This is a genomic window from Ruegeria sp. BC6 (genome assembly GCF_056539185.1).
In genome coordinates this window covers 1-895,599 of the sequence record NZ_JBQFUM010000001.1, presented here as the reverse complement: position 1 = coordinate 895,599, position 895,599 = coordinate 1, and the positions used below count along the sequence as shown (strand labels likewise).

The 895,599-nt window shown below is 60.6% G+C and carries 864 protein-coding genes, 16 tRNA genes, 1 other RNA gene and 3 pseudogenes (1 of these 884 only partly in view); 441 read left to right on the top strand and 443 right to left on the bottom strand.

From position 1 onward, the window contains the following. Together ACR0MM_RS04420 and pdhA are read right to left on the bottom strand one after the other, a co-directional pair. Positions 1–529: the beginning of a pyruvate dehydrogenase complex E1 component subunit beta gene (locus tag ACR0MM_RS04420; protein WP_170363244.1), read on the bottom strand. 845 nt of this gene lie to the left of the window's left edge; 529 of the gene's 1,374 nt are visible here — the first part of the coding sequence; it begins with the start codon at positions 527–529; its stop codon lies beyond the left edge, outside the window. A 15-nt stretch (positions 530–544) separates the two neighbouring features. Continuing rightward, positions 545–1,534 carry a pyruvate dehydrogenase (acetyl-transferring) E1 component subunit alpha gene (gene pdhA, locus ACR0MM_RS04415; RefSeq protein WP_480694633.1) on the bottom strand — a complete coding sequence of 330 codons (990 nt, stop codon included), beginning with the start codon at positions 1,532–1,534 and terminating at the stop codon, positions 545–547. A 219-nt stretch (positions 1,535–1,753) separates the two neighbouring features. Between pdhA and ACR0MM_RS04410 the strand changes: the two genes are divergently transcribed. Beyond that, the gene (locus ACR0MM_RS04410; RefSeq protein WP_480694631.1) at positions 1,754–2,236 is read left to right on the top strand and encodes a hypothetical protein; all 483 of its coding nucleotides are present in this window, start codon (positions 1,754–1,756) and stop codon (positions 2,234–2,236) included. Here the strand turns inward: ACR0MM_RS04410 and ACR0MM_RS04405 are convergent. The 3 genes from ACR0MM_RS04405 to ACR0MM_RS04395 form a co-directional block, all read right to left on the bottom strand. Beyond that, the gene (locus tag ACR0MM_RS04405; protein WP_170338112.1) at positions 2,233–2,532 is read right to left on the bottom strand and encodes an FtsB family cell division protein; all 300 of its coding nucleotides are present in this window, start codon (positions 2,530–2,532) and stop codon (positions 2,233–2,235) included. The two genes, ACR0MM_RS04410 and ACR0MM_RS04405, sit on opposite strands and share 4 nt — an antisense overlap. Before the next feature lie 163 nt (positions 2,533–2,695). Next, positions 2,696–3,040, bottom strand: a complete 345-nt coding sequence (locus ACR0MM_RS04400) for a lysozyme inhibitor LprI family protein (RefSeq protein ID WP_480694629.1) — start codon at positions 3,038–3,040, stop codon at positions 2,696–2,698. Between the two features lie 59 nt (positions 3,041–3,099). Next, complete coding sequence (locus tag ACR0MM_RS04395; protein WP_480694627.1) at positions 3,100–4,290, bottom strand: phosphoglycerate kinase; 1,191 nt, start codon at positions 4,288–4,290, stop codon at positions 3,100–3,102. Between the two features lie 134 nt (positions 4,291–4,424). On the opposite strand from ACR0MM_RS04395, the gene ACR0MM_RS04390 reads away from it, so the two are divergent. From ACR0MM_RS04390 to ACR0MM_RS04380, 3 genes are all read left to right on the top strand, one after another. Continuing rightward, complete coding sequence (locus ACR0MM_RS04390) at positions 4,425–4,931, top strand: peptidylprolyl isomerase (protein WP_093962382.1); 507 nt, start codon at positions 4,425–4,427, stop codon at positions 4,929–4,931. After that, positions 4,924–5,469, top strand: a complete 546-nt coding sequence (locus ACR0MM_RS04385; RefSeq protein WP_480694625.1) for a peptidylprolyl isomerase — start codon at positions 4,924–4,926, stop codon at positions 5,467–5,469. The genes ACR0MM_RS04390 and ACR0MM_RS04385 overlap by 8 nt, the downstream gene beginning before the upstream one ends. A 122-nt stretch (positions 5,470–5,591) precedes the next feature. Further along, the gene (locus tag ACR0MM_RS04380; protein WP_480694623.1) at positions 5,592–6,554 is read left to right on the top strand and encodes a DUF3179 domain-containing protein; all 963 of its coding nucleotides are present in this window, start codon (positions 5,592–5,594) and stop codon (positions 6,552–6,554) included. Positions 6,555–6,570: 16 nt separating this feature from the next. Here the strand turns inward: ACR0MM_RS04380 and ACR0MM_RS04375 are convergent, their stop codons facing one another. The 6 genes from ACR0MM_RS04375 to ACR0MM_RS04350 all read right to left on the bottom strand — a co-directional run bounded on the left by ACR0MM_RS04375 (position 6,571) and on the right by ACR0MM_RS04350 (position 12,249). Further along, on the bottom strand, positions 6,571–7,860 hold the full coding sequence (locus tag ACR0MM_RS04375; RefSeq protein WP_480694621.1) for a hypothetical protein: 1,290 nt from the start codon (positions 7,858–7,860) through the stop codon (positions 6,571–6,573). 168 nt (positions 7,861–8,028) lie between these two features. Continuing rightward, positions 8,029–8,718: an aquaporin Z gene (aqpZ, locus tag ACR0MM_RS04370; protein ID WP_170338120.1), complete on the bottom strand. Its 690-nt coding sequence runs from the start codon at positions 8,716–8,718 to the stop codon at positions 8,029–8,031. 179 nt (positions 8,719–8,897) lie between these two features. Then, positions 8,898–9,401, bottom strand: coding sequence for a bactofilin family protein (locus tag ACR0MM_RS04365; protein WP_170338122.1), 504 nt, complete (start codon positions 9,399–9,401; stop codon positions 8,898–8,900). Then, entirely contained in the window at positions 9,391–10,716 is a 1,326-nt protein-coding gene (locus ACR0MM_RS04360) for a DUF5930 domain-containing protein (protein WP_170358803.1), read from the bottom strand. The genes ACR0MM_RS04365 and ACR0MM_RS04360 overlap by 11 nt, the downstream gene beginning before the upstream one ends. A 175-nt stretch (positions 10,717–10,891) precedes the next feature. Beyond that, complete coding sequence (locus tag ACR0MM_RS04355; RefSeq protein WP_480695328.1) at positions 10,892–11,710, bottom strand: ferritin-like domain-containing protein; 819 nt, start codon at positions 11,708–11,710, stop codon at positions 10,892–10,894. 77 nt (positions 11,711–11,787) lie between these two features. After that, positions 11,788–12,249, bottom strand: a complete 462-nt coding sequence (locus ACR0MM_RS04350; RefSeq protein ID WP_480694619.1) for a peroxiredoxin — start codon at positions 12,247–12,249, stop codon at positions 11,788–11,790. A gap of 69 nt (positions 12,250–12,318) precedes the next feature. Between ACR0MM_RS04350 and ACR0MM_RS04345 the strand changes: the two genes are divergently transcribed. From ACR0MM_RS04345 to ACR0MM_RS04330, 4 genes are all read left to right on the top strand, one after another. Beyond that, positions 12,319–15,705, top strand: coding sequence for a YhdP family protein (locus ACR0MM_RS04345; protein ID WP_480694617.1), 3,387 nt, complete (start codon positions 12,319–12,321; stop codon positions 15,703–15,705). A 44-nt stretch (positions 15,706–15,749) separates the two neighbouring features. Next, on the top strand, positions 15,750–16,796 hold the full coding sequence (queA, locus tag ACR0MM_RS04340; RefSeq protein WP_480695326.1) for a tRNA preQ1(34) S-adenosylmethionine ribosyltransferase-isomerase QueA: 1,047 nt from the start codon (positions 15,750–15,752) through the stop codon (positions 16,794–16,796). 108 nt (positions 16,797–16,904) lie between these two features. Beyond that, on the top strand, positions 16,905–18,176 hold the full coding sequence (locus ACR0MM_RS04335; RefSeq protein WP_170538676.1) for an MFS transporter: 1,272 nt from the start codon (positions 16,905–16,907) through the stop codon (positions 18,174–18,176). A 108-nt stretch (positions 18,177–18,284) separates the two neighbouring features. Beyond that, the gene (locus ACR0MM_RS04330; RefSeq protein ID WP_170338132.1) at positions 18,285–18,863 is read left to right on the top strand and encodes a DUF924 family protein; all 579 of its coding nucleotides are present in this window, start codon (positions 18,285–18,287) and stop codon (positions 18,861–18,863) included. Here ACR0MM_RS04330 and ACR0MM_RS04325 read toward each other — a convergent pair. After that, the gene (locus ACR0MM_RS04325) at positions 18,860–19,291 is read right to left on the bottom strand and encodes a hypothetical protein (protein ID WP_480694614.1); all 432 of its coding nucleotides are present in this window, start codon (positions 19,289–19,291) and stop codon (positions 18,860–18,862) included. The genes ACR0MM_RS04330 and ACR0MM_RS04325 overlap by 4 nt on opposite strands. Before the next feature lie 211 nt (positions 19,292–19,502). Between ACR0MM_RS04325 and lpdA the strand changes: the two genes are divergently transcribed. Then, on the top strand, positions 19,503–20,897 hold the full coding sequence (gene lpdA, locus ACR0MM_RS04320) for a dihydrolipoyl dehydrogenase (protein ID WP_170338642.1): 1,395 nt from the start codon (positions 19,503–19,505) through the stop codon (positions 20,895–20,897). A gap of 157 nt (positions 20,898–21,054) precedes the next feature. Here lpdA and ACR0MM_RS04315 read toward each other — a convergent pair whose 3' ends face one another. Beyond that, a complete protein-coding gene (locus ACR0MM_RS04315) occupies positions 21,055–22,440 on the bottom strand; it encodes a dipeptidase (protein WP_480694612.1) in 1,386 nt (461 codons plus the stop codon). Between the two features lie 341 nt (positions 22,441–22,781). Between ACR0MM_RS04315 and hemA the strand changes: the two genes are divergently transcribed. The 4 genes from hemA to ACR0MM_RS04295 all read left to right on the top strand — a co-directional run bounded on the left by hemA (position 22,782) and on the right by ACR0MM_RS04295 (position 27,225). Beyond that, a complete protein-coding gene (gene hemA / locus ACR0MM_RS04310) occupies positions 22,782–24,005 on the top strand; it encodes a 5-aminolevulinate synthase (protein ID WP_480694610.1) in 1,224 nt (407 codons plus the stop codon). Between the two features lie 129 nt (positions 24,006–24,134). Next, positions 24,135–25,355, top strand: coding sequence for a helix-turn-helix domain-containing protein (locus ACR0MM_RS04305; protein WP_480694608.1), 1,221 nt, complete (start codon positions 24,135–24,137; stop codon positions 25,353–25,355). 72 nt (positions 25,356–25,427) lie between these two features. Next, complete coding sequence (ispG, locus tag ACR0MM_RS04300) at positions 25,428–26,549, top strand: flavodoxin-dependent (E)-4-hydroxy-3-methylbut-2-enyl-diphosphate synthase (RefSeq protein WP_149774887.1); 1,122 nt, start codon at positions 25,428–25,430, stop codon at positions 26,547–26,549. A 280-nt stretch (positions 26,550–26,829) separates the two neighbouring features. Next, on the top strand, positions 26,830–27,225 hold the full coding sequence (locus ACR0MM_RS04295; RefSeq protein ID WP_480694606.1) for a hypothetical protein: 396 nt from the start codon (positions 26,830–26,832) through the stop codon (positions 27,223–27,225). Positions 27,226–27,268: 43 nt separating this feature from the next. Here the strand turns inward: ACR0MM_RS04295 and ACR0MM_RS04290 are convergent, their stop codons facing one another. Both ACR0MM_RS04290 and ACR0MM_RS04285 read right to left on the bottom strand, forming a co-directional pair. Further along, positions 27,269–28,027, bottom strand: coding sequence for a DsbA family protein (locus ACR0MM_RS04290; RefSeq protein ID WP_480694604.1), 759 nt, complete (start codon positions 28,025–28,027; stop codon positions 27,269–27,271). Further along, positions 28,024–29,406, bottom strand: a complete 1,383-nt coding sequence (locus ACR0MM_RS04285) for a M48 family metalloprotease (RefSeq protein ID WP_093962364.1) — start codon at positions 29,404–29,406, stop codon at positions 28,024–28,026. Before ACR0MM_RS04285 ends, ACR0MM_RS04290 begins: the two co-directional genes overlap by 4 nt. Between ACR0MM_RS04285 and ACR0MM_RS04280 the strand changes: the two genes are divergently transcribed. The 3 genes from ACR0MM_RS04280 (at position 29,405) to ACR0MM_RS04270 (ending at position 34,439) form a co-directional block, all read left to right on the top strand. Then, a complete protein-coding gene (locus ACR0MM_RS04280) occupies positions 29,405–30,568 on the top strand; it encodes a pyridoxal phosphate-dependent aminotransferase (protein ID WP_480694602.1) in 1,164 nt (387 codons plus the stop codon). The two genes, ACR0MM_RS04285 and ACR0MM_RS04280, sit on opposite strands and share 2 nt — an antisense overlap. Positions 30,569–30,633: 65 nt before the next feature. Beyond that, positions 30,634–31,854 carry an N-acetylmuramoyl-L-alanine amidase gene (locus tag ACR0MM_RS04275; protein WP_480694600.1) on the top strand — a complete coding sequence of 407 codons (1,221 nt, stop codon included), beginning with the start codon at positions 30,634–30,636 and terminating at the stop codon, positions 31,852–31,854. A 95-nt stretch (positions 31,855–31,949) separates the two neighbouring features. Next, the gene (locus ACR0MM_RS04270) at positions 31,950–34,439 is read left to right on the top strand and encodes a penicillin-binding protein 1A (RefSeq protein WP_170363263.1); all 2,490 of its coding nucleotides are present in this window, start codon (positions 31,950–31,952) and stop codon (positions 34,437–34,439) included. Here the strand turns inward: ACR0MM_RS04270 and ACR0MM_RS04265 are convergent. Continuing rightward, positions 34,433–35,266 (bottom strand): aminoglycoside phosphotransferase family protein, encoded by an 834-nt coding sequence (locus tag ACR0MM_RS04265; protein WP_480694598.1) that lies wholly within the window; start codon positions 35,264–35,266, stop codon positions 34,433–34,435. The genes ACR0MM_RS04270 and ACR0MM_RS04265 overlap by 7 nt on opposite strands. Positions 35,267–35,344: 78 nt before the next feature. Between ACR0MM_RS04265 and prfB the strand changes: the two genes are divergently transcribed. From prfB to ACR0MM_RS04250, 3 genes are all read left to right on the top strand, one after another. Continuing rightward, a complete protein-coding gene (prfB, locus tag ACR0MM_RS04260; protein WP_170338666.1) occupies positions 35,345–36,472 on the top strand; it encodes a peptide chain release factor 2 in 1,128 nt (375 codons plus the stop codon). Positions 36,473–36,577: 105 nt separating this feature from the next. Beyond that, on the top strand, positions 36,578–37,978 hold the full coding sequence (locus ACR0MM_RS04255; protein WP_480694596.1) for an amidase: 1,401 nt from the start codon (positions 36,578–36,580) through the stop codon (positions 37,976–37,978). 24 nt (positions 37,979–38,002) lie between these two features. Continuing rightward, entirely contained in the window at positions 38,003–38,806 is an 804-nt protein-coding gene (locus ACR0MM_RS04250; protein ID WP_480694594.1) for a DUF2189 domain-containing protein, read from the top strand. Between the two features lie 10 nt (positions 38,807–38,816). Here ACR0MM_RS04250 and ACR0MM_RS04245 read toward each other — a convergent pair whose 3' ends face one another. The 6 genes from ACR0MM_RS04245 to ACR0MM_RS04220 form a co-directional block, all read right to left on the bottom strand. Then, positions 38,817–39,038 (bottom strand): hypothetical protein, encoded by a 222-nt coding sequence (locus tag ACR0MM_RS04245; protein WP_170338672.1) that lies wholly within the window; start codon positions 39,036–39,038, stop codon positions 38,817–38,819. Further along, positions 39,035–40,192 (bottom strand): aromatic ring-hydroxylating oxygenase subunit alpha, encoded by a 1,158-nt coding sequence (locus ACR0MM_RS04240; RefSeq protein ID WP_170528837.1) that lies wholly within the window; start codon positions 40,190–40,192, stop codon positions 39,035–39,037. The genes ACR0MM_RS04245 and ACR0MM_RS04240 overlap by 4 nt, the downstream gene beginning before the upstream one ends. Positions 40,193–40,303: 111 nt before the next feature. After that, entirely contained in the window at positions 40,304–41,020 is a 717-nt protein-coding gene (locus ACR0MM_RS04235) for a helix-turn-helix domain-containing protein (RefSeq protein ID WP_254429924.1), read from the bottom strand. 278 nt (positions 41,021–41,298) lie between these two features. Beyond that, a complete protein-coding gene (ilvN, locus tag ACR0MM_RS04230) occupies positions 41,299–41,859 on the bottom strand; it encodes an acetolactate synthase small subunit (RefSeq protein WP_093962354.1) in 561 nt (186 codons plus the stop codon). After that, positions 41,856–43,112, bottom strand: coding sequence for a glycosyltransferase family 87 protein (locus tag ACR0MM_RS04225; protein WP_170443027.1), 1,257 nt, complete (start codon positions 43,110–43,112; stop codon positions 41,856–41,858). The genes ilvN and ACR0MM_RS04225 overlap by 4 nt, the downstream gene beginning before the upstream one ends. Positions 43,113–43,176: 64 nt before the next feature. Next, positions 43,177–44,928 carry an acetolactate synthase 3 large subunit gene (locus tag ACR0MM_RS04220; RefSeq protein ID WP_480694591.1) on the bottom strand — a complete coding sequence of 584 codons (1,752 nt, stop codon included), beginning with the start codon at positions 44,926–44,928 and terminating at the stop codon, positions 43,177–43,179. 418 nt (positions 44,929–45,346) lie between these two features. On the opposite strand from ACR0MM_RS04220, the gene ACR0MM_RS04215 reads away from it, so the two are divergent. Together ACR0MM_RS04215 and ACR0MM_RS04210 are read left to right on the top strand one after the other, a co-directional pair. Further along, complete coding sequence (locus tag ACR0MM_RS04215; protein WP_480694589.1) at positions 45,347–46,192, top strand: HalD/BesD family halogenase; 846 nt, start codon at positions 45,347–45,349, stop codon at positions 46,190–46,192. A gap of 44 nt (positions 46,193–46,236) precedes the next feature. Then, complete coding sequence (locus ACR0MM_RS04210) at positions 46,237–46,611, top strand: bleomycin resistance protein (protein WP_480694587.1); 375 nt, start codon at positions 46,237–46,239, stop codon at positions 46,609–46,611. Positions 46,612–46,641: 30 nt separating this feature from the next. Here the strand turns inward: ACR0MM_RS04210 and ACR0MM_RS04205 are convergent, their stop codons facing one another. Beyond that, positions 46,642–47,286: a response regulator transcription factor gene (locus ACR0MM_RS04205; RefSeq protein WP_170338171.1), complete on the bottom strand. Its 645-nt coding sequence runs from the start codon at positions 47,284–47,286 to the stop codon at positions 46,642–46,644. Further along, positions 47,286–48,719: a cache domain-containing protein gene (locus ACR0MM_RS04200; RefSeq protein WP_480694585.1), complete on the bottom strand. Its 1,434-nt coding sequence runs from the start codon at positions 48,717–48,719 to the stop codon at positions 47,286–47,288. Before ACR0MM_RS04200 ends, ACR0MM_RS04205 begins: the two co-directional genes overlap by 1 nt. A gap of 247 nt (positions 48,720–48,966) precedes the next feature. On the opposite strand from ACR0MM_RS04200, the gene ACR0MM_RS04195 reads away from it, so the two are divergent. The 3 genes from ACR0MM_RS04195 (at position 48,967) to ACR0MM_RS04185 (ending at position 53,472) form a co-directional block, all read left to right on the top strand. Next, positions 48,967–50,049 (top strand): TRAP transporter substrate-binding protein, encoded by a 1,083-nt coding sequence (locus tag ACR0MM_RS04195; RefSeq protein ID WP_093962346.1) that lies wholly within the window; start codon positions 48,967–48,969, stop codon positions 50,047–50,049. Positions 50,050–50,173: 124 nt separating this feature from the next. Further along, a complete protein-coding gene (locus ACR0MM_RS04190) occupies positions 50,174–51,100 on the top strand; it encodes a TRAP transporter small permease subunit (RefSeq protein ID WP_170338177.1) in 927 nt (308 codons plus the stop codon). Between the two features lie 17 nt (positions 51,101–51,117). Then, positions 51,118–53,472 carry a TRAP transporter large permease gene (locus ACR0MM_RS04185; RefSeq protein WP_170366234.1) on the top strand — a complete coding sequence of 785 codons (2,355 nt, stop codon included), beginning with the start codon at positions 51,118–51,120 and terminating at the stop codon, positions 53,470–53,472. Positions 53,473–53,546: 74 nt separating this feature from the next. Here the strand turns inward: ACR0MM_RS04185 and ACR0MM_RS04180 are convergent, their stop codons facing one another. From ACR0MM_RS04180 to ACR0MM_RS04165, 4 genes are all read right to left on the bottom strand, one after another. Then, positions 53,547–53,936: a VOC family protein gene (locus ACR0MM_RS04180; protein WP_480694583.1), complete on the bottom strand. Its 390-nt coding sequence runs from the start codon at positions 53,934–53,936 to the stop codon at positions 53,547–53,549. A 6-nt stretch (positions 53,937–53,942) separates the two neighbouring features. After that, positions 53,943–54,767 (bottom strand): arginyltransferase, encoded by an 825-nt coding sequence (locus tag ACR0MM_RS04175; RefSeq protein WP_480694581.1) that lies wholly within the window; start codon positions 54,765–54,767, stop codon positions 53,943–53,945. Positions 54,768–54,841: 74 nt separating this feature from the next. Further along, entirely contained in the window at positions 54,842–55,273 is a 432-nt protein-coding gene (locus ACR0MM_RS04170; RefSeq protein WP_093962341.1) for an RDD family protein, read from the bottom strand. A gap of 67 nt (positions 55,274–55,340) precedes the next feature. Beyond that, positions 55,341–55,760, bottom strand: a complete 420-nt coding sequence (locus tag ACR0MM_RS04165) for a DUF2852 domain-containing protein (protein ID WP_170338185.1) — start codon at positions 55,758–55,760, stop codon at positions 55,341–55,343. Positions 55,761–55,901: 141 nt separating this feature from the next. On the opposite strand from ACR0MM_RS04165, the gene ACR0MM_RS04160 reads away from it, so the two are divergent. The 5 genes from ACR0MM_RS04160 to ACR0MM_RS04140 are packed head-to-tail and all read left to right on the top strand — an operon-like array spanning position 55,902 to position 61,156. Next, positions 55,902–56,291 carry a DUF4440 domain-containing protein gene (locus ACR0MM_RS04160; protein WP_480694579.1) on the top strand — a complete coding sequence of 130 codons (390 nt, stop codon included), beginning with the start codon at positions 55,902–55,904 and terminating at the stop codon, positions 56,289–56,291. A gap of 13 nt (positions 56,292–56,304) precedes the next feature. Continuing rightward, complete coding sequence (locus ACR0MM_RS04155; protein WP_480694577.1) at positions 56,305–59,097, top strand: [protein-PII] uridylyltransferase family protein; 2,793 nt, start codon at positions 56,305–56,307, stop codon at positions 59,095–59,097. Beyond that, positions 59,084–59,356, top strand: coding sequence for a hypothetical protein (locus ACR0MM_RS04150; RefSeq protein ID WP_480694575.1), 273 nt, complete (start codon positions 59,084–59,086; stop codon positions 59,354–59,356). Before ACR0MM_RS04155 ends, ACR0MM_RS04150 begins: the two co-directional genes overlap by 14 nt. Before the next feature lie 52 nt (positions 59,357–59,408). Then, the gene (locus ACR0MM_RS04145) at positions 59,409–60,617 is read left to right on the top strand and encodes an RSP_2647 family RNA methyltransferase (protein ID WP_480694573.1); all 1,209 of its coding nucleotides are present in this window, start codon (positions 59,409–59,411) and stop codon (positions 60,615–60,617) included. Beyond that, positions 60,614–61,156 (top strand): RSP_2648 family PIN domain-containing protein, encoded by a 543-nt coding sequence (locus ACR0MM_RS04140; RefSeq protein WP_480694571.1) that lies wholly within the window; start codon positions 60,614–60,616, stop codon positions 61,154–61,156. Before ACR0MM_RS04145 ends, ACR0MM_RS04140 begins: the two co-directional genes overlap by 4 nt. A 54-nt stretch (positions 61,157–61,210) precedes the next feature. Here ACR0MM_RS04140 and ACR0MM_RS04135 read toward each other — a convergent pair whose 3' ends face one another. Continuing rightward, entirely contained in the window at positions 61,211–61,897 is a 687-nt protein-coding gene (locus tag ACR0MM_RS04135) for a M48 family metallopeptidase (protein ID WP_093962334.1), read from the bottom strand. 203 nt (positions 61,898–62,100) lie between these two features. Here ACR0MM_RS04135 and ACR0MM_RS04130 point away from each other — a divergent pair, with 203 nt between their 5' ends. After that, positions 62,101–63,585: an inorganic phosphate transporter gene (locus ACR0MM_RS04130; RefSeq protein ID WP_170402557.1), complete on the top strand. Its 1,485-nt coding sequence runs from the start codon at positions 62,101–62,103 to the stop codon at positions 63,583–63,585. A gap of 19 nt (positions 63,586–63,604) precedes the next feature. Here ACR0MM_RS04130 and ACR0MM_RS04125 read toward each other — a convergent pair whose 3' ends face one another. The 5 genes from ACR0MM_RS04125 to ACR0MM_RS04105 all read right to left on the bottom strand — a co-directional run bounded on the left by ACR0MM_RS04125 (position 63,605) and on the right by ACR0MM_RS04105 (position 67,756). Beyond that, on the bottom strand, positions 63,605–64,789 hold the full coding sequence (locus ACR0MM_RS04125) for a vWA domain-containing protein (RefSeq protein ID WP_480694569.1): 1,185 nt from the start codon (positions 64,787–64,789) through the stop codon (positions 63,605–63,607). A 4-nt stretch (positions 64,790–64,793) separates the two neighbouring features. Continuing rightward, positions 64,794–64,964: a hypothetical protein gene (locus ACR0MM_RS04120; protein ID WP_170338198.1), complete on the bottom strand. Its 171-nt coding sequence runs from the start codon at positions 64,962–64,964 to the stop codon at positions 64,794–64,796. Between the two features lie 26 nt (positions 64,965–64,990). Continuing rightward, complete coding sequence (locus ACR0MM_RS04115) at positions 64,991–66,340, bottom strand: DUF2927 domain-containing protein (protein ID WP_480694568.1); 1,350 nt, start codon at positions 66,338–66,340, stop codon at positions 64,991–64,993. After that, positions 66,337–66,786, bottom strand: coding sequence for a GNAT family N-acetyltransferase (locus tag ACR0MM_RS04110; RefSeq protein ID WP_170363283.1), 450 nt, complete (start codon positions 66,784–66,786; stop codon positions 66,337–66,339). Before ACR0MM_RS04110 ends, ACR0MM_RS04115 begins: the two co-directional genes overlap by 4 nt. A 124-nt stretch (positions 66,787–66,910) precedes the next feature. Beyond that, the gene (locus tag ACR0MM_RS04105) at positions 66,911–67,756 is read right to left on the bottom strand and encodes an AAA family ATPase (RefSeq protein WP_093962329.1); all 846 of its coding nucleotides are present in this window, start codon (positions 67,754–67,756) and stop codon (positions 66,911–66,913) included. 364 nt (positions 67,757–68,120) lie between these two features. Between ACR0MM_RS04105 and dksA the strand changes: the two genes are divergently transcribed. Together dksA and ACR0MM_RS04095 are read left to right on the top strand one after the other, a co-directional pair. Next, entirely contained in the window at positions 68,121–68,543 is a 423-nt protein-coding gene (gene dksA / locus ACR0MM_RS04100; RefSeq protein ID WP_170358872.1) for an RNA polymerase-binding protein DksA, read from the top strand. Positions 68,544–68,614: 71 nt separating this feature from the next. Further along, positions 68,615–69,766 carry an FAD-dependent oxidoreductase gene (locus ACR0MM_RS04095; RefSeq protein WP_480694567.1) on the top strand — a complete coding sequence of 384 codons (1,152 nt, stop codon included), beginning with the start codon at positions 68,615–68,617 and terminating at the stop codon, positions 69,764–69,766. 4 nt (positions 69,767–69,770) lie between these two features. Here the strand turns inward: ACR0MM_RS04095 and xth are convergent, their stop codons facing one another. Beyond that, positions 69,771–70,550: an exodeoxyribonuclease III gene (xth, locus tag ACR0MM_RS04090; protein ID WP_170438971.1), complete on the bottom strand. Its 780-nt coding sequence runs from the start codon at positions 70,548–70,550 to the stop codon at positions 69,771–69,773. A 243-nt stretch (positions 70,551–70,793) separates the two neighbouring features. Then, positions 70,794–71,117, bottom strand: coding sequence for a HesB/IscA family protein (locus ACR0MM_RS04085; protein ID WP_093962326.1), 324 nt, complete (start codon positions 71,115–71,117; stop codon positions 70,794–70,796). 76 nt (positions 71,118–71,193) lie between these two features. Here ACR0MM_RS04085 and ACR0MM_RS04080 point away from each other — a divergent pair, with 76 nt between their 5' ends. From ACR0MM_RS04080 to ACR0MM_RS04050, 7 genes are all read left to right on the top strand, one after another. Continuing rightward, on the top strand, positions 71,194–72,351 hold the full coding sequence (locus ACR0MM_RS04080; RefSeq protein WP_480694565.1) for a deoxyguanosinetriphosphate triphosphohydrolase: 1,158 nt from the start codon (positions 71,194–71,196) through the stop codon (positions 72,349–72,351). A 95-nt stretch (positions 72,352–72,446) separates the two neighbouring features. Beyond that, the gene (argS, locus tag ACR0MM_RS04075; protein ID WP_170358878.1) at positions 72,447–74,192 is read left to right on the top strand and encodes an arginine--tRNA ligase; all 1,746 of its coding nucleotides are present in this window, start codon (positions 72,447–72,449) and stop codon (positions 74,190–74,192) included. Between the two features lie 88 nt (positions 74,193–74,280). Then, a complete protein-coding gene (locus ACR0MM_RS04070) occupies positions 74,281–75,342 on the top strand; it encodes an SPOR domain-containing protein (RefSeq protein WP_480694563.1) in 1,062 nt (353 codons plus the stop codon). After that, on the top strand, positions 75,339–76,346 hold the full coding sequence (gene nagZ / locus ACR0MM_RS04065; protein WP_480694561.1) for a beta-N-acetylhexosaminidase: 1,008 nt from the start codon (positions 75,339–75,341) through the stop codon (positions 76,344–76,346). Before ACR0MM_RS04070 ends, nagZ begins: the two co-directional genes overlap by 4 nt. Then, positions 76,336–77,130 carry a segregation and condensation protein A gene (locus tag ACR0MM_RS04060; RefSeq protein WP_093962321.1) on the top strand — a complete coding sequence of 265 codons (795 nt, stop codon included), beginning with the start codon at positions 76,336–76,338 and terminating at the stop codon, positions 77,128–77,130. The genes nagZ and ACR0MM_RS04060 overlap by 11 nt, the downstream gene beginning before the upstream one ends. Continuing rightward, a complete protein-coding gene (gene scpB, locus ACR0MM_RS04055; protein ID WP_480694559.1) occupies positions 77,123–77,782 on the top strand; it encodes an SMC-Scp complex subunit ScpB in 660 nt (219 codons plus the stop codon). Before ACR0MM_RS04060 ends, scpB begins: the two co-directional genes overlap by 8 nt. Before the next feature lie 63 nt (positions 77,783–77,845). Then, positions 77,846–78,085, top strand: coding sequence for a hypothetical protein (locus tag ACR0MM_RS04050; protein ID WP_170402583.1), 240 nt, complete (start codon positions 77,846–77,848; stop codon positions 78,083–78,085). 3 nt (positions 78,086–78,088) lie between these two features. On the opposite strand, the gene ACR0MM_RS04045 is transcribed toward ACR0MM_RS04050, so the two are convergent. The 8 genes from ACR0MM_RS04045 to ACR0MM_RS04010 form a co-directional block, all read right to left on the bottom strand. Then, on the bottom strand, positions 78,089–79,168 hold the full coding sequence (locus tag ACR0MM_RS04045) for a 2'-deoxycytidine 5'-triphosphate deaminase (protein ID WP_480694557.1): 1,080 nt from the start codon (positions 79,166–79,168) through the stop codon (positions 78,089–78,091). Between the two features lie 61 nt (positions 79,169–79,229). Beyond that, positions 79,230–79,306 (bottom strand) — tRNA-Pro (locus ACR0MM_RS04040). A gap of 61 nt (positions 79,307–79,367) precedes the next feature. Further along, positions 79,368–79,982: a MerR family transcriptional regulator gene (locus tag ACR0MM_RS04035; RefSeq protein WP_480694555.1), complete on the bottom strand. Its 615-nt coding sequence runs from the start codon at positions 79,980–79,982 to the stop codon at positions 79,368–79,370. An 18-nt stretch (positions 79,983–80,000) separates the two neighbouring features. After that, the gene (gene ihfA, locus ACR0MM_RS04030; RefSeq protein WP_093962316.1) at positions 80,001–80,303 is read right to left on the bottom strand and encodes an integration host factor subunit alpha; all 303 of its coding nucleotides are present in this window, start codon (positions 80,301–80,303) and stop codon (positions 80,001–80,003) included. A gap of 96 nt (positions 80,304–80,399) precedes the next feature. Continuing rightward, positions 80,400–81,371 (bottom strand): beta-ketoacyl-ACP synthase III, encoded by a 972-nt coding sequence (locus ACR0MM_RS04025; RefSeq protein WP_480694553.1) that lies wholly within the window; start codon positions 81,369–81,371, stop codon positions 80,400–80,402. 23 nt (positions 81,372–81,394) lie between these two features. Further along, positions 81,395–82,480, bottom strand: a complete 1,086-nt coding sequence (gene plsX, locus ACR0MM_RS04020; RefSeq protein WP_170358888.1) for a phosphate acyltransferase PlsX — start codon at positions 82,478–82,480, stop codon at positions 81,395–81,397. Between the two features lie 24 nt (positions 82,481–82,504). Continuing rightward, positions 82,505–82,711, bottom strand: coding sequence for a 50S ribosomal protein L32 (gene rpmF, locus ACR0MM_RS04015; RefSeq protein ID WP_093962313.1), 207 nt, complete (start codon positions 82,709–82,711; stop codon positions 82,505–82,507). Between the two features lie 205 nt (positions 82,712–82,916). Next, entirely contained in the window at positions 82,917–83,453 is a 537-nt protein-coding gene (locus ACR0MM_RS04010; RefSeq protein WP_480694551.1) for a YceD family protein, read from the bottom strand. Positions 83,454–83,536: 83 nt separating this feature from the next. Between ACR0MM_RS04010 and ACR0MM_RS04005 the strand changes: the two genes are divergently transcribed. From ACR0MM_RS04005 to ACR0MM_RS03995, 3 genes are all read left to right on the top strand, one after another. Next, positions 83,537–84,010 (top strand): outer membrane protein assembly factor BamE, encoded by a 474-nt coding sequence (locus ACR0MM_RS04005; RefSeq protein WP_170528811.1) that lies wholly within the window; start codon positions 83,537–83,539, stop codon positions 84,008–84,010. Positions 84,011–84,108: 98 nt separating this feature from the next. Next, positions 84,109–84,849 (top strand): GNAT family N-acetyltransferase, encoded by a 741-nt coding sequence (locus tag ACR0MM_RS04000; protein ID WP_480694549.1) that lies wholly within the window; start codon positions 84,109–84,111, stop codon positions 84,847–84,849. Positions 84,850–84,918: 69 nt separating this feature from the next. Then, entirely contained in the window at positions 84,919–86,727 is a 1,809-nt protein-coding gene (locus tag ACR0MM_RS03995; RefSeq protein ID WP_480694547.1) for an ABC-F family ATP-binding cassette domain-containing protein, read from the top strand. Between the two features lie 111 nt (positions 86,728–86,838). Here ACR0MM_RS03995 and ACR0MM_RS03990 read toward each other — a convergent pair whose 3' ends face one another. Both ACR0MM_RS03990 and ACR0MM_RS03985 read right to left on the bottom strand, forming a co-directional pair. Next, positions 86,839–87,594, bottom strand: coding sequence for a 3-hydroxyacyl-CoA dehydrogenase (locus ACR0MM_RS03990; protein ID WP_480694545.1), 756 nt, complete (start codon positions 87,592–87,594; stop codon positions 86,839–86,841). A 76-nt stretch (positions 87,595–87,670) separates the two neighbouring features. Next, positions 87,671–88,621, bottom strand: a complete 951-nt coding sequence (locus ACR0MM_RS03985; protein ID WP_170338740.1) for a GlxA family transcriptional regulator — start codon at positions 88,619–88,621, stop codon at positions 87,671–87,673. 112 nt (positions 88,622–88,733) lie between these two features. Between ACR0MM_RS03985 and ACR0MM_RS03980 the strand changes: the two genes are divergently transcribed. Continuing rightward, on the top strand, positions 88,734–89,435 hold the full coding sequence (locus tag ACR0MM_RS03980) for a GntR family transcriptional regulator (protein WP_480694543.1): 702 nt from the start codon (positions 88,734–88,736) through the stop codon (positions 89,433–89,435). 46 nt (positions 89,436–89,481) lie between these two features. Here the strand turns inward: ACR0MM_RS03980 and tyrS are convergent, their stop codons facing one another. Next, a complete protein-coding gene (gene tyrS, locus ACR0MM_RS03975; RefSeq protein ID WP_170372403.1) occupies positions 89,482–90,732 on the bottom strand; it encodes a tyrosine--tRNA ligase in 1,251 nt (416 codons plus the stop codon). A gap of 63 nt (positions 90,733–90,795) precedes the next feature. Here tyrS and ACR0MM_RS03970 point away from each other — a divergent pair, with 63 nt between their 5' ends. The 3 genes from ACR0MM_RS03970 to ACR0MM_RS03960 all read left to right on the top strand — a co-directional run bounded on the left by ACR0MM_RS03970 (position 90,796) and on the right by ACR0MM_RS03960 (position 92,988). Further along, a complete protein-coding gene (locus tag ACR0MM_RS03970) occupies positions 90,796–91,917 on the top strand; it encodes an anhydro-N-acetylmuramic acid kinase (protein ID WP_170446409.1) in 1,122 nt (373 codons plus the stop codon). A gap of 76 nt (positions 91,918–91,993) precedes the next feature. Next, positions 91,994–92,506, top strand: coding sequence for an aggregation factor core (locus tag ACR0MM_RS03965; RefSeq protein WP_170446407.1), 513 nt, complete (start codon positions 91,994–91,996; stop codon positions 92,504–92,506). Positions 92,507–92,535: 29 nt separating this feature from the next. Further along, the gene (locus ACR0MM_RS03960) at positions 92,536–92,988 is read left to right on the top strand and encodes a TspO/MBR family protein (protein WP_480694541.1); all 453 of its coding nucleotides are present in this window, start codon (positions 92,536–92,538) and stop codon (positions 92,986–92,988) included. Between the two features lie 12 nt (positions 92,989–93,000). Here ACR0MM_RS03960 and ACR0MM_RS03955 read toward each other — a convergent pair whose 3' ends face one another. Both ACR0MM_RS03955 and ACR0MM_RS03950 read right to left on the bottom strand, forming a co-directional pair. Beyond that, entirely contained in the window at positions 93,001–94,542 is a 1,542-nt protein-coding gene (locus ACR0MM_RS03955) for a phospholipase D family protein (RefSeq protein ID WP_480694539.1), read from the bottom strand. A gap of 90 nt (positions 94,543–94,632) precedes the next feature. Continuing rightward, complete coding sequence (locus ACR0MM_RS03950) at positions 94,633–95,052, bottom strand: cupin domain-containing protein (RefSeq protein WP_170358910.1); 420 nt, start codon at positions 95,050–95,052, stop codon at positions 94,633–94,635. A 66-nt stretch (positions 95,053–95,118) separates the two neighbouring features. Here ACR0MM_RS03950 and ACR0MM_RS03945 point away from each other — a divergent pair, with 66 nt between their 5' ends. From ACR0MM_RS03945 to ACR0MM_RS03915, 7 genes are all read left to right on the top strand, one after another. Then, a complete protein-coding gene (locus ACR0MM_RS03945; RefSeq protein WP_480694537.1) occupies positions 95,119–96,537 on the top strand; it encodes a protein adenylyltransferase SelO in 1,419 nt (472 codons plus the stop codon). 86 nt (positions 96,538–96,623) lie between these two features. Continuing rightward, positions 96,624–97,328 (top strand): endonuclease/exonuclease/phosphatase family protein, encoded by a 705-nt coding sequence (locus ACR0MM_RS03940; protein ID WP_170363302.1) that lies wholly within the window; start codon positions 96,624–96,626, stop codon positions 97,326–97,328. A gap of 81 nt (positions 97,329–97,409) precedes the next feature. After that, complete coding sequence (locus tag ACR0MM_RS03935) at positions 97,410–97,823, top strand: Fur family transcriptional regulator (RefSeq protein ID WP_093962302.1); 414 nt, start codon at positions 97,410–97,412, stop codon at positions 97,821–97,823. A 148-nt stretch (positions 97,824–97,971) separates the two neighbouring features. Beyond that, positions 97,972–98,856 (top strand): DMT family transporter, encoded by an 885-nt coding sequence (locus tag ACR0MM_RS03930; protein ID WP_480694535.1) that lies wholly within the window; start codon positions 97,972–97,974, stop codon positions 98,854–98,856. A 135-nt stretch (positions 98,857–98,991) separates the two neighbouring features. Beyond that, positions 98,992–100,269, top strand: coding sequence for a phosphopyruvate hydratase (gene eno / locus ACR0MM_RS03925; protein WP_480694533.1), 1,278 nt, complete (start codon positions 98,992–98,994; stop codon positions 100,267–100,269). A 46-nt stretch (positions 100,270–100,315) separates the two neighbouring features. After that, positions 100,316–100,858, top strand: coding sequence for a GNAT family N-acetyltransferase (locus tag ACR0MM_RS03920; RefSeq protein WP_480694531.1), 543 nt, complete (start codon positions 100,316–100,318; stop codon positions 100,856–100,858). A 134-nt stretch (positions 100,859–100,992) separates the two neighbouring features. Continuing rightward, complete coding sequence (locus tag ACR0MM_RS03915; RefSeq protein WP_170449771.1) at positions 100,993–101,163, top strand: hypothetical protein; 171 nt, start codon at positions 100,993–100,995, stop codon at positions 101,161–101,163. Here ACR0MM_RS03915 and ACR0MM_RS03910 read toward each other — a convergent pair. From ACR0MM_RS03910 to mazG, 3 genes are all read right to left on the bottom strand, one after another. After that, positions 101,160–101,609: a GNAT family N-acetyltransferase gene (locus tag ACR0MM_RS03910; protein WP_480694529.1), complete on the bottom strand. Its 450-nt coding sequence runs from the start codon at positions 101,607–101,609 to the stop codon at positions 101,160–101,162. The two genes, ACR0MM_RS03915 and ACR0MM_RS03910, sit on opposite strands and share 4 nt — an antisense overlap. Continuing rightward, the gene (locus ACR0MM_RS03905) at positions 101,606–102,547 is read right to left on the bottom strand and encodes a nucleoside hydrolase (protein WP_480694527.1); all 942 of its coding nucleotides are present in this window, start codon (positions 102,545–102,547) and stop codon (positions 101,606–101,608) included. Before ACR0MM_RS03905 ends, ACR0MM_RS03910 begins: the two co-directional genes overlap by 4 nt. Positions 102,548–102,608: 61 nt before the next feature. After that, positions 102,609–103,466 carry a nucleoside triphosphate pyrophosphohydrolase gene (gene mazG / locus ACR0MM_RS03900; RefSeq protein WP_480694525.1) on the bottom strand — a complete coding sequence of 286 codons (858 nt, stop codon included), beginning with the start codon at positions 103,464–103,466 and terminating at the stop codon, positions 102,609–102,611. 66 nt (positions 103,467–103,532) lie between these two features. On the opposite strand from mazG, the gene ACR0MM_RS03895 reads away from it, so the two are divergent. The 4 genes from ACR0MM_RS03895 to ACR0MM_RS03880 all read left to right on the top strand — a co-directional run bounded on the left by ACR0MM_RS03895 (position 103,533) and on the right by ACR0MM_RS03880 (position 107,200). After that, complete coding sequence (locus ACR0MM_RS03895) at positions 103,533–104,696, top strand: M20 aminoacylase family protein (protein WP_480694523.1); 1,164 nt, start codon at positions 103,533–103,535, stop codon at positions 104,694–104,696. Between the two features lie 35 nt (positions 104,697–104,731). Further along, positions 104,732–105,709, top strand: coding sequence for an agmatinase (speB, locus tag ACR0MM_RS03890; protein WP_480694521.1), 978 nt, complete (start codon positions 104,732–104,734; stop codon positions 105,707–105,709). Between the two features lie 69 nt (positions 105,710–105,778). Then, positions 105,779–106,726, top strand: a complete 948-nt coding sequence (gene speB / locus ACR0MM_RS03885) for an agmatinase (protein ID WP_170455525.1) — start codon at positions 105,779–105,781, stop codon at positions 106,724–106,726. Positions 106,727–106,792: 66 nt separating this feature from the next. Continuing rightward, on the top strand, positions 106,793–107,200 hold the full coding sequence (locus tag ACR0MM_RS03880) for a DUF1499 domain-containing protein (protein WP_170432269.1): 408 nt from the start codon (positions 106,793–106,795) through the stop codon (positions 107,198–107,200). Here ACR0MM_RS03880 and ACR0MM_RS03875 read toward each other — a convergent pair. Continuing rightward, on the bottom strand, positions 107,126–107,434 hold the full coding sequence (locus ACR0MM_RS03875) for a hypothetical protein (protein ID WP_425328542.1): 309 nt from the start codon (positions 107,432–107,434) through the stop codon (positions 107,126–107,128). The genes ACR0MM_RS03880 and ACR0MM_RS03875 overlap by 75 nt on opposite strands. A 56-nt stretch (positions 107,435–107,490) precedes the next feature. Here ACR0MM_RS03875 and prfA point away from each other — a divergent pair, with 56 nt between their 5' ends. The 3 genes from prfA to ACR0MM_RS03860 all read left to right on the top strand — a co-directional run bounded on the left by prfA (position 107,491) and on the right by ACR0MM_RS03860 (position 110,200). Further along, the gene (gene prfA, locus ACR0MM_RS03870; RefSeq protein WP_480695324.1) at positions 107,491–108,546 is read left to right on the top strand and encodes a peptide chain release factor 1; all 1,056 of its coding nucleotides are present in this window, start codon (positions 107,491–107,493) and stop codon (positions 108,544–108,546) included. Beyond that, entirely contained in the window at positions 108,543–109,388 is an 846-nt protein-coding gene (prmC, locus tag ACR0MM_RS03865; protein ID WP_480694518.1) for a peptide chain release factor N(5)-glutamine methyltransferase, read from the top strand. The genes prfA and prmC overlap by 4 nt, the downstream gene beginning before the upstream one ends. Positions 109,389–109,627: 239 nt before the next feature. Next, positions 109,628–110,200: a DUF4167 domain-containing protein gene (locus ACR0MM_RS03860; RefSeq protein WP_480694516.1), complete on the top strand. Its 573-nt coding sequence runs from the start codon at positions 109,628–109,630 to the stop codon at positions 110,198–110,200. Positions 110,201–110,268: 68 nt separating this feature from the next. Here ACR0MM_RS03860 and rsmA read toward each other — a convergent pair whose 3' ends face one another. The 5 genes from rsmA to lptG form a co-directional block, all read right to left on the bottom strand. Further along, positions 110,269–111,111, bottom strand: a complete 843-nt coding sequence (gene rsmA, locus ACR0MM_RS03855) for a 16S rRNA (adenine(1518)-N(6)/adenine(1519)-N(6))-dimethyltransferase RsmA (RefSeq protein WP_480694514.1) — start codon at positions 111,109–111,111, stop codon at positions 110,269–110,271. Between the two features lie 84 nt (positions 111,112–111,195). Beyond that, entirely contained in the window at positions 111,196–112,161 is a 966-nt protein-coding gene (gene pdxA, locus ACR0MM_RS03850) for a 4-hydroxythreonine-4-phosphate dehydrogenase PdxA (protein WP_480694512.1), read from the bottom strand. Continuing rightward, positions 112,158–113,411 carry a peptidylprolyl isomerase gene (locus ACR0MM_RS03845; protein WP_480694510.1) on the bottom strand — a complete coding sequence of 418 codons (1,254 nt, stop codon included), beginning with the start codon at positions 113,409–113,411 and terminating at the stop codon, positions 112,158–112,160. The genes pdxA and ACR0MM_RS03845 overlap by 4 nt, the downstream gene beginning before the upstream one ends. Then, positions 113,402–115,570, bottom strand: a complete 2,169-nt coding sequence (locus ACR0MM_RS03840) for an LPS-assembly protein LptD (RefSeq protein ID WP_170370596.1) — start codon at positions 115,568–115,570, stop codon at positions 113,402–113,404. Before ACR0MM_RS03840 ends, ACR0MM_RS03845 begins: the two co-directional genes overlap by 10 nt. Then, a complete protein-coding gene (gene lptG / locus ACR0MM_RS03835; RefSeq protein ID WP_170442961.1) occupies positions 115,570–116,670 on the bottom strand; it encodes an LPS export ABC transporter permease LptG in 1,101 nt (366 codons plus the stop codon). The genes ACR0MM_RS03840 and lptG overlap by 1 nt, the downstream gene beginning before the upstream one ends. A 228-nt stretch (positions 116,671–116,898) precedes the next feature. On the opposite strand from lptG, the gene ACR0MM_RS03830 reads away from it, so the two are divergent. From ACR0MM_RS03830 to ACR0MM_RS03820, 3 genes are read left to right on the top strand one after another with little or no spacing between them, the layout of a single operon-like run. Further along, entirely contained in the window at positions 116,899–118,365 is a 1,467-nt protein-coding gene (locus tag ACR0MM_RS03830) for a leucyl aminopeptidase (RefSeq protein WP_480694508.1), read from the top strand. Positions 118,366–118,369: 4 nt separating this feature from the next. Further along, positions 118,370–118,831, top strand: coding sequence for a DNA polymerase III subunit chi (locus tag ACR0MM_RS03825; protein WP_170458854.1), 462 nt, complete (start codon positions 118,370–118,372; stop codon positions 118,829–118,831). Between the two features lie 56 nt (positions 118,832–118,887). Then, positions 118,888–119,934, top strand: coding sequence for an aldo/keto reductase (locus ACR0MM_RS03820; protein ID WP_480694506.1), 1,047 nt, complete (start codon positions 118,888–118,890; stop codon positions 119,932–119,934). Positions 119,935–120,005: 71 nt separating this feature from the next. Here ACR0MM_RS03820 and ACR0MM_RS03815 read toward each other — a convergent pair whose 3' ends face one another. Further along, the gene (locus ACR0MM_RS03815; protein ID WP_480694504.1) at positions 120,006–120,992 is read right to left on the bottom strand and encodes a GlxA family transcriptional regulator; all 987 of its coding nucleotides are present in this window, start codon (positions 120,990–120,992) and stop codon (positions 120,006–120,008) included. A gap of 133 nt (positions 120,993–121,125) precedes the next feature. On the opposite strand from ACR0MM_RS03815, the gene bcoG reads away from it, so the two are divergent. From bcoG to ACR0MM_RS03800, 3 genes are all read left to right on the top strand, one after another. Continuing rightward, positions 121,126–122,040, top strand: coding sequence for a 3-dehydrocarnitine:acetyl-CoA trimethylamine transferase BcoG (bcoG, locus tag ACR0MM_RS03810; protein WP_480694502.1), 915 nt, complete (start codon positions 121,126–121,128; stop codon positions 122,038–122,040). Positions 122,041–122,121: 81 nt separating this feature from the next. Continuing rightward, positions 122,122–123,585, top strand: coding sequence for a carnitine 3-dehydrogenase (locus ACR0MM_RS03805; RefSeq protein ID WP_480694500.1), 1,464 nt, complete (start codon positions 122,122–122,124; stop codon positions 123,583–123,585). Continuing rightward, positions 123,582–124,343: an SDR family oxidoreductase gene (locus ACR0MM_RS03800; RefSeq protein ID WP_480694498.1), complete on the top strand. Its 762-nt coding sequence runs from the start codon at positions 123,582–123,584 to the stop codon at positions 124,341–124,343. Before ACR0MM_RS03805 ends, ACR0MM_RS03800 begins: the two co-directional genes overlap by 4 nt. Here ACR0MM_RS03800 and ACR0MM_RS03795 read toward each other — a convergent pair. Together ACR0MM_RS03795 and ACR0MM_RS03790 are read right to left on the bottom strand one after the other, a co-directional pair. Beyond that, positions 124,340–124,522 carry a hypothetical protein gene (locus tag ACR0MM_RS03795; protein ID WP_093962276.1) on the bottom strand — a complete coding sequence of 61 codons (183 nt, stop codon included), beginning with the start codon at positions 124,520–124,522 and terminating at the stop codon, positions 124,340–124,342. The genes ACR0MM_RS03800 and ACR0MM_RS03795 overlap by 4 nt on opposite strands. Positions 124,523–124,612: 90 nt before the next feature. Next, complete coding sequence (locus ACR0MM_RS03790; protein ID WP_170358962.1) at positions 124,613–125,479, bottom strand: helix-turn-helix domain-containing protein; 867 nt, start codon at positions 125,477–125,479, stop codon at positions 124,613–124,615. A gap of 110 nt (positions 125,480–125,589) precedes the next feature. On the opposite strand from ACR0MM_RS03790, the gene ACR0MM_RS03785 reads away from it, so the two are divergent. Genes ACR0MM_RS03785 through ACR0MM_RS03775 form a run of 3 tightly spaced genes read left to right on the top strand, consistent with a single transcriptional unit; the run spans position 125,590 to position 127,612 of the window. After that, positions 125,590–125,793 (top strand): DUF2061 domain-containing protein, encoded by a 204-nt coding sequence (locus ACR0MM_RS03785; protein WP_170366137.1) that lies wholly within the window; start codon positions 125,590–125,592, stop codon positions 125,791–125,793. Beyond that, positions 125,786–126,688, top strand: coding sequence for a fatty acid desaturase (locus ACR0MM_RS03780; RefSeq protein ID WP_480694496.1), 903 nt, complete (start codon positions 125,786–125,788; stop codon positions 126,686–126,688). The genes ACR0MM_RS03785 and ACR0MM_RS03780 overlap by 8 nt, the downstream gene beginning before the upstream one ends. Before the next feature lie 21 nt (positions 126,689–126,709). After that, the gene (locus ACR0MM_RS03775; RefSeq protein ID WP_170366133.1) at positions 126,710–127,612 is read left to right on the top strand and encodes a DMT family transporter; all 903 of its coding nucleotides are present in this window, start codon (positions 126,710–126,712) and stop codon (positions 127,610–127,612) included. Positions 127,613–127,673: 61 nt separating this feature from the next. Here ACR0MM_RS03775 and ACR0MM_RS03770 read toward each other — a convergent pair whose 3' ends face one another. The 3 genes from ACR0MM_RS03770 to ACR0MM_RS03760 form a co-directional block, all read right to left on the bottom strand. After that, positions 127,674–129,062, bottom strand: a complete 1,389-nt coding sequence (locus ACR0MM_RS03770; protein WP_480695322.1) for a DEAD/DEAH box helicase — start codon at positions 129,060–129,062, stop codon at positions 127,674–127,676. A gap of 185 nt (positions 129,063–129,247) precedes the next feature. Beyond that, entirely contained in the window at positions 129,248–130,189 is a 942-nt protein-coding gene (locus tag ACR0MM_RS03765; RefSeq protein WP_480694494.1) for a glycosyltransferase family 2 protein, read from the bottom strand. A gap of 43 nt (positions 130,190–130,232) precedes the next feature. After that, on the bottom strand, positions 130,233–131,840 hold the full coding sequence (locus ACR0MM_RS03760; protein ID WP_170338819.1) for a peptide chain release factor 3: 1,608 nt from the start codon (positions 131,838–131,840) through the stop codon (positions 130,233–130,235). Between the two features lie 109 nt (positions 131,841–131,949). On the opposite strand from ACR0MM_RS03760, the gene ACR0MM_RS03755 reads away from it, so the two are divergent. The 7 genes from ACR0MM_RS03755 to ACR0MM_RS03725 all read left to right on the top strand — a co-directional run bounded on the left by ACR0MM_RS03755 (position 131,950) and on the right by ACR0MM_RS03725 (position 138,222). Beyond that, the gene (locus tag ACR0MM_RS03755) at positions 131,950–132,312 is read left to right on the top strand and encodes a nuclear transport factor 2 family protein (RefSeq protein WP_093962268.1); all 363 of its coding nucleotides are present in this window, start codon (positions 131,950–131,952) and stop codon (positions 132,310–132,312) included. 75 nt (positions 132,313–132,387) lie between these two features. Continuing rightward, positions 132,388–133,167: an SDR family oxidoreductase gene (locus ACR0MM_RS03750; RefSeq protein WP_170439025.1), complete on the top strand. Its 780-nt coding sequence runs from the start codon at positions 132,388–132,390 to the stop codon at positions 133,165–133,167. 2 nt (positions 133,168–133,169) lie between these two features. Continuing rightward, a complete protein-coding gene (locus ACR0MM_RS03745) occupies positions 133,170–134,282 on the top strand; it encodes a hypothetical protein (protein WP_480694492.1) in 1,113 nt (370 codons plus the stop codon). 86 nt (positions 134,283–134,368) lie between these two features. Further along, complete coding sequence (locus ACR0MM_RS03740; protein ID WP_170338320.1) at positions 134,369–135,454, top strand: ABC transporter ATP-binding protein; 1,086 nt, start codon at positions 134,369–134,371, stop codon at positions 135,452–135,454. A gap of 123 nt (positions 135,455–135,577) precedes the next feature. Continuing rightward, the gene (gene surE, locus ACR0MM_RS03735; protein WP_480694490.1) at positions 135,578–136,360 is read left to right on the top strand and encodes a 5'/3'-nucleotidase SurE; all 783 of its coding nucleotides are present in this window, start codon (positions 135,578–135,580) and stop codon (positions 136,358–136,360) included. After that, a complete protein-coding gene (locus tag ACR0MM_RS03730) occupies positions 136,357–137,007 on the top strand; it encodes a protein-L-isoaspartate(D-aspartate) O-methyltransferase (protein ID WP_170338827.1) in 651 nt (216 codons plus the stop codon). The genes surE and ACR0MM_RS03730 overlap by 4 nt, the downstream gene beginning before the upstream one ends. A gap of 63 nt (positions 137,008–137,070) precedes the next feature. Next, positions 137,071–138,222: a LysM peptidoglycan-binding domain-containing protein gene (locus ACR0MM_RS03725; RefSeq protein ID WP_480694488.1), complete on the top strand. Its 1,152-nt coding sequence runs from the start codon at positions 137,071–137,073 to the stop codon at positions 138,220–138,222. A gap of 43 nt (positions 138,223–138,265) precedes the next feature. Here the strand turns inward: ACR0MM_RS03725 and ACR0MM_RS03720 are convergent, their stop codons facing one another. Continuing rightward, the gene (locus ACR0MM_RS03720) at positions 138,266–138,937 is read right to left on the bottom strand and encodes a helix-turn-helix transcriptional regulator (RefSeq protein ID WP_480694486.1); all 672 of its coding nucleotides are present in this window, start codon (positions 138,935–138,937) and stop codon (positions 138,266–138,268) included. Positions 138,938–138,958: 21 nt separating this feature from the next. After that, positions 138,959–139,264: a hypothetical protein gene (locus tag ACR0MM_RS03715; protein ID WP_480694484.1), complete on the bottom strand. Its 306-nt coding sequence runs from the start codon at positions 139,262–139,264 to the stop codon at positions 138,959–138,961. 219 nt (positions 139,265–139,483) lie between these two features. Here ACR0MM_RS03715 and ACR0MM_RS03710 point away from each other — a divergent pair, with 219 nt between their 5' ends. The 4 genes from ACR0MM_RS03710 to ACR0MM_RS03695 all read left to right on the top strand — a co-directional run bounded on the left by ACR0MM_RS03710 (position 139,484) and on the right by ACR0MM_RS03695 (position 142,000). Continuing rightward, positions 139,484–139,699 (top strand): twin-arginine translocase TatA/TatE family subunit, encoded by a 216-nt coding sequence (locus tag ACR0MM_RS03710; protein ID WP_170338833.1) that lies wholly within the window; start codon positions 139,484–139,486, stop codon positions 139,697–139,699. A gap of 6 nt (positions 139,700–139,705) precedes the next feature. Then, positions 139,706–140,164 (top strand): Sec-independent protein translocase protein TatB, encoded by a 459-nt coding sequence (gene tatB, locus ACR0MM_RS03705; protein WP_170358981.1) that lies wholly within the window; start codon positions 139,706–139,708, stop codon positions 140,162–140,164. After that, positions 140,161–141,042: a twin-arginine translocase subunit TatC gene (gene tatC, locus ACR0MM_RS03700; RefSeq protein WP_170390335.1), complete on the top strand. Its 882-nt coding sequence runs from the start codon at positions 140,161–140,163 to the stop codon at positions 141,040–141,042. The genes tatB and tatC overlap by 4 nt, the downstream gene beginning before the upstream one ends. A gap of 115 nt (positions 141,043–141,157) precedes the next feature. Then, complete coding sequence (locus ACR0MM_RS03695; RefSeq protein WP_170358984.1) at positions 141,158–142,000, top strand: ATP-binding protein; 843 nt, start codon at positions 141,158–141,160, stop codon at positions 141,998–142,000. 57 nt (positions 142,001–142,057) lie between these two features. On the opposite strand, the gene ACR0MM_RS03690 is transcribed toward ACR0MM_RS03695, so the two are convergent. The 16 genes from ACR0MM_RS03690 to ACR0MM_RS03615 all read right to left on the bottom strand — a co-directional run bounded on the left by ACR0MM_RS03690 (position 142,058) and on the right by ACR0MM_RS03615 (position 157,819). Continuing rightward, complete coding sequence (locus ACR0MM_RS03690; RefSeq protein WP_170338841.1) at positions 142,058–142,705, bottom strand: SDR family NAD(P)-dependent oxidoreductase; 648 nt, start codon at positions 142,703–142,705, stop codon at positions 142,058–142,060. 42 nt (positions 142,706–142,747) lie between these two features. Beyond that, positions 142,748–142,996, bottom strand: coding sequence for a hypothetical protein (locus tag ACR0MM_RS03685; protein WP_093962257.1), 249 nt, complete (start codon positions 142,994–142,996; stop codon positions 142,748–142,750). Between the two features lie 184 nt (positions 142,997–143,180). Then, positions 143,181–144,641 carry an amidophosphoribosyltransferase gene (gene purF, locus ACR0MM_RS03680; RefSeq protein ID WP_093962976.1) on the bottom strand — a complete coding sequence of 487 codons (1,461 nt, stop codon included), beginning with the start codon at positions 144,639–144,641 and terminating at the stop codon, positions 143,181–143,183. 497 nt (positions 144,642–145,138) lie between these two features. Then, positions 145,139–145,708 (bottom strand): CvpA family protein, encoded by a 570-nt coding sequence (locus tag ACR0MM_RS03675; RefSeq protein WP_093962256.1) that lies wholly within the window; start codon positions 145,706–145,708, stop codon positions 145,139–145,141. Positions 145,709–145,748: 40 nt separating this feature from the next. Beyond that, a complete protein-coding gene (gene radA / locus ACR0MM_RS03670) occupies positions 145,749–147,113 on the bottom strand; it encodes a DNA repair protein RadA (protein ID WP_480694482.1) in 1,365 nt (454 codons plus the stop codon). 133 nt (positions 147,114–147,246) lie between these two features. Then, on the bottom strand, positions 147,247–148,029 hold the full coding sequence (locus ACR0MM_RS03665; protein ID WP_480694480.1) for a DNA repair protein: 783 nt from the start codon (positions 148,027–148,029) through the stop codon (positions 147,247–147,249). 149 nt (positions 148,030–148,178) lie between these two features. After that, positions 148,179–148,631 (bottom strand): paraquat-inducible protein A, encoded by a 453-nt coding sequence (locus ACR0MM_RS03660; protein ID WP_170338849.1) that lies wholly within the window; start codon positions 148,629–148,631, stop codon positions 148,179–148,181. A 424-nt stretch (positions 148,632–149,055) separates the two neighbouring features. Further along, positions 149,056–149,802 (bottom strand): ABC transporter ATP-binding protein, encoded by a 747-nt coding sequence (locus ACR0MM_RS03655; RefSeq protein ID WP_170370572.1) that lies wholly within the window; start codon positions 149,800–149,802, stop codon positions 149,056–149,058. After that, positions 149,799–150,581 carry an MlaE family ABC transporter permease gene (locus tag ACR0MM_RS03650; RefSeq protein ID WP_170338351.1) on the bottom strand — a complete coding sequence of 261 codons (783 nt, stop codon included), beginning with the start codon at positions 150,579–150,581 and terminating at the stop codon, positions 149,799–149,801. Before ACR0MM_RS03650 ends, ACR0MM_RS03655 begins: the two co-directional genes overlap by 4 nt. Beyond that, positions 150,578–151,612, bottom strand: a complete 1,035-nt coding sequence (alr, locus tag ACR0MM_RS03645; RefSeq protein ID WP_480694478.1) for an alanine racemase — start codon at positions 151,610–151,612, stop codon at positions 150,578–150,580. The genes ACR0MM_RS03650 and alr overlap by 4 nt, the downstream gene beginning before the upstream one ends. Positions 151,613–151,843: 231 nt before the next feature. Beyond that, positions 151,844–153,334 (bottom strand): replicative DNA helicase, encoded by a 1,491-nt coding sequence (locus ACR0MM_RS03640; protein WP_170338856.1) that lies wholly within the window; start codon positions 153,332–153,334, stop codon positions 151,844–151,846. Between the two features lie 201 nt (positions 153,335–153,535). Then, on the bottom strand, positions 153,536–154,213 hold the full coding sequence (locus ACR0MM_RS03635) for an orotate phosphoribosyltransferase (protein WP_170523486.1): 678 nt from the start codon (positions 154,211–154,213) through the stop codon (positions 153,536–153,538). A gap of 146 nt (positions 154,214–154,359) precedes the next feature. Beyond that, on the bottom strand, positions 154,360–155,541 hold the full coding sequence (locus ACR0MM_RS03630; protein ID WP_480694476.1) for an ammonium transporter: 1,182 nt from the start codon (positions 155,539–155,541) through the stop codon (positions 154,360–154,362). A gap of 114 nt (positions 155,542–155,655) precedes the next feature. Further along, positions 155,656–156,198, bottom strand: a complete 543-nt coding sequence (locus ACR0MM_RS03625; RefSeq protein WP_480694474.1) for a CinA family protein — start codon at positions 156,196–156,198, stop codon at positions 155,656–155,658. After that, the gene (locus ACR0MM_RS03620) at positions 156,195–156,692 is read right to left on the bottom strand and encodes a phosphatidylglycerophosphatase A family protein (protein ID WP_480694472.1); all 498 of its coding nucleotides are present in this window, start codon (positions 156,690–156,692) and stop codon (positions 156,195–156,197) included. The genes ACR0MM_RS03625 and ACR0MM_RS03620 overlap by 4 nt, the downstream gene beginning before the upstream one ends. Then, entirely contained in the window at positions 156,689–157,819 is a 1,131-nt protein-coding gene (locus tag ACR0MM_RS03615) for a bifunctional 2-C-methyl-D-erythritol 4-phosphate cytidylyltransferase/2-C-methyl-D-erythritol 2,4-cyclodiphosphate synthase (RefSeq protein ID WP_480694470.1), read from the bottom strand. Before ACR0MM_RS03615 ends, ACR0MM_RS03620 begins: the two co-directional genes overlap by 4 nt. 152 nt (positions 157,820–157,971) lie before the next feature. Between ACR0MM_RS03615 and dusB the strand changes: the two genes are divergently transcribed. The 7 genes from dusB to ACR0MM_RS03580 all read left to right on the top strand — a co-directional run bounded on the left by dusB (position 157,972) and on the right by ACR0MM_RS03580 (position 167,080). Next, on the top strand, positions 157,972–158,988 hold the full coding sequence (gene dusB / locus ACR0MM_RS03610) for a tRNA dihydrouridine synthase DusB (protein WP_480694468.1): 1,017 nt from the start codon (positions 157,972–157,974) through the stop codon (positions 158,986–158,988). Then, positions 158,985–160,064, top strand: coding sequence for a two-component system sensor histidine kinase NtrB (locus tag ACR0MM_RS03605; protein ID WP_480694466.1), 1,080 nt, complete (start codon positions 158,985–158,987; stop codon positions 160,062–160,064). Before dusB ends, ACR0MM_RS03605 begins: the two co-directional genes overlap by 4 nt. 16 nt (positions 160,065–160,080) lie before the next feature. Then, positions 160,081–161,448, top strand: a complete 1,368-nt coding sequence (locus ACR0MM_RS03600) for a response regulator (RefSeq protein ID WP_170338872.1) — start codon at positions 160,081–160,083, stop codon at positions 161,446–161,448. A gap of 99 nt (positions 161,449–161,547) precedes the next feature. Continuing rightward, a complete protein-coding gene (locus ACR0MM_RS03595; protein WP_480694464.1) occupies positions 161,548–163,836 on the top strand; it encodes a sensor histidine kinase NtrY-like in 2,289 nt (762 codons plus the stop codon). Further along, positions 163,833–165,242 (top strand): nitrogen assimilation response regulator NtrX, encoded by a 1,410-nt coding sequence (ntrX, locus tag ACR0MM_RS03590; protein WP_170390315.1) that lies wholly within the window; start codon positions 163,833–163,835, stop codon positions 165,240–165,242. The genes ACR0MM_RS03595 and ntrX overlap by 4 nt, the downstream gene beginning before the upstream one ends. A 40-nt stretch (positions 165,243–165,282) precedes the next feature. Then, the gene (locus ACR0MM_RS03585; RefSeq protein WP_480694462.1) at positions 165,283–165,855 is read left to right on the top strand and encodes a helix-turn-helix domain-containing protein; all 573 of its coding nucleotides are present in this window, start codon (positions 165,283–165,285) and stop codon (positions 165,853–165,855) included. Between the two features lie 43 nt (positions 165,856–165,898). Further along, a complete protein-coding gene (locus tag ACR0MM_RS03580) occupies positions 165,899–167,080 on the top strand; it encodes an MFS transporter (protein ID WP_480694460.1) in 1,182 nt (393 codons plus the stop codon). A gap of 10 nt (positions 167,081–167,090) precedes the next feature. Here the strand turns inward: ACR0MM_RS03580 and ACR0MM_RS03575 are convergent, their stop codons facing one another. Then, on the bottom strand, positions 167,091–167,570 hold the full coding sequence (locus ACR0MM_RS03575) for a hypothetical protein (RefSeq protein ID WP_093962235.1): 480 nt from the start codon (positions 167,568–167,570) through the stop codon (positions 167,091–167,093). A gap of 96 nt (positions 167,571–167,666) precedes the next feature. Between ACR0MM_RS03575 and trkA the strand changes: the two genes are divergently transcribed. The 4 genes from trkA to hflX all read left to right on the top strand — a co-directional run bounded on the left by trkA (position 167,667) and on the right by hflX (position 172,225). Next, the gene (gene trkA, locus ACR0MM_RS03570) at positions 167,667–169,043 is read left to right on the top strand and encodes a Trk system potassium transporter TrkA (RefSeq protein ID WP_093962234.1); all 1,377 of its coding nucleotides are present in this window, start codon (positions 167,667–167,669) and stop codon (positions 169,041–169,043) included. Next, positions 169,043–170,581: a TrkH family potassium uptake protein gene (locus ACR0MM_RS03565; RefSeq protein WP_170455458.1), complete on the top strand. Its 1,539-nt coding sequence runs from the start codon at positions 169,043–169,045 to the stop codon at positions 170,579–170,581. The genes trkA and ACR0MM_RS03565 overlap by 1 nt, the downstream gene beginning before the upstream one ends. Positions 170,582–170,714: 133 nt before the next feature. Continuing rightward, positions 170,715–170,954 (top strand): RNA chaperone Hfq, encoded by a 240-nt coding sequence (gene hfq, locus ACR0MM_RS03560; RefSeq protein WP_005982826.1) that lies wholly within the window; start codon positions 170,715–170,717, stop codon positions 170,952–170,954. Next, positions 170,954–172,225, top strand: a complete 1,272-nt coding sequence (gene hflX, locus ACR0MM_RS03555; protein WP_480694457.1) for a GTPase HflX — start codon at positions 170,954–170,956, stop codon at positions 172,223–172,225. The genes hfq and hflX overlap by 1 nt, the downstream gene beginning before the upstream one ends. A gap of 3 nt (positions 172,226–172,228) precedes the next feature. On the opposite strand, the gene ACR0MM_RS03550 is transcribed toward hflX, so the two are convergent. The 4 genes from ACR0MM_RS03550 to hemB form a co-directional block, all read right to left on the bottom strand. Then, positions 172,229–172,624 carry a nuclear transport factor 2 family protein gene (locus ACR0MM_RS03550; RefSeq protein ID WP_480694455.1) on the bottom strand — a complete coding sequence of 132 codons (396 nt, stop codon included), beginning with the start codon at positions 172,622–172,624 and terminating at the stop codon, positions 172,229–172,231. 109 nt (positions 172,625–172,733) lie between these two features. Then, positions 172,734–175,196 carry a penicillin acylase family protein gene (locus ACR0MM_RS03545; protein WP_480694453.1) on the bottom strand — a complete coding sequence of 821 codons (2,463 nt, stop codon included), beginning with the start codon at positions 175,194–175,196 and terminating at the stop codon, positions 172,734–172,736. 153 nt (positions 175,197–175,349) lie between these two features. Beyond that, positions 175,350–175,922 carry a lipid-binding SYLF domain-containing protein gene (locus ACR0MM_RS03540; protein WP_093962230.1) on the bottom strand — a complete coding sequence of 191 codons (573 nt, stop codon included), beginning with the start codon at positions 175,920–175,922 and terminating at the stop codon, positions 175,350–175,352. Between the two features lie 144 nt (positions 175,923–176,066). After that, a complete protein-coding gene (hemB, locus tag ACR0MM_RS03535) occupies positions 176,067–177,065 on the bottom strand; it encodes a porphobilinogen synthase (RefSeq protein ID WP_480694451.1) in 999 nt (332 codons plus the stop codon). A gap of 120 nt (positions 177,066–177,185) precedes the next feature. Between hemB and ACR0MM_RS03530 the strand changes: the two genes are divergently transcribed. Together ACR0MM_RS03530 and mfd are read left to right on the top strand one after the other, a co-directional pair. Next, on the top strand, positions 177,186–177,710 hold the full coding sequence (locus ACR0MM_RS03530; RefSeq protein WP_170338895.1) for a component of SufBCD complex: 525 nt from the start codon (positions 177,186–177,188) through the stop codon (positions 177,708–177,710). Between the two features lie 21 nt (positions 177,711–177,731). After that, the gene (gene mfd / locus ACR0MM_RS03525; protein ID WP_480694448.1) at positions 177,732–181,190 is read left to right on the top strand and encodes a transcription-repair coupling factor; all 3,459 of its coding nucleotides are present in this window, start codon (positions 177,732–177,734) and stop codon (positions 181,188–181,190) included. 9 nt (positions 181,191–181,199) lie between these two features. Here mfd and ACR0MM_RS03520 read toward each other — a convergent pair whose 3' ends face one another. The 5 genes from ACR0MM_RS03520 to ACR0MM_RS03500 all read right to left on the bottom strand — a co-directional run bounded on the left by ACR0MM_RS03520 (position 181,200) and on the right by ACR0MM_RS03500 (position 187,052). Beyond that, positions 181,200–181,877: an SH3 domain-containing protein gene (locus tag ACR0MM_RS03520; RefSeq protein ID WP_480694446.1), complete on the bottom strand. Its 678-nt coding sequence runs from the start codon at positions 181,875–181,877 to the stop codon at positions 181,200–181,202. Then, entirely contained in the window at positions 181,874–183,538 is a 1,665-nt protein-coding gene (locus tag ACR0MM_RS03515) for a tetratricopeptide repeat protein (RefSeq protein ID WP_480694444.1), read from the bottom strand. The genes ACR0MM_RS03520 and ACR0MM_RS03515 overlap by 4 nt, the downstream gene beginning before the upstream one ends. A 55-nt stretch (positions 183,539–183,593) precedes the next feature. Further along, on the bottom strand, positions 183,594–184,802 hold the full coding sequence (locus ACR0MM_RS03510) for a multidrug effflux MFS transporter (protein WP_480694442.1): 1,209 nt from the start codon (positions 184,800–184,802) through the stop codon (positions 183,594–183,596). A gap of 76 nt (positions 184,803–184,878) precedes the next feature. Continuing rightward, positions 184,879–185,538, bottom strand: coding sequence for a DsbA family oxidoreductase (locus ACR0MM_RS03505; protein WP_480694440.1), 660 nt, complete (start codon positions 185,536–185,538; stop codon positions 184,879–184,881). Continuing rightward, complete coding sequence (locus ACR0MM_RS03500) at positions 185,535–187,052, bottom strand: class I adenylate-forming enzyme family protein (RefSeq protein WP_480694438.1); 1,518 nt, start codon at positions 187,050–187,052, stop codon at positions 185,535–185,537. Before ACR0MM_RS03500 ends, ACR0MM_RS03505 begins: the two co-directional genes overlap by 4 nt. 65 nt (positions 187,053–187,117) lie before the next feature. Here ACR0MM_RS03500 and ACR0MM_RS03495 point away from each other — a divergent pair, with 65 nt between their 5' ends. Continuing rightward, on the top strand, positions 187,118–187,741 hold the full coding sequence (locus tag ACR0MM_RS03495; RefSeq protein WP_093962221.1) for a helix-turn-helix domain-containing protein: 624 nt from the start codon (positions 187,118–187,120) through the stop codon (positions 187,739–187,741). On the opposite strand, the gene ACR0MM_RS03490 is transcribed toward ACR0MM_RS03495, so the two are convergent. Further along, positions 187,738–187,965, bottom strand: a complete 228-nt coding sequence (locus tag ACR0MM_RS03490; protein ID WP_093962974.1) for a hypothetical protein — start codon at positions 187,963–187,965, stop codon at positions 187,738–187,740. The genes ACR0MM_RS03495 and ACR0MM_RS03490 overlap by 4 nt on opposite strands. A gap of 477 nt (positions 187,966–188,442) precedes the next feature. Beyond that, entirely contained in the window at positions 188,443–190,269 is a 1,827-nt protein-coding gene (locus tag ACR0MM_RS03485) for an extracellular solute-binding protein (RefSeq protein ID WP_170455438.1), read from the bottom strand. A gap of 314 nt (positions 190,270–190,583) precedes the next feature. Between ACR0MM_RS03485 and ACR0MM_RS03480 the strand changes: the two genes are divergently transcribed. Together ACR0MM_RS03480 and ACR0MM_RS03475 are read left to right on the top strand one after the other, a co-directional pair. Beyond that, a complete protein-coding gene (locus ACR0MM_RS03480) occupies positions 190,584–191,357 on the top strand; it encodes a 3-hydroxybutyrate dehydrogenase (RefSeq protein ID WP_170363363.1) in 774 nt (257 codons plus the stop codon). Positions 191,358–191,385: 28 nt separating this feature from the next. After that, complete coding sequence (locus tag ACR0MM_RS03475; RefSeq protein WP_480694435.1) at positions 191,386–192,414, top strand: patatin-like phospholipase family protein; 1,029 nt, start codon at positions 191,386–191,388, stop codon at positions 192,412–192,414. Here the strand turns inward: ACR0MM_RS03475 and ACR0MM_RS03470 are convergent, their stop codons facing one another. From ACR0MM_RS03470 to ACR0MM_RS03460, 3 genes are all read right to left on the bottom strand, one after another. Beyond that, positions 192,415–193,092, bottom strand: coding sequence for a DUF502 domain-containing protein (locus ACR0MM_RS03470; protein WP_093962217.1), 678 nt, complete (start codon positions 193,090–193,092; stop codon positions 192,415–192,417). 70 nt (positions 193,093–193,162) lie between these two features. Continuing rightward, positions 193,163–194,077, bottom strand: coding sequence for a pseudouridine-5'-phosphate glycosidase (locus ACR0MM_RS03465; protein ID WP_170439076.1), 915 nt, complete (start codon positions 194,075–194,077; stop codon positions 193,163–193,165). Next, a complete protein-coding gene (locus ACR0MM_RS03460; protein WP_480694433.1) occupies positions 194,074–194,967 on the bottom strand; it encodes a PfkB family carbohydrate kinase in 894 nt (297 codons plus the stop codon). The genes ACR0MM_RS03465 and ACR0MM_RS03460 overlap by 4 nt, the downstream gene beginning before the upstream one ends. 143 nt (positions 194,968–195,110) lie before the next feature. On the opposite strand from ACR0MM_RS03460, the gene ACR0MM_RS03455 reads away from it, so the two are divergent. Then, positions 195,111–196,247, top strand: coding sequence for a HupE/UreJ family protein (locus ACR0MM_RS03455; protein ID WP_480694431.1), 1,137 nt, complete (start codon positions 195,111–195,113; stop codon positions 196,245–196,247). Here ACR0MM_RS03455 and ACR0MM_RS03450 read toward each other — a convergent pair. Next, the gene (locus ACR0MM_RS03450) at positions 196,244–196,873 is read right to left on the bottom strand and encodes a thiamine phosphate synthase (RefSeq protein WP_480694429.1); all 630 of its coding nucleotides are present in this window, start codon (positions 196,871–196,873) and stop codon (positions 196,244–196,246) included. The two genes, ACR0MM_RS03455 and ACR0MM_RS03450, sit on opposite strands and share 4 nt — an antisense overlap. Before the next feature lie 162 nt (positions 196,874–197,035). Here ACR0MM_RS03450 and ACR0MM_RS03445 point away from each other — a divergent pair, with 162 nt between their 5' ends. From ACR0MM_RS03445 to ACR0MM_RS03435, 3 genes are read left to right on the top strand one after another with little or no spacing between them, the layout of a single operon-like run. Beyond that, entirely contained in the window at positions 197,036–197,779 is a 744-nt protein-coding gene (locus tag ACR0MM_RS03445; RefSeq protein WP_480694427.1) for an RNA methyltransferase, read from the top strand. A gap of 60 nt (positions 197,780–197,839) precedes the next feature. Next, entirely contained in the window at positions 197,840–198,985 is a 1,146-nt protein-coding gene (ctaA, locus tag ACR0MM_RS03440; protein ID WP_480694425.1) for a heme A synthase, read from the top strand. A 4-nt stretch (positions 198,986–198,989) separates the two neighbouring features. Next, positions 198,990–200,459 (top strand): carboxypeptidase M32, encoded by a 1,470-nt coding sequence (locus tag ACR0MM_RS03435; RefSeq protein WP_480694423.1) that lies wholly within the window; start codon positions 198,990–198,992, stop codon positions 200,457–200,459. Positions 200,460–200,497: 38 nt separating this feature from the next. Here ACR0MM_RS03435 and ACR0MM_RS03430 read toward each other — a convergent pair whose 3' ends face one another. The 3 genes from ACR0MM_RS03430 to gyrA form a co-directional block, all read right to left on the bottom strand. Next, positions 200,498–200,944, bottom strand: a complete 447-nt coding sequence (locus ACR0MM_RS03430) for a YqfO family protein (RefSeq protein WP_480694421.1) — start codon at positions 200,942–200,944, stop codon at positions 200,498–200,500. A gap of 56 nt (positions 200,945–201,000) precedes the next feature. Beyond that, positions 201,001–201,726, bottom strand: a complete 726-nt coding sequence (locus ACR0MM_RS03425) for an ArsR/SmtB family transcription factor (RefSeq protein ID WP_480694419.1) — start codon at positions 201,724–201,726, stop codon at positions 201,001–201,003. 138 nt (positions 201,727–201,864) lie between these two features. Then, positions 201,865–204,567, bottom strand: coding sequence for a DNA gyrase subunit A (gene gyrA / locus ACR0MM_RS03420; protein ID WP_170339448.1), 2,703 nt, complete (start codon positions 204,565–204,567; stop codon positions 201,865–201,867). Positions 204,568–204,791: 224 nt separating this feature from the next. On the opposite strand from gyrA, the gene ACR0MM_RS03415 reads away from it, so the two are divergent. The 5 genes from ACR0MM_RS03415 to ACR0MM_RS03395 all read left to right on the top strand — a co-directional run bounded on the left by ACR0MM_RS03415 (position 204,792) and on the right by ACR0MM_RS03395 (position 210,887). After that, entirely contained in the window at positions 204,792–205,061 is a 270-nt protein-coding gene (locus ACR0MM_RS03415; protein ID WP_093962206.1) for an usg protein, read from the top strand. 293 nt (positions 205,062–205,354) lie between these two features. After that, complete coding sequence (gene zwf, locus ACR0MM_RS03410; protein WP_480694417.1) at positions 205,355–206,809, top strand: glucose-6-phosphate dehydrogenase; 1,455 nt, start codon at positions 205,355–205,357, stop codon at positions 206,807–206,809. Next, on the top strand, positions 206,806–207,477 hold the full coding sequence (gene pgl, locus ACR0MM_RS03405) for a 6-phosphogluconolactonase (RefSeq protein WP_480694415.1): 672 nt from the start codon (positions 206,806–206,808) through the stop codon (positions 207,475–207,477). The genes zwf and pgl overlap by 4 nt, the downstream gene beginning before the upstream one ends. Positions 207,478–207,481: 4 nt before the next feature. Next, positions 207,482–209,092 carry a glucose-6-phosphate isomerase gene (pgi, locus tag ACR0MM_RS03400; RefSeq protein ID WP_170449873.1) on the top strand — a complete coding sequence of 537 codons (1,611 nt, stop codon included), beginning with the start codon at positions 207,482–207,484 and terminating at the stop codon, positions 209,090–209,092. A 175-nt stretch (positions 209,093–209,267) separates the two neighbouring features. Then, positions 209,268–210,887, top strand: a complete 1,620-nt coding sequence (locus ACR0MM_RS03395; RefSeq protein WP_480694413.1) for a long-chain-fatty-acid--CoA ligase — start codon at positions 209,268–209,270, stop codon at positions 210,885–210,887. Positions 210,888–210,908: 21 nt separating this feature from the next. On the opposite strand, the gene ACR0MM_RS03390 is transcribed toward ACR0MM_RS03395, so the two are convergent. Continuing rightward, a tRNA-Asn gene (locus ACR0MM_RS03390) sits at positions 210,909–210,983 on the bottom strand. Positions 210,984–211,239: 256 nt separating this feature from the next. On the opposite strand from ACR0MM_RS03390, the gene ACR0MM_RS03385 reads away from it, so the two are divergent. Beyond that, on the top strand, positions 211,240–212,562 hold the full coding sequence (locus tag ACR0MM_RS03385; protein WP_480694411.1) for a metal-dependent hydrolase family protein: 1,323 nt from the start codon (positions 211,240–211,242) through the stop codon (positions 212,560–212,562). 258 nt (positions 212,563–212,820) lie between these two features. Here the strand turns inward: ACR0MM_RS03385 and ACR0MM_RS03380 are convergent. Together ACR0MM_RS03380 and ACR0MM_RS03375 are read right to left on the bottom strand one after the other, a co-directional pair. Further along, a tRNA-Asn gene (locus ACR0MM_RS03380) sits at positions 212,821–212,895 on the bottom strand. A gap of 74 nt (positions 212,896–212,969) precedes the next feature. Beyond that, positions 212,970–213,884: an MBL fold metallo-hydrolase gene (locus tag ACR0MM_RS03375; RefSeq protein ID WP_480694409.1), complete on the bottom strand. Its 915-nt coding sequence runs from the start codon at positions 213,882–213,884 to the stop codon at positions 212,970–212,972. A gap of 44 nt (positions 213,885–213,928) precedes the next feature. On the opposite strand from ACR0MM_RS03375, the gene ACR0MM_RS03370 reads away from it, so the two are divergent. After that, on the top strand, positions 213,929–215,248 hold the full coding sequence (locus ACR0MM_RS03370; RefSeq protein WP_480694407.1) for an ATP-binding protein: 1,320 nt from the start codon (positions 213,929–213,931) through the stop codon (positions 215,246–215,248). Positions 215,249–215,261: 13 nt separating this feature from the next. On the opposite strand, the gene ACR0MM_RS03365 is transcribed toward ACR0MM_RS03370, so the two are convergent. Next, positions 215,262–215,338, bottom strand: a tRNA-Ile gene (locus tag ACR0MM_RS03365). A gap of 106 nt (positions 215,339–215,444) precedes the next feature. Here ACR0MM_RS03365 and purM point away from each other — a divergent pair. The 3 genes from purM (at position 215,445) to rnd (ending at position 218,355) form a co-directional block, all read left to right on the top strand. Beyond that, positions 215,445–216,491, top strand: coding sequence for a phosphoribosylformylglycinamidine cyclo-ligase (gene purM, locus ACR0MM_RS03360; protein ID WP_480694405.1), 1,047 nt, complete (start codon positions 215,445–215,447; stop codon positions 216,489–216,491). Then, entirely contained in the window at positions 216,488–217,084 is a 597-nt protein-coding gene (gene purN, locus ACR0MM_RS03355; RefSeq protein WP_093962193.1) for a phosphoribosylglycinamide formyltransferase, read from the top strand. Before purM ends, purN begins: the two co-directional genes overlap by 4 nt. Positions 217,085–217,197: 113 nt before the next feature. Beyond that, positions 217,198–218,355: a ribonuclease D gene (gene rnd / locus ACR0MM_RS03350; RefSeq protein WP_480694403.1), complete on the top strand. Its 1,158-nt coding sequence runs from the start codon at positions 217,198–217,200 to the stop codon at positions 218,353–218,355. An 8-nt stretch (positions 218,356–218,363) separates the two neighbouring features. Here rnd and ACR0MM_RS03345 read toward each other — a convergent pair whose 3' ends face one another. Continuing rightward, positions 218,364–218,888 (bottom strand): hypothetical protein, encoded by a 525-nt coding sequence (locus ACR0MM_RS03345; protein WP_170370534.1) that lies wholly within the window; start codon positions 218,886–218,888, stop codon positions 218,364–218,366. A gap of 138 nt (positions 218,889–219,026) precedes the next feature. Between ACR0MM_RS03345 and ACR0MM_RS03340 the strand changes: the two genes are divergently transcribed. Continuing rightward, entirely contained in the window at positions 219,027–219,437 is a 411-nt protein-coding gene (locus ACR0MM_RS03340; RefSeq protein ID WP_170370533.1) for a SufE family protein, read from the top strand. A 25-nt stretch (positions 219,438–219,462) separates the two neighbouring features. On the opposite strand, the gene ACR0MM_RS03335 is transcribed toward ACR0MM_RS03340, so the two are convergent. Both ACR0MM_RS03335 and ACR0MM_RS03330 read right to left on the bottom strand, forming a co-directional pair. Continuing rightward, a complete protein-coding gene (locus ACR0MM_RS03335) occupies positions 219,463–220,134 on the bottom strand; it encodes a DUF1638 domain-containing protein (RefSeq protein WP_480694400.1) in 672 nt (223 codons plus the stop codon). Positions 220,135–220,309: 175 nt separating this feature from the next. Then, positions 220,310–221,008, bottom strand: coding sequence for a corrinoid protein (locus tag ACR0MM_RS03330; RefSeq protein WP_093962188.1), 699 nt, complete (start codon positions 221,006–221,008; stop codon positions 220,310–220,312). Between the two features lie 277 nt (positions 221,009–221,285). On the opposite strand from ACR0MM_RS03330, the gene ACR0MM_RS03325 reads away from it, so the two are divergent. Then, complete coding sequence (locus ACR0MM_RS03325; RefSeq protein WP_480694398.1) at positions 221,286–222,356, top strand: PA0069 family radical SAM protein; 1,071 nt, start codon at positions 221,286–221,288, stop codon at positions 222,354–222,356. Positions 222,357–222,395: 39 nt separating this feature from the next. Here ACR0MM_RS03325 and gltA read toward each other — a convergent pair whose 3' ends face one another. Both gltA and gltX read right to left on the bottom strand, forming a co-directional pair. Continuing rightward, entirely contained in the window at positions 222,396–223,691 is a 1,296-nt protein-coding gene (gltA, locus tag ACR0MM_RS03320) for a citrate synthase (protein WP_170455404.1), read from the bottom strand. A gap of 114 nt (positions 223,692–223,805) precedes the next feature. Further along, entirely contained in the window at positions 223,806–225,212 is a 1,407-nt protein-coding gene (gene gltX, locus ACR0MM_RS03315) for a glutamate--tRNA ligase (protein ID WP_480694396.1), read from the bottom strand. A 78-nt stretch (positions 225,213–225,290) separates the two neighbouring features. Here gltX and ACR0MM_RS03310 point away from each other — a divergent pair, with 78 nt between their 5' ends. After that, positions 225,291–227,333 carry a ComEC/Rec2 family competence protein gene (locus ACR0MM_RS03310; RefSeq protein WP_480694394.1) on the top strand — a complete coding sequence of 681 codons (2,043 nt, stop codon included), beginning with the start codon at positions 225,291–225,293 and terminating at the stop codon, positions 227,331–227,333. On the opposite strand, the gene lexA is transcribed toward ACR0MM_RS03310, so the two are convergent. The 6 genes from lexA to ACR0MM_RS03280 all read right to left on the bottom strand — a co-directional run bounded on the left by lexA (position 227,317) and on the right by ACR0MM_RS03280 (position 232,144). Further along, positions 227,317–228,015, bottom strand: coding sequence for a transcriptional repressor LexA (lexA, locus tag ACR0MM_RS03305; protein WP_170528672.1), 699 nt, complete (start codon positions 228,013–228,015; stop codon positions 227,317–227,319). The two genes, ACR0MM_RS03310 and lexA, sit on opposite strands and share 17 nt — an antisense overlap. Before the next feature lie 80 nt (positions 228,016–228,095). After that, complete coding sequence (locus tag ACR0MM_RS03300; RefSeq protein WP_480694392.1) at positions 228,096–229,268, bottom strand: molybdopterin molybdotransferase MoeA; 1,173 nt, start codon at positions 229,266–229,268, stop codon at positions 228,096–228,098. Next, positions 229,265–229,738, bottom strand: a complete 474-nt coding sequence (gene moaC, locus ACR0MM_RS03295) for a cyclic pyranopterin monophosphate synthase MoaC (protein ID WP_480694390.1) — start codon at positions 229,736–229,738, stop codon at positions 229,265–229,267. Before moaC ends, ACR0MM_RS03300 begins: the two co-directional genes overlap by 4 nt. Beyond that, entirely contained in the window at positions 229,738–230,550 is an 813-nt protein-coding gene (gene trpC, locus ACR0MM_RS03290; RefSeq protein WP_480694389.1) for an indole-3-glycerol phosphate synthase TrpC, read from the bottom strand. Before trpC ends, moaC begins: the two co-directional genes overlap by 1 nt. Beyond that, positions 230,547–231,566, bottom strand: a complete 1,020-nt coding sequence (gene trpD, locus ACR0MM_RS03285; RefSeq protein ID WP_170402912.1) for an anthranilate phosphoribosyltransferase — start codon at positions 231,564–231,566, stop codon at positions 230,547–230,549. Before trpD ends, trpC begins: the two co-directional genes overlap by 4 nt. Then, positions 231,563–232,144 carry an anthranilate synthase component II gene (locus tag ACR0MM_RS03280; protein ID WP_170359085.1) on the bottom strand — a complete coding sequence of 194 codons (582 nt, stop codon included), beginning with the start codon at positions 232,142–232,144 and terminating at the stop codon, positions 231,563–231,565. The genes trpD and ACR0MM_RS03280 overlap by 4 nt, the downstream gene beginning before the upstream one ends. 196 nt (positions 232,145–232,340) lie before the next feature. Between ACR0MM_RS03280 and ACR0MM_RS03275 the strand changes: the two genes are divergently transcribed. Continuing rightward, entirely contained in the window at positions 232,341–233,804 is a 1,464-nt protein-coding gene (locus ACR0MM_RS03275) for a divergent polysaccharide deacetylase family protein (RefSeq protein ID WP_170359087.1), read from the top strand. Positions 233,805–233,849: 45 nt separating this feature from the next. On the opposite strand, the gene trpE is transcribed toward ACR0MM_RS03275, so the two are convergent. The 5 genes from trpE to fabI all read right to left on the bottom strand — a co-directional run bounded on the left by trpE (position 233,850) and on the right by fabI (position 239,832). After that, the gene (gene trpE / locus ACR0MM_RS03270; RefSeq protein ID WP_170338978.1) at positions 233,850–235,361 is read right to left on the bottom strand and encodes an anthranilate synthase component I; all 1,512 of its coding nucleotides are present in this window, start codon (positions 235,359–235,361) and stop codon (positions 233,850–233,852) included. 11 nt (positions 235,362–235,372) lie between these two features. Beyond that, positions 235,373–237,214 (bottom strand): peptidyl-prolyl cis-trans isomerase, encoded by a 1,842-nt coding sequence (locus ACR0MM_RS03265; RefSeq protein WP_480694386.1) that lies wholly within the window; start codon positions 237,212–237,214, stop codon positions 235,373–235,375. Between the two features lie 81 nt (positions 237,215–237,295). After that, a complete protein-coding gene (locus ACR0MM_RS03260) occupies positions 237,296–238,471 on the bottom strand; it encodes an aminotransferase (RefSeq protein WP_480694384.1) in 1,176 nt (391 codons plus the stop codon). Between the two features lie 40 nt (positions 238,472–238,511). Next, positions 238,512–239,021 (bottom strand): xanthine phosphoribosyltransferase, encoded by a 510-nt coding sequence (gpt, locus tag ACR0MM_RS03255; protein WP_093962173.1) that lies wholly within the window; start codon positions 239,019–239,021, stop codon positions 238,512–238,514. A 4-nt stretch (positions 239,022–239,025) separates the two neighbouring features. Further along, the gene (gene fabI / locus ACR0MM_RS03250) at positions 239,026–239,832 is read right to left on the bottom strand and encodes an enoyl-ACP reductase FabI (protein ID WP_093962972.1); all 807 of its coding nucleotides are present in this window, start codon (positions 239,830–239,832) and stop codon (positions 239,026–239,028) included. Between the two features lie 135 nt (positions 239,833–239,967). On the opposite strand from fabI, the gene pdxH reads away from it, so the two are divergent. From pdxH to ACR0MM_RS03230, 4 genes are all read left to right on the top strand, one after another. After that, entirely contained in the window at positions 239,968–240,573 is a 606-nt protein-coding gene (gene pdxH / locus ACR0MM_RS03245) for a pyridoxamine 5'-phosphate oxidase (protein ID WP_480694382.1), read from the top strand. 121 nt (positions 240,574–240,694) lie between these two features. Continuing rightward, a complete protein-coding gene (locus ACR0MM_RS03240) occupies positions 240,695–241,222 on the top strand; it encodes a cold-shock protein (protein WP_093962172.1) in 528 nt (175 codons plus the stop codon). A 12-nt stretch (positions 241,223–241,234) separates the two neighbouring features. After that, on the top strand, positions 241,235–241,696 hold the full coding sequence (locus ACR0MM_RS03235; protein ID WP_480695320.1) for a DUF192 domain-containing protein: 462 nt from the start codon (positions 241,235–241,237) through the stop codon (positions 241,694–241,696). 43 nt (positions 241,697–241,739) lie between these two features. Beyond that, positions 241,740–241,816 (top strand) — tRNA-Pro (locus ACR0MM_RS03230). Between the two features lie 6 nt (positions 241,817–241,822). Here ACR0MM_RS03230 and ACR0MM_RS03225 read toward each other — a convergent pair. Further along, positions 241,823–242,263, bottom strand: coding sequence for a hypothetical protein (locus tag ACR0MM_RS03225; RefSeq protein ID WP_480694380.1), 441 nt, complete (start codon positions 242,261–242,263; stop codon positions 241,823–241,825). A gap of 522 nt (positions 242,264–242,785) precedes the next feature. Between ACR0MM_RS03225 and ACR0MM_RS03220 the strand changes: the two genes are divergently transcribed. Together ACR0MM_RS03220 and ACR0MM_RS03215 are read left to right on the top strand one after the other, a co-directional pair. After that, positions 242,786–246,412 (top strand): vitamin B12-dependent ribonucleotide reductase, encoded by a 3,627-nt coding sequence (locus ACR0MM_RS03220; RefSeq protein WP_480694378.1) that lies wholly within the window; start codon positions 242,786–242,788, stop codon positions 246,410–246,412. 538 nt (positions 246,413–246,950) lie between these two features. Then, on the top strand, positions 246,951–247,196 hold the full coding sequence (locus ACR0MM_RS03215; RefSeq protein WP_480694376.1) for an EF-hand domain-containing protein: 246 nt from the start codon (positions 246,951–246,953) through the stop codon (positions 247,194–247,196). A gap of 51 nt (positions 247,197–247,247) precedes the next feature. Here ACR0MM_RS03215 and ACR0MM_RS03210 read toward each other — a convergent pair whose 3' ends face one another. Next, positions 247,248–248,792 carry a trimethylamine methyltransferase family protein gene (locus ACR0MM_RS03210; protein ID WP_170338458.1) on the bottom strand — a complete coding sequence of 515 codons (1,545 nt, stop codon included), beginning with the start codon at positions 248,790–248,792 and terminating at the stop codon, positions 247,248–247,250. 415 nt (positions 248,793–249,207) lie between these two features. Between ACR0MM_RS03210 and ACR0MM_RS03205 the strand changes: the two genes are divergently transcribed. Continuing rightward, a complete protein-coding gene (locus tag ACR0MM_RS03205) occupies positions 249,208–249,726 on the top strand; it encodes an outer membrane protein (protein WP_480694374.1) in 519 nt (172 codons plus the stop codon). Between the two features lie 16 nt (positions 249,727–249,742). On the opposite strand, the gene ACR0MM_RS03200 is transcribed toward ACR0MM_RS03205, so the two are convergent. Further along, the gene (locus tag ACR0MM_RS03200) at positions 249,743–250,930 is read right to left on the bottom strand and encodes a pyridoxal phosphate-dependent aminotransferase (protein ID WP_480694372.1); all 1,188 of its coding nucleotides are present in this window, start codon (positions 250,928–250,930) and stop codon (positions 249,743–249,745) included. A gap of 265 nt (positions 250,931–251,195) precedes the next feature. On the opposite strand from ACR0MM_RS03200, the gene cysS reads away from it, so the two are divergent. Genes cysS through ACR0MM_RS03185 form a run of 3 tightly spaced genes read left to right on the top strand, consistent with a single transcriptional unit; the run spans position 251,196 to position 255,006 of the window. Continuing rightward, positions 251,196–252,596 carry a cysteine--tRNA ligase gene (cysS, locus tag ACR0MM_RS03195; protein WP_170367165.1) on the top strand — a complete coding sequence of 467 codons (1,401 nt, stop codon included), beginning with the start codon at positions 251,196–251,198 and terminating at the stop codon, positions 252,594–252,596. After that, on the top strand, positions 252,593–254,227 hold the full coding sequence (gene cimA / locus ACR0MM_RS03190) for a citramalate synthase (RefSeq protein ID WP_480694370.1): 1,635 nt from the start codon (positions 252,593–252,595) through the stop codon (positions 254,225–254,227). Before cysS ends, cimA begins: the two co-directional genes overlap by 4 nt. A 2-nt stretch (positions 254,228–254,229) precedes the next feature. Beyond that, positions 254,230–255,006 (top strand): squalene/phytoene synthase family protein, encoded by a 777-nt coding sequence (locus ACR0MM_RS03185; protein WP_480695318.1) that lies wholly within the window; start codon positions 254,230–254,232, stop codon positions 255,004–255,006. On the opposite strand, the gene ACR0MM_RS03180 is transcribed toward ACR0MM_RS03185, so the two are convergent. Continuing rightward, entirely contained in the window at positions 255,007–256,233 is a 1,227-nt protein-coding gene (locus ACR0MM_RS03180; protein WP_480695316.1) for an MFS transporter, read from the bottom strand. 97 nt (positions 256,234–256,330) lie between these two features. On the opposite strand from ACR0MM_RS03180, the gene ACR0MM_RS03175 reads away from it, so the two are divergent. Next, positions 256,331–256,963: a DNA-3-methyladenine glycosylase family protein gene (locus ACR0MM_RS03175; protein WP_480694368.1), complete on the top strand. Its 633-nt coding sequence runs from the start codon at positions 256,331–256,333 to the stop codon at positions 256,961–256,963. Next, positions 256,960–257,625 (top strand): alpha/beta hydrolase, encoded by a 666-nt coding sequence (locus tag ACR0MM_RS03170; RefSeq protein ID WP_005982981.1) that lies wholly within the window; start codon positions 256,960–256,962, stop codon positions 257,623–257,625. The genes ACR0MM_RS03175 and ACR0MM_RS03170 overlap by 4 nt, the downstream gene beginning before the upstream one ends. A gap of 10 nt (positions 257,626–257,635) precedes the next feature. On the opposite strand, the gene ACR0MM_RS03165 is transcribed toward ACR0MM_RS03170, so the two are convergent. Beyond that, positions 257,636–258,061 carry a VOC family protein gene (locus ACR0MM_RS03165; RefSeq protein ID WP_480694366.1) on the bottom strand — a complete coding sequence of 142 codons (426 nt, stop codon included), beginning with the start codon at positions 258,059–258,061 and terminating at the stop codon, positions 257,636–257,638. Positions 258,062–258,092: 31 nt separating this feature from the next. Further along, positions 258,093–258,698, bottom strand: coding sequence for a pseudouridine synthase (locus tag ACR0MM_RS03160; RefSeq protein WP_480694364.1), 606 nt, complete (start codon positions 258,696–258,698; stop codon positions 258,093–258,095). A gap of 213 nt (positions 258,699–258,911) precedes the next feature. Between ACR0MM_RS03160 and ACR0MM_RS03155 the strand changes: the two genes are divergently transcribed. Beyond that, positions 258,912–259,499, top strand: coding sequence for an HNH endonuclease (locus ACR0MM_RS03155; protein WP_093962158.1), 588 nt, complete (start codon positions 258,912–258,914; stop codon positions 259,497–259,499). Between the two features lie 2 nt (positions 259,500–259,501). Here ACR0MM_RS03155 and ACR0MM_RS03150 read toward each other — a convergent pair whose 3' ends face one another. After that, on the bottom strand, positions 259,502–259,966 hold the full coding sequence (locus ACR0MM_RS03150; protein ID WP_480694362.1) for a disulfide bond formation protein B: 465 nt from the start codon (positions 259,964–259,966) through the stop codon (positions 259,502–259,504). Beyond that, complete coding sequence (locus tag ACR0MM_RS03145; protein WP_093962156.1) at positions 259,963–260,541, bottom strand: YqaA family protein; 579 nt, start codon at positions 260,539–260,541, stop codon at positions 259,963–259,965. Before ACR0MM_RS03145 ends, ACR0MM_RS03150 begins: the two co-directional genes overlap by 4 nt. Positions 260,542–260,684: 143 nt before the next feature. Between ACR0MM_RS03145 and ACR0MM_RS03140 the strand changes: the two genes are divergently transcribed. From ACR0MM_RS03140 to ACR0MM_RS03120, 5 genes are all read left to right on the top strand, one after another. Continuing rightward, positions 260,685–260,770, top strand: a tRNA-Leu gene (locus tag ACR0MM_RS03140). A 574-nt stretch (positions 260,771–261,344) separates the two neighbouring features. Further along, a complete protein-coding gene (locus ACR0MM_RS03135; protein WP_480694360.1) occupies positions 261,345–262,763 on the top strand; it encodes a UbiA family prenyltransferase in 1,419 nt (472 codons plus the stop codon). Further along, a complete protein-coding gene (locus ACR0MM_RS03130) occupies positions 262,760–263,182 on the top strand; it encodes a GtrA family protein (protein ID WP_480694359.1) in 423 nt (140 codons plus the stop codon). The genes ACR0MM_RS03135 and ACR0MM_RS03130 overlap by 4 nt, the downstream gene beginning before the upstream one ends. Next, positions 263,179–264,504 (top strand): FAD-binding oxidoreductase, encoded by a 1,326-nt coding sequence (locus tag ACR0MM_RS03125; RefSeq protein WP_480694357.1) that lies wholly within the window; start codon positions 263,179–263,181, stop codon positions 264,502–264,504. The genes ACR0MM_RS03130 and ACR0MM_RS03125 overlap by 4 nt, the downstream gene beginning before the upstream one ends. Before the next feature lie 2 nt (positions 264,505–264,506). Then, a complete protein-coding gene (locus ACR0MM_RS03120; RefSeq protein ID WP_480694355.1) occupies positions 264,507–265,238 on the top strand; it encodes an SDR family oxidoreductase in 732 nt (243 codons plus the stop codon). 23 nt (positions 265,239–265,261) lie between these two features. Here ACR0MM_RS03120 and ACR0MM_RS03115 read toward each other — a convergent pair whose 3' ends face one another. Then, on the bottom strand, positions 265,262–266,332 hold the full coding sequence (locus ACR0MM_RS03115; protein ID WP_217359926.1) for a hypothetical protein: 1,071 nt from the start codon (positions 266,330–266,332) through the stop codon (positions 265,262–265,264). Between the two features lie 392 nt (positions 266,333–266,724). Here ACR0MM_RS03115 and ACR0MM_RS03110 point away from each other — a divergent pair, with 392 nt between their 5' ends. The 3 genes from ACR0MM_RS03110 to ACR0MM_RS03100 all read left to right on the top strand — a co-directional run bounded on the left by ACR0MM_RS03110 (position 266,725) and on the right by ACR0MM_RS03100 (position 270,842). Next, positions 266,725–267,693 carry a TAXI family TRAP transporter solute-binding subunit gene (locus tag ACR0MM_RS03110; RefSeq protein WP_170338481.1) on the top strand — a complete coding sequence of 323 codons (969 nt, stop codon included), beginning with the start codon at positions 266,725–266,727 and terminating at the stop codon, positions 267,691–267,693. 111 nt (positions 267,694–267,804) lie between these two features. Beyond that, complete coding sequence (locus ACR0MM_RS03105; RefSeq protein WP_480694353.1) at positions 267,805–270,414, top strand: TRAP transporter permease; 2,610 nt, start codon at positions 267,805–267,807, stop codon at positions 270,412–270,414. After that, complete coding sequence (locus ACR0MM_RS03100; protein WP_170339026.1) at positions 270,411–270,842, top strand: universal stress protein; 432 nt, start codon at positions 270,411–270,413, stop codon at positions 270,840–270,842. Before ACR0MM_RS03105 ends, ACR0MM_RS03100 begins: the two co-directional genes overlap by 4 nt. 5 nt (positions 270,843–270,847) lie before the next feature. Here ACR0MM_RS03100 and ACR0MM_RS03095 read toward each other — a convergent pair whose 3' ends face one another. Genes ACR0MM_RS03095 through ACR0MM_RS03085 form a run of 3 tightly spaced genes read right to left on the bottom strand, consistent with a single transcriptional unit; the run spans position 270,848 to position 274,930 of the window. After that, entirely contained in the window at positions 270,848–271,882 is a 1,035-nt protein-coding gene (locus tag ACR0MM_RS03095; protein ID WP_480694350.1) for a lipocalin-like domain-containing protein, read from the bottom strand. Next, positions 271,872–274,286, bottom strand: coding sequence for an ABC transporter permease (locus ACR0MM_RS03090; protein WP_480694348.1), 2,415 nt, complete (start codon positions 274,284–274,286; stop codon positions 271,872–271,874). The genes ACR0MM_RS03095 and ACR0MM_RS03090 overlap by 11 nt, the downstream gene beginning before the upstream one ends. Then, a complete protein-coding gene (locus ACR0MM_RS03085) occupies positions 274,283–274,930 on the bottom strand; it encodes an ABC transporter ATP-binding protein (RefSeq protein ID WP_170442781.1) in 648 nt (215 codons plus the stop codon). The genes ACR0MM_RS03090 and ACR0MM_RS03085 overlap by 4 nt, the downstream gene beginning before the upstream one ends. Positions 274,931–275,101: 171 nt before the next feature. Here ACR0MM_RS03085 and ACR0MM_RS03080 point away from each other — a divergent pair, with 171 nt between their 5' ends. Next, positions 275,102–275,536, top strand: coding sequence for an ion channel (locus ACR0MM_RS03080; protein WP_170338490.1), 435 nt, complete (start codon positions 275,102–275,104; stop codon positions 275,534–275,536). On the opposite strand, the gene cls is transcribed toward ACR0MM_RS03080, so the two are convergent. The 10 genes from cls to ACR0MM_RS03030 all read right to left on the bottom strand — a co-directional run bounded on the left by cls (position 275,533) and on the right by ACR0MM_RS03030 (position 287,224). Further along, entirely contained in the window at positions 275,533–276,945 is a 1,413-nt protein-coding gene (cls, locus tag ACR0MM_RS03075) for a cardiolipin synthase (RefSeq protein ID WP_170449924.1), read from the bottom strand. The genes ACR0MM_RS03080 and cls overlap by 4 nt on opposite strands. Before the next feature lie 23 nt (positions 276,946–276,968). Continuing rightward, on the bottom strand, positions 276,969–277,943 hold the full coding sequence (locus ACR0MM_RS03070) for an HAD family hydrolase (RefSeq protein ID WP_480694346.1): 975 nt from the start codon (positions 277,941–277,943) through the stop codon (positions 276,969–276,971). 75 nt (positions 277,944–278,018) lie between these two features. Continuing rightward, on the bottom strand, positions 278,019–279,629 hold the full coding sequence (locus ACR0MM_RS03065; protein ID WP_480694344.1) for an arylsulfatase: 1,611 nt from the start codon (positions 279,627–279,629) through the stop codon (positions 278,019–278,021). Between the two features lie 257 nt (positions 279,630–279,886). Then, the gene (locus ACR0MM_RS03060; RefSeq protein ID WP_480694342.1) at positions 279,887–281,113 is read right to left on the bottom strand and encodes a hypothetical protein; all 1,227 of its coding nucleotides are present in this window, start codon (positions 281,111–281,113) and stop codon (positions 279,887–279,889) included. Next, a complete protein-coding gene (locus ACR0MM_RS03055; RefSeq protein ID WP_480694340.1) occupies positions 281,110–282,612 on the bottom strand; it encodes a VWA domain-containing protein in 1,503 nt (500 codons plus the stop codon). Before ACR0MM_RS03055 ends, ACR0MM_RS03060 begins: the two co-directional genes overlap by 4 nt. Further along, the gene (locus tag ACR0MM_RS03050) at positions 282,609–283,592 is read right to left on the bottom strand and encodes a vWA domain-containing protein (protein WP_480694338.1); all 984 of its coding nucleotides are present in this window, start codon (positions 283,590–283,592) and stop codon (positions 282,609–282,611) included. Before ACR0MM_RS03050 ends, ACR0MM_RS03055 begins: the two co-directional genes overlap by 4 nt. Beyond that, positions 283,592–284,065: a DUF4381 domain-containing protein gene (locus ACR0MM_RS03045; protein ID WP_480694336.1), complete on the bottom strand. Its 474-nt coding sequence runs from the start codon at positions 284,063–284,065 to the stop codon at positions 283,592–283,594. Before ACR0MM_RS03045 ends, ACR0MM_RS03050 begins: the two co-directional genes overlap by 1 nt. Further along, positions 284,062–285,009, bottom strand: coding sequence for a DUF58 domain-containing protein (locus tag ACR0MM_RS03040; RefSeq protein WP_480694334.1), 948 nt, complete (start codon positions 285,007–285,009; stop codon positions 284,062–284,064). The genes ACR0MM_RS03045 and ACR0MM_RS03040 overlap by 4 nt, the downstream gene beginning before the upstream one ends. 20 nt (positions 285,010–285,029) lie before the next feature. After that, positions 285,030–286,007: an AAA family ATPase gene (locus ACR0MM_RS03035; RefSeq protein ID WP_480694332.1), complete on the bottom strand. Its 978-nt coding sequence runs from the start codon at positions 286,005–286,007 to the stop codon at positions 285,030–285,032. A 131-nt stretch (positions 286,008–286,138) separates the two neighbouring features. Further along, complete coding sequence (locus ACR0MM_RS03030) at positions 286,139–287,224, bottom strand: AI-2E family transporter (RefSeq protein WP_480694330.1); 1,086 nt, start codon at positions 287,222–287,224, stop codon at positions 286,139–286,141. Between the two features lie 171 nt (positions 287,225–287,395). Between ACR0MM_RS03030 and ACR0MM_RS03025 the strand changes: the two genes are divergently transcribed. The 3 genes from ACR0MM_RS03025 (at position 287,396) to ACR0MM_RS03015 (ending at position 290,485) form a co-directional block, all read left to right on the top strand. Next, a complete protein-coding gene (locus ACR0MM_RS03025) occupies positions 287,396–288,262 on the top strand; it encodes a YihY/virulence factor BrkB family protein (RefSeq protein WP_222456688.1) in 867 nt (288 codons plus the stop codon). Further along, complete coding sequence (locus ACR0MM_RS03020) at positions 288,259–290,181, top strand: multiheme c-type cytochrome (protein ID WP_480694327.1); 1,923 nt, start codon at positions 288,259–288,261, stop codon at positions 290,179–290,181. The genes ACR0MM_RS03025 and ACR0MM_RS03020 overlap by 4 nt, the downstream gene beginning before the upstream one ends. Before the next feature lie 97 nt (positions 290,182–290,278). After that, complete coding sequence (locus ACR0MM_RS03015) at positions 290,279–290,485, top strand: hypothetical protein (protein ID WP_170363418.1); 207 nt, start codon at positions 290,279–290,281, stop codon at positions 290,483–290,485. Here ACR0MM_RS03015 and ACR0MM_RS03010 read toward each other — a convergent pair whose 3' ends face one another. From ACR0MM_RS03010 to ACR0MM_RS03000, 3 genes are read right to left on the bottom strand one after another with little or no spacing between them, the layout of a single operon-like run. Continuing rightward, complete coding sequence (locus tag ACR0MM_RS03010; protein WP_170338513.1) at positions 290,486–291,202, bottom strand: RlmE family RNA methyltransferase; 717 nt, start codon at positions 291,200–291,202, stop codon at positions 290,486–290,488. A gap of 52 nt (positions 291,203–291,254) precedes the next feature. Beyond that, a complete protein-coding gene (locus ACR0MM_RS03005; RefSeq protein WP_480694325.1) occupies positions 291,255–291,635 on the bottom strand; it encodes a hypothetical protein in 381 nt (126 codons plus the stop codon). Next, positions 291,607–292,719, bottom strand: a complete 1,113-nt coding sequence (locus tag ACR0MM_RS03000) for a Ppx/GppA phosphatase family protein (protein WP_170363420.1) — start codon at positions 292,717–292,719, stop codon at positions 291,607–291,609. The genes ACR0MM_RS03005 and ACR0MM_RS03000 overlap by 29 nt, the downstream gene beginning before the upstream one ends. 237 nt (positions 292,720–292,956) lie before the next feature. Between ACR0MM_RS03000 and ACR0MM_RS02995 the strand changes: the two genes are divergently transcribed. The 10 genes from ACR0MM_RS02995 to ACR0MM_RS02950 all read left to right on the top strand — a co-directional run bounded on the left by ACR0MM_RS02995 (position 292,957) and on the right by ACR0MM_RS02950 (position 302,191). Then, positions 292,957–293,253, top strand: coding sequence for a virulence factor (locus tag ACR0MM_RS02995; RefSeq protein ID WP_093962131.1), 297 nt, complete (start codon positions 292,957–292,959; stop codon positions 293,251–293,253). 26 nt (positions 293,254–293,279) lie between these two features. After that, positions 293,280–294,206: a methylenetetrahydrofolate reductase gene (locus tag ACR0MM_RS02990; RefSeq protein WP_480694323.1), complete on the top strand. Its 927-nt coding sequence runs from the start codon at positions 293,280–293,282 to the stop codon at positions 294,204–294,206. 9 nt (positions 294,207–294,215) lie between these two features. Then, complete coding sequence (locus ACR0MM_RS02985) at positions 294,216–295,280, top strand: methyltetrahydrofolate cobalamin methyltransferase (RefSeq protein ID WP_480694321.1); 1,065 nt, start codon at positions 294,216–294,218, stop codon at positions 295,278–295,280. A gap of 109 nt (positions 295,281–295,389) precedes the next feature. Beyond that, a tRNA-Gly gene (locus ACR0MM_RS02980) sits at positions 295,390–295,463 on the top strand. Between the two features lie 460 nt (positions 295,464–295,923). Continuing rightward, the gene (locus ACR0MM_RS02975) at positions 295,924–296,979 is read left to right on the top strand and encodes a tyrosine-type recombinase/integrase (protein ID WP_480694319.1); all 1,056 of its coding nucleotides are present in this window, start codon (positions 295,924–295,926) and stop codon (positions 296,977–296,979) included. Between the two features lie 5 nt (positions 296,980–296,984). After that, positions 296,985–297,404, top strand: coding sequence for a hypothetical protein (locus tag ACR0MM_RS02970; RefSeq protein WP_480694317.1), 420 nt, complete (start codon positions 296,985–296,987; stop codon positions 297,402–297,404). 84 nt (positions 297,405–297,488) lie between these two features. After that, positions 297,489–297,794: a hypothetical protein gene (locus tag ACR0MM_RS02965; RefSeq protein ID WP_480694315.1), complete on the top strand. Its 306-nt coding sequence runs from the start codon at positions 297,489–297,491 to the stop codon at positions 297,792–297,794. A 64-nt stretch (positions 297,795–297,858) separates the two neighbouring features. Next, the gene (locus ACR0MM_RS02960) at positions 297,859–298,257 is read left to right on the top strand and encodes a hypothetical protein (RefSeq protein ID WP_480694313.1); all 399 of its coding nucleotides are present in this window, start codon (positions 297,859–297,861) and stop codon (positions 298,255–298,257) included. A gap of 79 nt (positions 298,258–298,336) precedes the next feature. Then, positions 298,337–298,609: a hypothetical protein gene (locus tag ACR0MM_RS02955; RefSeq protein WP_480694311.1), complete on the top strand. Its 273-nt coding sequence runs from the start codon at positions 298,337–298,339 to the stop codon at positions 298,607–298,609. Positions 298,610–298,747: 138 nt separating this feature from the next. Next, positions 298,748–302,191 (top strand): hypothetical protein, encoded by a 3,444-nt coding sequence (locus tag ACR0MM_RS02950; RefSeq protein ID WP_480694309.1) that lies wholly within the window; start codon positions 298,748–298,750, stop codon positions 302,189–302,191. 180 nt (positions 302,192–302,371) lie between these two features. Here ACR0MM_RS02950 and ACR0MM_RS02945 read toward each other — a convergent pair whose 3' ends face one another. Then, positions 302,372–302,524: a hypothetical protein gene (locus ACR0MM_RS02945; protein ID WP_480694307.1), complete on the bottom strand. Its 153-nt coding sequence runs from the start codon at positions 302,522–302,524 to the stop codon at positions 302,372–302,374. Positions 302,525–302,698: 174 nt separating this feature from the next. Here ACR0MM_RS02945 and ACR0MM_RS02940 point away from each other — a divergent pair, with 174 nt between their 5' ends. Both ACR0MM_RS02940 and ACR0MM_RS02935 read left to right on the top strand, forming a co-directional pair. Beyond that, complete coding sequence (locus tag ACR0MM_RS02940) at positions 302,699–303,187, top strand: hypothetical protein (protein ID WP_480694305.1); 489 nt, start codon at positions 302,699–302,701, stop codon at positions 303,185–303,187. A 37-nt stretch (positions 303,188–303,224) separates the two neighbouring features. Then, a complete protein-coding gene (locus tag ACR0MM_RS02935) occupies positions 303,225–303,539 on the top strand; it encodes a hypothetical protein (RefSeq protein WP_480694303.1) in 315 nt (104 codons plus the stop codon). A 304-nt stretch (positions 303,540–303,843) separates the two neighbouring features. Here the strand turns inward: ACR0MM_RS02935 and ACR0MM_RS02930 are convergent, their stop codons facing one another. Together ACR0MM_RS02930 and ACR0MM_RS02925 are read right to left on the bottom strand one after the other, a co-directional pair. Then, entirely contained in the window at positions 303,844–304,380 is a 537-nt protein-coding gene (locus ACR0MM_RS02930; protein WP_480694301.1) for an SH3 domain-containing protein, read from the bottom strand. Positions 304,381–304,553: 173 nt separating this feature from the next. Beyond that, positions 304,554–305,159 carry a thermonuclease family protein gene (locus tag ACR0MM_RS02925; protein WP_480694299.1) on the bottom strand — a complete coding sequence of 202 codons (606 nt, stop codon included), beginning with the start codon at positions 305,157–305,159 and terminating at the stop codon, positions 304,554–304,556. 184 nt (positions 305,160–305,343) lie between these two features. Between ACR0MM_RS02925 and ACR0MM_RS02920 the strand changes: the two genes are divergently transcribed. The 3 genes from ACR0MM_RS02920 (at position 305,344) to ACR0MM_RS02910 (ending at position 307,195) form a co-directional block, all read left to right on the top strand. After that, positions 305,344–305,706 (top strand): hypothetical protein, encoded by a 363-nt coding sequence (locus tag ACR0MM_RS02920; RefSeq protein WP_480694297.1) that lies wholly within the window; start codon positions 305,344–305,346, stop codon positions 305,704–305,706. Positions 305,707–305,818: 112 nt separating this feature from the next. Next, positions 305,819–306,307, top strand: coding sequence for a hypothetical protein (locus tag ACR0MM_RS02915; protein ID WP_480694295.1), 489 nt, complete (start codon positions 305,819–305,821; stop codon positions 306,305–306,307). 366 nt (positions 306,308–306,673) lie between these two features. Then, the gene (locus ACR0MM_RS02910) at positions 306,674–307,195 is read left to right on the top strand and encodes a hypothetical protein (protein WP_480694293.1); all 522 of its coding nucleotides are present in this window, start codon (positions 306,674–306,676) and stop codon (positions 307,193–307,195) included. A 1,182-nt stretch (positions 307,196–308,377) separates the two neighbouring features. Here the strand turns inward: ACR0MM_RS02910 and ACR0MM_RS02905 are convergent. Together ACR0MM_RS02905 and ACR0MM_RS02900 are read right to left on the bottom strand one after the other, a co-directional pair. After that, positions 308,378–308,503 (bottom strand): hypothetical protein, encoded by a 126-nt coding sequence (locus tag ACR0MM_RS02905; protein WP_480694291.1) that lies wholly within the window; start codon positions 308,501–308,503, stop codon positions 308,378–308,380. 55 nt (positions 308,504–308,558) lie between these two features. Beyond that, positions 308,559–308,720 carry a hypothetical protein gene (locus tag ACR0MM_RS02900; RefSeq protein ID WP_480694289.1) on the bottom strand — a complete coding sequence of 54 codons (162 nt, stop codon included), beginning with the start codon at positions 308,718–308,720 and terminating at the stop codon, positions 308,559–308,561. A 698-nt stretch (positions 308,721–309,418) separates the two neighbouring features. Here ACR0MM_RS02900 and ACR0MM_RS02895 point away from each other — a divergent pair. The 9 genes from ACR0MM_RS02895 (at position 309,419) to ACR0MM_RS02855 (ending at position 317,912) form a co-directional block, all read left to right on the top strand. Beyond that, entirely contained in the window at positions 309,419–309,601 is a 183-nt protein-coding gene (locus ACR0MM_RS02895; protein ID WP_093962121.1) for a Flp family type IVb pilin, read from the top strand. 162 nt (positions 309,602–309,763) lie between these two features. Then, entirely contained in the window at positions 309,764–310,588 is an 825-nt protein-coding gene (cpaB, locus tag ACR0MM_RS02890; protein ID WP_170363423.1) for a Flp pilus assembly protein CpaB, read from the top strand. After that, on the top strand, positions 310,569–312,089 hold the full coding sequence (locus tag ACR0MM_RS02885; RefSeq protein WP_367647078.1) for a pilus assembly protein TadG-related protein: 1,521 nt from the start codon (positions 310,569–310,571) through the stop codon (positions 312,087–312,089). The genes cpaB and ACR0MM_RS02885 overlap by 20 nt, the downstream gene beginning before the upstream one ends. Next, positions 312,086–312,577, top strand: a complete 492-nt coding sequence (locus ACR0MM_RS02880; RefSeq protein ID WP_170338526.1) for a TadE/TadG family type IV pilus assembly protein — start codon at positions 312,086–312,088, stop codon at positions 312,575–312,577. Before ACR0MM_RS02885 ends, ACR0MM_RS02880 begins: the two co-directional genes overlap by 4 nt. Beyond that, positions 312,574–313,212, top strand: a complete 639-nt coding sequence (locus ACR0MM_RS02875) for a TadE/TadG family type IV pilus assembly protein (protein WP_170442749.1) — start codon at positions 312,574–312,576, stop codon at positions 313,210–313,212. The genes ACR0MM_RS02880 and ACR0MM_RS02875 overlap by 4 nt, the downstream gene beginning before the upstream one ends. 11 nt (positions 313,213–313,223) lie before the next feature. Continuing rightward, the gene (locus ACR0MM_RS02870; RefSeq protein ID WP_093962116.1) at positions 313,224–314,429 is read left to right on the top strand and encodes a CpaE/TadZ family protein; all 1,206 of its coding nucleotides are present in this window, start codon (positions 313,224–313,226) and stop codon (positions 314,427–314,429) included. Positions 314,430–314,475: 46 nt separating this feature from the next. Further along, positions 314,476–315,870 (top strand): TadA family conjugal transfer-associated ATPase, encoded by a 1,395-nt coding sequence (locus ACR0MM_RS02865; protein WP_170338532.1) that lies wholly within the window; start codon positions 314,476–314,478, stop codon positions 315,868–315,870. 11 nt (positions 315,871–315,881) lie between these two features. Then, on the top strand, positions 315,882–316,910 hold the full coding sequence (locus ACR0MM_RS02860; RefSeq protein WP_480694286.1) for a type II secretion system F family protein: 1,029 nt from the start codon (positions 315,882–315,884) through the stop codon (positions 316,908–316,910). Between the two features lie 15 nt (positions 316,911–316,925). After that, positions 316,926–317,912: a type II secretion system F family protein gene (locus ACR0MM_RS02855; RefSeq protein ID WP_480694284.1), complete on the top strand. Its 987-nt coding sequence runs from the start codon at positions 316,926–316,928 to the stop codon at positions 317,910–317,912. Positions 317,913–317,987: 75 nt separating this feature from the next. On the opposite strand, the gene ACR0MM_RS02850 is transcribed toward ACR0MM_RS02855, so the two are convergent. The 4 genes from ACR0MM_RS02850 to ACR0MM_RS02835 form a co-directional block, all read right to left on the bottom strand. Beyond that, the gene (locus ACR0MM_RS02850) at positions 317,988–318,482 is read right to left on the bottom strand and encodes an A24 family peptidase (protein WP_480694282.1); all 495 of its coding nucleotides are present in this window, start codon (positions 318,480–318,482) and stop codon (positions 317,988–317,990) included. Then, entirely contained in the window at positions 318,479–319,312 is an 834-nt protein-coding gene (locus tag ACR0MM_RS02845; RefSeq protein WP_480694280.1) for a helix-turn-helix transcriptional regulator, read from the bottom strand. The genes ACR0MM_RS02850 and ACR0MM_RS02845 overlap by 4 nt, the downstream gene beginning before the upstream one ends. 273 nt (positions 319,313–319,585) lie before the next feature. Further along, positions 319,586–320,443, bottom strand: coding sequence for a class I SAM-dependent methyltransferase (locus ACR0MM_RS02840; RefSeq protein ID WP_170446067.1), 858 nt, complete (start codon positions 320,441–320,443; stop codon positions 319,586–319,588). Positions 320,444–320,467: 24 nt separating this feature from the next. Further along, positions 320,468–322,510 (bottom strand): ASKHA domain-containing protein, encoded by a 2,043-nt coding sequence (locus ACR0MM_RS02835; protein ID WP_170446064.1) that lies wholly within the window; start codon positions 322,508–322,510, stop codon positions 320,468–320,470. Positions 322,511–322,725: 215 nt separating this feature from the next. On the opposite strand from ACR0MM_RS02835, the gene guaB reads away from it, so the two are divergent. From guaB to ACR0MM_RS02820, 3 genes are all read left to right on the top strand, one after another. Next, on the top strand, positions 322,726–324,174 hold the full coding sequence (gene guaB / locus ACR0MM_RS02830; protein WP_170359199.1) for an IMP dehydrogenase: 1,449 nt from the start codon (positions 322,726–322,728) through the stop codon (positions 324,172–324,174). Between the two features lie 28 nt (positions 324,175–324,202). Further along, positions 324,203–325,363 carry an RsmB/NOP family class I SAM-dependent RNA methyltransferase gene (locus ACR0MM_RS02825; RefSeq protein WP_480694278.1) on the top strand — a complete coding sequence of 387 codons (1,161 nt, stop codon included), beginning with the start codon at positions 324,203–324,205 and terminating at the stop codon, positions 325,361–325,363. 104 nt (positions 325,364–325,467) lie between these two features. Beyond that, positions 325,468–327,759: a two-component system sensor histidine kinase NtrB gene (locus ACR0MM_RS02820; protein WP_480694276.1), complete on the top strand. Its 2,292-nt coding sequence runs from the start codon at positions 325,468–325,470 to the stop codon at positions 327,757–327,759. Here ACR0MM_RS02820 and ACR0MM_RS02815 read toward each other — a convergent pair. Next, a complete protein-coding gene (locus tag ACR0MM_RS02815) occupies positions 327,756–328,349 on the bottom strand; it encodes a gamma-glutamyl kinase (protein ID WP_480694273.1) in 594 nt (197 codons plus the stop codon). The two genes, ACR0MM_RS02820 and ACR0MM_RS02815, sit on opposite strands and share 4 nt — an antisense overlap. Before the next feature lie 306 nt (positions 328,350–328,655). On the opposite strand from ACR0MM_RS02815, the gene recA reads away from it, so the two are divergent. The 4 genes from recA (at position 328,656) to ACR0MM_RS02795 (ending at position 333,825) form a co-directional block, all read left to right on the top strand. Continuing rightward, entirely contained in the window at positions 328,656–329,720 is a 1,065-nt protein-coding gene (gene recA, locus ACR0MM_RS02810; protein WP_170339099.1) for a recombinase RecA, read from the top strand. A gap of 141 nt (positions 329,721–329,861) precedes the next feature. Then, on the top strand, positions 329,862–332,534 hold the full coding sequence (alaS, locus tag ACR0MM_RS02805; RefSeq protein ID WP_480694271.1) for an alanine--tRNA ligase: 2,673 nt from the start codon (positions 329,862–329,864) through the stop codon (positions 332,532–332,534). A gap of 1 nt (position 332,535) precedes the next feature. After that, entirely contained in the window at positions 332,536–332,823 is a 288-nt protein-coding gene (locus ACR0MM_RS02800; protein WP_093962104.1) for a DUF1330 domain-containing protein, read from the top strand. A 408-nt stretch (positions 332,824–333,231) separates the two neighbouring features. After that, positions 333,232–333,825, top strand: a complete 594-nt coding sequence (locus ACR0MM_RS02795; RefSeq protein WP_480694269.1) for a transglutaminase-like cysteine peptidase — start codon at positions 333,232–333,234, stop codon at positions 333,823–333,825. A gap of 102 nt (positions 333,826–333,927) precedes the next feature. On the opposite strand, the gene ACR0MM_RS02790 is transcribed toward ACR0MM_RS02795, so the two are convergent. From ACR0MM_RS02790 to ACR0MM_RS02770, 5 genes are all read right to left on the bottom strand, one after another. Next, positions 333,928–334,278: a hypothetical protein gene (locus ACR0MM_RS02790; protein ID WP_480694267.1), complete on the bottom strand. Its 351-nt coding sequence runs from the start codon at positions 334,276–334,278 to the stop codon at positions 333,928–333,930. A gap of 1,080 nt (positions 334,279–335,358) precedes the next feature. Next, the gene (typA, locus tag ACR0MM_RS02785) at positions 335,359–337,176 is read right to left on the bottom strand and encodes a translational GTPase TypA (RefSeq protein ID WP_475143969.1); all 1,818 of its coding nucleotides are present in this window, start codon (positions 337,174–337,176) and stop codon (positions 335,359–335,361) included. Between the two features lie 74 nt (positions 337,177–337,250). Continuing rightward, positions 337,251–337,586, bottom strand: a complete 336-nt coding sequence (locus ACR0MM_RS02780) for a DMT family transporter (protein ID WP_170339109.1) — start codon at positions 337,584–337,586, stop codon at positions 337,251–337,253. Between the two features lie 366 nt (positions 337,587–337,952). Then, entirely contained in the window at positions 337,953–338,198 is a 246-nt protein-coding gene (locus ACR0MM_RS02775; RefSeq protein ID WP_093962100.1) for a hypothetical protein, read from the bottom strand. Continuing rightward, positions 338,198–338,851, bottom strand: a complete 654-nt coding sequence (locus ACR0MM_RS02770) for an alpha/beta hydrolase (RefSeq protein ID WP_093962099.1) — start codon at positions 338,849–338,851, stop codon at positions 338,198–338,200. Before ACR0MM_RS02770 ends, ACR0MM_RS02775 begins: the two co-directional genes overlap by 1 nt. A gap of 179 nt (positions 338,852–339,030) precedes the next feature. On the opposite strand from ACR0MM_RS02770, the gene iscR reads away from it, so the two are divergent. The 10 genes from iscR to ACR0MM_RS02720 all read left to right on the top strand — a co-directional run bounded on the left by iscR (position 339,031) and on the right by ACR0MM_RS02720 (position 346,844). Continuing rightward, the gene (gene iscR, locus ACR0MM_RS02765) at positions 339,031–339,489 is read left to right on the top strand and encodes a Fe-S cluster assembly transcriptional regulator IscR (RefSeq protein ID WP_093962098.1); all 459 of its coding nucleotides are present in this window, start codon (positions 339,031–339,033) and stop codon (positions 339,487–339,489) included. 56 nt (positions 339,490–339,545) lie between these two features. After that, a complete protein-coding gene (locus ACR0MM_RS02760) occupies positions 339,546–340,589 on the top strand; it encodes a cysteine desulfurase family protein (RefSeq protein WP_480694265.1) in 1,044 nt (347 codons plus the stop codon). 18 nt (positions 340,590–340,607) lie between these two features. Further along, a complete protein-coding gene (sufB, locus tag ACR0MM_RS02755) occupies positions 340,608–342,128 on the top strand; it encodes a Fe-S cluster assembly protein SufB (protein WP_170339113.1) in 1,521 nt (506 codons plus the stop codon). Next, entirely contained in the window at positions 342,128–342,325 is a 198-nt protein-coding gene (locus ACR0MM_RS02750) for a hypothetical protein (RefSeq protein WP_170357889.1), read from the top strand. Before sufB ends, ACR0MM_RS02750 begins: the two co-directional genes overlap by 1 nt. Before the next feature lie 48 nt (positions 342,326–342,373). Beyond that, positions 342,374–343,129, top strand: coding sequence for a Fe-S cluster assembly ATPase SufC (gene sufC / locus ACR0MM_RS02745; protein ID WP_170357887.1), 756 nt, complete (start codon positions 342,374–342,376; stop codon positions 343,127–343,129). Then, a complete protein-coding gene (gene sufD / locus ACR0MM_RS02740) occupies positions 343,129–344,409 on the top strand; it encodes a Fe-S cluster assembly protein SufD (protein ID WP_480694263.1) in 1,281 nt (426 codons plus the stop codon). Before sufC ends, sufD begins: the two co-directional genes overlap by 1 nt. After that, positions 344,409–344,894: a YIP1 family protein gene (locus ACR0MM_RS02735; RefSeq protein ID WP_170339121.1), complete on the top strand. Its 486-nt coding sequence runs from the start codon at positions 344,409–344,411 to the stop codon at positions 344,892–344,894. Before sufD ends, ACR0MM_RS02735 begins: the two co-directional genes overlap by 1 nt. Then, positions 344,891–345,457, top strand: a complete 567-nt coding sequence (locus ACR0MM_RS02730) for a Yip1 family protein (RefSeq protein WP_170339124.1) — start codon at positions 344,891–344,893, stop codon at positions 345,455–345,457. Before ACR0MM_RS02735 ends, ACR0MM_RS02730 begins: the two co-directional genes overlap by 4 nt. Before the next feature lie 11 nt (positions 345,458–345,468). Beyond that, positions 345,469–346,689 carry a cysteine desulfurase gene (locus ACR0MM_RS02725; RefSeq protein WP_480694261.1) on the top strand — a complete coding sequence of 407 codons (1,221 nt, stop codon included), beginning with the start codon at positions 345,469–345,471 and terminating at the stop codon, positions 346,687–346,689. Between the two features lie 78 nt (positions 346,690–346,767). Then, positions 346,768–346,844: transfer RNA gene (locus tag ACR0MM_RS02720), tRNA-Arg, on the top strand. Between the two features lie 132 nt (positions 346,845–346,976). Here the strand turns inward: ACR0MM_RS02720 and mepK are convergent. Beyond that, positions 346,977–347,546, bottom strand: coding sequence for a peptidoglycan L,D-endopeptidase MepK (gene mepK, locus ACR0MM_RS02715; protein WP_170338571.1), 570 nt, complete (start codon positions 347,544–347,546; stop codon positions 346,977–346,979). Positions 347,547–347,900: 354 nt separating this feature from the next. On the opposite strand from mepK, the gene ACR0MM_RS02710 reads away from it, so the two are divergent. From ACR0MM_RS02710 to ACR0MM_RS02695, 4 genes are read left to right on the top strand one after another with little or no spacing between them, the layout of a single operon-like run. Beyond that, positions 347,901–349,511: a L,D-transpeptidase family protein gene (locus ACR0MM_RS02710; protein ID WP_480695314.1), complete on the top strand. Its 1,611-nt coding sequence runs from the start codon at positions 347,901–347,903 to the stop codon at positions 349,509–349,511. Positions 349,512–349,548: 37 nt separating this feature from the next. Beyond that, positions 349,549–350,640 (top strand): UDP-3-O-(3-hydroxymyristoyl)glucosamine N-acyltransferase, encoded by a 1,092-nt coding sequence (gene lpxD / locus ACR0MM_RS02705; RefSeq protein ID WP_170363449.1) that lies wholly within the window; start codon positions 349,549–349,551, stop codon positions 350,638–350,640. 32 nt (positions 350,641–350,672) lie between these two features. Next, a complete protein-coding gene (locus ACR0MM_RS02700; RefSeq protein WP_093962086.1) occupies positions 350,673–350,930 on the top strand; it encodes an acyl carrier protein in 258 nt (85 codons plus the stop codon). Between the two features lie 9 nt (positions 350,931–350,939). After that, positions 350,940–352,148: a beta-ketoacyl-[acyl-carrier-protein] synthase family protein gene (locus tag ACR0MM_RS02695; RefSeq protein WP_093962085.1), complete on the top strand. Its 1,209-nt coding sequence runs from the start codon at positions 350,940–350,942 to the stop codon at positions 352,146–352,148. Between the two features lie 50 nt (positions 352,149–352,198). Here ACR0MM_RS02695 and ACR0MM_RS02690 read toward each other — a convergent pair whose 3' ends face one another. Next, positions 352,199–352,810, bottom strand: coding sequence for an invasion associated locus B family protein (locus tag ACR0MM_RS02690; protein WP_480694259.1), 612 nt, complete (start codon positions 352,808–352,810; stop codon positions 352,199–352,201). A 467-nt stretch (positions 352,811–353,277) separates the two neighbouring features. Between ACR0MM_RS02690 and ACR0MM_RS02685 the strand changes: the two genes are divergently transcribed. Beyond that, positions 353,278–354,825: a helicase HerA-like domain-containing protein gene (locus tag ACR0MM_RS02685; protein WP_480694257.1), complete on the top strand. Its 1,548-nt coding sequence runs from the start codon at positions 353,278–353,280 to the stop codon at positions 354,823–354,825. A 42-nt stretch (positions 354,826–354,867) separates the two neighbouring features. On the opposite strand, the gene ACR0MM_RS02680 is transcribed toward ACR0MM_RS02685, so the two are convergent. The 7 genes from ACR0MM_RS02680 to ACR0MM_RS02650 all read right to left on the bottom strand — a co-directional run bounded on the left by ACR0MM_RS02680 (position 354,868) and on the right by ACR0MM_RS02650 (position 361,429). After that, complete coding sequence (locus ACR0MM_RS02680) at positions 354,868–355,122, bottom strand: hypothetical protein (protein ID WP_093962083.1); 255 nt, start codon at positions 355,120–355,122, stop codon at positions 354,868–354,870. Between the two features lie 188 nt (positions 355,123–355,310). Next, positions 355,311–356,624 (bottom strand): branched-chain amino acid ABC transporter permease, encoded by a 1,314-nt coding sequence (locus ACR0MM_RS02675; RefSeq protein WP_480694255.1) that lies wholly within the window; start codon positions 356,622–356,624, stop codon positions 355,311–355,313. Further along, complete coding sequence (locus ACR0MM_RS02670; RefSeq protein WP_093962081.1) at positions 356,621–357,631, bottom strand: branched-chain amino acid ABC transporter permease; 1,011 nt, start codon at positions 357,629–357,631, stop codon at positions 356,621–356,623. The genes ACR0MM_RS02675 and ACR0MM_RS02670 overlap by 4 nt, the downstream gene beginning before the upstream one ends. A 210-nt stretch (positions 357,632–357,841) precedes the next feature. Next, positions 357,842–358,393, bottom strand: coding sequence for a hypothetical protein (locus ACR0MM_RS02665; protein WP_480694253.1), 552 nt, complete (start codon positions 358,391–358,393; stop codon positions 357,842–357,844). A 107-nt stretch (positions 358,394–358,500) separates the two neighbouring features. Continuing rightward, the gene (locus ACR0MM_RS02660; RefSeq protein ID WP_170338588.1) at positions 358,501–359,331 is read right to left on the bottom strand and encodes an ABC transporter ATP-binding protein; all 831 of its coding nucleotides are present in this window, start codon (positions 359,329–359,331) and stop codon (positions 358,501–358,503) included. Continuing rightward, on the bottom strand, positions 359,328–360,116 hold the full coding sequence (locus ACR0MM_RS02655) for an ABC transporter ATP-binding protein (protein WP_093962961.1): 789 nt from the start codon (positions 360,114–360,116) through the stop codon (positions 359,328–359,330). Before ACR0MM_RS02655 ends, ACR0MM_RS02660 begins: the two co-directional genes overlap by 4 nt. A 131-nt stretch (positions 360,117–360,247) precedes the next feature. Then, the gene (locus ACR0MM_RS02650; RefSeq protein WP_170338589.1) at positions 360,248–361,429 is read right to left on the bottom strand and encodes an ABC transporter substrate-binding protein; all 1,182 of its coding nucleotides are present in this window, start codon (positions 361,427–361,429) and stop codon (positions 360,248–360,250) included. Between the two features lie 167 nt (positions 361,430–361,596). Here ACR0MM_RS02650 and ACR0MM_RS02645 point away from each other — a divergent pair, with 167 nt between their 5' ends. Both ACR0MM_RS02645 and ACR0MM_RS02640 read left to right on the top strand, forming a co-directional pair. After that, positions 361,597–362,694 (top strand): PQQ-dependent sugar dehydrogenase, encoded by a 1,098-nt coding sequence (locus ACR0MM_RS02645; protein WP_480694251.1) that lies wholly within the window; start codon positions 361,597–361,599, stop codon positions 362,692–362,694. A gap of 32 nt (positions 362,695–362,726) precedes the next feature. Beyond that, the gene (locus ACR0MM_RS02640; RefSeq protein ID WP_480694249.1) at positions 362,727–363,137 is read left to right on the top strand and encodes a hypothetical protein; all 411 of its coding nucleotides are present in this window, start codon (positions 362,727–362,729) and stop codon (positions 363,135–363,137) included. A gap of 3 nt (positions 363,138–363,140) precedes the next feature. Here the strand turns inward: ACR0MM_RS02640 and ACR0MM_RS02635 are convergent, their stop codons facing one another. Next, positions 363,141–364,145: a GlxA family transcriptional regulator gene (locus ACR0MM_RS02635; RefSeq protein WP_170338595.1), complete on the bottom strand. Its 1,005-nt coding sequence runs from the start codon at positions 364,143–364,145 to the stop codon at positions 363,141–363,143. A gap of 169 nt (positions 364,146–364,314) precedes the next feature. On the opposite strand from ACR0MM_RS02635, the gene ACR0MM_RS02630 reads away from it, so the two are divergent. Further along, entirely contained in the window at positions 364,315–365,685 is a 1,371-nt protein-coding gene (locus ACR0MM_RS02630) for a class II 3-deoxy-7-phosphoheptulonate synthase (RefSeq protein ID WP_170339151.1), read from the top strand. Positions 365,686–365,739: 54 nt separating this feature from the next. On the opposite strand, the gene ACR0MM_RS02625 is transcribed toward ACR0MM_RS02630, so the two are convergent. Further along, complete coding sequence (locus ACR0MM_RS02625; protein ID WP_170339153.1) at positions 365,740–366,414, bottom strand: PAS domain-containing protein; 675 nt, start codon at positions 366,412–366,414, stop codon at positions 365,740–365,742. Positions 366,415–366,651: 237 nt separating this feature from the next. Between ACR0MM_RS02625 and ACR0MM_RS02620 the strand changes: the two genes are divergently transcribed. From ACR0MM_RS02620 to phoB, 7 genes are all read left to right on the top strand, one after another. After that, positions 366,652–367,542, top strand: coding sequence for a YicC/YloC family endoribonuclease (locus ACR0MM_RS02620; protein WP_480694246.1), 891 nt, complete (start codon positions 366,652–366,654; stop codon positions 367,540–367,542). 15 nt (positions 367,543–367,557) lie between these two features. Further along, positions 367,558–368,199: a guanylate kinase gene (gmk, locus tag ACR0MM_RS02615; RefSeq protein WP_170357855.1), complete on the top strand. Its 642-nt coding sequence runs from the start codon at positions 367,558–367,560 to the stop codon at positions 368,197–368,199. Beyond that, on the top strand, positions 368,196–368,729 hold the full coding sequence (locus ACR0MM_RS02610; protein ID WP_170367115.1) for a gamma carbonic anhydrase family protein: 534 nt from the start codon (positions 368,196–368,198) through the stop codon (positions 368,727–368,729). The genes gmk and ACR0MM_RS02610 overlap by 4 nt, the downstream gene beginning before the upstream one ends. Positions 368,730–368,745: 16 nt before the next feature. Further along, positions 368,746–369,792, top strand: a complete 1,047-nt coding sequence (locus tag ACR0MM_RS02605) for a sensor histidine kinase (RefSeq protein WP_480694244.1) — start codon at positions 368,746–368,748, stop codon at positions 369,790–369,792. A 70-nt stretch (positions 369,793–369,862) separates the two neighbouring features. After that, a complete protein-coding gene (gene pstB / locus ACR0MM_RS02600; protein WP_260066122.1) occupies positions 369,863–370,642 on the top strand; it encodes a phosphate ABC transporter ATP-binding protein PstB in 780 nt (259 codons plus the stop codon). Between the two features lie 16 nt (positions 370,643–370,658). Continuing rightward, positions 370,659–371,360 (top strand): phosphate signaling complex protein PhoU, encoded by a 702-nt coding sequence (gene phoU, locus ACR0MM_RS02595; protein WP_093962068.1) that lies wholly within the window; start codon positions 370,659–370,661, stop codon positions 371,358–371,360. A 12-nt stretch (positions 371,361–371,372) separates the two neighbouring features. Beyond that, a complete protein-coding gene (gene phoB / locus ACR0MM_RS02590) occupies positions 371,373–372,062 on the top strand; it encodes a phosphate regulon transcriptional regulator PhoB (RefSeq protein ID WP_480694242.1) in 690 nt (229 codons plus the stop codon). Position 372,063: 1 nt separating this feature from the next. On the opposite strand, the gene ACR0MM_RS02585 is transcribed toward phoB, so the two are convergent. Then, a complete protein-coding gene (locus ACR0MM_RS02585) occupies positions 372,064–372,975 on the bottom strand; it encodes a LysR family transcriptional regulator (protein WP_480694240.1) in 912 nt (303 codons plus the stop codon). 96 nt (positions 372,976–373,071) lie between these two features. Here ACR0MM_RS02585 and ACR0MM_RS02580 point away from each other — a divergent pair, with 96 nt between their 5' ends. Both ACR0MM_RS02580 and ACR0MM_RS02575 read left to right on the top strand, forming a co-directional pair. Then, positions 373,072–374,301: an acyl-CoA dehydrogenase gene (locus ACR0MM_RS02580; protein ID WP_480694238.1), complete on the top strand. Its 1,230-nt coding sequence runs from the start codon at positions 373,072–373,074 to the stop codon at positions 374,299–374,301. Positions 374,302–374,431: 130 nt separating this feature from the next. Beyond that, positions 374,432–375,199 carry an SDR family oxidoreductase gene (locus tag ACR0MM_RS02575; protein ID WP_480694236.1) on the top strand — a complete coding sequence of 256 codons (768 nt, stop codon included), beginning with the start codon at positions 374,432–374,434 and terminating at the stop codon, positions 375,197–375,199. Here ACR0MM_RS02575 and ACR0MM_RS02570 read toward each other — a convergent pair. Both ACR0MM_RS02570 and ACR0MM_RS02565 read right to left on the bottom strand, forming a co-directional pair. After that, positions 375,196–376,065: an acyl-CoA thioesterase gene (locus tag ACR0MM_RS02570; RefSeq protein ID WP_480694234.1), complete on the bottom strand. Its 870-nt coding sequence runs from the start codon at positions 376,063–376,065 to the stop codon at positions 375,196–375,198. The two genes, ACR0MM_RS02575 and ACR0MM_RS02570, sit on opposite strands and share 4 nt — an antisense overlap. A gap of 49 nt (positions 376,066–376,114) precedes the next feature. Next, positions 376,115–377,332 (bottom strand): serine hydrolase domain-containing protein, encoded by a 1,218-nt coding sequence (locus ACR0MM_RS02565; protein ID WP_480694232.1) that lies wholly within the window; start codon positions 377,330–377,332, stop codon positions 376,115–376,117. Positions 377,333–377,549: 217 nt separating this feature from the next. Here ACR0MM_RS02565 and ACR0MM_RS02560 point away from each other — a divergent pair, with 217 nt between their 5' ends. After that, entirely contained in the window at positions 377,550–378,155 is a 606-nt protein-coding gene (locus ACR0MM_RS02560) for a DsbA family protein (protein WP_480694230.1), read from the top strand. A gap of 4 nt (positions 378,156–378,159) precedes the next feature. Here the strand turns inward: ACR0MM_RS02560 and ACR0MM_RS02555 are convergent, their stop codons facing one another. From ACR0MM_RS02555 to ACR0MM_RS02545, 3 genes are read right to left on the bottom strand one after another with little or no spacing between them, the layout of a single operon-like run. Beyond that, a complete protein-coding gene (locus ACR0MM_RS02555) occupies positions 378,160–378,954 on the bottom strand; it encodes an IclR family transcriptional regulator (protein ID WP_367647568.1) in 795 nt (264 codons plus the stop codon). A 10-nt stretch (positions 378,955–378,964) separates the two neighbouring features. Continuing rightward, complete coding sequence (locus tag ACR0MM_RS02550; RefSeq protein ID WP_480694228.1) at positions 378,965–379,990, bottom strand: phosphotransferase; 1,026 nt, start codon at positions 379,988–379,990, stop codon at positions 378,965–378,967. Between the two features lie 32 nt (positions 379,991–380,022). Next, on the bottom strand, positions 380,023–380,841 hold the full coding sequence (locus ACR0MM_RS02545; protein WP_480694226.1) for an SDR family NAD(P)-dependent oxidoreductase: 819 nt from the start codon (positions 380,839–380,841) through the stop codon (positions 380,023–380,025). Between the two features lie 154 nt (positions 380,842–380,995). On the opposite strand from ACR0MM_RS02545, the gene ACR0MM_RS02540 reads away from it, so the two are divergent. From ACR0MM_RS02540 to ACR0MM_RS02530, 3 genes are all read left to right on the top strand, one after another. After that, positions 380,996–381,991, top strand: coding sequence for an NADPH:quinone oxidoreductase family protein (locus ACR0MM_RS02540; protein ID WP_170459132.1), 996 nt, complete (start codon positions 380,996–380,998; stop codon positions 381,989–381,991). Between the two features lie 130 nt (positions 381,992–382,121). Beyond that, positions 382,122–382,571, top strand: a complete 450-nt coding sequence (aroQ, locus tag ACR0MM_RS02535; protein ID WP_480694224.1) for a type II 3-dehydroquinate dehydratase — start codon at positions 382,122–382,124, stop codon at positions 382,569–382,571. Continuing rightward, positions 382,571–383,323, top strand: coding sequence for a LuxR family transcriptional regulator (locus ACR0MM_RS02530; RefSeq protein WP_093962957.1), 753 nt, complete (start codon positions 382,571–382,573; stop codon positions 383,321–383,323). The genes aroQ and ACR0MM_RS02530 overlap by 1 nt, the downstream gene beginning before the upstream one ends. A 343-nt stretch (positions 383,324–383,666) precedes the next feature. Here the strand turns inward: ACR0MM_RS02530 and tsf are convergent, their stop codons facing one another. The 5 genes from tsf to ACR0MM_RS02505 all read right to left on the bottom strand — a co-directional run bounded on the left by tsf (position 383,667) and on the right by ACR0MM_RS02505 (position 387,454). Next, on the bottom strand, positions 383,667–384,542 hold the full coding sequence (gene tsf, locus ACR0MM_RS02525) for a translation elongation factor Ts (RefSeq protein WP_093962057.1): 876 nt from the start codon (positions 384,540–384,542) through the stop codon (positions 383,667–383,669). 76 nt (positions 384,543–384,618) lie between these two features. Next, a complete protein-coding gene (rpsB, locus tag ACR0MM_RS02520; protein ID WP_170418899.1) occupies positions 384,619–385,398 on the bottom strand; it encodes a 30S ribosomal protein S2 in 780 nt (259 codons plus the stop codon). Positions 385,399–385,566: 168 nt separating this feature from the next. Then, positions 385,567–386,421, bottom strand: a complete 855-nt coding sequence (gene olsA / locus ACR0MM_RS02515) for a lyso-ornithine lipid O-acyltransferase (RefSeq protein WP_480694221.1) — start codon at positions 386,419–386,421, stop codon at positions 385,567–385,569. Next, on the bottom strand, positions 386,408–387,163 hold the full coding sequence (gene olsB / locus ACR0MM_RS02510; protein ID WP_480694219.1) for an L-ornithine N(alpha)-acyltransferase: 756 nt from the start codon (positions 387,161–387,163) through the stop codon (positions 386,408–386,410). Before olsB ends, olsA begins: the two co-directional genes overlap by 14 nt. Positions 387,164–387,271: 108 nt before the next feature. Then, positions 387,272–387,454, bottom strand: coding sequence for a DUF3553 domain-containing protein (locus ACR0MM_RS02505; RefSeq protein ID WP_170339192.1), 183 nt, complete (start codon positions 387,452–387,454; stop codon positions 387,272–387,274). 46 nt (positions 387,455–387,500) lie between these two features. Here ACR0MM_RS02505 and ACR0MM_RS02500 point away from each other — a divergent pair, with 46 nt between their 5' ends. Then, a complete protein-coding gene (locus ACR0MM_RS02500; protein ID WP_480694217.1) occupies positions 387,501–388,097 on the top strand; it encodes a histidine phosphotransferase family protein in 597 nt (198 codons plus the stop codon). A 9-nt stretch (positions 388,098–388,106) separates the two neighbouring features. Here ACR0MM_RS02500 and ACR0MM_RS02495 read toward each other — a convergent pair whose 3' ends face one another. The 9 genes from ACR0MM_RS02495 to ACR0MM_RS02455 all read right to left on the bottom strand — a co-directional run bounded on the left by ACR0MM_RS02495 (position 388,107) and on the right by ACR0MM_RS02455 (position 395,577). Beyond that, positions 388,107–389,369: a glutamate-5-semialdehyde dehydrogenase gene (locus ACR0MM_RS02495; protein WP_480694215.1), complete on the bottom strand. Its 1,263-nt coding sequence runs from the start codon at positions 389,367–389,369 to the stop codon at positions 388,107–388,109. 51 nt (positions 389,370–389,420) lie between these two features. Beyond that, complete coding sequence (gene proB, locus ACR0MM_RS02490; protein ID WP_480694213.1) at positions 389,421–390,527, bottom strand: glutamate 5-kinase; 1,107 nt, start codon at positions 390,525–390,527, stop codon at positions 389,421–389,423. After that, positions 390,515–391,549 carry a GTPase ObgE gene (gene obgE / locus ACR0MM_RS02485; RefSeq protein ID WP_480694211.1) on the bottom strand — a complete coding sequence of 345 codons (1,035 nt, stop codon included), beginning with the start codon at positions 391,547–391,549 and terminating at the stop codon, positions 390,515–390,517. The genes proB and obgE overlap by 13 nt, the downstream gene beginning before the upstream one ends. A gap of 37 nt (positions 391,550–391,586) precedes the next feature. Next, positions 391,587–392,123, bottom strand: coding sequence for a GNAT family N-acetyltransferase (locus tag ACR0MM_RS02480; RefSeq protein ID WP_170538492.1), 537 nt, complete (start codon positions 392,121–392,123; stop codon positions 391,587–391,589). Continuing rightward, the gene (locus tag ACR0MM_RS02475) at positions 392,120–392,728 is read right to left on the bottom strand and encodes a LysE family translocator (RefSeq protein ID WP_480694209.1); all 609 of its coding nucleotides are present in this window, start codon (positions 392,726–392,728) and stop codon (positions 392,120–392,122) included. Before ACR0MM_RS02475 ends, ACR0MM_RS02480 begins: the two co-directional genes overlap by 4 nt. Before the next feature lie 96 nt (positions 392,729–392,824). Beyond that, on the bottom strand, positions 392,825–393,094 hold the full coding sequence (rpmA, locus tag ACR0MM_RS02470) for a 50S ribosomal protein L27 (RefSeq protein ID WP_005983052.1): 270 nt from the start codon (positions 393,092–393,094) through the stop codon (positions 392,825–392,827). 11 nt (positions 393,095–393,105) lie between these two features. Further along, positions 393,106–393,720, bottom strand: a complete 615-nt coding sequence (locus tag ACR0MM_RS02465) for a 50S ribosomal protein L21 (RefSeq protein ID WP_170367097.1) — start codon at positions 393,718–393,720, stop codon at positions 393,106–393,108. Between the two features lie 208 nt (positions 393,721–393,928). Beyond that, positions 393,929–394,735, bottom strand: a complete 807-nt coding sequence (locus tag ACR0MM_RS02460; RefSeq protein WP_480694207.1) for a DUF2059 domain-containing protein — start codon at positions 394,733–394,735, stop codon at positions 393,929–393,931. Next, positions 394,735–395,577 carry a DUF2059 domain-containing protein gene (locus ACR0MM_RS02455; protein WP_170357817.1) on the bottom strand — a complete coding sequence of 281 codons (843 nt, stop codon included), beginning with the start codon at positions 395,575–395,577 and terminating at the stop codon, positions 394,735–394,737. The genes ACR0MM_RS02460 and ACR0MM_RS02455 overlap by 1 nt, the downstream gene beginning before the upstream one ends. Positions 395,578–395,700: 123 nt before the next feature. On the opposite strand from ACR0MM_RS02455, the gene ACR0MM_RS02450 reads away from it, so the two are divergent. The 9 genes from ACR0MM_RS02450 to ACR0MM_RS02410 all read left to right on the top strand — a co-directional run bounded on the left by ACR0MM_RS02450 (position 395,701) and on the right by ACR0MM_RS02410 (position 404,480). Then, positions 395,701–395,790 (top strand) — tRNA-Ser (locus ACR0MM_RS02450). Positions 395,791–395,999: 209 nt separating this feature from the next. Next, complete coding sequence (locus ACR0MM_RS02445; protein ID WP_093962956.1) at positions 396,000–396,551, top strand: hypothetical protein; 552 nt, start codon at positions 396,000–396,002, stop codon at positions 396,549–396,551. Between the two features lie 232 nt (positions 396,552–396,783). Further along, positions 396,784–397,812, top strand: coding sequence for a zinc-binding dehydrogenase (locus tag ACR0MM_RS02440; protein WP_480694205.1), 1,029 nt, complete (start codon positions 396,784–396,786; stop codon positions 397,810–397,812). 75 nt (positions 397,813–397,887) lie between these two features. Further along, entirely contained in the window at positions 397,888–398,763 is an 876-nt protein-coding gene (locus ACR0MM_RS02435; RefSeq protein ID WP_005983028.1) for a branched-chain amino acid ABC transporter permease, read from the top strand. A gap of 4 nt (positions 398,764–398,767) precedes the next feature. After that, positions 398,768–399,865, top strand: a complete 1,098-nt coding sequence (locus tag ACR0MM_RS02430) for a branched-chain amino acid ABC transporter permease (protein WP_480694203.1) — start codon at positions 398,768–398,770, stop codon at positions 399,863–399,865. Further along, positions 399,862–400,626, top strand: a complete 765-nt coding sequence (locus ACR0MM_RS02425; RefSeq protein WP_480694201.1) for an ABC transporter ATP-binding protein — start codon at positions 399,862–399,864, stop codon at positions 400,624–400,626. The genes ACR0MM_RS02430 and ACR0MM_RS02425 overlap by 4 nt, the downstream gene beginning before the upstream one ends. Further along, positions 400,623–401,396, top strand: a complete 774-nt coding sequence (locus tag ACR0MM_RS02420; protein WP_170357796.1) for an ABC transporter ATP-binding protein — start codon at positions 400,623–400,625, stop codon at positions 401,394–401,396. Before ACR0MM_RS02425 ends, ACR0MM_RS02420 begins: the two co-directional genes overlap by 4 nt. Before the next feature lie 5 nt (positions 401,397–401,401). Beyond that, positions 401,402–403,288 carry an AMP-dependent synthetase/ligase gene (locus ACR0MM_RS02415; protein ID WP_170338653.1) on the top strand — a complete coding sequence of 629 codons (1,887 nt, stop codon included), beginning with the start codon at positions 401,402–401,404 and terminating at the stop codon, positions 403,286–403,288. A 31-nt stretch (positions 403,289–403,319) separates the two neighbouring features. Then, positions 403,320–404,480 carry an ABC transporter substrate-binding protein gene (locus tag ACR0MM_RS02410; protein ID WP_170371073.1) on the top strand — a complete coding sequence of 387 codons (1,161 nt, stop codon included), beginning with the start codon at positions 403,320–403,322 and terminating at the stop codon, positions 404,478–404,480. 70 nt (positions 404,481–404,550) lie between these two features. Here ACR0MM_RS02410 and rpsI read toward each other — a convergent pair whose 3' ends face one another. The 3 genes from rpsI to ACR0MM_RS02395 form a co-directional block, all read right to left on the bottom strand. Then, positions 404,551–405,036, bottom strand: coding sequence for a 30S ribosomal protein S9 (gene rpsI / locus ACR0MM_RS02405; protein ID WP_005983014.1), 486 nt, complete (start codon positions 405,034–405,036; stop codon positions 404,551–404,553). Between the two features lie 6 nt (positions 405,037–405,042). Beyond that, complete coding sequence (rplM, locus tag ACR0MM_RS02400; RefSeq protein WP_170339225.1) at positions 405,043–405,501, bottom strand: 50S ribosomal protein L13; 459 nt, start codon at positions 405,499–405,501, stop codon at positions 405,043–405,045. A 164-nt stretch (positions 405,502–405,665) separates the two neighbouring features. Then, positions 405,666–407,069 carry an aminotransferase-like domain-containing protein gene (locus tag ACR0MM_RS02395; protein WP_480694199.1) on the bottom strand — a complete coding sequence of 468 codons (1,404 nt, stop codon included), beginning with the start codon at positions 407,067–407,069 and terminating at the stop codon, positions 405,666–405,668. Between the two features lie 99 nt (positions 407,070–407,168). Between ACR0MM_RS02395 and ACR0MM_RS02390 the strand changes: the two genes are divergently transcribed. Next, the gene (locus tag ACR0MM_RS02390; RefSeq protein WP_093962029.1) at positions 407,169–407,396 is read left to right on the top strand and encodes a DUF1127 domain-containing protein; all 228 of its coding nucleotides are present in this window, start codon (positions 407,169–407,171) and stop codon (positions 407,394–407,396) included. A gap of 61 nt (positions 407,397–407,457) precedes the next feature. Here the strand turns inward: ACR0MM_RS02390 and ACR0MM_RS02385 are convergent, their stop codons facing one another. Next, the gene (locus tag ACR0MM_RS02385) at positions 407,458–407,901 is read right to left on the bottom strand and encodes a PaaI family thioesterase (protein ID WP_480694197.1); all 444 of its coding nucleotides are present in this window, start codon (positions 407,899–407,901) and stop codon (positions 407,458–407,460) included. 58 nt (positions 407,902–407,959) lie between these two features. Between ACR0MM_RS02385 and ACR0MM_RS02380 the strand changes: the two genes are divergently transcribed. The 4 genes from ACR0MM_RS02380 to gluQRS all read left to right on the top strand — a co-directional run bounded on the left by ACR0MM_RS02380 (position 407,960) and on the right by gluQRS (position 411,887). Then, positions 407,960–408,745: an enoyl-CoA hydratase gene (locus tag ACR0MM_RS02380; RefSeq protein ID WP_170363488.1), complete on the top strand. Its 786-nt coding sequence runs from the start codon at positions 407,960–407,962 to the stop codon at positions 408,743–408,745. Between the two features lie 274 nt (positions 408,746–409,019). Further along, entirely contained in the window at positions 409,020–410,360 is a 1,341-nt protein-coding gene (gene trmFO, locus ACR0MM_RS02375; protein WP_170367087.1) for a methylenetetrahydrofolate--tRNA-(uracil(54)-C(5))-methyltransferase (FADH(2)-oxidizing) TrmFO, read from the top strand. Positions 410,361–410,397: 37 nt separating this feature from the next. Next, on the top strand, positions 410,398–411,012 hold the full coding sequence (locus ACR0MM_RS02370; protein ID WP_170338662.1) for a class I SAM-dependent DNA methyltransferase: 615 nt from the start codon (positions 410,398–410,400) through the stop codon (positions 411,010–411,012). Further along, on the top strand, positions 411,009–411,887 hold the full coding sequence (gene gluQRS / locus ACR0MM_RS02365) for a tRNA glutamyl-Q(34) synthetase GluQRS (RefSeq protein ID WP_480694195.1): 879 nt from the start codon (positions 411,009–411,011) through the stop codon (positions 411,885–411,887). Before ACR0MM_RS02370 ends, gluQRS begins: the two co-directional genes overlap by 4 nt. A gap of 15 nt (positions 411,888–411,902) precedes the next feature. Here the strand turns inward: gluQRS and hisI are convergent, their stop codons facing one another. Beyond that, on the bottom strand, positions 411,903–412,292 hold the full coding sequence (gene hisI / locus ACR0MM_RS02360; RefSeq protein WP_480694193.1) for a phosphoribosyl-AMP cyclohydrolase: 390 nt from the start codon (positions 412,290–412,292) through the stop codon (positions 411,903–411,905). A 48-nt stretch (positions 412,293–412,340) separates the two neighbouring features. On the opposite strand from hisI, the gene ACR0MM_RS02355 reads away from it, so the two are divergent. Next, positions 412,341–412,793: an iron-sulfur cluster assembly scaffold protein gene (locus tag ACR0MM_RS02355; protein WP_170418937.1), complete on the top strand. Its 453-nt coding sequence runs from the start codon at positions 412,341–412,343 to the stop codon at positions 412,791–412,793. Between the two features lie 58 nt (positions 412,794–412,851). Continuing rightward, the gene (locus ACR0MM_RS02350; protein WP_480694191.1) at positions 412,852–413,490 is read left to right on the top strand and encodes a MarC family protein; all 639 of its coding nucleotides are present in this window, start codon (positions 412,852–412,854) and stop codon (positions 413,488–413,490) included. A gap of 187 nt (positions 413,491–413,677) precedes the next feature. Here the strand turns inward: ACR0MM_RS02350 and ACR0MM_RS02345 are convergent, their stop codons facing one another. The 5 genes from ACR0MM_RS02345 to sciP all read right to left on the bottom strand — a co-directional run bounded on the left by ACR0MM_RS02345 (position 413,678) and on the right by sciP (position 419,341). Beyond that, entirely contained in the window at positions 413,678–413,800 is a 123-nt protein-coding gene (locus tag ACR0MM_RS02345; RefSeq protein ID WP_480694189.1) for a hypothetical protein, read from the bottom strand. Between the two features lie 110 nt (positions 413,801–413,910). Continuing rightward, the gene (recG, locus tag ACR0MM_RS02340) at positions 413,911–416,001 is read right to left on the bottom strand and encodes an ATP-dependent DNA helicase RecG (RefSeq protein WP_170371084.1); all 2,091 of its coding nucleotides are present in this window, start codon (positions 415,999–416,001) and stop codon (positions 413,911–413,913) included. Further along, the gene (ligA, locus tag ACR0MM_RS02335; RefSeq protein ID WP_480694187.1) at positions 415,998–418,124 is read right to left on the bottom strand and encodes an NAD-dependent DNA ligase LigA; all 2,127 of its coding nucleotides are present in this window, start codon (positions 418,122–418,124) and stop codon (positions 415,998–416,000) included. Before ligA ends, recG begins: the two co-directional genes overlap by 4 nt. Positions 418,125–418,246: 122 nt before the next feature. Further along, positions 418,247–418,963, bottom strand: a complete 717-nt coding sequence (gene ctrA / locus ACR0MM_RS02330; protein ID WP_480694185.1) for a response regulator transcription factor CtrA — start codon at positions 418,961–418,963, stop codon at positions 418,247–418,249. 84 nt (positions 418,964–419,047) lie between these two features. Further along, the gene (sciP, locus tag ACR0MM_RS02325) at positions 419,048–419,341 is read right to left on the bottom strand and encodes a CtrA inhibitor SciP (protein WP_170338674.1); all 294 of its coding nucleotides are present in this window, start codon (positions 419,339–419,341) and stop codon (positions 419,048–419,050) included. A gap of 130 nt (positions 419,342–419,471) precedes the next feature. Here sciP and mnmA point away from each other — a divergent pair, with 130 nt between their 5' ends. Continuing rightward, positions 419,472–420,617, top strand: coding sequence for a tRNA 2-thiouridine(34) synthase MnmA (gene mnmA / locus ACR0MM_RS02320; RefSeq protein WP_170390053.1), 1,146 nt, complete (start codon positions 419,472–419,474; stop codon positions 420,615–420,617). Here mnmA and ACR0MM_RS02315 read toward each other — a convergent pair. From ACR0MM_RS02315 to ACR0MM_RS02230, 18 genes are all read right to left on the bottom strand, one after another. After that, positions 420,611–421,195 (bottom strand): hypothetical protein, encoded by a 585-nt coding sequence (locus ACR0MM_RS02315; RefSeq protein ID WP_480694183.1) that lies wholly within the window; start codon positions 421,193–421,195, stop codon positions 420,611–420,613. The two genes, mnmA and ACR0MM_RS02315, sit on opposite strands and share 7 nt — an antisense overlap. Further along, the gene (gene lpxB, locus ACR0MM_RS02310) at positions 421,195–422,352 is read right to left on the bottom strand and encodes a lipid-A-disaccharide synthase (RefSeq protein ID WP_480694181.1); all 1,158 of its coding nucleotides are present in this window, start codon (positions 422,350–422,352) and stop codon (positions 421,195–421,197) included. Before lpxB ends, ACR0MM_RS02315 begins: the two co-directional genes overlap by 1 nt. Then, positions 422,352–423,146 (bottom strand): LpxI family protein, encoded by a 795-nt coding sequence (locus ACR0MM_RS02305; RefSeq protein ID WP_480694179.1) that lies wholly within the window; start codon positions 423,144–423,146, stop codon positions 422,352–422,354. The genes lpxB and ACR0MM_RS02305 overlap by 1 nt, the downstream gene beginning before the upstream one ends. A 4-nt stretch (positions 423,147–423,150) precedes the next feature. Continuing rightward, entirely contained in the window at positions 423,151–423,936 is a 786-nt protein-coding gene (gene lpxA, locus ACR0MM_RS02300) for an acyl-ACP--UDP-N-acetylglucosamine O-acyltransferase (RefSeq protein WP_170363500.1), read from the bottom strand. Further along, positions 423,933–424,406: a 3-hydroxyacyl-ACP dehydratase FabZ gene (gene fabZ, locus ACR0MM_RS02295; protein WP_170339263.1), complete on the bottom strand. Its 474-nt coding sequence runs from the start codon at positions 424,404–424,406 to the stop codon at positions 423,933–423,935. Before fabZ ends, lpxA begins: the two co-directional genes overlap by 4 nt. 72 nt (positions 424,407–424,478) lie before the next feature. Beyond that, on the bottom strand, positions 424,479–425,063 hold the full coding sequence (locus ACR0MM_RS02290; protein ID WP_480694177.1) for an OmpH/Skp family outer membrane protein: 585 nt from the start codon (positions 425,061–425,063) through the stop codon (positions 424,479–424,481). A 5-nt stretch (positions 425,064–425,068) separates the two neighbouring features. Continuing rightward, on the bottom strand, positions 425,069–427,429 hold the full coding sequence (gene bamA / locus ACR0MM_RS02285) for an outer membrane protein assembly factor BamA (RefSeq protein ID WP_480694175.1): 2,361 nt from the start codon (positions 427,427–427,429) through the stop codon (positions 425,069–425,071). A 127-nt stretch (positions 427,430–427,556) separates the two neighbouring features. Beyond that, positions 427,557–427,685, bottom strand: coding sequence for a hypothetical protein (locus ACR0MM_RS02280; RefSeq protein WP_254920122.1), 129 nt, complete (start codon positions 427,683–427,685; stop codon positions 427,557–427,559). A gap of 103 nt (positions 427,686–427,788) precedes the next feature. After that, positions 427,789–429,141: an RIP metalloprotease RseP gene (gene rseP / locus ACR0MM_RS02275; protein WP_170367205.1), complete on the bottom strand. Its 1,353-nt coding sequence runs from the start codon at positions 429,139–429,141 to the stop codon at positions 427,789–427,791. Between the two features lie 4 nt (positions 429,142–429,145). Beyond that, positions 429,146–430,318, bottom strand: a complete 1,173-nt coding sequence (dxr, locus tag ACR0MM_RS02270) for a 1-deoxy-D-xylulose-5-phosphate reductoisomerase (RefSeq protein ID WP_480694173.1) — start codon at positions 430,316–430,318, stop codon at positions 429,146–429,148. Further along, positions 430,318–431,100, bottom strand: a complete 783-nt coding sequence (locus tag ACR0MM_RS02265; RefSeq protein ID WP_093962007.1) for a phosphatidate cytidylyltransferase — start codon at positions 431,098–431,100, stop codon at positions 430,318–430,320. The genes dxr and ACR0MM_RS02265 overlap by 1 nt, the downstream gene beginning before the upstream one ends. Further along, entirely contained in the window at positions 431,097–431,828 is a 732-nt protein-coding gene (gene uppS / locus ACR0MM_RS02260) for a polyprenyl diphosphate synthase (protein ID WP_170357748.1), read from the bottom strand. The genes ACR0MM_RS02265 and uppS overlap by 4 nt, the downstream gene beginning before the upstream one ends. 9 nt (positions 431,829–431,837) lie before the next feature. Beyond that, positions 431,838–432,401, bottom strand: a complete 564-nt coding sequence (gene frr, locus ACR0MM_RS02255) for a ribosome recycling factor (protein ID WP_170338696.1) — start codon at positions 432,399–432,401, stop codon at positions 431,838–431,840. A 183-nt stretch (positions 432,402–432,584) separates the two neighbouring features. Continuing rightward, the gene (gene acuI / locus ACR0MM_RS02250) at positions 432,585–433,580 is read right to left on the bottom strand and encodes an acryloyl-CoA reductase (RefSeq protein ID WP_170338698.1); all 996 of its coding nucleotides are present in this window, start codon (positions 433,578–433,580) and stop codon (positions 432,585–432,587) included. An 88-nt stretch (positions 433,581–433,668) separates the two neighbouring features. Beyond that, positions 433,669–434,772 carry a dimethylsulfoniopropionate demethylase gene (locus tag ACR0MM_RS02245; RefSeq protein ID WP_170523826.1) on the bottom strand — a complete coding sequence of 368 codons (1,104 nt, stop codon included), beginning with the start codon at positions 434,770–434,772 and terminating at the stop codon, positions 433,669–433,671. Further along, entirely contained in the window at positions 434,773–435,300 is a 528-nt protein-coding gene (locus ACR0MM_RS02240) for a DinB family protein (RefSeq protein ID WP_480694171.1), read from the bottom strand. Next, positions 435,300–436,004, bottom strand: a complete 705-nt coding sequence (locus ACR0MM_RS02235; RefSeq protein WP_093962001.1) for a DUF1326 domain-containing protein — start codon at positions 436,002–436,004, stop codon at positions 435,300–435,302. The genes ACR0MM_RS02240 and ACR0MM_RS02235 overlap by 1 nt, the downstream gene beginning before the upstream one ends. Before the next feature lie 4 nt (positions 436,005–436,008). Continuing rightward, positions 436,009–436,800: a DUF2182 domain-containing protein gene (locus ACR0MM_RS02230; protein ID WP_170367071.1), complete on the bottom strand. Its 792-nt coding sequence runs from the start codon at positions 436,798–436,800 to the stop codon at positions 436,009–436,011. 85 nt (positions 436,801–436,885) lie between these two features. Between ACR0MM_RS02230 and ACR0MM_RS02225 the strand changes: the two genes are divergently transcribed. The 8 genes from ACR0MM_RS02225 to ACR0MM_RS02190 all read left to right on the top strand — a co-directional run bounded on the left by ACR0MM_RS02225 (position 436,886) and on the right by ACR0MM_RS02190 (position 443,183). Further along, entirely contained in the window at positions 436,886–437,617 is a 732-nt protein-coding gene (locus tag ACR0MM_RS02225) for a FadR/GntR family transcriptional regulator (protein WP_005983321.1), read from the top strand. 127 nt (positions 437,618–437,744) lie between these two features. Beyond that, positions 437,745–439,145 (top strand): selenium-binding protein SBP56-related protein, encoded by a 1,401-nt coding sequence (locus ACR0MM_RS02220; protein WP_170363508.1) that lies wholly within the window; start codon positions 437,745–437,747, stop codon positions 439,143–439,145. 13 nt (positions 439,146–439,158) lie between these two features. Beyond that, entirely contained in the window at positions 439,159–439,809 is a 651-nt protein-coding gene (locus tag ACR0MM_RS02215) for a hypothetical protein (protein WP_170339290.1), read from the top strand. Positions 439,810–439,873: 64 nt separating this feature from the next. Further along, positions 439,874–440,236, top strand: coding sequence for a DUF4345 family protein (locus tag ACR0MM_RS02210; protein ID WP_170586594.1), 363 nt, complete (start codon positions 439,874–439,876; stop codon positions 440,234–440,236). A gap of 35 nt (positions 440,237–440,271) precedes the next feature. Beyond that, positions 440,272–440,619: a transfer-messenger RNA gene (ssrA, locus tag ACR0MM_RS02205) on the top strand. A gap of 101 nt (positions 440,620–440,720) precedes the next feature. Continuing rightward, positions 440,721–441,152 (top strand): ester cyclase, encoded by a 432-nt coding sequence (locus tag ACR0MM_RS02200; protein WP_093961996.1) that lies wholly within the window; start codon positions 440,721–440,723, stop codon positions 441,150–441,152. 236 nt (positions 441,153–441,388) lie between these two features. Beyond that, on the top strand, positions 441,389–442,642 hold the full coding sequence (chrA, locus tag ACR0MM_RS02195; RefSeq protein WP_480694168.1) for a chromate efflux transporter: 1,254 nt from the start codon (positions 441,389–441,391) through the stop codon (positions 442,640–442,642). A gap of 76 nt (positions 442,643–442,718) precedes the next feature. Next, positions 442,719–443,183, top strand: coding sequence for an SspB family protein (locus tag ACR0MM_RS02190; protein WP_480694166.1), 465 nt, complete (start codon positions 442,719–442,721; stop codon positions 443,181–443,183). A gap of 40 nt (positions 443,184–443,223) precedes the next feature. Here ACR0MM_RS02190 and ACR0MM_RS02185 read toward each other — a convergent pair whose 3' ends face one another. Then, positions 443,224–443,787 (bottom strand): hypothetical protein, encoded by a 564-nt coding sequence (locus ACR0MM_RS02185; RefSeq protein ID WP_170363513.1) that lies wholly within the window; start codon positions 443,785–443,787, stop codon positions 443,224–443,226. A 208-nt stretch (positions 443,788–443,995) separates the two neighbouring features. Here ACR0MM_RS02185 and fumC point away from each other — a divergent pair, with 208 nt between their 5' ends. Genes fumC through ACR0MM_RS02165 form a run of 4 tightly spaced genes read left to right on the top strand, consistent with a single transcriptional unit; the run spans position 443,996 to position 446,468 of the window. Next, positions 443,996–445,390, top strand: a complete 1,395-nt coding sequence (gene fumC, locus ACR0MM_RS02180) for a class II fumarate hydratase (protein ID WP_480694164.1) — start codon at positions 443,996–443,998, stop codon at positions 445,388–445,390. Further along, a complete protein-coding gene (locus ACR0MM_RS02175; RefSeq protein WP_170357726.1) occupies positions 445,390–445,566 on the top strand; it encodes a DUF4169 family protein in 177 nt (58 codons plus the stop codon). The genes fumC and ACR0MM_RS02175 overlap by 1 nt, the downstream gene beginning before the upstream one ends. Beyond that, on the top strand, positions 445,563–445,793 hold the full coding sequence (locus tag ACR0MM_RS02170; protein WP_170363516.1) for a ribbon-helix-helix domain-containing protein: 231 nt from the start codon (positions 445,563–445,565) through the stop codon (positions 445,791–445,793). Before ACR0MM_RS02175 ends, ACR0MM_RS02170 begins: the two co-directional genes overlap by 4 nt. Positions 445,794–445,844: 51 nt before the next feature. Further along, the gene (locus tag ACR0MM_RS02165) at positions 445,845–446,468 is read left to right on the top strand and encodes a DNA-3-methyladenine glycosylase I (RefSeq protein ID WP_480694162.1); all 624 of its coding nucleotides are present in this window, start codon (positions 445,845–445,847) and stop codon (positions 446,466–446,468) included. On the opposite strand, the gene ACR0MM_RS02160 is transcribed toward ACR0MM_RS02165, so the two are convergent. From ACR0MM_RS02160 to ACR0MM_RS02145, 4 genes are all read right to left on the bottom strand, one after another. Further along, positions 446,450–447,331, bottom strand: a complete 882-nt coding sequence (locus ACR0MM_RS02160) for a fructose bisphosphate aldolase (protein ID WP_480694160.1) — start codon at positions 447,329–447,331, stop codon at positions 446,450–446,452. The genes ACR0MM_RS02165 and ACR0MM_RS02160 overlap by 19 nt on opposite strands. A gap of 72 nt (positions 447,332–447,403) precedes the next feature. Then, positions 447,404–448,753, bottom strand: a complete 1,350-nt coding sequence (locus ACR0MM_RS02155) for a cytochrome P450 (protein ID WP_480694158.1) — start codon at positions 448,751–448,753, stop codon at positions 447,404–447,406. Beyond that, the gene (locus ACR0MM_RS02150; protein WP_170439316.1) at positions 448,750–450,024 is read right to left on the bottom strand and encodes a hypothetical protein; all 1,275 of its coding nucleotides are present in this window, start codon (positions 450,022–450,024) and stop codon (positions 448,750–448,752) included. Before ACR0MM_RS02150 ends, ACR0MM_RS02155 begins: the two co-directional genes overlap by 4 nt. 78 nt (positions 450,025–450,102) lie before the next feature. Beyond that, on the bottom strand, positions 450,103–450,855 hold the full coding sequence (locus ACR0MM_RS02145) for a cytochrome c biogenesis CcdA family protein (protein WP_170338729.1): 753 nt from the start codon (positions 450,853–450,855) through the stop codon (positions 450,103–450,105). A 105-nt stretch (positions 450,856–450,960) separates the two neighbouring features. Here ACR0MM_RS02145 and ACR0MM_RS02140 point away from each other — a divergent pair, with 105 nt between their 5' ends. Then, a complete protein-coding gene (locus ACR0MM_RS02140; protein WP_093961985.1) occupies positions 450,961–451,200 on the top strand; it encodes a sulfurtransferase TusA family protein in 240 nt (79 codons plus the stop codon). A 39-nt stretch (positions 451,201–451,239) separates the two neighbouring features. On the opposite strand, the gene ACR0MM_RS02135 is transcribed toward ACR0MM_RS02140, so the two are convergent. From ACR0MM_RS02135 to purC, 7 genes are all read right to left on the bottom strand, one after another. Then, positions 451,240–453,936: a ribonuclease E/G gene (locus ACR0MM_RS02135; RefSeq protein ID WP_480694155.1), complete on the bottom strand. Its 2,697-nt coding sequence runs from the start codon at positions 453,934–453,936 to the stop codon at positions 451,240–451,242. Positions 453,937–454,439: 503 nt separating this feature from the next. Further along, positions 454,440–455,774 (bottom strand): sigma-54-dependent transcriptional regulator, encoded by a 1,335-nt coding sequence (locus ACR0MM_RS02130; RefSeq protein WP_093961984.1) that lies wholly within the window; start codon positions 455,772–455,774, stop codon positions 454,440–454,442. A 13-nt stretch (positions 455,775–455,787) separates the two neighbouring features. Further along, on the bottom strand, positions 455,788–457,560 hold the full coding sequence (locus ACR0MM_RS02125; RefSeq protein ID WP_093961983.1) for a sensor histidine kinase: 1,773 nt from the start codon (positions 457,558–457,560) through the stop codon (positions 455,788–455,790). A gap of 36 nt (positions 457,561–457,596) precedes the next feature. Next, on the bottom strand, positions 457,597–458,265 hold the full coding sequence (gene purQ / locus ACR0MM_RS02120) for a phosphoribosylformylglycinamidine synthase subunit PurQ (RefSeq protein WP_170357712.1): 669 nt from the start codon (positions 458,263–458,265) through the stop codon (positions 457,597–457,599). 34 nt (positions 458,266–458,299) lie between these two features. Then, positions 458,300–458,530, bottom strand: coding sequence for a phosphoribosylformylglycinamidine synthase subunit PurS (gene purS, locus ACR0MM_RS02115; protein WP_093961981.1), 231 nt, complete (start codon positions 458,528–458,530; stop codon positions 458,300–458,302). Between the two features lie 129 nt (positions 458,531–458,659). Then, entirely contained in the window at positions 458,660–459,328 is a 669-nt protein-coding gene (locus ACR0MM_RS02110) for a MarC family protein (protein ID WP_480694153.1), read from the bottom strand. A 147-nt stretch (positions 459,329–459,475) separates the two neighbouring features. Next, positions 459,476–460,231, bottom strand: a complete 756-nt coding sequence (gene purC, locus ACR0MM_RS02105; protein WP_170357710.1) for a phosphoribosylaminoimidazolesuccinocarboxamide synthase — start codon at positions 460,229–460,231, stop codon at positions 459,476–459,478. Positions 460,232–460,419: 188 nt separating this feature from the next. Here purC and ACR0MM_RS02100 point away from each other — a divergent pair, with 188 nt between their 5' ends. Next, the gene (locus ACR0MM_RS02100; RefSeq protein ID WP_170357709.1) at positions 460,420–460,737 is read left to right on the top strand and encodes a DUF1476 domain-containing protein; all 318 of its coding nucleotides are present in this window, start codon (positions 460,420–460,422) and stop codon (positions 460,735–460,737) included. Between the two features lie 118 nt (positions 460,738–460,855). Continuing rightward, positions 460,856–461,869, top strand: a complete 1,014-nt coding sequence (gene bmt, locus ACR0MM_RS02095) for a betaine--homocysteine S-methyltransferase (RefSeq protein WP_480694151.1) — start codon at positions 460,856–460,858, stop codon at positions 461,867–461,869. Positions 461,870–461,872: 3 nt separating this feature from the next. On the opposite strand, the gene ACR0MM_RS02090 is transcribed toward bmt, so the two are convergent. The 10 genes from ACR0MM_RS02090 to ACR0MM_RS02045 all read right to left on the bottom strand — a co-directional run bounded on the left by ACR0MM_RS02090 (position 461,873) and on the right by ACR0MM_RS02045 (position 473,300). Continuing rightward, the gene (locus tag ACR0MM_RS02090) at positions 461,873–462,649 is read right to left on the bottom strand and encodes an enoyl-CoA hydratase-related protein (protein ID WP_170445772.1); all 777 of its coding nucleotides are present in this window, start codon (positions 462,647–462,649) and stop codon (positions 461,873–461,875) included. A 71-nt stretch (positions 462,650–462,720) separates the two neighbouring features. Further along, entirely contained in the window at positions 462,721–463,176 is a 456-nt protein-coding gene (locus ACR0MM_RS02085; protein WP_170455160.1) for a cytochrome c-type biogenesis protein, read from the bottom strand. Beyond that, positions 463,173–465,137, bottom strand: coding sequence for a heme lyase CcmF/NrfE family subunit (locus ACR0MM_RS02080; RefSeq protein ID WP_170363531.1), 1,965 nt, complete (start codon positions 465,135–465,137; stop codon positions 463,173–463,175). Before ACR0MM_RS02080 ends, ACR0MM_RS02085 begins: the two co-directional genes overlap by 4 nt. Positions 465,138–465,212: 75 nt before the next feature. Next, a complete protein-coding gene (locus ACR0MM_RS02075) occupies positions 465,213–465,791 on the bottom strand; it encodes a holin family protein (RefSeq protein ID WP_480694149.1) in 579 nt (192 codons plus the stop codon). Continuing rightward, on the bottom strand, positions 465,782–466,393 hold the full coding sequence (locus ACR0MM_RS02070; protein ID WP_170437434.1) for a holin-associated N-acetylmuramidase: 612 nt from the start codon (positions 466,391–466,393) through the stop codon (positions 465,782–465,784). Before ACR0MM_RS02070 ends, ACR0MM_RS02075 begins: the two co-directional genes overlap by 10 nt. 138 nt (positions 466,394–466,531) lie before the next feature. Further along, complete coding sequence (ccmE, locus tag ACR0MM_RS02065; RefSeq protein WP_170338751.1) at positions 466,532–466,978, bottom strand: cytochrome c maturation protein CcmE; 447 nt, start codon at positions 466,976–466,978, stop codon at positions 466,532–466,534. A gap of 7 nt (positions 466,979–466,985) precedes the next feature. Further along, on the bottom strand, positions 466,986–468,014 hold the full coding sequence (gene argC, locus ACR0MM_RS02060) for an N-acetyl-gamma-glutamyl-phosphate reductase (protein ID WP_170580315.1): 1,029 nt from the start codon (positions 468,012–468,014) through the stop codon (positions 466,986–466,988). A 93-nt stretch (positions 468,015–468,107) separates the two neighbouring features. Then, positions 468,108–468,917: a glutamate racemase gene (locus ACR0MM_RS02055; protein ID WP_480694147.1), complete on the bottom strand. Its 810-nt coding sequence runs from the start codon at positions 468,915–468,917 to the stop codon at positions 468,108–468,110. An 8-nt stretch (positions 468,918–468,925) separates the two neighbouring features. Then, entirely contained in the window at positions 468,926–469,804 is an 879-nt protein-coding gene (locus tag ACR0MM_RS02050; protein ID WP_170339337.1) for a lysophospholipid acyltransferase family protein, read from the bottom strand. A gap of 76 nt (positions 469,805–469,880) precedes the next feature. After that, positions 469,881–473,300: an indolepyruvate ferredoxin oxidoreductase family protein gene (locus tag ACR0MM_RS02045; protein ID WP_480694145.1), complete on the bottom strand. Its 3,420-nt coding sequence runs from the start codon at positions 473,298–473,300 to the stop codon at positions 469,881–469,883. 169 nt (positions 473,301–473,469) lie between these two features. On the opposite strand from ACR0MM_RS02045, the gene ACR0MM_RS02040 reads away from it, so the two are divergent. The 5 genes from ACR0MM_RS02040 (at position 473,470) to grxD (ending at position 480,378) form a co-directional block, all read left to right on the top strand. Next, a complete protein-coding gene (locus ACR0MM_RS02040; protein WP_170442633.1) occupies positions 473,470–474,378 on the top strand; it encodes a LysR family transcriptional regulator in 909 nt (302 codons plus the stop codon). Positions 474,379–474,648: 270 nt separating this feature from the next. Continuing rightward, positions 474,649–476,901 carry a mechanosensitive ion channel family protein gene (locus ACR0MM_RS02035; RefSeq protein ID WP_170459236.1) on the top strand — a complete coding sequence of 751 codons (2,253 nt, stop codon included), beginning with the start codon at positions 474,649–474,651 and terminating at the stop codon, positions 476,899–476,901. Positions 476,902–477,097: 196 nt separating this feature from the next. After that, the gene (gene purL / locus ACR0MM_RS02030; protein ID WP_480694143.1) at positions 477,098–479,257 is read left to right on the top strand and encodes a phosphoribosylformylglycinamidine synthase subunit PurL; all 2,160 of its coding nucleotides are present in this window, start codon (positions 477,098–477,100) and stop codon (positions 479,255–479,257) included. A gap of 139 nt (positions 479,258–479,396) precedes the next feature. Then, positions 479,397–479,633 (top strand): BolA/IbaG family iron-sulfur metabolism protein, encoded by a 237-nt coding sequence (locus tag ACR0MM_RS02025; RefSeq protein ID WP_093961963.1) that lies wholly within the window; start codon positions 479,397–479,399, stop codon positions 479,631–479,633. A 382-nt stretch (positions 479,634–480,015) separates the two neighbouring features. Continuing rightward, the gene (grxD, locus tag ACR0MM_RS02020; RefSeq protein ID WP_480694141.1) at positions 480,016–480,378 is read left to right on the top strand and encodes a Grx4 family monothiol glutaredoxin; all 363 of its coding nucleotides are present in this window, start codon (positions 480,016–480,018) and stop codon (positions 480,376–480,378) included. 8 nt (positions 480,379–480,386) lie between these two features. Here grxD and ACR0MM_RS02015 read toward each other — a convergent pair whose 3' ends face one another. Genes ACR0MM_RS02015 through ACR0MM_RS02005 form a run of 3 tightly spaced genes read right to left on the bottom strand, consistent with a single transcriptional unit; the run spans position 480,387 to position 481,812 of the window. Further along, positions 480,387–480,734 (bottom strand): MliC family protein, encoded by a 348-nt coding sequence (locus ACR0MM_RS02015; RefSeq protein ID WP_170371133.1) that lies wholly within the window; start codon positions 480,732–480,734, stop codon positions 480,387–480,389. Beyond that, a complete protein-coding gene (locus ACR0MM_RS02010) occupies positions 480,731–481,126 on the bottom strand; it encodes a cell division protein ZapA (RefSeq protein ID WP_480694139.1) in 396 nt (131 codons plus the stop codon). The genes ACR0MM_RS02015 and ACR0MM_RS02010 overlap by 4 nt, the downstream gene beginning before the upstream one ends. After that, positions 481,126–481,812, bottom strand: coding sequence for a hypothetical protein (locus tag ACR0MM_RS02005; protein WP_480694137.1), 687 nt, complete (start codon positions 481,810–481,812; stop codon positions 481,126–481,128). The genes ACR0MM_RS02010 and ACR0MM_RS02005 overlap by 1 nt, the downstream gene beginning before the upstream one ends. 235 nt (positions 481,813–482,047) lie before the next feature. Here ACR0MM_RS02005 and tkt point away from each other — a divergent pair, with 235 nt between their 5' ends. Further along, on the top strand, positions 482,048–484,069 hold the full coding sequence (tkt, locus tag ACR0MM_RS02000; RefSeq protein WP_480694135.1) for a transketolase: 2,022 nt from the start codon (positions 482,048–482,050) through the stop codon (positions 484,067–484,069). A gap of 57 nt (positions 484,070–484,126) precedes the next feature. Here the strand turns inward: tkt and ACR0MM_RS01995 are convergent, their stop codons facing one another. After that, positions 484,127–485,098: a DUF808 domain-containing protein gene (locus ACR0MM_RS01995; protein WP_170357679.1), complete on the bottom strand. Its 972-nt coding sequence runs from the start codon at positions 485,096–485,098 to the stop codon at positions 484,127–484,129. Between the two features lie 182 nt (positions 485,099–485,280). Between ACR0MM_RS01995 and gap (ACR0MM_RS01990) the strand changes: the two genes are divergently transcribed. From gap (ACR0MM_RS01990) to gap (ACR0MM_RS01980), 3 genes are all read left to right on the top strand, one after another. Continuing rightward, the gene (gene gap / locus ACR0MM_RS01990; protein WP_480694133.1) at positions 485,281–486,282 is read left to right on the top strand and encodes a type I glyceraldehyde-3-phosphate dehydrogenase; all 1,002 of its coding nucleotides are present in this window, start codon (positions 485,281–485,283) and stop codon (positions 486,280–486,282) included. Positions 486,283–486,353: 71 nt separating this feature from the next. After that, positions 486,354–486,497, top strand: coding sequence for a hypothetical protein (locus ACR0MM_RS01985; protein ID WP_170338780.1), 144 nt, complete (start codon positions 486,354–486,356; stop codon positions 486,495–486,497). 92 nt (positions 486,498–486,589) lie between these two features. Further along, positions 486,590–487,594, top strand: coding sequence for a type I glyceraldehyde-3-phosphate dehydrogenase (gene gap / locus ACR0MM_RS01980; protein ID WP_480694131.1), 1,005 nt, complete (start codon positions 486,590–486,592; stop codon positions 487,592–487,594). On the opposite strand, the gene coaD is transcribed toward gap (ACR0MM_RS01980), so the two are convergent. From coaD to ACR0MM_RS01965, 3 genes are all read right to left on the bottom strand, one after another. After that, positions 487,586–488,077: a pantetheine-phosphate adenylyltransferase gene (gene coaD / locus ACR0MM_RS01975; RefSeq protein ID WP_480694129.1), complete on the bottom strand. Its 492-nt coding sequence runs from the start codon at positions 488,075–488,077 to the stop codon at positions 487,586–487,588. The genes gap (ACR0MM_RS01980) and coaD overlap by 9 nt on opposite strands. Positions 488,078–488,162: 85 nt before the next feature. Further along, positions 488,163–488,600, bottom strand: a complete 438-nt coding sequence (locus tag ACR0MM_RS01970) for a CBS domain-containing protein (protein WP_093961953.1) — start codon at positions 488,598–488,600, stop codon at positions 488,163–488,165. A gap of 61 nt (positions 488,601–488,661) precedes the next feature. Further along, positions 488,662–489,564 carry a LysR family transcriptional regulator gene (locus ACR0MM_RS01965; RefSeq protein ID WP_170363545.1) on the bottom strand — a complete coding sequence of 301 codons (903 nt, stop codon included), beginning with the start codon at positions 489,562–489,564 and terminating at the stop codon, positions 488,662–488,664. Positions 489,565–489,665: 101 nt separating this feature from the next. On the opposite strand from ACR0MM_RS01965, the gene ACR0MM_RS01960 reads away from it, so the two are divergent. Then, positions 489,666–491,165 carry a CoA-acylating methylmalonate-semialdehyde dehydrogenase gene (locus ACR0MM_RS01960; RefSeq protein WP_170357673.1) on the top strand — a complete coding sequence of 500 codons (1,500 nt, stop codon included), beginning with the start codon at positions 489,666–489,668 and terminating at the stop codon, positions 491,163–491,165. A gap of 28 nt (positions 491,166–491,193) precedes the next feature. Here ACR0MM_RS01960 and ACR0MM_RS01955 read toward each other — a convergent pair whose 3' ends face one another. Then, the gene (locus ACR0MM_RS01955) at positions 491,194–491,385 is read right to left on the bottom strand and encodes a hypothetical protein (protein ID WP_170431936.1); all 192 of its coding nucleotides are present in this window, start codon (positions 491,383–491,385) and stop codon (positions 491,194–491,196) included. A gap of 1 nt (position 491,386) precedes the next feature. Here ACR0MM_RS01955 and ACR0MM_RS01950 point away from each other — a divergent pair, with 1 nt between their 5' ends. Next, positions 491,387–491,983, top strand: coding sequence for a L,D-transpeptidase (locus tag ACR0MM_RS01950; RefSeq protein ID WP_437342527.1), 597 nt, complete (start codon positions 491,387–491,389; stop codon positions 491,981–491,983). 56 nt (positions 491,984–492,039) lie between these two features. Here ACR0MM_RS01950 and ACR0MM_RS01945 read toward each other — a convergent pair whose 3' ends face one another. Together ACR0MM_RS01945 and ACR0MM_RS01940 are read right to left on the bottom strand one after the other, a co-directional pair. Then, entirely contained in the window at positions 492,040–492,516 is a 477-nt protein-coding gene (locus ACR0MM_RS01945) for a fasciclin domain-containing protein (protein WP_170339366.1), read from the bottom strand. A 75-nt stretch (positions 492,517–492,591) separates the two neighbouring features. Further along, entirely contained in the window at positions 492,592–493,437 is an 846-nt protein-coding gene (locus ACR0MM_RS01940; protein WP_480694127.1) for a class I SAM-dependent methyltransferase, read from the bottom strand. Between the two features lie 143 nt (positions 493,438–493,580). Between ACR0MM_RS01940 and ACR0MM_RS01935 the strand changes: the two genes are divergently transcribed. Then, positions 493,581–494,696: a carboxylate-amine ligase gene (locus tag ACR0MM_RS01935; RefSeq protein WP_170339368.1), complete on the top strand. Its 1,116-nt coding sequence runs from the start codon at positions 493,581–493,583 to the stop codon at positions 494,694–494,696. A gap of 3 nt (positions 494,697–494,699) precedes the next feature. Here ACR0MM_RS01935 and ACR0MM_RS01930 read toward each other — a convergent pair whose 3' ends face one another. Next, complete coding sequence (locus ACR0MM_RS01930) at positions 494,700–495,557, bottom strand: hypothetical protein (RefSeq protein ID WP_480694125.1); 858 nt, start codon at positions 495,555–495,557, stop codon at positions 494,700–494,702. Between the two features lie 174 nt (positions 495,558–495,731). Between ACR0MM_RS01930 and ACR0MM_RS01925 the strand changes: the two genes are divergently transcribed. From ACR0MM_RS01925 to ACR0MM_RS01910, 4 genes are all read left to right on the top strand, one after another. Beyond that, on the top strand, positions 495,732–496,874 hold the full coding sequence (locus ACR0MM_RS01925) for an acyl-CoA dehydrogenase family protein (RefSeq protein ID WP_170528437.1): 1,143 nt from the start codon (positions 495,732–495,734) through the stop codon (positions 496,872–496,874). 7 nt (positions 496,875–496,881) lie between these two features. Next, positions 496,882–497,916 (top strand): enoyl-CoA hydratase/isomerase family protein, encoded by a 1,035-nt coding sequence (locus ACR0MM_RS01920; protein WP_480694123.1) that lies wholly within the window; start codon positions 496,882–496,884, stop codon positions 497,914–497,916. Between the two features lie 3 nt (positions 497,917–497,919). Beyond that, entirely contained in the window at positions 497,920–498,792 is an 873-nt protein-coding gene (mmsB, locus tag ACR0MM_RS01915) for a 3-hydroxyisobutyrate dehydrogenase (RefSeq protein ID WP_480694121.1), read from the top strand. Between the two features lie 102 nt (positions 498,793–498,894). Beyond that, positions 498,895–499,284: a hypothetical protein gene (locus ACR0MM_RS01910; protein ID WP_480694119.1), complete on the top strand. Its 390-nt coding sequence runs from the start codon at positions 498,895–498,897 to the stop codon at positions 499,282–499,284. Between the two features lie 12 nt (positions 499,285–499,296). Here the strand turns inward: ACR0MM_RS01910 and uvrA are convergent, their stop codons facing one another. The 4 genes from uvrA to ACR0MM_RS01890 all read right to left on the bottom strand — a co-directional run bounded on the left by uvrA (position 499,297) and on the right by ACR0MM_RS01890 (position 503,125). Then, on the bottom strand, positions 499,297–502,155 hold the full coding sequence (gene uvrA, locus ACR0MM_RS01905) for an excinuclease ABC subunit UvrA (RefSeq protein WP_480694117.1): 2,859 nt from the start codon (positions 502,153–502,155) through the stop codon (positions 499,297–499,299). Between the two features lie 104 nt (positions 502,156–502,259). Further along, a complete protein-coding gene (locus tag ACR0MM_RS01900; RefSeq protein ID WP_170508557.1) occupies positions 502,260–502,829 on the bottom strand; it encodes a methyltransferase domain-containing protein in 570 nt (189 codons plus the stop codon). Positions 502,830–502,921: 92 nt separating this feature from the next. After that, positions 502,922–502,998 (bottom strand) — tRNA-Asp (locus ACR0MM_RS01895). A gap of 50 nt (positions 502,999–503,048) precedes the next feature. Next, a tRNA-Asp gene (locus tag ACR0MM_RS01890) sits at positions 503,049–503,125 on the bottom strand. A 543-nt stretch (positions 503,126–503,668) separates the two neighbouring features. Between ACR0MM_RS01890 and ACR0MM_RS01885 the strand changes: the two genes are divergently transcribed. Continuing rightward, positions 503,669–503,743: transfer RNA gene (locus tag ACR0MM_RS01885), tRNA-Val, on the top strand. 95 nt (positions 503,744–503,838) lie between these two features. Continuing rightward, positions 503,839–505,422, top strand: coding sequence for an APC family permease (locus ACR0MM_RS01880; protein ID WP_480694115.1), 1,584 nt, complete (start codon positions 503,839–503,841; stop codon positions 505,420–505,422). Between the two features lie 47 nt (positions 505,423–505,469). On the opposite strand, the gene lon is transcribed toward ACR0MM_RS01880, so the two are convergent. The 3 genes from lon to ACR0MM_RS01865 form a co-directional block, all read right to left on the bottom strand. After that, positions 505,470–507,878 carry an endopeptidase La gene (gene lon / locus ACR0MM_RS01875; RefSeq protein WP_170338810.1) on the bottom strand — a complete coding sequence of 803 codons (2,409 nt, stop codon included), beginning with the start codon at positions 507,876–507,878 and terminating at the stop codon, positions 505,470–505,472. A gap of 214 nt (positions 507,879–508,092) precedes the next feature. Continuing rightward, positions 508,093–509,223, bottom strand: coding sequence for a tRNA guanosine(34) transglycosylase Tgt (gene tgt / locus ACR0MM_RS01870; RefSeq protein WP_170363557.1), 1,131 nt, complete (start codon positions 509,221–509,223; stop codon positions 508,093–508,095). 63 nt (positions 509,224–509,286) lie between these two features. Beyond that, positions 509,287–510,198 (bottom strand): nucleoside hydrolase, encoded by a 912-nt coding sequence (locus ACR0MM_RS01865; protein ID WP_480694113.1) that lies wholly within the window; start codon positions 510,196–510,198, stop codon positions 509,287–509,289. Positions 510,199–510,373: 175 nt separating this feature from the next. Between ACR0MM_RS01865 and ACR0MM_RS01860 the strand changes: the two genes are divergently transcribed. The 3 genes from ACR0MM_RS01860 to ACR0MM_RS01850 all read left to right on the top strand — a co-directional run bounded on the left by ACR0MM_RS01860 (position 510,374) and on the right by ACR0MM_RS01850 (position 512,000). Further along, a complete protein-coding gene (locus tag ACR0MM_RS01860) occupies positions 510,374–511,264 on the top strand; it encodes an SPFH domain-containing protein (RefSeq protein WP_170338815.1) in 891 nt (296 codons plus the stop codon). Further along, positions 511,264–511,542, top strand: a complete 279-nt coding sequence (locus ACR0MM_RS01855; RefSeq protein ID WP_093962948.1) for an NfeD family protein — start codon at positions 511,264–511,266, stop codon at positions 511,540–511,542. The genes ACR0MM_RS01860 and ACR0MM_RS01855 overlap by 1 nt, the downstream gene beginning before the upstream one ends. Positions 511,543–511,637: 95 nt before the next feature. Next, complete coding sequence (locus tag ACR0MM_RS01850) at positions 511,638–512,000, top strand: SUF system Fe-S cluster assembly protein (protein ID WP_170339389.1); 363 nt, start codon at positions 511,638–511,640, stop codon at positions 511,998–512,000. A gap of 263 nt (positions 512,001–512,263) precedes the next feature. Here ACR0MM_RS01850 and ACR0MM_RS01845 read toward each other — a convergent pair whose 3' ends face one another. After that, positions 512,264–512,548 (bottom strand): hypothetical protein, encoded by a 285-nt coding sequence (locus ACR0MM_RS01845; RefSeq protein WP_480694111.1) that lies wholly within the window; start codon positions 512,546–512,548, stop codon positions 512,264–512,266. 218 nt (positions 512,549–512,766) lie between these two features. On the opposite strand from ACR0MM_RS01845, the gene ACR0MM_RS01840 reads away from it, so the two are divergent. Together ACR0MM_RS01840 and tpiA are read left to right on the top strand one after the other, a co-directional pair. Then, on the top strand, positions 512,767–513,132 hold the full coding sequence (locus ACR0MM_RS01840) for a HesB/IscA family protein (RefSeq protein WP_170338817.1): 366 nt from the start codon (positions 512,767–512,769) through the stop codon (positions 513,130–513,132). 180 nt (positions 513,133–513,312) lie between these two features. Next, positions 513,313–514,062, top strand: coding sequence for a triose-phosphate isomerase (tpiA, locus tag ACR0MM_RS01835; RefSeq protein ID WP_480694109.1), 750 nt, complete (start codon positions 513,313–513,315; stop codon positions 514,060–514,062). Between the two features lie 15 nt (positions 514,063–514,077). Here tpiA and ACR0MM_RS01830 read toward each other — a convergent pair whose 3' ends face one another. The 7 genes from ACR0MM_RS01830 to ACR0MM_RS01800 all read right to left on the bottom strand — a co-directional run bounded on the left by ACR0MM_RS01830 (position 514,078) and on the right by ACR0MM_RS01800 (position 521,505). Next, the gene (locus tag ACR0MM_RS01830; RefSeq protein WP_480694107.1) at positions 514,078–514,611 is read right to left on the bottom strand and encodes a nucleoside deaminase; all 534 of its coding nucleotides are present in this window, start codon (positions 514,609–514,611) and stop codon (positions 514,078–514,080) included. Beyond that, positions 514,604–514,915, bottom strand: coding sequence for a DMT family transporter (locus ACR0MM_RS01825; RefSeq protein WP_170357657.1), 312 nt, complete (start codon positions 514,913–514,915; stop codon positions 514,604–514,606). The genes ACR0MM_RS01830 and ACR0MM_RS01825 overlap by 8 nt, the downstream gene beginning before the upstream one ends. 193 nt (positions 514,916–515,108) lie before the next feature. Further along, the gene (locus ACR0MM_RS01820) at positions 515,109–516,485 is read right to left on the bottom strand and encodes a TRAP transporter large permease (protein ID WP_170338824.1); all 1,377 of its coding nucleotides are present in this window, start codon (positions 516,483–516,485) and stop codon (positions 515,109–515,111) included. After that, entirely contained in the window at positions 516,485–517,162 is a 678-nt protein-coding gene (locus ACR0MM_RS01815; protein ID WP_170338826.1) for a TRAP transporter small permease, read from the bottom strand. Before ACR0MM_RS01815 ends, ACR0MM_RS01820 begins: the two co-directional genes overlap by 1 nt. A 108-nt stretch (positions 517,163–517,270) precedes the next feature. Further along, positions 517,271–518,272 (bottom strand): DctP family TRAP transporter solute-binding subunit, encoded by a 1,002-nt coding sequence (locus ACR0MM_RS01810; protein WP_170357656.1) that lies wholly within the window; start codon positions 518,270–518,272, stop codon positions 517,271–517,273. 273 nt (positions 518,273–518,545) lie between these two features. Next, positions 518,546–519,775, bottom strand: a complete 1,230-nt coding sequence (locus tag ACR0MM_RS01805; RefSeq protein ID WP_480694105.1) for a sigma-54-dependent transcriptional regulator — start codon at positions 519,773–519,775, stop codon at positions 518,546–518,548. Continuing rightward, positions 519,772–521,505, bottom strand: a complete 1,734-nt coding sequence (locus ACR0MM_RS01800; protein ID WP_480694103.1) for a sensor histidine kinase — start codon at positions 521,503–521,505, stop codon at positions 519,772–519,774. Before ACR0MM_RS01800 ends, ACR0MM_RS01805 begins: the two co-directional genes overlap by 4 nt. A 47-nt stretch (positions 521,506–521,552) precedes the next feature. Between ACR0MM_RS01800 and ACR0MM_RS01795 the strand changes: the two genes are divergently transcribed. Continuing rightward, positions 521,553–522,734: a cytochrome P450 gene (locus ACR0MM_RS01795; protein ID WP_480694101.1), complete on the top strand. Its 1,182-nt coding sequence runs from the start codon at positions 521,553–521,555 to the stop codon at positions 522,732–522,734. A gap of 7 nt (positions 522,735–522,741) precedes the next feature. Here the strand turns inward: ACR0MM_RS01795 and ACR0MM_RS01790 are convergent, their stop codons facing one another. Continuing rightward, positions 522,742–523,221, bottom strand: a complete 480-nt coding sequence (locus ACR0MM_RS01790) for an Lrp/AsnC family transcriptional regulator (protein ID WP_093961931.1) — start codon at positions 523,219–523,221, stop codon at positions 522,742–522,744. Between the two features lie 174 nt (positions 523,222–523,395). Between ACR0MM_RS01790 and cobA the strand changes: the two are divergent. The 7 genes and pseudogenes from cobA to infC all read left to right on the top strand — a co-directional run. After that, positions 523,396–524,142: pseudogene (gene cobA, locus ACR0MM_RS01785) on the top strand (uroporphyrinogen-III C-methyltransferase); the annotation flags it as partial. Continuing rightward, positions 524,142–524,456, top strand: coding sequence for a DUF2849 domain-containing protein (locus tag ACR0MM_RS01780; protein WP_093961929.1), 315 nt, complete (start codon positions 524,142–524,144; stop codon positions 524,454–524,456). The pseudogene cobA and the gene ACR0MM_RS01780, both read left to right, overlap by 1 nt. A gap of 65 nt (positions 524,457–524,521) precedes the next feature. Continuing rightward, complete coding sequence (locus ACR0MM_RS01775) at positions 524,522–526,186, top strand: nitrite/sulfite reductase (protein ID WP_480694099.1); 1,665 nt, start codon at positions 524,522–524,524, stop codon at positions 526,184–526,186. After that, positions 526,176–526,937, top strand: a complete 762-nt coding sequence (locus ACR0MM_RS01770) for a phosphoadenylyl-sulfate reductase (RefSeq protein WP_093961927.1) — start codon at positions 526,176–526,178, stop codon at positions 526,935–526,937. The genes ACR0MM_RS01775 and ACR0MM_RS01770 overlap by 11 nt, the downstream gene beginning before the upstream one ends. Then, entirely contained in the window at positions 526,934–527,341 is a 408-nt protein-coding gene (locus ACR0MM_RS01765) for a DUF934 domain-containing protein (RefSeq protein ID WP_170339405.1), read from the top strand. Before ACR0MM_RS01770 ends, ACR0MM_RS01765 begins: the two co-directional genes overlap by 4 nt. 88 nt (positions 527,342–527,429) lie before the next feature. Next, a complete protein-coding gene (locus ACR0MM_RS01760; protein WP_170339407.1) occupies positions 527,430–528,263 on the top strand; it encodes a ferredoxin--NADP reductase in 834 nt (277 codons plus the stop codon). A gap of 131 nt (positions 528,264–528,394) precedes the next feature. After that, the gene (gene infC, locus ACR0MM_RS01755) at positions 528,395–528,970 is read left to right on the top strand and encodes a translation initiation factor IF-3 (protein WP_311201685.1); all 576 of its coding nucleotides are present in this window, start codon (positions 528,395–528,397) and stop codon (positions 528,968–528,970) included. Positions 528,971–529,049: 79 nt separating this feature from the next. Here infC and ACR0MM_RS01750 read toward each other — a convergent pair whose 3' ends face one another. Beyond that, positions 529,050–530,366 carry an aspartate aminotransferase family protein gene (locus ACR0MM_RS01750; RefSeq protein ID WP_480694097.1) on the bottom strand — a complete coding sequence of 439 codons (1,317 nt, stop codon included), beginning with the start codon at positions 530,364–530,366 and terminating at the stop codon, positions 529,050–529,052. 1 nt (position 530,367) lies between these two features. Next, positions 530,368–531,129 (bottom strand): beta-keto acid cleavage family enzyme, encoded by a 762-nt coding sequence (locus ACR0MM_RS01745; RefSeq protein WP_480694095.1) that lies wholly within the window; start codon positions 531,127–531,129, stop codon positions 530,368–530,370. 88 nt (positions 531,130–531,217) lie between these two features. Here ACR0MM_RS01745 and ACR0MM_RS01740 point away from each other — a divergent pair, with 88 nt between their 5' ends. Further along, positions 531,218–532,120 carry a MurR/RpiR family transcriptional regulator gene (locus ACR0MM_RS01740; protein WP_480694093.1) on the top strand — a complete coding sequence of 301 codons (903 nt, stop codon included), beginning with the start codon at positions 531,218–531,220 and terminating at the stop codon, positions 532,118–532,120. Positions 532,121–532,164: 44 nt separating this feature from the next. On the opposite strand, the gene ACR0MM_RS01735 is transcribed toward ACR0MM_RS01740, so the two are convergent. The 5 genes from ACR0MM_RS01735 to ACR0MM_RS01715 all read right to left on the bottom strand — a co-directional run bounded on the left by ACR0MM_RS01735 (position 532,165) and on the right by ACR0MM_RS01715 (position 538,102). Further along, the gene (locus ACR0MM_RS01735; RefSeq protein WP_480694091.1) at positions 532,165–532,956 is read right to left on the bottom strand and encodes an FAD binding domain-containing protein; all 792 of its coding nucleotides are present in this window, start codon (positions 532,954–532,956) and stop codon (positions 532,165–532,167) included. A gap of 100 nt (positions 532,957–533,056) precedes the next feature. Beyond that, a complete protein-coding gene (locus ACR0MM_RS01730; RefSeq protein ID WP_170371154.1) occupies positions 533,057–535,417 on the bottom strand; it encodes a xanthine dehydrogenase family protein molybdopterin-binding subunit in 2,361 nt (786 codons plus the stop codon). Positions 535,418–535,498: 81 nt separating this feature from the next. Next, a complete protein-coding gene (locus tag ACR0MM_RS01725) occupies positions 535,499–535,984 on the bottom strand; it encodes a (2Fe-2S)-binding protein (RefSeq protein WP_149775244.1) in 486 nt (161 codons plus the stop codon). Positions 535,985–536,132: 148 nt separating this feature from the next. After that, complete coding sequence (locus ACR0MM_RS01720) at positions 536,133–537,137, bottom strand: molybdopterin-binding protein (protein ID WP_480694089.1); 1,005 nt, start codon at positions 537,135–537,137, stop codon at positions 536,133–536,135. Then, a complete protein-coding gene (locus tag ACR0MM_RS01715) occupies positions 537,134–538,102 on the bottom strand; it encodes an XdhC family protein (RefSeq protein WP_480694087.1) in 969 nt (322 codons plus the stop codon). The genes ACR0MM_RS01720 and ACR0MM_RS01715 overlap by 4 nt, the downstream gene beginning before the upstream one ends. 256 nt (positions 538,103–538,358) lie before the next feature. Between ACR0MM_RS01715 and ACR0MM_RS01710 the strand changes: the two genes are divergently transcribed. Further along, complete coding sequence (locus ACR0MM_RS01710; RefSeq protein ID WP_170338859.1) at positions 538,359–538,859, top strand: hypothetical protein; 501 nt, start codon at positions 538,359–538,361, stop codon at positions 538,857–538,859. Between the two features lie 2 nt (positions 538,860–538,861). On the opposite strand, the gene ACR0MM_RS01705 is transcribed toward ACR0MM_RS01710, so the two are convergent. Then, complete coding sequence (locus ACR0MM_RS01705) at positions 538,862–540,118, bottom strand: vWA domain-containing protein (RefSeq protein ID WP_480694085.1); 1,257 nt, start codon at positions 540,116–540,118, stop codon at positions 538,862–538,864. Positions 540,119–540,155: 37 nt separating this feature from the next. Next, positions 540,156–541,064 (bottom strand): AAA family ATPase, encoded by a 909-nt coding sequence (locus tag ACR0MM_RS01700; RefSeq protein WP_073279503.1) that lies wholly within the window; start codon positions 541,062–541,064, stop codon positions 540,156–540,158. A 144-nt stretch (positions 541,065–541,208) separates the two neighbouring features. On the opposite strand from ACR0MM_RS01700, the gene pyrC reads away from it, so the two are divergent. After that, entirely contained in the window at positions 541,209–542,246 is a 1,038-nt protein-coding gene (gene pyrC, locus ACR0MM_RS01695) for a dihydroorotase (RefSeq protein ID WP_480694083.1), read from the top strand. Here pyrC and ACR0MM_RS01690 read toward each other — a convergent pair. Both ACR0MM_RS01690 and ACR0MM_RS01685 read right to left on the bottom strand, forming a co-directional pair. Continuing rightward, the gene (locus ACR0MM_RS01690; RefSeq protein ID WP_480694081.1) at positions 542,243–543,538 is read right to left on the bottom strand and encodes an MmgE/PrpD family protein; all 1,296 of its coding nucleotides are present in this window, start codon (positions 543,536–543,538) and stop codon (positions 542,243–542,245) included. The genes pyrC and ACR0MM_RS01690 overlap by 4 nt on opposite strands. Before the next feature lie 38 nt (positions 543,539–543,576). Beyond that, entirely contained in the window at positions 543,577–544,023 is a 447-nt protein-coding gene (locus tag ACR0MM_RS01685) for a type II toxin-antitoxin system RatA family toxin (RefSeq protein WP_480694079.1), read from the bottom strand. A 75-nt stretch (positions 544,024–544,098) separates the two neighbouring features. Here ACR0MM_RS01685 and hpt point away from each other — a divergent pair, with 75 nt between their 5' ends. Beyond that, the gene (hpt, locus tag ACR0MM_RS01680) at positions 544,099–544,641 is read left to right on the top strand and encodes a hypoxanthine phosphoribosyltransferase (protein WP_005983543.1); all 543 of its coding nucleotides are present in this window, start codon (positions 544,099–544,101) and stop codon (positions 544,639–544,641) included. 23 nt (positions 544,642–544,664) lie between these two features. Next, complete coding sequence (locus tag ACR0MM_RS01675) at positions 544,665–544,838, top strand: hypothetical protein (RefSeq protein WP_480694077.1); 174 nt, start codon at positions 544,665–544,667, stop codon at positions 544,836–544,838. Here the strand turns inward: ACR0MM_RS01675 and ACR0MM_RS01670 are convergent. Together ACR0MM_RS01670 and lipA are read right to left on the bottom strand one after the other, a co-directional pair. Further along, on the bottom strand, positions 544,828–545,982 hold the full coding sequence (locus ACR0MM_RS01670; protein ID WP_480694075.1) for an amidohydrolase: 1,155 nt from the start codon (positions 545,980–545,982) through the stop codon (positions 544,828–544,830). The genes ACR0MM_RS01675 and ACR0MM_RS01670 overlap by 11 nt on opposite strands. Continuing rightward, a complete protein-coding gene (gene lipA / locus ACR0MM_RS01665) occupies positions 545,979–546,929 on the bottom strand; it encodes a lipoyl synthase (protein WP_480694073.1) in 951 nt (316 codons plus the stop codon). The genes ACR0MM_RS01670 and lipA overlap by 4 nt, the downstream gene beginning before the upstream one ends. Positions 546,930–547,195: 266 nt before the next feature. Between lipA and ACR0MM_RS01660 the strand changes: the two genes are divergently transcribed. Then, positions 547,196–547,744: a redoxin family protein gene (locus ACR0MM_RS01660; RefSeq protein WP_480694071.1), complete on the top strand. Its 549-nt coding sequence runs from the start codon at positions 547,196–547,198 to the stop codon at positions 547,742–547,744. A 48-nt stretch (positions 547,745–547,792) separates the two neighbouring features. Here ACR0MM_RS01660 and ACR0MM_RS01655 read toward each other — a convergent pair whose 3' ends face one another. Further along, positions 547,793–548,716: a LysR substrate-binding domain-containing protein gene (locus ACR0MM_RS01655; protein WP_480694069.1), complete on the bottom strand. Its 924-nt coding sequence runs from the start codon at positions 548,714–548,716 to the stop codon at positions 547,793–547,795. A 60-nt stretch (positions 548,717–548,776) separates the two neighbouring features. Continuing rightward, positions 548,777–549,880 carry a DUF6456 domain-containing protein gene (locus ACR0MM_RS01650; protein ID WP_480694067.1) on the bottom strand — a complete coding sequence of 368 codons (1,104 nt, stop codon included), beginning with the start codon at positions 549,878–549,880 and terminating at the stop codon, positions 548,777–548,779. A 238-nt stretch (positions 549,881–550,118) separates the two neighbouring features. On the opposite strand from ACR0MM_RS01650, the gene ACR0MM_RS01645 reads away from it, so the two are divergent. Beyond that, the gene (locus ACR0MM_RS01645; RefSeq protein ID WP_093961906.1) at positions 550,119–550,427 is read left to right on the top strand and encodes a DUF6477 family protein; all 309 of its coding nucleotides are present in this window, start codon (positions 550,119–550,121) and stop codon (positions 550,425–550,427) included. Here ACR0MM_RS01645 and ACR0MM_RS01640 read toward each other — a convergent pair. Both ACR0MM_RS01640 and ACR0MM_RS01635 read right to left on the bottom strand, forming a co-directional pair. Further along, on the bottom strand, positions 550,420–551,964 hold the full coding sequence (locus ACR0MM_RS01640) for a trimethylamine methyltransferase family protein (protein ID WP_170455076.1): 1,545 nt from the start codon (positions 551,962–551,964) through the stop codon (positions 550,420–550,422). The genes ACR0MM_RS01645 and ACR0MM_RS01640 overlap by 8 nt on opposite strands. A gap of 140 nt (positions 551,965–552,104) precedes the next feature. After that, the gene (locus ACR0MM_RS01635) at positions 552,105–552,542 is read right to left on the bottom strand and encodes a GNAT family N-acetyltransferase (protein ID WP_480694064.1); all 438 of its coding nucleotides are present in this window, start codon (positions 552,540–552,542) and stop codon (positions 552,105–552,107) included. Between the two features lie 82 nt (positions 552,543–552,624). Here ACR0MM_RS01635 and guaA point away from each other — a divergent pair, with 82 nt between their 5' ends. From guaA to ACR0MM_RS01580, 11 genes are all read left to right on the top strand, one after another. Further along, on the top strand, positions 552,625–554,184 hold the full coding sequence (gene guaA, locus ACR0MM_RS01630; RefSeq protein ID WP_480694062.1) for a glutamine-hydrolyzing GMP synthase: 1,560 nt from the start codon (positions 552,625–552,627) through the stop codon (positions 554,182–554,184). 6 nt (positions 554,185–554,190) lie between these two features. Continuing rightward, positions 554,191–555,234 carry a hypothetical protein gene (locus ACR0MM_RS01625; RefSeq protein ID WP_480694060.1) on the top strand — a complete coding sequence of 348 codons (1,044 nt, stop codon included), beginning with the start codon at positions 554,191–554,193 and terminating at the stop codon, positions 555,232–555,234. A 66-nt stretch (positions 555,235–555,300) separates the two neighbouring features. Then, entirely contained in the window at positions 555,301–555,996 is a 696-nt protein-coding gene (locus tag ACR0MM_RS01620) for an FkbM family methyltransferase (RefSeq protein WP_480694058.1), read from the top strand. 64 nt (positions 555,997–556,060) lie between these two features. Beyond that, on the top strand, positions 556,061–556,966 hold the full coding sequence (locus tag ACR0MM_RS01615) for a DMT family transporter (RefSeq protein WP_480694056.1): 906 nt from the start codon (positions 556,061–556,063) through the stop codon (positions 556,964–556,966). Positions 556,967–557,108: 142 nt separating this feature from the next. Continuing rightward, complete coding sequence (locus tag ACR0MM_RS01610; RefSeq protein ID WP_170403440.1) at positions 557,109–558,206, top strand: OmpP1/FadL family transporter; 1,098 nt, start codon at positions 557,109–557,111, stop codon at positions 558,204–558,206. A 130-nt stretch (positions 558,207–558,336) separates the two neighbouring features. Then, on the top strand, positions 558,337–559,233 hold the full coding sequence (locus ACR0MM_RS01605) for a DMT family transporter (protein ID WP_480694054.1): 897 nt from the start codon (positions 558,337–558,339) through the stop codon (positions 559,231–559,233). A 49-nt stretch (positions 559,234–559,282) separates the two neighbouring features. Beyond that, positions 559,283–560,155, top strand: a complete 873-nt coding sequence (locus tag ACR0MM_RS01600; RefSeq protein WP_170339449.1) for an ATPase — start codon at positions 559,283–559,285, stop codon at positions 560,153–560,155. A 37-nt stretch (positions 560,156–560,192) separates the two neighbouring features. After that, positions 560,193–561,110 carry a homoserine O-acetyltransferase MetA gene (gene metA, locus ACR0MM_RS01595; RefSeq protein WP_093961900.1) on the top strand — a complete coding sequence of 306 codons (918 nt, stop codon included), beginning with the start codon at positions 560,193–560,195 and terminating at the stop codon, positions 561,108–561,110. 13 nt (positions 561,111–561,123) lie between these two features. Continuing rightward, the gene (locus tag ACR0MM_RS01590; RefSeq protein WP_254435636.1) at positions 561,124–562,053 is read left to right on the top strand and encodes an alpha/beta fold hydrolase; all 930 of its coding nucleotides are present in this window, start codon (positions 561,124–561,126) and stop codon (positions 562,051–562,053) included. 49 nt (positions 562,054–562,102) lie between these two features. Continuing rightward, a complete protein-coding gene (gene ppk2, locus ACR0MM_RS01585; protein ID WP_480694051.1) occupies positions 562,103–562,972 on the top strand; it encodes a polyphosphate kinase 2 in 870 nt (289 codons plus the stop codon). 123 nt (positions 562,973–563,095) lie between these two features. After that, positions 563,096–563,710 (top strand): TetR/AcrR family transcriptional regulator, encoded by a 615-nt coding sequence (locus ACR0MM_RS01580; protein WP_480694049.1) that lies wholly within the window; start codon positions 563,096–563,098, stop codon positions 563,708–563,710. 3 nt (positions 563,711–563,713) lie between these two features. On the opposite strand, the gene ACR0MM_RS01575 is transcribed toward ACR0MM_RS01580, so the two are convergent. The 6 genes from ACR0MM_RS01575 to ACR0MM_RS01550 all read right to left on the bottom strand — a co-directional run bounded on the left by ACR0MM_RS01575 (position 563,714) and on the right by ACR0MM_RS01550 (position 569,033). After that, entirely contained in the window at positions 563,714–564,772 is a 1,059-nt protein-coding gene (locus tag ACR0MM_RS01575; protein ID WP_093961896.1) for an adenylate/guanylate cyclase domain-containing protein, read from the bottom strand. Beyond that, entirely contained in the window at positions 564,769–565,137 is a 369-nt protein-coding gene (locus ACR0MM_RS01570; protein ID WP_170338900.1) for a group I truncated hemoglobin, read from the bottom strand. The genes ACR0MM_RS01575 and ACR0MM_RS01570 overlap by 4 nt, the downstream gene beginning before the upstream one ends. Before the next feature lie 133 nt (positions 565,138–565,270). Next, positions 565,271–566,125: a glycosyltransferase family 25 protein gene (locus ACR0MM_RS01565; protein ID WP_480694047.1), complete on the bottom strand. Its 855-nt coding sequence runs from the start codon at positions 566,123–566,125 to the stop codon at positions 565,271–565,273. A 114-nt stretch (positions 566,126–566,239) separates the two neighbouring features. Then, a complete protein-coding gene (locus ACR0MM_RS01560) occupies positions 566,240–566,917 on the bottom strand; it encodes a GntR family transcriptional regulator (protein WP_170338904.1) in 678 nt (225 codons plus the stop codon). After that, the gene (locus ACR0MM_RS01555) at positions 566,914–567,945 is read right to left on the bottom strand and encodes a Gfo/Idh/MocA family protein (RefSeq protein WP_480694045.1); all 1,032 of its coding nucleotides are present in this window, start codon (positions 567,943–567,945) and stop codon (positions 566,914–566,916) included. The genes ACR0MM_RS01560 and ACR0MM_RS01555 overlap by 4 nt, the downstream gene beginning before the upstream one ends. Then, the gene (locus ACR0MM_RS01550; RefSeq protein ID WP_170528379.1) at positions 567,942–569,033 is read right to left on the bottom strand and encodes an isocitrate/isopropylmalate dehydrogenase family protein; all 1,092 of its coding nucleotides are present in this window, start codon (positions 569,031–569,033) and stop codon (positions 567,942–567,944) included. Before ACR0MM_RS01550 ends, ACR0MM_RS01555 begins: the two co-directional genes overlap by 4 nt. Positions 569,034–569,164: 131 nt before the next feature. On the opposite strand from ACR0MM_RS01550, the gene ACR0MM_RS01545 reads away from it, so the two are divergent. From ACR0MM_RS01545 to ACR0MM_RS01485, 13 genes are all read left to right on the top strand, one after another. After that, positions 569,165–570,172, top strand: coding sequence for a Bug family tripartite tricarboxylate transporter substrate binding protein (locus tag ACR0MM_RS01545; protein WP_170357621.1), 1,008 nt, complete (start codon positions 569,165–569,167; stop codon positions 570,170–570,172). Between the two features lie 58 nt (positions 570,173–570,230). Beyond that, positions 570,231–570,980: a hypothetical protein gene (locus ACR0MM_RS01540; RefSeq protein WP_480694043.1), complete on the top strand. Its 750-nt coding sequence runs from the start codon at positions 570,231–570,233 to the stop codon at positions 570,978–570,980. 4 nt (positions 570,981–570,984) lie between these two features. After that, positions 570,985–572,496 carry a tripartite tricarboxylate transporter permease gene (locus ACR0MM_RS01535; protein ID WP_170357619.1) on the top strand — a complete coding sequence of 504 codons (1,512 nt, stop codon included), beginning with the start codon at positions 570,985–570,987 and terminating at the stop codon, positions 572,494–572,496. Continuing rightward, entirely contained in the window at positions 572,496–572,783 is a 288-nt protein-coding gene (locus ACR0MM_RS01530) for a putative quinol monooxygenase (RefSeq protein ID WP_480694041.1), read from the top strand. The genes ACR0MM_RS01535 and ACR0MM_RS01530 overlap by 1 nt, the downstream gene beginning before the upstream one ends. Next, positions 572,780–573,577, top strand: a complete 798-nt coding sequence (locus ACR0MM_RS01525; protein ID WP_480694039.1) for an N-acyl homoserine lactonase family protein — start codon at positions 572,780–572,782, stop codon at positions 573,575–573,577. The genes ACR0MM_RS01530 and ACR0MM_RS01525 overlap by 4 nt, the downstream gene beginning before the upstream one ends. Further along, a complete protein-coding gene (otnK, locus tag ACR0MM_RS01520; protein ID WP_480694037.1) occupies positions 573,574–574,803 on the top strand; it encodes a 3-oxo-tetronate kinase in 1,230 nt (409 codons plus the stop codon). The genes ACR0MM_RS01525 and otnK overlap by 4 nt, the downstream gene beginning before the upstream one ends. Next, a complete protein-coding gene (otnC, locus tag ACR0MM_RS01515; protein WP_170595052.1) occupies positions 574,800–575,444 on the top strand; it encodes a 3-oxo-tetronate 4-phosphate decarboxylase in 645 nt (214 codons plus the stop codon). Before otnK ends, otnC begins: the two co-directional genes overlap by 4 nt. Before the next feature lie 159 nt (positions 575,445–575,603). After that, a complete protein-coding gene (locus ACR0MM_RS01510; protein ID WP_480694034.1) occupies positions 575,604–576,692 on the top strand; it encodes a glycosyltransferase family 4 protein in 1,089 nt (362 codons plus the stop codon). A 152-nt stretch (positions 576,693–576,844) separates the two neighbouring features. Further along, positions 576,845–577,435, top strand: coding sequence for a TetR/AcrR family transcriptional regulator (locus ACR0MM_RS01505; RefSeq protein WP_260065853.1), 591 nt, complete (start codon positions 576,845–576,847; stop codon positions 577,433–577,435). Continuing rightward, positions 577,432–577,692: a hypothetical protein gene (locus tag ACR0MM_RS01500; protein WP_480694032.1), complete on the top strand. Its 261-nt coding sequence runs from the start codon at positions 577,432–577,434 to the stop codon at positions 577,690–577,692. The genes ACR0MM_RS01505 and ACR0MM_RS01500 overlap by 4 nt, the downstream gene beginning before the upstream one ends. Before the next feature lie 18 nt (positions 577,693–577,710). Continuing rightward, positions 577,711–578,874, top strand: coding sequence for an aromatic ring-hydroxylating oxygenase subunit alpha (locus tag ACR0MM_RS01495; protein WP_480694030.1), 1,164 nt, complete (start codon positions 577,711–577,713; stop codon positions 578,872–578,874). A gap of 88 nt (positions 578,875–578,962) precedes the next feature. Further along, positions 578,963–579,439, top strand: coding sequence for a hypothetical protein (locus tag ACR0MM_RS01490; RefSeq protein ID WP_480694028.1), 477 nt, complete (start codon positions 578,963–578,965; stop codon positions 579,437–579,439). Between the two features lie 38 nt (positions 579,440–579,477). After that, on the top strand, positions 579,478–580,539 hold the full coding sequence (locus ACR0MM_RS01485; RefSeq protein ID WP_480694026.1) for a 2Fe-2S iron-sulfur cluster-binding protein: 1,062 nt from the start codon (positions 579,478–579,480) through the stop codon (positions 580,537–580,539). A gap of 131 nt (positions 580,540–580,670) precedes the next feature. On the opposite strand, the gene ACR0MM_RS01480 is transcribed toward ACR0MM_RS01485, so the two are convergent. The 8 genes from ACR0MM_RS01480 to ACR0MM_RS01445 form a co-directional block, all read right to left on the bottom strand. Further along, positions 580,671–580,760, bottom strand: a tRNA-Ser gene (locus ACR0MM_RS01480). A 159-nt stretch (positions 580,761–580,919) separates the two neighbouring features. Further along, positions 580,920–583,364 carry a DUF3772 domain-containing protein gene (locus ACR0MM_RS01475; protein ID WP_480694024.1) on the bottom strand — a complete coding sequence of 815 codons (2,445 nt, stop codon included), beginning with the start codon at positions 583,362–583,364 and terminating at the stop codon, positions 580,920–580,922. Next, on the bottom strand, positions 583,364–584,398 hold the full coding sequence (locus tag ACR0MM_RS01470; RefSeq protein WP_170338935.1) for a cysteine synthase A: 1,035 nt from the start codon (positions 584,396–584,398) through the stop codon (positions 583,364–583,366). The genes ACR0MM_RS01475 and ACR0MM_RS01470 overlap by 1 nt, the downstream gene beginning before the upstream one ends. A 69-nt stretch (positions 584,399–584,467) precedes the next feature. Then, entirely contained in the window at positions 584,468–585,583 is a 1,116-nt protein-coding gene (locus ACR0MM_RS01465; protein WP_480694022.1) for an NUDIX domain-containing protein, read from the bottom strand. Between the two features lie 21 nt (positions 585,584–585,604). Beyond that, complete coding sequence (locus tag ACR0MM_RS01460; RefSeq protein ID WP_093961876.1) at positions 585,605–586,045, bottom strand: TrgA family protein; 441 nt, start codon at positions 586,043–586,045, stop codon at positions 585,605–585,607. 17 nt (positions 586,046–586,062) lie between these two features. Beyond that, a complete protein-coding gene (locus ACR0MM_RS01455; RefSeq protein WP_480694020.1) occupies positions 586,063–587,271 on the bottom strand; it encodes a class I SAM-dependent methyltransferase in 1,209 nt (402 codons plus the stop codon). 69 nt (positions 587,272–587,340) lie between these two features. Beyond that, positions 587,341–588,765: a cryptochrome/photolyase family protein gene (locus ACR0MM_RS01450; RefSeq protein ID WP_480694018.1), complete on the bottom strand. Its 1,425-nt coding sequence runs from the start codon at positions 588,763–588,765 to the stop codon at positions 587,341–587,343. Positions 588,766–588,810: 45 nt separating this feature from the next. Next, entirely contained in the window at positions 588,811–590,037 is a 1,227-nt protein-coding gene (locus ACR0MM_RS01445; protein ID WP_480694016.1) for an aminotransferase class V-fold PLP-dependent enzyme, read from the bottom strand. Between the two features lie 257 nt (positions 590,038–590,294). Between ACR0MM_RS01445 and ACR0MM_RS01440 the strand changes: the two genes are divergently transcribed. Next, positions 590,295–590,678 (top strand): VOC family protein, encoded by a 384-nt coding sequence (locus ACR0MM_RS01440; protein ID WP_170339508.1) that lies wholly within the window; start codon positions 590,295–590,297, stop codon positions 590,676–590,678. A 49-nt stretch (positions 590,679–590,727) separates the two neighbouring features. Here the strand turns inward: ACR0MM_RS01440 and ACR0MM_RS01435 are convergent, their stop codons facing one another. Both ACR0MM_RS01435 and pyrH read right to left on the bottom strand, forming a co-directional pair. Further along, positions 590,728–592,314 carry a BCCT family transporter gene (locus tag ACR0MM_RS01435; protein WP_170419163.1) on the bottom strand — a complete coding sequence of 529 codons (1,587 nt, stop codon included), beginning with the start codon at positions 592,312–592,314 and terminating at the stop codon, positions 590,728–590,730. Between the two features lie 206 nt (positions 592,315–592,520). Continuing rightward, positions 592,521–593,273, bottom strand: a complete 753-nt coding sequence (gene pyrH, locus ACR0MM_RS01430) for a UMP kinase (RefSeq protein WP_170338945.1) — start codon at positions 593,271–593,273, stop codon at positions 592,521–592,523. Positions 593,274–593,371: 98 nt separating this feature from the next. Here pyrH and miaA point away from each other — a divergent pair, with 98 nt between their 5' ends. The 5 genes from miaA to ACR0MM_RS01405 all read left to right on the top strand — a co-directional run bounded on the left by miaA (position 593,372) and on the right by ACR0MM_RS01405 (position 601,122). Continuing rightward, complete coding sequence (gene miaA, locus ACR0MM_RS01425; protein WP_480694014.1) at positions 593,372–594,268, top strand: tRNA (adenosine(37)-N6)-dimethylallyltransferase MiaA; 897 nt, start codon at positions 593,372–593,374, stop codon at positions 594,266–594,268. Positions 594,269–594,608: 340 nt separating this feature from the next. Then, positions 594,609–596,279 (top strand): ABC transporter substrate-binding protein, encoded by a 1,671-nt coding sequence (locus ACR0MM_RS01420; protein WP_170338949.1) that lies wholly within the window; start codon positions 594,609–594,611, stop codon positions 596,277–596,279. Between the two features lie 137 nt (positions 596,280–596,416). Next, positions 596,417–597,463, top strand: a complete 1,047-nt coding sequence (locus ACR0MM_RS01415; RefSeq protein WP_170339518.1) for an ABC transporter permease — start codon at positions 596,417–596,419, stop codon at positions 597,461–597,463. A gap of 13 nt (positions 597,464–597,476) precedes the next feature. Then, positions 597,477–598,940 (top strand): ABC transporter permease, encoded by a 1,464-nt coding sequence (locus tag ACR0MM_RS01410; RefSeq protein ID WP_170366979.1) that lies wholly within the window; start codon positions 597,477–597,479, stop codon positions 598,938–598,940. A gap of 94 nt (positions 598,941–599,034) precedes the next feature. Further along, entirely contained in the window at positions 599,035–601,122 is a 2,088-nt protein-coding gene (locus tag ACR0MM_RS01405) for a dipeptide ABC transporter ATP-binding protein (RefSeq protein WP_480694012.1), read from the top strand. A 51-nt stretch (positions 601,123–601,173) separates the two neighbouring features. On the opposite strand, the gene ACR0MM_RS01400 is transcribed toward ACR0MM_RS01405, so the two are convergent. After that, positions 601,174–601,752 carry a lytic transglycosylase domain-containing protein gene (locus ACR0MM_RS01400; RefSeq protein ID WP_093961864.1) on the bottom strand — a complete coding sequence of 193 codons (579 nt, stop codon included), beginning with the start codon at positions 601,750–601,752 and terminating at the stop codon, positions 601,174–601,176. Between the two features lie 204 nt (positions 601,753–601,956). Between ACR0MM_RS01400 and ssb the strand changes: the two genes are divergently transcribed. After that, entirely contained in the window at positions 601,957–602,430 is a 474-nt protein-coding gene (gene ssb / locus ACR0MM_RS01395) for a single-stranded DNA-binding protein (RefSeq protein WP_170339526.1), read from the top strand. An 18-nt stretch (positions 602,431–602,448) separates the two neighbouring features. After that, complete coding sequence (locus tag ACR0MM_RS01390) at positions 602,449–603,519, top strand: site-2 protease family protein (protein ID WP_170538380.1); 1,071 nt, start codon at positions 602,449–602,451, stop codon at positions 603,517–603,519. 9 nt (positions 603,520–603,528) lie between these two features. On the opposite strand, the gene aroB is transcribed toward ACR0MM_RS01390, so the two are convergent. Continuing rightward, positions 603,529–604,641 (bottom strand): 3-dehydroquinate synthase, encoded by a 1,113-nt coding sequence (gene aroB, locus ACR0MM_RS01385; protein WP_480694010.1) that lies wholly within the window; start codon positions 604,639–604,641, stop codon positions 603,529–603,531. Next, positions 604,642–605,229 (bottom strand): shikimate kinase, encoded by a 588-nt coding sequence (locus ACR0MM_RS01380; protein WP_170461954.1) that lies wholly within the window; start codon positions 605,227–605,229, stop codon positions 604,642–604,644. 79 nt (positions 605,230–605,308) lie between these two features. Here ACR0MM_RS01380 and ACR0MM_RS01375 point away from each other — a divergent pair, with 79 nt between their 5' ends. From ACR0MM_RS01375 to ACR0MM_RS01335, 9 genes are all read left to right on the top strand, one after another. After that, the gene (locus ACR0MM_RS01375; protein ID WP_170338962.1) at positions 605,309–605,458 is read left to right on the top strand and encodes a hypothetical protein; all 150 of its coding nucleotides are present in this window, start codon (positions 605,309–605,311) and stop codon (positions 605,456–605,458) included. Beyond that, a complete protein-coding gene (locus tag ACR0MM_RS01370) occupies positions 605,448–606,974 on the top strand; it encodes a hypothetical protein (protein WP_480694008.1) in 1,527 nt (508 codons plus the stop codon). Before ACR0MM_RS01375 ends, ACR0MM_RS01370 begins: the two co-directional genes overlap by 11 nt. Continuing rightward, on the top strand, positions 606,971–607,927 hold the full coding sequence (locus ACR0MM_RS01365) for a site-specific tyrosine recombinase XerD (RefSeq protein WP_480694006.1): 957 nt from the start codon (positions 606,971–606,973) through the stop codon (positions 607,925–607,927). The genes ACR0MM_RS01370 and ACR0MM_RS01365 overlap by 4 nt, the downstream gene beginning before the upstream one ends. Positions 607,928–607,996: 69 nt before the next feature. Beyond that, the gene (locus tag ACR0MM_RS01360; RefSeq protein ID WP_170371196.1) at positions 607,997–609,304 is read left to right on the top strand and encodes an HlyC/CorC family transporter; all 1,308 of its coding nucleotides are present in this window, start codon (positions 607,997–607,999) and stop codon (positions 609,302–609,304) included. A 94-nt stretch (positions 609,305–609,398) separates the two neighbouring features. Further along, the gene (locus tag ACR0MM_RS01355) at positions 609,399–611,816 is read left to right on the top strand and encodes a GcvT family protein (RefSeq protein WP_480694004.1); all 2,418 of its coding nucleotides are present in this window, start codon (positions 609,399–609,401) and stop codon (positions 611,814–611,816) included. Positions 611,817–611,848: 32 nt separating this feature from the next. Then, positions 611,849–612,454 (top strand): nucleotidyltransferase family protein, encoded by a 606-nt coding sequence (locus tag ACR0MM_RS01350; RefSeq protein ID WP_480694002.1) that lies wholly within the window; start codon positions 611,849–611,851, stop codon positions 612,452–612,454. A gap of 744 nt (positions 612,455–613,198) precedes the next feature. Next, positions 613,199–614,635, top strand: coding sequence for a DegQ family serine endoprotease (locus ACR0MM_RS01345; protein WP_480693999.1), 1,437 nt, complete (start codon positions 613,199–613,201; stop codon positions 614,633–614,635). Between the two features lie 165 nt (positions 614,636–614,800). Then, a complete protein-coding gene (locus ACR0MM_RS01340) occupies positions 614,801–615,481 on the top strand; it encodes a response regulator transcription factor (RefSeq protein ID WP_093961855.1) in 681 nt (226 codons plus the stop codon). Further along, complete coding sequence (locus ACR0MM_RS01335) at positions 615,474–616,844, top strand: sensor histidine kinase (protein ID WP_170338977.1); 1,371 nt, start codon at positions 615,474–615,476, stop codon at positions 616,842–616,844. The genes ACR0MM_RS01340 and ACR0MM_RS01335 overlap by 8 nt, the downstream gene beginning before the upstream one ends. A gap of 24 nt (positions 616,845–616,868) precedes the next feature. On the opposite strand, the gene ACR0MM_RS01330 is transcribed toward ACR0MM_RS01335, so the two are convergent. After that, complete coding sequence (locus tag ACR0MM_RS01330; protein ID WP_480693997.1) at positions 616,869–618,077, bottom strand: cytochrome P450; 1,209 nt, start codon at positions 618,075–618,077, stop codon at positions 616,869–616,871. A 112-nt stretch (positions 618,078–618,189) separates the two neighbouring features. Here ACR0MM_RS01330 and ACR0MM_RS01325 point away from each other — a divergent pair, with 112 nt between their 5' ends. Then, on the top strand, positions 618,190–618,537 hold the full coding sequence (locus ACR0MM_RS01325; RefSeq protein ID WP_093961853.1) for a TfoX/Sxy family protein: 348 nt from the start codon (positions 618,190–618,192) through the stop codon (positions 618,535–618,537). Positions 618,538–618,597: 60 nt separating this feature from the next. On the opposite strand, the gene ndk is transcribed toward ACR0MM_RS01325, so the two are convergent. Together ndk and ACR0MM_RS01315 are read right to left on the bottom strand one after the other, a co-directional pair. Beyond that, positions 618,598–619,020 (bottom strand): nucleoside-diphosphate kinase, encoded by a 423-nt coding sequence (gene ndk, locus ACR0MM_RS01320; protein WP_027237357.1) that lies wholly within the window; start codon positions 619,018–619,020, stop codon positions 618,598–618,600. A 119-nt stretch (positions 619,021–619,139) separates the two neighbouring features. After that, positions 619,140–620,342 (bottom strand): multidrug effflux MFS transporter, encoded by a 1,203-nt coding sequence (locus ACR0MM_RS01315; protein WP_170433045.1) that lies wholly within the window; start codon positions 620,340–620,342, stop codon positions 619,140–619,142. A gap of 106 nt (positions 620,343–620,448) precedes the next feature. Here ACR0MM_RS01315 and ACR0MM_RS01310 point away from each other — a divergent pair, with 106 nt between their 5' ends. From ACR0MM_RS01310 to ACR0MM_RS01265, 10 genes are all read left to right on the top strand, one after another. Continuing rightward, positions 620,449–622,302, top strand: coding sequence for an ABC-F family ATP-binding cassette domain-containing protein (locus ACR0MM_RS01310; protein ID WP_480693995.1), 1,854 nt, complete (start codon positions 620,449–620,451; stop codon positions 622,300–622,302). Continuing rightward, positions 622,299–622,919 carry a MarC family protein gene (locus ACR0MM_RS01305; protein ID WP_093961850.1) on the top strand — a complete coding sequence of 207 codons (621 nt, stop codon included), beginning with the start codon at positions 622,299–622,301 and terminating at the stop codon, positions 622,917–622,919. The genes ACR0MM_RS01310 and ACR0MM_RS01305 overlap by 4 nt, the downstream gene beginning before the upstream one ends. Before the next feature lie 42 nt (positions 622,920–622,961). Next, complete coding sequence (locus ACR0MM_RS01300) at positions 622,962–623,543, top strand: retropepsin-like aspartic protease family protein (RefSeq protein ID WP_170338984.1); 582 nt, start codon at positions 622,962–622,964, stop codon at positions 623,541–623,543. A 51-nt stretch (positions 623,544–623,594) separates the two neighbouring features. Continuing rightward, complete coding sequence (locus ACR0MM_RS01295; protein WP_170524081.1) at positions 623,595–624,215, top strand: ImuA family protein; 621 nt, start codon at positions 623,595–623,597, stop codon at positions 624,213–624,215. A gap of 66 nt (positions 624,216–624,281) precedes the next feature. Next, complete coding sequence (locus ACR0MM_RS01290; RefSeq protein ID WP_170339548.1) at positions 624,282–625,496, top strand: MFS transporter; 1,215 nt, start codon at positions 624,282–624,284, stop codon at positions 625,494–625,496. Next, a complete protein-coding gene (locus ACR0MM_RS01285; RefSeq protein ID WP_480693993.1) occupies positions 625,493–626,092 on the top strand; it encodes a YceI family protein in 600 nt (199 codons plus the stop codon). Before ACR0MM_RS01290 ends, ACR0MM_RS01285 begins: the two co-directional genes overlap by 4 nt. A 76-nt stretch (positions 626,093–626,168) precedes the next feature. Continuing rightward, a complete protein-coding gene (locus tag ACR0MM_RS01280; protein WP_480693991.1) occupies positions 626,169–627,392 on the top strand; it encodes an MFS transporter in 1,224 nt (407 codons plus the stop codon). A gap of 69 nt (positions 627,393–627,461) precedes the next feature. Further along, complete coding sequence (gene metG / locus ACR0MM_RS01275) at positions 627,462–629,180, top strand: methionine--tRNA ligase (RefSeq protein WP_480693989.1); 1,719 nt, start codon at positions 627,462–627,464, stop codon at positions 629,178–629,180. A gap of 239 nt (positions 629,181–629,419) precedes the next feature. Then, complete coding sequence (locus ACR0MM_RS01270) at positions 629,420–630,598, top strand: efflux RND transporter periplasmic adaptor subunit (protein WP_222458147.1); 1,179 nt, start codon at positions 629,420–629,422, stop codon at positions 630,596–630,598. Between the two features lie 3 nt (positions 630,599–630,601). Next, positions 630,602–633,739, top strand: a complete 3,138-nt coding sequence (locus ACR0MM_RS01265) for an efflux RND transporter permease subunit (RefSeq protein WP_170445522.1) — start codon at positions 630,602–630,604, stop codon at positions 633,737–633,739. A gap of 73 nt (positions 633,740–633,812) precedes the next feature. On the opposite strand, the gene glpD is transcribed toward ACR0MM_RS01265, so the two are convergent. Beyond that, positions 633,813–635,390, bottom strand: a complete 1,578-nt coding sequence (gene glpD / locus ACR0MM_RS01260) for a glycerol-3-phosphate dehydrogenase (protein WP_480693987.1) — start codon at positions 635,388–635,390, stop codon at positions 633,813–633,815. Between the two features lie 219 nt (positions 635,391–635,609). Between glpD and ACR0MM_RS01255 the strand changes: the two genes are divergently transcribed. The 6 genes from ACR0MM_RS01255 to ACR0MM_RS01230 all read left to right on the top strand — a co-directional run bounded on the left by ACR0MM_RS01255 (position 635,610) and on the right by ACR0MM_RS01230 (position 640,375). Then, the gene (locus tag ACR0MM_RS01255; protein ID WP_480693985.1) at positions 635,610–636,371 is read left to right on the top strand and encodes a DeoR/GlpR family DNA-binding transcription regulator; all 762 of its coding nucleotides are present in this window, start codon (positions 635,610–635,612) and stop codon (positions 636,369–636,371) included. A gap of 110 nt (positions 636,372–636,481) precedes the next feature. Further along, a complete protein-coding gene (locus tag ACR0MM_RS01250) occupies positions 636,482–636,637 on the top strand; it encodes a DUF5993 family protein (RefSeq protein ID WP_480693983.1) in 156 nt (51 codons plus the stop codon). Positions 636,638–636,649: 12 nt separating this feature from the next. Continuing rightward, positions 636,650–637,219: a disulfide bond formation protein B gene (locus ACR0MM_RS01245; protein WP_170339003.1), complete on the top strand. Its 570-nt coding sequence runs from the start codon at positions 636,650–636,652 to the stop codon at positions 637,217–637,219. Between the two features lie 34 nt (positions 637,220–637,253). Beyond that, positions 637,254–637,613: a DUF3302 domain-containing protein gene (locus ACR0MM_RS01240; protein WP_093961840.1), complete on the top strand. Its 360-nt coding sequence runs from the start codon at positions 637,254–637,256 to the stop codon at positions 637,611–637,613. A 21-nt stretch (positions 637,614–637,634) separates the two neighbouring features. Continuing rightward, complete coding sequence (locus ACR0MM_RS01235) at positions 637,635–638,780, top strand: HlyD family secretion protein (protein ID WP_480693981.1); 1,146 nt, start codon at positions 637,635–637,637, stop codon at positions 638,778–638,780. Positions 638,781–638,782: 2 nt separating this feature from the next. Further along, positions 638,783–640,375: an efflux transporter outer membrane subunit gene (locus ACR0MM_RS01230; RefSeq protein ID WP_170433072.1), complete on the top strand. Its 1,593-nt coding sequence runs from the start codon at positions 638,783–638,785 to the stop codon at positions 640,373–640,375. Between the two features lie 3 nt (positions 640,376–640,378). Here the strand turns inward: ACR0MM_RS01230 and mprF are convergent, their stop codons facing one another. Both mprF and ACR0MM_RS01220 read right to left on the bottom strand, forming a co-directional pair. Next, a complete protein-coding gene (gene mprF, locus ACR0MM_RS01225) occupies positions 640,379–642,988 on the bottom strand; it encodes a bifunctional lysylphosphatidylglycerol flippase/synthetase MprF (RefSeq protein WP_480693979.1) in 2,610 nt (869 codons plus the stop codon). 101 nt (positions 642,989–643,089) lie between these two features. After that, positions 643,090–643,518 (bottom strand): Lrp/AsnC family transcriptional regulator, encoded by a 429-nt coding sequence (locus ACR0MM_RS01220; protein WP_093961837.1) that lies wholly within the window; start codon positions 643,516–643,518, stop codon positions 643,090–643,092. An 86-nt stretch (positions 643,519–643,604) separates the two neighbouring features. Between ACR0MM_RS01220 and rocF the strand changes: the two genes are divergently transcribed. From rocF to ACR0MM_RS01205, 3 genes are read left to right on the top strand one after another with little or no spacing between them, the layout of a single operon-like run. After that, complete coding sequence (gene rocF / locus ACR0MM_RS01215; RefSeq protein WP_480693977.1) at positions 643,605–644,525, top strand: arginase; 921 nt, start codon at positions 643,605–643,607, stop codon at positions 644,523–644,525. Further along, positions 644,525–645,445, top strand: coding sequence for a citrulline utilization hydrolase CtlX (gene ctlX, locus ACR0MM_RS01210; protein WP_480693975.1), 921 nt, complete (start codon positions 644,525–644,527; stop codon positions 645,443–645,445). Before rocF ends, ctlX begins: the two co-directional genes overlap by 1 nt. A gap of 10 nt (positions 645,446–645,455) precedes the next feature. Beyond that, positions 645,456–646,496 carry an ornithine cyclodeaminase gene (locus tag ACR0MM_RS01205; RefSeq protein WP_480693973.1) on the top strand — a complete coding sequence of 347 codons (1,041 nt, stop codon included), beginning with the start codon at positions 645,456–645,458 and terminating at the stop codon, positions 646,494–646,496. Positions 646,497–646,666: 170 nt separating this feature from the next. Here ACR0MM_RS01205 and ACR0MM_RS01200 read toward each other — a convergent pair whose 3' ends face one another. Genes ACR0MM_RS01200 through ACR0MM_RS01190 form a run of 3 tightly spaced genes read right to left on the bottom strand, consistent with a single transcriptional unit; the run spans position 646,667 to position 649,778 of the window. Further along, positions 646,667–648,070, bottom strand: coding sequence for a TRAP transporter large permease (locus ACR0MM_RS01200; protein ID WP_170437255.1), 1,404 nt, complete (start codon positions 648,068–648,070; stop codon positions 646,667–646,669). Positions 648,071–648,073: 3 nt separating this feature from the next. Next, entirely contained in the window at positions 648,074–648,703 is a 630-nt protein-coding gene (locus ACR0MM_RS01195) for a TRAP transporter small permease subunit (protein WP_170371214.1), read from the bottom strand. Between the two features lie 58 nt (positions 648,704–648,761). Beyond that, positions 648,762–649,778 carry a C4-dicarboxylate TRAP transporter substrate-binding protein gene (locus ACR0MM_RS01190; RefSeq protein ID WP_480695312.1) on the bottom strand — a complete coding sequence of 339 codons (1,017 nt, stop codon included), beginning with the start codon at positions 649,776–649,778 and terminating at the stop codon, positions 648,762–648,764. Positions 649,779–650,207: 429 nt separating this feature from the next. Here ACR0MM_RS01190 and acs point away from each other — a divergent pair, with 429 nt between their 5' ends. The 8 genes from acs (at position 650,208) to ACR0MM_RS01150 (ending at position 659,613) form a co-directional block, all read left to right on the top strand. Continuing rightward, entirely contained in the window at positions 650,208–652,172 is a 1,965-nt protein-coding gene (gene acs, locus ACR0MM_RS01185) for an acetate--CoA ligase (RefSeq protein WP_480693971.1), read from the top strand. A 7-nt stretch (positions 652,173–652,179) separates the two neighbouring features. Continuing rightward, complete coding sequence (locus ACR0MM_RS01180) at positions 652,180–652,863, top strand: adenylate kinase (protein ID WP_480693969.1); 684 nt, start codon at positions 652,180–652,182, stop codon at positions 652,861–652,863. A 182-nt stretch (positions 652,864–653,045) separates the two neighbouring features. Beyond that, positions 653,046–653,330 (top strand): DUF4212 domain-containing protein, encoded by a 285-nt coding sequence (locus ACR0MM_RS01175; RefSeq protein WP_093962930.1) that lies wholly within the window; start codon positions 653,046–653,048, stop codon positions 653,328–653,330. A gap of 15 nt (positions 653,331–653,345) precedes the next feature. Next, positions 653,346–655,130: a sodium:solute symporter family protein gene (locus tag ACR0MM_RS01170; RefSeq protein WP_170357571.1), complete on the top strand. Its 1,785-nt coding sequence runs from the start codon at positions 653,346–653,348 to the stop codon at positions 655,128–655,130. 108 nt (positions 655,131–655,238) lie between these two features. Then, the gene (locus ACR0MM_RS01165; protein ID WP_480693967.1) at positions 655,239–657,062 is read left to right on the top strand and encodes a DUF294 nucleotidyltransferase-like domain-containing protein; all 1,824 of its coding nucleotides are present in this window, start codon (positions 655,239–655,241) and stop codon (positions 657,060–657,062) included. A gap of 30 nt (positions 657,063–657,092) precedes the next feature. Next, the gene (locus ACR0MM_RS01160; RefSeq protein ID WP_093961827.1) at positions 657,093–657,611 is read left to right on the top strand and encodes a hypothetical protein; all 519 of its coding nucleotides are present in this window, start codon (positions 657,093–657,095) and stop codon (positions 657,609–657,611) included. A 2-nt stretch (positions 657,612–657,613) separates the two neighbouring features. Further along, positions 657,614–659,026: a 3'-5' exonuclease gene (locus ACR0MM_RS01155; protein WP_480693965.1), complete on the top strand. Its 1,413-nt coding sequence runs from the start codon at positions 657,614–657,616 to the stop codon at positions 659,024–659,026. 86 nt (positions 659,027–659,112) lie between these two features. Next, positions 659,113–659,613 (top strand): flavin reductase family protein, encoded by a 501-nt coding sequence (locus ACR0MM_RS01150; RefSeq protein WP_170371219.1) that lies wholly within the window; start codon positions 659,113–659,115, stop codon positions 659,611–659,613. Here ACR0MM_RS01150 and ACR0MM_RS01145 read toward each other — a convergent pair whose 3' ends face one another. The 4 genes from ACR0MM_RS01145 to ACR0MM_RS01130 are packed head-to-tail and all read right to left on the bottom strand — an operon-like array spanning position 659,614 to position 662,040. After that, a complete protein-coding gene (locus ACR0MM_RS01145; protein WP_170437244.1) occupies positions 659,614–660,093 on the bottom strand; it encodes a DUF6505 family protein in 480 nt (159 codons plus the stop codon). It abuts the gene before it with no gap. Then, on the bottom strand, positions 660,090–660,788 hold the full coding sequence (locus ACR0MM_RS01140) for a biotin/lipoate--protein ligase family protein (protein WP_480693963.1): 699 nt from the start codon (positions 660,786–660,788) through the stop codon (positions 660,090–660,092). The genes ACR0MM_RS01145 and ACR0MM_RS01140 overlap by 4 nt, the downstream gene beginning before the upstream one ends. Beyond that, complete coding sequence (locus ACR0MM_RS01135; protein WP_480693961.1) at positions 660,785–661,846, bottom strand: Mrp/NBP35 family ATP-binding protein; 1,062 nt, start codon at positions 661,844–661,846, stop codon at positions 660,785–660,787. Before ACR0MM_RS01135 ends, ACR0MM_RS01140 begins: the two co-directional genes overlap by 4 nt. Then, positions 661,843–662,040: a DUF6494 family protein gene (locus ACR0MM_RS01130; RefSeq protein WP_170339600.1), complete on the bottom strand. Its 198-nt coding sequence runs from the start codon at positions 662,038–662,040 to the stop codon at positions 661,843–661,845. The genes ACR0MM_RS01135 and ACR0MM_RS01130 overlap by 4 nt, the downstream gene beginning before the upstream one ends. Before the next feature lie 64 nt (positions 662,041–662,104). Here ACR0MM_RS01130 and ACR0MM_RS01125 point away from each other — a divergent pair, with 64 nt between their 5' ends. Continuing rightward, on the top strand, positions 662,105–662,833 hold the full coding sequence (locus tag ACR0MM_RS01125; RefSeq protein WP_480693959.1) for a c-type cytochrome: 729 nt from the start codon (positions 662,105–662,107) through the stop codon (positions 662,831–662,833). Here ACR0MM_RS01125 and ACR0MM_RS01120 read toward each other — a convergent pair. Beyond that, a complete protein-coding gene (locus tag ACR0MM_RS01120; RefSeq protein WP_480693957.1) occupies positions 662,827–664,782 on the bottom strand; it encodes a 4Fe-4S binding protein in 1,956 nt (651 codons plus the stop codon). The genes ACR0MM_RS01125 and ACR0MM_RS01120 overlap by 7 nt on opposite strands. Before the next feature lie 251 nt (positions 664,783–665,033). Here ACR0MM_RS01120 and ACR0MM_RS01115 point away from each other — a divergent pair, with 251 nt between their 5' ends. From ACR0MM_RS01115 to ACR0MM_RS01070, 10 genes are all read left to right on the top strand, one after another. Beyond that, a complete protein-coding gene (locus ACR0MM_RS01115) occupies positions 665,034–665,588 on the top strand; it encodes a DUF3305 domain-containing protein (RefSeq protein ID WP_149775839.1) in 555 nt (184 codons plus the stop codon). Beyond that, complete coding sequence (locus ACR0MM_RS01110) at positions 665,585–666,154, top strand: DUF3306 domain-containing protein (RefSeq protein ID WP_170357560.1); 570 nt, start codon at positions 665,585–665,587, stop codon at positions 666,152–666,154. Before ACR0MM_RS01115 ends, ACR0MM_RS01110 begins: the two co-directional genes overlap by 4 nt. Before the next feature lie 4 nt (positions 666,155–666,158). Beyond that, complete coding sequence (locus ACR0MM_RS01105; protein ID WP_005983758.1) at positions 666,159–666,770, top strand: TorD/DmsD family molecular chaperone; 612 nt, start codon at positions 666,159–666,161, stop codon at positions 666,768–666,770. Positions 666,771–666,831: 61 nt separating this feature from the next. After that, complete coding sequence (locus ACR0MM_RS01100; protein ID WP_005983760.1) at positions 666,832–667,020, top strand: twin-arginine translocation signal domain-containing protein; 189 nt, start codon at positions 666,832–666,834, stop codon at positions 667,018–667,020. A 129-nt stretch (positions 667,021–667,149) separates the two neighbouring features. After that, positions 667,150–670,044: a formate dehydrogenase subunit alpha gene (locus ACR0MM_RS01095; RefSeq protein WP_170366942.1), complete on the top strand. Its 2,895-nt coding sequence runs from the start codon at positions 667,150–667,152 to the stop codon at positions 670,042–670,044. 11 nt (positions 670,045–670,055) lie between these two features. After that, the gene (gene fdh3B / locus ACR0MM_RS01090; RefSeq protein ID WP_005983764.1) at positions 670,056–670,649 is read left to right on the top strand and encodes a formate dehydrogenase FDH3 subunit beta; all 594 of its coding nucleotides are present in this window, start codon (positions 670,056–670,058) and stop codon (positions 670,647–670,649) included. Between the two features lie 71 nt (positions 670,650–670,720). Beyond that, a complete protein-coding gene (locus ACR0MM_RS01085; RefSeq protein ID WP_480693954.1) occupies positions 670,721–671,929 on the top strand; it encodes a formate dehydrogenase subunit gamma in 1,209 nt (402 codons plus the stop codon). Then, positions 671,930–673,192 (top strand): c-type cytochrome, encoded by a 1,263-nt coding sequence (locus ACR0MM_RS01080; RefSeq protein ID WP_480693952.1) that lies wholly within the window; start codon positions 671,930–671,932, stop codon positions 673,190–673,192. It abuts the gene before it with no gap. A 13-nt stretch (positions 673,193–673,205) separates the two neighbouring features. Then, the gene (locus ACR0MM_RS01075; protein WP_480693950.1) at positions 673,206–673,331 is read left to right on the top strand and encodes a hypothetical protein; all 126 of its coding nucleotides are present in this window, start codon (positions 673,206–673,208) and stop codon (positions 673,329–673,331) included. Then, positions 673,332–674,204 (top strand): substrate-binding domain-containing protein, encoded by an 873-nt coding sequence (locus tag ACR0MM_RS01070; RefSeq protein WP_480693948.1) that lies wholly within the window; start codon positions 673,332–673,334, stop codon positions 674,202–674,204. 6 nt (positions 674,205–674,210) lie between these two features. On the opposite strand, the gene ACR0MM_RS01065 is transcribed toward ACR0MM_RS01070, so the two are convergent. The 10 genes from ACR0MM_RS01065 to ACR0MM_RS01020 form a co-directional block, all read right to left on the bottom strand. Then, positions 674,211–675,029: an ABC transporter substrate-binding protein gene (locus ACR0MM_RS01065; protein WP_480693946.1), complete on the bottom strand. Its 819-nt coding sequence runs from the start codon at positions 675,027–675,029 to the stop codon at positions 674,211–674,213. A gap of 19 nt (positions 675,030–675,048) precedes the next feature. After that, positions 675,049–675,783, bottom strand: coding sequence for an ATP-binding cassette domain-containing protein (locus ACR0MM_RS01060; RefSeq protein ID WP_480693944.1), 735 nt, complete (start codon positions 675,781–675,783; stop codon positions 675,049–675,051). Beyond that, complete coding sequence (locus tag ACR0MM_RS01055; RefSeq protein ID WP_170339062.1) at positions 675,776–676,489, bottom strand: ABC transporter permease; 714 nt, start codon at positions 676,487–676,489, stop codon at positions 675,776–675,778. Before ACR0MM_RS01055 ends, ACR0MM_RS01060 begins: the two co-directional genes overlap by 8 nt. A 153-nt stretch (positions 676,490–676,642) precedes the next feature. Then, positions 676,643–677,632, bottom strand: coding sequence for an ABC transporter substrate-binding protein (locus ACR0MM_RS01050; protein ID WP_480693942.1), 990 nt, complete (start codon positions 677,630–677,632; stop codon positions 676,643–676,645). Between the two features lie 53 nt (positions 677,633–677,685). Continuing rightward, positions 677,686–678,531, bottom strand: a complete 846-nt coding sequence (locus tag ACR0MM_RS01045) for an ABC transporter permease (protein WP_170403663.1) — start codon at positions 678,529–678,531, stop codon at positions 677,686–677,688. Beyond that, positions 678,528–679,445 carry an ABC transporter permease gene (locus ACR0MM_RS01040; protein WP_170339626.1) on the bottom strand — a complete coding sequence of 306 codons (918 nt, stop codon included), beginning with the start codon at positions 679,443–679,445 and terminating at the stop codon, positions 678,528–678,530. The genes ACR0MM_RS01045 and ACR0MM_RS01040 overlap by 4 nt, the downstream gene beginning before the upstream one ends. Next, positions 679,442–679,873, bottom strand: a complete 432-nt coding sequence (locus ACR0MM_RS01035) for a GNAT family N-acetyltransferase (RefSeq protein WP_222458168.1) — start codon at positions 679,871–679,873, stop codon at positions 679,442–679,444. Before ACR0MM_RS01035 ends, ACR0MM_RS01040 begins: the two co-directional genes overlap by 4 nt. Next, a complete protein-coding gene (locus ACR0MM_RS01030) occupies positions 679,873–680,670 on the bottom strand; it encodes an ABC transporter ATP-binding protein (RefSeq protein ID WP_480693939.1) in 798 nt (265 codons plus the stop codon). The genes ACR0MM_RS01035 and ACR0MM_RS01030 overlap by 1 nt, the downstream gene beginning before the upstream one ends. A gap of 51 nt (positions 680,671–680,721) precedes the next feature. Continuing rightward, a complete protein-coding gene (gene hydA / locus ACR0MM_RS01025) occupies positions 680,722–682,176 on the bottom strand; it encodes a dihydropyrimidinase (RefSeq protein WP_480693937.1) in 1,455 nt (484 codons plus the stop codon). 70 nt (positions 682,177–682,246) lie between these two features. After that, on the bottom strand, positions 682,247–683,497 hold the full coding sequence (locus tag ACR0MM_RS01020) for a Zn-dependent hydrolase (RefSeq protein WP_480693935.1): 1,251 nt from the start codon (positions 683,495–683,497) through the stop codon (positions 682,247–682,249). 171 nt (positions 683,498–683,668) lie between these two features. Here ACR0MM_RS01020 and ACR0MM_RS01015 point away from each other — a divergent pair, with 171 nt between their 5' ends. Then, positions 683,669–684,277: a TetR family transcriptional regulator C-terminal domain-containing protein gene (locus ACR0MM_RS01015; RefSeq protein ID WP_093961802.1), complete on the top strand. Its 609-nt coding sequence runs from the start codon at positions 683,669–683,671 to the stop codon at positions 684,275–684,277. A gap of 43 nt (positions 684,278–684,320) precedes the next feature. On the opposite strand, the gene preA is transcribed toward ACR0MM_RS01015, so the two are convergent. From preA to ACR0MM_RS01000, 3 genes are all read right to left on the bottom strand, one after another. Continuing rightward, positions 684,321–685,625 (bottom strand): NAD-dependent dihydropyrimidine dehydrogenase subunit PreA, encoded by a 1,305-nt coding sequence (gene preA / locus ACR0MM_RS01010; RefSeq protein WP_093961801.1) that lies wholly within the window; start codon positions 685,623–685,625, stop codon positions 684,321–684,323. Positions 685,626–685,694: 69 nt separating this feature from the next. Beyond that, positions 685,695–687,029, bottom strand: coding sequence for an NAD(P)-dependent oxidoreductase (locus tag ACR0MM_RS01005; protein WP_170357545.1), 1,335 nt, complete (start codon positions 687,027–687,029; stop codon positions 685,695–685,697). A 160-nt stretch (positions 687,030–687,189) separates the two neighbouring features. Next, on the bottom strand, positions 687,190–687,822 hold the full coding sequence (locus ACR0MM_RS01000) for a cupin domain-containing protein (protein WP_480693933.1): 633 nt from the start codon (positions 687,820–687,822) through the stop codon (positions 687,190–687,192). Positions 687,823–687,973: 151 nt separating this feature from the next. Here ACR0MM_RS01000 and ACR0MM_RS00995 point away from each other — a divergent pair, with 151 nt between their 5' ends. The 3 genes from ACR0MM_RS00995 to ACR0MM_RS00985 all read left to right on the top strand — a co-directional run bounded on the left by ACR0MM_RS00995 (position 687,974) and on the right by ACR0MM_RS00985 (position 691,051). After that, positions 687,974–688,969: a hypothetical protein gene (locus tag ACR0MM_RS00995; protein ID WP_480693931.1), complete on the top strand. Its 996-nt coding sequence runs from the start codon at positions 687,974–687,976 to the stop codon at positions 688,967–688,969. Positions 688,970–689,041: 72 nt separating this feature from the next. Continuing rightward, positions 689,042–690,334: an O-acetylhomoserine aminocarboxypropyltransferase/cysteine synthase family protein gene (locus ACR0MM_RS00990; RefSeq protein WP_170371240.1), complete on the top strand. Its 1,293-nt coding sequence runs from the start codon at positions 689,042–689,044 to the stop codon at positions 690,332–690,334. A gap of 6 nt (positions 690,335–690,340) precedes the next feature. Continuing rightward, a complete protein-coding gene (locus ACR0MM_RS00985) occupies positions 690,341–691,051 on the top strand; it encodes a GNAT family N-acetyltransferase (RefSeq protein ID WP_480693929.1) in 711 nt (236 codons plus the stop codon). A gap of 2 nt (positions 691,052–691,053) precedes the next feature. On the opposite strand, the gene ACR0MM_RS00980 is transcribed toward ACR0MM_RS00985, so the two are convergent. After that, positions 691,054–691,749 carry an SIMPL domain-containing protein gene (locus ACR0MM_RS00980; RefSeq protein WP_170454933.1) on the bottom strand — a complete coding sequence of 232 codons (696 nt, stop codon included), beginning with the start codon at positions 691,747–691,749 and terminating at the stop codon, positions 691,054–691,056. A gap of 164 nt (positions 691,750–691,913) precedes the next feature. Here ACR0MM_RS00980 and ACR0MM_RS00975 point away from each other — a divergent pair, with 164 nt between their 5' ends. Next, positions 691,914–693,938, top strand: coding sequence for a hypothetical protein (locus ACR0MM_RS00975; protein WP_480693926.1), 2,025 nt, complete (start codon positions 691,914–691,916; stop codon positions 693,936–693,938). 60 nt (positions 693,939–693,998) lie between these two features. Here the strand turns inward: ACR0MM_RS00975 and hppD are convergent, their stop codons facing one another. Further along, entirely contained in the window at positions 693,999–695,096 is a 1,098-nt protein-coding gene (hppD, locus tag ACR0MM_RS00970; RefSeq protein WP_480693924.1) for a 4-hydroxyphenylpyruvate dioxygenase, read from the bottom strand. Positions 695,097–695,241: 145 nt separating this feature from the next. Between hppD and ACR0MM_RS00965 the strand changes: the two genes are divergently transcribed. Both ACR0MM_RS00965 and ACR0MM_RS00960 read left to right on the top strand, forming a co-directional pair. Continuing rightward, a complete protein-coding gene (locus tag ACR0MM_RS00965; RefSeq protein ID WP_480693922.1) occupies positions 695,242–695,697 on the top strand; it encodes an Lrp/AsnC family transcriptional regulator in 456 nt (151 codons plus the stop codon). Between the two features lie 19 nt (positions 695,698–695,716). Beyond that, positions 695,717–697,594 (top strand): monovalent cation:proton antiporter-2 (CPA2) family protein, encoded by a 1,878-nt coding sequence (locus ACR0MM_RS00960; protein WP_170339088.1) that lies wholly within the window; start codon positions 695,717–695,719, stop codon positions 697,592–697,594. 27 nt (positions 697,595–697,621) lie between these two features. On the opposite strand, the gene cobT is transcribed toward ACR0MM_RS00960, so the two are convergent. After that, positions 697,622–698,635 carry a nicotinate-nucleotide--dimethylbenzimidazole phosphoribosyltransferase gene (gene cobT / locus ACR0MM_RS00955; RefSeq protein WP_480693920.1) on the bottom strand — a complete coding sequence of 338 codons (1,014 nt, stop codon included), beginning with the start codon at positions 698,633–698,635 and terminating at the stop codon, positions 697,622–697,624. A gap of 79 nt (positions 698,636–698,714) precedes the next feature. On the opposite strand from cobT, the gene cobS reads away from it, so the two are divergent. Beyond that, complete coding sequence (gene cobS / locus ACR0MM_RS00950; protein ID WP_480693918.1) at positions 698,715–699,479, top strand: adenosylcobinamide-GDP ribazoletransferase; 765 nt, start codon at positions 698,715–698,717, stop codon at positions 699,477–699,479. Here cobS and ACR0MM_RS00945 read toward each other — a convergent pair. From ACR0MM_RS00945 to ACR0MM_RS00920, 6 genes are all read right to left on the bottom strand, one after another. Then, positions 699,476–700,237 carry an ion channel gene (locus tag ACR0MM_RS00945; protein WP_170357534.1) on the bottom strand — a complete coding sequence of 254 codons (762 nt, stop codon included), beginning with the start codon at positions 700,235–700,237 and terminating at the stop codon, positions 699,476–699,478. The two genes, cobS and ACR0MM_RS00945, sit on opposite strands and share 4 nt — an antisense overlap. A 126-nt stretch (positions 700,238–700,363) precedes the next feature. Continuing rightward, positions 700,364–700,873, bottom strand: coding sequence for a CarD family transcriptional regulator (locus ACR0MM_RS00940; RefSeq protein ID WP_093961789.1), 510 nt, complete (start codon positions 700,871–700,873; stop codon positions 700,364–700,366). Positions 700,874–701,155: 282 nt separating this feature from the next. Beyond that, positions 701,156–701,494: a ferredoxin FdxA gene (gene fdxA / locus ACR0MM_RS00935; protein WP_093961788.1), complete on the bottom strand. Its 339-nt coding sequence runs from the start codon at positions 701,492–701,494 to the stop codon at positions 701,156–701,158. A gap of 66 nt (positions 701,495–701,560) precedes the next feature. Then, positions 701,561–701,932, bottom strand: a complete 372-nt coding sequence (locus ACR0MM_RS00930; protein WP_170389764.1) for an RNA-binding S4 domain-containing protein — start codon at positions 701,930–701,932, stop codon at positions 701,561–701,563. 6 nt (positions 701,933–701,938) lie between these two features. Continuing rightward, entirely contained in the window at positions 701,939–704,740 is a 2,802-nt protein-coding gene (locus tag ACR0MM_RS00925) for a helicase-related protein (protein WP_480693916.1), read from the bottom strand. Between the two features lie 20 nt (positions 704,741–704,760). Then, positions 704,761–705,330, bottom strand: coding sequence for a tetratricopeptide repeat protein (locus tag ACR0MM_RS00920; RefSeq protein WP_254428893.1), 570 nt, complete (start codon positions 705,328–705,330; stop codon positions 704,761–704,763). Between the two features lie 68 nt (positions 705,331–705,398). Between ACR0MM_RS00920 and ACR0MM_RS00915 the strand changes: the two genes are divergently transcribed. The 4 genes from ACR0MM_RS00915 to ACR0MM_RS00900 all read left to right on the top strand — a co-directional run bounded on the left by ACR0MM_RS00915 (position 705,399) and on the right by ACR0MM_RS00900 (position 708,790). Next, positions 705,399–705,689, top strand: a complete 291-nt coding sequence (locus tag ACR0MM_RS00915; protein ID WP_093961784.1) for an SCP2 sterol-binding domain-containing protein — start codon at positions 705,399–705,401, stop codon at positions 705,687–705,689. Continuing rightward, entirely contained in the window at positions 705,689–706,666 is a 978-nt protein-coding gene (locus ACR0MM_RS00910; RefSeq protein ID WP_170580073.1) for an alpha/beta hydrolase, read from the top strand. Before ACR0MM_RS00915 ends, ACR0MM_RS00910 begins: the two co-directional genes overlap by 1 nt. A 70-nt stretch (positions 706,667–706,736) precedes the next feature. Next, positions 706,737–708,557 (top strand): M3 family oligoendopeptidase, encoded by a 1,821-nt coding sequence (locus ACR0MM_RS00905; RefSeq protein ID WP_480693914.1) that lies wholly within the window; start codon positions 706,737–706,739, stop codon positions 708,555–708,557. Beyond that, the gene (locus ACR0MM_RS00900; RefSeq protein ID WP_170339106.1) at positions 708,554–708,790 is read left to right on the top strand and encodes a hypothetical protein; all 237 of its coding nucleotides are present in this window, start codon (positions 708,554–708,556) and stop codon (positions 708,788–708,790) included. Before ACR0MM_RS00905 ends, ACR0MM_RS00900 begins: the two co-directional genes overlap by 4 nt. A gap of 18 nt (positions 708,791–708,808) precedes the next feature. Here ACR0MM_RS00900 and ACR0MM_RS00895 read toward each other — a convergent pair whose 3' ends face one another. The 3 genes from ACR0MM_RS00895 to ACR0MM_RS00885 are packed head-to-tail and all read right to left on the bottom strand — an operon-like array spanning position 708,809 to position 710,994. Continuing rightward, the gene (locus ACR0MM_RS00895) at positions 708,809–709,696 is read right to left on the bottom strand and encodes a DMT family transporter (RefSeq protein WP_480693912.1); all 888 of its coding nucleotides are present in this window, start codon (positions 709,694–709,696) and stop codon (positions 708,809–708,811) included. Continuing rightward, complete coding sequence (locus ACR0MM_RS00890) at positions 709,693–709,962, bottom strand: DksA/TraR family C4-type zinc finger protein (RefSeq protein ID WP_093961778.1); 270 nt, start codon at positions 709,960–709,962, stop codon at positions 709,693–709,695. Before ACR0MM_RS00890 ends, ACR0MM_RS00895 begins: the two co-directional genes overlap by 4 nt. Positions 709,963–710,019: 57 nt before the next feature. Continuing rightward, complete coding sequence (locus ACR0MM_RS00885; protein ID WP_480693910.1) at positions 710,020–710,994, bottom strand: Gfo/Idh/MocA family protein; 975 nt, start codon at positions 710,992–710,994, stop codon at positions 710,020–710,022. A gap of 147 nt (positions 710,995–711,141) precedes the next feature. Here ACR0MM_RS00885 and ACR0MM_RS00880 point away from each other — a divergent pair, with 147 nt between their 5' ends. After that, a complete protein-coding gene (locus ACR0MM_RS00880) occupies positions 711,142–712,320 on the top strand; it encodes a dipeptidase (protein WP_480693908.1) in 1,179 nt (392 codons plus the stop codon). A 60-nt stretch (positions 712,321–712,380) separates the two neighbouring features. On the opposite strand, the gene rpoH is transcribed toward ACR0MM_RS00880, so the two are convergent. Both rpoH and ACR0MM_RS00870 read right to left on the bottom strand, forming a co-directional pair. Next, the gene (rpoH, locus tag ACR0MM_RS00875) at positions 712,381–713,277 is read right to left on the bottom strand and encodes an RNA polymerase sigma factor RpoH (protein ID WP_170339682.1); all 897 of its coding nucleotides are present in this window, start codon (positions 713,275–713,277) and stop codon (positions 712,381–712,383) included. Between the two features lie 124 nt (positions 713,278–713,401). Beyond that, positions 713,402–714,445: an RluA family pseudouridine synthase gene (locus ACR0MM_RS00870; protein WP_480693906.1), complete on the bottom strand. Its 1,044-nt coding sequence runs from the start codon at positions 714,443–714,445 to the stop codon at positions 713,402–713,404. Between ACR0MM_RS00870 and ACR0MM_RS00865 the strand changes: the two genes are divergently transcribed. Continuing rightward, the gene (locus tag ACR0MM_RS00865; protein ID WP_093961773.1) at positions 714,444–714,746 is read left to right on the top strand and encodes a DUF6476 family protein; all 303 of its coding nucleotides are present in this window, start codon (positions 714,444–714,446) and stop codon (positions 714,744–714,746) included. The two genes, ACR0MM_RS00870 and ACR0MM_RS00865, sit on opposite strands and share 2 nt — an antisense overlap. An 18-nt stretch (positions 714,747–714,764) precedes the next feature. On the opposite strand, the gene ACR0MM_RS00860 is transcribed toward ACR0MM_RS00865, so the two are convergent. From ACR0MM_RS00860 to ACR0MM_RS00830, 7 genes are all read right to left on the bottom strand, one after another. Then, positions 714,765–715,748, bottom strand: a complete 984-nt coding sequence (locus tag ACR0MM_RS00860; RefSeq protein ID WP_480693903.1) for a hypothetical protein — start codon at positions 715,746–715,748, stop codon at positions 714,765–714,767. Next, entirely contained in the window at positions 715,748–716,752 is a 1,005-nt protein-coding gene (locus ACR0MM_RS00855) for a glycosyltransferase family 2 protein (RefSeq protein ID WP_480693901.1), read from the bottom strand. The genes ACR0MM_RS00860 and ACR0MM_RS00855 overlap by 1 nt, the downstream gene beginning before the upstream one ends. Before the next feature lie 164 nt (positions 716,753–716,916). After that, a complete protein-coding gene (locus ACR0MM_RS00850) occupies positions 716,917–718,911 on the bottom strand; it encodes a hypothetical protein (protein ID WP_480693899.1) in 1,995 nt (664 codons plus the stop codon). Beyond that, the gene (locus tag ACR0MM_RS00845) at positions 718,908–719,873 is read right to left on the bottom strand and encodes a hypothetical protein (RefSeq protein WP_480693897.1); all 966 of its coding nucleotides are present in this window, start codon (positions 719,871–719,873) and stop codon (positions 718,908–718,910) included. Before ACR0MM_RS00845 ends, ACR0MM_RS00850 begins: the two co-directional genes overlap by 4 nt. Continuing rightward, a complete protein-coding gene (locus ACR0MM_RS00840) occupies positions 719,849–720,832 on the bottom strand; it encodes a glycosyltransferase family 2 protein (protein WP_480693895.1) in 984 nt (327 codons plus the stop codon). Before ACR0MM_RS00840 ends, ACR0MM_RS00845 begins: the two co-directional genes overlap by 25 nt. A 365-nt stretch (positions 720,833–721,197) precedes the next feature. Further along, positions 721,198–721,274 (bottom strand) — tRNA-His (locus ACR0MM_RS00835). A gap of 47 nt (positions 721,275–721,321) precedes the next feature. After that, positions 721,322–721,813 carry a GNAT family N-acetyltransferase gene (locus tag ACR0MM_RS00830; RefSeq protein WP_480693893.1) on the bottom strand — a complete coding sequence of 164 codons (492 nt, stop codon included), beginning with the start codon at positions 721,811–721,813 and terminating at the stop codon, positions 721,322–721,324. A 70-nt stretch (positions 721,814–721,883) separates the two neighbouring features. On the opposite strand from ACR0MM_RS00830, the gene ACR0MM_RS00825 reads away from it, so the two are divergent. Next, positions 721,884–722,072 (top strand): DUF6324 family protein, encoded by a 189-nt coding sequence (locus tag ACR0MM_RS00825; protein WP_093961768.1) that lies wholly within the window; start codon positions 721,884–721,886, stop codon positions 722,070–722,072. Between the two features lie 2 nt (positions 722,073–722,074). Here the strand turns inward: ACR0MM_RS00825 and ACR0MM_RS00820 are convergent, their stop codons facing one another. Both ACR0MM_RS00820 and ACR0MM_RS00815 read right to left on the bottom strand, forming a co-directional pair. Next, on the bottom strand, positions 722,075–722,506 hold the full coding sequence (locus ACR0MM_RS00820) for an MmcB family DNA repair protein (RefSeq protein WP_170419303.1): 432 nt from the start codon (positions 722,504–722,506) through the stop codon (positions 722,075–722,077). Between the two features lie 349 nt (positions 722,507–722,855). Further along, positions 722,856–723,833, bottom strand: a complete 978-nt coding sequence (locus ACR0MM_RS00815) for a PIG-L deacetylase family protein (RefSeq protein ID WP_480693891.1) — start codon at positions 723,831–723,833, stop codon at positions 722,856–722,858. Between the two features lie 123 nt (positions 723,834–723,956). On the opposite strand from ACR0MM_RS00815, the gene ACR0MM_RS00810 reads away from it, so the two are divergent. Continuing rightward, positions 723,957–724,181, top strand: coding sequence for a hypothetical protein (locus ACR0MM_RS00810; protein WP_480693889.1), 225 nt, complete (start codon positions 723,957–723,959; stop codon positions 724,179–724,181). 138 nt (positions 724,182–724,319) lie between these two features. Here ACR0MM_RS00810 and ACR0MM_RS00805 read toward each other — a convergent pair whose 3' ends face one another. The 5 genes from ACR0MM_RS00805 to ACR0MM_RS00785 all read right to left on the bottom strand — a co-directional run bounded on the left by ACR0MM_RS00805 (position 724,320) and on the right by ACR0MM_RS00785 (position 727,545). Further along, positions 724,320–724,619, bottom strand: a complete 300-nt coding sequence (locus ACR0MM_RS00805) for a hypothetical protein (protein ID WP_480693887.1) — start codon at positions 724,617–724,619, stop codon at positions 724,320–724,322. A 67-nt stretch (positions 724,620–724,686) separates the two neighbouring features. Further along, positions 724,687–725,169 (bottom strand): transcription antitermination factor NusB, encoded by a 483-nt coding sequence (gene nusB / locus ACR0MM_RS00800; protein ID WP_093961764.1) that lies wholly within the window; start codon positions 725,167–725,169, stop codon positions 724,687–724,689. Next, positions 725,166–725,717 (bottom strand): 6,7-dimethyl-8-ribityllumazine synthase, encoded by a 552-nt coding sequence (locus tag ACR0MM_RS00795; protein ID WP_480693885.1) that lies wholly within the window; start codon positions 725,715–725,717, stop codon positions 725,166–725,168. The genes nusB and ACR0MM_RS00795 overlap by 4 nt, the downstream gene beginning before the upstream one ends. A 2-nt stretch (positions 725,718–725,719) precedes the next feature. Then, complete coding sequence (gene ribB, locus ACR0MM_RS00790; protein WP_170339136.1) at positions 725,720–726,841, bottom strand: 3,4-dihydroxy-2-butanone-4-phosphate synthase; 1,122 nt, start codon at positions 726,839–726,841, stop codon at positions 725,720–725,722. Between the two features lie 116 nt (positions 726,842–726,957). After that, entirely contained in the window at positions 726,958–727,545 is a 588-nt protein-coding gene (locus ACR0MM_RS00785; protein WP_170339138.1) for a riboflavin synthase, read from the bottom strand. A 152-nt stretch (positions 727,546–727,697) separates the two neighbouring features. On the opposite strand from ACR0MM_RS00785, the gene ACR0MM_RS00780 reads away from it, so the two are divergent. From ACR0MM_RS00780 to ACR0MM_RS00770, 3 genes are all read left to right on the top strand, one after another. Further along, complete coding sequence (locus ACR0MM_RS00780) at positions 727,698–728,996, top strand: capsule biosynthesis protein (RefSeq protein WP_480693883.1); 1,299 nt, start codon at positions 727,698–727,700, stop codon at positions 728,994–728,996. 92 nt (positions 728,997–729,088) lie between these two features. After that, the gene (locus tag ACR0MM_RS00775; protein WP_170363706.1) at positions 729,089–730,222 is read left to right on the top strand and encodes a polysaccharide biosynthesis/export family protein; all 1,134 of its coding nucleotides are present in this window, start codon (positions 729,089–729,091) and stop codon (positions 730,220–730,222) included. 3 nt (positions 730,223–730,225) lie between these two features. Next, positions 730,226–732,226, top strand: coding sequence for a capsular polysaccharide biosynthesis protein (locus ACR0MM_RS00770; protein WP_480693881.1), 2,001 nt, complete (start codon positions 730,226–730,228; stop codon positions 732,224–732,226). A 9-nt stretch (positions 732,227–732,235) separates the two neighbouring features. On the opposite strand, the gene ribD is transcribed toward ACR0MM_RS00770, so the two are convergent. The 4 genes from ribD to ACR0MM_RS00750 all read right to left on the bottom strand — a co-directional run bounded on the left by ribD (position 732,236) and on the right by ACR0MM_RS00750 (position 734,761). Next, positions 732,236–733,336: a bifunctional diaminohydroxyphosphoribosylaminopyrimidine deaminase/5-amino-6-(5-phosphoribosylamino)uracil reductase RibD gene (ribD, locus tag ACR0MM_RS00765; protein WP_480693879.1), complete on the bottom strand. Its 1,101-nt coding sequence runs from the start codon at positions 733,334–733,336 to the stop codon at positions 732,236–732,238. Beyond that, complete coding sequence (gene nrdR, locus ACR0MM_RS00760; protein WP_039534475.1) at positions 733,333–733,803, bottom strand: transcriptional regulator NrdR; 471 nt, start codon at positions 733,801–733,803, stop codon at positions 733,333–733,335. The genes ribD and nrdR overlap by 4 nt, the downstream gene beginning before the upstream one ends. 120 nt (positions 733,804–733,923) lie before the next feature. After that, positions 733,924–734,337, bottom strand: a complete 414-nt coding sequence (locus ACR0MM_RS00755) for a secondary thiamine-phosphate synthase enzyme YjbQ (protein WP_480693877.1) — start codon at positions 734,335–734,337, stop codon at positions 733,924–733,926. Positions 734,338–734,359: 22 nt separating this feature from the next. After that, positions 734,360–734,761, bottom strand: a complete 402-nt coding sequence (locus ACR0MM_RS00750) for a hypothetical protein (protein WP_480693875.1) — start codon at positions 734,759–734,761, stop codon at positions 734,360–734,362. A 412-nt stretch (positions 734,762–735,173) separates the two neighbouring features. Here ACR0MM_RS00750 and ACR0MM_RS00745 point away from each other — a divergent pair, with 412 nt between their 5' ends. Then, positions 735,174–736,193, top strand: a complete 1,020-nt coding sequence (locus ACR0MM_RS00745) for a helix-turn-helix domain-containing protein (protein ID WP_480693873.1) — start codon at positions 735,174–735,176, stop codon at positions 736,191–736,193. 187 nt (positions 736,194–736,380) lie between these two features. On the opposite strand, the gene rpoD is transcribed toward ACR0MM_RS00745, so the two are convergent. The 9 genes from rpoD to ACR0MM_RS00700 all read right to left on the bottom strand — a co-directional run bounded on the left by rpoD (position 736,381) and on the right by ACR0MM_RS00700 (position 748,449). Continuing rightward, entirely contained in the window at positions 736,381–738,369 is a 1,989-nt protein-coding gene (gene rpoD / locus ACR0MM_RS00740) for an RNA polymerase sigma factor RpoD (protein ID WP_170339724.1), read from the bottom strand. Positions 738,370–738,483: 114 nt separating this feature from the next. Beyond that, positions 738,484–740,436, bottom strand: a complete 1,953-nt coding sequence (gene dnaG / locus ACR0MM_RS00735; RefSeq protein WP_480693871.1) for a DNA primase — start codon at positions 740,434–740,436, stop codon at positions 738,484–738,486. 80 nt (positions 740,437–740,516) lie between these two features. After that, complete coding sequence (locus tag ACR0MM_RS00730) at positions 740,517–740,813, bottom strand: hypothetical protein (RefSeq protein WP_480693869.1); 297 nt, start codon at positions 740,811–740,813, stop codon at positions 740,517–740,519. A 33-nt stretch (positions 740,814–740,846) separates the two neighbouring features. Continuing rightward, positions 740,847–741,392, bottom strand: coding sequence for a sarcosine oxidase subunit gamma (locus ACR0MM_RS00725; protein WP_480693867.1), 546 nt, complete (start codon positions 741,390–741,392; stop codon positions 740,847–740,849). After that, positions 741,385–744,318, bottom strand: a complete 2,934-nt coding sequence (locus ACR0MM_RS00720) for a sarcosine oxidase subunit alpha family protein (RefSeq protein WP_480693865.1) — start codon at positions 744,316–744,318, stop codon at positions 741,385–741,387. The genes ACR0MM_RS00725 and ACR0MM_RS00720 overlap by 8 nt, the downstream gene beginning before the upstream one ends. Further along, the gene (locus tag ACR0MM_RS00715; RefSeq protein WP_170403798.1) at positions 744,315–744,578 is read right to left on the bottom strand and encodes a sarcosine oxidase subunit delta; all 264 of its coding nucleotides are present in this window, start codon (positions 744,576–744,578) and stop codon (positions 744,315–744,317) included. The genes ACR0MM_RS00720 and ACR0MM_RS00715 overlap by 4 nt, the downstream gene beginning before the upstream one ends. A gap of 53 nt (positions 744,579–744,631) precedes the next feature. Then, entirely contained in the window at positions 744,632–745,885 is a 1,254-nt protein-coding gene (locus tag ACR0MM_RS00710) for a sarcosine oxidase subunit beta family protein (protein WP_480693863.1), read from the bottom strand. Positions 745,886–746,019: 134 nt separating this feature from the next. Further along, positions 746,020–746,820, bottom strand: coding sequence for a hypothetical protein (locus ACR0MM_RS00705; RefSeq protein ID WP_480693861.1), 801 nt, complete (start codon positions 746,818–746,820; stop codon positions 746,020–746,022). Positions 746,821–747,018: 198 nt separating this feature from the next. Beyond that, the gene (locus ACR0MM_RS00700) at positions 747,019–748,449 is read right to left on the bottom strand and encodes a Glu/Leu/Phe/Val family dehydrogenase (protein WP_093961747.1); all 1,431 of its coding nucleotides are present in this window, start codon (positions 748,447–748,449) and stop codon (positions 747,019–747,021) included. 328 nt (positions 748,450–748,777) lie between these two features. On the opposite strand from ACR0MM_RS00700, the gene ACR0MM_RS00695 reads away from it, so the two are divergent. The 3 genes from ACR0MM_RS00695 to ACR0MM_RS00685 are packed head-to-tail and all read left to right on the top strand — an operon-like array spanning position 748,778 to position 751,675. Further along, positions 748,778–750,547: a Tad domain-containing protein gene (locus ACR0MM_RS00695; protein ID WP_480693859.1), complete on the top strand. Its 1,770-nt coding sequence runs from the start codon at positions 748,778–748,780 to the stop codon at positions 750,545–750,547. A 50-nt stretch (positions 750,548–750,597) separates the two neighbouring features. Then, entirely contained in the window at positions 750,598–751,104 is a 507-nt protein-coding gene (locus ACR0MM_RS00690) for a TadE/TadG family type IV pilus assembly protein (protein ID WP_254435500.1), read from the top strand. Continuing rightward, entirely contained in the window at positions 751,091–751,675 is a 585-nt protein-coding gene (locus tag ACR0MM_RS00685) for a TadE/TadG family type IV pilus assembly protein (protein ID WP_093961744.1), read from the top strand. The genes ACR0MM_RS00690 and ACR0MM_RS00685 overlap by 14 nt, the downstream gene beginning before the upstream one ends. 3 nt (positions 751,676–751,678) lie before the next feature. Here the strand turns inward: ACR0MM_RS00685 and ACR0MM_RS00680 are convergent, their stop codons facing one another. After that, positions 751,679–752,149 carry a hypothetical protein gene (locus ACR0MM_RS00680; protein ID WP_480693857.1) on the bottom strand — a complete coding sequence of 157 codons (471 nt, stop codon included), beginning with the start codon at positions 752,147–752,149 and terminating at the stop codon, positions 751,679–751,681. Between the two features lie 158 nt (positions 752,150–752,307). On the opposite strand from ACR0MM_RS00680, the gene ACR0MM_RS00675 reads away from it, so the two are divergent. After that, a complete protein-coding gene (locus ACR0MM_RS00675) occupies positions 752,308–753,219 on the top strand; it encodes a pirin family protein (protein ID WP_170368282.1) in 912 nt (303 codons plus the stop codon). Positions 753,220–753,250: 31 nt separating this feature from the next. On the opposite strand, the gene ACR0MM_RS00670 is transcribed toward ACR0MM_RS00675, so the two are convergent. Further along, positions 753,251–753,838, bottom strand: coding sequence for a TetR/AcrR family transcriptional regulator (locus tag ACR0MM_RS00670; protein WP_170339745.1), 588 nt, complete (start codon positions 753,836–753,838; stop codon positions 753,251–753,253). A 100-nt stretch (positions 753,839–753,938) separates the two neighbouring features. Here ACR0MM_RS00670 and ACR0MM_RS00665 point away from each other — a divergent pair, with 100 nt between their 5' ends. The 14 genes from ACR0MM_RS00665 (at position 753,939) to ACR0MM_RS00600 (ending at position 766,655) form a co-directional block, all read left to right on the top strand. Then, positions 753,939–754,187, top strand: a complete 249-nt coding sequence (locus tag ACR0MM_RS00665; RefSeq protein WP_170339166.1) for a hypothetical protein — start codon at positions 753,939–753,941, stop codon at positions 754,185–754,187. A 132-nt stretch (positions 754,188–754,319) separates the two neighbouring features. Then, positions 754,320–755,606 carry a homoserine dehydrogenase gene (locus ACR0MM_RS00660; RefSeq protein ID WP_170371483.1) on the top strand — a complete coding sequence of 429 codons (1,287 nt, stop codon included), beginning with the start codon at positions 754,320–754,322 and terminating at the stop codon, positions 755,604–755,606. Positions 755,607–755,678: 72 nt separating this feature from the next. Beyond that, positions 755,679–756,662 carry a class II fructose-bisphosphatase gene (gene glpX, locus ACR0MM_RS00655; RefSeq protein WP_093961740.1) on the top strand — a complete coding sequence of 328 codons (984 nt, stop codon included), beginning with the start codon at positions 755,679–755,681 and terminating at the stop codon, positions 756,660–756,662. A gap of 69 nt (positions 756,663–756,731) precedes the next feature. Next, positions 756,732–758,474 (top strand): single-stranded-DNA-specific exonuclease RecJ, encoded by a 1,743-nt coding sequence (gene recJ, locus ACR0MM_RS00650; protein WP_480693855.1) that lies wholly within the window; start codon positions 756,732–756,734, stop codon positions 758,472–758,474. 109 nt (positions 758,475–758,583) lie between these two features. Further along, positions 758,584–758,658: transfer RNA gene (locus tag ACR0MM_RS00645), tRNA-Glu, on the top strand. Positions 758,659–758,682: 24 nt separating this feature from the next. Further along, positions 758,683–758,757: transfer RNA gene (locus tag ACR0MM_RS00640), tRNA-Glu, on the top strand. 319 nt (positions 758,758–759,076) lie between these two features. Next, positions 759,077–760,816 (top strand): ABC transporter substrate-binding protein, encoded by a 1,740-nt coding sequence (locus ACR0MM_RS00635; RefSeq protein ID WP_170357493.1) that lies wholly within the window; start codon positions 759,077–759,079, stop codon positions 760,814–760,816. A gap of 93 nt (positions 760,817–760,909) precedes the next feature. Further along, positions 760,910–761,959, top strand: coding sequence for an ABC transporter ATP-binding protein (locus ACR0MM_RS00630; RefSeq protein ID WP_480693853.1), 1,050 nt, complete (start codon positions 760,910–760,912; stop codon positions 761,957–761,959). A 1-nt stretch (position 761,960) separates the two neighbouring features. Beyond that, the gene (locus ACR0MM_RS00625) at positions 761,961–763,037 is read left to right on the top strand and encodes an ABC transporter ATP-binding protein (protein WP_170371487.1); all 1,077 of its coding nucleotides are present in this window, start codon (positions 761,961–761,963) and stop codon (positions 763,035–763,037) included. Next, positions 763,034–763,897 carry a carbohydrate ABC transporter permease gene (locus ACR0MM_RS00620; RefSeq protein WP_005983941.1) on the top strand — a complete coding sequence of 288 codons (864 nt, stop codon included), beginning with the start codon at positions 763,034–763,036 and terminating at the stop codon, positions 763,895–763,897. Before ACR0MM_RS00625 ends, ACR0MM_RS00620 begins: the two co-directional genes overlap by 4 nt. Beyond that, on the top strand, positions 763,894–764,691 hold the full coding sequence (locus ACR0MM_RS00615; RefSeq protein ID WP_170339760.1) for a carbohydrate ABC transporter permease: 798 nt from the start codon (positions 763,894–763,896) through the stop codon (positions 764,689–764,691). The genes ACR0MM_RS00620 and ACR0MM_RS00615 overlap by 4 nt, the downstream gene beginning before the upstream one ends. Before the next feature lie 146 nt (positions 764,692–764,837). Next, positions 764,838–765,107, top strand: a complete 270-nt coding sequence (locus tag ACR0MM_RS00610; RefSeq protein ID WP_370797609.1) for a DUF2160 domain-containing protein — start codon at positions 764,838–764,840, stop codon at positions 765,105–765,107. A 68-nt stretch (positions 765,108–765,175) separates the two neighbouring features. Continuing rightward, complete coding sequence (locus ACR0MM_RS00605) at positions 765,176–765,571, top strand: BlaI/MecI/CopY family transcriptional regulator (RefSeq protein WP_170339764.1); 396 nt, start codon at positions 765,176–765,178, stop codon at positions 765,569–765,571. Then, positions 765,558–766,655: a M56 family metallopeptidase gene (locus ACR0MM_RS00600; RefSeq protein ID WP_480693850.1), complete on the top strand. Its 1,098-nt coding sequence runs from the start codon at positions 765,558–765,560 to the stop codon at positions 766,653–766,655. Before ACR0MM_RS00605 ends, ACR0MM_RS00600 begins: the two co-directional genes overlap by 14 nt. Here ACR0MM_RS00600 and ACR0MM_RS00595 read toward each other — a convergent pair. The 6 genes from ACR0MM_RS00595 to ACR0MM_RS00570 are packed head-to-tail and all read right to left on the bottom strand — an operon-like array spanning position 766,643 to position 771,325. Beyond that, complete coding sequence (locus ACR0MM_RS00595) at positions 766,643–767,803, bottom strand: NnrS family protein (protein WP_480693848.1); 1,161 nt, start codon at positions 767,801–767,803, stop codon at positions 766,643–766,645. The two genes, ACR0MM_RS00600 and ACR0MM_RS00595, sit on opposite strands and share 13 nt — an antisense overlap. A 9-nt stretch (positions 767,804–767,812) precedes the next feature. After that, complete coding sequence (gene ubiV / locus ACR0MM_RS00590) at positions 767,813–768,724, bottom strand: ubiquinone anaerobic biosynthesis protein UbiV (protein WP_480693846.1); 912 nt, start codon at positions 768,722–768,724, stop codon at positions 767,813–767,815. Between the two features lie 4 nt (positions 768,725–768,728). Next, on the bottom strand, positions 768,729–769,727 hold the full coding sequence (gene ubiU / locus ACR0MM_RS00585; protein ID WP_170363728.1) for a ubiquinone anaerobic biosynthesis protein UbiU: 999 nt from the start codon (positions 769,725–769,727) through the stop codon (positions 768,729–768,731). Next, positions 769,724–770,260, bottom strand: a complete 537-nt coding sequence (ubiT, locus tag ACR0MM_RS00580) for a ubiquinone anaerobic biosynthesis accessory factor UbiT (RefSeq protein WP_480693843.1) — start codon at positions 770,258–770,260, stop codon at positions 769,724–769,726. Before ubiT ends, ubiU begins: the two co-directional genes overlap by 4 nt. Before the next feature lie 39 nt (positions 770,261–770,299). Then, on the bottom strand, positions 770,300–770,833 hold the full coding sequence (locus tag ACR0MM_RS00575; RefSeq protein WP_480693841.1) for a DUF2478 domain-containing protein: 534 nt from the start codon (positions 770,831–770,833) through the stop codon (positions 770,300–770,302). A gap of 12 nt (positions 770,834–770,845) precedes the next feature. Then, a complete protein-coding gene (locus ACR0MM_RS00570; protein WP_480693839.1) occupies positions 770,846–771,325 on the bottom strand; it encodes a hemerythrin domain-containing protein in 480 nt (159 codons plus the stop codon). A 106-nt stretch (positions 771,326–771,431) separates the two neighbouring features. Between ACR0MM_RS00570 and ACR0MM_RS00565 the strand changes: the two genes are divergently transcribed. The 3 genes from ACR0MM_RS00565 (at position 771,432) to ACR0MM_RS00555 (ending at position 774,113) form a co-directional block, all read left to right on the top strand. After that, positions 771,432–771,860 (top strand): RrF2 family transcriptional regulator, encoded by a 429-nt coding sequence (locus tag ACR0MM_RS00565; protein ID WP_170339775.1) that lies wholly within the window; start codon positions 771,432–771,434, stop codon positions 771,858–771,860. A 254-nt stretch (positions 771,861–772,114) separates the two neighbouring features. Further along, positions 772,115–772,996 (top strand): AraC family transcriptional regulator, encoded by an 882-nt coding sequence (locus tag ACR0MM_RS00560; RefSeq protein ID WP_480693837.1) that lies wholly within the window; start codon positions 772,115–772,117, stop codon positions 772,994–772,996. Positions 772,997–773,135: 139 nt separating this feature from the next. Further along, the gene (locus ACR0MM_RS00555) at positions 773,136–774,113 is read left to right on the top strand and encodes an oxidoreductase (protein ID WP_480693835.1); all 978 of its coding nucleotides are present in this window, start codon (positions 773,136–773,138) and stop codon (positions 774,111–774,113) included. Positions 774,114–774,250: 137 nt separating this feature from the next. Here ACR0MM_RS00555 and ACR0MM_RS00550 read toward each other — a convergent pair whose 3' ends face one another. Continuing rightward, positions 774,251–775,084: a DeoR/GlpR family DNA-binding transcription regulator gene (locus tag ACR0MM_RS00550; protein ID WP_480693833.1), complete on the bottom strand. Its 834-nt coding sequence runs from the start codon at positions 775,082–775,084 to the stop codon at positions 774,251–774,253. 169 nt (positions 775,085–775,253) lie between these two features. On the opposite strand from ACR0MM_RS00550, the gene ACR0MM_RS00545 reads away from it, so the two are divergent. From ACR0MM_RS00545 to ACR0MM_RS00530, 4 genes are all read left to right on the top strand, one after another. Next, positions 775,254–776,915: a Na/Pi cotransporter family protein gene (locus ACR0MM_RS00545; protein ID WP_480693831.1), complete on the top strand. Its 1,662-nt coding sequence runs from the start codon at positions 775,254–775,256 to the stop codon at positions 776,913–776,915. Positions 776,916–777,110: 195 nt separating this feature from the next. Then, the gene (locus tag ACR0MM_RS00540; protein ID WP_244952398.1) at positions 777,111–779,036 is read left to right on the top strand and encodes a DUF3604 domain-containing protein; all 1,926 of its coding nucleotides are present in this window, start codon (positions 777,111–777,113) and stop codon (positions 779,034–779,036) included. Positions 779,037–779,185: 149 nt separating this feature from the next. Next, complete coding sequence (locus ACR0MM_RS00535) at positions 779,186–780,016, top strand: peptidyl-prolyl cis-trans isomerase (RefSeq protein ID WP_170389682.1); 831 nt, start codon at positions 779,186–779,188, stop codon at positions 780,014–780,016. Next, positions 780,013–781,014, top strand: coding sequence for a HupE/UreJ family protein (locus ACR0MM_RS00530; RefSeq protein ID WP_480693829.1), 1,002 nt, complete (start codon positions 780,013–780,015; stop codon positions 781,012–781,014). Before ACR0MM_RS00535 ends, ACR0MM_RS00530 begins: the two co-directional genes overlap by 4 nt. Positions 781,015–781,031: 17 nt before the next feature. Here ACR0MM_RS00530 and ACR0MM_RS00525 read toward each other — a convergent pair whose 3' ends face one another. The 4 genes from ACR0MM_RS00525 to ACR0MM_RS00510 are packed head-to-tail and all read right to left on the bottom strand — an operon-like array spanning position 781,032 to position 785,359. Continuing rightward, a complete protein-coding gene (locus ACR0MM_RS00525; RefSeq protein WP_480693827.1) occupies positions 781,032–781,955 on the bottom strand; it encodes a 2-hydroxyacid dehydrogenase in 924 nt (307 codons plus the stop codon). Next, the gene (locus tag ACR0MM_RS00520) at positions 781,948–782,796 is read right to left on the bottom strand and encodes a fumarylacetoacetate hydrolase family protein (RefSeq protein ID WP_170538284.1); all 849 of its coding nucleotides are present in this window, start codon (positions 782,794–782,796) and stop codon (positions 781,948–781,950) included. The genes ACR0MM_RS00525 and ACR0MM_RS00520 overlap by 8 nt, the downstream gene beginning before the upstream one ends. A gap of 11 nt (positions 782,797–782,807) precedes the next feature. Beyond that, positions 782,808–784,604, bottom strand: coding sequence for an IlvD/Edd family dehydratase (locus ACR0MM_RS00515; RefSeq protein ID WP_480693825.1), 1,797 nt, complete (start codon positions 784,602–784,604; stop codon positions 782,808–782,810). Beyond that, positions 784,601–785,359, bottom strand: coding sequence for an SDR family oxidoreductase (locus ACR0MM_RS00510; RefSeq protein WP_170366877.1), 759 nt, complete (start codon positions 785,357–785,359; stop codon positions 784,601–784,603). Before ACR0MM_RS00510 ends, ACR0MM_RS00515 begins: the two co-directional genes overlap by 4 nt. Before the next feature lie 194 nt (positions 785,360–785,553). Here ACR0MM_RS00510 and ACR0MM_RS00505 point away from each other — a divergent pair, with 194 nt between their 5' ends. Then, entirely contained in the window at positions 785,554–786,438 is an 885-nt protein-coding gene (locus tag ACR0MM_RS00505) for an NAD(P)-dependent oxidoreductase (RefSeq protein ID WP_480693823.1), read from the top strand. Further along, a complete protein-coding gene (denD, locus tag ACR0MM_RS00500) occupies positions 786,435–787,403 on the top strand; it encodes a D-erythronate dehydrogenase (protein WP_480693821.1) in 969 nt (322 codons plus the stop codon). Before ACR0MM_RS00505 ends, denD begins: the two co-directional genes overlap by 4 nt. On the opposite strand, the gene ACR0MM_RS00495 is transcribed toward denD, so the two are convergent. Beyond that, entirely contained in the window at positions 787,400–788,050 is a 651-nt protein-coding gene (locus ACR0MM_RS00495; protein WP_170357473.1) for a GntR family transcriptional regulator, read from the bottom strand. The genes denD and ACR0MM_RS00495 overlap by 4 nt on opposite strands. Before the next feature lie 198 nt (positions 788,051–788,248). Between ACR0MM_RS00495 and ACR0MM_RS00490 the strand changes: the two genes are divergently transcribed. From ACR0MM_RS00490 to ACR0MM_RS00445, 10 genes and pseudogenes are all read left to right on the top strand, one after another. Beyond that, the gene (locus ACR0MM_RS00490; protein ID WP_170357472.1) at positions 788,249–789,262 is read left to right on the top strand and encodes a TRAP transporter substrate-binding protein; all 1,014 of its coding nucleotides are present in this window, start codon (positions 788,249–788,251) and stop codon (positions 789,260–789,262) included. Positions 789,263–789,340: 78 nt separating this feature from the next. After that, a complete protein-coding gene (locus ACR0MM_RS00485; RefSeq protein WP_480693819.1) occupies positions 789,341–790,510 on the top strand; it encodes a mandelate racemase/muconate lactonizing enzyme family protein in 1,170 nt (389 codons plus the stop codon). 16 nt (positions 790,511–790,526) lie between these two features. Then, entirely contained in the window at positions 790,527–791,369 is an 843-nt protein-coding gene (locus ACR0MM_RS00480; RefSeq protein ID WP_174819626.1) for a TRAP transporter small permease subunit, read from the top strand. Continuing rightward, entirely contained in the window at positions 791,369–792,991 is a 1,623-nt protein-coding gene (locus ACR0MM_RS00475; RefSeq protein WP_480693817.1) for a TRAP transporter large permease, read from the top strand. Before ACR0MM_RS00480 ends, ACR0MM_RS00475 begins: the two co-directional genes overlap by 1 nt. A gap of 10 nt (positions 792,992–793,001) precedes the next feature. Further along, positions 793,002–793,952, top strand: a complete 951-nt coding sequence (locus ACR0MM_RS00470; RefSeq protein WP_480693815.1) for a phytanoyl-CoA dioxygenase family protein — start codon at positions 793,002–793,004, stop codon at positions 793,950–793,952. Between the two features lie 24 nt (positions 793,953–793,976). Continuing rightward, positions 793,977–795,479, top strand: coding sequence for a UxaA family hydrolase (locus tag ACR0MM_RS00465; protein WP_480693813.1), 1,503 nt, complete (start codon positions 793,977–793,979; stop codon positions 795,477–795,479). Beyond that, the gene (locus ACR0MM_RS00460; RefSeq protein WP_480693811.1) at positions 795,476–796,480 is read left to right on the top strand and encodes a Gfo/Idh/MocA family protein; all 1,005 of its coding nucleotides are present in this window, start codon (positions 795,476–795,478) and stop codon (positions 796,478–796,480) included. Before ACR0MM_RS00465 ends, ACR0MM_RS00460 begins: the two co-directional genes overlap by 4 nt. Before the next feature lie 118 nt (positions 796,481–796,598). Then, positions 796,599–797,507 (top strand): annotated as a pseudogene (locus ACR0MM_RS00455) (NAD(P)-dependent oxidoreductase); the annotation flags it as partial. A gap of 3 nt (positions 797,508–797,510) precedes the next feature. Next, the gene (locus ACR0MM_RS00450) at positions 797,511–798,392 is read left to right on the top strand and encodes a DMT family transporter (protein ID WP_480693809.1); all 882 of its coding nucleotides are present in this window, start codon (positions 797,511–797,513) and stop codon (positions 798,390–798,392) included. Then, positions 798,389–799,252, top strand: coding sequence for a sugar kinase (locus tag ACR0MM_RS00445; protein WP_480693807.1), 864 nt, complete (start codon positions 798,389–798,391; stop codon positions 799,250–799,252). Before ACR0MM_RS00450 ends, ACR0MM_RS00445 begins: the two co-directional genes overlap by 4 nt. On the opposite strand, the gene ACR0MM_RS00440 is transcribed toward ACR0MM_RS00445, so the two are convergent. Continuing rightward, positions 799,239–800,435, bottom strand: coding sequence for a mannitol dehydrogenase family protein (locus tag ACR0MM_RS00440; protein WP_480693805.1), 1,197 nt, complete (start codon positions 800,433–800,435; stop codon positions 799,239–799,241). The two genes, ACR0MM_RS00445 and ACR0MM_RS00440, sit on opposite strands and share 14 nt — an antisense overlap. Beyond that, the gene (uxaC, locus tag ACR0MM_RS00435; protein WP_480695310.1) at positions 800,436–801,779 is read right to left on the bottom strand and encodes a glucuronate isomerase; all 1,344 of its coding nucleotides are present in this window, start codon (positions 801,777–801,779) and stop codon (positions 800,436–800,438) included. 123 nt (positions 801,780–801,902) lie between these two features. Here uxaC and ACR0MM_RS00430 point away from each other — a divergent pair, with 123 nt between their 5' ends. The 7 genes from ACR0MM_RS00430 to ACR0MM_RS00400 all read left to right on the top strand — a co-directional run bounded on the left by ACR0MM_RS00430 (position 801,903) and on the right by ACR0MM_RS00400 (position 808,664). Then, complete coding sequence (locus ACR0MM_RS00430) at positions 801,903–802,919, top strand: Gfo/Idh/MocA family protein (RefSeq protein ID WP_480693803.1); 1,017 nt, start codon at positions 801,903–801,905, stop codon at positions 802,917–802,919. Beyond that, entirely contained in the window at positions 802,916–803,917 is a 1,002-nt protein-coding gene (locus tag ACR0MM_RS00425; RefSeq protein ID WP_480693801.1) for a Gfo/Idh/MocA family protein, read from the top strand. Before ACR0MM_RS00430 ends, ACR0MM_RS00425 begins: the two co-directional genes overlap by 4 nt. Beyond that, entirely contained in the window at positions 803,914–804,966 is a 1,053-nt protein-coding gene (locus ACR0MM_RS00420; RefSeq protein ID WP_480693799.1) for a Gfo/Idh/MocA family protein, read from the top strand. The genes ACR0MM_RS00425 and ACR0MM_RS00420 overlap by 4 nt, the downstream gene beginning before the upstream one ends. Continuing rightward, a complete protein-coding gene (gene uxuA / locus ACR0MM_RS00415; protein WP_480693797.1) occupies positions 804,963–806,144 on the top strand; it encodes a mannonate dehydratase in 1,182 nt (393 codons plus the stop codon). Before ACR0MM_RS00420 ends, uxuA begins: the two co-directional genes overlap by 4 nt. A gap of 223 nt (positions 806,145–806,367) precedes the next feature. Beyond that, positions 806,368–807,258, top strand: a complete 891-nt coding sequence (locus ACR0MM_RS00410; RefSeq protein WP_480693795.1) for an NAD(P)-dependent oxidoreductase — start codon at positions 806,368–806,370, stop codon at positions 807,256–807,258. An 11-nt stretch (positions 807,259–807,269) separates the two neighbouring features. Then, positions 807,270–808,133: a sugar phosphate isomerase/epimerase family protein gene (locus ACR0MM_RS00405; RefSeq protein WP_480693793.1), complete on the top strand. Its 864-nt coding sequence runs from the start codon at positions 807,270–807,272 to the stop codon at positions 808,131–808,133. A gap of 111 nt (positions 808,134–808,244) precedes the next feature. Then, positions 808,245–808,664, top strand: coding sequence for a secondary thiamine-phosphate synthase enzyme YjbQ (locus tag ACR0MM_RS00400; RefSeq protein ID WP_480693791.1), 420 nt, complete (start codon positions 808,245–808,247; stop codon positions 808,662–808,664). A gap of 30 nt (positions 808,665–808,694) precedes the next feature. On the opposite strand, the gene ACR0MM_RS00395 is transcribed toward ACR0MM_RS00400, so the two are convergent. The 8 genes from ACR0MM_RS00395 to ACR0MM_RS00360 form a co-directional block, all read right to left on the bottom strand. Then, on the bottom strand, positions 808,695–809,465 hold the full coding sequence (locus ACR0MM_RS00395) for an SDR family oxidoreductase (protein WP_480693789.1): 771 nt from the start codon (positions 809,463–809,465) through the stop codon (positions 808,695–808,697). Then, positions 809,462–810,502: a zinc-dependent alcohol dehydrogenase gene (locus ACR0MM_RS00390; protein WP_480693787.1), complete on the bottom strand. Its 1,041-nt coding sequence runs from the start codon at positions 810,500–810,502 to the stop codon at positions 809,462–809,464. The genes ACR0MM_RS00395 and ACR0MM_RS00390 overlap by 4 nt, the downstream gene beginning before the upstream one ends. Further along, entirely contained in the window at positions 810,499–811,599 is a 1,101-nt protein-coding gene (locus ACR0MM_RS00385; RefSeq protein ID WP_480693785.1) for a mandelate racemase/muconate lactonizing enzyme family protein, read from the bottom strand. The genes ACR0MM_RS00390 and ACR0MM_RS00385 overlap by 4 nt, the downstream gene beginning before the upstream one ends. Next, positions 811,596–812,594, bottom strand: a complete 999-nt coding sequence (locus ACR0MM_RS00380; protein ID WP_170357453.1) for an ABC transporter permease — start codon at positions 812,592–812,594, stop codon at positions 811,596–811,598. The genes ACR0MM_RS00385 and ACR0MM_RS00380 overlap by 4 nt, the downstream gene beginning before the upstream one ends. Positions 812,595–812,597: 3 nt before the next feature. Beyond that, positions 812,598–813,575: an ABC transporter permease gene (locus tag ACR0MM_RS00375; RefSeq protein WP_480693783.1), complete on the bottom strand. Its 978-nt coding sequence runs from the start codon at positions 813,573–813,575 to the stop codon at positions 812,598–812,600. Then, a complete protein-coding gene (locus ACR0MM_RS00370; RefSeq protein ID WP_244952397.1) occupies positions 813,560–815,095 on the bottom strand; it encodes a sugar ABC transporter ATP-binding protein in 1,536 nt (511 codons plus the stop codon). The genes ACR0MM_RS00375 and ACR0MM_RS00370 overlap by 16 nt, the downstream gene beginning before the upstream one ends. A 67-nt stretch (positions 815,096–815,162) precedes the next feature. After that, entirely contained in the window at positions 815,163–816,137 is a 975-nt protein-coding gene (locus ACR0MM_RS00365) for an ABC transporter substrate-binding protein (protein WP_093961695.1), read from the bottom strand. A gap of 55 nt (positions 816,138–816,192) precedes the next feature. Further along, entirely contained in the window at positions 816,193–817,659 is a 1,467-nt protein-coding gene (locus tag ACR0MM_RS00360) for an aldehyde dehydrogenase family protein (RefSeq protein WP_480693781.1), read from the bottom strand. A 166-nt stretch (positions 817,660–817,825) separates the two neighbouring features. On the opposite strand from ACR0MM_RS00360, the gene ACR0MM_RS00355 reads away from it, so the two are divergent. Then, positions 817,826–818,926: a LacI family DNA-binding transcriptional regulator gene (locus ACR0MM_RS00355; RefSeq protein ID WP_254436530.1), complete on the top strand. Its 1,101-nt coding sequence runs from the start codon at positions 817,826–817,828 to the stop codon at positions 818,924–818,926. A 10-nt stretch (positions 818,927–818,936) separates the two neighbouring features. Then, positions 818,937–820,574 carry a GMC family oxidoreductase gene (locus ACR0MM_RS00350; protein WP_480693779.1) on the top strand — a complete coding sequence of 546 codons (1,638 nt, stop codon included), beginning with the start codon at positions 818,937–818,939 and terminating at the stop codon, positions 820,572–820,574. 148 nt (positions 820,575–820,722) lie between these two features. Here ACR0MM_RS00350 and ACR0MM_RS00345 read toward each other — a convergent pair whose 3' ends face one another. Beyond that, entirely contained in the window at positions 820,723–821,034 is a 312-nt protein-coding gene (locus ACR0MM_RS00345; protein ID WP_260065552.1) for a cupin domain-containing protein, read from the bottom strand. Between the two features lie 35 nt (positions 821,035–821,069). Continuing rightward, positions 821,070–821,750, bottom strand: coding sequence for a GntR family transcriptional regulator (locus ACR0MM_RS00340; RefSeq protein WP_260065550.1), 681 nt, complete (start codon positions 821,748–821,750; stop codon positions 821,070–821,072). A gap of 259 nt (positions 821,751–822,009) precedes the next feature. Here ACR0MM_RS00340 and ACR0MM_RS00335 point away from each other — a divergent pair, with 259 nt between their 5' ends. The 4 genes from ACR0MM_RS00335 to ACR0MM_RS00320 all read left to right on the top strand — a co-directional run bounded on the left by ACR0MM_RS00335 (position 822,010) and on the right by ACR0MM_RS00320 (position 825,724). Continuing rightward, positions 822,010–822,795: an SDR family NAD(P)-dependent oxidoreductase gene (locus ACR0MM_RS00335; RefSeq protein ID WP_170437072.1), complete on the top strand. Its 786-nt coding sequence runs from the start codon at positions 822,010–822,012 to the stop codon at positions 822,793–822,795. Positions 822,796–822,847: 52 nt separating this feature from the next. Continuing rightward, positions 822,848–823,831 carry a TRAP transporter substrate-binding protein gene (locus ACR0MM_RS00330; RefSeq protein WP_170538261.1) on the top strand — a complete coding sequence of 328 codons (984 nt, stop codon included), beginning with the start codon at positions 822,848–822,850 and terminating at the stop codon, positions 823,829–823,831. Between the two features lie 114 nt (positions 823,832–823,945). Then, positions 823,946–824,434: a TRAP transporter small permease gene (locus ACR0MM_RS00325; RefSeq protein ID WP_254435497.1), complete on the top strand. Its 489-nt coding sequence runs from the start codon at positions 823,946–823,948 to the stop codon at positions 824,432–824,434. Positions 824,435–824,443: 9 nt separating this feature from the next. After that, the gene (locus ACR0MM_RS00320; RefSeq protein WP_170339264.1) at positions 824,444–825,724 is read left to right on the top strand and encodes a TRAP transporter large permease; all 1,281 of its coding nucleotides are present in this window, start codon (positions 824,444–824,446) and stop codon (positions 825,722–825,724) included. Between the two features lie 181 nt (positions 825,725–825,905). Here the strand turns inward: ACR0MM_RS00320 and ACR0MM_RS00315 are convergent, their stop codons facing one another. After that, on the bottom strand, positions 825,906–827,162 hold the full coding sequence (locus ACR0MM_RS00315; protein ID WP_480693776.1) for an NADH:flavin oxidoreductase/NADH oxidase family protein: 1,257 nt from the start codon (positions 827,160–827,162) through the stop codon (positions 825,906–825,908). 66 nt (positions 827,163–827,228) lie between these two features. Between ACR0MM_RS00315 and ACR0MM_RS00310 the strand changes: the two genes are divergently transcribed. Continuing rightward, complete coding sequence (locus ACR0MM_RS00310; RefSeq protein WP_170357446.1) at positions 827,229–827,591, top strand: MerR family transcriptional regulator; 363 nt, start codon at positions 827,229–827,231, stop codon at positions 827,589–827,591. Positions 827,592–827,642: 51 nt separating this feature from the next. On the opposite strand, the gene ACR0MM_RS00305 is transcribed toward ACR0MM_RS00310, so the two are convergent. From ACR0MM_RS00305 to ACR0MM_RS00285, 5 genes are all read right to left on the bottom strand, one after another. Then, positions 827,643–828,374 (bottom strand): proteasome-type protease, encoded by a 732-nt coding sequence (locus tag ACR0MM_RS00305; protein WP_170339269.1) that lies wholly within the window; start codon positions 828,372–828,374, stop codon positions 827,643–827,645. An 11-nt stretch (positions 828,375–828,385) separates the two neighbouring features. Beyond that, positions 828,386–829,183 (bottom strand): transglutaminase family protein, encoded by a 798-nt coding sequence (locus tag ACR0MM_RS00300; protein WP_170528143.1) that lies wholly within the window; start codon positions 829,181–829,183, stop codon positions 828,386–828,388. A 3-nt stretch (positions 829,184–829,186) separates the two neighbouring features. Beyond that, positions 829,187–830,128 (bottom strand): alpha-E domain-containing protein, encoded by a 942-nt coding sequence (locus ACR0MM_RS00295; protein WP_480693774.1) that lies wholly within the window; start codon positions 830,126–830,128, stop codon positions 829,187–829,189. A 2-nt stretch (positions 830,129–830,130) separates the two neighbouring features. After that, complete coding sequence (locus ACR0MM_RS00290; protein ID WP_480693772.1) at positions 830,131–831,549, bottom strand: circularly permuted type 2 ATP-grasp protein; 1,419 nt, start codon at positions 831,547–831,549, stop codon at positions 830,131–830,133. Between the two features lie 237 nt (positions 831,550–831,786). Then, positions 831,787–832,659 carry a LysR family transcriptional regulator gene (locus ACR0MM_RS00285; protein WP_480693770.1) on the bottom strand — a complete coding sequence of 291 codons (873 nt, stop codon included), beginning with the start codon at positions 832,657–832,659 and terminating at the stop codon, positions 831,787–831,789. A gap of 120 nt (positions 832,660–832,779) precedes the next feature. On the opposite strand from ACR0MM_RS00285, the gene ACR0MM_RS00280 reads away from it, so the two are divergent. Next, positions 832,780–833,652, top strand: coding sequence for a TauD/TfdA dioxygenase family protein (locus tag ACR0MM_RS00280; protein ID WP_217354722.1), 873 nt, complete (start codon positions 832,780–832,782; stop codon positions 833,650–833,652). A 51-nt stretch (positions 833,653–833,703) separates the two neighbouring features. Next, the gene (locus ACR0MM_RS00275; protein WP_170419433.1) at positions 833,704–834,738 is read left to right on the top strand and encodes a zinc-binding dehydrogenase; all 1,035 of its coding nucleotides are present in this window, start codon (positions 833,704–833,706) and stop codon (positions 834,736–834,738) included. A gap of 200 nt (positions 834,739–834,938) precedes the next feature. Here ACR0MM_RS00275 and ACR0MM_RS00270 read toward each other — a convergent pair whose 3' ends face one another. Continuing rightward, on the bottom strand, positions 834,939–836,498 hold the full coding sequence (locus ACR0MM_RS00270) for a fasciclin domain-containing protein (RefSeq protein ID WP_170366846.1): 1,560 nt from the start codon (positions 836,496–836,498) through the stop codon (positions 834,939–834,941). A 212-nt stretch (positions 836,499–836,710) separates the two neighbouring features. Between ACR0MM_RS00270 and ACR0MM_RS00265 the strand changes: the two genes are divergently transcribed. Further along, entirely contained in the window at positions 836,711–838,450 is a 1,740-nt protein-coding gene (locus tag ACR0MM_RS00265; RefSeq protein ID WP_480693767.1) for a type I secretion system permease/ATPase, read from the top strand. Beyond that, on the top strand, positions 838,447–839,772 hold the full coding sequence (locus tag ACR0MM_RS00260) for an HlyD family type I secretion periplasmic adaptor subunit (RefSeq protein ID WP_170441919.1): 1,326 nt from the start codon (positions 838,447–838,449) through the stop codon (positions 839,770–839,772). The genes ACR0MM_RS00265 and ACR0MM_RS00260 overlap by 4 nt, the downstream gene beginning before the upstream one ends. 193 nt (positions 839,773–839,965) lie before the next feature. On the opposite strand, the gene ACR0MM_RS00255 is transcribed toward ACR0MM_RS00260, so the two are convergent. From ACR0MM_RS00255 to ACR0MM_RS00195, 13 genes are all read right to left on the bottom strand, one after another. Next, on the bottom strand, positions 839,966–840,214 hold the full coding sequence (locus ACR0MM_RS00255) for an alpha/beta fold hydrolase (protein ID WP_480693765.1): 249 nt from the start codon (positions 840,212–840,214) through the stop codon (positions 839,966–839,968). A gap of 511 nt (positions 840,215–840,725) precedes the next feature. Continuing rightward, entirely contained in the window at positions 840,726–841,802 is a 1,077-nt protein-coding gene (locus tag ACR0MM_RS00250) for a PLP-dependent cysteine synthase family protein (protein WP_480693763.1), read from the bottom strand. 113 nt (positions 841,803–841,915) lie between these two features. After that, positions 841,916–843,448, bottom strand: coding sequence for a phospholipase D family protein (locus ACR0MM_RS00245; RefSeq protein WP_480693761.1), 1,533 nt, complete (start codon positions 843,446–843,448; stop codon positions 841,916–841,918). 641 nt (positions 843,449–844,089) lie between these two features. Then, positions 844,090–845,220 (bottom strand): cytochrome-c peroxidase, encoded by a 1,131-nt coding sequence (locus ACR0MM_RS00240; protein WP_480693759.1) that lies wholly within the window; start codon positions 845,218–845,220, stop codon positions 844,090–844,092. Then, positions 845,217–845,594, bottom strand: coding sequence for a hypothetical protein (locus tag ACR0MM_RS00235; RefSeq protein WP_170366817.1), 378 nt, complete (start codon positions 845,592–845,594; stop codon positions 845,217–845,219). The genes ACR0MM_RS00240 and ACR0MM_RS00235 overlap by 4 nt, the downstream gene beginning before the upstream one ends. Then, positions 845,591–846,397: an amidohydrolase family protein gene (locus ACR0MM_RS00230; protein ID WP_480693756.1), complete on the bottom strand. Its 807-nt coding sequence runs from the start codon at positions 846,395–846,397 to the stop codon at positions 845,591–845,593. Before ACR0MM_RS00230 ends, ACR0MM_RS00235 begins: the two co-directional genes overlap by 4 nt. 21 nt (positions 846,398–846,418) lie before the next feature. Next, positions 846,419–847,285 (bottom strand): dioxygenase family protein, encoded by an 867-nt coding sequence (locus tag ACR0MM_RS00225; protein WP_170366815.1) that lies wholly within the window; start codon positions 847,283–847,285, stop codon positions 846,419–846,421. Positions 847,286–847,295: 10 nt separating this feature from the next. Next, positions 847,296–848,600 (bottom strand): TRAP transporter large permease, encoded by a 1,305-nt coding sequence (locus ACR0MM_RS00220; protein ID WP_170339327.1) that lies wholly within the window; start codon positions 848,598–848,600, stop codon positions 847,296–847,298. After that, positions 848,597–849,148, bottom strand: a complete 552-nt coding sequence (locus ACR0MM_RS00215) for a TRAP transporter small permease subunit (RefSeq protein ID WP_170339943.1) — start codon at positions 849,146–849,148, stop codon at positions 848,597–848,599. The genes ACR0MM_RS00220 and ACR0MM_RS00215 overlap by 4 nt, the downstream gene beginning before the upstream one ends. Positions 849,149–849,178: 30 nt before the next feature. Then, positions 849,179–850,252: a C4-dicarboxylate TRAP transporter substrate-binding protein gene (locus ACR0MM_RS00210; protein WP_480693754.1), complete on the bottom strand. Its 1,074-nt coding sequence runs from the start codon at positions 850,250–850,252 to the stop codon at positions 849,179–849,181. A 34-nt stretch (positions 850,253–850,286) separates the two neighbouring features. Further along, the gene (locus tag ACR0MM_RS00205; protein WP_480695308.1) at positions 850,287–850,742 is read right to left on the bottom strand and encodes an OsmC family protein; all 456 of its coding nucleotides are present in this window, start codon (positions 850,740–850,742) and stop codon (positions 850,287–850,289) included. Positions 850,743–850,760: 18 nt separating this feature from the next. Next, positions 850,761–851,426 (bottom strand): malonic semialdehyde reductase, encoded by a 666-nt coding sequence (locus tag ACR0MM_RS00200; protein WP_170419451.1) that lies wholly within the window; start codon positions 851,424–851,426, stop codon positions 850,761–850,763. After that, on the bottom strand, positions 851,423–852,307 hold the full coding sequence (locus tag ACR0MM_RS00195; protein ID WP_480693751.1) for a fumarylacetoacetate hydrolase family protein: 885 nt from the start codon (positions 852,305–852,307) through the stop codon (positions 851,423–851,425). The genes ACR0MM_RS00200 and ACR0MM_RS00195 overlap by 4 nt, the downstream gene beginning before the upstream one ends. Before the next feature lie 84 nt (positions 852,308–852,391). Here ACR0MM_RS00195 and ACR0MM_RS00190 point away from each other — a divergent pair, with 84 nt between their 5' ends. The 5 genes from ACR0MM_RS00190 to yghX all read left to right on the top strand — a co-directional run bounded on the left by ACR0MM_RS00190 (position 852,392) and on the right by yghX (position 857,286). Further along, positions 852,392–852,778, top strand: coding sequence for a YciI family protein (locus ACR0MM_RS00190; protein ID WP_480693750.1), 387 nt, complete (start codon positions 852,392–852,394; stop codon positions 852,776–852,778). Between the two features lie 42 nt (positions 852,779–852,820). Next, positions 852,821–853,486, top strand: a complete 666-nt coding sequence (locus ACR0MM_RS00185) for a GntR family transcriptional regulator (protein ID WP_480693748.1) — start codon at positions 852,821–852,823, stop codon at positions 853,484–853,486. A 1-nt stretch (position 853,487) separates the two neighbouring features. After that, positions 853,488–854,786: a malonyl-CoA decarboxylase gene (locus tag ACR0MM_RS00180; protein WP_480693746.1), complete on the top strand. Its 1,299-nt coding sequence runs from the start codon at positions 853,488–853,490 to the stop codon at positions 854,784–854,786. Beyond that, complete coding sequence (locus ACR0MM_RS00175) at positions 854,783–856,306, top strand: malonate--CoA ligase (protein ID WP_480693744.1); 1,524 nt, start codon at positions 854,783–854,785, stop codon at positions 856,304–856,306. The genes ACR0MM_RS00180 and ACR0MM_RS00175 overlap by 4 nt, the downstream gene beginning before the upstream one ends. An 89-nt stretch (positions 856,307–856,395) precedes the next feature. Continuing rightward, positions 856,396–857,286, top strand: coding sequence for a YghX family hydrolase (yghX, locus tag ACR0MM_RS00170; protein WP_170339342.1), 891 nt, complete (start codon positions 856,396–856,398; stop codon positions 857,284–857,286). A 597-nt stretch (positions 857,287–857,883) separates the two neighbouring features. On the opposite strand, the gene ACR0MM_RS00165 is transcribed toward yghX, so the two are convergent. Both ACR0MM_RS00165 and ACR0MM_RS00160 read right to left on the bottom strand, forming a co-directional pair. Further along, positions 857,884–858,372 carry a CHAP domain-containing protein gene (locus ACR0MM_RS00165; RefSeq protein WP_170340103.1) on the bottom strand — a complete coding sequence of 163 codons (489 nt, stop codon included), beginning with the start codon at positions 858,370–858,372 and terminating at the stop codon, positions 857,884–857,886. 345 nt (positions 858,373–858,717) lie between these two features. After that, the gene (locus ACR0MM_RS00160) at positions 858,718–859,179 is read right to left on the bottom strand and encodes a hypothetical protein (RefSeq protein WP_170437006.1); all 462 of its coding nucleotides are present in this window, start codon (positions 859,177–859,179) and stop codon (positions 858,718–858,720) included. A 267-nt stretch (positions 859,180–859,446) separates the two neighbouring features. Between ACR0MM_RS00160 and ACR0MM_RS00155 the strand changes: the two genes are divergently transcribed. Then, complete coding sequence (locus ACR0MM_RS00155; RefSeq protein WP_480693742.1) at positions 859,447–860,721, top strand: adenylate/guanylate cyclase domain-containing protein; 1,275 nt, start codon at positions 859,447–859,449, stop codon at positions 860,719–860,721. A 246-nt stretch (positions 860,722–860,967) separates the two neighbouring features. Here the strand turns inward: ACR0MM_RS00155 and ACR0MM_RS00150 are convergent, their stop codons facing one another. The 3 genes from ACR0MM_RS00150 to ACR0MM_RS00140 all read right to left on the bottom strand — a co-directional run bounded on the left by ACR0MM_RS00150 (position 860,968) and on the right by ACR0MM_RS00140 (position 864,252). Then, positions 860,968–862,200, bottom strand: coding sequence for an alpha/beta hydrolase family protein (locus ACR0MM_RS00150; RefSeq protein WP_480693740.1), 1,233 nt, complete (start codon positions 862,198–862,200; stop codon positions 860,968–860,970). A 307-nt stretch (positions 862,201–862,507) separates the two neighbouring features. Continuing rightward, complete coding sequence (locus ACR0MM_RS00145) at positions 862,508–863,935, bottom strand: adenylate/guanylate cyclase domain-containing protein (protein ID WP_480693738.1); 1,428 nt, start codon at positions 863,933–863,935, stop codon at positions 862,508–862,510. A 20-nt stretch (positions 863,936–863,955) separates the two neighbouring features. After that, the gene (locus tag ACR0MM_RS00140; protein WP_480693736.1) at positions 863,956–864,252 is read right to left on the bottom strand and encodes a putative quinol monooxygenase; all 297 of its coding nucleotides are present in this window, start codon (positions 864,250–864,252) and stop codon (positions 863,956–863,958) included. Positions 864,253–864,800: 548 nt separating this feature from the next. Here ACR0MM_RS00140 and rsgA point away from each other — a divergent pair. Beyond that, positions 864,801–865,883: a ribosome small subunit-dependent GTPase A gene (gene rsgA / locus ACR0MM_RS00135; RefSeq protein WP_480693734.1), complete on the top strand. Its 1,083-nt coding sequence runs from the start codon at positions 864,801–864,803 to the stop codon at positions 865,881–865,883. 4 nt (positions 865,884–865,887) lie between these two features. After that, positions 865,888–866,655 carry a VOC family protein gene (locus tag ACR0MM_RS00130; protein WP_480693732.1) on the top strand — a complete coding sequence of 256 codons (768 nt, stop codon included), beginning with the start codon at positions 865,888–865,890 and terminating at the stop codon, positions 866,653–866,655. Positions 866,656–867,185: 530 nt separating this feature from the next. On the opposite strand, the gene ACR0MM_RS00125 is transcribed toward ACR0MM_RS00130, so the two are convergent. The 6 genes from ACR0MM_RS00125 to ACR0MM_RS00100 all read right to left on the bottom strand — a co-directional run bounded on the left by ACR0MM_RS00125 (position 867,186) and on the right by ACR0MM_RS00100 (position 874,890). Then, a complete protein-coding gene (locus ACR0MM_RS00125) occupies positions 867,186–868,874 on the bottom strand; it encodes an ABC transporter ATP-binding protein (protein ID WP_480693730.1) in 1,689 nt (562 codons plus the stop codon). Next, entirely contained in the window at positions 868,871–869,785 is a 915-nt protein-coding gene (locus ACR0MM_RS00120) for an ABC transporter permease (RefSeq protein ID WP_170339892.1), read from the bottom strand. Before ACR0MM_RS00120 ends, ACR0MM_RS00125 begins: the two co-directional genes overlap by 4 nt. Then, entirely contained in the window at positions 869,782–870,750 is a 969-nt protein-coding gene (locus tag ACR0MM_RS00115; protein WP_170357427.1) for an ABC transporter permease, read from the bottom strand. The genes ACR0MM_RS00120 and ACR0MM_RS00115 overlap by 4 nt, the downstream gene beginning before the upstream one ends. Then, positions 870,751–872,304 (bottom strand): ABC transporter substrate-binding protein, encoded by a 1,554-nt coding sequence (locus ACR0MM_RS00110; protein ID WP_480693728.1) that lies wholly within the window; start codon positions 872,302–872,304, stop codon positions 870,751–870,753. It abuts the gene before it with no gap. 55 nt (positions 872,305–872,359) lie between these two features. Beyond that, positions 872,360–873,934, bottom strand: a complete 1,575-nt coding sequence (locus tag ACR0MM_RS00105) for an ABC transporter substrate-binding protein (RefSeq protein WP_480693726.1) — start codon at positions 873,932–873,934, stop codon at positions 872,360–872,362. 539 nt (positions 873,935–874,473) lie between these two features. After that, the gene (locus tag ACR0MM_RS00100; RefSeq protein ID WP_170363786.1) at positions 874,474–874,890 is read right to left on the bottom strand and encodes a MerR family transcriptional regulator; all 417 of its coding nucleotides are present in this window, start codon (positions 874,888–874,890) and stop codon (positions 874,474–874,476) included. 75 nt (positions 874,891–874,965) lie between these two features. Here ACR0MM_RS00100 and ACR0MM_RS00095 point away from each other — a divergent pair, with 75 nt between their 5' ends. Together ACR0MM_RS00095 and ACR0MM_RS00090 are read left to right on the top strand one after the other, a co-directional pair. After that, positions 874,966–875,610, top strand: coding sequence for a cation efflux transmembrane domain-containing protein (locus tag ACR0MM_RS00095; protein WP_170363787.1), 645 nt, complete (start codon positions 874,966–874,968; stop codon positions 875,608–875,610). A 296-nt stretch (positions 875,611–875,906) separates the two neighbouring features. Beyond that, positions 875,907–876,635: an SDR family NAD(P)-dependent oxidoreductase gene (locus tag ACR0MM_RS00090; protein WP_480693724.1), complete on the top strand. Its 729-nt coding sequence runs from the start codon at positions 875,907–875,909 to the stop codon at positions 876,633–876,635. A gap of 49 nt (positions 876,636–876,684) precedes the next feature. Here ACR0MM_RS00090 and ACR0MM_RS00085 read toward each other — a convergent pair whose 3' ends face one another. Continuing rightward, positions 876,685–877,440, bottom strand: a complete 756-nt coding sequence (locus tag ACR0MM_RS00085) for an N-acyl homoserine lactonase family protein (RefSeq protein WP_480693722.1) — start codon at positions 877,438–877,440, stop codon at positions 876,685–876,687. A 512-nt stretch (positions 877,441–877,952) separates the two neighbouring features. On the opposite strand from ACR0MM_RS00085, the gene ACR0MM_RS00080 reads away from it, so the two are divergent. Then, entirely contained in the window at positions 877,953–878,126 is a 174-nt protein-coding gene (locus tag ACR0MM_RS00080) for a hypothetical protein (RefSeq protein ID WP_480693720.1), read from the top strand. A gap of 645 nt (positions 878,127–878,771) precedes the next feature. Here the strand turns inward: ACR0MM_RS00080 and ACR0MM_RS00075 are convergent. Next, complete coding sequence (locus ACR0MM_RS00075) at positions 878,772–879,350, bottom strand: TetR/AcrR family transcriptional regulator (protein WP_480693718.1); 579 nt, start codon at positions 879,348–879,350, stop codon at positions 878,772–878,774. A gap of 189 nt (positions 879,351–879,539) precedes the next feature. Between ACR0MM_RS00075 and ACR0MM_RS00070 the strand changes: the two genes are divergently transcribed. Continuing rightward, complete coding sequence (locus ACR0MM_RS00070; protein ID WP_170371560.1) at positions 879,540–880,934, top strand: aminotransferase; 1,395 nt, start codon at positions 879,540–879,542, stop codon at positions 880,932–880,934. A gap of 63 nt (positions 880,935–880,997) precedes the next feature. Here ACR0MM_RS00070 and ACR0MM_RS00065 read toward each other — a convergent pair whose 3' ends face one another. From ACR0MM_RS00065 to ACR0MM_RS00035, 7 genes are all read right to left on the bottom strand, one after another. Then, a complete protein-coding gene (locus ACR0MM_RS00065; protein ID WP_480693716.1) occupies positions 880,998–882,566 on the bottom strand; it encodes a trimethylamine methyltransferase family protein in 1,569 nt (522 codons plus the stop codon). A 25-nt stretch (positions 882,567–882,591) separates the two neighbouring features. Beyond that, on the bottom strand, positions 882,592–883,791 hold the full coding sequence (locus tag ACR0MM_RS00060; protein ID WP_480693714.1) for an aromatic ring-hydroxylating oxygenase subunit alpha: 1,200 nt from the start codon (positions 883,789–883,791) through the stop codon (positions 882,592–882,594). 8 nt (positions 883,792–883,799) lie between these two features. Continuing rightward, positions 883,800–885,866 (bottom strand): oxidoreductase, encoded by a 2,067-nt coding sequence (locus ACR0MM_RS00055; protein ID WP_480693712.1) that lies wholly within the window; start codon positions 885,864–885,866, stop codon positions 883,800–883,802. A 94-nt stretch (positions 885,867–885,960) separates the two neighbouring features. Then, on the bottom strand, positions 885,961–887,016 hold the full coding sequence (locus ACR0MM_RS00050) for an extracellular solute-binding protein (RefSeq protein ID WP_480693710.1): 1,056 nt from the start codon (positions 887,014–887,016) through the stop codon (positions 885,961–885,963). Continuing rightward, entirely contained in the window at positions 887,013–888,128 is a 1,116-nt protein-coding gene (locus ACR0MM_RS00045) for an ABC transporter ATP-binding protein (RefSeq protein WP_170419476.1), read from the bottom strand. Before ACR0MM_RS00045 ends, ACR0MM_RS00050 begins: the two co-directional genes overlap by 4 nt. Positions 888,129–888,148: 20 nt before the next feature. Continuing rightward, on the bottom strand, positions 888,149–888,943 hold the full coding sequence (locus ACR0MM_RS00040; protein ID WP_480693708.1) for an ABC transporter permease: 795 nt from the start codon (positions 888,941–888,943) through the stop codon (positions 888,149–888,151). Next, entirely contained in the window at positions 888,940–889,803 is an 864-nt protein-coding gene (locus ACR0MM_RS00035) for an ABC transporter permease (RefSeq protein ID WP_170371572.1), read from the bottom strand. Before ACR0MM_RS00035 ends, ACR0MM_RS00040 begins: the two co-directional genes overlap by 4 nt. 191 nt (positions 889,804–889,994) lie before the next feature. Here ACR0MM_RS00035 and ACR0MM_RS00030 point away from each other — a divergent pair, with 191 nt between their 5' ends. Beyond that, on the top strand, positions 889,995–890,636 hold the full coding sequence (locus tag ACR0MM_RS00030) for a TetR family transcriptional regulator C-terminal domain-containing protein (protein WP_480693706.1): 642 nt from the start codon (positions 889,995–889,997) through the stop codon (positions 890,634–890,636). A 295-nt stretch (positions 890,637–890,931) separates the two neighbouring features. On the opposite strand, the pseudogene ACR0MM_RS00025 reads toward ACR0MM_RS00030, so the two are convergent. The 4 genes and pseudogenes from ACR0MM_RS00025 to ACR0MM_RS00010 form a co-directional block, all read right to left on the bottom strand. After that, positions 890,932–891,636 (bottom strand): annotated as a pseudogene (locus tag ACR0MM_RS00025) (IS6 family transposase). A 31-nt stretch (positions 891,637–891,667) separates the two neighbouring features. After that, positions 891,668–891,880 (bottom strand): hypothetical protein, encoded by a 213-nt coding sequence (locus ACR0MM_RS00020; protein WP_170419481.1) that lies wholly within the window; start codon positions 891,878–891,880, stop codon positions 891,668–891,670. Between the two features lie 68 nt (positions 891,881–891,948). Beyond that, positions 891,949–893,577, bottom strand: a complete 1,629-nt coding sequence (locus tag ACR0MM_RS00015) for a sulfatase-like hydrolase/transferase (protein ID WP_480693704.1) — start codon at positions 893,575–893,577, stop codon at positions 891,949–891,951. Between the two features lie 35 nt (positions 893,578–893,612). Then, positions 893,613–893,855 (bottom strand): hypothetical protein, encoded by a 243-nt coding sequence (locus ACR0MM_RS00010; RefSeq protein WP_170436799.1) that lies wholly within the window; start codon positions 893,853–893,855, stop codon positions 893,613–893,615. 251 nt (positions 893,856–894,106) lie between these two features. On the opposite strand from ACR0MM_RS00010, the gene ACR0MM_RS00005 reads away from it, so the two are divergent. Further along, positions 894,107–895,330, top strand: a complete 1,224-nt coding sequence (locus ACR0MM_RS00005; protein WP_480693702.1) for a tetratricopeptide repeat protein — start codon at positions 894,107–894,109, stop codon at positions 895,328–895,330. Positions 895,331–895,599: the final 269 nt, after the last annotated feature.

Below are 895,599 nucleotides of genomic sequence, written 5' to 3'. Positions count from 1 at the left end.
CCAGCAGGCCTTGGCTCACCTTGTAGGCGCCTTGGTATTCACCGACTTCTTCGCCCATCAGGTAGACGTCTTCGTCCGAGCGCATTTCCTCGGCCATAGCGTCGCGCAGAGCCTCACGGACCGTCATCGATTTCATCTCGGCATCTGCTGGCCAGTCCGGCGACAGGTCCACGGTTGGCGCGGCCGGTGCAGCAGGGGCAGGAGCGGGGGCCTCAACCGCCGCCGGGGCGGCTTCGGCCTCCGCTGCGGCTGCGGGGGCAGCCGCGGTCACGGCCGATGCGTCTTCTCCCTCTTCCACCAGGATCGCGATCGGCGTGTTGACCTTCACGCCTTCGGTGCCCTCGGCAATCAGGATTTTGCCGACGATGCCTTCATCGACGGCTTCGAACTCCATCGTGGCCTTGTCGGTTTCGATCTCGGCCAGAATGTCGCCAGAGCTTACGGTGTCGCCTTCCTTGACCAGCCACTTGGCCAGTGTGCCTTCCTCCATGGTCGGCGAAAGGGCGGGCATGAGAATTTCGGTTGCCATGTCTTATTCGTCCTCTCAGGCGTAAATGTCGGTCCAGAGCTCGTCCAGCGACGGCTCGGGGCTTTCCTTGGCGAACTCGGCGGCCTGGTTGACGACCTCCTTGATTTCCTTGTCGATCGCCTTCAGGTCATCCTCGGTGGCGTGCTTGCCGGTCAGCAGCAGCTCGCGCACGTGTTCGATCGGGTCGCTCTGCTCGCGCACCTTCTGCACCTCTTCGCGGGTGCGGTACTTGGCGGGATCCGACATCGAGTGTCCGCGGTAACGGTAGGTCTTGACCTCGAGGATGTAAGGGCCCTTCCCAGACCGGCAGTGCGCCACGGCCTTTTCGCCGGCCTCTTTCACTGCCAGCACGTCCATTCCGTTGACGATTTCGCCCGGGATGCCGAACGCCTCACCGCGGTGATAGATGTCCTTGGTCGAGGTTGAGCGCGATTGCGCCGTGCCCATCGCGTACTGGTTGTTCTCGATCACGAAGACCACCGGCAATTGCCAAATGGCCGCCATGTTGAAGGTTTCATAGACTTGACCCTGGTTCGCTGCACCGTCACCGAAATAGGTAAAGGTCACGCGGCCGTTGTCTTTGTACTTGTCTGCAAAGGCAAGGCCCGCACCCAGCGGAACCTGTGCGCCGACGATTCCATGGCCACCGTAGAAATGCTTTTCTTTTGAGAACATGTGCATCGAGCCGCCCTTGCCCTTGGACAAGCCGCCTTCGCGTCCGGTCAATTCAGCCATGACGCCGCCCGGATCCATGCCGCAGGCCAGCATATGGCCGTGGTCGCGGTAGGAGGTGATGCGCTTGTCGCCATCCTCGGCCGCAGCTTCGAGCCCCACGACGACGGCTTCCTGACCGATGTAAAGGTGGCAAAAACCGCCGATCAGACCCATGCCGTATAGTTGACCTGCCTTTTCCTCGAATCGGCGGATCAACAGCATCTCGCGGTAGTAGGTTTTGAGTTCTTCCGCAGAAACATTTGGTTTCTTTGTGGTTTTTCGCGCAGCCATCGTGGCGACCTCTCCCTTCCGGCAAGATAGTTTAGCGTTAAACTATCTCATAAAGCATTTCGCGCTTTCTGGCGAGCGGAAATGTGACGCAGCGTCCTGGACGGGGTGGGGGTATCTGTTTCTACCCGAAATCCGGCAGGTTTACGCCTTTCAGATAAGCAGATAACAGACCGAGCCAAGGGCGAAGTCCATGCTCGCTACCCTCACAGTGGCATCGGCGTGGCCAATCGGTATCTGTCCGATATTGCGGAGGGCTGCAGCAGCACTTGCGTTGAGAGAAATCCCTGGGACAAGGCTGTCTCAGCGTTCTATTTCTGGATACATCAGCGCGGAACACAGATAAACGACGCAAACGCACTGTTCCTGAGCTTTTGCCGGACTCGCCTGAAGTTCTTCTCTGACTTCCATCTTTATTCTGAGGGCGGGGAGATCGCGGTTGATCGGGTGTTGCGATACGAAAGCCTGGACTGCGATCTGGCGCAGGTGCTCGATGACTTCGGCCTTGGCGATGTCAGTCTCGGCGACAAGCGTTTGAATTCCGGCATTCGGAAATCAAAGCAGTTCGATGTTTTCTACGGTGAAAACTGGGACGGCGAAGCCGTGGACCTGGTGGCTGACCTGTTCCGACGGGAAATCGACGCTTTCGGGTATCAGTTGCCAACTGCAGAGGAACCCGGGGCGGTCGGGCAAACAGCTAGTTAGCGGATGACGATTTCATCAGCCCGGATCATTCCCAAAACGGTTCGGGCCTGCTGATCCAGCAGGTCGAGGTCCAGGTAGGTGTCTGAAAGGCGCCGGGTCAGGTTTTCCATCCGAGCGATGTCGGCGTTCAACGCCGCAAGGTCGCGTGACAGAGCGTCCCGTTCCGCTGAAATCTCGATCCGTCGGAACAGGCCGTAGTCGCCCTGAACGGCAGCAAAGGTGAAATAGACACCCAGCATGAAGGCCACCGAGAAGAATGCGACTGCGCCCAGACCGGGCCGATTGGAACGGGACACTCTGTTGACCGCCGTATGAATACTGCCTCAAAAACGTGCCCTTTGCGGGCATCTGTCGGCACTATGTCACAGGTGATTCGGGTTGTGAATCCCCCGATTCGCACTTTTTGCAATTCGACGAAAAAAGTGATGCTCGAAGAGCCATAACCGCGTAGGTATCCGCTCAACGCAAAGCGGACAGTTCCTGATTTCGATTCAGGGTCTGTTCTTCCATGCAAGACCAATAGAACATTTGCGCGGCACTGCCATCGCTTTTGAGTTCGGGGTCACAAGTTGCATCCCTGCGTTTCAACCAAGCGCGCTGTTCGTTCAACAAAGCCTCGCCGTTTCCGCGCCTGTCCGCCGCTGATTTGATCTCTTTCCAGAGGCGGTTCAGTTCTTTGTCAGCGATTTCCCATTTCTCTTCGGCACAGAAAGTGGCGTCGATCTGAGTTTGCCCGGCACAATGGGACTGCGCGCCAGAAACACTGGGCAAGAGGATAACAGCAAAGGTGGCAACGGCTTTCATGGCCCATCTCCCGGTCTGTAGGAGAATACCACGAATGCCGATCGCCAACTAGAATTGGGTTATTGGGCCAGCGCTGCCACACCGGGCAGGGTTTTGCCTTCCATCCATTCCAGGAACGCACCGCCGGCGGTCGAGATGTAGGTGAAGTCCTGCGCGGCGCCCGACGCGTTGAGGGCTGCAACCGTATCGCCGCCACCGGCGACCGACACAAGTTTGCCCGCCCGCGTCAGTTCTGCGGCTTTCAATGCAGCGGCATTTGTCGCCGCGTCGAAGGGTTCCAGTTCGAATGCCCCCAATGGGCCGTTCCAGATCAGGGTCTTGCTCTGTTCGAAGATGGTGCAGATTGCGGCGACGCTGTCCGGCCCGGCGTCCAGGATCATCGAACCTGCGGGACACTTGTTCGCTGGGACGACCTTGTGTGGGGCGTGTGCTTCGAATTTCTCGGCAACGACAACATCGCTGGGCAGCACGATCCGGCAGCCTGCCTTGTCTGCTTTTGCCATGATTTCGGCTGCGGTATCGGTCATCGCGTGCTCGGCCAACGATTTACCAACGTCCAGCCTTTTGGCCAGCAGAAAGGTGTTGGCCATGCCGCCTCCGATGATCAGGTTGTCGACCTTCTCGATCAGGTTGCCCAGCAGATCCAGCTTGGTTGATACCTTGGCCCCACCGACCACGGCGGTCACCGGACGCTGAGGGTTGCCCAGAGCGGCTTCGAGTGCGCTGAGCTCTGCCTGCATCAGACGCCCGGCGCAGGAGGGCAGAAGGCGCGCCAGTGCCTCGGTCGAACTGTGCGCCCGATGAGCCGCCGAGAAAGCGTCGTTGCAGTAGATGTCTCCCATTTTGGCCATACCTTCGGCCAAGGTTATGCTGTTCTGGGTCTCTTCGGCGTGAAAGCGGGTGTTTTCCAGCAGCAAGACCTCGCCGTCACCCTGGTTTGCGGCAGCGATTTCAGCCTCGTATCCGACGCAATCCTCTCCGAAACGGACCTTGGTTCCAAAGGCGGCTTCCAGCGCGGGCACCAGCTGTTTCAGCGACAGGTTCTGTCGACGCTCACCGCCGGGCCGGCCGAAATGGGCCAGCAGGATGGGTTTGCCGCCAGCGGCCAGAATGTCGCGCACCGTGGGCACGATCCGCTGGATCCGCGTGTCATCGGTCACGGCGCCATCCAGAATCGGGACGTTGATGTCTACGCGCACAAGAACGCGTTTGCCCTGCAAATCCATGTCGTCCAGAGTTTTCCAGCCCATCGTGTCATCCTCGCCGTTGTCACCACGCGTAAGCGGTTCTTTTCCTGCATTTTGCCCTCAGGTCAATGCGTCACTTGGCTTTCGCGCGTCCGGCGCATAGGTATTTGCGCAAATCAATTCCACAGGAGGGCCCCATGGCCGAGATCAAGGATCCCGAAAACACCATCATCATCGAGCTGAAGGACGGTAACGTCGTCATCGAACTGCTGCCGGACGTGGCGCCTCAGCACAGCGAGCGCATGAAGGAACTGGCGCGCGCGGGCGAGTATGACAACGTGGCCTTTCACCGGGTGATCGACGGCTTCATGGCGCAGACCGGCGACGTGCAGCACGGCGACATGGAAGACGGCTTCAACATCCGCATGGCAGGCACTGGCGGGTCGTCCTTGCCGAACCTTCCGGCCGAGTTTTCCAAGTTGCCGCATGACCGGGGCACCCTAGGAGCCGCTCGTTCGGCCAACCCGAACTCGGCCAACTCGCAGTTCTTCATCAACTTCAAGGACAACCATTTCCTGAACGGCCAATACACCGTCTATGGCCGCGTGATCGAGGGGATGGAGCATGTCGACGCCATCACCCGCGGCGAGCCGCCCGCGAACCCCGACCGCATGATCAGCGTCAAGGTGGCCGCCGATGTATAAGCTGGCCGCCGTTTTTACCTTGTTGGCCAGCCCCGCGCTGGCCGCAGGCCTGCAGATCGAAGTCGAGGGCGAGGCCAACGGCACGATCACCATCGACCTGTTCGAAGACGTCGCGCCCAAGCATGTCGAGCAGATCACCGCTCTGGCCGCCGAAGGCAAGTATGACGGGGTGGTGTTCCACCGTGTGATCGAGGGGTTCATGGCACAGACCGGGGACGTGGAATACGGTAAACTGGGCAGCGACATGCGTCGCGCCGGTACGGGCGGTTCAAGCCGTCCGGACCTGCCTGCCGAGTTTTCCGAAGTTCCGTACGAGCGCGGCATCGTCGGAATGGCTCGCGCCAGCAATCCAAACAGCGCAAATTCGCAGTTCTTCATCATGTTCGATCCGGCCCCGACCCTGAATGGCCAGTACACGGTGGTGGGCAAGGTGACCGACGGCATGGACGTGGTTGATGCGATCAAACGCGGCACAGGCCCGAACGGCGCTGTGGTCGGCCAACCGGACGTCATGACCAAGGTGACCGTCACCGAATGATCCCTAGACCCGGCGCGGATTGCGCGCCGGGTTGTCCGCGCACGGCGCTTCACGTCCCTGTGTAAGGGGCTTGGCCCGGCCGCACGGCTTGACGCACGATGGCAGCTAGCCAAAGGTGCCTCATGCGATGCCGTCTGTTTGCCCTTCTGCTGTTCTGCGCAACCGCGGTGTCCGCGGACCCGAACCTGTGGCGCGACGAATGGCCCAAAACCGATTTTTCGGTCACCTCGATCGGTGACTGGTCTGAGGTCCGGTCCGGCGGACCGCCGAAAGACGGCATCCCGGCCATCTACAAACCCGAGTTTGTCCCAGCTTCGGCGGAAACCGGGCTGGGGTTGACCGAGGCCGTGATCACGGTGGAACTGCCCGGTACGCCCCCGCGCGCCTATCCCCTGCGTTACTTAATCTGGCATGAAATCGTGAATGATCGGATCGGCAACCGTCCAGTCGCGGTTACCTATTGTCCACTGTGCAATTCGGGGCTGGTATTTGATCGGCGTATCCCGGGACGGGTTCTCAGTTTTGGCGTGTCCGGCAAGCTGCGAAATTCGGACATGATCATGTATGACCGCGAAACCGAAAGCTGGTGGCAGCAAGCCACCGGCGAAGCGATCGTGGGCAAGTTGACCGGTACTCAGCTGACAGCACTGCCAGCGTGGATGGAAGGGTGGGATCAGTTCCGCAAGCGCAATCCCGACGGTCTGGTGATGGCCGAGCCGAATTTTGCGCGGGACTACGGGCGCAACCCTTACCGAGGGTATGACAGCGCGCGCAGACCGTTCCTGTATGACGGCGCGCTGCCTCCGCATGGTATTCAACCGCTCGAACGGGTGGTGCGTGTCGGTGAGCGGGCCTGGCCTCTGACGCGATTGCGTGCGGCTGGGCGATTGTTAGAAGCAGGCGTTGTCATCGTTTGGTCGGCGGGGCAGGCTTCGGCTCTGGACGCCGGGCGCGTCGACAAGGGACGCGACATAGGATCGATCCGCGTCACGGATGGTGCCGGACGGGATGTCGTGCATGATGTGATGTTCGCGTTTGCCTTCCACGCCTTCTGGCCCGACGGCATCTGGATGACAGGGCGTTGACCCGCACGCCGCGCGATCAATTCACCTGTCTGGCAACGCTCCGGGTCCAGCCGCTCAGGCCGCGCCGGATGCGGACCAGAAGACCGTATTCGTTCACGTGCTTTTTGTAGGCTCGGTAGGACGGCGCGCGTGACAGGCAGCGCTCTTCGTGCCAGGCCCGTGCGAAATAGATCAGGTTCACACCCAGCAGGGCCAGACAGTTGGCCAGGCCTGCCCAGAAGTCGACCGCGATGAACGGGATCGAAATCATCCACCAGGTGATGTTCTTGCTAATGTAGGATGGATGTTTGCTGATGTTGTAAGGAAAGTCGCAGGCCAGCCCGCGATAGGTCAGGTTCGAGAACCGCAGACCCATGCGCGCGGCGGTCAGGCAATAGACCGCCAGGAAGAACAGGATGGTGCCGCCCCACAATCCGTAGAGGACAGGGTAATCCCACAGCCAGACACCCCAGGCGAAGCCATCCTCGACATAGTTGAAATAGCTGCGCGACAGCAGTTGCCAGAACGGGGCATAGCAGATCACGCAGACCAGCCATCCGCTCACCGTCGTCTCGGTCCAGCGAATATGAGAGGTCAGAAGCCGGGTGGCGGTGGCATAGCCGATGGTGACGATTGTCAGGTCCAGAAAGAAGGCAAAACGGTAGAGATATGCATAGACCTGCTGAAAGTCCTGCGCATCCCACAGCGAACGGGTCTGTAGAAAGCTCCAGTCATAGACCAGATAGCAGAACATCAGTGGCAGAAAGAACCCTTTGACGCCAAGCCCAAGAAGAAAGGATTTCAACTCGCGGGCCCCGGTGGATTGGCGACCAAAAGACAAAACCACACGTCCCAGATGCCACATGCCGTCGCGAGGATGCCGCATCGAGAAATGAACCGCCGTGACAACGGAAAGGACAATCGCAAGGATCAGCGGCCAGTAGTCGCCGAACAGCGAAAAGAACGGCTGATACCATTCATCCCGGTAGAGGTCGGCGGTGGAGTAGAACAGCGCAAGCAGCGCAAGACTGGCCGACAGACCAATAAGTTTGATCCAGAAATCAGCCAGATACGCCGGGTCTTTGAAGTTTTCCGGGTTGTAGACCAAGCCGCTGCCCGGCTTGCGATGAATTCGCGCTATGAAAATCTCGGATAGGGCCAGAATGGCAAAGATCGTCAGAGCGAACAGAACAGTCTGATCCCGATCAGAGACCGCGCCGAGGTCTGGCCAGAAATAATGAACCAGCGGAATACTGGCCATCGCAATCCAGGCGGTGGATGCGGGAATTGCGGAAGCGGGGCGCCGGAACTTTGGCCAGGAAATCATGATCAGGTCTTTCACAGAGTTCTGCGAATTCTGGCGGTTCGTTCCGGAAATTCAACCACCCTGATCCGACCGGTCGAATTCTTGCCGCGGGTGTGGCCCACGCAACCGTATAACAGAGTCACCTCCCGGCGTAGGCCGGGAGGGGGTTTGCATTAGTAGGACGGGTTTCTATTCGTCCGAGGCCATCATTTTCCAGATCGCGGCTCCCAAAGCGCCACCGATCAGCGGGGCGACCCAGAACAACCACAGCTGCGCCAAGGCGGGGCCATCGGCAAACAGCGCCACCCCGGTCGAGCGGGCCGGGTTCACCGACGTATTGGTGACCGGGATCGAAATCAGGTGGATCAGCGTCAGCCCAAGACCGATGGCAATGGGCGCGAACCCGGCCGGAGCCTTTTCGGATGTCGCGCCCAGAATGATGATAAGGAAGAAGGCGGTCAAAACGATCTCGATCACCAGCGCCGACATCATCGAATACCCTTCGGGCGAGGCCTCGCCATACCCGTTCGAGGCAAAGCTGCCAACGCCTTCGAAGCCGGGTGCGCCGCTGACGATCACGTACAGAACGGCTGCGGCCAGTATCGCTCCAAGCACCTGCGCAGCCCAGTAGGGCAGCAGATCCTTGGACGGGAAACGCCCACCGATCATCAGCCCGAGGCTGACGGCGGGGTTGAAGTGACCACCCGATATGTGGCCGACCGCAAAGGCCATGGTCAGGACCGTCAGGCCGAAGGCGAACGACACGCCCAGCCATCCGATGCCCACATCGGCGACCCCGGCAGCCAGCACCGCGCTGCCACAACCGCCGAGAACCAGCCAGAACGTGCCGAAAAATTCGGCCATCAGTTTTGCTCGCATGATAAAACCTCCCAATTTCAACGAGGTGAAGTTTAATTCAAAAAACACCTTTTGTGAAAATGTATCGCGCGTGCAGGGCTTTGCGGCCCTGATAGGGGTCCCGATTGTTGCCTGATGGGCATAGAAAAACGCCGCGGACAGTGGCCGCGGCGTTCTTGGAATTCGGTACTCGGAGCGGTTTACTGGCTGACTTCAGCCGCCGGATTGGCTCCGGTTTTGCCGCTGCGTCCCGGGTTCAGCGGATCGTCCTGACGCTGAACCGAGCCTTCGAAATGCGCGCCGCTTTCGATGGCGATGGTCTTGTGGATGATGTCGCCCTCAACCCGGGCGGTCGAGGTCAGACGTACTTTCAAACCCCGTACACGACCCACGATGCGGCCGTTCACAACCACGTCGTCCGCGGTCACTTCGCCTTTGATGGTCGCGGTTTCGCCGATAGTCAGCAGATGCGCGCGGATGTCGCCTTCGACGGTTCCTTCGACCTGGATGTCACCGGTGGTCTTGATGTTGCCGGTGATATGCAGGTCCGACGACAGAACCGATGCCGGCGGCTTGGGCTTGGGCGCGGTGCTTGCGGCCTTCTGTTCGGTCGGGGCAGGGGTCGCCTGAGGCGCCGGGGCTGCCGGCTTGGCCGTTTCGGATGCCTTGGGTGCGGGCTCGTTGATTTTGCTTTTAGAAAACATTGTTCGCAGCCTTGATGAAGTCCATTGGGTTTACAGGTTTTCCGTTCACGCGCACCTCGTAGTGCAGATGCGTTCCGGTCGACCGTCCAGAATTACCCATATCAGCAATGTGATCCCCGCGCGAGACCCTTTGGCCGACCTTCACGCGGATCTTCGAGTTATGGGCATAAAGTGTCTCAACCCCGAAGGCGTGCTTTATCTTGATCAGACGGCCATAACCGGATTGCCAGCCCGCATGGGTCACGACACCGTCGGCGGTGGCGAAGATATCCGTGCCCGTCGGGGCCGCAAAGTCGGTGCCCTTGTGCATCCGGCGCCCGCCGGTTTTGGGGTCGCGGCGATAACCATATCCGCTGGTGAACCGGAACGCCGATTTGACCGGTGTGGCAAACGGGGCCTTTTCGGCCGCTATGCGATACAGATTCAGCTGGTCCATCTGCTGCAGAAGCTGATTTGCGCGCACCTCATCTGCCGAAAGCTCTTCGCCGCGGGTGCTGAAGGAAATCGGCGTCAGCGGCCCGCCCATGCCGCTGTAGCCGCGCCGCACTTCGTCAAGCATCCGGTCGGTGGGCATTCCGGCCTCGCGGAACATCTTGTCCAGCGGTTCAACCGAGATCACCATGGCTTCTTCCAACTGGCGGAAGATCTCGTCATTGCGTTCCTGCATCAGCAGGATTTCCAGCTCAAGCTCATCGCGCTGGTCCAGTGCCGCCTGTGCATCAGTTGCGATCTGGTCCCGCTGCTGTGCTGTCCGGGTCAGGGCGTCGGCCATGAATTCGATCTGTGCCGGAGCGGCAGAGGCGAACATCGCAACCGATGCGCCATCGGATTTCTCCTGAAGCTCGGCGAGTTGCGCCCGGGCTTCCTCACGTTGCTTCATGGTCGACCGCAGGGTGGTCTGAATGACCTCGATGCCGGTTTCCAGCTCGCGTCGACGGTTTTCGGATTCCAGCAGTTCCGACTGCATCGCCGAGATCTGCTGAAGCGCCGAGTTGAACCGGGCGTGCGCGGCCAGTGCTTCCTGAGCGCGCGCGTCGCGTTCCTGCGACAGGATGTTCAGCCGCTCCTGATAGGTCGCCTGATCGCGCTTGGCCTGTTCACGGAAGTTGCCAGACCCGATGCTGTCCATCAGCAGGATCGCCGTGGCGACCGCCGTCCAGCCGACCATGATCGAAACGCCAAGTGCGGCCACGATCTGTGTCTCCGAGCTGAGCCGGATGAAGCGTGTGTCATTGTCGGATTTCAGGAAGACCCGGCGTTCCGGGAAGTGCCGTTCGAGCAGTGAGTGTAGTTTGATTGCCAGACGTGTTCTCACGCGCCTTACCTCTCATCCCCAATGTCGGGACCGGTCGTGAGTGGATCGCCGCCCCTTGGGCCGATTGCTTAAAGGGCCGGTCCCGGTTGGGCAAGTTTGTTAACCGATTGGTCGACAATTACGGTGTTTTCCCGCACGTCATCGGCAGAAAATTGCCGAAAGCGGCGCGATTCCGTCAGCGTTTCGCGTCTCCCGGGGGCGGCAGATCCTCGGTCAAAGGCCAGTAGAAATCGGGCGGCAGGCCGGCTTCGGCCCGCTTTTCCTCGTTGAAGGGCGGCTTGAGCGCGCCATGAAAATAGCGCCGGACCAGTTGATGGAAAACGTCCTTGGGGTCGGCATTCTCGCGGCCGCACAGAAAGTGGAACCATTTCGAGCCATAGGCCACATGCCCGACTTCTTCGGCATAGATCACCTCAAGCGCGGCCACGGCCTGATCGGCCTTTGCCTTGCGGAAGATGTCGATCATGCCCGGTGTCACGTCGAGGCCGCGCGCCTCGAGCACCATGGGCACCACCGCCAGCCGGCCCATCAGGTCCTCCGCGGTGTCCTCGGCCGCACGCCACATCCCGGCATGGGCGGGGAGGGCGCCGTAATAACTGCCCATCGCTTCCAGGCAGTCGCAGACCATTTCGAAATGGCGCGATTCCTCCTCGGCGCATTTCACCCAGTCGTCGTAGAAGCCGACCGGCATCGGCACATGCCCGAACCGGGCGATGATGTCCCAGTGCAGGTCCACGGCATTCAACTCGATATGGGCCACAGCGTGCAGCAGCGCGATGCGGCCAGCCTCCGATCCGGGGCGACGGCGCGGCACGTCGCGCGGCGACAGCAGCTCGGGCTTGTCAGGACGCGACGGATGCAACGGTGGCGTGGCTGTTCCGATTTCGATCGCGGGGGCGTCGCCGTTGCGCGCCGCAAACCAGTCGGCGGCATAGCGTTTGGACAGGGCGGTCTTGGACCGCCCATCCGCAGTGGTCAGAACCTCGGTTGCCATCTGGGTCAGGGTTTTGGCCACGGTAATCCTCTGGTTGGATGAAAACTGCCGCCTCTTAGACCGGATGGCCCGCAGCGTCAAAGCGCGCGTACGGCCTCCAGCACCTCATCCACATGGCCGGGAACTTTGACCTTGCGCCAGACGCGGGCGATCTTTCCGTCGGCGTCGATCAGAAAGGTCGAGCGCTCGATCCCCATCGACTTCTTGCCATACATGTTTTTTTCGACCCAGACGTCGTAATCCTCGCACACGGTCGAACCTTCGTCGGACAGCAGCGGAGTGGTCAGCCCGTGCTTGGCGACGAACTTGTCGTGCTTGGCAACGCTGTCGCGAGAGATGCCGAAAACCTGTGCGCCAGCGTCGGCAAAGGATTGAAGCTGATCCGAGAAACCGATGGATTCCTTGGTGCAGCCCGGCGTATCATCGCGGGGATAAAAGAACAGAACAACGGGACGACCGCGCAGGTCCGACAGGGTGACCGTGCCGCCGCCATCGCGGGGCAAGGTGAAATCGGGGGCGATGTCTGCAACGTCAGGCATTTTGAACTCCGGTCAGGATTTGTTAGGTGATGCCGCGTATCATAGGGCGGCTCGGGCAGGTTGAAAGACGTGGACGGCAAATTGGCGCAAGACGAACAGGACCAGGCTGAGAAGGGCGGGAAACCGCCGCGCCGCCGATCCCGTCGGCGGACAGCCGGGCTGTGGGCCTTGCGCGGGGTGTTCCTGCTGGTGTTTCTGGCCGTCCTGTCCGGGGTCATGGTGTTCGGCCATCGGATCCACGCGCCGGAATGGCTGCGCGACCGGGTCGAAACGCGTCTGGAAAACGCTTTGGGCGGCCTGCAGATCCGGTTCGGCGATGTCAGCTTTATCATCAATCAGGAATGGCGCCCGCGTCTGCGGCTCAGCGATGTTTCGATCAGCGACGCCGAGGGGCGCCAGATCGCACAGGTCTCGAGCATGCAGGCCAGCCTGGCGATGCGTCCGCTGCTGCGCGGCCATGTCCGGCCCAAGCGGATCACCCTCAACGGCGCGCAGATCGCATTGACCCGAGCCGAGGACGGATCGCTCTCGCTGACCGTCGGCTCCGGCAGCGCGCCCGTGCAGAATGCGCCAACCTTGGCCGAATTGATCGAACAGTCCGATCAGGTGTTCCTGTCACCGGTCCTGTCGTCCCTGACCTCGGTCGAGCTTGACGCCATTACGCTGGATTATCGGGACCTGCGCCTTGGGCGGTCCTGGGTTCTGGACGGCGGGCATATTCTGGCGACGAGGAGCGAAGGCGCCCTGCGCCTGGCGACCGGGTTCTCGGTGCTGGCGGGCCGTGACTATGTCAGCATGATCGAAGCGAACTACACCAGCACGCTCGGCTCACCCGAGGCGCAGTTCGGGATTTCGATCACCGATCTTCCAGCGACCGACGTCGCGGCGCAATCGCCTGCGCTGGCCTGGTTGCAGGTGTTGGACACGCCGATCTCGGGCGCATTGCGCGGCAGTATCGACGGGGCGGGGGCGCTCGGGCCTGTATTTGCAACCTTGAACCTTGGGGCAGGGGCTGTTCAGCCCAACCCCGAGACCCGACCGGTTCCGTTCGACTCCGCCCGCACGTATTTCACCTATGATCCGGCGCAGCAGGTTCTGGATTTCAACGAGGTTTCCGTGGTGTCGGGCTGGGGTAGCGTACAGGGCGAGGGCAAAGCTTATCTGAAGGGTGTAGAGGCCGGCACGCTGGAAAGCATGGCGGTGCAGTTCCGTCTGAACGGTATCCGGGTGAACCCGGCCGACCTGTTCGTTGATGCGCTTGAGGTCAAGCAGGCCGATCTGGACTTCCAAGTGCGCCTGAACCCCTTCCGGCTGCAACTGGGGCAGGTCGTGGTCGAAGATGGCGAAGACCTGTTGCGCGCTTCGGGCGAGCTTGTGGGCCTGCCGGAGGGGTGGAGCGTGGATCTGAACGCGCGGCTGGGGCACATGGCATCGGACAAGCTGCTGCATTACTGGCCGCCCCGATTGGCCCCGAAGCCGCGCAAATGGGTGACCGAAAACCTGTACGAAGGCAATCTGTCGGACATGGACTTTGTTCTGAGGTTGCGGCCCGGAGACTCCAAGCCCGAACTGTATCTTGATTTCGATTTCGATGATGCGCTGGTTCGGTTTGCCAAGACCTTGCCGCCGATCCAAGGCGGGCGTGGGCAGGCCACGCTGATTGGCCGTCGGTTCACGGTAACCGCCCGCAAGGGCGTCGTGATCGCCGATGACGGTGGCGCGGTTGATGCCTCTGGGACGTCGTTCATCATCCCAGATACCGACATCAAAAAGAACACACCGGGCATCGTGCGTGTTCAGGCCAGTGGCAGTGTGACCTCGGCCTTGTCGTTGCTTGACCGGGCGCCGCTGCAATTGCTGACCAAGGCAAACCTTCCGGTCGATCTGGCTTCGGGCAGCGTGCGACTGGGCGGCACTCTGTCTCTGCCCTTGATCAAGGGGCTGAAATTCGAGGACACGCAATTTCACGTTCTGGGTGAATTGATTGATCTGGATACGGAAAAACTGGTTCCGGGCTTTCGCATCAGCGCCGCCAAACTGCGCCTGAGCGGGGATCAGACCCAGGTGGCCATAGACGGAGACGGTCTGTTCGGAGAGGTGCCGATACAGGCGACTTGGCGACAGCCGATCGGCGGCAAGACAGCGCAACGCAGCACGCTCAGCGGGCAGATCGAACTGTCCCCGCGGCTGATGGATGAACTGAAGGCCGGATTGCCGTCCGGTATGCTGACCGGGCAAGGCGTGGCGGAGATCAGTCTTGGAATTGGAGGGGGAGAGCCGACAAAGCTGACCGCGACCTCTGATCTGGTCGGCGTCGGAATGGGAATTCCCGAACTGGGTTGGCAAAAATCCGCAGCCACTGCCGGCACGTTGGCCACCGAGGCGACGCTGGGCGATCAACTGCGAGTGGACAGCCTGCGGATTGATGCCGCCGGATTGCGCGCGGTGGCTTCGATCTCGATCGCGAATGGCGCTTTGGATCGGGTTCAGTTCAGTTCTTTTGAACTGGGCGATTGGTTGGCTGTTCCGGCCGAGTTGATCGGCCGTGGCGCCGCGGCGCCGGATATCCGCGTTCTGGGGGGCGTTCTAAACCTGGGCAAAGCGACGTTCGGCAGTAGCAGCGGCGGCGGCGCGTCATCCGGTCGAGGCCCGAACCTTGACGTGGCGCTGGACCGGCTGCAGGTGACCGAGGAAGTAGCCCTGACCGGTTTGAAGGGCAATTTCGAAACGACCGGAGGTTTGAAGGGTGGATTTTCCGCTCAGGTCAACGGAGGCGCCCCGGTCCAGGGTCAGGTCGTGCCCAGCGGATCACGCAGTGCGGTTAGCCTGCAGTCCGTGGACGCCGGTGCGGTGCTGCGGTCTGCCGGTTTGTTGACCCAGGCCAGAGGGGGAAAGCTGCAACTCCGGTTGAATCCGGTGGCTGGCCCGGGCAACTACGATCTGACACTGAAAATCACGGACACGCGGATCCAGGATGCTCCGGCCATGGCGGCGTTGCTGAATGCCATCAGCCTTGTGGGTTTGCTGACCGAGATGGCCGGGCAGGGGATCTACTTCTCATCAATCGACAGCGAGATGCGGATCACGCCGACCGAGGTCAAGATTCTCAGCGGCAGTGCGGTCGGGCCGTCGATGGGGCTGTCCTTCGACGGGACGGTGGATACCGAACGAAAGTTCCTGAACCTGCGCGGCGCGATCTCTCCGATCTATATGGTGAACGCGATTGGCAGCGTCCTGACCAAGAAGGGCGAGGGCGTTTTCGCGTTCAACTATACGCTGGTGGGCCCGATCTCGGCCCCGCAAGTGTCCGTGAACCCGCTGTCCGGTCTTGCGCCACTGTTTCTGCGCAACCTGCTGCGAGAACCTGCCCCAACAGTTTCCGACGGCCCCAACGCAACGCCTGTCGCACCGGACGGACCCAGCCCTTCGGTGGGTAGCCGGGGCGAGGACCGCTGACGCAGAGTGTGGCCGAATCTGTTCGGGCGATGTATGGCGCGGCCATGAAGCTGAGTGATTTCGATTTCGACCTGCCTGATGACCTGATTGCCACGCGGCCCGCCAGTCCGCGGTCTTCGGCGCGCCTGCTGGTGGCACAGGGTGATGCGATCTCGGATGATCGGGTGTTCAACCTGCCCGACTGGCTTCGCCCCGGTGATCGGCTGGTGCTGAACGACACGCGCGTCATCCCGGCCCGACTGAGCGGCCGGCGTCATCGCGACAGCGCCCAGGGTCCGGTCTCGGCCGCGATCGAGGCCACCTTGCTGGAGCCCCGCGCCGACGGGACCTGGGGTGCATTGCTGAAACCGCTCAAGAAGATCCGGGTGGGCGAAGAAATTGTGTTCTCCGACGACCTCAGCGCGGTTCTGGAAGGGGTCGCTGACGGCCAGGCCCATCTGCGCTTCAATCTGAAGGGCGATGATTTCGACCAGGCGCTCGAGCAGGCCGGAGCAATGCCTTTGCCCCCCTACATCGCGGCCAAACGGCCCGCGGACGAGCGTGACAAGACTGATTATCAGACCGTTTGGGCGCGGCAGGCCGGGGCTGTGGCGGCACCGACCGCCTCTCTGCACTTTGACGAGCCATTGTTGCAGGCCCTTGCGGATCGGGGAGTCGAGTTCACCCATGTTACCCTGCACGTCGGGGCCGGAACGTTCCTGCCGGTCAAGGTCGAGGATGTGACGACCCACAAGATGCACGCCGAATGGGGACAGGTCAGCCCGCAGGCCGCAGCCGAGATTCAGGCGACCAAAGCCTCGGGTGGTCGCGTCATCCCGGTCGGCACCACCGCCTTGCGACTGATCGAAAGTGCCGCGCGCGATGGATCGATCCGGCCTTGGGAGGGGGAGACCGACATCTTCATCTACCCCGGCTTCCAGTTTCAGGTCACCGACGCGCTGATGACCAATTTCCATCTGCCGAAATCGACGCTTCTGATGCTGGTTTCGGCGCTGATGGGACGGGACAGGATGCTGCGGGTCTATGATCATGCGATCAAAAGTGGCTATCGCTTCTTTTCCTATGGTGACGCGTCGCTTTTGATCCCTTAGAGGGCGGGATCGCGGGATCGAATCTGGCGAATGTCGTAGACAAGCGCGACCGGGACATCGTTTGATCCTTTAACGAAAGCCATTGTTCAGCGGATTTGGAGTGCAAACATGCTTCAGGTACTTGCCAGCGCGTGGGCGCTTTTACTCGGAATGGGTCTGCTGATGATCGGCAACGGCCTGCAGGGTACCCTGTTGGGTGTCCGGGGCGAGATCGAAGGGTTTTCGACCCTGCAGATGTCATTTGTCATGTCCGCGTATTTCGTGGGCTTTCTGGGCGGATCCCGTCTTGCACCCGAGATGATACGGCGGGTCGGGCACGTGCGGGTCTTCGCGGCGCTGGCGTCCTTCATCTCTGCCGTGATGATCAGCTATCCGATGCTGACCGATCCAATCGCGTGGTCGCTGGGCCGTGTTGTGATCGGGTTCTGCTTTTCCGGCGTGTACGTGACCGCCGAAAGCTGGCTGAACAACGCCGCGAGCAACGAAAACCGTGGCCAGGCTTTGTCGCTTTACATGATCGTCCAGATGATCGGTATTGTCAGCGCGCAGGCACTGATGCTTGTCGGTGACCCGGCCGGGTACGAAACCTTTGTGATTGCCTCGATCCTGGTTTCCGTTTCCTTTGCTCCGATCCTGTTGTCGATTTCACCGACGCCGGCGTTTGATACGACCAAGCCGATGACGCTCAGGCAGTTGATGGACACGTCGCCCTTGGGCTGTGTCGGCATGTTCCTGTTGGGTGGCATCTTCTCGGCTCAGTTCGGCATGGCCGCGGTTTACGGCGCGCGGGCCGGGCTGACACTGGTCGAGATTTCGACCTTCGTGGCGTCATTCTACATTGGCGCATTGGTACTGCAGTACCCGTTGGGCTGGTTTTCGGACCGTATGGACCGGCGCCTGTTGATCCTGCTGGTGTCGGTCGTGGGCGGCATCAGTGCGGCGGTGGGCATGGTTTTCGGGGTCGACTTCCCGGTTTTGCTGGCTGCGGCCTTTGTCATCGGCGGCATGTCCAATCCGCTGTATTCCCTGCTGATCGCCTACACCAACGACTACCTCGAACACGAAGATATGGCGGCCGCGTCCGGCGGGCTGATTTTCATCAACGGGCTTGGCGCAATTGCCGGTCCGCTGATCACCGGCTGGTTGATGGGGGATGCCGTGTTCGGGCCGTCCGGCTTCTTCCTGTTCATTGCCGCACTACTGTTTGTAATGGCAGGCTATGCGGTCTACCGGATGACCCAGCGGGCCTCGGTGCCCGTGGACGAGACCGGCACCATGTCGCCGCTGTACCCGACGGCATCGCCGGTCGCACTGGAAGTTGCGCAAGAAGTCGCGATCGAAGCGGCGCAGGACGAAGAGGAAGAGCACCAACCTGCCTGACCGCCGGATTTGTGTCGTCAATGTTGCAATATGTTACTGTAACAGGTCTGTAAAACCGACTTATATGACGTTACGTCCCTCGGGGGGGAACAGACGGAGTCAAGGGCAATGGTTGGTCCTGAAGAAGTACTGAGTTTCTGGTTGGATGAAGTAGGCCCCGAGGGGTGGTACCGCGAAGATGAAGCGCTGGATGCGCAGATACGGGACCGCTTCCTTGAGACATGGCAAGCCGCGTGCGAGGGTAAGTTCTCTCTTTGGTTGACATATCCCAGCGGATCGCTGGCCTATATCATCCTCATGGATCAGTTTCCGCGCAACATGTTCCGAGGCAGCGGCAAAGCCTTCTCATCCGACAAGGCGGCACTGGCAGCAGCGAAATGTGCCGTCGACAAGGAATGGGATCTTAAGATCGACGAGCCAGCCCGACAGTTCTTCTACCTGCCGATGATGCACTCAGAGAACCTGTGCGATCAGGAGCGTTGTGTGCGCCTGATGTGCCAGCGCATGCCGGAACATGGTGCAAGCAATCTGCTGCATGCCCGCGCCCATCGTGAGGTGATCCGCAAGTTCGGGCGTTTCCCGTACCGCAACGCGGCGCTTGCCCGTGAGACCACGGCACCCGAGGCCGCATATGTCAGCGGCGGTGGATACGGCACAACGGTGCGTGAGTTGCAGGCGGCGGGCTAGGCCGCCTCTCCACATCCGCGCAATTCGATCAGCCTGGCCGTTGTGGCATCGACGGCCGTGGTGATTGCGTAATCAATCAGTAGCTGAGGATTTTCGACCAGTTCGTTGAGGCGAGCCTGCGTGGTTTCCAGCTTAGCCTGAACCTCGTCCAATCGCACCAGCGCCTGCTGAAGCTTCTGCTTCAACTCCGGCTCATCATCTCCCAGGATGCGAATACCGGACAGATCAGCGCGCAGACTTGCAAGATCCTCTCGGACGCCCTGCGCCTGTTCACGCAGCGGCTGAACGATTTGCAGGCTTTCTCTGAAGTTGTCCTGAATATTCTCGACGCTTCGCGCCAGCTTCCAACCAAGGAACAGACACAGAGCCACAAGGATCAGTGTGGCGTTCAAAAGGCCAAGCAACAAATCTTTGAGAGTCTTGGCCATGATTGGTTTCCCTAAAATCTGCAGATCCGAAATTCGAACATGGTTGCAGGTCTTTTCTAGCCTTCAAAGGACGCGGGGTATAGGCTGAATACCGCGCGCTCTTGTTTTGATGACCCTGCGTCACATATGTCGCGGGGCAGCATATTGATGCGTTCGAAAAAATAGTTTAACGGTAAACTAGTTTTCAATCGACCTGCGCCGAGAGGTAAACATGGCTGCACAATCCTTTGATCTGATCGTAATCGGTGCGGGCCCCGGCGGCTATGTGGCTGCCATTCGTGCGGCCCAACTAGGCCTCAAGACCGCCGTGGTCGAGCGCGAGCATCTGGGCGGCATCTGCCTGAACTGGGGCTGCATCCCGACCAAGGCCTTGCTGCGGTCGGCCGAAGTGTTCCACCTGATGGAGCGCGCAAAGGATTTCGGTCTGAGTGCCGACAAGATCGGTTACGATCTGGACGCGGTCGTCAAACGCTCGCGCGGGGTTGCCAAGCAACTGACCAGCGGCGTCGGTCATCTGCTGAAGAAGAACAAAGTCACCGTCGTGATGGGCGAGGCGACAATCCCGTCGAAAGGCAAAGTGACGGTCAAGACCGACAAGGGCACCGAGGAGCTGACGGCGAAGAACATCATCTTGGCAACCGGTGCCCGTGCGCGCGAGTTGCCGGGCCTGGAAGCAGATGGCGATCTGGTCTGGACCTACAAACATGCGCTGCAACCGGCCCGGATGCCGAAAAAGCTGCTTGTTATCGGGTCCGGAGCGATCGGGATCGAGTTTGCCAGCTTCTACAATACGTTGGGCGCAGACACGACCGTGGTCGAAGTGATGGATCGGGTCTTGCCGGTCGAAGATGCCGAGATCAGCGCGTTTGCCAAGAAGTCCTTTGTCAAACAGGGCATGAAGATCATGGAGAAGTCCATGGTCAAGCAGCTGGATCGCGGCAAAGGCAAGGTGACGGCTCATATCGAAACCGGTGGCAAGGTCGAAAAGCACGACTTCGATACTGTCATCTCTGCCGTTGGGATCGTCGGAAATGTCGAGAACCTCGGGCTCGAGGCGCTGGGCGTCAAAATTGACCGCACCCATGTTGTGACGGATGCATATTGCCGGACCGGGGTAGATGGCCTCTATGCAATCGGCGACATCGCCGGAGCGCCTTGGCTTGCGCACAAGGCCAGCCACGAAGGTGTGATGGTCGCAGAACTCATCGCTGGCAAACATGCCCATCCCGTGAAACCGGAGAGCATCGCCGGATGCACCTATTGTCATCCCCAGGTCGCGTCGGTTGGCTATACCGAGGCCAAGGCCAAGGAGCTTGGCTTTGATGTGAAAGTTGGCCGCTTCCCGTTCATCGGCAATGGCAAGGCAATTGCATTGGGCGAACCGGAAGGCATGATAAAAACCGTATTCGACGCGAAAACCGGCGAGTTGCTGGGCGCCCATATGGTTGGTGCGGAAGTGACCGAACTGATTCAGGGCTATGTCGTCGGTCGCCAATTGGAGACCACCGAAGAAGACCTGATGAATACAGTCTTCCCGCACCCGACCTTGTCGGAAATGATGCATGAATCGGTTTTGGACGCCTACGGGCGCGTGATCCACATGTAAGACGGTCTGTCCGCGGGCCGCGGCTTATGGGGGCGGTGCCCCCGGCCGCGTTGTCCGCGACACGCAGGGATACTGCCGGCCGGATGAAGTTCGCATCCGCGCTTCACCCGGCTCGGAGTATCCCGGAGCGCAAGGCAGCGCCTTGCGATATTCGCGGCTATCGGCTCAGAGCGTCCAGAATTCGGGCCCACGAGCGGATCCCTTTGTGAAAGCTCTTCACGTCGTATTTTTCATTGGGCGAATGGATTGCGTCATCGTCGTTGGCATAGCCGACCAACATTGAATCCAGACCCAGGACCGTATTGAAATATCCCACCACCGGGATCGACCCTCCCATGCCGGTGAAAACGGCTTCGCGCCCCCATTCGTCGGACAGTGCGGCGCGTGCCGCTTCGAATTCCGGGCGATCCAGGTTCATCACCGATGCGGGGGAGCCTTCGAGATCATTGTCCCAAACGACTTTGGCGTCAGCAGAGAGCCGGTCTTCAACATGCTTCCGGATCTTGTCGCGCAGTTTGTCCGGGTCCATTTCACCGACCAGGCGACAGGTGATCTTGCAGTGCGCCTGGCTGGGGATCACCGTTTTCGAACCGGCGCCGTTGTAGCCGCCCCACAATCCGTTGATCTCCAGCGTCGGGCGCGCCCACTGCTGTTCCAGGGTCGAGTACCCTTTCTCACCATGAGGTTGCGTGTAACCCACCGAGTTGAGGTATTCGGCCTCGTCGAAACCACAGTTCTCCCACTGGCGCAGCTGCTCGGCGGGGACTTCGTGGACCCCTTCGTAGAAACCTTCCACAGCGACCCGTCCGGTTTCCTCATCGTAGAACGAGGCAACGATCCGCGAGATTTCCCGCAGCGGATTCAAGCCGGGACCGCCGTAATGGCCGGAATGCAGGTCGATGCGCGGACCGATGATGGTGAATTCGTCCTTGAGCATGCCGCGCAGTTGTGATGCGATCGAGGGCACACCGCGCGAAACCATGGACGTGTCGCAGACCAGCGCCAGATCGGCCTTCAACTCTTCCCTGTTGGCCTCAAGAAATGGGACCAGCGAAGGTGAACCGGATTCCTCTTCGCCTTCGAAGAAAAATGTGATGCGGCAAGGCAGCTCGCCGTTGACCGCCTTCCAGGCGCGGCAGGCTTCGACAAATGTCATCAACTGGCCCTTGTCATCCGAAGAGCCCCGTCCGCGGATGACCTGACCGTGTTGTGTCTCTTCCAGCGCCGGGTCGAACGGGTCACGGTTCCACAGATCCAAGGGATCAACGGGCTGCACATCGTAGTGGCCGTAGAACAGCACGTGCGGGGCGTCCGCATCGTCACCGACATGGCCCACGACCATCGGGTGGCCCGGGGTGGGGTGCTTTCTCGCATCAATCCCTATGCTTTTGAGATCGTCGACCAGCCAGTCGGCCGCCTTGTCCACGTCTTTCTTGAAGGCCGGATCGGTGGAAATCGACGGGATTCGCAGAAACTCCATCAGCCGCTCGATGGAGGCTGAGAGGTCAGAGTCGATTTTGCTCAGAGTGGCGTCAAGCGACATGGGTGTACTCCTGAATGGATGAGATATTGCGGCGGACCCTAACAGCGCTGGCAGCGCCGTCCAGCCCGTAGCGGCGGGAAAACGCGCGTCTGATCGGAAACATTCTGCGCGAAACGGGACGTAACCTGCGTCGTTTCCTCGCGCCTTATGGTCTCAACTTTACTTGTCGCTGCGGGTTCAAGGCGATAATTGATGCAAATCAAAGTTGCGACCCCTGTCTGGGCGTTAGGCAGGAAACCTGAAAATAGGCGCGGATGCGGCCGAAAAATCGGTTATGATACGCATCGGAACACAGCCTTGCCGTGCAATCACCCTGCGGCGGGGTCACGAAGGAGGGTCCTTTGGACTACACTGCTCAGCTCGACTCAGCGATTGCCAGGCTGCACGACGAAGGCCGTTACCGGACCTTCATCGACATCGAACGCCGCAACGGACATTTTCCCCATGCCGTGCGTACGCGTCCGGACGGGTCACAGCAGAACATCACCGTCTGGTGCGGCAACGACTACCTTGGCATGGGGCAGCACCCCGTCGTGCTGGCGGCGATGCACGAGGCGATCGACGCAGCCGGAGCGGGCTCTGGCGGGACGCGCAACATCTCGGGGACGACCGTCTACCACAAGCGACTGGAGGCCGAACTGGCCGACCTGCACGGCAAGGAAGCGGCCCTGCTGTTCACCAGCGCCTACATCGCCAATGACGCCACGCTCAGCACGCTGCCCAAGTTGTTTCCCGGGCTGATCATCTATTCCGACGAACTGAACCACGCGTCGATGATCGAAGGCGTGCGCCGCAATGGCGGGGCCAAGCGGATCTTCCGTCACAATGACGTTGAGCACCTGCGCGAGTTGCTGCAAGCCGACGACCCGGCGGCGCCGAAGCTGATCGCGTTCGAGTCGGTCTACTCGATGGATGGCGACTTCGGTCCGATCGAACAGATCTGTGATCTGGCAGACGAATTTGGCGCGCTGACCTATATCGACGAAGTGCACGCAGTTGGCATGTATGGCCCGCGCGGCGGCGGTGTGACCGAGAGGGACCGCCTGGCGCATCGGATCGACATCATCAATGGCACTTTGGCCAAAGCCTACGGCGTGATGGGTGGGTATATCGCAGCAAGCGCGAAGATGTGCGATGCGGTCCGTTCTTATGCGCCGGGATTCATCTTCACCACCTCGCTGCCACCATCGGTCGCGGCCGGTGCTGCGGCCTCGGTGGCGTATCTCAAGACAGCGTCCGAACTGCGTGAGCAGCATCAGACCCAAGCCAAGATCCTCAAGCTGCGATTGAAGGGTCTGGGCTTGCCGCTGATCGATCACGGCAGCCACATCGTTCCGGTGATCGTGGGCAACCCGGTGCACACCAAAAAGCTCAGCGACATGCTGCTGGACGACTACGGGATCTACGTGCAGCCGATCAATTTCCCGACCGTTCCGCGGGGGACGGAGCGTCTGCGCTTTACGCCTTCGCCGGTTCATGGACCCAACGAAATGAATCGTCTGGTCCAGGCCATGGACGAACTTTGGTCACATTGTGCGCTAAATCGCGCCGAACTTGCTGGTTAACCTAACGCCGACATGTGCAACTTGTTTGCCGCGTGTTAAGCTTACGCTAACAAAAGTATCGGACGAATCGTTATGGGGATGATTCGCCGTTAGCGTGAAACACGCGATGGGCAGAATGGGGCAGCAGGAATGATTGGGCGCAGGACACAGCGCAATTCCGAAGAAGACGTGGACGTCGGGCCCAAGGGGTTCGACGACTACGAAGTACGGCTTGGCGACGTGATGCGCGGTGAGCGCGCGACGATGGGCAAGTCTCTTCTCGACGTACAGCGCGAACTGCGGATCAAGGCCAACTACATCGCTGCCATCGAAAATGCCGATCCCGACGCATTCGACACACCCGGCTTTATCGCCGGGTATGTGCGTTCTTACGCCCGTTATCTGGGGATGAACCCTGACGACACTTTTGCTGCGTTCTGCAAGGAAAGCGGGTTCGAAGTGGCCCATGGAATGTCCGCACAGGCATCGGTCGTCAAAAAATCGGTCGGGGACCTTCCGAACCGTGGCCCGATGGGGCGCGATCCGTTCATTTCGCCGAACACGCCCTACATTCCCGGCCGCGAGTCCGTGTTCAGCCAGATCGAGCCGCGCGCGGTAGGCTCGTCGCTTGTTCTCCTCGCGCTGATTGCCGGGATCGGATATGGCGGCTGGTCGGTTCTGAACAAGATCCAGCAGGTTCAGGTCTCGCCCGTCGAACAGGCCCCGGTCGTGCTGTCCGATCTTGATCCGCTGTCGGCCATCCGGACCGAGTCCGGAACGACCGAGGTTGCGGCCGCTGAAATTCCCAGCCCCGAAGCGCTGGACCGTCTCTACCGCCCCCAAGCATTGGATGTACCGGTGATGGTTGCGCGGGATGCCCCGATTTCCACACTCGATCCGCGGACCGTCGGAACGTTCCGTCCGCCGGAAGTCCCTGAAATCGCGCTGGCTGAAATTCATACCGTCGAAAGAACTGCCGCGACCCTTCCGCAGGTGGTCGAAAAAGTCGACACTTCGCTGAAAATCGTTGCGGTCGAACCGGCCTGGATGCGGGTAACCGCAGCGGATGGCAGCGTGATCTTCGAGGGCACGTTAGGAACCGTCGAAAACGGCAAGAGCTTTGAGGTTCCCCTGACGGAAGAGCCACCCCAACTGCGGGCCGGTGCGTCGGGCAACGTGTATTTCTCGGTGAACGGCGAGCTCTATGGGCCGGCTGGTGCACCGGGAACCGTCGCCAAGGGTGTGGTTCTGTCCAAGGACGCTGTGGCCGAGACTTATGCCGTGGCGGATCTTGAGGCTGAGCAAAACATTGCGCTCAAACAGCTGGTGGCCGAGCTTCAGGCACAATCCGTCGAGGCGCCGGCAGAGTGATCTTGCCATTGCGGCGGGCTTGCCCCCGGACTATCTAAAGGCCAGACCCCAGGCTGACGCGGATCCGTTTTCATGTCTCTGAACCATGTGCGCCCTTGGCGCGACATCTATCGCCGCAAATCCCGCCAGATCATGGTTGGCAATGTCCCGGTAGGTGGCGACGCGCCGATTGCCGTTCAGACCATGACCAACACGCTGACGACTGACGTCGCCGCGACCGTGGCGCAGGTACAAGCTGCGGCAGAGGCGGGGGCTGATATCGTGCGGGTCTCGGTGCCGGACGAGGCGTCGTCGAAGGCGTTGAAGGAGATCGTGCGCGAAAGCCCGGTGCCGATCGTGGCGGATATCCATTTCCACTATCGCCGCGGGATCGAGGCCGCCGAGGCCGGTGCCGCCTGCCTGCGCATCAACCCCGGCAACATCGGCGACGAAAAACGCGTGAAAGAGGTCATCAAGGCCGCGCGCGACCACAATTGCTCGATCCGCATCGGCGTGAACGCGGGCAGCCTGGAAAAGCACCTGCTGGAGAAATACGGCGAGCCGTGCCCTGAAGCGATGGTGGAAAGCGGGTTGGAGCATATCCGTATCCTGCAGGACAACGATTTCCACGAATTCAAGATCAGCGTGAAGGCCAGCGATGTGTTCCTGTCGGCCGCGGCCTATCAGGGCATCGCCGAGGCCACCGACGCCCCGATCCATCTGGGCATCACCGAGGCCGGTGGGCTGGTCAGCGGCACGATCAAGTCGGCCATCGGACTGGGCAACCTGCTGTGGATGGGCATCGGCGACACGATCCGAGTCAGCCTGTCCGCCGATCCGGTCGAAGAGGTGAAGGTCGGGTTCGAGATCCTCAAATCCCTTGGCCTGCGTCATCGGGGCGTGAACATCATCTCGTGCCCGTCCTGCGCGCGGCAGGGGTTCGACGTGATCAAGACGGTTGAGACGCTGGAAAAGCGGCTGGAACACATCAAAACACCCATGAGCCTGTCGATCATCGGTTGCGTCGTGAACGGCCCCGGCGAGGCGCTGATGACCGATGTCGGTTTTACCGGCGGCGGCGCGGGTTCGGGCATGGTGTATCTGGCGGGCAAGGCCAGCCACAAGATGTCGAACGAACAGATGATCGACCACATCGTCGAGCAGGTGGAAAAGAAGGCGGCCGAGCTGGACGCTGCTGCAGAAGCGGCGGAGTAGTACTTTAACTTCGATCCAGAACTAATTATTCATAAGCCATTTTTAGGCCCAAGTTCGCGGTATCAAGCGCGATATCAACTGACATGGACCGGAGTTCGATTCTTTGAAACCAATGCCTTTCGCAACGGCGCTTGCCGTCGTCGTTCTTTCTGCGTGCAGCAGCCCCTCTACCGGGGCGGACAAACGCCCCGGTTTCTTTAGTGTTCCAGTTCCGCAGTCTGCACCGGGGACGCAACTTGGGTATATGTCGGTGCATGTGTCCGGTTTCGGCAATGACGGAGTGACGACGCGCGCAGACGTCCGGCTCAGCCCGGGCGGGACCGGCAAACCGCGGGGCCGCTTGACCCCGATCATGAATGTCGACCCGCAGCTGGCGTCTCGGGTCGCGGTATCGTTCAAAACCGGTCAGGATGCCCAGGCGGCCTATGATTTGGCAAAACAGATCGCGAGGGCGACCTACTGCCCAACCGGCCCAATTTCTGAAAACACCGGTATTCGCAAGTACGACAATCCCCAGGACCTGCAGGCAATTCTGGCTGAAAGCAAACGGCAGGGGCGTGACGTCATTCCATCGGGAATTCATGGCAAATCCGTGCCGGCGACCCAATTCAGAAAAACTGGAACTCCGACATGGGTCGTGTCGATGAAATGCGACGCCCCGTATCCATACGACTAGGGCGTCGTTTCAACGGGGCGGTGATCAGGCCGCCCCAGCTGCTTCAGCCGCGTTCAGCCCGCACACCGTCAGCGATCTGTTTCATCTGATCTGCAGGCAGGAAGCCCCGCAGCATCTCGGTGCCCAATACAAAGGATGGGGTGCCCGAAATCCGCATGCGCTGTGCCAATGCCCGCGTCTTGGCAATTTCTTCGGTTACTTCGTCGCTGTCCATCGCCGCAAGGATGGCGTCACTGTCCAGTCCCAGCCCGTCCGAGATGCGGCGCAGCGTCACTTCCGAAGGCTCGCCCGTGAATTCCAGCAGGGCGTCATGGACTTGCTTGTACGCGTCATCCCCGGCGACCTGCTTGGTGGCGATGGCAAAGCGCGACGAAAGAACCGACGCATCGCCCAGAATTGGGAACTCCTTGATGATCAGGCGGATGTTGCCATCCTCGGCCAGCAGCGCGTCCACTTCGGGGACCGCGCGGCGGCAGTATCCGCAACGGTAATCCATGAACTCGACCAGGGTGATGTCGCCGTCCGGGTTGCCACCGACCCAGCTATAGCCGTCATTGAACAACTCGTCGGCGTTTTCTGCGATCAATTGCTGGTCGGCCTGTGCTTCGGCCGCAGCGTTGCGTTGCTCAAGGATGTTGATCGCCTCGAGAATGACTTCGGGATTTTCAAGGAGGTATTCCCGCACTTGCGCGCCGAACTCTGCTCTTTCGGATTCGGTCATCGAAGACAGATCCAGCGCATTGGCCGGACCGGCAACCAGGGAAAGCCCCAGAAGGGCAGGTGCTGCGTGTCTGAGGATCATTTCCGGTTCCTTTTCGATTTCTCAGCTTGTTCTGCGGCAATCAGCACATCCTGTGCCCGTTGCCAACCCGTCGAGCCTTCGGGCAACTGACCGATGGCTCTTCTTGCGTGAATGCCGGCATCCAGGAGACGCCCCTCAAGAGCGAAACGTTCGGCAGTGACGGCGGATGCCATACCGTTGTTGCCGACCTTTGAATAGGCCATTCCCAGATCCTGCATCAGGCGGCCGTTCCGGTAGTCCCGGGCGCGTGCGCTTTCCAGCACCTGCAGGGCCTTTGTCGTCTGTCCGTCAGCAAGCAGGGCGCGCCCGTAGCCTGCCATGATCAATGCGTCGGTCGGAGCCAGCTCGGACGCCTTGGCATAGGCCGTGACCGCCTCCGAGACCCGAAGGTTCTCCAAAAGGATCTGCCCCTTCAGTTCGTGATAGAACGGATCGTCAGGGCGGATGGCCAGCGCACCATCGATGGCTGCCCGGGCAGCCGAAAGGTTGCGGTTCTGATGATGCGCGGCGGCCTCGCGCATCAGGCGAATATCCTGCGCCGTTTCTTCCTTGGCCCTTCGCAGGGTCCAGCCGGGAGAGCGCAGAAACGCGGACAGCTTGCCCTTGACCCGCGCAAACCAGTAGTCGGCATTGGGGTTAGATTTCGCCCGATCCCCGAACTGGTAGAGAAATTCCTCGGCAGCGCGCAGGCGTTCACGGCTGGTCGGGTGCGAGCGCATATAGGGATCCTGATTGATCTCGCTCAGCAATTCCTGGCCTGCGAATTTGCGGTGCAGTTCGACCATGCCAATGGGCGAAATCTCGGCCCAACGCAGGTAGCTGGCGGCGCTGCGATCCGCCGAGGATTCTTCGGCCCGCGTATGGCCCAGAAAACTGCGGATTGCGGCCCCTTGGGTGCCAGCGGCAATGCCCGCGGCGGCCTCTCCGCCGCCCGCAGCGGCGGCAATCAGAGCCAGCGCGGTACCGAAACCGGCCGCGCGTTGAGCGGCCCGAAGGTTCTCGGCCCGGCGGGCGAGGTGCCCGTTGGCGATATGCGCCGCCTCATGCGCGATCACGGCCTGCAGCATCTCGGGGCTGTCGACCGTCAGGATCAGTCCGTGGTTCAGGTAAATCGTGTTGTAGTCGATGACGAACGCGTTGAACGTGCCGTCCTTGACGACCATCACCCGCACGCGGTTGGTGTTCAGGCCGGCGGCGCGCAAGATCGGAAAGGCCAGTTCGCGCAGCCCGTGTTCGATATCGGGGTCGCGGATCAGGCTTTGCGCGTGGCTTTGCGCGGTCGACGCCATCCACAGCGTCACCGCCAGCAGAATTGCCGGGATTGACGCCAGCCGGGATCCGCGTTCAAAAGCCATGGTCGCAACATGGGAGATGGGCATGCGAAACTCAACCCGGTCGGGCGTTGATCCCTTCATCGTGATGGACGTGATGGAGGCCGCGCGCCGCGCTGAAGAGGCCGGGCGCCACATCATCCACATGGAGGTCGGCCAACCCGGAACCGGCGCCCCGCAAGGCGCGCTGGAGGCGCTGGCCGACGCGATGCGGCAAGGCCCGCTGGGCTATACCGTCGCGCTGGGTCTGCCGGCGCTGCGGCAACGCATCGCACGGATGTACGGCGAATGGTACGACGTCGACCTGAACCCCGAGCGGGTGGTGATCACTCCCGGATCCTCGGGCGGATTCCTGCTGGCCTTCACTGCGCTGTTCGACAGCGGCGACCGGGTGGGGATCGGCGCGCCGGGCTATCCCTCCTATCGGCAGATTCTGCGGGCGCTGGGTCTGGTGCCGGTCGATCTGCCGACCGCGCCGGAAAACCGCCTGCAACCCGTGCCACAGGACTTTGCCGGGCTCGACCTGCAGGGGCTGATGGTGGCCTCGCCCGCGAACCCGACCGGAACCATGCTGGACCACGCCGCCATGGGTGCGCTGATCGAGGCCGCGCGGGGGCAGGGGGCCTCGTTCATCAGCGACGAAATCTATCACGGGTTGGAATACGAGGCCAAGGCGGTCACTGCGCTGGAACTGACCGACGAGTGCTATGTCATCAACTCGTTTTCCAAGTATTTCTCGATGACCGGCTGGCGCGTCGGCTGGATGGTGGTGCCGGAAGATCAGGTGCGCGTTGTCGAGCGCATCGCCCAGAACATGTTCATCTGCGCGCCCCATGCCAGCCAGGTCGCCGCGCTGGCCGCGATGGATTGCGAAGACGAACTGCAGGGCAACCTGGCCGTCTATCGCCGCAACCGCAACCTGATGCTGCAGGGCCTGCCCGAGGCCGGGTTCACCAACATCGCGCCACCCGACGGGGCGTTCTATGTCTATGCCGATGTCTCGGACCTGACCCAGGACAGCCGCGCCTTTGCCGCCGAGATCCTGGACAAAGCCGGCGTCGCCGTGACGCCGGGGCTTGATTTCGACCCGGTGCGCGGCCACACGACCCTGCGCTTTTCCTACGCCCGGTCGACCAAGGACATTGAACAGGGCCTTGAACGGTTGCGCAGCTTCATGGCGGATCGCCGGACGGCGCAGAAGTCGGCCTGAGGCGTTCACAAACCGGCCACGCTGCGATAGGCTCCTGCCAAACGATCTCGGGAAAACTTGAGGCCATGAGCAGGATCTTCTTCGTATGTGCGCTGATTTGGGCGCTGGCCGGAGCCGTTTGGGCGCAGGAATTCAACGCCTTGGCGCGGGTCCTGCCCGAGCAGAGCCGGATCACTGACGGCAAGGGTGCGGGGGTGACGCTTGAGCTGGGGCTCAGTCAGGGCGTCCCGTATCGCGTTTTCACGCTTCGAGACCCGTACCGTATGGTCATCGATTTCCAGGAAGTCGACTGGAGTGGCCTTGACCGGGCCAAGCTGTTGCAGACCCGTCGGATCAGCGGGGTCCAGTTCGGCGCCTATGTGCCCGGATGGTCCCGGATGGTGCTGGATCTGGGGGCGCCCTTGGCCGTCGATACGGCGGCCATGCGCGTGGACCCCGACAGCGGGGCCGCGGTTCTGACGCTTAATCTGAAAGGTACGGATTTCGACAGTTTTGCCGCCAGCGCGGGTGCGCCGCGCAATCCGGGCTGGGATTTGCCTGCACCTGCTGTCATGCCCCCGGTTGTGCCGCGAGATGGCGAACGACCACTGCGCGTGATGCTGGACCCGGGACATGGTGGCATCGACCCCGGCGCGGAATCGGGTGGTGTTAACGAAAAAAACCTGATGCTCACGTTTGCGCGCGAACTGCGGGAACACTTGCTGCGCGCCGGCGGATACGAGGTCGTGATGACCCGGGTGGACGATCACTTCGTGTCGCTCGAACGCCGAATATCCCTAGCCCATCGGGCCAGCGCCGATGTGTTCATTTCGTTGCACGCGGATGCATTGTCCGAGGGGCAGGCTCATGGGGCCACTGTCTATTTCCTCTCCGATGAGGCCTCGGACGTGGCCAGCCAGAAACTGGCCGAGCGGCACGACCGCAGCGACCTGATCGCGGGTATCGACCTGAGCGGCTCGGACGACCAGATCGCCGACGTTTTGCTGGACATGGCACGGCAGGAGACCCAGCCGCGCTCGGAAGCTTTGGCCCATGCGCTGGCGCACGGCATGGGGCAGCAGGGCGGCCCCATGAATCGGCGCCCGATCCGCAGTGCGTCGTTTTCCGTCCTCAAGGCAGCCGACATTCCCTCGGTTCTGGTCGAGATCGGATTCATCTCCAGCCCCAGAGACCTGAAAAACCTTGTAAATCCCGAGTGGCGCATCGGAATGGCGCAGGGAATTCACCAAGGCCTTGAAGCCTGGCGCCAGCAGGATCTGATCCGCCGCGGCTTGATTGGGCAGTGACCCTGCGGCGCAAAGTGGCTAGAATGCGCCCGTGTGTTTTGACCCTTGGGTGCAGCGACACTATATAGGCGTCACCGCGAACAAAAGGCAGCAACGTGATCCGGTTCATTCTTTCGATTTTCGGGGCGGTTTTCAGCCTCGTCACCTTGGGTATTTTCATGGTCGCGCTGGTGATTGGCGCGGTCTTCTGGATGTATGGCCGCGACCTGCCCAGCCACGAGTCGCTGGCCCAGTACAAACCGCCCACCATCAGCCGTATCTATTCGGGCAAGGGTCAACTGATCGACGAATTCGCGCAGGAGCGCCGTCTGTTCACCCCGTCCGAGGAAATCCCGGACCTCGTGAAGCACGCGTTTATCTCGGCGGAAGACAAGAACTTCTATTCACATCAGGGGTACGACCCGCGCGGGATCATCGCAGCCGGGATCGAAGCGGTCCAGTCCAAGGGCGAGACCCTGCGCGGCGCGTCGACCATCACCCAGCAGGTGATGAAGAACTTCCTGCTGTCCGGCGACCGGCGGGTTGAACGCAAGATTCAGGAAATCATTCTCGCGACCAGGTTGGAAAAAACGCTGAACAAGGAACAGATCCTTGAGCTGTATCTCAACGAGATCTTCCTTGGCCAAAACTCCTACGGCGTGACCGCCGCTGCGCAGACGTATTTCAACAAGACTTTGCAGGAACTGGCCCCGCATGAGGCCGCGACGCTGGCTGCGATGCCCAAGGCGCCTTCGGACTATCACCCGGTGCGCCAGAAACAGCGTCTGTTGGATCGCCGCAACTACGTGCTGCGCGAGATGTATCAGAACGGATATATCGATCAGGCAACCTATGAGACTGAAGTGGCGCAACCGCTGCGTTCGGTTCAGAACGGTGATTTCGAAAGCTTCCGCACCGCACTGCCACCGCGCGACTATTTCACCGACGAAATCCGCCGCCAGCTGAGCGAGGACTTCGGCGAGGGTGAGTTCTTTACCGGTGGTTTCACCGTCCGGGCCTCGGTTGACGAGGAGATGCAGGTTGAAGCCGCACGCGCCCTGCGCGAGGCGCTTCAGAAATATGACCAGTCGCGCGGCAAGTGGCGCGGCACGGGTGAAACCATCCCCGAGGAAAAACTGGCAGACGAAGCGCAGTGGCGCGAAGCTCTGGCGATCATGGAAATTCCGCGCGACGTGGTGCTGCCCACGCAATGGTACCCCGCGGTGGTGCTGGATGTGGCCGATCAGCAGTTGACGGTGGGGATCGAGAACGGTCCGGCTGACGGCATCATCCCGCGCAGCGACATCAAATGGATGCAGGGTGACTTCAAGGCAAACTTCAAACGCGGCGACGTGATCCTGGTCGTCGCCGGGGAAGAGGGCCAGTGGTCCGCCCGTCAAGTTCCCGAGGTCCAAGGCGGCTTCGTGGCGATGGATGTGAACTCGGGCCGCGTTCTGGCGATGCAGGGCGGGTTCTCGTACCAGGACTCGGTGTTCAACCGGGCAACCCAGGCGCAGCGCCAACCGGGATCGGCCTTCAAGCCTTTCGTCTATGCGGCAGCACTGGACAGTGGCTACAGCCCAGCGACCATCGTCGTAGACGCCCCGATCGAGGTGAACACACCGCAGGGCTTGTGGACCCCGAAGAACTCGACCAACAAATTCTACGGGCCGACGCCCCTGCGCACCGGGATCGAGCAGTCGCGAAACCTGATGACCATCCGACTGGCGCAAGAGGTTTCGATGCCGGTGGTTGCGGGATACGCGGAGCGGTTCGGTGTGTATGACAACATGGGTCCCTACCTGGCCAATGCGCTGGGGGCCGAGGAGACGACGCTCTACAAGATGGTGGCGGCCTATGCGATGTTCGCCAACGGCGGCGAGCGGGTCGAACCGACTCTGGTCGACCGGATCCAGGACCGGTTCGGCAAAACGATCTATCGGCATGATGACCGGCAGTGCCTGGATTGCAATTCCAGCTGGCTGGAGCCCGATGCCTCACCCACGATCGTGACCGACCGAGAGCAGGTGATGGATGCAATCACGGCTTATCAGCTGACGTCGATGATGAAGGGCGTGGTTGATCGCGGCACCGCGTCTCGTGTGGTCAATCTGCCGGTTCCGACGGCTGGCAAGACCGGTACGACCAACGAATCCAAGGACGCCTGGTTCATCGGCTTCACCTCGAACATCGTTGCCGGGTGCTACATCGGGTATGATCGCCCGCGCCCGATGGGGCGGGGTGCTTACGGCGGTACGCTGTGCGGCCCGGTCTTCCAGAGCTTTATGGAAAAGGCCGTCGAGAAATACGGTGGCGGTCCGTTCGAAGTCCCGCCGGGTGGGCAGTTCATCAAGATCGACCGTTTCAGCGGTGCCCGTCTGCCGGATGACGCATCGGGTGACTATGTGGTGGCCGAGTATTTCCGTGATGGCGTCGACGGGTTCATCGACCGTGTCTATGACGGTGGTTTTGCGATGGGGTCCGATCTGCCGTTGTTCGAAGAAGTGACCAATGGCGGGCGCCAGGTCCAGACCTCGACCGGGCAGACCATCATCGTGGGGCCCAAGGCCAGCCAGGGCGATCTTCAGGGCGGCGGACTTTACTGATCTGCAGCGCTTAGAAACAGGCGCAGCAGATCGGCCTCCGGGTCACTCTCGACCGATCCGCCGGACCGCCAGCATATGGACAGGGCGCATTTGGCCGCCGCCCATCGGGCCAGACGCGCCCGCGAAACATTCATCGCCGCGGCGTACAGATTCAGGCACGCGGAAATCTGCCCGACTTCGCGCACAAGGTCCGGCATGCCTTTCGGGTGCCGCAGCGCATTTGCCAGTTCGAACGCCGGATCTCCGACATAACCCTTGGCATCGACCACGCGCGGGCCGGACGCAGTCAGGATGACATTGTCGGGGTGCAGGTCTCCATGCAGGGGGAGATGCACGGGCTGCGTCTGCAGCAAATCCTGAGCCAAAGCTATGGCGCGCCGCATATCGGTTTGCAGGGGCCGCGTACATTGATCGGCAAATCCGACGTCGAAAAGCGGTGCAAACACTTGCTCCAAAGGCCTCAGCCCGCTCACTTCGACAATCGGATCAGCATGCAGGTTCCGCGCCGTTTCAGCCAGTAGTGTCAGGGCGTCGGCCACGTTGCCTGCCCGTGCAAGATCGCCGAGGGTCGGACCCTCGAGCCACTCCATCATGACCGCCCGGCGGCCCTCGGCCAGGATCGCGACGGCGCCCCGGTTGCGCCAGGCAGCCAGCAGGCGGCATCCCGGCGCCTCGTTGCCCCGATCGGCACGGCGATAGAGTTTGAGCGCGACTTCAGACCCGTCCTCACGTTTGGCCCGCCAGACACGCGCCGCGCCGGTATCCACCACCAGCCGCGGGTCGGCCAGATGCCATTTCTTCAGGAACTGCTCCGGTCCGTGCTGCATTTGCCTTTCGGGTCATCTTGTGGTGGCCTGAACCTCTTGCTATCACGCAGGCCTGATTGAGCAAGTTGGGACCTGACCATGCGCGCCGAAATCCAGAACATCGTGGCCGAGATCCAAAAATCGCTGGAGCTGCTGGCCCAGCGTATGGACTATGAAACCGCGCCGCACCGGCTGGAGGAGTTCAACGCCCGCGTCGAGGATCCCAACCTGTGGGACAACCCCGAAAACGCGCAGAAGCTGATGCGCGAACGGCAGGTTCTGGTCGATGCGATCGAGACCTACGAGTCGATCAAGACTGATCTGAACGACAACATCGAACTGATCGAACTGGGCGAGATGGAGGGCGACGAAGAGGTCGTCAAGGATGCCGAAGAGGCCCTGAAGAAACTGCGCGACAAGGCGGCCGAAAAAGAGCTCGAGGCGCTTCTGGACGGCGAGGCCGACGCCAACGACACCTTCCTTGAAATCAACGCGGGCGCCGGGGGCACCGAAAGCTGCGACTGGGCCTCGATGCTGGCGCGGATGTATGTCCGCTGGGCCGAGAAAAAGGGCTACAAGGTCGAGCTGCAGTCGGAAACTCCGGGCGAAGAGGCCGGGATCAAGTCGGCGGCCTACAAGATCTCGGGCCATAACGCCTATGGTTGGCTGAAGTCCGAAAGCGGCGTGCACCGGCTGGTCCGCATCTCGCCCTATGACTCGGCGGCCAAGCGGCACACGTCGTTCAGCTCGGTCTGGGTCTATCCGGTGGTGGACGACAATATCGAGATCGAAGTGAACCCGGCCGATATCCGCGTCGATACCTACCGGTCCTCGGGGGCGGGCGGTCAGCACGTCAACACCACCGACTCGGCGGTGCGGATCACCCACATCCCGACCGGCATCGTGGTGACCAGTTCGGAAAAATCGCAGCACCAGAACCGCGACATCGCCATGAAGGCGCTGAAATCGCGCCTGTACCAGATGGAACTGGACCGCCGCAACGCCGAGATCAACGCCGCGCACGAAGCCAAGGGCGATGCCGGCTGGGGCAACCAGATCCGGTCCTATGTCCTGCAGCCCTATCAGATGGTCAAAGACCTGCGCACCAGCTACGAGACGTCGGACACCAAAGGGGTCCTGGACGGTGATCTGGATGCATTCATGGCAGCCACTCTGGCCCTCAAGGTCTCGGGCAAAAGCCGGGCCGAGGCGCAGTCGGACGACTGATGCCGCGCAGTTGAACTGCGTGGAAAAGATATATCCAAAACACCGGGTTTAAATGCACACATGGGGTCGCTAGGCTGAGCGCAAGCAAAGCCCGGACGTAACCCCATGAACCTAAGCGATACTTCAGCCGCTGATCTTCTCGAGAAACTCGCGACAGGGCATTTGTCAGCCGCTGAGTTGATGCGCGCGACGCTCGACCGGATTGCCCAGGTGAACGGGCAGGTCAATGCAATCGTCGCGCTGCAGGACGAGGATGTGCTTATGGCACAAGCCCGGGCCGCCGACGAAAAGTCGGGCCGCGGGCCGCTTCATGGGCTTCCGATTGCCGTCAAAGACCTGGTCAATGTGGCTGGCATCGCGTCGACCCAGGGGTCGCCGGTTTTTCGCAATCACGTCCCAGCCGTCGACGACCTGATCGCAGCACGGTTGCGGGCTGCCGGGGCTATCCTGATCGGAAAGACGAACACACCGGAGTTCGGGTTGGGCTCGCACACCTTCAATCCGGTCTATGGCGCAACCCGGAACCCATACGATCCGGCCCGATCCTGCGGTGGGTCGTCGGGTGGCGCAGCGGTGGCCTTGGCCACTGGGATGGTCGCGCTGGCGGATGGGTCGGACATGATGGGCAGCCTGCGCAATCCGGCCGCGTGGAACAACGTGTACGGTTTCCGGCCCAGCTGGGGCCGGGTTCCCTCGGAACCACAGGGTGATTTGTTCCTGCACCAGCTCTCGACCTTGGGACCGATGGCCCGCAGCCCGCAGGATATCGGACTATTGCTGGATGTGATCTCTGGCCCCGATCCGAGGCAGCCTTTGAGCGTTCTCTGCGAACCCGTCACCCCATTGTCTGTCGAAAGCCTGGAGGGGATGCGGATCGGATGGCTGGGCGATTGGGGCGGCGCATTCCCGACTGAGGAAGGGATTTTGACCCAATGCAGCAACGAGTTGGCGATTTTTGAGGGACTTGGCGCAACCGTCGAGGACGTACCGCCGCCCTTCGATGCCGAACGCCTGTGGAACAGCTGGATCACCCTGCGGTCGTGGAGCGTAGCAGCAAGTCTGCTGCCCTTGGCCGACCGGAAAGACGTCCTGAAGGACACCGCGCAATGGGAGTTGGAGCGGGGTCTGGCCCTGACGGCGATGGAGGTCCACGCAGCCAGCGTCATCCGTTCGGATTGGTACCGTCGGGCGGTTGAACTGTTTGCGGAGTATGATGCGCTGGTGTTGCCGGCAGCTCAGGTGTGGCCGTTCCCTGTGGATCAGCCGTATCCGCGCAGCATTGGTGGGGTCGCGATGGACACCTATCATCGTTGGATGCAGGTGGTCACACCGGTCAGCCTGATTGGTCTGCCCTGCCTTTCGATACCGGCGGGGTTTGGCCCCGGAGGGCTGCCGATGGGAATGCAACTGTTCGGGCCGCGCGGCAGCGACGCGCAACTGTTGGCTTTGGGGGCCGCCTATCATGCCGTGACGCATTGGCCGCAAAAACGCCCGGCCATGGCCTGAGGGCAAGGGGAGGAGAAACGGAACATGGAAAAGCCATTCGGAGTGCCAACGCTGAAACCGGCGGATATCGGCATGTTGCGCACGGCTCTGCATCGCGCCTGGCAGGATTATCGCCGCGCACCGGTCTTTGGCCTGCTGTTCGGCGGCTTCTACGTTCTGATCGGGTGGTTGATGGCCTGGGTAACCGTGCAAACGGGCACCTCGTTCTGGCTGGTGCTGGCTGCCATCGGCTTTCCGCTGATCGGACCGTTCGCCGCCGTGGGTTTGTACGAGGTGTCGCACCGGCTCGAGCGGAATGAGCCTTTGGACTATGGCGCCATCTTCGGTGTCGTGATCCAGCAGAGCCGCCGTCAGTTGCCGTCGATCTGCGCGATCATCGTCGTGATGTTTCTGTTCTGGTTCTTTCTCGGCCACATGATCTTTGCGCTGTTCATGGGGCTGTCGACAATGACAAACGTGTCGTCATCGCTTGAGGTGTTTCTGACACCCAACGGTCTGGCCATGCTGGCTGTCGGCACTGCTGTAGGCGCGATCTTTGCCATCCTGCTTTACATGATCACCGTGTTGTCGATCCCGATGCTGCTGGACCGGGAACTCGACTTCGTCACCGCCATGATCTCGAGCTATGCATATGTCAGCGTGAACAAGCGGGTCATGCTGGGCTGGGGTGCCTTCATTGCGGTCACGACCTTTGTCGCCATGGTGCCCTGGTTTTTGGGATTGCTGATCGTGTTGCCTCTGTTCGGCCATGCCAGCTGGCACCTGTATCGGCAGATCACCGAAGACGACGCAGCGGCAGCGCCGGTTGTCGAAGCGGCCCAAGCCTAGGTTCTCGGGGTCAGGAATCGGGCACTTCGCGGCCCATGTCGACCAGCATCTGACGCAGACGTCCCGCGCCGGGCAGGTTGGCTTCAAGCGCATGGACATAGGCGTGGGTCAGAAAAAAGCTCCGGGCGTCGTCGTCCTGCTGGCTGGCGGCGGCCAATTCGTACAATTCAGCCAAAGCCGTGATGTCACCCGCCGCATGCGCCTGCAGAAGGCGGGTGTGCAGGTCGGTCATTCAGCGGCCAGTTCGTTGCGATGTGCCATCAATCGCTGCGCCACCCAGTCGTGGAACAGATGGGTCGGCCCGTCCATCGCCGGCGAGAAATGACCGCCGTCAAACCCCGGCGCCGCGCGGCCACGCTGCATCCCTTCGACGACGAACACATCCTCTTCAAAGACCACTTTCCACTGCTCGGCATTGCGGGCGCGCAGATCCGCATCGGTATCCGGCGCCGAATAGAACAGGTGGATGTGCTCCGAGGTCCGGTTCTGGGCCTCGGGCCGCAGAATGATGGCGAAGGCGTGGTCCCGGTGCACGCCCAGCAGCACGTTGGGGAAGGCGGCAATGTATTCGGCTGCGGTGTCCCATTTCTCGCTGAGACCTTCGAAATCGGGAAAAACCCGACCGTCCTCAGTTTTCAGTTGCCGATAGACCAAGGTTCCCTGACCTGAATAAAGGCCGGGCTCCTGGATGTGATAGTGATCCTCAAGCCGCGAGTAACTGTTCAACCCGGGATGCACCCACGGCAGGTGATAGCTTTCACAGTAGTTCTCGACCGCCAGCTTCCAGTTGCAATTGACGTCCAACCGAAAGGAACTTTCCGGGCCGCCGTGGTACAGCGGCTTGTCGAACTCGGCCCAACGCTCGATCAGCCTGGCGTTGGCATCCTCGAACGTCGGCGCGTCGCCCGAGACGTTGATCCAAACCACGTCGCGCCAGATATGGCTGCGCACCTCGATCAGGCCGAGTTCCGATTTGCTGACCGCGTCATGTGCGTTCTGGCCCGGGCCGCCCACATGCGGCGTGGCGACCAGCCGGCCTTCGGTGGAATAGCACCAGCTGTGATAGGGGCAGCGAATGGCGCCTTCGATCTTGCGGGGCTCTCCGACCAGGATCATGCCGCGGTGACGGCAGATATTCTGAAACACACGGACCGTACCGGAACGGTCACGCAGCAACAGGAGCGGAATACCCATGAACTCCAGCGGAACCGCGTCACCGGGCTCGGGGACATCGGCGGTGACCGCGAGACCGGCCCAGCCATCCAGCAGCAGGGCGCGAGTTTCTTCGGCGTGCAGGGCAGGGTCCGTATAATGTGCGTTGGGCAGGCCCAGAGCGGTTTCAATGCTCTGACGAACAGCCGACAGTTCGGTTGGGGTGCTGGCCATCTGGTTCTCCTCGCTTCTCCACCAGCCTAGGCATCCGGGGCCAGCCCTCGCTTACACTTCTGCGACTCCGGCTTTTCTCACAACGACATGCACGGGAGTTTGGGCGGTTTCCTATGTCCGGCGCGCAAGTCTTGCTGCCTCCAGCGTTGCCCGGAAATCGTGGCCCAGATGGCGGATTTCCAATCTGTAGATGTGCGGAGTAGCCGCAGAGTGCTCCATGCACGAACCGATCCAGACGCCGTTGCCATCGGTCATGTCCTTGCGGATCACCATCGTCTTGCTGTCACGACCAGCCTCGCGCGACAAGACTGCGTAGATATTGGGTCCGGCGCAGGCGGCGAAGCCACGAAGTTCACGGCCCGTGGCGGAACGCGTACCGGCCATGGCCGGCGGCAGGAAGCCGCGCAGGACAGCACACTGATGCAGGTGCCGGGTTTGAACCAGCCAATGATGGGCGCGTGGATCGGCTTCGCCGCCATGTTGCGTCACAAGATAGACGCCGCTTGGAAACGTGTCCTCGGTCAAGGCTGCCAGTCCGGGCCGAAGGAACTGGACCACGCTTTCGGGCAGGTCACAGCGCCGGGGCGCGGGGATTTCCTCAAGCGGTTTCAGCAGAATGCGGGCGTCCACGTCAAAGAACCGGCAGATCCGGTCCAGAACGTCCGGGCGTGGAAAACTCTCGCCAGAAAGATACCGGTTGAACTGCGTGCGGTTGACACCCAGCTGTCTGCACAGTTCGGCGACCGAAGGATAGCGGTCGGCAAGTTGCCTGAGATTCGCCCCCAGCATGCTGCGCAGCTCGGCGGGCGTGCGAGTGTCTACGGCCATGTCTCACTCTGGTTTGCAACGGTTCGGGAAACACGACCGGAGCGGCCAGAAAGGCCGGTCGCCAGTCAAGAAATCGTAAAATTGACCCCATGGAACACGCAGTTTGCTTGTTCTGGTCCAAGCGTAACGCGCTCAGGCGCGAACGCAATAGGCATTAAGCCCATTTGTATGGTCTTTTTCCTGTCAGTGCTCAGTTGCGCACCTGCAGGAAACGATCCGACAACGCAAAACGCCCCGTCAACGAGGGCGACGGGGCGTTTTGATGGGTTCGCGAAAAATCAGTTGCCGCGCAGCAGGGCCGCGACACCTGTTCGTGCAACCTCGACAGAGCCCAGCGGGCGCATCAGGTCGGCGAATGCATCGATCTTGTCCGGCGCGCCGGTGATTTCGAAGATGAACGAATTCAACGTGCTGTCCACGACATTGGCCCGGAAAATGTCGGCAAGGCGCAACGCTTCGACCCGCTTGTCGCCTTCGCCAACGACCTTGATGATCGCCAGTTCCCGTTCGACCGAAGGGCCTTCGACTGTCAGGTCATGCACGTCATGCACCGGGACGATACGGCCCAGCTGAGCCTTGATCTGTTCGATCACCTGCGGTGTACCGGTGGTGACGATCGTGATGCGGCTGAGGTGTCCGGTATGGTCAACCTCGGCCACGGTCAGGCTTTCGATGTTGTAGCCGCGCCCCGAGAACAGCCCGATGACCCGGGCTAGAACCCCCGGTTCGTTTTCGACCAAAACAGCAATCGTGTGGCGTTCCTGCACGTCCGAGAAGGTCGGGCGCAGGTTGTAAGCCGAGTGGCGGGTGGAACCTTTTCGGATCTTGAGTGCAGTCATTGGAAGACCTCATCGTTGGCAGAGGAATAGTCTGGCGCCCGCAGCCGTTGAACAACGGCACCGATGCAAACCAGACAGGAAAGATACAAAAGCGGTGCAAAAAGCAGGCGGATCGAGATGTCGGCCTCGCCGCGGAACAGAAAGGCGAAGAAAGCGGGGGCGGCACCCAGCCACATCGCTCCGGCCAGCGCCAGGCCCCATGGGCTGTTCGTCAATACACCTGCGCGCAAGAGGAATAGTCCCGCAGCGGAGATCAGAGCAGATTCGTAGAACCACAGGTATGGGGTGGACAGCATAACCGCCAGCGCCAGCACCGCGGCTCGCAGGTCAAAACCGATCCGGGGGCTGCGCCATGTGATCGTGACCATGATGGCCGCGCAGGCTGTGATCGTCCACTGAACGGCCAAGGCGACAGGCTCGGGCAGCCCAAAGCTGGCGAGCGTCGAATAGGGGCTAAGCATCAGATTGTTTTCGACGATGGTTTCACGCACCACCGAAAAGTGGACCGCCATCATGTTGCGCATTTCCAGCCAGTATTCCGGACCGTAGAGCGCGGTCGCCAATCCCGAGATAACCAGGGTCGTGACGCCGGCCGAAATGATGGTCGGCCACGCCCGGCACGCCAGCAAAGCAAAGGGGATCAGGATGCCCAGCTGAGGTTTGAGCGTCAGAAGGCCGATAAAAAAGCCGGCAAGTACCAAACGTTGGTTCTTGAGCGCTGCAAGTGCCGCCAGCAAACCGGCCATCCACAGGGCTGCGGTCTGCCCCATGAACAGGGTCGGCAATATCGCGGGTGGCAGCGCAAATGCGAACCAGACCGGTGTGATGCCTTCCGCGAACGGCCGGGCGGCGAATATCATCGCGACGATCGACGCGATCGAGAAGACCAGCCAGGCAATGGGGAAGGGAAGGGCGCCCAAGGGTTGCAGCGTTGCAAGAAACGCCGGCGGGTAAGACCAGGGCATCCAGTCATCTTCCTTGATGACGTTGTGCATGGCGGTCAGGCTGTCGACACTGAAAGCCGACAGAGGCTCACCCAGATGGGCCAGACGTCCGGCGGCCCAGAAGACCCGAAAGTCGATCGGAAAGCCGGCGCTGCCATTGGCCGCGATCTCGCTCCAGCTGAGGCCGAGCCAGATGACAAAGACCCCAAGCACCAGCGCAGGGACAAGAATGCCCAACTGCCAGCCGCGACGCCCCGCAAAAATCTGCAGGTTCTCGCGTGGAGATGTCTGAGTGGGGATGCCGGGCATGTTCCGTCCTATCCTGTGTGCGTCCATCAGGGCCAACAGCGTGGCCCTGTGTCCGCAAGCAATATCAAACCAGCACCGCGCCGCCAGCCTGAATGACACCCTTCGTTTCGGCCTCGCCCAGCAGCATCTCGTTATGGGCCTTGCCCGACGGGATCATGGGGAAGCAGTTCTCGTGCTTTTCCACCAGACAGTCAAAGATCACCGGACCGTCGTAATTGATCATCTCCATGATCGCGTCATCCAGATCGGCGGGGTCTTTGCAGATGATCCCCTTGGCCCCGAAGGCCTCGGCCAGCTTGACGAAATCGGGCAGGGCCTCGGACCACGAATGCGAGTAGCGTTCGCCGTGCAGCAGTTCCTGCCACTGGCGCACCATGCCCAGGCGTTCGTTGTTCAGGATAAACTGTTTCACCGGCAGGCGGTATTGGACGGCGGTGCCCATCTCCTGCATGTTCATCAGCCAACTGGCCTCGCCCGCGACGTTGATCACCAGCGCGTCCGGGTGTGCCATCTGCACCCCGATCGAAGCCGGGAAGCCATAGCCCATGGTGCCCAGCCCGCCCGAGGTCATCCAACGGTTGGGGTCTTCGAACCCAAGGAATTGCGCGGCCCACATCTGGTGCTGGCCCACCTCGGTACAGACATAGCGATCGTGGTCCTTGGTCAGCGCCTCGAGCCGTTCCAGCGCGTATTGGGGTTTTATCGCCTTTTCGCTGTTGGTGTAGGCAAGGCAGTTGACCTTGCGCCAGTCCGAGATCTGGGCCTGCCACTTGACGATCGCTTCGGTGTTGGTTTTGCGACCACGCGCCTTCCAGACCTTCAGCACGTCTTCCAGAACATGCGCCACGTCCCCCACGATGGGGATGTCCACCCGGATCACCTTGTTGATCGAGGACGGGTCGATGTCGATATGCGCCTTTTTCGACTTGGGCGAGAAGGCGTCGATACGCCCCGTGATCCGATCGTCGAACCTGGCGCCGACATTGATCATCAGATCACAGTCATGCATGGCCATGTTCGCCTCGTACAGACCGTGCATGCCCAGCATCCCGACCCAGTTCTTGCCCGATGCCGGATAGGCGCCCAGGCCCATCAGGGTCGAGGTGATGGGGAACCCGGTCGCGTCGACCAGCTCGCGCAGCAGTTGGCTGGCAGCGGGGCCTGAGTTGATCACGCCGCCGCCGGTGTAGAACACGGGCCGCTTGGCGGTTTCGATGGCGGCGACCAGTTCGGTGATCTCTTCGATGTCGCCCTTGAGCGCCGGTTGATAATGCGAGGTCGATGGTTTCGGCGCGTTGTATTTGCCGGTGGCAAACTGAACGTCTTTGGGGATGTCGATCAACACAGGACCGGGACGGCCCGCGGTGGCGACATGAAACGCCTCGTGCATGGTTTCCGCCAACGAGTTGGTGTCTTTGACCAGCCAATTGTGCTTGGTGCAGGGCCGGGTGATGCCCACCGTGTCTGCCTCTTGGAACGCATCCGAGCCGATCATGAACGTCGGCACCTGACCGGTCAGAACCACGATCGGGATCGAATCCAGAAGCGCGTCGGTCAGGCCGGTCACCGCGTTGGTCGCGCCGGGCCCCGAGGTCACCAGTGCGACACCGGGTTTGCCGGTTGAACGGGCGTAGCCCTCGGCGGCATGTATCGCGCCCTGTTCATGCCGAACCAGGATGTGACGGATGTCATTTTGCAGAAAGATCTCGTCATAGATCGGTAGCACAGCGCCGCCGGGGTATCCGAATACCGTGTCCACGCCCTGATCCTTGAGGGCCTGGACCACCATCTTTGCGCCGGTCATCTCACGTGTCATCTGCTTTGCTCCGTTCGCGACATGTGTCTTGCGTTTGACAAAAAAAAGCCCCCGAAGTTTCGGAGGCGCATGGGTTCGATTATGGCTTACCGTTACCGGCCCATGCGCGTGGTTCCTACGATTACGACTAGCGTTCTCATCGCCAGAGGCTCCTTTTTGCGTGGGGCAGACATTATGGGCGGCGCGAAGGGGCGTCAACAGGCAATCTGGCCAATTTCCTGACTCTGATGTCGAATTTTGCGACATTTTGTTGCGCAGATTGCCGCATGTGGAGAAATTTCCGGAAATACTGGCCGGGTTTTGCCGAGTTCCCAGCGTTGGTCGAGGTCAGAATGCGTCAGAGCGATGTCTGAAACGGGCATGATGCGGGGTCCGGGCTGGGTCAGGCTGGGGCTGCGAACAAGTCAGGGAGGACGGCATGCTGGTGGATCTGGTGGACCTCGGGCGCTATCCGATCGATCGTCCGAATTCGGCGGCCTATGATCGGTTGATCGATGACATTCGTCGTGACCTCGACAAGGATGGTTGCGCAGTTTTGCCCGGATTTGTCCACGAAGACGGGTTGGGTCAGTTGCTGACCGAAGCCGAAGCCGTCGCGCCGAGCGCGCATCGCAGTTTCAACCGGACCAACGCCTATTTCACCAAGGACGATCCCCGCTTTGGTATCGCCCACCCGATCCGTCGGTTCTATGACCGGTCGAACGCCTTTGTTCCGGCCGACAATTTCCCGTCTAACAGTCCCCTGCGCAGAATCTACGAGTTCGAAGGATTTCTGCCCTTCATCCGCGAAGCGCTGAATGAACCCGCGGATCGGTTCTTTCGCTACGATGATCCATTGGCGGATGTGATCATCAACGTGGTCGAAGAGGGGCAGGGCTTTCCGTGGCATTTCGACACGAACAACTACACGGTTACTCTGGCGATCCAGAATGGCGAGCAAGGCGGCGCCTTTGAATACGCGCCGAACCTGCGCACCGCTGAGGAGGAGAACTTTGACAAGGTGGCCTCGGTTCTAGACGGCAATATGGGAATGGTACGCCAGTTGGAGCTCAATCCCGGTGATCTGCAGATCTTTCGGGGGCGCTATTCCTTGCATCGCGTGGCGCCGGTGTCGGGTGCACGGCCGCGCTACGTGGGGATATTCTCCTTTGTCGAGGCCGAAGGCATGTGTGGCGGGGTCGAGCGTACTCGGCAGCTCTATGGCCGTGTACTGCCGTGCCATCGCGACAGGGAGGGGTTGCGAAACGATGAGCTTCTGGACTGACCCGTGCTAGGGTGGAGCAGTCAGATCCTGCCAGGGAGTGCAAGGTGCCACGTATTCTTCAGCTGACCCCTTTCGTCCTGTGTTCCTCGCTGAGCCGGCAAATTGCATTCTACTGCGATCGTCTGGGTTTCGCGTGTGGGTTCACGCAAGACAACTATGCTTTTCTCAGGCTTGCCCCGGTTGCAATTCGCCTGCTGGAATGCCCGCCGCGCGCGGATGGCTTGCCGCTGGGCCACGAGCAATCCTTCTATATCGATGTCGAGGATATTGACGATTTGTTCGAAAGCCTGCGTCCCAAACTCGAAGAACTCCCCGAAGGGCGGGTTCGTGCGCCATTTGATCAGCCATATCAACAGCGAGAGTTTCACGTTCTGGATGAGGACGGCACGCTGATCTTTTTCGGCGAAGGAATCCGTTGAAGCGCGGAAGGTGCGCTGATGGCGCGGCCGTCAGAAGGCCACGCCGGTTCCTTGCAAAACGCCATGTTCCAGCGCGTATCGGGTCAGGCCGGCAGTTGATGAGATGCCCAGCTTGCGCTTGATGTTTTTGCGATGGGTTTCGACCGTGCGAACCGAGATATCCAGCGCCAGCGCGACTTCCTTGTTCGACTTGCCCTGCGCCAATTCCAGAAGGATCGTCTGTTCACGCCCGGTGAGCGCTTCGCGCGCCGCATCCTCTTTCGGTTCCAGCGATCCGATCGCCCCGGTGCACAAATAGCGCTCTCCACGCATGACCGCGTCTATGGCCTGCTTGATTTCGTCAGTCGGCACATCCTTGAGAACATAGCCCTTGGCCCCGTGGCTCAATGCGGTCGAGATGTATTCCGGGCTGTCATGCATCGACAGAATGAGAATGCGGGTGTCGGGCAACCGTTCGAGGATCAGTTCAGTGGCGCTGAGCCCCCCGAGCCCCGGCATGTTCAGATCCATCAGGATGACATCGGGCTGCAGGCGCGCGGCCTGATCCACCGCGTCACGGCCATTGCCCAACGTGCCGACGACCTTGATGTCGTCAAAACTCTCGAGGATCGACTGGATGCCCTCGGCGACCATGGGGTGATCGTCGACGATAAGGACTCGGATCGTTTCGGTCATCAGGAACCGGCCTTTCCTTTGGGTGTCGCGTCTTCCTGCGGCGGCAACAGGTGGCTCAGCGGCAGGCTGACTTCGATCACTGTACCACTTTGTGCGCCGCGTGATGACAGGATACGCAGGGACCCGTCAAGCTGTTCTATGCGCTCTTGCATGTTGCGCAGCCCGATCCCGGTGCTGACCCGGCCCGGTCGTGACCGAAGGCCACGGCCGTTGTCGGTGATGCGCATGGTCGCGCCCTTCTTGTGGCCGCGCAGGTCGATCGTGACGCGGGTTGCGCCAGAATGGCGTTCGATATTCGTCAGCGCCTCTTGCGCGATACGGTAGAGGGCAATCTTGCTGTCCTGGTCCAGACGATTGCGGAACACGACGGTCGAGAACTCGGTCTCGATCCCGGTCCGTTCGCGGAAATCATCGGTCAGCGCCTTCAGGGCCGGGCCAAGGCCCAAGTCATCCAGAACTCCGGGCCGCAGGTCGCGACTGATGCGACGCACTTCGGTAATCGCGGTGCCCAAGTTGTCGATGCCCTTGTCCAGCGGCGCACGTGCGCCGTCATCATCGCCCTTGGACAGGCGCCGCCGGGCATTGTCCAGCGCATAGCGCACCCCGACCAGGATCTGGCTGATCCCGTCATGCAGTTCACGCGCCACGCGGCCGCGCTCTTCCTCCTGCGCGTCGATGACCCGCTTGGTCAGTTCCTTCAGCTTGGCATCCGCAAGCCGGCGTTCGCGGATGTTCAACAGCATCCCCGAGGCGAAGACGATCAGAACCGCCGCCAGAACGATACCGCCGATATACAGGAACGTGCGTTGCACCCGCGCTTCGACCTCGGCGCGGGCATTTGCAACGGTGGCCACGATGTCGTCGATGAATACACCGGTTCCCACGGCCCAACGCCAATCCTGCAGGCCGACGACATAAGCGATCATCATCGCCTCTTCGCCGGTCGAGGGCTTCTGCCACATGAAACTGTGCCATCCGGCACCCTGCCGGGCCAAGCGGATGAACTCGTCGACGACCGGAACACCCTCGCTGTCCGTCAGGCCTTCCCAGTTCTGATTGATGAACTCGGTCTGGCGCGGGCTGACAAGGTTGTTGCCGTCATAATCATATACGAAGAAGAACCCGTCCTTTCCGTAAATCATCGCCGACAGGATCTGGGTCACCAGATTTTGGGCGACCTCGTCATCCGGAGACGCGCGTCCGTAGATGTATGCGAACCCGTTTCGGGCCTGTGTCACGTAATTGCGCAGCTCTTCCTTCTTGGCCTCGATCAGCCGACGCTCCAACGCCTTGATCTCGCGTTCAGCAGTCGCGCGGGATTCGTAGGCCACCATGACCGCGATTGCGGCCACGGCTACGACCAGCGGAATGGCCGCCACCAGCGACAGCTTCTGAGCGTAGGTCAGTGAAAGCAGAGCGCGGAGTTTCCCCATGGTCGAATCGATACGCAAGCGGGGATGAAATTGCAAAGAGATTGGGCATTCCGGCGCTCGGAACGCCCGGAACTCGCGGTTTGCGGGTCGAAATGAGCCCGGGAATTGCGCGTTCCGCAGAAAAAACCATCTGATCTACGTAGTAATAGGTATTCCTTTTCAAACGGCCATCATTAGGGTGACGCTACCGTAAACGACTGGCTCGGGCGCTGCCCGAGTCGTGACTATGAAGGGGAGGAATACTCTTATGGATCGTCGTAAGTTTCTAAAGACATCGGCACTGGGCGGCTCGGCCGCAGCGGCAACCGCACTGGCGGCACCTGCCTATGCGCAGGGTAAGCGCACGCTGACCATGGTTACCTCGTGGGGCCGCGGTCTGGCTGGCGTGTTCGACAGCGCGCAGCGTTGCGCCGACAGCATCACAGCAATGTCCGACGGCAACCTGACCGTCGACATCAAGGCAGCGGGCGAACTGGTGGGCGCGTTCGAAGTGTTCGACGCGGTCTCGTCGGGTCAGGCTGACATGTATCACGCCGCTGACTATTACTTTGTCGGTCAGCACCCGGGCTATGCGTTCTTCACCGCCGTTCCGTTCGGAATGACCGCGCAGGAACTGGTGAACTGGTACTATTTCGATGGCGGCATGGAGCTGCATGACGAACTGGGCCAGATCTTCGGCCTGAAATCGTTCCTGGCAGGCAACACCGGTGCGCAGGCCGGCGGCTGGTACTCGAAAGAGATCAACAGCCCCGAAGACTTCAACGGCCTGAAGTTCCGTATGCCGGGTCTGGGCGGCAAGGCGCTGGGCAAGCTGGGCGCATCGGTTCAGAACATTCCGGGTTCGGAAGTGTATCAGGCGCTGTCCTCGGGTGCCATCGACGGCACCGAGTGGATCGGTCCCTGGGCCGACGAAAAGGCCGGTTTCCAGGAGATCACCAAGATCTACTACACCGCCGGTTTCCACGAGCCGGGCGCAGGCCTGTCGCTGGCCACTAACCGCGACGTGTTCGAAAGCCTCTCGCCGGCGCATCAAAAGATCATCGAGATCGCTGCCGCCGAAGCGCACCAGTGGAACCTGGCACAGTTCCTGGCCAACAACGGCGCGGCGCTGCAGCGTCTGCAGGCCGGTGGCGTGAAGGTCATGGAATTCCCCGACAGTGTCTGGGATGCCTTCGGACAAGCCAGCCAGGAAGTTCTGGCCGAGAACATGAGCGACGAGCTGTTCAAGAAGATCCACGACAGCGCGATGGCATCGATGAAAGCTTCGTCGTCGTGGCTGAACATGTCGTCGGGCGTCTACACCGCGCAGCGCGACCGCGTTCTGGGCTAACTGGCCGTCTGGCAATCAAACGGTTTCCCCGCCACGTGCGGGGAAGCCTTTCCTGTTGCAGATGCGCGGATCGCACGGTTTTCCGCTATAATCAGCGTCGCAACCAACGGGACCTGGGGACATTATGCAGGACGAAAACGGTATCTCGTTCTTCGGCGCCCTGTGGAACGGACTGGTCTGGTTCGTTCAGAGCATCGCCGAAGCCTTCTATAATTTCGGATACGCCATCACGCATCCGCAGCTGTGGCTGAACTGGTCGGACAAAGAAGCAATCATGCGCTTTGTCTACTACGGCGGGTCGGTCGAGTTCTTTTTCGTGGTCTTCACGATCTTCCTCGTGCTGACCGCGATCGGGCTTTACTTCCGTGGCTTCATGTGGGGCATGGTGCGCGTTTTGGAAGGGTTCGCCAACACGACCGGGCGTTTCTTTGCCTGGGCGGGCCTGCTGATGGTGATCCAGCAAATCGTCATCGTATTCATGCAGCGCGTGTTCGCGCGGCCTGACATGGCGTTTGGTCTGGGTATCCCGTTCCAGATGGATATCAGCTGGTACGCCGAAGAGCTGAAGCTGTACAACGCGCTCGTCGTCTGCCTGTGCTGCACCTACACCTTCGTGCAGGGCGGCCACGTCCGCGTGGACCTCGTTTATGCCGGCATTTCACACCGGGCCAAGCGCGTGGTCGACATGCTGGGCTCGATCCTTTTCATGATGCCCATCGCCGTGCTGACCTGGATGTATGGCTGGTACTTCATGTGGCGTCACCTGATCGTGCCGAAGCCCTCGGCCAGCGACACGCTGGACCGGCTGGTGATGAAATCCCGCGCGCTGCGCTGGAACGTAGAAACCATCGGCTTCAGCCCCAACGGCTTCAATGCCTACTTCCTGTTCAAGATCCTGCTTGTGGCCTTTGCCGCGATGGTGTTCCTGCACGCGATCGCGTTCTTCTACCGGTCCTATCTCGAATATGTCGAAGGCCCGGAAAGCGCTGGAAAATACCTCGACAAGGACAGCCTTGGCGAGGGTGAAGAAGCCTACGAAGGCACACATTAAGGACGGAGACCAAGACAATGCTATTCGGACTTGATGGCGTCGAGATAGGCCTCATTATCGTATTCCTCTGCCTGTTTGGCGGGATTCTCAGCGGCTTTCCGGTGGCGTTTGCCATCGGCGGTGCCGGCATCATCTCATTCGGGATCATCGCGGCGCTGGACAGCGCCGGGTTGCTGATCCACCAGGCGATCGACACAAGCTCGCAAGCCTATCGGGACATCGTGAATTCGGGTGTGAAACCCGATGTGATATCCGTGTTCCGATACCCGGACCTGCCAAGGATCGCCGAGCCGGTCTTTGTTCAGGGCTGGGAAACTGCGTTGGACCGCAACGTGTCCTTCATCGTGAACCGCATCAACGAACGGGTTCTGGCCGGTCAGTCGATCGAGACTCTGCTTGCGGTGCTGATGTTCGTGTTGATGGGTATCACGCTGGAACGCTCGAAAATCGCCAACGATCTGCTGACCACGATGGCGCGCGTCTTTGGCCCGCTGCCGGGTGGTCTGGCGGTGTCGATCGTGGTTGTGGGGGCATTCCTTGCGGCCTCGACCGGTATCGTGGGCGCGACCGTGGTGACGATGGGCCTGCTGGCCCTGCCGACCATGCTGCGCAACAACTACTCGCCAGAGCTGGCGACGGGTGTGATCGCGGCCTCGGGCACGCTGGGGCAGATCATTCCGCCCTCTATCGTGATCGTTCTGCTGGGCACGCTGGCGGGTGACCTGTATTCGACGGCGCAGGAGACCCGCGCAGTCGAAGCGGGCTGTACCGACGCGCTGACCTATCTGGGTGAGCCTGCCGTGGTTTCGGTGGGGACGCTGTTCCAGGCGGCGCTGCTGCCGGGGATCATGCTGGCGCTGCTCTATGCGCTTTATGCCTTTGGCTACGCGCTGCTCAACCCGCACAAGGCACCTGCGGTCGAACTGTCAGGCGGCAGCGGCGAGACCATCACCCGCTCGGAAGGCCTGACTTGGCTGCTGGGTGCCCCGGTCGCACTGATCGTGGGCGCGGTTCTGCTGGGCAGCGCCGGTGTCATTGGCAGCCAGAACATCACCGTTTCCGGCTTCTCGGACATCGGTGAGGCGGCCTCGTTGCGCACCAATGTGTCCGAGGAGTGCAAGGCCTCGATGATCGACCTGCATGGTCAGGCGGCCTGGGACAAGGCCGTGGCCGAGCAGGAAGCCATCGATGCTGCCGGCGGCGCAACCGAGGCGCAACGGCTGAGCGAGGAAGAACTGGCCTCGGCCCGTGAAGCCAAGATTGCGGCTGCCGCCCCGATCGGCACCGGTGTTGCGGTCATGGTCGTACTGCTGGGTCTGACGCTGGTTCTGGGCCGCGGCATTGCGCCTTCGCAATCGCCGCAGCCGCTGATCGTGGGTGCTATCGGACTGATCCTGATGCTGCTGGTCGATGTTCTGCTGATTGCGCCGACCACCTCGTCGGGGGCCACCTTCCTGCTGTTGGCGCTGCCTTTCGGGCTTGCCATGTATGGCTGCAAGGAAGCGGCGGCGCGCTGTGCGACCAATGATCTGATCCGCGTGGTATTCCCGCCGCTGGTTCTGATCATCGCGGTTCTGGGATCGATCCTGGGTGGTGTGACCAACCCGACTCCGGCCGCAGCGCTGGGGGCAGGCGGGGCCATCATGCTGGCGGCCTATCGCAAACTGCAGGATCAGGGGCGGTCGGGCAAAGTGATCATCTGGTCCACCTTCGCCGTCATCATTTGCCTTCTGCTGGGTGTCAACTTTGACCTCCGCGTGAACCAAGGCGATGTAAGCGTCGAGACCTGGATTGCGTTCATCCTGGCCTATGCCACTTACCTCTATGCGCTGTTCGGCCTGCTGTTCGCCTGCTGGGTGCTGTATGCCAGCGGTGTTCTGACACCGGTGGTGCGGGAAACCGCTAAGGTGACCTCGATGGTCTTCACCATCCTGATCGGCTCGCAGCTGCTGAACCTGGTGGTGATCTCGTTCGGCGGGGAACACTACATCCAGCAGTTCCTCAAGAGCTTTGACAACGAGTTCACGGTCTTCCTGATCGTGATGCTGGTGCTGTTCATCCTGGGCTTTGTGCTGGATTTCCTCGAGATCATCTACATCGTGATCCCGATCGTGGGTCCGGTGATCTATGGCGGGTCGTTCGATCCGAAATGGGTGACGATCATGGTGGCGGTGAACCTGCAGACCTCGTTCTTGACGCCGCCATTTGGCTTCGCGCTATTCTATCTGCGCGGCGTGGCGCCGAAAGAGGTGACGACGGGCCATATCTATCGCGGAATCATCCCCTTCGTGCTGATCCAGGTGGTGGGCATCGGAATCCTGTGGTTCTTCCCGTCGATCGTCACCATCGTGCCGGACCTGATCCCGAACTGATCGGTGATGGCGTTATCAAATTGAAAAGGGGGCCGCGAGGCCCCCTTTGCTTTGGTCCCGGCTGACGCCGGTTGTCAGGTGAACTGGATCAGGTCCCAACGGTTACCGAACGGATCCTGCCAGACGGCAACGATGCCATACGGTTCGTAGCGCGGCTCTTCCTCGAACCGGACCCCGTTGGCTAGCATGTCTGCGTGATCGCGGGCGAAATCATCGGTTCTGAGGAAAAACCCGACACGACCACCGGTCTGATTACCGATTGCGGCCCGTTGGCTGTCTCCGTCAGCCTTGGCCAACAGCAGAGCAGCCCCATCGCTGCCTGGGGGAGTAACCAACACCCATCGTTTGCCTTCGCCAAGATCGATGTCCTGGGTCAGCCGGAACCGAAGCGTCTTGGTGTAGAACGCGATCGCGTCATCATAGTCCGGCACCACCAGGGTGACGGCGTGCAAACCTTGCTGCATCAGAATTCAACCTTTGGTAGGGTGGCGATCGGGAAGTTGGATATTCGCGACCTGCTCGGCAATCGGAGCAGTCGAAAGTGGGTGATGCGTTGAGTCGGTGAATGCCTCCGGGTCGTCCACACGCTGCCACCCGCCTTTCACATAGACCTCGAGCCCGGCGAATTTCACCTTGTAGCCCATCTTGGGGCTGCCGGGGACCCAATAGCCCAGATATACATATGGCAGCCCCGCCTCGCGCGCGATGTCGATATGATCGAGGATCATATAGGTTCCCAGCGAGCTTTGCGGCTGGTTCGGGTCATAGAACGAATAGACCATGCTCAACCCGTCATCCAGAACATCGGTCAGGCTGACGGCGATCAGGTTTCCGGTTTTGGGGTCGGCGTATTCAACGACGCGGCTGCGGATCGGGGTCTCTTCGATCATCGCGGCGAATTCGAACACGTCCATATCTGCCATGCCGCCATCAGCGTGCCGTGTGTCCAGGTACCGCCGAAACAGCTCGTACTGGTCGTCGGTGGCCCAAGGTGAGGTCGCGCGTCGCTGAAGGTGCGCATTGCGCCGCGCCGCGCGTTTCTGGCTTTTGGTCGGAGAAAAGGCCGAGACGTCGATCCGGGCCGACAGGCAGGCCGCACAATCGGTGCAAGAGGGCCGGTACAGAACGTTTTGAGACCGGCGAAAACCCTGCTGCGACAGAGAGTTGTTCAGCTGATCCGCGCCTTCGCCCTGCAGGGCGGTGAACAGCTTACGCTCGACCCTGCCCTCGAGATAAGGGCAGGGCTGTGGTGCAGTCACATAGAACTGCGGCGCAATCGGCAGCGTGTGTCGCATGAAGGCCCCGTGTTTCCTCGGGGCCGATGATAGCAACCGTTTCTGGGGTCGCCAAGTCCCAGAAACGGGCCGTGTCAGGCGCGCTGGTTCAGCATCACGGTCCCGAGGAAGGCATCGGTCAGGCCCTGGTTGCGGGCGCTGGTCAGCATCATGATGACCGAGATGATCTGCAGGATCGGAAACGCCATGCTGACAAAGTAACCAGCTGTATGCGCTACGGCCTTGCCGGTATCCATGCGTTCGCCAAATGCGTCGCGCAGCTCGATCCCCATAAAGCGCATACCCAGCGTGGCAGACCCGTTTGCGATGGTGACAACGCGGTAGATGAAACTGACGACCGCATAGATCAGCGCGATGACGAACAGGCCCATGCCGAAGGTCAGCAGAATGGCAACCGTGCACAGCAGCGAAATGAAGGCGATATCGAACAGCCACGCGAAGAAGCGTTTGATCGCCACGGATTTGTAGAAGTCCGGCTGACGATCCGGGTCGGGCAGATGAGACATGAAGGAATTTCCGGTCGGTTGTTGAGGTTTGCCCTGTCCCACAGTGAGGGGGCAGGGCGGTAGGGTATCAGGCGGTTTCGTCCTTGTCGTCCGCCGTATTCTCCTGAGCGCGTTCGTTCATGAACTGGTCGAACTCGGCTTTGTCCTTGGCTTCGCGCAGGCGGTGCAGGAAGGCTTCGAAATCCTGTTGTTCCCGTTCCAGGCGAGCCAGCGTGTCGGCCTTGTAGGCGTCGAATGCGCTGTTGCCCGAGGGCTTCATCGCGCTCATGTGGCTGTGCCAGGAATGGCGGCGGCTGCAGGATTTGCTGAACATGCGTTTGCTCCAGATCATATAGGCCAAAAGGGCCAGGCCGACGGGCCAGAAGAAGATGAAACCAAGGACCATGGCAGCGATCCAGGCGCCTTTGCCCTTGTCGTCAAGCCAGGCCTCGGCACGGTGCAACCATCCCGGGTTGCGGGGGACGGCGTGTTCGGACAATGCGGTCATTTGGGCTCTCCAGGTTGATGTAAATTGTGTTCACATTGATCTAGATGGGGTGGCCCGGCCCGGATGCAAGGGGTAATGTGAAAAAGATTTACATTTAGTGCCCCGGTTGACGGCAGTTCTGATCCTGCGCAACGTGCGGGCATGAACACGCACAACGACAAGCCCATCCCGACGCTTGAAGAAATCCTGAACCTCGAGCAGCAGGTCTGGACCGCTTTGGTCGAGGGTGATGCGCAGGCGGACCGGGCGTTGCTGAGCGCCGATTTTCTGGGCGTCTACCCATCCGGTTTCGCCAATCGCGACGATCATGTGGGTCAGTTCGCGGACAGCCCGACCATGGAGTCATACGATTTGAGCGCGGCGCAATTGCGCGTTCTGACCGCGGATATCGTCCTGTTGTCCTACCGGGCGGACTATCAGCGGCCGGGTGCGTCCGCGCGCGAGGCGATGCTGATCTCATCGTTGTGGGAACGCCGGGATGATGGCTGGATCAATACCTTCAGCCAGGACACTCCAGTCGACGTTAACTGACCGGAATTCGCCCATGACCGACAATCTTACCATCCGCCGCGTCCCGCGTCCCTACGACCCCGAACTGGGGCGAGAGGCCTACGCCGCAGTGCCCGATCTGACCGCTGATCAGTCCGAACTGGTGACCGGTGCCGCAGGCAGCAGCCCGTACCTCAAGAGCTTGATCGACCGTGAGCGCAATTGGCTGGCCCCGGCGTTGGATCGGCCGCAGCACGCCCTTGCGCAGATCATGGACGACGCACGCGCGCTGGCTCCTGACCAGTTGAAACCGGGCCTGAGGCAGGCCAAGCATCGGCTTGCCTTGCTGACGGCCCTGGCCGACCTTTCCGGAGCCTGGAACCTCGAGCAGGTCACGACGGCACTGACCGACTTTGCGGCGCTTGCCGTGGACATCGCGGCCAAGGCTGAGATCGCGGCACTGATCCGGCGCAAGAAGCTGCCCGGCATGACCGAAGACGACGTCGAAACCGCCGCCGGGATGGTGATCCTGGCGATGGGCAAGATGGGTGCGCACGAACTGAACTACAGCTCGGATATAGACCTGATCGTGCTGTTCGACGAAACCCGGTACGATCCCGACGATTTCTATGAGGCGCGGCAGGGCATGGTGCGGGCCACGCGCAATTTCTGCGCGACGCTCAGCGACAAGACGGCAGATGGGTACGTGTTCCGCACCGATCTGCGGCTGCGCCCCGATCCCGCGGTCACCCCCGTCTGCATGGCGACCGAGGCGGCCGAGCGCTATTACGAAAGCCTGGGCCGCACATGGGAGCGTGCAGCCTATATCAAGGCCCGCCCTTGCGCCGGCGACATCGCCGCCGGGCAGCGGTTTCTGGAAACCCTGCGGCCCTTTGTCTGGCGCCGCCATCTGGACTTCGCCGCCATTCAGGACGCCCATGACATGCGTCTGCGCATCCGCGAGAACAAGGGCACCGGGGGGGCTCTGACGATCCCCGGCCATGACATGAAGCTGGGGCAGGGCGGCATTCGCGAAATCGAATTCTTTACCCAGACGCGGCAGTTGATTGCCGGGGGCCGCGACCCCGACCTGCGCGTGCGCGGCACGGTGCCGGGACTGGCCGCGCTGGCAGCCAAGGACTGGGTACCGCAGGACGTGGCCGACAAGTTGACCGACCATTACCGCGCACATCGCGAGGTCGAGCACCGCATCCAGATGGTGCATGACGCGCAGACCCACAAGGTGCCGCAGTCGTCCGACGGGATCGAGCGCATCGCCTGCCTGATGGGCACCACCAGCGCCGAGCTGACGGCCGATCTGACACGCCGCCTGACCGAGGTGCACGAGCTGACCGAGGGCTTTTTCGCACCCGGCGCCGGCCCCGCGCCGACCGCAGCGCCCCCGGTCGAGTTCGACGCCGGCGTTCTGGCCCGGTGGACAACCTATCCCGCGCTGCGTTCGCAACGGGGCGCGCGCATTTTCGAGCGGCTCAAACCCGAATTGCTGGCCCGGCTGGCCAAGACCGCCCGTCCCGACGAGGCGCTGCTCGCGCTGGATGGGTTTCTGGCTGGATTGCCCGCCGGGGTGCAGCTGTTTTCGCTGTTCGAAGCCAACCCGCATCTGATCGACCTGCTGGTCGACATCGTCGGCACCTCGCACGCGCTGGCCGCGCATCTGTCGCGCAATGCCCAGGTGTTCGACGCGGTGATCGGTGGCAGCTTCTTTGCCGATTGGCCCGGTCAGTCCGCCTTGCAGGCTGAACTGTCCAACGTGCTGGCGGCTGAGTCGGACTATGAAACGCAGCTGGATCTGGCGCGGCGCTGGTGCAAGGAATGGCATTTCCGTATCGGTGTGCACCACCTGCGCGGTCTGATCGACGGGTTGCAGGCGGGGCGGCAATACGCCGACCTCGCGCAGGTTGTCATCGCCGCGATCTTACCCTGCGTAGAGCGGCAGTTTTCGCAGAAGCACGGCTCCCCCCCAGGGCGTGGCGCTGTGGTGCTGGGCATGGGGTCATTGGGGGCCGCTCGGCTGAACTCGCAATCCGATCTGGACATGATCGTGATCTACGACCCGCAAGCGGTGGACATGTCCGACGGCCCCAAGCCACTGGCTACGCGCACGTACTATGCACGCTTTACACAGGCGCTGATTACCGCCCTGTCGGCACCGATGGCGCAAGGACGGTTGTACGAGGTCGACATGCGACTGCGGCCGTCCGGCAATCAGGGGCCAGTCGCCACAAGCTGGGCCAGCTTCACTCATTACCAACAAGAGGAAGCCTGGGTTTGGGAGCATCTGGCCCTGACCCGCGCGCGTGCAGTCGCAGGCAACACGGATCTGGCAGACGATTTCGAAGCTTTCCGCACGCAATTCCTGTCTCGCCCGCGCGACAAGGATCAGGTCCTGCGCGAAGTGTCCGACATGCGCGCACGCCTCGCGGCCGCGAAATCGCCTGCCGGTGTCTGGGATGTCAAGAACGGCCCCGGCCGTCTGCTGGATATCGAACTGATGGCCGAAACCGGCGCACTGTTGTCCGGCGCGCTACAGCGCGACGTCGACTCAGGCTTGGACGGAGCGGTCGCTGCGGGTCTTTTGGATGTCGCTCAGGCGCAGGTGTTGAAGGACGCATATGACCTATGCTGGTCGGTGCAATGCGCGGCGCGGCTACTGTCTGGCAAGGTGATCGAGGCCGACAAGATCGGGCAGGGGGGCACGGCCTTTCTGTGCCGGGCGACCGGGTTCGAGCAGGTCGAACAGTTACAGTCCGCCTTGCAGGACAGCTATGCTGCCGCAGCCGAAGTGATCGGCGCGGTGATCGAGGAGAGTGCGGATGGCGCGCAGTGACGACCCGAACGACCCCAAGGGCCTGATCCGCGAGGCCTATCGCATCGACGGAATCACGCTGCCCGAGTGTCGCAGCATCTTTTTGGACTGGGCGCTCAGCCTGCCGGACGGGCGCGACCAGAAGCAGGCGCTGACCGAGTTGCATGCTGTCTATACCGCACAGGATGCCGACCATCCCATGACACAGGTTCTGCGCGAAGGGCTGGACGCCGCGCAGGCTCCGCGCCGGCGCGGCGGCTGGCGGGCGCGCCAACGCTGACGGATCGCCAGAGGGGCTTTTCTGCCCGCGCAATCGCGACTATGAGGGCGCCATGACCCATGCCGACATGCCAGACCGCCCCAGAATCCGTTTGAAACCCAAAGCCAACGCGCGCGGTCTGCGCCACGGCTTTCCCTGGGTCTATGCCAATGACATCGTCACCGACCGGCGCACCCGCAAGATCGCGCCCGGCGCGCTGGCCGTGCTCGAGGATGACAAACGCGCCCCGATCGCGCTGGTGGCGGTCAATCCGGATTCCAAGATCATGTGCCGGGTGCTGGATCGCGACCTGTCGGCGCAGCTGGACGCCGGGTGGTTCGAAACCCGCCTGCGGCGCGCGCTCGACCTGCGCGAACGGCTGTTCGATGCGCCCTTCTACCGGCTGGTCCATGCCGAGGCCGACGGTTTTCCCGGTGTCATCATCGACCGCTTTGGCGATGCCTGCGTGATCCAGCCCAACGCCGCCTGGGCCGAGGCGCATCTGGACCTTCTGACCGACGCGCTGGTATCGGTGACGGGGGTGACGACCGTGCTCAAGAACGCCTCGGGCCGCACCCGCGGGCTGGAAGGTCTGGATGACGTGAACCAGACCCTGCGCGGCACCGCGCCCGATGCCCCTCTGCCCGTCCCGATGAATGGCGCGACCTACATGGCCGACCTGACCGGGGGCCAGAAAACCGGGCTGTTCTACGACCAGCGCCCCAACCACGCTTTTGCCGCCCGGCTGGCGGGCCCCGGCGCGCATGTGCTGGACGTGTTCAGCCACGTGGGCGGATTTGGCCTGGCCATGCTGGCCGGTGGGGCAGATCATGCGCTGTCAGTCGATGGCTCGGCTGCTGCGCTAACCCTAGCCGAGCAGGGTGCCGCCGCATCGGGCTTCGGTGACCGCTTTGAAACCCGACAGGGCGATGCCTTCGACGTTCTGACCCAGCTGGGTGAGGACGGTGCGCAGTTCGACGTGGTCATCTGCGATCCGCCGGCCTTTGCGCCGTCGAAACAGGCGCTGGATGCCGGGCTGCGGGCCTATGAGCGGATCGCCCGCCTGGCCGCGCCGCTTGTCAAACCGGGGGGGTATCTGGGCCTGTGTTCCTGCTCGCATGCCGCCGACCTGACCCGCTTTCGCGAGGCCTGTGCCCGCGGTATCGGTCGGGCCGGGCGTCAGGCGCAGATGATCCACACCGGCTTTGCCGGACCCGACCATCCGCAACTGCCGCAGCTGGCCGAGAGCGGCTATCTGAAATCCGTGTTCTACCGGCTGTGAAGGCGGTTCTTGACACCTGCGTCATCTATCCGACGGTGATGCGCGAGATGCTGCTGGGCGTGGCCACGCGGGGCCATTTCACCCCGCTCTGGTCGGCTCGCATCCTCGAGGAATGGGCCCGCGCCGCCCGCAAACTCGGACCCGAGGGCGAGGCGCAGGCCCGGGCCGAAATCGCGCTGGTGCAGGCACATTGGCCGCAGGCCGAACGCCCCGAGGCACCCGGCCTCGAACAGCGACTCTGGCTTCCCGACCCGGCCGACACGCATGTGCTGGCCACCGCAGTCGCCGCTTCGGCCGATACGATCATCACCGTCAATGCCAAGGACTTTCCAAGAAATATCCTGGCGGAAGAGGGCCTTGCGCGTATCGACCCCGACAGTTTCCTTCACGGCATCTGGCAGAATGATCCGACCAGTGTCGAACGGGTGGCTCAAACGGTCCTGACCGAAGCCAACCGCCTGTCGGGCGACAGATGGACTCTGCGCGCATTGATGAAAAAAGCCCGCCTGCCGCGTCTCGGCAAGGCTTTGGCGGCCTGACCTCTTCCCCTGGCTCCAAATATCGCGAGAGTGTGGCCTCTCGCATCCCGACCCTCAGCCACGCTCCCAACGTTGCTCAAGGGCCTCCAGCGCGGCGATCCGCTCGTCCGTCTTGGGATGGCTCATCAGCCAGGCCGGCACCACGCCCGCCCGCTGTTGGGTGAGATCCTCTAGCTTGTGAAACAGGGATTTCTGCGGCCCGATCCCGATTCCGGCCTTGGTCAGCAGGGCGGCTGCGTATTCGTCCGCCTCGTATTCGTCCGCCCGCGACAGGCGCGAGGCCAGCAGCGCGGTCAGCGCATTTGCGATCCACGCGCCGATGAAGGGAATGAACCGGTTGAGCAGCATCATCAGCGCCGCTCGCATTGCGTTCTGACCGGAAAAATCGATCATCCGCCGCCGGGCGTGGCCCAGCGCAACATGTCCCAGCTCGTGCGCGATGACGCTGGCCATCTCCTCGGCTGAGACCTCGCCGTTGCGGAACTTGCGATAGAAGCCTCGGGTGATGAAAATGCGCCCGTCCGGTGCGGCCAGCCCGTTCACCGGGTCGATTTCATAGATATAGACCGGCACGCGCGCCACATCCAAGGCGGCGGCCAGGCGGTCGGTCATACGCTTCAACTCGGGATCAGCCAGTTCGGTCGACTTCGCATCCAGCTCGCGATGGGTGCGCCAGACGGAAATCCGATACATCACAATGGCATAGGCGATCGCCAGCAGAATTGGGGTCAGACGCAACATATCTCAGATATGGGCGGATCGGGATGCGGGGGCAAGTCGTTCCTCATCACTTTCGGGCAACATGGGCGACCTGGGGCAGTTCGTGAGACGGAAATCGCGCGGCGTCAGATCGCAGTTTCCATACTTCAAAGGTTGAAATGAAGGCAAAAGCCTTCTAGGGCACGGCGCACGCTGTGCGAGCGCGCGCTATGCAAGAGGGACAAATGGCCAACAATGATTTAGAAGCCCGGCACCTTGAAACACTGGATCGTGACCTGCGGCGGTTTTCCCGCCTCGAGGTTGCAACGGCGCAGGTCGGGCGGCCGTTCGTCGGATCGGGCATCGCCTTCGTGTTCATCGTGATCGCCGGGATCACGGCTGCTTTGTTGTTCGGACAGGCCAGCAACACGATGATCGTCGTGATTGCGGCCATGTTCGGAGCCTACATGGCGCTCAACATCGGGGCGAACGATGTGGCCAACAACATGGCTCCGGCGGTGGGCGCGAACACCCTGACCATGGGCGGCGCCATCGCGATTGCCGCAGTTTTCGAAAGCGCCGGCGCCCTGATCGCGGGTGGAGACGTGGTCTCGACCATCGCCAAGGGCATCATCAATACCGAAAGCATGGGAACGGCAACCGTCTTCATCTGGGCCATGATGGCCGCGCTGTTGTCTGCTGCGCTTTGGATCAACCTGGCCACCTGGGTTGGCGCTCCGGTCTCGACCACGCATTCGGTCGTGGGGGGCGTCATGGGGGCAGGGATCGCGGCGGCGGGGTTCGGCGCGGTCAGCTGGGTCAAGATGAGCCAGATCGCTGCAAGCTGGGTCATCTCGCCGCTTCTGGGCGGCATCATCGCCGCCGGATTCCTGTGGTTCATCAAGGCGCGGATCATCTACCAGGACGACAAGATCGCCGCTGCGCGCAAATGGGTTCCAGTTCTGGTCGGCATCATGGCCGGGGCGTTTGCCTCGTACCTTGCGCTGAAAGGCCTGAAACACCTGTTCAAGATCAACCTGCAGACGGCCCTGGTGATCGGTCTGGTCAGCGGAGTGCTGATCTGGATGGTGACGATTCCTGTCATTCGCCGTCAGGCCGAAGGGCTGGAGAACCGCAACAAGTCGCTGAAGATCCTGTTCGGCATCCCGCTGATCATTTCGGCGGCGCTGCTCAGCTTTGCGCATGGGGCCAATGACGTGGCAAATGCCGTCGGACCTCTGGCCGCCATCGTTCAGGCTTCGGCGGTGGGTGATTTCACCCATGCGGTGAGCATTCCGCCTTGGGTCATGATCATCGGCGCCTTCGGCATTTCGTTCGGTCTGTTCTTGTTCGGGCCCAAGCTGATCCGGGTGGTCGGCAGCCAGATCACCAAGCTGAACCCGATGCGCGCCTATTGTGTGGCGCTGTCAGCGGCGATCACCGTGATCGTGGCCAGCTGGCTTGGCCTGCCGGTCAGTTCGACCCACATCGCCGTGGGCGCAGTGTTCGGTGTCGGGTTCTTCCGGGAATGGGACGCCGAGCGGCGCCTGATCAAGGCGCGCGGCGCTGTGCCGGAACGCCCGGTGTTGGCCCCCGAAGAGCGCCGCCGCCGCAAGCTGGTGCGCCGGTCGCATTTCCTGACGATCATCGCGGCCTGGGTGATCACCGTGCCCGCGGCGGCCCTGCTGTCAGGTCTGCTGTTCCTGGGAATTCAGGCAATCGCCGGATAAAAGCAAAGCCGGGCTGGCGCTATCGCGTCAGCTCGCGCATGCCGCGTTCCAGCCCGGCCAGCGTCATCGGCACCATCCGGTCTTCGAAGATCTCGCGGATCATGCCGATGGAATGGGTGTATTCCCAGTATTTCTCGGGCACCGGGTTGATCCACAGGTTCGACGTCCACTGTTCGCGCGCGCGCTGCAGCCAGACCTGCCCGGCCTCGGCGTTCCAGTGCTCGTTGGCGCCGCCGGGATAGGCGATCTCGTAAGGCGACATCGACGCATCACCCACGAAGATGCACTTGTAGTCGGGGCCGTAGGTCCGCAGCACCTCATGCGTGGGGGTCTGCGCATCCCACCGGCGGCGATTGTCGCGCCAGACGCCTTCGTACAGGCAGTTGTGGAAATAGAAATATTCCAGGTGCTTGAACTCGGACCGCGCGGCCGAGAACAATTCCTCGACCACCTTGATATGCGGGTCCATCGAGCCGCCCACATCGAGAAACAGCAGCACCTTGACCGCATTGTGCCGTTCGGGCCGGGTCTTGACGTCCAGGTATCCGTGCTCGGCCGTGGCGCGGATGGTGCCGTCGAGGTCCAGTTCTTCGGCGGCGCCCTCACGGGCCCAGCGGCGCAGGCGTTTCAGCGCGACCTTGATGTTGCGGGTGCCAAGTTCGACCGTGTCGTCCAGATTGCGGAACTCGCGCTTATCCCAGACCTTGACCGCGCGCTGGTGGCGGCTTTCCTTCTGGCCGGTGCGCACGCCCTCGGGATTGTAGCCGTAAGCGCCGAAGGGCGAGGTGCCCGCCGTTCCGATCCACTTGTTGCCGCCCTGGTGGCGGCCTTGCTGATCCTTCAGCCGCTCGCGCAGCGTCTCCATCAGCTTGTCGAAACCGCCAAGCGCTTCGATCTCGGCCTTTTCCTCGTCTGACAGGTGCTTCTCGGCCATCTTGGCCAGCCACTCGGCCGGGATGTCCACGGCCTCGAGCACCTGATCGAAGGTGATCTCGGACAGCCCTTCGAAGCTGGCGGCAAAGGCGCGATCGAACTTGTCGATGTTGCGCTCGTCCTTCACCATCGAGACACGGGCGAGGTAGTAGAACGCCTCGATGTCGTAGGTGGCCAGCCCCTTTTTCATCCCCTCCAGAAAAGTCAGGTATTCCCGCAACGAGACGGGGATGCCTGCTTTTCTGAGGTTTTCGAAAAAGGGGATGAACATCGGCTCAGCCTATCACCCGCACTAGAACAAGCGAAATGGCCAGTCCCGCCAATGCAAATGCAATGCCGTAGCCGGCCGCATACTGGGCGATATCCGCGCCGCTGCCTTTGCGTTTTCGTGCCGTCAGCGCGCCCAGAGCCGCCCCCAGGACCGCCATTCCCACAACCACTAGCATGTGTTCGTCATCCGCCTTTTGCGATGTTACGGGGCCCCCAGCGCGACGTCCTGCATCAACGAGCTGACCACCAATTCCGAGCCAAACCCGTAGCGCGCCCACCCCAGACTGTCCAGTCTGACGGAGCGTGCCTGTTCGGGTTTGCCGGCCTGCTTCAGGGCCTCGGCTTTCAGCAGCAGCAGCGTCGCCAACATCGAGGCGTTTTCGGCCCGCGTCATCGTCGCGATGGCCCGGTCGAGGTCCGGCAGGGCTTCGGGGCCGCGCCCCTGGGTCAGGGCATAGGCCGCCGTCTGAACCGTGATATGCGCGCGCTGAAGCTCGGTTCCGGGGGTCGCGCGCAGGTATTGCAGGGCTACGGCGTATTCGCGCTGCGCTTCCTCAGGGGCGTCGAATTCACCCAAACGGGCCTTCAGATAATGGGGGTACGCCCGGCGGTGATCGGTCCAACCTTGCTCTCGGCCGATCCGCATCGCGCGGTCGATGGCCCGCATTTGCCGCGGCGAGGCTCGGCCCTTGCCGACCGCCAGTTGCACGGCGTCGATCCATTCGCGCGGGGTCTCCGAGATTGGCTGGACGGGCAAATTGGCACCGCGCGGGTTCAGGCGGGCGATGACCCCGGGTATGACCTGCGTCACCTGTTCCCGGGTCATTCCGGTCTGTAGTTCCGGCGCATAGGTCGCGCGCAGGATCAGCATGTCGAACCCGGTCAGGACAGTGTGGAAATTATCGTCGTTGAAGACCGAATCCGGCAGGCGGTACATGTCGTTCAGAGGCCCGATCGCCTGTGCAAGTTCTTCGTGAAGGCAATCCCGCATTTCCTGGGGGCTGACATCGTTGGGAATGAAGATCGCCAGCCGCTCGCGGCTGCGCAGTGCGCGCCAACTGCTTTTGGTCTTGCGCTTGTCTCGGTTGTATTCCTCGAGGCTGGACGCGTTGGGTACAACGAAACACGCGGCTTGCGGCAGAAGCCGCTGGATCTGGCGTTGGGTCACTGCTTCGATCGTGATGTTGGCCTGCCCATCGTTGACCTGGCGGATGTCGATCCGGGCTTCGTGCTGCAGTCTGGTCAGCAGACGCGTCAGGTCGGATCGCATCGTGGGGGCAGGGGCGCCCGTCAGCCGAACTGTGATCGGACCCTCGAACCGTGTGAACACCGGCAGGGCAGTGCCGCTTTCCAGCGAGAAATGCAGGTCCACGAAATCCGCCGCGATGTTCGTATTCGACCGGGCCGGCGGGAAAGGACGTGGCGTGCCGAAAGCCTGAGTCACCGGTGCCGCGGCCTCGGTCATCTTGATTTCATCGGGCAACTCAATCCGGTCGACCGAACTGCATCCGGCAAGGACAAAGCCAAGAAATATGCCGGCCAGACGTTTCATGGACGCCGATACTTGAGGAAAGGCGTCAGTTGGCCGACGCGGTCATAAAGCTGGCGCGCCGTATGGTTGAACTCCTGCGTCAGCCAGTAGACATCGGGCGCGCCTTTTCGATCGGCTTCGGCATAGACGGCCTCGATCAACGCCCGACCGACACCGGTGCCGCGTACATGCGGGCTGGCATAGAGATCCTGCAGATAGCAGACGTTTTCGATCTTCCAGGCATGGCGATGAAACAGGAAGTGGGTCAGCCCGATCAATTCGCCGTCCAACTCGGCCACAAGGCATGAAAAGTCCTGCGGATCATCCCCCAGCAGGCGCGCAAACGTGCTGTCGTAGACCTCGTCGGGCAAGGCCGTTTCGTAGAATTCAAGATATGCCCGCCACAACAAGTCCCAGCTCGGCCGGTCTTCGGGCTTGAGGGGGCGAATGCGCGGCGCTTGGGTCAATTGGGGTGGTCCTGCTCTACAGCGTGCTCGGTGTCGTGTTCTTTGATCTTTGTTGCAGCAATGCTGGCATCAGGCTTGCCGCAAGGCAAGCCGTGATCACCAAGTATTCATGAATGGGCGGGCTTCAGCGCTTGGCGCGCGCCATGAAGGCCAGCCGTTCGAACAGATGCACGTCCTGCTCGTTCTTAAGCAATGCCCCGTGCAGCTTGGGCAGGGCATTTACCCCGTCGCGTTTCAGGTCTTCGGCATCCAGATCCTCAGCCAGCAGCAGTTTCAGCCAGTCCAACACCTCGGAGGTCGAGGGTTTTTTCTTCAGCCCCTGCGTCTCGCGGATTTCGTAGAACTGGGTCAGGGCGGTGGTCAGCAGTGCCTCTTTGATGCCGGGGTGATGCACTTCGACGATGCGGCGCATCGTGGCTTCGTCGGGGAAGCGGATGTAGTGGAAGAAACAGCGGCGCAGGAAGGCGTCTGGCAGTTCCTTTTCATTGTTCGAGGTGATGATCACGATGGGGCGGTGTTTGGCCCGGATCGTTTCGCCGGTCTCGTAGACATGGAACTCCATCTTGTCGAGTTCCTGCAGCAGGTCGTTGGGGAACTCGATATCGGCTTTGTCGATCTCGTCGATCAGCAGCACGACCTTTTCATCGGCGTCGAAGGCCTGCCACAGCTTGCCTTTGCGGATATAGTTCGACACGTCGTGCACACGTTCGTCTCCTAGCTGGCTGTCGCGCAGACGGCTGACTGCGTCATATTCGTAAAGACCCTGCTGCGCGCGGGTGGTCGACTTGACGTTCCACTCGATCATTCTGAGACCCAGTGCGCCGGCGACCTGTTTGGCCAGTTCGGTTTTGCCGGTGCCGGGTTCACCCTTGACCAGCAGTGGTCGTTCCAGCGTGACGGCTGCGTTTACGGCAATGGTCAGGTCGTCGGTGGCAACGTATTCGGCTGTGCCTTTGAAACGTGCGGTCATGGGGCCCTCGTATGATGGTCGCAGCAACAGGAGACGGGAACCGGGTTACCTAGGGCGGGGCCGAATGACAAGCCGGGCCGCAGCGTCGCGGGCTGCCAACGACGGGCGCGAGGGACGAATCGCACCGATTCCATCATCCGCTCAAGGGTGTTCTGCCGCAAAATGGTCCTTTCGCTTTCACAGAATGGCGACGATTTGGTGTCCAAAGTCTCATATTTATACCGGTTCTCATAACGGCGCGTCGGGGTTGCGTTTGGATAGTGACATTCCCCGTCCCGTCAGTTAAACGCTGCGCAGAAGGGGGTGCCAAATGTCAGGCGACACGACCGCAAAAGACGTTTCTGGCCATACCGAGGGAGCCAATATGAAGCAGGAAGTTTTTCTGCCGGAGGACTATCGTCCGGCCGAAGATGAACCTTTCATGAATGAACGCCAGCTTGAGTATTTCCGCCGCAAGCTGCTGAACTGGAAACACGAACTTTTGGCAGGCAGCCGGGACACGATCGAGGGGCTGCAGGACAGCACCCGTAACATTCCCGACGTTGCAGACCGCGCCAGCGAGGAAACCGACCGTGCGCTGGAACTGCGCACCCGGGACCGCCAGCGCAAACTGGTTGCCAAGATCGACGCCGCTCTGCGCCGGATCGACGAGGGCGAATACGGTTACTGCGAAAAAACCGGCGACCCGATCTCGCTCAAGCGTCTGGATGCGCGTCCGATCGCGACCATGACGCTGGAAGCGCAAGAGCGTCACGAGCGTCGCGAAAAAGTTCACCGCGACGATTGATCGCTGGGTTCTTTCAAAAAAGACATGCGCCGGGGCCTGTGGCTCCGGCCTTTTTGCGTTAGGTCGGTGCCATGAAGATCGACGGTTTGCAAATCTGTGTCATCGGCGGCGGGATCGGCGGAATGGCCGCTGCGCTGGCCTTGCAGCAACGCGGTGCACGGGTGACCGTGCTCGAGCAGGCCGAGGCCTTGACCGAGGTCGGGGCCGGCCTGCAAATCAGCGCCAACGGCATGGCGGTCCTGCGTGCGCTGGGTGTTGTGGATGATCCCGGTCGGGTCGCACAACTCTCTCACGGCACTGTTCTGCGCGACTATCGGCGGGGCCGCGTCGTTAGTCGCCTTCCGGCACCTTCGGCCGGACCCACGTGGTATTTCCACCGCGCTGACCTTCTGGACGTGTTGCAAAAGGCGGCCGAGCGGGCCGGGGTGTCGATCAGGCTGAATGCCCGCGTCACCAATGTTCGGAAGCATCCAGCCGAAGCCGAGGTTGCGCTGCAGGATGGCACCCGGCTGCGCGCGGAATTCGCCGTTGCAGCGGATGGCGGGCGCAGCGGTATCAGGCCCATCCTGAATGGAACCGAAGCGCCCGCGTTCACGCATCAGGTGGCGTGGCGGGCAACGGTGCCCTGGACCGACCACGAAGCCGAGCCCATGGCATCGCTGACGATTGGCCCCGGGCGTCATGTTGTGACCTATCCGCTGCGAAAGCAGTCCATGTTGAACATCGTGACGGTAGAAGAGCGGTCCGACTGGCGGGAAGAGGGCTGGCGCCTGCGCGGTGACCCCGAGGTCCTGCGGGCCCGTTTTTCCGATTTCGGCGGTCCGGCCGGCACCGCGCTTGCGCAGGTGCAGGATGTTCACCTGTGGGCTTTGTTTCTGCGCCCCGTGGCACAGAAATGGCAGAATGGTCGCGTTGTCCTTCTGGGGGACGCCGCGCATCCCACATTGCCGTTTATGGCTCAAGGGGCGTGCCTCGCGCTTGAGGATGCTTGGATTCTGGCCCGATCTTTTGACGAACAGTCGGGTGTCCGCCGCGCACTCGAAGCCTATGAAAGCACGAGGAAACCCCGCGCGCGCAAGGTGGTCGCAGCTGCCGGTGCCAACGCCAAGAACTTTCATCTGCGCGGTCCCGCACGACTGGCGGCGCAGGCGGCCTTGGCCCTGATTGGTCCTCGCCTGACGCGTCGATACGACTGGATCTACGACTACGATCCGACGGCCTGACGGGTCAGATGTCGAGGTCCACCCAGACAGGGACGTGATCGGACGGTTTTTCATGTCCGCGCACTGCGGCGTCGATCTGGCAATCGCGCATCAGGTCCGCCGCTTGTGGTGTCAGAAGGAAATGGTCAATGCGAATGCCGTCATTCCGGTTCCACGCGCCGGCCTGATAATCCCAGAACGAATAGTGGCCCGGGCCTTGTGTCCGCGCGCGGAACGCTTCGGTGAAGCCAAGGTTCAGCACCTTGCGAAACGCCGCGCGGCTTTCCGGCCGAAACAGGGCGTCTTCGCGCCAGGCCTCCGGGCGTTTCGCGTCCTCGGCTTGCGGAATGATGTTGTAGTCCCCGGCCATGAGGGCCGGCTCTTCCGTGGCCAGAATATCGCGGGCGCGCTCATACAGCCGCTCCATCCACGCAAGCTTGTAGTCGAATTTCGGCCCCGGAGCAGGGTTCCCGTTGGGAAGATAAAGCCCGCAAATCCGCAGTGCCCGCTTGCCGATGACGGTAGCTTCGATCCATCGCGCCTGCTCGTCCTCTTCATCCCCGGGCAGCCCGCGCGAGACATCTTCGAGCGGATACTTCGAAAGTATCGCCACGCCGTTGAAGCTTTTCTGACCATGGGTTTCGACGTTGTAGCCGCGTTCCTCAAAGATCTCGCGGGGAAAGTTCTCGTCGACGGATTTGATTTCCTGCAGCAGGACTACATCGGGCTGGGCTTCGTCCAACCAGCGGGGCAGAGCCTCGGCCCGCGCCTTGATGCCGTTGATGTTGAATGTTGCGATTTTCATCCCGGTCCCTCCGAAGCTCTGCCGAAACCTATCGCCCAGAACGGAGGCCATCACAAGGTGTCAGTCAGGCCTGCCGCGGGCACCGGGGGCGTTTGGGGACGGATGACGCGATGACGAACTGGCCCAGTGGGCGCGGGACCAAAAACGGTCAACCGCGCCCTAAGGCCTGATCGCGGGACAGCGGGCGCTCCTGCAGATCATAGAGATATTCAGAGGACGGGGGCGCAACGCCCCCACGATTGATCACATCGAAAAAGACGTGCCGCACCCACAGGAAGAGGTTGCGTTGGGGTTGTCGATCACGAACCGGGCGCCGATCAGTTCCTGAGTGAAATCAATCGTCGCATTTTCCAGGAACGGCAAAGATATTTCGTCGACGACAACCTTCTGGCCTTTGCCTTCCAGTACCAGATCATCGTCCTTGGGCTCGTCCAATGCGATTTCGTACTGAAAGCCTGAACACCCTCCGCCTTCAACGGCGATGCGCAGGGCCTTGCCGTTGTCGGCGGCGCCGATCTCGGCAAGCCTCTCGAAGGCGCGTTCTGTGACTCTCGGAGGCAGATTCATGCCATGCTCCAAAGGTTTATTTCCTCGTTGGTCTACAATATAGAAACCCCGGAGACAGGCGACAAGGACAAGACCATTGGAGCGAGCAGGATTTGCTGCCGATCCGGGCCGGGCGCGCGGGCGGCTGGTGCCAGAGGAAGAAAGCAGTTTCCGGTCGTGCTTTCAACGGGACCGGGACAGGATCATACACGCCAGCGCGTTCCGACGTCTTAAGCACAAGACACAGGTTTTTGTCGAGCATGAGGGCGACAGCTATCGCACGCGCCTGACCCATTCGATCGAGGTGGCGCAGGTCGCGCGCACGATCTCGGGGGCATTGGGGCTGAACCCCGAACTGACCGAGGCCGTGGCCCTGGCGCATGATCTGGGCCACACGCCGTTTGGCCATACCGGCGAGGACGCTCTGCATGCGCTGATGGCGCCCTACGGGGGCTTCGACCACAACGCCCAGGCGATCCGCATCGTCACCAAGCTGGAACGGCATTACGCGGATTTCGACGGGTGCAACCTGACATGGGAATGCCTTGAAGGCATCGCCAAGCACAACGGCCCGGTTACGGGCGAGCTGCCCTGGGCGCTGGCCGAGTGCAATGCCGATTTTGACCTTGAGCTGCAGACCCATGCCAGCGCAGAGGCGCAGGTTGCGGCACTGTCCGACGACATCGCCTACAACAATCATGACCTGTTCGACGGCCTGCGTGCCGGACTATTTACGGACGACCAAATCGCCCAGTTGCCGATTGTCCGGGAGTGTTATGCCGAGGTGGATCGCAAGTATCCCGGGTTGGATTTCTACCGGCGTCGTCACGAGGCGCTGAGGCGGGTGTTCGGCGTGATGGTTTCGGATGTAATCGACACCTCGCGCGAGGTTTTGGAGAGATCGGGCGCGCAAACAGTCGAAGATGTTCGTCACCTCGGGGCTCCTGTCATCCGCTTCTCGGATGATCTTTGGGCGCAGCTCAACGATATCCGGGCGTTTCTGTTCACCCGCATGTACCGGGCGCCCAGCGTCATGGAGGTGCGCGCCAAGGTCAGTCGCGTACTCGAGGAGCTGTTCCCGATCTATCTGAGCGACCCGCGCCAGATGCCTCGGCATTGGCATTCGGATATCGAAGCGGCGCCGGACGAGACCGCGCTGGCCCGGATCGTATCAGACTATATTGCGGGCATGACCGATCGGTTTGCCTTGCAGGATCATGCCCGCCTGACCGGCACGCAGCCCCCGCAGGTTTAGGGCTGCATGCTGCGAATGCTGGTTTGGACCGCTTGCCCGCATTGACCTTGCCGCCTTGCGTGGTAAACCGCTGCGCAAGCAAAAGGACATCCGAAATGAACCTGTTCTCCGAGATCCGCGGCCTTGTTCTGGACGCGCTGACGCAGATGCAGTCCGAAGGCGCGCTGCCCGAGGGGCTGAGCTTTGACAACGTTGCGGTCGAACCCCCGCGCGACGCCGCCCATGGAGACATGGCGACCAATGCCGCGATGGTGTTGGCCAAGCCGGCCAAGATGAAGCCGCGTGACATTGCCGATGCGCTGGCCGCGAAACTGGCCGCCGATGAGCGGATCACGAGTGCCGAGGTTGCAGGTCCGGGCTTTCTCAACCTGCGGCTCGCTCCGTCGGTCTGGCAGGGCGTTCTGGGTGCGGTGTTGGAACAGGGCACGGACTATGGTCGCTCGACCATGGGGCAGGGGTTGAAGGTGAACGTGGAATACGTCTCGGCCAACCCCACGGGACCGCTGCATGTGGGCCACACGCGTGGCGCGGTGTTCGGCGACGCGCTGGCCAGCCTGTTGGCCTATTCTGGCCATGACGTGACCCGCGAATATTACATCAACGATGGCGGCGCGCAGGTCGATGTTCTGGCCCGGTCCGCGTTCGAGCGGTACCGCGAGGCCAACGGCCTGAGCCCGGAGATCGCCGAAGGCCTGTACCCGGGCGACTACCTGATACCGATCGGCGAGGCGTTGAAGGAAAAATACGGCGACAGCTTGCTGGACAAGCCTGAAAGCGAATGGCTGGCCGAGGTCCGCGTTTTCGCAACCGATGCGATGATGGATCTGATCCGCGCCGATCTGAAGGCGCTGGGCGTCGAGATGGACGTGTTCTTCTCGGAGAAGTCGCTGTACGGAACCGGCAAGATTGAGGCCGCACTGAAGTCGCTCAGCGACAAGGGTCTTATCTATGAAGGCGTTCTTGAGCCGCCCAAGGGCAAAACCCCCGAAGACTGGGAGCCGCGCGAGCAGACCCTGTTCAAGTCCACCGCGCATGGCGACGATGTGGATCGCCCTGTCAAGAAATCCGACGGCAGCTGGACTTATTTTGCCCCGGACATCGCTTATCACTACGACAAGGTGAGCCGCGGATTCGACGCGCTGATCGACGTGTTCGGCGCAGATCACGGTGGTTACGTCAAGCGGATGAAGGCCGCCGTTTCGGCCCTGTCAGACGGCAAGGTGCCGCTGGACATCAAGCTGACCCAGTTGGTGAAACTGTGGAAAAACGGTGAGCCGTTCAAGATGTCCAAGCGGGCCGGCAATTTCGTCACGCTGCGTGATGTGGTCGACCAGGTTGGCCCGGACGTAACCCGGTTCGTGATGCTGACCCGCAAGAACGATGCGCCGCTGGACTTCGATTTCGACAAGGTGCTTGAGCAGAGCCGCGAGAACCCCGTGTTCTACGTGCAATACGCCCATGCCCGGGTCATGAGCGTGCTGCGCCGGGCCGCCGAAGCGGGCATTGCCGCGGACGATGCAACCCTCAAAGCTGCTGATCTGAGCAAGATCGACCACGCGGCCGAGTTGGTTGTTGCCAAAAAGCTGGCCGAATGGCCACGGCTGGTCGAGATCGCTGCGCGTACCAATGAACCACATCGGGTTGCCTTCTATCTGTATGAACTTGCAGGGGATTTCCACGCATTGTGGAACAAGGGCAACGAAGAAATGTCGCTGCGCTTCCTGCAAGATGGTGACGCGGCAACAAGCCAGGCAAAAATCGCGCTGGCCCGGGCCGTTTCTGTTGTGATTTCAGCAGGCTTGGGTATTCTTGGTGTCACGCCGGCGCAGGAGATGCGGTAACCAACACTGCCCGAACCGCCGGCCCGAGGTAGGCAAGAAATGACCCGCGCGCCCCAATTTCAGGCGCGAAACGGGCAGTGAGGCGGATATGACCAGTTACGATTTCTCGGGGCAGACCAGCCCCGAGCACGCGCATTACTCGAATCAGTTCCAGCCCGAAGATGGGTATGAATTTCCAGACGACATGATGGACCAGGCTGAGGGTGTGCCGGCGGGCGCGGCCCTCGGGCGGGTCGTCAACCTGCTGGGTGCTGCCGCGTCTCTGGCGCTTGTCGCTGGCGTCGCGATCTGGGGGTACAAGCTGGTCATGCGCGATGTGAGCGGCGTACCGGTCGTACGCGCGGCCGAGGGGCCGATGCGGGTGCAGCCGGAAACTCCGGGCGGCACACCCGCCGATCACCAGGGTCTTGCGGTCAATGCAGTTGCGGCGGTTGGAACCGCGGCGCCTCCGGCCGACCGGCTGATCCTTGCGCCGCGCCCCGTTTCCCTGACGGATGAAGACGTGGCGATGGGCGAGCTGAAGCCGACCTCCGCCGTGCATGTTGTCGAACAAGAAATCTCGAACCTGGAAGCGGCCGAACTGCGTCAAGGCGCAGTTGACGCCGTGGTTGCCGAACTTTCCGGCGCGCCTGCCGTTGAGACACCGCAGACCGAAGGAGGCGTGCAGCTTGCATCCCTGAACTTGGACGATGACGAGCCAGCCATTGATCCGGCCGATCTTGCCGCTCAGCTGCCTGATCCCGAAATCGCGGCCCTGCCGGGCGTGCGCCGGTCCCTGCGTCCGCTCCGCCGCCCGGCGCGCGCGGCTTCGGCTGTGCGGCCTGCTGTCAACGAAGACGCGATCAACGCCGCGGTCAAGGCTGCTGTAGGGTTGGATGTCGACCCGAACACCTTGACCAAGGGTACCCGGCTGGCGCAGCTGGGTGCGTTTGAAAGCCCCGAGGTCGCGCAGGCCGAATGGGACAGGTTATACCGTCGATTTGGCGAATATATGGATGGAAAGCAGAGGGTTATCCAGAAAACCTCAAGCGGAGGCCGCACGTTTTACCGTCTGCGGGTCCTGGGGTTCGATGACCTGAGCGACTCGCGCCAGTTCTGCGCCGCCTTGGTCGCACTGGACGCTGACTGTATCCCGGTTGCCGTGCGGTGAGGTTTGGCGCCACGATCACGGATGCGGCCGCGCTGCGATTGACACCCGAAGAAAAGGCGTTGTTTCGCCAAATGAACCCGTTCGGGTTCATTCTGTTTGCCCGCAACATCGAAACCGCGGATCAGGTCCGTGCCTTGTGTGACGACTTTCGCGAGGCGGTTGGTCGAAACTGTCCGATCACCATCGACCAAGAGGGCGGACGGGTCCAACGTTTGCGCGCGCCACTTGCGCGGCAATGGATGCCCCCATTGGATCATGCGGAACGTGCCGGCGACCATGCCGAGCGGGCCATGTACCTGCGGTACCGCCTGATCGCGCATGAACTCTATTCCATGGGCATCGACAGCAACTGCGCACCGATGGTGGATCTGGCGCGTCCGGACACCCACGCATTTTTGCGCAACCGGTGCTACGGTGGCGATGCTGCCACGGTCGCGAAAATCGGTCGGGCTGTTGCGCAGGGTCATCTGGACGGTGGCGTGTTGCCGATCGTCAAGCATATTCCCGGCCATGGGCGGGCGACCTTGGACAGCCATTTCGATCTGCCGCACGTCGATGCGCCGTTGGACGATCTGTTGCAGACCGATTTTGCCCCGTTTCGTGCCTTGAACGACCTGCCGATGGGCATGACAGCCCATTTGGTCTTTGAACAGTTCGATGAACGACCGGCAACGATCTCTCCGCAAATGATGGCTGTGATCCGAGATCAGATCGGTTTTGACGGCCTGATCATGACCGACGACATCTCGATGAAGGCGCTCAGCGGGTCTATGGCCGACCTGTCACGTCAGGCGCTGGCCGCAGGATGCGATGTTGTGCTGCACTGCAACGGCTCGCTTGCCGACAGGGCGGCGGTCATGGAAGCTGCGGGCGAGATGTCCGAGGCGGCACAAGCACGCGCAGACAAGGCGCTGGCACAGCGGCAATCGCCCGAGGAACTTGACATCCGTGCCGCCGAGACGGAACTATCCCGTCTGATGGGCGGGCAGGTATATGACGGATAACCTTTTCAGCGAAGACCCGGTTTCGGTCGCCGATCGGCTGGCCGCCGAGGCGCTGATCGTGGACGTCGACGGGTTTGAAGGCCCGCTGGACGTGCTGCTGACCCTGTCGCGGACGCAAAAGGTCGATCTGCGCAAGATCTCGGTTCTGGCGCTGGCGCAACAATATCTGGCCTTTGTCGAACGGGCCCGCGCCCTCCGGATCGAACTGGCGGCCGACTACTTGGTGATGGCCGCGTGGCTGGCCTTTCTGAAATCCCGGCTGTTACTGCCGCCCGACCCCGATGAAGAGGGGCCGACGGGCGAGGAACTGGCCGCTCACCTGGCCTTTCAGCTGGAACGCCTGCAGGCGATGCGCGACGCGGCCGCCCGCCTGATGGCGCGCGACCAGTTGGGGCGCGATTTCTTCAGGCGCGGGCAGGGCGAGGATGTCACCCGCATCCGCACGGTCACCTATTCCGCCACCTTGCTGGACTTGATGCAGGGCTATGCCCGCATCCGCACCCGTGACGAGTTCCGGCCCTTCGTGATGGACCGCGACGCCGTTTTCACGATGGAGCAGGCGCTGGAACGGATGCGCCCGCTGATCGGATTTGCCGGAACCTGGACCGACATGGAAACCTACCTGCCCGACGGATGGGACGTTGACCCTGTGCGGCGGCGCTCGGCCACGGCGGCAACGTTTGCGGCCTCGCTGGAACTGGTCAAGGAAGGACATATGGAGATCAAGCAAAGCGAGACCTTTGCCCCGATCCAACTGCGCAGAAGGACTGACAAACGTGACTGACGCCCCCGAAGACGACGGCACCGGCACCCTGTTCGAAGCGCCTCCGCTGGCTGAGCAGGAGCGTATGGTCGAGGCGGTACTGTTCGCCAGCGCTGAGCCGGTGACAGTGGCCGATCTCGAGGCGCGGATGCCGCATGGCTGCGACGCCGCGCAAGCGCTGGAACTGCTGCAGAAACGTTATGAAGGGCGCGGGGTCCGCGTGGTCAAAGTGGGCGAGGCGTGGGCCATCCGCACGGCCCCCGATCTGGGCTTCCTGATGCAGAAGGAAACGGTCGAGACCCGCAAGCTGAGCCGTGCCGCCATCGAGACCCTGGCGATCGTGGCCTATCATCAGCCCTGCACCCGCGCGGAGATCGAAGAAATCCGCGGCGTGTCCGTGTCGCGGGGAACCATCGACCAGCTGCTGGAGATGGAGTGGATTCGGCTGGGCCGTCGCCGCATGACGCCGGGCCGTCCGGTGACCTTTGTCGTAACGCCTCAATTCCTGGACCATTTCGGTCTGGAAAGCGCGCGTGACTTGCCGGGCCTTAAGGAGCTGCGCGCTTCTGGCTTGCTGGAAAACCGGCCGCCGCCGGGGGCGATGCCGATCGGCGAGGCCAACGAAGATGAAACGGGTGACGAAGATCAGTCCGAACTGTTCGAGGAAGATTGATTGCGTCGCCCTTTTGTCGGCGCATATCGCCATTAGGTTCGGCGCAGAGGAACGGAGACCGAAATGAACGCAAACCGCATCATCGACATGATCGTTCGGCAAGTCATGCGCAGGCTGGTCACGCGCGGTGTCGACAAAGGTTTTGACCTTGCCGATCGTGCGACCCGCAAGTCGGGCCAACAGAGCCAGCCGCGCGATCCTCAGACCGACCGGCGCATGGCGCAAAGTGCGGGCGGACAGAGCCCAAGCATGAAACAGGCCAAGCAGCTGACCCGCCAGATGCGGCGGTTCATGCGGTTCTGAGGTTTACTGTACGGACTTGAAATGCTTCGACAATTTCAGGCCTTGGCCCTGATAGTTCGAAGCAATTCCTGCGCCGTACAGCTGTGTCGGCATCTCGGCCATACGCTCATAGACCAGCCGCCCGACGACCTGTCCATGCTCCAGTACGAAGGGCGCTTCGTGACAGCGAACTTCCAGAACTCCACGTGACCCGGCGCCTCCGGCTTCGGCATGACCGAAGCCCGGATCAAAAAAGCCCGCGTAGTGCACCCGGAATTCGCCCACCATCGCCAGATAGGGCGCCATTTCGGCCGCGTACATCGGTGGGATGTGAACCGCCTCTCGGCTGACCAGGATATAGAATGCGCCCGGATCCAGAATGATCCGCCCGTCCTTGGTACGCACCTCTTCCCAGTATTCCTGTGGGTCGTATTCGCCGATCCGGTCAAGGTCGATCACGCCGGTATGCGGTTTCGCGCGATAGCCAACAAGGTCAGTGTTGGGCAGGCGCAGGTCGACCGAAAACCCCAGACCGTCCTGAATGACGGCCGGACCATCGACCAATGGTGATTCCGCATGCAGAGCGGTCAGGTCCGCATCGGACAAAACTGCCTGGCCTTGCCGGAACCGGATCTGGTTCAGCCGCATCCCCGGACGCACCAAGACAGAAAAGGACCGCGGGCAGATTTCGGCGTAGAGGGGCCCAGAATAGCCTGCGGGCACCCGGTCGAACTCGGTTCCGCCGTCGGTGATTGTGCGGGTCAGAAGGTCCAGACGCCCGGTCGAGCTTTTGGCGTTGGCGACAGCGGTCACGTCATCGGGCAGGGACAACGCTTCCATCAGGGGCACAAGGTAGACACAACCTTTTTCGAGAACGGCGCCGTCGGTGATGTCGATCCGGTGCATCTCGAACTCGGCCAGCCGTTCGGACACCGAACGCCCTTCGCCCGCCAGAAATGACGCACGGACCCGGTAAGCGACTGTTCCCAAACGAAGATCAAGGCTGGCGGGCTGGATCTGGGCGGGCAGAATGGCCGGCTCGGCGGTGATCTCACTGCGCGCGATCATCGCCTCGATTTGCTGGTTCGGGCATACACCTGTCATTCCGATCCCCCCTGGTGCCAGAGCGGGATCTGGCCTGTCTGCCATAAACGTCGGTGTGATTTGGTCGGGCTAGCAGGACTCGAACCTGCGACCTTCCGTCCCCCAGACGGACGCGCTACCAGGCTGCGCCATAGCCCGACGTTGGGCTGTTCATAATGATTTTCCCGGCAGGGGCAAGAGGAAAACATTGCCTTTCTTCTTATCCCGCCTTTTGACCTTCGACCCGGCTGAGCCATGCCCTGAGGTCCCTCGCGATCGGGGCGATCTGGCGCAGCGCCTCAGCATCAAAATCCGTAGTCTGCCAAGCTTTGGAGGCGATACCGCCAAACAGCGGGGCAGGGCTGATGCCGTCGTCCCCGTTGACCGCAGCGGGCGCGGGTGTCGGCTCGGGGGGTGGAGAACTGGGTGTTACCTGAGGCTCGGGCGATCCGGGACCATCAGTGTCGGCCTGTAGATCGAGGTCGATTTGCTGGCCGGTCGATTTGGGCGGAAAAGACACCACCACGTCCTGTGGCGTCTGTGGTGATTCTGCGCTGACATCGATGTTGGGTGACAGCGCCGCCACATGGGCCACGCCCTGTTCCCTCAGGATGCGTTGAACGCCCTTGATCGTGATGCCGTCCTCGTGCAGCAGTTTCTTGATGCCACCCAGAAGGCGCATGTCGTTGGGGCGGTAGTAACGGCGACCGCCTGCACGTTTCACTGGCTTGACCTGTGCAAACCGGCTTTCCCAGAAGCGCAGGACATGGGCCTGAACACCGAGCCAATCCGCAACTTCACTGATGGTGCGAAACGCGTCGGGTGACTTGCTCATATCCTCCTGGCCCCGGGTTTACTTGCGATTCCCGGCGGCGACGCGATCCTTCATCAGATGCGACGGGCGGAAAGTCAGCACGCGGCGCGGCTGGATTGGAACTTCTTCACCGGTTTTAGGGTTGCGTCCAATACGGGCTGATTTGTCACGAACGCTGAAAGTGCCGAAGGACGAAATCTTGACCTGTTCGCCACGCACCAGCGCGTCCGACATGTGGTTCAGAATGCTCTCGACAAGCTGTGCGCTTTCGTTGCGTGACAGCCCAACTTCGCGAAACACGGCTTCGCTCAGATCCATTCGCGTCAGTGTATTATCGCCCATGACATTTCCCCTATTGATTTTCGAGCATAGGGGTAGCGCAAATTCGCTGTCAATATCAATGAATTGCGGGCGGCTGCGTAAGCCGGAATGCGCCGGTTACCACCGCAGGACCACCGAGCCCCACGCCAAACCGCCGCCAATCGCCTCGGTCACGATCAAATCACCTTGCTTGATCTGGCCCCGTTCCTTGCCGACCGACAAGGCCAGGGGAATCGAGGCGGCCGATGTGTTGCCGTGGTCCTGAACTGTCACCACGACGTGATCCATGGGCAGGCCCATCTTCTTTGCGGTGCCCTGAATGATGCGGATATTGGCCTGATGCGGCACGATCCAGTCGACGTCCTGACTGTTCAGTCCGGCGCGTTCCAGGGCGGTTTCCGCAGTGGCGGTGAGCTTTTCGACCGCATGGCGGAACACCTGGTTGCCCTGCATCCGAAGATGGCCTGTCGATTGCGTCGACACCCCGCCGTCCACGTACAAAAGGTCCTTGTAGCGTCCGTCAGAATGCAGATCCGTGGACAAGATACCCCGATCATCGCTTGTTCCGGCACCGTTCTGCGCCTCGAGCACGAGGGCACCGGCCCCATCCCCGAACAACACGCAAGTCGATCTGTCGGTCCAGTCCATGATACGCGAAAAAGTTTCAGCGCCGATCACCAGCACGCGCTTGGCCTGACCCGAAAGGATCAAGGCGTTGGCGTTGCTCAGCGCAAACACGAAACCGGCGCAGACGGCCTGAACATCAAAGGCAAACCCTCGGGTCATGCCCAAATTGGCTTGAACCATGGTGGCGGCCGACGGGAACGTCAGATCCGCGGTCGAGGTCGCCAGAACGATTGCGTCAATGTCATCGGCTGTAAGGCCGGCGTCCTGCAGAGCGGCTTTGGCCGCATAGGTTGCCAGATCGGACGTGGTTTCATCTTCGGCCGCAAAGTGCCGACGCTCGATACCGGAACGGGTGCGAATCCATTCATCGGTCGTATCAAGCGTCTTTTCGAATTCGGAGTTCGGAACCACCCGTTTGGGCAGGTAATGCCCGACACCTACAACGACTGAACGGCCTGCCATCTGGGGTACTGCCTTCTTTGTTCTTATTTGGTCTGCAGCGCAGATTGCGCCGCATCTTGTTCAAGCTCAGCCGTGGATGCAACCCGTGCTGCCAATTTTTCCGCAAAGCCGGACTTGGCCAGGGTGAAAGCCAGCTTGATCGCGGCGGACACGCCGGTGGCGTCGGCGCCTCCGTGGGATTTGATGACAGTGCCGTTCAGGCCAAGAAAGACCCCGCCGTTCACGCGGCGCGGGTCGATGCGTTTTTTCAATCGCTGCAGCGAGGTGATGGCCAGAACCGAGGCCAGGCGCGATAGGGGGGAATACTTGAAGGCCTCGCGCAGCAGGTCGCCGATCAGGCTGGCGGTGCCTTCGCCGGTCTTGATGGCGACGTTTCCGGTAAACCCATCCGTAACAATGACATCCGCCTTGTCGCCTGGAATGTCGCTGCCTTCCACGAAGCCCACGAAATCAAAGTTTGCCTGATCCGCGAATTCGGTGATCAGGGCATGGGCTTCCTTGAGTTCGGCGCGGCCCTTGTGCTCTTCGGTGCCGACGTTCAGCAGCCCGATACGCGGGCGGGTCAGTTCCATGCCGTTGCGCGCATAAGACGCGCCCATCAGCGCAAACTGCAGCAGATCCTTGGCGTCGGCCCGCACATCCGCGCCCACGTCCAGCATGACGTTGAAGCCCTGAGGGTTGCGGGATGGCCACAGAATCGCGATGGCGGGGCGGTTCACCCCGGGCAGTTTGCGCAGCCGCATCATCGACAGCGCCATCAGCGCACCGGTATTGCCGCAGGACACGGCACCATGGGCCTCGCCCTGACGCACCGATTCCAGCGCCGACCACATCGAGGTGTTCTTGCCGCTGCGCACCACCTGGCTGGGCTTGTCCTGCATCGTGACCACGTCGGGGCAATCACGAAAAACGACGCGTCCGTCGAGGACACGCCGTTTCGATACAAGCTTGCTCAGCACATCTTCCGGGCCGTGCAGAAGAAATCCGATCTCGGGGTTCTTCTTTGCTGACTTCGCTATTCCAGCCACGACCACGCCGGGACCTGAATCCCCGCCCATTGCGTCAACCGAGATGATGATCTTTCCGGTCTGCGTGGGCTGCGCTGTCATGCCAGAACCTGCGTTCAATCAGGCTTAGGCCGCGTCTTCGTCCAGGTCGATGTCGTCGGCCTGAGCGACGACTTCACGATCGTCATAGTGGCCGCAGGCTGCGCAAACGTGGTGCGGGCGCTTCAGCTCGCCGCAGTTCGCGCATTCGTTCGGGTTTGCAGCAACCAGAGCGTCGTGTGCGCGGCGATTGTTGCGACGCGACTTGGAAACTTTGTTCTGTTGGACGGCCATGGTCTCAACCTTTGTCTACTAAGGGCCAGCAGATTCGCTGCAGGCCGGGTTTCATTCTTCGTTTTCTCGTGGTGTGACGTGCGTTTAGGGAACAAGCCCCGCGATGTCCAACCCAAATTCCGATGAGCGCGCGAAAATACTGCGATTCTCGACATGTTCAAGCGATTTTTCTGAGCGCCTGCTATGACAGGAAATCGATCCCCTGTCACTCGTCTTTTTTCAGTGCGTCACGCAGGGACGCCAGCCCGGCAAAGGGTTTGGCATCCTCGTCGGTCATCGCCTGTTTGCCCGGTTCGGTATAGTTGGCGTCGCCCAGATGTGCGCCGTCTTTCCGGGGGTATTGGGGCAACGCAAGCGACAATGCTTCGCGCATCACCTGGTCCAGATCGATTTCCGGGCCCAAGGCTTCGGTCTCGTCATCTTCGGGCATTTCGAACTCGGGTTCGTCCGGTTCGGTCCAATTGGCCAGGAAGATGCGCCGCACCGGGGCCTCGATCCGGGTCGTGACCGGGTCCAGCGTCACCACGCAGGGCTGAATGACGGTCGCGCCCAGCTTAGCGGTCAACACCCAATCACGCTTGCCCTGCGCGCGCAGCTCGCCGACAAAACTCAGCTTGCGCAGCCCGAGCAGGCGCAACGCATCGCGAATTTCCTCGAGTTGCCGGGCAGGGGGGCGCAATTCGAATGCGGTCGGGCTGTTTTGCGGCAGATCGGCGACGCGCAATGTTGAGAGGTCGGACATTGTGACCCTTTCCTGTGTTGAACCGGGGCATGGGTTTCTGTAATCGGATAGAAGCCGCAAGGGACCAAGGCAAGAGGGTGAACATGTTGAAAGTACTGAACAGGCTGAAACCGGCGTCCAGGGCGGTTGCCTGCACGGTTGTTCTGGCCACCGCTGTTGCCTGTACCCCGGTCTACAAGAAACACGGCTATATCCCCACCCCGGAAGAGCTGGCCGAGATCAAGGTTGGCGTCGATACCCGCGACACGGTTCTGGAAAAGGCTGGCGCGCCCAGCTCGTCAGGTGTGTTGAAGGATTCGGGTTTCTATTATGTGGCGTCGCGCGTACGCCACTATGGCCCCAAACGCCCCGAGGTCGTCTCGCGTGAATTGGTAGCGATCAGCTTTGACCAGCGTGGCGTCGTCCGCAATATCGAGAAATTCGGTCTCGAAGACGGCTATGTCATCGTGCTGGATCGCCGTGTGACGGACTCCAGTGTTCAGGACAAAGGCTTCCTGCGGCAGCTGCTGGGCAACATCGGCCAATTCAGCCCGTCGAACATCCCGGGGGCCAGCTAATTTCCGGCCGCCGGTTGAAAGCTTCACACGGCGGTCACACTATTGGTGCATGGGATCAGGCAGATCGCAATCGGTGAGAAACCGTGGAGGATGCGACCATGGCCGATGATATTTTGCTAGACAAGGGCCGCTACCGCGCGCGCCTGGCGCGGTGTCCCGAGGACGTGCGGGCGGCCCAGAATCTTCGTACACTTGCATTCCGAACAGCCGAGACGGATCGGGACGACTTCGACGTTACCTGCGCCCATGTTCTGGTCGAGGATTCGCAGGCAGGCGGCCAGTTGGTCTGCTGTTTCCGGATGCTGGTCATGAACAGCGGTAGTGAAATCAGCCGCAGTTATTCGGCCCAGTTCTACGACCTTTCCGCGTTGCAGAGCTTTGATGGGCGCATGGTGGAAATGGGGCGGTTCTGCATCCATCCCGATTGGACGGATCCAGATATCCTGAGGGTGGCCTGGGGCGCGATGACGGCCTTCGTCGACCGCAACGGCGTCCAGTTGCTGTTTGGATGCTCGTCCTTCGCTGGGACTGAGACCGCGGAATACCTGGATGCCTTCGCGATGCTCAAACATCGCCACCTTGCGCCCAAGCGCTGGTTGCCGCGGGTCAAGGCGCCGGACGTGTTCCGCTTTGCCGCGCGGCTGCGGCGACGCCCGGATGCCAGAAAGGCCATGCTGCGGATGCCACCGTTGCTGCGTACCTATCTAATGATGGGCGGTTGGGTCAGCGATCATGCGGTGGTGGACCGCCAGCTGAACACCCTGCATGTCTTCACCGGTGTCGAGATCGGCGCGATTCCCGCGGCGCGGAAACGCCTCTTGCGGATGATCGCGGGCTGAAGCCGCGCTGCTGGCAAAAGGTGAGGTTGGGGCGTTGACGCCCAATGCCTGCCGGTTTAGCTGGCGCTTATGGCACGTATTCCTTTGTTGCAGATGTCCGGTATCTCGCTGACCTTCGGGGGCGAGCCGGTGTTTTCCGACCTTGACCTGGTGGTTCAGCCCGGCGACCGCGTTGCGCTGGTCGGGCGGAACGGCTCGGGCAAATCCACCCTGATGAAGGTCATGGCCGGTCTGGTCGAACCGGACCGGGGCGACATCGTGGTGCCGCCCGGCAAATCCGTGGGTTACATGGAGCAGGACCCGACGATGGAGGGCTTTGCCACGCTGGGCGATTATGCGGCCAGCGGGCTGGAACCCGGCGAGCTGTACAAGGTGGAACGGGCCGGGGAAGGGCTGAAATTCGACCCCTCGCGCGCGGTTCAGACCGCCTCGGGCGGGGAACGGCGCCGCGCGGCGCTGGCCAAGCTGATGGCCGAGGCCCCCGATTTGATGCTGCTGGACGAGCCGACCAACCATCTGGACATCGAGGCCATCGGCTGGCTCGAACGTGAACTGGGCGCGACGCGGGCGGCCTTTGTCCTGATCTCGCATGACCGCGCATTCCTGCGGGCGCTGACCCGGGCGACATTGTGGATCGACCGCGGTGTGGTCCGCCGACAGGAGCAGGGGTTCGAGGCCTTCGAGGCCTGGCGCGACAAGATCTGGGAAGAGGAAGACCAGCAACGCCACAAGCTGGACCGGCTGATCAAGTCCGAGGCGCGTTGGGCGGTCGAGGGGATCAGCGCCCGCCGCAAGCGCAACCAGGGCCGGGTGCGGGCGTTGCAGGCCCTGCGGGCCGAACGCGCGGCGCAGATCAAACGTCAGGGGTCGGCGGCCATGTCCTTGGAGACCGGTCCGAAATCCGGGCGCAAGGTGATCGAGGCGCGCGGCATCAGCAAGGCGTTCGACGGCAAGCCTATCGTGCGTAACCTGGACCTGCTGGTGCAGCGCGGCGATCGGGTGGCCTTTGTCGGGCCGAATGGTGTGGGCAAGACGACGGTTCTGAAGATGCTGCTGGGCGAAGTGGAGCCGGACGAGGGGGCGGTGACGCTGGGCACCAACCTCGAAATCGCCGTTTTCGACCAGACCCGCACGCAGCTGGACCCCGAGATGACCCTGTGGGACAGCCTGACCGGCGACCCCGAGATGCGCGTCTCGGGCAAGGCCGATCAGGTGATGGTGCGCGGCCAGCCCAAGCATGTGGTCGGCTATCTCAAGGAATTCCTGTTCGACGAACGGCAGGCCAGAGCGGCCGTCAAGTCCTTGTCGGGCGGCGAAAAAGCGCGGTTGCTGCTGGCCAAGCTGATGGCGAAACCGTCGAACCTGTTGGTGCTGGACGAACCGACCAACGACCTAGATGTCGAGACGCTGGACCTGTTGCAGGAACTGCTGGACGACTATGACGGCACGGTGCTGCTGGTCAGTCACGACCGGGATTTCCTGGATCGTGTGGCGACCACCACCATAGCGATGGAGGGCAACGGCCGCGCGACCGTTTATGCGGGCGGCTGGTCGGATTATGTCGCGCAGCGCGGCGATCTGGTCGAGAAAAAGTCCGAGAAGTCAAAAGAGAACAAGCCGAAGGTCAAGCAGGAAACCAAGCCGAAAGCCGGCCTGTCCTTTTCCGAAAAGCACCGGCTGGAGAAGCTGCCCGCCGAGATCGCGCGGCTGGAAGCCGAGATCGCCAAGCTGGAGGAACTGATGTCGGACCCCCAGCTGTTCACCCGCGAGCCGGTGAAATTCCAGAAGGCGACCGAAGCCCTTGTCGAGCGGCAGGAGAAGCTGGCCGCCGCTGAGGAGGAATGGCTGGAACTGGAAGAGAAGGCCGAGGCGGGCTGAGCCAATTCGTCTGTTTTGTACCGGCCCCGGGACGGAGGTCTTCCGTTTTGTACGAAACGAAAATGGCCGGCCCGGACGAAGATCGACCGGGCCGGAAATCGTCAGTGACGGTCAGCGCATCCGCAGGGCGCCGTCGATGCGAATGACTTCGCCGTTCAGATAGCCCATCTCGACGATGAATCCGGCCAGCCGGCCATATTCGCGCGGGTCGCCCAGGCGGGCGGGGTTCGGAACGTCGGTGGCCAGCTGCTGCTGCACCTCTTCGGGCAGGCCGGCCAGCATCGGCGTCATGAAGATGCCCGGTGCAATGGTCATCACCCGGATCCCGGTCGAGGCCAGATCGCGCGCCATCGGCAGTGTCATGCCCACGACACCGCCCTTGGACGCCGCATAGGCCGCCTGACCTTTCTGTCCGTCAAACGCGGCAATCGAGGCGGTGTTGATGATCACGCCACGCGCGCCATCCGACTCGGGCGCGTTCTTGGCCATCTCGGCGGCGGCCAGACGCGACACGTTGAAAGTGCCCACAAGGTTGATGTCGATGGTGCGCTGGAAGGCGTCCAGCGGGTGCGGGCCGTCCTTGCCGACGGTCTTGATGCCATAGGCGATGCCGGCACAGTTCACGCAGGCGGTGATCTTGCCCATCTTCTCCATCGCCAACGCAATGGCCGCGGCCACCGAGTTCTCGTCCGTCACGTCGGTCTGGGCGAAATGTCCGCCGATCTCGGTCGCGACCTGCGTGCCACGCTCGGCATCGCGGTCAAGGATGGTGACCTGCGCGCCGTTCTCGGCAAAGTAACGGGCAGTGGCCTCTCCGAGGCCCGATGCGCCGCCGGTGATGACGGCGGCGGTGGTGGACAATTGCATGGCGGGCTCCTCCCCAGTGATCTGAACGTTCGTTCAAATAATCCGAGTTGGCCCGCCCTGTCCAGTCGGCAGTGACTCAGTCCAGCCGGCTGCGCTGCTGCATCGGGGTGACGCCGAAGGCGGCGCGGTACACGCGTGAGAAATGACCCGGGCTTTCAAAGCCGCAGGCAAAGGCCACGTCGGTGACCGAAGATTCGGTCTGCAACAGCAGGTTTCGCGCGCGGTCCAGCCGCAGCTCCATGAAGTATTTCTTGGGCGAAGCGTTGAGGTATTTGCCGAAGAGCCGCTCGAGCTGGCGGGTCGAGATGCCGATCTGTTCGGCGATCACCGCCGGCGAGATCGGGTCGTTGATGCGGTCGGCCATGATCTGGATCGCCTTGGCCAGATGCGCGTTGCGCATGCCGTTGCGCGACTGCAGCGACACGCGCTGATCGGCGGTCGCGTTGCGCACGGCGTTATAGACCATCTGGTCGGCCACCGCGATCGACAGGTCCTGCCCGTGGTCGCGCTCGATCAGGTGCAGCATCAGGTCGGCCGTTGCGGTGCCGCCCGAGGCGGTCATGTGCTTTTCATCGGCCACGAAGACGCTGCGCACCAGGTTCACGTCCGGGAAGGCCTCCATGAAGGCGTCGTGATATTCCCAATGGATCGCCGCCTGCATCCCGTTCAGGAACCCGGCCTCGGCCAGCAGCCACGCGCCCGAGCACAGCGCCCCGATGGCCGTGCCTCGTGCCCGTTCGCGGCGCAGCGCGGCCAGCAGGGGGCGGCTGACATGATCGCGCATGTGAATGCCTGACAGAACGAAGATCTGGTCGCATTTCGGGAGGTCCGCCAGTCCGCCATGCACCAGCGTCACGGACCCGTTCGAACACACCGCCTGCGCGCCGTCCTCGGAGGCGAAGGACCAGCGGTACAGCTCCTCGCCGCTGACCCAGTTGGCGATACGCAGCGGCTCGACCGCGCAGGAGAACGCCAGGTGCGAGAACTCGGGAACGAGGATGAAACAGAAATGTTGCGGGCGGGTCATGCGCTCAGTCTATCACGGGCGGTCAGGCTGATTGTGTACAAGGTGCATTTTATCGGGCAAGAGCAGGGGCGACATCCTGGGTGTCGCGATTCGACCAAAGCGAAGGTTGGGGATGAAAGAGGACACGAAAAGCCGCAAGGCGGCGCTGGCCGCGCATCTGAAGGCGGCGGTGATGACGCTGAAACTGCGCCCCGGCGATGACTTGGACGAGGCGCAGCTGTCCGAGGCGTTCGGCTTGTCGCGCACGCCCCTGCGCGAGGTGTTCCGGCATCTGGCCGGGCAGGGCTATCTTGAACTGCGTGAAAACCGGGGCGCGCGGGTGTCGCAGATGTCCTATGCCACGTTGCGCGATTTCTTCCTGGTGGCGCCGATGATCTATGGCGCGGTGCTGCGGCTGGCGGCGCAGAACACCACAGGTGACCAGATCGACCGGTTGAAGGCGGCGCAGGCGGCTTTTCGGGAAACGCTGCGGAAGGGCTCGGCCGAAGATCGCGCGCTGGCCAACAACCAGTTCCACGAGATCACTGGCGAGATGGCGGCGAATGTGTACCTGCTGCCGTCGTTTCAGCGGCTGCTGATCGACCATGCGCGTATTGGCATGACCTTCTACCGCCCGGGTCAGGCCGGGATGGGCGAAAGCCTGGCTCTGGCCTGCGACCAGCATGACGCCATCATTGCCGCGATCGAGGCGCGCGACGAGGCGGCGGCGGGGCAGCTGGCGGCCGATCACTGGGCGCTGTCGCGCGATCAGATCGAGCTGTTCGTGACGCCGGCCGGTCTGGACCTGCCGCTGGGCTCGGTCGAACGCGGATAGAAAAACGGCCGCCCGAAGGCGGCCGTCGTGTTCGGGGGCAGGCGGTTCAGCCCAGCTGCACCAGCGCGTGCCGCTTCTTGCCCGCGCTCAGCTTGATGGGCGAGGAAAGGGCCGCTGCGTCGATCATGAGCCCCGCATCGGTCAGCGGTGCGTCGTCCAGACGGGCGCCGTTTTCGGAGATCAGGCGCTTGGCCTCTTTGCCCGATTTCGCCAGGCCCGACTTCACGATCAGCTGCACGATCGATATGCCGTCGCCCAGATCTTCGGCGGTCAGAGTCAGGGTAGGCAGGTCGCCGCCCACACCGCCCTTTTCGAACACTTCGCGCGCGGTGGCCTCGGCCTTGGCCGCGGCCTCGGGCCCGTGCAGCAGTGTCGTCACCTCGTTGGCCAGACGGATCTTGGCCTCGTTGATCTCGGACCCTTGCAGCGCGCCCATGCGGTCGCATTCGTCCACCGGAAGTTCGGTGAAGATCTTCAGGAAGCGGCCCACGTCGGCGTCAGTAGTGTTGCGCCAGAACTGCCAGAACTCGTAGGGCGACAGCATGTCGCCGTTCAGCCAGATGGCGCCGCCCTGGCTTTTGCCCATCTTGCGCCCGTCGCTGGTGGTCAGCAGGGGCGTGGTCAGGCCATAGATCTCATGATCCAGCACGCGTCGGGTCAGGTCGATGCCATTGACGATGTTGCCCCACTGGTCCGATCCACCCATCTGCAGGATGCAGCTGTAACGACGGTTCAGCTCCAGAAAGTCATAGGCCTGCAGGATCATGTAGTTGAACTCGAGGAACGACAGGGATTGCTCCCGGTCCAGCCGCGATTTCACCGATTCAAAGGATAGCATCCGGTTGACCGAGAAATGCCGCCCGATGTCCCGCAGGAAATCGAGGTAGTTCAGGTCGTCCAGCCATTCGGCATTGTTCAGCATCAGCGCGCCGGTGCCGCTGTCGTCATAAGACAGGTACTTGTCGAACACCTTCTGCATGCCGGCGATGTTGGCGTCGATTTGCTCGGGGCCCAGCAGGGGGCGTTCGTCCGAGCGGAAAGACGGATCGCCCACCTTGGTGGTGCCGCCCCCCATCAGGGTGATCGGCTTGTGCCCCAGCTTCTGGAACCAGCGCAGAACCATGATGTTCATCAGATGCCCGACATGCAGGGACTGGGCGGTGGCGTCATACCCGATATAGGCTGTCTGCACCCCGCTTGTCAGAGCATCGTCAAGGCCCTGATAATCGGTGCAATCGGCCAGAAAGCCGCGCTCGATCATCGTGGCGATGAAATCCGATTTGGGGTGATACGTCATGTCTTGCCTCGGGGTTGAATTGCGGGGCACGTTATAGGCGGCGAACGAGGGAAGGAAAAGGCCATGAATAAGGCCCGAGGCAAAGTTGGGGCAGTGCGGGCACTGGGGGCCATGTCGGGCACCTCGCTCGATGGGGTCGACGCGGCGGTGGTGGAAACCGACGGGCGGCAGATCCTGCGGTTCGGCGACAGTGCCTACCGGCCCTATACCGAGGACGAGCGCAAGCTGCTGCGCGCCGCGCTGGGAAAATGGAGCGGCCCCGAGGTGCACGCCGCCGAAGACCTGGTGACCCGCGCCCATGCCGAGTTGCTGTCGGAATTCGAGGACGTGGAGCTGATCGGCTTTCACGGCCAGACCCTTGCGCATGAGCCGCGGGGAAAGGGCACGTTGCAGGTGGGCGATGGCGAAGGGCTGGCGGTCGCGCTGGGTGTGCCCGTGGTCTGGGATTTCCGCAGCGATGACGTGGCCATGGGCGGCGAGGGCGCGCCACTGGCGCCGTTCTTCCACTTTGCCTGCGCAAAATACGTCGGGGCCACGGCGCCCGTGTGCTTTCTGAACCTGGGCGGTGTCGGCAACCTGACCTATGTGGACCCGTCCTTTGACGGACCCGAGGCACCGGGTGCGCTGTTGGCCTTTGACACCGGCCCGGCCAATGCGCCGATCGACGACCTGGTGCAGGCGCGTCTGGGTCTGCCGATGGACCGCGACGGTGCGCTGGCCCGGCAGGGCACGGTCGAGACCGGGGCGCTGGAGCTGTTTCTGGCCGAGCCCTATTTCAACCGCCTGCCGCCCAAATCTCTGGACCGCAACGATTTCGCCGAGATGATCGGCCTGGTGAAGGAATTGAGCGACGCCGACGCCGTCGCCACCCTGACGGGCATGAGCGCCGCCGGGGTGGTGCAGGGGATGGAGCATTGCCCCAAACCGCCCGCGCGGGTACTGGTCACCGGCGGCGGGCGCAGGAACCCGGTCTTGATGGAGATGCTGCGCGTGGCGCTGGACTGCCCGGTCGATCCTGTCGAAGCCGTAGGGTTGGATGGCGATATGCTCGAGGCGCAGGCTTTTGCCTATCTGGCGGTGCGTGTGGCGCGGGGAATGCCGACCTCTTGCCCGGGTACCACCGGGGTCAAGGCGTTGGTCGGCGGGGGCACGGTCAGCCGGGTGTCGCAGGGCGCACCGCGCTGAAACGCGGCGAAAAATGATCCTGCCAAGGCGCTCGGGCGTAATTGTAGCAGTAGCCACAACAACGCCGGAGATGAAGATGATCGGTTCCCTTGTCAAAAATGCGGCCGGTTGTGCCGTCGCGTTCATGCTCGCAGTGCCCGCCATGGCTGATGTGCAGGTTGAGTTCGTCGAGGGAGCGCCAAAGGACCGCTTCGTTCTTCGCAACGCCAGCGATTGCAGCCTGTCTGCTGCAACGGTGCGTCTGGATTTGTCCTCGTCGCAGGGCGGGCTGATCTTTGATGTCACTGGCGCGGGGGCAGGGGTCGAAGTGTTTCAGCCGTTTGAGATGGTTTCGGGGTCCGAGTATCTGAACGGGTTGCCTCAGGTTCAGGACGGGCAGTCGATGGTCGATCTGGACATCCGGGCCATGCCGCCCGGTGCGGAAATCGCCTTTACGATCGACGTGGATGACACGGGCGGCGGACGCGAGATCACCGTGTCGGGGGCCGAGATTCAGGGCGCGACGGTCTCTCTGGAAGGCGCGAAGAACCCGCAGCGTGGTGTCTTTTCGTCGGCGGCCCGCGCGGCTATACCGGTCGGGACCTGCTGAGCGGCAGTGCACCTGCGGATGGAACCGGCATGACAAAGACCCTGACACGTATCGCATTTCTGGTTCTGGTACTGGGAGGCGGCATACTGATCGGTACCCTGACGGGGCCGGGTGAGTGGTACGCGAACCTGAACAAACCGGTCTTCAACCCGCCGGGCTGGGTGTTCGGCCCGGTTTGGACGGTTCTGTACGTCCTGATCGCGATGGCGGGATGGCGGCAGTTCGAACGCGACCGGGGATCGCCCGCAATGCGCCTGTGGTGGGCGCAGCTGGGCCTGAACTTCCTGTGGTCGCCCGCATTCTTCGTGCTGCACCAACCTTGGCTGGCATTGGTAGTGATCCTGGCGCTTCTGGTGGTGATTGTTCTGTTCATCACACGTGTCCGCCCGGTGGATCGCGTTTCGGCATGGGCGTTCGTGCCCTATCTGGCATGGGTGGCGTTTGCGACTGTTCTGAACCTGTCGACCGCGGTCCTGAACTGACGCCGGCGGTGGTCAGAGCATCCACTCGACCGGCAGCCACCTGACGACGGCGGCAAGGCCGCGCTGGAACCGAGAGGTGTTCGGGTCGGTCTCAAAGGTCGTGGTCGTCCCGTCCTTGGTCTGCTGAACCCAGACCAGCCCACCGTCATCATCCATCTCGACGCGATAGGCAAATTCCGGCGTGTCCAGTTGCCGGGCCAGATCTGTCGCGATCGTGGGGCTCTCGATCAGCAGCCCCATCTCGGTGTTCAGCCGGGCCGAACGCGGGTCCAGATTGTATGAGCCGATGAAGATCCGTTTGCCATCCGAGCCAAACACTTTTGCATGCAGGCCCGAGGCGGAGCCTGCAAGAATTTCGGGCAGGCTGCGTTCCTTGTGCTCGTCGCGCAACGCGCGCAGCTCCAGCAACTGAACCCCGCTTGCCAGCAGGTCGTCGCGATAGGCCATGTAGGCCGCATGAACCGGCATCACATCGGTCGCATCCAGTGAGTTGGTCAGGACCCGGACTTTGACCCCGGATGACGACAACCGCTCGAGCAGCTCGGCCCCGCGGGGACCGGGAATGAAATAGGCCGAGACCAGATCGAGCGAAGTCTCCGAGCTTTCGGCAAAGGTGATGAGACGCTCGACCATGAGGTTCTCGTCCTCGACCTCTCCAAGCCCCTTGGCCGGGTCATCGACAAAAAGTTCGACCGCGCTCCATTCGAACGGCAGATCGCGGGCGGCGATGCGGTCGGCCAGCTCATTGTCGCGGATCGCCTTTTGGTATCCGGCCCCGGCCGCGGTCTGACGCGCGGCCTCGGCCAGTGCTTTCAGGCTTGGGTCGGTCGCAGCGGGCAGGAACAACGCGGCATCATAGGCCGAGCCGCTGTTCCAGTAGGCATCGAACGATGCTGCAACCTCGTCCACGATCGGACCGATCGCGATGGTATCGACATCCAGATAGTGCGTCCCGGCACCGTAGTCGAAATAGATGTCGCCGATGTTTCGGCCCCCGACAATCGTGGCCACACCGTCCACCGTCATGGACTTGTTATGCATGCGGCGGTTCAACCGGCCGAAATCGAACGCATAGGACAGCAGCTTGGGATTGCGCAGCGTGAACGGGTTGAAGATGCGGACATGGGCCGTTGGCATGGCATCCAGTTCAGCCAGAAGCGGGTCCAGCCCCGAGATGCCGTTGTCATCGACCAGAAGGCGCACGCGTACGCCCCGTTCCGCCGCCGCACGCAATTCGTCCAGCAACATCAGGCCGGTCACGTCATCCTGCCAGATGTAGTATTGGGCATCTATGGACGAGACCGCCTCACGCGCGAGAATGGCGCGGGCAGCAAATGCGGTATGCCCCTGACCAAGGGGGCGGACGCCGTCCAGTCCGGGGTTGCGCTGCATCGCCGGCTCGATGGCTTGGCCCAGCGGACCAGTCCAATCCGCGGGTTGGCGGTATGTCCGCTCCGAGAAATTGGTCTCGGGCAGCGGAAAAGCCAACCGCATCCCAAGCACGCCCAGGCCGAGGATCACAGCCACGGTCACCAAATTCTTGATCAGCCGCATCGCGCCCTCGTCTTTGCCCAATCATACACACGCGAACCTTGCCGCATCGGGCAGGGCAAGTTCAAGCATGGTTCGGCAGGGGCTTGAGGTTTAGTTCCTGGGAATGTCGAACTCCGGCGGCGCCAATTCGAACCCGTCGAACTGAAACCCCGGCGAGACGACGCAGCTGACCAGCGTGTAGTCCCCGGTGCTGCGGGCAGCCTGCCAATGCCCGGCGGGTACGATGACCTGCGGCGCGCCCGCGCTCAGGTCAGGGGACAGCATGTGATCGCTTGCCGGTCCGGTATCGGTTTCGCTGATCGACAGGATCAGCGGCGCGCCGGCGTGAAACAGCCAGATCTCGGTTGCATCGACCCGGTGCCAGTGGCTGGCCTCGTCCCGTTTCAGCAGGAAATAGATGCAAGTCGCGGTGGGGCGGCCTGTGTTGTCTGCGCGCCAGGTCTCGGCATACCAGCCGCCTTCGGGGTGGGGCTGCAGTTGCAGGTGGTCGATGATCTGGTCGGCGGTCATGGCGGGCCTTTCACGGCGATGGGATTTGGTGCTGGCAATACTGCGCACAGATCATATGTTTGCGCCATGACCCTGACGATCCCCTTCGACAATTCCTATGCCCGGCTGCCCGGCGCCTTTTATGCGCGCCAGTCGCCCGAACCCGTGCGCGCGCCGCGGCTGGTGGCCTTCAATGACGATCTGGCGCGGGTGCTGGGCATCTCGCCCGGTGACGCGCAGGACATGGCCGAGGTTTTTGCGGGCAATACGCTGCCGGACGGGGCCGAGCCGCTGGCGCAGCTGTATTCAGGCCACCAGTTCGGCAATTACAACCCGCAGCTGGGCGATGGGCGCGCGGTGCTGCTGGGCGAGGTGGTGGGCACGGACGGGATCCGCCGCGACATTCAGCTCAAGGGCTCGGGGCGCACGCCGTTTTCGCGGCAGGGGGACGGGCGGGCCTGGCTGGGGCCGGTTCTGCGCGAATATGTCGTGTCCGAGGCGATGCATGCGCTGGGCATTCCCACCACGCGGGCGCTGGCGGCGGTGGAAACCGGTGAGGTCGTGCTGCGCGAGGGCCCGATGCCCGGCGCGGTACTGACCCGCGTGGCGCAAAGCCATCTGCGGGTGGGTACGTTCCAGGTGTTCGCCGCACGCGGCCAGATCGCCGACCTGCAGCGGCTGACCGACTATGCCATCGCGCGCCACTACCCGGACGCCGTCGGGCCGATGGGCCTGCTGCGCGCCGTGCGTGACGCGCAGGCCGCGCTGATCGCGCAGTGGATGGCGGTGGGCTTCATCCACGGGGTGATGAACACCGATAACTGCGCCATTTCGGGCGAAACCATCGACTATGGCCCCTGCGCCTTCATGGACAGCTATCATCCGAACACCGTCTACAGTTCGATCGACCGGATGGGGCGCTATGCCTATTCCAACCAGCCCGAGATCTCGGTGTGGAACCTGGCGCAGCTGGCGACGGCGCTGATCCAGCAGATCGAGGACAAGCAGGCTGCCGTGGAAGAGGCGACCGAGATCGTGCACGCCATGCCCGATTTGATGCAGCAGCACTGGCTGCGCCGGTTCCGGACCAAGATCGGCCTGACCACCGAGGAGGATGGCGACCTTGCACTGATCTCGGACCTGCTGACGCGGATGGCGCAGAATCAGGCCGATTTCACCAATACCTTCCGCGCGCTGGGCAGCGATGCGGCGCGGGACCAGTTCACCGATCCGGCGGCTTTTGACGGCTGGGCCGAGGGGTGGCGCGCGCGGCTGACGCGCGAGGCGGACCCGGCCGCGGTGATGCACGCGGCCAACCCGGCCTTCATCCCGCGCAACCACCGGGTCGAGCAGATGATCCAGGCCGCCGTTCAGGGCGACTATGGCCCGTTCCACCGGCTGAACGCAGTGTTGGCCCGGCCCTATGACGACCAGCCCGACGCCGCCGACCTGAGGCGCCCGCCCACGCAGGACGAGGTGGTGCATGCCACCTTTTGCGGCACCTGAGCGGGTTTCGGCAACTGTGCTGAACTATCGGCTTGCGTCCGGGCGCGATCCTGCGAATCCTGACGGGGTACAACCGTAGAAAACCGATGACCACTTTGCCCAAGCTGCGCCTTGCCAGCTACAACATCCAGAAATGCGTCGGACTGGACCTGCGACGCCAGCCGCAGCGCATCCTGCAGGTGCTGGACCGGCTGGGCGCCGATATCGTGGTGCTTCAAGAGGCCGACAAACGCCTGCCGCCGCGCCCGGCGGCGCTGCCGCATTTCATGTTGGACGAGGCCGGGTGGAAGATCGTCGATCTGGGCGGTGCGGGCAGTCTGGGCTGGCATGGCAACGCGGTGATCTGGCGGGGAGACCACATTCAGGTGCGCCGCGCCGCGCATCACGATCTGCCGGGGCTGGAGCCGCGCGGGGCGGTCCGGGTCGAGTTCGACACCCATATCGGACCTTTGCGGGTGATGGGGATGCATCTGGGGCTGTTCTCGGCCTGGCGCCGTCAGCAGATCATCCACCTACGGCAGGACGGCCGCGCGCTGGACCGGATGCCAACCGTCTGGGCAGGGGATTTCAACGAATGGTCGCGTCAGCCGATCCTTGACCGCCTGGCTCCCGACATGCGGTTCCTGCCGCCTGTGCCTAGCTTTCCCGCCGCGCAGCCTCTGGGCGCGCTGGACCGGATCGCGCTGGGCGGCGGGCTCGAGGCGCTGGCCCACGGCGTGCATGGGGAACGGCCCGCGCATATCGCATCGGACCACCTGCCGGTCTGGGCCGATCTGCGGCTTGCGGGCTAGGGCGCAGCGGGCGCAAATCACAGTGGCGAAATCCGCGTGGACGTACTAAGACAGAAACCCGAACGGATTCTGGGGGATGACATGGCGGACACGATCATCGCGCGTTGCGAAGCCAAAGGCCTGCGCATGACCGGCCAGCGTCGAACCATCGCGCAGGTACTGCAGGACAGTGATGATCATCCCGATGTCGAGGAATTGTACGCACGCGCCTCGGCGTTGGATGCGGGCATTTCGATCGCAACCGTCTATCGCACCGTCAAACTTTTCGAGGAGGCCGGCATTCTCGAACGTCTGGAATTCGGCGATGGGCGCGCGCGCTATGAGGACGCCGAACGCGACCACCACGATCACCTGATCGACATGAACTCGGGCGAGGTGATTGAGTTCGTGGACCCCGAGATCGAAGCCCTGCAGGAAAAGATCGCCTCGAAGCTGGGCTATCGCCTGAAAGGTCATCGGCTGGAATTGTACGGAGTTCCGCTGGATAAGGACTGATCCGGTCGGGACACATCACCAAAAGCGATTGGTCATCTAAAATCTATTCATGATTCCAAGCCCTCTTCGCGCTTGCCACGGCGGCGCGATCCGGGTCTTCTGCGTTGCGACGCGGCAATTTGGCCGTCCGAAATCAATAGGCAATGACATGAACAACGCGAACGGCATCCTGCTGGTCATCGGCGCTATGGCCGCCTTCACGCTTGAGGACATGTTCATCAAGCATCTGTCGGTCACCGTGCCGACCGGTCAGGTCATGATCGTGCTGGGGCTGTTCTGCGCACTTGTCTTTGCCGCCATGGCCATCGTGACACGCAAACCGATCTTTGACGCGGCGGCCTGGCAACCGCTGTTCGTGATCCGCGCGTGCACCGAGGCGGTCGGGGCGCTGAGTTTTGTTACCGCCTTGTCTCTGGTCGACCTGTCGACCGTTGCGGCCGTGTTCCAGGCGATGCCGCTGGTGGTCACGATGGGGGCCGCTCTCTTCCTGCGCGAACAGGTCGGCTGGCGCCGTTGGAGCGCAATCGGTGTCGGGTTCATCGGCGTTCTGATGATCATCCGCCCCGGTCTGGACGGGTTTCGGCCCGAGGCTCTGTTCGTGGTGGCCAGCGTCATTGCGATCGCCGCGCGGGATCTGATCACCCGTCGGCTGGATGCGCGAGTGGCCTCGGCCGTGGTGGCGCTGCAGGCCTATGCAGCGGTCGCGATTGCCGGCTGCGTGCTGATGCTGACCTCGGCGCAGCCTCTGGCGCCGCTGCAGATGGCGCAGATCGGACCCTATGTCGGTGCCGTTGGTTTTGGTGTTCTAGGCTATCTGGGGATCGTGACCGCAATGCGCGTGGGCGAGGCCTCGGCCCTGACGCCGTTCCGCTATACGCGGCTGCTGTTTTCGATCCTGGCGGGGATGTGGATGTTCGGCGAACGCCCGGACCTGATGACCATGATCGGCGCGTCGCTGATCATCGGGTCGGGCATGTACACGTTCATCCGCGAACGGCGCATTGCGCGGGCCATGGCCCCGGCGGTCTGCTGACCTGTTGGCGCAAACACGCCGCTGTTGGCGCTAAAGGCCGGAAAATATGCGTGTTAGCGATAACGGACCCGGTTTACTTTTCCCCGCGTGCTGGTATGAGGCATGCAACCGAACGCATTCTCAGGGACCGGTATCATGAGCACCATCATCGACATCCACGCACGCGAAATCCTGGACAGCCGGGGCAACCCCACCGTCGAGGTGGACGTGGTTCTGGAAGACGGCACCATGGGCCGGGCGGCCGTGCCTTCGGGCGCATCGACCGGCGCATATGAGGCGGTGGAAAAGCGCGATGGCGACACGTCCCGTTACATGGGCAAGGGCGTGCTCGAAGCCGTGGCCGCCGTGAACGGCGAGATCGCCGAAGAGCTGGTGGGCTTTGACGCGACCGAGCAGGTGGCGATCGACGCCGCGATGATCGAGCTGGACGGCACACCCAACAAGGGCCGTCTGGGTGCGAACGCAATTCTGGGCGTGTCGCTCGCGGTGGCCAAGGCGGCGGCGGATTTCACCACCCAGCCGCTCTATCGCTATGTGGGCGGAACCTCGGCGCGGGTTCTGCCGGTGCCGATGATGAACATCATCAATGGCGGCGAACATGCCGACAACCCGATCGACATCCAGGAATTCATGATCATGCCCGTGGCCGCCAGCAACATCCGCGAGGCGGTGCGCATGGGTTCGGAAGTGTTCCACACTCTGAAAAAGGAACTATCGGCCGCCGGGCTGGCCACCGGTGTCGGCGACGAGGGCGGGTTTGCCCCCAACATCGCCTCGACCCGCGAGGTGCTGGATTTCATCCTCAAGTCGATCGAGAAGGCAGGCTACAAGCCGGGTGACGAGATCTACCTGGCGCTGGATTGCGCCGCGACCGAATATTTCAAGGACGGAAAGTACGTTCTGGCGGGCGAGGGCAAGACGCTCACCAGCGACGAGAACGTGGCCTATCTGGCGGCGCTGGTGAACGACTATCCGATCATCTCGATCGAGGACGGCATGTCCGAGGATGACTGGGACGGCTGGAAGGCGCTGACCGACGAGTTGGGCGGCAAGGTGCAACTGGTGGGTGACGACCTGTTCGTGACCAACCCGGCGCGACTGGCGGAGGGTATCGAAAAAGGCTGCGCCAACTCGATGCTGGTCAAGGTGAACCAGATCGGTTCGCTGACCGAGACCCTGCGCGCCGTGGATATGGCGCACCGGGCCGGCTATACCAACGTGATGTCGCACCGCTCGGGCGAGACCGAGGACGCCACCATCGCCGATCTGGCCGTGGCGACCAACTGCGGTCAGATCAAGACCGGCTCGCTGGCGCGGTCGGACCGGCTGGCCAAGTACAACCAGCTGATCCGCCTCGAGGAAACGCTGGGCGAGGTCGCGGTATACGCGGGGCGTTCGATCCTTCGCAAGTAAGCCGCAAGCTGTTAGGCTGATCCCCGACATTGACCGGGGGTCCGTCATGCTAAGTATCGTTGAACCTAAAACGCCGGACCAGTTCGATGCTGTCCGGCGTTTGTGTTGGGATTATCACGCCTATTTGCTGACGTTGGATGAACGATCGCGGCAGGTCGTGAACACGTTCTATCCACCCGAGAAATATGCGGCTGTTCTGTCCGCCATCGAAGTCGAGCATATGCCTCCCAAGGGCGGGACCCGGCTGGCGATGCTGGACGGGCTGGCGGTCGGCTGCGGGATGTTTCAGACGATCGGTCCGGGTATCGCCGAGATCAAGCGCGTGTTCGTGACCGATGACGCTCGGGGCACGGGTGCGGGGTGTGCGATCATGCAGGCGCTGATCGCTCAGTGCCGCAAGGACGGGTTTGAGTTGATCCGGATGGACACCGGGAAACCGCTGGAAGCGGCGACTCGGCTGTATCTGTCTCTGGGGTTCAAGCTGCGCGATGCCTATTCGGATATTCCTGAAATCGCCCAGGGTCAGCTGTTATTCTTCGAAATGTCGCTGACGGGCGACGCCGCCGAACCCGATGGAATTGCAGGGTAATCTCCCTTAAACCCAGAGTTCGGGGCAGGCAGGGAGAAAAAATGCAAACATAAATGTGATTATGTGTGAACTTGTTCCTACAAGTGTGACGGTGTCGGGCGTAGCTTGACGGTACAGCAGAAAAGGAGAACGTGATGTCCGCTTCAAGAATCCTTCTCATTATTTCCGTGCTTTCCGTCGGGGTTCTGGCGGCCTGCGCAGGTCCTGACACTTACCCGATCACCGGCGAGCCGGTGTCGCAGAACGATCCGGTGCAAGAAATGTACTACAATCCCGGGCTGATCTTCCGCGGTGAATCACGCTAGAGCTTTTTGCTCATCAACATGTAACGGTCGCGCGGTTTGAAACCGGTCCGAAGGTAGAGTTTCTGCGCGGCCTCGTTGGTTCGATCCACTTCCAGATGCAGGGCCGTCAGGCCGGCACCCGCCAGCGCTTTGGGCAAGTCCAATAAAACCTCGGTGGCGATTCCGCGGCCGCGAATGGCCGGCCGGATGTAGATTTCGTCCACGAACCCGTCCATCCCCCCGAACTCGACCGACCAACCAAAGGTCAGGATGATATAGCCCAGCGGCGCGCGCGACGGGCCGATCAGATAGATACAGCCGTGCGGGATGCCTTCCAGCAGAGGCATCAGCGCATCGCGCCTTTGGTCGGGGTCCTGCTGGATCCCGGCCTCAGCGTGAAAGGCGGCGACCAGGCCCATCAGGCGATCAAGGTCCTCGGGGCGGGCAAGGCGCAGAGCGGCGCTCATAGCCGCGCCAGCCGTTCGGTCAGCAGGGCAAAGAACCCGTCGGCATCCACGTCGCCGATGAACAGCGCATTGGGCGTGCGGTCGGTGACGCCCCACCAATCAGCGACCGTCATCCCAAGGGTCAGGTCCGACCGGGTTTCGATCTCGACATTGACGTGACGGCCCGAGAACAGCTCGGGGCGGATCAGATAGGCGGTCACGCAGGGATCGTGCAGTGGTGCGCCTTCGCTGCCGTATTTTTCCTTGTCGAAACGTTCAAAGAAGTCAGTCATTTCGGCCACGGCGATGCCGACCTTGGTGCCAAGAGCACGGAACGCGTCGTTGCGCGGTTTGGTGACCAGCGCCTTGTGCGTCACGTCCAGCGGCATCACCACGATCGGAACGCCGGATTTGAACACGATATCAGCGGCCTCGGGGTCGACATGGATGTTGAATTCAGCGGTGGGCGTGATGTTTCCGACTTCGAAGTAAGCGCCACCCATCAGCACGATTTCCTGCACGCGTTCAACAATGTCGGGCGCCTTCTGAAAGGCCGTGGCGATGTTGGTCAGCGGCCCCAGCGGGCAGAGTGTTACGGTGCCGGGATCCTGCGCGCGCAGAGTGTCGATGATGAAATCGACGCCATGCCCCTCGGCCAACGGCATCTGCGGGTCAGGCAGGACGGGGCCGTCCAGCCCGGTCTTGCCATGCACGTGCTCGGCGGTGATCAGCGGGCGTTTCAGCGGTCGATCGCAGCCCGCATGGACCGGAATATCGGTGCGACCGGCCAGTTCGCAGACGATGCGCGCATTCTTGGCGGTCAGCTCCAGCGGCACGTTGCCCGCGACGGCGGTGATGCCCAGAACCTCGATCTCGTCGGGGCTGGCCAGGGCCAGCAGGATGGCGACGGCGTCGTCCTGTCCGGGGTCGGTGTCGATGATGATCTTGCGCGCGGTCATGGGGCCTCCGGGGTCTTGAAGGGCGGAGACTGTCAATCCGCGCGCCGCTTGTCCAGCGGTTTCAGGCCCCTGTTCCGGTGACCACCGGCGGGAGTTTGCCATTTGCCCGGTGTTCTTCGGTTTTCACCGTGTCCCATAGGGCGTCCATCTCTTCCAGCGTGCTGTTTGACGGCGTCTTGCCACGAGCGGCCAGCCGGGCTTCGACCTGTTCGAACCGGCGGGTGAACTTGGCGTTGGTGCGGCGCAGCGCGGCCTCGGGCTCGATGCCCATATGGCGGCCGAGATTGACGATCACGAACAGCAGGTCGCCGAACTCGTCCTCGAGCGCGTCGGCGTCCATCTTGTCGCGCGCCTCGGCCAGTTCGGCGGCCTCTTCGGTGATCTTGTCCAGAACATGGCTGACATCGGGCCAGTCAAACCCCACCCGCGCGGCTCGTTTCTGCAGCTTGTAGGCGCGCAGCAGGGCGGGCAAGTTGGCGGCGACACCGTCCAGCGCGCCCTTTTGTTCCTTGCCCGCGCGCTCGGCGGCCTTGATCGCCTCCCAGTCGCGGGTCTGTTGTTCGGCAGACTTGTCGCGGGATTCGTCGCCGAAAACATGCGGGTGGCGGGCCACCATCTTGTCGGACATGGTGCGCACCACGTCCTGAAAGGTGAAATGCCCGGCCTCTTCGGCCATCTGCGCGTGAAAGACCGACTGGAACAGCAGGTCGCCCAGCTCGCCCTTGAGCTCGTCCCAGGCCTGGCGTTCGATGGCGTCGGCGACCTCATAGGCCTCTTCGATCGTGTAGGGGGCGATGGTGGCGAAATCCTGTTCGATGTCCCACGGGCAGCCGGTTACCGGGTCGCGCAGGCGGCGCATGATCTCCAGCAGCCGCTCGATTCCGGCGTCGGTATCGTGGATCAGTGGATTTTCAGCCATTGCGAAGCCCCTTGTTCCGGTGTCAGATGCATCCATCCCGCAGCTTGGATCAGGAGTCCACCCCCGATGCCCGTCGTCAACCGCATTGCCGATTACGCCGCCGACATGGCCGAATGGCGCCAGCACCTGCACACGATCCCGGAACTGGAGTTCGACTGCCACCAGACCGCAGCCTTCGTGGCCGAGCGGTTGCGTGAATTCGGCGTGGACGAATTGCACGAAGGGATCGCGCAGACAGGGATCGTGGCGATCATCACCGGGCAGGGCGATGGCCCCACGATCGGGCTGCGCGCCGACATGGATGCGCTGCCGATCGCTGAAGAAACGGGTGTGGACTATGCCTCGAAGACACCGGGCATGATGCATGCTTGCGGGCATGACGGGCACACCACTATGCTGCTGGGCGCGGCGCGGTACCTGGCCGAGACGCGGAATTTCCGGGGCCGGGTGGCGTTGCTGTTCCAACCCGCCGAGGAAGAGGGCGGCGGCGCCGACATCATGGTCAAAGAGGGTGTGATGGACCGGTTCGACATCGCTCAGGTCTATGCCCTGCACAACGCGCCGGGCTTTGCCGAGGGCGCATTCTATACTACGCCCGGGCCGATCATGGCGGCGGTCGATACGTTCGACATCCACATTCAGGGCGTCGGTGGCCACGGTGCCATGCCGCACGAGACGCGCGACCCGGTCATGGCCGCCTGCGGAATCGCCCAGGCGATCCAGACCATCGTCAGCCGCAACCACTATGCGCTGGACGATCTGGTGATCTCGGTCACCCAGATCCACACCGGGACCGTGAACAATGTGATCCCCGACACCGCCTATCTGAACGGCACCGTCCGCACTTTCGATCCGGCGGTGCAGCAGATGGTGATGACTCGTCTTGAAGAAATCGTGCAGGGGCAGGCGGCATCCTACGGGGTCACGGCGACTCTGGACTATGTCGTGGGCTATCCGGCCACGGTCAACGATGCGGACAAGACCGGTTTCGCCGCCGAGGTTGCGCGCGAGGTCTCGGGCGCCGATCGGGTGATCGCCGAAGCCGGGCGCGAGATGGGGGCCGAAGACTTCTCGTACATGCTGCAGGAACGTCCGGGCGCCTATCTGTTCCTGGGGCAGGGCGACGGGCCGGGGTTGCACCACCCCAAGTACAATTTCAACGACGAGATCGCACCGGTGGGTGCCTCGTTCTTTGCGCGCATCGTCGAAAAGGCGCAGCCGTTGACCTGACGGTCCGGTCGATATCAGGAAGGAAACGGGCCAAAATGGCATTGGAAGACGCGAAAAATCAGGTCGATGAGGCCTTTACCAACCCCGACCTGAAGGGGTTGAGCTTTGAAAACACCTTTGGCGGGGCCACGTCCTTTCTGCGGCGGCTGTACACCAAGGACCTGACCGGCGCCGATATCGCGGTGACCGGCGTGCCGTTCGATCAGGCGGTGACCAACCGCCCCGGCACCCGTCTGGGCCCGCGCGCGATCCGCGAGGCCAGCGCGCTGCAATCGCCCGATGCGCCTTATGGCTGGCCCTTCGATGCGCTCAGCGAGCTGGCGATCATCGACTATGGCGACATGGCCTATGACTATGCCAACATCCCGGCCTTTCCCGACACGCTGACCGATCATATCCGCACCATTCTGGCGGCGGATGTGGCCTCGGTCACGCTGGGGGGCGACCACTATATCAGCTTTCCGATCCTCAAGGCCTATGCCGAGAAATACGGCCCGATGTCGCTGTTGCAGTTCGACGCCCATACCGACACCTGGGCCGATGACGACATGAGCCGGGTGGACCACGGCACCATGTTCTACAAGGCGGTGAAGTCGGGAATCGTGGACCCGAAACGCTCGGTTCAGGTGGGGATCCGCACCACCAACGAGGACACGCTGGGCGTCAACATCATCGACGCGCGCGAGGTCTATGAATCCGGCCCCGCCGCCGTGGCGCAGAAGATCAAAGGCATTTTGGGCGACAGTCCTGTCTATCTGAGCTTTGATATCGACGGGCTGGACCCGGCCTTTGCCCCCGGCACCGGCACGCCGGTCTGGGGTGGGCTCAGCTCGATCCAGGCGCAGATCATCCTGCGCGACATCGCCGGGATCAACATCAAGGGCGGCGACGTGGTCGAGGTGTCTCCGCCGTATGATACGTCCGGTGCAACGGCGATCGCGGGGGCGCATGTGGCGACCCAGATCATCTGCCTGCTGGGATGGACCAAGCTGGCGAAAGATGGGCGGCTTTAACCATTGGTTAGCCATGGTTTTGCTATGGCCGGTATCAGGTGAACCAACGGGACAGGGGGCGCGCACGCCATGAGCCAATACAACCAACCCATCAGCGGCAATGATCTGGCGCGGTTTTCCGGGCCGAACACCTTCATACGGTTGCCCGCGGCCGATACGCTGGCGGGGCTGGACGTGGCGGTGCTGGGCGTGCCGATGGATATCGGAACCTCATGGCGGTCGGGCACCCGGTTCGGCCCCAAGCAGATCCGCGCCGAAAGCGCGATGATCCGGCCCTACAACATGGCTACCTTCGCCGCGCCTTTCGACAGCCTCCAGATCGCCGATATCGGAGATCTGGCGATCAACACCTTCTCGCTGGCCGACAGCCTTCGGATCATCAAGGAAAGCTATGACGCGATCCTGGCGCAGGGCGTGATCCCGGTGGCGATGGGGGGCGATCATTCGATCACCCTGCCGATTCTGCGGGCCGTTGCCGCAAAACATGGGCCTGTTGCCCTGGTGCATGTGGACGCCCATGCCGACGTCAATGACGAGATGTTCGGTGAGCGTGAGACCCACGGAACCGTCTTCCGCCGCGCGTATGAAGAGGGGCTGATCGTGCCCGACAGGACCTTTCAGGTCGGTATCCGCGGCTCGGGCTATGCGGCCAGCGATTTCACCGAGGCAAAGGGCTGGGGGTTCCGGCAGTTTCCTGCGTGGGAGTTGTGGCAACAAAACCTGACTCAAATCGGAGCGTTGATCCGCAAGGAAATCGGCGAACATCCGGTTTATGTCACCTACGACATCGACAGCCTGGACCCAGCCTACGCCCCCGGCACCGGCACGCCCGAGATCGGCGGACTGACCACGCCGCAGGCGCTGCAGCTGATCCACGCGCTGGGGGGCATGAACGTGGTCGGCTGCGACCTGGTCGAGGTCTCACCGCCCTATGATCCGTCGGGCAACACTGCGCTGACGGCGGCCAACCTGCTGTTCGAGCTGCTGTGCATCCTGCCCGGTGTGACGTCACGGTAAGCGGGGCCGGCAGGTCTTGCCAGGTACCGCCGGGCGGCTAGGGTTCTGCCGGAAGGTCTGATTGGAATGAAACGCATGGTTCTTTGGTTGATCGTCGCCGCGGTTGTCGGGCTTGGCCTCTATGTGCGGCTGGCACCGGCCGATCCCGCGCGCTGGCATGTGCCAGTCGTGGCCGAGGCAGATCGTGACCTGCCCGGAGGCGTGATCCGCGTGGTGCAGACCGGGCCGGACGGCCTCGCGCGGCTGGACAAGATGGCGCGGTCGACGCCGCGTACGACGGTGCTGGCCGGATCGGTGGATGAGGGCCTGATCACCTATGTGTCCCGCAGCCGGGTGTTCGGCTTTCCCGACTACACTACCGCCCAGCAGGACGGCGACTCGTTGCGCATCTATGGACGGTTACGATTTGGCCGACGGGATTTCGACGTCAACCGCACCCGGGTCGACGGTTGGCTGGCGGCTCTGCAGTCCTGAAGACAGGCACCCCTCAGACACCTCGCGCCACATCGGCACGTTCAGCGACATCTGGCATTGGGCCATGAACATGCGGCCATCGACCTGCAGGCAGACCATCTCGCCCAGTTCCACCCGCGCGCCGGAGGTGTCGGTGCAATAGCAATCCTGCACCTTGCCACCGGGGCCGATGACATCGGCCAGACCGGGCGTTGCGCAGACGATCAGCAGGGCCATGATCCGTTTCATGGGCATAGCTTAGCACAAGCCGGGGCCTTGACCAACGCCGTCGGATGATAGACACCGCCCCAATGATCCCCGAAGAACGTCTTGAACAGATCACCCAGCGATTCCAGTACCTCGAGGCGGCCATGTCCGATGGCGCCGCGGGTGGGGATATCGCGGCTTTGGCCAAGGAATACTCCGACCTCAAGCCGGTGGTCGAACAGATCGCAGCCTGGCGCCAGCTGCGGGCCGATCTGGCCGAGGCCGAGGCGATGCTGGACGACCCCGACATGAAAGAGCTGGCCGAGGAGGAGATCCCGCAGCTCAAGGCGCGCATCCCCGAGGCCGAGCATGCGCTGCAACTGGCGCTGCTGCCCAAGGACGCGGCCGATGCGCGGCCGGCGATACTGGAGATCCGCCCCGGCACCGGCGGCGACGAGGCGGCGCTGTTCGCGGGCGACCTGCTGCGGATGTATCAGCGCTATGCCGAGGCGCGCGGCTGGCAGTTCGAGATCATCGAAGAACAGCAGACCGAACTGGGCGGCATCAAGGAAGTGGTGGCCCATATCAAGGGCGACAACGTCTTTGCGCGGCTGAAATACGAATCCGGCGTGCACCGCGTACAGCGTGTACCCGAAACCGAGAGCGGCGGGCGCATCCACACCTCGGCGGCGACTGTGGCGGTTCTGCCCGAGGCCGAGGACGTGGATATCCAGATCGACCCGAATGACATTCGCATCGACACGATGCGCAGCTCGGGCGCGGGTGGGCAGCATGTGAACACCACCGACTCGGCGGTGCGGATCACCCACCTGCCGACCGGGATCGTGGTGACGAGTTCCGAAAAATCGCAGCACCGCAACCGCGAGATCGCGATGCAGGTGCTCAAGACGCGTCTCTATGACCTCGAACGTCAACGGATCGACAGTGAACGCTCGGCCGACCGGGCCAGCCAGGTTGGGTCGGGCGACCGCTCCGAGCGCATCCGTACCTACAATTTCCCGCAGGGCCGGATGACTGATCACCGGATCAACCTGACGCTCTACAAGCTCGACCAGATCATGCAGGGCGATCTGGACGAGGTGATCGACGCGCTGACCGCCGATGATCAGGCGCGCCTGTTGGCGGAGATGGCGCAATGATCGCGGCGCTGACAGCGGCACAGGCCATGGTGGCCGCCACCGCGCGCCTGCGGGCCGCAGGTGTGGACGACCCGGCGCGGGACGCCCGGGTTCTGCTGGCTCATGCCGCCCGCATCGAGGCCAGCCGCGTGACGCTGATTGCGCCCGAAGAGCTCTCGCCCGAGATCGCCGAACGGTATGAGCAACTGGTGTCGCTGCGCGCGATCCGGGTGCCTGTTTCCCATCTGCTGGGCGAGCGCGAATTCTACGGCCGGCGCTTCCGCGTCAGCCGCGACGTGCTGGACCCGCGCCCCGAAACCGAAGCGCTGATCGAAGCGGCCCTGAGCCAGCCGTTTGACCGCGTGCTGGATCTGGGCGTCGGCTCGGGCTGCATCCTGATCACCTTGCTGGCGGAGCGCACCAGCGCAACCGGGCTGGGTGTCGATCTGAGCGAGGCCGCCTGCCTGCAGGCCAGCGCCAATGCGTTGGCCCATGGGGTGCAGGACCGGGCGGAAATCCAGCGCTCGGACTGGTTTGAATACATTGGCGGCCATTTCGACCTGATCGTTTCCAATCCGCCCTATATCGCGCTCGACGAAATGGATGACTTGTCGCCCGAAGTGCGCGAGCACGAGCCGCGCCTGGCTTTGACGGATGAAGCGGACGGGCTGGACGCCTATCGCCGGATTGCGGCCGGCGCCCCTGATCACCTTGTGCCCGGCGGACGGCTTTTGGTGGAAATCGGTCCGACACAGGCGCAGGCGGTTAGCGCGTTGTTCGACGCGGCGGGGCTGGCGGATATCCGTGTGGTTCCTGATCTGGACGGGCGGGACCGGGTGGTGGGCGCCAGAATGCCGGGCTAACCGCGGATTCTGAGGCCGATTTACGCCGGTCGGGGTAAAAAACCCGGCATTTGGTGTATTAACCCCTTGTCTGCGCCGTCAGGACATGCTTACTCAGAGTAGTCAGCGCGGTTGACGCCCCTTCGGCGCACCCCTGACGCCAAGCCCAAAAAAGTCGACATCCCGTGACGGCACAGGCCACAGAGCAGCGCAGAATACGGGTGGATCGACAGTGCAAGACAAGGCTGACGTACAGTAAGATGAGATCCTCCAAATCCCGCTCGCGGGCAAAGAACAACCGCAATCGTCCCTCTGGTGGAAACGTCGTTAACCGGGTTTTCGACAGCTCGGGGCCCGAGGGCAAGGTGCGCGGCACGCCGCAGCAGATCATTGACAAGTACAACCAGCTGGCGCGCGATGCACAGCTGGCCAATGACCGCGTCGCTGCCGAAAACTTTCAGCAACATGCCGAGCATTACCTGCGCCTGCTGAGCGAGGCGCAACGCGAAATGGAAGCGCGTCGGGAAGAGCAGGAACGCCAGAACCGCGAGCGTCAGGCCGAGCGCGATCGGGAGCGGGCGGAACGGCAGGAACGTGAAGCCGCACGCCAGGCGGACCCGGCCGAGGCTCCGCAGCCGGACATCGTTGATCTGAACGCCGATTCGGATACTCCTGAATCCGGGCTTGTCGAGACGCCCGAAAGCGCGGGCGCCAAGGCCGAAGCGGCCGAGCGCAAGGACAAACCTGCCCGGAGACCGCGCGCACGCAAGCCCAAGGCCGTAGAAGAGCAGGGCCCCCAAGGCGGCGGTGATGCACCAGAGGCTGCCGAATAAGCCATAGCGGTTGCGCACAGAGTTCAAAGGCCCCGGTCAGAGATGTCCGGGGCCGTTTTCGTTCGGGATCAGGTTTTTTGTATCTCACGCGCCAGCGCGCAGAACGCTTCGAGCGATATCTGCTCGGCACGGTCGGTCGGCTTGATGCCGGCGGCGGTCAGGCGGTCCTCGATATCGGGGGCCATCCCCTTGAGCGAGGCGCGCAGCATCTTGCGGCGCTGATTGAACGCGGCGGCCACGACACGTGACAGAATACCGGCATCGGCCGGAAAGCGCGGTTCGGGCAGGGCGGTCAGGTGGACCACGGCGCTGCTGACCTTGGGCGGCGGCGTGAACGCACCGGGGGGCAGGGACATGGCGATGCGCGCCTCGGCCCGCCACTGGGCCAGGATCGCCAGCCGCCCATAAGCCTTGGTGCCGGGCTGCGCCACGATGCGCTCGGCCACCTCGCGCTGGAACATCAGGGTCAGGCTCTGCCAGAAGGGTGGCCATTCCGGCGGGGTCAGCCAGCGCACCAGCAGTTCCGTGCCCACATTGTAGGGCAGATTGGCCGCCACGCGGATGGGCGGCGTCAGATGTTCGAGCGGATCGATTTCAAGAGCGTCGCCATTGATGACCTCGAGCCGCCCGGGATAGGCAGCGGCGATTTCCTGAAGCGCGGCGATGCAGCGGATATCTTTTTCCACCGCCACCACCTTGCGCGCACCTTCGGCCAGCAAACCGCGGGTCAGGCCTCCGGGGCCGGGGCCGATCTCCAGCACGTCGCATTGGCTCAGGTCGCCGGCCTGCCGGGCGATCTTGGCCGTCAGGTTGAGATCGAGCAGGAAGTTCTGACCCAGCGACTTGCGCGCCGAGAGCTGGTGCTTGGCGATGACCTCGCGCAGCGGGGGGAGGGTGTCGATTGCGCTCATGATCCGGTTACCGTGGCGCGAGGGGCAGGCGGTGCGCCAGAGAATTTTTGCCTCCGGCGGGGATATTTGGCGCCAGATGAAGGATCAAGTGCTTTGTGCCATGCGTTGGGCGAGTTTCAGCGCCTCGATCAGGCTGGTGGGGTTTGCGATGCCCTGTCCGGCGATGTCGAGCGCGGTGCCATGGTCGGGCGAGGTGCGGATGAAGGGCAGGCCCAGGGTCACGTTCACGCCACGGTCGAAGTCGAGGGTCTTGATCGGAATCAGCGCCTGATCGTGATACATGGCGATGGCGGCGTCATAGCGGGCGCGTGCGGCGGCGTGGAACATCGTGTCTGCCGGGTGCGGGCCGGTGACGCTGTAGCCATCGGGGGTGAGATCGGCCAGCAAGGGCGCGATCCAGTCCAGTTCCTCGCGGCCCATCTTGCCACCCTCGCCGGCATGGGGGTTGAGTCCGGCCACCGCGATGCGAGGATGCGGGATGCCGAATTGGCGGCGCAGGCCGTCAGCGGTGATCGCGATCGTGTCGCGCAGCAGGTCAGGCGTGAGCCGCGAGGGCACCTGCGACAGCGGGATGTGGATCGTGGCGGGTACCACGCGGAGTTGCTCGCTGGCCAGCATCATCACCACGCGGGAGCGACCTGCCAGCGCCGCCAGAAACTCGGTATGGCCCGGATAGGCGAAATCGGCGCCGTCGATCAGGGCCTTCTTGTGGATCGGGGCCGTGCAGAGGGCCGAGGCCGCGCCGGATCGCACCAGCGACACGCCGGTTTCGATGGCGTCGATCACCGAGGGCGCATTGGCTGGGTCGGGGTGGCCGGGCAGGTTCGGGGCCGGAAAGGTCAGCGGCAACACCGGCAGCGCCTCTGCGCAGATGTCAGCCACTTGGGCCGGGTCTACGATCTCGGTCGTGGGGATGTCGTCGGGCAGGTGACCGGCGTCGCCGATGTAAAAGAATGGGCAGCTGTCGCGCAATGCGGCCCAGGCCTTGGCGGCGATTTCCGGACCGATGCCCGAGGGTTCGCCGCAGCTGAGCGCGATGGGCGCGGTCATTGCTCGATGATGGTGGCGTCGGCGCGCAGCTGTTCGACGAGGCTGTTGGCGAATGCCTGCAGGCGTTGCTGCGTCAGCGCGTTGGCCACGTCTTCGCGCGACGTGTCCTCACCCAGATCGCGCGTCCTATTGCACAGCATGAGGAACACCAGCGTCTGGCCGTTGTTGCGGGTCAGAGAGGTCGACACCTCGTTGGGGTCCAGCTTGGCGAGTTCCAGCGCGATGTCGCGCGGGATTTCCGACGGACTGGCCGAGACTCGGTCGAGAACCTCGGGCGGTTGCCCTTTGGCGATGCCGTACAGGTCGTCGCAGGTATCCACCGTTTCCTTCAGTTCGGCGGCTCTTTTCAATGTTTCGGGGCTGAGCCCGCCGGGCAGGTAATAGGCGGCATAGTCGATCTTGGAGAACCGCGGCGTGCTGGCGGCCACTTCTCGCAGGCCGCGCATCTGGAACAGGGCTACGGCGTTGGGCAGGCTCAGCGGGGCCGTGACCTCGCCATTCTTCAGGCCGAGGATAACCGGTTGCAGCGCCGGAGGCAGGTTGGTGACGTTCAACCAGTCCAGGCGTCCGCCATTTTCGCGTGTCGGAGCTGCCGAATACTGCGTGGCGGCGGCCGAAAACGCATCGATGGTTTCGACACGGGCGATCTCGTCGGCCAAGGCCTCGGCCTGTGCCAAGGTTTGCGCATTCACGGGGATGATGATTTCGGACAGCAAAACCTGAAGACCGCCACCGCCGGTCTGACCCATTGCTCGGTCAATTTCGTCGTCCGTCGGACGGGCTTGAGAGATAAAGCGGGCGCTGACATAGTCGCGCCATGCCAGCTGACTGGATACGTAATCACGCACGGTTTCGCGGTCGATGCCTGCGTCGGCCAGTGCCTTCAGGAACTGATCCGGGGTCAGCTGACCGCGCGAGGCGAATTCGTCGATCGCAACCTGAATGTCTTCGGGTGTGGGCTGGATACCGGCTTCACGCATGGCCTGTTTGCGCAGGCGTTCGTCGATCAACGCCTTGCGGACTTCGGCCTCAGAGCTGCCGGGGATACCCAGAATCTCGAGAAACCGCTGGCGCTGATCCAGTTCGTACCAGGTGACGATATCCTGATTCACGCGGATAGCCGGTGAAAACAAGCTCTGCGCGGGGGCTTGCTGAGGCGCAACTGACAGCATGGCGACCGCGAGGCCGGGCGCAAATGCCGTCAGCCAACGGGAACGAAAGAACCTGGAAAAACCTGAAATCAGCTGCATTTTCTTTTATACTTCTTGCCCCCGCCTTCAACGGCGTATCCTGTCAGTGCAACGGTAAAGCCGAATTCCGTCGAAGGCTCAATACTTGATGTCGAAGTATATCGCCGGCTGACGGACATGTTAACCTGCACACATTCATTTTCATACGTCACACCCAAGCCCAGCCGCAGCGGTTCGGATTCTGCCAGATCATAGCGGGCCAGAGCGTTGGCTCTCCAGTTTTCATCCAGTCGTTGACGTGCGGTCAAGCGTATCTCGGATGTCTCCATGTCAAGGTTTTCGGCCGGGTCCGGCTGCTGCCAGATATAGCTTCCGCCCAGTTGGGTCCCTTCGTTGGCCCAGGTTCCGCGCAATTCAGCCTTGGTAAAGCTGAAATCGCCATCCATCAATCCACGTGCGGCCAGCGTCAGGCCATTGTTCGTCTTGATCTGCCCTGCCAGCAGCAGGTCGGACGAAGTTCCCTGGAGGCCGGACGTAGCGGTGAAGTTCGGATCGGCGGTCGAGCGGAAGACCTGGCCGACCGTGGCCAATGCCCGCCAACCGCCCGGGGCATACCGAGCCCAGTTCACGCCCACGACCGCCGTCGTGCCGTCTTCGCGTCGGTCCTCGGCCGGAAAGCGGGACAGGGACAACAGGTTGCCCTGGTCAAATTCCTGGAAGGTGCTTTCGTCATCGGGCACATCGGTGTCCGAAACATGAGTCCAGCCAAACTGCGCGATCGGCTCAAGAAACTGGGTCGCGCCAGAGGCTTCGCGCCGGGTCATCGGATAGCGCAGTGTCAAAGCCGCACGCGGGGTCGACCGGGTGATCTGGTCGGGGTAGGCGCTGTCGTTGCGAATGTCGAACGTGTCGACCGAAGCCCCCAGTTCAGCATCCGCGCGCAGCCCGGAGGCAAAGGTCCAGCTGCGCAGCCACTGGGCGTCGAATGTGGCGCGGGCCACATCGCGCCCGATGATATCCTCGTCGCTGGTCCGGGTGTGGGTGTGGGTGACGAAGCCCAGCCGCACCTCGCCGCCGACAGCGGACGCGGGGAAATAGCGTTTCTGGTAGAACAGATCGAAGACCTGCGACGGGATCTCATCCTGTTCCTCGCTGTCGCGCAGGGTCTTGTAGTGAATGAAGCTGGTCCGAAACGCCGTGTCGCGTTTGATGCGCTCGAGTGCGATCTCGCTGCGCAGACGGTCATAGTCAGGCAGCCCATAGTCCGCCAGGTACGAGTCGTCCGATGCGGTCTGGACGTCGAAGGTCAGCCGGAAGTCGTTCGGAAGATTGAACCAGCCATTTGCAAAGAAATAGCCCCGATCCTGCTCCTGCTGGACATCGTCGCGGGTATAGGCCCCTTCAAACTGGATGCGGCCGTTCTTGAAGGCCTGCCGGTAGCGATAGCCAAGCGTCGTGGTCTTGGACGACAGGTAGGGGGTCAGCGTCAGATCCCTGTGATCGCCCAGTTTGAAGAAATACGGCGTCTTGACGCCGGTACCCAACTGCGAGGTCGTGCGGATTGACGGCACCAGAAATCCGGTTGCCCGGTCCAGTGTCGGGTCCGGCAGCCGCAGGGTTGGAAAGTAGAAAACCGGCACATCCAGAATGCGGAACTGGGCGCCCTCGAAGTACAACTGCCGTTCGAGCTGATCATGCGTGACCTTGCGTGCCCGGATCTGCCAGAGGGGCGGCCGACCGTCGGCGCAGACATGGCAGGACGTGGCCGAGACCTTGCTGAACTGCGTGTATCGTCCTGCCGCGCGGGTCGCCTGAACCGACGCGATCTGCACCTGCTGGTCGAACACCAGCCGTGCGCCGGTCAACAACCCGTTCTGGATGCCGTCATCCAGCTGCGCTGAGTCCGCAAGGACGGTCGAGCGTCCGCCCTGATCGATCCGGATCGGACCTTCCAGCGTCAGCTCGCCCGACTCGCGGTCGAAAACCACGCGCTGTGCGGACAGTTTGACGTCGCCCTGAAAGGCTTCGACATTGCCCTCGGCCACCAGTTTGCGATCCGGGGTGATGAAGATCCTGTCAGCCACCAGCAAGGCAGGCTGATCCTGTTGTTGTGCCGTGTCAGGCGCGGGCGTACTGGTCTCCGAGGTCTGGGCCAATGCCAGCCCCGGACCGGAAAAGAACACGGCACTGGATAAAAGAAGGGGCAGAAGGCGCCGCATCAACCGTCCTCCGCGTGCAGCAGAAGGCCGAGCGACAGCAATATGGCCGCAAACGGTGGTGCCCAGGCCGCAATCACAATTGGCAGTTGGCCGTTCTCTCCCAAAATCTGAGCGAAATTGCGCACGAAATATACGCCGAATCCCAGAAGAACAGCCGTCAGCACGGCGACGCCGGTGCCGCCGAACCGCACGTGCCGCATGGTGAAGGCCGCGCCGATCAACACCATCGAAATCAGGAAGAATGGGCGCGCCAGCTGCACCTGCAGCCAAACCTCGTATTGCTTGGTTGAAAAGCCCGCCTCGCGCAGGTCGCGGATCAGTTGGGGCAGGTCATAGACCGAGACGCTGTCCTGTTGGCCCAAGGTTTCAAGAATGCGCTGACGGGTCAGCGAAGTGGGCAGCCGCAGGGTCTCATGCGTGACGGCATGGGTCTCGGGGTTGGTGTCGTTGGACAGGGGCCATTCCTTGGTGTTGCGCAGGATCCAGGCCCCGTCGTCGAGGCGAGCGCCGTCGGCGATGATTTGACGGGTCGGGAGACCTTCGGGCGAAAACGTGATGATGGTCACGTCGATCAATTCAAGCTCGGCGTCGTTAGTCGATGCGCGGGCATGGATCACCGATTGGCCCTGCGGCGAGCCCTGACGCAGCCAAAGCCCATCGCGGCTGATCGAGAGGGCGGAACTGCCACCGTTTTTGTATAGATCCGAGAAATGCCGGTACTGCTCGGACGTTGCCGCCGCAATCGGGTTCAGCAGGGCCACCGCCAGAGTTCCGATTATCAGCGCCAGAAGGACCGGTGCCACCAGCGCGCGGATACCCGAGCGGCCGATCGCCCGGGTCACCACCAACTCCGAGCTGCGGGCGAGGCCGACAAACAGGGCAATGGTCGACAGGATCATCAACAGCGGCAGCATCTCGCTGATCGCAGCGGGTGTGTTCAAAAGCGTCAGCTGCAGAACCTGGCCAAAGGACAGGTCTGCGTCATTGAACCGACGGGCCTGTTCGATCAGGTCGATCAGGATCATCAGTGTCAGGAAGATGGCCCCAATCACCAGAAAGCTCTGCAAAAAGCGGCGGGCGAAGTACCGGTCCAGAATCACGGTCGCATCCCCGGCACGGGGCGTCCAGCAGGCCTGTTGCCAGAATCGCCAAGGCACAAAAACATGCGCGACGGCCTATGCCTGCCGAATGATGCCAAGTTTTCTCCCCCGAGCCTGCCGGTCATTTTGGCGCGACCTTAATGCAATTGGCGGGCGGGGAAAACTGCTATCTGGTCAATGGCGGCGGCGCGGGCTAGGTCTGTGGGCAGAGTTTTTCAGGAGCAAGAAATGAGCAGTCTGGTACCGATCCGTTTTCAAGCCTTCGAACTGGACCTGATGGCACAGGCCCAAGGCCGGGTGGCCATTCTCATACCCGCCGATGGCAAGATGAACCCCGCCGCGCGCCGCGCAAACCGACTGACCCGTGGTGCCGTGGCCCGGCTGGTGGAAAGCGACCGTTTCGCCAAGGTCAAGACTGGCGACGTGATCTCGTTGGCTTGGCCCGGCGGGATGGAGGCAGAGGCATTGGACATTCTCGTCCTGCCACGCCGCCCGGAACCGGACGAAGCCCGCAAGGGCGGAGCCGCGCTGGCCAAGCTGGCAGGTGGCAAGGACCTGCTGGTCATGGCGGGCAACCAGGTCCGGACCGAGGAACTGGCCCTGGGCATTGCTTTGCGCAGCTATGATTTCGACGCACACAAAACCAAGGACGATGACGCAGACGGCACGGTGACCATCTGCCACGCCAAGCCCGAAGACGCCGAGGCCGCCTTCGCACCGCTCTATGCAGGGGCTGATGGTGTGCGCATGACCCGCGACCTGACGAACGAACCCGCCAACATCCTGACGACGACCGAATTTGCCAACCGTTTGAAAGAGATGGAGGAGTTGGGCCTGAAGGTCGAGGTGCTGGAGGAAGACAAACTGGCCGAGTTGGGCATGCGGACTCTGCTGAGCGTCGGGCAAGGCTCGGACAGCCCCTCGAAAGTCGTCGTGATGCAGTGGAATGGCGGCGATGCCGATGACGCGCCGCTGGCTCTGGTCGGCAAGGGGGTCGTTTTCGATACTGGCGGTATCTCGATCAAACCGGCCGCGGGCATGGAAGAGATGACCATGGACATGGGCGGCGCAGGCGTCGTTGCGGGAACCATGCGCGCATTGGCCAAGCGTAAGGCCAAGGCCAATGTCGTGGGCCTGGTCGGGCTCGTCGAGAACATGCCCTCGGGCAGTGCCACGCGGCCGGGCGACGTCGTCAAGTCGATGAAGGGCGATACGGTCGAGATCATCAACACCGATGCCGAGGGACGTTTGGTGCTGTGTGACGTCATGTGGTACGCGCAGGAGCGGTTCAATCCGGTCGGCATGATCGATCTGGCCACCCTGACCGGCGCCATCATCATCGGGCTGGGGCATGAAAACGCAGGCGTGTTTTCCAACAACGACACCTTCTGCGATGCGTTCCTGAAGGCGGCCCGGGCCGAGGATGAAGGCGCGTGGCGTATGCCGCTGGGGCAGGCTTATGACGATCTGCTGAAGTCGCGCATCGCGGACATGAAGAACGTGGGCGGCCGGCCGGCCGGTTCGATCACCGCAGCGCAGTTTCTGCAGCGTTTCGTCAAGGAAGAAACACCCTGGATCCATCTGGACATCGCGGGCGTGGCCTCGGTTGCGGCGGAAACGTCCTATGCGCCCAAGGGCGCCACGGGTTGGGGCGTCCGTGCGCTCAGCCGTTTCGTGCAGGACAATTTCGAGTAGGTCGATGGGCGCCGTCTACTTCTACCATCTGACCCGCCATCCACTTGAGCAGACCTTGCCGGTGTTGCTGGACAAGGCACGGCAGGCCGGGTGGCGGATTGCGGTGCGAGGCACTGACCCTGCGCGGCTGGACTGGCTGGACGAAAGGCTTTGGCTGGGCCCCGAGGACGCATTTCTGCCGCATGGGCAGGCAGGTGGGCCGCATGACGCGGTTCAGCCGATCCTGCTGACTACCGAGCCGGACGCTGCCAACAACCCGTCTTGCCTGATGGCGGTAGACGGGGCCGAGGTGACGCCGGATGAGGTGACCGCCTCGGAGCGGGTTTGCATCCTGTTCGATGGCAACGACCCAACCGCGGTGGATCATGCGCGTGGTCAATGGAAGACGCTCACCGCGGCGGGTTGCGCCGCGCAGTATTGGTCGGAGGAATCCGGCCGTTGGGAGAAAAAGGCCGAATCCGGCTGACTCGGGACCGAAATCAGATTGCAGGCGTGGCGATCCGCGCGACAGGAGATTGATTGATGAAAATGAAACCGTTGGGCCGCACGGGCATCCAGGTCTCGGACCTGTGCCTCGGAACCATGACATTCGGCACTCAGACCCCTGAGGCGGATGCGCATCGTCAGATCGACACTGCGCTGGCGGCCGGGATCAATTTCCTCGATGCCGCCGAGATGTATCCGGTCAACCCGATCACCAAGGAGACCGTGGGCAAGACCGAGCAGATCATCGGCAACTGGAATGCGGCACATCCGGCCCGCCGCGGCAGCTATGTTCTGGCGACCAAGCATTCGGGCGCCGGCTTTACCCATGCGCGGGACGGAGCACCGATCTCGGCCAGCACGATCCCCGGGGCCATCGAGGGATCGTTGCGGCGCCTGCAGACCGACTACATCGACCTGTACCAATTCCACTGGCCCAACCGCGGCAGTTACATGTTCCGGCAGAATTGGGACTACGACCCGTCGGGCGGCGACAGGCAGGCGGTTCTGGACAACATGCGCGAATGCCTCGAGGCGCTGCAGGTGCAGGTGGACAAGGGCAATATTCGCGCCTTCGGCCTGTCGAACGAAAGCGCCTGGGGCACCGCCCAGTGGCTGCGCTTGTCCGACGAGATGGGGGCACCACGGGTGGCGTCGGTCCAGAACGAGTATTCTCTGCTGTGCCGCCTGTATGACACCGACATGGCCGAGCTGAGCGCCTATGAGGATGTGGGTCTTCTGGCTTTCTCGCCGCTGGCCGCCGGATTTCTGACCGGCAAGTATCAGGGCGGGGCGGTGCCCGAGGGATCGCGCATGTCGATCGTGCCGCAAATGGGCGGGCGCAAGGGCGACAGGGTGTTCGGCGCAGTCGAAGCCTATCTGGCGATTGCCGCGAAACACGGGCTGGACCCGGTGCACATGGCGCTCGCCTGGTGCCAGGCGCGGCCGTTCATGACCTCGGTCATCTTCGGCGCGACCACGCAGGCGCAGCTGGAACGGATCCTGGAGGGGCGGGATGTCGTGCTGTCTGATGAGGTTATGGCCGAGATCAACGCGGCCCATCGCGCGCATCCGATGCCGTATTGAGGGATGGGGGCGCTGCCCCCGTCGCCGTAGCCAACTCCCCCCCAAATCTATGACCAGATGAAGTTCGCCCGTCAGTGATGGGTGGGCTGGGTGCGGTCCTGCCTGAGGTCGCGGGCGGATAGTCCATGCGCCGTACGGAAAGCGCGCGCAAAGCTGGATTGGGACGTGAACCCCGTGGCCAGTGCCACATCCATCAGCGGCATGTCGGTGTCGGTAACCAGACGGCGGGCCTCGGCCAGGCGCAGTTGCAGGTAGTGGTCCTGTGGCGTGGTGTTCAGCCGCAGGCGGAATTGCTGCTGCAGGGTGCGCGGGCTGGTTCCCAGGGCCTTTGCGATCTCGGCCAGGGGCAGCGGGTCGTCCAGCGCGGCCTGCATGATCGCGTTGGCGCGGGCGGTCAGGGCGCTGTGGCGGTGTGGCGCCCCGGTACGGCTCTGCGGTCTGCCGGGTTCGGGGGCGCCTTCGTAGAGGAACAGGCCCGAGACACGGGCCGCGAAGCCGGCGCCGTGGCGTGCCGCGATGATGTGCAGCATCATCTCGACCGCGGGGATCGCTCCGCCCGAGGTCAGGCGGTTACCGGACACGGTGAACCGGTCGGGGCGCACGTCGACTTCGGGGAAACGGGTGGCGAAGGTCTCGAGATCTTCCCAGTGGGTGGTGGCGGCGTGACCGTCAAGCAGCCCTGCTTCGGCCAGCAGCCAGGGGCCTCCGTCGATGCCCGCCATCGTGGCGCCGGTATTGGCGATGCGGCGCAGCCCGGCCAGAAGGCTGGGGGTGGCGTGGCGCACCAGGTTGAACCCCGCGATCACGATCATCAGGTCGCAGTGGTCGAGACGCGCCAGCGGGATGCCCGGCACTTGCAACGCGCTGGTCAGCATCGCCGGCTCGGGCGTGGCGGTCACGTAGTCCCAGTCGAAGGCCGGGCGGTCGGCCAGCCGGTTGGCGGCGCGCATCGGGTCCACCGCCGAGGCGAAGCTGAGCGTGTTGCACTCGTCCAGCACCAGAACGGCGGTTTTCAGCGCGCGGTGCTCGGGCTGGAGGATGTTTTTTGCGGATTTCATCAAGTCTGATTCGCATTCTGGCAAGTTGTCTAGTCAAGGCTGCGCCAGAGTCGGGGCCAGACGCAAATCGGAATCCGGGGAGAAGCCTGGGGAAAACCCATGGCGAAGCCGTGTATAACTTGGGGATAACACCATGCCTTTGGAAATGAACCGCGAAGTATTCATCACTTGTGCCGTGACCGGCTCGGGTGGGACGCAGGATCGCAGCCCGCATGTGCCGCGTTCGCCCAAGCAGATCGCCGACAGTGCGATCGCGGCCGCCAAGGCCGGGGCGGCGGTGGTTCATTGCCATGTGCGCGACCCCGAAACCGGCGCGCCCAGCCGCCGTCTTGACCTGTATCGCGAGGTGACGGACCGCATCCGCGACGCCGAGGTGGACGTGGTTCTGAACCTGACCGCCGGCATGGGCGGTGACATCGTGTTCGGCGGAGTCGAAGCCCCTTTTCCCGTGGCCGAGGGGACCGACATGATCGGTGCCTCGGAACGCGTGGCCCATGTGGCCGAATGTCTGCCCGAGATCTGCACGCTGGATTGCGGCACCATGAACTTTGCCGAGGCCGACTACGTGATGACCAACACACCCGGCGCCTTGCGGGCGATGGGGCAGATGATGACCGATCTGGGCGTGAAGCCCGAGATCGAGGCCTTTGACACCGGTCATCTGTGGTTCGCCAAGCAACTGGTGAATGAGGGCGTTCTGGCCCCGAATGCGCTGGTGCAGCTGTGCATGGGCGTGCCGTGGGGCGCGCCGGATGACCTGAACACCTTCATGGCGATGGTGAACAACGTCCCCGACGACTGGACCTTCAGCGCGTTCTCGCTGGGGCGGCATCAGATGGCCTATGTGGCGGCCTCGGTTCTTGCGGGCGGCAACGTGCGCGTGGGGCTCGAGGACAACCTATGGCTGGACAAGGGGGTGCTGGCCGAGAACTGGCAACTGGTCGAACGCGCCGGAACGATCATCGAGAACATGGGCGCGCGGGTGATCGGCCCGGCCGAGGTGCGCGAGAAGCTGGGTTTGGTCAAACGGGCGCCTGTGGCGTCCTGACGGGCAGGGCGACCCTCACAAAATCTGTCGAACAACGATGGCCTCCGGTGCGGCTTGGACGTTCGGGGCGAAGGAGAGAAGATGAAGACGGCAGCGATCATCGGTGGTGGCGTGATCGGCGGCGGATGGGCCGCGCGGTTTCTGCTGAATGGCTGGAACGTGCAGGTGTTCGACCCGGACCCCGAGGCCGAGCGAAAGATCGGCGAGGTTTTGGACAACGCGCGGCGGTCGTTGCCCGGGCTGAGCGATGTGCCGCTGCCGCCCGAAGGCGGGTTGAGCTTTCATGCCGACATGGCCGACGCGGTGCAGGGGGCAACGTGGATACAGGAGAGCGTGCCCGAGCGGCTGGACCTGAAGCTGAAGGTTTACAAGGGGCTGCAGGAGGCCTGTGATCCGGGAGCGATCATCGGGTCCTCGACCAGCGGGTTCAAACCGTCCGAGTTGCAGGAAGGTGCGCTGCGGCCCGAACAGATCGTGGTGACGCACCCGTTCAACCCGGTCTACCTTCTGCCGCTGGTCGAGCTGGTACCCTCGGCCGCCAACCCGCCCGAACTGGTCGCGCAGGCCAAGGACGTGTTGCGCTCGGTCGGATTCTTCCCGCTGCAGGTCCGCAAGGAGATCGATGCGCATATCGCCGACCGGTTCCTCGAGGCAGTCTGGCGCGAGGCGCTGTGGCTGGTCAAGGACGGCGTGGCCACGACCGAAGAGGTGGACGAGGCGATCCGCATGGGTTTCGGCATCCGCTGGGCGCAGATGGGCCTGTTCGAGACCTATCGCGTGGCCGGGGGCGAGGCCGGGATGCGGCATTTCATGGCCCAGTTCGGCCCGGCGTTGAAATGGCCCTGGACCAAGCTGATGGATGTGCCTGACTTCACCGACGATTTGGTCGACATGATCGCCGACCAGTCGGACGCGCAATCGGGGATGCACTCGATCCGCGAGTTGGAGCGCATTCGCGACAACAATCTGGTGGGCATGATGCGGGCGTTGAAGGCGCGCGACTGGGGCGCGGGGGCAGTGCTGAACCAGCATGACGCGCTGCTGAAGCCGGGTGCCCTGCCGACGCTGGATCAGGCGGATCTGAGCCAGCCGATCCTGACGCTGGCCCGCGCGGTGCCGCTGGACTGGACCGACTACAACGGTCACATGAACGAGGCGCGGTACCTCGAGGCCTTTGCCGCAGCGACCGACCGCTTCATGGAGATCATCGGCTGCGATGCCGATTACATCGCCTCGGGCGGCAGCTATTTCACCGCTGAGAATCACATCCGGTATCTGGAAGAGGCCCATGCCGGGGCGAAAATCGAAGTGCGCACGCAGATGCTGTCGGGGCAGGGCAAGAAGCTGCACCTGTTCCACAGCATGTACGAGGGCGACAAACTGCTGGCCACGGGTGAGAGCTTTCTGCTGCATGTCAGCCTTGAAACCCGTCGGCCCTGTGCGCCGTCGCCGCAGATCGAGGCGGCCATGGCCCGCATCGCCGAAGCGCAGGCCGGGTTGCCCTATCCCAAGGGCGCAGGGGCGGCGATCCGCAAACCGTCATGACCGGGCGGGTTCTGATCACCGCCGGTGCCTCGGGCGTGGGGCGCGCGATGGCAGAGGCGTTCGACGCCGCCGGCGCGCAGGTCTGGGTGGCCGATGTGGACGCGGCTGCGCTTCAGGCCTGCCCGGATCACTGGGGGCGGTCGCAGGTCGATGTGTCGGATGAGGGCGCCGTTGCAGCGCTTTTCAACGAGATCGCGGCGCAGTGGGGCGGATTGGACGTTCTGTGCGCGAATGCGGGTATCGCGGGGCCGACCGCATTGGTCGAAGATGTGGCGCTAAGCGATTGGCAAAAATGTATTTCCGTCAATCTGGACGGAGCCTTTCTGTGCGCGAAACACGCGGCGCCGATGCTCAAACGGCAGGGGCGCGGCGTGGTGCTGATCACATCCTCGACCGCCGGGCAATACGGCTATCCCAACCGTGCGCCCTATGCGGCGGCGAAATGGGCGGTGATCGGGCTGGGCAAGACCCTGGCGATGGAGCTGGGGCCGCACGGCGTGCGCTGCAACGTGATCTGCCCCGGCGCGGTGGAAGGCCCGCGGATGGAGGGCGTGCTGCAGCGCGAAGCGGCCGCCAAGGGCATGACCCGCGATCAGGTCTATCAGGGCTATGCGGCGGGTACTTCGATGGGCCGCTTCGTCGAAGCGCATGACATTGCCGCCATGGCGGTGTTCCTGGCCTCGGATGCGGCACGGTTGGTGTCGGGGCAGGTCATCGCCGTCGATGGGCACACCGTGAACCCCGACCCCAAGCTCTAGCCCTGGTTGGGGCCGCGCATCTGGCGGATCGAGGCGCGAACGGCCTGCCAGTTCTGTGCCTCTTCCACGTTTCCGGCGGCTTCGAATTCGCGGGCTTTCTGGGCGGCTTCGGCCTCCGCCTTGTCGCCATGCGCCGAGTAGAGGGCGCGCGCGTATTGAGCGGTTTTGAGAGCGTCCATTCCTGATATCCTCCTTTGGGTCGGATCGTTCGGATTTTCGCGCACCTCAATATAGGCGATCGGTCGGGAAATTGCACCCGTGGACTGGCGTCACCCCGCCGAAATGGCCGCGCGCAGCTGGCGCAGATGGGTCGGGAAGTGCCGGGCGGTGAGATCAGCTTCGCGGACCAAGGTATCGAAATGTCGCGTAAAAACCTCGATCCGGTCCCGGTCGCGGAAGGCCATGTAATGGCTGCCGGCATAGAACACGCAGAGCAGCGGACCAAAGATGGTGACCGGCGCGGAATAGAGCCGCTTGGCATCGAACAGGTAGATGCGCATGCGCGGATACAGCTGCTCGCACAGCTCCAGCATGTGATCGATCTGGTCCAGCCGCACATTCAGAGGCAGCCCGTCATAATAGCCGGTGCCATGCGCAAAGCTGTGAATCTCGTACAGCGGCATGGCGATTTCATAGTCAGACTGGGCGCCGCGCATCCAGGTCAGGCGGTCTTCGGAGGCGCCGATGGCCTGGTCAGCGGTTCGGCCCAGATGCGGCGCGTATTCCCATTCCAGCACGGCGCGGGTTTTCAGCATGTCGGGCAGGGTCGCCGGAACATAGCGGATCTTGTAGCCCGCGGCCTGCTGGTGCCATTCAAAGATGCGTTCGTCGACCAGCGCGCGGGGTGCCTCGGTCATGGTCAGCGAACTGGCCAGCAACTCGGCCGCGCTCTCGGGTCGGTCCGAGAGGCTGAGCAGCCAATCCGCCGACACCCCCAGAGCCGAGGCGCAGCTGCCCACCACATGGGCGTTGGGCAGGCGTGCGCCCGTATCGGTCAGCAACTGGGAAACGGTCGAGCGATCGACCCCGATGGTGCGCGCCAGCGCGCTTTGGCTCATCTTCCGCTGGTCCATCGCGCGGGCCAGGCGCAGGCGGAACTGCGCGGCGCGGTCTCGTTTGTCGAAATTTTCCTGCATATGATGATAAATATCACGGTCGCTGAGATTTGTTAATCATATTCGGAATTCTCGACAGGGCCGGCGGCAGGTAACGCTTATGGGAAAACCAAAAAAGACTGGGGACCGGAATGGAAACGCGGCGAAGATCTGTCGTGAAGGCAATCATTTGGAATGCGATGGGCCTTGCGGTCATGACCGTGGTGGGGCTGGTCGCCACCGGCTCGGCCGCTATCGGCGGCGCATTGGCGGTGGTGAACACGGCCATCGGGCTGACGCTCTACGTGATTTACGAACGCATCTGGGCCGGAATCTCCTGGGGGCGACATGGCTGAGGCGACCACCCCAAAATCCCCCGAATGGCCGACCTTTGCCCTGATCGTAGCCTGCTATGCCCTTTGGCTGATTGCGATTTTCGGCGTCGCGGCGTGGTCGCTGTGGCTGGCGGTGCCGATGATGGGTGTCGTCGCGGCGCTGCATTCTTCGCTGACGCATGAGGCGCTGCACGGCCACCCGTTCCGTGCAAAGTGGTTGAACGAGGCGCTGATGGCGCTGCCGCTGACCCTGTTCATCCCCTACAACCGCTTCCGCGATCTGCATCTGGCGCACCATCAGGATGCCAACCTGACCGACCCCTATGACGATCCGGAATCCAACTATCTGGACCCGGCGGTCTGGGTCAGGCTGCCGCGGTGGCAGCGGTGGGTCTATAAGGCGAACAACACGCTGTTGGGGCGCATGGCGCTGGGTCCGATCATCGGCCAGCTGGCTTTTCTGCGCGACGACTGGCGCGGTGCGGTGCGCGGGGACCGCGACATCTGGCTGGCCTGGGCCTTGCACCTGCCGGGTGTGGCGGTGGTTCTGTGGATCGTGGCGCAATCCGCGATGCCGGTCTGGGCCTTTGTCCTGGCGGCTTATCTGGGGCTGGCGTTGGTCAAGATCCGCACCTTTCTGGAACACCGCGCGCACGAAAAGTCGCGCGCCCGCACGGTGATCGTCGAAGACCGCGGGCCGCTTGCCTTTCTGTTTCTGAACAACAACCTGCACGTCGTTCATCACATGAACCCGGCGGCGCCATGGTATCGGTTGCCCGCGCTCTATCGCCGAGGAAAAGAGCGCTATCTGGCCTGCAACGAGGCCTATGTCTATCGTTCCTACGGGCAGGTTTTCCGGCAGTATATCTGGCGTGCCAAGGATCCTGTGGCGCATCCGCTCTGGCCAAAACTCTGATTTGACGACAGAAGGGGATCCATGAGTTTGTGGATTCCCGTAACCTTGGCCGCCGCCACCTTTCAGACGGTGCGCTTCATGCTGCAGAAGTCGCTGAGCAGCGTGAAGCTGTCGGCGACTGGCGCGACCTTTGCGCGCTTTGCCTACTCGATGCCTCTGGTGCTGCTGGGTCTGGCAGGAGCGATCCGGCTCAGCGGTCTGCCGCTGCCGGCGCTGCCGCCTCTGTTCTGGCTTTATGCCGCCATCGGCGGGCTGTCCCAGATCCTTGCCACGATCTGCGTCGTGGCGCTGTTCAAACAGCGCAACTTTGCCGTCGGCATCACCTTCAAGAAAACCGAGGTGATCCAGACCGCAATCGTCGGTTTCGTCGTGCTGGGTGACCGGGTTTCAACCGGTGCGTTCGCGGCCATCCTGCTGGGGCTGCTGGCGGTTCTCCTGTTGTCGAAGACGCCGGGCGGCAGTGGGGCGTGGTGGCGTCACCTGACCAACCGCGCCTCGCAACTGGGGCTGGGATCGGGCGTCTTGTTCGCCTTTTCCGCGGTCAGCTATCGCGGCGCGTCGCTGCAACTGGGCGATGGCGAGGCCTGGTTTCGGGCGCTGGTGACGCTGGCGGTCGTGGTCTCGATCCAGTTCCTGTCTATGGCGCTGTGGCTGGTTTGGCGCGACCGGGCCGAGCTGCGCGCGGTGTGGGACACGCGGCGCACCGGTATCTTTGTCGGGCTGACCAGCCTGGGCGGGTCGTTCTGCTGGTTCTGGGCCTTCAGCCTGCAGAACGCAGCCTACGTCAAAGCGCTGGGGCAGGTGGAGCTGATTTTCAGCCTCATGGCCTCGGTCCTGGTGTTCCGCGAGACGGTGACCCGGCGCGAGATTGCGGGGATGGTCCTGCTGGGCCTTTCGATCCTGATCCTGGTCGCCGCGATCTGAGATGCAAAAAAAGGCGCGCGGAGGTCCGTGCGCCTTCTGAACTTTTTGCCATGCAGGCGGGTCAGCCCGCGCGGCGTTCGTCAAAGCTGAGTGCGATGAAGCTGGGCAGGTGATCGCCCATGCCGACGACGGCCGGACCGCCATCGTCGCGACGTCCACGGCCTTTGCCACGCTTTTCCTTGGCAGGTTTGTCGTTCGACGCGGCGTCCTTGGCGGGCTTGTCCTTCTTGACCTCGTCCTTGCGGGTCGAGGCGCGCGATTTCTTTTCGGGCTTTTTGTCCTCGGCCTCGGCCGGTTCGGCCTGAACCGGGTTGTCCAGACGCGGGATTTCCTTCTGGATCAGCTTCTCGATCGCATCCAGCGCCTTTTCATCGCGGGCCGAGCAGATGGTGATCGCCTTGCCCTCGCGCCCGGCGCGGCCGGTGCGGCCGATGCGGTGCACATAGTCCTCGGGGTGACTGGGCACGTCGAAGTTGAACACATGGCTGACCGACGGAATGTCGAGCCCGCGCGCGGCCACGTCAGACGCCACCAGCAGACGTACCGAGCCGTCGCGGAACCCGTCCAGTGTCTTCATCCGCTGCGACTGGTCCAGATCACCGTGGATCGGCGCGGCGTTATAGCCGTATTTCTTGAGCGATTTCGCGGTGATGTCCACATCGGTCTTGCGGTTGCAGAAGATGATGGCGTTGGTGCATTTGTCACCTTCGGCATCGATCAGCGCGCGCAGGACCTTGCGCTTGGTGCTGCCCTCGCGGTCGCGGCGGCCGCCTTTGACCATCACGACACCCTGTTCGATGGTCTCGGACGCGGTGGCCTGACGGGCCACTTCGATCCGGGCCGGGGCCGACAGGAACGTGTCGGTGATCCGCTCGATCTCGGGCGCCATGGTGGCCGAGAAAAACAGCGTCTGCCGGGTAAAGGGCGTCAGCGAGAAGATGCGTTCGATATCGGGAATGAACCCCATGTCCAGCATCCGGTCAGCCTCGTCCACGACCATGATCTGTACGCCGGTCAGCAGCAGCTTGCCACGTTCGAAATGGTCCAGCAGACGGCCGGGCGTGGCGATCAGCACGTCCACGCCGCGGTCGATCAGTGCATCCTGTTCCTTGAAGCTGACGCCGCCGATCAGCAGCGCCTTGGTCAGCTTCAGATGCTTTGTATAGGTGTCGAAGTTTTCGGCCACCTGCGCCGCCAGTTCCCGCGTCGGGCACAGCACCAGCGAACGCGGCATCCGCGCCCGCGCACGACCGCGCGCCAACAGGGTGATCATGGGCAAGACGAAACTGGCCGTCTTGCCGGTTCCGGTCTGGGCGATGCCCAGAACGTCACGTCCCTCCAAGGCTGGCGGGATGGCGCCTTCCTGGATCGGGGTCGGGGTTTCGTAGCCGGCTTCCTCAATAGCTTTGAGGACCTTGGGGTTCAGGTTCAGATCGTTGAATTTCGTCATGTATGTCCGGTTCATGCGGACACTGACCTGGCCCGCGCGTATGAAAAATGCCGGGCCCGGATGGCCATGCGCACCATGCGCGTTTCGGCTTGGATGCGGACATAACAAAAAGGTGTGGCAGGGTCAAATGAAGACAGTTTCATCTATACAGCTACATCGCGTCACTGGCGATTTCGTGCAACAATTCAGCAGCTTCCGGGAAAGTGTTTCTGCAGCTTTTCCTCAAGATCAAGCGGTCGGTGCTTGATGAGGCCCCGTTCCTGCAGGCGCGCGCGAACCTGCGGGTCGGTGGCGCTGAGTTCGTCAAAGAACTTGCGCAGACCTTGCTCGCCTTCTTCGGCCTCGATCCAACTGAGCAGTTCGTTCATGTTCAACCCGCCCCGATCGCGATTTACGTTCGGAGCCATGCCGGGCTGGTACGAGCCGCGTTCCAGTCGAAACCGATAGTGTGACCACCAATGCTCCCAATCCGGGGCGTGGCGGTGGCACAGGTCGATCTGCGGCATCTCGGTCTTGCAGGGCAAGATGACCTTGTTCTGAAACAGATTGTGGATGCGATAATTGAGGTTCTCCATCCCCGTGCGCACGAACAGCTTGCCCTGTACGTGGCTAAGAAAGCCGCCCAGAACGAAAGCGCCGTAGTTTGGATAGATCGTCTCGACAAGCGCTTCGCGTTCGGGGCCCTGGGGGATGAACGCTTTGTAGAGATCGTCGCAGCAGGCCAGGGCCTCGATCGGACGAACCCGAACCGCGTGCACCGTTTCGGGCACTTCGCCCAGCAAGTCCGCGATGGGGGCAGTGGGCCACAGGAACTCGTCCACATCGATATGCGCCAGCCAATCGAGATCGGTGTGGCGATAGGTAAAGGTCGCATGAACGGTCTGGCGGACCTGGTGGCGCTCGGGCTTGTCCCGTTTGCGCGCCGCCCAGAACGCATCGTCGCAGATGCGGACGGTCACCTTGGGGTGGCGGCGCAGGGGGCGAAAAGCCCGCCGGTTTGGCTCATCAAGGTAGAGGTAGAGGTGATCCGCGCCCAGATCCAGGTGGTAGGCCGCAAAACTCAGAATGTCGCGGGCCGATCCACGCACCGTCGAGACGATGCCCCAGCTCGGCCCGGCTGCGGTCATGCGATGACGGCCTCTGTTGCTTTGGCGGGGGGCGGGGTCAGCATCAGGTCATCATTTCCTTGGTCGCGGTGAGCGTCAGTTTGGGATAATCGCGCACCACGCGGTCGATGTCCCATTGCAGGCGGGTGAGATAGACGATGTCGCCATCGTGATCGAGGGCAATGTGCTGCTTGTTCGCATTGACGAACTTCTCGACCTCGGCCTTGTCGCCCGACACCCAGCGCGCACTGGTGAATTGCGAGGCCTCGAACCGCACCGGCAGGCCGTATTCCAGCTCGATCCGGCTGGCCAGCACCTCGAACTGCAGCGCGCCCACCACGCCGACGATAAAGCCCGAGCCGATCGAGGGTTTGAACACCTTCGCCGCGCCTTCCTCGGCAAACTGCATCAGCGCCTTTTCCAGGTGCTTGGCCTTCATCGGATCGCCCGCGCGCACGCCCTGCAACAGCTCGGGCGCGAAGGATGGAATTCCGGTTACGCGGATCGCCTCGCCCTCGGTCAGAGTGTCACCGATGCGCAGCTGGCCGTGGTTGGGGATGCCGATGATATCGCCGGCCCATGCCTCGTCGGCCAGTTCCCGGTCAGAGGCCAGAAACAGAACTGGGTTCGTGATCGCCATGGGCTTCTTGCTGCGCACATGGGTCAGCTTCATGCCGCGCTTGAAGTGGCCGCTGGCCATGCGGACAAAGGCCACCCGGTCGCGGTGCTTGGGGTCCATGTTGGCCTGCACCTTGAAGACAAAGCCCGCCACCTTTTTCTCGTCCGGCGAAATCTGGCGCGGTTCGGCCGATTGCACCTGCGGCTGCGGTCCATAGGCACCGATGCCTTCCATCAGTTCCTTGACGCCGAACGAGTTGATGGCCGAGCCGAACCAGATCGGGGTCATGTGGCCTTCAAGCACCGCCTGCGGGTCCAGCGCAGGCAGCAATTCGCGCGCCATCTCGACCTCTTCCAGCAGCTTGTCCAGCAGTTCTGCGGGCACATGCTCGGCCAGTTTGGGGTCGTCCAGCCCGTTGATCTCGATGCTTTCGGCCACCTTGTTGCGGTCGGCGCGGTCCATGAGTTCCAACCGGTCACGCAGCATGTCGTAGCAGCCGATGAAATCGCGCCCCACGCCGATGGGCCAGCTGGCCGGGGTCACGTCGATGGCCAGCATTTCCTGGATCTCGTCGATGATTTCGAACGTATCGCGGCTCTCACGGTCCATCTTGTTGCAGAAGGTCAGGATCGGCAGATCGCGCAGGCGGCAGACCTCGAACAGCTTCTGCGTCTGGCTTTCCACGCCTTTGGCCCCGTCAATCACCATGACCGCGGCGTCAACGGCGGTCAGCGTGCGATAGGTGTCCTCGGAAAAGTCCGAGTGGCCGGGTGTGTCCACCAGGTTGAACCGGTAGGGGCCATAGTCAAACGACATGGCCGAGGCCGAGACCGAAATACCCCGGTCCTTTTCCATTTGCATGAAGTCCGACCGCGTACGCCGTGCCTCGCCCTTGGCGCGCACCTGTCCGGCCATCTGGATAGCACCCCCATACAGAAGGAACTTTTCGGTCAGGGTCGTCTTGCCCGCATCCGGGTGCGAGATGATGGCAAAGGTCCGGCGCCGCGCGATCTCGGGCGGCAGGGTGGGTTGGTTCGAGGCGGTATCAAGCATGAAGGCGCGTATAGGCGGGGAATCCTGCCGAGGCAAGACAAAGGGGGTGGTTCGAATCAGGTGGATATGCCAATAAGAACATATAGTGAACAAATAATGGAGTGGATCAATGAATTTGAAAGAAATCGCCCAGGAACTGGTGGCGGGTTGCCGCGAAAACCGCGCCAAGGAGAATCTGGACAAGTTGTATGCAGCCGATGCCGTCTCGGTCGAGGCGATGGACATGCAGGGCATGGGCCGCGAGACCCACGGCATCGAGGGCATCCGCGGCAAGCATGATTGGTGGGAAAGCGCGCACGAGGTCTCGGGCGCGTCGGTCAGCGACCCGTTCCTGCATGGTGAAAACAGCTTTGCCGTGATTTTTGAAGTGCAGGGCAAGGTGAAGGAAAGCGGCGAAGCTTTCGACATGCGCGAGGTCGGCGTCTATCACGTGGTCAACGGCAAGATCGTGCGGGAAGAGTTCTTCTACTGATTTGCCGACGCCAATCTGGTCTTCCCTGTCTGGCCGGTGCTAGACATGCGGGTAACAAATGACAGGGGGGATCACATGGATCTGGGACTACAAGGAAAACGCGCGCTGGTCTGTGCCAGCAGCAAGGGCTTGGGGCTGGGCTGCGCCGAGGCGCTGGCCGCCGAGGGTGTCGATTTGGTGATGAACGCACGTGGGCCTGACGCGCTGGAGGCGCAGGCCGACCGGTTGCGCGCCGATTACGGTGTCGAGGTGCAGACGGTCGCCTGCGACGTGACCACGCCCGAAGGCCAGGCGCAGGTGATCGAGGCCGCGCAGGGCGTTGATATCCTTGTGACAAACGCCGGTGGTCCGCCGCCGGGCCTGTGGTCCGACTGGGATCGCGAGGATTTCATCAAGGCGCTGGATGCGAACATGCTGACGCCGATCGCCTTCATGAAGGCGCTGTTGCCGTCGATGATGGACAAGGGTTGGGGCCGGGTGGTGAACATCACCTCGCAATCGGTGCGGGCGCCCATCGCGGTGCTGGGCCTGTCGAACGCCGCGCGCACCGGGCTGACCGGCTATGTGGCCGGAACCGCGCGGCAGGTGGCGCCCTACGGCGTGACCATCAACAACCTGTTGCCCGGCATTCACGCCACCGACCGGGCGGACTCGCTGGATGCCGGAGTTTCGGCGCAGAAGGGCATCTCGCTGGACGAGGCACGGGCCGAGCGCGCGGCCACGATCCCGGCGCGGCGCTATGGTACGCGGCAGGAATTCGGCGCGACCTGTGCGTTTCTGTGCTCGCAACATGCCGGGTTCATCGTGGGGCAGAACATCCTGTTGGATGGCGGCGCGACCAACCTGACGATGTGACCGTGGCGCAGGGGTTTTCGCTGAAGGATCAGCTGTTCAACGCGGAAAAGACCCTTTACCTGGCCGGCCTGTTCACGCAGGCCGACCCCGGGTTTGACGGAGAGGCGTTCCAAGCGCGGGTCATGTCGCGCCTGCCGGAGCTAGAGCTGAAGCAGCGGATCGCGTGGATTGCCGATTGTTTGCAGACGGCCTTTCCCGGCGCGCTGCCCGACGTGGCCCCGGTGATCCTTCGGGCCTTGCCACCGCCTCTGGACCCGTCCCTGAGCGATGACGATTTCGGTGATTTCATCTTTGCCCCATTGGGCGAGTGGGTGGCGCAGGTCGGCGCGGACCATCCTGACGTGGCGCTGGATGTGCTTGCAGAGATCACTCAGCGATTTTCGATGGAATGGGCGATCCGGCCCTTTCTGAACAGCCATCCCGATCTGGTGCTGGACCGGATGCAGGACTGGTGCGGGCATTCCAGCTATCACGTCCGGCGGCTGGTCTCCGAAGGCACACGCCCGCGGCTGCCGTGGGGGCAGGCGGTCGGGCTGGACCTGTCTGACCCGCTGCCGCTGCTGGATCGTTTGCGCTCGGATCCGACACGTTATGTCACGCGGTCGGTGGCGAACCATCTCAACGACATCACCAAAAAAGACCCCGACCTGGCATTGAACCGCCTGAGGGAGTGGCACGCCTTGGGCGCGCAAAACAGCGACGAGATGCGGTGGATCACCGCACATGCGCTGCGCGGGCTGGTCAAGTCCGGCCATGGCGGGGCGATGGCGCTGCTGGGTTATGATCCCGACGCACCGCTAGAGGTGAATGTTGAGGTGATTGGCGAGGCCCGCATCGGCGGGGTTCTGGAGTTCGCCGTCTCGGTATCAGGCCCCGGTGATCATCCGGTCTTGATTGACTATATCGTGCATTTTCAGCGACCTGGCGGGAAAATCTCACCTAAGGTTCACAAGCTCAAGCAGGCCAATCTGTCAGATGGCCGCCTGCGGCTGAGCAAGCGTCACAAACTCAAGGGCGACGCCACCACGTTTCGGCTGGTGCCGGGGCCGCATCGGCTTGAGATTCAGATTAACGGCAAGGTCCGCGCGGGCGTGCCGTTCGAGTTGCTGGCCTAGCGCCTCTCTTGCGCCCGATGGGCGGGGTTGTTATCCCGGCGCAAGCCCGATGAATTTGATCGGGAAAAGGCAATTGGGGTCCGTCGGTGGCAATCAACACAGCTCCTCCGCGATTGGAAATCCGCAATCTGGTCTGTCGGTTCGGCGGGCGCACGGTGGTGGATGATGTCTCGCTGACCGTTCAGGCGGGGCAGGTGACCTGTCTGCTGGGCCCGTCGGGGTGCGGCAAATCCACTACGTTGCGGATGATTGCCGGCGTCGAAATGCAGGACTCGGGCGAAATCTACGTCGATGGCAAGTTGGTCTGTGACACGGTGTTCAGGGTGCCGCCGGAACGTCGCGAGATCGGACTGATGTTCCAGGATTTCGCTTTGTTTCCGCACCTCAGCGTGGCCGACAACGTGGCTTTTGGCCTGAAGGGGGCCAAAGAGCAAAAACGGGAACGTGTCGAAGAGTTGCTCAGAAAGGTCGACCTGATCCGCCATATCGACGGGTTTCCGCATCAACTGTCAGGGGGCGAGCAGCAGCGGGTCGCGCTGGCCCGAGCGTTGGCGCCGCGTCCGCGGATCATGCTGATGGACGAGCCGTTTTCTGGCCTCGACAACCGTCTGCGCGACGGCATCCGCGACGAGACCCTCGCCATCCTCAAGGAAGAGGACGCCGCCGTGCTGCTGGTCACGCACGAGCCCGAAGAAGCGATGCGCATGGCCGACGAGATTGCACTGATGCGCCGCGGCAAGATCGTGCAGCAGGGCGCGCCCTACAATGTCTACACCCGACCCGTAGACAAGGCTGCCGTGGCATTTTTTAGTGATGTCAATGTGTTGCAGTCCCAGGTGAATGGAGCATTGGCGCAAACGCCATTTGGTCAATTCCTGGCGCCGGGCGTTCCCGATGGCACGGACGTCGAAATCGTTTTCCGCCCTCAGCATGTGCGGCTGGACTTTGATCGCAATGGCAAGGGACCGCTGCCGACGGCGACCGATGGCGTTGCAGCCCGCGGCGTGGTCGAGCGCGCTCGCTTTCTGGGCAACGAAAGCCTGATCGAGTTTCGGATGGACTATGACGGCTCGATCCTCAAGGCGACCGTCCCGAACGTGTTCGTGCCCAATCCGGGCCGGGTGATGTGGTTGACCATCCGGCGGGATCGCTGCTTCGTTTTTCCAGCCTAGGCGCCGCAACCGGTCGATTTCCCGGCGAGTGGTGCGCGAATGCCGCAGAATGCGCCGGGGCATCGCTTGCCGCATCCTTTGGGGCCGTCTATCAAGGGCGAAACGCGGGGGCACAGGCAGGCAATGCGCATACTTCTGACAAATGACGACGGGATCAACGCCCCGGGCCTGATCGCGCTCGAGGCGATTGCTGCGGATGTGGCCGGCCCGGATGGTGAGGTCTGGATCGTGGCTCCGGCTTTCGAACAGTCAGGGGTCGGGCATTGCATCAGCTATACCCATCCCATGATGGTGGCCAAACTGGGCGAGCGTCGTTTCGCGGCCGAAGGGTCGCCGGCCGACTGCGTGCTGGCCGGGCTGCATGACGTGATGAAGGGCGCGCGACCTGATCTGGTTCTTTCAGGCGTGAACCGGGGCAACAATTCGGCCGAGAACACTTTGTACTCGGGCACGATCGGCGGCGCGATGGAGGCCGCACTTCAGGGCATTCCGGCGATCGCCTTGTCGCAGTATTTTGGTCCGCGCAATCTTGGGCTGGACGACCCGTTCGAGGCCGCCACGCGGTTCGGAGCGGACCTGGTACGACGCATTCTTGAGGCCGATCCGCCCGCGCAGGAAGACTACCGCCTGTTTTACAACGTGAATTTCCCTCCGGTGCCTGCCGAAGAAGTTCTTGGTACCCGCGTCGTGCGTCAGGGATTCCGACGCGACACGCATTTTGGGGTGGAACCGCACAGCTCGCCCTCGGGCCGCCGTTTCCTGTGGATCAAGGGGGGCTATCAGCACAACCCGACGGCTCCGGGAACGGATGCTGCGGCGAACCTGGACGGCTATATCTCGGTCACGCCGATGCGGGCCGACCTGACCGCCGATGATGCGCTGGAGGCGTTGAAGAAGATCGAATGACCGGACTGGACCCCGAAACCAAGATGCAGTTCCTGTTCGCCCTGCGGTCTCGCGGGGTGACGGATGCGCGTGTTCTTGACGCGATGGAGCAGATCGACCGCGGCAAGTTCGTGCGGGGCCTGTTCGCCGAGCGTGCCTACGAGGACACGCCACTGCCGATTGCATGCGGCCAGACGATCAGCCAGCCCTCGGTCGTAGGTCTGATGACGCAGGCGCTGCAGGTCACGCCGCGCGACAAGGTGCTCGAGGTGGGGACGGGTTCGGGGTATCAGGCTGCGGTGCTGTCCAAGCTGGCGCGGCGGGTCTACACCGTGGAACGCCACAAGCGTCTGGTACGCGAAACCGGTGAGCTGTTTCGCGAGTTGGGTCTGACGAATATCACGGCGATGCTGTCGGATGGATCTTTCGGGTTGCCCGAACAGGCTCCTTTTGACCGCATCATCGTCACCGCCGCAGCCGAGGACCCGCCGGGCCCGCTCTTGGCGCAGCTCAAAATCGGCGGTATCATGGTCTTGCCCGTTGGGCAGTCGGATGCGGTTCAGACTCTGATACGGGTCACCAGAACCGAGACCGGGCTGGAATATGACGAACTGTTGCCTGTTCGGTTCGTGCCCTTGCTGGAAGGGCTTGGAAAGGACGAGGCGTAACGTAGGTTTAGGAAATGGGCGCCAGAACCCCGGCAAACAGGGGCAGGTGTTGAGGACAGTGATATGAGAGCAGTTTCCAAGTCAGTCTTGGGTCGTGGAACAACGGCGATGGTGGCCGCGCTGGTGCTTGCCGGTTGCGAAGGCCCGCTGGATTACGACCTGCGCGGTCAGGTCGGCGGTTTTTCGACCACTCCGGCCGCACAATCAGCCACCACGAACCGACCGGCGCCGGACAGCCGTGGCGTGATCACCTATCCGACATATCAGGTTGCCGTCGCGCAACGGGGTGACAACGTCGCCGCCGTGGCTGCGCGTGTCGGTCTGCCCGAGGCAGAGCTGGCACGGTTCAACGGTCTCAAGCCCACCGACCAGCTGCGCGAGGGCGAAGTGCTGGCCTTGCCACGGTCCGTCGGCGCCGGAGCGGGGAATGTCGATATCGCCTCGATTGCCACGACCGCGATTGATCAGGCGCCGGACACGGGCGGCGTGCGGGTCACGAACCTTGAGCCGGCCAAACCGGCGCCCGTCACCTCAACGGACGAGCCGATCCGGCACAAGGTCAAGCGGGGTGAGACGGCTTATACCATTTCGCGCCTGTATCAGGTTCCGGTCGATGCGCTGGCTGAATGGAACGGTTTGGGTTCGGACTTCGCCGTGCGCGAAGGGCAGTTTCTGCTGATCCCCGTCAAGAATCAGGCTGCACCGCGCCAAGCTGCCGCCGCAGCGCCCACGGCGACCACCGAACCGGGGCAGGGATCGCCCACCCCGACGCCGCCCAGTGCAACGCAGCCGCTGCCGGACGAAAAAGTTGCGCCGTTGACGCCCGCTCCGGACGTGACGGCCGAGGCCCCGACGAATTCCAGCTCGTCAGCCTTGGCTCTGCCGGTAACCGGCAAGATCATTCGCCCGTATGCCAAGGGCAAGAACGAAGGGATCGACATCGCCGGTTCGCCCGGAGCATCGGTAAAGGCGGCCGAAGCTGGTACCGTGGCGGCCATTACGGCGGATGCAGATCAGATCCCGATCATCGTCGTCAAGCACACCAACGATTTGCTGACGGTCTACGCGAATGTCGAGAACATCTCGGTCAAGAAAGGCGACCGGGTCAACCGCGGCCAAAGCATTGCCAAGCTGCGCGGTGGTGAGAACGCCTATGTGCATTTCGAAGTGCGCAAAGGGTTCGAGTCCGTCGACCCCGAAACCTATCTGCGCTGAGGCTCAGAGTGCGGTTCCAAGTAGCCTTGGGTGAAAATCGGGATCAGGCGGTCGGGTCGTAGTCGGCTAGCCGCTTTCCGGGCTCGTCGGCAAAGATCTCGGGCAGCGGTGTGACGCTTTCGATCAGGTCGATGCGGAACACGCGGAAGGCGTCGCGCAGCTCGCACCAGGCGGTCAGGGTCCAGACCCGGCCCCAGTATTCCATGTGCAGGGGGCGGATCGTGCGCTCGGTCAGGGTTCCGTCGATTCGCCGGTAGGTCAGCCGCAGCTTCTGGCGCGATTTGATGGCCGCCCGGATCGGAGCCATATGCGCCAGCCCGCGCGCGGCATCGGCAAAGGGGTAGACGGCGAATTTCCATGCATCGGCCTCGGCCACCACCTGGGTGGGCAGTACCGCGTCGATCTTGGCGGCCAGCGACTCGGCGGCGCCTTTCAGGTCGGGGTCGGCGGCCTCGGCCACGATCGCCATCCCGAGGTTCAGGGCCTCAAGCTCGGCCGGGGTGAGGTTCAGCGGGGGCAGGGTGATCTGCTCGCGCACCATGTAACCGACTCCGCGTTCACCCTCGACCGGGACGCCCGACGCCACCAGCGTGTCCATGTCGCGATAGATGGTGCGGACCGAAACCTCGAGCCGGTCCGCGATGTCCTGCGCGCGGTGCAGTTTGCCGTCGCGCAGGATCTGGATGATGTCGAACAGGCGGTCAGTGCGGCGCATGACACGCCGTCCGGACCGCGATCAGGCGGTCATGTTCCATAGCACTTTCTCGTGACGCATCTGGATGCTGGAGGGGTCGATGGCCGCCATCAGACCGGCGGCAAAATCCTGTTGGGGGAACTGCGCGGCGGCGTCCTGCGCGGCTTTCATGTCGGTCCAGATGACATAATCGGTCCAGCGGCCATCCTCGCCCTGGCTCAGCTGTCGGTGGGCAAAGCCCGAGGCCGCGCGCACGAAGGCCTCGGTCGTCTGGCTGAGCCTGACGAACTCTTCCGGCGTGGTGCCATCAGCGAGGGTGAAGGTGACGATTTCAGCAACATGGGTCATGTGAGTCTCCGTTGACCAGGTTTCGATGCCCTGTTCCTAGTCGCCTGCAACTGACATAAACCTGTCAGTAGAGAATTGCCAGCCCGCAAAAAGCGCCCGAGCGGCCCGGATTTGAACGCGGAATTGACTTGCGTCACTTTTTTCGGCTGCCCGGTGGGCGTAGACAGGCTTCCAGATCACATTCCCGGCGCGGCGCGCCGACGTAGAAGGAGAAGAGACATGCTCAACAATATCGGCCTTCCCGGCCTGCTGCTGATCGCCGTCGTGGTGCTGGTGCTGTTCGGCCGCGGCAAGATCAGCTCGTTGATGGGTGAAGTGGGCAAGGGCATCACCGCATTCAAGAAAGGCGTCAAGGACGGTACCGAAGAGATCGAACAGGACGCGTCCGAGCTGGCCAAGGATGTCACGCCCGAGTCCGACAAAGACAAGGTCTAATCGCCCATGTTTGATCTGGGCTGGACCGAGCTTCTGGTCATCGGCATCGTTGCCCTGATCGTCGTGGGGCCCAAGGACCTGCCGGTTCTGTTCCGCAATGTCGGACGGTTCGTCGGCAAGGCCCGCGGCATGGCGCGTGAGTTCTCAAGCGCCATGAACGAGGCGGCCGACCAGGCGGGTGTGAATGACATAAAGAAAGGACTGGACGCGGCCACCAACCCGGTGGGCAGTGCGATGGACGGCGTCAAGCAGGCGGCCCAGGACATGGCCAAGAGCATGGACCCGACCAAGTTCGACCCCGACAGCGAAACCGGCAAACTGGCCGCTGAGCGCGCCGAGCAGGCCAAGAAGATCCAGGCCTCAACCGCCCGTGCGGCTGCCGAGCGCAAAGCGAAAGAAGCCGCCGAGGCCCTGGCCAAGGCTGAAGAGGCCGAAGCCGCGCTGAGAACCGAAGGCAAGACATGAGCAAGACCGACGAGATCGAAGATACCTCGGCCCCCCTGATCGAGCATCTGGCCGAGCTGCGCACGCGGCTGATCCACAGCGTCGTGGCATTTTTGATCGGTATGATCATCTGTTTCACCGTAGCCACGCCGATCTTCAACTTTCTGACCCAGCCCCTGTGCGATGTTCTGTCCGAGCGGGGACAGGACTGCGACCTGATCTTCATTTCGCCGCAGGAGGGCTTCTTCGTGGCGATCAAGGTCTCGCTCTTGGGTGGGTTCATTCTGGCCTTTCCGTATATCGGTATGCAGATGTGGCGGTTCGTGGCGCCGGGGCTCTATCGATCCGAGAAGAACGCCTTCCTGCCGTTCCTGCTGGCCTCGCCCTTCATGTTCCTGCTGGGCGCGAGCTTTGCCTTTTACGTGGTCACGCCGCTGGCCTATGACTTCTTCCTTGGGTTCCAGCAATTCGGGGCCGAGGGTGAGGCCTTAGCGGATGGTGCCACTGCGCCGCTGAGCGTGGTTTTCCAGGGTTCGGCACAGGAATACCTGAACCTGACGATCAAGTTCATCGTGGCCTTTGGCCTGTGTTTCCAGCTGCCGGTTCTGTTGACCCTGATGGGCAAGGCCGGGCTGGTCAGCGCCGAAGGCTTGGGCGCGGTGCGCAAATATGCCGTGGTGGGCATTCTGGTTCTGGCCGCCATCGTGACCCCGCCGGACGTGATCACCCAGATCATCCTGTTCGTTGTGGTCTATGGCCTGTACGAGATCTCGATCTTCCTGGTGGCCCGGGTCGAGAGAAAGCGTGAAGAACAGCTGCGGGCCGAAGGCTACTATGACGATGAAGAAGCCGCCGATGATGCGATGATGGACGAGTTTGACGCAGAAGACGGCAAATAAACCCGAGCAGTAAATGGGGAAGGGCGTGCCTTGGCGGGTGCGCCCTTTCTTCATCCGGGTCTTGTTGGCGGCCCGTGAACGTGGTTGAAATCGGCCGCAAGACTTCGGAGGACCCATGGACGACCAAGCCCTGAACCGCATCGCCGACGCCTTGGAGCGCATGGCCCCGGCGCCGTTGGCCGCGCCCGATTTCTCGGCCGCGCCCGCCTTTGTCTGGCACATCGGGCCCGACCGGCTTGAGCCGGTGCACAATGTCAACCGCGTCGATCTGGATCTGCTGGTGGGCATCAACCGGTCGCGCGATACGCTGCTGGACAACACGCGCCGCTTCGCTGCCGGGTACAAGGCCAACAACGCGCTGTTGTGGGGTGCCCGCGGCATGGGCAAGTCCAGCTTGGTCAAGGCGGTGCATGGGACCCTTCAGCCCGAGTTTCCCGACCTGAAGCTGGTCGAACTTCAGCGCGAGGATATGGGCTCGGTCGCGCGGTTGCTGAACCACCTGCGCGCCGCACCTTACCGGTTCATCCTGTTCTGCGATGACCTGTCGTTCAGCCATGACGATCAGCACTACAAGTCGCTGAAGGCCGTGTTGGATGGCGGGATCGAGGGCCGGCCCGAAAACGTGGTGTTTTATGCAACGTCGAACCGTCGCCACCTGATGCCGCGCGACATGATCGAGAACGAGCGCTCGAGCGCGATCAACCCGTCCGAGGCGGTCGAGGAAAAGGTTTCGCTGTCCGACCGGTTCGGCCTGTGGCTGGGGTTCCACCCCTGCGATCAGGACGAATACCTTGCGATGATCGACCGGTATTGCGCGGCCTATGGCGTCAGCGTCGATGCCGACGTTCTGCGGGCCGAGGCGATCGAATGGCAGGCCACGCGCGGAGCGCGTTCGGGCCGCGTGGCGTGGCAGTTCTTTGTCGATCTGGCGGGCCGGCAGGGCGTTCACATCGAATGAAAACGGCGCCCGCTTGGGGCGCCGCAACATCTTTCCCGTCGATCTGACCGAAAGGTCTCAGCCCAGCATGGACAGCAGGCGCGCTGCCTCGTCCGAGGGACTGGCCAGCTTAGACCGGTCCTCACCGGGGAAGAAACGCGCGCGCAGGGCTGTGGCCATCGGCCTGGGCTGCAACACATGAACCTTCGGCCCGGTGCGCACGGTTTCGGCGGCCCAGCTGCGCGCCATGGCGATCTGCGCGGCCTTGGTTGCGCCGTAGGTGGCGCAGAACTTCTCGCCGGCACGCGGGTCGTCAAAGAATACGGCCTGTCCAGCCTCACCCAGCAAGGGCGCGACATAGGGGATCAGCACCGAAGTTGCCGAGGCGTTCACGTCCACGGACTTTTGCCAATCCTTGGGGTCGATGAAATTTGCGGGCGTCAGCGGTGCGGTGTGGATGGCCGTATGCAGCCACAGATCCAGCTTGCCCCAGCGGTCATGGATGCCCCGGCACAGCGTGGCCATGGCATTGGGGTCGGCGATGTCCATCGGCGCCAGGGTGGCCGCGCCCCCTTTGGCCTTGATGCGGTCATCCAGGTCTTCCAGCCCGCCGGTGGTGCGGGCAACGGCGACGATGTGATACTCGGGCGCCAGCGCCTCGGCCAGAGCGGCACCAAGGCCGCGTGAGGCGCCGGTGACAAGTGCGATTTTGGTCTGATCGGTCATGCGCGGGGTTTGAACCCAAGCGCGCAGCCCGTCAAGCCCGGATCAGCTTCCGGGGATGGCGATGCGCTGGGTCCGGCCGCTTTGTCGCAGCATGATGCCGTCTTTGTCGATGGCCACGATCGTGCCCGAACCAAACCGGCTGCCTGTCTTGACCTCTTTCACCCGTCCAGACGATGAGCGCATCAGGGCGCGCATGTCGTTCTGCGGGCCAAAGACGCCCAGGACGGTCGTACCATTCTTGCTGAGCGCGCCCTTTTGGGTGGCCGCGCTGTCGACTCTGGGATTTGCCATGTAAACTGGCCGGCCCGGTGGCCCGGCCTCCGTGTGATTGCGTGAGTGAGCAGCCGGTTGGCTAGCAGAGCCAAAGGGGAAGGAAAAGCCGGTGCAGCAGGTTTCGGCCATGTTTCGCCACGCCGATCCGGCCCATGAAAAAAGGGGCCCTGCGGCCCCTTTGGGAAGTCTCTGAATTTCGGCCTTATTCGGCCGCCGGTTGCATCTTGAACCCTTGTTCAACCATGTCCGCCGGAGTGACGGGATACTCGCCCGAGAAGCATGCATCGCAGTATTGCGGGCAGTCCTTGCTGCGGCCCTGCGATTCGCCGACCGCCCGGTACAGCCCGTCCAGCGAGATGAACTTGAGGCTGTCGACCGCCAGATGCTTGGTCATTTCTTCCTCGGTCATCGTGGCGGCCAGCAGCTTTTCGCGCTGTGGCGTGTCCACGCCGTAGAAACAAGGCCAGGCCGTGGGCGGCGAGGCGATGCGGAAATGCACCTCTTTCGCGCCGGCATCCAGGATCATTTCCTTGATCTTGCGGCTGGTCGTACCGCGCACCACCGAGTCGTCAACCAATATCACCCGCTTGCCCTCGATCAGGGCGCGGTTCACGTTCAGCTTGAGCCGCACACCCATGTTGCGGATCTGTTCGGTGGGTTCGATGAAGGTGCGGCCCATGTATTGGTTGCGGATGATCCCCATCGCGTAAGGAATGCCCGACTCCAACGAGTACCCAATGGCCGCGGGCGTGCCGCTGTCTGGCACGGGGCAGACCAGATCCGCCTCGACGGGGCTTTCCTTGGCCAGCTCGCGCCCGATGGCTTCGCGTGTCTCATAGACCGAGCGTCCACCCAGAATCGAGTCTGGGCGCGAGAAGTAGACATGCTCGAAGATACAGAACTTGCTGGGTTGCCGGCGGAACGGGAAGTGGCTCTCAACACCGTTCTGGGCATTGATCACAACCATTTCGCCGGGTTCGATCTCGCGCAGGAATTCGGCACCGATGATGTCCAGGGCACAAGTTTCCGAGGCCAGGCACCAGCCATCGCCGATTTTGCCCAATACCAGCGGGCGTACACCCAAAGGATCGCGGACGCCGATCAGCTTGGTGCGGGTCATGGCGACCACCGAGAAGGCACCCTCGACCCGGCGCAGCGCGTCCTCCATCCGTTCGGGGATGTTGCGCTGTAGCGAGCGGGCCATCAGGTGGATGATGCATTCGCTGTCGGACGAACTCTGGAAGATCGAGCCGCGCTCGATCAGCTCGCGCCGCAGGGCATTGGCGTTCGTGATGTTGCCATTGTGCGCAATCGCGGCGCCGCCCATCGAAAACTCGCCGAAGAATGGCTGTACGTCACGGATGGCGGTCTGGCCCTTGGACCCGGCCGTGGAATAGCGCACATGGCCGATCCCGATAGGCCCGGGCAGGCTTTCCATCACGTCGGACGAGGTGAAATTGTCGCGCACATAGCCAAATCGACGGGCCGAGTTGAAGCCGAGTTCAGGATCATGGGTGACGATCCCGCCGGCTTCCTGCCCGCGGTGCTGCAGGGCATGCAGACCAAGAGCAACGAAATTGGCGGCATCTTTGACGCCGACGACCCCGAAAATCCCGCATTCCTCGCGGAGCTTGTCATCATCGAACGGGTGGGCGGGGGGCATCTGCGGGCTATGCAAGACAGGCAGCTCCGATTCCATGGCGAGTTGGCCCTCACATAATGCCTAATGCCCCCCATGTCACCAAAGGATCATAATTCGTTTTGCCGCAGGCCGGGTTTCTGGTTTGATGGGGCCGCGAACATGAGTGTTTCCCGTGTTTTGAACGCGCTGCGTGGCATGACGCCGGCAGCATTTGACCGAGGGCAAAACAACTATGTGGCAGGGACGACCGAGCCAGAAAAAGGACGAGCACGTCAAGCGCCGGTGCCATCGGTGCCGCGGAATGGGACGTGCCCCTTGCCAGATATGCAATGGCAAGGGCGAAGTCCTGAAGAGCCGAGACCACTTGGGCAAGCCCCAGTTCAGCCGGTGTGACGGATGCTTTGGCCTGAAAACCAACCGCTGCTCGGTTTGTGGGGGCGAAGGGTTCGTCTGACCCTCTGACAAAAGAAAAGCCCGGCTGGCAGCCGGGCTGGTTCGTTTTGCTTGGCTGGTAGCTGTTACTGGCCCTGAGAATCCGCTGTGCAGGATGCAACAAGCTCTTCGTACTGGGTGGTCACCCAACCCAGGGCAGCCTCGGGGTTCTGTTCTTCGATCCTGTCGCTGAACTGCTCAAACACCTTGGCCGATCGGCTTTCGTCGACGATCGTGTAGGACTGGCCGGTCATCACGGTGTCGTAGACAAAGAAGGCGATGGCAACCAGCAGAATGCCGCGGGCAATGCCGAAGAAGAAACCCAGCGCCTGATCCAGCCCACCCAGCGCCGAGCGCTGTACCAGGGACGAGAACAACGGAGTGAAGATGCTGACCACGATGAGCGCAATGGCAAACACTGCGGCAAAGCCCGTAATCACTGACAATTCGCAGCTGTCACGCAAGAAGTCTCCGACCACAGGGATTTCCTTGACCAGCGGCACGGCTTGCGGTGCAAAGATGAAGGCCAGAACTGCGGCGGCGACCCAACCTGCAATGGCCATGACCTCGCGCATGAAGCCGCGCGAATAGGCCAGAATCCCCGACAGCACGATGATCAGGGCAACGAGCCCGTCAATTATTGTAAAACCTTCCATGGCCCTCGCCTGTTCTTTTTCTGCCCCTCGAGGCGCGACTTTAACCTGCTCCGAAGGTTTCGCCAACAAACCCGACCAAATCAGAGGGTCGGGTGAGTGTCAGACCTGCCACAGTACCGGTTTTGCCGCCTGCCGGAGCAATTGCTGCTGTGAAACCAAGTTTTTGCGCTTCTTTCAACCTGTTTTCGGTCTGCGGCGCTGGTCTAAGTGCCCCGGATAGCGAGATTTCTCCAAAAACCACGGTGTCGGCGGGCAGGGCGGTGTCCTCGCGCGCGCTCAGCAGAGCGGCGGCCACGGCAAGGTCGGCTGCGGGTTCGCTGATCTTCAGGCCCCCGGCCACGTTCAGATAGACGTCAAGCCCTGCAAAGGGGATGCCGCAGCGCGCTTCGAGCACGGCGAGGATCATCGCCAGCCGCCCGCTGTCCCAGCCGACGACCGTGCGGCGGGGCTGTGAATGGGGCGAGGGGGCGACCAGCGCCTGCAGTTCGACCAGCACGGGCCGCGTGCCCTCGATGCCTGCGAAAACGGCCGAGCCGGGGCTGGGTTTGCCGCGTTCCGACAGGAACAGGGCCGAGGGGTTGGTGACCTGCGCCAGACCTTTACCGGTCATCTCGAACACGCCGATCTCGTCGGCGGGGCCAAAGCGGTTCTTGACCGCGCGCAGGATGCGGAACTGGTGGCCGCGCTCGCCCTCGAAATAGAGGACGGTATCGACCATGTGTTCGACCACGCGGGGGCCGGCGATCTGGCCTTCCTTGGTGACATGGCCGACCATGATGATGGACACGCCGTGGCGCTTGGCAAAGCTGGTCAGCTCGTGCGCGGCGGCGCGGACCTGACTGACTGATCCCGGTGCGCTGTCGACATTGTCCGCCCACATGGTCTGGATCGAGTCGATGATGGCAAGGCCGGGTTTCTCGGCTTCGAGCGTGGTGAGAATGTCGCGCAGGTTGGTCTCGGCCGCCAATTGAACCGGCGCGTCTTCAAGCCCCAGTCGGCGCGCGCGCATGCGAACCTGGGCGCTGGCTTCCTCACCCGAGACATAGATGGTTTTCAGGCCCGACCGGGCAAAGCGCGCGGCGGCCTGCAACAGCAGGGTGGATTTGCCGATGCCCGGATCGCCGCCCACCAGCAGGGCCGAAGCCGGGACCAGCCCGCCGCCCAGGACACGGTCCAGTTCCTCGACGCCGCAGATTGTGCGGGGCGGCGGGGCCTCCTCGGTTGAGAGGTCAGTCAAGGTGACGGCCTGGCCGCGCTTGCCGCCCAGAGATTTCTTGGCTGGGCCCGCCGACAACGGGGCCTCTTGAACTATGGTGTTCCACTCGCCACAGCCGTCGCAGCGGCCGGACCAGCGGGAATGCGAGGCGCCACAGGCCGAGCAGGTGAAAGTCGTCGTCTTTGCCATGGCGCAATTCGTGCCCGAGCTTGCGCGGTTCTTCAAGCCCTTCCGGTGTTCAATCCGGACTGACGGGCCGCGGCGTCAGGCCCGGGCGGGCCATCCTTCGCGGCGGGTGCTGGCGCACCCGGTGAGTGAGTGGCTATTCGGCGGCGCGGGGTGGGGGCATGGCGATGACGCTCGACGCGGTCGGGTCGCTGTCGTCCGGCGGTGTCTGCAACTGGGCGGAAAGCTCGGGCAAAAGCTCGAACAATTCTTCGCGCAGACGGGCCAATTGCGCCTTGGCGATGGATTCCTCGATCTCGATGTCGCGGGTCCACTGGCGCAATTCATGCTGTATGGTCTGGGCGTCTTCGATCCGTTGCTGGAACAGTTCGACCTCTTCCTGCCGCTGTTGCAGGAACGCCCGCGCTCGCGCGACTTTGGCCGCGCCGTAGGTTTCGGCCAGTTCATGACTGACCTGGCTCATCTGCGCGGCCAATTCAAGGATCTCGGGCTCCAGCGATTGCAGGTCGGGGTGATCGCGCAGGAAGGCCATGCGCTCCTTGACCGCGTCAAACTCCGAGGCCAGCGCGAACACACCGTTGCGGTCGGCCGCATGTGCGATCTGGTAGGCATCGACCACGTCCTGCATCTGCAGCGAGAACTTCCGATGTGCGTTTTCCAACGCCATCATGCGCGCGCTGGAGGGCAGGTAGAAGGCGAGCATCAGAACCAGAGCGGTCAGGCCGATCTGGATGTAGATGCCTGCGTTCGGGATGTCCTGCCCGCCCAATCCAGCCTGCATCGTCAGCCAGGGCCAGACATTCACGGCGGCAAGCAGGGTGGCAGACACGGCAAACAGGGCGGCGGCACAGATCAGGAAAAAAGTCAGTCGCAGGAATACGTTCTGGAAATGAATTGAAATCGAATGGAGGGCGGCCATGGCAGTCCTACTCCTTTTGAAACCGGCAAAACCGGGCCCGGGCGGAGTATCCATCAAACGTGCAAGACGGTCCGCGTCGGACCCTGAAACAAAAATGACTTGGCTGCTCGAATACTGGCCATCATAGCCAGAAATGCGTTTTCAATCAATCAGGTCCGGAGGTTTCGTGAACCAAGTTTCACTTCGGTAACGTATCCCAGCGCGATCGACGCAAGGATGCAGCCGGTGAAAAGGTACAGGCCCCACGCTGTTTCGATCGTTGCGTATGAGATGCCCTTGGCCAAAGTGATGTAGAGCGCGATGAGGAAGATATCGGCCATGGCGAGCTTGCCCATGATGTTCAGCGCGGGCTGGACGCGCGGGTCCAGCAGGTCCCATTGGACCAGCGCGGTGCCGATGGTTTTGATGTACGGGGCGAACAGGGCAAAGACGGTGACGACCAGCGCGAGGAAGATGTCGGATTTCCAGAGGGATTGAAGGCCGGTGATTACGCTGATCTCGCTGAGGCCGAAGATTGGCAGCAGGCCCGCGCGCATCAGCGGGGCGAACCACGCGATGGGGTAGAGGATCAGGAGAGAGAGGGTGGCGAGGCGGAGGGTCATGAGTTCCCAAACTATCAGATATCTTCTTTCATTGTAGAAATCGTTGAGCCTTGCAGAAAAAAGCGAAGTCAAAAGCAGCCCAAAAATCAATATCCGAATGCTTGGAGCACCTGATAGAAACCAATTCCAGTTACTAACGCTACCGGAATAAAGGCAAAACCGAGTACGCGCACCCAACCGGGCAATTCACTTTTCACTGTTGGAAAGCTCGCGATGATTACGACAGACACCAACGCCCAAACGTTGCCTAGAATAAAGACTATTGCCGACTGTGCGAGCAGGGAAACAAATATCGTTAAGCCAGCCAGAATTATGCTTACAGAGTGCACGGGCATTTTCTTGAAGCAAACGATAATCAAACACAACGCGTACAACCAAAAAGCCGGCCATCCGTAAAGAATTGTGTAACTTAAGAAAGGTTGGTTCACCGTACCGCCTCAATCGGCCCTTCCGCACTCCCACTGATGAACTGTTCGACATAAGGATCACCCGAGGAATCCATCTGGCTGACCGGTCCGGTCCACTGGATCACCCCGTCATGCAGCATCGCCACGTTGTCAGCAATCGCGCGCACGGAACTCATGTCGTGGGTGATGGTCATAGCGGTGGCGCCCATTTCGGTCACGATCTCGCGGATCAGGTCGTTGATGACGCCCGACATGATCGGGTCCAGCCCCGTAGTGGGTTCGTCGAAGAAAATGATCTCGGGTTCGGCGGCGATCGCGCGGGCCAGACCTACACGTTTCTGCATGCCGCCCGACAGTTCGGACGGGTAGAGATCTGCCACCTTGGCGCGCAGGCCCACGCGGCGCAGTTTTTCTATCGCGATTTCACGTGCCTCGTCCGTCGGTCGTTTCAACGAGCCGCGCAGCAGGCGGAAGGCTACGTTCTGCCAGACGGGCAACGAGTCAAACAGGGCCGCGCCTTGAAACAGCATCCCGAACCTGGCCAGAAAGGCGTCTCGGTCACCGGTCTGGGCGTCCTGCCCATCGACAAAAATCTTGCCGCTGTCGGGTTTGATCAGACCAAGGATGCATTTCAGCGCCACGGATTTTCCGGTGCCCGAGCCACCGATGATCACCATGGACGTGCCTTTGGCAATCTCGAGGTTCATGCCCCTGAGCACTTGGTTGTCGCCGAAGGCCTTGTGTACGTTCTCCATCCGGATCATAGCGAGAAGAACACCCCCGTGAGAACGAAGTTGGCGGCAAGGATCAGCACAGCGGCGGCCTCGACCGAGCCCTTGGTTGCGCGGCCCACGCCTTGCGCGCCGCGCCCCGAATGCATGCCGAAATAGCAGCCCATGATGGCCGCGATCATGCCGAACGCCGCTCCTTTGACCAGCGAGGACAGGATGTCGAGCGGCTCGAGGAAATCGACCGTGTTTTTCAGATAGGCTGCCGGGTTGAAGCCGAGGTTCTGCGTCGCCACCGCATAGCCGCCTGCGATGCCGATGATGTCGCCCACGGCAACCAGAACAGGGACGGTGATCAATGCGGCCAGAACGCGCGGGGCCGCCAGGTATTTCATCGGGTGGGTCGACAGGGTGACCAGCGCGTCGATCTGCTCGGTCACTTTCATGGTGGCGATTTCAGCCGCGATCGACGAGGTGACGCGGGCTGCGATCATCAGGCCAACCATGACGGGACCCAGCTCGCGCACCATGCCGATGGCGACGATCTGGGGCACCACGGCCTCGGCGTTGAAACGCGCGCCGCCGGCGTAGATCTGAAGCGCCAGCGCGCCGCCGGTGAAAATGGTCGTCAGGCCTACGACCGGCAGCGACAGCCAGCCGATGTTCAGCAGGGCCATGCCCAGTTCACGCGGGTAGAACGGCGGTCGAAAGATGTGTGACAGAGCATCCAATGCAAACAGCGCCACGCGGCCGAACGCCGCCAGCAGGTTCAGGACCGCGCGGCCCAGTTCGCCAAGCCATGCGAGTGGATTCATTCGACATAGCCCCGCGAATAGCGGCTGCCGAGTGAGGTCAGGATCTCGTACCCGATGGTGCCTGCGGCCTCGGCCAGGTCGTCCAACGTCTGATGGCCGTTCAGAATGCGCAGACGTTCGGGCGTGTGTGGCAGGTCGGTCACGTCGACGGTGATCAGATCCATCGAGATGCGTCCGACGACGGGGCAGGGCAGGTCGCCGGCAAACGTGTCGATGCCGCCACCGATGGCGCGGTGCAGTCCGTCGGCATAACCCGCGGCCACGGTTGCGATCCGCGAGGGGCGCCGGGCCTTCCACGTGTTGCCGTAGCCGACGGTTTCTCCGACTGCCAGGTCGCGCACCTGTATCACCGGCAGATCGACGGTGACCACAGGTTTGGCGCCCGCAAAGGGCAAGCCGCCATACAGGCCGATGCCGGGCCGACAGAAATCAAAGTGGAATTCCGGCCCCAGCAGAAGGCCACCGGTGGCCGCCAACGAACGCGGAGCCGATACGCCGTCGGTCATCTCGCGGAAGGTTTTCAGCTGTTGCCGGTTCATGGGATGGTCCGGTTCGTCCGAACAGGCCAGGTGCGACATGACCACGACAGGGTTCAGCGCCTCGGCCCGGCTGCGCAGAGCGGCCCAGTCGGAAGGCTCCAGCCCGAGGCGGTTCATGCCACTGTCCAACTGAATCCCGAACGGATGGACCGGCAGCGCCTGCAGGTGGCGTTGGAATTGCTCGGGCGAGTTGATCAGCGGCACAAGGTCGTGATCGCGCAACAGGTCGGCGTCGCCCTCCATATGGCCTGAAAAGACGCAGATCAGCGGGCCGGGGCCAATCGCTTGACGGACGGCGGCACCTTCCTCGGAAACGGCGACAAAGAACTTGCGGACGCCTTCTTCGGCCAGCGTGTTGGCAACTGGTCCGGCGCCCAGACCATAGGCGTCGGCCTTGACCACGGCTCCGGTCTCGACATCGGTTTTTGCGTCCAGCGCCCGCCAGTTACTGGCCAGCGCATGAAGGTTGATCGTCAAACGTGCAGTACTCATGACCCGTTCATGACATTGCGCCGCACGAGGTCAAGGGGGAATGCGCTGCAAACGCGCGTAAAGTCCTTGCCATGGGCGGCTTGTAGCCGGGTTGCGCAGGTCCGTGCGGGCTTGAACGCGGGCAAGACAGCCTGCCAGCATTGTCCGCCTATCCGGGCCAAAACCGTTGGCTGATCCAGATCGTTCATCCGGCGCATTGGGCCGCGGCACATGGATTCGGGCCTGATGGGCTTAGTAGCCTTCGATTTGGCCACCCTGCTGCCAGGGTTTGACAAGGTTGCCAAATCGGGTGAACTGCGCCTCGAAGGACAGCTCGACCGTGCCGATGGGGCCGTGGCGCTGCTTGCCGACGATGACTTCGGCCTTGCCGTGCAGGCGCTCCATCGCCTGCTTCCACTCTTCCATCTTCTCCAGCTCGTGATCGCCGGGCTTTTCGCGCTCTTTGTAGTATTCCTCGCGGAACACGAACATCACCACGTCGGCGTCCTGCTCGATCGAGCCGGATTCGCGCAGGTCGGACAGCTGCGGGCGCTTGTCGTCACGGTTTTCCACCTGACGCGACAACTGCGACAGGGCGATGACGGGAATATTCAGCTCTTTCGCGATGGCCTTCATGCCCATCGAGATCTCGGCGATCTCGTTCACGCGGTTGTCGGACATGCCGCGGCACAGCTGCAGATAGTCGATGACCAGCAGGTCCAGCCCATGCGTCCGCTTGAGCCGCCGCGCCCGGGCCGCCAATTGTGAGATCGGCAGAGCCGGCGTGTCGTCGATGTAAAGCGGACAGGCTTCCAGCGCTTTGGCCGCATCGACGAAACGGCGGAACTCGTCCTCGGTCATGTCGCCTTGACGAATCTTGTGGCTGGAAATTTCGGACGCCTCGGCCAGAACCCGTCCGGCCAGCTGCTCGGCGCTCATTTCCAGCGAGAAGAATCCGACGACGCCGCCGTCCACCGCACCCTCGGTGCCATCGGCGCGCTGACCCCGCTTATAGGCTTTGGCCACGTTGAACGCGATGTTGGTCGCCAGCGAGGTCTTACCCATCGACGGACGCCCGGCAAGGATGATCAGGTCCGACGGGTGCAACCCGCCCAGCTGTTTGTCCAGATCGACCAGCCCGGTCGAAATCCCGGCCATGCCGCCGCCGCGCTGATAGGCCTCGTTGGTGACATTCACCGCCTCGGTCACGGCCTTGAGGAAGGATTTGAACCCCTGTTCGGTCTGGCCCTGTTCGGACAGCTTGTAGAGTTTCTGCTCGGCCTCGACGATCTGTTCCTTGGGCTCACTGGCCACTTCCACCCGCGCGGCCTTGTCCGAGATGTCGCGACCAAGCCGGATCAGTTCGCGCCGGATCGCCAGATCATAGATCATCTGGGCATAGTCATGCACGGCGAAGGCGCTGATCGAGGCCCCGGCCAGCTTGACCAGATAGGCCGGGCCGCCGAGTTCCTTCAAACCCTCGTCCTCGGCCATGAAGGATTTCAGCGTCACCGGCGATGCCAGCGCGTTCTTGGCGATGCGCGCGGCGGCGACCTCATAGATGCGGGCATGGACCGGGTCATAGAAATGCTCGGGCCCGATGATCGAGGCGACCCGGTCATACAGGTCGTTGTTGGTCAGGATCGCGCCCAGAAGCTGCTGTTCGGCCTCGATGGAATGCGGCATGGTCTCGGCGTTCTGAATCTGCGCCGCTGCCTGCTCGATACTGCTGATCTCGTTCATTGCTGCTCTCGCTGTCCCCATGGGACAAAGGTCATATCGCGGCCCCGTGAGTCGGGGCAAATTGTATGTTTTCTGGGGATATGCTGTGCATATCTTCCGCTCCTGCATCTTGCCGCAGGGATCGGTCATTCGTCAACATCTTGTGGATAGGTAGCAAGGCTGACGGCCAGTGTTTCCTGGCCGGCAACAATGGCTCGACAGTCAGCTCTTGTTGGCGTCCTGCCAGCCGCGCGGGTCGTTCAGGAAGGCTTCGACCCCGTCCAGCGTTTCCGCGTCAAACGTTCCCTGCGCCTTGGCCTCGGCCAGAACGTCCCACCAGGTGCACAGGTGGTGCAACTGCACGCCATGATCGCCCAGCGTCTTTTCGGTTTCGGGGAAGATGCCATAGTAGAAGATCACCGCCGTATGCCCGCAGGTGGCGCCTGTTTCACGGATCGCGTCCACGAAGGACAGTTTCGAGCCGCCGTCGGTGGTCAGGTCCTCGACCAGCAGCACGCGCTGGCCTTCGGTCATGGCCCCTTCGATCCGGGCGTTGCGACCATAGCCCTTGGGTTTTTTGCGCACATAGGTCATCGGCAGGGCCATGCGCTCGGCCACCATCGCGGCGAAGGGGATGCCCGCGGTTTCACCGCCGGCGATGTTATCGAATGCTTCGAACCCGGCATTCCGCATGACGGTGACTGTCAGGAAGTCCATCAATGTCGACCGGATGCGCGGGTACGAGATCAGCTTGCGGCAGTCGATATAGGTGGGGCTGGGCAGGCCACTGGCCAGCGTGAACGGCTCGCGCGCGTTGAAATGCACCGCCTTGATCTCCAGCAGCATCCGCGCGGTCAGGCGGGCGATTTCCGAGTTGTCGGGAAAGGAACTGGGGATCATGGCGGGACCTCGGTGCTGAAATGACGTTGCGGGCTGATAGCCTGCCGACCGGCCCGATGTCGAGAGGGGTTGGCCCAAAAGAAAAGCGGACCTCCCAAGAGGTCCGCTTGATGCCCGGATGGGCAGTCGAGTCAGCCAAGGTGGGCTTAGCTGCTCATGTCATAGGCCCGTTCGCCGTGGACCGACAGGTCGAGCCCGTTCGTTTCGGTCTCGGCGTCTACGCGAAGCGGGGTGGCAAGCGCAACCACCTTGATCAGCACAAACGTGACAACTGACGTAAAGACACCCACGATCACCAGCCCGCCCAGCTGCGCGGTCCAGGCGCCCAGGCCGAAGACGGCGATCATGATGGTGCCGAAGATTCCGCCCACGCCATGCACGGCGAACACGTCCAGCGTGTCGTCGATGTTCAGCACGTTGCGGACCACGTTTACCGCCTCCTGGCACAGGATGCCGGCAACCGCGCCGATGATCAGCGCCTGAACCGGATCGACATAGCCCGAGGCCGGAGTGATCGAGGCCAGACCCGCGATGGTCCCGGTGACGAGGCCGACCAGAGAGGCCTTGCCGTACTTGATCCGCTCCCACAGCGCCCAGCTGAGCGATGCGGTGGCGGCCGAGATATGCGTGACCGTCAGCGCCATGGCCGCGCCGCCATCCGCGGCCAGCTGCGAGCCGCCGTTGAAGCCGAACCAGCCGACCCACAGCATCGCGGCGCCGATCATGACGTATCCGGGGTTGTGCGGCGGGGTGGTGCGGTTCTTGCGCGGCCCTAGGACCCACGCGATGATCAGAGCGGCCAGACCGGCGGTTTCATGCACCACGATGCCACCGGCAAAGTCGCGCACGCCGATTTCACCGAGGATGCCGCCATCGGTCAGAATGCCGCCGCCCCAGATCCAATGCACCACCGGCGCGTAGCACAGCAGCATCCAAAGGCCCGAGAAGACCAGCACGAAGCCAAAGCCCACACGTTCCACATAGGCGCCGACGATCAGGGCCGGGGTGATGATGGCAAAGGTCATCTGGAAGGCAAAGAACAGCACCTCGGGCAGGGTGCCCGATAGGCTGTCTGCATCGACGCCGTTCAGAAACGCCTTGCCCAGCCCGCCCCACAGGCCGGAACCGCCGTCGCCGAAGGCAATTGAATACCCCGCGACCAACCACAGGATGCTCATCAGGCAGGCGATCGCGAAACAGTGCATGAAAACGCTCAGCACGTTGCGGGCGCGCACCAGCCCGCCATAGAACAGGGCCAAGCCCGGCAAGGTCATGAACAGGACCAGCGCCGTCGCGACGATGATCCAGGCGGTATCGGCTCCGTTCATTGGGCCGTTCTCCTCTTTCCTGAAGCTGCGCCAAGGGGCGCGGTGTGAGTGACGTGCCGTGGGTTCAACCGAACGGCGGCCGAGGAAAAAAGAGGCAAGGTGCGAAAAAGGAGCCTATTTTGGCGTCCTTTTTCCAAGTGGTGGCAAAAAGTGCGCCGTATCCGGGCAGGTGCCGAAAAATTTGGCGAGTTCGGAAAGGCCGCTTCCCAGCAGTTTCAGCGCATGATCCCGCGCCGCGCGTCGGACATTGGCGCGGCCTGCGGCGCCGAACTCGACGGTTTCGGTCAGGGTTGGGCGGCCTTTAACCGCAAGGCCGAAACAGACCCGGCCCTCGGGTTTGAACTCGGACCCGCCGGGCCCCGCGATGCCGGTGATCGAGACCGCAAGCTGCGCTTGGGAATGCGCCAGCGCACCCTCGGCCATTTCGCGGGCGACCTCTTCAGAGACGGCACCATGGGCCGCCAAGGTCTCGGCGCGCACGCCCAGCATGTCCTGCTTGGCGGCGTTGGTGTAGGTGACGAAGCCTCGGTCAACCACGGCCGAACTGCCGGGAATGTCGGTCAGCGCGGCGGCGACCATGCCGCCCGTGCAACTTTCGGCGGTGGCGATCATGACGTTCAGCGCCTTGGCGCGGTCGAGCAGTTCGGCGACGGTCATAGGCCCAGCACTCCATGTGCGATCCCGGCCAGGATCAGAACTCCCACGCCCGCGAACACGCCCGCGATCACGTCGTCCAGCATCACGCCCAAGGGGTCGCCGCGCCGGTCGGCCCAGCCGATGGGGCCGGGTTTGGTGATGTCGAACAGGCGGAACAGCAAAAACGCGGCGATCCAGCCCGGCCACAGGGCGGTGACCGCGATGTCATGCGCCCAGGCCGGATAGGACACGGCCCAGATGGCGATGAATTGGCCCGCGACCTCGTCGACGACGATCTCCGAAGGGTCGTGATCGTCCTGCCCGGCGGTCATGACGCCCGTGGCCCAGGTGCCGGCCGCAAAGACGGCGACGGTTGCGACGGCCAGCAGCGGGAAGCCGCCCAGCAGATGCAGCGCCAAGGCCAAAGGCAGTGCGGCCAGCGAGCCCCAGGTGCCGGGGGCAGGGCGAAGGTGACCAATCCCGCCGACGGTTCCGATCAGGCGCGCCAGGGTCATGGTTTCACCAGACAGGCGGTCGCGATAGCGGCGATGCCTTCCTTACGGCCGGTAAAGCCCAGCCGCTCGGACGTGGTGGCCTTGATCGACACCCGGTCGGCCTCCAACTCCATGATTTTGCTCATTTTTTGCCGCATCTCCGCAGCGTGCGGGCCGATCTTGGGGTATTCGCAGACCAGCGTGCAGTCGACGTTCGAGATGCGAAAGCCCATGCGCGTGGCCAGATCCACCGCATGGCGCAGAAAGATCTCGCTGGCGGCGCCTTTCCACTGTGGGTCGGATGGGGGAAAGTGCTGACCGATATCGCCCTGCGCCAGCGCGCCATAGATCGCGTCGGTGACGGCGTGCATGCCCACATCCGCGTCGGAATGGCCCTGCAGCCCCCGATCATGCGGGACCTCGACGCCGCACAGGATCACGTGATCGCCCGGCCCGAACCGGTGCACGTCATATCCGTTGCCCAGCCTTACATCCATGTCTGACCTCAATATCCGTTCGGCCCGGGCGAAATCCTCGGGCCGTGTGATTTTCAGATTGTCCGCGTCGCCCGGCACGATGGCCACGTCGATCCCGGCGGCGCGCGCAACCTCGACATCATCGGCGGCCCCACCGGGATGCGCCGCATGCGCGGACACGATTGCGTCATAGCGGAACCCCTGCGGCGTCTGCGCGGCAAACAGGCCCGCGCGATCTCGGGTGCCGGTGACCTGGCCGTTCTCTCCGGTCCACAGCGCATCGGTGACCGGCAGCCCAGGTGCCGCAGCGGCGTGGGTGTCAAGGGCCGCCAGCACGTCACCAATGACCAGCGCGCTGACACAGGGCCGGGCCACGTCATGGATCAGAACCTTGCTGACGCCGCGATCGGCCAGCGCCTGCAGCCCGTTGCGCACGGACTCGGCGCGGTCGGCGCCGCCGGGCGCAAGAATCAGGCCGCCGTCGGCGAATTCCGCCCAGGCCTCGGGGTCATCGGCGGACAGGACCAGCACGACCAGCGGCACCTGCGCCTTGATCCGTTCGATCGTCCAGTCGGCCACACGCCGCCCGGACAAGGGGCGCCACTGTTTGGGCTGGCCCCCTCCGGCGCGCAGGCCGCGCCCGGCGGCGACGATGATGGCGGCGGTAGTCATGTTTGAATTTCCGACCTTCGTTTGGCTTCCGTGTTTAGGCGGCGGTGAAAGCAGAGGCAATCACTCGCGGCAAGCTGATTAAAAATTAGGCATATGATGATTTTGCGGGCTTGCTGGTCGTGGATTTGTTGTTCATATGCCCCGGATTCGATATGAAAACCGCAAATGCTCAAGGATTAGGCACGTTGACGCTGCGCATTGCCGAGAAAATTTTGACCCCGCCAGTTCTGCTGGCGCCGATGGCCGGAATCACCGACCGGCCGTTTCGCGACCTCGTCATGCGGTTCGGCGCCGGCATGGTGGTCAGCGAGATGGTTGCCAGCCAGGAAATGGTGCAGGCCAAGCCCGGCGTGCGCGAACGGGCCGAACTGTCGGCGGATGTGGAAAACACCGCCGTACAGCTGGCCGGGCGTGACGCCTATTGGATGGCCGAGGCCGCGCGGCAGGTCGCCGACCGGGGCGCGCGTGTGATCGACATCAACATGGGCTGCCCGGCCAAGAAGGTGACGAACGGCTATTCCGGTTCGGCCCTGCTGAAGACGCCCGACCATGCCCTCACCCTGATCGAGGCGGTCGTGGACGCGGTGGAGGTGCCGGTGACGCTCAAGACCCGGCTGGGGTGGGACGACACGCTGCTGAACGCGCCGGACGTGGCGCGGCGGGCGCAGGAGGCCGGCATTCAGATGGTGACGATCCACGGGCGCACGCGCTGTCAGTTCTACAAGGGCGAGGCGGACTGGGCCGCGATCCGCGCCGTCAAGGATGCCGTCAGCATTCCGGTCGTGGCCAATGGCGACATCACCAGCCCCGGGCGTGCGCAGACAGCGCTGGAGCAGTCGGGCGCGGAAGGCGTCATGGTGGGCCGCGGCGCGCAGGGCAAACCGTGGCTGCTTGCGCAGATCGCCCACGAGCTGTGGGGGACGCCAGCGCCGGAGGTTCCCGAGGGCGACGATCTGGCCGACATGGTGCGGGCGCATTACGAAGCGATGCTGGGGTTCTATGGCACCGATCTGGGGCTGCGTGTCGCACGCAAGCATCTGGGCTGGTACATGGACGAGGCCGGAACGCCTGCGTCGCTGCGCCGCGCTGTCCTGACCTCGCGCGATCCGGCCGAAGTTCTGCGGCTGATCGGCGACGCTTTGACGGAAAATGCCGAGGTGGCAGCATGATTTCGGATCAGGTCATCTGGGCATCGCTACCGGTTCCCGCCTTCATCATCGACCCCGAGGATCGCATCGCCGACGTCAATTCCTCGGGTGAGGGGTTCCTGAACGCCTCACGCAAATCGGTGGTCGGGCATCCGGTCTGGGACCAGATCGCCGTGGACGCGCCGTTGGAAGAGGCGTTCACGCGCGCCCGCGAGCAGGGAACGCCGCTGTTCGTTAATGACGTGGACGTGGGCTCGGGCAATCGCGCGCCGCTGCAATGCGCGCTGCAGATCGCGCCGCTGCTGGGGCATCCGGGGTCGATGATCATGATCGTCTCGCCGCGCGAACTGGCCAGCCGCATGACCCGCGGCAACACGGTCAAATCGGCGGCGCAATCGGCGATCGGCATGGCCGAGATGCTGGCGCATGAAATCAAGAACCCGCTGGCCGGGATCACCGGTGCCGCGCAGTTGCTGAGCATGAATATCGGCCCGCAAGACCTTGAGTTGACAGATCTTATCGTGGCCGAAAGCCGCCGGATCGTGAAGCTGCTCGAGCAGGTCGAGCAGTTCGGGAACCTCTCGCGGCCCGAGTTCAAGCCGGTCAACATCCACGATGTTCTGGACCGTGCGCGCCGCTCGGCTCTGCTGGGCTTTGGCGCGGACATGACCATCATCGAGGATTACGACCCCTCGCTGCCACTGGCCTATGGTGACCCGGATCAGCTGTTGCAGGTGGTTCTGAACCTGCTCAAGAACGCGTCCGAGGCCGCTGGCCCCGAGGGCGGAACGATCCGCCTGCACACCTATTTTGAACATTCCTTCCGTCTGCGGCGCAGTGACGGTTCGGGCCACTCGTTGCCGCTGCAGATCGAGATCATCGACGATGGCCCGGGCCTGCCCGAGGATATCCGCGGCGATATTTTCGACCCATTCGTTTCCGGCAAGGAAAACGGCACCGGCCTTGGCTTGGCGCTGGTCAGCAAAATCGTGTCCGACCACGACGGTTGGATCACGGCCGAGTCGGTACCGGGGCGGACAGTCTTCCGGCTGTCGCTGCGCCGCGCGCCGCGCGAGGCAGGGCAGGACAAAGAATAATCAAGGAGAACACCAGATGGATGGCACGGTACTGGTTGCAGATGATGACAGAACGATCCGGACGGTTCTGACCCAGGCCCTGACGCGGGCGGGCTGCAAGGTGCATGCGACCTCGTCCCTGACGACGCTGATGCGTTGGGTCGGCGAGGGCAAGGGCGACGTGGTGATTTCGGACGTGGTCATGCCCGATGGCAACGGGTTGGAAATGCTGCCCAAAATCGCGCAGGACCGGCCGGGCCTGCCGGTGATCGTGATCTCGGCCCAGAACACGATCATGACGGCGATCCAGGCGGCCGAGGCGGATGCCTATGACTATCTGCCCAAGCCGTTCGACCTGCCGGATCTGATGAAGCGCACCGCCCGGGCTCTGGACCGCAAGCAACGTGTTCAGATCGAACCCGCGGACACATCCGAAGACCGCCCCGACGAGCTGCCATTGGTCGGCCGGACCCCGGTGATGCAAGCCCTGTACAGATTGGTCGCCCGGGTCATGAACACCGATCTTTCGGTAATGATTTCAGGTGAAAGTGGAACGGGCAAGTCTCTGATTGCGCGGGCAATTCACGATTTCTCAGACCGGCGGACACTGCCCTTTGTGACTGCTACTGCAGCAGACCTGCGCGACCTGGAGGGTCCGGCCCGGGTCATGGCACGGGTGCGCGGCGGTACGTTGCTGATCGACGAAATTGCAGACCTGGACGATGAAATCCAGGCTCGGATCGTGCGGATGATGGACACGCCCGGCGACCACGTTCCGCGCTTCATGGCGACCAGCCAGTCGGACTTGACCGAGGCGATGGAAAGCGGGCGGGTGCGGCAGGACCTTTACTACCGCCTCTGCGGTGCCACCATCCATGTGCCAGCCCTACGCGAGCGGGTCGACGACATCCTGTTGCTGGCCGAGCATTTTCTGGCCCGCGAAGAACGCGAAAACGGCACAAAGCGGCGGTTGGGCCCTGACGCGATCGAACTTGTGCGCCGGTATTCCTGGCCCGGCAACGTGCGGCAACTGGAAAACGCTATCCGGCGGCTGAGCCTGACCAGCCGATCCGACGAAATCACCAAGTCCGAGGTCGAGGCCGTCTTGGGCAGTCAGCCCGAGGCCGAACCACTGCTGAGCGGGAGCGAACGAGAGAAGCTGTCTTCGTCGGTTGCGCGGCATCTACGTCGTTACTTCGACCTTCATGGAAACATGCTGCCGCCACCGGGTCTGTACCAGCGCATTCTGCGCGAGGTCGAGGCTCCGCTGATCGAAATCGCGCTGGATGCGACCGGAGGAAATCAGGCAAAATGTGCCGATTTGCTGGGGATAAATCGGAATACGCTGCGCAAAAAAATCACTGATCTCGATATTCAGGTGACACGTCGGCGCAAACTGATGTAATCTCGCCACACAAACCGTGGCATCCGGGCACAGCCCCGGAAAAGACCACGACATATGGCGGTACGCCGCGAAAGCGGCACATCAGGATGAGGGCAGACGGTGGTATCCCGGGCACAGAAACGGCCGGCATTATCCCTGAATCGGTGGCGTAAGTCCCGGAAACTGCGCAATTTCGGCACCTTGGGGCTGGTTGTGTTGGGGCCGGTCCTGACCCTTGCGACCTACCTTGTTATCGGGCCGTTTGACCTGGGCGCGAATGCCCCCACGCTTCGGCTGATTCTGCTGGCAGACCTTGTCTACATTCTGGTCGTGGCGGCCCTGGTTCTGGGGCAGTTGGGCAATCTTATTGCGGCGCGCCGGGCCAAATCGGCGGGCTCTCGCCTACACCTGAGGCTGATCGGTGCGTTCACGCTGTTGGCGCTGGTGCCCACGGTGACGGTTGCGATTTTTGCCGGTCTGACCGTGAATATCGGGCTTGAGGGATGGTTCTCGGACAGGGTCAGGCAGGTGGTCGGATCTTCGCTGACGGCCGCCGAGGCCTATGAACAAGAGCACGAACAGGGTCTGACGCAGGATGCCACGGTTCTTGCGCGGTTTCTTGACAATGCACGCAAGCTGGACTTCTACATCTCGGATGCCGAGCTGCGCGAGGTGCTGGCCCAGGGGCAGGCACAGATTCAGCGCGGACTGCGCGAAGCCTACGTGATTGACGGCAGTGGTGAAATCCGGGCCCGCGGAGACAGGTCTTATCTGTTCAACTACGAACCGCCGAAACCCGAGCAGTTGGAGCAGGCCCGAGAAGAGGGTCTGTTGATCATCGCGGACTGGCCCAACAACGAATTTCGCGCTCTGGTGCCGCTGCGCGCCTATCTGGACCGATACCTGTATGTCAGTCGCGCCGTAGATGGCCAGTTGTTGACCCTTTTGGATGACACCAAGGAAACCGCGCAGTTCTATCAACAGTTGGAAAACGAACGCGGCAGGGTGCTGTTCGAGTTCGGGCTGCTGTATCTGGGGTTCGCGGTAATCCTTATTTTGGCGGCCGTTTCGCTGGGCATGTGGTTCGCCGAGCGGCTCTCGCGCCCGGTTGGTCGCCTGACCACCGCCGCGCAGCGGGTAGGGGCCGGTGATCTGGACGTGCAGGTCATCGAGGAGGCCAGCGACGACGAAATCGCCATGCTGGGGCGCTATTTCAACCAGATGACCCGGCAATTGAAGGCGCAGCGGGGTACGCTGCTGGAAAACACCCGCCAGATCGAAAGCCGCCGCCGACTGTTCGACTCGGTGCTCAGCTCGGTGACTTCTGGCGTTGTCGGGGTGGATCCGGATGGTCAGGTGACATTCGTCAACCGCTCGGCCGAGCGGTTGCTGGACTGGAAAGGCCATGAGCAACAACTGGCAATCGGCATTGCAGTACCCGAGTTCCTGCCTTTGTTCGAAGCGCTGAAAGAAGGCAACCAGGAAGCAATTCAGGACGAAATCAAGGTCACTCGCAAGGGACAGCTGGAAAACCTGCTGGTCCGGATGGCAACCCGACGCGGCGAGGACGGCAGGCTGGAAGGTTACGTGGTCGCCTTTGACGACGTGACCGATCTGGTCAGCGCCCAGCGTATGGCGGCCTGGGGGGACGTGGCCCGCCGCATCGCGCATGAGATCAAGAACCCGCTGACCCCCATTCAGCTGAGCGCCGAACGCATCCGGCGGAAGTTCGCGCGGAAACTGGATGAAGAGGACAGCGCCAGCCTTGAATCCATGACCGACGTGATCGTTCGCCAGACCAACGATCTGCGCCGGATCGTCGACGAATTCTCGAAGTTTGCCCGCATGCCCGAGCCCGACCGGCACGAGGAAGACATCGCGGGCCTGGTGCGCGAGGCGGTTCTGCTGCAGCAGGCCGGTCAGCCAGACGTTCAGATCGACGCGGAGATCCCGGACCAGCCAGTATTGGCCGATGTGGACGCGACGATGTTGAACCAGGCGCTCACAAATCTGATCAAGAACGCCGGCGAAGCCATCGAAACCCTGAAAAAGAAGGGTGCGCCCGACAACCTCGGCCCGCAGATAAAGGTGCGCCTGTCCACGGATGATGACGGAACACTGATTACCATCGCGGACAACGGCATCGGGCTGCCCGAAGACCGGGCGCGGCTGTTCGAGCCCTATGTGACCACGCGCGACGAAGGGACTGGCCTGGGCCTGCCCATCGTCAAGAAAATCATTGAAGAACACGGCGGTACGCTGACCCTTGAGGATGCGCCCGTGTTCGACGGACAGGACCATTTTGGCGCAATGGCCGTGATCCGGTTGCCGAAGGCCAACACGGCCCCGGTCGCAGCGCCGCAGAAGCAGGCAAATAAATCCAAGACACTGAAAGCAGGCCAAAGATGAGCGACATTCTGATCGTAGATGACGAGCGCGATATTCGCGAACTGGTGTCCGACATTCTGGAGGACGAAGGATATTCCACCCGGCTGGCCGGCAACTCGGACGAGTGCATGGCCGCGATCAACGCAGAACCACCCGGTTTGTTGATCCTGGACATCTGGCTCAAGGACAGCCGCATGGATGGGATCGACATTCTGAAGGCGGTCAAACGCGACAATCCGGATGTTCCGGTGGTGATCATATCGGGGCACGGAAATATCGAAATCGCCGTCGCGGCGATCAAGCAGGGGGCATATGATTTCATCGAAAAGCCCTTCAACATCGACCAGTTGATGGTGGTAATCCGCCGCGCGATGGAAACTTCGCGCCTTCGTCGCGAGAATGCCTCGCTCAAGCGCAAGGAGGTCAGCAATTCCGACATGATCGGCAAGTCGGCTGCGTTCCGCGCGATGCTGGGCCAGTTGGACAAGGTGACCAAATCAAACGGTCGGGTGATGCTGCGTGGTCCTGCTGGATCGGGCAAGGAAATCGCCGCGCGCTACATTCATGCGCACTCGAATCGGGCGAACGCGCCCTTTGTCACGGTCAACTGCGCAGGGGTCGAGCCCGAACGCATGGAAGAAGTGCTGTTCGGCCGTGAATCCGCCGAGCGTGGCGTTGAGTCCGGTCTGCTCGAACAGGCCCATGGCGGTGTGGTCTATTTCGACGAGGTTGCCGACATGCCGTTGGGCACGCAGTCCAAGATCCTGCGCGTCCTCGTCGATCAGCAGTTTCAGCGGGTGGGTGGCTCGGACAACGTCCGTGTCGATCTGCGTGTGATCTCTTCCACCAACCGCGACCTTGAAACCGAGATTGCCGCGGACCGGTTCCGCGAAGAGCTGTATCACCGCCTCAACGTCGTCCCGATCGCGGTGCCGTCTTTGGAAGAACGGCGCGAGGATATTCCTGTTCTCGCCAAGCATTTCATCGAGATGTGCAACGAAACCCAGGGCCTCCCTGTGCGCGAGTTGTCGGAAGAGGCCGTGGCCCTGCTGCAGACGATGAGTTGGCCCGGCAACGTGCGCCAGTTGAAGAACCTGGTCGAGCGGGTCTTGATCCTTGGTGATGGCACCGGACCGATCGAAGCGCGGGAATTGCCGAATGAGGAGGAAAAGGCCGACGATTCCGGCCGGGTCGTGCTGTCGGGCGCTCTGGCAACGCTGCCACTGCGCGAGGCACGAGAGGCGTTCGAGCGTGAGTATCTGCTGACCCAGATCAATCGCTTTGGCGGCAATATCAGCCGCACGGCCAGTTTCGTTGGAATGGAACGCAGCGCCTTGCACCGCAAGCTGAAATCGTTGGGTGTAGTCACGTCGAACAAGTCGGGCGCGCGGGTGGCGCAACTGGACGAGCCTGAACCGGCGGAATAGGGGCCGGCCAAACCGGCAGGACGACGGGAGGCGCCCGGCCATGACGCTATCGATGATCCAGCAGGGATTTCCCGCCTTTGGTCGTCGTCTCAAACGGCTTCGGCGGGCCACCGGGATGAAGCAGTCGGCGCTTGCACATGTGATGCGCGTCGATCAGGCCACGGTGTCGCGCTGGGAAAACGAGGTCCAGACCCCAAGCCCTGAACAACAAGCTGCGGTTTTCTCGGCGCTTTCGGATCACCGCGCCGACGATGCAGCACTGAAGCGGCTTGTCGGCAGTTCGCAAGCCTGTCTGCATCTGGTGGACGAAGCGAGCCATGTTTGTCTGGCCTATTCACCCAGCCGCGCACGGGATTGGTCAGCCAGCCAGCACTCGTTGTTGGGGGTGTCGCTGTGGCAGTTTGCCACCGACGAGATCCGCCAAGCCGAAATGGAGCTGACGGACGAGGGTTGGTGGGACCTGCAGGTGCCAAATCCCAAAGCTTTCATCACTTCTCAGGCCGTGCACGACCAGATCACAATCAGCGCAGGCCAAATCGTATGGGAGCGGCTGTATCTGGCCGATGGAACCCCTGTGCGCCTTGTCAGCGGCACGCGCGTACGCGCCGCATAATATATGCGTTCACCTCGCCGGAGGCCGAGGGTAGAACGCGGGTGTGACTCAATCTTTTCGCATATTTCTGCAGGTGATCCTGTTGTGGGTGGCCGGGCTGGGCGCGGCCACACAGTTCGCCAAGATCGCCGTTGCCTTCGACGCGGTCGGTGCATTGTACCCAGGCTATGGGGATTCGATCGGCTGGTTGCTGTCGATCATCAGTTTGATGGGCGCCGTGCTGGGGGCCATGTCAGGCGCCATTACCGCGCAGTTCGGACCGGTCCGCCTGCTGGTGTTCGGTTTGCTGCTGGGCGGCGTTGTATCGGTGTTCCAGTCCACCATGCCTAGCTTTCAAGTGATGCTGGCCAGCCGGATCATCGAGGGCGTTTCGCATCTGGCGATCGTGGTTGCCGCTCCAACGCTGATCGCACAGATCACACGCGGATCTGCGCGCAACGCTGCCATGGTGTTGTGGAGTTCTTTCTTTGGAGTTGCCTTTGCGCTGAACGCTTGGTTCGGCCTGCCGATGATCCAGCGTTTTGGATTGGCGGATTACTTCATGGGCCACGGTTTCCTGATGGCGCTGATTGCAGGACTGGTCGCCCTGTTTCCGCCAAAGGTTCCGCCCATCGCGACGGAACTTCGGGGGTGGGGGCTGGGGTCCATCCTGCAGACGCATCTGGAAACCTACAGCTCGCCCCGCATGGCAGCACCGGCGATCGGATGGTTCTTCTACACACTGACCTTCGTGTCGTTGCTGGCGATCCTGCCCGGCCGTATGCCCGAAGATCAGTCGGTTCTTGTAGCCAGTCTGATGCCGCTGGCAGGTATCGTGCTGTCGTGGATCGCGGTACCCGTGCTCTTGACGTTCCTGACCGCGGTCACAGTTGTAAATCTTGGTTTTGCGGCCGGGATGGCTGCCCTTGCCCTGCTGTTTTTCGGAGCGCCTCTGCCCATTGTCGGCATTGCGCTGTTTGCGGTGTTGGGCCTGGTGCAGGGCGGCAGTTTCGCGGCGGTTCCTCAACTGAATGGCTCGGCCCGGGATCAGGCGCTGAGCTATGGGGCGATGGCGCAGATGGGAAATGCGGGCAACCTGCTGGGCACACCTGTTCTGCTTGCAATCCTATGGCGTGCCGGAGAAGGCTCGATGTTCGTGGCCGTACTTGTATTCTATGCTGCCGCCATCGCAGCACATCTGTTCCTGTCACTCCGCCGGCGATCGTCGCCCGACGATCCGGGCTGAGGTCAGTCGGTCAGCCCGGCAACCCCGGCGTGATGATCTGGAATGACCCGTCGTCGAATTTGACGAAGCAGGACGCCGTGCCCAACGGCGGCAGGACGGTTGTTCGGGTCGGTGGAACGCCCGATTTGACCGACTGTTTGCAGGGCGGCAGGCTGATGGGGCGGTATCCCTTCTTGGCCATGCACTGCGCCTCGACCGTGTTTCGCAGCCCCTGATTTACATCTACCGTGTAAACGCGGCCCGGCTCCCACCATCCTCCGGTGCGGTAGCATCGCCCGCGCCCGTCGCAATAGGTGCGGCCCGGCCAATAGGTGGGCGGGCTTTGGCGCACCTGGTTTGCAACCGGTGCATCCTTCAGCGCCTGCACTTGGCATTCGGTCGTTTCGGCCTGCATCCGCGAGACGCTTTCGCCTTCGCGATAATACATCGACAACGGCCCGCATCCGGCCAGCAGGGCAAGGGGAACAAGCAATCGAAGCACTGTTTTCATTCGCTTATCTTGCATCACACAGGCCGTCATGACAATTCGATTGACCGCTCTGTGGGCATCTGTCATTCAAAACGCTCAGGCAGAAAGGCCAAAGGCATGAAGGTCATCATTTGTGGCGCCGGCCAGGTGGGCTGGCAGATTGCTCGGCACCTTTCGGGCGAGTTGAATGACGTCACCGTTGTGGACAACAACCCTGACCTGGTACGCCGGGCGACCGAGACGCTGGACGTTCAGGGCATCGCCGGCTTTGCCAGCTATCCCGACGTGCTCGAGCGGGCCGGAGCCCGTGACGCCGACATGATCATCGCCGCGACCCATTCGGACGAGGTGAACATGGTCACCTGCCAGATGGCGCACTCGGTGTTCTCGATCCAGCGCAAGATCGCGCGGTTGCGGTCGAAATCCTACCTCGAAGCGATCCATCGCGACTTGTACCGCCGCGACCATCTTCCGATCGACGTGGTGATCAGCCCCGAACGTGAAGTGGCCGCCGCAGCCATGCGCCGCCTGTCGGCGCCTGCGGCTTTTGACACGGAACTGTTCATGGATGGCAAGGCGCAGCTTCTGGGCATTCGGATCGCCGAGGATTGCCCGATCGTCAACACGCCCTTGCGCCAACTGACAGACCTGTTTTCAACGCTCAGCGCCATCGTGGTGGGTATTCGCCGCGACGGAACGCTGTTCGCGCCGGAATCCGAGGACCAATTGTTCGTCGGTGACGAATGCTATGTCTTTACCAGCGTCCAAGACGTTGACCGCACGATGGAGGTCTTTGGTAAATCACAGAAAAAGCAGGATCGCGTGGTCATCGTGGGTGGCGGGAATGTCGGCCTTGAAGTCGCCCGGACACTGGAAGAGCGCGAGGGCCGCATCCGTGCAAAAGTTATCGAGCGTGACCGGCGCTGTGCGGAACTGGCCGCCGAGTCGCTGGAGCGTACGATCGTTCTGAACGGCGACGGTCTGGATTCAGCGCTGTTGAGCGAAGCGGGGATCGAGCGCGCGGACGCGATGCTGGCCGTCACCGATGACGACCGGACCAACATGCTGGCTGCGGTCCGGGCCAAGGCCGAAGGTTGCCCGCTGGCGATTGCGTTGATCAACGACCCCAGCATGGTGGCCCTGATGGGGCCGTTGGGGATTGACGCCTATATCAACCCGCGGGCCACGACCGTCAGTTCGATCCTGCGCCATATCCGGCATGGCCGGGTGCGACAGGTCTATTCGATCGGCGATGCCGAGGCCGAAGTGATCGAGGCCGAAGTGCTGTCGACCTCGCCAATGGCCGGGCAGAAACTGCGCGACATCGACTTTCCCGAAGGCGTCCTGGTCGGCGCGGTGCGCAAGGGCGACGAGGTCCTGCGGCCCACTGGCAGTCTGCGGATTGACGAAAAGGACGTGGTTGCGATTTTCGCAATGGCCAATGATGTACCCGAGGTCGAACGCCTGATGCAGGTTTCGATCGACTTTTTCTGATGGCTGTCGCCCGCGCACCCAAAATCAGCGTTATTCGGCGGCTGCCGCTGTTTCTGTTGATCACGGCGATTGTGTCCCTGGCAATGTGGATCCCGGCAATATACGCCCTTGCCTTGGATGACCACCCCACGTCGCGGTCGTTCTTCTATTCGGGTTTGGTGGGGCTGTTCCTGGTCACGATCGTTGGCCTGGCGACGGCCAGCCGGCAGCCGCGGCGCGGAACCTTGGGGCAGTTGGCGGTCTTGCTGGGCTCGCTGACGGTATTGCCGCTGTTTCTGGCCGTTCCTGTCCATGACGCGTTGGGGAACACGACCTTTCTGAACGCCTATTTTGACATGGTCAGCGCCATCACCACCACCGGAGCGGACCTGTTTCCCGACCCCGAGCGCCTGTCGGCGCCGGTTCACCTGTGGCGGGCGCTCGTCGGCTGGATGGGTGGGCTGCTGATGTGGATCTCGGCAGCTGCGATCCTGGCGCCACTGTCGTTGGGCGGGTTCGAGATTACCGCGCGCGGACAGCCGGGCCGCCCGGTTTCCGGCGTAGCCCAGAGCGAAAAGGTCGACCCGCGGGGGCGACTGCTCCGTGTGACGGCGACATTGACCCCGGTTTATGCCAGCCTTACAGCGGTAATCTGGGTCTTGCTGTTGATCGCGGGAGAAAAGGGCCTGACGGCCATCTGCCACGCAATGTCGGTGATGGCCACGTCCGGCATATCGCCAGTGGGCGGGTTGGAAGGGTCCACCGCCGGGATCACCGGCGAGGCCATCCTGTTTCTGTTCCTGTTCTTTGCCTTGTCCCGCCTGACCTTCTCAAAGGACACCGCAACAACCGGCTATTCCCGGCTGGACCACGATCCGGAATTCCGGATCGGCCTGATGATCGTTGTCGGCGTGGCGGCATTGTTGGTCTTCCGGGTGCTGGCCGGGGTTGCCGAGATCGGCGGGCAGGTGACGGGCCTGCAAACGCTGAACGTCATCTGGGGCATGTTGTTCACGGTGATGTCGTTCCTGACGACGGCCGGGTTCGAAAGCGCTTATTGGAACGACGCGCAACAGTTGTCCGGTCTGGGAACACCGGGGCTTGTTTTGATGGGGCTTGCGCTTATCGGGGGCGGGGTCGCCACCACCGCAGGCGGGGTCAAGCTGTTGCGGGTCTATGCCTTGTACCTGAATGGCGCGCGTGAACTGGACAGGCTGATCCACCCGTCATCGGTCAGCGGGGCGGGCGGCGGCAACCGCCGCATCCAAAGCCAGGGCGCATTCATCGCGTGGGTCTTTCTGATGATGTTCGCGCTAACGCTCGCGTTGCTTGATGTCGTTCTGGCTGCCGAGGGGGTTGGGTTTGAACGCGCCATGGTGCTGAGCGTCGCGGTGCTGAGCACGACCGGTCCGTTGATCGAACTGGCTACCGATCTGCCGATCCGTCTGATCGATCTGTCGGCCGGAGCCAAGCTGACCATGTGCGCCGGGATGGTGATCGGCCGGCTGGAGACTCTGGCGATCATCGCGTTGATCACTCCGGCCCTGTGGCGGGATTGAACCGCCAATTCGGGCCTTCACGTTACTGCCTGATTTTTCATCTGGAATATCTCTGCGCGTCACTCCATACTCGCGCGGAGGGAGCGCGTTGGTCCGCAGCGCGTAAGCAAGAACAACGGCGAGATAACAAAATATGGCTTCGGACAGACAGAATCTTCAGGATGCCTTCCTGAACAATGTACGGAAAGCAAAGGTTCCCGTTACAATTTTCCTGATCAACGGCGTGAAATTGCAGGGTGTCATCACCTGGTTCGACAATTTCTGCGTATTGTTGCGCCGCGACGGACAGTCGCAGCTTGTCTATAAGCACGCGATCTCGACCATCATGCCGTCGCAGCCGATCAACCTGTATGAGGGCGAAGACGCCTCTTGATGGAACATGACCGGAGGCGCACCCGGGCTTGGGTGCTGCATCCCGATATCAAGTCAGATGACCAGCGCCGCGACCCCGTTCCGGCGCTGGAGGAGGCGGTGGCACTGGCTGCCGCCTTGCCTGATCTGGATGTGATCGGGGCCGAGATCGTGCGCCTGCCGCGGGCGCAGCCCGGCCTGCTGTTCGGCAGCGGCAAGATCGAGGAACTGGGCGCGCGTTTTGCGGAAAACGAGATCGAGCTGGTTCTGATCGACGGACCGGTTACCCCGGTTCAACAGCGCAATCTGGAGAAGGCGTGGAAGGTCAAGATCCTCGACCGGACGGGGCTGATTCTGGAAATCTTCTCGGACCGCGCCCGCACGCGCGAGGGTGTGTTGCAGGTCGAGATGGCCGCGCTCAGCTATCAGCGCACGCGCTTGGTGCGGGCCTGGACCCACCTGGAACGTCAGCGCGGTGGGCTGGGCTTTGTCGGCGGGCCGGGGGAAACCCAGATCGAGGCCGACCGGCGCGCGATCGACGATCAACTGGTGCGCTTGCGCCGTCAGTTGCAGAAGGTCGTGAAGACACGGACGCTGCACCGCGCTGCCCGGGCCAAGGTGCCCTATCCGATCGTGGCGCTGGTGGGCTATACCAATGCGGGCAAGTCCACGCTGTTCAACCGCCTGACCGGGGCCGAAGTCATGGCCAAGGACATGCTGTTTGCCACACTGGACCCGACCATGCGCCGGATCGAACTGCCCGACGGCCCCGAGGTGATCCTGTCGGACACCGTGGGTTTCATCTCGAACCTGCCGACCGAACTGGTCGCGGCCTTCCGCGCCACGCTCGAGGAGGTTCTGGCCGCCGATCTGATCGTGCATGTGCGCGATATCAGCCATGCCGAGACCGAAGAGCAGGCCGAGGATGTGCGCACGATCATGGCCTCGCTGGGTGTGGACGATACCCGCCCTCAGCTTGAAGTCTGGAACAAAATTGATCTGCTGTCCGACGAAGACCGGCAGGCCGTGCAGGCCCGGGCCGAGCGCGATCCGGCGGTGTTCCCGATCTCGGCCGTGACCGGCGAGGGGATCGATCCGCTGCTGACTGAGATCGCCACGATCCTGCAGGGCGTGCGCCGGGAAGAGGTTTTGAAACTGGGGTTTGCTGACGGCAACAAACGCGCCTGGCTGTTCCGACAGGATGTGGTGCGCGGCGAAAAACAGACCGAGGACGGGTTCGAAATCACCGTTCTGTGGACCGACAAGCAGGCCAACCAGTTCGCGGGCCTCTGACGATCAGGCCCCGTCGATCTGGCGCTGATGGTCGTCGGCATCGAACCAGCCCAACGACGACCGGATTTTGTACTCCGCATCCAGCTCCCATTCTTCCCAGCCGCGCGTGATCACCGCATTGCCGGTCCGGGCGTGCTGCCCTTCAAGGGTCCAAACGAAGATGGCGTGGGGACCGGCCCACCGCAGCATGTCGCAGCGCACCTCAAGATCGGGAAAGTCGGTATGAAACCCGCGCGCCATGTCGGCGATGGCTGCCCGCCCGACGATGGGGGCGCCGCGATTGATCGTGATCTGCCCGTCCGACGTAAAGAAATCGGCCACGGCATTGGCGTCACCCGAGCTCCAGGCGATGGCATAGTCGCGGGCTAGATTGTTCAGGGTATCGCGCAAACTGGCCATGATTTTCCCCCCTCGCGCTGCGGTCCGGGCGCACCGGAATGGTAGGCCAAGCCACGGGGCCGCGTCCACGGGGCGATAAAAAAGGGGCGGGGGTCCGCCGAAATCCCGCCTATTGCGGCATCAGACGGGTGGTCCCGACGGCGGCGGCGCGGGCCAGATCCAGATCCAGCGACATTGGAATGTACTCACCCCTGCGCCAAAGTTGCGCCTGATCGTCATAGTAGCGCGACAGGAAGTGGCCCGATTGCCCGGTGGCCGTGATGAAGACCGAGCTGTCGGGGTCGGAAAAGTCATAGACCCCGCGATAGCCCGCGCCGTGCACGTTCTGGAACGGGTCAGGCCCTTCGCCCGAGGTGCGCCCGCGCAGCAGGGTGTTGTCGCCGCCGCTGGTCGATTGGCGGATGTTGACGAAATAGCGCAGCACCGGAACCTCGCCCAGCACCGGGTGATCGTGGGTGGCTTGGTGGGCATCGCCCCAGCGCAGCGATTCCAATTGGCTGCCGTACCGTTCTGAAATCCAGATCAGCGCGTCATCCAGGGCCAGCCGGGCCATGTCGGTGCAGGTTTCCACCGGTGCGCTCTGCCGGACGTCGCACCAGGCCGAGGCCCCGTCGATGTCGCGGAAGACGCGTTCGATGAACAAGGGCTCGACATGCTTGAATTCCTTGGCCAATGGCCCGAGTTCATCGGCGATCAGGCGCTTTTGCAGCGCGCGGACCCAGGCCGCATAGATCAGCGGCTCGGGCAGGTGCTCGTTCATCTCGCCGTTCCATTCGGCCAGCAGGGTCAGGGCTATCTGGCGCTGGCGTTCGGGGGTGCCTTCGGGCGCGGCCTCGCCGGTGAACCACAGGTCGGCCCCGATCAGCGGCAGCAGTGACCGCGCGGTGAAGCTGACCGTGTCCAGCTGCGCCTCGATGAAGCTGTCGCGGGTGTGCACCTCGCGCGATTGCATCAGGAATTCCCAGCGGTGGACGCGCTGCGTATCGCCCCATTCATAGGACACATGCAGGGGGAAGGGGCGGTCGATGATCTTGTTGTTGGTGTTGCCCAAAACGCCGCCGGCCGGAGCCACGAATTCGGGGTTGTCGGAATAGGGCAGACGCCCCTGCCAGCGGTTTGCCGCGATCCAGCCCGGTGTCGGGATGCGGCCGCGGCTTTGGTTGTTGAGGTCGCGGCTGGGCATTGCGCCGATGAGCTTCATGCCGACGGTCGTCTTGTCGACTACCGACAGGTTTTGCGACGGCGCGATGAATCGCTCGGCAGCTTCGATCGCTTCGCGCACGGTATCCGCGCTCATCAGCGCCATTGAGGCGCTGATCGAGGTGTCGCGCGGGCTGAGCGCCGTCCAGGACAGCGAGGCGACATGCCCCGGCGGTGTGATGGTTTCCAGGTTGTAATGGGTGCCGGGCAGGACGGGGCCGTTCTCTGTCCAGCGCAGGGTCAGAGTGATCGGGGGGGCGTCCTTGATCTCGATGATTGAGGGGCGCGACTTGAAGGGTTTGAAGCCTTCGGGCGTCAGGTATTCCTCGGGGTTGTCGGGATTCACTCTTTCGATATGCACGTCCTGATCGTCCAGATAGGACGAGGTCAAGCCCCATCCCAGCCGGTCACTGCGGCCGGACATAACCGCCGGAATGCCGGGGATGGTGGCGCCGATCACGCCGCCCTTGCCCAGTTCAAGACGCGCCAGATACCAGATCCCCGGCGCAGTCAGGCCCAGATGGGGATCGTTGGCCAACAGGGTTCCACCGGTGGCCGAGCGCGAAGGAGCCGCAGACCATGCATTCGAGGCGCCCGCCAACCCGCGCTGCGGGACCGGGTTCAGCCATGCGGCTGCGGGTTCAGAACTGGCGGCATAGCGGGGCAGGTCGGGAAACAACGCCGCGTACTCGGGCAGCGCTGCAATGCCCGCGCCAGGCACGTCGGGCAGAATATCTGACAGCCGCTGCGGATCGTTCAGCATCAACGAGGTGCGCGCCCGCAGCACTTCGTCCTGCAGATGCCCGGACAGCTGAACCGCCATCAGCTTGATCATGGCTATGCTGTCACCCGGTTGCCAAGGAGCAACCGGTGCATTGAACAAAAACATTTCGGGCGCGCCGCGGCCCAAGGCGTTTTCGTTGATTTCGTCCAGCCGCGCATTGACACCCGCGGCATAGGCGCGAAGAGCGGCCTTGGTGTAATCGTCCTGAACCTCGAAGGACTGATGCGCCAGCCCGTAAAGATCCAGTCGACGCATGAGCTTGTCGATATGCACGGTCCGCTGGCCAAAAACCTCGGACAGTCGCCCCTGCACGGTCCGGCGCATGACCGTCATCTGCCACAACCGGTCCTGGGCATGTGCATAACCCAGACCGAAGAACACGTCGGGGTCGGTCTGCCCCAGGATGTGAGGCACGTTGGCTGTGTCGCGCACGATCTCGACCGGGGCATTCAGGCCTTTGACCTGCAGCGTTTGGTCGTAGTCAGGCAGCGACTGGCTGGCCAGGAAATACACCAGACCGATCGCCGCGAGGGTCAGCAGGACCAGACCCGAGGCGATACGCATCAACCAGCGAAAGACGACACCCATCAGCAGCGCACCATTTGAATTTGCAGATCAGGCGAAGGTTAATTCATGGCTCTGGCGACCGAAAGAGGCCGCGCCGCGGAATCTGCGTCTGAAACGAAAAACTCCGCCACGGCATTGGCCAGTGACGGAGTTTTCTTGAGGGGGGTCAGGGGGTCAGGGAATAATGCGCGTGTATTTGATGCCCTCGACCGTTGCGCCCAATTGCAACCCAGCCTGACCGAAGACCGCCGCCAGCACGGGTTTGCGCAGGGTGGTCAGGTCGGTCGACAACTGGTCCGCCTGGTCGCTGACGACATATCCAATGTCCGCGCCGGCGGTCCATCCGCTTGAGCGGCGGAAATCGTTCAGGGCGTCTTCGGTCATGAAGAACAGGACATGGGCGTATTGCTGGGCGCCAATCTGCAGCCCCGCAGTGCCTTTGACAGCCGAGTAGTAGTCGACCGTGGCGCCATTGATGCGCAGTGCGCCTTTTCCGTAGCCGCCTCCAAAGACGAACCCCGCCTCGGTGATCAGCGGCATGACCAGCATCCCGTTGGCCTTGTTGGCGATTTCCTGGGTGTTCGGGTAGCGGGTATACATCTCGGTCAGCGTGGCATCGACGCGGGCATCGATCGTTGCCGCGTTCGAGTTTCCGACGCCGTTGCCGCAGGCGGCGGTCAGGGTCAGTCCGGCCATGCCAAAGGCAAAGCCGCGACGGCTCAGTCGTGGTGTGTTGGAACTGCTCATGTTTGTTTTTCTCTGTCTATGTGCCTGAAAAGCCGGGTGGTCCCGGTCTTGTGTGCAAGAATACGCCGAGCCGCCTCGGGTGTCACGGGAAAACCGGCAGGCCAAGGCCGGCCGATCGGCGAAAAATCGCGGAGTCCTGTAGGATTAACCTTGCAACAGCCGGGCGACCTGCGGCGCAAAATAAGTCAGGATGCCGTCACAGCCTGCACGTTTGAAGGCCAGCAGGCTTTCCAGCATCACCTTTTCACCGTCGATCCATCCGTTCTGCGCGGCGGCCTGGATCATCGCGTATTCACCCGACACCTGATAGGCATAGGTGGGTGCGCCGAACGTGTCCTTGACCCTCCGGCAGATGTCCAGATAGGGCATACCAGGCTTGATCATCACCATGTCGGCCCCCTCGGTCAGGTCACGCTGGATCAGGCGCAACGCCTCGTTCGAGTTGGCCGGGTCCATCTGGTAGGTCTTCTTGTCGCCGGTCAACGCGCCCGAGGCGCCCACCGCATCGCGGAAAGGCCCGTAGAAGGCGCTGGCATATTTCGCCGCGTAGCTGAGGATCATGACGTCGTGATGACCGGCGGCCTCGAGCGCTTGGCGCATCGCGCCGATCCGGCCGTCCATCATGTCGGACGGGCCGATGATGTCGGCTCCGGCCTCGGCCTGGGCCAGCGTCATCTTGACCAGCGCTTCGACCGTTTCGTCATTCACGATCTTGCCGTCCACCACATATCCGTCATGGCCGTTGATGTTGTATGGGTCCAGCGCGACATCGGTCATCACCGCGATTTCAGGTGCGGCCTGCTTGATCGCGCGGATGGCGCGGTTCGAAAGGTTGTCGGGGCTCCACGCCTCGGCGCAATCCTGCGTCTTGAGGCTGGGATCGGTGTAAGGAAACAGGCAGATCGCCGGTATGCCCATGGCCTGCGCCTCGGCTGCGGCTTTGGCGATCAGATCGACCGAGCGGCGCACCACGCCGGGCATCGAGGGCACGGGCTCTTCGATGCCCTCGCCGTCGCGCACGAACACCGGCCAGATCAGGTCATTAACGGTCAGGGTGTTCTCGCGCACCAGGCCCCGGATCGCCTCGGACTGGCGGGCGCGACGAAAGCGGCCGTGGGGGTAGGGGGCGATTGTCGGTTTCATGGCGCGTTCTCCTTGAACATTCGCGCATTGGGTGGCATGAATTTGCACAGGTCTCAAGGGTACCAATAGCCGCGCCGTTGCGATAGAACCGCCTGAGAATTTTGAATTAAAGGACCGAGTTTGGACTGGTACTCCTCGATTTTCGAACTCATCGACATGCGCAGCTTCTCGAATCTGTGGTACTGGATCGCGCTTGCGGTGCTGTGGTCGACAGCCAGCCATTGGGTAATGGGCGTTCCGTATGATCTGGTCGTGCGCGCCCGCCGCGTCGGAGGCCAGGCCGAGACCGACCTGCTGGACATCGTGCGGATCAACACCAATCGCATCCTCTACATTGCCGACGTTTCGGGGGTCGTAATCTTGGCGCTGTGCTGTTTCCTGTTTGCGGGGCTGGCGACGCTGGGGTTTTACTATCAGGTCGAGTTCGCCCAGGCGGTGTTCCTGCTGCTGTTCCCGATGGTTCTTGTCGGCGCAAACAGCCTGCGGGTGGCCCGGAACCTGCGGCGGCAGGAGTTGACGATTGAAGCTGTGTCCAAGGCGCTGCATCGATGCCGGCTGGCGACGCAGGTCATCGGCATGTTTGCGATACTGGTCACTTCGATGTGGGGCATGTATCAGAACCTTTCGATAGGCGTTCTGGGATAGCAAAATCGGAAAGGCGAGGCGATGAAGGCTCCGAACCACGTGACAGTCGGCGGCGCCCCCGAGGGGTTTGACGCGCAGCTGGTGCTGAACGAGGTTGCCCGCTCGGGCGGGCCGGTTCTGCATGTGGCACGCGACGACAAACGTGCCGAGGCAATGCGCGCGGCGCTGCGTTTCTTTGCGCCCGACATGCCGGTGATCCTGTTTCCCGGCTGGGATTGCCTGCCCTATGACCGGGTGTCGCCCAACCCCGACATCGCGGCGGCGCGGGTGGCGACCCTAGCGGCGCTGGTGCACCAGATGCCCGAGCGGTTCGTTCTGCTGACCACGCTGAACGCGGCGACCCAACGCGTGCCGGCGCGCGACGTGCTGCGGCAGGCGGCGTTCACCGCACGGGTCGGCCAGCGCGTGGACGAGGCGGCGCTGCGTGACTTCCTTGTGCGCATGGGGTTCAGCCAAAGCCCCACGGTGATGGAGCCCGGCGACTATGCCGTGCGCGGCGGGATCATCGATATCTTCCCGCCGGGCGAAGCAGGACCGGTGCGGCTGGACCTGTTCGGAGACGTGCTGGACGGCGCGCGCCGGTTCGATCCGGCCACCCAGCGCACCACGGAAAAGCTTGATCTGGTCGAACTGGCCCCGGTCTCCGAGGTGATCCTGGACGAGGCCGCCATAACCCGGTTCCGTCAGAACTATCGCATCGAATTCGGAGCGGCCGGTACGGATGATCCGCTGTACGAGGCGGTCAGCGCCGGGCGCAAGCATCAGGGCATGGAACACTGGCTGCCCCTGTTCCACGAAAAGCTGGAAACGTTGTTCGACTACCTGCCGGACGCGACGATCACGCTGGACGATCAGGTCACGCCCGCCCGTCTGGCCCGGTGGGACAGCATCGCCGATCAATACGAAACCCGGCGTCTGGCGCTCGAGAACCGCTCGCGGATGGATTCGGTCTATAAACCCACGCCGCCGGGTCTGTTGTATCTGGACGATGACGCCTGGACCCAGGCGGTGGCGCAGCGGCGGGTTATGCAGTTCAGCCCCCTGCCGCAGGCCAGCGGGCCGGGGGTGATCGATGCGGGCGGTCGGATCGGGCGCAACTTTGCCCCCGAGCGGCAGCAGGAAAGCATCAGCCTGTTCGGCGCGCTGGCCAGCCACATCAAGAACAAGCTGGAGAAGGGGCCGGTTCTGGTCGCGTCCTATTCCGAGGGCGCGCGCGAACGCCTGACCGGGTTGATCGAGGATGAGGGCCTGGCCGAGGCAATTCCTGTGACCGACGGCTCACGCATCGGCAAACGCGGCCTGCACTTGGCGGTCTGGGCGCTGGAGCACGGCTTCGAGACGCCCGACATGACGGTGATTTCGGAACAGGATGTGCTGGGCGACCGGCTGATCCGCCAACCCAAGAAACGCCGCAAGGCCGAGAATTTCCTGACCGAGACCCAATCGCTTAGCCCCGGCGATCTGGTGGTGCATGTCGATCACGGCATCGGCCGGTACATGGGCATGGAGGTCGTGAGCGCCCTGGGCGCCGCGCATGAATGCCTGCTGCTGGAATATGCCGAAGGCGCCAAGCTGTACCTGCCGGTCGAAAACATCGAACTGCTATCGAAATACGGGCACGAGGAAGGCCTGCTCGACAAGCTGGGCGGTGGTGCGTGGCAGGCCAAGAAGGCCAAGTTGAAAGAGCGGATCCGCGAGATGGCCGACCGGCTGATCCGCATCGCCGCCGAACGCGCCCTGCGCAAGGCCCCGATCATGGACCCGCCGCCCCACTCGTGGGAGGAGTTCAGCGCCCGCTTCCCCTATCAGGAAACCGAGGATCAGCTGCGCGCCATCGCCGACGTAATGGAGGACCTGCACTCGGGCACGCCGATGGATCGCCTGATCTGCGGCGACGTGGGCTTTGGCAAGACCGAGGTCGCCATGCGCGCGGCCTTCGTTGCGGCCATGTCCGGACTGCAGGTGGCGGTGATCGCGCCCACCACGCTGCTGGCGCGTCAGCACGCCGCCAGTTTCAAGGACCGGTTCCGGGGCTTCCCGCTGGAAGTCCGGCAATTGTCACGTTTCGTCTCGGCCAAAGAGGCGCAGCAGACCCGCGAGGGGCTGGCCAGGGGCACGGTCGATATCGTGATCGGCACCCATGCGCTGCTGGCCAAGGGCATCCGGTTCCAGAACCTCGGGCTGTTGATCATCGACGAAGAACAACATTTCGGCGTGGCCCACAAGGAACGGCTGAAGCAGTTGCGCTCGGACGTGCATGTGCTGACGCTGACCGCTACGCCGATCCCGCGCACGCTGCAACTGAGCCTGACCGGCGTGCGCGACCTGTCGATCATCGGCACACCGCCCGTCGATCGCCTGGCGATCCGCACCTATGTCAGCGAGTTCGACGCCGTCACCATCCGCGAGGCGCTGCTGCGCGAGCACTATCGCGGCGGGCAGAGTTTCTATGTGGTGCCGCGCATCTCAGACCTGCCCGAGATCGAGGAATTCCTGAAAGAACAGCTGCCCGAACTGACCTATGTGGTGGCCCACGGCCAGATGGCGGCGGGCCAGTTGGACGACCGGATGAATGCCTTCTACGACGGCAAGTATGACATCCTGCTGGCCACCACGATCGTCGAAAGCGGGCTGGACATTCCCACCGCCAACACGATGGTCGTGCACCGGGCCGATATGTTCGGGCTGGCGCAGCTTTATCAGATCCGGGGCCGGGTGGGGCGGTCCAAGACCCGCGCCTATGCCTATCTGACCACCAAGCCGCGCGCGCGGCTGACGCCGGCCGCCGAAAAGCGGCTGCGGGTTCTGGGTTCGCTCGATACGCTGGGGGCGGGGTTCACGCTGGCCAGCCAGGACCTGGACATTCGCGGCGCGGGCAACCTGCTGGGCGAGGAACAGTCGGGCCAGATGCGCGACGTGGGTTATGAACTGTATCAGTCGATGCTGGAAGAGGCGATCGCCAAGATCAAGGCCGGCGAGATGGAGGGGCTGAGCGAGGCCGACGACCAATGGGCGCCGCAGATCAACCTGGGCGTTCCGGTGCTGATTCCCGAAGACTATGTGCCCGATCTGGACGTGCGGCTGGGCCTCTATCGCCGCCTGTCGTCATTGTCGACCAAGGTCGAGCTCGAGGGCTTTGCCGCCGAACTGATCGACCGGTTCGGCCCTCTGCCGAAAGAGGTGAACACGCTGCTTTTGGTCGTGCGGATCAAGGCCATGTGCAAACGCGCCGGCATTGCCAAGCTGGACGGCGGACCGAAAGGGGCGACGATCCAGTTCCACAATGACAAGTTTGCCTCGCCGCAAGGTCTGGTCGAGTTCATCCAGAACCAGCGCGGGCTGGCCAAGGTCAAGGACAACAAGATCGTGGTGCGGCGCGACTGGAAGAAGGACAGCGACAAGATCAAGGGCGCCTTTGCCATCGCCCGCGATCTGGCCGAGAAGGTCGCCGCCGAGAAAAAGAAGAAGGCCAGCGCCTGAGGGCGCGGCCTAGTCCCCGGCCACGAATGTACACAGCTGCCAGTTGCCGCTGTCCGATTTCACGAAGGCCGCGCGATAGCCGACCATCGACCACAGGAAATCGGAATAGATATAGCCGCGCGTTCCGTCGGTCAGGATGACGCCCTGATATTCGGCCTCTTCCAGATAGTCGGGAACGATCACCACCTCGTGGCTGATCAGGTCCAGATTGGGCGCGCCGCGGTTGGGGGCCTGGCGCAGGGTGACATCCTGACCGGTCACGAAATAGGCGGTGAACGGATCCAGCTTCGCTGGCAGGGTAAGCCGCCACTGGTGCGGCATCCAGAATTCGCCATCCTCGTCGAAATAGCCGGGCTGGGCCAGCGTGGTCTCGAGGTCGCGCCAGTAGTCCTCGCGGATGGTGGCGGCGTGGCGGCGGTCGGCCTCGGGCAGGGTTTCGGGATCGACCGTCAGATTGGCGCGGAACGCCTCGGGGCCGTCCGGGTCACCGTGGCTGGTATAGATCTCGTGGCAGGTGGCGGCCATGACGCCCTCGAGGTCGCGGGCGGCGACCTTGGCGCGCAGGTCCGCACGGAAGGCTTCCAGTGCCGGGTCTTTGCTGGCCTCGTCCACAGGCGGAAAGGTCTGACGGTCGGCCCAGGCGGGACCGCAGCACAGCGCGATCAGCGCAGCGTTCAACAGTTTCATTCAGCGGCTCTCATCGCGGCCTGGGCGCAGAAGCACGAGGCGCCGACGCTGCGGTCGGCCCGCGCCAGGGCCAGGTCAAGTCGTTGTCGGATCAGCTGCAATTCCTCTACCGCGCCACGCGCCTTGAGGCAATCGTGCAAGCCCTTGAGGCTCCAGACATTGTCGGGATGGATCGAGGCGCGGCTGAGGGTGCCGCCTAGACCCAGATCCTCGCGATAGACGGCTTCGGCCTCGGCCACGTGGCCCTGCTCGAACAGCAGCGCCCCCAGCGCGTGGCGGGTGGGCTGCATCCAGCCCCAGGGCTCGTCATAGGGCAGATTGTCGTCCAGCTCGACCGAGCGGCGCAGGTGGGCGAAGGCCGTGTCGAAATTGCCTTTGCGGTACTCGATCTCGCCCCGCAGCATCTCGCGCGCGATCTCCAGCAGGTCAATCACGCGGTTGTTGTGCAGCAGGCGGGTTTCGGGCACGCGGTCCTTGGCGGCGAGGAACAGCAGTTCCTCGGCCTCGGCCTCGGCCACGTCGCCGGTGGCGGCATGGGCGATGGCGCGGGCGTAATGCGTGGTGGCCGTCACCGTCAGATACAGGTCGGGATCGGGGGGCAGGGGCAGGGCCTTGGCTTCCTCCCACCGGCCGAAACGGATCAGAATATGTGGCCCCATGGCCATGTAGCTTTCGAAGTAATCCGCCATCGGCGGGCTTTCGATGCGCAGCATTTCCTCGGGCGTGGTGTCCCACAGGCCCTTGTTGGCGCGCAGGGCGGGCTCCATCTGACCGAGGAACAACGCGCCATAGATGACAAAATGGTAATTGTGCTGGCGATAGCCGGTATAGATGTTGAACGCGCCTTCGCGCTGGTAATATTTCAGATCAGCGATGACGGCCTGTTCGTTCCAGTGGACGACGTTCTGATAGTGGCCGCACAGCACGTCGATATGGGTGGGCATGTGCACCAGATGCCCGGCATCCGGCACCAACGTGCGCAGCACGTCACCAGCCTTCAGCGCCTTTTCCGGCGTGGGCGACATCTCCATCAGGTGCACATAAAGGTGCAGCAGGCCCGGATGCGACATCGCCGCCGGATCGTTGGCCATGGCCCATTCCAACGCCTCCTGCGCCTCAGGCGTGGCGGCGCCCTCGGCGGGCTGGCCTGTCCTGAGGTCCCACATCTGCCAGGGGGTCAGATTCAGCAGCGACTCGACATAGATGGTGCGCAGGTCCAGATGGTCGGGCTGGGCCGCGAAGGCGGCGCGCATGGCGTCGGCGAAGTCGTGGTCCCAGCTGTGCATGTCGGGCGCCGGGTCGCGCTGGGGATAGCGGGCAGGCAGGGCGCGTATCAGTTCGCGTTCGACGGGCGTGCAGCGATCCAGCAGGGCCAGTGCGCACTGGGTTGCGTCATAGGCGCAGTTCAGGGCCTTGACCTTACCGCGGTCGTCCAGCAGATCCCAGGGCAGGTTGTAGTTGGGCCCGGCAGCATAGGCCACGCCCCAATGGGCCATGGCGCAGTCCGGGTCATGCTCCAGCGCGCGCTGGAAGCACACGACCGCCTCTTCGTGGTTGTAGCCGTAGGTCCAGACAAGGCCCCGGTTGAACCAAAGCTGCGCCTGATCCGAGGACGTGGTGACGGGGCAGCCATGCGTGCCCAGATCGTAATAGTCGCTCATGCCGAACCCTCCCTGACTGGGGTGAGCCTAGCGCAGTTCGGGTGCGCTGCACAGGTCAGGCGGGGACGCGGTCTTCGATCCGGCCCATGTGGACCATAAGTCCGAAGGCCAGCACGCACATGGTCAGGATGCCGATGCTCAGCGGCCCCAGCGTGCCGTCGAACAGCAGCCCCACCGGCGCGGCGATCGCGGCGGCCACAACGGTCGAGATCGACCCGATGACCGAGGCTGCCATGCCGGCGATATGGCCCATCGGCTCCATCGCGATGGCATTCAGGTTGCCCATGGTGACCCCGGCCATGAAAAAGACCGTGGTCTGCCAGAACACGAACAGCGCAAACGAGGCCTGCGGCGACAGGTTCGACATGTTCAGCGCGATCACCGACGAGGTGATCAGGATCTGTCCGGCCAGCGCCCAGGTCACCATGCGGCGCATCCCCACGCGTACCACGACGGCCGCGTTCAGCAGGCTTGCCGAGCCGGACATCAGCGCCACGAACCCGAACCAGAAGGGGAAGCTTTCGGCGCGGTGGTGGATCACGTCATAGACCGGCTGCACCATGGTCAGCATGGTGAACAGCATGCCCATGCACAGGGTCTGGACAAAGATCGACAGGCGCACGGTGGGATGGGCGAACATCTCTTTCACCGCGCCGACCATCAGCGGCAGGCGGAATGGGCGGCGGTTTTCCGGCGCGAGCGACTCAGGCAGTCGGAACCCCATCCAGGCAATGATGACCAGCGCAAACAGGATGAACGACATGAACACGCCGCGCCAACCGGCGAAGGCAATCACGGCGGCTCCGGCCATGGGCGCGATGGCGGGCACCAGGGTGAAGATCATCATTGCGATGGACACGATACGCGCCATTTCCCGGCCCGAGAACAGATCGCGGATGATCGCCATCGCTACCACGCGGGGCCCGGCGGCCCCCAGCCCCTGAACCACCCGGGCGGCCAGAACCAGCTCCAGCGACGAACTGGCCCAAGCCACGGCCGATGCCAGAATATAGACTGCTGCTCCGGCAAAGATCACCGGCCTGCGTCCGACCGCATCCGAGATCGGGCCGGTGAAGAACGTGCCGATCCCCATTCCCAGAACAAAGCTGGTCAGGATCAACTGCGCCCGGTTCACGTCATCAGGGCTGAGCTGCGCGCCGATCTCGGGCAGGGCAGGCAGCATTGAATCAATCGAAAATGCGATGGTGGCAAACATCATCGCGATCAGCGCGATGAATTCGGCCTTGGAAATACGGTCAGCCATGCGGGGACTCCTTGCCCCAACGCGCTAACACGACAGGGCAAGGTGGGCTAGGTGCAATCGCGCACAGAACTCTGTGCTATTCTGCAGAGGAGGGCTCAAGTTGAGACATGATTTCGCCGATCACTTGCGCCCACAATTCCGGTGGTTGCGCCCCAGGGACCGCGTGCTGGTTGGCGACGATGAAGGTGGGGACCGAGTTTACGCCCATCTCACGCGAGTGCGTATCCCGCTGACGAATGTCGTCCCGGTCGGCGTCGGATTTCAGCAGCTTCAGAACAACTGCGGCGTCCATGCCCACGCTGTCGGCGATGTCGGCCAAAACCTCGTGGTCGCCGATGTCGCGGCCCTGCACGAAATACGCAGTGAACAGCGCATCCACCACCTGGTTCTGCGTGCCCTCGATCCCTGCCCAATGGATCAGGCGATGGGCGTCCAGCGTGTTCGGGGTGCGTTTCATGGCCTCGAAATCGATGTTCAGGCCGGCCTTTTCGGCATGCTCCACCACCGGCGCATAGGCGCGAACCGCACCCTCCTTGCCACCGAATTTGCGTTCCAGGTATTCGCGCCGGTCCATGCCGCCTTCGGGCATGTCGGGGTTCAGCTGGAACGGATGCCATTCGATCACGAAGGGATGGTCCGGGACCGAGGCCAGCGCCTTGTCCAGGTTGGTCTTGCCGATATAGCACCACGGGCAGATCGGGTCGGACAGGATATCAAGCTTGACGGTCTGGGTCATTCTTCGGGTGCCTTGAAATAGGCCGGCAAAGCACGGCGCAGGAGTTTTCCGTTGCCCCCGGTGGGCAGTTCGGGAAGATGGATGAAGGCGCGGGGTTGCTTGTAGCGCGCCAGGTTGGCCTCGACATAAGCGCGCAGGGCGGTTTCGTCCAGTTTTTCCGGCCCGGAATAGAAGGCGGCGATCACGAAAGTGTCCGGTTTGACCTCGATCGCCGTCGCGCCGACCTGAGAGATTCCGGGAAAGCGCGACAGGACGGATTCGACCTCGACCGGGGACACCCGGTATCCGCCTGCGTTCATCATGTCGTCGTCTCGCCCCAGATAGGTGATCTGCCCATCCACGGCCATCGCGCCCTGATCGCCGGTCAGGAACCAGTCGCCCTGCATGCGCGCGCGGGCCTCGTCCGGGGCGTTGAGATAGGTCAGCATCAGCCCCGGGTCCGAGCGGTGAATGGCGATGGTGCCTTCCTGCCCCTGCGGAACCGGCCCGTCGGGCCCCAGGATCGCCACGCGGCGCCCCGGTTGCGGCCGTCCCAGCGCATCGCCGCGCGCGGGGTGGGACGGGCTGGATGAGATGAAGGTCGAGCATTCCGACATGCCGTAGGCCTCGTACAGCTCGGTCCCGGTGGCCTGTACCCAGCGTTCGTGCAGGGCGCGCGACAGTTTCTCGCCGGCGCTTAGGCCGTGGCGCAGATCGGGCAGGGGCAGCGTGTCCGCCGCGTTCAGCATCTTTCGGTACACGCCGGGGGCGGCCGCAAAGATCGAGGCGCGGTGGCGGCGCAGCAACCCGGGCAGGGCGGCCGGGTCGGTTCCGGGTTCGGGGATCAGCGCGGTGGCGCCGATGGTCCACGGGTCCATCAGGCCGGTGCCCAGCGTGTAGGTCCAGTTGAACGCGCCCGCGTGGCACAGGCGGTCGGCCTCACGCAGGCCGTACCAGCCATCGACCATCATCTGCCGCGCCCAGATCGCGCGATGCGCATGGGCCACGGCGCGTGGCTTGCCCGAGGTGCCCGAGGTATAGACGACATAGGCCATGCGTTCCGGATCGCCCATGTCGAACGACGCGGGCGGCAGGTCGCGCATGGCGGCAAGGTTGGTCAGGCCGATCTGGTTGGGATGCGCGGCACAGGCCACGGTCGGATCGCGCAGAACTGCGGCTGGGTCCAGCTCCCGGATCATCCGCTCCGTTTCCGGCTCGGTCAGTTGCGAGGAGGTCGGTACCGGGATCAGCCCGACGGCGATCGCCCCCAGATAGGCTATGGGAAAATCGACCGTATTGCCCAGACGCATCAGCACGATGTCGCCGGGCACCAGGCCCGCACGCAGCAGCCCGGTTCCGGTGCCCAGAACCGCGGATTTCAACTTCGCAAAGGTCCAGTCGTCCGAACCGTCAGGGCGCAGCACGGACAGGGCCACCTTGTCGGGCGTGGCATCGGCGCGGCGCAACACATGGGCGGCCAGGTTGAACAGCGCGGGGCAGGGCGTCGGCGGCCCCTGATCGAAGATCGACAACATGCGCCTTGGCTATTGCCCTTTGTCACGCGTTGCAAGCGCGCGGCGCTGGCCCTATAGAATGACGCATGACGAGCAAAGACCACAAATCCATCGTACGCATCGCCCGCGACAACGGTTCCCGCACCGAGCTGGAGCCGGTAGATCTGGGTGCCCGCGTGCGTGAACTGCGCAAGGCGCGGAAATGGACCCTCGAGCAGGCGGCGAACCAGGCCGGGTTGGCCCGGTCCACGCTCAGCAAGATCGAAAATGGCCAAATGTCGCCGACCTATGATGCGCTCAAGAAGCTGGCGATCGGGCTCGAAATCTCTGTGCCGCAGTTGTTCACCCCGCCCGAGCGGGATCAAGTGATCGGTCGCATGGCGGTGACCAAGATGGGTGAAGGCACCGCGCACGCCACCACGACCTACGAGCACGAGTTGCTGGCCGAAACGCTGACCAAGAAGCAGATGCTGCCCTATCGGGCCCGCGTGCGCGCCCGGTCAATGGACGAGTTCGACGGCTGGGTGCGTCACGATGGCGAAGAATTCCTGTATGTGCTGACCGGTGTGATCCGCCTGTACACCGAGTTTTATGAACCGGTTGAGATGCGTCGGGGCGACAGCGCCTATTACGACGGCAGCATGGGACACAACGTGATCTCGGTAAGCGATGAGGATGCGACCATCCTGTGGGTCACGTCGCTGGCCTAACGCCGGGCAAGCTCGCGGTTCAGGCCTTCGGTGTAGAGAAAATCCTCGACCTCTTCATGGGCCTCGTTCACCGTCAGGTGGTGCCGCTCGGCCAGATAGGCCTCAAAGCGTTTCCTGTCCGTCCTCACGCGCGCCATATCCTGATCGCGCAGGTTCGGAAAACGGCGCTTGGCACGTGCGTAGGACGCGCTCCAGTCTTGTGTCAAATCAGTCCAGTTCAACATCTGCGAGCCTTCCGTGGTTCGGGTTTCAGGACTGCTCTTCCCCAGACCAGCGTACGGAGCGCGCAGCCCGCGCGAAGACATGACAAAATGTCGCAGGTCGGGGTGCTGGAAAATCAAAGCGGTTTTTCACGCCGTGCTCGGCCCGTTTTCCCACTCACTGTCGGTTTTGGCGATCGCTCAAGTGCTGACACTCTGGACTGCGCCGAATACAGGGCTTTGATCTATCTAAGAAATCTGTTTTCGGTGCAGGTGTCCGTCGCGTCGATCCTCACTTGGATTGCGAGATATCGTGGTGACAACCGCTCCACCCGCAAAAAGTAGCCAAATGCTCTAGAAGTAGCGGCCAGCGGGGTTGTTTGATCGCCTTTTGGTGTTTGGTCACATGTGCCGAAAATTGCCGACGCCCGCGCGGCGTCCGATCCGTGCCAAGCGCATCACTTGAAGTGGGCAGGGGCTCAAGCCCCTGCCGGTTGCCTGCTACTCCTCGTACCACCAGACATCGGGCATGAACTGCGGTCCGTCGCCGTAGATTGGCAAGATCTGAGGATGCTTCATTTCCTTCACGTGGGCGATGCGGCCAACGTCAAAGCTCCAGATCGGAATGACATACCGCCCGGCGGTCAAAACCCTGTCCAGCGCGCGGGTGGCGGCCACGAAATCCTCACGGCTTTCCGAGGCCAGCATCGCATCGATCAGCCCATCCACTGCCGGAGAGGTGACCCCCATCAGGTTGCGTGTCCCCGAGGCATCCGCGCCTTCGCTGCCCCAGTAGAGGCGTTGTTCGTTGCCCGGCGACAGCGACAGCGCGCGGCGGAACGGGGTCATGTCGAAATCCAGCTCGGACACCCGCTGGGTGTATTGTGCGTCATCCACCTTGTCGACGGTCAGCTCGATCCCCAGCCGTTCCAGCGCGCGGGCATACATCTCGGCGATCGCATCCACATTCTGAACCACATTCAAGCTCCCCTGACTGATGACCAGGGTTATCTTGAGGGGCTCTCCAGCTGCGTTCTTCAACACGCCGTCCTGGATTGTCCATCCGGCTTGCTCCAGCAGATCAGCCGCCTTGCGGATGTCCTTTCGGTTGCGAACCGAGTCGTCGCCTTCGGGCAGAACATACCCTTCCAAGGTTCCCGGCGGCAGATCAGCCGCGTAGGGTTGCAACATCTCAGCCACCCGACCGGTTGCCGGGCCGGGCTGCATCGCCAGTTCAGACCCCGAGAAATACGAGGTGATCCGAGGCTGAGCACCGCCAGTGATCGTGCCGTTGATGAATTCAAAATTGAACGCAAGCGTCAGCGCCTCACGCACGCGCCAATCGTCAAAGGGCGCTTTGCGCGTGTTCATGACCAGACCTGTCATGCCCGAGGGCTTTTTATGCGGAATCTCGGTTTTGATGACATCGCCGCGCTGAACGGCCGGGAAATCGTATTGCGTGGCCCATTTGTCGGCGTTGAACTCGCGGACGGCCGACAGCGCGCCGGCCTTGAAGGCCTCGAACAGAACCGTCTGGTCGCCGTAGAACTCCAACCGCATCTCATCGAAATTCATGGTACCCCGGCGGAACGGCACATCGTTGCCCCAATAATCCGGATTGCGTTTGAGGTTCACGAAACGTCCGGCCTCGTAGTCATCGATGACATAGGGGCCGGTGCCGATCGGGACATCTTGCAGCGCTGCCTCGGCGAAATCCTTGCCCTCCCATTGGGCCTTCTTGAGGATCGGCCGCAGCCCTGCGATCAGGGCCAGCTCGCGGTCTGGCTCGTTGAAGATGATCCGGACCGAGCGTGGTCCGGTCTGCTGAATACTGTCGATCTTGGCCCACAGACCGCGATAGCGCAGATGCCCCTGCGTTCCGAGGGTCTCGTAAGACCAGATCACATCGTCAACCGTGACCGGCGATCCGTCAGAGAATCGGGCAGTCTCACGCAGGGTGAATTCGACCCAGGATCGGTCCGGCGCGGTGTCGATTGATTCGGCCAAAAGCCCGTAAAGAGTGAAAGGTTCGTCCCACGAACGGCCCATCAACCCCTCGTGGGTCCAAAATCTCAGCTGCCATGGGGCGGTGCCTTTTTGCACAAACGGGTTGAGACTGTTATAGCCGCCGGTATTGCCGAACACGACCTTACCGCCCTTGGGCGCGTCGGGGTTGGCATAAGGCAGCGACACAAAATCCGGTGGTAGGGCCGGGTCTCCATACATAGCTATGCCATGGGTCGATTCTGCTTGCGCTAACGTGGCGACAACCGAGGCAGCGATTCCCGCGATCAACGGGCGGATGGGACGGAGAATATCGGGGCTCATTTTGGAAACAATCCTGCTCTGGCCTTATTTTGTTGGGATTCACCGTACCGATGATTTTTCTTATTATCAAACTTTTAGCTTGGATGACGGCGCGGAATTGCTTATAAAGGTTCCACTGCTCGATAGGTTTCTTGCCTGTATGAAACCTGCCTCAATAACTTAACGCCCGCTTCGTGCGGGCGTTTTTTTCTGCCTCGAGCTCCGAGATTCCAGCCCGTAAATCGACCGTGTCCGCAACCGGGTCTTTCCCCGTTTATTTTGCAGGTGCAGCATGGCACTGTGTCTCCAAATCATGAGTCTGTGGGAGACCCAAAATGAACCTGTCGGGAAAAACAGCAATCATCACCGGATCGAATTCGGGCATCGGGTTGGGCATCGCGCGCGAATTGGCCAAGGCGGGGGCCGATGTGGTTCTGAACTCGTTCACCGACCGCGATGAAGATCATGCGCTGGCGGCCGAGATCAGCAAGGAGACCGGGACCAACGCGCGCTACATCAAGGCCGACATGTCCAAGGGCGAGGAATGCCGCGCGTTGATCGAACAGGCCGGAGCCTGCGATATCCTGGTCAACAACGCAGGCATTCAGCACGTCGCGCCGATCGACCAGTTCCCGGTCGAGAAATGGGACGCGATCATCGCCATCAACATGAACTCGGCCTTTCACACAATGGCGGCGGCGCTGCCGATGATGCGCAAGGCCGGGTGGGGGCGGATCGTCAATATCGCCTCGGCGCATGGGCTGACTGCATCGCCCTACAAGGCGGCTTATGTGGCGGCCAAGCACGGGGTCGTCGGCATGACCAAGACCGTTGCGCTGGAAACCGCGCAGGAGCCCATCACCTGCAACGCCATCTGTCCGGGCTATGTGCTGACACCGCTGGTGGAGGCGCAGATCCCCGACACGATGAAGGAATACAACATGAGCCGCGAGGACGTGATCAAGAACGTCATGCTCGAACGGCAACCCTCGAAAGAGTTCGCGACCGTCGAACAACTGGGTGGAACCACTGTGTTCCTGTGCTCGGACGCGGCGGCCCAGATCACCGGCACCACGATCTCGGTCGACGGCGGCTGGACCGCGCTGTGATCCGCTGCGCGCGCCGGGGCCGGCGGATATGGTAAAGCGCATCAATCTGGCCTTGCAGGGCGGCGGCGCGCATGGCGCCTTTACCTGGGGCGTGCTGGACCGTCTGCTGGACGACGAAGACATCGAAGTTGCGGCGATCACCGGAACCTCGGCCGGGGCGCTGAACGGGGCTGCGTTCAAGGCCGGCATGGTCCATGCCGGTCGTGATGGCGCGCGCGAGACGCTGAACGCCCTGTGGGAGAGGATGGGCGCGGTGGGCGACATGCGCATCGCCAACTGGCTGGCCGGGATGGAACCCGCCCAGATCGCGCAGGCGATGGAGTATTCCTTGCCGTTCTCGGTAGCCGATACCTGGTCTCGGATGGTGTCGCCCTATGCCTATGGGCCGTTCTATCGCAATCCGCTTGCCCCGGTGGTCGAGGCATTTGACTTTGGCGAGGTCTGCGCCGATCAGGGGCCGCGCCTGTTCGTCTGCGCCACCTGCGTGCGCAGCGGCAAGATCCGGGTGTTCACGGGCGATGAGGTGACGACTGATGCGATCCTCGCCTCGGCCTGCCTGCCGAACCTGTTCCAGGCGGTTGAAATCCACGACCCCGAAACCGACCGGACCGAAGCCTATTGGGATGGCGGCTATACCGGCAACCCGGCGCTTTTTCCGCTTTTCAACGCGGGCCTGCCCGAAGATGTGGTGATCGTGAACATCAACCCGCTGGAGCGCGACGAGGTTCCCAAGACCCCGCAGCAGATTCAGAACCGGATCAACGAGATCAGCTTCAATTCGTCCCTTCTGCGCGAGTTGCGGGCGATCAACTTCGTGCAGCGCCTGCTGGCCGAGGGCAAACTGCAGGCGGGCGAGATGAGCCGGGTATTCGTGCACATGATCGCCGATGACGCCCTGATGAACAGCCTGTCGGTGGCGACCAAGACGGTGCCCAACCCGGTGGTTCTGCACAGCCTGAAACAGGCCGGACGGGCCGCGGCCGGCCGGTTTCTGGCCGATCACAAGCCCGATCTGGGAGTGCGCAGCACCGTTGATCTGCCCGCGATGTTCGGCTGATCACTCGGGCGGCTGGGTTGGGTCTTTCTGGTTCGGATAGACCAGCCCGGCCGAGATCACCAGCTTGGCGGCATCCTCGATCGACATGTCCAGCAGGATCACGTCTTCCTCGGGGAAGAACAGCAGAAAACCCGAGGTTGGGTTCGGCGTGGTTGGGATGAACACGCTCAGCAGACCGCCGCCGGTTTCGGCGCGTTTGTTGATCTCGCCTTTGGCCTCGGTCGAGACGAAGCCGATGGCCCAGATGCCCCGGCGGGGATACTGCACCAGGCAGGCCTTCTCGAACGACCGCTCGGTCTGGGCAAAGACGGTTTCCGAGATCTGCTTGATCCCGGAATAGATCGACCGGACGACGGGCATCCGGTTGACCAGGCTTTCGGCAAAATGGATCAGTGACCGGCCCAGGATACCTTTGGCGATCCAGCCGACCAGAACTGTGAAGATCAGGAAGAACAGCACGCCCACGCCGCGCAGGTTGATGCCAACATATTGCTCGGGGCGGAACTGGTGTGGGATCAGGGGCAGGACCGCGCTGTCGATCCAGCCAACCACCGACAGGATCAGCCACAGCGTCAGCCAGACCGGTGCGATGACGACGATACCCGTCAGAAACGACGCGCGTAGCCGCGACAGCAGGCCGGGGCGGCGGTGGGGTTCTTCATCAAACGGTGTGTTCATCGCGGTTCCGAGCGGTTTGCCGGATTAGTTAATCAGTCCGGCGCCTTGGTACAATAGGTCCGTTTGACGCTTAGTCAGCCTGAGCCTTCAATGCCTTGGCGATACCAGCCGCAAGGCGCGCATTGTTGCGCACCAGGGCGATGTTGGCGATCAGGGATCGGCCCTCGGTCCGCTCGTAGATGCGCTGCAGCAGATAGGGCGTGACGGCCTTGCCGGTAATGCGATGCGCTTCGGCGTCCTGCTGGGCCGAGGCGATGATCGGGTCAAGTTCCTCGGACGGGATCTGATCGGCCAACGGGATCGGATTGGCCACCAGCTGCCCGCCTGGCAGACCCAGAGCGCGGCGCGTCGCATGGGCCTTGGCGATCTGCTCGGCCGTGTCCATCCGCAAGGGCGCGGCGAAGGGCGACTTGGCCGACCAGAAGGCCGGGAATTCATCCTGGGCATGGGCGATGACCGGCACGCCCAGCGTCTCCAGCACTTCGAGCGTTTTGGCCAGATCGAGGATGGCCTTGGCCCCGGCAGCCACGACCGTGACTGGGGTCTGCGCCAGTTCGTGCAGGTCGGCCGAGATGTCAAAGCTGGTTTCCGCGCCGCGATGCACCCCGCCGATGCCACCGGTGGCAAAGACCTCGATCCCCGCGAAATGGGCCGCGATCATCGTGGCGGCAACGGTGGTGGCCCCGGTCCCGCCCGAAGCGATGCAGGCCGCCATGTCCGCGCGCGAGATCTTGGCCACGCCCTGCGCCTGTCCCAGATCCTTCAACTGATCGGGTTCCAGCCCCACATGCAGCCGGCCGTCGATCACCGCGATGGTGGCCGGAACGGCGCCCGCGTCGCGGATGTCCTGCTCGACCTGGGCCGCCACCTCGATGTTCTGCGGGTAGGGCATGCCGTGGGTGATGATGGTGCTTTCCAGGGCAACGATGGGGGTTCCGTTGTCCTTGGCCGCGCGCACTTCGGCGGAATACTGGATGTCGATCACAGGGGGGTCTCTCCGGATACATAGGTTGCGGCGGCATGCAGGGCGCGGGTCAGCGCCTCGTCGATGCTGGCGCCATTGGCTTCGGCGGCGATATGGGCCGCCATGAATGTGTCGCCTGCGCCGGTCACGCGCGTGACCAGAACCGACGGAGGTTTCTGGGTGATCACCGCGTCGGCACTGGCCACGGTGGCCGAGTTGCCACCGTCGGTCACCAGCGCACGCAGCGCGCCTCGCTCCAGCAGCGCCCGGGCAGCGGATTCGGAATCGTCGAACTCGCGCTGGCACAGCAGCCCGGCTTCTTCGAGGTTCACATACAGCGTGGCCCGGCCGTGCTTTAGGAAAGGCAGCAGCCGCTCGGCCTTGCCGGGCGAAGCCGGGGCCACGCGCAGGTCGGCACGGGCGAAGGCCGGGCTGACGGCGATCTCTTCCAGAAGGTCCAGCGTCAGGTTGCCGTCCAGCGCGATCTGCCCCTCGAACGGGGTGTTTTCATAGCCCAGCGGGCCATGGATCAGCGGGCGCAGGATCTTGGCGCCGGCGGCCTCCAGCGAATGGGCGTCGGCAATGGCGGCGATCAGTCCGTTTGCGCCTTCGACCGCCATGTAACGGTCTGTGGGCAGGTCCTGCGAGCGGTAGACATGTGTCGTGTCCATACCCAGCCGCTTGCAGGCATGGACCAGTTCGTCGCCCTCGGGGTCGCTGCCGATGGCGGTCAGCAGGGTCGGGGTCATGCCAAAGCGCACTAGCGTCATGGCGATGTTCATCGCCACGCCACCGGGCAGGCGCGTGATGCGGCCGGGCACGTCCGACCCTTGCCGCATGTGGCTGGCGGATCGTCCGATCACGTCCCACAGGACGGATCCGATGCACAGGATGTCGCTGTTCTGAGTCATTTCCTCGTCATGCCGCAGGCGCAGGGCGCGTGCAAGCCGGAAGCTGCGCGGGCGGGGTCCGCGTCGGCGATTTGGCTTGCCAATTGTTTGGAAGGAAGAAACACTCAGACACAGTGTTTTTTGGTTCTTTTGGATATTTTCGGATGGGTCTCAATATCCGTTTGCTGACCTTCCTGCGGTTTCGCGCCTGGATCATTGCGCCATTGCTGGCATTTATTTTTTTGGCAATGCCTGCATGGGCGCAACAGAGCGGACGGACAATCGTTGACTTTCAGGTCCGGGACGGTCGGCTTCTGGTCGAAATCGCCTTGAACGCCGAGGCCGTTCTGGCCGGGGTTGATCCGCAAGTCGTCGCGCAGGGCGGCGACGGCGGGAGCGCGCGTTACGCACAGCTGCGCCGGCTTGTCTCGTCCGAGCTTGAGGAACACGTCCACGATTTTGTAACGGATTGGAAGCAATCCTTGCAGATCGACGTGAACGGGCCGGTTGCGTTGTCCTATGAAGGCGCAAGTATTCCAGTGGTCGGCAACCCTGACGTGCCGCGGATTTCCCGAGTGCTGTTGGCCGGTCCTCTGCCACCCGATGCAAGCAGCCTGCGCCTGACCTGGCCCGAAGGGATCGGCCCCGTGGTCTTGCGCCAGCAAGGGGTCGAGGCGCCTTATACCGGGTTTCTGAGCGGCGGCGAGGTCAGTCCTCGCATTCCCTTGGCAGGCGGGGCCGGGCTGGGGGCGCAGCAAGCGGTCGAGGCTTTTTTCCGGGCCGGGCTGCTGCATGTCGCGGGCGCGGGGGCACAGCTTCTGGCGCTGGCCTCGGTGTTGGTTTTCTTGTCACTGAAGTTGCGCCCGGTCCTTGTTCAGCTTGCCGCGCTGGGGCTGGGCGTTCTGGTGACGCTGCCGCTTGGGATGTTCGACGTGTTGAATGCGAGGCCGTTCCTGCCATGGCCGGTCGTGCCGGCGGCCATCGCCTTGTTGGCGCTTTGGAACCTCGTCACCGACCGGTTGGGGGTCTGGCGTGTGCTGTTCCTTTTGGCGGCCGGTGCGGTCCTTGGCCTGACACTGTCAGAGGCATCGTCGCGCCTGGGTGTGCCGCCGCACCATGTCGCGCCGGCAGTGCTGGGTTTTGCCGCTGGCATCCTGTTGGCGCTGAGCGGAGTCGCGATTCTGATCCTGGCCACCCTGACCGTGCTCTTGCCGGATTCGCCCAGGCTGCGCGGTCGTATCTCCACAGTCGCCTCGCTGTTGTTGGCGGGCTTGGGGCTGTACTGGGCGGTTATGTCCTAACCGCCGGTTTTCATCGGCGCGATCAGCGTGTTCAGGGTGCTTAGCGGGTCCTCTGCGGCCCAGATCTCGTCTCCGATTCCGAAGAAGTCGGTACATTCAGCCAGTTCGGCAACCAGTTCGGGTGTCAGGCCGCCTTCGGCGACCACCGGAACCTCGATCATCTCGGACCACCATTGGAACAGATCACGCTCGGCGCGGGTCCCTTTGCCCAACGACACGTCCCCCACGGGCCCAAATGCCACATAGTCGGCCCCGGCTTCGCCCGCGGTCATCCCGTCATGGCGCGAGGTTTCGCAGAAGCTGCCGACGATGGCATCCGCCCCCAGCTCTTTGCGCGCGGCCCGGACCGAGCGGGCCGCATCGTCCAGATGCACCCCGTCCAGCCCCAGCCTTTGCGCCAGCAGGACATGGTTCGAGATTACCAGCGCCACGTCGCGCGCATGGGCCACCTCGCGGCAGGCGTCGGCCGCGCGGGCGATGGCGTCCTCGTCGCTGCCGGCCAGCGCCAGCCGGATGCAGGCGATCTCGGTCCCGTCCAGAACGCGGGCCAGCCGGTCGGGAAAGGTGGCCGGGTCGATGGTCGGCGGGGTGATCAGATAGATCTGAGGCTGCTCGGGGGTGTCCATTGGCGGATCCTTCGCGGTTGGTCTTTGGCGCGGTTTAGCCGATTGCGGCGGCGAAGCAAACTTTATTGCCCGCAGACCGCGTGATTTGCAATCGGGCAGGGCGGCCGGGCTTGCCCTGTGCCAGCGGCGGCAGTATGGCAGGCGCAACTTTCGGAGATCAGAATGCTCAGCGACAGACCCCAGCCCTCATTCGTGCTCGTCCGCCCGCAGATGGGCGAAAACATCGGTGCCGCCGCGAGGGCGATGTGGAATTTCGGCCTGGACCGGATGCGTATCGTCGCCCCGCGCGACGGCTGGCCCAACCCCAAGGCCGTGGCCATGTCGAGCGGTGCCGGGCGGCTGCTGGACGAGGCGCAACTGTTCGACGATCTGGCCGGCGCGTTGGGCGACCGCACATACGTTTTCGCCACCACCGCCCGTCAGCGTGGCCTGACCAAACCCGTCTACAGCCCCGAGCGTGCCATGCAGATCGCGGCCCAAAAGGTGGCGGCGGGCGAAAAGGTGGCCGTGCTGTTCGGGCCTGAGCGGGCCGGTTTGGAGAATGAAGACATCGCCAAGGCCAATGCGATCATCTCGGTGCCGGTGAACCCCGAATACGCCTCGCTGAACCTGGGGCAGTGCGTGTTGCTGACCGCCTATGAGTGGATGCGCCAGACCGGCGACGTGGTGCACGAGGCCACCGATCTGGGCAAAGGCGACTGGGCCACCGGCATCGAGGTCGAGAAACTGGTAGAACACTACGAACAGCGGCTGGATGAGGCCGGGTTCTTCTACCCGCCGGAAAAGGCGGAAGGGATGAAGGTGAACCTGCGCAACCTGTGGTCGCGCATGCGCATGACGCGGGCCGATGTGCAGATGCTGCACGGGATCATGCGTCAGATGGTCCGCTGGAAGGACAAGGGCTGAGGCTGGACCTTCCCGGGCACTGGCCCTAGCTTGCGGGAAAATCAAGGACATGAGGACGGCATGAGCGGCAAGCGCAGCATCTTCGAAGAAGTCTCGGGTGAACAAAAGCAGGAAACGGTCCAGCCCGGCATGATCGACCGCGGCCGGGGCGGTGCACGCAAGGCCATCCGTATCTGGCTGATGATCTTGTTCGCGCTTGTCGTCGTGATGATTGCGGTGGGTGGGCTGACCCGCCTGACCGACAGCGGCCTGTCGATAACCGAATGGCGACCGGTCACCGGAGCGATCCCGCCGATGTCCGAGGCCGACTGGCAGGCCGAGTTCGACAAGTACAAACAGATCGACCAGTGGCGCATCATGAACCAGTGGATGGAGCTGGATGACTTCAAGACCATCTACTGGTGGGAATGGGGTCACCGGCAACTGGGCCGCGTGATCGGCCTGGTCTGGGCGCTTGGGTTCTTTGGCTTTCTGGTGCTGCGCAAGATCCCCGCAGGCTGGACCGGGCGCCTTGCGATCCCCGGACTGCTGGGCGGCGTGCAGGGCGCCGTCGGTTGGTGGATGGTGGCCTCGGGTGTGACGCAGGGCGAAGGGATGACCGCCGTTGCCAGTTATCGTCTGGCCACCCATCTTGGCCTCGCGTTCGTGATCCTGGGCTTTCTGGCCTGGTACATCTTCATGCTGGGGCGCGAGGAACGCGACCTGATGCAGGCCCGTCGCGCGAAAGAGGCGCGGCTGTTCTCGCTGTCGACCGGGCTGCTGCACTTTGCCTTTCTGCAGATCCTGATCGGTGCATTGGTGGCGGGTATCGACGCCGGCCGGTCCTATACCGACTGGCCGCTGATCGGCGGGCAACTGCTGCCGCCGGACGCCACCGCGCTTGAACCGATGTGGCGCAACTTTTTCGAAAGTCCGGGACTGGTGCAGTTCATCCACCGCTGCGTGGGCTATGTGCTGTTCGCCTTCGGCATCTTCGTCTGGCGGCGCGGCAGCAGCAGCGCCCACCCGCAGACCCGGTTCGCCTTCAACGCCATGTTCGCGGCGCTGTCGCTGCAGGTGGTCGTTGGCATCCTCACCGTGGTCTACGGCGCGCCCTGGCAGATCGCCATCTTCCACCAGTTTTCGGCCGTGGTCGTCTGGACCCTGATCCTGCGTGCCCGGTTTCTGACCGCTTATCCCATCGCAACCTCGCTACGCGGAGCTTGACCCAATGACTGCATTCAATGACCTGATGGCCTTTCAGCGTGAAACCTCGGCACTGGCACAGATCGCCGGGCGCCTGGGCTGGGACCAAGAGACCGTCATGCCGCGCGGGGCCGCCAACCAGCGCGCCGAGGAGATGGCCGCAATCGAAGCCGTGTTGCATGCGCGCCGTTCGGATCCGCGCGTGGCAGAGTGGCTGGAAAACGCCCATGCCGACACCGAGGTCGGTCAGGCGCAACTGCGCGAAATCCGCCGCACATACGAGCGCACGGTCAAGGTGCCCGCTGATCTGGCCACGGCCATCGCCCGCGTGACATCGGCCGCGCAGGGCAAGTGGGCACAGGCCCGCGCCGACGAGGATGTTGCTGCGTTTCTTCCGGTTCTGGAGGAAGTCGTGGCGCTGCGGCGCGAGGAAGGGGTGGCTCTGGCGCAAGGCGGCGATGTCTATGACGCGCTGGTCGAGGATTACGAGCCCTACACGACCGCTGCCCAGATCGCCGACATCTTCGACGCCCTGCGCCCGCGTCTGGTTGCGCTGCGCGCCGCGGTTCTTGACCGGCCGTCCCCCGCGGGCGTGACCGGAACGTTCGACGAAGCGGCCCAGATGAAGCTGACGCAAAAGCTGGCGGAGACTTTCGGGTACGACTTGAACCGGGGGCGGGTGGACAAGGCCGTACACCCGTTCTGTTCGGGCAGCGGCGACGACGTGCGCGTCACCACTCGGACCAGCGAAACCGACCCGTTCAACTGTTTCTATTCGACCATCCATGAGGTCGGGCACGCCTGCTATGAGCAGGGCATCGACCCGGCCTACGCGCTGACACCGCTGGGCCAGGGCGTGTCAATGGGCGTTCATGAAAGCCAGAGCCGCATCTATGAAAATCAGCTGGGCCGCTCGCGGGCCTTCACGGGCTGGCTGTTCCGGCAGATGACGGACGCCTTCGGAGATTTTGGCATCGCGGATGAAGATACCTTCTATGCCGCCGTCAACCGGGTGCACAACGGATACATCCGTACCGAAGCGGACGAGGTTCAGTACAATCTGCACGTCATGCTGCGGTTCGATCTGGAGCGCGCACTTATGTCGGGCGATCTGCAGGTGCAGGACCTCGAGGCCGCGTGGAACGACCGTTTCCATGCCGATTTCGGCTATGCGGTCGACAAGCCTTCGAACGGGTGTCTGCAGGACGTGCATTGGTCGGTAGGCCTGTTTGGCTACTTCCCGACCTATTCGCTGGGCAATGTCTACGCGGGCTGTCTGTATCAGGCGCTGCGGGCGGCAATTCCAGGTCTGGATGATCAATTGGCGCAGGGCGATACCTCCGCGGCAACCGGATGGCTGCGCGAGCATGTTCAGCAGCATGGCGGTCTGTATGCCCCACGCGATGTCATCCGCCGCGCCAGCGGCATGGAGCCCGGACCCGAGCCGTTGTTGGCTTATCTCGAAGACAAATTCGGCACGCTCTACGGTCTATGACCTGGAAAGATGACCGCTATGGGTATGATAGGGGTCATCTAGCCGCGGTGTGCATCAGGCACCCAGTCTTCCGGAGGCCGGTTCCAGAACCGGTTCGGGTTGTCTTCGTCCTGCCCGCGGATGTGCAGCGTTCGAAAACACGGGTGCAGAAAGATCACCGGTTCTTCATAGGGATGGGCCGCGTAGATTGCGCGCAGCACCTTCGAACGCACGCCGTTCGATACATCCAGAAAGAACGAAACTTCGACGCAGGGAACATCAACCGTGTCGCAGGTGACGGAATTGCGTCCGGTCCCGAGTGACCGAAAGCTCTGAGTTCCGGGCGTTGACCGGAAGGTGACGTGATCATAATCGCCGTAAACCAGGTTGGCTTCGGCCAGAACAGCATCAATCACCGCCTGCGCGCGGTCCTCGGGAACCTGAACGATCACGCGCCAACCTTTGTCTGTCAGATATCGTTCGGTGTCCTGTGGTTTTTGGGTCATTCCAGTCTCCTAACCAAGCAACGTCAGAATGACCGGGTTTGCACCTCAAGTGTGACTTATCGTTTCGCCATCGACCGAACCGACGACCCGAGGCAATCAAACGCGGAGTCCGACAAGCCGAAATGGCGAGTCAGTGCGATCTTGCCGTCCTGCGTGATGGTCAGGGCGCGGCTGGACCTCTGGCGCGCCAACCATTTGTCTTTCAGAGCTTTTTCCAGAATCGAGATTCCCAAGGGACCTGAGATGTGATTTCGGCGCTCCGTCCAATCCAGACAGAATTTGGCGATCGGCCTGTGGGCTCTGACCCGCGGTGGGTCCAGGTCGAGATCGGTCAGAAACGCGTGATATCGCGGACCCGGCGCCAGAGCCCCATGTGCCAGTTGCAGAACGCCCGTATCCAGCAGGTTGTCCGTGATCCACACACCGAGACGCCCGGCAAGATGGTTATAGCAGCAACGGGCCAACAGAACGCCCGAGTCCGGTTTCGCGGCTCGCCGGACATGATCGCTGGGGGTTAGCGTGGACAGCGTTTCCAAAACCGATGCGACCTGTGCGTTTGCGATCCGGTGATAGACATGCCTGCCGCTGCGTATCGAGGTGGTCAGGCCGGCCCGCTCCAACTGCTTGAGATGGGAGGTCGCAGTTGGCGGCGTTATGTTGGCAGCGCAGGACAACTCTTTGTTGGTGAACGCCCGCCCGTCCATCAGTTCGCACAGGATGCGCGCGCGGGTTGGGTCGGCGAGGGCGGCGCCGATGATGTCCAGTCTGGGTTCGGGTCTCATTGGATGAGCCTACCGCAAAACCCGGCTTGCCCCCAGAAAGAACGCTTCGACATCCGCCGAAACGAAAAGGAGCGGCTGCTGTTGCAGAGCCGCTCCGTCGTCGTTGAAATGAGGGCCGCCGATCAGAGGCGGCCATCCTTACGTTTCGCTATCGTCTTCCTCGTCACCCTGGTCTGCGATCCAAGCGACGCTGACGACTTCCTCGCCTTTGCCGGTGTTGAACACCTTGACCCCGCCCGCACTGCGGGACCGGAACGATATACCGTCGACCGGAACCCGGATCGACTGCCCCTTGGACGTGGCCAGCATGATCTGGTCGTCGATTTCGACGGGGAACGAGGCCACCAGCGGGCCGCCCCGCATCGCCTTGTCCATCGCCATCACGCCCATTCCACCGCGGCCGCGCACCGGGTAGTCATGCGACGAGCTGAGCTTGCCCGACCCGCCGGCCGTGATAGTCAGGATAAGGTTTTCCGCCGCAGACATCTCGGCATAGCGCTCCTGAGGCAGGATGCTGTCTGCGTTGCCTTCGTCTTCGTCGGTTTCGGTCTCTTCGGTGACACCTGCCATCAGGCGGCGCATCTTCAGGTAGGCGGCGCGCTCGTCTGCCGTGGCCTCGAAGTGGCGAATGACGGACATCGAGACGACTCGATCGCCATTCGTCAGTTTGATGCCGCGCACACCGGTCGATTTGCGGCCCTTGAACACGCGCACGGCAGTGGTCGGGAAGCGGATTGCCCGGCCGGAGTTGGTGACCAGCATCACGTCGTCATCCTCGGAACAGATGCGCGCGTTGACCAGTTCCACACCCTCGGGCAGATCCATCGCGATCTTGCCGTTGCGCTTGACGTTGGTGAAATCGCTCAGCGCGTTTCGGCGCACGTCACCGGCACTGGTGGCGAAGACGATCTGCAGGTTTTCCCATTCTTCATCCGGCACATCGACCGGCATGATCGCCGCAATCGAAACACCGGTGGGAATCGGCAGGATGTTGACGATGGCCTTGCCCTTGCCGGTGCGCCCCGATTGGGGCAGGCGCCAGGTCTTGAGCTTGTAGACCATCCCGTCGGTGGTGAAGAACAGCAGTTGCGTATGCGTGTTCGCCACGAACAGATTGGTTACGACGTCCTCTTCCTTGGTCTGCATCCCCGACAGACCCTTGCCGCCGCGCTTCTGCGCGCGGAAGTCGGCCAGCGGCGTACGCTTGATGTAGCCGCCCGAGGTCACGGTGACGACCATGTCCTCGCGTTCGATCAGGTCCTCGTCTTCCATATCGCCGGACCAGTCGACGATTTCAGTGCGGCGCGGCACTGCGAACTGCTCTCGAACCTCGCGCAGCTCGTCGGCGATGATGCTCATGATGCGCTCGCGCGAGGACAGAATGTCCAGGTATTCCTTGATCTTGGCGGCCAGGTCTTCCAGCTCGTCCGTGACCTCTTTGACACCAATCTGGGTCAGGCGTTGCAGGCGCAGATCAAGGATCGCGCGGGCCTGAACCTCGGTCAGGTTGTAGGTGCCGTCGTCGTTCATCTTGGACAGCGGGTCGTCGATCAGGCGCAGATAGCTCTCGATCTCGGCTGCGGGCCAGCGGCGGGTCATCAGCTTTTCGCGCGCCTCTGCCGCGTCGGCCGAGGACCGGATCGTGGCAACGACCTCGTCCACGTTCGAGACCGCCACGGCCAGACCGCACAGGATATGGCTGCGTTCCCGCGCCTTGCGCAGGTCGTATGCGGTGCGGCGGGCGACCACATCTTCGCGGAAGTCGATGAAGCTGGTCAGGAACCGGCGCAGGGTCAGCTGCTCGGGGCGGCCGCCGTTCAGCGCCAGCATGTTGCACCCGAACGAGGTCTGCATCGGGGTGAACCGGTACAGTTGGTTCAGCACCACCTCGGGTGTTGCGTCGCGCTTCAGCTCGACCACCACCCGCACGCCGTTGCGGTCGGATTCGTCCTGAACATGGCTGACGCCTTCGATGCGTTTTTCGCGCACGGCTTCGGCGATCTTCTCGATCATCGAGGCCTTGTTCACCTGATAGGGGATCTCGTCCACGATGATGGCATACCGGTCCTTGCGCAATTCCTCGACGCGGGTCTTGGCGCGGATAATGACGCTGCCACGGCCTTCCAGATAGGCCTTGCGCGCGCCGGAACGGCCCAGCATCACGCCGCCCGTGGGGAAATCGGGGCCGGGGACGTATTCGATCAGCTGTTCGCTGGTCAGGTCCGGATCGTCGATCAGCGCCAGCGTCGCGTCGACCACTTCGCCCAGGTTGTGCGGCGGGATGTTGGTGGCCATTCCCACCGCGATACCGCCGGCGCCGTTGACCAGCATGTTCGGGAACCGCGCGGGCAGGACGGTGGGTTCCTTGTCCTTGCCGTCGTAGTTGTCCTGGAAATCGACCGTCTCTTTCTCGATATCCGCCAACAGGGCGGCGGCGGGCTTGTCCATGCGAACCTCGGTGTAGCGCATGGCCGCCGGGTTGTCGCCGTCCATCGAGCCGAAGTTGCCCTGACCATCCAGCAGAGGCAGCGACATCGAGAAATCCTGCGCCATACGCACCAGCGCGTCATAGATCGCGCTGTCACCGTGCGGATGGTATTTACCCATCACATCGCCCACGGGACGGGCCGATTTGCGGTAAGCTTTGTCATGGGTGTTCCCGGTCTCGTGCATCGCATAGAGGATGCGCCGATGCACCGGTTTCAAGCCGTCGCGCAGATCGGGGATCGCACGGGACACGATGACCGACATCGCATAGTCCAGATAGGACGTCCGCATCTCGGATTCGATGGATACCGTCGGGCCGTCGTAAACCGGGCGCTCGGGCGGGGTTTCATCCATGTTTTCGGGGATTTCTGGCGTATCGCTCACGTAAACTGCCCGTTTTTTGTGCTGGGTCTATATCTTGTGGATGCATCTTATCAGACCCGGCACATAGGGTGCAAGCAAGCAACCCGGAAGTGGCCTGAAACCGCGGTGTTTTTCGGGTAACACATTGTTTTAATACGGATTGAAAAGGAATCATGTTACCCTGAAGGGACCTTTGAGGAAATCTGGAGGTCTGAATGGAGAAAAACGAAACCGAATTGATGCTGAAGGGGTATGGCCTGACAACGGCTGAAATCTTCTATCGCATGCCGGATTACATCCATGTTCTGAACACGTTCATCTGGCAGGATTACGACTTGGCGCCGGATCATCCCAAGCTGTTCAATTTCATCGAGTTCTGGCAGCGCGAAATCGAGGGTCCGCTGCATTCGGTGCGCTTTACCCACCGCAAGATGATCGCACCCGGAGAATGGCGGAACGTCGTCGGAGAATACCGGCTGAACTAGCGTTTCGGTCAGGTTGCGGTAAAGGCCAATGCGCCTTGATCCGGCCGATGGATCATCGAATGAAGGCCGACCTGCGTTTCGGCGCAGGTTACTCACTCTCATAATTTCTGAACACAACCAGATCTTGGCAATCCGTTGACGGCGGACGCGTTGAGCGGTTGAATATTCTTGTGCGTTTCGGTGGCGGTCCGGTGCGGCGCACACGATTGGTACAGATCGGAAAACCAGAGAAAGTCCAGGATATGATTGCGCTAACATTGGACATGCCGGCGATGGCGCGTTAAGGACGGCTCATGGTTTCTCGCGTTATACCCGTCGACCCATTTGATCTGGTCATTTTTGGTGGCACCGGGGATCTGGCGCAGCGCAAGATTTTGCCTGCCTTGTTTCGCCGTTATTGCGCGGGACAGTGGAATGACGATGTTCGGATAATTGCCGCAGCAAGATCCGCGCATGACCAGGCGGGCTATCGCGCGATCGTGGCCGAGTCACTGGCCCAGCACGCACCTCCTCAAGCGGCGGATTCGGGCAATCTTGATGGGTTCCTGAACCGCCTGCAGTATCTGCGCTTGGACGCCAGTTCTGATGATGGGTGGGAAAAACTTTCGGGGCAGTTGACGGATTCGCGGATCCGCGCCTTTTATTTCTCGGTCGGACCCGGATTGTTCGCCCCGTTGGCGGAGAAAATCCGCCAGCACGGTCTGGCAAACGAGCAGACGAGGATCGTTGTCGAAAAACCATTCGGTCACGACCTGGACAGCGCGCGGGCGTTGAATGCCACGCTGGCCTCATATTTCAGCGAAAGCCAAGTCTACCGGATCGATCATTACCTGGGCAAGGAAACCGTCCAGAACCTTATGGCCGTCCGGTTCGGCAATATGCTGTTTGAGCCGCTGTGGAACAGCCAGTACGTCGACCATATCCAGATCACCGTCGCCGAGACAGTCGGCGTGGACGGGCGCGAAGAATATTACGAGCGCGCGGGGGCAATGCGCGACATGGTGCAAAACCATCTGATGCAGCTGTTGTGCCTGATCGCGATGGAACCGCCTGCCAAGTTCGATTCGGACGCCGTGCGCGACGAAAAGCTCAAGGTGATCCGCGCGCTGGACCCGGTGCAGCCGCACCACATCGTCCGTGGGCAGTATTCGGGTGGACCCGACGGGCCGGGCTACCGCGAAGCGGTGGGCAATCCACGCTCGACCACTGAAAGCTATGTGGCGCTGCGGGCGCATGTCAGCAATTGGCGGTGGGCGGGCACACCGTTTTACCTGCGCACCGGCAAGCGGCTGGTGGCAAGGTCCTCGGTGATCAACGTCATCTTCAAGGACGCCCCGCATTCGATCTTCGGGGCCGAGGCCGGTCGGCATGCCAACACGCTTTCGATCCGGCTGCAGCCGAACGAAGGCATAACGCTGAAAGTCACGATCAAAGAGCCGGGGCAGGGCGGAATGCGTTTGATCGACGTCCCGTTGGATATGAGCTTTGCCGAAGCGCTCGGGCCCGAAAACCAGGAAGCGCCGGATGCTTATGAGCGTTTGGTGATGGACGTGATCCGGGGCAACCAAACCCTGTTCATGCGCGGAGACGAGGTCGAGGCCGCTTGGGCCTGGACCGACCCGATCATTGCGGGGTGGCAGGCGCGCGGCGACGTGCCAAAACCCTATGACAGCGGCAGTACCGGTCCCGGCGACGCCGAACTGCTGATGAAACGCGACGGTCGCCATTGGCAAGGGATCAAGCCATGAAGATTCAGGAATACGCTGACAGGGACATGCTGGCCATTGATGTTGCCAACGTTCTGGCCGGAGAGTTGGAGGCTGCGCTGCTGCACAACGATGTCGTGGCTTTTGCGGTTCCCGGCGGCACCACGCCCGGGCCGATCTTCGACAGCCTGTGCGCCGCGGACCTTGAATGGGAGCGTGTCCGAGTGCTGCCCACCGACGAGCGCTGCGTCCCGGCAGACAGTGACCGGTCGAACGAACGCCTGATCCGCGACCGACTTCTGACCAATCGAGCGGCGGCGGCGGACTATGTCCCGCTCTATATTCCCGGCAAGACGCCCGAAGAGGTTCTGCCCCAAATCGAAGCTCTGATCGAGCCGCTGCGCCCGTTGGCGGTGCTGGTTCTTGGAATGGGCGACGACATGCATACGGCCTCGTTGTTTCCGGGGATGGAGGGGCTGGCGCAGGCATTGGCCAGCAACGCACCGGCATTGGCCGTCGCTCGCCCGCAGACGCAGCCCGAGACGCGCATCACACTGACGGGTCCGGTTCTGGATGGGGCGCTGTCCAAACACCTGGTCATCTATGGTGAACAAAAGCGCGCAGCGCTTGAGCGTGCCATGAGCCTGCCGCCCGAGGAGGCGCCAATTGCGGCAGTCTTGGATGGAATGACGGTACACTGGGCGGATTGATCTCATGCAACTGGACACTCTCAGAACCCTTGCCGCGCAGGCGGCGGATACCCGCATCCTCGACCTGTTCGCGCAGGATCCCGACCGGGCGCAGAGCTTCTCGGCCTCGACCGGCGATTTGCTGTTCGACTATTCGAAGACCCTGATCGCCGCGGACATCCGCGCGGCGCTGATCGACCTGTGCGATCAAGCCGGTCTGGCCGAGCGGCGCGACGCGATGTTCCGCGGCGACAAGATCAACGAGACCGAGGGCCGCGCGGTGCTGCATACGGCGCTGCGCAATCTGGACGGCGGCCCGGTCGAGGTTGATGGCCAGGACGTGATGCCCGACGTTCTGGACACCCTGCAGCGCATGCGCGTGTTCGCCGAAGAGGTCCGGGGCGGAACGGCCCAGGGGGCAGGGGGCAGCTTTACCGACGTGGTGAATATCGGCATCGGCGGTTCGGACCTTGGGCCGGTGATGGCGACGCTGGCGCTGGCGCCCTATCACGACGGGCCGCGCCTGCACTATGTCTCGAACGTGGATGGCGCGCACATCGCCGACACGCTGCGCGAACTGGACCCGACGCGGACGCTGGTGATCGTGGCGTCCAAGACATTTACCACCATCGAAACCATGACCAACGCGCGGACGGCGCGGGCCTGGATGCTGGACGGCGGCGGCGACCCGGGGCGGCAGTTCGCGGCCGTGTCCAGCGCCGTCGACAAGACGGCGGACTTCGGCATCCCGTCTGACCGCGTGTTCGGCTTCGCCGATTGGGTCGGCGGGCGCTATTCGGTCTGGGGTCCGGTTGGACTGCCGGTGATGATTGCGGTGGGCTCGAACGCCTTCGACGCGTTCCTTCGCGGCGGGCAGGCGATGGACGTGCATTTCCGCGCCGCGGGCTGGGCCGAGAACATGCCGGTGATGCTGGCGCTGGTGGGCTTCTGGCACCGTCAGGTGCTGGGTCATGCCAGCCGCGCGGTTCTGCCCTATGACCAACGGCTGCTGCGGCTGCCGGCCTACTTCCAGCAGCTCGAGATGGAATCGAACGGCAAATCGGTGGCCATGGACGGCTCGGCGCTGAGCGTGCCTTCGGGGCCGGTGGTCTGGGGTGAGCCCGGCACCAACGGGCAGCACGCGTTTTACCAACTGATCCATCAGGGCACCGACGTGATCCCCTGCGAATTCATGGTGGCCGCCGAAGGCCACGAGCCCGAACTGGCCCATCATCACCGTCTGCTGCTGGCCAACTGCCTGGCTCAGTCCGAGGCGTTGATGCGTGGCCGGTCGCTTGAGGAAGCGCGAGCGCGCATGGCCGAGATGGGCCTGCATGGCGACGAGTTGGAGCGTCAGGCCCGGCATCGCGTGTTCCCGGGCAACCGGCCCTCGACCACGCTGATCTATCCGCAGCTGACGCCCTTCGTTCTGGGCCAGATCATTGCGCTGTATGAACACCGGGTGTTCGTCGAAGGCGTGCTGTTGGGCATCAACTCGTTCGACCAGTGGGGGGTGGAGCTGGGCAAGGAGTTGGCCACCTCGCTGGGGCCAATCGTCGATGGCGATGCGGGCACCGAGGGCAAGGACGGCTCGACCGCCGCACTTGTGGCCTATGCGCTGCGGCACCGGGGCTGAAGCCCTGCAAATCTGACGGCCTGCCGCCACGGCAGGCCGCATTCTTTTATTGTCAGACAATTAAATGATTGGCAGGATCGGCCCCGAGGAGAAGCCCTGGGGCCGGCCATGCCGCCGTGCCGCCGGGCCGCAACAGACGCCGCATCAAGCCGGCGCGATGAATGGGAGGATGTCCATGCTGGGACAGATGATGACGCAGCCGCTGTTGATTTCGTCACTGATCGATCATGCTGCGCGCTATCATGGTCAGACCGAGATCGTTTCGGTCGAAACCGACGGAACCGTCACCCAGACGACCTGGGGCGAGATCGCTGCCAATGCCCGGCGCATGGGGTCGGCGCTGACCAAGCTTGGCCTGCATCCGCAGGACCGGATCGGCACACTGGCCTGGAACAACCGCCGGCATCTGGAAATCTACTATGCCGCCTCGGGTGCCGGGTTTGTCTGCCACACGATCAACCCGCGCCTGTTCCCCGAACAGCTAGTTTACATCATCAATCACGCGCAGGACCGGGTGCTGTTCTTCGACGCCACCTTCATCCCGCTGGTCGCCGCGATCCGTGATCAACTGACCGAGGTGAAGCATTTCGTCCTGATGGGGCCGCGCAACGAGGACGCGCTGCAGCAGATCCCCGGCCTGGAATTCTATGACGAGTTGATCGAGACCGGTGCCCCCGATTTCGAATGGCCCGTCTTCGATGAAAACACCGCCTCGAGCCTGTGCTACACCTCGGGCACGACCGGCCACCCCAAGGGCGTGCTGTATTCGCACCGTTCGACCGTTCTGCACAGCTTTGCCTCGAACACCCGCGACGTCATCGGGTATTCGGCGATGGATGTGGTGATGCCAGTGGTGCCCATGTTCCATGTCAACGCCTGGGGGTCGCCCTATGGCTGTGCCATGTCCGGTTCGCAGATGGTGTTGCCCGGGCCGGACCTGCATGGCGAGGCGCTGGTGAACCTGATCGACACCTATGGCGTGACGCTGGCGATGGGGGTTCCCACGATCTGGCAGGGTTTGCTGGCCCATGCCGCCAAATGCGGCACCAAGCTGGAAAGCCTCGAACGTACGGTGATCGGCGGCGCGGCCTGCCCGCCCTCGATGATCGCGACCTTCCGGGAAAAATACGGCGTCGACACCGTGCATGCCTGGGGGATGAGCGAGATGAGCCCGCTGGGCACTGCCAACATTCCGCTGGCCAAGCATCGCAAGCTGCCGATCGAGGAACAGCACAAACTGCGCGAGAATCAGGGTCGTCCGCCCTTTGGGGTCGAGCTGAAGATCGTCGATGACGACGGCAACGACCTGCCGCATGACGGGGTCACGCAGGGCGACTTGATGGTGCGCGGCCATTGGGTGTTGGACAGCTATTTTCAGCTGCAGGATCAAGATCTTCTGCAGGATGGCTGGTTCGCTACCGGCGATGTGGCGACGTTGGACCCCGATGGCTACATGACCATCCGCGACCGTTCCAAGGACATCATCAAATCGGGCGGTGAATGGATCAGCTCGGTCGAGCTGGAAAACATCGCCGTAGCGCACCCGAGATTGTCCACCGCGGCCGTGATCGGCGTGCCGCATCCCAAATGGGACGAACGCCCGCTGCTGGTGGCCGTCAAGGCCGAGGGCGAAGACCCGTCCGAGGCCGAACTGCTGGGGTTTTTCGACGGCAAGATCGCCAAGTGGCAGGTGCCGGACAAAGTGGTCTTCGTCGAAGCGCTGCCACTGAATGCAACGGGCAAGGTGCTGAAACGCAAACTGCGGGATGAATTCAAGGACGCCTTGGCAGGTTAACGCTTGATTTCTATGGATTTTTGGCTCCGGCGGTAGGGATCGAACCTACGACCAATTGATTAACAGTCAACTGCTCTACCGCTGAGCTACGCCGGAACTGAGGGGCGTGTACCAATCTGCAAAGACAAGGTCCAGACGAAAATTGCTTTCTTTGGACGAATTACGCGCCCCAGGTTTCCGTTTCGGATTTCAATCGGGGTGCACAGCTTTGTTGTTTCCTGCGGCAGTGAATCGTTGCGTTGATCTACGCGCCGGCCGCGACGTGATCGTTTTATCCGGATCAGAAAGAGACTAGCCTCTCGATAATGCACCATGCTTCGGTGAGCCTGTTGAAACCGGAAAGGAATCCAAGATGCGGACAGCTTGCAGGATTGCAGCAAAGCTATTCTTTTTTGTTCTCGCCGCGCCGGGGATCGCCCAAGAGGCCGGAACCCTGATCACCGGCGCTCGGATTTTCGACGGTGTCAGTTCCGACCTGATCGAGGGTCAGGACGTTTTGATCCAAGACGGCATGATCACGGCCCTTGGCCCTGATCTGGATGCGCTGGATGGAGTAACGGTGATCGATGCACAGGGTCGGTTCCTGATGCCCGGATTTGCCGACATGCATGCGCATCTGATGTTTCAGATGCCGTTCGGTATCGCATTCAATGCCGATCGCGAATACTGGGCCTATGTTGCCGCAACCGTCGCCGAACAATACCTGATGCAGGGGTTCACGACGGTCCGCGATGTCGGCGGGAACTCGTTTTCACTGAAACGCGCCATAGATGAGGGCATCCTGACGGGGCCTCGGGTCTATCCTTCGGGTCCCATGATCTCGCAAAGCTCGGGCCACTCGGATCATCGGACGGACGCAAACGAGCCCGGTTCGTTGGTGTTCGAGCCCAGCATTCCGATGAAATACTTCCATGTCGCAGTTGCCGATGGGCGTGACGAGGTTCTGAAAACCGTGCGCGAGGTGTTGCGCCGCAGGGCCTCGCAGATCAAGATTTCGGTCGGTGGCGGCACCGGGTCATTTGCTGATCCATTGGACACCACGCAGTACACGGAAGACGAAATCCGTGCAGCCGTCGAGGCGGCCGAAGACTGGAACACCTACGTTACCGCCCATGTCTACAACTCGGATGGCATCATCCGCGCCGTCGAGAATGGGGTGAAGTCCATCGAGCATGGCAATCTGATGAGCGAAGAGGCCATGCGCGTGATGATGGAGCATGATGCCTGGCTGTCGCCGCAGGTCATCGTCTACACATTCCATCCGGCCGGCTACAACGACGAACAAAAAGCCAAGCATGACGAAGCCTATGACGGCATCAACCAGATGTTCACCATGGCCAAGGAGCTTGGATTCGAGAATATCGTCTTCGGCACGGACGTGATCACTTCTCCTGAGATGATCAAGCGCGCAAACGAGGAGTTCGTTCTGAGAACGGAATGGTTCGACAATGCCGAAATACTCCGTCAGGCAACCTCGAAATCAGCCGAGTTGCTTGCCTTGTCGGGGCCGCGCAATCCTTATCCCGGGGCGCTGGGTGTCATTGCGGAAGGTGCTCATGCGGATATCCTTCTGATCGACGGCAACCCCCTTGAGGACATGTCTGTCATGACCGAATACGAAGAGCGCTTCGACCTGATCATGAAGGGCGGGGTGATCTACAAAAACGAACTGTAGCGGACGATCTGCTGTGCAAATGCATGGCGGACCAAACTTGCGTCACAGGCGCTGAAAAATTCTCTGATGTTTCGCGGGTGTGATTGACAGGATTGGGCTGATCGAAAGACCAACTCCAAACTAACGGCGCAGGTCCTTGGGGGCAGGCTGATTGTATGCTTGGAACCAGCTGAAAACCCGGCCTGTCGGATCGGCAACCGACCATACACGGGACGCGAGCGGTTGGGTGCGCCACAAACTTCTGAAATCAGAGGATTTTGGCTCCGGCGGTAGGGATCGAACCTACGACCAATTGATTAACAGTCAACTGCTCTACCGCTGAGCTACGCCGGAACTGAGGCGCATATAGCAATCCGGTTTTTCGGCGTCCAGAGGGGAAAAGCACCGAGGGCGAATTTTTTGCGCGTTCAGGAGATGCGGTGAAAACTGGTCTGCACCGACAGCGCGCCTTGGGGGGCGACGCGGTCTTTTCCGGTCAGATCCACCAGATGGGCAAACACGTTGCGCTCGGCCGCTGGAAGCAGGGCAGGCGGGGTTTCGACATAGATCCGCTGGGCCAGATCCCGGGCTGTGCCCGGGCGCTCGGCCAGCGCGTCGAGGATTTGTGCCTCACGTTCCAGCCGGTGGCGGATCAACCAGTCAAGCCGACCCGAGGGGTCTGTGATCGGCGCGCCGTGCCCGGCATGGAAGACCGACCAGTCGTGCGCGCGTAGCCGGTGGCAGGCTTTCATGAAGTCTGTCAGATCACCATCCGGAGGCGAAACCAGCGAACTGGCCCAGCCCATCACGTGATCGGCGGTGAAACAAACGTCTCCCCAGGCCAGCGCGATGTGATTGCCCAGATGACCCGGCGTGTGAATGACCTCAAGGCCCCATCCGTCCCCCTCGATCCTGTCGCCGTCCGCCAACTCGATGTCCGGGCGGAATTCCGTGTCGATTCCCTCGCCGCCGCCGGCGAGGCCTTGCTCGGCCAGTTGGGACATGATCGCGCTGCGCCCTGCCTGTGGCCCGCCAAAGGCGTAGATCGGGGCACCTGTCCGCTCTGACAGCGGAGCAGCCAGCGGCGAATGGTCCAGGTGGCTGTGGGTGACCACGATATGGCTGATCATTTGCCCGGGCTGCAGCGCATCCAGAATGGCCTGCATGTGACTGTCGCTCAACGGTCCGGGGTCGATTACGGCAAGGTCGCTGGTGCCCAGGAGGTATGTATTTGTCCCCAGATAGGTCATCGGCGACGGGTTTGGGGCCAGCAAGAGCCTGAGGCCCGGCTGCAGGGCGACAGGGATCCCCGGTTTCGGGTTGAAATCGTCTGCTTGCAGCATCTTGGCCTCTTTCTCTTGGCGGGGCAGCCCGCTAGGTTTAGCGCATGTCCTCGCGCTGGCTCAAACCCTATTTGCCCCGCAGCTTGTATGCCCGGGCGGCCCTGATTCTGGTGCTGCCGGTGATCGTGGTTCTGTTGGTGGTGTCGGTGGCATTCGTGCGTGAACACCTCGAGGATGTGACCGGTCAGATGACCCGGGCGGCGTCGCGCGAAGTGCGGCTGGTTCTGGAAGACATTCAGGGTGCCGAAACCCAACAGCAGGCGCTGGCCGCGGTGCGTCCGGATTTGAGGGTGCTGGACATGCAGGCCCGCTTTCTGGGGATCAACGAAACGCCTACGATTGAACCGCGGCGCTGGTATGATTTCATCGCACCGCAGATCGACGCTGATCTTCGAGAGCTGCTGCCGAACCTCGTGGCGGTATCGTTGCCGGACAGTCAGGTCGCGACTTTGTTCTTGAACACCCATCTGGGTGTTTTGGAGCTTGGCTTTGATCGCCGGCGTCTATCGACGGTCGCTCCGCACCAGTTGATCGTCACGATGCTGTTCTTTGCGGTGATCATGACCTCGATTTCGTTCTTGTACATGCGCAATCAGTTGCGGCCGATCACTCGGCTGGCCGATGCGGCGCAGGCTTTTGGTCGCGGTCGGGTCGTGCCGTTCACCCCCGGAGGGGCAGTCGAGGTGCGGGCCGCCGGTAGCGCGTTTCTTGACATGCGCGCCAGGATCGAGCGGCAGATCGAGCAGCGGACCCTGATGCTGTCGGGAGTCAGCCATGACCTGCGAACGCCTCTGACCCGGCTCAAGCTTGGCCTGTCGATGCTGCCCGAGGAAGATGCAAAGCCGCTGCTTCAGGACGTGAACGAAATGCAGTCACTCCTGGATGCCTTCCTTGATTTCTCGCGCGGCGCGTCTGAGGGAGAGCAGGTCGAGGTTCGTCCGGATGAGCTTCTGCGCTCGATCGTGGATGATGCGCAACGGGCCGGACAAAGTGTCGAGTTGCTGCCGCCCGAAGGGCAGGGCGCAGTGATGCTGCGTCCGACTGCGATCCGCCGCGCCGTGGAAAACCTGATCGGCAACGCGGTGCGCTACGGGTCGCACGCGATAGTCAGCATGACCCTGACTGACAAATCGCTGCGCATTCGGGTTGAGGATGATGGCCCCGGCATCCCGCCCGAGCAGCGGACCGAGGCGGTGAAACCGTTCAGCCGGTTGGACCCGTCGCGGAACCAGAATCAGGGCAGCGGGGTGGGCCTCGGGCTGGCGATCGTTGCAGATATCGCCCGTGTCCACGGCGGTGTTTTGCGCCTGGGACAAAGCGAACGCTTGGGCGGTTTGTGCGCGGACATCATCATCGGGCGGTGATTTCGGCCGTATTTGGTAGGCCCGGAGGGACTCGAACCCCCAACCAAAGCGTTATGAGCGCTCTGCTCTAACCAATTGAGCTACAGGCCCGCCTGAGCGCTTGGGTACCACGCAGAACAGCCGCGTCAAGCCTGACCGTTGCAACGCGGCGCACAATCGACTAACCCGCGCTGAAAGCATTCATGAGGGAACGGCCATGACAGCGGGCAAGAACGGCATCACCTATGCAGATGCGGGCGTGGATATCGATGCGGGCAACGCTCTGGTCGACCGGATCAAGCCCGCCGCCAAGCGGACGAACCGCCCCGGCGTCATGAGCGGCCTTGGCGGGTTCGGCGCGCTGTTCGACCTGAAAGGGGCAGGGTATTCCGACCCGATCCTGGTGGGGGCAACCGATGGCGTGGGCACCAAGCTGCGGATTGCGATCGACACGGGCGTGGTCGATGGTGTGGGGATCGACCTGGTGGCCATGTGCGTGAACGACCTGATCTGCCAGGGGGCCGAGCCGTTGTTCTTTCTAGATTACTTCGCCACGGGCAAGCTGGACACCGACACCGCCGCGCGGATCATCGAAGGCATCGCCGAGGGCTGCGTCCGCTCGGGCTGTGCCTTGATCGGGGGTGAAACCGCCGAGATGCCGGGGATGTACCCCGATGGCGATTTCGACCTGGCAGGCTTTGCTGTCGGCGCGATGGAGCGCGGCAGCGATCTGCCCGCCGGTGTGCAGGCCGGGGATGTTCTGCTGGGGCTGGCCTCGGACGGGGTGCATTCCAACGGCTACTCGCTGGTGCGCAAACTGGTCGAGATCTCGGGCCAGGGATGGGATGCGGATTCGCCGTTCTGTGATGGGCCTTTGGGAGAGGCGCTGCTCACGCCCACGCGGCTCTACGTCAAACCCGCCCTCGCCGCGATCCGGGCCGGTGGCGCCCATGCGTTGGCGCATATCACCGGCGGTGGGCTGACCGAGAACCTGCCGCGCGTGCTGCCCGACGATCTGGGTACGGAAATCGACCTGAATGCCTGGGACCTGCCGCCGGTGTTCAGGTGGATGGCGGAAACCGGGGGCATCGCCGAGGCGGAAATGCTCAAGACCTTCAACTGCGGGATCGGCATGATCGTCGTCTGTGCCGCCGACCGCGCAGATGACCTGGCCGCCCTGCTGACGGATGCCGGCGAGAGCGTCGCGCGCATCGGATCGGTCACCGAAGGGGCGGGCGTCAGCTACGCAGGCAAGCTGCTGTGAGCCACAAGCGCGTCGCTATCCTGATTTCCGGGGGCGGGTCGAACATGGTGTCGCTGGTCGACAGCATGACAGGCGACCACCCGGCGCGCCCCTGTCTGGTTCTGTCGAACAATGCAGATGCTGGCGGCTTGGCCAAGGCGGCGGATCGCGGGATTGCCACAGCCGTGGTCGATCACCGGCCGTTCGGCGGTGACCGCGCCGCGTTTGAGGCCGAGCTGTGCAAGCCGCTGCTCGAGGCGCAGCCAGACATCGTCTGCCTGGCGGGGTTCATGCGCGTGCTGACGGGCGATTTCGTGTCCCGCTTTCAGGGACGGATGCTGAATATCCACCCCTCGCTGCTGCCCAAGTACAAAGGGCTCAACACCCACGCCCGCGCCATCGCCGCCGGGGATGCCGAACACGGCTGCACCGTGCACGAGGTCACCGCGGCGCTGGATGACGGTCCGATCCTGGGGCAGGCCCGGGTTCCGGTCGAACCCGGCGACACCCCGGATTCGCTTGCTCGGAAGGTGCTGGCCTGGGAACACAAGCTGTATCCGGCGGTTCTGGAGCGCTTTGCCCGTGGCGATCGCGCACCGGTGTTACTCCCCTGATCTTGCGCCAGAGATTTACATGAGCGGCCAATTCGGCCTATGGTCTGGCCAAGCGCTCGGGGCAGAAGAAACCAACGGGCAATGACCAGAGCAAGAGCAAGAATAGCAAGCGCATGAAGACCCTCAAAACCACGCGAGAGTTGGCTGACTTCTGCAAGGCTGCCGCCCAACACCCCTATGTGACCGTCGACACCGAATTCCTGCGCGAGCGGACCTACTACTCCAAGTTATGTCTGGTCCAGTTGGCCGTGCCCTCTGAAGACGAGGACAGCGCGGTATTGGTCGATCCGCTGGCAGACAGCTTGTCGCTTGAGCCGCTTTACGAATTGTTCCAGAACGAAAACGTCGTCAAAGTGTTCCATGCCGCCCGCCAGGACCTTGAGATTTTCTGGGTGGAGGCCGGTATTTTCCCCAAACCGCTTTTCGATACGCAGGTCGCTGCAATGGTTTGTGGTTTCGGGGAACAGGTTGGCTATGAAACGCTGGTTCGCAAGATCTGCAAACAGGGTCTGGACAAGACCTCGCGGTTTACCGATTGGTCGCGGCGCCCGCTGAGCGAGGCCCAGCAGACCTATGCGCTGGCGGACGTGACGCATCTGCGCAAAATCTATGAACATCTGGCCGCCGAGCTGGAGAAGTCCAAGCGCAGCCATTGGGTAGCGGAGGAGTTGCGCGTTCTGACCGATCCGGCAACCTATGACATCCGCCCCGAAGAGGCATGGCGGCGGGTCAAGACCCGAACCAACTCGGCCAAGTTCCTTGCGGTGGTGCGGGAGCTTGCCCGGTTCCGTGAGGAATATGCCCAGCAGAACAACGTGCCACGCAGCCGTGTATTCAAGGATGATGCGCTGGTCGAACTGGCGTCGACCAAACCACGCACGCATGCTGATCTGGGCAGCTCGCGTTTGCTGCTGCGCGAAGCGCGCAAAGGTGCCATCGCCGACGGTATTCTGGCCGCCGTACAGGCCGGTATGAATTGCCCTCCAGAGGATCTCCCGCGGGTGGACAACAGCCGGGACAAGATCAAGGTGAACCCCGCGCTGGCTGACCTGCTGCGGGTATTGCTGAAGTCAAAGACGGAAACCGCAGGGGTCGCGGCCAAGCTCATCGCGACCAGCTCGGAGCTGGATCAGATCGCGGCTGGGGACCGTGACGTTGCTGCGATGTCCGGCTGGCGGTTCGAGGTTTTTGGCGAGGACGCGCTCAAACTCTGCAGAGGCGAGATTGCCTTGGCAGCGAAGGGACAAACTGTTCAGGTTGTCCCCCTGTAAGATCGAATTCAGCGCCGACGCGATTCCAGGGCGTTCTGCTGACCGACTACGCGGATCAAACGAATGCCTTCAAGGTCCTGACGGCTGACATTGACCGCATCGGTCACTTCACGCGTACGTTCGGGGCCCTGCGCAGTGGCATAGGTCGGGTAGTTCACGCGGAAAACGAACTCCATAACGCCGTTCTTCCGGTTTTCCTCGGATTCGACGAAGGTGAGCTTTGCGTCATAGGCGCCTTGGCGGAAGGCGGTGCCTTGCGCGACAACGATGGCCCCCGAGGCGTTCGGTTCGATCCGCAGCTCGGTGATGGTGGTGATCGGTACGCTGGTATCTTCGGGTTCAGGGCGCGCGAACAGTCCCCGGCCCGAGCTTTGCTTCGGCACCAGCGCATCTGCGTCGCTGGCCGATGTCTCGACCGGGGCAGGCGTGCTGTTCCCGAACCAGTTCGACGGGTTTGCCCGGGAATCGCGCCAGCTGCTGCAGGCGGACAGGGTCAACAGGGCGACAAGAAGGACGGAAATAGTTTTTTGCATGGACCCAAAGCTTTGCAAGGTATTACCCGCACTGGGTTAGCCTACTTTCGGTCGTTTGAAAAGCCGCCCATGGGGGTGGACACCGGACATCGGGCGACTTAGGTCAGAACCAGAACCGCAACCAGAGGACCCACGTTCATGGCCACGCCTGCCTTTGAGGAGATTGTCGAGGATTTCGAGTTCCTTGAGGACTGGGAAGACCGGTATCGCCACGTGATCGAGCAGGGCAAGGCGATGGAGCCGCTGGATGACGCCTTGAAAGTGCCGGCAACCAAAGTCCATGGCTGCGCCAGTCAGGTCTGGCTTCATCCGGTGATCGAAGAAGATGTTTTTCGGTTTGACGGCGACAGCGACGCGCTGATCGTGCGCGGTCTGATCGCTGTATTGCGCTCGCTTTACAACGGTTTGCCCGTTGCCGAAGTAGAGAAGGTCGACGCCGCGGCCGAGCTTGCCCGGTTGGGGTTGAATGAACATCTGTCGGCCCAGCGGTCGAACGGTGTGCGTGCCATGATCGACCGAATCCGAGACGTGGCGCGCGAAAACGCCTGAGCCGGTTTCGCCACGCGGGGGCCAATCATGAGGATTTGGGGCGTGCGCCGGCCCAGTCTTTCAGAGTGGTCTCGAGATCGCCATATCCGGTGAAACGGCGTTCGAACTCCAGCCCCATCCGATCCGCGCATTCCTGTGCCCGACGGGTCAGTTCGGGGTCATCTGTCTGCGCCTGGTAGATCAGCTTGGTGTAATTTCCGAAATACATGTCGCGCAGTTCCGGGTGCCGATCCAGCCCCAACGGCTTCCAGACGAACGCATCAAATTGCCTGGCCAGAAAGTCGGTCAGGTAGAAGGCCGTCGTCTCATCGTCGCCGCGTTCGGCGAATTTGTCGTTTCCCTCGAAGAAAGAGTAACAGTGCGGTCCCCGCACCATTTCGACACCCAGCCGTTTACACGCCTGCTCCAACAGTCCGCCGGTCCCGCAATCGGCATAGACGACAAAAATCCGGTCATACTGGTTGCGATGCTTGGCGACGGCATCCTCGACGGCCTGAGTGATCCGTTCGGGATAGACATGCAGGATGGCGGGCAGGCAGGTCAGTGCAAGGTGGTCCCAGCCGTTGCGTGTCTTCAGGTCCAGAATCTCGCGCGCCAACGCACCGCAGGCGATCAACAGGATGCTTTGTTGTGCGTCCATCTCGTCAAACCCCTGTTCCGTCAGGCGTTTGTCGTCAGGCATGTCGTGCTGCGGCATGTGTCGCCTCCGCAAGGTTCCAATGTCAAATGACTGCGAAAAAGCCCCGGATGCAAGTTCGCGGCCTTTGGGATCACACACTCGGCACCTGAGTTTCGATCTCGTTGTGATGCCACGGCCCGGAAATGAAAAAGCCGCCCGGACAGGCGGCTTTGACAAAACAAGGCGTGCAGGATCAACCCGCCAGTTGGTTGTGCTTGCGCGAGACGAACTCCTTGGCGGTTTCGACCGCAACCGCCGCGTCCCGGCAATAGGCGTCAGCGCCGATCGCCTTGCCGAACTCTTCGTTCAGCGGGGCGCCGCCTACCAGCACGATGTAATCGTCACGCTTGCCCTGTTCGACCAACGTGTCGATGACCACTTTCATGTACGGCATGGTCGTCGTCAGCAGGGCCGACATGCCCAGAATATCAGGCTGCTCGGTTTCAAGCGCTTCCAGGTAGTTTTCGACCGGATTGTTGATGCCGATATCGACAACCTCGAAACCGGCGCCTTCCATCATCATCGAGACGAGGTTCTTGCCGATGTCGTGGATGTCGCCCTTGACGGTGCCGATCACCATCTTGCCAACGCGCGGAGCGCCGGTTTCCGCCAGCAGAGGCTTGAGGATGGCCATGCCGCCCTTCATCGCGTTGGCGGCCAGCAGAACTTCGGGCACGAACAGGATGCCGTCGCGGAAATCCTGGCCGACGATAGTCATGCCGCCGACAAGCGCCTTGGTCAGAATGTCATAAGGTGCCCATCCACGTTCCAGCAGGATGTTCACGCCTTCTTCGATCTCTTCCTTCAGACCATCGTAGAGGTCATCAAACATCTGTTCGACGAGTTCGTCGTCGTTGAGTTCCGACAGGACGATGTCTTCTTCATCGGACATGGGTCATTTCCCTGAGCTGGCGGGCCTTGCGCCCTTGGTGGCTGTTTTTCCCGTTTTGGCCATTTCGCCGCAGTTAGACTGTGACGATTGCGACCTCGGCGGTTCCGAGACCGACCTATAGGTGAAAATCTTGCCGCGCTCGACGCCAAATTTCACATGATCTTTCTGAGCGGTATTCATGGGTTCTGTGCTTGAGACAAGGCCGGCAACTGTGATGGCAGACTTGCCGCGGAAACCCGCAGATGCTAGGAATTACGTGAACAAAGAGGGAACAAATATGCCGTTGCGCCACACTATTTCCGGGCGAGGTGCCGTATCGAACGATGCTGGTCGGTACGAGGCGTATGCGCACGAAGCGGTCGATGACGGCTGGGAGGATCCCGAGCCTCTGCCTCCCTTGCGAACCTCGGTTCGGGACGAGGTCGCGAAGTCTCTGATCACCTACAACAAGTCACCCGATCTGCCATTTGACCGGTCGATCAACCCGTATCGCGGGTGCGAACACGGTTGCGTCTACTGCTTTGCCCGACCAACACATGCATATCTCGGTCTATCTGCCGGGTTGGATTTCGAAACGCGACTGATCGCACGTCCGAACGCGCCTGATGTGCTTGCGCGCGAGCTTTCGTCCGCGCGGTACAAGGTGGCGCCGATTGCGCTGGGTACAAATACGGACCCGTATCAGCCGATCGAAAAAACACTTGCGATCACAAGGGCCTGCCTGGAGGTTCTGAGAGATTTCAACCACCCGGTTGCGATCGTGACAAAGGGTGCTTTGATCGAACGGGATATCGACATTCTCGCGCCGATGGCCGCCCTCGGGCTGGTCCGGGTCGGCATCTCGCTGACCACGTTGGATGATGGCCTGTCGCGGCGGATGGAACCGCGTGCCCCTGCACCAAAACGCCGGCTGCGCACGATCCGAATGTTGACCGAGGCCGGGATTCCCGTGCGCGTCATGACGTCCCCGATCATTCCGGGACTGACCGATCACGAGCTTGAAGCGCTGTTGGAGGCGGGCCGCGACGCAGGCGCGGATGCGGCCAGTTGGATCATGCTACGGTTGCCCCGCGAAGTCTCGCAACTGTGGCAGGAGTGGTTGTCCGAACACGAGCCCGGTCGCGCCGACAAGGTCATGGCGCGGTTGCGCGAAATGCACGGGGGCAGGGACTACGACCCGCGTTGGGGGCATCGGATGCGCGGCGAGGGGGTCTACGCCGAAATGGTCGCCAAGCGGTTCAAGTCTGCGATTGCGCGACTTGGATTGGCGACCACAACTCCCAAACTGCGTTGCGACCTCTTTGCACGGCCTGCGCGGGCCGGGGATCAATTGTCACTGTTCCAATAAGAAAAGACCCCGCTCGATGGCGGGGCCTTTTTGCCTGTCTCAGCGGTTTTCGATGTCGACGTAGTCGCGCAGAGTTTCGCCCAGATACAGCTGGCGCGGGCGGCCAATCTTGTTCTGAGGGTCGGCGATCATTTCTTTCCACTGGCTGACCCAACCAACGGTGCGCGACAGCGCGAAGATCGGGGTGAACATCGAGGTCGGGAAACCCATCGCCTCGAGGATGATGCCCGAGTAGAAATCGACGTTCGGGAATAGCTTCTTGTCGACGAAATACGGATCTTCCAGCGCCTGTTTCTCAAGCGCCTTGGCCACCTGCAGTTTCGGGTTGTTCTCGATGCCCAGCAAGTCGAGGACCTCGTCGGCCGACTGCTTCATCACCTTGGCGCGCGGGTCAAAGTTCTTGTACACGCGGTGACCAAAGCCCATCAGGCGGAACGGATCGTTCTTGTCTTTGGCGCGTTCGATGAATTCGGGGATGCGGTCGACGCTGCCGATTTCTTCCAGCATCTCCAGGCAGGCCTGGTTGGCGCCGCCGTGCGCCGGGCCCCAAAGGCAGGCGATACCGGCCGCGATGCAGGCGAACGGGTTCGCGCCCGAAGACGAGGCCAGACGCACGGTCGAGGTCGAGGCGTTCTGCTCGTGATCGGCGTGCAGGGTGAAAATCCGGTCCATGGCGCGGCTGAGGATCGGGTTGACGACGTAGTCCTCGGCCGGAACCGCGAAGCACATGTACAGGAAGTTCGACGCGTAGTCCAAGTCATTGCGCGGGTAGATGAACGGCTGACCGATCGAGTATTTGTATGCCATCGCCGCAATTGTCGGCATTTTTGCGATCAGTCGGTGCGTCGCGATTTCGCGCTGGCGCTCGTCGCCCACGTCAGTCGAGTCGTGATAGAAGGCCGACATGGCTCCGACCACGCCCACCATCGTAGCCATCGGATGCGCGTCGCGGCGGAAACCACGGAAGAAATAGTGCATCTGCTCGTGGATCATGGTGTGGCGGGTGATGGTCGTTTCGAACTCTTCCAGTTCGGCGGCCTTGGGCAGGTACCCGTACAGCAGCAGGAAGCACACTTCGAGGAAGTGCGATTTCTCGGCCAGTTGGTCGATCGGATAGCCACGGTGCAGCAACTCGCCCTTTTCACCGTCGATATAGGTGATGGTGCTGTCGCAGCTTGCGGTCGAAGTGAAGCCCGGGTCGTAGGTGAACACGCCGGCCTGACCGTAGAGCTTGCGGATGTCGACTACGTCGGGTCCGGCCGTTGGCGAATGAACCGGCAACTCATAGGTTTTTCCGTGGACGGTCAGAGTCGCTGTCTTGTTGCTCTCGGTCATGTTTTCCCTTCCTCAATCATACGAATGCCGGCTCGCTGACCGACAAAACGGGCGGTGATCGCGCAAGGCTGCGCGAGTCAGGTCGTAGCGGAGCAGCGTTACCCGAATGTGAAGTCAGGACTGTGCCGCTGCATCAGAAATCCGTGCAATGGTCTCATCCCGACCCAGCACGAGCATCATGTCAAAAACCGAAGGTGTGACGGCCCGACCCGCCAACGCAGCCCTGAGGGGGCCAGCCAGCTTGCCGAACTTCAACCCGTTTGCCTCGGCAAACGAATTGAGGGTCTCCTCCAGTTCGTTCCGCGTCCAGCTAGCATTTTGCAGCTGCGGCGTCAATTGATCCAGTATACCGTCGGATACAGAACTCAGCGCCTTTTCTGCTTTCTCATCGCGCTCGATCGGTCGCGCAGTCAGTGCAAAATACGCCTTTTCAAGGAGTTCCGGAAATGTACGCGCCCGATCCTTGAGGCAATACATCGCACGTTCCAAATCACCCGATTGTGTTTCTGTCAGCGCAGGCAGTCCAGCGGCGTCCAGGTATTCTTCGATTTCTTGCCGCAATGCAGCATCATCGGATATGGCGATGTGCTGTCCGCACAAGTTCTCGAGCTTTTTCAGATCGAACCGCGCCGGGCTTTTCCCGATTCCGTCCAGGTCGAACCATTCCTTGGCCTGTTCATCGGTAAAGAACTCGTCGTCCCCGTGGCTCCAGCCCAGGCGCGCCAGATAGTTTCGCATACCGGCGGCAGGATAGCCCATGGCCTGATACTCCTGCGCGCCCAAGGCGCCGTGCCGCTTGCTGAGTTTCTTTCCGTCAGGGCCGTGGATCAGCGGAATGTGCGCCCAGACCGGAACTTTCCAGCCCATGGCTTCATAGATCATCATCTGCCGCGCCGCGTTGTTCAGGTGGTCGTCGCCGCGAATGACATGCGTCACACCCATGTCGTGGTCATCAACGACCACCGCCAGCATATAGACCGGTGTACCGTCCGAGCGCAGGAGGACCATGTCGTCCAGCTGATCGTTTCGGATGGTTACGTCACCTTGGACCTTGTCGCGGATGACGGTTGTGCCATCCTGCGGCGCCTTGATCCGCACAACGAAGGGGCGATCGGGGTGGGTGCTGGGGTCGGCGTCGCGCCACGGGCTGCGGAACAGGGTCGACTTGCCCTCGGCCCGGGCCTGTTCACGAAAGGCCGCGATTTCTTCCTGGGTTGCAAAGCACTTGTATGCTTTGCCTTCTGCCAGCAGCTGATGCGCGACTTCGGCGTGACGAGCTGCGCCCTCGAACTGGCTGATGACATCTCCGTCGTGGTCGAGCCCGAGCCAGCTCATGCCCTTGAGGATTGCCTCGGTCGCTTCGGGCGTTGACCGTTCGCGGTCCGTGTCTTCGATCCGCAGCAGGAACTTTCCGCCTCGACCGCGGGCGTAAAGCCAATTGAACAGCGCAGTACGGGCTCCGCCAATGTGCAGATAGCCGGTGGGCGAGGGAGCAAATCGGGTGACGACCTGATCGGACATTGTAGTGATTAACCTTTTGGTAACCGCGTTGAGCGTAGAGTTGAGCCTGTCTAACGAGCCTCAAGGACGGGGGCAACCATGCGTGTTGTGGCGTGGGTCGAAGGTGCGTTGCTAAACCAGCGAGGGCACCTTTTGCCTTGGTCTCCGGTTTGTCTGGCCATCGGCATAGGCCTGTATTTCGCAATCCGGTTCGAGCCGGATGCGCGGATTTATTCGGGCCTGTCCGGGTTGGTCCTGCTTGCCATTTGGGCCAGCCGCCGGATGTCGTCTGCCTGGGCTCCGTTGGCAATAGGGGGGGCGCTGGTCGCCGTCGGGTTCATCCTGGCGGGTGCTCGCGCTCACATAGTTGCAGAGCCGGTTCTGAAATGGCGCTATTACGGCCCGGTTGAGGGGAGGGTCGTGGCGTTGGATCGCTCTGCTTCGGATGCGCTGCGGGTTACGCTGGACCAGGTACGGATCGGGGACGTGCCGCCGGACCAAACCCCGCGGCGCATCCGACTTTCGTTGCATGGCGACCATGTACCGATTGTGCCTGGCCAACGCATTATGACAACAGCCCATCTGTCACCGCCGCAAGGCCCCGTCGAGCCCGGCGGCTTTGATTTTCGCAGACACGCCTGGTTTCAGCGCTTGGGCGCGGTCGGATACACGCGCACGCCAGTGGTCACCGCCGCTCCGTCTCGCTTTGAGGCCGGGGTGCGTGTCGCTGCCGTGCGCATGGCCATTTCCGACAGAGTGAGAGAAGTGCTGCCAGGTGATGTCGGCGGCTTTGCCGCAGCTGTTTCGACCGGGGATCGCAGCGGAATCAGCGCCGCCGCTTTGGACAATTTGCGTGCGTCGAACCTTGCCCATCTGCTTGCAATCTCAGGTTTGCATATGGGGTTGTTGACGGGGTTCGTTTTTGTGACTTGCCGGGTACTGCTTGCGGCCTTGCCCGCGCTGGCGTTGCGATGGCCGGTTCGCAAGGTCGCCGCGGTCTGCGCGCTGATCGCTGCAACGCTCTATCTGTTGCTTTCTGGTGGCAATGTCGCGACCGAGCGCGCCTTTGTGATGGTATCGGTTCTGTTTGGGGCGGTTTTGATCGATCGGCGTGCCATATCTTTGCGGGCTGTCGCGGTTGCAGCGCTGTTGGTGCTGTTTCTTCGCCCCGAGTCATTGCTCAGCCCCGGCTTTCAGATGTCCTTTGCCGCCACAACAGCACTGGTCGCGGTTTTCGGTGCCCTTCGCGACGTCGAGGTTCCAAGAGTGCCCAAGTGGTTGCGCCCGGCGGGTGGGCTTCTGTGCTCCTCGGCGGTCGCTGGTTTGGCGACGGCCCCAATTGGTGCGGCGCATTTCAATATGGTGTCGCACTACGGCTTGCTGGCCAACACCCTGTCAGTGCCGGTTATGGGATCCGTCGTGGTTCCCTCGGCAGTTCTGGCAGCGATCCTCGCGCCTTTCGGGCTCGAGGCCGTGGCGATCCATGTGATGGGTATCGGGCTGGCGTGGATCCTGGCCGTCTCGGACTGGGTGTCCGGCCTGGATGGTGCACGGGGCTTCGTTGCCAGCTCGCCCGGTTTTGTCCTGCCGCTGTTTTCCTTGGGTGCGCTGTGGGTCATCTTGTGGCAGGGCCGCAGCCGCTGGGTCGGAGTTTTTCCGATGGCGTTCGCCGCAGCATTCTGGGGACAAGTTCAGCGGCCCGAGGTGCTGATCGCCGATTCAGGTGGTTTGGTCGGGGTGATGACCGAGCAGGGCCGCGCGTTGAGCAAGGAAAAAGGCGCTGGGTTCGTCGCTTCGGTCTGGCTTGAAAACGATGGAGACGGAGCAACCCAGCCGGAGGCTGCGGGCCGGTGGCCATCGGCCCCAGAACTTGTTCAGCGATATCCTTTAGAGGATTTCCAGCTGGTCCACATCACGGGCAAGCGCGCGGCGCAGCAGGTCACCGTTTGCCGACCGGGCGAACTCGTGGTCTCTGCCGTGCCGATCAAATTGACCGGTGACTGCGCCGTTTTTGATCCTGACCGACTGCGAAAGACCGGCAGCCTTGCGATCCGCCAAGGAAAGCTGTTCAGCAGCTCTGATGCGACGGGGCCGCGCCTTTGGTCACCGGCACTGCCCGACGGCTTCAGTAAGTCCGAATAAGTCCGACCAGACGCCCTTGAACCTTAACCTTGTCCTCGGGCAATACCCGCGTTTCGTAAGCGGGGTTGGCGGCCTCGAGCGCGATCGCTTGGCCGCGCCGGAAGAATCTTTTCAGGGTTGCTTCCTGGTCTTCGACCAAGGCCACAACAATGTCGCCATTGTCTGCCGACGATGTTTCGCGGATCACGACCACGTCCCCGTCATTGATACCGGCGTCGATCATGGAGTCTCCGCGCACCTCAAGGGCATAGTGTTCGCCACGGCCCGATACCATCGTGCCCGGTACCGCAACATGATGGGAAATGTGGCTGATCGCCTCGATCGGAACACCGGCGGCAATTCTGCCCATCACCGGAAGTTCGAGAGCGTCCACCGAGACAGGCTCGACATTGGCGGGGCGGGGCACGCTGGGCTTGTCACCTTCGATCACGCGGGGCGTGAAGCCGGCGGTCGGCTCGCCTCCCAGACTTTCGGGCAGTTTCACGATCTCGATCGCGCGCGCCCTGTGGGCGAGACGCCGGATGAACCCACGCTCCTCCAGTGCGGTAATCAACCGATGGATGCCGGATTTGGATCTCAGGTCCAACGCCGTTTTCATTTCGTCAAAGCTTGGTGGAACACCGTCCGCCTGAACGCGTTTGTGGATGAATTCCAGCAAATCCAATTGCTTCTTGGTCAGCATCGCTCACACCTCGTTGCCCATGCGTTTTCTTTTGTTCTACGCATGTTCACGTTTTGTGTCAATGGATTTGCCGGCTGAACCTAAATCGGCAGGTAGGACACCGTTTCCCCCGCAGCCCGTGCGGGATCGTTTGGAGGGCGCATCAGCAAGGCGTTCGACCGCGCCAGAACGCTGAGCAGCGAACTGTCCTGATCCTCGAACGCGCGTATTCCATCGCTTTCCAATCGAGCGCGCATGTAATGCTCGCGCGGGCCGTTTGGTGGAAGGGCATCCGACAAGATGGCCTTATGGAGAATCGGGTCAACAGTCTGGATGCCCAGCATCTTTTTGACCAAGGGGACCAGGAAGAGATATCCGCAAACCATCGCGCTGACTGGGTTGCCGGGCAACCCGATCATCGCTGCATCACCCAGCCGCCCGGCCATCAGCGGCTTGCCGGGGCGCATCAGGACCTTGTAGAAGGATTGCTCGAGCCCCAGCCGATACGATGCTTCGGCCACAAGGTCGTAGTCACCCACCGACGCTCCACCAATTGTCACGACCAGATCGGAGCCTTCGGCCAAGCCAAATGCGGTTTCCAGCGATGACAGTGTGTCTTGTGCCACTGGCAACATGCGAACATGTGCGCCAGCATTCTCAAGCAATGCTTTGATGCCAAACGAGTTCGAGGCAATGATCTGGTCAGGTCCCGGAGTTTCGCCCGGCGTGACCAGCTCGTTTCCCGTGGCGATCAGCGCGATCTGAGGTTTGGTGGCCACGGAGACGGTTGGAACATTCATCGCCGCCAGCAATGCAAGATCTTCGGGCGAGAGGACTCGCGGCGCACTAACTACATCGCCGATGGTGAAGTCCACGCCTGCCGGTCGGATGTTGGTTTTTTGGCCGGAATCTTCCGTGATCGTCAACAGATCGCCGCGCAGGTCGGTATCTTCCTGGATGACGACGAAATCTGCCCCGTCGGGGACCGGAGCCCCGGTGAAGATTCGAACTGCCTGGCCCGGGCCAACTGTACTGGTGAAACGCTGGCCAGCAGCGGCCTCACCGATTACCTTGAACATTGCGTGACGTTCAACCTCGGCCGACTTCAGCGCATATCCATCCATTGAAGAGGCGGCAAACGGGGGTTGGTCCCGCTCGGCTTTTACATCCCGCATCAGCACTCGACCGGCCGCGTCAGCAAGCGCTATCTGCTCTTCGGGCATGGTGGCTACCAGGCCGAACAGCAGCTGTCGGGCTTCTTCAACCGTTATCATTTCGCCTCGTAACGACCTGATTTACCGCCATCTTTCAGCAGAACGCGGATCCCGCCGATTTCCATTGCCTTGTCGACGGCTTTGGCCATGTCATAGACGGTCAGCGAGGCGGTAGACACGGCTGTCAGGGCCTCCATCTCAACACCAGTCTGTCCGGTGGTCTTGACCGTCGCTTCGATCTGCACGCCGGGCAGGTCCGGGTCCAATGTCAGATCAACCGACACCTTGGTAACAGGCAAGGGATGGCACAGCGGTATCAGGTCCGGTGTCTTCTTTGCCCCCATGATCCCGGCCAACCGGGCAACCCCCAGAACATCGCCCTTCTTCGCGCGGCCTTCGGAAATGATTTCAAAGGTTTGTTGCGCCATTTTCACGTAACCCGCGGCAACGGCGACGCGGTTTGTCGTGTCCTTGTCCGATACATCGACCATATGGGCCTGGCCGTCGCTGTCAAAATGCGTCAGGGGCATCACATGACCCCCGGCACCAGCGGGTTCGACAGAATGTGACGGGTCGCGGCGGCGACGTCCTGCTGCCGCATGAGGCTTTCTCCGATCAGGAAACACCGGGCACCATAGCGGGCGATATCCGCAAGGTCTTCCGGGGTGTTCAGCCCGCTTTCGCACACGATCATGCGGTCAGCGGGAACCAGCTTGGACAAGCGACGAGTGGTATCAAGCGAGGTCTCGAACGTCTTGAGATTGCGGTTGTTTATCCCGATGAGAGGGCTTTTGAGATCGGCCGCGCGCTCAAGCTCGGCCTCGTCATGTACCTCGATCAGGACATCCATGTCCCAGTCAAACGCGGTCTGTTCCAGTTCGGCGGCTTGCTGATCGTCGACCGATGCCATGATGATCAGGATACAGTCGGCACCCAGTGCCCGCGCTTCGACCACTTGATAGGGATCATACATGAAGTCCTTGCGCAGTGCCGGAAGCGAGCATGAAGCCCGGGCGGCGGTCAGGAAGCCCTTGGCGCCCTGAAAGCTGGGTGTGTCGGTCAAAACCGAAAGGCAGGCGGCGCCACCTTCTTCATAGGCTTTTGCCAGCGCGGGCGGATCGAAATCCTCACGGATCAACCCTTTGGACGGGCTTGCCTTCTTGATTTCGGCGATCAGACCATAACTGCGGCGACTGGCCGTGCGCAGAGCCTCCACAAAGCCGCGCGTTTCAGACGCTTCTCGGGCTTGTTGCTCGACCTCGTCCAGGGGAACTTGGGCTTTGTCGGCGGCGACTTCTTCCAGCTTGTAGGCCTTGATCTTATCCAGAACGGTTTCGGTCATGCGGCTTCCTGTGTGAGTTGTGCCAGAGCAGCAATCTTGTCTTTCGCCTTGCCGCTGTCGATGCTTTCGGCGGCCATTTCGACGCCTTGTTTCAGGTCCGGTGCAGCTTCGGCGACCACTAGGGCCGCAGCCGCGTTCAGCAGGACCGCATCCCGGTAGGCCGACGGCGCGCCATCCAGCAATGCGCGGAACGCGACGGCGTTTTCCTCGGGTGTTCCGCCCAGAATATCTTCAAACGGATGAACCGGCAGGCCCGCATCTTCGGGATGCAGTTCAACCTCTTTCACCCGTCCGTCTTCAAGCGACGCGACCCAGCTGATGCCAGTAATCGTCAACTCGTCGGTCCCGTCCGAGCCATGTACCAGCCAGGCGTGCTCGGCCCCGAGCAAGCCAAGAGTCTCGGCCATCGGTCGGATCAGGTCACGGCTGAAGGCTCCGGTCAGCTGCCGCTTGACTCCGGCGGGGTTGGTCAGGGGGCCAAGGATGTTGAAGATGGTTCGGGTACCAAGCTCTTGCCGGGTGGGCATGACATGGGCGATGGCCGGGTGATGCATGGGCGCCATCATGAACCCGATGCCGACGGACTGCAAAGCCTTTTCAACGACTTGCGGACCGACCATCACGTTGATTCCCATCTGTCCCAATGCATCGGCGGCCCCGGATTTCGAGCTGAGATTCCGGTTGCCGTGCTTGGCCACGGTAACACCCGCGCCAGCCACGACAAAGGCCGTCGCGGTCGAGATATTGAGCGTGCCTTTCCCGTCACCGCCGGTTCCCACGATGTCGATCGCGCCCGCTGGCGCTTTGACCGCGTTGCATTTCGCGCGCATCACGGCGGCGGCGGCGGCATATTCCTCGACCGTTTCGCCGCGCGTCCGCATGGCCATCAGCAGACCGCCGATCTGGCTGGGCGTGGCGCGGCCCTCAAACAGGATCTCAAAGGCCTGTTCGGCTTCGGCACGGGTCAGGGCGCGATCGGCCGCAGCTCCGATCAGCGGTTTCAGCGCGTCACTCATGCGGGGACTTTCATTTCGTTCAGGAAATTCTTCAGCAGAGCGTGGCCGTGTTCCGAGGCGATCGACTCCGGGTGGAATTGAACACCGTGGATCGGCAGCTCTTTGTGTTGCAGGCCCATGATGGTGCCGTCTTCCAACTCTGCCGTGATTTCGAGGCAATCGGGCAGGGTCTCCCGATCGACGACCAGTGAGTGGTAGCGGGTCGCCTCAAACGGTGACGGCAGGCCGGCGAACAGGCCTTTGCCAGTGTGATGCATGGTTCCCATTTTGCCGTGCACGATTTCGTGGCACCGCACGACCTTGCCGCCAAAGGCCTGACCGATGGTCTGGTGACCCAGACAAACACCCATCAAAGGCGTGCGCGTTTCCGCAGCTGCCTCGGTCAGGGCGAGGCAGATCCCTGCCTGGTCAGGATCACAAGGGCCGGGACTCAGCAAGATGCCGGCAGGGTTCATGGCCATCGCTTCCTGCACATCCAGCGCATCATTGCGGCGCACGACCATTTCCGCGCCCAATTCGCCCAAATAGTGGACAAGGTTGTAGGTAAACGAGTCGTAGTTGTCGATCAGCAGCAGCATTTGGCACTTGTCTTGTGTTTGGGCAATTCGGACTGGCGATACAGCCCCGCGCCACGGTATAGTGTCGGGACATACATGCTCAGGCTTGTGCGGCAGCGTCAAGGGGACAACCCCAACAAGGCGACCGGACGGGTGAGTGCCGCAGAGACGGTGCACGGGCTGCCGAGGCAGGATGAAAGACGAGAGGCAAGAACAGATGGGCGGATTTATCGGTGGAATGATCGCCGGCGCGGTCGTTGTGTTGGTTCTGGGCGCAGTGCTTTCCCTGAACACGCCACTTGGCAGCAAACCGGATATTCAGACAGCGGCGCCAGCCGCGGTGGAAGCCGATCTGCCCAAGGCGGATACGGAAGTGCAGGGCGCTGGTCCGGATTCCGATCTTGTCGAAATCGCACCACGAGCGTTGGAGGCGCTGGACGATACGGCGGATGGGGCCACTGGACTGGATGGCATTCAGGCCGAGCCGGATGATCGTCCGCAGGTCGGTGACACCGTGGCAGGCCTGAACGACCCGGGTGCGGGAGACGCCGCGTCGGTCGATGTGACGACCGACGCGCCAGCCGCGCCCCCGGCGCCCGGACCGGTTCCGTCGAGCCCGGACGAGGAGGTCCAGCCCGTCACCGTGGACGCGACACCGCCGGCCGCACCACAGCCCCCGGCGCAAGAGGTCACGACCGTCGAGCCAGAGACCGCCGAACCAGAGACTGCGGCAAATGCGGAACCCGAGGCGACCCCGGCGCCGGAAACAGCCGCGCTGCCGTCGACACCTGAGCCGGATCAACCGACCGGAACCGGCGACAGCCCGATCGCGGTCGAGGGGGACGAAGACACGCAGCCCCGCAAACGGGCCCGGATCGCGGCCTTGCCCCAGATCGGCGGCGAACAGGCAACGGCCTCATCTTCGATTGCCGGCAAACGCGTGATCCCGCTGACCGAACGCGATGATGCCCCGGCCGATCAGCCGGCAGAGGGTGAGGGCATGCCCGGTAAGCCGATCGATGCTTATGCCGCCGCCTTTGACAACCCGGATGCCAAACCGCTGATGTCGATCATCCTGATCGATGACGAAGGTGCGTTCGGGGCTGAGGCGCTGAAGGATTTTCCGTATCCCCTAAGCTTTGCGGTCAGCCCTTCGGATCCGCAAGCGGCGGAGAAGATGAAGCGCTATCGCGAGGCTGGGTTCGAGGTTCTGGCCTTGACCGACCTGCCAAAGGCGGCCAGTGCGCAGGATGCCGAAGTCTCGTTGGCGGTCTGGCTTGAAACCTTGCCTGAAACCGTTGGCCTGCTCGAGGGCGTGAACACCGGGATACAGGGCAACCGCAAGTTGGCCGATCAGGTGGCTGCCATCGCGGCAGGAACGGGCCGTGGGCTGGTCGTGCAGGACAACGGGTTGAACACCGTCCAAAAGCTGGCCGCGCGGAATGGCATTCCATCAAGTGTGGTGTTCCGCGACATCGACGGTGCGCGTCAGGATCCAACGGTCATGCGCCGGTTCCTGGACCAGGCAGCTTTTCGTGCCGGGCAGGAAGGCGCAGTTGTGATGCTGGGCCGATTGCGGCCCGAGACAATTTCGGCGTTGTTGCTCTGGGGGCTTGAGGATCGCGGCAACCGAGTTGCCCTGGCCCCGATCTCGGCGGTGATGAAAAGCCAGATCCAGTAATCAATGCAGAAAAAGAAGAAAAGGCGGCCAGATTGGCCGCCTTTTTTATGAATTCCCGGATCCGGTGAACCGCGCCGCATCCGCCGCGGCTCGCCTGATGGCATTCGATTTGTGCACGGTTTCCATGTATTCGGCCTCGGGGTCGCTGTCATAGACGACACCACCACCGGCCTGGATATACAGTTTCTGGTCCTTCACGATGGCCGTACGCAGCGCAATGCACATGTCCATGTCGCCACCGGCGCTGAAATAGCCGACACCGCCGCCGTAGACACCGCGCTTTTCGGGTTCCAACTCGTCGATGATCTGCATCGCCCGGACCTTCGGTGCACCTGAAACCGTGCCCGCCGGCATCCCGGCAAAGAAGGCGTCCAGGGCATCCTTGTCGTCGGCCAACTCGCCCACAACGTTCGACACGATGTGCATCACGTGGCTATAGCGCTCGATGATGAATTCCTCGGTCGGGCGGACGGTGCCGATTTTGGACACGCGGCCTGTGTCGTTGCGGCCCAGGTCCAGCAGCATGAGGTGCTCGGCCAGTTCCTTTTTGTCGGCCAGCAAATCCAGCTCGTTCGCCTTGTCCTCTTCGGGGGTGGCACCGCGAGGACGTGTTCCGGCGATCGGCCGGATGGTCACTTCGTTGCCGAACACGCGCACAAGTATTTCGGGGCTGGCGCCGATCACCTGGAATCCACCGAAGTTGAAATAGAACATGAACGGCGACGGATTTGTGCGGCGCAAGGAACGATACAGCGCAAAGGGCGGCAGCGGGAAATCCTGCGTCCAGCGTTGTGCCGGAACCACTTGGAAGATGTCACCAGCCCGGATGTACTCTTTGGCCTTTTCCACGGCTTCCATGTAGCCCGACTTGGTGAAGTTGGATACCGGCGGCGCGATCTCGTGTGCTTCGCCCAGATCTCGAGACTCCGAGGGCATTGCGCGTTCCAGGTCGCGCACCGCGTCCATCACACGCTCGGCCGCTTGAGCGTAAGCGGCCTTGGCTGACTGCCCGTCGCTGGCCCAGGCCGGAGACACAATAGTGACTTCGCCTTTCACGCCGTCCAAGACCGCAACCACCGACGGGCGCAGCAGTATCGCATCCGGCAGGCCCAAAGGATCGGGGTTCACATCCGGCAGGTGTTCGACAAGGCGCACCATGTCGTATCCCAGATAACCAAACAGGCCGGCCGCAGCCTGGGGCAGGTCATCGGGCAGGTCGATGCGGCTTTCGGCGAGCAGCGCGCGCAGGTTGTCCATCGGGTTGCCATCTTGCGCGTCGAACGCATCCGCATCAAACCGCGCCGAACGGTTCAATTCCGAGGTTTCGCCCCGACAGCGCCAGATCAGATCCGGCTTCATCCCGATGATCGAATACCGCCCGCGAACTTCGCCTCCGGTCACCGATTCAAGGACGAAGGCGTCCTTCTGGGCGCCCGTCAGCTTGAGCATCAGCGAAACCGGTGTGTCCAGATCCGCGGCCAGACGGGTATAAACGACCTGGTTCTGTCCGGCCTCATAGGCGCGGGCAAAGCTGTCGAAATCGGGTGTCAGAGCCATTTTCGTTCCGGTCAGAAGTTGGCCTGAACCGCGTTCAGCGCGCGCTGGTCCAGGGTCGGCTGCGCGCGTGTCTGAGCGTCGCGCACATAGATGTCGAAAATGTTTTGGGCCAGTGCCTGGTTCAGCTGAGCGGCAGCGGCCTCTTGCATCAGGCGCTGTTCGTCGGTTTCCGCAGGCGGAAGAACCTCGTCCAGCCGCACGATGAATGCCGCATCCGGTCCCGCGATCACGCGCAGTTCATTGGGCTCCATCTCAAAGATCTGGGTCATGAAGTCGGCCGGGACGTTATCCAGAAACGCAGTCCGGGTCAGCGCGTTTTCGACACGGAATGGCAGCCCGGTCGCCGTGAAATCACCGTCGACGGCCAATTGAGTCACGATGCCGTTGGCCTGTTCCTCAAGCGCTTTGGCTGTCTGTTCCTGTACCCATGCGGCGGCGACGCGATCGCGTGCGGACTCCAGCGGCTCGGGGCGCGGTGGCAGAACCTCATCCAGCCGCAGGGCAAAGATCGAACCATCCTCCAGGAATCCGATTTCAGGGAAGTCATCTTCGCGGACGGCCTGCGCAGCCTGGCGGAAACCGTCATACGCGGCGATGCCGTCGTCACTTTGGCGGGTCCAGTCAATCTTGCCAAGCTCCATTTCGGTTTCGTTGGCCAACTCTTCCAGCGTGGCGCCGCCGGCCAGCATGTCGTTGATGTCTTCGGCCTGGCTTTCGATCAGGCGCCGGGCGCGTTCGCCGGCCAGCTCTGCGCGCAGTTCCGATTCGGCGTCGTCAAAGCTCACGTTCTGTTCGGCCAGCGATCCGTTGACCCGGAACAGGGCCGGACCAAAGACCGAGGGCAGGGGACCCACGACCTGATCAATCTCTGCGGCAAAAACGGCATCCGCGGCCTCGCCCAAATCTTCGCGGGTCACATCACCCAGATCCACGCTGCTCAGTTCAAGTTCGCGTTCGCGTACCAGCTGCTCAAAATCCGCCCCGCCGACTTCCAGCTGCGCCATCGCCGCAGTCGCCTCTTCTTCCGAGGGGTAGACCAGCCGCTCAACCAGACGACGTTCGGGTTGCTGATACTGGTCCTTGCGCTGCTCATACAGACGCTTGAGCGCGTCTTCGTCGATTTCGACCGTATCCTGCAGCATCTCCGGCGACAGAACGGCGTAGGTGATCTTTTTGGTGCGCGGCAGGGTGAACCGATCGGTATTCGCGTCGTAATACGCTTGGATCTCGGCGTCTGTCGGCTCGGGGATCGGGGTCGTCAGAGCGTCCGGCGACAGAGTTGCGACGGTAAAGCTGCGGCGAGCGAGAACATAGTCGGCCAAGGCTTTGGTCATGATCGCGGGCATTTCAACACCGTCCATCATCGCGCCTTGGACGATTGTCCGCGCTGTTTCCTTTCGCAGATCTTCCTCGAACTCGGTTTCGGTCATGCCGATCTGTTCCAGCTGGAAGCGGTAGGCTTCGCGGTCAAAAGATCCGTCAGGGCCCTGAAAGGCCTGAATGCCGACGATTTCCTTCTGCAGGTTGGCATCACCGATCGAAACACCCAGCTGTGCGACCTCGTTGTTCAGGGCTGCCAGCGAAACCAGACGCGCCAAGGCCCGCTGATCCAGCCCCAGCTCGCGGGCTTGTGACATCTGCATCGGTTGACCGGTCTGCGCCTCGACCGCGCGGATTTCGCGCTGCAGCTCGCGGACATAGGCATCGACCGAAACGTCCTCATCCCCGACCTGGGCGACTGTGCGTACCGTTCCGCTGAGGTTGACGGCGCCAAAACCGGCAAGACCCAGCATCAGCATGCCCATGAGAATCCAGACGAAGGTTTTGGAGAGTTTGTTAATGCCTGCGGCCATAGTGCCCTCTTGGATCTTGCGGCAGGGTTCTGCCGTGACTGTTGCGGCCCTGAATACGACGCGGGATGTCGGGGGGCAAGCTCAGAAGGACAGAGCCTGCAAGCGGTCGAACAATAGCCCGATTCCGGCACGGTCCAGATTGGCGAAAGCAATGCGCACCTGGCGTTTCCCGGCGGGGTCGTGATCGGGCATGAACATCGTGCCCGGCAACAGCAGAATGCCGGCCTCGGCGACCAATCTACGCGCCAGAATGTCCGACGGAATATCGAACGGGTGTTCGAGATAGGCGAAGTAGGCCCCGAGACCCAGCAGCCGCCATCCCTTGTCCGTCAGGCGGGGCATGTTCAGCGTGATTGCGGCGCGGCGATCGAGAATCTCGGCGCGTTCCCCGGCCAGCCATTGAGACAGGTTCTGCATCCCCCACAGCGCCGCGAACTGGCCCATTTGTCCGGGGCATATGGCGACGGTGTCGAGGAACTTCTCGACCTCGGCCAGCAGCGGCGCACCGGTGGCGATCGCGCCCACCCGGTGGCCGGTTAGGCGGTAGGCCTTCGAGAAGGAATAGAGATGCACCAGCGTCCGGTCCCAGTCGGACTGCTGGAACAGCGCGTGCGGCGGGCCACTGCGGCTGTCGAAATCACGATAGGTTTCATCGACCAGCAGGCGCAGGCCATGCTGTTGCGCAAGGTCATAGAAGGCTCGGACCAGATCCGCTGGGTATTCGACCCCACCCGGATTGTTGGGCGTGACCAGCGCGATCGCGCGCGTGCGCTCGGTGATCAGCGCGCGCGCCTGTTCCGGATCGGGCAGCAGGTCCGACCCGGTCGGCAGATCAACCGCCCGAACACCGGCCATATCCAGCCACATTTTGTGGTTGAAATACCAAGGCGTTGGCAGGATGACCTCATCCCCTTGATCGGTGATCGCCGAGATGACCGAGGCAAAGGCCTGGTTGCAGCCTGAGGTGATGGCTGTCTGCTCCGGCCGAACCTCGGCAGCGTAGTGATCGCCGATCTCACGCGCGAGCTCCGTGCGCAGATCGGGGTTGCCCAATACCGGGCCGTAGAGATGTGCGGCGTCCTGATTGATCGCGAAATCGGCCATCGCCTGCCGCAGCGCCAGCGGCGGCGGATCAACCGGCGCCGCCTGGCTGACATTGATCAGCGGGCAGTCTTCCGAGAACGTGACCCCTTCGAGCCAACGCCGCGCCTCCATCACCGGAGGGGCGAAGGTAGCGGCGGTGCGGGTCAGTGTCATCGGGTGTCCGGTCTTGCTGATTTGTGGTGGATAAGTGGGATCAGTCGGTGCCGCGATAGGGCTCGACATATTGCAGGGCCATATCCCAAGGGAAGAAGATCCAGGTGTCCTGGCTGACCTCGGTGATATAGGTGTCAACCATTGGGCGGCCCTTGGGCTTGGCATAGACCGTGGCGAAATGGGCCTTGGGGTACATCTTGCGCACCAGTTCCAGCGTCTTGCCGCTGTCGACCAGGTCGTCGATGATCAGCACGCCCTCACCATCCCCCATCAGATCGGCATCGGGGGCTTTGAGCACCTCGGCCTCGCCACGTTCCTGATGGTGATAGGATTTGACGCTGATGGTATCTACGGTGCGGATGTCCAGCTCTCGGCTGACGATCATCGCCGGTGCCATGCCGCCGCGCGTGATCGCGACGACGGCGCGCCAAGCACCGTCATCGGGGCCCTGACCGTCCAGCCGCCAAGCGAGCGCGCGCGAGTCACGGTGAATCTGGTCCCAGCTGATGTGAAAGCCTTTTTCGTGGGGCAGGCGGTCCTTTGCGCTCATGGTCTTATCCCTTTTCCACATCCGGCGCGTCGACGGCTTTCATGCCGACGATGTGATAACCCGAGTCAACGTGCAGGTTTTCACCGGTCACGCCGCTGCTGAGGTCGGACAGAAGATAAAGGGCCGATTTGCCCACGTCATCGATGGTCACGTTGCGGCGCAGGGGCGAGTTGTATTCGTTCCACTTCATGATGTAGCGGAAGTCGCCGATGCCGCTGGCGGCGAGGGTTTTGATCGGTCCGGCCGAGATCGCGTTGACGCGGATGTTGTCCTTGCCCAGGTCCTCGGCCAGGTATTTCACCGACGCCTCGAGCGCGGCCTTGGCCACACCCATGACATTGTAGTGCGGCATGACCTGCTCGGCGCCGTAATAGGTCAGGGTGATGGCGCTGCCGCCGTCGGTCATCAGCTTTTCGGCGCGTTGCATCACTGCGGTGAAAGAGTAGACCGACACGTCCATCGTCAGCTTGAAATTCGCGCGCGACGTGTCGACATAGCGGCCGCGAAGTTCGTTCTTGTCGGAGAAACCAATGGCGTGGACCACGAAATCCAGCTTGCCCCATTTCTCTTTCAGTGCCGCGAACAGCTCGTCGATCGACTCTTCGTTGCTGACGTCACAGGGCAGGACGATCTCGCTCCCCAGTTGGGCCGCCAACGGGTCGACCCGTTTTTTTAGTGCATCCCCCTGATAAGAGAAAGCCAGTTCGGCTCCGGCTTCGGACAAGGCGCGGGCGATTCCCCATGCGATTGATTTGTCATTGGCCAGTCCCATGATGAGGCCGCGCTTGCCGGCCATCAACTGATTTGACATGTTCGGTTCTCCGCCTGTCGTCGCGATGTGTTGCGTTGGTTTATGCCATTGATTGCGCTGCATCAAGGCCATGCACTCTTGCCCGGGGCGGGTTCTCGCCGTAGGGTCATGTTCAATTCGTTCCAGGGGATGGACATGAGTGAGCGAAACGGCATCTTTGCCGGTGACGATCCGTTCGTGATCGCGGCCCGTTGGTTGGCCGAGGCCGAAAAGACGGAACCGAACGATCCGAACGCGATTGCCCTGGCGACCGTGGACCCCGATGGTATGCCGAACGCACGGATGGTGTTGCTGAAGGGTATCGAGGCGGACTCCTTCGTTTTCTATACCAACTATCACAGTGCCAAGGCCCAAGAGCTGGATGCGGCCGGCAAAGCCGCCTTTGTGATGCACTGGAAATCACTACGGCGTCAGATCCGGGTTCGTGGTACAATCACCAAAGAAGACGGTCCCTTGGCCGACGAATATTATGCGTCACGCTCGCTGAAAAGCCGGCTGGGTGCCTGGGCATCGCGACAGTCGGAACCTCTGAGCAGCCGGGCTGCCCTGATGGCTGAAGTTGCAAAGGTGACGGCAAAGCTGGGATCCAACCCGCCGAGGCCCGAATTCTGGGGTGGCTACAGGCTGACGCCGGTTGAAATCGAGTTTTGGGCGGATGGTGCCTTTCGGCTGCACGACAGGTTCCGCTGGCGGCGCGACCCGTCCGAGCAAAAGTGGAACGTACAGAGGTTGAATCCATGACGTTCGCGTATCGTGAAATGCAACACCCGGAAATGTCTGAATTTTTTCAGCTTGAATTTGCCCGACGTTTCCATACACATCAGACCCCTAACGACCCTTTGAATCTCGTGATGGGAACACCGTGCCAGAAGACCTGAACAGCATGTACCGCGTTCGTGGACACGTAAAATGGTTTGACCCTGCAAAGGGGTATGGCTTTGTCGTGTCCGACGATGGCGGTCCTGATATCCTGCTGCACGTGAACGTTCTGAGGAACTTCGGGCAAAGCTCGGTCGCGGATGGCGCGGGCATTGAGATCATGACTCACCGCACCGATCGTGGGGTTCAGGCGGTTGAGGTCGTGAGCATTGATCCGCCCGAGCGGGCCGACTCGGTGATGCTGGCGGATTTCGCCGAAATGGATCCCAATGAGATCGCGCATGCGCCGCTCGAGGCCGCGCGGGTCAAGTGGTTCGACAAGAGCAAGGGTTTCGGCTTTGCCAATGTCTTTGGTCGCAGCGAGGACGTGTTTCTGCATATCGAAGTTCTGCGCCGGTCCGGGTTGGCGGATCTCCAACCGGGCGAGGCGCTGGCGATGCGGGTCATCGACGGCAAGCGGGGCCGCATGGCCGCACAAGTGCTTGCGTGGGAATCCGCGCTCAATGACTGAGCGCTGCGCGTGATGCGGATTCTGGGCGGTCTTCTTCTGAGTATTTTTCTGTCACAAGGCGCCTTTGCTGAATGCCGGTCTGACCGGGTGGACCTTCGCAATGACAAGGCACAGGTCCGGTTTCTGGTCGAATTGGCAGTTTCCCCGCAGGAGCGGGCAAAGGGTTTGATGTTCCGCGAAAGCATGCCTCAGGGCGAAGGGATGCTGTTCGTGTTCGATCCGCCCCAGCCGGTCGCATTCTGGATGAAGAACACCTTGATCCCGCTGGACATGATCTTTCTGGATCGCACAGGTTTGGTGACCCGTGTTCATTCCGATGCCGTACCGGGGGATCTGACCCCAATCGAGGGCGGCGATTCGGTCTTTGCGGTTCTTGAGGTGAATGCGGGGCTTGCCGCCCGTTACTCGATCGCACCAGGTACGGTCATGCGGCACGAATTTTTTTCGCAAGGCCCTGCAATCTGGCCCTGTTAGGGCTTTTCAAATCCGAATGACGCCGTTAGGAAGGCGCACGGTCCGGGGCGTGGCGCAGTCTGGTAGCGCACCTGTTTTGGGTACAGGGGGTCGTGAGTTCGAATCTCGCCGCCCCGACCACTTTCCTTACAACGGAGTTCCACCGAAATACCGGTAGAGCCGCGTCAACTCATCATCCAGAACCGAGCTTTCGACGGGAACCTTGATCGTCGCTCCGTCCTTCTGGGGGACCAGGAAAAACAACTCGGCATCGACCCGGTAACCGGCCTGATTGCGGGTCGAAGACATGCGGCGCACCCCTTTGGGCAAGTCCTGCGGGTAACCGTCATAGTTGAGGATCAAGAACGCGGTGGTTTCCGGAGGCAGAGAGGAAAGGCACTCGAAACTGCTGCGTTCGGGGCGTGTGAACCGTTCCTCCGGACCTTCGCAGCTGATTTCGAACGTGCTGAACAATTGATCGGGGTATTCGGCGAACTGAGCGCTGCGTGAAGACTGTTCCGGCTCGGGCGTCGCACAAGCGGCCAGCAAGGTAAGGACCGGAAACAAACGGATAATCGAGGTTCTCACGGCGCACTCCGTCATTTGTGTGTCGTGATGCATCGCGTTGCGCTGCCACGAAGATTGGTGATTCTCCTCACAGTATGAGGCACGGGCGGGCAGGTGACCATTTTCTCGTAACCGGGCCGGGAAAAAAGAAAATCCGATTTGACCGATCTGCACGGTTTTGTGGACAGCGTTGTGGAGGAATCGGCGCGTTGTGCCTTGGCCCATCCTGCGGTTTTGCGGTCAACAGAAAAGTTTTGGTTAGAAGCCAAAAAATGCCGTTGACCAACTATGGGTAGATACGCCAGATTGTATAGGCCGAGTGAGTTGCCACTAAATCTGGTAGGAATAGCCGGAGTTGGCATAGGGCGAGGGTCGGAAAGCACTCCAAACTGACGTGCAACCGTGCAAACGGGTTTGCGCTGCCAAAGGCAGCGCCCGGTCCTCTGCGTCCCTGATCGGCGGTCAAGGCGGGCGGCACCCCGCCAGAAAACGGAATTGGTGCCGGACAACCGAATTTGGGCTGATTGATCTAGGGCGGCGGACATGAAGATTGAAAGAACATTTACCAAGGCAGGGCAGGACGCATACGCAGAGTTGGACTTCGTGTCCGTCACGTCCGAGATCCGCAATCCGGATGGAACGATCGTGTTCCGCCTTGATAACATCGAGGTCCCCTCTCGGTGGAGCCAGGTCGCCAGCGACGTGATCGCTCAGAAGTATTTCCGCAAGGCCGGCGTTCCCAGCAAACTGAAAGAAGTCCGTGAGAAGGACGTGCCCGAGTTTCTGTGGCGCTCGGTTCCGGCCGACGATGCCGAATTTGGTGGCGAAACGTCTTCGAAGCAGGTGTTTGACCGCCTCGCGGGTGCCTGGGCCTATTGGGGCTGGAAGGGCGGTTACTTCTCGACCGAGGAGGACGCGCGCGCCTATTTCGACGAGATGCGCTACATGCTGGCGACACAGCGTGCCGCGCCGAACAGCCCGCAATGGTTCAACACCGGTCTGCACTGGGCCTATGGGATCGACGGCCCGGCCCAAGGTCACCACTATGTGGACTACAAGACCGGCAAACTGACCAAGTCGAAATCGGCCTATGAACATCCGCAGCCGCATGCGTGCTTCATCCAGTCGGTCGACGATGACTTGGTGAACGAAGGCGGCATCATGGATCTGTGGGTGCGCGAGGCGCGCCTGTTCAAATACGGCTCGGGTACCGGGACCAACTTCAGCCATCTGCGCGCGGAAGGCGAAGCGCTGTCGGGTGGCGGCAAGTCCTCGGGCCTCATGGGCTTTCTCAAGATCGGCGACCGCGCCGCTGGCGCGATCAAATCAGGCGGGACAACCCGTCGGGCAGCAAAGATGGTGATCGTCGATGCAGATCACCCTGACATCGAGCAATTCATCGAATGGAAGGTGATTGAAGAGCAGAAGGTGGCCTCGATCGTTGCTGGATCGAAGATGCACGAGAAGATGCTGAACGGCATTTTCGAGGCCATCCGCGCTTGGGACGGCGCACAGGACGACGCCTATGACCCCAAGAAAAACGACGCGCTGAAAGCGGCGATCCGCAAAGCGAAAAAGGTCGCGATCCCCGAGACTTATATCAAGCGCGTGCTGGATTATGCCAAGCAGGGCCACGACAGCATCGAGTTCCCGACCTATGACACCGACTGGGACTCTGAGGCCTACAGCTCGGTCTCGGGGCAGAACTCGAACAACTCGATCCGTGTGACCAACGCTTTCCTGAAGGCGGTAGAAAAAGATGCCGATTGGGAGCTGATCAACCGTACCGACGGCAAGGTTGCCCGGACGGTCAAGGCACGCGATCTGTGGGAAAAAGTCGGCCACGCGGCCTGGGCCTGCGCCGATCCGGGCATTCAATTCCACGACACGGTCAATGAATGGCACACTTGCCCTGAAGACGGCGAGATTCGTGGCTCGAACCCGTGCTCAGAGTACATGTTTCTGGATGACACGGCCTGCAACCTTGCTTCGATGAACCTGTTGACCTTCCTGAAGGATGGCGAGTTCCAGGCGGCCGACTACATGCACGCGGCCCGTCTCTGGACGCTGACGCTCGAGATCTCGGTAACAATGGCGCAGTTCCCGTCGAAAGAGATCGCGCAGCTGTCTTATGACTTCCGTACGCTGGGTCTGGGTTATGCCAATATCGGCGGACTGCTGATGAACATGGGCTACGGCTACGACTCGGACGAGGGTCGTGCGATCTGTGGCGCACTGACCGCGATCATGACCGGCGTTGCCTACGCCACTTCGGCCGAGATCGCCGGAGAGCTGGGGCCGTTCGCCGGCTACAAGCGCAACGCCGAGCATATGCTGCGGGTCATCCGCAACCACCGTCGCGCTGCGCAGGGTGTGACCGAGGGCTATGAGAAGCTGTCGGTCAAGCCGGTGCCGCTGGATCACGCCAACTGTCCGGACAAACGCCTGATCGATCTGGCGATGAGCGCCTGGGACGAAGCGTTGAGCCTGGGTGAAAAGAACGGCTATCGCAACGCGCAGGCCACGGTGATTGCGCCGACCGGCACGATCGGTCTGGTTATGGACTGCGACACCACCGGGATCGAGCCCGACTTTGCGCTGGTGAAGTTCAAGAAACTGGCCGGGGGCGGCTACTTCAAGATCATCAACCGCTCGGTGCCGTCGGCGTTGGAAAAGCTGGGCTATTCCTCGGCCCAGATCGAGGAGATCGTGTCCTACGCGGTCGGGCATGGCACCATCGGCAACGCGCCGGGGATCAACCACACTTCGCTGACCGGTCACGGGTTCGGCCCGAACGAACTGGCCAAGATCGACGCCGCGCTGGAAAGCGCGTTCGACATCCGGTTCGTCTTCAACCAGTGGACGCTGGGCGAGGATTTCTGCACCGGTGTTCTGGGCATCCCGGCCAGCAAGCTGAACGATCCGACCTTTGACATGCTGCGCCATCTGGGCTTCAGCAAGTCGGATATCGACGCGGCGAACGACCATGTCTGCGGCACCATGACCCTGGAAGGGGCCCCGCATCTGAAGCCCGAGCACTACTCGATCTTCGACTGCGCCAACCCCTGCGGCAAGAAGGGCAAGCGGTTCCTGGGTGTTGACAGCCACATCACCATGATGGCTGCGGCGCAAAGCTTCATCTCGGGCGCGATCAGCAAGACGATCAACATGCCCAATGACGCCACGATCGAAGATTGCCAGAAGGCCTACGAGCTGTCCTGGAGCCTGGGCGTCAAGGCCAACGCGCTGTATCGCGACGGGTCCAAGCTCAGCCAGCCGCTGGCAGCGGCGCTGGTCGAGGATGACGACGAAGCGGCTGAAATTCTCGAAAGCGGCTCGATCCAGGAAAAGGCCGTGACACTGGCCGAGAAGGTCGTCGAGAAGGTGGTGGTCAAAGAGATCATCCGCAGTCACCGCGAAAAGCTGCCGCATCGTCGCAAGGGGTATACCCAAAAGGCGATCGTGGGCGGGCACAAGGTCTATCTGCGCACCGGCGAATTCGAAGATGGGCAGCTGGGCGAGATCTTCATCGACATGCACAAGGAAGGCGCTGGCTTCCGTGCAATGATGAACAACTTCGCCATCGCCGTCTCGGTCGGTCTGCAATATGGCGTGCCGCTGGAAGAGTTTGTCGACGCCTTCACCTTCACCAAGTTCGAACCGGCCGGGATGGTTCAGGGCAACGACTCGATCAAGAACGCGACGTCGATCCTCGACTACATCTTCCGCGAACTGGCCGTGTCGTACCTCGATCGCACCGACCTGGCGCATGTGAAGCCCGAGGGCGCAACATTCGACGACCTGGGTCGTGGCGAGGAAGAGGGCGTATCGAACGTCTCGGAGATCAGCGACAGCGCGGCTTCGAAATCCTTGGAGGTGCTGAAACAGATCAGTTCGACCGGTTATTTGCGCAAGCGTTTGCCGCAGGACCTGATGATGTTCAACGGTGCCGCCGAAGCGACCGGACTGTCCGAAGCGGCCGTGACCTTTGAAACCAAGAGTGAAACCACCGTCGTCACCGAAACGGCCACCGGGATGGATGCCCGGACCAAAGCCAAAATGCAGGGATACGAGGGTGATCCTTGTGGCGAATGCGGAAACTACACGCTGGTGCGCAACGGCACCTGCATGAAATGCAACACCTGCGGGGCAACCAGCGGGTGTAGCTAAGGCAAACGCCCCGCTAGGCGGGGTGTAGGGACCTGGATTTCCCCCCGGACTTCCGGTCCCGACGAATTCGGAGCAGGGCAAAACCTGAGACTTACCCTAGGTCGCCCTGGTCCACTCGGCCGGCATGCCCGTGCTGGCCGGGAACAGGGTGGGGCGGAATATCGGTCCTTCCCACTCTCTCACGGGGCGGGTGCGCTCGCCCCATGTGCAGTCCAGGCCGCAGGCAAAAAAACACCGGGCGGTCAACGAATTGAGCCTGGACGGCAAAACTGACAGGGGGCTTCGGCCCCCTTTCTTTTTTCGACTCGGTCGGGCTGAGCGGCGGATTGCCGGGAACAGGGGTACGGATGAGGGAAGTTGTGCCGATGCGCCGGCGGGCGGCTTGGCGCAGCGAAAGCTTGCGAATCCAAATGGCCCAAACGGGCAGGGATTGGCGCGAATTGCGGGAAAATCTTTGCGGCCGATGACAGTGCGGCTGAGCAGGTGTTTTGTGTGCCTGTCCGGACAGACTACCAAACCCCCTATCAGGAGACTGACAATGAACTCTCAGAAACTGGCCGTTCTGGCCGCAGTTGCCCTCGTGTTCCCTGCGCTTGCATTCGCGCAGAGTTCGGCTGACGCAAATGGCGACGGCGTTCTGACCATCGAAGAGGTTCAGGCCGTTGTGCCCGACATGGATGCCGATGCGTTCTCGCTTTTGGACGCGAATGGTGACGGCGCTCTGGATGAGGCCGAAATCGCAGCCGCGCAAGAAGCCGGTCTGCTGCCGCCCAGCAACGGTTAACAGCTTGAAAAACGAGGCAGCCCAGAGCGATCTGGGCTGCTTTTCAATTGGTTATGCAGGCAAGTGAATGTTGAACCTGCTTCTGAGTTCCGCATCCAGCGCCGGATCGAAACGCGCCGGAGACGGAGCGCCAAGGATCTCTTCTTTGCGCGCGGTGGCCTTTTCGACCAGGTCCGGCTTGCCCAGCTCGGCCCATTCCTTGGGCGAGGTCCGGTCGCCAAGCGCTGGATAGACATAGTCGGCCTGCATCCGGCTGAGTGTTGCGTCGGTTCCCAGGTAGTGACCCGGGCCACCGAGACAGACCGACGCGATCTGGTCCAGCGCCAGCGTGTCGTCCGTGACCTCGATCCCACGAACGCATCGCAGGGCCTGACCGATCAGATCGTCACCAAGGATCAGGCTTTCAAAGCAGAAACCCAGCAGCGAAGCGTGCATGCCGGCTGCTTCGTAGACCATGTTCAGGCCGGACAGCCCGGCCATGACGTTGGAACACATCTGCTCCCATCCGGCTTGCATGTCGGGTAGTTTGGAGTCCGAAGCACCGGCTGCAGCGCCGCCGGGCAGGTCGTAGAATTTGTGCATCTGGGCGCAGCCTGCCGTCAGCAGGGCCTGCTCGCCAGACCCGACGCTCATCGCACCGGTCCTGAGATCAAGACCAAAGGGCCAAGTGCCAAAAACCGCCGGAGCGCCTGGGCTTACGGCGTTTACATAAACCAGACCTGCCAGGCATTCCGCCGTAGCCTGGACAATCGCACCGGCCACCGTTGACGGGGCCGTGGCACCCGCCATCCCAGCGGATAGCAACAGGACCGGCATCCCCGCCTTGATGCATTCTTCCATCACCTGGCAGCTCTCGGTCGCGAATTTCATCGGAGGCACGACAAAGCAGTTCGAGTTCGAGACGAAGGGCCGTTCACGCCATTTATCCTCGCCGCCAGCGATCATATGCAGCATTTCCATGGCCGGAGCTACATAGCTGGGGTCTGTGAAGGATGTTCCGACATGCTTGTAAGTCCCAGAACAACAAGCATAAATCGTGTTCAGGTCCATCTCGCGGTTGTCGGTGATGTCACGGCAGACCATGGGGCGCTGCACGAAATGGATATTGTCCAGTTGTTCGCAAATCCGCGCGGCATCGTGCAAGTCCTGCACGGTTGAGTCGCGGTAGTTGCGGCCTTGGGCGTCGACCATGCTGACGGCTGCACCGGCGGTTCCATAATGAACGCGTCCGCCGGACAGTTCGAGATCGGTTTTGCCGTCGCGGCTGTATAGCGTCACCGACCGGTTGGCGCGGGCGATCGTGTCCTCGACCAGCGCCCGGGGAAAACGGATGCGTCCGTCATCGCCCAGCGTACAGCCGGCATTGACCAGGTAATCGATCCCGCTGGGTGGCGCGTCGGCCAGACCGATGGTTTCGAGCGCATCGAGCGCGGCGGAGTGTATACGCTCCATGTCCTGTTGGCTGAGCGGTTTGTAGGTGCCGCCCTCAAGCCCCGGGCGGACGGGGCGCAGATGTTCGGGCAGGGCCGCGGCACGGGCGGCCCGACGGGCGGCGCGGCCGCCACTGCGGGACGTTGAGCGGGATTGGTCGTTCATGGTGAGGGTTCCAAATTGAAAGTCAGGTCAACAGGGGGAAGCTTCAACCCGTCACGGCCGTCCTCGTGCCGCACGCCCCCGATCGGCACCGATGGTGCGGCTGATCAGGCAGATCTTCCAGATATCGTTTGGCATGTGGTCCTCAACTCCTGCGACGAATGGTGTCAGGGTCCGCGCAAGCAATCTGTCCTGTTTGCGACCGATGTCGCTTTTGGCCCCCAAAATTTGGTAGGTCGATGAACGCCGCAGGAAATCCTCACGCAAAGGGCGAAATATGTTATGCTTCCATTACTTATTGTTAAGATTTGCGTGACTTAAATTGATCTGACGGCACCAAAGCACATGTTTAATTGAGGTGCACATCACCGCAGCTGTTGCAATCGCAAAGGTTGCCGAACGAAAACCGGAGGTCTGCATGAAACTGATCCGCGCCTTGCTGTCGGTCCTGCTGATTCCAGCGGCGCAGGTGGTGTTGGCCGAGGATTGGACCGGACCTTATGCCGGGTTCACCTTCGGCTATACCGACGCGGACGGCCCCGGCAGTAGTGGAGGCAACTCAGGCAGCATCGGTGCGAATATCGGATACGATCTGGATCTGGGCAGCTTCGTCGTCGGGGGTGAGTTGGAATATGACCGGCTGAACCTCGACCTGGGCGCTTCGGAGGGCAGTTTGGACAGCGTGTCCCGCGTGAAGCTGCGCGGCGGGTACGAGTTCGGGCGCGCTTTGGGCTACGTCGTGGTGGGTGCCGCGCGTGCGAATACTTCGGGCGACAGCGACACGGCCGCCGTGTACGGGATCGGCGTAGCCTATCCTCTGAGCGACCGGCTGATCATCAGTGGCGAAGCCTTGCGGCAGAATTTCAACGATGTCACGCGGTCGCGCGGCGATCTGGACACCAACACCTTCAATCTGCGCACGACCTTCCGGTTTTGAGCGAAACCCGTCTCGGTCACTCGGCCGCCGTCTGGCTCGCCAACCGGGCGGCGAAATCGCATAGGGTCTGAAGGGCAGCGGCGAACCGTTCATCATCAATGGTCATGGCCACGCGCACATGTCCAGCGGCGGCTTGGCCGAAGCTTTCTCCGGGCATGACCGCGATGGCGTGGGTGTCCAGCAGCGCATTTGCGAAGTCTTCGCCGCTTTGCCCGGTCGCGCGGATGTCCAGCATCAGATACATCGCGCCTTGAGCCGGGATCAGGCCAACGGTGTTCTGTCTGGCCAGAACCTGCATCGCCAAGGCGCGGCGGCGGCGGAAGGGGGCCGCAACCTCTTCCTCCAGTTCGTCCCCGGCGGTCAGCGCAAAGCTAGCAGCGTCCTGAATGAATCCCGGAACCCCGTAGGTGGTGTGCGTGGCAAGGTTGATCAGATGTTCGATGGCCTCTTCGGGGCCAACGATCCAGCCACAGCGCGACCCGGTCATGGCGTGGGATTTCGACATCGAGCCCACGACCAGGGTGCGGTCGGCCATACCGGGCAGGGCGCGGGGCGACAGGTGTGCGCCGTCCCAGACCTGCGTGTCATAGACCTCGTCCGAAATCAGCCAGATGTCGCGTTCGCGGCACAGATCGGCGATCTCGGTCAGGGTCTCGCGGGAATAGACGACCCCGGTCGGGTTGTTCGGCGTGTTGATCAGCAGCGAAGCAGCACCCTCGGCCTGTTCCGCGATCTGGGCTGCGTCGGGTTGAAAGGCGTCCTCGGCCCGGGTCTGAACCGCGCGCGCGACAGCGTCCGCCCCGCGGATCGTGCCGGGATAGGTGGCGTAGAACGGATCGAGATAGAGGCCCACATCCCCCGGGTCGCACACGGCCATATGCGCGGCGAACAGTGCGGCTTGTCCGCCCGGGGTGATCAGCACGTTGTGGCGCGTGGTGGGAACTCCCGTCCGGGTCTGCACCCGCGCGGCCACGGTATCGCGCAGCAGATCGGTGCCCGGCACCATGGCGTATCCGGTATGGCCCGCGCGCGCCGACCGATCCATCTCGGCCAGGATCGAGGGGTGGGTTCGGATGTCATGCTCGCCGATGGTCAGCTCGGTCACGGCCTGGCCTTCGGCAATCATGCGGCGCGCACGATAGAACACGTCCCACCCGTCCGAACCGCCTCCGGTCAGATGCGTGATGCGGTGCGAAAGTTTCATGGCGCGCCTCCGTTGCAGCAAGTCCGCCGAATGGGTCAGAGCCGCGATGATTTGTCAATCAGCTTCCCCCGCCGGCAATAGAAGTCTTGGCGCGCGGGACCGGGCGTGTTATGCGATGGGCCATGAACCGGAAGACCTGCATCATTATCTGCTGCATTCCCTGCTGAACTTTCACGCGGGCCGGTTTCTTTCGTTTTCTTCCCTGAGACAAGTTGCTAAGCCCGCGTCAACGCGCACGCTATTGCTGTATCCAGGAGTCAGACGTATGACGACGATCAAACTGCACAACACGCGGACCCGGACGAAGGAAGATTTCGTTCCGATCGATCCCGACAACGTGCGGATGTATGTCTGTGGTCCCACCGTGTATGACCGGGCGCATCTGGGCAATGCACGGCCCGTGGTGGTGTTTGACGTGCTGTACCGTCTGCTGCGTCACGTCTACGGGCCCGCGCATGTGACCTATGTGCGCAACTTCACAGACGTCGATGACAAGATCAACGCGACGGCCCTGGCGCGCAAGCGGGCCGGGGCCGAAGGAACGCTCGAGCAGTTGGTGCAGGAGCGGTCGGACGAGACGATCGGCTGGTACCTGCATGACATGGGCGCGCTGGGGGCGCTGGAGCCCGACCAGATGCCGCGGGCCACGCGGTATATCGACCAGATGATCGCCATGATCGAGGACCTGATCGCCAAGGGGCACGCCTATGAGGCCGAGGGGCATGTTCTGTTCGCGGTGGACAGCTGGCGCGACGAGTATGGCAAGCTGTCAGGCCGTTCGGTCGACGACATGATCGCAGGAGCGCGGGTCGAGGTGGCGCCCTATAAGAAGAACCCGATGGATTTCGTGCTGTGGAAGCCTTCGGACGATGAACTGCCCGGTTGGGAGTCGCCCTGGGGCCGGGGGCGTCCGGGCTGGCACATCGAATGCTCGGCCATGAGCTATGAGTTGCTGGGCGAGAGTTTCGACATCCATGGCGGCGGCAATGACCTGATGTTCCCGCACCACGAAAACGAGATTGCCCAGAGCAAATGCGCCCATCCGCACGGCGAATTTGCGCGCTATTGGCTGCATAACGAGATGCTGCAGGTCGAAGGCAAGAAGATGTCCAAATCACTGGGCAATTTCTTCACCGTGCATGACCTGCTGGATCAGGGCGTGCCGGGCGAGGTGATCCGGTTCGTCTTCCTGCAGACCCACTATCGCAAGCCGATGGACTGGACCGAGAAGAAGGCGCGCGAGGCCGAGGCCACGTTGCGCAAGTGGCGGGCGCTGACTGCGGGCATCGAGCCCGCACCCAGCGCGGCGCCCGAGGTGATCGAGGCGCTTGCCGATGACCTCAACACGGCGGGCGCCCTGGCCGAGCTGCATCGGCTGGCCTCGGACGGCGACGCCGCGACCTTGCTGGCCAGTGCGCGGGTCCTGGGCCTGTTGGAGCCTGACATGGGGGCCTGGGCCGAAACCGACGACGTGGATCTGTCGGCCCATGCCGACCGGCTGGCCCGTGTTCGGGCCGAGGCGATGCAGACCAAGGATTTCTCGGAAGTGGATCGGTTGAAGGCCGCCTATCTGGCGGCTGGTCTGGAAGTCCGGATGAGCAAGGACGGGGTCGAACTGGTGCCCGGCGCGGGCTTTGATGCCAGCAGGCTGGAGGGCGTGGAATGACCAAAGAGCGCCTGTACCTCTATGACACCACGCTGCGCGACGGGCAGCAGACGCAGGGCGTTCAGTTCTCGACCGCCGAAAAGGTCCAGATCGCGCAGGCGCTGGATGCTTTGGGGGTGGACTATATCGAAGGCGGCTGGCCCGGCGCGAACCCCACCGACAGCGCGTTTTTTGACGCCGCGCCCAAGACGCGCGCCCGCCTGACCGCCTTTGGCATGACCAAGCGGGCAGGGCGCTCGGCCGAGAATGACGACGTGCTGGCCGCCGTCATGAACGCCGGCACGCGGGCGGTCTGTCTGGTCGGAAAGTCGCATGACTATCACGTGACCGACGCGCTGGGGATCTCGCTGGAGGAAAATGTCGAGAACGTCCGCGCCTCGGTCGCGCATATCGTGGCGCAGGGGCGCGAGGCGTTGCTCGACGCCGAGCATTTCTTTGACGGCTACAAGGACAACCCCGCCTATGCCATGCGGGTCTGCCAGGCGGCGCTGGAGGCCGGTGCCCGCTGGGTGGTGTTGTGCGACACCAATGGCGGCGCGCTGCCGGCCGAAGTTGGGCGGATCGTGTCCGAGCTGATCGCGGCGGGTTTTCCCGGAGACCGGCTGGGCATCCACACCCACAACGACACCGAAAATGCCGTGGCCTGTTCCCTGGCGGCCGTGGATGCCGGCGCGCGCCAGATCCAAGGCACGTTGAACGGGCTGGGTGAGCGCTGCGGCAACGCCAACCTGACCGCGTTGATCCCGACGCTGCTGTTGAAGGAGTCCTATGCCTCGACCTTCGAGATCGGGGTCAGCCGCGACGCGCTGACCGGTATGACCCGCATCAGCCGCTTGCTGGACGACATCCTGAACCGGGTGCCCAGCAAACAGGCGGCCTATGTCGGGGCCTCGGCCTTTGCGCACAAGGCGGGGCTGCATGCCAGCGCGATCCTCAAGGACCCTTCGACCTATGAACATGTCGATCCGGCCACCGTGGGCAATGCGCGGATCATTCCGATGTCGAACCAGGCGGGCCAGTCGAATTTGCGAAAACGCCTGACCGAGGCCGGGTTGCAGGTCGAGTCGGGCGACCCGGCGCTGGGGCGCATCCTGGAGCGGATCAAGGCACGCGAAGCCGAGGGCTATTCCTATGACACCGCGCAGGCCAGTTTCGAGCTGCTGGCCCGCGATGAACTGGGCCAGCTGCCGCAATTCTTCGAGGTCAAGCGCTACAAGGTCACCGTCGAGCGGCGCAAGAACAAGTACAACCAGATGGTCAGCTTGTCCGAGGCGGTCGTCGTGGTGAAGGTGGATGGCGAGAAGAAGCTGTCGGTCAGCGAGTCGATGGACGAAAACGGTAGCGACCGCGGCCCGGTGAACGCGCTGGCCAAGGCGTTGGCCAAGGATTTGGGGCAGTACTCGCCCATTCTGGACGATATGCACCTGGTGGATTTCAAGGTGCGCATCACCCAAGGCGGGACCGAAGCCGTGACCCGCGTCATCATCGACAGCGAAGACGGGCAGGGGCGGCGCTGGTCCACGGTTGGGGTCAGCGCGAACATCGTCGATGCCTCGTTCGAGGCGCTGCTGGAAGCGATCCAGTGGAAGCTGGTGCGCGATTGCAGCCCGCAATCGGTGGTGGCCGAGTGAGCGTGACCTTCGACGACGACGTCAAGGCCTGCGCGGCGCTGGTCCACCGGGCCGACCCGGACCGGTTCATGGCCGCGATGGCGGCGCCGGTGCAGGCGCGGGCCGTGCTGTTTCCGATCTATGCGATGAATATCGAGGTCGCCCGCGCGCCTTGGGTCACCCAAGAGCCGATGATCGCGGAAATGCGCCTGCAATGGTGGCGCGACGCGCTGCAGGAGATCGCCGAAGGGCCCACGGTGCGGCGGCACGAGGTGGTCACGCCCCTGTCGCGTGTCCTGTCCCCGCATCTGGCGGCGATGCTGGATGAATTCGTGGCCGTAAGGCGTTGGGATATCTACCGGGATCCGTTCGAGGATGAGGAACACTTCGAGGCCTACCTGACGCACAGCGCAGGGTCGCTGATGGTCGCTTCGGCGCAAGCCCTGGGTGCCGCCGACGAAACGGTCCTGCGCGATTTTGGCTACGCGGTCGGTGTGGCGAACTGGTTCCGTGCCATCCCCGAGCTTGAAGCCCGCGGGCGCATTCCCCTTTTGGACGGGACGCCGGACGGCGTGCGCCAGTTGGCCGAGCGCGCGCTGGACCGTATGGCCGCGGCCCGGGCGCGTCGCGCCGATGTTTCGGATCAGGCGCGCCCTGCGCTTTATGCCGGCTGGCAGGCAGACCGCGTCCTGCGCCGCGTGCTGGCTGAGCCCGGTCGGGTCGCTGCTGGAGCGCTGGACGTGGGCGAAATCCGACGGCGCGTGTCACTGATCTGGACCGCGACCACCGGTCGGTGGTGATCAGGAGAGTTTGGCCTCGCGGGGTCTGAGCACCAGCCACAGCAGCGCGCCGCCTGCCAAAGTCAGCAACGGCACCATCGCCAGGTTGACGGCGGTCCATCCCTCGACCGGGGACCCGCCAGAACAGTTCATCAATCCGCCCGAGGCCAGCGACGCAATCGTCACGCCTCCGAACACCAGCAGGTCGTTCAGGCCCTGCACACGGCCGCGTTCATGCACCTCGTGCTGTGCGGCCAGCATGCTGGTGGCCCCGATGAAGCCGAAGTTCCAGCCGATGCCAAGCAGCACGAGGGCCAGAAAGAAGTTCCCGATCTCAACGCCCTGCAGCGCGACGACACCCGCGCCGCCCAAAATCGCGAGGCCGATGGCGACCATCTTCTCGGCCCCGAACCTGGCGATCAGATGGCCGGTGAGGAAACTGGGAACATACATCGCCAGAACGTGGCTGGTGACCACATCCGCCGCATCACCTTCGGAGAAGCCACAGCCGACAACGGCCAGCGGCGTCGAAGTCATCACAAGGTTCATCAGCGCGTATGAGACCATGGCACAGATGATGGCCACGGCGATGCGCGGGGTTTTCAGCAGCTCGAGCCGCGACCGGCCTTTGGGTGCATCCTGTGACGGACGGTCGGGGGTCGGAATATCCAGAAACAGGAACAGGACCGAACCGATGACGTTCACCGCGATCACCGCGAAATAGGTGCCAAGGAACGGAATGACATAGGCCTGCGAGGTCAGCTTGACGATTTGCGGCCCGATGATGGCCGCAGCCAAACCGCCGGCCATGACGTACGAGATCGCCTTGGGCCGGAACGCGTCCGACGCGGTATCGGCGGCGGCAAAGCGATAGAAGCCGTGCGCGCTCATGTAGATGCCGGTTAGCAGGCTGCCCAGCAGGAACACGGGAAACGACCCCAGGTACAGGCCATAGGCTCCTACGGCGCCGCCCACCGCGCCGGCGGTTGCGCCGACGAGGAACCCGACGCGGCGGCCCCAGCGCTGCATGATGGCCGAGACCGGCGTGGCCGCCAGCATCGATCCCAGAACGATCAGCGAAATCGGCAGCGTGGCGAGGCAAGCGTTGCTGGCCAGCGACTGCCCCGCCAATCCACCGACGATGAAGATCATCGGCATCTGTGCGCCCAGAATCGCCTGCGCCGCCACCAGAACGGCAACGTTGCGCTTAGCGCGGGTATCGTCGGGGGCGGTGCTGGTCATCGTCATGCGCAAATGGGTATCGGCGAACTGGCGGACATACAAGCGGGTTGCATATGCGACAAAGCAGCCTAACCTGCGCCCCGAACCGCCACCCGGAGCAGCCATGACCGTTGGTCGAATTATCGAGACACCAGAATGCGTTGCGGAAGGGGCCGAGTGGCTGTCTGACGCCTGTCCGCTCATGGCGCACGCGATCGAACTGACCCGCCCGTTGCCCCTGCGCCGCCGCCCAGACGGCTTCGCGCAACTGCTCAGCGCCATCGTCAGCCAGCAGGTCAGCGTGGCCTCGGCCAACGCGATCTGGGGGCGGATGCAGCAGGCGGGCCTGACCGGGCCGCGCAAGATCAAATGGGCCACCGATGATGAGCTGCGCGCAGTGGGGTTGAGCCGTCAGAAGATCCGTTATGCCCGGGCGTTGGCCGAGGCGCGGATCGACTACAAGGCCCTGCGCGACGCACCCGATGACGTGGTCATTGCGACCCTGACGCAGGTGCCGGGCATCGGGGTCTGGACGGCCGAGATCTATGCCATGTTCTCGCTGGGGCGGGCGGATGTGATCGCGCCGGGCGATCTGGCCCTGCAGGAGGCCGCACGGATGCTGTACGGCTTGCCGGATCGGCCGAACGACAAGGCGCTGCGGCAGATGGCCGAGGCGTGGTCGCCGTGGCGGTCGGTTGCAGCCCGGGTTCTGTGGGCCTATTACCGCGTGGCCAAGGATAGGGAAGGGATCAGATGACAAGGGTTTTGAACGCGCTCCGCAAAGAGCCGGTTTCGGGCGACACGCGCTCGGTCGTGGTGTTCGTGCATGGCTATGGCGCCAACGGGGCCGATCTGCTGGGGCTTGCGGATGTTCTGGGCGAACACCTGCCTGACACGCTGTTCGTGGCCCCTGACGCGCCCGAGCAGATCCCCGGCATGCCCAACGGGTATCAGTGGTTTCCGATCCCGTGGATCGACGGCTCGTCCGAGGAGGAGGCCCGGCGCGGCATGGAAATGGCGGTCGAGGATTTCAACGCCTTTCTCGATGCCCTGATGGTGGACGAGGACGTACTGCCCGAGCAGGTGGTGCTGTTCGGCTTTTCCCAGGGCAGCATGATGAGCCTGCACGTGGCCCCGCGTCGCGAGGACCCGGTGGCCGGCGTCATCGCGTTTTCCGGCCGCCTGCTGGAGCCTGACCTGCTGGCCGACGAGGTGGTCAGCCGGATGCCCGTGCTGCTGGTCCATGGCGATGCCGATGACGTGGTGCCCCCGCAATCGCTGCCCGAGGCCGCCGAGGCCTTGCAGCGCGCAGGCTTCAAAGAGGTCTATGCCCACATCATGAAGGGCACCGGCCACGGTATCGCGCCCGATGGGCTGGGCGTCGCGTTGGCCTTCATGCGGGACAAGCTGAGCCTGTGACGCGGCAGGGTCACCCCCACAGGTGACCCTCGGCAAACTCCACCGAATTTCCGGCCGGGTCGCGCACATAGAGCGAGCGTGCCCCGTTGGGCCAGTCAAACTCGGCCTCGACCGGGACGTTCCAGTCCAGCAAGTGCTTGCGCATCGCCGTGATCTGGTCGCGCGTCAGGATCAGGCACACATGCCCCGGACCGCGTGCGCCATGCGGCGGCACCGGCAGGTCAGGGTTGGTCGGGGGCTGTTCCGTCTGGTCGGGGTTGAACAACAGCAATACCGAGGCGCCGACCCGGAAGAACACGTGCCGGCCCAGTACGCGCTGAATGCGTTTCAGGCCCAGAACCTCGCCATAGAACCGTTCGGCGGCGTCCAGATCATCGACATACAGCGCGGCCTCGAGAATGCCCGAAGGCGACGGGATTCCGGCAGCTACTTTCATGGCGACATGATAGCGGACAGCGCCGAAAAAGTCACCGCCGCGGACGCCGGTCCCGCTTGCGTTGGGGGGCGGTTTCCAGAACGGGCATCGGCAAGCTGTCCCAACTGCCGGGTGCGAGATCGTCCAGTGTCCAGTCTCCGATCTGGGCGCGGATCAGGCGCAGGGTGGGGTGGCCCACGGCGGCCGTCATGCGGCGTACCTGCCGGTTGCGCCCCTCGCGCAGGGTCAGTTCCAGCCAGCAATCCGACACCGTCTTGCGTTCGCGGATTGGGGGCGTGCGTGGCCACAGACCCTCGGGTTCGTCGATCAGCCGCGCCTTGGCTGGGCGGGTCATGCCGTCATTCAACACGACCCCGTCACGCAGGGCCCGAATGGCTGCCGCATCCGGGATGCCCTCGACCTGGACCCAATAGGTTTTGGGCATTTTGTGCTTGGGATCCGAGATCTGGGATTGCAGCCGCCCATTGTCGGTCAACAACATCAGCCCCTCACTGTCACGGTCCAGCCGCCCGGCCGGATAGACCCCCGGCAGGTCGATGAAATCCGACAGGGTGCTGCGGGGCGACTCGGCATTTTGCCGGTCGGTGAACTGCGGCAGCACGTCAAAGGGTTTGTTGAAGCGGATGAACCATGACATGAGCTCCGCCTTACTCTCAGTTCCGGACCTGCGCAAGCTGTGGATAACTGTCACGTGATTGTTACGGATTCGGGGTAGTTCGTTACCGAGATGTTGTGGAAAAACAGGACTTGTCAGAGTTTTGACACGATATATAGTTAAGTTAAGACCGGGGCGGGTGCTCCCCGCTCTGGTGTCCCATACAGGCAGCCGAGAGCGAGGAGCGATTCAGCCATGGACGGAGATTTCAGGACCGAATTTGTCAGGGAGCCAGGTGCCCTCAAGCACCATCCGGCATTGGTTTTGAACGCCGATTATCGCCCGCTTTCCTACTATCCGCTGTCGCTGTGGCCCTGGCAGGAGGCGATAAAGGCCGCCTGGCTGGACCGGGTTGATATCGTCGCCGAGTATGACGAAGTGGTCCGCAGCCCGAGTACGGTGATCCGAATACCGTCGGTGGTTGTCCTGAAAGACTATGTGAAACCCAGAAAGCGCGTGGCCTTCACGCGCTTTAATTTATTTCTGAGGGATGAGTTCCGCTGCCAGTACTGCGGCAGCCGGGGCGAACTGACTTTCGACCACGTCGTGCCGCGTGCGGCAGGGGGTGTCACCAGTTGGCAGAACGTGGTGGCCGCCTGCAGTCCGTGCAATCTGCGCAAGGGGTCGAAATCGCTGCGTCAGGCCGGGATGAGCCTGCGCAAGCCACCTCGGCAGCCTGACGCCAGCATGCTGCAGAATATCGGACGGAAGTTTCCGCCGAACCACCTGCATGAAAGCTGGATCGACTTTCTGTATTGGGACGCAGAACTGGACGCCCAGTAGGTTCAACGCGCGCGCCAGGCGGCCAGCCAGACCAGAACCAGCCCAGCGGATAGCAGAGCATTCCATCCGGCCATGGACAACCCGAACATCTCCCACGGGATATCATCGCACCGCACCAACGGGGCCGCCATGATCTGTTCCATCAGCTCCTCGGCAGACAGGCCGCTGATACTGCCCGATGTGCAACTGGACGGACCTTCCCAAAGACCACGCTCGACCCCGGCGTGATAGACGCCGATACCGGACGTGGCGGCGGCAGCGGCTGCGCCGAGGAGAGGCAGCAGGCGCACGCCCGGAAGTGCAAAGGCCAGCGCGCCGAGCAATACAGCCGCACCATGCGGGTAGCGTTGCCAGATGCACAATTTACACGGGGCCATGCCGCCCACATACTGGAACCCCCAAGCCGCAAGTAGCAAAGCTGCAGACCCACCCGCAGCCAGCAAAATGAGTGTCCGTTTCCGCGTCATATGTATTTCACCACCAGAAATCCGCCGATCAGAAGAATGATGAACAAAGTGAACATCAGCCCAAGCCGCTTTTCGATGAAGTCCCGGATAGGCTCGCCAAAGCCCCAAAGCAACCCGGCGACGATGTAGAACCGCAAAGCGCGGGCGAGAATCGAAGTGGCGATGAACGTCCCCAGTGGCATTCCCGTCCAACCGGACATGATTGTGATGACCTTGTACGGGAAAGGCGTGACACCGGCGGTCAGAACGGCCCAGAACCCGAAATCGTTGAACCGCTGGTTGAATTCCTGCATCGCGTGACCCTTGCCCATCGCTTCGAGGATGGGTTGTCCGATGCTGTCGTAGAAGAACGCGCCGATTGCGTATCCCAAAAGGCCGCCCAGGACCGAGAATACAAGCGCAACGGTGGCAATCAGCCATGCCCGCGATGGGCGCGCCAGAATCATCGGGATCATCAGCACGTCGGGTGGAATCGGAAAGACCGAGCTTTCGATGAATGCCACAAATGCCAACACCCACAGTGCGTGTGGGTGGTCGGCCAGTCGGATCGTCCGATCATAAAGCGATTGCAGCATCAGCGCGTGTTCCCAAGCTTTGTCATGACGAGGCAAACCACGCGTCCGACGGGGCGTCAACCGATCTGTCCCGGGCTGTTCGTCGATTGACCGTTTTTTGCCTCTGGACCTTCGGCCAGATGGGCGGTAATTCAATGCGCGTGGCCCAAGTGGCGGAATGGTAGACGCAGGGGATTCAAAATCCCCCGCCTTCACGGGCGTGAGAGTTCGAGTCTCTCCTTGGGCACCACCACCGCAACCGTTTTGATATAGTGTTCAGGGCATTTGCTCTGTCAAAGCTCGCGTGCTCGGCTGGCTAAACCTCGAGCATCCGGCCTCGAATTGGTGCGACGAAACTGCACGCGGACTAGCGGGATCTGGGCCGTCTTCGATGCAATATCAGGTGCGGCGGTAGAGTTTCCAGATCGTCAACTATAGCTACAACAAGGGTCGTCTGTGTCTCCGTTGCACGGTGTCTCTGGCAGCGTATCCGCGCGTGACTGGGCGCTGAAGTGGGCGCATTCCAGAGTGACGTGATCCTTGAAGCTCGCGCAATATGAATACGGCCGCTTTGGGTGCGGAGCTGTCAAACGATTGAAAGAACGCGATTATGGTACAGCGTCACCGGGACAGGCCGTGACGCCATCATTTGGCCATAGAAATTGGTGAAACAAAGAGCCGTGACAGGCACTGACGTAATATCGAAGCAGGCTATGACGAGAAGGGTTGGCGGGCACGGCTGTGCAGTTGCCATGGCTTTTGAGCTTTGCAATAACGGACCTCATAGTTCCCCGTCCCGGGTAATGATTATAGTTGGTTGATTTATGTGCAAAATCCTTGTGGTAGATCTGGATGGCACTCTTTTGAAGAGTGACATGCTGTACGAAAGCTTTTGGTCGGCTTTCGGACGGAACTGGCGCAGCCCGTTTCACTCCGCCGCGGCTCTGTTGGGTGGGCGCGCTTCTTTGAAACGTTACCTGGCCGAAGAGGCCGAAATTGACGTCACCTCGTTGCCTTATGATCCCAAGGTGGTGGAATACGTCGAGAAATGGCGCGCTGATGGCGGCAAGACCGCCCTTGTGACGGCCTCGGATGAGGGCATCGCCCAAAGCATCGGAGCCCATCTGGGTATTTTTGACGAGGTTTATGGTTCCGACGGGTCGCTGAACCTGAAAGGTGAAAACAAGGCCGAGTTTCTGGACGAACGCTTTGGTCCGGGCGGATACGCCTATATGGGCGATTCTCACGCCGATCTGGCGGTTTGGCGAAGGGCCAAACTGGCGGTTTCCGTGAACGCGGGGCCGGGACTGGCGAAACAAGCGGAAGCGGTCGCACCCAAGGTCGAGCATCTGCACACACACGAAGTGACCGCCAAGTCCTACCTCAAGGCGCTGCGTCCGCATCAATGGATGAAGAACCTTCTGGTCTTTTTGCCGATGCTGGCGGCCCATCAACTGACGGGGCAGGTCTTTTGGTTGTCTCTGCTGGCTTTCATATCGTTCAGCCTGATCGCATCCAGTGTCTATGTCCTGAATGACTTGCTGGACCTTGCAGCAGATCGGGCGCATCCGCGCAAACGCGCGCGGCCGTTTGCTTCGGGCAGCATTCCGATTTCGTCCGGAACGTGGATGGCTGCCGGTCTGCTGATTTCAGGCTCGGTCATTGCAGCCATGGTCCGGCTGGAGTTTTTCCTGGTGATGGTGGCGTATTATGTACTGACGACCGGGTATTCATTGTATCTAAAGCGCCAGTTGGTCATCGACATCTGTGTCTTGGCCGGCCTTTACACGACCCGGATCGTGGCGGGTGGAGCGGCAACAGGGTTGGAGCTTTCAGTCTGGCTCCTGGCATTTTCGATGTTTCTGTTCCTGTCGCTTGCTGCGGTCAAAAGGCAGGCCGAGTTGGTGGACTATGCGGCACGCGGTAAATTGTCGGCAACCGGGCGCGGCTATCACGTAGATGACCTTCCGATTATCTCCATGATCGCCGTCAGCGCGGGTTATGTCGCCGTTCTGGTGATGGCACTCTATGTCAGCTCGCCGGCGGTGGTGCAGCTCTACTCCTACCCGCAGGCCCTGTGGGGCGTGTGTGCTGTGCTGCTGTTCTGGATCACCCGGACCGTCATGATTACGCATCGTGGCAACATGCACGATGATCCCGTGATCTACGCGGCCAAGGACCCGGTCAGCCTGCTTTGCTTTGCCATAATTCTGCTGTTCGTTGTCGCGGGGTCAATGCTGTGACGGTTCAGGGATTGATTCTGCGCTATTCCGCCTTTGCCATCGTGGCGATGGCCTTGAACCTGGCTGCGCAGCGCGCAGTCCTGTCGCTTGGCGAGGGTGGCTGGTACTTCGCGGCTGCAGTGTTTGCGGGTACTCTGGTCGGCCTTGTGGTCAAATATACCCTCGACAAGCACTGGATTTTCTATGACCGGCAGACGGGACTGAAGGCCCACGGCCAGAAATTCTCGTTGTATACGGCGATGGGTGTGGTCACAACCGCAATTTTTTGGGGCACCGAGACGGCCTTTTGGGTGGTTTGGAAAACCGATCTCATGCGCGAGGTTGGCGCGGTTATCGGGCTGACAGTGGGTTACGTGATCAAGTACCATCTGGATAAGCGCTTCGTATTCAACACCGTCTCGGCGGAGGCGCGGGCATGAGGCTTTCCGGCTGGGGCAGGTACCCCGTTCTTGAGACCAGAGTGATCGCGCCGCGCAGCGTCGAAAGCCTTCGTTCGGTCGTGCGGGAGGGACCCGATGTGATCGCGCGCGGCAATGGGCGCGCCTATGGGGACAGCGCAATTGGGCGCACGACAACCGTACATACCCGGCATCTGAACAGGATGGTGTCCTTCGACAACCAGACCGGAGTGTTGGTTGCCGAGGCGGGGGTTCTGTTGGGCGACGTGATTGCAGCGTTTCTGCCCCGGGGTTGGTTTCCGATCGTTACACCGGGCACCAAATTCGTCACGATCGGCGGTGCCATCGCCGCAGATGTTCATGGCAAGAACCACCACCGTGTCGGTAGTTTCCGCCATTGCGTCGAATGGGTTGAGGTCATGGGCGATGACGGGGAGATCACCCGATGCAGCCGCGCGTCGAACAGCGCATTGTTCGATCACACCTTGGGCGGCATGGGCCTTACCGGGATCATCGTGCGGGCAGCGGTTCGGTTGCAGCCGGTCGAGACAGGTTGGATCAAGCAAAAGACCATAGCCGCACCCAGCCTTCAGGATGCGATGAATGCATTCGAGGCCGCACAGGATGCAACATACTCGGTCGCGTGGATCGACTGCTTGTCCACAGGCCGAAACCTGGGGCGGTCTCTGGTGATGCTGGGAGAACACGCTGCGGTCTCGGACCTGCCGGGGCGGTATGCCCGGCAACCCCTGATCTGCCCGACCAAGCGCAAAAAATCCGTTCCGATGGATCTGCCGTCGTTTGCCTTGAATCGCCATACGGTTCGGGCATTCAACGCCGGTTACTACTGGATGGGGGTTCGAAACGGCGATACCAAGCTGGTGAACTGGGATACGTTCTTTTATCCGCTGGACGCCATATTGGGATGGAACCGTATCTACGGTCGCAGCGGCTTTGCCCAGTTTCAATGTGCGTTGCCTATTCATCGTTCACGCGCCGGCCTGACCGAGCTTTTGCAAGCCATCGCTGGCAAGGGCATGGGTTCGTTTTTGTCCGTGCTGAAACGGTTCGGCCCGCAGGACAGTCCGTTTTCCTTCCCCATGGAGGGATACACGCTGGCGCTAGACTTCCCGATTTCCGACAAAACGCTCATTCTCATGGACAAGCTGGATCGGATCACTCTGGAACATGGTGGACGGTTCTACCTGGCCAAAGACAGCAGGATGTCGGCCAATACTTTGAACAGATCAGACGATCGCGTGACCCGATTCCGCGAGGCGCGCAACGTCAATGGTTGGCGGGACCGGTTCCGCTCGGCCCAGTCAGAAAGGCTTGAAATATGACAATGGAACCCGTTCTCGTTCTTGGTGCCCGGTCGGATATCGGCAAGGCCATCGCTCATGAGTTTGCCGAGCGGGGACACCTGGTCCAGCTGGCCGCCCGGAATGCTGAGACGCTCGAGACCGACAAGGCCGATATCGAACTGCGCTATGGTGTAGGGGCATCGTTGCACGAGTTCGACGTTCTGGAAGCCAACAGCTTCGATGGGTTCATCGATGCGTTGCCTGAATTGCCGGGCATCGTCGTATGCGTTGTTGGGTACATGGGCGAGCAGGCCGAGAACGAAAGGGACGCCGCCGCGGCTTCTCTGGTGATGCGCAGCAACTTCGAAGGGCCGGCTCAGATCCTCGGAGCCATTGCCAACCGGTTCGAAGAGCGCGGATCGGGCACGATCGTGGGTGTCAGTTCCGTGGCAGGTGATCGGGGCCGGGCGACCAACTATGTATACGGATCAGCCAAGGCCGGCCTGACCGCATTTCTGTCCGGATTGCGCAACCGGCTCGCCAAGAAAGGCGTGCATGTCGTGACGGTTCTTCCGGGGTTCGTCGACACGCAGATGACCGAAGGAATGGACCTGCCCGAGCGTCTGACCGCGCAGCCGTCCGAGGTTGCAGCCGCAACGGCCCGGGCGGTCGAGCGCGGTCGGAACGTAATCTACGTCAAGCCGATTTGGCAATTGATCATGGCGATCATCCGAAACATCCCCGAGCCGGTGTTCAAGAAGCTCAGCATCTGACCTCGCGTTGCCGGGTGAACCGGTCACCCATTACCGTCTCTGGGCGTAGTCGCGCGCTGGCTGTCGCTGGCTGCGAGGGCCTGAATGCAGCCCACGACAAAAAACGGCATGAAATACGTGACCAGACGACCGATATTGAACTGTACGTTCAACATGGCGATGAGCGAGAAAAACGCCAGCAGCGCCAAAACGTCCGTCCGGCGCAGGACCTGATTTGCAGCCTGACCGGTTACGGCAATCCACCAGCAGGCGGTCAGAACCAACAACGGCCAGACATTCAGATACAGTCCTTTGACACTTGTGCTGCCTTTCAGCGTGGACAGCGCGCTGGTGATGAATTGCCCAACTTGTCTCTGATTGTCGTTCACGCCGGGAAACGGAAATGCGGTAATGACAACCAGAAATCCAACGAACAGGCAGAACAGGGCGGCCGTGACCCTGGCCTCGTCGCTGCGCAAGGACATCATTGCCAATGCGCGCAGACCAAAGATCAGCAGCGTCACGATGATGATCTTTTCATTGATGAACGCGCCAAGAAACACGGTAAGAACAAACCACTTCCATTTCTTCTCGGCAGCCAACAAAAGGGCCACCGTCAACGGAAAGACCGATATGCCGTCATTGCCTTCCAGCGCCAGAAACTGCCCCAGAAACAGAACTGACGCGGCGCCGATGAATGCCCATTGCGCAGTGGTTCCAACACGCCGCAGCAAATAGGCGTAAACCAGAAGCGCCGTCAGGACCAGGTAGAAGACGTTGGCGGCACACATCGCGGCCAGAGCCTTGGCGTCGGCAACGCTGTCAGGAAGAAAGACTTCTCCTGACCCGGTAGACAGTGACACGAACGGCAGATTGTAGAACGGCAGCGCAAGTATGACCGAGCCTATGCGGTAAACATGCGGCGAAGGGGGAACGCGGCCACGCTCTTCATCCAGAAGATACAGCAGGTAGTGGGAATAGTCGTCGAAAGAGACCGCGCCGAAGTAAACGACGCGATATGTGTCGAAAAACATCTCTCCGGCGGCGACCGTAAAGACCAGCGCCAGAAACAAATGCCAGCGGAACTCGCTGATTGATGACGATTTGCTTTGCAAAGAAGAATAACCAATCACGCTGTGAACTCACACGAACAGGAAAAAACAAATAACCGATTGTCAGAAAACAAAAAATCTTCGAACTCAGCGACCTGATAGATCATACTTGACGCGCCGCGGACCGGTCAACACGGTGCGACACCCATAGTTGCGGGGTCAAGCCGGGGAAATTTTCGGGTTCCTCGTCATATGTGCGTCCCGGCGCCGGGGTCGGGCGCTTAACGCTTGACAACAGCGGTACGGGCAACAAACCATCGTGACTGTTGGGAGAATTCGGGAAAATTTGAGCTCATCCGTTGCCTGCTCATGCGGATTGTCATAATGGCTCGTCCCCCGGACAAGGGGCCTTTGGCCTGTCTTCCGTCCACAATAAGAATCTTGGGAGTTCCTAAATGATCAAGAAAAGCAAGCTCAGCCTCGGCGCGGTCGTGACCGCTGCCCTCATGGCTCCGGCGGCTTATGCCGAAGAATTCATCACCATCGGCACCGGCGGTGTGACCGGCGTGTACTATCCCACCGGTGGCGCGATCTGCCGTCTGGTGAACAAGGGCCGCAAAGAACATGGCGTGCGTTGCTCGGTCGAATCGACGGGTGGATCGGTCTACAACATCAACACCATTCGCGAAGGCGAGCTGGAATTCGGTGTGGCCCAGTCCGACTGGCAGTACCATGCCTACAACGGCACCTCGAAATTCGAGGAAAACGGCCCGTTCGAAGAGCTGCGCGCCGTATTCTCTGTTCACCCCGAGCCGTTTACCGTGGTGGCCCGTGCCGATTCCGGCATCAAGAACTTCGAAGACCTGAAGGGCAAGCGCGTCAACATCGGCAACCCCGGTTCGGGTCAGCGCGGCACCATGGAAGTTCTGATGGAAGCCCTGGGTTGGACCACGGATGACTTCGAACTGGCAACCGAGCTGAAGGCCGCCGAACAGTCGGCCGCGCTGTGTGACAACCAGATCGATGCGATGGTCTACACCGTCGGCCACCCGTCCGGTTCGATCCAGGAAGCCACCACTGCGTGCGACTCGGTTCTGGTGAACGTCAGCGGCGAAGCCGTTGACAAGCTGGTTGCCGACAACTCGTTCTACCGTACGGCCACCATCCCCGGCGGCATGTATCGCGGTTCGGACGCTGACACCCAGACCTTCGGTGTGGGCGCGACCTTCGTGACTTCGGCAAACGTGTCTGACGATGCGGTGTACGCGGTTGTCAGCTCGGTCTTCGAGAACTTCGACGACTTCAAAAAGCTGCACCCGGCCTTCGCCAACCTCAAGCCTGAGGAAATGATCAAGGACGGTCTGTCGGCTCCGCTGCATCCGGGCGCCGAGAAGTACTACAAAGAAAAAGGCTGGATCCAGTAATCCACCTTCAAGTCCAGAAACGAGGCGCTGTTCGCGCCTCGTTTTCACCGGTGAGAGGCCGGTAATACCAAAACTGCGCCGGAAACCGGCCGTTGGACGGGGAGACATTTGATGAGCGCTGATCAACAGGGCAATCGTCCGTTATCCGAAGAAGAACTACAGGAACTGGTTGCATCCTCGGATGCGGGGGCGCGGGACCCGGCTGGCAATGTCGGCTTGTTCCTGGCGATCGTGGCCGCGATCTGGTCGATCTTTCAAGTCGTTCTGGCGTCACCGATTGCCAACTATGTGCTGCCCGGCAGCGTTGTGAACAACGCGCGTCAGTTTCATTTGGCCTTCGCGATGTTCCTGGCCTTCGCGGCTTATCCAGCGCTTAAATCCAGTCCGCGAAACTACATTCCGATCCAGGATTGGATCATGGGTGTTCTGGGGGCCGGTGTCGCCCTTTACGGTTATTTCTTCTATGACAAGATCGTCAATGCGGGCGGTCTGGCGGACGATGTCGACAAATGGATCGCCCTCGGTGGCTTGATCCTGCTGTTCGAAGCCGCGCGGCGCGCGCTTGGCCCCGCCATGGCGATCATTGCGACGATCTTCTTGGCCTATGTGTTCTTCGGCTCGTCCGAGTGGGTGCCCGAAGTGATCCGCTGGAAGGGCGCCAGCCTGAAAAAGGCGATGAGCCACATGTGGATCACGTCCGAGGGTGTGTTCGGCATCGCCTTGGGTGTTTCGACGAAATTCGTGTTCCTCTTCGTTCTGTTCGGCGCTTTGCTGGATAAGGCCGGGGCAGGGAATTACTTCATCAAGATGGCCTTCGGCGCGCTGGGTCACTTGCGCGGCGGTCCGGCCAAGGCCGCCGTTGTCGGTTCGGCCGCAACCGGCCTGATTTCGGGCTCGTCCATCGCCAACGTCGTCACCACCGGCACCTTCACCATCCCGCTGATGAAGCGCGTAGGCTTTACCAGCGAGCAGGCCGGCTCGGTCGAGGTTGCAAGTTCGGTCAACGGCCAGATCATGCCGCCCGTGATGGGCGCCGCCGCCTTCCTGATGGTGGAGTACGTGGGCATCTCGTATGTCGAGGTCATCACCCACGCCTTCCTGCCGGCGGCGATTTCCTACATCGCGCTGGTCTATATCGTGCATCTCGAGGCCGTGAAGCGGAACATGCCCACTCTGGGCGACCGCGACGTGCATCTGGCGCGTACGGTCGTGGGGATGCTGATGTTCTTCCTGGTGTTTGCGGGGCTCTGCTATGGTTCGCAGTTCCCGGTGGATGCCGTCACAAGCTGGGCGCCGTCCAGCGCTGGTCTGATACTGAGCGTGGCGGTGTGCGCCGTCTATGTTGCTCTGCTGTACCTGGCGGCTCAGGTTCCCGACCTTGAGCCCGATGACCCGAACGCGACCGAAGTGAAGCTGCCGGTGATCTCCGAGATCTACAAGGCCGGCCTGCATTACCTGCTGCCGATCATCGTTCTGGTCTACTTCCTGATGATCGAACAGAAGTCGCCGGGTCTGTCGGCCTTCTGGGCGACCGCGCTGCTGTTCGTGATCCTGCTGACGCAGAAACCGCTCAAGGCGATCTTCCGGGGGCAGAGCGATCTGGCAAACTCCTTTGTCGATGGGGTTGCCGACCTGTGGCAGGGCCTGATCGACGGCGCGCGCAACATGATCGGCATTGCGCTGGCCACGGCCACGGCCGGCGTGATCGTTGGTACCGTGACCCTGACCGGTGTGGGGCAGGTGATGGCCGATCTGGTCGAGTTCCTGTCCGGCGGCAATCTGATCCTGATGCTGGTGATGGTAGGGCTGCTCAGCCTGATCCTGGGCATGGGGCTGCCGACCACGGCAAACTATATCGTCGTCAGCTCGCTGATGGCGGGCGTTGTGGTCGAACTGGGCGCGCAAAGCGGCCTGATCGTGCCGCTGATCGCGGTCCACCTGTTCGTGTTCTACTTCGGCATCATGGCCGACGTGACGCCTCCTGTGGGGTTGGCCAGCTTTGCTGCGGCCGCCGTATCGGGCGGTGACGCGATTAAGACCGGCTTCACTGCGTTCTTCTACAGCCTGCGTACCGTGGCGTTGCCTTTCGTGTTCATCTTCAACACCGACCTGCTGCTGATCGATGTCACCTGGGTTGAGGGGATCATAGTGGCCATATTCGCCACGATTGCGATCCTCGTGTTCACGGCCGGCACGATGGGCTACTTCCTGACCCACAGCCGCATCTACGAAAGCGTTGCGCTGATTGCGATCGCCTTCGCGCTGTTCCGGCCGGACTATTTCATGGATCGCATCTCGCCCTCGCACCTCGAGGTCGAGCCGGCCGGATTCGTGGAGGCCATTGGTGAGGCTGAACCCGGCACCGATGTCCGGGTCGTGGTCAGCGGTCCGGATTTCGACACCGGCAACATGACCGAGACCACGGTCGTCGTCACCGTGGGGTCCGAACCTGATGGTGCGGCGCGTGTTGATGCCATGGGCTTTTTGTTGATCGAGGAAGATGGCCTGGTGAAGATGGACGAACCTATGTTCGGCTCGCCCATCGCCGATGACCTGGCCAATTTCGACTATTACGCGGACGAGCCTGTGCGTATCGCATCCGCCGATCTTCCGGTCAGCCAGCCGCCCAAACAGTTGATCTATATCCCGGCCATGCTGCTGCTGGGGTTGATCGCCTTCCTGCAACGCGGCCGTGCCGCCAGACAAGAGGTGCCCGCATGACAAAATCCGTCCTGTGCGCCGTTGATATCAGCAACGGCAATATCGATGCTCCTGTCCTGAAAATTGCCGCGAAACTGGCCGATCTCGATGGGGCGCAGCTGGACGTGGTGACCGTACTGCCGGATTTCGGTGAAAGCTGGGTGTCCGGTTTTTTCCGGCCCGACTTCCACGACAAGGCGCAGCACGAAGCGCATGACAAGCTGGTTGAGCTGTGTGTCGATGCAGTCGGGTCGGAGCGCAATGCCAAGATCCGCCATGTCGTTGCAACCGGCACGGCCTATCAGGAGATCCTGAAGACCGCCGAAAGTGCCGGCAGCGATCTGATCGTGATCGGTGCGCACAAGCCGGATTTCAAGGACTACCTGCTGGGACCGAACGCGGCGCGAGTGGTGCGCCACTCGAACGTTTCGGTCTACGTGGTCCGCTAAACCCGCTAGTACCCGGTCATCTCAAGGTAGCCGCGCCCCTTGTGGCTGCCTGAAACGGTGACCGGTCCCTCCCAGTATTGAAAGCGCGTCCCCATCCAGGCTTGGGTGTTCTGAGCCTGGACGCGAATGTCCAAATCCTCGCCCGGGATGGTCACGCGCCAATCCGTCGGAACATCGCGGTCCGCGACCCGGCTGGTTTCCAGTGGCGTGAAGATACCTGACCCGTCCGGCAGGCTGCGGCTGGAACCGTCCGCGTTGATCCAGGTGGCTGAGGTATAGTCCCCACGTCCGCCGCGCAGGCGAAACGCCATCAACTTGTCGCCGTCCTCGAAATTGAGTGAGAACCAGTCCCACCCTGACTGATCGGCGGCCAAAGGCTGCGAAGACCACTCTCGGTCCAGCCATCCGCTCCCGGTGACCGCTACATCGCCGTCGGGCAGATGCAACGTGCCTTGGACGGCGTAGTCCGGCTGCGAATAATAGTAGCTGGCTTGCCCATCAGCGGATTTCACGGAAAAGCCATTCTCACCATGAAAGACCAGCGGCCCCGAAGCAGACAGGTTCAGGTCGTACCCGAAATCGGCTCCGTTTGCAGTCAGGGTCAGGGTCTGGAGCGTTGGTCCTGCCATGCGCCATTCGTCGATCCATGCTTCGAACGGGTCGGCCGTGACACCGGCCTGCCCAATTCCACCACGAGACAGGCGCTCGGCAAAGAAGTGGCGTTCCGGAGTTGTCAGCGCGGCATGGCCCATCCAGATCTGTGGGCTTTGCCAGCCAGCGGTTTCAAATGGCTTCAAGGCAGAGCGAAACAGGGTCCACTGTATGCCGTAGTCCCGACCGTCCTCTCCGGTCAGATTGGCCGTCAGGTACCACCATTCGATCCGATAGGATGGATGCGGGCCGTGGTCGGCGGGGAATTCGAACTGGTACTCTGGTTGTGGTACGTCAAACCCGTCGGCTGAACCGCCCAAACCGGCAAACCCCTGCGCCATTGCCGCAAGGGGCCAGAACAGCGCACACACGAGTAGTTTAGCGTTCATTGGCAAAGACCCTCAGCAGATCGGCCGGCGGCATCCGCGGAAGCCGCCAGGCAGGCAGCGCCGCGGCAAGGGCGGCGGCCACAAGTGTCCACAGCATGAGCTGCACCCATGACGACGGGAAAAGGTGCATGGGTAGCCGCCATCCAAACGCCTCGACATTGATGACGGCCAGCAGAATCCAAGCCAGTGCCAGACCCAGCGGCAAGGCGAGGCAGGCGGTAAGGAAAGCCAGAACCATGCTGCGCGCCAGTTCCAGTTTGGACAAATGCGACAGCGTCAGCCCCATTGCCCAGACCGGAGCGATCTGAGGCAGCCGCTGGGTCCAGAGCGTAAGCAAGCTGGTCAGAATGGCAAAGCCGGCCACGCCAAGCGTCAGGATGTTCAGAGCGGATGTCACGACAAATGTCTTTTCGAAGATCGCCATGGACTGCGCCTTCAGCGCGGCCTGCCGGATGATCGCGCCGGGGTCCAGATCAAACCTGTTCTGCAGGTCCGCCGCCAGCTCATCTACGCGCTCCGGAGCGATGCGAATACCAAACCGTCGGTTTTCGGCATTTGGCGCGACCCTGCCGAACAGGTCCATTGAGACGATCCCTTGCCCGGTCGAATTGCCGTAGTCGGAATAGACGCCAGCGATTGCCAGAGTGTGATCGGCGTTGAGCGCAATCGAATCCCCGGGCCACAGATCAGCACGGCGGGCCAGTTGTTCGTTGATCAGGATGGCGCCGTCGGCCAGAACCTTGGTCCATACGTCCGGGACAGCGGCGACAAGGGGCCAGTTGTCCCGGTAGGTCGCGTGATCGACCACTCCGTACAGAAACAGCGGGCCTGTTGGATGATCCAGCTCCACATTCCGTATCGGTAGGACTGCGTCAACGCGCGGGGTCAGCCATGTCTCGATCTCTAGACCTTGATCCGAGTCCTTTGCCGTGATGTATAGCTCGGCCATCAGGCGCTGGTCCAGCCAACCGACAAAGGTAAGCCGGAAGCTGGACACCATGGTTCCGACACCGATATTGGCGGCCAGGGCCAGCAGCAGAGCCATCAGTGCAAGCGACAGGCCCGGCAGCTGGGCCTGCATGTCGGCCAGCACCCACTGCCGAACCGGGTCACGGGCGCGCCCCGCGCACAGGTGCAATATGCTGGACAGAACCAGAGGCAGCAAAAGGGCGCTGCCGGTCAGAATGCCTGCCATCAGAGCGAAACCAGCGACCAATCCGTCAAAGAGCAGAAAGATCACGACCCCGCCAAGAGCGAGCCCAACACCCGCCAGTCCGGTCACGACGGCTCGTGTGCTGCGGCCACGCCATGCCTGCAAGCCTGGGCCGGACAATACCGGCATTCGGCCCAGACGCCACAGGGCGTATCCGCTGGCTGCCAGGGTTCCTGTGATGGACATACCCAGCCCGGCCAGCACCCAACCGACCCTCAGTTGCAACTGACCATCCACCGGTGCACCATAGAGCCCGCGCAGGGTTGCGGCGACATCGGGTAACAACGCTCCGGCCAGGAAAAAACCCAGCAGCAGGCCCATGGATCCACCGATCAAAGCCAGACCTAAAAGTTCGGCCAGAATGATGCGGGAAAGCGTACCCATCGGGACACCCATCGCGCGCAGACTGCGGACCATTCCACGGCGCTGCGCAAAGGCCAGCCCAACCGTTCCGTGCACGATGAACAGCCCTACGGCGAAGGACAGCAGGCCGAACGCGGAAAGGTTAAGGTGGAAGCTGTCGGTCAGGCGTGTAGTGTCGACGCTGTTGGAAGGGGGCTGACGGTTCAGCTCCGGCGCAACCTGGGACAGGGGCGCAACTCCGCGAGGCTGATCGGGCAGGATGGCAAGTCGCGAAATCTCACCCGGTTTGTTCAACAGTGTCTCAGCCACGCCGATATCGGTCAGAACCACATTGGGGGGAAGCGCAGTGCTGGCGATCGCCGGTGGAAGATCGGGCTGATCCTGCAGCATTGGCACCAAGTCTGGTGGCGCCAGCAGTCGGCCGGGCGCGGTCAGCATGGTCGCCGGGTCGGGTGGGGCTTCTTCCTGTTCCAGTCGCGTTACCGCCGGAAGCGGCGGGTGGGCGACAAGGTCTACTCCGGTCAAAAGAACCGATCGGTCCCCAACCCTGTACCGACCTTCCAGAACGGCCGCGACCTGCCATCCGGCGTGACGCAGATTTACGTATGTGTCCAAAGGAATGTGGCCGGATGGATGCCGCAGCATCTCCATCTGCCCAAGCGCCAATTGTTGGTTGGCACGCGCATAGCTGGCACGGGCTTCGGCGTTGATAGCCTGGACCGCCGACCAAAGGCCTGTCGCAAGCGCGATTCCGATCAGCAGCGTGGCCAGTTGGATACGGTGCCAACGCCAATGCGACCAGAGGGCCTGGATCACGGTGCGCGTCATGCGATCCGCCCGTTTGCCAGGTGTGCCGTTTGATCAAGCCGGGCTGCGATCACGGGCGAATGCGTGACCAACAGCAGGGCTGCCCCGGTATCTGCAACCAAGGACAGCATCAGCTCCAGAACCGCCGCGCTTGCAGTCTCGTCCAGGTTTCCCGTTGGCTCGTCCGCCAGCAGCAGCTTGGGACGGACGGCAAGGGCCCGGCCAATCGCGACCCGCTGTTGCTGGCCGCCCGACAGATGTTCGGGATAGCGTTGGGTCAATTCGGCGAGACCGAGCGTCGCGGTCAGATGCGCGACCCACTCGGGGTCAACGCGATTTGCCAGCCGGGCATGAAATGACAGGTTCTGCGCAACCGTCAGCGACGGGATCAGATTGAATTGCTGGAACACCAGCGACACGTCTTCGCGCCTTAGTAATGCGCGGCCGCGATCGTCCAGTCGCGACAACGCCGTGCCATCCAGAACGATCTCACCGCTGTCAAAACTGTCCAGCGCGCCGGCAAGGTTCAGCAACGTGCTTTTGCCGCTGCCACTTTCGCCGGTGATGGCAAGCGTCTGACCGCGTTCCAGCGACAACGATACGTCGTTCAGGACAGGCCGCCCGCGCGGGTAGGTTTTGTGGATATTCTGTATTTCCAACAACATGATCAGTCTCACCTAGTGCGCTCTACAATGTGCGGCGCGCCGATCCGCTGTCCAGCCTTCAAAAAGTTTCGGTTCTTTTCGTCGCACGACTGCCCGCTGTCCGGCCTTGTGCCTTGAGGGCAGAGCCGCCATTGTGCAGTTTCAGTTTCCGGGCCGATGCAGGGTATTACCATGACATTGTCGCAGCAGATCCTTTGGGGCAGCTTCTATCTGGGGCTGTGTTTCCTGATCGAGATCGGGCTGCTCACATGGTGCACCATCATGGTGCGCAAGGTGATCGACAGATGGGAAGGGCAGGGAACCTTTCTGCCGACGGCAGGCCCGATCGCCTTGGCGCTGGCCGTCATCGTGGCGACGCATACGATTCAGGTGTGGATCTGGGCGATCGTCTGGGTGATGGGAGATGTCCTGCCGGACTGGAACTCGGCCTTGTATTTCTCGCTCGTGACCTTCACGACGCTGGGCTATGGCGACATTGTATTGGGCGAGGGCTTGCGGATTTTCGGGGCCTTCGCCTCGGTCACCGGATTGTTGGCCTTCGGTCTTTCCACGGCATTCATGGTCGCGCTGATGACGCGCGTATTCCAGGAACGGTTCCTGACCTAGAGGATCGGCGAGAACAGCCGCGCCAAAGGCGCGCCATAGCGGATATGCGGCGGTTGCTGGGCGAGGCTTCTGGACATTTCGTAGCTGGCTTCGAAATCGGTCTTCAGCATGTCCTCGGCGGCAGCGGCTGCCCGGTTGTCGAAGAACAGCGCCATCGCTTCGAAATTCAGACGGAACGAGCGGTTGTCCAGGTTGGTGGTGCCAACTGCGGCCAACGTGTCGTCCACCAGAATTACCTTTTGGTGCATGAACCCGTCGGTGTAGCGGAATACACGCACGCCGGAATCCCGGATTTCATCGAAATAGGCAAAGGCGGCCAACCAGGGCAGGCGGTGGTCAATCATGTCCGGCACCAGAATGCGGACGTCAACGCCGCGCAGCGCGGCATGTTCCAGTGCCGTCATCACGTCGATATCCGGCACGAAATAGGGTGATGCGATCCACAGCCGCTCCTGTGCCGCAGCGATCGTGGAAAAGAACATCAACGACCCCGTTTCAGTCGCGTCGCCCGGTCCGGTGGCGACCAGCAGCGCGTTCATGTCCTGATCGGATTCCGATCCGGCCCAGTCCAGCACGTCAATCAGGTCTTCTCCGCGGGCCCAGTGCCAGTCCTCGGTGAAAATCAGCTGCAACTGACGAACGATATGGCCGGTCATCTTGATGTGGGTGTCCCGCCAGCGGCCAAAATACGGATCCTGCCCCAGGTATTCGACGCCCACATTGTGCCCGCCGATGAACCCGGTTTCGCCGTCGATGATCACGGTCTTGCGGTGGTTGCGGTAATTCAGCTGAAACCGGAACTTCGGCCCGCGCTGGTCCCGTGGATCAGCGACATCCACACCGGCCGAGCGCAGCTCCTCCAGGTATGAGGACGGCAGGCCATAGCTGCCTACTGCGTCAGTCATGAACCGGACGCTGACCCCGCGTTTGGCCGCATCGATCAGCCTGTCTTGCAGTTCCAGCCCCAGCGCGTCATCGCGCACGATGTAGAACTGAATGAGGACGTAGTTTTTGGCCGCATCGATCGCGCGGAAGATGGATTGGAACGTCGCCTCTCCGTCGATCAACAGTTCGGCCCCGTTGCCGCGGGACAGGGGCAGGTGAGCCAGCGCTTCAAACGGGCGCGGATTGACGGTCAGCGTCGCTGGATCGGGTTTCGAGTGATCGGCAAAGCTGCGGATCCCTTCGACCACGCGCTCGCTTTCCTTGCGGGCGATCCGATACCCTTTGAACCGGTGATGTCCCAGAAACAGGTATAGCGGCACCGCCAGAAACGGTGCCGAAAGCAGAAACACCACCCATCCCACGGCACCCTGCGGGGTGCGCGCCGTCTGGGCGGCCCGTACTGCGAAAAATACCGCGACACAGTAGATGGCAAAGACGGACAGCGAGGCGATGAATGTCCACATGTGTGTGCCGACCTTTCCGCGCTTTAGTTCGAGCCGGTGAAAACCCGGGACCAGTCCTTGGCCATATCTACGATAACCCAGCCCATTTCAGGGCCTTTGTCCAGCCCGTCGACAAGCCGCCCGATGTGACTGTCGCGATCATAGGCCCATTCCCGTTCGGCATCTGTGTGATGGATCAGAACGCCCATCCGCGGCCCATCGCCGGCGGTGGTCCATTCCAGCATGGCAAAATCACCGTCCGAGTTCCCGACCGCCAGGATCGGTCGTTTCCCGATCGTGCGCTCGATGTTGATCGGTTTGCCCTCCTTGTCGTCGATGAACGCCAGCGCGGGCGCCTTCATGATCGTGGGCGTGCCGTCGACAAATTCGTAGGTGCTGTCCGCATAGGTTCCCAAGATCTGGTTGGGGGGTATCCCATAGGCGTCTTCGGCGAACACGCGCATGAAATGCAGGCCTCCGCCCGAAACTATGTAGGTCGTGAACCCCTCGTCGCGCAGATACCGGAGCAGTTCGACCATGGGCTGATACGTCATCTGGTCATAGGCCAGCCCCGTATCGGGATGGCGTTCCGTCTGGAGCCATTCGGCGACGGAAGCCTGGAAGGCATCGACGCTGAGCCCCGAATGCGTGGCGCTGACGACTTCGATCAAGGCATCTTCACCGCCCTTCAGCACGGTTTCAGCGTCGCCTTGGGCCGCTGCCTCCAAGGTCGGCGTGGTCAGGATCGAGGGGTCGTCCTGCGCCATCTCGGCCAACTCATCCATGGCGTAGATGAACTGGAAATATACCGGCTGCTCGGCCCAGAGCGTCCCGTCATTGTCAAACACCGCCACCCTGTCTGCAGGGGTGACATAGCCGTCCGAGTTCGGCGTCGTCACCGTATCGACAAAGGCGATGATCCGTTCCTTGGCCGGACTGTCGGTCCAACTGGGCAGAGGGTCCGCCGCAAGGCCCGCAGGCAACGCGAAAACGGCGGCTGAGAAGATCAGGCGGAACATGAAATATCCTTTCGCATCAAAGAAATGAGGGTCGCCGATCAAGCCGGCGACCCTCGAGAGTAGAACCGACCTTTATCAGTTGTTGGTCGGCGTCAGCATCTTTTCCATCACCTGATCCAGGCTGAAGCTCGCCGCCTTCTGGCGCGGCGGGAACTCCTGGAAAGTTGCGAGGAAATTCGCCACGTATTGCTGCGCGGGCACCAGGAAATACACGCGGTCGATCATCCAGTCGTAGTAGGTGTTGGACGTGCGATATCCGCGTTCATAGGGATCGCGGCGCAGGTTCACGATGATCGGAACGCGCAGTTCGGTCCACGGCTCCATCCAGGCGCGCAGGGTGGCCCAGGCCTTCTGCTCCAGGAAGATCAGCTTCCAGTCTCCGAAGCGCAGCGCCGTCATGTCGCCGTCATCCGAGAAATAGAAGATCTCCTTGCGCGGGCTTTCTGTGGTTTCACCCGTCAAGAGCGGCAGGATGTTGTAGCCGTCCAGATGCACCTTGTAGTCGCGACCCATCCCCGAGGACGAATAGCCTGCCTTCAGCTTGTCCTTGATCTCGGGGTCTCCGGCCGCCGCCAGATAGGTCGGAAGCCAGTCCATGTGATGCACGATCTCGTTGGTGACCGAACCGGGTTCGATCTTGCCGGGCCAACGCACCATCGAGGGCACGCGCCAGCCGCCTTCCCAGTTGGTGTTCTTTTCGCCCCAGAACGGCGTGGACGCAGCATCAGGCCACGTATTGTAGTGCGGTCCGTTGTCTGTCGAGTAATGAACGATCGTGTTGTCGGCGATGCCCAGCTCGTCCAGCAGATCGAGCAGCTGGCCCACATGCATGTCATGTTCGATCATGCCGGCCGAATATTCGTCCATCACACGACCGGTCATGTCATTGGCCTGCTGGCGCATCTCGTCTTTGACATGAGTGCGGAAGTGCATGCGCGTTCCGTTCCACCAGACATAGAAGGGCTGGCCCTGCTCGTGGGCCCGCTTGATGAAGTCGATCGCCGCAGCCACCGTTTCCTCATCCACGGTTTCCATCCGCTTCTTGGTCAGCGGTCCGGTATCTTCGATGGTTCCGTCGGCCTTGGACTTGATGACGCCACGGGGACCGAAGGCTTCGCGGAAAGTCCGACCATCGGGCAAAACGGTGCCACCCGGATAGTCTTCGTTCTCGGGCTCCTCTTCCGCGTTCAGGTGGTAGAGATTTCCGAAAAACTCGTCAAATCCGTGGTTTGTCGGAAGATGTTCATCTTTGTCTCCCAGGTGGTTCTTGCCGAATTGACCGGTGGCATAGCCGTGGTCCTTCAACAACCCAGCAATGGTCGGATCTTCGACCTGCATACCAAGATCGGCACCTGGCAGGCCAACCTTCGACAGCCCTGTGCGGAACACTGACTGACCCATGATGTAAGACGACCGCCCTGCGGTACAGGACTGCTCACCATAATAGTCGGTGAAGATCATACCTTCATTCGCGACCCGGTCGATATTGGGCGTACGGTATCCCATCATGCCTTTGGTGTAGGCCGAGATGTTCGACTGACCGATGTCGTCGCCCCAGATGACCAGAATGTTGGGCTTCTGATCTTGCGCCCAGGCCGGCGCGGCCAGCGCGACAGAAACCGTAGCAACGGCCAATCGTCGCAACCCTCTGCGCCATAGATGTGTTAAATTTCCCTGTGATGACATCTTTTTCTCCTTATGTGGTCAGGCAAAAACGGCCTTGCAGGAAAGTCAAAAGGGGAAAATGCGTTCCCCGATCCGTCAATCATTCAACACGCCCCTCTCAGGTCAGGCGGTCCGGCAAAAAGGGGGAATCAAGACAAGCCCCTCTAGGCAATTGATAACTATCACAAAGACCAATCTAAAAATACTTATGTTTGAAGATAGCGCCCTGGGATTTGGCTCAGATTGGGTTGACGTAAGGTAAGTAATTGGCAGCCGCGTCAGGGATTGAGCTGAGGCAAAGCGGATTGAGAGTGGCCTAGGGGGCGGGCGATACGGTCAAGGCAATCTCGGACCTTGCTCCAGTTTTCCGCTTGCTGATCGCCGCCGCCATATCTGGACGCGCCGATTTCGGCCAGAGAAGCCTCGAATTCAGCAGTGTCAGGTGGGTCGGCCAGCCGCCGCTTCCAGTCTTCCAACGTTTCATAGACACGGGCCAAGTCTTGTTGGCGCACAGCTTGCTTGAGTTCTGAAAACGCATGCGCCGCCGAGCCCAGTCTTCGTTGTCTGGCCACTTCCAAATGTGCATTGAGAGCCGGATGTATCCTTCGGAAAACAAGCCATAATATTGAGGCTCCGATGATGAAATAACCGACCAGACGTATAACCGTTTCCCGGTCCGGAGGCTGCCAAGGCGGCGGTGCAAGAACGAGGTCGACGGGATCGGCGCGCGCAGTTTCGACCTTGTTGGTCTTGAGGTTGAACCAATCGATCTCGACAGCCGGCAATTGGGTCTGTCCGCCGTCCTGAGCCACATAGGTCACGCGGTCGGTTCGTTGGCCGGACAGAACGCCCCGGTCTTCGGTTTCCGTCAATCGGGGCTCATTGGGATAGGCTCGCAACAACGGGTCCTCAATCCCGGGTAACAAAGGCGGGATCATGATCGGGGTCGTTCCGGTGATCTTTGCCGTCAGGGTGCGGGTCAGTGCGTCTCCGGTTTGAAGGCTGGTATCGCCCTCAATCTCCTGCGACAGTTCGAACCCGTCAGCGATTATCAGGGGATCCAATCCTCGGGCTGCGTCAGGAATCCCGACTGTCAGGCGAACGGCAGGCAGGGGAACCGAGACCTGAACGGGATCGTTGGTTTCGGGATCGGCATAGGTCACCTGCACCTCGGCCGCGGCGAAATCATACGTGCCGGGGGCCAACGGATACAGCCGATAGCTGCGCTGAACCCCGGACCATGTTTGGCCTTCGACGCTCTCGCTGACCGGCCCCGAAGCGCGATCGGGCAGGCGTACCAGAAGGTTTTCCTGTTCAAGCGATGGAAAGACCGGCGGATTTGGCATGTAGGTCGGCACCAGCACCTTCAGGCGAACGATGGCGGGCTGGCCGACGATTGTCGGATCCGGCGGCACTTCGATCGTGACGCGGGGCTGGATGTCTGGTGCTTGCGCCGAAGCCTGGGCGGGCCACAGAAGCAGCATCAAGAGCGCGAAGTACCTCATTGGGAACGCTCCTGATTTTCAAGAACAAACCGGCTGCGCAGGAAGTCCTGCATGTCGGTGTCGATGGCGCTGATCCACTGGTCGGCCGACAAGGGCGCGGCGTCCCCGGTCTCGGCCTGTTGCGTGGTGTCCGCGCCCAAACCGGCTTCGTTGTCGAACACCACGTCATCCGCCCCGATGCCCGCCTCCTCGCCGGTATCGGATTGCTCGCGGGTGGATTCGACCTCGGCCAGAATGGCCTGGGCGACGGCCAGGTTGTACGCGGCCTCCGGCCAATCCGGGCGGCGCTCCAGCGCGGTTTCAAAGGCTGCGATGGCCGGACGATACTCTCGATTTCGGATGCGGGCCATGCCTTCGGCAAACGCTGCTTCGGGCGTGGAAAGCTGGGCAAAGGTCTCGGAGGCTTCGGCATATTGCCCGGCTTTCAACTGGGCGTAGCCTCGGTGATACGGATCTTGAAACAGCGTGCTGGCGGCGGCGTAGTCCTTGCGGTTCATGGCGATCTGGCCCTGCTGGTCCGGGGTCAGCAACCAGTCCTGCCAACCGTCTGCGCGCGCGCCGGTCGGTGGCAGAAACAGCAATGCCACAAACCCCCAGCGAATGACCCAGCCACGTCGGAACCACAGCAGCGCGATCAAGGCGACGGGCCAGGCCAGCATCCAGGCGCGGTCCTGCCAGTCGACGCGGTCATCCTCGCCCAGGGCCGCGGAAAAACTGCGGGTGATCCCGCGGTTCAGCCGGGAGATGTCACGGTCGTCGCCCGAGAAGGGAACGATCGTGGCGCTGCGCAGGGCGTCCAGTTGCGGAATCTGGCGGCCATTCGGAAGCATTGTCAGAAAAAACAAAGGGGTATCAGATTGTCCCAACGCGGAAACCTGTTGCGGATCGATATCGTCAAGTACGAAGAGAACCGCACCTGTGCCCATCTTATCGCCCAGAATATCCTGCGCCAGCGACAGCGCGTCACCGGCGGCATCGCCCGCGACCGGCATGACCGCCGGGGTCAAGCCTTCGAGCAAGGGGCGCAGGATGTTGGCGTCTTCGGTCAACGGCGCGACCCGGTGCGCCGTTCCGGCATAGGCGATCAGGGCAGTGGGCGCACCTGCGCGGGTGTTGATCAGATCGGTGATCTTCAACTTTGCACGGTCCAGCCGTGACGGCGCCAGGTCGGCCTCCTCCATGCTGTCGGTGACCTTGAGCGCGATCACCAGCGGCGCGGTGTCCGCGATCAGAGGGTTCGGCGCCCGTGACCATGTCGGCCCCGCCACGGCAAGGGTCAGAAGACCGGCAGCCAGCGCGGCGAGGTCCAGCGGACCGACCCGCCGTTGATCGTCGGCCCCCAGACGCAGTGCCTGAGCGAGGTGGGGCGCGATGCCCGCAGGCAGGTCCGAGCTGCCCGATCTGCGCGGCCGGGTCAGCCACCAGACAGCGGCAATCGGCAGCAACAGCAGCAACCAGTAGGGGCGCAGGAAATGAAACTGGGCAAGAGCGTCTATCATGCCACGCGCCTCCGACCCTGTGAAAGGCGAAAGCCCAGGGTGCTGGCGAGGATGAGGAGCAGCGCCGCCGCCAGTGGATAATGCGCAAGGCTGACCCTCGGGCGGTAGCTTTGGGTTTCCACCACACGGGGGTTCTGGGCGTCGATCTGTCGGTAGACCTCGGTCAGGGCGGCCCCATCATCGGCAAAGAAATAATGGCCTTGGGTTTTGTTGGCGATGTCCTTCAGCGCGTCCAGATCGACCCGGTCTTCGCCCGTGGCATCCGGGTCGCCGACGCCAATCGTGTAGATCACGACCCCCTTGTCCGCCGCAATCGACGCGGCATTGATCGGCGTCATGCGGCTTGAGGTGTCGGCACCGTCCGACAGCACGATCATCAGGCGTTGGTCGACCTCGCTCGACTCGAAGGTCCGGATGCCCAGCCCGATCGCATCGCCCAGCGCCGTGTTCGGACCTGCCATGCCGACGGCAGTCTGATCCAGAAAGTCGTTGAGGCTTTGCAAATCCTCGGTGAACGGGGCCTGAACGAAAGCGCGGGTGCCGAAGATGATCAGCGCCATCCGGTCACCGTCCCGCGCGGCGATGAAGGCGCGCAGGACGTCCTTGACGGCCTCCAGCCGCTGCTTGGGCGTGCCATCTGCGGCCTTGAAATCGCGCTGGTCCATCGAACCCGAGATGTCCACGGCCAGCACCACGTCGCGGGCAGATTTCTCGATGACGATCGGGTCGCCCAGCCGTTCGGGCCGGGCCATTGCCAGAACCAGCAGCACCCAGATCAGGATCGCCAGACCGGTTTGCATCCGCGTCCGTCTCAGGGTTACCGAGCCGGATTGCGGCTCGGCCCCGGCCGCCTGGGCGACGTGGCGAAAAAACGGGATGCGGATGGCATCGACTCGTTGCCGGTGCGGCGGAGCAAGGAAATGGACCAGTGCTGGCAGTGGCAGCAGAAGAAACACCCAAGGCGCGGCGAAACTGAACATCAGACCGCCCCCTTGGACCGATGCGACTTGATCCAGTGCCGCGCCAGTTTGGCGGCATCCGGATCGGTGACCCCCTTGCGGTAGGGGGCGGCCGCCAGATTGCCGAGGGCCGAGGCGGAAAACCCGGACAGGTCAGCGGTATGACCCAGAAAATTTATCCAGTCGTCGCCGGTCAAACCGGCCACCTGAGACCGGGGAAAGGCGACAAGCGCCGCGCGGCGCACGATCTCGGCGGCTTTGGCCGGGTCATTCTGACACCGGTCCAATTCCTTCAGTGCATACCGCCGATAGGCATTTGACTGCCGGTGCCGCAGGATCGCCACGAGGATCAGACCAAGCACCAGCAACAGTGCCACTGCCAGAACAACCCAGCCCCAGGTCTGCGGTACCATGGAAATCGGAGCCGGCTCGGGCGCCGGTTTCAGCATGTCCAGCAGCTCGACCAGCGATTTGCCTTCGGTGTCCGGGGTCATGACCGCCCCCGTTGGTGGCCGAACAGCCTCAGGATCTGGGCCAAAGCGGGCTCGGCGGTGGTCAGCGGGACAATGGGAAACCCGTATCGGCGCGACCAGGATTGCAGCTGCGCCAGTCTTTGCTCCATCGCTTGAGTCACGCGGTCCGACATTTGACGGTCTGACGCGTCCAGTTCGATCTGCTGGTCGCCGTCCGAGACCGTCAGCCGAAGCTCGGGCGGCATGTGGTGCGAGATCGGGTCGGAAATGTCGAACAGGATCAGGTCGTTGGAATGGGCCAGGCGGCTAAGCAGCCGTTCGGACCCGTCGGTCAGGCCGTCAAAGTCCGAGAACACGCAGACCAAGGCATTGGTATGTGCGATGCGCGCAGCCTGTTGCAGCACCTGGTTCAGCGAGACCGTGGCTTGTGGGCGCAACCCGGCATGCAGGCTGCAATTGAGTGCGCCGAGCGAGGACAGAAACCGCCGCAAAGCCGCCGGGCGGCGCTGTGGCCGATGTTCGGCCAGGTCGGTATCACCGAACACGATCCCGCCGACGCGGTCGCCTTGCGCCAGAACCCGATGGGCGGCGATGGCCGCAGCCTCGGCCGCCACCACCGATTTCATGTAGACTTTTGTGCCGAAGAACATCGAGACCCGCTGATCCACCAGCAGCAGCGCCGGGCGGTCACGCTCTTCGGTATAGACGCGCACATGCGGCTCGCCGGTTCGGGCCGTCACTTTCCAGTCGATTGTGCGGATGTCGTCGCCGGGCAGATAGCTGCGCAGTTCCTCGAAATTCAGGCCGCGCCCGCGCAGGCGCGAGGTATGGCGGCCGTTCAGCACCGAACGGGCTGGCTGTCGGGGCAGAAGGCTGAGCGCGCCGGTGCGCCCGCCGAGGCTCAGCAGGTGGCGGGCATCGACATGGATGCGTGGGTCGCGGGATGTCGCTGCGGTCGGGGACACGCGGCTCTCCTTTGTTGCGATCAGGGCAGGGCGACGAGCTTTAGGACCTCGTCGATCACGTCATCGGCGGTCTTGGCGTCTCCCTGCGCTTCGAAACTCAGCGTGATGCGGTGGCGGAACACGTCATGGGCAATGGCACGGATGTCCGCCGGGTCCACATAGTCGCGCCCGTTCATCCAGGCATGGGCCCGCCCGCATTTGTCCAGCGCCAGCGACGCCCGCGGGCTGGCGCCGATCTCGATCCACGCGGCGAGGTCATCGCTGAGCGCGGACGGCGTCCGGGTGGCTTGGACCAGATCGGCCATGTACCGATCCATAGCATCCGAGACATGGATCTGCCCGATCTGCTGCCGGGCGGCAAAAACGGCATCTTGGGGGATCGGTGAGGGTTTCTCGGCGGTGGTCCCGGAATTGGCGGCGGTGTCCTCGCCGCGGACCAGACGGATCACCAGCACCTCGTCCTCGACCGGGGGGTATGTGATCTGCACATGCATCAGGAACCGGTCCATCTGCGCCTCGGGCAGCGGATAGGTCCCTTCCTGCTCGATCGGGTTCTGGGTGGCCATAACGATGAACAGCGGCTCCATCTTGTGGGTGGTGCCGGATACGGTGACCTGCCGTTCCTCCATCGCCTCAAGCAGAGCAGCCTGAACCTTGGCCGGCGCGCGGTTGATCTCGTCCGCCAGGACGATGTTGGCAAAGATCGGGCCGGGCTCGAACCGAAAGGTGCCGCCCGCTTCGGTCTGGGTATAGACCTCGGTCCCAGTCACGTCGGACGGCAGCAGGTCGGGCGTGAACTGGATGCGGCTGAACTCGGCATCAAGATTGCGCGCCATCGCCTTGACTGCACGGGTTTTTGCCAGGCCGGGCAAACCTTCGATCAGCAGATTCCCGTTGGCCAGCAGCCCGATCAGAAGGCGGTCGATGACCTGTGTCTGTCCAATGATCGATTGGGCCATCCGGGCTTTGAGATCGTTGATTTGGTCAAGCGGTGTCATGGCGGTCCAATCATCAGAAATGGTCAATCATGCGTTTGCGCCGGACCCGCTGGATCTTTTCGGTCAATCCATTGCAATATTTGAAAGTTAGCAGCGCACCCGGGACCGATCCACCCCCGATTTTAGGGCGTTCAGCCCCGATCAGGACTGTGCGACTTGACGTCGTCGGCCAGGCGTCCGTCCAGCGACATCAGCACGGCGATCGGGCGCAGGGCCGGAATGTGGCTGAAGATGATCAGAATGCACACGGTCAACGGAACGCTGAGAAACGCGCCGATCAGGCCCCAGACCGTCGTCCAGAAGGTCAGAGCAAGGATGACAAGAAAGGTCGACATGTTCAGCGAACGGCCCAGCAGGGCCGGATCAAGGAAGTTGCCGATCAGGAACTGGATCGTGCCGCACCCGAAGACGATGATCAGGAACGGGCCGATCGTCTCGAACTGAACAAGGGCGATCATCGCGGGAAAGATCACCGCGATGATCGACCCGATTGATGGGATGAAGTTCAGAGCAAACGTCAGAACAGCCCAGGTTTCCGCGTATTCCAGGTCCAACACGCGAAAAACCGAATAGCTGATTCCAGCGGTAACGAGGCTGATGAAGGTCTTGACCCCGACATAGCGCTGCAAGCTGAAGGTAATCGCATCCAGAACCGAAGAAAGCTCGGCTCCGGTGACGGGGTTGCCGGCCGCAATCCGCAGCTTTTTGCGGAAGGCCAGCCGTTCGGCCATAAGGAAGGCCACATAAAGGCTGATCAGGAAGAACTGGTTCAGCATCGAGGTGGCGCTGCCCAGCAAAATCCGCGCGACCGAGGTCATGTCGATGCTGATCAGGTTGTCCCGGACAAAAGAGGTGACATCATTCCCGACCAGACCGGTGACGCGGTTGATCACGCCGTCGAACTGGCTTTCGTAGGTACCCGCGGTCCGCGCGAACTGCGTGGCCTGACTGCCCAGAATGTAGGTGATCATGAACAGGCCCGCCAGAACCACTGTTACAGCGGCCAGGTTGGCCAGCCAGACTGGGGCACGGGTCAGCGCGATCACCCGATCGCTGAGTGCGATGATCAGCACGTTGATCAGCAAGGCCATGGTCAGCGGAATCAGAAAGCTGGCGCCTGCGTAAAGCCCCAGAACCACAAGCGTCAGCACGATGGTGACGTCGCGGACGACACTCAACCTCAGCGGTGTGCGGGTGGGGGGCTCTGATGGCGTCATGCGGGGCCTCGGCTATACCGGTGCAAGCCGGCAGCGATTGGAGTTTTGTGGGGCAATCCTGCACAGGCAGCGGGCTTTATGCAATCGGGCCAGACAGTTATTCGGTAGAATCTCGTGCAATTGGCACATTGGCCGGTTCTTCCAACGCGGATTGCAGGCTAGAGTTTCCCAATGACACGTCTTTCGATTCCCGTTTTCGGCCGGTTTGACCGGGCGCTGTGGCTGGCGGTCCAACGCTTTGGCGACAAAAACGGTTTCGTCATGAGCAGCCATGTGGCGATGTCGCTGATGCTGGCGCTGTTTCCGTTTGTTCTTTTCACCGTCGCTTTGGCCGGGTCGTTGTCGCAGGGATATGTGACGGACGAACTGATCGAGTTGATATTCGGTGCGTGGCCACAAGACGTGGCCCAACCCATCGTGGCCGAACTGCGCGCGGTTCTGGACGGGTCGGGTTCGGGTGTGATCACGCTGGGCGGTCTGCTGGCCGTCTACTTTGCCTCGAACGGAGTGGCGGCCGTACGTGCCGCCATGAATCAGGCCTATCATGACAATGACAGCTGGCCATTCTGGAAGACGCGCCTGCTTTGCCTCGGGTTAGTCATTTTGGGCGGAGCCGCGATCCTGCTGATCGCGGCGGTTGAACTGGTGCTGCCGGTCTATACACGTCTGGTGTCCGAGAATACGGCCGTGGACGTGGGCGAGTGGCTGTCGGTTGACCGTTTGCGGTGGACCTTCACGGTGGCGGTGCCGGCAGGAACGGTCTTACTGGCCCATCTGATCCTGCCGACCAAGCGTCACCGCATCATGCAAATCCTGCCCGGAGTGGCGCTGACCCTTCTGTTGTGGGCGGCCGGAGGGTGGGGGTTCTCGGTCTATATCGCGCAATTCGCGACCTACAGCGCCACCTATGCTGGCCTGGCGGGGGCCATGGCCGCGTTGATTTTCATGTATCTGTGCGCTGCCATCCTAATTTTCGGCGCAGAGTTCAACGGCGCGCTGATGGACATCGACAATCAGGGCGAGGTCGGAGCTTCATGAGAAATTGGCACCGCATCGCCCGGATCATCGCGTTTTCCGGATGCGCCCTTTTGCAAAACGGCGGTTGGGCTTGGGCGCAGGACTATGTCGGCTCGGACGCTTGTCGCGATTGTCATGACGAACAGGTGCAAGCCTGGGCGGGATCCCACCACGCGTTGGCCTGGATAGAGCCCACGCCTGACACCGTTGTGGCCGACTTCGGTAATACGGCCTTTTCTCATGACGGCATGACCGTCACGTTTCGACGGGAGGGGTCGGACTATCTTGCCGACGTGACCGAGAAAGACGGCCAAAGCCTGCAATACAGGGTTCATTCCGTCGCTGGGATCGAGCCGTTGCAGCAATATCTGTTTGAAACCGAGCCCGGCCGATTGCAGAGCTTTGATGTGGTCTGGGACACGCAGGCCAAGCGCTGGTATCACCTGTATCCGGATCAGGACTTGCCGCCAGACGATGGGTTGCACTGGACCGGCCCATACAAGAATTGGAACGGCCGCTGCGCGGAGTGTCACGCGACAGGGTTCGAAAAGAACTTTCAGCCGCAGACCCAGTCCTTTGCTTCCGAGCAGGTCGAGATCGGCGTGGGTTGTGAGGCCTGCCATGGCCCCGGCTCGGCTCATCTGGATTGGACAAAAGGTCAGCCTGCACCTGCCGGGCTGAACGAGTTTGGCTTTCCTGCCATCTGGGGTACGGGCGACACCGAGGTCGAGATTCAGCAATGCGCCGGCTGTCATTCCCGCCGTGAAGCTCTGGAGGACGGAAACCCGCTGCCGGGCACGCCATTCCACGATGCCTACAATCTGGCGCTTCTGCGTCCGGGTCTGTACCAGCCCGACGGCCAAATACTGGACGAGGTCTATGTCTATGGATCTTTTCTGCAGTCCAAAATGTATGCGCAAGGCGTCGGCTGCCTGAATTGCCATGAGGCGCACAGTGCAACCTTGAAGGCCGAGGGCAATGCGGTCTGTACGCAGTGCCATTCCCCGGCTGGCAACCCCGATTTTCCGTCACTGCGAAAGGCGCAATACGACGATCCCTCACACCACCACCACCCGGAGGGAGGCGAGGGGGCGCAGTGCAAAAGCTGCCACATGATCGAACGTCTCTATATGGGCGTCGATGGTCGGCGCGATCACAGTTTCCGTGTGCCGCGCCCCGATCTGGGCTTGGGAGAGGATGCCTGCACTGATTGCCACACGGATCAGGATCAGCCCTGGGCCGCCGCCGCCATAAATGACTGGTTCCCGGACTCCGATCATCGTACGCCCCATTTCGGGACCGCATTCGCCCCCGCATTTGCCGGAGAGGTCGACGACCCGGCCGCGTTGCTGGCTGTTGCTCAGGACGGTGCGCAACCCGGCATTGTGCGGGCGACGGCCGCCTATCTGCTGCAACCTTTCGCGACCCCCGAAATGGCCGAGCAAACAGCAGCGATGCTGACGGACGAAGACCCATTGGTTCGCGCCAACGCGGCGGTGTTGCAGCGGGCGGCAGGGCTGGACGACAGGGTGGCCCGTTTGTCGCCGCTGTTGTCCGACCCAATGCGAAGTGTACGCCTTGCAGCTGCCAAGGAGTTCCTGCCCATTCCCGCCGCGGCTTTGACACCCCTGCAGCGCAACAACGCGCGTGAGAACATGGCGGATTGGCAGCGCTCCTTGTCCAACCGTCTGGATTTCCCGGAAACCCACCTGGTCCTTGGAGGGATGGCGCTGACGCTGAGAAACCCTGTCGCCGCCGAACAGGCCTTTCGTCAGGTGGTATCCATGGATCCCCAGCGCGAGGATGCTTGGCCAATGCTGATCCAGCTGGCCCAAATCAACCGCGGCACGGATGCAGCCCGTCAGGTATTGGACGAGGGTCTTCGGACTCTGCCCGACAGCCCAACGCTTCAGGATCTTGCGCGGCAACTGGGCCGGTAAACCGGCATCGAAGCGACGCAGTTGCGCCATTTTGCAGTCCCATTTACCGGCCAACATCCATGGACAAGGCATTGACCAGTTCAGGATGTGGTAATCCATGTTGTATTTGAAACGCCCGTCGACAAAGCTCGACCAACCTGTGGCAACGCGCCGGGTCTCGCTGGATCAGCGGATCGACGAGTTGCGCAACAAGCCGGCCACGTATCTCAACCATGGCGAGGCGTTGCTGCTGCAGGGGATCGCGGCGGCATCGTTGCGGCCGCAGCGGATTGTAGCCGACAAGATCGCGCTCGACGACGATTGATCAGCCCCGAAAACCGGTTGCCACCACGAATTTTTCCGAACTGTCCGACCGTGAAGCTGGCGGTTTGACGTTTGCCACTTTGTCGAACTTCTGCTTCAGCAGTTTCTGCAGATCGCCCTCGGCGCCACCAGCCAGAACTTTTGCGACAAAGGTTCCTCCGACCTCCAGCACGTCAAAGGCGAAATAGGCGGCGGTTTCGCACAGCGCCATGATCCTCAGGTGGTCGGTCTGCTTGTGCCCGGAGGACGCTGCGGCCATGTCCGACATGACAACGTCGGCTTTGCCGCCAAGCCACTGTTTTACCTTCTCGTCGGCATCGTCTTCCATGAAGTCCAGAACGTGGGTTTCGGCACCCGCCACGGGCTCGACCTCTTGCAGGTCAACACCCAGAACCGTCCCGATCCGCTTGCCCGATTTCTCGCCCAGCGCATTCACGCGTTTGACCGCGACCTGACACCAGCCACCGGGCGCGCAGCCAAGGTCGACCACGCGTGCGCCGGGAACCAGAAAGCGGAACTTGTCGTCCAACTCCAGAATCTTGTAGGCCGCGCGCCCCCGATACCCCTCGGCCTGCGCTCGCTTAACATACGGATCATTCAGCTGCCGCTCGAGCCAGCGGGTCGAGCTGAGCTTGCGTCCGCGCGCGGTCTTGACCTTGACCTTCAGGTCACGCTGTCCGCGTCCCGAAGTGTTTTTGCCGCTGGGTTTCTTGGCCATCGAAAAGGTCTCCTGAAGACTGCGAGGCCTTTACCCGCTTGTTCATGTGGCATCAAGCCGATGATATCGACCGCTCCCTCAATAGCAGATCGGGCCAAGGCGCAGAAACACCAAATACCGCCCATCCCAGACCGTTCAAGACCTTCCCGCCGAGGCCGCCAGATATCGGCGGTGACGCCGAAAAACTGTGCAGCAGTTCTAGTGCCTCTGCCGAGTCGACCGCTGGCACGGCGATCCCAATGCCGCCAATCGCCAAAGCATGATGCGGAACGGTGTTGGCGATATGAAAACCCGGGCTGAATACCTTGAACCCGGCAGCCTCAAGCGCACAGATCGTGGTTGCGGCCGTCGAAACCCGGTAGGCGATCGCTATGGTCGCAAGCGGCATGCAGCGCAGAGCTTTCTCAAAACGGCCCGTCTTCCAGGACGCCATCGGCGCTCATCTGTGCATAAAGCAAACCCTCGCGCAGCCCACGGTCCGCCACCGATAGGCGGTCGGTCGGCCAGCAGCGCAACAGCGCTTGCAAGATAGCAGATCCGGACATGATCAGGGCCTGCCGGTCCTCGCCGATGCGCGGATCGCGACGGCGGCCTTGAGGGCCAAGCTCCAGATAGCCGCGAATGACCTTGTCAATCTGATCGCTGGTCATGCGCAGGCCGTCCACCTTGGTCCGGTCATAGCGTTTCAGGCCCAGATGAGAGGCAGCGACCGTTGTGACGGTGCCGCTTGTGCCAACGATCTGAAACCCCTCGCGGGCCTGTTCGTCCTTATAGGGCGCAAAATCGGCGAGGTTTTCTTCAAAAAACCAACTCATCAGGGCAAAGCGGGCAGCATCGTCTTCGACATCGTGGAACTGATCGCGCAGTGTGGCGACGCCCAGTGGAACGCTGATCCAGTCCACCACCTTGGCGGCGGGAAAGGGACTGTCGACCGTGTGAAACCCGTTGTGCAGCCGCATGATCGCCGTTGAACGGTCGCGTCGCGGAACCGAGGACAGGTCGATCCAGACCAGCTCGGTCGAGCCGCCGCCGATATCGACGACCAGCAACTGCTCGGTCTTGGTGCTGACCAGCGGAGCACAGGAAATGACCGCCAGACGGGCTTCTTCCTCGGGTTGGATGATTTCAAGGGTCAGGCCGGTCTCACGCTTCACCTGACGTATGAAGTCGCGTGAGTTTCGGGCGCGGCGGCAGGCTTCGGTCGCCACAAGCCGCATACGCTTGACCTTGTTGCGTTTCAGCTTTTGCTGGCAGATCCTAAGGGCTTGGATGGTGCGCGCCATCGAAGACCGCGACAGCCGTCCGGTCCTTTCAAGCCCGGCACCAAGCTGCACGGACTTCGAGAAGCTGTCGACCACATGAAAGCCGCTGCCCTTGGGCTGGGCGATCAGCATGCGACAACTGTTTGTCCCCAAATCCAGCGCGGCATACAGGGCATCTGGATCGGGTCTTGCCGGCGCGGGGCTTTCGACCACCTTCGGGAACGCGCCCGCACCTTTGGGACGCTTGGGCGCCATCGTCACGCCCTCCGATTTTCGAGTTACCCCGACCTTAGGTCGCGGGCGCGCGTCGTGCAAGACGCTCATTAAAGTCATGAGGATTTTGATGGACCCCGAGACTGGAGAAACCGGTACAGGGCCTGTATCCCGAACTGCAAAACGTCGCTGTAAAAGCCCCGGGTGTCGAAATCCGACCGACCCGGCCCCACATAGCCGTTTAGAACCGGACCATCTGGTTAGGAGGAATCAAGAGCAATGCCTGACGTCACCATCGTTTACTGGCGCGACATCCCCGCTCAGGTCATCGTGGGCAAGGGCCGCCGTGGCGCAAAGCGACAGTTGGATGTGCGGTTCGAGCAAGCCATCGACCGCGCCGCCATGAAGGTGAACGCCAAGGACAGTGATGCCTATCTGGCCGAGTGGCGCAAAGCCGAGCCGTTCGAGGTTGAGGGTGACCCGACCGAGATCGCCGAGGCTGAAGCGCTACGCCTGGAAACGGAATACGATCAGGACCGCATCAAGGCCCTGATCGCAAATGACGGTTGGGCATGAGCCCCAGATCTTTATGGGAGGCCGCAATGGCTTTGCTGAACTTCAAGAAACGTGATGCGGCCGATAAGGCCCCGGTGAACCCGACCGTCGAAGCCTTCTTGCAGGGTTATTCGATCGAAGTCATGCCGCGCACCGCCGAGAAGGTCGAGGATTTCCGCGACCTGCTGCCCGAAGGCACGCGCGTGTACATCGCCCATATCGAGGGCACACCCATCGAGGACATGGTCAAGACCGCCAAGCGGATTGCGGCCGAGGGATATCCTGTCATGCCGCATTTCCCGGCGCGGATCATCAAGGACGCGGCGACGCTGGAGAACTGGATCGCCATGTATCAGGGCGAGGCGGGTGTCGAGCAGGCCTTGCTGCTGGCCGGGGGCGTGGACAAGCCGCATGGCCAGTTCGACAGCTCGATGCAGTTGCTGGAAACGGGTCTGTTCGACAAGGCGGGCTTCAAGCGTCTGCACGTCGCAGGCCACCCCGAGGGCAACAAGGATATCGACCCGGACGGTTCGACCAAAAACGTGGACGAGGCATTGCGCTGGAAGCAGAAATTCAGCGAAACCACCGACGCCGAAATGGCGCTGGCCACCCAGTTTGCCTTTGACGCCAAGCCGATCATCGCATGGGCCGACGGCCTGAAGGCGGCGGGGATCGACCTGCCGATCCATATCGGCATCGCCGGTCCGGCCAAGCTGCAGACCCTGATCAAATTCGCGATCGCCTGCGGTGTGGGCCCATCACTGAAGGTGCTGCAGAAGCGCGCCATGGACGTGTCCAAGCTGCTGCTGCCCTACGAGCCGACCGACGTGATTACCGAATTGGCCCAGCACAAGGCGGCCAACCCCGACTTCAACATCACCAACGTGCACTTCTTCCCGCTTGGCGGCATCAAGACCAATGCCAACTGGGCCATCGAAAACGGCGGCGCCTCGGCGAAGCCTGCAAACTCCTAAGGACCGGACATGACCCGTACAGTCGTAGAATCAAAGACCAAAACCGCGATCATCGGCTTCGATCAGCCGTTCTGCGTGATCGGCGAACGGATCAACCCCACCGGCCGCAAAAAGCTGGCCGCCGAGCTGGAAGCGGGTGATTTCTCGACCGTCGAGAAGGACGCGCTGGCACAGGTCGCGGCCGGGGCGACCGTGCTCGATATCAACGCAGGCGTGGTTTACAACTCGAACCCCAACCCGAACGAGACCGAACCGCCGCTGATGCGACAGATCGTCGAGCTGGTGCAGGGTCTGGTCGACGTGCCGCTGTGCATCGACAGCTCGGTTCCGGGCGCGTTGGAGGCCGGGCTCGAGGCTGCCGAAGGCCGCCCGCTGCTGAACTCGGTCACCGGTGAGGAGGACCGCCTGGAACTGGTGCTGCCGCTGGTCAAGAAATACAACGTGCCGGTCGTTGCTATTTCGAACGACGACACGGGCATTTCCGAAGACCCCGACGTGCGTTTTGAGGTGGCCAAGAAGATCGTCCAGCGCGCCGCCGACTATGGCATTCCGGCCCACGACATCGTTGTGGACCCGCTGGTGATGCCGATTGGCGCGATGGCTACCGCCGGCCAGCAGGTCTTTGCCCTTGTGCGCCGCCTGCGCGAGGAGCTGGGTGTGAACACCACCTGCGGTGCGTCGAACATCTCGTTCGGTCTGCCGAACCGTCACGGCATCAACAACGCCTTCCTGCCGATGGCGATGGGCGCGGGCATGACCTCGGCCATCATGAATCCGGTGGCGCTTCCGGTGACGCAGAAGAAGATCGCCGAGAAAAAGGCCGAGGTCGCGGCGGCGGGCATCATCCTGCCCGAGGGCATGGATGATGAAACCTTCGTTCAGATGTTCGGTCTGGGCTCGACCAAGCCGCGCGCCGGCAAGGAAATGGAGGCCATCCGCGCCGCCAACCTGCTGACCAATAACGACCCGCATGGCGGCGAGTGGATCAAGTTCAACAAACCGGCCGATGCTGCAGGCGCCGAAGGCGAGAGCGCACGTGGCCGCCGGGGCGGTGCTCGACGTCGCCGGGCCTGAGCAGGCTGCTTTGTCAACGGGCCGGGCAATCTGCCCGGCCTTTTTGTTTGCCGCGCTGATCGAAGCATCTTGAACTCTGCGAAGGACGGGTGATATTCAGCACCGAGCGGCGGGTATGATGTAATGGTAGCCTGTCAGCTTCCCAAGCTGAACGCGCGGGTTCGATTCCCGCTACCCGCTCCAAAAATTTCCCCATAAAAACAAAGATCTTAGTTCAGTTCGGATCAAAGCGGCTTGCATGACCCCATATTTGCGTTCAAGAACAAATTTGAACAAGTTTTGAACAAGTGGGGCCAAGCCAAATGAACCGTCTACTGACCACAGCGATTGCACAGTTGGTTTTTGTGTCACCTGCTTTTTCTGAACCGTCCGCGAGTGAAGTTCTCAATCTCATTGACGGAAGCCAATCATTAGAGAGCAACACTGCGTCAATCTACTTGCACGGCATTCACACTGGCCTTTTGTGGGCAGAGGTTTTCAGGGCGAGCGGCGGACATGACAGGTCGTTCTGTGAACCCAATAACCCCGATTTGAACCAAGAATACACAATCTCTATCCTACGACCCTTTGTAGAGGCTAATCCAGAAGTCGGCGAGCAACCAGTGGGCGCAGTCTTGCTTGGCGCACTGATTAGCACGTATCCATGCCCCGAGTAGACCTGTCCGACCCGACCAAGCGCGCGGCACTCAAGCCCCGCACCAGCTATTACGCCCATCCGCTCGGCAGCAAACGATATGTCCTTATGCGGGTCGGCAAGCGGGGCTGCACGTGGGGCGCGCGCGTACCGGGACGGCCCGACAAGGCACTCGGGCCGGTCGACGCGATGACGTTCGATCAGGTGGCCGATCTGGTCCGCAAGATGGACAACACCCCGGCCAACGACACGCCCGGCGAACTGGCGACCATTGGTGACGCTCTGGATGCCTATGAGGCGTCAAGCGCGCTGACCAAGGGCACGCGACCCATGGCCACGATCCGAAGCCACCTGAAGCTGATGGGCGATCTGCGTGACAAACGGATCGCGGATGTACGGCTGGCCACGCTGAACACTTGGCGCGACGGACTGGTCGGGCCGGGCAGGGGCATCGCCACCGTCAACAAGGCCGTCGGCACCCTCAAGGCTGCATTGAATGCCCATGGCGTGGATGGCGACTGGCAGCGGCTGAAGAAGCTGAAGGAGCCGAAGGCGGCACCGGCCGCGATCCTCACCCGGAAAGATGTCGATGCAATCCTTGCCCAACTGTCGAACACCGATCCCGACTTTCACGATCTGGTCAAAGCACTCTGGCTGACCGGGGCGCGACCGGGTGAAATGCGCAATGCTCAGGTGTCTGACCTGCGGGGCAACACCCTGACGCTGACCGGCAAGACTGGCACCAGACACATCACGTTGACGCCCGGTGTCGCGGCGTTCTTTGCTGCGCGTGCAGCAGGCGCTTATACGCACCTGCTGGAAGCCGACGGACGACCCTTCACGCCCGACATGATCAAGAACCGCTGGGACGGGCTGGAACTGGACGCCACACCCTATGCGCTGCGCCATGGTTTCATCACCAGTGCGATCTATGCCGGTGTGCCGGTCTTTCCTCTGGCGAAACACTGCGGCACCAGCGTCGAAATGGTCGAGCGGACCTATGGTCACGTGCTGGCCGAAATGCAGGCCGAAGCCTTCGGGGCTTTGGAAGCGGTGCTGATGTGACTGTCGTGCGTGGCAATACCGGCGTTGAGCTAGACCTGCCGGATGAAGTGATCGCCCGGTTCAAAGATCGCCCCAACGAACTGCGGTTGTTGGTCGATACCTTTGCCGATCTTTCCATGTCGGATCGTATGGACCTGACCGGTGCTGAAACGGCTTCGATACTGCAATATGCCGAACGCACACACAGACGCGCACAGAAGGCAGAACTGGCCGCAAAGGGTGGTGCGGCACGTTGGACCGACGAGTCCGAGGCCGTGGCGATGGCGATCCGTCAGGCGGCTGCGGAGAACGGCAAAAAGCTGCGGTCCAAGGCGAACGCATCACGGGTGCTGAAAGACCGTGTGAACGCCATCCTAGAGGGGCATGGGATCGCGTCCCGGTCGGAACGAACACTGGAAAAACACATACCTTCTGAAATTTTGTAAAATTAGTCCCGTGATAGCCTTTGGCATCGCGGGATTTTTTGTGATCAATAGATAGGCACCGCAACTTTTAAGGGGTGCCAAACAATGTTTGATCCTGAAATTCTCACCAAGCAGCTAACCGAAGCTGTGAAGCAGGCAGTGCAGGCAGAGTCGCACAAGCTGCAAGGCACGATTGCCGTCAACGATGCGATTGTGTCGATCCTCAACAAGCCGATGATGACTTATCCCGGCGATATTCAGACCGTTCTGGGTCTGGGTCGCACGACCGTTTTCAATCTGGTGGGTGAAGATAAGACGTTTCCACCGATCTCGACCGTTGGACCTCGTCAGTTTGTTTCCACCGAAAAGTTCATGGCGTGGCTGGCGTCGAAAGAACGGGTGGCCGCCTGATCAATCCCCGCCCGGTGCTGGCCCAGCCGGGGGGACGGGATAACTGTGGCCGGAGAACTGACACATGAAAATTCGTTACGGCGACAGCGTTATGAAAAATAGACGCCCTGTAGACACCACCGCTGAACGCGCCATCGATTTTAACGTAAAGGACCATGACAGCCCCGAAGCTGCCGCCCGCGCCTTTCACGCCGCTTTGGTCAAACTGATCGAAGAAGCCAAGCCCGATGACACGTGGTTTGACCAAGACCCCGACATCGAACTGGCGATCTGGGAACCGGGCGAACGGACCGACATGACCGAAGACCCAACCGCTTGGGGCGTCTGCTGGGAAGCTGGACCCGAATTTTGGGCGTACATGACCGATGCGGTGATGACCAAGGATTACGAAACATGCCCCGGTCCGTGGTCGTTCGTGATGTTGTTTTACCCGCGCCGCGACTGGTCCACCACAGCCGCATAAGCAAACGCCCCGACCTGTGCGGGCCGGGGCGATCTCAACCGGGGTCAACGTGCCAGTTCCCCCAATGTCAGGAATGGATATGAGTAATACCAAAACAATCGAATGGGTCAATGGTCGCGAAGAAGGTTACGCAGGTCGACGTGCGCGGGTGCGGGTCTGGGAGTCTCACCCGCGCGACATAAGCTGGAAGTGTGAAGTTGAAGAACTGGTGCAGTTACCTGGTCAATCGTCCCATCTGGTACCGACCGGCCGAAAGCTGGCCGAGGGTGCCCCGACACGGGACGGTGCGCGCGCTCTGGCGGTGCTGCTGGTTGCTCGACTGCTGGCGGATGTGCCGGGGGTGGCGGCGTAAGAATACCGTTCCCGCATGTAACAACCGGTGTCGTCATGGCCGACGGTGTTGCGGAAACGGAAAACCCCCCGGCCTGTTACGGGCCGGGGGGGACTGAACTGACTTGACCCTGTCGTACCAATAGAAAGGCCATGACACATGCATCCTACCCTTGACCAAACCGCAACGGCAAGTGCCGTGACGGTTTTTACGACCGGGCACGGGCTGCTGTGCAAGCAATTCACCCTCAGTCCGACCGGTCAACTGATCAAGACGCCCGTTGCCAATATGTCTTTTGGCAGAGCCGACCACGTCCCGGCGCAAACACCAGCCGATCTGGCCGGGATACTGGACGGCCTGCGCCCCAATCAGGCGATCAGCATCGGGGTGATGAAAAACGGGTCGTCTGTGTCCGATATCACCACGGTCGGATCGGAACGGGCCGGGATGATCAGTCGAAGCCTGCGGCATTTCCATTTTCCACCGGATGAACCGGCTTGGTTGCTCATCGACTACGACACCGACCAGATGCCCGAGGCGATCCGGCAGCGCATCGCGGCCATGGGCGGACCGTGGCAGGCCATGCGGCTGATCTGGCCGGAACTGGACACGGCGCGCGTCGTCGTGCGGGCCAGCAGCAGCGCCGGCATCGTGATGCCGGATGGTACCCTGACCCGGTCAGACGGCCTGCACGTCTATGTTCAGATGCGGTCCGGTGCGACCATCCGCGAGACGATCAAGACCTTGGGTCGACGCGCTTGGTTGCACGGGCTGGGCTGGATCAAGGCCAGCAAAAGTGGCGGCGCGCTTGTTCGATCCATTATCGATACATCCGTTGCCAGTCCGGAACGACTGATCTTCGAAGCCGCGCCGATGCTGGGTCAAGGTCTGACCAGATGCCCGACCGTGACGCAGCATTCGGACGGGCTGTTTCTGACCGGGCTAAAGATGACGCCGCAGGAACAGGCACAAGCCGATCTGCTGGTGTCACAGGCGACCGAGGCAATGCGGCCCGAACTGGCCCGCATAGAAGCCGAGTATGTCGACACTCGGGCCGACCGCGTGGCAAAGCGTTCGAACATATCCAAGAACCAAGCCCGCAAGATCGTGTTGCAGATGATGCGGGGGGCGGTACTGGATGACAATTTCCAGGTACCAGTGAAAGACGGGTCGTACGTGCGGGTTGGCGACATCTTGGACCATCCCGACGAATGGCATCGCAAGTCCGTGCCCGATCCCGTTGAAGGCGTCGAATATGGTGACGACAAGGCGACGTTCTTTCTGAAGCCGAGACCGATGCACCCGAACGACCGTCCCGTCCTGATCAGCCATGCGCACGGCATCAAGACGGTCTACCGCTTTGCGCGATATGAGACACCACCACCACCCGCCATACTGCCCCACTTCCCTGCGCCGGTGGCACCACGTGATCAGGCGATTGCCGCCCATGGTCAGACGGTCCGGCACTGGATGGAACGCGCGGCCAACGACGTTCGGGCGGCCCGCGCAGTCAGAGAGTCTTACGCGGTCGAAGAAGATGAATACCTGCGTGCATGTCGCCTTGGCGAAATAATGGCACAGTTCGGGCTGACTTATACGCCACGAATGCACATGACCAGCGACCTGCCGTTGGCACGCACGATGCTGACCGGGGCGCAGGGTGTCGGAAAAACTGCCGACCTGCTGGCCGCCCTGGAAGCGAACCCCGATATCACCGCTTTGGTACTCATGCCCGACCACGAAATGGCCACTGAGGCCACAATGCGCTTCAATGGTACCAGCCTTGTCATGCGGGGTCGCGATGCGAATGATCCCGACGCCGGCGACAAGCGCATCAAAATGTGCCGCATGTCCGGTCGGGCAAAGAAGGTCATCAATCACGGTCTGAGCGTCCAAGCGGCCCTGTGCGAAAAGTGCCCGCACTCGGGGTCGTGCGCCTATCTGAGACAGGCCGCCGATCTGGAAAACGTTCAGGTGATCTTCGCCCCGCACGACTGGGCGTGGTTACCGCTGCCAAACAATCACAAGCCCGATGTCGTGGTCTTCGATGAGCGGCCGCGCGACTTTGGGAAACATACGTCTTCGATCCCGGTCGAAGCCCTTCAGTTCGGCCTGCAATACGATGGGAACGCAGAAGGTCGGGACGAAGCACTGGCGGTGCACGCGGACTACATCGCGCCGCTGATGCAAACCCTGCGGTTCATCGCCTACAACTACCCCTTTGCGATCTTGGCGGCACTGCGGGCCTACGGCTGGACTCGGTCCCATATCGAAACCGCGCTGGCCGGTCTGGACCATTTCGAGCCGCACGCGCTGATGCGGTTGTGCCGCGATCTGGTGAGACTGTCGGGGGCGATGTCGGTCCTTGATGACGTTCTGAGCAAACCGCCCCGACCGATCCGGCAGTTGCGGATGCTCTTTCGGGCGTTGGCCGATGAGATTGATCTTGCGCACGACCAGCCGACCACGGTCCGTTTTACGGTCGACGGACAGGGTGTATGGCACTACCAGACGGTTGCCCTGCGGGAACTGGTCAACGGCCGCAACCGACCCTTTCTGCATCTGGACGGTACCGGCGATCCCGAGTTGATGACGGTGCTGTTCGGACAAATGGAAATCAACCACCACCCGGTCGAGCGCAATGCTATCATCACGCAGGTGGTCGATCAGACCTTCAGCAAATCTGCCGTTACGGGCGAACGTCGTGATGGTGAGTGGCTTGAACGGACGCATGTGCTGCAAGGCAAACTGCAAAACGTGATCCACAACCAGTACCCGAACGCTGCCGTGTTCAGCTACATGAACGCCCGCAGCCCCTTGGGTCTGGATGACAGTGAGCGTTTCGGCCACTTCAACGCGATCCGGGGCCTGAACAAATGGGAAGACTACCCTTTGGGTATCGTGATCGGACGCAACCAACCCAAGATCATGGACGTGGAAGAAATCGCGGCGGCCTACGCGGTGCGGGCGGGCGTGCTGTTGACTAGGTCTCAGTTCGTAGATCAGTGGCGGGGCATTCGGATGAGAAACGGCTTACCGTACCCGCTGGCGGTCAAGGTCCATCCGGATGGCTGGGCACAACGCGTGCTGGAACAGATGCGCGAGAAAGAAATCGAACAGACGCTGGATCGCTTGCGTTTGATCCATAATCCTATAGCGAAAGAAGTACATCTTTTGTCGCCAGTGGTGATTGATGCGACCGTCGATCAGATAAAATCATCGCATGATTACTTGGCAGGGATGAGCCGTATAGAAAGAGCGATATACAAACACCGCTTCGTTCCGTTGTCTGGTCGTGAAGCTGTGCGTGTGTTTCCGGACATTTGGGCCAGTGAAGCGACCGCACGTCGCGATCTGGATGAAATTAGCGTCACCAACGCTGTAAACTTGCGTCATCATGTATTTAAAGAATCCTTAATACATCGTGACGCAAGTTTCGTGAAAGTACGTTACAAGCGTGACGAAGCGTACGCGTACGCTGTTGAAGCAATCGTCGCCAGCGATTACACCAAAGCCCGCACAACTGTTGAAGCTGTTGTCGGAAAGACAGTTGAATTCACTGTACTCACCATCAATAACCAACCGTCTATATCTGTTGGTTGACCACACCAACAAACATAACGAACCGTCTATATCTGTTGGGGTAACGGGTTGGTGGGTCGGGCCGAGACTGGTACCAGCAACCGCCCCCCGCCTAGTCTGGGCACCACCAGCAGCAGTAGTACCGACACCGACTTGAGCGCCGCGATCAGTGCCATCACCATCAGCGTCGAGACAGTCACCCTATGACGTCGACACCACCACCACCACCACCACCATCACCACCACCACTTCTTCACGCATGACAACGATGTCGTTGCGATCACGTTCCGATGTCGTTGCTGTTCGTGACGTGTTGGTGCCGTCGCTGACAAAGCGTGGGGAGGGAGTGAGCAAGACCAAACGCCAAAGCCAGCACCGCGCCCCCAACTCAATTTCGCGTCCTAATTTCAGATTTGCCCCCCCTTCACGCAAAAATGTTGCAACAAATGTTCATTTGACGCCACAGTACTACCGTCAGAACACATAGATTCAGGACGATTTACGCGCAATCAGACAGGATGTGCACGAATGCCCCGGAAACAGCACGATACACGCAAAGACAGCCTGACCGGCCTGCGACGGGCCACACAGGCCGATGAACCCGCCAGCGTGGCCGTGCCGGATGTGGCCGGATTGGAAATGTTGAACGATCTGGGTAAGCGCACGTTCGTGAACCTCTATCGATCCGCGCCCGACCGCTGGACCGAAGCCGATTTGAATATGATCCTTGAGCTGGCGTTTGTAACTCAGCAGATGGCCGACAATCGCATCCTGTGCATGATGACACCCGCCACTGTGACGCACGTGAACGGATCGTCAGGCCGCAGCCCGTTCCACACACACCAGCAGGAGTTGTCCCGGCAGATGCAGGCACTGGCCCGCGATCTGGGACTGCGTACCAAGGATGGCATCGCCTTGGCGGCATCGTCGGTAACAACCCGCGACACACCTACAGACGAACCTGACAACGTCACCAGCTTCGAAGACTTCCTGAGCGAAGCGATCAACGGGGGGTAATGTGGTTCAACTGCCATCGGACATCACCGAGACCGAAATGGTTCGCGCCAACGGTGGCAAGCCGCTCGAATGGCCGAACGATCCGCTTCACCGGATCGTCTATGTACTTTGGCTTCGCGATAACCTTCGGGCCTTTGTGGATGAGAAACGAATGGACCTAGCGTTTTTGATGGGCAGTCACGGCAACCAAAGAACTGCTGAAAAGGTTCACGCCGCTTTGCACACGTTGGGTCAGATTAACAGCTACCACGTCCACCACGATTGGCCGACCGGGTTGGCCGGTGTGATCAGGTTGATCAAGACCGATCCACAGAACTGGCCAGCAACGCCCGAAAAGTATGGGGTGGTATGACACAAATGCTGAATGGGACCGACGCGGACTGGCAATGCTGGACAACGCGCAAAAGGATTGTGAGCCGCCAAAAGGAGAAATCGGGAACGGCTCCCCTTTTTCCACTTTGTGAAAACACTTGTTCTAAACTCTTAAGCGGCCGTGCAACTGACTAGTGCTGTCGGCTACCTGAGCTGATCGAACTGGGAGGCTAGATCAATTGCTGTATGGCACTGATGAAGCGTTGGGTAAGGGCGTCCCAGTTTTGTCCGTCCCCTAATTTTTTACCATTATGCAAGATATTTGGCATACGTAAGTCTGCAGCTTACCTCTGCCGTGCAAGGAACGCTTTAAGCCTTTGATCTGTGATGTCGCTGTCATAGCAAATGGGGTTGTATCCACCTGGCTTGGACCATGCGCTTCGCTTCCCGCAACGCCGCCCTGCGCGATCTGTGTTGTAAGGGCAAGGACAAGAGCCGGGGTATGCAGCGATACTCTGACGAATAATAGCTTTCCGAGCAGCTTGGATTTCTCTACTCGTCGGCGGCGCGATTTTTCTACTCTTTGCTTTTGGCTCAAGTTTTTCGATCGGAGGCTTGGTCGAAGCTAAATATTTGGAGGACATCCAACCCCTTCCGAGCGACGACACAATTTCAGTCCAACCGCTTATATTGGAAACGTGGCGAACGCGTGCGCCTCGCAGCAATTGACCCAGTTTTTTGTGCGTCGTACCAGGACCTTCGCGTTGGTTAACCCGATCGCCGGTTACGTACAAATAAACCGCTGTGTCAATTTCTTGAATAACCGCAGGCTTTTGTGGCGGCGGTGTTGGAGGCTCAATTGACCCTACCAGCCAAGCCATAACGCCTATTGCAATAAGTATCAAAGTAAGGTGTTTGATTTTTTCTCCACCAAATCTTCTGTTGAGCCTAGTCTCGCGAACCTAGCAGGTGTGCTAGGCTTAACACTATCTAACGCCATTCTAATATGGCAGGGGCGTAGAGTTGAATAGTCGAGGCCAAGCTAGGCTGAGTATTAACAATACCCAGCTCGAACAATCCTCGCCCTCGCTTCCGGCGTTTCCAAACGGCGGTATCGGCCACCTGAATAACGGCGGCAGTCCAATGCATGTCCGGCAGCGATTGCGTCCGCGCCGATGTCCTCACCGTCCACAAAGCAAACCCCCACCCAGCGGTCGTAGGTTCGTTCGCCGTTCAATTCGCAGGTGACCGTCTGGCCGCGCAAGTGGTCCGCCATCCACTGCTTAGCAGCCAACCCTGCGCTAGTGCTTAACTCAGGCCCATCTATGCCGTTCAACCTCACTGGAACGCCCTGAACGACGATCGTGTCCACGTCTCGGACTTTGGCGATACCTTCCACTGTGCGCCGGTCTGTTTGGTCTGGACCAAAGCTAGTCAGAAAGACCGCGACACCGGTTAGAGCGGCCATCCAGACTACAACCGACCGGCTTGGTGTCAGTGAACGCGGCAACTTAAGGCGCGATCTTCTGCGTAACGGAATGACGTTACCCGTATAACGGCGGGCAGAAAAAAAGTGACGGGCAGAGCCGATCAGCGAAATGACCAGAATGAGACTGATGACAGCCGCAAAAATCAGGGCGGGGTTCTCAAAATCGGGCAAAACGGTTTCTCGGCTTCTTGTTCATCTGAAAAATGCCATCACCTGGTAGTATACATAACGAAATCCGCATGTTTTTTTGGAGCTAAGTCAAATTCCGTTAACTCTCGGTTTTTTTGGCAGAAATTCGCAAGCAAGTTTTGGGTTCTCTTCCTAGCTCTGATTTGAAGGAAAGGAGAACTAAGCGATGAAGATCAAGAAGACAATTCCAGTTTTGGGAGTGTGTGGGACTCTGTTTACATCTGCCTGCGCCCAACAGCCGGGGTCAATAACTCCAGTTTCCATGGGCGACACTTACAGTGAAGTGTCGTGTTCCCGCGCCGCAAACCTGTACAAACAGGAGTCGGCAAAAGTTCCAACATTGGTAGCCGCACAGAAAAATGCCGTAACGGGCGATGCGTTGGGCGTTTTCTTGATTGGCGTGCCGGTCTCAAGCCTTTCTGGTGCCGACTTGGAAGGCGAAATTGCAGCGACAAAAGGAAAGCTAATCGCTTTGGCTGGTCGCCTTGAAGCATGCGGTACGTCTCCCGCAGCTGTGGCGTGGGGTTAAGCAACCCGTTCGTTCGTCCGCTCTTCTGGAAAAACGGACTGAAATTGGTTGGCGTTTGAACTTGATTTCAACCCTTCAACAAATGTCCGCTCAAACAAATTGAGGTGTTAGAATGAGATTACTCTACTTGGTAGTTTCCGGGGCGTTAGTTGCGAGTGCAGCGACTGCGCAATCCCAGTTGGAACCACTTTCTCGGTTGATGCAAAGGCCCCCTGATCAAGTTGAAGTAGGCTATCCATTTGTGCGCTGCGCGGGGCTTTATAGCGGAGCGATTAGGTATGGCGGCGCAAACTTTGGAGAGGAACTTTTGACCGGATTTCAAGACGGGTACTCTCGGAATTTGGTGGTCGCCTCGCTCTTTCGAATGAGCCATGCCAAAGAAAATGGATACCCGGTCGGCGATATTGAAACGCGGGCAAAGCAGGCAATGAAAGAAGCCGATCGCATGGCTGACTTCTATGCCGATCGCATGGAACAGAATTATGCCTCCAGCGGTCAGGCCATGGGAAATGATCCCCTGATCATGGGTGATTTTGAGGCTTGTAAAGAATTGGGCTTAGTTGTCGAAGCCGTTTACGAAAGTGCTGGGGCAAGTCGTTGAGAAATGTACATTTTATAACTTCCTTATTGTCCCTTTTGGTTCTTTCGGCATGTTACGACAGACTTGGATATGCTGATGGACACAGTGATGGCTACGCCCCGGGCTAAAGACAGCCTGCAATATCCGCGTGACAGTGATCTATGGAAAATGGACAATACTGTGTAGAGCCGTGGTTTTGCCGATAACATGCTCGGTGGCTGAGCGAAGCGCAGCGGCCGGATTCATCAATGAATTACGGACGAAACCGTCCGTATTTTTTCCGTGGAAGTCAAAACTGGCTCGATCATTTTCGTCGCATATGACGAGCCGTACCCAACAACTGTTTTAAGCTTGCACAAAACGAAATGCTGCCAAGGAGATTGAGAATTGGAACTTCCTGAGACCAAGTTGACAACAAAAACCAGGTATACATTTCGACATACAGTCGCAGCATTCATGGCACTTAGAAATCTGCCGGAAACTGCTGCTGAGCAAGCAGCCTGGTGGTTTGGACCAGAAGTGGGGGATAAATACTGTGAAAAGTACAAAAACCATACACCACTTGGGCAAACTGAGAACGCCAAAAAGGCTGTCGCGATTTGGGCCGAAGCAGATAAATCCGAGGTTTTCGCCGAGATTTGTGGATGGCACCGGCGGCAGGAACAACAAAAAGGCAGGCAGCAAAAGCTGTTCGTTGCCCAATGGTTCGACGATGAAGGCACTAATATTCAGTACTTTGGCAGCCTAACTGAAGCGATGCACTTCGTAAATTCGATAGATGATTTTTGTGGTCACATCGACATTGAGGATGGCTACACTTGGCAACGCTTGAAATTCCTCGAGGGTGAATTGGCTTCACACAGTGGTCAAATGCTTGTCGAGAAGGACCTTTGGCATCCCACCGTCTAGATGAGAAACCCTTAAAGACGCGGCCGATACACGTCGATAAACAAGGGTCTTTACTTAACCGCGCTGTTTGGCTTTCTTCCGGATCAACACTGCTAACACTTTGACGGCCATCGGCCCAAACATTTGCAATGCCATACAGCGAAAGGCCAAGATCAGATGGACAGTATTTTTGGTTTCTTATTCGTTATCCTTGCAGGGTTCCTTGTAATTTGGCTCTACATACTGCCGATCACAATGGCAGGTGATCGCAACAGATCGGGGTTGATCTGGTTTCTGATAGGTCTTGTTGGATCACCCCTTTTAGCTATCCTTTTATTGTTGGCCTTGGGGGACGCGCCAGACCATCCGGCAGCCTAGCTTGGATCGATCGGACCTTTTAACTCAGGTTCAGTTGGTAGTGCATGGGTGGGTGGTTCTACACCATGTTTCTCCAGCCATTCCAGCACTTCACCCCATTGGGTCTGGATCGATGGCGCACTTCGATACTCGTGCAAAGATTCGAGCCTGCATCGCAAGTCATAGGGAATTGTACGGGGCCATCTCCTCATAGCATGTGTTCTACTTTTGTTCCAGCGCTTGTCAACGGGCGTCGCGCATTAACCTTGATGCGCCAAAAAAATAGTGATTACTGTGAGTCGTGACGGACACTGTTTCCAGTGCCCGTCTGCTAGACTGCTTTCTAGGTTTGGGTCGTTGCACTGTTACTTTTGGTGAAAATTTCTCAGTGCGACGACCAGACCTGCCACCGATGCGACCGTTCCGACTATGGTTAGGACATCGATCAGGTTTAGAGCTGTCATGCTCATGCCCATTAGTCTGAACCGTCCGACGCATGGTTGAAACATAAAAAATTCCGTTTTTCTGAAGTATTTTTTGTTGACATTGGTTCACGTGGGGCACCGCCAAACTAGCCCGTGTCACCCATCTTGCGGCCGATACTGCACCCCGAACGCCCCACTGAGAGGCCCACACCCGACATCAACGGCCCGTATCGGTCAGGTGCTGACCCACAAGCCGCAGGCGGGACCGACCACGGCTGTGGCCTATGCGGCTCGTGAATATGATCATTTTGGGATGAAGTAGCTGCAAGGGGAATTGCCCTTGTTGCCCTTGCCTTCGTGCTGCTTGCTTGTCGCCCATGTCAGACCTTCGTGCGGATGGACAGTGCAAATCCCGCCATGGTCAATACAGACCGTTTTGGCCCGCTTCGTATGCCGCCTTTGCCTCGGTTTCGGTGACGTGACTGTCTGGATTGTCAGCCTGCGCCCGCAAGATCGAGAACGTACGATCCGACAAAGCGTCACGCATTCGTTGAATGTCCGCGTAGGTCTGCGCCGCCGCGATGGGTCACCCAACGCACCGTTCAGAATGCCGTCATGGCGGGGTGCTGGCCTTCAGGCTGCATCCGTTCGCGGTCGTCATCGTCCAACTGCTTTTTCGCCTCGGTCTTGGCGCGCTTTAGGGCCGCTTTGTACCGTAGCTGCAGTTCGGCCCCAGTGACGCCCCATTTTCTCGGCCAGTGCATCCAAATCATTGCCAGCCGGGTGGGCGACAAACGCGTCCAGTCGTTAATTGGCGATCATGCCCCAATCCTTCACGGTGCTGCCCGGATAGGTCAGTCGGGCATCCACTAGTGCCAAGGCCTTCGGGCGATCGTGTATCCAAATCGCGCGCCTCACCACCACGGACGCGGCATTGGTGCCGACATACTCATCACCGTCCCCAACTTGGTTGATGTGAGTTTTAACCTAAATCGACTTATGGCTTAACCTAATCCGACTTGTGTTTTTCAATACATAGCTTTTGTATATACGCGACGTGTACCAGGTATCTGGCAGGTGCTTTTTTCGGTTCAGTTCAGTTCGGTCAATTCTGAACAAGTTTTTGAACAAATGGACCGACGGACCAATAAAGCAAGACGAACCACTGCGTGTGTAGTCAGCTTCCCAAGCTGAACGCGCGGGTTCGATTCCCGCTACCCGCTCCAAGCACTTTGATATTGGCCCGCTTGAAGCTCCAAAGCTGAGCTGGACTCGGACCATTTCGCGCCAAAATCCCGCCACAAAAAAGCCAAAATGAATGAATTCTCGCGTTAAACGGGAAATCCTTTTCGTTTGTGGGGAGGTTTGCGAGATGCGGGCCCGATACGATTTGAACTGACGGGGGAACCCTCGTTCCTGTGCGAAATACGCACATTAATGAGTACAAACTGGAGTTCAAATCATGTCGAAGGCAATTCGTAGTCTTTTCATTCGTCTGCGCCGTGACGAGCGTGGCGCCACTCTTGTCGAATACGGTATCGCACTGTTCATCGCGATCGCTGTTGGCGGGACCCTGCTGACCGGTCTGGGCGGCACAACCAACACCAACTTCAATGACGCCAACACGGCTGCAACACGCCCGTAATCCTGTGGTTTTGACCTGAAAAGCAACTGGTTTTCCGCCGCGACGACGGCGGGAAGCCAGAACCAGCCCAGTCTCGGCATTCGGCGTCCCGCGTGACGCAGTTTCGGCCAAGGACTGGCTCCACGTTTTCAGAATGACCGGCCCGGCTATTTGGAGGGACCTATGCGATTGAAATCCTTGATGATGACTATTCTTGGCGTGGGTCTGGCGGGTGGCGCCGTGATGATCGCGCAGGAGCAGCTGAGACGGAGCCAGGCCGCCGCTGATCCGACGATCGTTCGCGTGGTCGCAGCAGCAGAAGAGATCCCGTTCGGATCGCCGATTGAAGGTCACAAGTTGACCGCCATCGACTGGCCGGCGGATTCCGTGCCGGCAGGTGTATTTACAAGTTTCGAAGATGTTCTGCCCACAGCAGGTGTCGATCCACGACGCGCCAAGCGCGCGTTGGCGCAGGGTGAAATCCTGTTGGCATCAAAGGTTTCTGACTTCGGTGAGAAGGTCACCATCGTTCAGACCTTGGGCGAAAACAATCGTGCAATGGCCATCAATGTGGATGCGCAGACCGGTGTTGGCGGGTTCGTCACACCAGGTGACTTTGTTGATATCGTGCTGACGCAGGGCAAGAACGAGTCGCTGCGGGCGGTGACGATCCTGCAAAACATCCGTGTCATTGGTGTTGATCAGACGGCAGATGAAGATGTCGACCAGCCCGGGATTGCCCGAACGGTGACTGTCGAAGTCACGCCGGACCAGGGACAGCGGTTGGCATTGGCTCAGAAAGCCGGGCAACTCAGCCTGTCGCTGCGGTCCCTGCAAATCCAGGAAGACAAGCCATTGGAGGCCATCCGCCTCAGCGACATTCTGCTTGAAAAGTCGCCGGTTGCAGAGGGCGCGCCCAAGCCGATCGTGAAGGTGCGTCGGGGCACCACGGACGTCCAGGAAGTTCCTGTTGCCGGCAACCCCACGAATGCAACCGTGTCCAACTGATCGCTCGCGAGGTCTGTTCATGCCCACGTTGCGCAACATAAAGGACGACGAACAGGGGACCATTCTGGTTTTCGTCGGAATTTGCATGACCGTGATCGTTGGCATGGCGGCGCTGACCTTCGATCTTGGGCGACTGGCTTCTACGCAGACCGACCTGCAGGCTTATACCGATCACGTGGCTCTGGCCGCCGCCGGAGAACTGGATGGCGGCAGTGACGCGATCACACGCGCCACGGCTGCAGCAGCCGGAATGATCGAAGACTCCCAGTTCTTTGCCGAGGGCAGCCAAGATCTGGGGACGGCCGCAGATTATTCGCTGCGGTTTCTGTCGGGACTGCCCGATCCTGCCGCCGATCCGGATGACAATGATCCAGTCGATGGGTTTGTTACGACCGATCCCGCTCTTGCCGTTCTGGTTGAGGTGACCGCGACCCCTAGAACCGTTTTCCTTCCGTTCGGTCGGGCCCTCGCGGATCTGTTGGGCGTGACTCGCCCGGATGAGGATGTCGAGGCCGTCGCGATTGCGGGTTACACCCAATATGCCTGTGATGTGACGCCGTTGATGTTCTGCATCCCTCCCGGCTGGACAGCGAATGCAAACAAGGGATCGACCATCAAGTTACGTACTGGAGGTAACGGTGCCGCTTGGGGGCCGGGGAATTTTGGTTTCCTCGACCCGACGGACATCGGCATAAACCCCAACGGTCCTTGCGCGGGGCAGACCGGATCCAAACTCTATATCTGCCTGATCGCGGCGCATGGAAACCTGACGCAATGCGTGTCTCAGCGCGGGGTCGATACCGAACCCGGTCAGCGAAATGGCATTGGCAGCGCAATCTACAATTCACGGTTCGATATTTTTCACTCGACGATGAGCAAGCTCAAGAATGATGAAGACTATGCGCCCGGACCGCAGGTCATCGCGGGCTGGGAAAACTCTGGCGGAAGCTGCCTGAAGAACAATCCCGAGGTTTCGACCGACTCGATGCCGTTTCCGCCCGACGATTGCTTCGCCGCCGGCACCTGCGCGCATGGCGGCCGTTTTGGGAACGGTGTCTGGACCTCCGGTAAAGCAGCTTATCTGGACATGAACTATGGCGACGGCCCCGCCAACGATCTGACGCCACACCCGCTGGGCAACCCGACTGGAAACACGCGATACGAAATGTATCTCGACGAGATCGCCAGGGCTGGCACGGGTGATGTGCTGTTCGGGCGCAGCGAGTCCGGCCGCCCGCAATGCGCGAGCACAACGCTGGACGACCCTGACCGCCGCACATTTATCGCAGCCGCCATAAACTGCGGTGCCAATCCGGTCGCGGGACGCGCGGAGAACGTTCCGGTGCAGGAGTTTGTAAAGGTTTTCCTGATCCAGCCGCTCGAAGAATCCTCGGGGACTGATTTTGACATCTATGTCGAGGTGGTCGAGCAGGTCGGCGGTGGAGTCGGTGGCAGCAGCGATGATGGCATCTTTCGCGATGTCGTGAGGTTGTATCGATGACTCGGCTCGTTCGGCATATCCGACGGTTGCGGTCGTGCGAGGCCGGCGCCCCGATGGTCGAGTTCGGGATCGTACTTCCGTTGATCCTGCTGTTCTTTGCCGTGATCATCGAAGGTGGGCGTATCACCTGGATTCATCAGGCAACATCGGCCGGGGTGCGCGATGCCTCGCGTATGATCGCGCGGATCGCACCGTTGGACTTGTGCGCAGCGGGCGGAGTCGGCAGCTATGACGCTCTGGCCACGGACATCGTCCAGAACCAGTTGGGCGGTTCGTCGATCATGCCGCATGGCACAACCGTTATCGACGTCACGCCGCGCTGTATCTCGCGGGCTGGCGTGTACCGGATCAATCCGACTTCGGTGGTCGAGGTCACGGCTCAGATCCGGATTGAGTACCTGTTTGGAAATGTTTTTAGCCTTTTCGGGGCGGCGCTGGGGCCTCTCGACACCGAAATCTCGGATCAGAGCCGGGTGTTTGGGGTATGACCGGAAACCTGCATATGGCGCGCGCTTTCTGGCGACGTGAAAACGGGTCGGCACTGGTCGAGCTGGGCATGGTCGTTCCGTTGTTCCTGGTGCTCGTGTTTGGAATTCTCGAGTACGGACGGCTCTACTGGTCCACGACGATGGCGCAGAAAGCGATGCAAAAAGCCTCTCGGCTTGCCACGGTCGGGCCGCCACTGTGTGGCGCGATGCCAAACACGCACACGCTGGCCGGTGGCGCCCCCGCAACAACCAAGTTCGGCGCGCTGTGCCGCAGCGGCAGCATCTGCGCCACTCCGAACCTGCCGGCGCCGTGTCAGCTTGACGCATCAACCGCCTATGGCAGCCGGATCTGGGACGAGATCGAAATGCTGCTGCCGCCCGGAGCCACCGCGGCAAATGTGCAAATCACCTATTCGCACGATCCTCGTCTTGGTTTTCTTGGTGGACCCTATACGCCGGTAGTTACAGCCGAACTGGTAAACCTGGACTACGATTTCGCGCTGCCAATTGGGCCGCTGGTCGCCCTTGCTGCTGGCAACCCTGCTATATCCGCCAGCAGCCCCAACACCATTTCAATCCCAACGATGAGCACATCCGTCCCGGCCGAGGATCTTGCCATCGGTGCCGTTGAGTAAGGAGAAGAGTCATGAGTGCCAAGCAGATTTCAGTGCTGTTGATTTCACCGGACGAAGAGATTTTCGCGGCAATCGAAACGTCGTTGGAGGGGCTGAGCAATTGCCGCTTTACGGGCCGCAAGGACACTGTCGCGCGGGTCAACGGGACGGCCGTTGCCTTGTCAGCGCGTCATGACGTGGTTCTGTTCGATGTGGATGACAGTTCGCCCGAGCTGTTGCAGACCGCACAGCAGATTTGTGATGCGCGCATGCCCAATGCGATCATTATCGCCCTGGCGTCTGAAGATCTGCCGCTTGAGAAGGCCCGACAGCTCAAAAAGCTTGGAGTTGATGACGTGCTGCCGCGCAATGCAATCCATGAGGAGATCATTCCGCAGGTGGATGCGATCCGTGCCCGGCGGCAGGCGCAGCTTCCCGCCGTTTGGGGTGGACAAGCCACACTTGGCAAGTTGATCGCGGTTGGCAAATCTCGTGGTGGCGTCGGATCGTCCTTGGTTGCGGCCAATATGGCGAACGAGCTTCAATCCAAGGCCGGCTTCCTGAAAAAGACGGCGTCGAACTCGGTTGCACTGGTGGATCTGGACTTTCAGTTCGGCTCGATTGCTGCCTTGATGGATGTCGCCGAAAGCGACGCGATGTGGCGCATGGCCATGGAAGGCAGCATTCCCGACAGTGCCTTTTTGGAACAGGCGATGGTCAAGTCGCCCTGCGGGGTCGATATCCTGGCGGCTCCGTCGCGCTATGGTCCGTTGACTGCAATCAAGGAAGAGCAGATTTCGGCCATTCTGGATTCCCTCAAACGTACCCATGACTACGTCGTGGTAGATTTGCCGCGGGCGCTGGTGGAATGGATTACGCCCGTCCTGACGCAAGCGGACCGTCTATATTTGGTGACGGACGTTGCCGTTCCGTCCGTTCGCTCGGCCCGCAAGCTGATGGATTTCTACCAAGCGGAAAATCCAGCACTGGAAATTCAACTGGTCGCCAACCTTGAAAAGAAACCCATCATTCCGGCGGCGCACCACAGAGCGGCGGCAAAACTCCTTGAAAAGGACTTTGCATTTTGGGTGCCTCGCGACGAGCGCACAGTACGCGAGTCGGTCGATCGGGGCGTGCCGTTGGAAGATGTTTCATCCCGCGCACCGATGACACGCGCAATCCGAAAGCTGGCACACGAGACATGCCTGTCTTTGCCGCCTCGGGTCGGCCAGCACTGAGGCAGAGTGTTTCGGAATAGTTAAATATTTGCAGAAGGTTAAGTAGATGTTTCGAGAATTCGACCGACCAGGCCAGGAAAAACCGGACGCTTCGAAAGTTGTGCCGTTGGACACCAAGCAGTTTGCTCAGATCGGCAAGCCGGTTCATGGCTCCGGCGATGACCTCGTATTGATGCATGACATCCAGAACGATCGGATAGATCTCAAGGCACGACTGCATAACTCGTTGCTGGACAAGCTGAACCTCGCCGTTATCGAAAAGGTCGAGGAAGAAACACTGCGGGGCGAAATTGGGCGACATGTCACCGAACTGCTGCGCGCCGAAGGCCGTGCGATGCGCAGCGAGGAGGTCAAGCAGCTTGTCGAAGAGCTGATGCACGAGGTGCTTGGCTTGGGCCCGCTGGAACCGTTGTTGGCCGACCCCACGATCAACGATATCCTCGTGAACGGCCACACGCAGATTTTTGTCGAGCGCTCGGGCATCCTCGAAAAGACATCGGCACGTTTCCGTGACGAACGTCATCTGCTGCGGATCATCGACAAGATCGTCAGCCGGATCGGTCGCCGTATTGATGAACGGCAACCGTGGGTGGATGCGCGGTTGGAAGATGGCAGCCGCGTCAACGCGATCATTCGGCCCTGCGCACTGGACGGGCCGGCGCTTTCCATTCGAAAATTCTCGCGGGTTCCGCTGACGATGGAACGCCTGATCAAAAACGAGGCCTTGAACGAAAGCGCGGCCAAACTGCTGCGGGGATTGGTTGAAGCCAAGATGAACGTGCTGATCTCGGGCGGAACCGGATCGGGCAAGACCACGATGCTGAATGCATTGTCGTCGTATATCAGCCCTCGGGAGCGGATCGTCACGATTGAAGACGCGGCCGAACTTCAGCTTCAGCAGGAACATGTCTTGCGCATGGAAACGCGGCCTGCTGGCCTCGACGGTACTGGCGCCGTTGCCCAACGAGACCTTGTGCGAAACGCGCTGCGGATGCGTCCGGATCGGATCATCATCGGCGAGGTGCGCGGCTCCGAAGCATTCGATATGTTGCAGGCGATGAATACCGGCCATGACGGGTCGATGACGACGGTACACGCCAACAGCCCACGCGATGCACTTTCCCGGGTCGAGCAGATGGTGCAAATGGGCGGGCTGGAGCTGCCGCATGCAGCAATCCGCGCGACTATCGCTTCGGCAATTCACTTTGTTCTGCAATTGAACCGCCTGTCTGATGGTACCCGCCGTGTCACCTCGATTGCCGAGATCACCGGCATGGAGGGCGATATCGTGACCATGCAGGACATCTTCGTCTTCAAACGTGAAGGCAAGGACGAGGCCGGCAACATCCTCGGGCGCTTCATGCCGACCGGTATCCGACCGAAATCCAGCGATGCGCTGGCGGCGGCGGGTGTCGACCTGTCATCGATCAAGTTCAACTGAGGGACCCAGCCATGTTGGAAGATCTCAGATCCTTCTTTTCGACGCACAGCATAGACTCGTTGATCGGACCAGAGATGGAAGTGGGCGGTTACGATGTCCGCTTTGTTCTGTCACTCTTGATATTTCTCGGCGCCCTGATTGCTTTCGAAGGGGTCCGTCAGCTTTTGAAGCGCGGAGAAAACCGGGAAGAGGCGATAAACCGGCGCATCCAGATGCTGAACCAGGGAAAGACTGGCGAGGACGTTCTGGAATTGCTCAAACCGCGGGAGAGCAAACCACTCATGAAGTCGTTTCCGCTGGTCGGCGACTTGCCGGGTGCCCTTGCGGCATCGGGCCTGCACATGGTGCCGGAAATGTTCCTGTTGGGATGTGGGGGTGCTTTTCTGGTTTCGGCGATCGGAGGCTCACTGGTGGCCAACCCACTGACGGTCATTCCTGTAAGCGCTGTGTGCTTCCTGTTGGCCCCGTTGGTCTACCTTGGCGCCAACCTCAGACGGCGCAAGGCCGCGCTGATCAAGCAATTGCCGGATGCGTTGGACCTGATGTCGCGTGGGTTGAAGGTCGGACATCCGTTGAACACTACCTTGCAGAGCGTGGCAAACGAAATGCCCGATCCGATCGGAACTGAATTCGGTCTGGTCGTGGACCAAGTCGCTTATGGGGAAGAGTTGACGACCGCCATTCGCAACATGGCAGACCGGGTAGATGAAGAGGATATCCAGTACCTCTCGGTCGCGCTGACGATGCAGCACGGCACTGGTGGCGATCTGGCCGGCATTCTGCGAACATTGGCGCGCGTCATCCGTGCCCGCATGTCTCTGCGGCGCAAGATCAAGGCCATTTCTGCCGAGGGTCGGATGACCGCCTATATCCTGTCGTTCATTCCTGTCGGGATTGCCCTCGTGATGACGGTCATGACGCCGGACTATTACGGAAGCGTGGTGCAATACCCGATTTTCTGGCCCGTCATGAGCGTCATTTCAGCGGCCATCGTTCTGAACGCCATCGTTTTGTTAAAGCTTGTCAATTTCCGGATCTGAGGGAGGGTTGTCGAAATGGAAATCGTGAACTCGCTACTCGACACCGGTCTTATTTCCCAACTTATGATCCTGGGCGTTGTTGCCGCCGGCGCGATCGTTGCATTCTTTGGGATATCATCGTCGCTCGGCGATCGGTCTACAGCAGCCGAACGGATGCTGCCCAAACGAACAAGGGGCCAGAGCCTTGCACGTCTTGTGCCGGAAAAGGTGGAGGGCGATACACCGACCGGGCTGAGCGCTGCACTTATCCCAAGTGATGCAAGTGTCAGGTTCGAAGTTGGCCAAGTGCTTGCGCGCTCAGGGTTTCGCGGCCGGAATGCAATCGCCAATTTCTATCTGATCCGTTTGGGCTTGGCGACGTTTCTGCCGCTTGTCTTTCTTGTCCTCATGTCTTGGCAGCCTGCGTCCAGTATCGGTGCTACGATCAACGACTATGTGTCTGGTCTGAATTCGTTTCAGATCTTGCGGAACCTTGGCATCCTCTGCGGCATCGGGTTTTTCATCCCCCAACTTTGGATGAGCGCTCGGATCAAGGAGCGTAAACGTCGCATGGAAAACGCGTTCCCGAACATGCTGGACTTGCTCCAGATTGGGATCGAGGCGGGAATGGGCTTTGACCAGGCGCTTCTCAAAGTTGCAGTGGAAATGCAGACTGTATCGCCCGAAATGTCCGAGGAAATTCTGATTGCCCTGAGCGAGATTCAGGCCGGGCGCGACCGTGAAGTTGCGTTGATGAGAATGGCGCGCCGGACGGGGATCGACGAAATGAGTTCGTTCGTGAGCGTCGTTCTCCAGTCGTCTCGGTTCGGTGTCCCGTTGTCGGCCGCCTTGACTACGTATTCCGAAGAAATGCGCGAACTGAGAGAGCTTCGCGCGCAGGAGAAAGCCAACAAGTTGCCGGTGCAGATGTCCGCCGTCATGGCGAGCCTGATGTTGCCCTCGATCGCGGGGCTGATCCTTGCGCCGATCATCATTCGATACGTCGAAACCTTCGTGAAATGACGCTGTTTTTGTGGGTGCGGCGCTCTCGGGCCCACACGAGGTCAACTGTGCGTCCCCGACTTGGGTCGCGCTCTTTCAGGCGCTGTAAAGCAGCATCGACCAGCCGGCCAGGATCAGGCCTGAAAGGCCTATGGCAATCCCAAGAGGAAACTCGCGTCCGCTGAGCGTTGCTGCAAGCTTTCCTGTCGGTTGTCGGACGAACAGGCGCAGCAGGGTCAAGCTGGTCAGTCCAAACGCCATCGCGGCAGAAAGCAGCAGCATGTATGTCGAAAGGGCTTGGGTCGGTATCGCCAGGAAGACCACCGGTAGCATTTTGGCGTCTCCGCCCCCCAGCCAACCGGCGGCGAAAAGGGCAAAACAGATCCCAAAGCAAAGCCCGGCGGCGATCAATCGCAATCCAACTTCATGCAAACCGAGGGCAGGGGACCCGACCAGAAACAGGGCAAACCCTATAAGGCAGTACAGGTTCGGTATCCGGTATTCGGTTAGGTCCGTCCACGCCACCGCCATGAACAGCGGCACCATCAACCACAGTGGTACCCAGATATGCCAAGGCAGATTAATCATCATGCGCGTGCCTGATTGTGTCTGCCGTGCAAGGCTTCGCGTTCTTCGATCGAAACCAGCCGTCGGGCCAACATGTGGAAGTTCTCCATTCCTGTCTTGCCGTAGATATGCTTGAGATGCGTTCTCACAGTCGCGGGACCAATCTCGAGCTCGGATCCAATGGACTGTTGCGACAGTCCCCGGGAAATCAGAACGCAGACCCGCCATTCGGCCCGTGTCAGGCCCGCTGGGTTTTCGAGGCTCATCAGCGGCGCGTCATTCACCGCCCTTTGGATGGTCGTTACGGATTGGCGAGACAGTGCTTCGGTAATCAGACCGGCGCGTCTGTTGCGGTAGATCTCGGAAATTTCGGGTGCGACTGTCTCTATCGCTTCGCGCCAGCCGGGTTCGAGGCCTTTGGCGAAATGCAGCTCCAGAAAATCGATTTCGCAGCCTTGGTTGTCGAGACAGACAAACAGAATATCGTGCAGCTTGCGGTGCGAGATCCAGTCCAGAACAACGGCAGAAAACTCGTTTATGGGTTTCCCGTGATCCTTGAGGCTGAAGACGACGCCTTTCTTTGGCTTGCTCGCAAACGGACCAATCACGTCATTCGTAAAGGAAAGGAAAAGCGGCCGACTTATTGTCTTGTCACGGGTATCTGCGCGCGCAGCTATTCGGCTGCCACCTTTATTGAGCCAGACACGGCTGAGGGTACCGCAATCGGCTCCAAACGCGTTGACAACTTCGGTCAACGCAGCGTCCAGAACCACTCCGCCCTGGCTCCATTGAATGAAATTGATCAATGCGCGTGTGTGTTGCGTGTTCGGTAGCCACGCACCTGCACGGCCCATCCCCCTGTCCATGTAGCACCAACTGGTAAACGTCTTACTCACTAAAGCGAACCGGTTCAGCGGCTTCTATAGATTTGAATTACTCTGCCCAATACATTCATATTTTACGATTTTTACGCAAAAATCACCAAGAATCTTATTAAGTTTCCGGATGGTGAGAAAAACACTGGCAAAAACGCAGACAATTAGGCTCAAAAGGCTGCAAAGAGTTGACGATCGGAAACAATACCGGTCAGCGGGTATGATTGGCCAAGGGCGACACGATCTGGTGTATCAGGAGGGCTTGCGGGCCTGAAAGACGTTGATGACCGCCGGGATGCCAAACCCATCTGCCGTTTGAAAACTCGAAAACTCCTCAGCTACGGCGCTTTGGATTTTTCGTTCGTCGGCCTCATCGCCTTCAAAATGCGCTATCACGCGCGCGGCCGGCCCGACCCGGGTGCATAGCTCGGCGGTGGCCTCCACCGATCCAAGCCCCGGCAGTCGGAGGCTTACAGGGTTGGCGAAGATGTCATCCAAACCTGCCGTTGCCATCATCCCGGTCACATGATCGATGTCATGAAAGGCCAGTGGCCCGGGTGCGTAGCGTCCATATTTTGGAGGGTGGCCCAGATGCGCTGTGGCGGCCATGTGGGGAATCCTGAACCAGGGATTGTCGGCCAGCGGCCCCCACGCGGCAAAGGTCATCCGTCCGCCGGGGACCAGAGCTTTTGCGATGTTGGCAAACGCCGCAACCGAATCCTGAAAGAACATGACACCGAAGCGCGATATCGCAGCGTCGAACGCACCCTCGGGGAACGGGGCGACCTGAGCGTCGACGCATTGGAAATCGACGTTTTCAACACCCGCGGACAAGGCCCTTTCCCGCGCTCGGTTTAGGAACGGCTCAGAAATGTCGCCGCCAAGAACATGACCCTGCGGTCCGACACGCTGGGCGGCCGCGATGGTGCTGGCGCCGGTCCCGCAGCCGATGTCCAGCACGCGCATTCCGGGTTCCAGTTCGGCCTGTTCCAGAACGAGGTCCAGAACCGGGGCCAGCATGTGGTCCAGTTTGTCCTCAAAAGTCAGCCACTTGGTGCCGGACTCGGAGTTGCCCCAGTATTCAGCCTGATCTTCGTTTGCTGTTTGCATGGGGGTCCTCCGCAGTTTTCCGGACTATGCCTTTCTGCGGCGACGGCGGCCAGTTTTTTCCGCATCGCCTCCGGTGTTGAAGGACGGGGCGGGCAGGGTGACGATCTTGGCCAGTTCCGGGAACTGGTCGGTCTTGTGCGGGATCGCGTTGGCGGCCACGAAATGCTCCTGAAATTTCGGCTCGATCGCGGTTTCGACCTTGGTGATCTCGCGCACCACGCGTTCGATCTCGGCCCGGGCAGCGATGTTGCACAACGCGATGCGCGCGCCGGTACCGGCGGCGTTGCCGGCGCTTTGGACCTTGTTCAGCGGCGCGTCGGGGATCATGCCCAGAACCATCGCGTGTTTGGTCGAGATATGGGCACCGAACGCTCCGGCCAGCACCACGCGATCGACCTTGTCCACGCCCATCTCGTCCATCAGCAGCCGCGCCCCGGCATAGAGCGCGGATTTCGCCAGCTGGATCGCCCGGATGTCGCCTTGGGTCACGGTGATGCGCGGGCCGCCCTCGGCGCTGGCGTCATGGATCAGGTAGGAATGAGTGCGTCCCTCGGGGATGCAGCGGCTGCTGCCGGTCTGTTCGGCCGAGCCGATCAGTCCGCTCTCGTCCAGCAGGCCGGCCATGCGCATTTCGGCCACCGCCTCGATGATGCCCGACCCGCAGATGCCGGTGATGCCGGTGGTGGCGATGTCGGCCTCGAACCCGTCTTCGTCCGACCACTTGTCCGAGCCGATCACCCGGAACCGGGGTTCCTTGGTCACGGGGTCGATTTGAATGCGCTCGATCGCGCCGGGCGCGGCACGCTGGCCCGAGCTGATCTGCGCACCTTCGAAAGCCGGTCCGGTGGGCGAGGAACAAGCCAGCACGCGGGTCGTGTTGCCCAGCAGAATCTCGGCATTGGTGCCGACGTCCACGATCAAAACCAGGTCCTGCGACTTGCCCGGCTCTTCGCTTAGCGCCACGGCGGCGCAGTCGGCCCCCACATGGCCCGCGATGCAGGGCAGGATGTAGACCTGCGCGCGGGGGTTCATCGTGGTCATATCCATCTCGCGCGCGGGCAGCGACACGCTTTCCGACGTGGCCAGCGCAAACGGCGCCTGGCCCAGTTCGACCGGGTCCAGACCCAACAGCAGGTGGTGCATCACCGGGTTGCAGACGAACACGGTTTCCACGATCAGGGCCGGGTCGATCCCGGCCTCCTCAGCGATCGAGGTGACCAGATCGTTGATCGCCTCACGCACGGCCCGGGTCATTTCCTGATCACCGCCGGGGTTCATCATCGCGTACGAGACGCGGCTCATGAGATCCTCGCCGAACCGGATCTGTGGGTTCATCAGGCCGGAGGAGGCCTTGACCTCGCCGGTGTCCAGATCGGTAAGATGCGCGGCGATGGTGGTCGAACCGAGGTCGATGGCCAGCCCGTACAGCCCGTTTTCGTGCAGGCCGGGCCAGATTTCGACGATGCGCGCCACGCTGTCCTTGTGGCCCTTGTGCAGGGCGACCGTGACTTCCCACTTGCCCTTGCGCAGGGTCGGCTGCAGTTTCGACAGAAGCGAATGGTCGGCGGTGACGGCGTCGATCTGCCACTGCTCGCGCAGCGCACGCTCCAGCCGTTCAAGATCGCCGGTGGGCGAGTGCATGTCGGGTTCTTCGACCACCACGAAATACAGGCGCGTGGCCGGGTCCATGGTGATGGCCCGCGCGGCGGCGGCCTTGCGCACCACCTGGCGGTGAACCTGGCTTTCGGGCGGAACGTCGATCACCACGTCGCCTTGAACGGTGGCCTGACAGCCCAGACGCCGGCCCGGTTTCAGACCGCGTTTGTCGTCATAGCGCTGCTCAACCGCGTTCCATTCGCTCAGCGCGTCTTCGCGGACCGTGACGCCGTGTTTGGGAAACTCGCCATAGCTGGGCGTGATCTGGCATTTCGAGCAGATCCCGCGCCCACCGCAGACCGAATCCAGATCGACCCCCAGCTGCCGGGCCGCCGTCAGGATCGGAGTGCCAACGGGGAAATGTCCGCGTTTGCCCGAAGGGGTAAAGACGACAAGGGGATCGGTGGTCATGACGGATGCCTTTTTGGTGTTCGCGCATATGGCGGCAAGATATGGGTTTCGCGGCAAAGGGAAAGGCCAATCCGCGGCAGGTTTTGCGCGGCTTGCGTCGTTTTCCGCGCCATCGCGGCGGTTTGTGGGCGAACAAGTTGGGGCAGGGGCTTTTCCTTTGGTCGAAACCATGCAATAGGGTCACCGCCAAACGGGGTTTTGCATGGGGTTAGCAGATGCAGATTCGTGAGGCACTCACCTTTGATGACGTTCTTTTGGTTCCGGCGGCCTCGTCGGTGCTGCCGGCAACGGCGGACACGTCCACGCGCGTGACGCGCGCGATCACCATGAACATACCGCTGCTCAGCTCGGCCATGGACACGGTGACCGAGGCGCGGATGGCCATCGCAATGGCGCAGGCCGGGGGCATCGGGGTCATCCACAAGAACCTGACCGTCGAGGAGCAGTCGCGTGAGGTGCGCCGGGTCAAACGCTTCGAATCCGGCATCGTCTACAACCCCGTCACCCTGCGCGCCAATCAAACGCTGGCCGATGCCAAGGCCCTGGTTGAACGCTACAACTTCACGGGGTTCCCGGTGGTGGATGACGAAGGCCGCGTCGTGGGCATCGTGACCAACCGCGACATGCGTTTTGCCACGTCGGACGACCAGCCGATCCGCGCGATGATGACCACGGATAATCTGGCGATGCTGCAGGAGCCGGCCGACCTGGAAGAGGCAAAGAGCCTGATGAAGGCTCGCCGGATTGAAAAGCTGCTGGTCGTCGACGGATCGGGCAAACTGACCGGTCTGCTGACCTTGAAGGATACGGAACAAGCGGTGCTGAACCCCACGGCCTGCAAAGACCATCTGGGTCGGCTGCGGGTTGCGGCGGCCACGTCGGTTGGCGATGCCGGCTTTGAACGATCCGAGCAATTGGTCGACTCTGGCGTCGACATCATCGTGGTCGACACGGCGCACGGCCATTCCCAAGGGGTGCTGGACGCGGTGAAGCGGATCAAGGCCCTGTCGAACGAAGTGCAGATCATCGCGGGCAACGTCGCAACGGGCGACGCAACCAAGGCCCTGATCGACGCTGGCGCCGATGCGGTCAAGGTCGGGATCGGGCCGGGCTCGATCTGCACCACGCGCATGGTGGCCGGTGTCGGCGTGCCCCAGTTGACGGCAATCATGGATTGCTCGGCTGCGGCTGGCGACGTGCCGGTCATCGCCGATGGTGGTATCAAGTTCTCGGGCGATTTCGCCAAGGCCATCGCGGCGGGCGCGTCCTGCGCCATGGTTGGCTCGATGATCGCCGGCACCGACGAAAGCCCGGGCGAGGTGATCCTGTACCAGGGCCGCTCTTTCAAATCCTATCGCGGCATGGGCAGCCTGGGCGCGATGGCGCGCGGCTCGGCCGATCGTTATTTCCAGAAAGACGCCGCGAATGACAAGTTGGTGCCCGAGGGGATCGAGGGACAGGTGCCCTACAAGGGCTCGGCCAGCGCCGTCGTTCATCAACTGGTCGGCGGGCTGCGTGCTGCCATGGGCTATACCGGCTGCGCGACCGTTGATGAAATGCGCCGCAATTGTCAGTTCGTGAAGATCACCGGAGCGGGTTTGAAAGAAAGCCACGTGCATGACGTGCAGATCACACGCGAAAGCCCAAACTATCGCGTGATGTGATGGTTTCCGTCGAACTCAGGACCTCGACATGACCCCAGGCGCGCGCGTTCAGGCCGCTATCGAAATCCTAGACGATTTTCTTGGCGGAACTCCCGCCGAGAAAGCGTTGACGGGTTGGGCGCGGCGCAGCCGTTTTGCGGGATCGAAGGACAGGGCGGCGATCCGCGACCATATCTTTGACGCGCTTCGGCATCTTCGGTCTTTCGCTGCGATCGGCGGTGCAAGGACCGGGCGAGGCCTGATGTTGGGCGCTCTGCGGTCCCGGGGCCAGGACCCGGTCGATCTGTTCAACGGAGTTGGTCACGCCCCAGACCCCGTCACGGCGGACGAGGTCGGACGTCCAATCGAAACGGAAGCCGAGCAGTTTGACATACCCGAGTGGCTTTGGCCGGTCTTCGAGCGGTCGCTTGGTGAAAATGCCAGAGAGGCCGCCGCCGCGCTGCAATCACGCGCTCCGGTTCACCTGCGGGTCAATCTGGCCCGCACGAGTTTGCAAGAGGCGGTGGATGCACTGTCGCGGGAAGGGATTTCCACTGCGCCTCACCCGGCCTGCGAGACAGCGCTTGAAGTTGTCGAAGGTGCCCGGAAGATTTCGCAATCCCAAAGCTATCGTGACGGCTTGGTCGAGTTGCAGGATGCGGCGAGCCAGGCTGTCGTTGCTGCATTGAACCTAAGACCCGGCATGAGGGTTCTGGACTATTGTGCCGGGGGTGGCGGCAAAGCGTTGGCCATGGCCGCCTCTGGCGGTGTCGAAGTCTTCGCCCATGACGCCAACCCCGGGCGTATGCGTGACCTTCCTGACCGAGCGCAACGGGCGGGAGCGCACATTTCCATCCTGTCTACGGATGACCTGGAAGAACACGGCCCGTTTGACGTGGTGCTGACTGACGCCCCCTGTTCTGGGAGCGGCTCGTGGCGGCGCGCACCTGCGGGCAAATGGGCATTGACGCCCGAGCAATTGGCCCAGTTGCCTCAGACACAATTGTCCATTCTGGACGCGGCCGCACCCCTCGTCTGTGATGACGGTGTATTGGCCTACGCCACCTGTTCGATGCTGGATGTCGAAAACAGAGGCGTCATAGACACGTTCCTGTCGGCGCATCCGGAATGGCAATGCACGTTCAGCCGATTGTGGCAGGTTGTACACGGCACCGACGGCTTCTATTCCGCTCACTTGACGCGACGCTGATACGCTGAAAACAACTTAAAGGAGAATGTCCGCTGGATTTCTTAAGCGGATATTAACTCTTTGTACCACGAAATGCCCTGGATTGATTTTGAATCGAGTTGTTGATGACCGAAGTCGCTCAATTTACGCCAAGCTTGACCGGGCGACATTTTCCGAGCTGGTCGCGGGCCATTTCTCTGGTCGGTGTCGCGCTTTTGTTGGTCATTCTCGCACAGCTCTTTCCGTTCTCACCCCGGTTGGTTTCTGGCCTGCTGGCGGTTGGAGGGTCTTTTCTGGCCGTTGGCGCGTTTGTTCTGTTGCGCGGATGGTTCTCGTACCGCGTTGACAAACAGGCGCAAACCATTCTCGCGTCGTTTCTGGAAAAAGAGCCCGCTCCGGGTTTCATCACGGATGCCAACGGGCGGGTGCTGATCGTGAACTCCGCAGCGCGGGACAGGTTCAACGCCTCGACAGGCGCAAGGCTGGACATGTGTTTGCGGTCCGTTTTCGCCAATCCTGCGGCAATACTGGTTCGGATGCAGTCATTGGCGCAAGTCGAAGGGCGCGCGGCAGAAGACATCGTGACAAAGGGTACGACAATTCCAGTTCTGGCGATCGACCTTGGCGATGATCTGTACCTGTGGCGGATCAAGGCCTCGGGTCGGCAACCTTGGGCGTATACTTCGCTTCCGATCGTGACGCTCGGGCGAAATGACGTGGTCCTGAACATGAATGCAGCGGCCGAGGCGATGCTCCGAGGCAACGAGGTGGGCGCGGCCGAGGCTCTGACGCCGGAGGTCATATCCGGTGAAACGGTTCTGCGCCTGCCTGCTCAAGAAGGTTCGCGGCGGGTATTCGTGTGCGAAGTTCAAAAAACCAGCGCGGGCCGGGATATAGCGCTGGTCGTGCTTGACGACGCGCCTGCAGATCAGTGGACCACGGCTTTCGCCGACGTCCCGGTACCCATGATGCACCTCGCTCCGGGCGGAGAGATTCTGGATGCCAATCGATTGGCGCGCAAGCTGATCGGTGATGTTGAATTGGGTCAGACCAATATCGACACGATTCTGAGCGGATTGGGGCATCCCTTGCGGGACTGGCTGCTTCAGGTCGCCGCGTGCGATGGGCCACCACGTTCCGAATTCCTGCGGCTGGGTGGAAAGGACCGAGAGGTCTTCGTGCAACTGACCCTGACCCGCATCGTCAAGAACGGTGAGGTGCGCCTTGTTGCCGTGCTGAACGACGCGACCGAACTCAAGACGCTGGAGGCTCAGTTCGTCCAGGGGCAAAAGATGCAGGCGGTCGGGCAGCTGGCGGGCGGTGTGGCGCATGATTTCAACAACCTGCTGACCGCCATTTCCGGACATTGCGACCTGCTGCTGCTGCGCCATGATCAAAGTGATCCGAACTACGGCGATCTCGTCCAGATAAACCAGAATGCCAACCGGGCCGCTGCGTTGGTCAGCCAGTTGCTGGCCTTTTCCCGAAAACAGACTCTGCGACCCGAAGTGCTGGATCTGCGCGATACTATTTCCGACCTGATCCACTTGTTGAACCGCCTGGTGGGCGAGAAGGTCAAGCTGATCCTCAGTCATGATCCGGTTCTCAAGCCCGTTCGCGCAGACAAGAGGCAGTTGGAACAGGTCATCATGAACCTGGTTGTAAACGCGCGCGATGCGATGCCCGACGGAGGAGAAATCCGTATCGAAACCGAGGTGTTTTCTTTGATCGAGCCGCTGATGCGGGACAGGGCGACGGTTCCGGTGGGCGAATATGTTTCGGTCAAGGTCATCGACAGTGGCGTCGGTATTCCGTCAGACAAGCTACAGAAGATTTTCGAACCCTTCTACACGACCAAACGGACAGGCGAGGGGACCGGGCTGGGTTTGTCGACGGTCTATGGCATCGTCAAGCAAACCGGCGGCTTCATCTTCGTGGACAGCACCGAAGGGCGTGGGACCGAGTTCAACGTCATGCTGCCGGTCTGCTTGGCACGAGACACCGAGGTTGCGATCGAACCGCCGGCACAACCGGAACCGAACGCGCATCAAGGCGAAGGTGTCGTTTTGCTGGTCGAGGATGAGGCGCCGGTACGCGCCTTTGCCACCCGTGCCTTGCGCCTCAAGGGCTATACCGTCTTTGAGGCGGGCTCGGCCGAGGACGCGTTGCGCATTCTCGAGGATCAGAACCTGTACGTCGACGTCTTCGTCACGGACGTGGTCATGCCCGGAATGGATGGTCCAACCTGGGTTGCCAAGGCGCTGGAAAGCCGGCCCGATGTGCGGGTGGTCTTCATGTCGGGCTATACCGAAGGCGCGTTTGGGGATGCTGGGCCTGAGATCAGGCACTCGACCTTCCTGCCCAAGCCTTTTTCACTGACACAATTGACCGAGGCGGTGTTTCAGCACCTCAACTAACGCGCCTGCTGATGCAGACGAAACTCGGCAGCATGAGCCTTGCGGAATGCATCCAAGGTCTGGTCAGACAGTATCAGTTCCCGTTTGGGGGATACATTTTCGCGGGTCAGACTGATCCGGGCGTTCAGCCGACCTTGAAGGAAGTCCAGAATCTCGTCCTGGTGTTCGTAGCGAAAGATGTGCGAAGCACCGGCGCCGTTGCTGCGGGTCCGTAAGAATTCTGTTTGGCTGCCGACATCGGCAAACGCGGGACGGGGCGATAGCATATAGGCCTGGACAAACTTGTCGAAAGACATGCCGTCGGTCGAATGCGGGTGGCCCGTCAATTCGGTGCGCGTCCTGTACCGGTACCAGCTGCCCAGCCAATCGACGGGTTCGCGCACGACGGCCATGATTTCCATTTCAGTGTCGTACATCTTGCGGAAAATGTTCTGGAAGAAACGGTCGTAGCGACGCACCGGCGCATGTTTCAGATCCGGTGGACCCGACACCACGATATCCGCCCGGTCCCGCAACGCGACCTGATAGGCGGTGCTTCCGGTTTTGGGCAGGGACAAAAGCGCAAGGCGTTCCTTGAAGAAGATCAGCATTTCATGTCTTTCCTGCGCCGAAGGCTGTCGTGCCACATGATTGTCCGCCCCGGCAGCCAAGGTCAATTGCTTCCGCACAAAATCGCCAGCCTGCGCAAGCAAAGTTTCATTGAAAAGACAGAGCCTTGGGCATGATTGAGCAGTTTCGAGATCAGAGTAAACGACTTTTTAACCTCTTCATCGAATGGTAAGGAATGAAAGTTTTTGTTGAAATGTTCTCTTTTTGATCTCATAAGGAACAAGAGGCGAACAAAGCAGCGATTGCCGCCCGGTGATGGGTGTGACAAAAGGGAAGGCGACAGGACAATGGCGGATCTTCTGACAATGAACGACAAGAAAAACCCCGACAAGCAAAAGGCGCTGGACAGCGCGTTGGCGCAGATCGAGCGGCAGTTCGGCAAGGGCTCGATCATGAAACTGGGCGATGGTGCCCGGCAGGAGATCGAAGCCAGTTCAACCGGGTCGCTTGGGCTGGATATTGCCCTTGGCATTGGCGGACTTCCGATGGGTCGGATTGTCGAAATCTACGGCCCGGAAAGCTCGGGCAAGACGACCCTGACCCTGCATTGTATCGCCGAGCAGCAGAAACGCGGCGGCGTCTGTGCATTCGTCGATGCGGAACACGCGCTGGACCCGCAATACGCGCGCAAGCTGGGGGTGGATCTGGACGAACTGCTGATCTCGCAGCCCGACACGGGTGAGCAGGCGCTGGAAATCACCGATACGCTGGTGCGTTCCGGGGCGGTGAACATGGTCGTGGTGGACTCTGTGGCGGCGCTGACGCCGAAATCCGAGCTGGAAGGCGACATGGGCGACAGCAACGTGGGCGTGCAGGCCCGGCTGATGAGCCAGGCGATGCGCAAACTGACCGGCTCGATCGCCCGCAGCAACTGCATGGTGATTTTCATCAACCAGATCCGCATGAAGATCGGCGTCATGTTCGGCAGCCCGGAAACTACGACCGGAGGCAACGCGCTGAAATTCTACAGCTCGGTCCGCCTGGACATCCGCCGCATCGGCGCGATCAAAGACCGCGATGAGGTGGTCGGCAACCAGACCCGCGTGAAGGTGGTCAAGAACAAGGTGGCCCCGCCGTTCAAGCAGGTGGAATTCGACATCATGTATGGCGAGGGCATCAGCAAGATGGGCGAACTGCTGGATCTAGGCGTCAAAGCTGGAGTGGTCGAAAAGTCCGGCTCGTGGTTCAGCTATGGGGATGAGCGGATCGGGCAGGGGCGTGAAAACGCCAAGCAATACCTGCGGGACAACAGTCGGGTTGCGCTGGAAATCGAGGATAAGATCCGTGCCGCGCACGGACTTGATTTCGACATGCCGCCTGCGGCGGATGAGGATGATATCCTCGAAGCCTGATCGGAAGATCAGAGAGAACACTGGCAAGGTGAGCCCTCGGGTTCACCTTGTTTCGTTTGCACTGCAGCAATCCTGTGGACTATCGGCGGGCAGGGGGCTAAACCGTCGCGATAGATCATGAATGCGCGCTGAGAGAGCCCAATGCCCACGCTGAACGATATCCGCTCAACCTTTCTGAACTACTTTGCCAAACAAGGGCACGAAGTGGTCGCGTCGAGCCCGCTTGTGCCGCGCAACGACCCGACGCTGATGTTCGTCAACTCGGGCATGGTGCAGTTCAAGAACCTGTTCACCGGCCTTGAGACACGCGACTACACACGTGCCACCACGGCGCAGAAATGCGTGCGCGCCGGCGGCAAGCACAACGACCTGGACAATGTCGGTTACACGGCCCGCCACCACACGTTCTTCGAGATGCTGGGCAACTTCTCGTTCGGAGACTATTTCAAATCGGAAGCGATTCCGTTCGCTTGGGAGTTGATCACCAAGGAGTTCGGGATCGACAAGAATCGACTGCTGACGACCGTCTATCATACCGATGACGAGGCGTTCGAGATATGGAAGAAAGTCGGCGTTCCCGAAGACCGGATCATCCGCATCGCCACCAGCGACAATTTCTGGCAGATGGGCCCGACCGGCCCCTGCGGCCCCTGTACCGAGATCTTCTATGATCACGGCGACCACATCTGGGGCGGACCTCCGGGATCGGCCGAGGAAGACGGTGACCGGTTCATCGAGATCTGGAATATCGTTTTCATGCAGAACGAGCAGTTCGAAGACGGCTCGATGCGTGAACTGGACATGCAGTCGATCGATACCGGCATGGGTCTGGAACGGATCGGCGCGTTGCTGCAGGGCAGCCATGACAACTATGACACCGACCTTTTCAAGACACTGATCGAGGCCTCGGCCGAAGTCACGCATGTGGACCCCTATGGCGATCAGAATGTGCACCATCGGGTAATTGCCGACCACTTGCGGTCGACCTCTTTCCTGATTGCTGACGGGGTCATGCCCTCGAATGATGGTCGCGGATATGTCCTGCGCCGGATCATGCGCCGGGCCATGCGCCATGCGCATCTTCTGGGCGCCAAGGATCCGGTCATGCACAAGCTTGTTCCGACACTGGTTCAATTGATGGGCGCGCAGTATTCCGAGCTGGGTCGTGCTCAGGCTCTGATCGAAGAGACGTTGTTGTTGGAGGAAACCCGGTTCAAGCAGACGCTGGACCGCGGCCTCAAACTGCTGGATGACGAAGTGGCGGGCCTGCCGGACGGGGCGCCACTGCCCGGGGATGCCGCCTTCAAGCTGTATGACACCTATGGGTTCCCGCTTGACCTGACCCAGGATGCCCTGCGCGAAAAAGGTCGGACGGTTGATACCGACGGATTCGACACCGCCATGGCCGAGCAGAAGGCGAAGGCGCGCGCCGCCTGGGCTGGTTCGGGTGAGGCTGCAGATCAGGCAGTCTGGTTCGACATACTGGACGCAAGCGGTGCGACCGATTTCCTGGGCTACGAAACAGAAGTGGCTGAGGGTCAGGTTGTGGCCCTGGTGGTCGACGGTGACCTTGTAGACCGTATCGAGCAGGGCGGATCCGGCTGGGTGGTCGTAAATCAGACACCCTTTTACGGCGAGGCGGGTGGCCAAGTTGGCGATTCCGGCAGCATCCGCCGTCTTGAAGATCGCACCCAGAGCGCGACGGTCGAAGACACCCGGAAGTTCGCGGATGGCAAGGTCTATGCACACAAGATCGTCGTGGACAGCGGTGCGATCGCCAAAGGTGATGCCGTCGAGCTCGAAGTCGATCACGCCCGGCGCTCGGCCATCCGAGCGAACCACTCGGCGACCCACCTACTGCACGAAGCGCTGCGAGAAACGCTTGGCGATCATGTTGCACAGCGCGGATCGTTGAATGCTGCCGACCGTCTGCGGTTTGATTTCAGCCACGCCAAAGCGCTGACACAGGCTGAGTTGCAGACCGTGGAACGCGAGGTGAATGAGTTCATTCGTCAGAACTCGACGGTCGAAACCCGTATCATGACCCCGGACGATGCCCGCGCCTTGGGGGCACAGGCGTTGTTCGGTGAGAAATACGGCGACGAAGTCCGGGTCGTCTCGATGGGCAAGGCCCAGACCGGCAAGGGCCACGACGGCCAAACCTGGTCGATCGAACTGTGTGGCGGTACGCATGTGCGCCAGACAGGAGATATCGGGACCTTTGTCATTCTGGGTGACAGTGCAAGCAGCGCGGGCGTGCGGCGGATCGAGGCTCTGACCGGGGACTCTGCATTGCGGTACTTGACCGAGCAGGATCGGCGGCTTGGCCAGATTGCTGCCGAGTTGAAGGCGCAGCCGGATGATGTCGTCGATCGCATCAAAGCTCTGCTGGACGAGCGCAAGTCGTTGCAGAACGAAGTGGCGCAACTGCGCCGCGATCTGGCGATGGCCGGTGGAGCCGGTCAAGGCGGCGGCGCGGAAGCCAAAGAGATCAACGGCGTCAAGTTCCTGGCACAGGCTCTGAATGGTGTGTCGGGCAAGGATCTGCCGGCCCTCATTGATGAGCACAAAGCGCGGCTGGGATCGGGCGCCGTTCTTCTGATCGCCGACACGGGCGGCAAGGCTGCAGTTGCTGCCGGTGTCACAAGCGACCTGACGCAGTCGATATCGGCCGTCGATCTGGTCAAGGCCGCCGTGCAGGAACTGGGCGGCAAGGGCGGCGGCGGGCGTCCCGACATGGCGCAGGGCGGTGGTCGCGATGCCGCCAACGCCGCGGCGGCCATCAAGGCCGCGGAAGAGGTTTTGGGAGGATAAGATGCCAGCACTCTGGATTGCACATGTCACGGTTACTGATGCCGAAGCTTATGGCAAATACGCCGAGCTTGCCGGCCCGGCCATTTCCAAACATGGGGGCACGTTCATTGCCCGTGCAGGACGCTATGTCCAACTGGAAGGCAAAGAGCGGCCCCGCAATGTCGTGGCGAAGTTCCCGTCGGTTGAAGCCGCCGTCGCCTGTTACAACTCGGCTGAATACCAAGAAGCCCTGAGCCACGCCCGGGGCGCAAGCGAGCGCGAATTGCTGGTCGTCGAAACGACCGAGTGAGAATCAACCGGAGCCGGTCTTGGATTGGCTCCGGAACCCGCTTTGGGTGACGCAACGTCAGCCAAAGTTGCGACGCCGATCCTGGAATTGGGCCGATAGTGTTCCGGTGATCACGTCCCGCAACAAAATTTCCCTCAAACTTTCAATGGGTTGAGATTTTTTGCGGCGGCGAAATTATGACGCTCTACCTCTAATTGTGTCAGGCTTCGCCATTTTCTTGCGCAGAAAAGGTCATATTGAGTTACGAATTTCCGCCGTTTTTTGCCGACAACCTGACGAAGGATTGCCAGAGCCAGTCTGTTAACGGATAGTTTCCAAAAGCAGAATATGGTCCTCAGAAGCGGCAGTCAGTCGAACGTATGGGATCGAGGGACAGGCATGAATCGGGTTTTGGACAGGCTCAACACAATGGCAAGTCGCGCGGCCAGCAAGGCCACATTGGCTCTGGGTGTGTTGGGGGTGATCGGCGGTGCCGTTCTTGCGACAGGACAAGCCAGCGCTTCAGAGACAGCTTTCATTTCGGGGTTTTCGGCTTCGCCACCGCCGTCGGGCGCACGGACCTTGTGCCGCCAGTATGCTTGGGCTTGTGCGAACAAGAAGTCGGTTTCGCTGCCCAGCCATCAGGAACTGCGACTGGTCAAGCAAATCAATGCCCAGGTCAATGCGACAACGCGTGAGGTCACGGACCAAGTGCAGTACAAGACGCGGGAGCGTTGGGCCCTGCCAACATCGCGCGGCGGTGATTGCGAGGATTTCGCGCTGCTGAAAAAGCGCGACCTGATCAAGGCTGGAATTGATCCCAACAAGCTTTTGCTGGCGACCGTTCTGGATACCCGCCGCGGCCCCCATGCGGTTCTGGTTTACCGCTCCAATCAGGGTGATCTCGTGCTGGACAACCTGACCAATCGGATCAAACCGTGGTCGGCCACACGCTATTTGTTCCTTCGGATGCAGGATCCGAAACAGCCCCAGCGTTGGGTTGGGATTTACGGGCGAAGCTAAGAAGCCACAGCGAATTGAGTTTCTTAAAGGCTCCAGCAAAAAAGGGCGATGAATTCATCGCCCTTTTTCATTTGTATGCCAGATTGCCACTGAAACGTGGCATCACGACCAAAGGCGGTTAGTCCTCGTCATTGTTGGCGTTGTTGCCCTGACCAGGGCTTGCGCCTTCTGGTCCATTTCCACCGCCATTATTACCGTTAACGCCGCCGCCGTTACCGTTGCCGCCGCCGTTACCGTTGCCGCCGCTTGAGCTGCCACCGTCGCCGCCGCCCGAGCCGCCATCACCCGAGCCGCCACCGTCACCGCCGTCGCCGCCGCCTGATCCACCATCACCCGAGCCGCCGCCGTCACCGCCGTCGCCACCGCCCGAGCCGCCATCACCAGAGCCACCGCTCGAGCTACCGCCACTGGAACTGCCACCATCACCGGAACCGCCACTGGAGCTACCGCCACTGGAACTGCCACCGTCACCGGAACCGCCACTGGAGCTACCGCCGCTGGAGCTGCCGCCACCATCGCCGGACCCTCCACTGGAGCTGCCGCCACTTGAACTGCCACCGTCACCGGAACCGCCACTGGAGCTGCCGCCACTGGAGCTGCCACTGGAGCTACCGCCGCTGGAGCTGCCGCCACCATCGCCGGACCCACCGCTAGAGCTACCGCCGCTGGAACTGCCACCGTCACCGGAACCGCCACTGGAGCTACCGCCGCTGGAGCTGCCACCACCATCGCCGGACCCACCGCTGGAGCTGCCGCCACTGGAACTACCACCGCTGGAGCTACCTCCGCTGGAGCTACCGCCTGAACCTCCCGGAGGTGCCGGCGGTGGAGGATTGCCACCGCTGGAACCGCCTCCACTGGAGCTACCGCCACCGGTTGGAGTAACTCCGCCGCCGCCAGACGAACTGCCGCCACTGGAGCTGCCACCCGAAGAACTACCGCCCGGGTCCGAAGGTCCGTCGCCGGATCTTTGTTCGACTGTACCAATCGACGCGGTCGGGAAATCCGTCAGTACGGCCGCGAAGGCCGGGCAGGTCTGCAAAGTGCGGGCAAGAATGTCTTCAAAATCGGCACGACGCTGGATGTAACGCAGCATCCGTGCATCCACGACCGTACAGGCACACAGAGTTTCTGTGGAAACCGACTGCCGAGCGGTCTGGATGGTACACTTGTCCGCGGCGACAACAGGCCCGCCGGACATCAGCGGCAATGAAGCTGAAGCAAATACTATTGTCAGTAGACGGGATTTGATGCGCATATTGCGCCTCCTTAAACTCGTTAAACTCATCACCGAACAACTTGGCGATGACACACTTTGAACACAAATACACCCCTATCACGTCGCATTTTCAAGGGCAACACCGCGATAGCAATGCGAAATTAATTCATCTTATGGGCGAAATTGCAGGTAAAACAAAAGGGAAGCCATGATCCATTCATGGCTTCCCTGAGAATACACCGCTTCAGATGGACGCAAAAATGTCACATTCGCGCCATTGTTTCCGGCCCGTCCAAAATCGAACGGACCGGGGGTCAGGCTGACTTGGCCATACGCTTGCGTTCGTGCGGGTCAAGGAACCGCTTTCGCAGTCGGATCGCGTTCGGAGTTACTTCGACCAGCTCATCGTCGTCGATGTAAGCAATGGCCTCCTCCAGCGAGAACTGGATATGCGGTGTCAGTCGAACGGCATCGTCCGAACCGCTGGCCCGCACGTTGGTCAGCTTCTTGCCTTTCAGCGGGTTCACCTCAAGGTCATTGTCCCGCGAATGCTCGCCGATGATCATGCCCTGATACACATCGGTCTGAGGGCCGACGAACATCCGCCCACGCTCTTCCAGGTTCCACAGCGCGTAGGCGACGGCTTGGCCGTTCTCCATCGAGATCAGAACGCCGGCGCGCCGTCCGGGGATCGGGCCCTTGTGCGGCGCCCAGCCGTGGAACACGCGGTTCAGAACGCCGGTCCCGCGGGTGTCGGTCAGGAATTCACCGTGATAGCCGATCAGGCCACGCGACGGTACGTGCGCGATGATGCGGGTTTTGCCAACTCCGGCGGGGCGCATCTCAACCAGCTCGCCCTTGCGCGCGCCTGTTACCTTTTCGATGACTGCGCCCGAGAATTCGTCATCCACGTCGATGGTGACTTCCTCGATGGGCTCCAGGCGTTGGCCGTCTTCCTCGCGGAACAGAACCTGCGGGCGCGAGATACTGAGTTCGAACCCTTCGCGACGCATGTTCTCGATCAGAACGCCCATCTGCAATTCACCGCGGCCCGCAACCTCGAAGGCTTCGCCGCCGGGGGTGTCCGTGATCTGGATGGCCACGTTCGATTCGGCCTCTTTCATCAGGCGGTCGCGGATGACGCGCGACTGGACCTTCTTGCCGTCACGCCCCGCCAGCGGCGAGTCGTTGATGCCGAAGGTGACGGTGATGGTCGGCGGGTCGATCGGCTGGGCGGGCAGGGCCTCGTCCACCTGGGGCGCCACCAGCGAATCCGCAACGGTGGCCTTGCTCATGCCTGCGATGGTTACGATGTCGCCCGCTTCGGCGACGTCGATCGGTTGCTGGCTGAGGCCGCGGAAGGCCAGGATCTTGGTAGCCCGGAAATTCTCGATCAGCTTGCCGTCACGGCTGAGCGCTTTGAGGCTGTCACCCGCTTTGAGCGTACCGCTTTCCACACGGCCGGTCAGGATGCGACCGATGAACGGGTCGCTGCCCAGAGTGGTCGCCAACATGCGGAAGGGTTCATCCTTGCGCTCAGCTTGTTTGGGGGCGGGAACGTGGTCGACTACCAAGTCGAACAGGGCGGACAGGTCCTTGCGCGGGCCGTCCAGTTCCATGTCGGCCCAGCCCGACCGCCCCGAGGCGTACATGGCCGGGAAATCCAGCTGGTCATCGTCGGCGCCGAGGTTGGCGAACAGGTCAAAGCATTCGTCCAGGGCGCGGTCGGGCTCGGCATCGGGCTTGTCGACCTTGTTCAGCACCACGATCGGACGCAGACCCAGCGCCAGCGCCTTCGAGGTCACGAACTTGGTCTGAGGCATCGGGCCTTCGGCGGCATCAACCAGCAGCACAACACCGTCGACCATGCTGAGGATACGCTCGACCTCGCCGCCGAAATCGGCGTGGCCGGGGGTGTCAACGATGTTGATGCGCGTGCCTTTCCACTCGACACTGGTGGCCTTGGCCAGGATTGTGATGCCGCGTTCACGTTCCAGGTCGTTGCTGTCCATGGCGCGCTCGGCCACGGCCTGGTTCTCCCGGAATGCACCGGATTGTTTCAGAAGCTCGTCAACCAGGGTCGTTTTACCGTGGTCCACGTGAGCGATGATTGCGATGTTGCGCAGGTCCATGAGGTCAGCCTTTGAACGGGAAGTTGCCGCGCGCATAACGCGGCGCGGCACAAGTTACCAGCCCTAACGCGCGATCAGTGGCCCGCAGTCTGCGAAAAGAGGTGGATGACCAGAATGCCGCCCAGAATCATCGCAAGGCCCAGAACCGCCGGCCAGTCCAGCCGTTGGCCGAAAACCACAAAGCCGATCAGCGCAATCAGAGCGATGCCAAGCCCGGACCAGATCGCGTAAACGATGCCGACGGGCATTACCTTCAACGTCAGCGCCATCAGGTAAAAGGCAAAGCCATAGCCCACCACCACCAGAACCGAGGGCCAGAACCGGGTGAATTGCTGGCTGGCCTGCAATGCGGTCGTTCCGATTGTCTCGGCAATAACGGCGAGAAGGAGGATCAGGTAGGCGTGGGGCATGGTTCTTGAACCCTTGATGCATCTGCTGGGACGTTGAGCACAGAACTCAGAAACGGTGCAAGGAAATTCAGGCAATCGCCCCTTGCGTTGGTTCACCTAGGGTCAGGTAAACCCGACTATGGCAAGGCCGGAAAGCGTGTAAACTACCCCACGTTTTCGATTACTTTTTTAACGAGTGTGTTTCATGACGACATTTGCAAAAACGGTCGTGTTTGCTTCGGCAATAATCGTGGCGATTGGGTGGCTTGCTGACGGGGGGTCCGTCGATACTGACGCAGCCAAATTGGTTGATAGGTCAGGCGCAACAACAGTTTGAACGCTACGAATGAAACGAAAAAGGAGCCCGCGGGCTCCTTTTTTGTGCGCCTATTGCTTTTCGATCGCCTTCACCTTGGATCTGTGATCCGACAGCCTCTTGATCAGGAATTGCCGCGCCTTGCGCTCGGCCAACCGGACACGGATTTCGGTAAGGAAAGCCTCCTCAAGCGATTGGGAGGCTGCGCCCAGCACGTCACCGACTTCGACGTAGAACCGATCCTGGCCGGTTTCGTCCATGACCTTCATCGTATCCTCGGCTAGTTTCGCCGCGAGAATGGTGATGGTGTCGGACATCAGCGTGTGTTCTCGGTCAGGCGGCGTTTGACGTAGTCGGTCACGTTGGTCATCAGCGTATCCATGTGCTCACCCTGGAAGAAGTGGTCGGCTCCTTCAACCTCGGTATGGGTGATGGTGATACCCTTCTGCTCGTGCAGCTTTCCGACCAGTGCGGTGGTATCCGCCGGCGGTGCCACACGGTCGGCCGTTCCGTTGATGATCAGCCCGGACGAGGGGCAGGGGGCAAGGAACGAAAAATCATACATGTTCGCGGGCGGCGAAACGCTGATGAAGCCGGTGATCTCGGGGCGACGCATCAGTAACTGCATGCCGATCCAGGCTCCGAACGAAAAGCCTGCGACCCAGCAGTGTTTCGAGTTGTTGTTCATCGACTGCAGATAGTCCAGCGCCGATGCCGCGTCGCTGAGTTCTCCGACGCCCTGGTCATACTCGCCCTGACTGCGGCCGACCCCCCGGAAATTGAAGCGCAGGACCGTAAAGCCCATGTTGTAGAATGCGTAGTGCAGGTTGTAGACGACCTTGTTGTTCATGGTCCCGCCGAACTGGGGGTGCGGGTGCAGCACGATGGCGATCGGTGCGTCTTTTTCCTTTTGGGGGTGGTAACGGCCTTCCAGGCGGCCTTCAGGTCCGGGAAAAATCACCTCGGGCATGTGTGCGGTTGTCCTGTCTTTTTCTCGCGGGCGCCGGGATATACTTGACGGTTATCGTCAGGCACCTTAGAACGGTTCTAATTGAGTATCGCAGCGTGAACACGCTGTCAGTCGGAGATACGCACTGACCGCGGCGACGTCAATGTTTTCACGCGGTTCACGCCGGAGGGATCGAGGAAATGAAGCTGTCCACCAAAGGTCGTTACGCAATGGTTGCGCTGGCTGACATCGCGCTTCAGCCCGCCGACACTTTGGTGACGCTGGGTGAGATTTCCGAGCGTCAGGACATCTCGCTTCCTTATCTGGAACAGTTGTTCGTCAAACTTCGCCGCGCCGATCTGGTCGCATCGGTGCGCGGGCCGGGGGGCGGCTATCGTCTGGCGCGGCCTGCGTCCGAGATTCGCGTGGTCGAGATTTTGTCGGCGGTGGACGAGACCGTGGACGCCATGCACAAGGGGGCCGGGGCTTCGGGGGGATCCTCCGGCAGCCGGGCGCAGTCGCTGACCAATCGCCTGTGGGAAAGTCTCAGTGCGCATGTCTACGTGTTCCTGCACCAAACACGCTTGTCCGATGTGATCCAGAACGACCTTGCGCCGTGTCCGGCGGTGCCTGGGCTGTTCTCGGTCGTGGATGATTGACCGGTGAGCGGATCGGGAATCTCGAAGGGTGTGGCCGTGGATGAAAAGGTGAGTCCATGAGACGCGTTTACCTGGATCACAACGCCACGACCCCGCTGCGCCCCGAGGCGCGCGACGCGATGATCGCGGCGATGGAGGTCTGCGGCAACCCCTCCTCGGTACATGCCGAGGGGCGTGCGGCCAAAGCCGTCATCGAAAAGGCGCGTGCTCAGGTGGCCGCGGCCTTTGGCGCGGATGGGGCCGATATCGTATTCACATCCGGGTCCACCGAAGGCGCGGCGTTGGTCTTGGAAGGGCGCGACCTGCATGGCGCGGCGATCGAACATGATGCCGTAATGGCCTGGACCGTTGAGGATTTGCCGGTTTCGAACCAAGGCGCTGTTACCGTTGCCGACCCGGCCCGGTCCACGTTGCAACTTGCCAATTCGGAAACCGGAATCATTCAGGCCTTGCCCAAGGGTCTGGCCGTCACCGATGCAACGCAGGCGTTCGGGAAACTGCCGATCGCGTTCAACTGGCTGGATGTGCAGATGGCGTTGGTCTCGGCGCACAAGCTGGGCGGGCCAAAGGGTGTGGGCGCCGTGGTGATGAAACGCGGCACCGATCTGGAGGCCCGGATCAAGGGCGGTGGCCAGGAAATGGGGCGTCGGTCGGGGACGGAAAATGTCATTGGAATCGCGGGGTTAGGCGCTGCGGCTGAAGCGGCGGCGCGGGATCTGGCAAACGGAGTTTGGGAAAAGGTTGCAGAACTTAGAAATATTCTAGAAAAGGCTCTTGAGGCTGGTTCTAAATCTACTATTTTTGTCGGGAAAGATCAGGATCGGTTGCCCAACACCCTGTGCTTTGCGACGCCCGGCTGGAAGGGCGAAACGCAGGTGATGCAGATGGATCTGTCGGGCTTTGCGATCAGCGCCGGTTCGGCCTGCTCCAGCGGCAAGGTGAGGGCAAGCGCGGTACTGACCGCGATGGGATATGACGAGGCCACGGCGGCCAGCGCGATACGCGTTTCGCTGGGCCCCGAGACGAGTGAAGAAGACGTGCTGCGTTTCGCCGAAACGTGGCTGGAAAAAGAGAAAAAGCATCGCGCGCGGGCCGCGTGATCTGACGGAGGGTGGAACATGGCCGCTTTGGACCAGACCCAGGTAAAAGAAGGTGTCGATCAGGAAACCGTTGACGCGGTGCGCGAGGTCGGAACCTACAAATACGGGTGGGATACGGATATCGAGATGGAATACGCGCCCAAGGGCGTGAACCCCGATATCGTCAAACTGATCTCGGAAAAGAACGAAGAGCCCGAGTGGATGACCGAATGGCGTCTGAAGGCCTTCGAGCGCTGGACCCAGATGGAAGAGCCCAAATGGGCCATGGTCCACTATCCTGAAATCGACTTTCAGGACCAGTATTACTACGCCCGGCCCAAGTCGATGGAGACCAAGCCCAAGTCGCTAGACGAAGTCGACCCCAAGCTGCTGGCCACTTACGAAAAGCTGGGTATCCCGCTGAAAGAACAGATGATTTTGGCAGGCGTCGAGGGCGCTGAGGATGCCCCGGCCGAGGGCCGCAAGGTCGCCGTGGATGCGGTGTTCGACTCGGTTTCGGTTGGCACGACCTTCCAGGCCGAGCTGAAGAAGGCCGGCGTCATCTTCTGCTCGATCTCCGAAGCGATCAAGGAACACCCGGAATTGGTCAAGAAGTATTTGGGCTCGGTGGTTCCGGTGTCGGACAATTTCTATGCCACGCTGAACTCGGCCGTGTTCTCGGACGGCTCGTTCGTCTATGTGCCGCCCGGCGTGCGCTGCCCAATGGAGCTGAGCACCTATTTCCGCATCAACGCAGAAAACACGGGCCAATTCGAGCGGACTCTGATCATCGCCGACAAGGGCTCGTACGTGTCCTATCTGGAAGGCTGCACCGCGCCGCAGCGTGATACCGCGCAACTGCACGCCGCAGTGGTCGAGATCATCGTCGAAGAAGACGCCGAGGTGAAATACTCGACCGTCCAGAACTGGTTCCCGGGCGATGAGAACGGCAAGGGCGGCATCTACAACTTCGTGACCAAGCGCGCCGATTGCCGGGGCGACCGGTCCAAGGTGATGTGGACGCAGGTCGAGACCGGCAGTGCCGTGACCTGGAAATACCCGTCCTGCATCCTGCGGGGCGATGACAGCCAGGGCGAGTTCTACTCGATCGCCATCACCAACAACATGCAGCAGGCCGATACCGGCACCAAGATGATCCATTTGGGCAAGAACACCAAGTCGCGCATCGTGTCCAAGGGCATCAGCGCGGGCAAGGCCCAGAACACCTATCGCGGGCTGGTGTCGATGCACCCCAAGGCCAAGAACAGCCGCAACTATACACAATGCGACAGCCTGCTGATCGGCGACAAATGCGGGGCGCATACCGTTCCGTATATCGAGGTCAAGAACAACAGCAGCCGGGTCGAGCACGAGGCTACCACCTCGAAGGTCGATGACGATCAGCTGTTCTATTGCCGCCAGCGCGGCATGGACGAGGAAGAGGCCGTGGCGCTTGTGGTCAACGGGTTCTGCAAGGACGTGCTGCAGGCGCTGCCGATGGAGTTCGCCATGGAAGCCCAGCAGCTGGTCGCGATCTCGCTGGAAGGCTCGGTCGGCTGATGGCCCGCTCGCCGCGCACCCGCAGGGATGATGTCCTGACCGCGGCGTCATATGCGCTGCCGGTTCTGGGCGGCTTGCTGGGCGTGGCCTATGTCAACGTCAACTACACCGATTTCATCAACCCGGTCTGGGCAATCGGCGGCGGGGCGGTCCTGGGATGGATCGCGGCGCGGCTGCTGCGCAGGGTGCTGGGATAGGAACAGACCGGGGCCGGCGCGTCCCGACGATACGCAAAAGGACAAAACATGCTGGAAATCAAGAACCTGCACGTCAAACTTGAGGAAGAGGAAAAGCAGATCCTCAAGGGCGTGGACCTGACGGTCGAGGCCGGCAAGGTACACGCGATCATGGGGCCGAACGGCTCGGGCAAGTCGACGCTCAGCTATGTGCTGTCGGGCCGCGACGGGTACGAGGTCACCGAGGGTTCGGCGACTCTGGATGGCGCCGACCTGCTGGAGATGGAGCCGGAAGAGCGTGCCGCCGCCGGCGTGTTCCTGGCGTTCCAGTACCCGGTCGAGATCCCGGGCGTGGGCAACATGACCTTCCTGCGCACGGCCGTGAACGCCCAGCGCAAGGCGCGCGGCGAGGAAGAACTCTCGGCTGCGGATTTCCTGAAACTGGTGCGTGAAAAGGCCAAGTCGCTGAAGATTGACGCCGACATGCTGAAACGCCCCGTGAACGTGGGCTTCTCGGGCGGTGAGAAGAAGCGCAACGAAATCCTGCAGATGGCGATGCTCGAGCCCAAGATGTGCATCCTGGACGAGACCGACTCGGGCCTCGACGTGGATGCGATGAAGCTGGTGGCCGAGGGCGTGAACGCGCTGCGCGACGAAGGCCGTGGGTTCCTAGTGATAACCCACTATCAGCGTCTGTTGGACCACATCAAACCGGACGTGGTGCACATCATGGCCGATGGCCGGATCGTCAAGACCGGCGGGCCGGAGCTGGCGCTGGAAGTCGAAAACAACGGTTACGCCGACATTCTTGCCGAGGTGAACTGATGGCCTTGCCCGACGTGAAACAATCCGCGACCGAAGCGCGGCTGGCCACGCTGCGCATGCCCGAAGCCGGCTGCACCCGCGACGCACGCGAGGCGGCCCTGGCCCGGCTGCGCGCCATGGGTTTGCCCGGGCGGCGCGACGAGTATTGGAAATACACGCGTCCCGATACGCTTACCTCGCCCGAGGCCCCAACGGCCGAGGTGTTCCACACCGACGAACCGATGGTCTTTGACGGGTTCGACCGCCTGAAGATCGTCTTCGTCGATGGCGTGTTCAGCCCCGAGGACAGCGATGACCTGACACTGGAAGGCGTGAGCATTGACCGGCTTGAGGATATCTGCTGCAAGGACATCCACTGGGCCAAGCAGCTGTATGGCGTGCTCGAGGAGCGCGGTCAGACCCCGGTTCAGCGCCCGCTCGCGGCATTGAACACCGCCTTTGCGCAGGATGGCGTGGCGATCCACGTGACCGGCAACCCGTCCAAGCCGATCAGTCTGGTCTATCGCCACGAATCCGAAAGCTCGGACGCGATCCTGCACCACGTGATCCGCGTGGAAAGCGGCGCCGAGGTGACGATTCTCGAGAATGGTCCGGCGGCCTCGCGGTTCAACAAATGCATCGAGATCGACATCGCCGATGGCGGCACGCTGCACCATGTCCGGGCGCAGGGCAGGGACCATCAGCGCCGTGCTGCGACGCATATGTTCACCCGGCTGGGCAAGGACTCCGTCTACAAATCCTTCACCCTGACCGTGAATGGCGTGCTGACGCGCAATGAACAGGTGGTCGAGCTGACCGGTGACGACGCGGTGGCGCATGTGGCCGGTGCCTGTGTGGGGGATGGCGACTTTCACCATGACGACACGGTGTTCATTACCCATGACGCGGTGAACTGCGAAAGCCGTCAGGTGTTCAAGAAGGTTCTGCGTAACGGCGCGACCGGCGTGTTCCAGGGCAAGATTCTGGTCAAGGAAGGCGCCCAGAAGACCGATGGTTACCAGATCAGCCAGTCTTTGCTGCTGGATGACGACAGTCAGTTCCTGGCCAAGCCCGAGCTTGAGATCTATGCCGACGACGTGGCCTGTTCGCATGGGTCGACCTCGGGTGCGATCGACGAGACCGCGCTGTTCTACCTGCGCTCGCGCGGGGTTCCGGCAAAGGAGGCGACCAACATGCTGACGCTGGCCTTTTTGGCCGAAGCCGTGGAAGAGATCGAAGACGAAGCGCTGGCCGAGGACATCGTCTCGCGGCTGGAAGGCTGGTTGGCGCGGCACAGCTGATGCCGGTGACCACCGATATCGTCGCCTCGTATCGCGGGCCCGGTCGGGTGGTGCGTCGACTGCTGGACATGGGCCCGCGCGAAGACCGCGCGCTGGCCTTTGTCATGGCGTTCTGTGTGATTGGCTTTATCGCGCAGTTGCCGGGGCTATCGCGTCGGGCCCATCTTGAGGGGCTGGACCTGAACATGCTGATGGGTGGGGCCTTGCTGGGGTCGGTCTTCATTCTGCCGTTGCTGCTCTACGTCCTTGCCTGGGGAACTTATCTGATTGCTCGTATGTTCGGCGGTGCAACCACGTCCTATCAGGCGCGGCTTGCGCTGTTCTGGGCTCTCCTCGCCTCATCACCGCTGGTGTTGTTGAACGGGCTGGTGGCGGGTTTCATCGGTCCGGGTCCTGTCCAGACGCTGACCGGGGCCCTGTGGGTTGCGGTATTCGTCTGGTTCTGGTTTTCCGGGTTTTCTCAAACACGAAGGGCGCCGGCATGAACGCCGCATTTCTGGCACATCTGGCCGTTCTGACATTGGCAAATCCGGCCGAGGCGGCAAGGCGTCTGTTGGCCGGAGTACCCGGTCGGGATGTGCTTTGGACAGCGCTGGCACTGGTCGTTGTCCTGAACGCTTTGTCTCAATCACTGTCGACCCTTGTGTTTCCGGCGCTTGATCCATCTCTGGATATGGCGTTTGAACCGGTCGTGCAGTCGTTGGCGACTTCGGCCGGGGCCGTTCTCTTGGGCATCTTCGCGTTTCATTTTGTCGGCAGGATGCTTGGCGGCACCGGTAGCCTGGACGGCATGATGCTGCTGATGGTCTGGCTGCAATTCCTGCAGATTCTGGGCCAATTGATCATCTTCGTCATGGTGATGGTTGCGCCGACGATGTTCCTGATCCTCGTACTGGGGATGAGCCTGTACAGCCTCTACATCAGCCTGCATTTCATCAATCAGGCGCATCACTTCGACTCGCTGGGCAAATCCTTCGTGGTCATCCTCATCTCGGGATTGCTGGCGATACCTTTCGTCCTGTTGATGACTCCAAGTGGACCTGTTTAGGGAATTCGTTCATGTATGACGTCCAGAAAATCCGCGCCGATTTCCCGATCCTCTCGCGTGAGGTGAACGGGAAACCGTTAACGTATCTCGACAATGGGGCCTCGGCGCAGAAACCTCAGGTGGTGATAGATGCAGTCACCAATGCCTATGCGCACGAGTATTCGAACGTGCATCGCGGATTGCACTACCTGTCCAACCTGGCGACCGAAAAGTACGAATCCGTGCGCGGGACCGTCGCCCGGTTTTTGAATGTCGCGAATGAGGATGAGATCGTCCTTAATTCCGGGACGACCGAGGGGATCAACCTTGTCGCCTATGGGTGGGCCATGCCGCGGATGCACGCCGGTGACGAAATTGTTCTGAGCGTCATGGAGCATCATGCCAATATCGTACCCTGGCAATTTCTGCGCGAACGCCAGGGCGTCGTTCTGAAATGGGTGGACGTGGATGCAAGCGGCGCGCTGGATCCGCAGGCCGTGATCGACGCCATCGGGCCCAAGACCAAACTGGTGGCGGTGACCCAGTGTTCCAACGTTCTGGGTACCGTGGTTGACGTAAAGGCGATCACCGAAGGCGCCCATGCCAAAGGCGTGCCTGTGCTGGTCGACGGAAGCCAGGGCGCGGTTCACATGCCGGTGGATCTGCAGGATATCGGGTGCGATTTCTATGCTATTACCGGACACAAGCTGTACGGCCCGTCGGGATCCGGCGCGATCTTTATCAAATCGGAACGCATGGCCGAGATGCGCCCCTTCATCGGGGGAGGCGATATGATCAAGGAAGTGTCGAAAGACAGGGTGATCTACAACGATCCGCCGATGAAATTCGAAGCCGGCACTCCGGGTATCGTCCAGACAATCGGCATGGGCGTTGCGCTGGACTACATGATGGGTTTGGGGATGGACAACATCGCGGCCCATGAGGCGGGCTTGCGCGACTATGCAATGCAGCGCCTGACCGGGCTGAACTGGCTGCAGGTTCAGGGGACGACGCCCGACAAGGCCGCTATCTTCAGCTTTACGCTGGATGGTGCGGGCCACGCGCACGATGTATCCACCATTCTCGACAAGAAGGGCGTCGCCGTTCGGGCGGGGCACCATTGCGCCGGACCGTTGATGGATCATCTCGGGGTTACGGCCACCTGCCGCGCCAGTTTTGGTCTGTACAACACTACCGATGAGGTCGACACGCTGATCGAAGCGCTGGAACTGGCGCACGAATTGTTTGCCTGATTGTTCGTCGCTAAACCGCGTTCCGACATGCAAAATCCAGTTGCACCCGGATCGGAACAAGGTTAGCTAACGGCCAACGCACCTGTAGCTCAGCTGGATAGAGCGCTGCCCTCCGAAGGCAGAGGCCAGAGGTTCGAATCCTCTCAGGTGCGCCACTTTCTTCCAGAGTTTCAAGGCGTAACGCTCCTGCGCCTTTGTATGTCACTGCCAGATGGGCGCTGCCGCAGCAAAAAGCCCCGGGCAGTGATGCGCCGGGGCTTTTTGCGGGGTTGGTGAGTGGTAGTGTATTAGCCGCGCCAGGAGCGAACGTCGCCGCAGTCCATGTGCACGAAATTTGATCCATAGTATTGGCCGACACCGCCGGCACGGCACGAAATGGCTGCCTTGGCCATCTGTGAGACCGAGCGGGAGGCAAGCCGCAGGTCCGCAGCCTGACCTTTAACGTGGAGAGAGTTCTTGGCGACACCGCGCGACCGACGGCGCAGCATGGCGTTGGTCTGCGGAGAGCGGTAGCCCGACAACAGCATGTAGGGCTCGTTCACATCCAGAAGGTTGTGGGCCGCGGCCATGATGTCGATCGTGCGCAGATCCATGTCCTTTGACTGATCGGTGCGCCAATCACGCATGAAGTGGTTGATTTCCTTGACCGCGTCTTTGACGTATTTGCCATCGACCCAGTAGATCATATCCAAACGCTCGCCCGTACGGCCCGAATACATACGGATCCTGCGGATGTCTCCGCCCCCGCGAAGGAAGCCTGCTGCGTTTGAGTAGGTTGGTGCTGCAACAACTGCCGTTGCCGCGAATGCGCCCAATAGGGCACGCCGGGTCATCCCCGAGGTACTGCTCTTGGTCATAGCGTGTTTCGTCCCGTACAGTTCCTGCCTGCACACGATGTTACGTGCGCTTTCTTAATTCTTTCCCATCCCAGATGCGGATTTTATGCCACAGAGGGATTCTTGCGCCAAGTGATCTTTTGGTCTTGTGCTTTCTTACGGGGAATTTTCGGCGAAAATCTGCGCAAGTGACAAAAAATGTGGCGGACAGGCCTGAATCCCTTTCGTTTTTTTCCAGACGATGCAAACGCGCATCAGGGGGCCAGCGGTGTGATGTGCTGTTGGAAATGTGAGTGGACAATCCCCCGAGGCGTGAAACATAATTGTCGGGCGAGAAAACTAGTGTTCCAAGTTATTGAAAACCAAGGCTATCCCATGAATTCTGTCCGTCGGACCTGTACGATTTTTCTGTTTGCCGCAAGCATCGCCGTGTCGGCCACATCCGTTCAGGCGGCTCCGACCCAGGCTGAGAGTTTCGCGTTTCGGATGGCTGTCGCGGAAAGCGCAGAGACAACCCCGGATATCGCGTCCTTTTATCGAGAACAGGAATTCGCGCCGATTTGGGTCGGTCCTACCTCTGATCATGCGGCGCGTCGGTCGGCACTTATCAAAGCATTGTCCCATGCTCAGATGCACGGGCTTCCGGCCGAACGATATGACGTCGACGGCCTGATGGCGAAGATGGAAAGCGCTCGGTCAAACCGCGATCTCGGGGCGCTTGAGGCGGCTCTGAGCGAGGCGTTTGTCCGCTATGCGCAGGATATTCAGTCCGGGCTGCTGCGCCCGGCTCAGATCGATGCCGGCCTCGTGCGTGCGGTCGAACGGAAGCCGGCTTCGGATCATCTTGCGGCGATGATGAGATCCACTGACGGCTCTTATCTCGCGCAGCTTCCGCCGCAGTCCAGTCAGTACCGGGCGCTGCTCAAGCAGAAGATGGCGCTGCAGTCACTTAACGAACACGGTGAATGGGGGCCGACCGTACCAACCGGAAAATACGAACGCGGCGATACGGGGCCGAGCGTCATAAAGCTGCGTAACCGTCTGGTTGCGATGGGGTTCCTCAAGCCCACGGCCAGCCCGGAATATGACGACTCCATGGTGGCCGCGGTGCAAGCCTTCCAACGCGCCCATGGACTTGAACCAGATGGTGTCGCAGGCCAGGGAACGATTGCCGAAATCAACCGTTCACCTTCTGACCGGCTCAAGGCGGTGATGGTTGCGATGGAACGTGAACGCTGGCTCCCTCGCGACAGGGGCGCACGGCATGTTCTGGTTAACCAGGCCGACTTTTCCGCGAAAATCGTCGACGATGGTCGGGTGACATTTGAAACACGTGCGGTGATCGGCAAAAACACCAGCGATCGTCAAAGCCCCGAGTTTTCGGATGTGATGGAGCACATGGTGATCAATCCCAGCTGGCATGTACCGCGCTCGATCATCACCAAGGAATACCTGCCGAAGTTGCGGGCCAACCCCAATGCCGTCCGGCATCTTGAGATCACCGATCGGCGTGGACGGCAGGTGAACCGCAATGCGGTGGACTTCAACCAGTTCACGGCTCGCAGCTTCCCGTTTGCGATGCGCCAGCCTCCGGGGCAGAGCAACGCTCTGGGGCTGGTCAAGTTCATGTTCCCCAACAAGTACAACATCTATCTGCACGACACCCCCCAGAAGAGCCTGTTCGCACGCGAAGTGCGCGCCTTCTCTCACGGGTGCATTCGTTTGGCGCAACCTTTTGATTTCGCCTATGCTTTGCTGGCAAAACAGGAAGAGGATCCCAAGGCCTTTTTCCACAGGGTGCTGGGTACCGGACGTGAAACCAAGGTTGACCTCAAACAGCCGGTTCCGGTTCATCTGATTTATCGCACCGCATTCGTCGGGCCGAAGGGCGACGTGCAGTATCGGCGCGATGTCTATGGTCGGGACCAGAAGATTTGGGATGCCCTGCAAAAAGCAGGGGTGGCCCTGCCGAACGTTCAGGGGTAAGCACAGGGCGCTAAATCCTGCGACAAGGAAGCCCGCGATGCAGTTCACCTTACAGCAAATCGCCGATGCTCTGGGGGCGCCGGCCGAGGGAAACACCAGCCTGACGATTCTGAGGGCGGCCGAGCCCAAGGATGCTGGTCCGACCGATCTGGCTATGGCGATGGCTCCGAAATACGCCGAGGCCCTGGCTGAGGGTCAGGCGCGCTGTGCCGTTCTGTGGGAGGGTGCCGACTGGCGCGCACTGGGTTTGGAGGGCGCCGTGTTCGTCGGCCGCCCCCGTATGGCAATGGCCGGAATTACCACGATGCTGGACCGGGGGCAGGGCGTCGCACCCGGGATCCATCCTTCGGCGGTCGTGGACCCGACGGCCGAGATCGCCGGAGATGTGTCCATCGGGCCTCTGGCCGTTGTCGGCCCCCGGGCCCGCATCGGATCCGGAACGGTGATCGGCGCCCAGTGCCACGTTGGTATGGATGTCGTGTTGGGCCAGAACTGCCTGTTGCGCGAGATGGTCAGCATCGGCGCGCGTGCCATCATCGGCGATCGCTTTATTGCGCAACCCGGAGCGAGGATCGGCGGGGATGGGTTCAGCTTTGTCACGCCCGAGGTGTCGGGTGTGGAAAACGTGCGCAAGACCATGGGCGACGCCGGAGACGCCAAGGCGCAGAGCTGGTTGCGCATCCATTCGCTCGGTGCGGTCCAGATCGGCAATGATGTCGAGGTTGGCGCGAACTGCACCATCGACAACGGTACGATCCGCAACACCGTCATCGGAGACGGTTCCAAGTTGGACAATCTTGTTCATGTCGGGCACAACACCCAGGTCGGCAGAGACTGTCTGCTGTGCGGTCAAACCGGAGTGTCCGGTTCGGTCGAGATCGGCAACAACGTGGTTTTGGGTGGCCAGACCGGAGTCGTCGACAATATCTTCATTGGTGACGGCGTGATCGCGGGCGGCGGAACCAAGATACTTTCGAATGTCCCGGCAGGTCGTGTGATCATGGGCTATCCGGGCGTGAAAATGGAAACGCACACCGAAATCTACAAGGCACAGCGTCGGCTTCCACGCATGGCCCGTGACGTAGAGGCGCTTAAAAAGACGGTTTTCAAACCCTCGTCGAGCGATTAAATCAACCGCAACGCGACAATCAGGGGAACGACATGAGCATCAGCGACCGCGTCATCGCAATCATTGCAGAGCAGGCCGTGCTGGAGCCGTCCGACGTGACGCCCGAAAGCTCTCTGGAAGATCTCGGAATCGATAGCATGGGCCTGGTTGAAAGCATCTTTGCTATCGAGGAAGAATTCGACATCTCGATCCCCTTCAACGCCAACGAACCGACGGCAAGTGATTTCGACATCTCGAATGTTGCAGCGATCATTGCCGGGATCGAAAAACTGGTCGCGGAAAAGGTCTGATCCGCGGTCATGAAACGGGTTGTCATTACCGGCGCTGGCACGATCAATTCGCTGGGCCATTCCGTGCCCGACACCCTGGAAGCGATGCGCGAAGGCCGTTGCGGCATTTCCGAGCTTGAATTTCGTGACGTCGACCGACTGAGCATCAAAATTGGCGGCCAGGTCCGCGGGTTCGAGGCCGAGGGCCGGTTCAATCGTCAGCAGATGGCGCTGTATGACCGTTTCACGCAATTCACTCTGACTGCGGCCAAAGAGGCGATCGACCAGTCGGGGCTGGAGTTTCACGGCGAATTGGCCGTTCGGTCGGGGGTCGTTCTGGGAACGGCCGGTGGTGGTGTTTCGACCTGGGATGACAACTACCGCTCGGTCTACGAAGACGGGAAGAACCGGGTCCATCCGTTCGTCGTGCCGAAGCTGATGAACAACGCGGCCGCAAGCCACATTTCGATGGAGCACAACCTCAAAGGCCCCAGCTTCACCGTTTCGACGGCCTGTGCATCGTCCAACCACGCGATGGCGCTGGCGTTCCAGATGGTGCGCAGTGGCGCCGCCCCGGCGATGATTACCGGTGGGTCGGAGTCCATGTTGTGTTTTGGCGGGGTCAAGGCCTGGGAAGGCCTTCGGGTTATGTCGAAGGACGCGTGCCGGCCGTTCAGCGCAAATCGCAATGGCATGGTTCAGGGCGAGGGCGCCGGTGTGTTCGTATTCGAGGAATACGAACATGCGCGTGCTCGCGGCGCTGAAATCCTGTGTGAGGTTGCGGGCTATGCGATGTCTTCGGACGCGACGGATATCGTGATGCCCAGCAAACAGGGCGCGGCCCGCGCCATGGCCGGGGCCTTGAAGGACGCGGGGCTGAACGCAAGTGACGTGGGCTATATCAACGCCCACGGCACCGGAACCGCCGCCAATGACAAGACCGAATGCGCAGCGGTCGCGGATGTATTTGGACGCCATGCCGACGATCTGATGATCTCGTCGACCAAATCCATGCACGGCCACCTTATCGGCGGAACCGGCGCGGTTGAACTGTTGGCCTGTATCATGGCCGTCCGTGACGGCGTGATTGCTCCGACCATCGGGTATGAAGAACCCGACCCGGAATGCGCTTTGGACGTCGTACCAAACGAGGCGCGCGAGGCCGAAGTAAATGTCGCACTGAGCAACGCCTTTGCGTTTGGCGGTCTGAACGCGGTCTTGGCCCTCAAGAAGGTATGAAAAAAGCCGCCATCGGATGATGGCGGCTTTGGTCATTCATTTTGGCGTGATCAGTTGGTGTTGACCTGCAGGCCGTCAAAGGCAGCGGTAAATCCGCTCAGCGACAGATCCATGTTGATAACCTGATCGGGCGCGCGTGCGGGCACCAGTGAAATGGTAGCCTTCGTTCCTGCTTTCATCGCGTCAATGTCGCCCTGCGTCAGACCCAGCTGTGCAACGCAACCGACCGGAACACAGTGGTGATAGTTGTACAGCTTGCGCGGTGCGCCATCGATCGAGATGGCCAGTTGTGCCTGCAGCAGGGTTTCCAGCGGAACAATGACGTTTGCCCAGGCTGCGGCGGCACCACCGGCGGGCAGCTTACCAACGGTAATCTCGGCCAGAGGTTCATTCTGCGCACCGTTGAGAATCTGAACCATCGCGCAGGGGTCATCTCCGTTCTGCGCCTTGATGCAGGAGATCTCCCAGTCGCCCGACTTCTCGCGGACATATTGCTCGCCGACACGCGGGCCGCTTTGCCCCAGATCCAGGTCGGAGCCGGTATCCGTGGTCTGACCGGTTTGGGTCTGCTCTTGAGTTTCAGTCGTGGCTTCCTGGGCGAACGCGCCTGAGCCCAGCAATGCAGCCGTTACCAGGGTGGCTGGAACAAGTTTGGTGATCATCAGTGCCTCATTGTGCTGATACAGCTTTTTCAAACGTCTCTAGCATTCCTGCTCCGCCATGTCAGTTGCAAAGCGCGCGCCACACGCGGGATTGGACGGATTTTCGCCGACCCATCGTAGGCCACCTGAAGTGACGCCGGGAAGCCTTTGAGTACAAACGACAAAGGGAGCCGTACGTGCGGCTCCCTTCAATCAATGTATCTCCCCGTCGGACTGGCCGACTTAGTTATGCCCGAACGTTACGAGAGGCGAACCCAGTGGTCAACTGCTAACAGCGAAATTTAATGTTTCCACAAGCAGAAACTTGGCAATTTCAAAAAAGGGCTGTGCCCGAAAGCACAGCCAGTCGACAGGGAGGAAGTTTGCCCACCACACGAGGGAATTGCGAGGCGGGCAAAATCACTATCGCAGTCAAAGGTTAAGTTTGTATGGTGGTGCCGGGACGCTAAGTTTTGGGACGTATCAATATGACGGAAAACGTTTTTGTCGGCGGTGGCGGTGTTGATTACAAGCAGCCGCAGGGTTTGACGCTGAAATATGCAAACCGGCACGGCTTGATTGCCGGTGCTACGGGGACGGGCAAGACCGTGACCCTGCAAATCCTGGCCGAAGGGTTCTCGCAGCAGGGCGTTCCTGTTTTCCTGTCTGACGTCAAAGGTGACCTGTCCGGACTGGCGCGTCCCGGCAGCCCCGATCACAAGTTGCATCAGGCCTTCATGGACCGTGCCCAGCGCATCGGGTTTGCCGATTACTCCTATGCCGCGTGCCCGGTCACGTTCTGGGATCTGTTTGGTGAGCAGGGCCACCCTGTCCGGACAACGGTTACCGAGATGGGGCCGCTGCTGTTTTCCCGGCTTCTGGACCTGAGCGAAGCGCAGGAAGGTGTGCTGAACATCGCCTTCCGGGTTGCGGATGAAGAAGGGATGCCGCTGCTGGATCTGAAGGACCTGCAGGCTCTTCTGGTCTGGATTGGTGAAAACCGGTCGCAACTTTCCCTGCGCTACGGAAATGTCTCGACCGCTTCGATCGGTGCCATACAACGACGATTGCTAGTGTTGGAAAACCAAGGCGGCGCGCGGCTGTTTGGTGAGCCCGCGCTCGAACTGTCGGATTTGATGCGGCTGGATAAAAACGGCCACGGGATGGTCAACATCTTGGCTTCTGACAAGCTGATGGGCGCGCCCGGGCTGTATGCCACGTTTCTTTTGTGGCTGCTGAGCGAACTGTTTGAGGAACTTCCCGAAGTCGGCGATCCCGACAAGCCCAAGCTGGTCTTTTTCTTCGACGAAGCCCATCTGTTGTTCGACGATGCGCCAAAGGTTCTGGTGGACAAGGTCGAGCAGGTCGCCCGATTGATCCGATCCAAAGGCGTTGGGGTTTACTTCATTACTCAGAACCCGGCGGACATTCCCGAAGATATCCTCGGGCAGTTGGGCAACCGCGTCCAACATGCCTTGCGCGCCTTCACCGCGCGGGATCGCAAGAATTTGCGGCTGGCCGCGGAAACCTATCGGGAAAACCCGGCCTTCGACACGGAAACCGCGATCCGGGAGGTCGGAGTGGGTGAGGCGTTGACCTCGATGCTCGAACGGAAGGGCGCGCCCGGTATGGTCGAGCGGACACTGATACGTCCGCCGGGTTCGCAGCTGGGCCCGATTACCGACGCCGAGCGCAAGGCTGTGATGGCGGCGTCTCCGATGGCCGGAAAGTACGAAACTCTTCTGGATCGCAAATCGGCATTCGAAATCTTGCAGGCGCGCGCGGCCAAAGCCGCGGCCGAGGCCGAGGAAGCCGAACCCGAGGAGCAAGACGACACCCGGTCGGTGTCCGAGCGGGAGTATTCGGCGGCGCGCAGATACAGCGGCAGCGGAGTAGGGCGCTCGTCTGCACGATCGGTCCGAAAGCAGGACAGCTTTGCCTCTGCCATGAGCGAGGCAGTCATCAAAGAGCTGAAAGGAACCACAGGACGCCGCATCGTTCGCGGCATTCTGGGCGGGCTGTTTCGCAACCGTTGAATTTCATCGCCCTGCCAGCCGGAACTGGCGGGGCGTGCCGCGTCAGCGCTTGAGGCGCCGCTGTCCTTCCTGCTGGCAATAGGCGTCAGCTTCGGGAACCGACATCTTGGTGGCCGGGAAATCAATCGCGCGATCCCAGTCAACCCGATCCTGGCGGTACAGTTGGCAGGTCACGACGCCCTTTGGCGTCTGTACCTGGACGGGTGTGGTTTCCAGTTCACGTGGGCTCGGGATGCATCCGGCCACAACAGCCAGGACCGGAACCATAAGGGCAATTTTCTTTGTGGAAGTCTTCATGGTGCAAAAACTTTTCTTCTGGGTCAGAGTTTACTCGTTACGAACGGCGCATCAGGTGAGTGGTCTTTCGAACAATATGCGCCGGTATGGTTCATAGAGTGTGAATGCGTCTATTGATTTTTCAAGCTGCAATCAAGAAACCGCGCCATTTGCATGGCGCGGCTTGACGCTTTCGTGATGAAAGATGTCTACTTCTCGGGGATCAGGCCCCTTGGGCTGAATCTGAGAACAATCAGCAGGATAAGCCCCATCGTGAACAGGCGCATATGTGCCGTGCTTTCGATCAGGTGGGCCTTAAGCGCGTTGCCATCTGGCATGCTGGAAGTGATCAGGTTCATAAGCCACAGACCGATCGGTTCGACCTCGACCCACAGGAACCAGATCAGAAAGGCCCCCAGGACCGAGCCGAAATTGTTGCCGGAACCGCCGACGATCACCATCACCCAGACAAGGAAGGTGAACCGGAGCGGTTGGTAGGCGCTGGGTGTCAGCTGGCCGTCCAGCGTCGTCATCATCGCCCCGGCAATGCCACAGATGGCCGAGCCCAGAACGAAGATCTGCAGATGACGGCGGGTGACGTCCTTGCCCATGGCTTCGGCGGCGACCTCGTTGTCGCGGATCGCGCGCATCATGCGGCCCCACGGGCTTTTGAGCGCCATCTGAGCCATCCAGAGCAGGATGAGAAGCACGATCAGGAACAGGAATGCATAACCCAGTTTCACCCACAGGGTCGAAGCGGTCACCGGGTCCAGCCCGAATGAGGCTGCACGTTCGACGAAGGACGGGTCGCTCTGCAGGTCAATCTCATAGCCCACGATAGGTGAGGGGCGGGGGATGCCGTAGACGTTCTTGACCCCTCGGGCCAGCCAGTCCTCGTTTTTCATGATCGCAATGATGATCTCGGCGATGCCCAGCGTGGCAATCGCAAGGTAGTCCGAGCGCAGACCCAACGCCGTCTTGCCAATCAGCCAGGCAGCGCCCGCGGCCAATAGCCCACCCGCCGGCCACGCAAGCAGCACCGGAAGATTCAGCCCGCCGATATTTCCCGCAATGGCTGGGTCGATGGCTTCGACGGCAGCGATGCTCGGGTCGAACACCGCGCGATAGACGAAGAACCCGACGACGAGGATTGCGATGATCGCCAGCGTTCGTGCCCGGCCCTTGGGCATTTTTTGCGCGGCCATCACGGCTGCGACAACGGTCGCTGCCCCCAGCAGAAGCGCCAGCACGATCCCGTACCCGCCCGCGGACCAGGCTCCGGGTGTCGGAGGGGTAGAGACCAGCACAACCGCAAGTCCGCCCAGCGCAACAAAACCCATGACGCCGACATTGAAAAGTCCGGCAAAGCCCCATTGCAGGTTCACACCGATCGCCATGATCGCGGAAATCAGACCCATGTTCAGAATCAAGATCGCCGTGTTCCAGCTTTGAACGAAACCGGTCAGCAGGATCAGCCCGCCGACAATCACGAAAAGCAGGGTGTTTTTGACTGCTTCGTTCATACCGCTTTCCCCTTGAACAGACCTGTTGGCTTGAACAGAAGCACGATCAGCAGAATGACGAAGCTGACGGCGAATTTGTAATCGGTGGACAGGAACTGTACCAGGCCCGAAGGTTCGAGGCTTTCCGGGGCAAGGTAGGTCAGCACCTTCTTCCAGGCATAAGTGATCGTGACTTCGGAAAAGGCGATGATGAATCCGCCTGCGATCGCCCCAATCGGGTTACCCAATCCGCCCACGATGGCAGAGGCAAAGATCGGCAGAAGCAGCTGGAAATAGACGAATGGCTTGAAGCTCTTGTCCAGCCCGTAGAGAACTCCGGCCGTCGTGGCCAGTGCTGCAACGATGATCCAGGTGATCATCACCACACGTTCCGGGTTGATGCCGGACAACAAGGCCAGATCCTCGTTGTCGGAATAAGCGCGCATCGACTTGCCGGTGCGGGTCTTGTTGAGGAACCAGAACAGCAAGGCGACGGCAACGACGGCGACGATCACGGTGATACCCTGCGAGGTTTTGATCGCAAGCCCCTCATCCAGCCCGGTCATCTTTTTGAAATCCCGCGCAGAAATCAGGAACCGTGCCCCATCCGAGAACCTTTGGTCATCGGGGCCGATGATGAAGCGCACCAGCCCATTCATGATGAACATCACACCCATGGACACGATCACAAGGATCACAGGTTTGGCCTTTTGCTCGCGGTAGAACCGATAGACCAGCCTGTCGGTGATCAGCACCAGAAGGATGCACCCCAGGATCGCAAACGGAAGCGCCAGAAGCGCCGTCGGCAGGGGCCCGAACCCGATCCCTGCGGCCTGGAGACCCCAAGTGACCAGCACGGCGATCATTGCGCCGAAGGCCATCGTATCCCCGTGGGCAAAGTTGGAAAACCGCAGGATGCCGTAGATCAGGGTGACCCCCAGCGCCCCAAGTGCCAACTGGCTGCCATAGGCAACCGCAGGCACGATCACAAAGTTCGCAAGCGCAACAAGCGCATTCAGTAGGTCCATTATGTTCTTCTCACTGTCCGGGTGCGGCTTTATGGCATGACGCCGACGAAAGACACAACAATTTGGAGCATGATTTTTGCGGCTTTGTGCATGTTTTTATGTGGTTTGGCGGACATTGATCACACGCGCTCCAACCCTCTGCGGATCCCCGAAAGAAAAAGACCGCGCCACCATGTGGGATGCGGCCTGAAATCGCAGATGATTGCGGGACTAGGCTCCGGTTTCCGTGCATTGGCCGCGGTCATTCTGAAGGACCGGACGGCGAATGGACAGGTTGTAGGACAGATCAGGGCTTTTGACGAAGAAGGTCATGACATGCTGTTCGGTCGCCAGGATGAACGTCATGTTGTTCAGTCCAGGAAACACCTGAGCATCCCCGGTCGTGTCACCGAATTTGACCGATCCCTTTTGCTCGCCTTCAAGCCGTGTCAGCCGGTACTCGGTTCCATCAATATCCGATATGCACACAAACTCGCGTTGCTGAGCCACAGCGCCAGTTGCCAAGTGTGCGACCAGTGCGGCGATCATCCATTTCTTCATTTTGACTTCCAATTTTTGTGCCCCCCAATTGGGGCGCGTTTCGGGGATTGGTATAGTGGTTCGGGCGCAGCGATATTTTTGAAATTTGACCTGATTAAAGCAGCAGATTGGCATTCCGAGAAATTCCACAGGCTTTTTGAACCGGTGCGCTGCCAGGAAATAATTTATATTTTTCAGATGCCTAATAAGGGTTTTAAGGAAGAAGGGTGTGGCCGGAAACACCTATTGCCATCTTCTGGCCTTCAATTTTGCGCAAAGCGATCAAGCAAAAGGGCCAGTCGAGAATCCCGACCGGCCCCATGAAAAAACCGAATTCTGAAAACCGTCGGTTAGCCGCCCAAAAACGACTTGCGCACTTCCTCGTCCGCCAGCAGTTCCTTACCGGTTCCCGTGTATGCATTGCGGCCTTGGACCAGCACATAGCCCTTGTCGGCGATCTCAAGTGCCTGGCGGGCATTCTGCTCGACCATCAGGATCGGAAGGCCAGTGCGCGACACTTCGATGATGCGGTCGAACAGTTCGTCCATCACGATCGGCGAAACGCCCGCAGTCGGTTCGTCCAGCATCAGCACTTTGGGCTTGGTCATAAGCGCGCGGCCGACGGCCACTTGTTGGCGCTGACCGCCCGAGAGCTCGCCCGCCGCCTGGTTGCGTTTGTCTCTCAGGATCGGGAACAGCTCAAACACCTGTTCCATCGTGTCCGAGAAATCATCCGTGCGGATGAACGCGCCCATTTCCAGATTTTCCTGAACCGTCATCGAGGTGAAAATGTTCTGCGTTTGGGGCACAAAGCCCATGCCTTTGATCACCCGGTCCTGCGGGCTGAGGTTGGTGATGTCCTCTCCATCCAACCGCACCGATCCGGCGCGCACGTCCAGCATGCCGAAGACGGCCTTCATCGCGGTGGATTTGCCAGCGCCGTTGGGGCCGACGATCACGGCGATTTCGCCCTTGTCCACGGCGATCGTACAATCGTGCAGAATGTCGGGGCCTTTGCCGTACCCGCCGGTCATGGTGTCACCGATCAGGAATGGACCGCCTTCTACCCGGTGGGTCTTGCCGCTGACCCGATGGGCCGGCGTCATTGTGCCGATGCCATGCGTGTTGGTAATCGAGGCGTCCTTGTTGCCCTTGTCGTCCTGATAGGGATTGTCGCTCATGCCCCGGCCTCCAACTGGTCTTTGTTCTTGAGACCAGTGCCCAGATAGGCCTCGATGACGTGCTCGTTGGCCTTGATCTCGTCCAGCGTGCCTTGCGCAAGCACCTTGCCCTCGGCCATGCAGATCACCGGATCGCAGATCTTGCCGATGAAATCCATGTCGTGTTCGATCACGACGAAGGTGTAGCCGCGTTCCTTGTTCAGACGCAGGATCGTATCGGCGATGGTCATCAGCAGGGTACGGTTCACGCCTGCGCCGACCTCATCTAGGAACACGATCTTGGCGTCCACCATCATCGTGCGACCCAGTTCCAGCAGCTTTTTCTGGCCGCCCGAGACCTGACCCGCCTTGTGGTCGGCCAAATGTTCGATGGTCAGGAACTCCAGCACCTCGTCGGCCTTGGCACGCAGGGCGCGTTCCTCATCCGCAATCCGCTTGCGGCCGAACCATGTGTTCCACAGCGATTCACCGGATTGGCCACCGGGGACCATCATCAGGTTTTCGCGGCATGTCATCGACGAGAACTCGTGCGCGATCTGGAAGGTGCGCAACAGCCCCTTGTGAAACAGATCATGGGGCGGCAGGCCGGTGATGTCTTCGCCATCCATCCAGACCTTGCCGCTGGTCGGAGGCAGAACACCCGCGATCACGTTGAAAAGAGTGGTTTTTCCGGCCCCGTTTGGACCGATCAGGCCAGTAATCGAGCCCTTTTCGATCTCCAGCGATGCCCCGTCCACCGCATGGAAACCGCCGAAATGCTTGTGCACGTCCTCGACGACGATCATGTGTTCCCCTGTCCGCGGCTTTCGCGGTTCTTCGTGTTGCCCCATCCCCAAGATAAGGTGGCGCCTTTTGTCATTGAAACAGCCCGGGCACAAGGCCCGGGCTGCTTGGTATCATGCGGTCAGCTGACGGATCAACGGAACTTGACGGTCTCGTTCTTGCCGTCTTTCACTTCGATCTCGCGGTAGGACCCAGCGCTTTCGCCCGGACCGATCAGTTCGACACCCGAAGCGCCGACATAGTCGATGTCCTGACCAGCGGCCAGCAGTTCCAGACCCTTGGCCAGTTCACCCGGATAGATCTTCTCGCCGGGGGCGTTGGCCACATCCAGGATCTTGCCACCGTACTGGGCCGGATCGGCCGACCCTGCTGCCTGCATGGCCAGCATGAACAACGCGGCTGCGTCATAGCTTTCAGGCGAGTAGGGCGACGAGCCGTCAAAGCCCGCGGCTTCGGCCATGGCAAAATACTTCTCGGCGCCTTCGCCGCCGGAACCGGCGATCTGACCAAACGAGCCGTCCAGATCGGGGCCGACATTCGCAGGCAGCGAGTCACCGATCATGCCGCCCGGCAGACCGAACGTGTCGAACGCGCCGCTGTCCAGAGCGGACTGGATGATGCCCAGACCACCCTGATCCAGGTAACCGGCAACCACGAGGATGTCCCCACCCGCCGAGGCCAGTGCGCCGACTTCGGCCGAATAGTCCGCTTTGCCGTCTTCATGTGCTGCAACGATGGTCACTTCACCGCCCACGGCCTCGAACGACGACTGGATCGCGTCGGCCAGACCTTTGCCGTAGTCGTTGTTGGTATAGGTCAGAGCGATCGAATTGATGCCGCGGTCTTTCAGAATGTCAGCCATAACCTGACCTTCGCGCGCATCCGACGGGGCGGTGCGGAAGAACAGCCCGTTGTCTTCCATCGTCGACAGACCGGGTGAGGTCGCTGACGGCGAGATCATGACCATGCCATTCGGAATAGCGACGTTCTGCAGGATTGCGCCAGTTACACCCGAGCAGTCGCCGCCGATGATGCCGGCGACGCCATCGGCGATCATGCGTTCGCCGTTCGAGGTGGCCAGGCCGTTGTCGATGCAGCCGGTATCGGCGCGCGACGGGGTGACGGTGGCGCCGCCCAGCAGCTTGCCGGATTCGGTCACTTCGGCCATCGCCAGTTCAGCGCCCGAACCCATTGCCGGGGCCAGTGATTCAATCGGCCCGGTAAATCCGAACAGAACGCCCAGTTTGACGTCTTCGGCCATTGCGGCACCGGCCAGCAATGCGGTTGCTGCAGTCGCAGTAAGCAGCTTTTTCATTAGGTTACTCCCTTGTTGGAACGTATTCGTTCTGAGCAAGACCCTAGGCAAGCTGTTCAGAAAAGAAAAGTCCAAACAGGAATGTGTCTTTTGGCTGAACAACTCTATTTGTTTTCTAGGGTTTGGTTCCCGGGCGGCTCATTCTGACCGGGATTGGAGCGATAGATATGATCAGGGTTTTCACGATTCTCATTCTGATGATTTGCGGCAGCGTCGCGTCGGGCGAGTCATTGAAGACATCCGCAGGCGAGGTCTCGGTGACGACCATGCTTGCCGGCCTCGATACGCCCTGGGCGATCGGCCTGCTGCCTGATGGCAGTTTTTTGGTTACCGAGCGCGACGGCCAGTTGCTTTTGGCGCGTGACGGCAAGGCCACCAAGGTCCGGGGCGTTCCGAAAGTCGCGGCGCAAGGGCAGGGCGGTCTGCTGGACGTAACCATCGCCCGCGATTTTGACCGCACCAGAGAGGTGTTTCTAACATTCTCGAAACCGCAGAGCGGCGGGGCCGGTACGGCGGTTGCCGTGGCGCGCCTGTCCGAGAACGGCAAGCGGCTGACCAACCTGAAGGTGATATTCGAAGCGGTTCCCGGCGGCTCGGGTGGCCGGCATTTCGGATCGCGCGTGGTCGAGGCGCAGGACGGGACGCTGTTCATCACTGTGGGGGATCGTGGCGACAGGCCAAGCGCGCAGGACCGCTCGAACCACATGGGGACGGTTATTCGGATCAACCGCGATGGCTCGATCCCGGCGGATAATCCGTTTGTCGCGCAAGAAGGCATCCGTCCCGAGATCTGGTCCTTTGGTCATCGCAACCCGCAAGGCGCTGATGTTGATACGAGCGGCCGGTTGTGGGTCTCGGAACATGGCGCCAGGGGCGGGGACGAGGTGAACCTTGTGAAACCCGGCGCCAACTACGGTTGGCCGGTCATTTCCTACGGGACGCATTATTCCGGAGAGAAGATTGGCGAAGGCACCAGCAAAGACGGAATGGAACAGCCGCGCTTGTATTGGGATCCGTCCATCGCGCCCTCGGGCTTGATGGTCTATTCCGGCGGGATGTTTCCCGAGTGGCGGGGTGACATCTTCGTGGGTTCGCTGAAATTCGACTATATCGCACGGCTGTCCGGAAACCCGTTGCGCGAGGTCGAGCAGATCAAAGGCCCCGAGACCGAACGGGTCCGCGACATCGTGCAGGCCCTAGACGGTGCGATCTGGTTCATCTCGGTCGGGCAGGGTGCGGTTTACAGGATTTCCCGTTCGTCCTAGGAGTGCAGCGATACACTTCTAAGAGGATTGATATGTTCCGCATTCTCGCAGCGATATTTTTGTCCCTTTCGACACTTCCCGCCGCGGCCGACGAGGTCTTTGCGACCTATGCCGAATACGAAGCCTTCGTCGACACCAAGATCAAGAACCGCGAGTTCTCGAACGTCATCAACCGGTTGGGCGGCGCCGACGAATACACGCCGCAGCAGATGCAAGTCCTGCAAGGGCAGCTGCGTGACCTTGTCCCGTACTACCTGACCAGTGCCGACGTTGCCAAACGGGTCGAGCTTGAGAACGGGTTCGCGCAGGAAATGCGGATCTACTGGAACGACAAGAACAGCTATCTCTACTATTACGCTCTTTTGCATAAACGCCACGACGGCGTGCTAGTTCTGCAGTTCAGCATCAACACACGCGCCGAGCCCATTCTGGGCATGTTCTAGGCGTCAGACCGACAGCCGCCCGCTCTGGGTGCCACGCTCGCGATAGGGCGTGGTGTTGTAATGCGCGCGGTAGCATTTCGAGAAATGGCTGGGGCTGGCAAAGCCGCAGGCCAAGGCCACGTTGATCACGCTCATGTCGGTCTGCATCAGCAGGTTGCGCGCCTTGTGCAGCCGCAATTCCATGTAATAGCGCTTGGGCGAACGACTCAGATACCGGCGGAACAGCCGCTCGAGCTGGCGAGTCGACATGCCAACATCCTTGGCCAGGATCGAGGGCGAAATCGGCTCCTCGATGTTCTTCTCCATCATCAGGATGACCTGGCTCAGCTTGGGGTGGCGCACGCCGATCCGCGTGGGCGTCGAAAGGCGCTGGGTGTCCTGATCGGTGCGGATAGAGGAATAGATCATCTGGTCGGCAACGGCATTGGCCAACTCCTCACCGTAGTCATCGGCAATCAGCTTCAGCATCAGGTCGATTGACGAGGTGCCACCAGCCGTTGTCATCCGGTTGCCGTCGATCAGAAAGACGGATTTCGTCAGTTCGACGTTTTCGAACTCTTCCGCAAAGCTGTCGGCGTTTTCCCAGTGGATGGTGGCGCGTTTGCCGTCCAGCAGGCCGGCTTTGGCAAGGGTATAGGCCGCCGTGCACAAGCCACCGATCTTCAGACCTTTGCGGGCCTCGCGGCGCAGCCAGTTCAGAACCTTTTTGGTGGTCGCCGCCTGAACATCGACGCCGCCACATACAAGGATCACCTCGTCCCGCTGCAGTTCGTCCAGATCGCGGTCAAGCTCGAACGTCGTCCCGGCCGAGCAGCTGACCACCTCTCCGCCTTCACCGGCCAGCGACCAGGTATAGATCTGCTGATCCGCCATCCGATTGGCAATCCGAAGGCTGTCCAGTGCCGAGGCAAAAGACAGCAACGAAAACTTGTCGAGCAACACGAATACGAAATTGAGCGGCTTGGCCGCGCGCTTGTCCACAGTGACAACTTGGCGTTGCTCTTGCATGGCGAACTGTCCTTGATTCGGCGGGCCGAGGCCCGAGGCCTGCGGCGAATTTGACCGACACCATGCTCAAAGCTTGTTTCCGACGTCAAGAGGCGCAAATCGGATATGGTCTCTGGTCTATGGATTTTGTATAGAGACCACCTGAATTACCTCAGCGGAGATCAAAGCTATGACCGAGTGGCAAAAAACGAACTGGCGCAGCAAGCCGCGGGTTCAGATGCCAGACTATACCGACGCGGCCGCGCTGGCCAAAGTCGAGGCCAAGCTTTCGCAGTATCCCCCGCTGGTTTTTGCGGGCGAGGCCCGGCGTCTGAAACAGCACTTGGGTGCGGCCGGCCGTGGCGAGGCCTTCCTGCTGCAGGGTGGGGACTGCGCCGAAAGCTTCGACCAGTTCAGCGCCGATGCGATCCGCGACACCTTCAAGGTGATGCTGCAGATGGCGATGGTTCTGACCTATGGTGCCAAGGTTCCGGTGGTCAAGGTGGGCCGTATGGCTGGCCAGTTCGCCAAGCCGCGCAGCGCGCCGACCGAAGTGATCGATGGTGTGGAACTGCCCAGCTACCGTGGTGACATCATCAACGAACTGGCCTTCACGCCCGAGGCGCGTATCCCGAACCCGGAAAAGATGCTGCAGGCCTATACCCAGGCTGCGGCCACTCTGAACCTGCTGCGCGCGTTCTCGACCGGCGGTTTCGCGGACATGAGCCGTGTGCATTCCTGGACCTTGGGCTTTACCAACGAACAGGACGTGCAGAAGTATTCCGAGATCGCCGACCGCATTCAGGACACGATCGACTTCATGGAGGCCGCCGGCATCACCGCGGATACCACCCATGAATTCTCGACCGTCGAGTTCTACACCAGCCACGAAGGACTGCTGTTGGAGTACGAAGAAGCGCTGACGCGACTGGATTCGACTTCGGGCAAATGGCTGGCCGGCTCGGGCCATATGATCTGGATCGGCGACCGCACCCGTCAGCCCGACGGCGCGCATGTCGAATTCTGCCGCGGCGTGCTGAACCCGATCGGTTTGAAATGCGGACCGACCACCACGGCCGAGGACCTCAAGGTTCTGATGTCCAAGCTGAACCCGGACAACGAAGAAGGCCGTCTGACCCTGATCGCGCGCTTCGGCGCGGGCAAGGCGGGCGAGCACCTGCCGCGCCTGATCAAGGCCGTCAAGGAAGAGGGTGCCAAGGTGACCTGGGTCTGCGACCCGATGCACGGCAACACGATCAAGTCGGCCACCGGCTACAAGACCCGTCCGTTCGAATCGGTCCTGCGCGAGGTGCGGGATTTCTTCGGCGTGCATCAGGCCGAGGGCACGATCCCCGGCGGCGTGCATTTCGAGATGACCGGTCTGGACGTGACCGAATGCACCGGCGGCGTCCGCGCGGTCAGCGAAGAGGACCTGTCGGACCGCTACCACACCGCCTGCGATCCGCGTTTGAACGCATCGCAGTCGCTGGAGCTGGCGTTCCTGGTGGCTGAAGAGCTGACCAACCTGCGCCGCGACCGAAAGGACCGCGCAGCAAGCTGAGGCATGTCGGATTGAAACGCAAACGGCGGGCCCTCGGGTCCGCCGTTCTGCTTTTTACTCGTCGCGAGAGAAGACCAGCCGCAGGTGTTTCGCCGGTCTCTGGAAATCGGCCTGATCCTCGGCAAAGCCCGCCTCGAAAAGCCGGCTGTTGTGGGCCTGATCCTGAATGTTCACCAGTGTGCGGATCCGAGTGTCCTCGATTCCGAACCGTCGCGGCGTAGCGCCTATCGTGCCATCGCTGACCATCACACCCAGCACCCGGCTGACATCCCCCAGATCGCTTCTGAGGGGCAACAGGATCATGTGGGCCTGCAGCCGCGTCCGGCCGAGCTTGCCTTTTGAAACAAGGCTGAACTCACCGATCGCCGGAGCGGCGAACACCTCTTCCAAGGCCTCTGACACCTGATCACGGGCGCTGGGATCAAAGAAGGCGGTCAGAGGCATTCCGCGCACCTCCATCCCCGCGATCTTGTTCAGATGGCTTCCCGCCAGTCGAAACCGGGCGAGGCCGGGCGCGATGCGTTCCAGAATGAATGTGTATTCCAGAATGTTTTCGAGGCCGCGTGGGTCGATCTGGGAACGCTTGGGAACGCCGTCGCCGCTCAGCAGCGCGGTCCAATACGCCTCGGCCTGACGGATGGGGGACAGACTGCGCCCACTGTCAAAGCGATCCATTGCGATGATCTTTCCAGCTTTCGACCCGGAACCATTCCAGAAGAAGGTTTTCATTACCATGCACCTCGTGTCGATTGGCGGCCATCCGGTCCGTGCGCCATGCAAAGCGATAGCGGCCGACCCATCCTTCGACTGACAGATTGACACGGGTTTATTCAATTTTGGACCAAATCTTTAAGGAATGGTTAACTTCTTGCGATGAATTGCACATCCGGCAAGGTCTTGCCCTATGGGGTACGATAGCTTTAGGTGCAGCAGAACAAGGCTGCGCAGCAGTGGGAAAGGGCAGGCATGATCAAATCCATGACCGGTTTTGCATCCGGAAAGGGCGCATTGGGGCCGCACAGCTGGAGCTGGGAACTGCGCAGTGTCAACGGCAAGGGTCTGGACATGCGGTTGCGGGTGCCGGACTGGCTGACGGGACTTGAGGCTGCGCTGCGCGCGGATATGTCCAAACAGATCAGCCGGGGCAACGTGACGCTGAGCCTGCGCGTCGCCCGCGAAGAAACCGCCGCCGAACTGAAGCTGAACGAAGGCGCAATGAGCGCCGCGCTGGAGGCGTTGGCGCAGGCCGAGGAATTGGCGGTCAACAAAGGTGTCGCGCTTGCTCCGTCAAAGGCCAGCGATCTGCTGATGCTCAAGGGGATGCTGGACGCGGCAGCCGAAGACGACGATCCCGCGCCGCTGGTCGAGGCGTTGAAATCCGAATTTGGCAGTCTGCTGGCTGAGTTTGTGACAATGCGCCGGGATGAGGGGCAAGCCCTGGCTTCCATCCTGTCGGCCCGGTTGGATCAGATCCAGACCCTGACCGAGCAGGCCAGCGAGCTGGCCGAGCGGCGCAAGGAAGCCATGGCCGACACTCTGCGCCAGAACCTTGCGCGGGTAATGGAAAACAGCCAGGGCGCCGATCCCGACCGGGTGGCGCAGGAGTTGGCCCTGATCGCGGTCAAGGCGGACATCACCGAAGAACTGGACCGCCTGGCCGCGCATGTCGTAGCCGCGCGCGCACTGCTGGAGCAGGAGGCCCCGGTCGGCCGCAAGTTGGATTTCCTGATGCAGGAGTTCAACCGCGAGGCCAACACGCTGTGCTCCAAATCCCAGAATTCGGACCTGACAACGATCGGACTGGAGTTGAAGGCGGTGATCGATCAGTTGAGAGAGCAGGTGCAAAATGTCGAATAAGCAAGGAAAAGTGTAATGGCGGATCGCCGCGGTCTACTCATCATCCTTTCGTCGCCCTCGGGTGCCGGAAAATCCACTTTGGCCCGTCGCCTGATGGAGTGGGACACCGATCTCGAGTTTTCGATCTCGGCCACTACCCGCGCCCCGCGCCCGGGTGAGGAACATGGACGCGAATACTATTTTCTCAGCGAAGATGATTTCCGCCAGCAAGTGTCAAATGGGCAGATGCTGGAACATGCCCATGTGTTCGGCAATTTCTACGGCTCACCCGCTGGACCAGTGCGCGAAGCGATCCAGAGCGGGCGGGACGTGCTGTTTGACGTAGACTGGCAGGGTGAAGTGCAGATCCGGAATTCCGAGCTGGGCAAACATGCTTTGTCCATTTTCATTCTACCGCCATCGATCAAAGAGCTGCGCCGCCGGCTTGAAACCCGTGGTCAGGACAGCGCCGACGTCATTTCCAAACGCATGATGAAAAGCTGGGACGAAATCAGCCATTGGGGCTACTACGACTATGTGTTGATCAATGACGATCTGGCCGCAACCGAGGAAAAGCTGAAGACGATCGTCAGCGCCGAGCGGATGCGCCGTATTCAGCAGCCCCGGTTGCAGGATCACGTCCGCGCCTTGCAATACGAATTCGAGAGCATGTCATGACCATTTACGCATTGGGACAGGACGTCCCGCAGATCCACGAAGACAGCTGGGTTGCGCCGGACGCGAACCTGATCGGCAAAGTCGTCCTGGAGCGAGGTGCATCCGTCTGGTTCGGGTGCACGATCCGAGCCGATCACGAAGAAATCCGCGTGGGCGAGGGCAGCAACGTTCAGGAGAACTGCGTGATGCATATCGACGCCGGTTTTCCTCTGACGATCGGAAAGAATTGCACCATCGGCCACAAAGTGATGCTGCATGGCTGCACTATCGGTGACAATAGCCTGATTGGTATGGGAGCCATCGTCCTTAACGGCGCGAAGATCGGCCGGAACTGCCTGATCGGGGCAGGGGCCCTGATCACGGAAGGCAAGGAGATCCCCGACAACTCGCTGGTGATGGGAGCCCCGGGCAAGGTGGTTCGGCAACTGGACGAGGCGGCGGCCCGGCGGATCACGTTCAGCGCGCTCCATTATCAAGAGAACATGCGCAAGTTCCGGGAAACGCTCACGCCCGTTTCGCCCGTCGCATAGGTCCTGTGAACCGGTCATGAGCAACGAACTGCTTGCCGAAGTCGTCTCTGCCTTGCCGATGCCCGCATTGATGGTCGATCAGACCGAGCGGATCATCGCTTCGAACGCGGATGCGCGTGCGCTGTTGGGCCGAAACATCGACGGTCGCCATTTTGCGACGATCCTGCGACAGCCACAGGTCATCGAAGCGATGGAGAAAAGCTTGCGGAGCAAGGGGCCGGCCAACAGCCGGCATCTGGCGAACGACGGTGCACAGGACACTGCGTTTCAGGTTCACTGTCGGTACATGCAGGGCGTCGGCGCGGTTTCCGGTGGCGCGGTTCTGGCAACGTTCATGGATGTGACCCACCTTGAACAGGCCAGCCAGATGCGCCGTGACTTCGTTGCCAATGTCAGCCACGAACTTCGTACCCCACTAACCGCTCTGATGGGCTTCATCGAGACCTTGCAAGGACCGGCGAAGGATGACGCGGTGGCCCGGGACAGATTCTTGAAGATCATGACAGCCGAGGCCAACCGGATGAACCGTCTGGTCGGTGACCTGCTGTCGTTGAATCGGGTCGAGAGCGAAGAGCGCATTCGGCCAAGGCAGCAGATTGAACTGATCGAAGTGCTGCGCGTGACGCTCGAGACGTTGCGCCCCTTGGCGGATGACGCGGGTGTTTCCCTGTCTCTGAACGCCCCGGATAACCCCGTTCGCCTTCCGGGCGACAATGACCAGCTGCGGCAAGTTTTCACCAACCTGATTGAAAACGCCATCAAATATGGCGGCAGCGGTGGCAGTGTCGATGTGCAAGTCTCGGTCTCAGATCAGGATACCGCGATCCGGGGACCGGCCGCCCGGGTGCGGGTCATCGACAAGGGCCCTGGCATCGATCCGGTTCATCTGCCTCGTCTTACCGAACGGTTTTATCGCGCCGACAGCCACCGCTCGCGCGAATTGGGGGGGACGGGGCTGGGCCTGGCTATCGTCAAGCACATCATCAACCGCCACCGCGGTCGGTTGCGGGTGGAAAGTGATTTGGGAAAGGGTGCGGTGTTCACCGTCATTTTGCCCATGTAAGACTGGCGCGTGATAGGCTAGGAACGGTCAAGCCGAGTACTCGGACCAAAAAACGAAGGACCCGCCACCCGTGGATAGCGCATTGGAAACCGAAACCCTCAAGGTCTCAGCCAGGAACGTGAACGTGTTCTATGGTGACACGCACGCCATCAAGGACGTGAATGTAGAAATCCAGGACAAGACCGTTACGGCGTTCATCGGGCCCTCGGGGTGCGGCAAGTCTACCTTTTTGCGGTGTCTGAACCGGATGAACGACACCATCGACATCTGTCGGGTCGAGGGTGAAATCCGCCTGGACGGGGAAGACATCTATGACAAGCGGATCGACCCCGTGCAACTGCGCGCCAAGGTCGGCATGGTGTTCCAGAAACCCAACCCTTTTCCGAAGTCGATCTATGACAACATCGCATACGGCCCGCGGATTCATGGTTTGGCCAAGACCAAGGCCGAACTTGACGAGATCGTCGAGAAATCCCTACGCCGCGGCGCCATCTGGGACGAGGTGAAGGATCGCCTGGATGCCCCTGGCACTGGTTTGTCAGGAGGGCAACAACAGCGCCTGTGTATCGCCCGCGCCATCGCCACGGCACCCGAAGTTCTGTTGATGGACGAGCCCTGTTCGGCGCTGGACCCGATTGCCACCGCCCAGGTCGAAGAGCTGATCGATGAACTGCGGGAGAGGTTCTCGGTCGTGATCGTCACCCATTCGATGCAACAGGCGGCGCGCGTCAGCCAGAAAACGGCGTTTTTTCACTTGGGCAATCTTGTCGAGTTCGGTGATACCGCCCAAATCTTCACCAACCCCGAAGACCCGCGTACCGAAAGCTACATCACCGGCCGCATCGGCTGAGAACAGGTAAAAGACCATGAGCGAACAACATATTGCATCTGCCTTCGACCGCGATCTTGAGGCGGTTCAGGCCCACATCATGAAAATGGGTGGTCTGGTCGAAGCCGCGATTACAGGTGCGGCCCGTTCGCTGGAAACGCGGGACGAGGAGCTTGCGCAGCAGGTGCGGCAGGGCGACAAGGCGATTGATGCGCTTGAGGACCTGATCAATGAGGAAACCGCCCGGGTGATCGCTCTGCGGGCGCCCACCGCCGGCGACCTACGGTTGGTGCTGTCCGTTCTCAAGGTTTCGGCCAACCTGGAACGCATCGGCGATTACGCAAAGAACATCGCCAAGCGCACCACCATTCTGGTCGAGGCCAACCAGATCGGCGGCAGCACCGCCGCACTGCGCCGCATGGCGCGTGAGGTTGAGCGGATGCTGCGTGACGCATTGGACGCCTATATTCAAAGGGATGCTGAGCTGGCCCGTGACGTTATCGATCGGGACCAGGAAGTGGACCAGATGTACAACGGCCTGTTCCGCGAGTTGCTGACCTTCATGGCTGAAGACCCGCGCAACATCACGGCATGCATGCATCTGCATTTCATCGCCAAGAACATCGAGCGGATGGGTGACCACGTCACTGCCATCGCAGAACAGGTGATCTATCTGGTGACCGGCGAACGGCCGACCGAAGCGCGCCCGAAAGCAGACAACACCTCGCAATCTCTGTAGGGAGTGGCCGGCATGCCGACAGGCCAGCCCACTATCCTGATCGTCGATGATGAGCCGGCGCTGCGCGAGGTGCTGGCCTACAACATGCAGTCCGCCGGGTACGAAGTGGTTCAGGCGGCAAGCGGCGAAGAAGCCCTGGTGCTGGTCCAAGAGGTGGCGCCTGATCTGATCGTGCTTGACTGGATGATGCCCAATCTCAGTGGGATTGAGCTGTGTCGTCAGCTAAAGGCACGCCCGCAGACCCGCGCGAGCCCGATCATCATGCTGTCGGCGCGGTCCGATGAGGCGGACAAGGTGAGCGGTTTGGAGACGGGGGCCGATGACTATGTGGCCAAACCGTATTCGATGGCGGAACTGATGGCGCGGATCCGAGCTCAACTGCGTCGGGTACGCCCGGCGGCGGCTGCGGAAACCCTGGAATATCACGACATCGTCGTGGACCTCGAAAGCCACAAGGCCAGTCGGGCGGGCAAGCCGCTCCGGATGGGGCCAACCGAATTCCGGCTGCTGTGCACCTTCATGGAGAAGCCGGGGCGCGTGTTCAGTCGCGATCAGCTATTGGACCGTGCCTGGGGGCGCGACGTCTATGTCGATTCCCGCACCGTGGATGTCCATATTGGTCGATTGCGCAAGGCGTTGACTGCGTTTGGCGGAGCCGACCCCCTTCGAACGGTTCGAGGTGCCGGATACGCGCTGGATTAGCCTATCTGGGCAGTGTTTCGTCGTTTTGGGCCTGAGACGCCAACCAGTGACGGAAGTGCCGAAGTGTCGGATCTTCGGACTTTGAGTTTGGCCAGACCAGGTAATAGGCCCCCATGGTTTCAACCGGATCCTTGCAGGCTGCAACAAGTCTGCCGGTCGCCCGGTCTTGCTCGATCAGATAGTTGGGCAGCAGGGCGACGCCCAGCCCATGCAGGGCGGCTTGATTGATGGTCGTGAATTGATCGTGCACCGTGCCGGGCAGGGCGCCGGAATGCGGAACGCCCATTTGCTTGAACCAGTCTTGCCAGGCGCGCGGGCGGGTCTGGATGTGAAGCAGGGGCAGTTTCAGCAATTCGCGCGGATCGTCCGGCGCGCCTCCTGGCAGCAGCGAGGGGGCACATACCGGCAGAACCCTTTCCACCTTCAGCAGCAGGCGCTCGGTGCCGGGCCAATCCGGTTCCCCGAAATGTAACGCAGCATCAAAGGGTTCTGATGAGAAGTTGAATGGCCTCAGGCGCGTGGACATGTTGATTGTGATGTCAGGATGCAAACGGGCAAAATCCGGCAGTCGTGGCACCAGCCAACGCATTCCGAATGTCGGCAGGATTGCCAGATTCAGCGTTCCACCCACTGGCGCGACGTGCAGTTTCAGGGAGGCCTGCGCAATTTGGTTCAGACCTTGTCGTATTTCCGCGACATAGTCCTGCGCCACCGGCGTCAACGCCAATCGCTTTTTGTCACGCAGAATGAGCTGCACGCCCAGCTGGGTCTCGAGCGTCTGCAGTTGTCGGCTGACGGCGCTCTGGGTCAGCGCAAGCTCTTCCGCGGCGGCCGAGGCGGAACCCAACCGGTCCAACGCTTCGAGCGCGCGAAGCGAAGAAATTGACGGAAAGAGTCGACGAGGCGTATCCATCTATGCGTTTTACTCATGAAAACTTGCAAATGTCTCGCTGTTTTTTGCGTAAATTGCAGGGTAGGGTGCGTATGAACTTCAGTTTGGAGCCAGAAGATGAATGCCCCCGACACCAAACCTGCATTGCGCGCAAAGGATGCGCCCGATCTTGGCCGCTTTACCTGGGACGATCCGTTCCGCCTGTCTGATCAACTGACCGAGGATGAACGCCTGATCGCCGACAGCGCTCGTGCGTATGCACAGGAAAAGCTGCAGCCTCGGGTAACTCAGGCGTTTCAGAACGAGGAAACCGATCCCGAAATCTTCCGTGAGATGGGCGAAATGGGCCTGCTGGGCACCACCATTCCCGAGGAATACGGCGGGATTGGCGCCGGTTACGTAACCTACGGTCTTGTCGCGCGCGAGGTCGAACGTGTGGATTCCGGCTATCGCTCGATGATGTCGGTGCAAAGCTCGCTGGTGATATATCCGATCTATGCCTATGGCAGTGAAGAGCAGCGCCGGAAATACCTTCCGAAACTGGCCAGTGGTGAATGGATCGGTTGCTTTGGCCTGACCGAACCGGATGCGGGGTCTGATCCGGCGGGCATGAAAACCCGGGCGGAAAAGATCGACGGCGGTTACCGTCTGACCGGCAGCAAGATGTGGATTTCCAACGCGCCAATTGCCGATGTGTTTGTTGTCTGGGCCAAGTCCGATGCTCATGACGGAAAGATCCGCGGCTTCGTGCTTGAAAAGGGTGCCAAGGGTCTGAGCGCACCCAAGATCAAAAACAAGCTTAGCCTGCGCGCGTCAATCACCGGCGAAATCGTGATGGATGGCGTGGAGGTTGAAGAAAGTGCCTTGCTGCCGCACGTCCAGGGCCTGAAAGGGCCGTTCGGATGTCTGAACCGAGCGCGCTATGGCATCAGTTGGGGTGTCATGGGGGCCGCAGAATGCTGCTGGCACGCGGCTCGTCAGTATGGATTGGATCGCAAGCAGTTCAATCGTCCTTTGGCGCAGACACAACTGTTCCAAAAGAAACTGGCGGACATGCAGACCGAAATCGCGTTGGGCTTGCAGGCCAGCCTGACAGTCGGACGGTTGATGGACAATGCCGAAGCTGCGCCTGAGATGATCTCGATCATCAAGCGGAACAATTGCGGCAAGGCGTTGGATATCGCGCGGATGGCGCGGGACATGCATGGTGGCAACGGTATCTCGTTGGAGTTCCAAGTCATTCGTCACATGGTCAACCTTGAGACCGTCAATACCTACGAGGGCACGCATGATGTTCATGCGTTGATCCTGGGGCGGGCGCAGACCGGGTTGCAGGCATTCTACTGATCCGCAATCTAAAGTGCGCGTAATCGGTATTATGTAAATAAAGATGTGAAGTCTGGCACCGCCACGTTCGCATTGGCGGTGCTATTTCAACCTGTTACGGTCCTGTGTGAACCCAAGACAGGATGCGCTGATGGACCTTCAAGGAAAAATCGTAGTTGTTACCGGTGCAGCCCAAGGCATCGGCAAAGGTATTGCGACGCGCTTCGCGGCGGATGGCGCGCGTGTGATCTGTGCGGATATCGATGAAGCCGGCGCCGAAGCCGTCGCCCAGGACATTGGCGGGCATTCGTTCAAATGCGATGTGGCCGACGAACACGATATCCAGCAAATGATCGAAAGCGTCGAATCCAGCATCGGCCCCATTGACCTGTTCTGCGCCAACGCCGGCATCCTGGCGCTTGGCGGTTTCGATGTTCCCGATGCGCATTGGGACAGGATTTGGAAGATCAACGTCATGTCTCATGTGTGGACGGCCCGCCATCTGGTGCCGAGGATGATTGCGCGCGGCGGCGGCTACATATTGATCACGGCTTCGGCTGCGGGGCTGCTCAACCAGCCCGGAGCCGCGCCATACGGAGTCACCAAACATGCGGCGGTTGGTTTCGCGGAATGGCTGGCTTTGACCTATGCCGACAAAGGCATCCGGGTTTCGGTCTTGTGTCCTCAGGCTGTCCGATCGGAAATGACCAAAGGATTTGAAGACTCAGTTGCCGCGATTGATGGCATGCTTGAACCCGAGGACGTGGCACAGGCTTGTGTCGAGGCCATTGGCGCCGAGACCTTTCTGGTTCTGCCGCACCCGCAGGTTCTCGACTACATACGCCTGAAAACCGCCGATTACGACCGTTGGATTTCAGGAATGAACAAGTTGAATCAGCAGTTTGCAGGCGATACCTAGTCTTTCTTTCGGGCGCGGCGCAGAAGGCCTTCCTGCGCGACGGAGGCGACCAAGGTACCGTCCTGCGCATAGATTGACCCGCGGTTGAAGCTGCGTCCCTGCCCCGTCCATGGCGACTCCATGGAATAGAGATGCCAATTCTGGAATTGAACCGGCGCATGAAACCAGATCGCGTGATCCAGGCTCGCGCCATTGATTTCGCCCGTGAACCAGCTCAACCCGTGCGGCCGCATGCCGGAACTCAGCAGCGCCATGTCCGAGGCATAGGCCAGCAACAGGTGTTGGTTCACGTGATCAGCCTGTTCCGCTGCTCCCATGCGGAACCACAGATGGTTTCGGTCGTCGCTTTTCTCGGGCTGGAATATGTCCAAGGGATCAATTTCGCGCACTTCGATCGGACGTTCGCGCAGCAATTCGGCGCGCAGCCTTTCGGGAACGCGGTTCAGGTATTTTTGCCGCAATTCATCGCGGGACGGTTGCGTTTCGGGCGATGGGACATCAGGCATCGCGTGCTGATGGTTCCAGCCTTCATCCTGAATGTGGAACGAGGCCGACATGTTGAGGATCTGCTTGCCGTGCTGGATAGCCACCACGCGCCGTGTGGTGAACGACCCACCATCCCGCGCGCGATCTACCTGATAGATAACCGGAATTTCCGGATCTCCCGGACGGATGAAATAGGCATGCAGTGAATGGCAAAGGCGGTTTTCGACCGTTCGGTACGCCGCCGCCAGAGCCTGCGCAATGACCTGACCACCAAATATCCGCGTGGGCGTTTCACCGCCGGACCCGGTGCCTCGGAACAAGTCTACCTCAAGGCGTTCAATGTCCAGCAAATCCAACAGGATGCGTTCGGCTTCGGTCATTCGACTCTCTCTGGTTCTGTTCGTGATCGGCCTAGCAGGCCCGTGCGGGTCATTCAATGAGGGCGGCGTGAACCAGGGCTTTGAGTTCTGAGCGTGACGGGTAGGAGCTGGAGGGCGATAGCTGCGTAAAGAAAACAGCCGACATGTCGTTCTTTTGGTCGACCCAGAAAAAGGTCGACGCCATTCCGCCCCAACTGAAGTCTCCAACCGATCCAGGGGTGCGCGCACGGCCCGGGTCCAGAACCACAGCGCCGCCAAGCCCGAACCCCATGCCGTCCATCGGCTGTTCCGCAAAGCTCTGAGGACCCATGGACGCGATGTCGCCCGGCAAGTGGTTGCGCATCATGAAATCCACCGTGCTCGGGCCCAGCAGTCGTTGATCACCCACCTGCCCTTTGGCGCGCAGCATCTCGGCGAAACGGGCAAAATCGTCGATCGTGCTGACCAGCCCACCACCGCCGGAAAACAGCGTGGCCGCTTCAAATGGCGAGTCTCCGGCCTGATCCACCAATCGCAACGTTTCGCCGCCGGACTTGGCCGCGTTCAGGGCCATCGCGTCTCCCTCGAGCGGTGTATAGAGCGAGGCGAACCGGTTCCCTGCGCCTTTGGGAACCGAAAACCCGGTTTCGTCCATCTCAAGCGGCCCAAAGATCTCGTCGGCAAAGAACTGGTCCAAACTCCTGCCGGACACGACTTCGACCACCCGTCCGATAACGTCGATGCCGACCGAATACTCCCAGCGGCTGCCGGGTTGAAACGCCAACGGCAATGCAGCCACGGCCCGAACCTGATCGGCCAGCAGACCCTGGTCCGGTTTGAACATCAGGTCCTGAGCATCCATTGCGGCAGGCAGAACGCCCGGATTGAACGGATAGCTTAGCCCGCTGGTGTGGGTCAGCAGTTGATGCAGGGTCGGCGGCTTCGAGTTTTCTGTTTGTTCAATGGATTGCGCGTCTTTCCGCAACGCCTTCATTTCGGCGAATTCCGGCAGAAACTCGGATACCGGCGCCTCAAGGTGCATCAGACCTTGTTCTACCAGCATCATCAGCGCTGTCGTGGTTACCGGCTTGGTCATCGAATAGATGCGAACCAAGGTCTCGCGGTTGAACGGCAAATCACTCTCGAGACTGCGCAATCCGCAATCGTGAAAGAAAACTTCGCGCCCGTGCTGCTTCAACAGAAAGGCGCACCCGGGGTATTTTCGTTCGTCCACATACCTTTGCATCCATGTCTGAATGCGGTCCAGCCTCGTCCGATCAAATTGCATTGGCCGAAATTTCCCCGTTTTTTCTTTCATCTACGCGCAATCCTGCCGCCCCGTGGCAAAGAAAAACAGCCCAAAAACACAGCCGGCGAAAATTGCCGGGCGAGCGGTCTGCAAGTCTGCTCTCGGCCACGACCCGCGACGCTGCTAGACTGACGGCGTTCTGGATTCGTGATTTGCAGCCGTTACCCCTGAATTCGCCACCGGCCGGAGGTGCCAGATGACGCAGAACGTGGAATTCGTATACGACTTTTGCAGCCCGAACGCTTACCTCGCTCATAAGGTTTTGCCAGATCTCGCCGAGCGTCATGGGGCTGAGATTCGCTTTGTGCCGGTTCTGCTGAGTACAGTTTTCAAGGCTACCAACAACCAGAACCCATTTCAGGCGTTCTCGGAAAATCGGAAGAAATCGGCGTATCTGACCCATGACCTGCACCGCTTTGCGCGGCGGCGCGGCCTGAACTTTCATATGAGCCCCTATTTTCCGCTGAACACGAAATTCGCCATGCGTGGCGCGGTCGCGGCGATGGGAAAATCATGGGAAGACAGATATGTAGACGCCGTTTTTGATGCAATATGGGTGCACGGGCAGAAGATTGACGACCTGAATGTGTTGACCGACATCATTCAAGAACGTGACCTGCCGGTACGAAAAATCCGTGAGGCGATCACCGGCGATTTGGCCAAGCAGACCCTAAAGGATCAGACAAAATCGGCCGTCCGCCGCGGGGTTTTTGGGGTGCCCAGCCTGTTTGTCGGGTCCGAGATGTTTTTTGGTAAGAACAGCCTGGCCAACGTAGAACTCGAGCTCGAGGCGTCACACTGAGGTTTCAGGGACGCAGTCCCAATTGCCGGGCGGCATCTATCAGCTTGTGCGCGTGGTCTCCTTCAAGCTCTTCCGGGGTCACGTAAAAGCTGGGCCCGCCGATATTCAATCCAAATACCCGCCCGTCGCTGGCGGTGGACACCGGAACGGAAATGGCATGGACGTCGTCCCGCCACAGAGAATATCCGGTACAATAACCTTGTGTATCGTATTCATCCAACGCGGTTTTTATCGAGTCGCGCAGGTGATTTTCGGGCAGGTTCAGATCGCGTCGAGCAGCGTCAATCGCCGTTTCCCTTTGATCCTCGGTCATGCCAACCAGAATGGCCCGCCCCATGGCCGAGGAGAACAACGGCAGCCGGGATCCGACATGCATGGTAAGCGCCACGTTCTGCGTCGACCTGCTGACCGCGACGTATACGACCTCGGCCCGATGCGCTTCGCCCAGGGCGGCCGTCAGGTACGGATTGGCTCCATCGCGCAGTTCCCTCAGTACCTCGACGGCACGCTCGCATATGTCAGCCGCCCCCAGAACTCCAAATCCCAGCCGCAGCACTCCGACACCAAGCCGATAAGAACCGCCTGCGTGATCCTGAACAAGATAACCCAGTTGGCACAGCGTATGGGTCAACCGCGAGATCGTTGGCTTGGGCAGACCCGTGCGTTCCGCAAAATCCGTGTTGGTCAGGGCGGTTTCGCCGTGGCGAAAACACCGCAGCAGTTCAAGCCCCCGCGCCAGTGCAGTGACGAAGTTCCGATCCTTGCCAGTGTCGGCGCTTGATGATGTCTCGGATACCAAGCCTGCCCCTCTATCCCAGCGCTACAAGGCCATGTTTGGCGAACATGGGCACATAGGCTCCGAATGCGCGCGCCCGGGCCGGATCGGATGCATTCCCGTCCAGGGCGCGTTTGTAGACGCCTTGAAGAATTCCGGCCATGCGGAAGAAGTTGAACGCAAGATAGAAGCCGAAATTGTCGATGCCCGGCAATCCGCGCCGCTGACAGTATGAGGCGATGAACTGCTGATCGCTGGGCAGCCCAAGGCTGCTTCGGTCAACACCAGCCAGCCCTCGACCCTCTTTGCCCGGCGGCATCTGCCATTGCATGATTACGGCCGCCAGATCGGCATAGGGATGGCCGATGGTGGACAGCTCCCAATCCAGGACACCGATGCAGCGGGTTCCGTCCCGCTCGAACATCAGATTGTCGATGCGATAGTCGCCATGAACCAGCGTTCGTTGACCATCATCCGCCGGGATCGAGCTTTCCAGCGCGTCGATCAGCGCATCCATGTCGGCAACCGTTTCGGTTTCCGAGGCGCGATACTGTTTGGTCCAGCGCGCGATCTGGCGTTCAAAGTAGTTGCCGGTCGGTCCGTAGTCGGACAGGCCCACAGCGTCGATGTCGACCATGTGCAATTCGGCCAGAACCCGGTTCATCTCATCCAGAACGGCGCTGCGGGTTTCGTTGGTTTCGCCCTTCATGGTCGGTTCCAGAAAATTCCGGCCGTCGAGACGCTCCATGACATAGAAGGCAGAGCCGATGATGCTGTCATCCTCGCACAGCACGTACATGCGCGGCACCGGTACTTTGCTGTGCGCCAACGCGTTCTGAACACGGAATTCGCGGTCGACCGCGTGGGCAGATTTCAGCAGAACTCCGGGCGGTTTACGCCGCAGAACATAGGATTTTCCAGGCGTGCGCAGTTCGTAGGTCGGATTGGACTGACCCACCGTGAACTTCGTCGCCTCAAGCGGACCGGCATAGCCTTGCAGGTTGGCGCGCAGATAGTCATCTACGGCGACAAGGTCGAGAGTGTTCGGGTCATTGCTCATGCGATCGGCCTCGCTTGATGCAGAACCGGGTTTCACAGGGCATCAGCAAAGATGTTTCCTCCGGTCAGAACGTTGATACCACCCGAGACCGGGATCACGGCGCCGGTCACGTAACTGCCGCCGCGTCCGCTGAGGAACAGCATACAACCCGCGATGTCCTCGTCGCGCCCGACACGTCTCAGCGGGACCGACTTGCCCACTTTCTCGCGTTTTTCCTCGTCAGCCGTGGCAAAGGCGGTCATGCGCGAAACGAACGGTCCAGGTGCCAGAGCATTCACAGTCACGCGGTAGGGCGACAGCTCCTTTGCCATGATCTTGGTTAGATGGATGACGGCCGCCTTGGACGCGGAATAGCTGTAGGCGCCATCACCCATCGGAACCTCGCCCATCACCGATGCGACGTTGATTACCCGTGCAGGATCATCGTCCGAGCCCGATTGCATCAGCAGAGGAAGCAGCTTCTGGGTCAGATGAAAGATGCCGGCGACATTCACGGACATGACTTTGTCCCAGGCGTCATAGGGAAACTGTCCCATAGGAGCGCCCCACGAAACGCCGGCATTGTTCATAAGAATATCAAGCCTTTGGGTGCGGTTGCTCACCTCTTCGACCAGTGCGTCAATGCCGGCCTCGCTGCTGACGTCACCGGCAAACCCTTCGGCGGTTCCGGACGCATCCAGCGCGTTCAGTTCGGCGGCCACAGCTTCGCAGGCTTCGCCCTTGCGCGAGGCGATCAGCACCCGCGCACCCGCGCGCAGCAGAGCCTCGGCTGCCATCCGACCAATGCCGGTCGCGCCGCCCGTGACCAAAGCAGTCTTGCCCGCTAGCGAAAATAAGTTCTCCGGTGTCATCAGCCTCTCCCCATAATTCGTTTTTATTGCGTCCTGAGTTCTATTTCAGGTCGGGTCAGTTTCACTGTGCAGAATTGCATTTCACATCTGCCTTGACAACATGGTGTGAGGACCCGACCTTCGGGCCAACAAATGGCGAGGATCGGAAAACGAAATGCAAGCATTACTCAGCGTCGCCCCGGGTGGTCCGGAAACACTTGAACTGACCACCCTGCCCGATCCAACGCCCAAAAAGGGTCAGGTGCTGATCCGGGTACGTGCGGCAGGCGTGAATTTTCCGGACACGCTGATCATCCGCGATTTGTACCAGATGAAACCACCGCGCCCCTTCGCGCCCGGAGGGGAGGTGTCGGGCGATTTGATCGCCGTTGGAGATGGCGTCTCCGATCTGAAGGTCGGTGACCGCGTTCTGGCCCTGACAGGTCACGGAGGTTTCGCCGAACAGCTTTGCATTCCGGCCGCCAGCGCCGTTACCATCCCGGAGTCCATGCCGTACGAGGATGCGGCTTGTTTCATTTTCACCTACGGAACGTCCTACCATGCACTGAAGGATCGCGCCGGGCTCAAAGGCGGTGAAACTCTGTTGGTGCTTGGGGCCGCTGGCGGTGTCGGCTCGGCCGCGGTTGAATTGGGCAAAGCCATGGGCGCGCGTGTGATTGCTGCGGTGTCCACGGAAGACAAAGCTCAGTTCTGCAAGGATTTGGGCGCTGATGAAACGATCGTCTACTCCAAGGAGATGACGCGAGAGGCGCAAAAAGCGTTCTCGGCCGAAGTCAAGAAGCTGGCGGGCGGTGATGGCGTTGACGTGGTCTATGATGCGGTTGGCGGCGACTACGCCGAGCCGGCATTGCGCGCGATGGCCTGGAAGGGGCGGTTTCTGGTCGTTGGCTTTCCGGCCGGTATCCCCAACATCCCGTTGAATCTGCCTTTGCTCAAAGGCTGTGAGATCGTCGGCGTGTTCTGGGGCGCGTCCGTATTCCGCGATCCGGCCGGACATGCCGAAAACTTGCGGGAACTATTTGCCATGTATCATGGCGGCAAGATCAAGCCGCGTATCAGCGCCCGCTTTTCCTTGCCCCGCGCCGCCGAAGCTTTGGAGATGTTGGGCGATCGGTCGGTTCTCGGCAAAGTTGTCGTGTCCATCGACTAGGAACGACTTTCACAGTCGTTTCACAGCCTGTCCCCATGACCTGACCTGCGCCCGCTCGCCTCATGAGAGCAAAGCCGGTAGACGCGTTTTCAATTCGCGGCTATGAAACAGGTATGGGGACAGAAAAGTAATGCGTAGTATTCTTGTATTGAACGGACCGAACCTGAACCTTTTGGGCACACGGCAGCCCGAGGTTTACGGTCATACCACCTTGAAGATGATCGAAGACTTGTGCGTTTCGCATGGCGCATCGATCGGGTTGCGTGTGGAGTGCGCTCAATCAAACCATGAAGGTGTGTTGATCGATGCCATCCACGCCGCGCGCGAGACTCATGACGGGATCGTACTGAATGCCGGCGCGTATACCCACACGTCAATAGCGTTGATGGACGCCATTTCGTCGGCTCAACTGCCGGTGGTCGAGGTTCACCTGTCCAATATCCACGCCCGCGAGGCATTTCGGCACAAGTCCTACATCTCGGCCGTCGCCATCGGGCAGATCTGCGGCTTTGGCGCACAAAGCTATGTTCTGGCGCTGGAAGCGCTGGCCGCGCATCTTCAGGAGGGTGGCGGCGCATGATGACGCTCAAGGAATACCTCAACTTTCTGAGCTATGTGAAAACCCTCGAGGAGCTTTGGGCCGCGCACACCGAACAGATGGCCAAGTATGGTTTTGACCGCCTGTTGTACGGACACACGCAATACCGCACCCAAACGTCTTTGGGCGACCCCGAAGATTTCGTGATCCTGACCAATCACTGCAAGGAATACATGGACGGTTTCCTTCGGGACGGTCTGTATTTCCATGCGCCCATGCTGAAATGGGCGCTGGATCACGAAGGGGCCGCAAGCTGGAGCATGATCCGCGAGATGATGTCCAGCGGCACGATGACCAACGAAGAACGCAAGGTGTACGAGTTCAACCGCTCGAAAGGGATCACCGTCGGCTACACGATCAGTTTCACTTCGGTGTCCATGCGGTCGAAGGGGGCAATTTCGCTGGCCGCTCTGAACCGCAGCCAGGACGAGATGGACGAGATGTGGGCTGAGCATGGCGATGACATCCTTCTGATGAACAACATCGCCCACCTCAAGATCCTGACCCTACCCTACAATCCCCCGAACCGCGCCTTGACCAAGCGGCAGCGTGAGGCTTTGGAATGGGTGGGTGACGGTAAAACGACCCAGGACATTGCCCTGCTGATGGGATTGACCTCGGCGACTGTTGAAAAACACCTCAGGCTGGCGCGCGAGGCTCTCTCCGTCGAAACGACTGCGCAGGCGGTTTTGAAGGCTTCGCTGCAGAATCAGATGTTCGTCATGGAGGTCTGAATCCGCTGTCGCGCGGCAGTTGACCTTAGGTAAGGAATACATGACTTCCTAAAACTGCGCAGAAATTGCACATTGATCCTGTTCCGTGAGTGGTGGCTTTAGCCAAGGAACATTTGGACGGATCTTTGTATTGCCAAGGCTCTCCGTTCGCTCTGACAAAGGGCGCTTATTCGTCCGTGTGCCGATGTCGGAAATTTTGGGGGGCCTCGACCATCCCCATCTTGCGGGGCCCTCCAATTACTCCTCTGATCAATCGGAAATTCGCCAAAAAAAACCGGTCGCGCGTCGCGCAACCGGTTTCGGATGTTTTGGAGCAGCCCGGAAAACCCGGGCTGAACAGGCGTCAGCCCTGAGCCGCTTTGGCGACTTCGGCAGCAAAGTCTTCTTTTTCGACCACGATGCCTTCGCCAACTTCGAGGCGAACAAAACCGGTGATGGTTGCGCCGGCTTCCTTGGCCGCTGCTTCCACGGTCAGGTCGGGGTTCACAACGAACTGCTGGCTCAGCAGGGTCGATTCCGCGACGAATTTCTTCATGCGGCCCTCGATCATCTTTTCGATGACCTGCTCGGGCTTGCCGGACTCGCGCGCGATGTCCATCTGGACCTGCTTTTCTTTTTCGACAACAGCCGGATCCAGGTCGGCTTCGGACAGAGCCGCCGGGTTCACGGCTGCGATGTGCATCGCGACCTGCTTGCCGATGGCTTCATCGCCGCCCGACAGAGCAACCAGAACACCGATCTTGCCCATGCCGTTGGTTGCGGCGTTGTGGACATACGAGACCACGGTGTCGCCCGACAGTTTGGCCATGCGGCGGACCGACATGTTTTCGCCGATGGTGGCGATCTTGTCGGTCAGCGTGTCGGCAACCGACTTGCCGCCCAGATCAGCGGCCAGCAGTTCCTCAACCGAGTCAACGCCTTGGGCTGCGTAGGTGATCTTGCCGACCATTTCCTGGAACTCGGCGTTCTTCGCGACAAAGTCGGTTTCCGAGTTCACTTCGACAGCAACACCGTTGCCACCTTCGACGTGAACGGCAACCAGGCCTTCTGCTGCGGTACGGCCAGATTTCTTTGCGGCCTTCGCCAGACCTTTGGTGCGCAGCCAGTCAACGGCCTCGTCCATGTTGCCGCCGGTTTCGGTCAGCGCTTTTTTCGCGTCCATCATGCCCGCGCCGGTCGAGTCGCGCAGTTCTTTCACCATTGCTGCAGTGATTGCCATCTCTTGGCTCTCCTCAATTCAAACGGAATTGGGGCAGGTCTACCCTGCCCCATATGTCATTTACGTGGCGGGCAGCTTACGCTTCGGCCGACGCTTCGGCTTCGTCTGCAACGGCTTCTTCAACCGGTGCTTCTTCGAACTCGCCCAGGTCGACGCCGGCGGCGCCCAGCTGAGCGGTCATGCCGTCCAGCGCAGCGCGTGCGGCCAGATCGCAATACAGTGCGATTGCACGGGCAGCATCGTCGTTGCCGGGGATGATGTAGTCCACACCATCCGGCGAGCAGTTGGTGTCGACGACGGCCACAACCGGGATACCCAGCTTGTTGGCTTCGGCGATGGCCAGGGCTTCTTTCTTGACGTCGATGACGAACAGCAGGTCAGGAACGCCGCCCATCTCGCGGATGCCGCCCAGCGAAGCCTGCAGCTTGGCCTGGTCACGCTCCATGCCCAGACGCTCTTTCTTGGTCAGGCCTTCAGCGCCCGATTCCATGGCTTCGTCGATCTGGTTCAGACGGTTGATCGACTGGGAAACGGTTTTCCAGTTGGTCAGCGTGCCGCCCAGCCAGCGGTGGTTCATGTAATACTGAGCCGATTTTTCAGCGGCTTCGGCGATCGGCTGTGCTGCCTGACGCTTGGTGCCGACAAACAGAACGCGGCCACCTTTGGCGACGGTGTCACGTACCGCCTGCAGCGCCTGGTCCAGCATCGGAACGGTCTGGGTCAGGTCCATGATGTGGATGCCGTTGCGTGCGCCATAGATGAAAGGCGCCATGCGGGGGTTCCAACGCTGTGTCTGGTGACCAAAGTGAACGCCAGCTTCCAGCAGCTGACGCATGGTGAACTCGGGAAGAGCCATGCTATGTTTTCCTTTTCCGGTTTTCGCCTTGGCGGGGGTGAAAGAAGCGTTTGCTCCAACCGGCGGCCTTGATGAGGATGTCTCCCTCAAAACGACCAAACCCCGCCTGCGGATTTGAATGCCGCGCGTATACGGCAGGTTGGTTGATGGTGCAAGGGGCTTTTGCCCCTATTTTTCTGGCCGCGCCAAGGCATGCCCGTGGCGGACGGCCTGCTCGCAATGCGCGGCCAAAGCCTTGCGGTTGTCGAAATCGCTGACCCGGGCCGGAGAATGATAGATCAATTCGACCCGCCCCTGTTGCCGCGCGCCCAGCGTCTTCAGAAGATGCGGGGCAAAATCCATGTCCCCCCACCAGCCATAGAACCGGTCCGGCTGCCCATCGGGCGCGTGGTAGACAACCGAAACCGGCTGAACATACATGAAATCACGCAGTTCATCTGCAAAGAATGCCGCAAAAAGCGTTGTTTTGAATGGCAAAACCCGCAGTCCGTCCGTCGATGTGCCCTCTGGAAAAAACAACAGCTTGTGCCCGGCCTTCAGACGGTCTTCGAACAATCTGGTCTGCTCGCGCGCTTTCTTGGGATTGCGTTCGATGAACACGGTTCCGGTGGCCCGGGCCAGCCAACCGATGCCGGGCCAGTTCGCCACCTCGGCCTTGGACACGAAGTATACACGCTTGCGGGCGTTGAGCGCGAAGATGTCCAGCCAGGACGTGTGATTGGCCACGACGGCCCCGCGCTGCTGCATCAGCTCACCCGAGCTTGAAAATCCGATCCCCAGAATTCGAAACGCATTGCGACATACGAATTGGGCAATGAACGGCGTTATCGGCCGACGCAGGCCAAAGATGGGTCTTTCGACCAGGCGCACAAGCAACAGAACGATCAGACCACCGAACACCAGCACAGCCAGAGGAAGCCCCCGCAGGATCACCAAAATCCAACCCCACACGCCCAATTCAACCGGGTCGGGGTCGTCCGAGCTGTGCCAGACAGCGCCGTTTGGCACGTCACGCTCCGCCATAGATGCGTCTCTGTCTTTCATTCATCCGAGAGGTGTCGAGGATCAGGCAAACGTCGGTGGTGTTGAAGGCATGATCGATGAATGCCCCCTCGCCCACAAACCCGCCTAATCGAAGATAGGCCTTGATCAAGGCCGGAACCTGCAACATCGCACTCCGTCGATCCAGCGCATCTTTCGGAACCAGGTTCATGTTCTGATAAACATCCGGCTGCGCACGCACCCGCAACTCGGGTGGAGCCAGGTGGTTGTGATGCAGCATCGACAGAGGCTGGGCAAGGTGCTTGACGTCTGTGCCGTGAAAACTGGCAACGCCGAACAGAACCTCGATCTCCCGTTCGGACACATATTTCGCGAGGCCATTCCACAAATGATACATTGCGGTTCCGCCGCGAAAGTCCGGATGCAGGCAGGACCGGCCGAGTTCCAGCAATTTGCGGCCGCTGTTTTTCAGAACGGTAAGGTCGTATTCATCCTCAGAGTAGAACCGTCCGACTTCAGCTACGCGGTCACCCGGCAACAGGCGGTAGACACCGACCACTTCTCCGGTGGCGTCGTCATAGGCCAGCATGTGATCAAAATACGGGTCGAACTGATCGCGTTCCAGACCCTCTGCATGATCGACCATCTCGCCGCCGCCGCCCAGTTCCCGCACGAAGACATCATAACGCAGCCGCTGCGCCGCGCGCAGTTCCTCGTCGGTTTCGGCAAGTTTGACAGTGAATGAAGGGCCCGTATCCGGCATGTGGAATGGTCGTCGTCTTGTTGCGATCCCAGCGCTGATACCGCAGCTGCGCGGCGAATGGCAACACGAACCGGGTGGCGAGCCCCGTTAACCTTTCCTAAACCAGTTTCATGGATCAAGAACCGGCATCAAGGCGATGCGTGTTCCGTCAATCACCACTTTGCCCTGGTCGCGAAAGTTCACGGTGATCTTGCCCCCGATGTTGGACTGGACCTGTCCAACGCCCCAGTCGGGGAAATCTGGGTGGCGGACAAACATGCCCGGTGCAAGAATGGCATTCAGATCTGTCATGCGGCGGCTCCGGGTCGTGCACGGGCGGATACTTCAGGAGGTACGCATGGGCGACACCAACGTCAACCTGGCCGAGTTGATCGGCTCTCGGATCTGCCACGATTTGATCAGCCCGATCGGCGCGATCACGAACGGTCTGGAACTGTTGGAGATGGTTGGTGGCACCCAGGGCCCCGAGATGGAACTGATCACCGGCAGCGTCGGCAGCGCCGGAGCGCGGATCCGGTTCTTCCGCGTGGCCTTCGGCGCGGCCAGCGATCAGCCGTTGGGCCGCAGCGAAGTGGCCGACCTGCTGCGCGATGTCGAGCGTGCGGGCCGAGTCCGGGTTCATTGGAACGTCACCGAGGCGATGCCGCGCAATCAGATCAAACTGGCCTTTCTGGCCATCATGTGCTGCGAAAGCGCCATGCCCATGGGCGGCGAGGTCAAGATTGACAGCGTGGGCGACAAATGGACGGTCACCGGTACGGCCGACCGCATGAATATCGATCCCGACCTGTGGAAAGGTCTCCCGACCGGCACATTCGCCAACAGGGTCACGCCGGCGCAGGTGCAGTTCGCCCTGCTGCCGCAGACGGCGGCCGCTCAGGGCCGCCGGGTTTCGGCCGAGACGGGCGCAACCCGCGTGGTGCTGCGGTTCTGACGCAGCACCTCAGGCGCGCGTCGTGCCGTTGCCGCGCACCAGGTATTTGAAGCTGGTCAGCTGCGCCGCCCCCACCGGGCCACGCGCGTGCATCTTGCCCGTGGCAATCCCGATTTCGGCGCCCATTCCGAACTCACCCCCATCGGCGAACTGGGTCGAGGCGTTGTGCATCAGGATCGCACTGTCGAGCCGTTCAAAGAAGCGGTCGGCGGCGGACTGATCCTCGGTCATGATGCAATCGGTGTGGTTCGATCCGTATTGCCGGATATGCGCGATTGCCTCGTCGATATCGGCCACCGGTTTTGCGGCGATGATGCTGTCCAGAAACTCCTTGCCCCAATCGTCATCGCTGGCCGGCACGGTTCCGTCGATGGCCAGCGCACCCGCGGCATGGACCTCGACGCCCGCGGCCAGCAGCGCCGCGATCACGTCGCGCCCCAGCGTTTCCACGATATCCTGATGCACCAGCAGGCATTCGGCCGCCCCGCAGATGCCTGTGCGGCGGGTCTTTGCGTTCAGCACCACGTCCAGCGTTTTCTGCGGATCCGCCGCCTTGTCGACATAGATGTGCACGATCCCTTCAAGATGGGCAAAGACCGGCACCCGCGCCTCGCGCTGGACCAGCCCGACCAGCCCCTTGCCGCCGCGCGGCACGATGACGTCGACGTAGTCGGTCATGGTCAGCAATTCCTGCACCGCCGCCCGGTCACGGGTCGGGACCAACTGGATCGCATCCTCGGGCAGGTTTGCGGCCTTCAGACCCTCGACCAGGCAGGCGTGGATCGCGGTCGAAGAATGAAAGCTTTCGGATCCGCCGCGCAGAATCACGGCATTGCCCGACTTGAGGCACAGCGCCCCGGCATCCGCGGTCACGTTCGGGCGGCTTTCATAGATCACGCCGATCACGCCCAGCGGGGTGCGTACGCGGCGGATGTTCAGCCCCGAGGGCATATCCCATTCGGCCAGAACCTCACCCACCGGATCGGTCTGTTCGGCCACGGTGCGCAACCCGTCGACCATGCCCTGAATGCGCGTCTCGTCCAGCATCAGCCGGTCCATCATGGCCGGGCTCAGACCCTTGTCGCGGCCATAGTCCAGGTCTTTCTTGTTGGCCTCGATGATCTGTGCGCGGTTATTCCACACGGCTTCGGCGGCGGCGATCAACGCGGCGTGTTTGCGCTCGGCCGAGGCGAAGGCCAGATCCCGAGACGCATCCTTGGCGCGCTTGCCAAGATCGGCCATCAGGGCGGGAATGCTGTCAAAGTCCTTCATGTCATCTGCCTTTCCGGTCGTCGGACCAGCCAAATCTATCAGTTTTCGCGGCTACAAAGCCAGATCGTCACGGTGGATCATCACCGCACGGCCGGGAAAGCCGAGTGCGTCCTCGATCTCGGAGGATTTGCGCCCCTTGATAGCGTCGGCCTCGTGCGCGGTATAGCGGCTGAGGCCCAATCCCAAACGCCGGCCTTCGTAATCCTTGATGGCCACCGGGTCGCCCCGTCCGAAATCGCCCGTCACTTCGACGATGCCGGCCGGCAACAGGCTCTTGCCATTCTCGAGTGCGCGCGCGGCCCCTGCATCGACCGTGATCTCGCCCCGCGGCTTCATCGCCGAAATCCAGCGTTTACGCGCCGCATGCGGGTCCAACTTGGCTTTGAACCAAGTGCTGTTCGCGCCATTGTTCAGCAATTTCAGCGGGTTCAAAGGCGACCCTTCCGTAATCGCCATGTCACAGCCCGCCGCCGTCGCCATCTGCGCGGCCATCAGCTTGGTCTTCATGCCGCCCTTGGACAGCCCCGAACCGGCGTCACCGGCCATCGCCTCGATCTCGCGCGTGATCGCGTCGATCACGTCAAACCGGGTGGCGGACGGGTCCTCGACAGGGTTGCCGGTGTAGAACCCATCGACATCGGACAGCAGAATCAATTGGTCCGCACCGACGGTCACGGCGATCTGCGCGGCCAGGCGATCATTGTCGCCGTAACGGATTTCATCCGTGGCCACCGTGTCATTTTCGTTCACGATGGGCACAACACCCAACCCCAGCAGAGTTTCCAGCGTCGCGCGCGAGTTCAGGTACCGGCGGCGGTTCTCGCTGTCCTCAAGCGTCACCAGAACCTGCGCCGTGGTGATGTTGTGCGGGGCCAACGCCTCTTCATAGGCCCGCGCCAGCCGGATCTGCCCGACGGCGGCCGCGGCCTGGGACTGCTCCAGCGACAGCGCGGTTGCGGGCAGGCCCAGAACACCGCGCCCCAGCGCGATCGAACCGGAGGAGACCAGAACCACATCGGCCCCCTGCCCCTTGAGCCACGCCACGTCCTGCGCCAGCGAATGCAACCACTCCGAACGCAGCTTGCCGGTCGTACGATCGACCAGCAACGCCGAGCCGATCTTGACCACCAGGCGCTTTGCGTCGGTCAGGGCTGCCACGTCTCGCGCTCCTCGGTGGGTTTCTGACGCAGGCGGTTTTCGTCGATCTGGGCGCGCAGGGCCCGCAGAACCTCGGTCACGCCTTGCCGGGCGACGCCCGACATGGTCATGACGGGGCCGCCCACGGCCTCTTCCAGCTCGGACTTGGCCAGTTCGAGCTGTTCTTCGTCCAACGCGTCAATCTTGTTCAGCACGGTGATCCGGGGCTTGTCAGCCAGCGCGCCGCCATAGGCCTCAAGCTCGTGGATGATGGTGTGATAATCCTGCGCGATGGTCTCGGACGTGCCGTCGACCAGATGCAGCAACACCGCGCAGCGTTCGACATGGCCCAGAAAACGGTCGCCGATGCCGCGGCCTTCGTGCGCGCCTTCGATCAGGCCGGGAATGTCGGCCACAACGAATTCCACATTGTCCACGCCGACGACGCCCAGATTGGGATGCAGCGTGGTAAAGGGATAATCGGCGATCTTGGGCCGGGCGTTCGATGTTGCGGCCAAAAAGGTCGATTTGCCCGCGTTCGGCAGACCCAGCAGACCTACATCGGCAATCAGCTTCAGACGCAGCCAGATCGTGCGGTCCACGCCCGGTTGCCCCGGATTGGCCCGGCGTGGCGCCTGGTTTGTGGCCGATTTGAAATGCAGGTTGCCAAAGCCGCCATTGCCACCCCGCGCCAGCAGGACTCGTTGCCCCACTTCGGTCAGGTCGGCGATCACCGTCTCCTGATCTTCGTCCAGGATTTCGGTTCCGACGGGCACGCGCAAAATGATGTCGTCGCCATCCTTGCCGGTGCGCTGCTGGCCCCGGCCGGGCTGTCCGTTCTTGGCAAAGAAATGCTGCTGATAGCGGAAGTCGATCAGGGTGTTCAGCCCGTCCACGACCTCGGCCCAGACGGACCCGCCCTTGCCGCCGTCCCCGCCATCGGGTCCGCCGTATTCGATGTACTTTTCGCGTCGAAAGCTGACGCACCCGCTACCGCCGGCCCCGGACCGGATGTAGACCTTTGCAAGATCGAGAAATTTCATGTCAGTCCCCTACTGCAAAGGCCCCATCGGCCACAAGTCAGAGTTTTTTGCTGTACGTCCAGGTGGGCACATTTGCGTCGCGTGCCACTGAGAAGCTTTCGGCATCGCCAAGGTACTGGAACCCGCAATGGGTCAGAACCCGCGCCGAGGCGGGATTGTCCTGAAACACGCTGGCAAACATCGTGGCGTTTTCCAACGGATTCGCCTGAACCAGCGTTTCCACCGCCAGCGAGGCAATGCCCGTGTTCCAATACAAGGGCGCGACCCAATAGCCCACTTCGGACTGGTTGCGATCCAGCCGCTTGAGCGAGATCACCCCGATCAACTCGGGTCCGCCGTCCTTGGTGGCGTCCATCGCCCAGATGTCCTCGTCCCGGTCCTCGGCCATGGCGCGGGTCACGAAAGCCTCGATCGAACCGGGCGGCAAAGGGTGTGGAATCGACGTGGTCATGCGCGCCACGCGCTCGTCCCCTGCATAGTGCTCGATCAGGCCCATGTCCGACCGGCGCAGCGGGCGCAGGTCGAACCGCTCGGTTTCAATGACCGGCTGATTTATGATTGCCTCAAGTTTCATTGGTGTGTTCCTCCTCCGAACAACACGAAAAGTACGGATGCAACTGTCAGACCCGCGAGAGTCCACATCAGATATTTTTCCGCCGGCCGTCCCGCAACCACGCGGGCAATTCTATCGCCCGCAAAGGTCCAGATCGGGTGCAGGACCAACTGGCAGGTCAACAAAACGAGCGCGATCGTGAGCGTCGCACTCAGCACCGACGTTCCCGCCGCGACGAACCCGGTGAATCCCGCGATGATCATCGCCCAGGCCTTGGGGTTCAGCGGATGCACCACCAGCCCGGCCCAGAAACCCGGAACCGACTCGCCCGCGTCCTGATGGGACAGGCGCAGGTTGGCGATTTTCCACGCAAGCCAGCAAATATAGGCCGCCGAAGCATATTTCAGAACCGCAAACGCGGTGGGGGCCTGTTCCGCCAGTTGCAGAAGGCCAAAGCCCAGCGGCCAGATGATCAGCTGTTTGCCCAGAATCACGCCCGCCACGAAAGGCAGCGCCGCGCGGAACCCATAGCGCGCACCCGTTCCCAACAGGACCATGTTGGCCGGTCCCGGCGTGCCGACCTGGCTGGCGGCGAAAACAAGGAAACTGGTGGTTGCAACGGGCATCGGGGCTTTCGATCAAATCTGCGTCAAAACGAGAAAGGGGACCGGCACTTTGTGCCGGTCCCCCATGAATTTCTCTTAAACCTTCTGGGTTTCGGCTTACTCTGCGGCCTCCGCCACTGGCAGGACCGAAATGAAGGTGCGGTTTTTCAGTCCCTTGTGGAACTTCACGGCGCCATCGACAGTTGCAAAGATGGTGTGATCCTTGCCCATGCCCACGCCTTCGCCCGGCCAGAACTTGGTGCCGCGCTGACGCACGATGATGTTGCCTGCAACGGCGGCTTGGCCACCATACAGTTTCACGCCAAGGCGACGACCCGCTGAGTCGCGGCCGTTACGGGAGGAACCGCCAGCTTTTTTATGTGCCATTCTCTCTCTCCTTAGCCTTTGGCCAGCTCTTTGGCCTGCTCAACCCATTCGGGTTTCACTTTGACCGTCTCGATAGCAGCAATCTGCTCGTCCGACAAGGCGGCCAGAGCGGCAAAGCTTTCGATACCGGCTTCGGCCAGTTTCTTGGCAGCTGCGGGACCAACACCGGTGATCTTGGTCAGATCGTCAGCGGCAGCAGCAGCGGCCGGGGCTTCTGCCTTGGCAGCGGCTTTCTTGGCGGGTTTCGCTGCTTTCGCAACTTCACCTGCCGGAGCCGAACCGGTTGCGGCCTTGACGCCCGACTTGTCCGCGCCCGAGGGCAGGATGTCGGTGATCTTGACCAGGGTCAGCTTCTGACGGTGGCCAACGGTGCGCTTCGAGCTGTGCTTGCGGCGGCGCTTGACGAATTTGATGACCTTGTCACCTTTGATCTGTTCGATCACTTCCGCCTGAACGGCCGCACCATCGATGAACGGCGCGCCGACAACCGGGGCGTCGCCACCCAGCATCAGAACGTCGTTGAATTGGACTTTTTCACCTGCGTCGGCAGCCAGTTTTTCAACGCGGAGCACGTCGCCCGCCTGAACCTTGTACTGCTTGCCGCCAGTCTTCAGGACTGCAAACATGCGTCTTTCCTTTTTCTACCGCGTTCTGTGGTCCCCGTCAGACGGGCGTTTCGGCCAAAGCCACCTCGAACAGCGCGCCCTTTTCGGGCGGATGAACGACCGTCAGGGCGCACCCGTCAGGCCAGCAATAACGATACCCGGCGCGGAGGTTCCGGCCGGGATGCGCGCTTATCCACGGATCAAACGGTAAAGTCAACAGCAAACCGGCCTAAAGATCCGACGCTTGCAGAACCTGCGCCACCGTTACGCCCAGCTGGTATGACAACTCGTTGAACATGGTGTCCAGACCTGCGAACAAGGCGTTGTTCAAGGCCTGCCCTGCCTCGGTACGTGAAAAGGCGATATTCTCGCGCAGCTGGGCCTCGCTGAGCGGTTGGTACGCAAACAGAAGGAACGAGTACAGCCACTCGCGGGTTTGTTGCTCGGACTGCGCTCCCTGCGCCAGCAATTGGGCCAACATTTCGCCGTCGTCGCCCGTGATGCCCTGCCCGTCCGCCAACCCACGGAAGAAATTGTAATCGGCCTGCAACGCCCCGCGCACGTTCCGATCAACAAGGTCGTTGATCTCGACATACTCATCGATCAGACGAAAATAGGCCGCATCACGATCGGCCTCCCGATAGGCGGCCATGGCCATCTCTTCGATGGCTTCGTCGGAAAAAGTTCGACGGGCCGAGTTTTCCAGAGACACGACGGCGCGGCCCAGATCGCTTTCGAAAAACAGCGCAGCCTGCTCCAGTTGCCCTTCGGACATACCGCCAGCCAGCGCTTCATAAATCTTGGCCTGCATCCACGCCTTGTCGTACAAGTCTTCAACCTGGGCCTCGAAAAACGATCCGCCCTCACCGTCCAGCAGGCTTTTGTCCAGTTCGCGCCCCTGCGCGACACCCTCATCACGCAGAATCTGCATCACGTCGGACAAATGCATTGCCTTGGTCAGACGGTCGACCTGGTCCGCCGTGACCGCACTGGCCCAACCGGCCAAAACCAGCCACAGAGCCAGAAACAGCCGCATCAGATGTCCTGAGCCGGACGCAGTTCGGCCATGCGCGCCGCCAGCACTTCAAACCGCATGGCCATGATCTCGTACTGGATTGCGTTCAACAGCTCGTAGACTTCCTGCATCAGCGGCTGTTCCAGCGCTTTGGTATAGGCGTCGACATCCGCGTCAGAGAAATCCTGATAGGTGTAGGCCGCGTTGGCCAAGGCGGACAGTTGCAATGACTGCCGCATCTCGGGTTCGTTCAGCTTCATCATCTGGCGCAGCCCGTCCGCGTCCAACTGCAGGTCGATCACTCCGGCGGCGCTGGCGGCCAGCAGGAACCGCAGCTGGATCTCCTGCAGCGCCCGCAATGAGGTTTCGCTGGCATCGATGGCGCTGTTCATCCGCTTCAGGCTTTCGATGCGGCTCGAACCGGACTTGACCAGATCGGATATGATCTCCTGCCCCTCAAGTTGCTTGGCTTCGTCATCCTCAACAAGGTGCGAGGCATTTTCCGCCTCGACAAGCCGTTGTCCCAGATCCGAGGCATAAAACTCGACCGCGTGGTTCAGGGCCTCGTCGCTCAGCGTCTGTTCGAGAATCGCAACCGCTGTTTCATGCATGTCGTCGGTGTCGAACACCTCTTCCGTCAGACGCGTCCATTGCGAGCCAAAACCCTCGGGGTCGATCCCCAGCATCTGAGGCGCCGAAGCCGAGGCCAATGCGATGCTTTCCAGCGCCACGTCAAAACCCGTCGTCGTCAGAAAAGCCTCAATCCGATCCCGGCTGGCGGACAAGGCGTTTTGAGCCGTCAGAGCGAACGCGAACACGGGCAGGATGAGCAGAAGCGAAATGCGGTGCAGAAGATGTCTCATACATGTCAGCCTAGGAGATTTCGTCGGACTGGCAATGGAAAATCCACGGTTTGGCGAATTCGGGAATTTTCTGCTTGCACCCCTCGGCGATCACAACTAAATCCCCCCCTCACAGACCCCCGCGGAGAGGTGCCGGAGTGGTCGAACGGGGCGGTCTCGAAAACCGTTGTGGGTGCAAGCCCACCCAGGGTTCGAATCCCTGTCTCTCCGCCACTACTTCCCAATGACGCCCCCCCTTTCTTGTTCGCCTGATGGTTGCAACCGTGTATTTTCGCCGGTGGCGTGTTGTTGCCGCCGATCGTCTGACTGATCAGCGCCGAGTGGCCCAAACCCCGAACATGCGCCGAATCTTTGGGATTTCCCCTTTGATCTCAGGTAGTTTCTCCCCACATCAGCGGCACACATCCGAAAAGGAGACCCCAATGTCCCGCATTATCATCCTAATTATCATCGCCGGATTGGGTGCCGGCGCGTATTTCTACCTGAATCAGCCCGAGCCCACCCCGGCCGAGAAACTGCAATCTGCCGCCAAAGAAGCCGGCGAGGCCGTTGGCGAGGCCGCAACCGCAGCCCAGGAAGCCGCCAGCGAGGCTTTATCGACGGCCACGCAGCAAGCGGGTGACGCAGCCTCGGCCGCCGTCGAACAGGCCGGTGAAGCCGCCGAGCAAGCCGGTCAGACAGCCACGGATCTGGCTAACCAGGCCGGCGATGCTGCGACGGATCTGGCCAACCAGGCAGGCGATCAGGTTGCAGCCCTCACTGCCCAAGGGCAGGAGTTGCTGAATACCTGGGTTGACGAAGGCATGCTGTCGGCCGAGCAGTTCGACTATGACGCGATGGTTGAATCCGTGAAAAACAGCCAGCTGAGCCAGGAAATCCAGGACCAGGTGATCAAGATCCTCGATGGCATCAAGGAAGCGCCGGAAACGGCTGCGCTCAAGATCCAGGAACTGCGCAACCTGTTGACGCAATAAGATCATTCGACAAGGCCGGCAATTGTCCGGCCTTGTCACACCTGCACCGGCTTCCCAATTCCCCAACGTTAACCCTGTGGTCGATTGACGTGCCCGGTGCCATTTGTTTGGCTTGGCTCAACCAGTCGCATCAAGTCGGGACGACCTATTGTCGGCATCGGTGCGCCCTGCCCCGGGGCGCGCACTCGGATCGACCCGTTTGCTTGAAAATGTCGGAAACAAAGGAAAAAGAATGACTGACCTCCCCAAATCCATGTTTGCCGTGATCCAGAAATTTGACGGATACTCGGGTACCGCCACGGGCCCGGCGATCGAGGACGCCGCCGACTGGGTTGAGAATGCCGAGATCCCGGTGCCCACGCCTGGCCCTGGCCAGGTGCTGATCAAATTGCGCACCGCATCGGTGAACCCCTCAGACCTCCATTTCATCAAAGGTGAGTACGGTCAGCCGCGGGTCAAGGGTGCCCCGGCCGGTTTCGAAGGGTGCGGGGACGTCGTGGCCACCGGCGCGGGCGCAGAAGCGCTGAAGGGGCAAAGGGTCGCCTTCGTCGCCTCCGGGTCCGGCGCATGGGCCGAGTATGCCCTGACACAGGCCCAGATGTGCATTCCTTTGCGGCCCGAGATCTCGGACGATGACGGTGCTGCACAGATCGTCAATCCGCTGACCGCAATGGCAATGGTTGAGATCGCGCGTTCCGAAGGTGAGGCCTTTGTCGTTTCCGCGGCCACCAGCCAGTTGGGCAAGCTGATGTGCGGGCTGGGCCGAGACCTTGGCCTGAAGCCGATTGCCATGGTGCGGCGCCCTGAAACGGTCGAACTGCTCAAAAGCCACGGAGCGGCCGAGGTCATCGTAACCACCGAAGACGATGCCGTCTCCAAGTTTGCGGCCATCAGCGCACAGCTCAAGCCTCGGGTTTTTCTGGATGCGGTCTCGGATCAGCTGTCCGAGCAAGTATTCTGCGCCATGCCCAACGGCGGGCGCTGGGTGTCTTATGGCAAACTCAGCAGCGAGCCTCCGAAGCTGACCCAAATGGGCCAGCTTATCTTTATGAGCAAGCGGATCGAGGGCTTCTGGCTGACCAAATGGATGATGTCCACGCCGCCCGAAGAGCAGATGCGCGCGGTTGCCGAGGTGCAGGCCCGCTTTGCGGACGGACGGTGGAAAACGGATGTCTCGGCGCATGTCCCGCTGAACAAAATCGTTTCTGATCTGGCAGTTGCACTGAAAAAGAGTGACGGTAAGGTAATAATCACTCCATAGTAGAACAGGCGCCCCGGTGATTGGAGGAGATCCGGGGCGTCAGGACGCCGGGCAAACCGGCATGGGGAGGAGAATTTGGACAACGCACAGCTGCTGATCAGCGGGCTGGCGAACGGCTGTGTCTACGGCCTGATCGCGCTTGGCTTCGTGTTGATCTACAAGGCGACCGAGGCCGTGAACTTCGCCCAGGGCGATTTCATGATGCTGGGCGCCTTCGTCACCATCGGGCTGACCAACACCGAATACATGGGCCTGCCCTTCTGGCTGGCCCTGCCCATCTCGCTGGGGATCATGGGCGCGCTGGGGTATCTGCTGGACCGGCTGATCATCCGCCGCCTGTTCGGGGAAAGCCAGACCGCCGTGGTCATCCTGACCATCGCCCTGGGCTTCGTGATCCGCTTTGTCGCCGGGCTGATCTGGGGCCACGAGCCGCAGACGCTGGAAAACCCGCTTGCCGGCAAGGAGGTCCGCTTTGGCGGCCTAGTTCTGGGGATGGAGGACGTGGCGGTCATCGTCGTGACCGTGTTGCTGACCTGGGGGCTGTATGTGTTTTTCAGCAAGACCAAGCTGGGGCTGGCAATGCAGGGCGCCTCGCAGAACCAGTTGGCGGCCTATTACATGGGGGTGCCGGTCAAGCGTGTTCAGGGTTTCATCTGGGGTCTGGCCGGCGTCGTGGCCGGGATCGCGGGCATCCTGTTCGCCGCCAAGGGTTCGGTCGATCCGACCACCGGGCTGCTGGGAATCAAGGCGTTTGCGGCCGCGGTCATCGGCGGGTTTGGCAGCCTGCCCGGAGCCTTGGCGGGCGGTCTGATCGTCGGCGTGATCGAACCCTTCGCCAGCCGCTACATCGCTGCGGGCTACAGCCAGATCGCGCCCTATGCGCTGTTGCTGGCGGTGCTGATCTTCCGTCCGCACGGCCTGTTCAGCCAGGTCCGGGTCAAGAAGGTCTGAGCGCATGAGGATCGTTTTCAAAACCGACTACATGCAGGACATCCGCCCGTGGAAGGACGGATACCAACTGTCGCTCTACCTGATCCTGCTGGCGGTGGTCTTTGCCGCGCCGTGGTGGCTGGACGCGTTCTATCTGGGAGAGCTGACGAACGTTCTGATCTGGGCCATCGCCGGGCTGGGTCTGATGATCCTGACCGGGCATACCGGCCAGGCCAGCCTAGGCCACGCGGCGTTTCTGGCCTTTGGCTGCTATGCCAACGTGATCCTGATCGAGTCAGGCGTGCCGTTTCTGGTGGCCTTTCCGTTGGCCGGCATCCTGACCGGTATCGCCGGGGTCACGGTTGCCATCCCTGCCCTGCGGCTACACGGAATCTATCTGGCGATCTTCACCCTGGCCCTGTCGATCCTGATGGACGACCTCATCGTTCTGGCCGAACCGATCACCGGCGGCGTGGCGGGCAAATACATGGGCGGGGTCGAGATATTCGGCCATCTGGTCGATCGCTGGGGCACGCCCGAGCAGTTCTACTGGCTGGTTCTGGCCGTCACGGTTCTGGTCACGCTGGGCTATATCAACCTTCTGCGTACGCCGCTGGGGCGCAGCTTCATCGCGGTGCGCGACTCGGAAGTGTCCGCGCAGGCGATGGGCATCGACATCGCGCGCACCAAGACCGTGTCCTTTGCCCTTTCCTGCGCCGTGACCGGATGGGCGGGGGCGCTGATGGGCCTTTATGCCGGGGCCTTCAACAACGAAACCTTCAGCGTGGTGATCTCGATCCAGTTGCTGATGATGATCGTGATCGGCGGGCTGGGCTCGATCCACGGCGCGTTTCTGGGCGCCATCGTCATCGGGTTTCTGCCGCAGTTCCTGTCGATCGCCAAGGAATACGCAGGCGCCCTTTTCGGTGGCGGAACCGTCGCCATTCCGGGGCTGGAATTCGGCATCTTCGGCATGATCCTGATCGGGTTCATCCTATTCGAGCCCATGGGCATCTATGGCCGCTGGCTGAAAATCCGCGCCTGGTTCGAGCTGTTCCCCTTCTACCGCAAGGACATGTTCAAGCGGCAAAAATCCTATCTCAAGACGGAGCGCCTGAGATGAGCCTGCTGGAATTCGAGAACGTCACCCTGAAATTCGGTGGCCTGACAGCGGTGAACGATCTGTCCTTTTCGGTCGAAGAAGGCGAGGTCTTTGCCATCGTAGGCCCGAACGGGGCCGGCAAATCCACGGTGTTCAACCTGATCTCGCGTTTCTACGACCCATACGCGGGCCAGATCCGGTTCGACGGGCACGATCTGCTGCAGGTCAAGCCCTCGGGCGTGGCCGCCTATGGCGTCGCGCGCACCTTCCAGAACATCGAGCTGTTCGAACATGCAACCGTGTTGCAGAACCTGCTGGTCGGGCGGCACCGCCACCGGCGGACCAACCTGCTGTCCGAGGTGTTCTTTACCCCCTCGGCCCGCCGGCAAGAGCTGGAGAACCGCGAGAAGGTCGAAGAGATCATCGATTTCCTCGATCTGCAGGCCTATCGCGACAAGATGATCGCCGGGCTTCCCTACGGCGTGCGCAAGGTGGTCGAGGTCGCGCGCGCGCTGGCCACCGACCCCAAGCTGCTGCTGCTGGATGAACCGGCCTCCGGGCTGTCGGTCGAAGAAACAACCGACATGCGCTGGTGGATCTACGACATCCGGCGGCAAATGGGGATCACGGTGTTGATGGTCGAACATGACATGGGGCTGGTCTCGGGCGTGTCCGACCGGGTGCTGGCCATGGCCGATGGGGCGAAACTGGCCCTTGGGACACCGGCGCAGGTGCAATCGCACCCCGCCGTCGTCGAAGCCTATCTGGGGAAAGCCTCATGAGCGCACCGATCCTGAGCATCCGCAACATCGAAAGCTTCTATGGCCCGATCATGGCGATCCGCGGCGTGTCGCTGGACGTGCGCCCGGGCCAGATCGTCTCGATCCTGGGCGCCAACGGGGCGGGCAAGACGACATTGATGAAGACCGTCTCGGGTGTGATGGACCCGGAAAAGGGAACGATCACCTTCGACGGCGAGGAAATCCAAGGGCTGGAGCCGCACAAGATCGTCCAGAAGGGCATCGTGCATGTGCCCGAGGGGCGCGAGGTGTTCCCGCTGCTGACCGTGAACGAAAACCTCAGCCTCGGGGCCTACACCCTGCATGACAAGGCCCAGATCGAGCGCGATCGCGAGTTGGTGTTTTCCTACTTCCCGGTCCTGAAGGAACGTCGCAACCAAGAGGCCGGCACACTGTCTGGTGGGCAGCAGCAGATGCTGGCCATCGGCCGCGGCCTGATGGCCAACCCGCGCATCATGCTGCTGGACGAACCCTCGCTGGGCCTGTCGCCGCTGCTGGTCCAAGAGATCTTCGGCATCCTCAGACGCCTAAATGACGAGCAGAACATGACCATGATGCTGGTCGAGCAGAACGCCAACGCCGCGCTGGAACTGGCCGATCATGGCTATGTCATGGAGGTCGGGCGCATCGTGATGGACGGCCCCGCCGACGTGTTGATGCGGTCCGAGGACATCCAGAACTTCTATCTGGGCGTGCAGGAGGAAGGCGCGCGGGAAAACCGCCGCTGGAAACGCAAGAAGACGTGGAGGTGAGCCGGATGAACATGACCACCCTGCCCCCGCAGACCACCATCAACGGCGTCCAGTTCAACGCCACCCCCGGCCAGCGCCCCGTGCGGGTCGATGGCTGCGTCACCATCCCCGAGCTGTTCCAGAAACGCTGTGCCGCCCTGGGCGACCGCACCGCGCATCGGGAAAAGGATCTGGGCATCTGGAAATCCTATTCCTGGGCCGTCTACTGGCAGCACGCCAAATGGATCGGGCTGGCGCTGCGCAAGCTGGGACTGCAACGCGGCGAGGTCGTCTCGATCCTGTCCGAGGACCGCAAGGAATGGGCCTGGTTCGATCTGGGCATCCAATGCGTCGGCGGCATCGCCTCGGGCGTCTACACCACCGACTCGGCCAGCCAGTTGAAGTACCTGATCAATGACAGCGATAGCCGCTTTCTGATCGTCGAAGACGAAGAGCAGCTGGACAAATTTCTGGACATAGAAGACGAGGTGCCCGGCCTGTTGAAGGTCATCATACTCGAAGACGAAGGCCTGCACGACTTGGCCCACCCCCGCTGCATGATGATCGAGGATCTCTATGCCCTCGGCCGCGCGGCCGAGCGCGAAGAACCGGGCCGGTTCGAAGCCGAAATCGCACTGGCCACGCCGCAGGACACGGCGCTGCTGATCTATACCTCGGGCACCACCGGCATGCCCAAGGGTGCGATGCTGAGCAACGAAAACATCATGGCCGCGATCGAATGCGGCGCACGCTGCCTGCCCGCGCTGGAAACGGACGAGCAGCTTTGCTTTTTGCCGCTGTGTCATATCCTTGAGCGCGACGTGTCGATCTATTTCCCGCTGGCCTCGAAATGTACGGTAAACTTCGCCGAAAGCCCCGAGACGGTCTTTGCCAACCTGCAGGAAGTGTCGCCCTCGACCTTTACCGCCGTCCCGCGCGTGTGGGAGAAGATCTATTCGCAGGTGCTGATCATGGCGCAAGAGGCCACCCCGGCTGGGCGCGCCGCCTTTGGCATGGCGCTGAAGGCCGGGATGAAACGGGCCGAGTACATCCTGCAGGGCAAACCGGTGCCGCCGGCGGTGGCCGCGAATTTCTGGCTGTGGGACCGGCTGGTGCTGCGCAACCTGCGCCGGATGCTAGGCATGGACCGGCTGCGGCGCGGCGGGTCCGGTGCGGCCCCGATCTCGCCCGAGCTGCTGAAATGGTACTGGGCCATCGGCGTGCCGCTGGTCGAGGGCTTCGGCATGACCGAGACCTCGGGCATCGCCACGCTGAACACGCCCGAGGCCAACCACATCGGTACCATCGGCAAGCCCGCACCGGGGATCGACCTGCGTATCTCGGACGAGGGCGAAATCCAGATCCGCGGCCTGAACGTGTTCCAGGGCTATTGGCGCAACAATGCCAAAACCGCCGAGACCTTCACCGCCGATGGCTGGCTGCGCACCGGCGATATGGGGCACGTGGACGCGGACGGCTATGTCACCATCACCGGCCGCCTCAAAGACATCATCATAACCGCCGGCGGAAAGAACATCACCCCGGCCGAGATCGAAAGCCGGCTGAAGTTCTCGCATTACATCTCGGACGCAGTGATCATCGGCGACCGCCGCAAGTACCTGACGGCGCTGGTGATGATCGATCAGGAAAACGTCGAGAAGTTCGCGCAGGACCGCAAGGTGCCGTTTTCGAACTTCGCCTCGCTCTGCGCTGCAGCCGAGGTGCGCGAACTGATCGGTGCCGAAGTGGCGGCGGTGAACAAGGAATTCGCGCGGGTCGAGCAGATCAAGGATTTCCGCCTGATCGACGTGCTGCTGACCGCCGAAGATGACGAACTGACCGCGACGATGAAACTGAAACGCAGCCTGGTGGAAAAGAAACACGCGCATCTCATTGAAGACATGTACAAATAGAACAGGGATCAATCCTAAGGGAGGAAGACACATGACCAAAGCAATCAGACGGCTGGCGGCAGCAACCGCCCTGTCCGCCCTGGCCTCGATGGGCTGGGCCGAAACGCAAGGCGTGACCGACGATGAAATCGTCATCGGCTCGGTCAACGACCTCAGCGGCATTTTCGCCGCTGTCGGGGTTCCGGCCACCAAGGGCGCGAACGTGGTGTTCGACCGGGTCAATGCAAATGGCGGCGTGCATGGCCGCAAGATCCGCTATGTGGTCGAGGACAACGGATACCAGATGCCGCGCGCGATGCAGGGCTACAACAAGCTGCTGAACCGCGACAAGGTGTTTGCCATGCTGCAATCGCTGGGCACGCCGATGAACCTGGCCGGGTTCAAACTGCTGGATCCCAAAGGCATCCCCAACGTCGCCCCCCTGTCGGCCGCGCGGCAGATGCTGCAGGAGCCGATGAAGAACAAGTTCACCTCGTTTTCCAGCTATTACGACCAGGCGCGCGTGGGCGTGAAATATCTGGCGCAGGAATTCGGTGGCGACAAGGTCTGCACGATGTATCTGCCGACTGATTTCGGCAAGGAAATCCTGGAAGGCAGCCAGGAGGGCGCCAAGGAAGCCGGCATTACCTTTGCCGCGGAAACCACTCATAAACCTGACGAAACCGATTTCGTGGGCTCGCTCAGCAAGCTGAAGGAAGAAGGCTGCGACATCGTCACAATCGCCTTGGGCGTGCGGCAGGCCATCACCGTGGTCGGCACCGCCAAGAAGATGGGCCTGACCGACATGAAATTCCTGGGCACCTCGGCCAGCTTCCTGACCGTGGTGGCACAGGTGCCGGGTGGAGTGACCGACGGCTTCTACGCCGCCGCCTCGTGGCAGGACTTGTGGGCCCGCGCGGATGAACCTGCCCCCAAGGCCTTCATCGAGGAATACAAGGCCGCCACCGGCGAAGACCCGGTGGGCTTTTCGATGCTGGGCTATGCCGCGGCCGAAATGATGGTCAAGGCGCTGGAGGCGGCAGGCCCCGACCTGACCCAGGAAAGCTTTATCGCGGCAATGGAGACGCTGGACTATCAGGATGAACTGGTCGGCAACCACATGACATTTGGCCCCGATGACCATCAGGGCGCCGATACGGTCTACGTCAACGTGGTGGAAAACGGCGCGTGGAAAATGGTCTACGAAGAGTAAGGCCGGAGAAAATCAACGAAAAAAGGGCTCGCGGTTGCGAGCCCTTTGCATTTGAAAAACTCGGTAGCGATTATCGCTTCGAGAACTGGAACGAACGGCGGGCTTTGCGCTTGCCGTATTTCTTGCGTTCCACAACGCGGCTGTCGCGGGTCAGGAAGCCCGCGGCTTTCAGGGCACCGCGCAGGCTGGGATCGTACAGCTGCAGCGCTTTCGAGATGCCGTGCTTGACCGCACCGGCCTGACCGGTCAGGCCACCGCCCTTGACGGTTGCCACAACGTCGAATTCACCTTCGACACCGGCAACCTGGAACGGCTGGCGCAGGATCAGCTGCAGAACGGGGCGTGCGAAATACACGTCCTGGTCCTTGCCGTTCACGGTGACCTTGCCGGAACCCGGCTTGATCCAAACGCGGGCAACAGCGTCTTTACGCTTGCCGGTTGCATAGGAGCGACCCAGTTCGTCACGCACGGGCTCGCGCACAACAACTTCTTCGGCCACGGTTTCAACGCCTGCGACGGCGCTCAGCTCTTCGAGAGTATTGATCTGATCAGCCATCGGTCATTAGCTCCGGGTGTTTTTCTTGTTCATGGATTTGACATCCAGAACTTCGGGGGCCTGAGCTTCGTGCGGGTGCTCGGCACCGGCATAGATGCGCAGGTTGGTCATCTGCTGACGCGACAGACGGTTGCCCGGCAGCATGCGCTTGACGGCCTGAAAGACCACACGCTCGGGATGCGCGCCTTCCAGGATCTGCTGTTTGGTGCGCGATTTGATGCCGCCCGGGTGGCCAGTGTGCCAGTAGAAGTGCTCGTCGCGCTTCTTGCCGGTCATCTGGATCTTGTCGGCGTTGATGACGATGACGTTGTCGCCCATGTCCATGTTCGGGGTGAACGACGGCTTGTGCTTGCCACGCAGGCGCATGGCGACGATCGAGGCAAGACGGCCCAGAACAACGCCCTCGGCGTCGATCAGGATCCACTTCTTGTCGATGTCTGCAGGAGTTGCAGAGAAGGTTTTCATGTCAGGACAATCCTGTTTGATGTGAAAGACCGCCCCAAAGGCGGAGCGGCCCGAATTCGATGAATGGGTATTTAGATGGCTCGAAAGTGCACGTCAAGAACGGTAACGTCCAATTTAAGTTTAAAAAACAGCAGCTTAAAAAATAGGTATCTATTTACCCCAAATCAAACACTGATTTGTTCGGGCGGATTGTCCAGCAAGGCGCGCAGACGCAACATGGCGGATTCGAACTGCTTAAGCGAGACATGCCCGTTCATCGCAATGCGCACGGCATTTGGCGCCCTTCCATCCCTCAGCGCGAATTCATCTGCCGATCGGAGTTGAATGCCCTCACGCTCGGCAGCCCTGCTGAAAGCTGCAGCACGCCAGCCGGACGGCAGGCTCAGCCAGACAAAGGGAATGTCGGGGTCCCAGTTCAGATTGAAGCCACCCAGTGCATTGACGGCAACCCGTACATATTCACCCATCTTCGCGCGAACATCCCGCGCCATTTGCCGGGACTGAGGGTGACTGAGGAGCAAGCGGGTCAATTCGGCCAATGGCTGCGCCAACCCGAAATACCCGTATTCCGCCGATCGGCGCAGGTCTCCGCTGCGTTCGCGCGGAGCGATAGCGAACCCCACGCGCAACGCAGGGGTGAGGGTCTTGGAAATCGACGATACGTGCCAGCCCCGTTCAGGTGCAAGAGCCCTGTAGCTGGGTGCGCGCGCCTCGCCCATACGATAGCAATCGTCTTCGATGATTTGCAGATCGTGGCGGCGGGCGATCTCGATCACCTCGTTGCGGCGCTCAAGAGGCGAATGCCCGCCGGTCGGATTCTGAACTTCGGGCGACACGCAGATCGCCTGGGCCCGAGTTTGACGAAGGATGTAGTCCAGTGCGTCCGGGCTGATACCCCATTTGTCCATTTTCACACCGACAACTTCGGCGCGCATCAACTCACCGGCGCGACGGAATCCCGCATAAGAGAGGTCCTCGACCAGAACAACGGGTTTCGGATCGCGCAGAACGGTCTGGAACACAACGCACAGTCCGCTTTGCCCGCCATGCGTAAGAACGATGTCATCGGCGTTCAAAGCACCCAGCGGCAAGTCGGAGAGCCAATCTACGACCGCCTCGCGCACAGGTAGGTAAGCGTCGCGGGTGGGATAGTTCATGAACATCTTCGGATCCCCCTGGGCCACCTTGGCAAGGCATGACCGTATCAGGGATACCTGTCCGACATCTGGCAGTCGCGGGCTGAACAGGCTGACATTGGCGTCATACTTGTCGTCCCGAAGATGAAGCTGCCGTGACCAGACATCGTCCAGCAATGGCATTTTCGGTGGTGCCACGAATGTACCACGCCCGACCTCGGCTTGCAGCAACCCCTCCTCGGTCAGAATGGAATAAGCCCGGGCGACCGTTCCCGGTGTGATTTGCAGTCTATACGCCAGTTCCCGCACCGGAGGAAGTTTCATCCCGACTTCCAGCTGCTTGTTTTCGATGGCTTTTCGAATTGTATCGGCGACCAGTGTGTACTTTGGTCCCTTGGATTTTGGCAGGTCTGTCGGCCAAATTGTATCCATTACAATTCTTCCTTTGCGTTCAGTACAATCCTGAATGTATCACAACAATGTACCGAACATTTATGCTTTGTGTCAATACAATTTGAAAGGATACTTACCATGACACGCGCAATGCACACCCCCGCCCTCTTGCTGCTGAACGACAGCCCCCGGCTGCCTCTGATCGCTGCGCTGGCCGTGCGTTTTGCGGCGACTGTCACCCAATGGGAACGCCGGCGCCGCAGTCGCGTCAACCTGAGCAGGCTGGACGACCGTCTGCTGAAGGATGTCGGACTGACGCGCTTTGAGGCTGACCGCGAAGCACGCCGCCAATTCTGGCTTGGCTAGAATATCCCCAGTCCCAATTACGGGACCTCTTCCTGCGCCGGGGCTTGTCCCCGGCATTTTTTTATCCGAACGCAGCTGCGGCGGACCCGGCAGGTGGCAGCGAGTAGGTCATGCTGGCGCGCGCCACCGGCGCCTCCTGCCCTTCCGAGTACATCAGGACGTCACCAACAGCCAGCGTACGCCCCAGTTTCAGCAACCTGCACTCGGCAATCATGTCGGCCCCACCGGCAGGTTTGCGCAGAAAATCCATGGAACTGCTGGTGGTCACCGCCAGCGATTGCTGGCCCTTTCGCGCCAGAACCATCGAATAGACGCAGACATCGGCCAGGGCGAACATCGAAGGCCCGGACACGGTTCCGCCCGGACGCAGATGCCGATCTTCGACAACGAGGCGCATGCGGATCGAGTCGTCGGTCAGATCCATGACGACGAAATCCTTGTGCACCTGCGGGAAGACCTGCGCCAGATATTCCGTCAGCTCTTTCTTGTTCATTGCCAATGACATGCTTCCCCTCCTCGATTTGCCGACCTAGAGTTGGCCCCACAGCCGGCAGGAGGGCAAGATGGCAATTTTGGAACGTAACGACACGGGCGCGATCGCTCATCTGAAAATGAATACGCCCGAGCGGCTGAATGCGCTGAGCGACGAAATGCTGGAGGCGCTGCAATCTGAACTGGATACCCTGCGCGATGATCGTACGATCCGCGCCGTGATACTGTCTGGGGCAGGCAAGGCGTTTTGTGCCGGTCACGACCTCAAGCAGATGACCGCAGGCCGGCAGGCCGAAGATGGCGGCAAGGCCTACTTCACCGATCTGTTCAATCGCTGCGCCCGAATGATGATGTCGATCCAATCCCTGCCCCAACCGGTGATCGCGCAGGTCCATGGCATTGCAACGGCCGCCGGCTGCCAACTGGTGGCGACCTGCGATCTGGCCGTGGCAGCCGAAGGAACGCGATTCGGCGTCAATGGCGTGAATATTGGTCTCTTCTGCTCGACGCCGATGGTGGCGCTGAGCCGCAACATTCCGCGCAAACTGGCGTTTGAGATGCTGACCACCGGTGATTTCATACCAGCGGAGCGGGCCGCCGAGCTGGGCCTGGTCAATCGTGTCGTTCCGGAAACGCTGCTGGAACATGAAACCCTGTCGTTGGCCGAGCAGTTGGCCTCCAAACTGGGCGCGGCGGTAAAGATCGGGAAACAGGCGTTTTATCAGCAGCTTCAGATGCCTTTGGATCAGGCATATGCCTATACCGGCGGCGTAATGGCTGAAAATATGCTGCACCGGGATACCGAGGAAGGTATTTCCGCATTTATCGAAAAACGCTCACCAAATTGGACCCAATGACGCAATTGTTATGGCTAAAATTATCGACTGTTCGCATTTTTGCACTTTTCAAAAGGGCATCTGTGTGGCAAAGCTGAGACAGGGCTGAGGCCCTCACTATCTTTTGGGTCGCCGTGGGCGGAAGGTCCCTCCAAGCTGGTTTCTCTCACCGGCGCAGACATTCCCGCAGCGGCGACCCCAAGACTTCCCAATAAAATCATAGCGTTGCTGCCTTGTCGGCGGCAGTTTTCGTTGGCCGTTGCACGCGCGGGCCACCTGCCCTATTTGGACGCACATGACACAGAAATTGCATATCGTTGGCGGCGGAATGGCCGGATCCGAGGCCGCATGGCAGGCTGCCGAAATGGGCGTGGACGTCGTGATTCACGAAATGCGCCCCAAAGTGGGCACTTTTGCGCATCAAACCGGCAACCTTGGCGAGATGGTCTGCTCCAACTCGTTCCGGTCTGATGATGACGAGCAGAACGCCGTTGGTTTGCTGCACTGGGAAATGCGCGCGGCCAATGGGTTGATCATGACCACGGCAGACGCCCACCGACTTCCTGCGGGCGGTGCTCTTGCCGTAGACCGTGAACCCTTTGCCGAAACGGTGACCGCCAAGCTGAAGGCGCACCCACGCGTCACCGTCACCGGTGAGGAGGTCACTACGCTTCCGGACGATGGGCATTGGATATTTGCCACCGGTCCGCTGACCTCGCCAGCGTTGGGCGCAGCGATCCAGCGCGAGACCGGAGCCGAAGCGCTGGCCTTTTTCGACGCGATTGCCCCGATCGTCTACGCTGACACGATCGATATGAGCAAGGCGTGGATGCAGTCGCGCTATGACAAGGGTGAGACCGAGGAAGAGCGTACTGCCTATCTGAACTGCCCGATGGACCGTGACCAGTACGAGGCCTTCATCGACGCGCTGCTGGCCGCTGACAAGACCGAGTTCCACGAAGGTGAAACCGCCGGCTATTTTGATGGCTGCCTGCCGATCGAGGTCATGGCCGAACGGGGCCGCGAGACCCTCCGCCACGGGCCCATGAAACCGGTGGGCCTAACCAATCCGCATCAGCCGGACGTAAAGCCCCATGCCGTGGTTCAACTGCGCCGCGACAACGCTTTGGGCACGCTGTTCAACATCGTTGGGTTCCAGACCAAGATGAAATACGGCGCCCAGACCGAGGTGTTCCGGATGATCCCGGGGCTCGAGAATGCCAGTTTTGCCCGTCTGGGCGGCATCCATCGCAACACCTTCATCAATTCGCCCACCTTGCTGGATGCGCAGATGCGCCTGAAATCCAAGCCAAACATCCGATTTGCCGGGCAAATCACCGGGGTTGAAGGATATGTCGAGAGCGCCGCGATGGGCCTGCTGGCAGGTCGTCTCGCGGCGGCAGAGATCCTTGGCGACTCCCTGCCCCCGGTTCCACAGGACAGCGCCATGGGCGCGCTGATCCACCACATCACCGGCGGCGCAGAGGCCAAGACCTTTCAGCCTATGAACGTGAATTTTGGTTTGTTCCGACCGGTCGACGGATTGAAAGGCGGACGGCGCGGCCGCAAGGATCGCTACAAAGCCTATACCGATCGCGCCAAGGAGGCATGGCAGCAGTGGCTGACGCAAAGCTGACTGGACGCGGACCGGGCCACGCGCCTAAACTGACGGCATGAGCGAGAAGTTCCTCAAAAACACATATGATCTGAACACGCCGCAGGAAACCCAGGCGCATTACCAGAAATGGGCGGCCTCTTACGAAGATGAGGTGGCCGAGCACGGGTATGCCACGCCGGGCCGCGTGGCCGAGGCGTTGTGGTCCAAGTTGCCGCAACCGGACACACCTATCCTTGACTATGGCTGCGGGACCGGGTTGTCCGGTGTCGCCTTGCACAAGGTCGGATACCGGGCAATCGACGGCGTCGATCCGACACCAGAGATGCTGAAAGGTGCTGCTGCCAAGGGCGTCTACCGCAACCTTGCTGCCATCGACATCACCGATCCCAACCCGTTGGAGACGGGGGCATACAAGGCAATCGCCGCGATCGGAGTGATCGGCGCCGGCGCCGCGCCGCCCCAGACATTCGACATGCTGATGAAAGTCTTGCCAAAGAGTGGCCTGCTGGCGTTCTCGTTCAACGACCATACATTGGACGACCCCGGCTATACCGGGCGCCTGAACGAATGGCTGGACATGGGAGCGGCGCGCCTTCTGTTTCGCGAACACGGACCGCACCTGCCAGGGCTAGACTTGAAATCTGACGTATATATCGTTGAAAAAACGTGAAATTCACCACAAGATTTGCCCCATCTCCAACCGGGCCATTGCATCTTGGTCATGCGTATTCTGCATTGCTGGCGTATGGCCTCGCTGCCCGAAACTCCGGCACGTTCCTGCTGCGGATCGAGGATATCGATCAGTCCCGGGCGCGTCGGCGTTGGGAGGATCAGATCTATGACGATCTGACGTGGTTGGGTTTGACGTGGCCTCGCCCTGTGTTGCGGCAATCCGATCGCATGCCGCTCTACCGGCAGGCCTTGAACCGGCTGTGGTCCCAAGGGCTGCTATATCCGTGCACCTGCAATCGCAAGGATATCGCGGCCGCCGCCAATGCGCCGCAGGAAGGGTATCCGCTGCACGGACCTGACGGCGTCATATATCCGGGAACATGCCGTGAAAAATGGACATATCAGGTGCAGTCCGCGATCCCGGAGGATGTGGCCCTGCGCCTCAATATGTCCGAAGCGCTGCGCCGGATCGCGAGGGACGCCACCGGGTTGAGGTTTCACGAGACCGGGTCCGCTCCGGATGGCGCGACTGGCTGGATAGAATTGTCGGACGAACAGATGCTGCACGGTGTCGGCGATGTCGTCCTCGCCCGACGGGGTATGGGCACGTCCTATCACCTGTCAGTCGTACTGGATGATGCCGCCCAGAACATCTCACATGTGGTTCGCGGTCAGGATCTGTTTGACGCAACCGGGATTCACGTGGTGCTGCAGCGCTTGTTGGGGCTGTGGACGCCCACCTATCACCACCACCGACTTATCCGGGACGACACCGGCAAACGGCTGGCCAAACGAGACGACGCCAGGGCGATTGCGAAATACCGGGCCGAAGGAGCGACGCCCGAAGATGTCCGCGCAATGGTCGGTCTTTAGGCCCGCTAGGCGCCCTCAGACCATCGGCGACATCAATTCGACCTCTTCCCCGTCCCGGACGGCTGTGTAGAAGCAGCTTCGGCGGTTTGTGTGGCAAGCGGGGCCGCTTTGTCGCACCAGAACTAACAGGCAATCCCGATCGCAATCGACGCGAAAATCCACCAACTCTTGTACGTGGCCCGAGCTTTCTCCCTTGACCCAGAAGGACTGGCGCGAGCGCGACCAATAGGTGACGCGCCGGGTTTCCAGCGTCTTTCGGATCGCCTCGGCGTTCATCCAGGCCATCATGAGAACCTCGCCGGTGCTCTCCTCTTGCGCGATGGCCGGGACCAACCCGGCCTCATTGAATTTGAGTGTCGACGGGTCGAACGTAGCAGAGCGCGACATCGCAAAAACCTTTTGCATCCCAGAACATGGCCACTATGTATGGGGAACAGCCACCGAGGGAAACCCATGTCCGGCGAAACCGACCTGATCAAGCTCTACTCCGGGCGCATTCTGGCGCTGGCGGCCGACATCCCGCACCTTCAGCGGTTGGACGATCCGGATGCGACCGTCAAGAAACGGTCGCCCTTGTGCGGCTCGACGGTTGCCGTGGACATCAAAGTGCGGGACGGCCGGATTACCGAGTTTGGTCAGGACGTGAAAGCCTGCGCACTGGGTCAGGCCGCAGCGGCAGTGGTCGGTGCATCGGTCATCGGGGCAACCCGCCCCCAAATCGAAACCGCGCGCGACCAGTTGGCGGCCATGCTCAAGAGTGACGGCCCCGCCCCGGATGCGCCGTTTGACGAGTTGGAAGTTCTGCGGCCCGCCCGCGATTACAAGAACCGGCACGCGTCGATCATGCTTGCGCTCGACGCAACCGCCGAGGCTTTCGAGAAGGCCGAACAAGCCAACTGCGCCTGAACATGGTCTTTTGAATCGAAGGCGGCTAACCTCCTGACCAATTTGACGGAGAAGCCAATTGAACAACCTTCTGGAACATTTTGTAACCTTGTGGGTCGTCATCGACCCGATCGGAACCATCCCGGTTTTCATTGCCGTCACTGCGGGTATCGAAGTCGCCGCGCGCCGGCGCACTGCCCTGCTGGCCGCACTGATCAGCGCCGGGATCCTTCTGTTCTTTCTGGTCTTTGGGCAATTGCTGATCGAGGCGCTGGATATCGGCCTCAACTCGTTTCAGGTCGCCGGCGGGATCATCCTGTTCCTGTTCGCGCTGACGATGATTTTTGGCGAAAGTAAACAGGAAATCGAACAGCGCCAGGCCGAAGAAGACATGGAAGACAAGTTGCACAGGCACAACCCGGCGATCTTCCCCTTGGCGGTCCCGTCACTGGCCTCACCCGGTGCGATGCTGGCCATCGTCATTTTGACCGACAACCACCGCTACAGCGTGGCAGACCAGGGCATTACTGCGCTGGTCATGCTGTCCGTACTGGCTTGCGCATTTGTGTTGATGCTGCTGGCCGAGCCGATCATCCGGCTGATCGGTCATTCGGGGGCGGCAATCATCAGCCGGGTCATGGGAATGATTCTGGCCTCGGTGGCCGTCAACTCGGTCCTGTCAGCCCTGCTTGAGATCTTCAAAACCGGTCAACTGTAAAAAAAACCGCCGCTCCTTCCGGGCGGAAAGGGCGGCGGCAGTCAATGCGTTTCTCGCGTGGGGTCCGGATTACCGCGTGGGGCCGAGGCACGGCCCCTTCAAGGGGTTTGGGACAGGCAGGTCACCCTTGACTGAAATGGGGATGACATACGCGGGTTGATCGGCACGAGATCGCAGGCAGAAAGGCTTAGAACCCGACGGGCAAGTGAAGCGCCACCATCAGCATGACTACCAGCGAAGCTGCGCCGGCTGCATCCTGCAAAAGCGTGGCTTGCGAACGGCTGAAAGCGCTTTTGATCTGGGTCAGCATGTTTCACCTCCGGTCGGGAATTAATCCTTTGTTGACCTTTTGTTCTCATATTTCCGGAGATCAGTAAAGAACTTTATGAGAACATTTGTGAACTTTTTGCGCGCAACCCGCTAACCCACTGAAATCAAACGGATGGCCTGATCCTGTTTCATCAACCAAAGAAGAACACGGGCGGCCTGACCTCGTTCGGAGGTTAATTTCGGATCCGAAGCCAGCAGCGCACGCGCGTCAGATTGGGCAACAGCCATAAGTCCAGCCTGCCGTTCCAAATCGGCAATCTGGAACCGGGGAAGACCGGATTGCGCGGTCCCGATCAGGTCACCTGCCCCACGCATCTCGAGGTCCGTTTCGGCAATTCTGAATCCATCTTCGGTTTCCCGCAAAACTTCCAGCCGCCTTCGACCCCCTTCGCTGAGCGGTGCTTGATACATCAATAGGCAGGTTGACGCGTCATGCCCGCGTCCGACCCGGCCGCGTAACTGGTGCAACTGGGCCAGCCCGAAGATTTCCGCCCGCTCAATGACCATTATCGTGGCGTTGGGGACGTTGACCCCCACCTCAATGACCGTCGTTGCAACCAAAACCTTGGTCCGCCCGTCCTGAAAGGCGGCCATTGCCGCATCTTTCTCGGCCGGGGGCATCTGTCCGTGCACAAGGCCGACGATTCCGTCACCCAGCTGGGCCCGCAAGTGTTTGAACCGTTCCTCGGCCGCGGTGAGGTCGGAGACCTCGGATTCGTCGACCAGCGGACAGACCCAATAACACTGCTTTCCGTCTTCGATCGCGCGGCGCAGATGATCGACCACCTCCTCCATGCGCGAAGTGCTGACAATCGCAGTTTTGACCGGTTTGCGTCCCGGCGGTTTCTCATCCAGGACCGAGACGTCCATATCCCCATATTGTGCAAGCGCAAGGCTGCGTGGGATCGGTGTGGCTGTCATGACCAGAACATCGGCCCCCTGTCCCTTCTCAGAGAGCTCCATCCGCTGGCGGACACCGAACCTGTGCTGTTCGTCGACAATCGCCAGACGCAAGTCATGGAATGCCACATCGTTCTGGAAAACCGCGTGAGTGCCTACCAGAATTTGGATGTCACCCGCCTTGAGCGCGGCCAGCTTCGCCTTGCGCTCGGACCCCTTGTCCCGTCCCGTCAGGATTTCGAGAACCACGCCGGCGTCCTCGGCCAGGGGGCGAAGGCCCTCCAGATGCTGGCGCGCGAGGATCTCGGTCGGAGCCATCATGACACCCTGAGCACCGGCCTCTACCGCAACCAGAAGCGCCATGAACGCAACCAGTGTCTTGCCGGATCCGACGTCCCCCTGCAGCAGGCGGTTCATTCGGGTCGGAGCACCCATGTCCTCGGTTATCTCGCGTATGGCACGCAACTGCGCCCCAGTGGGTTTGTACGGAAGCGCATCCAGTACACGGGTCTGCAACGCCCCGGTCGCGACACTTACGGTTCCACGAGTTTTGCGTTCTCGCAGTCGGGCCAGAGCCAGAGTCAGTTGATGGGCGAACAGTTCGTCATAGGCCAGACGTTCGCGCGCGGGAGCAAACGCTGCCACGTCATCGGCACCTTGCGGTGTGTGAGCCGCCCGGACTGCATCGGCCCAGGTCGGCCAGCTCTGGCGGGCAACCTGTGCAGGATCCGCCCATTCCGCCAAATCTGGCAGGCGTGCCAGCGCGCTTTGCGCCGCCTTGTAGGCCGTCTTTTGGGTGACACCTTGGGTAAGGTGATAGACCGGTTCAAACTCGGGGATGCTGTTCGCCTGTTCGACCGGCAGAATGTGGTCCGGGTGAACCATTTGCGCTGTACCGTCAAACAGTTCGAGCTTGCCGGACACCACCCGTCTCGCCCCCTCAGGCAGGACCTTTTTCAGGTAGTCGGCCCGGGCGTGAAAGAAGACCAGCTGGAAATCGGTCTGACTGTCCTGCACGAAAATCCGATAGGCTCCGCCCCTGTTGTGCGGCGGGCGGTGGGCGCCGACGGTGACTTCCACCGTGAGTGTTTTGGGCAGATCGACGCCCCGGATCGTATCACGCCGCCGCCGGTCAACCACTGCATATGGCAATGCAAACAGCAGATCGCGTGGCGTTTCCAGCCCGGTCTGCGCCAGCAGGCGTGCGGTCTTGGGACCGATACCATCCAGCCTCTCGAGCCCTGCAAAAAGCGGGAACAGTTGCTCTGGACGGCCGCTCATGCGTCCCCGATCAACTGCAGCCAGCTGTCTTCATCCAAGGTTTCGATCCCCAGCTCTGCCGCCTTCTTGGCCTTGGAACCTGCGCCGGGGCCGGCCACCAGATAGTCCGTTTTTGCGCTGACTGAGCCAGCCACTTTGGCCCCCAAGGCTTCCGCGCGGGCCTTTGCTTCGGCCCGGGTCATTTTTTCGAGCGTACCCGTAAAGACAACCGTTTTTCCCGCGACTGGGCTGCCCGATGTATCCGGCCGTTTGGCCTCTTGTACGTTCAGTTGGGCGACCAGCGCATCGATGCTTTGGCGCTCTGCGTCCTGAGCAAATGTCGAAACCAGGGTCCGGGCCATGACTTCACCGACGCCGTCGATATTCAGCAGTTCATCCCATTCGGGTCCGCTGAATTGGCTGGCAGCCGTGACAGCCTGCTCGAACGCGTCCCACGTGCCGTAGTGATTGGCGATCAGGTTCGAGGCGGCTTCACCAAGGTGTCGAATACCCAGCGCAAACAGAAGGCGGCCCAGCGGAATTGTCCGCTTTTCCTCGATCGCGGCAAAGAGTTTTGCGGCGCTCTGACTGCCCCAGCCTTTTCGGTTGGCCAGCTTGTTCAGATTTGCAGCGTCCCGCTTTTGCAATGTGAAAATGTCTGCCGGCGTACGGATCGGCAGGTCCGGGTCGTTGTAGAACATTTCGATCTGCTTGGCCCCCAACCCATCGATGTCAAACGCCTTGCGGGAAACGAAGTGCTTCAGTTTCTCGACCGCTTGCGCCGGGCAGATCACCCCTCCGGTACAGCGCCGCACCGAGTCGCCTTCCTCGCGGATCGCGTCACTGCCGCATTCCGGACATTTCGCCGGAAACTCAAACGGGACAGCTTGTTCCGGCCGTTTGCTCAGGTCGACGTCGGCTATTTTTGGGATCACATCGCCTGCGCGGTACACCTGCACCCAATCACCGACCCGAATATCCTTGCCTCCGCGGATCTGCTCGCCTTTCGAATCCCGACCGGCGATGTAGTCTTCGTTGTGCAAGGTTGCATTGGACACGACCACACCGCCAACCGTCACCGGGTGCAGCCGCGCAACCGGGCTAAGCGCGCCGGTGCGGCCAACTTGAATGTCAATCGCCTCAAGCCGGGTCCAGGCGAGTTCGGCAGGAAATTTATGAGCGATCGCCCATCTTGGTGTGGTCGAGCGAAACCCAAGACGGGCCTGCAACGACAAATCGTTCACTTTGTAGACGACGCCGTCGATGTCATAGCCAAGCGTAGAGCGCTGCTCTTCGATTGCGCGGTAGTGCTCCAGCATTTGCGCGGTCGAGCTGCAAACGGCAGTCAGGTCGTTGGTGGAAAAGCCAAAGGACTTCAATCGTTCCAACGCAGACGACTGGGTGGTTCCCAACGGCTCGGACAGTTCGCCCCAGGCATAGGCGAAGAACCGCAGGGGCCTTGCGCGCGTAACTTCTGGGTCAAGCTGGCGTAGCGAACCCGCGGCCGCATTTCTCGGATTCGCAAACAACTTCGCCCCCGCCTCTGCCTGCTTGGCATTCAGCTTCTCGAAATCGTCATGAGACATATAGACTTCGCCGCGAACCTCCAGGATCCCGGGCGCGTCGGCGATCTTTTGAGGGATATCTGAAACGGTCAACGCATTGGGCGTGACGTTTTCGCCAACTTCCCCATCGCCCCGTGTTGCCGCCTGCACCAGTTCGCCGTCCACATAACGCAAGGACAGCGACAAACCGTCGATCTTTGGTTCGGCCGTGAATTCGAGGGGCGCCTCCTCGCTCAGCCCAAGATAGTTTCGAACGGACCGAACGAAGTCTGCTACATTCTCATCGTCGAATGCGTTGCCAAGCGACATCATGCGCACCGCATGGGTCACTTTGCCGAAACCGTCCACCGGCCGCGCACCAACCTGATCGCTGGGGCTGTCGGTGCGCTTTAGCTGCGGAAACCGCGACTCGATTTCGAGATTCCGTAGTTTCAGGGCATCGTATTCGGCATCCGAGATCTCGGGCGCGTCCTGACCGTGATACAGGTCGTTGGCCCGCTGCAGGAGTTCCGCAAGTCGTGCCAACTCCTCTCGAGCCTGGTTCTCGGTCAGATCTTCTACTGCAATCGAATTGCTCATGGCCTCGCCCTGTCACATCGTCTTGGACCCCAGTGATAGGGCGAGGTCATGGTCAGGTCCAGATGTGCCGAGCCGTGAGTGCGAATGCCACCCTGGACCGCGGTGGCAGATGGGTCAGGTTTTCAGGCGCCGACGGCCAAGCGGGTGTTTTCCACCGTGTCCGTCTGGAAATCGCGCAATACATATCCTCGGCCCCACACCGTTTCGATGTAGTTCTCGCCGCCCGTGGCGTTGCTGAGCTTTTTGCGCAGCTTGCAGATGAAAACGTCGATGATCTTGAGTTCCGGCTCGTCCATGCCGCCGTAAAGGTGGTTGAGGAACATCTCCTTGGTCAGGGTCGAGCCCTTGCGCAGGCTCAGAAGCTCCAGCATCTGGTATTCCTTGCCGGTCAGATGCACCGCCTGATTGTCGACCTCGACCGTCTTGGCATCCAGATTGACCGCGATTCTTCCGGTTCGGATAATCGATTGCGAATGGCCTTTGGATCGGCGGATGATCGCATGGATCCGCGCCACCAACTCCTCGCGGTGGAACGGTTTGGTCAGGTAGTCGTCGGCCCCGAAACCGAAGCCCTTGATCTTGCTTTCGGTGTCGTCGGCTCCGGACAGGATCAGGATCGGCGTTTCAACCCTTGCAATACGCAACTGACGCAGGACTTCATGTCCGTTCATATCCGGCAGGTTCAGGTCAAGCAGGATCAGATCGTAGTCATACAGCTTGGCCAGATCTATGCCTTCTTCGCCCAGGTCCGTCGCATACACGTTCAGGTTGGCATGCGTCAGCATCAGCTCGATGCTTTTTGACGTGGTCGGATCATCCTCGACAAGAAGAATTCGCATTGCACTGCTCCAATTCAGCTCAACTATTCCAGTTCGGGTTAACCCTGATCACAAATGGTTAATCTGACGTTACCGTTGAGTCATTTATTCGCTTTCGCCTTTAGGTTGTCTATATTTTTTTAGCGCCGTCACTTTCAAGGCCTCGATTCCGTGTTCGGCAACCGCAGACACCCATGTGTTGAACTCTTCGTCACTCAGGCCGTATCGTTTCTTGGCGTCCGACAAGGAGATCAGTCCATAAAGCACGCCTCGAACGACAATGGCCTTTCTTGATGCGACCCAGCGTTTCGTATCCGCAGGCGGCAAGTCCGCTCGGGACAAAACAGACCCATCCGGCAGGGTAACTGACCTTGGTCCCTCAACTTTGTGCAAATACATCTTTCGACCCTTTTTCTGGTGCCACAAAGCTGACGGCAGTCTACTTAATGCGGGGTGAAACCGCCCCTTGAGAGTGCGTAGAATTTTCCTATATTCTGCCGGTCTTTCTTAACCCGGACTGGAACAGCCCATGGCCCTCGACACCGAGACCCCTCTGAACTCGCTTGGCTTTGCCAAACCCCCGTCGGAAACGCGGGTGGTCGTCGCCATGTCGGGCGGTGTCGACAGCTCAGTCGTGGCGGCGTATCTGGCGGATCAGGGTTATGATGTGGTGGGTGTGACGCTGCAGCTGTATGACCACGGGGCGGCGCTGGCCAAAAAAGGCGCGTGCTGCGCCGGGATCGACATCCACGACGCCCGCCGCGTGGCCGAGGAGCGCGGTTTTCCGCACTACGTTCTGGACTATGAAAACATCTTCAAGGACGCGGTGATCGACGAGTTCGCCGACAGCTATCTGGCCGGCGCGACTCCGGTGCCCTGCATCCGCTGCAACGAGCGCGTCAAGTTCAAGGACCTGCTGGAAACCGCCAAGGATCTCGAGGCCGACTGCATGGCGACCGGCCACTACATCCAACGCAAAATGGGCCCCAATGGCCCCGAATTGCACTGCGCCGAGGATGCCAACCGCGACCAGTCCTATTTCCTGTTCTCAACCACGCCCGAGCAGTTGGAGTTCCTGCGCTTCCCGCTGGGGCATCTGCCGTCCAAGGACGCGACCCGCGAGATGGCCGCGCAATACGGGCTGAGCGTAGCCGATAAGCCCGACAGCCAGGACATCTGCTTCGTGCCCAACGGCAACTATGCCAGCGTGATCGAGAAACTGCGCCCCGGCGCGGCCGAACCGGGCGAGATCGTTCACGCCGACGGTCGCGTTCTGGGCCAGCACGACGGCGTAATCCACTACACGATCGGCCAGCGACGCGGTCTTGGCATCGGCGGGCTCAGTGAGCCGCTCTATGTCGTCAAGCTGGACGTGGATCGCAAACAGGTCGTCGTCGGCCCAAAGGAACTGCTGGCCACCCGCACCATTCCCGTGCGCGAGATCAACTGGCTGGGCGATGAGCCCTTCACCTCGCAGAAAGAATGGCATGTTTCGGTCAAGGTCCGCTCGACCCGCCCCCCGCGCGAGGCAATCATCCGCCCGCTGACCGACACCACCGCCGAGGTCGAATTGCTGACGCCCGAAGAAGGCGTCTCGCCCGGTCAGGCCTGCGTGTTCTATGAAACCGGGGGCAGCCGGATCTTTGGCGGCGGCTGGATCTGGCGCGGTTACTGAACCGCGTCGGTCCACGAATTGCTGAGGATATAAAGCCCGGCGCAGATCATGACGTAAGGCACGAGGTACTCCAGCCGTTGCGCCAGGCGCCCCGTCATGATCTGGGCGCGCCCACCGATCAGCCCCACAACCGCAAGGGAGAGCGCGGCCAGACCTGCCCCGAGCACACCTGCCAGCCGGAAATCGGGGGTGGAGTCGGCCAGCAAGGGGGCGAGGACCGCAAACGTGTCCATCGAAAGGCTTGTGAACAACAACATTGTCACAAGCGCCGAGGCGCTGCCCGGCACTGCAGGCGCGTCCTGCGCATTTGTTCCGCGAAGCTGTCGAGCGGCCCCGAAAAGCCCCAAGGCCAGAGGGATGCCTCCGAGGTAGCCGGCCCAGTGCGGCACAACATCTTCGACCCCCAGCGCCAGCAGGAAAGCCGCGCCGATCACCAGCCCTTGTGCCAGCAGAAACCCGAGAACCGCCCGTTTCGGGCCGGTTACGATCATCAGGGCGACCAGCGCCATGAGGTTGTCGAGATTGGTCAGCACCTGCGCCATGAAGGCCGAGGCCGCAAAGACCACATAGTCCAGCATCACGGCGTCATCCGCTCCAACACCGCGCGCGCGGCCCGAAGACCGGGCGCTTCGCCACCGCGGCCGAGACGCTCCATCGTGACGGCCATGGCCTGTTCCTGCGCGTCCGGCGCGGCCGACACGGAGGCAAGCGCGGCGGAAATGGCTTCAGGCGTGCAGTCATCCAGCAGGCATTCCGGCACTGTCCGGGTTTCGGACACCAGGTTGACCAGCGTGACCGTATCCAGCTTGACCATGCGCTCGGCGATCTTCTGGGTCAGCCAGGTCAGCTTGTAGGCAATCACCATCGGCGTGGACTGGGCCGCCAGCTCCAATGAGACCGTGCCGGACGCGGCCAGGGCGATCTCGGCGGCGGCAAAGGCCGCACGCTTGCTGGCAACCGCGTGATCCGTATCGATGTTGCGCGGGTCCACCACGACCGGCTGACCCGGCCAGGACCGGACATGGGCAGCTACGGTATCGGCCACATGCGCGACCGCCGGAACCACCACCCGCATGTCGGGGCGGTCTTTCAGGTACAGGTCAAGCGCCGCTCCGAATACCGGCGCCAGCCGATCGACCTCGCCCCGGCGCGAGCCGGGCAACGCCAGCAGGATCGGCGCGTCGCCCAGCCCGTGATCGGCGCGGAACTGCGCGATCTGCGCGTCGTTTGCAACCGGCTCGCTGGCCACCGGGTGGCCCACGAAATCGCACTCCATTCCGGCTTTTTCCATATAGGGTGGCTCGAACGGCAGCAGGGCCAGAACATGGTCGATGACTTTGGCCATTTTGTCCGCCCTCTTGGGGCGCCAGGCCCAGACGCTGGGCGCGACGTAGTGCACGGTGCGTATATTGCTGCGCGCCTTGACCTGCTTGGCCACGCGTAGCGAAAAGTCGGGGCTGTCGATAGTAATCAGAACGTCGGGCTGGGTATCAAGAACGGCCTGCGCCGTTTCGGCGATGCGACGTTTGAGGTGAAAGAACTTGGGCAGAACCTCGACCAGGCCCATCACGCTGAGCTCGGACATCGGGAAGCGGCTGACCAGACCCTGAGCCTGCATCAGCGGCCCGCCAACCCCGTCGAATTCGATATCCGGAACAAGGGTCTTCAACCCCTCCATCAGCGCACCGCCCAGACGGTCGCCCGACGGTTCACCGGCGACCAGAAAAACGCGCATCAGACGGCCCGCTCATGTACGTGCAGGAACAGGCCCAGGCGGTCGCATTCCGCGATCACTTGGGGCCGGTCCAACACGATCACCCCACCCTTTTCGATGACGATGCCGGACAAACCGGCCGCAACGGCGCTGGATACGGTGTCGGGGCCGATGGCAGGCAGATCGGCACGTCGGTCTTGGCCCGGCTTGGGGCCCTTGAACAGAATACCACCGCCCGCATCAGGGCGAGCGGCCAGAGATTGCAGCATCCAGGCCGTGCCGAAGGCCCCTTCGACAACCAGAACCTGGCCTTTGTGAACAACGCAAGCCTGTCCGATATCCGCTGCCCCCATCGCACGCAGGACACCCACGGCCCGGTTCGCATCGCCCAGTTCCGCCTCAGTCGGCTGTGCCTGGGTCAGACACCCGAGAGGAGGCAACAGGTCCGGAGCGATCTCGTGTGCGGCCCGCACGCGCAGTCCGGCGCCCTCCAAAATGCCGATCACCGCCCGCAGGGCTCCGTCGTCACCCGACACCAGCGCCTGCTGGATGATCGGAACCAAGGGCATGGTCTGCGCGTCAATCCGGGCGGGGTTTATGTCTGGCCTGCGGACCGCACCTGCGAGGCATACATCTGTGACGCCGCGCGCTTTGAGCTCGGCGACAAAACTGCCCAACTGCTCCAGCGGGAAGGTCACGTCTGGCGTCAGAGTTTCGGGCTGAAATCCCTCCATCGCGCAAACCAAGGGGCGTTCCGGCAGGTGCGCAACCAGTTCGTCCGGCAAAACCCCTGTTCCCGCGATCAGAGCCAGCATGATCCTATTTCCTTGGTGTCAGGAACGAACGATCGCTTTCGCCCGTCACGAATTCCACGATCTGACGCACATAGTCGCTGTCTGTGCTGTCGCCCAGACGCTTGGCGCGGTCCATAAAGGTGCCCTCGCCTTCGGACAGCTCGCGAAAGGCCGCACGCAGCGCCGAAATGTCCGCGCGGGAAACGCCGCGGCGTTTCAGGCCAACAAGGTTCAGCCCCTCCAATTCGCCGCGCGAGGCCTGAACCAGGCCGTAAGGGATGACATCGTTGGGCACCATGGTCAGCGCACCGATGATGGCGCCGCGGCCCACGCGCACCCATTGATGCAAACCGGAAATGCCGCCGATGATCACGTCATCCTCGATGATGCAGTGGCCGGCGGCGCCGGAATGGTTCACCATGATCACCCGGTTGCCGATCTGTACGTCATGGGCCACATGGACCCCGGCCATCAGCAGGCAGTCATCGCCGATGCGAGTGACGCCGCCGCCACCCTCGGTGCCGGTATTGACCGTAACGTGTTCCCGGATGCGGTTTCGCTTGCCAATTTCCAGCCGCGTGTTTTCGCCCCCGAACTTGAGGTCCTGCGGGATTTCACCAATCACCGAAAAGTTGAAGATGACGCAGTCGTCACCGATCGAGGTATCCCCGGTGACAACCACATGCGACTTCAGCTCGACTCGGTCGCCCAAACGCACCTGTGGCCCCACATGGCAGAACGGGCCGATTACGCAGTCCTGGCCGATCTGAGCGCCGTCTTCGATGATCGCGCTGGGATGAATTCGGCTCATGCTGTTTTTTCCATATCCCAATCGACATAGGCCGAGAACTCGGCCTCGGCCGCCACTTCGCCGTCAACGGTCGCGCGGCCGCTGAACTTGAAGATCTTGCCGCCCTTCTTGCCGCGAACGGTTTCGACATGCATTTTCAGCACGTCACCCGGCACCACTTTGCGGCGGAATTTGCACTTGTCGATATTCATGAAATAGATCAGCAGTTCGCTGTCGATGACATCCATGCCGACGCCCAGCATAACACCTGCGGTTTGTGCCATCGCTTCGACGATGGTAACGCCGGGCATGATCGGCGTTCCGGGGAAATGGCCCTGGAAATGCGGCTCGTTCATGGTGACGTTCTTGATACCAACCGCCGACTGATAGCCGTCAATCTCTTCCACCTTGTCAACCAGCAGGAACGGATAGCGATGCGGCAGGATCCGCTGGATCAGCTGAATGTCGGCGCTCTTGGTTTCCGTGGTCATTTTCAGGGTGTCCTGTTCTCGAGGTCTCGTTCACGCGTGGTTAGCAATACCCGTACCCAAGGGCAAGCCACGCTATGGCTTGTCGCCCTCTTCCAGCTGCGATCCGTCGCCGATGGCCGCGTCAATCCTGCGGATGGCGATGGCCGTAACATCCGAGGCGTCCGAGCTGAGAAATACGTTGGATCGTTCGATGATCAGCGACGCGCCTGTTTCACGCAGAAGGTCGATGAGCACGGGCTGCGCCAACTCAAAGAACTGATTGCGCGCCTCGTCACTGCGGCGGGCCAGAGCATCCAGTTTCGCGCGTTGCCCCTCGCGGTGAGACTGGACCTTTCGGTCGAAGGCTTCCGCAAGCGGGCGGAACTCCTCAGGGCTCAGAACTTCACGCTTTTGCGTCAGCTCTTTTTCCTCGCGGCTCAGTTCCGCAACGATGCGTTCATTTTCAGCGGCCAGCGCAGCACTTTCTGCTTCGATCTCATCAAAAATCCGTCGCCCGAATGCGGACTCGGCGAAGATCCGGTCGCTTGAGATGGTCAGCACGCCGGATTGCGGTACACCCAACTGCTGGGCGGCCAGTGGGAGCGACACCACCAGGAAGATCAAAACACACAGGGCCCGTAACGGGCCCTGTACAAACTTCGATATCGTCTTGATCATGGACGTCAGAACCGTGCCTGAATAGTAAAGTCGAAGTTCTGCTCTTTGTCGAAGTCTTCCTTCTTCACGGCCTGCGAGAAGTTGAACCGCAGCGGACCGAACGGCGTATCCCACAGCAGCGAGACGCCGATGACCTGACGGATCGAGCCGTCTGCGCCGACGATATTGGCACCTGTCGTATCAACATTGTTGATGTTGTACAGGTTGCCGATGTCATAGAAGACACCGCCGCGCAGCCCCAGTTCCTCGGGCAGCCCCAAGGGGAAGTCCGACTCGAACCGGGCGACCCAGTAGTAGTTGCCGCCGATCGCATCATCCTGCCCGTTCGACAGGTCACGAGGGCCGATACCGGCCGGCTCGAAGCCACGGAACGTTGACGGCCCCAGAACATAACGGTCAATTGCCCGGCTGAAGTCGTCACCTTGCCAATGGAGCGCGCCGGCCTCAAATGACGCCCGCAGCGTCATCTCTTCGTTCAGAACCTTTGTCTGGGCAATCGCCCGGGTCGAGGTCTTGAAGTACTTGTTGTCTCCACCAAGGCCAGCCGCGTCCACGCCGACCTCGAACAATACACCCGCATTCGGGTTCAGGCCGCCCAGTCGGCTGTCATAGACATAGGCCAACCCCAGCGAGCTTGTCGAACGCTTGCCTTGCGCGATTTCCGATGCGATGACTGCCCCGTTGACCTCGTCGTCCTGCTGCGACATCTCGGACTTGTTCCAGTTGTAACGCAGCCGCAACGAGGACAGTTCGCCAATCGCATAGCTGAGCTGCGGATTGATGAACACGCTCTTGGTGTCATAGCTGGCAAAGCTGGAATTGGTCCTTGAAAGGCCAAAGCCCAGATCGAAACGCAGTTTCCGGCCCAACAGGTACGGTTCGGCAAAGTTGATGACGTACTGCTCAGAGTCCTGCGCAGTCGACAGCGTCAGGCCAAATTCCTGTCCGCGCCCGAGGAAGTTCCGTTCCTCAAGCCGGATGGCGATCCCGAAACCGTCGGAAACCGAGTAGCTGCCGCCCAACGCCAGCGAACCGGTCGGCTGCTCCTGGACATCCACGTCCACGATCACCTGGCTGGGGCTGGACCCTTCGCGAGTTTCCACATCCGCGACCGAGAAGAAACCCAAGGCCCGGATACGTTCGGCACTCTGCCGGATTTCGCGCGGGTTGAAGGGGTCACCCTCGACCGTGTCGAACTGGCGCCGGATGACCCGGTCCAGAGTGGTCGTGTTGCCCTCGATGTCGATCCGTTCGACGAAAATGCGCGGGCCTCTGGTCAGCACGAACTGAACGTCCAGCGTCAGGTCACGGTCGTTGCGGGTCACACGCGGCTCAACGCGCAGAAAGTCGACGCCCTGCTTCAGGCCAAGACGCTCCTGCCGAGCGATCGAATTCTCAATCAGAGTTGGCGAATACGTAACACCAGGTTTGATCTTGAGGGCCTTCTGATACTCGGCCGCATCAACGCCCGGGATTTCGCTGACCGTCGAGATGTTGCCGAACGAGAATTTCTGACCTTCGGTGATGTTCATCACCAGATAGAAGGCGTCGCGCTCACGCGTGAACTCGACATTGGCGCTGTTGATCCGAAAATCGACATAGCCGCGCGACAGGTAGAAATCACGCAGAACCTGTTTGTCGAATTCGATGCGGTCGGCAATGAACGTGTCACCGCGCAGGAAGGTACGCAGGATGTTGGCCTGCTTGGATTCAAGAACACGGCGCAGACGACGGTCGGAATATGCACGGTTTCCAACAAAGCTGACGCGCTCGATCTCAATCGTGGTGCCTTCGGCGACTTCAAAAACCAGATCCACCCGGTTGTCGCTGCGGCGGATGATCCGCGGAATGACAGTGGCCGACACACGCCCTTGCGCCGAGTAGATTTCGGCGATCTTGTCAGCGTCGGACTCCGCGACCTGCGGCGTGAACACCCGGCGCGGCTGCGACGAGATTGCCTGGATCAACACGTCATCCTTTACGCGGCGATTGCCCTCGATGCTGATCTTGTTGATCGTCGGATACTCGGCGACCTCGATCACCAGAGTGTTCCCGCGCGGGGTCAATTCGACTGTCTCAAAAACACCACTGTCAAGCAAACGCTGGTAGGCGTCATTCAACTGGCCCGCAGTGACTGTCTGACCGGGTGTGATTCCTGTCCGGGCGATGATGGTGGACGTCTCAATGCGACGGTTGCCCTGAACATCGAACGACGAAATCGTGTAGGTCTGGGCCTGGGCGGCTTGCGGTACCGCCGTAAAACTCATTGCCGCAAAGAGGAAAAAAATCGTTAGTGCCCGCCACAAAATGTTGCCGTGCGGTTGCGCAGTACCGCAGGATGTGCCCGCGCCTCTCCTGTAAGCCATTTTTGTCTCTACCTAGAATTTCGGACTTTAGAAGTTGAGTAGCCGCTCTGGTGGGCCTTGTCAAAAGCACAAACGAAAAACGCGACCGGATCGGTCGCGCTCGAGTCGTTCAGCTGGGTATGGGGAATCACATACCGGCCAGATATGCGGCGCCTGCCAATGCCAAAGCGGTCAGCCCAAAGCTCAGCAACGCGTCCCAGTTCAATACAAACAGGAAGCTGAAGCCCCGATAGGAATTTCGCAATGCCTTGGTCATTGGTTACAGCCCGCTTGGTTGCATGTCTCGGCAAAATCTCCCCAAATAAACTAGGTTTGAATTGAGGCAATTTTGCGACCGCAACGCGTCAATGCCGCCACAATCAGCAGAACAGGTCGTTGCTTACCGAGAAGATCATGAGGCTGAGAATTAACGTGATCCCCACCGCCATCAACAGTTGCAAAGCTCGGTCGCTGGGCGGTTTCCCTGCGACGGCTTCATAGGCATAGAAAACAAGGTGGCCCCCGTCCAATGCCGGGATTGGGAACAGGTTCAGCAAGCCTACAGCAGTGGACAGAACCGCGATGAAGAAGATGAAGCTCTGTGCCCCTTGGCTCGCCATCGCGCCTGAGGTTTCCGCGATACCAATGGGTCCGGACATGTTGCAGGTGCTGATCGCACCGGTGACCATGTGCCAAATACCGGACAGCGACCCCTCGATGATGCGGCCGGTCTGGATGACACCGCCATGCAGCGAGTCGACTAGACCCGCAGGTTCGGTCGCCGGCACCAGCATCATGCCGCCGACGATTCCAATCCGCCATTCGGTTTTGAAGCCGCCGTCCGCCTGCGGTTCATCCGTGCGACGCGGCGCCAGTGCAAATTCCAACTCGGCGCCGTCGCGCCAGACGTCCAGCAGAAGCACCTTTCCGTCCGAGCTTTCGACCTTTTCCTTGAGCTGTTCGAAGGCAAATATTGGTTCGCCATCAACCGAGGTGATGACGTCGCCCGCCTGCAACTGGATATCCATCGCAGCACTGCGCGGGGCGACCTGCTGGATCAAGGGCGGGAACAGCCACGGGGCCGATACGTCGAGGGTCTGGCCGTCGCGGATGACCGTGTATTCGAGAACCGGCTGCACCGGCAGCGCCTCGGTAAACTCGGTCCAGGCCCCCTCCTGATCGAAATCAGGCGTGGGAATGCCGGCGATCGCAACGATTTCGTCCCCCTCCTGAAGCTCCTGCACAGTGCCCGGCAAAGGTTTCAGCGATCCGACCGTCAGTGGCTCACGGGTCACGCCTTGCGACCAGAAGATCAAACCGAAGACAAGGATCGACAGAACGAAATTGAAGACCGGCCCGGCCGCAACCGTGGCAGTCCGCGCCCAAAGCGGTGCGCCATGCATCGTCCGACGCAATTCTTCGGGGCTTTGCGTGGTGATTTCGGCCATCGTCTCGGTATCCTTGCCCGAGGCCGCATTGGCATCGCCCAGGAATTTCACATAACCGCCAAAAGGCAACAGAGCGATCTGCCATTTGGTGCCGCGTTTGTCCATTCGGCTCCAAAGCACCGGACCAAACCCCAACGAGAACACCTCGGCATGGATCCCCGACCAGCGGCCAACGATGTAGTGCCCGTATTCATGCACCGCCACGATGACGGACAACGCCACGACGAATGCGGCAATCGTATAGACCAGCCCACCAAATTGCGGAATCAGCGAGAGTATGTCCAAAATTCTATCCTGCTCTTCGTAGTACGGCGTCATCCACCCATTGACGTGCGAGATGGTCCGTTTTCAGGACGTTATCAAGGGTCAAAGGGGCATCAATAAGGCCGCCTGCCTCGTCGAAACGGTCCAGAACGGCGGCCACGGCGTCGGTCATGTCCAAAAAGCCGATGCGTTGGCCGATGAAATGATCCAACGCACGCTCCTTGGCGGCGTTGAAGATCGCGCCTGACAGGCCACCGCGTTGCATGACCTCGCGGGCCAGCACCAGGGCCGGGTAACGCGCCGGGTCCGGATCACGAAAACGCAGCTGGCCCAACTTGGCCAGGTCCAGGCGTGGCACCGGCAGGTCGCGCCTTTCGGGCCAATGCAGCGCATAGCCGATCGCGTGCCGCATATCAGGCGCACCCAGATGCGCCATCACTGCGCCATCGCGAAATCCGACCAGAGCATGCACGATGGATTCGGGGTGAACCACAACCTCGATCCTGTCAGGGTTGATCCCGAAAAACTCTTTGGTCTCGATCACTTCCAGCGCCTTGTTGAACATCGAGGCGCTGTCGATCGTTATCCGCTGGCCCATGTCCCAATTTGGGTGGCTCGAAGCTTGCTCGACCGTAGCGCCGGCCAGCTTCTCGACCGGCCAGTCGCGAAAGGCGCCGCCGCTGGCTGTGATGATGATGCGTTCGACCGCTTCCATGTCTTCACCGACAAGCGCCTGAAAGACCGCCGAATGCTCGCTGTCGACAGGCAGCAGACGCGCGCCATGGCGTTCCGCGGTTTCCAGAACAAGCGGGCCGGCACACACCAGCGTTTCCTTGTTTGCCAAGGCCAGGGTCGCGCCCTGCTTCAAAGCCTCAAGCCCCGGCGCCAAACCGGCCGAGCCAACAATGGCGGACATGACCCAGTCTGCCGGGCGAGCGGCCGCTTCGATCAGCGCGGTTGCGCCCGCGGCGGCCTCGATCCCTGTGCCGGACAAAGCATCGCGCAGATCGTCCAGATGTCGGTCAAAGGCGGTTACCGCCACTTCGGCGCCCAACCGGAGGGCGTCCTGCGCCAGTTGCCGGACATTCGTACCGCCGGTGACGGCGACCACCTTGTAATCCTCCGGGGCCCGAGCAATCAGATCGATCGTATTCTGGCCGATCGATCCGGTCGCGCCGAATATCGAAACCTTTCGCATCAGATTTCCCCGGGCGAATAGACCAGCGACGCGATCAGAACCATCAGCGATGCACCCATCATGCCGTCAAATCGATCCAGAAAACCGCCGTGTCCCGGCACCAGGTTCGAGCTATCCTTGACCCCGAACCGCCGCTTGACGGCGCTTTCCACGATATCACCGGCCTGGCTGGCCATCGAGGCCAGGACCGAAACCAAAACAAACCGGTAGCCAAACCCGGCATACGCGGCAACGGCTGCGCCCACCAGCGCGGCTGCCACCCAGCCGCCCGCCGTGCCCGACCAGGTCTTCTTGGGGCTGACGCGCGGCCAGAACTTCGGGCCACCGAACGTCTTTCCTACGAAGTACCCAGCTACGTCCGTGGCAACGACGACCAGGATTAACCAGACCATCCAGCCAAACCCCATCGTCTCGCGGATCTGGATGAACCCGTAACCCGCACAGGCAATCCACATGGCAAACAGCACGTAGATCCCGCGTGAGTGCGAGACCTGCCCTGCCCCGACCAGGGCGGGCGCGATCAGAAAGGGCAGTTTGTAGAGTGGCGGAACATGATAGCTAAGCATGACGGCAACGCCGGTCAGGATTCCCAACTGAACCGCGACGCCCACCCGATCGGAATCGATCATGCGAACCAGTTCCCAGGTCATCAGACCACACGCGGCGGCAACAAATGTCTCGAACCATAGTCCGCCCAGCCAAACCTCGACCGCTCCAATAGCGACCAGTACCAGGGCAGACAACACCCGGGTGGTCAGGTCGGACCATCGGCCGTCCGTCATGCCGGAACTGCTCCGAACCGGCGTTCGCGCGACCCGAAGCTCTTGCACAGCCGTTCCAGCTCGGCTGCGGTGAAGTCGGGCCAGAGCGTGTCGATGAATTCGTATTCCGAGTAAGCGGATTGCCAGAGAAGGAAATTCGATATCCGCGCCTCGCCACTGGTGCGAATGACCAGATCGGGGTCAGGCAGGACGCGCGTGTCCAGATATCTGGGCAGCGTTTCCTCGTCGACATCTTCGGGCCGCAGGTTGCCTGCGGCAACGTCCCGCGCCAGCCGCTTGGTTGCCCGGGCCACTTCGTCCCGACCACCATAGTTGAGAGCGACGGTCAGGTGGACAAGGTCATTGTCGGACGTCTCGCGCTCCAGCGTGTCCATCAACTCGATCAATTTGGCGTCCAGCCGCACCCTGTCGCCGATGAATCGAACACGGATACCGTTTTGGGCCAGGGTTCGGGTTTCCTTGATGATGTAGCGCTTGAACAGGCTCATCAGACCGGCAACCTCGACCTGGGTCCGTTTCCAGTTTTCCGTCGAGAAGGCAAAAATCGTCAGGTATTTGATCCCCAGCCCCGGGCAGGCTTCGACCACTTCGCGCACCCGACGGGCACCGGCGTGATGCCCGTACAGCCGTGGCCGGCCGCGCGCCTGGGCCCACCTACCGTTGCCATCCATGATGATGGCCACGTGACGCGGTCCACAGGGGGGCTCGTTTTGGGGATCAGCGGGCATGGCTTGCGCTCAAACCTGCATGATTTCGGCCTGCTTGGCCTCAAGGGCCGCATCGACGGCCTTGATCATCTGGTCGGTCAGTTCCTGAACCTCGGTTTCCCAGAACTTCTGATCGTCTTCCGACAGGCCGTCGGCCTTGGCTTTCTTGATCTGATCCATGCCATCGCGGCGCACGTTGCGAATGGCAACGCGGGCGTGTTCGGCGTATTGCCCGGCCACTTTGCCCAGCTCGCGGCGGCGCTCTTCGTTCAGCTCGGGGATCGGCAGCATGATGATCGTTCCGTTCAGCTGCGGGTTGATGCCCAGTCCGCTTTCCCGGATCGCCTTTTCCACTTTGCCGACCAAGGACTTGTCCCAAACATTCACGGTGACCATGCGCGGCTCGGGAACGTTTACAGTGCCGACCTGGTTGATCGGTGTCATCGACCCATACGCATCCACCATAACCGGCTCGAGCATCGAAGCCGAGGCACGTCCGGTGCGCAGCGACGCGAATTCGGTTCTGAGGTTGGCCATCGCGCCATCCATGCGGCGTTTCAGATCATCGGTGTCCAGTTCAAAATCGTCAGACATGCTGCTCACTCCCCGTCTTCAGGTGATGTTGGAATGGCTCTTACGCCATCGCACCTGGGATGTATAGCAATCATGATCGGGAAATGTGGCAATGACCAGAGTTGTTTCCGCGAAAAACCCGGTCCCCCGGACAAAAAAGACCGGCCCTGTGGCGGGCCGGTCTGGCACAGAAAAAACCAAGGCTCAGGCGTTCAGGTCAACGACCACGCGCCCCTTGACCTGACCGTTTAGGATGTCGGCACCCAGCTTCGGAAGATCATTCAGAGTGGCCGGCTGAATCATCGCTTCCAGCTTGTCCATCGGCAGATCCGAAGCCACCCGCTGCCAGGCCCGCAGTCGGTTGTCGAACGGCTGCATCACGCTGTCGATTCCCAACAGGTTGACACCACGCAGCAGGAACGGAATGACGGTCGCCGGCAGGCCCGCGCCACCGGCCAGACCGACCGCTGCCACCGAGGCGCCATACTTCATCTGGCCCAGTACGCGCGCCAGCATAGCGCCCCCGACGGCATCAACGCAGCCAGCCCAGGTTTCGCTTTCCAGCGGACGTTTGGTGGTTTCGTTCAACTCGTCACGTGGCACGATCGACGTGGCGCCAAGCGCCTTCAGATAACCTTCGGTTTCAGGCCGCCCGGTCACTGCCGCAACTTCGTATCCCAAATTGGCCAGAATCGCCGTGGCAACCGAGCCGACGCCCCCGGCTGCACCGGTTACCAGAACCGGCCCGCGGTCGGGCGTCAGACCGTGATCTTCCAGCGCCATCACCGCCAGCATCGCGGTAAAACCAGCAGTTCCCACGGCCATGGCCTGGCGCGTGCTCAACCCCTCGGGCAGAGGCACCAGCCAATCGGCCAGCGCGCTGGCCTTTTGGGCGTACCCGCCCCAATGTGCCTCACCCACGCGCCAACCGGTCAGCACGACCTTGTCGCCGGGTTTGTACCGGTCGTCCGAGGATTCTTCGACCGTTCCGGCATAGTCGATCCCGGGCACATGCGGATAATTTCGGACCAGACCGCCGCCCTTGGGCGACATGCACAAACCATCCTTGTAGTTGACGGTCGAGAACTCGACGGCCACACGCACTTCACCATGCGGCAAGTCATCTTCCGAAATCTGCTTGATGACCGGGCTGGCCAGTCCGCTTTCCTCGTCCTTTTCCATCACCAAAGCGTTGAACATATTCCAATTCCTTTCATTGACCGTGGCCCAACCGATCTGTCATCTGGCCCATATGCTTCTCGGGCGCGTCCCGCGCGCCCTTCCCGGCTCAAATCCAGAACTTGTCCTGCACGATTGCAGTCCGCATTCCAGACGGCGTTTCGACTTCAACCTGCGTTCCCGGATCCCAATGGCTCAGCCGCAGCATACCGATCGACACGTTGGTTTGAAAATCCGGCGACCAGGTAGCCGAGGTCACCTGGCCCACACGCTTGCCGCCGCCATAGATCGGCCACGGCCGATCGCAGGGGGGCACCGCGTCGCCCTCGATCGCGATCGGACGGATTTGCTGAACCGGCCCCTCTTTGGCCACCCGCAACAGCGCATCCCGCCCGATGCAGCCAATGGCCGTATGCGTGTTGCAGAACTTGCCCAACCCGCATTCATGGGGCGTGTTGTCATCGGTCATGTCATTGCCGTAAGACAGCAACCCGCCCTCGATCCGCTCGATCAGGTTGGGGCAGCCCGCCCGAACCTGCAGGTCCTCTCCGGCGGCGAAAAGCGCATTCCACAAGGGCATGCCGACGTCGCCGCCTTCGACATAGATCTCGAACCCGCCCTGTTTGGAATAGCCCGACCGCGCAATCGCCAGATCACGCCCCTCGAACTGGAACATGTCGAACTTGAAGAAGCGGATATCACGCACCCGGTCGCCAAAGACCCGCGCCATCAGGTCATCCGACTTGGGTCCCTGCACCGCCAAGGGCGACACGTCCGGCTCATCCACCAGAACATCCAGTCGATATCCGTTGGCCAAGCCTTTGACCCACAACAGCAAATCACTGTCTGCGATCGAAATCCACCATCGGTCATCCGCCAGTTTCACCGCCACGGGATCGTTCAGCATTCCCCCGGTTTCGTCCACGATCGGCACATAGTAGCACTGGCCCGGCAACATGCCGCGCAGGTCGCGCGGGGTCAGCATCTGCATCAGCCGCGCCGCATCGGGACCGCGCAGTTCGACCTGCCGCTCGCATGATACGTCCCAGACCTGCACGTGGGTTTTGAGATGCCGATAGTCGGCCTCGACGCTTTCAAATACCGTGGGCAGCAACATCCGGTTGTACACGGTATAACCTTTGACACCGGCCGCCTCGACCCCGTCGGAGAACGGCGTGCGCCGCAGCCGGCGCGACAAAGAAATCTGTGGCACTTAGACCTCCTCGGGCAAGAAAACGAGATCACTGACCGGGGCCCCAGACCCGGCCTCGGTCAGCATTTTGTGGATTTGTCCCCGGTGATGCGTTTGATGATTGAAAAAATGCATCACACACACAGCGTAAGGTAATGTAATGTCTTCTTCTTTTGCCGCGGAATACCAGGTGAACGGACCCGAGATTGGCTCGTCGCCCAGAGTTTCAACCCAAGCATCGATCCGCGCATCGATGGTCTCGCGCAGTGGAAGCCAGTGCGCTAGATCCGGACTCAGGTGGACGCTCTCGTGTATACCGCCGCCCTTGCGGTGCGGATTGCTTTCAGGCCCCGGACCTTTGTCGAACCGCGACACCCAAATCCAGTCGCCCCACAACAGATGGTTGGCAGTCCCCAGGATCGACCCGAAAAATGCGCCGCGTTCCCGGGTCAATTCCTCGGGCGAAAGCTCTTGAAGAAAGCCCGCCAACTGGCTGTTCTGCCAGCGGTTATAGCGGGCCATCTGCCGAGCATAGGCGCCGGAAATCATCACTTTGGTCCGTGCCAGTCGATCGGGCAGATTTCGGCAGATTTGCCGCCGAAATCCCAGACACGACCATAATCGCGCACCTTAGACTTGGTGCCACGCGCCACGATGATGTCCGGGCCCATCCAATATTTGGAATTCGAAACCATGACCGGATGCTCGGGGTCTTTGCCTGCCAGCATCTCGATCTCACCCTGGATCTTGCGGCCGATGACGATGCGGCGTTTGTTGCCGTCGCGCTCGATCTGCACCGGAGCACGCTCGGCGCCGATGATTTCACTCACCAGCATCGTGAACAACCCAGTGGTGCCACCGGCCTGCCCGCTGAAAATCTGCAGCAGACCGTTGTACGCCTTGCCACTTGCGCGCTCATCCACGTAAGCGGCGACCTTCCACTGGCCTTCGCCCATCCGGCCGGGAATATCGACCAACAGACCGACGTTCAGACCCGACAGGTCCTCACCTTCATAGTGTCCTTCGTCGATGATCACGCCCATCCACGCATGACAATGCCCTTCCGTCGGAGGGTGCGCCCCCAGCGAAACCACGCAGGGGCAGAACACGTCGCAGGAGCAGTTCAGGATAAGCTCACCCTTGATGGCCCAGTCCGTCGGGCTCATCTCGCGCCGCTTGGGATTGGGCATCCGGCTATCAATTCGCTGACTGACCGGCAGCTTGTCGGCATCGGGTTTTCTGTTTTTTGCCATCGGCTTATCCTCCGTATGCAATTGGGTAGATCAGCAGCCCAAGGCCACCTGCAATCAATGCGAAACCCAGCGGCCGTGTCAGAACATGACCGATCTGGGGCAATTTCTCCAACACCATGAACAGGGTCGCCAAGCCCATCCACAGCAGGCTCATCACGCCTCCGACAAAGCCAAGCGCCATGAACCCCCAGCAGCAGCCGACACAAAAGGCGCCCAGCCCAAGGCCCATACGCAGTCCGCCAGAGAAGCCGGTGCGCCAGTGTCCAAGGAAATAGGTCATCGGCGCGTGACACACCCCGTGGCACACCTCCTTGGCGCGCGTGAATTGAAAGGCACCGACGGCAATCAGAAGACCGGCAGCAAAGAGCGGAGACTTGGCAATGCCCAGCATGTCGATCACGCCCCCGAACAGCAACGCCAGCTGAACACCTGTGATCAACGCGGCGAACCCGGCCCAGACCACGAAATAGCCCAACAGAACGCCGACCCACCCAAGCCTTGTTCCATTGGCGCTCTGGATCAAATCCTCATAGCTTTTCAGTGTCGGAACCAACGTCGGAAGCATCATCGCGGCCATCATGATCGCCCACATCACGAACAGCGGGCCGAACTCGGCCATCGGCATGTACATGTCCATGCGGGGATCCATCGCACGCATCGCCTCGGCCATTGGCCCGGGTCGGCCAATCCAATCGACGCCCATGTCGCGGCTCATGGTGTACATCACCCACCAGGCCCACAGGATCAGGACGAAAAAGCCCAGCCACAAACCACTGCGTAGAAGTGCCCGACTCATGTTCCCTCCCGACTCGGTGCTTGCTTTTCAAATGTCAGACTTTTAAATGTCAGACAAATAAATTTTTCACGGCGGCCTGCAGAAGATGAAAATCGATCCTCAGAAAAGCACCGACTTGTCCGCACAGATCGCCCAGGCCATCCGCGATGCCATCGTATCAGGAGAGCTGATCGTGGACGAGCGCCTGCCCTCTGAATCCGAACTGGCGGACCAGTTCCAGGTCTCACGCCCCACCGTGCGCGAGGCCTTGAAACGGCTGGCGGCGCAATCGCTGATCCGCACCCAGCGCGGCGCGACCGGGGGTGCCTTCGTCAACCGGCTGAGTTTCCAGGACGCCTATTCCCAGCAGATCACGACTTCGACGCTGCTGCTGTCGATGAACGAGGTCAGCTTTGATACGGCCTGCGAGGCCCGCTATGCATTGGAACGGGCCTGCGCGCCCCTGTCGGCGCAGCGGCGTACCGCCGATCAATTGGCCACCATGCGCGCGGAAATCTTCCGTCAGGCTCAACCCGGTCTGACGGATGAGGCCTTCTGCGCCTCGGACGTGGCCTTTCACCGCGCGCTGGTGGATGGTGCGGGCAACCCTGTCCTGTCCTATCAGCTGGCCGGCGCGGTCGAGGCGATGCAGCCCCTGATGAACATGATCACCTTCACCGCCCGCTCGCGCGAAGAGATCATCCGCCTGCACAGCAAGATCGCCGACGCGCTGGAGGCGCAGGACGCCGAGACCGTCGACGCCGCGCTGGTCGAACTGGAAACCTACACCCGCCGCCTGGCCCATGATGTGGCCGAACGTCGGCGGAAACCGGCCTGAAGACAATCTGAATACTTCTTGACGCATCACATCGACGGAAAGGACACTCGAGCAGGCAGACCATCATCCGGCGGGAAGACCGGCACTCTCAATAAAATTGATTTTCAATGACTTACGGGAGGACGTTATGAACAAAAGACCGGATCCAACATTCTATCCATCCGCCAAGATGGCCATGGAGGCCCCGCCCGAAACCTTGGCCTTCACGCTGATGCTCAGCCCCGATTTTTCGCAGCCCGATGGCCTGGCGGTTGTGAATGTCGACCCAACTTCGGGCGACTACGGAAAGATCGTTCACAAGGTGATGATGCCCAACAAGGGCGACGAGTTTCACCATTTCGGATGGAACGCCTGTTCTTCGGCCCTGTCTCCGCTGACCGGCCACGCTTTTCTTGAGCGCCGGTACCTGATCATCCCCGGTATCCGTTCCAGCCGGATCTACGTGATTGACGTGAAAGAGCCGCTGAAGGCCAAAATTCACAAGATCATCGAGCCCGAAGAAGTCTTTGCAAAGACGGGGTATTCCCGCCCCCACACGATCCATTGCGGACCCGAAGGTATCTATGTCAGCACCTTGGGCGGCGGCGGACCGGATGGCACCGATGGGCCTCCGGGCATCTTCATCATGGATTGCGAGACCTTCGACATCATCGGGCGTTACGAGATCGAGCGCGGCGTGCAGGACAAGCACTATGATTTCTGGTGGAACCTGCCGCGTGACTACATGGTCAGTTCCGAATGGGGTCTGCCCCCGCAATTCGAAAACGGGATCGTGGCCGAAGATCTTCTGTCGAACAAATATGGCCACCGGATCCATTTCTGGAACCTGCGCGACCGCACCAACATCCAGACCATCGATTTGGGCGAGAACCACCAGATGGCGCTGGAAATCCGGCCGGCGCATGACCCGGTCAAGCAATACGGGTTCTGCGGTGTGGTGGTCGACACCACCAATCTTCAGGGCGCAATCTTTACCTGGTGGCGCAACAAGGATGGCAGTTTCGAGGCCAAGAAGACCATCACGATCGACCCGCAACCCGCTGATCCGGATGATCTTCCCGATCTGCTCAAAGGGTTCTCGGCGGTGCCGCCTCTGGTGACCGACATCGACCTGAGCTTGGACGACAAATACCTGTATGTCGCGTGCTGGGGCACCGGTGAAATGCACCAATACGATGTCTCGGACCCGATGAAGCCCAAGCTGGCCGGCAAGGTCGAGATCGGCGGAATCGTCAAGAAAACCAAGCATCCCAACGGCAAGGACTTTGGTTATGGCCCGCAGATGGTCGAGATCAGCCGTGACGGCAAACGCGTCTATTGGACCAATTCGCTCTATTCCACATGGGATGACCAATTCTATCCCGGCGATCGCGGCGCTGCGATGGTCAAGGCAGATGTAGGCGAAAAAGGCGGCCTGACACTGGACAAGGATTTCTGGGTGGACTTCCCGAAAGGGTATCGCAGCCACCAGATCCGGCTTGAGGGAGGAGACTGCTCCACCGACAGTTTCTGCTACCCTTCGGTCTGAATTGGACGTCTTGATGACATCGACGGCCGGCCTCTGGCTGGCCGTTGTTCTGAGCGGTGCCTATCACGGGTTGAACCCCGGTATGGGCTGGCCGTTGGCCGTGTCGGCGGCATTGATGGAGCAACGCCAATCCGCTCTCTGGCGCGCGTTGGCAGCGCTGGCGGGCGGGCATTTTGTGGCGATGCTGGGTGTTTTGCTGCCCTTTGCGCTGATGACCATCCTTGTAGACTATCAGCGCGAAATCCGGATCGGAGCGGCCCTGATCGTGATCGCTATGGGCCTCTACATCGCGATCACCCGGCGCCACCCACGGTTTCTGGCGCGCGTACCGCCCAGTCGGCTGGCGCTGTGGTCGTTTCTGGTGGCGCTGGCGCATGGAGCGGCGCTGATGCTGGTCCCGATCTATCTGGGCCTGTGCGGGCTGGACGAGCTGGATACCGGCCACAGAGCCGTGTCAGAGATCATGGGCACCAATGGCCTGCTGGTTCTGGCTGTAGCCGCGGTCCATACAGGCGCGATGATGCTGGGCGGCGGTGCGTTGGCCTTCGCGGTCTATCGCTGGCTGGGCCTGCAGTTTCTGTCTCGCAGCTGGTTCAACCTGGAAATGGTCTGGGCGCTCAGCCTGATCCTTGTGGGTGTTCTCGGCCTGTGGGCCGCAATCTGAGGTCTTCCCCCTGCCCCGAAACAGATTAGGTTCGACGGGCAGGCATTTGAAACGCGAGGCCCCAATGACCGGAATACTCAACATCATCGCAGCCCTTCTGACCATCGGCTTTGGCTTGTTCGGCTTTCTGGCTCCGGCTTGGACGGCGGCGTCGCTGGACCTTGCGCCCACCAACAGCACGATGGGCCTCAGCGAAATGCGGGCCTCGGTCGGCGGGCTGTTTGTCGTGACCGGCATCGCCGTATTGTGGCTGAACCACCCGATGGCCTACGCGATGTTGGGCGTGGTCTATGCGGGCGCGGCGCTGGGTCGGTTCGTGTCCGTACTGCTGGACAATCCCCCGTTGGCCAAAGCGTTGACCTTCGGCGGAATCGAGCTGGTGCTGGCGATCTGGCTGATTGCCGCCAACCTCTTCAAGCCCGCGTGAAAGGTTGGAAAAATCGCCATGATCCCGCGCTTTGGGGGTTTGCATCCGCAAATATCCTCACCTATATAAATCCTGTCCTTCGGGACTATGGACATAAACGCGCTCGTAATAAGCGGATCGGACCCGGGGGCGGTACCCGGCGGCTCCACCATACATCCTTCATTTGGGGATCATGGGGCCGAAACAGGATCGACGAACGTCTAAAGGGGTTAGCTTTGTCTCGGCTGTCTGCCACCGTTACCGGCGAAAACAGTACAATTGCAAATGACAATCGTGCTCCGGTTGCAGTTGCTGCGTAAGCAGTAACCAGACCGAAACTTAAGTCCTTGCGCCTAGCCGCGTAAGGCGGGGTTCGCAGGTACCTGGCAACAGAAACCTGCATTTCCCTGGATTTTGTCTGAGTTTTTGCGCCGAATTTGGCCGCTATTCAGAAACTGTTCACTCCTGTCATTCAAAGTAGCGGAAGACAGACAGGAGAGTTGGGATGACTCATTCAGAGATACTCAGAGCCTGGTATTCCGAGGTCTGGGAAAAAGGCAATATTGACGCGATCGACCAGTATTTTGCCCCGGAAACGATGGCCGAAGGGCTGATACCCGAAATGCAGGTCGGGGCGGACGACTTTCGCGACCTGGTCATGGCCTTTCGGCACGTTCTGGGCGAAATCCAGGTGGACTTGCCCAAAATTATCGAAAACGGCGATTGGGCGTCGGCCGTTCTGCATGTGCGGACCTCGCGGGCGGACAACGGCGCGCCCTTGGAGGTCACAGGCCAAGTTATGGCGCGCTTCAAAGGTGACAAGATGGTCGAAGCCTACAACCAGTTCGACTTCGTTTCCCTGTTCGAACAGCTCGGCCAGTTCCCGCAGGATACCTTGCCCGTTTGCATGACAGGGCAACGGCTGGACTGGGCCTGAACCGGTTCTTGACCGCGCGTGCTGACCCCGAGTAGCAAGAGCACACGGGGTCAGCATGTGAACGCCCTGCCCGGCGGCAGCCCGGGTTCGCATGTCTCCAAATCCAAAGGGGCACATGCCATGGCTGCGCAATTTCCAATGATCGCTGGTAGTCGGATCGGCACCTATGCTCCGAATATCGGATGGAGCCGCCCGAGGACCGCCGAAACCGGCGCATGCAGGGCGGATCCCCTGTAGTGAACCCCTCACTGTCAGAACTGGTCCGGGTGTTCGGCCGCATCGGCCTCCTCTCATTTGGTGGCCCAGCGGCACAGATCTCATTGATGCACCAGGAATTGGTCGAACGGCGGCCATGGTTGGATGAGCAGAGCTTTCTGCGCGCGCTGTCGTTGTGCATGTTGCTGCCCGGCCCCGAAGCCATGCAACTGGCCACCTATGCCGGCTGGCGGCTGCGGGGCGTGCCGGGCGGGCTGATTGCCGGCGGCCTGTTTGTTCTGCCCGGAGCGCTGGTGATAGCTGTGCTGGTCGGCCTGTATGCTGCCTACGGAGATCTTCCCCTGGTTCAGGCTGCATTTCTCGGGATCAAGGCCACGGTTATCGTGATCGTTCTGCAGGCGGTGCTCAATCTTTCTCGCAAGACTCTATCTGGGGCAGAGCCCGGGATTCTTGCGATACTGGCGTTCTTGGCGATCTTCGCTCTGAATCTACCTTTCCCCCTGATCATTCTGGCCGCGGCTGTCTGGGGCTTTTCACGTAAGCCTTCAGAGCAGCCTTCAGTTTCGCAGAATGTCGATACCGCGTTGGCTCGGCCCGTGCGGACCGCAGCGCTCTGGCTGTTTCTGTGGTTGGCTCCGCTGGTGTTGTTGACCCTTTCCGGCCAGACGTTGCTAAGCGATCTGGGCTGGTTCTTTGCTCGATTGGCCGTAGTCACTTTCGGCGGGGCCTATGCGGTGCTGGCCTACATGACCCAGACGGTCGTCGAGAACTATCAATGGATCTCTACCGATCAGATGATCGATGCGCTGGGACTGGCAGAAACAACCCCCGGCCCTTTGATACTGGTCACGCAATTCGTCGCCATGCTCGCCGGGCAGTTGGCGGGCGGGATGTCCCTTGCGCTGGCAGCCGGGGTCGTTGCGCTGTGGGCGACCTTCGTTCCGTGCTTCCTGTGGATATTCGTTGCCGCACCTTACCTGGACGTCATAGCGCAAAGACCGAGACTGTCGGGAGCATTGCGCGCAATTACCGCGGCGGTCGTCGGTGTGATTCTCAACCTGTCGGTGTGGTTCGGACTGCACGTCCTGTTTGGAACCATCGGAGAAGTCGAGTTTGGTCCGATCTCACTGCCCATTCCGATTTTTTCGACCTTGGACATCGCAGCCGTTGGATTGACATGCCTTGCCGGAGTCTTGATTTTCATAAGAAAAACCGGTCTGGCAACGACGCTGGGCATCATGATAGGAGCAGGCGCAATCCTGCATCTGGTTTGAACAATCAGACGCAACCCGCTCTTTCGTTTCCGATCAAATCCCTTATGCTTGGGATAACCACTTTCGAGGATGACACATGTCGCAAGGCATTGACTACGGCAACTTGATGCACAACGCTATGCGCGGGCTGATCAAGGCTGTTCTGAAGCGCGTTTCCGAAGCCGGATTGCCCGGCGCGCACCATTTCTTCATCACGTTCGATACCCGTGAGCCCGGCGTCGAAATCGCTGACTGGCTGCGCGAACGCTACCCTGACGAGATGACGATCGTGGTGCAGCACTGGTTCGAAAATCTCGAGGTTGGCGAGGACGGATTTGCCATCACGCTCAATTTCGGTGACGCTCCTGAGCCGCTGTATATCCCCTATTCGGCCATCCAGACCTTTGTCGATCCGTCGGTCGAATTCGGCCTGCGCTTCGAAAGCTCGGACGAAGAAGATGAGGACCCGGTGGAAATCGAGGCCGAGTCGATCGAGGTCGAACCCGAAGACGAGCCGCATCACGATGCGGATATCGTATCGCTGGACAGCTTCCGCAAGTAGTCCGTATCCATTGGACCAGGCTTCGCTTTTTTGGCGGAGCCTATTGTTTTTCCAGGAATGTTTCGACCGAACGTGACTTCTGTCCATCTCTGAACCGGGAAAAGGACAGGTTCAGCCCGCCCTCGGCCAGCGTCCGGTCATACTGCTGCAATTCGTACCCGCCGTCCTCATCTATGAACAGCGAGAAGACGGTCAGCGTTTCCCCTTCGATCCGCCCCCAGACAAAAGGCTCACCCTTCATTGGGTCCAGTGGAACCTCATGACCGAAGACATTCCGCTTCATGGCTGCGGAATAGATGTTGTTCCGATCAGAAGGTCGGAACTCGACCGAGAAGCTTTGTTCTTTCACCCGGCCGTCGGCTTTGTAGGTGGTAGTCTTCCACTTGACCACGAACCCTTCGCCCGTCTCTGCGATGGAAACGCTCATGTCCCGCGGGGTCGACGATCCGTCCGCATCCACCACGTCCGCAGATCCGACATAGTCGCCGACAAAGGGACCGATGTCCTGCGCCCATCCGGGAGACGCCAACAAAAGCCCAAACGCCAGTACCGACAGCCATCGGGCCATTTGCGCGAAAGATGAGGTCCGGTCTGAGCGATTCATGGTTCTTTCTCCGCGGTTGCCTTCTTTATCTTAGCTCAGCCGGGAACGGGCACAATGGTACGGCCCTGTGACCGACCAAGAAAAGTGACGCACACCGCATGGCTATACCTTTTTTGCCCTTCGGACTAAGGTGCGCGCAACTGGCCGATTGAACCATGGCTTAGCTGCGGTTAAACGGCATGCGACTGCATACCAGACGGAGTGACAGATGTCTCAGACCCGCACCGAATCCGACAGTTTTGGCCCGCTCGAGGTTCCTGCCGACAAGTATTGGGGGGCGCAGACGCAGCGCTCGATCATGAACTTCCCCATCGGATGGGAGAAGCAGCCCGTCGCCATCGTGCGCGCGCTGGGCGTGGTCAAGAAGGCCTGCGCCATGCAGAACAAGGCCACCGGCAAACTGGACGCACGTATCGCCGACGCGATCATCCAGGCCGCAGGCGAGGTGATCGAGGGCAAGTTCGACGACAACTTCCCGCTGGTCGTCTGGCAGACCGGATCAGGCACCCAGTCGAACATGAACGCCAACGAGGTCATCGCGAACCGCGCGATCGAGATCCTGGGCGGCGTGATCGGCTCGAAGGATCCGGTGCACCCGAACGATCACTGCAACATGGGACAATCGTCGAACGACACCTTCCCCACCGCCATGCATATCGCCACCGCTATGAGCGTGCGTGACGTGCTGCTGCCGGGGCTGGAAAAGCTGGCCGCCGGGCTCGGGCAGAAGTCGGCGGAATTCAAGGACATCATCAAGATCGGCCGCACTCACACGCAGGACGCGACCCCGCTGACCCTGGGCCAGGAATTTAGCGGCTATGCCCACCAGATCCGTCAGGGCATCGCCCGTGTGAACACCGCCATGCCCGGCATCTACGAGCTGGCGCAGGGCGGCACCGCCGTCGGCACCGGGCTGAACACCCAGAAGGGCTGGGCCGAGGCCGTCGCCGCCAACATGGCCGAAATCACCGGCCTGCCCTTCGTCACCGCGCCCAACAAATTCGAGTCGCTGGCCGCTCATGACGCCATGGTGTTCCTCTCGGGCGCCTTGGCCACCGTCGCGGGCAGCTGCTACAAGATCGCTAACGACATCCGCTTCCTCGGGTCGGGGCCGCGTTCGGGTCTGGGCGAGCTGATCCTGCCGGAGAACGAGCCCGGATCGTCGATCATGCCGGGCAAAGTCAACCCGACCCAGGCCGAGGCGCTGACCCAGGTCGCAGCCCACGTCATGGGCAATGACGCTGCGATCAAGTTCGCCGGCAGCCAGGGCCATTTCGAACTGAACGTCTACAACCCGATGATGGCCTACAATCTGCTGCAGTCGATCCAGCTGCTGGGCGACGCGACGGACAGCTTCACCGAACGCATGCTTCTGGGCACCAAGGCCAACGAGGCGCGCATCGACAAGCTGATGAAGGAATCGCTGATGCTGGTCACCGCCCTGGCCCCCACCATCGGCTATGACAACGCAACCACGGTCGCTAAGACTGCGCACAAGAACGGGACCACGCTGAAGGAAGAGGCCATCAAGCTGGGCTTCGTCGACGAGGCGACCTTTGACGCCGTCGTGCGCCCCGAGCAGATGATCGGGCCCAAGGACTGATGGGCAAGCCGGTCAATCTGAACCGGTATCGCAAGGAAAAGGCGCGGGCCGAGAAAAAGGCCCGCGCCGACCGGAACGCGGCGGCGTTCGGGCGCAGCAAGGCAGACAAACAGCTGGACAAGGCCCGTGCCGACAAGGCCAGCCGCGATCTGGACAATCACGAGCTGGACGAATGAGCGGCCCGCCGGTCAAACGCTCGCTGACGCTCAAGGGGCACCGCACTTCGGTTTCGCTCGAGGATGAGTTCTGGCAGGCGTTCCGAGACATCGCCAAGGCAAAAGGCTTGCCGATCAATGTGCTGGCCTCGGAAATTGATGTCGCGCGCGACCCCGAGACTGGATTGGCGTCGGCCATTCGCGTCTTTGTTCTGAACTGGTACCGGTCACCCGATCGCAACCCTTGATCTGATATCCGTCTGCGCCTAGGGTGATGGCGAACAAAAGGGGTACATTCGATGCGCGAACTCGTGACCGGGCCGGATGGCCAACCGCGATGCGGCTGGTGTCAGGCCGCGCCGGAGTTCTTCGACTATCACGACAATGAATGGGGTTATCCGGTAGGTGACGACCAGCGTCTGTTTGAGAAGCTCTGCCTTGAAAGCTTCCAATCCGGCCTCAGCTGGCGCACCATTCTGGCCAAGCGCGAGAACTTCCGGAAAGCCTTTTCCGATTTTGATTTCAACGTGATGGCCGGTTTTTCTGAAGCGGACGTTGAACGACTGCTGCAAGATGCCGGTATCATCCGCCATCGCGGCAAGATCGAGGCGGTGATCAACAACGCCCGCCGCGCACAGGAACTGGTGGCCGAAACCGGCTCGCTGGCGGCCTATGTCTGGCGGTTCGAGCCCGAGTCCCCTCCTGCGCCGCAGACGGCCTCGACTTCGCCCGAGTCGGTTGCCATGTCCAAGGATCTGAAAAAGCGCGGGTGGAAATTTGTCGGCCCCACCACGGTGTTTGCCTTCATGCAGGCGATGGGGCTGGTGAATGACCACGCCACCAGCTGCGCCATGCGCGAAAAAGCGGCGCAGATGCGCCGCTTTTTCATCAAACCGGTCGAACCTCAGACCGAGGCGCGGTAGATCTTGTCGATATTGCTGCCAAGGGCCGCGTTGAACTCGGCATCCGACTGCTGTTTCGACAGCCCCTCGGTCAGCGCGCGCGAGAAAGAGGCGATCATCTTGCCGTTCTGCGCCAGCAGGTCACAGGCCTCGTCGGTCGAATAGCCGCCCGACAACGCCACAACCCGCAGAACACGCGGATGATCGGCGGCCTCGTCATACAGATTGGCCTTGCTGGGCAGGGTCAGCTTCAGCATGACGTCCTGCCCTTCGCCCAACTCGTCGAGGTTCTTGAGGATTTCGGCTTTCAGGATCTCTTCCGCTTCGGCCTTGGTGTCCGACTTGATGTTCACCTCGGGCTCGATGATCGGAACCATGCCGGCGGCGATCACCTCGCGGGCCACGTCGAATTGCTGTTTCACCACGGCGGCGATGCCCGCGGCATTGGCCTCGTGGATGACCGAGCGTTCCTTGGTGCCGAACACACCTTCGGCCTTGGCCAGCGTCTCGGCCAGGCCCGGGATGGGCTTCATCAGCTGCACACCGTTGGCGGTGTCCTCCAGCCCCTTGTCGATCTTGAGGAACGGCACGATGCCTTTGACTGACCACAGGTAATCGGCCACCTTGCGACCGTCGATTTCCTCGCTCAGCGTGCGTTCGAACAGGATCGCGCCGATCACCTTTTCGCGGGTGAAGTCATCGGCCAGGATGATCCGCGCGCGCATCTTCTGGATCTCGGCAAACATTTCCTCGTCCGAGCCATAGTCGGACGGCTGCACCCCGTACAGCGCCAGCGCCTTGGGCGTCGAGCCGCCGCTCTGATCCAAAGCCGCGATAAAACCCGCACCGTTGATCATCTGTTCGCGCTGTTCAGCCTTGGACATAACACTTTCCCGTTCAGTAATGATTCCGCTTTTCCAACCGCATACAGCATGGCGCGGGGCGATGATAGTTTGTTAGCGCTCAACCACGCGCAGCCAGATTCCGTCGCGCGACCGGACCGTCAGATGCGCCACCGGGACCGGGGTGTGGCCCTCGACAGGTTCGAAGCGGTACCGCCGCAGCAGGGTCGACAGGATCAACGGCCCCTCGACCATCGCAAACCCCGCCCCGGTGCAGACTCGCGGCCCGGCCGAAAACGGTATGAAGGCCGCCCGCTGACAGGCTTTGCCGTTTTCAGTCGCCCAGCGGGCCGGGTCAAAGCTGTCGGGGTCCTCCCACAGCCGTTCATGCCGATGCAGGTGCCATGGGCTGAGCACGATCTGCGCGCCCTTGGGCACGTCGCGGTCGCGGAAGCGTTCGGGGCATGTGGCCTCGCGCACCATCATCGGCACCGGCGGATAGAGGCGCAGCGCCTCGCGGAACACATCGCGGCTGATGCGCAGTTTGGACATGCTGGCAAAACTGATTTCATCCTGCGCGCGGGCTTCCTCGGCCACGCGGTCCTGCCAGTCAGGATAGGCGGCCATCAGGTACAGCGTCCATGCCAGGGCCGAGGCGCTGGTCTCGTGCCCGGCCAGAAAGAAGATGGCCACCTGATCGATCATCTCATCGGTATCGAAACACTGCCCGGTCAGGGGGTCGGACGTGGTCATGATCTTGGTGGCCAGATCGTCGGGCGCGGCGCCGGCGGCGATCTGCGCGGCCCGCTCGCGGGTCATGCGGGCGATCAAGGCGCGGATTTCAGCCGCCGCACGGCGGGTCTTGCGCGGGTGGAACCGAGGCACCCAGCCGGGCAGCGGCACGAAAGCCGCAAGGTTCAGCAGAGGTTGCTGCCGCTGATAGGCGCGGAATTTCTCGAACACCTGTGCGGCGATTTCGTGCTCGATAGGCACCGAGAACAAGGTGCGAAAGATCACGTCGGCGGCGGCATGGCTGGTGACCTCTTCGATCTCGACCGGCACGCCCGTCCTGTCGCGCAGGCGATCGGCGCAAGCCTCGGCCGAGGCCAGCATCGCGGGAAAGGTCTGTTTCAGCCGCCCGCCCTCGAAGGCCGGATCGATGATGCGGCGTTGGCGCTCCCAGGTCGCGCCGTTGGTCAGGAATACCGATTGGCCTAGCAGGGGCCGCAGGCCTTCGCTGATCCGGCCGGATTTCGGGAAATCCTGAGGACGGTGTTTCACAACCCGGTCGATCAGCTCGGGCTGGTTGATCAGGTAGGACCGGAAGAACGGGGTGCGGAACTCGGCCATCCAGGCGCGGTACAGGCGTTGCGGCTGGGCCGACAGGATGTCACGCCGGAACAGGCGCAGGTATTGCCACAGAGATACCTTGTCCGGTCTGGCGGGCGGCTTGGGCGGGGTCATGCGCGCACCGTCCGGTACTTTGACACCGCCCGCTCGATCCGCGATTTCGACGGCGCCCGGCCGGCGAACCGAGCGCCCAGTGTCAGCGGGCCGGCCGTGATGCGGAAATAGTCATAGTCGCTAGGCCGGTCGAACGCGCAAAGATACTGGAAATGCAAACGGAAGAACCGCCAGCGCAACGCGGCCCAACGTTCGGGCGACAGGGTTTGCGTAAAAGCGGCTGACAGAACCAGCGGCCACCGCTTGCCCGGCCCGGCAACCCCGCTGACCGCAACCGGATCACATAGGGCAAAGGCGCAGCCATCCCCGGGTGCCGAGACATCGACCCATGTCAACTGCTCGGTCTGCGACAGCAATTGCAGGTCGGACCGCAACCGGCCGGCCCGCGGCAGGAATGACACCATCGGCACCACCTGCCCCAATGTCAGGAACGACAGGACCGGGCCATCCGGTGGCACCTCGCCCCGCCGCAGCAGGTCGGCCAGAACCGAAACCCCCAGATGGGCGCCGGAACTGTGGCCCACCACCAGAACCTCATCGACGGGCGACCGTAGCGCTGCCGCAATAGTGGCACGGAATTCGTCCAGCCGAGCCTGCAACTCGGGCGGCGTTTCTCCCCGCAGCCGCGCAGAATAGGCATAGTCGTGCATCAGGTAATAGGCGAACAGGCGGTTGTCGATCTTTCGGAACCAGCGCAAGACCCACCAGCCCGCCAACACGCCAATAGCCAGGCTGAGATACATCCGCGCCGCAAAATAGGGACCGAACAGCGCGGGTCCTTCCACAGCTTCAACCAACCAATGCATCGCGGACTCGGACAACATTGCCACACCGTAGAAGACCAATCCCGCCAGCGCCAACTGCCCCAGCAACATCGCCACCGGATAGAGTGCGGCGATCACCGGTCCTTTGCGCAGCCGCATCAGCCGCCACAGCGTGCCAGTCGAGATGTAGATCGAGGCCGTGCACAGCAGTTGCCAGTAGGTCGCCGGGATCGAGCTGTCCATGCTGTCGCGCACGATGTCGGACCAGACTAGAACCTCGACATCCGTATCTACTTCGGCCCCGTCCTGCTCCGACCGGACGTGCCAGCCATAGGGGCCATCGCCCGTCTTGGCCGAGACCTCCAACCGATACCCGGAAATCGCTGACTGCGCGCGCCCCTCTTTTCGATAGAGTTCGCGATAGCGGCGGGGATGGATCGGATCATAGCCGGGGATATAGAACACCCGGCGTCGTTGTACCCCAGATTGCGGAACCTGACTGCTCATGCCTTTGCCCTTGTTGCGGGCAGGTTAGCGCAGCGATGTGGCCAAGGTAAGGCCCGATCATCGCGACCGGGCGCCGCGTCAGCCCAGAGTGGCCAATGCCGGGAACGTCTCAAGCAGCCACCAGCTGAACTCGGTGAACAGACCCGTCACCAGCATGATGCCGACGACCAGCAACAAGCCACCCATGACTTTTTCGATCGTTCCCATATGCGGTTTCAGCTTGTTCATCACCGCCATTGAACGGTTCAGGAACATCGCAGCCAGCAGGAACGGTATGCCCAGACCCGCCGCGTAGACGCCCAGCAACAGCGTGCCCCGCGCCACCGAAGCCTCGGACGCGGCCAGCGACAGAATCGCGCCCAGCTGGGGGCCGATGCACGGGGTCCAGCCGAATGCGAAGGCCAGCCCCAGAATGTAAGCCCCAAAAACCGAGCCGCCTGAGTCCCCGGTTTCGAGCCGCGCTTCGCGGTCCAGGATCGGAATGCGGAACACGTTCAGGAAATGCAGGCCGAACACGATCACCACCAGACCCGAGGCCTTGGCGAACAGCTCCTGGTTCTGCAGTACGAATGCGCCGAAGGCCGAGGCCGTGAAGCCCAGCAGCAGGAATACCGTCGACAGCCCAAGGACGAAGAACAGTGCCGACAGGGTCGCCTTGCGTCGAGCCTGCGCCTGATCCTGCATCTCGTGAATGGTCACGCCGCTCATATAGGCCAGATAAGGCGGCACGATCGGCAACACGCAGGGCGACAGAAAGCTGATCAACCCGCCGACCAGCGCGATGAACATGGCGGGCAGAAGCCCCGCGTCGATGATATCGATTCCGAACATGCCACTGCACATAGGATATCCTATGGGGCGCGTCACGGGGCCATTCGGTCACATCCTCGTGGTTGCCGGCTGGACAGCTGTGCGTCATGCAAATATCTGAGAGCCATGACACAAGAAGCCGAAACACTGGATGCATTGGGCCTGCTGTGCCCCCTGCCCGTCCTGAAAGCCCGCAAACGGCTCAAGGCCATGCCTGCGGGCTCCCTTCTCCGGGTCCTTGCCGACGATCCGGCCGCAATCGTCGATGTACCTCATTTCTGCTCGGAGTCCGGGCACGAGCTGATCGGGATGGAAGAAGCTGCGGATCACCACGTCTATCTCATTCGGAAAAACGGCGGGACCTGAAAGAAAAAAGGCGGACAATACTGTCCGCCTTTTTTTGTCTTATTGGCCCAGTGACCACCAACCGCGCCGTTTGGGCTTGGCCGGAGACGGCTCGGGTTCTTCCGCCACCGTCTCAAGCACCGGCTCTGCGGCGTCCTCGGCTTTTTCTTCTGTTGCCGCTTCCGGCGCTTCCGCCACGGGCTCGGCATCTGGCGTTTCGACTTCTGCCGCTACCTCGGGCTCACTCTCTTCGACCGGCTCCTCGGCTTGCGCTTCGGGGGCATTGTCCTCAGCACCCGCAGCCTCATCAGCAGGCGTTTCTGCGGCCGCCTGAACCGCTTCTTCGGCCACCTCGGGTTCCGGCGCGGGCGCCTCTTCGACTTCGGCCGTCTTCTTGCGGCGCGGTGCCCGACGTTTTTTGGGCTTGGCCGATTTTTCTTCGGCCTGTTCCGCTTCACCCTCGGTCACGTTTTCGGCGCCAGCTTCTGCGGTCTCAGCCGGAGCGGATTCAGACTCTGCGGTCTTTTCCGTCCCGGACTCCTCGGGTTGCGCCTCGGTGGTCGCCTTGTCTTCCGCAGCTTCGTCAAAACTGGTTGCCTCGGCCTGCTCGCCGTTACCGCCGTTCTTCTTGCGGCGACGCCGGCGGCGCTTGCGCTTCGGCTTGGCTTCCTCTTCCGCCTGTTCCGGCTCGACGGCGCTGTCTTCAACCTCGTCCTCGGAATCCACCAGATCCATCAGCGATGCCGTCGCGGACACCACCGGCGCAGAAGCTTCGGGAACGATCCGGCTGGCCGTCTTGAACTTCTCCATCGAGAAATCAGGGCTGACCAGATGAATGTCGCCTTCGATCCGAACAGACAGGCCATAGCGGGCCTCGATCTGCGCGATATGTTCGCGCTTCTGGTTCATCAGGAAGTTCGCAATGCTGACCGGACACCGCACCAGCACCTCGCGTGAGCGGCGGCGCGTCCCTTCCTCTTCGATCTGACGCAGGATCGACAGAGCCATGTTGTCGTCCGAGCGGATCAGACCGGTGCCATGACAGGACGGGCAAGGCTGTGTGGTTGCCTCAAGCATTCCTGGGCGCAGGCGCTGGCGGCTCATCTCCAGCAGGCCAAAGCCCGAGATCCGTCCAACCTGAATACGGGCCCGATCGGTCTTCAGCTTGTCCTTCAGGCGCTTTTCGACCGCCAGGTTGTTCTTGCGCTCGTCCATGTCGATGAAGTCGATGACGATCAGACCGGCCAGGTCGCGCAGGCGCAGCTGGCGTGCAACTTCCTCGGCGGCCTCAAGGTTGGTTTTGAGCGCAGTTTCCTCGATCGAGCCTTCCTTGGTGGCGCGGCCAGAGTTCACGTCGATGGCAACCAACGCCTCGGTCACGCCGATCACGATATACCCGCCCGATTTCAGCTGGACCGTCGGGTTGAACATCCCCGCCAGATAGCTTTCCACCTGATAGCGCGCGAACAGCGGCAACTGATCCTCGTACCGCTTCACGTTCTTGGCGTGCGACGGCATGATCATCTTCATAAAGTCTTTGGCGATGCGGTAGCCACCTTCGCCTTCGACCAGAACCTCGTCGATGTCCCGATTGTAAAGATCACGGATCGACCGTTTGATCAGATCGCCCTCCTCGTAGATCTTCGCAGGAGCGATCGATTTGAGCGTCAGTTCGCGGATCTGCTCCCACAGGCGCTGCAGGTATTCGTAGTCGCGCTTGATCTCGGACTTGGTACGCTTGGCGCCGGCTGTACGGATGATCAGACCGGCGCCCATAGGCACGTCGATCTCGGATGCGATTTCCTTGAGCTTCTTGCGGTCCGCGGCGTTGGTGATCTTGCGGCTGATGCCGCCCCCGCGTGCGGTGTTCGGCATCAACACACAATACCGGCCGGCCAGCGACAGGTAAGTGGTCAGCGCGGCACCCTTGTTGCCACGTTCTTCCTTGACGACCTGCACCAACAGAACCTGGCGCACCTTGATGACTTCCTGAATCTTGTAGCGGCGCGGGCGTGGTTTGCGCGGAGGACGGATATCCTCGCTGTCATCATCATCCGCAACCGACTCGATTGTGTCATCCTTGGCCGCCGCATCCGGCTTGGCCTCATCAGCTTCGACGTCGGTTTCGTCGGCTAGATCCGCTTCGGGCTCGTCTGCTTCGACGGGTTCCGCGGGTGCGGCGTCGGCTTCGGCCGTTTCGTCCGCCGGTTCGTCACTCGCGTCTTCACTCGGCTCTTCGACCGGAGTTTCAGCGACCGTCTCCATCGGAGACGTGCCTTCGGGCACATCCTGATCAGTGGCGTCTTCCTCGACCAGATCGATGGTTTCCATGCCTGTCGGCTCGGCGGATACGTCCAGCGTTTCGACCGGATCGTCCGTCTTGACCTCTGCCGCCTTCGAACGCGAACGCGAGCGGCGCCTCTTGGGCTTGGATTCTTCGGCCTCGTCCCGCGCCTTCATTGCCTCGGCATAGGCGCGCTCTTCCTCCATGAGGGCTTCGCGGTCCGCGACCGGAATCTGGTAGTAGTCCGGATGGATTTCCGAGAACGCAAGGAAGCCATGCCGGTTCCCGCCATAGTCAACAAAGGCCGCCTGCAGCGAAGGTTCGACGCGCGTTACTTTTGCCAGGTAGATGTTGCCAGCAAGCTGGCGTTTGTTTTCGGATTCAAAATCGAACTCCTCGACCTTGTTTCCGTCCACCACCACGACGCGGGTCTCCTCCGCGTGGGTGGCATCGATAAGCATTTTCTTTGCCATGTGTCCTTGGTGCACCGCGCCAAACGCGTTGTCCTGACCTGTCCAGGCGGACAGGCGCATCTGGGGTGGTGTCTTGTCTGGGCGATTACGGACGGCGCACGGCAGGGATCGGCGCTGTGGCCCCCTGCCCGTATACTCAATCGTAGCGCGCGCGTCATCGCGGTTCTTCTCCGACAGGCGCGAACACGCCGCTGCCTGCCCATTATTCCTTTCGCCCGAAGTTCGGGCTCAGGTACTCTACTGCCCCGTAACGGGGCACAATCGGTCTGCTTGGCCGGGCGGGAAAGGTCACCACCTGCAGCAAAGCAGCGAAACTCAATGATTCGGGACATCCAGGCACAAAAATGCGCCCGACCCGTCCCGGTACAATAAAAGCAGTCCTGTGGAAAACACAATGGGCAAACTGCAAAGGAGCCCGATCTACAGACAGGTCGGGCATCCTCCGGCCTCAAATTTCCCGGGTGTACTTTGGCCAGAAGGCCAACAGGGATTGCCCCCCTCGCCTACAGATAGTCCGCCCGTTGCAACCCGTACTTGGCCATTTTTTCATTCAAAGTCCGGCGCGGCAGGCAAAGTTCCTCCATCACCGAGGCGATGGATCCCTTGTGGCGCCGCATTGTGTTGTCGATCAGCATCCGTTCGAACGCCTCAACGTATTCCTTCAGCGGCTTACCCTCGGTGGTCATCACCGGCTGCATCTCTTCGTGATCGGACATCAACAGTGACGCGATGGTGCCCGAGCCGCGCCGCGACTGCAGAACCGCGCGTTCGGCGATGTTGATCAACTGGCGCACGTTGCCCGGCCACGGGGCCTGCAGCAGCTGCGCGGCCTCCTGGGCGCTGACTTGCGGCGCCTCACAACCATATTCCTCGGCAAACTGCTCGCTCAGCCGGGTGAACAGGGTCAGGATATCCTCGCCTCTCTGCCGCAGCGGCGGCATGGTGATCCGCAGCGCCGCCAGCCGGTAAAACAGATCGGGCCGCAGCACGTCCTCGCTGGTCTTGCCAGCTTCCTGCAGGTTCGAGATCGCAACGATCCGGGTTTCAGCCGGCGTCCCCTGCTCGTTCATTACGCTCAGCAACCTCGCCTGCAGCGTGTCGCTCAGCGCCTCGATGTCCTCCAGCACCAGAGTACCGCCCCGGGCTTCCTCGATGGCGGGCAGTTGCGTGTCTTCAGGCATCATGGGACCGAACAGCCGCTTGGCCAGCGCCTCTTCTTCCAGCGCGGCACAGGAGACCAGAACGAATTTCTTGCCCGCCCGGCTGCCCACTGCATGCAGCGCGTGCGCCACCAGGGTCTTGCCGGTGCCGGTCTCACCGTCGATCAGCACATGCCCGTCGGCCTGGCCCAGGTCCAGAATATCCTCGCGCAGGCGCTCCATCACCGGGCTGGCGCCGATCAGCTTGTTCATGATCTGCGTGCCACCCGACAGCTCGCGCCGCAGGGCGCGGTTGTCCAGCGTCAGCCGCCGCGCGTTGCTGGCGCGTTTGGCCAGTTCCGACATCCGATCCGGGTTGAACGGCTTCTCCAGAAAGTCGAACGCCCCCACCCGCATCGCTTCGACCGCCATTGGCACGTCGCCGTGACCGGTAATCATGATCACCGGCAAGGTGCTGTCGGCACCCATCAGCTTTTTCAAAAGTTGAATGCCATCCATACCGGGCATCTTGATGTCCGAGATCACGATCCCCGGGTAATCCGGCCCCAGAACCTTCAGCGCATCCTCGGCGCTGGCAAAGGTTTCGGTGTCATAGCCGGACAGCGCCAACCATTGGCTGATCGACTGGCGCATGTCCTGTTCATCATCCACGATGGCAATCTTCATGGCCTGTGCCATAGGTACGTCCTCGTTATTCTGCGGCCTCAAGGCCGTCATGTCCCAAAATGGGCAGTTGCATCTCGAATACCGCGCCGCCGTTCTGGCCGTTGCGCGCAGTCAGCCGTCCGCCATGGTCGTTCACGATCCCGGACGAGATGGCAAGCCCCAAGCCGACCCCATCTCCGGGCCGCTTGGTGGTGTAGAACGGCTCGAACAGGTTCTCGATATCCTCGATCCCGTGGCCATTGTCGCGCACCGCCAGCACGGCGGTCTCGCCTGCGGCCAGAATGATCTCGACCTCTGGCTCTGCAACAGATTTGGTGGCGTCGAGCGCGTTTCGCAACAGGTTGACCATAACCTGTTCGATCCTCATCCGATCTCCCATCACGATCACCGGCTCTTCGGGAAGAATCTGGGTGATCTTGACCTGCCTCTGACGCAGCTGCGGTTCCATCATCGACAGGGATGAGGCCAACGCCTCCCCAAGATTTACGGGCGAAAACGCGTCCGCGCCCTTACGGGCATAAGACTTGAGCTGTCGCGTGATCGCGCCCATCCGCTCGATCAGACCGTCGATCCGACCAAAGCTGGCCAGTGCCTCTTCGGGACGGTTACGGCGCAGCAGCAGCCGCGCGCCCGCCAGATAGGTCTTCATCGCCGCCAGCGGCTGGTTCAACTCGTGACTTACGGCCGCCGACATCTCGCCCAGGGCTGCCAACTTCGAGCTTTGCGCCAGCGTCTGTTCCGCCACTTCCAGCGTCTTTTCAACCCGTTCGCGTTCGGCGATTTCACGCTGCAGCCTTGCGTTCAATGCGCGAAGCTCCGCCGACTCGCGTTGGAACAGCGCCATGCGGAACGTGGCCCTGCGGCTCAGTGCATAAAAGGTCAGCGCCAGGAGAATCGCAAACCCCATGATCTCGAGTGCCAGCACGCTGTTCACCTTTTCGCGGATCGAGGAATAGGTCGTGAACGAGGTCATCTTCCAACCGCGGAACGGGATGCGGGTCTCCATGCGCATCACGGCCTCGCCCGCAACATAGGCGTCCGGCGGCAAGGCCGTCCAATCGGTAGTCGCCCGAATTGCGCGCTGGATGGCACCCTGGGGATGCTGCCGCAACAACGCCTCGGTCTCGTTCAAGCCGCGCCACTGGGGTTCGGTCGACAGAATGATAGTTCCGGTGCTGTCGGTCACCATGACCGCGTCCGAGATCCCGGCCCAGGCGTTTTCAAACTTGCGCAGATCAACCTCGACCACGATCACGCCCAGAATTTCGGACCCGGCCTCGATCCTGCGGGAATAGAGAAAGCCATAGCTGCCAGTCTCGCGCGCAATCTCGGAAAAGATCGTCGCGTTCGACCTGACGGCATTCACGAAATACGGGTCACTTCGATGGGACTCGCCCAGTCGATTGCGGTCTGTTGCGGCAACGACCCGACCATCCCGATCCAACAGCATCAGCGACGCAGCCCCGATTTCTTCAACAAAGGACAGAAGCCGCTGCGTCGACAGGGAAAAATCGGCTGACTGCAATGCCGAAATCAAGGTCGGGTCCCGGGCCAGCAATTGTGGAACGATGGCGTTCCGACGCAATTCGCTCAGCAGGTTGCCGGAATAGAGCGCCAGACGCAGTTCAGCCCTGTTGCGAGTCGATTCCGTAAACCGATTGGTCAGCAGGCTGTTGGTGACCCAGACCGTCGCCGCAGCAGCAACCAGCAACACGAACACGGCGAGCCGCAGGCGCCACCCCAAAGGGGCACCGCGGCCAAATAGATTTGTCCAGCCTGATTGCGCGTCGGAACTCATGCACTGAAGCTACGCTTCCGCGCCCACGACCTCAAGTCACGCAGGTGTCAGCACACCCGACAATGCGCGGAAGAGCGCCACTCCGTCGGTGCCGCCATGGGCCTCGTCCGCCGCCCGCTCGGGGTGGGGCATCATGCCCAGCACGCGCCGGTTATGCGACAGGATCCCGGCAATATCCCCGCGCGAGCCGTTGGGGTTGTCGGTATAGCTGAAGGCAATCCGATCCTCGTCCCGCAGGCGGGCAATTGTTTCGTCATCAGCGAAGTAGTTGCCATCGTGATGCGCGATCGGAATCTGAATCACGTCTCCGGCGTTGTAGCCCTGAGTAAAGGCGCTGTCGCTGGTCTCCACCTTCAGCCCAACGGTTCGACAGATGTATTTCAGGCCGGCATTGCGCAGCAGTGCGCCCGGCAGGATGCCGGTCTCGGTCAGTATCTGGAACCCGTTGCAGATGCCGATGGCATAGCCGCCCCGTTCTGTGTGTTCGACTACCGCCTTGCAGATCGGAGACTGCGCGGCGATCGCACCGCAGCGCAGGTAATCGCCGTAGGAAAACCCACCCGGCACGCCCACGATGTCCACGCCCTGCGGCAGTTGGGCATCCTTGTGCCAGACCATGTCGACCTGAAAACCAGCCTGCTCAAAGGCGACGGCAAGATCCCGGTCACAGTTGGACCCCGGAAAAACGACAACCGCTGCGCGCATGGGAAACCCTCCTTGGGGATGACGGTCAGAGAACTCAGACCAGTTCGATCTCGTAACGCTCGATGACCGTGTTGGCCAACAGCTTCTCGCACATTTCGGCCACATCAGCCTCGGTTGCGCCATCGGCCAGTTCTAGGTCAATTACCTTGCCCTGCCGCACGCCTTGCACCTTGTCGAACCCCAGTGCGCCCAATGCGTGGCGCACAGCCTCGCCTTGGGGGTCGAGAACCCCGTTCTTGAGCATTACGTGCACCCGTGCCTTCATCGTCGCAACTCCACCTGTGGCCCGCCGCGCCGGGGCCTGTTCCGTTGCGCGGGGGATAGCGCGACTGACCGCGCAGAACAAGCCTTTGTGATGCGGTCGAATGACCGCAGGCGCTTCATCTTGAGGAATTCAATTGCCCGCGCTGCCCGTCAACCCGGGATAATGTGCATCAACCGCGTTGAAGATGCCGGTCAGAACCATCTCGACGGCCACGGCAACCAGCAGGATCGCCATGATCCGGGTCAGCACGTTGATCATCGTCTCACCTACAAGACGCGAGATGCTGTCGGCAAACAACAGGCCGAGCCCGACGATGAAACAAGCGATCAGGATCGCCGAGCCAAGGGTCACAAGTTCGGCCCCATCCGACAGTTGATGCGAGAACACAATCGTCACGGCAATCGTGCCCGGGCCAATCGTCAATGGGATCGCCAGCGGAACAACGGCAAAGTTCAACTTGCGCGCGTGACCATCGACCACGGCCGCCTGGTCGCCCGGCGCACGGTCTTGCGCGTTCAGCATCGACATGCCGATCCCGAAGATAATCAGCCCGCCGGCCGCGCGAAACGAAGGAACGTCGATCCCGAAGACAGCCAACACCTCTTCACCAATAGCGACCGAGATCAGCGCGATCACCGTCACCGAGGCCATCACGATCATAGCTACCCTGCGCCGTTCGGCAGGTGTGCAGTCGCGCGTCATGCTCAGGAAGATCGGGATGTTGTAGAGCGGGTTGAATATGGCCAGCACGGCCGCCAGAAACTTCAGAAAAACCGCTTGATCGAACAACGCGCTCATTCAGTGTGCCACCTTGGTTAGCGGACCGGGTTGGTCGGTCAACCCGAAGATGCGTGACGGGGGCCTGACCTGTCAAACCCGCAATGAAAAATGCGCCGCTCCGAATAGGAGCAGCGCATCCTTGTTAGGCCCTGCCTGTCGGCGCCATCAGTTGATCAGGGTGGGCTTGCTCACATTGCTTTTCGGCAGAACCCCCAGGCGACGGGCGACCTCGGAATAGGCATCGGTCAAGCTGCCCAGATCGCGGCGGAACACGTCCTTGTCCAGCTTTTGCCCTGTCTCGATGTCCCACAGGCGGCAGCTGTCCGGGCTGATCTCATCAGCGACGATCAGGCGTTGGAAGTCACCCTCGTAGACACGACCGATTTCGATCTTGAAGTCGACCAGACGGATACCCACAGCCAGCATCACGCCGCTCATGAAGTCGTTCACCCGCAGCGCCAGGCTGAGGATGTCGTCCATGTCCTGCTGACTGGCCCAGCCGAACGCAGCGATGTGCTCCTCGGTCACAAGCGGATCACCCAGCGAGTCGTCCTTGTAGCAGTATTCCACGATCGGACGCGGCAACTGCGTGCCCTCGGCGATGCCCAGCCGTTTCGACAGCGACCCGGCGGCATAGTTGCGGACGATCACCTCCAACGGGATGATCTCGCAGCTACGAACAAGCTGTTCGCGCATGTTCAGGCGGCGGATGAAATGGGTCGGCACCCCGATCTGGTTCAGACCGGTCATGAAGAATTCGCTCAGGCGGTTGTTCAGAACACCCTTGCCGTCGATCACGTCTTTCTTTTCCGCGTTGAACGCGGTGGCGTCATCTTTGAAATACTGCACGATCGTGCCCGGTTCGGGGCCTTCGTACAGGATCTTGGCCTTGCCTTCGTAAATCTTCTTGCGACGCGCCATGTGCGACCTTTCCAGGCTGGGGCGAGGGAATGAGTCCCATCGCGTTGGCGCTCTCATAGTGCAAGCCCCCCTTTCCCGCAAGTTCATGCATCCGAGAGGCTTTGACGCAGCGCAAATACCTTGCACCCGGCTGCGCGTATGGTCATATCATCAGGAAACACACTTTTACTTGAAGAGGCCCAACACCCATGACCACGTTCGACGAACGCGAAAACGCCTTTGAAGCAAAATTCGCCCATGACGAAGAAATGCAGTTCAAGGCGCAAGCCCGTTGCAACAAGCTGCTGGGCCTGTGGGCTGCGGAAAAAATGGGTAAAAGCGGCGACGAGGCCGCCGAGTATGCAAAATCCGTCGTGATCGCCGATTTCGAAGAGGCCGGCCACGAGGACGTTGTGCGCAAGGTCGCCGCCGATCTGGGCGATCTGTCCAGCCCCGAGGAAATCCGCGCCAAGATGGCGGAACTGCTGCCCGAAGCCAAAGCTCAGGTGATGAGCGAAGCCAACTGAGGCATGCCGCCCACCTCATGATCTTCATGAGTATTATGAATTTGATTTGACGTCCCGGTCATGCGACACGGGGCGTCTAAATTTTTGGCCCGTGGGGCCACAACTCCGGACATCTCCAATGACCAACGCGCTGACCAGACTGCTGGAAACGAAGGACGCCATTCTTGCCGACGGCGCCACCGGAACGAACCTGTTCAACATGGGGCTGCAATCGGGCGACGCGCCCGAGCTGTGGAACACCGACCAGCCCGACAAGATCCGCGCCCTGTATCAGGGGTCGGTGGACGCAGGCAGCGACCTGTTCCTGACCAATACATTCGGCGGAACGGCGGCACGTCTGAAGCTGCACGACGCCCACACTCGCGTGGCCGAGTTGAACCGCATCGGCGCCGAACTGGCGCGTGAGGTGGCAGATGCCGCCGGGCGCCCGGTGGTGGTTGCAGGATCGGTCGGCCCGACCGGGGAAATCCTGGAACCAGTGGGCAGCCTGACCCATGCCGAGGCGGTAGAGATGTTCCACGAACAGGCCGAGGCGCTGAAAGAAGGCGGCGTCGACGTGCTGTGGGTAGAAACGATCAGCGCGCCGGAGGAATTCCGCGCCGCGGCCGAGGCTTTTGCCCTGGCCGACATGCCTTGGTGCGGTACCATGAGTTTTGACACCGCCGGGCGCACCATGATGGGCGTGACCTCGGCAGATCTGGCGCAACTGGTCGAAACCCTGCCCAACCCGCCGATCGCCTTTGGCGCCAACTGCGGCACCGGCGCGTCTGACATCCTGCGCACGGTTCTGGGTTTTGTGGCTCAGGGAACCGAACGCCCCCTGATCTCCAAGGGCAATGCGGGCATTCCGAGATATGTTGATGGCCACATCCACTATGACGGCACGCCCGAACTGATGGGCCGTTACGCAGCCATGGCGCGGGATTCAGGTGCGACCATCATCGGTGGTTGCTGCGGAACGATGCCAGCGCACCTGCGTGAGATGCGCAAGGCACTGGACACTGAACCCCGTGGCGCCCGTCCGTCGCTCGAGCAAATTACTGCAGTCCTTGGGCCTTTCTCGTCGGCCAGCGACGGAACCGGGGACGAGGCGATGCCCGAACGGCGCGCGCGTCGCCGCCGCCGGGCCTGATGGTCAGCGCCCCTCGAACCGGGGGGCGCGTTTTTCCAAAAATGCCACCACGCCTTCGGCGAAGTCGCGGGTGCGCCCACATTCTCCCTGCAGGTGCGCCTCGGTCGCCAGTTGTTGCGGCAAGGTATTTTCGTAGGTGCCTCTCATCGCCTTTTTGATCGCGGCAAAGCCCGCAGTCGGCCCTTTGGCCAGGTACTCGGCGCGCTTGCGCCAATGCGAGGCGAATTCATCGTCCGCAACCGCCTCGTAGATCATGCCCCATTGGTCGGCCTGACGCGCAGAAATCTTGTCGGCGAACAGGGCCGCACCCATGGCTTTGGCCAGACCCATCTGGCGCGGCATGAACCAAGTTCCGCCGGCGTCCGGCAAAAGACCGATCCGGGCAAAGGCCTGCAGGAAATAGGCGCTTTCGGTCGCTATGACCACATCGGCACACAGGGCCAGGTTGGCCCCTGCCCCCGCCGCGGGACCGTTCACCGCCGCGATCGTCGGCACCGGACAATCATGAACGGCTTCCAGCATCGGTTCATATTCATCGCGCAGCGCGCGTTCCAGATCGATCTTGCCGGTGCTGGACGCATCGCCCAGATCCTGGCCGGAGCAAAAGGCCGGACCCGCGCCCGTCAGGACGATTGCGCGCGCGTCATGAGCGGCTTTTTTCATCGCATGGGTAATCTCGGCGCGCATTTTCGTCGTAAGCGCGTTCATCTTGTCCGGCCGGTTCAGCGTGACCACAGCCAGACCGTCCGTGATGTCCAAAAGCACCGTTTCGTATTCCATGAAGTCCTCACATGCGCAGAATTTCCCGAACCCTGACGCAAATGCCGCGCAAGGGAAAGGCAAACCGCACGTCAGTCTTCAAGAATCCGGCGCAGGCGCTCTTTCTCGTCGTCACTCAAACCGTCTACGGCGGAGGTCTCGTCAACCCGCGCACGACCGCGCAGGAAGTTCCACCCCAGACCCGCGGCAATCAACAGCATGGCCGGCCCTGCCAGCCACAAAAGCAGGTTCGCCCCCGTGGTCGTGGGTTTGAGCAGCACGTATTCTCCGTAGCGGTCGACGATATAGGCAACCGCTTCTTCATCGGTGTCGCCCGCGACCAGCCGTTCGCGCAGCAAAATGCGCAGGTCACGGGCCAGTTCCGCGTTGCTTTCGTCGATGCTTTCGTTTCGGCAGACCAGACAACGCAGGCCCGTACTGATGTCTCGCGCTCGGGCTTCAAGTACCGGATCGTCCAGCACCTCATCCGGCTGGACCGCCATCAGCGGCGATGCCAGCAACAACAACAAAACGATCAGACGTTTCATTCTGCTGGCACCCCGCCTGCCGGAGCCTTGCGCGCGCCTGCGGCCACCCGGAAGCGGCGGTCGGACAAGCTGAACAATCCGCCCAGAGCCATCAGTATGCAGCCTCCCCAAATCCAATTCGCAAGAGGTTTGATGTAAGTACGCATGACCCAGCCGCCATCGTCCTGCTGATCCCCGATGACCACGTAGACATCACGCAGAAAGCGGTAGTCAATCGCGGCTTCGGTCGTGGGCATGGCGGCCACCGGATAGGTCCGTTTTTCCGGGTTCAACGTAGCTATCTCTCGACCATCTTTTTGAACCTGCACATCGGCCATGGTGGAGAAATAGTTCGGCCCCTCAACCTCGCGCACACCGTCCAGAGTGAACGAGAAACCGCCCACGTCGAAGGTCTCGCCGATACGTGCAACACGGATGTCCTCGACCTCCCAGGCGGTCAGGCCGGCAATCGCAAAGATCGTGACCCCCAGACCGGTATGGGCGATCGCCTTGCCCCAATCCGCACCCGGCAGACGCATCAGACGCCGGAAGCCGCCGGTGCGGCCTGTACGGCTCCACAGATCGACCGCGGCGCCGAAGGTGATCCATGCGCCAAGGAACAAACCAACCGGGCCAAGCGCGCTGCGGCCCGTCTGCAGCACCCAAACCAGTATGGCCAGCGAAACGGCCAGAACAAACGCATAGCGCAGCTGCCATGCGACGCGGCCCAGCCTGCCGCGCTTCCACGGCAGCATCGAGCCAAGCGGCAATGCGATGCCCAACACCACCATGAACGGCGTAAAGGCCGCATTGAAGAACGGTGCCCCGACCGAGAGCTTTCGGTCGAACATCATCTCGGCCACCATCGGCCACAGGGTCCCGAAGAACACGACAAAACTGCTGACAGCCAACAGGATATTGTTCAGCACCAATGCGCTTTCACGGCTGACCATTCCGAACAGCCCCTTGGCCTCCATCGCCTGCGCCCTGGCGGCGAACAGGATCAGCGCTCCGCCGATGAACGCCACCAGAATGAACAGGATGAACACACCACGCTCAGGGTCGTTTGCGAAGGCGTGAACCGACGTCAAAAGGCCCGAGCGCACGATGAAGGTTCCGATCAGCGAAAAGCCAAAAGCGATGATCGCCAGCAGAATGGTCCAGCTTTTCAGGGCTTCGCGCTTTTCGACCACGATGGCCGAGTGCAACAGGGCGGCGGCCAGAAGCCACGGCATGAAAGACGCGTTTTCCACAGGATCCCAAAACCAGAATCCGCCCCAACCCAGTTCGTAATAGGCCCACCAGGATCCCAACGCGATGCCGATGGTCAGGAATATCCAGGCTGCCAAGGTCCACGGTCGAACCCAACGACCCCACGCCGCGTCCACCCGCCCCTCGATCAAGGCAGCGACGGCAAAGCTGAATGCCATGCTCAGGCCCACATATCCAAGGTACAGAAACGGCGGATGGAAAGCCAAGCCGGGGTCCTGCAGCAAGGGGTTCAGATCGCGGCCGTCAAACGGCGCCACGGGAAGCCTGTCAAACGGGTTCGACGTAAACAGAATGAAGGCGTAGAACGCCACCCCGATTGCGGCCTGCATCGCCAAGACACGGGCCTTGAGCGTGGGTGGCAAACCCTGGCCAAAAAGCGCGGCCGTCGCGCCAAAAAGCGCCACGATCAATACCCACAACAGCATCGAGCCTTCGTGGTTTCCCCAAGTTCCGCTGATCTTATACAGCATCGGCTTCAGAGAGTGGCTGTTTTCCACCACGATCCGCAGCGAGAAATCCGAGGTCGCAAAGGCCCACACCAGCGCAGCGAAGGCAAATCCTGTCAGAAGACATTGCGCAATAGCCGCGGGCTCCGAGAACAGCATCCATGACGGCCAGCGTTTTGCGGCGCCGATCAATGGCACGACTGTCTGAACTATGGCCACCATGAAGGCCAGGATAAGGGCGAAATGTCCAAGCTCGGTAATCATGGGCACGGGTATAATCCCGCGCCCGGGCAAGCGCCAATCACTTTCGCCGCAATCAGGCGCACATAGTGTCGCGGGTCAGGCGCGCTGCAGACGCCGCCAGTCCTCCAGCGCCGGGTTGTGATCGGGGATGATCACCTGGGCCGTCAGTTCCGCATCCGGCCCCGGATCGGCGGCTCCCGGACTGTCCGCTCGCATCTCGTGAAGAGCTTGCAAGTTAGCCATGACCTGTGGCGCACGCATCATCGTAACTGAGATATCACGCTGAAGGTCCTGAACCTTCGCTTGGTGCCGCGCTCCGAAATAGAACGACACGATGACGCCCAGTAGCCACCACAGCGGCTCGGGCACCAGTGCAATTCCCTGCATCCGCGCCGCAAACCACAGTGGATCGACCATCGCGGCCGCGAACAGACCCAATGTCCCCAGCGCCAATGCAGGCCTTGGCAACCGGTTCAAACCATCCATGAAACGGTCAAACCCGCCTTTGCGGGGAACCTCGAATTCCGCGCCGAGCTGACTCATGGCCTGTCCACGCAGCGCAACAGCGCGTTCCGCACCGGCCTCCGCGTTCTCGCGAAACACCTCTGCAGTTTCGCGCACCACGTTGCGCCCACTTCCGAACAGAAGGTCAAAAACACCTGCGATCAGTCCCATACGGCTATCCTTTGCTGAAACTCGGCCATGCTCAGGTGATAGGGTGGAGATAGAAACTCCTCGGCCCGGCGGATCCACCCCCCTTTCCCACCGTTGCGGCTGCGCACGTATTTGCGCAAGGCCGGACGTCGGTCAGCCAGCCGGAAATAGTAGTTCATTCGTGCCACCCCATACGCGTCGCGCAACACCACCGGATCGGGATTTGCGGCCTGATCGCACGCCCCAGCCGTTCGCGGCCCCAAAACGCCATCCACGGCGAGCGAAAATCCCATCTGCACCAAAAGACGCTGCAGGATGCGTACCGCCTGTCCGCCCGCATTCACGTACATATCGAACAGCGTCGGCTGCAGCACGTGGGGCACCCGTGCCAGACCGGGCTTTTGAAAGTAATGCGTGATGAAAATCGCGACGGCCTGATCCCGGCCAAGCGCCATCACGTCGCGGCGATCGACAGTGCCGTCACGCGTCAGGTCAAGGCCCAACCGTCGCATCGTGTGGATTGTGACACCGTATTTCGTGGCCCCTCCGGGGTCGTCCGGATCATCGACGAAGCCGCCCTCGCGGGTTACGATCTCGTTGGCAATCTGTTGAACCGACTGCATGCTGCACCTCTGTGTTCCTATGCGGCCCACGGTCCGGTGAAATCCTTAAGTCCATGAAACGAAGAAGGGCGCTGCACGACCAGATCGCGCAACGCCCTTGAACACTCATTCAGGCAACCTACCGAAGGCTGTCCTGTCTCAACTGTCTGCCGGCTCTTCGTAGACGCCCTGCTCCTTCAAGGCATCGATGACCTCTTTCGGCATATAGGTCTCGTCGTGTTTTGCCAGAATTTCAGTGGCTTGGAACACACCATCAACGTAGCTTCCGGTGCCGACCATCCCCTGACCCTCGGAAAACAGATCAGGCAAGACACCGGTGAAGGCCACCTTCACACTCTCACCCCCGTCGGTGACGGTGAACCGTACGGTTTCACCCTGCCCTCGTACGATCGAGCCTTCTTCGACCAAGCCACCGATGCGGAACACCTCGTTCGGCGCCGGCGGTTCGGCGATTACCTGGCTGGGCGAGCGGAAATAGTTGATCCCGTCTCGCATGGCATAACCGATCAAGCCCGTCGCCAGGGCCAAAGCCACAAAAGCCAACAGAATGATCTGTACACGACGACGTTTCTTCAGCGTCTTCATCTCGCCCTCATGGGAACAGTGGGGCCATCATAAGCCCGGTCGTTTCGGGTTCACCTAACATCAGGTTTGCGTTCTGCAAGGCCTGCCCACTGCTACCTTTTGTCAGGTTGTCCAGCGCCGCAATCACGATGGCTCGCCGTTCGATCCTGTCAGCAACGACGCCGATATGGCAGAAGTTCGACCCGCGCACATGGTGGGTCGAAGGCGTTTCGCCAAAGGGCAGCATCTGAATGAAAGGCTCGTCTGCATAGGCTGCACACAGCGTTTCATAAACGCTCTGCGGATCACCCTTCACATACGAGGTCGCCAGAATGCCCCGGTTCGCGGGGATCAGGTGCGGCGTAAACTGGATGTGAACCGCGCGGCCCGCCAGTTTCGAGAACTCCTGATCGAACTCGCCCAGATGCCGGTGGGTACCGCCGACGGCATAAGCGTTGGTGCCCTCGCTCAGTTCGGCGTGCAGAAGGTTCTCTTTCAGCGCACGCCCCGCCCCGGAGACAGCGCATTTCAGATCAAGAATGATGTCATCCAGGTCGATAACACCGGCCGCGATCAACGGCCGCAGCACGTACTGCCCCGTGGCAGCATTGCACCCGGTGCCAGCCACCAGCCGCGCAGCGCGGATATCCTCACGGTAGAACTCAGTCAGCCCGTAGACAGCCTCATCCTGATGCGTGAGTGCGGCATGCGGATTGCCGTACCATTTCTCGTATTCATCGGGGTCGGCCAGCCGGAAATCCGCCGACAAATCAACGATTTTGAGGTCGGAGGGCAAATCCCGGATGACCTCCTGGCTGGTCTTGTGCGGCAGCGCGCAAAAGCACAGGTCGATCTGGCCAAAGTCAATCTGCTCAATCTTGCACAGACGCGGCAAATCCAGATGGCGCAGATGCGGAAACACCTCGGCCATGGTCTGCCCGGCCTTGCGCTCGGCCGCCAGGGCGGTGATTTCCATGTTCGGGTGCTCGGCGATCAGCCGTACCAGTTCGGCACCGGTATAGCCCGAAGCGCCCAGGATTGCGATTTTGTGGGTCATGTCAGACCTCGTAGATTTATTTGACACGTATGGCACCCGCCGACGTGACAGGTACCGAATAAATTCATGACAGAGGCCGGTCCTTGACCTAAGTCAGGCGGCCTTGAAGGTGATCTGTCGTCGGAGAAATTGCGTTGCTCGGTCACTGACCTTCAGCGGATTGCCTGTGGTCAGGTAACCCGCCTCACCCCCGCCCAGCATATCCGGATGCCGCTGGAGATAATCCGCAAGGCTTTCGGCCACGAGGTCGCCCTGGCTGAACACCTGCACGTCCGGTCCCAACGCTGCCTGAAAGGCTTCGGCCATCAAGGGGTAATGGGTGCAGCCCAAGATCGCAGCCTGCGGTTGCGGCATCTTGCGCTTCAACGCGTCCACATGGCTCCGCACAAGGGCTTCGGCCAGGATCATGTCACCGTCCTCGATGGCATCGACCACGCCACCGCAGGCCTGCGCCTCAACATCGACGCCGATGGCGCGGAACGCCAGTTCACGCTGGAACGCACGGCTGGCCACGGTTGCCGGCGTGGCAAACAGGGCCACATGCTTGACCGCCACTTCGCGCGGGGGGCTGTTGTCGCCCCACTGGCGCTCGGTCAGTGCCTCGATCAGCGGGACGAACACACCCAGCACGCGCTTGCCCTGCGGCACGCCCTCTTCCTGCATCCGTCGCAGCGCCGCAGCGCTGGCCGTGTTGCAGGCCAGAATCACCAGATCGCAGCCGCGCGACCACAGGTCCTGCACCGCGTTTCGGGTCAGGTTGTAGATATCCTCAGCGTCGCGCACGCCATACGGCGCGTGCGCGCTGTCCGCGTAATACAGGAAATCCACCTCCGGCAGACGTGTCTGCGCGGCGTTCAGGACGGTCAGCCCGCCCAATCCGGAATCAAAGATGCCTACTGCCATTTGCCCCTTCAGGCGCGATGCCGTTCCTCGAATTCATAGCCATAGTCATACGACTTCAGCGGCTTCGGAGACAGCTCATACGTGGCTTTGCGCAAGAAATCCATCATCTTGCGCGTATCGCCGGCCAATGGGTCCAGAACGTCGCGGCCGATGGGCTGCCCCACGACCACATCAACCGGGGTATCGACGCGCTTTTTGAACTCTTTGATCAGCAAACCCATGCGCAGCGTCACATGCAGATGGCTGGCAATCTGGAACAGGCGCGAGGTGTGACCATCGAAAAACAAAGGCACCACGGTCGCTTTTGACTTGGCTACCATCCGAGCGGTGAATCCGCGCCAGCCCGGGTCCATCGGGTGCGCGAACGGTCGGGCCGCCGTGCTGACCGTGCCACCGGGAAAAATCCCGATTGCCCCACCCTGACCCAGATAATCCAGGGCGGTTTTTCGGGTCTGCAGGTTCAGCCGCATCGCCTCTTTGGTCTGATCGAAGGAGATCGGCAGGATGATACGGTTCAGATCCTCGGCCTTGTGGAACACATGATTGGCCAGAATCCGGAAATCTCCGCGGGTCTGGGACAGCACATGCCCCATCATCAACCCATCAAGAATCCCGTAGGGGTGGTTGGCGATCAGGATCAGCGGGCCGTCCTTGGGGATGTTTGACAGCGCCCCGCCCACCACGTTCAGGCTCAGCCCGTAGCGTTCGACCATGACCGACCAGAAATCACGGCCATTGGCGACCTCGCGCTCGTAACCATCCGCGCGCCGGATCAGACGCAGCCGACCGGTCGTGTTCTCCATCAGTTTGATGACCATGCGCCCACCCCGCGTTTCAGCAGAATGGGCGTAGGAAATGTCCCGAGCGACTTGGCGACGTGATTTCATCACGGGTCTCCGGCGTGGCCGTCATCGGACGGCGCGGACGGGAACCCTACCGCGCCTCCATGACACCGATATGACGTTACTCGGCCGCGGCCAGCGTCTCGGTCCCTCCTTGCCGGATCACGGCCAGAAGTTCCTCGCGCCGCTTGGCGGCCTTGGCTTCGTTGGCGGCCAATACCGGACCGAAACCGCGGATGTCCAGCGGCAACCGCGCCAGCGCGACAATCGCATCACGGGTGTTGTCATCCAGCTTGGGCAGGACCTCTTTCATGTCCGTCTCATACTGACGGATCAAGGCCCGTTCCATTCGGCGCTCGGCGGTATAGCCGAAGATGTCCAGCGGCGTGCCACGTAGCCCCTTCAGCTTGGCCAGAACCTTCATCGGCCCCAGCAGCCATTCGCCGAATTGCCGTTTGCGCGGACGCCCGTCCGGCCCTTTGCCCCCCAGGATCGGCGGAGCAAGGTGGAAGGTCATCTTGATGTCGCCGTCAAATTCGGCGGCGGCCTTGTCACGGCTGTCCAGCAGTAGGCGGGCCACTTCGTATTCATCCTTGTAGGACAACAGCTTGTGATACCCACGCGCGACGGCATCCCGGACCTTCGGGTCTTCGATCGACTCGACCAGCTTGAGATAGCGCTTGGACAAACGTTTGCCCTGATAGGCCACCAGATGATCGGCCCGGAAGGCGATGGCCTGCTCGGGCGTCTTGGGCAACTCGGTTACCGTGGGGGTCACGATGCGCGCCACTTCCTCGGGATGAAGAACCGCCCAGCGGCCGACCTCGAAGGCGCGCTTGTTGCGCTCGACCGCGGCGCCGTTCAGCTCGATCGCGGTCATGATCGCCTCGTGGCTGACCGGCAGCAGTCCCCGCTGCCATGCCGCCCCGAACACCATCATGTTGGAATAGATCGAATCGCCCATCACCGCGCGTGCCAGCTCGGTCGCGTCGAACAGGGCAAGACCGTCCTTCAGTCGCGCTTCCAGCGCCAATTCCAGCCGGTCGACCGGAATGTGGAATTCGGTGTTGCGGGTGAAATCGCCGGTTATGATCTCGTGGCTGTTGACCACCGCGCCGGTCTGACCAGTGCGCGTCAGGCCCAGCGTCTTGGCCCCGGCCGACACCACGAGGTCACCGCCGATCAGCGCATGCGCTTCGCCGGTGGCCACGCGGATGGCGCTGATGTCCTCGGGCTTGTTGGCCAGGCGACAGTGGATATGCACCGCGCCCCCTTTTTGCGCCAGCCCGGCCATTTCCATCATGCCCGCGCCCTTGCCGTCGATCTGCGCGGCCTGCGCCAGAACCGCCCCGATCGTCACGACCCCGGTGCCGCCGACGCCCGTGATGACCACGTTGTGCGTGCCTTCGATCTGCGGCAGAACCGGCTGCGGCAGATGGGGGATATCGATCTCGGTGGTGGCTTCCTTGCGGATCTTGGCGCCTTCCAGCGTGACGAAGGACGGGCAGAACCCGTTGAGGCACGAGAAATCCTTGTTGCAGCTGGACTGGTCAATCGCCCGCTTGCGGCCCAGCTCGGTTTCCTTGGGCACGATCGAGACACAGTTCGACTGCACCCCGCAATCGCCGCAGCCCTCGCAGATGTCCGAGTTGATGAACACCCGCTTGTCCGGGTCCGGGAAGGTCCCGCGCTTGCGGCGGCGGCGTTTCTCGGCGGCGCAGGTCTGGACGTAGACGATGACCGACACGCCTTCAATCTCTCGGAACTTGTTCTGAACCGCCATCAGCTCGGCCCGTTCGTGGGTTTCCACTTCGCCGGGCAGCGCCTTGAAGTTCACGTCCTCCTTTTCGTCATAGACGACGGCCACATGCTGGACGCCCATGGCCTTGACCTCGCGCACGATGCGCTCGGCGGTCAGATGGCCCTCGTTCTCCTGCCCTCCAGTCATGGCGACCGCGTCGTTGAACAGGATCTTGAAGGTGATGTTGGTTCCGGCCGCCAGCGCCGCCCGGATCGCCTGCACGCCCGAGTGGTTGTAGGTACCGTCGCCCAGGTTCTGGAACACGTGTTTCGTGGTCGAAAACGGTGCCTCACCGATCCAGTTGGCGCCTTCGCCGCCCATCTGGGTAAAGCCGGTTGTCTCGCGATCCATCCACTGCACCATGTAGTGACAGCCGATCCCGGCATAGGCCCGGCTGCCCTCCGGCACTTTGGTCGAGCTATTGTGCGGACAGCCCGAGCAGAAATACGGCAGCCGCGTCGCGATCTCCTGCGCGTTGTCGTTGCGGCGCGCCTCTTGCAGGCTGGCCAGCCCTGCGCGGATCCCGTCGGTTTCGCGCCCTTCCTCGATGAAGATCTCGCCCAGCTTTTCGGCGATCATGATCGGATCAAGCGCACCCCGGGTCGGGAACAGCTCTTCGCGGTGCAGCGTGCCTGCCCCGCCCTTGTACCAGCCGTACACGCGACGTCCGCGACGGTCGTCAAAGATCGCCTCTTTGACCTGCACTTCGATCAGCTTGCGCTTTTCTTCGACGATGATGACCAGGTCCAGCCCCTCGGCCCAATCATGGAACCCCTTCATGTCCAACGGGAAGGTCTGGCCGATCTTGTAGGTGGTGATCCCCAACCGTTCGGCCTCGGCCTCGTCAATGTTCAGCAGCGACATGGCGTGCACCAGGTCCAGCCAGTTCTTGCCCGCCGCGGCGATGCCGATTTTTGCGCCGGGTTTGCCCCAGACCCGCCGGTCCATCCGGTTGGCGTGTGAAAACACTTCGGCCGCGAACCGCTTGTAGTCGATGATCCGCGCCTCCTGCAGGTGCGGCGTGTCGCCCAGCCTGATGTTCAGCCCGCCCTCAGGCATGTCGAATTCCGGCGTCACCAGTTGCATCCGGTCGGGCCGGCCATCCACGACCGAGGTCACCTCGATCGTGTCCTTCATCGTCTTGAGGCCAACCCAAACCCCGGCAAACCGGCTGAGCGCAAAGCCGTAGATTCCATAATCAAGGATTTCCTGCACCCCGGCCGGACTGACGACGGGCATGTACATATCGACCATCGACCATTCCGACTGGTGCAGCACGGTCGAGCTTTCGCCCGTGTGGTCGTCGCCCATCGCCATCAGAACGCCACCATGCTCGGCGGTTCCGGCCATGTTGGCGTGACGCATCACATCGCCGGACCGGTCCACACCCGGCCCCTTGCCGTACCACAGGCCGAACACGCCATCATATTTGCCGTCGCCGCGCAAACCCGCTTGCTGGCTGCCCCACAGGGCTGTGGCGGCCAGGTCCTCGTTCAGACCGTATTGAAAGGTCACATCGCACTCGGCCAATTGCTTTTCGGCGCGCGACATTTGAAGATCGACCGCACCCAGCGGAGACCCCCGGTATCCGGTGACCAGACCGGCACTGTTTAGACCGGCGGCGGTATCGCGTGCCTTCTGCATCATCATCAGACGAACAAGCGCCTGCGTACCATTCAAAAGCACCGGGCTTTTGGACAGATCGAAACGGTCATTGAGCGAAATCTTTGGCTGACTCATCAGACGCCTCCCCACGTCGGAATAGTGTGCTGCATTTGACGTCATTTTAGGTCACAATTTCTGACCTGTATACAAAATTCCCCCTGTTCTGTAACGATTTCCCCGTTTGAATATGGAATTTGTTACCTCTTTCATATAGGGCTGCCAAAGGATAACGAAAGTTGCGACGATGAATTGGGACAAGCTCAGAATATTTCACGCGGTAGCTGACGCCGGCAGCCTGACGCATGCCGGAGACAAGCTGAATCTGTCCCAATCCGCCGTCAGCCGTCAGGTTCGCGCACTTGAGGAATCGCTGGGTGCCACACTGTTCCATCGCCACGCCCGCGGTCTGATTCTAACGGAACAGGGCGAGCTTCTGTTCGATGCAACAACGGCCATGTCCAAGCGTCTGGACGCTGCTGCGGCGCGAATCCGCGACAGCGAGGATGAGGTCTTTGGAGTCCTGCGGGTCACCACGACTTTTGGCTTCGGGACCCTGTGGCTGGCGCCGCGCCTGCCCAAGCTGTATGAGCAGTATCCGGACCTGAATATTGACCTGATGCTCGAAGAACGCGTGCTGGATCTTCCGATGCGCGAAGCGGATGTCGCTATCCGGATGAAGGAACCCAGTCAGGCCGATCTTGTCCGCAAGCGTCTGATGACCGTTCGAATGATGTTGTACGCGACCAAGAACTATCTGGATTCGCACGGAGGCGCGCCCCAGACGCTGGAGGATATTTCGAAACACCGCCTGATCTGTCAGACCCCTTCCGCACCCCAGGTTGGCGTTGGCGCGTCGATGGTCAGTCACCTTATGACCTACGAACCCAGCTCACTGCTGACGGTGAACAATTACTTTGGTGTTCTGCAGGGTGTCCTCAATGACCTCGGAATTGGCGTCCTGCCCGACTACGTGACCGAGGATTTCCCTGACCTGGTCCCGATCCTGTCCGACATCGAGACGGCGAATGTGCCTGTATATTTGGCCTATCCTGAAGAACTGAGGCACTCAAAACGTGTCGCAGCGTTCCGAGATTTCGTTCAGGATGAAATCATTGCGCATCGCAAGCAGCTGAAACATCTGGGAAAACTATAGCTATGCACTTGCAGCATAGCGGACATGCCCTCAATGCGTCCAAAAAACCTTGATCGTTCACAGAGTGATCCCTAAATGAGCACTCGAAGGCGATGATGCTGAAACGCTCATCATCTTCATACCTCCCTGTTGGACTACGGCCGAGCTTAGTGCTCGGCCTTTTTTTTTGGCCTGCACCCCGGCGCGCGGTGCCAAATCGTTTGGAATTATTTTGCCAACGGGCCTATGATCGCGAAAAACCATAATATTTCGTGTTCGAGGACAAAGTTTATGACCATCCTACTCCGCCTGTTTTTGATGGCGTTGGTATCCGTCACGTTCCTGGCCCGGCCAAGCATGGCCCAGAGCACCAGCGAACCCACCGCCAGCCATGTGACCATCCCCGAAGATCTGACCCCCGAACAGGTCGACGATCTGGTGGCGAGAATGTCTGACGATCAGGTCCGGGCCATTCTGCTGGAACGGCTTGATGCGGTCGCGGCGAAACAGGCCGAAACGCAGACATCCCGTAAGGGGCTGCTGCAAACGATTTCATCCTCGGCGGGCGACATGGCTGCGTCTTGGCTGGATGTCATCCGCAAGGTTCCGCTGCTGGTTTCGGCGCAGGTCGAAGCCTTCAGCAATTTCGGAAACAAGTTTGGCGCAAGCGGTCTGGCAACCCTGTTCGGGTTCACCTTCCTGGCGCTTGCAATCGGGTATGCCGCAGAAACCGCAGTTGGCCTTTGGACACGCCGTTGGATCAAAGTCGTCGATGGGGATGCCTCGACCAACCTAAAAGGCGCCGTAGTCTTTCTGTTCAAGCGCTTCTGCGTCGAGTTTCTGGGGCTGCTTGTCTTTTATTACACGCTGGTTTTCGTCGGGCGTCGATTGCTGGACGAACAGCAGATTGCCCAGGCCGCACCGTTCGTGTTCTTCCTGATCTGGTTCCCCCGGCTGGGAGCAGCGATTTCCCGTTTCATTCTGGCCCCGAAGCAGAGCAACCTGCGACTGGTCAACGTGAATGACAAATGGGCAAAATACCTGCATCGGAACCTGATCGGCCTGTTCCTGCTGATCGGGTTCACCCTGTTCATCCTTGATTTCAATGCGATGAATGGCGTGATGCCGGGTGAATCGCGCCTTGGTTTCTGGCTGAACACCGCCATCCACATCTATGTCGGCGTCATCGCCTGGACGGCCCGCAACGGTCTGACCGACATGATGCGTGGTTCCGATCCGGATCGCACCCATTTCGACGAAGAAGTCGCCCGCTACTATCCGTATTTTGCGATCGCCGTGTCGGCGGGTACCTGGCTTTTGGTCGAGTTCCTCGCCGCTCAGCGGAATCCGGCCGTGTTTGCCCTTCTGTCCGAAGGCGCGCATTTCGTCACGATGTTCTGGCTGTTGATCGCACCGGCACTCGACACGCTGATCCGCGGGCTGACCCGGCACCTGCTGCCGCCGATGATGGGCGATGGTCCGATCGCGGAACGTGCCTACAAATCGACCAAACGCAGCTACATCCGCATCGGACGCGTTCTGGCCGGCATTCTGGTCATTCTGATGATTGCAGATGCCTGGAATCTGGACCTGCAGGATATCGCGGGCGGGGACTCGGAAACCGGCAGCAAACTGGTTCAGTTCTTCATCATCATCGCAATCGGCTACATCCTGAACGAGGTGGTCTCGCTCTGGATCAACCGCCGGTTGGCCAAAGAGCAGACCGCTTCGGAGCAGAGCCCCGATGAGGAAGCCGGCGAAGGCGGCGGTGCCGGCGGCTCGCGCCTTGCCACGGTTCTACCGTTGCTGCGCGTGACCGCTCAGGTTGCCATCGCGGTCATCTTTGCCCTACTGGCGCTGGGCGCTCTGGGCTTGGACATTACGCCGCTTCTGGCTGGTGCCGGTATCCTGGGTCTGGCCATCGGCTTTGGTGCGCAGAAACTGGTCTCGGACATCGTGGGCGGGATTTTCTTCCTGATCGACGATGCTTTCCGAGTCGGTGAATATGTCGATGTGGGTGGCACCACAGGCACGGTCGAGAAGATCTCGATCCGCTCCATGCAGCTGCGCCACCATCGCGGTCCGGTGCATACCATCCCTTACGGAGAGATCCAGAAGCTGACCAACTACAGTCGCGACTGGGTCATCATGAAGCTGAAATTCACCGTGCCCTTCGACACTGATCCGAACAAGGTCAAGAAGATCTTCAAGAAGATCGGCGCCGAGATGATGGAGGACCCGCTCCACAAGGATGGCTTCCTGCAGCCCTTCAAATCGCAGGGCGTGTTCGACTTTGACGATGTCGGCATGATCATCCGCGGCAAGTTCATGGCCAAGCCCGGCAAGCAGTTCACCCTGCGCAAGGAGATCTTCAACCGGGTCAAGGCCGCCTTCAAGGAGAACGGGATCGACTTTGCCCGCCGTGAGGTGCGCGTCGCCATCCCCGGTTTGGAAGAGGCCGAAAACCTGACCGAACAGCAGAAAGCGGCGATCGGCGCGGCCGCGGCCGACGCGGTGAACAAGAAGGAAGAGCCGCCTCAATAAGGGCGGCGGGACAGCGGCGCACGCGCTGCTGTCCCCGTCATTCCGGTGGTGCGACCGTCATTTTCCGGTCGCAGGCCGCCGCATTCCGCCAGCAAATAGCGGGTTCCTGTTCGCTGCGCGCTCTTGACCCTTTCCCAAATCGCCCGGTTGCCCTAAAAGGCCCGCAATCCCGGCCACCTTGGAAACAGGACACACGATGCAAGAGCCCGCCATCACACCGGATCTGATTGCCGCACACGGGTTGAAACCCGAAGAATACGACATGATCCTCGAGATTATCGGGCGCGAGCCGACCTTTACCGAGCTGGGGATTTTCTCGGCCATGTGGAACGAGCACTGTTCCTACAAATCCTCGAAGAAATGGCTGCGCACGCTGCCCACCTCGGGCACTCAGGTGATCTGCGGTCCGGGTGAAAACGCCGGTGTGGTCGATATCGGCGACGGGCAGGCCGTGGTCTTCAAGATGGAAAGCCACAACCACCCCTCGTACATCGAACCCTACCAAGGGGCGGCAACCGGCGTGGGCGGCATTCTGCGCGACGTGTTCACCATGGGCGCGCGGCCCATCGCGGCAATGAACGCGCTGTCCTTCGGCGAACCCAACCACCCCAAGACCCGCCAGTTGGTCAACGGCGTGGTCGAAGGCATCGGTGGCTACGGCAACTGTTTCGGCGTGCCGACCGTGGGCGGTGAAGTTCGGTTCCATCCGGCCTACAATGGCAACTGCCTCGTGAACGCCTTTGCCGCCGGGCTGGCCGATGCCGACAAGATCTTCTACTCGGCCGCGTCGGGCGTTGGCGTGCCCGTTGTCTATCTGGGTGCCAAGACCGGTCGCGACGGCGTGGGCGGCGCCACGATGGCCTCGGCGGAATTCGACGACACCATCGAGGAAAAGCGCCCAACCGTGCAGGTCGGTGACCCCTTCACCGAAAAACGCCTGATGGAGGCGACGCTGGAACTGATGCAGACCGGCGCCGTGATTTCGATTCAGGACATGGGCGCGGCGGGCCTGACCTGCTCGGCCGTTGAGATGGGCGACAAGGGCGGGTTGGGTGTCCGGCTGGACCTGGAAAACGTGCCCCAGCGCGAAGAGAACATGACCGCCTACGAGATGATGCTGTCCGAGTCCCAGGAACGCATGCTGATGGTGCTGAAGCCCGAGCTTGAGGCCGAAGCCCGCGCCGTGTTCGAGAAATGGGATCTAGATTTCGCCATCGTCGGTGAAACCATCGCCGAAGACCGGTTCCTGATCATGCACAACGGCGAAATCAAGGCCGACCTGCCGCTGTCGAAACTGGCGTCAACGGCACCGGAATACGACCGCCCCTGGGTCCCCACCCCGGCGGCCGAAGACCTGGGCGAGGTACCGCAGATCGACCCGATCGACGGGCTGCGTGCGCTGATCTCGTCGCCCAACTACGCAAGCAAGCACTGGGTCTATGAGCAATACGACACCATGGTGATGGCTGACACGGCGCGTACGCCCGGTGTTGGAGCAGGCATGGTGCGCGTACATGGCACCGACAAGGTGCTGGCCTTCACTTCGGACGTAACCCCGCGATACGTGCGCGCCAACCCCGAGGAAGGCGGCAAGCAGGCCGTGGCCGAAGCCTATCGCAACCTGACCGCCGTTGGTGCCAAACCGCTGGCCACCACTGACAACCTGAATTTTGGCAACCCCGAAAAGCCCGAGATCATGGGCCAGTTCGTCGGTGCCATCCAAGGCATCGGAGCCGCTGTGGCCGCGCTGGACATGCCGATCGTTTCGGGCAACGTGTCGCTCTACAACGAAACCGACGGTCAGGCGATCCTGCCCACACCGAGCATCGGTGCGGTCGGCCTTTTGGATCACGCCGACGACATCATCGGCACCGAGGTTCGGGAAGGGCATGTGGCGCTGGTGATCGGTGAAACCAAGGGGCATCTGGGCCAATCCGCCCTGCTGGCCGAGGTCTTCAACCGCGAAGACGGCGACGCGCCGCATGTGGATCTGGATGCGGAAAAGCGCAACGGCGACTTCATCCGGGCCAATCGCGAGATGATCAAGGCCTGTACTGACCTGAGCGATGGCGGCATTGCACTGGCAGCCTTCGAACTGGCCGAAGCCGCGGGCGTGGGTGTGCATCTTGATGACGCCCCGACCGAGTTCCTTTTCGGTGAGGATCAGGGCCGTTACCTGGTGGCCTGCAATTTCGATCAGGCCGAAGCTCTGATGATTGCGGCGGGCCAGGCGGGCGTGCCGCTGGTTTCGGTCGGGCGCTTTACCGGAGAAACCGTGCGGATCGGAGCGTCCGAAGCTCCTCTGAGTGAACTCTCAGCGATGTATCGCAGCAGTTTTGCCGAAGCCGTCGCCTGAGCACGACGACGCTGAACCATACTCGGATCCTGCGCTGTTCGATCAGCGCGGGATCTGACTTTTCCAAGGGCGCTGCGCACCCTTGCGCGGGCTTCGGCATCGCTCTACATCTTTGAAAAGACCTTCAGGAGTATCTTAAATGCCAATGAGCGCCCACGAAATCGAACATCTGCTGCGCGAAGCCTTTCCGAATGCGGAAATCCAGGTCGGCGGCACCGATGGCGTACACATGTCCGCTATGGTCGTGGACGAAAGCTTTCGCGGGAAGAACAGGGTACAGCAGCAGCGCGCGGTCTATGCGGCGCTGAAAGGCAAGATGGACGGCCCGGATGGCGAGCTGCACGCGCTGGCTTTGACCACGAAAGTACCCGAGTGATGAGGCTGACGGCGGCCAGTGCCATGCTCACTCTGGTGATGGCACGCGCTGCCTTGTGCATTCCGATGGCATCCGACAATTCGGTCACGTGACATGATCGGTTGGGTTGTTTGGATCGGGATATGTGTCGGCGGGCTGGTAGTTGCCGAGGCTCTGCTCGAAGCCTATCTGAAACGGAACAGAACAAGATGATTGTCGGATATGCGCCCCGACCCAAACGCTTTGAAACGCAGACCGTGGGAAGCCGACGGCGTGACAAAAGTCAATGTAATCGACGAGGTTCATGCGATGAACCAGCGTACTGAACCAAGAAACTGGTGGCGCAGCCGCCGATCGAAATGACCGCCCGACAGACGGACGAACGTAAACAAGGAAACGCGAAATGACCGACGTTAAGACCCAGATCGACGAAACCGTCAAAAGCAAAGATGTGGTGCTGTACATGAAGGGCACCAAAGAAATGCCGCAGTGCGGATTTTCATCTCGGGTGGCCGGTGTTCTGAACTATATGGGTGTCGAATACACCGACGTGAACGTTCTGGCGGACGAGGAAATCCGCCAGGGCATCAAGGACTATTCGGACTGGCCGACTGTGCCCCAACTCTACGTCAAAGGCGAATTTGTGGGTGGTTGTGATATCATCACGGAAATGACCCTGTCAGGAGAGCTGGACACGCTGTTCGATGAAAACGGTGTCGCCTACAACAAGGAAGCCGCCGACAAAATCCGCGAGGCAAACGCCTGATCAGCCGCTCAGCGGCTGACACAGTCTTTCAAAATATCGGTTTCGTCGGTGGCTCCGGCCGCCGCGAAACTGACCATCGCGTTCCAGCCTTTCGACCGCAGGGTATACGTCCCCTGCCCGTTCACCGACTCGTAACGGATACCCGAGCCGCTCTGGACTTGGCGCAACGCAATCAACTGACCATCGACGATCATCGCCGCAGCCCCTTCACCGTCGGAGGGGTTGAAGTATGTCACGGGCAGCTCAACGCCATTTTCGCAGGTGAAGGTCACAGATAGGATGTCAATCTGTGCCAATGCCGGACCCGAGACCGCCCCGACCAACGCCGCCAGGCACAAACTCCGCAAATGTGTCATCTCGCGTTCTTCTCTTCGATCACCGAGGCCAGCGCCTCGGCGCGTGCCGCCATCTCTGCAAGGGTGTCGGTAACCGACGGCGGAACAACGGCCACTTCGATCCGTTCCGGTTCTGGCGCGGGCGCACTGCGCATACGCTCCAATTCGCCTTCAACCTCGGCCAGCTTCACCTCGAGTGTTTTGATGCGATCCTCGGTGGCCGCCGCCTTGTCGGCCAGCATTAGCCCCGCCATCAACAGCATCCGCGACTCGGGCATACGGCCAATCTGGTCGGCCATCACCTGGGCCTCATCATCCAGCATCTTCGCGGCTGCGTGCAGAAACGGTTCCTCGCCGTCCTGGCAGGAAACCTCAAATCCGCGCCCGCCAATATGAATGGTAACCTCGGGCATTACTCTACCTCTCCTTCGGCCAGGTTGGCGTGGGTCAGCAAAGGCTCAAGCCGCGCCAGAACCGCATGAGCTTCGGCCGCGTCGGTGGCGCGGGCGGCCCGGGTGGCCTCCAACTCGGCCACGGTTGCCTTGTTCAAAAGCTCGGCATCGGGAACGCCGCCCTCAGCAGCCTTGCGCAACTCGTCGACCGCTTCGCGCAATTGGTCATTTGCCTTGCGCAAGCGCTGCAGGTCGTCATCAAGCCGCGACATGGCTGCGCCGTGGCTGGCGCGTTCGGCCCGCAGCATTTCCAGTTCGGCATTCAATTCGGGGATACGCTCTGAATCCTCCAGCTGCCGCCGCAATTCGGAGATCTCGGCCTTCAGCGCTGCAACTTCGTCCTGATTTTCCAGCGCGGCCTTGGCTTCGGACAGTTCGGCACGCGCGGCCTCGACGGTGGCCAGTTTGGCATTGGACTCGCCCAACTGGGCGCGCAAAGCGTCGATTTCCTGATCATGCCGCTCTTTCAGAGACTTCAGGCGCTCTTCCAATTGCGCATTGGCCAGCTTTTCCTCATCCAGGGCGGCGCGCAATTGTCCATCTTCGCTGCCCGCGACCGGACCCCCCGATTGCAGCGCTTCGATCCCGGTGCCAATCCGATCCATCGCGGCCATGATGCGTCGCTGTAAGTCTTCGATCTGGCTCATTGCCCCTGTCACCTCTTTACCAAGGTTCGTTCTGTTTTTCCGATGGCCGAATCAATACGGCTCGTACCGGTACTTAGTCTAACGGAATGTTCCCCAAAATACCCACTCTTTGCTTTCAAAGGCTTGAGCAACACTCTTGAAGCGATGGCAATGCGCCGCGCCGGGTTCCGCTTGCACTTTGGGGGGTGGATGGTATTCAGCCCGCAATCTGCCGTAATCCAAAGGAACAACACCCGTGGACCTGACTGCGCTGCGCAATGCCAACCCTGAACACTGGGCGAAGGCTGCGGCCATTCGCACCCTGACCCTTGATGCTGTCGCCGCCGCCAATTCCGGCCATTCCGGAATGCCGATGGGCATGGCCGACGTCGCGACCGTGTTGTTTGAAAAACACCTGAAATTCGACGCCTCGGCCCCAAACTGGCCTGACCGCGACCGGTTCATCCTGTCGGCTGGCCATGGCTCGATGCTGATCTATTCCCTGCTCTACCTGACGGGCTACAGCGCAGTTACTCTGGACGAGATCAAGAACTTCCGCCAACTGGGCGCGAAAACCGCCGGCCACCCGGAAAACTTCCTGATTGACGGTGTCGAAACCACCACTGGCCCTCTTGGGCAAGGAATTGCCAATGCCGTCGGTTTTGCGATGGCCGAAGAAATCCAGCGGGCTCATTACGGCAAAAAGGTTGTCGACCACTACACCTATGTGATCGCCGGTGACGGCTGCCTGATGGAAGGTGTCAGCCAGGAGGCCATCACCCTGGCCGGTCGGCACGAGCTCAGCAAGCTGATCGTGTTCTGGGACAACAACAACATCACCATCGACGGCACCGTCGACATTGCTGACCGCACTGATCAGGTGCGCCGGTTCGCCGCTTCAGGCTGGCATGTGGTCGAGATTGACGGCCACGACCCCAAGGCCATCGATGCGGCGATTGTGCAGGCAAAAGCGTCGAAGAAACCGACCATGATCGCCTGCGAAAGCCATATCGCGTTGGGGCATGCCGCGCAGGATACCTCGAAAGGTCACGGTGCATTGACCGATGCCGAACAGCTGCAGGCCGCCAAGGATGCATATGGCTGGCCGCACGGACCGTTCGAAATTCCGACCGAGGTGAAATCCGCGTGGGAAGCAATCGGCGCGCGTGGCGCAATGGAACGGAAAGCGTGGGAAGAACGTTTTGCCCAACTGTCCGAGCGAAAGCAGGCCGAGTTCAACCGCGCCTACGCGTTCGAGGCGCCGAAGAAGCTGGCTGGCGCCATCCGTGCCTTCAAAAAGCAGGTTTCCGAGGATCAACCCAAGCTGGCCACCCGCGCCTCGTCGGAAAAGGTGCTGAACGTCGTAAACCCGATCATGACCGAGACGGTCGGCGGTTCGGCGGACCTGACCGGGTCGAACAACACCAAATCAGCCGATATGGGCGTATTCCTTCCTGAAAACCGCAAGGGCCGCTATATCCACTACGGCATCCGTGAACACGGCATGGCCGCGGCGATGAACGGCATGGCGCTGCATGGTGGCATCCGCCCCTATGGCGGCACTTTCATGGCCTTCACCGACTATGCGCGCCCGTCGATGCGTCTGGCCGCGCTGATGAAGATCCCCAGCGTTTTCGTGATGACCCATGACTCGATCGGTCTGGGCGAAGACGGCCCGACGCACCAACCGGTCGAGCATTTGGCGATCTCGCGCGCGACGCCGAACACCTATGTGTTCCGCCCTGCCGACACCGTCGAGACCGCCGAGGCCTGGGAACTGGCGCTGACCTTCAAGGACAGCCCCTCGGTGCTGTCGCTGACCCGCCAGGGCGTGCCGACCGTGCGCACCCAGCACAAGGCCAAGAACCTGACCGCCCAGGGCGCCTATGTTCTGGCCGAGGCCGAGGGCAAGCGTCAGGCGATCCTGATCGCCACCGGGTCCGAGGTGTCGCTGGCCATGGAGGCCAAGGCGATGCTCGAGGCCGAAGGGATCGGCACCCGCGTCGTTTCGATGCCCTGCATGGAGCTGTTCGCCGAGCAGGACGAAGCCTATCGCAAGAAGGTCCTGCCCGCCGGCCCCGTCCGCGTCGGTATCGAGGCCGCCGTCCGTGCCGGCGGCTGGGACCGCTGGCTGCTGGGCGAGCGTGGCCGCGAGGCCAAGGCCGGTTTCATCGGCATGTCGAGCTTTGGCGCGTCCGCTCCCGCAGGCGAACTGTACAAGCATTTCGGCATCACCGCCGAGGCGACGGTTGCCAAGGTCAAGGAATTGCTGGGCTGATCCAGCCGATCCGAGCAATCAAAGGGCGGCCATCGTGCCGCCCTTTTCTTTTGGACCTCAATGGTCGGCTGTCTGCTCTGCCTTTTTGGGCCACAGCGGTGCGATGACCTTGGTCGCCAACGGGATCAGAACGAACCCCCAGGCCAGCCCGAACACGCCGTCCATCGCAGCCTTGCTGATCCACTCCACCGCGCCGACCCATTGATCGGACACGGCATGACCGGCCGCATAGGCCCAATCGTGGATGTGGTGCCCCAGCCAGCCAAAGCCCAGCACCTCGAGCCCATGGATCATGATCGAGCCGCCAACCCACAGCATCGCCGCCGTACCCACGACTGACAGGGTCTTCATGACCTTTGGCATCGCCTTGACCAGCCCGCGGCCCAGCCCGCGGCCAATCGGCGTTGGCGCGTTCTTTGCCAGATAAAGACCGACATCATCCATTTTGACGATCAACGCGACCGAGCCATAGACGGCCACCGTGACACCGATCCCCACCACGGCCAGCGTTGCGGCCTGCATCCAGACATTCGGGGCCTCGATTGCAGAAAGAGCGATGGTCATGATCTCGGCCGACAGGATGAAATCGGTCTTGATCGCCCCTTTGATCTTCTGCTCCTCCAGATGACCCGGATCACGGACGTTCATGTCCTCTTCGATCACGTGGCTGCCATGCGGGAACAGCACGTGAAAAATCTTCTCGGCGCCCTCGAAACACAGGTATGAGCCGCCGATCATCAGCAAGGGCGTTATCAGCCACGGCGCGAAGTTCGCCAGCAACAGCGCCACAGGCAGCAGCAGAATGACCTTGTTGAACATCGACCCGCGCGCGATGCGCCAGATGATCGGCAACTCGCGCGCCGGAGCAAACCCTTGGACGTATTTCGGCGTAACGGCCGCGTCATCGATGATCACGCCCGCGGTCTTGGCCCCCGCCTTGCCGGCGGCCGCCGCCACATCGTCGACCGAGGCCGCCGCCACCTTGGCGATTCCCGCCACATCGTCCAACAGGGCCAGCAATCCGCTCATGCCGCATCCTTTCCGTTCATCCGTCGCACTTTGGACACTAACCGATCCGACAGCTAGCGCAAGCGTTAGCGCAACCACGCCAAGTTTGCGCTAACACATTGCAAATATGGTATTTTCTATCTTTTTAGATGGACCGATCATCGCTATATCGCCCGGAACACAAGCGGATTTGGAGACGTCACATGACCATCAAGGTCGGCATCAATGGTTTTGGCCGCATCGGCCGCTGTACCCTGTCGCACATTGCCGCGTCAGGCCGCAACGACATCGAAGTGATCAAGGTCAACGCCACCGGACCGCTTGAAACCTCGGCGCATCTGCTGAAATACGACAGCATCCACGGCCGCTTTCCGCGCGACGTTTCGATCAGCGGCAACACGATGGACCTGGGTCGCGGGCCGATGCAGATGTTCTCGACCTACGATATGAACGAGCTGGACTGGGAAGGCTGCGACGTCGTTCTGGAATGCACCGGCAAGTTCAACGACGGGCTGAAGGCGAAAACACACCTTGAACGTGGCGCGCAAAAGGTTCTGCTGTCGGCCCCGGGCAAGAACGTGGACAAGACGATCGTGTTCGGAGTGAACCACAATACACTGACCGCGAATGACAACATGGTCTCGAACGGGTCCTGCACCACGAATTGCCTTGCCCCGCTTGCCAAGGTGCTGGACGAAGGTATCGGCATTGAAAACGGCATCATGACCACGATCCACGCCTATACCGGCGACCAGCCCACGCTGGACCGCCGCCACAGCGACCTGTACCGCGCCCGCGCCGCCGCCATGTCGATGATCCCCACCAGCACCGGTGCCGCCAAGGCGCTGGGCGAGGTTCTGCCGAACCTCAAAGGGCGTCTGGACGGCTCGGCCATTCGCGTGCCCACGCCGAACGTGTCGGCCGTCGACCTGACCTTCCGCGCCTCGCGCGAGGTGACCGTCGATGAGGTCAACGCCATCGTCGCCGAGGCCGCCAAGGGGCCGATGCAGCGCGTTCTGGGCTATGAACCCGCCCCCCTGGTGTCGACCGATTTCAACCACACCGAGGAAAGCTCGATCTTCGCGCCAGACCAGACCCGCGTCGTAGACGGCCGCATGGTCCGCGTGCTGGCGTGGTACGACAACGAATGGGGCTTCTCGGTACGCATGGCCGATGTGGCCGTCGCCATGGGACGGCTTAACTGATCCCATCAAGACCGCTTGAACCGCGTCGCCCGCTCAGGTTATCTGGGCGGGCTTTTTTGTTCGGAGCAGCAATGACAAACCAAATCGCGATCTGGCTGGGAGTCCTTATTCTTGGCGGTCTGATGCTGGACTTCGCGCTGTTTGGAACCGAGCATCTCCTGTTCCTCGGCAAGAAGTTCTACGACTTTCTCGACTGGGTCGCGTTCTGGCGCTGACAGAGGTTTTGCTTGACATTTTCGCCTGACTGCCTTTGTTAGCGCTAACTGATTTCAATCGCGGCTTAGCGGCCATTCAGACGGAGCGCGACATGACACTCAAACTTGCAATCAACGGATTTGGACGGATCGGGCGCGGTGTCCTGCGCGGCTTGATGGAAAGCGGTCGTACGGATGTGCAGATCGTCGCGATCAACGACCTCGCCAAGCCGGAAATGAATGCGCATCTGTTCGAGTTCGACAGCGTGCATGGCCGCTACACCAAGCCGGTCACCCTGAGCGAGGCCGGGCTGGACGTAGGCGCCGGCCCGATCCGGCTGACCAACGAGCGCGACCCCGAGGCGCTGGATTGGTCGGACGTCGACGTGGTTCTGGAATGCACCGGCGTGTTCCGCACGCGCGAAGCTGCATCTCGCCATTTCAAGAACGGCGCGAAAAAGGTTCTGATCTCGGCGCCGGCGCGCGGGGATGGCGAGGTTAAAACAGTGGTGTTCGGCGTGAACGACCACGAGCTGACCGCCGCCGACACCGTGGTTTCCAACGCATCCTGCACCACCAACTGCCTGTCGCCGGTCGCTGCCGCGCTGGATGCGGGCTTGGGTATCGTGCACGGCAACATGACCACGGTGCACGCCTATACCGCCAGCCAGCCGGTGCATGACACCGCCGGCAAGGACCCGTACCTGTCGCGCGCGGCGGCCCTGTCGATGATCCCGACCACCACCGGCGCCGCCTCGGCCGTGGGGCTGGTTCTGCCGCAACTGCAAGGCAAACTGACCGGTCAGGCGATCCGGGTTCCAACCCCGAACGTCTCGGTTGTCGATCTGGTAGTCGAGGTATCGCGCCCCACTACCGAAGACGAGGTCAACGCCCTGTTCACCGAGGCCGCGGCCAAGATCCCGACCGTTCTGGCCGCGGAAACCCGCCCGTTGATCTCCATCGATTTCAACCATGATTCCCACAGCTCGACCGTGTCGTTGGCCGAAACCAAAGTGACCGACGGCACGCTGGTTCGCGTTCTGGCCTGGTATGACAACGAGTGGGGTTTCTCGAACCGGATGCTGGACACCGCTGCCGCGATGGGCGCCCTAACCTAACCGCTCTTTCAGTGCGATATTGACCTGGGGCGTGACGAATTTCGACACGTCCCCACCCAGCCGGGCGATTTCCTTGACCAGTTTCGAGGCAATCGCCTGGTGTCGGGCTTCGGCCATCAGGAACACGGTCTCGATCGAATCGTCGAGCGCCCGGTTCATCCCAACCATCTGAAATTCATATTCGAAATCGGCAACAGCACGCAGGCCGCGTACGATGATCTGCGCCCCTACGTCCCGGGCGCAGTCTATCAGCAGGTTTTCGAACGGATGCGCAACAATTTCAGTGCCGGTCTGATCGGTCAGGTAGGCGCATTCCGCCTCGATCATGGCCACCCGCTCTTCGAGCGAGAACAGCGGACCCTTGTCGCGGTTGATCGCGACGCCGATCACCAGCTTGTCGACCAGCATGGCTGCCCGGCGGATGATATCGATATGACCCATGGTGATGGGGTCAAAGGTTCCCGGATATAATCCAACCCGCATCGCGCCCTCCTGAGCAAGAAAATTTCTGCGCAAGCAAACACAAGTTTTGCGCAGCTGCAAGAGGCCGCAATGTCGTCAGATGGGGCTAGTGCCCCATGATCATGCCCTGCAGGGCATCTTTTTCCATGGCCAGTTCGGACAATTGCGCTTTTACGACGTCGCCCAGAGTGACGATCCCAATCAGTTTGCCATCTTCGACAATCGGCATGTGGCGGAACCGACCTTCGGTCATACGAGCGAGAACGTCCTGCACCTTGTCCTGTTGGGTGGCGGTCACCAGTTTCTTGGTCATGTAGGCGCTGACCGGCTGTGTCAGGCACCCGCTGCCACTGGCGGCCAATTCCCGCACGATATCGCGTTCCGAGAGGATGCCGGCTGCGGTTTCGCCATCGTCCTCCGATACGATCACCGTACCAATGCGCTTATCGGCCAGAATCTTTGCCGCGTCGGACACGGTCATCGAAGGCGCCACCGTCACAACCCCGTCCGTCGACTTGGACTTCAGAATGGCCTGTACAAGCATGGGCAATACCTCCGAAATAATTTTCCCGTTTTCCAAAGCGTTGCCCGATTAGATCAACCTGTCAAGCTTGGGCTTCGGCTTCCAGCCGCGCAACTTCGTCGCGAATTCCCCGGCTGAGCGCTTCTGCAAATCGGTTCAACCGTTCGTTGCGTTGATCACCCTGATGGCGAACCAGGTGAAAGCTGCGCGTCAGACTGACTTGATCCGTCAGAATTTTTTTCAGCTGAGGATGGAACGGCAACGTGAAGTCATGCGCGATACATACCCCGGTACCCAGCGAGGCTTGCCGCAACTGCACCGAGACCGAGTTCGATGCAAGTGGGACACGATCAATACCCAGATCGTTGAGATAATCGAGCTCGCGGTCGAAGATCATGTCCGGGATATAACCGATCATGCGGTGACCCTTCAGCTCACTGACCGAGCGAATGGGTCCATGCCGCGAAAGGTAGCCGGCTGTTGCCACCATATGCAGCTTGTAGTCGCTGATCTTTTGCACCAGCAGCTTGCCGGCCGTCGGGGCGCTGACGGTGATGGCCATATCCGCCTCGCGGCGCGACAGGTTGATGATCCGCGGCAAGGCCAGGATCTGTATGTCCAGGTCGGGATTCGAGTCGCTGATTTTGGCGCAGACTTGTGGCAGCAGATAGTTGGCGCTTCCGTCCGGAGCACCGATCCGGATTTGACCACTCAGCGACTTGGTCGCGCCTTCCATCGCGCCAGCCGCTGCGCGCATCGCCTCCTCAGCGCCTTGAGCGTGCTCGAACAGTCGCTCTCCGGCCGAGGTCAGTACGTAGCCCTGCGGTGACTTCGTGAAAAGCGGCGCTTTCAGTGCTGCTTCCAACCGGGAAACCCGCCGCCCCACTGTCGCCGGGTCGATCTTTAATAACCGCCCGGCCGAAGACAGGCTTTCCTCGCGCGCAACCGCCAGGAATACGCGCATGTCATCCCAGTTCGGATCCATCCCCACCCCTGCATTTTTGCAAAACTCTTTTGGGATATTGCCTCTGTTCATGAGATTTATGCAAGCCTATGCTGCGCGCAAATTCAGCGGAGGAGTTTGCGATGCAAGACCTGACCCATTTCATCAACGGCGAATACACGCCCGGCACATCCGGTCGATTTGACGACGTCTACAACCCCGCCACGGGCGAGGTTCAGTACAAATGCCCGATGGCCAGCGCTGCCGAGACGACGGCAGCAATCGAACACGCCGCTGCAGCCCAGCCCGCATGGGGCGCGACCAACCCGCAAAAGCGCGCCCGCGTGATGATGCAGATGGTCCACCTGATGCATCGCGACATGGAAAAGCTGGCCGAAGCGCTGAGCCGCGAGCACGGCAAGACCCTGCCCGACGCCAAAGGCGACCTGCAGCGCGGGCTTGAGGTAATCGAATACTGCATCGGCGCCCCGCAGATGCTGAAGGGTGAATTCACCGACAGCGCCGGCCCCGGCATCGACATGTATTCCATGCGCCAGCCGCTGGGCGTTGTCGCCGCCATCATGCCGTTCAACTTCCCGGCCATGATGCCCTTGTGGCATGTCGGCCCTGCACTGGCCTGCGGCAACGCGGTGGTGCTGAAGCCCTCGGAACGTGACCCATCGGTACCGCTGATGCTGGCCGAACTGTTCGTCGAGGCCGGTCTGCCCAAAGGTGTGTTCCAAGTCGTCAACGGCGACAAAGAGGCCGTGGACACCCTGCTGGACAGCGAGATCATTCAGGGTGTGTCCTTCGTCGGCTCGACCCCCATCGCGCAGTACATCTATTCGCGCGCCACGGCGAACGGCAAACGCGCCCAGTGTTTTGGCGGGGCCAAGAACCACATGATCGTCATGCCCGACGCCGACCTGGATCAGGCCGCCGACGCGCTGGTGGGCGCCGGTTTCGGCGCTGCCGGCGAACGCTGCATGGCCGTTTCGGTGGCCGTTCCGGTGGGCGAGGAAACCGCTGACGCGCTGATCGAGAAGTTGGTGCCGCGCATCGAAAAGCTGAAGGTCGGCCCCTATACCGCGGGCGACGACGTCGATATGGGGCCCGTCGTGACCGCCGCCGCCAAGGAACGCATCCTGGGCCTGATCAATTCGGGCGTGGAACAGGGCGCGAAACTGGTCGTCGACAACCGCGACTTCAAGCTGCAGGGCTATGAAGACGGTTTCTTTGTCGGCCCCCACCTGTTCGACCATGTCACCCCTGACATGGACATCTACAAACAGGAGATCTTCGGCCCCGTTCTGTCCACCGTCCGCGCCGGATCGTACGAAGAGGCGCTGAAGCTGGCGATGGACCATGAATACGGCAACGGCACCGCGATCTTCACCCGCGACGGCGACACCGCCCGTGATTTCGCCAGCCGGGTCAATATCGGCATGGTTGGTATCAACGTCCCGATCCCGGTGCCGCTGGCCTATCACACCTTCGGAGGCTGGAAGAAATCCATGTTCGGAGACCTGAACCAGCACGGCCCCGACAGCTTCAAGTTCTACACCCGCACCAAGACCGTGACGTCGCGCTGGCCGTCGGGCATCAAAGAAGGTGGCGAGTTCAACTTCAAAGCGATGGATTAACAAACTGATTTTACGAGCAAAGGCCGCCCTAAATTGGGGCGGCCTTTTTGTCCGCAGGCAAACCCAATTCGCCAACCGTCACCTTGTGCACCTTTTGCTTGGCAAAAAACTGCGCAATCCGGCACGCGTTCACGAGAATTTCAGCACCGACCTCTGGCTTCACCTCACTGCCCGGCATAAATTGGCCGAAAATTCGAGCAGTCAGTCGCCAGGAGGCCATCGTGACAACCAGAATTTCCCGCCGCTCGGCCCTTTTGGGGGTTGCATCCGTATTGGCGTCGCCGACCTTGTTGCGGGCGCAGAGCCAGGACGCCTTCCCTCAAACCGAAGAGGCGATCAGTACTCAGCTTCCCGTTCGCCGCAACGTATCGTCCTTTTCCAAGCAGGACTGGCAGGATCACTTCGATGAACTGGGCGTGGGCTGCTTGCTGGCAGACATCACCAGCCGGGCGGTGCATTACTGGGGTCCTGACGGTACCTACAAGCTGTACCCCAGCTCGGTTCCCATGAGCGAAGAGCTGACCAAACGCGGCTACACCGAAGTCGTGCGCAAAGCGGAAAACCCCAGCTGGACGCCGACCGCATCGATGCGCGAGCGCGATCCCAACCTGCCGGTCCGCATGGAAGGTGGAGATCCAGGCAACCCACTTGGAACCCGCGCAATGTACCTGTCCTGGCCGGCTTACCTGGTGCATGGCACACATGACACCCGAAAGATCGGACGCCAAAGTTCATCCGGGTGTATCGGGTTGTACAACCAGCATGTCGAGGAACTGTATCCTCTGGTCCAAATCGGAACAAAAGTCAGACTGCTTTGAAACGACAAAGCCCCGGCCGATCGACCGGGGCTTTGATTTTGTGGCGAGTGTCTTGATTACTCGGGGATCAGAACAGTGTCGACGACGTGGATGACGCCGTTGCTTGCCTCGATGTCGGCCTGAACGACATTCGCTCCGTCGACCTTGACGCCGTTCTTGGCATTGACGCTCAGACGTTCGCCCTGAACGGTCAGAACCTTGGCCCGCTTACCAGCGATGTCACCCGACATCACTTTAGCCGGCACAACGTGATAGGTCAGGATGGCGACCAACTGATCCTTGTTTTCGGGCATCAGCAGCGTCTCGACAGTGCCCTCGGGCAGAGCGGCGAACGCTTCATCGGTGGGCGCGAACACCGTGAAGGGGCCTTTGCCCTTCAGCGTGTCCACCAGACCGGCGGCCTGAACAGCGGCAACCAGCGTGTTGAACGACCCGGCCGAAACTGCGGTGTCCACGATGTCTGCGGCTTGGGCTTTCATCGGCAGTGCGAGTGCGACGGCGGCTGCGGCACCCATGAATGTACGACGGAACATGTTTAGTCTCCTCTCCAGCGTGATATGGAAAGGGGTACGCGCGCTTTCAAAAAGCGGATCACGAAAAAATCTGCTTTACCGCTTCTGAACCCAGATACTCTGCGCTCGGCCTCCAGTCAGAAAAGGCAACGCTTCGACGGCATCGGGGCGCGCCTGCTGAAGGTAAAAACCGGGCCAAAGCATTGAAAAAGAACCAGATTGCAGCAAAGCGTGCAGCATGTACTGCTCGCCCCAACCCGGGCAGTCATAGAAAAACCGCTTGGGGTATTCATAGGGCAAAAAAACATCGTGGACATGGATCACGACGCCCGGTTTCAGGTTCGGAATGATGCGGCAGAACAGATGCGCTACGTCATTGCTCATGCGCACGACATGGCTCGAGTCGATGAACAGAACGTCTCCGGCCTCGAGCTGATCGAACACGGATGCGTCGACCTCTTCCAGTCGTTTTTGTTCGAATTGATCAACAACATGCGCGATCTCTGCGCGCGGATACGGGTCGATCGCCGTGATCCGGGTTTCCAAGCCGCCGTCTAGAACGGCCTGCCGGGTCACTCGGGTGGAGTTTCCACATCCGACCTCGACGACGCGTTTCGGCTTGAACCGCCGGATCATCAAGTACAGAGCGTCGGCGTCCGGACTGTCGTAGTACCCGTTGCCGATCCGGTAGCCGGTCTGGTTCCGCTCAGGATCCTTCAAAGCAGCCAGTGCTTCGGCATGGACCGTATACTCGACGACCAGTTCGGCAATATCGAACCCTTCCATCCCGGGTGACAGGGCATAGGCCGGTCGGGTCAGGCCGCCTGCCCGCTCGAATGCTTCAAGCCGTGCCCGCTCATCCCGCTCGGGGGCCTTGTCGATCAACCGTGTGCCGAACCTGTCCAAGAATGCATTGAGCTTCGGGAATTTCCTGGGTTTCACGACACACGGCTCCGATTATCTGTCTGGCTTCTGCGGTGCTTACCTTTGGCACACGGGTCAGCGCAAGGTCGATGGCGCCAAAGCCTTGGCAAAAGAGCGGATTCCGTATTCACTGATCCCAAAAGGAAACGGGAGGCCCGCACATGCAGCAGGATTTCACGATCGGCATCGAAGAGGAATACCTGCTTGTCGATCGCGACAGCTTGCAGCTGGCTCAGGCGCCCGAGGCATTGATGCAGGCCTGCCAGGCGGATTTTGAAGGCCAGGTCAGCCCGGAATTCCTGCAATGCCAGATCGAGGTTGGGACCCGCCCGCATACGACGGTCAAGTCCGCACGTGAGGACCTCAGGCGGCTGAGGTCCTGTGTCGCCAAGCGCGCTGCCGAGCACAACCTGTCGCCCATCGCTGTATCCTGCCACCCGTTTGCGGATTGGAAAGACCAGCACCACACGCGAAAAGAGCGGTATGACAACCTGCAACACGCGCTGGGGGGTGTCGCCCGGCGCATGCTAATCTGCGGGATGCATGTGCATGTCGGTGTAGACGACCCCGCTCAGCGCGCCGATATCCTGCCGCAACTGTGTTATTTTCTGCCCCACCTCCTGGCGCTTTCAACCTCATCACCCTTCTGGAACGGACAGGATACCGGGCTGTCCTCGTATCGCCTGACGGTGTTCGACAACCTGCCCCGCACCGGCCTGCCCCCTGTTTTTGGTAGCTGGTCCGAATACGAGCGCACCACCGGTGTCCTGGTCGAATTGGGCGTAATCGAGGATACCTCGAAGATCTGGTGGGACCTTCGACCGTCGCACAGCTATCCGACGCTCGAGACGCGGATCATGGATGTGCAGCCTCGCATGGAACACGCGCTGTCGCTTGCGGCCATGGTGCAGGCACTGACCCGAATGCTCTGCCGCCTGAAAGACCGCAACCTGCGCTGGCGGCAATATGATCGGTTCCTGATCGGCGAAAACCGTTGGCGCGCGCAGCGCTACGGCGTGGGCGAAGGTCTGATCGATTTCGGAGACCGCTCGATCAAACCGATGCCCGACCTGATGGGCGAGTTGATGGGCATGCTGGCCGAAGATGCCGAAGCATTGGGCACCATGGCCGAGTTGGCCCGTTTGCGTCAGATTGCCGAGAGCGGTACCTCAGCCACGCGACAGCGTCGCGTTCACGCCGAAGCGCTGGCCAATGGCGACGATCCGGGCCAGGCCGTGGTCCGGCACCTGATTGACGAATTCCACGCTGATCTGTGACGCTCATACCGCATTCAGGATCTGTCTGATCCGGTCGGCCACGGGCTCGTACAGGCTGCGGGCTTTCCAATACCCATTGTGCGAAAACGGATTCCATCCGGTGAGGACATTCCCGACCCGAATAGCCTGATCGGTGATCTCACCCGTCCCGACAAGCTGCCCATAGCTGGGCGCGATCGGTCCGAGGGGAAAGCCAAGAACGTCGTGCTTGTCATAATAGTTCTGCCACCAGTTATGGAATTGCAGGGTCAGTGGCAATTCCTGGTTGGGGCGTTGGATCGGCGTGATGTCCTGTTCGGGATAGGCGAACAGAAAGATCGGGATGTTGCAGCCAAACGTGACCAGCCCGGCCACTGTCTGCATGTCCTCCACCGGAACGCCGTGCTGCGGCAATCCACCGTGGCGCAGATGGCGCTGAAGGTCATAGATGTAGTTCGACATGATATGCCCACCCAAGGAATGAGCGACGATCAGGATGGGGGCGCGCTCGCCGACCTGAAACCGGACGATGCGTATCACCTGCGCAACTCGTTCATGGATCGCGGTATAGGTCTTGTCGCTGCCGTCGGGGGTCGGGCGATAGGATGCCGCGTCAGACAGGTTGCACACAACGAAACGGCGTGTGCGGTCATAGCCCGTATAGGGGCTTATGCTGTTCAGATAGTCCATCTGCCGGCCCTGCAGGATTTGCGCCCAGATCACCTCGTGCCAGGCAACTTTGCTCATGTCCTGCCCCAACTGCCGCCCCACCCGGTCGTGCAAGTCGCTCGAAAACGTCGGCACCGAGGACGGCTGGTTCGGTCCGACCGACTGGCTGCCCATTCCGTGTATCGCAACCACGGCCATCTTGTAATTCGACATCCACAACTCCGATCAATCAATAAAACGAATGGCTCAGCATAACCGCCTTTTGGCAATCACCCAAATCCGGCGCATGTGCATCACGGGGTTTGCTCCGCGTGAAAAATTTCTGTAAGGATTGCGCAATAAATAAACAGTCGTTCAATTCACGTCGCCACAAGGGGGAGACCGGCCATGGATTTCGCGCTGACCGAAGAACAGACGGCCATTTTCGATATGGCCTACGCGTTCGGGCAAGAACAGATCGCACCTTTCGCCCGCCAGTGGGAGGCCGAGGGCACCATCCCCAAGGACCTGTGGCCCAAGGTCGGCGAACTGGGCTTCGGCGGGCTGTACGTGTCCGAAGAAAGCGGCGGCTCGGGCTTGACCCGTCTGGACGCCACGCTGGTGTTCGAGGCGCTGTCGATGGCCTGCCCCTCGGTCGCGGCCTTTCTGTCGATCCACAACATGTGCGCCAAGATGCTGGACAGCTTTGCCAGCGATGAACTGAAATCGCGCATCATGCCCGACGTTCTCAGCCTGAACACGGTGCTCAGCTATTGCCTGACCGAACCGGGCTCGGGGTCGGACGCGGCGGCGCTCAAGACGCGGGCCGAGCGCACCAACGAGGGCTATACGCTGAACGGCACCAAGGCCTTCATCTCGGGCGGCGGCTATTCCGATGCCTATGTCTGCATGGTCCGCACAGGCGGCGACGGGCCCAAGGGGATCTCGACCGTCTATGTCGAGGACGGCACACCGGGCCTCAGCTTCGGCGCACTGGAACAAAAGATGGGCTGGAAAAGCCAGCCCACCGCGCAGGTCCAGTTCGACGACTGCAAGATCCCGGCCGAAAACCTTGTCGGGACCGAGGGCGACGGGTTCAAATACGCGATGATGGGTCTGGATGGCGGGCGCCTGAACATCGCCTCATGCTCGCTGGGCGCGGCGCAGGCGGGGCTGGACATGACGCTGCAGTACATGTCCGAGCGGAAGGCCTTCGGCCAGACCATCGACCAGTTTCAAGCCCTGCAATTCCGGCTGGCCGACATGGAGATCGAACTGCAGGCCGCCCGCACCTTCCTGCGTCAGGCCGCATGGAAGCTGGATCAGGGCACGCCCGACGCCACCAAATTCTGCGCGATGGCCAAGAAATTCGTGACCGAGACCGGATCGAAAGTGGTCGATCAGTGCCTGCAGCTGCATGGCGGCTACGGCTATCTGGCCGACTACGGCATCGAAAAGCTTGTGCGCGATCTGCGGGTGCACCAAATTCTGGAAGGCACGAACGAGATCATGCGCGTGATCGTTGCCCGCCAACTGCTCGCCCATCGCTGAGGTTTCCATGTCCGATATCGACATCCGCACCACGGGCCGCGCCGGCCGGATCACCCTGACCCGACCCAAGGCCCTGAATGCGCTGAGCTACGAGATGTGCATGGCCATCGACACCGCCCTGCGCAATTGGCGCGAGGATGACGAGGTCGATCTGGTCATCCTGGATGCCGAGGGCGAAAAGGCCTTTTGCGCGGGCGGAGACATCGCCGAGTTGTACACAACGGGCACCAAGGGGGACTATGCCTATGGGCAGAAGTTCTGGCGCGATGAATACCGCCTGAACGCGATGATCTTCGAGTATCCCAAGCCCGTGGTCAGCTTCCTGCAGGGCTTTACGATGGGCGGCGGCGTAGGCATCGGCTGCCACGGCACACACCGGATCGTCGGCGAAAGCTCGAAGATCGCGATGCCCGAATGCTCGATCGGGCTGGTGCCGGATGTGGGTGGATCGCTGCTGCTGGCGCTGGCGCCGGGGCGGTTGGGCGAATATCTGGGCGTCACCGGCGCGCGCATGGGTCCGGGCGACGCGATCTATGCCGGGTTCGCCGACCACTTCATCCCGCAGGACAATTGGCCCGACATGATCGAGATGCTCGAGGCCTCGGGCCAAGCCGAGTTGCTGGCCGAACACGCCGCCCCTGCCCCGGACCGCACCCTACCGCAGGACGACATCGACCGTTTCTTCGGTGGTGAAACTCTGGGCGACGTGCTGACCGACCTGCGCAATGGCGACACCGAATTCACCCGAGGCGCGCTCGAGGCGATGGGCCGCAATTCGCCGCTGTCCATGGCCTGCGCGATCGAGATGCTGCACCGCCTGCGCGGCCCGGCCCTGACCATGCGCAAGGCGCTGGAGCTGGAATACCGCTTTACCTTCCGGTCGATGGAGCATGGCGACTTTCTCGAAGGTATCCGGGCGCAGATCATCGACAAGGACCGCAACCCGAAATGGCAGTTTGCGGACATGAACGTACCGGCCGCGGCGGTATCACGGATGCTGATGCCGCTGGGCGCGGACACGCTGACATTCGAGGAGGAGTGAAACATGAAGATCGGATTCATTGGCCTGGGCAACATGGGCGCGCCGATGGCGGCCAATCTGGCCAAGGCCGGTCACGACGTGACCGGGTTCGACACCGTGGGCGCGTCGGTCGAGGGCGTGACCAAGGCCGAAACGGCCCTTGATGCGGTCCGCGGGGCCGAGGCGGTCATTACCATGCTGCCCAACGGTGACATCCTGCGCGCGGTGGCCGATCAGATCATTCCGCAGATGGAGAAAGGCGCGGTGTTCATCGACTGCTCGACCGTCGATGTGGACAGCGCCCGCGCCGTGGCGGACCAGGCCGAACAGGCCGGGCTTCTGGCCGTGGACGCGCCCGTTTCGGGCGGAATCGGTGGCGCGGCCGCAGGCACGCTGACCTTCATGGCCGGCGGCTCGGACGCGGCCTTTGCCAAGGCGGCCCCGCTGTTCGAGATCATGGGCCAGAAGGCGGTGCATTGCGGCGCGGCGGGCGCCGGTCAGGCCGCCAAGATCTGCAACAACATGATCCTGGGTGTCACCATGATCGCCACTTGCGAGGCCTTTGCCCTGGCCGACAAGCTGGGCCTGGACCGTCAGAAGATGTTCGACGTGGTCAGCACCTCGTCGGGCTACAGCTGGAGCATGAACGCCTATTGCCCCGCCCCCGGTGTCGGGCCGCAGTCACCTGCGGACAACGGCTACAAGCCCGGTTTCGCTGCCGAGCTGATGCTCAAGGACCTGCGGCTCAGCCAGCAGGCCGCCGAAAGCGCCGACGCCGACACGCCGATGGGCCAGATCGCCACTGCGCTTTACGAACAGTTCGTCGAAGCCGAAGACGGCAAGGGAATGGATTTCTCGGCCATGCTGCCCCGGTTCGAAAAGCGCGGCCGCGGCTGAGCTTGGGCGGCATTTCGCCGCCCAGGGCTTGCACTTCGGGCGGTCATTCCAAAATATCGGGAAACGCGGCATGACGGCGCGACAAACCGAGGGGAACCGCCCATGAAGACACTTATGCATATTGCACTGCTTGCCGGCCTGTCACTGACCCCGGTCGCGACACTGGCTGACAACAGCAAAGGCAAAGGAAAGACCAAGGACACGTTCTCGGTCGAACGTGCGGCCCCGCAGAAGGGCGCAAAATCCGTTGCCAAATGCCCGCCCGGGTTGGCCAAGAAGGCCGTGCCCTGCGTCCCGCCCGGTCAGGCCAAGAACTGGTACAAGGTCGGAGACCGGATTGATCGCGACTATGTCTGGATCGACGATCCGTACCGCTATGGCCTGAAACGTGGCGGCAACTACGTTCGCGCGGGCGACTACGTCTACAGAATCGACCCCGATACGCGCAAAGTGCTGAACCTTATCGGCGCGGTGGCGGATATTCTGTACTGACGCGCAGGCGCCCTATTCGGCCGCCACGCGCTCGGGGTTCAGCATCGGCTTGAGGTATCGCCCGGTGTGGCTGCGCTCGCATTCGGCGACCTCTTCCGGGGCGCCCACGGCAACGATCTCGCCGCCGCCATCGCCACCCTCAGGGCCGATGTCGATGATCCAGTCGGCGGTTTTCACCACGTCCAGATTGTGTTCGATCACGACGACAGTATTGCCCTGATCGACCAGTTCATGCAGCACTTCCAACAGCTTGCGCACATCTTCGAAATGCAGGCCGGTTGTGGGCTCGTCCAGAATGTACAGGGTCCGGCCCGTCGAACGTTTTGCCAGCTCTTTCGAAAGCTTGACTCGCTGCGCCTCGCCGCCCGACAGGGTCGTGGCCTGCTGGCCGACCTTGATGTAGCCCAGCCCCACGCGTGCCAGCGCATCCATCTTGTCGCGGATCGAGGGTACGGCCTTGAAGAACTCCTGCGCGTCTTCGACCGTCATATCCAGCACGTCGGCGATGGACTTGCCCTTGAACTTGATCTCGAGCGTCTCGCGGTTGTAACGCGCGCCCTTGCAGGTCTCGCAGGTGACATAGACGTCGGGCAGGAAATGCATCTCGATCTTGATGACTCCGTCGCCCTGACAGGCCTCGCAGCGCCCGCCCTTGACGTTGAAACTGAACCGCCCGGGCTTGTAGCCCCGCGCCTTCGCCTCGGGCAGACCGGCGAACCAGTCGCGGATCGGGGTGAAGGCGCCGGTATATGTGGCCGGGTTCGACCGTGGCGTGCGCCCGATGGGCCGCTGGTCGATGTCGATCACCTTGTCCAGATGTTCCAGCCCCTTGATCGTTTCGCAGGGCGCAGGCGTCTGACGCGCACCATTCAGACGCATCGAGGCGGTCTTGAACAGCGTCTCGATCGTCAGGGTTGACTTGCCGCCGCCCGACACCCCGGTCACGCAGACGAACTTGCCCAGCGGAAACTCGGCCGTCACGTCTTTGAGGTTGTTGCCCGAAGCTTTTACAACCGTTACCTTTTTCTTGTTCCCCTTGCGCCGCTCGGCGGGCACCGGAATTTCTCGAACCCCCGACAGATACTGCCCCGTGATCGAGGCCGCATCTGCCGCGATCTGCTCGGGCGTGCCGTGGCTGACCACCTGCCCGCCATGCACGCCGGCACCGGGGCCGATGTCGAACACATAGTCGGCCTCGCGGATGGCTTCCTCGTCATGCTCGACGACAATCACGGTGTTGCCCTGATCGCGCAGGTTCTTCAGCGTGCCCAAAAGGCGGTCATTGTCGCGCTGATGCAACCCGATCGAGGGTTCGTCCAGCACGTAAAGCACCCCGGTCAGGCCCGAGCCGATCTGGCTGGCCAACCGGATGCGCTGGCTTTCGCCGCCTGACAGGGTACCACTTGAACGAGATAACGTAAGGTACTCCAAACCTACGTTATTCAGAAATCCCAGCCGCTCGCGAATCTCTTTGAGAATCGCGCGGGCAATCTCGTTTTTCTGGGCGCTCAGATGGTTCGGCGCGTCCTCGACCCAGGCCAGAGCTTCCTTGATCGACATCTCGACCACCTGGCCGACATGCAGCCAGGCAATCTTGACGGCCAGCGCCTCGGGGCGCAGGCGATAGCCCTCGCAGGTGTGGCAGGGACGGTTGTTCTGATACCGCTCGAATTCCTCGCGGATCCACGCGCTGTCGGTTTCGCGATAGCGGCGCTCCATGTTCGGGATCACGCCCTCGAAGCTGCGGGTCACCTGATAGACCCGACCGCCCTCGTCATAGCGGAACTGAATTTCATCATCGCCCGAGCCATGCAGAAACACCTGCTGAACATGCGCCGGAAGGTCCTTCCACGGCGTGTTCTTGTCGAACTCATAGTGGCGCGCGATCGCTTCGATCGTCTGCAGGAAATACGGCGACTTACCCTTGCGCCACGGGGCCAACGCACCGTCATACAGTTTCAAGGTCTGATCAGGCACCACAAGCCGTTCATCGAAAAACAGCTCGACCCCCAGCCCGTCGCAATCCGGGCAAGCCCCAAAGGGCGCGTTGAACGAAAACAGGCGCGGCTCGATCTCGGGGATGGTGAACCCACTGACCGGACAGGCAAAATTCTCGGAGAACGTGATGCGCTCGGGCTCGCCCTCGCGCGGGGCGGTCTCCAGTATCGCGATGCCATCGGCCAGGTCCAGCGCGGTGCGCAGGCTGTCGGCCAGGCGGGTCTCCATCCCCTCGCGCACGACGATCCGGTCAACAACCACGTCGATGTCATGGCGGAACTTCTTGTCCAGCGTCGGCGGCTCGTCCAGTTCGTAGAACTGGCCATCGACCTTGACGCGCTGGAACCCCTGCTTGCGCAGTTCCAGAAACTCTTTCTTGTACTCACCCTTGCGGTCGCGAACGATGGGCGCCAGCAGATAGCCTCGGGTGCCCTCCTCCATCGCCATGATCCGATCGACCATGTCCTGAACCTGCTGGGCTTCGATCGGCAAACCGGTGGCAGGGCTGTAGGGCGTGCCTGCGCGCGCGAACAGCAGGCGCAGATAGTCATAGATCTCGGTCACCGTTCCCACGGTCGAGCGTGGGTTTTTCGACGTGGTCTTCTGCTCGATCGAGATCGCCGGGGACAGGCCGCTAATGTGATCAACATCGGGCTTTTCCATCATGTCCAGAAACTGGCGCGCATAGGCCGAAAGGCTTTCGACATAGCGGCGCTGGCCCTCGGCATAGATCGTATCGAAGGCCAAGGACGACTTTCCTGACCCGGACAGACCCGTGATGACAACCAGCTGATCGCGCGGAATGTCCACGTCAATGTTTTTCAGGTTGTGCTCGCGCGCGCCGCGCACCTCGATATTCTTCAGCTCAGCCATTCAGGCCCCCAACACACAAGTGTCCTAGAGATAGGCGAGCGACGCTGAGTCTCCAACCGAAAAGTTAGAACAAAGTGTGAACGAGCAGATTTTCTCCGCTTGGCTCACCCGTCTTCGCTCTTTTGTGCCATGGCCCAGGCACAGATCGGAAAATCCGGGTCGTTTTCCAGACTGTCGGTTTCGGGGTCGTAGACGGGCGGCCAGACCGGTTCGAGGTTCCGCAAAGCCGCCTGACGGTTGCCCCATTGCGCGGCCTGTATACCTTCCGGATCAAAGCCGCATTCGGTCAGCAAGTTGCGCAATCCCCGCGCCGACCAACGCGAACAGTCGTTCGGAGCCGCATGGAACGGGATGAAGAACGGCACGGCCAACCAGAACCACCCTCCCGGCCGCAGCATTTCGAGCACGTTCAGAGTGGCTTCATAGGGCCGGTCCAGATGTTCCCAGACCTGGTTGGCCAGTATCAGATCGAATTGCCGAACCTCCGCGCGCTCATCCATCAGCGGGCCTTTGCAGATATCGTGTTTACGATGCCAGATCTGGGTATGGCTGCGAAATCCGAATTGCGTTCCCCATTTTCCCGAAATTTCGGCGCAGTCCAGCGCCTCGGGCCCCAGACTCCGTATCCATTTCTTGCTTTCCCGAACCATGACGACGCGGTTCAAGCTGACCATCGAAAACCCCGACTGCGTGCTACCTGCCGGGACCGATTGTCCAGAAAAGCAGCCCTGTGTCCACAGGGAACGCAACGACTTTTGAGGAGAAGTGGCGCGGTTGACGGGGCTCGAACCCGCGACCCCCGGCGTGACAGGCCGGTACTCTAACCAACTGAGCTACAACCGCGCATTAGGGTCTATGTCGATCCGTTTGCCCGGATCAAAGGCTGGCAGCGATGGCGCGGTTGACGGGGCTCGAACCCGCGACCCCCGGCGTGACAGGCCGGTACTCTAACCAACTGAGCTACAACCGCCCGCTGCCCGTTCATTGCTGAACGTTGGGGTGTATTATGGCCACGCCCGGGCATCGTCAAGCGGCGTTTTCAAGTTTTTTGCACGAACCGGAAAATTTGTTCCCGAGCGCGTTTGGCTTACTCCTTTGGGATAGCGCCGGCGCTGAGACACCCTAACCCTCGGTTGCCATCGCTGAGCCATCAAAAACGTCGACTTCTCCAACGAAAAGTCAGACGGCGGTTTCTACTGCTACCAGTTACCCTGCAAAATCCCCCTCGACACAATTCGCTTGGCTTTCCTAGCCGTCCACGTTGCAGTCGTTTCCTAGTTCCGAAACGAATTCAGCGATCAGTGTTTGGTTCATACCAAGGCTTCATTTGTTTCGGTTTCAATTTAGCGCAGCTGGCTCGCCGCATTGACCGCATTTGGGCTGCGCTACGTGTTAGACGCTCAGAGTTATCGGACCGGGCAAGAACCCAATCGGTCTTGTCCGGATATGGCGAAAATACCGCGTATCTCCCCTCTTGCAGCCGGATAAAAAGCACTGTAATACGCCGCCCTACGGGTGATTAGCTCAGTGGTAGAGCGCTTCGTTCACATCGAAGATGTCAGGAGTTCAAATCTCTTATCACCCACCATTCCCTCTCTTTTTCGACGCTTGAAACGGATGTGACTCGGCGTCTATCCTTGAGTTCGGGCCGGTGCAGCACCGGCATGGCAATCAGGGACATGCATGGCCGAACTAAAGCGCGACATCGGCCTGGTGGGTCTGACATTCATATCTGTCGGAGGAATCATTGGCTCAGGCTGGCTGTTCGGGCCGCTTCTGGCCGTTCAGCACGCAGGCCCCGCGGCCGTTTTATCCTGGGTCATCGGGGCCGTCGCAATGTTCATTCTGGCCATCACATTCGCCGAAATCTCTGCCATGTTGCCGATCCCCGGAGGGATCGCTCGGGTTCCGCAGTTTTCACACGGCAATATCGTCGCCATGACGATGGGTTGGACTGCCTGGATCGGTTACAATACGACCGCTCCGATCGAGGTCGAGGCGATGCTGTCCTACCTCGCACCCTATGCACGCTGGCTGCATGCGCCATCTGGTGACCTGACCGCGCCCGGACAGGCTGTGGCCTTGGCATTCATGGTGTTCTTCGTCCTGATTAACATGCTTGGCGTAAAGTTCTTTGCGCGGGTCAACACAATGATAACAAGCGCAAAAGTGGCCATTCCAATCCTGTTGTCCGTGGTGCTGATCCTTTCACGTTTCAATGCCGAGAACTTCACGCAGCCCGAGGGGTTCGCACCGTATGGGCTCAAGGGAATAATGGCCGCCGTTTCGACCGGTGGTGTAATCTTCTCGTTCATCGGGTTCAGGCATGTGGTCGACATGGCAGGCGAGGTGCGAAACCCGAAATTCGACATTCCGGCGGCGCTTGTATTGTCGATCATCATGTGTGCGGCGATCTATCTGGGCCTGCAGATCGCTTTCATCGGCTCGCTCGACCCTCAGATGCTGGCGCAGGGCTGGGCCAAGCTGAGTTTTGCCGGAGAAGGCCCTTTGGACGGGGTCATAATGTCCGTCGGGATATTGTGGTTCATCAGCATCCTCAACGTCGGCTCGGTGATCGGGCCGTTCGGAAACGCCCTCGTGGCCACCGGTTCGAACGCCCGGATCGCGATGGCCCTGTCGCAGAACGGGTTTCTGCCCGCGCGCATCCGACACCTGTCGGCGTTTGGTGTGCCCATCTGGGCGCTGGTGCTCAACTTCGTGATTGGCACCCTTTTCCTTTTGACCATTCCCTTTGAGACAGTGATCGCCCTGAACGGGGCAGCGATCGTCCTGTCCTTCGCCGTGGGCCCCATCGCCGTTGTATGCCTGCGCAGCCTACTGCCAGACAGGCCCCGCTCGATCCGCGTTCCAGCGGTTGGTTTTGTCGGAATGCTGGCCTTTGCGATTGCAACTCTGATCGTCTACTGGAGCGGCTGGGATACGGTCTGGCGCCTGGGCATCACCCTTCTGATCGGACTGCTCCTGCTTTTGGTGCGGTTTCGGGGACGCCTGGAACAGATGGATCTCAAACAGGCCTTGTGGCTCGCGCCCTATCTGGCCGGACTTGGGTTGATCTCGTTTCTTGGTCAATTCGGAGACGGCGCGCTGCACCTGATCCCGTTCGGGTGGGACATCTTGTTGTGCACCCTGCTGTCATCGACCATTTTCTGGATCGCAGTCCGGTCCGCCCTGCCCCCTGAGAAATTCCAGCGCTACATAGCCGAGGAAGAAGTTCTGGACCCATCAAAACCTGTAATCGGGCTTTGAATCAGAAAGGGCGGGGATTATTCCCCGCCCTTCTCGTTGTTTTCAGATCAGTGCGCCGTGGCTGAAGGTCCGCTGTTATCCGAAGCCTTGGCCGCTGCGGCTGCGGCTTCTTCGGCGGCCTCATCCCATTCGATCGGCTCAGGTTTGCGCACCAAGGCGCGCTCAAGAACTTCGGACACGTGCTTGACCGGGATGATCTCCAGCCCTTCCTTCACGTTTTCGGGGATGTCGGCCAAATCCTTCTCGTTCTCTTCCGGAATAAGCACCGTCTTGATGCCACCCCGCAGAGCCGCGAGCAGTTTCTCCTTCAACCCGCCGATCGGCATGGCGTTGCCACGCAGCGAAACTTCGCCCGTCATGGCGATGTCCTTGCGGACCGGGATACCGGTCAGAACCGACACGATCGAAGTCACCATCGCCAGGCCGGCGCTGGGTCCATCCTTGGGCGTCGCGCCGTCAGGCACGTGCACGTGGATGTCGATCTTGTCGAACTGCGGCGGTTTGACCCCGATCTGAGGCGAAATCGACCGCACATAAGACGAAGCCGCGTCGATGGATTCCTTCATCACATCGCCCAGCTTGCCTGTGGTCTTCATCCGACCCTTGCCTGGCAGCTTCAACGCCTCGATATGCAGCAGGTCGCCACCGACCGAGGTCCAGGCCAGACCGGTCACAACGCCGACCTGATCATCCTGTTCAGCCAAACCGTAACGGAACTTGGGCACACCCAGGAATTCGTGCAGGTTCTCAGCCGTCACGACAACCCGGTCGGTCTCGTTCTTGATGATCCGGGTCAACGATTTGCGCGCCACCTTGGCAATCTCGCGCTCAAGATTCCGCACACCGGCCTCGCGGGTATAGGTGCGGATGATCGCGGTCAACGCCTCATCGGTCAGTTCGAACTCTTTGGCTTTCAGCCCGTGGTTCTTCACCTGCTTGGAGATCAGATGCTGCTTTGCGATCTCGCGCTTTTCGTCCTCGGTGTAGCCGGCCAGCGGAATGATCTCCATCCGGTCCAGAAGCGGCCCAGGCATGTTGTAGCTGTTGGACGTGGTCAGGAACATCACGTTGGACAGGTCGTATTCGACCTCAAGATAGTGGTCCATGAACGTGCTGTTCTGTTCCGGGTCCAGCACCTCGAGCATGGCCGAAGCCGGATCACCACGGAAATCCTGCCCCATCTTGTCGATTTCATCGAGCAAGATCAGCGGGTTCGTGGTTTTCGCCTTTTTCAGCGCTTGGATGATCTTGCCGGGCATCGAGCCGATATAGGTCCGGCGGTGGCCGCGGATCTCGGATTCATCGCGCACCCCACCCAACGAGATGCGGATGAACTCGCGCCCCGTGGCCTTGGCGACCGACTTCCCAAGCGAGGTCTTGCCCACGCCCGGAGGGCCGACAAGGCACATGATCGGGCCTTTCAACTTCTTCGAGCGCTGCTGAACCGCCAGATACTCGACGATCCGTTCCTTGACCTTTTCGAGGCCATAGTGATCGGCATCGAGGATCTGCTGCGCCCGGCCAAGGTCTTTCTTGACCCGAGACTTGGTGCCCCAAGGCAGCGACAGGATCCAATCCAGATAGTTGCGCACCACTGTCGCTTCGGCCGACATCGGCGACATGTTCTTGAGCTTTTTCAGCTCGCCTTCCGCCTTTTCGCGGGCTTCTTTCGAAAGCTTGGTCTCGGCGATCTTGGCTTCCAGCTCGGCGATCTCGTTCGCGCCGTCCTCACCATCGCCCAGCTCCTTCTGAATGGCCTTCATCTGCTCATTCAGATAGTATTCGCGCTGGGTCTTCTCCATCTGCGACTTGACGCGGGTCTTGATCTTCTTCTCGACCTGAAGAACCGACATCTCGCCCTGCATCAGGCCATAGACCTTTTCCAGACGCTCGCTGATGCTGAGCGTTTCCAGCAGGTCCTGCTTCTGTTCGACCTCGATGCCAAGGTGACCCGAAACCAAATCGGCCAGTTTCGCCGGATCGGTTGTCTCGCTGACAGCGGTCAGGGCTTCTTCCGGAATGTTCTTGCGAACTTTGGCGTACCGCTCGAACTCATCGGCGACGGTACGCAAAAGCGCCTGCGTCGTCGTTACGTCGCCGGGAATTTCGGTCAGGTATTCGGCGCGGGCCTCAAAGAATTCTTCATTCTCAATGAACTCCGAAATCTTGACGCGTGCCTGCCCTTCGACCAGCACTTTGACAGTGCCATCGGGCAATTTGAGCAACTGCAGGACATTTGCCAGAACGCCGCTGCGGTAGATACCGTCCTGGGTCGGGTCGTCGACGGAAGGATCAACTTGACTGGACAGCAGAATTTGCTTGTCATCCTGCATCACCTCTTCCAGCGCGCGCACCGACTTTTCGCGCCCCACGAACAGCGGGACGATCATGTGCGGAAACACGACAATGTCGCGCAGCGGCAGAACGGGGTATGAGGAATTAAGAGGCTCTTGCATGCTCTATCCTTATCATTGGCAAGATGGCACTGACCCCTGTTTCAGGCAGCCGTCGGCCATCTCCTTTCTCGGACGATAAAGGTGGGGCGCGGACCGCCCCATTTCAACCTCGTCGCCTTACCTGTACAAATCAGAATGGCCCGAGGTTTCCCCGACTGCAAGGCATCGCGGCAACATATCCACTGATTTTGACTTGGGTCGCCCAACACGCCCGTTAGAGCGGCTCGATATCACCCAGCGCCCGCTGCGCATGGAACTCGGCCTGCCAGACCTCGAATGCACCGGCGGCGATGGCGTCCCGCATACCCTGCATGATCTCTTGGAAATAATGCAGATTGTGCCAGGTCAGCAGCATGCCCGAAATCATTTCGTTGGCCCGAAATACATGGTGCAGGTAGGCGCGCGAGTAATTCGAGCAGGCTGGGCACGTGCACTGTTCGTCCAGCGGACGCGGATCGTCGGCGTGGCGGGCGTTCTTGATGTTCACGACCCCGCGGCGGGTGAACACCTGCCCCGTCCGTCCCGAGCGCGACGGCAGCACGCAATCCATCATGTCGATCCCGCGCGCCACGGCGCCCACGATGTCGTCGGGCTTGCCCACGCCCATCAGATAGCGCGGCTTATCGGTCGGCAGGAAATCAGGCGCATAGTCCAGACAGTCGAACATGGCCTCCTGCCCCTCGCCCACCGCGAGGCCACCAACGGCATATCCTTCGAACCCGATGGCCTTCAGCGCCTCGGCGCTTTCCTCGCGTAGGTCGCGCTCCAACCCGCCCTGCATGATCCCGAACAGCGCATGGCCGGGCCGATCGCCAAAGGCCTCGCGCGACCGTTCGGCCCATCGCATCGACAGGCGCATCGACTCGGCGATCCGGTCGCGGTCGGCAGGCAATGCGGGGCATTCGTCGAAACACATCACGATGTCCGACCCCAGCAGGCGCTGGATCTCCATCGACCGCTCGGGTGTCAGCTCGTGTTTGGACCCGTCGATATGCGATTTGAAGGTCACGCCCTTCTCGGTCAGCTTGCGCAGACCCGCCAGGGACATCACCTGAAACCCGCCCGAGTCGGTCAGGATCGGGCGCTCCCAGTTCATGAATTTGTGCAGCCCGCCCAGACGGTCGATCCGTTCGGCCGTGGGCCGCAGCATCAGGTGATAGGTGTTGCCCAACAGGATGTCCGCCCCGGTCGCACGCACGCTTTCGGGCATCATCGCCTTGACCGTCGCGGCGGTGCCCACGGGCATGAAGGCAGGCGTGCGCACCTCGCCCCGCGGCGTGTGGATAACGCCGGTGCGAGCCTTGCCGTCGGTGGCCTTCAATTCGAATGAGAAACGCTGGGTCATGTCATCGCCTCGGGTCGCTGAACCGGGCAGGATTTGCCCGATCTGCCCGGCCATTGCAACCCGTCAGGGCAAGCTGGCAACCCTTTGCGTGAACAGGTCCACCACCTGCTGACCAACGACGTCACAACACACCTGCAATGGTGGGCGAGACGGGTCCGGCCGGGTTGCCCCAACCTCGGGCCCTTCGGTTACCACCTTCAAACCTGTTTCTTGAATTTCGAACATCGCACGGTGCGAACAGGCGATGACGGCCGTCGAGTCATGAAGACCGCAACCGTCCAACCCGGCAATATCGCGGTAGAAATCCAGATAGAACTGAGAGATATCGTTCAGAAACCCACCGATTTCAGGCGCACGTCGTGCCAGTTCCTCGAAATCAGCCGCGCGATAAAGCGTTTTCAGGGTCACATCCAGACCCACCAGAACCGTCGGAGCGGGCTGGGCAAACACCTCGTCTGCGGCTTTCGCATCGTGATAAATATTCGCCTCGGCGTGTTCGGTGATGTTGCCGGGACAGAAGACCGCACCGCCCATAATGACCAATTGGCCGATGTTCTGAGCAAAATCCGGATCCAGACGTATCGCATCGGCAATGTTGGTCAGCGGCCCAACCGCACATACCGTCAGGTCCTTCTTGTGACGCCGGGCCATCTCGACCAGAAACTCGGCTGCGCTCAGGTCGTGGTTCGCGCCGATCTCGGGCACATCGACCACATCGCCAAAACCCTCATCCCCATGCACGTGCTTAGAGGGCGTGTGTGCGTCAGCTTCCCATGGAAACGCTGCGCCCTGTGCCACAGGTATGTCCAGCCCAAGCTTGTAAGCCAGAAACCGCGCGTTCCGGCTGGACTGCTGGACATGCGTATTGCCAAAGACCGTAGTCAGGCCGATCAGGTCAATTTCCGGAGCGGCGGCGGCGTAAGCGATCGCCATGGCATCGTCGATGCCGGGGTCGGTGTCGATAATCAGTTTCATTTCGCCCCGATAGCGGAATCAACGGCGGATGCAAAGCAGTCACAACCCGAAATCTCCGTGCTTTGTCCCAATTACCTTGCATGGATATCCTGTTCGGTTCATTTCATAGCTAAGTTGAAATTCAGCCCTTCAATCCCCAAATGTATACCATCGTACACAAAAAATGAGGACAGAAATGACCGAAGACCAGATCATCGGACTGCTATCATCGAACATCATCTACCTGCTTGGGGCGGCTTTGGTCGTCGTCATCATCCTCAAGGGTATCAAGATCGTTCCACAATCCGAGAAATACGTGGTCGAACGGTTCGGACGCCTCCACTCTGTGCTGGGCCCCGGGATCAACTTTATCGTTCCTTTTCTGGACGTTGCGCGCCACAAGATATCCATCCTGGAACGTCAGCTGCCCAATGCGACGCAGGACGCGATCACCAAAGACAACGTGTTGGTGCAGATCGATACTTCGGTCTTCTACCGCATCCTCGAGCCTGAAAAGACCGTCTACCGCATTCGGGACGTCGACGGCGCCATCGCAACGACCGTCGCTGGTATCGTGCGGGCCGAAATCGGCAAAATGGACCTGGACGAGGTTCAGTCAAATCGCGCGCAACTGATTGAACGCATTCAAGAAAGCGTCGAAACCGCGGTTGACGACTGGGGGATCGAGGTAACCCGCGCCGAAATTCTGGACGTAAACCTGGATCAGGCGACCCGCGACGCCATGCTGCAGCAGTTGAATGCCGAACGCGCCCGTCGCGCGCAGGTGACCGAAGCCGAGGGCCAGAAACGCGCGGTCGAACTGCAGGCCGACGCCGAGCTGTATGCGGCGGAACAAGCCGCCAAGGCGCGCCGCGTGCAGGCGGACGCGGAAGCCTACGCAACCGGCGTCGTCGCAAAGGCCATCCAGGACAACGGGATCGAAGCCGCCCAATATCAAGTTGCGCTGAAACAAGTTGAGGCATTGAATGCGATGGGCAAAAGCGGAGGCAGCCAGACGATTGTTGTGCCCGCAAATGCGCTCGAAGCGTTTGGCGACGCCTTCAAAATGCTCAAGGGAGGCAAATGATGGCAGATCCGTTCTGGCTGACGTGGTGGGTATGGCTGGCAGCCGCACTGGCGCTGGGCATTCTGGAAGTGGCCTTGCCAGGTTTCATCTTCCTTGGCTTCGCTATCGGCGCGGCTATCACCGGAATCCTTCTGGTCATCCCCGGCTTGGCCCCGAACCTGCCCGTCCTGCTTTTGATCTTCGCCACCTTGTCGTTGATCGCATGGCTAGTTCTGCGGCGCATGTTCGCGCTGCCACATGGGCAAGTCAGGACGTTTGACCATGATATCAACGACTGACCGGTGCGGCGCCCTGTAGCGGGGCGCCCTACCCCCTCTGGACGCTGCCTTTAGCTTTCCCTATATAATTGCTCAGGTAACAACCCGAGGCATTCATGACCCACCCCAGCGAACAGCTTGAAGGCACGCCCCTGATTGCGCCTTCGACCGTTGAGCACCCTCTGTACGAATCCGTGGTCGAGGCCTGCAGGACTGTCTATGACCCTGAAATTCCGGTCAATATCTATGACCTTGGGCTGATCTACACGATCGACATCAGCAGCGACAACGCAGTCAAAGTCATCATGACCCTGACCGCTCCGGGCTGCCCGGTAGCCGGTGACATGCCCGGCTGGATCGTCGAGGCCATCGAGCCCGTTGCCGGGGTCAAGGAGGTGGATGTCGAACTGACCTGGGAACCACCCTGGGGCATGGAGATGATGTCCGACGAAGCCAGGCTGGAACTTGGCTTTATGTAAGCGCCTGCCGCGCTGAGCGCGCGGGAAACGTCACAAACCTGAAACCCAGTTGTCACGGATCGGTCGTCGAACCGTTACGTTGATGCGCAACAACTACAACGCGGGCTTCGCAGTCGGACCCGTCACAGGAACTCGGCAACTCAAATATCGCTCCAGCAGTCAATGGCGACCACGTTGGAGCGTATACCGCCCCCCTGCCGAGGCTCCGCAATACTGGGCCGTTCTTGCCCGAGAGCGGCCCTATTTTACTCGCTGAGGTGCACTCACTTCACGTTGCACTCTGCTTTGATCTCGGCGGCGCGGTCGTCCAGCTTCTTGACATAGTCACCCGACAGCATCTGCAACCGCTTCTGTTCTGTTCCAGAGATCAATCCAAGCAGCGCCCCGGCCGGCGTGATCGCGACTACACTTTCCGCCTGCTGATCCTCGGCGTGTTTCTTTTCCGCCGCAATTGCGCGCAGGTCGCCTTCGGCGGTCGAGCAATTCACCGGGTGCCGCTTGTGATCGCCCGCGGCATGAACGGCACTGCCGGCCACCAGAAGAGCCAAAAACGCAACCTGCCGGCAAAAGCCAACCTTATTTGAAATCCGCAACATCATCGAAACCCACCTTGTTCTGCTGTCAATTCGATCTCATCGGCAAACCCTGCCTTTACCCGTACGGTACGGTCAAAACCCGCGAGGAGCAAACTTGTGGCACCGCGCTCTCTTGAGCCCGGGCCCTTGCGGCCTTAGATTAGGGATAACGCGCGAAAATGGAGACGACGATGTTCGGCATTCCCGGCAAACAGGCCGTGACGATGACGCCCAAAGCTGCAGAGCAAATCCTCCGCCTGATGACGTCGGGCGGCCATGCCGGTCTGCGGATTGGCGTCAAGAAAGGTGGCTGCGCCGGTATGGAATATACCATGGAGTATGTCGATCAGCCGGACCCGCATGACGAAGTGGTCGAACAGGATGGGGCGCGGGTCATGATCGCTCCGATGGCTCAGATGTTTCTGTTCGGAACAGAGATCGACTACGAGGTCTCGCTGCTGGAATCCGGGTTCAAGTTCAAAAATCCCAATGTCGTCGATGCCTGTGGCTGCGGCGAGTCGATCAAGTTCGACGAAAACCTCGCCGAACAGCGCTGAGGCACGCCAAGCCTGCAGCGTTTGTGGGCAGGTGAACTGCTGCCGGCACCGTCTGGTTGAGTTCACCCAGGTTGGTCCGTCGCGCGACTCGCCCGCGCACGGCGACCCAAGCACAATTGTCAGACCTTGATCCGGGTGCTAACTGGATAGAAACGCACGAAAGATCACGGAGACCCCGCTATGCGACGCAGACTGGCAGCCGGAAACTGGAAAATGAACGGAACCGGGGCTGCTCTGTCCGAGTTGGACACGCTGACTGCAATGCACCCTTCTCCGACGGTCGATATTCTGATCTGCCCTCCGGCAACTCTGATCCACCGGGCCGCACAAGCCGTGCAAGGCTCGGGCGTCGCCATCGGCGGACAGGATTGCCACGCCGAGGTTTCGGGTGCCCATACGGGTGATCTGAGCGCCGAGATGCTGAAAGACGCCGGCGCGACCAGCGTAATCGTCGGGCATTCGGAACGGCGCGAAGACCACGGCGAGAAAGACGACGATATCCGCGCCAAGGCCCGGGCGGCCATGAACGCGGGCCTGACCGCAATCATCTGCGTCGGCGAAAGCCTTGAACAGCGAGAAGCGGCCAATACGCTCGATATCATTGGCGGACAGTTGTCCGGATCGATCCCGGATCTTGCTACCGGAGAGAACCTCGTCGTGGCTTACGAACCGATCTGGGCCATCGGCACCGGGAAGGTTCCCACCTTGGCAGAAATCGGCGAAGTCCACGATTTCATTCGCGCCAGACTTGAACGGCGATTTGGCGAAGGTGTCGGCCGGTCGGTTCGTTTGCTCTACGGCGGTTCGGTCAAGCCGGACAACGCGGCGGAGATTTTCGGAGTGTCAAACGTGGACGGCGCGCTGGTCGGCGGTGCAAGCCTGAAGGCACGCGATTTCTCGGGCATCATTTCCGCGCTGGAACAGACCTGACCGGTTTACGCACGCTCAGTCCGCGATGTCCTCGGCCCAAAGCTCGGGCTGTTCGGTCACGAACCTACGCATCAGGGCGATGCAGTCCGGGTCTTCGGCCAAAACAACCTCGACTCCTCGGTCGCGCAGGAAGTCTTCGTTGCCGCCGAAGTTTTTCGTGTCACCGATGACCACGCGTGGGATACCGAACTGAACGATCGTTCCGGCGCACATCATGCACGGAGACAAAGTGGTATACAGAACGGTATCTCGGTACGTCTTCTGCCGGCCTGCCTTGCGCAGCGCATCCATCTCGCCATGGGCGATCGGATCCCCCTTCTGAACCCTTTGGTTTCGGCCCTGCGAGATGATCATGCCGTTCCGAGCCAGTACAGATCCGATCGGGCAACCGCCCTCATCGAAACCGGCTTTGGCTTCTTGGTAAGCCACGCGCATCAGGCGCTTGTCATGATCGGTCAGCATGTTTCGGCACTCGTTGGTTGCGGTGGTCAGAATGGTCCCAGCCTGCCCACCGCGGGTGCCTGCGTCAACAACGTGCCAGTCACGCAAGTTTCATTGCGACCATGCCTGACACGATCAGCGTCGCTGCGATGACACGCAGCGGGGTCAGTGCCTCGCCCAAAAACATCACACCAACCAAGAACGCACCGACCGCGCCAATACCCGTCCACAGCACGTAGGCGGTTCCCAGTGGCAAGGAGCGCATGGCCAGGGCCAGCAAACCGAACGAACCAACCATTGCTCCACCCATTACAACGGTCGGCCAGAGCCGCGTGAATCCAGCAGACTGCTTCATGGCAACTGCCCAGACGATTTCCAGCAAACCGGCAAAAAGAAGAAAGATCCAGGACATCGGGGACACCTCTATCAAATTCGGGTCGTCCCGAATGATCACCCATGGTGGGGAGGTCGTCCTCGGTCACTATGTGGGAAGAACCGGTGGTGAGTTCAAGCCCGGCCATTCAGCGTGCCGGCTTGTCAGATGTCAGCCGGCTGCGCAAATAGTGACCCGAACCGGTTGCCCGGTTCGGATCGATTGCGATGGTCTAGTTCGTAATGATCTCGGGGCCCATGAAGGTGTTGGGCAACACCGTCGACAGCCATGGGATATACGTGATCATGATCAGGAAGACGAACAGAACGGCCAGGAACGGCAGTGCTGCGCGCACGACGGCCATCATCGGCATTCCCGCGACGCCCGACGTAACGAACAGGTTCAGACCGACCGGAGGCGTGATCATCCCGATTTCCATGTTCACCACCATGATGATGCCCAGATGGATCGGGTCGATGCCCAGTTCGATGGCAATCGGAAACACCAGCGGCGCCACGATAACCAGCAGGCCCGAGGGCTCCATGAACTGACCGCCGATCAGAAGGATCACATTGACCACGATCAGGAAAGTGATCGGCCCCAACCCCGCCGACAGCATCGCGCCGGCAATGTGTTGCGGCACTTGCTCATCGGTCAGAACATGCTTGAGGATCAGCGCGTTGGCGATGACGAAAAGCAGGGTGACCGTCAGCTTGCCGGCCTCAAACAGCGTATGTTTGGTGTCGGGGTGGAAAAAGGCCGTGATCAGCGCCAGCGGCTTTTTCACAAGCGAGAGGTTTTGCTCACCATCCTGGGTGCTGAGTGGCCCCATGTCCTTGTAGACGAAGCTGGCGATGAAGAAGGCGTATACAGCCGCGACCGCCGCCGCTTCGGTCGGTGTGAAGATACCCCCGTAGATGCCGCCCAGGATGATGACGATCAGGAACAGACCCCAACCGGCTTCGCGTGCGGACGCAAATATCTCGCCCCAGCCTTTCCAATCACCTTTCGGCAGGTTCTTGACCTTGGCCATCACATAGATTGTGACCATCAGCATGAACCCGGCCATGAGCCCCGGAATGACACCGGCCAGGAACATCCTGCCGACCGAGACTTCGACCGCGGCCGCGTAGACAACCATGACGATCGACGGCGGGATCAGGATACCCAGCGTACCGGCGTTACAGATGACGCCAGCTGCGAATTCCTTGGAATAGCCGACCTGCCGCATACCGGCGATCACGATCGAACCGATCGCAACAACGGTGGCCGGGGACGATCCTGACAGCGCGGCGAACAGCATACATGCGAACACGCCCGCAATTGCCAGACCGCCAGGCAGGTGACCAACGCAGGCGATCGAGAACCGAATGATCCGACGCGCCACCCCTCCGGTCGTCATGAAGGACGATGCGAGGATGAAGAACGGGATGGCCAGCAGGGTAAAGTGGCCCTCGAACGCCTCGAACAGGGTCCCGGCAACCGAAGCCAGCGAGCTGTCCGAGTAGATCAGAAGAAACAGGGTCGAGCTCAGCCCTAGGGCAACTGCGATCGGAACGCCGATCAGCAGCAGGCCCACGACCATGGCAAAAAGTAGTACTACATCCATCAGTCGTGTTCTCCCTGAAGGGCCCGGACTTCTTCGATCTCGTCCTCAACCTCGTGGCTTGCGACAATACGGTCGGCCTCACCGCGCAGGATCTGCAGCCCGGCCTGGGCAAAGCGGATCACCAGCAGCAGCATCGACAGCGGCAGGACGAAATACGGCACGACCTTGGGCAGCTTCTCGTAGTACTCGCCATAGTTGATGAGGTCTTCGAGGAACCGTAGCGGCGCGACCATGGGGATGTCGTCCACCTCGTAGAAGCTCTGACTACGAGCGTCGAAATCAAAGCCCGTGGGGAACCAGCGTCCAGAGGTCGGAGGCAGGTCGGCAAAAACCGCCCAGTAGTCGTAGGACCCCTTCAGCAGCAGCAGCGAGAATACGAGGCAGCACCCCACCGCGATCAGTGCCAATACCCTGCGCGGTGCCGGAGGCAGCATATTCAGGATGGCATCCACACCCAGATGCGCGTGTTTCTTGACGGCGTAGGACGCCCCCAGCAATACCAGCCATCCGAAAGTGAATACGGTCAGCTCTAGCGCCCAAAGGATGTTGGAGTTGAAGACGAAACGCGCGATCACGTTGGCAAAGGTCACGGCCGTCATCAGGCCAAGAAGCAACGCGATCAGGGTTTCTTCGATTCGGTCGACCAGCCCACCGGGGCCGGTTTTCGCACCAGACATCTTTCTGTCCCCATTTTTGTTGATTTATCGAGGTGGCGGGCGCGATTGGGCCCGCCTGGTATGTGCTCCGGCGGGCTTGCGACCGTCGGAGCACACCAGCGTGTCGGATCAGAACCCGGCGTTGATCGCCTGAGCGGCGTCGATCTTGTCCTGACCAACGTCACCGGAGAACTTGTCCCAAACCGGCTTCATCGCATCAACCCAGGCCTGACGCTGCTCGGGTGTCAGCTCGCGGATCGAGCCGCCCGCGTCGATGATGGCTTGCTTGGCCTTTTCGTTGACCGCAAACGCCTCTTTGTTGCGCTCTTCGGTCACCTCGGCCAGGATCGTCAGGAACTGCTCGCGCACTTCCGGATCGAGGCTGTCCAGCCAGTCGACCGAAGTCACAACCAGATAGTCGATGATGCCGTGGTTGGTTTCGGTGGTGCCATCCTGCACTTCGAAGAACTTCTTGCCGTAGATGTTCGACCACGTGTTCTCCTGACCGTCCACAACGCCCTGCTGCAGAGCACCATAGACCTCCGAGAAGGCCATTTTCTGCGGGCTGCCACCGATGGCTTCCATCTGCGCAACCAGCACGTCCGAAGACTGAACGCGGAATTTCAGGCCGTTGGCGTCCGAAGGATCGATCAGCGGCTTGTTGGCCGACATCTGCTTCATGCCGTTGTGCCAGAACGCCAGACCCTGCAGGCCGCGGCGCTGCATGCTGTCTTTCATTGCCTGGCCATCCGCCGAGGCCTGGAACGCATCAACCGCGTCGATGTTCTTGAACATGAACGGCAGGTCGAACAGACGGAACTGCTTGGTGAACTTCTCGAACTTCGAAAGCGACGGGGCGGCCAGTTGCACGTCGCCCTGCAGCATCGCCTCAAGCACCTTGTCGTCGTTGTACAAGGTCGAGTTTGGATAGACCTCCATGCACATGACGCCGTTCATCTCGTCGTTCACGCGCTGCTCGAGCAGCGATGCGGCGATGCCCTTGGGGTGTTTGTCGGTGTTCGTCACATGCGCGAACTTGACGACGATCTCGCCATCGTCGCAGGCAGCGAAGCCCGCTGTTGCGGTAACCGAAAGCGCAAGCGCGGTGGCGGCTGTTGCCAGGAATTTCATCTGTCTTTTCCTCCCAGACTTCCAAAGAAACTTCCTTTGACATCCATAGGGATGCCGGATGCGCAAGAGTGAAACGAATCGACGGTCACCGTTCAACAATTCGAAAACGACTGGCAGAAGACAGATTTTCTAATTACTTTTCATTGGCTTAAATAGAACATCCGCAATGAGTATTTTGTTATCGCAGACATTTGTGCGGGAAACCGCACACCCAAATTCGCGAGTGTGCGAAAAACCGCACATACATCGAATCATCGGGCGAATCGTTCCGCGTCAGCGCCGATAGTCTTCAGGGCGTATGCCGTAGCGGGCCAATTTGTCGTAGAACGTCTTGCGCGGCAGTTTCAGGGACTTGGCCGCATCCGACGCCCTTCCGTTGTGACGACCCAAGGCCGCAATCAGCAACGAACGCTCAACGCGCGCCATCTGTTCGTTCAGCCCAAGATCGGCCGCGGCGGCAACATCCTCGGGCATCCCCAGAACAAAACGCATCGCAGCTGACATCAGTGAACGCGCGTTGCCGGGCCAGTCCCGTGCCATCAATGACGCCAAGTGTTCGGACGAGACATCAGGTACCGCGATCCCGGCCTGCTCGGCCGCCTGGGCGACGTAGTGGCGAAAGATCACCGGGATGTCCTCGGGGCGTTCGGCCAAAGACGGTACGCGCACCCGCATCACGTCCAACCGATAGAACAAGTCTGCGTTGAACCGACCCTCGGCCGCCATCTCGGCCAGATCCGCGGTTGTTCCGGCGATGATGCGGACCCCGGGCCCGTTTTCGATCATCTCCAGGGCCGCATATTGCGTCGCCTCGGGCATGGCCGAGACTTCATCCAGAAACAACGATCCGGCTGCCGCATCCTTGCATATCGCCTGCAGGGCATCCGCCCCCAGACCTGACGCCGGGCGCTTGACGAACGGCCCCTGCGCGCGTGGCGACATCAAATGGATGACGTCGGCGACTTTCGAAATACCGCTGCCCGGCGGTCCGGTGACCAGAACTTCGGCCTGAGTTGGGGCAACGCTGCGCACCCTGTTCCGCAATGCATCAGCCTGCGGTGACAATCCGAACAACAAACGGGCCGCAGGATCGCCCTTCTCCAATTCGCGCTTGGCTGCCCGGTGGTCCAATACCTGACTGCGCGCGGCAAACGCTCGGCTGAGAACCGCAAGCAGATCGGCGGCGGCGCAGGGCTTCTCAAGGAAGTCGAACGCGCCCTGCCCCATAGCCTGCACCGCCATCGGTATGTCGCCTTCGCCGGTCAGCAGAACGACCGGCAACTCCGAGTCGACCTCGCGGGCATAGGACAGAAGATGAAACCCATCCCGTCCCGGCATCCGAATATCCGAGACAATCACACCCGGGAAATCGTCCCGGATATGGTCTTTGGCAGCCACAAACGATCCAGCGGGAATTACGGAATAGTCCGCAAGTTCCAGAGTCTGGGCCAGCGCCTCGCGCACGGCGGCGTCATCATCGACCAATAGAACCGTTCGGATCATGCCGCGGCTTCCTTCTCAAATGGTTCCAACTCGACGGTGAATTCTGCTCCGTCGGGCATGTTCGCGCCGCTTATCTCTCCTCCGAAACTCTGGACCAGACCGTATGAGATCGAAAGGCCAAGGCCCATTCCCTCGGATGAGCCAACGGTTTTGGTTGTGTAGAACGGCTCAAAAACGCGATCGGGATCCTGAATGCCCGGGCCGGTATCGCGCACCGCGACCATCAACCGCTCGCCACGGGTCAGCGTGATTGTTAGGCTTCGGGTTTCCCGACCGGTCATCGCGTCGGCGGCATTGGTGATCAGATTGACAAAGACCTGCACCAGCCGCACCTCTCCGCCCCAGGCAAAGACAGGTGCATTGGGCGGCTGCCAGATCAACGTGACCCCGTCCGAGCGCAACCGACCGTCAGTCAGTTCGACGGCCGTATTGAGCACCTGAACCAGATCGACCTTGCCCATCGGCTCGCTCTCATTGCGGGCAAAGGATCGCAAGTTCTTGATAATGCGTGCCATACGGGCAGCCATGTCCGAGATACGCCCCAGGTTTTCGCGGGCCTTTTCGGGCTTGCCCTGCGCCAGAAAGGCCGTGCCATTGTCGGCGTATTGCCGGATCGCCATCAGCGGCTGATTCAATTCGTGGCTGATGCCCGCCGACATTTTCCCCAGAGCGCTCAGCTTGCCGGCCTGAACCAGATCGTCCTGCGCGCGTTTCAACGCCGCTTCGGCCTCTTGCCGCTCGGCCACCTCGCGGCGCAGAGCCACGTTGGCGGCCGTCAAAGCGCGGGTCCGCTGGGCCACCCGGCTCTCCAGCACCGCATTGGCTTCGGCCAGAGTACGCCGCCGTTCGGTCGCCAGAAAAAGCAACGCGCCGAAGGCAAGGCAGATCGCTGCGACCGCAGCAGCCTGCAATCCGGCCAGACGTCGTGCCGGCGTCACATCCATCAAGACTTCGCCAGTCATTCCGATCACCGGCAGATCGCGGGTCAGGTGCAGGGCGCGATCCGGCAGGTACGGGCTCCAGCCGATCGACCATAGTTCGTGCGGGCCCATACGTGTAGACGAAAACGCGCCCGGCTTGCCATTAGCCGGCTGCAAGCCGATTTGCCCCGGCGGACGTTGCCAGAACAGCAGTTCGGACCGGTTGGAAATGAAGACCGAGCCAGCACGATCCACGAAGAACACCGCCTCTGTACTGCCGCGCCACGTGCTTTCAACGTCTTCGACATCCGCGATGACCATCAGGGCTCCAGTTACCTGACCATCCTCGGAAAACGCAGGCGCCGCATAGGAATAGATCCGGTTTCCCGTGTCGCGCAAAACCCCGTGCGAGCTGCCAAGAGCGCCGTGCAGCGCGCGTTGAAACGCGGGCTGATCGGCCATGTTGCCATTCACCACGTCCCGCGCAGCGGCCAGAACGCGCCCGGTCTCGTCTGCATAAAGAACATCCACCGCCGAAGTCTTGTCCGCGACCTCCAGCAGAAGCGCCTGCGCCGTCCGCCGCCGGTCGCTGGTGTCCAACGCCCGCAGCGCCGGGTGCTCGGCCATCAGCACCGCAAGTTCCTGATAGACCTGCAACTGCGTGCTCAGACGATCCGACGCCAACTCCAGATCGGCTTCGGCTTTCTCGCTTAGCTGAGAGAGCGCCTGCCGGTACCCATAAGACCAGACGGCTGCCGACAACAGCGCGACCGCGAACAGAAAACCAATCGTGACCCAAACCCTTTGCATGGAACAGGGTCTTGCATTCACAGCGCCGCATGGCAAGTCTGCGCCGCATGAAGACCGTTCACCAATCTCCGACCGAGCCCGAATTTGTTCAAAACCCCTACCCTTTCTACCGGGCTGCGCGCGATCAGGGTGACCTGGTGTACTGGCAGGACTACGACATGCCCGCGGCGATGTCTCACGCGGCGGTCCAGGCGCTTTTGCGCGATCGGCGTTTCGGACGCGAAGTACCGTCAGAGATGGCCACAAAAGGCCCCGATCACCTTGCGCCGTGGCTGACGGTCGAAGCGCATTCGCTGCTCGAAGCCGAACCTCCGCGCCATACCCGCCTTCGCGCTCTGGTTCTGCGCGCTTTTACCTCGCGGGCTATCGGAGCGCTCGCATCGGACATCGAAAGGCTGTGTCACGACCTGATCGACGCGTTCCCCGATGCTCCATTCGACCTTCTGGATGCCTATTGCACGCAAGTTCCGGTGATCACGATCTGCCGGTTGCTAGGTGTACCCGAGAGCATGGCACCGCAGTTGTTGCAGTGGTCCCACGCCATGGTCGCCATGTATCAGGCCAGCCGCACCCGTGAGACCGAAGATCAGGCAGCACAGGCCTCCGCCGAGTTCTCAGCATTTCTGAACGACTACGTCCCTCACCGCCGATCCGAACCGAAAGATGATCTGATCACCCGTTTGATCACGGCAGAGGAAGACGGCGAGAAACTGTCACGCGACGAGTTGATCGCTACCTGCATCCTATTGTTGAACGCCGGCCATGAGGCAACCGTTCATTCGCTGGGCAACGGCGTCAAAACACTTTTGGAGTCCGGAACCACCCCTGATGCCCGGAGCCCGGACACAATCGACATGACGGTCGAGGAGATCCTGCGCTTCGACCCGCCGCTACATATGTTCACGCGCTATGCCTATGAGGACGTCGAGGTTTTTGGCAATCAGTTTGCCCGCGGCGATCAGGTGGCGTTGATGCTTGGGGCCGCCAACCGTGACCCGGACGTCTGGACCGACCCGGACAACTTTGACCCCACCCGCAGCATTCAGGCCAACACGAGCTTTGGCGGTGGTTTGCATTTCTGCGTCGGCGCCCCGCTGGCCCGGCTGGAAATGCGGATTGCTCTGCCGATTCTTTTTGACCGCTGTCCGGGCCTGCGACTGGCCGAATCCCCGGAATATGCCAACACGTACCATTTCCACGGGCTGACACGACTTTTGGTCCAAGCCTGAGCGTCGATCAGGTGTCGGCCAGGGCGTTCAGGGGCAGCATGGTGGTCGACTTGATTTCTTCCATCGACAACAGCGCGGTGACGTTGTGCACGCGCACCTCCGAGATCAGCGCCTGGTAAAAAGCATCGTAGGCCCGTGCGTTCCTGACCCGAACTTTCAGAATGTAGTCGATGTCGCCAGCCAGGCGGTGCGCCTCTTGAACTTCGGGCCGATCACGCAGGGCCTGCAGAAACTTGCGTTGCCAATCCGCCTCATGCTCGGAGGTTCGGATCAGAACAAAGAACGTCGCCTCGAAACCCAGCGCCTCTGCGTCCAGCAGAACGGTCTGCTGACCGATGATTCCGGCCCCTTTCATCTTGCGGATCCGATTCCAAACGGGTGTCTTTGAACTGCCCACCTTGGCCGCGATTTCGTCCAGCGATTGACTGGCGTCTCGCTGCAGCTCGGCCAGAATTTTCCGATCCGTGTCGTCTATTCGAACCGACATTCCAATTTTCCTTCCGAATGAAAACCCATGTTCCGCCTGCCGCGAATTTCAGAACGCGTGTCCTTATTTGATCGGCAATATGGCATCTGGGCGGGAATATTTCCTATATTGAGGGCCAAGTCAAACAACAGCCAGGGCTCCCCAATGAAGGCCACGCAGACAAAAGGACAAACGGGACAGGTCGACTTCGTCGGCGCAGGACCCGGTGATCCTGAATTGCTGACTCTCAAGGCCCTGTCCGCATTCCAGCGGGCCGAGGTTGTTTTGCATGATCGCCTGATCAGCCCAGAAGTTCTGCGACTGGCCGGCCAGAACGCCCGGCTGGTCGACGTGGGCAAGGCCGGCTTTGGTCCGTCCTGGAAGCAGGGTGACATCAACGCATTGCTGGTTGACTACGCACTCAAGGGACAGCGGGTCGTTCGCCTCAAATCCGGTGACGCGACCCTCTTCGGCCGGCTGGACGAAGAGATCGATGCGCTGGACGCCGCCGGTATCCCGTGGACGATCGTTCCTGGCATTACCGCTGCCTCGGCGGCGGTGGCCGGAATTGGCCAAAGCCTGACCCGACGCGGCCGAAACTCCTCGGTCCGGTTTCTGACCGGGCACGACATGCAGGGCTTTGCCGATCACGACTGGGCTGCGCTGGCCCGTCCGGGGTCGGTTGCAGCCATCTACATGGGGAAGAAATCCGCGCGCTTCATTCAAGGACGCCTGATCATGCACGGCGCCGATCGCGCCACGCCGGTCACGCTGGTCGAAAATGCCTCGCGACCTGATCAGCGCGTTGTCGCCACGACGCTGGATCAACTGCCTGCAGACCTCGCCGCTGCCGGCCTCGGCGGTCCTGCACTCACATTCTATGGCCTGGCCCCGCGCGACGCGGCCAAAGCCGTCACCGAATTCAACAAGGAGCTTGCCTGATGGCCCGCGCTTTCACCCCTAAAGTCGTTACCGCAAATGACCTGCTGGAAGGCGACGTAATCTATCTGACCGCCGATGACCGTTGGTCGCGCGATCTGCGCGAGGCCGAACTGATCACCGACGAAGCGCACGCTCAGCTGCGTCTTCTGGATGCCCAGAAGCAAGTCGACAAGATCGTAGGTGCCTATCTTGCCGATGTCGTTGCAGGCGAAAACGGTCCTGAACCCACCCATTTTCGGGAAGACTTCCGCCGGACTGGTCCGTCCAACTATGCCCACGGCAAACAGGAATCTTCCCCGCAGCCCCGGGTCTGACCTCAGGCCCCTCTCTCCCCGTAAAAAGGCCCCGGATCCGGGGCTGCAACAAAGGACAGCCAAAGATGTACCGCTACTCCGAGTTTGACAAAGCATTCCTGGCCGAGCGCAACGCACAGTTCCGCGCCCAGGTCGAACGCCGCATCGACGGCTCGCTGACCGAGGACGAGTTCAAGCCCCTGCGCCTGATGAACGGCCTGTATCTGCAACTGCACGCCTACATGCTGCGGGTGGCCATCCCCTATGGCACGCTTAACAGCGCCCAGATGCGCCAACTGGCCCTGCTGGCCGAGAAGTGGGACAAAGGTTACGGCCACTTCACCACGCGCCAGAACATTCAGTACAACTGGCCGAAACTGCGCGACGTGCCTGACATGCTGGACGCGCTGGCCGAGGTCGGCCTGCATGCGATCCAAACCAGCGGCAACACCATCCGCAACGTGACCGCCGACCATTTTGCCGGTGCCGCCGCGGATGAGGTCGCCGATCCGCGCCCCTATGCCGAACTGCTGCGTCAGTGGTCCACCGACCATCCGGAATTTCAGTTCATGCCGCGCAAGTTCAAGATCGCCATCACCGGGTCCGAGCATGACCGCGCCGTGATCAAGGCCCATGACATCGGCCTGCAACTGGTCGAGCGCGACGGCTTTCTGGGCGCCCGCGTTCTGGTCGGCGGCGGTCTGGGCCGCACGCCGATGATCGGCAAGGAGCTGTCTGATTTCGTCGCCTTTGACGACCTTCTGGCCTATCTGGAGGCCACCGTTTCGGTCTGGAACCAGATCGGCCGGCGGGACAACAAGTACAAGGCGCGCATCAAGATCACCGTGCATGAACACGGCATCGACGCGATCCGCGCCAAGGTCAACGAACGCTTCCTGCAGGTCCGCCCGCAGTTCAAGGGCGCCGACATGGCGCTGCTGGATCAGATCAAGGCGCATTTCGCCCCGCCCGCCTTCCGCGAAGGCTCAGTCGCGGCATTCGAGAGCGCCTATTCGAACGACCCGGTATTCCGCTCGTGGATCGACACCAACATCGCGCCGCACAAGCAGGCGGATCACGCGATCGTCACGATCTCGATCAAGAAGCACGGCCAGACGCCGGGTGATGCAACCGCCGAGCAGATGCGCGTGATGGCCGATCTGGCCGAGCAATACGCCTATGACGAGCTGCGCATCAGCCACGAGCAGAACGTGATCCTGCCGCATGTCCACAAATCGGACCTGCCCGCGATCCACGCAAAGCTGAAAGAGCACGGTCTGGCCACCGCAAATATCGGTCTGATCAGCGACATCATCGCCTGCCCCGGCATGGACTATTGCGCACTGGCAACGGCCCGCTCGATCCCGGTGGCGCAGCAGATCGCGACCCGGTTTGACGAGCTGAAGCTGGAGCATGACATCGGCCATCTGAAGATCAAGATCTCGGGCTGCATCAACGCCTGCGGGCATCACCACGTGGGTCACATCGGCATTTTGGGCCTGGATCGCGCGGGCGTCGAGAACTACCAGATCACGCTGGGCGGAGACGCCACCGAAACGGCCGCCATCGGCGACCGCACCGGTCCGGGCTTTGCCTATGATGAGATCGTGCCCGCGGTCGAACGGATCGTGGAAACCTATCTGGAACAGCGCGCAAGCGCCGAGGAGACCTTTTTGGAAACCTACCGCCGTGTTGGAATGGCCCCGTTCAAGGCGGCCCTCTACCCCGAGGCGCGGGCCAATGCCGCTTGACCTGATCCAGACGGAACTGGGCCGGGAACGACGCGAACTGACCGAAAAGGTCGAGGCGCTGAACGCCCGGTTCCGCCACCACAGCGCACATGACGTCATGCATGGTGCGCTTGAGGAAGCAGGCAACCTAGCGCTTGTCTCAAGCTTCGGCGCCGAGTCGGTGGTGTTGCTGCACATGGCTGCCGTGGTCGACAAGGCCACGCCTGTCCTGTTCATCGACACGATGATGCTGTTTACCGAGACGCTGGAATACCAGCATGAGGTCAGCGAACGTCTGGGTTTGAAGAACGTCCAGATCATCCGCGCGGATGACGAGGATATTCAGCGCGAAGACCCCTATGGCGCACTGCGGCTGCGCGACATGGATGCCTGCTGCAACCTGCGCAAGACCTTCCCCTTGCAGCGGGCCTTGGCGGGCTATGAAGGCTGGATTACCGGGCGCAAGCGGTTCCAATCCGGCACCCGCGCCACGCTCGAGTTCTTCGAGGTCGAGGACGGCACCGGCCGGATCAAGGTGAACCCTCTGGCGCATTGGGCGCCTCAGGACGTGCGCGCCTACATGGAAGAAAACCGCCTGCCCCGGCATCCGTTGGTGGCAAAGGGCTATCCCTCGATCGGCTGTGCGCCCTGCACCTCGCCGGTGAAGGATGGCGAAGATCCCCGCGCCGGACGCTGGCGCGATCAGAACAAGGAAGAATGCGGCATCCATTTCGTCGACGGCAAAATGGTACGCAGCGGAGAGAAAACATGAACGTAATCGTGAATGACGAGGGCTTTGCCCCTGATGACTGGACCGACGGCTTTGTCACCCTTGAGGATGCCGCAAACGATGTGATCGCACTGGACGTCACCTCGGATACGGACCCCGACGAATTGTTCGAACGGCTTGGAAACACGCGCATGGTGCGCGTCGACTTTCCGTCCTTTGCCGATGGCCGAGGCTTTACCATTGCCCGTACGCTGCGCCTGAAGGGCTATGAAGGCCGCCTGCGCGCGAAGGGACACGTGTTGGCCGACCAATACGCGATGGCCCGGCGCAGCGGCTTCGACGAGGTCGAGATTGACGCAGACCTTGCCGCCCGCCAGCCCGAGGACCAATGGCTGGCCCGCGCCAACTGGCAGGACCACGATTATCAGGCCCGCCTGCGCGGCTGACGCAACGATCGGGGCAATCTGCCCCCTTTTCCTGACCTGGATCAAAGCTTAAACGGAGATGCCGGTTTACCAGACCGGTAGTGAAACGATGACAGAGATGAAGCCCGTGACCGAAGCAACCGCCGTGAAGGCCCCCGTCCTGCCGGACGCCCAGACCGTTCTGGAAGTGAAACACTGGACCGACCGCCTGTTTTCGTTCAAGGTCACGCGTCCGCAATCGCTGCGCTTCCGCTCGGGCGAATTCGTTATGATCGGCCTTTTGGGCGACAACGGAAAACCGTTGCTGCGCGCCTATTCGATCGCGTCGCCGTCGTGGGACGAGGAACTGGAATTCTATTCGATCAAGGTGCAGGACGGCCCGCTGACCTCGAAACTGCAGCACATCCAGCCCGGCGATCAGATCATTCTGCGGCCCAAACCCGTGGGTACGCTGGTGCATGATGCACTGCTGCCGGGCAAGCGCCTGTGGTTCTTTGCCACCGGAACAGGGTTTGCCCCCTTTGCCTCGCTGCTGCGCGAGCCGCAGACCTATGAGGACTACGACGAGGTCATCATCACCCACACCTGCCGCGAGGTGGCGGAGCTGGAATATGGCCGCCAGCTAATCGAGAACATCCGCAAGGACGAGTTGCTGGCCGAACTGATCGGCGAAGGTTTCGCCGACAAGATCCGCTATTACCCGACCACCACCCGCGAACAGAGCCCCAAGATGGGCCGGATCACCGACCTGCTGAAGGACGGCACCGTCTTCAAGGACCTGGGTATCGAGGGCGGCATCAAGCCCGAGACCGACCGCGCCATGGTCTGCGGCAGCCTGGCCTTCAACCACGACATCAAGGCCATTCTCGAAGAGTTTGGCTTGCGTGAAGGCGCGAACTCGGACCCCAAGGAATTCGTGATCGAAAAAGCCTTTGTCGGCTGAGCCGAGATCCGGGCCGGCGAACGCCCGTTCCGCCGACCCGAGCACCGCGTCGACACGTGCGAATTTCGTGTCATAGCACCTATATGGCGCTTGAAAGAACCTTCGTCTCAGTTTAAGTTCCCGGCTCGGAAATCGGCAATTATCAAAGGAATGAACCCATAGCCCGCAGACCTCACAACGCGCCGCCTCAACGTGATACCGGCCCGCGCGTCAATGAAAAGATCCGTGCCCCCGAAATTCGCCTGATCGGCGCCGAAGGTGAGAATGTCGGGGTGGTTCATCCCGCCAAGGCCATGCAGATGGCAGCCGATGCCGGTCTTGATCTGGTCGAGATCTCGCCCAACGCGAATCCGCCGGTCTGCAAGATCATGGACTTTGGCAAGTTCAAGTACGAGCAGCAGAAACGCGAAAGCGAAGCCCGCAAGAAACAGAAGATCATCGAGGTGAAAGAGGTCAAGTTCCGGCCCAACACCGATACGCATGATTACGACGTCAAGATGCGGAACGTTTTCAAGTTTCTCGAGAATGGCGACAAGGTCAAAGTGACCCTGCGCTTCCGCGGCCGGGAAATGGCGCACCAGAACCTGGGACGTGAACTGCTTGAGCGCGTGGCGGAAGACGTCAAGGAAATCGGCAAGATCGAAAACATGCCGAAGATGGAAGGCCGCCAGATGATCATGATGATCGGACCGCTTCCCCAGAAGTGACGGCACATGGATCCGAGTGACCAAAGCTCCCTTGTTCGAGGGAGCTTTTTTATTTGTGGGTCAAAGTCAGGGCGGCGTGTCAGATTGCTTTGGAAATCGCAACCGACAACTTGTCCACCAGTTCGTCCAACTGCGGCTCTTCGATGATGAATGGCGGGGCCAGAAGCACATGGTCGCCTCTCCTGCCGTCGCGTGTTCCGGACATCGGATAGCAGATCAAACCCGCTTCGACGGCAGCTTTCTTGATCTTGGCCGCCACTCCCCGGGCCGGGTCAAACGGTTCGCGCGTATCTCTGTCAGCCACCAGTTCGATGCCTCGGAACAGGCCGCGACCACGGATGTCCCCGACATTGGGATGCTGGCCAAAGGCCGCCTCGAGTTTGGTTTGCAGTTTGTCACCCATGTCGCGGGCACGGGCCGGCAAATCGCGCGAGGTAAGTTCTGTCACAACAGCCAGGGCTGCCGCCGTGGCCACCGGGTGTCCGACATAGGTATGGCCGTGCTGGAAGAAACCCGAGCCATTTCGGATGGCGTCATAAATCCGATCGGTGCACAGCGTGGCACCGATGGGTTGATATCCAGCCCCCAAGCCCTTGGCGATGCAAAGAATATCCGGCGCCACCCCATCGTGGTCGCAGGCAAACAGATGGCCGGTCCGGCCCATGCCGCACATGACCTCGTCGAGGATCAACAACACGCCGTATTGATCACAGATTTTGCGGATCCGCTTGTAATACCCCTCGACCGCGGGGACGGCGCCCAACGTGGCCCCGACCACCGGTTCCGCCATAAACGCCATCACGGTCTCGGGGCCCAGCCGCAGGATCTCCACCTCAAGCTCATTCGCCACGCGTTGGCCATAGTCATAGCTGCTCTCGCCTTCGGGCTTTTCGGCGTATTCGTAGCAGGGCGCGATATGGCTCATCTCGATCAGCATTGGTGCGAATTGAGCCCGTCGCCATGCATTTCCGCCCGCTGAAAGCGCGCCCAGCGTATTGCCATGATAGCTCTGCCGCCGTGCAATAACCCGAGACCGCTCGGGCTGCCCGATTTCAAGGAAGTACTGGCGCGCCAGCTTGATCGCGGCCTCGGTCGCCTCGGACCCGCCGGACACGAAATAGACCCGGTCCAACGATCCGGGCGCATGCTGGATCAGCAGATCTGCCAGGGCTTCGGCCGGTTCCGAGGTCATGAAACCAGTATGGGCAAAAGCGATCTTCTGGACCTGCTCCTGCACCGCGTGGATCACTGCCGGGTTTGAATGTCCCAGACACGACACGGCCGCATCCCCGCAGTCGAGATACCGTTTGCCCTGTGCGTCGATCAAATAGCACCCGTCACCGCCGACAGCGATCGGCAATTCCGCCTTGGTGTGGCGCGGAAAAACATGGCTCATGTCAGTGTCCTTTCAGCAAAGCGATCAACGCCGCGACCGAGGCCGCGTTGTCCGTCCATCGGGTTCCATCCGAGTTCGTCAGGCTGTTCTCAAAACCAACCCTGACATCGCCGCCACGAGCGGCGGCAGCCGCCAGACAGGCGTGTTCCAGACGCCCGAACGCACAAACCATCCAAGGCGTACGAGCAGCGGGAAAGGCCTCGAGGTCCGCCGGTTGGGATTCCTGCCCGGTGGCATAGCGTCCCAAGACCAGCAAGCGGTCTTCCTGCTCGCGCCGCACGATCCCTTCCGACTGCCATCGCTCCAGCAGATCCGCATCCGTCGAATCGTACAGGATATGCTGCACCCGAGTTCCCTGTTCCGCGCACAGCCCATAAACCCGCGGGGCCAGATCGGGCGCGCGCGCAATTTCCCGAACCGAGATCGAGGCCCATTTCGGGGCCACCTGCTTCAGGCACTCCAACTGCGCAGAAACGTCGTAGATACCCGCGGCCTCGGTCGTGATCTGAACATCCATCGTTGGCACGGTTCGGGCAAGCTCGGCCATAGCCTCCCGATAGCGGCCTGCATCCAGAGAATGCGCGCCCTGCCCATCCCTGACATGCAGGTGCAACCCGTTTGCCCCGGCCGCATGGCAGGCAATGGCCGTCTCCACAATCTCGCCGGTCAAAACCGGCAAGGCGGGGTGATCCGCATGACTGCGTCGCGCACCGTTCGGTGCGACCAAAACATACGGAAGCGACGAAGCCTGTGTGTCAGACATTGAATCATCCTATCGGTTTCTTGCGTGCTTAGCTCGTGTGAGGGTGTTTTTCTCTTGTATTGTTCAAAACATTTGTTTTTCTCCCATCATGACACCCTCAACTCACCACCTGATGGATCGGCTGCGCCGAGAGATCGACCATTTGCCGGCCCAATTGCAGGCCGCAACAAAATACATCATCGACCATCCGGGCGATTTCGGAATCGACTCCATCCGCGTGTCTGCCGAAAAGATCGGCGTCAGCACAAACGTGATCGTTCGGCTGGCGCAGCATCTTGGTTTTGACGGCTTCGAAGCCTTCCGCCGCCCTTTCCGCAGGGATCTTGTGACAGACAGCGAAGACCGCCTCAGCCGGGATTGGCTGACCCAGTTGAATGCCGGCGATGCCTTTGCGTCGGCACAGGCCAACTATGCGCGAAACGAAATGAACGTAGTGTCACGTTCGTTGCGTCAACTGGACCCGGGCAAGGTCAGATCCGCAGTCACACTAATGTCCGATGCTCCCCAGTGCTTGGTCACTGCAACCCGCGCAAGCTATGCCTTGGCCTATTACTTCCACTACGCCGGACGCATGGCCCACCCGGGAATGCAGTTGATCCCCAGACATATGGGGTCGGCCATCGACGACCTTCTGAGCGCGGGCGAAACCGACTGCCTGTTCGCGATCACCGTTCATCCCTATTCTGCTGACACGATACGTGCCATCCGGTTTGCCCGGGAAAGGGGTATGCGCGTTGTTCTGCTCGCTGACAGCGATGTCATTGCCCCGGGGGTTGAGGCGGACGTGACGCTGACCGTCAGCACCCGATCTCAGCATCAGTTCTCCAGCTTCTCCGGAGCGATGGCCGTTCTCGAAGTTCTTCTGAGCCACCTTTTCGCAATCAAGGGCGACGCGGCTTATCACCGGGTTCAGGACTATCAGAAAGCGCGCGAGGATGCCGGAGCCTACTGGCAGCCCAAAAGGCTTCCGCGTGTGGCAAAAAAGAAATAGGCCCCGGAACACGTCCGGGGCCCAAAGCAGTCACTGCGACCGCGTTACATGCAGGCTTGAACCGCCCGCCGGGTCATGACACCCACCAAGTGTGCGCGGTAGTCTTTGCTGCCGTGCAAATCTCCGATCATGTTCATCGGGTTGACCCGAAGATCCATAAGGGCATCGGGCCGGAATTCCTCGCTCAGCGCCTGCTCGGCTTCGCTCCAACGGAACACGCCGTCTTCGCTGGCTCCGGTCACGGCAACGCGCACCCCGTCCGCGAAGCGGGCAAGGAAAACACCCACCAGCGCAAAGCGCGAGGCAGGCTGCAGAAACTTCTGGTAACTCGCTGCCTGCGGTACCGGGAACCGGACCGTCGTGATCAGCTCGCCCTCGTCCAGCGCTGTCGTGAACATGCCCTGAAAGAAGTCATCCGCGGCGATTTCGCGCGCATTCGTTCGAATGGTCGCGCCTGACCCCAATGCAGCTGCGGGGTAGCAGGCCGCCGGATCGTTGTTGGCCAGTGACCCGCCTATCGTGCCTCTGTTGCGAACGGCAGGATCACCGATATGCCCCGCCAGATCAGCCAGCGCGGGATACTTGCCCGCAACTTCTGCTGCTACCGTGGCATGCGTGGTCGCCGCTCCAATCGAAATCGACCCATCATCTTCGATGCAGACGCCCTTCAACTCGGGAATGGCACCCAGGCTCACCAGCGTCGCGGGTGAGGCCAGTCTTTGCTTCATCGTCGGGATCAGGGTCTGACCGCCCCCCAACGCCTGTGCATCCTCTCCCGCCAACGCGGCAACCGCATCAGCAATGGTCGAGGGGTTCTTGAACTCGAAATTGTACATTTCGCTTTTCCTTTCCGAAAGGCGCGGAACCGCCCTTCATCTGGCATTTGATTGACCAGGGAGCGCGAAGGGCTGACCCCTCGCACACCAACCTCTCCACTCAGCTGTTCATCGCCGCCCAAACACGCGACGGGCTGACCGGCATGTCGATGTGGTCCACCGCCTTGCCACCCGAGTTCAGCGCATCGATCACGGCATTGACCACCGCAGGCGGCGATCCAATCGCCCCGGCCTCGCCGCAGCCCTTCACACCCAGCGGATTGTGCGTGCAGGGCGTCTGGCTCGAATGATCCACGGTATAGAACGGCACGTCATCGGCCCGCGGCATGGCATAGTCCATGAAGGACGCGCTCAACAGCTGGCCGTTTTCGTCATAGACGCAGTTTTCCAGCAGGGCCTGACCGATCCCCTGCCCGATACCGCCATGCACCTGGCCGTCAACGATCATCGGGTTGATGATGTTGCCGAAATCATCCGCTGCGGTGAACCGTTCGATGGTCACCTGCCCGGTCTCAGGGTCAACCTCGACCTCGCAGGCATAGGCGCCGGCCGGGAAGGTGAAGTTGGCCGGATCATAGAACGCGGTCTCCTCCAGCCCCGGCTCGACCTCCAGCGGGAAGTTGTGCGGCACATAGGCCGTCAGGGTCACATCCCCCCAGGCCACCGACTTGTCGGTGCCGGCCACGGTGAACTGGCCATCCTTAAGCTCGATATCGGCCTCGGACGCCTCCAGCAGGTGCGCCGCGATCTTCTTGGCCTTGTCGATCACCTTCTCGGTCGCCTTGACCATGGCCGATCCACAGACCGCGAGAGAGCGCGACCCATAGGTGCCCATGCCAAACGGGATCTTCGAGGTATCGCCGTGCACGATCTCGACCATCGACTCGTCGATGCCGATCATGTCGGCCACGACCTGCGGAAAGGCGGTCTCGTGCCCCTGCCCGTGGCTGTGCGCCCCGACCATGACGCTGATCGAGCCGGTGGCGTTCACCCGAACGGTTGCCGCGTCATAGAGACCCGCACGCGCCCCCAGCATGCCTACGATGTTCGAAGGCGCGATGCCGCAGGCCTCGATATAGCAGTTCACGCCCAGGCCGCGCAGCTTGCCCCGCGCCTCGCTTTCGGCGCGACGTGCCGGGAAGCCCGCGAAATCGGCGGCCTGCTCCAGCTTGTCCATGGTGCCGTTGTAGTCGCCGGTGTCGTAGGTCAGCGCCACAGGCGTGTCATAGGGGAACTGCGTGATGAAGTTCTGCCGGCGCAGCGCCACCGGGTCGACCCCCAGCTCGCGCGCGGCCTTGTCGATCACGCGCTCCAGCTGATAGGTCGCCTCGGGGCGGCCTGCGCCGCGATAGGCATCCACCGGCACGGTGTTGGTGAACATCGCCCGCACGTTCACCTGAATGACCGGCGTCTTGTAGTTGCCTGCCATCAGCGTCCCGTGCAGCCAGGTCGGCACCGAGCTGGAAAACGTCGACAGATACGCGCCCAGATTGGCAAAAGTGTTTGTCCGCAGCCCGACGAAATTGTTGTCGGCATCCAGCGCCAGTTCGATCTTGCTGACATGGTCACGGCCCTGTGCATCCGACATGAACGCCTCGGAGCGGCTGGCCGTCCACTTGACCGGACGGTTGCAGGCCTTGGCGGCGAAGGTACAGAACGCCTCTTCCGCGTAGTGGAAGATCTTGGTGCCAAAACCGCCACCTACGTCCGGCGCCACGACGCGGACCTTGTGCTCGGGCAGGCCCAGCACGAAGGCGCACATCAGCAGCCGGATCACATGCGGGTTCTGCGAGGTGGTATAGAGCGTGTATTCATCCGTGCCCCGGCTGTATTCCGCCACGGCCACGCGCGGCTCCATCGGGTTGGCGACCAGGCGGTTGTTCACCAGTTCCAAGGTGGTGACATGCGCCGCATTGGCGAAAACCTCGTTCACCTTGGCATCGTCGGCCTCGCCCAACTGCCAGTCATAGCAGATGTTGTTTTTCAGATCGTCATGGACCAGCGGCGCGCCCTCTTCGGCGGCGGCTTTCATGTCCAGAACGGCGGGCAGTTCCTCGATATCCACGTCGATCGCTTCGGCCGCGTCGCGGGCCTGTTCCAGGCTGTCGGCCACGACGGCCGCGATCGGGTCGCCCACATGGCGCACCTTGCCTTGCGCCAGGATCGGGTGCGGCGGTTCCTGCATGGGCGCGCCGTGCTTGTCGGTCACCTCCCAGCCACAGGGCATGCCGCCCACGCCTTCGAAATCCTTGCCGGTAAACACCCGGACCACGCCGGGCATGGACTCGGCGGCGGACGTGTCGATGCTTTTGATCCGGCCATGCGCGATGTCGGATCGCAGGAAATACACATAGGCCTGACCACGTACGTTGATGTCGTCGGTGTAATTGCCTGCTCCGGTCAAAAAGCGCACGTCCTCGCGGCGCTTGGAACTGGCTCCGATGCCACTGTCTTTGGGCATAGCTTGTTCTCCTCCCATAAACGGATGCTTGCGTGCATCCCTGTCATCCCACGGGCGTTCTCAGTCACGCCCGCAGCGGCATCACTCGGCGGCGATGTGGCTGACGTCCTGGCCGGACGCGGCCATGATCGCCTTGACGATGTTGTGGTACCCGGTGCACCGGCACAGGTTGCCTTCCAGGTATTTGCGGATTTCGGCCTCGGTCGGGCGCGGGTTCTCCTTCAGCAGAGCCGCCGCCGACATCACCATGCCGGGCGTGCAGAAACCGCATTGCAGGCCGTGATGATCCTGAAACGCCTGCTGGATCACGTTCAGCGATCCGTCCGGGTTCGCCTGCCCTTCGATGGTGCCGACCTCGGCCCCGTCCGCCTCGAGCGCCAGCATGTTGCAGGACTTCACCGCCTCGCCGTTCACATGAACCACGCAGGCGCCGCACTGGGCCGTGTCACAGCCCACATGGGTACCGGTCAGCGACAGGTGATCACGCAGAAAGCTGGACAGCAGTGTCCGGCCTTCGACATCACCGCTCACGGTCTTTCCGTTCACGGTCATTGAGACCTGTGTCATAAGTTCCTCCCATTTTCGTATTTATCCTTGGCCCGAGTTAAACACGGGAAAAGTCGTTTGAGAACAAAAAACTTGGCCGTTTTCAACCCGTCTCTTGGGAGCCAACTGCCAACATGTATTGCAGGTCTCCAACGGGGCGAAACTGCCGTTACGTCACTTTGCGTTTGGCCCGAGGTTGCGGACGGGTCGGGATTTCCTTTAGCAGACCACCGACGCCCATCGCCGCGATATCGGCTCCCGTGGTCGGGATGCCGCAGGCGACCCGAGACAGCACCCAGTCGGCCCCGTTCAACGCGGGCGAACGTGCGCATCCCGGCAAACCGATGACCGGCCGCTTGCCCAAAGCCCCAAGAAACAACAGGTTGCCCGGATCAACCGGCATGCCGAAACGGTCCACCTGCCCTCCCGCGCGCCGAACAGCCTGAGGCGCCACGTCCTCGACATCGGATGTGGCCGAGCCGGTCAGGATCATGACGATATCGGTATTCATCCGGGACACTGCCTGCGCCAGAGCGTCGACCGCATGCGGAACGATCTGCACATCGTCCAGGCTCAGACCCAGGGCCTCGACCCGGCCGCGCATCGCGGCGATGCCCTTGTCGTTGGGCGGCCCGCCGGGGATGTCGGTCACCACCAACCCGGCGCTGCCAAATATTGGCGCTGCCAGGCCAATGGCCCCCTTTGCCAGCTCCGCCGCTTGCTCAACGTCCGCCAGCGGCACCGCGTAGGAAATGATCTTGATCGTGGCAACCATGCCACCCGCACCCATCTGCTGATGCTGAGGGACGGTGGCCACCGTGATCATCGGGTTGACCTGATTGAACGCCAGCAGAGCGTCAACGTCCAGAAGGGCAACACCAGCTTGATCCGCAATCAGGTTGACGCGGCCTGTAAACGGCTCGGTCACGCGCAAGTTGGCTCCCTTCGGATCCGGGGTCAGTGCCGCAGCCAAATGGCGCGCGGCTTCGTCCTCGTGACAGTCGCCGGGTTCCAGCCGAGCGACGACCACCTCGGACACGCCCGCGTCGGTCAACAAGGCAACATGCGCGTCGCCTAGCATCATTCCCTTGCGCAGCTTTTTCTTGCCAGCCATGACCGAATGCGCAAGGATCGCGCCCTTCGCGTCCGCAACCGGTACAGGGCCGAATTTCATGCCTTGCCCCGCAGCACCGCCGTCATCTGCGCGATGATCGCAACGGCAATCTCGGCCGGTCCGGCCGCGCCGATGTCCAGACCGATCGGCCCGTGGATGCGCTGCAACTGCGCTGCCGAAAAACCCGCCTCGGTCATCCGCTGCACCCGTTTGGCATGGGTGCGCGACGACCCCAGCGCGCCGATGTAGAACACTTCCGAATTCAGCGCGGCCTGCAGGGCCGGATCATCCAGCTTGGGGTCGTGGGTCAGTAGCACCACCGCCGTACGCGCATCCAGTCCAATGCTGGCCACGGCCTCGTCCGGCCAGTCGGTCAGCAGCTTTTCACCGGGAAAGCGGGATTGCGACGCAAACGCCTCGCGCGGGTCGATGATGATCGGGTCATAGCCCGCGATCCGCGCCATCGGCACCAGCGCCTGCGCGATATGGACCGCGCCCACCACGATCAGCCGCAAGGGCGGGTTGTGCACGGCCACGAAGGTCTGACCGTCTTCTTCGAACCCTGAACGATCCATGCGCAACCGGTCCGCATAGGCGTTGCGCCGCAGCGCACGGTGGCCGGTCTCGATATTGACCTCATAGGCCACAGGGTCTCGCCGCGCCCGCGCCGCCACCAGTTCGGCCAGCATCGGTTCGGGCAGGACCGAGCCCACCGGCTCGACCAGAACCCGGATCGTGCCGCCGCAGGCCAGCCCGACGGCAAAGGCATCCTCGTCGCTGACCCCGAATTCCAGCAGGCGCGCTTCGCCTTCTTCGATGGCTTCAAGCGCCTCGACGATCACCGCGCCTTCGACACAGCCACCCGAGACCGAGCCTTCGATCCGGCCGTCGCCGCTGATGACCAACTGGGCCCCCACCCTCCGGGGTGCGCTGCCCCAGGTTTCGACGACCGTCGCCAGAACCGCGCCGCGACCCTCGCGAAACCACGCCAATGCCGTTTCCGGACTGTTGTCAAATCTGTCCATCGGACCCTCCCGCGGTGGTTCGCATCAACATAAGCAGGATTGACGCGATGAAAAGCAAGGGGCGCGTTCTCAGGTGGATTATCTCGGACACCGACCCTGCCAACTTGGTTCGTCATGTGACGCAGAAGGCAGGTTTCGGCCGAAGTCCGCGCCAGACAATCAAACATTTGATTGTTTTTCGGACGCCGACTAGCCTGCGGTCAGGCCCGACTTGCGGCCGAATTGACGCAAGAGATTTCGTAAAGGAGACAATGTCTTGAAACAGATATTTACACTAACCATCGGCGCAGCGGCATTGATTGCAGGCAGCGCCTGGGCCGACACTTTCGAACGCTACGGAGAGGTCGAGGGCTGGAAGGTCTTTGTCGACAAGGACAAAAAGTCATGCCTGATCGAAGCGGTCGATGATGCCGAGAACGTGGTGCAGATGGGTCTGACCGAAGACCGCAGCGTTGGATATGTCGGTGTCTTTACCAAGGCGGAAACCGACATCAAGCGCGGAGACAAGGAGGCCGTCGCCATCCTGCTGGGCGACAACCTGTATGTCGGCGAGGCAACCGGAATGAAGGGCAACATCACCAAGGGGTATTCGGGCGGCTATGTCCTGTCGGACGACCCGCAATTCGCCGACGACCTGGCCAAGCAAAAGGTCATGGCGGTGTTCCCCGAGAAATCCTTTGGCTTCACCGTCGATCTGACCGGCACCTACAAGGCCATGGAAATGGCGCGCGAGTGCAACGAAAAGCAACTGCAGTAACGTCAGCCTGAAAGCGCGGCCAACAACCGCGCTTTCTCTCCCTGGTCGTCGGGTCGTGAAATCACGGCGGCCAGATCCTCAAGCGATGCAATCGAATGTCCGGCGCGGAAGCTGTCCACATGCGGCAGCATGGTGGCGACGCCCTGCGCCCTTGGCGCGAACCCGTCCCAGCGCAGCAGCGGGTTCAGCCAGATCAGCCGCCGGGCTGACAAGTGCAGGCGTTCGATCTCTTTTTCAAGCAGATCGGGATCACCCCGCTCCAGCCCGTCGGTAATCAGCAGCACGACGGCCCCCTGTCCCATAACCCGGCGCGACCAGTCGCGGTTGAACTGGTGCAGGCATTCGCCGATGCGCGTGCCGCCCTCCCAATCCTGCGCCTCGGCCCCGGCGGCGGCCAGCGCGGCATCGACGTCGCGCTGATGCAGGTGCCGCGTGATGTTCGTCAGCCGCGTGCCGAAGGTGAACGCATGCACCTTGGCCCAGCCAGCCCCCTTGGCGTTCGAGACCGTGTGCAGGAAGTGCAGGATGATCCGGCTGTACTGGCTCATCGACCCCGAGATGTCACACAGCGCGATCAGATTGGGCCAGCGCGGTTTCGGTTTGACGAGTGCGATCTGTCGCATCTCGCCGCCCTGACGCATGGCCGCGCGCAAGGTGCGCGCCCGGTCGATCCGCTGGCCCAGATGGCTGGCCTGCCCCCGGCGCGAGGCGATCGGGTCCACCGGCAGTTGCAGCCGCGCCAGAATGCGCTTGGCCTGTGCGGTTTCCGCGGTGCTCATCTGTTCGAAATCCAGCGACCTCAGCCGTTCTTCGGACGAGGCGGTCTGCGTGGCGTCAATCTCGATTTCGCTTTCGCCATCTTGCTCGACGCCCTTGGGCTCGTCCCGTTCGACACCATCCAGCAGGGCCTCGGCCGCGCGTTTTTCGCCCGCTTCGGCCATGCGTTCCTCCTGAACTCCGCGAATGGCCGGCAGCATCATCGACATCATATGCTCCAGATACCTTGGATCGCGCCAGTACAGGCGGAAGATCTGGGCAAACACTGTGCGATGCTCGGGCCGATTCACGAAACAGGCGTGCAGGGTCCAATAGAAATCCTGCTTGCGGGTGAAGCCCGCCGCCTGCACCGCGCGGATGGCATCGACCACGCGGCCCGGGCCGATCGGCAGCCCGGCTTTGCGCAAGGCGCGCGCGAAATGGGTGATGTTTTGCGCCAGTTTCGGATCGACCGGGATATCCAGCGGAAGCTGTTCGGCCATCGCTAGGCCCCCGGAGTGTTTTGGCGCCGCGACGACATCAGACCGGTTCGAGCGTGGCTTTGGCCTGATCCAGAATGCGCTTGGCCTCGGAGCCCTGCAGTTTCTGGATGTCGTCCTGGTATTTCAGGATCGCGCCCAGCGTGTCGCCGATCACCTCGGGGCTGAGGTTGATCACGTCCAGCGCCAGCAGGCACTTCGCCCAGTCGATGGTTTCGGCCACGCCGGGTTTCTTGAACAGGTCCTCGGTGCGCAGATGCTGGACAAAGGCCACCACTTCACGGCTCAGCGCCTCGGCGGCCTCGGGCGCGCGGGCGTGCAGGATCTCCAGCTCGCGGTCGAAATCGGGGTAGTCGACCCAGTGGTACAGGCAGCGGCGCTTGAGCGCGTCATGTACCTCGCGCGTGCGGTTCGACGTGACGATGACGATGGGCGGTTCGGGCGCCTTGATCGTGCCGATCTCGGGGATTGTCACCTGGAAATCGCTCAGCGCCTCCAGCAGGAAGGCCTCGAACGGTTCGTCGGTGCGGTCCAGTTCGTCGATCAGTAGCACCGGCGGACCGGCCGGGTCGGGCTCCATCGCCTCGAGCAGCGGGCGGCGGATCAGATAGTCGCCGCTAAACAGTTCCTCCTGCAGACCCTTCCGGTCGGACCCGCCGACCGCCTCGGCGGTGCGGATGGCCACCATCTGGGCGGGAAAGTTCCATTCATAGACGGCCGAGGACGCATCGAGCCCTTCATAGCATTGAAGCCGGATCAGGCGGCGGCCAAGTCCAGAGGCCAGGGCCTTGGCGATCTCGGTCTTGCCGACGCCCGCTTCACCTTCCAGAAACAGCGGCCGGCCCAGTCTCAGCGACAGGAACACCACAGTGGCCAACGCACGGCCACAGACATAGCCCTGTTCGCCCAGCATCTTCTGAACGGCATCGATGGAATCTGGCTGGCTCATGTGTCTCAATCTCCCTTGGCACAACAGGTCATGGCTGCCGCTGCGCGTCAAGACCGTGATCTTTCCGGGACTTGCGGCAATCTGGTCGCCTGGCAAGGTTTGTTGTCACTTTCCCGTGCGGCCGGCCTGTGCTAGCCCGGCGCCATGACCGATACTCTGACGCTCCGCCGCCCCGATGACTGGCACCTGCATCTGCGCGATGGCGCCATGCTGCAGGCCGTCCTGCCCGAAACCGCCCGCCATTTCGCGCGGGCCATCATCATGCCCAACCTCGTGCCCCCGGTGGTAACCGGCGCTCAGGCCGCGTCCTATCGCGACCGTATCCTGGCCGCCCTGCCCGAAGGCATGAGCTTTGAGCCTTTGATGACCCTGTACCTGACCGAGGATACCGACCCCGACGACATGGCCGCGGCCCATGCCAGTGGTCTGGTCAAGGCGGTCAAGCTGTACCCGGCGGGGGCCACAACCAACTCGGCCTCGGGCGTGCGGGATTTCGACAAGGTGCGCCCCGTGCTGGACCGGATGGCCGAGATCGGCCTGCCGCTCTGCGTGCACGGCGAGGTCACCGATGCCGAGATCGACATCTTCGACCGCGAGGCGGTGTTCATCGACCGCGTTCTGGACCCGATCCGCAAGGCCACGCCGGGCCTGCGCGTGGTGATGGAGCATATTACCACCCACGACGGCGTGGAGTATGTGCGCGCGAACGAAACCGACCTGGGCGCAACGATCACCGCACATCACCTGATCATCAACCGCAACCACATTCTGGTTGGCGGGATCAAGCCGCACTACTACTGCCTGCCCGTCGCCAAACGCGAAGAGCACCGCAAGGCGCTGGTCGATGCCGCGACTTCGGGCGACGAACGGTTCTTTCTGGGGACTGACAGCGCCCCGCATACCGACGCCAACAAGGAAATGGCCTGCGGCTGCGCGGGATGTTTCACCGCCACGAACACCATGTCGCTGGTGGCCGAGGTCTTTGACCGCGCGGGTGCGCTGGACAAATTGGAAGGGTTCACCTCAGTCAGCGGGCCCAGGTTCTACCGGCTGCCCGTCAACGATCAGACCATCACCCTGCAGAAGGGCGAACCGGTCACCTACCCCGACAAGATCGAAACACGCGATGGCCCGGTCACCGTGTTCGACCCCGGCTTCCCGCTTCACTGGCGCGTGGTCTAATCAACCAGTCGTTTTGCCAGATCCGCTGCGCGCCCGCCGGTGCGCAGCATCGACCAGATCGCATCGGCCTCGTCCGCGCCGATCAGCTTGGCGGCCTTGCCGCGCACGCGATCCTCGCGGTCGGACAAGGCTATCGGTGCGGCCAAATCGTGGGTCGCCTCGCGCCGTACTCCGTCCCGCCGCAGCAGCGCCACGCGGGCCTCGGTCTCGGACAGCGTTTCGTCCGCTTCGACCGTGATCCGGTCGCGCAGCGATTGCAGGCGCGGATCGGCGCAGACCTTGTCCGTGTAGCTTTCAGGCAGGGCGGTATCGTATCCCAATGCCTGCATGGCGATCACCGTCCGATAGGAAAACTTGGCGCCCAGCCCGGTTGTCGGCGCGGTCTGATTGCAGACGCTCATCCAACGCGGATGGGTGCGGATTTTGATCTCGGCCACCTCGGGTTCGGCGATGTCCAGATCCCGCGCCGCCTCGAGCGCGGCGTGCAGCCCGTGGCAGCAAGCGTGGAACTTGTGGCTGACGCTTTCGAACCGCCACTCATCCCCAAGCCCCGACAGCGCTGTGGCTGTGTCATCGGCACCGTGATGCGTCGCGCCAAACCCGAACGGCCCGGTCAGGGCATCGGGATTGGGAACGAACCCCCGCTGCACCAGCAGCGCGGCCTCGACCCCGACCGAAGCCGCCTGCCCCGCATTGTAGGGCTTGCCCATGGTGCCAAACTGCGCCTTGAGGCCCGCCGCCCGGGTCGCGGTCAGCCCCAGAACCCGGCGCATGGCCGCCGGATCGCATCCCAGCAGGCGGGCGGCCGCCACGGCCGCTCCGAACGCCCCCGCCGTTGCGGTCTGGTGAAACCCGACCTGATAATGCCCCCGCCCCAGCCACAGGCCAATGCGGATGGACAGTTCCATCCCCACCAAGGCCGCCTCGAGCAAATCGACGATGGGCTGATCCTGCCATTCGGCCACGGCCAGCGCGGCGGGAAACACCGCCACCGAGGGGTGGCCGATATGGGCGAAATGCGTGTCGTCATAGTCCAGCGCATGCGACACCGTGCCGTTGACCAAAGCCGCAGCGCGCATCGGCGCAGCCCCGCCGCCGAACAGGGTGGCCTGGCCGGACCCGCCTTCGTCCAGCACCATCTCTCTCAGGATACGCGAGACCGGTTCGTTGACCCCTGCGCGCCCGACCGCCAGCCAGTCGAGCGCGCACAAAGACGTAACGATCCGCGCCTGCGCGGTTGTCGAAACCGGACCTGCGGTAAATTCGGAGAGAGCGCTTGTGAAATCAGTCATGCGGCGCAGTCTAACGTGCGCCCGCGCCGGGTAAACCCTCAGCGGTAGAGGCTGACCGCGCGCTGCTCGAAGGCGCGCACGATCCGGTGCATCGCCTCGTTGAAGACCACGCCGATGATGCCCTGCAAAACGGCGTTCTTGAACTCGAAATCCACGTGGAAGGATACGTTGCAGCCGCCCTCGGGGGCGTCTTCGAAATGCCAGTCGGATTTCATGTATTTGAACGGGCCGTCCAGGTATTCGGTGTCGATCTTCTTCTGCTCGGGGTACAGCGTCACCCGGCTGCCGAACCGTTCGCGGAACACCTTGAACGAGATCACCAGATCGGCCTCCATCACCTGCGCCTCGCCCACCGCATAGGTCCGCCGGATCCGCGCGGCCGCGCACCAGGGCAGAAACTCGGGGTATTTCGCCACATCCGCAACCAGATCATACATCTGCTGCGCGGTGTATGGCAGGTGGCGGGTTTCCGAATGAGTGGGCATGGCAACCTGGGCATTTGAAACGTGACAATGGCGCGTCATGTCGTATGTTGCGCGCCAAAGATCAAGGGGGCAGCCATGAGCCAGCGCGCATATGTGATAGATGAGATGATCTCGGCCAAGGCCATCGCGGCGCGGATCGAGGAACTGTGCCGCGAAATCACCCGCGAATTCGGCGATACCGACAAGCTGGTGGTCGTGGGCCTGCTGCGCGGCAGCTTCGTCTTCATCGCCGATCTGGTGCGCGAACTGGACCTTCCGATCGAGGTCGATTTCCTCGAGGCGTCCTCGTATGGCGATTCAATGGAAAGCAGCCGGGAAGTTCGCATTCTCAAGGACTTGCGCGGCGCAATTGAAGGGCGCGACGTACTGGTGGTCGAAGATATCGTCGACACGGGGCACACGCTGAACCACGTCACCAACCTGCTGCGCAGCCGCCAGCCGAAACGGCTCAAGTCGATTGCCTTGCTGGACAAACCCAGCCGCCGCGAGGTTGATTTCCGCGCCGATTGGATCGGCTTTGAAATCCCGGACGAATTCGTCGTGGGCTATGGCATCGACTATGCCCAACGCAACCGCAACCTGCCCTTCATCGGCAAGGTCCGCTTTACCGAAGACTGATCCCGCCGCGGATTCGAGGCCCCATGATCCTGCGCCACCTTCTGCGAATGTCTCGATGGGCGCGCAATCCGCCCTCGGACCATCGGGTCAAGCTGGTGCTGGGCCTGATCGTGCTGTGCCTGGTGATTGCCGGCGTTGAATACATGGGCTGGTGGCCCGAATGGGCAACCAGCCAGCCGCGCAAGCTCAGGCCGTGACCGGCGCGTCCAGAACCTGACGGATTGCCGCCAGAAAGATACCCGCGCCGACAGGGATCAGCGCATCGGGGAAGTCATAGTCGGGGTTGTGAAGTTGCGGATGGTCGACCCCGGCCCCCAGCCAGAACATGGCCGTTTTCGACCCTTTGGCGAACTGCCCGAAATCCTCCGAGAACCGTTGCGGCACGGTGGTCAGGCGCGGTTGCACCCCGGCCTGGGCGCAGGCATGAGCCAGGATCTGTACGGCCTCGGGGTGGTTGACACAAGCGTCGAACACGTCGTCATAGGTGATCTCGACACCCAGTCCCTCGTCGGCGGCGGCCTTGCGGACCAGCGCCTGGGCCTGATCGACCAGTTGTCCCATACGCGCGTCCGAGACGGTGCGTAGCGTGACCCATATCTCGGCCTCGCCGGGCGCCACCCCGAATGTCGGGGCCCCCAGTTGGGCGTGAGTGACGGTGGTCAGTGCGTAATCCTCGGTCAGCTCTCCGCCCGGCCCCAAGGCGTTCAGGGCCGGCATCAACTGCGCCATGGCCGAGGCCGGCGACAGGCCGTCCTGCGGAGCCGCCGCGTGCGAGGTCTTGCCCGTCAGCCGAACCCGCATCCCGCGCGAGGCGCAATTGGCCGGGCCAGAGCACAGCTCGACCGCTCCCAGGTCCAGCCCCGGCAGGTTATGCAAGGAGAACAGGAAATCCGGCTGCATTTCAGCGTATTGCGGGTCGTTCCGGAAGTCGCGCGCGCCCTGTCCGGTCTCTTCGGCGGGCTGAAAGATCAGCACGACCCGGCCGCGTGACACGGGCGTTTGCGCCAGGTCCTGCGCCACGCCCAGCACCATGGCCATGTGGCCGTCATGCCCGCACAGATGACCCTTGCCCGGAACCTGCGAGCACCAGGGTTTTCCCGGCATCTCAAAAATCGGCAGCGCGTCCAGTTCGCAGCGGATGCCCACGGTGGGCCCCGCCTCGCCCGAGTCGAACACGGCCGCGACCCCGTGCCCACCGATCCCGGTCAGAACCCGGCCGGTCACACCGCGCAATTGCTCGGCTATGAATGCCGCTGTTTCAGCCTCTTCACCCGAAACCTCGGGGCGTTGGTGCAAAGCGTGGCGCAGCGCAGTCAGTTGCGCGAGCCGTTCCGGCGTCACGCCTGCCCCAGCTTTTTCTGTCGTGCCGCCCGCAGACGCGCGAAATCATCGCCCGCATGGTACGACGAACGGGTCAAGGGCGTGGCCGAGACCATCAGGAACCCTTTGCCATAGGCGGCTTTTTCATAGGCCGCAAACTCTTCGGGCGTGACAAAGCGGTCCACGCGGTGATGTTTCGGTGTGGGCTGCAGATACTGGCCGATGGTCAGGAAATCGATATCGGCGGCGCGCATGTCGTCCATGACCTGGCGCACCTGCTGTTCGTTCTCACCCAGTCCGACCATGATGCCCGACTTGGTGAAGATCGACGGGTCCAACTCCTTGACCCGCTGCAGCAGACGCAGCGAATGGAAATAGCGCGCGCCCGGACGCACCTCGGGGTACAGGCCCGGCACGGTTTCAAGGTTGTGATTGAACACGTCCGGCTTGGCCGCGACCACGGTTTCCAGAACCGACGGATCGCATTTCAGGAAATCCGGGGTCAGGATCTCGATCGTGGTCTTGAGCGAGCGGTGACGCACCGCGCGGATGGTCTGAGCGAAATGCTCGGCCCCGCCATCGGCCAGGTCGTCGCGGTCGACCGAGGTGATCACGACGTGGTTCAGGCCCAGCTTTTCGACCGCATGTGCCACACGGCCCGGTTCGAACGCGTCCAGCGCATCGGGGCGACCGGTGGCGATGTTGCAAAAGGTGCAGCCACGGGTGCAGATCTCGCCCATGATCATCATGGTCGCGTGGCCCTGGCTCCAGCATTCACCCACATTCGGGCAGCCGGCCTCTTCGCAGACGGTGACCAGGTTGTTGTCCCGCATGATCCGGCGCGTGTCGGCATAGCCCTTGCCGCCGGGCGCTTTCACCCGGATCCAGTTGGGCTTTTTCGGCTGCGCATTGTCGGGCTTATGCGCCTTTTCCGGGTGACGTTGTTCAGGGATTTTCAGATCGCGCACGGGGCCGGTTTCCTGACTTTGGGTCCATTTGGTTGGTGCATAACATAAACCGGTCGGATGTATTACGCCAGCCGTGCATAGCAGCCATGCGTCAGCGTTTCGCAGATGCAGAATAGGAGCGCGGCCTCTTAGGGGATCAACGCAAATTTCGACATGATTTCCATAGATAAGAGGATATTCGCAAACGCAGCACATCCCGTGTTGAAGCCGGTTTGGAATCGTTTTAACCCACGGGCCGAACAAATGTGAATCACAGGAGATGCCCCATGAAAACCGGCGCCAAGCTGCCCGACGTGACATTCCACACCCGCGTGCGCGACGACTCGATCGAAGGGCCCAACCCGTTCCGCTGGGAAGACAAGACCACGGCCGACTACTTCGCAGGCAAGCGGGTCATCCTGTTCTCGCTGCCCGGTGCGTTCACGCCCACCTGCTCGACCTACCAGCTGCCGGGGTTCGAGAACAACTACGAGGCGTTCAAGGCCAAGGGCATCGACGAGATCTACTGCATGTCGGTCAATGACAGCTTTGTCATGAACAAATGGGCGCAGGATCAGGGGCTGAAGAACGTCAAGGTCATCCCCGACGGGTCGGGTGAGTTCACTCGCAAGATGGGCATGCTGGTCGACAAGTCCAATCTGGGATTTGGTATGCGCTCGTGGCGCTATGCCGCCATCATCAACGACGGTGTGGTCGAGGCGTGGTTCGAAGAGCCCGGCCTGATGGACAACTGCCTCGAGGACCCCTATGGCGTTTCGTCGCCCGAAAATCTGATGAAGCACCTGGAAGAAGCGCAACAGCCCGAAATGGCCTGAGCCGTCAACCCGCCGCCACTCGAAGGGCTCGCCGCGCGCGGGCCCTTTTTAGTTCCGGGTTTCTGACACGATGTTTTCGCCGACCTGCCGGATCACCTGGGCCAGTTGATCGAACCACACCGCCCCATCCGACGAGTCGCGCCGCACAAGGCCGATCTGCCGCGCGGGCTCCGGGGCGCCGAACCGCAGCAGTTTCAGCCCAGGTACGGCCTCGGCCTCGGATCGTGCCGCCAACTCGGGAATCAAGGTCAGGCCGAACCCCTCGGCTACCAATCGCGACAACGTGGCCAAAGACGACGCGCCCATGTTGATATGGGCGCTGGTCCGGTCCTGCCCGCACACCTCAAGTGCCTGATCCGTCAGGCAGTGCCCGTCTTCCAGCAGCATCAGTTGGGCCGCGTTCAGGTCGATCGGGCGCAGAGCGTCGGGGCTGACGGTCAGGCTGTTCAGGCGCGTCTCGCTGCCAGCCAGCAGAAAACGATCCTCAAACAGAGGTACCTCGTCCAGGCCGCGCGCGCCCACCGGCAGGGCCAGCACGGCGGCGTCGATCTCGCCCGCTTTCAGCATCGACAGCAACCGCTCGGTGCGTGCCTCGCGTACCTGTACGCGCAGGGACACATCCGCCGACCGCAGACCAGCCAAGACACCCGGCAGCAGATACGGTGCGACGGTCGGGATCAAACCGACCGACAGACTGCGATGCCCGGTGGAGTTGTCACGCGCGAACCGATCCAACCGCTCGGCCGCGCCCAAAATGCGCCGTGCGTGCTCAAGCGCATCGCGCCCCAATGGTGTCAGCAGAACATCACGGGCGCGCCTTTCAAACAGCGGCCCGCCCATGATGTCTTCCAAAGCCCGGATCTGCACCGATAGTGCCGGTTGAGATACGTGACACACCTGAGCGGCCCGGCCAAAGTTGCGCTGCTCGGCCACGGCGCGGAAGTATTGCAGCTGCCTGAGGGTAAAATTCATAACCCCTGATTATCACCTGCTGCGGTTTCCGCAACTCCGGCCAATCGAAACAAAGGTGTATCAGCCGATCAATCTGTCACACTCTGCTTGCTTCTCGTAATGGCGTTTGAGGCGCTGCAACGCAATGCGCAGCACGATCTTCCCAGAACGTGCTGACCAGCCCATCCGTTTCTCGGCCAGTTCCAGGCCTTCCAGATAGCAACAACACCGCAGCGCAACGTCGCTCAAACCCGGACCCAGATCCGACAAGGCCCGAGCCACGCGATCACGCGCCTCGGACGACCCGCGCGCAACCTGAGCATCGCCTTCGAAACCCGCACGACCGCCAGCGGTAAGGAACCGGTCCCAGTTCTGCGTGACCCGCGGTCCGATCTGGGCCAGCTCGAAATCCTCGCGCAGTCGCTCTCCGGCGCGCACCAAGCTTTCGTCCAGAAACGGCTTTCCATCCCGGTCGCGTCGGCGCGACAATGCAATCAGGGGGCTCTCCGCTGCGCAATAGCGGATGCGCCGTGAACGCTTCTCGTCGGCTTGACTGCGCGTTTTGAACTTCGCCGGTGCCTCGGCCATCCCATATTCTGTCTGTGTCCGCGCGCGGTTTTCGGCATCGGCAATCAACTGGCTTAATGCGGTTCGGCCCATTTGCGTGATCCGGTAACGCGACACACGCCCCGGATTGTCACAAACGATCCAGTCCTTCAGAGCCAGGGCCTGAGCGGTCTTGCAATCAACAACGGCGGTCCGAGTTGTACCGCCCTCGCCGCTGTCGCGGACCACGACCGCCTTTTCCATGTCCTCGGCCACGGCCAGAACCGCACCCGTTTCGCAAAGGCGCCGCAGCACCCGCAAAGCCTCGCGCTCGAACGCCTCGTCTTCGGCATTGGGAGTGCGATGAGGATCATCGCCGACGCCGAACAAGGGACCAGAGGCCGCTTCATTCCCCGCACCGGGAAAGTGTGTTTCGGCAAGTGACTGCAGTGCTTTATCCACCAAGGGATCGTCGCGGCGCATTTCGATCCTTCGGATCTGTCGCAGAATGGTTGACGCGTGACACCCTGCCGACCGCGCCAGATCCCGGATCGACCGTCCCGCCTCGGTATGGGCCAGGTATCGCTGCGCCCCTTCGGGAACCCAAGCTGGAACGGTGAATGCGGTGCTGTTTTCCATCGTTATTCGCCCTCGTCGACAATCAAACTGCCACTGTCCGCCGTCGGATAAAGTGTTAACCAAATCTACCTAGAGTTGCTTTCGTTACTCGTTCGTTAACCTCCAACGGCTCTGACCAGAATTGATTCAAAAAGATAAACAGTCGTGAAACCATCGTTCGGCGCGAGCCCGATCACGGCAACACCCGCTTGGGTTGTGCAAAATTGCTGCAGGCAAAATTGAACAGAGGAACGCCGAAATGCAGGACCTGATGACTATGATCACCGCCCTCCGCCGCCCGCGGCTGCTGTCTCGGGCAGCCAAGGTCGGAGCACAGGAATACGACCGTGACCGCCACTTGCAGCGCCTGTTCGGCTATGGCGCGCTACCGGGAACCGGAGCGGCCTTGATGCGACTGTTGGAGATGGAGCGGAGCGTCGACGACCAACGACGCTCGGGCGACGCCGCGTATTCGCTGGTTCGCCACCTGGACCTACTGATCGCTTTGATTGGTGAGGCGCGACTGCATCAAGCCAGCCGCGCCCCGGAACTTCATGTCGTCAAGTGAAGGCGTCGGGCATGGACGCTTTCTTTTCCTCGACATAGGCGGTTAGTGCCGCCAGTTTTTCCGGGTCGAGTTGCGGTTGCTGGTAGTTGGCCAGCAGATGCTCGACCCGGGCCGAGGCCAGCATGCGCGTGTCCCGCGCACCCTCTTCTTCCCATGTTTCAAAGGGTTTGTAGTCCAGCAGGTCGGTCTTCCAGAAGGCGCTTTGGAAATTGGCCTGGGTGTGCGCACAACCAAGATAGTGACCACCCGGCCCCACCTCACGAATCGCGTCCATGGCCTGCGCGTTTTCATCATAGGCCACCCCTTTGGCCAACGCATGAAGCGCTCCCAACTGATCGGCATCCATGACGAATTTTTCGAAATCCGCAACCAGACCGCCTTCGAGCCAGCCACATGCATGCAACATAAAGTTGACGCCTGACAGCAGACCCATGTTCAGCGAATTCGCAGTCTCGTAAGCCGCCTGCGCGTCCGGAAGCTTGGACCCGCAGAACGACCCCGCCGAGCGGTAGGGAACACCCAAACGACGCGCTAACTGACCCGCCCCATAGGTGATATGCGCGGCTTCGGGCGTCCCGAAGGTCGGTGCGCCAGAGTTCATGTCGATCGACGACACGAATGCGCCGAAAATGGCCGGCGCGCCCGGGCGGATGATCTGGCTGTAGGCGATGCCGGCCAGCACCTCGGCCAGCACCTGCGTCAGAGTACCGGCAACCGAAACCGGGGCCATCGCGCCGCCCACGATGAAGGGCGAGATGATGCAGGCCTGATTGTTGCGCGCATAGACTTCCAGCGACCCCATCATCACGTCGTCGAACGTCATCGGCGAGTTGATGTTGGTGAGCGAGGTCATCACGGTGTTTTCCTGCACGAACTCCTTGCCGAACAGGATCTCGCACATCTCGACCGAATCCTGCGCCCGGCTGGGATCGGTCACCGACCCCATGAAGGGTTTGTCAGACAGCGTCATATGCGCCATCAGCATGTCCAGATGACGTTTGTTAACCGGAACGTCCGTCGGTTCGCAGACCGTGCCGCCCGAGTGGTGCAGCCACTTGGACATGTAGGCCAGTTTCACGAACTTGTTGAAATCGTCCATCGTGGCATAGCGGCGGCCACCCTGTGCGTCCCGCACGAAAGGCGGTCCGTAGACCGGCGCCAGCACCAGGTTGCGCCCGCCGATCACCACCGATTTTTCGGGGTTGCGCGCGTGCTGCGTGAATTCCTTGGGCGCGGTCTTGATCAGTTCGCGGGCCAGACCTCGCGGAATGCGAACGCGTTCACCATCGATGTCGGCCCCGGCATCGCGCCAGCGTTCCAGCGCCACGGGGTTGTCGACGAAATTGACGCCGACTTCCTCCAGCACGGTTTCCGCATTGGCCTCGATGATCTCCAACGCTTCGTCATTGAGGATCTCGAAGTTCGGAATGTTGCGTTCGATATACTTCGCCGTTTCGATCCGAACCGCGGTACGCTCGGCCCGGCGGGCGGCGCCTCCGCCACCACGCGCTCTGCGTCGGGTGCTTGCCTCTGTCATGCGATGATCCCGTGTGAAAGTTTAGATTGGATTGCTTGTTACAAGATGCCGCGACTTCACCAGATGTGGATTCCGGCGCAATAGGGGGAAAAGCGACATATTCCGCGCTATCCAGAACCAGCAACAGGCCTTACGGGGCGTCAGGTTGGCTTGCTGAAATAGACCTTGCTTCCCTCGTGCCCGGTCTCCTGCCACCCAAGATGACGGTACATCGCGCGGGTGTCCGCCATCAGACGGTGGGTTGTCAGGCGCATGTTCCGAACCCCGTTTTCGCGAGCCTCTGTCGCGACGAAATCGACCAGCCGGCGAGCAATACCCTGCCCTTGCGCAACAGGTGAAACGGCCAGATTGAAGATCATCGCGGTTTCTGTTTCGAAACCAAAAACCACGACACCGTGCAGGGATGTTTCATCCACGGCCACAACGACGTTCCGGTCGCGAATGTCCTCCTCGACCCCCTCGGTCACATCCGGCAGGTCGGGAATGGACTGGCGCGCGGCGGCATAGGCCGCTTCGATGCATCGGCGGATGGGCTCCGCATCGGTTGCCACAGCCCTTCTGAGCGAAATTCCGGTCATTCAATGCGCTCCGCGTTACTCTTTCCCGCCAAATGACGTCAAGGCGCTTGCACATGCAAGGCTTCCGACCTAAAGGCCGGGTATGACCGAGACATCCCATGACCGCCTTCTGATCATCGACTTCGGCAGCCAGGTAACGCAGCTGATCGCCCGCCGCCTGCGCGAGTTGAACGTCTATTGCGAAATCCACCCCTACCAGAACGTCACGATGGATTTCGTGCGGGACATGGCCCCGCGCGCCATCATCTTTTCCGGCGGGCCGGACAGCGTGACTCGCGAAGGTTCGCCGCGCGTTCCGCAAGAGATCTTCGGGTATGGCGTTCCCATCCTTGGCATCTGCTATGGCCAGCAGGTCATGATGCACCAGCTGGGCGGCAAGGTCGAAAGCGGCCATGGAACCGCCGAGTTCGGGCGGGCCTTCGTGACGCCGCGCGGCAAGCTCGACCTGCTGGAGGGCTGGTTCACCAATGGCGACGAACAGGTCTGGATGAGCCACGGTGATCATGTGAGCCAAATCGCACCGGGGTTCGAGGTGTTCGGCACCTCGCCCAACGCGCCTTTCGCGATCACCGCCGATACCAGCCGCCATTTCTATGCCGTTCAGTTCCACCCCGAGGTGCACCACACCCCCAAGGGCGCAAAGCTGTACGAGAATTTCGTTAAACTGGCCGGGTTCAAGGGCGACTGGACCATGGGCGCCTATCGCGACGAGATGATCCGCAAGATCCGCGAACAGGTCGGCGACAAGAAGGTCATCTGCGGTCTGTCGGGCGGTGTCGACAGCTCGGTCGCGGCGATCCTGATCCATGAGGCGATCGGCGACCAGCTGACCTGCGTTTTCGTCGATCACGGCCTACTGCGCAAGAACGAGGCGCAGGAAGTCGTCTCGATGTTCCGCGACAACTACAACATCCAACTGATCCACGCGGATGAAAGCGAGCTGTTCCTGGGCGAGCTCGATGGCGTCTCGGACCCCGAGACCAAGCGCAAGATCATCGGCAAGCTGTTCATCGACGTGTTCCAGAAACACGCCGACACGATCGAGGGCGCCGAGTTCCTGGCCCAGGGCACGCTCTACCCCGATGTCATTGAATCAGTGTCGTTTTCCGGCGGCCCGTCAGTCACGATCAAATCGCATCACAACGTCGGTGGCCTCCCCGAGAAGATGGGCCTGAAGCTAGTCGAGCCTCTGCGTGAGTTGTTCAAGGATGAGGTCCGCGCGCTGGGTCGCGAACTGGGCCTGCCCGACAGCTTCATCGGCCGCCACCCCTTCCCTGGACCGGGCCTCGCCATTCGCTGCCCCGGAGAAATCACCCGTGAGAAGCTCGAAATCCTGCGGGAAGCCGATGCAGTCTACATCGACCAGATTCGCAAACACGGCCTCTATGACGATATCTGGCAGGCCTTTGTGGCGATTCTCCCCGTGCGCACCGTCGGCGTCATGGGCGATGGCCGTACTTATGACTACGCCTGCGCACTGCGTGCCGTAACGTCAGTTGATGGCATGACCGCCGACTATTACCCCTTCAGCCACGAGTTCCTGGGCGAAACCGCCACTCGGATCATTAACGAGGTAAAGGGTATCAACCGATGCACCTACGATATCACTTCGAAACCTCCTGGAACGATTGAGTGGGAGTAGTTCAAAATGGGATTCAGGCAATCTGCATCGTATAGACTAAAAAAAGCCTTGCGAAAACTGAATAGCAATTGGAATTCAACCTATAATTCCAACCGGTTAAAGACCGACTATTCGATTGATGAACATCGCGGAACTGATGGGCAGAGTATTGTCGGCCTTTCCGTCGAAGGGTATGGCAGGATGGGGAATAGTTTTCTTCAATCAAGCAATGCTCTATTTTTAGCCCGCTCCCTGAGACTCCCCTTTATTCAGTTGCCAAAGACCGAATTGATCAAGATAGATAGCCCTACTGAGGTATCAGGACTAACGTTTCTTCCCCACGATTATGACACAAGCTCTCTCGGTCTTTTTTTGAAAGGCACATTTTACACTGGCCCGCGAATGGAGCGGCTTGGCATACGAATGCCTTTGCGTAGACAGGTATTGCAAAAATATCTTGTTCCAGCGGCTCACATCCTAATACCAGAACCAGAACCCCGAGGTTGCCTCACAATACACATTCGATCGGGCGATGCATTCGACGCGAGACCACACCCGGACTTTTCGCAGCCACCCTTGGCGTTCTACAAAAAAATGATTGAACAAGCACGCAAAGAGCTTGGTATCAACCGCGTTCGCTTGGTTTTCGAAGATCGTCGAAACCCGTGTGTCGGCGCATTGGAAACGTATATAGAAAACTCAGAACTAACACTGTTATTGCAAAGTGGTTCTCTCAAGGAGGACTTGGATGTATTGCTGGCCGCGCGACATTTGACCTTTGGCTACGGTAGTTTTGGGGTGGGCATCTGTCTTCTCAGCATTGCTGCTGAGACAGTTTATGTATTTGGAGCCAGCGGGCACGCATACAATCAGTTTGATCACCTCAATAAGGTAGACGCGTGGGATGATGTATCCGGACGTTACCCTGACATTGGCGAATGGAAAGCTTCACAAGAACAACTTGCACTGATGCTCAATTTGCCAGGTTGTGCAATAGGAAAGCTAGAACAACGAGGCTTCAATTATAGCAAGATTCCTGATTGGTGGATTCATCCAGATGAAGAGCTCTGAATCTTACTGAAGTTCAGCGAAAACAGACCCTTCCCCTCAAGAAAACAAAATAGGCAATACATAGCCATGAGATTTTCCGACCTGATTGGCCGCAAGCGAAAAAAGAAACCCGAATCCAAGTGTTTTGGCCTCAATAGCCTCGATCAAAAAATCGAACCCTACGTTGATTTTGACAACGGGTTCTATGTCGAACTTGGCGCCAACGACGGAGTGAACCAATCCAATACACTCTACTTCGAGAAGGAGCGGAACTGGCGTGGGGTGCTGATCGAGCCATCTCCACACAATTTCTTGAAATGCCTTAAGAGTCGCGGCGAAAACAACCAAGTTCATTGTAACGCCTGCGTAGAGTTCGGGTTCCCTGACAAGTTTGTCGAAATGGCCTATGCGAATTTGATGACTGTTCCCGTAGGAATGGAATTGGACCTGCCTGATCCAAACGCGCACCTCCTCGCGGCGCAACAACATATGAGAGAAACGGAACGCACCTTTACCTTTGGCGCCGCGGCCAAACCTCTCAATGATATTTTGGTTGATTCGAATGCTCCTTCTCGTATCAATTTTCTTTCACTCGATGTTGAAGGAGCGGAGCTCAGTGTATTGAAAGGTCTGGATCACAACCAGTTTCGGTTTGACTACATGCTGATCGAGTGCAGGGACTACGACCGCATGGCCAGCTACCTTGAATCCGTAGGATATAAATTTGAGGCCTTGCTTTCACAGCATGACTATCTCTTTAAAGATGAACTAAAAAACACCTAATTGTGCCTCGGGAACAAGTTCTGCTACAGCAAAGAGTTACTGTTGAGGGATTTTCCATCGTAAAATGAAACAACGCGCAGGCTCCTCACTTTCTGCCGCCCTGTGGATGACCGGCGCTATTGCCTCGTTCTCCTCAATGGCCGTCGCCGGGCGCGAGCTTAGCCTGACGCACGACACGTTTGAAATCATGATGTACCGCAGCATTGTGGGCGTCATCGTCGTTTCGGCAGTTTTGACGGCAACCGGCAAATGGCACCAGGTGTCGACACAACGTCTGGGCCTGCACGCGGTTCGAAACTCGTTGCATTTTGCGGGCCAAAACCTGTGGTTCTACGCTGTCAGCGTCATCCCGCTGGCGCAGGTTTTTGCGTTGGAGTTTACGCAACCGATATGGGTCGTACTTCTGTCTCCGCTTCTGCTGGGCGAACGCCTGACACCCACGCGGGTCATGTCGGCAATCATAGGTTTCGCAGGCATACTGATCGTCGCACGACCCGGAGCCACGCCGCTCACGCCCGGTGTTCTTGCAGCGGCCTCCTCGGCTGTTTTCTTTGCGCTTACAACTATTTCGACAAAGAAGTTGACAGGGTTTTCCAGCATCGGATGCATCGTTTTTTGGCTGACTACGATGCAGGCCGCAATGGGTCTTGCTGTTGCCGGAGCGGACGGGCAGATCGTCCTGCCAACCGCTCAAAGCGCGCCCCTGTTGTTGCTGGTCGGGCTGGCCGGCCTGCTGGCCCATTTCTGCATTACAAACGCGCTTGCCATCGCTCCGGCCACGGTCGTTATTCCCTTTGATTTCGCGCGCCTGCCGACCATCGCCATCGTTGGGATGCTGCTCTATCACGAACCTTTGGATCAGTGGACCATGCTGGGCGCCGTCGTTATTCTCTCGGGCATCTTCCTGAATGTCTGGTCCGAAGGCCGCGCGGGATCGGGCACTCTGGCAAAAACCACACACAAAAACTGACGTTCGGTCACTGGCAGAAACTAACGTATGGTCAGTGGTTGACGTTTTTTTAAACTCCCCGTGAATAATGGTCACAGAAATCACCGCCACTGACACTCACAAGACAATACTGTGGCGCCGGATAGTGAAAAGGGAGGAATACATGAAGAAAGCGCTGTTACAGGCGTGCGTGCTCTGTGCAGGGGCGACCGCCGCTCATGCCGGCGGGCTTGACCGAAGCGGTCAGGGCATCAACCTGATTTTTGAAGAGGGCTCAGTTGTCCAGTTTCGTCTGGGCTACACCGACCCGGATGTAAGCGGCACGATGCTTGGAGTCGACTCCGGTGATGTTGCCAAAGACTTCTTTTCGCCGCATCTGGGGTTTAAGACGTCTCTAAATGAGAAGTTGGATTTCGCGCTTATTTATGATGAGCCCTATGGCGCCGACATCGCGTACGCTTCGAACTATCCGCTATCGGCCGGAACTCTGACAAATGATGTTCTGCGCGCAAAAGCTGATACTGATGCCGTTACAGCCTTGCTGCGGTACAAGTTTGGAAACGGCTTTAGTGCGCTCGGGGGCTTACGGGTTCAACGTGTAAAAGCAAGTGTTTCGGTACCGGTGGCAGCTGACTACGTTGTTAACACCGACTCCGCAACGGACTTTGGTTACGTGATTGGTGTTGCATGGGAAAAGCCGGAGATTGCTGCCCGCGTTGCCCTGACTTACAACTCGAAGATTTCGCATGACCTCTCACAAACCGAGTCGAGCTTGCTCGTTGGAACGGTTAACTCTTCTAGCGAAATAGAAACTCCACAATCGGTCAACTTGGACTTTCAAACCGGCGTTGCTCCACGAACACTATTGTTTGGATCCATCCGCTGGGTCGACTGGCCGCAAACGGTTTACGATCCGCCGAACTATCCGCCGACCAGCGCGCTGGTGGACTATGACGATCCGACCTGGACCTATTCGCTGGGTCTTGGCTACCAGTTCTCCGAACAATTCTCGGGCGCAGTAACCCTTGGCTATGAATCGTCCACCAATGAGCCCGTTTCCAACCTGGGTCCGACCGACGGGTTCTGGAGCATCGGCCTTGGCGGCACCTACTCGATGGAACGCGCCAAGATTTCGGGCGGCGTTCGCTATACCGATCTGGGCGACGCAACCGCTGACGGTGCTGGCCCCGGGGCGCGGGCGAACTTCTCTGGAAACAGCGCGTGGAGCGTTGGTATTCAGGTGACCTACGCCCTGAACTAAGGGATACGCTCATACAGAATTGGAAAACCCCGCCCTTGTGGCGGGGTTTTTCGCATGATCCGGGTCGCTTACCGAATTGCCGAATGCAAGTATTCCGCGTGAGGCAAACAGAAACATGCAAGAAATAGCCATGACGCAACAAAAATCCCTCTCCGCCCTTGCTTGGTTCGAGCTCATTCTTCTTGGACTGATCTGGGGCGCGTCCTTCCTGGCGATCCGCGTCGCACTGGACACGATACCTGTGATGACGGCCGTGTTTCATCGCGTTTTCTGGGCCGCGCTTGCGCTTTGGGCCGTCGTTCTCCTCCGCCGAGAAACGATACCGAGGGACCTGCGTATTTGGGGCGCTTTTCTGGTCATGGGTCTGTTGAACAACGTATTGCCCTTCTCGCTGATGGCCTGGGGCCAATTGTATGTCGACACCGGTCTGACCTCGATCTTGAACGCTGCCACGGCAATCTTCGGTGTTCTGGTTGCTGCTGCGTTCTTTCCCGACGAGCGACTGACCAAACGTCGAGCCGTGGGTGTTGCGCTTGGCTTTGGCGGAGTTTCCACCGCAATCGGATTGCACAATTTCCTTGGGTTCAGCCTGCAAAGCGCTGCTCAGCTGGCCATTCTGGCGGGGACCGTATCCTATGCGCTGGCGGCTGTCTGGGCCCGTTTGCGCTTGTCAGGCCTGGCGCCGCAGGTTGCGGCGGCGGGAATGCTGAGCGGGTCAACCATCGTCATGCTGCCGGTAATGCTGGTCGTCGACGGTGTGCCGTCGTTCGACCTGCCTATGACAACTTGGCTCGCCGTAGCTTATTACGCACTCGTCGCTACGGCTGGGGCCTACCTGCTGTACTACAGGGTTCTGGCCGCAGCCGGCAGCGGCAACCTGCTGCTGGTCACCCTGATCATCCCTCCGGTCGCCATTCTGCTGGGCGCCTATGTCCGGCACGAAACCCTTGCCCCGAATGCCTTCATCGGCTTTGCGATCCTTGCATTGGGGCTATTGATCCTAAGCCGATCCCGCAGCCGAGATTGACGCCATCGCCGGGCCGATTTAGCTAGGACAAAACAAGGGACGGTTGCACATGATCTACAGCTCGGCAAAGGACTGGCGCGAAGCGGCGCGCAAAAAGGTGCTGTTTTTCGGCATGTCCGGCTTGGGCAAGACTTACGTGTCGAACATCCTTCGCGACTCGGGCGACTGGTTCCACTACTCGATCGATTATCGAATTGGCACGCGTTACATGGGTGAATACATCACCGACAACGCCAAGGCTGAGGCAATGAAGGTTCCCTTTCTGCGGGATCTGCTGCTCTCTGACTCGATCTATATCGGTTCCAACATTTCGTTCGAAAACCTGACGCCGGTCGCCGCCTATCTGGGCAAGCCCGGAAACCCGGCCTTGGGTGGGCTGGCGATGCCGGAATATCGGCGTAGACAAGAGCAGTTCCGGCAGGCCGAAATCCACGCTCTGCTGGACACCGAATTTTTCATTGACCGCGCTCAGCGTCTGTACGGGTACCCGCATTTTATCTGTGACACCGGCGGGTCAATCTGCGAATGGGTGGACCCTGACAACCCTTCCGACCACGTCCTGTCGGAACTGTCGCGCCAGACCCTGATGGTCTGGATCAAGGGTGACGACGATCACACCGCCGAACTGATCCGACGGTTCGACAAGGCTCCCAAACCGATGTCGTATCAGGCCGATTTCCTCACGCGCACCTGGCAGGAATACCTTGATCAGCACGGCTGCGCCGAGGCAGAGGTCAATCCCGACGACTTCATCCGCTGGACCTATGCCCGCGCCCTGGCCCACCGTCAGCCCAGATACCAATCCATGGCTGAGAATTGGGGGGTCACCGTTACCGCCGACGCAATCGGAAAGGTGCGGGATGCGCGTGATTTCGATGAGTTGATCGAGAGCACACTTGAGACCCGCGCCGCGGCGTCCTAACTAGAACGCTTCAGAAGAAACTGGAAAAACCCGCCTCATGCCTATCAAGATTCCGTCCGACCTCCCGGCCTTTGACGTTCTGACGAAAGAGGGCGTCATGGTCATGGCCGAGGATCAGGCCGCACGGCAGGACATCCGGCCCCTGAAGATCGGGTTGCTGAACCTGATGCCGAAAAAAATCCAGACCGAAAACCAGTTTGCCCGATTGATCGGCGCGACGCCTCTGCAAATCGAGTTGTCCCTGATCCGCATGACTGAGCATCAAACCAAAAACACCGCGGCCGAACACATGGAAGAGTTCTACCGCCCTTTTCAGGACGTGAAGGACCAGAAATTTGACGGCCTGATCATCACCGGCGCCCCCATCGAGCATCTGGAGTTTCAAGACGTCACCTATTGGGACGAACTGACCGAGGTGTTCGAATGGACCCGAACCAATGTGCATTCGACCTTCGGCGTATGCTGGGGTGGAATGGCGATGATCTATCACTTTCATGGCGTCAAAAAGTATATGTTGGACGCCAAGGCGTTTGGGTGTTTCCGGCATCGGAACCTGTCACCGGCCTCGCCTTTCCTGCGAGGCTTCTCGGATGACTGCGTGATCCCGGTCAGTCGCTGGACCGAAGTCCGTCAGGATGAAATCGACGCTGCCGAAGGGCTTGTGACCCTTCTGGGCAGCGACGAGGTCGGTCCGTGTCTTGTTGAAGATCGGCAGAACCGGGCGCTGTATATCTTCAATCACTTCGAATACGACAGTGACACGCTGAAACAGGAATACGACCGGGACGTGGCCAATGGCACTCCGATCAACGTGCCCATCAACTATTATCCCGACGATGACCCGTCCCGCACGCCTCAGAACCGGTGGCGTAGCCATGCGCATCTGCTGTATGGGAACTGGATCAACGAGATCTACCAGACCACTCCTTTCGACATGACGAAAATTGGTCATTAAGTCGTTGATATACTTGGGCCTGTTTGCGGCCCTTTTTGCGGCTTTGACGGCTTGGCTTGCCGCACGCCATGAGGCCCGGGCCGAGGCCGCGTTTCCGCCAGAGGGTCAGGTATTGGATGTCGACGGCGTTGCTGTACATGCCGTCGTCATGGGCGAAGGCCCGGATGTCGTCCTGATCCACGGGTCCAGCGGCAATACCCGGGACATGACGTTTGCTCTGGCGCCGTTGCTGGCAAAGTCCTTTCGGGTCATTGTATTCGACCGGCCGGGGCTGGGCTATTCTCAGAGCTTCTCGGCGGATGGCGAAACCATCGTTGAGCAGGCAGAAATCCTGCAGAAAGCTGCCGCGATGCTGGGGGCCGACAAACCCATCGTCGCCGGCCAAAGCTATGGCGGGTCGGTATCACTGGCCTGGGCTGTGACGCGACCTGACAACATCTCGGCTCTGGTCCTGATCGCCCCGGCCGCAGTGCCATGGGAAACTCCGCTCGATTCCTTCAACCGCATTGCCTCGACCTCCTGGGGAAATGCTCTCGTCCTGCCGTTGATCACCGCCTACGTTCCGGACTGGTACGTCAACAAAGCCCTGGATACGGTCTTTGCCCCCCAGACGGCACCAGAAGGCTATGCCGAGCACTTTGGCCCGGCCCTGACGCTCCGCCGGTCGTCGATGCATGCCAACGCAAAGCAACGGGCCAACCTCCTGGACGAAGTTGCCGAACTGCAACCGCGCTACCCTGAGATATCGGTGCCCACCGAAATCGTGCATGGTACGGCAGATACGACAGTTGGTCTGGGCTGGCATTCCGAGCGGCTGATCGAACAAATCCCCGGCGCTGAGCTGATTGAACTTGAAGGCATGGGGCACATGCCGCAGGTGGTGGACGCTCCGGAAGTTGCTGCTGCGGTCGAACGTGCCGCGGAACGAGCGGGTTTGCGTTAACCCCGCCCGTAATCCATAGTAGAAGCTGGATTTTATGGCGAGGCAACTCATGACCCGTGCAGCGGACCGAGCAATCAACAGCTACTTTCGGAACGACGCTCCCGAGAGCGTGCGAAAGGCCATCGAAGACGCTGAAAAAGGCGACATCCTGAACCCCAGCTACCCATATCAGGAGAGGATGAAGCGCAAGGACTATGACAAGCAGATGGAGGCCCTGCAGATCGAACTGGTCAAGATGCAGGCATGGGTCAAGGAAACCGGACAACGCATCGCGATCGTGTTCGAGGGTCGAGATGCAGCGGGCAAAGGCGGTACCATCAAGCGGTTCCGGGAAAACCTGAACCCGCGTGGCGCCCGCAATGTCGCCCTCAGCAAGCCCTCCGACGCCGAGCGCAGCCAATGGTACTTCCAGCGGTACATTCAGCACCTGCCATCGGCTGGCGAGATCGTTTTCTTCGATCGCAGCTGGTACAACCGGGGGGTCGTCGAAAACGTCTTTGGATTTTGCACCGCAGACCAGCGGGAACGCTTCTTCAGGCAGGTCATGCCACTGGAGAACGGGCTTGTTCATGACGGCATTCACCTGTTCAAATTCTGGCTCAACGTCGGGCGCGCAGAACAGCTCAGCCGGTTTCTCGCGCGCGAGAACGACCAGCTGAAACAATGGAAACTGAGCCCTATAGACATCGCCGGTCTGGGCAAATGGGATGAATACACGCAGTCGATTTCTGAAACTCTGACACGCTCCCATTCCGATCTGTGCCCTTGGACGATCATCCGTTCGGACGACAAGAAGCGTGCCCGGCTTGCGGCAATCCGGGCGGTATTGTCGACCTTGGACTATGACGAAAAGGACGCCGAAGCCGTTGGAGAGCCCGACCCGATGATTTGTGGCGGACCGGAAATCTGGGATGCGTAGTCTAGGGCGCCTTTTGTCAAGCGGTGGCCCCTCCGATCATGCCCCGGGGATTGGACCTGCTGCGCCGCGTGCATTATGTCTGGTTGGTAAAAGAGCACGCAACCACAGGCAGGTGCCGTCGGAATGACCAAACGCGGCTATCACCATGGAAATCTGAAACAGGCGCTGATCGACGCCGCCCTCTCGCTGATCGAAGAAAAAGGTCCGACCGGCTTTACCCTGTCTGAGGCCGCGAAACGGGCCGGTGTCACCCCAGCCGCGGTTTACCGGCACTATCAGGGTCGCGAGGATCTGATCGCCGAGGCGGCCCGTCAGGGGTTCGAGATGTTCGCGGACCTCATGCAGTATGCCTACGACAAGGGGCAGCCCTCGGCGCTGGCCGCTTTCGAAGCGACCGGGCGCGCATATCTGGCGTTTGCGCGCAAGCATCCCGGCCACTACATCTCGATGTTCGAAAGCGGAATCTCGGTCAACCGGACGCCCGAGCTGGCGCTGGCCGCCAACCGGGCAAAGGAGGTGCTGGAAATGGCTGCGGCCAATCTTTCAGAACACATCCCGCCGGAAAAGCGACCACCGGCGTCTATGTTCAGCGCGCATATCTGGGCGATGAGCCATGGTGTCGTCGAGCTTTATGCCCGCAATGCGGGGGCCAGTTCGCCCTTCCCGCCCGAAGACCTTCTGGAATCCGGGATCGGCATTTACCTCAGAGGGTTGGGGCTGGTTCCGCCCGACGAATGATCGTCAAAACATCCGGCTGGCATGCGGTGCGTTCAGCCGTGAGGTGACATTGATCAGATCCATCATGCCCATCCCCTTGATGTCGACCGGACCCAGATCCGAGACCTGAAATTCATCGATCAGGGCGTATTTCATCTCTTCCGGGGCAACGATGTTCATGGGGTTCGCAAAGACCTGCAACCGCGATGCTATATTCACGGCCGGTCCGAAAACGTCATAGACGTATTTCTGGATCCCTACCACTGACCCAACGGCGGGCCCCATGCCAAGCCCGATCCTGGCCTGCCATTTGTGCGGATGACTTTCGTTGCGCCGTTCCAGATACCGCAGAAATCGGACCGCACAATGCGCAACCGCCGTGGCATGGTCGGGCGTGGCGTCGGGCATGCCTGAGACCGCAAGATAAGCGTCTCCGATCGTCTTGATCCGTTCACACCCGAACTGTTCGACGATCCGGTCGAAGGCGGTGAAGATGTCATTCAACTCGCTGAGGGTGACCGTAGGGTCGGTTTTTGCCGCAAAATCCGTAAAGCCGACGAAATCCAGCATGACCACGGAAACCTGATCATACAGCTGAGGCGTCACTACGCCGAAGGTTTTGAACTCTTCATAAACCGCACGCGGCATCAGGTTCAGCAAAAGCCGTTCGACCCTTTCTTTTTCTCTTTCCAACTCGCGGGTGTTGCGCTCGACCATGGTCGAATAGCTGTCGATCATGCTTTCCAGCTCACGAATTTTCGTTATGTTCTGACATTCGACAACCAGAACCTGCTCATCCATCCCGTTGGCCAAGGAAATCGTCACCGCGAAGATCAGCGTGCGGCGCTTGGGCTTCATCTGCAGCTCGGCCGAGTATCGCAGGCCCGATTGTTTGACGTCATCCAGTTCGCGCTGGTCGAGATCCGGCAATATATCCAAAAGTGTCTGGCCGGGCTCGGGTTTGCCGAACCATTCGGCAAATGGACCATTGTGGAACACGAAGGTCAGGTCCGAGGCCCGCAATACCGCTACACCGACCCCGATGGCACGCAGCAGATGCTCGTTGATGGCCAGGATGCTCATGCCGCATCCCGGGCAACGATGATCGCCCTTTTGCCTTCGATCGCAGCCAGCGCGACCTGCACGTCATCTTCGGTCATTCCATGAATTGAAAGGGCTTCGCCGAACAGCGTAGCCATCTCGTCGAAATCATCGTGGCTGATGTTGAGGTGCCGATGCACGGCCTCGATCCGATCATCACTGAAAGACGCGGGACCACCCACCAGAGACGAAACGAATTTGGTTTGGTGATCAATCAACCGTGGCATGTCGATATCTTCGAAGTAGCCTCCGATCTCATCCGATTCCAATGCCATTTCGTAAAATGTCATCACGATCCGGCTGATGGTTTTGAACCCGCCGTACTTCTCGTAAATCGTTTGACCCACACCAAAACCCCAACAAATCGCGCAATAACACTGCGAGGTTATATCAAATCGAGAGTTTTGTTAACGTTTATGCACTTTGCGACCGGCGCGGATGGTTGGAACCGCTTGGTTTATCACCGCTGGCACAAAGACTTCAGGACCAAGGGCGCACGATTAGATCGTCGGCACAGGGAATGAAGTCCACCATGCCGCCGCGCTGGACAAGCCGCGCCTGACCGCCCAGCTTCCATTTCAGTTTTCGGCCGGCTGACTGAAGCTCGCGCCGCAGCCGAAACCACGTGGGGCCCTTGTCCAATCCGCTGTTTGTGGCTGCGTTTTGGGTTCGTTCGCTGCTTTTGACCGGTTCGTCGATCTGCTCCTGCCGCCCCGACCAGATCATCTGGACACCAACGGCCGGAAAGCACTGAAACATGTTCCAATCCCTGCGCGGCAAGGACAGAAAGTCATCGAGATGGTCCGAATATCTCTGCGACCAGGCCAACAATTTGCGGCAGCCTGCCTGTGACAGAACATAGGCCGCCGCACTTGGCGCCATTTCCAACATTGGGCGCACGCGGACATTTCCGATCCCGGTCTCCGGCCCAAAGCGCAGTGACCGGGGCGAGTAATCCAATTTGACGCAATCATAGGCTTCCGGGTGGTTCAGAACTTCGGTGATCACCCGGCCAGCGCCAGAGGACATTTCCACATCATCCTCAAAGACGACAGCGGCTGGAAGGTTCCGATCGGCGATCCGTTGCCAAACCGATCTATGGCTTTCGAAACAGGCGATTTCGCTGGTCGTCAGACCCCAGCGCGTTCCCGTTCCCGCGACATATCCGTTTTGCTCCAACGCGCCCGACTGACTGGCATCCGTGGCGCTGATCCTATGTGCACCCACAAGGCCCGCCTTCAGAAACTGCGCTTTCATGAACGCCCGGCGCTCGGGCACCCGGTCCAGATTGATGTAATAGACGCTGTCGCCTGCCATCTGCTGGGTTATCTGCACCGGAAGTCCTTTCGCATCGCGCGCCGCTTTATTGGCCATATCCCCAGTTGGGACCTGAAGTCCAGATTGCACCGCCGGCAGATCTACGGCCAGCGGGCTGAGCGAACTGACTGGCTACAGCTTGTTCAGCCGATGCTTTTCCAAGATGTCGATGATGACGGATTTGGCATGCAGCCGGTGCTGGCGATGCCGGTCGCGCGCGACATCAGGTTTGCCGTCACGGATTGCGGTATAGACCGCACGGTGATCCTCGTTCGATTTGACCGGCAACGGGCGGATGAACAGGGTCGAGGCCCGCGCCCTGCGAACCTGGTCACTCATCATGGAAACGATGCTTTCCACCCGTCGGTTGCCACCCAATCGGACAAGCTCGCGGTGGAACAGGTCATCAGCCTTGGCCCACGCCTCCAGGTCTTCCTCACCGATGGCGCGATCCATTTGGGCGATCGAGTCCGCCAACGGCTGAAGGTCCTGTTCGGAAAATCCGGCCTCGGCCGCGCGTTCGGCTGCAAGGCTCTCCAACTCGGTCAGAATGTCATAGATCTCGCGCATGTCATCCGGAGATACCGGTAGGATCCGCACCCCTTTGCGCGGCCGCATTTCCAGCAGGCCCTTGCTTTCCAGCATCAGCGCTGCTTCGCGAACCGGCGTGCGCGACATCCCCAACTGCTCGGCCAATTCGGTTTCCAGATGGTCGGTGCCGGCGGCCAACTCTCCGGTCAGGATCATCCGCCGCAAGTCCCGCACCGCGCGCTGGGTATTCGAGAGAGCCTTGCCGGTCTCGTTTTTCATTCGGCCTCCAAAACGATTTTCCTGCCCTCCGCATCAGATCTGTAGATCGCCTGTTCAATGCGGATAACGTCCAGATAGTCCGGGCCAGTATTTTCCAAATGCGTTCCATTTAGAAGACCGGATATGACATGCTGCTGCAATGCGTGCACGCAATCGCCGCCAAAGCCCTCCCATTTATCGGGTGCAAGCAACTGCTCTCTGCTCTGGCTGCCGAATTCCCGCAGCCCAACGGCGCCAAAGCCATCCATCGTCAGTGTTCCGCCAGTACCTTCGATCAGGGCCTCCCCCATGGTGCGGCGCAGATTGTCCGAGGCATGATCCAGGTTCCGGTTGCCATCGAATACGGCCCTCAAGCCGTTTTCGAACTCAAAGATGACATAGCCTGCGTCCTCTCCGGCAATGACCGGGTTTATCCGCCGCAGATCCGCGTAAACCGAGACTGGCTTGCCGAACAAGAACCGGAACGTATCGACCCAATGCACCGCCGTTTCGTGGATCAAAAAACGCGGCATTTCCTGAAAATAGGGTTGCCGATCAAGATAGGCGCGCGGCCCCTGCCCGTCGCCCGGGCGCAGCCGGAACGTGGCCTGCAGCGGCGTCCCGATATCCCCCCGTTTCAAAGCGTCCTTCATCACCCGATACCACGGCTGAAAACGAAAATTCTCGTGGACAACGACGGTGGCTCCGGCATCCTGAGCGTCCTGCAGTACAGCCTCCGCTTCTGCCAGAGAACGACAAAACGGTTTTTGGCACAGGATCCAACCCACACCTGCGTCCAGCGCGGCACGAATTGCGTCGGCATGACCGTCAGGCGGCAGGATTATGTCCAACAGCTGGGGAGATTCCCGGGCCAGCATCGACGGCAGATCATCATAGGCAGGCAACCCAGTGGCGGCCGCCTTCTCGAGATCGCGATCACATGCGGCGACCAGTTGAACCTGCGGTATGCGGCGCCAGCTGCCATAGTGGAACTGGCTGAAATAGCCGGCGCCGACACAGGCGACACGAATGAACTGCTGGCTGTTCACGCCAAAAACACCCTGTCCGCCACCGCTCGCGCTGCGGCCAGCGTGTCGGCTTCTCCGCCCAGATCACGGGTCAGAATTCGGCCCTCGGATACGACGCTGTCGACTGCCGCGTGCAGCCGTTGCCCATCGCGCGACAACGCGGGGTTTTGATGCCGCAACCCAAGCCATTCCAGCATCATCGCCGCCGACTGGAACATGGCAAACGGATTGGCGATGCCTTCCCCGGCAATGTCGGGGGCGGATCCGTGACAGGGCTGGAACACCGCATGATCCAGACCAATGTCAGCCGAGGGCGCCAGCCCCAGCCCTCCCATCAGACCGGCCCCAAGGTCAGACAGGATGTCGCCAAACATGTTTTCCGTGACCAGAACATCAAATTCCCAAGGCTTTTGAACCATCCACAAGGCCGTTGCATCCACATAGGCATGATCCGCTACCAAATCCGGGTGACGCTCAGCCTCGGCATCGAACAGATCCCGGAAGAATGCAAAGGCGCGGAAGACGTTGGCCTTGTCCACACAGGTGACACGACCCCGACCCTGCCCGGACGTTTTTCGGTCATGCGCCAACTGGAAGGTAAACCGAAACAGCTTTTCGCAGACCTCTCGGGTGATCAGCAGCGTCTCGCGCGCCTCGTCCTCGGTCACTTCTCCGCACCCCTGGGTGTGAAACAACCCCTCAGTGCTTTCGCGGATCAGAACAAAGTCAATTTCCTTGCCAGGCGGCAGGGCCAACGGTGTTGCTTGCCCAGCTCTCACCCGCACAGGGCGCACGCCGGCAAACAGCCCCAGCGCCTTGCGGAGGTCGATCTGAGGTGAAATCTCGGTCCCATCCGGGTACCGAACGTCCGGCAAACCCATCGCGGACAGTAGAATGGCATCTGCCTGCCGCGCCGCATCCATTGACGTTTTCGGAAATGATTCTCCGGTTTGCGCATAGTGGGCTGCCCCGGCCGGAACCTCCCGAAACTCAAGTGTATAGTCCTCGGTCTGCTCCGACAGCTGCGCAAGGATGCTTAGCGTCGGAGCCATGATTTCCGGGCCGATCCCGTCCCCGTGGAACACTGCAATCTCTAGTTTCTCGGCCATCTGCGCCCTGCGTCCTTTTCCTGTGTTCTTGCGTTCGACCTTAAATCAATTCCGGTCGTTGACAACGCATTGTGTAATGTATACGCAATTAAATGCAACAACAAACACACCACTGAATCTGGGAGGAAAAGATGAAGTCGAAAATCGCAAGGTTGGCAGCGGCCGCCCTAATGTCGGCAGGTGCCGCAGGGCTCGTCAGCGCACAGGAATATCCGTACCGGGACATTACCACCGCCGTCGTCTGGGGCGCCGGAGGCGGTACCGACACCATCAACCGGATGATCATGGCCGAGATGGAGAAACATCTGCCGGTGTCGATCAACGTGATCAACCAGACCGGAGGCGTGGCGGGTTCAAACGGAATGGTCTACGTCATGAACCAGCCTGATGACGGCTATACGTTGGTGGGACTTTCCGAATCGAACGTGACCGCCGCCGTCCAGGGCGGCTGGGACAAAAAGTTCGACTACTGGTATCCGTTCATCGTTGGCGGCTCGCCTGATTTGATCTCGGTTCCCGCCGACAGCCCCTACAACAGCCTTGAAGAGCTGGTGGACGCGGCGAAGGCCGCTCCCGGAACCATCCCCGCGGCAGCCTCGGGTGCGGGATCCATCCACCATCTGAACCTGCTGGCCATCGAAAAGGGTTCGGGCGCCGAGTTCAAATTCGTCCCCTACAAAGGCTCAGCTCCGGGGCAAGAGGCCGCCATCGCCGGTGAAGTTGCGCTGGTCGTGACCTCGCTGGCGGAACAGGCCCCGCTGATCGAAGGCGGACAGTTGCGCCCGCTGGCGATGCTGACACCTGAAAACGCGGAAATCGCGGGAATGACCGTTCCTTCGGCCTTTGGCATCTATGACGGGCTCGACCAATATTTGCCGCTGAAACAGGCAATCGGCTTTGCGGTCCACAATTCGGCAAGCGACGATGTAAAGGCAAAACTGGCCGAAGCATTCCAGAAAGCCATGGCCTCGCAGGCCGTGGCCGATTGGGCCGCGGCAAACAATTATGACATCGGCGGACAGTACGGACCCGAGGCGCAGAAGCTGTTCTCGACGTTGGAATCCACCTTTGCATACACCCTGCAAGATTTGGGTGCGACGACCGTCGATCCGGCCTCTCTGGGCATCGAGAAGCCCTGAGCGACAAACGATCTTGGGGGCGCGGTTCCGCGCCCCTTTTTTGCACGGGAGGGCAAAGTTGGAAAAGGCTGAGGACATTCTGGTCCTGCGCGCACGGGATTTCTGGGCGTCGCTGGTTTTGGGGGCGACATCGGTGTTCTTTCTGTGGAAGACCATGGACATCCCCTTGTGGGGTGAAAACAAGGCGGGGGTCAGCGGTACCCAATGGTACGACTCAGCAGCCATTGTTCCGTTGTTCATCTTTGTGGGCCTGTTGTGCCTCTCGACGGCGCTGTTCGTGATCTCGGTCCGGTCCGGCGGGGCGCGGCACGCCCTTGGTGCGGCTGGCATCGGCTGGAACCCTGACGAAGCATTTCGGTTTTCCACCATTGGCCTGATCCTTCTGGCTTATGTGGGCGGGCTGGTCCCGCGCGTCGATTTCATCCTGTGTTCCGGCCTTCTGATTACCGCTCTCATATTTGGGTATTACGGTGGGCACCCGCGGCGCGCGATGATCGCCTGCGGCGCCGTTTGCCTGGCTGGGTTCACATCCTGGTTGCTCTACCCTGCTCAAGCCGACTGGAACGCCCATGCGGACGACTGGATCACGTTGGGCATTTGGGTTGCCCTGACGATCCCGGTTTTGATCAAAGCCCGGTCCGAGCGGCTTTTGCGGGTCGTTCCCTACATTGCCGTCCTCGCCCCACTTACTCTTGTTTGCGCCATGGCCTTCGGATTTCGCCAGAATGTTCCGGCCCGTGGTGGCTTGCTGTTTCAACAAATCGAGTACCACTACTACGTGACGCTCCGCCCGATCTGGAAAGGCTAAGACCATGGAGTTCGTCTTGTCTCAGCTGGCGGGCTTCGGCCATGCCTTTGCTGCGCTGGTCGCCGATCCGCTGACCTATCTCTATCTGGTTTTTTCGGTCTTTCTGGGCATCACATTCGGTGCCCTGCCCGGCCTGACTGCGACCCTTGCCGTGACCATTCTGACCGGTTTCTTCGGCAACAAGATCCCGCTGGATTACTCTTTGATCGCGCTGCTGGGCGCATATGTGGGGGCGATTTACGGCGGGTCCTATCCCTCGATCCTGCTGAACATCCCAGGCACCGCCGCCAGCGCCGCCACCGCAATGGACGGTCACCCGCTTGCCAAGGCCGGACGCGGAGGTGAGGCGCTTGGATTGACGACGACGGCCAGTTTCATCGGGACCATCATCGGCACACTCACGCTCCTGATCTTCGTCTGGGCACTGCTGCTTGTTTCAAAGAACATCGCAAGCCCGGAAAAGGCGCTACTGGCCCTGTTCGGTATCCTTCTGTCTGGCACGCTCATGAGCGAGGACCTGGTACTCAAAGGGTGGATATCCGGTTTGATCGGGCTTGCCATGGCCATGGTCGGACTTGACCCCTTGCTGTCCGAGCCCCGCTACACCTTCGGCTGGTCCTACATGCTGAGCGGGTTCCAGGTGGTGCCCGTTCTCATGGGGGCCTTCGCGATCCCTCAGATCATCGAAGGCCTGCGCCATGTCGAAGCCGGCAAGGTCATGGCTCTGAAGGGCTCGATCCTGCCAAATCTCTCGACGGTCCGCCGTCACCTGCCCACCATCGGCAGGTCCGGCGTGATCGGCACCGGCGTTGGTGCCCTGCCGGGCGTCGGCGAGGATGTTGCCGGATGGGTCAGCTACGGTGTCGGCAAAACCGTTTCGAAGGATGGGAAGAACTTCGGCAAAGGTTCACTGGACGGGCTTTTGTGTTCGGAGACCGCCAACAACGCCTGCATCGGCGGCGCACTGATCCCGCTGTTGGTACTGGGCATCCCCGGCTCGCCACCCGCGGCCGCGCTGCTGGGGGCGTTCAAAATCAACAACGTCATCCCCGGCCCCACGATCGACCCCGAAATCATCCTGCGGGTCGTGGCCATCCTGGTGCTGGCATCGTTGACGATGTTCCTGATGGGCCTTTTCACCGCGCGGGTCTTCATCAAGATTCTCAAAATCCCGCAAACCGTTTTCTTGCCCGTCGTGATGGTTCTGACCACGATTGGGTCGTTCAGTGTGGGGGGCGGCATCAATGACCTTTACCTTATGCTGGGGGTCGGCTTCGTAGCCTATTTCATGAACCTGATGAAGTATCCGATTGCGCCGCTGGTCATTGGCGTCATCCTTGGCGGGTTGTTCGACGAGACATTCCGCCGGTCACTGTTCCTGTCGGATGGTGATCTGTCGGTATTTGTTTCTCGACCCGGAGCAGCAATTCTGCTGGTGTTGAACCTGGCGCTGATCCTCAGCCAATTGCCTCCGGTCAAACGCCTGTTCGCCCGTCTGAAAGGAGCGCCCGCCTGATGTATGCCGTTACCGTAACCTTCGAGTTGAAGCCCGGGACACGCGAGCGTTTCCTGCCTCTGATGCTGGACAACGCGCGCACGTCGTTGAGCGACGAACCCGGGTGCCTGCAATTCGACGTCTGCGCAGGGGACGATCCGGCCTTCTTTTTTCTGTATGAGATCTACTCGAACGCCGACGCTTTCAGGATCCACTTGGACAGTCCGCATTTCAAGACATTCGATCTGGCGGTTTCGGATATGGTGGTCCGAAAGCAGGTCAACACGTTCTCCGAGGTCATGCGATGAACGACTGGGAAGTCTATGCCATCAAATATGCGGACAGAAATGCCCGCACCCGCGCCGACAGCTTCATAATGGATAACGATCACGCGGCCCCTCATGCCATGGACTACTACCTGTGGCTGCTCAGGCGCGGCACTCAGGTCATTCTGGTGGATACCGGATATGACACCGACGAAGGGCTGAGCCGCGGACGTCCTATTGCCATGGATCCACGTGATGCCTTGCGGCCATTCGGGATCGCGCCAGAGGCCATTCAGCAAGTGATCGTCACGCACCTGCACTATGACCACGCAGGGGGTCTGCACCTGTTTCCAAACGCCACGTTGCATATGCAGGCGGCCGAGATGGCCTTTGCCACGGGTCCCTGCATGTGTCACGACACTCTGCGCGCGCCATTTTCGGCCGGTCATATCTGCGAGGCGGTCAAGCGGCTTTATTCCGGCAAAGTGGTTTTCCATGACGGCGACGCCGAGCTGGCTGACGGAGTCACGGTCCATTGCATCGGCGGCCACTCCCGCGGGCTGCAATGCGTACGTGTCCGGACTGCCAGCGGCTGGATGGTTTTGGCCTCGGACGCATCGCATTACTACGAGAACTTCATGGCCCGAAAACCATTTCCCATTGTGGTCGACCTGCAGGACATGCTGGACGGCTTTGACAACCTGCAAAGACTCGCATCCGCCCCCGGTCTGATCATCCCTGGCCACGATCCGCTGGTCCGGTCCGTTTTTCCCCCGGGACCAGCCGACCACATCAACCGTTTGGACACGGGGCCAATCAGAGAGATCAAACTATGAAGATCGGAGTCATTGCCGATGATTTCACCGGCGCATCCGACATTGGCCTGACCCTCGCTGAGGGCGGCATGCGCGTCAGCCAGTTTGTTGGCATCCCAACGGGCCACACGGACCAGGATCTGGATGCGGCCGTGGTTGCGCTCAAGTCCCGCACGGCCCCGGTTGACAAGGCGGTGCGCGACAGTCTGGCAGCCTGTGACTGGTTGCTATCCCAAGGTGCGCAGCAAATCGTCTTCAAGGTGTGTTCAACCTTTGACAGCACCGCAAAGGGCAATATCGGTCCGGTTCTGGATGCGCTGTCGGAAAGGCTGAACGCTCCGACCACAATCGTCTGCCCGGCTTTTCCTGAAAATGGGCGCAGCGTTTACCAAGGGCACCTGTTCGTGCAGGACAAGTTGCTGAGTGAAAGCGGCATGCAGAACCATCCACTGACTCCGATGACCGACCCTGATCTCCGGCGTCTGCTGGCCGCTCAGTCCGCCCGTCCGGTTCATCATTTGGCCGCCTTGGTGGTCATGCAGGGCGCTGCAGCCATTCGGTCCGCCTTGCCTGCCAAAGGTCATACGATTGTCGACGCGATCCGCGACGCAGACCTGCTGGAAATCGGCAAGGCTGCCCGCGATACCCTGCTCCTTTGCGGCGGGTCCGGGATAGCGCTTGGGTTGCCTGCAAATTTTGGGTTCGAACCGCGACACCCACAGTGGGACGGAGTGTCCGGACCCGGCATCGTGCTGTCAGGATCCTGCAGTCGCGCCACCCGAGAGCAAGTCTCGCGCTACCGGGACATCGCCCCACACCGCGAAGTCACCGCGCGGGACGCGGTCAGCGGCTCGATCTCGGTGGAAGAATTGGTCAACTGGGCGCTCGAGCAGAAACAAGCGCCGCTGATCTACTCTTCGGCCGATCCACAAGTCGTGAGGCAAGCACAGGACTGCTTCGGCAAGGAACAGGCATCTGCCGCGATCGAAAACCTGTTCTCCGATCTCTCCCGCAGCCTGCGGACCGCGGGCTTCCGACGGATGGTCATTGCAGGGGGTGAGACTTCGGGCGCGGTTGTCCAGGGCCTGCGCGCACAGCAGTTGCAGATCGGCCCCCGCTTGGCAGCCGGCGTTCCCATGGTACTCCTGGCCGGCACCCCGTCCGTTGCACTGGCGCTGAAATCGGGCAATTTCGGCGGCCCCGATTTCTTTGCGGACGCCTTGAACAGAATGGAGCAACAACAATGAGCGAAGCGGCGAAGCTGCGGGAAGAAATCTGTCTGCTTGCAAAGTCGATGTTCGACCGGGGACTGACCTGCGGCGCGTCGGGCAACATCTCGGCCCGGCTGTCCGACGGAACGATCCTGGTAACGCCGACCGGCAGTTCGATGGGGTTTCTCGACCCGGCACGGATCAGCCATCTGGATGCCCGGTTTCAGCACATTGATGGCGACTTGCCGACCAAGGAAGTCCCTCTGCACTCGGCCTTCTACGACACAAGGCAGCAGACCGGGGCTGTGGTCCACCTCCACTCGACGCATTCGGTGGCCTGGTCCATGCTTCCCGAAGTTGACCCCGAAGACGTTCTGCCGCCGTTGACCCCGTATTCAATCATGCGGGTCGGTCGGGTGAAATTACTGCCATTCTTCCTGCCCGGCGACCCTGAAATGGGAAATGCGGTCCGGGGACTGGCCGGACAGCGCAGCGCGGTGCTGCTGGCCAATCACGGCCCTGTGGTTGCCGGCAAAGACATCTGGGCGGCCAGTTTCGCAATGGAGGAACTGGAGGAAACCGCAAAACTCGCCCTGTTGACCCGGGGCCTGAACCCTCGCCAGCTGAGCGCCGAACAGATTTCAGCCCTGTACGACATGACAGGCCACAACAAGTAGCCGGTTCGAACACCCGCTGCTCTGACAACACGCCTTGCGGTCCAATCGGCCGGATTTCGGCTATTGTCGCCAGCCTTTGCGTCCATTTGTGGCAATGATCATCTCAAGCTTGCTCAATTACCCTGCGTAAATTACCATTTTCGGCGGGGGACTGTGTCGTTGAATGGTTTAAAGCTGCTTTTTGTGCAGGCAGGGTTCGGTCCGGGTGGTGCGGAAAAAGTCATCGCCATGTTGTCGAACCATTTCGTAGAACGCGGTTGCGAGGTTCACGCAACGGCGTTCAGCATGCCGGAAAACGGTCCCTATTTCTCGATGAACGAAAAAGTGCGGACCAGCGCGCTGTCCGGCAGGCGCGGACAGTTCAATAGGATCACGCACGTCCGTTCGGTCATTCGCGAACTACGACCCGATGTCGTGATTTCGTTTCTGACCAAAGTGAATGTAATTACCCTGATCGCCACACTGGACTCCAAGCTGCCGGTCATCATTTCGGAACGGAACAACCCACGTCTGCAGGACGCACACCCCGGATGGGCGCGACTGCAATCCGTTCTGGGCCGAAGGTCGAAGGCTGTCGTTGCATTGACGCAAAAAGGTCTGGCGGATCTGCCCGGCCCGCTCCGCTGTCGCGGCCGGGTCATACCGAACCCGATCGAGCCTTTCACACGCGCGCAGGTGTCGAACTCCGAAAAAGCGCGTCACCTGGTCTCGGTTGGTCGCCTGGTTCCGCAGAAAGGTTTTCACCTTCTTCTGGAAACCATGGCCAGGATCCATGCCGAGTGCCCATGGACCACCCTGACGATCTTCGGTGAAGGTCCCGAGCGTCCCGCACTCGAGCAATTGCGCAAGTCTCTGGGTCTCGAAGGCTGCGTTCATTTGCCAGGCAACACGGCCCGGGTCGGCGACTGGGCCAACAACGCCGATATCGTGGTTGGGTCTTCGCTGTATGAAGGGTTTCACAATGTTGTCGCCGAAGCCGTCGTCAGCGGGATCCCGGTCGTCTCATTCGATTGTGACTATGGTCCGTCCGAATTCATCCGCCACGGACGAAATGGCTATCTGGTACCGACCGGCGACGTAACCGGATTGGCAGAAGCCGCCATTCGTCTGATCAATGACCCGACGGCCCGCGCAGGAATGGCAAACGAATCCGATGAGTTAAGGGCGCTTCTTTCTCCAGAGAGGGTCTACTCCGCGTGGGAGAACGTCGTCGCGGACGCACTTGCGCGGAACGGTCGTATGATCTGACGAGACCCGACACGGACGACCATCCGATCATACCAAATCCTGAGCAGGGACAGGCTGATTTTGGCCTGCCCTCAACCCTGCTTTTGTTAATTTTCATTATTGACAACTTATCCGCTGTAGGTATTTGTCAAAAATGACAATAAGGAACCCCAATGCCCCGGCCTACGCTCAAAAACCAACGATCCGCTGAAATACTCGATGCCTACCTGACCTGTGTGGCCCGTTTCGGATTGGAAGGCGCAACACAAGAACGCATCGCGGCGGAGGCTGGTGTCAAACGGCCCTTGTTGCGCCACTACTTGGGAAACCGGGATGACATGACGGCGGCATTGGCAGACCACGTGATCAACGCTTTTGCCGAAGTTACAGAGGCGGTCTCGGTTCACTTCGGGTCGCAGGGTGAGCCATCTGAGTTGATTGATGCCCTGTTTGACGACGGGCACGGCCATGATCCCCGGCTGATGCTGGCTTGGCAGGCTTTGGCAACGGCCGCAGAACGCATTCCTGACCTGGGCCCCAAACTGACCCAAAGCTACGCCGACTTTCTGGCCGTCATCGAAGGCAATCTGGCCCGCGCCTATCCATCGGCACCTCCCGAACGCATTCGGGCCGTCGCCCATGGAGTAACCGCTTGCGCTCAGAACATCGACGCGCTTGTCCCGATTTCACCGCCAGCTCAGTGGCGCGACGATCTGAAAGCGGCGGCGCTGGCGTTGCTTGCAAGCTTGGAGAGTGACGCATGATCAATCTCCCCAGACTGATCAACTACGCAGCCCTACCCGTTCTTTTGGTGGCCACATGGCTGGGGCTCCAATGGCCCTGGGGGCTGGTATTCCTCTGGTGGGCCATACCGTCGATCAGCAGCGGCCAAGCTTTCCTGATCAATACCGTCAACCGCGAAACCGATCCACTCCTGTTCTGGACCGTTACTGTTCTTTGGATGGTCTTCGGCGGCCTGATGGTTACCGCCGACATCGCACCGGCCGACTATCCGGCCTGACTGGTCTGAGAGGTTTTCATGACACGAATGTATCACCGGCTTCCCGCCTCTGCCTATACAGCGCAGGACTGGTACGGCCGCGAGCAAGAACTGATCTTCTCTCGCACCTGGCGATATGCCGGGTTTGCCGAGGATGTACCCGAGCCCGGACATTACATCTCGGTCCAGGCAGGTTTGCACAACATCTTCGTCGTAATGGGGCGCGACCGTCGGCTGCGGGCGTTCCACAACATCTGCCGTCACCGCGGAACCCAATTGATCCGTGCAGTGGGCAAAACACAGAAGGCACTGACCTGCCCCTATCACGATTGGACCTACGATCTGGAAGGCAACCTGATCTCGGTCCCGGATGAAAACCGCGAATATCCTGACGGCATCGACAAATCTTGCCTCGGGTTGAAACCCGCAAGCGTCGATCTCTGGCGCGGGATGATCTTCGTGCACCCTAACCCGCAGGCGCCGAGCCTTGCGGAGTGGTTCGGGCCCGTGGATCCGTTGCTGGGCCCGCACAAGCCCGAAGAATTGGTCGAATACGGCGAAGCCCGCCAAAGCTATGAGATCCGCGCCAACTGGAAGATCGTGGTTGAGAACTACATCGACGTCTTCCACCTGAGCCACCTGCATTCGAACACGCTTCACATGTATGACCACGGTCGCGCAGAATATGGCTGGAAAGGTCCACACTATCATTTTTGGGAGCCGCCCGCGTCAGACTATGCCCGCGCGCTCGAGAAAAACCTGCCCACTCCGCGGGTAATCCCGAAACCTCATGTTGGCGCCTGGGTGCCGATGCTGTTTCCGGGCATTGGCCTGGCAGGCAGTGAAGACAGCTGGAACATCTTCATCATCACGCCACTCGCGCCCGACCGAACGCGAGTGGAAAACCGCACCCGATTGGCCAGCGCGTCGGCTTGGGAGTACTCGCGGCAGCAATGGTCATCTTATGCGTTCTGGCGTGACTTCGGTGGCCCGAAATACAAAGGCGACGATGCGTTGGGCAAAGATGACCCGATGGCCTCGGGCGATTTCACGACCGAAGATGTCTATGCCTGCGAACAGCAACAGAAATCCTTGGCAAGCCCGTTGTTTGAAATCGGGCCACCCTCTGTCGGAGAAGGCCCGGTTTTGCAGCATCAGCAAGTTGTTCTTGACTTCATGGCCAAAGCTGAGGCCGAGACATGACCAGGCCCAAAACACTCTCCCCAAACGCCATCCCTGGGCCGGCACCAATCATCCTGCGCCCAATTGCCCAGAACACAAAGGTCATCCCGTGATACTCCGCATTCTTGCCAGCTTGGCTGGGATCGCCCTGGCAGGCGGACTGGCTCTCGCCGCGCCCGGCAGCGATCCGAAGGCGGTTGCCGAACGTCAGCTCTCCGCCCCCAACTCCCAGATCGCCTGGAGCGACTGGGATCCCGAAGCGATCCACACGATCACCGTAAAATGTGGTCAGGGCCAGCCGGATGATCACTTTAGCTATTCGGTGGCCGATTGGGCCCAGCGAAAGGGCGACACAGGCTTTGAAACTGTCCTAGCGCTGCAGGGATATTTGGAAACAGACCGCTCACCCCCGCGGATCGTGATCACGGAAGAGCCGGGCAGCGCCACGGCAACAGCGGTCACCACAGTCAAGTACGACTGGCAGGGTCACGCAGGTACGATGGCGCAAACCGACCGCTTTTCGCTCACGCGCAAAGGCCGAAAATGGGTGATCCGCGCACTGCACACCACCATGGACTATCGCTGACCGAAGATGGCCGTCTTCTGCTCAGGAAAGGACCACTCGTGACGCGAAAATTCTTCCCCTTGTCCGTGGCTGAAATCCGGCCTGAAATCAGTGGCGAAGCAACCACCGTCGTGCTGGACGTACCACCCGCCCTGACCGAGCTGTTTCGCTGGTCCCCCGGCCAACATCTGACATTGCGCTTCGGCCTGAACGGGAAGGAGCAGCGGCGATGCTACACCATCTCGAACCCGCCAAACGAAGCGCTGAGGATCACCGTGAAACGCGTTTCCGGAGGATTGGTGTCGAACCATATCGGCGACACCCTGCGCGCCGGAGATACGGTCGAGGCGATGCCACCCTTTGGCCGCTTCACGCTGGAACCCAACGCAACTGCACGACGTACCCACTACTTTTTCGGCGCGGGCAGCGGACTGACGCCGCTTTATGCGATGATCCGAGCCGTGCTTGATCACGAGCCACATTCCGTCGTCCATCTGATCTACGGCAACCGGTCCGAGAATGAGATTCTGTTTCGGGAAACGCTGGATACCCTCGTCGAGGCCAACCCATACCGGTTCACCCTGCGCCATGTCTTGTCAGCCCGATCACTGTTGAGCTGGTTCAGCCCGTGGCGAACCGGCCGTGTTGACGCGGATGCGATCAAGGCGGCAATCGACGAGACGCCCCCCATCGCGCAGGACGTCCAGTATTGGATCTGCGGCCCAGGCAGCATGAACGCAGACGTCCGGGCAGCGCTGAACGCGCTGGATGTGCCCGATGCACGCATCCACATGGAAAGCTTCGGCGCCGACTCAGTTCATGACACGAACCAATCTGGCATGGCGGCCACAGCGAGGGTGACGCTGGATGGGGAAACCCGCGAGGTACCCATCGAGGCCGGGCAAACGATCCTGGAGGCAGCGATTGCAGCGGGGCTGGCGCCGCCCTTCAGCTGCCAGTCAGGCGTCTGCGGCGCATGCCGCGCAATTCGGACAGAGGGTCAGGTACAAATGCGGGCGCACATGGCCCTCGATCAGAACGACATCGCAAGCGGTGAAGTTCTGACCTGCCAAGCCGTTCCCAAAAGCAAAGAACTGGCCGTGCAGTTCCCCGATACGTAACAATCCCGGTACACCGCCTCACCGCCCGGCAGTACGGATCCCAGTGCACAACACATGTTCGCCCAAGGTGTCCGGGCCAAAACTCTGCCGATCCCGCGCGGTGCGCAAAAACTGTGGGTATTAAAGGTGAATGGCGGAGAGACAGGGATTCGAACCCTGGAGACGGTTTCCCGCCTACACACTTTCCAGGCGTGCGCCTTCGACCACTCGGCCACCTCTCCGTGCCGGCGATATTTGGACCAACGAACAGGGATTTGCAAGGGCCGATTGCGCGGAAATCCAAGGGATACGCAAGTTGCCTGAAGCGCCCCCACCCCAAACGATTGAGCGGGGTCGCTTCGGTCTCGGCCAGCCGGCGAGATGGTGCTGTAGTCCTCTGACTACAGCTCTTCGCCGTTGTCTCCGTCCATGTCGGCCTCGGTCAGGCCCATCGGCGCCGAGCTTGAGTCGTCGGTCTTCACAGGTTCCTGTTGATCCGACTGTTGGGGCTTCGCTGCCTTGTTGGCCGGTTGCACCAGAACCTCGGGGTTGCGCAGCCAGAGATCGCGCTGTGCGAATGGAATCTCGATCCCTTCTTCGGTGAAGCGCCGGTTGATTTCGTGATTCATGTCCGACTTTACGGACAGCACCCAGTTCACGTCGCGCAGGATTGCTCTGATTTCGAAATCCAGCGAGTCCGCACCAAACCCCTGGAACACGACGTTGGGTGCCGGGTTGGCCAAGACCATAGGATGCGCATTCGCGATTTCGCCCAGGATCTTCTCGACCTTGCGAGTGTCAGTCCCATAGGCGACGCCAACCGGAACGATGACCCGTCCGATGGTATTGCCGCGGGTATAGTTGGTCACCACGCCGCTGATCAGGTCCGAGTTTGGAACAATCACATCGGTCCGGTCAAAGGTTTCCACCCGTGTTGAGCGCACTGAGATGTCGCGTACATAACCCATCATCCCGTTGACATCGATCCAGTCCCCCTTGGCAACCGGCCGTTCGACCAACAGGATGATGCCCGATACAAAGTTCGACACGATTGTCTGCAATCCGAAACCGATACCCACAGACAACGCACCCGCGACGATCGCCAGTGACGACAGATCAAAGCCCGCGACAATGATCGCGGCCAGCGCCGCAAGGAAAATTCCCACATAGCCCGTTCCTGCGACGATCGCGTTCTGCCCACCCGGATCGATGCTGGTTTTTGGCAGCAATGAGTTACGCAAACCGCTCTGCAGCAGTCGGGTCAGCATGTAACCGATCGCAAACACAGCCACGAAAGTCAGGAAGTTGCTGGGCGAGACCGTCACGCCGCCGATGTCAAAACCCATCAGAAGCCGGGACCACGCCTCGCGCAGGTCCGAGTCGCGCGCGCCCCAATACAGCGCCAGTATGGGCAACGACAGAATGGCCAGAACGAACCCGACCAGCACCGAGAACAACGAGTCGCTGGCCGCGTCGCCCTGCCCCGTCAGCCAGCCATAGATCGAGCTGATGAACCGCTGGAAGATGACGATGGCCGTTATCAGGACCAGCGTTTTGACCGATGGGAACACGATCGCTTCGGCGGCATTGGTATAGCCAATGGCAGCCAGGACAACGCTTGCGATGCCCAGGAAAAACAGCGCCCGACGGAGCAACTCGACCAGTTGACTGAACCCGGCAGCCCGTGCTGACTGGCCCTGCTCAGTCTCGTCCTCGGAACCTTCGGGGCGGCGGATTTGGCGGATCCGCAGCAGCAACAGGGCTGTCACGAGTATCACCGGGAAGCTGACGACGGCGCGAGTAGCCTCGGACGTGTTTTCGATCCGTTCGAACAATTGGCCCAGTTCATGCAGGATCAGCATCAGCGCGAGCAGATCCAGATAAACCCGCAGTTCCTTGATCGTATTTGCCGACAGGACTTTGAAACCCCGTTCTTCGCCCATCAAATAGACCTGACGGCCGATCCAATCGTAAAACAGGATGATCGCGGCCCAATACGGAATTTCCTGGATCAGCAATGTGCCGCGCAACCCCGGCACTCCGGTCATGACCACGGCCTGAACGATAATGGCAACCCCGAACCATGGCAGGATGATCCGGAACAGCGACACGACGAATGTCCATACGCCACGCCCGGAGCCTCCGAACCGCCGCAGATAGTCCCCAGCTTTCTCTGACCATGATCGCCCGAACAACAGCAGGATCGCGGCCACCGCGAGCAGAATACCGATGGCAAGTCCGCTCTCTTTCAGCTTTTCACGGACAACGGCCGAACGCATGTTGGCCTTCGTCTCGTTCATCAATGCACGGCCAGCTTCGGTTACGTCCACCCAGGCAGGCGCCCAATGCGCCGGGTTGAGCGGCGATGGCCCGCGCTCCAGAAACTCTTTCCGCTGCCGTTCACGGATGATCTTGTCGATTTCGCTGATCAGGCCGTTGGCGCGGCTGTAGGCCTCTTCGGAGATGATCCGCGGTACCTTCAGGCTGTTGAGTTGCTGCTCGAGGTTCTCTCGCAAGCTGGCGATGTCTTCGGGTTCCGAAGATCCGTCATCGGGTTTGGGCCCCAATGCCTTGAGCTGGCTTTCCAGCGTTTGAATGCGATCCGTGTTCGCACTTCGGGCGCGATTGAAGTCGTCCCGATAACCACTTATTTCAGTGCGCAATTTCTCCATCGAGGCATTCGATGCCCGATTGGCTTCGATCACCTTCTCGGCACGCTCGGCGGTGCTGAGCCATCCCTGGTAGTACTCGCTTTGACGGTCGGTCAGCTGCGCCGAGGCTCCGCCTGCGGCGCCAATTGCGACCACAAACGCAAATGCCAGTAAAACCAGGAACTGCCGCAGCATCATACGTCCTCAAATACACCCGGTATGCTTCGCGGGGCCTCGGTCATCCACTCTGGAACCGGCAGTTCCTTTTCACGCAGGAAGTCGGGGTTGAACAGTTTCGACTGGTAGCGCGTGCCATAGTCGCACAACACGGTGACGATGGTGTGACCCGGACCCATTTCCTTGGCCAGCCTCACGGCGCCGGCAATGTTGATTGCGGTGGACCCACCCATGACCAGCCCCTCTTCGCGCAGAAGGTCGAAGATATAGGGCAACGCTTCGTTGTCCGTGATCTGGTAGGCGTGGTCGGGCTTGAACCCTTCGAGGTTTTTGGTGATGCGGACCTGGCCGATCCCCTCGGCGATCGAGCCGCCCTCCATCGCGATTTCACCCGTCGTGTAGTAGGAATAGAGACCGGCACCCATCGGATCGGCGATACCGATCTTGACGCCCTTGGGCTGCAAAGCCTCGGCCACACCGGCCAGCGTTCCGCCGGATCCGACCGCGCAGATGAATCCATCGACCTTGCCGTCAGTCTGCTCCCAGATTTCCGGCCCAGTGGTCTCGACATGCGCCTGACGGTTCGCGACGTTGTCGAACTGGTTTGCCCAAATCGCACCATTGGGTTCGGTCTTGGCCAACTGCTCGGCCAGTCGCCGAGAGTAATGCACAAAATTGTTGGGATTCCGGTAAGGTGCAGCGGGAACCTGAACCAGTTGAGCCCCGGCGAGGCGCAGCATGTCCTTCTTCTCTTCGGATTGGGTTTCCGGGATGACGATCACGGTTTTGAACCCCATCGACGCGCCGACCAGCGCCAGACCGATGCCCGTGTTGCCCGCCGTCCCCTCGACAATCGTCCCGCCGGGCTTGAGATCGCCGCGCGCAATGGCGTCGCGAATGATGAACAGCGCGGCGCGATCCTTGACCGACTGACCGGGGTTCATGAACTCGGCCTTCCCAAGGATTTCGCACCCGGTTTCTTCGCTGACACGGCGCAGCCGGATCAACGGAGTTTTTCCTACGGCGTCAGCAAGGTCTCGTGCAATGCGCATGGCACCCTCTTGTAAATTGGCGTTTTCGCAGATGTACAGGTGCCCTGCGCCGACCACAAGGCGGGATAGTCATCCCCGCAACCGATCGCGGTTGCGTGCCAACCAATGCGCCAGGGACAATAGAGGAAGGTCCTTGAAGACATGCCGGTCAACCATATCCATGAATTCGGCATATGGCAGAATCCTGCTGCGAATGTCCTCCCCCTCGGTCGCCAAGCCACCATTGTTGATCGAGGCGGTGAGGTCTCCAATCCCAACATAGAGGTGGATGAATTCGGTGGAAGATCCGCTCGAAGAATAGGCGCCACCTGCATATTCGAGCCGCGAAAACGACACCTGCGCCTCCTCCATGGCTTCCCTGTGGGCCGCCTGTTCAGGGGTTTCTCCGGGGTCGATCATGCCGGCAACCGGTTCCCAAATCCACGGTTCTGGGTCGTCGATCAAAAATACCGGGGTTCGGAACTGCTCAACCAAAAGGACCGTATCGCGCAGGGGATCATACGGCAGCACCACGACCGCAGCACCCTGCATCAAGCCATTCCGATTCAGAACCGGCCCCATCGACCCATCGTATCGGCGGTGCTGCAGTTCGATTTCTTCCATCCCGAAATAGTCGATGTATGCGCGCGTGTGGCGGTGCACGATCACATCATCGCGGACACTGCGACCATCCCCGGTTCTCCGTTGCTGCGCCGCAAGCTTGGCCCACGCCCGGGTACGAATGGCAGGAAAGCTGCGCGCGATCCGAGAGGCATCGACCTTGCCGAAATACCCCATGACCTCATCCGCGGCCAAAAGGGTCATCGCGCCCCACTCGGACACCCACTGTTCCAACGACCAGGGATCGGCCGGCGTCCATAACCCGGGGGCGGGAAAGAAGACTTGGGCGGAAACGGTAGATCCGCCCTCAAGGACGACCTCTTTGACATGCAGGTCATAGTCGAACCCACCTTCGTAGAAGGCCAACCGTTCAATGTCTTGCGTAGATAGGTTCTGCACCAAGATACCCCGTGCCGCTGCGCCGGGCGCCTCAAGGATCATCGGAAAGGCCTGGTCCTGCACCGCGTGAACCGCATGGTCCGGCAGCATCGCCGGCTCGGCCGCAAGATCCTGTCCCGAGCGACCCAAAACAAGTTCAAGCAGCGGCAAATACCGCAATGTGCCGTAAAAAAACAGATTGGTCATCGCAGTCTCGTGACTAGGGCGTCAGTTCCAGCGCCGCGAGGCGCCTTCGGTAAACAGGCCGGACAGCAGCGCACCAATCGCCAAGGTCGCGATGATCTCGGGCGAGATCAGTTGCTTGCCGAAATCCACACCGATCTGGAAAATGGCCAGCAATGCCTCGAATGGCCCGTCATAGCGGTGACGCATCGCAAGCCGGAACATCTCGTACGTGCCCTGGACGAACAGGCCCCAAAACACCAGAGAAACCACTCCGGTCAGGCCATTGTTCACGGCTGCAGTCCAGCCGCGGCCCGCCCGCTTGCCCATGATGACCCAACCACACAAAAAACCAAGGACCAGGTTGACATAGGTGAAGTAGCCGTAGTCCTTTCCCTCTTCGCCGTTGTCGATGATCATGCCGGACACGAGGAAAGCCACCACCATGAGACTGAGCGCGGCAACAAGACGTGAGGCTGTCGGCATTCCGGTATTTCCGTGTGTTAGTTGGGTTTTGCTACGGTGATCTGTGTCACATCGCAATTGCCCGTGTCAAAGGCTGCGCCGCAGGCGGTCAAATAATAATTCCACATGCGGCGGAAACGCTCATCAAAGCCCATCGCAGCAACCTGGTCCCACTTGTCGTTGAACGTGTCGTACCAGCGCCGCAAGGTCAGGTCATAGCTTGGGCCGAACTCCTTCGACTTGACCACATCCAGACCGGCCTGCTGGATTTCCTGCTTCAGCACCGTCGGGGCTGGCAACATGCCGCCCGGAAAGATGTATTTCTGAATAAAATCAACACCGTTCTTGTAAACGTCCCAGCGGCGGTCCGCCACTGTGATGATCTGAAGCGTGGCCCGTGCGCCAGGCTTCAACCGGTCGCGGACCGTTTGAAAATAGACCGGCCAGTACTTTTGCCCAACGGCCTCGAACATCTCGATCGACGCAATGCCGTCATACTGCCCACGCTCGTCGCGGTAGTCCTGCAGCTTGAAGGTGACCTTGTCGGAAAGCCCAGCTTTTTCTATACGTTGCGTCGCATACTTCAACTGTTCCTCGCTGATGGTCAGGCCTGTGACCCTAAGGTCTCTTTCCTTGGCGGCGTATTCGGCAAAGCCACCCCAACCGCAGCCAATTTCAAGGATGTGGTCGCCCGGCTTTGCTCCCATCTCGTCGACCAGGCTGGCATATTTGGCCGTCTGAGCCTTTTCCAGACTTTCCTGACCGGTTTCGAACAGCGCGCTGGAGTAGGTCATCGTCTCGTCCAGCCACAGGCTGTAGAAATCATTGCCCAGATCGTAGTGGTACGAAATGTTCTTTTTGGCCTGTTTTCGGTTGTTCCGGTGCAGCCAGAACCGCAGGCGCTCGTAGGCCTGAACCAAAAATTTGCCAGTGAAATCATCATAGACCGTCTCGGTGCCCAGATGGACAAGATCCATGAAGGCGCGCAGGTCAGGTGTGCTCCACCCACCCTCAAGGTAGGCGTCGGAAAAGCCGAGCTCGCCTTCACGGATCAGCCGGGCGAAGACATCCGGGTCGTGAATATCAACGCGGGCGACAGGTCCGGGCTTGGCGCCTTCGTTGCGAAAAATGCGCCCGTCCGGCAGCGCGATGTCCAGCCGTCCGGACTCCATTCGCTGCAGCATCTTGAAGACCTGCGAAAAATATCTGGGCAGGCTTTTCTGCCCCTCTGTCGTCGTCAGGATCATCCGCTCTCCCCTGTGCGGTGGTCGGAGCAGGCTAGGACGGGATTCCGTTTCTGGCAAGTTTTCAATTCCTTACTGGTGTTTTCGGCCTTCGTAGGCGGCAAGCGCCCGCTGTCGCCCAACCTTCAGATCAACGACCGGATCAGGATAGGCATCCGTCGGAGACAGTCCCCATGACACCGGCACCGCATCGAAATAGGCAAGCGCCGTCTCGGGTGGGTTCTTTTGTCCTTCGGCCAGCCACCGGCGGACATAGGCGCCCGTGGGGTCAAACTTCTCGGCTTGGGTCTGCGGGTTGAAGATACGAAAGAACGGCGAGGCATCCGGCCCCGACCCCGCAACCCACTGCCACCCCATGGCATTCGCTGCCGGATCCCAATCGACCAGACAGTCCGCAAACCAATCCATGCCGATCTTCCAGTGCGTCATCAGGTGCTTGGTCAGGTAGCTGGCGACGATCATTCGGACGCGGTTGTGCATCCGCCCGGTGACATACATCTGCCGTAGGCCCGCATCTATCACCGGTATCCCCGTTCGCGCCATTGTCCAGGCTCGAACCTCGGGGGTGTCCGTGTCGGTGTTCCACGGAAACGCATCCCATTCCGGCTTCCAGTTCGCGCTCAGTAGATGCGGTGTGTGGTACATCAGGTGATATGCGAACTCGCGCCAGACGAGTTGGCGCAAGAAGCCCTCGGCCCCGGATGAACCGGAAAACCCTGCGCTCTGGACCCGGTGCCAGATGGTTGCCGGGCTGATCTCGCCCAACGAAAGGTACTCGGACAGTCCCGATGTGCCGTCATCGCCCAGATCGTCGCGTTTTGCTGGATACGCGTCGAGCCGTTCGGTGAAGTCGTCCAGCTGCGCAAATGCGGCGGCCTCACCCGGTTCGACATGAGCCCGAACGACCGCTGCGCCACGACGCATATCCGCGCCAAGGTCCCAGATCTCAAGCACATCCGACTGCGGCCATGATCGGGGTGCCGCGATCCGCGACGGTGCCGGCTTGGGAGCGTCGACCTCTCTCCCGCGCACAGCCCGCCACATGGGCGTAAAAACACGAAACGGCTGACCCGCCTGTGTGGCGACCGTCCATGGCTCGAACAAGAGATGCCCGGCAAAAGACTTGGCGGTTACGCCCTGCGCGGACAATGCAGCCTTTATCTGAGTGTCACGCCCGATGGATTCGGGATCATAGGCCCGCGACCAATAGACGTCAGTTGCCCCTGTTTCCCGTATCAGGTCTTCAAGCGCGGCCAGCGACGGGCCGCTTCGCAGGATCAGCTTGCTGCCCTTGCGCTCGAGGCCGTCAGACAATGCGGCAAGGCCGAGGCCCAGCCGCCATTTCGGAGCCGCGCCCAAGTCATCGACCAGCTGATCGCGCAGGAAAACAGGAATCACAGGTCGCCCTGTCTGCGCGGCCACAGCCAAAGCCGGATGGTCACTCAGGCGCAGATCACGCCGGAACCACAAAATGATTGGTGACTGCTCTTTGTCCATTTCCGCCCCGTTTTCATATGTCTACGGGGCGGAACTGTTACCGGATCACAAAACCCGGTCAAATGCTTCGAGCAATTGGTCGATCTCGTTTCGCGAGGTGTAGTGGGTGAAACTGACCCGTAGAACACCTTGCCCCAGATCGACACCCATGGCTGTCAGCGGGCGAACTGCATAAAAATCACCACCGCCGGCCATGATACCGTGTTTGGACAGATCAGCCGCCACGCTTTCGGCGTTGCGGTTGACGGCCAAGGCCACGGTCGGAGCCCGGCGTTCGGCATCGGACGGGCCGATCAGGCGCACCGCGTTGCGATCCTTGAGCGCGTCCAGAACCGGCTGCAGAAGCTCAACTTCGTGCGCACGCATCAGGTCATGGACAAAAGCACCACGCGCAGAAGCCCCCGAAGATGGGCCGCCGTGGTGATCGCAGAGTTGTTCAACATAGTCGGCCATGCCGGCGCTGGCGGCAATCTGAGCGTGGTCAGGTCCGGCCGGCGTGAACCGCTTGTACAGCACGTCTCCGTTGAAGAAATGCCCCTGATTGGGCAGCAGCTCGCCCAGCGTGCGCCGGATCACCATGCAGCCCTGATGCGGTCCGTAGGTCTTGTAGGAGGAGAACAGGTAGATATCCGGCCCAAGGTCCCCCACGTTCGGGAAGCCGTGCGGTGCGTAGGACACACCATCCACGCAGACAAATGCCCCGGCCGCATGCGCGATCGCCGTGATTTCGGTGACCGGATTGATCTCGGCGATCACGTTTGAACAGTGGGGAAAGCAGACCAGCCGCACCTTTTCATCCAGCAGATTTTCCAGATCGGACGGATTCAGCGAACCGGTTTCCGGGTCGATTTCCCATTCGCGAACCTCGATGCCGTCCTCGGCAAGGCGCCGCCAGGGGCCCGAGTTGGCTTCATGGTCCTGGTTGGTCACCACGATCGCTTCACCCGGCTTCATCCACTGCCGAAAGGCCTGCGCCAGTACGTAGGTGTTCTGCGTGGTCGAAGGGCCAAAGCTGAGTTCGTCGGTGTCCACGCCCAGCAGAGCCGCCATCCGGACACGTGCCTCATCCATTTCTTCGCCCGCCAGACGGCTGGCCTCGTAGGGCGCATATGGCTGAACCTTGCGCTGGGTATAGAAGCGGGTCAGCCGATCCAGAACGGGTTTGCAGGTATAGGAGCCGCCCGCGTTCTCAAAGAATGCCTGCCCTTTCAGGCTGGGTTCGGAAAAAGCCGGAAACTGCGCCCGAACGAAATCGATATCCAGAGTGCCCATCGCACAATCCTTCTGTTGTCATGCCCAATGTTCCGGAGTTCCGCCCGCGCATGACACCGGACAACTCCGATACATGGCAGGTCTTCCAGCCAGCCACGGGTATCGCCGCGGCAGTTCGGCAGCCCGCACGAGAATGACGGGACCAAACGCCGTCAGTTAGCCCGGCCAACCCCGCGCGGTCAAGCCGGGCGTCTGATGCCAGCTTCTGTCATCAGCGCATGCCAAACTCACGGCACTCAAGACAAGAGAGGTTACAGATGAGTTATCTTCCGAAGGATTTTCTGGTGTGGGGCGAACTGCCCGTTTTCGACTTGGACAAGGCGGTAGAATTCTATGCCCACGCCACGGGGGCAGAACTTGCGGTCGACACATCCGGCCCGAACCCCATGGCCATGTTCCGCCCCGCTGACCCGGCAACGGGCGTGGCCTTGCATCTGTATCCGGGTAAGCCAGCAAAAGATGGTACCGGCCCAACCCTTCATCTGGCCGCAGAGGGCACGGCTGAAGAGATCATGGCCAGGGTCAAGGTTGCCGGGGGTCAGGTTGTCTCGGATCCGATCCAGATCCCGGCCGGTCGGTTCTTCTATGCGGTCGATCCCGACGGCAATTCCGTCGGCTTCTTCGAAGGCAGTCAGAGATGAAAAAAGGCCCCGGTGATGTAACCGGGGCCCTCTGTCAGTGGCGGTACGTTCAGTTGCGTCGGCGTTCGTTCACCAGACCGATGAAGATGGACACGCACATCAAGACCAGCACGATCGCAAAGGGAAAGCCGGTGGCAATGGCCGCGGCCTGCAATGCGCCGAGCCCACCGCCCAGCAGCAGTACGACCGCGATGGCCCCTTCCAGCACGCACCAAAATACGCGCTGAGCCGTCGGAGCATCGGTCTTGCCGCCTGCCGTGATGGTGTCGATCACCAGCGAACCAGAATCCGAGCTTGTGACGAAGAACACAACCACCAGAACGATACCGACGAACGACAGCAGTCCAGCCATCGGGAAAGCCTCGAACATCTTGAACATCTTCAGTTCCAGCGCCGCATCGGACAGAGCCTGCCCATTGCCGGACATGACCTGATCCAGAGCAGCTCCGCCGAAAACGCTCATCCATAGGGCGCCGACAAGCGTCGGGATAAGGATGACACAGGTCACGAACTCGCGGATCGTTCGGCCGCGCGAGATACGTGCGATGAACATGCCGACGAACGGTGACCAGGAGATCCACCAAGCCCAGTAGAAGGTGGTCCAGCCCTGCATGAAGTTCGTGTCTTCGCGACCGATCCAATTGGACAGGCCCGGCAGCGCAACGACATATTCGATCATGCTGTCGAAGAACCCGGTCAGGATCACCATGGTCGGCCCCACGATCAGGACCAGCAACAAAAGCAGCGCCGCCAGCACCATGTTGGCCTCGGACAGGCGTTTGACCCCCTTGTCCAGTCCGGCGATCACCGAAATCAGGGCGAAGACCGTGATCAAGCCGATCAACAGCACTTTCATCCCGTCCGTCACCGGAACATCAAACAGATAATTCAAACCCGCCAGCGCCTGTGTCGCCCCCAGGCCGAGCGAGGTCGCCAGACCGAAGATGGTCGCAAAGACCGCAAGCACATCGATGACATGCCCCAGCGGACCCCAAGTGGCCTCGCCGAACAGCGGGTAAAAGACCGAGCGCATCGTCAGGGGCAGCCCGCGATTGAAGCTGAAAAATGCCAAGGCCAGCGCAACGACCGCATAGATCGCCCAGGGGTGCATGCCCCAATGAAAGATCGTGGCTGCCATCGCCAGCTTCCGCGATGCGTCGGGATCCTCGAGCCCGGCGCCCAACGGTGCCCAGTCGGTGCGCAGGCCGTCCTCTCCCACGGCGACACCGCCAAGTGATGCGCCATAGTGCGAGATCGGCTCGGCCACGCCCCAGAAAACAAGCCCGATCCCCATGCCAGCGGCGAACAGCATCGAGAACCAACCCGCATAGCTGTAGTCCGGTTTCGCATCGTCGCCGCCCAACCTGATCTTGCCCAGCGGCGTCACGATCAATAGCAACGAAAACACAACGAAGATGTTGGCCGAAAGCATGAATACCCAGTCGAACTGGTTGGTCAGCGCGGGGCGCAACCAGCCGAAGAAGTCGGCAGCCTGCTCGCGGAAAACCAACGAAAAGAAGACGAAGGCGATGATGGTCAGGCCAGACACGGCAAATACCGGGTTATGAATATCCAGCCCCATGATCTGGATATTGTCCTGGCCGACCTCGTAGTCGGCATCTGAATTGTCGGACATTCTCTCTCCTCTCATTTTAATGCGCTTTTGATCGGGGAAAGATCGTTTTTTCGGTCAGCCGCCAGAGACTTTCCGGCGGGCAAAAGCGACACGCATACCGGTCACACCGAGCATTTTCAGCAGACCGGACGGCGTAGCGTTACCTAACGTCCGAACCGAGTCGGGCGCCAGGCAAACTAATGTGGGCTGTTGGGTCGGGTCTTTGGCTAGCCTTGAACCTTGGTATAGGTCCCCTCGCCTGCCAGGATTCCGCGGAACCCGCCGGGCTCGTCCAGTCCGAATACGATCAGCGGCAGATTGTTGTCGCGCGCCAGAGCGATAGCCGAAGCATCCATGACCTTCAAACGCTTGGCGAGAACGTCGTCATAGGTCACCGAGTCATAGCGGACAGCGTCCGAATGTGCCTTGGGGTCCTTGTCGTAGACGCCGTCGACCCCGTTCTTGCCCATGAAGATGGCCTCGCAGGTCATTTCGTTGGCACGCAACGTCGCTGCGGTATCTGTGGTGAAGTACGGGTTGCCGGTTCCAGCCGCAAAGATGCAAACCCGTTTCTTTTCCAAGTGGCGCACAGCGCGGCGGCGAATATAGGGCTCGCACACCTCGTCCATGCGGATGGCCGAAATCACCCGGGTGAAGACGCCCAGGCCCTCAAGCGCGGATTGCATGGCCAGCGCGTTCATCACGGTCGCCAACATGCCCATGTAGTCGGCCGTGGTCCGTTCCATCCCTTGGGCCGAACCGGACAGGCCGCGAAAGATATTCCCTCCGCCGATGACCATGCAGATCTCGACCCCAAGATCATGCACCGACTTCACTTCCTGCGCGATGCGCTGGACAGTCGGCGGATGCAGCCCGAATCCCTGATCCCCCATCAGCGCCTCGCCCGAGATTTTCAACATGACGCGTTTGTACGTTGTCTTTGGGGTTTCGGCGGTTGTGTTGGTGGAAGAAAGGCTCATCTTGCGCTCCGGGCTGGCACGGGTTTGTTTTCCGGCGCAAAATGAAGCAAAACCACCGCGGGTTCAATGCGGATGGTCAAGGAACAGGGCAAACACTCATGGCTGAAAACACAGCGCGCAATTTGCTGAACAGTCTGCCGCCCATCCCCGACGATCTGCCGGTCCTCATCATGGGGCCGACCGCATCGGGCAAATCAGCCCTTGCACTGGAGATTGCCGAACACTCGGGCGGGATCATCGTCAATGCGGATGCCAGCCAGGTTTATAACTGCTGGCGCATCATTTCCGCCCGACCCTCGATCGACGAAGAGGCTCGGGCTCCACATGCTCTCTATGGCCATGTCGCTTTTGATCAAGACTATTCGGCCGGCCACTGGCTGCGCGAGGTGCGGACTTATTTGTCAGGGCCGCTGCGTCCGATCATCGTGGGCGGAACAGGTCTCTACTTTTCGACGCTGACGGAAGGTATGGCAGACATCCCGGCAACGCCGCCCGAGTTGCGCAAGACTGCGGACGCAATTCCCCTGCCCGAGCTTCTGGCCGGGATTGATCCAAGGACACGGGACCGGATCGACACGCGCAACCGCGCCCGTGTGCAACGGGCCTGGGAGGTCGAGCAAGCCACCGGCCGGACCCTGGCGGATTGGCAGGACGACACGCCGCCACCGCTGCTGCCCCTGGATCAAGCGTTTCCGATCGTCGTGACGCCCGAGCGAGACTGGCTGATCACGCGCATCAATTTGCGCTTTGACCAGATGTTGCAGGCAGGTGCCCTGGACGAAGTTGCGGCGATGCGCGACAGGTACGACCCAAACCTGCCCTCGTGCAAGGCCATCGGAGTACCTGAGTTGATGGCCCACATCGAGGGGCGAATGACCTCGGCGGACGCCCGCGAAAGAGCAACGATTGCGACACGCCAGTACGCCAAACGCCAGCGCACGTGGTGCCGTGCCCGGATGAAGCAATGGCATAACGTCGATCCGAGCCAAGGCTGAGTGAATCACTGACATCGCGCCAAAACTTGGTCCGAAGTCTTTTATTTTCAGTCACATAAGGGGTTTTCGGCCGAAACCCTTCGGAAAAGGGAATCACAAGTTCCAGAATCAGACTTGCCGATACCAGCCCCGGCGGCCACGGCTCAGGTTTCTCTGCAAATGTCGTTTTTGTGCACTTGATGACGATTTCGAACATTGACCTAAATTGGAATCTGGTGCCGAATGAACCCATGGGGATGCACAGAATTCAAAAAACCACATCCAAAATGACCTTGCTCGGCGCTGCCTGGCTTCGACGGGGACCAACAAATACCCATAATAATCTCACAGGGAGACATCCATGAAAACCAAGACATTGACCGGAGCACCGATGCACTGGGCTGCCGAAATGCACGCCCAGGAATATCGGGACGGCAAGCTGAGCCGCCGCGAGTTTCTGACGCGCACGACCAGCCTTGGTGTCACTGCCGCGGCCGCCTACGGCATGGTCGGCCTGACCGCACCCGCCAAGGCGGCGGGCGAAGACGCCAAGAAAGAAGGTGGCACCCTGCGCGTTCAGCAGGAAGTTCGCGCGCTGAAGGATCCGCGCACCTATGACTGGTCGCAGATCGCCAACGTCACCCGAGGCACGCTGGAATACCTGGTCGAGTACAACTCGGACGGCACATTCCGCGGCATGCTGCTGGAGGGCTGGGAAGTCAACGACGATGCGACCGTCTACACGCTGAAGGTCCGTCAGGGCGTCAAGTGGAACAACGGTGACGATTTCACCGCCGAAGACGTGGCACGCAACATCGCGCGCTGGTGCGACAAGAGCTCGGAAACGAACTCGATGGCAGGCCGTTTTGCCACGCTGGTCGACGCAGATACCGGCCAGGCAATCGAAGGCGCGATCGAGGTTGTGGACTCGCACACCGTCAAGCTGAACCTGCCGAACTCGGACATCTCGTTGATCCCGGGCATGGCAGACTATCCGGCCGCGATCATCCACAGCTCGTTCAGCGAAACGGACCTGACAAACAACGTGGGCACCGGCCCCTACCTGATCGAAGAGCTGGAAGTGGGTGTGAAAGCCGCGCTTGTTCGCAACGAAAACCACACTTGGTGGGGCGAAGCCGTATTCGGTCGTCCGGCCCTGGATCGCATTGAGTACATCGACTACGGCACCGATCCGTCGGCATGGCTGGCGGCTCTTGAATCGGACGAAGTCGACATGCTGTATGAATCGGTTGGTGAATTCATCGACGTGATGGACAGCCTGGGCTACGTGAAGTCCGAGGTTGTCACGATGAACACCATCGTGGTCCGCCCGAACCAGCTTGCGGAAGTGGACGGCAAGAAGGTCTATGCCGACAAACGCGTGCGTCAGGCGCTGCAGATGGCCGTGGACAACTCGGTCTGCCTCGAGCTTGGCTACGGAGGTCGCGGCTCGCCTGCAGAAAACCACCACGTCGGCCCGATCCACCCGGATTACTACGAACTGCCGCCGCAGAAAGTTGACCCGGAAGGCGCGCGCAAGCTGATGGAAGAGGCCGGTATGGCCGATTTCGAGCACGAGCTGATCTCGATCGACGATGACTGGCGCCGCAACACCACCGATGCCGTGGCAGCCCAGCTGCGCGACGCGGGCATCAAGGTCAAGCGGACGGTTCTGCCGGGCAACACGTTCTGGAACGACTGGGCGAAATACCCCTACAGCTCGACCAACTGGAACCACCGTCCGTTGGGCGTTCAGATCTGGGCACTGGCCTACCGCACCGGCGAGGCCTGGAACGAGTTCGGCTGGTCCAATGCCGAGTTTGATGCCCTGCTGACCGAAGCTCTGGCCATTGCCGATGCCGACAAGCGCCGCGAAATCGTGGCCAAGGGCGAAGCAATGATCCAGGAGGAAGGTGTCACCATCCAGCCCTATTGGCGGTCGCTGTACCGTCACATGAAGGACGGTCTGGTCGGAACCGACATGCATGTGTCGTTCGAACACCATCACTACAAATGGGGTTGGGCGGCCTGATCCCGACCTGAACCTTTCAAGGGGCGCCCGAATGCGGGCGCCCCTTTCCAGCCGCAGACACACCGACGCGGGGTCGGACGTCCGAGGCCAGAAAATGGTCCACTGATCTGCGGAGAACCCGAACAACAGGGGCCAACATGGGACTCTTCATCCTTCGACGATTGGGCGTGATGCTGCTGACGGCGCTGTGCCTGACCTTCGTGGTCTTCTTCCTGACCAACCTCTATCCAAACCTGGAAAAGCTGGCCAAGACGCAGGGCAACCAGCGTATGTCCGATGAGCAGGTCGTCACTTGGCTTGAGAACCGCGGATACATGCAGCCCACGCTGGTCAAATACGGTCAATGGCTGGGGGTGGTGCCCGGTTTCACCAACACGCTACCGGATGGTCAGTTCGTGGGAAGTTGCACTCGTCCCGGCTCTACTCCGGAAACGACACCGCGCTATTGCGGCATTCTTCAGGGCGACTGGGGCTATTCCACCGTCTTCAAGGACGAGGTCGGAACGATCGTCAGCAAGCGGCTGGGCAACACCGGCTACCTGATGTTCTGGGTGCTGGTGCTGATGATCCCGACCGCCCTATTGGTTGGCGTGCTGGCCGGCATGCGCGAGGGGTCTGCGTTGGACCGGTCCCTGTCCACGTTTTCGATCATCACGACGGCCACGCCGGAATACGTGTCGGGCGTGATCTTCATCGCTATCTTCACCTCGTCAACCGTGGGTCTGAAATGGTTCAAGGGCACGGCCACACAGGCCATGGAAAACCCGACTTTCGAGAATTTCTTCCTGCCGGTCCTGACCATTGCCCTGTACGGCATGGGCTACATTGCACGGATGACCCGAGCCTCGATGACCGAGGTGATGACCGCGCAATACATCCGGACCGCGCGCCTGAAGGGTGTGTCCTTCGGGAATATCGTTCTGAAGCACGCCCTGCGCAACGCGCTGATCGCGCCCTTCACCGTCATCATGCTGCAGTTCCCTTGGTTGCTGAACGGCGTCGTGATCGTCGAGACCCTGTTCAACTACAAGGGTTTCGGTTGGGCACTGGTGCAGGCTGCGGGGAACAACGACATCCAGCTTCTGCTGGCGATCTCGGTCGTGTCGGTCTTCGTGGTGCTCGTGACGCAGCTGATCTCGGATATCGGCTATGTCTACCTCAACCCGCGCATCCGCATTTCATAAGGGAGGATAGACCATGGAACCTCTGAGCTGGACTGGCTCTATCGCCTTTCTGAACCCGATCATGATGATCGCCCTTGCTGCGCTGGTCGTATCCGTCGTTGTCTGGATCCTGGCGAGCATTCTGCTGCCCGAGACGCAAGTCAGCGTGAATGCGGATGGCACCGTCAGTTCGGGCGGCGGCCTCAGGAACCTGACGCAATCCGCGCTGTGGTATTCTTTCCTGGCCAGCATCGCGACGGTGGTCGCCTACCTGCTTCTGGGAATTTTCCTGGGCACAGGGGCCGGGATTATCGGCGCGATCTCGCAGCAGTTTCTACCGGTCTGGCTGTCGCTGATCATTCTTTTCGCGATGTCGGTTGCCTTCAAACGGCGCCTTGGCCTGTACGGCAAGCTGTTCGACAGCCCGATCGGCATGATCGGTTTTGGACTGGTCATGTTCTGGGTTTTCACCGGCATCTTCGGGGCTTTGGACCTTATCGTGACACATGATCCGTTGGTCCAGGTTTCCGGCATGAAGAACAAGGTGCCCGGCACCCCCCTGCCCAATGCCGAGGACGGTGAGTTCGCCTGGTACCTGCTGGGCGGCGACAACCTTGCCCGCGACGTATTCAGCCGCATGGTCAAGGGGGCGTGGATCGTCGTACAGATTGCTCCGCTGGCCACGATGTTTGCCTTCATGGTCGGGATCACGCTGGGCTTGCCCGCCGGGTATTATGGCGGGCGGCTGGACACGTTTCTGTCGTTCCTCGCCAATCTGATCCTGGCGTTCCCGGTCATCCTGCTGTTCTACCTGCTGGTCACACCGGAAATCGTCGCGACCGGCGTGCCGAACTATATGGCCGCAGTCCTGTTCGTGTTCCCGATCCTCTTCATCGGTGTCCTTCTGAATTCGCGCTACTACACCCGGCCGAAATTCCGTACGCCGCTGCTGATCGGCGTCTTGGGTATCGCGATCTGGCTGTACCTGTCGCTGATCTCGACCGGGGGATACGTCATCCGCACGGACGACTACAGCATCTGGGGTCTGCCGACCTATCTGGATCTGTTCGACATTCCTGGCGGCATCCTGGTCGTGTTCGTTTCGGTTGTCTTCGTCAACTCGCCCACGGTGTTCCGCATCGTGCGCGGCCTGGCCATGGACATCAAGACACGCGATTACGTGGCCGCGGCGCAGACGCGCGGCGAAGGCCCCTGGTACATCATGCTTTGGGAAATCCTGCCCAACGCCCGCGGGCCGCTGATCGTCGATTTCTGCCTGCGCATCGGCTACACGACCATCCTCTTGGGGACCTTGGGGTTCTTTGGACTGGGCCTGCCGCCGGAAAGCCCGGATTGGGGGTCCACGATCAACGAAGGACGCAAGCTGCTGTCGATCTACCTGCACCCTGCACTGCCGCCGGCACTGGCGCTGTTGTCACTGGTTCTGGGATTGAACCTGCTGGCGGATGGCCTGCGAGAAGAAAGCCTGAAGGACTGATGTGAAAGCGGCCGGGGGACTGCCCCCGGCCCCCACCAGGATATTTTTAGCCAGATGAAGGGGATCCCCCGAGTGCTGGCGAGGAGCAAGCAAGATGAACAAACTGGCGGATTATGACGGGCCGATCCTCGAAATCGACAAGCTCTCGATTTCGTTCTTTACCCGCTTGCGGGAAATACCGGCCGTGATGGATTTTTCGGTCAGTGTGCAGCCCGGCGAGGCTGTCGGGCTGGTCGGTGAATCCGGCTGCGGCAAGTCGACGGTCGCCTTGGGTGTCATGCAGGACCTTGGCAAGAATGGTCGGATCGTTGGCGGCTCGATCAAATTCAAGGGCCGTGACCTTAGCGAGATGAGCAAGGAAGAACTTCGGGATATTCGCGGCAATGAGATCGCGATGATCTATCAAGAGCCGATGGCTTCTTTGAACCCGGCGATGAAGATCGGCAAACAGCTGATGGAAGTGCCGATGATCCACGAAGGGGTCAGCAAAGAAGAGGCCTATGCCCGTGCTCTGGAAGTGGTGACGGATGTGCGCCTGCCGGACCCCGAGCGGATGCTGAACAGCTTTCCGCATCAGCTGTCCGGTGGCCAGCAGCAGCGCATCGTGATCGCGATGGCCCTGATGTCCAAGCCGTCCCTTCTGATCCTGGACGAACCGACAACCGCGCTGGACGTGACGGTCGAGGCCGCCGTGGTGGAACTGGTCAAGGATCTGGGCAAGAAATACGGCACCTCGATGCTGTTCATTTCGCACAATCTGGGCCTGGTGCTAGAAACATGTGACCGCTTGTGCGTGATGTATTCCGGCGAGGCGGTCGAACGGGGCTCGATCCACGATGTCTTTGACGAGATGCAGCACCCCTACACCCAGGCGCTGTTTCGCTCGATCCCCCTGCCCGGCGCGGACAAGAATTCACGCCCGCTGGTTGCAATCCCCGGCAACTTCCCGTTACCGCACGAACGCCCACCCGGCTGCAATTTCGGCCCGCGATGCGACTATTTCGAAGAGGGGCGCTGTGACGCGCAGGACATTCAGATGTTCCCGGTCCCCGGCAATGACCGCCACCATACGCGCTGCTTGAAGTTCCAGGAAATCGACTGGAACGCGCCCATCACGGTTGCAGAGCAAAAAGAAAAAGCGCCGATCGGCAAGACCGTTCTGAAAATGGACAACCTCAAGAAATACTACGAGGTGGCCGCAAACGCTCTGTTCGGTGGGGGCGAAAAGAAAGTGGTCAAGGCCAACGAAACCCTCAGCTTCGACGCACATGAATCGGAAACGCTGGCGATCGTTGGCGAGTCCGGCTGCGGCAAATCCACGTTTGCCAAGGTCCTCATGGGATTGGAGACGGCGACCGACGGACAGATCCTGCTGGACAACCGCAATATCGAGCATCTGCCGATCGAAGAACGGGATGCCAAAACCGTCGGCGAAGTCCAAATGGTGTTCCAGAACCCATTCGATACGCTGAACCCGTCGATGACGGTCGGACGTCAGATCATCCGCGCGCTGGAAATCTTCGGCGTCGGAAACTCGGAAGCCGAACGCAAGCAACGGATGCTCGAGTTGCTGGACCTGGTGAAGCTTCCGCGCGCGTTTGCCGACCGTATGCCGCGCCAACTGTCAGGCGGCCAGAAACAGCGCGTCGGGATAGCCCGTGCCTTTGCCGGGGACGCCCGGATCGTCGTCGCGGACGAGCCGGTCTCGGCATTGGATGTGTCGGTGCAGGCAGCCGTGACCGATCTGTTGATGGAGATCCAGCGCGAACACAAGACCACACTGCTGTTCATCAGCCACGACCTGTCGATCGTGCGCTACCTCAGCGACCGCGTCATGGTGATGTATCTGGGCCACGTGGTCGAACTGGGCACGACCGATCAAGTCTTCTCGCCGCCCTATCACCCCTATACCGAGGCGCTGCTGAGCGCGGTTCCAATCGCCGATACTTCGGTCGAAAAGAAACACATCGTCCTTGAGGGCGATATTCCTTCGGCGATGAACCCGCCGCCCGGATGTCCGTTCCAAACCCGGTGCCGGTGGAAGTCCGTGGTTGCGGGCGGATTGTGCGAAAAAGAGGTTCCGCCGGTCCAGACGCTGGCTGACGGACACCAGGTCAAGTGTCATCTGTCCACCGAAACACTGGCGAAGATGGAGCCGGTTATCAAAATAGCGGCTGAGTGATCGCCCAAAGAAAAACCGGCCTTGGGCCGGTTTTTTTGAGCAGCTATTGTATCAGCCGCCCCAGATGACTTTGACGTAATTCTGCGTCTCGGCATAGGGCGGCACGCCCCCATGCTTTTCCACCGCTTGCGGGCCGGCGTTGTAAGCTGCCAGCGCGAGGCGCCAGGACTTGAATTTGCGGTATTGCCACGAAAGATACCGCGCACCGCCTTCAAGGTTTTGCTTCGGGTCATGCGGGTTCACGTTCAGCAGCCTGGCGGTTTGGGGCATCAGCTGCGCGAGGCCCAAAGCGCCCTTGTGCGACTTGGCGTGAGGGTTCCAACCGCTTTCCTGTTGAACCAGACGCAGGAACAGTTCTTCCGGGACGTTGTGCTTGCGCGCTGCCTGGCGCGCCATGGCAAGGTATTCACCACGGTACTTGCCGGAATAGCGCTTTTTGAAACTGCCGTCCGGCGTCTTCGGTTTCAGCCGTTCAGAGTCGCGATACTGGCTGGCGGCCCGCGTGTCCAATATCTTGGCCTGCTTCAAAAAGATATCTTTGCGATTCTTGGTCGACAGCACATCTGCGCTCAGCGGCGTCGACGCCAGAACGAGGCATGCAATTGAAAAACCACTTAACAGACAACGCATTCAAGCAATCCCGCTCGTTCAGCAATCATTCGGATTATAGGTATTTCAGGCAGAAATGAAAGCTTGGTTAAGGAAACACTGATTTTCCGGGTGGCATTCCGGGCATCAACCGTGTTCCAACCCGGGCGCAGGACGTATAGGGTTTCAGGTGAACTCAGCGTCAGATTCGGGCGCCATCAAACTAGTCAAAAAACGGGGAAATCCATGGCAGGTTCAGTCAACAAAGTCATTCTGGTCGGCAATCTCGGGCGTGATCCCGAAGTGCGGTCGTTTCAGAACGGTGGCAAGGTCTGCAACCTACGGATCGCGACCTCGGAGAACTGGAAGGACCGAAATACCGGTGAACGCCGCGAACGGACCGAGTGGCACACAGTCGCTATTTTTTCCGAACCGCTCGTCCGCATCGCCGAGCAGTATTTGCGCAAAGGGTCAAAGGTCTACATCGAAGGCCAACTGGAAACGCGCAAGTGGCAGGATCAGTCCGGTCAGGATCGCTATTCCACCGAAGTCGTTCTGCGCCCTTACCGCGGTGAACTGACCCTGTTGGACAGTCGCAACGAGGGCGGCGGATACGGTGGCGGCCAGGACAGCGGCGGATACTCCGAGCCCTACGCCGCACAGTCCAGCGCACCGGCACCGGCATCAGGCGGCATCGACGACGACGAAATCCCGTTCTAAGCTCCAGCGAGGCTCGTCATGACATGGTCCTTCGCCGTCGGCCGATTGCTCGGATCGGAACTGAGGGTCCATGTCACCTTCTTCCTGCTGCTGGCCTGGGTCGGCTTTGCCGCCTACTCTGACGGTGGGTGGCCAGCAGCCATCGACAACATCGTGTTTGTTCTGGCGTTGTTTGCCTGCGTGGTTGCCCATGAGTTCGGTCATGCGCTGATGGCCCGCAGGTATGGCATTCGCACTCCTGACATCACTCTGCTGCCCATCGGAGGCTTGGCCCGCCTGGAGAGGATGCCGGAAAAGCCGATGCAAGAAGTTGCCGTTGCATTGGCTGGTCCAGCGGTCAACGTCGTCATCTGGGGCATCCTGGTCCTTCTGGGCGCGGGAATGCAGGTTGAAACGCTGGCGCAAATTGACTCGACCCGCGTCGACCTGCTGAGCCGGCTGGCCTACGTCAATCTGTTCCTCGCGGTATTCAACCTGATCCCAGCATTTCCGATGGACGGCGGCCGCGTGTTCCGAGCCCTGCTCTGCCTGAAGATGGACAGAGTAAAAGCCACACGGGCCGCCGCCTTTGCTGGCCAGGCCGTGGCCGTCGGGTTCGGGTTTCTGGGGCTCAGCACCGGTAATCCGATCCTGGTTCTGATCGCGGTTTTCGTCTTCATCGCGGCAAATGCAGAAAGTCAGGATGTAGCAATGCGCTCGGTGGCGCGCCGCGTGCTGGCTCGCGACGCGATGATTACCGAATTCCACGCACTGACCCCCCAAGACACCTTGGCAACGGCGGCCCAGGCCGTGATCCAGACAACGCAGCATGAGTTTCCGGTTTTGGGCGCAGACGGGCAGCTGTTGGGCTTCGTGACCCGCAATCGGCTGTTTGCCGCGCTAGCCGGCGATCACCCCCGGTCGGAACCCGCGACCTCGGTCATGGAAGAGCAAATCCCCCGGGTGGCCCTGACCAGTGGGCTCGAAGCCGTTCTGGATGGTCTCCATGGTGGCGCACCGGCCGTGGCGGTCTGCACCAAGACCGGTCAGATGGTCGGATACATCACCCGCGAAAACATTGGCGAATTGATGGTGATACGGGGACGCTGACTCCGCTTATCAGCACGTTGCCAAGGCATCCTGCAGCACGGACAGAACGGCATCGCGTGGCACGTCCGACGTGACGAAGGCCTGCCCGATCCCACGCGCCAGGATAAAGCGCAGCTGGCCGTCAACGACCTTCTTGTCCTGAGCCATAAGGTCGACCAGATCTTCGGCGCCCGGCAGATCTCCGGGAATGTCAGACAGCTCGGTCTTCATGCCCATCGCCTTCAGGTGCGCGCGGACGCGGCTCGGGTCTTCCTGGGAACACAGCCCGATGCGGGCCGACAGCTCGAACGCCAGGGCACAGCCGATTGCAACACCCTCGCCATGCAGCAGCCGGTCGGAATAGCCCGTCGCCGCCTCAAGCGCGTGGCAGAACGTATGCCCGAGGTTCAACAGCGCCCGGTCGCCTTGCTCGGTCTCGTCGCGGGCCACGATGTCGGCCTTCATCTGAACCGAACGGGTGACGGCCTGAACCCGGGTCGCCATGTCCCCGGCCGACAGCGCGGGGCCGTTGCGCTCCAACCATTCGAAGAAATCGGCATCCCCCAGAAGGCCGTATTTTACGACTTCACCGTATCCCGCCAGAAAATCACGCGCCGTCAGCGTGCCAAGCACTGAGGTATCAGCCAGAACCAACGACGGTTGATGAAACGCACCGATCAGGTTTTTGCCTTGCGGAGCATTGATACCGGTTTTGCCTCCCACGGAACTGTCGACCTGCGCCAGAAGCGAGGTTGGGATCTGCACAAAGCGCACACCGCGACGCAGCACTGCGGCGGCAAAGCCTCCCAGATCTCCGATTACTCCACCGCCGAAGGCTACGACGATATCGCGCCGTTCGATCTTTTCGGCCAGCAGCCATTCGACGGCGCGCTCGAAATGCGGCCAGCTTTTGGTCGCCTCACCTGCGGGCAGAGCCAATGCGGTCATTTCCACCCCGGCGGACGCCAGGCCGCTGCGCAAAGCATCCAAATGCAAACCGGCCACGGTTTCATCGGTCAGAACCGCTACACGCGGACGGTGCAGCATGGGTTTGATCCGCGCACCGGCCTGAGCCAACAGGTCCGGCCCGATTTCCACGTCATAGGACCGCTCGGCCAGATCAACGTTAACTGTCTGATGCATCTATTTGACTTCCAATACATCCGGGCGCGTCATCAGCTTTTCCAGAACCCGGTCAACCATATCCTCGATCGCGGTGTCGCCGTCCGAATTCACCACCAGATCGGCCTGTGCGTACAACGGCACGCGGGCCTCGTACAGGTCACGCAGCGTTGCATACGGATCAGGCGTACGCAGCAAGGGTCGCGTGTCTTTGTGGCGCACCCGGTTCCACAACACTTCTAGATCGGCGCACAGCCATACGGAAACCCCACGGTCCGAAATCATCGTCCGGTTTTCTTCGCTCAGAAAAGCGCCACCGCCGGTCGACAGGATACCCTTTTTCTCGTCCAGCAGGCGACCGATGACCTGGCTTTCTTTGGCGCGGAAGAACGGCTCGCCGTCCCGTTCAAAGATCTCGGGGATGGTCATGTTGGCAGCCGATTCGATCTCGCTGTCACTGTCGAGGAATGGAACACCAAGGCGCGCGGCCAGAGCGCGCCCCACGGCCGTCTTGCCAGCGCCCATCATGCCGACCAAAACCACCGTTTTGTGCAGGTCAAAGACCTGCCGTTGTCCGGCCGGCGCCACGTTATGCTTAATTTCGCTCATTTCCCTGTGAATGACGTGATCTTGGGAAAAATGCCAGTTATAACTTGGCCAAAATCGAAAATTGAGGCAGCGTTGAGCCATGGGCCGTCTGATCAAATTCCTGTTGTACCTAATTTGCCTGCTTTTCATCGGCTTGGTGGCCTATGCGTATCTTGGCCCATTCTTCGGCGCCGACTTCTCGGCCCCGCAAAGCGAAATCAGCGAACCGGTAATTCTGGATGTCAACTAGGGCCGTCGTGCTGGCGCTTGCACTGACCGGCCAAGCCGCCGCACAAACCGAACAGCCGCTATCCGCGATCGACTGGCTGGAGACGGCCCCTGACCTGTTGCCGGGGACCGTATTGCTCGAGCCGCCGGTTACCGATACCGGCCTGCAGCCCGACATCCAGGTGTCTCCGCTCGAGGCGCTGTCGCCGCCGTTGGGATTGGTGGATGGGTCCGCGACCGGGCTGCCGGTTGATCTGTGGCTGCCCAGCGATCCGGCCCGGCTGGCCGAACTCATGGCGCGCGTGCCGGTCAAATCGAACCCGGCCATGCAGCGGCTGTTGTTCACACTTTTGCTGACCGAGGCCCGAGCGCCGGCGAATTCCAATGAGCCAGACGAGCTCCTTCTGGCGCGACTGGATCGCCTGATGCAGCTGGGTGCCGCCGATCCGACGCAATCCTTGGTGCAACTTGCAGGCCCCACCGATACGCCTGAGCGGTTCAAACGATGGTTTGACGCAACTCTGTTGACCGGCGACGAAGACCGCAGCTGCACTGCGCTGATCGCGCAACCGCATTTGTCGCGGGATTATTCCGCGCAGGTCTTCTGCAAGGCTCGCAGAGGTGACTGGGCTTCGGCCGCACTGACACTCGAAGCGGCGCATGCGCTCGAATTACTGCCGCCCGAGCAACTCGATCTGCTGGATCGCTTCCTAAGCCCAGAGATGTTCGAAGGCGCCGCCTATTTGCCGCAGCCCGAAGACCCTGACCCTCTGACGTTTCGCCTGTTCGAAGCGATCGGCGAGCGACTTCCGACCGCCTCGTTGCCGCGGGCCTTTGCCAATGCCGACCTGCGCGATGTTGCCGGTTGGAAGGCCCAGATCGAAGCGGCCGAGCGCTTGACCCGCATCGGCGCGCTTACGCCGAACCATCTGCTGGGCCTTTATACCGAGCGCGCGCCTGCGGCTTCGGGCGCGGTCTGGGATCGCGTCTCGGCAGTTCAGCGTTTCGAAACGGCGCTGGAGACCGGAAGCCCCGAGGCAATATCCAAGACCCTGCCGAAAGTCTGGGCAGAAATGGGGTCGGTCGGGCTCGAAGTGCCCTTTGCCGAACTGTTCGCCGAGCGCCTGATGCCGATCAAGCTGTCCGACCCGACCACCGAGAATCTGCGCTGGCGCATCCTGCTGTTGTCCGAGTTGTACGAGGATGCCGCACGATCTGTCCCCGACGGACCCGAGGCCAATGCCTTTCTGGCTGCTTTGGCATCGGGCCAACCCGAGCGTTCGAACTCGCTCTCACCGATGGCTGACGCCATCGCCGAAGGGTTTGCATGGTCGGCGCCGATCCCGTCCGATATCCGCGCGATGTTGGAAGCAAACCGTCTGGGTGAGGCAATTCTTGAGGCCATGCAGATGTTCGCGCATGGCGCGCGCGGCAATCTGGTTGACTTGACTGCGGCCATCGCGGTGTTCCGACATGTCGGCCTGGAAGACACGGCGCGCCGCGCGGCCTTGCAGTTGCTTGTTCTGAAGGGGGCATGACAGTGTCCGCTCCGGCGACACAAGACTTGTGGATTTCCGCGTTTCTCGAGGCGCAGGCCGCAGAACTTGGGGCGGCAACCAACACTTTGCTGGCCTATGGGCGGGACCTGAAGGACTTTGCCGCGTGGCTCATTCGGCGAAATGCCGGGTTCGAGGCCGCCGACCAAAGTATAATCGAGGCCTACTTGATTGACTGTGACGCACAAGGCCTTTCGCGCGCGACCCGCGCCCGCCGCCTCTCTGCCATCAAGCAATTGTACCGTTTCGCGTTTGAAGAAGGCTGGCGTTCGACCAATCCGGCCATCCAGATCAAAGGCCCGGGACGCCAGAAAAGACTGCCCAAGACGCTGGACGTGGCAGAAGTCGACCGCCTGCTTGAGGCCGCCAGGCAAACAGGGCGAAGTACGGCAGACAAGGTGCGCAACACCTGCCTGATGGAAATTCTGTATGCGACCGGGATGCGTGTGACCGAGCTTGTTTCCCTGCCGGTATCATCCGCCCGGGGCGACCCACGCATGCTGCTGGTTCTCGGCAAAGGCGGAAAAGAGCGCATGGTGCCCTTGTCACCGCCTGCGCGCGATGCTTTGGCGGCATGGCTGACGATCCGGGACGAAGCCGAAGATGCAGCCGCCGCCAACGGAGGCCAGCGGTCCCGGTTCCTGTTTCCTTCGCGCGGAAAATCAGGGCACCTGACCCGACACCGGTTCTTTGCACTGATAAAGGAACTGGCCGTGCAAGGTGGTGTATCTCCTGACAAAGTCACGCCACACACGCTGCGCCATGCCTTTGCGACGCATCTTTTGGCCAATGGGGCCGATTTGCGTTCGATCCAGACCCTACTTGGTCACGCCGACGTCGCGACGACCGAAATATACACGCATGTCCTGGACGAGCGCCTGTCGGAGCTTGTGTTGCAGCATCACCCGCTTGCCAAAGATGACGGTCGAGACTAGGGCCAAACCCTTGATCGCGCGCATCTGCGCCCCCATAACCATTGCATCAACAATACCTGAAACGGACCGATGGACTCTGACCCTTCTCTTCTCGATGGCGCCTTCTGGCTGACTACGGCCTCAATTCTGCTTCTGCTGGTACTCTCCGGCTTCTTCTCGGGGTCTGAAACAGCGCTGACGGCGTCTTCGCGGGGTAAACTGCGGGCGCAAGCCGACAAAGGATCGCGCGGCGCGCAAAAGGCGCTGGAGATCACTGACGACAACGAACGTCTGATCGGCTCGGTTCTGCTGGGCAACAACCTCGTCAACATCCTTGCAGCCTCGCTGGCCACGGCTTTGTTCACCCGACTTTTCGGAGAAAGCGGCGTGGCACTGGCCACCTTGGTCATGACCCTGCTTGTTCTGGTCTTTGCTGAGGTACTGCCCAAAACCTACGCGATTACCAATGCCGAAAAGGCCGCAGCAGCAGTCGCCCCGGTGATCGGTGTTGTCGTTACTGTGTTTTCGCCGGTGGTGGCTGCCGTACGCCTGCTGGTGCGCGGGGTCCTCCGCCTGTTCGGGGTTCAGATCGACCCCGACAGCAACATCCTTGCCGTGCGCGAAGAGATCGCCGGCGCTCTGCAACTGGGCCATTCCGAGGGGGTCGTCGAAAAAGAGGACCGCGACCGCATCCTGGGCGCGCTTGACCTCGGCGACCGCACGGTCGAGGAAATCATGCTGCATCGCTCGAATATCGAGATGATCGACGCCGATGCCGACCCCGAAGCGATTTTGAAACAATGCCTCGAAAGCCGTCACACGCGCCTGCCGGTGTTCCGTGGCCAGCCCGAAAACATAGTGGGCGTCGTGCACGCCAAGGATCTGTTCCGCGCCATGTACGCAAAGGCGGGCGGTAGCGATGGCGGGGCGGAAAGACTGAAGTCATTTGACATCCTTAAGGTAGCAAATGACCCCTATTTCGTACCGGAGACCACCACGCTGGACGATCAGATGCGGGAGTTCCTGCGAATGCACAGCCATTTTGCGCTGGTGGTAGATGAGTACGGGTCGTTGCGCGGGTTGATCACGCTCGAGGACATTCTCGAAGAAATCGTAGGCGAGATTGCCGACGAATTCGACGTGGACGAAGATGTGACGGTTACGCGAACCGAAGATGGTCAGTATCTGGTTGAAGGCTCGATGACCATCCGCGACCTGAACCGTGCGATGGACTGGTCCCTGCCCGATGACGAGGCCAACACCATTGCCGGGCTGGTCATCCACGAAGCGCAGATGATCCCGACCGTTGGTCAGGTGTTCTCGTTCCACGGATTCCGGTTCGAGGTCGTCGAGCGCGAGGGCAACCGGATCACCTGGTTGAAGGTGCGGCCGCTCTGACGGACGGCCGGCGGAAACGACAAACTCGGTCGTTTTCGTGACAGATACCGGCGCGGCACCCCTGCACCTTCGGGCCAGACGCAAGGAGGTGCGGATGAAAACCACGTGTCAGGTTGCCGTGATCGGCGGTGGAGTTGTCGGGTGTTCGGTGCTGTATCACCTGACCAAGCTGGGCTGGTCGGATGTGATGCTGCTGGAACGGTCGGAACTGACCAGCGGATCGACCTGGCACGCGGCGGGCGGGTTCCACACGCTGAACGGCGACACCAACATGGCCGCGCTGCAGGGCTATACCATCCGGCTTTACAAGGAGTTGGAAGAGATCACCGGCATGTCCTGCGGGCTGCACCATGTGGGCGGCATCACGCTAGCCGACAACCAGGACCGGTTCGACATGCTGCTGGCCGAACGCGCCAAGCATCGCTTCATGGGGCTGGAGACCGAAATCGTCGGCCCCGACGAGATCAAAAAGATCGCCCCCGTCACCAACACCGACGGCATCATCGGCGCGCTCTATGACCCTCTGGACGGGCACCTCGACCCCTCGGGCACGACCCACGCCTATGCCAAGGCCGCGCGGATGGGCGGCGCCACGATCGAGACCCACTGCATGGTGCGTGAAACCAACCAGCGCCCCGACGGCACTTGGGACGTGGTCACCGACAAGGGCACGATCCATGCCGAGCATATCGTCAACGCCGGCGGCCTCTGGGCGCGCGAGGTGGGCGCGATGGCGGGCATCTACTTCCCTCTGCACCCGATGGAACACCAATACCTGGTCACCGATACCATCCCCGAAATCGAGGCGATCATCGACGCGGGCGGCGAGCATCCGCACGTCATGGACCCGGCCGGGGAAAGCTATCTGCGGCAAGAAGGGCGCGGGCTCTGTATCGGCTTCTACGAACAGCCCTGCAAACCCTGGGCCGTGGACGGCACACCGTGGGAGTTCGGGCACGAGCTGCTGCCCGACGATTTCGACAAGATCACCGACTCGATCGAGTTCGCCTATCGCCGCTTCCCGGTACTGGCCGAAGCGGGCGTGAAATCGGTGATCCACGGCCCCTTCACCTTTGCCCCCGACGGCAACCCGCTGGTCGGGCCGGTGCCGGGTGTGCGCAACTACTGGTCGGCCTGCGGCGTGATGGCCGGGTTCAGCCAGGGCGGCGGGGTCGGCCTGACGCTGGCGCAATGGATGATCGAGGGCGAGCCCGAGCGCGACGTCTTCGCCATGGACGTGGCCCGGTTCGGCGACTGGATCACCCCCGGCTACACCCGCCCCAAGGTGGTCGAGAACTATCAGAAGCGCTTCAGCGTCGCCTACCCCAACGAGGAACTGCCCGCCGCGCGGCCCAACCGCACCACGCCGATGTATGACATCTTCAGCGATCTGGGTGCGGTCTGGGGCCAGCAATATGGGCTCGAGGTTCCGAACTATTTTGCGCAGGAGGGCGAGCCGGGCTATGAAACCCCGTCCTTCCGCCGCTCGGACGCCTTCGAGGCAACGGGCCGCGAAGTGCGCGCCGTGCGCGAAGGCGTCGGCATCAACGAGGTCCACAATTTCGGCAAATACCTCGTGAAAGGCCCCCGCGCCCGCGACTGGCTGGATCGGATCATGGCCGGGCGCATTCCCAAGCCGCGCCGCCTGTCGCTGACCCCGATGCTGTCGCCCAAGGGCAAGCTGATCGGGGATTTCACCGTGTCCTGCCTGGGCGAGGAAGAGTTCCAGCTTACCGCCTCCTACGGCGCACAAAACTTCCACATGCGCTGGTTCCGGCAGCATCCGGAAGACGGCGCAACCGTTGAAAACATCTCTGACCGCCGCAACGGCTTCCAGATCGCAGGCCCCAAGGCACGCGAGGTTCTGGCCGCCTGCACACGCGCCGATGTCAGCGACATGCACTTCATGGACGTGCGCCGGATGGTCGTCGGCATGACCGACTGCATCGTGCAGCGGGTCAGCTATACCGGCGATCTGGGGTTCGAGATTTACTGCGATCCGATGGCGCAGCGCCAACTCTGGTGGACCCTGTGGCAGGCTGGGCAACCGCACGGCATCACGCCCTTCGGCATGCGCGCGATGATGAGCCTGCGGCTCGACAAGTTCTTCGGCTCGTGGATGCGCGAGTTCTCGCCCGACTACACAGCCGCTGAAACCGGGCTGGACCGCTTCATCTCGTTCTCCAAGAACGTCGATTTCATCGGGCGCGCTGTCGCCGAGGCCGAGCGGGCTGAAGGAACAGCCCGCAAGCTTGTGGCCTTTGAGGTCGAGGCCGAAGACGCGGATGTGAACGCCTACGAGCCCATCTGGCATGATGGCGCGGTCGTTGGGTTTTGTACATCCGGTGGGTATTCGCATTTCGCAAAGAAATCAGTCGCCATGGGCTTCCTGCCAACGGGACTGGCGGCCGACGGCTTGGCAGTTGAAATCGAAATTCTGGGCCAGATGCGCAAGGCGCGCGTGCTGACCAGTCCACTATTTGACCCCGACGGTGCGCGTATGCGGGGGTGACAGCCGTTGCGGTTGGCGGCAAGGTGGCCGGCATGGAGGATATCCCTGTCATCTTGCTGGCCGCCGGAAGTTCTCGCCGTATGGGCGGAGTGGACAAGTTGATGCAAATTGTCGACGGTCAACCACTGATCCGACGCTCGGCTGAAACCGCACGAGCTGTCGGGCCGGTCATCGTCGCCCTGCCGCCGGCGCCTCACCCGCGATACACCGCCCTGAGCGGGATGGACTTGGAGGTCGTTTCTGTTCCCGATGCGAATGAAGGCATGAATGCCAGTTTGCGCAGGGCCGTCGCGCAGCTGCCGGTATCAGCCCGGGCAGCGATGATCCTGCTGGCCGATCTGCCGGAGCTGACATCAGACGACCTGCGCGCGGTCCTCCGGTCGGTCACCGAACATCCTGACAAGCTGATCTGGCGCGGAGCGTCCTCGGACGGCGTACCAGGGCATCCTGTGATCTTCGACCGAAGTCTCTTTGCTGATCTGGCGCATTTGACCGGAGATGGCGGCGCACAAGCCATCGTACGCGCGCATCTGGACCAGGTGCACCTACAGCCTTTGCCGGGTCAGAACGCTATTCTGGATCTGGATACGCCCCAAGCGTGGGCCGAATGGCGTAAAAAGAAAAGATCCCAAAAGTAACGCGGCCCGGTCGAGAACGACCGGGCCGGTTGCCCAAAACAGGACTACCACTTTCACCAATCCCGAAAACGCGGCCCGGATGTCGTCAAGACATCAGACCAATGTGCTGCCGAACCGAAACAAGACCCCCTCGTTAACATGCCGCTCAGCGCTTCCGGTGACTGAGATCTGCCTTCAAGCACCCCCTTGATGCTGTCAGGCCCCCCTTTCACTTGGGCACGTTCATCGTCACCGATAAGTTCAGTGCAAACAACGTAAAATTGGTTGAATCGGTTAATTTTGCCGGATTCGTGATGGTATTTCCGCAACAACGCGCGTCACGAAAATCTACCCAAGGTTGTTCGTGCGCTTTGCCATTTCTGACCCACGACATGAAATATTTAGCGCTAAACGATCAAAATGACATTCTTGCAAAGACCTATTAGACAAATACCACCTTCTGAAAGGGCGGCGGCGCAACCTGTGAGTGTCCCTAAAAATTCGGTCAAAAACCGCTGCTGGACTGTTAACAAATTTGATTCAATTCAATGCTTTTGCGAATTTGACCCTCATTTCGGCAACAATCCACCGATTCGACCGACAACTCCCACGGCCGATTCCCGGGATTGCGAGCGCTACCAGACGCCTGCAATGTGGCAAAATTAAGATTTATTAATTGATCAGTCAGAAAACGCAAAGACTGACGGCTCATGTTCCCTGCAAAGCGCACATCAACAAGCGCCGAACCAAGGAGACCTAGTCAACATGAGCATCCGCAAATCCCCCCTTATTCTTCCTCGCACCTCAGGGCTGTTTGGCGCCACCGCGCTGAGCGCGGCGTTGCTGGCCGCGACCGCTATTCCGTCGCAGGCCGACGAAGCCCTGGCGGATCTGGTCGAGACCGTTTCACCGTCTGTGGTAACCGTCATTGCCTCGATCGACGCAGCCCCGTCGCCAGCGAGCGGCCAGGAGTTCGATTTCGAAGGCCAGCCTTTTGGTGAGTTCTTCAAACGTTTCGGGATTCCCGAGGGCTTTGACGCCCCGCGCCGTGGCCCCAGTCAGGGCTTGGGGTCCGGGTTCGTACTTGATGAAGATGGCTATATCATCACCAACCACCACGTCGTCGACAAAGCCAGCAAGATCACCGTGCGCCTGAACGATGATCGCTCGTACGAGGCTGAAGTCGTGGGGACCGATCCCCTGACCGATATCGCGCTGCTCAAGATCGACGCGGATGAGGCCCTGCAGCCGGTCCCGCTGGGGGACAGCGACGACATCCGCGTGGGCGAAGACGTGGTCGCCATCGGCAACCCCTTCGGCCTGAGTTCGACCGTCACGACCGGCATCGTGTCCGCCAAGGGACGCAATATCTCGGAAGGCCCCTACGCTGAATTCATTCAGACCGATGCGGCCATCAACAAAGGCAACTCGGGCGGTCCCCTGTTCAACATGGACGGCGAAGTCGTCGGGGTGAACTCGGCCATCTATTCGCCCAGTGGCGGTTCGGTCGGACTGGGCTTTGCCGTGACTTCGAACATCGTCGAACACATCGCTGCGGACCTGCGTGACGATGGCCAGGTCAGCCGTGGCTGGCTGGGTGTCTCGATCCAGAACATCAGCCCCGAGCTGGCAGCAGCGATGGGTGTCGATGGCACTGTCGGCGCACTGGTGTCCGAGGTTCTGCCGGACAGCCCCGCTCAAGGCGTGCTGCAACTGGGCGACGTGATCATCGCCTTCAATGGCGAACAGGTCGACTCGAGCAGTGAACTGCCGGTCCTTGTTGGCACCACAGCCGTCGGAACCGACAGCAAGGTCACCGTCCTGCGCAATGGCAAGGAAGAAACCCTGAACGTCACGCTCGGGCAGCATTCGGCCCAGATGGCGGCAAACGCGGAACCGACCGATGACGCGGTGGCGGGCAAGACGCTGGGTGTCACCGTAGCACCGCTGTCCGAAGCGACTCGTGCGCAGATCGGAGTTCCCGAGAACGTGCACGGCGTGGTCGTCACTTCGCTCAAGCCGGACAGCCCGGCGGCCAAGGCCGGTCTGCGGCAGGGCGACGTGATCGTGAAGCTGGGCAACCAGGATGTGGAAACACCCGAGGCGCTCAAATCCGCGCTCGAAGATCAGAAGACCGATCCGGCGCTGATGCTGATCAACCGCGGCGGCAATCAGATCTTCGTCGCCGTCGAGATCGCCTGACCTGCGTCCCGCGCGCACCGCATGATGGGGATATCCGGTGCGCGCATCTCCTGGCGGACACGATTTGTCCACGTGCTGTCGGGATTGCCGGGTGCGGATTTCGCACCCGGCAGTTTTTTTACCTGTCCATACGTGATTATATCCTGAGTGAAAGGAAATCCGACCATGAGCAGACGTCTGTTGATCGTTGAGGATGATGAAGACACGCGGGACTTCATCGCCAAGGGATTTGGCGAGGAAGGTTATGTCGTCGAATGCGCCGAGGACGGCCGCGAAGGTTTGTACCACGCGACCGACGGCGGATTTGACGCGGTCGTTCTGGACAGGATGCTGCCCGGGCTGGATGGTCTGGCCCTGATCAAGTCGATGCGCGCCGCCGGGGTCAAGACGCCGGTTCTGATGCTGACAGCCATGAGCGCCGTGGACGAGCGGGTGAAAGGGCTGCATGCGGGTGCCGACGACTATCTGGTCAAGCCCTTCTCATTTCAGGAACTTCATGCCCGGATCGAAGCCCTGTTGCGCCGACCTCAGGAATCCGAGGAAACCCCGACCCTCAAATGCCGCGACCTTGAAATGGATCTGCTGACCCGAAAGGTCACACGCAACGGTCGCGAGATCACCCTGACGCCCAGAGAGTTCCAGATTCTGGAATTCTTCCTTCGGCGGAAAAACCGGGTGGTGTCGAGGACGATGCTTCTCGAAGGTGTCTGGGACTACCATTTCGACCCGAACACAAACGTCGTCGACGTTCACATCTCCAAACTGCGTCGGCAATTGGATGAAGGTGGTGAACCACCGCTGATCGAAACCGTGCGCGGGGCCGGTTACATGGTTTCTGATGGTTAAGTCGCCTTTGTCGTTCAAGGACTCACGGACGCGGCTGGTGCTGGCCAGCATGGTGCTCAGCACATTGCTGACTGCGGCCGTATTGTTGCTGGTCTATATCACCGCCAACCGGACGATCGAAGGCGAAACCAGATCTGTCGTGTCCGCCGAACTGACCGGGCTGGCGGACGAGTACGAACGTCTGGGGCTGGTCGGTCTGATGGTGGCCATCGAACGCCGGCTTCCGACCGCGTCCGAGCGTGATGCGCTTTATCTGTTGGCTGACCGCTCGGGAAAAACCTTGGCCGGCAACCTCAAGCGATGGCCCGAAGGCATCGCCGCTGGCAGTGGGTGGGTGGATCTGGAACTGCGCAGAACCGAGACGGATCAGCTGGTCCCGATCTCCGCCGCATCGATCTTGCTGCCCGGCGGCGAAAGGCTGTTGGTGGGCCGCGACGCCCTCGCCCGTCAGCAGTTCGACCGGGTGCTGTTTCATTCGGTGGCGCTGGCCTTGGGCGCGGCCCTTGCGCTGAGCATTCTGACCGGTTGGCTTTTGACCCGTCTGGTGTTTTCGCGGCTGAAGGATATCGCCGACACCGCAGAAACCATCGTGTCCGGCGACCTGTCCCAACGAATGCCACAGCGTGGTACCGGCGACGAGTTCGACCAGATGGCAGGTACGCTGAACAACATGCTGGACCGGATCGAAGAGTTGGTCAGCAACTTGCGCACCACGTCAAATTCGATCGCGCATGATCTGCGGTCACCTCTGTCCCGGTTGAAGCAGCGGGTGGTCGCCTTGGCCGAGCCGGGCAAAAGCGACTTGGATCGTGAGGTCGACATCGCCCGGGCAACGGCCGAAATCGATCACGTGTTGCGGGTTCTCGGACAGCTGACCGAGATCTCACGCGCCGAGGCGGGGTTGGGGCGGGAGCAGTTTGAACCTGTGGACCTTGAGCGCTTGGTCAACGATGCCGTGGAGTTGTACGAACCGGTCGCGGCCGACAAGGATGTGCGCCTCGAGGTCACGGGTCGGGCGGCTCCGATCATGGGGCACCGCCCTTTGCTGTCGCAGGCCCTTTCGAACCTTCTGGAAAACGCCATGCGCTATGCCCCTCAAGGAACTGCAATTTCCATAGAACTGCGCGAAGACGGCCCGTTTGCCCTGCTGAGTGTCCGCGACCGCGGCCCGGGCGTGCCGGCCGAGATGCTGTCGCAGCTTCAACTGCCCTTCGTCACGCTCGATCCCGCGCGATCGGACCGAAACTCAGGCCTCGGACTGGCTTTGGTGGCGGCCATCACCCGCATGCATGGCGGGGGCTTCAGTGCCCAGAATGCGGATCCCGGGCTGAAGGCAGTTCTGAAGCTGGCGCAAAAACCCTAGGTTAACGCCCCACGTTTTTGCCGATCAAAGGTTCGCAGGCAAGAAAGCGTATCCGCGGAACCGCATACGCCCACCTCTGACACGTTCATCGGACAGTTGGAAATCTGGGAACCGTGTCACGAACCGCGACAGGGCGACCCGCCCTTCAAGGCGCGCAAGTGTAAGACCTGCGCAAACGTGCGGCCCACCGGCAAAGGCAAGGTGACGGTTCGGTTTGCGCGAAATGTCGAACCGGCCCGGGTCTGGGAACACAACCGGGTCCCTGTTTGCAGCGGCGATGCACAGATGAAGGTTGGTGCCCTTGGCAATCGAACGCCCGTCAATCACGACGTCAGCCGTCGTTTCCCGGTTGCCGAACTGGTTGGGTGAACGGAACCGCAAAACCTCTTCGACCGCCGTATTGATCAGGCTTGGATCATCCATAAGCCGCTGACGCTGCTCCGGGTGGCCATGCAGCAGGGCCAACCCGTTTCCGATCAGGTTCGTCGTGGTTTCATGACCCGCATTCAGAATGAAGATGCAATTCTGAAGCAACTCGATTTCACTCAACTTTTCGTCGGCCCCTTCACCGCGGATCAACCGCGTCAGGACGTCGGTTTCGGGGTCGCCGGGCGCGGCCCTGCGCCGTGCCACCAGATCGGCCAGATACTCCTTGAAGTCCCGAACGGCCGCATGGCCGTCCTCGAGTTGCTTGGCGCTCAGTGCCGGTTCGAGCGCCCCAAGAATGGCCAGGGACCAGTCGCGCAGCGGTTCGCGCTCGTCCACCGGTACGTCCAGAAGGTTTCCGATGATCTGGATCGGGATGGTGGCGGCATAGTCTTCGATCAGATCCACTTGCCGCTTGTCTTCCAGGCGATCCAGCAAACGATCGACGGTCTGGATCAAACCGGGCTCCATCCGGGCGATGGCGCGCGGGGTCAGGGCCGAAGTCATGATTTTGCGAACCCGCGTGTGCAATGGCGGATCCGAGAACACCAGCGAGGTGGTGTGATGCTCGAACAATGGTGATCCCGGACCGAACTTTGGTCCGAGCACGGCCTTTTTGTCGGACGAATACAGGGTCGTGTCCCGATAGATCCGGTCCAGATCAGCGTGCCGCGACAATAGAACCGAGCCATCGGGCTGCGCCAGAACCGGCGCCGAAGACAGCAGCGCATCATAAAACGGGAAGGGATTGTCGATGAAGCCCTCGGGCGGGTTTATCAGGTCCAGATTGCTGATGTCGCTTGTCAATTCCTTCCCCCTCCTGCACGGACCCGTCGCTCAATGCCTAGCGCAACGGAATTCGTCGCACAACGTTCCGGCGGGCAGTGACAGCACGCCCTGGCAAAGCTAAGAAAGAAACATGCCCGAACCTGTGTCTTCCATCCGCAATCTTGGACCTGCTTTCGAGCAGGCCTGTGCCCGTGCGGGCATCCACTCGGCCGAAGAGTTGCGCGAGCTTGGTGCCGATGCGGCCTATGCCCGGCTAATACAGGCCGGAACCCGGCCCCATTTCATCGGCTATTACGTGTTGGTCATGGGCTTGCAAGGCCGCCCCTGGAACGATTGCAAGGGCGAAGAAAAGAAAGCCCTGCGCGCAAGGTTCGATGCTTTGAAATCGTCAACGAACCGGGCTCCGGCGTCCCGGATCATCGCGGATCTGGATGCCATCGGTGTACGTGTCGGCCCCGACGATCTGAAATCCGTCTGATCAACAAAAAACCGCGCCCGAAATCGGACGCGGCAATCTCGACAGGTATCGTGGTGCGGCTTAGCCGACCAGTTCGATGCCCGAGAAGAAATATGCGATCTCAACCGCTGCGGTTTCCGGCGCGTCCGAGCCGTGAACCGAGTTCTCACCGACCGACTCGGCGAACTCGGCGCGGATGGTGCCCGGTGCTGCATCGGCGGGGTTGGTTGCACCCATGACTTCGCGGTTCTTGGCAATGGCGTTTTCGCCTTCCAGAACCTGAACGACAACCGGTGCCGACGACATGAACTCGCACAGTTCGTCATAGAACGGACGCTCGGCATGAACTTCGTAGAACTTGCCTGCTTGTTCCTTGGTCATGTGGATGCGCTTCTGCGCGACGATGCGCAGGCCGGCTTCCTCGAACTTGGCGTTGATCTTGCCGGTCAGGTTACGGCGGGTTGCATCGGGCTTGATGATCGAAAAAGTGCGTTCCAGTGCCATATCGGGCCTCTCCTTGGTCTGACGGCGCGGGCTGGGCCGCGCGAAATTCATCGCGCGCCGCCTAACACGGTATTTCGCCCGTGAAAAGTGGAATGATGGCGCGATCGCGCCTTTGGGCGTCAGATTGCGTCGGGAAGCGGGTCCCGTGCATCCACCCAACGGACATACAGAACGGCCAAAAGGCCCAGAAAGCTGCTGCCTGCCATCATCGACAGCACCAGATACGGGCCGTTTTCGGGGCTGACCGCAGCTCCGGTGATCGAAGTGATGACCGCACCGAGCGCGACGATCAGAGCGCCCGACAGGCCCGCTGCGCTGCCGGCCAGTTGCGGTCGAACCGACATGACGCCCGCAGACGCGTTGGCGTTCGTCAAACCGTTTCCAAAACCAACAAAGATCGCTGATCCAAAAAACACCCAGACCGACCCCATCCCCCCTAAAAACAGCAACAGCCCGCAGAACGGCCCGACCGAGGCGATGATGCGCCCGGCCAGAATCATCGTCGTCAGCCGAGTACGCGCGGCGATCCGACCCGTTACGAAATTGCCGACCATGAAACCGCCGGTGATGATGCCGATCCCCAGGCCCAGTGTGGCGGGGCTCAGATCGAACCAGGCGGCGGCCACCAAGGGCGCCCCGGTGATGAAACTGTAGAACCCCCCGATCGAGAATGCCGCGCACAACGCGTAGCCCCAGAACCGCCGGGCACGGAACAGGTGCGGGTATTCGCGCATCTGCGCGGCAAAAGTGGCGGACCGGTTGTGGTTGGTCTCGCCCATCTCCGCCCAGAGCAGCGTCAGCAGCGCCGCCCCTGCAACCGTGTAAAAGACGAACCCGGCCCGCCACCCGAACAGCATGTCCAAAGTGCCACCCAGCATCGGGCCCAGCATCGGCGCCAAAGCCATTGCCATGGCGACATATCCCAGCTTGCTTGCGGCCTCGTTGGGCGGAAACTGGTCGCGGATCGACGCGGCAGACAGCACCGAGCCCCCGACCACGGCGGCCTGCATCAGACGGAACCCCAGAAAGGTCCAGATCGACTCCGCCAGAACACAGCCAAGTGACGCCGCCACAAAGACCGCCATGCAGGTCAAAAGAACCGGCCTGCGCCCGAACCGGTCGGACATTGGCCCAAGGATCAGTTGCAGTACGGCGGACACTGCCAGATAGGCTGCGATCGACAGGTTCACCAGCGCATAATCCGCCCGAAAATCGACCGCCATGTTCGCAAGGGACGGAAGGAACATGTTCAACGACAGCACGGACAGACCGGTCGCAAGGACAAGGGTCACCAAAGAGGGTGGAGTTTGTGCGGCCCGCATCTCAACATCCGAATTTCGTTCATCTGCAAAAGCGCTAGCACAGCGCATGTGGTTTGCACATGGCTTGCGTCTGGCGGTGCCAGTATCGCTCTGCTAAGAGCGGCCCATGCTACGGATCGAGAACATCACCTATTCGGTCGAAGGCCGCCCTCTGTTCGAGGGCGCCAGCGCCACCATTCCCGAAGGCCACAAGGTGGGTCTGGTCGGCCGCAACGGTACCGGCAAGACCACTCTGTTCCGCCTGATCCGGGGCGAGCTGGCGCTGGAATCGGGCAGCATCACCCTGCCCCGACGCGCGCGGATCGGCGGTGTGTCACAAGAGGTGCCCTCGTCAAACGTGTCGCTGATCGACACGGTCCTGGCCGCCGACACCGAGCGCAGCGCCCTGATGGCCGAGGCGCAGCAGGCCACAGACCCCGACCGGATTGCCGAGATTCAGACCCGGCTGGCCGATATCGACGCCTGGTCGGCCGAAGCCCGAGCGGCTACGATCCTCAAAGGGTTGGGCTTTGACGATGCAGATCAGCAGCGGCCCTGCTCCGATTTCTCGGGCGGCTGGCGGATGCGGGTCGCTCTGGCGGCGGTTCTTTTCTCGCAGCCCGACCTGCTGCTGCTGGACGAACCGACCAACTATCTGGACCTTGAAGGCGCGCTGTGGCTGGAAAGCTATCTGGCGAAATATCCGCATACGGTCATCGTCATCAGCCACGACCGGGGCCTGCTGAACCGGGCGGTCGGCTCGATCCTGCATCTGGAAGACCGCCAGCTGACCTATTACGCGGTCCCTTATGACAAGTTCGCCGAACGCCGCGCCGAACGTTTGGCCCAGGCCGAGGCCGAAAACGCCAAGGCCAAGGCCCGCATCGCCCATTTGCAGAGCTTCGTTGACCGGTTCCGCTACAAGGCGTCCAAGGCCGTTCAGGCCCAATCGCGGCTGAAGATGATCGAACGGATCCAGTTGATCTCGACCCCGCAGGAGGCCGCCTTGCGCGCCTTCTCGTTCCCCGAGCCCGAGGAGCTGTCGCCGCCGATCATTCAGATCGAGGGCGGCGTCACCGGCTATGGCGACACCGAGGTGCTGCGCCGTCTGAACCTGCGCATCGATCAGGACGACCGGATCGCGCTGTTGGGGAAGAATGGTCAGGGCAAGTCAACGCTGTCCAAACTGCTGTCGGACCGGCTGCCCCTGATAGCGGGCAAGATGACCCGCAGCAGCAAGCTGCGCATCGGGTATTTCGCCCAGCATCAGGTGGATGAGCTGCATGTGGACGAAACACCGCTGGATCACCTGCGGCGCCTGCGCCCGACCGAGACCCCGGCCCAGTTGCGCGCGCGTCTGGCCGGGTTCGGGCTGGGCGCGGACCAGGCCGAAACCGAGGTGGGCCGTCTGTCGGGCGGGCAGAAGGCGCGCCTGTCGCTGCTGATCGCCACGATCGACGCGCCGCACATGCTGATCCTCGACGAGCCGACCAACCATCTGGACATCGAAAGCCGCGAGGCCTTGGTCGAGGCGCTGACCGCCTATTCTGGTGCTGTGGTTCTGGTCAGCCACGACATGCACCTGCTGGGGCTGGTGGCCGATCGGCTGTGGTTGGTCTCGGACGGCACGGTCAAACCCTTTGACGGCGACCTGGAAGCCTATCGCCAGATGCTGCTGGCGCGCGACAAACCACCGGCCCGGGAAAAACCGGCCGCCAAACCCAAACGCGCCTCTCGCGATACCATTCTCGCGCTACGGGCCGACCTGCGGAAATGCGAGGAACGGCTGGAGAAATTGACGGACATGCACGAAAAGCTCTCGGCCAAATTGTCCGACCCGGCCTTGTACGAAGATGACCGGATCGCTGATCTGGAAACCTGGAACCGAAAATTCGCCGAGGTGGTCGAGGCCATGTCCCGCGCCGAGGCGCTGTGGGTCGCCGCCGCCGAGCGGCTGGAAAGCGCAGAGGCCGCCGCATGATCGAAATGGCATTCTTCATAACCGCGTTCACAACCCTGTTCGTTGTGATCGATCCCTTTGGCACCGCACCGATCTTCGTCGCGCTGACACAAGGAATGGACCCGGCCACCCGTCGCCGCGTCGCCTACCGCACGTGCCTGACCGCTTCGGGCATCCTTATCGCCTTCGCCGCTTTCGGAGAGGCGGTTCTCGGCTTTGTCGGCATCTCGATGGAGGCTTTCAAGGTCGCTGGCGGCGCATTGCTGTTTCTGACCGCGCTCGACATGCTGTTCGAGCGGCGCAACAAGCGGCGCGAGGACCGAGCGGAAGAAGAAGAGCACCCTGACCCCTCGGTCTTTCCGCTGGCCATTCCGCTGGTGGCCGGGCCCGGATCGATCGCAACGATCATCCTTCTGGCCGGTGAGCACCCCGGCATTCAGGGCATCGCTGCCGCTGTCGGCGTGATGCTTGCCGTGATGGCGGTTGTATTGCTGTTCTTCTTGTCCAGCGGCCTGATCGCGCGCATTCTGGGCAAGACCGGCCTGACCGTACTGACCCGCCTTCTGGGCATGTTGCTGGCCGCGCTGTCGGTTCAGTTCATTCTTGACGGGCTCAAGGCCTTTGGGTTCGCGTCCTGAAACCCCATATTGACCTTATGAAAGAAGGTTTCGGGTGCCCGCATGGATGGTAACGATTTTGGACGGTTGGCCTATCTGGTTCTGCTGGGAGCCGCACTGCTGATGTGGTTCTTCACTCACAATCGGCAGTCGTTGGGGAAGACCCTGCAGATGGCTATGGCCTGGGTCTTCATCTTCATCGGGATCATTGCCGTTGTCGGCCTTTGGGGCGACATCCGCTCGACCGTTGGCGTATCTCCGCAGATGTCCGTGACCGGAGATGTGATCGAAGTACCCCGCTCGTTCGACGGGCACTACTACTTGCCGATGCTGGTGAATGGCAAACCGGTGACATTCCTGGTGGATACCGGGGCCAGCCAGATCGTGCTGAGTCCGCAGGACGCGGAGCGCGTCGGATTCGATACCGGTCAGCTGACCTTTCACGGGCGTGCCTCGACCGCAAATGGGGTGGTCCAGACTGCGCCTGTGCGCCTCGACAGCCTGGCGTTGGGGCCCATCACGGACCGAAATGTTGCGGCATGGATCAACGGAGGAGATCTGGACCAGTCCCTGCTGGGCATGGATTACCTGCACCGTTTTTCCAACATCCAGTTTTCTGACGGCCGGATGATCCTGTCGCGCTGAATGGCGGCTTTCGGGATTGAGAACAAAGTGCGAACATGCTAGCATTCGGCCATGTCCACGCATCTTCTTGGCCGCAAACCGGCGCGCGCGGCGCCGGGGCTGACCCTGCATGATGAGATTTCGCTGCAACTGGCCCGCGTGCACGAGGCCTGCGGCCCCGCGCGGCGCAGCTTTGCCATGTGGCTGGCCGGTCAGGCGCAGGGGCCGGTTCTGTGGATCTCGCCCGCGTGGGAGGCCGATCAGCTGAACCCCGACGGCATGATGCCCTTTGCCGATCCCGCCCGTTTCCTGTTCGTCCGCCCCACCCGGGCCGAGGACCTGCTGTGGTGCATCGAAGAGGCGCTGCGCAGCGGGGCGGTGCCGCTGGTGGTCGGCGATCTGCCGGGGGCACCGGGTCTGACGCCGGTGCGCCGGATGCATCTGGCCGCCGAACAGGGGGGCACGATGGGTCAGGCCCCGCTGGGGCTGCTGCTGACCCCGGGCGACGGCGGCGCGCAGGGCATCGAGACGCGCTGGCACATGGCCCCGGCGCACACGGGCCAGACCCGCCGCTGGACCCTGACCCGCCGCCGCGCCCGCGCCCTGCCCCCGGTCAGCTGGCACGCCACCCAGACCGCGCCGCGCACCGGGCTGCACCTGCAACGGATCGGCGCCGAGGAAACCTGCGCCTGACCGACCGGCCCCGGATCACGCAAGTTGTGACTGGTCAAACCGCATCCCGCCCCCTAGCGTGCCGAAATGACCCATCCGATCCACGACAGCCGCTATTCCTGGCTTCGCCTTCTGGTCACGCTGGCCATTGCGGCGGTGGCCAATGTGGGCATGTGGGCGGTGATCGTGGTGATGCCCGCGATCGAGACCCAGTTCGGCGCCAGCCGGGCCGAGGCCTCGATGCCCTACACGCTGGCCATGATCGGATTTGCGCTTGGCAACATGTGGCTGGGTCAGGTGGTGGACCGGCTGGGCGTGACCAAGGCGCTGATCGGTGCCGCAGGCCTCAGCGCGCTCAGCTATCTGCTGGCGACATGGGCGCCGACGATCACGATGCTGTCGGTGGCGCATCTGCTGCTGGGCCTGGGCACCGCCGTCGGGTTCGGACCGCTGATCGCCGACATCTCGCACTGGTTCCTGCGCCGACGCGGGATCGCCGTGGCACTGGTGGCCAGCGGAAACTATCTGTCCGGCGCGATCTGGCCCACGCTCCTGTCCGGTATCCTTGCCCGCGACGGGTGGCAGCAGGTCTATCTGACATTGGCGGTCATCACCCTGATCGTGGTTATCCCGCTGTCGCTGCTGCTGCGCCGGCAGGTCCCGGCCGAGGCGCATGGCACCGCCGCAGCCGCCGCGCAGATCAACGCGCGCAGCGTCGGCCTGTCACCGCGGACCCTGCAATATGTGCTGGGCCTCGCCGGAATTGGCTGCTGCGTCGCAATGTCGATGCCGCAGGTCCACATCGTCTCCTACTGCGTGGGGTTGGGCTACGGCCCGGCGGTCGGGGCCGAGATGCTGTCGCTCATGCTGATGGGCGGTGTCGTCAGCCGGATCATCTCGGGGCTGGTCGCAGACAAGTTGGGCGGCGTTCACACGTTGCTGATCGGGTCGATCCTGCAATGCATCGCCCTGTTTCTGTTCCTGCCTTATGACGGGATGGTGTCGCTCTATGTCATCAGCCTGTTGTTCGGACTGGCGCAGGGCGGCATCGTGCCCAGCTATGCGCTGGTCGTCCGCGAATACATGCCCCCGCAAGAAGCCGGGGCACGGGTCGGTTTCGTCATGATGATGACGATCATGGGCATGGCGCTGGGTGGCTGGATGTCCGGCTGGATCTATGACGTGACCGGGCAGTATGAACTGGCCTTCGTGAACGGGATCCTTTGGAACGGGCTGAACATCGCCATTATTGCGACATTGCTGATGCGCTCGCGGCCGCGCCAGGGGCGGGTTCCGGCATGAGCCGCCTGACCCGTCGAACTCTGGTACTGGCGGGGTTGGCATCGCTGCCCTTGGTGCGGCACGCCGTGGCCGCCCCGGTTCCGTATATACTTGAAACACAAGGGACATTGATTGAATTCACATTCGGCCTGGCTGGCTCGGCCCAGACCGGCACCATGCCGATCCAGACCGCTGACGTTCTGGTGGACACAAAAAACCTGCGCAACAGCATGGTCGACGTCGTCCTGAACGTCGCCGAGGCACGCACGAAACTGCCGTTTGCACGCGGCCCGATGCTAAGCCGATCCGTGTTGGATGCCGCGCAGTTTCCATCGATCCACTTCGTCTCGACGGCCGTCAGCCTTGGCCCCGGCGGACGCATTTCCGACGGAGCGACCGTCACCGGCGACTTGACTGTACGCGACGTGATCCGTCCGATCACTCTTGATGCCGCCCTCTATCGCCCGCCGGGTTCCGCAAAGGACGATCTGGACCGGCTGTTCATCCATTTGACCGGCGCGTTGAACCGGAAGGATTTCGGCGCCACCGGCTATGCGGACCTGGTCGACGAGACTGTGGGATTGAACATACGAACCGAAATTCGCAGAAAACCCTGAAACTGGCGGAAAACGACACCACAAAGTCGAATAGCCGCGCGCATCGCTATGCGTCATTCGGACATCTATTGGACCTATGCGTACCATCATCTCATTCGCCGCCCTTTTTCTTTCGGTCATTCTTTTGCAGCTTTCCACGGGCGGCGTGGGTCCGCTGGACGCGATATCCGGCCTGACGCTGGGGTTTTCGACTGAACAGATCGGCCTTTTGGGCTCGGCTCACTTCTTGGGTTTTTTTGCGGGATGCTGGTGGGCGCCAAGGTTGATGGGATCCATCGGGCACTCGCGCGCCTTTGCGGTCTGCACGGCGCTGGGCGCGATGGGTCTGATTGGCCACACGCTGACCGAAAACCCCTATGCCTGGGCCGCGCTGCGCATTGCCTCGGGCACCTGCGTAGCGGGTTGTTATACCGTCATCGAGGCCTGGCTGAACGCCAAAGTCACCAACGAAACTCGCGGCCGTGCCATGGGCACATATCGGTTGGCCGATATGGGAGCCTCCCTCAGCGCGCAGTTGATCATCGCCGTTCTGCCGCCCGCCTCTTATGTCTCGTACAACCTGCTGGCCATCCTGTGCTGTGCCTCGTTGCTGCCGCTGACCCTGACGCGCGCCAGCCAGCCCGAAACCCCGGACGCACCGCGTTTGCGGCCCAAGTTGGCCTGGCATTGCTCGCCCTTGGCGGTGGCTGGAGTGATCGTCTCGGCCATCAGCTCTGCTTCGTTCCGGATGGTTGGTCCCGTCTACGGACAAGAGGTTGGGCTGGGCGTCGATCAGATCGCGTTCTTTCTGGCCGCCTTTGTACTGGGCGGCGCGCTGGCGCAGTATCCGGTCGGGTGGCTGGCCGACAAATACGACCGCCGCTGGGTGCTGATCTGGATGTCGATTGCCGCTGTTATCAGTTGCAGCATCACCATAGCCGCCAGCGGCACGGGCACTGTGGGCGTCATGCTGGCCGCCGGATTATTCGGAATAACGACCTTTCCGATATTCTCGATCTCATCCGCGCATGCCAACGACTTCGCTACCACCGAGCAGCGGGTGGAACTGTCGGCGGCGCTGATGTTCTGGTATGCGCTGGGGGCTATCGCCTCGCCCTATGTTTCCTCGACGCTGATCGAGCAATTCGGCCCCGGCGCGCTGTTTGCCTTCGTGGCATTGGGCCACGCGGTTCTGATCGTGTTTGGACTGGCGCGGATGCGCTCGCGCCCGACACCCGAGGAACGCACCAACTACGTCTACGCGCCGCGCACGTCCTTCACCATCGGCCGCCTGCTGAAACGCTCGCGCGAAGGGCGATAGCATTCTGGGGCTGGGATTTCCCGATCCGGTTTGATAGAGCGCGCGCAGACAGTTAGGCGGAAACCAAACATGGCTCGGATTCTCATTACCTCGGCAATTCCCTACATCAACGGGATCAAGCACCTTGGCAACCTGATCGGCTCGCAGCTGCCGGCAGATCTGTTCGCGCGCTACCAGCGCGGCCGCGGCAACGAGGTCATGTTCCTGTGCGCCACCGACGAACACGGCACCCCGGCCGAACTGGCAGCGGCCAAGGCCGGCAAACCGGTGGCCGAATACTGCGCCGAGATGCACGAGGTGCAGGCCGACATCGCCAAGCGCTTTGGCCTCAGCTTCGATCACTTCGGCCGCTCGTCCAGCCCGCAAAACCACAAGCTGACCCAGCATTTCGCCGGCGAGCTGGCCGAGGCCGGGCTGATCCGAGAAGTGACTGAAAAGCAGGTCTATTCCAACGCCGACGGGCGGTTCCTGCCCGACCGCTATATCGAGGGCACCTGCCCCAACTGCGGCTACGAAAAGGCCCGCGGCGACCAGTGCGAGAACTGCACCAAGCAGCTGGACCCGACCGATCTGATCGACCCGCGCAGCGCGATTTCCGGCTCGACCGACCTTGAGGTGCGCGAGACCAAGCACCTGTATCTGCGCCAGTCGGCGATGAAGGATCAGCTGGACGCCTGGATCGACGGCAAGACTGACTGGCCGGTGCTGACCACCTCGATCGCCAAGAAATGGCTGCATGACGGCGACGGCCTGCAGGACCGCGGTATCACCCGCGACCTCGACTGGGGCATCCCGGTCAAGAAGGGCGATGAAGACTGGCCCGGCATGGAAGGCAAGGTCTTCTACGTCTGGTTCGACGCGCCGATCGAATACATCGCCTGCGCCAAGGAATGGGCCGACGCGCACGGCAAGCCGGATGCGGAATGGGAACGCTGGTGGCGCACCGACAAAGGCGCCGACGACGTGCGTTACGTGCAGTTCATGGGCAAGGACAACGTGCCGTTCCACACCCTCTCCTTCCCGGCCACGATCCTGGGCTCGGGCGAGCCGTGGAAACTTGTCGATCACCTGAAATCGTTCAACTACCTGAACTATGACGGCGGACAGTTCTCTACCAGCCAGGGCCGGGGCGTATTCATGGATCAGGCGCTGGACATCCTGCCCGCCGACTACTGGCGCTGGTGGCTGCTGAGCCACGCGCCCGAAAGCAGCGACAGCGAATTCACCTGGGAGAACTTCCAGCAATCGGTCAACAAGGACCTGGCGGACGTGTTGGGCAATTTCGTCAGCCGGATCACCAAGTTCTGCCGCTCGAAATTCGGCGAAGAGGTTCCGTCCGGTGGTGAATACGGTGAACGCGAACAGGCACTGATCGAAGAGCTGACCAAGCGTATTCGCGCCTACGAGGCGTATATGGAGGCGATGGAGGTCCGCAAATCGGCGCAGGAACTGCGTGCGATCTGGGTTGCGGGCAACGAATACCTGCAGGCCGCGGCCCCATGGTCCACCTTCAAGGAAGACCCGGAACAGGCCGCCGCGCAGGTGCGGCTGGGCCTGAACCTGATCCGGCTTTACGCGGTGCTGAGCGCCCCGTTCATCCCCGAGACCTCCGCCAGGATGCTGAGCGCGATGAACACGCTCGACACCAACTGGCCCGAGGACGTTGAGGCTGCGCTGAGCGCCCTGCCCGCCGGGCATGAGTTTGCGGTACCGGATGTGCTGTTCGCCAAGATCACCGACGAACAGCGCGAAGATTGGCAAACACGCTTTGCCGGGGTGCGAAGCTAAATGCATCAAGGGGGCCGGCGGCCCCCTTGTTTACAGTCAACTGACCCGAACGATCCGATGAAATCGTCGGACGAAATTGGTTCGATGACCGAAACATCCCCGGACAGGGTTCGAGCGTTTAAAATTCAAATACTTGAGAATTTTCAACAATGCCTCCATCCTGACTTGGAGTTTAGTCGACTCGGGCTTCAGGAACGGTCCGGCTCGACCCAAATCCCGGTTTGAATGAGGCACTCGCAATGACCGTTGAAAAGACGCTTACCCACACGACCAGCAATCGAACGCTCTCGCGTCTCGGCCTTTGCGCGACACTGCTGGCAAGTCTTGCGTTTTCACCGGTCGCATTTGCGCAGGATCAGTCCGATGCACCGCCGCCCAAAGTTTCGATTGCGGCCGCATACACTCAGGAAATCACCGAGGAGGCTGTTTTCATCGGGCGGGCCGAAGCCACGGACAACGTGGACATCATCGCACGAGTCAGCGGTTTTCTGGAAAGCCGAAATGTCGAAGAAGGCTCGTTGGTCAACGAGGGTGATCTGCTGTTTACCATTGAGCCCGACCTGTACCAGGCCACGCTGGACGCCCGAAAAGCGGATCTTGATCGGGCCGAAGCCAATCTGGAACTGGCCAAGGTCGACCTGGCCCGCAAGGAAGAACTGTACAGGCGCGACGCAACGCCGGAATCCGAGCGCGACATTGCCCGCGCGAACGAGTTGGTTGCCGAAGCCGAAGTCAAAGCGGCCAACGCAGCCATTCAACAGGCGCAGCTTGATCTGGACTACACGCAGATCCACGCCCCGTTTTCCGGACGGATCGGTCGGATCAGCACCAGCGTCGGCGACGTGGTCGGCCCCAACACGGAACCGCTGGTCAACCTGATCAGCGAAGCGCCGATCTACGTTAATTTCTCGTTGAATGAGAAGCAGTTCACCTCCGTTCTTCAGACCGTTGGTGAGACCGCCTCCACCCTTGCTGAAAGCAACAAGAGCCCGGTTGTCCGGCTTACGCTGCCCAATGGTACCGAGCTAGAAGAAACCGGCAAGATCGTGTTCGTGGACAACCGGATCGACCCGTTGACCGGCGCGATCACCCTGCGTGCCGAGTTTGCAAACGACAAACGTCTGATCGTGGATGGCGCCTTTCTGAACGTTCACATCGAAGCGCTTGAACCCACGCTTGAAGTGCTGATCCCTCAAGCTGCCCTGCAGCGAGATCAACGCGGAGAGTTTGTGCTGGTCGTCAACGACAAGCAGATGGTCGAACAGCGCTACATCACGACCGGCGACACGGTCGGTTCTGCCGTGATCGTCAAGGAAGGTCTGCGCGAGGGCGAAAGCGTCATCGTGGAAGGGCTGCAAAGGGTGCGCCCGGGTGTTGCCGTTGACGCCGTTGTCGCCTCTGAACAGCCGGGAGAATAACTGATGTTTTCCGCCCTGTTCATCAGCCGGCCCAAGCTGGCACTTGTGATCTCGCTTGTGCTGACAATCATGGGGGCGATCGGCTACATGGTCCTGCCGGTTGCCCAATTCCCGGACATTACCCCGCCGGTGGTCAGCGTCACGACGACGTACACTGGCGCTAACGCCGAAACCGTTGAAAACACGGTTGCCGCGCCGATCGAAGCGCAGGTCAACGGCGTGGATGACATGATCTACATGACGTCCACATCCTCGGACAACGGCTCGTATTCGCTGAACATCACGTTCGAGGTGGGCACCGACCCCGACATCGCATCGGTCAATGTGCAGAACCGTGTGGCGCAGGCCATGTCCTCGCTGCCGACCGAAGTCACCTCGTCGGGGGTGGTGACGCAGAAAGCGTCGACCAACATGCTGTTGCTGGTCACCCTGACCTCGCCCAACGGCACCTATGACAGCGTGTTCCTGTCGAACTACGCGTCGATCAACCTCAAGGATGCGCTGGCACGGGTGCAGGGCGTGGGCAAGGCCGACGTTCTGACCAACCTGGAATACGCGATGCGGATCTGGATGGATCCCGACAAGATGGCCGCCCTTTCCATCACGCCGGGTGACGTGATCTCGGCCATTCGCGAACAGAACATCGAGGTTTCCGCTGGTTCGATCGGCGCCCCGCCGGTGCCTGAAGGCCAGACCTTTCAGTACACGATCAAGACCAAAGGCCGCCTGACATCGGCCAAGGAGTTTGGCGATATCGTCATTCGGACCGGCGACGCCGGCTCGATCGTGCGGGTCCGTGACATTGCGCGCGTCGAACTGGGGGCGGAATATTATGCCGCATCAGGCTATTTTCAGGCCGTTCCGGCGACGGTAATCGGCATCTACCAAGCGCCGGGCGCCAACGCGCTTGCCGTGTCCGACCGCGTCGAAGCCGAACTGGAGCGTCTTTCACGGTCCTTCCCGACCGATGTGGAATATGCGGTTCCCTTCAACACTACGGACTTCGTCGAACAGTCGCTGAACGACGTGGTGTCAACGCTGATCCTGACCTTCATTCTGGTGATCTCGGTCGTGTTCATCTTCTTGGGCAGTTGGCGGGCGACAATCATTCCGGCCGTGGCGATTCCGGTCTCATTGATCGGGACATTTGCGTTCCTGCTGCTGTTCGGGATGTCGCTGAACACAATCTCGCTTTTCGCACTCGTGCTGGCCATCGGGATCGTGGTCGACGACGCGATTGTGGTCGTCGAGAACGTGGAACGGATCATTGCCGAGGAAGGTCTGCCGCCGGCCGAAGCGACCCGCAAGGCCATGGGGCAGATCACCGGCCCCGTCATTGCGACAACTCTGGTTCTGTTGGCCGTGTTCGTGCCCGTGACCTTCATGCCCGGTATCTCGGGGCGGCTGTATTCACAGTTCGCGGTTACGATCTCGACCGCAGTCGTCATCTCGTCCATCAATGCGCTGACCTTGTCCCCGGCGCTGTGCGGTTTGGTCCTTCAGGCGCGTTCAGGCCCACCCAAGGGTCTGCTGGCGGTATTCGAGAAATTCATCGGGACGATGCGCGCAGGCTATGTGTCCATCGTACGCAAGCTGCTGATCATCCCCGTGGTCTCGCTTGGCATCATCGCAGGGTTTGCCTTTGGCGGCGTGACGATCATGTCGAACACCTCCAGCGGGTTCCTGCCGCTTGAAGACAACGGTTATCTGTTCGTGGACATCCAATTGCCCGACGCGGCCACACTGGAGAGAACCGAGGCGGTATCCAAACGTGTCGACGACCAGATCCGCGAGATTCCGGGCGTGGCGAATACCGTTCTGATCAACGGATTCTCACTGCTGAACGGAACCATCACCAACGGTGCGGCAGTGTTCGTCAACCTCGACAACTGGGATGAACGGCAAGACGAGGATCTGACGGCGGACGCCATCCTGCAGAAGGTACTGGCCATCGCCAACGGCGAATCCGCCGCTTCGATCGTCGCGTTCAACCCGCCACCGATCCAAGGTCTTGGCATGTCGGCGGGCGTGGAAATGGAGGTTCAGCAAACCGGAGGCGGCTCGCCGCAGGATTTGGCCTCGGCCGTGGGATCCTTTGTCTACGCGGCCAACCAGCGGCCTGAAATCGGCCAAGCCTACACGACCTTCCGGGCCAACGTCCCGCAGCTGTTCGTGGATCTGGATCGGGAAAAGGCAAAAACGCTGAACGTATCGGTCGCCGAAATCTTCCAGACCATGCAGGCTCAGCTTGGCTCGTACTATGTGAACGACTTCAATCTGTTCGGCCGCGTCTATCGCGTGATGATCCAAGCCGAAGGGTCGTATCGTGACAATGTCGAGGACATCTCTAACCTGTACGTCCGCTCGAACACCGGTGAGATGGTCCCGCTGGGAACGCTCATCGACGTCGAAAACGTGCTTGGCCCGGTTCTGTTGAAACGCCACAACCTGTTCCGTTCCGCGACGGTGACGGCGGTTCCGGCCGAAGGTCTGTCGACCGGTGACGCAATCACCGTGATGACAGAAGAGTCGGCGACCGCCCTGCCCCCGGGATATGCCTTTGAATGGACCGGAACCGCCCAACAACAGCTGGCATCCGGCGGGCTGGTCGTGGTGATCCTGGGGCTGGCGATCCTATTCGGGTATTTGTTCCTGGTCGGACAATACGAAAGCTGGACGATGCCGGTCTCGATCCTGCTGTCGGTGATCGTGGCCCTGTTCGGCGCGGTTGCGGCGGTGGCGATCGTGGGCAGTGACATCAACCTGTACACGCAGATCGGGATGATCATGCTGGTGGGGCTTGCGTCAAAGAACGGTATCCTGATCGTGGAATTCGCGATGGAGCAGCGAGCCAAGGGGCTGTCTGTCAAGGACGCTGCCGCCGAGGCCGCGCATCAGCGTTTCCGGGCCGTCATGATGACCGCGCTGTCCTTCCTGCTGGGCGTTGTGCCCCTGCTGGCAGCCAGCGGTGCTGGTGCCGCCAGCCAGAAGGCGATTGGTGTGGCCGTATTTGGCGGGATGCTCGCCGCGACACTGTTCGGGGTGATCCTGGTGCCGGTCCTCTATGCGGTGATGCAGAGCATGCGAGAGTGGATCAAGGGCACGAACAAGGATCCCGATCCTTCTGAAAAGGCGGCCTGACCGACAGAAAAAAGAAACGCCCCGCGACATCCGCGGGGCGTTTTTCTTTGGTGGGTTACTGAGCGGTTTTCAGTTATTGCCGACGACGCTTCTGCATCCAGGCCTCGATCTGCTCAACCTCCTCGGGTTTCAGGCGCAGTCCCAGTTTGTTTCGACGCCAGATCACATCCTGCGCTGTACGGGCATATTCCTTGTCCATCAGCCATTCGAGCTCACGCTCGGTCAGGGTCGCGCCAAAATCGACGCCCAGATCATCGGCCTGGACCGCGTTCCCGAGGATGATGCGTGCTTCGGTGCCGTACGCATGTACCAGACGGTGCGCCCATTTGTCGGTGAGGAATCCGTAGTTGGCCTTCAATCCGGCAACCAGTGCCTCGACCCCGTCGACCGGGAAATCCCCGCCCGGCAGAGCAACTCCCGCAGTCCAAGGGCCAGAGAGGTCTGGGAAGTGCTCGGCCACCTTCTCCATCGCGCTTTCGGCAAGGCGGCGATAGGTTGTGATCTTGCCACCAAACACGTTGAGGACCGGCGCGCCGCCCTCGGCGTCCACTTTCAATGTGTAGTCCCGCGTCGCTGCCGTGGCGCTTTGGGCGCCATCATCATACAGCGGGCGCACGCCGGAGTAGGTCCAGACAATGTCGTCACGCGAGACCGGCTTCTTGAAGTATTTGGACGCGAAGGCGCACAGATAATCCTGCTCGGCCTCGGTGCAGACGGGCGGCTCGGACGGATCGGGGTGGTCCTGATCAGTGGTCCCGATCAGAGTAAAGTCCTGCTCATAGGGAATGGCGAAGATGATGCGCCCGTCCTCACCTTGGAAGAAGTAACATTTGTCATGGTCGCAGAGACGCGGCGTCACGATATGGCTGCCGCGCACCAGCCGTACGCCCTCGCGTGAGTTCGAACGGATCTTGGTCCGAATGATGTCTCCAACCCACGGCCCGCCCGCATTGATCAGCATCCGCGCGCGCAGTTCACGGGTTTCACCGCTTTCGCAGTCCTGCACGGTGATCTGCCAAACATCTTCGCTGCGTTCGGCCGACAGAACCTTGGTGCCCACCAAGATCCGCGCGCCGCGTGCCTCTGCATCGCGCGCGTTCAAGATCACCAGCCTTGAATCCTCGACCCAGCAATCGGAATACTCATACGCGGTTTCGAACTTGTCCTGCAGCGGCGCACCCTCGGGCGCCGTGCGCAGGTTCAATGAACTTGTTCCCGGCAGGATCTTCCGGCCGCCCAGGTTGTCATACATGAACAGCCCCAAACGGATCAGCCAGGCAGGCCGCCGCCCCTTCATCCACGGCATGACCGTCCCCAACAGGCGCGACGTGGGCGTTTCAGAGTCAAACCGCATGTCCGGGTGATACGGCAGAACGAACCGCATCGGCCAACTGATATGCGGCATGGCACGCAAAAGCGTTTCACGTTCGATCAGGGCCTCGCGGACCAGACGGAACTCGAAATACTCCAGATAGCGCAGCCCTCCGTGAAACAGCTTGGTCGAGGCTGACGAGGTGGCCGAGGCCAGATCGTTCATCTCGGCGAGCGTGACGCTCAACCCGCGCCCTGCGGCGTCGCGCGCGATGCCGCAGCCATTGATGCCGCCACCGATGATGAAAAGATCGGTGATCTGCGTGTCCGACTGTTCCATGGTCTGATGATTCCATTTGCAAAAGGGTCGCGCGCATTAACGCGACCGACACTCGTTTAGTCAATTTCGATTTTCGTTTTTGTTCGCTTTGTCGCATCTCGCGCAACTTGATCGTCGTTCACTTCTATCGTATTTGGCGCCCAGTCAAGAAAACATCAGGCTTGCGCTCGATACCCAAAAAGAACAAAAACGAACAGAGCCAAACTCGCGGAGCCGAATATGTCCCTGTCCTTTCGCCAATCCGACATCCTGAGCCTTGCCAAGCAAAACGGACGTGTCGCGGTCGAGGATCTGGCCGAGCGGTTCAATGTCACTGTCCAAACCATTCGTCGGGACCTGTCGGAACTGTCCGATGCCGGGATGCTGGACCGTGTTCACGGCGGCGCGGTTCTGAGGTCGGGCGTTTCGAATATCGGTTACGAAGACCGCCGCGGATTGAACGACGAAGCCAAAACTCGCATTGCTAAACGGTGTGCCGCCGACATACCGGACGGAGCATCGGTGTTCATGAACATCGGCACCTCGACCGAGGCCGTGGCGCGGCAACTTCTGACCCACAAGAACCTGATGGTCGTGACCAACAATATGAACGTGGCCAACATTCTGGTCGAAAACCCTGAATGCGAGATCGTGGTCGCTGGTGGTGTTCTGCGCCGCTCCGATGGAGGCCTGATCGGAAATCTGACCGTCTCGACCATTCGCCAGTTCAAGTTTGACTACGCGGTCATAGGGTGTTCTGCGTTGGATAGCGAAGGCGATCTGCTGGATTTCGATTTTCAGGAAGTGAACGTCAGCCAGACAATCATCGCGCAGGCGCGGCATACCAGCCTTGTTGCCGACCACTCGAAGTTCCAGCGGTCGGCCCCGGCCCGCATCACGTCATTGTCCGAAATCGACACGTTCTACACAGACGCTCCCGTCACATCCGAACTGGCGGCGCGCTGCCGCGAATGGCAGGCCCAATTGGTGGTGTGCAGCTAGGGTTCGCTCGCACTTAAGGCGAACGGACGATCCCAAAACTTGCCAGATGGCAGCGGGCCTGACAGTATCACCACCATTGCAATCGTTGCACGGAAGGGGAGGACCGAGCCATGATCGCGCTTTTATTTGCGTTACTTACAGCCGTTATGGCGCTGAATTACTTTGGACGGACAAAAGCCGGAAACGTGATTTTCTTTCTCACGCTGGCGTTGAGCGTCTATTGGCTCAAGTTTCACGCCACCAGCCAACTGACAATTCAGTTGTAGAAAGGGACGATCATGACACCTGAACTGTCCCGTACTCTGAATGCCCTGGGAATGCTGGCCGTCAGCCTTGTTCTGCTGCTGGCCTATGTCTACCAGCTCAAGCTGTACGAACTGCCCTGCCCGCTCTGCCTGTTGCAGCGAGTTGGCTTCGTTGCGGTTGGTGTTGGTCTGGGCCTGAACCTGCTTTATGGCCCGCGGCCCCAACACTATGCGATCATGCTGATTGCGGCCCTCTACGGCGGCAGCGTGTCGGTGCGGCAGATCCTTCTGCACATCGTGCCGGGAACCGGGCACTATGGCTCTCCGGTGTTGGGCCTGCACTACTATACTTGGGCTGCCATCTGCTTTTTCCTGATCCTGTTGGGCACCGCCATCATGCTGATGTTCGAAAAACAGTATGTCTCGGACACGCGCGCGGAACCACGCTTTGGCGGCAGCACATTGGCAAAGGTCGCGTTCTTCATCATGCTGGGTCTAGCGGTGCTGAACGCCGGTTCGACGCTGTTGGAATGCGGTCCGGGCATCTGCGCCGACCCGCCGACCAGCTACAAATTGATTGACGAACTGGACACCAACAACTGAGGATGGGGCAACCGTCCAGACAGGAGGCGCGACGATGGGACTACTGGGGCAGCCGCTGGGCTATTATGACTACCTGACATTCGTAGCGCTGATCCTACTGCTGGCGGCGGTCATGGCCTTGTTTCTGTTCATCATGGGCCTGCCCGGCCGCATCGCAATCAAACGGAACCACCCCCATGCCGAAGCCGTCAAACTGATGGGATGGATGGGGTTTCTGGCGATCATCCCCTGGGTGCACGCCTTTATTTGGGCTTATCATGATGGCATGACCGTGGACATCCGCCGCTTGCCCGAGGGCGAGCGCGAAGCGATCCGCAAGGAGATCGAGCGCCTTGGCGGGCAGGTCAAGGACGAGTACCGGGCCCCTGCTGCAGACGACCCACAGAAAACCTGACGCCGAAGGAAATCCACCACTATGTTCGTCGCCCTCGGCATCACGCTTTTCTACATCATTTTTGTCTGGTTCATTTTCTTCAAAGCACAATGGCTCAAGTTCAACATTGTCTGGGGGATCGTGTCGTTCTGGGTCGGCGCCCATCTGCTGCTGATCTTCCTGGTCGCGCTGCGGTTCTTCCAACCCTTCTCGATCGACAGCCACGTGGTGCGGTCCACCATCCAGATCGTCCCGAAACTGACCCAACCGACCATCCTGACCGAGGTCTTGGTCGAACCCAACACGCCCATCACCAAGGGTGATCCGCTGTACCGGTTTGATGACACGGTGTTCAAGCTGGCCGTCGAGAACGCGCAGGCCCAACTGGTGGCGGCCGAGCAAAACGCCAAAATCCTTGAACAGGACGTGATCGCCTCGACCGAGGCGGTGGAGCGCGCCAATGCCCAGCTGGCTTATGCGATGACGCAGAAGGCGCGCTATGAAAACCTGGTGCCTGCCGGCGGGGCGCGCCAGGACGAGCTGGATCGCTGGAACGAGCAGGTGACCGAAGATCAGGCTGCGGTCAAACAGGCTGAGGCCAATCTTAGAAAGGCGCAACTTGCGCAGGAATCACAGATCGACGGAGTGAACACCGGTATCCTTCAGGCCAAGGCGCAGCTGGCTGAAGCGCAGTATTTTCTCGACAATACAACGATCTACGCTCCTGAAAACGGCATGATCGTCTCGCAACAGGCCCGTCCCGGGCTTGTGGTCGGTGATATCCGACTTGGGGCCATCGCCAGCTTCGTGACTGAGGATTCGCCCTATATCCTGGCCACATACCGCCAGCAGAACCTGAAATTCGTCGAACCCGGTCAGCCTGTCGAGGTCGCGCTGGATCTTTATCCAGGTGAAATTCTGACCGGCAAGGTCGAGGCCATCTGGTGGGCCACACGGCAAGGACAATACCTGCCTTCTGGCCGCCTGCCGGGGTTCGAGCTGCCCAAAATTCCCGGGCGCATCGCGGTGCAAATTACGGTCGACGTCCCCGAAGGACATACCTTCCCCGCTGGCGGGCACGCGGCCGTGGCCATCTATACCGGGCAAGGGAAAAGCTTTGAGTTTCTGCGGCGCATCAACATTCGCCTCTATTCCTTCGCCAACTTCATCCGACCGCTGGATATCTGAGCATGACACACATGAACCCGGACCATCCGCGCAGGCCACGAAACCGCCGCCACATGTTGGTTGGCACCGCGCTGAGCGCCGCGTTGCTGTTTGCATGCACCCCGGTCGGGCCGGATTTTGTGCGCCCCAACTCGCCGGTCGTGAAACAGTGGATGGAGGCCAACAGCCCCAGCGCCAGCCAGGCCAGCGGTCTGACATCACGCAGCGCCCCCGTGGTCAAATGGTGGCAGAGCTTCAATGATCCGACCCTGAACAAGCTGGTGGCCGAGGCCTATGCCCAGAACCTGACGCTTCAGGTCGCAGGCGCGCGCGTGTTGCAGGCCCGCGCGCAACTGGGCATCGCCTTCGGCGAGCTCTATCCGCAATCTCAGGCCGTGGGCGGATCATTGGAGCGGCGCCGGATCAGCGACAACCTCGGTCCCATTGCCGATATCAACCGGATCATTCCGCTGGATACCGAGTTTTCGACGTCGCAGGTGGGATTTGACGCCCAGTGGGAACTGGACGTCTGGGGCGCGCAGCGGCGCGGCGTGCAGGCGGCGCGATCGAACCTGGCGCTACAGGTCGCCAACTATGACGATGCGCTGGTGACGCTGACGGGCGATGTGGCCGCGCTGTACATCAACATCCGCGCCCTGCAGGAGTCGCTGGCCGTCGCGCGCGAGAACATCAAGCTGCAGCAGGAAGCCAATGATCTGACCCAGTTGCGGTTCAACAATGGTGTGACGACGGAATTGGATGTGCAGGAGTCCACCGCCTTGCTGAACAACACCAAGGCGCTGGTGCCGACGTTGGAAAGCGATTTGCAGCAGGCCAAGAACGCGCTGGCGGTTCTGCTGGGCACGACACCGTCGCGCATGACCGGTTTGCTGGGAACGTCTGGACGGATTCCGTCGGCAAGATCGAACGTCGCCGTCGGCGTTCCGGCCGAATTGCTGCGCCGCCGCCCCGACGTTCGCGCGGCAGAACTGGCCGCAGCCACGCAATCGGCGCAGGTGGGCATCGCCATGGCGGACCTGTATCCGCAGTTCATCCTGTCGGGCTCTATCGGCCTGCAGGCGTCGGGCGGGCGCGACCTGTTCAGCTCGAACAGCACCACGGGTCTGGCCAGCGCCGGCGTGGTCTGGAACGTTCTGAACTATGGGCGGATCAAGAACAACGTGCGCGCACAGGACGCCGCCTATCAGGCGCTGATCGCCAACTATCAGAACACCGTGCTGACTGCCTATTCCGAAGTCGAAAGCGCCATGGTCGCCTATGCCCAGGCGCGCAAGCAGGTGACGTTTTACCAACGCAGCGTCGACGCAGCGCGCAAGGCCGCCGACATCGCCGTCAGCCAGTATCGCGACGGCATCGCCGACTATTCCCGCGTGCTGAACACTCAGACCGCGCTTCTGCGCTCGCAAGCCAACCTGATCGAGGCGCGCCAGCAGGTGTCGTCGAACTTGGTCGCGGTCTACAAAGGTCTGGGCGGGGGCTGGCAGATCCGTCAGAACCAGGAATTCCTGCCGGAAACCGTACTGGCCGAGATGTCCTATCGCACCGATTGGGGTGACCTGCTGCAGCAGGACCCAACACGAGCAAGCCTGAACTAAGCGCTATTTCGTCAGGCCCGTCAGGCCTCCAGATATCAGGATGTTCACCTCGTACAGGATGCGCGGCGCGGCCAGACCGCCTGGGCTGGCCAGATAGTTGGGGCTCCACTCCGGGTCGAATTTCTGTTTGAAGGCGCGCAGCCCCTCGAAGTGGTAGAACTGCTCGCCGTGCTCGTAGACGAAACCGCCGATCCGGTTCCAGAGCGAGGCGAGTTGCCGGTTCTCGATCCCGGAAAACGGCGCGGCCCCCAACGAGAACCAATGGAACCCTTGGCCGGCGCCCCAGTTCATCATCTCGGCGAACAGAGCGTCCATGACAAAGCTGGGGCAGTCGGGCTCGTAGCGCATCAGATCCAGCGACAATTCCGACTTGTTGCCGCCCTGAAACAGGTTGGCAAAAGCCACGATCCTACCCGTCTCGCCGTTCTTCAGAACCGCATGATCGAAATAGGACAAATACTGCTCGTCGAACCCGCCCAGAGCAAAGCCCTTTTCCGCGCCCGCCTTGCCTTCCAGCCAGTGATCCGAGATCTGGCGCAGCTCCGGCAGGACCGGTGCAAGCTGTTCCTTGGGAATGATCTCGAAGACATATCCTTCACGCTCGGCCCGGTTCCGGGCCTGACGGAACCGCTTGCGGGATTTTCCGTCCAGCGTGAAGTCCTTCAGCGGAACGCGGGCGACTTCACCGATCTTGAGGATCGACAGCCCGAGGTCCAGAAACGTAGGCAGATACTTGGTGGACACGCTATAAAATGCGCAGAGCTTGCCTTCGGCATCGGCCATTTCGCGCAACTGCCAAATCAGCTGCTGGCCGGCGGCCTCATCGCCGACAGGCTCGCCCTTGCTGATCAACGCGTTGCCGGAATCGGCATAGGCCAGAAAGGCGCTTTCATCCGGCGCGATCAGGAACTGCTTGTCGCCGGTCAGGCTGATCTGCGCCTCGGTGTCCTCGCTGGCCAGCGCCAAACGTTCGACCGCCGCAGGAATTTCGGTGCGTTGACGTCCGGGGATCGTGCGTCCGAACAACGAGCTCACGGCCACCACCCCGACGATCACCGCCACCACTATGCTGGAGCGCAGGAACCGCGAGGCATCGCCATTCCATGCAAACTCCCACCACAACGCGTTTTCGTATTCGACATGGGAATAGGCGAACAACCCGATCCAGAAGATCACCGCCAGCAACGCGATCAGACTGACCAGCCAGGGAATATTCAGTCGGAAGACGGATGCGCCGCTGACCCGGTAGAAAGCCCCCCGAAACAGGGCCAACAAACCGATGGCTGCAAGCATTCCGATGGCCTCATGCGTATCCAGCCCCTTGGCCAGTGACGCAAAGAACCCGGCCAGCATCAGGATCATGGCAACGATCCATGCCCGGTACAGCTTGCGGTACAGCCCCCGCGCCACAAGCAGCAGCAGAACGCCAATGGCGCTTCCGGCCAGATGCGATGCCTCGACGAAGGACAAGGGCAGAAACTCGCGCAGGATCCCCAGCTTCGTCGAGCTGGCAGGCAAGGTGCCGGACACCAGAAGAACCACACCGGCCACTGCCGCGATACCGGCAGCCACCATCGGCACGATTGGCCGGACGGCCCGATAAAACCAAGTGGCCGCGCCGCTGATGTGATGCCGATGTGCCAGCGCCGAAGCGACGGCGATCGACAGGCTTGCGATGGCAAATGGCAAAAACGTGTAGACAACCCGGTAAAGCAGCAACGCAGCAATCACGTCCGACCGGCCCGAGGCCCCCAGCCCGGCGATCAAAGTGGCCTCGAACACACCGATTCCGCCCGGCGCATGGCTGAGAATCCCAACTGCGATTGCGCAGATATAGATGGTGAAGAAATAGGGATAGCCGACGCCCAGATCGTCGGGCATCAGAACATAAAGAGCCATCGACGCGCCGAACAGATCCCCGATTGCGGCCAGTGTCAAAAGGCTGGCCAACTTGCCTCCGGGCAGGTCAAATCCCACCCCGCCAAAGGACAGCCGACGCCCGCCTTTGGCCAGCCAGACAAACAGAACCAGCAGACCGACCAGCAGGGCAACCCCGATGACCGTTTCAAGCGTTCCATTGATCGGCAGCGCCTGGGCGATACCGTCTGGATGAAGCGTCATCATTCCGCCGAGGATCAGGATGAGACCCATCCAGAAGGCCACCCATGATGTGGCGATCACACCCGCGACCCGTCCCAGATCCAACCCCAGAGACGCGTAGATCCGATAGCGGATCGCCGTGCCCGTAATGTACGAAAACCCAAGGCAATTCGACACCGCATAGCCACTGGCCCCAGCCATGGCCGCGATGCGAAGGGGGACCGTTCCCCCCGCCACGCTCTGCACGGCGAAGACGTCATAGAAGGACAGAGACAGAAAACTGAAGGCCGTCCAGAACACTGCAAGGAACATCACCCGCCAGGACGTTCCGGCAATGTCAGATTGCACGTCCGACCATTTCACATGGCTCGACAGGTCGTGCAGCACCGTCAACGCGATCAGCGTTATCACCACAGGTATCGCAAGCCTGACGATCGGCTGCTCCAACAGACCGGTCACCCGGGCAATCAGGATTTCCGCCCGCGAGTTTTCGCCTGGGTCTGCTGTGCTCATATTGATTTCCCTGCCCATGGGCTTGATCAAGCCTGCCGGGAAACTCTTGCACAAATCGTTTGGTATTCAAAGCTATGCCGCGCCGGTGAATAGGGGGCGGTTCAAAAGCGGCCTTTTCGGGTGGACAGAAGCAGATTGGTCTCGGATCTGGTGACGCCTTCGATGCGGCGGATCTGGAACAGAACCTCGTCCAGTTCGGCCAGCGTCTCGGTCCCGATCTCGGCGATCAGGTCCCATCCGCCATTGGTGGAATGCACCGCCCGCACCTGCCGCATCGCCGCGATCCGGGCCATGATGCGCTCGGTCCCGCGTCCTTCGATTTCCAGCATCATCAGCCCGCGCACCGGGCTTTGCGCGACGTCCCGACGGGTCAGGACAGTAAAGCCCACAATCTCACCCGATTGCTTGAGCCGCTGCAGCCGGCTGCGCACGGTCGTCCGCGTTACACCCAGCACTTCTGCAAGCTCTGACAGGGACGCGCGAGCGTCTCGGTGAAGGGCGCTGAGCAAGCGGCTGTCCAGATCGTCCATTCCATGTTTCCATTTTGGATTTTCAGATTTCATTTTGAGCATTTTGCCTCCTTCACGCAACCCGCATTGCACCGCTAAATGAACGTATGGATACCAAATCAGTCATTCTCGTTGGTGCCGGCATGGACGTCGGCAAGCGGCGACAGGGTTGCCGGATGGGACCCGACGCGTACCGGGTGGCCGGAATCGCCGAGGCGCTGTCCGACCTCGGGCACACGGTCACAGACTTTGGCGACACCCGCCCGGACACTGTCGACATGCCGCAACATGATCACCTCTTTGCCCTACCCGAATGCGTAGGTTGGACGCGGGCTTTGATCCGGGTCGCGCAACAGGCGGCCCAACAAGGTCTGCCGATCTTCATGGGCGGGGACCACGCCCTGTCGATGGGCACGGTCTCTGGCATGGCCGCCCATGCGCAGCAGATCGGGCGCCCACTATTCGTGCTTTGGCTGGACGCGCACAGCGATTTCCATACGCCCAACAGCACCGGCAGCGGCAACCTGCATGGCACGCCGGTCGCCTATTTCACCGGTCAGCCCGGGTTCGACGCTTTCCCCGCTGTGGATGCTCCGATACCCACGGACCGCGTCGGCATGATCGGCCTGCGCTCGGTCGATCCGGCCGAGCGTGCCGCGCTGGAGAAAGACCGCGCCATGCTGGCCGACATGCGCAGCATCGACGAACACGGCATCAAGGCTCCGCTGATGGCCTTTCTGGACCGCGTCCGTGCCGCGAACGGCATTCTGCATGTCTCGCTGGACGTGGATTTCCTTGACCCCGCCATCGCGCCGGCCGTCGGCACCACCGTTCCCGGCGGCGCCACTGAACGCGAGGCGCATCTGGTTATGGAGTTGCTGCACGAAAGCGGGCTGGTCTGCTCGCTGGACCTGGTCGAACTGAACCCCTTTCTGGATGAGCGCGGCCGTACCGCGAAACTGATGGTCGACCTGGCCGCCTCGTTGCTTGGGCGCCGCATCTTCGACCGCATTACCCGGAGCTTCTGATGCATTCCCTTCAGGCCCCCTCGGCCGTTGTCATGATCCGGCCACACGCCTTTGCCTCGAACCCCGAGACCCGCGACGACAATGCGTTCCAGACGCTGGCCAACCGCTCGGCCGAGGCGACCTCGGCCGCCGCCCGCGACGAGCATGACCGCGCGGTCAAGCAACTGCGCAACGCCGGCGTGACCGTGCATGTGTTCGACGATTTCGGTGACAACGACACGCCCGACAGCGTGTTTCCTAACAACTGGTTCTCGACCCATCCGGGCGGGCATGTAGCGATCTATCCGATGTTCGTTCCCTCGCGCCGGCGCGAACGTCGGATGGATGTGATCGAGATGCTGAAACGCGACTGTCGCGTACAGGACGTGATCGACTATTCCGGGCTCGAGCAGGACAACCTCGCGCTGGAGGGCACCGGTGCGATGGTGCTCGATCACGTCGCGCGCATTGCCTATACCGTCAAATCCAACCGTGCCGACCCGGTGCTGCTGGAACGGTTCTGCACCCATTTCAACTATGAGCCCATCGCCTTCGAGGCCCGCGACGCGCAAGGCCGCGACGTCTATCACACCAATGTACTGATGGGGATCGGCACGCATTACGCCCTGATCTGCTTGGACATGATCACCGACCCCGAGCGGCGCGCGACCGTGAAGGCGCGGCTCGAGGAATCCGGCCGCACGGTGATTGATCTGACCCACGACCAGATCGCCGAATTTGCCGGAAACGCCATCGAACTGACGGGCCGTGACGGGCTGGTTCTGGCGTTGTCTAGCCGGGCTTTGGCCGCGCTGCGCCCGGATCAGATCGACATCATCCAGGAAAGCGCGACGCCCCTGCCGTTGTCCGTTCCCACCATCGAAACCGCCGGCGGGTCGGTGCGCTGCATGATCGCAGGCATCCACCTGTCACGCCGCTAGGAGAGACCCCATGCAACCTTCCGACAAGGCGCTTGTTCCCTTCGTATCCGTCGACAACATGATGCGGCTTATCCACCACATCGGTGTCGAAAGAATGATCACCGAGATCGCCGCCCAGATCGAGGACGATTTCAAACGCTGGGAGAGCTTTGACAAGACCCCGCGCATCCCGGCCCATTCCCCGCATGGCGTGATCGAACTGATGCCGACCTCGGATGGCGAAGCCTATGGGTTCAAATATGTGAACGGCCACCCCAAGAACACGTCCGAGGGCTTGCAGACCGTCACCGCGTTCGGTCTGCTTGCGGACGTGTACACCGGGTATCCGACCCTGTTGACCGAGATGACGATGCTGACGGCGCTGCGCACCGCGGCGACCTCTGCTCTGGTCGGAAAGTACCTGGCCCCCAAGAATGCGTCCACGATGGCGATGATCGGCAATGGCGCGCAATCCGAGTTCCAGTGCCTGGCCTTCAAGGCCATTTGCGGGATTGATACCGTTCGCCTTTACGACATCGATCCCGCCGCCACCGCGAAATGCGCGGCCAATCTGCAAGGGACCGGGTTGAAGGTGGTTTCGTGTCGCTCGGCCGAAGAGGCGATCGAGGGCGCGCAGATCATCACCACCTGCACCGCCGACAAGAAATATGCCACCATCCTGACCGACAACATGGTCGGCCCGGGCGTGCACATCAATGCGATCGGAGGCGACTGCCCCGGAAAGACCGAATTGCATCGCGACATTCTTCTGCGGTCCGACATCTTCGTGGAATACCCCGAGCAGACCCGGATCGAAGGTGAAATTCAAGCGCTGGACCCTGACCACCCGGTCACCGAGATGTGGCAGGTCATCACCGGCCAGGCGGAAGGTCGCCGTGACGACCGGCAGATCACTCTGTTCGACAGCGTTGGTTTCGCGATCGAGGACTTCTCGGCCCTGCGCTACGTCAAGCGCGCGATCGAGGGAACCGAGTTTTTCGAGCCCCTGGACATGCTGGCGGACCCGGACGATCCGCGCGACCTGTTTGGCATGCTCATGCGGGCCAAGTGAGCCGTATCGCCCTGTTTTGCGGTTAGGCCGGATGGGGGCGCTGCCCCCGCTCAGTCTTTGCGACACTGAGGTATTGGGTCCACTGAGGCACCGAGATTTCGTGCCGCCCGAATTTTCTATGCGCGCGGCAGAGCCATGCATCAAAGCCCGTGCCTGGATTGCCCAAAACCTCAGCCGGCAAGCGATGGCAGATACAGAACGATCGCCGGAAACGCGACCAGCAGCGCAATCGTCACCGCATCAGCGACGAAGAACGGAGCAACGCCCTTGAACACGTCCTGAACGCTCAGGTCTGGGCGCACGCCGGCGACCACGAAGCAGTTCAGGCCGATTGGCGGCGTGATCAGACAGAACTCGGCCATCTTGACCACCAGAATACCAAACCAGATCGCACACATGGGGCCCGACATGCCAAATGTGCTGTCGGCCGCGCTTACCGCCTCGCCCCCGTTCAGGGCCATGACGGCAGGATAGACCACCGGCAGAGTCAGCAGCAGCATCCCGATTGCATCCATGAACATGCCAAGCACGGCATAGGCCAACAGGATACAGATCAGGATCAGCATGGGTGACATATGGAGGGAGGTGATCCAATCCGAGAACGCTCCGGGCAGGTCGGCGAAACCCAGAAAGCGCACGTAGATCAAGACACCCCAGATGATCGAGAAGATCATCGCCGTCAGCTTGGCGGTTTCCAACAGCGCCGACTTCAGCTCGGTCCAGCGCATGCCGTGAAACAGCGCAAAGCAGAACACGATGAATGCACCGATTGCGCCGCCCTCGGTCGGCGTTCCCCACGCCTTGTCACCGAATGGGTTGTAGACAAAACAGATGATGATCAGGATTACCGCGAAGATCGGCAGCGCACCGGGCAACGCGGCAAAGCGCTGTTTCCAGGTAAAGCCCCGCACCGGCGGACCCACGTTTTTGAAGAAAACCGCTATACCGATGATCAGCAGTCCGTAGATCACCGCCGAAAACGCACCTGGGATGAACCCGGCGAGCAGCAGTTTGCCCACGTCCTGCTCGACGATGATCGCATAGATCACGAGGATCGCGGAAGGTGGGATCAGCGACGCCAAAGTACCGCCTGCGGCCACGACGCCTGCGGCAAACCTTTTGTTGTAGCCGACGTCCAGCATCTCGGGGATGGCAATGCGGGCAAAGACGGCCGACGTAGCCACTGACGCGCCTGACACGGCTGCAAAGCCGGCCGTCGCGAAAACCGTGGACACCGCCAAACCACCCGGCACCCAGGCGACCCAGCGCTTGGCCGCTTCGAACAACGCCCGGGTCAATCCCGCGTAATAGGCCAGGTATCCTATCAGGATGAAAGTTGGGATCAGGCTGAGCGTGTGCGAGGCCACTTTGGAATGCGGCACCTGCCCCGCCGTCTTGACGGCAACGGTCAAAGCCTTACCAAACCGATCCGGGTCGTATCCGAATTTGGCCCAGAATATCCAGACCAGCCCTACCAGCCCTGCAAGGCCTGCGGCAAACGCAACGCGCATGCCCCCGACGACAAGAACCAGCAGGCCGCCCGTGACCCACAGGCCGATTTCAATCGTGTCCATTTGTCAGTCCTGCCTCTCAAACTGCTCGGCTTCGGCCGCGGCCTGCGCGGCGGCGTCCTGGATCAGCGGCACCGCAACCGGAGTTTCCAGCCCCAACAGGAACGCCCGACCATACCCCCAGATCTGGAGACACAACCGCAGACACAAAACGGAGAAGGCAACTGGCGCCAACAGCTTGGCGGGCCAGATCGGAATACCGATGTCGATCGAGCTGTCACGGCTCCACATCGGTGCGCCGAAATCAAACGATCGATCGAAATGGGACCAGCTGCCCCAGACCAAAGCCAACATCAGGACCAGGATCAGTACGACCGAAATCAGCTCGAACAACCACATTGCGCGCCCGTGCAGCCGTGCGATCACGATGTCCATGCGGATGTGCCCGCCGTCTCGCTGCACATAGGAAATGCCAAGAAACGCGATCAGAGGCATGGCCTGCTCGATCCAGTCGACATAGCCCGGCAATGGCGCGTTGATCGCGTTGCGTCCGCTGACGGACACAACAGCCAACACCATCAAACCGAAAACGGCGATGCCGCTGAGAAGGGCCAGAAATCGTTCAAGTTGCAGCAATTGCCGGTCGAGACGGCTCAGGAGGCTGCCGTCCTCCAATACCGTGGCGTGTCCTGCCATCCGGTTGTCCCCTGTTCCAGATGATCCCGGGGGCGTTTCAGCCCCCGGCTGTTTTTTATCAGTTGCCGCCGCGCTGCTGCTTCAGCGTTGCCTGCACCAGGTCGTAAAGATCCTGCGCCGGCAGGCCTTGGGCGGACATGTCAGCAATCCACTGGTCGCGGATCGGGTCGGCCGCCTTGGCACGGAACTCGTCCAGAACGGAGTCATCGATCATCACTTTCTGAACGCCCTTTTCTTCGAGCACGCCATCCCACTTTTTCAGTAGCTCACCGTAGTTGGTCAGGTAGTGGTCAATCGCCTCGTCGATCGAGCTGTCCAGCGCCTCACGGTGCTCGGGCGGCAGTGCTTCATAGGCGTCGATGTTCACGACCACTGGGCAGTTCACCGTGCCGGGGTTCAGGTTCGCGGTCCACCAGTCGGCCTCATTGATGGTGCCGAACGACAGGTGTGCGTGCTGAGCAAATGCGACGGTGTCCACAACACCGGACTGCATCGCATTGTAGGCTTCGGTCGCCGGAACCGATGTCGGAACGGCACCAACGGCCTCGAACGCCTGACCAAGGCCCCCGGTCGCACGAACGCGCATACCTTCGAACTCGGCCAGTTTGTCACGCGGCTCGCCTGTCCCGACCAGATTGTACTGCGGCATCGGCGAGGTCATGAGGATACGAGCGTTCCATTGAGCCATCTCTTCCTTGACCGCAGGGTGATCGTAGATCGCGTGGCTGACGGCCACTTCCTCATCCAGTGTGTTCACGCCCAGAAACGGCAGTTCCAGGACGGTGATCGCGCGGTTCTTGTCGCGATGGTAACCAGCGCAGAACTGGGCCATCTCGAAGGCGCCGATTTCGATGCCGTCCAGGTTTTCCTTGGGCTTGGAAAGGCCGCCATAGCTGACGTTGATGGTGAACGCGCCATCGGTTTTCTCGCTGACCAGTTCGGCCAGTTTCTCAACATGTTCGGTGAAGGCGCGGCGCTTGCCCCAGACCGAGGCATTCCACTCGGTCGCAGCCGCCTCGGTGACAAAAGCAACGCCAAGGGCGGCGATGGCCGCTCCGCTCAACATCTTGTTCATAATGATCTCTCCCATTGGTGCGCCCCCTCCCGGGGCGCTTGCGAGATAAGCTAGCGCCAACATCGACACGTGCCAAGCCCCGCCGCCCGGATGTTGCACCCGTGAAAGCGCTGATTTCTGCATGGCTCAGAAAGCCCCGCCGACACGGTCGACCCACAGGAGAAAAGGTGTCGCTCTGGACCGTTAACAACCATTAGATCTTTAAATAATTGTTTTTTATCATGTTATCGCAAACTCAAGCCTAACGAATTTACAAAACGCCCCCAGAAACGGAAAATTGTTTACAAACAAATCCAAGGATTACGGCAATTTATTTCTTTCTTTTCTCGAAGGCGTATTATCCCGACCGGGGAGGAAACGGATCGACAATGCCATTCAATTGGGCAAACTCGGTCCACCCGAAGTCCAGTCAGAGGGAGGAGCCTCAGAATGACCACCGCTGCCCAGGCAGAAGCCAAGGTATTTCCGCCATCCGCAGAAACCGTCGCTCGCGCTCATGTCGATGCCAAAAAACACACCCAGATGTACGAGGCATCTGTCAACGACCCCGTGAAATTCTGGGGTGAGCATGGCAAGCGGATCGACTGGATCAAGCCCTACACCCAGGTCAAGGACGTCAACTACGATTTCGGCTCGGTCAAGATCAACTGGTATGCCGACGGCACGCTGAACGTCTCGGCCAACTGCCTGGACCGTCACCTGAAGACCCGCGGCGATCAGACCGCGATCATCTGGGAACCGGATGATCCGAACGACGAAGCCCAGCACATCACCTATGCCGAGCTGCACCGCCGCACCTGCCGCATGGCGAACATTCTGGAATCGATGGGCGTGCGCAAAGGCGACCGGGTCGTCATCTATCTGCCGATGATCCCCGAGGCCGCCTATGCCATGCTCGCCTGCGCCCGCATTGGCGCGATCCACTCGATCGTGTTTGCCGGCTTCTCGCCCGACGCGCTGGCCGCTCGGGTCAACGGTTGTGACGCCAAGGTCATCATCACCGCCGACGAGGCCCCGCGCGGCGGCCGCAAGACTCCGCTGAAATCGAACGCCGACGCCGCCCTGCTGCACTGCAAGGACACGGTAAAGTGTCTGGTGGTCAAGCGCACCGGTGGCCAGACGACCTGGATCGACGGGCGCGACTACGACTACAACGAAATGGCGCTGGAGGCCGACGATTATTGTGCGCCGGCCGAGATGAACGCTGAAGATCCGCTGTTCATCCTTTACACCTCGGGCTCGACCGGACAGCCTAAAGGCGTGGTGCACACCACCGGCGGCTACCTGGTTTATGCCGCGATGACCCACGAAATCACCTTCGACTATCATGACGGCGACATATACTGGTGTACGGCGGACGTGGGCTGGGTCACCGGCCACAGCTATATCGTCTATGGCCCGCTGGCCAATGGCGCGACCACACTGATGTTCGAAGGCGTGCCGACCTATCCCGACGCCTCGCGGTTCTGGCAGGTTTGCGAGAAGCACAAGGTCAACCAGTTCTACACCGCCCCCACCGCGATCCGCGCGCTGATGGGTCAGGGCAACGAGTTCGTAGAAAAATGCGACCTGAGTTCCCTGAAAACGCTCGGCACGGTGGGCGAACCCATCAACCCCGAGGCCTGGAACTGGTACAATGAGGTGGTCGGCAAGGGGAAATGCCCGATCGTCGACACCTGGTGGCAGACCGAGACCGGCGGCCACATGATGACCCCCCTGCCCGGCGCGCATGCGACCAAGCCCGGTTCGGCGATGAAACCCTTCTTTGGCGTTCAACCCGTCGTGCTGGATCCGCAGTCGGGCGTCGAGATCACCGGCAACGGGGTCGAAGGCGTGCTGTGCATCAAGGACAGCTGGCCGGGCCAGATGCGCACCGTATGGGGCGACCATGAGCGGTTCGAGAAGACCTATTTCTCAGACTACAAGGGGTATTACTTCACCGGTGACGGCTGCCGCCGCGACGAAGATGGCGATTACTGGATCACCGGCCGCGTCGATGACGTCATCAACGTCTCGGGCCACCGCATGGGCACCGCCGAAGTCGAAAGCGCGCTGGTGGCTCACGCCGCCGTCGCCGAAGCGGCCGTCGTAGGTTATCCCCATGAAATCAAGGGCCAAGGCATCTATTGCTACGTCACCCTGATGAATGACCGAGAGCCCTCGGATGAATTGCTGAAAGAGCTGCGCACATGGGTCCGGACAGAAATCGGACCGATCGCCAGCCCCGACGTGATCCAGTGGGCTCCGGGCCTGCCCAAGACCCGTTCGGGCAAGATCATGCGCCGCATTCTGCGCAAGATCGCCGAGAACGACTTCGGCTCGCTGGGCGATACCTCGACCCTGGCCGACCCGTCCGTCGTCGAAGATCTGATCGCCAACCGGGCCAACAAGTGAGGGCGTGATGCAGGCTGAAACAATCACAAAGCCCGCTGTCCTGATCCTTCTCGGCCCTCCGGGCGCCGGGAAGGGCACACAGGCGCGAATGCTGGAACAGAAATTTGGCCTGGTGCAGCTTAGCACCGGCGACCTGCTGCGCGCCGCGGTTGCTGCCGGAACCGAGGCCGGAAAGGCTGCAAAAGCGGTGATGGAAGCCGGCGACCTGGTCAGCGATGATATCGTCATCGCAATCCTGCGCGATCGCATTGTCGAGCCCGATTGCGCGCGTGGTGTCATCCTAGATGGGTTTCCCCGTACCACTGTTCAGGCCGAAGCGTTGGACAAGCTGCTGGCCGAAAACGGGCAGAAGGTGAATGCGGCCATCAGCCTCGAGGTCGAGGACGCCGAGATGGTCACCCGGATCGCCGGACGCTACACCTGCGCAATGTGCGGTGAAGGCTACCACGATCAGTACAAGCAGCCGAAGGTGGACGGTGTTTGTGACAAGTGCGGCAGCACGGAATTCAGCCGCCGCGCCGATGACAATGCCGAAACCGTGGCGTCCCGGCTGGAGGCCTATCACGAACAAACCGCGCCTTTGATCGACTACTACAAGGATCGCGGCGTACTCAGAAAACTGGATGCCATGGGGCAGATCGATCAGATCGCCCGTGGCCTGGAAAGCATCGTGGGCGACGCGATGCGGTAAGGGGAAGAGGACTCCCCAAAGCGGGCACTGACCCCGACACGAGTTTCTTCAACGGAACCGCTCTGGCGGACCGGAGAAGCTTTGCCTGGCGCCATCGCGGCGCTCGGCGCAATCGAATGGCGGCCCTACGCCGGAGGACAAATGCACCGGGCCGCCCTGGAGGAACCAAGGAGGAAACCGCAATGGCGGATAATTCAACAAACTCCGCGCAGACTGCCGAGTCCGACAAGGGCTATTGGCAGGCAAACCTGCGTCTCATCTACATCAGCCTCATCATCTGGGCGCTGGTGTCTTTCGGGTTCGGCATTCTGCTGCGCCCGTTGCTGTCGGGCATCGCCGTCGGCGGCACCGACCTGGGCTTCTGGTTCGCGCAACAGGGATCGATCCTGGTCTTTCTGGCGCTGATCTTCTTCTACGCCTGGCGCATGAACAAACTGGATGCCGAATACGGCGTCGAAGAAGAATAAGGGAGCCAGGGGACAATGGATCAGTTTACCATCAACCTGCTGTTTGTGGGCGCGTCCTTTGCGCTCTACATCGGCATCGCGATCTGGGCCCGCGCGGGATCCACATCGGAATTCTATGCCGCCGGACGCGGCATTCACCCGGTCACCAACGGCATGGCCACGGCAGCAGACTGGATGTCGGCGGCCTCGTTCATCTCGATGGCGGGCCTGATTGCCTTTACCGGCTATGACAACAGCTCGTTCCTGATGGGCTGGACCGGCGGCTACGTGCTGCTGGCGCTTCTGCTTGCGCCCTATCTGCGCAAGTTCGGCAAGTTCACCGTGTCCGAGTTCATCGGCGATCGCTTCTACAGCCAGACCGCGCGCGTCGTGGCGGTGATCTGTCTGATCGTGGCCTCGGTCACCTACGTGATCGGCCAGATGACCGGCGTGGGCGTGGCCTTTGGCCGCTTTCTGGAAGTGTCGAACACCACCGGTCTGCTGATCGGCGCGGGCGTCGTGTTTGCCTATGCGGTGTTCGGCGGCATGAAGGGCGTGACCTATACCCAGGTCGCTCAGTACTGCGTGCTGATCACCGCCTACACCATTCCGGCGATCTTCATCTCGCTGCAGCTGACCGGCAACCCGATCCCGGCCCTGGGCCTGTTCGGCGACACCGCCGGTGGCGAGCCGCTGCTGACCAAGCTGGACGCCATCGTGGCCGAGCTGGGCTTTGCGGAATACACCGCTCATCATTCGAACACGCTGAACATGGTTCTGTTCACCCTGTCGCTGATGATCGGCACCGCCGGCCTGCCGCACGTCATCATGCGCTTCTTCACCGTTCCCAAAGTGTCGGACGCGCGCTGGTCGGCCGGTTGGGCGCTGGTGTTCATCGCTCTGCTGTACCTGACCGCCCCCGCGGTTGGTGCCATGGCCCGTCTGAACATCACCGACATGATGTGGCCGAACGGCGGCATCGAAGGTGGCGCTGTTTCGCTGGAGCAGATCGACAACGATGCCCGGTATGACTGGATGGCCACCTGGCAGAAAACCGGCCTGCTGGACTGGGAAGACAAGAACGGCGACGGCAAGATCCAGTACTACAACGACAAGAATGCCGACATGCAGGCGCTTGCCGAAGAAAAGGGCTGGGTCGGCAACGAGTTGACCAAGTTCAACCGCGACATCCTGGTTCTGGCCAACCCCGAAATCGCCAACCTGCCGGGTTGGGTGATCGGTCTGGTCGCGGCCGGTGGTCTTGCGGCCGCGCTTTCGACCGCTGCGGGCCTGTTGCTGGCAATTTCGTCGGCGGTGTCGCACGACCTGATCAAGGGCTCGATCAACCCGAGCATCTCGGAAAAGGGCGAGCTTCTGGCGGCGCGGATCGCAATGGCCGTGGCCATCGTGGTTGCCACCTATCTGGGCCTCAACCCTCCGGGCTTTGCGGCGCAAACCGTGGCGTTGGCCTTCGGTCTGGCGGCGGCCTCGATCTTCCCGGCGCTGATGATGGGGATCTTCTCGACCCGCATCAACAACACCGGCGCGGTCGCGGGCATGCTGGCTGGTCTGACCGTCACCCTGGTCTACATCTTCCTGCACAAGGGCTGGCTGTTCATTCCGGGCACCAACTCGTTCACCGATGCAGACCCGCTGCTGGGTCCGATCAAATCGACCTCGTTCGGTGCGATCGGCGCCATGGTCAACTTCGGCGTCGCCTATGTGGTTGCCGGCATGACCAAGGAAACCCCGCAGGAGATCAAGGATCTGGTCGAAAGCGTGCGCATTCCCCGTGGTGCGGGCGCGGCTCAGGACCACTGAGCCGGATGCGGTCCGCGATGATGCATCACGGGCCGTTTCCCTCGACCAACTTCTCCCGCCCGGCTAAACCCCGGGCGGGGCTTTTCATTCAAGCGGACGGGCGAACCCATGGCGCTTTCACCTGAACAGATCACCCGGTTCCTGAAATCCGTGCACCCCTATGACGCGCTGCCTGTCGAGGAACTGGCCGACATCGCCGCCCGGATCGAAGCGCGCGCAATCCCAAAGGGCACCGTCATCTATCACCGCGGCGCGCAGTTGCCCGGCCTTTTCATCATCTACGAAGGCCACGTCGAGATCACCGACGAAAACGGCGCGGTCGTATCCCATCTGGGCCTGCGCAACTCGTTCGGCGAGCGTGGTCTGATGCGCGACGGGCGCGCGGTGACCACGGCAACGGCTGACGCGCCCTCGGTTCTGCTGATCATCCCAACTGACCTGTTTTCAGAGCTGCTCCAGCGTCACGTCGTCGTCGCCAAATTCTTCAACCGGGCCCGCCCTGCACGGCCCGAACAGCAATCGCTGTCCACCACCCGAGTCGAGACCCTGATGGCGCGCAAGCCGGCCACATGCACCCCGGACACGACCGTTCAGGAAGCCGCGCGCCTGATGCGCGACCGGGGCATTTCGTCGGTCTGCATCACCGAGCGCGGCGCGTTGCGCGGCATTGCCACGGTTCGGGACCTGTCGGGCAAGGTCGTGGCGGGCGCCCTGCCCCCGACGACCCCGGTGTCACAGATCATGACCCCGGACCCGCTGACCCTGTCGCCCGGCGACATCGGCTCGGACGTGCTGCACGCGATGCTGGAACGCGGTATCGGCCATATCCCCATCACCGAGGGTGGGCGTCTGGTCGGAATGGTCACCCAAACCGACCTGACCCGGTTCCAGGCCGTCAGCTCGGCCGAACTGGTCGGCCGCATCGCGCAGGCCGGGTCGGCGACCGAGATGGCCGCGGTCACGGCCGACATCCCGAACCTGCTGGTGCAACTGGTGGCGGGCGGCAACCGGCACGAGATCGTCACCCGCCTGATCACCGACATCGCCGACGCCGCGACGCGCCGGCTTCTGGCGCTGGCCGAGCAGAAACTCGGCCCGGCACCCGTGCCCTATCTGTGGCTGGCCTGCGGCTCGCAAGGCCGGCAGGAGCAGACAGGCGTGTCCGACCAGGACAATTGCCTGATGCTGGATGACAGCGTCACCGATCCCGACCTGCCCTATTTCGAGGCGCTGGCCAAATTCGTGTCCGACGGGCTGGATGCCTGCGGGTATTTCTATTGCCCCGGAGACATGATGGCGACCAATCCGCGCTGGCGGCAGCCGGTCCGGGTCTGGCGCGACTATTTCAACGGCTGGATCGCCAAGCCCAACCCCGAGGCGCAGATGCTGGCCTCGGTCATGTTCGACCTGCGCCCCATCGGTGGCCGGTTCGATCTGTTTTCCGACCTGCAGGCCGAAACTCTGCGCGCGGCCCGGGCGAACTCGATCTTCGTGGCGCACATGATTTCGAATTCTCTGAAACACACGCCTCCGCTGGGCCTGCTGCGCGGGATCGCCACGATCCGCTCGGGCGAGCATCGCAACACGCTGGACCTCAAGCACAACGGCGTGGTTCCCGTGGTCGATCTGGGCCGCGTCTACAGCCTGCAGGGTGAATTGACCGAGGTGAACACCCGCGCGCGCCTCAAGTCCGCCGAGGCCGCCGGGGTGCTCAGCCCGTCGGGCGCGCGGGACCTGCTGGATGCCTATGACCTGATCGCGGAAACCCGGTTGAACCATCAGGTCAAACAGATCAGGAATGGCGACAAGCCCGACAACTATCTTGCGCCGTCTGAATTGTCGGACTTTGAGCGAAGTCATCTTCGGGACGCGTTTGTCGTGGTAAAGACGATGCAATCCGCGGTCGGGCACGGCAAGGGGATGCTGGGGTAAAGACCCCGGCAGTAAGAACGGAGGAGGAAGATGTTTCTTGAGCTGATCGGCACGATCTTTGCGGGCTTTGCCATCGCGGGCCTCGTGATGGGTTTGAACCGGCTGACAGGTGGCCATCTGCCGAAATGGTCGGCTCCGGTTGCGGCCGGCTTGGGCATGATCGCGGTCACGATCATCAGCGAGTATTCCTGGTACGACCGCACCCGGGACGCCCTGCCCGACGGCCTGACCGTCGTGCAAGAGGTCGAAAGCCGCGCGCTCTATCGCCCCTGGACCTATGCGGTGCCCTATGTCGACCGGTTCGCGGCCGTCGATACCGCCTCGTTGCGGACCAATGCGCAGGTGCCGGATCAGCGCCTGATCGACCTGTACTTCTTTGGCCGCTGGGCGCCGGTGTCCAAGATGCCAATCGCGGTGAACTGCGCCGAGCACAGCCGGGCAAGTCTGGCAGATGGGGCCGAGTTCTCGGATGACGGGCGTCTGGTCGGTGCCGATTGGGTGCCGGTTGGAGAGGATGATCCGGTGGTCTCAGCCACTTGCGAGGCCTGACCATGCTGACCCGCCTGAGCCTGCGCCTGAGAATTTTTCTGTTCTTCTGCTTGCTTGCGGCGGGTGGCATCGCCATCACCGTGATCGCCCTTTGGCTTGGCCTGCAACGCGCGGATCCGAATGATCTAACCAGCGCCTTCGTGTTCAGCGGCCTGCTGATCTCGTTTGGCTTGCTGGGGCTGGTTGTCGGTGTCTGGCTGCTGTTCGACGACAACGTGGCCAAACCGATCGAACGCCTGTCGGCGCAGCTGCGTGCGCGTGCACATGCGGGGGTGGATACCGATCTCGACTTGCAGGCGGCACGCTATTTGGGTGATCTGGCCCCCGCCGCCGCCAGCCTTGCCGAGCGACTGGCCACCACCGCCCTGTCCACGGCCGAGGCTGTGGCTGCCGAAACCGCGCATCTCGCGTCAGAGAAGGAACGTCTGACCGCGCTTCTGTCCGAGATCCCTGTCGCGATGCTGCTCGCGGGGCCAAACCACCAGATCGTTCTGTACGACGCGCAGGCCGCCGAGGTTCTGGCGCAGATCGCCCATCCCCGCCTGAACGCCTCGCTGTTCGACTATCTCGAACGCAAACCTCTGCTGGACGCTTACGAGAAGCTGGGGAAAACCGGCATGGATGTCTATTGCACCCTGGCCAGCGTGGACGGGCGCCAAACCTACACGGCACGCATGAAACCGCTGGGCGATGCGCCGGGCTATATGCTGATCTTCGAAGACAGCGTCGCCCGCATTCCGCCAGAGGCCGCGCGCCCTCTGGTCTATGATTTCGATCTTCTGGACACCCCAGGCGACGAGGCGTTCGAAAACCGCCCGCTATCGCAACTGTGCTTTGTGGTCTTCGACACCGAAACCACCGGTTTGCTGCCGCACAAGGACGAGATCGTGCAGATCGGCGCCGTCCGTGTCGTCAAGGGGCGCATCGTCGAGGGCGAGCGGCTGGACACGCTGGTCAATCCGGGCATTCCGATCCCACCCGCTTCGACCAAGGTTCACAAGGTCAGTGACCGTATGGTGCAGGACGCGCCCGATATCGCGCAAGCCGGGCGCATGTTCCACCACTTCGCCCGTGATGCCGTGATCGTGGCGCATAACGCACCATTCGACATGGCGTTTCTGCGCCGTCATGCCAAGCGCATGGAAGTGACGTGGGATCACCCCATCCTGGACACGGTTCTGCTGTCGGCGGTCCTTTTCGGAGCCAGCGAAACCCATACGCTCGACGCTTTGTGCGAAAGACTGGGCGTGGAAATCCCCGAGACGCTCCGCCATACGGCTTTGGGGGATGCGGTTGCGACGGCTGAAGCATTGGTGCGGATGCTGCCGATGCTGGCTGCACGCGGTATGCAGACATTCGGCGACGTGATCGCAGAAACCCGCAAGCACGGTCGGCTGCTGGAAGACCTGAACTGAATCAGCCTATTGATCGCGATACAGCTTTTCGTGGACAATTCTGCTGCGGCATGGCACCCCGTGCCCGGCCACCAAACGAGCGCGCGATGACCGAAAGAACATTCAAACCCGGACCCGATCAAAGCATGGCCTTCCGCGAGGCCCTGGGGTGCTTTGGCACTGGTGTGACGGTCGTCACGACCAGCACCCCGGACGGTCCCTCGGCCATCACCGTCAACTCGTTTGCATCAGTGTCGCTGGATCCACCATTGGTCCTGTGGTGTCTGGCAAAAGAGTCGAACCGTTACGGGGCCTTTCAAGCAGCGCAACATTACTCGATCCATGTCGTGGCCGAGGATCAGCAGGATCTGGCCCTTCGTTTTGCCCGCAATGGCCTCGATTTCTCGCATGCAGACTGGTCCCCGGATCACAAAGGTCGGCCGCAGCTGAGCCAGTGTCTGGCCCGATTTGACTGCACTTTGTCTGCCCGCCACGAGGCCGGGGATCATCTGATTCTCGTGGGAGAGGTCGAACAGGTCATGTACCGCACCGGCAAGGGCTTGATCTTCAAGCGCGGACAGTTCGGCGGTTTTGCCGACCTTTTGTAATCACTCGTCCAATGACCCGTGGACGGCAAAGGCCTCCAACTCGGCCTCTTGCGGCGTGATCACGCGAAAAGCCTCGTGAACGCCGGACTCGGTCAGGCTGCGGGCAACGGTCAGCAGGGTGTTGGGGGCATGATCGTCACACATCTCGGACATATGGGCCAGCTCGGCGCGGGCCACGTCCAGCGCCGCCTCGACCGAGGGCGCGCCGTAAAGGCGCACGAAATGCTCGGCCAGGTTGGTGGCCAGCCGCTCCATCTCGGCCGGTTCGATCTGCGTCACCGCCACGAAGGTCACGCGCCCGAAGGTTTCAAGCCCCAACCACCCGTTGGCAAAGGCCTGGCGCGCCTTACCGGCCAGGTCGGCCTCACCCCAGTTCGAAAACTCGAACCCGCCCGAGATGCACCACTCGCCCGTTCGGGCCGGCGAGTGAAAGACGTTCAGGTCGCTTTCGTCGAAATGAATGGCGCGGGCCAGGTTCAATGGACGTCCTCCAACAGACGGATCAAGGGAACAAGCTGCGTGTCCGACCCGTTCCGCAACAGCATGCCGAACCGCTCATCGGCCCCAAGAAACACGCCGCGATCACCATATGGCTCTCCGACGCCCTGCAGCAAGCCCATCCATTCCCCGTGCAACGGCGCGTTGCCATCCTCGGACCAGCGGTTCAGCCAAGTCAGCATGTGACGCGACCAGCTTTCGACCAGCTGCACCGGAGACACATCCGCGCAGCCTTCGTCATACAGGGCCGTCACATCGGGCGACTTGCCGGGCTCGTCCCCGGTTTGCAGCAAGGCCAGTTCCCAGCCGACGACCAGCCAGTCGGGCACAGTTTCCGGATCGGAGGTCGACGCGGCCGCACGAAACCGGCCACAGCGGGCCCCGTTGACGAAAATCGGACCATCCCAGCCCAGATGCACCGCCACCTCGGGCGGAGCCAGCGCGCCCAGCGCGTTCTGGAACCCGACGGCGCACAGCGGCAGCATGGCCATGGCGTCCTGCAAGGGCACCTCGGGTGCAAAGACGATGGCCGCGCGCAGGCGATCCGCCTGAATGTTGTAGACGACGCTGCCCGCGTCGCAGCCCAGCGCCGCCATGGCCTGTGCGTGGTCGAACGGGTCTTCCCCACCCTGTACCGGGTGCCCGGACAGCAACGGGGGAAAGACCGGCTGTGTCATGCCTTGCCCGCGGCGATCAGGTCGCGGGCGATCTTGCGGAAGGCCTCGGCCTGCGGGCTGTCAGGTTTGCTGACCACCATCGGTGCCCCGCCATCAGCGGCCACGCGGATATCCAGATGCAGCGGGATTTCCCCCAGCAACGGCACACCCAGTTCGGCGGCTTCGGCGGCGACGCCTCCATGACCGAACACATGTTCCTCGTGCCCGCAGTTCGAGCAAATATGCGTGGACATGTTCTCGATCATGCCGACGATCGGCGTTTTCAGCTGGCGGAACATGTCGATGCCCTTGCGCGCGTCGATCAGGGCCACGTCCTGCGGGGTCGACACGACGATGGCGCCATCCACCTTGAACTTCTGGCTCAGCGTCAACTGCACGTCACCGGTGCCGGGCGGCAGGTCGACGATCAGCACGTCCAGCGCGCCCCACTGCACCTGGCTCATCATCTGCTGCAACGCGCCCATCAGCATCGGACCGCGCCAGACCACCGCCTGACCTTCGTTGGTCATCAACCCCATCGACATCATGGTGACCCCGTGGTTGCGCAGCGGCAGGATGGTTTTGCCATCGGGGCTGGCCGGCCGTCCGGACACACCCAGCATGCGCGGCTGCGAAGGGCCATAGACATCGGCATCCAGCAGACCGACCCGCCGCCCTTCGGCTGCGAGCGCACAGGCCAGGTTGGCCGAAACGGTGGACTTCCCGACCCCGCCCTTGCCCGAGGCCACGGCGATGATCCGGTCAACCCCCGGCACCGCCTGCGGCCCGGTCTGCGAGGGCTTGGGCTTGGGTTTCAAATCCGGCGGCGCCTTGTCAGAATGCGCGGTCAGCAGGGCCGAGACCTTGGCCACCCCGTCGACCATCTGCGCCGCCTTTTCGGCGGTGGCGCGCACCGGCTCCATCTTTTCGGCGTACTTGGGGTCGATCTCGAGAACGAAGCGCACGGTGTCGCCCTCGACATTCAGCGCGCGGACCACGCCCGCGCTGACGATGTCCTGCCCCGAAACCGGGTCGGTGATCTTTTTCAGGTTCGCCAGAACCGCGTCGCGGATGCTCATGCGTCGCCGTCCTTGATCTGGCCTGTCACCACGTGTTCGACATCCAGCCCGTTGATCGTCAGGACCATCTTGGCCTCAAAGCTTTTGCCCGCCGGATCGCCCGCCTTGCGCAGCGCATCTTCGATGGCCTGCTGGCTGGTCACGCCAACCTGTTTGAGGAATTTGCGCATCGACATGTTGTAATCGCCGCTCATCGCAGTGTGTCTCCGTCTTGTTCGTTCATTTGACGCATTCGCCCTGTCGCCGTTAGGCTGGGCCATGCGCTTTGTTCTTTTGTGCCTGAGCCTGACGCTCTTCGCCAGCCCCTCTTGGTCGCAGGAGGAGATTGGTCTGGCCGCGCCGGACGATGTCGCACGCTCGGGTCTTTTGAAACATATTCTTCCGCGCTTCTCGCTCAAGACCGGAATCCGGGTTGTCGCGGATGAAGGTGGCGCGATGGTTCTGACGGTCGGGCCACCGGGACAGCCGGTGTTTCAGCGCGGCGGCGACATCTATCACCTGCGCGTTCAGGACGACCCGCGGCAGGCCCGCTTTCAGGATTGGCTGTTGTCCGACGTGGGCAAACGCACCGTCGAAAGTTTTGCACCGACCGAGGGCGGCCCGTTCTCGGCCAGTTTCGAAATGGTCGCTGCGCCCGAGTCGGATGCCATCGAAGGCGACGCCTTGCTGGGTGAAAAGCTGTCGCTGACCCATTGCGGGCGCTGTCATGTGATCGGCCCTCAGAACCGGATGAACGGGTTGGGCTCCACGCCGTCCTTCGCGGTGCTGCGCGCGATGCCGGACTGGTCGAACCGGTTCCAGGCGTTCTTTGCCCTGAATCCGCATCCTTCCTTTACCCAGATCGAAGGGATCACTGCGCCCTTCGACCCCGAACGCCCCCCGCCCATTCATCCGGTAACGCTCACGCAGGACGAGGTTGAGGCGATCCTCGCCTATGTCTCGGTCATCCGCGCGGCCGATCTGGGGGCCCCGCTCAAGCTTCAGTGATCCTTGCGCTTGCTGAAGTAGTCATCGGTGGTGACGACCTTGGGCTTGGGCTTTGAGGTAAATGGGTTGTCCTGACTGTGGAACTGCGCCTGCACACGGCAATCGTCACACATCTGGATCATCTTCGCCTGCTCGGACGTGGCAAACATCGGGTGGCTGCCGGCCAGCTTCTCCATGATCCGTTCGACCGTCGATTTCACCCCGAACAGAGCACCGCATTCGATGCAGGCAAAAGGCTCTTCTTCGTTCAGGACACGCGGCGACAGCGCGCGGTCGCTCAGGTCCAGTTCGGGCACCAGGGTGATCGCGCTTTCGGGACAGATGGTCTTGCACAGCCCGCATTGGAGGCAGGCATCCTGTTGAAAGTTCAGCTGAGGCATGTCGGGGTTGTCGATCAATGCGCCTGACGGGCACAGCGACACACAACTCAGGCACAGAGTGCAGGCTTCGGTGTCCACCGCCACCGCGCCATAGGGCGCGTGTTCCGGCAGAGGCAGCGGCTGAGACGCATCTGGGCGCAGCGCCTGCGCCGCCAGCCGCGTGATCTGGCGCCGGTTGCCCAGCGGCAGAACCGGCTGGGCCAGTGGCTGCGGCACGTCCTTCGCATAAAGCAGATCGGTCAGTGCATCCGGATCGGATTCGTCGATCACTCCGATGACGTCCGCTCCGGCGATGGCCAGCGCCAGCGGCAGTTCGCGGTCCAACGCATCCCGCTCGGTCGTCGGGGCCAGCAGGATGTCGACCCGGGCAAAGCCATGAGCCAAGGCAGCCAGCATCTCGGCATGTCCAAAGCCGGACACCACCCCCAGTTCCAGCGGGATCACATCGGCAGGCAGCCCACGTCCGAACCGCGCGGCCAGCCGGATCATCTCGGCCCCGTGGGCATTATGTACCAAAAGGCGCGGGGCACGCCCCCCGGCCCGACGGTAGGTCGCCGCCAGGGTTTTCATCCGCGCCAGCAGGGCCGCCACCGGCGGATCTTCGTAGCTGATCGCGGTCGAGGGGCACAGGGCCGCGCATTCACCGCAGCCCGCGCAGACCATCGGGTCGATGGCCACGTGATCTCCGGCCGGGGTGATGGCCCCGGTGGGGCAGATGTCCAGACAGTTGGAACAGCCCACCTGCCCGGCCCGCGAATGGGCGCACAGGGTTTCTTCGAGCCTGACATACAGCGGCTTTTCGAAGGTCCCGACCAGCTGCGCCGCGTCAAAGGCCAGCCGGGCAACCGTGACCGCATCGCGCGGATCGGCGCGCAGGTAGCCTTCGCGCTTGTCGGGGGCCGTCACGAAAGGCGTACCCCCCGCCAGGTCGATCAGCACATCGCAGGCCGACACCGCACCGTCGCGCGGCGGGGTCCAGACAAACGCACCGCGCCCCGCCGGATCAATCTGCTGCAATGCATCCAGCCGCAGCGTGAACCCGCCCAGCGCCCCCGAGACCGACCGGACCCGCGCGCGCACCACGTCGTTGGCCCGGCTGTCAGGCTGCGTATCATCGGTGACGACCACTGTCACCGCCATCGTGTCCGACAGTCGTTGGGCAAGGTCAAACGCAACCTCACCCGGCCCGATGATGCAGGCGGTGCCTTCGCTGATGACATCTACGCTGGGTGTGATCGGCTGCTGCAACAGAGCCTCGGCCGCCAGCGCCGCCATCTTGGGCATAGACGCGCGCGCCTGCTCGGACCAGCCGGCCCGGTCGCGCAGATCGACAAAGCCGGGGTGATCCACGCCCAGTTCCTCGGCCAGTTCGCGGAACACTTGGGCCTCTTGCCCGCAGGCGATGACGATCTGGTCGTCCGACTGCATCAGCTTGGCCGCAGCGGTCAGTTCGGAGGTGCACAGCGCCGTGTGGACCCTGCTGCATTCAGCACCGCAGGCGTCCGATATCCCCTGCCCGTCCAGGGCCTGACTTCCAGCGCAATCGCACAAGACCAATTTGGTGACCATGTTCCCCCCGCATCTCTTCCTTGCCCCAACCTTAGACCCAAACGCCGCCCATGCAACGTGTGGCGGCCGGTTCTGGTCAGAAACTCTGTGTCGCCCGCCAAAGTCGGCTGATCGTCGCCGCGACCCATTTGCGACGACTTTTTTCCAAATCACGACCATTTCAGGGCGCTGCGGACTTGGCACGTGGCCCATTTGTGTACCATAGTGAACCCAAGGGAAAGCAGGGGAGAGCTTTTCCGGGGAGGATCAAAGTGGCCGAGGCCGCAAAACAGATCGAAATGCCGGTTGGCGTCGTCGTGCGCAAGACACCGGGGGTCACGCGCTGGGCCCGGTGGAATTGGCGCGCGGTTGCTGTGCTGCCCGGCGCCCCGCCCGCCGACTGGGTCGAACTGCGCCGCGAGGGCGATGCGGTCGAATACCACGCTGCCACCCTGCCCTTGAAACTCTGGTCCGATGAAACCGAGGCCTATATGGCCAATCTCTCGGACAGCCAGCCATCGCTGTATCTTGTCCTGCGTGACGATGCCGAAGGTGATCGCCCGCTGAACGCGTTTCTGATCACCGCCTCGCCCTACGAGGGGCAGGACTATGCCGATACCGGCGAAGAGATCGTGGAAAAGATCCCGATGACCGAAGGCCTGATTGCTTGGGTGCGCGATTTCACTCTGGCCCATCACCGCGATGAGGTGTTCATCAAACGCCGCCGCGACAAGAAACGGGTGGATCTTGTAGAAGATGGCAAGGGCGATGCGCGCATTCGGCAGACCTCGGATGTCTACCGCGCCCCGCGGAGGGCCGTGCAATGAGCGCCCGACAGGATTTCTGGTCGCGCCGCAAGGCCGCCGTGCAGGCCGAAGCGCAGGCCGAACGAGAGGCCCTGACCGCGCAGGAGATCGCCGCGCAGCAGGCCGAACTGGAAGAAAAGACCGACGCCGAGATTTTGGCCGAGCTTGACCTGCCCGACCCTGACCTGCTGCAGGCGGGCGACGATGTTTCGGGCTTCATGGACAAGGCCGTGCCGGACCGTCTGCGCCGCCGCGCCTTGCGGCGCTTGTGGCGGTTGAACCCGGTACTGGCGAATGTGGACGGGCTGGTCGATTACGGTGAGGACTACACCGACGCCGCCTGCGTGGTCGAAAACCTGCAGACGGCTTACCAGGTGGGCAAAGGCATGTTGCGCCATATCGAGGCGTTGGCCGAGCAGAAGGAAGCCGAGGAACACCCGGTCGAGGCCGAAGCCGAGCCGACTACCGAAACGCCCGAGCCTGAAGCCGAGCCCGCGCCCCCTGTCGAAGTGGCAGACGCCATCCAACCGGATGAGGACGAACGCCCCCCGGCCCCGCGGCGCATGAAATTTGAATTCGAAGGATGACCCGATGAACATTCGCGACCCGCAGACGTTCGAGATTTCCCCCGAAGACCGTCTGCGCGCGGATTTCTACAACTTTCTGGGCCTGCTTCTGGCCACACCGCCCGACCAGACCCTGCTGAGCCAGATCGCGGCGTTGTCGGGGGACGAGACAGATCTGGGCCAGGCCATTCAGGCCATGGCCCGCGTGGCCAAGGTGACCAAGCCCGAAGCGGCCGAGCGCGAGTTCAACGCATTGTTCATCGGGCTGGGGCGCGGAGAACTGCTGCCCTATGCCAGCTTCTACCTGACCGGGTTCCTGAACGAGAAACCGCTGGCGCAGCTGCGCAACGACATGGCGGCGCGGGGCATCACCCGGGCGGCAAACGTGTTCGAACCCGAAGACAACATCGCCTCGTTGATGGAGATGATGGGCGGCATGATCGTCGGCCGTTTCGGCGGCCCGGCCGCGTTGGAAGATCAAAAGACGTTCTGGAACAAGCATATCGGCCCCTGGGCCGAGCACTTTTTCTCGGACCTGGAAGCAGCCGAGCATTCGGTTCTCTATGCCTCGGTCGGCACCGCCGGCCGGGTTTTCATGGAGATCGAACGCGAGGCCTTCCGCATGACGACGCACTAGGCGGCCGTCATTCGCTGGCGCCCCGGCGGGCGCTGAACCGCAAATGGGAAAGGAGGATCCCATGAGCAAGACCAAGGAGACCGGCGCCAGCCGCCGCGACTTCCTGAAACTGGCGGGCACCGCGGCCCCGGCAGCCGTTGCAGCGGCCAGCCTGGGAACCGAGGCCGAAGCGGCCGAGCAACCCTCGGACGAGACCCGCATTCAGGACACAGCGCATACCCGCGCCTATTTCGACAGCGCGCGCTTCTAGGCCGCCTCGGCGACGCCCGGCGCTGGTCCGGACGTGGTCACACTCGGCTGACGGTTGCGATTGGCCCTGACGTCGATTTCGAAACACCAAGCCAGCCATGATCAACATGGCCAGCAAGGGAGGAAGGAAATGCTTAGGAAAAAGACCAACGGGGTTGCGAGACGCCCCCAGCGGACAAGTATCCTGTCCCAAATCGGCGAAAAGAGCGTCGATCGCCGCGCGTTCCTGCGTGGCTCGGGCCTGACGATCGGCGGCCTGGCCGCGATCAGCGCCACGGGTGGAACCGTGTCGCCCGCCAGCGCCCAGACTGCAGCCAACACGGCTGTGGAGAACATCAAATCCGTCTGCACGCATTGCTCGGTCGGCTGTACCGTGGTTGCCGAAGTGCAGAACGGCGTCTGGATCGGGCAGGAACCCGGTTGGGACAGCCCGTTCAACCTGGGCGCTCACTGTGCCAAGGGGGCCGCTGTCCGTGAACACGCCCATGGCGAACGCCGCCTGAAATACCCGATGAAGAAAGAGGGTGGCGAGTGGAAGCGCATCAGCTGGGAAGAGGCGATCAACGAGATCGGCGACGGCATGATGAGCATCCGCGAGGAAAGCGGGCCTGACAGCGTCTATTGGTTGGGTTCGGCCAAGCACAACAACGAACAGGCCTATCTGTTCCGTAAGTTCGCGGCCTACTGGGGCACCAACAACGTGGACCACCAGGCGCGGATCTGCCACTCGACCACCGTTGCGGGTGTTGCGAATACATGGGGCTACGGCGCCATGACCAACAGCTACAACGACATCCACAATTCCAAGGCGATCTTTATCATCGGCGGCAACCCGGCCGAGGCGCACCCCGTCTCGCTGCTGCATGTTCTGCGCGCGAAAGAGCAGAACAACGCCCCGCTGATCGTGTGCGACCCGCGCTTTACGCGCACCGCGGCCCATGCCGACGAATATGTCCGCTTCCGCCCCGGCACCGACGTGGCGCTGATCTGGGGCATCCTGTGGCACATCTTCGACAACAGCTGGGAAGACAAAGAGTTCATCCGCACCCGTGTCTGGGGCATGGACCAGATCCGCGAGGAGGTCGCCAACTGGACCCCCGAAGAGACCGAGCGCGTCACCGGCGTGCCGGGATCGCAGCTCAAGCGCGTGGCGCGGACGCTGGCCAACAACCGTCCCGGCACCGTGATCTGGTGCATGGGCGGCACCCAGCACACCAACGGCAACAACAATACGCGCGCCTATTGCGTGCTGCAGCTGGCGTTGGGCAACATGGGCACCTCTGGTGGTGGCACCAACATCTTCCGCGGCCATGACAACGTGCAGGGCGCGACCGATCTGGGCGTTCTGTCCCACACCCTGCCCGGCTATTACGGCCTGTCCGCAGGCGCATGGGGTCACTGGGCCCGCGTCTGGGGCGAGGAACCGGAGTGGCTGGCTGGCCAGTTCGCAATGGTCAAGGACAAGGACGGCAAGGACAAGTCGCTGCAGAACGAACGGGGCATCCCGGTTTCGCGCTGGATCGACGGTGTTCTGGAAGATCCCGAGAATATGGATCAGCCCAACAACGTCCGCGCCATGGTTCTGTGGGGCCACGCGCCCAACTCGCAGACCCGGATGGTCGAAATGAAGACGGCGATGGAAAAGTTGGACATGCTGGTCGTAATCGACCCGTATCCCACCGTTTCCGCGGTCCTGCATGACCGGACCGATGGCGTCTATCTGCTGCCGGCCTGTACGCAGTTCGAAACCCGTGGCTCGGTCACGGCCTCGAACCGTTCGCTGCAGTGGCGCGACAAGGTCGTCGATCCGCTGTTCGAAAGCCTGCCGGACGAGGTCATCATGGCCAAGTTCGCCAACAAGTTCGGCTGGGCGGATCGGTTCTTCCGCAATATCGAAATGGAGGACCCCGAAACCCCGAATGTCGAAAGCATCACGCGCGAGTTCAACGCGGGGCTGTGGACGATCGGCTATACCGGTCAGTCGCCAGAGCGGATCAAAAGCCATATGGCCAACCAGCACACGTTCGACAGAACGACGCTGCAGGCCGTGGGCGGTCCGAATGATGGCGAATACTACGGTCTGCCGTGGCCCTGCTGGGGCACCGCCGAGATGGGGCATCCGGGGACGCCAAACCTCTATGACATGTCCAAGCCGGTGGCCGAGGGTGGCCTGACCTTCCGTGCACGTTTCGGCGTCGAGCGTGACGGTCAGAACCTGCTGGCCGAAGGGGTCTACAGCGTGGGTTCGGAAATCCAGGACGGATACCCCGAGTTCACGATGCAGATGCTGATGGATCTGGGCTGGGATGGCGACCTGACAGCCGAGGAACGCGCGGCCATCGACGCCGTGGCAGGACCCAAGACCAACTGGAAGACCGACCTGTCAGGCGGCATCCAGCGGGTGGCCATCAAGCATGGCTGTGCGCCCTTCGGCAATGCTAAGGCCCGCACCGTGGTCTGGACCTTCCCGGATCCGATCCCGCTGCACCGCGAGCCGCTGTACACGCCGCGGCGCGATCTGGTGGCCGACTATCCCACCTACGAGGACCGTCAGGCCTATCGCCTTCCGACCTTGTACGCTTCGATCCAGAAGAACGACTTTTCAAAGGATTACCCGATAATCCTGACGTCAGGTCGTCTGGTCGAATATGAAGGTGGCGGCGACGAGACACGGTCGAACCCGTGGCTGGCCGAGCTGCAGCAGGACATGTTCGTCGAGATCAATCCGCGTGACGCCAACAACCTTGGCATTCGCGACGGATCGCAGGTCTGGGTCGAAGGTCCCGAGGGCGGCAAGGTCAAGGTGATGGCGATGCTGACCGAAAGGGTCGGTGCCGGCGTGGCCTTCATGCCATTCCACTTCGGCGGCCATTTCCAGGGCGCGGACCTGAGGGAGAAATACCCGAAAGGTGCCGACCCGTACGTACTGGGTGAAAGCACCAACACCGCCCAGACCTATGGCTATGATTCAGTGACCCAGATGCAGGAGACCAAAGCGACTCTCTGCAAGATCTGGGCAGCGTAAGGAGGACGACAATGGCTAGAGCAAAGTTTCTCTGCGACGCTGAACGCTGCATCGAGTGCAACGCCTGCGTGACTGCGTGCAAGAACGAACACGAGGTTCCGTGGGGCATCAACCGCCGCCGGGTGGTGACGATCAATGACGGCAAACCGGGTGAACGCTCGATCTCGGTCGCCTGCATGCATTGTTCGGATGCGCCCTGCATGGCGGTGTGCCCGGTCGACTGCTTCTATCAGAACGAAGAAGGCGTCGTCCTGCACTCCAAGGACCTGTGCATCGGCTGCGGCTATTGCTTCTATGCGTGCCCGTTCGGCGCGCCGCAATACCCGCAGGCCGGCAACTTCGGATCGCGCGGCAAGATGGACAAATGTACCTTCTGTGCCGGCGGCCCCGAGGAAACGCACTCGACCGCAGAGTTCGCCAAATACGGCCGCAACCGGATCGCCGAGGGCAAACTGCCCATCTGCGCCGAGATGTGTTCGACCAAGGCCCTGCTTGCCGGTGACGGTGACGTGGTCTCGGCCATCTACCGCGAACGCGTCGTGGCGCGCGGGTTCGGCTCGGGCGCCTGGGGTTGGGGCACGGCCTACGACCAGAAGGACGGCTGAGACCTCAGCCTGACAACACGGGTGACCCGCGCAGGTGGGTCACCCGATTTTGGATTGATACCGAGGTTCCGATGCTGCGCATTTTTCTGGCTTTGACGTTGACACTTGGGATCGCGCAGGGCGCGCTTGCACAAGACACGACCGGCACAGACGAACCAGCCGCTGCCCCGCGCGCGCAGACCGGTGGCGCCACGACGCTCGAGGATATTCTGGCCCGGCAACGCGGTGAGAAGGTCGACAACAGCTATCGCGCACAGAATACCGGGCAAGGCAATGCCGAAGGTCTGCTGGGTCAGTTGGGCACGCGCGGCGTGGCTTCGGACAGCGATGTGTATCGCGCCATCCGCTATGGCTCGGCCGATGTCACCGTGTCGACAAAGGGGCCGGCTGCCGGCGTGCTGATCCAGGACGGTGGCATGTGGTGGTGGACTTTCCGCACCGGTCCGCTACGCGAATACGGAACCTATATTCTGGGCGGGATGCTGGTCGTTCTGCTGCTGTTTTTCCTGATCCGCGGCCGCATCCGCATCGACGGCGAGAAAACGGGCCGCACGGTCACCCGGTTTTCAGGATTTGAAAGGTTCGGGCACTGGCTGTTTGCCGGCTCGTTCCTGATACTTGGATTGACCGGTCTGCTGACGCTCTACGGCCGGGATTTCCTGATCCCCCTGTTCGGCAAGGAAGGGTTCGCCACCATCGCGCAAGGCTGCAAGTGGTTGCACAACAATCTGGCCTGGGCCTTCATGCTGGGATTGGTCATCATCACCGTGAACTGGATCGCCCACAACATCCCCAACCGGACCGACCTGAAATGGTTGGCGGCGGGCGGCGGATTGTTCACCAAAGGCAGCCACCCCCCGGCCAAGAAATTCAACGCCGGTCAAAAGATCATTTTCTGGCTGTGCATCCTGCTTGGCGTCTCGATCAGCCTGTCGGGCCTGTCGCTGCTGTTCCCGTTCGAGCTTCCGATGTTCGCCAAGACGTTTTCGATCGCCAACGCGACCGGTTTGCCCCAACTGATGGGGTTGGACCTGCCCACGCAGATGTCTCCGCAGGAAGAGATGCAATATGCCCAGATCTGGCACGTCATGGTCGCCTATGCCTTCATCGCCATCATTCTGGCCCATATCTACCTCGGCTCGGTCGGCATGGAGGGCGCGTTTGACGCCATGGGCACCGGCGAGGTCGAAGAGCAATGGGCGCGCGAGCACCATTCGCTGTGGCTGGAAGAGGTAAAGGCGCAGGAGGCCAGCGACGGCGCGGCCTCGCCTGCCGAATAGATGCGCGGGCTGGCTTTGGCGCTGGCCCTGCTGCCGCTGCCGCTGGCGGCGGATTTCTACACGCTCAAGGGCCATGGTGGGCCGATCATGGACATCGCCGCAGCCCCGGACGGGCGCATTGCCACCGCCAGTTTCGACAATTCCGTGGGCCTGTGGTCCGGGCAGCAGCCGGACTGGCTGGAAGGTCACGAGGCTGCCGTGAACGCGGTGGTGTTCAACGGCACGGCGATCTATTCGGCCGGCGACGACTTTACCCTGCGCCGTTGGCCCGGTGGACAGGTCGTTGGTCAGCACAAGGGCAAGGTCGTCGGGCTCGCGGCCTCAAAGACGCTTGTGGCGACTGCCAGTTGGGATGGGACGATCGGCCTGTGGCCAACCCAGGGCGGTGCGGCCAAGCTGCTGGGCCCTACAGGCAGCGGCGTCAACGCGGTGGCCTTCGCGCCGGACGGACGGTCGCTGTACTCCGCCGGGGTAGACGGCAGCTTGCGGATATGGGACGTGACGACCGGGGCCGAAACCGCGCGACTGGTCGAACACGGATTCGGCATCAACGAACTGGTCCTGAACGCGCAAGACGGTTGGATCGCCTATGGTGCGGTCGATGGCGTGACCCGCATTCTGGACCTGACCACCGGGGTCGAGCGTGATTTCACGCTGGACCGTCGTCCGATCCTTGCGCTTGCCCTCAGCCCGGATCGGTCACTGCTGGCGGTGGGCGATGGTGAGGGCTACATCATGGTCATCGACACGCAGAACTGGCGGATTGCGCAGGATTTCCGGGCAACGCTGCGCGGCCCGGTCTGGGCACTGGCCTTTTCCCCCGATGGAGAGAACCTGCACGCAGGCGGGCTGGATCAGGCCATGTACAGCTGGCCGGTGGCCGCGCTGGGGTCACAGGAACGGATGGCCAGCCAAGAGCCGAGTTTCCTGAAGGACCCCGAAGAAATGCAAAACGGAGAACGGCAGTTCGCCCGGAAATGCTCGATCTGCCACAGCCTGACGCCGGACGATCAGCGCCGGGCCGGACCGACCCTGCATGGCGTATTCGGGCGTCAGGCCGGGACACTGCCTGGCTACATCTACTCGGAAACGCTGCAAGGGTCTGATATCATTTGGAACGAACAGACGATAAACGCTCTTTTCGATCAGGGACCGGACCACTACATTCCGGGGTCGAAGATGCCGATGCAGCGGATCGCGCAGGCGCAGGACCGCACCGACCTGATTGAATTTCTGCGCAGCGCGACAGCGCCCGCAGACTAAGCCGGAGGATAAGATGAAAGCCTTTCTTGCAGCTGCCGCCGCAATGGTCGTCATTACTGCCGCCGCACCGATGGTATTGCAGCAACTCGGACACGCAGCGGCCGAGACGCAGACCGGCTCCTCGGTGCGACTAGACTGAATGTCCGAATTCCTGACCACACGAGAGTTGGCGGACCTGCTGCGCATTGGCGAACGCAAGGCCTATGATCTGGCGTCTTCGGGCGAAGTGCCCTGCGTGAAAGCGATGGGCAAACTTCTCTTTCCCCGGGCCGAGGTACTGGCCTGGCTCAATGCGTCGCGTACCGGGCCGGACACGGTCAAACCGCCCCTGCCCGACATCGTGGCTGGCAGCCATGACCCCCTTTTGGATTGGGCACTCCGCGAAAGCGGCTCGGGGTTGGCCACCTATTACGACGGCTCATTCGACGGGCTGAACCGCCTTGCGCGACGTGACGCACAAGCCGCGGTACTGCACATCCATGAACCGGGCGGGTTCAACGTCAATTCCGTCCGCGATGCGCTGGGAGAGGCGCCCGTGGTACTGTACGAGGTCGCAAGCCGCCAGCGCGGCCTGTTGCTGGCCCCCGGGGTTCAGGGAATTTCCGATTTTGGTGATCTGAAAGGCCGCCGTGTCGTGCTGCGCCAGGACAGTGCCGCCAGTCAGCACTTGTTCGATGCCCAGTTGGAGAGCTGCGGCCTGAGCCGCGCCGATCTTGACGCCCTGCCGACTTGTGCCCGCACCGAAGAGGAACTGGCAATCGCCCTGCACGACCGGAAGGCCGAGGCAGGGTTCGGCATCGGAGCCTTGGCGCGTCTCTACGGGTTGGGCTTCATTCCGACCCACTCCGAACGTCTCGACCTCGCCATCTGGCGGCGGTCCTGTTTCGATCCCCCGATGCAGAAACTACTGACTTTTCTGGGTACAGACAAATTCAGGCGTCGCGCCGATGAATTGGGCGGATACGATCTGTCCGGCTTGGGACAGATCCATCACAACGGCGCAAGTGACTGACCGACCCTATTGCTGCGCGTTCGGAAAGAAGAGCTGCTCTCCGTTCAATTTGTACGCCGCGATTGCTTCCTGACCGTCCGGGCCAGTGAGCCAGTCGATGAACCTTCTTCCCGCGGCCGCCCGGACCCGCGGATGCTTTTCGGGGTTTACGAGGATCACTCCGTATTGATTGAACAACCGAGGATCGCCTTCGACCAGAACCTCAAGGTTTCCCTTGTTGCCGAACGACAGCCATGTGGCCCTGTCGGTCAGGGCATAGGCATCCATGCCCGCAGCGAGGTTGAGCGTTGCACCCATGCCCGATCCGGTCTCGCGGTACCACTCGCCCGACGACAAGGTCGGGTCGGTTCCGGACAGACTCCAAAGAGCCTTCTCCGCCTTGTGGGTCCCGCTGTCATCTGCGCGCGACGCGAACGGAGCTTTGGCCTGCGCGATCGCTGCCAACGCGGCCACTGCGTCGTCGTCGCCTTTGATCTTGGCCGGGTCCGATTTCGGGCCCACCAAGACAAAATCGTTGTACATCACGTCCCGCCGCTCAACACCCCAGCCGTCGGCCACGAATTGCTCTTCCGCTGGCTTGGCATGCACCAGCAGAACGTCACCGTCGCCGTTGATCGCGTTTCGGATCGCCTGCCCCGTCCCCACGGCCACAACACGGACATCGATCCCGCTTTCCGCCTCGAACCCCGGCAGGATAAAGTCCAGAAGGCCGGAATTCTGCGTCGATGTCGTGGACTGCACGACAATGAATGGTTCTTCGGCCGCTGCCGGACCGGCCAACAGCCCGAACAGGATCATTGCGCTTTTGATTGCTGCGCGAAACATGGATTGCCTCCGGTTGTTGTTATGTGACCAGCCAGCCCGCCAGATACTGGCGCGATGCCTGACATTGTGGCGCTTCCAGCACCTGTTTGGCGGTGCCATGCTCGACCACGCGCCCGCCCTGCATCATCACGATATCCGCCGCCAGCCGACGGGCTTGCCCGACGTCGTGGGTGACCATCACGATCCGCACCCCCCGGGCCGAGGCGCGCAGGATCATCGCCTCGATCATTTGGGTCGCCGCGGGATCGAGGGCGCTGGTGGGTTCGTCCAGGAACAGGGTCTCGGGGCCAAGCGCAAGCGCGCGAAGGATGGCCAGACGCTGTGCCTCGCCACCCGACAGCGAGCGCGCCGACTGCCGGGCCTTTGTCTCAAGCCCTCCTTCGGCCAGAAGTTCCTGGATCCGGTTCTTCCGAGCAGTCCTGCCGAGCCCCAGCCGTTTCAAAACAAAATCCAGATTGGCAGACACCGTGCGGCGCAGCAGAACCGGTTGCTGGAACACCATCGCCTGCCGGGCTTTGTGGGCCGCATTCAGAACACCGCAATCCTGCCGAACCTGCCCCGCATCCGCCTTGATCAAACCATGCAGGCAACGCAGCAGCAGGCTTTTGCCAGCACCGTTCGGCCCAAGGATCAAAGTCGGCCCCGGACCATCCATCATCAGCTGCGGGACATCCAGCAACAGCTTGCCATTTCGTTCCACTCGCAGACCATCGGCCTGCAGACAATTGGGCATTTCCGACATCAGATCACGCATGGCGCAACCCTTCCTGCTCGGCCCGAAGCGTCAGGGCGCTGACTGCCGCATTCACGGCCACGGCAATTCCGATCAGGATCGTCCCCAAGGCCAGCGCCAAGGCCAAGTTGCCTTTCGAGGTCTCCAACGCAATCGTCGTCGTCATGACCCGCGTCACGTGGTTGATGTTGCCGCCGACGATGATCACCGCGCCGACTTCGGCGATGGCTCGTCCGAACCCGGCCAGCAAGGCAGTCACCAACGCCAGACGCGCGTCCCACAAAAGCACCGGTACCGATGCCAGCCGCGACACTCCCAACGAGCGCAACTGTTCCGAATATTCCTCGGCCAGCATCTCGATCACCTGCCGAGTCAGCGCCGCGACGATCGGGGTCACCAGCACAGTTTGGGCTATGATCATGGCGGTCGGCGTATACAAAAGCTCCAGCACGCCCAGCGGACCCGAACGGGACAGCATCAGGTAGACCAGCAGGCCGACGACAACCGGGGGAAAGCCCATCAGAGCGTTCATCAGAATGATCAACGCGCGCCGTCCGGGAAAGCGGGCCACCGCCAAGGCCGCGCCAACCGGCATCCCGATCACGGCTGAAATCAACACAGCCAGCACCGAAACTTGCAGCGACAGCATCACGATCGCCCAAAGGTCCGGATCCCCGGTCAGGATCAGGTGGCCCGCTTGGCTGAATTGTGATGCAAAATCCTGCATTTTATTCCCGCATTCACCGAATTTCGTAGGGATCGCAAAATCTTACAGGAATAATAGAGGAAACCGCCTCTGAAGACAGTTAAATTCCGACATCCGCAAAAACAAACGCGGCCCACAGGGGGCCGCGCTGAATTGTTGTCATGGTACAACCAATCAGTTCAGGGCTGCATCCGTGATCTGGCTGGTCCACGCGCCTTCCGGCTTTTTGGTAATCACCGGGTCCGAGCCACCGGCCAGCAGCGTGTTCACCGTGCGCTCGAAATCAGCCGGATCCAACGCGCCGCTCGAACCTGCGGTCAGCTTGGCGATCTCGCCCATCATGCGCTTCTGGTGTTCCTCGGTCTGGGCACCGGTCGCATCGTTCTCCAACACGATTTCAGCGGCTTCGTCCGGGTTCTCCTCGGCGTATTTCCAGCCTTTCATCGAAGCGCGCACAAAGCGTTCCATCTTGTCGACGAAGGCCGGGTCGCTGAGGTTTTCTTCAAGCACGTACAGGCCATCTTCCAGCGTGGCTACGCCCTGGTCTTCATACTTGAAGGTCACCAGCTCGTCGGGGCTGACGCCGGCGTCGATCACCTGCCAGTATTCATTGTAGGTCATGGTGCTGATGCAATCGGCCTGGCGCTGCAGCAGCGGGTCGACGTTGAAGCCCTGCTTCAAAACCTCGACGCCGTTCTCGCTCTTGCCGCCGGTGTCGATGCCCAGCTGGCTCATCCAGCTCATGAACGGGAACTCATTGCCGAAGAACCAGACGCCCAGCGTGCGGTTCTTGAGGTCCTCGGGCGAGGAAATGCCCGCATCCTTCCAGCAGGTCAGCATCATGCCCGAGCTTTTGAACGGCTGAGCAATGTTGACCAGCGGCAGGCCCTTTTCGCGCGCAGCCAGCGCTGCGGGCATCCATTCGACGGTCACATCGGCGCCTCCGCCCGCGATCACCTGCGTGGGCGCGATGTCGGGGCCGCCGGGCAGGATGGTGACGTCCAGCCCCTCTTCTTCGTAGAATCCCTTGTCCTTGGCGACGTAGTAGCCCGCGAACTGGGCCTGCGTGACCCATTTCAATTGCAGCGTCACCTCGTCTGCGGCAAAGGCCGATCCGGCCGTCAGGGCCAGGGCCGTGATTGCCCCGCTGATAAACTTCTTCATCTTCATTTCTCCTAGTTGTTGTTGCGCCCCGTTTTCGGGGTCTTTTGAATGATTTATCCCCGCTGCGAGGGGTGCCAGAAGGTCACCAGTTTCTCGATCATGGCGACCAGACCGTAGAAGGCAGTCCCGGCCAGCGCCGCGACCACGATTTCCGCCCAGACCATGTCCAGCGACAATTGCCCGACACTGGTCGAAATCCGGAACCCCATGCCCAAAGTGGGCGAGCCGAAGAACTCTGCCACGATAGCGCCGATCAGGGCCAGCGTGGTGGAAATTTTCAACCCGTTGAAAATAAACGGCATGGCCGCGGGCAACCGCAGCTTCAGAAAGCTTTGCCAATAGGTTGCGGCATAGGTCTCCATCAGGTCGCGCTGCATCGCAGTGGCCTCGCGCAGGCCGGCCACCGTGTTGACCAGCATCGGGAAGAAGACCATCACCACCACAACGGCAGCCTTCGAGTGCCAGTCGAACCCGAACCACATCACAAGGATCGGCGCGGTACCCACGATCGGAAGCGCGGCCACGAAATTGCCCACCGGCAGCAGGCCCAGGCGAAGGAAGTCCCACCGGTCCACGGCGATTGCCATCAGGAAGGCGGCGCCGCATCCGATGACATAGCCGCTGAGCGCGCCCTTGATGATGGTCTGCACGAAATCGGCCCACAGGATCGGCAGGCTGTCCCAGAACCGGTCCCAGATCACCGAAGGCGCGGGCAGGATGACCAGAGGCACCTCGAGCCCGCGCACCAGCAGTTCCCACACCCCGATGACGGTCAGGCCGAAGATCAGCGGCGCAAGAATGCGCACCGCCCGCGTATCAGCATAGGGTCCGCTGGCCAGGCGGGTGTTCAGCCACCAACCGGCCAGCCACAAAAGGATTGCCAGACCGACCATCATCATTGCGCCATCCCCATGCGTTTCAACACCGCGCGTTCGATCAGGCCCAGCAGGCCCACCAGGCAAGCCGCCAGAATGGCCGCGGCAAACAACGCCGACCAGATCTGCACCGTCTGGCCGTAATAGCTGCCAGCCAGCAGCCGCGCGCCCAGCCCCGCCACGGCGCCTGTCGGCAGTTCGCCGACGATGGCCCCCACCAGCGACGCGGCGATCCCGATCTTGAGAGAAGCGAACAGATAGGGCATTGAGGCCGGCAGGCGCAGTTTCCAGAACGCCTGCCCGTTGCTTGCATTGTAGGTGCGCAGCAGGTCGAGTTGCATCGCATCAGGGCTGCGCAGGCCCTTGACCATGCCCACGACCACCGGGAAAAAGCTCAGATAGGCCGAGATCACCGCCTTGGGGATGATCCCCTGAATGCCGATCGAATACAGCACCACGATGATCATCGGCGCCAACGCGATGATGGGGATGGTCTGGCTGACGATAGCCCAGGGCATGACCGACAGGTCCATCACCCGGCTGTGCACGATCCCCACCGCCAACAAGATGCCCAGCCCCGTACCGATGGCAAAGCCCAGAATCGTCGCGCTGAGCGTCACCCAGCCGTGATAGACCAGCGAGCGTTTCGAGGTGATCTTCTTCTGAACCGTGGTCTCCCACAGCTCGATGCCTACTTGATGCGGTGCGGGCAGGCGCGGCCGGTCCTGCGCCCAGGTCGCCGGAATGGCAAAGCTGTTGCGCAGCGCCAGGCCGATTTCCCCCATGTCGCGGCGGTCTTTGGCCGAGGGTGGAACCACCTCGGCCCCGGCGCGTTCCTGTTCGGTCAGGACGCCCTTGATGTTCATCGGAATGCAGGCCGCGTACCAGATGACAACGATGGCCAGCAGAACGGTCAGAACGGCAACAAGCTGCTTCATGCGTGCCACTCCATCCGCACCACGGGGACGGTCTCGGGCGGTGTTGCGGCCTCGGTCCCGGTCTCGACAAAGCCCTCGCGGCGATAGAACCGTTGCGCGGCGGCATTCGGTTGATGGGCCGTCAGCCACAGAAAGCTGCGCCCCTGTTTTGCCCGGTCCAGAAGGCGCTTGCCGATGCCCTGCCCGGTCCGCAGGCAATACAGCGCGCCGACCTTCTGCGCCGCGGGATCGACCGACATGTAGCAATCGACGGGTTCGCCGACGACCCACATCTCGCGGTCCGGGAAGGCCTGCGCGATCAGCGCCTCCAATTCCTGCTGGGGCAGTTCATCCGTCATCCACTCGGTCTGGCGGACCCAGGCCGAGACCACCGCCGCGCAGGCTGGCACATCCGCCTCGGTCGCGCGTCTTATGTCATTCCTGCCCATCACACATCGTCCCCGTGCCCGGCGCGCAGCCCTTCGCGCACGCGGTGCGCGACCTCGATGAATTCGGGCGTGTCGCGGATGTCCAGCGGCCGTTCCTTGGGAAGAGGGCTGTCGATCACATCGGTGATCCGCCCGGGGCGCGGGCTCATCACGACGATCTTGGTGCTCAGATACACCGCCTCGGGGATCGAGTGGGTGACGAAGCCGATCGTCTTGCCGGTGCGCGCCCACAGCGCCAGAAGCTGTTCGTTCAGGTGATCGCGCACGATCTCGTCCAGTGCGCCGAAAGGCTCGTCCATCAACAGGATATCGGCGTCGAAGGCCAGCGCCCGGGCGATGCTGGCCCGTTGCTGCATCCCGCCCGACAGCTGCCACGGAAACTTCTCACCAAATCCTGCAAGATCAACAAGTTCCAGAACGTTTCTCGCACGCTCTTCCTGCTCCTGTGCCGAGTACCCCATGATCTCGAGCGGCAGTTTGATGTTCTTGGCGATGGTCCGCCACGGGTACAGGCCCGCCGCCTGAAATACATAGCCGTAGGCCCGGTTCCGGCGGGCCTCGTCCGGGGTCATGCCGTTGACGGTCAGCGTGCCGCCCGTAGGCGTTTCCAGCGCAGCGACACAGCGCAGAAAGGTCGTCTTGCCGCAGCCTGAAGGGCCGATGAAACTGACGAATTCGCCCTTGTCGATCGCCAGGTTCACGTCCTTGAGGGCGTGCACGGGTCCATCATTGGTTTGGAAGGTCAGGTCGAGGTTCTTTGCCTCGATCACGGGCTGGGTATTGCTTTCCGATGTCATCCTACTGCCTTGAAGTTTTGGCTTTTTTGCCCGTTCGGTAACCTTCGTGCATCATACCCCCGTCGCCGGGATGCCCGACCTCTCAACCGGGCGCGGGGCGGTCAGCTCTTTCCAGGTGCTCAGCGCTTTGTTCACGGTGGTGTTGGCCTCGCGCGCGACGAATTTGCCGTGGCCTTCCTGCGTTCGGATCTCGCCATCATGCACCGCCACCTGTCCGCGGGTCAGGGTAAAGCGCGGCAGGCCCTTGACCTCGTGCCCCTCGAACACGTTGTAGTCGATCGCCGACTGCTGCGTCGCCGCGCTGATGGTCTTGGTCTTGTCCGGGTCCCACACCACCAGATCGGCATCTGCGCCGACCAGAACGGCGCCTTTTTTCGGATAGCAATTCAGTATCTTGGCGATGTTTGTTGAGGTCACGGCCACGAATTCGTTCGGCGTCAGCCGCCCGGTCGCCACGCCGTGGGTCCACAGCATCGGCATCCGATCCTCCAGGCCGCCCGTTCCGTTCGGGATTTTGGTGAAATCGCCCACGCCGAACCGTTTCTGCTCGGTCGTGAAGGCGCAGTGATCGGTGGCCACCACGCTCAGCGAGCCTGACTGCAGCCCCGCCCACAGGCTGTCCTGGTGCTGCTTGTTGCGGAACGGCGGGCTCATCACCCGGCGCGCGGCGTGATCCCAATCGGGATGCGCATATTCGCTGTCGTCCAGCGTCAGGTGCTGGATCAGCGGCTCGCCCCAGACGCGTTTGCCCTGCATCCGGGCCCGGCGGATGGCCTCATGCGCCTCTTCGCACGAGGTGTGCACCACATAGAGCGGCACACCGGCCATGTCGGCGATCATGATGGCGCGGTTGGTGGCCTCGCCCTCGACCTGCGGCGGGCGCGAATAGGCATGGGCTTCGGGGCCGGTATTGCCTTCGGCCAGCAGCTTGGCCTGCAACTCGGCCACCACGTCGCCGTTTTCGGCATGGACCATCGCGATCCCGCCCAGCTCGGCCAGCCGCTTGAACGAGGCAAACAGCTCGTCGTCATTGACCATCAGCGCGCCTTTGTAGGCCATGAAATGCTTGAAGGTGTTGATGCCCCGCTGTTCGATCACGGTTTTCAGATCGTCGAACACCTGTTCGCCCCACCACGTCACGGCCATGTGAAAAGAATAGTCGCAATTGGCGCGGGTTGATTTGTTGTCCCAGCGTTTGAGCGCATCCAGCAGGCTTTCGCCCGGGTTCGGCAGCGCGAAGTCCACCACCATAGTGGTGCCGCCGGCCAGCGCCGCGCGGGTGCCGCTTTCGAAATCATCGCTGGAATAGGTTCCCATGAACGGCATTTCCAGATGCGTATGCGGGTCGATCCCGCCGGGCATGACGTAACAGCCGGTCGCGTCCAGTTGCTCGTGCCCCTTCAGATCCGGCCCGATCTCGGCGATCACGCCGCCTTCGATCTTGACGTCGGCCTTGTAGGTCAGATCCGCGGTGACGACGGTTCCGTTCTTGATGACTGTGCTCATGTTCAACTCCCTGCGGGCGCGTCTGTTGCGCCTCTGTTGGTTTTCCTGCGGATTGGGGGCGCGGCCCCGGCTATTCCACGATCTCGGCGGTTTCGACGACCGCGTGGAACAGCACATCCGCCCCGGCGGTTGCCCATTCCTTGCTGATTTCCTCGGCCTCGTTGTGGCTCAGGCCATCCACGCATGGGCACATCACCATCGCGGTCGGCGCCAGGCGGTTGATCCAGCAAGCATCGTGCCCCGCGCCCGAGATGATGTTGGTGTGCGAATAGCCGAGCCGCTCGGCCGCGTTGCGCACGGCTGCGACGCAGGTTTCGTCGAATTTCACCGGGTCGAACCCGCCGACCTTCTCGAACTCGACCTGCAGGCCCATCTCATCCACGATGTCCTCGGCGGCGACGCGCAGGCGGTTCTCCATGTCCTTGATGACGTCCAACTCGGGCGAGCGGAAATCGACCGTGAACACCACCTTGCCCGGGATCACGTTGCGCGAGTTCGGATAGACGTCGATATGCCCGGCAGCCCCCACGGCATGAGGCGCGTGCGACCAGGCGATCTCGTCCACCTTTTCAAGAATGCGCGCCATCGCCAGCCCGGCGTTCTTGCGCATCGGCATCGGGGTCGATCCGGTATGCGCGTCCTTGCCGGTCACGGTCACCTGGGTCCAGCTGAGGCCCTGCCCATGGGTGACGACGCCGATATCCTTGCCCTCGGCCTCGAGGATCGGGCCCTGTTCGATATGCAACTCAAAGAAGGCATGCATCTTGCGGGCCCCGACCTCTTCGTCGCCGCGCCAGCCGATGCGCTGCAATTCGTCGCCGAATTTCTTGCCCTCGGCATCCTCGCGGTCATAGGCCCAGTCCTGCGTGTGCATCCCCGCGAACACGCCCGAAGCCAGCATGGCGGGGGCGAACCGCGTGCCCTCCTCGTTGGTCCAGTTGGTGGCCACGATCGGGTGTTTGGTCTTGATGCCCAGATCGTTCAGGGTGCGGATGATCTCAAGCGCGCCCAGAACCCCCAGCACCCCGTCATACTTGCCGCCCGTCGGCTGCGTATCCAGGTGCGAACCGACATAGACCGGCAGCGCATCGGGGTCGGTGCCGGGGCGTATGGCGAACATGTTGCCCATCTGGTCAAGGCCCATGGTGCACCCGGCCTCTTCGCACCATTTCTGGAACAGCGCGCGGCCCTCGGCATCTTCGTCGGTCAGGGTCTGGCGGTTGTTGCCGCCGGCCACGCCCGGGCCGATCTTGGCCATCTCCATCAGACTGTCCCACAACCTGTCGCCATTGATCCTGAGATTCTGCGCCGGAGCTGCCATGTTCGTCTTCCCTGTTGCTTGCGATTAGGCTCGCTTTTGGTGTCTTGATTTGACCATCTGGTCAAACTCACGCTATCACGGGTTCGACATCAGTCAAGAAATTGCATCGCACCGATGCAAAAATCGGCATATTCAACACCTGCTTGTTCGAAAAAGAGACGCCCTGCATACATGCCCAAAGACCGCGCCCCGACCCGAATTCAGAAAAAGAACCGCGCCGCGATTCTCGAGGCCGCACTGAACGTGTTTTCGGCCCATGGGTTTCGCGGGGCGACCGTCGATCAGATCGCGGCCGAGGCCGGGCTGAGCAAGCCGAACCTTTTGTATTATTTTCCGTCAAAAGAGGCGATCCACACCGCGCTTCTGTCCGGCCTGCTGGACACCTGGCTGGCGCCGCTGCACGACCTTGACGAAAACGGCGAGCCGATGGAGGAGATCCTCTCGTACATCAAGCGCAAGCTGCAGATGAGCCGCGAGTTGCCGCGCGAAAGCCGCCTGTTCGCGAATGAGTTGGTGCAGGGCGCGCCCCGCATCCATGACGCCCTGTCGAACGATCTGAAGGCGCTGGTCGATCAGAAGGCAGCCGTTCTGACGCACTGGATGGATCAGGGTAAAATCGCCCGCCTGCACCCACATCACCTGATCTTTTCGATCTGGGCGCTGACCCAGCACTATGCGGATTTCGATGTTCAGGTGCGCGCGATCCTAGGCGACGAAGACCCGTTCGAAGGGGCCGCGCCCTTCATCGATACCCTGTACCGAAAACTACTGACCCCATGAAAAAAGGGCCGCAGCGCGGCCCCTTTTGGTGATCTGACGCCGGTCACTCGGCGGCCTTGGCCATCGGGTTGTTCGGGTGGGTCGTCCAGTTGGCATAGTCCGGCTGAACCACCTTGCCGGTGCGCGGATCGACCTCGCCCGCCGCCATCGGAACCATCGAGATGCAGCCCTCGACCGGGCAGACATCCACGCATAGGTTGCAGGCCACGCATTCCTCGTCGATCACCTCGAACACGCGGTCGGGCGACATGGAAATGGCCTGGTGGCTGGTGTCCTCGCAGGCCGCGTAGCAGCGGCCGCACTTGATGCACTGATCCTGATCGATCTTGGCCTTGGCGACGTAGTTCAGGTTCAGATACTGCCAGTCGGTCACGTTCGGAACCGCCCGCCCGACGATCTCGGAGACGTTGGAATAGCCCTTCTCGTCCATCCACTGCGACAGGCCCGCCGTCAGTTCGTCGATGATCTTGAACCCATAGGTCATCGCCGCGGTGCATACCTGCACCGTGCCGCAGCCCAGCGCCATGAACTCGGCCGCGTCGCGCCACGTGGTCACCCCGCCGATGCCCGAGATCGGCAGGCCTTGGGTCGCCTCGGCGCGGGCGATCTCGGAGACCATCGACAGGGCGATGGGCTTGACCGCCGGGCCGCAATAGCCGCCGTGGCTGCCCTTGCCGTCGATCGAGGGCTCGGGGCTGAACGTGTCCAGATTGACGCTGGTGATCGAGTTGATCGTGTTGATCAGCGACACCGCATCGGCCCCGCCATTCCGCGCCGCAGCCGCCGGCTTGCGAATGTCGGTGATGTTGGGCGTCAGCTTCACGATCACCGGACGGTCATAGTATTTCTTGCACCAGCGGGTGACCATTTCGATATATTCGGGCACCTGCCCCACGGCTGAGCCCATACCGCGCTCGCTCATCCCGTGCGGGCAGCCGAAGTTCAGCTCGATCCCGTCGGCGCCGGTTTCGGCAACACGCGGCAGGATGGCTTTCCACGCCTCCTCCTCGCACGGCACCATGATCGAGGCGATCAGGGCGCGATCCGGGTAATCCGCCTTGACGCGGGCCATCTCCTCGAGGTTCACCTCGAGCGGCCGGTCGGTGATCAGTTCGATGTTGTTGAGGCCCAGCAGACGCCGGTCGGCCCCGTAGATCGCCCCGTACCGGGGGCCATTCACGTTGACCACCGGCGGCCCTTCGGACCCCAGCGTTTTCCACACGACGCCACCCCATCCGGCCTCGAAGGCACGCCGGACGTTGTATTCCTTGTCGGTCGGCGGCGCCGAGGCCAGCCAATAGGGGTTGGGGCTTTCGATACCCAGAAAGTTCGTTTTCAAATCAGCCATTTATCCGGCCTCCCTGATGCGAAGATGCATCTTCGTCTTGTCACACATATTCACGCGCCGACGCCCTGCTCAGGCACTCAGGCTGGCGTGAATGTCCATCGCGGCATCGCGGCCCTCGGCCACGGCGGTCACGGTCAGATCCTCGCCGCCCGCAGCACAGTCTCCGCCGGCCCAGACCCCCGGAACCGAGGTGCGCCCGGTTGCGTCAACGGCGATCTTGTTGCCGTCGAGTTCCAACCCTTCCGGAGCACCATCCAAGGTCTGACCGATCGCCTTCAGAACCTGATCCGCAGGCAGTCGAATGGTTTCGCCCGTGCCGGTCAACGTGCCATCTACGGTGGCAGTATACTCCAATTCGATCTCGGCCGCCGCTCCGTTTCCGTGAATTGCCACCGGCTGAACGTTACAAAGAATTCGGACGCCGTGGGATGCGGCCAGATCCTGTTCGTAGCGACTGGCGCCCATTGCGTCACGACCGCGGCGATAGGCGATGGTCACATGTTCGGCCCCCAGCAGCTTGGATTTCACCGCGGCATCCACGGCCGTCATTCCACCGCCGATAATCACCACATTTCGGCCTACCGGCAGTTTTGCCAAATCGGATGCTTGCCGAACATCTGCGATGAAGTCGACAGCGTTCCTGACGCCGTCCTTGTCCGACCCTTGCGCGCGCAAGGCGTTGACGCCAGCAAGGCCGATTGACAGGAAGACCGCGTCGTAGGCCTCCAACAATCCGTCCAACGAGATCGTGTCGCCCAGAACCGATCCGGTTTCAATCGCGATGCCGCCGATCTTCAGCAGCCAGTCCACCTCGGCCTGGGCAAAGTCATTGGTCGCCTTGTAGGCGGCGATCCCGTATTCGTTCAGCCCGCCGGGCTTGGGTTTCGCCTCGTGGATCACCACGTCATGGCCCAGCATCGCCAGACGATGCGCACAGGCCAGCCCCGCCGGCCCTGCCCCGATCACTGCCACGGTCTTGCCGGTGGGGGCCGCGCGTGTGAACGGGTGCACACCGGCCTGCATCAGCGTGTCGGTCGCATACCGCTGCAAGCGCCCGATCTCGACCGGCTTGCCCTCGGCCGTTTCGCGCACACAGGCTTCCTCGCACAGCGTTTCGGTCGGACACACACGGGCGCACATGCCGCCCAGAATGTTCTGATCGAGGATCGTCTTCGCCGCCGACTCCGGTTGTCCGGCCTGAATCTGCCGGATGAACAGCGGAATATCGATATCGGTCGGACAGGCCGTCACGCACGGCGCGTCATAGCAGAAATAACACCGATCGGCGGCCACGGCGGCCTCGTGCGGCGCCAGAGGCGGATGCAGATCGGTGAAATTCGAGGTCAGCTCATCGCTGGAAAGCCGCCCGGCGACGATGCCGGGTGCCATCTGGCCCTGTGCCATCACTCTACTCCCTGTAGATATGTTTGTTATTGAGACCAGCTTGCCACAAACAAAAATTTTATCAATTGGTAAAATTTGCCAATTGGTCAAAAAAGCGAAAACCGGGCCGAATGACCCGGTTTTTGGGCGGCATTTGCCCGTTTTTCAGGCGAAACCGGCCTCAGACCATGCCGGACAGGTGGCCTGACTTCATCCAGACGCGGGCGCCATCCGGTCCTGCCCGCAATTCAGTGCGCGTTCCGGGCGGCAGCCGCAGCCAGTCCCATCGCGCGAATTCCTCGCCTTGTTCGGTGAAACCGCCGTCGATCACGAAGACCTCGGCCCCGCCGGACGCGTCAATCGGCACGACCTGACCCGGCGGCCAACTGCGCATTTCGACCGTTTCATGGTCGTCCTTGAACAGCGGCACGTGGTCCGCACCGTTGATCGAGCGGCGCACGGTGGTTCGGTCGTTCGGGTCGAACTGGTGCAGTTTGACCAAGATCGTCGCGCCTTGGCTGGCCGAGGGCGTATGCGACGAGGTCGGCGGGTTGCGGACATAGCTGCCCACCGGGAAATCTCCGGTCTCGTCCTGGAACACGCCGTCCAGAACCAGGTATTCCTCGCCCCCGTCATGGGTGTGTGCGGCAAACGCGCTGCCGGGGGCAAAGCGCACGATGGTGGTGGCGCGCGCCACCTCGTCGCCGATCCGGTCCAGCATCTTGCGCTCGACCCCGGCGGCGGGAGACGCCACCCACTCGGTCTGGTCGAAGTGAACCGCCACCCGCTGGGTGAAATCCGCATTGATCCGCATGTCGCGCTCCTGTCTGGTCTCCTCCATCAACATGGGCGTGCCGGGCCCGATTTAAAACACGCGGTGTCAACGGTTTTGACGCAGGTTCAGCGATGCTGTAGGTCGAAACTAACGGCAAGGGGCGTGCAAAGGCCCCGAACGGAAGGCGCAGATGCAGGCAGACCGGCAGAAATTCAACATCCTGATCATCGGGCAGAACAACCGCCTGCAATACGAAGCCGTCCTGTTCGCCGCCTCGCTGCGCCATTCCGCGCCCGGGTTTTTGGGCCGCCTGTTCGTTGGCGTTCCGCAACCCGGCCCGCGCTGGAGCCAGGACCCGAGCATCCGCAACGACGATGTTCTGAAGGCGCTGAAACAGCTCGATGCCGAGATCCTGCCCTTTTCGTCCGAGGTGTTCGGCCAAAGCTATCCCTACGGCAACAAGATCGAGGCGCTGGCCGCCCTGCCCGAGGGTGAGCCCTTCGTGTTCTTCGACACCGACACGCTGATCACCGGCGACCTGGCCGCCGTGCCGTTCGATTTCGACCGGCCCGGCGCATCTCAGAAGGTCGAGGGCACCTGGCCCAAGCCAACCCTGTACGGGCCTGGCTTCGACGGCATCTGGCGGGCGCTCTATGACCGGTTCGGGCTGGATTTCCAAAGCTCGATCGACCCGACCCAACCGGCGGAATACTGGCGGCGGTACCTGTATTTCAATGCGGGCTATTTCTTTTACAAATGCCCCCGCCAACTCGGCGCGCGGTTTCTGGACTATGCCCGCACCATCCGGGATGGAGAGATCCCCGCCCTGACCGGCCAGAACCTGGACCCTTGGCTGGACCAGGCGGCGCTGCCGCTGGTCATCCACGCGCTTGGCGGCGGGCGCGATGTTCTGCCCGAGGGCCTGCTGGATGGCTCGGTCAGTTGCCACTATCGCCTGTTTCCGCTGCTCTATGCCCGCGAAAGCGACCGGGTGGTCGAGGTGTTGGAAACCGTTGCCGCGCCCAACAAGGTCAAGAAGGTGCTTAAGAACTACGACCCGCTGAAACGGCTGGTCTATCAGGGCAAGGGCGCCAAGATCCGCGCCATGTTCGACCGGGACAACCTGCCCCAGCGCGAGCAGGCCATCCGTAAGGTGATCAAGAACAAGGGGCTGTGGCTGCGCTGACGCGGACATTGTGCCGGGCCCGGCAATCGCCTAGAGATTCTGCAACGCTTATACCCAACAGGAGAGTGACGGATGTCCGACGGCCCCACCTATGGTTTTGATACGCTGCAAATTCACGCGGGCGCCCGCCCCGATCCGGCGACCGGCGCGCGCCAGACCCCGATCTATCAGACCACTGCCTATGTGTTCCGCGATGCCGATCACGCGGCCGCTTTGTTCAACCTGCAAGAGGTCGGCTATATCTACTCGCGCCTGACCAACCCCACGGTGGCAGTTCTGCAAGAGCGGGTGGCGACGCTGGAAGGTGGCGTTGGCGCGGTATGCTGCTCTTCGGGGCACGCGGCGCAGATCATGGCGCTGTTCCCGCTGATGGGGCCGGGCTGCAACGTGGTCGCCTCGACCCGGCTGTATGGCGGGACGGTCACGCAGTTCAGCCAGACCATCAAACGCTTTGGCTGGACAGCCAAGTTCGTCGATACCGATGATCTGGATGCGGTGAAGGCCGCCATCGACGACGATACCCGCGCGGTGTTCTGCGAATCCATCGCCAATCCGGGCGGCTATGTCACCGATATCCGCGCACTGGCCGATGTGGCCGATGCCGCCGGTATTCCGCTGATCGTCGACAACACCTCGGCCACCCCCTATCTGTGCCGCCCGATCGAGCATGGCGCCACTCTGGTCGTGCATTCGACCACCAAGTACCTGACCGGCAATGGCACGGTCACCGGCGGCTGCATCGTGGATTCGGGCAAGTTCGACTGGTCCGCCAATGACAAGTTTCCCTCGCTCAGCGCACCAGAGCCTGCCTATCACGGCCTCAAGTTCCACGAAACCTTCGGCCCGCTGGCCTTCACCTTCCACGGTATCGCCGTAGGCCTGCGCGACCTGGGCATGACGATGAACCCGCAGGCGGCGCATTACACGCTGATGGGGATCGAGACGCTGAGCCTGCGTATGCAGCGCCATGTCGAAAACGCCGAGAAGATCGCCGCCTGGCTCGAGAAAGACGACCGCGTGGACTATGTGACCTATGCGGGCCTGCCCTCGTCGCCATATCACAACCGGGTCAAGAAGCATTACCGCAAAGGCGCCGGGGCCCTGTTCACCTTTGCGGTCAAGGGCGGCTATGACGCCTGCGTCAAGCTGGTGAACGCGCTGGAAATCTTCAGCCACGTCGCCAACCTGGGCGATGCGCGGTCGCTGATCATCCATTCGGCCTCGACCACGCACCGCCAACTGACCCCCGAACAGCAAGAGGCCGCCGGCGCGGGGCCGAACGTAGTACGGGTCTCGATCGGGATCGAGGATGCCGACGATCTGATCGCCGATCTCGATCAGGCGCTGTCCAAGGCCTGCGCCTAGTCCAAAATGCCGGGGCGCAGGATCAACGCATTGGGCCAGCCGGTGGGCCTGCCGGTTGCGGGGGAGTTCCCGCGCCCGGCCCCACCGCGCGCGCCCATGAAGGGGCGGTTTTGCCGCGTGGTGCCCTTGGATGTGAATGCGGATGCGCCCGGCCTGTTCCGGGCGTTTGCCGCCGATACCGACGGGCGCAACTGGACCTACCTGCCCTACGGCCCGTTCGACTCGCAAGCTGGGTTCGCCGCCTGGCTGGCCCAAACCTGCACAGGGGACGATCCGCTGTTCCATACGGTTCTGGACCAGGGCGGGCAGCCCGTCGGGATGGCATCCTATATGCGTATCGACCGCAATGCCGGGGCGATCGAGGTGGGGCACATCCATTTCTCGCCGCTGATGCAGCGTACTCCGGTCGCGACCGAGACGATGTTCCTGATGATGTGCCGCGTGTTCGACGAGTTGGGCTATCGCCGGTACGAATGGAAATGCGATGCGCTGAATGCCCCGTCGCGCCGGGCCGCCGAACGGCTGGGTTTTGTCTTCGAAGGCGAATTTCGGCAGGCCACCCATTACAAGGGGCGCAACCGCGACACGGCGTGGTTTTCGATCATCGATACGGACTGGCCACGCATCCGGCAGGCGTTCGAAACTTGGCTGTCACCTGAGAATTTCGATGCCACGGGCCAACAACGGGAACCGCTGACGGCCCGCAGCGAAAGCTGACGTCACTCGGAAATGTCGAACTCCATCGACACAGTGACCGAAACCGAAACCTCGCCACCGGCGACCGGGACCCCGCCCGAATCGGCCATGGCCATCTCGCGCATCTGGGGCATTGGGCGAATGCCCCCGCCCTGCTCGTTGATCGACACGACTGAACCCAAGGTGACACCGGCGGCCTGAGCCAATTGTTCGGCCTTGGCCGTGGCATCGGCGACGGCTTGGGCGCGCGCCTTCGCTTCAAGCGGCTTGGGATCCTGGATCGTGAAGGTCAAACCACCAAAATCATTCGCACCATCCTGAATGACCGCATCCATGATCTGCCCCAGATCATCCAGATTTCTGACCCGCACGAACACACGGTTCGACGCAACGAAGCCCGTGATCCTCGGTGCTTCGCCATCCGCGTTGCCCCGTCCGGACCAAACCGGGGACAGGGACAGATCGCGAGTCTGCAGGTCGCGCGATTCGATCCCCATCTCACTCAGGCGGCTCAGGACGGTGGCAACCGCGTCCGAGGTGGCCTGCATTGCTGCGGAAGCCTGCGCGTCTTGATTTGTCACCCCCACCGTGATGGTTGCCATATCCGGCGCGGCCTCGGCTGTTCCGGTTCCGTAAACCTGGATGCGACGTTCTTCCGCATGGGCGGCCACGGCAACTGTCGCCGCCAATACCGCCGCCAAAAAAGCAAATGTCTTCAATGTGATCTCTCCTGTTTTCTGAGATCAAAGATGGGTTGGCAAGCCTTCGCCGGACAAGGGGAGATTTTGCCTTTTCCTTTCCCTCGGCGGGTTCCTGCTTTAATCTCGGTGCGCGGACGCAAGGGCGTTTGCTTTGGTTCAGACAATTACGGCACCCTTGAATAATGAAACCCGCTTTTGCGCTGTCTCTTTCGGATAACGGGATCACTCTGCTGCACTATTCGGATGACGAATGGTTTGGCATCGGCACCGTATCACTGGACGCGCCGGATTTTTCCGAACAGCTGAACGAGCTTCGCGGTCGAGGTTTCGCGCTGGCCAATGACCTGAGCTGTACGGTCGTGATTCCTTCGGACCACGTGCGCTACCTCACGGTCGCCAGCCCAGAAGACTCCGACGTGACACAGGTGGTCGAGGCGGAATTGGCTCAGGCCACTGGCTGTGAGATTGCCGAGTTGATGTATGACCTCCGTGCGGATGGGTCGGATCTTCTGGTCGCTGCCGTGGCGAAAGAGACAGTAGAAGAGGCCCGAGCCTTTGCCAGTCGCTACGGGTTCGTGCCTGTTCGGTTTGCTGCAACATTGGCCCCCGATGCGCCTTGGACAGGTACCGGAGAGTTCGAGTTTGCCGAGCGCGCGACATCCGCCACACTGCCAACTGTGCCACCGGCCGAGGAGATAGCTGTTGTCCCGCCGGCCCCGGACGCAGAACCCGTGCCTCAGGCTTCGCAGGCATCGGAACCCGATCCGGCCCCCTCGCCTCAGGCGCATCCGATTGCTGAACCCGCTCAGCCGGACGTATTCGTATCGCCGATAGAAGCGACTGAAACCGCCTCACAGAATTCTGGGGCATCAGATTCCGGCATACCGGTTCGCTACATTGGCGCCGCTGCGGCGGGCGCCGTCGTGCTGGCCGTTGTCGCATTGATCTGGTCGGGGTCAGACGAAACTGGCAGCCCGGTGGCGACTGCGCCGGTCGTCGAAACGGCACCTGCGCCAGTTTCTATCACCGCCCCACCGATGACCGAGACCGAAGGGCTGGCAGGAGTCGCTCCTGAGCCCAAGGACACGCCCGACCCCGAGGCATTGGCCGACGAAGACCTGACGTTTGAAGCCAGCACGCCCCTGGTCGAGCCGGAGACACCCACGCCCCCCGAATTGACGCCAACGGATCAGGCAATTCTGGAAGCATTGAATGTTGCGCCCTCGCCCGTCGAGCAGGTCGAACGCGATCCGGAAAGTGTCGAGGATTTCGAAGAAGCCTCTGGCCTGACGATCACCGCGCCCGATCCGCTGCCGCTGCCAGACCCCGAGGTGCCCGAGGACGTATACCTGTCGTCCGTTGATCACGCGGAGCTGTCGCAGGATGCCGTGGCGCTTCCTGCCGAAGAGAGCTTTGATACCGACGAGCCGGTGGCGACGGTTGGTCTGCCCAATGCCGCGGGCAGCCGTTTCGAGCTGGATGACCGTGGCCTTGTTACTCCGACACCTGAGGGGACATTGAACCCCGACGGCATCCTTGTGTTCCTCGGCCGCCCGTCGTCGGTTCCCCCCCAGGTGCCGGTCAGGTTCGAAACCGACCCAACCGCCACAGACGAGGACACACGGCTGGCCGGCCTGCGTCCGCGCCTGCGCCCGGAAACGCTGGTTGAGAACTTTGAGCGTGGGCAGTTGGGCGGCCGGACGGTGGACGAGTTGGCGGTCATTCGCCCGAAATCCAGGCCGGCGTCTATCCAAGAGCGCGCGGCAGTGGACCGCACGCCCACCGCATTGGCCGTGGTGCGCGTCCCCCGCCCCCGCGTTCGTCCGTCGACCGTGGCCGCTCTGGCGGCCCGAAAAGCAACAACCGGCTCGGCCACTCTGGGGTCGACAGCGGCAGTAGCAAAGGCGGATGACGATGAAGCGGGATCGTTCAAACCCACAACCGTCGCCCCCAAGATACCCAGCCGGGCCTCGGTGGCGCGCCAGGCCACGATTGACAATGCATTGAACCTGCGGCGTCTGAACCTGATCGGCGTTTACGGTACTCCCGCCAATCGGCGCGCCTTGGTCCGACTACCGAGCGGTCGGTACAAGAAGCTGAAGGTAGGAGATCGGATTGACGGCGGCAAAGTCGTCGCGATCGGCGACAGCGAGCTTCGTTATCAGAAAGGCGGCCGCAACGTCACGTTGAAGATGCCGCGCGGATAAAATTCGCCGCGTTTCGGAAAATGGAACCCGGCAGGCCGGGTTCCAAATTCTGGGTCTTCATCAGGCGGCAGAAATCTCTCCGGATTCAATCTGCTCGCGCTCGATCGACTCGAACAGAGCCTTGAAATTGCCCTCGCCAAAGCCGTCATCACCCTTGCGCTGGATGAACTCGAAGAAGATCGGACCAATCACGGTTTTCGAGAAGATCTGCAGCAGGATCTTGGTCTCGCCGCCGTCCACCACGCCTTCACCGTCGATCAGGATGCCGTGCTTTTTCATGCGGTCCACCGGCTCGTCATGGCCCTTCACGCGTTCGAAGGACATATCATAGTAGGCATCGTTGGGACCGGGCATGAACTTCAGACCGCGTTCGGCGATTGCATCGGTCGAGTCATAGATGTTCTCGCTGCCGACGGCGATGTGCTGGATGCCTTCGCCTTTGTACTTCTTCAGGTAGGATACGATCTGACCGGTCTCGCCGCGGTCTTCGTTGATCGGAATCCGGATACGGCCGCAGGGCGAAGTCAATGCACGGCTGAGCAAGCCGGTATATTTGCCCTGGATGTCAAAGAAACGGATTTCGCGGAAGTTGAACAGATCGCCGTAGAACTTGAACCACTTGTCCATGTTGCCCTTGAAGACATTGTGAGTCAGGTGATCGAGGTAGTAGAAGCCGACGCCGCGCGGCTTGGACTGCTTCAGCCACTCGAATTCCTGATTGTAGGGCGAGGTTTCGTAATACTGGTCGATGAAATAGATCAGCGACCCGCCGATACCCTTGATCGCGGGCACATCCATGGTCTTGTCGGCCGCATCATAGGGTTCTGCCCCCTTCGACACCGCATGGTCATAGGCCTTTTGCGCATCCACGACACGCCAGCCCATCGACGGGGCACAGGGGCCGTGCTCTTCCACGAATTTCGCAGCAAAGCTGTCGGGGTCCGCGTTCAGGATGTAGGTCACATCGCCCTGCTGCCACAGCTCGATCAGCGGTTTGGTTTTGTGGTGCGCAACCTTTTCAAAACCCATCTTGGCGAACAGGTCGCGCAGCTCCTGCGGTTCGGGATGCGCGAATTCAACAAATTCAAACCCATCTGTGCCGGCGGGGTTCTCGGCGCTGATCACGGATTTCGGGGCGTTGTGCGGGAAAGGGCCCATGGCTTGTCCTCTTGAAACAGGAAATTCTTTGCTGATTCAAGAATACGCCTTTTTCAGCGCTGTTTTTGCGCATTCTTTTCATATAAACTACGGAAGCCTGCGAAATCTCCGCACCAGAACCCGAAAATTGTGAGAATCTCCGCACATGCTGGACGCAACCGATACTCGCCTGCTGGCCGCGCTGCAAAAAGACGCGCACCTGACCGCGCATCAGTTGGGCGAAATGCTGAACCTGTCCCCCAGTCAGGCCGGGCGCCGCCGTCAGCGGCTGGAAGCCGAGGGCTATATCACTGGCTACGCGGCGCGGCTCGACCCGCGCAAACTTGGCCTGCAGGTCCAAGGCTTCGTACAGGTTCACCTCGGCACCCACGGCCCCGAACAATCATCCAGTTTTGCGCGCATGGTGGAAACCCGCCCGGATATAACCAGCGCCTGGACGATGACTGGCGAGGCAGATTATCTGCTCCATGTCTATTGCGAGGATCTTTCCGCGCTCAATACCTTGCTTCACGAGGTGATACTGCCCCATCCTGCGGTGGCACGGGTGCAAAGCCAGATCGTGATGGACCAGCTGAAACGCGACGCTCCGCTGCCGACCTGACGGCAAGGAAAGGAAGAAGATGAACGAGTTTCTGTACCAGGCTTCGATCTATCTGGCAGCCGCCGTGATCGCCGTCCCCCTGTCGGCGCGGCTTGGGCTGGGGTCTGTCCTCGGATATCTCGCCGCCGGCATCGCCATCGGTCCGATCCTTGGGCTCGTAGGTGCGGAAACCAAGGACTTGCAGCATGTCGCGGAATTTGGCGTCGTCATGATGCTGTTCCTGATCGGGCTCGAGCTGGAACCCCGCGCGCTTTGGGATATGCGGCACCGGTTGTTGGGGCTTGGTGGACTGCAGATCTCGCTCTCTACGGTCGTGATTGCAGCAGTTACCTTCTACACGGGTCAACCATGGTCAGTTGCCTTGGCCGTGGGGCTGACACTGTCCCTGTCTTCAACTGCCATCGTGCTGCAGACGCTGTCGGAAAAAGGTTTGATGCGCACAAACGGCGGGCGATCCACGTTCTCGGTCCTTCTGACTCAGGATATCGCCGTGATTCCGATCCTGGCGTTTCTGCCACTGCTGGCCATGCCGGCCAGCATCTTCATCGAGGATGACGGATCAATCACGCGCGGCGGCGACGGGCACGGCGACGCGCACCATACGTTGTCATTGGTCGATGGCCTGCCCGGATGGGCGGTGACGCTGGTGACATTGGGTGCGATCGCATTCGTGATCGTGGTAGGCGTCTACCTGACCCGTCCCTTGTTCCGATTCATCCATACCACCCGCCTGCGCGAGATGTACACGGCGCTGGCCCTGATGATCGTAGTAGGGATCTCGTTCCTGATGACGCTGGTGGGCCTGTCCCCGGCGTTGGGCGCCTTCCTCGCTGGCGTCGTTCTTGCCAGTTCCGAGTTCCGGCACGAGATGGAAAGCGACCTTGAGCCGTTCAAGGGATTGCTGCTGGGCCTGTTCTTCATCACGGTCGGGGCCGGGATCGACGTCGGGTACTTTTTCAACGATCCGTTCGACCTGATCGGGCTGGCCCTGCTGGTAATCCTGGTCAAGGGACTGATCCTGTATGCCGTTGGTCGTGCATTCAAGTTGCGCGGCCGCGACCATTGGCTGTTCACGCTGGGTTTGGCTCAGGCGGGTGAGTTTGGCTTTGTACTGCTGGCCTTTTCGACCAAGCAGAATGTCATTCCCCCGGCCCTGTCGCAGAAGCTGTTGATGATCATTGCCCTGACCATGCTGATCACACCGCTTCTGTTCATCATCTATGACTACCTTTCGCGCCACATCCGCGACAACTCACCCGAGGTTGAACCCGAGGAAATAGACGAAAAAGGTCCCGTCATCATTGCGGGAATTGGGCGGTTCGGACAGATCGTCAACCGGCTGGTGCGCGCCAGCGGGTTCAAGACGGTGGTGCTGGACCACAATATCGAGACGATCCAGCTGATGCGTCGGTTCGGCGTCAAAGGATTCTTGGGTGATCCGACGCGTCCCGAATTGCTGCGGGCTGCGGGCCTTGAAAAGGCTTCCGTTTTGGTGGCCGCGATGGACAACCGCAAGGAAGTGACCCGATTGGTCGGCTACGCCCGCCGGCAGCGCCCTGACCTTCACATCGTCGCCCGCGCGCATGACCGGACCCATGTGTACGAGCTGTATCAGGCCGGCGCTGATGACATCGTGCGTGAGCTGTTCGACAGCTCTCTGCGGGCCGGGCGCTACGTGCTGGAGAACATTGGTCTGAGCGAGTACGAGGCCGCGCAAGCACAGCAGACCTTCTATCACCACGATCGGCAGGCAATTCGCGAATTGGCCGAACTCTGGGTTCCCGGCATGCCGACGGCCGAGAACAAAAAGTACATCGAACGCGCGCGCGAGTTGGAGAAGGACCTCGAGACCGCCCTGCTGGAACTGGCCGAAAAGAACGAAAAGAAGTCGGCCTGACCCCGGGATCTCCCGGGTCAGCCCAGCTCAACCGTCCGACACACCGGCTTCGGCAAAAGTGGCCATACCCGAATGGCAAGCGACGGCGCTTTTCAGGATGTTGATGGCCAGCGCAGCCCCCGACCCTTCGCCCAGCCGCAGCCCGAGGCTCAGCAACGGCGCTTTGTTCAGCTTGGTCAGCATGGCTGCGTGCGCACCTTCCGCACTCAGATGGCCGGCGACGGCATGGTCCAGCGCTCCCGGCGCCAGACGATCGAGGCAAGCCGCAGCCGCAGTGCAGATGAACCCATCCAGAATGACCGGGATGCGCAAAATTCGGGCGGCTGCAATGGCCCCTGCCATGGCCGCGATCTCGCGCCCTCCCAAACACCGCAGCATCTCAAGCCCGTCGTCCGATGCTCCGTGCAGCGCAACACCTTCGGCCACGACGCGCGTCTTGTTGGCAAGGCCCGCATCGTCCACACCGGTTCCACGCCCGGTCCAATCAGCGGCTTCTCCGCCGAACAACGCGCAGGCGATGGCCGCTGCAGGGGTGGTGTTGCCAATGCCCATTTCGCCCACGACCAGAAGGTCTGCGGTGGGATCAACAGCGTTCCAGCCGGTCTGCAGAGCGGTCAGAAGCTCGTCCTCGGGCATTGCCGGGGCCTTTGTGAAGTCGGCCGTTGGCCGATCCAGGTCCAGCGCGTGTACCGTCATCTTGGCCCCGGCTGCCCTGGCCAGTTGGTTGATGGCTGCGCCTCCGTGCTCGAAGTTCATGACCATCTGAACCGTAACCTCGGACGGAAAGGCCGAGACACCCTGCGCCGTCACGCCGTGATTGCCGGCAAATACGATCACCTGAGGCGCCTCGATCTGCGGCCGGGCATCCCCACGCCAACCGGCATACCAGATCGCCAGATCCTCGAGCCGGCCCAACGCACCCGGCGGCTTGGTCAGCTGTCCGTTGCGGTCGGCAGCCCCTTGCCTTGCAGCCTCATCCGGCCCCGGAGCATTGCGCAGTGCGTCGCGGAAGGTATTCAGATCATTGAGTTCAGGCAGCATTCAAAGCCTCGTTGCATCGGAGTGGTCCTGCGTGTTTAACCGAAGCAGGCAAAGCAACAACCCCTCGAAAGGCGCGCAAGTGCACAAAAACGACACTCGAACCTTTTCGCCATGGGACGTGCCGCTGGTTCTGGTTCTTTTGACGCGGCTGCCATTGCCCGTGCTGCCCAAATCGCTCTTCGAGCGACAGTCCAAAGCCGCTTGGGCCTATCCTGCGGCCGGGCTGGTCGTTGGAGGCTTGGGCTGCATCGTAGGCTGGTCTGCGATGGCCGTGGGCCTTTCCGGGACAGTCGGCGCAGTCCTTGCTGTCGCCGTTCTGATCGCTGCGACCGGCGCCATGCACGAGGACGGGCTGGCCGACACCGCGGACGGGCTGTGGGGCGGATATACACCCGAACGCAGACTCGAGATCATGAAGGACAGCCATATCGGCACCTACGGGGTGCTGGCCTTGTTGGTCATTCAACTGCTCAGAATCTCGGCGGTCGCAACACTATTGGCGGCAGGAAGTCCGGCCGGAATTCTGGCGGCGGCTGTGTTTTCCCGTGCGGTTATGCCACTATTGATGGCGGGCCTGCCGAACGCCCGCGGCAGCGGGCTGAGCCATAGCGTCGGTGCACCTCCGACTTTGTCGGTTGCAGCCGGTCTTGGGCTGGCTTTCGTTTTCTCTCTGGCTCTTCTGGGCTGGACCGCCCTTCTGCCCGTCGCCTGTGCGGTAGCCGCGACCGTGGGTCTGGCAACCATAGCCAAAGCCAAGATTGGCGGTCAGACCGGTGATATCCTGGGGGCATCGCAACAGCTGTCCGAGGTTGCTTTCCTGCTGGCCGTTGCGGCCCTGCTCTAGCCGACACCGCCGGTTTTGATCCGCAGTGTCTCACCGCAATGTTTGCAGTGTACGGCATCCGGGTCGTGCCGAAACAGGCCGCAATTGGGACATTTGTGGCGTACTTTCTGCGGCATGAAAATGGCCTGAGCCAGCCGCACGAACAGCGCCACACCAACCACCATTATGAAGACGGAGAACAGCTTGCCGCCCGGAGAGTTCAGTGTGATGTCGCCGAAACCCGTCGTGGTCAGTGTCGCCATCGTGAAGTACAGCGCATCGATATACGGGGTCTGGCTGTCCTCGGGGATATAGAAAACCAGTACGGCGGTGGATGTTGCGAAAATGAACACCAGCAGGTTCACGGCCGCGATGACCGCATCCTCGTGGGTTCGGAAAAACTCACTGTCGCGGCGCAGATCATGCAACAGGTGATAGGAATGGATCAGCCGCAGCGCGCGCAGAATCCGCAGGAACGCAAGGCTGCCGGTCAGGAAAGGGTCAAGGATCAGCGATGCGATCACGACCAGATCCGCAAGCGTGTAGATTTTGAACAGCAGCTTCTTGCGGTCTTTCGCGATCCACATCCGAGCCGAGAAATCCAGCAGGATGATCAGCCCCACCGCCCAGCTGACTGCAATCAATCCGGGGCCGTGCGGAATGTTCGCCGTCGCCACGAAAAACACGATCGAGGCAAGGTCGAACAGGATCAGACAGTACCGGAACCAGACCGAAACCGCCCCTCTGCCGATATAGAGTGCCTTGACCGTCTGCTTCATGACTGACCCGTACACGGTTCCAATGACTGGGAAATTAGCGGGAAAGGCGGCGCGAACCAAGCGATCGGGCATGAAAAAGGCCGCTCTGAAACCAGAGCGGCCCTTTGGTGTTGCTTCAAAGCCCGATCAGGCCGCGCGCGAGGTCAGGACTTCGTCCACCTGCTTGGCCGCTGCGATTTCGTCCGAACCGGACACGGCCGCAACTTCGCGCGTCAGACGCTCAAGCGCGGCTTCATAGAGCTGACGCTCGGAATAGCTCTGCTCGCGCTGGTCGTCGGTGCGGTGCAGGTCCCGCACCACCTCGGCGATCGAGATCAGGTCACCCGAATTGATCTTCTGTTCGTATTCCTGGGCCCGGCGCGACCACATGGCACGCTTTACCTTGGCTTTGCCCTTCAGCGTCTTCATCGCCTGGCTGATCACATCGGGCGAGCTGAGCGAGCGCAGACCGGATTCAGTGATCTTGTTGGTCGGCACCCGCAGGGTCATCTTGTCTTTCTCGAATGAGATGACGAACAGCTCGAGCGAGTATCCAGCGACTTCCTGTTCTTCAATCGATATGATTTGCCCGACCCCATGTGCAGGGTAGACAACATAGTCGTTCGGACGGAACTCAAGCTTCTTCGACTTTGTCATGCACGTGTTTCCTTGGTTGCAGAGCTGGAAAAAAGCGACAAAAAACCTAACCGGGGTCACCCGCGACCCCTGTCAGGCTAATTACATGTCAAAAACTCAGAACTCCAAAGTGAGCATACTTACGGAGTCGTCCCCATCTCGATCATCATTTGCCTTAAGAGTATATCACAAAATTACGACACCTGAAAGCGGACGGGGCCTTCGGATCGAAATCTGTGACGGTTTTCAGCGCATTAGGGCCAAAACTTACGGCGTCCTTTCGGGTTTTGCGACCCGAATCGCTCAGCCGCCTTCGCCCGGAGCTTCGGAGAAGTATTTCTCCATCTTGCCCTCTTCCCCGTCGCGCTCTTCGGCGCCCGGAAGCGGGTCTTTCTTGGTTACGATAACCGGCCATTGTTCGGCATATTTGCGGTTGAATTCGACCCACTGCTCCATTCCCGGCTCGGTATCGGGGCGAATGGCGTCCGCCGGGCATTCCGGCTCGCACACGCCGCAATCGATGCATTCATCCGGATGGATGACCAGGGTATTTTCACCTTCATAGAAGCAATCCACCGGGCATACCTCGACGCAGTCGGTGTATTTGCAGGCGATACAGTTCTCGGTGACAACGTAGGTCATGGTCCAATTCCCGTCAGAGGTTTGGGCGACTAGCTAATTCAGTCTGCCCCCATCTTCAAGAGAAGATCAGCCCTTGGGGGTGCGAGAAAGATCAAGCGCGCGCCGATCCTTCTTGGTCGGACGACCTTTTCCTTCGAAACCCGGATTTTGTGGCGGATTATCCTTCTCTTCGGACAAATCCGTGTACAGCGTCCGCGCCTCGGTCGCCGGGCCGCGTCGCGCGCCCAGGATTTCGACCTGAACCACGCGAATAACCCGCCCCTGAGCGAAAGTCAGAACGTCACCGGGCCCGACGGTTTGCGCCGGCTTCTGGGCCCGGTCACCGTTGATGCGCACATGCCCGCCGCTGACCTGTTTGGCGGCCAGGCTGCGGGTCTTGAAAAACCGCGCATGCCACAGCCACTTGTCGATCCGCAGCTTGGCCGGTGCGTCGGCCATCAGCGATCAGTTGCCGTCCTTCAGACCCATCAGCGCAGCGGCAAACGGGTTGTCGGGATCAATCGCCTTTTCCTTTTTGGGCGGCCGGGACGAGAAGGTCTTGGCCCCTTGCGGCTTGCCGCCCTTCTTGCCCTGCGGCTTGCCGCGACCATCCCGAGGCTTCCCGCCCGGTTTGCTCCGACCCTGCCGTTGGTCACCACGTGGCCCCCGGTTGGCCTGACGGCCCCAGGTAAAGGTGTAGAACACCTCGACTTCGGGTTCGTCCGATGCAGGGTCTGCGGCCGTGGCCTCGGCTTCAGCCTCGGTGCTGTCGGTAGCCTCGGTTGGCGCCTCGGCGGCGACGGCCACATCCGACTGCGCCTCTGCTTCGGCGGTCTCGGTCGGAGCTTCGGCGGTTGCTGCCGGTGGTTGCTCGGTCGGCTGAGCCGGTTTGATCTTGGTCCGTTCACCGCGCTCGGCCTTGTAGCCCAGCCCTTGCATCAGGTCGGCGAACTGCTCCAGCGTCATGCCGGTGATCGACAACATGTCCGCCTTGGCTTCGAAACCGCCCCGGCTGTCTTCGGCGCGCAGCATGTCGGCCAGACGCTCCAACATGTCGATACGGATCGAACGCTCGCCCGCATTGCGGTAGCCGCACATGGTGTCATAGCCCTCGGGCGCGCCCTTGGCGACGGGCACCGTCACCAAGCCCGGCGGCGGCGCTTCGGGAAACTCCTGAAGTCCATTTGCCAGGGCCCACAACACCAGACGCAGGCGCGTCGGGGCAGGCTTCAGCAGCAGCGGCATGAAGATGGTGAACTGGCCAAACCGGATGCCATGCTTGCGCAGCGCGCCACGCGCGTCCTGGTCCAGATCCTTGACCTCTTGTGCGACTCCGGCACGCGGCAGGATGCCCAACGCCTCGACCATGCGGAAGGCAAATCCCTTGGCCAGCCCGGTCAGTTCTTCGTCGCGCGACAGGTTCAGCAGGGGCTCGAACAGCGCCGCGATCTTGCGGTCGATGAAGTGTTGCAGGCGGCGCTGCACCTTCTGCTCAACTTCCGGCCCTGCGGCCTCGTCCACGAACACTTCGACCATCGGTTTGAGCGGTTCGGCCCCGGCAACCAGTTTGCCCACGGCATATTCGCCCCACATCAGGCCACCCTGATCGGTAAAATCAATTTCGGTATCGGGCGCATTGTAGAAGCGATCGGCACGCAGATGGAATTGCGGCGCGAGTGCTTGCAGTGAGGCCGATTTGAGCGCTTTCGCCTCGGTTCCCTGCGCGCTTTTGTCCGGGATGAACCGGAACCCTTCCAAACGACCGACGAATTCGCCTTCGACGGTCACTTCACCCTTGTCATTCACTTCGGCCAAAAGGGCCTCCTTCTGTTTGAGCCGGCGCAAGAGAACAGATGTACGCCGGTCCACAAATCTTTGCGTCAGACATTCATGCAAAGCGTCTGACACCCTGTCTTCTACAGCGCGGGTTTCCGCGCGCCAATGGGATTCGTCGCGCACCCAGCCGTTTCGTTGCGCAACATATGTCCACGTGCGAATATATGCCAACCTTTTGGACAGTGCATCAATATCGCCGTCGGTTCTGTCGATCCGGCGGATCTGGCGCGCCAGAAAATCCTCGGGGATCGTGCCGCGTTCGTGCAGATGTCCGAAGATCGATTCGAGCAGGCTGGCATGTTCCGCATGGCTGATGCCTCGAAAATCGGGGATTCGGCAAACATCCCACAACAGGCGGATCGACGGACCATCGCTGGCACGGGCCGCAACCTCGGGCACCTGGGCCAGCGACTTGAGCGCGTTCAGGTCGTCGGCGGGCCGGGCCTTGACTAGGTGTTCGTTGTCCGGGCTGGCCTCGAGCGAGTCGATCAGCGCATCGACCGAGCCGAACCGTAAGGCAGCATTCCGCCAGTTCAGCTTTTTCATCGGCGTGAATCGGCTGTCCATGATGGCCTGCGCCACGCCTTCGTCCAGTGGCGATGCCTCGCCCGTCACGCCAAAGGTGCCATCCGACATGCCGCGCCCGGCGCGCCCGGCGATCTGGGCCAGTTCGTTCGGAGCCAGCGGCCGCATACGCCTGCCATCGAATTTGGACAGGGACGAAAACGCCACATGGTTCACATCGAGGTTCAGACCCATACCGATGGCATCGGTGGCGACCAGATAGTCGACCTCGCCATTCTGGTACAGCTCGACCTGCGCATTCCGCGTGCGCGGGCTGAGCGCGCCCATGACCACGGCCGCCCCACCCTTTTGCCGCCGCAGAAGCTCGGCAATGGCATAGACGTTCTCGACCGAGAACCCGACGATCGCGCTGCGCGGCGGCATACGGCTGATCTTCCTGGATCCGGTGTAGACCAGTTGCGACATCCGCTCGCGCCGAGCAAACTGCGCCTGCGGCACCAGCGCCGCGATCGGGCCGCGCATCGTGTCGGCACCCAGAAAAAGTGTCTCGTGCGTCCCACGCATCCGCAGCAGCCGGTCGGTAAACACATGACCGCGCTCGGGGTCGGCGCACAGTTGGATTTCGTCGATGGCCACGAAATCGGTGCCCATCCCCTCGGGCATCGCCTCGACCGTGCAGACCCAGTATTGCGTGCGCGGCGGAACGATGCGTTCCTCGCCCGTCACAAGAGCCACCACCGAGGGGCCGCGGATGGCGACGATCTTGTCATAGACCTCACGCGCAAGCAGCCGCAGCGGCAGGCCGATGACACCGGTCCGGTGCCCCAGCATGCGCTCGATGGCATAGTGGGTTTTGCCTGTGTTGGTCGGGCCAAGTACGGCCACGATTCGGGATTCCCCGTTCACCTTTGCCCCCTGCCCGGACCTTAAAGCGCCTTGCCCGCAATCTGCGGTTTCAGCCGATTCACGGCATTGGTTACTTCTTCGTGATGGGGATGTATAGCCAGCGCGCGGGAATAGGCGTCATAGGCCTGTTCGGGCTGACCCAGCACCTCAAAGATCAGGCCAAGCCCGTAGATGGCTTCGTAATTGTTCGGGTTCAACGCAAGCGCGTGCTCAAGATCGGCGGCCGCCATGCCGAACCGCTCCAGCCCAAAAAACACGGAAGCGCGCACGTGCCAACCTTCTGCAAAATCGGGTGCATGGTCCGTCAGTGCCGTCAGATGGTCCAACGCCGCTTCGACATTGCCCTCGTCCAGTGCTTCACGTCCGCGTTCAAGCAGCAGATCAGCCGAGGCAGACCCTGATTGCGACCACAGCGACTGCAGTTGCCGATCCAGACCGGCTGCCTGCTCGGGAGACGCTTCGGCAAGCTGCCGCAGCAGCTCGGCTTCGTCCCGCAAATCGGCCTGTTGCGCAATCCCAGTGGTGGAATACATGACTAGGAGGGCAAATGCCGCAACGGTACCTTTGAGATTGTTGATTGCAATGCTCATAACAATGATCAGTGTAGCGTTGCGACCGCGGATGTCCATTCACGGCGCACTAACAAATGAGGAAGACCATGAGCGACACTCTTGAAAAAGCGGCAGCCGCGCTGAACGAAAAACTGTCGGGTGGCGATTTCGATTCGTCGGCGAAATTCGCCATCGCCGACCTCGGCTCGATCGTGTTGGATGAAAATGGCGCGCGGGTCAGCGACGAGGACGCCGAAGTCACCCTGAGCGCCGACGCGGAAACGTTCGAGCAGATCCTCAGCGGTGAGCTGAACCCCACGGGTGCGTTCATGGCCGGCAAGCTTAGCGTCGACGGCGACATGGGTGTTGCCATGAAGCTTGCCTCGGTGCTGGCCTGATGGACTTGTCGCCGGCCCCTTTCTTTGAAGATGTGGCCGGCGGTCCCGCCGGCGGCGCCGCGCATTGGTTGACCACAAGCGACGGCACACGCATTCGCGTGGGCCATTGGCGCCCCGAAGGTGAGGCGACCGGGACGGTGATGATCTTTCCCGGCCGCACGGAATATATTGAAAAATATGGCAATGCAGCGGGTGAGTTCGTACAACGCGGCTTTGCTGTACTGGCCGTGGATTGGCGCGGACAGGGTCTGGCCGACAGGTTGCTGGAAGATCCGCGCGTCGGTCACGTTGACAAGTTTACCGACTATCAGCAGGACGTGCGCGAAACGCTGAAACTGGCCGAGCAGCTTGGCCTGCCGAAACCCTGGCACGTGATCGGCCATTCGATGGGCGGCGCGATCGGGATGCGCGCGGTTCTGGAAACCGGCCTGTTTGCCTCTTGTGCCTTCACCGGCCCGATGTGGGGCATCTTCTTCACCCCGCTCATGAAACCGCTCAGCCGTCTGACCGCCTATTGGGGGCCGCGGATCGGGCTGGGCGAAAAGACGCCCCCGACCACGTCACTGGAAAGCTATGTTCTGATCCAGCCTTTCGAGGGCAACGCGCTGACCCGCGACCCCGGGATGTACCGGATGATGCAGGATCAGTTGAAAGCGCATCCTGAACTGGCCCTGGGCGCGCCGTCCACCATCTGGCTACGCGAGGCGCTGGACGAATGCGCCTGGCTGATGGCGCAGACAGCGCCCGACATTCCCTGTCTGACCTATCTTGGCAGCCACGAGCAGATCGTGGACCGCAAGGCGATCCGGGCGCGGATGGCGAATTGGCCCAGCGGAAGGCTGGTCGAGATCCCCGACGGCGAACACGAGGTGATGATGGAACCGCCCGAGGTCCGCGGCCCCGTATTCGAGGAAATGGCCGCGCATTTTTCGGCCGCCGCCAACGGGCAGACACCCGAACTTGCGATGACGCGCTGACACCTCGGCTGCTTGTGATCCGCGCGCCCTGCGCCTAGATGTGATCCAACGCAGACAATCGAGGTGTTTCATGCACGAGCTTCCCTTCCCCGTCCGAGACGCAAATGCCGGTGGCGGCGCCGACAACCTTGGCAACCTGCCGGAATGGAACCTGGACGACCTGTACAAGGGACAGGACGCGCCGGAACTGACCCGCGACCTTGAGTGGCTGGAACAGGAATGCGCGGCTTTTGCCGCCGATTACGAAGGCAAGCTGGCCGATCTTGACGCTCAGGGCCTGCTGAACTGTGTCCAGCGCAACGAAAAGATCAACGCCATCGCCGGGCGCATCATGTCTTTTGCCGGGCTGCGCTATTACCAGCTGACCACGGATGCCGAGCGCGCCAAGTTCCTGTCGGACATGCAGGAAAAGGTCACGCTTTTCACCACGCCGCTGGTGTTCTTCACGCTCGAGATCAACCGCATCGACGATGACGTGCTGGCCGCTCATTTTAAGACCAACGCGGACCTGGCCCGGTACGAGCCCGTCTTCCGCCGCATCCGCGCGATGAAGCCCTATCAACTGTCGGACGAACTGGAGAAATTCCTGCATGATCTGGGGGTGGTCGGCGACGCGTGGGAACGGCTGTTCGACGAAACCATCGCCGGGCTGACCTTTACCGTGAACGGCGAAGAGCTGAACATCGAGGGCACCCTGAACCTGCTGACCGAACAGGACCGGTCCAAGCGCGAGGCCGCGGCCCGCGAACTGGCCCGCGTGTTCCAAGACAACGTCAAAACCTTTGCCCGCGTCCACAACACGCAGGCCAAGGAAAAGGAAATCATCGACCGCTGGCGCAAGATGCCGACCCCGCAGACCGCGCGGCACCTGGCGAACGATGTCGAACCCGAAGTGGTCGAAGCCCTGCGCGAGGCGGTGGTGGCCGCCTATCCCAAGCTCAGCCACCGGTATTACGAGCTCAAGCGCAAATGGTTGGGTCTGGATGTGATGCAGGTCTGGGACCGCAACGCGCCGCTGCCGATGGAAGACACCCGCACCGTGTCGTGGGAGGACGCCGAGAAGACCGTGATGGAGGCTTATGCCGCTTTCGATCCCCGCATGGCCGAGATTGCAGCACCGTTCTTTTCGAAAGGCTGGATCGACGCGGCGGTGAAACCGGGCAAGGCTCCGGGCGCCTTTGCGCACCCCACCGTGACCGATGTGCATCCTTACGTGATGCTCAACTATCTGGGCAAACCGCGCGACGTGATGACGTTGGCGCACGAGTTGGGCCACGGCGTGCATCAGGTGCTGGCCGCCGGTCAGGGCGAGATGCTGTCCTCGACCCCCCTGACGCTGGCTGAAACCGCCAGCGTCTTCGGCGAGATGCTGACCTTCCGCAAGATGCTGGATCAGGCCGAAACGCCCGAGCAACGCAAAGTTCTGCTGGCCGGCAAGGTCGAGGACATGATCAACACGGTGATCCGCCAGATCGCCTTCTACGACTTTGAATGCAAGCTGCACGCCGCCCGCCGCGAGGGCGAACTGACGCCGGACGACATCAACGCCCTGTGGATGAGCGTTCAGGCCGAAAGCCTTGGCCCGGCGTTTGAATTCATGGAAGGGTACGAGACCTTTTGGGCCTATATCCCGCACTTTGTTCATTCGCCCTTCTATGTCTACGCCTATGCATTCGGCGACGGATTGGTGAACGCGCTGTACTCGGTCTATGAAAGCGGCGCGGACGGGTTCGAGGAAAAGTACTTCGAGATGCTCCGCGCGGGCGGCTCCAAGCACCACAAAGAGCTTTTGGCCCCGTTCGGGCTGGATGCCAGCGACCCGAAATTCTGGGATAAGGGTCTGTCGATGATCTCGGGGATGATCGACGAACTGGAGGCCCTGGAGGGGTGACAGACCCAACCGACAAGGGGCGCTGGCGGGCCATCAAGGACCGCCTGCGCCCTGTTCTCGCCCGGATCCGCCGCAATGTCCCGCGGGGGCTGCGGTTTGTCGTGGGACTTTTGTTGATCGTCGCAGGCGTCTTCGGCTTCCTTCCTGTTCTGGGGTTTTGGATGATCCCCTTGGGCATTATGGTTGCCGCCATGGACGTCAACCTGCTGCGGCGCTGGTGGCGCCGCCGATAACCCCGTTCCGGCTGTCGCCTAGTTTTTTCTGGTCGTGAGGAACACCGCGAATACGATCAATCCCGCCCCAATCGCAGCCATTGGGGTGATCGGTGCCCCCAGAAAAATTGCCGAATTGACGAAGGTGAACACCACCGAGGCGGCGAACAAAAGGGTCGCGGTCAACGTCGATACACGCGCGGCGGCCTCGTACCAAAGGTAGTAGGCCAACGCAGTCGGGAAAACGCCCAGCAAAACCAAAAACACCAAATCGCTGCCGGATGGCATCCGCAGTGCAAAAACGGACAGCGGAAGCAGAATTACGGCCGAGCACAGGAACACACCAAACAGGAAATTCAGACGCTCGGCCGTCGATTTCGACGCGCGCATGGCCCGACTGCTGGCGATCAGGAACACCGCCCAGCTGACCCCGGCCCCAATTTCCATCATATCCCCCAGAACCGGGTCCCCGCCGCCTTCGAAATCGCGGAAAACCGTAAGAAAGACCCCCAAGATGGCCAGAAGGGTCGCCAGAACATCGGTTTTTCCAACAGGGGTGTCGGCGAAGAAATACAAGAAAACCAGAACAAAGAACGGCGCGGTATTTTCCAACACCATCGCGCTGCCTGCACCGGTGTGTTCAAGCCCGATATGAAACAGAATATAGTTGATGACGGTCGCCAAAACCGCAAGACGGAAGTTCCAATCCCGGAGCTGGACGGAAACCGGCGCATTCATCGCACGCAACATGCCGTAGATGGCCAAAGCAGCTATGAACAGCCTAGTTGTGGCAATTTGCATGCCACCCAGATCTCCGGCCAGGTAGCGCACGATGACGCTGTGCGTGCCCCAAAGAAATGCGGCCATGAACCCAAGAAACAAGCCATTCTGAAAAAGGGAACCGCCGTCTTTGCCGGGCCCCTTCACTTGAGCTGGCTGTCCTTGGAGCCGCGCCGATTGATACCGCCGCGGGCCTTGAAAGCACCATCACGCTCTTGCTGGCAATCCAGGCACAGCTTGACCCCGGGGATCGCCAGTCGGCGCTTTTCGGGGATCGGTTCTTCGCACTCTGCACAATGGGTCAGGCTTTCACCGACCGGACGCTTTTTTGCCTGCATCCGTGCCAGCTCGTCTGAAATCGAAGCCTCGATCTGTTCACTTACAGCGCCGTCGCGCGCCCAGCCTCCGGCCATTGCCCCCTCCTGTTCAGGTGCTCACCAGTTTAGGCGTGGGGCGGCTGATCACGCAAGTCAGAGCGGCGTTGCGCCGTCTAACACCCGGTCGATCATCGCCTGCGTCCCGCGCGAGAATTCGAGCTGACACGGGTATTCGTCGCCCGCGCGAACGGACCGGCAAAACGCCTCGACCTGCAGCTTGTAGTGATCGTCGGCCGGGAAGCGCCGCACCAGAACCTCAAGCCCCGGGCGATGCAGCTCGACCCGGGCCTCGCCAAACACTCGCGCGTTGAACGGCGCGGTCAGGCGGATCAGGCCGCGCTCGCCGTGAAAGACCATTTCTTGATGCGGATGCATTCGGATCGAGACATAGGCCGAATAGGTAAAGCCGGGAAACTGCGCGCGGATTTCGGTGAACGCGTCGATGCCATCCTCCCAGCGGATGGCCGATTGCACGGTGTCCGGTTCCTGCCCCGTCGCAAAACGGGCCGACCCGATGACGTAGACACCGATGTCGCGCAGCCCGCCGCCGCCGGTTTCGGCGCGGTTGCGGATATTGCCTGTGTCCGCGCGGTTGTCGAAGCTGAATGCGCCCGTGACATGCACCAGATCTCCGATGGCGCCTTCGGCGATCAGGTCGCGCACATGCTGCCACTGCGGGTGGTGCACGATCATATAGGCCTCGGCCGCCAGCAGCCCGGTCTGGTCGCGCTTGTGGATCAGAGCGTCGAACTCCTCGGCGCGCATGGTCATCGGCTTTTCACACAGAACGTGCTTGCCGGCCTCTAGCGCCTTCAGGCTCCATTCCACATGCAGGTGGTTCGGCAGCGGAATGTAAACCGCCTCGATTTCGGGCGAAGCCAGCAGCGCGTCATAGTCGTCAAACACCTTCAGGTCAGGGCAGAAGTCCTGAAACGGCTCGGCCTTGGCCGGATCCGAAGTCGCCAGAGCAGCCAGTCGCGCACTCGAAGCCGCATGGATCGCCGGACCCATGAATTGTCGTGCGAATTTCGCCGCCCCCAGAATGCCCCACTGAACCGGCTTGTGCATGGTGTCCTCCGTATTTGACCACGTTGGGTGCTGAAATGTTTGCGCCAACATCTGTTGCGCTCTCTGTATCAGCCAAGCGACGCCAAGTCAGGCTTTTCTGTACGCGGGACACCCGTAATCTGCGCATGACAAACGGGAGGGACTAACGTGAGAAGATTTCTGAAATGGCTGGCAGGCCTCACGGCGGCTGTGGTCGTCATCGGGGCCGTGATATTTTTTGTAGTTGTGCCGCCGTATGTCGAAGACGCGCGCAACAACGTGATCGACCACGCCCCATACCCGGTGTCCGACACCGCGGCGGCCCTGCACGAAACCCTGATCGTGGGCGACCTGCATGCCGACCCGCTGCTGTGGAGCCGCGACCTGACCGAGCGCGGAACCCGCGGCCAGGTGGATATTCCCCGGCTGATCGAAGGCAACGTGGCGCTGCAGGTGTTCACCGCCGTGACCAAGTCGCCGGCCGGGCAGAATTACGAGGCAAACTCGGCCGAGGCATTCGACAACATCACCCTTCTGGCCATCGGTCAGCTGTGGCCGCTGCGCACCTGGGACAGCTTGAAAGAACGCGCGATTTATCAGGCCGAGAAACTGCACCGGTTCGAGGCCGCCTCAAACGGACATCTCAAGGTCATCAAGACCCGCGCGGATCTGGATGCGGTGCTCGACGCCCGCGCGCGCGGCGAAAAGGTCGTGGGCGGCATTCTGGGGATCGAAGGCGCCCATCCGCTGGAGGGCGATCTGGCCAATCTCGACCCGATATTCGATGCGGGACACAGGGTGTTCGGGCTGCAGCATTTCTTTGACAACGAACTGGGCGGCTCGCTGCACGGCACCGGGAACGCGGGCCTGACCGAATTCGGACGGCAGGTGGTGGCCGAATTGGCCAAGCGCCCGGTGGTGATCGACCTGGCCCATTCCAGCCCGCAAGTGGCGCGCGACGTGCTGGCCATGACCGACGAGCCGCTGATCGTCAGCCATGGCGGTCTGCACGGGTTCTGCCCGGTCAAGCGCAACTATCCCGATGACCTGATGAAGGAAATCGCGGCGACCGGCGGTGTCATCGGGATGGGATACTGGGCCGACGTTACTTGCGGCGACATCGCCCCGGCGGGAATTGCCAAAATGATCAAGGCAGCCATCGAGACGGTCGGGGAAGACCATGTGGCACTGGGGTCCGACTATGACGGCTCGGTCGAGACCGCATTTGACACGTCGGAACTGGCGGCGCTGACCTCGGCCTTGTTGGACGAAGGCCTGACCGAAGCGCAGATCCGCAAGGTCATGGGCGAAAACATGGTACGGGTATTCCGCCAACAGCTGCAGTAGGACATGACGAAAAAAACGGCCCGGGTTTCCCCGGGCCGCTTGTTCATCTGATTGCCGTGATCAGGCGGTGGCCAGCATGCCCTTTTCACGCGCCAACTCACGCATCTTTTTCTGCAGCTTTTCAAAGGCGCGCACCTCGATCTGACGGATGCGTTCGCGGCTGACATTGTACTGCGTACTCAGTTCCTCGAGCGTCACGGGCTGATCCATCAACCGGCGCTGGGTCAGGATGTCCTTTTCGCGGTCGTTCAGGACGTCCAGCGCCTCGGTCAGCAACTCGCGGCGCACCTCAAGCTCTTCGCGGGCCTCATAGTCGCCGGCCTGGTCGGCATCTTCGTCTTCCAGCCAGTCCTGCCACTGCATGGTGCCTTCGCCCTCGGACCCAACCGTGGCGTTCAGCGACGCGTCCCCACCCGACATGCGGCGGTTCATGCTGATGACCTCTTCTTCGGTCACGCCCAAGTCATTGGCGATCCGCTTGACATTGTCCGGGTGCAGGTCGCCCTCCTCCAACGCGCCAATCCGTGCTTTCGCCTTGCGCAGGTTGAAGAACAGCTTTTTCTGTGCCGAGGTGGTGCCCAGTTTCACCAGCGACCAGGATCTCAGGATGTATTCCTGGATCGAGGCGCGGATCCACCACATCGCATAGGTCGCCAAACGGAAGCCTTTTTCCGGATCGAACCGCTTGACGGCTTGCATCAGGCCCACATTGGCCTCGGAAATCACCTCGGCCTGCGGCAAACCATAGCCGCGATAGCCCATGGCGATCTTGGCGGCCAGTCGCAGATGCGATGTCACCATCTTGTGCGCCGCTTCGGTGTCCTGCTCTTCGACCCAACGTTTGGCCAGCATGTACTCCTCTTCCGGCTCCAGCAGGGGGAATTTGCGGATTTCCTGCAGATACCGGTTCAGCCCACCTTCTGGCGTAGGCACGGGGAGATTTTTGTAATTTGCCATGTATCACGTCCCTTGGACAAATGTTTACGCCCTTAACATGGATATGGGGCCACGTTCAGGACCATTCAAGAGCAGGTGTTAACAGTCTGGGATTAAGGAACGATAAAGGAAAGCTAAGAAAGTCTTAGTCACGAGACTTTGCAGGTTGTTTCAGAACTGAGATGAGTGCCTCGATATCTTGCGGCAATGCTGCCTCAAAACGCATTTCCTCGCCGGAAACGGGATGAACAAAGCCCAGGACGGCCGCGTGCAGGGCTTGGCGCGGGAACGCACGCACCGCCTCCGCAGCGTCTGCATCAAACGACCGGGCCGACAGTTTACGCCTGCCGCCATAGACCGGGTCGCCCACCAAGCCGTGGCCCGCATGTGCCATGTGCACCCGAATCTGGTGGGTGCGTCCGGTTTCCAGCCAGCACTCGATCAATGATACCGCGCCGGGTTGTCCGAACACGTCAACGACGCGCGCGCGCGTCACGGCATGGCGCCCGCCATGGAAAAGCACCGCCTGTTTCTGCCGGTCATGTTTGTGCCGGGCCAACTGCGTGGTGATCCGCATCACGTTGCCGGGCTCGAAACTCACGCCTTTGATGCCGCGCAGCCGAGGATCGTTGGCGTCGGGCACGCCGTAGCACAATGCGCGGTAATACCGCTCGACGCTGTGCGCCTCGAACTGGGCCGCAAGCCCCTGATGGGCCGCATCCGATTTGGCGACCACCAGCAGCCCGCTGGTATCCTTGTCGATCCGGTGCACGATGCCCGGCCGCTTGACCCCGCCTACCCCCGACAATTCCTCGCCACAGTGGTGCAGCAGGGCGTTCACCAAAGTGCCGTTGGGTGATCCCGGTGCCGGGTGGACGACCATGCCCGCGGGCTTGTTGATCACGATCAGGTCGGCGTCTTCATGCACGATGTCCAGCGGAATGTCCTCGGCCCCGATGTGACTCTCGTCCGCTTCGGAGACGGTTATGGACACAACGGCGCCTTCCGGCACTTTGGCTTTAGCGTCGAGCACGACCTTGCCGTCGACCAGAACCGCGCCCTCTTCGATCAGCCGGACCAGCCGGGTGCGCGACAGGTTTTCATCTGCTGGCACATCCCGCGAAAGCGCCTTATCAAGGCGGGGCGGCGGAGCGTCCGCGATAACGAAGTCTATTTGCCGGGTGCCCATGACTGTCCCTTCAGATCCCCAAGAACCGCAGGAAACGCCTCAACTGCGCCTTCTGCGCCGCATGGTCATGCTGCTGACCGCGGTGATGATTGGCGGGGTTCTAGTGACATTCGCCTTGATTGTCATCCGTCTATCCGACCGGACCCCCACCCTGCCCGATCAGATCGAACTGCCGGACGGTGCAAAGGCACAAGCCGTGACCATCGGAAACAACTGGTTCGCCGTGGTGACCGATGACAACCGCATCCTGATCTTCGACAAGACCACTGGGAAGCAACGACAGCAGATCTCGCTTGATTAGGCCTGTGGCGCCGCCAGCCTATTCACCCAAGGCCATTCTGAACACGATTTCTGCAGCCTGCTTGAACGCAATGATCTCGTCCGGCGCATCACGACGAAACCTGACTTCGTCCGGGCTCAGCCAGACCGGTTTGAATAGAGTGTCCCGGTCGGGAAAGAATTCAGCCCGAAATCCTTCGTCGGCTTCGGTCAAATAGGTATCAAGCCATGCCCGCTCCTCGGGTTCCAGAACGTCGTGGCGCCGGAACATGATGGGTTCTTTAGGGACCTGACGACGCAGTTGGCGACTGCGCTTGCGCCCGATGGCTCGCGTGACGACGCCAAAGGCTTCACTTGCAGCGCGGGAAAGTGTTGGATTGGCGGGCTCACTGGCAACCTCCCCTCCGGGTCGCGACACGCCCAGTATGTTCAGGAAGTCATCGACGATATTGCCATTCAACATTTCGTCGCGGTCATAGAGTGCCGGCACAACCGTTACACCCGGGAACGCGTTGCGGATTCGGGAAACCGCGCCGGAAAAAGAAACCGAGTGAGGCTCGGCCTTGATCTTCGCCAGCTGGTCCCGAATCAAGGCTGAACCGTCGGCTGGCAAACGGCCATTTTTGGCCCGCTGCTTGTAATCCGCCTCAAAGAAATCGGAGTAGCGGCGGCAATAGAATACCACACGCATTTCGCGAGCGGGTATTGCGGTGAAGAGCTGCGCAAGCCGTTCCAGATCGGCCGAATAGAACATTTCCGACGACATCAGGCAGGCCTTGCTGCCATGTGCCTCGTACTCGCGCGCAACGGCCTCACGGTACTTGTCCATCGGTTCTGCGGACTGATTCATGTGGAACGCCAACAGGTTATGGCTGACCTTGGGGTGATCGTCCCCTTCTGGTCTGCGACGTCCGGCCTCCATATATCTGAGCCCGGCATCCGACAAGGCCGACGCATTGTTGCGCAGATAGGACTGCAAGGCGGTCGTCCCTGTCTTCGGCATCCCTAAGTGCAACCACAGCATCAGGTTGCGCCCCTTGTCACGGTATCGGCCTGCGTGGTCATCTGATGCATCAACTCCTGCATCTCGGACGTGCCAAGCAGTTCCGATATCTGTTTGCGGTGCAGTTCGCAGGACTGACGGTGCAGCCGGGCCGTTTCGGGGTCCGACATCAGGTCGTCGAAACAGTCCCGCTTGCGCTCGGCAATCGCATCAATCGATGTTTCGACCACCGCATTCTGGTTCATGATGTTCCAGTATTCCAAGCCCAGGGTGTCGCCCGTGTGATGAGCCCGTCCCCGCACTTTCTTGACCAAGTAGCTCTCGCAGGACTTCAGAGCATAATGGTTGAGCTGCACAAGGTCATATCCGACCGAGTCCCGCGCCGACCGCCAACTGCTTGTAAAATAACGCTCGGGCATTGGCTGACCCGAACCATTGTACCAATGGCAGTCTCCCATGCGGTCGACCGTCGGACGTTTGGGGCGGTGAACACCGATCGCATCCCACAAGTGCCGCTGGAACATCGTCTTCAACCCCCATGCCTGCGCCGGTCTGGGTTTGCGCTCGGGGGCAGCATGGCGGAATTGGTCGGACAGGAATCTGTCTTCGTATTGAACCACTCCGGCATTGCCGAACAAGCGCCATGTCATTGAAATCATCTTGGCATCCGGCACGGCATCAACCAATGATTTCAGCGTGTTGTCACCCGTCTTCACATTGATCTGCTCGTCGGCGTCGATCACGATCACCCAGTCTTCAGGCCCCGCGATGTCCATCTGCAAAAAGCGTTTGTACGCGCGTTTCTGAGGGCTTGTTGCGCGGCGGGAATTGTTGTCCACATGGATCAGAACCCCGCGCTGGTCGAGCCGCTCGAGCAGCGCATCCGTCCCGTCAGTGCAGTCATTCGTCATCACGACCATCTGGTCGATGCCAATAGCCTGATTGTGTGCGACCCATTCCAGAACGAACGGGCCTTCGTTCTTCATCGGGGTAACGCTGACAAAGCGGGGGGGCTGATCGACCATTTTTGCCTCAGTTTTTGGCGCCTTGCAGGCCGGACGCGGGCACGCAAGACCAGTGTTTGCCCGCCAGAGTAATTCCATTGCAGGCGGTGACCAAGTCGAAACCTTGGGCTTGTTTGCACACAGATGACCCTGAATGGTGCTGGATATCGTGAAAGGCCCGCATGTTACCCCTCTGCCCTTTTGAGCTGGTTGGAAAACCGTTTGTAGGTTGGGCACAACGCCTTGGCCCGTTGCAGAAACACCTGCGCCCGCTGTTTTTCGCCGCGCTTCAGGCAAATCTGACCCGCGGCCCCTTGAATGGCGGCGGTGATGTCGTCCAGCTCGGCCGCGTGCAGGATCTGTGCCTCGGCCTGCTCTTCGGCGCCGATGCGCGCCAAGAGTTGCCCCATCGCGAAAACCAGAAACGCGCTGTCAGGGTCACAAGCCAGCGCCTCGGCCATAGTCAATCGCGCCTGTCGTCGGTCACCTGCATCCGCATAGAGCTCGGCAAGACGTTTGTAGTACAGGGGGTTGTCAGGGCACCGAAGAACCACGTCCCGGGCGGCATCAATTGCCGTCTCGACGGCAACCTCGCCCATGTGCCATCGCAGCAACGATGACAGGCTTTCCACAGCGGGGTCCTGTTCCGGCACGTCGTCGATCGCAGTCAGCCCGGCCCACAAAGCTTGCAGGCGCGGACCGCTGTCCTGCAGCCGCCTGGCGCGCTGGTCCAGGGAAAGATCGGACCAATCAAGCAGGATCATGTCGAAATTGCAGGGCGCCCTCACGATCACCTTGTGCTGGACAAGGTACAGGTTGTTGAATGGTGGAAACCGACGTTGGCGCAACTTTCGCTGCAAGGCCCAATCCACAGGCGGAAACAGTCGAACGGGCAGTTGATCGCGGTACAGCATGCGCGAACCCAAAACCACAACATCGGGTCGCAAAGGCTTGGCCCAAAAAGCTTTTGCAAAGTGACGCCCGGCTGCCCAGCGTTTCTTTCTGGCGCCAAGAATGGCCCCCCGCAATGCGGTCAGAACCGCGTGATCTTCGGGCCAAAGATGCGGGTTTTCCAACCCGCCCCGGGCCAGCTGCTCGCTTTCCTTCCACTTGCCCAGATAGAACGCGTTCAGCGCCTGCAGCAGGGGCAGAAAAGCGTTGTCCGCCCCGGCATCGAGGATCGGCTGGCCCAGATCAAAAGCCTCTTGGCACCGATCCTGGGCGCACAGGTATTGCGCAGCCTTGGCATAGACATGGGCGGCCTCGGATGGGTTCAGAAAAGTCTCGGGGCCTTGCGCCACGCGCCGGATGACGGTTTCGTTCGCCTCGTCCAATTCGGCCTCAGTCAGGACATCGCGGAATACCAGTCTTTGCTGCCCCGATATTCGTGCAGCCGCCATGGAAAAGGCCGAGATGAACGGAGCGATCACCTGTTCGGCCCGGGACATGGCAAAAAGCTCGAGAAAGTCGCGCTGTGCTCGGGTCATTCCAGACAGGTCCGCAATGTCGGACATCTGCATCAGGTTCGGATAACGCTTTTGAAACCGCGCAATCAGCTCGGGCTGGTCCGAGAACATGATCGCGGGCCGGTCCAGCCTCTTGGAAAGATGCATATCGTAAAGTTCTTCCGGCTCGACCTTTGCCGGCCAGGTGGTGTGCTTCCAGGGCAGCGCGTTCAGAATGTCACCGCGCCGGATATGGTAGGCAGAAACGCCCTGCCCCGAGAGCCTTGCATCGGCAAGCTCCATGATGTGCCGGATTTGCGGAGTGAACCCGATACGGTGAATGAACTCGCGGTAGCGTGGGCGGATCGCCTCAATATCCTCCCAAGGAAAGGCAAGAACCTCGAATCCCTCTTCGACCAAGACCGAGCGGCCAGCGGCCAGATGCGCCATCAGCCGATCGGGCGTCGCGTCGCCCAAAAAGCTCCAGACCGGCAGCGCATTCTTCGACAGCCGATCGTGGGTTTTCTGATCCAGAAAGTGAGATTTGATCCATTCGGGATCGAACAGCTCTTCCGGGTTGTCCAGTTCGGGGGCATCGGCCCCAGGTGGAAACCAGTTGACCCGATAATCCGCGCCGAAATCCTCGGCCAGGCGTATGCAGGTCAGCATCATCAGCAGTCGGGCACCCATGCGGTCTTTGCGCTGGCCGATGAACACGCCCCGTTTGGGCGTCATGACGCGTCCCCTGCCGCCATAGCCCGGCGCATGGCCCGGAATCGCTGGCGGGCGGCCATTACCAGCTTTGGGTGACGTTCTTCGCCCACGGCTTCAATACCGCGCATGTAGATCGGCAGTCTCCGTCGGGCACGCATCATCTTGTAGTACTCGGACGGCTCCAGGGTCCCACGCATCGCCTGCTGCATCACCGGCTTCAAAAGATTGAGTTTCCGCAGCATGGGTGCGGCGAAGTGGTTGGCGAACCAGGTTTTGAGAAGAACGACATTGCCGCCCTGCAGCCGTGTGACCTGTTGCCTGTCCAAGTCAAAAAACGGGTCGTAAAACACATAGGCCCGGGCGGCGGCCTGAACGGTATCGACAGCGTCACTCAGCGGCAGATCCCAGTCCTGGACACGACCGAACCGATAGCGAGTTTCCCAAGGGACCCGCCGCTCGTCCAATGTGGTCTGAGGATTGAAAGCAATGACGATCGCACCCGGCACCAGCGCCGAGAAGGTCAACGCGGCGAACCCTCCCATGGACGCCCCGGCAAACACAACTTGTTCGAACTGGTCAAAAAACCCCTCGCGCGCCTTGTCCTCGAAATAACCGATGATTTCGGGGTCGCGATACCATGCCTTTGTGCGGGCGATCACGCCCAGATGGGACCATCCATCGTCCCGGAAAAATTTCCAGCCCCACGGCTCGCGGGCAAAGGACAGGTCATTGGCATTTGCAATATTGTCAAAACTGATGACCAGCCGCGCCGGGTCACGCTGGTGGAAGAGAATCGAGTGACGGTCGAGCTTTTGCAGAAACCCCTTCCCGTCCCCGCCGGGGTAAATCTCGACAAACCAAGGCGGAGGCGGATCGGTCAGAATGCGTTCATAGCCGGTCTTACGATCCGGGTGGGCAGGTTGCAGCTGCGCTTTGGTCAGATCGCCCGCCATGGCCGTCACACCAGATTGTCGGCCAGCCAAGACCGGAACTCCACCCAATCGGGGCGCATCTTGATCTCGGCGATTTTGGCGCGGTGCCAGTCGCAGGCCCGTTCGTGCAATTCGCGCAGCTCGGGATCCGATTTGAGTTCGTCAAGCAACGGTGCTGCACGCTGGGCGATCGGCTGGATCGAGGTGTCCTGAACCTTGTTAGCATTCATGTCCGACCAGTAGGATTGCCCCTGATCCACCTTTACGTGGTTGGTCCGCCCCCGGTCCCGCTTGATAAGAAAGCCATCCAGAGATCGAACAGAATAATGATGGAGCCGTCCGAAGGAATGGTCAAAATTCCTCCAGGCGCGCCAACCGACATTCTGGGCCGGAAACAGATTTCCGCCGGCGTCCGACCATGCGACCTCGGCCTCTTTGCCCTCTTCAATGCCCTTGGGTCTATGCGGACCGAACCGCGTGAACTTGCCATTGTTCCGAAACAGCGTTTTCAGACCATATGCGCGACCCGAATGATAGGGAAACTCCTGATCGGCCATGCAAAAAGACCGTGTCACGGGCGTGTCGTCAAAACTGATATTGCCCGACGTCCCAAACAACCGCCATGCGAACGAAATGGCGTCCACCGATTGTCCTGCCTTCTGTTCGACGGCATCAATCAACGCCGCGAAGCTGTTGTCGCCGCATCGGATGTTCCAAAACTCATCGACATCAAGGCACATCAGCCAGTCGGCTTCTTTGACCTTGGGATGCCGCCGTGCCCGCCGGAGCATCTGGTGCTGGGGATTTCCACCCTCAGGCACAGCATTTGGGACGTGGGATGCCAAACCCATCTGCTCAAGCCGTTGTGCAATTCTGTCGGTACCGTCCTCACAGTCATTGGTGAAAATCACAAAGTGATCGACGCCCAACGTCCGATGAAATGCGACCCACTCCAGCATGTAGGGGCCTTCGTTTTTCATCGTCGTGAATACGGTAATGGTCTGAGACATTTACGCCTGTTCCCGAACTGCCTTTGACCTTCTTCTTACACAAACCGCACCAATGCTGCGAGGGTCGAATTCCGTACAAGGGAATGTCTGCGCCGACTGGTGCAACGCTACACGCGCACCGGACCTTCAGACGCAGGCGCCCTTAGCACCACGGAAGCAGACGAGAGGTTCTGTCCGGAGTCGATTGCCCTCTCGCACAATCCCAAACCCACGGCTTCCGGCGGCAAGGGGAACAGTAAAAACCAATTTAATTCTGCCAATTGTGCGGCAAATCTCGTGCGGCCGACCTCGTTAATCCCAGCCGAACTGGCGGAAAAACAGCGTACAGTCGAAAGCGGACGACGAGCAGTCTTGTCGAGGGGAGATGGTACCGCCTCCCTGGCTTGAACAGGGGACCTCTGGATCCACAATCCAGCGCTCTAACCAACTGAGCTAAGGCGGCACTCGTGAGGGGCGATTTAACGAACGCGTTCGGGGATTGCAAGAGCCTTAAAGTCGAATTGACCAGCTTTGTTCGATGAGATCGACGCCGAAGGAATGAACCGGTTTGCTGTCGGTCAGGCGCCATCCATGCGCTTGGTACAGCTTGCAGGCAGCCCTGTGGCTTTCGTGGGTCCACAAGACCATCGACGTGTACCCTGTGGACCGTGCAAAACCCATGCATGTCATCAAAAGCCGCGCTCCAAGTCCCCTGCCCCGCGCGTCGGGTTCCAGCAAAAAAAGGCGCAGTTTGGCGGTAGTTTCATCCTGCGCGACACAGAAAATACTACCCAGGCGCTTTCCGTCACTTTCAACGATCCATCCCCTCTCGCGTTGGGGATTATGCCCGGCGACAAATTCGTCCAGAATACGGGCCACCAGAAGGGCGAAGCTCTCGTCAAATCCTTCATCGCGCGCGTAAAGCGTTCCGTGGCGCTCGACCAGCCAATCGCGGTCATCGTCGCGAAACGGCCGGATCACAGCATAGTCCCCTTGTGACATCGGCCACACACTCCGCTTGATTCCCATTGCGTTGCAGGCTAGCAGAAACGCTCAGTCCCCGGAGGCGAGAATGGGCATCAATACCGAACGTGACATCGAAGCGAACCTTCAGATCGGTCCGACCGACCATGGAATGGTGCGCCTGTTCATCGAGGCGGGCGAGCTTGAAATCCCCATGGATTTCGACCCAGAAGAAGCCGAGGAAATCGCCGACGAGATCCGCGCCGCAGCACAGGCCGCACGCGCCGTCAAAGGCTGAAATCAAAGCCGCGGATCACGCAGGCCATGCAACCGCCGCGCGGCGTCCATGGCAAATTTCTGGATCATCTTTTTGCGTCTTGCCCCGGCCAACCTGGTCTCGGGAGACATGCGTACGATCTCGGCGTCATAAGCATCCGCAATGATAAGTCCGGTTTCAGCGGGCAGCAGTTCGGTGGGAAAGTCCGTGTCCACCGCCCAAAAGAAGCGGTCGCACCAATCCAGATAACCCTGCCACTTCGAATCGGACATATAGTCCGCCCGGCTGGACTTGCACTCGATCACCCAAAGCTCGCCCTTTGGCCCCAACCCCATGACGTCAACGCGCAACCCGCGGGTCGGGACGAATTCCTCAATCGAAACAAAGCCGTGCGTCACAAGGTGCCGAGAGACACCCCTGGCCAGTCTTTGTCCGGGCTGAAGTTCAACTGTCATGCGCAGAATGTGAACAATTAGCGAACAAATTGTCAAGTTGGCAGGTGTTGATCATCACCCCGGATTTTACCCGGCCGCCATGCCCAGGATTTGCCCCCACAATCAACTTCCTCACGACCCAGACCAAAAACTGTTGTGCAAGCCCCTTGTGCAACTCTGTGTTGCGCCCTACTTACGCCCTTGGCGGGTTCTGCCCTTCTCGTGACTGGTAGCATTCCGGTGGCCTTAAGCAATTCCGAGGGAGCTGGCTCTGTTCGGGTCCTGGCCCGTTTACCTGGCGCCCACCTGTACATACAGGTCCTCGGGAATCAAAACCGCACGGTTGCCTGGTGGTCCCGCCGCCTTCTGATCAGGGGATTTCTTGCGGATCGACCCGTGCGAAGGTTTCGTCATCCAGAGCAAAATCATAAAGCCTGCGCCCGTTCCATTGCGGCATATAGCAGTCAAACATCCTGTTTTTTTGATCCGGCAGGCTTGGCACAGTCAAATCTGCCGCTGGCAGGTTGAATCCAAACGTCAACATCTGGGCGTCCGTGTACCGTGCAGATGCCTGCCTGACCGCATGATGCAACAGTACGTGTTCGACATGCCCGTATTCGCCAACTCGGTTGTGAGTGATGACGGTTGTCGGCGCGAACTGCTTCATCAACGCATAGGCGGATCCGGATAACAGTCCAAACAACGGATGGCGGCGCAGTGGCCGGACGATTTCAGGTTCTGGCATGCCATCGCCGGTTGGCATGCGAATAAAACGGCGCAGCCTTGGATAATCACTTTCGACCGCAAAGGGCAGTTGCACCCGGGTGGCACCAATCAGGTCGCACACCTGTTGCATCGCGGCCTCGCGCGTATTGGTGTCTCGACGGTTGGATGCAGGCCGGAAAAAGCTTGCAACGACAACTTCGGCACGCTCCTTGAGATGCGCCAGAAGTGAGCCGGCAAACAGCGTTTCATCATCCTGATGGCACACGCACACGAGAATGCGCTGATGGGCAAGCCCGTCCAGGCTGAGTGCGTTGCGCGCCACGCCCGGACCAGTCTCCAAAAGGCCGAAATTCGCGCTGTGCAGGGTTTCCGGTCCAATCAGGTTGACCGGCCGCGCGCGCCCTTGCTGAACCAAAAGGGCCGAGCTTGCCTGCACATGGCCGTTTCGGTTGTCTCCCTGAATCAGGTAGCATCTGTCAGCCAGGCCAGACCAGACCGCATCCACCTCGGCGACCCTGCTGTTCTTCTGCGCATTCAAGTGCAACAGGTCGATCGGGCCGAACGGCCGATCCTGAATCGCCTGCTCAAGCCCTTCGATCGCTGGCCTGAGGTAGAGCTTCACGCGATCCGGGATACGGTTTTCGAACCATCGGAACGCGATCGGTACGTAGATGTCGACCGGCGGCCACGAGGCGCGCAAACGCTGTCCAAGGTCGATGCCGATATACTTCAAACCGGGGTTCGAATGCAGCGCCAACAGACCCGCGTGGCCGCCCGCCACTCCGACCTCGGCAAAGCAATTGCTTTCCTGTGCCAGCCGGTGAAGAGCACGCCGTTTCGGCTCCATCGATGGCGCGAGGTCGGATTTGTGAAAGTTTTCCTGCATGTGCGCATAGCACACGTTTCCATTGATCGCGACTGGCTCGCCTGCTTGTTTCAGCCCGTCCGCAATCGCTTGATTCAAACTTGACAGATCCTCCAGAAACGCCGGCGAATTGATGACGTCTTCATAACTTGGCTTGGTCAAGGAAACGGTCTTTCATGTACAATTCGATACGCTTGCGCATCAAATGTCAGGGGAAAACCAATTGCAAGCGCCAGGAACCACCTATGACGACCGGCGCGCTTCGACGCGCACGGGCTCCAACTTGACCGCGACCGGGGTGCCCCTGCGAGGGCCTTTGGGCTTTTCGGCCATGCTCATGATCGCATAGGCGAATTGGACGCCCGCAAAGACGATCCCGTTCATGAACCAGATCATGATCAGAGCGATAAAGCCTATGTCGGACCCGGTGATGAGGTGGCGCAGATTGGCCACGTTCAACATCAGCAGCACGGCGACAAACACAGCCGAGACTACAAAGCCCAGTGCAACCTGGGTGATGTAAAGACGGATCAGTTTCGGCATGACGCACCTCCTTCACACGCCAAGAGTCTAGCGCAATTTCATGCCGGGTAAAATCGCCCGTGGCGCGTCAGAACGCCTCGGGCTTGGCCTCGCGGGCCATGTGGTCCAGAACCGCGTTGACGAATTTCGGTTCCTTGCCTTCGGGGAAGAAGGCGCGCGCCACGTCGACGAATTCGGTGATGACCACCTTGGGCGGCGTGTCGCTCTGGCTCAGCTCGGCGCCGGCCGCGCGGAACAGCGCCCGCAAGGTCGGATCGATGCGCGAGATCGGCCACTTGGCCACCAGCGCCCGGTCGGTCATCTGGTCGATGGGCGCCTGATAGTTCACCGCGTCATCCACCAGCTTGCGGAAGACTGAGCTGTCGCCTTCCAGCATCTCGTCGCCCTCGTAGACCGCGCCGAACCGGTGATCCAGAAACTCGTTGACCACCTGCTCGGTCGTCTGGCCCGACTGCTCCATCTGGAACAGCGCCTGCACGGCATACAGCCGCGCGGCGGATTTCATCAGGCGTTTCCGGCTTGCCGGTTTCGGCGTGTCTGTCTGGGTCATGCTGTCGTTGATCCGTTGCTGTCGCCCGCCACGAGGATGGACTCGGACGGCGGCTTGAATCCGACGCCCTTTTTCGAAGCGCCCCACTTACGTCTGAGTGCGATCAGATGCAAGGCCGCAGCCGCCGCGCCGCCGCCTTTGTTCATTTTTTCCGGATTTGCACGCACTTCGGCCTGCGCGTCATTTTCAACCGTCAGGATGCCGTTGCCGATGTACAGGCCCTGCAGGCCCAGCAGTTGGATTGCGCGGCTGGAATCGTTGCAGACGGTTTCGTAATGCGTGGTCTCGCCCCGGATCACGCAGCCCAGTGCGACGTAGCCGTCAAAGTTGCACTGGCGGTCGGCCATGGCAATCGTTGTCGGGATCTCGAGCGCACCGGGCACCTCGACCACCTCGCAGCTGCCGCCGGCGGCCTCGATTTCGGCCTTGGCGCCGCGAACCAGGTCGTCGGCGATGGCGCGATAGAACGGGGCCACGACGATCAGCAGCTTGACCGGGTCCTCGAATTTCGGGGTCGGCAGAACGCCGTGTTTGTCTTGCTCAGCCATGCTCAGTCATCCTTGAAAATCGAGCGGGTCCCGACGATGGACAGACCAAAGGCGTCCAGACCCAGGTATTTCGTCTGCGGCGAGTCGGTCAGCAGCACCAGTTCCTTTATGCCCATCTTGGACAGGATCTGCGCGCCCAGACCGGTTTGCTTGATGGTGCGCGGGCCTTCGTCCTCGGCCGCGTACAGCGAGTTGCGCGGGTTGCGGAACAGGCAGACCACGCCCCGCCCCTCGGCGGCTATCTTTTCCATCGCGCGCGGCAGTTCCTGCGGCGATTTCGGGCCAAGACCCAGAATGTCCGAGGCCTCGTGCAGCGCATGGGTGCGGGTCAGGACGGGCTCGGGCGTGCTGATGTCGCCCTTGATCATCACCAAATGCTCAATCCCGTGGGTCTGATCGGTGAAGATCCGCATCTCCCACTCACCGCCATATTCAGACGTGACCATCCGGCGCGCGGTCTCGACCACCAGATTGTCGTGGCGCGCGCGGTACGAGATCAGGTCGCTGATGGTGCCGATCTTCAGACCGTGCTCCTTAGCGAATTCGACCAGATCGGGCAGCCTGGCCATGGTGCCGTCGGGCTTCATGATCTCGCAGATCACGCCCGAGGGGTTCAACCCGGCGAGGCGCGAAATGTCCACGGCGGCCTCGGTGTGGCCGGCGCGTACAAGCACCCCGCCCCGCTTGGCGCGCAGCGGAAAGACATGGCCGGGCGTGGCCAGATGCGCCATGGTGTTCTGCTCGTTGATCGCGGTGGCGATGGTCAGCGCCCGATCGGCGGCGGAAATGCCGGTGCTAACGCCTTCGCGTGCTTCGATCGAGACGGTAAAGGCGGTTTCGTGCCGCGACGAGTTGTTCACGGCCATCATCGGCAGGCCCAGCCGGTCGATCCGCTCTGCCGTCATCGGCAGGCAGATCAGGCCGCGGCCATGGGTGGCCATGAAATTGATCGCCTCGGCATCGGCGAATTCCGCCGGGATCACCAGGTCGCCTTCGTTTTCGCGGTCCTCGTGGTCGACCAGGATGTACATCCGGCCCTGGCGCGCCTCTTCGATGATCTCTTCGATCGCGCTGATCGCTTCGCGCAGCTGGGCCTCGACCGGTCCGGGTGTTTCAAAGCTCATGGGGCAGCCTTTCACAGAGCAGGTGTTGCATCGCGGGATAGACCAGCGCGCGCACAAAGGCCAGTCCGCAAACGAAGTGGGCCATACCTAACGCGACTCAATTTCCTCGCTGGCGATCACGAAACCTCGGCCAGACGGGCCACGTACCGGGCGAGCGTGTCGATTTCCAGATTGACCCGATCTCCGACCTTCGCCGCGCCCCATGTCGTCACCTCTTTGGTATGGGGAATGAAGTTGATCCCGAAATCGCAACCGTCGACATCGTTGACCGTGAGCGAAGTGCCGTTCAGAGCAACCGAGCCCTTGGGCGCGATGAAGCGCGCCAAATCCTTGGGCGCGCGCAGGGTCACGCGGGTGCTGTCTCCTTCTTCGGCCATCGCGACGATCTCGGCGACGCCATCCACGTGTCCCGAAACGATATGGCCACCCAATTCGTCACCCACCTTCAAGGCCCGTTCAAGGTTGACCCTTGAGCCCACATTCCAGCCGTCCAGATTGGTTTTGGAAACGGTCTCGGCGCTGATCTGAACATCGTACCAGTCATCACCCAGCGCGATGACGGTCAGGCAAACCCCGTCGCTGGCGATCGACGCACCAATATCTATGCCGGATGTATCATAGCCTGTCCGAATGCGCGCACGCAGATCGCCCTGCTGCTCCAACTCGATGATTGTGCCGATATCGGTGACGATCCCAGTAAACATTCCGTTAACCCTCTGCGCCTAAGCTGTGCCATGCAATCCACGCCGAGGTAAGGCCAAGTGGCGGGCGGAGCAAGCCCTGCCTTGCCCGGCTAGCCGCAAAAAGGCATAGTTTGTTCAACAAAACACGGGCAACCAGAATTCGAGCATCTGGCATGAGGCAACCGAAGGACACCTCCGACAGTCGCGTATTCCTGTTTTTGCAGGGGCCGCATGGGCCGTTCTTCAGCGGCCTGGGACGCATGTTGCGCGCGGCTGGCGCGCGGGTGTGGCGTGTAGGGTTGAATGCCGGGGACCAGGCGTTTTGGTTCGATCGCGCCAGCTATATCCCCTATCGCGGCAGGCTCGACGACTGGCCGGAAAGCCTGACGAACATCATCCTGTCGCGCGGTGTTACCGACATCGTGCTTTATGGCGATGTTCGCCCGGTGCACGCCGACGCGATCCGGACGGCGCGAATCCACGGCATCCGTGTTCATGTGTTCGAGGAAGGGTACCTTCGACCATGGTGGGTCACCTATGAGCGCAATGGGTCCAACGGACATTCTCGCCTCATGGATCTGGACATCGCACAGATGCAACAAGCGTTGCAAAGCTCGGGCGCCAAAACGCCCCCACCCCCGTCACATTGGGGGGATATGCGGCAACACATTTTCTACGGCGCCTTGTACCATTGGTTCGTTCTGTGTGCGAACCGTGGGTACCGGAATTTCCGCCCGCACCGAGAAGTGCCTGTCTCAAAAGAATTCAAACTGTATTTCAAACGTTTGGCGCTCATGCCGATCCATCGGTTGCAGCGAGTACTCGCCACCTGGCGCGTAAGGCGCGGCGGGTTCCCGTATCATCTGGTGCTGCTGCAACTGGGTCACGACAGTTCGGTCCAGGCGCATTCGGACTTTTCATGCATGGCCGATTTCATCACCCCGGTGATGGAGGGGTTCGCCAAGGGCGCTCCGTCCCACCACCGCATGGTCATCAAGGAACATCCCCTTGAGAACCAGCGCGAGCCGCTGAGAAGACGCGTCCAAGCACTTGCGCGCGAACTGGGCATCTCGGATCGCGTGCATTACGTGCCCGGGGGAAAGCTGGCGCGCCTTCTGGATCAGGCGAGCTCGGCCTTGACCATCAATTCCACCGCCGGGCAGCAGGCTCTGTGGCGCGGCATCCCTCTGCGTGTCTTCGGCAAGTCGGTCTACGACAAGCCTGAACTGGTCTCGCATCAACCGATTGACGAATTTTTCAGGCACCCGCAAAAACCGGACACGGAGGCCTATCGGGCATACCGCCAATTTCTGTTGGAAACCAGCCAGGTGCCGGGTGGCTATTACTCGCGCGGCGGACGGCGCCAGTTGCTGCGGCGGGTCGCTGACATGATGCTGCAGGCTCGTGACCCTTATCAGGCCGCGCTGACCGGAATCGCGACCATCACGCCACAGTTGAAAATCGTTGAATGACACGGTGCTTCGCTGGCTGGAACTTGAAGTTTGAAACCGCTAGTTTGACCGCAAACCAAAAGACTACATACGAAACTCGAGGTATTTCGGCAGTGCAGCGTTTCCCTACTCGATGGATACGAGGGTTTTCCCTCGTTGCAGCCATTGGCCTTCTGACAGCGTGCCAACTGCCCAAGGCGGGGCCGAACAAAACCGAAATTCTGGCGGGCTCGACAGTCAATGGCGGCAACGCCCACGTGGTCGAAGTTGATGACCGGGTGGCCCACGTCACCTCTGCGGTTCCACAGTTTGGCTTTCCGCCCGCCTTCCGGTCAGCACAAAGCGTAACATCCGACACCATTCGTCCCGGCGACGTGCTTGGCCTGACCATCTGGGAAAACGTCGACGACGGTCTGCTGGCTGGTGAAACTGGCCCATCGACCAATCTCGATGAGGTTCAGGTCGACAGCGAAGGCTTTATCTTCGTGCCCTATGCTGGCCGCTTGCGCGCCTCGGGCAATACCCCCGAGCAGCTACGCTCGCTGATTGCGGAAAAGCTGCGCGAGCAGACGCCTGATCCGCAGGTTCAGATCCGCCGCGTGGCGGGTGACGGTGCGACGGTCTCGGTAACCGGTACGATCGGCGCCTCTGGCATCTATCCGATCGAGCGCCCAACCCGCACGCTTTCGACGATGCTTGCAAGGGCCGGTGGCGTGGCGGTCGCCCCGGATATTGCCTTGGTCACGGTGATCCGCGGCAATCAGCGTGGCACCGTGTGGTATGACGATCTGTTCCGCAATCCTGAAACCGACATCGCACTGCGCGGCGGTGATCGCATCCTGGTCGAACAGGACACCCGGTCGTATATTGCGCTGGGGGCCACGGGTGGGCAATCCCGGGTCGCCTTCGACAGTCAGGATCTGTCCGCGCTGGAAGCGCTGGCGCAGGTCGGCGGCTTGCAATCGCTGTCCTCGGATCCCACAGGGATCTTCGTTCTGAGGGACGAGCGTGAAGATATCGCACGAAAAGTGCTGGGCCAGCCGAACCTTCAGGGCGAACAACGCGTGATCTACCTGCTGAACCTCACGGCGCCAAACGGTCTGTTTGTAGCACGTGATTTCGTGATCCGCGACGACGACACGATTTACGTGACCGAAGCCCCGTATGCACAGTGGACCAAGTCGATTTCGCTGATTGCCGGCGGTCTGACACCCGTTGCAAACGTCGCCACGCTGACCGGAAACTGAGGCATGAATCCCGGCGCCGACACTGCGGACGCCGAGGATCGAACGCGCCTGTATGTCTACAATGGCGGGTTTCTGACCCAACGCAGGGTCCGACGCATCCTGTCGCTGGCGGGATTCGACATTCGCGTTGGGCTTCCGCGTTCGGGCGGCATGGTGGGCATCTGGGGCGAAAGTCCGACCGCGCACCGCGGAACCCGAGTAGCGAAGGACCGGGATATCCCGCTGTTGCGGGTCGAGGATGCATTCCTGCGATCCTTGCTGCCGGGGCGCGATCGCGAGCCGCCGCTGGGCCTGCTTCTGGAACGACGTGCGATGCATTTCGATCCGTCACAGCCGTCGGACCTCGAAACTCTGCTGGCCACGCACCCGCTGGATGACACCGCCCTGCTGGATCGGGCGCGCGGCGCGATCGCACGGCTGAAGGAATCGCATCTGAGCAAGTATTCGGCCTGCGACCCGGATATCGCACCCCCGGATCCGGGCTATGTATTGGTTGTCGATCAGATACAGGGCGATGCGGCGGTTACGGCAAGCCGGGGCGACCCTGCGCGGTTTCTGGAAATGCTGATCATGGCCCAAGAGGAAAACCCCGGCGCGCGTGTGATCATCAAGGCCCACCCGGAAACGCTGCAGGGTCATCGGCGCGGTTTTTTCTCGGCGGATGACGAAACTGACCGTGTCTCGCTGCTGGCGGATCAGATCAGCCCCTGGTCGTTGCTGGAAGGCGCGATTGGGGTCTATACCCTGTCCTCGCACCTGGGGTTTGAGGCCATTCTGGCCGGTCACAAACCTAGGGTTTTTGGGCAACCTTTCTATGCCGGGTGGGGTCTGACGCAGGACGAGATGCCTCTGCCGCGCCGTCAGCGCAATCTGACCCGCGCTCAACTATTCGCTGCCGCCATGATACTGTACCCGACGTGGTACGATCCCTATCGCGACCAGTTGTGTGAGCTTGAAACGGTGCTGGATACGCTTGAGGCTCAGAGCCGCGCCTGGAGACAGGACAGGCACGGTTGGACAGCGTCTGGAATGCGCCTGTGGAAACGCAGGCATATTCAGCAAACCTTCGGGAAGTGGAAAAAAGTCCGTTTCGTGCCGGAACGGCCCTCGGCGTCCGACAGGCCTCATATGGTCTGGGCCAATCGTGATCTGGACGCCGAAAATGTGGTCCGCGTCGAAGACGGTTTTCTGCGCTCGCGCGGGTTGGGGGCCAACCTTGTGCCCCCGCTCTCACTTGTGACAGACGACCTTGGAATTTACTACGACCCCACCCGACCCAGCCTTCTGGAAGAACTGATCACCGCTCGCGAAGAGTTGCGACCCGATCAGGAGATACGGATACGCCGCCTGGTGACGCAACTCACCGCCGCGGGGCTAAGCAAATACAATACGGGCGGCAGTTGCCCCCCTTTGCCGGACGGGCACCGGATTCTTGTACCTGGTCAGGTAGAGGACGACGCCTCGATCCGGTTGGGCACTAGCACGGTCCGCACAAGTCTCGAGTTGCTGAGCACCGTTCGCGCGGCCAATCCCGACGCAGTTCTGATCTACAAACCGCATCCGGATGTTGAGGCCGGGCTTCGGGACGGTCGAATAGACGCCGAGGGTCTTGCAGATGTGGTCCTCCACGAGGTCGACCCGGCACTGGTTCTGCCAGAGGTCCATGAGGTCTGGACAATGACCTCACTGCTTGGGTTCGAAGCTCTGCTGCGCGGGATACAGGTCACTACGCTTGGGGCCCCGTTCTACGCCGGCTGGGGTCTGACGACGGACCTTGGATCGGTCCCGGCACGACGAGGCGCGCGACCGACGGTGCTGGGCCTGGCCTACGCCACGCTCATCGACTATCCACGGTATTTTGATCCAATCACTCGCGATGCCTGCCCCGCGGAGGTTGTCACACACCGTTTGACGCATGGCCCGATTGCACCTGCTGGGCCGGCAATCCGGCTGCTGGCCAAGCTTCAGGGGGCTTTTGCAACACATGCGAACCTGTGGCGCTAGGGCTCCCCGCTAGCGTACTGGCCGGCGCCAGACATGCAGAACATCGCCACCCAAGTCCCGGGTTTCAACCAGCGAAAAACGGGGCGCGTCGCCCAGTTCCTCAAGCCCCATGGCACCAATTGCGGGCAAGCCTTCGGCCCCGATGGCCAAGCCCGCGCTGAAACCGACCAACTCGTCGACCAGATCATTTGCCAGCAGAGACGCGGCCAATGCCGAGCCCCCCTCGCAGAACACCCGGGTCAGACCGGCCTGCCCCAATTGGTGGAGCATGTCTGCAGCATCGATCCGGTGATCCTGCAACGCGCAGGATATCAGCCGAGCGCCCAGTCCCTGCCACGCCGCGGCACGCTCGGGGTCGGGCGACGGGCCATGGCAAAGCCAAACGGGAATATCAGACGCGGTTCGGGCCAACTGGCTGAGCAAAGGCAATTCGAGGTGACGTGAAACCACGACACGCACGGGTTGCCGGTCGATACCTAGATCACGAACCGTCAGCGAAGGATCGTCGGCCCGCGCGGTGCCCGCGCCGACCATCACCGCATCGTGCCGCGCACGCATGGCATGCACCGCCCGACGGGCCTCGGGGCCGGTGATCCACTTGCTCTGCCCGGTCTCGGTTGCGATCCGTCCATCAAAGCTGCTGGCAAGTTTCAGCGTCACGAACGGTCGGCCTTGCTCGGTCTTCATGAAAAAGCCCGCGTGATCCATTGCCGCCTGATCGCTCAGAACCCCGGTCGTGACCGCAATCCCGGCATCGCGCAACATGGCAAAACCCTGCCCCGCGACGCGCGGATCGCTGTCCTCGATCGCCGAAACCACGCGGGCCACTCCGGCGCTGATCAAAGCTTCGGCACAAGGTGGCGTCTTGCCGTGATGCGAACATGGCTCCAGCGAGACATAAGCGGTCGCGCCACGCGCCTGTTCGCTCGCCTGGGCCAGAGCCTCGGTTTCCGCATGAGGGCGACCGCCGGGCTGCGTCCACCCGCGCCCGACGATCCGGCCGTTTTTAACCAGAACGCATCCGACCGCGGGGTTGGGCCAGCAAGATCCTTGTCCGCGCCGCCCCAAGGACAGGGCCAGCGCCATGTATCGCTTGTCTGTTTCGGTCACTCGTCAGTCGATGGCTGCGGCGGGCGCAGTTCGTGGACGAACTCCTCGAAATCATCGGCCGCCTGGAAATTCTTGTATACGCTCGCAAAGCGAACATAGGCGACGGTGTCGATCCGCGCCAGAGCTTCCATGACGATCTCGCCGATCTTGTTGGACGGAATGTCGGTCTCACCCATGCTTTCCAGGCGCCGCACGATGCCGGATATCATCTGGTCGATGCGGTCCGGATCAATCGGGCGCTTCTGCATCGAAATACGGATTGACCGTTCCAGTTTGTCCCGGTCGAAATCCTCGCGTTTGCCATTTGTCTTGATAACCACGAGGTCGCGCAACTGGACCCGCTCATAGGTGGTGAAACGGCCCCCGCATGCGGGGCAGAACCGACGCCTGCGGATGGCCACGTGATCTTCTGCCGGACGTGAGTCCTTGACCTGAGTATCGATATTTCCGCAAAACGGGCAGCGCATCCGCCGTCTCCTCGTCCCTTGTTCCGCCTCTTTTTGTCAGCGCTGTGGCCAACTTATCCACAACTATAGGGCAGCCGCTAGAGTTTGGGTAGTCGGAAATTTCAACCGCTATATACAGGGTCACCCAAAATGCGCCGCAACTCGGCGAACATGGGGCGCGGTCCGGTGTTCGAACAGGTAGATACCCTGCCATGTTCCCAAGGCAGGTTGCCCACGTCGGACCGGGATCGAAAGCGAGACCGGCATCATAGCCGCCTTGATATGGGCCGGCATGTCATCGGGCCCTTCATACGTATGTTTCAGATAAGACATCGACGGATGATCTGTGGGCGGAACCAGCCGCGAGAAAAATGCCTGCAGGTCCGTCTGAACCTCGGGATCCGCGTTTTCCTGTATCAAGAGTGAACAGGATGTGTGGCGGACGAACAACGTCAGCAATCCGTCGGCCACACTTGAGGACAACCAGTCACGGATGTCGGAGGTGAACTCGTACAGCCCCTGCCCTCGGGTTTCGATGGTAAATTCGGCCTGCATCAACCGGGTGGCCCTGTTTGCGTCAGTTGAAGAATGGGCGCACGTTGCACCGTGCGTTCGCACCTTGGACCGACATGCTGTAGCCCGGTTGAAATCCCGAAACCACTACGCTGGGTTGCTGTGGCACGCCGCCTGTCGGCGGTTTGATGGAAAACTGCACCGCGGTCCGACGCCCGGTTGTCACACTGGGCCCATACCCGCGCAAAACGTAAATCCGCTGCTGCCAGCCGGCCCCCAGTTTGCGCCGAGCAAAATCCGCCGCCGCGCACCAATACCCATCAACGTCTTGCCGGGCGCGGGGGATGACCTCAAAATCGGTGCTGTTCATCGGCTCGGTCCGGTACCCGTTCGGGGCGGCTTCAGTCTCGACCGGAGCTGCTGCAACCAATGCCGCCAACGCGGCGCATGTCAGAATATGTTTCATTGCAAATATCTTCCCTGATTTCGACACGCATCATAGCCTAGTTTTTCACCAAGCCCAGAACAGCGTCGTTCACGATGATTTCAGGAACAGTGCGCACGCGAATGGTGCCTTGCGTCCGGGGAACTGGGACATGCATTCTATGTGTGCCGGGGAGCCACAGATCGGTTGGTGTGACCAAATCCTTCGGCTCTGCCCGATCCCCACGGGACTGACCCGGCACGCGGCTGATTTATGACGACCGTACCATCGAGTCTTTCTTTGCCCGGCCACGTCTTTGTGATCTGAAGCCATTTCCAGTGCACGTAGGTGCGCCGTGTCTGACCCTGTGTGGGAACTGTCACCTCACAAAAACTATGCAAATGACAAAATTCGCTACATAATCCGGCCAATTCAGTGGGTTCCGGAGCGTGGCATGCAGGTCGATATCGCCAGAATTCAGCTGCTGGCGTCCGCGTTGCAGGCGCAGGCAGGGAATACTGATACGGTCGTTCGAGTCCTCGCCAAAAGCGGGCTGAGTGCGCAAGACTTCGCGCCGCCTGCAAAGCTGTACAGCGCCCACAGCGAGGCCTTGTTTGCCCGCCACGCTTGCGATGAACTCAACGACATCCTGTTCGGAGCGCGTACGGGGTTGCAGTTCAGCGCAACTTCCAGCCTGACGGCTTATATCAGCAAATATTCCCGAGATCTCCGGCAGGTTCTGGAGAACGCCAACCACTTCCACCGGCTGATTGATCCGGCCATCGCCGTGAGGCTGCACGAATCCGGAAATTCGGCAACCATCGAGGCCAGGTGGAAGGACCCAAGCTTTTCGCGGTACCATCGGCGAACCGAGTTCCTCATGTTTGCCTGCATTGCCCGCCTGCGTGCTCTGACGGGGATCCCGATCCAGCCGATCGAACTAAGGTTTCAGCACAGGGTCGGCGCGCGAGAGGAAGACTATTCCAAACTCGGCAGGTTCCCGGTGGTGTTTGGCGCGGAAAAGCTCGAAATCATTTTGCCGCAAGCAACGCTCGACGTGCCCGTCCCGACCTACGACCCCAGCTTGCGACAGCACCTTATGGAATATGGTGACCGTCTGCTGCATGAAAACAGTGATGAAAGACAGACTCTACGGTCGCGGGTCGAAGGGCGGATCACCCAATCGCTTCCCGGGGCCATCGCCCGCGCCGAACAGGTTGCCAAGGATCTGGGCATGAGCCCGCGAACATTCGGTCGACGCCTGACCGAGGAAGGCACCAGCTTTCGCGAAATTGTCGACGACCTGCGCTGCGACCTCGCCAGAACGTTTCTGAAGAACGACATGGGCCTTTCTGAGATCTCGTACAGCCTTGGCTACGCAGACCAGGCGGCGTTTTCGACTGCCTTCAAACGCTGGACCGGGCAATCTCCCAGCGCGTTCAAGGATCAGTCCCGGCGCAGAAAGCTTGCCTGACAAGCGGCCGGGGGTCATCAGCGTTGCCGCCTCGCCCCGACCTGTCCCATGAGTGGACACAAGCGATATGGTCCGCGAAGGCTCTGACCACTTGCGAATTCCCGCCAAATTGAATTCACGTTTGGCCGTCGTGAACCAAACCGCAGCTCAAATGAAAAAAGGCGCCTCGGTCGAGGCGCCTTTTTGATCACTGATCCAGGAAGGAGCGCAGCTTTCGGCTTCGGCTGGGATGTTTCAGCTTGCGCAGGGCCTTGGCTTCGATCTGCCGGATACGTTCGCGCGTCACGCTGAACTGCTGACCAACCTCTTCCAGCGTGTGGTCGGTGTTCATGCCGATGCCGAAACGCATCCGCAGAACACGCTCCTCGCGCGGGGTGAGCGAGGCCAGTACACGCGTGGTGGTTTCCTTGAGGTTTTCCTGAATGGCGCTGTCCAGCGGCAGCACGGCATTCTTGTCCTCGATGAAGTCGCCCAGTTGGCTGTCTTCCTCGTCCCCGATAGGGGTTTCCAGAGAAATCGGCTCCTTGGCGATCTTCATCACCTTGCGGACCTTTTCCAGCGGCATCTGCAGCTTTTCGGCCAGTTCTTCCGGCGTCGGCTCGCGGCCGATCTCGTGCAGCATCTGGCGGCCGGTCCGCACCAGCTTGTTGATCGTCTCGATCATGTGCACCGGAATACGGATGGTGCGCGCCTGATCCGCGATCGAGCGCGTGATCGCCTGACGGATCCACCAGGTCGCATAGGTCGAGAACTTGTAGCCACGACGGTATTCGAACTTGTCCACCGCCTTCATCAGGCCGATGTTGCCTTCCTGAATGAGATCAAGGAATTGCAGGCCACGGTTCGTGTATTTCTTGGCGATCGAAATCACTAGGCGCAGGTTGGCCTCGACCATTTCCTTCTTGGCCTGACGCGCCTCTTTCTCGCCCTTCTGGACCTGCTGCACGATGCGGCGGAACTCGCTGATGTCCAGACCGACATACTGACCGATCTGCGCCATGTCGTTGCGAAGTTCCTCGACCTTGTCCGACGAGCGTTCGATAAACATTTGCCAGCCCCGGCCCGGCTTTTGAGCCATGTCGGACAGCCAGTTGGGATCAAGTTCACGACCGCGATACTCGTCAATGAACTCACGGCGGTTGATGCGGGCCTGGTCGGCCAGCTTCACCATGGCACTGTCCAGCGACATCACCCTTTTGTTGATGCCGTACAACTGATCGATCAGGGCTTCGATCCGGTTGTTGTGCAGATGCAGGCCATTCACCAGTTCAACGATCTCGGCGCGCAGCTTCTGATAGGTCTGCTCATCCTTGTCGCTGAACGAACCGTCCTCGTTCAGAGTTGCCGAGATCCGGCTGTCCTGCATTTCCGACAGCTTTGCGAAATCCGTCGAGATCCGCTCAAGCTGGGTCAGAACCTGATCTTTCAGTGCCGCTTCCATCGCGGCCAACGACATGTTCGCCTGATCGTCTTCGTCGTCGTCATCGTCGTTGGCAATCGGGTTGCCGTCGGCGTCCAGTTCGGGACCAGTGTCCTTGGCGGGCTTGGCGGCCGCGACAGTCGAGGTATCCACCACCGGCTCTTCTACGTCGCCATCCTCATCCATCTGATTGCCGAACGTCGCTTCCAGATCGATGACATCGCGCAGCAGGATGTCCTCGGACAACAGTTCGTCATGCCAGATCGAGATCGCCTGGAAGGTCAGCGGGCTTTCGCAGAGCCCGAGGATCATGGTGTTGCGACCGGCTTCGATCCGTTTCGCGATGGCGATTTCGCCCTCGCGGCTCAGCAATTCGACCGACCCCATCTCGCGCAGATACATGCGCACCGGGTCATCGGTCCGGTCCAGCTTTTCGGTTTGCGCACCGGCCAGCGCAACCTCACGGTTGCTGTCGGTGGTGACCAGATCGGTCGAGCCCTTCTGCTCTTCCTCCTCGGCCTCTTCGTCTTCGATGATGTTGATGCCCATCTCGGACAGCATCGACATCACGTCCTCGATCTGTTCCGAACTGACCTGATCCGGCGGCAGGACCTGGTTGAGCTGATCGTAAGTGATGTAGCCTTTCTCGCGAGCCTCGGCGATCATCTTCTTGACCTGGGCCTGGCTCATGTCCAGCGAGATTTCCTGTTCCTGGTCGTCGGACTTCCGTTCCTCGTTGGTATCCTTGGCGGCCATTCAGTGCTCCTGCAGGGATGGGTGATTCGATGGAACCGAATCATTAGCGCGTAGAAGTGATTCGGCCACCCGTTTACCCGTTTTTCTTTTCCAGTGCTTTATGAAAACACCACTTCAGCGGCGTTTCCGCTCGAACTTGATGCCGGACATGATCGCCTGAAACGCGTCTTTCTCGTCACGATTGATTCGCGCCCCGTTGTCCGCAATGTCGAAAATGGCCCTGTCCTCGTTCTGGCTGCGGCTTGCGCGGTTGCGTTCTTCGGCGGCCTGGGCCAACCGGAACGTCAACGCTTCGTCCGCCAGTTCGGACAACTCCTCTTCGGCTTCAGCAATCTCGGCATCCAGCCCCCGGAGCGCTTTGATTTTTGCGAGTTCCTCGGCCAGAGTCATCTGTGCCTTTTCGACGTCGCCCGGTTTGTGCACACAGGGGATTACAGCGACATGGCGAAGGGCCAGCAGGTTTTCAAGAGGGGCCGGCCCCAAAGACTGAACAATGTGCTCTTTGAGGTTGTCGGGATCGTCGATCGCGTGCCGCAGGATCGCATCGCGCAGGGCCGCGTGATCGGGGTTCAGGCATTCCATCTCTTCCAGTTGGTGCTCGAATTGCACGACCACCTCGGGGTTCAGGATTGCAATCGCAAGGATTGCCGCTTCACGCAGTTGGATATCCGCATTCTCCGAGGACGCAAGGAACGAGGCCCGCGCATCGGGCGTTGCCGACGGTTTTGGCGGTTGCCATTTGCCTTTCGGCTGCCAGTTTCGAGCCCCTGCCCCTTGCCGCTGCGGGCGGAAGAGTTGCCAGCGGAGATCCTTGATTTCCTGCCCGTAATGCGACCGGATCGAAGGATCGCGGATCAGTTGGATCTTTTCGCGCAGCGCCTTGTCGAGGGCCGCCTTGCGCTCGGGGCTGTCGAACACCTTGCCCTCGGTCTCGCGCCGCCACAGAAGCCTGACCATCGGAATGGCCGCGTCCAGCACCGCCTGAACCGCCGCCGGGCCTTCGGCGCGCAGCAGATCGTCGGGGTCCTTGCCCTCGGGCATCAGAGCGAACCGCAGCGACTTTCCGGCCACCAGCAACGGCAACGCCAGGTCGATGGCCCGCATCGCCGCACGCAGACCGGCCGTGTCGCCATCCAGCGCGATGATCGGCTCGTCGGCGATGCGCCACAGCATGTGCAACTGATGTTCGGTGATCGCGGTGCCCAGCGGTGCGACGGCGGCGCCGAAACCTGCCTCGGACAGGGCAATCACATCCATATAGCCCTCGGCCACGACCAGCGGTTGCCCCTTGCCTGCCGCCTGACGGGCCGGTCCGTGGTTGTAGAGGCTTCGCCCCTTGTCGAACAGCGCGGTTTCGGGCGAGTTCAGATACTTGGCGTTGTCATTGGGGTCCATCGCCCGCCCGCCGAACGCGATGCACCGGCCGCGCGGATCGCGGATCGGGAACATGATGCGGTTGCGGAAGGTGTCATAGGGCTTTTTGCCCTTGTTCGACGGCTTGGCCAGACCGGCGCCCAGGATCAGGTCCTCGGCCACGTTCTTGCCGCGCAGATGGTCCCACAACGCCTGCCAGCCATCGGGCGCAAACCCGATTTCCCAGAGATCCAACGCCTGAGCGTCCAGACCGCGGCGGTCCATATAGGCGCGCGCCTCGGCCCCTGCCCCGGTCTTGAGTTGCAGGCGAAAGAACTGTACCGCCTGCTCCATGACATCGGCCAATTGCGCCCGGTGGTCCTGCTTTTCCTGCGCCTTGGGGTCGCGCGCGGGCATCGGCAAGCCGGCCTCGCGGGCCAGGATCTCGACCGCCTCGATGAACGAGACGTTCTCGGTTTCCTTCACGAAGCTGATCGCGTCGCCCTTGGCGTGGCACCCGAAGCAGTAATAGAACCCCTTCTGGTCATCCACATGGAACGAGGCGGTTTTTTCGTGATGGAACGGGCATGGCGCCCACATGTCACCCTTGCCCGGATTGGACTTGCGGTTGTCCCACATGACCTTGCGCCCGACGACCTGAGACAGGCTCAGACGGGTGCGTAACTCATCCAGAAATCCAGGGGGCAATGACATGTGTCATACATGGCAGAAACCGGGCCGCCCGCCAAGGGCGCGGCGGGCCTTTGTCCACAGCCAATTCGCGGCCCTGTGGATTACTGCTGCAGGCACAGCTCCATCCAGGCGGCGCCAAGGTCTTTTTTGCGGATGTCGCGCATCTTCTGCTCATAGACCCATGGGGTGATCAACGGGATTGCGGCGTTGTAGTTCTCGGGCCAGGTTGGGCCGGCCTCGGCCACCGCTTCCGGAACGTCCCGTTCTTTCACGCGATCAAGACGGGCTTTTTGAACCGCCGCCACAACGTCTGCTTGATAGCGGCAGCTTTCTTCCTTGGTTTCAGCGGCAGCCAGCGGTGTGGCAAGCAGAGTAGCGGCAAGTGCGATGCGCAGCATAAGGTCCCCTTGGAATCAGTTCTTTGCAACAGTCTAACCGCGTGCTGCCACACCTTCCATTACCCTCTGCAGATCGTGCACCAACGATGTGGCCATCGACCGGAACACCATGATCTGAAAGGCTTTCTCGCCAACCCGAGTGATTGACGCGGTCATGTGGAACAGGAGTGTGCGCGCCGTATGTCCGCGTTTGAAGTTCTGTGGGCGCAGATCGACCGGCACCAGACGGGCCAGTACATCCTCGGCCCCGTCGCCCTCAAGCCGTACCACGGCCCAGGCATCAGACTGGTCGACGACCGCGGCGTGGGCGGACAGAGACGGCTCCGGTGCGGGGCCGATCAACATGACCTGACCCGGGCCGAACCAGACCGCCCGCGCGCCCGACTTCCCGGTGGCCCGGTTCGGGGCCGGCAGGGCCATGCCATGCGCCGCCTTCATCGCCTCGGACAGTAATTTGACCTGCCCTTGAAAGGCCGAAACCGCATGTATCGCGCCCGGGTCGACCTCGGTGACCGAGACCGTTCCGATGGTCAGCGGCAGCAGCCCTTCACACGGGGTCTGGGCAATCAGCTTATCCACGCACACGCTCTCCCTCTGGATCAAAGAACACCGGGTCCGTCACCTCGCACAGCGTGGTCACGCCGCGCAGGTGATCGACCATTTTGACGATCTCGCCATGACGGTCGGGGCCATCGGCCAGAAACGCCAGCCCCAGCATGCTGCCCAGCGTCGGCGAGTAGCAGACCGAGGTCACATAGCCCTGATCGTTGGTGCGCACCGGCGCGTCCTCTTCGTTGTACAGATGGGCGCCGGCCAGCAACTGGCGGCTTTCCCCGATGGGTTTGAGGCCGACCAACCGCTCGCGCCCCGGCTCCTCAAGCCCCGGGCGTTCGGACATGGTCTTGCCGATACAGTCCTTTTTCTGCGACACCATCCGGCCCATCCCGATGTCAAAGGCCGTCGTCCGCCCGTGGATTTCTGCATGGGTGATGAACCCCTTCTCGATCCGCAGGACGTTCAGCGCCTCCATCCCATAGAGGCCACCGCCCAGCGCCTCGGCCTGTCGGGTCAGGATGTCGAACAGGCTGGCCCCATACCGCGCAGGCAACGCAATCTCGTAGGCGTGTTCGCCCGAGAACGAGATCCGGAACAGACGCCCCGGCACCCCCAGAACCGAAACCGGCCCGCAGGCCATGAACGGCCACGCAGCATCATCCAGCGGGGTGTCCAGCAGGCCGTTCAGCACCTCGCGCGATTTGGGGCCGGCCACGGCGAATTGCGCCCATTGCTCCGTCACAGAAACCAGCGACACGTCCCAATCGGGCCGCAGACCCTGACGCACGAATTCAAGATGCTTCATCACGTCACCAGCGGCGGCGGTCGTGGTGGTCATCAGGAAATGACTGTCACCCAATCGCGCGGTGGTGCCGTCATCCATGACGAACCCGTCCTCGCGCAGCATCAGCCCATAGCGCACGCGCCCGACCTTCAGTGTCGAAAACGTGTTGGTATAGACGAAATCCAGAAACTGCGCGGCGTCGCGCCCCTGAATGTCGATCTTGCCCAGGGTCGAGACATCGCACACGCCGACCGCCGCGCGCACCATCTGCACCTCGCGGTCGCAGGACTGGCGCCAGGTGGTCTCGCCCGGCTGCGGGAAATAGCTGGGCCGATACCACAGCCCGGCCTCGACCATCGGCGCCCCGCGCGCCACTGACGCCTTGTGCGAGGTGGTGAAGCGCTGCGGCTTGAACCCCGCCCCCTCGGCCCCCGCGCCCAGCGCGGCAATGGCAATCGGAGCGTAAGGCGGGCGGAAGGTGGTGGTTCCGGTCTCGGGGATCGCCCGCCCGGTGGCATCCGCAAGAATGGCCAGCGCCGCGACATTCGAGTTCTTGCCCTGATCGGTGGCCATGCCTTGCGTGGTATAACGCTTCATGTGCTCGACCGAGCGGAAATTCTCGGTCGCGGCCTGTTTGACATCCTTGACGGTCACGTCGTTCTGGAAATCCAGCCACGCGCGCCCCTTGCCCGGCACCGCCCACAGCTGCGCGATTCCATAGGTCTGATCCTCGGCCTGCGGCGGCTCGGGCTTGGGCGCCTTGAGGCCCAGATCACCCAGCGCCTCGGTCGCAGCCGAAATGCCCTCGCTCAGACAAGCCGCGGTCGAGAACGCGCCGTTGCAGGCCCCGGCCGGGCGCATCCCGGGCACGGCGCCCGGCGTGGGCACGAAGGCGGCAATGTCACGCCGCCAGGTCGGGCGCCCGTTCATGTGGCAGGTCAGGTGGACCGAGGGGTTCCATCCGCCGGTCATCGCCAGGCAGTCGGTCTGAATGCGCTCTTCTCCGCTGGCGCGGCGCACGGTGATCGACTCCAAGCCCTTGCGCCCCGAAGTGCCGCAGACCTGCGCCCCACGCAACACCGGATAGTCGGTTGCCACCGGCCCGTCATGGCGGCTGTCGATCACGGCGGCAACGTGGACACCGGCGGCCAGCAGGTCGCGGGCCGTCCGGTGGATGTCATCGGTGTTGCCGAAAATCGTGACGCTCCGGCCGGCGGCGACGCCCCAGCGGTTCAGATAGGCCCGCACGGCCCCGGCGGTCATGATGCCGGGCCGATCATTGTCGCGAAACGCCACCGGCCGCTCCAGCGCCCCGGCTGCCAGAACCGAGCGGCGGGCGGCGATCCTCCAATAGGTTTCCAGCGGCGCACCGGCGGGGCGGTCGCCCGTATGGTGCAAGACCCGTTCGAGCGCGACAAAGGTGCCCTGATCGTAGGCACCCGCAACGGTCGTGCGGGTCATCAACCGCACATTGTCCATCGCCCGCAGCTCGGCCAGAACCTCGTCTGCCCAGACTTGACCCGGCTTGCCATCCACCTCGAGCGTTTCGGCCAGCAGACGCCCGCCCATCTGGTTGCTTTCATCGGCCAGAATGACATCCGCCCCGGCCCGGCCGGCCGTCAAGGCGGCCATCAAACCCGCCGGGCCAGCCCCGATCACCAGCAGGTCGCAGAAGGCATAGGCGCTTTCATACGTGTCGGCGTTGGCCTGCCCGGACAGCGCGCCCAACCCCGCGGCGCGGCGGATCATCGGCTCGTACAGCTTCTCCCAGAAGTTGCGAGGCCACATGAAGGTCTTGTAGTAGAAGCCCGCCCCCAGGAAGGGCGCGGCCAGATCGTTCACCGCCATCACGTCGAAATTCAGGCTGGGCCAGCGGTTCTGGCTGCGCGCCTCCAGGCCCGGATAGATCTCTTGCATCGTGGCCCGCACATTGGGGTCCTGCACGGCGCCTCGGCCGATGGTGACCAAAGCGTTCGGCTCTTCGCTGCCGGCGGTCAGAACGCCGCGCGGGCGGTGATACTTGAACGACCGCCCCATCAGGCGCACGCCATTGGCCAGCAGCGCCGAGGCCAGCGTGTCACCCTGAAAACCCGAATACCGGATTCCGTCGAAGGAAAACTCGACCGGTGAGCCGCGGTCGATCAGCCCCCTGCCCGCGACCCTCATCGTTTGCCCCCGGAGGCAGGCTCGGTCGCCGCTATTTCGTGGGTCAGCGTGTTGCGTGTCACGACGATCCATGCGCCGCAGCCGCCCTCGTGATACCACAGGTCCCGCGTCTCGCCCGCCGGATTGTCGCGCTGATAGACGAAATCGTCCCAAACGTCAGGCCCGGCATCCGGGGCGGGCCGGTCCAGATCGACGGCGGCCCCGCGATAGTAGAACTCGCGGCGGTCGCGCTCGCCGCAATACGGACAGGTGATCCTCATGGCCGCGCCTCCTGGCTTTCACAAATATTCGAACGAAACATCCCGGCCCGCCCCTAATGCAGATTGTGCTGAGAGCCCTTGCCCTCTTCATCGATGATCCCGCGCCCGGTGCGGAAACGATCCAGCCGGAACCCTGTCGCGTTCTCGTGGTACCGATCGGTGGCCATCAGGTGGGCAAACACGTTGCCCGAGGCCGGAACCGCCTTGAACCCGCCGTAGTTCCAGCCGCAGTTCAGGTACAGCCCGTCGATAGGGGTGCGGTCGATGATCGGCGACCCGTCCGGCGACATGTCCATGATCCCGCCCCAAGACCGCAGCACCCGGGCCTTGCCGATCATCGGCATCAGCGCCACGCCGGCCTCCATTACGCTTTCGACCGTGGGCAGATTGCCCCGCGCCGCGTAGGAAGCATAGAAATCCAGGTCGCCGCCGAAAACCAGCCCGCCCTTGTCGGATTGGCTGATGTAGAAATGGCCCATGCCAAAGGTCACGACATGGTCGATGCAAGGCTTCAGCCCCTCGGTCACGAAGGCCTGCAGAACGTGGCTTTCGATCGGCAGGCGCATCCCGGCCATGCCGGCAACAAGCCCCGAACGGCCCGCAACGACGATCCCTACCTTCCTGGCTCGGATCGCCCCGCGCGTCGTCTGCACCCCTCGCACGGCGCCGTTTTCGATGTCGATGCCGGTGACCTCGCAATTCTGGATCAGATCCACCCCGCGCTGGTCCGCCCCGCGCGCATAGCCCCAGGCCACGGCATCATGCCGGGCCGTGCCGCCGCGCGGATGATACAGACCGCCATAGATGGGAAAGCGCAGATCGTCATAGTTTAGATAGGGCAGCATCTCGCGCAGTGCATCGCGGTCCAGCAGGATGGCATCGTCGCCTTGGCTGATCATCATGTTGCCCCGCCGCGCGGCCGCGTCCCGCTGCCCGTCCGAATGGAACAGGTTGATGATGCCCCGCTGCGAATGCATCACGTTGTAGTTCAGGTCCTCTTCCAACCCCTCCCACAACTTGAGGGAATGCGAATAGAACTCGGAATTTCCTTGCAGAAAATAGTTGGCGCGCACGATCGTCGTGTTGCGCCCCACATTGCCGCCGCCAATATAGCCCTTTTCCAGCACGGCGACATTTGTCAGCCCGTGCTCTTTCGCCAGATAGTACGCGGTGCTGAGACCATGCCCCCCACCGCCGATGATGACGATGTCGTATTCGGCTTTGGGCTCGGGATCACGCCAATGCGCCGTCCAACCCTTGTTGCCCGTCAGTCCTTCCTTCAGGACGCGTAAGCCGGAAAAGCGCATTCAGATCTCCCTGCGGGTTTGCTGGCATCAAACCAACTGCCAACAGGAGTAGCAATCCGGGCTCGGGGCTCCGCATCCGTTTTCGACAAGAACTTGTCAACGCGCGACCAAACCGGTCGCAAACGAATTCGCCCTCAGAACCGCAGACGGAAGGCAAAGCCGACGATCGGAGCGGTATCATAGCCCTGCCGGCTGACCTCTTGCCCTGCTGCGTTGTCCAGACGCAACTCGCCGTCAAACTCGGCGCCTGCAAATGCCGACAGCGAAACTCCGGGGTTGGGCGCGTATTCGACCGACAGAACAACCGGGATGCTGCTGTCCTCGCCCACGCCGCCCGGTGCCAACCCGTTGTTGTTCAACTGAAAGCGGACCCTCTCGGACCGAACGGCAAGCCCCACGCTGACACTTTCCGAAGCCTTGTATTCCAGCGTGACGCCGGGGCCTTGAGTGGCCCCCAGCGCGCTTCCGGTGCTCAGACGCCAGCGCTCGGCAAAGGTCCAGTCCACCAGAAGCGCGGGAAAGACTTCGAGGTCATTGGTTCCAACCTCAGAGAACACGCCAAATGCCGGGCCGATGCGCAGATTGGGGTTCACCGCCCATGAAATGCCGGCGAAGGCACCATAGGTGAAGCCGTCCGAGGCACTGGCGCCGGTCTCGTAATCCCATCGCAATTGGGGCGAGACGATCACCGCACCCCCGTTGTCCAGAGTGAAGCGCAATGGAACGCTCAGGCGAATGTCGCGGATGTCGTCCCACGGCTGGTTTCCGGGCAACCCGAAATCGTAGGAGAATTGACCGAAACTCGCCAGCAAACCCACAAAGGACCCGTCACCATAGCTGTAAATGCCGCCTGCCCGCAGAAATGCACGCGATGCGCTGAAATCACCGCCGTCCTCAAGATCGGCGCTGCCCTGGTAGACAGCCAACCCTTCCACAGTCGGCGTCCATCCCTGCCGGGGTTGGGCAATGGCAGCAGTCGCAAGCGCCAGGGTCGCGGACCCAACCGCCGCGGCCCAAGCTACAGAACGGGTAATTTGCATCGGATCCTCGCTGGTTTCACTGCCTGAACTCCAGCGCAGGATGTGCGGCAACCGGACTTTTTGTCAAAGCCCGATTGCCCGGTTTCCGAGACGTCAGAGGCCCTTGGCCCGATAGCTCTTGGCGACACGGTCGATGGACACGATGTAAGCCGCGGTGCGGAGGTCATCGACGTCGTCGCGATCATGCCAGACCTCGCTCATGGCCTGGTAGGCGATGCGCATCGTGTCATCCAGGCCCGAGCGCACCAGCTCAAGCTCATCCGCGCCCTTGAGGTACTTGGCCTTGAAGTCCGGAGACATCGACCATGCATCGCCAAGGTAGCGGTCCAGCCGCTCCAGCTCTTTAACGATCAACTCGTGCCGCGCCTCTTCCTGACGGCGCTGCATCCGACCGAAACGGATGTGACTGAGGTTCTTCACCCACTCGAAATACGAGACCGTTACACCGCCCGCGTTGGCATACATGTCGGGAATGATCACAGTGCCCTTCTTGCGCAGCACTTCGTCGGCTCCTGCGGTCACCGGGCCGTTCGCAGCCTCGATGATCAACGGCGCCTTGATGCGCTCGGCATTGGACAGGTTGATCACGCCCTCCAGCGCGGCCGGGATCAGAATGTCACATTCCTCTTCCAGCACAGCAGTGCCCTCGGCGGTGTGCGTTGCATCCGGGTAGCCGTTCACGCCGCCATGTTTGACGATCCACTGGTGCACCGCTTCGACGTCGATCCCCTCGGGGTTATAGATCGCACCGTCACGTTCGATGATGCCCACAACCAGAGAGCCGTCTTCCTCACTCAGGAACTTGGCCGCGTGATAACCCACGTTGCCGAGGCCTTGAACGATGACCCGCTTGCCGTCCAGCGAGCCTGACATGCCAGCCTTCTTGACGTCCTCCGGATGCCGGAAGAATTCGCGCAACGCGTATTGGATGCCACGGCCCGTCGCCTCGACCCGGCCCGAGATGCCGCCGGCATTCAACGGCTTGCCGGTCACACAGGCCCGCGCGTTGATGTCTGTGGTGTTCATCCGCGCATACTGGTCAGCCATCCAAGCCATTTCACGCTCGCCGGTGCCCATGTCGGGGGCCGGGACGTTCTGCGACGGGTTGATCAGGTCGCGCTTGGCCAGCTCATAGGCGAAACGACGGGTGATCTGCTCCAGCTCATGCTCTTCGTATTTGCGCGGGTCGATGCGCAGGCCACCCTTGGACCCGCCAAACGGAGCCTCAACCAAGGCGCACTTGTAGGTCATCAGCGCAGCAAGCGCCTCGACCTCGTCCTGGTTCACGGCCATCGCATAGCGGATACCGCCTTTTACCGGCTCCATATGCTCGGAATGAACCGAGCGATAGCCGGTGAAAGTATGTATCTGCCCCCGCAGACGCACGCCAAACCGAACGGTGTAGGTCGCATTGCAGACCCGGATCTTTTCCTCAAGTCCGGGTGGAAGATCCATCAGGGCAGCCGCCCTGTTGAACATCAGATCTACACTCTCCCGAAAGCTGGGTTCCTTGATGGCCGTCATAAAATCCTCCATGCCGGTTGACGTCGAGCGTCATGACGTTTTGTCGCACCCTTGGCAAGCGGCTGCAATCGAGATTTGCACTTTTTTTCATCAATTTATGAACAGCGCGTTTCGACCAACCGAGCCGAGTCGCGGACATTTACGATTTCCAGAAATTGTCCCGAGCAACGAAACAAAGATGCCCCTCCCAGCCAGACTGCCGCCGATTTTCATTCAAAAAGAGCACCATAGTGACGATCACGCCCAATTCTCGCCACGATCCACATCTAAATTATTAAAGTTCCGAAGAACTGGCTTCGCTGCTTTTGGCCGGCAAAAGGATTTCGTTATGCGCAATTTTGAATGGACATCGACACGGTCGGGGAAACCGCGCCAGGCAGACCGCTGCCAGGGCGCCGTCGAGTCTTTCGTGACCTCGGAAAACGGGACGATGACCATCTTCGCCCTCTTCCTTCTGATGATCATCTTCACCGCGGCGGGCTTCGCCGTGGACGTGATGCGGTACGATCGCGAACGTGCGCGCCTGCAATATGCTCTGGACCGCGCCGTACTGGCGGCGGCCGACCTGGACCAGGACCTTTGCCCCAAGGACGTGGTCGTCGACTACCTCGAGAAGGAAGGCTTGGACCAGTACCTGGTTGGTGAGCCCATCGTGACGCCGAATGTCTGCGGCGCGACCGCCGTTACGATCGAAGGCTACCGCAAGGTCGAAGCGAGCGCCCAGATGGATGTCGGCATGCACTTCATGCAGTGGTGGGATGTTGACTCGATCGCGAGCGCGGCAACCAGCGTCGCCGAAGAAGCCATTGATGATGTTGAGATTTCTTTGGTCCTCGACGTCTCTGGCTCGATGAACAGCTACAATCGCTTGGCCAACCTGAAAGTGGCGGCCAAGAACTTCGTGCAAGAGATGGCGGACAAGACTGAGGACGGGAAGCTGTCGATCTCGATCATCCCATACGCAACTCAGGTGTCGCTGCCCGACTATCTGATGGACGAATTCAGCACGACCGGCACCAATGACCGGGCAAACTGCATCAACTTCACCAGCAGCGAGTTCAACACCACTGCGCTGGACCCCGATACGATCCGCCAACGCACACTGCACTTTACGCCGTGGAGCACTTATGACCGGCGCCCCAGCAACGGCTACGTCTACAGCGAAGTCTGTGACGAACTCGCCAACCGTGAGGTCTCGGTCCTGCAGAAGGACCCGCAGGTTCTCAAAGATCACATCGAAAGTTTTACGGCCGGCGGAAACACGTCGATCGACGTCGGTCTGAAATGGGGTCTTGCCCTGCTTGACGAAAGCATTCAGCCGGTGATCGCACGCCTGGCGGGTGACGAAGTGCCTGCAGAGTTCGCCACCCGTCCCAACAGCTACTCCAGCAACGACTCGATGAAGGTTCTGGTGCTGATGACGGACGGCGCGAACACCACTCAGTACATGGTAAACGACCCCTACCGTGAGGGTACGTCCATTCTGTGGTGGAATGCCAAGAAGTCGACCTATTCGACCTATGACTACGAGACCGAGAAGTACTTCTGGCACGATGTCGACTATACCGAGTGGGACAGCAGCAAGGGTTGGTACTGGGGTCGCGAGATCTGGCAGGACGATCCCTATGGCAACGACGAGTATACTGTATATCGGTGCACCTACCGGTCCGGCGGCGTCTGCTACAACTTTGATTACAGCAGAAGCGAGACGCGCACTGTTCTGGACAACGATGGCGACCCCGCGACATCGGTCAACCTGACCTGGGATCAGGTCTGGGAACGCACGACCCGTCGCGCGATCCGTGACCTGTTCCGTGAAGCGCTGGGGAGCACGAAAGGCAACACCTGGTACAACAACGCGGTCACTTCGATCGGGTCGGGCACCAAGGACCCGCGCGCGCGCGCAATGTGTGCCGCCGCTCGCGCCAATGGCATCGTAGTCTTCACTATCGCTTTCGAAGCTCCCGATCAGGGCAAGGCCCTTCTGAAAGACTGCAAAAGCGATGATGGCGCCTACTACGAGGCGACCGGTGACGAAATCGTCGACGTATTTGCATCGATCGGATCGACCATCCGCAATCTGAGGCTGACTCAATGATCAAGCGTTTGCTTCATAAATTCCGCACGTTCCGGCGGAAAGAAGATGGGATGGCGACGATCGAGTTCGTCTTCTGGTTCCCCATCTTCATCATGACGACCTATTCGGCCGTCGAAGTCGGGATCGGGGCCTTCAACCACGCCAACCTCGAGCGTGGCCTGGACGAAACGATCCGCGACGTTCGCCTGAACAACCTCGAAAAGTATACCACCAACGTTCAGGACGGCTGGACCCACACTCTGTTGAAGGACATCGTCTGCGACAAGGCAGGCTACATTCCTGAGTGCAAGGAGAACCTGATCCTGGAAATGACCCGCGTAGACCCGTTTATGGGCAACACGCTGGATCCGAACCCCTACTGCATCGATACCCCCGCAACGATCCGCAACAGCCAGATCTTCGAGCCGGGTACGTCGGACGAACTGATGATCGTCCGCGCCTGCGTCGAGGTAAAGCCGCTGTGGTGGGGAACCATTCTGGGTGCCATCGCGCGGAAAAAGCCCAACGGTATGTACGAACTGCACGCAACAACGGTGTTTGTCTATGAACCGACCTGATCGCTCAATCTTCTCGCTGGCTGTCCGGTATCTGAAACGGTTTTCCCGCAAGGAATCCGGCGTGATCAGTGTCGAGGCCGTGATGATCTATCCCCTGCTCTTCTGGGGCATGTGTGCGTCCTATACATTCTTCGACGGGTACAAGCAGAGCTCGCGGAATCTCAAGGCATCTTATGCGATCGCCGACGTCATTTCCCGCGAACGCAATGACATCAACGCGACCTACATGGATACGTTGTATGACCTGCTGCAGCAGATGATGTCGGACCGCTCCGACGTGTCGATGCGCATCTCGTTCCTTCGCTTCGACCTGCCGGATGACCGGCACTATGTGCAGTGGTCCTGTATTCGCGGTGAAAGCTTCGAGGCGTGGACCGATGGCACCATCAGCGAAATCCGAGACAAGCTGCCCATCATGCCGGACAACGGCAAGATGATCCTGGTCGAAGTGAAGGACTTCTATCGCCGTCCCTTCCGCATCGGATACGGCGAAAACGAATTTGCCATGGACAATTTCGTATTCACCCACCCGCGCGTCTACGACAAGATCGACGCACCGGGCGGGTGCTGAGAGCTATTCGGCCTCGGCCAGCATCGCGGAAAGCATTTCTGACAGGAACTTGGTCTCGGCGGCGGACGTCATGCCGCCGACGCCAATACGTCGCCCGACGCGCCACCAAAGGCCCGGGGCCCAAGCCCTGCCCCGTTTGCTACGGGTCGTCAGCAGAAAGCCGTTCGACGGCTTGAAAGCAAAAACACCCCGATCCACCCCTTCGATTTCACCAACCTCGGCAATCAGCTTGCCGCTGCCTGTCCTCAGTTCCGTGCGCGTCAGCTCGATCCGGTCCGCTGTCGCATGCCAGACGCGATGCGCAAGCCAAAGCGCGCCACCTCCGACCACGAACAGGAACAGCTGCCATTCCGGCGCTGGCGGTGCGGCCAGGGCGACATAAGTCACGAACACACCTACGGTGACGAGCACTCCCACCCCCATCCACCGCCGTGCCGATGAAGCCTGAATCGTTGCCAGTACGTCTTCTTGCATTTCCAACTCCGCCTTTGCCTGCCCCCCATACCCGCTTTCAGCGACAAGCAACAGGCCAAGACTCACCCGGCGCATTTTTGCACAGAAGCAGTGCTTTCTCGCGAATTGACCGTACTTCAGCGAAAATTAGATAACGGGTCCAGAGACAGGAGATCCACATGTCGCTCAGACCAACACTTGAAACCCGCAAGGCCGTTCCGACGATGGAAGGCGCTGGTGTAAAGCTGCACCGCGCTTTTGGATTTCAGGATCCGTCCGAACTGGATCCATTCCTGTTGTTTGATGACTTCCGCAACGAGCACCCGCAGGACTACCAGGCCGGCTTTCCCTGGCACCCTCACCGCGGCATTGAAACCATCACATACGTATTGTCAGGAACCGTCGATCACAGCGACTCGCTGGGCAACAGCGGCCAACTGGGTGCCGGAGACGTCCAGTGGATGACGGCGGGGTCCGGAATTCTGCATCAGGAAATGCCCAAGGGGAATGCATCCGGGCAGATGCATGGGTTTCAGCTGTGGGGCAACTTGCCCTCGGCTCAAAAGATGACGGCGCCTCGGTACCAGGACGTTCAGGGCAAGGACATTCCTGAAGTGATCGATGATGATGGCACCACGGTACGGGTCATCGTCGGCAAGTTCTGGGGCAAGACCGGGCCGGTGGACGGTATCGCCGCGGACCCGCAATACCTGGACGTATCGATTCCTGCAGGGGTGAAAAAGACATTCAAGATAGATACTTATCGCCGTGCTTTCGCCTATGTTTTCGATGGGCAGGCAGCTTTCGCCGACGCCTCGCAGCCGACCGGCGTTCTGCTTGAGAAGGAAGTCGCCGGGCAAGAGCTGAACATTCGCGACATGTCGGGCAACCGGACGCTGGTACGGTTTGGTACCGGAGACGAAATAACCGTTCAGGCCGGGCCTGAAGGCGTGCGATTCCTGTTGATCTCGGGTGCGCCGATCAATGAACCGGTAGCATGGCATGGCCCGATCGTGATGAACACGCGCGCCGAACTCGAGCAGGCGTTTCGGGAGTTGCGCAACGGTACTTTCATCAAGCCGGCGCACTGACTCCAGACAGCGGGTTACATGGCGCGGCCAGTCAGGCCGCGACCGCCTTGCGTACCATATCCCAGTAAATCTGCTCGACCTCGTCCAGCGACAGCCGTCCACCGGCCCGGTACCACGTCATGACACCATTCAGCATGGCAATCACCGCCAGCGTCGCGATCTTCGCATCCTGAACCGAGAACAGGCCGTCCTTCTGGCCGGCCAGCAGGATGCTCTGTAACGCATCCTCATACCGTCGGCGCAGCTTTTCGATTTCGGCGAAGTTTTCAGGCGTCAGGTTTCGCAGCTCCATATAGGCGATGAACACTTCGTCCGGTCGCTGCATGTGAAACCGGATGTGGAAACCCACGAATTGCCGCAGGGCGCCCAATGCATCCGCCTGTGGTTCCAACGCTTCATAGGCCGCCAGCAGCTCTTGCATGTGGTCCTGCATCAGGCGGAACAGAAGGCTTTGCTTGTCCGGAGTGTAATTGTAGAGCGCGCCGGCCTGCACTCCGACCTCCCCCGCGATTTGACGCATGGAAACAGCGGCATAGCCATGCCGTGCAAACAATCCCAGGGCGGCCTCGCGAATGCGGGGCCCGGTGATATCGGAATGAGAGCCTTGAGTACGTGCCATGGATCCATCGTATATGAACGTACGTTCATATAGAACCCCGCTTGAACCGTTCATGCAAAAAGTGCATCACGTTCAGGTTCCTCACTGTTCGGGTCGCGAAATGAAAGCTGTTTCCGTCATCCTGCCGCTGCTTCTCTTGGCCGCGTGCGCAGATATTCCCGAGTTGGAGGGAAGCGAAGCGGCCTCGGTAAAGGCCGCGCCCTACCCCAAGCTGATCCCGTTGACCCAGGTCAACGTGCCGCCCGTCGACCCGGTGAACGAGGCAGCCGCCGTGGAAGAAGAATTGGAACAACGGGCCGAGCGGCTGTCGCAAAAGGCACAGGCACTCCAGAACGCCGAGACCCAGTAAGCCCCGCACGCTCGCCCACTGCGCAACAACTCTGTCCCTGACGGATTGCACCGCCGCGTTGAACCAGCTATGGCAGCCGACAAAGGACCTTGCGTCCAACAGGCAGACTTCGAGCGGAAAGGAACCCACGGAATGACACAGGCGCTACGGCTTGGAATTGCTGGCTTGGGAACCGTGGGTGTGGGCGTCGTCAAGATCGTGCGCCGTCATGCCGAATTGCTCCAAGCACGCACTGGTCGTCCGATCGAGATCGTTGCCGTTTCGGCGCGCGACGCCGCCAAAGATCGCGGGGTGAACTTGTCCGGCTTCGCGTGGGAAACCGATCCGGTGGCCTTGGCCAAACGCGACGACATCGATGTGTTCGTCGAGCTGATGGGTGGTGAAAATGGCCCGGCAAAGGCCTCGGTCGAGGCGGCATTGGCCAGCGGCAAGGATGTGGTCACCGCAAACAAGGCGCTGCTGGCCATTCACGGCCAGGCATTGGCGGAACAGGCCGAGGCCGCAGGCCGTGTGATCCGGTTCGAGGCCGCCGTGGCCGGAGGAATTCCGGTCATAAAATCCCTTACCGAAGGGTTGGCCGGGAATGACATCAAGCGCGTCATGGGCGTGATGAATGGCACCTGCAACTATATCCTGACCCGAATGCAGTCGCAGGGTCTGGGCTACAACGCCCTGTTCGAGGAGTGCGCTCAGTTGGGGTATCTCGAAGCGGATCCCAACCTTGACGTTGGCGGCATCGACGCGGCGCACAAGTTGGCGCTGTTGGCCTCTATCGCGTTTGGAACAAAGCCGAATTTCGACGGGATCGAGATCGAGGGCATTCAGCATATCAGCCTGGATGACATCCATCAGGCCGACGATATGGGCTACCGCATCAAGCTGTTGGGCGTTGCGCAGCGCACGCCGCGCGGGCTTGAACAACGGATGCAACCCTGCCTGGTACCCAGTGACTCGCCTTTGGGGCAGCTGGAAGGCGGCACCAACATGGTGGTCATTGAGGGCGACGCCGTCGAACAGATCGTTTTGCGCGGACCCGGCGCTGGCGAAGGCCCGACGGCCAGTGCGGTGATGGGGGATGTTTGCGACCTGGCTCGGGGCCTGCGGATTTCCACCTTTGGTCAACCCGCCACGTCGCTGGTCGACTCCAAGCCCGCAATCACCGGCCTGCCTGCCCCTTATTATCTGCGCCTTGCATTGCTGGACAAACCAGGTGCGCTGGCCAAGGTGGCCGCGATTCTGGGCAATGCCGGCGTTTCAATCGACCGGATGCGCCAATACGCACATGCCGAGGACACGGCACCGGTACTGATCGTTACACACAAGACCACACGCGCCACGCTGGACGTTGCGTTGGAGGACTTGCGCACCACGGATGTGGTTGCGGGCGAACCGGTAGCTCTGCGTATCGAGCAGGTTTGAACCCTTGCGGCCTGCGCCACGAGCAGGCTATGCCAGTCAGGACGTCTTCGCTTTACCAAAGGATTACATCGCATGAGCGCTGCCAAAATCGATTTCAACGACCGCCTTCTGTCCCTAGGACTTGCGCGCGTGGCTGAGCAGGCCGCTCTGGCCTCGGCCTCGCTGGTCGGACGCGGAGACGAGAAAGCCGCCGACCAGGCCGCGGTCAACGCGATGCGTGAACAGCTGAACCTGCTGGATATCGCTGGCGTGGTAGTCATCGGTGAAGGCGAACGCGACGAAGCGCCCATGCTGTATATCGGCGAAGAGGTCGGCACCGGCAACGGCCCCGGCGTGGACATCGCTCTGGACCCGCTCGAAGGTACGACGCTGACCGCAAAGGATATGCCCAACGCCTTGACCGTCATCGCGATGGGTCCACGCGGTTCGATGCTGCACGCACCGGACGTCTACATGGACAAGCTGGCGATCGGCCCCGGCTTCCCCGAGAACGTGGTGACTCTGGACATGTCGCCGCGGGAAAGGGTCGAGGCACTGGCCAAGGCCAAAGGCTGCACCCCCGAGGACATTACCGTTTGCATTTTGGAACGTCCGCGCCATGAAGCGATGATCGCCGAGGTGCGCGAAACCGGCGCTGCGATCCGCCTGATCACCGACGGTGACGTTGCAGGCGTCATGCACTGTGCCGAGTCCGAGACGACCGGCATCGACATGTACATGGGCCAGGGGGGCGCGCCCGAAGGCGTTCTGGCGGCCGCCGCGCTGAAATGCATGGGTGGCCAGATCTTTGGACGTCTGATGTTCCGCAACGATGACGAACGCGGTCGGGCGGCCAAAGCCGGCATTACCGATCTGGATCGTGTCTATGCCCGCGACGAGATGGTCACCGCCGATGTGATCTTCGCGGCGACCGGTGTCACCGGCGGGTCGCTGCTGCCGCGGATCAAGCGGGAACCGGGTTGGGTCGAGACGACGACCCTGCTGATGCGCTCGAAAACCGGATCGGTGCGGCGCATGTCCTACCGCACCCCCATTTGGCCGCATGTCGAAGGCTGAGGGGCCCCGCAGACACAACCGTTCAAGGGCCGGGTCCGACAGGATTCGGCCCTTTTCAGGAGAAGTGGATTGAGCTTTCTGGGTGTTGAACAGTCTTTGACGGGCCGCCGGTGGATTGGTCCATCGCCTGAATTGGACCGGGCCGCCGAGATGCTGGCCCAGCAAACCGACCTGCCCCGCCCCCTGTGCCAAGTGCTGGCACGGCGCGGTGTCCCGCCAATGGAGGCCGAGAGCTTTCTGTCTCCAAAACTGCGCGACCTTCTTCCCGATCCTCGCAGCCTGCGCGACATGGAGATCGCCGCAACGCGGTTCCTGAAAGCGGTGCGGGACAACCAGCGCATCGCTGTTTTCGCCGATTATGACGTCGACGGTGGAAGCTCGGCAGCCCTGTTGCTGGTTTGGCTCAGGCAGATGGGGCGGCAGGCGACCTTGTATGTGCCTGATCGTATCGACGAGGGCTATGGCCCCAACGCCCCCGCCATGAGCCAGCTTGCTGAAACGCATGATCTGATCATCTGCGTTGACTGCGGCACGCTCAGCCACGAAGCAATTGCCGCCGCCAAGGGTGCCGATGTGATCGTTCTCGATCACCACCTGGGCGCCGAAACGCTGCCGGATTGCGTGGCCGTGGTGAATCCCAACCGCCAGGATGAAAGCGGCGACCTGGCCCATCTGTGCGCTGCAACCGTTGTCTTTCTGATGCTGGTTGAGGCCGGGCGCCAACTGCGCGAGGCCAACGCCCAAGGCCCTAACCTGATGGCGATGCTGGACTTGGTCGCGCTGGCGACCGTGGCAGACGTGGCACCTCTGGTCGGGGTCAACAGGGCGCTGGTTCAGCAGGGTTTGAAAGTGATGGGGCAGCGGCAACGCCCCGGACTGGTTGCGCTGTCCGAAGTGGCGCGCATGGATTCGGCGCCCAACAGTTACCACCTGGGTTTTCTGCTTGGGCCGCGCATCAATGCCGGCGGCCGGGTTGGGCAGGCAGACCTCGGCGCGCGGCTGCTCAGCACCGACTCGGTGACCGAGGCCGAGGCCTTGTCCCGGCGCCTTGATGACCTGAATACCGAAAGGCGCGACATCGAAAATGCGGTCCGCGCCGCGGCGCTGGCGCAGGCCGAAGAACGTGGACTGGATGCGCCGCTGGTGTGGGCCGCTGGTGACGGCTGGCATCCCGGCGTCGTTGGGATCGTGGCGGCTCGCCTTAAAGAGGCGTCGAACCGTCCCGCCGTCGTGATTGGTTTCGACGGTGACGAGGGCAAAGGCTCAGGCCGTTCGGTCTCGGGTGTCGATCTTGGCGCATCAATCCACCGGCTGGCCGCCGAGGGTTTGTTGGTCAAGGGCGGCGGTCACAAGATGGCCGCAGGTCTGACCGTGATCCGCGACCAGTTGGAAACGGCAATGGAGCGGCTCTCGGAGTTGCTGGCAAAACAGGGGGCGGGCCAAGCCGGTCCGGCCGACCTCAAGCTGGATGGCGCGCTGATGCCCGGGGCGGCCTCGGTTGATCTGATCGAAAAGATCGAGCAGGCCGGCCCATTTGGCGCCGGAGCCCCTGCCCCTCGATTTGCAATGCCCGACCTGCAGGTTCGCTTTGCCAAGCGGGTCGGAGAAACCCATTTGAAGCTGTCGCTCTCCGACGGAATGGGCGGTGGGCTGGACGCGATTGCATTTGGTGCCTTTGACGGACCGATGGGCGAAAGGCTGTCAAATCACGGTGGCGCGCGGTTCCATTTTGCCGGTCGGCTCGAGGTCAATACATGGGGTGGCAGGCAAAGCGTGCAATTGCGCCTGGAAGACGCGGCCGAAGCAAATTGACCGCTGACGCCACTGCCTTTTTTGACCCGCAAAAAAGTTTCCTGGCCGTGCGTTTTTCGTCTTGCGGGTGGGGGGCGTAATCCGTAAAAGGCCCTCCACAAGCCAGCGTGGCCCGTTCGTCTATCGGTTAGGACGCCAGGTTTTCAACCTGGAAAGAGGGGTTCGATTCCCCTACGGGCTGCCACTTGTGCTTGGGCAATGCTGACGTGGCCCGTTCGTCTATCGGTTAGGACGCCAGGTTTTCAACCTGGAAAGAGGGGTTCGATTCCCCTACGGGCTGCCATTTTCACCCTCGAGAAACGCAAATCGCGCGCTACCACTGCGGCGCCTTTCTGCATCGAAATTTGCAGCTCGACCAAGCGGTGACGCTGAAAAACCCATAGTGAAGGGTCATCGGCATGCTCTTTTCGCCTAGCCGATGACGCCACGTCGAGTGGGTTAAAATCCATATATTTTCAAGGCTATAGTCGTTGAATTCGTTGGGTCGAACAGGCCAATTTCGCCATTTACTAATTTTTTAGTTTGACAGACTCGCGAAAAATCGCTGATGCTGTTCGTCATCCGGTTCGCGCCGGAGAACCATAAATTTTGGGAGGAGAAAGATGCGGAAACATCTTTTGTCCGCAGTGGCGGCGGCTGCCGTCATTGCGGGGCACGGTCCTGTTTGGGCCGACGAAGCCGCAGCACAGCGCTGGGTCGACGACGAGTTCCAACCATCCACCTTGTCGAAAGACGAGCAGATGGCGGAAATGCAGTGGTTCATCAAGGCTGCCGAACCGTATGCCGGGATGGAGATCAACGTTCTGTCCGAAGGTATCCCGACCCACTCGTATGAATCCGAAGTTCTGACGAAGGCGTTCGAGGAAATCACCGGCATCAAGGTCAACCACCAGATCCTGGGTGAAGGTGAGGTCGTTCAGGCCGTTCAGACGCAGATGCAGACCGGACGGAACCTGTATGACGGCTATGTCAACGACAGTGACTTGATCGGTACGCACTCGCGCCTGCAACTGGCCTATCCCCTGTCGGACATGATGGCGGGTGATTGGGCGGCGACAACCTCGCCGACGCTGGACCTGGATGACTTCATGGGTATCCAGTTCACCACCGGTCCCGACGGCAAGCTGTACCAGCTGCCCGACCAGCAATTCGCCAACCTGTACTGGTTCCGCAAGGACTGGTTCGATGACGAAGCCAACAAGGCCGCATTCAAGGAAAAATACGGCTATGATCTGGGCGTTCCGGTCAACTGGTCTGCCTACGAGGATATCGCCGAATTCTTCACCAATGACGTGAAGGAAGTCGACGGTGTCGCGATCTATGGCCACATGGACTACGGCAAGCGCGCGCCTGACCTTGGCTGGCGGATGACCGACGCCTGGCTGTCGATGGCCGGTGCCGGCGACAAGGGCGAGCCGAACGGTGTGCCCGTCGACGAATGGGGCATCCGCATGGAAGCGGGCACCTGTAACCCGGTCGGCGCCTCGGTGTCGCGGGGCGGTGCCGCAAACGGCCCGGCGGCCGTTTACGCGATCCGCAAATGGGACGAGTGGTTGCGGGCCTATGCGCCTCCGGGTGCGGCATCCTATGACTTCTACCAGTCGCTGCCCGCTCTGTCGCAAGGCAACGTGGCCCAGCAGATTTTCTGGTACACGGCCTTTACCGCCGACATGGTCAAGCCCAAGTCCGAAGGCAACAATACCGTCGACGACGAGGGCAACCCGCTGTGGCGGATGGCGCCCAGCCCGCATGGCCCCTATTGGGAAGAAGGCCAGAAGGTTGGCTATCAGGACGTGGGATCGTGGACTTTCCTGAAGTCCACCCCGTCGGATCGGGCACAGGCCGCGTGGCTGTACGCTCAGTTCGTGACGTCCAAGACTGTCGATGTGAAGAAGTCCCATGTGGGTCTGACCTTCATCCGCGACAGCTCGGTCAACCACGAGTCGTTCACCGAACGCGCATCCAAGCTGGGTGGCCTGGTCGAGTTCTACCGCTCGCCCGACCGCGTGGCGTGGTCGCCGACCGGCATCAACGTTCCCGACTATCCGAAGCTGGCCCAAATCTGGTGGCAGCAGATCGGTGACGTGAACTCGGGCGCCTTCACCCCGCAAGAGGCGATGGACCGTCTGGCTGAAGAGATGGACATCACCATGGCCCGCATGCAGGCCGCGGATGAAAGCGCCGGCGTCTATGGCGGCTGTGGTCCGCGCCTGAACGAACCGCAGGATCCGGCCTTTTGGCTGGAGAAGCCGGGCGCGCCGAAAGCCAAGCTGGAGAACGAGAAGCCGCAAGGCCAGACCGTCAACTACGACGAACTGGTGGCACGCTGGCAGTCCCAGTAAGCCACTACTCCCCGGGGGGCGCCGGTACCGGCGCCCCTTACCAACCAAGACCAAACAGCGTTGCCACGCGCTGCGGGATCGGAACCCACGGACATGATCGAACTACAAAACGCAACCAAGCGGGTCGGCACCGTTACCCATATCAAACCCACGTCCCTGACGCTGCAGACCGGCCATTTCAACGTGCTGCTGGGCGCGACCGGGTCGGGCAAGACCTCTCTGATCAAGATGATGGCCGGCCTGGATCCGATTGCCTCGGGCAAGGTCCTGATGGATGGGCAGGACGTGACCCGGCTGAGCACACAAAAACGCAAGATCAGCCTCGTGCACCAGTTCTTCGTGAACTACCCGCATATGACTGTATTCGACAATATCGCCTCGCCGCTGCGCGTGGCCGGAATGGCGCGATCCGAGATCGAAGGCCGCGTGGAAGAAGCCGCCGACCTGCTGCAACTGCGCCCGATGCTGCACCGTCGTCCACACGAACTGTCGGGCGGCCAACAGCAGCGCACCGCACTGGCCCGCGCCATCGCAAAGGACAGCCGCGCCGTGTTCCTGGACGAGCCGCTGGCCAATCTGGACTACAAGCTGCGCGAGGAACTGCGCGAGCAACTGCCCGAGCTGTTCGCCGGGCGCGGCGCCGTGGTGGTCTATGCCACGTCCGAACCCGAAGAGGCGCTGCTGCTGGGCGGCTACAGCGCCTTGATGGAAGACGGCCGCGTGACCCAGTTCGGCCCGACGGCGGACATCTATCGCAATCCCGAAAACCTCGCCGCCGCGCGGGTGTTCTCGGACCCGCCCATCAACGTGGCCCGTGTCACGGTCGCCGGTGCCCAAGCGCGCTTGGCGGGTGGAGGTGGATGGACTGTGTCCGGAATTGCCGATGGCGAATACATGGTCGCCGTGCGTCCGCACCGGGTCACTCCGCTCAAGGCTTCTGACGACGACGTCGAATTGACCGGTCGCGTGATCGTGACCGAGCTGTCCGGGTCCGACTCCAGCGCGCATTTCCAACATGGCGAGGACGCATGGGTGTCTCTGGCCGCAGGGGTCCACCCCTATCAGGTGGGCGAGGACCACACATTCTACATGAACCCGGCCCATTGCCGGTATTTCGGCCAAGACGGCAAAAGGGTGGCCTGACATGGCACAGATCAAGCTTGCAAACCTCAAACACAGCTACATGCCGTCGCCGCAAGGCCCGCAGGACTATGCGCTGAAGGAGATCGACGTGACCTGGCGTGATGGCGGGGCCTATGCTCTGCTGGGGCCATCGGGCTGCGGCAAGTCCACGCTGCTGAACATCATCTCGGGGCTGCTGACCCCATCCGAGGGGCAGATCCTGTTCGACGACCGCGACGTGACCGCCCTGCCCCCCGATCAGCGCAACATCGCGCAGGTGTTCCAGTTCCCGGTGATCTACGACACGATGACCGTGGGCGAAAACCTGGCCTTTCCGCTCAAGAACCGCGGCGTCGATCCCGCGACGATCAAGCGCCGCGTCGACGAGATCGCCGAGATGCTGGATGTCACCGACATGCTGAACACCCGCGCGAGCGGCCTCAGCCCGGACAACAAGCAGAAGATCTCGATGGGGCGCGGTCTGGTCCGCGACGACGTGAACGCGGTGATGTTCGACGAGCCATTGACCGTGATCGACCCGCATCTGAAATGGAAGCTGCGGTCCAAGCTGAAAGAGCTGCACCAGCGCGTCAAGGCGACGATGATCTATGTCACCCACGACCAGACCGAAGCGCTGACCTTCGCCGACGAGGTCGTGGTGATGCAGGAAGGCGAAGTGGTCCAGATCGGCACCCCGGTCGAGCTGTTCGAACGCCCGCAGCACACGTTCGTGGGCCATTTCATCGGCTCGCCCGGCATGAACGTACTGCCCTGCGAGGCCCGCGGCGACCGCGCCCTGTTCGAAGGGCACGAGGTGGCGCTGGAAGGTCCGGTCGCGGGCAGCGGCGGCCGCACCGATCTGGGCATCCGGCCCGAATATGTGGGTTTCGGCCCCGAGGGCATTCCGGCCCATGTCACCAAGGTGGCCGATATCGGCCGGCATTTTGTGGTCAGTGCCATGGTCGGCAACACCGCGTTGAAGGCGGTGACCGAACACGCGGCCCCCGAGCCCGGATCGCAAGTCTTTCTGCAATTCAAACCTGAACAGACGCGCGTCTACCGCGACGGCTGGATCGCAACCGAGGAGCGCGCCCGATGAGAACGGAAAACCAGAAAGCGTGGTTCTTTGTCCTGCCGGTGCTGGCGCTGGTGGCATTCAACGCGCTGGTGCCGATGATGACGGTGGTCAACTATTCGGTGCAGGAAACCTTTGGCAACAACCAGTTCTTCTGGGAAGGACTGGGTTGGTTCGAACAGATCCTGCGGTCTGACCGGTTCCAGGCGGCGCTGGGGCGGCAGTTCCTGTTCACCGCGCTGATCCTGATGATCGAGGTGCCGCTGGGTATCATCGTGGCTCTGTCGATGCCGCGCAAGGGCTTCTGGGTGCCGGTCTGCCTGGTGCTGATGGCCCTGCCGATGCTGATCCCGTGGAACGTGGTCGGCTCGATGTGGAACATCTTCACCCTGCCCAAGATCGGCCTGCTGGGGTATTTCCTGAACGACGTGCTGGGCATCAACTATGACATGACCCAACAGCCGCTATCAGCCTGGATCACCATCGTGGTGATGGATGTCTGGCACTGGACCTCGTTGGTGGTGCTGCTGTGCTATGCTGGTCTGGTTTCGATCCCTGACGCCTATTACCAGGCGGCCAAGATCGATGGTGCAAGCCCTTGGTCCGTGTTCCGCTATATCCAGCTGCCCAAGATGAAGACGGTTCTGACCATCGCGGTGCTGCTGCGGTTCATGGACAGTTTCAACATCTACACCGAACCCTTCGTTCTGACCGGGGGCGGCCCCGGCAACTCGACCACTCTGCTGTCGATCGACCTGGTGAAGATCGCGCTGGGACAGTTCGACCTTGGCCCCGCGGCCGCGATGAGCCTGATCTATTTCGCCATCACGCTGCTGGTTTCCTGGGTCTTCTACACCCTCATGACAAAGGATGACGCGCAATGAAGAAGCGGTCTCTCATCCCGATCCTGTATATCGCGTTCCTGATGCTGCCAATCTATTGGCTGGTGGCGATGTCCTTCAAGACCACGAACGAGATCCTGTCAGGCTTTTCCCTTTTTCCCCAGACCTTTACGCTGGAGAACTACATCACCATCTTCACCGATCCGACGTGGTATTGGGGCTATATCAACTCGATCACCTACGTGACGATCAACACGGTGCTATCGGTCTGCGTGGCCTTGCCTGCGGCCTACGCGTTCTCGCGCTATCGGTTCCTGGGCGACAAACAGTTGTTCTTCTGGCTGCTGACCAACCGCATGGCCCCGGCGGCCGTGTTCGCCCTGCCCTTCTTCCAGCTGTATTCGTCGATCCATCTGTTCGACACCTACCTGGCGGTGGCGCTGGCGCACACGCTGTTCAACGTACCGCTGGCGGTGTGGATCCTGGAAGGTTTCATGCGCGGCATCCCGAAAGAGCTGGATGAAACCGCCTATGTCGACGGCTATTCCTTCCCCCGGTTCTTCGTCACGATCTTCCTGCCCAATATCAAAGCGGGCGTGGGCGTGGCGGCGTTCTTCTGCTTCATGTTCTCGTGGGTGGAAATGCTGCTGGCCAAGACCCTGACAGCGGTCGAGGCCAAACCCATCGCCGCCGTGATGACCCGTACCGCGTCCAGCGCCGGCTACGAGCTGGGCCTGCTGGCCGCCGCCGGCACCCTGACCATCATCCCCGGCGCCATCGTCATCTGGTTTGTCCGCAACTACATCGCGCGCGGCTTCGCGATGGGACGTGTATGAGGTTCGACATGCGCAAACTCCTTCTCTCCCTCTCCCTGCTCGCCCCGTCATCGGCGCTGGCGCAAGCCAAGGCCGGCTGGGGCAATGTCGGTCAGGAAGAACCCAAGGGCTTTTCCTGGACCGACCCGCTGTGGCCCGACTTCTGGATGGCCTGGACCCCGGCAACGCTGGCGGTTTTCGTGGGCATCTTCTCGGCCATCGCCCTGATCGGCGTGCTCGAGGTGGTCAAGTTCCGTGACGGGATCGAACGCCGGGGCGTTCTGGGCCTGACCACCACGTTGGGCGACCGGCTGTTCATCACCCTGCTGGGCTCAGCCTACATCTTTCTGGCCTGGCTGGGGCTGGTCGGCCAACCGGTCTGGACCCCGCTTTTCCTGTCGATCGGCTGGGGCATTTTCGTTTTCTGGAAAGTTTAGGCTTTGCGTAACCGCGAAAGGATGCTTGTCTGGCAAGCATAACAGGCAAAATGGTGACACCGAGACCGATGCGAAAGAGAAAGACAGGAAATCTGCTGACCGAGGTCGAACTGGAGTTCATGAACGAGCTCTGGGCACTTGGCGAAGGCTCGGTGCGCGACGTGCTGGACCGGCTGCCGCCCGAGCGGAACCTGGCCTACACCTCGGGCGCGACGATCCTGCGTATCCTGGATGAAAAGGGATTTGTCCAAAGCCGCAAGAATGGCAAAACCCTGATTTACCGTCCGCTGCTTGAGAAGGACACCTATCAGGCGCGGTCGCTGCAGAACCTGTCCCGCACGTTGTTCGATGACACCCCGGCCTCGCTGGTGGCACGACTTGTCGACGACGCCGGCCTGACCGAAGCTGATCTGGAGGAAATTCGAGCACTGGTAGAGAGGAGACTGCAAAATGACAGCGGTTAAACCGGTTCTCGATGTATTTCTCGACCTGAACGTGGTGCTGGTTCTTTCAGCACTCATCTGGTTGTGCGCCCGCATGGCCGTGGCCCGAACGCGTCTGCGGCACGACTACATGACACAGCTGCGCGTGCTGAAGGTTCTTTGCGTCTGCGTCATGCTCAGCCCTGTTCTGGCCCTTGGGGTCACGGCAGCCGCCGGTTTTTTCTGGCCGGGTCAGGCCGTTTCCATCGGTGATATTGCGGTAGCGGCGTATTTGCGCGGTGAAATCGCGATGCCGGCCACACAATTCGAAGCTCTGCTGAACACGCGCGAACGTTGGGTCGACACGGTTCTGTCCGGACAAAGCGCCCTTGTGACGGCCGTGCTGGTGCTGCTGGCCCTGGCCGCCCTCCGGATGCTGGTCCGCACCGTCCGGGATGCGCTGGCGATCCGCGATACGGTGGTTTCAAGCTTCCTGTGGCGGCGTTCGGCCAACGTGGACATCCGCTTGTCCGATCGGATCACGGTTCCATTTGCCGTGCGCGGAGCGCGTCGTCGCCATGTCGTTCTGCCCAGCCATCTGTTGGACACCCCCCGTGAACTGCGATTTGCCCTGGCGCATGAATTGCAGCACGTTCGCGCCCGGGATGTCGAATGGGAGATTGCGTTTGAGGCCGTGCGACCGCTGCTGTTCTGGAACCCTGCCTACTGGGTTTTAAAATACCAGTTCAGCCGATTGCGCGAACTGGCCTGCGACCAATCCGTCGTCACCCGGCGCGGGATCGACGCGCGCGACTATACCGATTGCCTGCTGGACTATTGCGCCCGCACCGTCGCACAAGGCCGGCCACGAGTTTTGAACGTGGCGCTGGTCTCTGGTGGCAAGGCCAAACGGGTTCTGAAACAGCGCGTGATCGCGCTGGCCGATGCGCCCTCGTTCTCAGCACCGTTGCCGGCAATGTTCCTGGGTTCAGCCCTGCTGTTCGCTGTTCTCCTGGCCTTGGGTGCAGCCACGATCCGCCAGACTCAGGACTGGAGCCATGACCGGCTGATGCTGTCGACCGTCGTGAACCTTGAACGGCTCGAGGCACGCAATCAGGGCAACTGATCGGCGACGCCCGGATCTATCCTGTTGCTGGCCCGACCGCTGAACACGGGTCGCTCGAGCGGGCGGCCCAACGCTTGGACGTGCCGCCAGAGGAACACTGCCCAACATGCTCCCCAAGCCAGGGCCGCGGGCACGTCTGCAGAGGACGCCCGCAAAACCGCGGCAAGGCACAGCAAAGCATATCCAATACTATCGATCGCACTGGGGCGCAGCCGGCCGCAACGGCGCGCGACCGCACGGGCAGCTACGGCATAGATCGCGCAGCTGACCGCTCCAACCGTCAGAACGTGCAACGCATCATGGGCCGCCAGCAAATCGGGGAAGTACAGCGAAGCCGCCAACAGGGACAGACCAGCGGGCAACCACGCAAAGGCAATATGAAGCATCGCCAGCAATCCATCCTGAAGAACTGCCGTTGAATGCCAGAGCCACAGACGCCCACCTTCGCACCCGGCGCAGATCACAAGAAGGACGCCGATAAGCGGACCATCGGCGACGGAAACAAGTCCGAAAAGCACCGCAGTCAAAGCCAGAGCTGCCGCCGAAGCGTCCCCCAATGCCCTCGCGCACCGAAACTTTTGCGCGGCGGTTGGGCTTTGGTGCGTCCAATTCCATGTGAAAGCAGCGATCATGCGCCCACCGACAACCGACACCAAAAGTGCCACAAGCAAAACTGAGGAGAAGGACGGCGCAGACCCAGTTAGAAAGGCAATCTGGCAGATGAACAACAAAAGGGCGAAAAGCGCCTGCCGACCTCCGGCAACCGCGCGCGCGCGCAGTGCAGCCCAAGCGAGTCGACCGGCGAGAAAGAGCAAGAACGCCGTGCCCATTGGGACGATGAACATGGGTTCGCTTCCAAGCGCGCCGATGGCGGCCAATCGGGACATCGCCCAAAGCGCGAACAGCAACAAACTGCCGGTCGGCGTGACAATATAGCTCCCAGGCCAGCTGCGCATCGCCGTAAGCGAATAGCCCGCGAATGCCGCACCGACGAAGCCGAACAGCATTTCATGCGCATGCCAGGCGTACAGCCCCGGCAACGGCGACCAATGGGTGATGAAATCCTGCCCCAGAAACAGGCCGCTCACCCCCAGAAGGGCAGCCGCCCCCGCCGCAGGAAACATTATCCGATGAGGCGAGGACAGCATGGTTTCCGATCATGCAAGGGACGCCTGGGCTATCCTGCGGTAGCCGGCCTGACCGTGGTAGAACCCATTGCTGAACGGCGTATCCGCACAAACCTGCTGCAACCGGGCTTCGGCCGCCACGGTCGACATGCTTTGATCCAGCACCGCCCGGTAAACCTCAGCGACGGTGACCATGTCGACGGCCTGCGGCATCAATCGCAGATGGCTCACACCATCGGCAACCAGTTGGGGCAGTTCCTGCAGCAGGATCAGATACCCTTCGGATTGGGTCTGGATCCCGTTGATGCGCAGGATCGGCTGCTCATCCCTCGTACGCAGTGGCATCCCGTCGGGGTCTTCTTCGCAGACGAATTGGCAATTGTCCTTTGTCCGCCCGTGCGAGCGCGCGTGATAGCACCGCGCCGAAACGGCCAGCGACGCCCGGCCAAAGACCTGCACTTCAACCCCGAGACCCAAGTCGCGCGCCATTCGCGCCGCGACGGCGATCGAGGGCGCTGGCAACTCGGTGGGCAGGCAGACATGCGTCGCCCCCTTTGACGCCATCCAGCGGATTGTGGCCTCGTTATAGGCATTCATGAATGGGCCGATGCGATGCGGTCGCGTACCGCGTGCATACAGTCCCGCAGCGTTGTTGATTTCGATCTCGGGCGACTCCATCTCAGACAGGTCTTCGGTGGCCTTGCGCTCTCGTTTCAGCATCACTTCGGCCAAGGAGGACAAAATCACCTTTTTGCCCGCCCGTTCGAGCCTTTCGATGATGGACGGCAGGTCAGCCTCTTGGAACGGGGCGCGTTTTGAACAGATGACCTCGCCCAGATAGACCTCATCCACCGGAGACTCGTCGGCGACACGCGCATAGAAATCCCGGCGTTGGTCAGCCGACCAGTGATATGCGATCGGACCCAATGTAAGTTTCGTCATCGTTTCACCGCCATTTCTTCGTGGCAAAAGCGCCTTGCGTCTGTTTCTGACCCTCGGTCAGCGCGACGAGGTTCGCGATATCCGCATCGCGACCCGCCCGGATATCATCGACGGCGTTCCGAAATGCCGACACCACGGACCGGACATAACTCTTGGACCTTTGCCGCCCTTCGATCTTGAACGCATGCACCCCAGCATCGATCAACTCAGGCAGAAGGCGGGCCAGGTTCAGGCTGATCGGTTCCTCGAACGCATAGTACCCGTCCGGACGATGTGCGACCTGATAGCGACCTTTGCAAATCGTCGGATAACCGGCCTTCTCATCTGGCCCGAACCGATCGATGGTAAAGCCAGCCAACTTCGATGACATCGAACCATCGGCATCGCGCACGTACTCCACGTCGGACGCCGGCGAACAGACGCCATCGAGGTTCGTGGACTGCCCGGTCAGATAGTTCGTCAGGCTGCAGCGCCCTTCGACCATCAGACCGTGATTTCCGAAGATGAAGGTTTCGATCTCACAGGGGATTTCTTTTCGGATCTGCCGGATCTCGGGAATGGTCAAAATACGGGGCAGGACCACGCGTTTGACACCGAAATTCTCGCAATAGTAGCGGATCGCCTCGGGTGACGACGCTGCAGCCTGTACCGACAGGTGCAAGCGTACCTGTGGATGGGTTCGGGCGATGTAGTCGGCCACGCCCATATCAGCCACGATGAAGGCATCAACGCCGATCCGCGCACCGGTGTCGGCAGCGTGCCGCCAAAGGTCGACCTTGCCTGCCGGGGGATAAGTGTTGAGTGCCAGAAGGACTTTGGCGCCCTTGGCATGGGCATAGGCGACCGCCTCCTCCAACTCCTGCGGCGTGAAATTCAGCCCCGGAAAATTTCGGGCGTTGGTGGCGTCCTGAAAGCCGCAATAGACGGCGTCCGCCCCGGCATCGACCGCTGTGCGCAGAGCAGCGGGAGTTCCGGCGGGGCATATCAATTCGGCGAGGCTCATGAAGCGGTCGCTCCTTCTACTTCTTGGTAATTTCGGCGCAACCGGGACAGGATCGCGCGGCCAGGCGGGCCGAACATGTCCGCAGCCTCCTGAGCGATGGATCCATCCAGGTCGTCCAATGCATTGCGCAAACGGACGACGGCCTCGGTATCTCCTGTGATCTCCAAATCGCGCGAGAAAAAGGCCGCGTCGCCGTCCTGTTCCGCATCAACCAGCTCCAACAGCAGCAGGAACCGCCCTCGGATAATGGCTGTGGCGTCAGGCAGCATCGACCGCGGCACGGCGCGAAAGCTCAGGTTTTGAGGATCCGGACGCAGATGCAGCGCGAACGGCAGCTCGATCGGGTCGATCAGGAAATCGGCGCTTTGATACGGGCCCAGTCGGGCGAACAGCGCAGGATGTTCCTGCGCGACCCTACGGACCACCCGCGCGAGAATGGGCTGAACCGCCAAGCAAGCCAAACGCGAGACAACTGCCTGTCCCGGCGGTCTTGGCCTGTTCGATGTCTGTGTTGGGCTCACCATATGCTGCATGTACTGCCTCATCCGTTTGGCTGTTGTATTTGTGCGGGTTCAACCCGGTGCCGCCGTGTTTCGGCCTTGCGCGATGGAGCATCGGCACCATTCGACCACAACTTCCTCGATGGGCGGCAGGAGTTTGGCGGTTCCTCCAGCAAACTGATCGAAGGCGGCGCGATGGGTTTTGCTCACGCCGATCAGGACCGGAATATCCCGCACCAAGGCCTCGGCAATGAGGATGCGAAATCCGCGGCCCTCGGCCTCGCTGAGTCCGAACTTGTTCAGCAGAACGATATCGCAACCGTCATCTCGCAACCGAGCGGTCGCGATGCCGACCACGTCCTCGATCGCACCGGCGTCCATGCGACACGCGCCTGAGCCCGAACCCAGATCCTGCGTGATCCGGATATTGGGGCCATGCGGCAGCAGTCCAAGCGTTGTCTCACAAAACTGGGCGCCAGTATCCGGAATGTTCACACGCAACGCTCCGAGCAAGCACAGACCTTCTTCCTGCAATCGCGCGGCCACTGTCGCCAGCAAATGATCCGTTCCGCCTGCCTCACTTGCGTCGACACCTGCAAGAAGCATGATTGATCCCCTCTACCGTTCGAACCGTGGAAACAGGACCTGGTTTTCAAGCATCATGTGCCGGTCAAGATCCGCCAAAAGGTTCCGCAGCCCATCGTAAAGCCGTCGCCAAGACCCGCAGGCATGTGCGGGCGGTGTCAGGTCATGGGTGATATGCCGGATCAGAGCGATACTCTCGGCGTGGCCATCGTGATCGGCGCGCATAACCCGGATCGGGTTTTCGATACCTTCCATGCCGCCCATGCGCATGGCGGGAAACAGGACGATCTCCTCTTTTGCCATGTGCGTTTCCATTTCGGCCGCCAGTTCGGCCAGGGCGCGGACCAACCCTCGGGGGGCTTGGGGGTCGTCTCGGTGAACCAAGGTCACGCGTTCAGCAAGATGTTGAAGCTGTTCAAGCTCGGTCCGGTGTGTTTCGTGATACCGTGTGAGGATGTGATCAATCAGAGCGTCTGTCTCAAGATCAGCTTCGTGCATATCGAAGTTCGTCATGGTCCGTGCTTTCAGGGTTCACGACCCGAGCATCTCGAATCGGAATTTGATTTGCGCATTCTGTTTTGCTAATACGCATAGAAAATACCGATTGGAAAACGCGACCATGCGCCTCACCTCATTCACTGACTATGGTCTCCGCATTCTGATGCGGCTGGCTGGCAGCCCGGACCGCCCGTTTTCAACCGGCGAACTGGCGGATGAATTCAAGGTGTCACGCGCCCATCTCGCCAAGGTCATTTCGGCGCTGGCCAATGCCGGATACCTCAAAACGCGGCGGGGCGGTGGCGGCGGGGCTGTCCTGTCTCGCCCGGCGTCGGACATCCGCTTGGGCGACGTAGTGCGCACTCTGGAGACTGGGCAACCAATCGTTGAGTGTTTCTCGGCCGATGGCAGTGCGTGCACTCTGACTCCAAGCTGCCTTTTGAAGGATCGACTGAAGCAAGCCGAGCAAGCGTTTTTTGACGACCTGAACCGGGCAACACTGGCTGATTGCATCTATCGTCCACCGTGGGAGATTTCGGCGGCGGAATAGCAGCCGGTCTGCCCCTTCGGACAATTCGCCTGGGTTCTCTCAGAACCAATCAGGCTGCGAACACTGTTACCTTTGTGCTTAGACCGGTCAGATCAGTTGGCCCCAATCACGTCAGCGACGGTCAACCGCACGACTCTGGAAAATCAATCAGCTGTTTCTCCGGCGGACTTGCCTGATCCTCCGAATGTCAGACCGAAACTCTTGTGCGGAAAAATGCAGGTTGTAGTCTTTGCAGACTGGCCGGAGAGATCCCATTGGAACTGCAGAGACTCCTTGACGACGCCAAGGCACTGATTACCGAGGCCCAGCTGGATGACGGCTTCTGGCCCTGTGGTGTGCGGGACATGGTATTGGCGCAGACGCGCCAATCCAAACGACCGTCATGCTCGGTCGTTGAGCCCATGATCGGGCTGGTGCTTCAGGGCAGCAAGTCGGTGCAGTACGGAACCGAGCATGTCCGCTATGACGCTGGGGACGTCATTGTCGTGGGAAGCGCCCTGCCGATGGTCTCGGGCCTTGTAGATGCGTCGCCCGAAAACCCCTACATCGCCCTGTATCTCGGCATCGACATGCGCGTATTGCGGGGCGTCTACACCGACATGGGCGGCACCTCGCTGGACGATGCGGGTCCGGCCTTGGAAAGCGGTCAGGCCGACGCGGAAGTCATTGATTCATTTGCACGTCTTTTCCGTTTGCGCCGAGATCCGATCGCAGAGCAAACGCTGGGGGCCGCCGCCGTCCGCGAGGTTTATTTCCGGGTTCTGCGCAGCGACAAAGGGCGCGCGCTGCGCCGTATCATCCGCGCGGACAGCAAGGCCAACCAGGTTGCCAAGGCAATCGCGTACATCCGCAAAGAGTACCGCTCGACGATCAAAGCCTCGGACCTCGCTGCGATCTCGGGCATGAGCGCGTCGGTCTTCTATGACGCATTCAAACGGGTCACGGCCAACAGCCCGCTGCAGTTCCAGAAAGACCTGCGCCTGACCGAGGCCTTCCAACTGCTTCAGCAGACGGGAACGCCTGTATCGAGTGTTGCACACGCGGTTGGGTATGAAAGCCCGGCCCAATTCAGCCGAGAGTTCGCCAAGAAATTTGGCGTTCCGCCCCGAGAACTGACACGTGATCACGTAACCTGAGCTGCACGCTTTGCTCTTGGGATTCGGAGAATCAGGCAAGAGTTGAGGAGGAAGATCTGTGTTCCACCCGAGGCGGACAGGTTAGGTTCATCCATGATGCAACCGGGCGATGTTGACCCCGAAATCGCAAGGATACCTGATGGCAGTCTCCGACCAAGTTCCTACAAATTCCGGATTTCACGCTAAAAGCACGGCGGCCGAAGTGCTGGCCGATATTGACCTGACCGGAAAGACCGCAATCGTAACCGGTGGCTACAGCGGCATTGGCCTCGAAACCGTCCGCGCCCTTGCCGACAAGGGGGCCGCGGTGATCGTTCCCGTACGGTCGGAAGCCAAAGCGCAAGAGAGCCTGGCGAGCGTGGGTGGCAACGTCAGAACCGCACCGATGGACCTGGCGGATCTGGGATCAGTCCGACGGTTTGCCGAGACGGTATCCAGCGACCTGCAAAACCTGGATCTGCTGATCAACAACGCCGGGATCATGGCGTGCCCCGAGGCCCGTGTTGGACCCGGTTGGGAATCCCAATTCGGTATCTGCCATATGGGCCACTTTGCCCTGACCAAGTTGCTGCTGCCGCTTTTGGAGCAAACGCCGGGCGCGCGGGTCGTTGCTCTTTCCTCGACCGCACACAAGATTTGCGACGTGCATTGGGATGATATCCAGTTCGAAAAGACGGACTACGACAAATGGCAGGCCTATGGCCAAGCAAAGACCGCAAATGCGTTGTTTGCCAACGCCCTGTCGCGCCGTTTGGCAGAGACCGGCGGGTCGGCGTTTTCGGTACATCCCGGTGGGATCTTCACTCCTCTGCAACGGCACCTGCCGAAGGAAGAGATGATCGCACTGGGTTGGCTGAACGAGGATGGCGAACCGTCCAAATTGGCCAAGGAGGGTTTCAAGACGCCCGAACAGGGCGCGTCAACAACGGTTTGGGCGGCGACTTCGCCAAAGCTGGCTGGCAAACCCGGGGTCTATTGCGAGGACGCTGACATTGCTGCCCCGACCGACCCCAACAGCCCGACGGCCCGATACTTCGGGGTCAACGCACATGCCTGCGATGACGCATCGGCTGAAAAGCTGTGGGACATAAGCGAACGGCTACTGCAAGAGGCCTGATACCCACGCAATCCGGTCGGGATGATCCCGGCCGGACTAAGCTTCTTAGGGATAAGGCAGCGCCAAGGTTCTAGACCGCAGTCGCGCCCCGTAGCCCTCTGCGCTGCCGGTCCCGGCCCGGGCTGGACCTCAACGGTTCAGGCCAAAGCCTGCTCGGGCGCAGGATCGGCGATCAACAGTTCGACATCTGCCACGCCCAGCGCCACGGCCAACTGGCTTGGCGGGACCGTGTCGACGATCAACGTGTCCAAATCCGACAGTTCACACACTTTGTGCAACTGCTTCTGATTGAACTTCTGGGCATCCAGCAGAAGATGACGTTCCGCAGAACGGCCCAGCATCGCGCGTTTGACGGCGGCGATATCACCGATCGGCTCGCTGGGACCATCCTCGGACAATCCCGACGCGCCGATCATGCAGCGATCGACGTTGAACCGGCCCAGAAACTCCAGCGTTTCATAGCCGACGACGGCAGCCTCGGCGGCAAGATAAGCACCGGGGCAAACAATCACCTCGGCCGCGCTGCCGCCCAGTGTCACGGCCACCGGAATCGAATTCGTGATGACCGTGCACCGTATGTCGCGAAATGCCAATGAGCGCGCCAGCTGAGCGGTTGTCGAGCCCGAGTCGATCATGACCGTCTCACCTTCACGCACAAGGCCAGCGGCGGCGCTTCCTATCCGCTCGCGTTCGGCAACCCGGGCCGCATTGCGCTCGTCCAGGCTGAGATAATGCCCTTGCACCGGCGCCGACGCGCCACCGTGCGCACGCGCAATCAGGCCGTCTTCGGCCAGCGCGTCAAAATCCCTGCGGACGGTCTCGGTGGACACGTCGAAACTGCGGGCCAGATCACTGATGCGCACATGCGGGCGCAGCTTGAGCTCAAGCAGGATACGTTGGCGACGATCGGACTTTTTCAGCCGATCCCGCCCTTTCTTGCTGTGTTTCTGACGTGTTTTGACCTTTGACATCGCATTGACCCGGCTAGACGATAATCAACTTTTGTGGCGTTTACCTCATTTTTGCAAATATTTTGTTGCATTACCCTCAAACTGGTGATGAAAATCGTCGGACTCACCCCATTGTGGAAGGCAAAATGTTGGCCATGCAACGGCGCAGCGCAAACAAGGTATTGAACGCATGATCGTGCTGGCCACCCATCTGGCGGCCGGCGTCGCCCTGCTTTTGTGGTCTGTCCGGTTGATCCGGACCGGAGTGGAACGAGCGTTCCTGCCCGAGTTGAAACGCGGCCTGAAAATCCTGTCTGAAAACCGAATCTCCGCTGCATTGGGTGGCGGTATGGCAGCGATGCTTATGCAAAGCTCGACTGCAGTTGCATTGATCGGAGCCGGATTCGCGGTATCGGGCATGCTGGCCCCACCCTCGGCCCTTGCGCTGCTGCTGGGGGCAGAGGTGGGATCCGCCCTGATGGCAAAGGTGCTGACCCTGCCCGTCCAGGCGGTGATGCCATTCGCATTGCTGGTCGGCGTCGTGGTGTTTTTGAAAGCCGGTCGACGGCGGACGAAACAAATCGGGCGCATCACCATCGGTTTTGCCCTGGTGCTGTTGTCGCTTGGAATGATCCGCGAAGCCACAGTGCCAATCGGGGCCAGCCCAATCGTTCAAAGCATTGCCGCATATTTTCAAAGTGACTTGATCAGCGCCTATGTGGTCGGCGCAATTCTGGCGTGGCTCATGCATTCCAGCCTTGCCGCGGTGCTGACCTTTGCCACATTCGCGGCGTCAGCACTGGTTGGTGGCACGGTGGCCGCCGCACTGGTCATCGGTGCCAATCTCGGTGGCGCCGTGATCTCATTCGCCCTGCTCTGGTCGCAGGAGCGCCCGGCCAAGTTGATCGTCCTTGCCAACCTGGTGGCTCGGGCCTGTGTCACTTTGGTGGCGCTGGCCCTACTGCTGACCGGCGTACTGAACATATCCGCGTTCGGCACAGCGCCCGGTCAACAGGTGGTGATGCTGCACATTGCGATGAATGTCGCCCTTCTGGTCGTTGCGCTGCCGTTCACCAACCTGCTGATCCGGTTGGCCGACACGTTCGTTCCCCGCCACTCCAGCATCACCGCCGACAACGTGACGGCATTGGACCCCAGCGCACTGGACCACGTGCCTCTGGCGCTGGCCTGCGCACAGCGCGAACTGCTGCGCATGGCTGAAACGGTTCAGGCGATGCTGGTGCCGACCATTCACCTGTTCCGGAACTGGGACCCCGAACTTGCCCGCACCATCGAATTGCGGGAAAACGATGTCGACCGCATGCATTTTGATATCAAAATCTACGTCTCGCGCCTGCGGGAAGGCGATCTGACACCTCAGCAGGAGAAAAAGACACTCGAGCTGGTGTCGATGGCCAACAACCTTGAAGAGGCCGCCGACCGGATCGCGGTCAACCTTGTGGCCCTGGCGAAGAAAATGGCTGACGAGGGCATCACATTTTCCAAGGAAGGTCTGACCGACATTGAACAATTCCACGATCAGATCACAACGAACGGCCAGTTGGCTCTGAGCATTCTGACCACCGGCGACGCTGAGGCGGCCCGCCAATTGGTGGCCGAAAAGGATCGCATCCGGATCGAAGAACAATACCTGCAGGAGCGCCACCTGAAGCGCCTGCAAAGTCGGGGTCCGGCCAGTATCGAGACAACCAATATCCACCAGGAGACACTGCGCCTATTGAAGCAAATCAACGCGGCGCTGGCCTTTGTCGCCTACCCGATCGCCGAAGAGACGGGAGATCTTCTGGAAAGCCGCCTGGCCAAACCGCGCATAATCTCGGACGCACCTTAGTCACGGCAATCTTCGGATTGTACTTTTAAAGACCGGCAGCCAAGGCTCCCGCCCTTCCGTGAGTGCAAGGCTTTTCTGGCTTCCTGAACCCGGCAGAATTGACAGTCGGCCCCACTCGCATGCTATCGTCATATCAGAATGTTATGACATAAAACCGTTTCTTTGAATTCGAAGCTGTTGAATTGGGAGGTTCTCATGCTGCGACTCTACGTCTGTTCAATGCTGCTGACACTCGGCCCGGCAGGCGTTCTCGCCGACGCTGTGCCGACCAAAGAAGCCGCAGAGGGTACCTTTGCCGAGCGTCCGTTCTCGCCCTATGCCAACCGGACATTCCCGGAGCGCCCTCTTTGGGGGGACACGCACCTGCACACAGGGTTGTCACTGGACGCCGGAACGTTCGGGAACACGCTGCTGCCGGATGACGCCTGGCGATTTGCGAAAGGCCAACAGGTCATCTCGTCGACCGGACAGCCGGTTCGGCTTGCGCGCCCACTGGATTGGATGGTTCTTACGGATCATACCGACCTGATGGGGTTTGCCCCGGACCTGCAGGCCGGAAAGCCGGGGGTCTTGGCACATCCCAAGGGTCTGGAATGGTACGAAGGATACTCTGCGGGCGGAGACGAAGCTGCCAAAGCGGCGTTCGACATCATTTCCAATTTCTCGCAGATGACCCTTCCGGAAGACCTGCTTGAATCATACAGCCCCGGAGCGGACGCCTTTGCGTTTACCTGGGAACATATCGTGATGGCCGCAGAACGGCACAACGACCCGGGCAATTTCACAGCGTTCATCGGTTTCGAATGGACCTCGGTGCCCAAGGGATTCAACCTGCATCGAAACGTCATGCTGCGCGATGGCCCGATCCGTGCGTTGCAGATGGTGCCGCCGGTCACGCAGCCGCCCTATGGGAACACGGATCCGAAGGCACTTTACGAGTGGCTCGAGGAGTACCAGGCCAAGACCGGAGGCCGTGCCGTTGCTTTCGCGCATAACGGCAATCTGTCGAACGGCTGGATGTTCCCGACCGAAGACACCTATCACGGCGGCAAGGTGGATGAGGAATACGTACAGAACCGCGCCAAGTGGGAACCGCATTACGAGGTCACCCAGATCAAGGGTGACGGCGAAGCCCATCCTTATCTCAGCCCCGACGACCCATTTGCCGACTATGAAAACTGGGATGTCGGGAACCTCGATATCTCCGAGCTGAAAACCGATGACATGCTGGCCGGCGAATACGCGCGCGAGGCGCTGAAGCGCGGGCTGATGCTTGAAGAGAAATTTGGCGTGAACCCCTACAAGTTCGGGATGGGCGGCGCGACGGACAGCCATACGTCGCTGGCAACGGCCGAGGAAGACAACTATTTCGGCAAATCCGTAAGCGCTGAGCCGTCGGCTACGCGCGTTCTGCACCCGTTTGTCGAAAGCGATCTGGGCGCCTTTGAGGGGCATACGCTGGTCGCATCGGGCTATACCGCAGTCTGGGCGTCCGAGAATACGCGCTCGGCCATTTTCGACGCGTTCAAGCGACGCGAGACATACGCCACGACCGGGCCTCGCATCGGGCTTCGTTTCTTCGGCGGATGGGATTTCGATGAGTCCGACCTGCTGACGCGTCTGGTGGCCGATGTGGGATACACCAAAGGGGTGCCGATGGGCGGTGACCTGCGTCCGCCCGAGGGCGAAGGCGCACCGACTTTCCTGATCGGCGCGCTGCGTGACCCCGTCGGTGCGAACCTAGATCGAGTTCAGGTCGTCAAGGGCTGGTTGGATGCAGACGGCGCGCTTCAGGAAAAGGTCTACAACGTGGCCTGGTCCGACGATCGTGCGCTGGATGCCAATGGCAACCTTCCCGAAGTCGGCAATACCGTCGATCTGGATACCGCCAGCTGGAGCAACTCGATCGGCGCATCGGAATTGGTGACCGTTTGGACGGATCCCGACTTCGATCCCAACGCGCGGGCATTCTACTACGTGCGGGTTCTGGAAATCCCGACCCCGCGCTGGGTGCTGTACGACAAGCTTCGTTTTGGAATCGATCTGCCGGCCGAGGCCCAGTTGATCCATCAGGAACGTGCGTATTCGTCACCGATCTGGTACACGCCTGCCAGCGAATGAACCAAGACCGAAACCGGGGGCGCGGGATCGCGCCCTTGGGCCGGGGTCGTTGCTGCAACATCTTCACCCAAGTTGAAATCGGCGATTTGACATGACGGGCCGTTGGGATCAACGATCGGGTATCGAATTGCCAGCAGGTCAGATCTTTCATGCGCTTTTACAAAGAACCGCTGTTCCATTTCATTCTGATCGGGCTGGCCATTTTCGGCTGGTTCTATCTTGTATCCGACGAGGCCGAGCCCCCGGAAGAGGCCGAAACGATCACAATTGACAGCGACGACATCGCGCTTTTGAGAACACGGTTCGAGGCCAGCTGGAAACGCCAACCCACCGACGCCGAGTTGCAGGCGCTGATCGATTCCTGGACCCGCGAAGAAATTCTTGTGCGCGAGGCCCGAAAGCTGGGCTTGGACCGTGGTGATCAGGTGATCCGGGCTCGCCTTGCCCGAAAAATGGAGTTTCTGACTACCGCAATTGCGTCCTCGGTCGCCCCCGAGGAGGCTGTTTTAGAAGAGCATCTGGCCCAGAACGCAGACCGCTTCACGACCCCTACCCTGATCGCGTTTGATCAGATCTATCTGGGTGATGCCCCAGACCCGGACGTCGTCGACGATACTCTGCAGGCGCTGAACGGTGGCGCGGATTGGTCCAGCCTTGGCGTTTCGTCCTTGCTGGCGCGGTCGATGCCACTGACAGCCGCGGGTGCAATCGACACAACCTTTGGTCGCGGGTTTGCGTCACAGCTTGACGGGAGCGAGCCGATGATTTGGATCGGTCCGATCAACTCGGGATACGGGCAACATCTTGTCCGCGTGACCGAAGCAAAGCCCGGTTATCTTCCGCCGCTCGCCGAGATCTACGACTCCGTTCTGAACGATTGGCGCAGGGCGACGGCTCAGGACCTGGCGCAGGCTCAATACGAAAGCCTCGCCGCCCAGTACCGTGTCGAGACACCCGAATCCGCAGAGGGCGGCTCGTGAAGACGGTCTTCTTTGTTCTGCTGGCTTTCTGGCTGGGCATAGTTCCGCAATTCGGCCGAGCACACGCGCTTGACCCCGGCTACCTGGACCTGAATGAACTGGCGCCGGGCACCTGGAGAATCCTTTGGCGTATTCCCGACGTGAACGGACAACCCATGGAGATCGATGCGGTTCTGCCCGACCATTGCGCGCCGGCAAATGGCCCGGAGCCAACAGCGGAAAACCAGGCTTGGGTGTCTTCTTGGATCGCAGAATGTGAGGCCGAAATCGCGGGCCATGTTGTGGCCATAGACGGGTTGGAGCGTCAGCAGAACGATGTCTTGCTGCGCGTTCGACCGCTGAGCGCTGAACCCGTGACGCTCAGATTTACACCGGATAAGGCCGAATTGACGGTTCCGGCGGAGCCTACGATCCGGTCGGTTTTTGGCAGCTACTTCCTGCTTGGGTTCGAACACATTTTGGGCGGCTGGGACCACCTGTTGTTTGTCTTTGCGCTTTTTGTTCTGGTGCGGAACCCATGGCGGTTGGTCGGTGCGATCACCGCGTTCACAGTCGCGCATTCGCTGACGCTGGCGATGGCAACGCTTGGGTTTCTCAACGTGCCCGCTGGCCCCGTCGAAGCCGTCATTGCCCTGTCCATCGTATTCCTTGCTCTGGAAATCCTGAGGCACAAAGAGGGCGAGCTGCGGTTATCCGAGCAATACCCGTGGATCGTCTGCTTCAGTTTCGGCCTGCTGCATGGGCTTGGCTTTGCCGGTGCTCTGGCTGAAATCGGCCTGCCCTCGCAAGAGATCCCTGCAGCGCTGCTGGCTTTCAACATCGGTGTCGAGGCCGGCCAGCTTGCCTTTATCGCGGTCCTCGCGCTTGTGATTGCGATGTGGCGCCTTATCGCGCCACGGAACGCCGGTTGGGTGACCCACTTGGCCACCCCCGTAACAGGCTATGCCATCGGGTGCATATCGCTCTATTGGCTGATCGAGCGGGTCAACGGGTTCTGAGCGCCCAAGCGGTCAATTCACAGATCTTTGCATTCCGGCACGGCGGTCAGAACCGATCCGTCCTCGAGATGTTGCAACAGATTGTCCACCGTCAGATCACCCATGGCGGCACGCGTTTCGACAGTAGCACTGCCCGCATGCGGCAACAGAACCACGTTTGGCAATTCACGCAACGCCTGTGGAACGCGAGGTTCATCCTCGAAAACATCCAGCCCTGCCCAGCCAAGCGCACCGCTTTGCAGCGTTTCAATCAAAGCCGCCTCGTCAACGACGGACCCTCGGCTGACATTGATCAGCGTGCCCCCGGCCCCCAACGCCTGCATCACTTCGGCGTTGACCAGCTTGTTGGTCGAAGGCCCGCCCGGCGTTATGCAAATCAGCACATCCACGTGTTTGGCCATGTCGACCAGATTGTCGAAATATCGGTATGGCACATCCTTGGGACTGCGGGTGTGATAAGAGATTTCGGGCGACCACGGCGCCAGTTTGTCGGCAATCGCCTGGCCGATGCGGCCAAGCCCCAGAATTCCAACCTTTTGATTGTCGGCTGATCGGGTCAAAGGGGCATTGCCTTCTGTTTCCCATCGCCCCGATCGGACGTATTCATGGTCGCGCACAAGCTCTCGGTAGCAGGCCAGCATCAGCAGAACGGCGGTGGTTGCGACCTCGTTGTTGAGCACATTCGGGGTGTGCGTGACGACAACTCCGCGGGCTGCAGCAGCCGCTGCATCGACTGCATCATATCCCACCCCATAGACGCTGACCATCTTAAGATTTGTCAGTTGGGCCATCAGGTCGGGCGGCACGCCGTCATGTCCGTTCGTGACCACATGCGTGATGCGCGCAGCATCAAAATCGTCCAGCTGGCGAATATCAAATGCGGCGGACAGCCGATCTTTCATCCGGTCGGTAATCCCGCCGATCTGCAACAGCTCAGTCATCCTGACTGACCTTCTGCCGCTGCGTGCCCAGCCCGTCGATCCTTAGTTCCATCACGTCGCCCTTCTTCAAATAGACCGGATCGGGCTTGATCCCCATGCCGACCCCGGGCGGTGTGCCGGTCGAAATCACATCACCGGGATGAAGGGTGAACAACTGGCTCAGATGCTCGATGATCTCGGCAACGGTAAAGATCATGGTGGCCGTGTTTCCGGTCTGCATACGCTGACCGTTCACATCCAGGGACATGCCCAGCGCCTGAGGATCGGGAACCTCATCGCTGGTTACCAGCCACGGACCGGTCGGACCGAACGTGTCGCAGGACTTGCCCTTGGTCCATTGTCCGGTCAGCTGCGTCTGGAAATGCCTCTCGGACACGTCATTGACGATGCAATAACCGGCGACATAGTCCAAAGCATCGGCCTTGGAGACGTATTTCGCCGTTTTGCCGATCACCACACCCAACTCGCATTCCCAATCGGTATGGGTGGACCCGCGTGGCATCACAACGTCATCATAGGGCCCCACGATGGCGGAATTTGCCTTGAAGAACAGGATCGGATGCTTGGGAATATCCGCGCCCGTTTCGGCAGCATGGTCCGAGTAGTTCAGTCCGATGCACAGAAATTTTCCGATCTTGCCCACGCAAGCTCCGATCCGCGGATCCCCTTCAACAATTGGCAGGCTTTCGGGATCAATTGCGCGCAGCCTGTCCAGCACGGCGTCGCCCAGCGTTTCACCGGTGATGTCGGTGACATGGGCGGACAAATCCCGCAATTGACCCGCAGAGTCGACCAACGCAGGCTTTTCCGACCCTGCGGCTCCGTAGCGAACAAGTTTCATTTCGGTTCCTTTTAGTGATTGTCCCGCGGCAGGAATTGCCGCGCGATGTCCCTGTATTTGTCGGCGCCCTTCAGCGTCATGCCGCGATCCAGACGATCGACCTTCTCACGGAAAATCTCCTGCCAGGGTGACTGGTCGGGCGGGACCGAATAGCCACCTCCAGCTTCCAGTTCGCGGGCGCGTTCATGCAGCTCCTCCAGCGGAACAAGCATATCCGCCGTCCCTTTGCCCAGATCGATGCGCAACCGGTCGCCATTTCGCACCAGCGCCAGCCCGCCGCCTTCGGCCGCCTCGGGCGAGGCGTTCAGGATCGACGGGCTTCCGGACGTGCCGGACTGGCGCCCATCACCGATGCAGGGCAGCGCTTCGATCCCCTGTTTCAACAGGTATGAGGGCGGCCGCATGTTCACTACCTCGGCCGCGCCCGGGTAACCTTTGGGCCCTGCGCCGCGCATGATCAGGATACAGTCTGCGTCGATGTTTTCTGCCGGATCATCGATGCGGTGATGAAAGTCTTCAGGCCCGTCAAACACGACCGCCCGGCCCTCGAATGCATTGGGGTCATCCGGGTTCGACAGGTAGGCCTCGCGGAAAGCGGACGAGATCACCGATGTCTTCATGATCGCGCTTTCGAACAGGTTGCCCGAAAGGTTGATGAACCCGGCCTGATGCTTGACCGGATTCCTAACCGGATTGATCACGTCGTCGTTCAGCGACCGGCGTGTCCCGCAGTTCTCGCCCATCGACCGGCCGTTGACCGTCAGCGCATCGGGGTTGGGCAGCAATCCGGCATCAATCAACTCACCGACCACGGCAGGGACACCGCCGGCGCGCTGGTAGTCTTCTCCAAGGTATTTTCCGGCCGGCTGCATGTTGACCAGCAGCGGTACGTCGTGACCCAGGCTTTGCCAGTCATCGTTGTTGAGTGGAACGCCAAGATGCCGGGCGATCGCATTCAAATGGATCGGCGCGTTCGTCGATCCACCTATCGCCGAGTTGATGACGATCGCATTTTCAAATGCCGCCCGCGTCATGACATCGCTTGGGCGCAGATCCTCCCACACCATCTCGACGATGCGCTTTCCGGTTTCATAGCTGATCTGTCCGCGTTCCCGGTACGGGGCCGGTATCGCGGCGGACCCGGGCAGTTGCATTCCCAAGGCTTCGGCCAGGGAATTCATCGTGGTCGCCGTTCCCATCGTGTTGCAATAGCCAACCGAAGGCGCCGAAGCCGCCGCGATTTCCATGAACTCATCAGTGTCGATCTCACCGGCAGCAAGGTCTTCCCGAGCCTTCCAGATCACGGTTCCCGACCCCGCGCGTTCACCCTTCCACCAGCCGTTCAGCATCGGGCCGACCGACAGAGCGATTGCGGGGATATTGACGGTGGCGGCCGCCATCAACAGCGCCGGCGTGGTCTTGTCGCAACCGATGTTTAGCACCACGCCGTCGATCGGGTAACCAAACAAGCTCTCGACCAGCGAAAGATAGGCCAGATTGCGATCCAGCGAGGCAGTGGGCCGCTTACCCGTTTCCTGAATCGGGTGCACCGGAATTTCGATGCACGTGCCACCAGCCGCGATGATCCCGTCGCGCACACGTTTGGACAATTCCAGGTGGTGGCGGTTGCACGGGCTGAGATCGCTGCCCGTTTGCGCAATGCCGATGATTGGCTTGCCGGATTGAAGCTCGGCACGGGTCAGGCCGTAATTGAGATACCGTTCCAGATACAGCGCGGTCATCTCGAGGTCGTCCGAGTTCATGAACCATTTCCGCGACCGCAGATCGTCCTTTGTTATCTTCGTCATTGGCCTGACCACCCCCCATCGATTATGTGCGTATGTCCTGTGGTGAAAGCACTCTCGTCGCTTGCCAGGTAGACGACCAGTGCCGCTATTTCTTCCGCCTTGGCGACGCGGCCCATGGGCTGGCGAGCCACGAACTGCGCCATGGCCTCTTCCCTGCTGCCCAGCTCTTGGGCCAAAGCCTCGACCCGATCGCGCCAACTGGGGCTGTCGACCGTTCCGGGGCAGATGCAGTTGCAGCGGATGCCCTTCGTGATGAAATCAACCGCAACCGATTTCGTCAGCCCCACAACCGCAGCTTTGGTCACGCCATAGACAAAGCGGTTGGGCGCGCCGATGATCGACCCCAAAGCGGAAGACATGTTGATGATCGAGCCGCCGCCCCGTTCGACCATCCCCGGCAGCACAGCCTTCGTCGTGCGCATCATGGACCGCACGTTGAGGTCCATCGCAAAATCCCACTCTTCATCGGTGGCGTCCAAGATGGTCCCGTGATGCACGAAGCCCGCACAGTTGAACAACACGTCCGGATTTGCCCGCTCAGCCCCCTGAGCGACGCTGGCGTCATCGGTGACGTCCATCTCGAAAATTTCGATATTTTCGAGATTCTCGGACCGAATCGAAGAAAGGTTTTCGAGGTTGATATCCGTCGCAAACACCTGCGCCCCTTCGCGCGCCATTGCAATTGCGCTGGCACGACCGATACCCTGTCCGGCCGCCGTCACAAGGACGCGCTTCCCCACAAGTCTTTCTGACATATATAAAATTTACCTTTCACTACTTGCGATCAAACACCAGGACCCCGGGCCCGAGTGCGACCGGGCAGCACCAAAAAATTCTGCTTGGAAACGCGACAGGCTTTGGCGCAGGAACTTGATGCCGTTAGCGTATGACAGAGATTTTGGTTTGGCTATAACCATGCGTGGTGCGGCCCGAAGGAGGACAAGCAAGCATGAGCGAACAGCGCAAAGTGACCCTGTTGGGCACCGGCCTAATGGGGGCGCCGATGGCACGAAACCTGCTTGCGGCAGGATTTCCCCTGACCGTTTGGAACCGTAGCGCCGAAAAGGCACGGCCGTTGGCGGACCAAGGTGCCACGGTTGCGGACACTCCGGCCCACGCGGTTTCCCAAGCCGATGTGATCGTGACCATGCTGTCCGACGGATACGCAACCGGCGCGCTGCTGGAAGACCCTTCTTTCTGCGACCAGCTGAAACCTGGTGCCGTCTGGATCGACATGTCCAGTGCCAAGCCTGAACATGCCCGCGCGCAGTCTGCCCAACTCGAAACCCTCGGCCTGCGGCATCTGGATGCCCCAGTCTCCGGTGGCACCAAGGGGGCCGAGGCGGGCTCGCTGGCGATCATGGTGGGCGGCGACGAGAAGGTCATGCGGGAGGTCCTGCCAATCCTGTCCGCCACGGGGCGCCCCGTGCATGTCGGCCCCAGCGGCGCCGGACAATTGTGCAAACTGGCCAATCAGACAATCGTTGCCGTCACGATTTCCGCCGTTGCCGAGGCAACCCTGCTGGCCGAACAAGGTGGCGCAGACCCGGCTGCTTTGCGCGCCGCGCTTCGCGGTGGGTTTGCCGACAGCGTGATCCTGCAGCAGCACGGGGAACGCATGTCCAACCGGGACTTCGTTCCCGGCGGACTCTCGAAGTTTCAGCTGAAGGATCTGGACAACACCTTGGCTGAGGCGCGCGGTCTGGGCCTGGAACTGCCCAATACGCAAGCCGTACGCGACCGGTTCGAATACCTGATAAACGAAATGGATGGGGCCGAGCTGGATCATTCTGCGCTCTACCTCGAACTCAGAAAACGGAATGGCATGTCGTGACGCATATCCTCATCATCGGCGGCGGTGGAATGCTGGGGCAGAAACTGGCGCATCACATTTCGGCCGAACAGACCTTTGGCCCGGACGCCCGTGTATCATTGTTCGACCTTTCATTTCCGGCCGAGGGTGCACCGGGAGAAAAAACCGTTGGCGACATCGCGGTCCCAAACTCGGCCAAGCTTCTGGCCGCTCAGCGCCCTGACGTGATCTTTCATCTGGCCGCGATTGTCTCGGGTCAGGCAGAAGCTGATTTTGGCCTTGGTTGGTACGTCAACCTGATGACGACCTGGGCACTGTTGAACGCATTGAAGGACGAGCATGACGCCACCAGCGGCGCCTACCGCCCGCGGCTGGTCTTCGCTTCGTCCATAGCCGTCTTTGGCGCCCCTTTCCCCGCAAGGATCGACGATGAATTCCTGTGCGCCCCTCTGACCAGCTACGGGGCGCAGAAGGCTGCGTCCGAGTTGATGATTTCCGACTTCAGTCGAAAAGGATACATCGACGGCATCTCCCTGCGGCTGCCGACGCTGTGCGTGCGGCCCGGCAAGGCAAATGCCGCCGCTTCCTCCTTCTTTTCGGGTATCATTCGAGAGCCCCTGAACGGGCTTGAGGCGGTTCTGCCGGTCCACGACACCGTTCGCCACTGGCACGCCAGCCCTCGGGCAGCGGCAAGATTTCTGACCCACGCGGCCGATCTCGATACGAAGCTGCTGAACGACCGGCGCGCCCTGAACATGCCCGGCATCAGTTGTACGGTCGCCGAACAGATCGAAGCTCTGCGCACTGTCGCCGGTCAAGACGCGGTCAACCTGATCAAGCATGTTCCCGACCCCGACATAGAGCGCATTGTCAACGGCTGGCCACGCGACTTTCAAACCGACCGCGCGCTTGAGCTGGGCTTCCGCGCAGAGTCGAGCTTTGAAGACATCATCCGCGTTTATCTTGAGGATGACTTCCGCGCTTAGTCGCCCATCGTCTTGCCTGTCAGATGGCGCTTGAGGTGGTCATGAATCTTCTGCTTGGTCAGTTGCTCATCGCCGGACAATGCGGCCTCGAGGATGTCGGCGTGATGCCGGATGTTCTCGGAGATGAACTCGAACCGCCGGTCCGCCACCATCAGCTGCTGCCGGAATTGCGCGTAAATGCGGCCATGCATCTGCTTCAACGTTTCCGATCCGCAGGCCGAGATCAGCGTTTGGTGGAATTCCTTTTCCGAGGCAAACCAGATCTCGATCAGCTCGCTGGGGTCGTCGGTGGCATGAATGCGCTTTTCGATATGGCTCAGCTTGTGATGCGCCGCGGTCAGCCTGGCTTCCCAATCCACCCCGCCGTTGCGGATCGACATTGCGGTACCTTCTCCCTCCAGCAAAACGCGGATGTGGGTCAGCTCGATCAGTTTTTTCGGCGAACGCTTCGGGACGCGAAAGCCCTTCTGCTCCTGAAAGTCCACCAAACCCACCGATGACAAACGAAAAAGAACTTCGCGAACCGTGCTGGCCGAGCACCCATAGTCCTTGCGCAACTCTTCGGCCCGAACCTTGGCACCATGCTCGAATCCGTTCGAGATCAGACGCATTTTAAGGTGCTGATAAATATCTACTTCTTCATTCATTCCGGTTTGCACCTTTCAGGTCTGGCCACTTAGTGTCCTAATGATATTTTCGATTTATTGCAAGAATCTCGAAATTCTTGAAAATTTCATATTTTACTTGTTGCATTCGATTCGACCGCTTAACGTCTAGCAGCGTGTCGACAAGGGAGGCGGCAAGATCTCCTACCCGGCGCACTGCTCAACGTCTGGGAGGACAATATGAAAATAGTCAAGACAGCGGCTGTTGCGGCCGTAGCAACGACGATGGCGGCCGGTTTCGCGGTGGCTGAAACGACCAAGCTGAGAATTCAAACCCATTTCTCGCCCGAGACGCTGTCCGGGCAGATGGCGGCAAAATACGTCGAAGACATCCAGGAAATGTCGAACGGCGAGATCGAAGTCGAGATGTTCTACTCGTCCTCGGTGGTCAAATCGGTCGAAACCTTCGATGCCGCGGCGACAGGCATCCTCGACTGCGACATGACCGGCGGCGGCTATCAGACCGGCAAAAACCCGGCCTTCCAGTTCGCGGGCGATCTGCTGGGCGGTTACCAGAACCCCTATCAGCAAATGGCATGGCTGCTGCACGGTGGCGGCAGAGATGCCGTCAATGACCTGTACAACGGCTACGACATGGAATTCATCGGCTGGTGGATCCCGGGACCGGAATCGCTGGCCTCTACCAAGCCGATTGCCAAGGTCGATGACTTCAAAGACTGGAAATTCCGTTCGCCCCCGGGCCTGGCCACCAAGGTCTTTGCCGAGTTGGGCGCATCGCCGATCGTGATGGACTTCAACGAAATCTTCACGGCTCTGGAAACCGGCATCATCGACGGCGCGGATGCTGCGAACCTGACCAACAACGTGGGTCTGGGTCTGTACGAAATCGCCGGTCACACGAACTATCCCGGCTTCCACTCGATGCCCGCAGACCACCTGGCCTGCCGCAAGGACGTTTGGGACGCGATGCCTGCACATCACAAAAAGATCATGGAAGTCGCGATGGACAGTCTGGCGCTGCACAATGCGACGATCAACGAAGTGCAGAACGCTCAGACCGCCAAGGACCTGAAGGCCAAAGGCGTTCAGCTGTATGAGTGGACGCCGGAAGATCTGGCCGCCTACCGCGCAGCCGTTCAGGTCGGGTGGACCGAGTTCGCTACGACCCCAGAGGCCAAGGCGCTGTTGGAAAGCCACATCAACTTCCTGCGCGATCTGGGCGCAATGCAATAATCGGGCTTCGGCCACTCAACGACAATCGGAAAGGCCGTGCTGACGGCCTCTCCGAATGTGCCCGGGACCCTGCATTTCATGAAAATCACCAAGATCACCAGCCATGTACTGCAGTACGAGATGCCCGAAGTCCTAGGGTATTCGCAGCAGTATTATGACAAGCGCACAACCCATCTGGTCGAGGTTCAAACCGACGATGGCGTGACCGGCTGGGGAGAGTGTTTTGGCCCCGGCAACGTAGCAAGAGCCAACAAATCCATCGTTGAACAGGTCATTCAGCCGATGGTTCTGGGGCTGGACCCTTTGGACAAGGACGTGATCTGGCACAAGGTGTACAACCTTCTGCGAGATCATGGGCAAGGCGGAATGCCGATACAGGCTCTGTCCGGCGTGGACATCGCCCTGTGGGACATCGCCGGCAAGGTGGCCGGGTTGCCGCTGCACAAACTCATCGGCGGCGCGCATCGGACAAGCGTTTCCTGCTACGGCTACGGGATGATGCTGCGGGATGAGCCGATCGCCGACCTTGCCGCCCGGTTCGAGGACGAAGCCGCAACGATCAGGGACATGGGGTTTATCGCCACCAAGATGAAGACCGGTTTCGGACCCAAACCGGACGTGCAACTGTGCGAGGCGGTGCGTCGCGGGGTTGGAGACGACTTCCCCTTCATGGTCGACGCAAATCATGCCTACACGACCTCGGACGCGTTTTATGTGGGCCGTGCCTTGGAAGAGCTTGACGCCTATTGGTTTGAAGAGCCGGTGGCCCCTGAGGATCTTGACGGCTATCGCGAACTGCGCGCGGGGCTGAAGGTCAATATCTCCGGCGGCGAGGCTGTGTTCAATCGCTGGGCATGGCGCGCGCTTCTCGAAAACCGCAGTGTCGATATCGCTCAGCCCGAAGTGTGCGCGTTGGGCGGAATCTCGGAGTATCTGCGGGTACTTGCGCTGTGCCACGCGCACTTCACCCCGGTCGTCAATCACGTCTGGGGAAGTGCGGTTGCTGTGGCCACCAACCTGCATCTGCTCGCGTCAATGCCGGCAATGCCGGGCGGTCTGCACCCGTGGGAACCGATGTTGGAATTCGACACCACGGACAACAAGTTCCGCGACGATCTGCTGACCGTTCCGCTGGAGATACAGAAACAAGTCAAGGCCAACAACGGCCGCGTGACGATCCCGACCGGCCCCGGACTGGGCGTCGAGCCGGACCTGGAATTTATCGATCACCACCGGATCGACGGATAAGTACGAGGGCTACGTGATGCAAAAAAACTCAGGCGGAATACTGGAGTGGCTCATCCCGCTCGCCTTCGTCGCGACGGCCAGTTGGCTCGTTTGGCATTTGCCGGCCTTCCTGTTGGACTGGCTGCCCTACACGTCCGAATCTCTGAAAAGCCAGGTAACGGAAATCTATCTGCGCAGCGACGTGACGCCCGAAATGACCGGGGTTTTCGGCGGATTTGTCGACATTGTCGATATCGGCGCGCTGATACTGCTGCCGATCCTTGCGGTGATCGGAACCAAGACCGTCCAGCCGGCCGCGATGGAATACGAGGGCACGACTGCGATGGACCGCTTCGCCCTTTTCATCGGCCGGGTCACGATGATGATGATCGCCATCATGACGGTGGTGATGCTGTACGAAGTCTTCATGCGCTACATCCTCGAGAAGCCGACCGAATGGGCCAACGAGATGACGCTGTGGTTCGCCAGCTTCGTGTTCCTGATGTCCGGCTACTATGCCATGCAGCAACGCAGCCATATCCGGATCTTTCTGCTGTATGATGCGGTTCCTCGCTGGTTGCAGCGGGTGTTCGACACGATCTCGACCATCCTGATCGTGATGTTCGCGTTCTTTCTGGTCTACGGCAGCTATCAGCAGGTCTTCGTCAACAAACTCTACAAATGGGAGCTTTATGGCTCGGCCTTCAACCCGCCGATCCCGGCGACACTGCAGCCCATGGTCCTGATCGTGATCACCCTGGTCGCCATGCAGGCCGTTCTGAACCTGATCGCGGATTGGAACAAAGAACCGGAAATCCACACGGATGAACCGGACGAAGACGAAATTGAAATGATCAAGCGAGCGGTGGGACAAGACTGATGGATATTGGAACGATCTCACTCATCCTGATGGTCGCCCTGATCGTGCTTCTGGCGATCGGGATGCCCCTGGGTCTGGCCTCGGCCTCGCTTGCGGTTCTGGTTCTTGTTCTGAAGTTCGAGCCGACACTTCTTTTGAACCCGTTTTCATTCGGCGATGGCATTCTGACCGGACGCCCCGGGACTGGGCCACTCTATATTCTGGCGCAGAAGATATATGGGCTCTTAACGGACTACGTGCTCATATCCGTGCCATTGTTCATCTTCATGGCATCGCTGCTGGAGCGATCCGGGATCGCGCGCGACATGTATTCGTCGCTGAATGTCTGGCTGTCCAGAACACGTGGCGGCATCGCGATCGTGACCTCGATCATGGCGGTGATCATGGCAGCCATGTCCGGCATCATCGGTGGTGAGGTTGTCCTGCTGGGTCTGATCGCCCTGCCCCAGATGCTGCGCCTCGGCTACGATCAGAACCTCGCGATCGGCGTCATCTGCGCCTCGGGGTCGCTGGGGACCATGATCCCGCCCTCGATCGTTCTGATCATCTATGGGCTGATCACCGAAACCTCGATCAAGTCGCTGTTCACCGCGTCTTTTATTCCGGGCTTCATGCTGGCCTCGATGATCATCCTGTACATCATCATCCGCACGCAGTTGAATCCTCATCACGCTCCGCTGCCGGAACCGGATCCGAACGACCCCGAACCGGCCGAAAAACGCAAACTGTTTGCCGCCTTCATGAGCATCGTCGTCGCCGGATTTTCCACCGTTCTGTTTATCCGGGCCGCGTTTTTCGAGCTTTCCGGCTCGAACGCTGCCAGCCAGGGCGAGCCAGCGCGATTGGGGACAGCTGACTACCTGCCCTGGTTTGCCGGTATTACGATCATAGCCCTTCTGCTGATCTTCTTCGTCTTTGGCAGAGAGCGTGCCAAAATCGGGTGGGAAATGGGCAAAGGCCTCGTCGCGCCGCTGGTCGTCATCGGCGTCGTTCTCGGCTCGATCTATGGCGGGATCACAGGCATAACCGAGGCTGCAGGCATGGGCGCCTTCGCCGTTCTGATCATCGCCATCCTACGGGGCGAAGGATCGTTCGAGCTGGTTTGGGACAGCTTGATGCGGACACTGAAATCAACAGGCACCATCATCTGGGTCACCATCGGGGCCGCCGCGCTGGCGGGTGCCTACACCATTGCCGGCGGACCTCAATACGTGGCCGACCTGATCGTCGGGCAGGACCTGCCGACCATGCTGGTCATTCTGGTGATGATGCTGATCCTGCTGTTCATGGGCGCGTTCATGGATTGGGTCGGCATCGTGCTTTTGATCATCCCGGTTTTTCTGCCGATCGTTCTGCGCCTTCCCATCGAGGAAATCGGACTCATCGGCCAGTTGCAGCCCAGCCATGTCGCGATCTGGTTCGGCGTCGTGTTCTGTATGAACATGCAGGTCAGCTTCCTGTCGCCCCCGTTCGGCCCGGCGGCGTTCTACCTGAAATCGGTCGCCCCGCCGCATATCAGCCTGACGGATATCTTCCGCGGCTTCCTGCCATTCATCGGGATCCAGCTGCTGGCACTTTCCGTTCTTCTGATCTGGCCGGGCATCATCGCGCTGTTGTTGTGAGGTCGAACCCATGCTGACACAAGATCAGATTGGCAAGTTCCAGACGGACGGATACCTCGTGGTCGAGGATGTAATTCCCGGTGACGTCCTTGATCGGGTGCAAGCCGAATACTCGGATGTCCTGAACCGGCTCTATGAGGGTTGGTACGAAAAAGGGCTGGTCAAGGACGAACCTTCACGAATGACTTTCTGGGACAAACTTCTGTCCGCCTATCAGGCCGGTTGCGACTATTTCCAGCCGCTGGACATCTCATTGCCCGGCGACCGGATCATGGCTGACACACCGTTCCATATTGGACCCGCAGTGTTCGACTTGCTGACGGCCCAGCCCATGCTTGACATCGTCGAGCAGTTGATCGGGCCGGAGTTGGTCAGCAATCCGATCCAGCACGTTCGGCTGAAGCCCCCTGCCCTCAAGCTGTCCAAGGACGAGGTGCGGGCGCACATAACCGCAACGGACTGGCATCAAGACCGGGCAGTTGCGTTGGAGGATGCGGACCAGACCGACATGGTCACGGTTTGGATTGCCGTCAACGATGCAACGATCGAGAACGGCTGCCTGCAAGTGCTGCCAAAGGCACAGGACCAATCCATCCTGCCGCATTGCGCGCGCACGCAGACAGGCATTGCCGACGGGTTCATTGACGAAGACCGAGCCGTGCCCTTGCCCGTCAAGGCGGGCGGGGTCATCCTGTTTCACCCGCTGACGCCACATGCGTCGCTGGTCAACGAAACGGACCGGTTCCGCTGGTCGTTCGACATCCGCTTCAGTGCGGCAGGCCAACCCACCGGTCGAGATCATTTCCCCAGCTTCATCGCAAGATCCAGATCGCGCCCCGAAACCGAGCTGCGGGATTGGCGTGTCTGCAAATCCAATTGGGAGGCGGCGCGAGCAAGGCTGTCTGGACAGCCGCATAAAGATATTCACCGGTGGACATCGGACTCGCCGTTCTGCGCCTAGCTGCAGCCGCCAGGAAAGCTGATTATGACTTTTGTACGTTTAGATCGAACGGATAGCGTGGTGGTTGCAACTCGGCTGCTGGAGGCCGGCAGTGTGGTCGAAGGTGTTACGACCAATGCGCGCATCCCATCGGGCCACAAGGTCGCCACGGCGACCCTTGCACCCGGCGATCCGGTCAGAAAATACGCCCAGATCATTGGTTACGCCACCCAACCGATCCACCCCGGCGATCATGTGCACACGCACAATGTCGAGTTCCGACACACCAGCGTGGACTATGAGTTTGCGACTGATCACAGGCCTATGAGACCCGCCACCTCGGTCGATACGTTCATGGGCTACCATCGGGACAGTGGTCGCGTCGGCACGCGCAATTACATTGCGGTTCTGACCACCGTGAACTGTTCTGCTACGGCGGCCCGCATGATCGCCAACCACTTCACGCCGGACAAGCTGGCCGCGTATCCGAATGTCGACGGCGTAGTGGCCTTTGTCCACGGAACGGGCTGCGGAATGGCAGATTCCGGCGACGGTTTCGAAGCTCTTCAACGGGTCATGTGGGGGTTTGCGAAACATCCCAACCACGCTGCCGTTCTGATGGTCGGTCTGGGATGCGAGATGAACCAGATCGACTGGCTGTTGGACGCTTATGGGTTGAAGCAAAGCCTCACTTTTCAGACGATGAACATCCAGAACGTGGCCGGATTGCGCCGGACTGTGGAAATGGGGATCAGCAAGATCAACCAGATGCTGCCGATTGCCAATGAGGCAAGCCGCAGCGAAGCCCCGGCGTCTGAACTGATGGTTGCGCTGCAATGTGGTGGATCGGACGCTTGGTCCGGTGTAACGGCGAACCCTGCGCTCGGACATGCCTGCGACCTGTTGGTCGCTCAAGGTGGCACGGGTGTCCTTGCGGAGACGCCCGAAATCTACGGAGCCGAACATCTTTTGACCCGCCGTGCCCGTGACCGCGCAACTGGGGAAAAACTGATCGGACTGATCGATTGGTGGCAGGACTACACCGCCCGCAATCACGGCTCGATGGACAACAACCCCAGCCCCGGCAACAAGCAAGGGGGTCTGACGACCATCCTCGAGAAATCGCTGGGGGCTGCGGCGAAGGGCGGAACCACCCCTTTGACCGGTGTATTCAAATACGCCGAACCCATCACCGCCAGAGGCTTCACCTTCATGGACAGCCCCGGATATGACCCTGCCTCGGTGACCGGGCAGATCGCGGCCGGGTGCAACCTTGTGTGTTTCACCACGGGGCGCGGTTCGGCCTTTGGGTCCAAACCGGCGCCGACGCTGAAAATCGCCACCAATTCCGAATTGGCGGCGCGCATGCCCGAAGACATGGACGTGGACGCGGGCGACATACTGACCAAAGGCGTCAGCGTCGAAGAAAAAGGACAGGAGATATACCGACGGCTGCTCCAAGTCGCCTCCGGCGCGCGAACCAAGTCCGAGGCACAGGGCTTGGGTGATTACGAATTCGTTCCCTGGCAAATCGGAGCGGTGATGTGAAACAGATCCTCGTAGCCGGCGGCGGATTGATCGGTATCCGCCACGTCCGCGCCGTCATTGAGCATCCCGGCTGCACGTTGGTCGGGTTGGCCGATCCGGATGGCTCGATCCAGATCGACGCGCCGCGTTTTGCCAGTATGGACGAGGTGCAGGACACAGTGGATGGTGTCATCATCGCGACGCCGACCCGCCTGCATGCCGAACATGGCATTCTGGCCGCGTCCCGTGGTTGGCACATGCTGATCGAAAAGCCGGTTGCCGCGTCGGTCGATGATGCCCTGCGCCTTAAGACGGCCGTTAGCGAGGCCAATGTCCGCAGCCTGGTCGGCCACCATAGGCGGTACCACACAACCTTGCAGCACCTGAAGGAGGTGATCGCGCAAGGTACGATCGGACAAGTCATCAACGTCTCGTTGCTGTGGGCCATGCGTAAACCCGGCAGCTATTTTGAACAGAACTGGCGGACTTCCGATGGCAGCCCGGTGATGATCAATCTCGTGCACGATATCGATGTCCTGCGCTTTGTGATCGGAGAAATCTCGGAGGTTGTCGCCCTGCCCGGCGCGTCAATCCGCGGATCGGATCGGATCGAAAGCGGCGCTGTCGCGATCGCATTCGAAAACGGCGCGACGGGTACCATCAGCTTTGCCGACACCGCGCCCAGCCCTTGGGGGTTTGAAGCCGGAACCGGCGAAAATCCGAACATCGGCACGACCCGCCAGGACATGATGTGGATCACGGGAACCAGGGGCGCCTTCAGTTTTCCATCCATGACCCTGTGGCGCGGACAGGATTGGGGCACTGCGGCCCAAAAAGACCAACTTCCAAGGCCGGACCAGACACGCACACCGCTGGAGGCGCAACTGGATCACTTCCTTGACGTGATCGATGGCGCCCCACCTTTGATCGACGTCGGGGATGCAGCCCGGACGCTCGAAGTCACATCACGCATCGAACAGGAGCTGAAGGCGCGAACCGCTCGAGCGCGGGCGCCGGCCTGACTGAGACGCGGCAAGGCAAAGTATCGAACCATCCAAAAACCAATGACTATTCCCCGGGCAATATGAGCAATCAGACTGCAAATCCGCCCGCGACAGACACAAGAATGAAAACCAGACATATTCACGGAAAGGGAAACCAATGAGCAAACCATCAATCGGGTTTATCGGCCTGGGACTCATGGGCGGAGCCATGGTGAGCCGGCTGTTGGACCAGGGATACTCGGTCACGGTGTTGGGAAACCGCGATCGCACACATCTGGATGCCGCGATTGACCGGGGCGCCCGCGAGGCGCAAAACGCGCGGGAGTTGGCTCAGGCCAGCGACATCGTGATGCTGTGCATGGGAACGTCTGAGCAGGTCGAGGGCCGTATGCGCGGTGCTGATGGAGTGATCGCGGGACTGAAGCCCGGGGCGATCGTCATCGACTTTGGCACCTCGCTTCCGGGCAGTACACGCGCCCTGGCCGAGGAGGTTGCCGCAGCCGGCGGAAGCTACCTTGACGCGCCACTTGGCCGGACGCCGTCGCATGCGCTGGAAGGCAAGCTCAACATCATGACGTCCGGCAACAAGGCTGCCTTCGACAAGGCCGAGCCGACACTCAAGGATTTGGGCGAAAACGTCTTTTACCTGGGCCCTGTCGGATCGGGACATACGATCAAGCTGATCAACAACTTCTTCGGAATGACGGTCGCGAACGCGATGGCTGAAGCCTTTGCCATGGCTGACATCACCGGCGTTGACCGCAAGCAGCTGTATGACGTTATGGCCGCAGGGCCGCTGCATTCCGGCATGATGGATTTCGTCAAAGCCTACGGTGTCGAGAATGATCCAAACCAGCTGGCCTTCGCCATCAAGAACGCGGCAAAAGACCTTGGGTATTATGATCGAATGGCGCGCGAGGCCGGTGTTACCAGCGTGATGTCGCAGGGCGCGCTTTCCGCGCTGAACGACGCGCGCGACCACGGTCAGGCGGATGACATGGTCAGCCAGATGGTTGACTACTACACCAAGCGTTTCAACACCTGATCGATGGCCGTCACCGCCAACCCAACTGCGGACCTGCCGCGCCTTGGCATCGTGCTGATGCTGACGGCGTGGCTGTTCTTTTCGCTGGTGGACCTTGGGGCCAAATGGTTGGCGTTGGCCGGCGTGCCGGCATTTCAGTTGGCTTTCATGCGTTATGCAGGGCACTTCGTGATCTCTGTGGGCGTGATCGCCAAGGGCGGGATTGAGGCCAGCCGGTTCAAGACCGACCATCCATGGCAGGTCATTAGCCGGGCCTTACTGCTGATCTCAGCAACCGTTTTCAATTTTTATGCCCTGCGGTTTTTGCCGCTGACCGTCGTGTCGGCAATCATGTTTTCCAGCCCGGTCATTGTGTGTTTTCTGTCCGTCTTTGTGTTGAAAGAAAGCGTGGGCCCATGGCGTTGGGCGGCCATCATCCTCGGTTTTCTAGGGGTGTTGGTTGTCGTGCGGCCGTTTGGTTCGGCATTTCATCCGACCATGCTGCTGATCGTCTACAATGCCACCGCGTTGGCCTTGTACTCGATCATGACGCGCAGGCTGTCGGGGGTTGTTGCCGTTGACACCATGCAATTCTACCTCGGGCTTACTGGGACGGTGGTCCTGCTGCCGTTCGCCATCTGGTTTTGGATCCAACCGGAAAACATCTGGAGCCTGATCGTCCTGATCAGTCTTGGCGTCTTTGGGTGGTGCGGGCATCAACTGCTGACGAACGCGCATCGGTTCGGAACGGCGAACCAGCTGATGCCATTTACCTATTCGTTCCTGATCTATGTAGCGATCTGGGGTTATCTGTTCTTTGACACGGTACCGGACACATTCACGTTGGCAGGGGCTGCTCTGATCACGGCTGCCGGTCTCATCATCTGGAAAAGAGAAAAGAAATGACGCGAATTGCCTGCATCGGCGAAGCAATGATTGAATTGTCCATGCTGGAAACCGGCGCAAAGGTGGGCGTCGCGGGGGATACGCTGAACACGGCCATCTACATGCACCGCGCAGCGCCTGACATGCAGGTGGAGTATGTGACATGTCTGGGCGACGACCCGTTCTCGGGGCGCATCGCGGACTTCATCGCCAGCCATGGCATCGGGACATCCGGCATCCGCATCATTCCGAACGCCTCTCCGGGCCTGTACGCGATCACGACCTCTGCGGACGGTGAACGCAGCTTTACCTATTGGCGCAGCGAAGCGGCCGCCCGTCAGCTTTTTGCCGATCACGATTTCAACTCGTTGAACGGCTATGACGTGCTGTACTTGTCGGGGATTTCCGTGGCCATTCTTCCGCATTCGGTAAGGCTTGCGCTTCTGGACTGGCTCGAAGGCGCTTCAGTCCGGTTGGTTTATGACAGCAACTTTCGTCCGCGTCTTTGGGATTGCGTTGTACACGCCCGGCAGATCAACCAACGGCTTTGGCGACGTGCGGACATTGCCCTGCCATCCATCGACGACGAGATGGCACTGTTCGGGGAAAGCGCCGAACAGGTGGCCGCACGCTTTGCGGGTCATCGCGGAATCGGCGCGTTGAAGCGCGGAGAGAATGGCCCCTTGTCCATTGGTCAGAGCATTGACCAAACCTATGAGCCTGCCAAAAACGTGCTGGATACGACCGCGGCGGGCGACAGTTTCAACGGTGGGTACCTCGCGGCGTTGCTGACGGGAAAAACACAGGCCGAGGCCCTGATGGCTGGACACAATCTGGCATCCACCGTTGTTCAGTTCCGCGGCGCGATCATTCCCGGATAAGCGGCGCGAGATCCTCGGCTCCGACAAGACGCAAAAGCGGCATTAGCGGATCTGGCTGCTTGGCAGCCAAAGCGATTTCCGACGCGCACGGATCGTTCAGCGCCCTGCCCTTGGCGGTCTCGGACATGCAATAGGAGATCCAGGCCCGCATCCCCGCAATCACCGCCTGAGAGCCGGTCTCACGGAGTGTGGGAACAAATCGATAGGGCAGCTTCTGGCTACCATCCATCGCGATTTGGTCCAGACGGTGCGCCAGCTCGGGGTTTTCAAAGCGCTGCAACAGAGCCTCGGCATAATCCGTAGCTTGTGCTTGTAGTGCTGCGGGTAGCGTTGCGCCCGCATCCTTCATCAACTCGGAAACCAGCGGGCGCAGAACCGGGTCTCGAACCGCTTCGTGGACGTAGGTCAGGCCGCGCTCCAACCCGGCATAAGCCAACAGGGAATGGGCCCCGTTCAACATGCGCAGCTTTCGCATCTCGTGCGGGGCTACGTCATCGACCAGTTGCACGCCCGGCCAATCCGGGTGAGGACCGGCGAAATTGTCTTCGATCACCCACTCCGAGAATGCCTCGGTCGGAACAGCCATATGGTCTCCGCTGATTGCCCGAACGGCGTCCGTGGTGGCCGGGGTGATCCGGTCGACCATCGCGTTGGGGAAGCGTACGGCACCCCAATCCATGTCCAGACCAGCTGCTTCCGCAAAATCGGCGACTGCCATTTCGAGCGTATTGCCGTTTTCCATGCGATTGTCGCAGCTTAGCACCGTCACTGGCTTGCGCCGTTCCGCAAGGCCGAAAGCTAGAAATCCGATCAGCGTCGCGGGCCCCTGCCCCGCCAGATCGGCGACAATCGCCGGGTCCTGAAGGTTCAGCTTGCCGGCGGCGTCTAAGTGATAACCTTTCTCAGTGACGGTCGCCGAGATGATCTCGGCATCCGCCATCACATCGAACATCGCTGCGCGATCCTCAGGCGCGACCAGAACGTCCCGTAGAGCTTTGATGCGCCGGACGCCCTGCCCCTGTACGCATAAATCGTACTCGAAACCTTGCCGGGCCAATCCATCGCGAACCGATGATGAACGCAGGCTGACGCCGACAACGTCCCATCCGCCCGCTTGATCGGTGTAGTCCAGCAAATGCGCCCGGGCGAAGTTTCCAAGGCCGAAGTGAAGAATAGTACCCATCTAGCTTTGCAATCCGTAAACCTGTTTCGCCAGATCGACCGCCAGCAACCGAGCAAGATGCTCGGCACTGTCCCGACCGAAGTAACCACGCGCAACCTGCTCGGCCAAATGAATCGCCACGCCCCGCCGCCAAAGGTCGTTTCGTGCAGGAATGGACAGAAAAGCCCGTGTGTCGTCATTGAATCCGGCCAGGTTGTAATATCCGGCCGTTTCAACGACCTGATCAAAATACCGCGCAATCCCGGCCGGGCTGTCATGGAACCACCAAGGCGGCCCTATCCGAAGGCACGGCCAATGTCCCGCCATCGGGGCCAGTTCACGGGCATAGGTGCCTTCGTCCAGTGTGAACAGAATGATGCGCAGTTCCGCTGAGTTTCCCACCCGGTTCAACAGCGCCTCAAGGCCCGTGACCCAATCCATCGCGATTGGAATGTCGGCCCCCTTGTCCCGTCCGAAGTCCCGCATTACCGCGTGGTTCGTGTTGCGCTTGCTGCCTGCATGTATCTGCATGGTCAGACCATCATCGACAGACATCTGCGCCATTTCGATCAGCATATGCCCATAGAACCGGCGCGCGTCCTGTTCGGTCCCTTCCCGCCGTCTCAGCCGTTGGTACAGCGCATCCGGGTCGTCCAGCCACTCGGTCTGTACGCGTTCGATACCGTGGTCCGTGGCGGTACAACCAAGCTGGATGAAATAAGTCCGCCGCATCCGCAGCGCGTTGAGGTAGCCATCATAGCTGTGCAGATCGCAGCCTGTCAGCTCGGCCAACTTGTTCAGGTTCTGTACGAACTCCGGGTCCGCCCCATCCAAAACTCCGTCCGGGCGGAACGTCGGAACAACCCGCCCGCCCCAACCGCTTGCACGGATCTCCTGATGCTGTGTGAGAGTGTCGAGAGCCGAATCCGTAGTGGCCAGAACCTCGATCCCGAACCTGTCGAACAAAGCCCTCGGGCGAAAATCGGGTTGCGCCAGCTTTTCCGCGATCTTGTCGTAGATCAGATCTGCCGTACGCGAAGACAACTCCTCAGACACGCCCAGCGTTTCATGCAGCACGTAGTTCATCCAGATCCGGGAAGGCGTTCCCAGAAACAGATGCCAGTGCTCGGCAAAGGTGCGGAAAACGGCGCGAGGATCCTTCTTTCGCCCCTCTTCCCCAACGCCGAGTTCCGACAAGGGAACTCCCTGCGAATAGAGCATACGGAACACGTAATGGTCGGGGACCACCAACAGCTCTGCCGGGTTGGGGAACGGCGCATCGGTTGCAAACCACCCCGGATCGCAGTGACCATGCGGAGACACGATCTGCAGGTCCTTGATGCCCAGGTACAGGTCTTCTGCCATCCCATTCAAATTGCCAGTCAATTCTGCCTCCGATACTGCTACCCGCAATTGTTAACACAGTTTTTAATGGTTGCATCTTTCCCGTTCGAACCCGCAGACTGACCGGGTGATCCGGGGGACTGAATGAATATTGCGCTGATTGGTTTGGGGATGGTTTCGGGCACGCATGTCGCCGCCATTCGGGCATCGGATCAAGGCCTCAGTCTTGCCGGAGTCCTTGGGCGCGACCCTGGCAAGACCGCTGCGTTCTCGCGGCGAAACGAGACCCGCGCATTCGTCTCAATCGAGGAAATCGCAAACGACCCAAAGGTCGACTTTGCGATCATCGCAACCCCACCCGATCAGCGCACAGAGTTGGTACGGATTCTTTCGACCGCGTCGAAACCGATCCTGATGGAAAAGCCTATCGAAAGAACACTGGGCGCCGTGAAAGCCATTGTCGAGCAGTGCGAGGTGTCGGGCGTGCCGCTGGGCATCGTCTTTCAGCACCGCGCCCGCGCCGCTTCGCAGGCGCTGAAATCAGCCATTGAACAGGGTGAGCTGGGCGCGATCGCCACGGTGGAGATCCGTGTCCCCTGGTGGCGCGATCAGAGCTACTATGACGAGCCGGGTCGCGGCACTTATGCGCGCGACGGAGGTGGTGTCATGATTTCGCAGGCAATCCACACGCTTGACCTCGCGATGTGGCTGCTGGGGCCGATCTCGGACATTCAGGCCGTGATGAGAAAAACTCCTCTACACAATCTCGAGGCCGAGGATTGGGCAGGTGCAGTCTTTGAAATGGACAACGGCGCGGTGGGAACGATGATGGCAACTACCGCCGAATATCCCGGGTCTGCTGAGTCCATCACGATCCAGGGCACCCTTGCCAAAGCGCATCTGGAGTCAGGTGTCCTGACCGTGACCACTTTCGACGGCCGGGAATCCACGGTCGGCGAAACCGCCGCCACAGGCGGAGGGGCCGATCCCATGGCGTTCACACATGCCTGGCACCAGGCGGTTATCGAGGACTTCGCCAGGGCCGTTTCCAGTGGAACGCAACCTATGGCCACCGGACGCAGTGCCCTTTTGACCCACGCCGTCATCGACGCGATGCAGATCGCCAATCGAACCGGCCAGAAAACACGAGTCATCTCATGAGCCTGACCTGCGTCGCCCTTGGCCTCGACCACCGCCATATCTACGGCATGACGGAAAACATGCGCGAAATCGGCGTGGACTGCGTTGGCTATTGGACACAGGGCGATCCGGAGACGCTGGCGGGATACGTCAAAAGGTTTCCCGATATTCCACGGCTGGCCCAACTGGAAGACGCCTTGACCTGCGGGGCGGATCTGGCGCTCATTTCAGCGATACCGGCAGATAGGGCCGCGTTGGCGATCCGCACGATGCAGAACGGCATCGATGTCATGAGCGACAAGCCGGGCTGCACGACGCTCGAACAACTCGACCAGATCAAACGAGCGGTCGCGGACACCGGTCGCATCTGGTCGGTGAATTTTTCCGAACGATTTGAAACGCCCGTCAGCACCCGAGCGACCGAGCTGGTCGAGGCCGGTGCCATCGGGCGCGTGGTCCAGACGGTCGGACTTGGCCCGCACCGATTGAACCGGGCAACCCGGCCGGAGTGGTTTTTTCAGCGTGACCGCTATGGCGGTATTCTGACCGACATCGCCTCGCATCAGATTGATCAATTCCTGCATTACACAGGTTCGGAAACTGCTGAAATCACAAACGCTTATGTGGCGAACTACGCAAACCCGAGCGATCCCGGATTGCAGGATTTCGGAGAGCTAAATCTGCGCAGCGAGAATGGCACCGGGTACATCCGGGTTGACTGGTTTACGCCGGATGCCTTGCCAAACTGGGGGGATGGTCGTCTGACGATCCTGGGCACCGAAGGATACATCGAGTTGCGGAAATACGTCGACGTGGGTGGAGCCCCGGGGACAGATCATCTGATCCTCGTCAATGGTGAAACCTGCCAAAAGATCGACGCATCCGACGCCGGCCTTCCCTACTTTGCGCGCTTGGCCGATGACATTCGCAACCGGACTGAAACCGCAATGACGCAGGCCCACTGCTTTACGGTCATGGAACTGGCACTGCGCGCGCAGGAAATGGCGGAACGCAGATGATCAACGTTGCGATCCTCGGCGCAGGTATCGGTGCGCAACATCTGGACGCTTTGGAACGCCTTCACGGCATCTTTCGCGTAGCCGCCGTGGTCGACCAGAATACGGACCGGATCGAACAGATACGGCAGAACTCGGGTTTTCCAGCTCTGGCGAACATTCAGGACGCTCTGGATGATCCGACGATTGATGTCATCGACATCTGCCTGCCGCCCCATCTGCATGTACCGACCACGCTTGCGGCGCTGGCCGCAGGAAAACACGTTGTCTGCGAAAAGCCTCTTGCGACTTCGATGCGGGATGTGGATCGGATCACGGCAGCCGCACGCGACGCGGGCAAGGAGGTGTTTCCGGTTTTTCAATACCGGTGGGGGCCGTCACTGGCCCAACTGCGCCACCTGCAACGCGCAGGCCTGACCGGAGCGGTCCAAACTGCCGCGCTTGAAACCCATTGGTCCCGAGGGGCGGGCTATTACGCGGTGCCGTGGCGGGGAACATGGGCCGGTGAACGCGGCGGCGCGGTTCTGGGCCATGCCATCCACAACCATGATCTGCTGACTCATATCGCGGGTGATATCGCCTGGGTGTCTGCAATGACCACAACGCGGGTCAACCCGATCGAGACCGAAGACTGCGCCGCGATCTGCTTCGGCATGAGTTCCGGCGCTTTGTGCACAAGCAATATCACACTAGGCGCAGCCACGGACGAAACCCGCCTGCGGTTCGTCTTTGAAAATTTGACTGCCACTTCTGGCACCGAACCTTATGCTCCGGGTCAAACGCCCTGGACTTTCGTCGCGCGGGACCCCGTAGATCAAGCCGCTGTCGACGAGGCTCTTGCGGCCTCCGCCGCCGAGCCAACTGGTTTCGAAGGATTTTTTACCGAAGTCGGCAAGGCGCTGCGGTCCGAGGCAAATTCGGCCGTTACGCTGAAGGATGGCGCTGCGTCCATCGGCCTTGTGACGGCGATTTATCACGCTGCGCGCACCGGGCAGCGCGTTGCCCTTCCCATCAGGCCCGATCACCCGCTGTATGAAGGATGGCTGCCATGAAACAATGTTGGCGTTGGTTCGGACCCGAGGATCCGATCGCTCTGGCCGATCTCCATCAGGTCGGGGTTCAGGGTATCGTCACCGCGCTGCATCACATCCCGCCGGGACTGCCCTGGGACGAACCGAGCATCGCCGATCGGCAGGCAGTTCTGGCTGCTGCCGGGTACAGTTGGGACGTTGTCGAAAGCCTGCCCGTCTCAGAGGCGATCAAGACCCAGTCGGCGGACATGGCCGAGCATCTGCAGGCGTACAAGTCCAGCCTCAGGGCTCTATCCGCCCGTGGCATCAAAGTTGTTTGCTACAACTTCATGCCAATCCTGGATTGGACGCGCACCGCCCTTCGCGCCCCGCAGCCGCATGGCGGAACGGCCATGCTGTTCGACCTGACCGATTTTGCAGTTTTCGACATACATATTCTTGAACGTCCAGATGCGTCAGAAGACTATTCCGACACCGTCCAGCAAGCGGCCAACGATCGTTTCTTGCGCATGTCGGATGTCTCCAAGGCCCAGTTGCAGCACAATGTCACCGCGGGGCTGCCCGGCGCCAACGATCAGTGGAGCGTAGAGGACGTACGCGGCTTGCTGCAGACATATGCCGAGATAGACCGTGACCGGCTGCGCGCAAACCTCATCGACTTCCTGTCTGAGGTCGCCCCGGTCGCCCAAAAATTGGGGCTGCGCTTGTGCTGTCATCCGGATGATCCACCCTTCTCGCTGCTCGGTCTTCCAAGGATCATGTCCAGTACCGATGACTACGGCGCCGTACTGGATGCGGTTGATATGCCCGCGAACGGCGCAACCTTGTGTACCGGATCGCTGGGTGTTTCCCCTGAATTCGATGGGCCGGAGTTCGTGCGCAGGCATGGCGGCCGGATCCACTTTGTTCACTTGCGGAACACCCGACGCATCGCGGGGTCGGACAGCCAGAAGCCGGATTTCTATGAGGCTCCGCATCTGGAGGGCGACACCGACATGGTCGGAACCATTCGCGAGTTGATGAACGAACAGCGCCGCCGCAAATCCCAAGGGCGGGACGACTGGCAAATTCCGATGCGACCCGACCACGGACAAGAACTGCTGAGCGATCTGGGCGGACACAGCACTCCCGGCTATCCACTGATCGGACGCATGCGCGGGTTGGCGGAACTGCGCGGCATCATGGCGGCATTCTCGTAACGCGTCGGATCAGGCGGTTTCTTTCCGCCGCAACACTTCTTTGCTTGCCTGTGCGCGGCATTCTTCGTTTACTTACGTTACGTAAACGGGCAGCGGGGTGTCTTCCGGACTCGCCCGACGTCTGTTCAAGACGCGTGAAACTCCCGCGAAAACCGATGCAATTGAGCATCATTTTTCGAAACGTCTGCCATAGCGAAATGGCGGAAAAACGGGAGGAGTCCAAATGAAAACAGCAGGTGTAATCGGTCTTGGCGACATGGGCAGCGGCCTTGCCAAGAACCTGATCAAGAATGGCTTTGAAACATCCGGTTTCGACCTGAGCGAGACGCGCATAACGGCATTTGCCGACATGGGCGGCCTGGCCAAGGACAGCGTGGGACAGGTCGGCCGCCACGCCGCCAGCGTGTTCGTCATGGTGATGAACGGAGATCAGGCCCGCGATGTCATTCTGGGCGAAGACGGACTGGTTGCGAACATGGCCGAAGGCGGAACTGTGATCCTGTCGGCGACCATTACCCCGGCCGAAGCAAGCGCTATCGGACAAGACATGGAGGGTTCGGGCATCCACCTGATCGACACTCCAGTCTCGGGTGGGTTTCCCGGCGCGCAGAACGGCACATTGACGATGATGGCTGCCGGTGCTTCGGATGTGCTGGACCAAAACGCCGAAGTCATGCAGGCAGTGTCGGCAACCATTCATCGGGTTGGAGAAAACGCCGGTGACGGGCAAACCGTGAAAGCCTGCCTGCAATCCCTTATCGGATCGATCTTTTCCGCCACATTCGAGGCTGCGGCCCTGGCGGCCAAAGCCGGTGTCAGCGGTCAAGCATTGCTTGACGTGTTCTCATCCTCCAGCGCGGGATGTGGTGTGGTGAAAACCGCCCTTGAAAACATCATTGATCGCAAGTTCGAAGCCACTGGCAGCCATATCGCAACCATGCACAAGGACCTGACGATTTCTCTCGCACTGGCGGGTGCGTTGGGCGTTCCGATGCATACAGCCTCGTCCGCAATGCAGATCTTTCACGCCGGAAAAACCAAATACCCGAACGGCGACAACTGGGTGTGTACCCGCGTCATCGAAGAGATCGTTGGCGCAGAATTGCATCGCTGAGGGGACCGGACATGAAACTAGGTGTGATTTGCGACGGCATTTCCCGCGATCTGCGTCATGCCGTGGACGTGATGGACGAATTCGGTCTGGACTATGCAGAGCTTCAGTTCGTAGGCGACACCGAGGTCGGGGACCATTCCCCGCAGGAAATTGCCGAGATCGACGCGCTCTTGCGCGACCGGGGCAAGCCTGTGTCCTGTCTGTCGCGCCATATCTTCGCGGGGATGACAGCTGCCAACAGGCCCGGTGACGAGCTGCACACCCGACACATGGACGCCTTGAAACGCGTGATCGACATGGCCCATGTCGTGGGGTCTCCGCTGGTTCGGATCATGACCCAACGAAAAGAGCAGATACTCTGGGGAAAAAACGGCGCCGAGAAGTGGAACGTCGCGCATGGGGTATGGGCCTCGATGCCGCCTCTGATCGCGCCGGCGGTTGAACTGGCCAGGGCTGAGGGCGTAACGCTTGTCGTGGAAACCGGAAACGGCACGCTGGTCAATTCCAACTATACCGCCCGCAAGCTGATTGACGAGTTGGATGCAAAGGATGCGTTGAAAGTTCTTTGGGACCCCGGAAACAACTGCTGGTGCCATGAACTGGCATACCCGGACGGTTACGAAGAACTGCGCGGCGGCTATCTGGGGCACATTCACATCAAGGACGTAAAGGTCGACACGCCACGGGCAACTCTGGAAGTGCGCCGCATGGGGGAAGGTCAGCTTGCGCCTCTGTTCCAACCCATCGCCGACGCGCTCAGATCCGACGGCTATGAAGGCGTGATTTCCTTCGAAAGCGTTTATCATCCCGGCAACGGAAATTTCGAAGATGGGTTTCGTCTGTGCATAGACAGGTTCAAAAGCCTGTTTGCGTGAAAGAAAGATATAGAGTGTTATTAATCAGATTCTTAGGCCTCAAAGTTGAATGCCGAATGGGGTGCGGAAAGCTGGGCGCATTCCCGCAAGATCAAGGAAAGGATCTGATGGATGAAGCAAGAGTTTTTTGAGTTGTCCATTGAAACGCCCGGTAAATCCCTCACCGACATCAGCGGGGTGGTTCAGCGTGCGGTTTCCGAACATGAGTTTGTCTCGGGCCTGCTGACCCTTTGGTGCGTCCACACGGGTGCTGCGCTGTTGTTCCAGGCCAATGCCGATCCCGAGGTGGTCAAGGATATCGAGACGTTCTTCGAAGAACTGGTCCCCAAATCACCAAGCAAATATCACCACCGCCCGAGTGAAGACGACAACGCGCCATCGCATCTGCGGGCGTTGTTGACGCAGACGCAGGTGTCGATCCCGGTCGAACAGGGACAGCTTCCGCTGGGTCGCGTACAAAGCCTGTACCTGTTCGAACATCGCGAGGCACCAAAGACACGGCGATTGAAGTTGCATTACATCGGGACGTGATGCCTTGGATCACATGGAAAGTTGACGGCGCTACCGCCCCATCCAACCCCCGTCGACAACAAGGATTTCACCGTTGACGTAGTCCGACGCTGCAGAAGCCAGAAAGACCACAGGTCCTGCAAAATCACCTGGCGTTCCCCAACGGCCCTGGGGTGTTCGTTCCAGAATCGACTTCGACCGAACCGGATCGTCCTGCAAGGCTTGGGTATTGTCGGTCGCGATATAGCCGGGGGCGATTGCATTCACGTTCACACCCTGCCCGGCCCACTCATTGGCCAAGGCCTTGGTCAGCTGTCCAATCCCGCCTTTCGAGGCCGCGTAGCCCGGCACGGTGATGCCGCCTTGAAACGTCAGTAGCGAGGCGGTGAAGATGATCTTGCCCGAGCCGCGCGCCAGCATGTCCTTGCCGATCTCTCGGGACAGAACGAACTGCGAGGACAGGTTGACCTCAATCACTTCGTCCCACCAGTCGTCCGGGTGTTCGGCGGCTGGCTTGCGTTTGATCGTGCCGGCATTGTTGACAAGTATATCAGGGGTTTGTCCGTCGGCCCTCAACTGATCAATGAACCCATGCAGCGCGGAGCGGTCCGAGAAGTCGCATTGGTAAGCCCGGAAACTGCGCCCCATCGCCGCGACGGCTTTTTCGACATCCGACCCGGACAGCTCGAGCGAGGCCGACACTCCGATGATATCAGCTCCGGCCGATGCCAATGCCTCGGCCATGCCGCGCCCGATGCCGCGTTTGCACCCGGTCACAAGTGCCGTTTTTCCCGTCAGGTCGAAACTCTGCAAAACACTCATGAACGCGGTCCTACTTCGATCAGGCTTTTCATTGCCGTTGGGCTGCGATCCAGTGCTTCGAACGCGGCCTGAATGTCTGCCAGAGGGCTGACGTCAGTGATCACGACATCCGCGTCCACTCCGCCCGAGGCGACAACTGCGATCGCCTTCTCGTAGTCCTCCGGCTCATAAACCCGAGCACCGATCAGTTGCAGCTCTCGCCAGAAGAATTGGAACAGGTCGATCTGGGGCTTTTGAGCATGGATCGCGACCATCACGATCCGGGCCCGCGTCGCGGCAACGGCGGTCATCGCATCAACACCGGGCTGCGTTCCCGATACCTCGAAAACCACATCCGCCCCTTTGTCGCCCGTGCGCGCGTTGATCGTGGTCACCAGATCGGTCTCGGTCGGGTTGATCGTATCAAAGCCAAGTTTTTCTGCGATCGCCAGACGGTTCGGATTCACTTCGGAAATCACGACGTTTCCGCCCGCGTCCCGCGCAACCATGGCAACCAGGATGCCGATCGGGCCACCGCCGATGACGACGACGTCCTCGCCAGGCTGCAGTCCAGACAGCCGCACATCGTGGCAAGCAACGGCGACCGGCTCGATCAGCGCCGCGTGATCCATGCGCAAGTCATCCGGTAGAACGTGCAAGGTGTGGGCCGGAACGGTCCAGATCTCTTGCATGGCACCATCGGTATCGAGGCCGAGAAACTTGAGGTTCTGGCAGATATGCTGATGCCCCCGTTTGCAGGCCGGGCATTCTCCGCAGTGATCCAGCGGTCGGACCACGACCTTCTGGCCGGGTTTTACCGTATCGACGCCCTCGCCCACCGCTTCGACGACACCGGACATCTCGTGCCCGATTACCCGGTTCAGACCGACACGGGCATCCATGTTGCCGTGATAGACATGCATATCCGTCCCGCAAATCCCGCAATACGCAACGCGAATGGCGGCCTCGCCGGGGCCCGGAGCAGCTGCCTGGGCCTGTTCCACGGCAAAGCTCTTGTTGCCCCTGTAGTACGCCGCAGAGATCGTCTGGGTCGTCATGTATGCATCTCCCTGTGTTCCGCATTCAGTTTGTCCCAGTCGAATTCCACTCCGGTCCCCGGCGTATCCGGGGCCACGGCCAGGCAGTCTTCCACGACAAGCGGACGGGTCGTGTACTGGTCTATCGGGAATGAGTGTACTTCCAGCCAACCCGCATTGGGTTGCGCAGAAACAAGGCTGACGTGCAGCTCCTGCATACCATGGCTACAAACCGGAATGCCGTGCTGGGCGCTTAGCGCGGCCACGCGCAACCAGCCGGTAATGCCGCCACAGTTTGAGGCATCGGGCTGAATGAAACTCAGCTTTGCGTCTTCGAAGGCGTACTCGAATTCGTGAATCGTGTGCAGGTTTTCACCCATGGCAAGGGGAACACCCGTGGCTTCGGCAATTCGGCCATAGCCTTTGTAGTCGTCTGGAATTGTCGGCTCCTCGAACCACAGGATATCGCAGTCGGCGAACCCTTGGGCGGCCTCGATGGCCTGCTCGACGCTCATGGAGTAGTTCGCGTCGACCATGAAGAACCGGTCCGGCCCCAGCATCTCGCGCACTGCCCGGGCACGTGCTAGATCGTCGGCCAGATTCGGTTGCCCAACCTTGATCTTGACGGCGTTGAACCCACGCGCAAGGTAGCCTTCGGTCTGGCGCAGCAATTTCTCCAGCGAGAAATTCAGGTCGATCCCGCCGGCATAGGCCTTGCACCGTTTGGACGCTCCGCCCGCCATTTGCCACAGCGGTGCATTCTGCGCTCTGCCACGAATGTCCCAAAGGGCAATATCCACGGCCGAGATGGCGAACGAGGCTATCCCACCCCGTGCGACGTAGTGCACGTGCCACTGCATGGCATCGTACAGGCTTTCGATCTGTTCCGCGTCTTGTCCTACAAGGAACGGTGCCAGATCATGCTGGATCATCGCCAAGATGGCATGACCGCCCTTGCCGCCCGTATAGGTATACCCAACCCCCTCGACCCCATCCGTCGTTTGAATGGTGACGGTGATCAATTGAAAGAACGTGTGATCCCCGTGTTTGGCATCGACCAGGACTTCGGCGAGCGGGACGTTGAACAGCCGCGCTGAAACACTTTCTATGCGATTCACGAACCCAAGACCTTCTGCTGCCTGGCAATAACCCGAGACTGTAAAAGGATGACCGCAAAAAGAAAGCCTCCACGTATGACCATCTGCCAATAGGCGCTGAAACTGATGGTGCCCTGACCGTTTTCAAAGTTCAGAACGTTGAACACCAGACCCAGCAAAAGCGCTCCGGCCACGGTTGCAGGGATCGACCCCATCCCACCTGTCAACAAGGTGCCGCCCACAACGACGGACGCGATGGCCGACAATTCCCATCCGATGCCCTCAAGGGGTTGTCCTGCTCCAAATCCCGAGGCCAGAAAGACGCCAGCCAGCCCGGCACAGCCACCCGAAAGCAGGTAGACGAAAGCCTTGGCGCGGTTCACCTTCAGACCCATGAGGTTCGAGGCATCCTCGCTGCCACCGATCGCCAAGACGGTCCGCCCGATGGTTGTTCTTTCCAGCACCAGCCAAAGTGCCAGCGTCAGTCCGGCCACGATGACGATTGCCCATGGAAACAGGCCGAACGCCTGCCCCATACCAAGCTTGGTGAAGTTCGACCCCCAATCGACCGAAATTGTCTGGGCGCCCGAAATCACCAATGCGCCGCCTTTTGCGGCCAGCATGGTGGCCAGCGTGGCGATGAAAGGCGGGATGCGAAGGACGATGATGCAAAAGGCGTTGATCGCTCCGAAACCAATCCCGGCAAGCACGGCCCCCGGCAGGGCAACCTGAATCCCGTATGGGCTGAGATAAGCCGCAACGACCGACGTAAAGGCCGCCACGGATCCAACCGACAGATCAATCCCGCCGGTCATGATCACGAAGCACATGCCCAGCGCAATCGCGATGAACATCGCGTTGTAGTTCAGGAAAGACGAGAAGTTGTAGGCGCTGCCAAAGTTGTCATAGCGCATCAGCCCGAACAGAATCAAAGCCAGCAGTGCGATCCACACCGTCACCGAGGCCGAATTGCGCCGAAGGTACTTTCGCAGGTCAAAAGCCGTTTCATCCAACATCGATCAAGCCCTCCGGAACTGCTGGACCCAAACGGCCAGGATTATGATGACGGCTTTGGCGATCAGTGCAACTTCGTCCTCTACCCCGTTGGCCAACAATGTATATTTGACCAACTGGATGATCACGGCACCCAGAATGGCGCCAAAGATCGGCGCCCGCCCGCCTTGCAAAAGAGCCCCGCCAACGACAGCGGCCGCGATGGCATCAAGCTCCATCAGATTGCCGTTGCGCGCGGCGTCCGAGGCCGAGTTGATCGCAACCACGATCAGACCGGCCAGGCCTGCAAGCACCGCGCAGATGACATAGGCCCCGATCTTGACCCGCCGGACGGGACCACCCGCCAGATAGGCCGCACGTTCATTGCCGCCGATCGCCAGCAGGTAGCGGCCCCAAGTGGTTCTGGTGATCACCCAAAACAGCACACAGGCAATCGCCAGCGCCAGCCACCCCTGGAACGGCAAGCCAAGCACCTTGCCGGTTCCAAGATAACTGAATGAAGGGTTGGAAAATGTCTGCAGGTTCCCGTTCGTCAAGACTTGGGCAATACCCCGACCAGAGATGAAGAGAATGAGCGTCGCAACGATGGGCTGCACGTTCAACACAGCAACCATCACGCCGTTGAATACCCCGCATAAACCCGCGACGAGCAGCGGCAGGACAATGGCCAAAGTGACGCCAAGCATCGGATTGGCGGCGCCCAGATCCGACAGAAAGATCAGTGGAGCCAGCGCCCCGGCCAAAGCCATGACCGCGCCAACCGACAGATCGATCCCACCCGTGGCGATGACCAGCGTCATGCCCATGGCCACTATGGCGATCGTGGCAACCTGACTGATATTCACGAACAGGGTCTGCAGCTGCAGAAAATTGGGGGTGAAAAACGCGTTGAACACCAGCAGGGCGATCAACGCGGCGATGCCGCCATGAAAGCGGAAGGGCATCGATGCGACCCGTTGCGGCAACTTCATTGCGCGGTCCATGAACCAGTTCCTTCTTCATGATGCGCAAGCGCGCGCACCAGTATATTCTCGGTAATCCCGGGGTTGGTCAGTTCCTTGACCGAGCGCCCCTCGTGCATGACCACGATGCGGTCAGCGCCTTCCACCAGTTCTTCGAATTCCGAACTGATGAGGACAACGCCGAACCCCTTTTCGACATAAGACCGAATGAAAGATTGGATCTCTCGCTTGGCGCCGACATCCACGCCTCGGGTCGGCTCGTCGAGTATCAGGATGTCGGGCTGTGTCGCCAGCCAACGGGCAAGAAGCACCTTCTGCTGGTTGCCGCCGGACAACTCGCGAATGGGTTGGTCCATATGCGCCGCCTTGATGCCCAGGTCGTCGATGAAGGCCTGAACGATCTCGCGCTCGCGGGCAAAGTCGATCTGACCACGGCTGGCCAGTTTCGGCAGCAGGGCCAGCGTCATGTTCTCGCGCACGGACATGTCAGGAATGATCCCTTCGGCCTTGCGATCTTCGGTCAGAAAGCCGACCCCGTTTGCGATCGCGTCACCCGGTCCGGACGGTTGCCCGACCGCACCGTGCAGCTCGATTGCGCCGCTGCGGGCCCCGTCCACACCGAACAACGCGCGCGCAGCCTCTGTCCGGCCAGAGCCCAGAAGCCCGCCCAGCCCAACGATCTCCCCGCGGTGGAGCGTGAGGTCGAAATGCGTCAGTCGCGGGCCTGTCGAGACAGAGACAGCCCGCAAAACGATATCGCCTTTCTTGGCCTTAGCGCCGGCGAAGTCCGTGAGCCCGTCTGCCGCGATCTCGTCCTTGTTGCGGCCCAGCATGTCCGCGATCATTTCCAGTTTGGTCGTGTCCTGCACGTTGCGCGTGCTGACTGTGCGGCCGTCTCGCATCGTTGTGACCCGGTCGCAGATCTGGAACAGCTCATCGAGAAAATGCGAGACATACAGGACGGAAACGCCCTGTTTCTTTAACTCGCGCACCACACCGAACAGAACCTCGACCTCGCTGGCATCCAATGACGAGGTGGGTTCGTCCATGATGACCAGCTTTGCGTCCAATGACACAGCCCGCGCAATCGCAACCAATTGCTGGATCGCCGTCGAGAAATTTCCCAGCGGCTCGGTCACGTCGATATCTATGCCAAAGCGCGCAAGAACCTCGCGTGCGCGCCTGTTGCCTTCGCGCCAGTCGACCAGAAAGCCAAGACGTTTGGGCTCGTACCCCATGATGATGTTCTCGGTCACTGACCGCAGCGGCACCAGGTTGAGCTCTTGATAGATCGTGGCAATTCCGGATTCCTGCGCTTCGCGCGGAGTGGAGATGCGGCTCGGCACACCCGCCAGATGCACGTCGCCGGCATCCCGGTCGTAAACTCCGGTCAGGACCTTGATCATCGTCGATTTGCCGGCACCGTTCTGACCGATCAGCGCATGAACTTCGCCCGGTGCGATCTCCAGGCTGGCCTGGCTGAGTGCCGGTACGCCGGCAAAGGACTTTTCAATTCCCGACATCGAGACGAGCGCATTCATGAGATGTCTTCCTCCGATTGCTTGCAGGCGGCGCCGACCACAGGCCAGCACCACCCACCAGGGAGAATCAATAGGCTTCGTCGATGTGATCGGCCGCGTTGTCCTTGGTAAAGATGCGATCTTCGACTTTCACCCATTCCGGGATCGTCTCGCCAGCCGCGTATTTCTTCATGACTTCACAGGCCAGTGGGCCGAAGAAGGGCGAGCTTTCGACCGTGACGCCCATCTTGCCGTCGATGATGGCCTGAAGCGCATCGCGTGTCCCGTCGATCGACACGATGGTCACGTCCTCGCCGGGTTTGCGGCCGGCCAGTTCCAGAGCCTGGATCGCACCAATCGCCATCTCGTCATTGTGGGCGTAGACCACGTTCACGTCAGGATGCGCCTGCAGCAGGGTTTCCATCACCTGACGACCCAGGTCGCGCGCAAAGTCCCCGGTCTGAGACGCCACGATTTCAAAACGGTCATCCGCTGCGATCGCGTCGTCGAAGCCCTTTTTGCGGTCATTTGCAGGCGAGGAACCTGTCGTGCCTTCCAACTGTACGATGATGCCTTTGTCGCCCTCGAAATTTTCCATCAGCCATTGCGCGGCCCGGTTGCCCTGATCAATGAAGTCCGATCCAAGGAATGCCACGAAATGTTCGCCCGGCTTGGCGACGGCCGGATCAACCGAGCGGTCCACCAGAAAGGTCGGAATGCCGGCGGCACGGGCCTTCATAACGGCCGGGATCAACGGCTTTTCTTCCCGCGGGGGCAGGAACAGGACGTCGATGCCTTGCGCGATCATGCTGTCCACATCCGCAACCTGCTTGGCCGCAGATCCGGCCGCATCCGTCGCGATAAGATCCCAGCCGCAGGCCTCTGCCGTGTCATGGAACGATTTCGTCTCGGCAATGCGCCAGGGATTGTTCGACTCCATCTGCGCAAAGCCGACCTTGTAGCGATCTTTCTGCTCAAGCGGCGGCAGATCCTGTGCCATCGCCGTGGTGCCCAACAGCGCACCTGCGACAACCGTCGAGATCAAAAGAGTTCTGCGTTTCATGGTTATTCCTCCTCCATTGGTGCGGTCGCCTCCGTTTTGACCGCGAGTTTTCAGGTCATGCCCAATTCATGTAAGTCGTCTGTTTCCTCAGATAGCCATCGAAGCCATAGGCGCCGTCTTCGCCCCCAACCCCCGACAGCCCCCAACCAGTGTGAAACCCCTGTACGGCCTCGCCATTCGAACGGTTCATGTACAGTTCGCCGAACTTCAAACGGCTCGGGGCCTCCATCAATCGGCGGTGTGACGCCGTAAAGAGATAGGCGGACAGCCCGAATGACGTGTCATTCGCAAAGGCTATCGCCTGATCAAAATCATCGACCCGCATGGCTGTCGCCACGGGGCCAAAGACCTCCTCCTGCATCGCGGCATTGCCGTTGTCGGAGACCTCAAGAACGGTCGGGGACATCCAGTGCCCTTTGCCGTGCGCGCCGTCCGTCAAAGGCCCACCTTCGAGATGCACCGTGGCACCCTCTGCGATGCTGCGTTGGATGATTTCGGCGACCTTGGTCACTTCGACCTTGCTGACTTTGGGCCCCAGGTCGCAGTCCTCCATCGGATCCCCGATCGACAATGCGCGGGCTTCTGACACGAATTTTTCCAAGAATTGATCTGCAATGCCGCGATGCAGATACATACGCTCGTTGCAGGTGCAGATCTGGCCGCAATTGGCAAACCGGGCGGCAATGGCGGCCGAAACGGCGGCGTCAACATCCGCATCCTCCATCACGATGAACGGAGCCTTGCCCCCAAGCTCGAGCCGGACAACCTTGATCCGGTCGGCCGCTGTGCGAAAAATCTCTTTCCCGGCGCGCGTGCTGCCGGTCATCGTGATCAGCGACGTATCGGGGTGTTCGACCAACCGCTGCCCAACCACCGGCCCTTTCCCCGTAAGAACATTCAGAACTCCGGGCGGAAAGCCGACCTTGTCCGCAAGTTCGGCAATCGCAAGACCCGACAGCGGCGTGATTTCATGCCCCAACAAAACAACGGTGTTGCCCGCGACCAGCGCTGGCCCGATTTTTCTGGCGGCCAATGCCAAGGGATAGTTCCAGGCCGTCAGCGCAACGACAACCCCATAGGGATGGCGCCGAATCTGGATTTCTTCAGACCTGTTGTCCGAGGCCACTATGTCACCCGAAATCCGCCGGGCTTCTTCTGCTGCATAGCACAGGAAGGTGACGGCAGCATCCACTTCACCTCGGGCCTGCGAGATCGGCTTGCCCTGCTCGGCTGTGATCAAAGCAGCCAGACGCGCGGCGTCGACCCGAATGGCCTCGGCGAGCGCTCGGACCATTTGCGCCCGCTCGATCGCCGGGCGCGCAGACCACGCGGCAAAAGCCCCGCGGGCTGCCTCGACCGCTGCATCGGCATGCATGGCACCACCATCTGGAACCTGCGCTACGATCTCTTCATTTGCGGGGTTTTCGACATCGACCGCATCCGCGTCAAAGTCGGCAAAGCGGCCATCGATGAACATCGAATGGCGAACGACTTGACCCAACTCCCCCACTACAGACCGCAATTTAGCCTCCCGCGCTTGCTCGGCCAGACCACAATGGCGACCGCACCGCCGATCAAAACACTAATAATATTATTTCGTCAACACTAATATTAATTATCATCTACTAATATTAGTTGCACGCCCTCCGCATAGTCGATAAAAAGGATGCGAACAAAAAGGTTGAGCGATGAACGATCAAGCGAACAAAGCCGGGCAGCACAGGGGTGTAGGACGAGTCGCGGGCCGGCAGCGCGTAACGATGCACGACATTGCGCGCGTCGCCGGGTGCTCACAGACGACAGTATCGCTGGTTCTCAACAAGAATGATTCCGTCAAGATCTCCGAGGATACCAAGCAACGGGTCCTGGATGCCGCCAACACGCTTGGATACGCCATGCCCTCTCAACTCAGGAAACCCCAGGACAGCGCGCGCCGGCCCGCGGCGCTGGACGGAACCATAGCTTTCGTCGTGGATGATCTGGCGTCGAGCCCCGAGATGGTGAACGCGTTCAACGGGGTGAAACAGGCCGTTCGGGACACCGGAAACCTTGTGTTGCTGGCCGAAACACAAAACGACCCCGAGGTCGAGCCCAGAACGCTGAGGTATTTCCTCGACCAACAGGTTGCAGGCATCATCTACGCGACCGTTTTTACGCGACGGGTGGTCGTGCCGGAGATCCTCAGGCAGACGGCCACTCCGGTTCTGCTGTTGAACTGCTTTTGCGACGACCTCTCTTTTCCTGCGGTGATCCCCGGCGAAGTCGCTGCCGGACATACGGCGACCAACGCCCTGATCAAGGCCGGGCACAAACGAATTGCCACCATCACCGGCGAGCCGTTCATGGAATGCGCCGCCGGGCGTACGACCGGGTACAGAAACGCCCTGGCTTCCGCCGACATCCCATTTGACGAGGATTTGGTCATCGAGGGCAACTGGCTGCCCAGCGCAGGCTACGCCGCCACGCGCGAATTGATGGACCTGCCCTCTCCGCCAACCGCCATTTTCTGCCAGAATGACCGCATGGCCATCGGCTGCTATGAGGCTCTCAAGGAACTTGGCCTGTCCATCCCCGAGGACATTTCAGTCATCGGATTTGACGATGACGAAACCGCGCGGCACCTGTCGCCGCCCCTGACGTCGATGATCCTTCCCACCCGGGCGATGGGACGCTGGGTCGTCGAACAGCTGTTCCATGGACCGACGGACGGTCAGCGGCATCCACTCGTGAAGCTGGAATGCGAACTGGTCGAGCGCGACTCGATCAGCGAGCCCAAACGCCGGACCTGAAGGCGAAATCATGACGGAAACCTTCGATCACATCGTCATCGGCGGCGGCTCGGCCGGCGCCGCGGCAGCAGCGCGGCTGGTCAACAAAGGCAAGTGCAGGGTTCTGGTGCTGGAGGCGGGGCATTCGCATCGCCATCCACTGCTGGACATGCCGCCGGGTATCTTCAAGATGATCAACGGGTCCAAGTTCATGACCTACCACCAGACCGAACCGCAGGACCACCTGGACGGCCGCGTGCATGACATTCCGCAGGCCAACGTTCTGGGCGGCGGGTCGTCGGTGAATGCGCAGGTCTATATGCGCGGTCGGCCTTCTGACTATGACGCATGGAACGACCTGCTGCGACAGACCAACGACGGGGTCGGCTGGGGATGGGACGATGTGCTGCCTTATTTCCGCAGGATGGAAGGCAACAACAGGCTGCACAACGACCTGCACGGCAGCGACGGTCCGGTCCAGGTCTCGGATCCGGGGCATATCGACGACATGTCCCGTTGGTTCGTTCAGTCTGTGCAGGCCCTTGGCGAACCATTCAACACGGACTTCAACGGCGCAAGCCAGCGCGGCGTCGGGTTCTATCAGTTCACCAATCGCGCCGGAAAGCGCAGCTCGTCAGCTTACGCTTTCCTCGCTCCTCTCGAGACGGACCCGAATTTGACCATCCGGCTGGGCGCAAAAGTCAGCAAAATCATCATCGAAAACGACCGGGCCGTCGGCGTGCAGTATCGAGACAAACGCGGGTCCCACACCGTCCGATGTGATGGTGAGGTTGTGCTTGCGGCTGGTGCCCTGGTCACGCCGAAAATTCTAATGCTGTCGGGTATCGGACCGGATGCACATCTTGCCGAACACGATATTCCCGTGGTCTGCCCATTGCCCGGGGTCGGCCAAAACCTGATCGACCACCCCGAAGTTCCGATCACCGCCTTTGCCAACGGCCCTTACGGATATTTCAAACAAGGTGAGGGCTGGCGGATGCTGCGCAACGGTATTCAGTTCAAGCTGTTCGGCAGCGGCCCGGTGACTTCGGCCGGGGTCGAAGCCGGCGCGTTCGTCAATCCGTCGAACCCTGATGGAGAACCAACCATTCAGGCCTTTTGCGTTCCCATCGTCTATCTGGATCGCGACGCGCTTGACGAGGTGCAGGATGACTTTGGCCTGACCGTTACGACCGTCGTAGTCAAACCGAAATCACGCGGAGAGGTTCGGCTTCGCTCGGCAGACCCCGACGCCATGCCAGTAGTTTCGCCCAACCTTCTTAAGAATGAAGACGATATGCAGGAGATGATCCGGGGGCAGAGTTTCTTTCGTCGAGCATTCACCTCGGGCCCGCTTGCGCAAAGGATCCGCGAAATTGTCATTCCGACAGCGGACGACGACCAGACGCTGCGAGCACACTGCAAACGGTTCGTGAAAACCAACTATCACCCGGCGGGCACTGCCAGAATGGGCCGTGACGGTGATGGAATGGCCGTGCTGGACCCCAGAATGCGCGTGCGCGGGGTCGAGAGCTTGCGGGTGTGCGACATGTCCGCCGTGCCGGACATCAACGCCGGCAACACAAACGCACCTGCGATGATGCTGGGCGAACGATGCGCCGACCTGATCCTTGGCATTGGATCAGCACGTGAGGACCGCAATTCCTAGCCCAAGCTGCGGGGCCGCTGTCGGTTGATCCGATTTCCGGCGCAATGATATGCCCCCTGCCCGACCCGTTTCGCCGAAAAACAGGTTAACCGGCCTCATGGGGTCAAGGTAATCGCGGGCCACGGCAAGCGCGTTCGCGGATTGCGCCTTACAGAAAGTCGTCCCGCCTGGGCGTGAAACAGTCGATCAACTCTCCGGCCGCCAGGCAAACGCAACCATGGCTTACGCCGGACGGAATGATCAGGCTGTCACCGGGCCCCAGCTCTCGCTCCTGATCTCCGATGACGAAATTGAACCGCCCGGACCGCACAAATGTCGACTGCACATGCGGGTGGTCGTGCAGTGCGCCTTCGGCACCTTTCTCAAAGCGGAAGGACACCATCATGAGGTCTTCGTGATCTGCCAAGATCTGGCGCATGACGCCCGGCGCGGGCGACACAATCGGATAGCTATTGGTCATGATGCAGTGTCCTCGGTCGGGTGGCGGCGTTCATTTCACTCGAAATACTCGGCATGTTTCGCGTGAACCTCTTCGATGGTCTTGTCGATACGGCCCAGATGACGGCGAATGGTTTCGCTCGCCACCGCCTCGTCGCGGTCTGCAAGCGCCTTGGCCAGCGCCACATGATCCCGAACCAGAGTCTCGGCCTCGCTCTCGCGCCCAAGGCTCAGAACGCACAGGCGGTCGATCTTTCTTTTGCATTCCTGAATCGTGTCGAAGGCCAGCGGGTTGCCGCTCAGCTCGCAAATCAACCGGTGAAAGTCGTAGTCGAGTTGATGAAACTCTTCGGCCTCTTTCCTTGAAACCACGTCTTTCTGCCGCTTGAGGTTGTCTTCCAGCAACTTCGAGTACTCGGGCCTCCAGACCTGGCATGCAGCGCGCACCACCTCCAACTCGACGGCCAGGCGAACAAAGCGTGCATGACCGATCCGTTCCATTGAAAAGCTGCGGACCCGAGTGGCTTTCTGAGGACGGATCAGCAGCAAATCCTGCGCCTCGAGCCTGTTGAAAGCATCGCGGACCGGCTGCCTGGACACCTCAAACTTCTTTGCGATGTCTGCTTCGGACAGTTTCGTCCCCGGCAGAATTTCAAGCGAAACGATCGCCTCGTACAGGCTCTCATAAACGATGTCAGTGGTTGTGCGCCGCTCGATCTTGTCCGTAATACTTTGCATTTCCTGCCTTTTTCTGCGCGTGACCAACTCGGGTGGTTTTTCGTAGCTCGAGGCCCCTCCCTCGATACTCGTCAGTGTATCTCCAGCCAATTGATTTGGCACGCACCGTGCGATGCCTTTTGTGATCCCCAAACAAAGTTGTTGACAATACTAGTATCCTAGTCGACTAAAATACGCAACACTGCTTCATGCCCGTTCGAACTCAAAGATCGGAACGGGCGCGCCGGCAGGCTGACCGGGTATCCAAAGGGACAAGAGAATGACCGAATTGAACGCTGAACAGATTGGCCTGACCCGGGACCTTGCAGGGAAGGTTGCGATCGTGACCGGCGGCGGACGGGACATCGGCCGTGCCTGCGTTCTGAAACTGGCCGAGGCCGGAGCATCGGTCGCAATCAACTATCACAGCTCATCCACGGGTGCAGAGTCTGCGGTCCAGGAGATTACGGCTGCCGGCGGTCAGGCGATTGCCGTACAGGGCGACATGACGTCAGGCGCGGATGTGGACAGGCTGGTCTCAGAAACGATTGCCGCTTTCGGGCCCCGGATCGACATTCTTGTCCACGTGACCGGAGGGTTGGTGGCCCGAAAGACCCTGTCCGATATGGACATGGACCACTGGCGTTACGTTATGGACCTGAACACCACTTCTTTTGCCCGCGCCGTTCAGTCGGTGTTGCCGCACATGAAAAAAGGCGGCGCGATCGTCGGGTTCGCCAGTCAGGCGGGTCGTGACGGCGGTGGTCCAGGCGCGGTCGCCTATGCGGCCTCGAAGGGGGCGGTCATGACGATGACACGTGGGCTGGCCAAGGAACTGGGGCCCGAGATCCGGATCAATTCGGTTTGCCCGGGCATGATCGACACAGACTTCCACAATGTCTTCACCAAGACCGAAGTCCGAACCAACGTGGCCAGCGCCACACCGCTGAAACGCGAAGGCACGTCCGAGGATGTGGCAAACCTCGTCGCGTTTCTGGCCTCGGACGCCGCCGCATTCATTACGGGCGCGAACATCGACATCAACGGAGGCCTGCTCTTTTCATAGCCGGCTCCGACCGATCACCAAAAAACATCTGTCTGCTTCTAGGGAGGAAAGCATGAACACCAAACTTACAAAAACACTGATCGGCGCCGCAGCCATGGTCGTCATGACCGGCAGCGCATCTTTGGCCAAGGATTGGCGCGGGTGGAACATCCACGCAGACGGCTACCCGAATACTGTCGCGATGGACAAATTCGCCGAACTGGTCACCGAAAAGACCGGCGGTGAAATCAACCTGCAAATGTTCCACGGCGGCACATTGGGCAGCCAGCCCGATGCGGTCGAACAGGTCCGCGCTGGCGCTCTTGAGGTCGGAAATTTCAACCTTGGCCCAATAGGACCGATTGTCGCCGAGGCAAATGTCGTTTCACTGCCCTTCATCTTCAAGGACGTCCCTCACATGTTCCGCGTTCTGGACAGCGAGGGCGGTGCCGCGATCGCGGCCGGTATGGCAGCCAAGGGTTTGACCCCACTTGCCTGGTATGACGCCGGCGCCCGCTCCTTCTACAACGGGACCAAGCCGATCAATACCCCGGCCGATGTCCAGGGCATGAAAGTGCGGGTCATGAACAACGATCTGTTCACCGGCATGATTGCCGAACTTGGCGGCAACCCGTCGCCCATGGCCTTCGCCGAGGTCTATCAGGCCCTGAAGACCGGGGTCGTCGATGGCGCCGAGAACAACTGGCCGTCTTACGAGTCAACCGGCCATTTCGAGGTTGCCGGCTATTACTCGCTGTCCCAGCACCTGATCATTCCTGAATGCGTTTGCGTCAACACCGACAAATTCAACGCCTTGTCGCCCGAACTGCAGGCCGCAGTCAGAGAGGCGGCGCAAGAGTCCGCCGAGTTGCAGCGGCAATTGTGGGCCGAACGTGAAGCGGCCAGCCGCGCGGCGGTCGAGGCTGCGGGTGTGGTAGTGAACGAAGTGGCCGACAAAGCGCCGTTCCAGGCCGCGATGGCCCCGGTCTACGAGGCCTATTTCGCAACCAACCCTGACCTCCGCCCGTTGGTTGAAACCATCCAGGCGACCGAGTGATCGAACCGTATCGGATCTGATACCGTCCGGCCCTTCCAATGCGGGGCCGGACATCTGATCAAGAGTTTCAGGCTTATGAGCAATACATCTCCGCCCCCGTCCTCAGTGCGCACAATGGTCAGGATCCTCGACGGCATCGCCGATGCATGCCGGATCGTGACCGGTGTCGCGCTGGTCGTGGTCACCGTCATTTTCGGCTGGCTCGTCTTCGGCCGCTACGTCCTGAACGCAACGCCAACGTGGGTCGAGCAGGTCGCCCTGCTGCTGGTCATGACGATCGCGTTCATCGGAGCGGCTGTCGGTGTGCACGACAACACGCATTTGTCCGTGTCTCTCGTGCGCTCGGTCGTTCCGCGGCGAGTCAGGACGGCTCTGGTCGTTTGCACGGATGTGATCATGGCCGGATTCGGCGCTCTGATGCTGGTGTTCGGGGCGCGGCTTACGATGTTCAAATGGGGGTCGCTCATCCCCCTGATCCAGGTTCCAGAAGGCTTGCGGTCATTGCCCCTGACCATTGGCGGGGGCCTTATCCTTGTGTTTTCCGTTGGTCACCTGATCCGCCTCTGCGTCGGTTTTGACGAGCGAAAAGACAGCATCGAATAGAGGCGGATCATGGGAATTCTTCTTTTGCTTGGCGTCTTCGCCCTGTGTGTACTGATCGGAACACCCGTGGCCTTCGCCTTGGGCATTGCCGCCATCTCGGCCTTCTGGTTCGAAGGTTTGCCGCTGATGATCGGGTTCCAGCGGATCATCTCGGGCATCAACGTTTTCTCGTTGATGGCAATCCCGTTCTTCATCTTCGCCGGCGAACTGATGTTCCACGGCGGGATCGCCATGCGTCTGGTGCGGTTCGCGTCAGCCGCGGTCGGCGCCGTTCGTGGGGGCTTGGGCATCGTGAATGTGTTTTCGTCGATGTTGTTTGGTGGAATTTCCGGATCGGCCATCGCCGACATATCTGCTCTCGGCTCAATTCTTGTTCCCGTGATGAAGGAGAAAGGCTACGACGCGGATTATGCGGTCAATGTGACGGTCACGTCGTCGATCGCAGGGATCATCATCCCTCCCAGCCACAACATGATCATCTTCGCCATTGCGGCGGGGGGCGGCATTTCGATCTCAAAGCTTTTCCTCGCGGGTGTAGTTCCGGGCGTGTTGATGTGCCTCTGCCTAGCCGTCGCCGCGTATCTTGTTGCGGTGCGCCGAGGGTATCAGGCCGAAACCTTTCCGGGCTGGAAGGCTCTGGTCATCAGCTTTCTCAGCGCGATCCCCGGGCTGCTGACTGCCGTGATCATCGTCGGAGGTGTCCTGTCAGGCATCTTCACGGTCACCGAATCCGGGGCGTTCGGCGCCATCTATGCCTTTGTCGTCACGCTCGTGGTCTACCGGAGCATCACCTGGGACAAGTTCTGCATCGCGGTTGCGTCGGCCGTCCGCACGACGGCCATGGTCATGATCCTGATCGCCTGCGCGGGTGCCTTTGCCTACATGCTGACCTTCTACAGAGTGCCGGACAAAACGGTGGATCTGCTGACAGGCCTGACGGAAAACCCGATCCTTATCCTGCTGATGATCAATGCGGTCTTGTTGCTTCTGGGCATGATCATGGACATGGCGGCCCTGATCCTGATCTGCACGCCGATCTTCCTGCCGGTTGCCAACAGCCTTGGTATTGATCCCCTGCAGTTCGGAATGATCTTGCTGGTGAATCTGGGCCTGGGACTGTGCACCCCTCCTGTTGGCTCCTGCCTGTTTGTCGGCTGCGCCGTTGGCAAACTGCCGATGGAAAAGGCGGTTCGGACGATATGGCCCTTTTACCTGGCAATTCTGGTCGCTCTGATGCTGATCACCTTTGTGCCCGCGATCTCGCTGACCCTGCCAGGGTTGCTTGGTTAGAAGCGGCGAGCAGGCAAAAATTCGGGCGCAACCTGTGTAAGGTTGCGCCCATTTCCAACTCTGGCGGCAACGGCAGAAACACCTGCGGTCGGCGCCGGAAGCCAAGCGTCAAAGGCGCCGCCACACGGTGATTACCCGCACAAACGCCGTTGGATCCCTGCTTTATGCGTCCCTGACCACATTATGCTCGGGCATCGCGCCAGGAACGGTAACGTTTCGTCCATCGCTTCGCCCGCATCTGATTTCGCATCAGCGCAAGAAACGCCGAGTGCGGTACCTTCGGTGGCTTGCCATTTGCCAGTCGTTCAAGCTGGAAATACGCCAGAACCATCGAGGCGAACCCGGCCAGCCTTTTGTTTTCCCAAGACACTTCCGGGATATTGACCGACTCTGATTTGCCATTCCGCCAGTTTTCGACAAGATCAGGTTCGAAGGCCATCGCGCGGGCCACCCCCAGAACCGAGACGCCAACCCCGCCCCGGTTGTTGGCCAATGCATCCTCGGCAACAGCCCGAGAGCGAATGCCGCCGGTCACCATGATCGGCATTTTCGCGTCAGCAGCGATCTCCCGCGCGAAGTCTACAAAATAGGCTTCGCGCCGGGCCGTGCTGGAGCCATCCTCCTGCCTGCCCTGCATGGCCGGACTCTCATAGGAACCGCCGGACAATTCGACCAGATCAATAGCCATATCGCCAAGTTGGTTGACCACCCATTTGGCATCATCCTGCCCAAATCCACCTTTCTGAAAATCAGCCGAGTTCAGCTTCACCGAAACGGTGAAACCCTTGGACACGCTGGCCCGGATCGCGCGCACGACCTCAAACAGGAAACGCACCCTATTCTCCAAAGAGCCGCCCCAATGGTCGGTACGGCGATTGGTCAAGGGCGATAGAAACTGGCTGATAAGATAGCCGTGGGCGGCATGTATCTGAACGCCGTCAAATCCTGCTTCTTCGGCCAACGCAGCTGTTCGAGCAAAACGGGAAATCAGGTCTTGAATTTCGGCCTCGGTCAGGGCCCGCGGCGGGTTGAAGTTTTTGGACATACCGGGGATCTCGACCGGAACGTCGGAGGCCGACACCGTTTCTTCGCCCAGGCTCGCCAGGACCTGACGACCGGGATGATTGATCTGCATCCAGATTGCTCCGCCGCGCATCTGCCCTGCCTCGGCCCATTCCCGGAAAGGCGCAAGATCAGTTCCGTCTTCCAGAACCACGCTGGCGGGGCCGGACAGCGCATCAGCCGAGACCATTACATTTCCAGTAATCAACAAGCCCGCGCCGCCCGCAGCCCAGCGGCGATAAAGCCGGTGAATTTTCTCGTCTGGCACCTGCCCGAAAGCCGCCAGGCTTTCTTCCATTGCAGCTTTTGCCAGACGGTTTCTGAGAACCGCCCCGTTTGGCAATGTGAGCGGTTCAAACAGCGGTGAAACAGTCATCTTGGGATCCTTTTCTTCTCGATCCCAGGTGATATAAACCTTCGACAATGGTTGAAGGTCAAGGGCATGAAGATCGGAAAATTGGCAGAATCCACGGGCGTGTCAGCGTCAAGCATTCGGTTCTACGAAAAACACGGCCTGATCCCACCGCCCGAGCGCCTAGAGAACGGTTATCGCGACTATCCCGACGCAATGATTTCGCGCATCAAGACCATCGCAATGAGCAAGTCGCTTGGCTTTTCTCTTTCGGAAATCAAGCGCTTCCTACCGGAAGACCCGGAAAACACCATCCCGCGGCCCGAAGTGATTGCGAACCTAAAAAGCAAGTTGGCCGATGTGGATCAAAAGATCAAAGACCTGCACGGGATTCGCCGCGACCTGGACCAGATGATCGCCTATCTGAGTGACCCTGAGTCAAATGGCTGCTGAGGGTCTGGCAGCCTGAAACCTGCGCCCAGCAGGAGCACAAGAATTCGCTCGTCAGGCTTCGTATGCCGGAAGCTTTGACAGGGCGACCTTCAGCGCATCGCCCCACCCTTCGGATATTGTCCGAAAGTACTGATCGTCAGGCTCGAACCTTGAACGCGTGCCGGCCGTAAGGCTGTCTTCCTCATAAAGCAGCAGATCAAGCGGTGCACCGACGGACAAATTGGCCTTGATCGTTGAATCGAAACTGACCAGCAACAGCTTTACCGTTTCGGAAAAGCTCATGTCCGGATCAAACGCACGTACCAGTATGGGGCGGCCGTACTTCGTCTCACCGATCTGAAAGAACGGGGTATCCTCACCGGCCTCGATGAAATTGCCCTCGGGATAGATCAGAAACAGGCGCGACGGGCCGCCTTTGATCTGCCCCCCCAGGATCAGGGTCGCGTGAAAGGCGCTGTCTGCCTGTTGGCCCGCTCGGGAATGCCCCTCGATGACGTCGTTCAGCGTCGCCGCAACCAATTGGGCGACCTGAAACATCGTCGGCGCCTCAAGGATCGACGGCGACCGGTCTTCCGGTGCTTTTGTACGTTCTTCCAGCAGGCTTATGGTGGCTTGGGTGGTCGCCAAATTGCCAGCCGTCAACAAGGTGATCGAACGGTCGCCTTCGACGGTCCAATTGAACATCTTGTTGAAGGTGGACACGTTGTCGACACCTGCATTCGTGCGCGTGTCCGACATGAAAACCAGTCCGCGGTTCAGCCGCATGCCCACAGCATAGGTCATCAGGTTCTCCGTTACTGCTGTGCGACCTGCAATTGAACCGTCAACTGCTCGCCCGCTGCCCCAATTCTGTTTCCTATTACCGGGGCCGCCTGGGCATAGTCCAGACCGGTTGCGACACGCACGTATCTGTCATCGGGTGAAATCCCGTTGGACACGTCGAATCCAACCCAGCCAAGCCCGTCCAAATGAACCTCGGCCCACGCGTGAGTGGCATCCTGCAATTCGGTTTCGTTCATCATCAGGTAACCCGAGACGTAGCGGGCCGGCACACCGATCTTCCGCGCACAGGTGATGAACACATGCGCATGGTCCTGGCACACGCCGCGCCCGGCCTTGAGAGCGTCTTCTGCGCTCCAGTCCGGGTGCGAGCCACCCACTTCGTAGGAGACCTGAGCCCGAACTCTTTCGGACAGGGCATGCATCCGCTCAAGTGGCTCACCATCCGGCAAAGCGGCGATCACGTCTGCAACACCCTTGCCCGGCGTTGTCAAAGGCGTGCTCCGCTGAAAAAGCCACAACGGCGTCGAGCCCTCGTGACGTCCCAACACACCATGCGTGTCTTCAACCTCAACAACACCTTCGGAGATCAATGAGATGCTTTGGGTATTCGCTTCGAAACTGATCAGTTCCACCGTGTTGCGATGGTAGTCCTCAAAGCTCAGCTCCTTGCACCCCCCGGTCACTTCGGTGCTCCAAGAGAGGATATTCTGATTGCGGAAGGATTTGGGAGTTTTTCTCAGCTGCTGCAGGCCAAAGGGAACCGGCGCGTCGAAATCGTATCGTGTCTCGTGTCGAATATGCAGTTTCATTGGTCACTCATAGAACCGGTAGTCAACTTCAATCTGGCGGCTCAAGTCTCCGAGATCCTTCAAAAAGTCCTGAATGTACTCGTGCAGCCCAAGGTCAAAGATATCGGAAATCTGCCGGTCGAGGTACTTCTCGGACAGCGCATTGGCCGCCGTAACCGACGGCCCCGCAAAGCCATAGTCTTTGCTGAGATAAGAAATGTTCTCTTGGATCTTCCTGCAGCAGAAATGCAGGCTGCGGGGCATCCGCTGATCGAGGATCAGAAACTGCGCAATTTCCGACGGCCGGGTATTCTGGCCGTGGGTCATGCGATAACCACCACCCGCACCCACGGACCGCAGGATGCTTTCCCATTGGATGTTGTCCAGTGACGAACCGACCGAAAAGGCCGTCGGCAGAAGAACATAATACTTCACGTCCAGGATGCGCCCGGTATTGTCGGCCCGCTCGACAAAGGTGCCGATCCGGGTGAAATCAAAAATATCGTTGCGCAGCATGGTCCCTAGCGTTGCGCCACGAACCAGAGCCGCCTGTTGACGAATAAGCTCCAGCGTCCCCGGCAGGTCTCTCTCGTTCACGCGGCGCTTCATGGCTTGATCAATCTGCATCCATGTGGCGTTCACCGCGCTCCAGACATCATGGGTCAATGCAGTTCGAACAAGGCGCGCGTTGTCTCGCGCCTGCTTGATGACGGACTTGATCGAGGATGGATTGTCGGCATCACGCAACATCCAATCCACGGCATTGTCTTTTGAAATCTCATCATATTTGGCGCTGTATCCACCGAAAACGCCGGCTGTTTTCAGAACCGATCCCCATTCCGCATCGGAATTCTTGGTCCGGGTCAGCGCCATCCTCTGGCCTGTTTCCAGCAATCTGGCCGTGTTTTCCGCCCGCTCAAGATACCGGGACATCCAGAACAACCCGCCAGCAGTTTTTCCCAGCATGGTCAGTCCTCCAGAACCCAGGTGTCTTTGGTCCCGCCGCCTTGGCTTGAATTCACGACCAGAGACCCTTTTTTCAGCGCAACGCGCGTCAGGCCGCCGGGTGTGATCTCGATCCCATCCGGGGACACCAGAACAAACGGCCGCAGATCGACATGCCGGGGGGCAAGTCCCGAACGGGCGAAGATCGGTACTGTCGAGAGAGACAACGTGGGCTGCGCGATATAGTTCGACGGCCGCGACTTGAGCTTGTCACGGAAGGCCGCGATCTCTTTCTTGCTGGCGGTCGGACCGATCAGCATCCCATAGCCGCCCGACCCGTGCACCTCTTTGACGACAAGATCCGACAGGTTGTCCAATACGTGGGACAGCGACTCGGGGTCGCTGCAGCGCCACGTAGGAACGTTTTTGAGCAGAGGCTTCTCACCCGTGTAGAACTCAACGATTTCAGGCATGTAGGAATAGATCGCCTTGTCATCGGCAATGCCCGTGCCCGGCGCGTTGGCGATCGTGATGCCCCCAGCCCGATAGACGTCCAGAATGCCGGGAACGCCCAGCGCGCTGCCCGGGTTGAAATTCAGCGGGTCCAGGAAATCATCGTCAACCCGGCGGTAAAGAACGTCGATTGGTTTGTAACCTCGCGTGGTACGCATGCAGACGCGCCCGTCGACAACCCGCAGGTCGTGGCCCTCGACCAGTTCCACGGCCATCTGATCGGCCAGAAACGCATGTTCAAAATAGGCTGAATTGTAGATCCCCGGAGTCAATACCGCGACGGTCGGCTCGCCATCCGCGCAGGCCGGCGCACTGGCCGCAAGCGAGCGTCTCAGATTGCGGGGGTAATCGGATACATTGCGCACATTCGTCGCGCTGAAAAGCTCGGGGAACATCTTCAGCATGGTTTCCCGGTTTTCGAGCATGTAGCTGACCCCGGACGGCGTACGGGCGTTGTCTTCCAAAACGAAGAACTCGTCTGGCCCGGTACGCACCAGGTCGACGCCGACCACATGGGTGTAGACCTGCCCCGGCGGTGAGACACCCAACATCTGCGGCAGGAAGGCTTCGTTGCTGGCAATCATCTCTGCCGGCACGCGACCGGCACGCACGATTTCCTGACGGTGATAGATGTCGTGAAGAAACGCATTGATCGCCCGAACCCGCTGTTCAATGCCACGTTCCAGTCGTTGCCATTCGCGCCCTGAAATCACGCGCGGAACGATATCAAATGGGATCAAACGTTCTTCGGCCTCGGTCTTGCCGTAGACGTTGAAAGTAATCCCCGTCAGCCTGAAAACTTCTTCGGCTTCGCGCTGTTTGGCCCTCAGCCGTGAGACATCTTCCGCATTGAACCAACGTCCGATCTCTTCGTAAGGACCTCTGAGAGATCCGTCGCCGTTGAACATCTCATCAAAATACTCGCTCATACGAGAAGTGTGACGATCAATTCAAACTTTGCAAGTTGTACGGGCTTTTCCAGTTGGCGGCCTTCCAAGAGATGCACAGTTTTCGAGCGAACAGCAGCCGCCCGTCGATGACGAAACTGGTTCTGGGTGCAGCGAAAATCATCGCCGCCACTCTACCGGCTTCTGGCGTCAATGACGTGCAGCCACCAAAGCAATTCTCGAAAGCAATCAGGGGCTACGGCTCCGCCTGAGAACCGACTAGGTTCCCACCGCATCCAGCAGCGCACCCCGGACAGCGTCTACCATTCTGGCACGGGGTGACATTGCCACACTCGCAAGACCGACGATGCGTCGAGGTCCGAACTGCTCCAGAGGAATTTTTTTGAGCCGCAAATGGTCGTAAGACGCCAGACGACTGTCAGGTATGATCGAGACCCCGAGTTCAGCGGCGACCATGCTCGATATTGCCTCGAGGCTTTCAAGCTCCATGGCGTCTTTGACTTCTATGCCCACCCTTTGCAGCCAGGTCTCGATCTGCCTCCCCACAACCGCGTCGCGAGTGAACCGGATAAACGGCAACGCGCCGAGCAGTTCTTCGGGAGAAAGGTCCGGAGTGTTTTCCGAGACGAGCAGGACCAGTTTCTCGGTCACGATTTCCGAGAACTCCAGCGACTTCGGCAGAATATCCGGGCGTGAGATGATCGCTGCGTGAACCTGCTTGCGATCCAGCTGCAACAGCAGCTGATTGGTCAAGCCCGGAACAATTCTGACACGCACGTCAGGATGTTCTGACTTCAGCCTTGATAACGCAGCAGGCACCAAACCCGTCAAAGTCGTTGGAACTGCACCCAAGATGATCTCGCCGGCAAGTTCCTTGTCCGATCTCACCTTGTCGGCCAGGCCATCATACGCGGCGACGACCGCCGCCGCTTCTTCGACAAGCATGAGCCCCGCACTGGTCAGTTTGGGTGTCTTGGCCGACCGGTCAAACAAGTCGAGCCCCCACATGGCTTCAAGATTCCGCATCTGATGGCTTACCGCCGACGGCGTCAGATGCTCGGCCTCCGATGCGGCTCGAAAGCTTCCATGCCGATGTATTGCGATCAAAGTTCGCAGCTCTCGAATGCTCATCCCAAAGACCTCGCCACCTTTGTCCGGGTTCATAAAAGGTGAGAGATTTTCACCAATGGATCAAATCATTTTCGTTTTTGTTTACATTTTTTGATCTGTACCCTGCGCGAAACAAGCTCAATGAAACAGCGCCCCGAGGTCCCCATGGTTGCCCCAAAGTCCAACACCTACACGTCCATCGTTGCCAAGCCTTTCGCTCCGAACCTCGGGGCCGAGATCTATGGGGTCGATTTGAGCCAGCCTGTGCCCGACGACCAGTTCGCCGAAATCCGCGATGCCTTTCACACCTATCAGGTTCTGTTCTTCAAAGAGCAGAAAGAGATACCGCCTGCGCAGCACATCGAGTTTGGGAAACGCTTCGGGCCGCTCCACGCACACCCCGCAGCCCCAACGATGGAGGGGTATCCGGAGATATTCGAGATCCATGCCACCAAAAATTCAAAGGTGGCCAACGGTGAGTTCTGGCACTCGGACGTGTCATGTGATGAGACGCCCCCATTGGGAACAATGCTTCAGATCCACATCGCCCCTCCTTGCGGCGGGGACACCATGTTCAGCGATATGTATGCGGCTTACGACAATCTGTCCGAACCGATCAAAAGCATGCTCGACGGCCTATCCGCCCTCCACAGCTCCGAACACATCTACAAGGGCCGGTACAGCGACCGGGGCCAAAAGGACGCGGATATTGATTGCCCCGAAGCAATTCATCCGATCGTCAGAACTCACCCCGAGACAGGACGAAAATCGCTGTTCGTCAACCGAACGTTCACAACGAAGATTATCGGCTTGTCGGCCAAGGAAAGTGAGGCGATCCTCAACATGCTTTTCGAGCATGCCGAACAGATCAACTATCAAATCCGGTTCCGGTGGTCGCTCAACGATATGGCGTTTTGGGACAATCGTTGCTGTATGCATCGTGCCATCTGGGACTATTGGCCCGCGGAACGAAAGGGGCGGCGTGTAACCGTGAAAGGCGACCGACCCGTCTAGTTCTGACGGGACGGGATTTCTGGGTCGAAGAAACCATTTTGGGAGCGCGGAGTGCGAGCTGCAGTCGTCAGAGAGTTCAACGAGGACCTTTCGATTGAAACGGTCCCGGACCCAACCTGCCCCGACAACGGAGTGGTCTTGGAGGTCGCCGCCTGCGGCGTGTGCCGCTCGGACTACCACGGCTGGTCCGGTGCCCACCCGAAAGTTCAAAACGGCTCCATCCTGGGGCACGAATACTGTGGCACCGTGGTCGAGGCCGGGTCCAATGCGAAACACAAAGTGGGTGATCGCCTCATCGCCCCATTCATCCTAGGGTGCGGCAGTTGCCATGCCTGTCAAACCGGAGTGTCGAATACCTGCGCCAACCAGATCGTTCCCGGATTTGGCGCACCGGGTGCCTATGCGGAATATGTTGCGGTGCCCTTTGACCATAACTTGGTTCACTTGCCAGACACACTCTCCCCTGCCCTCGCCGCCGGCCTGGGCTGCCGCGTCACCACCGCATGGCATGCTTTGACGGACCGAGCAGATGTTGCTGCGGGCGAATGGGTTGCTGTTCATGGAACCGGAGGAATTGGTCTGTCCGTCCTCTTGCTTGCGAAAATGCTAGGATGCCGGGTTGTCGTGGTGGATGTGGTCGATGAGAAACTCGAGCACGCAAAACTCCACGGCGCGGACGCGACGGTCAATGCATCCAAAGAGGATGCGGCGACCGCGATCCTGGAAATCACCGGTGGAGGAGCGCAAGTTTCCATCGAAGCTCTGGGCATCGAAACCACGACGAACGCTTCACTGGAGTGCCTCGCGATCTTGGGCCGTCATGTGCAGATTGGGATGCCGTCGGGTGACGGTTGGATGCGCATGAACATGCGCGCGATATATTCCAAACAGCTCTCGGTTTTTGGCACCCGGGGCATGCCGTCCTGGAAGTACCCGCGTCTGCTTGGCCTGATCGAGCGGGGTGACGTAGACATACAGCCGATGGTGGCCAGAGAAGTCCGCCTTGAGGATGCCAGCGGTGAGCTTCGCGCGATGCGTGGCCCGACCTCGCCGGGCACCGCTGTAATCACGAGTTTTCGACCTTGATTGGGTGCCTGCGTCTTGCAGGATGCACGCAGGCCAAAAGGCTAAAAGTGTTGAAAATAAATAACTTAAGGCAAGTATCGGCGTTTGCCCCGGCTATCGCCACACACGCCGAAAACACTGTTCCCGAAAAATATTGTGAAGCCGTTTCAACAAGAAAAGCCCGCCCAAACAGTTTTGGTCAGTTCAGGCGGGCTAGCCTATCAGAGAATGAAATCACCTTCGTCTAGGCTGCTGGCGCGGACGCCGAACAACGAGATTTCCGTGTCTCCCAAATCGATCTTGGTCTTGAAGAAACGGCCGCTGATCGCATCCTCGACCTCCTCATAGTCTGTGAAGCCATAGGCGCTGAGGTCGATCTTGTCGCGACCTGCGCGAAAGCCGAACACAGTGTCATGTCCGCCGCCTTGTTCGAAGACGAAGCTGTCAGAGCCCGAGCCGCCGATGAGTTTGTCGTTTCCGGCACCGCCCGCGATCTCGTCATTTCCACGGCCGCCGAAGATGATGTCGTTTCCACCCTCGCCGTTCAGGGTGTCGTCACCCTTGCCGCCGAAAACCTTGTCCCGACCGTCACCGGCGAGAACCAGATCGTCACCACTTCCTGCGAAAACGATATCGTTGCCGCCCTTGGCATCGATCAGGTCATTGTCCCGACCTGTGCGGATGACTTCGCGCCCATCGTCTCCGATGACGAAATCGACTGCCCCTGAACCGTCAGATTGCAGTAGATCGGCGGGCAGCAGAACGCCGTTCAACACATGGATCACACCGTTAGACGCCTGAATGTCGGTCGCGATGAGGCTTGGATCCTGAACGTCCGGATCGGCATCGACTAGGGTAAGGGTCTCGGCATCCACACCAATCGTTCCGCCCTGGAGCGTTTCGATTTCCTCAGACGCAAGAACTTGGCTGGCCTGCAGGCTTTCACCCGAGACATGGTATGTCAGCACCGTCGTCAACAGTTCGATGGGATCGTTTCCGCCGTTGAGCAAACGCAGTGCGTCAACAAGGTATGCAAACGCTCCGCCCTCATCGCTGCCTTCGTATCCCAGCGAGTTCGAGAGCGCGATAAACGCGTCATCGGTCGGCGCAAAGGCGGTCAGGTCGGCATTCGGGTCATTAAGGGCGCCCGCCAGATCAGCCGCGATCAGGGCTTCTCGAAGAATGTCGAAATCACCCCCGTTTTCGTCAAAGCCGGATGCACCGCTTATCGCAAGAACGGTTTCGGTGATCGTCGGAGCGTCATTGCCTGGCAGATCGATCGGCAGCAGAACGCGATCAATCACGTGGACCACGCCATTGTCCGCCTGGATGTCTGTCTGCACCAGCGACGGGTTGATGAGGTCCGGCTCCAGATCGCCAAGTGTCGGCAATTCGGACGCATCGATCACTCCGCCCTGAAGTGAGGTCACCGAACCCGCCGACGCAATCTCGGACGAACCTTGGGTGCCTGCTGCAACATGATAGGTGACGATCGTCTCAAGCAGCGTTGCGGTTTCGACCGGATCTTCGTTCAGAGAGGTCAGAAATGCGGTTACGGCTGCGGTGTCAGTAACGTCGCCCGCAAAACCCAGATCAGCTGCGAGCTGCCCGAATGCCGCGTTTGTCGGGGCAAAAACCGTGTAGGTCGCAGAAGGGTCACCAGCCGTTCCACTGAGGACACCGAGGTAGTCAGTCCCCTTCTGGTCATCGATAAAACCTATTGCTGCGACAAGAATGCTAAAGCTTGGATTTCCTGCGGCAATTCCTGCAATTGTCGTCATAATTTCCTCCACCTGAGATTTGCAAGCCAACGATTGGCTTACCGCTGGTACGGAGCGCACAGGCCGTTCGGATCAAATATTTCTGAATCACGATATGTCCCCGGCGGTGGCGCGTAGAGCGTTCCCGGGCTCGCTGAGGCCGAAACCAAAAACAAATCCAACCGGGTCAGATCAGCGTATCGATCATCAGTTGAGAACAAAGGTGACGGCCAATGGGAAAACCCAAATTCGTAGTTGAAACGGGGCGTCAGGAACTTCGCGAAGTGCGTCGGCAAAGCTGGCGGCTGTACGTTTTTGTCGGTGTTCTCAGTTGCTTCACCAACCTTCTGATGCTGACAGGGCCATTGTACATGCTGCAGGTGTACGACCGGGTTTTGGGCAGCCGATCCGTGGAAACGCTGGTCGCTCTCTCGGTGCTTGTTGCGTTCTTGTACGGCATTCTGGGCCTGCTTGAATATGCTCGGGGAAGAATTTTCGGACGCGTCGCGGCACGTTTTCAGGCACGGCTTGACCGTCGGGTATTCGAGGCGGTGCAGCGCAAAGCCTCGGTCGCTCCGGACGATCAAACGGAAACCGGCCTGCGCGATCTTGAGGCTGTTCAGCGGCTTTTGTCTTCTCCGGTTCCAATGGCCTTTTTCGACGTGTTTTGGACTCCCGTCTTCCTCTTGGGCATCTGGATATTCCACCCTTGGCTTGGTGCTGTCGCCGCGCTGGGTGGCTTGGTCATCTTGGCACTGACCGGCTTGAACCGATTTTTTTCGGCACGGCCCATGTCGAATGCCAGCCGCGCTGTCGCCTCGTCCGAAGCAATGTCCAACCAGTTGCGGAACGAAGCCGAAATCGTTGAGGCGATGGGTATGCGCGATGCGACCTTCACGCGGTGGAAGGCCTTGCGCGACCGGGCGCTGAAGGAGCAGATCCGCTCGGCTGACGTAAGCGGCAGCTTTGCCAGCGTAACAAAGACTTTCCGGTTGTTTTTGCAGTCGGCCATCCTTGGTGTCGGTGCATTTCTTGTGCTTCAGGGGGAACTGACTGCAGGCGCAATGATTGCCAGCTCAATCCTGCTGGGCCGGGCGCTGGCACCGATGGAGCAGCTTGTGGCGCAATGGCAGTTGGTTCAGACCGCAAAAAGAGGCTGGGACAATCTGGCCGAACTGCTCGGCACCGTACCCCCCGAACGTGTGAATACGCGACTGCCGAAACCCAAAGCCAAGTTGGTTGTTCAAAACCTGACCGTCTTTCCGCCGAACTCACGGCAAGCCGCTCTGAAAGCCGTTTCCTTCAACGTGAACCCCGGCGAAGCAGTTGGCTTGATTGGGTCGTCCGGCGCGGGGAAATCCACACTTGCCAGATCCTTGACTGGCGTATGGCGTCCGCACAGCGGCACGATCCGGCTGGATGGCGCCGCGCTGGATCAATACGGCTCGACCGAACTTGGCGGCCTCATCGGCTATCTTCCGCAGCGGTTTCAGCTGTTCGACGGCACGATTGCCGAAAACATTGCCCGAATGGCGCCCGAGCCGGACGATGCCGCCGTCGTGGCAGCCGCAAAGAAAGCAGATGCGCATGAGATGATATTGCGGCTCGCAGATGGCTATGACACCTACGTGTCGGCGAACGGAGGGCAACTGTCCGGTGGTCAGATGCAACGTATCGGCCTTGCCCGCGCCATGTACGGCGACCCCGTTCTGCTGGTGCTGGACGAACCAAATTCAAACCTCGACGTCGAAGGCAGTGCCGCGGTCAATCGCGCAATTGAAGAGTTCAAGGCAAACGGAAAATCCGTGTTGATCGTGGCCCATCGACCGGCCGCAATCCAGGAATGCGACAAGCTGATAATGCTTGAAAACGGCACCGTCCGGGACTTCGGCGCCAAGAAAGACGTTCTTCGGAAACTCGTTATCAACCACGAACAAATCGCAAAAACCGCCAGACAGGGAGGCCTGAAATGAAACCGGAACGGTCCGATGTAAACTCGTCCCTGTCCTGGTCAGCGCGCGGCCCAGTGCTCGTGGGTCTCGTGGGCCTGATGCTTTTGCTTGGGGGCTTTGGATATTGGTCCTTCACGACCAATATTGCCGGGGCAATCGTTGCCAGCGGTCGAATTGAAGTCGATCAAAATCAACAGGTTGTGGAACACCCTGATGGCGGCGTGGTCGCCGAGATACTTGTTGACGAAGGGTCCTTGGTCGAGGCCGGTGATGTTCTGATCAAGCTGGCGTCCAATGACCTTGCCACCAAATTGGCGATCGCCGAAAAAGAGCTTTACGAGCTCATGGCCCGCCGTGGTCGTCTTGAGGCGGAAAGAGACGGAACCGAAGAAATTCGCTTTGACCCCATACTTCAGCAAGCCGCATCTTTGGACATCGACATCGCGGACTTGGTCTATGGGCAGGAACGATTGTTTGTGGCGCGCAAGGAGTCCATCGCGCAGGAGATTGATCAGCAACTCAAAAGAGTTGGTCAGATCGACAGTCAGATTGTCGGGATTGATGCTCAAAAACTGGCGCTTGCCACCCAGCTGGACCTGATACGAAAGGAACTGACGGATCAGGAATCCTTGTTTGAACGCGGATTGGCCCCCGCATCCCGCGTTCTGTCATTGCAACGGGAAGAAGCACGCTTGAGCGGCACGATGGGTGATCTGACTGCCCGTATCGCGGAATCCGAGGGGCGAAAGACCGAAATCGAGATTCAAATCCTCAAGTTGCAAAGCAAACGCCGCGAAGATGCCATTACCCGCCTCAGGGACCTGCGGTATCGGGAACTGGAATTACGCGAGGAAACGACGAATATCGCAGAGCGTATCGCCAACCTTGAAATCACGGCGCCGGTCTCTGGGGTCGTACATGGATTGAACATCTTCAGCCTTGGCGCGGTTGTGAAACCGGCTGAACCGGTATTGTACCTCGTTCCGCAGGATCGTCCGCTGATCATAAGTGCCCGCGTCGACCCCATTCACGTTGACCAGATGTTCGTCGGACAAGATGTCGTTTTGCGCTTTTCGGCCATGGATCAGCGCAAGACGCCCGAATTGACAGGACGGGTCACCCTGGTTTCTGCGGATGCGTTCGAGGAAGCTTCGACAAACCAGACCTACTACACGGCCGAGATCGCACTGAATGCCGGAGAGCAGAAAAAACTGCCCGCGGAAACACCTCTGGTCCCTGGAATGCCGGTCGAAACCTTCATACGGACGCAGGACAGAACACCGATTGCCTACCTTATCAAACCGTTCAGCGACTACTTTGCGAAAGCATTTCGTGAGACTTGAGTGTGGGCCCCGTGTCGCCGTCAAATCGAGCCACGAGCGATTCACATAGGTCTTTCTGGCCCTGCGCGGAAAACCCGTGCGCTGCGACTGGTACGAAGATAAACCCGCTTGGCTCTTGAAAAAACGCCAATGAAACTTCAACAGCCCGAACTCGGCTGTTTCCTGCAGAGCGCCCTGCCGCCTGCAGTGCCCATCACTCCAAGAAGTCAGAGACCAGAAGCTGGAATAGTTCAGTTTTCTCGGCATGAACCGCATGGGCGCAACCCGGCACGACCGCAAGCGAGGTCTTGGGGATTTCTTGCCAAAGCATATGCGTCTGGTTCCACGGATAAGTCCGATCCCGATCGCCCCAAAGCACAAGTGTTTCCTGCCGGATTTGGCTGAGGTTCTGCTCTCCGGACCAGGAGTGCATCGCGTCCAGGCCGGCGTTTATTGCAGCCATTTTGCATTGCGCGGCGACAGCGGCGCAGTGCTCAAACCCTTGTGCGGCTTCACGATCCAGAAACCAAGTTGCAGAGATCCTATGGGCAGTTGCGGCAGGCGATTTCCTGAGAGACCATGACTCCATCGAGCGCCCCAAAGGGTGGTGCCACGCCAGCCCGGGGTCGTGGAGGCGCTGCATCACCCAATCCGCCGTGCACAAGGGCACCCAAAAGCCATTAAGTTAAAGGTGCAACTTCTGCACTTCCATCGAAGAAGCAAATCTTTGGTCAACGACAGGCTTTCTCGATCAACGCAATAGGTCAGCATTCGACCGCACAGACGCCGCCTTGACACAGGAAACTCGGCGGCCATCGGTTGAAGCCCGCTCAACTTCTGACTCGCGACCCAACCGGAGCGTTTGACCGACTGGCCACGCATTGCCATAACTACACTGCCCACAGAACTTAGACGGCATCAATGCAGTAGATCGAAGGGTCCAATACCTGCATCGACGAGCAACGAGACCGGACTCACTCAGTCGGCATTTGCGCCGTTGGTGTCGACATGGAAATCGCTCGTTCCTCATCCGTCATATCTTCGGCAATCCCGTCAAAGAGCGGTGTCGAAAGATACCGCTCGCCTGTGTCGGGCAGCATCACCAGCATCACCGATCCGTCCGGGGCGCTTTTGGCCACTTCCATTGCGATGGCAAATGTGGATCCCCCTGAGATTCCGGTGAAGATCCCCTCCTCTGCTGCCAGACGCCTGGACCAAGCAATACCATCCGCTCCGGCGACGGGGAGCAGTTCATCATAGTAAGCATTGTCCAGAGCTTCCTGAAGCACATACGGGATGAAGTCGGGCGTCCAACCCTGAATGGGATGCGGTTCAAAAGCCGGATGGCTCTCAGTGGGTTGATGGGCCTCATTGCGGGTGTTCACGTAGCCAGACCCGACAATCGCAGCATTTGCAGGCTCGGTCAGGATGATCCTGGTGTCAGGTCGATTCCGCTTGAGCACGCGCGACACGCCCGAAACGGTGCCGCCTGTTCCATAACCGGTGATCCAGTAATCCAGCCGCTCTCCTTCGAAATCGCTGAGTATTTCCCTCGCTGTCGTGGCCTCGTGGATGTCGGCGTTGGCGCTTGTCTCGAATTGGCTGGCGAGAAACCAGCCATTTGCCTCGGCCAACTCCTTGGCCTTGGAGTACATCCCAAAACCCTTGAGCGCACGAGGCGTCAGCACAACCTTGGCCCCAAGAAACCGCATCAACCGGCGGCGTTCCACCGAGAAGCTGTCAGCCATAGTGACCACAAGCGGATAACCCTTTGCAGCACATACCATCGCAAGACCTATCCCGGTATTTCCAGAGGTAGCCTCGACGACCGTTTGCCCGGGTTTCAGCCGACCTTCCCTTTCGCCCGCTTCGATGATGTTCAGCGCAAGGCGGTCCTTGACCGAGCCCGCGGGGTTGAAGGCTTCAAACTTGACGTAGACCGTCACGTTGGCCGGCGCGATTTTGTTGATGCGAATGCACGGCGTGTTGCCGACCGTGTCCAGGACGCTGTCATATAAACGGCCGCGCCCGGATGTGGTTCGAATTTCCATGTGCCCCTCCTGCTTATCCACTTTTCTTCAAATGCGAAGAAGACTGCCACAAGCGCGATGCAATTGATAGAACGTCAACAGCACAGTAGAGGAACGGACCTTCTCCCACGCTACTAAAGCTGAGAGCCGATTGGCAAAATACTGAAAAATCCAGCTACGATATGATCCCAAGCCGAACCCGTTGGCTCTGAGTCATATTGAAGGATTTCTCCGTTCTCGCCCCGGGTTCTCCATTTGAGTTGGCCAGCACTCTCCAGCGTCACATGATATGTATATGCTGGAAGCGCATCGTCCAAAGCACCCATGGTTTGTGCGGTCAACGCCGGAGAGTCGATGAGAATGCCCATTTCCGTGTTTATGTTGACTGAACGAGGGTCCCAATTGAACGAACCGACAAACAGATATCTGTCATCGACAGCGAACGCTTTGGAATGAAGACCTGACCGAGATTGAGCCCAGTTTATTCCACGACGTTGGACCTGATAAGCGTCAGGCCGCAATTCATAGAGCTCGACCCCACCGCGCAGCAACGCCCGGCGTTTCTTGGCATAGTGCGCATAGACTGGTGCTACGTCGTTTGAAGCAAGCGAGTTGGTTACGACTTTGACTTCGACACCTCGGTTTTCCAGTTCGGTCATCCACTTCACGCCGTTGTTGCGTGGCACGAAGTAGGCCGAAACGATATTGACCTCCCTGTCAGCACCTTCGAAATACGGCAGCAGTTGCGACGCGAGAATTGGATCTGAGTTATCAAGCCCTGCGGCTTTGGAAGGCGGATCGGCGTAGAGTTTTGCGGGCACCCAATCCAAGGAAAGCGTGCCGTCTGCAAAATTCTCCCTTGCAGATTTTCTGAGAGCTTCGCCGTACTGGGTCTGCTTTGCCGCCTCCACGAGCTCATTCAGTCTGCTTCGCGCTTGGCCAAGCGAGAATTCTTCAGGTTGCCCGACGACCACACGAGCCGGAACCGAGAACTCACTGTTCCAGTATTCGTCAAAGCTTTGCGAAACTTCATTTACGACGGGACCGGCTGCCAGAACATCCAGATCCGCATAGTTCATTTCCTCCCGCGCCAGGAAGTACTCGGCGCCGATATTCCGGCCACCGACAATTGTGAACACATTGTCTGCGGTCATCGACTTATTGTGCATTCTGCGATTGATCCGCTTGAAGTCCGTGAGCCCGGCAATGATCAGGCTTTGGTCGCGCCAGAAAGGATTGAACAAACGGATTTCAATGTTCTCGTGGTAGTCCAAAGCGGCTGTCATCGCGTCGTATCCGGATGTGTCCATGTCATCCAAAAGCAAGCGAACACGTACGCCTCGGTCCGCCGCCTGCAAAAGGCTGGCCGCAAAGAGGTGACCTGTCGGGTCGTTATGCAAAAGGTAGTATTGAGCGTCGATCGATTGTTCAGCCGCTGCAGCGAGTAGAAGCCGCGACACCAAGGCTTGTTCACCGTCGCTGATCAATTTGACACCGGACCGGCCGTCTTTGGGGTCCCCAAGCCGGGTCGCCGCCTGCCCAAGTGCGCTGTTTGTCCTAGCCGAAAAGGAAACCGAATTGGTCTTCTCATATGTACGGACTTTTGGGGCACAAGCGACAAGAGCGAATGTGCAGAACGCACAAAACATGATTGTCCAAGGCTTCATCGATTTCCTCCGCTCGTCATTCATAAGTGACTACGCCAAGAGGTACGATTGCAAGTTTGTTCCGAGAAAGGTCAGGAGGTTTCCTGAAGTAGTGTCGTTCCAGAGGAATTGCGGCTAAAACCCAGCTAGGCCGGCTCGACTAAAAAAATTTGATCGTCTTACGAACCACCCTGTCGAAAATCGATCCGCGCTCATGCTCAATATCCTCCAGATTCCGTAGCGGCAGCGGAAACCGAATGTAGTCTTTTCCACCAAGCGAATGATCTCTGGCCTGGTCCGACAAACGAACAGAGACTTGCATCGAGAATGCGCCCTCAATCTGCAAATCGAGCCGTCTCAGATTGAGGAAGGCGGCGCAACCCGCGGTAATGCCGACAGAACCCCCTGACGGAAGAGTTAAGTGCAGCTAGGCGGGAGTGAGTCGCGGCACTGTCAGGCGAATTCGAAGCCGTCTCAGTTTACCGCGGAAGCCACGAATCTATTCGGAACAGAGTTTACTATACTCGCCAAGACCAGCGGGGCGGACCAGCCTGAAGGTCCCCGGGCTGGGTCATTGACCACACTCTCTGACGTGGAGATGGGGTCAACCAAATGCGGTGTGCCGCATAACTCAGGCGGCATTCAGGCTGAATTGGAGTATCTCAAGGCCATGCAACGCCGGACAGAGTCTCCAAAAACATAATGAGATCAGCGATCTCCTGCTCGGACAAGTTCAGTTCTGAAAGTATGGCCTCACCGTCGGCATGCAGCCTTTCGGTATTAAGCTCGCTGTAGTGCCGGACCACCGCATCCAAGTCGATCAAACTGCCGTCGTGCATGTAGGGCGGAGTTTCAGCCACACCGCGCAGGCTTGGCGTACGAAAGGCCCCAAAATCAGAATGACGCCTACGTACACTGCGAACCGCCCACGCACCTTGCCTGGCGGGATCGTCGTTCCATTCCCCGTCCAGTGTGTAGACGCTTGAAAATAGGAAATTCAACCCTCCGAACCGTCCTTCATCGACTTCGGTTTCGCTTAGAAAGTAAGGCACACCGGCGTCGTGAAATTCATTGTTGGAAAATGCCGGGCCATTGTGGCAAAGGGCACATTTCCCGCGCCCCAGAAAGAGCTTTAGACCTCTCTGAGCAGCTTCGGGATAGTTCTCAGCCGCCAACAGATCTCCGCGTTCCAGCGCATCGCGGAAACTGTCAAATTGCGTCCGCTCGGTTCTAAGCGTCTCCAGATAGGCTGATAGAGACTTGGCCGTGTTGACCAGCACCAACTCCGGGTCTTGATCTCGGATATTGCCAAAAAGGGACTCAAAATCAGCAGCATAAGAACTCTCGGAAATTGCCGCCTTTAGACTTTCGCTGCTGTGAGCCATCTCTTGTTCTTCGATGATCGGATGCAGACTTGCTGCCCAGAGACTATCGCTCTTGCCTCCCCAACCGTACCAGCGCAGACCCGCGAGGTTTCTCAGGGATGGGGTGTTCCGATCCAACCTGACACGGCCGAGCGCCCGCGCCTCGGATGTTGCAAATGCCTGTTCGGGGTCGTGGCAACTCGCGCAAGAAAAAGCGCCGTCTACCGACAGCACCGGATCGTTGAACAAAGCCGCGCCGAGCGAAATAGCTCTTGTGTCACCTGAAACGCGATTGCTGGGGTCTGGCTGGTATATTGGTGGCCACGGCCCGAAGGAACGCGTTTGCTGTATTTCCTCTTCGGACAATAGAATTTCTGAGTGTACCGCAACCGGAAGCGCCATTAGCGCGGTTAAAGCCCAGAACTTCATTTGAGCGTAATCTCTGATGTGTAGGACAGCGATCGCCCTCCGATATGAACGTCAGCCTGCAGCTCCCAGAGTCCCGGCATGTGAAACAGCAAGTCATCGACCCGGAACATTCCATCGCCCAATGCCGAAACTTCGGGAACGTAATTCAAACCGTGCTGATGAGCGGGCATGATTGCATCAACACGCACCTCATGTGCCGTTGCTTCACTGCAGACTGAAATCAGAACGGAAAACGGTTGGGCCAACGGAATTTCGCTGACACCCAAATAAACCGCAGGCGCATCTGGGGCTTCCGACCCCATGCGTTGCCCCACAGCGTCACAAGCAATTGCTGCGCCCGGTGAAGCAAGAAGCCAGGCAACCCAACGGATCATTCTGATGCCAGCAAACGTTCAGCGTTGGCATAGGCGATGTTGTCTGCGATCCGATCCGGCAGCAGATCCAGCCATTCACGCGAAAAATCTGCGTGCGGGCCAACATAGTACCAACGCTCCGGAGCAAATGTGTCCGTCCCAACCATGAACCGTTCGGGATGCGCCTCGAACGCGGCCTTCCAATCCGGGTCTAATCGGCCGCGTGAAACCATATCCGACCGAAAAGCCAAGTCCGCCCAAAGCCTGGGATAGGTGTCCAACGCGTCAGACACACTGGCCGGGTCATCAAAGCCAGAATGCGCCCACAAAACCCGCGCCTCCGGCCAAGTCTCGAAGATCAGGTCAACTGCCTCGCGATCACCGTGGTGGTGTAAAATGAGGTTCCGCTCTTTGGCCAGTGCAATCATACGCTGGATGACCGGCGTTTTGATATCTTCGCCGTAAGCGTGAAACTCGCCGATAGCTTCGTAGTCGTTTTTGGCCAGGTTTTCTTCCAGATAATCAATTACAGTTTCATCGTGCATCCAGGTGTTGATTTCACCGCGACGACGGTACGGGCGCAACGCTGGAACGACGATGTCCGGTGCCGCGTCCAACAACAGCTGAGTGCCATTGTCGTCCGAGCTGGAAACTAGCGCTTTCCGTACGCCCGCATCCCGAAGGATTTTAGCCACCTGTTCTGGTGGCACCAGTTCGACGGCGTCGTGGCTGTAATGAATATGCGTGTCGAAGATGGGGCGCTCTTGTGCGATGGCGGCACTGCAAAACAGCGCAGCGCCCAAAATGAAGATACGTTTCAGCACCTCAAGCCTCCTATCTATCAATCAGTCCTTGGCAAGCGTCACGTCGAAATTCACATGCAAGAAAGGTTCATGGATCTTACCAGAAAGCTCCATGCCATCAGGAAATTCAGAAGCCGGGCGTTCAACATATGTCATCACCAGATCGTCGCGCACGCCAAACACCGTGTCTTCATCCAGATAGGGATCATCGTCGGGAAATATCTCGGTCACCAAAGTGCGATAACCGGGAGCTTTGACGATGTAATGCAGGTGCGACGGTCGCCAGGGATGGCGACCACAGGCTCGCAGAATGTCTCCGACTGGCCCATCAGATGGCACCGTGTATTCCACTGGTTTGACCGTGGTGAAAGCGTAACGGCCATCTGAGCCGACCGTCATCAAGCCATGAAAAGAGTAGATATCCTGTTCCTCATCCTGACTGGCGTAGAGCCCGTTTGGTGCGGTTTGCCAGATGTCGAGCTCGGCACCCGCAATCGGATTGCCCTTTGTATCCCGGACCACGCCTTCAGCAAGAAGGACCGGCCCGCCGTAGTGACGTTTCATATCGCCACCGATCGGCAGCGGGGGTGCGCCTGAGACGTGAAACGGCCCCAACACAGACGAACTGGTCGCGTCAGGGCTGGAATGCAGCATGTCAACCAATGACGACAGGCCCAACACGTCCGAGGCTAGCACGAATTCATGCCTATCCTCGGTTTCCACCGCGGCGCAGCCTTCCAGAAACGCAATCCCAGCGCGCCACTCGTCATGCGTCAGGTTGGTTTCCCGTGCGAAATCGTGCAGGTGTTTGACCAGTGAGCCCATGATCTCGCGCATTCGTGGATCTGAGTCTTTGGACAGGTACCCCATGAAGACGTCAGTGATATTGTCTTTGGTGACAGAGCGCATCTTGGCCTCCTTAAATCAGGGCAAGGCTGAGGATCGGGAACTCGATCAGAATGAACAGAACGATCAGCATCACGAACGCAAAGGGAAGTGCGCCCATGAACACGTCTTTGAGTGATATGCGGTCGTCGTTGATCGTGGATTTTATGACAAAGCAGGATATGCCTAAAGGCGGTGTCAAAAGCCCGATTTCGGCTCCGACCACGGTGATAATGCCGAACCAGATCAGCGACATATCCAGCGCCTCGGCCATAGGTAGGAACAACGGAACAACGATAAGAATGATCGACGCCGTGTCGAGCAGCGTTCCCAGGAACAGCATCAGAAGAACATAAAGCAGCATGATCGACCAAAAGGACGCGGAATTCCCTGCAAGCAAGTCCTGAAGTTGATTGGGCAACCCCGCCAGTCCCAGCATTCGACTGTATATTGAAGCCGCCGTAATCAGGAACAGGATCGCCGCCGTGATGTGCCCGGTTTCCAGCAACGCGTCCCAGAATGCGCGCGGAGACATAGACTTGCGGGCAACCGCGATGATTAGCGCGACAAAAGCTCCGGCGGCTCCTGCTTCTACTGCCGTCAACCAACCCGTGTAGATACCACCAAGCACGATGGTAATGATGAACAGTGTCGGCAGTGTCTTGGAGGCGATCTCGCGTCCTGACATCCACTCGGTGTCTTCAACAACACGACCACCGACGAAAGCTGGGGTGAAGCGCCCCATGACCCAAATCGCGCCGACATAAGCGATTGCCAGCATAATCCCTGGAATGACCCCCGCCAGGAACATGTCACCAACGGATTGTTCGGCCACGAAGGAATAGATGATCAGCATTGCCGACGGCGGGATGATCATCCCCAAGACCGAAGACCCAGCTACAACCCCAACCGCAAAACGTGGATTATATGCCTGCGCCATCATCTGCGGGACCGAGACTTTGGTGAACACCGATGCGGACGCAATGGACGACCCGGTAACGGCCGCAAACACGGCATTTGCTCCGACGGTCGCCATTCCGATACCGCCTTTGACCTTGCGAAATCGCATGGTCATGACCTCGTAAATATCCCTGCCTAGTCCCGCTTTTGAAACGATGAGCCCCATAAAGGTAAACAAAGGGATTGTCGCGAAACTATACTCCATCGCGCTATCGCCAACCGCCACTTTCAACAGGTTGAGCGCAAGCGTGAAGTTGTCCCGCATCAGCCAGATCGACACGAACGAGACCACGCCCAGAGCGATAGGAATGTAAACGCCCGCGTAAATCAGAAAGACGATGGCGATGACCGAGATCAGGCCAATCTCGATCGGGGTCATTCTGCAGCCTCGTCATGCTCTGGGGTGCGGACAAGTTGCGGGCGGTCCTGCGCCGTGACGACCTTGAGCAGGAAGATCACGCAGGCAAGCGCAGTACCGCACGCGATGACCAGTTTGACCGGCCACCAAGGCAATGTGAAAAGACCCGGTACTCCGAAGTAGTCCTGTGTCTCCCACATGTGAAGAAATTCTGGGAAGGTTACATAGGCGATCAAGGCCATGAAGATTGCCGAAATGGCGTTGATGATGCGCCTCAGGTTGGCTGTCAGAACGGGGCGACGATGGTGTAGCAGGTTCAAAAACCCGTCCGAGCGCGTCAATCGATCCACTCTGACCACATCGGCCAGCTGCAGGAACACGATCATCACGACCGAGAATTGCACCATCTCGTAGGTTCCGCGCAGTGGGGCCGAAAACAGGCCCCGCGCAATGACGTCAACATTCAGAATGACCACCAACGCTAGGACGACAAGCGTACCCAATGCGTTGGCGGCGATTGCAAGCGAATTGGCGACCCGCGACAAGCCAGCAACTGCGGTCTTCAGCATGAAAGGCCCCTTTCGTGGATCGCCAGCCAGTTATTTGGCCGTCCAGTCACGAACTCCGGTGAAACCCGCGTCCTGCAGCTTGCCGAGGTAAGCGGCCAAAATCGCGTCGCCTTGTTCTCCGTTTTCATTCAGGATGGCTGCCCATTCCTGTGCAACATTTGGCATGGCGTTGGCCCAAGCCGCTCGTTCTTCGTCCGAAACTTCGACAATCGTTCCGCCGGCTTCGGTATAGGCATCCCTTGAGGCCGCGGCGCGGTCCATAGCAATACCGGCCACATGATCACGGTAGTCGATGGCAACGGCCTTAAGAACGTCTTTGACTTCGTCCGGCAACTTTGCCCAATAGTCAGAATTCACAGTTATCGTCTTGGAATTCACCGCACCCAAGTCAGCTTTGAGCATGTAAGGAGCTACTTCGGCGATCTTGAATGTTTTGGCAGCCTCGGGCCAAAGCATCGCACAATCGACCAGGCCAGTTTGAAGCATATTGTAGAAATCGGTCAGACCACCACGTACCCCGGCCGCGTCTTTGATGCCTTCAAGATATCTGAGGTTCAGTCCAGCTCCGGCCACTTTCCGGCCTTCCAGATCTGAAACAGCCGAAACCGGCTCTGTACAGAAAACCTGATAGGTATCGAGCACGACGCCAGTTGCCAGGTAAACCTGGTTCTGCGCGGCAAACTCATTTTGCATCGCCGGGAACTCACGCGCGATTTCATCCACGGCTTTGGCCACAGCACGGGCGTCGGATGCAACGAAGGGCGTCGACCCCGAGATACCCTGACTAGGTAGCTTTGAAGAATGGAAGATCGTTGTGACGATCCCAATATCTCCAAGGCCAAGTTGGACACCTTCCAAAACACCCTTCGGCTTGACGATCGAACCGCCATAGTTCTCTTGCCAGCTCATCTTGTAGTTACCGGACTCAGCCAGCCGCTTGTCCACTTCTGGAATGAAGAAATTGGTGAATTCCTTCACCCATAGGGCCCGATCTGGGTACCCATCAATCACAACAGCTGAAATGGTCTCTTCCGCCATAGCAGGCATCGCCATGACGCTTGCCACAGCAGCCGCAACAAGGCTGCGTTTGGTCCAGTTTTTCATTTCTCTCCTCCCAGAAAGTCGGGTCTGTTGACTTTTAGCTGCTTGTTTTGACCCAGTTTACGGTCAGGTCAGTGCCTGCCGCTTCGAACAGCTTTGAGATGGCACAGTATTTGGCCGTTTCCTCACCCACGCGTGTCAGCTCCTCCTGACTGGCGGGCGTTTCACAATTCACGGTGAGTTCAATTTCCGGAAACGGAACATCGATCTCTTCTTCCATTAGGACACCACGGCGATCCAACCTGCATTTCGCGTCTATCGTCACTGTGCCAAGATCAACTCCCAAACGGTGCGCATTCTTGTGCCCGATGACGTTGGTGCAGGCGATCAGCGCTGCCATTGCGGTTTCGGTCGGAGACGGGCCAAGATTTGTTCCGCCGCGTTCGACCGGTTCGTCTACGACAACATCTAAATCACGAATGGGAATCTCGGTCCGCGCGTGCGTCGGGCATTGAGCTGTCGTGCGGTACGTGACGACAGGTTTCACTTTCATGGCCACTGGGTCACCTCCTCATGCATAAGAGCAAACCTTTTCGAATGGGAAGCGAGGCAGCTTGTGAAACAGTCCCGTTTCATCTGCGTAGCCCAGATTGCACAAAAAGTTCGACTTGAGCGTTGTTCCTGCAAAGAACTCCTCGTCGACGATCTTGTTCGAAAAGCCGGACATCGCGCCGACATCCAACCCGACAGCTCGGGCGGCGATCATGAAGTAAGCGCCCTGAAGCGTTCCGTTGCGAAAAGCTGTATCGGCCACATATTCGGGATTGTTCTCAAACAATGGCCGTCGGTCTTCGTGCGGGAAAAGAAAAGGCAATTCCTTCCAGAAGTCCATGTCATAGGCAATGATAGCCGTAACCGGCGCATCCATCATTTTTTGCACGTTCTTCGGCTTCAACGACTTGGCAAGCCGCTCTTTTCCTTCGGCACTTTTCACGAAAACGAAGCGGGCGGGCAGCGTATTCATGCTGGTCGCGCCGTTGATCGTGATGTCGTAAATCTCTTCGAGCAGATCGTCAGAAACCGGCTGGTCGGTCCAGGCATAGTGAGACCTGGACTCGCGAAGGATCAAGGCAATTGCATCGTCCGACAATCGCGGAATGCGCCGGCGCAGATCACGATGATCTTGCTGCGCCTTGGCGCGCAGTGCTTCCAGCTCTGCCCCGGTTGGTGCGGTCATGCTGCGGCGACCTTTGACTTGGCGTCTTTTTCGTCAATCACTGGGCTGGCGCAAACTCCAATGCCTTCAATCTCGACCTCGACGGTTTCGCCGGGTTTTAACCAACGGGGATTGGGCTTTTTGGCGTGTCCCACACCAGGTGGCGTGCCCAGAGCAATCAGATCCCCCGGCTCCAAAGTGGTATATTCCGAGATCGTCGCAATTACCTGCCGGACACCCCAGATCATATTGGCCGTGTTCGAGCTTTGCAGGATTTCATCGCCCACACGGCTTTCGATCTTCAGACCTGATGCCCCTTCCGGCAACTCATCCGGCGTCACGGTGAAAGGACCGATCGCGCCCGTGTCATCAAAGTTTTTGCCGGGCGTCCACTGAACGGTTTTGCGCTGATAGTCCCGCAGCGAACCATCGTTGAATACAGTGTAGCCAAAGACATAATCCAGCGCGTCCTGCTCCGAGATATGGCGGCCGCGTTTTCCAACGATCAGCATAAGCTCGGCTTCGTAGTCGAGTTTTTCCGAACACGCAGGCCGCACCATAGGCTGGCCCGCCGCCATGATCGAATTCTTACCGCGCATGAACAGCGTTGGATATTCGGGGATGTCGTAGCCGCCCTCTTTGATGTGATCCGTATAGTTCAAACCCATACAAATGATCGTGCCGGGTGACGCCACGGGCAACGCCGGTGTGACTGAGGATAACGGCACACTATCTGCCGAGGTGATTTTTTCAACCAGCGAGTCGGCCAGGCCAGGCTTGCTGATCAAACCCATCAAGTCGGAACCGACGGCAGGGTCCAAAGCCGTTAGATTCACTGCGTTTTCACCGTTCACGGCAAAAACCGCTGTGCCTTCCGAAGTCTCTCCCACCAGGTATTTCATTGTCACCTTCCATGTTAGCTTGCTTGATTTTTGCCGACTATTTTGCAATATGTCAAATAATATCGATTTTCTTGGAGGCCGCGAATGGTTGCTTGGGCAGACTACAAATCAGAAGCAAAAAGCCGCGGTGCGCTTGCGTTGGAGCTTTACGTCGCGCTGAGCACGCCAGCCAAAGCGCCCGAAGATGTAAAAGCTTCATTGCCAGATCACCTGGCGTATCAGGCGCAGCTTGAACATTCGGGGCAACTGGCTTTTGCAGGCCCCATGTCGGATGAAACCGGCGAGCATATGCAGGGGATTGGCCTCATCATCTATAGGGCCGACAGTCTCGAAGCCGCCCGAAAGCTGGCAGAAGATGACCCGATGCACAAAAGCGGGGCACGCAGCTTTGTACTTCGGCGATGGTTGGTAAACGAGGGCTCGCTGAACATCACAATCAGGCTATCGACTGGAACGAGCACGCTCAGTTAAGAGCTCCGAGTAGACTGCACCACGAAGAAGGGAATGCCAGACATGGATGCCATGCTTGATACCGAGGGCAAAGAGACATCCGCCACTCATGGTGCGTATCGAAAGCTGCGCGAAATGATCCTGACTGGCGAGCTGCCGCCAGGCCAAAAGCTCAAGATTGAACAGCTCCGCGGGCTCCTGGAGACCGGCGCAAGCCCGGTTCGCGAAGCTCTAAGCCTTTTGACATCGGATATGTTGGTGGAACGAATTGACCAGCGCGGTTTCAGGGCTGCACCAGTAAGCAAATGCAACTTCGAGGAAATCCTTATGTTGCGATGCAATCTTGAAGAAACCGCGTTGCGCAAGTCCATCGCCAATGCAAACTCAGCCTGGGAAGACAGGCTTGTTTTGCGGCACCACCATATGAAAAAGGCGAGCCAAAAAGGGGCACTCGACTTTGAAGACGCACACAAGGCGTTTCACATGGCCTTGCTGGACAATGCGAGGCTTCCTTTACTCTTGCGGTATTGCTCGCAGCTCTACGACCTGAACATCCGCTATCGATATCTGGCGGCTGGCGGGTCGAGTTACAAAAAACGTGATATCAACGCAGAACATCAGGAAATACTGGACGCAGCACTGGATCGCGATGCAGAAAGCGCAACGCGGCATTTGATCGATCATTACCGTCGAACTGGTGAGTATCTGAGCAGTCAGATGGAGTCGTGAAATGCAGCGGAACTGGTTTCTGGGCGATTTGCTTGATCAGCTGTTCGACCGCCCCGGCAAAAAGCGGGGCAAGGATGACAAGCGATCCATCTCGGAGCTATGTGAAGCACTCTTGTCTGCGGAAGGTGAAGTATCAGGTTTCGCACTCGCATCAACGATACTGGATCGATACCAGACCTTGGACGACCCGGAAAAACTGGACTTCTTCGTCTATTTGAATGACCAGCTTGAGTTAGACGCGGATCAACTGTCTGAGACGGCGCGTCGTTATGCCGAGTGTAGAAGTGTCGATCTTTATAAAAGGCTTAGCGAGGCGGCCGAACCCAAACGGCAAGAATTGCTGCGCCGTCTGAATCAACCCTCCGGCGCGACGCAAGAGCTTGTGGCAATGCGCGTTGACCTGTTGCGTTTTCTCAAATCCAACCCCGAACTCAAGCGCACAGATGTAGATTTCGTGCATTTACTGCGAAGCTGGTTCAACCGGGGGTTTCTGGTCCTCAAACAAATCAGTTGGGATACACCAGCCCGCGTTCTGGACAAGGTCGTCGCGTATGAGGCCGTCCATCAGATTCATGATCTGGACGACTTGCGGCGCCGGCTTTTCCCGCCCGACCGTCGCTGTTTTGCATTTTTTCATCCCTCAATGCCGGATGAACCGCTGATTTTTGTCGAAGTTGCTTTGACGACTGAGATTCCGAACGCGATTGATGTGCTTTTGTCCGAAGTTCGAGAACCGATCGAACCAGAACAGGCCAAAATCGCCGCATTCTACTCAATTTCAAACTGCCAAAGGGGGCTAACGGGAATCAGCTTTGGAAACCTGCTGATCAAACAGGTTGTGACCGAACTTTCGCGAGAGCTTCCGGGCCTCGACACATTTGTGACCTTGTCTCCGATACCCGGTATGAACCGGTGGTTAGCTGGCGAAACAGGACATTCCGAGCATGGCCATGCTGCCGAAGCCGTAATTGCGGGAACAGCCCCTCCGCAGGACGTGCGGGCGATGGCCGCCCGATACCTGTTACACGCCAAGCGCGAAGATGGGATGCCGCTGGACCCAGTGGCCCGCTTTCATCTGGGCAATGGAGCCGAGCTTCACGAACTGCATGCCGGGGCCGATCCGTCACAGAACGGACGATCCCAATCCGGCGGCGCAATGGTCAATTACCTCTACGACTTAAAAAAGACTGAACGTCACCACGAAGAATTTGTGACGCACGCCACAATCGAAACCTCGCGTTCCGTGCGCGCGGCTTCAACCGCAGTACTTGCGCCCAGACCAGAGGAAAATCCAGCGTGACTAACACACTTTATGACAGCTTGTTTGCCCACCAAGCGGGAAACGAGGCTCCGTTCCTGCTACTCGATGACGGAAAAGTAGTGTCATATGACGCGTTTCTGAAACGCGCTGCGCAGATCGCGCATGTTTTGCAGAAAAGTGGAGTTTCTCCTGGCGACCGCATCGTTGTGCAGGCCCCAAAGTTGGCCGATACGGTTGCACTCTATGCTGCTTCAGTTCAGGCAGGTGCTGTCTATTTGCCGCTAAACACTGCTTACACAATGGCAGAATTGGACTACTTCGCATCTGACGCCCAGCCTGCGGTGATCGTCTGCGACGACAACGACGAAGCTGAGATCAAAACATTGGCGGATCGGTATGGCGCAAGGCTGCTTACCCTTGGCGGTGAAATATCAAGCTTAAGCCGCCAAGCTGACGCGCAGCCCCGCGAGTTTGAAACCGTTGATCGCGCCCCGGACGACCTTGCGGCTTTGCTTTATACGTCGGGAACCACGGGTCGCTCTAAGGGCGCAATGTTGAGCCACCAGAACCTTTTGACCAATGCACAAGCTCTCGCGGATTTGTGGGGTATGACAAACAACGATCGCTTGGTTCACGCGCTGCCGATCTTTCACACGCACGGGCTTTTCGTGGCGATGAACACGTCACTAGTCGCCGGGTCCGAGGTTCGGCTGATGGAAAAATTCGACATTGGAATGATCTTGGAGGAATTACCGCATTCAACCCTTCTAATGGGCGTCCCAACTTTCTACACTCGATTGCTGGCAGATGACGGTTTCACCAAAGAGACGGCGGCGAACATGCGGTTGTTCGTGTCGGGCTCTGCCCCATTGCTGGCCGAAACCCATCAGGCGTTCGAAGCGCTCACAGGCCACCGCATCCTGGAGCGCTACGGTATGACCGAGACAAACATGAACACCTCGAACCCTTATACTGGCGAACGTCGCGCAGGAACTGTTGGCATGGCATTGCCCGGCATCGAGGTGATCGTCACTGATCCTGAAACCGGTGAGCAACTGCCCAGAGGGGCGGTTGGAATGATCGAGATACGCGGCCCTAATGTTTTCCAAGGCTATTGGCAGATGCCCGAAAAAACCGCTGCAGAACTTCGCGAGAATGGGTTCTTTATCACCGGGGATCTGGGCAAATACAGCGAGGATGGCTACCTGTCGATTGTAGGTCGTTCAAAAGACCTCATCATTACTGGCGGTTACAACGTTTACCCCAAGGAAATCGAAGACGTTTTAAACGACATCGATGGCGTACTGGAGTCGGCAGTCTTTGGCGTCCCTGACAACGACTTCGGGGAAGAGATCATTGCCGCTCTGGTTGCTGAGCCAGGCGTAGAACTCGACACGGATCAGATTGCATCAATCATCAGGGAAAGGCTGTCGCGCTTCAAACATCCGCGTCGCTACGAACTCGTCCAAGAGTTGCCACGAAACACCATGGGAAAAGTCCAAAAGAACGTTCTGCGCGATCAGCACACGAAGAAAGAACCCGCTACGGCAGTATCTTAGCCGACCTGCCTAGAACTTCGAACAAACCATAACCCTTTGAACTGATAGTATCCCACGGATTGAATCGCCACCTCATCAGGAGATTGACCATGACTCGCATGACGGCAAAAGACTTCGATCAGGAACTGCTGGATCTGTACGACTATTATGCGCACGGAAAGATCACCAAACGCCAATTTCTGGACCGCGCCGGAAAATTCGCGGTTGGCGGCTTAACGGCTGCCGCGTTATTGAACATGCTCAGTCCGAACTATGCGCTGGCACAGCAGGTGTCGTTCAACGATCCCGATATCCACGCAGACTACATAACCTACCCTTCTCCGAACGGAACGGGTGATGTCCGAGGCTACCTTGTTCGTCCCGCTGGTGTGGAAGAACCCCTGCCCGGGGTGCTCGTGATACACGAAAACCGCGGTCTGAATCCCTACATCGAAGATGTGGCGCGACGCTTGGCGAAAGCAGGCTTTATGGCACTGGCTCCTGACGGCCTAACGTCGGTTGGCGGATACCCCGGCAACGACGCAGATGGGCGCGAGCTGCAGAAGACAGTCGACCGGGTCGAGCTGATGAATGATTTCTTCAATGGATTCGAATACCTGTTGAACCGGGAAGACTGTACTGGGAAAGTTGGCGCTGTAGGTTTCTGCTATGGCGGTGGTGTGGTCAGCGCAATTGCCGTGGCCTACCCCGAATTGGCAGCCGGCGTGCCATTCTACGGCCGCCAACCGGCCTCCGAGGATGTGGCTAGAATTCAGGCACCGCTACTGATTCAGATGGGAGAGCTTGATGAACGCATCAACGCAGGTTGGCCGGAGTTCGAAGCTGCGCTGCAATCCAACAATAAGGTTTACGAGGCCTACATCTACGAGAATGCCAACCACGGCTTTCATAACGACAGTACGCCTCGGTATGACGAGGAAATGGCAAACTTGGCCTGGGACCGCACCATTGATTGGTTTGACACCTACCTAAAGTCCTGAACTGAGTTCGCGGAATGGCGAAGCGACGGCAAAAAATCTGTCGTCGCTTCGGTGTTCAAAAACTTCGAGAGAGAGTCATCAAACAAACTCAAAGCATTCTCGGCCAGCCCCAAATAGCTGCCTTTTTGCTGCACCAAGCTCGCGCCATTCGCCGAGGGTAGCGTTGCATGTCAGCTTCAAGGTGTCTCGATTGGTAAGAGATTGCTAAAGGTTGAAGTGATTTTAGAGGGCGGAGTGAACGGCCGCGAGCTTCTGCAATTTTGCATCCGACTTACTGGCTGCATAGTAATTCGAGAACGGTTGTTTTGGTCCGTGACCCGGTCATACCGGATCGCAATCTCGCTGCGTTCTGCCTGAACGTCCGCATTCTCCTCTGTCATGCAGCGGGTGATTTTCGGCGATGCGGTGGGTAATCTTGCTGCGAGCGCTCGCTGCGTAAATTCTTCACTTCCACGGAGGGCTCGATGCGGTCACTCGCTCTACCGCCACAATTATCCGATTTGCGGACTTTTTCCGTCACTGGCCCGCGTGAACTACTGAGCCGCTTGTGACCCATCCGTCGGATACGCACAGTGTGCGGTTCACAATTGAATTAAGTTATTCCCCAACATTGGGATAAATGAACCCGTTCACCGGGTAGAAGCTGCCATACCGGCCCGGATGACTTTCAACTCGGACCAATGTCCAATCATTGTTTTTGGATACATCCTTGACGCCCATCTTCAATGATACCTTGTTGCGGTGCCAGTTGGCGTGGTTCACGATGACTTCTCTGTCAGTGACGACATCGGATACGACAGCCACGTGACCAAGCGGCATCCCTCGGGTTGCTCGAAATGACATGACCGCACCAACAACCGGTTCATTGCCTCGCTCAAAAGTATTGCGCGCCTTGCCCCACCAGTCCTTGGCGTTTCCGCGAATTTCGATACCGCTGAGGTTACGTGCGTAGGGTACGCACCATACCCTTTGCCCTCGAGCTTGTTTTTGAGAGACCTCGCGCAACGCCATGGCCTGACGTTCTGGATCGAGATCCGCGCCGCTTGGGGCCTGAGCGCAGGCAGAAACAAGAGCAAAAAGCCCCATCGCAAACGCAGCGCGAGCAGTACCGTGCAGGCACGGCCGTTTCGTATTCGCTTTGCTGTCGCTGTTCTTCAAGACATTACATTGACGGTTTGAGGGGTCGGATAGTTTTAAGGCGATCTAATGGGTAATGAAAAGAGCCCAGCCGGATCCCCGGCAGAAATTTGCCAGTTGATATTCATCCTCGAAAGGACGAGCGCGAAACTTTGCAAAGTCAACTTTCTGCGCACAGCCGCCGTCGGTCGATCGCGCAGCATCGGTCACTTGGGGCTCACATCCTCTGTTCGCTGCGTCTTCACTGAGTGACTACTTTGCGGACGAAGTGGCTAGCCTCGGACAACTTCTGAATTAGCCCGAAACATCCATCGAGTAGAAATAGGTCGCACAAATAGTCTGGTCATCAACGCTTGTAGGCGCTGCCGCACCCGTAAACATCGCGATGCCGAGATAGTCGAACCCAGAACTTTCTTCGTTCCAGGCCGCCATAAATGTGATTGGCTGGTCTCCACAAAGCGTGTTTCCCTGACGCAACGGTCCGACGTCACCTGATACCCGGAATACCTGAGCAATAGGCACGTCACCAGACACGCCCCAATTACCTGAACTCTTGGCGTCATGAACCTCGAGATCAAGAGAAGCGCCGGTCTCGAAGACTATCCGCTTGGTAGACAAGATTACTGGCCCGGTAATCGCCATTGCCGTTTCGCTGGAAGGATTGAAGGCCTTGGAATCCTCAAAGAGCGGTTGGGAAGATGCAGCACCCCCCATTACCCCCATAGTTATTTGCAGCATCAGATTCGATCGACGCATTTGATTCTCCATTGTGCGAAGCGGGCTGACAACCTTAAACATGCTTTTGCTTTGTCGTCGAATGCAGCCGAGAGACCAAGCCAATCGTTGTCTATGCTGAGCACGCGATCAAGGTCTGAGGAGGGCTCGAACCTGACGTTCGTCTGAAAATCGTGAGCGTACGCGTGTGAGAATTTGCAAACCCATTGCAAGAGAAATGAGAGTTCGAAGACAAACCCAATGACATGAGCCTCCGGCTGTAACAAGATGGTGGCAGAGGTGTACGTTATGGCGGATGTTTTTGACCGCATTGCAGATTGGTTGCAGAAGCTGGCCTTTTTTGATGCCGACCTTGGCGGGCTAGTCGAGCAGCTAAGTCACAGGCTGATCGATGGTGGCGTGCCGGTTTCGCGTGTTTCCTTGGGCCGCCTGATGATGCACCCTGTAATTGGATTGCTCGACGCAACATGGGATGCTTCCAACCATCGAATTGAATGGACTGTTCTTCCACGAAGCTCGGTGACAACTGATCTCTTCGACAAAGCACCCTTCGGAGAGAACTCGAAATTGGCCAATGAGATAGCGAAACAGCACTTCAACAAGGAAGTCTGGGACTTGGCGGACGACCTTACGAACGGCTCGATCAAGTTTCCTTTCATGCGAGCAGATCTGACTGACGAAGCGACCCGTGACAGATTTCCGCTATTCCAAAAACTCGCTGAGGCAGGTGTCACCGACTACGTCGTATTCAGTGCACCATTCGGCAATCGTACCGTTGTATTTGACGGCAAGGTCGAGTGGGCTTTGGGGGCATCAGTCTCTTTTGCTACAAAGCGTCGTTCTGGTTTCACAGACCGTGAGGTAGATGGTCTGTCGCGACTGTCTCTACCTTTGCTTGGTACAGCGCGTGTTCTGTCAGAGCAGTTCCTGGCAGCTGAGTTGATGGAGGTTTACTTGGGCAAGGTGTCCGGTCGATCTGTATTGAACGGTCAAATAGCCCGGGGAGATGTCAGCAAAATCGACTGCGCTCTATTGTTCAGTGACATACACGGGTCTACGGCTTTGAGCCAGCGCCTGTCACCGGAAAAATATGTCGCGACCGTCAACCAATTCTTCGACTGTGTCGGCGGCGCGGTACACGACCACGGCGGAGAGGTTCTGAAATTCGTTGGCGATGGGTTGCTTGCGATCTTTCCTTTTGATGGCCAACGAAGACTACCCGAAGACATGTGCGAAGCTGCCCTGTCGGCGGCGCGAGAAGCGTTCCAAAGGCATAAAGAGCTTGATCCATCAGACCGTGCTGAGTTTGGGATTGGTTTGCACACTGGCGCGGCTGTGTACGGGAATGTTGGCACTGAAAAGCGTTTGGATTTTACGGTAACCGGCACATCAGTTGCGATAGTCAGCAGGCTAGAAGGCTTGACGCGAAAACTGGATGCGCGGCTTTTGGCAACTGGCGACTTTGTCAGCTTGGTATCTGAAGAGCCACATAAATTGGGGCGGCATTCATTGCGGGGTTTTGATAAAGACTTAGAGGTCTTTTCCTACGGAATTGTCACGTAAAGCTCAATTGCATGAGCCTTTTGCAAACATGCTTTGATGTGCGTTTTGAGATGCAGGCACTAGAATGACAACGGTCTGCTTCGGGCTCGTGTCGGGTTTCCCGCAAGCCTCAGTGTATGGCTTCTCGGCAGACAGAAGCTGCAATTCCAATTATATCAATATAGCTTGCTTCCAGGCTGAAACGGAAACTCACAGAAGCATCTGGTAACACGCGGAGCTGACAGGGTCGTAGTCCAATTCATTGTTTCAACGTTGACCCTGAAGACGCCGGATGTAGTCGCTGACGACCTCCTCCCAGAGCATCGGCCACCACAATACCCAATGACCTTTGTTGTAGCCAGGAACAGCCACGATATGAGTTTCACTATTGGCACCCATCGCTTCCATTGCGGTGAGGTTGGATAGGGAATGCTCGATGCTGTAGAACATGTCATCTTCCCCATAGATGGAAAGTACCGGCCCATCGAATGTTCCAATACGTCGAAAGAGCGTCGGATTGATTTGAGGATCACCGGAGCCCTCTGCCATCCATCCCCCAACGAAGTTGATCACACCAGCGGTGTTTCCCGGATCGTCGCCGGCCTGCATAAGGGCAACAATGCCCCCGCGCGAGAAACCAATCAGTAGAACCGATCCATCACCCACATCCGGTCGTTCCTGCAACGCATGTAGCGCTGCTTTTGCATCCATCAGCGCACGTTCCGCCCCTGCCAAAGATAGCCGGGCCTCCGTCGAATAGCCTTCGGTCCGATCTTCAGCAAAGCCCTCATCATACAATCCGTCAGACCCACCCCGACCGCGGCGCTGTGGGAACGCAGCGATCCAACCGTGTGAGTTCAGAACGTCCGCAAGCCAATCGTTGGAAAAGAACCGATCAAAGGCCTGCGGATCGGTTCCAGAGCCGGTTGATCCGTGATGAACGAGAGCCAACGGGAAAGGCCCATCACCGGGAGGTCTATAGATAGCCACAGCAAGCTCGACCGTTGCGCCGTCTTCTCGGAGTTCCGTCGCAAGGAAGTCTCGCGTTCCAACCTCAAACCACTGGCGGGTCGCCGACGCGAGGACTTCTGAGAGGGTTTGTCGCTCGAGTATTGCGACGCGATCCTCGGTTGGATAGATGCCCCGCAGTCGCCCGGTACCCGAAATTGAATAGCGCGCCGCGAAGTCACTGTCTGTGAATATCAAAGTGTTCCCATCTAAACGCGCTTTGCTTCGAAACCAGTTTCCGCGGCCATGCTGGCCACGTCCGACCGAGTAAACAACATTGAACAACCCATCCTCATCTCGGCTTTCGACGACGAGGATATGACTTCTCCGAGAGTCCCATCTCCCGGTCCAAATTCCAAGAAAAGGAGAATCTGGCGTTACATCAATTGCAATGTCGGCAGGAAGCGGGGCGTCCCCGATAAGAACGGAGTCTTGCGCAAAAGACTGAGTGGCCAAGACAACGAGTGTTGCGACGGTGAGAGAAAAGCTCATGACGAATGCCCCGATGCTGTAAGTGATACGAGTTCGCCCTTTTTTAGCACAGTACACGGTGCGATTAGTGCAACTCATCGCTCTGGACTGCCAAGCCTGCTACTCACCATCTTGTGAAATGTGGTTGGCTTTGCCATTGGTTCCCACTTGCACGCGTGAAAGCGGTCTTTTGCACACGCGATTTCTCAATGAAGCAAGTCCTGGCGTCGCAACGTGGCGGGAAACTGGCCTTTCGATTGTCGTGCAGCCATTTTTTGAGATGTGAGGTCAAAGGTTTTGGACTGAGCTGCCGTGACCGAAAATTTGACTATTCGTCCAGACCTGAAACAAGGGACTTTAGTCGGAGGATTGCCCCCTTGCTTATGCGAGCCCGATCAACTGTAAGAGAGAATCCTTCATCTTCCTCGTGAATAATGCGGCTATCGCGGTCGGCACTTTCATAAATAGCGGTCGCAGCATACGTGCGAATGGGGTTTTGAAATCCCTTCACTCGAACAGGCTCTCGTTCCTCAACCGGAAGCCAGTCTTTTACCAAAGAATAGGTTTCTGCAGCGAGTAAGAGACCTCCTGGATCACACTCGGCCTCAAGTCTCGCAGCAAGGTTCACTTCGCGTCCGATAGCCGTGTAGTCCATCCGGTCTTCCGAGCCGAAGTTTCCAATAGTGCAGTAACCAGTGTTTATGCCCATGCGAGCGCGAAATGGTCGATCGATCAATCCTTTGCGCTGCCATTCCGTTTGCAAGTTGCCAAGCTTGCATTGCATATCTATTGCCATTCGCACACATGCAGCGGCATCTTCTTCTACCCCGAGGCTTTCGGGTTCGCCAAAGTACAGCATCATGGCTTCACCGATAAACTTGTCGAAATATGCGCCGTGCTTCAGGGCGATTTCGGACATTGCTGAAAGATACTCATTCAACAAAGTAGTCAGCTCCTCGGCTTCGAGATGATCTGTGATTTCGGAGAAGTCGACGATGTCTGAGAAGAAGATCGTGAGCTTTCGGCGGCGGCTTTCGATGGCCGCTTGTTGGTCGCCGGCAATGATTGACTTGTAGAGTTGGGGTGGCATGTATTTGGCAAGCTGTTTGGACACGTGTGTCAAAGTGTCATTCGCCTCACGCATCTGGCTCAGCAAGTGTAAGTTGTCTAAGGCGATGTTCGCTTGTGCCGCAAATGTTGTGAGAATATCGAACTGCTCTTTTTGAAGTTTTCCGGTTGAATGCCTCAACACGGCGAGAGCTCCAACTGTTTGTCCTCCTTGTGAAATTGGCACCATGGTGAATACCTGAAACCCCGAGGCGAGGAAGTTTCCAGCCCCGATACGGAACCTGTCTTTCGATGCGGCGACGTCCAGCAGATCAATCGCCTCGCCGTTCAAAATGACTTGACCATGGATTGTTTCTGGATGAAGTGGCGCCGGAAAGCGACGCCGCCAAGCCTCGGCGCCAGCCGGTTCGGGACCAGAAATTGCTCCCAAAATCAGTTTGTCGCCGTCCTGTAATCCAATGCTGATTGTCGACTTTGGGAAAAGCGCTTGACCCGCTTCAACAATCGAGTTGAAGACAGGCTGAGGGTCTTTAATAGAGCTGTTGACGACCTCCAGGATTTTAGCGGTCGCCTTTTGCCGATCCAGCGCCTCCCGCAACCGGAGTTCCAAGGCCGCCAAGTCCTCAGCCGTCGGTTCGTTCAGATCAAGGACGCGTTCTGGCAGCGATTTTCCCCTACCCTTCGGCATCCTGATCCTCCCGTTCGTGATTAACCGTCGACCAGGTCATAATGCTTGATGGATCGAGACTCGACGAGGTCAGCTTCTATCGGATCGATGTGCGGGCTTTGGTAGTTTTCTCCCACAAACGACTTCAGTGCCTCCAGGCTCTCCCAAACTATAACGAAACTGAACTCTCGTGGCGTATCCTCTCTCGGCGCGCCCGGAAGAAGGTGCACGATTCCAGGGGTGCTTTTCATCAACGGGATCGCAGTGTCGCGAAAAAAGCGGCCAAACTCGTCTTCTTTACCTGACCGCGTCGTCACCTGAAAAATTCGCATGATCATACATCCGTCCTCCCAAAGGTGCGGTTTCTGAATGTATGTGTGCCTCGCACGATCCAGCTTAGCGTACTCGATACCGAGTGTCAGATTATGGCTCGGAGCAGTCGCTTATAGTCCAATTCGACAGGCGCATTGCGGACGAAGCCACCTAATATTCAGCTTGTTGCGGTGTGTGATAACGGCCCAAGGAGGACCTTGGGGAAATTTTGACCCGGTGCCGTCAACTGCTGTTTCTAGCACAAAAGGCTGCTACGCGGGCAAAGCTCACACACTCTTCTTCGTGTTGAACGGTTGCTACAGAGAAGTGACGAAGTGCGCTAAATCACCGGTCAACTGTTGTGTTCTGCCCGCGGTCTTCCTATGTGCACTTCATCGGAAATGGAGATTTTATGTCCCGGTAAGGAAGGGAGGCAGCGCGCCTCCCGGAGCATATTCAAGATCTGAAGCACCGCCGTCGCTTTGTTGCCGACGGAGTGCTTTGATGTGCGCACTCTTTCCTACCATCAGCGCCCAAATCTGACCTGGGCCAGAGACATGAAAGTGAACACCCTATGACAAGGGATTACTCCGACTTCCTTCCGCTTCGCGCAAGCGACGCCGGATCGCACGCCAATCTCAGCCCTCTTCAGGCATTGGGATGGCAACCGTTTTTCGCCCAACAGATCAGCGTTGAAGACTTGTCGGCGACACCTCCCGTTCGCGTTGTCGAAGTGCATCGCAATGGGCTGCATGTCGTCGGTGACGGCATCGATACGGTACTTCCGCCTGGAGCCGACGCAACTGTCGGAGACTGGCTGATGCTGGACTCCACACGTCCGCGATCCAGTCGGGTTCTTGAGCGCACAAGCCTCATCAAGCGGCGTGCGCCCGGAACCGACCGGCAGGAACAACTGATCGCGGCGAATATTGATACGGCCTTTATCGTCACGTCTTGCAATCTGGACTTCAAGGTGGCCCGGCTGGAACGCTATGCAGCTCTGGCTTTTGAGGCACGGATGACACCCGTCATCGTCGTCACAAAGACCGACCTCGTGACAGACCCGCAGAACTATGTCGACGCGGCTCGCGCGGTATCGGACATGATCGATGTGGTCGCCCTTGACGCCCGCGGAGATGCGCCACGGACAAAACTGCTTCCCTGGTGCAAGCCCGGCAAGACGGTGGCGTTTCTCGGCTCATCTGGTGTCGGGAAGTCGACGTTGGCCAATGCGCTGCTCGAGAGCCAGTCCATTGAAACCCAAACCATTCGAGAGGACGACGCAAAGGGGCGGCATACGACAACGCGGCGCGAGCTTCATGCGATGCCCAATGGCTGTCTGGTCCTGGACACTCCGGGCATGCGGGAACTGCAGCTCACCGACGCAGCGGAAGGCATCAATGATCTTTTCGCCGACATTCAGGAGTTGGCCGCACAGTGTCGATTCAAGAACTGTCAGCACGATTCTGAGCCGGAATGCGCTGTTTTGAAGGCTTTCGATGAGGGTGTTCTTGATGGCGATCGGCTTCGCAGATGGCGCAAGCTCATGGCCGAAGATGCGTTTAACTCGGCGAGTCTTGCGGAACGCAGGTCGCGCGACAAGGCGTTCGGGAAGATGGTCCGCGGAGTCAAAAAACTCAAAGATGTCAGGAAGTAAGGCGATGACACAGTCGAAAGCCGGTCAAATCGTATGGCATGACCTGTTCACACCGGACAGGGCGCGTTCAATGGCATTCTACCAGCACGTCGCCGACTGGACTTATGAAGTCGAGCGGGCATCGGATTTTGCATGGGGTGGCGGCGAGCAGGATTTCGTCCTCGCCCTCTCCGGTGACGAAGCGGGCGCGGGGTTAATCGAGACGCCTCCGGAGCAAGCGAAGGGCTGGGTCGCCTACATCGAGGTCCCCGACGTGGACCTGGCGGCCAAGCGCGTCGACACGCTCGGAGGCAAAATCGTTCGGGAGCCATTCGAGGTGCCGGGCGTCGGGCGCAACGCACTCGTTCGCGATCCGCTCGGCGCGTTGGTGGGGATTTCGCTGTCTCGGCACAGTTTCCCCGTGCCGAGACGGCAGTTTGGCCCTGAAGTGTATATCGGCAACGGTGATGACTTTCCGCAAGCGTTCTACATCGAACTCTTCGGATGGCAGGTGTCTCCCGATAAGGACCAGGATTGCGCCACTCTCCTCGGGCCTCGGGGCCGTCTTGTTGCAATCCAGCATGCGGCGACTTGGGCAACCGCCTCAAACGCATCTTGGGTCCCGAGCCTAAAAGTTGCTTCAGTCCCTGACGCCTTCCGTGCCGCTGAAACCAAAGGGGCGCATCCGGCCTCCTTGAACTTAAGCGAATCCGTTCAAGCTCAAATCCCCATCCTGTGTGATCCGGACGGAGTGCCGTTTGCGTTCGGCGGCAAGCAGGCAAACCCTTTCTAGCCACCTGCAGATTCTATTCAGGAACTGCAGAGCGGATATTTTCCGCGCTGCAAGGTCCGGAACTCAGCGCTTATGCGCGCTAGTGGACAGTGTATTGGTTGGAATCCAGCCGCAGACTTGTTTCTGAGGTCAGTTCTCCGATGCTTTGGTCCGGCATAGGGGGTGTGTGCCGTAGCCGCTCGGTTTGAAACCAATGACCGACACCTAGTCCCCTACAAGTCTCGCGTACTGCCGTGTCGAGATGTTTGGTGAGGCGCGGAAAGCTGTCTTTCAAGGGGTATTCTGAATTCTGAAGTCGCAAAACCCCATTGCTGCCGTCGGCTTTGACCTCGACGCAGACCTCATTGACCGAGATTGCATTTCATTCGGCTTCGTCTGGGTCCGAAAATGGGTCGACAACAAGTACCAGACGCTTTGCGATGGAGCCAATTCAAGTCGGTGTTTGAGTTCAAACTACCGTTGATCGCTTGCGCATGTACCTCTCAAACAACTTCTTCTGAAAAAGCCTATGAAAGACCAAACCGTTAAGGTTACGCCAATTGCTTCAGCCGTGGCATCAAGTCCAAAAGTTCCCGTGTATACGGATGTTCTGGAGCTTCGAACAACGCGTCCGTCTCCTGAACTTCAAGCAGCTTCCCATGCCGCATCACGCCCACCCGGTCACACATCTGACGTACGACAGGAAGATCATGGCTGATAAAGAGCATAGTCAGGCCCAGATGCTCCTGCAGGTCTTTGAGAATGTTCAGGATTTGCGCCTGAATGGATACGTCCAGGGCGCTGGTCGGCTCATCGCAGATCAGAAAACGGGGCTGAGTTGCGAGGGCGCGAGCAATACAAATGCGCTGACGCTGCCCACCGGAAAACTCGTGTGGATACTTGCGCCACGCTTCCTTGGCCAGGCCAACCCAGTCAAGCAGTTCGCGCACGCGCGGTTCAATTGCGGGCTTGGGCAGGATTTTGTGATGATGGATGGGCTCGGCAACGAGGTCCCCGACCCTCATGCGGGGATTTAGGCTGGAGAACGGGTCTTGAAAGATCATCTGGATCTGGCGGCGGTAGGCTTGCAGGGCCTCTGCCTCCATCACTGTGACGTCTTCGCCATCAAAGATCACCCGACCACCGTCCACAGGATAGAGTGTTCCAATCATCCGGGCGACTGTAGACTTGCCAGAGCCACTTTCGCCGACAAGGCCAAAAACCTCACCGTCGCGAATGTCGAAACTCACCTGATCGACGGCAGTGAAGTACTTGCGTTGCGAGGGCAGCAGCCCGCCCTTTTGGAGGAACGTTTTAGTAATGCTTTCGATTTCCAGCAGTTTGCCGGATTTGGACAGATCGGTCTTTTCCCAATGGGCCGCCAGATCGTCGATCTTGAAGGTTCTTTCCCGCTCGCCATAATTGACCACTGGGAAACGCTCGACTTTGGTGTGCGGGCGCGGCACGGCGGCAATCAGAGATTTGGTATACTCATGTTTCGGTGCGCCGAGGATCTGATCGGTCGTTCCGCTTTCAACCACATGACCGGAATACATCACGGTTACCGAGTCGGTGGTGTCGGCGATAACGCCCATGTCGTGGGTAACGAGGATCACGCCGACCTGACGCTCCTTCGCCAGTTCCTTGATCAGATCCAGCACCTGCGCTTGGACAGAAACATCCAAGGCCGTTGTGGGTTCGTCAGCGATCAGAACACTGGGCTCGGTACAGAGTGCGAGCGCGATTACCACCCGCTGACGCATCCCTCCGGAGAACTGGTGCGGATACTGGTTGAAACGGTCCGCCGGGTCGGGGATGGACACGCGATCCAGCAGCGCAATAGCGCGTTTTTTGGCCTCGGAAGCGGAAAGGCCGAGGTGAAGCTGGATCGTCTCGACCAATTGCTCACCCACGGTGAACAACGGGTTCAGCGAGGTTAGCGGGTCCTGAAAGATCATCCCGATCTCTTTGCCCCGGATTCGGCGTTTGTCCTCGGCGTCCAGTTCGTCAATCCGACGACCGTTCAGCCAGACTTCGCCTTCGGAGACATGGGCCGGGGGATCCAGAAGGCCGATCACGGCGTTGCCGGTCATGGACTTGCCAGCACCGCTTTCGCCGACAACGCCCCGGATCTCGCCAGGATGCAGGTCGTAGGTCACATGCTCGACCGGCTTGAAGATGCCGTGGCGTGTGGGGATTTCCACTGTCAGGTTGCGGATCGAAAGAACGGGATCGGTCATTTCAGCCTCGGGTTCAGAACGTCACGCAACCAGTCGCCCAACAGGTTCACACTCAGCGCCAGTGCCAGCAGGGTGCAAGCCGGGAAGAACAGGATCCACCACTCACCCGAGAACAGGAATCCCTGCCCGATGCGGATCAGCGTCCCCAGCGAAGGCTGTGTCGGCGGCGCGCCAACGCCAAGAAAACTGAGCGTCGCCTCTGCAATGATCGCCAGCGCCAATGAGATCGTCGCGATCACCAGCACCGGTGACAGTACATTGGGCAGGATATGGCGCAGCATGATGGTCAGCGGGCTTTGCCCGATGATGCGCGCGGCGGCGACGTAATCTTTGTTCTTCTCAACCAGCGTTGCGCCCCGGACCACCCGAGCAAACTGCACCCAATCGGACAGGCCAATGGCCAGGATCAGCACCCAGATCGCCATCTGGTCGCGATACTCCACCGGGGTAATGCCTTTGGCGATCCCAAAGATCAGCATGGCCAGAAGGATCGATGGGAAAGTCAGCTGCACATCCGCCGTGCGCATGATGATGGTTTCGGTCCAGCCGCCGAAATACCCTGATAACAGGCCCAGAATGATCCCCAGAACCATCGCGAACAGAACGGCTGCCACCCCAACGAATAGCGAGATCCGCATTCCGTAGAGGATGGTCGAGAACACATCACGCCCCTGATCGTCTGTGCCCATCAGGAAGGTTTCGCCTGTAAAGGCATTGGGTTCCATTGGCGGGGTGAAGCCGTTCATCAGGTTCAGGCTGGCCGGATCAAACGGGTTTGTCGGCGCAATCAGTGGTGCGAGGATCGTGGCCAGGATCAGGATCAATGCCACCGTCGCCGACACCATGGCGACGGGCGAGCGGCGGAAGGCGTAGAACTGGTCGCTGTCCAGAATGCGTTTCACACGGCTCATGCGCTGACCCTCAGGCGCGGGTCGATGAAGGCGTAAAGGATATCGACCGCAAGGTTGATGGTGACAAAGATGACCGAGATCATCATCAGGTATGCTGCCATGACAGGGATATCCACGAATTGGATTGCATTGATGAACAAAAGGCCCAGGCCCGGCCACTGAAACACTGTCTCGGTGATGATGGCAAAGGCGATGATGGCCCCCAGTTGCAGGCCGATAATCGTGATGACCGGGACCATGGTATTCTTCAGCGCATGGCGGAAATTGATGGTCCGGTCACTCAGCCCACGGGCGCGGGCAAAGCGGATATAGTCTTGCCGGAGTACTTCCAACATCTCGGAGCGCACCAGCCGCATGATGAGGGTCATCTGGTATAGACCCAGTGTAATCGCGGGCAGGATCAGCGCCTTGAGTCCGCTGCTTGTCAGCAAGCCGGTGTTCCACCAGCCCAGATCCACGACTTCTCCGCGTCCAAAACTGGGCAGCCAGCCAAGTTCAACTGAGAAGATGTAAATCAACAGGATCCCGATCAGGAACGTCGGCAGGGACACCCCGATCAGAGAGGCTGACATGATGAAATTCGCTGCAAAGCCGTCTCGCCGGATTGCGGTGAACACACCCAGCGCGATGCCCAAGACTATGGCAAATACGGCTGAGACCAGCGCCAGTTCCAACGTTGCCGGAGCGCGTTCGGCCAGGATTTCCGCGACCGGACGCCCTTGACGGAAGCTGACGCCGAAGTTGCCCTGTACCGCTTCCTGCAGAAACTTCACATATTGCACCGGAAACGGCTGATCGAGCCCCAACTGCGACCGCAAACGTTCCACATCTTCCATGGTCCGCTCTTGCCCCAGCATGTTGTCGATCGGATCTCCGACAAAGCGGAACATTGAAAAGGCGACCAGGCCCACGACGAACAGAACCAGCGCCGACTGAGCCACACGCCTGATAATGTATGACAGCATTTAGTTGACCGTTACCCAGCGCAGAAGGAAGAAGTTGTCGGGCCGTTGTGTCAGCTCGATATTGCTGCGCGCGCCCCAGACCAGCGGTTGAACGTAAAGCGGTACATAGGCCACCTCATCGTGCAGGATACCTGCCACCTCGTCCAGCATTGCCTGACGTGTGGGTTCGTCAATCTCGGACTGGATCAGCGGCAGCAATTCATCCACGCGAGCGTTCGAATAACCGCCAAAGTTCCACGACCCCAACTTCTTTTCCTCATTTGGGGTCGAAGCGAGGAAACGCACGGGATGCTCGGCATCGAACGTACCGGGTGACCAACCCAACAGATACATATCAAAGTTGTCGGCCCGCAGTTCAGGCCAGTAGTTCTGAACCGGCATCGCATCGAGCGTCACGTTCAGCCCGGCCTGAGACAGCATGGCGGTGATCGCCTGGCAAACGGCTTCGTCGTTCAGGTAGCGATTGTTGGGGCATTTAAAGCTGATCTCAGCCCCCTCAGCGCCAGCCTCAGCCAGCAAAGCTTTGGCGCCCTCGGGATCGTAGCCATAGGGGTCCGCATTCGCAGCCGAATAGCCACGCATCGCGGGACTGACCAACTGGCTCGCCACCTCAGCATTGCCGCGCATGATGGTTTGCAGGATGGCTGGAACGTTGACTGCCTTTGCCACCGCCTCGCGGACGCGCACATCCTGGAAAAGGTCCGAGCCACCCTGCCCGGCTTCGCTCGAGCCTTCCTGCTGATCAAACCCCAGCATGATCACGCGCGCTTCGACGCCCTGAATGACCTTCACATCCGGACTGCCTTGCAACCGAGCCACATCCTGAATTGGGACCGGGTTGATGAAGTCGACATCTCCGGACAACAAAGCCGCCAGAGCGGTTGCCGGGTTTTGGATTGGCACCAATTCAGCGCGGGTCAGGTTGTGTTCTGCTGTGTCCCACCAGCCGTCGAACGGCTCCAGAACAGTGCGCAGGCCCGGCTCTCGCGCGGTGACTCGGAAAGCACCGGTGCCATTGGCGTTCAGGGTCGCATAGTTGCCCGATTCTTTGTCAGGGAGTGCTGCGTCGTTTGCCTCGGCCCAGCCGCTATCCATGATCATCCAGTTGGCAATGCTGTCCGGGAAAATCGGGTTCGGCGCAGTGGTCATGACATCGACGGTATAGTCGTCAACTTTCACCACCTCGCTGACGGGCGCGAACCAGCTGCGGGTGTCCGAATTTTCGTCAGACGCCCGCTGGTACGAGAAGATCACGTCATCCGCATTGAATTCAGAACCATCATGAAACGTTACGCCCTCGCGCAGTTTGAACCGCCATCCGGCTCCATCCCCGATGGTCTCCCAACTCGTGGCCAGCGCCGGTTCAATGGTCATGTCCTTGCCCCTGCGCACAAGCCCTTCGTAGACGTTATTCAAGAAACCTAGAACCGGGGCAGAGTTGACAGCATGAGGATCCATTGTTTGCGGGTCCGTTGTAACGGCAAACGTGAACTCTTCGCCTGCGACGGGCAAGGCAAGCGCGCAGAATAGCGCGGCAGTGGTCAGACGTTTCATGATAGCTCCCACTCTTTGGTGGCGGGCCTCGCATCCCGAGGCCCGGCCACGTTTCTTACTTCAGGCCAAAATGCTTGACCATAGGCTGATCTTCGGGATCAACGTTGATGTCCAGGTTTTCAGCCATACCCCAGTTCAACACTTGATGGTGGATCGGAATATACAGCTGTTCATCCTGCACCACGCGCCAGATCTCGGCGATCGCTTGATCTCGCGCGACGAGATCCGTGTTCGAGGCCAGCGACTTGATCTTGGCATCCAACTCATCATTGTCATACCCGGTGCCGTTCCACGTCCCGATGTCGCTTTCACGACCATGGACCAGGAAGTTGAAGATGTATTCCGAGTCATACGTCGGAACGCCCCAACCCAGCATGTAGAAATCGGTCTTTCCGTCCGTGATCAGCGGGAAATGTTGTGCTTTCGGTTTGGCATCCAGATTTACAGTGATGCCAATCTGACCCAGCATCCCGACAGCGGCCTGACAGATACCTTCGTCATTGATGTACCGGTCGTTGGGACAATCCAGCCGGATCGAGAATCCGTCCGGATAACCCGCTTCGGCCAAAAGCGCCTTTGCACCTTCAACATCCGTGCTGCTTTCACTGTCCATCTCGGCAGTCCAGCCGTTCACGAACGGCGGGGCGATCATCCCGGCAGGTTGCGACTGACCGCGCATGACCACCTGTTGGATGGCATCTCGATTGATCGCTTTGGACATGGCCCGACGAACGCGGACGTCGGCAAGGGGGTTCTTGCCATCGATGTTATCCGCCTCGATGTCATCCGCGCCCTGGTTCATGCCAAAGAAGATCACCCGGTTTTGCGGCGCTTGTTTGACGACCAAACCGTCGACGGCATTCACCCGGTCCAGGTCCTGCACCGGCATATCCTGAAGGAAGTTCACCTCGCCCGACAGCATCGCCGCAACGCGGGTCGCGTCATTCTGGATCGGGGTATAGATGATTTCGCTGATCGCCATCGGGAACTGATCGCGCCCCCAATAATCCTCGTTCCGCTCCATCACCGTTTTGACGTCCGGTTCGCGGCTGACCAGTTTGTAGGGGCCGGTTCCATTCACATTGACGGTCGCAAAGGTGATCTCGCCGCCTTCAAAGTCCTGAACGTTGACCGCGTTATTCGCCTCGGTCCAGCCCTTGTCCATGATGAACAGGTCGGTGAGGTTCGCAGGCAGAATGGGGTTCGGACCGTCCGTCTCGATCTCGATCGTGTGGTCGTCGACAGCGCGTACCTCGACAATCGAATTGATCAGTTCTTTCATGTCCGAGTTCGGCTGCTTCGCCCGGTTGATGCTGAACACCACGTCTTCTGCTGTGAAATCGGCGCCGTCATGGAATTTCACGCCCTGACGCAGGTTGAATACCCAGACATTCGGATCACCCTCGCTGGGGGCCCAATCGGTCGCCAGCGCAGGCTCAAACGCACCGCTCGTATCGCGAATGATCAGAGGTTCATACATCTGGTGGCGCACGGTATGCGTCGGCCCTTCGTTCTGCGAATGCGGGTCGAGCGTCAGCGCATCCCCCGAGCGCGCCCAACGCAGAGTTTCGGCACTGGCCAAAGACGTCGTCGTCATCAAAAGCGTCAGTACGAGTATTGGATTTTTCATTATTTTCTCCCATGTTGCAGCCGTTTAACCGCATTGAATTCACGATACCGTGTCGCAAATTTCTGTTAACGTTATGGTTGCGGATAGCATACCAACTGCGAATGCATGTCAATCGTTCAACCTGGTATTGATTTGCCAAACACAAGCGACAGGGGTCTTCAGGAGGACAGCCACTCTCCCAAAGAACACCGCATCAAGTGTCTATTTCTCAGACGAGACGAACACAAACCGCAATAATCAAGCTTCATAGTCCGGTAAGTAAATCCAGATAGCGTTGACGGGAACTGCGTTGCTCACACACTGGATAATTATCCGCTTCTTAAAGCGATTGCCACGCTGTTTTGGACCCGCCGCCAGATTTCCAATCATCCCGAGGTGCTTTCGCTCATTTGCAATGCGCACAAAGCGGTCGTTTGAGCAGATCACACCACCGAAATATTAGGTCCGCACGGTAGACATTGAAAAGACTTGCGACGTACGTCTGCTGTGCGGACAAAGCTGCCGTTCGGAGTTACCGAATAGATGTCAGCTTTCGAGGGTCAGTGATCCCGGCCACATAGGTCATGGTCTGCGAGCGAGGCCAAGACATAACAGTCCTCTGCCACGCCGCGACCATCACATCCTTGAGCAATACGCTTCAGTTCGTTCTCAAGCGCTTTGAGTCGTTTGATCTTGGCTCGCACTTCGGACAACTGACCTTCGGCGATCTCGGTGGCGGCTTCGCATGATCGGTCTGGATGGTTTTGCAACTCGATCAGAGATGAGATCGCGTCGATGGAGAAGCCAAGATCACGCGCATGACGGATGAAGCTCAGGCGTTCCAGACCATCGTTTGTGTAACGCCTCTGGTTGCCTGCTGTACGTTCCGGTGGAGCCAGGAGACCCATTTCTTCATAGTAGCGGATGGTAGGCACTTTGACCTTCGTCCGCTTCGAAAGCTCTCCAATTGAGAACATGCGAAAACCCTCTTGAACCTCTAGTCACTAGAGAGACTACATTAGAACCGAGGCGATTCTGAAGAGGTTTCAAAAATGGCAGGATGCTGCGGTAGCGACGTGAAGTTTGACGGGATGTCGAACGAATACAAACGCCGGTTATGGATCGTCATCGCGCTGAATGCGACAATGTTCGTGGTCGAGATGACCGCCGGACACTATGCAAAGTCTCAGGCACTTCAAGCAGACGCGTTAGACTTCCTTGGGGACGCGCTCACCTATGGTATTTCCCTCGCCGTGATCGGTGCTTCTGTTCGCGCTCGAACGAACGCAGCCTTGGCGAAGGGGATCAGCCTCTTCCTGATGGGCGCGTGGGTGTTTGGTTCGACCGTCTATCGGGTGTTCTACGTGGGTGTTCCAGAGGCCGAAATCATGGGGATCATCGGTGCGCTGGCTCTCGCAACAAACCTTGCGAGCGTACTCTTGCTTGTCAGCTACAAGGATGGAGACGCCAACGTGCGGTCGGTTTGGCTATGCTCGCGGAACGACGCCATCGGCAATGTGGCCGTGATGATTGCCGCTTTGGGTGTCTGGGGCACCGCAACGGGCTGGCCTGACCTCATTGTCGCTGCGATCATGGCGAGCCTATTCTTGTCATCTTCGTACCAAATTGTCCGACAGGCACTTGAGGAACGGCGCGAGGACGCCGCGCACGAGCATGGAGCAGCCCGGACAAGCTGACATTCGCTGCGGGGAGCACACCGGGTAGGTATGGGCTCAAACCGGTCATTCGCTGCAACTTGTTTGAACGTCTGCTTTGCGGACCATGCTGCCGTTTGCTTCAGTTGCAACGTCGAAAGGCACATCCGGCGCCAAAGCGCGGTGGAATGACATCGCAAGGTCTAACTCCGAGCCCAAACCAGACGCTCACCGAATTTTTTTAGAGATTGACTATCCATACTTGCAGAAACCTGCGTTGCGGGTTTCCTTCTGTAGTTCAAGATATCCACTGTTTCGCCAGGGTTCGAGGAGTTACTATGAAAACAGCCGTTGTGACTGGTGCCGCGGGAGGGATGGGACAGGCTATCTGCCGCCAATTGCGGACATGTGAGTTCCACGTCCTTGGACTGGACCTCAACGAGGAGGGCTTGGATGAACTGGCGGCAGAGTTAGGTTCAAATTTCACACAATTCTGCGTTGACTTGACGGATCCAGTTGCAATCGCGCAGACGTTTGATGGCATAAAGTCAGCTTATGGCGGCCTCGATGCTTTGGTAAACAACGCTGGCACCTGCTTCATGTCCGACTTCCCGCATATACCGCCCGAGGAACTGGAAAGGCAGATGGCAATCAATTTCAACTCTGCGTTCCATTGTTGTCAGCAGGCTGTCCGATTGATGTTGGAACGCGAGGGCGTCAAAAAAATTGTGAATATCTCATCAAACGGAGCTTACAATTTCGATGTATTTGACCCTCCGCACTACCGGGCATCAAAGGCGGCGATGGATACCCTTACGAAAGACCTAGCCCGTCGATACGCAAAGGAAAAAATCTGTGTGAACTCGCTGGCGCCAGCCATGACCGAGACGCCCTTGTTCAATGTCTTGTCTGAGGAAGTCTTAAAGAAAGCCGTTGGCGCCATGCCGCATGGTCATGCGATGCAGCCCGAGCAAGTCGCCTCTTGGGTCAGTTTTCTCATTTCACCGGCCGGTGACGTTTCCAGCGGAAATGTAATCATTCTGAATCAAGGGCGGGACGTCAGGTAGTTTTCAGGAAGATCAATCGATTTCGGGAAAGGTGGACCACCGGTTGGGGTCAACGGTAGACCCCTGGTGCTTTCTTCAGAACTGGCCATTGATTTGGACAATGCCCATAGATCACAAAGGCGTTTCGCTCGGATGCTAGGCGCATCAACCTGTCTGCGCTGGCAATCGCAGCATCTTCATCCCATGACCCTGCAAATTTCTCATCGATTTCTGACGGTCGGGATATCGCGTCACTGGTGAGCAAAACCGGACCCGAGGGAAGATCGACCATCAGGGCGATCTGGCCTGGTGCATGACCAGGTGCCGCCAATACCAGGATACCTGGTCCAACCTCTCCGTCGCCATCAACCAAGAGGTAATCTCGATCGGGCCACTCCAAAGGCTGCACATCGCCCCAATACAATGGACGAGGCAGAGCCCGCTCGACGGAAGATATTAGTATCGGAATGCCAGGAAAGTCGCCCAATGCCCCGATATGGTCGATATGAGTGTGGGTACAAATCTGCAACGTAATGTCTGATGGAATGAGACCGAGCTTTGCCAGTTGCGCGCGTGGCAGGTTTTCCGGTTCACATTTCAGGACTTCGCCAAACTCATACAAAAGATCTTCTTTTACCGCGGCTTCGGTATCGCTCGCATATTTTTCGGGAAACCCGGTGTCGATGAGTATGGCTTCTCCCAGATCCGTCCGGATCAGAAAGCCGCAGATCCCAATGATGCGACCCGTGGAATGAACCTTGAACAGCCCGTAGTCCAATACTGCCAGGTCAATCGGCCGCCCTTTGACAAATCCCTCAGCTTGCACAACCTCTCCCCCTCATTGACTGCAAGGATTTTGAGTAGAGTGGGAAAGTCAAGGAGTCCGTTGTCACGCCGCACACTATTCTAGCTATCACCCAGCCCAGCAGTGCTGCGGGTGAAGCTTTGAGCGAGATTGGCAGTTCAGATCGGAAAGCGGTCTTTTCTTTAGTCAAGTGACCAACAGAAAAACGTCTTGGTAGAAAACTACTGATATATGGCCAATCTGCCGATATTGGCTAGACTTAGAGGGTTCCCTCAACGCACAGAAAGTTTGTCCGCATTCCCGACCTTGCCACTGAGCGCTCCGGAACGCTCTAACCATTGGGACTACACCTTTTAATCGCCAAGTAAGCCACCGGGAGAGTGCCAGGACGCCCGGGACCAATGTCGGGAGTTTTTTTTGCCCAAGAGCACATTCGGGCCTTCGTCTGTCAAACCGGATCAGCCGTGTTATACATGGCGTCAAGATATGAAAGGCGAAATTTGATGGACGCACCAGTTATCCAACTGATATTTATGCTAGCTTTTCTAGTTGGCGTGATCTGGCTTTATATCCTGCCGATCACGATGGCGGGGCGGCGCAACCGATCCGGTTTGATCTGGTTCCTGATCGGTCTGGTTGGATCACCGCTTTTGGCCATCCTTTTACTACTGGCTTTGGGTGACGCACCCGAGCATCCAGCAGCGTAGTCTTAGGAACGATACCGTCGGACACACAGAAAGGCTCAACCGGAGGGTTTCTGGACACCTGTGAGCCGTAACGGCCTTCTCAGCATGCAAGGAGAGCTTGAATTGCGTCACTACACTATTGGAAGAGAAGAATAGTACTCCTTCCCACTCTCCACGGCCGTGTAGTGTAATCCTACGGATGACCGATCTGTTTGAAGAATCCTAGATGACTCTGTCCGTGACCCGGTCATAGCGGCAGTTCTGAAGAACGTCCGACACCGTTAGGAGCAGCCAATGCGGTTGGTGCCAGTTTGGCGGTCCTGCCCCCAACCATGAGACTTCTTGCTACATATGCCGACGCTGATGTCCTTGTTGCGCAAACGGTCATGTCCGGTGGGATTGAAGATGCCGGCGCAGCTCATACTATCATCTGGGGTTTTCTACTGACTTTGTTATTGGAATCTTGCTGATCGCGCGCGGCCGCGGGTTGGAAGCTTCGGCTAGTTCGCTGATCATCGGCGCGCTGCTATTTGGTGTTTTGCATTGCTCATGTGCGGCTTATGGGCCCAACCAATGACTAATGACTTGCGGCGATTCATTCACGAGACACGGACGGATTAGGGATTGACCTTGGTAGGTTCCTATTTTCCAAAGCCACCTTCATCCTTAGATCTTTTGGTTGCTAAAGTGTTTTGGAAACATCGATTGCAGTACAAACAGGCAGATCCTCAAAGCCTCCGAAGGTTTGAAGATCTCTGAGTGCAAGTGGTAGTCGGTCCAGAGCCCTTCCAGCAAAGCAACCAATGCGTCTGTTGCAAGATTGGCGTCTACGTCATCGTACTGGCCTTCAACCTTTATTTGCTCCAACAGCTCCAGTATCGCCGCCCTGAAACCTTTGTCTCGCGAGTCGATGAAAGGAAATACCTTCAGGTTCGAGAGCGCTTCGGCCCGGAAGGAAAACCAAATTGCGACGTCCCGTGCATTTAGGACCAAGGGATCGAAGTCTGCCTTAATGAAAGAGATTAACTTGTCTGCCGGGTCCAACTCGGGATTGGCTGCGATGACCTTCCACTGCTCCGCGTAGCGGACTGACAATTCCTCAGCCACCGCAAGCAGAAGCTTTTCTTTGGAGCCAAAGTGTAGGTTTACCATCCCTTGCGACAGTCCCGACAACTCTTGGATTCTCGCCGAGGTTGTGCCGCGAATTCCGTACTTATAGATGGCCTCTGCAGCCGCTTGGATCAACTGCTTTCGGTTCTGCAGCTTACCCAGATCACGGGCATTGGTTGGGATATCAGGCTCGAGAGTAATCTTGTTTGTCCTCCGCTGGGTGGTCGCCCTTTGTCTTCTCGCATTTAGTAGAGCGAAAGTTCAAGAATTGACATTGAATAAATGTTTGTTCATTTTGTGATTTCCATTTCATCGAGACGCTGCATGACCCTTTCCAACTCTGACTTTCGGTCCATTCGCGAGTGGGACAACGAACATTTCCTGCACCCGTGGGAAGGTATGTCATGCCTGGGCCAAAACGAACGCACCTTTGCAGAAAGCGGTCTGGGCGTTCACGTCTTCACTGAGGACGGAAAGCGCCTGATAGACGGGCCTGCCGGCATGTGGTGTATGCAATTGGGCTATGGAAACACTGAAATTGCCGATGCCATGGCCCAGCAGGCGAAAGAGATGGCGTATTTTTCGCCCTTCAACAATGCCAACTCAGCCCCCGCCCGGTTGGCGCATGAGATCGCCAAGAGGACGCCGGGCGACCTGAACCATGTGTTCTTCACGACAGGTGGCTCAACCGCCGTGGATTCCGCTCTTCGGTTTGTGCAGTTTCGCAACAACCTTCTGGGCAAGCCTGAAAAGAAGATCGTGATATCGCGGCAGAAAGCCTATCACGGATCGACCTACCTGGCGGCCTCAGTGTCCGGAAAAGAGCGAGACAAAGGTTGGCTGGACCAGGCAAGTCACCTGACGCGCTTCCTGCCGAATGTGAATCCTTATACGCGTCGCCCCGAGCAGACAGTCGACGACTTTCTGGACGAAAAAATAGCGGATCTGGAAAACATGATCCTGCAGACCGGAGCAGACAAGGTCGCAGCTTTCATCGCTGAACCGATCTTGTGCTCTGGAGGTGTCATCGTACCTCCACCGGGATATCATCTGCGCTGTCTGGAAATCTGCCGAAAGTACGATGTCCTGTATATCTCGGACGAGGTTGTGACTGGGTTCGGACGGCTTGGGCATTGGTTTGCGTCCGAAGCCGTCTTCGGTATTCAGCCGGATATCATCACCTGCGCGAAGGGAATGACTTCAGGGTATGTGCCGATGGGGGCCTGCATCATTTCTGATCGGCTGATAGCAGAAATAAGCGGCGAACACGCCCAGGACGCTACCTTTTCTAATGGCTTCACCTATTCGGGCCACCCAGTAAGCGCAGCGGCCGGTTTGAAGACGATCGAAATCATGGAGCGTGACGGCGTTCTTGAGCATGTCCGCGCGATCACGCCGCTGTTTGCAGAACGCCTTCAGGCCCTAGCTGAATTGCCGCTCGTCGGTGATGCCCGCGGTATGGGGCTGGTTGGATGCGTTGAGTGTGTTGCGGACGCCAAAGCCGATAACTTGCTGGATCTTGATAAATCAGTTGGCGCATTGATCGATCATCATTGTCAGGAGAACGGACTGATCCTGCGGCCAATCATCAATATGTGTGTGTTTTCTCCGCCGTTGATCATTTCGGAAGACGAGTTGAACCAGATGTTCGACATCCTTGAAAAGGGCATCCGGCTGGCGACCGAGGACCTGACGCGCCAGAATGCGTTGAGAACTTAGGAATGGCTTCGGGGTGGCCTCGCAACCTTGCAAATGGCGGCCCCCTACCGCGACCTGCTACGCTCACCCAGCCTGCATTACTTCAGGCGGCAACTTGATCGGAAACCTGGATCGAACCTCTTCATCAGCCTTTCTGCCAAAGTAGTTCGGGTAGTGATTGGATAGGATATCGTTCACAACCGACCTACTCCGCTCGAACATATCCTGACGGCCTGCCTTCTCCCAAGTGTCGGTAAGCTCCCGATCCATCAAGGTTGGATAGACATACTCGGTCTCCATGTATTGCAAGGTCTGCGCATTACCAAGGAAATGACCGGGATCTATTGCGCATTCGTGGATGACGTTGACCGAAAGCGTATCGTCACTCACCTCGATCCCGCGCAGTGTTCGAGAGATCATACCCGCCGCCTCGTTGTCGATGACCATCGATTCAAAGCTGCAGCCCATCAGGCTGCCGAGCATCCCGCCAAACTCGCACAACCGGTTTGCTCCCGCATGGGCCGCCAGTGCGAATGTAAGCGCTTTTTCCAGCCCATATTGCGCATCGGGGATTTTGGAATCCGTCATTCCACATCCGACGCTGGTTGGTAGGTTGTAGAAGTTGCCCATCTGAATAGCAGCGGCTGAAATCAAAGCCTGCTCGCCACTTCCGCCGGTAAACGATCCAGTGCGCAGATCAGTAATGAACGGCCATGCCGCAAAGACGACAGGCGTTCCTGGATTGATCAGGTTGGCCACGGCCACGCATGAAAGGGTCTCGGCTACCGCCTGCGCCAGCGTGCCGGCCAATGGCGCTGGTGACGTGGCTCCGGCTTGTGGCGGAACGGCAAGGTCGCAGACAAGGCCCATTTTCGCAGTATCAATCAGGATTTCCAGGTTTTCCCGCCCGAACCGAAGCGGTGAGACGATGGGACAGCCTCCAAAAATCACTGAGGGCTTTTCAAGGAACTTTCCCTCCCCGCCCGATGCCAGATCGAACATATGAATGGCGTCTTTTATGTGTTCGCGCGTGCGGAATGTCAGGCAGGACGGTTTCTCGCTTCCAGCCAGAATGGCGTATAGCATGCTCATGTCATGCTCGTAGTCCTGCGGTACATCCGTTGCCAGAACCGTATCACCGGTCATGTGAATGTTGTCGAGCCGGTCTACAAGACGGGTGAAATCGTAGATATCCTTGAGCGTCGATGGTCGGTAACTGCGCGTTTCCGCGTCAAACGTTGTCACCGCCGTACCGGAATTTGCGTAATAAACCTTGTCCTTGGTGCAGTGCATGTCGTCCTTTCCGGCCCGAGATCCGCGTGCATGGACATAGAATTCGCTGGCGGCCTTGGCCAACAGGTCTTCCATCAAGGCCCGAGGAAAGCAAAGCCTGCCGTGCTCGTTCACCGTCGCCCCTTTGGGCAGCACTAGATCAAGAACTTCCTGCGTTGGATCACCTACACCCGTACGCTCCAGAATACTCAGGGCGGCTTCATGAATACGCGCCATGTCAGCGTCCGAGAGGGGCTTGTATCTTCCTCCGGTAATGCCCGGCCAGATTGCCTGCGAAGCGACGTTGCTGGATCGCACGGCCGCGCGCGCCTCACGCCCGCCACCGCGCCGTCTTGATCTGCGCTTCGTTAACTCTGTCATGGTGTTTCTCCGAAATCTGAGCGTATCAGATCATGCTGAAGTAGTTGCGATAGAAGCCAGGAATGCTCCACTCCATCTCGGACAGCGGTCCCGGCACGAAATGGTGGGAGTTCACGCCTTCCTGATTGTGACGGATGATCCGCTCATCATCGAGCGACGTGACATGCCAGAGCCATGTCAACGCGTCCTTATCGTAGTCACGACCCTCTCGAGCATCGCCGCGCACATACCAGACGATCTGAATATCCGTTTCCTGCAGGGCGCGCGGAACGAACCGGTAGCCAACCATGTGATCTGCATAAACGAGGAAGTAGTTCAAAGTCCCGATCCCCAGATCGGTGGCACCGCCGTCGTGACCCTTTAGCTTTCCCAGAGGGGGAGCCAAAGGCGTACCATCCTTGCTGCCCGTCAAATACCCGGGAAACAGCGGGTAGCGCCGCCAATATACATCTGCACCCGGCGCGAGCGCGTTTTCTCCGGTGAGGTCCAATTCCTCCAAGGGAACTCCGACTTCGTCCATCCGCTCGCGAAGAGCGCCGCTGAACTCAAGAACTTGAGCAGGATCTTTCAACGAGTGACTGCGCGAATAGTCCTGATGAGACGGGGCGCAGTGATAGCACTCCAGATAGTTTTCCAAGGCCAGTTTCCAGTTCGCGGGAACCGGATACGAGGCTTCATGAGCGACCTTCAGATTTTCAAAGTCAAACGGCTTTGAAAGTGGGGCGAGTCGCTCCAACGCGGCATCCAGAGGTGGTGCATTCGCGGCTGCACAGACGAATATCAGACCTTGGTAAATCTTCACCTGAACCGGGAACAGCCCATACTGGCTCGGATTAAAATCCGATCCCATTGATCGACCGTTCCGCAGTTTTCCGTTCAAGTCGAAAGTCCACGCGTGATACGGACATATGAAGTTGCGGGCTTTGCCTTTCCGTTCGATGCAAACCCGCGATCCACGATGGCGGCATACGTTCAGATGCCCGCGCACTTCGCCCTCACGATCCCGAACGATAATGATGGACTCGGGTCCATAGTCGAACAGGAAATAATCACCCGGTTCAGGGACTTGGCTAACATGGCCGACCCAGATCCAGTTTCGGTTCCAGAACGCACTGATATCGTTCTCGTATACGGCTTGAGACGTGTAGAAATGACGAGGCAAGGCGAACCCTTCACATTGCGAGCCCATCAAGTCGCGCATTACTTGCAAGTCATCTTTTGGCATGGCGCACCTCAAACAAGTTCAAGGGAAACGAGTTCCCGACGGAAAAATTCGCGGTCAATTTCGCCCGCCTCGCGCTCGAAATTCCGAGCAGCCATGTGGCCCGAATATACTGCGTCCGCGATCAAGCCGGGGTTTGCTGCATCCCCGATCAATTCCAACGTAGTCAGCGAGTTGTTGGCCAAGCTGCGCAGCTCATCGTAGAGGCTGGTTTCGCGCGCGCGCTGCGTCACCAACACAACTGAACCACATTCTTTGGTCTGTTCTCGCCCCGTGTACGCACATCGCACGGTCGCCTGCCCCGGCGCCACGTTGTCCAATGTATGAGACAGGACCAGTTGAACGCCGCCTTCCAGAAGACTGCGTTGTACTCGTGTTTGTTCCAACGTCAGTTCAGTAAACGGCGAAACCATTGAAGCCGGGGTTACAAAGACGACCTCATGTCCAGCCCGAGCCAGATGATCCGCCAACACACCACCGAGATATGCCTGTTCATCATCGTAGACCAAAACCGGACCGCTCCCCGGCATTGTCCCTGACATGATGTCATCCGGCGTAAATACCTGAGCTCCGGCGCTTATTGATACGCCGTGAAATCCAGATTTCCCGCGCCCGTCTCGTCGCCATTTTGCGCCAGTTGCAACAAAGACGTTCGGAATACCCAGCTCGACAACCTCGGTCGCTGACAACAGGCTGTCGGTGAACAGTTGAACGTTCCCTCTTTGCCTAAGGTCATAAATCCTGTGATCGGTGACGCGTTTCCAAGCGGATAGCCCGGTCAGACCAGACTCCTGCAAGACACGGCCGCCAAGCTCTTGCTTGGCTTCCGCCAGAGTTACCTCGTATCCCCGCCGCGCCAATTGCATGGCGCATTCAAGTCCGGCTGGTCCGCTGCCCACAACGAGCGCAGTTTTCTCTTTCCCCCGACGCTCAATGAACTCTGGATGCCATTTCCGCCGCCACTCTTCGCCCATGGTCGGGTTTTGTGTGCAGCGTATGGGGACACCGAGAGAGTCGGATGAAACACAGATATTGCATCCGATGCACTCACGGATTTCTTCGATGCGACCTTCCTTGATTTTGTTGGGCAGAAACGGATCAGCGATGGATGGCCGCGCCGCGCCGATAAAATCGAGGATGCCTTTCCTGACCAGTGACGCCATCAAGTCCGGCGACGTAAGACGCCCGACGCCAACAACAGGTTTGGAAGTCACCTGTTTCACGAATTCGATATATGAGGTTTGAAAGCCGTCGCGGGGCTCGAACCGGGTCGTCGCAGAGTCGTTGCTCCAATCTGCCACGTTAACATCCCAAAGGTCTGGAAGCTCGGCCAGCAATTCGACTACAGCACGGCCTTCTTCCTGCGCTTGCATGCCGTCTACCCCGAGCATTTCGTCAACCGCAAATCGCAGGGCAATGGCGCAATCATCTCCAACCTCCTCCTTGGTTTCTTCAAGAACCTCGCGGGTTAGCCGCACCCGGTTCTCCAATGAACCTCCATATTCATCCGTTCGATCATTGAACTGTGGCAGCAGGAAATGATGAGGCAATGTCATGTGATGCCCGGCATATACATACACGATGTCGAACCCGGCTTCGCGCGAGCGGCGAGCCGCTGCGCGATGCCACTTGCGAAATTCGCGAATGTCCGCCTTATCCATCGCCCTGGCTTGCTTGGGATAAGCAGTTTGCAAGGCAAGTTCTGAAGGCGCCAGCAAAGGGGCGCGGCTCAGATGATTTTGCGCATGGTGACCGTTATGCGCCAATTCAATAGCCGCCAAAGACCCCTTTCCATGCACCGCCTCGGTCATCAGGCGCAGCGCCGGGATATCCCGCTCATCCCAAAGTCGGTTTTCGGCAAACGGGGACAGGTCAGAAGTCGGGTGAATTTCCGTCTCCTGATTGGAGACGACGGCCCAACCACCCTCGGCCTTCATTGCCCGCATCGCGGCCTCGGCCTGCGGTCGCAAGTGCCCCATGCCGTTGCAATGGGGCACTTGATAGAACCGGTTTCGAGCCGTCACTGGCCCAATTTGAACCGGTTCAAAGAGTACAGAATATCCGTCAGCGCCTGACATTGCCGCGCTTCCTCCAAGAAAATCGGAAATAGTTTCGTGGGAATGGAAGGGTTTCTACATCCCCACCATTCCCGGCTGCGTTGTAAGAGCGCCCTTAGAAGCCCGCTTTTATGCGCTCGAATTCCTTCAACATCTTGGCCTCCAACTCGGGGTTAACGGCGTCGAAGAACAAGCTGCCTTCAAAGAAACTGTCCACATCCGAGAACCCGTAAGTTTCGATCAACTCCGGGTCTGCCTGTGCAAAAGCGTCTTCATTGGCGTGGGCGTACCCCCAGCTTTCAATGATGTACTTCCCACTTGCCGCGGAGCTGAGCGCGTTCAGCATGTCATAGACCTGCTCATCCGACTGCTTCGCGGATTTCAGATGTACATAACCGCAGACCCAGGTCGCGATGCCTTTGTCCACATCACGCATCATGACCGCTGGGGTTTCGTTCCAGATCAGGTTCAGTTCCGATTGGTTCCATCCCCAACCCAGCGTGACCTCACCGCTGGCAATTGCCTGATCCAGTTGGCCGGCATCAGACCAATAAAACCGCACGTTCGGATGAACCGCGCGCAGATAGTCCGCCGCTTTTTGGAATTCCTCGTCACTCATATTGGTATAGCTGGACGCTCCAGTCGCCAAGGCTGCCATTGCAAAGGCACTGGAAGCGGCGTCCGGAATGGCGACTTTGCCCTGATAGGCGGGATCTGCAAGCAATTGCAGCGAAACATCATCCGCCGAAATCATATCGGTGCGATAGATCAGGCCAGTGTTGCCCCACTCAAACGGCACCATGTAGGTCTGCCCATCGATCGTAATGCCATCGACCTCTTTGATCTTGGGCATCAACTTGTCCCAATTCTCCAGCTTGCTGGTGTCGATAGGCTTGATCAAATCTGCTGCCACCCATTTCCTCAGAGCATCTGTGCAGGGGTGAGCCAAATCGGCTTCAAACCCGGACTGAAGCTTGGTGAACGCTTCTTCCACGCTGCCAAAATAGGTGTAGCTGGGCGCCCCACCGTACTTTTCGACATAATCGCCGTAGAAACCCTGATCCTCATAACCGGACCAGTCAAAAACGGTCAGGTCAGCGGCGTTCGCCAGAGCCTGGCTCGCGGTAAAGGTGGTAACTACTGCTGCCGTAAGTGATGCTGTTTTAATCATTGTTCTCCTCCCAAAGATTCACGCTTACCCAAGTCAATCACCGAGGCGCTTTGAACGCCAAGCCAGACGGTATCGCCGCGCGTGTGGTCGACCGTGTGAAAGTAGTTTGGTACTGCGACGGCGATGCTGTCTTTCAGACCGTCGACGCGCACATAATAGTGGACACTCTCACCATAAAAGGCGACGTCCGAAACCTCGCCCTTAACAAGAGCATCGTAGCCATCCGGTTTTTCCGAGCTGATTTCAAGTTGCTCAGGTCGAACCCCGACAAGGAGTTCCTTGTCATGCACCTGGACGTTGGGGTTCACCCCGATTTCCATCTTCCCAAAGCCCTTGACGTTGACTTCGAGCGTTTCAGAATTCTCCGAAGTCACTTCGGCATCCAGAAAGTTCATTCCACCGATGAAAGAAGCCACTTCCCGGTTGCAGGGTTGGGAATACAGGACCTCTGGCTTATCCACCTGCTTGAGCTGCCCGGCGAACATGACGCCGATGCGGTCGGACATGGTCATCGCCTCGTACTGGTCATGCGTGACCATGACGAAAGTAATTCCAAGCTTCTGTTGAAGGCGTCGCATTTCCAACTGCATCGCTTCGCGCAGGTTTTTGTCCAACGCAGATAACGGTTCATCCAAGAGCAATACCTTGGGCCGCATAACGAGTGCCCGGGCGAGTGCCACACGTTGCCGCTGACCTCCTGACAATTCGTTGGCTTTTCGGTCCTGCAGGCCGCCAAGCTCGACCATCTCAAGCGCCTCGGCAACGCGCTCTTTGATTTCCCTCCGAGACAGCTTTGTTTTGCGCAATCCGAAGCCAACATTGTCGCCGACGTTCAGGTGCGGAAAGATCGCATAGCTTTGGAACACCATATTGGTGGGACGCTTGTTGGCAGGCACCTCTCCCATTGTTCGACCATCGATCCGGATCTCGCCTTCTTCGTGATCCTGAAAACCCGCGATGATGCGCAATGCCGTTGTCTTGCCGCAGCCCGAAGGACCAAGCAGCGAAAAGAACTCACCTTCTTTCAAGGTCAGGTTCAGATCAGACACAGCCACAAAGGAACCAAAGCGTTTTTCTACGCCCCGAATTTCGATGATGTTCTGTTCGCTCATCTTACTTGTTTCCTTTGGTTTCAATCTGAGGACTGGATGGATCGGCGGCGGAAATATTCAGCAATCAACAGCAGCAGAACAGACGACAGCAAAAGCAGCGACCCAAGCGCCAACGTGTTGGGCAGTTTTGCCGGGAAGCGGATCTGGCTCCAGATATAAACCGGCAGTGTTGGGCTGTTTCCGGATAGGAAAAAGGCCAAGACGAACTCGTCAAACGACACTGTAAAGGTGACCAATAGGCTGGCAATGATACCCGGCGCGACGATTGGCAGGGTAACACGTCGAAACGTTCCAACAACGCTTTCGCCAAGATCGAACGCGGCCTCCTCCAGGGACTGGTCGAAATCGTCGAACGCAGACTTCATGATCGACACGGAAAAGGGCAGCGCCACAAACACATGCCCAAGGATCACAGTGGTCAGCGATGGTTTCAGCCCGATGCTGATGAACAGAACCAGCATTGAACTGGCAACGATGATGCCGGGAATGACCAGTGGAAGCATGACCAATCCCTCGGACAACTCACGCCCCGTGAAGCGATAACGGACATAGGCGCGAGCTGCAAAGAGACCCAGAGAAGTTGCCATCACGGCGGTCACGCTGCCGACGATCAGCGAATTCACCATGGCTTGCAACAGCGTGTCTTGCTGACCCAACTGCGCGTACCATTTCAACGTGAAACCTTTGAGCGGGAACGCCACGATGGTTCCGTCATTGAACGAAAACAGCGGCAACAGCAAAACCGGCAGATAGAGAAACACCAGGTAGGCAATCGCATAAACCAGCAACCATGAGATGCGAAATGTCCCGGTCATCTGATCCTCCGACCCAATGCGGTGACGACCACCACGAACAGGATCGCAACGCAGCCGACCGAAAGCATGGCGAGAAGAGACAGAGTTGCACCCAACGGCCAATTATTGGCGGCGCCAAACTGCACCTGGATCAAGTTCGCGACCATTTTTCCCTGAGATCCACCGACCAAGGCCGGAGTGACGTAATCGCCGACAGTTGGGATGAAAATGATCAGGCAGGCCGCGATGATCCCCGGCACAGTCAGAGGCAGTGTCACACGTACAAAGCGCTCCAACTTACTGCAGCCAAGGTCCGTTGCGGCCTCCAAAAGGCTGCGGTCAATCTTTTGCAGCGATACATAGATCGGCAGGATGGCAAACGGTGCCCAGGCGTGGGCGAGCGTAAGGACCACAGCAAACTCATTGTAGAGCAGGAATGTCAGCGGTTCTTGTATCAAACCCAGTGAAATCAACGCCGAGTTCAACACCCCGTTGAAACCAAGAATGAGTTTCCAACTGAACACGCGCAGAAGGTAGCTGCTCCAAAAAGGAATAGTGATCAGCAAAAGCCAGAGGGTCTTCTTTTGCGTACGAAAAGCAATGAAGTAGGCAATCGGATAGGCCAGACAAACCGTTGTTAAGGTCACCGCACCCGCAATTGCAACCGAACGGATCATTAGGTGTCGAACCAAGGGGTCGGTAAACGCCTCTTGGTAGTTCGACCAAGTCAATGTCCGGTCAATCTGAACATATGTCTGGGTCCAAAAACTGTAGGCGACAAGAATACAGAGCGGTACGGCTACAAGCAGCCCCACGTAGAGCGTCGCAGGCGCGCTAAGTGCCAGGCCCTTGCCCGTCTCACTTCGTAGTACTCCTGCCATGCTTCCCTGCTGAACGTCGTTTTCGATGCTGTGACAACAGTCGATCACAAAATGGACAATCGTCCATTTAAATCTGGGATTTTTGCACTAGTTGTGTCAACTGATTATTTCGACATAGAGGCTGGCCAACTTCGCATCGGCCACTAGACGCCACCGCAAGAGACTGAAAACAAATAGAGCCGCCTAATCATATGACCGGAAGACGACAAGAAATACGCGAACGAAATCGCCTTTCTCTGATCGAGGCCGTACTCGACTCGGTGGCAGAGAAAGGGATTTCCGAGACCTCAGTCAGCGAAATCATCCAACGCGCCAATCTGTCCCGCGGTATGATTCATCTTCATTTTGGTGGTAAGGACAACTTGGTCGACGAAGCCGCCCGCTATTCATCCGAACAATACTACAATGGCATTTATGACTTGTTGGAAGCGACCGGGCAAACCGGACAGGAACATATTGAGATGATTGTTCGGGGTGACTTGAGTGAAACCATTCTCAACAAGAAAAACGTCTCCATTTGGTACGCATTTCGAGGCGAGGCCCGAAACAGAGCAGCAATCGCTGCGTTTTCAGATACCCGCGACGCCAAGCTTCGGAACTTGGTTTTCAACGCTTTCGCTCGAATTGCAAAAGAAACTGGCACGGAACACCCTAATCAAGTTGCCAGGGACGCCACGCACGGCACACTCGCAATGCTCGAAGGCATGTGGACTGATTACCTACTCCACCCGGATTCATTTGACCGCGACGAAGCAATGAGAATTGTTTTCCGGTTTCTGCGCGCATTGTTCCCAATGCACTTTGACCTGAATGGCGCAGTGTTGTCTGAGTAGAGATCGCGAAAGGTTTCCTGTCTGGCCAGCGCCCAGATGGACGATCCTATCTTTCAGTCAACATCGTGGAAGCAGAGCGATGAATGGACCGCAGCGGATTTAGGTAAACTTTGCACGCTTCGGAAAAGCGGCCTCAGTCTGCATATCGCGCTTTCTCTGATCAAGGTGGAGCGGCACAGCCCACGGTACCACCCACAGAAACCCGTGGCAAAAAACAGTGGCGAAAGGCGGGAGTGAGTGGCGGTGCTGCCAGCCGAATGCAAACCAGTCTCCACATGGACAGAATGGCTGTCCCTTAATCGGCACAGAGACCCCGCCACTCGGCAAGTGCGGCGGCCCGGTTCGACTTGAAGTTTGGTCTGGAGGAAAGCGCGCGCTCCGAATTGAACAGGTTATAGATCGAGGCACGGACGGCGACGAATTTTTGTAAACTTCGCATCCGCCGGAAGCGAAGCATCGCCCGCTCTCGTCGTCGGAACGGCAGATGTGAATTCTCAGCGCGATCGTTGAGCCAGCGCCCCGTTTCCTGGCGATGGTCGGCACCGATATCTTTCAAGGCAAGTCCGTATGACCGGAGCCGGTCGGTCACGATTACGTCAGGTCGGCCACGCTTCCGCATTGCTTTTCTTAGGAATTTCAATGCCGCTTTCTAATCTCTGGTCTTGGTGACAATGCTTTCGAGCACCTCGCCGTCGTGATTCACAGCCCGCCACAGATAGTGTTTTTCGCCGTTGATCTTCACGAACATCGCGTCCAGATGCCTTCGCCACTGGCTCGACTTCATCCCCTCGACCCGTCGTTTTCTGATCTCGTTGGCAAACATAGGCCCAAACCTGTGCCACCAAAACCGAACGGCTTCATGGCTCACGTCGATGCCGCGCTCATACAGCAGATCTTCCACATTCCGAAGCGACAGTGGGAACCGAACATACAGCATCATCGCCAGACGGATGATTTCTGGACTGGTTTTGAAATAGCGAAACGGCGATCGTTGGGTCATGGTGCGACGCTACAAAACCGCCCTTCCCGCCTCAAGTCAGTTTGCTTTGACAGTGCCTGTATGCACCATCGATGAACAAGTCTTGACGGTCTGCGCCACCTTCCAGATCGAAGTACTGATAGCGAATGTCTGTGTTGTTAACCGCGGCCAGTGGATTTGACGCGTTTTCCTCGGCATTGGTGGCAGAAGCCATCACGAGAAACGTTGAAGTTAAGACTGCCAGATGAAAGGAGATGCGGGTCATCGCACACCTTGGAAAAATTCATGCGACCAGTCAGACGGCGGCGCTTAGGCACCGCCGTCTCAAGTTCGTCATTGCCAGCTTGAAAAGACTTCTCGGGCCAATTCGCTTTCGGGCCTGAGATTTTCAATTCCTTCATAAGGGACACCCTTGCCGAGCGGTTTGTGAGGGTGCTTCACGATGGTTTTCTGATGGCGCTTTACCATGTCTTGGAAAGACGCCCCGGACCACAGTGAATACCCGACAAGCGGATGTTCTTCACGGGGATCGCGATAGACATTGAAGACAGGGGCCGCCGCGCCTGGCTGACCGGGGGCTGGCAGATGCATCTTGAACTCTTGCTTCACCACCGAACGCAATACTGGCCCTTCGTACACATAGACGTAATCGCGGCGCGAATTGCCTTCTCCCTCGAGCAACAATGCCGTCTGATCGATGCCATCAATCACCCGGTCGCGTGGAATGTGGTCTGTCGCGCCCGCGATCCGGGCAAATGTAGAAAACAAATCCGAGACATGAACGATGTCACCTGCCGCACTGCCCGCTTCGATTGCACCGGGCCACCGGATGAACGCATCAGTTCTCACACCGCCTTCAAGGTGCTGTGTCTTTCCGCCGCGATAGATCAGTTGGTTTAGGCCGGAAGTCCCCTCATAATGATACATCAAGCCATTGTCAGCCATGATCATGACGACGGTGTTATCCGCCTTGCCGGTTTCATCCAGCTTGGCCAAAACCTCGCCGATCCAACCGTCTAGAACCTGCAATTTGTCCGCATGGAAGCCGCCGTTGCGAGATACGGCCTGCTCAGGATAAGCAAAGTTCAGCGGATAGAGTGGCCAGTATTGCATAAAGAATGGCGCGTCCTGCGAAGCCAGCCGCTCCAGCTGCTCCAATGCTTGAAGCTGATAGCGCAAGTTCATTTCCTCGTATTTCGCCTGGGTCCATTCTTCGCCGGGCTCCATTTCGACTTCGCGAGCCAGACTACCCGCTTCACCTTCTACGCCGGTCACAAGGCCATAGGGTTTGAACCGCTCGTCCAATTGAAATTGGTTGGACTGCCCTGACCAATGGTAACCAAGCATATTGTTGGCGACCATCGCATCACGTGTCATCAAGCTCAGCTGAACCTGCTGATGCAAGGGAAAAGCCGCCCAGTCGAAGCCCTGATTGTGCGGATAGGCCTGTTCAATATCGCCTTGGTGCCATTTCCCGACGTGCGCGGTGTTGTACCCTACTTCCTTGAGGATTTCGGCGATGGTGACTTCCTCGGACGCAAGACCTTCGCCGACCAGGGCGACCTTGACCTCTTCCACGCCCGCGCGCACCGGATGTCGACCGGTCAACATCGCCGTTCGAGTCGGTGTGCAGGATGGCTCCGTGTACATTCGCATCAAAGACATGCCTTCTGTGGCAAAGTCATTGATGTTGGGCGTATCGAAACCGGTGACATAGTTCATCGTCCGGTTGCCCATTTGACCGAAACTCACATCGTCAATCAGAATGTAGAGAATGTTGGGTGGTTGTCCTCCATTCGCGCCACGGATCTCGGCAAGCTTAACTTCTACCTCCGCATCCTGAGCATCCCATTGCTCGCCAAACTGCGCGCGGAGAAACTCGAACTCGCCGTCGTGTATGATAGGCGCTTCTTGGGCAAAACCCGCGCCAGAAATCAGCACCATGGCTGTGGCATGTTTCAATTTTGATCTCATCGGTTTCCCTTCCCCTATTTGAATTATATCTTCCCTGCACGCCGCAGCGATTCAGCAATTTCATCCCGAAGACCATCCAAAGACTCGCGGATGTCGCGGGCAATCGTGTACGACCGACTTCTCGGCTCAGTGTTCACGGAGAGGTACTCGTCACTTAGAAGCTGATAGTCTCGGCAGATTTCATCGAAAACGGTGTCCGCCCGCCTTAGGTCCGCAATCGCGGCCCGATGGTTGGGAAACAGGATATCAAGGGCGATGCCTTTCATTTCGGAGCTCGTTCAATGGATCAACTGGTTTAGGGGAGTGTTGGACGAATTCACTTTTAACAATAGGTATATCGGGGCATAATACGGTGTAATCAGATGCGTAACTTACTGAAAATATGGGTTTAACCAAAAACACATCTTCTCCACTGAATGAAAGCGGTTCACCTGCTGCAAAAGATGTTCGGGCGGCACTTCAGCGGCTTATCAGGTCTTCGACTTTCACGGGCTCGCAGCGCTTGCAGGACTTTCTGGTGTATGTGGTTGAAGAGTCGCTCAATGGTCGGGCCGATGATATTCGTGCCAAGACCATCGCAATGGATGTTTATGGTGGGACCCTGTCAGAGATGTCGCGCCGTGAAAACGTGGTTCGGGTCGATGCTGGTCGCCTGCGCCGAAAGCTTGCTGAATATTACGCTGCCGACGGGCAGGACGAGAAAACGGTGTTTGAACTCCCAAAGGGTGGTTACGCACCTCGGATTTTGAGAAGCGGCTTCGAACCGGCACAGCCCGAATTCTCAGAGCTGGAAACCAGTGCGCGCGCATGGGCTCGGCCAGGTGTTGGGATTATCGGGATTATCATTTTAGGCTATGTTGCTGTTGCTTTTTGGATGAGCTCGACAAAGCAGGATCTTCCGACTGATTTATCCGTAGATGGCCTGAGCCGTGACGAGCGCAGCGCAATTTTTGGCGCATCCCCAATGCGTCTACAGGCTGTAAATCTAGCCAATACTGGTCGAGACCTGATCTTTCCGGCTTTGGAACCTGCGCGTCTTGAAGCGGCCCTGACCATATTCAAGGGGGCAATTGAAAACGACGACAGCTATTTCGGCGGCTATGCAGGTACTGCTCAGGTCGCTGCGACAATTGCTGTACTTACATCCGATACCGACTTGGCTCAGGACATGTTGAACTATGCCGATGCTCAAGCCAAACGGGCCATCGAGTTGGCTCCGGAAACGGGTTGGAGCCAATCCGCAATGGCCTGGGTCAACTTTGCCAAGGGAAACTGGCCTGAGGCAATAGAATTTGCACAAAGAGCGCAACGTTTGGCACCACACGACGTACATGTGTTGGAGTTCGTGTCGCTGGTCCTGCTTTATTCTGGTTCATTCGAACAAGTCATAGCAATTAGCGAGGACGCACTCTCAAAAATTGAGCTAGAACGGGCTTATGTGTTTCAGAATGCGATGGGGTCAGCAAAATTCCATCTGAAGGACTATGAAGGTGCTGTGTCAGCCTTTGAACAAGTAACGGAGAAAGGCGGCCCTGTCGGACCTGTCTCCGTTGCTTACCTAATGGCGTCACATCAGATGTTGGGGAATAAGGCTCAAGCTCAGTCTCTATCAGAACAACTGTCACGCGAGTGGCCGGACAGTCGCGTGGATGCACTGTTTAAGAAACTTTTTGCAAATCCGAAATATGGGCAAGACCTCGGTGACGCCATGAGACAAGCCAATTGGATTCCACCAAATTAGGAGTGTGATTTCGCATTGCGACCGCTTGAGTTTCTCTCAACGGCATTGAGACCGAATGCTCAGAAATTGCACCATGTCCGCTTCATTCGAATTCCTGCCATTCGAACATTACGCAGCGTTGGTCAAAATGGGCTCAAGGCAGACGTTCGCTCACCTACGCTCAATGACTGCATTGCGGTGCCGATTCAACTGATCGCCGCAACACACTCTTGGAACTTCTCTGCGGGTGAGAAGTAATTCAAGGTCTTTCTGGGTCTTTCGTTGAGTTC

What these genes read in the sequence shown, in the direction of transcription:
- pdhA (WP_480694633.1), bottom strand. Translation starts at nt 1,534, where the DNA reads ATGGCTGCGCGAAAAACCACAAAGAAACCAAATGTTTCTGCGGAAGAA.
- ACR0MM_RS04400 (WP_480694629.1), bottom strand. Translation starts at nt 3,040, where the DNA reads ATGAAAGCCGTTGCCACCTTTGCTGTTATCCTCTTGCCCAGTGTTTCT.
- ACR0MM_RS04395 (WP_480694627.1), bottom strand. Translation starts at nt 4,290, where the DNA reads ATGGGCTGGAAAACTCTGGACGACATGGATTTGCAGGGCAAACGCGTT.
- ACR0MM_RS04390 (WP_093962382.1), top strand. Translation starts at nt 4,425, where the DNA reads ATGGCCGAGATCAAGGATCCCGAAAACACCATCATCATCGAGCTGAAG.
- ACR0MM_RS04385 (WP_480694625.1), top strand. Translation starts at nt 4,924, where the DNA reads ATGTATAAGCTGGCCGCCGTTTTTACCTTGTTGGCCAGCCCCGCGCTG.
- ACR0MM_RS04380 (WP_480694623.1), top strand. Translation starts at nt 5,592, where the DNA reads ATGCGATGCCGTCTGTTTGCCCTTCTGCTGTTCTGCGCAACCGCGGTG.
- ACR0MM_RS04375 (WP_480694621.1), bottom strand. Translation starts at nt 7,860, where the DNA reads ATGATTTCCTGGCCAAAGTTCCGGCGCCCCGCTTCCGCAATTCCCGCA.
- aqpZ (WP_170338120.1), bottom strand. Translation starts at nt 8,718, where the DNA reads ATGCGAGCAAAACTGATGGCCGAATTTTTCGGCACGTTCTGGCTGGTT.
- ACR0MM_RS04365 (WP_170338122.1), bottom strand. Translation starts at nt 9,401, where the DNA reads ATGTTTTCTAAAAGCAAAATCAACGAGCCCGCACCCAAGGCATCCGAA.
- ACR0MM_RS04355 (WP_480695328.1), bottom strand. Translation starts at nt 11,710, where the DNA reads ATGGCAACCGAGGTTCTGACCACTGCGGATGGGCGGTCCAAGACCGCC.
- ACR0MM_RS04350 (WP_480694619.1), bottom strand. Translation starts at nt 12,249, where the DNA reads ATGCCTGACGTTGCAGACATCGCCCCCGATTTCACCTTGCCCCGCGAT.
- queA (WP_480695326.1), top strand. Translation starts at nt 15,750, where the DNA reads ATGAAGCTGAGTGATTTCGATTTCGACCTGCCTGATGACCTGATTGCC.
- ACR0MM_RS04335 (WP_170538676.1), top strand. Translation starts at nt 16,905, where the DNA reads ATGCTTCAGGTACTTGCCAGCGCGTGGGCGCTTTTACTCGGAATGGGT.
- ACR0MM_RS04330 (WP_170338132.1), top strand. Translation starts at nt 18,285, where the DNA reads ATGGTTGGTCCTGAAGAAGTACTGAGTTTCTGGTTGGATGAAGTAGGC.
- ACR0MM_RS04325 (WP_480694614.1), bottom strand. Translation starts at nt 19,291, where the DNA reads ATGGCCAAGACTCTCAAAGATTTGTTGCTTGGCCTTTTGAACGCCACA.
- lpdA (WP_170338642.1), top strand. Translation starts at nt 19,503, where the DNA reads ATGGCTGCACAATCCTTTGATCTGATCGTAATCGGTGCGGGCCCCGGC.
- ACR0MM_RS04315 (WP_480694612.1), bottom strand. Translation starts at nt 22,440, where the DNA reads ATGTCGCTTGACGCCACTCTGAGCAAAATCGACTCTGACCTCTCAGCC.
- ACR0MM_RS04305 (WP_480694608.1), top strand. Translation starts at nt 24,135, where the DNA reads ATGATTGGGCGCAGGACACAGCGCAATTCCGAAGAAGACGTGGACGTC.
- ispG (WP_149774887.1), top strand. Translation starts at nt 25,428, where the DNA reads ATGTCTCTGAACCATGTGCGCCCTTGGCGCGACATCTATCGCCGCAAA.
- ACR0MM_RS04290 (WP_480694604.1), bottom strand. Translation starts at nt 28,027, where the DNA reads ATGATCCTCAGACACGCAGCACCTGCCCTTCTGGGGCTTTCCCTGGTT.
- ACR0MM_RS04280 (WP_480694602.1), top strand. Translation starts at nt 29,405, where the DNA reads ATGCGAAACTCAACCCGGTCGGGCGTTGATCCCTTCATCGTGATGGAC.
- ACR0MM_RS04285 (WP_093962364.1), bottom strand. Translation starts at nt 29,406, where the DNA reads ATGCCCATCTCCCATGTTGCGACCATGGCTTTTGAACGCGGATCCCGG.
- ACR0MM_RS04275 (WP_480694600.1), top strand. Translation starts at nt 30,634, where the DNA reads ATGAGCAGGATCTTCTTCGTATGTGCGCTGATTTGGGCGCTGGCCGGA.
- ACR0MM_RS04265 (WP_480694598.1), bottom strand. Translation starts at nt 35,266, where the DNA reads ATGCAGCACGGACCGGAGCAGTTCCTGAAGAAATGGCATCTGGCCGAC.
- prfB (WP_170338666.1), top strand. Translation starts at nt 35,345, where the DNA reads ATGCGCGCCGAAATCCAGAACATCGTGGCCGAGATCCAAAAATCGCTG.
- ACR0MM_RS04255 (WP_480694596.1), top strand. Translation starts at nt 36,578, where the DNA reads ATGAACCTAAGCGATACTTCAGCCGCTGATCTTCTCGAGAAACTCGCG.
- ACR0MM_RS04250 (WP_480694594.1), top strand. Translation starts at nt 38,003, where the DNA reads ATGGAAAAGCCATTCGGAGTGCCAACGCTGAAACCGGCGGATATCGGC.
- ACR0MM_RS04245 (WP_170338672.1), bottom strand. Translation starts at nt 39,038, where the DNA reads ATGACCGACCTGCACACCCGCCTTCTGCAGGCGCATGCGGCGGGTGAC.
- ACR0MM_RS04240 (WP_170528837.1), bottom strand. Translation starts at nt 40,192, where the DNA reads ATGGCCAGCACCCCAACCGAACTGTCGGCTGTTCGTCAGAGCATTGAA.
- ACR0MM_RS04235 (WP_254429924.1), bottom strand. Translation starts at nt 41,020, where the DNA reads ATGGCCGTAGACACTCGCACGCCCGCCGAGCTGCGCAGCATGCTGGGG.
- ilvN (WP_093962354.1), bottom strand. Translation starts at nt 41,859, where the DNA reads ATGACTGCACTCAAGATCCGAAAAGGTTCCACCCGCCACTCGGCTTAC.
- ACR0MM_RS04225 (WP_170443027.1), bottom strand. Translation starts at nt 43,112, where the DNA reads ATGCCCGGCATCCCCACTCAGACATCTCCACGCGAGAACCTGCAGATT.
- ACR0MM_RS04220 (WP_480694591.1), bottom strand. Translation starts at nt 44,928, where the DNA reads ATGACACGTGAGATGACCGGCGCAAAGATGGTGGTCCAGGCCCTCAAG.
- ACR0MM_RS04215 (WP_480694589.1), top strand. Translation starts at nt 45,347, where the DNA reads ATGCTGGTGGATCTGGTGGACCTCGGGCGCTATCCGATCGATCGTCCG.
- ACR0MM_RS04205 (WP_170338171.1), bottom strand. Translation starts at nt 47,286, where the DNA reads ATGACCGAAACGATCCGAGTCCTTATCGTCGACGATCACCCCATGGTC.
- ACR0MM_RS04200 (WP_480694585.1), bottom strand. Translation starts at nt 48,719, where the DNA reads ATGGGGAAACTCCGCGCTCTGCTTTCACTGACCTACGCTCAGAAGCTG.
- ACR0MM_RS04195 (WP_093962346.1), top strand. Translation starts at nt 48,967, where the DNA reads ATGGATCGTCGTAAGTTTCTAAAGACATCGGCACTGGGCGGCTCGGCC.
- ACR0MM_RS04190 (WP_170338177.1), top strand. Translation starts at nt 50,174, where the DNA reads ATGCAGGACGAAAACGGTATCTCGTTCTTCGGCGCCCTGTGGAACGGA.
- ACR0MM_RS04185 (WP_170366234.1), top strand. Translation starts at nt 51,118, where the DNA reads ATGCTATTCGGACTTGATGGCGTCGAGATAGGCCTCATTATCGTATTC.
- ACR0MM_RS04180 (WP_480694583.1), bottom strand. Translation starts at nt 53,936, where the DNA reads ATGCAGCAAGGTTTGCACGCCGTCACCCTGGTGGTGCCGGACTATGAT.
- ACR0MM_RS04175 (WP_480694581.1), bottom strand. Translation starts at nt 54,767, where the DNA reads ATGCGACACACGCTGCCGATTGCGCCGCAGTTCTATGTGACTGCACCA.
- ACR0MM_RS04170 (WP_093962341.1), bottom strand. Translation starts at nt 55,273, where the DNA reads ATGTCTCATCTGCCCGACCCGGATCGTCAGCCGGACTTCTACAAATCC.
- ACR0MM_RS04165 (WP_170338185.1), bottom strand. Translation starts at nt 55,760, where the DNA reads ATGACCGCATTGTCCGAACACGCCGTCCCCCGCAACCCGGGATGGTTG.
- ACR0MM_RS04160 (WP_480694579.1), top strand. Translation starts at nt 55,902, where the DNA reads ATGAACACGCACAACGACAAGCCCATCCCGACGCTTGAAGAAATCCTG.
- ACR0MM_RS04155 (WP_480694577.1), top strand. Translation starts at nt 56,305, where the DNA reads ATGACCGACAATCTTACCATCCGCCGCGTCCCGCGTCCCTACGACCCC.
- ACR0MM_RS04150 (WP_480694575.1), top strand. Translation starts at nt 59,084, where the DNA reads ATGGCGCGCAGTGACGACCCGAACGACCCCAAGGGCCTGATCCGCGAG.
- ACR0MM_RS04145 (WP_480694573.1), top strand. Translation starts at nt 59,409, where the DNA reads ATGACCCATGCCGACATGCCAGACCGCCCCAGAATCCGTTTGAAACCC.
- ACR0MM_RS04135 (WP_093962334.1), bottom strand. Translation starts at nt 61,897, where the DNA reads ATGTTGCGTCTGACCCCAATTCTGCTGGCGATCGCCTATGCCATTGTG.
- ACR0MM_RS04130 (WP_170402557.1), top strand. Translation starts at nt 62,101, where the DNA reads ATGGCCAACAATGATTTAGAAGCCCGGCACCTTGAAACACTGGATCGT.
- ACR0MM_RS04125 (WP_480694569.1), bottom strand. Translation starts at nt 64,789, where the DNA reads ATGTTCATCCCCTTTTTCGAAAACCTCAGAAAAGCAGGCATCCCCGTC.
- ACR0MM_RS04120 (WP_170338198.1), bottom strand. Translation starts at nt 64,964, where the DNA reads ATGCTAGTGGTTGTGGGAATGGCGGTCCTGGGGGCGGCTCTGGGCGCG.
- ACR0MM_RS04115 (WP_480694568.1), bottom strand. Translation starts at nt 66,340, where the DNA reads ATGAAACGTCTGGCCGGCATATTTCTTGGCTTTGTCCTTGCCGGATGC.
- ACR0MM_RS04105 (WP_093962329.1), bottom strand. Translation starts at nt 67,756, where the DNA reads ATGACCGCACGTTTCAAAGGCACAGCCGAATACGTTGCCACCGACGAC.
- dksA (WP_170358872.1), top strand. Translation starts at nt 68,121, where the DNA reads ATGAAGCAGGAAGTTTTTCTGCCGGAGGACTATCGTCCGGCCGAAGAT.
- ACR0MM_RS04095 (WP_480694567.1), top strand. Translation starts at nt 68,615, where the DNA reads ATGAAGATCGACGGTTTGCAAATCTGTGTCATCGGCGGCGGGATCGGC.
- xth (WP_170438971.1), bottom strand. Translation starts at nt 70,550, where the DNA reads ATGAAAATCGCAACATTCAACATCAACGGCATCAAGGCGCGGGCCGAG.
- ACR0MM_RS04085 (WP_093962326.1), bottom strand. Translation starts at nt 71,117, where the DNA reads ATGAATCTGCCTCCGAGAGTCACAGAACGCGCCTTCGAGAGGCTTGCC.
- argS (WP_170358878.1), top strand. Translation starts at nt 72,447, where the DNA reads ATGAACCTGTTCTCCGAGATCCGCGGCCTTGTTCTGGACGCGCTGACG.
- ACR0MM_RS04070 (WP_480694563.1), top strand. Translation starts at nt 74,281, where the DNA reads ATGACCAGTTACGATTTCTCGGGGCAGACCAGCCCCGAGCACGCGCAT.
- ACR0MM_RS04060 (WP_093962321.1), top strand. Translation starts at nt 76,336, where the DNA reads ATGACGGATAACCTTTTCAGCGAAGACCCGGTTTCGGTCGCCGATCGG.
- ACR0MM_RS04050 (WP_170402583.1), top strand. Translation starts at nt 77,846, where the DNA reads ATGAACGCAAACCGCATCATCGACATGATCGTTCGGCAAGTCATGCGC.
- ACR0MM_RS04045 (WP_480694557.1), bottom strand. Translation starts at nt 79,168, where the DNA reads ATGACAGGTGTATGCCCGAACCAGCAAATCGAGGCGATGATCGCGCGC.
- ACR0MM_RS04035 (WP_480694555.1), bottom strand. Translation starts at nt 79,982, where the DNA reads ATGAGCAAGTCACCCGACGCGTTTCGCACCATCAGTGAAGTTGCGGAT.
- ihfA (WP_093962316.1), bottom strand. Translation starts at nt 80,303, where the DNA reads ATGGGCGATAATACACTGACGCGAATGGATCTGAGCGAAGCCGTGTTT.
- ACR0MM_RS04025 (WP_480694553.1), bottom strand. Translation starts at nt 81,371, where the DNA reads ATGGCAGGCCGTTCAGTCGTTGTAGGTGTCGGGCATTACCTGCCCAAA.
- plsX (WP_170358888.1), bottom strand. Translation starts at nt 82,480, where the DNA reads ATGACAGCGCAGCCCACGCAGACCGGAAAGATCATCATCTCGGTTGAC.
- rpmF (WP_093962313.1), bottom strand. Translation starts at nt 82,711, where the DNA reads ATGGCCGTCCAACAGAACAAAGTTTCCAAGTCGCGTCGCAACAATCGC.
- ACR0MM_RS04010 (WP_480694551.1), bottom strand. Translation starts at nt 83,453, where the DNA reads ATGTCCGACCTCTCAACATTGCGCGTCGCCGATCTGCCGCAAAACAGC.
- ACR0MM_RS04005 (WP_170528811.1), top strand. Translation starts at nt 83,537, where the DNA reads ATGTTGAAAGTACTGAACAGGCTGAAACCGGCGTCCAGGGCGGTTGCC.
- ACR0MM_RS04000 (WP_480694549.1), top strand. Translation starts at nt 84,109, where the DNA reads ATGGCCGATGATATTTTGCTAGACAAGGGCCGCTACCGCGCGCGCCTG.
- ACR0MM_RS03995 (WP_480694547.1), top strand. Translation starts at nt 84,919, where the DNA reads ATGGCACGTATTCCTTTGTTGCAGATGTCCGGTATCTCGCTGACCTTC.
- ACR0MM_RS03990 (WP_480694545.1), bottom strand. Translation starts at nt 87,594, where the DNA reads ATGCAATTGTCCACCACCGCCGCCGTCATCACCGGCGGCGCATCGGGC.
- ACR0MM_RS03985 (WP_170338740.1), bottom strand. Translation starts at nt 88,621, where the DNA reads ATGACCCGCCCGCAACATTTCTGTTTCATCCTCGTTCCCGAGTTCTCG.
- ACR0MM_RS03980 (WP_480694543.1), top strand. Translation starts at nt 88,734, where the DNA reads ATGAAAGAGGACACGAAAAGCCGCAAGGCGGCGCTGGCCGCGCATCTG.
- tyrS (WP_170372403.1), bottom strand. Translation starts at nt 90,732, where the DNA reads ATGACGTATCACCCCAAATCGGATTTCATCGCCACGATGATCGAGCGC.
- ACR0MM_RS03970 (WP_170446409.1), top strand. Translation starts at nt 90,796, where the DNA reads ATGAATAAGGCCCGAGGCAAAGTTGGGGCAGTGCGGGCACTGGGGGCC.
- ACR0MM_RS03965 (WP_170446407.1), top strand. Translation starts at nt 91,994, where the DNA reads ATGATCGGTTCCCTTGTCAAAAATGCGGCCGGTTGTGCCGTCGCGTTC.
- ACR0MM_RS03960 (WP_480694541.1), top strand. Translation starts at nt 92,536, where the DNA reads ATGACAAAGACCCTGACACGTATCGCATTTCTGGTTCTGGTACTGGGA.
- ACR0MM_RS03955 (WP_480694539.1), bottom strand. Translation starts at nt 94,542, where the DNA reads ATGCGGCTGATCAAGAATTTGGTGACCGTGGCTGTGATCCTCGGCCTG.
- ACR0MM_RS03950 (WP_170358910.1), bottom strand. Translation starts at nt 95,052, where the DNA reads ATGACCGCCGACCAGATCATCGACCACCTGCAACTGCAGCCCCACCCC.
- ACR0MM_RS03945 (WP_480694537.1), top strand. Translation starts at nt 95,119, where the DNA reads ATGACCCTGACGATCCCCTTCGACAATTCCTATGCCCGGCTGCCCGGC.
- ACR0MM_RS03940 (WP_170363302.1), top strand. Translation starts at nt 96,624, where the DNA reads ATGACCACTTTGCCCAAGCTGCGCCTTGCCAGCTACAACATCCAGAAA.
- ACR0MM_RS03935 (WP_093962302.1), top strand. Translation starts at nt 97,410, where the DNA reads ATGGCGGACACGATCATCGCGCGTTGCGAAGCCAAAGGCCTGCGCATG.
- ACR0MM_RS03930 (WP_480694535.1), top strand. Translation starts at nt 97,972, where the DNA reads ATGAACAACGCGAACGGCATCCTGCTGGTCATCGGCGCTATGGCCGCC.
- eno (WP_480694533.1), top strand. Translation starts at nt 98,992, where the DNA reads ATGAGCACCATCATCGACATCCACGCACGCGAAATCCTGGACAGCCGG.
- ACR0MM_RS03920 (WP_480694531.1), top strand. Translation starts at nt 100,316, where the DNA reads ATGCTAAGTATCGTTGAACCTAAAACGCCGGACCAGTTCGATGCTGTC.
- ACR0MM_RS03915 (WP_170449771.1), top strand. Translation starts at nt 100,993, where the DNA reads ATGTCCGCTTCAAGAATCCTTCTCATTATTTCCGTGCTTTCCGTCGGG.
- ACR0MM_RS03910 (WP_480694529.1), bottom strand. Translation starts at nt 101,609, where the DNA reads ATGAGCGCCGCTCTGCGCCTTGCCCGCCCCGAGGACCTTGATCGCCTG.
- ACR0MM_RS03905 (WP_480694527.1), bottom strand. Translation starts at nt 102,547, where the DNA reads ATGACCGCGCGCAAGATCATCATCGACACCGACCCCGGACAGGACGAC.
- mazG (WP_480694525.1), bottom strand. Translation starts at nt 103,466, where the DNA reads ATGGCTGAAAATCCACTGATCCACGATACCGACGCCGGAATCGAGCGG.
- ACR0MM_RS03895 (WP_480694523.1), top strand. Translation starts at nt 103,533, where the DNA reads ATGCCCGTCGTCAACCGCATTGCCGATTACGCCGCCGACATGGCCGAA.
- speB (WP_480694521.1), top strand. Translation starts at nt 104,732, where the DNA reads ATGGCATTGGAAGACGCGAAAAATCAGGTCGATGAGGCCTTTACCAAC.
- speB (WP_170455525.1), top strand. Translation starts at nt 105,779, where the DNA reads ATGAGCCAATACAACCAACCCATCAGCGGCAATGATCTGGCGCGGTTT.
- ACR0MM_RS03880 (WP_170432269.1), top strand. Translation starts at nt 106,793, where the DNA reads ATGAAACGCATGGTTCTTTGGTTGATCGTCGCCGCGGTTGTCGGGCTT.
- ACR0MM_RS03875 (WP_425328542.1), bottom strand. Translation starts at nt 107,434, where the DNA reads ATGCCCATGAAACGGATCATGGCCCTGCTGATCGTCTGCGCAACGCCC.
- prfA (WP_480695324.1), top strand. Translation starts at nt 107,491, where the DNA reads ATGATCCCCGAAGAACGTCTTGAACAGATCACCCAGCGATTCCAGTAC.
- prmC (WP_480694518.1), top strand. Translation starts at nt 108,543, where the DNA reads ATGATCGCGGCGCTGACAGCGGCACAGGCCATGGTGGCCGCCACCGCG.
- ACR0MM_RS03860 (WP_480694516.1), top strand. Translation starts at nt 109,628, where the DNA reads ATGAGATCCTCCAAATCCCGCTCGCGGGCAAAGAACAACCGCAATCGT.
- rsmA (WP_480694514.1), bottom strand. Translation starts at nt 111,111, where the DNA reads ATGAGCGCAATCGACACCCTCCCCCCGCTGCGCGAGGTCATCGCCAAG.
- pdxA (WP_480694512.1), bottom strand. Translation starts at nt 112,161, where the DNA reads ATGACCGCGCCCATCGCGCTCAGCTGCGGCGAACCCTCGGGCATCGGT.
- ACR0MM_RS03845 (WP_480694510.1), bottom strand. Translation starts at nt 113,411, where the DNA reads ATGCAGCTGATTTCAGGTTTTTCCAGGTTCTTTCGTTCCCGTTGGCTG.
- ACR0MM_RS03840 (WP_170370596.1), bottom strand. Translation starts at nt 115,570, where the DNA reads ATGCGGCGCCTTCTGCCCCTTCTTTTATCCAGTGCCGTGTTCTTTTCC.
- ACR0MM_RS03830 (WP_480694508.1), top strand. Translation starts at nt 116,899, where the DNA reads ATGAGCAGTCTGGTACCGATCCGTTTTCAAGCCTTCGAACTGGACCTG.
- ACR0MM_RS03825 (WP_170458854.1), top strand. Translation starts at nt 118,370, where the DNA reads ATGGGCGCCGTCTACTTCTACCATCTGACCCGCCATCCACTTGAGCAG.
- ACR0MM_RS03820 (WP_480694506.1), top strand. Translation starts at nt 118,888, where the DNA reads ATGAAAATGAAACCGTTGGGCCGCACGGGCATCCAGGTCTCGGACCTG.
- ACR0MM_RS03815 (WP_480694504.1), bottom strand. Translation starts at nt 120,992, where the DNA reads ATGAAATCCGCAAAAAACATCCTCCAGCCCGAGCACCGCGCGCTGAAA.
- bcoG (WP_480694502.1), top strand. Translation starts at nt 121,126, where the DNA reads ATGCCTTTGGAAATGAACCGCGAAGTATTCATCACTTGTGCCGTGACC.
- ACR0MM_RS03805 (WP_480694500.1), top strand. Translation starts at nt 122,122, where the DNA reads ATGAAGACGGCAGCGATCATCGGTGGTGGCGTGATCGGCGGCGGATGG.
- ACR0MM_RS03800 (WP_480694498.1), top strand. Translation starts at nt 123,582, where the DNA reads ATGACCGGGCGGGTTCTGATCACCGCCGGTGCCTCGGGCGTGGGGCGC.
- ACR0MM_RS03795 (WP_093962276.1), bottom strand. Translation starts at nt 124,522, where the DNA reads ATGGACGCTCTCAAAACCGCTCAATACGCGCGCGCCCTCTACTCGGCG.
- ACR0MM_RS03790 (WP_170358962.1), bottom strand. Translation starts at nt 125,479, where the DNA reads ATGCAGGAAAATTTCGACAAACGAGACCGCGCCGCGCAGTTCCGCCTG.
- ACR0MM_RS03785 (WP_170366137.1), top strand. Translation starts at nt 125,590, where the DNA reads ATGGAAACGCGGCGAAGATCTGTCGTGAAGGCAATCATTTGGAATGCG.
- ACR0MM_RS03780 (WP_480694496.1), top strand. Translation starts at nt 125,786, where the DNA reads ATGGCTGAGGCGACCACCCCAAAATCCCCCGAATGGCCGACCTTTGCC.
- ACR0MM_RS03775 (WP_170366133.1), top strand. Translation starts at nt 126,710, where the DNA reads ATGAGTTTGTGGATTCCCGTAACCTTGGCCGCCGCCACCTTTCAGACG.
- ACR0MM_RS03770 (WP_480695322.1), bottom strand. Translation starts at nt 129,062, where the DNA reads ATGACGAAATTCAACGATCTGAACCTGAACCCCAAGGTCCTCAAAGCT.
- ACR0MM_RS03765 (WP_480694494.1), bottom strand. Translation starts at nt 130,189, where the DNA reads ATGACCGCAGCCGGGCCGAGCTGGGGCATCGTCTCGACGGTGCGTGGA.
- ACR0MM_RS03760 (WP_170338819.1), bottom strand. Translation starts at nt 131,840, where the DNA reads ATGCTTGATACCGCCTCGAACCAACCCACCCTGCCGCCCGAGATCGCG.
- ACR0MM_RS03755 (WP_093962268.1), top strand. Translation starts at nt 131,950, where the DNA reads ATGAATTTGAAAGAAATCGCCCAGGAACTGGTGGCGGGTTGCCGCGAA.
- ACR0MM_RS03750 (WP_170439025.1), top strand. Translation starts at nt 132,388, where the DNA reads ATGGATCTGGGACTACAAGGAAAACGCGCGCTGGTCTGTGCCAGCAGC.
- surE (WP_480694490.1), top strand. Translation starts at nt 135,578, where the DNA reads ATGCGCATACTTCTGACAAATGACGACGGGATCAACGCCCCGGGCCTG.
- ACR0MM_RS03730 (WP_170338827.1), top strand. Translation starts at nt 136,357, where the DNA reads ATGACCGGACTGGACCCCGAAACCAAGATGCAGTTCCTGTTCGCCCTG.
- ACR0MM_RS03725 (WP_480694488.1), top strand. Translation starts at nt 137,071, where the DNA reads ATGAGAGCAGTTTCCAAGTCAGTCTTGGGTCGTGGAACAACGGCGATG.
- ACR0MM_RS03720 (WP_480694486.1), bottom strand. Translation starts at nt 138,937, where the DNA reads ATGCGCCGCACTGACCGCCTGTTCGACATCATCCAGATCCTGCGCGAC.
- ACR0MM_RS03715 (WP_480694484.1), bottom strand. Translation starts at nt 139,264, where the DNA reads ATGACCCATGTTGCTGAAATCGTCACCTTCACCCTCGCTGATGGCACC.
- ACR0MM_RS03710 (WP_170338833.1), top strand. Translation starts at nt 139,484, where the DNA reads ATGCTCAACAATATCGGCCTTCCCGGCCTGCTGCTGATCGCCGTCGTG.
- tatB (WP_170358981.1), top strand. Translation starts at nt 139,706, where the DNA reads ATGTTTGATCTGGGCTGGACCGAGCTTCTGGTCATCGGCATCGTTGCC.
- tatC (WP_170390335.1), top strand. Translation starts at nt 140,161, where the DNA reads ATGAGCAAGACCGACGAGATCGAAGATACCTCGGCCCCCCTGATCGAG.
- ACR0MM_RS03695 (WP_170358984.1), top strand. Translation starts at nt 141,158, where the DNA reads ATGGACGACCAAGCCCTGAACCGCATCGCCGACGCCTTGGAGCGCATG.
- ACR0MM_RS03690 (WP_170338841.1), bottom strand. Translation starts at nt 142,705, where the DNA reads ATGACCGATCAGACCAAAATCGCACTTGTCACCGGCGCCTCACGCGGC.
- ACR0MM_RS03685 (WP_093962257.1), bottom strand. Translation starts at nt 142,996, where the DNA reads ATGGCAAATCCCAGAGTCGACAGCGCGGCCACCCAAAAGGGCGCGCTC.
- purF (WP_093962976.1), bottom strand. Translation starts at nt 144,641, where the DNA reads ATGCCCCCCGCCCACCCGTTCGATGATGACAAGCTCCGCGAGGAATGC.
- ACR0MM_RS03675 (WP_093962256.1), bottom strand. Translation starts at nt 145,708, where the DNA reads ATGGAAGGTTTTACAATAATTGACGGGCTCGTTGCCCTGATCATCGTG.
- radA (WP_480694482.1), bottom strand. Translation starts at nt 147,113, where the DNA reads ATGGCAAAGACGACGACTTTCACCTGCTCGGCCTGTGGCGCCTCGCAT.
- ACR0MM_RS03665 (WP_480694480.1), bottom strand. Translation starts at nt 148,029, where the DNA reads ATGGCCGCCCTCCATTCGATTTCAATTCATTTCCAGAACGTATTCCTG.
- ACR0MM_RS03660 (WP_170338849.1), bottom strand. Translation starts at nt 148,631, where the DNA reads ATGACCCTCCGCCTCGCCACCCTCTCTCTCCTGATCCTCTACCCCATC.
- ACR0MM_RS03655 (WP_170370572.1), bottom strand. Translation starts at nt 149,802, where the DNA reads ATGATCCGGATGGAGAACGTACACAAGGCCTTCGGCGACAACCAAGTG.
- ACR0MM_RS03650 (WP_170338351.1), bottom strand. Translation starts at nt 150,581, where the DNA reads ATGAATCCACTCGCATGGCTTGGCGAACTGGGCCGCGCGGTCCTGAAC.
- alr (WP_480694478.1), bottom strand. Translation starts at nt 151,612, where the DNA reads ATGAGTACTGCACGTTTGACGATCAACCTTCATGCGCTGGCCAGTAAC.
- ACR0MM_RS03640 (WP_170338856.1), bottom strand. Translation starts at nt 153,334, where the DNA reads ATGAACGAGATCAGCAGTATCGAGCAGGCAGCGGCGCAGATTCAGAAC.
- ACR0MM_RS03635 (WP_170523486.1), bottom strand. Translation starts at nt 154,213, where the DNA reads ATGATCCCCAGTTCCTTTCCCGACAACTCGGAAATCGCCCGCCTGACC.
- ACR0MM_RS03630 (WP_480694476.1), bottom strand. Translation starts at nt 155,541, where the DNA reads ATGAACGGAGCCGATACCGCCTGGATCATCGTCGCGACGGCGCTGGTC.
- ACR0MM_RS03625 (WP_480694474.1), bottom strand. Translation starts at nt 156,198, where the DNA reads ATGACCGTCGCCGAACTGCTCGACCGCGCCAAGGCGCTGAACGTCATG.
- ACR0MM_RS03620 (WP_480694472.1), bottom strand. Translation starts at nt 156,692, where the DNA reads ATGACCCTGGCGCGCCTGATCGGAACCGTCGGCGGGATTGGTCACCTT.
- ACR0MM_RS03615 (WP_480694470.1), bottom strand. Translation starts at nt 157,819, where the DNA reads ATGACTACCGCCGCCATCATCGTCGCCGCCGGGCGCGGCCTGCGCGCC.
- dusB (WP_480694468.1), top strand. Translation starts at nt 157,972, where the DNA reads ATGAAAACCGCAAATGCTCAAGGATTAGGCACGTTGACGCTGCGCATT.
- ACR0MM_RS03605 (WP_480694466.1), top strand. Translation starts at nt 158,985, where the DNA reads ATGATTTCGGATCAGGTCATCTGGGCATCGCTACCGGTTCCCGCCTTC.
- ACR0MM_RS03600 (WP_170338872.1), top strand. Translation starts at nt 160,081, where the DNA reads ATGGATGGCACGGTACTGGTTGCAGATGATGACAGAACGATCCGGACG.
- ntrX (WP_170390315.1), top strand. Translation starts at nt 163,833, where the DNA reads ATGAGCGACATTCTGATCGTAGATGACGAGCGCGATATTCGCGAACTG.
- ACR0MM_RS03585 (WP_480694462.1), top strand. Translation starts at nt 165,283, where the DNA reads ATGACGCTATCGATGATCCAGCAGGGATTTCCCGCCTTTGGTCGTCGT.
- ACR0MM_RS03575 (WP_093962235.1), bottom strand. Translation starts at nt 167,570, where the DNA reads ATGAAAACAGTGCTTCGATTGCTTGTTCCCCTTGCCCTGCTGGCCGGA.
- trkA (WP_093962234.1), top strand. Translation starts at nt 167,667, where the DNA reads ATGAAGGTCATCATTTGTGGCGCCGGCCAGGTGGGCTGGCAGATTGCT.
- ACR0MM_RS03565 (WP_170455458.1), top strand. Translation starts at nt 169,043, where the DNA reads ATGGCTGTCGCCCGCGCACCCAAAATCAGCGTTATTCGGCGGCTGCCG.
- hfq (WP_005982826.1), top strand. Translation starts at nt 170,715, where the DNA reads ATGGCTTCGGACAGACAGAATCTTCAGGATGCCTTCCTGAACAATGTA.
- hflX (WP_480694457.1), top strand. Translation starts at nt 170,954, where the DNA reads ATGGAACATGACCGGAGGCGCACCCGGGCTTGGGTGCTGCATCCCGAT.
- ACR0MM_RS03550 (WP_480694455.1), bottom strand. Translation starts at nt 172,624, where the DNA reads ATGGCCAGTTTGCGCGATACCCTGAACAATCTAGCCCGCGACTATGCC.
- ACR0MM_RS03545 (WP_480694453.1), bottom strand. Translation starts at nt 175,196, where the DNA reads ATGGGTGTCGTCTTTCGCTGGTTGATGCGTATCGCCTCGGGTCTGGTC.
- ACR0MM_RS03540 (WP_093962230.1), bottom strand. Translation starts at nt 175,922, where the DNA reads ATGAGCAGTTCCAACACACCACGACTGAGCCGTCGCGGCTTTGCCTTT.
- hemB (WP_480694451.1), bottom strand. Translation starts at nt 177,065, where the DNA reads ATGAAACCGACAATCGCCCCCTACCCCCACGGCCGCTTTCGTCGCGCC.
- mfd (WP_480694448.1), top strand. Translation starts at nt 177,732, where the DNA reads ATGAAGGCTCCGAACCACGTGACAGTCGGCGGCGCCCCCGAGGGGTTT.
- ACR0MM_RS03520 (WP_480694446.1), bottom strand. Translation starts at nt 181,877, where the DNA reads ATGAAACTGTTGAACGCTGCGCTGATCGCGCTGTGCTGCGGTCCCGCC.
- ACR0MM_RS03515 (WP_480694444.1), bottom strand. Translation starts at nt 183,538, where the DNA reads ATGAGCGACTATTACGATCTGGGCACGCATGGCTGCCCCGTCACCACG.
- ACR0MM_RS03510 (WP_480694442.1), bottom strand. Translation starts at nt 184,802, where the DNA reads ATGGCTGACCGTATTTCCAAGGCCGAATTCATCGCGCTGATCGCGATG.
- ACR0MM_RS03505 (WP_480694440.1), bottom strand. Translation starts at nt 185,538, where the DNA reads ATGACCCAGACCGTCAAGCTTGATATCCTGTCCGACCCGATCTGCCCG.
- ACR0MM_RS03500 (WP_480694438.1), bottom strand. Translation starts at nt 187,052, where the DNA reads ATGTTGTCGATCTTCGATCAGGGGCCGCCGACGCCCTGCCCCGCGCTG.
- ACR0MM_RS03495 (WP_093962221.1), top strand. Translation starts at nt 187,118, where the DNA reads ATGACGAGCAAAGACCACAAATCCATCGTACGCATCGCCCGCGACAAC.
- ACR0MM_RS03490 (WP_093962974.1), bottom strand. Translation starts at nt 187,965, where the DNA reads ATGTTGAACTGGACTGATTTGACACAAGACTGGAGCGCGTCCTACGCA.
- ACR0MM_RS03485 (WP_170455438.1), bottom strand. Translation starts at nt 190,269, where the DNA reads ATGAGCCCCGATATTCTCCGTCCCATCCGCCCGTTGATCGCGGGAATC.
- ACR0MM_RS03480 (WP_170363363.1), top strand. Translation starts at nt 190,584, where the DNA reads ATGAACCTGTCGGGAAAAACAGCAATCATCACCGGATCGAATTCGGGC.
- ACR0MM_RS03475 (WP_480694435.1), top strand. Translation starts at nt 191,386, where the DNA reads ATGGTAAAGCGCATCAATCTGGCCTTGCAGGGCGGCGGCGCGCATGGC.
- ACR0MM_RS03470 (WP_093962217.1), bottom strand. Translation starts at nt 193,092, where the DNA reads ATGAACACACCGTTTGATGAAGAACCCCACCGCCGCCCCGGCCTGCTG.
- ACR0MM_RS03460 (WP_480694433.1), bottom strand. Translation starts at nt 194,967, where the DNA reads ATGACTCAGAACAGCGACATCCTGTGCATCGGATCCGTCCTGTGGGAC.
- ACR0MM_RS03455 (WP_480694431.1), top strand. Translation starts at nt 195,111, where the DNA reads ATGGGTCTCAATATCCGTTTGCTGACCTTCCTGCGGTTTCGCGCCTGG.
- ACR0MM_RS03450 (WP_480694429.1), bottom strand. Translation starts at nt 196,873, where the DNA reads ATGGACACCCCCGAGCAGCCTCAGATCTATCTGATCACCCCGCCGACC.
- ACR0MM_RS03445 (WP_480694427.1), top strand. Translation starts at nt 197,036, where the DNA reads ATGCTCAGCGACAGACCCCAGCCCTCATTCGTGCTCGTCCGCCCGCAG.
- ctaA (WP_480694425.1), top strand. Translation starts at nt 197,840, where the DNA reads ATGAGCGGCAAGCGCAGCATCTTCGAAGAAGTCTCGGGTGAACAAAAG.
- ACR0MM_RS03435 (WP_480694423.1), top strand. Translation starts at nt 198,990, where the DNA reads ATGACTGCATTCAATGACCTGATGGCCTTTCAGCGTGAAACCTCGGCA.
- ACR0MM_RS03430 (WP_480694421.1), bottom strand. Translation starts at nt 200,944, where the DNA reads ATGACCCAAAAACCACAGGACACCGAACGATATCTGACAGACAAAGGT.
- ACR0MM_RS03425 (WP_480694419.1), bottom strand. Translation starts at nt 201,726, where the DNA reads ATGAGACCCGAACCCAGACTGGACATCATCGGCGCCGCCCTCGCCGAC.
- gyrA (WP_170339448.1), bottom strand. Translation starts at nt 204,567, where the DNA reads ATGGATGAAACCCCGCCCGAGCGCCCGGTTTACGACGGCCCGACGGTA.
- ACR0MM_RS03415 (WP_093962206.1), top strand. Translation starts at nt 204,792, where the DNA reads ATGGAGAAAAACGAAACCGAATTGATGCTGAAGGGGTATGGCCTGACA.
- zwf (WP_480694417.1), top strand. Translation starts at nt 205,355, where the DNA reads ATGGTTTCTCGCGTTATACCCGTCGACCCATTTGATCTGGTCATTTTT.
- pgl (WP_480694415.1), top strand. Translation starts at nt 206,806, where the DNA reads ATGAAGATTCAGGAATACGCTGACAGGGACATGCTGGCCATTGATGTT.
- pgi (WP_170449873.1), top strand. Translation starts at nt 207,482, where the DNA reads ATGCAACTGGACACTCTCAGAACCCTTGCCGCGCAGGCGGCGGATACC.
- ACR0MM_RS03395 (WP_480694413.1), top strand. Translation starts at nt 209,268, where the DNA reads ATGCTGGGACAGATGATGACGCAGCCGCTGTTGATTTCGTCACTGATC.
- ACR0MM_RS03385 (WP_480694411.1), top strand. Translation starts at nt 211,240, where the DNA reads ATGCGGACAGCTTGCAGGATTGCAGCAAAGCTATTCTTTTTTGTTCTC.
- ACR0MM_RS03375 (WP_480694409.1), bottom strand. Translation starts at nt 213,884, where the DNA reads ATGCTGCAAGCAGACGATTTCAACCCGAAACCGGGGATCCCTGTCGCC.
- ACR0MM_RS03370 (WP_480694407.1), top strand. Translation starts at nt 213,929, where the DNA reads ATGTCCTCGCGCTGGCTCAAACCCTATTTGCCCCGCAGCTTGTATGCC.
- purM (WP_480694405.1), top strand. Translation starts at nt 215,445, where the DNA reads ATGACAGCGGGCAAGAACGGCATCACCTATGCAGATGCGGGCGTGGAT.
- rnd (WP_480694403.1), top strand. Translation starts at nt 217,198, where the DNA reads ATGAAGACCCTCAAAACCACGCGAGAGTTGGCTGACTTCTGCAAGGCT.
- ACR0MM_RS03345 (WP_170370534.1), bottom strand. Translation starts at nt 218,888, where the DNA reads ATGCAAAAAACTATTTCCGTCCTTCTTGTCGCCCTGTTGACCCTGTCC.
- ACR0MM_RS03340 (WP_170370533.1), top strand. Translation starts at nt 219,027, where the DNA reads ATGGCCACGCCTGCCTTTGAGGAGATTGTCGAGGATTTCGAGTTCCTT.
- ACR0MM_RS03335 (WP_480694400.1), bottom strand. Translation starts at nt 220,134, where the DNA reads ATGCCGCAGCACGACATGCCTGACGACAAACGCCTGACGGAACAGGGG.
- ACR0MM_RS03330 (WP_093962188.1), bottom strand. Translation starts at nt 221,008, where the DNA reads ATGTCCGATGAAGAAGACATCGTCCTGTCGGAACTCAACGACGACGAA.
- ACR0MM_RS03325 (WP_480694398.1), top strand. Translation starts at nt 221,286, where the DNA reads ATGCCGTTGCGCCACACTATTTCCGGGCGAGGTGCCGTATCGAACGAT.
- gltA (WP_170455404.1), bottom strand. Translation starts at nt 223,691, where the DNA reads ATGACCGAGAGCAACAAGACAGCGACTCTGACCGTCCACGGAAAAACC.
- gltX (WP_480694396.1), bottom strand. Translation starts at nt 225,212, where the DNA reads ATGTCCGATCAGGTCGTCACCCGATTTGCTCCCTCGCCCACCGGCTAT.
- ACR0MM_RS03310 (WP_480694394.1), top strand. Translation starts at nt 225,291, where the DNA reads ATGCGTGTTGTGGCGTGGGTCGAAGGTGCGTTGCTAAACCAGCGAGGG.
- lexA (WP_170528672.1), bottom strand. Translation starts at nt 228,015, where the DNA reads ATGCTGACCAAGAAGCAATTGGATTTGCTGGAATTCATCCACAAACGC.
- ACR0MM_RS03300 (WP_480694392.1), bottom strand. Translation starts at nt 229,268, where the DNA reads ATGATAACGGTTGAAGAAGCCCGACAGCTGCTGTTCGGCCTGGTAGCC.
- moaC (WP_480694390.1), bottom strand. Translation starts at nt 229,738, where the DNA reads ATGCCCCTGACGCATTTTGACAGCGACGGCCAGGCCCATATGGTCGAT.
- trpC (WP_480694389.1), bottom strand. Translation starts at nt 230,550, where the DNA reads ATGACCGAAACCGTTCTGGATAAGATCAAGGCCTACAAGCTGGAAGAA.
- trpD (WP_170402912.1), bottom strand. Translation starts at nt 231,566, where the DNA reads ATGAGTGACGCGCTGAAACCGCTGATCGGAGCTGCGGCCGATCGCGCC.
- ACR0MM_RS03280 (WP_170359085.1), bottom strand. Translation starts at nt 232,144, where the DNA reads ATGCTGCTGCTGATCGACAACTACGACTCGTTTACCTACAACCTTGTC.
- ACR0MM_RS03275 (WP_170359087.1), top strand. Translation starts at nt 232,341, where the DNA reads ATGGGCGGATTTATCGGTGGAATGATCGCCGGCGCGGTCGTTGTGTTG.
- trpE (WP_170338978.1), bottom strand. Translation starts at nt 235,361, where the DNA reads ATGGCTCTGACACCCGATTTCGACAGCTTTGCCCGCGCCTATGAGGCC.
- ACR0MM_RS03265 (WP_480694386.1), bottom strand. Translation starts at nt 237,214, where the DNA reads ATGGCCGCAGGCATTAACAAACTCTCCAAAACCTTCGTCTGGATTCTC.
- ACR0MM_RS03260 (WP_480694384.1), bottom strand. Translation starts at nt 238,471, where the DNA reads ATGACACTGACCCGCACCGCCGCTACCTTCGCCCCTCCGGTGATGGAG.
- gpt (WP_093962173.1), bottom strand. Translation starts at nt 239,021, where the DNA reads ATGAGCGCAAAGGACCGCCTGCCCCACGAAAAAGGCTTTCACATCAGC.
- fabI (WP_093962972.1), bottom strand. Translation starts at nt 239,832, where the DNA reads ATGTCAAATCAGTTGATGGCCGGCAAGCGCGGCCTCATCATGGGACTG.
- pdxH (WP_480694382.1), top strand. Translation starts at nt 239,968, where the DNA reads ATGAGTGAGCGAAACGGCATCTTTGCCGGTGACGATCCGTTCGTGATC.
- ACR0MM_RS03235 (WP_480695320.1), top strand. Translation starts at nt 241,235, where the DNA reads ATGCGGATTCTGGGCGGTCTTCTTCTGAGTATTTTTCTGTCACAAGGC.
- ACR0MM_RS03220 (WP_480694378.1), top strand. Translation starts at nt 242,786, where the DNA reads ATGAAGATTGAAAGAACATTTACCAAGGCAGGGCAGGACGCATACGCA.
- ACR0MM_RS03215 (WP_480694376.1), top strand. Translation starts at nt 246,951, where the DNA reads ATGAACTCTCAGAAACTGGCCGTTCTGGCCGCAGTTGCCCTCGTGTTC.
- ACR0MM_RS03210 (WP_170338458.1), bottom strand. Translation starts at nt 248,792, where the DNA reads ATGAACGACCAATCCCGCTCAACGTCCCGCAGTGGCGGCCGCGCCGCC.
- ACR0MM_RS03205 (WP_480694374.1), top strand. Translation starts at nt 249,208, where the DNA reads ATGAAACTGATCCGCGCCTTGCTGTCGGTCCTGCTGATTCCAGCGGCG.
- ACR0MM_RS03200 (WP_480694372.1), bottom strand. Translation starts at nt 250,930, where the DNA reads ATGAAACTTTCGCACCGCATCACGCATCTGACCGGAGGCGGTTCGGAC.
- cysS (WP_170367165.1), top strand. Translation starts at nt 251,196, where the DNA reads ATGACGACGATCAAACTGCACAACACGCGGACCCGGACGAAGGAAGAT.
- cimA (WP_480694370.1), top strand. Translation starts at nt 252,593, where the DNA reads ATGACCAAAGAGCGCCTGTACCTCTATGACACCACGCTGCGCGACGGG.
- ACR0MM_RS03180 (WP_480695316.1), bottom strand. Translation starts at nt 256,233, where the DNA reads ATGACGATGACCAGCACCGCCCCCGACGATACCCGCGCTAAGCGCAAC.
- ACR0MM_RS03175 (WP_480694368.1), top strand. Translation starts at nt 256,331, where the DNA reads ATGACCGTTGGTCGAATTATCGAGACACCAGAATGCGTTGCGGAAGGG.
- ACR0MM_RS03170 (WP_005982981.1), top strand. Translation starts at nt 256,960, where the DNA reads ATGACAAGGGTTTTGAACGCGCTCCGCAAAGAGCCGGTTTCGGGCGAC.
- ACR0MM_RS03165 (WP_480694366.1), bottom strand. Translation starts at nt 258,061, where the DNA reads ATGAAAGTAGCTGCCGGAATCCCGTCGCCTTCGGGCATTCTCGAGGCC.
- ACR0MM_RS03160 (WP_480694364.1), bottom strand. Translation starts at nt 258,698, where the DNA reads ATGTCATGGTTCATCCGCTTCAACAAACCCTTTGACGTGCTGCCGCAG.
- ACR0MM_RS03155 (WP_093962158.1), top strand. Translation starts at nt 258,912, where the DNA reads ATGGACGGAGATTTCAGGACCGAATTTGTCAGGGAGCCAGGTGCCCTC.
- ACR0MM_RS03150 (WP_480694362.1), bottom strand. Translation starts at nt 259,966, where the DNA reads ATGACGCGGAAACGGACACTCATTTTGCTGGCTGCGGGTGGGTCTGCA.
- ACR0MM_RS03145 (WP_093962156.1), bottom strand. Translation starts at nt 260,541, where the DNA reads ATGCTGCAATCGCTTTATGATCGGACGATCCGACTGGCCGACCACCCA.
- ACR0MM_RS03135 (WP_480694360.1), top strand. Translation starts at nt 261,345, where the DNA reads ATGTGCAAAATCCTTGTGGTAGATCTGGATGGCACTCTTTTGAAGAGT.
- ACR0MM_RS03125 (WP_480694357.1), top strand. Translation starts at nt 263,179, where the DNA reads ATGAGGCTTTCCGGCTGGGGCAGGTACCCCGTTCTTGAGACCAGAGTG.
- ACR0MM_RS03120 (WP_480694355.1), top strand. Translation starts at nt 264,507, where the DNA reads ATGGAACCCGTTCTCGTTCTTGGTGCCCGGTCGGATATCGGCAAGGCC.
- ACR0MM_RS03110 (WP_170338481.1), top strand. Translation starts at nt 266,725, where the DNA reads ATGATCAAGAAAAGCAAGCTCAGCCTCGGCGCGGTCGTGACCGCTGCC.
- ACR0MM_RS03105 (WP_480694353.1), top strand. Translation starts at nt 267,805, where the DNA reads ATGAGCGCTGATCAACAGGGCAATCGTCCGTTATCCGAAGAAGAACTA.
- ACR0MM_RS03100 (WP_170339026.1), top strand. Translation starts at nt 270,411, where the DNA reads ATGACAAAATCCGTCCTGTGCGCCGTTGATATCAGCAACGGCAATATC.
- ACR0MM_RS03095 (WP_480694350.1), bottom strand. Translation starts at nt 271,882, where the DNA reads ATGAACGCTAAACTACTCGTGTGTGCGCTGTTCTGGCCCCTTGCGGCA.
- ACR0MM_RS03090 (WP_480694348.1), bottom strand. Translation starts at nt 274,286, where the DNA reads ATGACGCGCACCGTGATCCAGGCCCTCTGGTCGCATTGGCGTTGGCAC.
- ACR0MM_RS03085 (WP_170442781.1), bottom strand. Translation starts at nt 274,930, where the DNA reads ATGTTGTTGGAAATACAGAATATCCACAAAACCTACCCGCGCGGGCGG.
- ACR0MM_RS03080 (WP_170338490.1), top strand. Translation starts at nt 275,102, where the DNA reads ATGACATTGTCGCAGCAGATCCTTTGGGGCAGCTTCTATCTGGGGCTG.
- cls (WP_170449924.1), bottom strand. Translation starts at nt 276,945, where the DNA reads ATGTGGACATTCATCGCCTCGCTGTCCGTCTTTGCCATCTACTGTGTC.
- ACR0MM_RS03070 (WP_480694346.1), bottom strand. Translation starts at nt 277,943, where the DNA reads ATGTTCCGCCTGATCTTCTCAGCCGCCGTTTTCGCGTTGCCTGCGGGC.
- ACR0MM_RS03065 (WP_480694344.1), bottom strand. Translation starts at nt 279,629, where the DNA reads ATGTCATCACAGGGAAATTTAACACATCTATGGCGCAGAGGGTTGCGA.
- ACR0MM_RS03060 (WP_480694342.1), bottom strand. Translation starts at nt 281,113, where the DNA reads ATGAGGTACTTCGCGCTCTTGATGCTGCTTCTGTGGCCCGCCCAGGCT.
- ACR0MM_RS03055 (WP_480694340.1), bottom strand. Translation starts at nt 282,612, where the DNA reads ATGATAGACGCTCTTGCCCAGTTTCATTTCCTGCGCCCCTACTGGTTG.
- ACR0MM_RS03050 (WP_480694338.1), bottom strand. Translation starts at nt 283,592, where the DNA reads ATGTTCAGTTTCGCCGCGCCTTGGGTGTTTCTTCTGCTGCCACTGCCA.
- ACR0MM_RS03045 (WP_480694336.1), bottom strand. Translation starts at nt 284,065, where the DNA reads ATGACCCCGGACACCGAAGGCAAATCGCTGGTCGAGCTGCTGGACATG.
- ACR0MM_RS03035 (WP_480694332.1), bottom strand. Translation starts at nt 286,007, where the DNA reads ATGACACCGCTTGACCAAATCAACGATCTCAAAGCCCGGATGGCCCAA.
- ACR0MM_RS03030 (WP_480694330.1), bottom strand. Translation starts at nt 287,224, where the DNA reads ATGACGCCATCAGAGCCCCCCACCCGCACACCGCTGAGGTTGAGTGTC.
- ACR0MM_RS03025 (WP_222456688.1), top strand. Translation starts at nt 287,396, where the DNA reads ATGACACGTCTTTCGATTCCCGTTTTCGGCCGGTTTGACCGGGCGCTG.
- ACR0MM_RS03020 (WP_480694327.1), top strand. Translation starts at nt 288,259, where the DNA reads ATGAGAAATTGGCACCGCATCGCCCGGATCATCGCGTTTTCCGGATGC.
- ACR0MM_RS03015 (WP_170363418.1), top strand. Translation starts at nt 290,279, where the DNA reads ATGTTGTATTTGAAACGCCCGTCGACAAAGCTCGACCAACCTGTGGCA.
- ACR0MM_RS03010 (WP_170338513.1), bottom strand. Translation starts at nt 291,202, where the DNA reads ATGGCCAAGAAACCCAGCGGCAAAAACACTTCGGGACGCGGACAGCGT.
- ACR0MM_RS03005 (WP_480694325.1), bottom strand. Translation starts at nt 291,635, where the DNA reads ATGGCGTCCTGGAAGACGGGCCGTTTTGAGAAAGCTCTGCGCTGCATG.
- ACR0MM_RS03000 (WP_170363420.1), bottom strand. Translation starts at nt 292,719, where the DNA reads ATGGCGCCCAAGCGTCCCAAAGGTGCGGGCGCGTTCCCGAAGGTGGTC.
- ACR0MM_RS02995 (WP_093962131.1), top strand. Translation starts at nt 292,957, where the DNA reads ATGCCTGACGTCACCATCGTTTACTGGCGCGACATCCCCGCTCAGGTC.
- ACR0MM_RS02990 (WP_480694323.1), top strand. Translation starts at nt 293,280, where the DNA reads ATGGCTTTGCTGAACTTCAAGAAACGTGATGCGGCCGATAAGGCCCCG.
- ACR0MM_RS02985 (WP_480694321.1), top strand. Translation starts at nt 294,216, where the DNA reads ATGACCCGTACAGTCGTAGAATCAAAGACCAAAACCGCGATCATCGGC.
- ACR0MM_RS02975 (WP_480694319.1), top strand. Translation starts at nt 295,924, where the DNA reads ATGCCCCGAGTAGACCTGTCCGACCCGACCAAGCGCGCGGCACTCAAG.
- ACR0MM_RS02965 (WP_480694315.1), top strand. Translation starts at nt 297,489, where the DNA reads ATGTTTGATCCTGAAATTCTCACCAAGCAGCTAACCGAAGCTGTGAAG.
- ACR0MM_RS02960 (WP_480694313.1), top strand. Translation starts at nt 297,859, where the DNA reads ATGAAAATTCGTTACGGCGACAGCGTTATGAAAAATAGACGCCCTGTA.
- ACR0MM_RS02955 (WP_480694311.1), top strand. Translation starts at nt 298,337, where the DNA reads ATGAGTAATACCAAAACAATCGAATGGGTCAATGGTCGCGAAGAAGGT.
- ACR0MM_RS02950 (WP_480694309.1), top strand. Translation starts at nt 298,748, where the DNA reads ATGCATCCTACCCTTGACCAAACCGCAACGGCAAGTGCCGTGACGGTT.
- ACR0MM_RS02940 (WP_480694305.1), top strand. Translation starts at nt 302,699, where the DNA reads ATGCCCCGGAAACAGCACGATACACGCAAAGACAGCCTGACCGGCCTG.
- ACR0MM_RS02935 (WP_480694303.1), top strand. Translation starts at nt 303,225, where the DNA reads ATGGTTCGCGCCAACGGTGGCAAGCCGCTCGAATGGCCGAACGATCCG.
- ACR0MM_RS02930 (WP_480694301.1), bottom strand. Translation starts at nt 304,380, where the DNA reads ATGGCTTGGCTGGTAGGGTCAATTGAGCCTCCAACACCGCCGCCACAA.
- ACR0MM_RS02920 (WP_480694297.1), top strand. Translation starts at nt 305,344, where the DNA reads ATGAAGATCAAGAAGACAATTCCAGTTTTGGGAGTGTGTGGGACTCTG.
- ACR0MM_RS02915 (WP_480694295.1), top strand. Translation starts at nt 305,819, where the DNA reads ATGAGATTACTCTACTTGGTAGTTTCCGGGGCGTTAGTTGCGAGTGCA.
- ACR0MM_RS02905 (WP_480694291.1), bottom strand. Translation starts at nt 308,503, where the DNA reads ATGCGTGACGCTTTGTCGGATCGTACGTTCTCGATCTTGCGGGCGCAG.
- ACR0MM_RS02900 (WP_480694289.1), bottom strand. Translation starts at nt 308,720, where the DNA reads ATGCACTGGCCGAGAAAATGGGGCGTCACTGGGGCCGAACTGCAGCTA.
- ACR0MM_RS02895 (WP_093962121.1), top strand. Translation starts at nt 309,419, where the DNA reads ATGTCGAAGGCAATTCGTAGTCTTTTCATTCGTCTGCGCCGTGACGAG.
- cpaB (WP_170363423.1), top strand. Translation starts at nt 309,764, where the DNA reads ATGCGATTGAAATCCTTGATGATGACTATTCTTGGCGTGGGTCTGGCG.
- ACR0MM_RS02885 (WP_367647078.1), top strand. Translation starts at nt 310,569, where the DNA reads ATGCAACCGTGTCCAACTGATCGCTCGCGAGGTCTGTTCATGCCCACG.
- ACR0MM_RS02880 (WP_170338526.1), top strand. Translation starts at nt 312,086, where the DNA reads ATGACTCGGCTCGTTCGGCATATCCGACGGTTGCGGTCGTGCGAGGCC.
- ACR0MM_RS02875 (WP_170442749.1), top strand. Translation starts at nt 312,574, where the DNA reads ATGACCGGAAACCTGCATATGGCGCGCGCTTTCTGGCGACGTGAAAAC.
- ACR0MM_RS02870 (WP_093962116.1), top strand. Translation starts at nt 313,224, where the DNA reads ATGAGTGCCAAGCAGATTTCAGTGCTGTTGATTTCACCGGACGAAGAG.
- ACR0MM_RS02865 (WP_170338532.1), top strand. Translation starts at nt 314,476, where the DNA reads ATGTTTCGAGAATTCGACCGACCAGGCCAGGAAAAACCGGACGCTTCG.
- ACR0MM_RS02860 (WP_480694286.1), top strand. Translation starts at nt 315,882, where the DNA reads ATGTTGGAAGATCTCAGATCCTTCTTTTCGACGCACAGCATAGACTCG.
- ACR0MM_RS02855 (WP_480694284.1), top strand. Translation starts at nt 316,926, where the DNA reads ATGGAAATCGTGAACTCGCTACTCGACACCGGTCTTATTTCCCAACTT.
- ACR0MM_RS02850 (WP_480694282.1), bottom strand. Translation starts at nt 318,482, where the DNA reads ATGATGATTAATCTGCCTTGGCATATCTGGGTACCACTGTGGTTGATG.
- ACR0MM_RS02845 (WP_480694280.1), bottom strand. Translation starts at nt 319,312, where the DNA reads ATGGGCCGTGCAGGTGCGTGGCTACCGAACACGCAACACACACGCGCA.
- ACR0MM_RS02840 (WP_170446067.1), bottom strand. Translation starts at nt 320,443, where the DNA reads ATGCAAACAGCAAACGAAGATCAGGCTGAATACTGGGGCAACTCCGAG.
- ACR0MM_RS02835 (WP_170446064.1), bottom strand. Translation starts at nt 322,510, where the DNA reads ATGACCACCGATCCCCTTGTCGTCTTTACCCCTTCGGGCAAACGCGGA.
- guaB (WP_170359199.1), top strand. Translation starts at nt 322,726, where the DNA reads ATGCAGATTCGTGAGGCACTCACCTTTGATGACGTTCTTTTGGTTCCG.
- ACR0MM_RS02825 (WP_480694278.1), top strand. Translation starts at nt 324,203, where the DNA reads ATGACCCCAGGCGCGCGCGTTCAGGCCGCTATCGAAATCCTAGACGAT.
- ACR0MM_RS02820 (WP_480694276.1), top strand. Translation starts at nt 325,468, where the DNA reads ATGACCGAAGTCGCTCAATTTACGCCAAGCTTGACCGGGCGACATTTT.
- ACR0MM_RS02815 (WP_480694273.1), bottom strand. Translation starts at nt 328,349, where the DNA reads ATGCTGATCTTCTTCAAGGAACGCCTTGCGCTTTTGTCCCTGCCCAAA.
- recA (WP_170339099.1), top strand. Translation starts at nt 328,656, where the DNA reads ATGGCGGATCTTCTGACAATGAACGACAAGAAAAACCCCGACAAGCAA.
- alaS (WP_480694271.1), top strand. Translation starts at nt 329,862, where the DNA reads ATGCCCACGCTGAACGATATCCGCTCAACCTTTCTGAACTACTTTGCC.
- ACR0MM_RS02800 (WP_093962104.1), top strand. Translation starts at nt 332,536, where the DNA reads ATGCCAGCACTCTGGATTGCACATGTCACGGTTACTGATGCCGAAGCT.
- ACR0MM_RS02795 (WP_480694269.1), top strand. Translation starts at nt 333,232, where the DNA reads ATGGCAAGTCGCGCGGCCAGCAAGGCCACATTGGCTCTGGGTGTGTTG.
- typA (WP_475143969.1), bottom strand. Translation starts at nt 337,176, where the DNA reads ATGGACCTGCGCAACATCGCAATCATCGCTCACGTGGACCACGGTAAA.
- ACR0MM_RS02780 (WP_170339109.1), bottom strand. Translation starts at nt 337,586, where the DNA reads ATGCCCCACGCCTACCTGATCCTCCTTCTCGCCGTTATTGCCGAGACA.
- ACR0MM_RS02775 (WP_093962100.1), bottom strand. Translation starts at nt 338,198, where the DNA reads ATGTCCGACACCATCACCATTCTCGCGGCGAAACTAGCCGAGGATACG.
- ACR0MM_RS02770 (WP_093962099.1), bottom strand. Translation starts at nt 338,851, where the DNA reads ATGCCCGAGGTGATTTTTCCCGGACCTGAAGGCCGCCTGGAAGGCCGT.
- iscR (WP_093962098.1), top strand. Translation starts at nt 339,031, where the DNA reads ATGAAGCTGTCCACCAAAGGTCGTTACGCAATGGTTGCGCTGGCTGAC.
- ACR0MM_RS02760 (WP_480694265.1), top strand. Translation starts at nt 339,546, where the DNA reads ATGAGACGCGTTTACCTGGATCACAACGCCACGACCCCGCTGCGCCCC.
- sufB (WP_170339113.1), top strand. Translation starts at nt 340,608, where the DNA reads ATGGCCGCTTTGGACCAGACCCAGGTAAAAGAAGGTGTCGATCAGGAA.
- ACR0MM_RS02750 (WP_170357889.1), top strand. Translation starts at nt 342,128, where the DNA reads ATGGCCCGCTCGCCGCGCACCCGCAGGGATGATGTCCTGACCGCGGCG.
- sufC (WP_170357887.1), top strand. Translation starts at nt 342,374, where the DNA reads ATGCTGGAAATCAAGAACCTGCACGTCAAACTTGAGGAAGAGGAAAAG.
- sufD (WP_480694263.1), top strand. Translation starts at nt 343,129, where the DNA reads ATGGCCTTGCCCGACGTGAAACAATCCGCGACCGAAGCGCGGCTGGCC.
- ACR0MM_RS02735 (WP_170339121.1), top strand. Translation starts at nt 344,409, where the DNA reads ATGCCGGTGACCACCGATATCGTCGCCTCGTATCGCGGGCCCGGTCGG.
- ACR0MM_RS02730 (WP_170339124.1), top strand. Translation starts at nt 344,891, where the DNA reads ATGAACGCCGCATTTCTGGCACATCTGGCCGTTCTGACATTGGCAAAT.
- ACR0MM_RS02725 (WP_480694261.1), top strand. Translation starts at nt 345,469, where the DNA reads ATGTATGACGTCCAGAAAATCCGCGCCGATTTCCCGATCCTCTCGCGT.
- mepK (WP_170338571.1), bottom strand. Translation starts at nt 347,546, where the DNA reads ATGACCAAGAGCAGTACCTCGGGGATGACCCGGCGTGCCCTATTGGGC.
- ACR0MM_RS02710 (WP_480695314.1), top strand. Translation starts at nt 347,901, where the DNA reads ATGAATTCTGTCCGTCGGACCTGTACGATTTTTCTGTTTGCCGCAAGC.
- lpxD (WP_170363449.1), top strand. Translation starts at nt 349,549, where the DNA reads ATGCAGTTCACCTTACAGCAAATCGCCGATGCTCTGGGGGCGCCGGCC.
- ACR0MM_RS02700 (WP_093962086.1), top strand. Translation starts at nt 350,673, where the DNA reads ATGAGCATCAGCGACCGCGTCATCGCAATCATTGCAGAGCAGGCCGTG.
- ACR0MM_RS02695 (WP_093962085.1), top strand. Translation starts at nt 350,940, where the DNA reads ATGAAACGGGTTGTCATTACCGGCGCTGGCACGATCAATTCGCTGGGC.
- ACR0MM_RS02690 (WP_480694259.1), bottom strand. Translation starts at nt 352,810, where the DNA reads ATGATCACCAAACTTGTTCCAGCCACCCTGGTAACGGCTGCATTGCTG.
- ACR0MM_RS02685 (WP_480694257.1), top strand. Translation starts at nt 353,278, where the DNA reads ATGACGGAAAACGTTTTTGTCGGCGGTGGCGGTGTTGATTACAAGCAG.
- ACR0MM_RS02680 (WP_093962083.1), bottom strand. Translation starts at nt 355,122, where the DNA reads ATGAAGACTTCCACAAAGAAAATTGCCCTTATGGTTCCGGTCCTGGCT.
- ACR0MM_RS02675 (WP_480694255.1), bottom strand. Translation starts at nt 356,624, where the DNA reads ATGAACGAAGCAGTCAAAAACACCCTGCTTTTCGTGATTGTCGGCGGG.
- ACR0MM_RS02670 (WP_093962081.1), bottom strand. Translation starts at nt 357,631, where the DNA reads ATGGACCTACTGAATGCGCTTGTTGCGCTTGCGAACTTTGTGATCGTG.
- ACR0MM_RS02660 (WP_170338588.1), bottom strand. Translation starts at nt 359,331, where the DNA reads ATGAGCGACAATCCCTATCAGGACGACAAGGGCAACAAGGACGCCTCG.
- ACR0MM_RS02655 (WP_093962961.1), bottom strand. Translation starts at nt 360,116, where the DNA reads ATGATCGTCGTCGAGGACGTGCACAAGCATTTCGGCGGTTTCCATGCG.
- ACR0MM_RS02650 (WP_170338589.1), bottom strand. Translation starts at nt 361,429, where the DNA reads ATGAAAAAGCTGCTTACTGCGACTGCAGCAACCGCATTGCTGGCCGGT.
- ACR0MM_RS02645 (WP_480694251.1), top strand. Translation starts at nt 361,597, where the DNA reads ATGATCAGGGTTTTCACGATTCTCATTCTGATGATTTGCGGCAGCGTC.
- ACR0MM_RS02640 (WP_480694249.1), top strand. Translation starts at nt 362,727, where the DNA reads ATGTTCCGCATTCTCGCAGCGATATTTTTGTCCCTTTCGACACTTCCC.
- ACR0MM_RS02635 (WP_170338595.1), bottom strand. Translation starts at nt 364,145, where the DNA reads ATGCAAGAGCAACGCCAAGTTGTCACTGTGGACAAGCGCGCGGCCAAG.
- ACR0MM_RS02630 (WP_170339151.1), top strand. Translation starts at nt 364,315, where the DNA reads ATGACCGAGTGGCAAAAAACGAACTGGCGCAGCAAGCCGCGGGTTCAG.
- ACR0MM_RS02625 (WP_170339153.1), bottom strand. Translation starts at nt 366,414, where the DNA reads ATGAAAACCTTCTTCTGGAATGGTTCCGGGTCGAAAGCTGGAAAGATC.
- ACR0MM_RS02620 (WP_480694246.1), top strand. Translation starts at nt 366,652, where the DNA reads ATGATCAAATCCATGACCGGTTTTGCATCCGGAAAGGGCGCATTGGGG.
- gmk (WP_170357855.1), top strand. Translation starts at nt 367,558, where the DNA reads ATGGCGGATCGCCGCGGTCTACTCATCATCCTTTCGTCGCCCTCGGGT.
- ACR0MM_RS02610 (WP_170367115.1), top strand. Translation starts at nt 368,196, where the DNA reads ATGACCATTTACGCATTGGGACAGGACGTCCCGCAGATCCACGAAGAC.
- ACR0MM_RS02605 (WP_480694244.1), top strand. Translation starts at nt 368,746, where the DNA reads ATGAGCAACGAACTGCTTGCCGAAGTCGTCTCTGCCTTGCCGATGCCC.
- phoU (WP_093962068.1), top strand. Translation starts at nt 370,659, where the DNA reads ATGAGCGAACAACATATTGCATCTGCCTTCGACCGCGATCTTGAGGCG.
- phoB (WP_480694242.1), top strand. Translation starts at nt 371,373, where the DNA reads ATGCCGACAGGCCAGCCCACTATCCTGATCGTCGATGATGAGCCGGCG.
- ACR0MM_RS02585 (WP_480694240.1), bottom strand. Translation starts at nt 372,975, where the DNA reads ATGGATACGCCTCGTCGACTCTTTCCGTCAATTTCTTCGCTTCGCGCG.
- ACR0MM_RS02580 (WP_480694238.1), top strand. Translation starts at nt 373,072, where the DNA reads ATGAATGCCCCCGACACCAAACCTGCATTGCGCGCAAAGGATGCGCCC.
- ACR0MM_RS02575 (WP_480694236.1), top strand. Translation starts at nt 374,432, where the DNA reads ATGGACCTTCAAGGAAAAATCGTAGTTGTTACCGGTGCAGCCCAAGGC.
- ACR0MM_RS02570 (WP_480694234.1), bottom strand. Translation starts at nt 376,065, where the DNA reads ATGACCGAAGCCGAACGCATCCTGTTGGATTTGCTGGACATTGAACGC.
- ACR0MM_RS02565 (WP_480694232.1), bottom strand. Translation starts at nt 377,332, where the DNA reads ATGCAATTTGATCGGACGAGGCTGGACCGCATTCAGACATGGATGCAA.
- ACR0MM_RS02560 (WP_480694230.1), top strand. Translation starts at nt 377,550, where the DNA reads ATGACGCAGAACGTGGAATTCGTATACGACTTTTGCAGCCCGAACGCT.
- ACR0MM_RS02550 (WP_480694228.1), bottom strand. Translation starts at nt 379,990, where the DNA reads ATGAGCAATGACCCGAACACTCTCGACCTTGTCGCCGTAGATGACTAT.
- ACR0MM_RS02545 (WP_480694226.1), bottom strand. Translation starts at nt 380,841, where the DNA reads ATGACACCGGAGAACTTATTTTCGCTAGCGGGCAAGACTGCTTTGGTC.
- ACR0MM_RS02540 (WP_170459132.1), top strand. Translation starts at nt 380,996, where the DNA reads ATGCAAGCATTACTCAGCGTCGCCCCGGGTGGTCCGGAAACACTTGAA.
- aroQ (WP_480694224.1), top strand. Translation starts at nt 382,122, where the DNA reads ATGCGTAGTATTCTTGTATTGAACGGACCGAACCTGAACCTTTTGGGC.
- ACR0MM_RS02530 (WP_093962957.1), top strand. Translation starts at nt 382,571, where the DNA reads ATGACGCTCAAGGAATACCTCAACTTTCTGAGCTATGTGAAAACCCTC.
- tsf (WP_093962057.1), bottom strand. Translation starts at nt 384,542, where the DNA reads ATGGCAATCACTGCAGCAATGGTGAAAGAACTGCGCGACTCGACCGGC.
- rpsB (WP_170418899.1), bottom strand. Translation starts at nt 385,398, where the DNA reads ATGGCTCTTCCCGAGTTCACCATGCGTCAGCTGCTGGAAGCTGGCGTT.
- olsA (WP_480694221.1), bottom strand. Translation starts at nt 386,421, where the DNA reads ATGGCGGAGCGTGACGTGCCAAACGGCGCTGTCTGGCACAGCTCGGAC.
- olsB (WP_480694219.1), bottom strand. Translation starts at nt 387,163, where the DNA reads ATGCCGGATACGGGCCCTTCATTCACTGTCAAACTTGCCGAAACCGAC.
- ACR0MM_RS02505 (WP_170339192.1), bottom strand. Translation starts at nt 387,454, where the DNA reads ATGACAGATCTGAATGCCATTCTTGCACCGGGCATGTTTGTCCGCCAC.
- ACR0MM_RS02500 (WP_480694217.1), top strand. Translation starts at nt 387,501, where the DNA reads ATGGGCGACACCAACGTCAACCTGGCCGAGTTGATCGGCTCTCGGATC.
- ACR0MM_RS02495 (WP_480694215.1), bottom strand. Translation starts at nt 389,369, where the DNA reads ATGAAGGACTTTGACAGCATTCCCGCCCTGATGGCCGATCTTGGCAAG.
- obgE (WP_480694211.1), bottom strand. Translation starts at nt 391,549, where the DNA reads ATGAAATTTCTCGATCTTGCAAAGGTCTACATCCGGTCCGGGGCCGGC.
- ACR0MM_RS02480 (WP_170538492.1), bottom strand. Translation starts at nt 392,123, where the DNA reads ATGAAACTTGAGGCAATCATAAATCAGCCGGTCATTGAAACCGAGCGG.
- ACR0MM_RS02475 (WP_480694209.1), bottom strand. Translation starts at nt 392,728, where the DNA reads ATGCCCGTTGCAACCACCAGTTTCCTTGTTTTCGCCGCCAGCCAGGTC.
- rpmA (WP_005983052.1), bottom strand. Translation starts at nt 393,094, where the DNA reads ATGGCACATAAAAAAGCTGGCGGTTCCTCCCGTAACGGCCGCGACTCA.
- ACR0MM_RS02465 (WP_170367097.1), bottom strand. Translation starts at nt 393,720, where the DNA reads ATGTTTGCAGTCCTGAAGACTGGCGGCAAGCAGTACAAGGTTCAGGCG.
- ACR0MM_RS02460 (WP_480694207.1), bottom strand. Translation starts at nt 394,735, where the DNA reads ATGCGGCTGTTTCTGGCTCTGTGGCTGGTTTTGGCCGGTTGGGCCAGT.
- ACR0MM_RS02455 (WP_170357817.1), bottom strand. Translation starts at nt 395,577, where the DNA reads ATGAGACATCTTCTGCACCGCATTTCGCTTCTGCTCATCCTGCCCGTG.
- ACR0MM_RS02445 (WP_093962956.1), top strand. Translation starts at nt 396,000, where the DNA reads ATGTCCCGCATTATCATCCTAATTATCATCGCCGGATTGGGTGCCGGC.
- ACR0MM_RS02440 (WP_480694205.1), top strand. Translation starts at nt 396,784, where the DNA reads ATGACTGACCTCCCCAAATCCATGTTTGCCGTGATCCAGAAATTTGAC.
- ACR0MM_RS02430 (WP_480694203.1), top strand. Translation starts at nt 398,768, where the DNA reads ATGAGGATCGTTTTCAAAACCGACTACATGCAGGACATCCGCCCGTGG.
- ACR0MM_RS02425 (WP_480694201.1), top strand. Translation starts at nt 399,862, where the DNA reads ATGAGCCTGCTGGAATTCGAGAACGTCACCCTGAAATTCGGTGGCCTG.
- ACR0MM_RS02420 (WP_170357796.1), top strand. Translation starts at nt 400,623, where the DNA reads ATGAGCGCACCGATCCTGAGCATCCGCAACATCGAAAGCTTCTATGGC.
- ACR0MM_RS02415 (WP_170338653.1), top strand. Translation starts at nt 401,402, where the DNA reads ATGAACATGACCACCCTGCCCCCGCAGACCACCATCAACGGCGTCCAG.
- ACR0MM_RS02410 (WP_170371073.1), top strand. Translation starts at nt 403,320, where the DNA reads ATGACCAAAGCAATCAGACGGCTGGCGGCAGCAACCGCCCTGTCCGCC.
- rpsI (WP_005983014.1), bottom strand. Translation starts at nt 405,036, where the DNA reads ATGGCTGATCAGATCAATACTCTCGAAGAGCTGAGCGCCGTCGCAGGC.
- rplM (WP_170339225.1), bottom strand. Translation starts at nt 405,501, where the DNA reads ATGAAAACCTTCTCTGCAACTCCTGCAGACATCGACAAGAAGTGGATC.
- ACR0MM_RS02395 (WP_480694199.1), bottom strand. Translation starts at nt 407,069, where the DNA reads ATGGATACAATTTGGCCGACAGACCTGCCAAAATCCAAGGGACCAAAG.
- ACR0MM_RS02390 (WP_093962029.1), top strand. Translation starts at nt 407,169, where the DNA reads ATGACACGCGCAATGCACACCCCCGCCCTCTTGCTGCTGAACGACAGC.
- ACR0MM_RS02385 (WP_480694197.1), bottom strand. Translation starts at nt 407,901, where the DNA reads ATGTCATTGGCAATGAACAAGAAAGAGCTGACGGAATATCTGGCGCAG.
- ACR0MM_RS02380 (WP_170363488.1), top strand. Translation starts at nt 407,960, where the DNA reads ATGGCAATTTTGGAACGTAACGACACGGGCGCGATCGCTCATCTGAAA.
- trmFO (WP_170367087.1), top strand. Translation starts at nt 409,020, where the DNA reads ATGACACAGAAATTGCATATCGTTGGCGGCGGAATGGCCGGATCCGAG.
- ACR0MM_RS02370 (WP_170338662.1), top strand. Translation starts at nt 410,398, where the DNA reads ATGAGCGAGAAGTTCCTCAAAAACACATATGATCTGAACACGCCGCAG.
- hisI (WP_480694193.1), bottom strand. Translation starts at nt 412,292, where the DNA reads ATGCAAAAGGTTTTTGCGATGTCGCGCTCTGCTACGTTCGACCCGTCG.
- ACR0MM_RS02355 (WP_170418937.1), top strand. Translation starts at nt 412,341, where the DNA reads ATGTCCGGCGAAACCGACCTGATCAAGCTCTACTCCGGGCGCATTCTG.
- ACR0MM_RS02345 (WP_480694189.1), bottom strand. Translation starts at nt 413,800, where the DNA reads ATGCTGACCCAGATCAAAAGCGCTTTCAGCCGTTCGCAAGCCACGCTT.
- recG (WP_170371084.1), bottom strand. Translation starts at nt 416,001, where the DNA reads ATGAGCGGCCGTCCAGAGCAACTGTTCCCGCTTTTTGCAGGGCTCGAG.
- ligA (WP_480694187.1), bottom strand. Translation starts at nt 418,124, where the DNA reads ATGAGCAATTCGATTGCAGTAGAAGATCTGACCGAGAACCAGGCTCGA.
- ctrA (WP_480694185.1), bottom strand. Translation starts at nt 418,963, where the DNA reads ATGCGAATTCTTCTTGTCGAGGATGATCCGACCACGTCAAAAAGCATC.
- sciP (WP_170338674.1), bottom strand. Translation starts at nt 419,341, where the DNA reads ATGTATTTGCACAAAGTTGAGGGACCAAGGTCAGTTACCCTGCCGGAT.
- mnmA (WP_170390053.1), top strand. Translation starts at nt 419,472, where the DNA reads ATGGCCCTCGACACCGAGACCCCTCTGAACTCGCTTGGCTTTGCCAAA.
- ACR0MM_RS02315 (WP_480694183.1), bottom strand. Translation starts at nt 421,195, where the DNA reads ATGCTGGACTATGTGGTCTTTGCGGCCTCGGCCTTCATGGCGCAGGTG.
- lpxB (WP_480694181.1), bottom strand. Translation starts at nt 422,352, where the DNA reads ATGCGCGTTTTTCTGGTCGCCGGTGAACCGTCGGGCGACCGTCTGGGC.
- ACR0MM_RS02305 (WP_480694179.1), bottom strand. Translation starts at nt 423,146, where the DNA reads ATGCTGGCTCTGATCGCGGGAACAGGGGTTTTGCCGGACGAACTGGTT.
- lpxA (WP_170363500.1), bottom strand. Translation starts at nt 423,936, where the DNA reads ATGAGCCGAATTCATCCCAGCGCGATCATCGAAGACGGCGCTCAGATC.
- fabZ (WP_170339263.1), bottom strand. Translation starts at nt 424,406, where the DNA reads ATGACCACGGAAACCAAGAGCGCCGACATTCAGCTGATCCAGCGGATC.
- ACR0MM_RS02290 (WP_480694177.1), bottom strand. Translation starts at nt 425,063, where the DNA reads ATGATCAAGACGATATCGAAGTTTGTACAGGGCCCGTTACGGGCCCTG.
- bamA (WP_480694175.1), bottom strand. Translation starts at nt 427,429, where the DNA reads ATGGCTTACAGGAGAGGCGCGGGCACATCCTGCGGTACTGCGCAACCG.
- ACR0MM_RS02280 (WP_254920122.1), bottom strand. Translation starts at nt 427,685, where the DNA reads ATGACCAAGGCATTGCGAAATTCCTATCGGGGCTTCAGCTTCCTGTTT.
- dxr (WP_480694173.1), bottom strand. Translation starts at nt 430,318, where the DNA reads ATGCGAAAGGTTTCGATATTCGGCGCGACCGGATCGATCGGCCAGAAT.
- ACR0MM_RS02265 (WP_093962007.1), bottom strand. Translation starts at nt 431,100, where the DNA reads ATGACGGACGGCCGATGGTCCGACCTGACCACCCGGGTGTTGTCTGCC.
- uppS (WP_170357748.1), bottom strand. Translation starts at nt 431,828, where the DNA reads ATGCCCGCTGATCCCCAAAACGAGCCCCCCTGTGGACCGCGTCACGTG.
- frr (WP_170338696.1), bottom strand. Translation starts at nt 432,401, where the DNA reads ATGTCTGACGATTTTGAACTGGACACCGATGATCTGAAACGCCGCATG.
- acuI (WP_170338698.1), bottom strand. Translation starts at nt 433,580, where the DNA reads ATGTTCAACGCTTTGGTGATGGAAAAGGACGAGGAAAGCGGACTGGCC.
- ACR0MM_RS02240 (WP_480694171.1), bottom strand. Translation starts at nt 435,300, where the DNA reads ATGATTTCCGGCGCCTATGCTCGGCAGATGGCCCGCTATAACCGCTGG.
- ACR0MM_RS02235 (WP_093962001.1), bottom strand. Translation starts at nt 436,004, where the DNA reads ATGGCAAAAAACAGAAAACCCGATGCCGACAAGCTGCCGGTCAGTCAG.
- ACR0MM_RS02230 (WP_170367071.1), bottom strand. Translation starts at nt 436,800, where the DNA reads ATGAGTCGGGCACTTCTACGCAGTGGTTTGTGGCTGGGCTTTTTCGTC.
- ACR0MM_RS02225 (WP_005983321.1), top strand. Translation starts at nt 436,886, where the DNA reads ATGAAAATCGATCCTCAGAAAAGCACCGACTTGTCCGCACAGATCGCC.
- ACR0MM_RS02220 (WP_170363508.1), top strand. Translation starts at nt 437,745, where the DNA reads ATGAACAAAAGACCGGATCCAACATTCTATCCATCCGCCAAGATGGCC.
- ACR0MM_RS02215 (WP_170339290.1), top strand. Translation starts at nt 439,159, where the DNA reads ATGACATCGACGGCCGGCCTCTGGCTGGCCGTTGTTCTGAGCGGTGCC.
- ACR0MM_RS02210 (WP_170586594.1), top strand. Translation starts at nt 439,874, where the DNA reads ATGACCGGAATACTCAACATCATCGCAGCCCTTCTGACCATCGGCTTT.
- ACR0MM_RS02200 (WP_093961996.1), top strand. Translation starts at nt 440,721, where the DNA reads ATGACTCATTCAGAGATACTCAGAGCCTGGTATTCCGAGGTCTGGGAA.
- ACR0MM_RS02190 (WP_480694166.1), top strand. Translation starts at nt 442,719, where the DNA reads ATGTCGCAAGGCATTGACTACGGCAACTTGATGCACAACGCTATGCGC.
- ACR0MM_RS02185 (WP_170363513.1), bottom strand. Translation starts at nt 443,787, where the DNA reads ATGAATCGCTCAGACCGGACCTCATCTTTCGCGCAAATGGCCCGATGG.
- fumC (WP_480694164.1), top strand. Translation starts at nt 443,996, where the DNA reads ATGTCTCAGACCCGCACCGAATCCGACAGTTTTGGCCCGCTCGAGGTT.
- ACR0MM_RS02175 (WP_170357726.1), top strand. Translation starts at nt 445,390, where the DNA reads ATGGGCAAGCCGGTCAATCTGAACCGGTATCGCAAGGAAAAGGCGCGG.
- ACR0MM_RS02170 (WP_170363516.1), top strand. Translation starts at nt 445,563, where the DNA reads ATGAGCGGCCCGCCGGTCAAACGCTCGCTGACGCTCAAGGGGCACCGC.
- ACR0MM_RS02165 (WP_480694162.1), top strand. Translation starts at nt 445,845, where the DNA reads ATGCGCGAACTCGTGACCGGGCCGGATGGCCAACCGCGATGCGGCTGG.
- ACR0MM_RS02160 (WP_480694160.1), bottom strand. Translation starts at nt 447,331, where the DNA reads ATGTCCAAGGCTGAACAGCGCGAACAGATGATCAACGGTGCGGGTTTT.
- ACR0MM_RS02155 (WP_480694158.1), bottom strand. Translation starts at nt 448,753, where the DNA reads ATGACCCCGCCCAAGCCGCCCGCCAGACCGGACAAGGTATCTCTGTGG.
- ACR0MM_RS02150 (WP_170439316.1), bottom strand. Translation starts at nt 450,024, where the DNA reads ATGAGCAGTCAGGTTCCGCAATCTGGGGTACAACGACGCCGGGTGTTC.
- ACR0MM_RS02145 (WP_170338729.1), bottom strand. Translation starts at nt 450,855, where the DNA reads ATGTTCGGAATCGATATCATCGACGCGGGGCTTCTGCCCGCCATGTTC.
- ACR0MM_RS02140 (WP_093961985.1), top strand. Translation starts at nt 450,961, where the DNA reads ATGACACAAGAAGCCGAAACACTGGATGCATTGGGCCTGCTGTGCCCC.
- ACR0MM_RS02135 (WP_480694155.1), bottom strand. Translation starts at nt 453,936, where the DNA reads ATGGCAAAGAAAATGCTTATCGATGCCACCCACGCGGAGGAGACCCGC.
- ACR0MM_RS02130 (WP_093961984.1), bottom strand. Translation starts at nt 455,774, where the DNA reads ATGGCACAGGCCATGAAGATTGCCATCGTGGATGATGAACAGGACATG.
- ACR0MM_RS02125 (WP_093961983.1), bottom strand. Translation starts at nt 457,560, where the DNA reads ATGAGTTCCGACGCGCAATCAGGCTGGACAAATCTATTTGGCCGCGGT.
- purQ (WP_170357712.1), bottom strand. Translation starts at nt 458,265, where the DNA reads ATGCGCGCAGCGGTTGTCGTTTTTCCGGGGTCCAACTGTGACCGGGAT.
- purS (WP_093961981.1), bottom strand. Translation starts at nt 458,530, where the DNA reads ATGAAGGCACGGGTGCACGTAATGCTCAAGAACGGGGTTCTCGACCCC.
- ACR0MM_RS02110 (WP_480694153.1), bottom strand. Translation starts at nt 459,328, where the DNA reads ATGAGCGCGTTGTTCGATCAAGCGGTTTTTCTGAAGTTTCTGGCGGCC.
- purC (WP_170357710.1), bottom strand. Translation starts at nt 460,231, where the DNA reads ATGGCGCGTCGCAAGAAGATTTACGAAGGCAAGGCCAAGATCCTGTAC.
- ACR0MM_RS02100 (WP_170357709.1), top strand. Translation starts at nt 460,420, where the DNA reads ATGACCACGTTCGACGAACGCGAAAACGCCTTTGAAGCAAAATTCGCC.
- bmt (WP_480694151.1), top strand. Translation starts at nt 460,856, where the DNA reads ATGACCAACGCGCTGACCAGACTGCTGGAAACGAAGGACGCCATTCTT.
- ACR0MM_RS02090 (WP_170445772.1), bottom strand. Translation starts at nt 462,649, where the DNA reads ATGGAATACGAAACGGTGCTTTTGGACATCACGGACGGTCTGGCTGTG.
- ACR0MM_RS02085 (WP_170455160.1), bottom strand. Translation starts at nt 463,176, where the DNA reads ATGAAACGTCTGATCGTTTTGTTGTTGTTGCTGGCATCGCCGCTGATG.
- ACR0MM_RS02080 (WP_170363531.1), bottom strand. Translation starts at nt 465,137, where the DNA reads ATGATTACCGAGCTTGGACATTTCGCCCTTATCCTGGCCTTCATGGTG.
- ACR0MM_RS02075 (WP_480694149.1), bottom strand. Translation starts at nt 465,791, where the DNA reads ATGGGACTGATCGCAGGTGTTTTTGACCTTCTGTTCGGAAGTGGGCGC.
- ACR0MM_RS02070 (WP_170437434.1), bottom strand. Translation starts at nt 466,393, where the DNA reads ATGCAGTCGGTTCAACAGATTGCCAACGAGATCGTAACCCGCGAGGGC.
- ccmE (WP_170338751.1), bottom strand. Translation starts at nt 466,978, where the DNA reads ATGAAGACGCTGAAGAAACGTCGTCGTGTACAGATCATTCTGTTGGCT.
- argC (WP_170580315.1), bottom strand. Translation starts at nt 468,014, where the DNA reads ATGACCCACAAAATCGCAATCCTGGGCGCTTCGGGCTATACCGGTGCC.
- ACR0MM_RS02055 (WP_480694147.1), bottom strand. Translation starts at nt 468,917, where the DNA reads ATGGCAGTAGGCATCTTTGATTCCGGATTGGGCGGGCTGACCGTCCTG.
- ACR0MM_RS02050 (WP_170339337.1), bottom strand. Translation starts at nt 469,804, where the DNA reads ATGAAATCACGTCGCCAAGTCGCTCGGGACATTTCCTACGCCCATTCT.
- ACR0MM_RS02045 (WP_480694145.1), bottom strand. Translation starts at nt 473,300, where the DNA reads ATGAGTCAGCCAAAGATTTCGCTCAATGACCGTTTCGATCTGTCCAAA.
- ACR0MM_RS02040 (WP_170442633.1), top strand. Translation starts at nt 473,470, where the DNA reads ATGAATTGGGACAAGCTCAGAATATTTCACGCGGTAGCTGACGCCGGC.
- ACR0MM_RS02035 (WP_170459236.1), top strand. Translation starts at nt 474,649, where the DNA reads ATGACCATCCTACTCCGCCTGTTTTTGATGGCGTTGGTATCCGTCACG.
- purL (WP_480694143.1), top strand. Translation starts at nt 477,098, where the DNA reads ATGCAAGAGCCCGCCATCACACCGGATCTGATTGCCGCACACGGGTTG.
- ACR0MM_RS02025 (WP_093961963.1), top strand. Translation starts at nt 479,397, where the DNA reads ATGCCAATGAGCGCCCACGAAATCGAACATCTGCTGCGCGAAGCCTTT.
- grxD (WP_480694141.1), top strand. Translation starts at nt 480,016, where the DNA reads ATGACCGACGTTAAGACCCAGATCGACGAAACCGTCAAAAGCAAAGAT.
- ACR0MM_RS02015 (WP_170371133.1), bottom strand. Translation starts at nt 480,734, where the DNA reads ATGACACATTTGCGGAGTTTGTGCCTGGCGGCGTTGGTCGGGGCGGTC.
- ACR0MM_RS02010 (WP_480694139.1), bottom strand. Translation starts at nt 481,126, where the DNA reads ATGCCCGAGGTTACCATTCATATTGGCGGGCGCGGATTTGAGGTTTCC.
- ACR0MM_RS02005 (WP_480694137.1), bottom strand. Translation starts at nt 481,812, where the DNA reads ATGAGCCAGATCGAAGACTTACAGCGACGCATCATGGCCGCGATGGAT.
- ACR0MM_RS01995 (WP_170357679.1), bottom strand. Translation starts at nt 485,098, where the DNA reads ATGAGCGGATTGCTGGCCCTGTTGGACGATGTGGCGGGAATCGCCAAG.
- gap (WP_480694133.1), top strand. Translation starts at nt 485,281, where the DNA reads ATGACCATCAAGGTCGGCATCAATGGTTTTGGCCGCATCGGCCGCTGT.
- ACR0MM_RS01985 (WP_170338780.1), top strand. Translation starts at nt 486,354, where the DNA reads ATGACAAACCAAATCGCGATCTGGCTGGGAGTCCTTATTCTTGGCGGT.
- gap (WP_480694131.1), top strand. Translation starts at nt 486,590, where the DNA reads ATGACACTCAAACTTGCAATCAACGGATTTGGACGGATCGGGCGCGGT.
- coaD (WP_480694129.1), bottom strand. Translation starts at nt 488,077, where the DNA reads ATGCGGGTTGGATTATATCCGGGAACCTTTGACCCCATCACCATGGGT.
- ACR0MM_RS01970 (WP_093961953.1), bottom strand. Translation starts at nt 488,600, where the DNA reads ATGCTTGTACAGGCCATTCTGAAGTCCAAGTCGACGGACGGGGTTGTG.
- ACR0MM_RS01965 (WP_170363545.1), bottom strand. Translation starts at nt 489,564, where the DNA reads ATGGATCCGAACTGGGATGACATGCGCGTATTCCTGGCGGTTGCGCGC.
- ACR0MM_RS01960 (WP_170357673.1), top strand. Translation starts at nt 489,666, where the DNA reads ATGCAAGACCTGACCCATTTCATCAACGGCGAATACACGCCCGGCACA.
- ACR0MM_RS01955 (WP_170431936.1), bottom strand. Translation starts at nt 491,385, where the DNA reads ATGGCCTCCTGGCGACTGACTGCTCGAATTTTCGGCCAATTTATGCCG.
- ACR0MM_RS01945 (WP_170339366.1), bottom strand. Translation starts at nt 492,516, where the DNA reads ATGTTCCGTCGTACATTCATGGGTGCCGCAGCCGCCGTCGCACTCGCA.
- ACR0MM_RS01935 (WP_170339368.1), top strand. Translation starts at nt 493,581, where the DNA reads ATGCAGCAGGATTTCACGATCGGCATCGAAGAGGAATACCTGCTTGTC.
- ACR0MM_RS01930 (WP_480694125.1), bottom strand. Translation starts at nt 495,557, where the DNA reads ATGTCGAATTACAAGATGGCCGTGGTTGCGATACACGGAATGGGCAGC.
- ACR0MM_RS01925 (WP_170528437.1), top strand. Translation starts at nt 495,732, where the DNA reads ATGGATTTCGCGCTGACCGAAGAACAGACGGCCATTTTCGATATGGCC.
- ACR0MM_RS01920 (WP_480694123.1), top strand. Translation starts at nt 496,882, where the DNA reads ATGTCCGATATCGACATCCGCACCACGGGCCGCGCCGGCCGGATCACC.
- mmsB (WP_480694121.1), top strand. Translation starts at nt 497,920, where the DNA reads ATGAAGATCGGATTCATTGGCCTGGGCAACATGGGCGCGCCGATGGCG.
- ACR0MM_RS01910 (WP_480694119.1), top strand. Translation starts at nt 498,895, where the DNA reads ATGAAGACACTTATGCATATTGCACTGCTTGCCGGCCTGTCACTGACC.
- uvrA (WP_480694117.1), bottom strand. Translation starts at nt 502,155, where the DNA reads ATGGCTGAGCTGAAGAATATCGAGGTGCGCGGCGCGCGCGAGCACAAC.
- ACR0MM_RS01900 (WP_170508557.1), bottom strand. Translation starts at nt 502,829, where the DNA reads ATGGTCAGCTTGAACCGCGTCGTCATGGTTCGGGAAAGCAAGAAATGG.
- ACR0MM_RS01880 (WP_480694115.1), top strand. Translation starts at nt 503,839, where the DNA reads ATGGCCGAACTAAAGCGCGACATCGGCCTGGTGGGTCTGACATTCATA.
- lon (WP_170338810.1), bottom strand. Translation starts at nt 507,878, where the DNA reads ATGCAAGAGCCTCTTAATTCCTCATACCCCGTTCTGCCGCTGCGCGAC.
- tgt (WP_170363557.1), bottom strand. Translation starts at nt 509,223, where the DNA reads ATGACCCAGCGTTTCTCATTCGAATTGAAGGCCACCGACGGCAAGGCT.
- ACR0MM_RS01865 (WP_480694113.1), bottom strand. Translation starts at nt 510,198, where the DNA reads ATGAAACTGATTATCGACACCGACCCCGGCATCGACGATGCCATGGCG.
- ACR0MM_RS01860 (WP_170338815.1), top strand. Translation starts at nt 510,374, where the DNA reads ATGACCGAAGACCAGATCATCGGACTGCTATCATCGAACATCATCTAC.
- ACR0MM_RS01855 (WP_093962948.1), top strand. Translation starts at nt 511,264, where the DNA reads ATGGCAGATCCGTTCTGGCTGACGTGGTGGGTATGGCTGGCAGCCGCA.
- ACR0MM_RS01850 (WP_170339389.1), top strand. Translation starts at nt 511,638, where the DNA reads ATGACCCACCCCAGCGAACAGCTTGAAGGCACGCCCCTGATTGCGCCT.
- ACR0MM_RS01840 (WP_170338817.1), top strand. Translation starts at nt 512,767, where the DNA reads ATGTTCGGCATTCCCGGCAAACAGGCCGTGACGATGACGCCCAAAGCT.
- tpiA (WP_480694109.1), top strand. Translation starts at nt 513,313, where the DNA reads ATGCGACGCAGACTGGCAGCCGGAAACTGGAAAATGAACGGAACCGGG.
- ACR0MM_RS01825 (WP_170357657.1), bottom strand. Translation starts at nt 514,915, where the DNA reads ATGTCCTGGATCTTTCTTCTTTTTGCCGGTTTGCTGGAAATCGTCTGG.
- ACR0MM_RS01820 (WP_170338824.1), bottom strand. Translation starts at nt 516,485, where the DNA reads ATGGATGTAGTACTACTTTTTGCCATGGTCGTGGGCCTGCTGCTGATC.
- ACR0MM_RS01815 (WP_170338826.1), bottom strand. Translation starts at nt 517,162, where the DNA reads ATGTCTGGTGCGAAAACCGGCCCCGGTGGGCTGGTCGACCGAATCGAA.
- ACR0MM_RS01810 (WP_170357656.1), bottom strand. Translation starts at nt 518,272, where the DNA reads ATGAAATTCCTGGCAACAGCCGCCACCGCGCTTGCGCTTTCGGTTACC.
- ACR0MM_RS01805 (WP_480694105.1), bottom strand. Translation starts at nt 519,775, where the DNA reads ATGATCCGAACGGTTCTATTGGTCGATGATGACGCCGCCGTGCGCGAG.
- ACR0MM_RS01800 (WP_480694103.1), bottom strand. Translation starts at nt 521,505, where the DNA reads ATGCAAAGGGTTTGGGTCACGATTGGTTTTCTGTTCGCGGTCGCGCTG.
- ACR0MM_RS01795 (WP_480694101.1), top strand. Translation starts at nt 521,553, where the DNA reads ATGAAGACCGTTCACCAATCTCCGACCGAGCCCGAATTTGTTCAAAAC.
- ACR0MM_RS01790 (WP_093961931.1), bottom strand. Translation starts at nt 523,221, where the DNA reads ATGTCGGTTCGAATAGACGACACGGATCGGAAAATTCTGGCCGAGCTG.
- ACR0MM_RS01780 (WP_093961929.1), top strand. Translation starts at nt 524,142, where the DNA reads ATGGCCCGCGCTTTCACCCCTAAAGTCGTTACCGCAAATGACCTGCTG.
- ACR0MM_RS01775 (WP_480694099.1), top strand. Translation starts at nt 524,522, where the DNA reads ATGTACCGCTACTCCGAGTTTGACAAAGCATTCCTGGCCGAGCGCAAC.
- ACR0MM_RS01770 (WP_093961927.1), top strand. Translation starts at nt 526,176, where the DNA reads ATGCCGCTTGACCTGATCCAGACGGAACTGGGCCGGGAACGACGCGAA.
- ACR0MM_RS01765 (WP_170339405.1), top strand. Translation starts at nt 526,934, where the DNA reads ATGAACGTAATCGTGAATGACGAGGGCTTTGCCCCTGATGACTGGACC.
- ACR0MM_RS01760 (WP_170339407.1), top strand. Translation starts at nt 527,430, where the DNA reads ATGACAGAGATGAAGCCCGTGACCGAAGCAACCGCCGTGAAGGCCCCC.
- ACR0MM_RS01750 (WP_480694097.1), bottom strand. Translation starts at nt 530,366, where the DNA reads ATGAGCCATGTTTTTCCGCGCCACACCAAGGCGGAATTGCCGATCGCT.
- ACR0MM_RS01745 (WP_480694095.1), bottom strand. Translation starts at nt 531,129, where the DNA reads ATGTCTGACACACAGGCTTCGTCGCTTCCGTATGTTTTGGTCGCACCG.
- ACR0MM_RS01740 (WP_480694093.1), top strand. Translation starts at nt 531,218, where the DNA reads ATGACACCCTCAACTCACCACCTGATGGATCGGCTGCGCCGAGAGATC.
- ACR0MM_RS01735 (WP_480694091.1), bottom strand. Translation starts at nt 532,956, where the DNA reads ATGTACAATTTCGAGTTCAAGAACCCCTCGACCATTGCTGATGCGGTT.
- ACR0MM_RS01730 (WP_170371154.1), bottom strand. Translation starts at nt 535,417, where the DNA reads ATGCCCAAAGACAGTGGCATCGGAGCCAGTTCCAAGCGCCGCGAGGAC.
- ACR0MM_RS01725 (WP_149775244.1), bottom strand. Translation starts at nt 535,984, where the DNA reads ATGACACAGGTCTCAATGACCGTGAACGGAAAGACCGTGAGCGGTGAT.
- ACR0MM_RS01720 (WP_480694089.1), bottom strand. Translation starts at nt 537,137, where the DNA reads ATGAAATTCGGCCCTGTACCGGTTGCGGACGCGAAGGGCGCGATCCTT.
- ACR0MM_RS01715 (WP_480694087.1), bottom strand. Translation starts at nt 538,102, where the DNA reads ATGGACAGATTTGACAACAGTCCGGAAACGGCATTGGCGTGGTTTCGC.
- ACR0MM_RS01705 (WP_480694085.1), bottom strand. Translation starts at nt 540,118, where the DNA reads ATGGCCGAACAGCTTCCGCTGGATATCCCGGTCGATCCGAAACTGGCG.
- ACR0MM_RS01700 (WP_073279503.1), bottom strand. Translation starts at nt 541,064, where the DNA reads ATGAGCCAGCCAGATTCCATCGATGCCGTTCAGAAGATGCTGGGCGAA.
- pyrC (WP_480694083.1), top strand. Translation starts at nt 541,209, where the DNA reads ATGACCGATACTCTGACGCTCCGCCGCCCCGATGACTGGCACCTGCAT.
- ACR0MM_RS01690 (WP_480694081.1), bottom strand. Translation starts at nt 543,538, where the DNA reads ATGACTGATTTCACAAGCGCTCTCTCCGAATTTACCGCAGGTCCGGTT.
- ACR0MM_RS01685 (WP_480694079.1), bottom strand. Translation starts at nt 544,023, where the DNA reads ATGCCCACTCATTCGGAAACCCGCCACCTGCCATACACCGCGCAGCAG.
- hpt (WP_005983543.1), top strand. Translation starts at nt 544,099, where the DNA reads ATGAGCCAGCGCGCATATGTGATAGATGAGATGATCTCGGCCAAGGCC.
- ACR0MM_RS01675 (WP_480694077.1), top strand. Translation starts at nt 544,665, where the DNA reads ATGATCCTGCGCCACCTTCTGCGAATGTCTCGATGGGCGCGCAATCCG.
- ACR0MM_RS01660 (WP_480694071.1), top strand. Translation starts at nt 547,196, where the DNA reads ATGAAAACCGGCGCCAAGCTGCCCGACGTGACATTCCACACCCGCGTG.
- ACR0MM_RS01655 (WP_480694069.1), bottom strand. Translation starts at nt 548,716, where the DNA reads ATGAATTTTACCCTCAGGCAGCTGCAATACTTCCGCGCCGTGGCCGAG.
- ACR0MM_RS01650 (WP_480694067.1), bottom strand. Translation starts at nt 549,880, where the DNA reads ATGGAAAACAGCACCGCATTCACCGTTCCAGCTTGGGTTCCCGAAGGG.
- ACR0MM_RS01645 (WP_093961906.1), top strand. Translation starts at nt 550,119, where the DNA reads ATGCAGGACCTGATGACTATGATCACCGCCCTCCGCCGCCCGCGGCTG.
- ACR0MM_RS01640 (WP_170455076.1), bottom strand. Translation starts at nt 551,964, where the DNA reads ATGACAGAGGCAAGCACCCGACGCAGAGCGCGTGGTGGCGGAGGCGCC.
- ACR0MM_RS01635 (WP_480694064.1), bottom strand. Translation starts at nt 552,542, where the DNA reads ATGACCGGAATTTCGCTCAGAAGGGCTGTGGCAACCGATGCGGAGCCC.
- guaA (WP_480694062.1), top strand. Translation starts at nt 552,625, where the DNA reads ATGACCGAGACATCCCATGACCGCCTTCTGATCATCGACTTCGGCAGC.
- ACR0MM_RS01625 (WP_480694060.1), top strand. Translation starts at nt 554,191, where the DNA reads ATGGGATTCAGGCAATCTGCATCGTATAGACTAAAAAAAGCCTTGCGA.
- ACR0MM_RS01620 (WP_480694058.1), top strand. Translation starts at nt 555,301, where the DNA reads ATGAGATTTTCCGACCTGATTGGCCGCAAGCGAAAAAAGAAACCCGAA.
- ACR0MM_RS01615 (WP_480694056.1), top strand. Translation starts at nt 556,061, where the DNA reads ATGAAACAACGCGCAGGCTCCTCACTTTCTGCCGCCCTGTGGATGACC.
- ACR0MM_RS01610 (WP_170403440.1), top strand. Translation starts at nt 557,109, where the DNA reads ATGAAGAAAGCGCTGTTACAGGCGTGCGTGCTCTGTGCAGGGGCGACC.
- ACR0MM_RS01605 (WP_480694054.1), top strand. Translation starts at nt 558,337, where the DNA reads ATGACGCAACAAAAATCCCTCTCCGCCCTTGCTTGGTTCGAGCTCATT.
- ACR0MM_RS01600 (WP_170339449.1), top strand. Translation starts at nt 559,283, where the DNA reads ATGATCTACAGCTCGGCAAAGGACTGGCGCGAAGCGGCGCGCAAAAAG.
- metA (WP_093961900.1), top strand. Translation starts at nt 560,193, where the DNA reads ATGCCTATCAAGATTCCGTCCGACCTCCCGGCCTTTGACGTTCTGACG.
- ppk2 (WP_480694051.1), top strand. Translation starts at nt 562,103, where the DNA reads ATGACCCGTGCAGCGGACCGAGCAATCAACAGCTACTTTCGGAACGAC.
- ACR0MM_RS01580 (WP_480694049.1), top strand. Translation starts at nt 563,096, where the DNA reads ATGACCAAACGCGGCTATCACCATGGAAATCTGAAACAGGCGCTGATC.
- ACR0MM_RS01575 (WP_093961896.1), bottom strand. Translation starts at nt 564,772, where the DNA reads ATGAGCATCCTGGCCATCAACGAGCATCTGCTGCGTGCCATCGGGGTC.
- ACR0MM_RS01560 (WP_170338904.1), bottom strand. Translation starts at nt 566,917, where the DNA reads ATGAAAAACGAGACCGGCAAGGCTCTCTCGAATACCCAGCGCGCGGTG.
- ACR0MM_RS01550 (WP_170528379.1), bottom strand. Translation starts at nt 569,033, where the DNA reads ATGGCCGAGAAACTAGAGATTGCAGTGTTCCACGGGGACGGGATCGGC.
- ACR0MM_RS01545 (WP_170357621.1), top strand. Translation starts at nt 569,165, where the DNA reads ATGAAGTCGAAAATCGCAAGGTTGGCAGCGGCCGCCCTAATGTCGGCA.
- ACR0MM_RS01535 (WP_170357619.1), top strand. Translation starts at nt 570,985, where the DNA reads ATGGAGTTCGTCTTGTCTCAGCTGGCGGGCTTCGGCCATGCCTTTGCT.
- ACR0MM_RS01530 (WP_480694041.1), top strand. Translation starts at nt 572,496, where the DNA reads ATGTATGCCGTTACCGTAACCTTCGAGTTGAAGCCCGGGACACGCGAG.
- ACR0MM_RS01525 (WP_480694039.1), top strand. Translation starts at nt 572,780, where the DNA reads ATGAACGACTGGGAAGTCTATGCCATCAAATATGCGGACAGAAATGCC.
- otnK (WP_480694037.1), top strand. Translation starts at nt 573,574, where the DNA reads ATGAAGATCGGAGTCATTGCCGATGATTTCACCGGCGCATCCGACATT.
- otnC (WP_170595052.1), top strand. Translation starts at nt 574,800, where the DNA reads ATGAGCGAAGCGGCGAAGCTGCGGGAAGAAATCTGTCTGCTTGCAAAG.
- ACR0MM_RS01505 (WP_260065853.1), top strand. Translation starts at nt 576,845, where the DNA reads ATGCCCCGGCCTACGCTCAAAAACCAACGATCCGCTGAAATACTCGAT.
- ACR0MM_RS01500 (WP_480694032.1), top strand. Translation starts at nt 577,432, where the DNA reads ATGATCAATCTCCCCAGACTGATCAACTACGCAGCCCTACCCGTTCTT.
- ACR0MM_RS01495 (WP_480694030.1), top strand. Translation starts at nt 577,711, where the DNA reads ATGACACGAATGTATCACCGGCTTCCCGCCTCTGCCTATACAGCGCAG.
- ACR0MM_RS01475 (WP_480694024.1), bottom strand. Translation starts at nt 583,364, where the DNA reads ATGCTGCGGCAGTTCCTGGTTTTACTGGCATTTGCGTTTGTGGTCGCA.
- ACR0MM_RS01470 (WP_170338935.1), bottom strand. Translation starts at nt 584,398, where the DNA reads ATGCGCATTGCACGAGACCTTGCTGACGCCGTAGGAAAAACTCCGTTG.
- ACR0MM_RS01465 (WP_480694022.1), bottom strand. Translation starts at nt 585,583, where the DNA reads ATGACCAATCTGTTTTTTTACGGCACATTGCGGTATTTGCCGCTGCTT.
- ACR0MM_RS01460 (WP_093961876.1), bottom strand. Translation starts at nt 586,045, where the DNA reads ATGCCGACAGCCTCACGTCTTGTTGCCGCGCTCAGTCTCATGGTGGTG.
- ACR0MM_RS01455 (WP_480694020.1), bottom strand. Translation starts at nt 587,271, where the DNA reads ATGATCCTGACGACGACAGAGGGGCAGAAAAGCCTGCCCAGATATTTT.
- ACR0MM_RS01450 (WP_480694018.1), bottom strand. Translation starts at nt 588,765, where the DNA reads ATGGACAAAGAGCAGTCACCAATCATTTTGTGGTTCCGGCGTGATCTG.
- ACR0MM_RS01445 (WP_480694016.1), bottom strand. Translation starts at nt 590,037, where the DNA reads ATGGGCACTCTGGATATCGATTTCGTTCGGGCGCAGTTTCCGGCTTTT.
- ACR0MM_RS01440 (WP_170339508.1), top strand. Translation starts at nt 590,295, where the DNA reads ATGAGTTATCTTCCGAAGGATTTTCTGGTGTGGGGCGAACTGCCCGTT.
- ACR0MM_RS01435 (WP_170419163.1), bottom strand. Translation starts at nt 592,314, where the DNA reads ATGTCCGACAATTCAGATGCCGACTACGAGGTCGGCCAGGACAATATC.
- pyrH (WP_170338945.1), bottom strand. Translation starts at nt 593,273, where the DNA reads ATGAGCCTTTCTTCCACCAACACAACCGCCGAAACCCCAAAGACAACG.
- miaA (WP_480694014.1), top strand. Translation starts at nt 593,372, where the DNA reads ATGGCTGAAAACACAGCGCGCAATTTGCTGAACAGTCTGCCGCCCATC.
- ACR0MM_RS01420 (WP_170338949.1), top strand. Translation starts at nt 594,609, where the DNA reads ATGAAAACCAAGACATTGACCGGAGCACCGATGCACTGGGCTGCCGAA.
- ACR0MM_RS01415 (WP_170339518.1), top strand. Translation starts at nt 596,417, where the DNA reads ATGGGACTCTTCATCCTTCGACGATTGGGCGTGATGCTGCTGACGGCG.
- ACR0MM_RS01410 (WP_170366979.1), top strand. Translation starts at nt 597,477, where the DNA reads ATGGAACCTCTGAGCTGGACTGGCTCTATCGCCTTTCTGAACCCGATC.
- ACR0MM_RS01405 (WP_480694012.1), top strand. Translation starts at nt 599,035, where the DNA reads ATGAACAAACTGGCGGATTATGACGGGCCGATCCTCGAAATCGACAAG.
- ACR0MM_RS01400 (WP_093961864.1), bottom strand. Translation starts at nt 601,752, where the DNA reads ATGCGTTGTCTGTTAAGTGGTTTTTCAATTGCATGCCTCGTTCTGGCG.
- ssb (WP_170339526.1), top strand. Translation starts at nt 601,957, where the DNA reads ATGGCAGGTTCAGTCAACAAAGTCATTCTGGTCGGCAATCTCGGGCGT.
- ACR0MM_RS01390 (WP_170538380.1), top strand. Translation starts at nt 602,449, where the DNA reads ATGACATGGTCCTTCGCCGTCGGCCGATTGCTCGGATCGGAACTGAGG.
- aroB (WP_480694010.1), bottom strand. Translation starts at nt 604,641, where the DNA reads ATGCATCAGACAGTTAACGTTGATCTGGCCGAGCGGTCCTATGACGTG.
- ACR0MM_RS01380 (WP_170461954.1), bottom strand. Translation starts at nt 605,229, where the DNA reads ATGAGCGAAATTAAGCATAACGTGGCGCCGGCCGGACAACGGCAGGTC.
- ACR0MM_RS01375 (WP_170338962.1), top strand. Translation starts at nt 605,309, where the DNA reads ATGGGCCGTCTGATCAAATTCCTGTTGTACCTAATTTGCCTGCTTTTC.
- ACR0MM_RS01370 (WP_480694008.1), top strand. Translation starts at nt 605,448, where the DNA reads ATGTCAACTAGGGCCGTCGTGCTGGCGCTTGCACTGACCGGCCAAGCC.
- ACR0MM_RS01365 (WP_480694006.1), top strand. Translation starts at nt 606,971, where the DNA reads ATGACAGTGTCCGCTCCGGCGACACAAGACTTGTGGATTTCCGCGTTT.
- ACR0MM_RS01360 (WP_170371196.1), top strand. Translation starts at nt 607,997, where the DNA reads ATGGACTCTGACCCTTCTCTTCTCGATGGCGCCTTCTGGCTGACTACG.
- ACR0MM_RS01355 (WP_480694004.1), top strand. Translation starts at nt 609,399, where the DNA reads ATGAAAACCACGTGTCAGGTTGCCGTGATCGGCGGTGGAGTTGTCGGG.
- ACR0MM_RS01350 (WP_480694002.1), top strand. Translation starts at nt 611,849, where the DNA reads ATGGAGGATATCCCTGTCATCTTGCTGGCCGCCGGAAGTTCTCGCCGT.
- ACR0MM_RS01345 (WP_480693999.1), top strand. Translation starts at nt 613,199, where the DNA reads ATGAGCATCCGCAAATCCCCCCTTATTCTTCCTCGCACCTCAGGGCTG.
- ACR0MM_RS01340 (WP_093961855.1), top strand. Translation starts at nt 614,801, where the DNA reads ATGAGCAGACGTCTGTTGATCGTTGAGGATGATGAAGACACGCGGGAC.
- ACR0MM_RS01335 (WP_170338977.1), top strand. Translation starts at nt 615,474, where the DNA reads ATGGTTAAGTCGCCTTTGTCGTTCAAGGACTCACGGACGCGGCTGGTG.
- ACR0MM_RS01325 (WP_093961853.1), top strand. Translation starts at nt 618,190, where the DNA reads ATGCCCGAACCTGTGTCTTCCATCCGCAATCTTGGACCTGCTTTCGAG.
- ndk (WP_027237357.1), bottom strand. Translation starts at nt 619,020, where the DNA reads ATGGCACTGGAACGCACTTTTTCGATCATCAAGCCCGATGCAACCCGC.
- ACR0MM_RS01315 (WP_170433045.1), bottom strand. Translation starts at nt 620,342, where the DNA reads ATGCGGGCCGCACAAACTCCACCCTCTTTGGTGACCCTTGTCCTTGCG.
- ACR0MM_RS01310 (WP_480693995.1), top strand. Translation starts at nt 620,449, where the DNA reads ATGCTACGGATCGAGAACATCACCTATTCGGTCGAAGGCCGCCCTCTG.
- ACR0MM_RS01305 (WP_093961850.1), top strand. Translation starts at nt 622,299, where the DNA reads ATGATCGAAATGGCATTCTTCATAACCGCGTTCACAACCCTGTTCGTT.
- ACR0MM_RS01300 (WP_170338984.1), top strand. Translation starts at nt 622,962, where the DNA reads ATGGATGGTAACGATTTTGGACGGTTGGCCTATCTGGTTCTGCTGGGA.
- ACR0MM_RS01295 (WP_170524081.1), top strand. Translation starts at nt 623,595, where the DNA reads ATGTCCACGCATCTTCTTGGCCGCAAACCGGCGCGCGCGGCGCCGGGG.
- ACR0MM_RS01290 (WP_170339548.1), top strand. Translation starts at nt 624,282, where the DNA reads ATGACCCATCCGATCCACGACAGCCGCTATTCCTGGCTTCGCCTTCTG.
- ACR0MM_RS01285 (WP_480693993.1), top strand. Translation starts at nt 625,493, where the DNA reads ATGAGCCGCCTGACCCGTCGAACTCTGGTACTGGCGGGGTTGGCATCG.
- ACR0MM_RS01280 (WP_480693991.1), top strand. Translation starts at nt 626,169, where the DNA reads ATGCGTACCATCATCTCATTCGCCGCCCTTTTTCTTTCGGTCATTCTT.
- metG (WP_480693989.1), top strand. Translation starts at nt 627,462, where the DNA reads ATGGCTCGGATTCTCATTACCTCGGCAATTCCCTACATCAACGGGATC.
- ACR0MM_RS01270 (WP_222458147.1), top strand. Translation starts at nt 629,420, where the DNA reads ATGACCGTTGAAAAGACGCTTACCCACACGACCAGCAATCGAACGCTC.
- ACR0MM_RS01265 (WP_170445522.1), top strand. Translation starts at nt 630,602, where the DNA reads ATGTTTTCCGCCCTGTTCATCAGCCGGCCCAAGCTGGCACTTGTGATC.
- glpD (WP_480693987.1), bottom strand. Translation starts at nt 635,390, where the DNA reads ATGGAACAGTCGGACACGCAGATCACCGATCTTTTCATCATCGGTGGC.
- ACR0MM_RS01255 (WP_480693985.1), top strand. Translation starts at nt 635,610, where the DNA reads ATGTCCCTGTCCTTTCGCCAATCCGACATCCTGAGCCTTGCCAAGCAA.
- ACR0MM_RS01250 (WP_480693983.1), top strand. Translation starts at nt 636,482, where the DNA reads ATGATCGCGCTTTTATTTGCGTTACTTACAGCCGTTATGGCGCTGAAT.
- ACR0MM_RS01245 (WP_170339003.1), top strand. Translation starts at nt 636,650, where the DNA reads ATGACACCTGAACTGTCCCGTACTCTGAATGCCCTGGGAATGCTGGCC.
- ACR0MM_RS01240 (WP_093961840.1), top strand. Translation starts at nt 637,254, where the DNA reads ATGGGACTACTGGGGCAGCCGCTGGGCTATTATGACTACCTGACATTC.
- ACR0MM_RS01235 (WP_480693981.1), top strand. Translation starts at nt 637,635, where the DNA reads ATGTTCGTCGCCCTCGGCATCACGCTTTTCTACATCATTTTTGTCTGG.
- ACR0MM_RS01230 (WP_170433072.1), top strand. Translation starts at nt 638,783, where the DNA reads ATGACACACATGAACCCGGACCATCCGCGCAGGCCACGAAACCGCCGC.
- mprF (WP_480693979.1), bottom strand. Translation starts at nt 642,988, where the DNA reads ATGAGCACAGCAGACCCAGGCGAAAACTCGCGGGCGGAAATCCTGATT.
- ACR0MM_RS01220 (WP_093961837.1), bottom strand. Translation starts at nt 643,518, where the DNA reads ATGGACGATCTGGACAGCCGCTTGCTCAGCGCCCTTCACCGAGACGCT.
- rocF (WP_480693977.1), top strand. Translation starts at nt 643,605, where the DNA reads ATGGATACCAAATCAGTCATTCTCGTTGGTGCCGGCATGGACGTCGGC.
- ctlX (WP_480693975.1), top strand. Translation starts at nt 644,525, where the DNA reads ATGCATTCCCTTCAGGCCCCCTCGGCCGTTGTCATGATCCGGCCACAC.
- ACR0MM_RS01205 (WP_480693973.1), top strand. Translation starts at nt 645,456, where the DNA reads ATGCAACCTTCCGACAAGGCGCTTGTTCCCTTCGTATCCGTCGACAAC.
- ACR0MM_RS01200 (WP_170437255.1), bottom strand. Translation starts at nt 648,070, where the DNA reads ATGGACACGATTGAAATCGGCCTGTGGGTCACGGGCGGCCTGCTGGTT.
- ACR0MM_RS01195 (WP_170371214.1), bottom strand. Translation starts at nt 648,703, where the DNA reads ATGGCAGGACACGCCACGGTATTGGAGGACGGCAGCCTCCTGAGCCGT.
- ACR0MM_RS01190 (WP_480695312.1), bottom strand. Translation starts at nt 649,778, where the DNA reads ATGAACAAGATGTTGAGCGGAGCGGCCATCGCCGCCCTTGGCGTTGCT.
- acs (WP_480693971.1), top strand. Translation starts at nt 650,208, where the DNA reads ATGACCACCGCTGCCCAGGCAGAAGCCAAGGTATTTCCGCCATCCGCA.
- ACR0MM_RS01180 (WP_480693969.1), top strand. Translation starts at nt 652,180, where the DNA reads ATGCAGGCTGAAACAATCACAAAGCCCGCTGTCCTGATCCTTCTCGGC.
- ACR0MM_RS01175 (WP_093962930.1), top strand. Translation starts at nt 653,046, where the DNA reads ATGGCGGATAATTCAACAAACTCCGCGCAGACTGCCGAGTCCGACAAG.
- ACR0MM_RS01170 (WP_170357571.1), top strand. Translation starts at nt 653,346, where the DNA reads ATGGATCAGTTTACCATCAACCTGCTGTTTGTGGGCGCGTCCTTTGCG.
- ACR0MM_RS01165 (WP_480693967.1), top strand. Translation starts at nt 655,239, where the DNA reads ATGGCGCTTTCACCTGAACAGATCACCCGGTTCCTGAAATCCGTGCAC.
- ACR0MM_RS01160 (WP_093961827.1), top strand. Translation starts at nt 657,093, where the DNA reads ATGTTTCTTGAGCTGATCGGCACGATCTTTGCGGGCTTTGCCATCGCG.
- ACR0MM_RS01155 (WP_480693965.1), top strand. Translation starts at nt 657,614, where the DNA reads ATGCTGACCCGCCTGAGCCTGCGCCTGAGAATTTTTCTGTTCTTCTGC.
- ACR0MM_RS01150 (WP_170371219.1), top strand. Translation starts at nt 659,113, where the DNA reads ATGACCGAAAGAACATTCAAACCCGGACCCGATCAAAGCATGGCCTTC.
- ACR0MM_RS01140 (WP_480693963.1), bottom strand. Translation starts at nt 660,788, where the DNA reads ATGACACAGCCGGTCTTTCCCCCGTTGCTGTCCGGGCACCCGGTACAG.
- ACR0MM_RS01135 (WP_480693961.1), bottom strand. Translation starts at nt 661,846, where the DNA reads ATGAGCATCCGCGACGCGGTTCTGGCGAACCTGAAAAAGATCACCGAC.
- ACR0MM_RS01130 (WP_170339600.1), bottom strand. Translation starts at nt 662,040, where the DNA reads ATGAGCGGCGATTACAACATGTCGATGCGCAAATTCCTCAAACAGGTT.
- ACR0MM_RS01125 (WP_480693959.1), top strand. Translation starts at nt 662,105, where the DNA reads ATGCGCTTTGTTCTTTTGTGCCTGAGCCTGACGCTCTTCGCCAGCCCC.
- ACR0MM_RS01120 (WP_480693957.1), bottom strand. Translation starts at nt 664,782, where the DNA reads ATGGTCACCAAATTGGTCTTGTGCGATTGCGCTGGAAGTCAGGCCCTG.
- ACR0MM_RS01110 (WP_170357560.1), top strand. Translation starts at nt 665,585, where the DNA reads ATGAGCGCCCGACAGGATTTCTGGTCGCGCCGCAAGGCCGCCGTGCAG.
- ACR0MM_RS01105 (WP_005983758.1), top strand. Translation starts at nt 666,159, where the DNA reads ATGAACATTCGCGACCCGCAGACGTTCGAGATTTCCCCCGAAGACCGT.
- ACR0MM_RS01100 (WP_005983760.1), top strand. Translation starts at nt 666,832, where the DNA reads ATGAGCAAGACCAAGGAGACCGGCGCCAGCCGCCGCGACTTCCTGAAA.
- ACR0MM_RS01095 (WP_170366942.1), top strand. Translation starts at nt 667,150, where the DNA reads ATGCTTAGGAAAAAGACCAACGGGGTTGCGAGACGCCCCCAGCGGACA.
- fdh3B (WP_005983764.1), top strand. Translation starts at nt 670,056, where the DNA reads ATGGCTAGAGCAAAGTTTCTCTGCGACGCTGAACGCTGCATCGAGTGC.
- ACR0MM_RS01085 (WP_480693954.1), top strand. Translation starts at nt 670,721, where the DNA reads ATGCTGCGCATTTTTCTGGCTTTGACGTTGACACTTGGGATCGCGCAG.
- ACR0MM_RS01080 (WP_480693952.1), top strand. Translation starts at nt 671,930, where the DNA reads ATGCGCGGGCTGGCTTTGGCGCTGGCCCTGCTGCCGCTGCCGCTGGCG.
- ACR0MM_RS01075 (WP_480693950.1), top strand. Translation starts at nt 673,206, where the DNA reads ATGAAAGCCTTTCTTGCAGCTGCCGCCGCAATGGTCGTCATTACTGCC.
- ACR0MM_RS01070 (WP_480693948.1), top strand. Translation starts at nt 673,332, where the DNA reads ATGTCCGAATTCCTGACCACACGAGAGTTGGCGGACCTGCTGCGCATT.
- ACR0MM_RS01065 (WP_480693946.1), bottom strand. Translation starts at nt 675,029, where the DNA reads ATGTTTCGCGCAGCAATCAAAAGCGCAATGATCCTGTTCGGGCTGTTG.
- ACR0MM_RS01060 (WP_480693944.1), bottom strand. Translation starts at nt 675,783, where the DNA reads ATGCGTGATCTGATGTCGGAAATGCCCAATTGTCTGCAGGCCGATGGT.
- ACR0MM_RS01055 (WP_170339062.1), bottom strand. Translation starts at nt 676,489, where the DNA reads ATGCAGGATTTTGCATCACAATTCAGCCAAGCGGGCCACCTGATCCTG.
- ACR0MM_RS01050 (WP_480693942.1), bottom strand. Translation starts at nt 677,632, where the DNA reads ATGAAGAAGTTTATCAGCGGGGCAATCACGGCCCTGGCCCTGACGGCC.
- ACR0MM_RS01045 (WP_170403663.1), bottom strand. Translation starts at nt 678,531, where the DNA reads ATGATGATGGTCGGTCTGGCAATCCTTTTGTGGCTGGCCGGTTGGTGG.
- ACR0MM_RS01040 (WP_170339626.1), bottom strand. Translation starts at nt 679,445, where the DNA reads ATGAAGCAGCTTGTTGCCGTTCTGACCGTTCTGCTGGCCATCGTTGTC.
- ACR0MM_RS01035 (WP_222458168.1), bottom strand. Translation starts at nt 679,873, where the DNA reads ATGGGCAGGAATGACATAAGACGCGCGACCGAGGCGGATGTGCCAGCC.
- ACR0MM_RS01030 (WP_480693939.1), bottom strand. Translation starts at nt 680,670, where the DNA reads ATGACATCGGAAAGCAATACCCAGCCCGTGATCGAGGCAAAGAACCTC.
- hydA (WP_480693937.1), bottom strand. Translation starts at nt 682,176, where the DNA reads ATGAGCACAGTCATCAAGAACGGAACCGTCGTCACCGCGGATCTGACC.
- ACR0MM_RS01020 (WP_480693935.1), bottom strand. Translation starts at nt 683,497, where the DNA reads ATGGCAGCTCCGGCGCAGAATCTCAGGATCAATGGCGACAGGTTGTGG.
- ACR0MM_RS01015 (WP_093961802.1), top strand. Translation starts at nt 683,669, where the DNA reads ATGCCCAAAGACCGCGCCCCGACCCGAATTCAGAAAAAGAACCGCGCC.
- preA (WP_093961801.1), bottom strand. Translation starts at nt 685,625, where the DNA reads ATGGCTGATTTGAAAACGAACTTTCTGGGTATCGAAAGCCCCAACCCC.
- ACR0MM_RS01005 (WP_170357545.1), bottom strand. Translation starts at nt 687,029, where the DNA reads ATGGCACAGGGCCAGATGGCACCCGGCATCGTCGCCGGGCGGCTTTCC.
- ACR0MM_RS01000 (WP_480693933.1), bottom strand. Translation starts at nt 687,822, where the DNA reads ATGCGGATCAATGCGGATTTCACCCAGCGGGTGGCGGTTCACTTCGAC.
- ACR0MM_RS00995 (WP_480693931.1), top strand. Translation starts at nt 687,974, where the DNA reads ATGCAGGCAGACCGGCAGAAATTCAACATCCTGATCATCGGGCAGAAC.
- ACR0MM_RS00990 (WP_170371240.1), top strand. Translation starts at nt 689,042, where the DNA reads ATGTCCGACGGCCCCACCTATGGTTTTGATACGCTGCAAATTCACGCG.
- ACR0MM_RS00985 (WP_480693929.1), top strand. Translation starts at nt 690,341, where the DNA reads ATGCCGGGGCGCAGGATCAACGCATTGGGCCAGCCGGTGGGCCTGCCG.
- ACR0MM_RS00975 (WP_480693926.1), top strand. Translation starts at nt 691,914, where the DNA reads ATGAAACCCGCTTTTGCGCTGTCTCTTTCGGATAACGGGATCACTCTG.
- hppD (WP_480693924.1), bottom strand. Translation starts at nt 695,096, where the DNA reads ATGGGCCCTTTCCCGCACAACGCCCCGAAATCCGTGATCAGCGCCGAG.
- ACR0MM_RS00965 (WP_480693922.1), top strand. Translation starts at nt 695,242, where the DNA reads ATGCTGGACGCAACCGATACTCGCCTGCTGGCCGCGCTGCAAAAAGAC.
- ACR0MM_RS00960 (WP_170339088.1), top strand. Translation starts at nt 695,717, where the DNA reads ATGAACGAGTTTCTGTACCAGGCTTCGATCTATCTGGCAGCCGCCGTG.
- cobT (WP_480693920.1), bottom strand. Translation starts at nt 698,635, where the DNA reads ATGCTGCCTGAACTCAATGATCTGAATACCTTCCGCGACGCACTGCGC.
- ACR0MM_RS00945 (WP_170357534.1), bottom strand. Translation starts at nt 700,237, where the DNA reads ATGAAGCAGACGGTCAAGGCACTCTATATCGGCAGAGGGGCGGTTTCG.
- ACR0MM_RS00940 (WP_093961789.1), bottom strand. Translation starts at nt 700,873, where the DNA reads ATGACAAAGTCGAAGAAGCTTGAGTTCCGTCCGAACGACTATGTTGTC.
- fdxA (WP_093961788.1), bottom strand. Translation starts at nt 701,494, where the DNA reads ATGACCTACGTTGTCACCGAGAACTGTATCGCCTGCAAATACACCGAC.
- ACR0MM_RS00930 (WP_170389764.1), bottom strand. Translation starts at nt 701,932, where the DNA reads ATGGCCGACGCACCGGCCAAGCTGCGGATCGACAAGTGGCTGTGGCAT.
- ACR0MM_RS00920 (WP_254428893.1), bottom strand. Translation starts at nt 705,330, where the DNA reads ATGAGCATTGCAATCAACAATCTCAAAGGTACCGTTGCGGCATTTGCC.
- ACR0MM_RS00915 (WP_093961784.1), top strand. Translation starts at nt 705,399, where the DNA reads ATGAGCGACACTCTTGAAAAAGCGGCAGCCGCGCTGAACGAAAAACTG.
- ACR0MM_RS00910 (WP_170580073.1), top strand. Translation starts at nt 705,689, where the DNA reads ATGGACTTGTCGCCGGCCCCTTTCTTTGAAGATGTGGCCGGCGGTCCC.
- ACR0MM_RS00905 (WP_480693914.1), top strand. Translation starts at nt 706,737, where the DNA reads ATGCACGAGCTTCCCTTCCCCGTCCGAGACGCAAATGCCGGTGGCGGC.
- ACR0MM_RS00890 (WP_093961778.1), bottom strand. Translation starts at nt 709,962, where the DNA reads ATGGCCGGAGGCTGGGCGCGCGACGGCGCTGTAAGTGAACAGATCGAG.
- ACR0MM_RS00885 (WP_480693910.1), bottom strand. Translation starts at nt 710,994, where the DNA reads ATGCACAAGCCGGTTCAGTGGGGCATTCTGGGGGCGGCGAAATTCGCA.
- rpoH (WP_170339682.1), bottom strand. Translation starts at nt 713,277, where the DNA reads ATGGCAAATTACAAAAATCTCCCCGTGCCTACGCCAGAAGGTGGGCTG.
- ACR0MM_RS00865 (WP_093961773.1), top strand. Translation starts at nt 714,444, where the DNA reads ATGACTGTCCCTTCAGATCCCCAAGAACCGCAGGAAACGCCTCAACTG.
- ACR0MM_RS00870 (WP_480693906.1), bottom strand. Translation starts at nt 714,445, where the DNA reads ATGGGCACCCGGCAAATAGACTTCGTTATCGCGGACGCTCCGCCGCCC.
- ACR0MM_RS00860 (WP_480693903.1), bottom strand. Translation starts at nt 715,748, where the DNA reads ATGCTGTGGTTGCACTTAGGGATGCCGAAGACAGGGACGACCGCCTTG.
- ACR0MM_RS00855 (WP_480693901.1), bottom strand. Translation starts at nt 716,752, where the DNA reads ATGGTCGATCAGCCCCCCCGCTTTGTCAGCGTTACCCCGATGAAGAAC.
- ACR0MM_RS00850 (WP_480693899.1), bottom strand. Translation starts at nt 718,911, where the DNA reads ATGACGCCCAAACGGGGCGTGTTCATCGGCCAGCGCAAAGACCGCATG.
- ACR0MM_RS00840 (WP_480693895.1), bottom strand. Translation starts at nt 720,832, where the DNA reads ATGTCTCAGACCATTACCGTATTCACGACGATGAAAAACGAAGGCCCC.
- ACR0MM_RS00830 (WP_480693893.1), bottom strand. Translation starts at nt 721,813, where the DNA reads ATGTCACAAGGGGACTATGCTGTGATCCGGCCGTTTCGCGACGATGAC.
- ACR0MM_RS00825 (WP_093961768.1), top strand. Translation starts at nt 721,884, where the DNA reads ATGGGCATCAATACCGAACGTGACATCGAAGCGAACCTTCAGATCGGT.
- ACR0MM_RS00820 (WP_170419303.1), bottom strand. Translation starts at nt 722,506, where the DNA reads ATGACAGTTGAACTTCAGCCCGGACAAAGACTGGCCAGGGGTGTCTCT.
- ACR0MM_RS00810 (WP_480693889.1), top strand. Translation starts at nt 723,957, where the DNA reads ATGCAGCGCCAACAGACCCGCGTGGCCGCCCGCCACTCCGACCTCGGC.
- ACR0MM_RS00805 (WP_480693887.1), bottom strand. Translation starts at nt 724,619, where the DNA reads ATGCCGAAACTGATCCGTCTTTACATCACCCAGGTTGCACTGGGCTTT.
- nusB (WP_093961764.1), bottom strand. Translation starts at nt 725,169, where the DNA reads ATGACCCAGACAGACACGCCGAAACCGGCAAGCCGGAAACGCCTGATG.
- ACR0MM_RS00795 (WP_480693885.1), bottom strand. Translation starts at nt 725,717, where the DNA reads ATGGCTGAGCAAGACAAACACGGCGTTCTGCCGACCCCGAAATTCGAG.
- ribB (WP_170339136.1), bottom strand. Translation starts at nt 726,841, where the DNA reads ATGAGCTTTGAAACACCCGGACCGGTCGAGGCCCAGCTGCGCGAAGCG.
- ACR0MM_RS00785 (WP_170339138.1), bottom strand. Translation starts at nt 727,545, where the DNA reads ATGTTTACTGGGATCGTCACCGATATCGGCACAATCATCGAGTTGGAG.
- ACR0MM_RS00780 (WP_480693883.1), top strand. Translation starts at nt 727,698, where the DNA reads ATGAGGCAACCGAAGGACACCTCCGACAGTCGCGTATTCCTGTTTTTG.
- ACR0MM_RS00770 (WP_480693881.1), top strand. Translation starts at nt 730,226, where the DNA reads ATGAATCCCGGCGCCGACACTGCGGACGCCGAGGATCGAACGCGCCTG.
- nrdR (WP_039534475.1), bottom strand. Translation starts at nt 733,803, where the DNA reads ATGCGCTGCCCGTTTTGCGGAAATATCGATACTCAGGTCAAGGACTCA.
- ACR0MM_RS00755 (WP_480693877.1), bottom strand. Translation starts at nt 734,337, where the DNA reads ATGCAGGCCGAATTTACCATCGAAACCCGAGGGCAGGGGCTGTACGAG.
- ACR0MM_RS00750 (WP_480693875.1), bottom strand. Translation starts at nt 734,761, where the DNA reads ATGAAACATATTCTGACATGCGCCGCGTTGGCGGCATTGGTTGCAGCA.
- ACR0MM_RS00745 (WP_480693873.1), top strand. Translation starts at nt 735,174, where the DNA reads ATGCAGGTCGATATCGCCAGAATTCAGCTGCTGGCGTCCGCGTTGCAG.
- rpoD (WP_170339724.1), bottom strand. Translation starts at nt 738,369, where the DNA reads ATGGCCGCCAAGGATACCAACGAGGAACGGAAGTCCGACGACCAGGAA.
- dnaG (WP_480693871.1), bottom strand. Translation starts at nt 740,436, where the DNA reads ATGTCATTGCCCCCTGGATTTCTGGATGAGTTACGCACCCGTCTGAGC.
- ACR0MM_RS00730 (WP_480693869.1), bottom strand. Translation starts at nt 740,813, where the DNA reads ATGCTGCGCATCGCACTTGCCGCTACTCTGCTTGCCACACCGCTGGCT.
- ACR0MM_RS00720 (WP_480693865.1), bottom strand. Translation starts at nt 744,318, where the DNA reads ATGAGGGTCGCGGGCAGGGGGCTGATCGACCGCGGCTCACCGGTCGAG.
- ACR0MM_RS00715 (WP_170403798.1), bottom strand. Translation starts at nt 744,578, where the DNA reads ATGAGGATCACCTGTCCGTATTGCGGCGAGCGCGACCGCCGCGAGTTC.
- ACR0MM_RS00710 (WP_480693863.1), bottom strand. Translation starts at nt 745,885, where the DNA reads ATGCGCTTTTCCGGCTTACGCGTCCTGAAGGAAGGACTGACGGGCAAC.
- ACR0MM_RS00700 (WP_093961747.1), bottom strand. Translation starts at nt 748,449, where the DNA reads ATGACGGCCATCAAGGAACCCAGCTTTCGGGAGAGTGTAGATCTGATG.
- ACR0MM_RS00695 (WP_480693859.1), top strand. Translation starts at nt 748,778, where the DNA reads ATGCGCAATTTTGAATGGACATCGACACGGTCGGGGAAACCGCGCCAG.
- ACR0MM_RS00690 (WP_254435500.1), top strand. Translation starts at nt 750,598, where the DNA reads ATGGCGACGATCGAGTTCGTCTTCTGGTTCCCCATCTTCATCATGACG.
- ACR0MM_RS00685 (WP_093961744.1), top strand. Translation starts at nt 751,091, where the DNA reads ATGAACCGACCTGATCGCTCAATCTTCTCGCTGGCTGTCCGGTATCTG.
- ACR0MM_RS00680 (WP_480693857.1), bottom strand. Translation starts at nt 752,149, where the DNA reads ATGCAAGAAGACGTACTGGCAACGATTCAGGCTTCATCGGCACGGCGG.
- ACR0MM_RS00675 (WP_170368282.1), top strand. Translation starts at nt 752,308, where the DNA reads ATGTCGCTCAGACCAACACTTGAAACCCGCAAGGCCGTTCCGACGATG.
- ACR0MM_RS00670 (WP_170339745.1), bottom strand. Translation starts at nt 753,838, where the DNA reads ATGGCACGTACTCAAGGCTCTCATTCCGATATCACCGGGCCCCGCATT.
- ACR0MM_RS00665 (WP_170339166.1), top strand. Translation starts at nt 753,939, where the DNA reads ATGAAAGCTGTTTCCGTCATCCTGCCGCTGCTTCTCTTGGCCGCGTGC.
- ACR0MM_RS00660 (WP_170371483.1), top strand. Translation starts at nt 754,320, where the DNA reads ATGACACAGGCGCTACGGCTTGGAATTGCTGGCTTGGGAACCGTGGGT.
- glpX (WP_093961740.1), top strand. Translation starts at nt 755,679, where the DNA reads ATGAGCGCTGCCAAAATCGATTTCAACGACCGCCTTCTGTCCCTAGGA.
- ACR0MM_RS00635 (WP_170357493.1), top strand. Translation starts at nt 759,077, where the DNA reads ATGCGGAAACATCTTTTGTCCGCAGTGGCGGCGGCTGCCGTCATTGCG.
- ACR0MM_RS00630 (WP_480693853.1), top strand. Translation starts at nt 760,910, where the DNA reads ATGATCGAACTACAAAACGCAACCAAGCGGGTCGGCACCGTTACCCAT.
- ACR0MM_RS00625 (WP_170371487.1), top strand. Translation starts at nt 761,961, where the DNA reads ATGGCACAGATCAAGCTTGCAAACCTCAAACACAGCTACATGCCGTCG.
- ACR0MM_RS00620 (WP_005983941.1), top strand. Translation starts at nt 763,034, where the DNA reads ATGAGAACGGAAAACCAGAAAGCGTGGTTCTTTGTCCTGCCGGTGCTG.
- ACR0MM_RS00615 (WP_170339760.1), top strand. Translation starts at nt 763,894, where the DNA reads ATGAAGAAGCGGTCTCTCATCCCGATCCTGTATATCGCGTTCCTGATG.
- ACR0MM_RS00610 (WP_370797609.1), top strand. Translation starts at nt 764,838, where the DNA reads ATGGCCTGGACCCCGGCAACGCTGGCGGTTTTCGTGGGCATCTTCTCG.
- ACR0MM_RS00605 (WP_170339764.1), top strand. Translation starts at nt 765,176, where the DNA reads ATGCGAAAGAGAAAGACAGGAAATCTGCTGACCGAGGTCGAACTGGAG.
- ACR0MM_RS00600 (WP_480693850.1), top strand. Translation starts at nt 765,558, where the DNA reads ATGACAGCGGTTAAACCGGTTCTCGATGTATTTCTCGACCTGAACGTG.
- ACR0MM_RS00595 (WP_480693848.1), bottom strand. Translation starts at nt 767,803, where the DNA reads ATGCTGTCCTCGCCTCATCGGATAATGTTTCCTGCGGCGGGGGCGGCT.
- ubiV (WP_480693846.1), bottom strand. Translation starts at nt 768,724, where the DNA reads ATGACGAAACTTACATTGGGTCCGATCGCATATCACTGGTCGGCTGAC.
- ubiU (WP_170363728.1), bottom strand. Translation starts at nt 769,727, where the DNA reads ATGAGCCTCGCCGAATTGATATGCCCCGCCGGAACTCCCGCTGCTCTG.
- ubiT (WP_480693843.1), bottom strand. Translation starts at nt 770,260, where the DNA reads ATGCAGCATATGGTGAGCCCAACACAGACATCGAACAGGCCAAGACCG.
- ACR0MM_RS00575 (WP_480693841.1), bottom strand. Translation starts at nt 770,833, where the DNA reads ATGCTTCTTGCAGGTGTCGACGCAAGTGAGGCAGGCGGAACGGATCAT.
- ACR0MM_RS00570 (WP_480693839.1), bottom strand. Translation starts at nt 771,325, where the DNA reads ATGACGAACTTCGATATGCACGAAGCTGATCTTGAGACAGACGCTCTG.
- ACR0MM_RS00565 (WP_170339775.1), top strand. Translation starts at nt 771,432, where the DNA reads ATGCGCCTCACCTCATTCACTGACTATGGTCTCCGCATTCTGATGCGG.
- ACR0MM_RS00555 (WP_480693835.1), top strand. Translation starts at nt 773,136, where the DNA reads ATGGCAGTCTCCGACCAAGTTCCTACAAATTCCGGATTTCACGCTAAA.
- ACR0MM_RS00550 (WP_480693833.1), bottom strand. Translation starts at nt 775,084, where the DNA reads ATGTCAAAGGTCAAAACACGTCAGAAACACAGCAAGAAAGGGCGGGAT.
- ACR0MM_RS00545 (WP_480693831.1), top strand. Translation starts at nt 775,254, where the DNA reads ATGATCGTGCTGGCCACCCATCTGGCGGCCGGCGTCGCCCTGCTTTTG.
- ACR0MM_RS00540 (WP_244952398.1), top strand. Translation starts at nt 777,111, where the DNA reads ATGCTGCGACTCTACGTCTGTTCAATGCTGCTGACACTCGGCCCGGCA.
- ACR0MM_RS00535 (WP_170389682.1), top strand. Translation starts at nt 779,186, where the DNA reads ATGCGCTTTTACAAAGAACCGCTGTTCCATTTCATTCTGATCGGGCTG.
- ACR0MM_RS00525 (WP_480693827.1), bottom strand. Translation starts at nt 781,955, where the DNA reads ATGACTGAGCTGTTGCAGATCGGCGGGATTACCGACCGGATGAAAGAT.
- ACR0MM_RS00520 (WP_170538284.1), bottom strand. Translation starts at nt 782,796, where the DNA reads ATGAAACTTGTTCGCTACGGAGCCGCAGGGTCGGAAAAGCCTGCGTTG.
- ACR0MM_RS00515 (WP_480693825.1), bottom strand. Translation starts at nt 784,604, where the DNA reads ATGACGAAGATAACAAAGGACGATCTGCGGTCGCGGAAATGGTTCATG.
- ACR0MM_RS00510 (WP_170366877.1), bottom strand. Translation starts at nt 785,359, where the DNA reads ATGTCAGAAAGACTTGTGGGGAAGCGCGTCCTTGTGACGGCGGCCGGA.
- ACR0MM_RS00505 (WP_480693823.1), top strand. Translation starts at nt 785,554, where the DNA reads ATGAGCGAACAGCGCAAAGTGACCCTGTTGGGCACCGGCCTAATGGGG.
- ACR0MM_RS00495 (WP_170357473.1), bottom strand. Translation starts at nt 788,050, where the DNA reads ATGAATGAAGAAGTAGATATTTATCAGCACCTTAAAATGCGTCTGATC.
- ACR0MM_RS00490 (WP_170357472.1), top strand. Translation starts at nt 788,249, where the DNA reads ATGAAAATAGTCAAGACAGCGGCTGTTGCGGCCGTAGCAACGACGATG.
- ACR0MM_RS00485 (WP_480693819.1), top strand. Translation starts at nt 789,341, where the DNA reads ATGAAAATCACCAAGATCACCAGCCATGTACTGCAGTACGAGATGCCC.
- ACR0MM_RS00480 (WP_174819626.1), top strand. Translation starts at nt 790,527, where the DNA reads ATGCAAAAAAACTCAGGCGGAATACTGGAGTGGCTCATCCCGCTCGCC.
- ACR0MM_RS00475 (WP_480693817.1), top strand. Translation starts at nt 791,369, where the DNA reads ATGGATATTGGAACGATCTCACTCATCCTGATGGTCGCCCTGATCGTG.
- ACR0MM_RS00470 (WP_480693815.1), top strand. Translation starts at nt 793,002, where the DNA reads ATGCTGACACAAGATCAGATTGGCAAGTTCCAGACGGACGGATACCTC.
- ACR0MM_RS00465 (WP_480693813.1), top strand. Translation starts at nt 793,977, where the DNA reads ATGACTTTTGTACGTTTAGATCGAACGGATAGCGTGGTGGTTGCAACT.
- ACR0MM_RS00450 (WP_480693809.1), top strand. Translation starts at nt 797,511, where the DNA reads ATGGCCGTCACCGCCAACCCAACTGCGGACCTGCCGCGCCTTGGCATC.
- ACR0MM_RS00445 (WP_480693807.1), top strand. Translation starts at nt 798,389, where the DNA reads ATGACGCGAATTGCCTGCATCGGCGAAGCAATGATTGAATTGTCCATG.
- ACR0MM_RS00440 (WP_480693805.1), bottom strand. Translation starts at nt 800,435, where the DNA reads ATGGGTACTATTCTTCACTTCGGCCTTGGAAACTTCGCCCGGGCGCAT.
- uxaC (WP_480695310.1), bottom strand. Translation starts at nt 801,779, where the DNA reads ATGGCAGAAGACCTGTACCTGGGCATCAAGGACCTGCAGATCGTGTCT.
- ACR0MM_RS00430 (WP_480693803.1), top strand. Translation starts at nt 801,903, where the DNA reads ATGAATATTGCGCTGATTGGTTTGGGGATGGTTTCGGGCACGCATGTC.
- ACR0MM_RS00425 (WP_480693801.1), top strand. Translation starts at nt 802,916, where the DNA reads ATGAGCCTGACCTGCGTCGCCCTTGGCCTCGACCACCGCCATATCTAC.
- ACR0MM_RS00420 (WP_480693799.1), top strand. Translation starts at nt 803,914, where the DNA reads ATGATCAACGTTGCGATCCTCGGCGCAGGTATCGGTGCGCAACATCTG.
- uxuA (WP_480693797.1), top strand. Translation starts at nt 804,963, where the DNA reads ATGAAACAATGTTGGCGTTGGTTCGGACCCGAGGATCCGATCGCTCTG.
- ACR0MM_RS00410 (WP_480693795.1), top strand. Translation starts at nt 806,368, where the DNA reads ATGAAAACAGCAGGTGTAATCGGTCTTGGCGACATGGGCAGCGGCCTT.
- ACR0MM_RS00405 (WP_480693793.1), top strand. Translation starts at nt 807,270, where the DNA reads ATGAAACTAGGTGTGATTTGCGACGGCATTTCCCGCGATCTGCGTCAT.
- ACR0MM_RS00400 (WP_480693791.1), top strand. Translation starts at nt 808,245, where the DNA reads ATGAAGCAAGAGTTTTTTGAGTTGTCCATTGAAACGCCCGGTAAATCC.
- ACR0MM_RS00395 (WP_480693789.1), bottom strand. Translation starts at nt 809,465, where the DNA reads ATGAGTGTTTTGCAGAGTTTCGACCTGACGGGAAAAACGGCACTTGTG.
- ACR0MM_RS00390 (WP_480693787.1), bottom strand. Translation starts at nt 810,502, where the DNA reads ATGACGACCCAGACGATCTCTGCGGCGTACTACAGGGGCAACAAGAGC.
- ACR0MM_RS00380 (WP_170357453.1), bottom strand. Translation starts at nt 812,594, where the DNA reads ATGTTGGATGAAACGGCTTTTGACCTGCGAAAGTACCTTCGGCGCAAT.
- ACR0MM_RS00375 (WP_480693783.1), bottom strand. Translation starts at nt 813,575, where the DNA reads ATGGACCGCGCAATGAAGTTGCCGCAACGGGTCGCATCGATGCCCTTC.
- ACR0MM_RS00370 (WP_244952397.1), bottom strand. Translation starts at nt 815,095, where the DNA reads ATGAATGCGCTCGTCTCGATGTCGGGAATTGAAAAGTCCTTTGCCGGC.
- ACR0MM_RS00365 (WP_093961695.1), bottom strand. Translation starts at nt 816,137, where the DNA reads ATGAAACGCAGAACTCTTTTGATCTCGACGGTTGTCGCAGGTGCGCTG.
- ACR0MM_RS00355 (WP_254436530.1), top strand. Translation starts at nt 817,826, where the DNA reads ATGAACGATCAAGCGAACAAAGCCGGGCAGCACAGGGGTGTAGGACGA.
- ACR0MM_RS00350 (WP_480693779.1), top strand. Translation starts at nt 818,937, where the DNA reads ATGACGGAAACCTTCGATCACATCGTCATCGGCGGCGGCTCGGCCGGC.
- ACR0MM_RS00345 (WP_260065552.1), bottom strand. Translation starts at nt 821,034, where the DNA reads ATGACCAATAGCTATCCGATTGTGTCGCCCGCGCCGGGCGTCATGCGC.
- ACR0MM_RS00340 (WP_260065550.1), bottom strand. Translation starts at nt 821,750, where the DNA reads ATGCAAAGTATTACGGACAAGATCGAGCGGCGCACAACCACTGACATC.
- ACR0MM_RS00335 (WP_170437072.1), top strand. Translation starts at nt 822,010, where the DNA reads ATGACCGAATTGAACGCTGAACAGATTGGCCTGACCCGGGACCTTGCA.
- ACR0MM_RS00330 (WP_170538261.1), top strand. Translation starts at nt 822,848, where the DNA reads ATGAACACCAAACTTACAAAAACACTGATCGGCGCCGCAGCCATGGTC.
- ACR0MM_RS00325 (WP_254435497.1), top strand. Translation starts at nt 823,946, where the DNA reads ATGGTCAGGATCCTCGACGGCATCGCCGATGCATGCCGGATCGTGACC.
- ACR0MM_RS00320 (WP_170339264.1), top strand. Translation starts at nt 824,444, where the DNA reads ATGGGAATTCTTCTTTTGCTTGGCGTCTTCGCCCTGTGTGTACTGATC.
- ACR0MM_RS00315 (WP_480693776.1), bottom strand. Translation starts at nt 827,162, where the DNA reads ATGACTGTTTCACCGCTGTTTGAACCGCTCACATTGCCAAACGGGGCG.
- ACR0MM_RS00310 (WP_170357446.1), top strand. Translation starts at nt 827,229, where the DNA reads ATGAAGATCGGAAAATTGGCAGAATCCACGGGCGTGTCAGCGTCAAGC.
- ACR0MM_RS00305 (WP_170339269.1), bottom strand. Translation starts at nt 828,374, where the DNA reads ATGACCTATGCTGTGGGCATGCGGCTGAACCGCGGACTGGTTTTCATG.
- ACR0MM_RS00300 (WP_170528143.1), bottom strand. Translation starts at nt 829,183, where the DNA reads ATGAAACTGCATATTCGACACGAGACACGATACGATTTCGACGCGCCG.
- ACR0MM_RS00295 (WP_480693774.1), bottom strand. Translation starts at nt 830,128, where the DNA reads ATGCTGGGAAAAACTGCTGGCGGGTTGTTCTGGATGTCCCGGTATCTT.
- ACR0MM_RS00290 (WP_480693772.1), bottom strand. Translation starts at nt 831,549, where the DNA reads ATGAGCGAGTATTTTGATGAGATGTTCAACGGCGACGGATCTCTCAGA.
- ACR0MM_RS00285 (WP_480693770.1), bottom strand. Translation starts at nt 832,659, where the DNA reads ATGAGCATTCGAGAGCTGCGAACTTTGATCGCAATACATCGGCATGGA.
- ACR0MM_RS00280 (WP_217354722.1), top strand. Translation starts at nt 832,780, where the DNA reads ATGAAACAGCGCCCCGAGGTCCCCATGGTTGCCCCAAAGTCCAACACC.
- ACR0MM_RS00270 (WP_170366846.1), bottom strand. Translation starts at nt 836,498, where the DNA reads ATGACGACAATTGCAGGAATTGCCGCAGGAAATCCAAGCTTTAGCATT.
- ACR0MM_RS00265 (WP_480693767.1), top strand. Translation starts at nt 836,711, where the DNA reads ATGGGAAAACCCAAATTCGTAGTTGAAACGGGGCGTCAGGAACTTCGC.
- ACR0MM_RS00260 (WP_170441919.1), top strand. Translation starts at nt 838,447, where the DNA reads ATGAAACCGGAACGGTCCGATGTAAACTCGTCCCTGTCCTGGTCAGCG.
- ACR0MM_RS00255 (WP_480693765.1), bottom strand. Translation starts at nt 840,214, where the DNA reads ATGGCTGCAATAAACGCCGGCCTGGACGCGATGCACTCCTGGTCCGGA.
- ACR0MM_RS00250 (WP_480693763.1), bottom strand. Translation starts at nt 841,802, where the DNA reads ATGGAAATTCGAACCACATCCGGGCGCGGCCGTTTATATGACAGCGTC.
- ACR0MM_RS00245 (WP_480693761.1), bottom strand. Translation starts at nt 843,448, where the DNA reads ATGAAGCCTTGGACAATCATGTTTTGTGCGTTCTGCACATTCGCTCTT.
- ACR0MM_RS00240 (WP_480693759.1), bottom strand. Translation starts at nt 845,220, where the DNA reads ATGAAGTTCTGGGCTTTAACCGCGCTAATGGCGCTTCCGGTTGCGGTA.
- ACR0MM_RS00235 (WP_170366817.1), bottom strand. Translation starts at nt 845,594, where the DNA reads ATGATCCGTTGGGTTGCCTGGCTTCTTGCTTCACCGGGCGCAGCAATT.
- ACR0MM_RS00225 (WP_170366815.1), bottom strand. Translation starts at nt 847,285, where the DNA reads ATGCGCTCTGTCACCAAAGACAATATCACTGACGTCTTCATGGGGTAC.
- ACR0MM_RS00220 (WP_170339327.1), bottom strand. Translation starts at nt 848,600, where the DNA reads ATGACCCCGATCGAGATTGGCCTGATCTCGGTCATCGCCATCGTCTTT.
- ACR0MM_RS00215 (WP_170339943.1), bottom strand. Translation starts at nt 849,148, where the DNA reads ATGCTGAAGACCGCAGTTGCTGGCTTGTCGCGGGTCGCCAATTCGCTT.
- ACR0MM_RS00210 (WP_480693754.1), bottom strand. Translation starts at nt 850,252, where the DNA reads ATGAAAAACTGGACCAAACGCAGCCTTGTTGCGGCTGCTGTGGCAAGC.
- ACR0MM_RS00205 (WP_480695308.1), bottom strand. Translation starts at nt 850,742, where the DNA reads ATGAAAGTGAAACCTGTCGTCACGTACCGCACGACAGCTCAATGCCCG.
- ACR0MM_RS00200 (WP_170419451.1), bottom strand. Translation starts at nt 851,426, where the DNA reads ATGACCGCACCAACCGGGGCAGAGCTGGAAGCACTGCGCGCCAAGGCG.
- ACR0MM_RS00195 (WP_480693751.1), bottom strand. Translation starts at nt 852,307, where the DNA reads ATGAAATACCTGGTGGGAGAGACTTCGGAAGGCACAGCGGTTTTTGCC.
- ACR0MM_RS00190 (WP_480693750.1), top strand. Translation starts at nt 852,392, where the DNA reads ATGGTTGCTTGGGCAGACTACAAATCAGAAGCAAAAAGCCGCGGTGCG.
- ACR0MM_RS00185 (WP_480693748.1), top strand. Translation starts at nt 852,821, where the DNA reads ATGGATGCCATGCTTGATACCGAGGGCAAAGAGACATCCGCCACTCAT.
- ACR0MM_RS00180 (WP_480693746.1), top strand. Translation starts at nt 853,488, where the DNA reads ATGCAGCGGAACTGGTTTCTGGGCGATTTGCTTGATCAGCTGTTCGAC.
- yghX (WP_170339342.1), top strand. Translation starts at nt 856,396, where the DNA reads ATGACTCGCATGACGGCAAAAGACTTCGATCAGGAACTGCTGGATCTG.
- ACR0MM_RS00165 (WP_170340103.1), bottom strand. Translation starts at nt 858,372, where the DNA reads ATGGGGCTTTTTGCTCTTGTTTCTGCCTGCGCTCAGGCCCCAAGCGGC.
- ACR0MM_RS00160 (WP_170437006.1), bottom strand. Translation starts at nt 859,179, where the DNA reads ATGCGTCGATCGAATCTGATGCTGCAAATAACTATGGGGGTAATGGGG.
- ACR0MM_RS00155 (WP_480693742.1), top strand. Translation starts at nt 859,447, where the DNA reads ATGGCGGATGTTTTTGACCGCATTGCAGATTGGTTGCAGAAGCTGGCC.
- ACR0MM_RS00150 (WP_480693740.1), bottom strand. Translation starts at nt 862,200, where the DNA reads ATGAGCTTTTCTCTCACCGTCGCAACACTCGTTGTCTTGGCCACTCAG.
- ACR0MM_RS00145 (WP_480693738.1), bottom strand. Translation starts at nt 863,935, where the DNA reads ATGCCGAAGGGTAGGGGAAAATCGCTGCCAGAACGCGTCCTTGATCTG.
- ACR0MM_RS00140 (WP_480693736.1), bottom strand. Translation starts at nt 864,252, where the DNA reads ATGATCATGCGAATTTTTCAGGTGACGACGCGGTCAGGTAAAGAAGAC.
- rsgA (WP_480693734.1), top strand. Translation starts at nt 864,801, where the DNA reads ATGACAAGGGATTACTCCGACTTCCTTCCGCTTCGCGCAAGCGACGCC.
- ACR0MM_RS00130 (WP_480693732.1), top strand. Translation starts at nt 865,888, where the DNA reads ATGACACAGTCGAAAGCCGGTCAAATCGTATGGCATGACCTGTTCACA.
- ACR0MM_RS00125 (WP_480693730.1), bottom strand. Translation starts at nt 868,874, where the DNA reads ATGACCGATCCCGTTCTTTCGATCCGCAACCTGACAGTGGAAATCCCC.
- ACR0MM_RS00120 (WP_170339892.1), bottom strand. Translation starts at nt 869,785, where the DNA reads ATGAGCCGTGTGAAACGCATTCTGGACAGCGACCAGTTCTACGCCTTC.
- ACR0MM_RS00115 (WP_170357427.1), bottom strand. Translation starts at nt 870,750, where the DNA reads ATGCTGTCATACATTATCAGGCGTGTGGCTCAGTCGGCGCTGGTTCTG.
- ACR0MM_RS00110 (WP_480693728.1), bottom strand. Translation starts at nt 872,304, where the DNA reads ATGAAACGTCTGACCACTGCCGCGCTATTCTGCGCGCTTGCCTTGCCC.
- ACR0MM_RS00105 (WP_480693726.1), bottom strand. Translation starts at nt 873,934, where the DNA reads ATGAAAAATCCAATACTCGTACTGACGCTTTTGATGACGACGACGTCT.
- ACR0MM_RS00100 (WP_170363786.1), bottom strand. Translation starts at nt 874,890, where the DNA reads ATGTTCTCAATTGGAGAGCTTTCGAAGCGGACGAAGGTCAAAGTGCCT.
- ACR0MM_RS00095 (WP_170363787.1), top strand. Translation starts at nt 874,966, where the DNA reads ATGGCAGGATGCTGCGGTAGCGACGTGAAGTTTGACGGGATGTCGAAC.
- ACR0MM_RS00090 (WP_480693724.1), top strand. Translation starts at nt 875,907, where the DNA reads ATGAAAACAGCCGTTGTGACTGGTGCCGCGGGAGGGATGGGACAGGCT.
- ACR0MM_RS00080 (WP_480693720.1), top strand. Translation starts at nt 877,953, where the DNA reads ATGCTAGCTTTTCTAGTTGGCGTGATCTGGCTTTATATCCTGCCGATC.
- ACR0MM_RS00070 (WP_170371560.1), top strand. Translation starts at nt 879,540, where the DNA reads ATGACCCTTTCCAACTCTGACTTTCGGTCCATTCGCGAGTGGGACAAC.
- ACR0MM_RS00065 (WP_480693716.1), bottom strand. Translation starts at nt 882,566, where the DNA reads ATGACAGAGTTAACGAAGCGCAGATCAAGACGGCGCGGTGGCGGGCGT.
- ACR0MM_RS00060 (WP_480693714.1), bottom strand. Translation starts at nt 883,791, where the DNA reads ATGCCAAAAGATGACTTGCAAGTAATGCGCGACTTGATGGGCTCGCAA.
- ACR0MM_RS00055 (WP_480693712.1), bottom strand. Translation starts at nt 885,866, where the DNA reads ATGTCAGGCGCTGACGGATATTCTGTACTCTTTGAACCGGTTCAAATT.
- ACR0MM_RS00050 (WP_480693710.1), bottom strand. Translation starts at nt 887,016, where the DNA reads ATGATTAAAACAGCATCACTTACGGCAGCAGTAGTTACCACCTTTACC.
- ACR0MM_RS00045 (WP_170419476.1), bottom strand. Translation starts at nt 888,128, where the DNA reads ATGAGCGAACAGAACATCATCGAAATTCGGGGCGTAGAAAAACGCTTT.
- ACR0MM_RS00040 (WP_480693708.1), bottom strand. Translation starts at nt 888,943, where the DNA reads ATGACCGGGACATTTCGCATCTCATGGTTGCTGGTTTATGCGATTGCC.
- ACR0MM_RS00035 (WP_170371572.1), bottom strand. Translation starts at nt 889,803, where the DNA reads ATGGCAGGAGTACTACGAAGTGAGACGGGCAAGGGCCTGGCACTTAGC.
- ACR0MM_RS00030 (WP_480693706.1), top strand. Translation starts at nt 889,995, where the DNA reads ATGACCGGAAGACGACAAGAAATACGCGAACGAAATCGCCTTTCTCTG.
- ACR0MM_RS00020 (WP_170419481.1), bottom strand. Translation starts at nt 891,880, where the DNA reads ATGACCCGCATCTCCTTTCATCTGGCAGTCTTAACTTCAACGTTTCTC.
- ACR0MM_RS00010 (WP_170436799.1), bottom strand. Translation starts at nt 893,855, where the DNA reads ATGAAAGGCATCGCCCTTGATATCCTGTTTCCCAACCATCGGGCCGCG.